This window comes from Paraburkholderia bryophila (assembly GCF_013409255.1).
GTDB lineage: Bacteria > Pseudomonadota > Gammaproteobacteria > Burkholderiales > Burkholderiaceae > Paraburkholderia.
On record NZ_JACCAS010000001.1, the window covers coordinates 2,299,636 to 3,222,381 of the forward strand.

826 protein-coding genes, 12 tRNA genes, 3 rRNA genes, 3 pseudogenes, 4 riboswitches and 1 other annotated feature (2 of these 849 cut by a window edge) are annotated in these 922,746 nt (G+C 62.6%); of the genes and pseudogenes, 473 read left to right on the plus strand and 371 right to left on the minus strand.

Annotated elements, in window-relative coordinates; translation table 11 throughout:
• The 3 genes from pdxA to GGD40_RS10180 all read right to left on the minus strand — a co-directional run.
• Positions 1-261, minus strand: the beginning of a protein-coding gene (pdxA, locus tag GGD40_RS10170; RefSeq protein ID WP_179743574.1) for a 4-hydroxythreonine-4-phosphate dehydrogenase PdxA. Its footprint begins 750 nt before the window's first position; only the first 261 of its 1,011 coding nucleotides appear in the window; its start codon is at positions 259-261; its stop codon lies off the left edge, out of view.
• Between the two features lie 5 nt (positions 262-266).
• Positions 267-1,631: a peptidylprolyl isomerase gene (locus tag GGD40_RS10175; RefSeq protein ID WP_373565273.1), complete on the minus strand. Its 1,365-nt coding sequence runs from the start codon at positions 1,629-1,631 to the stop codon at positions 267-269.
• A gap of 73 nt (positions 1,632-1,704) precedes the next feature.
• The gene (locus GGD40_RS10180; RefSeq protein ID WP_179743578.1) at positions 1,705-4,071 is read right to left on the minus strand and encodes an LPS-assembly protein LptD; all 2,367 of its coding nucleotides are present in this window, start codon (positions 4,069-4,071) and stop codon (positions 1,705-1,707) included.
• A 220-nt stretch (positions 4,072-4,291) separates the two neighbouring features.
• Between GGD40_RS10180 and GGD40_RS10185 the strand changes: the two genes are divergently transcribed.
• Both GGD40_RS10185 and murU read left to right on the plus strand, forming a co-directional pair.
• Entirely contained in the window at positions 4,292-5,407 is a 1,116-nt protein-coding gene (locus GGD40_RS10185) for an aminoglycoside phosphotransferase family protein (protein WP_179743580.1), read from the plus strand.
• A gap of 3 nt (positions 5,408-5,410) precedes the next feature.
• Positions 5,411-6,139 (plus strand): N-acetylmuramate alpha-1-phosphate uridylyltransferase MurU, encoded by a 729-nt coding sequence (gene murU, locus GGD40_RS10190; RefSeq protein ID WP_179743582.1) that lies wholly within the window; start codon positions 5,411-5,413, stop codon positions 6,137-6,139.
• A gap of 72 nt (positions 6,140-6,211) precedes the next feature.
• Here the strand turns inward: murU and GGD40_RS10195 are convergent, their stop codons facing one another.
• The gene (locus GGD40_RS10195; protein ID WP_179743583.1) at positions 6,212-8,095 is read right to left on the minus strand and encodes an ABCB family ABC transporter ATP-binding protein/permease; all 1,884 of its coding nucleotides are present in this window, start codon (positions 8,093-8,095) and stop codon (positions 6,212-6,214) included.
• Between the two features lie 303 nt (positions 8,096-8,398).
• On the opposite strand from GGD40_RS10195, the gene GGD40_RS10200 reads away from it, so the two are divergent.
• A complete protein-coding gene (locus GGD40_RS10200) occupies positions 8,399-8,794 on the plus strand; it encodes an acyl-CoA thioesterase (protein WP_105507248.1) in 396 nt (131 codons plus the stop codon).
• A 123-nt stretch (positions 8,795-8,917) separates the two neighbouring features.
• On the opposite strand, the gene GGD40_RS10205 is transcribed toward GGD40_RS10200, so the two are convergent.
• Positions 8,918-9,247 carry a DUF4148 domain-containing protein gene (locus GGD40_RS10205; protein WP_179706909.1) on the minus strand — a complete coding sequence of 110 codons (330 nt, stop codon included), beginning with the start codon at positions 9,245-9,247 and terminating at the stop codon, positions 8,918-8,920.
• Positions 9,248-9,462: 215 nt separating this feature from the next.
• A complete protein-coding gene (locus GGD40_RS10210) occupies positions 9,463-10,374 on the minus strand; it encodes a LysR substrate-binding domain-containing protein (protein ID WP_179743585.1) in 912 nt (303 codons plus the stop codon).
• Positions 10,375-10,533: 159 nt separating this feature from the next.
• Here GGD40_RS10210 and GGD40_RS10215 point away from each other — a divergent pair, with 159 nt between their 5' ends.
• Positions 10,534-11,148 (plus strand): glutathione S-transferase, encoded by a 615-nt coding sequence (locus GGD40_RS10215; protein WP_179743587.1) that lies wholly within the window; start codon positions 10,534-10,536, stop codon positions 11,146-11,148.
• A 44-nt stretch (positions 11,149-11,192) separates the two neighbouring features.
• Here GGD40_RS10215 and GGD40_RS10220 read toward each other — a convergent pair whose 3' ends face one another.
• A complete protein-coding gene (locus GGD40_RS10220) occupies positions 11,193-12,470 on the minus strand; it encodes an MFS transporter (RefSeq protein ID WP_179743589.1) in 1,278 nt (425 codons plus the stop codon).
• Positions 12,471-12,694: 224 nt separating this feature from the next.
• On the opposite strand from GGD40_RS10220, the gene GGD40_RS10225 reads away from it, so the two are divergent.
• Positions 12,695-13,621, plus strand: coding sequence for a LysR family transcriptional regulator (locus GGD40_RS10225; RefSeq protein WP_179708864.1), 927 nt, complete (start codon positions 12,695-12,697; stop codon positions 13,619-13,621).
• A gap of 12 nt (positions 13,622-13,633) precedes the next feature.
• Here the strand turns inward: GGD40_RS10225 and GGD40_RS10230 are convergent, their stop codons facing one another.
• Positions 13,634-16,744 (minus strand): sensor domain-containing protein, encoded by a 3,111-nt coding sequence (locus tag GGD40_RS10230; RefSeq protein WP_179743591.1) that lies wholly within the window; start codon positions 16,742-16,744, stop codon positions 13,634-13,636.
• Positions 16,745-17,011: 267 nt separating this feature from the next.
• Complete coding sequence (locus tag GGD40_RS10235) at positions 17,012-17,488, minus strand: nitrate reductase associated protein (protein WP_035553436.1); 477 nt, start codon at positions 17,486-17,488, stop codon at positions 17,012-17,014.
• A gap of 181 nt (positions 17,489-17,669) precedes the next feature.
• Here GGD40_RS10235 and fdhD point away from each other — a divergent pair, with 181 nt between their 5' ends.
• On the plus strand, positions 17,670-18,509 hold the full coding sequence (fdhD, locus tag GGD40_RS10240) for a formate dehydrogenase accessory sulfurtransferase FdhD (RefSeq protein WP_179743592.1): 840 nt from the start codon (positions 17,670-17,672) through the stop codon (positions 18,507-18,509).
• Between the two features lie 135 nt (positions 18,510-18,644).
• Entirely contained in the window at positions 18,645-18,932 is a 288-nt protein-coding gene (locus GGD40_RS10245) for a hypothetical protein (RefSeq protein ID WP_179743594.1), read from the plus strand.
• 267 nt (positions 18,933-19,199) lie between these two features.
• Here GGD40_RS10245 and GGD40_RS10250 read toward each other — a convergent pair whose 3' ends face one another.
• From GGD40_RS10250 to GGD40_RS10340, 19 genes are all read right to left on the minus strand, one after another.
• Positions 19,200-19,970 carry an enoyl-CoA hydratase gene (locus GGD40_RS10250; protein WP_179743596.1) on the minus strand — a complete coding sequence of 257 codons (771 nt, stop codon included), beginning with the start codon at positions 19,968-19,970 and terminating at the stop codon, positions 19,200-19,202.
• Between the two features lie 136 nt (positions 19,971-20,106).
• Positions 20,107-21,306, minus strand: coding sequence for an acetyl-CoA C-acyltransferase (locus tag GGD40_RS10255; RefSeq protein ID WP_035553443.1), 1,200 nt, complete (start codon positions 21,304-21,306; stop codon positions 20,107-20,109).
• A 69-nt stretch (positions 21,307-21,375) separates the two neighbouring features.
• Positions 21,376-23,811 (minus strand): 3-hydroxyacyl-CoA dehydrogenase/enoyl-CoA hydratase family protein, encoded by a 2,436-nt coding sequence (locus GGD40_RS10260; RefSeq protein ID WP_179743598.1) that lies wholly within the window; start codon positions 23,809-23,811, stop codon positions 21,376-21,378.
• Positions 23,812-23,940: 129 nt separating this feature from the next.
• On the minus strand, positions 23,941-25,728 hold the full coding sequence (locus GGD40_RS10265; protein ID WP_179743600.1) for an acyl-CoA dehydrogenase C-terminal domain-containing protein: 1,788 nt from the start codon (positions 25,726-25,728) through the stop codon (positions 23,941-23,943).
• Positions 25,729-25,824: 96 nt separating this feature from the next.
• Positions 25,825-26,424, minus strand: a complete 600-nt coding sequence (locus GGD40_RS10270) for a TetR/AcrR family transcriptional regulator (RefSeq protein WP_035553448.1) — start codon at positions 26,422-26,424, stop codon at positions 25,825-25,827.
• A gap of 275 nt (positions 26,425-26,699) precedes the next feature.
• Positions 26,700-28,238: a tetratricopeptide repeat protein gene (locus GGD40_RS10275; RefSeq protein WP_373565274.1), complete on the minus strand. Its 1,539-nt coding sequence runs from the start codon at positions 28,236-28,238 to the stop codon at positions 26,700-26,702.
• Positions 28,239-28,539: 301 nt separating this feature from the next.
• Positions 28,540-29,799 carry a cardiolipin synthase ClsB gene (gene clsB, locus GGD40_RS10280; RefSeq protein WP_179743602.1) on the minus strand — a complete coding sequence of 420 codons (1,260 nt, stop codon included), beginning with the start codon at positions 29,797-29,799 and terminating at the stop codon, positions 28,540-28,542.
• A complete protein-coding gene (gene nudB / locus GGD40_RS10285) occupies positions 29,796-30,308 on the minus strand; it encodes a dihydroneopterin triphosphate diphosphatase (RefSeq protein ID WP_179743603.1) in 513 nt (170 codons plus the stop codon). Before nudB ends, clsB begins: the two co-directional genes overlap by 4 nt.
• A gap of 214 nt (positions 30,309-30,522) precedes the next feature.
• Positions 30,523-32,322, minus strand: a complete 1,800-nt coding sequence (gene aspS / locus GGD40_RS10290; protein WP_179706930.1) for an aspartate--tRNA ligase — start codon at positions 32,320-32,322, stop codon at positions 30,523-30,525.
• Positions 32,323-32,385: 63 nt separating this feature from the next.
• A complete protein-coding gene (locus GGD40_RS10295; protein ID WP_035553453.1) occupies positions 32,386-33,039 on the minus strand; it encodes a DUF502 domain-containing protein in 654 nt (217 codons plus the stop codon).
• Positions 33,040-33,113: 74 nt separating this feature from the next.
• A complete protein-coding gene (locus tag GGD40_RS10300) occupies positions 33,114-33,518 on the minus strand; it encodes an FmdB family zinc ribbon protein (protein WP_179743604.1) in 405 nt (134 codons plus the stop codon).
• Between the two features lie 180 nt (positions 33,519-33,698).
• Positions 33,699-34,322: a methyltransferase domain-containing protein gene (locus GGD40_RS10305; protein ID WP_179743605.1), complete on the minus strand. Its 624-nt coding sequence runs from the start codon at positions 34,320-34,322 to the stop codon at positions 33,699-33,701.
• Between the two features lie 26 nt (positions 34,323-34,348).
• The gene (gene ubiB / locus GGD40_RS10310; RefSeq protein ID WP_179706936.1) at positions 34,349-35,926 is read right to left on the minus strand and encodes a ubiquinone biosynthesis regulatory protein kinase UbiB; all 1,578 of its coding nucleotides are present in this window, start codon (positions 35,924-35,926) and stop codon (positions 34,349-34,351) included.
• 15 nt (positions 35,927-35,941) lie between these two features.
• Complete coding sequence (locus tag GGD40_RS10315) at positions 35,942-36,586, minus strand: ubiquinone biosynthesis accessory factor UbiJ (RefSeq protein ID WP_035553461.1); 645 nt, start codon at positions 36,584-36,586, stop codon at positions 35,942-35,944.
• A 153-nt stretch (positions 36,587-36,739) separates the two neighbouring features.
• On the minus strand, positions 36,740-37,735 hold the full coding sequence (locus tag GGD40_RS10320) for a Tim44 domain-containing protein (protein WP_179743606.1): 996 nt from the start codon (positions 37,733-37,735) through the stop codon (positions 36,740-36,742).
• A gap of 38 nt (positions 37,736-37,773) precedes the next feature.
• Positions 37,774-38,505 (minus strand): bifunctional demethylmenaquinone methyltransferase/2-methoxy-6-polyprenyl-1,4-benzoquinol methylase UbiE, encoded by a 732-nt coding sequence (gene ubiE / locus GGD40_RS10325; RefSeq protein WP_035553465.1) that lies wholly within the window; start codon positions 38,503-38,505, stop codon positions 37,774-37,776.
• A gap of 67 nt (positions 38,506-38,572) precedes the next feature.
• Entirely contained in the window at positions 38,573-38,986 is a 414-nt protein-coding gene (locus tag GGD40_RS10330; protein WP_179743607.1) for a gamma-butyrobetaine hydroxylase-like domain-containing protein, read from the minus strand.
• 88 nt (positions 38,987-39,074) lie between these two features.
• A complete protein-coding gene (locus GGD40_RS10335; RefSeq protein WP_179743608.1) occupies positions 39,075-39,503 on the minus strand; it encodes an HIT family protein in 429 nt (142 codons plus the stop codon).
• 34 nt (positions 39,504-39,537) lie between these two features.
• Entirely contained in the window at positions 39,538-43,632 is a 4,095-nt protein-coding gene (locus GGD40_RS10340) for a DUF3683 domain-containing protein (protein ID WP_179743610.1), read from the minus strand.
• Between the two features lie 396 nt (positions 43,633-44,028).
• On the opposite strand from GGD40_RS10340, the gene ilvA reads away from it, so the two are divergent.
• Genes ilvA through queF form a run of 3 tightly spaced genes read left to right on the plus strand, consistent with a single transcriptional unit; the run spans position 44,029 to position 47,407 of the window.
• Positions 44,029-45,660: a threonine ammonia-lyase, biosynthetic gene (ilvA, locus tag GGD40_RS10345; protein WP_179744920.1), complete on the plus strand. Its 1,632-nt coding sequence runs from the start codon at positions 44,029-44,031 to the stop codon at positions 45,658-45,660.
• A gap of 23 nt (positions 45,661-45,683) precedes the next feature.
• Positions 45,684-46,586, plus strand: a complete 903-nt coding sequence (locus GGD40_RS10350; RefSeq protein ID WP_179743612.1) for a 5'-nucleotidase — start codon at positions 45,684-45,686, stop codon at positions 46,584-46,586.
• Complete coding sequence (queF, locus tag GGD40_RS10355) at positions 46,583-47,407, plus strand: NADPH-dependent 7-cyano-7-deazaguanine reductase QueF (protein ID WP_179743613.1); 825 nt, start codon at positions 46,583-46,585, stop codon at positions 47,405-47,407. Before GGD40_RS10350 ends, queF begins: the two co-directional genes overlap by 4 nt.
• 732 nt (positions 47,408-48,139) lie before the next feature.
• On the opposite strand, the gene GGD40_RS10360 is transcribed toward queF, so the two are convergent.
• From GGD40_RS10360 to GGD40_RS10370, 3 genes are all read right to left on the minus strand, one after another.
• Positions 48,140-48,526 (minus strand): RidA family protein, encoded by a 387-nt coding sequence (locus GGD40_RS10360; protein ID WP_179708866.1) that lies wholly within the window; start codon positions 48,524-48,526, stop codon positions 48,140-48,142.
• A 92-nt stretch (positions 48,527-48,618) separates the two neighbouring features.
• Entirely contained in the window at positions 48,619-50,100 is a 1,482-nt protein-coding gene (locus tag GGD40_RS10365; protein WP_179743615.1) for an N-acyl-D-amino-acid deacylase family protein, read from the minus strand.
• A 3-nt stretch (positions 50,101-50,103) separates the two neighbouring features.
• A complete protein-coding gene (locus tag GGD40_RS10370; protein ID WP_105510924.1) occupies positions 50,104-50,994 on the minus strand; it encodes a MurR/RpiR family transcriptional regulator in 891 nt (296 codons plus the stop codon).
• Between the two features lie 158 nt (positions 50,995-51,152).
• Between GGD40_RS10370 and GGD40_RS10375 the strand changes: the two genes are divergently transcribed.
• A complete protein-coding gene (locus GGD40_RS10375; protein ID WP_179706946.1) occupies positions 51,153-52,430 on the plus strand; it encodes an amino acid deaminase in 1,278 nt (425 codons plus the stop codon).
• Positions 52,431-52,482: 52 nt separating this feature from the next.
• Here the strand turns inward: GGD40_RS10375 and GGD40_RS10380 are convergent, their stop codons facing one another.
• Complete coding sequence (locus GGD40_RS10380) at positions 52,483-52,986, minus strand: MarR family winged helix-turn-helix transcriptional regulator (RefSeq protein WP_179743617.1); 504 nt, start codon at positions 52,984-52,986, stop codon at positions 52,483-52,485.
• A 30-nt stretch (positions 52,987-53,016) separates the two neighbouring features.
• A complete protein-coding gene (locus tag GGD40_RS10385; RefSeq protein ID WP_179706948.1) occupies positions 53,017-54,612 on the minus strand; it encodes an MDR family MFS transporter in 1,596 nt (531 codons plus the stop codon).
• A gap of 139 nt (positions 54,613-54,751) precedes the next feature.
• Here GGD40_RS10385 and GGD40_RS10390 point away from each other — a divergent pair, with 139 nt between their 5' ends.
• Positions 54,752-55,591, plus strand: a complete 840-nt coding sequence (locus GGD40_RS10390; protein ID WP_179743619.1) for an EcsC family protein — start codon at positions 54,752-54,754, stop codon at positions 55,589-55,591.
• On the opposite strand, the gene GGD40_RS10395 is transcribed toward GGD40_RS10390, so the two are convergent.
• The 8 genes from GGD40_RS10395 to GGD40_RS10430 all read right to left on the minus strand — a co-directional run bounded on the left by GGD40_RS10395 (position 55,561) and on the right by GGD40_RS10430 (position 67,111).
• Entirely contained in the window at positions 55,561-56,526 is a 966-nt protein-coding gene (locus GGD40_RS10395) for an alpha/beta hydrolase (RefSeq protein WP_179706949.1), read from the minus strand. The two genes, GGD40_RS10390 and GGD40_RS10395, sit on opposite strands and share 31 nt — an antisense overlap.
• A gap of 122 nt (positions 56,527-56,648) precedes the next feature.
• Entirely contained in the window at positions 56,649-57,083 is a 435-nt protein-coding gene (locus GGD40_RS10400) for a CHRD domain-containing protein (RefSeq protein WP_179706950.1), read from the minus strand.
• A gap of 628 nt (positions 57,084-57,711) precedes the next feature.
• Positions 57,712-62,082, minus strand: coding sequence for an ATP-binding protein (locus tag GGD40_RS10405; RefSeq protein WP_373565325.1), 4,371 nt, complete (start codon positions 62,080-62,082; stop codon positions 57,712-57,714).
• Positions 62,083-62,195: 113 nt separating this feature from the next.
• Positions 62,196-62,942, minus strand: a complete 747-nt coding sequence (gene aqpZ / locus GGD40_RS10410) for an aquaporin Z (RefSeq protein ID WP_179706951.1) — start codon at positions 62,940-62,942, stop codon at positions 62,196-62,198.
• A 246-nt stretch (positions 62,943-63,188) separates the two neighbouring features.
• Positions 63,189-63,833, minus strand: coding sequence for a response regulator transcription factor (locus GGD40_RS10415; RefSeq protein ID WP_179706953.1), 645 nt, complete (start codon positions 63,831-63,833; stop codon positions 63,189-63,191).
• 111 nt (positions 63,834-63,944) lie between these two features.
• Complete coding sequence (locus GGD40_RS10420; RefSeq protein WP_035553501.1) at positions 63,945-64,634, minus strand: response regulator transcription factor; 690 nt, start codon at positions 64,632-64,634, stop codon at positions 63,945-63,947.
• 145 nt (positions 64,635-64,779) lie between these two features.
• Positions 64,780-65,445, minus strand: coding sequence for a response regulator (locus GGD40_RS10425; RefSeq protein ID WP_179744922.1), 666 nt, complete (start codon positions 65,443-65,445; stop codon positions 64,780-64,782).
• Positions 65,446-65,782: 337 nt separating this feature from the next.
• On the minus strand, positions 65,783-67,111 hold the full coding sequence (locus GGD40_RS10430) for an MFS transporter (protein WP_179743621.1): 1,329 nt from the start codon (positions 67,109-67,111) through the stop codon (positions 65,783-65,785).
• A 99-nt stretch (positions 67,112-67,210) separates the two neighbouring features.
• On the opposite strand from GGD40_RS10430, the gene GGD40_RS10435 reads away from it, so the two are divergent.
• From GGD40_RS10435 to GGD40_RS10465, 7 genes are all read left to right on the plus strand, one after another.
• Positions 67,211-68,098, plus strand: coding sequence for a LysR family transcriptional regulator (locus GGD40_RS10435; RefSeq protein WP_179743623.1), 888 nt, complete (start codon positions 67,211-67,213; stop codon positions 68,096-68,098).
• Positions 68,099-68,592: 494 nt separating this feature from the next.
• Complete coding sequence (locus GGD40_RS10440; RefSeq protein WP_179743624.1) at positions 68,593-69,309, plus strand: c-type cytochrome; 717 nt, start codon at positions 68,593-68,595, stop codon at positions 69,307-69,309.
• The gene (locus GGD40_RS10445) at positions 69,306-70,652 is read left to right on the plus strand and encodes a c-type cytochrome (RefSeq protein ID WP_179706957.1); all 1,347 of its coding nucleotides are present in this window, start codon (positions 69,306-69,308) and stop codon (positions 70,650-70,652) included. The genes GGD40_RS10440 and GGD40_RS10445 overlap by 4 nt, the downstream gene beginning before the upstream one ends.
• 43 nt (positions 70,653-70,695) lie before the next feature.
• Positions 70,696-70,872 carry a hypothetical protein gene (locus GGD40_RS10450; RefSeq protein ID WP_179706958.1) on the plus strand — a complete coding sequence of 59 codons (177 nt, stop codon included), beginning with the start codon at positions 70,696-70,698 and terminating at the stop codon, positions 70,870-70,872.
• Positions 70,873-70,874: 2 nt separating this feature from the next.
• Positions 70,875-71,447: a cytochrome C oxidase subunit II gene (locus GGD40_RS10455; protein WP_105510909.1), complete on the plus strand. Its 573-nt coding sequence runs from the start codon at positions 70,875-70,877 to the stop codon at positions 71,445-71,447.
• A complete protein-coding gene (locus GGD40_RS10460) occupies positions 71,434-73,059 on the plus strand; it encodes a b(o/a)3-type cytochrome-c oxidase subunit 1 (RefSeq protein WP_179706959.1) in 1,626 nt (541 codons plus the stop codon). Before GGD40_RS10455 ends, GGD40_RS10460 begins: the two co-directional genes overlap by 14 nt.
• Positions 73,056-73,865: a c-type cytochrome gene (locus GGD40_RS10465; protein WP_179706960.1), complete on the plus strand. Its 810-nt coding sequence runs from the start codon at positions 73,056-73,058 to the stop codon at positions 73,863-73,865. Before GGD40_RS10460 ends, GGD40_RS10465 begins: the two co-directional genes overlap by 4 nt.
• Positions 73,866-73,871: 6 nt before the next feature.
• Here the strand turns inward: GGD40_RS10465 and GGD40_RS10470 are convergent, their stop codons facing one another.
• Positions 73,872-75,533: a methyl-accepting chemotaxis protein gene (locus tag GGD40_RS10470; protein WP_179706962.1), complete on the minus strand. Its 1,662-nt coding sequence runs from the start codon at positions 75,531-75,533 to the stop codon at positions 73,872-73,874.
• A 304-nt stretch (positions 75,534-75,837) separates the two neighbouring features.
• Here GGD40_RS10470 and GGD40_RS10475 point away from each other — a divergent pair, with 304 nt between their 5' ends.
• Entirely contained in the window at positions 75,838-76,638 is an 801-nt protein-coding gene (locus tag GGD40_RS10475; protein ID WP_179706964.1) for a bestrophin-like domain, read from the plus strand.
• Positions 76,639-76,675: 37 nt separating this feature from the next.
• On the opposite strand, the gene GGD40_RS10480 is transcribed toward GGD40_RS10475, so the two are convergent.
• Entirely contained in the window at positions 76,676-77,749 is a 1,074-nt protein-coding gene (locus tag GGD40_RS10480) for a Leu/Phe/Val dehydrogenase (RefSeq protein ID WP_179743626.1), read from the minus strand.
• A gap of 277 nt (positions 77,750-78,026) precedes the next feature.
• On the opposite strand from GGD40_RS10480, the gene GGD40_RS10485 reads away from it, so the two are divergent.
• Positions 78,027-78,485 (plus strand): Lrp/AsnC family transcriptional regulator, encoded by a 459-nt coding sequence (locus GGD40_RS10485; protein WP_179706968.1) that lies wholly within the window; start codon positions 78,027-78,029, stop codon positions 78,483-78,485.
• Between the two features lie 91 nt (positions 78,486-78,576).
• Here GGD40_RS10485 and GGD40_RS10490 read toward each other — a convergent pair whose 3' ends face one another.
• Positions 78,577-79,371, minus strand: a complete 795-nt coding sequence (locus tag GGD40_RS10490; protein ID WP_373565275.1) for an alpha/beta hydrolase — start codon at positions 79,369-79,371, stop codon at positions 78,577-78,579.
• A gap of 171 nt (positions 79,372-79,542) precedes the next feature.
• Positions 79,543-79,899 carry a DUF4148 domain-containing protein gene (locus GGD40_RS10495; protein WP_179743628.1) on the minus strand — a complete coding sequence of 119 codons (357 nt, stop codon included), beginning with the start codon at positions 79,897-79,899 and terminating at the stop codon, positions 79,543-79,545.
• A gap of 399 nt (positions 79,900-80,298) precedes the next feature.
• On the opposite strand from GGD40_RS10495, the gene GGD40_RS10500 reads away from it, so the two are divergent.
• Genes GGD40_RS10500 through arsH form a run of 4 tightly spaced genes read left to right on the plus strand, consistent with a single transcriptional unit; the run spans position 80,299 to position 83,353 of the window.
• On the plus strand, positions 80,299-80,631 hold the full coding sequence (locus GGD40_RS10500) for an ArsR/SmtB family transcription factor (RefSeq protein WP_179743630.1): 333 nt from the start codon (positions 80,299-80,301) through the stop codon (positions 80,629-80,631).
• A gap of 46 nt (positions 80,632-80,677) precedes the next feature.
• Positions 80,678-81,739 (plus strand): ACR3 family arsenite efflux transporter, encoded by a 1,062-nt coding sequence (gene arsB, locus GGD40_RS10505; RefSeq protein ID WP_179743632.1) that lies wholly within the window; start codon positions 80,678-80,680, stop codon positions 81,737-81,739.
• 9 nt (positions 81,740-81,748) lie between these two features.
• Positions 81,749-82,576, plus strand: a complete 828-nt coding sequence (arsC, locus tag GGD40_RS10510) for an arsenate reductase (glutaredoxin) (protein WP_179743634.1) — start codon at positions 81,749-81,751, stop codon at positions 82,574-82,576.
• Positions 82,577-82,588: 12 nt separating this feature from the next.
• The gene (gene arsH / locus GGD40_RS10515) at positions 82,589-83,353 is read left to right on the plus strand and encodes an arsenical resistance protein ArsH (RefSeq protein WP_179743636.1); all 765 of its coding nucleotides are present in this window, start codon (positions 82,589-82,591) and stop codon (positions 83,351-83,353) included.
• A gap of 156 nt (positions 83,354-83,509) precedes the next feature.
• On the opposite strand, the gene GGD40_RS10520 is transcribed toward arsH, so the two are convergent.
• Both GGD40_RS10520 and GGD40_RS10525 read right to left on the minus strand, forming a co-directional pair.
• Positions 83,510-84,058: a single-stranded DNA-binding protein gene (locus tag GGD40_RS10520; protein WP_179706981.1), complete on the minus strand. Its 549-nt coding sequence runs from the start codon at positions 84,056-84,058 to the stop codon at positions 83,510-83,512.
• 122 nt (positions 84,059-84,180) lie between these two features.
• Entirely contained in the window at positions 84,181-85,368 is a 1,188-nt protein-coding gene (locus tag GGD40_RS10525; protein ID WP_179706983.1) for an MFS transporter, read from the minus strand.
• A 321-nt stretch (positions 85,369-85,689) separates the two neighbouring features.
• On the opposite strand from GGD40_RS10525, the gene uvrA reads away from it, so the two are divergent.
• The 4 genes from uvrA to GGD40_RS10545 all read left to right on the plus strand — a co-directional run bounded on the left by uvrA (position 85,690) and on the right by GGD40_RS10545 (position 92,290).
• Positions 85,690-88,563: an excinuclease ABC subunit UvrA gene (gene uvrA / locus GGD40_RS10530; RefSeq protein WP_179743638.1), complete on the plus strand. Its 2,874-nt coding sequence runs from the start codon at positions 85,690-85,692 to the stop codon at positions 88,561-88,563.
• A 34-nt stretch (positions 88,564-88,597) separates the two neighbouring features.
• The gene (locus GGD40_RS10535) at positions 88,598-89,683 is read left to right on the plus strand and encodes an AI-2E family transporter (RefSeq protein ID WP_179706984.1); all 1,086 of its coding nucleotides are present in this window, start codon (positions 88,598-88,600) and stop codon (positions 89,681-89,683) included.
• Between the two features lie 144 nt (positions 89,684-89,827).
• On the plus strand, positions 89,828-90,814 hold the full coding sequence (locus GGD40_RS10540; protein ID WP_179706986.1) for a hypothetical protein: 987 nt from the start codon (positions 89,828-89,830) through the stop codon (positions 90,812-90,814).
• A 222-nt stretch (positions 90,815-91,036) separates the two neighbouring features.
• On the plus strand, positions 91,037-92,290 hold the full coding sequence (locus GGD40_RS10545) for a PepSY-associated TM helix domain-containing protein (RefSeq protein ID WP_179743640.1): 1,254 nt from the start codon (positions 91,037-91,039) through the stop codon (positions 92,288-92,290).
• A gap of 111 nt (positions 92,291-92,401) precedes the next feature.
• Here GGD40_RS10545 and purU read toward each other — a convergent pair whose 3' ends face one another.
• From purU to GGD40_RS10570, 5 genes are all read right to left on the minus strand, one after another.
• Positions 92,402-93,271, minus strand: a complete 870-nt coding sequence (gene purU, locus GGD40_RS10550) for a formyltetrahydrofolate deformylase (protein ID WP_179706990.1) — start codon at positions 93,269-93,271, stop codon at positions 92,402-92,404.
• A 121-nt stretch (positions 93,272-93,392) separates the two neighbouring features.
• Entirely contained in the window at positions 93,393-94,244 is an 852-nt protein-coding gene (locus GGD40_RS10555) for an NUDIX hydrolase (RefSeq protein WP_179743642.1), read from the minus strand.
• A gap of 46 nt (positions 94,245-94,290) precedes the next feature.
• On the minus strand, positions 94,291-94,905 hold the full coding sequence (locus tag GGD40_RS10560) for a LysE family translocator (RefSeq protein ID WP_105510895.1): 615 nt from the start codon (positions 94,903-94,905) through the stop codon (positions 94,291-94,293).
• 112 nt (positions 94,906-95,017) lie between these two features.
• A complete protein-coding gene (locus tag GGD40_RS10565) occupies positions 95,018-95,584 on the minus strand; it encodes an adenine phosphoribosyltransferase (RefSeq protein WP_179743644.1) in 567 nt (188 codons plus the stop codon).
• A 137-nt stretch (positions 95,585-95,721) separates the two neighbouring features.
• Positions 95,722-97,725, minus strand: a complete 2,004-nt coding sequence (locus tag GGD40_RS10570) for a monovalent cation:proton antiporter family protein (protein ID WP_179744923.1) — start codon at positions 97,723-97,725, stop codon at positions 95,722-95,724.
• 161 nt (positions 97,726-97,886) lie between these two features.
• Between GGD40_RS10570 and kdsD the strand changes: the two genes are divergently transcribed.
• From kdsD to GGD40_RS10625, 11 genes are all read left to right on the plus strand, one after another.
• Positions 97,887-98,870: an arabinose 5-phosphate isomerase KdsD gene (kdsD, locus tag GGD40_RS10575; RefSeq protein ID WP_035553549.1), complete on the plus strand. Its 984-nt coding sequence runs from the start codon at positions 97,887-97,889 to the stop codon at positions 98,868-98,870.
• Positions 98,870-99,430, plus strand: a complete 561-nt coding sequence (locus GGD40_RS10580; protein WP_035553550.1) for a KdsC family phosphatase — start codon at positions 98,870-98,872, stop codon at positions 99,428-99,430. The genes kdsD and GGD40_RS10580 overlap by 1 nt, the downstream gene beginning before the upstream one ends.
• Positions 99,427-100,035 carry an LPS export ABC transporter periplasmic protein LptC gene (lptC, locus tag GGD40_RS10585; protein ID WP_179706998.1) on the plus strand — a complete coding sequence of 203 codons (609 nt, stop codon included), beginning with the start codon at positions 99,427-99,429 and terminating at the stop codon, positions 100,033-100,035. Before GGD40_RS10580 ends, lptC begins: the two co-directional genes overlap by 4 nt.
• 20 nt (positions 100,036-100,055) lie before the next feature.
• Positions 100,056-100,727, plus strand: coding sequence for a lipopolysaccharide transport periplasmic protein LptA (lptA, locus tag GGD40_RS10590; protein WP_179707000.1), 672 nt, complete (start codon positions 100,056-100,058; stop codon positions 100,725-100,727).
• Entirely contained in the window at positions 100,724-101,509 is a 786-nt protein-coding gene (gene lptB, locus GGD40_RS10595; RefSeq protein ID WP_105510889.1) for an LPS export ABC transporter ATP-binding protein, read from the plus strand. Before lptA ends, lptB begins: the two co-directional genes overlap by 4 nt.
• 184 nt (positions 101,510-101,693) lie before the next feature.
• Positions 101,694-103,208: an RNA polymerase factor sigma-54 gene (locus tag GGD40_RS10600; RefSeq protein ID WP_179707002.1), complete on the plus strand. Its 1,515-nt coding sequence runs from the start codon at positions 101,694-101,696 to the stop codon at positions 103,206-103,208.
• A 170-nt stretch (positions 103,209-103,378) separates the two neighbouring features.
• Positions 103,379-103,735: a ribosome hibernation-promoting factor, HPF/YfiA family gene (hpf, locus tag GGD40_RS10605; RefSeq protein ID WP_035553562.1), complete on the plus strand. Its 357-nt coding sequence runs from the start codon at positions 103,379-103,381 to the stop codon at positions 103,733-103,735.
• Between the two features lie 274 nt (positions 103,736-104,009).
• Positions 104,010-104,525, plus strand: a complete 516-nt coding sequence (locus tag GGD40_RS10610; protein ID WP_179708872.1) for a PTS sugar transporter subunit IIA — start codon at positions 104,010-104,012, stop codon at positions 104,523-104,525.
• 142 nt (positions 104,526-104,667) lie between these two features.
• Positions 104,668-105,636, plus strand: coding sequence for an HPr(Ser) kinase/phosphatase (hprK, locus tag GGD40_RS10615; RefSeq protein ID WP_035553565.1), 969 nt, complete (start codon positions 104,668-104,670; stop codon positions 105,634-105,636).
• Between the two features lie 116 nt (positions 105,637-105,752).
• Positions 105,753-106,646 (plus strand): RNase adapter RapZ, encoded by an 894-nt coding sequence (gene rapZ, locus GGD40_RS10620; protein ID WP_035562446.1) that lies wholly within the window; start codon positions 105,753-105,755, stop codon positions 106,644-106,646.
• Between the two features lie 39 nt (positions 106,647-106,685).
• Positions 106,686-107,321, plus strand: a complete 636-nt coding sequence (locus tag GGD40_RS10625) for an LON peptidase substrate-binding domain-containing protein (protein WP_035553568.1) — start codon at positions 106,686-106,688, stop codon at positions 107,319-107,321.
• A 76-nt stretch (positions 107,322-107,397) separates the two neighbouring features.
• Here GGD40_RS10625 and mutY read toward each other — a convergent pair whose 3' ends face one another.
• Together mutY and mutM are read right to left on the minus strand one after the other, a co-directional pair.
• On the minus strand, positions 107,398-108,522 hold the full coding sequence (mutY, locus tag GGD40_RS10630; protein ID WP_179743646.1) for an A/G-specific adenine glycosylase: 1,125 nt from the start codon (positions 108,520-108,522) through the stop codon (positions 107,398-107,400).
• Positions 108,523-108,529: 7 nt separating this feature from the next.
• Positions 108,530-109,360, minus strand: a complete 831-nt coding sequence (gene mutM / locus GGD40_RS10635; RefSeq protein ID WP_179707006.1) for a bifunctional DNA-formamidopyrimidine glycosylase/DNA-(apurinic or apyrimidinic site) lyase — start codon at positions 109,358-109,360, stop codon at positions 108,530-108,532.
• 87 nt (positions 109,361-109,447) lie between these two features.
• Here mutM and GGD40_RS10640 point away from each other — a divergent pair, with 87 nt between their 5' ends.
• The 8 genes from GGD40_RS10640 to hisC all read left to right on the plus strand — a co-directional run bounded on the left by GGD40_RS10640 (position 109,448) and on the right by hisC (position 116,741).
• Positions 109,448-111,289 carry a tetratricopeptide repeat protein gene (locus GGD40_RS10640; RefSeq protein ID WP_179707008.1) on the plus strand — a complete coding sequence of 614 codons (1,842 nt, stop codon included), beginning with the start codon at positions 109,448-109,450 and terminating at the stop codon, positions 111,287-111,289.
• On the plus strand, positions 111,289-111,921 hold the full coding sequence (gene lolB / locus GGD40_RS10645; RefSeq protein WP_179743648.1) for a lipoprotein insertase outer membrane protein LolB: 633 nt from the start codon (positions 111,289-111,291) through the stop codon (positions 111,919-111,921). Before GGD40_RS10640 ends, lolB begins: the two co-directional genes overlap by 1 nt.
• An 88-nt stretch (positions 111,922-112,009) precedes the next feature.
• Positions 112,010-112,891 carry a 4-(cytidine 5'-diphospho)-2-C-methyl-D-erythritol kinase gene (gene ispE / locus GGD40_RS10650; RefSeq protein ID WP_179743650.1) on the plus strand — a complete coding sequence of 294 codons (882 nt, stop codon included), beginning with the start codon at positions 112,010-112,012 and terminating at the stop codon, positions 112,889-112,891.
• Between the two features lie 51 nt (positions 112,892-112,942).
• A tRNA-Gln gene (locus GGD40_RS10655) sits at positions 112,943-113,019 on the plus strand.
• Positions 113,020-113,064: 45 nt separating this feature from the next.
• Positions 113,065-114,021: a ribose-phosphate pyrophosphokinase gene (locus GGD40_RS10660; protein WP_179707015.1), complete on the plus strand. Its 957-nt coding sequence runs from the start codon at positions 113,065-113,067 to the stop codon at positions 114,019-114,021.
• 164 nt (positions 114,022-114,185) lie between these two features.
• Entirely contained in the window at positions 114,186-114,806 is a 621-nt protein-coding gene (locus GGD40_RS10665; RefSeq protein WP_179707017.1) for a 50S ribosomal protein L25/general stress protein Ctc, read from the plus strand.
• A 151-nt stretch (positions 114,807-114,957) separates the two neighbouring features.
• On the plus strand, positions 114,958-115,560 hold the full coding sequence (gene pth / locus GGD40_RS10670; protein WP_179707020.1) for an aminoacyl-tRNA hydrolase: 603 nt from the start codon (positions 114,958-114,960) through the stop codon (positions 115,558-115,560).
• A gap of 101 nt (positions 115,561-115,661) precedes the next feature.
• Positions 115,662-116,741, plus strand: a complete 1,080-nt coding sequence (gene hisC, locus GGD40_RS10675) for a histidinol-phosphate transaminase (RefSeq protein ID WP_179743651.1) — start codon at positions 115,662-115,664, stop codon at positions 116,739-116,741.
• A 155-nt stretch (positions 116,742-116,896) separates the two neighbouring features.
• Here the strand turns inward: hisC and GGD40_RS10680 are convergent, their stop codons facing one another.
• The 3 genes from GGD40_RS10680 to rsmD all read right to left on the minus strand — a co-directional run bounded on the left by GGD40_RS10680 (position 116,897) and on the right by rsmD (position 118,460).
• On the minus strand, positions 116,897-117,154 hold the full coding sequence (locus GGD40_RS10680) for a YfhL family 4Fe-4S dicluster ferredoxin (protein WP_035553594.1): 258 nt from the start codon (positions 117,152-117,154) through the stop codon (positions 116,897-116,899).
• A gap of 63 nt (positions 117,155-117,217) precedes the next feature.
• Positions 117,218-117,733: a pantetheine-phosphate adenylyltransferase gene (gene coaD, locus GGD40_RS10685; protein ID WP_035553596.1), complete on the minus strand. Its 516-nt coding sequence runs from the start codon at positions 117,731-117,733 to the stop codon at positions 117,218-117,220.
• 112 nt (positions 117,734-117,845) lie between these two features.
• A complete protein-coding gene (rsmD, locus tag GGD40_RS10690) occupies positions 117,846-118,460 on the minus strand; it encodes a 16S rRNA (guanine(966)-N(2))-methyltransferase RsmD (RefSeq protein WP_179743652.1) in 615 nt (204 codons plus the stop codon).
• 241 nt (positions 118,461-118,701) lie between these two features.
• Between rsmD and ftsY the strand changes: the two genes are divergently transcribed.
• The gene (gene ftsY, locus GGD40_RS10695) at positions 118,702-119,886 is read left to right on the plus strand and encodes a signal recognition particle-docking protein FtsY (protein WP_179743653.1); all 1,185 of its coding nucleotides are present in this window, start codon (positions 118,702-118,704) and stop codon (positions 119,884-119,886) included.
• A 131-nt stretch (positions 119,887-120,017) separates the two neighbouring features.
• On the opposite strand, the gene maiA is transcribed toward ftsY, so the two are convergent.
• Complete coding sequence (gene maiA / locus GGD40_RS10700) at positions 120,018-120,662, minus strand: maleylacetoacetate isomerase (protein WP_179707025.1); 645 nt, start codon at positions 120,660-120,662, stop codon at positions 120,018-120,020.
• Between the two features lie 25 nt (positions 120,663-120,687).
• Positions 120,688-121,386: a fumarylacetoacetate hydrolase family protein gene (locus GGD40_RS10705; RefSeq protein ID WP_105510874.1), complete on the minus strand. Its 699-nt coding sequence runs from the start codon at positions 121,384-121,386 to the stop codon at positions 120,688-120,690.
• 239 nt (positions 121,387-121,625) lie between these two features.
• On the opposite strand from GGD40_RS10705, the gene ybiB reads away from it, so the two are divergent.
• Both ybiB and GGD40_RS10715 read left to right on the plus strand, forming a co-directional pair.
• The gene (gene ybiB, locus GGD40_RS10710) at positions 121,626-122,597 is read left to right on the plus strand and encodes a DNA-binding protein YbiB (RefSeq protein WP_179707029.1); all 972 of its coding nucleotides are present in this window, start codon (positions 121,626-121,628) and stop codon (positions 122,595-122,597) included.
• A gap of 514 nt (positions 122,598-123,111) precedes the next feature.
• Positions 123,112-124,092, plus strand: a pseudogene (locus GGD40_RS10715) (2-isopropylmalate synthase); the annotation flags it as partial.
• A 53-nt stretch (positions 124,093-124,145) separates the two neighbouring features.
• Here the strand turns inward: GGD40_RS10715 and GGD40_RS10720 are convergent.
• Positions 124,146-124,529 (minus strand): nuclear transport factor 2 family protein, encoded by a 384-nt coding sequence (locus GGD40_RS10720; RefSeq protein ID WP_035553611.1) that lies wholly within the window; start codon positions 124,527-124,529, stop codon positions 124,146-124,148.
• Between the two features lie 42 nt (positions 124,530-124,571).
• Positions 124,572-125,135 carry an acyloxyacyl hydrolase gene (locus GGD40_RS10725; protein ID WP_179743655.1) on the minus strand — a complete coding sequence of 188 codons (564 nt, stop codon included), beginning with the start codon at positions 125,133-125,135 and terminating at the stop codon, positions 124,572-124,574.
• 363 nt (positions 125,136-125,498) lie between these two features.
• Here GGD40_RS10725 and rpoH point away from each other — a divergent pair, with 363 nt between their 5' ends.
• The 5 genes from rpoH to cydX all read left to right on the plus strand — a co-directional run bounded on the left by rpoH (position 125,499) and on the right by cydX (position 129,935).
• Positions 125,499-126,434: an RNA polymerase sigma factor RpoH gene (gene rpoH / locus GGD40_RS10730; RefSeq protein WP_179743656.1), complete on the plus strand. Its 936-nt coding sequence runs from the start codon at positions 125,499-125,501 to the stop codon at positions 126,432-126,434.
• 339 nt (positions 126,435-126,773) lie between these two features.
• Positions 126,774-127,034 (plus strand): cytochrome oxidase putative small subunit CydP, encoded by a 261-nt coding sequence (cydP, locus tag GGD40_RS10735; RefSeq protein ID WP_179707034.1) that lies wholly within the window; start codon positions 126,774-126,776, stop codon positions 127,032-127,034.
• The gene (locus GGD40_RS10740; protein ID WP_179707036.1) at positions 127,024-128,619 is read left to right on the plus strand and encodes a cytochrome ubiquinol oxidase subunit I; all 1,596 of its coding nucleotides are present in this window, start codon (positions 127,024-127,026) and stop codon (positions 128,617-128,619) included. The genes cydP and GGD40_RS10740 overlap by 11 nt, the downstream gene beginning before the upstream one ends.
• A 35-nt stretch (positions 128,620-128,654) precedes the next feature.
• Positions 128,655-129,791, plus strand: a complete 1,137-nt coding sequence (gene cydB / locus GGD40_RS10745; protein WP_179743657.1) for a cytochrome d ubiquinol oxidase subunit II — start codon at positions 128,655-128,657, stop codon at positions 129,789-129,791.
• Positions 129,792-129,821: 30 nt separating this feature from the next.
• On the plus strand, positions 129,822-129,935 hold the full coding sequence (gene cydX, locus GGD40_RS10750; RefSeq protein ID WP_179743659.1) for a cytochrome bd-I oxidase subunit CydX: 114 nt from the start codon (positions 129,822-129,824) through the stop codon (positions 129,933-129,935).
• A 164-nt stretch (positions 129,936-130,099) separates the two neighbouring features.
• On the opposite strand, the gene nagE is transcribed toward cydX, so the two are convergent.
• From nagE to GGD40_RS10775, 5 genes are all read right to left on the minus strand, one after another.
• Positions 130,100-131,872, minus strand: coding sequence for an N-acetylglucosamine-specific PTS transporter subunit IIBC (nagE, locus tag GGD40_RS10755; RefSeq protein WP_179743662.1), 1,773 nt, complete (start codon positions 131,870-131,872; stop codon positions 130,100-130,102).
• Positions 131,873-131,971: 99 nt separating this feature from the next.
• Complete coding sequence (ptsP, locus tag GGD40_RS10760) at positions 131,972-134,563, minus strand: phosphoenolpyruvate--protein phosphotransferase (protein ID WP_179743663.1); 2,592 nt, start codon at positions 134,561-134,563, stop codon at positions 131,972-131,974.
• A gap of 11 nt (positions 134,564-134,574) precedes the next feature.
• Positions 134,575-135,582, minus strand: coding sequence for an SIS domain-containing protein (locus GGD40_RS10765; RefSeq protein WP_179744924.1), 1,008 nt, complete (start codon positions 135,580-135,582; stop codon positions 134,575-134,577).
• Entirely contained in the window at positions 135,575-136,678 is a 1,104-nt protein-coding gene (gene nagA, locus GGD40_RS10770; RefSeq protein ID WP_179743665.1) for an N-acetylglucosamine-6-phosphate deacetylase, read from the minus strand. Before nagA ends, GGD40_RS10765 begins: the two co-directional genes overlap by 8 nt.
• 99 nt (positions 136,679-136,777) lie before the next feature.
• Complete coding sequence (locus GGD40_RS10775) at positions 136,778-137,512, minus strand: GntR family transcriptional regulator (RefSeq protein WP_179743668.1); 735 nt, start codon at positions 137,510-137,512, stop codon at positions 136,778-136,780.
• A 372-nt stretch (positions 137,513-137,884) separates the two neighbouring features.
• Here GGD40_RS10775 and GGD40_RS10780 point away from each other — a divergent pair, with 372 nt between their 5' ends.
• Positions 137,885-138,811: a bifunctional helix-turn-helix transcriptional regulator/GNAT family N-acetyltransferase gene (locus GGD40_RS10780; RefSeq protein ID WP_179707042.1), complete on the plus strand. Its 927-nt coding sequence runs from the start codon at positions 137,885-137,887 to the stop codon at positions 138,809-138,811.
• A 5-nt stretch (positions 138,812-138,816) separates the two neighbouring features.
• Here GGD40_RS10780 and GGD40_RS10785 read toward each other — a convergent pair whose 3' ends face one another.
• On the minus strand, positions 138,817-139,629 hold the full coding sequence (locus GGD40_RS10785; protein ID WP_179707043.1) for a MetQ/NlpA family ABC transporter substrate-binding protein: 813 nt from the start codon (positions 139,627-139,629) through the stop codon (positions 138,817-138,819).
• Positions 139,630-139,857: 228 nt separating this feature from the next.
• Complete coding sequence (locus tag GGD40_RS10790) at positions 139,858-141,738, minus strand: methyl-accepting chemotaxis protein (protein WP_257030392.1); 1,881 nt, start codon at positions 141,736-141,738, stop codon at positions 139,858-139,860.
• Between the two features lie 243 nt (positions 141,739-141,981).
• Here GGD40_RS10790 and GGD40_RS10795 point away from each other — a divergent pair, with 243 nt between their 5' ends.
• On the plus strand, positions 141,982-142,272 hold the full coding sequence (locus tag GGD40_RS10795) for a YciI family protein (RefSeq protein WP_179743672.1): 291 nt from the start codon (positions 141,982-141,984) through the stop codon (positions 142,270-142,272).
• A gap of 131 nt (positions 142,273-142,403) precedes the next feature.
• Here the strand turns inward: GGD40_RS10795 and GGD40_RS10800 are convergent, their stop codons facing one another.
• The 5 genes from GGD40_RS10800 to GGD40_RS10820 form a co-directional block, all read right to left on the minus strand.
• Positions 142,404-143,021 (minus strand): SCO family protein, encoded by a 618-nt coding sequence (locus GGD40_RS10800; protein WP_179743674.1) that lies wholly within the window; start codon positions 143,019-143,021, stop codon positions 142,404-142,406.
• Between the two features lie 9 nt (positions 143,022-143,030).
• On the minus strand, positions 143,031-143,936 hold the full coding sequence (cyoE, locus tag GGD40_RS10805; protein ID WP_176059151.1) for a heme o synthase: 906 nt from the start codon (positions 143,934-143,936) through the stop codon (positions 143,031-143,033).
• A gap of 6 nt (positions 143,937-143,942) precedes the next feature.
• Positions 143,943-145,052: a COX15/CtaA family protein gene (locus GGD40_RS10810; RefSeq protein ID WP_179743676.1), complete on the minus strand. Its 1,110-nt coding sequence runs from the start codon at positions 145,050-145,052 to the stop codon at positions 143,943-143,945.
• A 22-nt stretch (positions 145,053-145,074) separates the two neighbouring features.
• Positions 145,075-145,737: an SCO family protein gene (locus GGD40_RS10815; protein WP_179707051.1), complete on the minus strand. Its 663-nt coding sequence runs from the start codon at positions 145,735-145,737 to the stop codon at positions 145,075-145,077.
• 81 nt (positions 145,738-145,818) lie between these two features.
• The gene (locus GGD40_RS10820; protein ID WP_179743678.1) at positions 145,819-146,535 is read right to left on the minus strand and encodes an SURF1 family protein; all 717 of its coding nucleotides are present in this window, start codon (positions 146,533-146,535) and stop codon (positions 145,819-145,821) included.
• 114 nt (positions 146,536-146,649) lie between these two features.
• On the opposite strand from GGD40_RS10820, the gene GGD40_RS10825 reads away from it, so the two are divergent.
• Positions 146,650-146,859, plus strand: a complete 210-nt coding sequence (locus tag GGD40_RS10825) for a twin transmembrane helix small protein (protein ID WP_007179452.1) — start codon at positions 146,650-146,652, stop codon at positions 146,857-146,859.
• 200 nt (positions 146,860-147,059) lie between these two features.
• Here GGD40_RS10825 and GGD40_RS10830 read toward each other — a convergent pair whose 3' ends face one another.
• The 8 genes from GGD40_RS10830 to GGD40_RS10860 all read right to left on the minus strand — a co-directional run bounded on the left by GGD40_RS10830 (position 147,060) and on the right by GGD40_RS10860 (position 154,334).
• Positions 147,060-147,917 (minus strand): cytochrome c oxidase subunit 3, encoded by an 858-nt coding sequence (locus GGD40_RS10830; protein WP_179707055.1) that lies wholly within the window; start codon positions 147,915-147,917, stop codon positions 147,060-147,062.
• Between the two features lie 132 nt (positions 147,918-148,049).
• A complete protein-coding gene (locus GGD40_RS10835) occupies positions 148,050-148,259 on the minus strand; it encodes a DUF2970 domain-containing protein (RefSeq protein WP_179707056.1) in 210 nt (69 codons plus the stop codon).
• 38 nt (positions 148,260-148,297) lie between these two features.
• A complete protein-coding gene (locus tag GGD40_RS10840; RefSeq protein ID WP_179743680.1) occupies positions 148,298-148,921 on the minus strand; it encodes a cytochrome c oxidase assembly protein in 624 nt (207 codons plus the stop codon).
• Positions 148,922-148,963: 42 nt separating this feature from the next.
• Complete coding sequence (locus tag GGD40_RS36665) at positions 148,964-149,098, minus strand: cytochrome oxidase small assembly protein (RefSeq protein WP_035553669.1); 135 nt, start codon at positions 149,096-149,098, stop codon at positions 148,964-148,966.
• A gap of 129 nt (positions 149,099-149,227) precedes the next feature.
• Complete coding sequence (gene ctaD, locus GGD40_RS10845) at positions 149,228-150,841, minus strand: cytochrome c oxidase subunit I (protein WP_035553671.1); 1,614 nt, start codon at positions 150,839-150,841, stop codon at positions 149,228-149,230.
• A 44-nt stretch (positions 150,842-150,885) separates the two neighbouring features.
• Positions 150,886-152,523 carry a cytochrome c oxidase subunit II gene (gene coxB, locus GGD40_RS10850; protein WP_179743683.1) on the minus strand — a complete coding sequence of 546 codons (1,638 nt, stop codon included), beginning with the start codon at positions 152,521-152,523 and terminating at the stop codon, positions 150,886-150,888.
• A gap of 66 nt (positions 152,524-152,589) precedes the next feature.
• On the minus strand, positions 152,590-153,063 hold the full coding sequence (locus GGD40_RS10855) for a DUF2244 domain-containing protein (protein ID WP_179707061.1): 474 nt from the start codon (positions 153,061-153,063) through the stop codon (positions 152,590-152,592).
• A gap of 293 nt (positions 153,064-153,356) precedes the next feature.
• On the minus strand, positions 153,357-154,334 hold the full coding sequence (locus tag GGD40_RS10860; protein WP_179743685.1) for a methyltransferase domain-containing protein: 978 nt from the start codon (positions 154,332-154,334) through the stop codon (positions 153,357-153,359).
• 168 nt (positions 154,335-154,502) lie between these two features.
• On the opposite strand from GGD40_RS10860, the gene GGD40_RS10865 reads away from it, so the two are divergent.
• Positions 154,503-155,204 carry a ComF family protein gene (locus GGD40_RS10865; RefSeq protein ID WP_257030499.1) on the plus strand — a complete coding sequence of 234 codons (702 nt, stop codon included), beginning with the start codon at positions 154,503-154,505 and terminating at the stop codon, positions 155,202-155,204.
• 22 nt (positions 155,205-155,226) lie between these two features.
• Positions 155,227-155,697, plus strand: a complete 471-nt coding sequence (trmL, locus tag GGD40_RS10870; protein WP_035553679.1) for a tRNA (uridine(34)/cytosine(34)/5-carboxymethylaminomethyluridine(34)-2'-O)-methyltransferase TrmL — start codon at positions 155,227-155,229, stop codon at positions 155,695-155,697.
• A 129-nt stretch (positions 155,698-155,826) separates the two neighbouring features.
• On the opposite strand, the gene GGD40_RS10875 is transcribed toward trmL, so the two are convergent.
• The 4 genes from GGD40_RS10875 to GGD40_RS10890 all read right to left on the minus strand — a co-directional run bounded on the left by GGD40_RS10875 (position 155,827) and on the right by GGD40_RS10890 (position 158,151).
• Positions 155,827-156,825: an NAD(P)H-dependent glycerol-3-phosphate dehydrogenase gene (locus GGD40_RS10875; protein ID WP_179743689.1), complete on the minus strand. Its 999-nt coding sequence runs from the start codon at positions 156,823-156,825 to the stop codon at positions 155,827-155,829.
• 21 nt (positions 156,826-156,846) lie between these two features.
• On the minus strand, positions 156,847-157,317 hold the full coding sequence (secB, locus tag GGD40_RS10880) for a protein-export chaperone SecB (protein ID WP_054035743.1): 471 nt from the start codon (positions 157,315-157,317) through the stop codon (positions 156,847-156,849).
• Positions 157,318-157,465: 148 nt separating this feature from the next.
• Positions 157,466-157,729 carry a glutaredoxin 3 gene (gene grxC, locus GGD40_RS10885; protein ID WP_007179466.1) on the minus strand — a complete coding sequence of 88 codons (264 nt, stop codon included), beginning with the start codon at positions 157,727-157,729 and terminating at the stop codon, positions 157,466-157,468.
• Complete coding sequence (locus tag GGD40_RS10890; RefSeq protein ID WP_179708876.1) at positions 157,726-158,151, minus strand: rhodanese-like domain-containing protein; 426 nt, start codon at positions 158,149-158,151, stop codon at positions 157,726-157,728. The genes grxC and GGD40_RS10890 overlap by 4 nt, the downstream gene beginning before the upstream one ends.
• Positions 158,152-158,290: 139 nt before the next feature.
• Here GGD40_RS10890 and gpmA point away from each other — a divergent pair, with 139 nt between their 5' ends.
• The 3 genes from gpmA (at position 158,291) to GGD40_RS10905 (ending at position 161,884) form a co-directional block, all read left to right on the plus strand.
• On the plus strand, positions 158,291-159,037 hold the full coding sequence (gene gpmA, locus GGD40_RS10895; RefSeq protein WP_105510842.1) for a 2,3-diphosphoglycerate-dependent phosphoglycerate mutase: 747 nt from the start codon (positions 158,291-158,293) through the stop codon (positions 159,035-159,037).
• Positions 159,038-159,374: 337 nt separating this feature from the next.
• Positions 159,375-160,949, plus strand: a complete 1,575-nt coding sequence (locus GGD40_RS10900) for a S41 family peptidase (protein WP_179743691.1) — start codon at positions 159,375-159,377, stop codon at positions 160,947-160,949.
• Between the two features lie 176 nt (positions 160,950-161,125).
• Positions 161,126-161,884 carry a HesA/MoeB/ThiF family protein gene (locus GGD40_RS10905; RefSeq protein WP_179743693.1) on the plus strand — a complete coding sequence of 253 codons (759 nt, stop codon included), beginning with the start codon at positions 161,126-161,128 and terminating at the stop codon, positions 161,882-161,884.
• Between the two features lie 77 nt (positions 161,885-161,961).
• Here GGD40_RS10905 and ptsP (GGD40_RS10910) read toward each other — a convergent pair whose 3' ends face one another.
• The 7 genes from ptsP (GGD40_RS10910) to GGD40_RS10940 all read right to left on the minus strand — a co-directional run bounded on the left by ptsP (GGD40_RS10910) (position 161,962) and on the right by GGD40_RS10940 (position 169,733).
• A complete protein-coding gene (ptsP, locus tag GGD40_RS10910; RefSeq protein WP_179707073.1) occupies positions 161,962-163,710 on the minus strand; it encodes a phosphoenolpyruvate--protein phosphotransferase in 1,749 nt (582 codons plus the stop codon).
• A 331-nt stretch (positions 163,711-164,041) separates the two neighbouring features.
• Positions 164,042-164,311 carry an HPr family phosphocarrier protein gene (locus GGD40_RS10915; protein WP_012431596.1) on the minus strand — a complete coding sequence of 90 codons (270 nt, stop codon included), beginning with the start codon at positions 164,309-164,311 and terminating at the stop codon, positions 164,042-164,044.
• Positions 164,312-164,407: 96 nt separating this feature from the next.
• Complete coding sequence (locus GGD40_RS10920; RefSeq protein ID WP_035553699.1) at positions 164,408-164,935, minus strand: PTS sugar transporter subunit IIA; 528 nt, start codon at positions 164,933-164,935, stop codon at positions 164,408-164,410.
• Between the two features lie 323 nt (positions 164,936-165,258).
• The gene (gshB, locus tag GGD40_RS10925) at positions 165,259-166,215 is read right to left on the minus strand and encodes a glutathione synthase (RefSeq protein ID WP_179743695.1); all 957 of its coding nucleotides are present in this window, start codon (positions 166,213-166,215) and stop codon (positions 165,259-165,261) included.
• Between the two features lie 100 nt (positions 166,216-166,315).
• Positions 166,316-167,605: a glutamate--cysteine ligase gene (gene gshA / locus GGD40_RS10930; RefSeq protein WP_179707077.1), complete on the minus strand. Its 1,290-nt coding sequence runs from the start codon at positions 167,603-167,605 to the stop codon at positions 166,316-166,318.
• A gap of 236 nt (positions 167,606-167,841) precedes the next feature.
• The gene (locus GGD40_RS10935) at positions 167,842-169,350 is read right to left on the minus strand and encodes an ammonium transporter (RefSeq protein WP_179743697.1); all 1,509 of its coding nucleotides are present in this window, start codon (positions 169,348-169,350) and stop codon (positions 167,842-167,844) included.
• Between the two features lie 44 nt (positions 169,351-169,394).
• A complete protein-coding gene (locus tag GGD40_RS10940; RefSeq protein ID WP_006048089.1) occupies positions 169,395-169,733 on the minus strand; it encodes a P-II family nitrogen regulator in 339 nt (112 codons plus the stop codon).
• 397 nt (positions 169,734-170,130) lie between these two features.
• Here GGD40_RS10940 and GGD40_RS10945 point away from each other — a divergent pair, with 397 nt between their 5' ends.
• Entirely contained in the window at positions 170,131-170,388 is a 258-nt protein-coding gene (locus tag GGD40_RS10945; RefSeq protein ID WP_035553708.1) for an accessory factor UbiK family protein, read from the plus strand.
• Between the two features lie 124 nt (positions 170,389-170,512).
• A complete protein-coding gene (locus GGD40_RS10950) occupies positions 170,513-172,120 on the plus strand; it encodes a YifB family Mg chelatase-like AAA ATPase (RefSeq protein WP_179743699.1) in 1,608 nt (535 codons plus the stop codon).
• A gap of 332 nt (positions 172,121-172,452) precedes the next feature.
• Here GGD40_RS10950 and GGD40_RS10955 read toward each other — a convergent pair whose 3' ends face one another.
• Entirely contained in the window at positions 172,453-172,962 is a 510-nt protein-coding gene (locus GGD40_RS10955) for a hypothetical protein (RefSeq protein WP_179743701.1), read from the minus strand.
• Between the two features lie 352 nt (positions 172,963-173,314).
• On the opposite strand from GGD40_RS10955, the gene GGD40_RS10960 reads away from it, so the two are divergent.
• Positions 173,315-173,845 carry a TlpA disulfide reductase family protein gene (locus GGD40_RS10960; protein ID WP_035553716.1) on the plus strand — a complete coding sequence of 177 codons (531 nt, stop codon included), beginning with the start codon at positions 173,315-173,317 and terminating at the stop codon, positions 173,843-173,845.
• 100 nt (positions 173,846-173,945) lie between these two features.
• Here GGD40_RS10960 and GGD40_RS10965 read toward each other — a convergent pair whose 3' ends face one another.
• From GGD40_RS10965 to GGD40_RS11005, 9 genes are all read right to left on the minus strand, one after another.
• Entirely contained in the window at positions 173,946-175,298 is a 1,353-nt protein-coding gene (locus GGD40_RS10965) for a sigma-54-dependent transcriptional regulator (RefSeq protein ID WP_179707085.1), read from the minus strand.
• Between the two features lie 17 nt (positions 175,299-175,315).
• Entirely contained in the window at positions 175,316-177,328 is a 2,013-nt protein-coding gene (locus GGD40_RS10970; protein ID WP_179743703.1) for a sensor histidine kinase, read from the minus strand.
• Between the two features lie 73 nt (positions 177,329-177,401).
• A complete protein-coding gene (locus GGD40_RS10975) occupies positions 177,402-178,682 on the minus strand; it encodes a dicarboxylate/amino acid:cation symporter (protein ID WP_179707089.1) in 1,281 nt (426 codons plus the stop codon).
• 439 nt (positions 178,683-179,121) lie between these two features.
• Positions 179,122-180,192, minus strand: coding sequence for an ABC transporter ATP-binding protein (locus GGD40_RS10980; protein WP_179743705.1), 1,071 nt, complete (start codon positions 180,190-180,192; stop codon positions 179,122-179,124).
• Between the two features lie 58 nt (positions 180,193-180,250).
• Entirely contained in the window at positions 180,251-181,042 is a 792-nt protein-coding gene (locus GGD40_RS10985; RefSeq protein WP_179707094.1) for an ABC transporter permease, read from the minus strand.
• Positions 181,039-181,977 (minus strand): ABC transporter permease, encoded by a 939-nt coding sequence (locus GGD40_RS10990; protein ID WP_179707095.1) that lies wholly within the window; start codon positions 181,975-181,977, stop codon positions 181,039-181,041. Before GGD40_RS10990 ends, GGD40_RS10985 begins: the two co-directional genes overlap by 4 nt.
• Positions 181,978-182,113: 136 nt before the next feature.
• Positions 182,114-183,226: an ABC transporter substrate-binding protein gene (locus GGD40_RS10995; protein ID WP_179707097.1), complete on the minus strand. Its 1,113-nt coding sequence runs from the start codon at positions 183,224-183,226 to the stop codon at positions 182,114-182,116.
• A 65-nt stretch (positions 183,227-183,291) separates the two neighbouring features.
• Entirely contained in the window at positions 183,292-184,083 is a 792-nt protein-coding gene (gene ugpQ, locus GGD40_RS11000) for a glycerophosphodiester phosphodiesterase (RefSeq protein WP_373565276.1), read from the minus strand.
• Positions 184,084-184,294: 211 nt separating this feature from the next.
• On the minus strand, positions 184,295-184,432 hold the full coding sequence (locus GGD40_RS11005) for a hypothetical protein (RefSeq protein ID WP_179743707.1): 138 nt from the start codon (positions 184,430-184,432) through the stop codon (positions 184,295-184,297).
• Positions 184,433-184,649: 217 nt separating this feature from the next.
• Between GGD40_RS11005 and GGD40_RS11010 the strand changes: the two genes are divergently transcribed.
• Positions 184,650-185,420 carry a DeoR/GlpR family DNA-binding transcription regulator gene (locus tag GGD40_RS11010; protein ID WP_035553731.1) on the plus strand — a complete coding sequence of 257 codons (771 nt, stop codon included), beginning with the start codon at positions 184,650-184,652 and terminating at the stop codon, positions 185,418-185,420.
• A 33-nt stretch (positions 185,421-185,453) separates the two neighbouring features.
• Here the strand turns inward: GGD40_RS11010 and GGD40_RS11015 are convergent, their stop codons facing one another.
• A complete protein-coding gene (locus tag GGD40_RS11015) occupies positions 185,454-187,121 on the minus strand; it encodes a Na/Pi cotransporter family protein (RefSeq protein WP_179743708.1) in 1,668 nt (555 codons plus the stop codon).
• 213 nt (positions 187,122-187,334) lie between these two features.
• Here GGD40_RS11015 and GGD40_RS11020 point away from each other — a divergent pair, with 213 nt between their 5' ends.
• On the plus strand, positions 187,335-188,018 hold the full coding sequence (locus GGD40_RS11020; RefSeq protein ID WP_179743710.1) for an HAD family hydrolase: 684 nt from the start codon (positions 187,335-187,337) through the stop codon (positions 188,016-188,018).
• A 123-nt stretch (positions 188,019-188,141) separates the two neighbouring features.
• On the opposite strand, the gene GGD40_RS11025 is transcribed toward GGD40_RS11020, so the two are convergent.
• The 3 genes from GGD40_RS11025 to tauA are packed head-to-tail and all read right to left on the minus strand — an operon-like array spanning position 188,142 to position 190,869.
• Positions 188,142-188,975: an ABC transporter permease subunit gene (locus tag GGD40_RS11025; protein ID WP_257030500.1), complete on the minus strand. Its 834-nt coding sequence runs from the start codon at positions 188,973-188,975 to the stop codon at positions 188,142-188,144.
• Between the two features lie 32 nt (positions 188,976-189,007).
• Positions 189,008-189,805: a taurine ABC transporter ATP-binding protein gene (locus GGD40_RS11030; protein WP_179743712.1), complete on the minus strand. Its 798-nt coding sequence runs from the start codon at positions 189,803-189,805 to the stop codon at positions 189,008-189,010.
• Between the two features lie 41 nt (positions 189,806-189,846).
• Positions 189,847-190,869 carry a taurine ABC transporter substrate-binding protein gene (gene tauA, locus GGD40_RS11035; RefSeq protein ID WP_179707109.1) on the minus strand — a complete coding sequence of 341 codons (1,023 nt, stop codon included), beginning with the start codon at positions 190,867-190,869 and terminating at the stop codon, positions 189,847-189,849.
• Positions 190,870-191,143: 274 nt separating this feature from the next.
• Here tauA and GGD40_RS11040 point away from each other — a divergent pair, with 274 nt between their 5' ends.
• Both GGD40_RS11040 and GGD40_RS36895 read left to right on the plus strand, forming a co-directional pair.
• Positions 191,144-191,590 (plus strand): hypothetical protein, encoded by a 447-nt coding sequence (locus GGD40_RS11040; RefSeq protein ID WP_179707110.1) that lies wholly within the window; start codon positions 191,144-191,146, stop codon positions 191,588-191,590.
• Between the two features lie 55 nt (positions 191,591-191,645).
• Positions 191,646-191,780 (plus strand): hypothetical protein, encoded by a 135-nt coding sequence (locus tag GGD40_RS36895; RefSeq protein WP_257030393.1) that lies wholly within the window; start codon positions 191,646-191,648, stop codon positions 191,778-191,780.
• A 92-nt stretch (positions 191,781-191,872) separates the two neighbouring features.
• On the opposite strand, the gene lipA is transcribed toward GGD40_RS36895, so the two are convergent.
• The 3 genes from lipA to GGD40_RS11055 form a co-directional block, all read right to left on the minus strand.
• Positions 191,873-192,880, minus strand: a complete 1,008-nt coding sequence (lipA, locus tag GGD40_RS11045; RefSeq protein WP_179707111.1) for a lipoyl synthase — start codon at positions 192,878-192,880, stop codon at positions 191,873-191,875.
• A gap of 13 nt (positions 192,881-192,893) precedes the next feature.
• A complete protein-coding gene (gene lipB, locus GGD40_RS11050) occupies positions 192,894-193,631 on the minus strand; it encodes a lipoyl(octanoyl) transferase LipB (protein WP_179707112.1) in 738 nt (245 codons plus the stop codon).
• A 92-nt stretch (positions 193,632-193,723) separates the two neighbouring features.
• On the minus strand, positions 193,724-194,050 hold the full coding sequence (locus GGD40_RS11055) for a DUF2917 domain-containing protein (protein WP_179743715.1): 327 nt from the start codon (positions 194,048-194,050) through the stop codon (positions 193,724-193,726).
• 98 nt (positions 194,051-194,148) lie between these two features.
• Between GGD40_RS11055 and GGD40_RS11060 the strand changes: the two genes are divergently transcribed.
• On the plus strand, positions 194,149-195,123 hold the full coding sequence (locus GGD40_RS11060) for a transcriptional regulator GcvA (RefSeq protein WP_179743717.1): 975 nt from the start codon (positions 194,149-194,151) through the stop codon (positions 195,121-195,123).
• A gap of 67 nt (positions 195,124-195,190) precedes the next feature.
• On the opposite strand, the gene GGD40_RS11065 is transcribed toward GGD40_RS11060, so the two are convergent.
• The 10 genes from GGD40_RS11065 to GGD40_RS11110 form a co-directional block, all read right to left on the minus strand.
• A complete protein-coding gene (locus GGD40_RS11065) occupies positions 195,191-195,460 on the minus strand; it encodes a DUF493 family protein (protein WP_035553756.1) in 270 nt (89 codons plus the stop codon).
• The gene (locus GGD40_RS11070; RefSeq protein WP_179743719.1) at positions 195,432-196,391 is read right to left on the minus strand and encodes a D-amino acid aminotransferase; all 960 of its coding nucleotides are present in this window, start codon (positions 196,389-196,391) and stop codon (positions 195,432-195,434) included. The genes GGD40_RS11065 and GGD40_RS11070 overlap by 29 nt, the downstream gene beginning before the upstream one ends.
• A 13-nt stretch (positions 196,392-196,404) precedes the next feature.
• Positions 196,405-197,634 (minus strand): D-alanyl-D-alanine carboxypeptidase family protein, encoded by a 1,230-nt coding sequence (locus GGD40_RS11075; RefSeq protein ID WP_179743721.1) that lies wholly within the window; start codon positions 197,632-197,634, stop codon positions 196,405-196,407.
• Positions 197,635-197,980: 346 nt separating this feature from the next.
• Positions 197,981-198,625 (minus strand): alpha/beta hydrolase, encoded by a 645-nt coding sequence (locus tag GGD40_RS11080; protein ID WP_179707119.1) that lies wholly within the window; start codon positions 198,623-198,625, stop codon positions 197,981-197,983.
• A gap of 8 nt (positions 198,626-198,633) precedes the next feature.
• The gene (locus tag GGD40_RS11085; protein ID WP_179743723.1) at positions 198,634-198,957 is read right to left on the minus strand and encodes a (2Fe-2S) ferredoxin domain-containing protein; all 324 of its coding nucleotides are present in this window, start codon (positions 198,955-198,957) and stop codon (positions 198,634-198,636) included.
• A gap of 127 nt (positions 198,958-199,084) precedes the next feature.
• A complete protein-coding gene (locus tag GGD40_RS11090) occupies positions 199,085-200,242 on the minus strand; it encodes a VanZ family protein (protein WP_179743725.1) in 1,158 nt (385 codons plus the stop codon).
• Positions 200,243-200,273: 31 nt separating this feature from the next.
• Positions 200,274-200,900, minus strand: coding sequence for an ABC-type transport auxiliary lipoprotein family protein (locus GGD40_RS11095; protein WP_179707121.1), 627 nt, complete (start codon positions 200,898-200,900; stop codon positions 200,274-200,276).
• A gap of 38 nt (positions 200,901-200,938) precedes the next feature.
• Complete coding sequence (locus GGD40_RS11100) at positions 200,939-201,925, minus strand: MlaD family protein (RefSeq protein WP_179743727.1); 987 nt, start codon at positions 201,923-201,925, stop codon at positions 200,939-200,941.
• 19 nt (positions 201,926-201,944) lie between these two features.
• On the minus strand, positions 201,945-202,823 hold the full coding sequence (locus tag GGD40_RS11105) for an ABC transporter ATP-binding protein (protein WP_179743728.1): 879 nt from the start codon (positions 202,821-202,823) through the stop codon (positions 201,945-201,947).
• Positions 202,820-203,953: an MlaE family ABC transporter permease gene (locus GGD40_RS11110; RefSeq protein ID WP_179743730.1), complete on the minus strand. Its 1,134-nt coding sequence runs from the start codon at positions 203,951-203,953 to the stop codon at positions 202,820-202,822. The genes GGD40_RS11105 and GGD40_RS11110 overlap by 4 nt, the downstream gene beginning before the upstream one ends.
• A gap of 106 nt (positions 203,954-204,059) precedes the next feature.
• Between GGD40_RS11110 and GGD40_RS11115 the strand changes: the two genes are divergently transcribed.
• The 3 genes from GGD40_RS11115 to GGD40_RS11125 all read left to right on the plus strand — a co-directional run bounded on the left by GGD40_RS11115 (position 204,060) and on the right by GGD40_RS11125 (position 206,075).
• Positions 204,060-204,962: a biotin--[acetyl-CoA-carboxylase] ligase gene (locus GGD40_RS11115; RefSeq protein ID WP_179707125.1), complete on the plus strand. Its 903-nt coding sequence runs from the start codon at positions 204,060-204,062 to the stop codon at positions 204,960-204,962.
• Entirely contained in the window at positions 204,959-205,774 is an 816-nt protein-coding gene (locus GGD40_RS11120) for a type III pantothenate kinase (RefSeq protein WP_179743731.1), read from the plus strand. The genes GGD40_RS11115 and GGD40_RS11120 overlap by 4 nt, the downstream gene beginning before the upstream one ends.
• Positions 205,775-205,835: 61 nt before the next feature.
• Positions 205,836-206,075, plus strand: coding sequence for a hypothetical protein (locus tag GGD40_RS11125; protein ID WP_035553786.1), 240 nt, complete (start codon positions 205,836-205,838; stop codon positions 206,073-206,075).
• Positions 206,076-206,078: 3 nt separating this feature from the next.
• Here the strand turns inward: GGD40_RS11125 and rfaE2 are convergent, their stop codons facing one another.
• The 6 genes from rfaE2 to GGD40_RS11155 form a co-directional block, all read right to left on the minus strand.
• Entirely contained in the window at positions 206,079-206,561 is a 483-nt protein-coding gene (gene rfaE2 / locus GGD40_RS11130) for a D-glycero-beta-D-manno-heptose 1-phosphate adenylyltransferase (RefSeq protein ID WP_179707129.1), read from the minus strand.
• Positions 206,562-206,739: 178 nt separating this feature from the next.
• Positions 206,740-207,612 carry a ferritin-like domain-containing protein gene (locus GGD40_RS11135; RefSeq protein WP_134961085.1) on the minus strand — a complete coding sequence of 291 codons (873 nt, stop codon included), beginning with the start codon at positions 207,610-207,612 and terminating at the stop codon, positions 206,740-206,742.
• Positions 207,613-208,197: 585 nt separating this feature from the next.
• Complete coding sequence (locus GGD40_RS11140) at positions 208,198-208,992, minus strand: PhaM family polyhydroxyalkanoate granule multifunctional regulatory protein (protein WP_179743732.1); 795 nt, start codon at positions 208,990-208,992, stop codon at positions 208,198-208,200.
• A gap of 127 nt (positions 208,993-209,119) precedes the next feature.
• Positions 209,120-209,977 carry an enoyl-CoA hydratase/isomerase family protein gene (locus GGD40_RS11145; RefSeq protein ID WP_179707133.1) on the minus strand — a complete coding sequence of 286 codons (858 nt, stop codon included), beginning with the start codon at positions 209,975-209,977 and terminating at the stop codon, positions 209,120-209,122.
• A gap of 144 nt (positions 209,978-210,121) precedes the next feature.
• Positions 210,122-211,369, minus strand: a complete 1,248-nt coding sequence (locus GGD40_RS11150) for an ABC transporter substrate-binding protein (RefSeq protein WP_179743733.1) — start codon at positions 211,367-211,369, stop codon at positions 210,122-210,124.
• A 309-nt stretch (positions 211,370-211,678) separates the two neighbouring features.
• Complete coding sequence (locus GGD40_RS11155) at positions 211,679-212,662, minus strand: fumarylacetoacetate hydrolase family protein (protein WP_179707138.1); 984 nt, start codon at positions 212,660-212,662, stop codon at positions 211,679-211,681.
• A 125-nt stretch (positions 212,663-212,787) separates the two neighbouring features.
• Here GGD40_RS11155 and GGD40_RS11160 point away from each other — a divergent pair, with 125 nt between their 5' ends.
• The 9 genes from GGD40_RS11160 (at position 212,788) to GGD40_RS11200 (ending at position 222,744) form a co-directional block, all read left to right on the plus strand.
• Entirely contained in the window at positions 212,788-213,726 is a 939-nt protein-coding gene (locus GGD40_RS11160) for an IclR family transcriptional regulator (protein ID WP_179743734.1), read from the plus strand.
• Positions 213,727-213,840: 114 nt separating this feature from the next.
• Positions 213,841-215,145 (plus strand): DUF3108 domain-containing protein, encoded by a 1,305-nt coding sequence (locus GGD40_RS11165; protein ID WP_179743735.1) that lies wholly within the window; start codon positions 213,841-213,843, stop codon positions 215,143-215,145.
• A gap of 188 nt (positions 215,146-215,333) precedes the next feature.
• The gene (locus GGD40_RS11170) at positions 215,334-216,122 is read left to right on the plus strand and encodes an alpha/beta fold hydrolase (RefSeq protein ID WP_179743736.1); all 789 of its coding nucleotides are present in this window, start codon (positions 215,334-215,336) and stop codon (positions 216,120-216,122) included.
• 118 nt (positions 216,123-216,240) lie between these two features.
• Positions 216,241-216,498 (plus strand): BTH_I0359 family protein, encoded by a 258-nt coding sequence (locus GGD40_RS11175; RefSeq protein WP_007179533.1) that lies wholly within the window; start codon positions 216,241-216,243, stop codon positions 216,496-216,498.
• Positions 216,499-216,748: 250 nt separating this feature from the next.
• A complete protein-coding gene (locus GGD40_RS11180; protein WP_179708880.1) occupies positions 216,749-217,828 on the plus strand; it encodes a homocysteine S-methyltransferase family protein in 1,080 nt (359 codons plus the stop codon).
• A gap of 32 nt (positions 217,829-217,860) precedes the next feature.
• On the plus strand, positions 217,861-218,943 hold the full coding sequence (locus GGD40_RS11185) for an AAA family ATPase (RefSeq protein WP_179707146.1): 1,083 nt from the start codon (positions 217,861-217,863) through the stop codon (positions 218,941-218,943).
• Positions 218,943-219,656: a DUF4276 family protein gene (locus GGD40_RS11190; RefSeq protein WP_179743737.1), complete on the plus strand. Its 714-nt coding sequence runs from the start codon at positions 218,943-218,945 to the stop codon at positions 219,654-219,656. The genes GGD40_RS11185 and GGD40_RS11190 overlap by 1 nt, the downstream gene beginning before the upstream one ends.
• A complete protein-coding gene (metH, locus tag GGD40_RS11195; protein WP_179743739.1) occupies positions 219,653-222,370 on the plus strand; it encodes a methionine synthase in 2,718 nt (905 codons plus the stop codon). The genes GGD40_RS11190 and metH overlap by 4 nt, the downstream gene beginning before the upstream one ends.
• 164 nt (positions 222,371-222,534) lie before the next feature.
• Complete coding sequence (locus tag GGD40_RS11200) at positions 222,535-222,744, plus strand: acid-shock protein (RefSeq protein ID WP_111935267.1); 210 nt, start codon at positions 222,535-222,537, stop codon at positions 222,742-222,744.
• Between the two features lie 188 nt (positions 222,745-222,932).
• Here the strand turns inward: GGD40_RS11200 and GGD40_RS11205 are convergent, their stop codons facing one another.
• Complete coding sequence (locus GGD40_RS11205; RefSeq protein ID WP_035553813.1) at positions 222,933-223,259, minus strand: DUF1840 domain-containing protein; 327 nt, start codon at positions 223,257-223,259, stop codon at positions 222,933-222,935.
• A gap of 485 nt (positions 223,260-223,744) precedes the next feature.
• Here GGD40_RS11205 and argS point away from each other — a divergent pair, with 485 nt between their 5' ends.
• From argS to GGD40_RS11235, 6 genes are all read left to right on the plus strand, one after another.
• Positions 223,745-225,535, plus strand: coding sequence for an arginine--tRNA ligase (gene argS, locus GGD40_RS11210; RefSeq protein WP_179743741.1), 1,791 nt, complete (start codon positions 223,745-223,747; stop codon positions 225,533-225,535).
• Positions 225,536-225,596: 61 nt separating this feature from the next.
• Entirely contained in the window at positions 225,597-226,397 is an 801-nt protein-coding gene (locus GGD40_RS11215; protein ID WP_179743742.1) for an SPOR domain-containing protein, read from the plus strand.
• Between the two features lie 175 nt (positions 226,398-226,572).
• Complete coding sequence (locus GGD40_RS11220; RefSeq protein WP_179707152.1) at positions 226,573-227,211, plus strand: thiol:disulfide interchange protein DsbA/DsbL; 639 nt, start codon at positions 226,573-226,575, stop codon at positions 227,209-227,211.
• A 15-nt stretch (positions 227,212-227,226) separates the two neighbouring features.
• On the plus strand, positions 227,227-228,000 hold the full coding sequence (locus GGD40_RS11225) for an SDR family oxidoreductase (RefSeq protein WP_179707154.1): 774 nt from the start codon (positions 227,227-227,229) through the stop codon (positions 227,998-228,000).
• Between the two features lie 293 nt (positions 228,001-228,293).
• Entirely contained in the window at positions 228,294-229,880 is a 1,587-nt protein-coding gene (locus GGD40_RS11230; protein ID WP_179707156.1) for an ABC transporter substrate-binding protein, read from the plus strand.
• A 197-nt stretch (positions 229,881-230,077) separates the two neighbouring features.
• Positions 230,078-230,362, plus strand: a complete 285-nt coding sequence (locus GGD40_RS11235) for a hypothetical protein (protein WP_179707160.1) — start codon at positions 230,078-230,080, stop codon at positions 230,360-230,362.
• Between the two features lie 90 nt (positions 230,363-230,452).
• Here the strand turns inward: GGD40_RS11235 and GGD40_RS11240 are convergent, their stop codons facing one another.
• The gene (locus GGD40_RS11240; RefSeq protein ID WP_179743743.1) at positions 230,453-231,526 is read right to left on the minus strand and encodes an MBL fold metallo-hydrolase; all 1,074 of its coding nucleotides are present in this window, start codon (positions 231,524-231,526) and stop codon (positions 230,453-230,455) included.
• A 222-nt stretch (positions 231,527-231,748) separates the two neighbouring features.
• Between GGD40_RS11240 and GGD40_RS11245 the strand changes: the two genes are divergently transcribed.
• The 8 genes from GGD40_RS11245 (at position 231,749) to GGD40_RS11280 (ending at position 240,380) form a co-directional block, all read left to right on the plus strand.
• Positions 231,749-232,153 (plus strand): MerR family transcriptional regulator, encoded by a 405-nt coding sequence (locus tag GGD40_RS11245; RefSeq protein ID WP_035553825.1) that lies wholly within the window; start codon positions 231,749-231,751, stop codon positions 232,151-232,153.
• A 79-nt stretch (positions 232,154-232,232) separates the two neighbouring features.
• Complete coding sequence (gene aceK, locus GGD40_RS11250; protein WP_179743744.1) at positions 232,233-234,071, plus strand: bifunctional isocitrate dehydrogenase kinase/phosphatase; 1,839 nt, start codon at positions 232,233-232,235, stop codon at positions 234,069-234,071.
• A gap of 106 nt (positions 234,072-234,177) precedes the next feature.
• Complete coding sequence (gene can / locus GGD40_RS11255) at positions 234,178-234,939, plus strand: carbonate dehydratase (protein ID WP_179707166.1); 762 nt, start codon at positions 234,178-234,180, stop codon at positions 234,937-234,939.
• Positions 234,940-234,946: 7 nt separating this feature from the next.
• Entirely contained in the window at positions 234,947-236,155 is a 1,209-nt protein-coding gene (locus tag GGD40_RS11260; RefSeq protein WP_035562473.1) for an acetyl-CoA C-acetyltransferase, read from the plus strand.
• An 86-nt stretch (positions 236,156-236,241) separates the two neighbouring features.
• Entirely contained in the window at positions 236,242-236,919 is a 678-nt protein-coding gene (locus tag GGD40_RS11265) for an SDR family oxidoreductase (protein ID WP_179743745.1), read from the plus strand.
• Between the two features lie 12 nt (positions 236,920-236,931).
• A complete protein-coding gene (locus GGD40_RS11270; RefSeq protein ID WP_179743746.1) occupies positions 236,932-238,062 on the plus strand; it encodes an acyl-CoA dehydrogenase family protein in 1,131 nt (376 codons plus the stop codon).
• Positions 238,063-238,069: 7 nt separating this feature from the next.
• Entirely contained in the window at positions 238,070-238,519 is a 450-nt protein-coding gene (locus GGD40_RS11275) for a YchJ family protein (protein ID WP_179743747.1), read from the plus strand.
• 574 nt (positions 238,520-239,093) lie between these two features.
• Positions 239,094-240,380 (plus strand): dienelactone hydrolase family protein, encoded by a 1,287-nt coding sequence (locus GGD40_RS11280; protein ID WP_179743748.1) that lies wholly within the window; start codon positions 239,094-239,096, stop codon positions 240,378-240,380.
• A 170-nt stretch (positions 240,381-240,550) separates the two neighbouring features.
• On the opposite strand, the gene GGD40_RS11285 is transcribed toward GGD40_RS11280, so the two are convergent.
• Positions 240,551-242,097 (minus strand): IS3 family transposase gene (locus GGD40_RS11285; RefSeq protein WP_373565269.1). Its coding sequence is split into 2 segments (ribosomal slippage): positions 240,551-241,632 and positions 241,632-242,097, totalling 1,548 coding nucleotides; the frame shifts between segments, so codons are not numbered across the junction.
• 587 nt (positions 242,098-242,684) lie between these two features.
• Positions 242,685-244,231, minus strand: a protein-coding gene (locus GGD40_RS11290) for an IS3 family transposase (RefSeq protein ID WP_373565269.1) whose coding sequence is annotated in 2 segments (ribosomal slippage) — positions 242,685-243,766 and positions 243,766-244,231 — 1,548 coding nt in all. Because the reading frame shifts where the segments join, the coding sequence is not laid out codon by codon here.
• Positions 244,232-244,676: 445 nt separating this feature from the next.
• Between GGD40_RS11290 and bioA the strand changes: the two genes are divergently transcribed.
• The 4 genes from bioA to bioB are packed head-to-tail and all read left to right on the plus strand — an operon-like array spanning position 244,677 to position 249,067.
• Positions 244,677-246,041, plus strand: a complete 1,365-nt coding sequence (gene bioA / locus GGD40_RS11295) for an adenosylmethionine--8-amino-7-oxononanoate transaminase (protein WP_179743749.1) — start codon at positions 244,677-244,679, stop codon at positions 246,039-246,041.
• Positions 246,041-247,225, plus strand: coding sequence for an 8-amino-7-oxononanoate synthase (gene bioF / locus GGD40_RS11300; RefSeq protein WP_179743750.1), 1,185 nt, complete (start codon positions 246,041-246,043; stop codon positions 247,223-247,225). The genes bioA and bioF overlap by 1 nt, the downstream gene beginning before the upstream one ends.
• Positions 247,222-247,953, plus strand: a complete 732-nt coding sequence (gene bioD, locus GGD40_RS11305) for a dethiobiotin synthase (protein WP_179743751.1) — start codon at positions 247,222-247,224, stop codon at positions 247,951-247,953. The genes bioF and bioD overlap by 4 nt, the downstream gene beginning before the upstream one ends.
• A 34-nt stretch (positions 247,954-247,987) precedes the next feature.
• The gene (gene bioB, locus GGD40_RS11310) at positions 247,988-249,067 is read left to right on the plus strand and encodes a biotin synthase BioB (protein WP_179743752.1); all 1,080 of its coding nucleotides are present in this window, start codon (positions 247,988-247,990) and stop codon (positions 249,065-249,067) included.
• A gap of 108 nt (positions 249,068-249,175) precedes the next feature.
• Here bioB and GGD40_RS11315 read toward each other — a convergent pair whose 3' ends face one another.
• Together GGD40_RS11315 and GGD40_RS11320 are read right to left on the minus strand one after the other, a co-directional pair.
• On the minus strand, positions 249,176-250,201 hold the full coding sequence (locus GGD40_RS11315) for a sulfate ABC transporter substrate-binding protein (protein ID WP_179743753.1): 1,026 nt from the start codon (positions 250,199-250,201) through the stop codon (positions 249,176-249,178).
• Between the two features lie 138 nt (positions 250,202-250,339).
• On the minus strand, positions 250,340-250,942 hold the full coding sequence (locus tag GGD40_RS11320; protein ID WP_179707184.1) for an RBBP9/YdeN family alpha/beta hydrolase: 603 nt from the start codon (positions 250,940-250,942) through the stop codon (positions 250,340-250,342).
• A 349-nt stretch (positions 250,943-251,291) separates the two neighbouring features.
• Between GGD40_RS11320 and GGD40_RS11325 the strand changes: the two genes are divergently transcribed.
• The 6 genes from GGD40_RS11325 to GGD40_RS11350 all read left to right on the plus strand — a co-directional run bounded on the left by GGD40_RS11325 (position 251,292) and on the right by GGD40_RS11350 (position 255,523).
• Positions 251,292-252,233, plus strand: coding sequence for a 2-hydroxyacid dehydrogenase (locus GGD40_RS11325; protein ID WP_179743754.1), 942 nt, complete (start codon positions 251,292-251,294; stop codon positions 252,231-252,233).
• Positions 252,234-252,347: 114 nt separating this feature from the next.
• Positions 252,348-253,274 (plus strand): hydroxymethylglutaryl-CoA lyase, encoded by a 927-nt coding sequence (locus GGD40_RS11330; RefSeq protein WP_179743755.1) that lies wholly within the window; start codon positions 252,348-252,350, stop codon positions 253,272-253,274.
• An 81-nt stretch (positions 253,275-253,355) separates the two neighbouring features.
• Positions 253,356-253,877, plus strand: coding sequence for a YbaK/EbsC family protein (locus GGD40_RS11335; protein WP_134961113.1), 522 nt, complete (start codon positions 253,356-253,358; stop codon positions 253,875-253,877).
• Between the two features lie 4 nt (positions 253,878-253,881).
• A complete protein-coding gene (locus GGD40_RS11340; RefSeq protein WP_179743756.1) occupies positions 253,882-254,109 on the plus strand; it encodes a DUF1289 domain-containing protein in 228 nt (75 codons plus the stop codon).
• A complete protein-coding gene (locus GGD40_RS11345; RefSeq protein ID WP_179743757.1) occupies positions 254,106-254,573 on the plus strand; it encodes a MaoC family dehydratase in 468 nt (155 codons plus the stop codon). Before GGD40_RS11340 ends, GGD40_RS11345 begins: the two co-directional genes overlap by 4 nt.
• A complete protein-coding gene (locus GGD40_RS11350) occupies positions 254,570-255,523 on the plus strand; it encodes an MBL fold metallo-hydrolase (RefSeq protein ID WP_179743758.1) in 954 nt (317 codons plus the stop codon). The genes GGD40_RS11345 and GGD40_RS11350 overlap by 4 nt, the downstream gene beginning before the upstream one ends.
• A gap of 257 nt (positions 255,524-255,780) precedes the next feature.
• On the opposite strand, the gene GGD40_RS11355 is transcribed toward GGD40_RS11350, so the two are convergent.
• Positions 255,781-256,680: a DMT family transporter gene (locus tag GGD40_RS11355; RefSeq protein WP_179743759.1), complete on the minus strand. Its 900-nt coding sequence runs from the start codon at positions 256,678-256,680 to the stop codon at positions 255,781-255,783.
• Positions 256,681-256,801: 121 nt separating this feature from the next.
• On the opposite strand from GGD40_RS11355, the gene GGD40_RS11360 reads away from it, so the two are divergent.
• Positions 256,802-257,272: an Lrp/AsnC family transcriptional regulator gene (locus GGD40_RS11360; RefSeq protein ID WP_179707196.1), complete on the plus strand. Its 471-nt coding sequence runs from the start codon at positions 256,802-256,804 to the stop codon at positions 257,270-257,272.
• Positions 257,273-257,298: 26 nt separating this feature from the next.
• On the opposite strand, the gene GGD40_RS11365 is transcribed toward GGD40_RS11360, so the two are convergent.
• On the minus strand, positions 257,299-258,189 hold the full coding sequence (locus GGD40_RS11365) for an alpha/beta fold hydrolase (protein WP_179743760.1): 891 nt from the start codon (positions 258,187-258,189) through the stop codon (positions 257,299-257,301).
• Positions 258,190-258,527: 338 nt separating this feature from the next.
• Between GGD40_RS11365 and GGD40_RS11370 the strand changes: the two genes are divergently transcribed.
• Positions 258,528-259,487, plus strand: a complete 960-nt coding sequence (locus GGD40_RS11370) for an NAD(P)H-dependent flavin oxidoreductase (RefSeq protein ID WP_179743761.1) — start codon at positions 258,528-258,530, stop codon at positions 259,485-259,487.
• Positions 259,488-259,524: 37 nt separating this feature from the next.
• Here the strand turns inward: GGD40_RS11370 and GGD40_RS11375 are convergent, their stop codons facing one another.
• On the minus strand, positions 259,525-260,463 hold the full coding sequence (locus GGD40_RS11375; RefSeq protein ID WP_179707200.1) for a LysR family transcriptional regulator: 939 nt from the start codon (positions 260,461-260,463) through the stop codon (positions 259,525-259,527).
• Between GGD40_RS11375 and GGD40_RS11380 the strand changes: the two genes are divergently transcribed.
• Positions 260,444-260,647, plus strand: a complete 204-nt coding sequence (locus GGD40_RS11380; RefSeq protein WP_179707202.1) for a hypothetical protein — start codon at positions 260,444-260,446, stop codon at positions 260,645-260,647. The two genes, GGD40_RS11375 and GGD40_RS11380, sit on opposite strands and share 20 nt — an antisense overlap.
• Positions 260,648-260,686: 39 nt before the next feature.
• Here GGD40_RS11380 and GGD40_RS11385 read toward each other — a convergent pair whose 3' ends face one another.
• Positions 260,687-261,772 carry a porin gene (locus GGD40_RS11385; protein ID WP_179707204.1) on the minus strand — a complete coding sequence of 362 codons (1,086 nt, stop codon included), beginning with the start codon at positions 261,770-261,772 and terminating at the stop codon, positions 260,687-260,689.
• Positions 261,773-261,896: 124 nt separating this feature from the next.
• Here GGD40_RS11385 and GGD40_RS11390 point away from each other — a divergent pair, with 124 nt between their 5' ends.
• Positions 261,897-262,109 (plus strand): hypothetical protein, encoded by a 213-nt coding sequence (locus tag GGD40_RS11390; RefSeq protein ID WP_179707206.1) that lies wholly within the window; start codon positions 261,897-261,899, stop codon positions 262,107-262,109.
• A gap of 241 nt (positions 262,110-262,350) precedes the next feature.
• Here GGD40_RS11390 and GGD40_RS11395 read toward each other — a convergent pair whose 3' ends face one another.
• Entirely contained in the window at positions 262,351-262,944 is a 594-nt protein-coding gene (locus GGD40_RS11395) for a hypothetical protein (protein WP_373565277.1), read from the minus strand.
• A gap of 531 nt (positions 262,945-263,475) precedes the next feature.
• On the opposite strand from GGD40_RS11395, the gene GGD40_RS11400 reads away from it, so the two are divergent.
• The 8 genes from GGD40_RS11400 (at position 263,476) to GGD40_RS11435 (ending at position 271,818) form a co-directional block, all read left to right on the plus strand.
• Positions 263,476-264,501: a bile acid:sodium symporter family protein gene (locus GGD40_RS11400; protein ID WP_179707210.1), complete on the plus strand. Its 1,026-nt coding sequence runs from the start codon at positions 263,476-263,478 to the stop codon at positions 264,499-264,501.
• A gap of 275 nt (positions 264,502-264,776) precedes the next feature.
• Positions 264,777-266,627: an EAL domain-containing protein gene (locus GGD40_RS11405; RefSeq protein WP_179743762.1), complete on the plus strand. Its 1,851-nt coding sequence runs from the start codon at positions 264,777-264,779 to the stop codon at positions 266,625-266,627.
• 220 nt (positions 266,628-266,847) lie between these two features.
• Positions 266,848-267,834 (plus strand): LacI family DNA-binding transcriptional regulator, encoded by a 987-nt coding sequence (locus GGD40_RS11410; RefSeq protein WP_179707214.1) that lies wholly within the window; start codon positions 266,848-266,850, stop codon positions 267,832-267,834.
• A complete protein-coding gene (locus GGD40_RS11415; RefSeq protein WP_179743763.1) occupies positions 267,831-269,114 on the plus strand; it encodes an AGE family epimerase/isomerase in 1,284 nt (427 codons plus the stop codon). Before GGD40_RS11410 ends, GGD40_RS11415 begins: the two co-directional genes overlap by 4 nt.
• Positions 269,111-270,037 carry a carbohydrate kinase family protein gene (locus tag GGD40_RS11420; RefSeq protein ID WP_179743764.1) on the plus strand — a complete coding sequence of 309 codons (927 nt, stop codon included), beginning with the start codon at positions 269,111-269,113 and terminating at the stop codon, positions 270,035-270,037. The genes GGD40_RS11415 and GGD40_RS11420 overlap by 4 nt, the downstream gene beginning before the upstream one ends.
• A gap of 120 nt (positions 270,038-270,157) precedes the next feature.
• A complete protein-coding gene (locus GGD40_RS11425; RefSeq protein WP_179707218.1) occupies positions 270,158-270,388 on the plus strand; it encodes a hypothetical protein in 231 nt (76 codons plus the stop codon).
• A 65-nt stretch (positions 270,389-270,453) separates the two neighbouring features.
• On the plus strand, positions 270,454-270,699 hold the full coding sequence (locus GGD40_RS11430) for a hypothetical protein (RefSeq protein ID WP_179707220.1): 246 nt from the start codon (positions 270,454-270,456) through the stop codon (positions 270,697-270,699).
• A 141-nt stretch (positions 270,700-270,840) separates the two neighbouring features.
• Entirely contained in the window at positions 270,841-271,818 is a 978-nt protein-coding gene (locus tag GGD40_RS11435) for an ion channel (RefSeq protein ID WP_179743765.1), read from the plus strand.
• A gap of 75 nt (positions 271,819-271,893) precedes the next feature.
• Here GGD40_RS11435 and GGD40_RS11440 read toward each other — a convergent pair whose 3' ends face one another.
• On the minus strand, positions 271,894-273,000 hold the full coding sequence (locus GGD40_RS11440) for a porin (RefSeq protein WP_179743766.1): 1,107 nt from the start codon (positions 272,998-273,000) through the stop codon (positions 271,894-271,896).
• 400 nt (positions 273,001-273,400) lie between these two features.
• Between GGD40_RS11440 and GGD40_RS11445 the strand changes: the two genes are divergently transcribed.
• From GGD40_RS11445 to GGD40_RS11460, 4 genes are all read left to right on the plus strand, one after another.
• Complete coding sequence (locus GGD40_RS11445) at positions 273,401-274,309, plus strand: N-formylglutamate amidohydrolase (RefSeq protein ID WP_218900868.1); 909 nt, start codon at positions 273,401-273,403, stop codon at positions 274,307-274,309.
• Between the two features lie 10 nt (positions 274,310-274,319).
• Positions 274,320-275,090 (plus strand): IclR family transcriptional regulator, encoded by a 771-nt coding sequence (locus GGD40_RS11450; RefSeq protein ID WP_179743767.1) that lies wholly within the window; start codon positions 274,320-274,322, stop codon positions 275,088-275,090.
• Positions 275,091-275,107: 17 nt separating this feature from the next.
• Positions 275,108-276,595: a YfcC family protein gene (locus GGD40_RS11455; RefSeq protein ID WP_179743768.1), complete on the plus strand. Its 1,488-nt coding sequence runs from the start codon at positions 275,108-275,110 to the stop codon at positions 276,593-276,595.
• 222 nt (positions 276,596-276,817) lie between these two features.
• Complete coding sequence (locus GGD40_RS11460) at positions 276,818-280,405, plus strand: indolepyruvate ferredoxin oxidoreductase family protein (RefSeq protein WP_179743769.1); 3,588 nt, start codon at positions 276,818-276,820, stop codon at positions 280,403-280,405.
• Between the two features lie 115 nt (positions 280,406-280,520).
• Here the strand turns inward: GGD40_RS11460 and GGD40_RS11465 are convergent, their stop codons facing one another.
• Positions 280,521-281,219: a copper homeostasis protein CutC gene (locus tag GGD40_RS11465; protein ID WP_179743770.1), complete on the minus strand. Its 699-nt coding sequence runs from the start codon at positions 281,217-281,219 to the stop codon at positions 280,521-280,523.
• 57 nt (positions 281,220-281,276) lie between these two features.
• A complete protein-coding gene (locus tag GGD40_RS11470; protein WP_179743771.1) occupies positions 281,277-282,545 on the minus strand; it encodes a sensor domain-containing phosphodiesterase in 1,269 nt (422 codons plus the stop codon).
• 398 nt (positions 282,546-282,943) lie between these two features.
• Here GGD40_RS11470 and GGD40_RS11475 point away from each other — a divergent pair, with 398 nt between their 5' ends.
• Positions 282,944-284,599 (plus strand): Na+/H+ antiporter, encoded by a 1,656-nt coding sequence (locus tag GGD40_RS11475; protein ID WP_179707236.1) that lies wholly within the window; start codon positions 282,944-282,946, stop codon positions 284,597-284,599.
• Between the two features lie 96 nt (positions 284,600-284,695).
• Here the strand turns inward: GGD40_RS11475 and GGD40_RS11480 are convergent, their stop codons facing one another.
• The 8 genes from GGD40_RS11480 to GGD40_RS11515 form a co-directional block, all read right to left on the minus strand.
• The gene (locus GGD40_RS11480) at positions 284,696-286,003 is read right to left on the minus strand and encodes a solute carrier family 23 protein (RefSeq protein WP_179707238.1); all 1,308 of its coding nucleotides are present in this window, start codon (positions 286,001-286,003) and stop codon (positions 284,696-284,698) included.
• 205 nt (positions 286,004-286,208) lie between these two features.
• A complete protein-coding gene (locus tag GGD40_RS11485) occupies positions 286,209-287,774 on the minus strand; it encodes a methyl-accepting chemotaxis protein (protein ID WP_179743772.1) in 1,566 nt (521 codons plus the stop codon).
• A gap of 376 nt (positions 287,775-288,150) precedes the next feature.
• Complete coding sequence (locus GGD40_RS11490; protein WP_179743773.1) at positions 288,151-288,768, minus strand: DUF2239 family protein; 618 nt, start codon at positions 288,766-288,768, stop codon at positions 288,151-288,153.
• A 164-nt stretch (positions 288,769-288,932) separates the two neighbouring features.
• The gene (locus tag GGD40_RS11495) at positions 288,933-290,444 is read right to left on the minus strand and encodes a sensor domain-containing diguanylate cyclase (protein WP_179743774.1); all 1,512 of its coding nucleotides are present in this window, start codon (positions 290,442-290,444) and stop codon (positions 288,933-288,935) included.
• 155 nt (positions 290,445-290,599) lie between these two features.
• Complete coding sequence (locus GGD40_RS11500; RefSeq protein WP_179707244.1) at positions 290,600-291,301, minus strand: NAD(P)H-binding protein; 702 nt, start codon at positions 291,299-291,301, stop codon at positions 290,600-290,602.
• Positions 291,298-292,248, minus strand: a complete 951-nt coding sequence (locus tag GGD40_RS11505; protein ID WP_179707247.1) for an SDR family oxidoreductase — start codon at positions 292,246-292,248, stop codon at positions 291,298-291,300. The genes GGD40_RS11500 and GGD40_RS11505 overlap by 4 nt, the downstream gene beginning before the upstream one ends.
• A 73-nt stretch (positions 292,249-292,321) precedes the next feature.
• Positions 292,322-293,197 carry an SDR family NAD(P)-dependent oxidoreductase gene (locus GGD40_RS11510; protein WP_179707249.1) on the minus strand — a complete coding sequence of 292 codons (876 nt, stop codon included), beginning with the start codon at positions 293,195-293,197 and terminating at the stop codon, positions 292,322-292,324.
• A 57-nt stretch (positions 293,198-293,254) separates the two neighbouring features.
• Entirely contained in the window at positions 293,255-293,827 is a 573-nt protein-coding gene (locus tag GGD40_RS11515; RefSeq protein ID WP_179743775.1) for a TetR/AcrR family transcriptional regulator, read from the minus strand.
• 471 nt (positions 293,828-294,298) lie between these two features.
• Between GGD40_RS11515 and GGD40_RS11520 the strand changes: the two genes are divergently transcribed.
• The 3 genes from GGD40_RS11520 to GGD40_RS11530 all read left to right on the plus strand — a co-directional run bounded on the left by GGD40_RS11520 (position 294,299) and on the right by GGD40_RS11530 (position 298,070).
• Positions 294,299-295,969 carry a methyl-accepting chemotaxis protein gene (locus GGD40_RS11520; protein ID WP_373565326.1) on the plus strand — a complete coding sequence of 557 codons (1,671 nt, stop codon included), beginning with the start codon at positions 294,299-294,301 and terminating at the stop codon, positions 295,967-295,969.
• Between the two features lie 134 nt (positions 295,970-296,103).
• Positions 296,104-296,751 (plus strand): TetR/AcrR family transcriptional regulator, encoded by a 648-nt coding sequence (locus GGD40_RS11525; RefSeq protein WP_179743777.1) that lies wholly within the window; start codon positions 296,104-296,106, stop codon positions 296,749-296,751.
• Positions 296,748-298,070, plus strand: a complete 1,323-nt coding sequence (locus GGD40_RS11530; protein ID WP_257030394.1) for a glycosyltransferase — start codon at positions 296,748-296,750, stop codon at positions 298,068-298,070. Before GGD40_RS11525 ends, GGD40_RS11530 begins: the two co-directional genes overlap by 4 nt.
• On the opposite strand, the gene GGD40_RS11535 is transcribed toward GGD40_RS11530, so the two are convergent.
• On the minus strand, positions 298,034-299,362 hold the full coding sequence (locus GGD40_RS11535; protein ID WP_179743778.1) for an IS4 family transposase: 1,329 nt from the start codon (positions 299,360-299,362) through the stop codon (positions 298,034-298,036). The genes GGD40_RS11530 and GGD40_RS11535 overlap by 37 nt on opposite strands.
• A gap of 393 nt (positions 299,363-299,755) precedes the next feature.
• Here GGD40_RS11535 and GGD40_RS11540 point away from each other — a divergent pair, with 393 nt between their 5' ends.
• Entirely contained in the window at positions 299,756-301,114 is a 1,359-nt protein-coding gene (locus GGD40_RS11540) for a tyrosine-type recombinase/integrase (RefSeq protein ID WP_179743779.1), read from the plus strand.
• A 291-nt stretch (positions 301,115-301,405) separates the two neighbouring features.
• On the opposite strand, the gene GGD40_RS11545 is transcribed toward GGD40_RS11540, so the two are convergent.
• The 3 genes from GGD40_RS11545 to GGD40_RS11555 are packed head-to-tail and all read right to left on the minus strand — an operon-like array spanning position 301,406 to position 308,232.
• A complete protein-coding gene (locus GGD40_RS11545; protein WP_179743780.1) occupies positions 301,406-304,729 on the minus strand; it encodes a type I restriction endonuclease subunit R in 3,324 nt (1,107 codons plus the stop codon).
• A gap of 57 nt (positions 304,730-304,786) precedes the next feature.
• On the minus strand, positions 304,787-306,055 hold the full coding sequence (locus tag GGD40_RS11550) for a restriction endonuclease subunit S (RefSeq protein ID WP_179743781.1): 1,269 nt from the start codon (positions 306,053-306,055) through the stop codon (positions 304,787-304,789).
• Positions 306,052-308,232 carry a type I restriction-modification system subunit M gene (locus GGD40_RS11555; RefSeq protein ID WP_179743782.1) on the minus strand — a complete coding sequence of 727 codons (2,181 nt, stop codon included), beginning with the start codon at positions 308,230-308,232 and terminating at the stop codon, positions 306,052-306,054. The genes GGD40_RS11550 and GGD40_RS11555 overlap by 4 nt, the downstream gene beginning before the upstream one ends.
• A gap of 427 nt (positions 308,233-308,659) precedes the next feature.
• Here GGD40_RS11555 and GGD40_RS11560 point away from each other — a divergent pair, with 427 nt between their 5' ends.
• Positions 308,660-309,349: an Abi-alpha family protein gene (locus GGD40_RS11560; protein ID WP_179743783.1), complete on the plus strand. Its 690-nt coding sequence runs from the start codon at positions 308,660-308,662 to the stop codon at positions 309,347-309,349.
• Positions 309,350-309,604: 255 nt separating this feature from the next.
• On the opposite strand, the gene GGD40_RS11565 is transcribed toward GGD40_RS11560, so the two are convergent.
• From GGD40_RS11565 to GGD40_RS11590, 6 genes are all read right to left on the minus strand, one after another.
• Positions 309,605-310,324 (minus strand): competence protein CoiA, encoded by a 720-nt coding sequence (locus GGD40_RS11565; protein WP_179743784.1) that lies wholly within the window; start codon positions 310,322-310,324, stop codon positions 309,605-309,607.
• A 13-nt stretch (positions 310,325-310,337) separates the two neighbouring features.
• The gene (locus tag GGD40_RS11570) at positions 310,338-311,525 is read right to left on the minus strand and encodes a restriction endonuclease (protein ID WP_179743785.1); all 1,188 of its coding nucleotides are present in this window, start codon (positions 311,523-311,525) and stop codon (positions 310,338-310,340) included.
• Positions 311,526-311,866: 341 nt separating this feature from the next.
• Positions 311,867-312,790, minus strand: a complete 924-nt coding sequence (locus GGD40_RS11575) for a hypothetical protein (protein WP_179743786.1) — start codon at positions 312,788-312,790, stop codon at positions 311,867-311,869.
• A gap of 82 nt (positions 312,791-312,872) precedes the next feature.
• Positions 312,873-313,661 carry an SMEK domain-containing protein gene (locus tag GGD40_RS11580; protein ID WP_179744927.1) on the minus strand — a complete coding sequence of 263 codons (789 nt, stop codon included), beginning with the start codon at positions 313,659-313,661 and terminating at the stop codon, positions 312,873-312,875.
• Between the two features lie 34 nt (positions 313,662-313,695).
• Positions 313,696-314,927, minus strand: a protein-coding gene (locus tag GGD40_RS11585; protein ID WP_179703322.1) for an IS3 family transposase whose coding sequence is annotated in 2 segments (ribosomal slippage) — positions 313,696-314,639 and positions 314,639-314,927 — 1,233 coding nt in all. Because the reading frame shifts where the segments join, the coding sequence is not laid out codon by codon here.
• Positions 314,533-314,649 (minus strand) — a sequence feature (AL1L pseudoknot). It overlaps the preceding gene by 117 nt.
• Positions 314,928-315,235: 308 nt before the next feature.
• Complete coding sequence (locus GGD40_RS11590; protein WP_179743787.1) at positions 315,236-316,237, minus strand: hypothetical protein; 1,002 nt, start codon at positions 316,235-316,237, stop codon at positions 315,236-315,238.
• 332 nt (positions 316,238-316,569) lie between these two features.
• On the opposite strand from GGD40_RS11590, the gene GGD40_RS11595 reads away from it, so the two are divergent.
• The 8 genes from GGD40_RS11595 to GGD40_RS11630 all read left to right on the plus strand — a co-directional run bounded on the left by GGD40_RS11595 (position 316,570) and on the right by GGD40_RS11630 (position 323,421).
• On the plus strand, positions 316,570-318,015 hold the full coding sequence (locus tag GGD40_RS11595; RefSeq protein WP_179743788.1) for an IS1182 family transposase: 1,446 nt from the start codon (positions 316,570-316,572) through the stop codon (positions 318,013-318,015).
• A gap of 246 nt (positions 318,016-318,261) precedes the next feature.
• Complete coding sequence (locus GGD40_RS11600) at positions 318,262-318,603, plus strand: hypothetical protein (RefSeq protein WP_179743789.1); 342 nt, start codon at positions 318,262-318,264, stop codon at positions 318,601-318,603.
• A gap of 123 nt (positions 318,604-318,726) precedes the next feature.
• On the plus strand, positions 318,727-319,695 hold the full coding sequence (locus GGD40_RS11605; protein WP_179743790.1) for a DUF932 domain-containing protein: 969 nt from the start codon (positions 318,727-318,729) through the stop codon (positions 319,693-319,695).
• A gap of 72 nt (positions 319,696-319,767) precedes the next feature.
• Complete coding sequence (locus tag GGD40_RS11610) at positions 319,768-320,763, plus strand: YqaJ viral recombinase family nuclease (RefSeq protein WP_179743791.1); 996 nt, start codon at positions 319,768-319,770, stop codon at positions 320,761-320,763.
• A 35-nt stretch (positions 320,764-320,798) separates the two neighbouring features.
• Positions 320,799-321,743: a recombination directionality factor gene (locus GGD40_RS11615; protein ID WP_179743792.1), complete on the plus strand. Its 945-nt coding sequence runs from the start codon at positions 320,799-320,801 to the stop codon at positions 321,741-321,743.
• Positions 321,740-322,651: a hypothetical protein gene (locus tag GGD40_RS11620; RefSeq protein ID WP_179743793.1), complete on the plus strand. Its 912-nt coding sequence runs from the start codon at positions 321,740-321,742 to the stop codon at positions 322,649-322,651. The genes GGD40_RS11615 and GGD40_RS11620 overlap by 4 nt, the downstream gene beginning before the upstream one ends.
• A gap of 99 nt (positions 322,652-322,750) precedes the next feature.
• Positions 322,751-323,134 carry a hypothetical protein gene (locus GGD40_RS11625; protein WP_179743794.1) on the plus strand — a complete coding sequence of 128 codons (384 nt, stop codon included), beginning with the start codon at positions 322,751-322,753 and terminating at the stop codon, positions 323,132-323,134.
• A complete protein-coding gene (locus GGD40_RS11630) occupies positions 323,131-323,421 on the plus strand; it encodes a hypothetical protein (protein WP_179743795.1) in 291 nt (96 codons plus the stop codon). Before GGD40_RS11625 ends, GGD40_RS11630 begins: the two co-directional genes overlap by 4 nt.
• 6 nt (positions 323,422-323,427) lie before the next feature.
• On the opposite strand, the gene GGD40_RS11635 is transcribed toward GGD40_RS11630, so the two are convergent.
• Entirely contained in the window at positions 323,428-323,775 is a 348-nt protein-coding gene (locus GGD40_RS11635) for a helix-turn-helix domain-containing protein (RefSeq protein ID WP_179743796.1), read from the minus strand.
• Positions 323,776-323,856: 81 nt separating this feature from the next.
• On the opposite strand from GGD40_RS11635, the gene GGD40_RS11640 reads away from it, so the two are divergent.
• From GGD40_RS11640 to GGD40_RS11655, 4 genes are all read left to right on the plus strand, one after another.
• On the plus strand, positions 323,857-325,236 hold the full coding sequence (locus GGD40_RS11640; RefSeq protein WP_257030395.1) for a hypothetical protein: 1,380 nt from the start codon (positions 323,857-323,859) through the stop codon (positions 325,234-325,236).
• 41 nt (positions 325,237-325,277) lie between these two features.
• Complete coding sequence (locus GGD40_RS11645; protein WP_257030396.1) at positions 325,278-326,255, plus strand: hypothetical protein; 978 nt, start codon at positions 325,278-325,280, stop codon at positions 326,253-326,255.
• 370 nt (positions 326,256-326,625) lie between these two features.
• On the plus strand, positions 326,626-328,719 hold the full coding sequence (locus tag GGD40_RS11650) for an AAA family ATPase (RefSeq protein ID WP_179743797.1): 2,094 nt from the start codon (positions 326,626-326,628) through the stop codon (positions 328,717-328,719).
• Between the two features lie 298 nt (positions 328,720-329,017).
• Positions 329,018-329,800 (plus strand): hypothetical protein, encoded by a 783-nt coding sequence (locus tag GGD40_RS11655; RefSeq protein WP_179743798.1) that lies wholly within the window; start codon positions 329,018-329,020, stop codon positions 329,798-329,800.
• Between the two features lie 59 nt (positions 329,801-329,859).
• On the opposite strand, the pseudogene GGD40_RS11660 reads toward GGD40_RS11655, so the two are convergent.
• A pseudogene (locus GGD40_RS11660) lies at positions 329,860-330,020 on the minus strand (DUF736 family protein); the annotation flags it as partial.
• A gap of 378 nt (positions 330,021-330,398) precedes the next feature.
• On the opposite strand from GGD40_RS11660, the gene GGD40_RS11665 reads away from it, so the two are divergent.
• The 4 genes from GGD40_RS11665 (at position 330,399) to GGD40_RS11680 (ending at position 334,094) form a co-directional block, all read left to right on the plus strand.
• Complete coding sequence (locus tag GGD40_RS11665) at positions 330,399-331,019, plus strand: hypothetical protein (RefSeq protein WP_179743799.1); 621 nt, start codon at positions 330,399-330,401, stop codon at positions 331,017-331,019.
• A complete protein-coding gene (locus tag GGD40_RS11670) occupies positions 330,997-332,427 on the plus strand; it encodes an FAD-dependent oxidoreductase (RefSeq protein ID WP_179743800.1) in 1,431 nt (476 codons plus the stop codon). The genes GGD40_RS11665 and GGD40_RS11670 overlap by 23 nt, the downstream gene beginning before the upstream one ends.
• Positions 332,428-332,935: 508 nt before the next feature.
• Entirely contained in the window at positions 332,936-333,685 is a 750-nt protein-coding gene (locus tag GGD40_RS11675; RefSeq protein ID WP_179743801.1) for an FRG domain-containing protein, read from the plus strand.
• Between the two features lie 211 nt (positions 333,686-333,896).
• Positions 333,897-334,094: a hypothetical protein gene (locus GGD40_RS11680; protein WP_179743802.1), complete on the plus strand. Its 198-nt coding sequence runs from the start codon at positions 333,897-333,899 to the stop codon at positions 334,092-334,094.
• Positions 334,095-334,222: 128 nt separating this feature from the next.
• Here the strand turns inward: GGD40_RS11680 and GGD40_RS11685 are convergent, their stop codons facing one another.
• From GGD40_RS11685 to GGD40_RS11730, 10 genes are all read right to left on the minus strand, one after another.
• Positions 334,223-334,525 carry a hypothetical protein gene (locus GGD40_RS11685; RefSeq protein ID WP_179743803.1) on the minus strand — a complete coding sequence of 101 codons (303 nt, stop codon included), beginning with the start codon at positions 334,523-334,525 and terminating at the stop codon, positions 334,223-334,225.
• 241 nt (positions 334,526-334,766) lie between these two features.
• A complete protein-coding gene (locus GGD40_RS11690; protein ID WP_179743804.1) occupies positions 334,767-336,038 on the minus strand; it encodes a YagK/YfjJ domain-containing protein in 1,272 nt (423 codons plus the stop codon).
• Positions 336,039-336,250: 212 nt separating this feature from the next.
• Positions 336,251-337,684 (minus strand): DUF3987 domain-containing protein, encoded by a 1,434-nt coding sequence (locus GGD40_RS11695; protein ID WP_179743805.1) that lies wholly within the window; start codon positions 337,682-337,684, stop codon positions 336,251-336,253.
• Positions 337,684-337,944 (minus strand): hypothetical protein, encoded by a 261-nt coding sequence (locus GGD40_RS36900; protein WP_257030397.1) that lies wholly within the window; start codon positions 337,942-337,944, stop codon positions 337,684-337,686. Before GGD40_RS36900 ends, GGD40_RS11695 begins: the two co-directional genes overlap by 1 nt.
• A gap of 189 nt (positions 337,945-338,133) precedes the next feature.
• Positions 338,134-339,153, minus strand: a complete 1,020-nt coding sequence (locus tag GGD40_RS11705) for a hypothetical protein (protein ID WP_179743806.1) — start codon at positions 339,151-339,153, stop codon at positions 338,134-338,136.
• 148 nt (positions 339,154-339,301) lie between these two features.
• Positions 339,302-339,377 (minus strand) — tRNA-Ala (locus tag GGD40_RS11710).
• Between the two features lie 64 nt (positions 339,378-339,441).
• Positions 339,442-339,789 carry a c-type cytochrome gene (locus tag GGD40_RS11715; RefSeq protein ID WP_179743807.1) on the minus strand — a complete coding sequence of 116 codons (348 nt, stop codon included), beginning with the start codon at positions 339,787-339,789 and terminating at the stop codon, positions 339,442-339,444.
• Positions 339,786-340,583 (minus strand): BON domain-containing protein, encoded by a 798-nt coding sequence (locus tag GGD40_RS11720; RefSeq protein WP_179743808.1) that lies wholly within the window; start codon positions 340,581-340,583, stop codon positions 339,786-339,788. The genes GGD40_RS11715 and GGD40_RS11720 overlap by 4 nt, the downstream gene beginning before the upstream one ends.
• A 26-nt stretch (positions 340,584-340,609) precedes the next feature.
• The gene (locus GGD40_RS11725; protein ID WP_035553948.1) at positions 340,610-341,197 is read right to left on the minus strand and encodes a phosphoheptose isomerase; all 588 of its coding nucleotides are present in this window, start codon (positions 341,195-341,197) and stop codon (positions 340,610-340,612) included.
• 215 nt (positions 341,198-341,412) lie between these two features.
• On the minus strand, positions 341,413-341,961 hold the full coding sequence (locus GGD40_RS11730) for a YraN family protein (protein WP_257030398.1): 549 nt from the start codon (positions 341,959-341,961) through the stop codon (positions 341,413-341,415).
• Between GGD40_RS11730 and rsmI the strand changes: the two genes are divergently transcribed.
• Positions 341,960-342,862 (plus strand): 16S rRNA (cytidine(1402)-2'-O)-methyltransferase, encoded by a 903-nt coding sequence (rsmI, locus tag GGD40_RS11735; RefSeq protein ID WP_179743809.1) that lies wholly within the window; start codon positions 341,960-341,962, stop codon positions 342,860-342,862. The genes GGD40_RS11730 and rsmI overlap by 2 nt on opposite strands.
• 129 nt (positions 342,863-342,991) lie before the next feature.
• Here the strand turns inward: rsmI and GGD40_RS11740 are convergent, their stop codons facing one another.
• Positions 342,992-343,594 (minus strand): septal ring lytic transglycosylase RlpA family protein, encoded by a 603-nt coding sequence (locus GGD40_RS11740; RefSeq protein ID WP_373565278.1) that lies wholly within the window; start codon positions 343,592-343,594, stop codon positions 342,992-342,994.
• A gap of 637 nt (positions 343,595-344,231) precedes the next feature.
• Between GGD40_RS11740 and GGD40_RS11745 the strand changes: the two genes are divergently transcribed.
• From GGD40_RS11745 to GGD40_RS11755, 3 genes are all read left to right on the plus strand, one after another.
• Positions 344,232-344,876: an MBL fold metallo-hydrolase gene (locus GGD40_RS11745; RefSeq protein WP_111932908.1), complete on the plus strand. Its 645-nt coding sequence runs from the start codon at positions 344,232-344,234 to the stop codon at positions 344,874-344,876.
• The gene (locus tag GGD40_RS11750; RefSeq protein WP_179743810.1) at positions 344,873-345,502 is read left to right on the plus strand and encodes an exonuclease; all 630 of its coding nucleotides are present in this window, start codon (positions 344,873-344,875) and stop codon (positions 345,500-345,502) included. The genes GGD40_RS11745 and GGD40_RS11750 overlap by 4 nt, the downstream gene beginning before the upstream one ends.
• A gap of 89 nt (positions 345,503-345,591) precedes the next feature.
• Complete coding sequence (locus GGD40_RS11755; protein WP_179707284.1) at positions 345,592-346,050, plus strand: Lrp/AsnC family transcriptional regulator; 459 nt, start codon at positions 345,592-345,594, stop codon at positions 346,048-346,050.
• Between the two features lie 43 nt (positions 346,051-346,093).
• Here GGD40_RS11755 and GGD40_RS11760 read toward each other — a convergent pair whose 3' ends face one another.
• The 3 genes from GGD40_RS11760 to GGD40_RS11770 form a co-directional block, all read right to left on the minus strand.
• The gene (locus GGD40_RS11760; protein WP_179743811.1) at positions 346,094-347,311 is read right to left on the minus strand and encodes a cation diffusion facilitator family transporter; all 1,218 of its coding nucleotides are present in this window, start codon (positions 347,309-347,311) and stop codon (positions 346,094-346,096) included.
• A gap of 298 nt (positions 347,312-347,609) precedes the next feature.
• Positions 347,610-347,912 (minus strand): H-NS histone family protein, encoded by a 303-nt coding sequence (locus tag GGD40_RS11765; RefSeq protein ID WP_035553963.1) that lies wholly within the window; start codon positions 347,910-347,912, stop codon positions 347,610-347,612.
• 395 nt (positions 347,913-348,307) lie between these two features.
• A complete protein-coding gene (locus GGD40_RS11770) occupies positions 348,308-348,970 on the minus strand; it encodes a HugZ family pyridoxamine 5'-phosphate oxidase (protein WP_179743812.1) in 663 nt (220 codons plus the stop codon).
• 130 nt (positions 348,971-349,100) lie between these two features.
• On the opposite strand from GGD40_RS11770, the gene GGD40_RS11775 reads away from it, so the two are divergent.
• Positions 349,101-350,318: an MFS transporter gene (locus GGD40_RS11775; protein ID WP_218900872.1), complete on the plus strand. Its 1,218-nt coding sequence runs from the start codon at positions 349,101-349,103 to the stop codon at positions 350,316-350,318.
• 258 nt (positions 350,319-350,576) lie between these two features.
• The gene (locus tag GGD40_RS11780; protein ID WP_179743813.1) at positions 350,577-352,235 is read left to right on the plus strand and encodes a collagen-like triple helix repeat-containing protein; all 1,659 of its coding nucleotides are present in this window, start codon (positions 350,577-350,579) and stop codon (positions 352,233-352,235) included.
• A gap of 174 nt (positions 352,236-352,409) precedes the next feature.
• On the opposite strand, the gene GGD40_RS11785 is transcribed toward GGD40_RS11780, so the two are convergent.
• From GGD40_RS11785 to GGD40_RS11795, 3 genes are all read right to left on the minus strand, one after another.
• A complete protein-coding gene (locus GGD40_RS11785) occupies positions 352,410-353,426 on the minus strand; it encodes a cupin-like domain-containing protein (RefSeq protein WP_373565279.1) in 1,017 nt (338 codons plus the stop codon).
• Positions 353,427-353,528: 102 nt separating this feature from the next.
• Entirely contained in the window at positions 353,529-354,674 is a 1,146-nt protein-coding gene (locus GGD40_RS11790; protein ID WP_179707292.1) for a branched-chain amino acid ABC transporter substrate-binding protein, read from the minus strand.
• Positions 354,675-355,108: 434 nt separating this feature from the next.
• Entirely contained in the window at positions 355,109-356,212 is a 1,104-nt protein-coding gene (locus GGD40_RS11795) for an NAD(P)H-dependent flavin oxidoreductase (RefSeq protein WP_179743814.1), read from the minus strand.
• Between the two features lie 287 nt (positions 356,213-356,499).
• On the opposite strand from GGD40_RS11795, the gene GGD40_RS11800 reads away from it, so the two are divergent.
• Both GGD40_RS11800 and GGD40_RS11805 read left to right on the plus strand, forming a co-directional pair.
• A complete protein-coding gene (locus GGD40_RS11800) occupies positions 356,500-357,198 on the plus strand; it encodes a dienelactone hydrolase family protein (protein WP_179743815.1) in 699 nt (232 codons plus the stop codon).
• Positions 357,199-357,403: 205 nt separating this feature from the next.
• Positions 357,404-358,921, plus strand: coding sequence for an amidase (locus GGD40_RS11805; protein WP_179743816.1), 1,518 nt, complete (start codon positions 357,404-357,406; stop codon positions 358,919-358,921).
• A 62-nt stretch (positions 358,922-358,983) separates the two neighbouring features.
• Here GGD40_RS11805 and GGD40_RS11810 read toward each other — a convergent pair whose 3' ends face one another.
• From GGD40_RS11810 to GGD40_RS11835, 5 genes are all read right to left on the minus strand, one after another.
• Positions 358,984-360,276: an MFS transporter gene (locus GGD40_RS11810; protein WP_179743817.1), complete on the minus strand. Its 1,293-nt coding sequence runs from the start codon at positions 360,274-360,276 to the stop codon at positions 358,984-358,986.
• A gap of 299 nt (positions 360,277-360,575) precedes the next feature.
• Complete coding sequence (locus GGD40_RS11815) at positions 360,576-360,887, minus strand: high-potential iron-sulfur protein (RefSeq protein WP_035553981.1); 312 nt, start codon at positions 360,885-360,887, stop codon at positions 360,576-360,578.
• 243 nt (positions 360,888-361,130) lie between these two features.
• Positions 361,131-362,237, minus strand: a complete 1,107-nt coding sequence (locus GGD40_RS11820; protein ID WP_179743818.1) for an NAD(P)/FAD-dependent oxidoreductase — start codon at positions 362,235-362,237, stop codon at positions 361,131-361,133.
• Between the two features lie 372 nt (positions 362,238-362,609).
• Positions 362,610-363,035 (minus strand): DUF4148 domain-containing protein, encoded by a 426-nt coding sequence (locus GGD40_RS36905; RefSeq protein WP_257030399.1) that lies wholly within the window; start codon positions 363,033-363,035, stop codon positions 362,610-362,612.
• Positions 363,036-363,291: 256 nt separating this feature from the next.
• Entirely contained in the window at positions 363,292-364,269 is a 978-nt protein-coding gene (locus GGD40_RS11835) for an AAA family ATPase (RefSeq protein WP_179743819.1), read from the minus strand.
• 268 nt (positions 364,270-364,537) lie between these two features.
• On the opposite strand from GGD40_RS11835, the gene GGD40_RS11840 reads away from it, so the two are divergent.
• Positions 364,538-365,041: a hypothetical protein gene (locus GGD40_RS11840; RefSeq protein WP_179743820.1), complete on the plus strand. Its 504-nt coding sequence runs from the start codon at positions 364,538-364,540 to the stop codon at positions 365,039-365,041.
• Positions 365,042-365,177: 136 nt separating this feature from the next.
• Entirely contained in the window at positions 365,178-365,975 is a 798-nt protein-coding gene (locus GGD40_RS11845; protein WP_035553991.1) for an endonuclease/exonuclease/phosphatase family protein, read from the plus strand.
• A gap of 20 nt (positions 365,976-365,995) precedes the next feature.
• Here the strand turns inward: GGD40_RS11845 and GGD40_RS11850 are convergent, their stop codons facing one another.
• The gene (locus GGD40_RS11850) at positions 365,996-366,991 is read right to left on the minus strand and encodes an aldose 1-epimerase (protein WP_179743821.1); all 996 of its coding nucleotides are present in this window, start codon (positions 366,989-366,991) and stop codon (positions 365,996-365,998) included.
• Between the two features lie 338 nt (positions 366,992-367,329).
• Here GGD40_RS11850 and GGD40_RS11855 point away from each other — a divergent pair, with 338 nt between their 5' ends.
• The 17 genes from GGD40_RS11855 (at position 367,330) to GGD40_RS11935 (ending at position 388,163) form a co-directional block, all read left to right on the plus strand.
• Positions 367,330-368,382, plus strand: a complete 1,053-nt coding sequence (locus tag GGD40_RS11855; RefSeq protein ID WP_179708910.1) for a LacI family DNA-binding transcriptional regulator — start codon at positions 367,330-367,332, stop codon at positions 368,380-368,382.
• Positions 368,383-368,499: 117 nt separating this feature from the next.
• On the plus strand, positions 368,500-369,519 hold the full coding sequence (locus GGD40_RS11860; protein ID WP_035553996.1) for an ABC transporter substrate-binding protein: 1,020 nt from the start codon (positions 368,500-368,502) through the stop codon (positions 369,517-369,519).
• A gap of 428 nt (positions 369,520-369,947) precedes the next feature.
• Positions 369,948-371,522 (plus strand): sugar ABC transporter ATP-binding protein, encoded by a 1,575-nt coding sequence (locus GGD40_RS11865; protein WP_179744934.1) that lies wholly within the window; start codon positions 369,948-369,950, stop codon positions 371,520-371,522.
• 115 nt (positions 371,523-371,637) lie between these two features.
• Positions 371,638-372,549 (plus strand): ABC transporter permease, encoded by a 912-nt coding sequence (locus tag GGD40_RS11870; RefSeq protein WP_373565327.1) that lies wholly within the window; start codon positions 371,638-371,640, stop codon positions 372,547-372,549.
• A 39-nt stretch (positions 372,550-372,588) separates the two neighbouring features.
• Positions 372,589-373,548, plus strand: coding sequence for an ABC transporter permease (locus GGD40_RS11875; protein ID WP_179743822.1), 960 nt, complete (start codon positions 372,589-372,591; stop codon positions 373,546-373,548).
• Positions 373,549-374,121: 573 nt separating this feature from the next.
• On the plus strand, positions 374,122-374,892 hold the full coding sequence (locus GGD40_RS11880; RefSeq protein ID WP_179707308.1) for a ferredoxin--NADP reductase: 771 nt from the start codon (positions 374,122-374,124) through the stop codon (positions 374,890-374,892).
• Between the two features lie 457 nt (positions 374,893-375,349).
• Complete coding sequence (locus GGD40_RS11885) at positions 375,350-376,234, plus strand: sensor histidine kinase (protein WP_179743823.1); 885 nt, start codon at positions 375,350-375,352, stop codon at positions 376,232-376,234.
• Positions 376,235-376,244: 10 nt separating this feature from the next.
• Positions 376,245-376,901 carry a response regulator transcription factor RqpR gene (gene rqpR, locus GGD40_RS11890; protein ID WP_179707312.1) on the plus strand — a complete coding sequence of 219 codons (657 nt, stop codon included), beginning with the start codon at positions 376,245-376,247 and terminating at the stop codon, positions 376,899-376,901.
• 298 nt (positions 376,902-377,199) lie between these two features.
• A complete protein-coding gene (locus tag GGD40_RS11895) occupies positions 377,200-378,591 on the plus strand; it encodes an amino acid permease (RefSeq protein WP_179743824.1) in 1,392 nt (463 codons plus the stop codon).
• Between the two features lie 332 nt (positions 378,592-378,923).
• On the plus strand, positions 378,924-379,715 hold the full coding sequence (locus GGD40_RS11900; RefSeq protein WP_179743825.1) for a hypothetical protein: 792 nt from the start codon (positions 378,924-378,926) through the stop codon (positions 379,713-379,715).
• An 847-nt stretch (positions 379,716-380,562) separates the two neighbouring features.
• Positions 380,563-381,114: a (2Fe-2S)-binding protein gene (locus GGD40_RS11905; RefSeq protein ID WP_179707321.1), complete on the plus strand. Its 552-nt coding sequence runs from the start codon at positions 380,563-380,565 to the stop codon at positions 381,112-381,114.
• A 10-nt stretch (positions 381,115-381,124) separates the two neighbouring features.
• Positions 381,125-383,503 (plus strand): xanthine dehydrogenase family protein molybdopterin-binding subunit, encoded by a 2,379-nt coding sequence (locus tag GGD40_RS11910; protein ID WP_179743826.1) that lies wholly within the window; start codon positions 381,125-381,127, stop codon positions 383,501-383,503.
• Between the two features lie 34 nt (positions 383,504-383,537).
• Positions 383,538-384,335 carry an FAD binding domain-containing protein gene (locus GGD40_RS11915; protein WP_179743827.1) on the plus strand — a complete coding sequence of 266 codons (798 nt, stop codon included), beginning with the start codon at positions 383,538-383,540 and terminating at the stop codon, positions 384,333-384,335.
• Between the two features lie 87 nt (positions 384,336-384,422).
• Complete coding sequence (locus GGD40_RS11920) at positions 384,423-385,310, plus strand: AAA family ATPase (RefSeq protein WP_035554025.1); 888 nt, start codon at positions 384,423-384,425, stop codon at positions 385,308-385,310.
• A gap of 5 nt (positions 385,311-385,315) precedes the next feature.
• Positions 385,316-386,548 carry a vWA domain-containing protein gene (locus tag GGD40_RS11925; RefSeq protein ID WP_179707328.1) on the plus strand — a complete coding sequence of 411 codons (1,233 nt, stop codon included), beginning with the start codon at positions 385,316-385,318 and terminating at the stop codon, positions 386,546-386,548.
• Complete coding sequence (locus tag GGD40_RS11930) at positions 386,539-387,168, plus strand: CoxG family protein (protein WP_179743828.1); 630 nt, start codon at positions 386,539-386,541, stop codon at positions 387,166-387,168. Before GGD40_RS11925 ends, GGD40_RS11930 begins: the two co-directional genes overlap by 10 nt.
• Positions 387,141-388,163, plus strand: coding sequence for an XdhC family protein (locus tag GGD40_RS11935; RefSeq protein WP_179707331.1), 1,023 nt, complete (start codon positions 387,141-387,143; stop codon positions 388,161-388,163). The genes GGD40_RS11930 and GGD40_RS11935 overlap by 28 nt, the downstream gene beginning before the upstream one ends.
• Positions 388,164-388,271: 108 nt before the next feature.
• Here GGD40_RS11935 and GGD40_RS11940 read toward each other — a convergent pair whose 3' ends face one another.
• Positions 388,272-389,012 (minus strand): PepSY-associated TM helix domain-containing protein, encoded by a 741-nt coding sequence (locus tag GGD40_RS11940; protein WP_373565280.1) that lies wholly within the window; start codon positions 389,010-389,012, stop codon positions 388,272-388,274.
• 339 nt (positions 389,013-389,351) lie between these two features.
• On the opposite strand from GGD40_RS11940, the gene GGD40_RS11945 reads away from it, so the two are divergent.
• A complete protein-coding gene (locus GGD40_RS11945; protein WP_179743829.1) occupies positions 389,352-391,259 on the plus strand; it encodes a DUF3857 domain-containing transglutaminase family protein in 1,908 nt (635 codons plus the stop codon).
• Positions 391,260-391,292: 33 nt separating this feature from the next.
• Here the strand turns inward: GGD40_RS11945 and GGD40_RS11950 are convergent, their stop codons facing one another.
• Both GGD40_RS11950 and GGD40_RS11955 read right to left on the minus strand, forming a co-directional pair.
• Complete coding sequence (locus GGD40_RS11950; RefSeq protein WP_179743830.1) at positions 391,293-392,321, minus strand: serine/threonine protein kinase; 1,029 nt, start codon at positions 392,319-392,321, stop codon at positions 391,293-391,295.
• A 168-nt stretch (positions 392,322-392,489) separates the two neighbouring features.
• Positions 392,490-392,702, minus strand: coding sequence for a hypothetical protein (locus tag GGD40_RS11955; protein WP_144143966.1), 213 nt, complete (start codon positions 392,700-392,702; stop codon positions 392,490-392,492).
• 439 nt (positions 392,703-393,141) lie between these two features.
• Between GGD40_RS11955 and GGD40_RS11960 the strand changes: the two genes are divergently transcribed.
• The 5 genes from GGD40_RS11960 (at position 393,142) to GGD40_RS11980 (ending at position 401,147) form a co-directional block, all read left to right on the plus strand.
• Entirely contained in the window at positions 393,142-396,324 is a 3,183-nt protein-coding gene (locus GGD40_RS11960) for an efflux RND transporter permease subunit (protein WP_179707333.1), read from the plus strand.
• A gap of 82 nt (positions 396,325-396,406) precedes the next feature.
• A complete protein-coding gene (locus tag GGD40_RS11965) occupies positions 396,407-397,726 on the plus strand; it encodes an efflux RND transporter periplasmic adaptor subunit (RefSeq protein WP_179743831.1) in 1,320 nt (439 codons plus the stop codon).
• Positions 397,723-399,285: an efflux transporter outer membrane subunit gene (locus tag GGD40_RS11970; RefSeq protein WP_257030400.1), complete on the plus strand. Its 1,563-nt coding sequence runs from the start codon at positions 397,723-397,725 to the stop codon at positions 399,283-399,285. The genes GGD40_RS11965 and GGD40_RS11970 overlap by 4 nt, the downstream gene beginning before the upstream one ends.
• A 194-nt stretch (positions 399,286-399,479) precedes the next feature.
• Entirely contained in the window at positions 399,480-400,688 is a 1,209-nt protein-coding gene (locus GGD40_RS11975) for an MFS transporter (RefSeq protein ID WP_373565328.1), read from the plus strand.
• A gap of 273 nt (positions 400,689-400,961) precedes the next feature.
• The gene (locus tag GGD40_RS11980; protein ID WP_179707336.1) at positions 400,962-401,147 is read left to right on the plus strand and encodes a hypothetical protein; all 186 of its coding nucleotides are present in this window, start codon (positions 400,962-400,964) and stop codon (positions 401,145-401,147) included.
• Between the two features lie 87 nt (positions 401,148-401,234).
• Here GGD40_RS11980 and mgrA read toward each other — a convergent pair whose 3' ends face one another.
• Positions 401,235-402,278, minus strand: a complete 1,044-nt coding sequence (gene mgrA, locus GGD40_RS11985) for an L-glyceraldehyde 3-phosphate reductase (protein WP_035554053.1) — start codon at positions 402,276-402,278, stop codon at positions 401,235-401,237.
• 235 nt (positions 402,279-402,513) lie between these two features.
• On the opposite strand from mgrA, the gene GGD40_RS11990 reads away from it, so the two are divergent.
• A complete protein-coding gene (locus GGD40_RS11990; RefSeq protein ID WP_035554055.1) occupies positions 402,514-402,720 on the plus strand; it encodes a DUF3185 family protein in 207 nt (68 codons plus the stop codon).
• Positions 402,721-402,722: 2 nt separating this feature from the next.
• Here GGD40_RS11990 and GGD40_RS11995 read toward each other — a convergent pair whose 3' ends face one another.
• Positions 402,723-403,484: a phytanoyl-CoA dioxygenase family protein gene (locus GGD40_RS11995; RefSeq protein ID WP_179707340.1), complete on the minus strand. Its 762-nt coding sequence runs from the start codon at positions 403,482-403,484 to the stop codon at positions 402,723-402,725.
• A gap of 705 nt (positions 403,485-404,189) precedes the next feature.
• Here GGD40_RS11995 and GGD40_RS12000 point away from each other — a divergent pair.
• Entirely contained in the window at positions 404,190-404,558 is a 369-nt protein-coding gene (locus GGD40_RS12000) for a hypothetical protein (RefSeq protein ID WP_179707342.1), read from the plus strand.
• Between the two features lie 100 nt (positions 404,559-404,658).
• Here GGD40_RS12000 and metK read toward each other — a convergent pair whose 3' ends face one another.
• Complete coding sequence (gene metK / locus GGD40_RS12005) at positions 404,659-405,849, minus strand: methionine adenosyltransferase (protein WP_179707344.1); 1,191 nt, start codon at positions 405,847-405,849, stop codon at positions 404,659-404,661.
• A 277-nt stretch (positions 405,850-406,126) separates the two neighbouring features.
• Between metK and GGD40_RS12010 the strand changes: the two genes are divergently transcribed.
• The 9 genes from GGD40_RS12010 to hslU all read left to right on the plus strand — a co-directional run bounded on the left by GGD40_RS12010 (position 406,127) and on the right by hslU (position 415,621).
• Positions 406,127-407,011 carry a lipid A biosynthesis lauroyl acyltransferase gene (locus GGD40_RS12010; RefSeq protein ID WP_179707346.1) on the plus strand — a complete coding sequence of 295 codons (885 nt, stop codon included), beginning with the start codon at positions 406,127-406,129 and terminating at the stop codon, positions 407,009-407,011.
• A 34-nt stretch (positions 407,012-407,045) separates the two neighbouring features.
• Positions 407,046-407,909 carry a diaminopimelate epimerase gene (dapF, locus tag GGD40_RS12015; RefSeq protein ID WP_179743832.1) on the plus strand — a complete coding sequence of 288 codons (864 nt, stop codon included), beginning with the start codon at positions 407,046-407,048 and terminating at the stop codon, positions 407,907-407,909.
• A gap of 69 nt (positions 407,910-407,978) precedes the next feature.
• On the plus strand, positions 407,979-408,710 hold the full coding sequence (locus tag GGD40_RS12020) for a DUF484 family protein (protein ID WP_179707350.1): 732 nt from the start codon (positions 407,979-407,981) through the stop codon (positions 408,708-408,710).
• Between the two features lie 63 nt (positions 408,711-408,773).
• A complete protein-coding gene (gene xerC / locus GGD40_RS12025) occupies positions 408,774-409,697 on the plus strand; it encodes a tyrosine recombinase XerC (RefSeq protein WP_179743833.1) in 924 nt (307 codons plus the stop codon).
• Positions 409,698-409,788: 91 nt separating this feature from the next.
• Positions 409,789-410,991, plus strand: coding sequence for a class I SAM-dependent rRNA methyltransferase (locus tag GGD40_RS12030; RefSeq protein WP_179743834.1), 1,203 nt, complete (start codon positions 409,789-409,791; stop codon positions 410,989-410,991).
• A 202-nt stretch (positions 410,992-411,193) separates the two neighbouring features.
• Complete coding sequence (locus tag GGD40_RS12035; RefSeq protein WP_179743835.1) at positions 411,194-412,294, plus strand: CobW family GTP-binding protein; 1,101 nt, start codon at positions 411,194-411,196, stop codon at positions 412,292-412,294.
• Between the two features lie 691 nt (positions 412,295-412,985).
• Positions 412,986-413,405 carry an RNA polymerase-binding protein DksA gene (gene dksA, locus GGD40_RS12040; RefSeq protein WP_035554081.1) on the plus strand — a complete coding sequence of 140 codons (420 nt, stop codon included), beginning with the start codon at positions 412,986-412,988 and terminating at the stop codon, positions 413,403-413,405.
• Between the two features lie 323 nt (positions 413,406-413,728).
• Complete coding sequence (gene hslV / locus GGD40_RS12045; RefSeq protein ID WP_179707356.1) at positions 413,729-414,265, plus strand: ATP-dependent protease subunit HslV; 537 nt, start codon at positions 413,729-413,731, stop codon at positions 414,263-414,265.
• Between the two features lie 9 nt (positions 414,266-414,274).
• Complete coding sequence (gene hslU / locus GGD40_RS12050) at positions 414,275-415,621, plus strand: ATP-dependent protease ATPase subunit HslU (RefSeq protein ID WP_179743836.1); 1,347 nt, start codon at positions 414,275-414,277, stop codon at positions 415,619-415,621.
• Between the two features lie 142 nt (positions 415,622-415,763).
• On the opposite strand, the gene GGD40_RS12055 is transcribed toward hslU, so the two are convergent.
• Both GGD40_RS12055 and GGD40_RS12060 read right to left on the minus strand, forming a co-directional pair.
• Entirely contained in the window at positions 415,764-416,306 is a 543-nt protein-coding gene (locus GGD40_RS12055; RefSeq protein WP_035554088.1) for a response regulator transcription factor, read from the minus strand.
• Positions 416,303-417,613 (minus strand): ATP-binding protein, encoded by a 1,311-nt coding sequence (locus GGD40_RS12060; protein ID WP_179707358.1) that lies wholly within the window; start codon positions 417,611-417,613, stop codon positions 416,303-416,305. The genes GGD40_RS12055 and GGD40_RS12060 overlap by 4 nt, the downstream gene beginning before the upstream one ends.
• Before the next feature lie 128 nt (positions 417,614-417,741).
• Between GGD40_RS12060 and GGD40_RS12065 the strand changes: the two genes are divergently transcribed.
• Entirely contained in the window at positions 417,742-419,379 is a 1,638-nt protein-coding gene (locus tag GGD40_RS12065) for a tetratricopeptide repeat protein (RefSeq protein WP_179743837.1), read from the plus strand.
• Between the two features lie 99 nt (positions 419,380-419,478).
• On the opposite strand, the gene GGD40_RS12070 is transcribed toward GGD40_RS12065, so the two are convergent.
• On the minus strand, positions 419,479-419,706 hold the full coding sequence (locus GGD40_RS12070; RefSeq protein ID WP_179743838.1) for a cysteine-rich CWC family protein: 228 nt from the start codon (positions 419,704-419,706) through the stop codon (positions 419,479-419,481).
• A 271-nt stretch (positions 419,707-419,977) separates the two neighbouring features.
• On the opposite strand from GGD40_RS12070, the gene argB reads away from it, so the two are divergent.
• From argB to GGD40_RS36910, 7 genes are all read left to right on the plus strand, one after another.
• Positions 419,978-420,877: an acetylglutamate kinase gene (gene argB, locus GGD40_RS12075; protein ID WP_035554096.1), complete on the plus strand. Its 900-nt coding sequence runs from the start codon at positions 419,978-419,980 to the stop codon at positions 420,875-420,877.
• Between the two features lie 268 nt (positions 420,878-421,145).
• The gene (locus GGD40_RS12080) at positions 421,146-421,949 is read left to right on the plus strand and encodes a pyrimidine 5'-nucleotidase (RefSeq protein ID WP_179707361.1); all 804 of its coding nucleotides are present in this window, start codon (positions 421,146-421,148) and stop codon (positions 421,947-421,949) included.
• Positions 421,916-422,650 carry a nucleoid occlusion factor SlmA gene (gene slmA / locus GGD40_RS12085; protein WP_179707362.1) on the plus strand — a complete coding sequence of 245 codons (735 nt, stop codon included), beginning with the start codon at positions 421,916-421,918 and terminating at the stop codon, positions 422,648-422,650. The genes GGD40_RS12080 and slmA overlap by 34 nt, the downstream gene beginning before the upstream one ends.
• Positions 422,651-422,981: 331 nt before the next feature.
• On the plus strand, positions 422,982-424,127 hold the full coding sequence (metX, locus tag GGD40_RS12090; RefSeq protein WP_179707363.1) for a homoserine O-succinyltransferase MetX: 1,146 nt from the start codon (positions 422,982-422,984) through the stop codon (positions 424,125-424,127).
• On the plus strand, positions 424,124-424,732 hold the full coding sequence (gene metW, locus GGD40_RS12095; protein WP_179743839.1) for a methionine biosynthesis protein MetW: 609 nt from the start codon (positions 424,124-424,126) through the stop codon (positions 424,730-424,732). Before metX ends, metW begins: the two co-directional genes overlap by 4 nt.
• A gap of 15 nt (positions 424,733-424,747) precedes the next feature.
• A complete protein-coding gene (locus GGD40_RS12100; RefSeq protein ID WP_179707367.1) occupies positions 424,748-426,142 on the plus strand; it encodes an AmpG family muropeptide MFS transporter in 1,395 nt (464 codons plus the stop codon).
• Between the two features lie 77 nt (positions 426,143-426,219).
• Positions 426,220-427,470 (plus strand): M48 family metallopeptidase, encoded by a 1,251-nt coding sequence (locus GGD40_RS36910; RefSeq protein ID WP_373565329.1) that lies wholly within the window; start codon positions 426,220-426,222, stop codon positions 427,468-427,470.
• Positions 427,471-427,497: 27 nt separating this feature from the next.
• Here GGD40_RS36910 and GGD40_RS12115 read toward each other — a convergent pair whose 3' ends face one another.
• The 5 genes from GGD40_RS12115 to gatC all read right to left on the minus strand — a co-directional run bounded on the left by GGD40_RS12115 (position 427,498) and on the right by gatC (position 432,667).
• Positions 427,498-428,277, minus strand: coding sequence for an exodeoxyribonuclease III (locus GGD40_RS12115; protein WP_179707371.1), 780 nt, complete (start codon positions 428,275-428,277; stop codon positions 427,498-427,500).
• A 61-nt stretch (positions 428,278-428,338) separates the two neighbouring features.
• Complete coding sequence (locus GGD40_RS12120) at positions 428,339-429,178, minus strand: PPK2 family polyphosphate kinase (RefSeq protein ID WP_179707373.1); 840 nt, start codon at positions 429,176-429,178, stop codon at positions 428,339-428,341.
• A gap of 148 nt (positions 429,179-429,326) precedes the next feature.
• Positions 429,327-430,802 carry an Asp-tRNA(Asn)/Glu-tRNA(Gln) amidotransferase subunit GatB gene (gatB, locus tag GGD40_RS12125; protein ID WP_179743841.1) on the minus strand — a complete coding sequence of 492 codons (1,476 nt, stop codon included), beginning with the start codon at positions 430,800-430,802 and terminating at the stop codon, positions 429,327-429,329.
• A 5-nt stretch (positions 430,803-430,807) separates the two neighbouring features.
• Entirely contained in the window at positions 430,808-432,295 is a 1,488-nt protein-coding gene (gene gatA / locus GGD40_RS12130; protein WP_179743842.1) for an Asp-tRNA(Asn)/Glu-tRNA(Gln) amidotransferase subunit GatA, read from the minus strand.
• 72 nt (positions 432,296-432,367) lie between these two features.
• The gene (gene gatC / locus GGD40_RS12135; protein WP_105511670.1) at positions 432,368-432,667 is read right to left on the minus strand and encodes an Asp-tRNA(Asn)/Glu-tRNA(Gln) amidotransferase subunit GatC; all 300 of its coding nucleotides are present in this window, start codon (positions 432,665-432,667) and stop codon (positions 432,368-432,370) included.
• On the opposite strand from gatC, the gene GGD40_RS12140 reads away from it, so the two are divergent.
• The 6 genes from GGD40_RS12140 to rodA all read left to right on the plus strand — a co-directional run bounded on the left by GGD40_RS12140 (position 432,666) and on the right by rodA (position 439,550).
• The gene (locus GGD40_RS12140) at positions 432,666-432,815 is read left to right on the plus strand and encodes a hypothetical protein (RefSeq protein ID WP_167444582.1); all 150 of its coding nucleotides are present in this window, start codon (positions 432,666-432,668) and stop codon (positions 432,813-432,815) included. The genes gatC and GGD40_RS12140 overlap by 2 nt on opposite strands.
• A 242-nt stretch (positions 432,816-433,057) precedes the next feature.
• Entirely contained in the window at positions 433,058-434,101 is a 1,044-nt protein-coding gene (locus GGD40_RS12145; protein ID WP_004189550.1) for a rod shape-determining protein, read from the plus strand.
• Positions 434,102-434,254: 153 nt separating this feature from the next.
• On the plus strand, positions 434,255-435,382 hold the full coding sequence (gene mreC, locus GGD40_RS12150; RefSeq protein WP_179743843.1) for a rod shape-determining protein MreC: 1,128 nt from the start codon (positions 434,255-434,257) through the stop codon (positions 435,380-435,382).
• Positions 435,379-435,891 carry a rod shape-determining protein MreD gene (gene mreD, locus GGD40_RS12155; RefSeq protein ID WP_179707377.1) on the plus strand — a complete coding sequence of 171 codons (513 nt, stop codon included), beginning with the start codon at positions 435,379-435,381 and terminating at the stop codon, positions 435,889-435,891. The genes mreC and mreD overlap by 4 nt, the downstream gene beginning before the upstream one ends.
• Positions 435,892-436,045: 154 nt before the next feature.
• On the plus strand, positions 436,046-438,391 hold the full coding sequence (gene mrdA, locus GGD40_RS12160; protein ID WP_179743844.1) for a penicillin-binding protein 2: 2,346 nt from the start codon (positions 436,046-436,048) through the stop codon (positions 438,389-438,391).
• Positions 438,392-438,401: 10 nt separating this feature from the next.
• Positions 438,402-439,550 carry a rod shape-determining protein RodA gene (gene rodA / locus GGD40_RS12165; RefSeq protein WP_179707381.1) on the plus strand — a complete coding sequence of 383 codons (1,149 nt, stop codon included), beginning with the start codon at positions 438,402-438,404 and terminating at the stop codon, positions 439,548-439,550.
• Between the two features lie 88 nt (positions 439,551-439,638).
• Here the strand turns inward: rodA and GGD40_RS12170 are convergent, their stop codons facing one another.
• From GGD40_RS12170 to def, 14 genes are all read right to left on the minus strand, one after another.
• Positions 439,639-440,352: a tetratricopeptide repeat protein gene (locus GGD40_RS12170; protein ID WP_179707383.1), complete on the minus strand. Its 714-nt coding sequence runs from the start codon at positions 440,350-440,352 to the stop codon at positions 439,639-439,641.
• Entirely contained in the window at positions 440,349-441,131 is a 783-nt protein-coding gene (locus GGD40_RS12175; protein WP_179707386.1) for an HpcH/HpaI aldolase family protein, read from the minus strand. Before GGD40_RS12175 ends, GGD40_RS12170 begins: the two co-directional genes overlap by 4 nt.
• Positions 441,132-441,395: 264 nt before the next feature.
• Complete coding sequence (queD, locus tag GGD40_RS12180; RefSeq protein WP_105511731.1) at positions 441,396-441,839, minus strand: 6-carboxytetrahydropterin synthase QueD; 444 nt, start codon at positions 441,837-441,839, stop codon at positions 441,396-441,398.
• A 9-nt stretch (positions 441,840-441,848) separates the two neighbouring features.
• The gene (queE, locus tag GGD40_RS12185) at positions 441,849-442,481 is read right to left on the minus strand and encodes a 7-carboxy-7-deazaguanine synthase (protein ID WP_035554123.1); all 633 of its coding nucleotides are present in this window, start codon (positions 442,479-442,481) and stop codon (positions 441,849-441,851) included.
• A gap of 139 nt (positions 442,482-442,620) precedes the next feature.
• Positions 442,621-443,355, minus strand: a complete 735-nt coding sequence (gene queC / locus GGD40_RS12190) for a 7-cyano-7-deazaguanine synthase QueC (RefSeq protein WP_179707388.1) — start codon at positions 443,353-443,355, stop codon at positions 442,621-442,623.
• 393 nt (positions 443,356-443,748) lie between these two features.
• A tRNA-Phe gene (locus GGD40_RS12195) sits at positions 443,749-443,824 on the minus strand.
• A 96-nt stretch (positions 443,825-443,920) separates the two neighbouring features.
• Positions 443,921-444,610, minus strand: coding sequence for a response regulator transcription factor EsaR (gene esaR / locus GGD40_RS12200; protein WP_035554125.1), 690 nt, complete (start codon positions 444,608-444,610; stop codon positions 443,921-443,923).
• Positions 444,611-447,025 (minus strand): sensor histidine kinase, encoded by a 2,415-nt coding sequence (locus tag GGD40_RS12205; protein ID WP_179743845.1) that lies wholly within the window; start codon positions 447,023-447,025, stop codon positions 444,611-444,613.
• Entirely contained in the window at positions 447,015-447,614 is a 600-nt protein-coding gene (locus GGD40_RS12210; protein WP_179707390.1) for a DUF4390 domain-containing protein, read from the minus strand. Before GGD40_RS12210 ends, GGD40_RS12205 begins: the two co-directional genes overlap by 11 nt.
• Positions 447,611-449,050 (minus strand): 16S rRNA (cytosine(967)-C(5))-methyltransferase RsmB, encoded by a 1,440-nt coding sequence (gene rsmB / locus GGD40_RS12215; protein ID WP_179743846.1) that lies wholly within the window; start codon positions 449,048-449,050, stop codon positions 447,611-447,613. The genes GGD40_RS12210 and rsmB overlap by 4 nt, the downstream gene beginning before the upstream one ends.
• Before the next feature lie 176 nt (positions 449,051-449,226).
• Complete coding sequence (gene htpX, locus GGD40_RS12220) at positions 449,227-450,084, minus strand: zinc metalloprotease HtpX (RefSeq protein WP_035554131.1); 858 nt, start codon at positions 450,082-450,084, stop codon at positions 449,227-449,229.
• 103 nt (positions 450,085-450,187) lie between these two features.
• A complete protein-coding gene (locus tag GGD40_RS12225; RefSeq protein ID WP_179743847.1) occupies positions 450,188-450,829 on the minus strand; it encodes a LysE family translocator in 642 nt (213 codons plus the stop codon).
• Between the two features lie 113 nt (positions 450,830-450,942).
• Positions 450,943-451,938 (minus strand): methionyl-tRNA formyltransferase, encoded by a 996-nt coding sequence (fmt, locus tag GGD40_RS12230; protein WP_179743848.1) that lies wholly within the window; start codon positions 451,936-451,938, stop codon positions 450,943-450,945.
• Positions 451,939-451,969: 31 nt separating this feature from the next.
• The gene (def, locus tag GGD40_RS12235) at positions 451,970-452,473 is read right to left on the minus strand and encodes a peptide deformylase (RefSeq protein ID WP_035554135.1); all 504 of its coding nucleotides are present in this window, start codon (positions 452,471-452,473) and stop codon (positions 451,970-451,972) included.
• A 243-nt stretch (positions 452,474-452,716) separates the two neighbouring features.
• On the opposite strand from def, the gene dprA reads away from it, so the two are divergent.
• The 3 genes from dprA (at position 452,717) to GGD40_RS12250 (ending at position 457,380) form a co-directional block, all read left to right on the plus strand.
• Positions 452,717-453,991, plus strand: coding sequence for a DNA-processing protein DprA (dprA, locus tag GGD40_RS12240; RefSeq protein ID WP_179743849.1), 1,275 nt, complete (start codon positions 452,717-452,719; stop codon positions 453,989-453,991).
• A 67-nt stretch (positions 453,992-454,058) separates the two neighbouring features.
• Positions 454,059-454,436 (plus strand): thioredoxin family protein, encoded by a 378-nt coding sequence (locus tag GGD40_RS12245; RefSeq protein WP_179707400.1) that lies wholly within the window; start codon positions 454,059-454,061, stop codon positions 454,434-454,436.
• Between the two features lie 256 nt (positions 454,437-454,692).
• Positions 454,693-457,380, plus strand: coding sequence for a DNA topoisomerase III (locus GGD40_RS12250; RefSeq protein WP_179743850.1), 2,688 nt, complete (start codon positions 454,693-454,695; stop codon positions 457,378-457,380).
• Between the two features lie 187 nt (positions 457,381-457,567).
• On the opposite strand, the gene GGD40_RS12255 is transcribed toward GGD40_RS12250, so the two are convergent.
• Together GGD40_RS12255 and GGD40_RS12260 are read right to left on the minus strand one after the other, a co-directional pair.
• Positions 457,568-458,671 (minus strand): LysR family transcriptional regulator, encoded by a 1,104-nt coding sequence (locus GGD40_RS12255; protein ID WP_179707404.1) that lies wholly within the window; start codon positions 458,669-458,671, stop codon positions 457,568-457,570.
• A gap of 343 nt (positions 458,672-459,014) precedes the next feature.
• The gene (locus GGD40_RS12260) at positions 459,015-460,874 is read right to left on the minus strand and encodes a phosphoenolpyruvate carboxykinase (GTP) (RefSeq protein WP_179743851.1); all 1,860 of its coding nucleotides are present in this window, start codon (positions 460,872-460,874) and stop codon (positions 459,015-459,017) included.
• Positions 460,875-461,258: 384 nt separating this feature from the next.
• On the opposite strand from GGD40_RS12260, the gene GGD40_RS12265 reads away from it, so the two are divergent.
• Entirely contained in the window at positions 461,259-462,272 is a 1,014-nt protein-coding gene (locus GGD40_RS12265) for a D-2-hydroxyacid dehydrogenase family protein (RefSeq protein ID WP_105511733.1), read from the plus strand.
• A gap of 44 nt (positions 462,273-462,316) precedes the next feature.
• Here the strand turns inward: GGD40_RS12265 and GGD40_RS12270 are convergent, their stop codons facing one another.
• Both GGD40_RS12270 and GGD40_RS12275 read right to left on the minus strand, forming a co-directional pair.
• Complete coding sequence (locus GGD40_RS12270) at positions 462,317-463,192, minus strand: patatin-like phospholipase family protein (protein WP_179707407.1); 876 nt, start codon at positions 463,190-463,192, stop codon at positions 462,317-462,319.
• A gap of 49 nt (positions 463,193-463,241) precedes the next feature.
• Positions 463,242-463,646 (minus strand): PaaI family thioesterase, encoded by a 405-nt coding sequence (locus tag GGD40_RS12275; RefSeq protein WP_179743852.1) that lies wholly within the window; start codon positions 463,644-463,646, stop codon positions 463,242-463,244.
• A gap of 202 nt (positions 463,647-463,848) precedes the next feature.
• Here GGD40_RS12275 and GGD40_RS12280 point away from each other — a divergent pair.
• Positions 463,849-463,924, plus strand: a tRNA-Lys gene (locus tag GGD40_RS12280).
• Between the two features lie 201 nt (positions 463,925-464,125).
• On the plus strand, positions 464,126-464,713 hold the full coding sequence (locus GGD40_RS12285) for a LysE family translocator (protein WP_179743853.1): 588 nt from the start codon (positions 464,126-464,128) through the stop codon (positions 464,711-464,713).
• Positions 464,714-464,722: 9 nt separating this feature from the next.
• Here the strand turns inward: GGD40_RS12285 and GGD40_RS12290 are convergent, their stop codons facing one another.
• The 6 genes from GGD40_RS12290 to cadR all read right to left on the minus strand — a co-directional run bounded on the left by GGD40_RS12290 (position 464,723) and on the right by cadR (position 470,326).
• Positions 464,723-465,568, minus strand: a complete 846-nt coding sequence (locus tag GGD40_RS12290) for an AraC family transcriptional regulator (protein ID WP_179743854.1) — start codon at positions 465,566-465,568, stop codon at positions 464,723-464,725.
• 138 nt (positions 465,569-465,706) lie between these two features.
• Positions 465,707-466,498, minus strand: coding sequence for an ABC transporter substrate-binding protein (locus GGD40_RS12295; RefSeq protein WP_179743855.1), 792 nt, complete (start codon positions 466,496-466,498; stop codon positions 465,707-465,709).
• A 116-nt stretch (positions 466,499-466,614) separates the two neighbouring features.
• Positions 466,615-467,769 carry a pyridoxal phosphate-dependent aminotransferase gene (locus tag GGD40_RS12300; RefSeq protein WP_179707417.1) on the minus strand — a complete coding sequence of 385 codons (1,155 nt, stop codon included), beginning with the start codon at positions 467,767-467,769 and terminating at the stop codon, positions 466,615-466,617.
• Positions 467,770-468,141: 372 nt separating this feature from the next.
• Positions 468,142-469,545, minus strand: a complete 1,404-nt coding sequence (dbpA, locus tag GGD40_RS12305) for an ATP-dependent RNA helicase DbpA (protein ID WP_179743856.1) — start codon at positions 469,543-469,545, stop codon at positions 468,142-468,144.
• Positions 469,546-469,581: 36 nt separating this feature from the next.
• On the minus strand, positions 469,582-469,782 hold the full coding sequence (locus GGD40_RS12310) for a hypothetical protein (protein ID WP_179707422.1): 201 nt from the start codon (positions 469,780-469,782) through the stop codon (positions 469,582-469,584).
• 112 nt (positions 469,783-469,894) lie between these two features.
• On the minus strand, positions 469,895-470,326 hold the full coding sequence (gene cadR, locus GGD40_RS12315; protein ID WP_179707424.1) for a Cd(II)/Pb(II)-responsive transcriptional regulator: 432 nt from the start codon (positions 470,324-470,326) through the stop codon (positions 469,895-469,897).
• Positions 470,327-470,405: 79 nt separating this feature from the next.
• Here cadR and GGD40_RS12320 point away from each other — a divergent pair, with 79 nt between their 5' ends.
• Positions 470,406-472,757, plus strand: coding sequence for a heavy metal translocating P-type ATPase (locus tag GGD40_RS12320; protein WP_257030402.1), 2,352 nt, complete (start codon positions 470,406-470,408; stop codon positions 472,755-472,757).
• 29 nt (positions 472,758-472,786) lie between these two features.
• Here the strand turns inward: GGD40_RS12320 and GGD40_RS12325 are convergent, their stop codons facing one another.
• Positions 472,787-473,836 carry a helix-turn-helix domain-containing protein gene (locus GGD40_RS12325; protein ID WP_179744938.1) on the minus strand — a complete coding sequence of 350 codons (1,050 nt, stop codon included), beginning with the start codon at positions 473,834-473,836 and terminating at the stop codon, positions 472,787-472,789.
• A gap of 336 nt (positions 473,837-474,172) precedes the next feature.
• Between GGD40_RS12325 and adh the strand changes: the two genes are divergently transcribed.
• Together adh and GGD40_RS12335 are read left to right on the plus strand one after the other, a co-directional pair.
• Positions 474,173-475,693 carry an aldehyde dehydrogenase gene (gene adh / locus GGD40_RS12330; RefSeq protein ID WP_179743857.1) on the plus strand — a complete coding sequence of 507 codons (1,521 nt, stop codon included), beginning with the start codon at positions 474,173-474,175 and terminating at the stop codon, positions 475,691-475,693.
• 64 nt (positions 475,694-475,757) lie between these two features.
• Positions 475,758-476,153 (plus strand): DUF779 domain-containing protein, encoded by a 396-nt coding sequence (locus tag GGD40_RS12335; RefSeq protein WP_179707428.1) that lies wholly within the window; start codon positions 475,758-475,760, stop codon positions 476,151-476,153.
• Positions 476,154-476,173: 20 nt separating this feature from the next.
• Here GGD40_RS12335 and eutC read toward each other — a convergent pair whose 3' ends face one another.
• The 3 genes from eutC to eat are packed head-to-tail and all read right to left on the minus strand — an operon-like array spanning position 476,174 to position 479,800.
• A complete protein-coding gene (gene eutC, locus GGD40_RS12340) occupies positions 476,174-476,962 on the minus strand; it encodes an ethanolamine ammonia-lyase subunit EutC (RefSeq protein WP_179743858.1) in 789 nt (262 codons plus the stop codon).
• Positions 476,959-478,353, minus strand: coding sequence for an ethanolamine ammonia-lyase subunit EutB (locus tag GGD40_RS12345; RefSeq protein ID WP_035554171.1), 1,395 nt, complete (start codon positions 478,351-478,353; stop codon positions 476,959-476,961). The genes eutC and GGD40_RS12345 overlap by 4 nt, the downstream gene beginning before the upstream one ends.
• A 43-nt stretch (positions 478,354-478,396) precedes the next feature.
• Complete coding sequence (eat, locus tag GGD40_RS12350; RefSeq protein ID WP_179707434.1) at positions 478,397-479,800, minus strand: ethanolamine permease; 1,404 nt, start codon at positions 479,798-479,800, stop codon at positions 478,397-478,399.
• Positions 479,801-480,056: 256 nt separating this feature from the next.
• On the opposite strand from eat, the gene GGD40_RS12355 reads away from it, so the two are divergent.
• Together GGD40_RS12355 and GGD40_RS12360 are read left to right on the plus strand one after the other, a co-directional pair.
• Positions 480,057-480,923, plus strand: a complete 867-nt coding sequence (locus tag GGD40_RS12355; RefSeq protein WP_179707436.1) for an AraC family transcriptional regulator — start codon at positions 480,057-480,059, stop codon at positions 480,921-480,923.
• A 584-nt stretch (positions 480,924-481,507) separates the two neighbouring features.
• Positions 481,508-482,881: a reverse transcriptase family protein gene (locus GGD40_RS12360; RefSeq protein WP_179743859.1), complete on the plus strand. Its 1,374-nt coding sequence runs from the start codon at positions 481,508-481,510 to the stop codon at positions 482,879-482,881.
• 55 nt (positions 482,882-482,936) lie between these two features.
• Here the strand turns inward: GGD40_RS12360 and GGD40_RS36915 are convergent, their stop codons facing one another.
• On the minus strand, positions 482,937-483,440 hold the full coding sequence (locus GGD40_RS36915; RefSeq protein WP_257030403.1) for a hypothetical protein: 504 nt from the start codon (positions 483,438-483,440) through the stop codon (positions 482,937-482,939).
• A gap of 447 nt (positions 483,441-483,887) precedes the next feature.
• On the opposite strand from GGD40_RS36915, the gene GGD40_RS12370 reads away from it, so the two are divergent.
• Positions 483,888-484,523 carry a YdcF family protein gene (locus GGD40_RS12370; protein ID WP_257030404.1) on the plus strand — a complete coding sequence of 212 codons (636 nt, stop codon included), beginning with the start codon at positions 483,888-483,890 and terminating at the stop codon, positions 484,521-484,523.
• Between the two features lie 244 nt (positions 484,524-484,767).
• Complete coding sequence (locus GGD40_RS12375) at positions 484,768-485,232, plus strand: lysozyme inhibitor LprI family protein (RefSeq protein WP_179743861.1); 465 nt, start codon at positions 484,768-484,770, stop codon at positions 485,230-485,232.
• A 90-nt stretch (positions 485,233-485,322) separates the two neighbouring features.
• On the opposite strand, the gene GGD40_RS12380 is transcribed toward GGD40_RS12375, so the two are convergent.
• Both GGD40_RS12380 and GGD40_RS12385 read right to left on the minus strand, forming a co-directional pair.
• Entirely contained in the window at positions 485,323-486,456 is a 1,134-nt protein-coding gene (locus GGD40_RS12380; RefSeq protein ID WP_179743862.1) for a hypothetical protein, read from the minus strand.
• Positions 486,453-486,764 carry a hypothetical protein gene (locus GGD40_RS12385; RefSeq protein WP_179743863.1) on the minus strand — a complete coding sequence of 104 codons (312 nt, stop codon included), beginning with the start codon at positions 486,762-486,764 and terminating at the stop codon, positions 486,453-486,455. The genes GGD40_RS12380 and GGD40_RS12385 overlap by 4 nt, the downstream gene beginning before the upstream one ends.
• Here GGD40_RS12385 and GGD40_RS12390 point away from each other — a divergent pair.
• The gene (locus tag GGD40_RS12390) at positions 486,752-487,675 is read left to right on the plus strand and encodes a formylglycine-generating enzyme family protein (RefSeq protein WP_179743864.1); all 924 of its coding nucleotides are present in this window, start codon (positions 486,752-486,754) and stop codon (positions 487,673-487,675) included. The two genes, GGD40_RS12385 and GGD40_RS12390, sit on opposite strands and share 13 nt — an antisense overlap.
• Before the next feature lie 19 nt (positions 487,676-487,694).
• Here GGD40_RS12390 and GGD40_RS12395 read toward each other — a convergent pair whose 3' ends face one another.
• The 8 genes from GGD40_RS12395 to GGD40_RS12430 form a co-directional block, all read right to left on the minus strand.
• Positions 487,695-489,953: a hypothetical protein gene (locus GGD40_RS12395; RefSeq protein ID WP_179743865.1), complete on the minus strand. Its 2,259-nt coding sequence runs from the start codon at positions 489,951-489,953 to the stop codon at positions 487,695-487,697.
• 69 nt (positions 489,954-490,022) lie between these two features.
• Positions 490,023-492,704 (minus strand): type VI secretion system Vgr family protein, encoded by a 2,682-nt coding sequence (locus tag GGD40_RS12400; RefSeq protein WP_179743866.1) that lies wholly within the window; start codon positions 492,702-492,704, stop codon positions 490,023-490,025.
• Between the two features lie 181 nt (positions 492,705-492,885).
• Complete coding sequence (locus tag GGD40_RS12405; protein WP_179743867.1) at positions 492,886-493,173, minus strand: PAAR domain-containing protein; 288 nt, start codon at positions 493,171-493,173, stop codon at positions 492,886-492,888.
• A 27-nt stretch (positions 493,174-493,200) separates the two neighbouring features.
• On the minus strand, positions 493,201-493,905 hold the full coding sequence (locus tag GGD40_RS12410) for a hypothetical protein (protein ID WP_179743868.1): 705 nt from the start codon (positions 493,903-493,905) through the stop codon (positions 493,201-493,203).
• Between the two features lie 22 nt (positions 493,906-493,927).
• Positions 493,928-498,583: an RHS repeat-associated core domain-containing protein gene (locus tag GGD40_RS12415; RefSeq protein WP_179743869.1), complete on the minus strand. Its 4,656-nt coding sequence runs from the start codon at positions 498,581-498,583 to the stop codon at positions 493,928-493,930.
• A gap of 18 nt (positions 498,584-498,601) precedes the next feature.
• The gene (locus GGD40_RS12420; RefSeq protein ID WP_179743870.1) at positions 498,602-499,135 is read right to left on the minus strand and encodes a hypothetical protein; all 534 of its coding nucleotides are present in this window, start codon (positions 499,133-499,135) and stop codon (positions 498,602-498,604) included.
• A 7-nt stretch (positions 499,136-499,142) separates the two neighbouring features.
• A complete protein-coding gene (locus GGD40_RS12425) occupies positions 499,143-499,586 on the minus strand; it encodes a hypothetical protein (RefSeq protein ID WP_179743871.1) in 444 nt (147 codons plus the stop codon).
• The gene (locus GGD40_RS12430) at positions 499,552-502,665 is read right to left on the minus strand and encodes a type VI secretion system Vgr family protein (RefSeq protein ID WP_179743872.1); all 3,114 of its coding nucleotides are present in this window, start codon (positions 502,663-502,665) and stop codon (positions 499,552-499,554) included. Before GGD40_RS12430 ends, GGD40_RS12425 begins: the two co-directional genes overlap by 35 nt.
• Positions 502,666-503,371: 706 nt before the next feature.
• Between GGD40_RS12430 and GGD40_RS37220 the strand changes: the two genes are divergently transcribed.
• The 8 genes from GGD40_RS37220 (at position 503,372) to GGD40_RS12470 (ending at position 512,272) form a co-directional block, all read left to right on the plus strand.
• On the plus strand, positions 503,372-503,677 hold the full coding sequence (locus tag GGD40_RS37220) for a helix-turn-helix transcriptional regulator (protein ID WP_179744940.1): 306 nt from the start codon (positions 503,372-503,374) through the stop codon (positions 503,675-503,677).
• 480 nt (positions 503,678-504,157) lie between these two features.
• Entirely contained in the window at positions 504,158-506,860 is a 2,703-nt protein-coding gene (locus GGD40_RS12440; RefSeq protein WP_179743873.1) for a type VI secretion system Vgr family protein, read from the plus strand.
• Positions 506,861-506,882: 22 nt separating this feature from the next.
• Positions 506,883-508,619: an esterase/lipase family protein gene (locus GGD40_RS12445; protein ID WP_179743874.1), complete on the plus strand. Its 1,737-nt coding sequence runs from the start codon at positions 506,883-506,885 to the stop codon at positions 508,617-508,619.
• Between the two features lie 2 nt (positions 508,620-508,621).
• The gene (locus GGD40_RS12450; protein WP_179743875.1) at positions 508,622-509,953 is read left to right on the plus strand and encodes a T6SS immunity protein Tli4 family protein; all 1,332 of its coding nucleotides are present in this window, start codon (positions 508,622-508,624) and stop codon (positions 509,951-509,953) included.
• A 10-nt stretch (positions 509,954-509,963) separates the two neighbouring features.
• Entirely contained in the window at positions 509,964-510,314 is a 351-nt protein-coding gene (locus tag GGD40_RS12455) for a hypothetical protein (RefSeq protein WP_179743876.1), read from the plus strand.
• Between the two features lie 47 nt (positions 510,315-510,361).
• A complete protein-coding gene (locus GGD40_RS12460) occupies positions 510,362-510,625 on the plus strand; it encodes a PAAR domain-containing protein (protein ID WP_179743877.1) in 264 nt (87 codons plus the stop codon).
• A 400-nt stretch (positions 510,626-511,025) separates the two neighbouring features.
• A complete protein-coding gene (locus tag GGD40_RS12465) occupies positions 511,026-511,736 on the plus strand; it encodes a DUF5343 domain-containing protein (RefSeq protein ID WP_179743878.1) in 711 nt (236 codons plus the stop codon).
• An 8-nt stretch (positions 511,737-511,744) separates the two neighbouring features.
• Positions 511,745-512,272 (plus strand): DUF4145 domain-containing protein, encoded by a 528-nt coding sequence (locus GGD40_RS12470; protein ID WP_218900876.1) that lies wholly within the window; start codon positions 511,745-511,747, stop codon positions 512,270-512,272.
• 414 nt (positions 512,273-512,686) lie between these two features.
• On the opposite strand, the gene gyrB is transcribed toward GGD40_RS12470, so the two are convergent.
• The 3 genes from gyrB to dnaA form a co-directional block, all read right to left on the minus strand.
• Positions 512,687-515,158, minus strand: coding sequence for a DNA topoisomerase (ATP-hydrolyzing) subunit B (gene gyrB / locus GGD40_RS12475; RefSeq protein WP_179743879.1), 2,472 nt, complete (start codon positions 515,156-515,158; stop codon positions 512,687-512,689).
• Between the two features lie 113 nt (positions 515,159-515,271).
• Entirely contained in the window at positions 515,272-516,375 is a 1,104-nt protein-coding gene (gene dnaN, locus GGD40_RS12480; protein WP_035554206.1) for a DNA polymerase III subunit beta, read from the minus strand.
• A gap of 220 nt (positions 516,376-516,595) precedes the next feature.
• The gene (dnaA, locus tag GGD40_RS12485) at positions 516,596-518,197 is read right to left on the minus strand and encodes a chromosomal replication initiator protein DnaA (RefSeq protein WP_218900877.1); all 1,602 of its coding nucleotides are present in this window, start codon (positions 518,195-518,197) and stop codon (positions 516,596-516,598) included.
• Positions 518,198-518,588: 391 nt separating this feature from the next.
• Here dnaA and rpmH point away from each other — a divergent pair, with 391 nt between their 5' ends.
• The 4 genes from rpmH to yidC all read left to right on the plus strand — a co-directional run bounded on the left by rpmH (position 518,589) and on the right by yidC (position 521,250).
• The gene (gene rpmH / locus GGD40_RS12490; RefSeq protein WP_004198824.1) at positions 518,589-518,723 is read left to right on the plus strand and encodes a 50S ribosomal protein L34; all 135 of its coding nucleotides are present in this window, start codon (positions 518,589-518,591) and stop codon (positions 518,721-518,723) included.
• Between the two features lie 23 nt (positions 518,724-518,746).
• Positions 518,747-519,226 (plus strand): ribonuclease P protein component, encoded by a 480-nt coding sequence (locus GGD40_RS12495; protein WP_373565281.1) that lies wholly within the window; start codon positions 518,747-518,749, stop codon positions 519,224-519,226.
• Positions 519,227-519,330: 104 nt separating this feature from the next.
• Positions 519,331-519,561, plus strand: coding sequence for a membrane protein insertion efficiency factor YidD (gene yidD, locus GGD40_RS12500; protein ID WP_081936011.1), 231 nt, complete (start codon positions 519,331-519,333; stop codon positions 519,559-519,561).
• Positions 519,562-519,591: 30 nt separating this feature from the next.
• Positions 519,592-521,250: a membrane protein insertase YidC gene (gene yidC, locus GGD40_RS12505; protein WP_179707545.1), complete on the plus strand. Its 1,659-nt coding sequence runs from the start codon at positions 519,592-519,594 to the stop codon at positions 521,248-521,250.
• Positions 521,251-521,428: 178 nt separating this feature from the next.
• Here the strand turns inward: yidC and GGD40_RS12510 are convergent, their stop codons facing one another.
• Positions 521,429-521,836, minus strand: a complete 408-nt coding sequence (locus GGD40_RS12510; protein WP_179743881.1) for an XRE family transcriptional regulator — start codon at positions 521,834-521,836, stop codon at positions 521,429-521,431.
• Positions 521,837-522,150: 314 nt separating this feature from the next.
• Complete coding sequence (locus GGD40_RS12515) at positions 522,151-522,585, minus strand: XRE family transcriptional regulator (protein WP_179743882.1); 435 nt, start codon at positions 522,583-522,585, stop codon at positions 522,151-522,153.
• Positions 522,586-522,976: 391 nt separating this feature from the next.
• Between GGD40_RS12515 and mnmE the strand changes: the two genes are divergently transcribed.
• Together mnmE and GGD40_RS12525 are read left to right on the plus strand one after the other, a co-directional pair.
• Positions 522,977-524,371 carry a tRNA uridine-5-carboxymethylaminomethyl(34) synthesis GTPase MnmE gene (mnmE, locus tag GGD40_RS12520; RefSeq protein WP_179707551.1) on the plus strand — a complete coding sequence of 465 codons (1,395 nt, stop codon included), beginning with the start codon at positions 522,977-522,979 and terminating at the stop codon, positions 524,369-524,371.
• A gap of 184 nt (positions 524,372-524,555) precedes the next feature.
• Positions 524,556-525,749, plus strand: coding sequence for a tyrosine-type recombinase/integrase (locus GGD40_RS12525; RefSeq protein WP_179743883.1), 1,194 nt, complete (start codon positions 524,556-524,558; stop codon positions 525,747-525,749).
• A gap of 482 nt (positions 525,750-526,231) precedes the next feature.
• Here GGD40_RS12525 and GGD40_RS12530 read toward each other — a convergent pair whose 3' ends face one another.
• Complete coding sequence (locus GGD40_RS12530) at positions 526,232-526,582, minus strand: ecotin precursor (RefSeq protein WP_179743884.1); 351 nt, start codon at positions 526,580-526,582, stop codon at positions 526,232-526,234.
• Between the two features lie 300 nt (positions 526,583-526,882).
• On the opposite strand from GGD40_RS12530, the gene GGD40_RS12535 reads away from it, so the two are divergent.
• The 7 genes from GGD40_RS12535 to GGD40_RS12565 all read left to right on the plus strand — a co-directional run bounded on the left by GGD40_RS12535 (position 526,883) and on the right by GGD40_RS12565 (position 535,896).
• The gene (locus GGD40_RS12535) at positions 526,883-528,508 is read left to right on the plus strand and encodes a methyl-accepting chemotaxis protein (RefSeq protein WP_179743885.1); all 1,626 of its coding nucleotides are present in this window, start codon (positions 526,883-526,885) and stop codon (positions 528,506-528,508) included.
• Positions 528,509-528,569: 61 nt separating this feature from the next.
• The gene (locus GGD40_RS12540; protein ID WP_179743886.1) at positions 528,570-529,034 is read left to right on the plus strand and encodes a chemotaxis protein CheW; all 465 of its coding nucleotides are present in this window, start codon (positions 528,570-528,572) and stop codon (positions 529,032-529,034) included.
• Positions 529,031-530,509, plus strand: a complete 1,479-nt coding sequence (locus GGD40_RS12545; protein WP_179743887.1) for a CheR family methyltransferase — start codon at positions 529,031-529,033, stop codon at positions 530,507-530,509. The genes GGD40_RS12540 and GGD40_RS12545 overlap by 4 nt, the downstream gene beginning before the upstream one ends.
• Positions 530,502-531,224, plus strand: coding sequence for a chemotaxis protein CheW (locus tag GGD40_RS12550; protein WP_179743888.1), 723 nt, complete (start codon positions 530,502-530,504; stop codon positions 531,222-531,224). The genes GGD40_RS12545 and GGD40_RS12550 overlap by 8 nt, the downstream gene beginning before the upstream one ends.
• Positions 531,221-533,674, plus strand: a complete 2,454-nt coding sequence (locus tag GGD40_RS12555) for a hybrid sensor histidine kinase/response regulator (protein WP_179743889.1) — start codon at positions 531,221-531,223, stop codon at positions 533,672-533,674. The genes GGD40_RS12550 and GGD40_RS12555 overlap by 4 nt, the downstream gene beginning before the upstream one ends.
• A 17-nt stretch (positions 533,675-533,691) precedes the next feature.
• A complete protein-coding gene (locus tag GGD40_RS12560) occupies positions 533,692-534,705 on the plus strand; it encodes a chemotaxis response regulator protein-glutamate methylesterase (RefSeq protein ID WP_179743890.1) in 1,014 nt (337 codons plus the stop codon).
• Positions 534,706-534,777: 72 nt separating this feature from the next.
• Entirely contained in the window at positions 534,778-535,896 is a 1,119-nt protein-coding gene (locus GGD40_RS12565; RefSeq protein ID WP_179743891.1) for a diguanylate cyclase, read from the plus strand.
• Positions 535,897-535,900: 4 nt separating this feature from the next.
• On the opposite strand, the gene mdeB is transcribed toward GGD40_RS12565, so the two are convergent.
• Complete coding sequence (gene mdeB, locus GGD40_RS12570) at positions 535,901-538,660, minus strand: alpha-ketoglutarate dehydrogenase (RefSeq protein ID WP_179743892.1); 2,760 nt, start codon at positions 538,658-538,660, stop codon at positions 535,901-535,903.
• A 153-nt stretch (positions 538,661-538,813) separates the two neighbouring features.
• Between mdeB and GGD40_RS12575 the strand changes: the two genes are divergently transcribed.
• Entirely contained in the window at positions 538,814-539,341 is a 528-nt protein-coding gene (locus GGD40_RS12575; RefSeq protein ID WP_105512263.1) for an Lrp/AsnC family transcriptional regulator, read from the plus strand.
• Positions 539,342-539,364: 23 nt separating this feature from the next.
• Here GGD40_RS12575 and GGD40_RS12580 read toward each other — a convergent pair whose 3' ends face one another.
• Complete coding sequence (locus GGD40_RS12580; protein ID WP_179743893.1) at positions 539,365-540,177, minus strand: SDR family NAD(P)-dependent oxidoreductase; 813 nt, start codon at positions 540,175-540,177, stop codon at positions 539,365-539,367.
• Positions 540,178-540,359: 182 nt separating this feature from the next.
• Between GGD40_RS12580 and GGD40_RS12585 the strand changes: the two genes are divergently transcribed.
• Entirely contained in the window at positions 540,360-541,295 is a 936-nt protein-coding gene (locus GGD40_RS12585) for a GlxA family transcriptional regulator (protein ID WP_179743894.1), read from the plus strand.
• 71 nt (positions 541,296-541,366) lie between these two features.
• Positions 541,367-541,792: an HIT family protein gene (locus GGD40_RS12590; protein WP_179743895.1), complete on the plus strand. Its 426-nt coding sequence runs from the start codon at positions 541,367-541,369 to the stop codon at positions 541,790-541,792.
• Between the two features lie 267 nt (positions 541,793-542,059).
• On the opposite strand, the gene GGD40_RS12595 is transcribed toward GGD40_RS12590, so the two are convergent.
• Both GGD40_RS12595 and GGD40_RS12600 read right to left on the minus strand, forming a co-directional pair.
• Positions 542,060-542,275 (minus strand): hypothetical protein, encoded by a 216-nt coding sequence (locus GGD40_RS12595; RefSeq protein ID WP_179743896.1) that lies wholly within the window; start codon positions 542,273-542,275, stop codon positions 542,060-542,062.
• A gap of 97 nt (positions 542,276-542,372) precedes the next feature.
• Entirely contained in the window at positions 542,373-542,552 is a 180-nt protein-coding gene (locus GGD40_RS12600; RefSeq protein WP_179708932.1) for a hypothetical protein, read from the minus strand.
• Between the two features lie 278 nt (positions 542,553-542,830).
• On the opposite strand from GGD40_RS12600, the gene speG reads away from it, so the two are divergent.
• Both speG and sap1 read left to right on the plus strand, forming a co-directional pair.
• Positions 542,831-543,373, plus strand: a complete 543-nt coding sequence (gene speG, locus GGD40_RS12605) for a spermidine N1-acetyltransferase (protein ID WP_179743897.1) — start codon at positions 542,831-542,833, stop codon at positions 543,371-543,373.
• A 446-nt stretch (positions 543,374-543,819) separates the two neighbouring features.
• The gene (gene sap1, locus GGD40_RS12610) at positions 543,820-544,158 is read left to right on the plus strand and encodes a surface attachment protein Sap1 (protein WP_179707580.1); all 339 of its coding nucleotides are present in this window, start codon (positions 543,820-543,822) and stop codon (positions 544,156-544,158) included.
• A gap of 296 nt (positions 544,159-544,454) precedes the next feature.
• On the opposite strand, the gene GGD40_RS12615 is transcribed toward sap1, so the two are convergent.
• The 4 genes from GGD40_RS12615 to GGD40_RS12630 all read right to left on the minus strand — a co-directional run bounded on the left by GGD40_RS12615 (position 544,455) and on the right by GGD40_RS12630 (position 549,966).
• The gene (locus tag GGD40_RS12615; RefSeq protein ID WP_179743898.1) at positions 544,455-546,188 is read right to left on the minus strand and encodes an IlvD/Edd family dehydratase; all 1,734 of its coding nucleotides are present in this window, start codon (positions 546,186-546,188) and stop codon (positions 544,455-544,457) included.
• Between the two features lie 39 nt (positions 546,189-546,227).
• Positions 546,228-547,232, minus strand: a complete 1,005-nt coding sequence (gene araH, locus GGD40_RS12620) for an L-arabinose ABC transporter permease AraH (protein ID WP_179743899.1) — start codon at positions 547,230-547,232, stop codon at positions 546,228-546,230.
• Between the two features lie 70 nt (positions 547,233-547,302).
• Positions 547,303-548,871, minus strand: a complete 1,569-nt coding sequence (gene araG, locus GGD40_RS12625) for an L-arabinose ABC transporter ATP-binding protein AraG (RefSeq protein ID WP_179743900.1) — start codon at positions 548,869-548,871, stop codon at positions 547,303-547,305.
• Between the two features lie 90 nt (positions 548,872-548,961).
• Entirely contained in the window at positions 548,962-549,966 is a 1,005-nt protein-coding gene (locus GGD40_RS12630) for an arabinose ABC transporter substrate-binding protein (RefSeq protein ID WP_179707588.1), read from the minus strand.
• Between the two features lie 246 nt (positions 549,967-550,212).
• On the opposite strand from GGD40_RS12630, the gene GGD40_RS12635 reads away from it, so the two are divergent.
• Both GGD40_RS12635 and GGD40_RS12640 read left to right on the plus strand, forming a co-directional pair.
• Positions 550,213-551,190, plus strand: a complete 978-nt coding sequence (locus GGD40_RS12635; RefSeq protein ID WP_035554253.1) for a LysR family transcriptional regulator — start codon at positions 550,213-550,215, stop codon at positions 551,188-551,190.
• Between the two features lie 142 nt (positions 551,191-551,332).
• Positions 551,333-551,887 carry a YaeQ family protein gene (locus tag GGD40_RS12640; protein ID WP_179708934.1) on the plus strand — a complete coding sequence of 185 codons (555 nt, stop codon included), beginning with the start codon at positions 551,333-551,335 and terminating at the stop codon, positions 551,885-551,887.
• A 30-nt stretch (positions 551,888-551,917) separates the two neighbouring features.
• Here the strand turns inward: GGD40_RS12640 and GGD40_RS12645 are convergent, their stop codons facing one another.
• The gene (locus GGD40_RS12645; RefSeq protein WP_179707592.1) at positions 551,918-552,343 is read right to left on the minus strand and encodes a VOC family protein; all 426 of its coding nucleotides are present in this window, start codon (positions 552,341-552,343) and stop codon (positions 551,918-551,920) included.
• A 394-nt stretch (positions 552,344-552,737) separates the two neighbouring features.
• Between GGD40_RS12645 and ada the strand changes: the two genes are divergently transcribed.
• The 4 genes from ada (at position 552,738) to GGD40_RS12665 (ending at position 557,361) form a co-directional block, all read left to right on the plus strand.
• Complete coding sequence (gene ada, locus GGD40_RS12650) at positions 552,738-553,925, plus strand: bifunctional DNA-binding transcriptional regulator/O6-methylguanine-DNA methyltransferase Ada (protein WP_179743901.1); 1,188 nt, start codon at positions 552,738-552,740, stop codon at positions 553,923-553,925.
• Positions 553,922-554,839 (plus strand): DNA-3-methyladenine glycosylase family protein, encoded by a 918-nt coding sequence (locus tag GGD40_RS12655; RefSeq protein WP_179743902.1) that lies wholly within the window; start codon positions 553,922-553,924, stop codon positions 554,837-554,839. The genes ada and GGD40_RS12655 overlap by 4 nt, the downstream gene beginning before the upstream one ends.
• Before the next feature lie 203 nt (positions 554,840-555,042).
• Positions 555,043-556,659 (plus strand): glutamate--cysteine ligase, encoded by a 1,617-nt coding sequence (gene gshA, locus GGD40_RS12660; protein ID WP_179707598.1) that lies wholly within the window; start codon positions 555,043-555,045, stop codon positions 556,657-556,659.
• Positions 556,660-556,872: 213 nt separating this feature from the next.
• Positions 556,873-557,361 carry a hypothetical protein gene (locus GGD40_RS12665; protein ID WP_179707599.1) on the plus strand — a complete coding sequence of 163 codons (489 nt, stop codon included), beginning with the start codon at positions 556,873-556,875 and terminating at the stop codon, positions 557,359-557,361.
• Positions 557,362-557,478: 117 nt separating this feature from the next.
• On the opposite strand, the gene GGD40_RS12670 is transcribed toward GGD40_RS12665, so the two are convergent.
• Positions 557,479-559,041: a DHA2 family efflux MFS transporter permease subunit gene (locus GGD40_RS12670; RefSeq protein ID WP_179743903.1), complete on the minus strand. Its 1,563-nt coding sequence runs from the start codon at positions 559,039-559,041 to the stop codon at positions 557,479-557,481.
• A gap of 135 nt (positions 559,042-559,176) precedes the next feature.
• A complete protein-coding gene (locus GGD40_RS12675; protein WP_179743904.1) occupies positions 559,177-559,719 on the minus strand; it encodes a MarR family winged helix-turn-helix transcriptional regulator in 543 nt (180 codons plus the stop codon).
• Between the two features lie 252 nt (positions 559,720-559,971).
• On the opposite strand from GGD40_RS12675, the gene GGD40_RS12680 reads away from it, so the two are divergent.
• Positions 559,972-560,370 (plus strand): hypothetical protein, encoded by a 399-nt coding sequence (locus tag GGD40_RS12680; protein ID WP_179743905.1) that lies wholly within the window; start codon positions 559,972-559,974, stop codon positions 560,368-560,370.
• 189 nt (positions 560,371-560,559) lie between these two features.
• Positions 560,560-562,143, plus strand: a complete 1,584-nt coding sequence (locus GGD40_RS12685; RefSeq protein ID WP_179743906.1) for an efflux transporter outer membrane subunit — start codon at positions 560,560-560,562, stop codon at positions 562,141-562,143.
• 153 nt (positions 562,144-562,296) lie between these two features.
• Here GGD40_RS12685 and GGD40_RS12690 read toward each other — a convergent pair whose 3' ends face one another.
• From GGD40_RS12690 to gspG, 8 genes are all read right to left on the minus strand, one after another.
• A complete protein-coding gene (locus GGD40_RS12690; RefSeq protein WP_179743907.1) occupies positions 562,297-563,076 on the minus strand; it encodes a type II secretion system protein N in 780 nt (259 codons plus the stop codon).
• 28 nt (positions 563,077-563,104) lie between these two features.
• Entirely contained in the window at positions 563,105-563,608 is a 504-nt protein-coding gene (locus GGD40_RS12695; protein WP_179743908.1) for a type II secretion system protein M, read from the minus strand.
• Entirely contained in the window at positions 563,605-565,014 is a 1,410-nt protein-coding gene (gspL, locus tag GGD40_RS12700; RefSeq protein ID WP_179743909.1) for a type II secretion system protein GspL, read from the minus strand. The genes GGD40_RS12695 and gspL overlap by 4 nt, the downstream gene beginning before the upstream one ends.
• A 28-nt stretch (positions 565,015-565,042) precedes the next feature.
• Positions 565,043-566,083 carry a type II secretion system minor pseudopilin GspK gene (gene gspK / locus GGD40_RS12705; RefSeq protein WP_373565330.1) on the minus strand — a complete coding sequence of 347 codons (1,041 nt, stop codon included), beginning with the start codon at positions 566,081-566,083 and terminating at the stop codon, positions 565,043-565,045.
• A gap of 739 nt (positions 566,084-566,822) precedes the next feature.
• Entirely contained in the window at positions 566,823-567,500 is a 678-nt protein-coding gene (locus GGD40_RS12710; protein WP_179707615.1) for a PulJ/GspJ family protein, read from the minus strand.
• On the minus strand, positions 567,478-567,894 hold the full coding sequence (gspI, locus tag GGD40_RS12715) for a type II secretion system minor pseudopilin GspI (protein WP_179707617.1): 417 nt from the start codon (positions 567,892-567,894) through the stop codon (positions 567,478-567,480). Before gspI ends, GGD40_RS12710 begins: the two co-directional genes overlap by 23 nt.
• Before the next feature lies 1 nt (position 567,895).
• Positions 567,896-568,375, minus strand: a complete 480-nt coding sequence (locus GGD40_RS12720) for a GspH/FimT family pseudopilin (RefSeq protein ID WP_244146979.1) — start codon at positions 568,373-568,375, stop codon at positions 567,896-567,898.
• A 24-nt stretch (positions 568,376-568,399) separates the two neighbouring features.
• Complete coding sequence (gene gspG, locus GGD40_RS12725; RefSeq protein ID WP_035554286.1) at positions 568,400-568,864, minus strand: type II secretion system major pseudopilin GspG; 465 nt, start codon at positions 568,862-568,864, stop codon at positions 568,400-568,402.
• 182 nt (positions 568,865-569,046) lie between these two features.
• Here gspG and GGD40_RS12730 point away from each other — a divergent pair, with 182 nt between their 5' ends.
• Positions 569,047-569,460 (plus strand): general secretion pathway protein GspC, encoded by a 414-nt coding sequence (locus tag GGD40_RS12730; protein ID WP_179707619.1) that lies wholly within the window; start codon positions 569,047-569,049, stop codon positions 569,458-569,460.
• Between the two features lie 154 nt (positions 569,461-569,614).
• On the opposite strand, the gene gspF is transcribed toward GGD40_RS12730, so the two are convergent.
• From gspF to gspD, 3 genes are read right to left on the minus strand one after another with little or no spacing between them, the layout of a single operon-like run.
• Entirely contained in the window at positions 569,615-570,832 is a 1,218-nt protein-coding gene (gene gspF / locus GGD40_RS12735; RefSeq protein ID WP_179743910.1) for a type II secretion system inner membrane protein GspF, read from the minus strand.
• A 4-nt stretch (positions 570,833-570,836) separates the two neighbouring features.
• Positions 570,837-572,387 carry a type II secretion system ATPase GspE gene (gene gspE / locus GGD40_RS12740; RefSeq protein WP_373565282.1) on the minus strand — a complete coding sequence of 517 codons (1,551 nt, stop codon included), beginning with the start codon at positions 572,385-572,387 and terminating at the stop codon, positions 570,837-570,839.
• Positions 572,384-574,753 (minus strand): type II secretion system secretin GspD, encoded by a 2,370-nt coding sequence (gene gspD / locus GGD40_RS12745; RefSeq protein ID WP_179743911.1) that lies wholly within the window; start codon positions 574,751-574,753, stop codon positions 572,384-572,386. The genes gspE and gspD overlap by 4 nt, the downstream gene beginning before the upstream one ends.
• Positions 574,754-575,266: 513 nt before the next feature.
• On the opposite strand from gspD, the gene GGD40_RS12750 reads away from it, so the two are divergent.
• Together GGD40_RS12750 and GGD40_RS12755 are read left to right on the plus strand one after the other, a co-directional pair.
• The gene (locus GGD40_RS12750) at positions 575,267-575,713 is read left to right on the plus strand and encodes a lytic transglycosylase domain-containing protein (protein ID WP_179743912.1); all 447 of its coding nucleotides are present in this window, start codon (positions 575,267-575,269) and stop codon (positions 575,711-575,713) included.
• A gap of 274 nt (positions 575,714-575,987) precedes the next feature.
• On the plus strand, positions 575,988-577,337 hold the full coding sequence (locus GGD40_RS12755) for a GTP-binding protein (RefSeq protein ID WP_179743913.1): 1,350 nt from the start codon (positions 575,988-575,990) through the stop codon (positions 577,335-577,337).
• A gap of 136 nt (positions 577,338-577,473) precedes the next feature.
• Here GGD40_RS12755 and GGD40_RS12760 read toward each other — a convergent pair whose 3' ends face one another.
• The gene (locus tag GGD40_RS12760; RefSeq protein ID WP_179707629.1) at positions 577,474-577,752 is read right to left on the minus strand and encodes an HU family DNA-binding protein; all 279 of its coding nucleotides are present in this window, start codon (positions 577,750-577,752) and stop codon (positions 577,474-577,476) included.
• Between the two features lie 413 nt (positions 577,753-578,165).
• Here GGD40_RS12760 and mnmC point away from each other — a divergent pair, with 413 nt between their 5' ends.
• The 7 genes from mnmC to GGD40_RS12795 all read left to right on the plus strand — a co-directional run bounded on the left by mnmC (position 578,166) and on the right by GGD40_RS12795 (position 587,422).
• Positions 578,166-580,169, plus strand: a complete 2,004-nt coding sequence (mnmC, locus tag GGD40_RS12765; RefSeq protein WP_179743914.1) for a bifunctional tRNA (5-methylaminomethyl-2-thiouridine)(34)-methyltransferase MnmD/FAD-dependent 5-carboxymethylaminomethyl-2-thiouridine(34) oxidoreductase MnmC — start codon at positions 578,166-578,168, stop codon at positions 580,167-580,169.
• 868 nt (positions 580,170-581,037) lie between these two features.
• The gene (locus GGD40_RS12770) at positions 581,038-582,243 is read left to right on the plus strand and encodes a cation:proton antiporter (RefSeq protein WP_179707633.1); all 1,206 of its coding nucleotides are present in this window, start codon (positions 581,038-581,040) and stop codon (positions 582,241-582,243) included.
• 112 nt (positions 582,244-582,355) lie between these two features.
• On the plus strand, positions 582,356-583,471 hold the full coding sequence (locus GGD40_RS12775) for a YbdK family carboxylate-amine ligase (protein ID WP_179743915.1): 1,116 nt from the start codon (positions 582,356-582,358) through the stop codon (positions 583,469-583,471).
• A gap of 537 nt (positions 583,472-584,008) precedes the next feature.
• Complete coding sequence (locus tag GGD40_RS12780) at positions 584,009-584,647, plus strand: MarR family winged helix-turn-helix transcriptional regulator (protein WP_035554298.1); 639 nt, start codon at positions 584,009-584,011, stop codon at positions 584,645-584,647.
• A 123-nt stretch (positions 584,648-584,770) separates the two neighbouring features.
• Positions 584,771-585,484 carry a glutamine amidotransferase gene (locus tag GGD40_RS12785; protein ID WP_179743916.1) on the plus strand — a complete coding sequence of 238 codons (714 nt, stop codon included), beginning with the start codon at positions 584,771-584,773 and terminating at the stop codon, positions 585,482-585,484.
• A 93-nt stretch (positions 585,485-585,577) separates the two neighbouring features.
• Positions 585,578-586,690 (plus strand): NADH:flavin oxidoreductase/NADH oxidase, encoded by a 1,113-nt coding sequence (locus GGD40_RS12790; protein ID WP_179743917.1) that lies wholly within the window; start codon positions 585,578-585,580, stop codon positions 586,688-586,690.
• A 216-nt stretch (positions 586,691-586,906) separates the two neighbouring features.
• Positions 586,907-587,422: an SET domain-containing protein gene (locus GGD40_RS12795; RefSeq protein WP_179743918.1), complete on the plus strand. Its 516-nt coding sequence runs from the start codon at positions 586,907-586,909 to the stop codon at positions 587,420-587,422.
• Positions 587,423-587,489: 67 nt separating this feature from the next.
• Here GGD40_RS12795 and GGD40_RS12800 read toward each other — a convergent pair whose 3' ends face one another.
• Positions 587,490-588,992, minus strand: a complete 1,503-nt coding sequence (locus GGD40_RS12800) for a sensor histidine kinase (protein WP_179707641.1) — start codon at positions 588,990-588,992, stop codon at positions 587,490-587,492.
• 134 nt (positions 588,993-589,126) lie between these two features.
• On the minus strand, positions 589,127-589,813 hold the full coding sequence (locus GGD40_RS12805) for a response regulator (protein ID WP_013590077.1): 687 nt from the start codon (positions 589,811-589,813) through the stop codon (positions 589,127-589,129).
• A 91-nt stretch (positions 589,814-589,904) separates the two neighbouring features.
• Here GGD40_RS12805 and GGD40_RS12810 point away from each other — a divergent pair, with 91 nt between their 5' ends.
• Positions 589,905-590,129 (plus strand): DUF3717 domain-containing protein, encoded by a 225-nt coding sequence (locus tag GGD40_RS12810; RefSeq protein WP_179707643.1) that lies wholly within the window; start codon positions 589,905-589,907, stop codon positions 590,127-590,129.
• Positions 590,130-590,233: 104 nt separating this feature from the next.
• Here GGD40_RS12810 and GGD40_RS12815 read toward each other — a convergent pair whose 3' ends face one another.
• Both GGD40_RS12815 and phhA read right to left on the minus strand, forming a co-directional pair.
• Positions 590,234-590,572: a 4a-hydroxytetrahydrobiopterin dehydratase gene (locus GGD40_RS12815; protein WP_179743919.1), complete on the minus strand. Its 339-nt coding sequence runs from the start codon at positions 590,570-590,572 to the stop codon at positions 590,234-590,236.
• A gap of 55 nt (positions 590,573-590,627) precedes the next feature.
• The gene (phhA, locus tag GGD40_RS12820) at positions 590,628-591,518 is read right to left on the minus strand and encodes a phenylalanine 4-monooxygenase (protein WP_179743920.1); all 891 of its coding nucleotides are present in this window, start codon (positions 591,516-591,518) and stop codon (positions 590,628-590,630) included.
• 148 nt (positions 591,519-591,666) lie between these two features.
• On the opposite strand from phhA, the gene GGD40_RS12825 reads away from it, so the two are divergent.
• Positions 591,667-592,158 (plus strand): Lrp/AsnC family transcriptional regulator, encoded by a 492-nt coding sequence (locus tag GGD40_RS12825; RefSeq protein ID WP_054042727.1) that lies wholly within the window; start codon positions 591,667-591,669, stop codon positions 592,156-592,158.
• 89 nt (positions 592,159-592,247) lie between these two features.
• Here the strand turns inward: GGD40_RS12825 and GGD40_RS12830 are convergent, their stop codons facing one another.
• Together GGD40_RS12830 and GGD40_RS12835 are read right to left on the minus strand one after the other, a co-directional pair.
• The gene (locus GGD40_RS12830) at positions 592,248-592,784 is read right to left on the minus strand and encodes a class IV adenylate cyclase (RefSeq protein WP_035554316.1); all 537 of its coding nucleotides are present in this window, start codon (positions 592,782-592,784) and stop codon (positions 592,248-592,250) included.
• Between the two features lie 380 nt (positions 592,785-593,164).
• Complete coding sequence (locus GGD40_RS12835) at positions 593,165-594,064, minus strand: LysR family transcriptional regulator (protein WP_179743921.1); 900 nt, start codon at positions 594,062-594,064, stop codon at positions 593,165-593,167.
• Positions 594,065-594,219: 155 nt separating this feature from the next.
• On the opposite strand from GGD40_RS12835, the gene GGD40_RS12840 reads away from it, so the two are divergent.
• From GGD40_RS12840 to GGD40_RS12960, 25 genes are all read left to right on the plus strand, one after another.
• Positions 594,220-595,758: a CoA-acylating methylmalonate-semialdehyde dehydrogenase gene (locus GGD40_RS12840; RefSeq protein WP_179743922.1), complete on the plus strand. Its 1,539-nt coding sequence runs from the start codon at positions 594,220-594,222 to the stop codon at positions 595,756-595,758.
• Positions 595,759-595,904: 146 nt separating this feature from the next.
• The gene (locus GGD40_RS12845; RefSeq protein ID WP_179743923.1) at positions 595,905-597,623 is read left to right on the plus strand and encodes a GMC family oxidoreductase; all 1,719 of its coding nucleotides are present in this window, start codon (positions 595,905-595,907) and stop codon (positions 597,621-597,623) included.
• A gap of 306 nt (positions 597,624-597,929) precedes the next feature.
• The gene (locus GGD40_RS12850; RefSeq protein ID WP_007180049.1) at positions 597,930-598,709 is read left to right on the plus strand and encodes an ABC transporter ATP-binding protein; all 780 of its coding nucleotides are present in this window, start codon (positions 597,930-597,932) and stop codon (positions 598,707-598,709) included.
• Positions 598,706-599,464: an ABC transporter ATP-binding protein gene (locus GGD40_RS12855; RefSeq protein WP_179743924.1), complete on the plus strand. Its 759-nt coding sequence runs from the start codon at positions 598,706-598,708 to the stop codon at positions 599,462-599,464. Before GGD40_RS12850 ends, GGD40_RS12855 begins: the two co-directional genes overlap by 4 nt.
• Positions 599,465-599,515: 51 nt before the next feature.
• The gene (locus GGD40_RS12860) at positions 599,516-600,730 is read left to right on the plus strand and encodes an ABC transporter substrate-binding protein (protein WP_179707655.1); all 1,215 of its coding nucleotides are present in this window, start codon (positions 599,516-599,518) and stop codon (positions 600,728-600,730) included.
• Positions 600,731-600,895: 165 nt separating this feature from the next.
• Positions 600,896-601,780 (plus strand): branched-chain amino acid ABC transporter permease, encoded by an 885-nt coding sequence (locus tag GGD40_RS12865; protein WP_179743925.1) that lies wholly within the window; start codon positions 600,896-600,898, stop codon positions 601,778-601,780.
• Entirely contained in the window at positions 601,780-602,751 is a 972-nt protein-coding gene (locus tag GGD40_RS12870; RefSeq protein ID WP_179708940.1) for a branched-chain amino acid ABC transporter permease, read from the plus strand. Before GGD40_RS12865 ends, GGD40_RS12870 begins: the two co-directional genes overlap by 1 nt.
• Positions 602,752-603,278: 527 nt before the next feature.
• The gene (locus GGD40_RS12875) at positions 603,279-604,445 is read left to right on the plus strand and encodes an ABC transporter substrate-binding protein (RefSeq protein ID WP_179743926.1); all 1,167 of its coding nucleotides are present in this window, start codon (positions 603,279-603,281) and stop codon (positions 604,443-604,445) included.
• A 436-nt stretch (positions 604,446-604,881) separates the two neighbouring features.
• Complete coding sequence (locus GGD40_RS12880; RefSeq protein ID WP_179743927.1) at positions 604,882-606,042, plus strand: ABC transporter substrate-binding protein; 1,161 nt, start codon at positions 604,882-604,884, stop codon at positions 606,040-606,042.
• Positions 606,043-606,241: 199 nt separating this feature from the next.
• Positions 606,242-607,297 carry a branched-chain amino acid ABC transporter permease gene (locus GGD40_RS12885; RefSeq protein ID WP_176058943.1) on the plus strand — a complete coding sequence of 352 codons (1,056 nt, stop codon included), beginning with the start codon at positions 606,242-606,244 and terminating at the stop codon, positions 607,295-607,297.
• A 4-nt stretch (positions 607,298-607,301) separates the two neighbouring features.
• A complete protein-coding gene (locus tag GGD40_RS12890) occupies positions 607,302-609,086 on the plus strand; it encodes a branched-chain amino acid ABC transporter ATP-binding protein/permease (RefSeq protein WP_179743928.1) in 1,785 nt (594 codons plus the stop codon).
• Positions 609,087-609,097: 11 nt separating this feature from the next.
• Positions 609,098-609,850, plus strand: coding sequence for an ABC transporter ATP-binding protein (locus GGD40_RS12895; protein ID WP_179743929.1), 753 nt, complete (start codon positions 609,098-609,100; stop codon positions 609,848-609,850).
• Positions 609,851-610,024: 174 nt separating this feature from the next.
• Positions 610,025-611,983 (plus strand): tRNA uridine-5-carboxymethylaminomethyl(34) synthesis enzyme MnmG, encoded by a 1,959-nt coding sequence (gene mnmG, locus GGD40_RS12900; RefSeq protein WP_179743930.1) that lies wholly within the window; start codon positions 610,025-610,027, stop codon positions 611,981-611,983.
• Positions 611,980-612,663 carry a 16S rRNA (guanine(527)-N(7))-methyltransferase RsmG gene (gene rsmG, locus GGD40_RS12905; RefSeq protein WP_179743931.1) on the plus strand — a complete coding sequence of 228 codons (684 nt, stop codon included), beginning with the start codon at positions 611,980-611,982 and terminating at the stop codon, positions 612,661-612,663. Before mnmG ends, rsmG begins: the two co-directional genes overlap by 4 nt.
• A gap of 104 nt (positions 612,664-612,767) precedes the next feature.
• Complete coding sequence (locus GGD40_RS12910) at positions 612,768-613,559, plus strand: ParA family protein (protein ID WP_179707671.1); 792 nt, start codon at positions 612,768-612,770, stop codon at positions 613,557-613,559.
• 18 nt (positions 613,560-613,577) lie between these two features.
• Complete coding sequence (locus GGD40_RS12915; RefSeq protein ID WP_179707672.1) at positions 613,578-614,468, plus strand: ParB/RepB/Spo0J family partition protein; 891 nt, start codon at positions 613,578-613,580, stop codon at positions 614,466-614,468.
• A gap of 593 nt (positions 614,469-615,061) precedes the next feature.
• Entirely contained in the window at positions 615,062-615,604 is a 543-nt protein-coding gene (locus GGD40_RS12920; protein WP_035554350.1) for an ATP synthase subunit I, read from the plus strand.
• 159 nt (positions 615,605-615,763) lie between these two features.
• The gene (gene atpB, locus GGD40_RS12925) at positions 615,764-616,615 is read left to right on the plus strand and encodes a F0F1 ATP synthase subunit A (protein WP_035554351.1); all 852 of its coding nucleotides are present in this window, start codon (positions 615,764-615,766) and stop codon (positions 616,613-616,615) included.
• Positions 616,616-616,712: 97 nt separating this feature from the next.
• Positions 616,713-616,982 (plus strand): F0F1 ATP synthase subunit C, encoded by a 270-nt coding sequence (gene atpE / locus GGD40_RS12930; RefSeq protein ID WP_007180033.1) that lies wholly within the window; start codon positions 616,713-616,715, stop codon positions 616,980-616,982.
• Positions 616,983-617,120: 138 nt separating this feature from the next.
• A complete protein-coding gene (locus tag GGD40_RS12935; protein ID WP_035554353.1) occupies positions 617,121-617,591 on the plus strand; it encodes a F0F1 ATP synthase subunit B in 471 nt (156 codons plus the stop codon).
• A 2-nt stretch (positions 617,592-617,593) separates the two neighbouring features.
• On the plus strand, positions 617,594-618,133 hold the full coding sequence (locus tag GGD40_RS12940; protein ID WP_035554356.1) for a F0F1 ATP synthase subunit delta: 540 nt from the start codon (positions 617,594-617,596) through the stop codon (positions 618,131-618,133).
• A gap of 58 nt (positions 618,134-618,191) precedes the next feature.
• Entirely contained in the window at positions 618,192-619,733 is a 1,542-nt protein-coding gene (atpA, locus tag GGD40_RS12945) for a F0F1 ATP synthase subunit alpha (protein ID WP_179743932.1), read from the plus strand.
• A gap of 128 nt (positions 619,734-619,861) precedes the next feature.
• Positions 619,862-620,746 carry a F0F1 ATP synthase subunit gamma gene (gene atpG, locus GGD40_RS12950; RefSeq protein ID WP_179743933.1) on the plus strand — a complete coding sequence of 295 codons (885 nt, stop codon included), beginning with the start codon at positions 619,862-619,864 and terminating at the stop codon, positions 620,744-620,746.
• A gap of 115 nt (positions 620,747-620,861) precedes the next feature.
• Positions 620,862-622,256, plus strand: a complete 1,395-nt coding sequence (gene atpD, locus GGD40_RS12955; protein ID WP_179707681.1) for a F0F1 ATP synthase subunit beta — start codon at positions 620,862-620,864, stop codon at positions 622,254-622,256.
• 157 nt (positions 622,257-622,413) lie between these two features.
• Positions 622,414-622,839 carry a F0F1 ATP synthase subunit epsilon gene (locus GGD40_RS12960; RefSeq protein ID WP_012434800.1) on the plus strand — a complete coding sequence of 142 codons (426 nt, stop codon included), beginning with the start codon at positions 622,414-622,416 and terminating at the stop codon, positions 622,837-622,839.
• Between the two features lie 123 nt (positions 622,840-622,962).
• On the opposite strand, the gene GGD40_RS12965 is transcribed toward GGD40_RS12960, so the two are convergent.
• Positions 622,963-623,829: a hypothetical protein gene (locus GGD40_RS12965; RefSeq protein WP_179743934.1), complete on the minus strand. Its 867-nt coding sequence runs from the start codon at positions 623,827-623,829 to the stop codon at positions 622,963-622,965.
• 406 nt (positions 623,830-624,235) lie between these two features.
• Between GGD40_RS12965 and GGD40_RS12970 the strand changes: the two genes are divergently transcribed.
• The gene (locus tag GGD40_RS12970; protein ID WP_179743935.1) at positions 624,236-625,966 is read left to right on the plus strand and encodes an AMP-binding protein; all 1,731 of its coding nucleotides are present in this window, start codon (positions 624,236-624,238) and stop codon (positions 625,964-625,966) included.
• Between the two features lie 892 nt (positions 625,967-626,858).
• Here GGD40_RS12970 and GGD40_RS12975 read toward each other — a convergent pair.
• Positions 626,859-627,653: a transporter substrate-binding domain-containing protein gene (locus tag GGD40_RS12975; protein WP_179707687.1), complete on the minus strand. Its 795-nt coding sequence runs from the start codon at positions 627,651-627,653 to the stop codon at positions 626,859-626,861.
• A gap of 217 nt (positions 627,654-627,870) precedes the next feature.
• Between GGD40_RS12975 and hemE the strand changes: the two genes are divergently transcribed.
• Both hemE and GGD40_RS12985 read left to right on the plus strand, forming a co-directional pair.
• Positions 627,871-628,971 (plus strand): uroporphyrinogen decarboxylase, encoded by a 1,101-nt coding sequence (hemE, locus tag GGD40_RS12980; RefSeq protein WP_105510148.1) that lies wholly within the window; start codon positions 627,871-627,873, stop codon positions 628,969-628,971.
• Positions 628,972-629,435: 464 nt separating this feature from the next.
• Entirely contained in the window at positions 629,436-631,682 is a 2,247-nt protein-coding gene (locus GGD40_RS12985; RefSeq protein WP_179744943.1) for a primosomal protein N', read from the plus strand.
• Positions 631,683-631,727: 45 nt separating this feature from the next.
• Here the strand turns inward: GGD40_RS12985 and GGD40_RS12990 are convergent, their stop codons facing one another.
• Positions 631,728-631,898 carry a hypothetical protein gene (locus tag GGD40_RS12990; RefSeq protein WP_179707691.1) on the minus strand — a complete coding sequence of 57 codons (171 nt, stop codon included), beginning with the start codon at positions 631,896-631,898 and terminating at the stop codon, positions 631,728-631,730.
• Positions 631,899-632,214: 316 nt separating this feature from the next.
• Here GGD40_RS12990 and putA point away from each other — a divergent pair, with 316 nt between their 5' ends.
• From putA to GGD40_RS13005, 4 genes are all read left to right on the plus strand, one after another.
• Positions 632,215-636,153, plus strand: a complete 3,939-nt coding sequence (gene putA / locus GGD40_RS12995) for a trifunctional transcriptional regulator/proline dehydrogenase/L-glutamate gamma-semialdehyde dehydrogenase (RefSeq protein WP_179743936.1) — start codon at positions 632,215-632,217, stop codon at positions 636,151-636,153.
• Between the two features lie 89 nt (positions 636,154-636,242).
• Positions 636,243-637,391: a branched-chain amino acid ABC transporter substrate-binding protein gene (locus tag GGD40_RS13000; protein WP_179743937.1), complete on the plus strand. Its 1,149-nt coding sequence runs from the start codon at positions 636,243-636,245 to the stop codon at positions 637,389-637,391.
• A 192-nt stretch (positions 637,392-637,583) separates the two neighbouring features.
• Positions 637,584-637,889 (plus strand): hypothetical protein, encoded by a 306-nt coding sequence (locus tag GGD40_RS36675; protein ID WP_373565331.1) that lies wholly within the window; start codon positions 637,584-637,586, stop codon positions 637,887-637,889.
• Positions 637,890-637,897: 8 nt separating this feature from the next.
• Positions 637,898-638,518, plus strand: a complete 621-nt coding sequence (locus tag GGD40_RS13005; RefSeq protein ID WP_179743938.1) for a hypothetical protein — start codon at positions 637,898-637,900, stop codon at positions 638,516-638,518.
• A gap of 96 nt (positions 638,519-638,614) precedes the next feature.
• On the opposite strand, the gene GGD40_RS13010 is transcribed toward GGD40_RS13005, so the two are convergent.
• From GGD40_RS13010 to GGD40_RS13045, 8 genes are all read right to left on the minus strand, one after another.
• Positions 638,615-640,339, minus strand: a complete 1,725-nt coding sequence (locus tag GGD40_RS13010; protein WP_179743939.1) for a thiamine pyrophosphate-binding protein — start codon at positions 640,337-640,339, stop codon at positions 638,615-638,617.
• A gap of 276 nt (positions 640,340-640,615) precedes the next feature.
• Positions 640,616-642,004, minus strand: coding sequence for an L-serine ammonia-lyase (locus GGD40_RS13015; RefSeq protein ID WP_179743940.1), 1,389 nt, complete (start codon positions 642,002-642,004; stop codon positions 640,616-640,618).
• A 29-nt stretch (positions 642,005-642,033) separates the two neighbouring features.
• A complete protein-coding gene (locus GGD40_RS13020) occupies positions 642,034-643,167 on the minus strand; it encodes an alginate lyase family protein (RefSeq protein WP_179743941.1) in 1,134 nt (377 codons plus the stop codon).
• A gap of 127 nt (positions 643,168-643,294) precedes the next feature.
• Positions 643,295-646,231, minus strand: coding sequence for an aminomethyl-transferring glycine dehydrogenase (gcvP, locus tag GGD40_RS13025; protein WP_179743942.1), 2,937 nt, complete (start codon positions 646,229-646,231; stop codon positions 643,295-643,297).
• Positions 646,232-646,308: 77 nt separating this feature from the next.
• Positions 646,309-646,689, minus strand: a complete 381-nt coding sequence (gene gcvH, locus GGD40_RS13030; RefSeq protein ID WP_035554384.1) for a glycine cleavage system protein GcvH — start codon at positions 646,687-646,689, stop codon at positions 646,309-646,311.
• 64 nt (positions 646,690-646,753) lie between these two features.
• Complete coding sequence (gene gcvT, locus GGD40_RS13035; protein ID WP_179743943.1) at positions 646,754-647,872, minus strand: glycine cleavage system aminomethyltransferase GcvT; 1,119 nt, start codon at positions 647,870-647,872, stop codon at positions 646,754-646,756.
• A gap of 80 nt (positions 647,873-647,952) precedes the next feature.
• Positions 647,953-648,097, minus strand: a riboswitch (glycine riboswitch).
• Positions 648,098-648,131: 34 nt separating this feature from the next.
• Positions 648,132-648,232, minus strand: a riboswitch (glycine riboswitch).
• 145 nt (positions 648,233-648,377) lie between these two features.
• A complete protein-coding gene (locus GGD40_RS13040) occupies positions 648,378-648,728 on the minus strand; it encodes a hypothetical protein (RefSeq protein ID WP_179743944.1) in 351 nt (116 codons plus the stop codon).
• A 207-nt stretch (positions 648,729-648,935) separates the two neighbouring features.
• A complete protein-coding gene (locus tag GGD40_RS13045) occupies positions 648,936-649,985 on the minus strand; it encodes an oxidoreductase (RefSeq protein WP_179743945.1) in 1,050 nt (349 codons plus the stop codon).
• 372 nt (positions 649,986-650,357) lie between these two features.
• Between GGD40_RS13045 and GGD40_RS13050 the strand changes: the two genes are divergently transcribed.
• On the plus strand, positions 650,358-652,448 hold the full coding sequence (locus tag GGD40_RS13050; protein ID WP_179708944.1) for a UvrD-helicase domain-containing protein: 2,091 nt from the start codon (positions 650,358-650,360) through the stop codon (positions 652,446-652,448).
• 172 nt (positions 652,449-652,620) lie between these two features.
• Complete coding sequence (locus tag GGD40_RS13055) at positions 652,621-653,202, plus strand: hypothetical protein (RefSeq protein ID WP_179743946.1); 582 nt, start codon at positions 652,621-652,623, stop codon at positions 653,200-653,202.
• Between the two features lie 87 nt (positions 653,203-653,289).
• Here GGD40_RS13055 and GGD40_RS13060 read toward each other — a convergent pair whose 3' ends face one another.
• Positions 653,290-654,198 carry a c-type cytochrome gene (locus GGD40_RS13060; RefSeq protein ID WP_179707713.1) on the minus strand — a complete coding sequence of 303 codons (909 nt, stop codon included), beginning with the start codon at positions 654,196-654,198 and terminating at the stop codon, positions 653,290-653,292.
• A 274-nt stretch (positions 654,199-654,472) separates the two neighbouring features.
• On the opposite strand from GGD40_RS13060, the gene GGD40_RS13065 reads away from it, so the two are divergent.
• Positions 654,473-654,548, plus strand: a tRNA-Arg gene (locus GGD40_RS13065).
• 154 nt (positions 654,549-654,702) lie between these two features.
• Here the strand turns inward: GGD40_RS13065 and GGD40_RS13070 are convergent.
• From GGD40_RS13070 to GGD40_RS13080, 3 genes are all read right to left on the minus strand, one after another.
• The gene (locus GGD40_RS13070; protein ID WP_179743947.1) at positions 654,703-655,041 is read right to left on the minus strand and encodes a hypothetical protein; all 339 of its coding nucleotides are present in this window, start codon (positions 655,039-655,041) and stop codon (positions 654,703-654,705) included.
• Positions 655,042-655,238: 197 nt separating this feature from the next.
• The gene (gene guaA, locus GGD40_RS13075) at positions 655,239-656,849 is read right to left on the minus strand and encodes a glutamine-hydrolyzing GMP synthase (protein ID WP_179743948.1); all 1,611 of its coding nucleotides are present in this window, start codon (positions 656,847-656,849) and stop codon (positions 655,239-655,241) included.
• A gap of 872 nt (positions 656,850-657,721) precedes the next feature.
• Positions 657,722-658,792 carry an HAD family hydrolase gene (locus GGD40_RS13080; RefSeq protein ID WP_179743949.1) on the minus strand — a complete coding sequence of 357 codons (1,071 nt, stop codon included), beginning with the start codon at positions 658,790-658,792 and terminating at the stop codon, positions 657,722-657,724.
• Positions 658,793-659,090: 298 nt separating this feature from the next.
• Here GGD40_RS13080 and GGD40_RS13085 point away from each other — a divergent pair, with 298 nt between their 5' ends.
• Positions 659,091-659,819 carry an acetyltransferase gene (locus GGD40_RS13085; protein ID WP_179707722.1) on the plus strand — a complete coding sequence of 243 codons (729 nt, stop codon included), beginning with the start codon at positions 659,091-659,093 and terminating at the stop codon, positions 659,817-659,819.
• An 83-nt stretch (positions 659,820-659,902) separates the two neighbouring features.
• Here GGD40_RS13085 and GGD40_RS13090 read toward each other — a convergent pair whose 3' ends face one another.
• The 6 genes from GGD40_RS13090 to GGD40_RS13115 all read right to left on the minus strand — a co-directional run bounded on the left by GGD40_RS13090 (position 659,903) and on the right by GGD40_RS13115 (position 667,545).
• Entirely contained in the window at positions 659,903-660,565 is a 663-nt protein-coding gene (locus GGD40_RS13090; RefSeq protein ID WP_179743950.1) for an acetyltransferase, read from the minus strand.
• A 32-nt stretch (positions 660,566-660,597) separates the two neighbouring features.
• Positions 660,598-661,746: a DegT/DnrJ/EryC1/StrS family aminotransferase gene (locus GGD40_RS13095; RefSeq protein WP_179707726.1), complete on the minus strand. Its 1,149-nt coding sequence runs from the start codon at positions 661,744-661,746 to the stop codon at positions 660,598-660,600.
• A 20-nt stretch (positions 661,747-661,766) separates the two neighbouring features.
• Positions 661,767-664,124: a tetratricopeptide repeat protein gene (locus GGD40_RS13100; RefSeq protein ID WP_179743951.1), complete on the minus strand. Its 2,358-nt coding sequence runs from the start codon at positions 664,122-664,124 to the stop codon at positions 661,767-661,769.
• Between the two features lie 279 nt (positions 664,125-664,403).
• Complete coding sequence (locus GGD40_RS13105) at positions 664,404-664,703, minus strand: flagellar protein FliT (RefSeq protein ID WP_179743952.1); 300 nt, start codon at positions 664,701-664,703, stop codon at positions 664,404-664,406.
• Between the two features lie 27 nt (positions 664,704-664,730).
• Entirely contained in the window at positions 664,731-666,236 is a 1,506-nt protein-coding gene (fliD, locus tag GGD40_RS13110; protein ID WP_179707729.1) for a flagellar filament capping protein FliD, read from the minus strand.
• Positions 666,237-666,396: 160 nt separating this feature from the next.
• Complete coding sequence (locus GGD40_RS13115; RefSeq protein ID WP_179707731.1) at positions 666,397-667,545, minus strand: flagellin; 1,149 nt, start codon at positions 667,543-667,545, stop codon at positions 666,397-666,399.
• A gap of 267 nt (positions 667,546-667,812) precedes the next feature.
• On the opposite strand from GGD40_RS13115, the gene GGD40_RS13120 reads away from it, so the two are divergent.
• Together GGD40_RS13120 and rpsU are read left to right on the plus strand one after the other, a co-directional pair.
• A complete protein-coding gene (locus tag GGD40_RS13120; RefSeq protein WP_179743953.1) occupies positions 667,813-668,754 on the plus strand; it encodes an aldo/keto reductase in 942 nt (313 codons plus the stop codon).
• A gap of 361 nt (positions 668,755-669,115) precedes the next feature.
• Complete coding sequence (gene rpsU / locus GGD40_RS13125) at positions 669,116-669,328, plus strand: 30S ribosomal protein S21 (protein WP_006050883.1); 213 nt, start codon at positions 669,116-669,118, stop codon at positions 669,326-669,328.
• A gap of 108 nt (positions 669,329-669,436) precedes the next feature.
• Here rpsU and GGD40_RS13130 read toward each other — a convergent pair whose 3' ends face one another.
• Both GGD40_RS13130 and GGD40_RS13135 read right to left on the minus strand, forming a co-directional pair.
• Positions 669,437-669,862 carry a hypothetical protein gene (locus GGD40_RS13130; RefSeq protein ID WP_179707736.1) on the minus strand — a complete coding sequence of 142 codons (426 nt, stop codon included), beginning with the start codon at positions 669,860-669,862 and terminating at the stop codon, positions 669,437-669,439.
• A gap of 139 nt (positions 669,863-670,001) precedes the next feature.
• Positions 670,002-670,598 carry a DNA-3-methyladenine glycosylase I gene (locus GGD40_RS13135; RefSeq protein WP_179743954.1) on the minus strand — a complete coding sequence of 199 codons (597 nt, stop codon included), beginning with the start codon at positions 670,596-670,598 and terminating at the stop codon, positions 670,002-670,004.
• Positions 670,599-670,738: 140 nt separating this feature from the next.
• On the opposite strand from GGD40_RS13135, the gene GGD40_RS13140 reads away from it, so the two are divergent.
• Both GGD40_RS13140 and GGD40_RS13145 read left to right on the plus strand, forming a co-directional pair.
• Positions 670,739-671,620 (plus strand): BadF/BadG/BcrA/BcrD ATPase family protein, encoded by an 882-nt coding sequence (locus tag GGD40_RS13140; protein ID WP_179707740.1) that lies wholly within the window; start codon positions 670,739-670,741, stop codon positions 671,618-671,620.
• Between the two features lie 231 nt (positions 671,621-671,851).
• On the plus strand, positions 671,852-672,673 hold the full coding sequence (locus GGD40_RS13145) for a Cof-type HAD-IIB family hydrolase (RefSeq protein ID WP_179743955.1): 822 nt from the start codon (positions 671,852-671,854) through the stop codon (positions 672,671-672,673).
• Positions 672,674-672,804: 131 nt separating this feature from the next.
• Here GGD40_RS13145 and GGD40_RS13150 read toward each other — a convergent pair whose 3' ends face one another.
• The 3 genes from GGD40_RS13150 to aqpZ (GGD40_RS13160) all read right to left on the minus strand — a co-directional run bounded on the left by GGD40_RS13150 (position 672,805) and on the right by aqpZ (GGD40_RS13160) (position 675,011).
• Positions 672,805-673,107 carry a PXPV repeat protein gene (locus GGD40_RS13150; RefSeq protein ID WP_179707744.1) on the minus strand — a complete coding sequence of 101 codons (303 nt, stop codon included), beginning with the start codon at positions 673,105-673,107 and terminating at the stop codon, positions 672,805-672,807.
• 285 nt (positions 673,108-673,392) lie between these two features.
• Positions 673,393-674,088 carry a histidine phosphatase family protein gene (locus GGD40_RS13155; protein ID WP_179743956.1) on the minus strand — a complete coding sequence of 232 codons (696 nt, stop codon included), beginning with the start codon at positions 674,086-674,088 and terminating at the stop codon, positions 673,393-673,395.
• Positions 674,089-674,270: 182 nt separating this feature from the next.
• Entirely contained in the window at positions 674,271-675,011 is a 741-nt protein-coding gene (aqpZ, locus tag GGD40_RS13160) for an aquaporin Z (RefSeq protein WP_179743957.1), read from the minus strand.
• A 292-nt stretch (positions 675,012-675,303) separates the two neighbouring features.
• Between aqpZ (GGD40_RS13160) and GGD40_RS13165 the strand changes: the two genes are divergently transcribed.
• Positions 675,304-675,606, plus strand: coding sequence for an H-NS histone family protein (locus GGD40_RS13165; protein ID WP_035554438.1), 303 nt, complete (start codon positions 675,304-675,306; stop codon positions 675,604-675,606).
• 322 nt (positions 675,607-675,928) lie between these two features.
• Here GGD40_RS13165 and GGD40_RS13170 read toward each other — a convergent pair whose 3' ends face one another.
• On the minus strand, positions 675,929-676,993 hold the full coding sequence (locus tag GGD40_RS13170) for a glycosyltransferase family 4 protein (protein ID WP_179707748.1): 1,065 nt from the start codon (positions 676,991-676,993) through the stop codon (positions 675,929-675,931).
• 718 nt (positions 676,994-677,711) lie between these two features.
• Between GGD40_RS13170 and flhD the strand changes: the two genes are divergently transcribed.
• The 20 genes from flhD (at position 677,712) to GGD40_RS13270 (ending at position 700,087) form a co-directional block, all read left to right on the plus strand.
• On the plus strand, positions 677,712-678,032 hold the full coding sequence (gene flhD / locus GGD40_RS36925; RefSeq protein WP_035562573.1) for a flagellar transcriptional regulator FlhD: 321 nt from the start codon (positions 677,712-677,714) through the stop codon (positions 678,030-678,032).
• 51 nt (positions 678,033-678,083) lie between these two features.
• Positions 678,084-678,644, plus strand: a complete 561-nt coding sequence (gene flhC / locus GGD40_RS13180; protein WP_179743958.1) for a flagellar transcriptional regulator FlhC — start codon at positions 678,084-678,086, stop codon at positions 678,642-678,644.
• A gap of 270 nt (positions 678,645-678,914) precedes the next feature.
• The gene (gene motA / locus GGD40_RS13185; RefSeq protein ID WP_134961442.1) at positions 678,915-679,775 is read left to right on the plus strand and encodes a flagellar motor stator protein MotA; all 861 of its coding nucleotides are present in this window, start codon (positions 678,915-678,917) and stop codon (positions 679,773-679,775) included.
• 21 nt (positions 679,776-679,796) lie between these two features.
• A complete protein-coding gene (gene motB, locus GGD40_RS13190; protein WP_179743959.1) occupies positions 679,797-680,804 on the plus strand; it encodes a flagellar motor protein MotB in 1,008 nt (335 codons plus the stop codon).
• An 83-nt stretch (positions 680,805-680,887) separates the two neighbouring features.
• A complete protein-coding gene (locus tag GGD40_RS13195) occupies positions 680,888-681,265 on the plus strand; it encodes a response regulator (RefSeq protein WP_179707756.1) in 378 nt (125 codons plus the stop codon).
• 88 nt (positions 681,266-681,353) lie between these two features.
• Positions 681,354-683,636 carry a chemotaxis protein CheA gene (cheA, locus tag GGD40_RS13200; RefSeq protein ID WP_179707758.1) on the plus strand — a complete coding sequence of 761 codons (2,283 nt, stop codon included), beginning with the start codon at positions 681,354-681,356 and terminating at the stop codon, positions 683,634-683,636.
• Positions 683,637-683,699: 63 nt separating this feature from the next.
• Entirely contained in the window at positions 683,700-684,236 is a 537-nt protein-coding gene (gene cheW / locus GGD40_RS13205) for a chemotaxis protein CheW (RefSeq protein WP_179707760.1), read from the plus strand.
• A 49-nt stretch (positions 684,237-684,285) separates the two neighbouring features.
• A complete protein-coding gene (locus tag GGD40_RS13210) occupies positions 684,286-686,208 on the plus strand; it encodes a methyl-accepting chemotaxis protein (RefSeq protein WP_179743960.1) in 1,923 nt (640 codons plus the stop codon).
• 204 nt (positions 686,209-686,412) lie between these two features.
• Positions 686,413-687,363, plus strand: coding sequence for a CheR family methyltransferase (locus GGD40_RS13215; RefSeq protein WP_179707763.1), 951 nt, complete (start codon positions 686,413-686,415; stop codon positions 687,361-687,363).
• Complete coding sequence (gene cheD / locus GGD40_RS13220; protein ID WP_179707765.1) at positions 687,360-688,196, plus strand: chemoreceptor glutamine deamidase CheD; 837 nt, start codon at positions 687,360-687,362, stop codon at positions 688,194-688,196. The genes GGD40_RS13215 and cheD overlap by 4 nt, the downstream gene beginning before the upstream one ends.
• Positions 688,197-688,201: 5 nt before the next feature.
• On the plus strand, positions 688,202-689,290 hold the full coding sequence (locus tag GGD40_RS13225; RefSeq protein ID WP_179708946.1) for a protein-glutamate methylesterase/protein-glutamine glutaminase: 1,089 nt from the start codon (positions 688,202-688,204) through the stop codon (positions 689,288-689,290).
• Positions 689,291-689,375: 85 nt separating this feature from the next.
• Positions 689,376-689,771, plus strand: coding sequence for a chemotaxis response regulator CheY (gene cheY, locus GGD40_RS13230; protein WP_007179968.1), 396 nt, complete (start codon positions 689,376-689,378; stop codon positions 689,769-689,771).
• A gap of 1 nt (position 689,772) precedes the next feature.
• The gene (gene cheZ, locus GGD40_RS13235) at positions 689,773-690,486 is read left to right on the plus strand and encodes a protein phosphatase CheZ (protein WP_179707767.1); all 714 of its coding nucleotides are present in this window, start codon (positions 689,773-689,775) and stop codon (positions 690,484-690,486) included.
• 288 nt (positions 690,487-690,774) lie between these two features.
• Positions 690,775-691,311, plus strand: a complete 537-nt coding sequence (locus GGD40_RS13240) for a DUF2844 domain-containing protein (RefSeq protein WP_179743961.1) — start codon at positions 690,775-690,777, stop codon at positions 691,309-691,311.
• 14 nt (positions 691,312-691,325) lie between these two features.
• Entirely contained in the window at positions 691,326-692,642 is a 1,317-nt protein-coding gene (locus tag GGD40_RS13245; RefSeq protein WP_179743962.1) for a DUF3443 domain-containing protein, read from the plus strand.
• Between the two features lie 186 nt (positions 692,643-692,828).
• Positions 692,829-694,040, plus strand: a complete 1,212-nt coding sequence (flhB, locus tag GGD40_RS13250; protein ID WP_179743963.1) for a flagellar biosynthesis protein FlhB — start codon at positions 692,829-692,831, stop codon at positions 694,038-694,040.
• Positions 694,037-696,136 (plus strand): flagellar biosynthesis protein FlhA, encoded by a 2,100-nt coding sequence (flhA, locus tag GGD40_RS13255; protein WP_179707776.1) that lies wholly within the window; start codon positions 694,037-694,039, stop codon positions 696,134-696,136. The genes flhB and flhA overlap by 4 nt, the downstream gene beginning before the upstream one ends.
• 364 nt (positions 696,137-696,500) lie before the next feature.
• On the plus strand, positions 696,501-698,462 hold the full coding sequence (gene flhF, locus GGD40_RS13260; protein ID WP_179743964.1) for a flagellar biosynthesis protein FlhF: 1,962 nt from the start codon (positions 696,501-696,503) through the stop codon (positions 698,460-698,462).
• On the plus strand, positions 698,455-699,324 hold the full coding sequence (locus tag GGD40_RS13265; protein ID WP_179707780.1) for a MinD/ParA family ATP-binding protein: 870 nt from the start codon (positions 698,455-698,457) through the stop codon (positions 699,322-699,324). Before flhF ends, GGD40_RS13265 begins: the two co-directional genes overlap by 8 nt.
• A 28-nt stretch (positions 699,325-699,352) precedes the next feature.
• Entirely contained in the window at positions 699,353-700,087 is a 735-nt protein-coding gene (locus GGD40_RS13270) for an RNA polymerase sigma factor FliA (protein WP_054038479.1), read from the plus strand.
• A gap of 130 nt (positions 700,088-700,217) precedes the next feature.
• On the opposite strand, the gene GGD40_RS13275 is transcribed toward GGD40_RS13270, so the two are convergent.
• The 5 genes from GGD40_RS13275 to flgA form a co-directional block, all read right to left on the minus strand.
• Positions 700,218-700,625 (minus strand): type II toxin-antitoxin system HicB family antitoxin, encoded by a 408-nt coding sequence (locus GGD40_RS13275; protein WP_179707782.1) that lies wholly within the window; start codon positions 700,623-700,625, stop codon positions 700,218-700,220.
• On the minus strand, positions 700,622-700,777 hold the full coding sequence (locus GGD40_RS13280; RefSeq protein WP_373565332.1) for a type II toxin-antitoxin system HicA family toxin: 156 nt from the start codon (positions 700,775-700,777) through the stop codon (positions 700,622-700,624). The genes GGD40_RS13275 and GGD40_RS13280 overlap by 4 nt, the downstream gene beginning before the upstream one ends.
• A gap of 349 nt (positions 700,778-701,126) precedes the next feature.
• Positions 701,127-701,573 carry a flagella synthesis protein FlgN gene (locus GGD40_RS13285; protein WP_179743965.1) on the minus strand — a complete coding sequence of 149 codons (447 nt, stop codon included), beginning with the start codon at positions 701,571-701,573 and terminating at the stop codon, positions 701,127-701,129.
• Between the two features lie 94 nt (positions 701,574-701,667).
• Positions 701,668-702,024, minus strand: coding sequence for a flagellar biosynthesis anti-sigma factor FlgM (flgM, locus tag GGD40_RS13290; protein ID WP_179743966.1), 357 nt, complete (start codon positions 702,022-702,024; stop codon positions 701,668-701,670).
• Positions 702,025-702,225: 201 nt separating this feature from the next.
• Positions 702,226-703,833 carry a flagellar basal body P-ring formation chaperone FlgA gene (gene flgA / locus GGD40_RS13295; RefSeq protein ID WP_179743967.1) on the minus strand — a complete coding sequence of 536 codons (1,608 nt, stop codon included), beginning with the start codon at positions 703,831-703,833 and terminating at the stop codon, positions 702,226-702,228.
• A 218-nt stretch (positions 703,834-704,051) separates the two neighbouring features.
• On the opposite strand from flgA, the gene flgB reads away from it, so the two are divergent.
• The 12 genes from flgB (at position 704,052) to flgL (ending at position 716,387) form a co-directional block, all read left to right on the plus strand.
• Complete coding sequence (gene flgB, locus GGD40_RS13300) at positions 704,052-704,546, plus strand: flagellar basal body rod protein FlgB (RefSeq protein ID WP_179707790.1); 495 nt, start codon at positions 704,052-704,054, stop codon at positions 704,544-704,546.
• Between the two features lie 89 nt (positions 704,547-704,635).
• On the plus strand, positions 704,636-705,061 hold the full coding sequence (flgC, locus tag GGD40_RS13305) for a flagellar basal body rod protein FlgC (RefSeq protein WP_179707792.1): 426 nt from the start codon (positions 704,636-704,638) through the stop codon (positions 705,059-705,061).
• 10 nt (positions 705,062-705,071) lie between these two features.
• Positions 705,072-705,803, plus strand: a complete 732-nt coding sequence (locus GGD40_RS13310) for a flagellar hook assembly protein FlgD (protein WP_179707794.1) — start codon at positions 705,072-705,074, stop codon at positions 705,801-705,803.
• Positions 705,804-705,846: 43 nt separating this feature from the next.
• Positions 705,847-707,382: a flagellar hook protein FlgE gene (locus tag GGD40_RS13315; RefSeq protein WP_179707796.1), complete on the plus strand. Its 1,536-nt coding sequence runs from the start codon at positions 705,847-705,849 to the stop codon at positions 707,380-707,382.
• 19 nt (positions 707,383-707,401) lie between these two features.
• Complete coding sequence (gene flgF, locus GGD40_RS13320) at positions 707,402-708,160, plus strand: flagellar basal-body rod protein FlgF (RefSeq protein WP_179707798.1); 759 nt, start codon at positions 707,402-707,404, stop codon at positions 708,158-708,160.
• 40 nt (positions 708,161-708,200) lie between these two features.
• A complete protein-coding gene (gene flgG, locus GGD40_RS13325) occupies positions 708,201-708,989 on the plus strand; it encodes a flagellar basal-body rod protein FlgG (RefSeq protein ID WP_035554498.1) in 789 nt (262 codons plus the stop codon).
• A gap of 31 nt (positions 708,990-709,020) precedes the next feature.
• Complete coding sequence (gene flgH, locus GGD40_RS13330; RefSeq protein ID WP_035562582.1) at positions 709,021-709,719, plus strand: flagellar basal body L-ring protein FlgH; 699 nt, start codon at positions 709,021-709,023, stop codon at positions 709,717-709,719.
• Positions 709,720-709,721: 2 nt separating this feature from the next.
• Positions 709,722-710,909, plus strand: coding sequence for a flagellar basal body P-ring protein FlgI (locus GGD40_RS13335; RefSeq protein ID WP_306456579.1), 1,188 nt, complete (start codon positions 709,722-709,724; stop codon positions 710,907-710,909).
• A gap of 12 nt (positions 710,910-710,921) precedes the next feature.
• Positions 710,922-711,929: a flagellar assembly peptidoglycan hydrolase FlgJ gene (gene flgJ / locus GGD40_RS13340; protein ID WP_179707800.1), complete on the plus strand. Its 1,008-nt coding sequence runs from the start codon at positions 710,922-710,924 to the stop codon at positions 711,927-711,929.
• Between the two features lie 307 nt (positions 711,930-712,236).
• Complete coding sequence (locus tag GGD40_RS13345; RefSeq protein ID WP_179744944.1) at positions 712,237-713,010, plus strand: flagellar brake protein; 774 nt, start codon at positions 712,237-712,239, stop codon at positions 713,008-713,010.
• A gap of 166 nt (positions 713,011-713,176) precedes the next feature.
• A complete protein-coding gene (gene flgK / locus GGD40_RS13350; protein WP_179743968.1) occupies positions 713,177-715,153 on the plus strand; it encodes a flagellar hook-associated protein FlgK in 1,977 nt (658 codons plus the stop codon).
• A gap of 10 nt (positions 715,154-715,163) precedes the next feature.
• A complete protein-coding gene (gene flgL / locus GGD40_RS13355) occupies positions 715,164-716,387 on the plus strand; it encodes a flagellar hook-associated protein FlgL (protein ID WP_179707803.1) in 1,224 nt (407 codons plus the stop codon).
• A 96-nt stretch (positions 716,388-716,483) separates the two neighbouring features.
• Here flgL and fliR read toward each other — a convergent pair whose 3' ends face one another.
• The 13 genes from fliR to fliF form a co-directional block, all read right to left on the minus strand.
• Positions 716,484-717,266, minus strand: coding sequence for a flagellar biosynthetic protein FliR (fliR, locus tag GGD40_RS13360; RefSeq protein WP_035554506.1), 783 nt, complete (start codon positions 717,264-717,266; stop codon positions 716,484-716,486).
• Between the two features lie 37 nt (positions 717,267-717,303).
• On the minus strand, positions 717,304-717,573 hold the full coding sequence (fliQ, locus tag GGD40_RS13365; RefSeq protein ID WP_035554507.1) for a flagellar biosynthesis protein FliQ: 270 nt from the start codon (positions 717,571-717,573) through the stop codon (positions 717,304-717,306).
• Between the two features lie 52 nt (positions 717,574-717,625).
• Positions 717,626-718,471 (minus strand): flagellar type III secretion system pore protein FliP, encoded by an 846-nt coding sequence (gene fliP / locus GGD40_RS13370; RefSeq protein WP_179707805.1) that lies wholly within the window; start codon positions 718,469-718,471, stop codon positions 717,626-717,628.
• Positions 718,471-719,010, minus strand: coding sequence for a flagellar biosynthetic protein FliO (fliO, locus tag GGD40_RS13375; protein ID WP_179743969.1), 540 nt, complete (start codon positions 719,008-719,010; stop codon positions 718,471-718,473). The genes fliP and fliO overlap by 1 nt, the downstream gene beginning before the upstream one ends.
• Positions 719,007-719,471: a flagellar motor switch protein FliN gene (gene fliN / locus GGD40_RS13380; protein ID WP_179707809.1), complete on the minus strand. Its 465-nt coding sequence runs from the start codon at positions 719,469-719,471 to the stop codon at positions 719,007-719,009. The genes fliO and fliN overlap by 4 nt, the downstream gene beginning before the upstream one ends.
• Entirely contained in the window at positions 719,464-720,462 is a 999-nt protein-coding gene (gene fliM, locus GGD40_RS13385) for a flagellar motor switch protein FliM (protein WP_179707811.1), read from the minus strand. Before fliM ends, fliN begins: the two co-directional genes overlap by 8 nt.
• 65 nt (positions 720,463-720,527) lie before the next feature.
• Positions 720,528-721,031, minus strand: a complete 504-nt coding sequence (gene fliL / locus GGD40_RS13390; protein WP_179707813.1) for a flagellar basal body-associated protein FliL — start codon at positions 721,029-721,031, stop codon at positions 720,528-720,530.
• 770 nt (positions 721,032-721,801) lie between these two features.
• Positions 721,802-723,394 (minus strand): flagellar hook-length control protein FliK, encoded by a 1,593-nt coding sequence (locus GGD40_RS13395; RefSeq protein WP_179743970.1) that lies wholly within the window; start codon positions 723,392-723,394, stop codon positions 721,802-721,804.
• A 68-nt stretch (positions 723,395-723,462) separates the two neighbouring features.
• Positions 723,463-723,912, minus strand: coding sequence for a flagellar export protein FliJ (gene fliJ / locus GGD40_RS13400; protein WP_179743971.1), 450 nt, complete (start codon positions 723,910-723,912; stop codon positions 723,463-723,465).
• A gap of 2 nt (positions 723,913-723,914) precedes the next feature.
• A complete protein-coding gene (gene fliI / locus GGD40_RS13405; RefSeq protein ID WP_179707819.1) occupies positions 723,915-725,591 on the minus strand; it encodes a flagellar protein export ATPase FliI in 1,677 nt (558 codons plus the stop codon).
• Positions 725,585-726,268, minus strand: a complete 684-nt coding sequence (fliH, locus tag GGD40_RS13410; protein ID WP_179707821.1) for a flagellar assembly protein FliH — start codon at positions 726,266-726,268, stop codon at positions 725,585-725,587. The genes fliI and fliH overlap by 7 nt, the downstream gene beginning before the upstream one ends.
• Complete coding sequence (gene fliG, locus GGD40_RS13415; protein ID WP_179707823.1) at positions 726,255-727,250, minus strand: flagellar motor switch protein FliG; 996 nt, start codon at positions 727,248-727,250, stop codon at positions 726,255-726,257. Before fliG ends, fliH begins: the two co-directional genes overlap by 14 nt.
• Positions 727,240-729,039, minus strand: a complete 1,800-nt coding sequence (gene fliF / locus GGD40_RS13420; RefSeq protein WP_179743972.1) for a flagellar basal-body MS-ring/collar protein FliF — start codon at positions 729,037-729,039, stop codon at positions 727,240-727,242. The genes fliG and fliF overlap by 11 nt, the downstream gene beginning before the upstream one ends.
• A 235-nt stretch (positions 729,040-729,274) precedes the next feature.
• Here fliF and fliE point away from each other — a divergent pair, with 235 nt between their 5' ends.
• The 5 genes from fliE (at position 729,275) to GGD40_RS13445 (ending at position 732,454) form a co-directional block, all read left to right on the plus strand.
• On the plus strand, positions 729,275-729,610 hold the full coding sequence (fliE, locus tag GGD40_RS13425) for a flagellar hook-basal body complex protein FliE (RefSeq protein WP_179707824.1): 336 nt from the start codon (positions 729,275-729,277) through the stop codon (positions 729,608-729,610).
• A gap of 216 nt (positions 729,611-729,826) precedes the next feature.
• Complete coding sequence (fliS, locus tag GGD40_RS13430) at positions 729,827-730,261, plus strand: flagellar export chaperone FliS (protein ID WP_035554535.1); 435 nt, start codon at positions 729,827-729,829, stop codon at positions 730,259-730,261.
• Positions 730,258-730,584 (plus strand): flagellar protein FliT, encoded by a 327-nt coding sequence (locus GGD40_RS13435; protein ID WP_035554537.1) that lies wholly within the window; start codon positions 730,258-730,260, stop codon positions 730,582-730,584. Before fliS ends, GGD40_RS13435 begins: the two co-directional genes overlap by 4 nt.
• Before the next feature lie 119 nt (positions 730,585-730,703).
• Positions 730,704-732,092, plus strand: coding sequence for a flagellar hook-length control protein FliK (fliK, locus tag GGD40_RS13440; RefSeq protein WP_179743973.1), 1,389 nt, complete (start codon positions 730,704-730,706; stop codon positions 732,090-732,092).
• Positions 732,092-732,454, plus strand: a complete 363-nt coding sequence (locus GGD40_RS13445) for an EscU/YscU/HrcU family type III secretion system export apparatus switch protein (RefSeq protein ID WP_179743974.1) — start codon at positions 732,092-732,094, stop codon at positions 732,452-732,454. Before fliK ends, GGD40_RS13445 begins: the two co-directional genes overlap by 1 nt.
• Before the next feature lie 60 nt (positions 732,455-732,514).
• On the opposite strand, the gene GGD40_RS13450 is transcribed toward GGD40_RS13445, so the two are convergent.
• Complete coding sequence (locus GGD40_RS13450) at positions 732,515-733,933, minus strand: coniferyl aldehyde dehydrogenase (protein WP_179707831.1); 1,419 nt, start codon at positions 733,931-733,933, stop codon at positions 732,515-732,517.
• Between the two features lie 144 nt (positions 733,934-734,077).
• Positions 734,078-735,763 carry an isovaleryl-CoA dehydrogenase gene (locus tag GGD40_RS13455; RefSeq protein ID WP_179743975.1) on the minus strand — a complete coding sequence of 562 codons (1,686 nt, stop codon included), beginning with the start codon at positions 735,761-735,763 and terminating at the stop codon, positions 734,078-734,080.
• A 335-nt stretch (positions 735,764-736,098) separates the two neighbouring features.
• Here GGD40_RS13455 and GGD40_RS13460 point away from each other — a divergent pair, with 335 nt between their 5' ends.
• Positions 736,099-737,766 (plus strand): GMC family oxidoreductase, encoded by a 1,668-nt coding sequence (locus GGD40_RS13460; protein ID WP_179743976.1) that lies wholly within the window; start codon positions 736,099-736,101, stop codon positions 737,764-737,766.
• A 102-nt stretch (positions 737,767-737,868) separates the two neighbouring features.
• On the opposite strand, the gene GGD40_RS13465 is transcribed toward GGD40_RS13460, so the two are convergent.
• A complete protein-coding gene (locus tag GGD40_RS13465) occupies positions 737,869-738,825 on the minus strand; it encodes a LysR family transcriptional regulator (protein WP_179743977.1) in 957 nt (318 codons plus the stop codon).
• A 207-nt stretch (positions 738,826-739,032) separates the two neighbouring features.
• Between GGD40_RS13465 and GGD40_RS13470 the strand changes: the two genes are divergently transcribed.
• The 12 genes from GGD40_RS13470 (at position 739,033) to GGD40_RS13525 (ending at position 750,885) form a co-directional block, all read left to right on the plus strand.
• Complete coding sequence (locus tag GGD40_RS13470) at positions 739,033-739,830, plus strand: glycosyltransferase family 2 protein (RefSeq protein WP_179743978.1); 798 nt, start codon at positions 739,033-739,035, stop codon at positions 739,828-739,830.
• Positions 739,831-739,951: 121 nt separating this feature from the next.
• Positions 739,952-740,087: riboswitch (S-adenosyl-L-homocysteine riboswitch) on the plus strand.
• A 33-nt stretch (positions 740,088-740,120) separates the two neighbouring features.
• Complete coding sequence (gene ahcY / locus GGD40_RS13475) at positions 740,121-741,542, plus strand: adenosylhomocysteinase (RefSeq protein ID WP_179743979.1); 1,422 nt, start codon at positions 740,121-740,123, stop codon at positions 741,540-741,542.
• 151 nt (positions 741,543-741,693) lie between these two features.
• Positions 741,694-742,047 carry a phage holin family protein gene (locus GGD40_RS13480; protein ID WP_035554557.1) on the plus strand — a complete coding sequence of 118 codons (354 nt, stop codon included), beginning with the start codon at positions 741,694-741,696 and terminating at the stop codon, positions 742,045-742,047.
• Between the two features lie 11 nt (positions 742,048-742,058).
• Positions 742,059-742,889 carry a methylenetetrahydrofolate reductase [NAD(P)H] gene (metF, locus tag GGD40_RS13485; RefSeq protein WP_179707840.1) on the plus strand — a complete coding sequence of 277 codons (831 nt, stop codon included), beginning with the start codon at positions 742,059-742,061 and terminating at the stop codon, positions 742,887-742,889.
• 322 nt (positions 742,890-743,211) lie between these two features.
• Positions 743,212-744,840 (plus strand): ABC transporter substrate-binding protein, encoded by a 1,629-nt coding sequence (locus GGD40_RS13490; protein WP_179707842.1) that lies wholly within the window; start codon positions 743,212-743,214, stop codon positions 744,838-744,840.
• Positions 744,841-744,979: 139 nt separating this feature from the next.
• Positions 744,980-745,990 carry an ABC transporter permease subunit gene (locus tag GGD40_RS13495; protein ID WP_179707844.1) on the plus strand — a complete coding sequence of 337 codons (1,011 nt, stop codon included), beginning with the start codon at positions 744,980-744,982 and terminating at the stop codon, positions 745,988-745,990.
• A gap of 6 nt (positions 745,991-745,996) precedes the next feature.
• Entirely contained in the window at positions 745,997-746,914 is a 918-nt protein-coding gene (locus tag GGD40_RS13500; RefSeq protein WP_179707847.1) for an ABC transporter permease subunit, read from the plus strand.
• A gap of 1 nt (position 746,915) precedes the next feature.
• A complete protein-coding gene (locus GGD40_RS13505; protein WP_179707848.1) occupies positions 746,916-747,920 on the plus strand; it encodes an ABC transporter ATP-binding protein in 1,005 nt (334 codons plus the stop codon).
• Positions 747,917-748,936 carry a peptide ABC transporter ATP-binding protein gene (locus GGD40_RS13510; protein WP_035554569.1) on the plus strand — a complete coding sequence of 340 codons (1,020 nt, stop codon included), beginning with the start codon at positions 747,917-747,919 and terminating at the stop codon, positions 748,934-748,936. The genes GGD40_RS13505 and GGD40_RS13510 overlap by 4 nt, the downstream gene beginning before the upstream one ends.
• A complete protein-coding gene (locus tag GGD40_RS13515; RefSeq protein WP_179743980.1) occupies positions 748,929-750,104 on the plus strand; it encodes a TraB/GumN family protein in 1,176 nt (391 codons plus the stop codon). Before GGD40_RS13510 ends, GGD40_RS13515 begins: the two co-directional genes overlap by 8 nt.
• A gap of 175 nt (positions 750,105-750,279) precedes the next feature.
• The gene (locus GGD40_RS13520) at positions 750,280-750,585 is read left to right on the plus strand and encodes a BrnT family toxin (RefSeq protein WP_218900891.1); all 306 of its coding nucleotides are present in this window, start codon (positions 750,280-750,282) and stop codon (positions 750,583-750,585) included.
• 39 nt (positions 750,586-750,624) lie between these two features.
• Positions 750,625-750,885 carry a BrnA antitoxin family protein gene (locus GGD40_RS13525; protein ID WP_257030406.1) on the plus strand — a complete coding sequence of 87 codons (261 nt, stop codon included), beginning with the start codon at positions 750,625-750,627 and terminating at the stop codon, positions 750,883-750,885.
• Between the two features lie 65 nt (positions 750,886-750,950).
• Here GGD40_RS13525 and GGD40_RS13530 read toward each other — a convergent pair whose 3' ends face one another.
• From GGD40_RS13530 to pxpB, 6 genes are all read right to left on the minus strand, one after another.
• Positions 750,951-752,753: a tetratricopeptide repeat protein gene (locus GGD40_RS13530; protein WP_179707852.1), complete on the minus strand. Its 1,803-nt coding sequence runs from the start codon at positions 752,751-752,753 to the stop codon at positions 750,951-750,953.
• Between the two features lie 175 nt (positions 752,754-752,928).
• Positions 752,929-753,885 carry a DUF979 domain-containing protein gene (locus tag GGD40_RS13535; protein ID WP_179707854.1) on the minus strand — a complete coding sequence of 319 codons (957 nt, stop codon included), beginning with the start codon at positions 753,883-753,885 and terminating at the stop codon, positions 752,929-752,931.
• A complete protein-coding gene (locus GGD40_RS13540; RefSeq protein WP_179707856.1) occupies positions 753,882-754,631 on the minus strand; it encodes a DUF969 domain-containing protein in 750 nt (249 codons plus the stop codon). Before GGD40_RS13540 ends, GGD40_RS13535 begins: the two co-directional genes overlap by 4 nt.
• 344 nt (positions 754,632-754,975) lie before the next feature.
• A complete protein-coding gene (gene pxpA, locus GGD40_RS13545) occupies positions 754,976-755,728 on the minus strand; it encodes a 5-oxoprolinase subunit PxpA (protein WP_105510057.1) in 753 nt (250 codons plus the stop codon).
• 93 nt (positions 755,729-755,821) lie between these two features.
• On the minus strand, positions 755,822-756,874 hold the full coding sequence (locus GGD40_RS13550) for a 5-oxoprolinase subunit C family protein (protein ID WP_179743981.1): 1,053 nt from the start codon (positions 756,872-756,874) through the stop codon (positions 755,822-755,824).
• Positions 756,871-757,524, minus strand: a complete 654-nt coding sequence (gene pxpB / locus GGD40_RS13555; RefSeq protein WP_179743982.1) for a 5-oxoprolinase subunit PxpB — start codon at positions 757,522-757,524, stop codon at positions 756,871-756,873. The genes GGD40_RS13550 and pxpB overlap by 4 nt, the downstream gene beginning before the upstream one ends.
• Before the next feature lie 210 nt (positions 757,525-757,734).
• On the opposite strand from pxpB, the gene GGD40_RS13560 reads away from it, so the two are divergent.
• Positions 757,735-758,247, plus strand: a complete 513-nt coding sequence (locus GGD40_RS13560) for a winged helix DNA-binding protein (RefSeq protein ID WP_035554587.1) — start codon at positions 757,735-757,737, stop codon at positions 758,245-758,247.
• A gap of 118 nt (positions 758,248-758,365) precedes the next feature.
• On the opposite strand, the gene GGD40_RS13565 is transcribed toward GGD40_RS13560, so the two are convergent.
• Positions 758,366-758,908, minus strand: a complete 543-nt coding sequence (locus GGD40_RS13565) for a 5-formyltetrahydrofolate cyclo-ligase (protein WP_257030407.1) — start codon at positions 758,906-758,908, stop codon at positions 758,366-758,368.
• Positions 758,909-758,985: 77 nt separating this feature from the next.
• Between GGD40_RS13565 and GGD40_RS13570 the strand changes: the two genes are divergently transcribed.
• The 4 genes from GGD40_RS13570 to GGD40_RS13585 all read left to right on the plus strand — a co-directional run bounded on the left by GGD40_RS13570 (position 758,986) and on the right by GGD40_RS13585 (position 763,910).
• A complete protein-coding gene (locus GGD40_RS13570; protein WP_179743983.1) occupies positions 758,986-760,953 on the plus strand; it encodes a lytic transglycosylase domain-containing protein in 1,968 nt (655 codons plus the stop codon).
• Positions 760,954-761,045: 92 nt separating this feature from the next.
• Positions 761,046-761,999: a complex I NDUFA9 subunit family protein gene (locus GGD40_RS13575; protein WP_179743984.1), complete on the plus strand. Its 954-nt coding sequence runs from the start codon at positions 761,046-761,048 to the stop codon at positions 761,997-761,999.
• A 28-nt stretch (positions 762,000-762,027) separates the two neighbouring features.
• A complete protein-coding gene (locus GGD40_RS13580; protein ID WP_179743985.1) occupies positions 762,028-762,681 on the plus strand; it encodes a glutathione S-transferase family protein in 654 nt (217 codons plus the stop codon).
• On the plus strand, positions 762,678-763,910 hold the full coding sequence (locus GGD40_RS13585; RefSeq protein ID WP_176058895.1) for a multifunctional CCA addition/repair protein: 1,233 nt from the start codon (positions 762,678-762,680) through the stop codon (positions 763,908-763,910). The genes GGD40_RS13580 and GGD40_RS13585 overlap by 4 nt, the downstream gene beginning before the upstream one ends.
• Positions 763,911-763,923: 13 nt before the next feature.
• On the opposite strand, the gene GGD40_RS13590 is transcribed toward GGD40_RS13585, so the two are convergent.
• Positions 763,924-764,118, minus strand: coding sequence for a DUF2905 domain-containing protein (locus tag GGD40_RS13590; RefSeq protein ID WP_035554600.1), 195 nt, complete (start codon positions 764,116-764,118; stop codon positions 763,924-763,926).
• 31 nt (positions 764,119-764,149) lie between these two features.
• On the minus strand, positions 764,150-765,346 hold the full coding sequence (locus tag GGD40_RS13595; protein ID WP_179743986.1) for a class I SAM-dependent methyltransferase: 1,197 nt from the start codon (positions 765,344-765,346) through the stop codon (positions 764,150-764,152).
• A gap of 13 nt (positions 765,347-765,359) precedes the next feature.
• Between GGD40_RS13595 and GGD40_RS13600 the strand changes: the two genes are divergently transcribed.
• The 5 genes from GGD40_RS13600 to glmS all read left to right on the plus strand — a co-directional run bounded on the left by GGD40_RS13600 (position 765,360) and on the right by glmS (position 770,951).
• Positions 765,360-766,178, plus strand: a complete 819-nt coding sequence (locus GGD40_RS13600) for an SDR family oxidoreductase (protein WP_035554604.1) — start codon at positions 765,360-765,362, stop codon at positions 766,176-766,178.
• A gap of 45 nt (positions 766,179-766,223) precedes the next feature.
• Positions 766,224-766,619: a dihydroneopterin aldolase gene (locus GGD40_RS13605; RefSeq protein WP_179707872.1), complete on the plus strand. Its 396-nt coding sequence runs from the start codon at positions 766,224-766,226 to the stop codon at positions 766,617-766,619.
• Between the two features lie 3 nt (positions 766,620-766,622).
• Entirely contained in the window at positions 766,623-767,597 is a 975-nt protein-coding gene (ttcA, locus tag GGD40_RS13610; protein ID WP_179743987.1) for a tRNA 2-thiocytidine(32) synthetase TtcA, read from the plus strand.
• A gap of 114 nt (positions 767,598-767,711) precedes the next feature.
• Positions 767,712-769,073, plus strand: a complete 1,362-nt coding sequence (glmU, locus tag GGD40_RS13615) for a bifunctional UDP-N-acetylglucosamine diphosphorylase/glucosamine-1-phosphate N-acetyltransferase GlmU (RefSeq protein WP_179743988.1) — start codon at positions 767,712-767,714, stop codon at positions 769,071-769,073.
• A gap of 60 nt (positions 769,074-769,133) precedes the next feature.
• Complete coding sequence (glmS, locus tag GGD40_RS13620; RefSeq protein ID WP_179743989.1) at positions 769,134-770,951, plus strand: glutamine--fructose-6-phosphate transaminase (isomerizing); 1,818 nt, start codon at positions 769,134-769,136, stop codon at positions 770,949-770,951.
• Between the two features lie 173 nt (positions 770,952-771,124).
• Here the strand turns inward: glmS and GGD40_RS13625 are convergent, their stop codons facing one another.
• Positions 771,125-771,385 (minus strand): DUF6723 family protein, encoded by a 261-nt coding sequence (locus tag GGD40_RS13625; RefSeq protein ID WP_035562604.1) that lies wholly within the window; start codon positions 771,383-771,385, stop codon positions 771,125-771,127.
• Positions 771,386-771,546: 161 nt separating this feature from the next.
• A complete protein-coding gene (locus GGD40_RS13630; protein WP_179743990.1) occupies positions 771,547-772,194 on the minus strand; it encodes a glutathione S-transferase family protein in 648 nt (215 codons plus the stop codon).
• Positions 772,195-772,330: 136 nt separating this feature from the next.
• Here GGD40_RS13630 and GGD40_RS13635 point away from each other — a divergent pair, with 136 nt between their 5' ends.
• From GGD40_RS13635 to GGD40_RS13665, 7 genes are all read left to right on the plus strand, one after another.
• On the plus strand, positions 772,331-773,293 hold the full coding sequence (locus tag GGD40_RS13635) for a helix-turn-helix transcriptional regulator (RefSeq protein ID WP_179743991.1): 963 nt from the start codon (positions 772,331-772,333) through the stop codon (positions 773,291-773,293).
• Between the two features lie 150 nt (positions 773,294-773,443).
• Positions 773,444-774,670 carry an alkaline phosphatase family protein gene (locus GGD40_RS13640; RefSeq protein WP_257030408.1) on the plus strand — a complete coding sequence of 409 codons (1,227 nt, stop codon included), beginning with the start codon at positions 773,444-773,446 and terminating at the stop codon, positions 774,668-774,670.
• A gap of 23 nt (positions 774,671-774,693) precedes the next feature.
• Entirely contained in the window at positions 774,694-775,995 is a 1,302-nt protein-coding gene (locus tag GGD40_RS13645) for a cytochrome-c peroxidase (RefSeq protein ID WP_179743992.1), read from the plus strand.
• Between the two features lie 114 nt (positions 775,996-776,109).
• Positions 776,110-776,730, plus strand: coding sequence for a lytic transglycosylase domain-containing protein (locus GGD40_RS13650; protein ID WP_179743993.1), 621 nt, complete (start codon positions 776,110-776,112; stop codon positions 776,728-776,730).
• A gap of 238 nt (positions 776,731-776,968) precedes the next feature.
• Positions 776,969-777,667 carry a DUF2242 domain-containing protein gene (locus tag GGD40_RS13655; RefSeq protein WP_179743994.1) on the plus strand — a complete coding sequence of 233 codons (699 nt, stop codon included), beginning with the start codon at positions 776,969-776,971 and terminating at the stop codon, positions 777,665-777,667.
• 625 nt (positions 777,668-778,292) lie between these two features.
• The gene (locus GGD40_RS13660; protein WP_179707890.1) at positions 778,293-778,517 is read left to right on the plus strand and encodes a hypothetical protein; all 225 of its coding nucleotides are present in this window, start codon (positions 778,293-778,295) and stop codon (positions 778,515-778,517) included.
• Positions 778,514-778,771, plus strand: coding sequence for a hypothetical protein (locus tag GGD40_RS13665; protein WP_179743995.1), 258 nt, complete (start codon positions 778,514-778,516; stop codon positions 778,769-778,771). Before GGD40_RS13660 ends, GGD40_RS13665 begins: the two co-directional genes overlap by 4 nt.
• A gap of 47 nt (positions 778,772-778,818) precedes the next feature.
• Here the strand turns inward: GGD40_RS13665 and GGD40_RS13670 are convergent, their stop codons facing one another.
• From GGD40_RS13670 to GGD40_RS13685, 4 genes are all read right to left on the minus strand, one after another.
• Entirely contained in the window at positions 778,819-779,625 is an 807-nt protein-coding gene (locus GGD40_RS13670) for a nucleotidyltransferase domain-containing protein (protein WP_179743996.1), read from the minus strand.
• Between the two features lie 86 nt (positions 779,626-779,711).
• Entirely contained in the window at positions 779,712-780,923 is a 1,212-nt protein-coding gene (locus tag GGD40_RS13675; RefSeq protein WP_179743997.1) for an RtcB family protein, read from the minus strand.
• A gap of 52 nt (positions 780,924-780,975) precedes the next feature.
• Positions 780,976-782,124: a slipin family protein gene (locus GGD40_RS13680; protein WP_179743998.1), complete on the minus strand. Its 1,149-nt coding sequence runs from the start codon at positions 782,122-782,124 to the stop codon at positions 780,976-780,978.
• A gap of 259 nt (positions 782,125-782,383) precedes the next feature.
• Positions 782,384-782,454 (minus strand) — tRNA-OTHER (locus tag GGD40_RS13685).
• Between the two features lie 332 nt (positions 782,455-782,786).
• Between GGD40_RS13685 and rtcR the strand changes: the two genes are divergently transcribed.
• A complete protein-coding gene (gene rtcR, locus GGD40_RS13690; RefSeq protein ID WP_179743999.1) occupies positions 782,787-784,388 on the plus strand; it encodes an RNA repair transcriptional activator RtcR in 1,602 nt (533 codons plus the stop codon).
• Here the strand turns inward: rtcR and GGD40_RS13695 are convergent.
• The 3 genes from GGD40_RS13695 to GGD40_RS13705 all read right to left on the minus strand — a co-directional run bounded on the left by GGD40_RS13695 (position 784,373) and on the right by GGD40_RS13705 (position 787,464).
• Entirely contained in the window at positions 784,373-785,299 is a 927-nt protein-coding gene (locus tag GGD40_RS13695; RefSeq protein WP_179744000.1) for a DMT family transporter, read from the minus strand. The genes rtcR and GGD40_RS13695 overlap by 16 nt on opposite strands.
• Positions 785,300-785,394: 95 nt before the next feature.
• The gene (locus GGD40_RS13700; protein WP_179744001.1) at positions 785,395-786,738 is read right to left on the minus strand and encodes an ATP-binding protein; all 1,344 of its coding nucleotides are present in this window, start codon (positions 786,736-786,738) and stop codon (positions 785,395-785,397) included.
• Complete coding sequence (locus GGD40_RS13705; RefSeq protein WP_179707899.1) at positions 786,739-787,464, minus strand: response regulator; 726 nt, start codon at positions 787,462-787,464, stop codon at positions 786,739-786,741.
• Between the two features lie 173 nt (positions 787,465-787,637).
• On the opposite strand from GGD40_RS13705, the gene GGD40_RS13710 reads away from it, so the two are divergent.
• The 4 genes from GGD40_RS13710 (at position 787,638) to GGD40_RS13725 (ending at position 791,005) form a co-directional block, all read left to right on the plus strand.
• Positions 787,638-788,411, plus strand: coding sequence for a MipA/OmpV family protein (locus GGD40_RS13710; protein WP_373565283.1), 774 nt, complete (start codon positions 787,638-787,640; stop codon positions 788,409-788,411).
• Between the two features lie 67 nt (positions 788,412-788,478).
• Positions 788,479-789,657 (plus strand): SDR family oxidoreductase, encoded by a 1,179-nt coding sequence (locus GGD40_RS13715; RefSeq protein WP_179744002.1) that lies wholly within the window; start codon positions 788,479-788,481, stop codon positions 789,655-789,657.
• Between the two features lie 158 nt (positions 789,658-789,815).
• Positions 789,816-790,568: an IclR family transcriptional regulator domain-containing protein gene (locus tag GGD40_RS13720; protein WP_179707903.1), complete on the plus strand. Its 753-nt coding sequence runs from the start codon at positions 789,816-789,818 to the stop codon at positions 790,566-790,568.
• Positions 790,569-790,792: 224 nt separating this feature from the next.
• Positions 790,793-791,005, plus strand: a complete 213-nt coding sequence (locus GGD40_RS13725; RefSeq protein ID WP_179707905.1) for a hypothetical protein — start codon at positions 790,793-790,795, stop codon at positions 791,003-791,005.
• Between the two features lie 168 nt (positions 791,006-791,173).
• Here the strand turns inward: GGD40_RS13725 and GGD40_RS13730 are convergent, their stop codons facing one another.
• The gene (locus GGD40_RS13730; protein ID WP_179707908.1) at positions 791,174-791,452 is read right to left on the minus strand and encodes a hypothetical protein; all 279 of its coding nucleotides are present in this window, start codon (positions 791,450-791,452) and stop codon (positions 791,174-791,176) included.
• Positions 791,453-791,567: 115 nt separating this feature from the next.
• Positions 791,568-792,323 carry a Mut7-C RNAse domain-containing protein gene (locus GGD40_RS13735; RefSeq protein WP_179707910.1) on the minus strand — a complete coding sequence of 252 codons (756 nt, stop codon included), beginning with the start codon at positions 792,321-792,323 and terminating at the stop codon, positions 791,568-791,570.
• Between the two features lie 94 nt (positions 792,324-792,417).
• Here GGD40_RS13735 and GGD40_RS13740 point away from each other — a divergent pair, with 94 nt between their 5' ends.
• Together GGD40_RS13740 and GGD40_RS13745 are read left to right on the plus strand one after the other, a co-directional pair.
• Positions 792,418-793,287: an NAD(P)-dependent oxidoreductase gene (locus GGD40_RS13740; RefSeq protein ID WP_179707912.1), complete on the plus strand. Its 870-nt coding sequence runs from the start codon at positions 792,418-792,420 to the stop codon at positions 793,285-793,287.
• A 210-nt stretch (positions 793,288-793,497) separates the two neighbouring features.
• On the plus strand, positions 793,498-794,133 hold the full coding sequence (locus GGD40_RS13745; RefSeq protein ID WP_179744003.1) for a LysE family translocator: 636 nt from the start codon (positions 793,498-793,500) through the stop codon (positions 794,131-794,133).
• 304 nt (positions 794,134-794,437) lie between these two features.
• Here the strand turns inward: GGD40_RS13745 and GGD40_RS13750 are convergent, their stop codons facing one another.
• The 6 genes from GGD40_RS13750 to GGD40_RS13775 form a co-directional block, all read right to left on the minus strand.
• Positions 794,438-795,262, minus strand: a complete 825-nt coding sequence (locus GGD40_RS13750; RefSeq protein ID WP_179744004.1) for an OmpW/AlkL family protein — start codon at positions 795,260-795,262, stop codon at positions 794,438-794,440.
• A 172-nt stretch (positions 795,263-795,434) separates the two neighbouring features.
• Positions 795,435-796,679: a DUF2957 domain-containing protein gene (locus tag GGD40_RS13755; protein WP_179744005.1), complete on the minus strand. Its 1,245-nt coding sequence runs from the start codon at positions 796,677-796,679 to the stop codon at positions 795,435-795,437.
• Positions 796,680-796,778: 99 nt separating this feature from the next.
• Positions 796,779-798,200 (minus strand): DUF2957 domain-containing protein, encoded by a 1,422-nt coding sequence (locus tag GGD40_RS13760; protein WP_179744006.1) that lies wholly within the window; start codon positions 798,198-798,200, stop codon positions 796,779-796,781.
• Between the two features lie 498 nt (positions 798,201-798,698).
• Positions 798,699-799,646 (minus strand): N-acetyl-gamma-glutamyl-phosphate reductase, encoded by a 948-nt coding sequence (argC, locus tag GGD40_RS13765; RefSeq protein WP_179744007.1) that lies wholly within the window; start codon positions 799,644-799,646, stop codon positions 798,699-798,701.
• A 242-nt stretch (positions 799,647-799,888) separates the two neighbouring features.
• Positions 799,889-800,464 carry a flavodoxin family protein gene (locus tag GGD40_RS13770; protein WP_179744008.1) on the minus strand — a complete coding sequence of 192 codons (576 nt, stop codon included), beginning with the start codon at positions 800,462-800,464 and terminating at the stop codon, positions 799,889-799,891.
• A gap of 262 nt (positions 800,465-800,726) precedes the next feature.
• Positions 800,727-801,329 (minus strand): YbhB/YbcL family Raf kinase inhibitor-like protein, encoded by a 603-nt coding sequence (locus tag GGD40_RS13775; RefSeq protein WP_179744009.1) that lies wholly within the window; start codon positions 801,327-801,329, stop codon positions 800,727-800,729.
• A gap of 277 nt (positions 801,330-801,606) precedes the next feature.
• Between GGD40_RS13775 and GGD40_RS13780 the strand changes: the two genes are divergently transcribed.
• Complete coding sequence (locus tag GGD40_RS13780; RefSeq protein WP_179707926.1) at positions 801,607-802,296, plus strand: response regulator; 690 nt, start codon at positions 801,607-801,609, stop codon at positions 802,294-802,296.
• Between the two features lie 162 nt (positions 802,297-802,458).
• Here GGD40_RS13780 and GGD40_RS13785 read toward each other — a convergent pair whose 3' ends face one another.
• Positions 802,459-803,145, minus strand: a complete 687-nt coding sequence (locus tag GGD40_RS13785) for an orotate phosphoribosyltransferase (RefSeq protein WP_179744010.1) — start codon at positions 803,143-803,145, stop codon at positions 802,459-802,461.
• Positions 803,146-803,567: 422 nt separating this feature from the next.
• Here GGD40_RS13785 and GGD40_RS13790 point away from each other — a divergent pair, with 422 nt between their 5' ends.
• Both GGD40_RS13790 and GGD40_RS13795 read left to right on the plus strand, forming a co-directional pair.
• Positions 803,568-804,809 (plus strand): MFS transporter, encoded by a 1,242-nt coding sequence (locus GGD40_RS13790; RefSeq protein ID WP_179744011.1) that lies wholly within the window; start codon positions 803,568-803,570, stop codon positions 804,807-804,809.
• A gap of 346 nt (positions 804,810-805,155) precedes the next feature.
• The gene (locus GGD40_RS13795; protein WP_179744012.1) at positions 805,156-807,438 is read left to right on the plus strand and encodes an NADP-dependent malic enzyme; all 2,283 of its coding nucleotides are present in this window, start codon (positions 805,156-805,158) and stop codon (positions 807,436-807,438) included.
• Positions 807,439-807,536: 98 nt separating this feature from the next.
• Here GGD40_RS13795 and GGD40_RS13800 read toward each other — a convergent pair whose 3' ends face one another.
• Complete coding sequence (locus tag GGD40_RS13800; protein WP_179744013.1) at positions 807,537-811,136, minus strand: indolepyruvate ferredoxin oxidoreductase family protein; 3,600 nt, start codon at positions 811,134-811,136, stop codon at positions 807,537-807,539.
• 357 nt (positions 811,137-811,493) lie between these two features.
• On the opposite strand from GGD40_RS13800, the gene GGD40_RS13805 reads away from it, so the two are divergent.
• Positions 811,494-811,694, plus strand: a complete 201-nt coding sequence (locus GGD40_RS13805) for a hypothetical protein (RefSeq protein WP_179707934.1) — start codon at positions 811,494-811,496, stop codon at positions 811,692-811,694.
• A gap of 178 nt (positions 811,695-811,872) precedes the next feature.
• Here the strand turns inward: GGD40_RS13805 and hppD are convergent, their stop codons facing one another.
• Positions 811,873-812,970, minus strand: coding sequence for a 4-hydroxyphenylpyruvate dioxygenase (hppD, locus tag GGD40_RS13810; protein WP_179744014.1), 1,098 nt, complete (start codon positions 812,968-812,970; stop codon positions 811,873-811,875).
• A 179-nt stretch (positions 812,971-813,149) separates the two neighbouring features.
• Between hppD and GGD40_RS13815 the strand changes: the two genes are divergently transcribed.
• Complete coding sequence (locus GGD40_RS13815) at positions 813,150-813,647, plus strand: Lrp/AsnC family transcriptional regulator (RefSeq protein ID WP_179744015.1); 498 nt, start codon at positions 813,150-813,152, stop codon at positions 813,645-813,647.
• Positions 813,648-813,752: 105 nt separating this feature from the next.
• On the opposite strand, the gene GGD40_RS13820 is transcribed toward GGD40_RS13815, so the two are convergent.
• The 8 genes from GGD40_RS13820 to paaA all read right to left on the minus strand — a co-directional run bounded on the left by GGD40_RS13820 (position 813,753) and on the right by paaA (position 820,054).
• On the minus strand, positions 813,753-814,421 hold the full coding sequence (locus GGD40_RS13820; RefSeq protein WP_179707940.1) for a GNAT family N-acetyltransferase: 669 nt from the start codon (positions 814,419-814,421) through the stop codon (positions 813,753-813,755).
• A gap of 243 nt (positions 814,422-814,664) precedes the next feature.
• The gene (locus GGD40_RS13825) at positions 814,665-815,273 is read right to left on the minus strand and encodes a TetR/AcrR family transcriptional regulator (RefSeq protein WP_035554703.1); all 609 of its coding nucleotides are present in this window, start codon (positions 815,271-815,273) and stop codon (positions 814,665-814,667) included.
• A gap of 14 nt (positions 815,274-815,287) precedes the next feature.
• Positions 815,288-816,100 (minus strand): DUF1835 domain-containing protein, encoded by an 813-nt coding sequence (locus GGD40_RS13830; RefSeq protein WP_179707942.1) that lies wholly within the window; start codon positions 816,098-816,100, stop codon positions 815,288-815,290.
• Between the two features lie 144 nt (positions 816,101-816,244).
• Entirely contained in the window at positions 816,245-817,333 is a 1,089-nt protein-coding gene (gene paaE, locus GGD40_RS13835; protein ID WP_035554707.1) for a 1,2-phenylacetyl-CoA epoxidase subunit PaaE, read from the minus strand.
• A 1-nt stretch (position 817,334) separates the two neighbouring features.
• Entirely contained in the window at positions 817,335-817,877 is a 543-nt protein-coding gene (gene paaD, locus GGD40_RS13840; RefSeq protein WP_179744016.1) for a 1,2-phenylacetyl-CoA epoxidase subunit PaaD, read from the minus strand.
• Between the two features lie 42 nt (positions 817,878-817,919).
• Positions 817,920-818,723, minus strand: a complete 804-nt coding sequence (gene paaC, locus GGD40_RS13845; protein WP_179707946.1) for a 1,2-phenylacetyl-CoA epoxidase subunit PaaC — start codon at positions 818,721-818,723, stop codon at positions 817,920-817,922.
• An 8-nt stretch (positions 818,724-818,731) separates the two neighbouring features.
• Positions 818,732-819,016, minus strand: a complete 285-nt coding sequence (gene paaB, locus GGD40_RS13850) for a 1,2-phenylacetyl-CoA epoxidase subunit PaaB (protein WP_105510011.1) — start codon at positions 819,014-819,016, stop codon at positions 818,732-818,734.
• A gap of 39 nt (positions 819,017-819,055) precedes the next feature.
• Positions 819,056-820,054, minus strand: coding sequence for a 1,2-phenylacetyl-CoA epoxidase subunit PaaA (gene paaA / locus GGD40_RS13855; RefSeq protein ID WP_179707949.1), 999 nt, complete (start codon positions 820,052-820,054; stop codon positions 819,056-819,058).
• A gap of 216 nt (positions 820,055-820,270) precedes the next feature.
• Between paaA and GGD40_RS13860 the strand changes: the two genes are divergently transcribed.
• The 62 genes and pseudogenes from GGD40_RS13860 (at position 820,271) to GGD40_RS37225 (ending at position 874,396) form a co-directional block, all read left to right on the plus strand.
• Positions 820,271-821,884: an NAD(P)/FAD-dependent oxidoreductase gene (locus GGD40_RS13860; RefSeq protein WP_179744017.1), complete on the plus strand. Its 1,614-nt coding sequence runs from the start codon at positions 820,271-820,273 to the stop codon at positions 821,882-821,884.
• Between the two features lie 360 nt (positions 821,885-822,244).
• Entirely contained in the window at positions 822,245-823,516 is a 1,272-nt protein-coding gene (locus tag GGD40_RS13865) for an SGNH/GDSL hydrolase family protein (protein ID WP_179744018.1), read from the plus strand.
• 478 nt (positions 823,517-823,994) lie between these two features.
• Positions 823,995-825,525 (plus strand): 16S ribosomal RNA (locus GGD40_RS13870).
• A 65-nt stretch (positions 825,526-825,590) separates the two neighbouring features.
• Positions 825,591-825,667, plus strand: a tRNA-Ile gene (locus GGD40_RS13875).
• 59 nt (positions 825,668-825,726) lie between these two features.
• Positions 825,727-825,802, plus strand: a tRNA-Ala gene (locus GGD40_RS13880).
• A 322-nt stretch (positions 825,803-826,124) separates the two neighbouring features.
• A 23S ribosomal RNA gene (locus GGD40_RS13885) occupies positions 826,125-829,005 on the plus strand.
• A 146-nt stretch (positions 829,006-829,151) separates the two neighbouring features.
• Positions 829,152-829,265 (plus strand): 5S ribosomal RNA (rrf, locus tag GGD40_RS13890).
• Together the 16S, 23S and 5S rRNA genes with 5 tRNA genes alongside form the textbook arrangement of a ribosomal RNA operon.
• Before the next feature lie 154 nt (positions 829,266-829,419).
• A tRNA-Tyr gene (locus tag GGD40_RS13895) sits at positions 829,420-829,505 on the plus strand.
• A 41-nt stretch (positions 829,506-829,546) separates the two neighbouring features.
• Positions 829,547-829,620, plus strand: a tRNA-Gly gene (locus GGD40_RS13900).
• A 16-nt stretch (positions 829,621-829,636) separates the two neighbouring features.
• Positions 829,637-829,711 (plus strand) — tRNA-Thr (locus tag GGD40_RS13905).
• A gap of 63 nt (positions 829,712-829,774) precedes the next feature.
• Positions 829,775-830,965 (plus strand): elongation factor Tu, encoded by a 1,191-nt coding sequence (gene tuf / locus GGD40_RS13910; RefSeq protein WP_168795439.1) that lies wholly within the window; start codon positions 829,775-829,777, stop codon positions 830,963-830,965.
• 64 nt (positions 830,966-831,029) lie between these two features.
• A tRNA-Trp gene (locus tag GGD40_RS13915) sits at positions 831,030-831,105 on the plus strand.
• Between the two features lie 36 nt (positions 831,106-831,141).
• Positions 831,142-831,522, plus strand: a complete 381-nt coding sequence (secE, locus tag GGD40_RS13920) for a preprotein translocase subunit SecE (protein WP_179707953.1) — start codon at positions 831,142-831,144, stop codon at positions 831,520-831,522.
• Position 831,523: 1 nt separating this feature from the next.
• Positions 831,524-832,081, plus strand: a complete 558-nt coding sequence (gene nusG / locus GGD40_RS13925) for a transcription termination/antitermination protein NusG (protein ID WP_007180147.1) — start codon at positions 831,524-831,526, stop codon at positions 832,079-832,081.
• A gap of 165 nt (positions 832,082-832,246) precedes the next feature.
• The gene (rplK, locus tag GGD40_RS13930) at positions 832,247-832,678 is read left to right on the plus strand and encodes a 50S ribosomal protein L11 (protein WP_111932936.1); all 432 of its coding nucleotides are present in this window, start codon (positions 832,247-832,249) and stop codon (positions 832,676-832,678) included.
• Entirely contained in the window at positions 832,679-833,377 is a 699-nt protein-coding gene (rplA, locus tag GGD40_RS13935; protein WP_035554727.1) for a 50S ribosomal protein L1, read from the plus strand. It abuts the gene before it with no gap.
• A gap of 302 nt (positions 833,378-833,679) precedes the next feature.
• Entirely contained in the window at positions 833,680-834,183 is a 504-nt protein-coding gene (rplJ, locus tag GGD40_RS13940; protein WP_134961602.1) for a 50S ribosomal protein L10, read from the plus strand.
• A 63-nt stretch (positions 834,184-834,246) separates the two neighbouring features.
• On the plus strand, positions 834,247-834,618 hold the full coding sequence (gene rplL, locus GGD40_RS13945) for a 50S ribosomal protein L7/L12 (RefSeq protein WP_179707955.1): 372 nt from the start codon (positions 834,247-834,249) through the stop codon (positions 834,616-834,618).
• A 370-nt stretch (positions 834,619-834,988) separates the two neighbouring features.
• Complete coding sequence (gene rpoB, locus GGD40_RS13950) at positions 834,989-839,095, plus strand: DNA-directed RNA polymerase subunit beta (protein ID WP_179744019.1); 4,107 nt, start codon at positions 834,989-834,991, stop codon at positions 839,093-839,095.
• A 21-nt stretch (positions 839,096-839,116) separates the two neighbouring features.
• Complete coding sequence (gene rpoC, locus GGD40_RS13955; protein WP_179707960.1) at positions 839,117-843,355, plus strand: DNA-directed RNA polymerase subunit beta'; 4,239 nt, start codon at positions 839,117-839,119, stop codon at positions 843,353-843,355.
• 463 nt (positions 843,356-843,818) lie between these two features.
• A pseudogene (locus GGD40_RS13960) lies at positions 843,819-844,487 on the plus strand (reverse transcriptase domain-containing protein); the annotation flags it as partial.
• A gap of 201 nt (positions 844,488-844,688) precedes the next feature.
• Complete coding sequence (locus GGD40_RS13965; RefSeq protein WP_179707963.1) at positions 844,689-845,987, plus strand: MASE1 domain-containing protein; 1,299 nt, start codon at positions 844,689-844,691, stop codon at positions 845,985-845,987.
• Positions 845,988-845,990: 3 nt separating this feature from the next.
• Positions 845,991-846,884 carry an alpha/beta hydrolase gene (locus tag GGD40_RS13970; protein WP_179744020.1) on the plus strand — a complete coding sequence of 298 codons (894 nt, stop codon included), beginning with the start codon at positions 845,991-845,993 and terminating at the stop codon, positions 846,882-846,884.
• The gene (locus GGD40_RS13975) at positions 846,772-848,019 is read left to right on the plus strand and encodes a patatin-like phospholipase family protein (RefSeq protein ID WP_179744021.1); all 1,248 of its coding nucleotides are present in this window, start codon (positions 846,772-846,774) and stop codon (positions 848,017-848,019) included. Before GGD40_RS13970 ends, GGD40_RS13975 begins: the two co-directional genes overlap by 113 nt.
• Positions 848,019-848,891, plus strand: a complete 873-nt coding sequence (locus GGD40_RS13980; protein WP_179744022.1) for a BamA/TamA family outer membrane protein — start codon at positions 848,019-848,021, stop codon at positions 848,889-848,891. Before GGD40_RS13975 ends, GGD40_RS13980 begins: the two co-directional genes overlap by 1 nt.
• A gap of 208 nt (positions 848,892-849,099) precedes the next feature.
• Positions 849,100-850,947, plus strand: coding sequence for a DNA helicase RecQ (gene recQ, locus GGD40_RS13985; RefSeq protein ID WP_179707970.1), 1,848 nt, complete (start codon positions 849,100-849,102; stop codon positions 850,945-850,947).
• 221 nt (positions 850,948-851,168) lie between these two features.
• Positions 851,169-851,549, plus strand: coding sequence for a 30S ribosomal protein S12 (gene rpsL, locus GGD40_RS13990; RefSeq protein ID WP_035935550.1), 381 nt, complete (start codon positions 851,169-851,171; stop codon positions 851,547-851,549).
• 177 nt (positions 851,550-851,726) lie between these two features.
• Positions 851,727-852,197, plus strand: coding sequence for a 30S ribosomal protein S7 (gene rpsG, locus GGD40_RS13995; RefSeq protein WP_006053291.1), 471 nt, complete (start codon positions 851,727-851,729; stop codon positions 852,195-852,197).
• Between the two features lie 133 nt (positions 852,198-852,330).
• Positions 852,331-854,433, plus strand: coding sequence for an elongation factor G (gene fusA / locus GGD40_RS14000; protein WP_179707972.1), 2,103 nt, complete (start codon positions 852,331-852,333; stop codon positions 854,431-854,433).
• Positions 854,434-854,479: 46 nt separating this feature from the next.
• Positions 854,480-855,670 (plus strand): elongation factor Tu, encoded by a 1,191-nt coding sequence (tuf, locus tag GGD40_RS14005; protein WP_168795439.1) that lies wholly within the window; start codon positions 854,480-854,482, stop codon positions 855,668-855,670.
• Positions 855,671-855,798: 128 nt separating this feature from the next.
• Positions 855,799-856,110 carry a 30S ribosomal protein S10 gene (gene rpsJ / locus GGD40_RS14010; RefSeq protein WP_031361584.1) on the plus strand — a complete coding sequence of 104 codons (312 nt, stop codon included), beginning with the start codon at positions 855,799-855,801 and terminating at the stop codon, positions 856,108-856,110.
• A gap of 200 nt (positions 856,111-856,310) precedes the next feature.
• Positions 856,311-856,970 carry a 50S ribosomal protein L3 gene (rplC, locus tag GGD40_RS14015; protein ID WP_035562616.1) on the plus strand — a complete coding sequence of 220 codons (660 nt, stop codon included), beginning with the start codon at positions 856,311-856,313 and terminating at the stop codon, positions 856,968-856,970.
• Entirely contained in the window at positions 856,970-857,590 is a 621-nt protein-coding gene (rplD, locus tag GGD40_RS14020) for a 50S ribosomal protein L4 (RefSeq protein WP_007180136.1), read from the plus strand. The genes rplC and rplD overlap by 1 nt, the downstream gene beginning before the upstream one ends.
• On the plus strand, positions 857,587-857,901 hold the full coding sequence (gene rplW, locus GGD40_RS14025; RefSeq protein WP_007180135.1) for a 50S ribosomal protein L23: 315 nt from the start codon (positions 857,587-857,589) through the stop codon (positions 857,899-857,901). The genes rplD and rplW overlap by 4 nt, the downstream gene beginning before the upstream one ends.
• Positions 857,902-857,903: 2 nt before the next feature.
• Positions 857,904-858,731 carry a 50S ribosomal protein L2 gene (gene rplB, locus GGD40_RS14030; protein WP_179707976.1) on the plus strand — a complete coding sequence of 276 codons (828 nt, stop codon included), beginning with the start codon at positions 857,904-857,906 and terminating at the stop codon, positions 858,729-858,731.
• Positions 858,732-858,741: 10 nt separating this feature from the next.
• Positions 858,742-859,017, plus strand: a complete 276-nt coding sequence (gene rpsS, locus GGD40_RS14035) for a 30S ribosomal protein S19 (protein WP_035554748.1) — start codon at positions 858,742-858,744, stop codon at positions 859,015-859,017.
• Positions 859,018-859,024: 7 nt separating this feature from the next.
• Entirely contained in the window at positions 859,025-859,357 is a 333-nt protein-coding gene (rplV, locus tag GGD40_RS14040; protein ID WP_197070230.1) for a 50S ribosomal protein L22, read from the plus strand.
• Positions 859,358-859,368: 11 nt separating this feature from the next.
• The gene (rpsC, locus tag GGD40_RS14045; protein WP_035554750.1) at positions 859,369-860,166 is read left to right on the plus strand and encodes a 30S ribosomal protein S3; all 798 of its coding nucleotides are present in this window, start codon (positions 859,369-859,371) and stop codon (positions 860,164-860,166) included.
• Between the two features lie 2 nt (positions 860,167-860,168).
• Positions 860,169-860,585: a 50S ribosomal protein L16 gene (gene rplP / locus GGD40_RS14050; RefSeq protein ID WP_013340739.1), complete on the plus strand. Its 417-nt coding sequence runs from the start codon at positions 860,169-860,171 to the stop codon at positions 860,583-860,585.
• A gap of 10 nt (positions 860,586-860,595) precedes the next feature.
• Entirely contained in the window at positions 860,596-860,790 is a 195-nt protein-coding gene (gene rpmC, locus GGD40_RS14055) for a 50S ribosomal protein L29 (RefSeq protein ID WP_007180130.1), read from the plus strand.
• The gene (gene rpsQ, locus GGD40_RS14060) at positions 860,787-861,059 is read left to right on the plus strand and encodes a 30S ribosomal protein S17 (RefSeq protein ID WP_007180129.1); all 273 of its coding nucleotides are present in this window, start codon (positions 860,787-860,789) and stop codon (positions 861,057-861,059) included. Before rpmC ends, rpsQ begins: the two co-directional genes overlap by 4 nt.
• A 290-nt stretch (positions 861,060-861,349) precedes the next feature.
• Complete coding sequence (rplN, locus tag GGD40_RS14065) at positions 861,350-861,718, plus strand: 50S ribosomal protein L14 (protein WP_179707978.1); 369 nt, start codon at positions 861,350-861,352, stop codon at positions 861,716-861,718.
• Positions 861,719-861,727: 9 nt separating this feature from the next.
• Positions 861,728-862,036, plus strand: a complete 309-nt coding sequence (gene rplX / locus GGD40_RS14070; RefSeq protein ID WP_035554751.1) for a 50S ribosomal protein L24 — start codon at positions 861,728-861,730, stop codon at positions 862,034-862,036.
• A gap of 17 nt (positions 862,037-862,053) precedes the next feature.
• The gene (gene rplE, locus GGD40_RS14075) at positions 862,054-862,593 is read left to right on the plus strand and encodes a 50S ribosomal protein L5 (protein WP_006052214.1); all 540 of its coding nucleotides are present in this window, start codon (positions 862,054-862,056) and stop codon (positions 862,591-862,593) included.
• Positions 862,594-862,600: 7 nt separating this feature from the next.
• Positions 862,601-862,906: a 30S ribosomal protein S14 gene (gene rpsN / locus GGD40_RS14080; protein ID WP_006052215.1), complete on the plus strand. Its 306-nt coding sequence runs from the start codon at positions 862,601-862,603 to the stop codon at positions 862,904-862,906.
• 14 nt (positions 862,907-862,920) lie between these two features.
• A complete protein-coding gene (rpsH, locus tag GGD40_RS14085) occupies positions 862,921-863,316 on the plus strand; it encodes a 30S ribosomal protein S8 (protein WP_006052216.1) in 396 nt (131 codons plus the stop codon).
• 18 nt (positions 863,317-863,334) lie between these two features.
• On the plus strand, positions 863,335-863,865 hold the full coding sequence (rplF, locus tag GGD40_RS14090; RefSeq protein WP_179707980.1) for a 50S ribosomal protein L6: 531 nt from the start codon (positions 863,335-863,337) through the stop codon (positions 863,863-863,865).
• 12 nt (positions 863,866-863,877) lie between these two features.
• The gene (gene rplR / locus GGD40_RS14095; protein ID WP_006052218.1) at positions 863,878-864,243 is read left to right on the plus strand and encodes a 50S ribosomal protein L18; all 366 of its coding nucleotides are present in this window, start codon (positions 863,878-863,880) and stop codon (positions 864,241-864,243) included.
• A gap of 14 nt (positions 864,244-864,257) precedes the next feature.
• A complete protein-coding gene (rpsE, locus tag GGD40_RS14100) occupies positions 864,258-864,776 on the plus strand; it encodes a 30S ribosomal protein S5 (protein ID WP_006052219.1) in 519 nt (172 codons plus the stop codon).
• A gap of 10 nt (positions 864,777-864,786) precedes the next feature.
• Complete coding sequence (gene rpmD, locus GGD40_RS14105; protein WP_007180126.1) at positions 864,787-864,969, plus strand: 50S ribosomal protein L30; 183 nt, start codon at positions 864,787-864,789, stop codon at positions 864,967-864,969.
• A gap of 29 nt (positions 864,970-864,998) precedes the next feature.
• The gene (gene rplO / locus GGD40_RS14110) at positions 864,999-865,433 is read left to right on the plus strand and encodes a 50S ribosomal protein L15 (protein WP_035554754.1); all 435 of its coding nucleotides are present in this window, start codon (positions 864,999-865,001) and stop codon (positions 865,431-865,433) included.
• Between the two features lie 48 nt (positions 865,434-865,481).
• On the plus strand, positions 865,482-866,828 hold the full coding sequence (gene secY / locus GGD40_RS14115; RefSeq protein WP_179707982.1) for a preprotein translocase subunit SecY: 1,347 nt from the start codon (positions 865,482-865,484) through the stop codon (positions 866,826-866,828).
• An 8-nt stretch (positions 866,829-866,836) separates the two neighbouring features.
• On the plus strand, positions 866,837-867,055 hold the full coding sequence (gene infA, locus GGD40_RS14120) for a translation initiation factor IF-1 (protein WP_004521905.1): 219 nt from the start codon (positions 866,837-866,839) through the stop codon (positions 867,053-867,055).
• Positions 867,056-867,075: 20 nt separating this feature from the next.
• Entirely contained in the window at positions 867,076-867,192 is a 117-nt protein-coding gene (gene rpmJ / locus GGD40_RS14125; RefSeq protein ID WP_004199844.1) for a 50S ribosomal protein L36, read from the plus strand.
• Between the two features lie 42 nt (positions 867,193-867,234).
• Positions 867,235-867,600 carry a 30S ribosomal protein S13 gene (rpsM, locus tag GGD40_RS14130; RefSeq protein ID WP_012434566.1) on the plus strand — a complete coding sequence of 122 codons (366 nt, stop codon included), beginning with the start codon at positions 867,235-867,237 and terminating at the stop codon, positions 867,598-867,600.
• Positions 867,601-867,628: 28 nt separating this feature from the next.
• Positions 867,629-868,033: a 30S ribosomal protein S11 gene (gene rpsK / locus GGD40_RS14135; protein WP_006052224.1), complete on the plus strand. Its 405-nt coding sequence runs from the start codon at positions 867,629-867,631 to the stop codon at positions 868,031-868,033.
• A gap of 147 nt (positions 868,034-868,180) precedes the next feature.
• Entirely contained in the window at positions 868,181-868,804 is a 624-nt protein-coding gene (rpsD, locus tag GGD40_RS14140; RefSeq protein WP_179707984.1) for a 30S ribosomal protein S4, read from the plus strand.
• A 124-nt stretch (positions 868,805-868,928) separates the two neighbouring features.
• Positions 868,929-869,906 (plus strand): DNA-directed RNA polymerase subunit alpha, encoded by a 978-nt coding sequence (locus GGD40_RS14145; RefSeq protein ID WP_179744023.1) that lies wholly within the window; start codon positions 868,929-868,931, stop codon positions 869,904-869,906.
• 169 nt (positions 869,907-870,075) lie between these two features.
• Positions 870,076-870,468: a 50S ribosomal protein L17 gene (gene rplQ / locus GGD40_RS14150; RefSeq protein ID WP_035554761.1), complete on the plus strand. Its 393-nt coding sequence runs from the start codon at positions 870,076-870,078 to the stop codon at positions 870,466-870,468.
• Between the two features lie 198 nt (positions 870,469-870,666).
• Positions 870,667-870,999 carry a divalent-cation tolerance protein CutA gene (gene cutA, locus GGD40_RS14155; protein WP_373565285.1) on the plus strand — a complete coding sequence of 111 codons (333 nt, stop codon included), beginning with the start codon at positions 870,667-870,669 and terminating at the stop codon, positions 870,997-870,999.
• Positions 870,992-872,863: a protein-disulfide reductase DsbD gene (gene dsbD / locus GGD40_RS14160; protein WP_179744024.1), complete on the plus strand. Its 1,872-nt coding sequence runs from the start codon at positions 870,992-870,994 to the stop codon at positions 872,861-872,863. The genes cutA and dsbD overlap by 8 nt, the downstream gene beginning before the upstream one ends.
• Positions 872,864-873,115: 252 nt before the next feature.
• Positions 873,116-874,396, plus strand: a complete 1,281-nt coding sequence (locus GGD40_RS37225; protein ID WP_179744025.1) for a PDZ domain-containing protein — start codon at positions 873,116-873,118, stop codon at positions 874,394-874,396.
• Positions 874,397-874,449: 53 nt separating this feature from the next.
• Here GGD40_RS37225 and hemB read toward each other — a convergent pair whose 3' ends face one another.
• Positions 874,450-875,448 carry a porphobilinogen synthase gene (gene hemB, locus GGD40_RS14170; protein WP_179744026.1) on the minus strand — a complete coding sequence of 333 codons (999 nt, stop codon included), beginning with the start codon at positions 875,446-875,448 and terminating at the stop codon, positions 874,450-874,452.
• A gap of 257 nt (positions 875,449-875,705) precedes the next feature.
• On the minus strand, positions 875,706-876,359 hold the full coding sequence (gene yihA, locus GGD40_RS14175; RefSeq protein WP_111932949.1) for a ribosome biogenesis GTP-binding protein YihA/YsxC: 654 nt from the start codon (positions 876,357-876,359) through the stop codon (positions 875,706-875,708).
• Positions 876,360-876,638: 279 nt separating this feature from the next.
• Here yihA and GGD40_RS14180 point away from each other — a divergent pair, with 279 nt between their 5' ends.
• The 5 genes from GGD40_RS14180 (at position 876,639) to msrQ (ending at position 882,696) form a co-directional block, all read left to right on the plus strand.
• On the plus strand, positions 876,639-877,292 hold the full coding sequence (locus tag GGD40_RS14180; protein ID WP_179707995.1) for a c-type cytochrome: 654 nt from the start codon (positions 876,639-876,641) through the stop codon (positions 877,290-877,292).
• A gap of 116 nt (positions 877,293-877,408) precedes the next feature.
• Positions 877,409-879,622 carry a cytochrome c biogenesis protein ResB gene (locus tag GGD40_RS14185; RefSeq protein WP_179744027.1) on the plus strand — a complete coding sequence of 738 codons (2,214 nt, stop codon included), beginning with the start codon at positions 877,409-877,411 and terminating at the stop codon, positions 879,620-879,622.
• 4 nt (positions 879,623-879,626) lie between these two features.
• Positions 879,627-880,844, plus strand: coding sequence for a c-type cytochrome biogenesis protein CcsB (ccsB, locus tag GGD40_RS14190; RefSeq protein ID WP_179744028.1), 1,218 nt, complete (start codon positions 879,627-879,629; stop codon positions 880,842-880,844).
• A 136-nt stretch (positions 880,845-880,980) separates the two neighbouring features.
• Positions 880,981-881,976, plus strand: coding sequence for a protein-methionine-sulfoxide reductase catalytic subunit MsrP (gene msrP, locus GGD40_RS14195; RefSeq protein ID WP_035554779.1), 996 nt, complete (start codon positions 880,981-880,983; stop codon positions 881,974-881,976).
• 18 nt (positions 881,977-881,994) lie between these two features.
• Complete coding sequence (gene msrQ, locus GGD40_RS14200; protein WP_179744029.1) at positions 881,995-882,696, plus strand: protein-methionine-sulfoxide reductase heme-binding subunit MsrQ; 702 nt, start codon at positions 881,995-881,997, stop codon at positions 882,694-882,696.
• Between the two features lie 113 nt (positions 882,697-882,809).
• Here the strand turns inward: msrQ and lysA are convergent, their stop codons facing one another.
• Positions 882,810-884,072, minus strand: a complete 1,263-nt coding sequence (gene lysA, locus GGD40_RS14205; RefSeq protein WP_179744030.1) for a diaminopimelate decarboxylase — start codon at positions 884,070-884,072, stop codon at positions 882,810-882,812.
• A gap of 9 nt (positions 884,073-884,081) precedes the next feature.
• Positions 884,082-884,429, minus strand: a complete 348-nt coding sequence (gene lptM / locus GGD40_RS14210; protein WP_179708005.1) for an LPS translocon maturation chaperone LptM — start codon at positions 884,427-884,429, stop codon at positions 884,082-884,084.
• Between the two features lie 35 nt (positions 884,430-884,464).
• On the opposite strand from lptM, the gene cyaY reads away from it, so the two are divergent.
• Positions 884,465-884,782, plus strand: a complete 318-nt coding sequence (gene cyaY, locus GGD40_RS14215) for an iron donor protein CyaY (RefSeq protein WP_035554787.1) — start codon at positions 884,465-884,467, stop codon at positions 884,780-884,782.
• A gap of 107 nt (positions 884,783-884,889) precedes the next feature.
• Here cyaY and GGD40_RS14220 read toward each other — a convergent pair whose 3' ends face one another.
• Positions 884,890-887,286, minus strand: a complete 2,397-nt coding sequence (locus GGD40_RS14220) for a penicillin-binding protein 1A (protein WP_179744031.1) — start codon at positions 887,284-887,286, stop codon at positions 884,890-884,892.
• Between the two features lie 254 nt (positions 887,287-887,540).
• Between GGD40_RS14220 and pilM the strand changes: the two genes are divergently transcribed.
• From pilM to GGD40_RS14255, 7 genes are all read left to right on the plus strand, one after another.
• On the plus strand, positions 887,541-888,533 hold the full coding sequence (gene pilM, locus GGD40_RS14225; RefSeq protein WP_179744032.1) for a type IV pilus biogenesis protein PilM: 993 nt from the start codon (positions 887,541-887,543) through the stop codon (positions 888,531-888,533).
• Entirely contained in the window at positions 888,530-889,300 is a 771-nt protein-coding gene (locus GGD40_RS14230; protein WP_257030409.1) for a fimbrial assembly protein, read from the plus strand. The genes pilM and GGD40_RS14230 overlap by 4 nt, the downstream gene beginning before the upstream one ends.
• Positions 889,297-890,217: a hypothetical protein gene (locus GGD40_RS14235; RefSeq protein WP_179744033.1), complete on the plus strand. Its 921-nt coding sequence runs from the start codon at positions 889,297-889,299 to the stop codon at positions 890,215-890,217. The genes GGD40_RS14230 and GGD40_RS14235 overlap by 4 nt, the downstream gene beginning before the upstream one ends.
• 191 nt (positions 890,218-890,408) lie before the next feature.
• The gene (locus GGD40_RS14240) at positions 890,409-892,082 is read left to right on the plus strand and encodes a type IV pilus secretin PilQ (RefSeq protein ID WP_257030509.1); all 1,674 of its coding nucleotides are present in this window, start codon (positions 890,409-890,411) and stop codon (positions 892,080-892,082) included.
• Positions 892,083-892,188: 106 nt separating this feature from the next.
• Positions 892,189-892,740 carry a shikimate kinase gene (locus GGD40_RS14245; protein ID WP_035554795.1) on the plus strand — a complete coding sequence of 184 codons (552 nt, stop codon included), beginning with the start codon at positions 892,189-892,191 and terminating at the stop codon, positions 892,738-892,740.
• 8 nt (positions 892,741-892,748) lie between these two features.
• Entirely contained in the window at positions 892,749-893,825 is a 1,077-nt protein-coding gene (gene aroB, locus GGD40_RS14250; protein ID WP_445013580.1) for a 3-dehydroquinate synthase, read from the plus strand.
• Between the two features lie 71 nt (positions 893,826-893,896).
• Positions 893,897-895,108 carry a deoxyguanosinetriphosphate triphosphohydrolase gene (locus tag GGD40_RS14255; RefSeq protein WP_179744035.1) on the plus strand — a complete coding sequence of 404 codons (1,212 nt, stop codon included), beginning with the start codon at positions 893,897-893,899 and terminating at the stop codon, positions 895,106-895,108.
• 70 nt (positions 895,109-895,178) lie between these two features.
• Here GGD40_RS14255 and GGD40_RS14260 read toward each other — a convergent pair whose 3' ends face one another.
• Together GGD40_RS14260 and GGD40_RS14265 are read right to left on the minus strand one after the other, a co-directional pair.
• Positions 895,179-895,559: a DUF883 family protein gene (locus tag GGD40_RS14260; RefSeq protein WP_035554801.1), complete on the minus strand. Its 381-nt coding sequence runs from the start codon at positions 895,557-895,559 to the stop codon at positions 895,179-895,181.
• Between the two features lie 381 nt (positions 895,560-895,940).
• Positions 895,941-896,666, minus strand: a complete 726-nt coding sequence (locus GGD40_RS14265) for an OmpW/AlkL family protein (RefSeq protein WP_179708021.1) — start codon at positions 896,664-896,666, stop codon at positions 895,941-895,943.
• A 187-nt stretch (positions 896,667-896,853) separates the two neighbouring features.
• Here GGD40_RS14265 and GGD40_RS14270 point away from each other — a divergent pair, with 187 nt between their 5' ends.
• The 3 genes from GGD40_RS14270 (at position 896,854) to GGD40_RS14280 (ending at position 904,181) form a co-directional block, all read left to right on the plus strand.
• A complete protein-coding gene (locus GGD40_RS14270; RefSeq protein WP_035554805.1) occupies positions 896,854-897,561 on the plus strand; it encodes a transposase in 708 nt (235 codons plus the stop codon).
• A 304-nt stretch (positions 897,562-897,865) separates the two neighbouring features.
• Positions 897,866-902,569 (plus strand): glutamate synthase-related protein, encoded by a 4,704-nt coding sequence (locus GGD40_RS14275; RefSeq protein ID WP_179744036.1) that lies wholly within the window; start codon positions 897,866-897,868, stop codon positions 902,567-902,569.
• Between the two features lie 142 nt (positions 902,570-902,711).
• Positions 902,712-904,181 (plus strand): glutamate synthase subunit beta, encoded by a 1,470-nt coding sequence (locus tag GGD40_RS14280; protein ID WP_179708023.1) that lies wholly within the window; start codon positions 902,712-902,714, stop codon positions 904,179-904,181.
• A gap of 161 nt (positions 904,182-904,342) precedes the next feature.
• Here GGD40_RS14280 and GGD40_RS14285 read toward each other — a convergent pair whose 3' ends face one another.
• Both GGD40_RS14285 and GGD40_RS14290 read right to left on the minus strand, forming a co-directional pair.
• The gene (locus GGD40_RS14285) at positions 904,343-905,608 is read right to left on the minus strand and encodes a D-amino acid dehydrogenase (protein ID WP_179744037.1); all 1,266 of its coding nucleotides are present in this window, start codon (positions 905,606-905,608) and stop codon (positions 904,343-904,345) included.
• Between the two features lie 17 nt (positions 905,609-905,625).
• Positions 905,626-906,885, minus strand: a complete 1,260-nt coding sequence (locus GGD40_RS14290) for an MFS transporter (RefSeq protein WP_179744038.1) — start codon at positions 906,883-906,885, stop codon at positions 905,626-905,628.
• Between the two features lie 333 nt (positions 906,886-907,218).
• Between GGD40_RS14290 and GGD40_RS14295 the strand changes: the two genes are divergently transcribed.
• Complete coding sequence (locus GGD40_RS14295; protein ID WP_179744039.1) at positions 907,219-908,184, plus strand: tyrosine-protein phosphatase; 966 nt, start codon at positions 907,219-907,221, stop codon at positions 908,182-908,184.
• Between the two features lie 201 nt (positions 908,185-908,385).
• Here the strand turns inward: GGD40_RS14295 and GGD40_RS14300 are convergent, their stop codons facing one another.
• The gene (locus tag GGD40_RS14300; RefSeq protein ID WP_179744040.1) at positions 908,386-909,657 is read right to left on the minus strand and encodes an ATP-binding protein; all 1,272 of its coding nucleotides are present in this window, start codon (positions 909,655-909,657) and stop codon (positions 908,386-908,388) included.
• The gene (locus GGD40_RS14305; RefSeq protein WP_035554819.1) at positions 909,654-910,394 is read right to left on the minus strand and encodes a response regulator; all 741 of its coding nucleotides are present in this window, start codon (positions 910,392-910,394) and stop codon (positions 909,654-909,656) included. The genes GGD40_RS14300 and GGD40_RS14305 overlap by 4 nt, the downstream gene beginning before the upstream one ends.
• Positions 910,395-910,804: 410 nt before the next feature.
• Here GGD40_RS14305 and GGD40_RS14310 point away from each other — a divergent pair, with 410 nt between their 5' ends.
• The 4 genes from GGD40_RS14310 to GGD40_RS14325 all read left to right on the plus strand — a co-directional run bounded on the left by GGD40_RS14310 (position 910,805) and on the right by GGD40_RS14325 (position 912,750).
• Positions 910,805-910,987 (plus strand): hypothetical protein, encoded by a 183-nt coding sequence (locus GGD40_RS14310; protein ID WP_179708031.1) that lies wholly within the window; start codon positions 910,805-910,807, stop codon positions 910,985-910,987.
• 45 nt (positions 910,988-911,032) lie between these two features.
• A complete protein-coding gene (locus GGD40_RS14315; RefSeq protein ID WP_373565333.1) occupies positions 911,033-911,200 on the plus strand; it encodes a DUF6726 family protein in 168 nt (55 codons plus the stop codon).
• A 3-nt stretch (positions 911,201-911,203) separates the two neighbouring features.
• On the plus strand, positions 911,204-911,935 hold the full coding sequence (locus GGD40_RS14320; protein WP_179744041.1) for a hypothetical protein: 732 nt from the start codon (positions 911,204-911,206) through the stop codon (positions 911,933-911,935).
• 143 nt (positions 911,936-912,078) lie between these two features.
• Positions 912,079-912,750, plus strand: a complete 672-nt coding sequence (locus GGD40_RS14325) for a flagellar basal body L-ring protein FlgH (protein ID WP_179744042.1) — start codon at positions 912,079-912,081, stop codon at positions 912,748-912,750.
• A 48-nt stretch (positions 912,751-912,798) separates the two neighbouring features.
• On the opposite strand, the gene GGD40_RS14330 is transcribed toward GGD40_RS14325, so the two are convergent.
• From GGD40_RS14330 to GGD40_RS14350, 5 genes are all read right to left on the minus strand, one after another.
• On the minus strand, positions 912,799-913,539 hold the full coding sequence (locus tag GGD40_RS14330; protein WP_134961637.1) for a response regulator: 741 nt from the start codon (positions 913,537-913,539) through the stop codon (positions 912,799-912,801).
• 93 nt (positions 913,540-913,632) lie between these two features.
• Complete coding sequence (locus GGD40_RS14335; RefSeq protein WP_179744043.1) at positions 913,633-914,283, minus strand: hypothetical protein; 651 nt, start codon at positions 914,281-914,283, stop codon at positions 913,633-913,635.
• A gap of 118 nt (positions 914,284-914,401) precedes the next feature.
• Positions 914,402-914,866, minus strand: coding sequence for a hypothetical protein (locus tag GGD40_RS14340; protein WP_179744044.1), 465 nt, complete (start codon positions 914,864-914,866; stop codon positions 914,402-914,404).
• A 171-nt stretch (positions 914,867-915,037) separates the two neighbouring features.
• Complete coding sequence (locus GGD40_RS14345; RefSeq protein WP_179744045.1) at positions 915,038-915,820, minus strand: SDR family NAD(P)-dependent oxidoreductase; 783 nt, start codon at positions 915,818-915,820, stop codon at positions 915,038-915,040.
• The gene (locus tag GGD40_RS14350) at positions 915,817-917,568 is read right to left on the minus strand and encodes an ABC transporter ATP-binding protein/permease (RefSeq protein WP_179744046.1); all 1,752 of its coding nucleotides are present in this window, start codon (positions 917,566-917,568) and stop codon (positions 915,817-915,819) included. The genes GGD40_RS14345 and GGD40_RS14350 overlap by 4 nt, the downstream gene beginning before the upstream one ends.
• A gap of 328 nt (positions 917,569-917,896) precedes the next feature.
• Positions 917,897-918,021: riboswitch (TPP riboswitch) on the plus strand.
• 229 nt (positions 918,022-918,250) lie between these two features.
• On the opposite strand from GGD40_RS14350, the gene GGD40_RS14355 reads away from it, so the two are divergent.
• The 6 genes from GGD40_RS14355 to mlaE all read left to right on the plus strand — a co-directional run.
• On the plus strand, positions 918,251-919,381 hold the full coding sequence (locus GGD40_RS14355) for an FAD-dependent oxidoreductase (RefSeq protein WP_179708046.1): 1,131 nt from the start codon (positions 918,251-918,253) through the stop codon (positions 919,379-919,381).
• 100 nt (positions 919,382-919,481) lie between these two features.
• Entirely contained in the window at positions 919,482-919,679 is a 198-nt protein-coding gene (gene thiS / locus GGD40_RS14360; RefSeq protein WP_035554838.1) for a sulfur carrier protein ThiS, read from the plus strand.
• Between the two features lie 75 nt (positions 919,680-919,754).
• The gene (locus GGD40_RS14365; protein ID WP_179744949.1) at positions 919,755-920,570 is read left to right on the plus strand and encodes a thiazole synthase; all 816 of its coding nucleotides are present in this window, start codon (positions 919,755-919,757) and stop codon (positions 920,568-920,570) included.
• Positions 920,567-921,670: a thiamine phosphate synthase gene (gene thiE / locus GGD40_RS14370; protein ID WP_179744047.1), complete on the plus strand. Its 1,104-nt coding sequence runs from the start codon at positions 920,567-920,569 to the stop codon at positions 921,668-921,670. Before GGD40_RS14365 ends, thiE begins: the two co-directional genes overlap by 4 nt.
• A 100-nt stretch (positions 921,671-921,770) precedes the next feature.
• Positions 921,771-922,592: an ABC transporter ATP-binding protein gene (locus GGD40_RS14375; protein WP_179708051.1), complete on the plus strand. Its 822-nt coding sequence runs from the start codon at positions 921,771-921,773 to the stop codon at positions 922,590-922,592.
• Positions 922,589-922,746 carry the beginning of a lipid asymmetry maintenance ABC transporter permease subunit MlaE gene (gene mlaE, locus GGD40_RS14380; protein WP_179708053.1) on the plus strand. The gene runs 610 nt beyond the window's last position, so only the first 158 of its 768 coding nucleotides appear in the window; it begins with the start codon at positions 922,589-922,591; its stop codon lies beyond the right edge, outside the window. The genes GGD40_RS14375 and mlaE overlap by 4 nt, the downstream gene beginning before the upstream one ends.

Below are 922,746 nucleotides of genomic sequence, written 5' to 3' on the forward strand. Positions count from 1 at the left end.
CTGCACCGGCACGCCGAGCGGCTGGTGCTGCATACGCACGCGTTTGCCGTCAGCCAGCAACGCGTTCCAGTCGACGCCCACGGCGCGTGCGCGTTCGGCGAGCAACGCCGCGTCGCCCAGCACGGTGAACTGTGCGCCGGGCCAGTGCGTTGCCGCGCCGGCGAGAGCCTGCGCGGTCAGTTCAGGGCCGACGCCGGCCGGTTCGCCGGTCGTGATCGCGATCTGCAGCGGCAAGCCGGCGGACTGGGCGGCGTTTGTCATGACGATTACTGCACGCTCGACAGCGTAGGCTTCACTTCCACATACGCGGTGTCGCGCAGTTCACGCAGCCAGTCGGCGTAGGCCTGTTCCGCCTTGCGCTGACCGATGGCCTGGCGCGCCAGATCCATCTGTTGCGCGACCGAACCTTCGGCGTCGCGGCGGCCCAGCACCTGGATCAGGTGATAGCCGTATTCGCTGCGCACCGGGTCGCTGATCTGACCGTCCTGCAGGTTGTTCATGGCGCGCTCGAATTCCGGCACCGTCTCGCCCGGGCTGATCCAGCCCAGGTCGCCGCCTTGCGACGACGAGCCGTCTTGCGAGTAGGTGTGCGCGAACTTCGCGAAGTCGCCGCCCGCGGCGATCTGGTTCTTGATTTCGAGCAGCTTCTGGCGCGCTTGCGGCTCCGACATACCGTCGCCGACGCGCAGCAGAATGTGGCGCACGTGCGTCTGCACCAGCTTCGGCGCATCCGAGCTCGAGCCCTGACCGGCGCGGCGATCGACCAGACGCACGACTTCGAAACCGTCGCTGGTGCGGATCACGTCCGGATTGATTTCGCCCGGGCGCAGCGTGGAAGCGGCCTTCGCGAACTCAGGCGGCAGCTTCGAAGGCTGCTGGTAACCGGTATCGCCGCCTTTGGATGCGTCCGGCGCTTGCGAATTGGCCTTCGCGAGCTTTTCGAAGTTCGCGCCGCCCTTGGCTTCGGCGAGCAACGCCTGGGCCTTTTTCTGCGCCGCTTCGATGTCGGTCTCCGACGCGTTCAGCGGCGCCTTCAGGAAAATGTGCTGCATATGCAGGTCGCTCTGCAGGCCGGCATTCGGGCCACGCTGACTGGCGATGTAGTTCGCGACTTCCGCGTCCGACACCACGACCTTGCTGTCCACTTCCTTCTCGCGCAGACGCGAGAGCGTCAGCTCGGTGCGCGCGTCATTCGTGAACGTGGTCCAGGGCACGCCTTGCGCCTCGATCCGCGCGCGGTACATCTCGAGCGACATGTTGTTCGACTGCGCGAGGCGTTCGAGCGTTTTCTGCACGGCGGCGTCGTCGATGTTGATGCCGTCTTCTTTCGCCTTCTGCAACTGGATGCGTTCCAGCACCATCTGGTTAAGCACCTGCTGGCGCAACTGGTCCACCGGCGGGACCGGCGCGTTCTGCTGGTTCAGCCGACGCGTGATCAGGCCCATGCGGTCGTCCAGCTCGCGCCGCGTGATGACACCGTTGTTGACCACTGCGGCAATGGTATCGACCGTCTGGCCGCTACCGCTGCTGGCCAGCGCCTGCGCCTGAACCGGCGCAACCGACAGGAAAGACGCCGCGGCGGCGAGACCGGCCGCAAGCGTTGCCAAGCGAAGCTTTTTCATGATTGCCACAGATACTCCAATGATGTCGGGCGCGCCTGGCCCGTCTTTTCGCATTCTATAAAACGATCGCGACCGAACCGCGTCATTCGTAATTGGTGAAACGCGCTTCCGGCGGCGGCGGCGGCGGCAACGGCGTATAGCCCTGCACGCCGTTGCGGAACGCGGCCATCAACCCATTGTCGACGCTCGACAAGCCCTTGAACGTCAACTGCGCGAGGAACCGCGTGCTCGACTGATTCTGATTCGAGGTGTTCACACCGTTCGCGTAGCGCTGGATCCCGGCGCCGAGCGTCCAGCAGTCGGCATCGTATTGCAGGCCGACCAGACCGTCGACGATCCGTTTTCCGCCCAGGTCGTAATTGAACCTCGCCACTCCGTACACATTGTGCGTGAGCGGCCATTGCCCCGAAACCAGCACCTGATTGATCGGCGTGTTGTCCAGCGTGGTGTTCGCGCGGGTGTAGCGGTACGCGACGTTGATCACCTTACCGCTGGCCGGGCTGAACCCGAAGCCGACGCTCGTCTTCACCAGCTGGTTGTTGTCGGCATTATATTGGAACGCCGTTTCCGACGCGAAACCGGCACCGAGCTTGAGCGACGCACCCACGATCAGGTCCGAATGCGTGGCCTGCGTGCTGGTCTGGGTGTTGTTCAGCGTGACGCGCTGATCCTGGAAGTAGTACTGCTGCGCGATCACGAAACGCGCGCGTTCGTCGCCCGTGGCCGGGTTGATGAAGCGCGTGGTGATGGCCGCGGTCAGACGGTTCGCGTCGGCGATCCGGTCGTTACCGACGAAGGTGTTCGGCGAGAAAATTTCCGCCAGCCCGAAATCGGATTCGGCGGTATCGAACAGCGGCGCGAACGCCTGGTTGCGATACGGCGTGTACACGTAGTACAGCCGCGGCTCCAGCGTCTGGATGTAATCCTCGCCGAAGATCCGCACCGAGCGGTCGAAAATCAGGCCCGTGTCGAACGTAAACGTCGGGATCGATTCGGTGAAATTCTTCGGCGTGCCGACCGGCGCGGTGCTGCTGATGTTGTTCAGGTCGTACGACGCGAGATGCAACTGCACCTTCGGCGTGACGAAGTAGCCCGGCCCGACAACTGAATACGCCAGGTACGGGTTGAACAGCACCCGCTGACCCTGCGTCGTGTCCGCGCTGGTGATGCGGAAATTCGAGTAATCGGCTTCCGCGCCGTAGTCGAATCCGCCGATGTTGTACTTGGCGTACTTCACGTTCAACTGCGGCTCGCGGCCATACGGCGCGACGGACGGCGTCAGCGTCTGCCAGTGCTGCTCACGTGCGAGCACCGACCACGGACCGTTGTTGTAGGTCAACCCGGCTTCCTGTTGATACAGGAGCTGGGTGCCGTTCATGAACTGACTGACCGACGACTGCAAGTCTTCCGGATACGTGTTGTCCGAAACCTTGTTGTAGTAGATGTAGCCGCCGAACCCGTTGCCGAAGTTCTGGTTGTGCTGGATGTACAGCGCGTAGCGGTTGGTCTTGGTCAGCCGGTCGTCGGGCAGAAACTCGCCGGTGATCGAGCCGGAATACGTGGGCGACAGATAGCGGAACGACGACTGCAACTGCACACCGCGCTTGGAGATCAGACGCGGCGTGACGGTCAGATCGCGGTTCGGTGCGATGTTGAAGTAATACGGCACCGACAGTTCGAAGCCGTTCGACGAACTCAGCGAGAACGTGGGCGGCAGAACCCCGCTGCGCCGCTCGCCCGACAGCGGGAACGACAGCCACGGTGACGCAAACACCGGCACGCCCTGGAAGAACAGCACGCCGTTATGCGCGACGCCTTCGTCCGCGCCGGTGTCGAAATCGAACTCGCTGCCTTTGATGTACCAGGCCGGATCGTCCGCGCACTGGCAGGCGGTGTAGGTGCCCTTCGTGAAGACCGAGCGCTCGTTGTCGAGCAGATCGACACGCTGCGCGCTGCCCGAGCCGCCGGTCACATTGAAGTGGTACTTCGGCGCGGTCATGAAACCTTCGCTCGAGTCCAGCCGCATGTGCGCTTCGGGCCCGACGAAGGTATTGCCGTTGTTGTTGACGTGGACCTGGCCGTACGCGTCGGCCATGTCCGTGTCCTGATCGTAATGCAAGGCGTCGGCCTTGATCACCATCGTGTCGTGGCGTATCTCGGCCGACCCCTTGGCCGCCATGTCCTGGTCGGTGGTGCCGGTGGTCGTATCGCCGAGCACGAAGGTGGCCGACTTCTGCCCCTGCAGCAGCGGATGTTCTTCCAGTTGCGGGGCGAGCTGCATGCCCCAAGGCGCGTCGATCGGTTGCGGCTGCGCGGCTTCCCCCACCAGCTGGGCGTGCGCAAGCGCGGGCATCAGGCCCGGAACGGCGATCAACGCCGCGACGAGCCGCCTTTTGCGCGGCACTACGGCACAAGAGGGAGTCGTTTGGGAAAGCTGTCTAGGCGGCATGTATCGTTTGGCGAATCGGCTCATCCGCCAGCTTTTACAGTCACGATCCACCGCCTGCACATCCCGACCGTGACAGTCGGCTGCACATCAATTGACAATCTTTCGAACGGTGAGGCGGGCGGTGAAGCGGAACGCGCGAAAGCTGGCGTAAGTCGCGTCAAAAAAGTCGTGGGGTATTATATGGCAAGACGTTGCCCCTCAGAATTTGCCGCCGGTTTTCATGACGCTGCCCTCCTCCCAAGACACCCAAGATCCCCGTCTCGACCTGCTCAAAGCCTGGCTGAACCGCCATGCAGCGGGCTATTCGCTCGAGCTCGGTACCCTCGCGCCGGCTTCGTCCGACGCCAGTTTTCGCCGCTATTTCCGGCTCGCCGGTAAGGTGGCGGAAGATGAAAGCGCCGGCACGCTGATCGCCGTCGACGCGCCGCCCCCGGAAAAGTGCCGCGAATTTGTGCAGATCGCCCAGTTGCTCGAGGCCGCCAACGTGAACGTGCCGCGCGTGCTGGAGGTCGACTTCGACGCCGGCTTCATGCTCGTGACCGATCTGGGCACCGATTCGTACCTCGGCGCGCTGACCGATGCGCAGCAGGCGCACGACGCGCGCCGTCCGCGCACGCTGATGCGCGACGCGCTCGACGCCCTGATCCGCTGGCAACTGACCTCGCGCGAAGACGTGCTGCCGCTGTTCGACGAAGCTTTCCTGCGTCGCGAGATGGAATTGATGCCGGAGTGGTTCATCGGCCGTCATCTGGGCCGCGAGCTCGACGACAAGACGCGCGGCCTGCTCGACCGCACCTTCGCGCTGCTGATCGCGAGCGCCCGTGCGCAGCCGCAGGTGTTCATGCTGCGCGATTTCATGCCGCGCAATCTGATGGTCGCCACGGCCGCGAATGGATCGAACGGCGCGGCGAACCTCGCAGCAAACCCCGCGGCGAATCCCGGCGTGCTCGACTTCCAGGACGCCGTATACGGTCCGATCACGTACGACGTCGCGTCGCTGCTGCGCGACGCGTTCCTCGGCTGGGACGAAGAGTTCGAACTGGATTGCTTCGTGTACTACTGGGAACGCGCGAAAAAAGCCGGCCTGCCGGTCGATCCCGACTTCGGCGAGTTTTACCGCCAGCTGGAATGGATGGGCTTGCAACGCCACATCAAGGTGCTCGGGCTGTTCTGCCGGATCAACTACCGCGACAACAAAGCGCATTACATGAAGGATCTGCCGCGTTTCATCGGCTACGCGCGCAAGGTCGCGGAACGTTATGCGCCGCTGCGTCCATTCGCGAAGCTGCTCGACGAGCTCGAAGGCCGCGCGGATGAAGTCGGCTACACTTTCTGAGCGATGACGACATCCGTGAAGAAAGCGATGATTTTCGCCGCGGGCCGCGGTGAGCGCATGCGTCCGTTGACCGATACCTGCCCGAAACCGTTGCTCGAAGTGGGCGGCAAACCGCTCATCGTGTGGCAGATCGAGCGGCTCGCGCTGGCCGGCTTTCGCACTATCGTGATCAACCACGCGTGGCTCGGCGAGCAGTTCGAGACCGTGTTGGGCAACGGCTCACGCTGGCAGGTCGAGTTGGACTACTCGGCCGAGCATGAAGCGCTGGAAACGGCCGGCGCGATCGCGCAGGCGCTGCCGTTACTGGAAGACGGCGACAAAGACGGTGACCGCGGCGAAGTGTTCGTCGGCGTCGCCGGCGACGTGTACGCCGACTTCGACTACGCCGCGCTGAATGCCCACGCCGACAGACTCAGCGCGTTGCCCGAGCCGGGCATGCATCTGGTGATGGTGCCGAATCCGGTCTTTCATCCGGACGGCGATTTCGGTCTGATCGACGGGGTGGTGTCGCTCGACGCGCAGCCGCGTCTGACGTTCGGCAGCATCGGCCTCTACGACACGCGAATGTTCCGCGCTCTGCCGCGCGGCACGCGGCGCGCGCTAACGCCGTACTACCGCGAAACGATCTCGCGCGGGCTGGCGAGCGGCGAGTTGTACGAAGGCGTGTGGGAGAACGTCGGCACGGCGGCTCAGCTCGGCGCGCTGGACTTACGGTTGAAAAGCGCGCGCTAGGCGGCCCTAGGCGCAGCTTAGCTCTCGGCCGCCCTCAGCGCCGCTTCACTTCCGACCGCCCGCAGCGCCCGCTCAACTCTCGCCCGTCCCCACCACATCGACCGCCTCCGGCGCTTGCGCCACGCGCTGCTGCTGCAACGCCCACATCTGCGCGAACAAGCCATTCGCGAGCAGCAACTCCGCGTGCGTGCCGCGCTCTACGATCCGCCCTTTATCCATCACGATGATCTGCTGCGCGTGCACCACCGTCGACAGCCGGTGCGCGATGATCAGCGTCGTGCGCTCGCGGGCAATCTGATCGAGCTCGTGCTGAATCGCGCGTTCGGAGCGCGAATCGAGCGCGGAGGTCGCTTCGTCGAACAGCAGGATCGGCGGATTCTTCAGAATGGTCCGCGCAATCGCCACGCGCTGCTTTTCGCCGCCGGAGAGCTTCAGGCCACGCTCGCCGACCGGCGTTTCATAGCCCTTCGGCAGTCCTTCGATGAAGTCGTGAATATGCGCCGCGCGCGCCGCCGCGATCACTTCCTCGCGTGTAGCCGAAGGGCGCCCATAAGCGATGTTGTAGTAGATCGAATCGTTGAACAGCACCGTATCCTGCGGCACGATCCCAATCGACGCGCGCAGCGAATCCTGCGTGACGTCGCGAATATCCTGACCGTCGATGGTGATCGCGCCGCCCGTCGAGCGGTCCAGATCGTAGAAGCGGAACATCAGCCGCGCGAGGGTCGATTTACCCGAGCCGCTGTGCCCCACCACCGCGGTCGTGGTGCCGGCCGGAATCGTGAAGCTCACGTCGTGCAGAATCTGCCGCGCCGGTTCATACGAAAAGTTCACGCGCTCGAAGCGCACCTGCGCGCCGCTCACCTGCAGCGCGGGCGCGCCTTCAAGATCGGGCACTTCCTGCGCGGCGCCGAGCAGCGTAAACATGCGGTCCATGTCGGTGAGGCTCTGCTTCAATTCCCGATACACCACGCCGAGAAAATTCAGCGGAATATAAAGCTGCAACATGAACGTGTTGATCAGCACCAGATCGCCGAGCGTGAGCTTTCCCGCCATCACCCCTTGTGTCGCGCGCCACAGAATGAACACGAGCCCCGTGCCGATAATCGCCTGCTGGCCGAAATTCAGCGCCGACAGCGAACGCTGCGATTTGATCGCGGCCGTGCGATAGCGCTTGAGGTTTTCGTCGTAGCGGCTCGCTTCCCACTCTTCGTTGCCGAAGTACTTCACGGTCTCGTAGTTGAGCAGCGAATCAATCGCGCGCGAGTTCGCCTTCGAATCGAGTTCGTTCATCGTGCGGCGGAAATGCGTGCGCCACTCGGTGACCTTCACTGTGAAAACGATGTACGTCGCCAGCGCGATAAACGTGACCACCGCGTAATACCACTCGTATTTGACGACGAAAAAACCGAGCACGAGGCCGACCTCGACGAGCGTCGGCAGAATGCTGTACAGCGAGTACGAGATCAGTTGCGTGATGCCGCGCGTGCCGCGTTCGATATCGCGCGACATGCCGCCGGTCTGCCGGTCGAGATGGAAGCGCAGCGACAGCGCGTGCAGATGGCGGAACACTTTCAACGCCAGTTGCCGCACCGCGCTCTCGGTCACCTTCGCGAACAGAATCTCGCGCAGCTCGGTAAAGAGCGACGTGGACAGCCGCACCACCGCATACGCGACCACCAGCAAACCGACGCCGCCCAGCAGCACGATGGCCGGCGAATCATGCGCGCGACCTAGCGCGGTGAGATGCTGCACCGACGCGAGGCTGTCGACGATCCGCTTCATCACGATCGGCACGCCGAGGTTGGCGACTTTCGCGCCGATCAGGCAGCTCAGCGCGAAGGCGACGCGCCATTTGTAGGTGGCGAGATACGGCAGCAGCGACAAAATCGTCTGCCAGTCGTTGCGCGGCTGGGTGGAGATTGGCGAGGGTTCGGACGAGGGCGTGCGGCGCATGGAGGTCGGCTTGGGGAGAGAATGGAACGGCCGGAGTTCGCAGCGGCGCGCCGACCACAGCAGGCCGATGAATCGGCACACTGCTTTTTGTCGCGCGACCCGGCTGGGCGCTTTCCCGTACAATTCCTGATCCTTATATTGTCGCAGAAGCCGGCTGGCGCCGCTTTCCATGGGCAGTCCGGCCGCCGGTCATCCGTTGGCCTCGCAGCTGGGCCGTGCTTCCACGAAGCGCCGGCAAGATTGCCCCTGAACACCGCCGCCGGTCCAGTCGACCTGGCCCATCCGTTTCTCAAGAGTGTCCCAATGACCGATCTCCTTCAACTCCCGCAAAAGTCCTGCGCGCTGCGCGTCGTGCCGCAACCGTCGGACGCGAACGTTCACGGCGACGTGTTCGGCGGCTGGATCATGGCGCAAGTGGACATTGCCGGCTCGATTCCGGCGAGCCGCCGCGCCAACGGCAGAGTGGCGACCATCGCGGTCAATTCGTTCGTGTTCAAGCAGCCGGTCTTCGTCGGCGATCTGTTGAGCTTTTACGCGGATATCGTCAAGACGGGCAACACGTCGGTGACGGTGTCGGTCGAGGTTTACGCGCAGCGCATGAGCCTGACCGAAGAAGTCGTGAAAGTGACCGAAGCGCTCCTGACCTACGTCGCGACCGATAGCGACCGCCGTCCGCGCGCGTTGCCGGTGGTGGAATAAACGGGCTCAGTTGAAACACGCCGCTGCGCACGCCGCTAAACGGCGGACCCGAACGAAAACGAGGCGCCTGGGCGCCTCGTTTGCATTCCGCTTAACTGAAAAACCACCGTGCCCTGAGACCGCTTACTGGCTAGCCGCCGCTGCGGCAGCCGCCTTTTTCTGCGCGTTCTGAAGGTCGGTCGGATAGTTCGGATCGTTGCGCGACGGGTTATAGCCGTTGGCTTCCAGATTCTTCAACTCAGCGTTTTTCTTGGCCCGCGCCTGCTTGCGCGCGGCCTTGCGCTGGGCCTTCGTGGTGGTCGCTTTCGACGCGGCCACGGGCTTGGCCGCATCTGAATCTTCGCCCGCCGCGCCACCGCCGCCGCTTTGCGCGAACGCCGGTGCGGCGCACGCCACACTCAGTACCACCGATGCCAGCAACACACTCAGTTTCTTTGCAGGTGAAGAAGTCATTGTTCTCTCTCCAGTCGAATTGGCAGTCCGTACGACGGCGCAACGCCCATGACTTTGAACGAGCAGCGACAACGGGTGGACGCAACGCCACGTGAATCGATGCTTCGTGGTTCCCAGCGCAGCTTAAGTTGGGAACCCCGAATATAGCCGACCGAAACCCGTCCGCAAAACGGTTTCCACGCACCAGGACGGGGCTAACGCACGCGAATCGACGTTCAGGCGGAAGCGCTGCCGCGCAGATAAACGTCGACCTGTCCCTCGATCCATTGCGCGAAATGGGCCTGCCGGGCATTGAGCATTTCGCGTTGCTGCCACACGAGCCAGTAGGGATAACGATAAGGCACGCGGATGCCGGTGATCTGCACGAGCTCGCCGCGCGCCAGCGCATGCCCGACCAGGCTGCGCCGTTCGAGCGCGATGCCCTGCCCCATCAGCACGGCGCCGATCACGATGTTCGAATCGTTCGCCGACAACACGACGGCCTCGTCTGCGGGCTCCGCGACCTGGGCCGCGCGGCACCAGTCGGTCCATGGCGTGTCGGGGCTGGAGATCAGCGGACAGGCCATCACGTCCTCGGCCGTGACCGGAAAGCGCCCGTTCGGCGCGAGCGCGAAATGCGGCGCCGCGACCGCGACGATCTCGTCGTCGAACAGCTTCTGCTGCGCGACGTCGGGCCAATGCCCCTGGCCCATTCGAATGCCGACGTCGCATGCGCCCTGGCGCAGATCCTCGACTTGCAGGCTCGTCAGCAAACGAACCCGATAGTACGGATGCGCCTCGCGAAAGCTCGCGAGACGCGGCACGAGCCAATGCTGCGCGAACGACGGCAACGTCGCGATCACCAGTTCGCTTTCCTGCGGACGCGCCTGCGCGCGACGCGTGGCGTGCGTGATGTCGCGCAGCGCGGTGCGGATTTCGAGCGCGTAGAGACGCCCCACTTCGGTCAGCCGCAGCCCGCGTGCCTCGCGAATAAACAACGCGAGACCCATGCTGTCTTCGAGCACCTTGATCTGCTGGCTCACCGCCGAGTGCGTGACATGCAATTCGCGCGCGGCCTGGGTGACGCCGCCCAGACGGGCGGCCGCCTCGAAGCAGCGCAGCGCGGTGAGTGGCGGGATCAGTTTCATGTAAGAAATTCTGACGTAAACCGTCGATTAATGTCGCTTTTTTTGGCGAGCAGAGATGCTTAATCTATCGGCTGGATACGCCATAAACTGCGCCGGCATTGAAACTAACCTAGCGCGGCCGCTTCGGGCGCCAATGAAAGAACTTCTAACGGGAATGAGATGAAATTGATCGGAATGCTCGACTCGCCTTACGTGCGCCGGGTCGCCATCTGCCTCAAATTGCTGAAGCTCGAGTTCGAACACGAATCGCTTTCGGTGTTCAGCACCTACGACCAGTTCGCGAAGATCAACCCGGTCGTCAAAGCGCCGACGCTGATCGCCGATAACGGCCAGGTGGTGATGGACTCGACGGTGATTCTTCAGTACGCGGCGACGCTCGCCGGCCCGCAGCAGCGGTTGTTCCCGTCGCGGCCGGACGACGCGTTGCGCGCCGCCCACCTCACCGGCCTTGCGCTGGCCGCCAGCGAAAAGACCGTGCAGATCGTCTACGAACGCAATCTGCGGCCGGTGGAGAAACAACACGAGCCGTGGATCGAGCGCGTGAGCTCGCAGTTGCTCGCCGCTTATGCAGCGCTCGAACTGGATCTCGCCACCGCCCCGCCGCCCACCGAAACCGATCACTTCGACGCGGCGGATATCACCGTGGCGGTCGCGTGGCGTTTCACGCAGATGATGCTGCCGGAGATCGTCAGCGAAGACGCGTATCCGCATCTAAAGGCGTTTTCCGCGATGGCGGAAGCGTTGCCGGTGTTCGTGAGCACGCCGCCGGTGTAAGACTCGACCCACGCCCCGCTCGCCGCGACGGTCGGCGCACGCCTTCACGGCTCACTGTACGTGCCGAGACACGAAGCCGCCGCTGTGCCGTCCGTTTTGCCGTCCGTTTTGCCGCCCACTGCTACGCGACGCCTACGCACGGCGGCGACACCGATCCATAGCAACGTCCCGATCAGCAAGGCGGCCGCGACCCATGGCAACGCGATCGGGCCGTAGCGGTCGATGGCCATGCCGCCCAACGCGCCGCCGCCGGCGATCGCCAGATTCCAGACGGTGACGATCATCGATTGCGCGACGTCGGCGCCGTTGCCCGCAGCCCGCGCGGAGGCGGTTTGAAATAGCGTCGCGGCGCCGCCGAACGCTAACCCCCAGACGGCCACCCCGGTATAAACCGCGCTCCGCGTCTCGCTCGCAAGGCCCAACAGCACGACGCCGGCCGTGAACAGCACGACGCTGATCAGGGTGAGCCGCCGCAGATGCGCGTCCACCAGCGCGCCGACTATCGCGATGCTCGCCAACGCGGCCGCGCCAAACACGAACAGCACGGCGTCCACACGCGGCTCCAAGCCGGCGAGTGCGAGGAACGGCGAAATGTACGTATAGAGCAGGTTGTGCGCAAGCACATAAGCGAACATCACGGCGAGCACCGGCTTCAGCCCCGGCGAGGCCAGCACGCCGCGCAACGTCGTGCGACGCGCTGCCGGCTGACAGGCAAAATCGGGCACTTGCCAGCGTACCCAGACGAGCAGGCCGAGTGTCGCCACCGTCATCGCGCCGAACGTATAACGCCAGCCGATCGAGGCGCCCAGCAGCGTACCGAGCGGAATACCGAGCGACAACGCGAGCGGCGCGCCGGTCATCGCCAGCGCGATGGCCCGACCTTGCAGATGCGCCGGCGCCATACGCGCCGCATGCCCCGCCAGCAGCGCCCACACGAGCCCCGCCGACACGCCGGCAAAGAAGCGCGCAATCAGCGTGAGCGCGTAGTGCGTCGATAGCGTCGTCACCGTGTTGACCACGATGAATCCCGCGATGGCTGTCAGCAGCAACGGACGACGACGCCAGCCCCGCGTTGCGATCGCGAGCGGAATCGCCGACAACAACGAACCGGCCGCGTACACGGTGACCAACTGGCCGATCAGCGCGGCCGATACCCCGAGATCCGCGCTCATTTCACGTAACAGGCCGGCGGGTAAGGCCTCGGTCAGGATCGTGATGAAGCCGGCGGTGGCGAGCGCGAGCAAACCAGAAATCGGCAAACGCTCAGCCGCTCGGGTTGGCTGCGGCACGCCACCGGACCGAGTCGCGTCGAATTCGCTCATGGCCGGCTCGCCGTCTGGAGCGGCGCCGCACCGACGCCGTACACCGCGTCAATCCGCGACGACAGCGCCGTGACCTCGCTGGAAGGACTCACTGCCTCGATTGCATGTTGCATGACGACTCCGTTGAATGGGGACGCAACCATCATACGAAGCCGGTCCGCGGAGAAAAACTGGGATACAGTTCCTCACTCTACGGACAGGAATGTCCGGAATAGGAGGCGATGGTGGAAAGTCTCGGCGGGTTCGTGGTATTCGTGCAGGTCGCAGAAACACGCAGCTTCGTCACCGCCGGGCGGCTGCTCGGCGTGTCGGCGTCGGCGGTGGGCAAACGCATCGGCCGTCTCGAAGAACAGCTTGGCGTGCGGCTTTTTCATCGCAGCACGCGCAGCATCACGCTCACGACCGACGGCATCCAGTTCCTCGAACGCTGCCGGCGCATCCTCGCCGAAATCGACGCCGCCCAACTGGAACTGTCGCAAAGCGCCGGCGCACCGCGTGGCCGTTTGCGCGTGAGTCTGCCGCTGGTTGGCTCGCTGGTGCTGCCGGTACTCGCCGATTTCATGGCGGCGTATCCGGAGATCGAACTCGATCTGGATTTCACCGACCGCGTGGTCGACGTGATCGACGAAGGCTTCGACGTCGTCGTTCGTACCGGCGCGCTGGCCGATTCACGGCTGGCCGCTCGCCAGATCGGTACGTTCGGTGTGGCGCTGGTCGGTGCGCCGGCTTATTTCGCCGCGCACGGCAAGCCGCTTCGGCCGGCCGACCTCGCGAACCATATCTGTCTGCACTACCGTTATCCGAACAGCGGCAAGCTCGAAATCTGGCCGCTGCGCCGCGAGCCGGGCGAGCGCGAAGTGACGCTACCGATTTCGATGGTGTGCAACAACATCGAGACGCGCACGTGTTTCGCGATGCGTGGCTTAGGAATTGCCTGCATGCCGGATTTTTCGGTGCGGCAAGCGCTGCGCGACGGCCTGCTCTGCACGGTGCTCGACGACTACGTCGGCCGGGCGATCGACCTGAACATCGTCTGGCCGGACGGACCGAGCGTGCCGCCGCGGCTGCGCGCGTTTATCGACTTCATGGCCGAGCGTATGCCGGCGAATGTCGCGCCCGACGAACCGCAACCGCGCGCGCGTACCGCTTAGCGCAACGGCGCCTCAAACCGTCGCCAGTTCCCGCTGCGCCCCACCCTTCAGCAACTTGGCAATCGCTTCCGTTCCCATCGGCTTCGCGAAGTAGAACCCCTGCATTTCATCGCACGCGCGCTCGCGCAGGAAATCGAGTTGCGCCGACGTCTCCACGCCCTCGGCGATCACCTGCAACTTCAGCGAATGGGCGAGCGCGATGATCGCCGACGTGATCGTTTCGTCATCGGCCGACACGCCGATGTCGGAGACGAACGAGCGGTCGATCTTCAAGCGGTCCACCGGAAAACGCTTCAGATAGCTGAGACTCGAATAGCCGGTGCCGAAGTCGTCGATGGCAAGCCCAATGCCGAGCGCGTGCAGCTCGTTCAGCATCGACACCGCTTCTTCGGCGTTGCGCATGATCGTGCTTTCGGTCAGTTCGAGTTCGAGGTATTGCGGCTCCAGACCGGTTTCGGCCAGCACCTGCATCACGAGCTTCGCGATATCGCGCTGCTGGAACACCCGCGCCGACAGATTCACCGACACCCGCGTCGGCGGTAGGCCTTCGTCCTGCCAGGCCTTGTTCTGGCGACACGCCTCGCGCAGCACCCACTCGGACAGCGGCCCGATCAGCCCGCTCTCCTCGGCGAGCGGAATGAACGACGACGGCGGCACCAGCCCCACCTCCGGATCGCGCCAGCGCACCAGCGCCTCGGTACCGACAATCTGCCCGCTGCTAATGTCCACCTGCGGCTGGTAGTGCAGCAGGAATTCGTTGTCGCGCAGCGCGCGCCGCAGACGCCGCTCCAGATTCAGACGCGCGCCGGCGCTCGCGTTCATCTCCGGCTGATAGAACTGGAACGTGTTGCGGCCCATGTCCTTCGCGCGATACATCGCGAGGTCGGCCTTTTTCATCAGCGTTTCGGCGTCTTCCCCGTCTTGCGGGAACAGGCTCGCGCCCATGCTGCAGCCCACGTACAGCTCGGTGCCGTCGAGCCACACCGGCTCGGAGATCGACGCGCGCACGCGCTCCATCCACGCAATCAGCGATTGTTCGTCGACGGTGTCGGTCATCACGATCACGAACTCGTCGCCGCCGTGGCGCGCCACCGTGTCGCTAGTGCGCGTGCAGCGCGCGAGCCGCTCGGCCACCACGCTCAACAGCCGGTCGCCGACGCTATGGCCGAGACTGTCGTTGACGTTCTTGAAGCCATCCAGATCGATGAACACGACCGCGACGCCCTTATGCTGACGCTGCGCGACGATCAACGCATGCTGCAAGCGGTCGCGCAGCAGATTGCGGTTCGGCAGGCGTGTCAGGCTGTCGTAGTTGGCCTGGTATTCGAGCTGCTCCTGATAGCGCATCAGATCGGTCACGTCGTTGATCACGCCGATGTGATGCGTGATCACGCCGTCCGTATTCGGCACCGGCGCAATGAACAGCTGATTCCAGAACAGCGCGCCGTCCTTGCGATAGTTGCGCACCACCGCGCTGACTTCGCGGTTCGCGCCGAGCGCCTGACGGATCAGCGCGACGCCTTCCTGATCGCGGTCGTCGCGCTGCAACACGCGGCAATCGTGGCCGATCACTTCGGCGGGATCGTAGCCGGTGATACGCATGAACGCCGGGTTCACGTATTCGATCAGATTGCCCGTCGGCGACGGCGCCGTGATCAGAATCGCGTTGACGCTCGCGTCGAGCGCGCGGCTTTGCAGGCGCAGCGCGAGATCGGCGCGCTTGCGTTCAGTGATGTCGGTGTACGAACCGAGCACGCCGATCACGCGGCCGTCGCCGTCGGTGAACGGCAGCTTGCTCGTGACCGTGGTGCGATGCACGCCGTCGATCACCAGATCGACTTCAAAACTCATCTTCGGCACGCCGGTGCTCACCACTTCCTTATCGTGATCGTTGAGCAGGTCGGCGAAGGCGCGCCACGGCAGGTCGGTGTCGGTCTTGCCGACCACCTGCTCGGGATAGGCGAGGCCCGCGTCGCGCGCGAACGCCATATTGCAGCCGAGATAGCGTGACTCCAGGTCCTTCCAGAAAATCCGCTGCGGAATGTTGTCGATCACCGCTTCGAGCATCTGGTTCGAACGCTGCGCTTCGGCTTCGGCGTTGATCTTGTCGGTAACGTCGTCGGCCAGCACGAAAAACGCGGAGCGGCCCATGAAGTTCAGCGCGTGATACGAGATGTCGGCGCTGATCGTCGAGCCGTCCTTGCGCCGGTGATGCCAGATGCCCGCCATCGTGCGGCCGCGCGGCGCCATTTCGCTGCGCTGCAGATGCGATTCGAGCCGCGCGATTTCCACGTTCGGCCGGATCGCGCGAATCGTCATGCCGAGAAATTCGCTCTCGGCGTAGCCGTATTGCTGGATCGCGGCCGCGTTGACGGCGAGAAACCGCATCGTTTCGCGATCGAAGATGTACATCGGCACCGGATGATCGTCGAACAGGCCGCGAAAGCGCTCGTCGTTGCGGCCGAGCGCGCGCACGGTGCGCAGTTTTTCGCGGGCGCTGCTTTCGCGGGCGCCGAAGGTGAAGATCAGCAGCGCGCTGCCGGCCAGCATGGTGACGATCAGCAGGAACATGGCGCGCTGGGTTTCGCTGGCCGATGCCGAGAGCGACGCCTGCAGCGCGCGGCTCTCCTCACTGCGCAAGGCCGCGAGACCGGCTTCCACGCGATCGAGGCCGAGCCCGAGATGCGTATAGGTCGACGCGGCCCACGCGCGCGACGCGCTCGGCTCGGCGCTGACGCTTTTCAACAGCGCATCGTCGATGTCGTGTTGCAAAGCGTGGCTGTCGGCGCTCAGTCTCGCCAGCTTGTCGAGCATGGCCGGTTCGCCGGCCAGTTCGCTGCGCAGGTCGCGCTCAAGGCCCGCGAGCGCCGCCCGCGTCGTGCTGGCCGCGCTGACCGGCGCCGGCTCCCCCGTCGCCTCGAAGCGGCCGAGCGTGGCGAGACCGCCGTCGAGCGCCGTCTGGTAGGCGTCGAGGTTCTCGCGCACGCTGGTCGAACGCAGCACGCGCGCGTCGGCATCGCGCTGACCGCAAATCTGCGAATAAGCGACGAACGCGTTCGCGCCGACCGCGGCAGCGACGACTGCCAGATTGATCAGCAGCCGCTTCGATAAAAAAGAATTCATGGATTCCGAACGTCAGATCGTTCCGAGGGCGGGAGCGCGCGGTCGCTTTCGGTGCGTCAGGCCGCATCGATGCGAGTTTTTTTACGCGCCAACCCATGGATAACGGCAAGGTTCGGAGCGGGTTGAGGGTGTGGGTGAAAAAATAGGCAACTTGGGGTAGGCGGCGGGATTCGGGCGCTGCCGGTTAGGCGATTTCGGCCAGACGGTTTCGGTTCGGCGGTTTCGGCCAGACCCACCGGCCAAGCGTCCTTAGTTAGCCGCCCCCAGCTAGGCGCCGCCGCCAAATTCCTTCATGGCCGGCACGAAGTCGTGGTTGGCCTCCGGCTTGCGCGACAGCTTGGCGAGCACGTAGCGCTTGAACGGATCGAGCTCGGCCCAGCGAGCCACGCTCGGCGCGGTCAGACCGGCTAATCCCGCCTGGTGCGTGACGCCTTCCGGCACGCTGTCGGTACGGCGCCAGAGCGGTGCTTCCTCGGGTGTGAACCACTCCGGCTCGACATTGGCGTGAGTGCGTAGCATTTCGAACAGCGCGTGGTCGAAATTCGGTTCGATTTCCGTGTCGTCGTCGACCGGAAAACGCGCCAGCAGTTTGCGGTCTTCGAGCGGCAGCATTTGCCACTGCGCGAGCGTGATACGCAAACCGAAACGGTCGAGGTTGAAGCGAACCGACATCGGGATGAACGTGAAATTCTCCGAAGACTCGACCTCGAAGTTGAACAGAAGCGGTGCTTCGTTGAGTCCCATGACAGTGTCCTCGTGGATAGCGGGCAACATGCAAGCCCGGCTTGAGGTATTTTAGAACCTTATTCGCGCGGTGACGGCACGCGGCGGCACGAGGGCGGCCCATCCGCGCCCCGCGCTGCGGCGCGGAAGAAACGCGGCACGCCGCTGGCATGCAGGCGGCAAGGTATAGGAGTGAGTGAGTTTGAACGAACTGGAAACAGCCGGACAACCGGGCGCAGTGGAGCGTCAGGTGCACCGGCATCGCGGCGCGGCGGTTGAAACCGTCACCGATCACGTCGGTCAGGAATGGCCGGTCGCGCTCGTCTTCAACGGTATTTCGCACGCGGTGATGATGTGTACGCCGCGCGATCTGGAAGCGTTCGCGGTCGGTTTCGCGATTTCGGAAGGCATCGTGGCGCGCGGCAGCGACATTCACGACATCGAAGTCGAGCTGCACGACGACGGCGAATTGCCGCATGCCGAAGTGCAATTGCAGGTGGTACAGCAGGCCTTCGTCGCGCTGAAGGAAAAGCGCCGCGCGCTCGCCGGACGCACCGGCTGCGGCGTCTGCGGAATCGAAAGTATCGATCTGCTGGATCTGAACCCGGAACGGGTGCCCGATACCGGCTTTTTACAACGGCTCGCACCGGACGCGATCGCCCGCGCCGCCCATGATTTGCCCGAACACCAGGCGCTGACGCGGCTGACCGGCGGCCTGCACGCCGCCGCGTGGTGCGATGCGGCAGGCGCGATCCGCTACGCGTTCGAAGATGTTGGCCGTCATAACGCGCTCGACAAGCTGATCGGCCAGCTCGTGCTGGATCGCGTGGATACGAAAGAGGGTTTTGTGTTTCTGTCGAGCCGCGCCAGTTACGAGCTGGTGCGCAAAGCGGCGCGCGTCGAGGTGCCGATGGTCGCGACGATCTCGGCGCCGTCGTCGCTGGCCATTGCGATTGCCCGCAAGGCGGGCGTGCGGCTGGTGAGCTTCTGCCGCGAGACGAGCTACGTCGACTACGACACGTTGCAGCCGGCGCCGGGTTGAGCGTCGAGTTGAGCGCGGCATGCATCGGCATCCCACGCCACGGGATTGACTTCAAATCTGGCCTCTTTTCGGCGAATTACACGCGCTCCGATCGGCTCACACTAGCATCGTGCCAATCGAGAGAGCCGCCCGAAAATGTCATCCCGTCACGCCAAAAATCGTCCGTTCGGTCTTGATCTGCCTGAGCTGTTTACGTCCGAACCGATGCTCCCTGCGGGTGTCGATGCCGACATGATGGACGGCCTGCACCGCTCCTCCGGGAAAGTCTTGCAGCTTGCCACGCTGACCCATCAAGCCGTGGCGCGCGGCGACGCGGCGGCGGCGGAAGCGGCACGGGCATCGCTCGAACAGCAGCTCGCCATCTCTACCAGCCTGATCGACCAGCTTCTGCTCGACGGCACGGACCAACCTACGACACATTGAGCAGCCGGAAGGCCAGGCGGAATTCATCGCCGTATCGCGGCAATGTCGCAACTCCGAGAACTGAAATGAGTGCTTTGACCGTAATTCTCTGCATCTGGGCGATGGTCGCCTTTTGCGCGATTCTTTTCATTCGCGGCGCAACGGCGCGCGTGAAACGGCCAGCGGCGCCGCATAAGCGTCCGGCACGCTTTTCGATCGCGGAATAACGCGCGCGGGTCGGGCGATGGCGCTTTTATGCGCGTCGCCCTCCCCGTGTTGCAACAACGCTTACGGAAACGCCCGGAAATCCGGCTTGCGCTTCTCGAAGAACGCCTTGAACGCTTCGCGCGCTTCCGGCGCGAGCAGCATCTTGCCGAAATGCACGGCTTCTTCCGACATCTGCGTCTGCAATTCCTGCTGGCTCGCGCGCTTCATCAAACTCTTCGTCACGCGCAGTGACGAGGCCGGCAACGCCGCCAGCTTCGCAGCCTGCGCAGCAGCGAACGCATCCACTTCACTCGCCGGCAACACGCGATTTACAAAGCCCATGCGTTGCGCTTCGGTCACGTCGAACGCTTCGCCGAGCAGCAGCTTTTCCGCCGCCGCCTGATAGCCGCCCACACGCTGCAGCAGCAAGCTCGACGCCGCTTCCGGGCACAGCCCGAGTTGCGCGAACGGCAGCGAAAAGCTGGCGGTGTCGGCCGCATAGACCAGATCGCAATGCAGCAGCAGCGTCGTGCCGATGCCCACGGCCGGACCCGCCACCGACGCCACCACCGGTTTCTCCGCCGAGCTGATCGCGCGCAGGAACTGGAACACCGGCGCGTTTTCGCCCATCGGTGGCGATTTCATGAAGTCTTCGAGATCGTTGCCGGCGCTGAAAATACCCGCGCTGCCGCGAATCAGAATCGCGCGCACCGAGGTGTCGGCTTGCGCGTCGACCAGCGCGTCGGCCATGGTCTGATACATCGCGGCCGTGATCGCGTTTTTCTTGTCGGGCCGGTTGAAGGCAATCGTCAGCACGCCGTCGGCGCGCTCGACCAGAATATCCATTGTCATCTCCTTCTTCTCCTCGTGATCCTGCTGAGAATGTGGAAACGGTTCGCAAGCCAGCCGGCCTGCGAACCGTTCCGCGGTCCTTAAGGGGTGCCCATGGGGACCTGTGCAAACACCGGGGTGGCCGGCGTTATCCGGTTTACAGACGCTCGATAATGCCTGCCGCGCCCATGCCGGTGCCGACGCACATCGTCACCATGCCGTACTTGTAATTGCGGCGGCGCAGACCATGCACCACCGTCGACGCACGAATCGCGCCGGTCGCGCCCAGCGGGTGGCCGAGAGCGATCGCGCCGCCGAGCGGGTTGATCTTCGACGGATCCAGCCCGAGGTCCTGAATCACCGCCAGCGATTGCGCGGCGAACGCTTCGTTCAGCTCGATCCAGTCGATGTCGTCGATCTTCAGGCCGGCGGCCTTCAGCGCGGCCGGAATCGCTTCCTTCGGACCGATACCCATGATTTCCGGCGGCACGCCGCGCACGGCGAAGCTGACGAAACGCGCGAGCGGCGTCAGGTTGAATTCCTTCAGCATCTTTTCCGACACGACGATCAACGCGCCCGCGCCGTCCGATGTCTGCGAGCTGTTGCCTGCCGTGACCGAACCCTTGTTCGCGAACACCGTGCGCAGCTTGGCGAGGCCTTCCAGCGTGGTTTCCGCACGCGGACCTTCGTCGAGCGACACTTCGCGCGTCTTCACCTTCACTTCGCCGGTGGCGAGATCGGGGAAACGCTCGGTGATCGTGTACGCGGCGATTTCGTCGTTGAACTCGCCGGATTGCTGCGCGGCGATCGCGCGGCGGTGCGATTCGACCGAGAACGCGTCTTGCGCTTCGCGGCTGATCTTCCAGCGTTCGGCGACTTTCTCTGCCGTCAGGCCCATGCCGTACGCAATGCCGAAGTCTTCGCTGCGATCGAAGATGTGCGGCGACATGGACGGCTTGTTGCCCATCATCGGCACCATGCTCATCGATTCGCAGCCGCCGGCGATCATCGCGTCGGATTCACCCACGCGGATGCGGTCCGCCGCCATAGCCAGCGCGGTCAGGCCCGACGCGCAGAAGCGGTTCACCGTGACGCCGCCGACCGAGTTCGGCAGGCCGGCCAGCAGTGCGCCCATGCGCGCGACGTTCAGGCCTTGTTCCGCTTCCGGAATCGCGCAGCCGATGATCGCGTCTTCAATCACTTTAGTGTCGAGGCCGGGCACTTGCGCCACGGCCGACCGGATGGCGTGCACCAGCAGTTCGTCCGGGCGCGTGTTCTTGAACATCCCGCGCGGCGCCTTGCCGATCGGCGTGCGGCTCGCGGCGACGATGTATGCGTCTTGCAATTGCTTTGACATTTTTAGCTCCATTGTCGGTGGGAGTTGGCGCTTTGGCGTCTGCTCCCACCCCATACACGTGTTTGCCGCTTAGTTACGAACCGGTTTGCCGGTTTGCAGCATGCCCATGATCCGTTCCTGCGTCTTCTGCGTGCCGAGCAGGTCGACAAACGCACGACGCTCGAGTTGCAGCAGCCATTCTTCGTCGACGAGGCTGCCGGCTTCGACGTCGCCGCCGCACACCGCTTCAGCGATGCGGCTCGCGATCAGGTAGTCGTGCTCGCTGATAAAGCGGCCGTCGCGCATATTGACGAGCGACGCCTTGATAGTCGCGATCGCCGAGCGGCCGGCCACCGGCACCTGCGTGACGCGCAGCGGCGGACGGTAACCCGCCACGGACAGCGCGCGCGCTTCCTTCTTCGCGATGTCGAGCAGCTCGAACACGTTGAAGACGATCGTGTCCGACGGCTTCAGGTAACCCATGGCGCGGGCGTCGAGCGCGGACGCCGAGACCTTTGCCATGGCCGCGTTTTCGAACGACTTCTGCACGAACTTCAGCAAGTCGTTGGTCGCGCCGGCTTGCGTCGCCGCTTCCGCTGCGCGCAACGCCGCTTCCTTCAGGCCGCCGCCGGCCGGCACGAGACCGACGCCGACTTCCACCAGACCGAAATAGCTTTCGATATGCGCAACCCGCTTCACGCTATGCAGCGCCAGCTCGCAACCGCCGCCAAGCGCAATGCCCGACACGGCCGAGATGACCGGCACGCTCGCGTACTTCACGCGCAGCATGCCTTGCTGGAATTTCTTGACGAACGGCTCGATGCCCTTCGCGCCGCCCATCATGAACGCGGGCATCGCTTCTTCGAGGTTGGCGCCGGCGGAGAACGGGCCACCCGGCGTGCCGAGCTTCAGCGACGTGGGCTGCCACACCACCAGACCCTTGTAGTCCTTCTCGGCGAGTTCGATAGCCTGCGTCAGACCGTCGATCACCGACGGTCCGATCGTGTTCATCTTGCTTTTGAACGACACGATCAACACGTCGTTCTCGCCGGCGCGGTCGTCGACCCAGGCACGCACGGCGTCCGTTTCGAACAGCGTCTTGCCGTAGGTCTTCGGATCGGCCGAGGTCTCGCCGACCAGCGGTGCACGGAACACCTGCTTGTCGTACACGCCCAGCGAGGAGCGCGGCACGAACGTCTGCGAAGCCGGCGACCACGAACCTTCGTTGGTATGCACGCCGCCCTTCTCAGCAACCGGACCTTCGAGCACCCACGACGGCAGCGGCACGTTCGACAGCGCCTTGCCCGCCGCGATGTCTTCCTGCACCCACTCGGCGACCTGCTTCCAGCCGGCCGTCTGCCAGCCTTCGAACGGACCTTCGTTCCAGCCGAAGCCCCAACGGATCGCCAGATCGACGTCACGCGCGTTGTCGGCGATCGATTCCAGATGCACGCCGATGTAGTGATACACGTCGCGGAAAATTGCCCACAGGAACTGCGCCTGCGGATGTTCCGATTCGCGCAGCAGCTTCAGACGCTCGGCCGCCGGGCGCTTCAGAATACGGCCGACCAGTTCGTCCGCCTTCGCGCTGCCGTCCACGTACTCGCCCGTCTTCGGGTCGAGCACCTTGATCGCCTTGCCTTCTTTCTTGTAGAAACCGGCGCCGGTCTTCTGACCGAGCGCGCCCTTCTTCACCAGTTCGGCCAGCACGGCCGGCGTTTCGTAGACCGGGAAGAACGGGTCGTCCTTCAGCGTGTCCTGCATCGTCTTGATGACGTGCGCCATCGTGTCCAGACCGACCACGTCGGCAGTGCGGAACGTCGCGGACTTCGCACGGCCCAGACGCGCGCCGGTCAGATCGTCCACTTCGTCGAAACGCAGGCCGAATTTCGCGGCTTCGGTCACGACCGCGAGGATCGAGAAAATACCGACGCGGTTAGCGATGAAGTTCGGCGTGTCCTTCGCGCGCACGACGCCCTTGCCGACCACGCTCGTCAGGAACGATTCGAGCTGATCGAGAATTTCCGGACGCGTCGTCGCGGTCGGGATCAGTTCGACCAGGTGCATGTAGCGCGGCGGATTGAAGAAGTGCACGCCGCAGAAGCGCGCCTTCAGTTCATCCGGGAAACCTTCCGACAACGACGTGATCGACAGACCCGACGTGTTGGTCGCGAAAATCGCGTTCGGTGCGAGATGCGGCGCGACCTTCTTGTACAGGTCGTGCTTCCAGTCCATCCGTTCGGCGATCGCTTCGATCACGAGGTCGCATTCGGCGAGCTTCTCGATGTCGTCGTCGTAATTGGCCGGCTGGATGTATTGCGCGTCGTCCTTCACGCCGAACGGCGCCGGCGACAGCTTCTTCAGATTCTCGATCGCCTTCAGCGCGATCGCGTTCTTCGGGCCTTCCCTGGCCGGCAGATCAAAAAGAAGCACAGGCACCTTGGCGTTGATCAGGTGCGCTGCGATCTGCGCGCCCATCACGCCGGCGCCGAGCACGGCTACCTTGCGAATGATCAGATTGCTCACGTCGTTCCTCCGGGGAGTTATGCGATGTCGCGAAGCTTCGATGTGAATGCCTAGCGATGTAATGTGATGTGATGTAGGGCTGACACAGACGCCGCACGCGTTACGCGCGGCGCCTGTCGTGAGGAGGCTTTAGAACAGCGCTTCGTCGACTTCCATCATCGACTTCGAACCGGCGCGCGCCTGACGGATCGTCATGGCCGTTTCCGGCAGCAGCTTCGCGAAGTAGAAACGCGCGGTGGCGAGCTTGGCCTTGTAGAACGGATCGCCCGACGCTTCCTTGTCCAGCGCGACACGCGCCATGCGGGCCCAGAAGTACGAGAACACCAGGTGGCCGACGGTACGCAGATACGGCACGGCGGCGGCGCCGACTTCGTCCGGGTTCTGCATGGCCTTCATGCCGATTTCCATCGTCAGCTTCTGCACCTTGTCGCCGATATCGGCGAGCGGGTTGATGAACTCCTGCATTTCCGGCTTGATGCCTTCGGCTTCGACGAAATCCGACACCAGCTTGCCGAACTTCTTCATCTTCGCGCCCATGTCGCCGAGAATCTTGCGGCCGAGCAGGTCGAGCGCCTGAATCGCGTTGGTGCCTTCGTAGATCATGTTGATACGCGCGTCGCGCACGTACTGCTCCATGCCCCACTCGGCGATGAAGCCGTGGCCGCCGTAAATTTGCATGGCGTGATTGGTGCTCTCGAACGCGTTGTCCGACAGGAACGCCTTCAGGATCGGCGTGAGCAGCGCGACGAGGTCGGCCGCGTCTTTACGGGCGGCTTCGTCGGCGTGCGACAGTTCTTTGTCGATATGCAGCGCGGACCAGTACGAGAACGCGCGCGCGGCTTCGGCGTAGGCCTTCTGCGTGAGCAGCATGCGGCGCACGTCCGGATGCACGATGATCGGATCGGCAGCTTTTTCCGGCGCCTTCGGGCCCGTCAGCGAACGCATCTGCAGACGCTCTTTCGCGTACGTCAGCGAGTTCTGATAGCCGATTTCGGTCAAGCCAAGACTCTGCATGCCGACGCCGAGACGCGCGGCGTTCATCATCACGAACATGGCGTTCAAGCCCTTGTTCGCCTCGCCGACCAGCCAGCCCTGCGCGTTGTCGAGATTGATCACGCAGGTGGCGTTGCCGTGAATGCCCATCTTGTGTTCGATGGAACCGCACTTCACGCCGTTGCGCGCGCCCGGCTCACCGGCTTCGTTCGGCACGAACTTCGGCACGATGAACAGCGAAATGCCCTTGGTGCCGTTCGGTGCGCCCGGCAGACGCGCGAGCACCAGGTGAACGATGTTCTCCGCGAGATCGTGTTCGCCGCTGGAGATGAAAATCTTGGTGCCGCTGATCGCGTACGAGCCGTCGCTGTTCGGTTCGGCCTTGGTGCGCAGAATGCCGAGGTCGGTGCCGCAATGCGGTTCGGTCAGACACATCGTGCCGGTCCAGACGCCCGCGACCAGCTTCGGCAGATAAGTTTTTTGCAGTTCAGGCGTGCCGTGCGCGTGCACACATTCGTACGCGCCATGCGACAGACCCGGATACATGGTCCATGCCTGGTTCGCCGAGTTCAGCATTTCGTACAACGCGTTGTTGACGAAGGCCGGCAGACCCTGGCCGCCGTATTCCGGATCGCAGCCCAGCGCGGGCCAGCCGGCTTCCACGTACTGCTGGTACGCTTCCTTGAAACCCTTCGGCGTGGTCACGACGCCGTCGCCGACGTACGTGCAGCCTTCCTGGTCGCCGCTGTGATTGAGCGGGAACAGCACCTGGGAGCAGAACTTGCCGGCCTCTTCGAGCACCGCGTTGATGGTGTCGACATCGAGATCCGCGTGCTTCGGCATCTGCTTGATTTCGGCTTCGACGTTAAGCAGTTCGTGCAACACGAATTGCATGTCGCGCAGCGGCGCGGCGTACTGTCCCATGACTCTCTCCAAAGTTTGACAAGAAGCCAGGCTGTTAGCTGAGTCCGTGGATCGGAACTTTCTGCGCCGCGAATCTTTTGAGGTTTGGCGGCTCGGCTAACGGCTTTCGCTTTGATACGAAACAATCAATTTTTCCAGCGCGGCCCACGTGAGGCGCACAGCGTCCGGCAAGTGCAGGAAGCGCGCGTCGTGATGCAGACCGAGCGTGAAGCTATACAGTTCGAACAGCATCAGTTGCGGATCGGTGTCGGCACGCAGATGCCCTTCTTCCATCGACTGCGAAATGGCGCGCGTGAGTGCCGCACGCCAGATCGTCACGCTCGACACCAGTTGTTCACGCACCGGGTTATCCGCGCGGTCGTCGTACTCGACGGCGCCGCTGATGTAGATGCACCCGGTCGTGACTTCCTGAATGCGCTTCTCGATCCAGCGGGAAATCATCGCGCGCAAGCGCGGCAAGCCACGAGGCTCGCGCAAGCTCGGGAAGAACACCTCGTCTTCGAAACGACGGTGATATTCGCGCACGACTTCGACCTGCAAATCCTCGCGCGACCCGAAATGCGCGAACACACCGCTTTTGCTCATCTGCATGCGCTCAGCCAGCAGCCCGATCGTCAGACCTTCCAGTCCGTCGCGGCTTGCCAGATCGAGTGCTGCTTCGAGAATCGCGGCTCGCGTTTGTTCGCCTTTTCGCATAGCTTTTTACCGTTCTAATGTGACCGAAAGAAAATCGAACGGCCGTACTATTATTGTGGGCGGCCGCCCGCTAAACAAGGACTTTATTAGAAACCGGTTTCTAACCAGGTTCCAATTCTGCGGCATCCGTCAATCAGAGGAATCAGATTTTTTAGAGGCCTTTGCCAGGCCTTTGTCTTGAGACAGAGGTTGCTAGCGAAGGTGCTCACGTTCTCCGATTGCCGCAGCCGGCCGACATGATGCAGCAAGTCGGCCGGAATCGAGAAGGATTCGAGTCAGTGCGGGTTTTGGAGGGGTGCGGCGGCGTGGGGGAAGCGCTGCTGGAGAGCACTGGCGACCCGCGTCAGAACGTCGTCCCAGTCGCCTCGACGCGGTTGGGTGAAGAGGCGCAGGCTGGCGTACCAGGGACTGTCGTCGCGGCCCTGGAGCCAGCGCCAGCAACCCGCAAAACGGTTGAGAAGCCAGACGGGTTTGTCCATCGCCGCGGCAAGATGGGCGACTGAAGTGTCGACTGAAATCACGAGGTCGAGGTTGGCGATCAAGGCGGCGGTGTCGGCGAAGTCCGTGAGGTCGGCGGTCCAGTCGGTGAGCGGGGTTGAGTTCAGGCCTGCGCCGACGGCCGAGGTGGCGCGTTTGGACGGGTCGTCTGTCTTTTGCAGACTGATCCAGTGGATGTGCGGCAGCGCCAGCAACGGCGCGATCTGCGCGAAGGTGAGGCTGCGCAGACGGTCTATGGCGATGCCCGAATGGCCGCCTGCCCACACAATGCCCACGCGCGGTAGATGCCTCGTTGGCAGCGCCTCCAGTCGCACGCGCCAGATGGCGGCCTGTTTGGAATCGGCGTGCAGGTACGGCAGCTCGGCCGGGATCGTGTTCACCTGCGTATGAAACGCCATCGGCAGCGACATCAGCGGACAGTAGCAATCCCACTCGGTCAGATCGGCCGGCACGGTGTCGAGCAGCACGAGGCCCGGCCAGCGGGAGCATAAAGACTGCTCGTACAGACGGCGCAATGCGGGCGGGCAGACGTAGCCGACGAGGGGAAAACGCTCAAGCAACAACGGCAAATAGCGGACGAACTGCAAGCTGTCGCCGAAGCCTTGTTCGTCCAGGACAAGCAGGTTTTTATGAGCCATCAGTTTGATCGGCTTGTCGATGCCAAGGCGCAAGTCCTCGCCGCTCCATCGCGGCAGCGGCACTTGCACAGGCTCGCGTGCTGGGGTTCCGTCGGCATGCTTGAAGCTGATCCAACGGTCTTCGAAATACGGCCATGCCTCTTCGTAACGGCCGGTGGCCAGCAAAGCCATTGCCAGGTTGTTTCGCGCGATGAGATTCGCAGGCGCCAGTTCGAGCGCGCGGCGGTAGTGCCGCTCAGCTTCGTCCAAAGCGCCGAGGTCGCCGTAAATACGCCCGAGATTGTTATGCGCGGCCGAGTTGTCCGGGTCGAGTTCGAGCGTGCGGCGATAGCTGACGGCGGCTTCGTCGAGACAGTCGTGATGCTGTAGCGTCAACGCCAGGTTGTAGTGCAAGGCCGCGAAGTCCGGGCCGATTGCGAGCCCCTGGCGCAGACTGTCGATCGCCCCCGCGAAGTCGCCCAGCCTGAGCTGGATCGCGTAGAGCGTGTTGTAGAAGATCGGTTCGGGGTGAATCTGGATCGCGCGTTCAAGCCAGGTGTGGGCGGCTTCTGCGTGACCTGAGACAAGCGCAAGCAGGCCTCGCAGATGCAAGGCGCCGACGTGCTCGGCGTTGTGTTCGAGGATTTGGCTGGCGAGCGTTTGGACTTCGTCGAAACGGCCGGCTTGATAGGCCGTCACGGCGCGGTCGTGAAGGCGCGAAAGATCGTCGGATGGGGTAGAGGATGCGGCTGGCGAGGTGGGCAATGGCGTCTCCGTGACGCGGCCGGTCCGCTTGCCGTGAGTGTGCAGTCGAACCGGCTGCTGGGCGTGAAGAAGGTCGATAGATCGGCGACGCATGTCATGCATCTGGTCGCCCGATTTTTATCGAGCGCAGATTATGTTTGCCACTTCACGGAGAGTCTTTAGGATCGGTCTGAAACGTGCGGGGCTATACGTGAGCGCGTGAGTGCGTCGCGGAGACGCACGCACGGGTTCAGGTTCAGTCGTACCCACCCACCGTCAACACCTTCATCACGGCCCGATACATCGTATAGGCAAGCCAGTTGAGCACCCGCTCGCCAGCCGGCCGCGCGTCGTAATGCGCCTCGTCGATGCGCCGCGAGTCCTTGAACGCGACGAGAATCGCTTCACGCAACGCGTCGATCGCGGGATCGTTCACCAGCACCACGTTGGCTTCGTTGTTGAGCATCAGGCTCAGCGCGTCGAGGTTCGACGAACCGACCGTCGCCCAGTTCGAATCCACCACCGCGACCTTGCCGTGCAGCAGCGTCTTCTCGTACTCGGCGATCTGCACGCCGGCCTTCAGCAGCGCGCGATACAGAAACGGCACCGCGTAATCGAGCGCCTTGAACTCCTTGCGCCCGACAATCAGCTTCACGTCGACCCCGCGCCGCGCCGCCAACACCAGCGCGCGACGCAGCTTGCGGCCCGGCATGAAGTACGGGTTGGCCAGCAGCACTTCGCTGCGCGCCTGGCCGATCGCGGTCAGATAAGCTTTCTCGATGGCGCGACGGTTGATCAGGTTGTCGCGCGCAACAAACGCAACGCACGGCTCGCCGCCCGCCCACAAGGCTTCGTTGCGGCGCCGACGGCGTCGCCGCAAACTGCCGAGCGACGCGCTCGTCTTCGGTCCAAGGTCCGGCTCCAATGACTCGATCGGCCGGTGTCCGAGCCGAATCCGCCGCCATTGCACTTCGAATGCCTGACGCACGTCGGCGACCACTGGTCCGTGCAATTCGACGGCGAAATCCCAACGCCGGTAAGGCAGCCGCTCGCCGTCGTTCTCGTAGTCGTCGACGATATTAATGCCGCCGCAATAGGCGAACTGATCGTCGATCACCGCCAGTTTGCGGTGCGTGCGCGAAAAGCCGAAGCGGCCGAACAGATGCGGGTTGTAGATGCGATGGTCGATGCCGGCCATCGGCCACTCGGTGAACATTGGCAAGCGCGCGGTGCCGATGCCGTCGGTAATCACGCGCACCTTCACGCCGCGCGAGGCCGCGCGCAGCAATGCCTCGCTGATCGCCTTGCCGGCGTCATCATGGCAGAAGATGTAGGTTTCGAGCACGACGTCGTGTTGCGCGGCATCGATGCGCGCGACCAACGCGCTGAAGAATTCATCGCCGGAACGCAGCAGCTTGACGTCGTTGCCGCTAGTGAAGCGATAGCGCTGCCAATAGCGGCGGCCGAGCAGCGATTGCCGCAGGCGGGCAAAACGGCGCGCGCCGCCGACGCTCACTGGTCACGCTCGCCGTCGTCAGCCGCGGCACCTGTCGCGTGACGCCCGGCGAGCCGCTTCGGCAATTGCAGAATCGCATCCGCATTCGACGACGAAAAGCAGCGCGACGCCGCCTCTTCATACGGCAGCCACATAAATGCGGTGTGCTCGCGCGGCGCGAGCCTCACGTTGAGTTGCTCGGGCACCTGCACGCTGAACCAGTGTTCGGTGTTCTGGATCACGCCTTCGGCATAGCGATGCCGGAACTCCGGGTAGATCTCGTACTCGATCGAATATTGCCAGTCGAACAACGCGCTTTGCGGCACGAGCCGGCCGCCAATCACAATGCCGGTCTCTTCGGCGACTTCGCGCACGGCGGTGTCGCCGAACGCTTCATCGAGCTGATCTTTGGAACCGGTCACCGATTGCCAGAAGCCGGCATGGTCGGCGCGCTCGATCAGCAGCACCTCGAGCGCGGGTGTATGGATGACGACGAGTACGGATTGCGGAATCTTCGGCGGTTTCGGCATGGTGTGGAAACTGGGCGCAGGGTCTGCGCGATACATGTCGGATGACGGTCGAAAGCTGTTGCTGCGACTGTAACGCAAAAAACGAAAAAGGCGCTGGGAGTTGCCTCTGCGCCTTTTTCGTTTCGGTTTTGATCGCGGCAGTGGATCACCTGCCGCTTCGCGCGCCGCACGCTGCCGTTTCCGGACAGCGCGGGCCACGCTTGAACCTGCTTATTTATACCTTCGGTTCCGGCGTACGCACACGAATGTGCAACTCGCGCAACTGGCGCTCGTCCACTTCGCTCGGCGCCTGCGTGAGCAGACACTGCGCACGTTGCGTCTTCGGGAACGCGATCACGTCGCGGATCGAATCGGCGCCGGCCATCATCGTGACGATGCGGTCCAGACCGAACGCGATACCGCCGTGCGGCGGCGCGCCGTATTGCAGCGCGTCGAGCAGGAAGCCGAACTTGGCTTGCGCTTCTTCCGCGTTGATCTTCAGCGCGCGGAACACCTTGCTCTGCACTTCTTCACGGTGGATACGCACCGAACCGCCGCCGATTTCCCAGCCGTTCAGCACCATGTCGTAGGCCTTCGCGAGGCAGCGCGCCGGATCCGTTTCCAGATACTCGAGGTGCTCGTCCTTCGGGCTCGTGAACGGGTGATGCGCGGCGACGTAACGGTTGTCTTCCTCGTCGTACTCGAACATCGGGAAGTCGATCACCCACAGCGGCTTCCAGCCGGACTCGACCAGACCGTTGGCCTTGCCGAATTCCGAATGGCCGATCTTCAGACGCAGCGCGCCCAGGCTGTCGTTCACCACCTTCGCGCGATCTGCCGCGAAGAAAATGATGTCGCCGTCTTGCGCGCCGGTGCGCTCGATGATCGCCTTGACCGCTTCGTCGTGCAGGTTCTTGACGATCGGGCTTTGCAGACCGTCACGGCCCTTCGCGACTTCGTTGACCTTGATCCAGGCCAGACCCTTCGCGCCGTAGATGCGCACGAATTCCGTGTAGCTGTCGATATCGCCACGCGAGAGCTCGCCGCCCTTCGGCACGCGAATCGCGGCAACGCGGCCGTCTTTCGTGTTAGCCGGCGTGCTGAACACCTTGAAATCGACGTCTTTCATGGCGTCGGTCAGGTCCGTGAATTCGAGCTTCACGCGCAGGTCGGGCTTGTCCGAACCGAAACGGCGCATGGCTTCCGAATACAGCATGACCGGGAATTTTTCGTCCAGCGAGACGCCGATCGTTTCCTGGAAGATGTGACGGATCATCGCTTCGAACAGATCACGAATTTCCTGTTCCGTCAGGAACGAGGTTTCACAGTCGATCTGCGTGAATTCCGGCTGACGGTCGGCGCGCAGGTCTTCGTCGCGGAAGCACTTGACGATCTGGTAGTAGCGATCGAAGTTCGCCACCATCAGCAGTTGCTTGAACAACTGCGGCGATTGCGGCAGCGCGAAGAACTGACCCGGGTTCGTACGCGACGGCACGAGGTAGTCGCGCGCGCCTTCCGGCGTGCTCTTGGTGAGCATCGGCGTTTCGATGTCGATGAAACCCTGGCCGTCGAGGTACTTACGCGCTTCGATCGCGACGCGGTAGCGCAGACGCAGGTTGTGCTGCATCTGCGGACGGCGCAGATCGAGCACGCGATGCGTGAGGCGCGTGGTTTCCGACAGGTTGTCGTCGTCGAGCTGGAACGGCGGCGTGATCGACGCGTTCAGCACGATCAGCTCGTGGCACAACACTTCGATCTTGCCGCTCTTCAGCGTGGCGTTCGTGGTGCCTTCCGGACGGTTACGCACCACGCCCTTGATTTGCACGCAGAACTCGTTGCGCACGCCTTCGGCGGTCTTGAACATCTCCGCGCGGTCCGGGTCGCAGACAACCTGAACGAGGCCTTCGCGATCGCGCAGGTCGATGAAGATGACGCCGCCATGGTCGCGGCGGCGGCTTACCCAGCCGCACAGCGAGACGGATTGGCCCAGCAGTTCTTCGGTCACCAGACCGCAGTATTCAGATCTCATCGACATGATGTTTGTCTTTCGTTATGCATTGGTTGAGCGGCGCGCGGCGATGAACGCCACGCACCGGCATTACAGCGGAGGCTCGACTGTCGTGCGGCGCACCGGCGCCGGCGGCGCGGACGGCGCCACGACGCCCATCGAGACGATGTACTTGAGCGCTGCGTCGACCGTCATGTCGAGCTCGATCACTTCGCTCTTGGGCACCATCAGGAAGAAGCCGGACGTGGGGTTCGGCGTAGTCGGCACATACACGCTGACGTGATCTTCTTTCAGGTGGTTGACCACGTCGCCGCCCGGAATTCCGGTCAGAAACGCAATCGTATAGGAGCCGCGGCGCGGATACTCGATCAGCAGCGCCTTGCGAAACGCATTGCCGCTGCTCGACAGCAAGGTATCCGACACCTGTTTGACGCTGGTGTAAATCGGGCCGACCACCGGAATGTGCGCGACCACGACTTCCCACCACTTCACGAGCTTCTGCCCGATGAAGTTCTGCGTCAACAGCCCGACGACAAAGATAAAAGCGAGCGTGAGCACCGCGCCGAGCCCCGGCAGACGAAAGCCGAGCGCGCGCTCCGGCTGCCAGGAACTGGGCAGCAGCAACAGCGTCTGGTCCATCGTGCCGATGATCAGGCCGAGCACCCACAGTGTGATAGCCAGAGGCACCAGCACCAGCAGGCCAGTCAGGAACACCGATTTGAGCGTCGTTTTTTTCGTCGTCATGTGTACCGCCAGAAAGCCGCGCGGGTCAGGACCGGCGCGCGGCGTGTGCGCCGCCCGTGAGGGCGGCAGTCCGACTAGGCGCTGCCGGAACCGCTCGAACTCGGCGCCGCTGCCGGTGCGGCAGCAGGCGCGGCCGGCGTTGCGGCTGCATTCGACGACCCGGCGGCGGCTGCGCCAGCGGCTGGGGCCGTGTCGGATTTCGCGGTGCCGTTTTCGGCAGCTGCGCCATTCTCGGCGCTGCCGCCATTGGCTGCGCCATTCGCGTCGGGCTTGGCCGGCGCCTTCGCGCCGCTATTGCCATTGCGGAAATCGGTGACGTACCAGCCGGAACCCTTCAACTGGAAACCCGCTGCAGTCACCTGCTTGCGAAACGTGTCTTTCCCGCATTCGGGACACTGCGACAACTGGGGATCGCTCATCTTCTGAAGCACGTCCTTCCCGAAGCCGCATGACTCGCAACGATACGCGTAGATCGGCATGATCTTTTCCCTACTGAAATCTAGTAAACGCTTGCAAAGCCTTGAATTATAGCCGCAAACGATGTCCCTCCCCCGGTTTTCGGGGACGGGGCCCGACGCAGCCGCCGGACGCGTAAATGGGGGCGGCGGGGGTCAAATCAAGGGCGGCCAATGGTCCGCGCCGAACGCGGACGCGCGGACTTAGCCGCGACGACGCCAGGTTAGCCAGCGCTCACGTCCAGCGAACACCGGAATCGAGTCGTTCACGGCTTCGTCTTCGATCAGCTCGAAGTACGGCTTGAGCAGCGCGTCGAGCTCGGCGCGTTCGATGCCGAACGGCGGCCCTTTCGGCGTCGCGCCGATGAAATAGAAACCGGCAAGCTGCGCGCCGTTGGGCAAGAGTTCGGCCATGCGTCGTGCGTAGTCGGCGCGGAGCGCAATCGGCAATGCACAGAGAAAAGCCCGCTCATAAATCCACTCGGGCGCGAAGGGTGGCTCGTAGGTGAAGAAGTCCGCCTGCTCCACCAGATGCGCGTGCTGCGCGCCCAATTGTGCATGCGCCGCCGCAACTGCGGCCGGCGAGAAATCAATCGCTCGAACCGGGTTGCCGTGCTCGGCCAGCCAGAGCGCCTCGTACGCGCTGCCACAGCCCGGAATCAGCACCGCCGCGCCTGAGTGGCGAGCGGCGAAAGCCTGAAACGCCGACGGCACGCCCGCCTGATCCCAAGGCATGAAGCCGCGCTCGAAGCGCTCGTCCCAGAACCGCGGCGAATTGGGGTCGCGACTTGTGAAGTCAGGCACGGCAGGTTGGGTCGGGTCGCTCATTGCATGCCTCGTGGATCAGGTCTGAATCAACCGCCGTACGCGAGCGCCAGAAACGCCCGCGCTAGCACCGCGCCCACGCCGACCGCCACGCCGAACAACAGCAGGCCTTGCAGCAAACGGTTGGTGCGCTTCTGTTCGAGCAGGATCTGGCGAATCATGTCGTCGTTCGCGCCGTGCTTGTTGTCGTGCCGCTCGGCCAGCACGTGATGAATCAGGCGCGGTAACTGCGGCAGCGTCTTACTCCACTGCGGCGCCTCGATCTTCAACCGTTCGTACCAGCCGCGCAGGCCGATCTGTTCGTTCATCCAGCGTTCGAGATACGGCTTCGCGGTCTTCCACAGATCCAGTTCAGGATCGAGCGAGCGGCCGAGCCCTTCCACGTTGAGCATGGTCTTTTGCAGCAGAACCAGTTGCGGCTGAATCTCGACGTTGAAGCGGCGCGACGTGGAAAACAAACGCATCAGCACCTGACCGAGCGAAATATCTTTTAGCGCGCGGTCGAAATACGGCTCGCAGACCGCACGGATCGCGCTTTCGAGTTCCTCGACGCGCGTGGTGGGCGGCACCCAGCCCGACTCCAGATGCAGCGTGGCGACGCGATGGTAGTCGCGCTTGAAGAACGCGAGGAAGTTCTGCGCCAGATAGTTTTTATCGAAGTCCGACAGCGCGCCGATGATGCCGAAGTCGAGCGCGATATAACGGCCGAAGTGCGCCGGATCGAGGCTCACCTGAATGTTGCCCGGGTGCATGTCGGCGTGAAAAAAGCCGTCGCGGAACACCTGGGTGAAGAAAATCTCGACGCCTTCGCGCGCCAGCTTCGGAATGTCCACGCCCGCCGCTCGCAGCGTCTCGACCTGGCTGATCGGCACGCCGACCATGCGCTCCATGACCAGCACCGTGGGCGTGCAGAACTCCCAATACATTTCCGGCACCAGCAGCAGATCGAGCCCCGCGAAGTTGCGACGCAACTGGCTGCCGTTGGCCGCCTCGCGCATCAGATCGAGTTCGTCGTGCAGGTATTTGTCGAATTCGGCGACCACCTCGCGCGGCTTAAGGCGCTTGCCGTCGGCCCACAGGCGTTCGGCCCAGACGGCGATGTCGCGCAGCAGCGCGAGGTCGGAGTCGATCACCGGCAGCATGTTCGGCCGCAGCACCTTCACCGCGACGGACTTGCCAGCATGCTGCCCGGCCTTCACCTTCGCGAAGTGCACCTGTGCGATCGACGCACTCGCCACCGGCGTCCGTTCGAAATCGTCGAACAGCACGTCGACCGGCGCGCCGAGTGCGCTCTCGACCAAACCGATCGCCACCGCCGAATCGAACGGTGGCACCTGATCCTGCAGCTTCGCTAATTCATTGGCGATATCGACCGGCAACAAGTCGCGGCGTGTCGACAACACCTGGCCGAACTTCACGAAGATCGGCCCGAGGCTCTCCAGCGCAAGCCGCAAGCGCACGCCCGGCGGCGCTTCGAACTTGCGGCCGATCATGGCGATACGCAGCAGCAACCGCACGCGCCGGTCGTTGATGCGGCCGAGCATCATCTCATCGAGACCGAAGCGGATAACCGTGAAAAAAATCTTGAGAAAACGCAGAAAACGCATAGTTGTGCCCGTTGACTAGCGCGTGCCGCGCGACATGGCGGCGCCGCCCGGCGCATCGGCGCCGCGGGCTTCGACCTTCTGTTCAAGACGCTCGACGCGTTTTTCGACCCGCGCCAACGCGTCGCGCGCGCGCGCCAGCTCGACGTTGAAATCGTCGAGCGCAGCGCGGCGCACCAGTTGTGGATTTTCGTCGAGCAGATATTCGGCAGCGGTGTCGAGCAGGTTGCGCCCGGTGCGCTGCACGTGTTCACCGACCGTGCGCACGACCGAGGCCACCCGCCAGGCCGGCCCGTCGCCGATGAATTTCGCCAGATCCTCTTCCGGTTCCCAGCGCAGATGCTCGGCGAGTTTGGCGATCACCGTGGCGAACTCAGCGTCGCCTTCGATCTTCACGTGCTTCATCACGGCGGCCTGGCCGCCTTGCACGAACGCCGGCAACGCGTCGGACGGCACCGAGATCGTCACGTCGAACTGTTGCGCCTCGGTTTCGCCCACTGCGCCAAGATAGCCGTCGGGCTGCACCAGCAGCGTCAACACGACCGGCGGGCACGCCAGCCTGGCGGTCTTGCCCGCGTAAGGGGCGAGGCGCTCACGAGCCCACGATTCGCGGGCGAGCAGATGATTGACAGCAGCAGCGAAGGGCTTGGCGGCGAGGGTCATTGAAAGTGGCAAGAAAAAACCCGCGCGGGCGAGGTGCCCGCGCGGGTTCCTATTGTAACGTCCGTTCGCTTCGCGGCCTGCTATGCCGAACGGCCAACGCTTTGTGCAAAGTCAGGGCAAACCGCGTTGCCCCGACGCTGTCGCGCGATGGTGTCAGTGCTGCGCGACCTGCTGGATACCGGCCAGCAGCCAGCCTTCGCCCGCACGGTTCGCCTTCGACAGATTCCACACTTCGACGAACGGCTCCGCGGCCGCGCCTGGCGCTTCGCGGATCAGGCCGGAGAAGCGCACGCTCGCGAAGTACTCGTTCGCGCGCTCTTCGACGCCCAGCATCTCGGCGTTCAACTGGACGATGTCCGTCTGGTTAGCCTCCGAACCGCGCGAGGACAGATCCACCTTCACTTCGGCGAACATTTCCGGCGTGGTGAATTCGCGGATGTCTTCCGTATTGCCGACGTCCCATGCGGCTTGGAGTCGCACGAAGTACACCTTGGCGTTACGCAGGAACGCGTCCGAATCGAAACCAGCCGGTACAGCCGGCGCCGGGTTGATGGTCGGCGTATTCAGCGGGTTGCCTTGCGGCTCGAGATACGAACCGGTGGGCGGCGCGCTGTAGCGCGGTTCCTGCGGCGCGTAGCCGGTGTTGCCGGCATTCAGCGACGGCGAAGCGCCGGCGTACGCCGGTTGCGCCGTGTCGCGCTTGCGGTTCATGAAGCGACGCACCAGCCAGATGCCGATCATGGCCAGCACCGCGATCACGATCATATTGGCCATAGCGCCGGCAAACGCGCCGCCCAGACCAAAGTGCGACAGCAGCGCGGCGATACCCAGACCGGCCGCCAGGCCGGCGATCGGTCCAAGCCAGCGCGAGCGGTTAGGCGCGGCGGCGGCGGCCGGCGAAGGCGCCGGAGCCGGCTGCGCACGCTGCTGCATGGCCTGATTGCTTTGGGAAGGCGACGAGGGGGCGGATTGCTGCTGAACCGTGTTCGACTGACGGCCAATACTACGGCCACCGCCCATGCGGCGAGCTTCCGCATCGAGCGAAGCGAGGGAGCCGGCCACGATCAGACCGACCATCGCGATCAGTCCGATTCTTCTCACCAGCGACCGCTTAACCTTACGGGGAGATAACACACCTGAATCGGACATTTTGGTACTTTCCTTTAAAAATCGATGGGTTAGGAACCCTAGTATTTGGTCCCCACATGTAAAGCTACCACGCCAGCTGACAAATTGTAATATTTGACGCCGTCCAGGCCCGCTTGTTCCATCATTGTTTTTAAAGTTTCCTGGTCCGGATGCATCCGGATCGATTCCGCCAGGTATTGATAGCTCTCGGCGTCCTTCGCAAAGCGTTCGCCCAACCACGGCAACACCTTAAAAGAATAGACGTCGTAGACTTTTTTGAGCGGATCCCACACCTTCGAGAATTCCAGCACCAGCAGGCGCCCCGACGGCTTCAGCACGCGCCGCATTTCCGCCAGCGCGATATCCTTGTGCGTCATGTTGCGCAAGCCGAACGCCACCGTGACCACGTCGAAGTAGTTGTCCGGAAAGGGAATTTTCTCGGCGTCGCAAAGCAGCGCCGGGGTGATCACCCCCTTGTCCAGCAGACGATCGCGGCCCACGCGCAGCATCGATTCGTTGATGTCGGTGTGCCAGACCTCGCCGGTTTCGCCGGCCCGCTTCGCGAAGGCTTTCGACAGATCGCCCGTGCCGCCCGCGATGTCGAGCACCTTGTAACCCGGCCGCACGTTGGCCTGAGCGACGGTGAACAGCTTCCACGCCCGGTGCATCCCGCCCGACATCAGGTCGTTCATCAAGTCGTAGTTGGCGGCAACCGAGTGGAACACGCCCGCCACCTTCTGCGCTTTGTCCTGTTCGTCGACCGATTGAAAGCCGAAGTGGGTTTTGCTCATCGCGCTTGTCCTTTCGCGTATTCTGAAATGTTGCGCCGCATCAGTGCGGCGATCAGGGCGAATCGTATCAGTGACAGTGCCCATGCGCAGCGCCGGATGGAATCATCGGCGTATCCCGGTCGACGCCGGCTGCCTCCAGTTTGGCGAGATAGGCGGCCCAGAGTTCATCCTGATGCACCGCCATGTCGTACAACTGGTCCCACGAATAGATACCGGTAGCGTGCCCGTCGGAGAAAGTCGGCTGCAGCGCATAGTTGCCGACGCCTTCGATCATGGTGATCGTCACGTCGCGCTTGCCGGTCTGCAGGGTTTGCTGGCCGGGCCCGTGGCCCTGCACTTCCGCCGACGGCGAATACACGCGCAACAACTCGAACGGCAGCCGGTACGCTTCGCCGTTTGCGTACTGCAATTCGAGCACACGCGATTTGGAATGCACGACCACGCCGGTCGGCACAGGTGTATCGGGGGTCAGTCCGCTCATGATCGAGCCTCATAAGAAAACGCCGCGCCGTCCCAGCTTTGCGCCCTTGAAAGGCTCCTGGCGCGACGCGGCAAGTTGAGCGCAGCGCTCAACCCAATGCCTGTTCGATTTCCTGACGCACCGCTTCGCGCAGCAACGTAGCCTGCGCGCGGCGCGACGACAGCATCGCTTCGGACACCGTGCGCTGACGCGGCGCCCAGATGGGCAGAGGGAAATGCGCGTCGTTCGAAAAACGCGGAATCACGTGCCAGTGCACGTGCGGCACCTGGTTGCCGAGGCTCGCGAGATTCACCTTGACCGGCTGCATGACGCGCCGCGTCGCGCGTTCGACCGCGTACACGGCCTTCATCACGCGATCGCGGTCGCCGTCGGCGAGATCCGAGAATTCGACCACATGGTTGTTCCAGATCACCCGGCAGAAGCCCGGGTAATCATGTTCGTCGGCGAGGACGACACGCAGGGTGTCGTCCTGCCACAGCACATCGCCACCGTCTTCGCGGCAAAAAACGCAGTCCATCGTCGTCCTCAGGCAAGAATCGTCAGTCGTGCCATTAAACCAGCACGCGCTCGATTCCGCCATTGTTCGCCCGTTGCACGTAGTCGGACATCCAGTCAACGCCCAGCACGTGGCGTGCCATTTCGACGACGATGTAGTCCGCCTCGGTGCCCGCGTCGGCGTTGTAGCGCGACAGCCCTTGCAGGCAGGACGGGCAGCTCGTCAGGATCTTCACCTCGGTGGCGCCGTTCGGCTGCGGGCCGTCGCCGGCCTTGAGCACGGAGCCATCCGGCGCACCCGCCGAGCCGGCCGACGCATTGGCCGGATTGATCCCGTTCGCGCCGGCTTCGGCCACCAGCGGAATGCCGCGCAGCTTGGCCGCGCCCTTGCGCATCTCCTCTTCCTTGCGGAAGCGGACCTGCGTCGAAATGTCGGGGCGCGTCACCGCCAGCGTGCCGGATTCGCCACAGCAACGATCGTTCTTCTCGATCTTGTAGCCGTCTTTCTCCGAACCCATCAGATCATTGACGAGCTTGACCGGGTCCATCGTCTTGATCGGCGAGTGGCACGGGTCGTGATACATGTAGCGCACGCCGTTCACGCCTTCGAGCTTGATACCCTTCTCCAGCAGGAATTCGTGGATGTCGATGATCCGGCAGCCCGGGAAGATCTTCTCGAATTCGTAGCCGGCGAGCTGGTCGTAGCACGTGCCGCACGACACCACGACCGTCTTGATGTCGAGGTAGTTCAGCGTGTTGGCCACACGGTGGAACAGCACGCGGTTATCCGTGACGATCTGTTCGGCCTTGTCGAACTGGCCCGAGCCGCGCTGCGGATAACCGCAGCACAGATAGCCCGGCGGCAGCACGGTTTGCACGCCCGCTTCCCACAACATGGCTTGCGTGGCGAGACCCACCTGCGAGAACAGCCGCTCGGAACCGCAGCCCGGGAAGTAGAACACCGCTTCCGTGTCGGCCGTAGTCGTCTTCGGATTGCGGATGATCGGGACGATCTTGTTGTCCTCGATATCGAGCAACGCGCGCGCGGTTTTCTTCGGCAGGTTGCCCGGCATCTTCTTGTTCATGAAGTGGATCACCTGCTGCGTGACCGGCGGCTTGCCGACGGTCGCCGGCGGGTGCGCCGTCTGCTTCTTCGCGAACTTCTTCAGCACTTCGTTGCCGAGGCGCTGCGCCTTGTAGCCGATGCCCATCATCGCGGTACGCGCGAGGTTGATGGTCTGCGGATTGGTCGCGTTGAGGAAGAACATGCCGGCCGCGTTGCCCGGATTGAACTTCTTCTTGCCCATTTTGCGCAGCAGATTGCGCATGTTCATGGTCACGTCGCCGAAGTCGATCTTCACCGGACACGGCGTCACGCATTTGTGACAGACGGTGCAGTGATCGGCGACGTCGTTGAATTCGTCCCAGTGCTTGATCGACACGCCGCGGCGGGTCTGCTCTTCGTACAGGAACGCCTCGACCAGCAACGAGGTAGCGAGAATCTTGTTGCGCGGGCTGTACAGCAGGTTCGCGCGCGGCACGTGGGTCGCGCACACCGGCTTGCACTTGCCGCAACGCAGGCAGTCCTTGATCGACTCGGAAATCGCGCCGATGTCGGACTGTTGCATGATCAACGACTCGTAGCCCATCAGGCCGAAGCTCGGCGTGTAGGCGTTGCGCAGATCGGCGCCTTCGAGCAGCTTGCCCGCGTTGAAGCGGCCATGCGGATCGACACGCTGTTTATAAGCGCGGAATTCGCCGATTTCCTCATCGGTCAGGAATTCAAGCTTGGTAATGCCGATACCGTGCTCGCCGGAAATCACGCCGTCGAGCGAACGCGCCAGCTTCATGATGCGTGCAACCGCCTTGTGGGCGTCCTGCAGCATCTCGTAGTTGTCGGAATTGACCGGCAGGTTGGTGTGAACGTTGCCGTCGCCCGCGTGCATGTGCAGCGCGACGAACACGCGGCCACGCAACACCTTCTTGTGGATCGCCTGGGCTTCTTCGAGGATCGGCTTGAACTCGCCGCCGTTGAAGATCTGCCGCAACTCGGCGCGGATTTCCTGCTTCCACGACACGCGGATCGTCCGGTCCTGCGTGATGTGGAACACGGTCGCGTCCGGCTGCGCGTCGGCGCGGTCGGCAAACTTCTCCGTCAGCGCTTCGTAGCCGAGACCGACCAGATAGTGCTGCGCCTCGCGCACCGACAGATCGAGCTTGTCGCGCAGGAATTCCCAGCGGGTGCGCACGCGCTTCATCAGATCGAGCGCCTGCTGCACACGGTCTTCGAGCAGCTCGGCGCTCGGAATTTCGTTCGCGTCGTCGCTCTTGCCGAGCGGCAGCTTGCCGGCCTTGAAGAACGCTTCGAGCGCGTCGACCAGTTGCAGCTTGTTCTTGATCGACAGTTCGATGTTGATCCGCTCGATGCCGTCCGTGTACTCGCCCATCCGGTTCAGCGGAATCACCACGTCTTCGTTGATCTTGAACGCGTTGGTGTGCTTGGCGATCGCGGCGGTGCGGCTGCGGTCGAGCCAGAAACGCTTGCGCGCCTCCGCATTGACCGCGACGAAGCCTTCGCCGCTCTTGCCGTTGGCCATGCGCACCACTTCCGAGGTGGCTTGCGCCACCGCGTCCGCATCGTCGCCGACGATGTCGCCGATCAGCACCATCTTCGGAAACGCGTTGCGCTTGCTCTTGGTCGCGTAGCCGACCGCGCGCAGATAGCGTTCGTCGAGGTGTTCGAGGCCGGCGAGAATCGCGCCGCCCTGCTTCGACGTTTCGAACAGGTAGTCCTTGATTTCGACGATGCTCGGAATCGCTTCGCGCGCCTGGCCGAAGAATTCGAGGCAGACGGTGCGCGTATGCGCGGGCATCTTGTGCAGCACCCAGCGCGCGGACGTGATCAGCCCGTCGCAGCCTTCTTTCTGCACGCCCGGCAAACCGGCGAGGAATTTATCCGTGACGTCCTTGCCGAGACCTTCCTTACGGAACACGCGGCCCTTGATGTCGAGCGCCTCGGTACGCAGCAGCTTTTCGCCCGGCGCGTAGTTACCGTCGAACCAGTCGAGCCGGAAACGCGCGACTTCGATGTCGTGAATCTTGCCCATGTTGTGGTCAAGACGCGTGACTTCGAGCCAGTTGCCTTCCGGGTCGACCATGCGCCACCAGGCCAGATTGTCGAGCGCCGTGCCCCACAACACCGCCTTCTTGCCGCCCGCGTTCATCGCCACGTTACCGCCCACGCACGACGCGTCCAGCGAAGTCGGGTCGACCGCGAACACGAAGCCGGCCTGCTCGGCCGCCTCGGTCACGCGACGCGTGACCACGCCCGCGCCGGAGAAAATCGTCGCGACTTTACGGTCGACCCCCGGCAGTTCGGTCATCTCGACCGCGCCGAGCTGTTCGAGCTTTTCGGTGTTGATCACGGCCGAGAACGGCGTGAGCGGCACCGCGCCGCCGGTGTAACCCGTGCCGCCTCCGCGCGGAATCACGGTCAGACCGAGTTCGAAACACGCCTTGATCATGCCGGCGATTTCGGCTTCGGTATCCGGCGTCAGCACGACGAACGGGTATTCGACGCGCCAGTCGGTCGCGTCGGTCACGTGCGAAACGCGGGACAAACCGTCGAACTTGATGTTGTCTTTTTCCGTGACCTTGCCGAGCACCTTGGTCGCGCGGCGACGCAGGTCGTAAGTCTTCTGGAATTCGCTCTTGAAATCGTCGACCGCGCGGCGCGCGGCCTGCACCAGCGTGTCGACGCGCGCGGCGCGGTCCACGCCGGCTTCGTCGCCGTGCGCCGTCAGATCGGCGCGACGGCGCTTGTCGATCTCGGTCAGGCGGTGATGCAACGCTTCGATCAACTGCGCGCGACGCTTCGGATTGTCGAGCATGTCGTCTTGCAGATACGGATTGCGGCGCACGACCCAGATATCGCCGAGCACTTCGTACAGCATCCGTGCCGAGCGGCCGGTGCGGCGTTCCGCGCGCAATTCGGCGAGCACCGCCCAGGCGTCGTCGCCTAGCAGACGAATAACGATTTCACGGTCGGAAAACGACGTGTAGTTATAAGGAATTTCGCGCAGACGCGCTTCGGGATCGGCGGCCACCGCAGTGGCGGCCCCGTGCGGATCGAAAACTTGAGGTGCGTTCATAGTCGGACGACTCGGTAGGTCAGCCCGGCGCGCTCGTCGAAGAGGCGTCGGCTGACGGTGCGCGTGGGGCGCAATGCTGGAAATCTTCTAGGGGAGCGAAGCACAACCGACGGCCAGACCCACATCGATCGCTTCGCGGCGCTCGGTTCTAGCTACACGATCGTGCGTGGCGGACGAGACGCTCCGCCGCGGGGCAAGACTCACGCGGGACGGGCATCAAGTGGGCGATCCGAGGCTGCCAGTGCATCTTCCGATCCTTATTCCAAAATGGAATTCTACCGCATGATTCCGCCACGCGTTGACGGCTGAAATCGGGTTAGTGACGGGGCTTCAGGCGTTTTCGTCATGAATCAGGCGTTCGCGCGGATGCCGCGAATTTGCCGACCGAACGGTCGGATGGGCCGTGGGGACAGGCTTGCGGCGCATCGGCGGAAGGCCAGAGCCGGCACGGTTGGCGCTATCATTGACCCTTTCCCGTCCCGCAAAGCGCACCGCGCCACCCGCATGGCTTCCCACGACTATCTGAAGAAAACCCTGACCGCGCGCGTTTATGACGTGGCCCGCGAGACCGAACTCGAACACGCGCCGAATCTGTCGGCGCGTCTACGCAATCCGGTCTATCTGAAGCGCGAGGACAACCAGCCGGTGTTCTCGTTCAAGGTGCGCGGCGCGTACAACAAGATGGCGCACATTCCGGCGGAAGCGCTGGAGCGTGGGGTGATTACCGCATCGGCGGGCAATCATGCGCAGGGTGTGGCGCTGTCGGCGGCACGCATGGGGGTGAAGGCGATCATCGTCGTGCCGGTGACCACGCCGCAACTGAAGGTCGATGCAGTGCGCTCGCATGGCGGGCCGACTGTCGAGGTGGTGCAGTTCGGCGAGTCGTACAGCGACGCTTATGGCCACGCGGTGAAGTTGCAGGAAGAGCGTGGATTGACCTTCGTGCATCCGTTCGACGATCCGTATGTGATCGCCGGACAGGGCACTGTCGCGATGGAAATTCTGAGCCAGCACCAGGGCCAGATCCACGCGATCTTCGTGCCGATCGGTGGCGGCGGACTCGCGGCGGGTGTCGCTGCGTACGTGAAATCGGTGCGCCCGGAGATCAAGGTGATCGGCGTGCAGACCGACGATTCGTGCGCGATGGCCGTCTCGCTGAAAGCGGGTGAACGCGTCACGCTGAGCGAAGTGGGTCTGTTCTCTGACGGCACTGCGGTAAAGCTGGTGGGTGAAGAAACCTTCCGCCTGTGCCGCGAATATCTCGACGACGTGCTGCTCGTGAACACCGACGCCCTCTGCGCCGCAATCAAGGACGTGTTCCAGGACACGCGCAGCGTGCTCGAACCCGCGGGCTCGCTCGCAGTGGCCGGCGCGAAACAATACGCCGAGCGTGAAGGCATCGAAAACCAGACGCTGATCGCGATCACGTCCGGCGCGAACATGAATTTCGATCGCATGCGTTTCGTCGCCGAGCGCGCCGAAGTCGGTGAAGCGCGCGAGGCGGTATTTGCTGTGACGATCCCCGAAGAGCGTGGCAGCTTCCGACGCTTCTGCGAACTGCTCGGCACGCGCAGCGTCACCGAATTCAACTACCGGATTGCGGATGCGAATTCCGCGCACATTTTCGTGGGCGTGCAGATCCGCAATCGCAGCGAATCGGCGCAGATCGCGGGCGCATTCGAGGCGCACGGCTTCGCGACGGTCGATCTAACCTTCGATGAACTCTCGAAGCAGCACATCCGCTACATGGTCGGCGGCCGCTCGCCACTCGCGCATAGCGAACGTCTGTTCCGTTTCGAGTTTCCCGAACGGCCGGGTGCGCTGATGAAATTCCTGTCGTCGATGGCGCCGAACTGGAATATCAGCCTGTTCCATTACCGCAACCAGGGCGCGGACTACAGCTCGATCCTGGTCGGCATTCAGGTGCCCGAAAGCGAGAACCCCACGTTCGACCAGTTTCTCGCCACGCTCGGTTATCCGAACTGGGAAGAGACGCGCAACCCGGTGTACCGCTTATTCCTCGCCTGACCTTTTAGGATCGAAACACGCAGATGGCTCTTACGCTTGTCGACAAACTGGTAGTGGCCATTTCGTCGCGCGCGCTGTTCGACTTCGAGGAAGAGAACCGCGTGTACGAGGACGGCAACCTTCAGCAGTATGAAGCGCTGCAGCGCGACCGGCTGACCGTGCCCGCCAAACCCGGCGTGGCGTTTCCGCTGATTCGCAAGCTGCTGGCGTTGAACGCGGGCGGGCATCGCGTGGAAGTGGTGATTTTGTCGCGCAGCGATCCGATCAGCGGATTGCGTGCGTTTCACTCGTGCCGCGAACATGGCCTCGCGATCGAGCGCGGCGTTTTTACTCGCGGGCGGGCGCCGTTCGGCTATCTGAAGCCGTTGAACGCGTCGCTGTTTCTGTCCGCGAATCAGGACGACGTGCGCGACGCGCTGGCCGCCGGATTTCCTGCCGCGCGCGTGTTGCCCGAATCGGCGAAAATGGCGAGCAAGTATCCGGATGAAATCCGCATTGCCTTCGACGGCGACGCGGTGCTGTTTTCCGATGAAGCCGAGCGCGTGTTCCAGAAAGACGGTTTGCGCGCCTTCCTCGGTCATGAGATTCACAACAAGGATCTGCCGCTCGCGGACGGTCCGTTGAAGCCGTTGCTCGAAGCGCTGCACCGGCTGCAAAAACTCGCGGATGAAGCTGCACCGATGCATATTCGTACGGCATTGGTGACGGCGCGCTCGGCGCCTGCGCATGAGCGAGCGATCCGCACTTTAATGGCGTGGAACATCGAAATCGACGAAGCGATGTTTCTCGGCGGCCTCGACAAGAGCGCATTTTTGCGCGAGTTCGAGCCCGACTTTTTCTTCGACGACCAAATTGGCCATTGCGAATCGGCCCGCGTCGTGACGGCGACGGGGCACGTGCTGAGTGGCATCGTGAACGCATCATGACACCCGAACAATCACCGCTGGGCAAGGCTTCCACTTACACCGAACAGTACGACGCTTCGTTGCTGTTTCCGATTGCGCGCAAGAATGCGCGTGAAGCGATCGGCATTGGCGCGCAGTTGCCGTTTTTCGGCACGGACATCTGGAACGCGTATGAGTTGTCGTGGCTGAATGCGCGCGGCAAGCCGCAGATCGCGGTAGCGACGTTCTTCGTGCCGGCGGATTCGCCGAATATCGTCGAGTCGAAGTCGTTCAAGCTGTATCTCGGCTCGTTTGCGCAGACGGCGTTTGAGTCGATGGAGGTGGTGCGCGATACGATCAAGCGGGATGTGTCTGCTTCATGCGGGGCGACTGTGTCGGTGCATCTGACGGCGCCGTATGAGTTCGGCAAGTTGCAGATGGACGAGTTTGAGGGTTTGTCGCTGGATCGGCTGGATCTGGATACCGATGTTTATCAGCCGGATGCTTCGTTGCTGAGTGCCGCGCTCGATGAGGCGCCGGTTGAGGAGACGGTGTTTTCCAATCTGCTGAAGTCGAATTGTCCGGTGACTGGGCAGCCGGATTGGGGCACGGTGCAGATTCATTATGTCGGGCCGCAGATCGATCATGCGGGGTTGTTGCGGTACATCATTTCTTATCGGAATCACACTGGGTTTCATGAGCAGTGTGTTGAGCGGATTTTTATCGATGTGCTGAAGGCTTGCAAGCCGGTCAAGCTCGCGGTGTATGCGCGCTATACGCGGCGTGGTGGGTTGGATATCAATCCGTTTCGGACTAACTATAATTTGCCGATGCCGGATAATTTTCGGTTGGCTCGGCAGTGAGGGTAGTGGTTTTTTTGCCTGCTTGGCGCTTGGGTTGATTGCCTACGGTGTTGGCCTTTCCTTGCTTTGTTAGTGGTCTATTGGCGTCGCCCCTGTGCGGGGCGGCACCTACTTCTCTTTGCCGCGGCAAAGAGAAGTAGGCAAGAGAAAGCCGCTCACACCGCTAATTCTTAAGCGGGTCCCCCGCACAGTCACGGTAGTGGCTCATCTGGAATCAGTGCTCTCGCGCATTCGGCGATAGTGGCACAGCAGTCATTCTTCCGGCGGCGCTACGCGCGCCGTCGTGATTGTTCCGCACACACTTTGCGGTTTTGGTGCTCAGCCGGAATTCATCAATCGCGGGCGGTATCCGCCGCGTAGCTCAGATCAACCGTCGCGGCTTCAGCCACCCATTTTTTATGGCATCTCGCCGAGGCGAAGCCGACGGCTCCCGCCGCGCAAAAGCGAAACCCGAAGCTCCAGACAGACCATTCCGGCGAGCGCGCAGCGCGAGGCGGGAAGAATGATGCCGTGTCACCAACGCGGAGTGTGCGAGAGCACGGATTCCAGATGCACCACTACCCGTCGCAGACCACGGATGCCGCTTAAAAATTAGCGGTGTGAGCGGCTTTCTCTTGCCTACTTCTCTTTGCCGCGGCAAAGAGAAGTAGGTGCGGCCCCGCACAGGGGCAACGCTAATAGACCACTAACAAAGCAAGGAAAGGCCAACACAACACAACAAACCAAACCCACTCAACCCGCAGGCTTCTTATAAGCAACGCAGTCCACCTCAACGCGACAGTCGATCACCATTGAAGAAACCACACAAGCCCGCGCCGGCGGATTCTCGCCGAAATACTCGCGGAACACCTTGTTGAACGAAGCGAAGTCACGCGGATCGTCGAGCCACACCCCACAGCGGACCACATCCTCCGCCCCATACCCGGCTTCCTTCAAAATCGCGAACACATTCTGAATCGCCTTGTGCGATTGCTCCACGATCCCGCCGTTGATCACTTCGCCATTCTCCATCGGCGTCTGTCCGGAAACGAACAGCCAGCCATCCGCTTCAACCGCGCGAGCAAACGGCATATGTTGACCACCCGTTCCCTTCCCGCCTTCAACGCCATAACGCTTCATCATCACACTCCTAAAAAAATCCGGCACGCGGCGTAAACACCACCACCTGCCACATCAATCAGAAAATCAGAAAACCAGTAAGAACAAACCGCTCAAAACGCACCCTGCGCATCGCCCTTCGACGCCGCACCGCGCGCCACGAAATGACCTGCCCTTTCACCCGTCACTTCACCATCGCGATACGTCAGCACGCCATTCACCCAAACCGCGTCGATCCCATCCGCCGCCTGCTCCGGCTTTTCAAACGTCGCCGCGTCGCGCACCTTCGCGGGGTCGAACAACACCAGATCCGCGTGATAGCCGATATGCACCTCGCCGCGCTGCGCCAACCCGAACCGCCGCGCCGACAGACCGGTCATCTTGCGCACGGCCTCTTCAAGCGGCAGCAAACCGGCGTCGCGCGCGTAATGCCCGAGCACGCGCGGAAACGCTCCCCACAAGCGCGGATGCGGCATCGGATCGTTCGGCAAGCCGTCCGAGCCAACCATCGTCGCGGGATGCGAGAGAATGCGCCGCACGTCGTCCTCGGACATGTTGTGATACACCGCGCCCGCCGGCTGCAAGCGCTTGCCCGCCTCCTGCTGCGTGACGCCCCACTCCGCCGCGATCTCCTTGACGAGCTTGCCCGCCATCTCCGGATGCGGCTCCGACCACGTAATCGTAATGTCGATGTCGCCCGTCACCTGCTTCAGATCCAGCGTCGACGAACTGCGGTTGTACGGATAACAATCGCAACCGATCGGCTGCAAACGCCGCGCACCTTCGAGCGACTTCAGCACTTCCTCGCTGCGTCCCCAGTTCGACGGCCCCGCGCACTTCAAATGCGAAATCACCACCGGCACATGCGCGTGACGACCCACCCGGTAAGCTTCGTCCATTGCGTCGAGAATCGCGTCGAACTCGGTGCGCATGTGCGTGGTGTACAGCGCGCCGGCGGCGGCGAGCGGTTCGGCCAACGCCATCACCTCTTCGGTCGGCGCCGAAAACGCCGAGCCATACGCGAGCCCTGAACTCAGACCCAGTGCGCCATTCGCCAACGCCTCTTCGAGCTGCGCGCGCATGCCGTCGATTTCCTCGGCCGTCGCCGCGCGATCGAGCCGGTCCATCTGATTGCTGCGCAACGCCGTATGTCCGATCAACGCGCCGACATTCACCGCCGGACGCGCCGCGTTCACAGCGTCGACATAAGCGGCAAAGGTCGGATACTGGAACGCGTCACGCTCGCCGAGCAGATTCATCGGATCCGGCGGGTCGCCCTTCAACGCCACCGGCGACGCGCTGATTCCGCAATTGCCGACGATCACCGTCGTCACGCCCTGCGTGATCTTCGGCAGCATTTGCGGCGAGCGGATCACGTGCGTGTCGTCGTGCGTATGAACGTCGATGAAACCCGGCGCCAGTGCGCGCCCGTTAGCCTCGACCAGGTCTTCGGCGAGCCAGTTCGACAGATTGCCGATCGCGACGATGCGCCCATCGCGGATCGCGACATCGCGCTCCACCGGCGGTGCGCCCGTGCCGTCATACAGTTGCGCGCCGACGATCAGCGTATCGGCGGCTTCGGGATGCGAATGCATGGATCAGTCTCCTAACGGTTGTCGATCGCCACCGCCGCGGTGCGCGTCGAGTGCGTGCTTCATGCGGCGCAGCAATTCACGGCTCTCGTCGCCCTGACTGACGGCGAGTTCGGTAACGAGCACATCGAGCGCCATCATCATCGCGTAGCGCGACGACGACGGCTTGTAAATGAAATCGGTTTCAAAAGCGACGATCGGAATCACCCAGTCGGCAAGTCTGGCCAACGGCGAGGCCGGTGCGGTCAACGCGATCACGCTCGCGCCGTAGCTGCGCGCGATTTTGCAGTTCTCGACCATCTCAGGCACGCGTCCGGTGGTGGACAGCGCAATCACCACGCACTCGCGCGACACCGTGCTCGCGACCATGCGCTGCAACAAGCCGTCCTGATAGGTGGCGACGGGTCGGCCGAGTCGTACGAGACGAAAGCGCATTTCGTCCGCGAGCGCGGTCGAGCCGCCGCCCATGCCGAATACGTAGATCATTCGCGCGGCGCGCAACGCGGCGGCCGCGTCGCTGAACGGCGCCTGCCGCAACAATTGATGGTTATGCGCCAGTGCGTTCTGCAGTTCGTCGAAGATGCGGGTGGCGATCGGCTCGGGCGCGTCGCCCGCGCCGCCAGGCTGCAGGAAGCGCTGTCCGACGGCGGCCGCCTGCGCGAGTCGCAGTTTCAGTTCCCGCACGTCGCGGCAGCCCACCGCCTTGGCAAAGCGCGTGACGGTCGCGACGCTCACCTCGGCCTGCTGCGCGAGCGCGCCGATGCTGGCGCGCGACGCGCCCGTCAGATCGTCGAGAATCAGCGCGGCGACCTTGCGCTCGGCCGAGCGCAGTTCCGGCGCACATTCGGCGATGCGCGCGACGATATCGAAGGTCAACGGCTCGGCGGTTGAGTTCATTGCAAACTGTGGGATGACGCCCGAAGGCTGACAAAAAGCCTTCGTCGGATTGTGACGCAGACTGTGGTACTAAATAACATTTCTTCGATCATCGTACTTTCGGTAACATGCTAAAGTCAACTTTGATTCAATTTAACTGGACGATGGAGCAGGGAGACATGAAAGTTACAAACTATCAGGGCGCGACGATTGATCCTTATAGCAAGGGCTTGGGCATGGTTCCGGGCGCCAGCATCCAACTCACGGACACGGCACGCCTCGAGTGGAATCTGTTGAATGAAGACGTGAGCCTGCCGGCCGCCGTGCTGTACGCGGATCGCGTGGAACACAACCTGAAATGGATGCAGGCGTTCGTCGCGGAATATGGCGTCAAGCTCGCGCCGCACGGCAAGACCACCATGGCGCCGCAACTGTTTCGACGTCAGCTTGAAACCGGCGCGTGGGGCATCACGCTCGCCACCGCGCACCAGGTGCGCGCGGCGTATCACGGCGGCGTGTCGCGCATTCTGATGGCCAATCAACTGGTGGGCCGCCGCAACATGATGATGGTCGCCGAGTTGCTGAGCGATCCGGATTTCGAATTCTTCTGCCTCGTCGATTCGGTCGAAGGCGTCGAGCAGTTGGGCGAGTTCTTCGCGTCGGTGCATAAGCAGTTGCAAGTGCTGCTCGAACTCGGCGTGCCGGGCGGCCGCACCGGCGTGCGCGACGAAGCGCAGCGCAACGCGGTGCTTGAAGCGATCGCGCGTTATCCGGACGTGCTGAAGCTCGCCGGTGTCGAGTTGTATGAAGGCGTGCTGAAGGAAGAACAGGAAGTTCGCGAGTTCCTGCAAAGCGCGGTCGCGGTCACGCGCGCGCTGGTCGATGAAGGCCGCTTCGCGCGTACACCGGCGGTGTTGTCGGGCGCAGGATCAGCGTGGTACGACGTGGTCGCGGAAGAATTCGTGAAGGCGTCGGAAGACGGCAAGGTCGAGGTCGTGTTGCGTCCCGGCTGTTACCTGACACATGACGTCGGCGTTTATCGCAAGGCGCAGACCGACATCTTCGCGCGTAATCCCGTCGCGAAGAAAATGGGCGAAGGCTTGCTGCCCGCGCTGCAATTGTGGGCGTATGTGCAGTCGATTCCCGAGCCGGATCGCGCAATCATCGGTCTCGGCAAGCGCGACTCCGCGTTCGACGCGGGCATGCCGGAGCCGGCGCGCCACTACCGTCCGGGCAACGAAGCGCCACGCGACGTCGCGGCGAGCGAAGGTTGGGAGATTTTCGGTTTGATGGATCAGCACGCGTATCTGCGGATTCCCGCCGGCGCCGATCTGAAAGTGGGCGACATGATCGCGTTCGACATTTCGCATCCGTGCCTGACGTTCGACAAGTGGCGTCAGGTGCTGGTGGTCGATCCGGCGTATCGCGTGACTGAAGTGATCGAAACGTTCTTCTGATTGTGTTCTGAACGGCGCGCTGTGCGAGGGAGGTGAAGCGCGCCGGTGCTGACTAACGTGACGCGGCGCTGCTCGCCGGTTCCGCTGTTTGCGTAGCGCTCGCGTCAGCGGCATTACAGTTACCCGTTGCCATTACTTCTCCGATCCTCACCTCGAGCATCTTCAACGCGCCGGACAACGCGCCCAGCACGTCGTCCGGCAGCGCCGCCATCGTGTCATGCACGAAAGCCTTGCGACGCGGCAAACTGGCCTCCGTCGCTGCTTTCCCCGCTTCGGTCAGGCGCACATTGGTCACGCGGTTATCGCGCGTGTCCATGCTGCGCGCGATCCAGCCCAACGCTTCGAGCGTTTTCAACTGCCGCGTCAACGCGCCCGGATCCACCCGCAAGCGCTCCACCAGCCGCTTCTGCGACGACTCGCCGGCCTGGTCATGCAGCGCCAACAGAATGCGCCAGCGCGGCAGCGGATGACCGACCTGCGCCTCGAACGCCGACATGAACGCCCGATAGGTGCGGCCGAATTGCTGCATGACGGCGACGTGATCCTGTTCTTCCATATCTTCAGTAAACCGGTAGGTCTAAAAAAATCAATCCGCGTGAATCACCGGCTCCAGCTTGCGCTGAAGCTTGACCAGCGGCACACGGCGGCTTTGCCACACCGACACCACGGCAATGATCGCCGCCATCGCGAGCCCCAGATGAATCGCCGCGACCAGCGCCTCGCGCGCGCTTTCCAGCAGCATGGCGCCATTGTGGCCCGCATGCGTCAACTGACCGAGCAAGGTGGTTTGCGCGTCGCGATTGATCAGGATCTGCGGATCGCCGAGATCGCTGAACCATTGCGACGCGTGATCGTTTTCCAGCGCGCTGCGCACGCCGCTCGCGTACATATGGCTGACCAGCGTGCCGGTCAGCGCCGTGCCGAGCATGCCGCCGATCATCCGCAGCGACTGCAGCAGCGCGGTGGCGATACCGAGGTGCTCGCGGCCGGCCGTCTGCTGCGCGAAGATGGTCAGGTTCGGCATCACGAAACCGAGACCGAGGCCACCGATCACCATGAACGTCATCAGCAGCCATTGCGGCATGGCACGCGTCGCGACGACCACGCCGAGGCAGGCGAGCGCGAGAAGCGCAAAGCCGATGTACAGCATCAGATTCGGATTGCGCACGCGCGACACGATGCGTCCGTTCGCGATACTGCCGATCGTGATGAACACCACCAGCGGCGTGATGACGAGCCCCGCTTCTTTCGGCGACATGCCGAAGCCGCCCTGGAACAGCAACGGCGCGTAGAACAGCAGCGAGAACATCGAGAAACCGCCCAGCACGGCAAGCGTGAAGAGCGCGGCGAGACTGCGGTTGCGGAACATGTCGACGGGCAGGATCGCCGTCGGGCAGCGCTTTTCCCACTGCCACAGCGCGTAGGCCGAGGCGACGCTCAACGCGAGCAGCGCCAGCGCGCTCAACGTGACGCCATGCTTCGGCAGCAACTCGACGAACAATTGCAGCGAGCCGAGCGCCACCGCGATCAGCACGGCACCGGGCCAATCGAGCCGCATCTTACCTTTGTGCTCGACGTGCCGAAGATGCGGCAGGAAGCGCCAGACGAAAAACAGCGACAACAGCCCGACCGGCAGATTGACGTAGAAGACCGAACGCCAGCCGTAGTACTGCGTGAGGAAACCGCCGAGCGACGGCCCCACTGCGTTAGCGATACCGAATGCCGAACTCATCAGCACCTGCCAGCGCAAACGCACCACGGAATCGGGAAATAGATCGGGAATGCACGCAAACGCGGTGCCGACCAGCATGCCGCCGCCAATGCCTTGTAGCCCGCGCGCGAGCACGAGGAACATCATGCTGTTGGCGGCGCCGCACAGTACAGACGCGCCCGTAAACACGACGATCGATGCGATCACGAACGGCTTGCGTCCGTAATAATCGCCGAGGCGGCCGAAGATCGGCACGGTAATCACCGAGGTCAGCAGATACGACGTGGCGACCCACGCGTAGAGCTCGAACCCTTTGAGTTCCGAGACGATGGTGGGCAGCGCGGTGCCGACCACGGTCTGATCGAGCGCCACGAGCATCGTGACGAAGGAGATGCCGAGCATCGCCAGAAGCGATTCACGGAACGGTAAAACTTGCCCACTCGAGTGGTGGGCCGCAGTATGGACAGCCATTTTTGATAGAGCAACAGTTGACTCGTCAAATGATTGGGAATCATACCACGAGCTCGCGCTCTAAATGGGACGCGTCGCCACGGTTTACCGTAGCGACAATCGACTGAAGAATGCATCCAACATGACGCCAGGGAGGCACATGGAGCCGAGTTTGCTCGCAGCACAAGCCCTATCGGATGAAGACCTGAACGCGCTGCGGCGCGCGAAACACGAACTGGAAAGCCCCGCGCTGGCGATGAAACTGGCCAGTATCGTCGGCTCGCCGCTCGAAAAGCTGATGTCGCGCATGCCGGCCTTCGCCAACGAAAAGGTCACCGACGCGACGGAACTGGCGTTGCGCAAATGCCTGTCGATCGCGCTGCGCACGCTCGGGCGCCGGGACGCGGCGCCGCTGATCGTGCCCGACCGGCCGAGCAACCTGCTGCACAAGTTCGCCGTGGCGACCACCGGCGCGGCCGGCGGCGCGTTCGGACTGTTCGCGCTGCCAGTGGAGTTGCCGGTCACGACCACGTTAATGTTCCGCTCGATCTGCGACATCGCGCGCAGCGAGGGCGAGGACCTGAGCTCGATCGACACGCAGTTGCAGTGCCTGACGGTGCTCGGCATGGGCGGCACGTCCAAGGCCGACGACGACGCCGACTTCGGCTACTTCATCATGCGCGGCGCGCTGGCGCAGGCGGTGTCGAAGGCGTCGTCGGAAATCGCCACCAAGGGATTCACCGCGCACGGCTCGGCAGCCTTGCTGCGGCTGCTCAATACGATTGCCGCGCGCTTCTCGGTACAGGTCAGCGAGCAGATCGCCGCCAAATCGATTCCCGCGATCGGCGCGGTGCTCGGCGCGATGGTCAATACGGTGTTCATCGACCATTTCCAGCAGGTCGCGCACGGTCACTTCACCGTGCGGCGGCTGGAGCGGCAGTACGGTCCGGAAACCATCGAAGCCGCTTATCAAACCATCGACATCGCGCTAGACGGCTGATTGGCACCGGCGGCGCGACTCGTCACGCGCCGCACGAAAGCGGCCGAACGGTCGAGCGCACGATTGGCTTCGGGAATGAACGGCGCGAAGATCGGCCAGACGTGCGGCATCTTGTTCCACACCTCGAATTCGCAGTCGACGCCCGCCGCGCGCGCGTTATCGGCTACGCGCTGCGAATCGTCGAGCAACACCTCGGTGCTGCCGGCCATCATGAAGAGCGGCGGCAAGCCGCGCAGGTCGGCATAGACCGGTGAGGCATGCGGGTGCGTGGCGTGTGTCTCACCGAGATAGAGTTGCGCGGCCGGCGCAATCGCACGGCCGCTGAACATCGGGTCGAGGCCGTCGTTGCTGCGAATGCTCGCGCCGGTCGCGGCCAGATCGGTCCATGGCGAGAACAGCAGGCCGCCTGCCGGCATCGGATCGCCGGCATCGCGTAACGCCACCAGCGTGGCCAGCGCGAGGCCGCCGCCGGCTGAATCGCCGGCAATCACGATCGACTCGGGCGCGACGCCGTCCGCGAGCAATTGACGATAGGCCGCGGTGGCGTCGTCGAGTGCGGCGGGAAAGCGGTGTTCGGGGGCGAGTCGGTAGTCGAGCGAAAACACCGCCGCCTTGGCGCGCGTCGCGAGGCCGAATACGATCGAACGATGTGTTTTTGGTGAACAGAAGTAGTAGCCGCCGCCATGGCAAAAGAGCACGGTGGGGCTGATGTGGGCTGCGTGCGGCTCGCCGGCGGGCTCAAGCCATTCGCCGCGCAAGGGCGTGTCGTCCGCTCCGTACAACTCACGCAGATGCCAGCCGCGCGGCACGCGCGGCGACCAGGCCCGCTTCGCGGTCAGCGCACGCGCTCTTTCGACATTGATGCCCGGCTTGAGGGTTTCCGGACGAAACTGCCTGCGCAGGTACCAGGTGGCGAGTGCACTTTGCCAGCTCATTGGGGACACACTCCTTCATTCGTGTCCCGCCATGGTACGTGCGTTCGACACGGCGCCGGTGGACGGCGGCTTCTAATCCCAAAACCGCGCGATCCACCCACCGGCCAAGCTTTCCGACTAATTTAGTTGGCCGGTAAAACCTGCCCGCGAATCTCGCCCGTCGGGTTCTGCGCGGTATGAACATTGAAGTACCACTGCCCCGCCATCAGATCCGTGACCTGCTGCTCGGTCAGCGCCGCCGATCCTTTGATCGGGCTCGCGAGCGCGTCTTTGTCGATCGGCACCTGCACCTTGGCGTTCTGTCCGACCGGCGCGGGGCCGTGGAAATGCGCGGCGGTAGCCGGGCCGCTCAGGCCTTCGTAGGTGACTGTCCACTGCAGGGATTTGGTCGACGTGTCGAACGTGGCGTTCAGCATGCCGTGTCCGTGACTCACGCGCGGCGGCACTTCGCTTGAAGGTTCGAGATCCGCCTTCAGCGCCACCGTGTCGGCGAAGGCAGCGCCCGACGCCAATGCCCACAACACCACAGCCAGATTCAATTTTCGCAGCGTAATCATGGTCTTCTCCGGACTTGATGCACCGCCGCACCGACGGTTCGGCTGCGTGCGGAGCCACCACATACTAGTGCAATTTCCCTGCAGGCGTTTGCGTTAGACGGCGTGTGCGCGACGGCGTGCGCGCGCGGTTGACCGTTTTCCGTTGCATGCGGTCGATGCAGCCGTACGGCTCGGGCTGCTCGCTTCAACCCGGCGCGCGGTGCGGACTTCGTAGTTGTGCGTAGCTATCGCTGCACGCCGACCTTTTTGCGAAAGCAATTTCGAGTCGGAGCCGGACTGATACGCTACCGGCGACGTGTCGAATTGCGCGACCCATGGCCGCAATTGATGCTTCGACTACGCCGATTCATTCGCTGAACTCGCCGCCGACGAGACAGCTATCCACGCTTTCTTCGATTTCTTCAAACAGTTAATTGCGCTTTTTGTAGTGAATGAATCGCGCCATCCCGGCTATGCTTCCGGTTGCGAGAAGTGACTCCTTCATCGAGGGATGTCTCCAAATCTTTAACGCGGCTTCGGCCGCGTTTTTTTTCGCCCATTTTTTTCGCTCTTTTCCGGATTCTGCTGGATTCGCGCGGCCAATCGCGTTGACCGACGAGGCGATCGCCGCTACGCCTCGCGGCAAATCTCAAGCGAGCAACGCCGCTTGCTGCTCGATACCGTCGAGCATGGCATTGCATTTGTCGATCAGCGCGAGCCCATCCAGGCGCACTCGCTCGGGTGATTCAACGCCGATAACGCGACGGTACGCGTCGAGCGTATTCAGCAAAGGCGGGTACTGCAGCACGCTTGCCGCCCCAGCCACCCGGTGCACCCATTCGCGCACACGCTCAGTTTCGACGCGCTCGAGCATCGGCGACAACGACGCCATATCTTCGCGCACCGAGGAAACGAACGAGTCGAGCAATGCCTTGACGGTCGACTCGCTTCCCCAAAGTTGCGTCATGTAACTCAGATCGACTGGGATGAACGGCTCGGCGGTGCGCGCTGCGACAACTCCGTCTCCGGCGGTGGCCGTCGTGCCGACTGCCTCCGCGGACGCGGCTTGTCGCGTACTGTCGGTGCCGAACCAGCGGCTCAGATAATCGCGCAGCGTGGCGAGCCGGGTCGGCTTCACCAGGCTGTCGTCCATCCCGGCTTCGCGACACAGATTCAGGTCTTCAGGGGCGGTGTTCGCCGTGATACCCAGAATCGGCAGTCGATAAGCCCCGCCCGCCTCCAGTTCGCGAATGCGCCGCGTGAGTTCATAGCCGGACAGGTTCGGCATGTGGCAATCAGTGATCAGGCAGCCGTAGGTAGTGTGTTCAAGCGCGGCCAAGGCCTCGGCGCCGTCGTTCGCGACGTCGCAGGCGAAACCGAGCAGAGCCAGTTGATGGCGGATCAACTCCTGGTTGACCGGATGGTCTTCAGCGACCAGGATCAGCCGGCCACTCGCGATGGCGCGCTCGCGATCGGGAATCGCCGCGCCGCCCTCAGGCGTACGCGGCATGCCGCCCAAACGCGGCGCCACCGCCGGCAACCCGGTCACCGCTGCAGCACATGCTGCACCAAGCCCGCGCCACGAAATGGGATTGATGCTGACGCGCACGTTGTTGTCAATAATGCGATAACCGGTCGGCTTCGGCTTCTCAGTCAGGCTGACGATGCGGGAACGCCGCATAACGTCCTCAGGAAATGTCACGTCCTCGCTCGCGAACAGCAGATCCACATCGGCCAGCGCCGCGCGGTCACGCAGTTCCGGCGCATCCGGCGCAAAGCGACGCAGTTCGAGTCCTAGCGCCTCGCCGAAATGCATTAAGGCCTGACCGACTCGCGCGTCGCTAGTCGCGACGACACCACGCTTACCGCGCAACGCGCTGACCGAATAACGCTGTGCTTCGACCGGCATGCTGAGCCGTACGGTCATCCGCGTGCCGCGGCCAGGTTCACTGTGCAGCGCGAGCGAGCCGCCCATCAGATCGATCAGCTTGCGGCAGATCGTCAAACCGAGACCCGTGCCGCCGAAGCGGCGCGTGGTCGACGATTCGGCTTGCACGAAAGGTTCGAAGAGCCGCGCCTGGACGTCAGGGGCAATGCCGATGCCGGTGTCCTCGACCGTCACCTCGAGCGTTTGGGCGCCGCCGGTTTGCGCGACAACCGACAGCCCCACGTCGACCTCGCCGGACGGCGTGAACTTGATCGCGTTGCCGAGCAGGTTGAACAGAATCTGCCGGAAACGCACGCTGTCGCCCCGCAAGGTCGCGGCGACTTCCGCGGCGATATCGACGCGCACCTTCAAACCCTTTTCGTGCGCGCGACCCGCCAGCAGGCCAACGGCGTTGTCGACCAGTTCACGTATGTCGATGGGCTCGGCTTCGATAGTCAGCCGACCCGCATCGATTTTCGAGTAATCGAGCAGGTCGTCGAGAATCTGCAGCAGCGCGCCCGCCGACTCGTGAATCATGCTCAGCATCTCGCCTTGATCGGCGTTGAGCGGCGTGCGCTCCAGCACTTCGACGAGACCGAGCACGCCGTTCATCGGCGTGCGGATTTCGTGGCTCATCATCGCGAAAAAGTCGTCTTTGGCGCGTGAAGCCGCTTCGGCGACGTCGCGTGCCCGCGCCAGTTCGTCGGAGCGCGCGTGCTCCACGCTGGCATCCACCCAGTACCCGCTCCACACGACGCTGCCGGCGCCCTCCCGCCGTGGGACCAACTCGGCGCGCACCCACTTGAGATCACCTTCGCTTTCAAAGCGAAACTCCATATGCACCGGCGTTTCGCAGCGCGCCGAGTGCTCGAGTTGGGCGATCACGAGCGGCCGGTCCTGCTCGCAAACGCGCTTGAAATCGACCTGATCGCGTTTGATCACGGCGCTACCGCCCAGCAGCAACCGCGTGTCGCCGCCGATGTATGGAAACGAGTACACGCCGTCGGCCGTACGACGCAGTTGAAACACCACGGCCGGCAACGAGCGCGTCACATCGAAGAGACGGCGCTCGGTTTCGCGAGCGAGCATTTCGGCACGCCGGATATCGGTGATATCGACCATGGTGCCGAGCACGCAAACCGCTTTGCCGTCGCTGCCGCGACAGGTGCTGGTCCAGAACAGGCCGTGCCGCACGTCGCCGTTGCTGCGCACGAACTGCAACTCCGCCTGCGCCGTTTCGCGACCCTTGAGCATCTCGCGGGTCATCTCGTCGAGGATTTGGCTGTTGGCTTCGCCCCAGCTCTGCACGTCTTTCATGGTGCGGCCAACCACGGCTTCGCGGCGCATGCCGCAGGCTTCTTCGTAGGCCTGATTGACGGCGATATACCGGCCGTCGAGGTCCTTCGCAACCAGCGGATAGGGCACCATCTTCATCATGGTTTCCTGAAAGCTCAGTTGCAGCGCGAGGTCGCGCTCGGTTTTCTTGCGCAGCCTGACCTCCCGCTGCAGCAACAGACAGGCTCGCAGCGTGACAAGCAGAACAATGCCGATGCCGATCAGCAACGGCAGCAGACGCAGCGCGGTCACGCTCCACATGCCCGCGCCCGTGGCGCTGCCGGTGACCCATTTCTGCCTGATGCGTTGCTTTTCCGCCGGCGGCATGGCCAGCAAAGCGCGATCGATCAGCCCGGCGAGCGGGCTCAAGTCTGCGCGCACGGCAAAGTTGAGCGCGTCGGATTCGCCGACCGTGCCGAGAATCTTGAGCACGCCGACATAGCGGCGCTTCAGCACGACGTCGACGGCGGCCACGTTGCCGACCAGGACATCCGCCTCACCTGCGGCGACCATGGCCAGCGCGTCGTCGAGACTGGGCGCGATCGCGATGTGGTCCAGAGGAATATGGTCGAGCGCATGCGGAACCGAGCCGGCGACATGCGACGAAACGACAATGCGGCGCGACGCGAAGTCGCCGAGCGCGCGCGCGGCCGGCTCGTCTTCGCGCCCAACAATGACCAGCGGATAGCTCTCGTACGCACGGGTGTGCTGCGCGTTTCTTAAGCGCGGATCATTGCTGGAAGCGGTGGCCAGCATGGCCAGCTCGCCGCGTTGAAAGGCGGCGATGGTGGCAGGCCAATCCGCGGTGGAAGCGCGGCTGAACACCACGCCGAGCGTGCGGCTCAAATACGCCAGATGGTCTGCGGCGACGCCGGCCGGATGGCCGGCGTCGTCGACATAGCTGAAGGGTGGCCAGGTGCTATCGAAACCCACCGGCAACGGCGGCAATGACCGAAGCCACGCTTGCTCTCGCGAAGTGAGCACCAGACGCGGCGCACCGGTCACCGGCCCGGCGTCGAAGTTGCCGGGTAGCCAGCGCACGCGCAACGCCGCGTCGTCAGCCGGGTCGAGCGATGCAAGCGCCCGGTCGAGCTGATCGCGCAGCGCAGTGCGGCTGCGCGGGACGCCAAAGCGCAGATCCGCGGTTTTGCTGCCTTCCTCGAACGCGACGCTCAGGCTACGGAACTCGTCGGTGGCCAGTGCGTATTGCACGGCCGGGGTGAAACCAAAGTAAGCGTCTGCGTCGCCCCGAGCAACCGCGGCAAGCGCGGCGTGGGTGGTTGCAAACGCGTTGATCTCGGCACGCGGAAAGCGCTCGCGCACTGAACGCTCCAGTGCAAAACCTTTCTCGATGGCGATGCGCGCCGCGCCAAGCTGCGATGCTGTCCCGTAGCCCTCACCGTCCCGGCGAGCCACCGCCGATATCGAAGAGCGAAAATACGGCACGGTAAATCTCAGGCAACGCTCGCGTTCAGGCGTGCGCGCAAGACTCATCAACAGATCGACCTGGCCCGCGCATGCGGCGGCGAGCAGTTGCGGCATGTCGGGAAAGGCCTTGGCTTCGATCACCACATCCGGCCCGACCAACGCGCGCAAATAGTCGACGCTCATGCCGGTGAGCCGGCCGCCTTCTAGCGCCTCGAACGGCCGCCAGTTGCTGGCTAGCACACCGACGGTCAGTCTGGCGGGAGCGGCGTTTGCGGCTGGAGGCCGTGATGCCTCGCCGGACGGCTGGGCGACAGCCGCAGCGTGCGCGATGCCGCAGAAGAAAAGGACTAGCAGGGCTGACCACAGGCGCCGGAGTCCACGCCTCAACGCACTACCTGGCCGAGCACGGACGGGCAACGCCACCCACAGATTGAGGTTACCGCTCACGCGGATTCGCTCTGACGACCGGCGCTCGCGTCAACCGGGCGGTCCGACTTGCGGTGCAGAAATGAAAACAGAATACCGGCCACAACGCCGCCGGACATGGGCGCGGCCCAGAACAACCAAAGCTGATCCAGCGCCCAATCGCCGACAAACAACGCCTGGGCGGTAGAACGGGCGGGATTGACCGAGCCGTTGGTGACAGGAATCGACACCAGATAAACGAGCATCAGGCACGCGCCGACAACCAGCGGCGCGATCGACGCCATGTGATGGCGAGCCGCAACCATGAGGTTTGACATGACAAAGGCGAACGAGAGTACGAACTCGACGACCAGCGCCGAATGCAATGGATAGTCGGCGGGGGAATGTTCGCCAAAGCCGTTGGCGGCGAACTCGCTTGCGCCCAGTGCAAAACCGGGGCGGCCACTCGCGACATAGACAAGCAACGCCGCGGCGGCGGTCGCCCCGAGGAGCTGGGCAGCGATGTAGGGCACCAGGTCCCTGATCGGAAAACGCTGCGCGGCCGTGAAGCCCACGGTGACAGCGGGATTGAAATGTGCGCCGGATATGCCGCCGAACAGGTAGCCGGCTGTAGCGAGCGCGAGCCCAAATGCCGACGACACTTCAAGCACGCCGTACCCCTGCTGAACCGCGCCGGTGCTCAACGCGACGCTGCCGCAGCCGATGAACACCAGCCATGCCGTTCCGACGCCCTCTACGAACAACCGCTTCCCTAGCGCGACCATGCCGTCTCCCAATTCTTCTGGACAAGGCAGACGGCAGTACACGATTGCAGTAAGACGTCAGCCCGAATTCTTCGCGGCATTTCCATTCAGCATGACGAAATAAGTACGCGCGTCGTGTGAATGGAAAACTAAGCCGCAGTGAACTCAGAACTATGAAATGGCAACGCCATCAATCCAATCAGCAGAGTCCTAAATTGGACGCTTTGATGACCTCAGAGGGTCGGCCGTCGGCCTCTCAACCGAACCTCAGGTCAACCCAATCTGTCTTGCGTAGTCGATCAGGTCGGACTCCGTCTCAAGACCCAGCTTGCGCATCGCGCTGCGCTTCTGCGTGCTGATCGTCTTGCCGCTGCGCTGCAAACGGACCGCGATTTCGTGGACGGCGAGGCCCTGCACATACAGTTGAAAAACCTCCCACTCGCGCGCGCTCAAAATGCCGGCACGAAGCTGCACGGGTGTATCCGCCGCTTCCATCGCGGTGCGCGCCTGCTCCGACAGATAGACGCGGCCGGCCATGCCGGCTTCGATCGCGTCGATCAGCGCAGTGGCGACGTCGCGCTTGTCGACGATTGCGCCAACGCCGATATGCAGCAGGCCGGACAGCATGTGCGCATGGCAAATCATCGTCAGCACGACGATGCAGGGATGAGGCCGGCCTCGCAACACGCGCCGCAGAAACGAAACCGCATTACTGCCGCCGTCGATGCCGGGCATGCTGATGTCCGACACGACGACGTCGCACACGCAGGAGTCGAGGAGTTCGGCCAGACCATAGGTGTCGGCCGCTTCGCCGACGATTTCGATATGTGACGCGGCCGACAACAGCCGCCGGACGCCGACGCGAACACAGTCGTGATCGTCGGCCACGATGACGCGGATTTTTCTTGTCATTTCTTCTTGTGTTATCGATTGGCTCGCCCTGCACGCGTTGCGCTTCCCCAGGCCGTGCCAATGTCTCTTCTGACCGTCGCACCGTTCGCGGCGCGACACCTTGCCGGTCCGTTACCGGCTCTGCGCACGTTCCTCCGCAACAACGCCGTGCTCGACGGCGAAGCGGAACAATTCCGCGTCGCTCTGCAAGGCCAGCTTGCGCATGGCCGTGCATTTCTGCGCGCTGATCGTCTTTACGCTGCGGCCGAGGCGCGCAGCGATCTCGGTGACGCCGAGCCCGGACGCGTACTGGGTGAACACCTCGAGTTCGCGGCGCGACAACATGGTGCGCACGAAATCGAGCCGCTGCGTCACCGTGGCGTCGGCGATCAGCGCGCGCACGGCCGGCCCGACGTAGCACTCCCGCGCGAGCGCGGTGACGACTGCCACGTGAATCAGATCGATCCGGTCGCGCTTGCTGACCAGTCCGTCGACACCGAGCGAGATCACCTTCTGCAGCGCGTTCGCCTCGGTTTCCATGGTGAGCACGACGAGCCGCACACCGGGATAGCGCAGCTTGAACTGCCTGACGACCTCGAGCCCATTGCCGTCGAAACCGCCCGGCATATACAGGTCCATCAGCACCAGGTCGCATGGATTGCGCTCGACTTCCATGAAGAGCTCGGTGGCGTCGGCCGCGCGACCGACGACTTGCATATTCGGATAGCCACCGATCAGATTTTCGATCGCCAGTAAAACCAGCGGATGATCGTCCGCAATGATGGCTCTAACAGGTGTGCCTGTTTCAGCGACGTCGTTCATCGATTAATTCCCCTTTCTATCTTGACTGCTCGCCGTTGTGATCGGCGCAACCGGCCGAGCGTCGATCATTAAACGTTCCCTCGAAAATAACCATAAGATCGCTCCGAAACACCCCCAATCACAACCCGTTTTTTCGCCAAATTGCTTAGATATGCGATTCAAAATTAATAATCCCGTGTGCACGCAGGTAAGAGAAGAGGCCCGGATCGTTAGTCACGCCGAGCTTGGCCATCGCTTCGCGCTTTTGGCGGCTCACCGTACGACGATGGCAACCGAGCGCGGCGGCAATGTCGGCGATCGACTGTCCGCCGGCGAAGCGCTTGACGACTTCCGCTTGCCGCCATGACAGACGCGACACGGGCGGCCGCTGAGGCTCGCTGTCGTGCGGATGCGCGAGCGCGTCGACGATGGAACGCCCGACGTAGACGTCGCCGCTCGCGCTTGCTTCGATGGCCCGCCAGAGTTCGCCCATCGACTCCGTTTTGCCGAGCGTGCTGACCGTGCCGTCCGCGACAATGGCGCGCAGGATCGCGGTGTTCATCAGCGTCGTCATCACGACAATGCGCACTTGAGGCCAATCGCGGCGGATGCGGCGGATCAGGCCGAGGCCGTCTTCGGCGCCGCCGCGAGGTTCCCGCATCGAGAGATCGGTGACGAGCACGTCGCACGGCGTGCTCTGCAACAGGTCGACTAGCAAAGTCGGCGTCGCCGCTTCGCCGGCGATGGTGACGCCGGCTCGCATTTCCAGCGCGGCCCGAATGCCAAGCAGAACGAATGGATGATCGTCCGCCAGAATGATTCTAAGGTTCACCAGGATTTCTCGTGTTTGTTGTAGGGATAATTGGCAAATGCGCAGGAATAAACCGACGTACTCTGCGCATGCTTTAACGGCAACCCGGCGACGCCTATAAGTACGCCAAGGCGGCCATAAAATCACCACCACCACGCCGCGAAAATCGGAGCTTTCCGAATCCTGTAAAAAACTAATAGTTCAATGCGGGTCTATCCAAAAGGCAAAATGCCGCAAATACCCGGAATGGATATTTGCGGCATTTTTATAGCCAATGGCTCACTGAATCGCTTCGTTCAATTTGAAGCGCTTCGCGACGCGCTAGCGAATGGTCCGCGTGACGGTCGCCGCGCTCGCCTCAGGTCGGGTCGCACACAGGCGCCGCACTTATCTTGCCGCTGCGCACCGCACGCGGAAAGACCGGCCACGCGATCAGCGCGCAAACACTGGCCACGGCCCAGACCATCGGCCACGAACCCATCGACAGTAATAGCGGAATGGCGAGCGGCGTCAGGAACAGCGTGAGAAAGACGCAGGTATTGCCGATCGCCAACGCCGTGCCCGCGCGGCTCGTGCCCGCCTGCGTGGCCAGCTCCGTGAACGCGACGCCGTGCCACGCCGAGGCGCTCACCCCGCCCAACACGATCATTACCGCGAACACGCTGGAAAGTGCCGCGTGATGCAGGCCGGCGAGTCCCGTCAGCAGAGCGAGCGACGCGAACAACACCGCCGTGAGCAAACTGCAGACGCGCATGTACGCCCGGCGATTGCCGCGCCGATCGGTCCAGCCGCCGCTCCAGACCCGCGCGATGGCCGCGCCGGTTTGCACCGCGGCCATCGTCAGGCTAATCGCCAGCACGCCGGCACGGCTGAAGTCGTGGAGGAACACCGTCCCGAACGTGATGACGGCGAGTTGCGGCACGCACAATGCCGCCGCGCCAAGTGCCACGCGCCAGATGCTGACGTTGCGCAACGGCGAGACCTTCGCGGGCGTCGCACCCGTAGCACCCGTAGCACCCGCCGCGCCATGAGCCGTGCGCGCGCCGTCCGCGTCGACGTGCGACGGTTCGTGCAGCCAGTGCCGGGTGAATCCGGCCGTGATCGCGCAGGCCAGCGCCAGCACGGCATAGGCGCTAGCGAAACCAAAGTGCGAAGCCAGCACCGGCAGCACCAGCGCGCCGACGCCGCCGCCCGCGGGCACCGCGGTCTGGCGAATGCTCATGGCCAGTCCGCGCTCGCCTTCGCGGAACCAGGCCATCACCGCGCGCCCGCTCGATCCGTTGACGCTGCCGCCCAGCAAACCGACCAGCAGCAGGCCGAGCGCGAGCATCGTCACGCTCGGTACATGCGCGCCCGATGGCGCCACGAACAGCGCCATGCCGGCCAACGCCGCGGCGGTCGTCAGCAGCCCGAGCAGCAGCACGCGCCGGTCGCCCCAGCGGTCGGTCAGCAGGCCCCACGGCAACTCGCTGACGGCGATCCCAAGGCCGAGCATGCCGAGCACCAGTCCGAGGCCGCCATTGCCGAGGTGATAGTCCGAGCGCAAAAAGACCGCAGTCGTCGGGATCCCCGAGAACGCCGCCGAAAAACTCGCGTTTGCGGCGAAGCCAACGCCCAGCACCTTCCACCGATGACTCGCCGTGCGCCCGCCCGAACCGAGCGCCGTTGCAACTGTTCCGTTTTTCATCACACCCTCCGCAAAGTAAGAATCTGGAGGTATCCTACGGCTGGGCCTTCCATCGGAAAAGCCGGAAATTCAGATGACTTCCATCGGATAAACCGAATCATGAGCCAACGTGGATTCGACCTGACGCAGTTGCGAACCTTCGTCGCCGTCGCGGAATCGGGCAGCGTCTCGGCCGGCGCCGAGCGCGTGTTCCTGTCGCAGTCTTCAGTAAGCGAGCAGTTGAAGAAACTCGAGGAGCGCGCCGGCCTGCCGCTCTTCGTGCGCAGCAAGCAGGGCGTGACCGCCACGCCGGCCGGCAGCCGCCTGCTCGACCACGCGCGCCGCATCATCGCGATGAGCGAAGCGGCGTTCGAAGATCTGCAAGGCCGTTCGCTCGACGGCGAACTGCGCATCGCGATCACGGACTATTACCGTCCGCACGACATCGCGCGCATTCTCAAGACGTTCTCGGAGCAGCATCCGCGTCTGAAACTACACGTGAACGTGCAGCCAAGCGCGGTGATCGACAGCAACGCCGGTGACGATGCGTCGTTCGACATCGGCGTGTCGTTGCGACTCGTCACGGACACGGCGCGCGCCGCCGGCCGCCGCACCGCCGTACCGAGCACCGTGGTGCGGCGCGAAAAACTGCTGTGGGTCTGCGCCGCCGATGCCGGTCCGCGACCGGCCACGCCGTATTCGCTGGTGCTGCTGCCGTCGAGTTGCCAGTTGCAGCGCTTCGTCGTCAAGTTGCTCGACGAGCACAAGGTGCCGTATCTGGTATCGCACTCGGCGTCCGGCGTAGCCGGCCTGCAGTTGGCGCTGAAAGCGGGGCTCGGCATTTCCTGCCTGAACGAATCGTCGACGGGCGGCGGTGTGGTGCCCTGCCCGCCGGGCGTGAACCTGCCGGCCTTGCCCGCTGTCGAGTTTCATCTGCTGCCGGGGCGACTCGGCGAAAGCGAACGCGTCAGCAACGCGCGCACGGCATTGATGCGGCTGTTCAGTTGAGCCGCAGGACCAGGCCGCTCATGCGACGACAGCGCACACGGCCTGTTTGAAAGCCCTCATCAAACAATCGCATTCACGCGATATCGCCGTCACGCGAGAGGACCTTCAATAGAAATATTGAAAGCACGCTACTCGCCGCCTATGATGGTCTGGTACCCAGTCGAATGCGCTTTTCCGACATTGATGCACTGGATCGAATTCCGCAATCCGCTGTCCGCTGCGGAACGTTTCAGCGTTATGTCCGGCAGCCCGAAAACCGCGACCCAGCGGCGCATTCACGCGACTCATTGAGTTAAGTCAAGCAATTGCCTCGCCGTAGCGTGTCGACGTATTGCCGTCCAGAATAAGTCCGTTACGATTCGCCATTGATGCCGTCGATATAAACAGACCGGCAGAGCTGTCACGCATCGCCCATTCGCTCATTCAGCCAATACAGGGGTGAATGCGCGAGAAAACCATTCAGAAAAAAGAACGTTTCCACAACGAGGCCTGGCGTGCATCGCAGAACTTTCGGATCTTCCGTCCTGTTCGTGTTTTACGTCATGTGGAGCGGCGCGGCGCTCGCCGCGACTGACGCACCTGGCGTCATGCCTTCAGCCATGGACGAGCGCGTGCGCGCTTGCACCTCGTGTCATGGCGTGCAGGGCCAGGGGCTGAACGACGACTACTTCCCACGCATTGCCGGCAAACCGGCCGACTATCTGTTCAATCAATTGACTGCGTTCCGCGACGGCGGCCGGACCTATCCGCCGATGGGCTACCTGCTCGCGTTTTTACCCGACGACTATCTGCGCAAAATCAGCCAGTACTTCGCCGATCTGCAACCGCCCTATCCCGACGCCGATCACAGCGCCGTCTCGCCGGCAGTGCTCGCCGCCGGACAGCGGCTCGTCACGCAGGGCGACCCCACGCGCAAGATTCCCGCCTGCATTGCCTGCCATGGCGCGAGCATGACCGGCACGCAGCCGGGCATTCCCGGACTGCTCGGTCTGCACGCGAGCTATATCGCCGGACAGATGGGGACGTGGCGCTCGGGCACGCGTCACGCGCTCGCGCCGGACTGCATGCACTCGATCGCCGTGAAGCTGAGCGACAAGGACATCACCGCCGTATCCAGCTGGCTCGCCCGTCAGCCGCGTCCGGCCGATCCTCGGCCCGCGCCGGCGACGACCGCGCGCTTGCCGCTCGCCTGTGGGAGCCAACCGCAATGAAGCCGACACTTCGCGCGCGTTTATCTCTCACGCTGATGACCGGCCTGATCCTGGCCAGTAGCGCCGTGCTGCTCAATGTGCCGCAGACGCTATTGATCGCCGAAGCACGCGCCGCCAGCCCGACGCCACCCGCAGCCACGACCGCCACACCGGCGGCAGTCCCGGCAACCGACCAAACCGCCGCCCAGACCGACCTCGTCAAACGCGGCGAATACCTGGCGCGCGCCGGCGACTGCGTGGCGTGCCACACGGCGCCGCGCGGCAAACTGTTCGCCGGCGGCCTCGCGATGGAAACGCCGTTCGGCACGCTGTACTCGCCGAACATCACACCGGACGCGCAATACGGTATCGGCACCTGGAGCCAGGAAGCGTTCTTCAAGATGATGCGCACCGGCCGCACGCCGGACGGCACGCTGATTTACCCGGCCATGCCGATCGCCCAATACACCAAGGTCACGCGCGACGACTCGAACGCAATCTTCGCGTATCTGAAGACCGTCGCGCCGGTGCGCGAAGCGAATCACCCGCACACGCTGCGCTTCCCGTTCAATCAGCGCAAGTTGCTGTACGGCTGGCGCACGCTGTATTTCCGTGAAGGCGAGTACCAGGCCGATCCGACCAAATCGGTCGAGTGGAATCGCGGCGCGTATCTGGTCGAAGGGCTCGGGCATTGCACGATGTGCCACTCCAAGATCAACATGCTCGGCGGCTCGTCGCAGAGCGAGCAGTTCGCGGGCGGCCTGATTCCGGTGCAGAACTGGTACGCGCCGTCGCTGACCTCCGACAAGGACGGCGGCCTCGGCGACTGGAGCATCAAGGACATCGTCGATCTGCTGCAGGCGGGTATTTCCGATCGCGGCGCCGTGTACGGCCCGATGGCCGAAGTCACCTATCACAGCCTGCAATACATGACCGAAGACGACGTCAAGGCCATGGCCGTGTATCTGAAGACCCTGCCCGATAAGAGCGGCCGCAAGTCGGGACCGTCCGCGTCGACCAGCACCAACGTGTTCCAACTGGGCGCGAAGATCTACGCGGACAAGTGCGCGCTGTGCCACGGCGCCAAGGGCGAAGGCCAGTTGCAGCACTACCCGCCGCTGGCCGGCAACCAGTCGATCGAAATGGACTCGGCCGTCAATCCGATCCGGATCGTGCTGAACGGCGGTTTCCCGCCAGGCACCATGCGCAATCCGGAGCCGTACGGCATGCCGCCGTTCGGCCAGGAACTGAACGATACCGACGCCGCCGCCGTCGTCACGTATATCCGCACCGCGTGGGGCAATCACGGCCAGCCGGTGACGTCCCGCGAAGTCAACGAGTTGCGCAATGCACCGTTGCACTGAACCGCACCGGCTGCACTGAACCGCCGCACTGGAGAATCTTTTGATGGAAGAGAACGATACCCGCAGCGGCGCCCCGCCGACGGATGACGAAGTGGAGCGCGTCGTCGCGGCCGGCCCGCACGGCGCGATCGCGGTAGCCGGGGTCGCCACGCTGATCGTCATGGCGATCTGGTTCGCCTTTTACTTTTTTGTCTTTCTGCCGCGCGGCGTTGTGCATTGATCATGTCGACCGATACCAATCATTCATCCGGCGGCGGTCACGCCGTCGCGCTGCGCGCCGAACGGCGCTGGGCGATTTTCGCGGTCGCGCTGATCGTGCTGATGCTCGCCGTCATCGTCTACTCGGGGCTGCATTGGGCGATGATGCCGCCGTCGCGCGTCGAAACGATCGACCCGTCGCGCCTGCAACTCTCGGGCGAATTCGTCGAGGACAACCTCGGCAGCGCGGTCGAACCGGACGGCTCGGTGGTGGTGCGCTTCATCGCGCAGCAGTACTCGTTCACGCCGCAGTGCCTGCTGGTACCCGCGGATACTCCGATCACGATCCGCACCACCAGCGCGGACGTCGTGCACGGCCTGCTCGTGACCGACACCAACATCAACACGATGGTCGTGCCCGGCTACGTCTCGACGATGAACACACGTTTCGACACGCCGGGCGATCACACCATGCCGTGTCACGAATTCTGCGGCTTCGGCCATCAAACCATGTGGGCGCACGTCAAAGTGGTCGACAAAGCCACCTTCTTCGCGCAAGCCCGACAATCCCGGAGGCTGAGCTGTGTTTCACGCTAAGCGACTCGTTCTCGCCCATTTCTGGCTCGCCTTCATTGCGTTTCTGATCGCGCTGTTTCTCGGCGCGTGGCAGATGCTGGCGCGCAGCCCGTTCATGCCATGGGTCGGCGACCCGGAGCTCTACTATCGCTCGGTGACCGCGCACGGCACGGTGATGGCCTACGTGCTGCCCACGCTGGTTTCGATGGGCTTCGGCTACGCGATCGTCGAACTCGCGCTCGGGCAGCGCCTTGCCGGTCTCAAGTGGGCATGGGCCGCGCTCATCTTGCTGGCGGTCGGCGCAGTGATGGCCGTGGTGCCGGTCGCGCTTGGCCAGGCCTCGGTGCTCTACACCTTCTATCCGCCGATGATCGGCAGTCCCTTCTACTATCTCGGCGTAGTGCTGGTGGTGGTCGGCTCGTGGATCTGGGTCGCGCTGATGCACGTCAATCTGCGCATCTGGAAACGCGCGAACCCCGGCAAGCCGATCCCGCTCGCCATGTTCGCCAACGTGGCCGGCGCGTATCTGTGGGCGTGGACCGCGATCGGCGCGGCGCTCGAAATCCTGTTCCAGATTCTGCCCGTCGCCTTCGGCCTCACCAATACGATCGACGCCGGCCTGTCGCGCATCCTGTTCTCGTGGACGCTGCACGCAATCGTCTACTTCTGGCTGATTCCCGCGTATATCGCGTACTACACGTTAGTGCCGCGCGCGATCGGCGGACGGCTCTACAGTGATTCAATGGCGCGCGTGTCGTTCATCATGTTCCTCGTGTTCGCGATGCCGATCGGTATTCACCATCTGTTCGCCGATCCGCAGGTCGGCTCCGGCTTCAAGTTCCTGCACGCGGTGTTCACCGGCATGGTGTCGGTGCCGACGCTGCTGACGGTGTTCACGATTTGCGCGTCGGTGGAAATCGCCGGCCGGTTGCGCGGCGGCAAGGGCGCGTTCGGCTGGCTCACCGCGCTGCCGTGGCAAAACCCGATGATGCTGGTGATCGCCTTTTCGTTCGTGATGCTGGGGCTGGGCGGCGCAGGCGGGCTGATCAACATGAGCTACCAGTTGAACTCGACGGTGCATAACACGCAGTGGGTCACCGGGCACTTCCACCTGATCTTCGGCGGCGCGATCGTCATCATGTACTTCGCGATTGCGTACGAACTGTGGCCGCAACTGACCGGCCGCGCGATCGCATCGGCAAGACTGGTGCGCACGCAACTGTGGCTGTGGTTCATCGGCATGATGGTGGTCACGCTGCCGTGGCATTACGTCGGCCTGCTCGGCGCGCCGCGCCGCATGGCGTATTACGACTACAACGCGCCGGGCATGCAGCAGCAGGCGTTCTGGGTCGGTATGTCGGCGGTGGGCGGATTGATCCTGGTCGTGTCGGGCGTGATGTTCATCTACATCCTCGCGAAGTCGCAATTCGGCCCCGTCGTACCGCAGCAGACGTTCCGCTTCGCGAGCGCGGTGCAGCCGGTGGAACGCGTGCCGGCCGCGCTCAATAGCTTCGGCTTGTGGGTGGCGTTGATGATCGGCCTTACGGTCGTCAACTACAGCGTGCCGATCGTGCAGTTGCTCAGATTGCCGCAGACGTCCGTGCCGGCAGTTATCGTCGGAGCGCAGCGATGAATCAGGAACGCGTCTTCAGCTTGCGCAACCCGTGGTTCACGCTGAGCGTGGGCGGCACGATCGCGATCGCGGTCGTGGGCATACTGATCGGCTTTGTCTGGCTGCCGTCGGCGAACAATGCGTTCGGCGACCGCAGCTTATGGGCAACGATCTGCAGCGCCGCGGGCGCGCCGTCCACCTGGTACGGCGGCGCGAATCTCACCGGCCCGGCACCGAGCGACGTGGTGGTGTTGCCGCCGTTGCGACGGGCGAACGCCGACGCGACTTCGATCGGCCGGGGCGCGACCATCGCGACGCAGAATTGCTCGATGTGCCACGGCGTGCAGGGCACGCCGCCGGTGACCGCGCCCGCGCTCGCCGGACAGTACGCCGATGTGGTCTACAAAGAGTTGCGCGACTTTCAGAGCGGCGGACGTCAGAACGCGGTGATGCAGGCGATTATCGCCACGCGCAGCGATCAGGATCTGCACGATCTGGCGGCTTACTATGCGTCGCTGTCGAGAGGGCCGGCAGCGGAGAATCCGTCGTCGAATGCGGGACCGGATGCTAACGCGGTGAAGCTGGCCATGCAGGGCGATCCGCAGCGCAATATTGCACCGTGCGCGGCATGCCACGGACAACTGGATCGCAAAGGCGCCGCGCCATGGCTGGGCGGACAGTCGTCCGTTTATCTCGCGGCGCAGTTGCATGCCTTTGCTGCCGGCGCGCGACACAACGACATCAATGAGCAGATGCGCAATGTCGCGCGGCAGATGACACCCGCAGAGATCGACAGCGTGGCGAAGTACTACGCCACGATGCCGTAACCCGCGTCAGGCCGTTGCGAACGAGCGCTTGTCAGCGGCTCCCGCAGCGGCTGTCTCACCCGCAGCAGCCGAACCGCCACGTCGCACAGCAGAAGCAGACCGCGACGAACCGCTGCCCGTCTGAAACACGGCCACCGCCGACGTCAGTCGCCGCGCCTGATCCTCCAGCGAACTCGCCGCCGCCGCAGCCTGCTCGACCAGCGCCGCGTTCTGCTGGGTCACCTCGTCCATCTGCGCGACCGCGAGATTGACCTGATCGATCCCGGTGCTCTGTTCGAGCGCAGCGGATGCGATCTCGCTCATGATCGAACTCACGCGGGAAATCGCGTTGACGATTTCGGTCATCGTCGAACCCGAGCGTTCGACCAGTTGCGAGCCGGCCTGCACGCGCGCCGTCGACGCATCGATCAAGCCCTTGATCTCCTTGGCTGCCGCCGCGCTGCGCTGCGCCAGCGAGCGCACTTCGCTCGCCACCACGGCGAAACCACGGCCTTGCTCACCTGCGCGCGCCGCTTCGACCGCCGCGTTCAGCGCCAGAATATTGGTCTGGAAAGCGATCCCTTCGATCACGCCGACAATGTCGGCAATCCGCCGCGAGTCGTCGACGATGCCGTGCATCGTGCCCACCACCTGCTCGGTAAGATCGCCACCCTGCGCGGCCAGGCTCGACGCGCCCTGCGCGAGCGAGCTCGCCTGCTTGGCGTTGTCCGCCGTCTGCTTGACGGTGGAAGTGAGTTGCTCGATGCTCGCCGCCGTTTCTTCCAGCGACGCCGCCTGTTCCTCGGTGCGTTGCGACAGATCGGTGTTGCCCGAGGCGATCTCGCTCACGCCGGTGTCGATCGATTCCGTGCCCTGGCGGACCGTGTTCACGGTCGCGATCAGCGAGTCCTGCATCTTGCGCAACGCGGCCGCGAGGCGGCCCATTTCGTTATTGCTGCTGACGTCGATCCGGCTCGTCAGGTCGCCGTCGGCAATGCGCTGAAACTGCGCGATGGTGGCGTCGACCGGACTGACGATCGCGCGCACCAGCACCGCGCGGCCAATCAACGAACCCAGCAGCGACAACACCATGCCGACCGCCACCGCGATAGAGATCGCGTAGAACAGGTCCTGCGCGTCCTGATAGCGCTGCGCGCCGTGATCGAGTTGCAGTTGTTCGAGCGTGAGCATCGACTTTTCGAACGCGCTATAGAGCGACGGCAGCTTGTGCGCCTGCAATTGCTGGAACGCGGTCTTGTCGCCCGACTTGAGCGCGGCGAGCGCCGGCTCGACGCCGTCGCGCAGGAAGGTGTCGCGCTTGTCCATCATGTCTTTGATCAGGCGCTGTTCGTCGGCATCCGTGCTCGCGCGGCTCACATAGTGGGCAAGACGATCGTTGGATGCTTTCTGGTACTGATCGAAACGCTTGAGCACGGCGTTCGCGCCGTCCTGATCGTTGAGGTCGTTCAGCGACGCGTAAGTCGCCAACGCGAGACGCAGACGCAGCAGTTGTCCGGCGCTGCCTTCGAGATCGGCGACGGCGGGCGTGTCTACGGTGTACATCTGCTGCAGCGACGCGTTGCTTGAACGCAGCGACAGCAGACCGGCGGCGGCGCCGGCCAGCAGCAGCACGCCGAAAAACAGGATCATCAGGGTAAGGCTGGTACGAATCGACAGATTTTTCAGCATCGGGGCTAGTCTCCATTGGGCTGCCTGACCGAATGTTCAGTAAATCGCCTCGGCCACGCGTGCTGCGCCCAAGCCCGTCCGGCCAGGTCCGCAACCATTTATCTAAAATTAAGCGAATGCCACACAAAGGGTCAACGGCCGGTTTACAAAAAACTTTATGGTGAATAGCGCAAGCATTTGCGATGGTTCACCCTATTGGCGGCAGCGGAGCGCTATTCGCGCAAGGCGTTTGCGGGACTACCCGGCTAGCCGCCGCAGCGGAGTTGAAGGACAGTGACAAGGCGCGTGTCTTCGGAGCATGACCATGTCGGAAATAGACTCGGCTTTACTGGTCTTTCTTTTATTGCTCGGCACGACCGGGGTCGGCGTGTGGGTGCGCCCGCTGCTGCCCGAGGAACATAAAGCGCACGAAACGGTGCAACTGATTCAGTTGGTGATCGGCATGCTGGTGACGTTCGCCGCGCTGGTGCTCGGTTTGATGACGGCGTCCGCGAAGGCGAGCTTCGATACCACGTCGAACGATCTGCGCACCTATGCGGCCGATCTGATCGAGTTCGACACGACCCTGCGCGAATACGGCGCCGACACCAGCCGCGCCCGGGACCTGTTGCGCCAGTACACGGCGGCGGCCATCGCGTCGACCTGGCCCGGCGAGCCGGCGCCCAGCGGCGACTATCCGAAGGACGTCGGCACGCAGGACAACTCGCAAAAACTGGAAAACGTGCGGCTTGGCGACATGCTGACCGCGGTGGGACGGGAATTGCGGCAACTACGCTCGCACGATCCGCTGCAACAGCGCGCGCTCGAAGATGGTTTGTTGCAATACCGGCGGGTCGTCGACGCGCGCTGGAAAATCATCGAAGAAGCGCACAGTTCGATTTCGCGGCCGTTTTTCACCACACTGACCTTCTGGCTGGCCGTGATTTTTATGAGCTTCGGCCTGATCGCGCCGCGCAATGCGCTCGCGCTCGTCACGATCTGCCTGGGGGCGGTGTCGATCGCGTCGGCGGTGTATGTGATCGTGGATCTGGATACGCCGTTCACCGGGCCGATCGTGGTGTCGAGTCAGCCGATGCGAGATGCGCTGGGGCATCTGAGTCAGTGAACGGCGGGGCGTTTGCTGGCGGAGTCGCCGAGCAGCCTCAGGCGGCGACCATCTTTTCACGCGCCCACGCCACCGCCGCGCGCGCCGGCGCAACGCCCGTTGCGCTAACACGGCCAGCGAGTTCAAACACACGCGGACCGATCTGCGCGACTTCGGCGAGTACCGACGCTTCTTCCGCTGAACCCAGATATTCGCGCACGCAACTGATAATGCCGCCCGCGTTCACGAGAAAGTCCGGTGCGTAGAAAATGCCGCGTTGATGCAGCACGTCGCCTTCCGCGAGCGACATCAACTGATTATTCGCGCCGCCCGCGATCACCTTGAAGCGGCAATGCGCGGCGACCTCGGCGGTGATCGAGCCGCCGAGCGCGCACGGTGCGAACACATCCGCTTCCACGCCGGCGATCTGCGCGATCTCCACCACTCGTGCGCCGAACATCTGCGCGGCGCGCGCGGTCCGGGTGGCGTCGATGTCCGACACGATCAACTGCGCGCCCGCCTGATGCAGACGCTCGCACAGGTCCCAGCCCACCGACCCGAGCCCTTGCAGCGCGACCGAGACGCCGTCGAGCGACTTGCGGCCCAGCGCCGAATCGACCGCTGCCTGCAGGCCGATGAACACGCCGTACGCGGTGCGCGGCGACGGATTGCCGCCGTACACGTCGCCCGAACGCGGAATGCCGCTCACGTAGCGGGTTTCGCTTTGGACCGCGCGCATGTCGTCGGCGGTGGTGCCGACGTCTTCGGCGGTCAGGTAGATGCCGTCGAGCGATTGCACCAGACGGCCGAAGGCCTTGAACATCGCGGTGCGGTCGAGCGCGTCGGGCTTGCGCAGAATCACGGCCTTGCCGCCGCCGAACGGCAGATCGGCCAGCGCGTTCTTGAACGCCATGCCTTGCGACAAACGCAGCGCGTCGTTATACGCCTCGTGGTCCGACGCGTACTGCCAGTAGCGGCAACCGCCGAACGCGGGGCCGCGCGCAGTGCTGTACACGGCGATCACGGCTTGCAGGCCGGTGGGGGCGTCGGTCGCGAGCACGATGCGTTCGTGCGCGGGTTCGCCGTGAATGCCGAAAAGTGTGCCGGCGGCAGTGGTCGTCAGTCGGTCCATCTGGGTCCTTCCTTGTGGGCAGGTAATTTGAATGGAGCGCGCAGCGGTGGCTGCACGCGATGCCGTATGCCGGCCGGATCGCGGCCGGCATACGGAGTCAAAACGCGGCGCGGGAGAAGCGCCTCGGTCGCAAGAGTTTAGGCGGACAAATTGAGGGTTTCGTTTTGTTTATCTGGCGATTTAGCGGTCGTGGCAGAATGAATACCTATCTTTAGTTTATTTTGCAGATGGTTCGTCTACCGACACATGCTGCAACGCGCCAACCACCCGGATCCCCATGCCACTCGACGCCATCGACCAGCGCATCCTGCGCGAACTGCGCCAGGACGGGCGCCTGTCCAACGCCAAACTCGCGGAGCGGGTCGGCCTGTCGGCTACGCCATGCTGGAACCGCGTGCGCGCACTGGAAGAGGCGGGTGTGATCGAAGGGTATGCGGCGTTGCTGAATCAGAAGGCGCTCGGCCTGCCGGATACCGTGATCATCGAAGTGACGCTCGACAAACACGACGAGCGCACGCTGGAGCGTTTCGGCGACGCGCTCATCGATCTGCCGGAAGTCGTCGAAGCGTTTCTGGTGTCCGGCGAGTACGACTATCTGATCAAGGTCGCGGTGGCCGGCACCGAAGGCTATGAGGCGTTTTTGCGGCGCAAGCTATACCGGTTGCCGGGGTTTCAGAACAGCCGGTCCATTTTCGCGTTGCGGTGTTTGAAGCGAGGGGTGTCGGTGGAGATTTGAGGCGGTCGGGTAAATCGCTGCCGGTCACGGGCAGCGAGACAGAGGCGTCATTCGATATGACCTCTTCTTGTCCCGCTGCCCGCTCGACGCATCACTGCTGGGCGTGCTTCGCTGCGTCTTCGATCACTGCGGCCACTTCCTTGGGACGCGATTCGTAGACGGAGTGGCTCGCGCCGGCCAGCACCGTGGTGTGGCTATGAGCACGCTGGTAATAGAAACGTTCGAGGTCCGGGTTGATGATCTTGTCGTCCGCCGCGACGATGCCCCAGCTCGGCTTGGTGGTCCAGGCGGCGACGCTCATCGGCTGCGAGAAGACTTTGGCCGCCGTCAGGATCTGCGATTGCGCTTCGAACTGGGCTTGCTTCAGCGGCAGGTCGGCGGCGAAGTCCTTCGGGAAGTCGGCCGGATTCAGGTACGTGTAGCCGTCGTCCGTCTTCTTGATGGCGCCCGGCTGCTTCGATGTATAGCTCGGGTATTGCTTGCCCAGATCCGATTCGTCTTCGCCGACCGCCGGCGCATGGGCCGCGACGTACACCAGCCCAGTCACCTTCGGATCGACGCCGGCTTCGGTGATGATCGAGCCGCCGTAGCTGTGCGCCACGAGAATGGTCGGACCGTCCTGCAGATCGATGACGCGTTTGGTCGTGGCGACGTCGTCGTCGAGCGAGGTCAGCGGTTCCTGCACCATCGTGACGTGGTAGCCGTCTTTGGTGAGGATGTCATAGACCGGCTTCCAGCCCGAACCATCCACCCACGCGCCATGCACGAGGACGATGTTTTTGATCGGCGCGGCGGCAGGCTTGGCATCTTGCGCCATAGCCGCCGACGAAGCGAACAGGCAGGCGGACAAAGACAGAATCGAAGCGGCGAGAGGCAAAATCTTCACGGCGAACTCCATTGAAAAGAATGGGTACAAACTGGATTTGAAAAGAAGCTGACTTGATTCGTCACCACGCGAAGTCTTGCGACGCGCTGGTCTATCAAGCCACCTTCTTCTGTGCATCGTGCTGGCGATCCTGCGCATGACAGCGGGCGCAGGATCGGCGCACCACGCCACTTAGCTACCGAAGAACACGTTGCAGAAGCTGACCGGGCCGACGCAATTCGAGTGCATCGTCATCGACGTGTGGGACATCGATCCCGAAGCGCTACTGCCGTTTTGCGCAACACCGCCGACAGCCTGCATGGCCAGTTGCCGATCGCCTTGCGATGCGATCTTTGCTTCGGCGGCCTGAATATCGGCCGGGTAGTCGATGTCGTTGCCGCGGTTCGGGCTGTAGCCGGCTTGTTCGACACGAACCAGATCGGCCCGGACTTCCGCACGGGTGAGCGGTGCGTTCGATTGGGCGAAGCTAAGAACCGGTGCGCCAAGGGTGGCGACGGCGAGAGCGATACCTACGAGCATCTTGGACATGATTAAGATTCCTTGATTAATTGAAAATAGCTTGATGGCTTCTGGCGATCGCGAGGTGGGGCTGCCTCTTTTCCGCGACTTGCCTTTCGGCCTGCGCCTCACATCAATTCGTGCGACAGACGAATAGTCGGCGTATCGGCGGATTGCCTCCAGCCACTTGCGACCGGTTGACGCCGTGCGTCGCGAAATGCGTCAGGGAGGGCGCGGAATGCGCTGGTGTTGAGCGGCTGGGGAAGGGAGGGCTTGTCGTGCGCGACGCGGGATCGTTCGAGCACGTCGACGACGTACAGGTATCAGAGAATTTCCAAGAGAGCGCCGGACCGCGTCGCCAATTGCTACGTGCGAACCGTTGTTTCAATATTACTTGAAACATCGAATCAATGAGCCTATCATCTCGCCATGGACTCGAACCTCGTCGTACGCGCACTCGGTGCGCTCGCTCATGAATCGCGGCTGGCCATCTTCCGCGTGCTCGTCGTAGCCGGCCCGGCAGGCATGCCGGCGGGCGAGATCGCGCAGCAGATCGGCCTTTCGCCGTCCAGTCTTTCGTTCCACCTTAAGGATCTGTCCCACGCCGGCCTCGTTACCGGCACCCAGCAGGGTCGTTTCATTTTCTATTCGGCCAACTTCGAAGCAATGAACGGACTCGTCGGATTCCTCACCGAGAACTGCTGTGCGGGAGCCCCCTGCGCAGTGAACGACGCGTCGCCATGCTGTGGAGATCCGACATGAAGCGTAGGCACGGCCACGTCGGGGCGACGTCCCACAGGAGAATCGAATGAGCAGCGCTGATTCCGTGTCCCGCGTTGCGCGTCCCGCCATGGGTTTCTTCGAGCGGTACCTGACGGGTTGGGTTGCGCTGTGCATCGTCGCGGGCATTGCGCTGGGGCAGTGGTCGCCGTCAGTCTTCGAGGCCATCGGTCGCATGGAAGTCGCGCAGGTCAATCTGCCCGTCGGCGTGCTGATCTGGATCATGATCATCCCCATGCTGATCAAGATCGACTTCGGCGCCATGGCGCAGGTCAAGGGTCACTGGCGCGGCATCGGCGTCACGCTGTTCGTGAACTGGCTCGTCAAGCCGTTTTCGATGGCCTTGCTTGGCTGGATTTTCGTGCGCCATGTGTTCGCCGCCTGGCTGCCGGCCGCGCAACTGGACAGCTACATCGCAGGCCTGATCCTGCTCGCGGCCGCGCCGTGCACGGCGATGGTATTTGTCTGGTCGCAGCTGTGCAAAGGCGATCCGTACTTCACGCTGTCACAGGTTGCACTCAACGACGCGATCATGATCGTCGCGTTCGCGCCGATGGTCGCACTGCTGCTCGGGCTGTCGGCCATCACCGTGCCGTGGGATACGCTCATCGCGTCGGTAGGACTCTACATCGTCGTCCCAGTCGCGATCGCGCAGATTCTGCGTCGCGTGCTGCTCGCGAAGGGCGAGGCACATTTCAGGCGCGCGGTCTCCCGCCTCGGCCCGTATTCGATCTGTGCGCTGCTCGCGACCCTCGTGCTGCTGTTCGCGTTTCAGGGGCAGGCCATCGTGCATGAGCCGCTGGTGATCGCGATGCTCGCCGTGCCGATTTTGATCCAGGTGTTCCTGAACTCGGGCCTCGCCTATCTGCTCAACCGCAAGCTCGGCGTCGCGCATTGCGTGGCCGGTCCGTCGAGCTTGATCGGCGCAAGCAATTTCTTCGAACTGGCCGTGGCAACCGCCATCAGCCTGTTTGGTTTCCAGTCGGGCGCTGCGCTCGCGACCGTCGTCGGCGTGCTGATCGAGGTGCCGGTCATGCTGCTGGTCGTAGCCGTCGTGAACCGCTCGCAGCGCTGGTACGAAGCGTATTGAGGATCGACCATGAGCGTCACCATCTATCACAACCCCGACTGTGGAACATCGCGCAATGTGCTTGCGCTGCTGCGTGAGGCTGGCGAGAACCCGCAGGTCATCGAATATCTCAAGACGCCACCTGACCGCGCAACGCTCGAGCGGCTCATCGCAGACACCGGCATGGCAGTCAGGGACGTGCTGCGCATCAAAGGTACGCCCTACAAGGAACTTGGGCTCGGGGATCCAGCATTGAGCGATGCCCAGTTGATCGACGCGATGCTTGCCCATCCGATCCTGATGAACAGGCCGATTGTCGCGACGCCGCGTGGCACGCGCCTTTGCCGGCCTTCGGACGCCGTGACCGGGCTGCTGGATCGTGCCCCGGAGCACGAGGTGCTGAAGGAGGAAGGCGTGCCGTTCATCGTCGCACGCGCGATCGCCAGCAACGATGCCGGGTTCGTCAATGCGTTGCGGGACGTCGATCTGCCGGGCAGCGACCTTGACGAAGCGGGCCGCAGCTTCTTCGCGTTTAGCACGCTTGCCGGCTCACACGTAGGCTACGGGGGATTCGAACAGTACGGCAGCGATGTGCTGGTCCGCTCGGTCATCGTAGAGCCGCAACACCGCGGCAAAGGCATCGGCCGCAACCTGATCGCCGTACTGCTGCGCGAAGCGTTCGATGCAGGTGCCCGTAAGGCCTGGCTGTTCACCACCAACGCGACGGCGCTCTTCGAGAAGGCGGGATTCAAGCCGGCCGCGCGCGACGCCGCGCCGGCAACAATCCTCGCAACCCGTCAGGCAACCGACCTGTGTCCCGCGACAGCTACGCTGCTCTCGCGTGCCATTACCCTGTAGTTCATCCACACGATGCAATCAGACTTACCGAACATCCGCCTCTCCCATCTCGATACCCCGGATCTTGCGAAGCTGAGACCGCAGGCGGTATCGCAACATCCCCCTCGCATCCTGCTGCTTTACGGCTCGTTGCGCCCGACGTCCTATAGCCGGTTACTGACGCTCGAAGCCGAGCGCATCCTCCGCCAGTTCGGAGCCGAAACGAAGGTGTTCGAGCCACAGGATCTGCCACTCGCTGATAGCGTCCCGGCCGACCACCCGAAGGTGGTCGAACTGCGCGAGCTGTCGATCTGGTCCGAAGGACAGGTGTGGTGTAGCCCCGAGCGGCATGGCACGCTGACCGGCATATTCAAGAACCAGATCGACTGGCTGCCGCTCGACTCCGGCAGTGTCCGCCCGACGCAGGGACGCACGCTGGCCGTCATGCAGGTTTCGGGTGGTTCGCAGTCGTTCAATGCCGTCAACGCGTTGCGCATACTTGGGCGCTGGATGCGGATGGTGACGATCCCCAATCAGAGTTCGGTGGCGAAGGCATTCCAGGAGTTTGACGAGAACGGCCGCATGAAGCCGTCGTCGTACTACGATCGCGTGGTCGACGTGATGGAGGAACTGTACAAGTTCACGCTCCTCGTGCGCGACCGTTCGGACTATCTGACCGACCGCTATAGCGAACGCAAGCAGAGGGCCCCGGCAGCCGTTACTGCGCTCGTCAGCGCGGCCATGGCTCATGAACACAGCGCACGGAACGCCGACACCGACGACAGTGAAGTCGAGTAACGCGCCCGACCGATCGGAGCCGATGGGCCACCTGAGCGCTCGCGCATCCGCTCCTGCAAATGCTGCAGGTCAGGAAATGCCCCTGAATCCCGGATACAAAAAGAAAAGCCCCGCACAAAGGCGGGGCTGATCTTTACAGTTTTTGGTTACGGGACCTCAGAACGGAATATCGTCGTCCATCTCATCAAAGCCGCCGCCAGCCGGCGCGCTCGGACGGCTAGCACCACCGCCGCCACCACCGCTGCCGCCACGCGAAGCCCCACCACCCGACACAGCGCGGCCACCACCACCGCCGCCGCCGCTACGTTCCGACGGCTCACCACGGCTATAACCGCCACCGCCTTCGTCACCGCCGCCACCCATCGCGCCGCCGCGGCCGCCCAGCATTTGCATCTGCTCGGCGACGATTTCCGTCGAATAGCGGTCCGTGCCGTCTTGCGCTTGCCACTTACGGGTCCGGATGCGCCCTTCCAGGTACACCGACGAGCCCTTCTTCAGATATTCGTTGACGATTTCCGCGAGGCGGCCGAAGAACGACACGCGGTGCCATTCGGTCGCTTCCTTCATTTCGCCGGACGCCTTGTCCTTGTACCGATCCGTCGTTGCAAGGCGGATGTTCGCCACTGCGTCGCCGCTCGGAAGATAACGGACTTCCGGATCGGCTCCGAGATTGCCGACGAGAATGACCTTGTTCACGGATGCCATGAGTTTCTCCTGTTGATTCCGTTGCGGGCGGCGCGGTACGACACGGTTCGCGTCTCATGGCCGGCAGGCCCGAGACCAGAACTGCGCCTCTGCCCGCCGCCGGGTGAGTTCTGGGTGTTCAGCTACGCCTTGCGCGGCGGCTGTTTCATATTGGCGGCGATTATAAGCCAGCACAACACGAGCCCCGAGCAGGTAAAGAATACTGCGCTCGCTCCATCCACCTTGAGCAGCCAGCCGCCAACCACCCCGCCCAGCGCGAGGCCGATCGACTGCGTGGTGTTATACACGCCGGCCGCCGCGCCCTTACGGGTGCCCGGCGCCAGTTTCGACACCAGCGAAGGCTGTGACGCCTCAAGGATATTGAAGCCGAGAAAGTACACAAAAAGGATCGCTGCCACACTCAGAATCGTATGCGGAGCGACGCCCAATAACAACTGTCCGATCAGGATAAGACCGATCGCCGACAGCAGCACGATTTTCATTTTCCCGCGCTTTTCGGCGGCGATGATCGCCGGCACCATCATCACGAACGACAGCCCCATGACCGGCAAATAAACCTTCCAGTGCGACGCGACCGGTAAGCCGCCTGCTTCGAGAATGCGCGGCACGACGAGGAACAGCGCGGTTTGCGTAGCATGCAGCACGAGCACGCCGAAGTTCAAACGCAGCAGTTCGACGTTATGCAGCACCTCGGCGAACGGCGCGCGCACATGCACCGGCTTCGGCGCGTCGGGTACGACCCACAGCACCAGGCCGATCGCCAGAATCGAGAAGATGCCGACCAGCGTGAACAAACCGCTCATGCCGACCCACTGGAATACGATCGGCGCACCGATAATCGCCACCGCGAACGACACGCCGATGCTGGCACCGACCATCGCCATCGCCTTGGTGCGATGCTCTTCGGACGTGAGGTCGGCGATAAACGCGATCACCGCCGACGACACCGCGCCCATCCCCTGAATCACGCGGCCGACGATGATCCACGTCATGTCGTGCGCGCCCGCCGCGACGAAGCTGCCGAGCGCGAAGATCAGCAGACCGATCGCGATCACCGGCTTGCGGCCGATCTTGTCGGAAACCCAGCCGTAAAAGATGTAGAGCATGGACTGCGTGACGCCGTACGCGCCGAGCGCGATGCCCACCAGCAGCACGTTGTCGCCGCCCGGAATGGTTTTCGCGTAGATCGAGAACACCGGCATGATCATGAACAGACCGAGCATACGCAGCGCGAAGATGGCGGCCAGCGACACGGTCGCGCGCAGTTCAGGCGCGCTCATGCGTGAGGATGTTGCGGACGGATTGGACATCGGGAGCGTTCTTTGAATGAGCGGGGCGGCACATCGCCGAAGGGCGGCCACCAGCGGGCGGCTTACCGTGGGACGGCGGGAAGCATGCGGCGCGGCGTTCGAGCCGACGGCCTTGCAGCACTCCCACTGACGCCTCGCGGTGCCTTGTACTCACGAGGAACGGCCCCAGTTAGACCTCTTCCCCGCGGCGCTGAACCGCTGCCTTACAGCTTGCCTCAGTGCTTCTTCAGCCTGTCAGGAAGCCGTAACGGCGGTCTTGAAAAGTCGTTATAGTAGCAGGTTTAGCCCCTTCCTCTTTCCGCCAGTTCATGGAATAAATCCGTGGAACAAATCCGTATTCGTGGGGCTCGCACCCACAACCTGAAGAACGTCAACCTCGATCTTCCACGTCACAAGCTCGTCGTCATTACGGGCCTTTCGGGCTCGGGCAAATCGTCGCTGGCGTTCGACACGCTCTATGCGGAAGGACAGCGGCGCTACGTCGAAAGTCTTTCGGCCTATGCGCGCCAGTTCCTGCAGTTGATGGAAAAACCGGACGTCGATCTGATCGAAGGCCTGTCGCCGGCAATCTCGATCGAGCAGAAAGCGACCTCGCACAATCCGCGCTCCACGGTCGGCACCGTGACCGAAATTCACGACTATCTGCGGCTCCTGTTCGCACGGGTCGGCACGCCGTATTGTCCGGATCACGAAATCCCGCTGGAGGCGCAAAGCGTCTCGCAGATGGTCGACGCGGCGCTCGCGTTGCCCGAAGAAACGAAGCTGATGATCCTCGCGCCGGTGGTGGCCGACCGCAAGGGCGAGCACGTCGAACTGTTCGAGGAAATGCAGGCGCAGGGCTTTATCCGTTTCCGCGTGCGCTCGGGCGGCGGCACCGCCAACGAAGGCGTCGCGAAGATCTATGAAGTCGACGCGCTGCCGAAGCTGAAAAAGAACGACAAGCACACCATCGACGTCGTGGTCGACCGACTGAAGGTGCGGCCGGACATGAAGCAGCGCCTCGCCGAATCGTTCGAAACGGCACTGCGCCTCGCCGACGGCCGCGCGATCGCGCTCGAAATGGACACCGACAAAGAGAAGCTGTTCAGCTCGAAGTTCGCCTGCCCGATCTGCTCGTATTCGCTGCAGGAACTGGAGCCGCGGCTCTTCTCGTTCAACAACCCGATGGGCGCGTGCCCGGAATGCGACGGCCTCGGCCAGATCACCTTCTTCGATCCGAAGCGGGTGGTCGCGCATCCGTCGCTGTCGCTCGCGGCCGGCGCGGTGAAGGGTTGGGACCGGCGCAACCAGTTCTACTTCCAGATGCTGCAGAGTCTCGCGGCGTTCTACGAGTTCGACATCGACATGGCGGTCGAAGATCTGCCGGAGAAGGTCCGCAAGATCCTGCTGTTCGGTTCGGGCAAGCAGGAAATTCCGTTCTCGTACATCAACGAACGCGGCCGCACGTCGGTGCGCGAGCACGTGTTCGAAGGGATCATCCCGAATCTGGAGCGGCGCTACCGCGAGACCGATTCGGTCGCGGTGCGCGAAGAGCTCGCCAAGTATCAGAACAACCAGCCCTGCCCCGCTTGCGCCGGCACGCGGCTGCGCCGCGAAGCGCGCTTCGTGCGGATCGGCTCGGACAGCGACGCGCGCGGCATCTTCGAAATCAGCGGCTGGCCGTTGCGCGACGCGCTCGGCTATTTCCAGACGCTGCGTCTGGAAGGCTCGAAGCGCGAGATCGCCGACAAGGTGGTCAAGGAAATCGTCGCGCGGCTCATGTTCCTGAATAACGTCGGGCTCGATTACCTGTCGCTCGAACGCAGCGCGGAAACGCTGTCGGGCGGCGAGGCGCAGCGCATTCGCCTCGCGTCGCAGATCGGCTCAGGCCTGACCGGCGTGATGTACGTGCTGGACGAGCCGTCCATCGGACTGCATCAGCGCGACAACGACCGGCTGATCGCCACGCTCAAGCATCTGCGCGACCTGGGCAACTCGGTGATCGTCGTCGAGCACGACGAAGACATGATCCGCATGGCCGACTACGTGGTCGACATGGGACCCGGCGCGGGCGAACACGGCGGCATGGTGATCGCCGAAGGCACGCCGAAACAGGTGCAGGCGAACCCGGCGTCGATGACCGGGCAGTACATGTCCGGTGCGCTCAACATCGAGTATCCGGACGAACGCAAGGAGCCCGACGAACGGCGTCTGCGCATCGTTGAGGCGTACGGCAACAATCTGAAACACGTGTCGCTCGATCTGCCGGTCGGCCTGCTCACCTGCGTGACCGGCGTGTCCGGCTCGGGCAAATCGACGCTGATCAACGACACGCTGTACCTCGCGGTCTCGCATCACCTGTACGGGTCGTCCGCGGAGCCGGCGCCGTACGAGTCGATCGAAGGCCTCGAGCATTTCGACAAGGTCATCAACGTCGACCAGTCGCCGATCGGCCGCACACCGCGCTCGAACCCGGCCACCTACACGGGCCTCTTCACGCCGATCCGCGAACTGTTCGCCGGCGTGCCTGCGGCAAAAGAACGCGGCTACGATCCGGGCCGTTTTTCGTTCAACGTCAAGGGCGGCCGCTGCGAATCCTGCCAGGGCGACGGCGTGCTGAAGGTCGAGATGCACTTTTTGCCGGACGTGTACGTGCCTTGCGACGTCTGCCACGGCAAGCGCTACAACCGCGAAACGCTGGACGTTCAATACAAAGGCAAGAACATCAGCGAAGTGCTCGACCTGACGGTGGAAAACGCCTACGAGTTCTTCAAGCCGGTGCCGGTCGTCGCGCGCAAGCTGAAAACCTTGCTGGACGTGGGTCTGGGCTATATCCGCCTGGGCCAGTCGGCGACCACGCTGTCAGGCGGCGAAGCGCAGCGGGTCAAACTCTCGTTGGAACTGAGCAAGCGCGACACGGGTCGCACTCTATACATTCTCGACGAGCCGACCACCGGCCTGCACTTTCACGATATCGCGCTGCTGCTGGAAGTCATCCATCGGTTACGTGACCAGGGTAATACTGTCGTGATCATCGAGCATAATCTCGATGTAATAAAGACCGCCGACTGGGTCATCGACCTCGGTCCGGAAGGCGGTGCGGGTGGCGGTCAGATCATTGCCCAAGGCACGCCGGAGCAAGTGGCAAAGTCGAAAGCAAGTTTTACCGGAAAGTATCTGGCGCCCTTGCTGAAACGGGCCGCCAGCAAAAAGTAACGCTGCACTTCACGGGTTGGAGACGGAATAAGCCATGGCCAAGCGGAATCAGGCGCGCGACGACGGGCAAGTGCAGGACCTACGCCCACGCCCGGTCAGGCTGACTAGCGACATGAGCCTGCCGAAACTTTCGGCGGTCGAAATCGGCAGTTATGCGCTGATGCTGTTCGGCATGTGGGCGGTGATCGAACTGAGGCTGCTCGGCGCGCTGCTCGCCGGGCTGCTGGTGTTCCAGCTCGTGCATACCATCGCGCCGCGCATCGAGCGTCACATGTCGAGCAAGCGGGCACGCTGGCTCGCGGTGGTGTTTTTGTCGGTGGTGATCGTGGGCGCGTTGACCGGGCTCACGCTCGGCATCATCGCGCATTTCGAGAACGACGTGCCGAGCGTGCAGAACCTGCTCGACCAGGCGATGCAGCTCGTCGACGAGGCGCGCGGCCGCATTCCGCAGTTCATCGCCAACTATCTGCCGGTCGACACCGAGCAGATGAAGAGCCGGGCCACCGAACTGATGACCACGCACGCCAACATGCTGTCTCAAAGCGGCAAGACGGCGGCGCGCGCGTTCACGCATATTCTGATCGGCATGATCATCGGCGCGATCATCGCGGTCGGCGCGCAGAAGCATATGAACCGGCTGCCGTTGTCCACGGCGTTCATCACGCGCGTCACGCGTTTCGCCGACGCATTCCGCCGCATCGTGTTCGCACAGGTGAAGATCTCCGCGATCAATGCGACCTTCACCGGCATCTTCCTGCTGGTGATCCTGCCGATCTTCCACGACACGTTGCCGCTGTCGAAAACGCTGGTGCTGGTCACGTTCATCGTCGGCTTGCTGCCGGTGATCGGCAATCTGATCTCGAACACGATCATCGTCGCAGTGGCGCTGTCGGTGAGCTTTCCGGCGGCGGTCATGTCGCTCGTGTTCCTGATCCTGATTCACAAGCTCGAGTACTTCCTGAACGCGCGTATTGTCGGCGGCCAGATCGAGGCGCGCGCGTGGGAATTGCTGATCGCGATGCTGGTGATGGAAGCGGCGTTCGGTATTCCCGGCGTGGTCGCCGCGCCGATTTTCTACGCGTATATCAAGCGGGAATTGATTTATTTGCGGCTGGTTTGAGGCACGCTCGCGGGCGGCTGGGCCGCCACGCACGCAAACTCGATCACTACATTTACTTACCACCTCGACCTCCGGCGAATCGGTTGTCATGAGCCTGTCCACGCATTGGCGTGGACGTTCTCAACAGCGAGGCGAGGTGAGCATATGTTTATTTCGATCCCCAGTACCGATTCCAGCGCATGGGCGAGTCAGTCGCCGCAGGATAGCCAGCAAGCCGGGCAGACCTTCGATCACCAGAAGGTCGGCGCGATGCCACGAACCGACCACGACCGGTACAACGGGGCGCAGCCACAGGGCATCGGCAAACATGAGCCGGCGACACCGTCCCCAGACTTGAGAACCGGCGTCGACATCATGTCGCGCGCATTGGGCGCGTTACCTGCGTCCTACGCTAGCGAGCCCAGCGGCAAACTCCATCCCGATCCCGTCAAACCGGGCGTCCGGATCGACGAGAACGGGCGGCGCTATATCAGCGACGGCGTGAATACCTATGCCATCCGCCACGATCGCGACAACCGGACGGAACGGGTCTACCGGCCAGACAACCCGACAAAGCCGGGCATCCCCGTCAGGCTGAACACACACGGCGACTACGAACGTCACGACGAGGTGGGGCTGAAAGGCGGCTCGCGTGGACGGGCGCTGCAAATGCAGCTTAATCGCGCGCGAGGACAGCTCGAAAACGCCTTGGCCGAACGGCGGCAAGCGGAGAATGAACTGGCAACGATCGATGCCGAGACCCAGCGTTCTCAAAATCCGGGCATGGACCTCACGATGCGGCGACAACAAGCGCAAAGGAATCTGGAACGAACCCAGCATGTCGCACAAGGCTACGAGGGGCAGATGGAAAGCCTGCTACGAGAAGCGCATCAACTCCGACAGACTATGCAAAACGAGCTAACGCAATTGCGGAGGCGCCGTGACGATGGAACACAGTTGGGGCAGGCAACGCAGCACGAGATCAACGTTCTCGAAACCACCCTACGCATGAGCGATCACCCGTCTGCGGACACGCAGTACAAACTGCAAAAGCTGCAGGGTGATCTTCGACGACTACAGGATGAGAACGGTGCATTGAGTTACCGCATCATGGCCTTGCACGCGGAGATTGACGACATTCCTCGGGCCTAGGAAATCTAAAAACAGGCCCTCCAGGCGGGCAGCACACGGAATGCGGGTTCGGCCGGCCTCTGAAACCCTGACCATCGCTCAAACACCGCCAAGATGCCTCGCATCAACGGGAAACTTGCCGCCAACTGCAAGTTTCCCGTAAGATGAGAACAATTCCTATTTACACCCAATCCTGGTCGTGATATTCCGCCTGCCGTTTCCCTTTGTCCAGCCGGCTTGCGCATGAGGCGCCAGTTCGTTCGCCTTCACCGCTGGATCGGCGTCGCCACCGCGTTATTTCTATTCATGGCCGGCCTCACCGGCGCGATCATCGCGTGGGACCATGAACTCGATGCGGCACTGAATCCATCGTTCTTCAAGGCTCATACCGCCGCGCCCGCGCTGTCGGGACTGGAACTGGCGCGTCGTGTGGAAGCCGCGGACCCGCGTCTGCAGGTCACGTATCTGCCGCTCGTCGCCGAACCCGGCCATACGCTGCAAATGATGGTGCTGCCACGCATCGATCCCGCGACCAGACAGCCCTACCCGCTCGACTTCACTCAGATCGCCGTCGACCCCGCCACCGGCGAAATCCAGGGCCGCCGCGAATGGGGCGTCGTCTCGCTCGCGCGGATCGACCTGATCCCGTTCATCTACAAATTCCACTACACGCTGCAACTGCCGTTCACCGGCGGTATCGACACCGGCACGTGGCTGATGGGCATCGTCGGGATCATCTGGCTGTTCGATAGCGTGATCGCGCTGTGGCTGTCGTTTCCGAGTTTCAAGGCCTGGCGCAAGTCGTTCGCGTTTCGCCTGAAGCGCGGCGGCTATGCGCTCACCTTCGATCTGCACCGCTCCGGCGGCGTCTGGATCTGGGGGCTGCTGATGATCGTCGCGCTGACCTCGGTGTCGATGAATCTGTCCGGGCCGGTGGTGCGGCCGGTGGTCTCGATGTTCTCGACGCTCACGCCGAATCCGATCGACAACCCGGAAATTCTGCGTCCGCCGCAACCCGGCGATTCCGTGTTGAGCCGCGAGCGCATCGTGCAACTGGCTGAAGAGGCCGGCAAAGCGCAGAACCTGAAGGCGCCGCCCGGCGGCGTGTACTACGCGGAATTCCTGCACGCATACGGCGTGGGCTTTTATACGCCCGGCAACGACCACGGCGATATCGGCCTGGGCAACCCGTGGATGTATTGGGACGCCGCCACCGGCAAGCCGCTCGGCAAGCTGATTCCGGGCAAGGGCACCGCCGGCGATATCTTCACGCAGGTGCAATTCCCGCTGCACTCCGGACGCATTCTCGGCCTGGGCGGACGGATTCTGATCAGCGCGCTGGGTATCGCGGTCGCCGTGCTGAGCGCGACGGGACTGCTGATCTGGCTGAAGAAGCTGAATGCGCGGCGGCGTTCGTCACAGAACGCACAAAACGCACGAAACGCCCAAACTGCGGATGTCGCGCGGGACACGGGCCGCTCGGCCGCGCAGTCCTGAAACAAAAAATGCGCCGGAATAATCCGGCGCATTTTTTTCTGCCTGAGCTAACAGCAGCGTTGCGGAGGAGAGGCACGCTTAGTCCTCGCCTCGCCGACACATCAACCGCTTCTAGCGAAACACCACCGTCTTGCTACCGTTCAACACCACGCGATGCTCGACGTGCCACTTCACCGCACGCGCGAGCGTCACGCATTCGACGTCGCGGCCGATCGCCGTGAGTTGCTCCGGCGTCATGCTGTGGTCCACGCGCTCCACTTCCTGCTCGATGATCGGACCTTCGTCGAGATCCGTCGTCACGTAGTGCGCGGTCGCGCCGATCAGCTTCACGCCGCGGTCGAACGCCTGGTAATACGGCTTCGCACCCTTGAAGCTCGGCAGGAACGAGTGGTGAATGTTGATCGCACGGCCGGCTAGTGCCTCGCACATTTTCGGCGACAGAATCTGCATATAGCGCGCGAGCACCACCAGATCGGCCTGATGCTCGTCGATCACTTCGAGCACGCGCGCTTCCTGCGCGGCTTTCGCGTCGGGCGTGGCGCCCATCAGCGGGAAGTGATGGAACGGCACGTCGTAGCTGGCGGCGAGCTGATAAAACTCCTTGTGGTTCGAGATGATGGCCGCAATCTCGATACCCAGTTGACCGGTGCGATAGCGGAACAGCAGATCGTTCAGGCAATGGCCGATCTTCGACACCATGATCACCACGCGCGGCTTCACCGACGCGTCGTGCAACTCCCAACGCATGCCGAACTGTTCAGCAAGCGTCACGAACGACGCGCGCAGCGCCTCCAGACCCGGATCGCCGCCCACCTGCTGGAAATGCACGCGCATGAAGAACTCGCCGGTGCGGCTGTCGCCGAACTGCGCGGAGTCGAGAATATTGCTGCCACGCTCGAACAGAAAGCCCGATACCGCATGGACGATGCCGGGCCGGTCGGCGCACGACAGTTTGAGAATAAAGCTGTGATCGGTCGACATGACCTGGATGACTCCCTTCTTCAATGCGTGGTTTATTCAGTGTGTGCGGCTCGATGCGGCCGCCCCGAGGGATTTTCGGCGCAGCGTGCATCGGCCGCGCCACGCGGCGCGAGCGTCTATCTTATGCAAGCACCGGCGGCGTGAACAGGACTTCGATACCGGCGCACGCTTCTTCATCGATCCAGCGGCGGCGCAGCAGGCAGTCCAGCGTAGCGAGACTCGCGTCGACCGTCATGGCGTCTTCTTCGATCCAGCGCGCGACTTCGTCGATGCGCGCGAGGCGATGCTCGCCCACTTCGCCATCTTGATTGCGCGGCGTGAAATCGGCGGGCAGCGCGAGGTCGTAGATGAAAATCTGTTCGGCCTGCGTGCCTTCTGGCAACGATTGCAGCACATGCGCGGTGCGACCTGCCACGGCGCGCGCGGCGATTTCCTCGGGAATGCCGGCTTCTTCCCAGCACTCCTTGATGATCGTCGCCTCGACGCCGAAGCCCCAGCCGATCCCGCCCGCGACGACATTGTCGAGCATGCCCGGATCGGTCGCCTTGGTGTCGCTGCGGCGCGCGATCCACAACTGCGGCGCGCCGCCATCCGCATATTCTACGACGCCGTTCAGATGCACCGCGTACGTCTGCGTGCCGAAGAAGCGCGAGGCCGCGCGCTCGATATACGCGAGAGGCGGCGCGTCGAACGCGTTGCGGATCGCGTAGGTCTCGTTGCGCCAGCCAGGAATGCGGCCTTCAGCGGCGAGCGAGCCGATCACGGAGCCGAGCGCCGCGCTGCGCAGATCGACCGTGTCGAACGCGGACTTGAGCGTCACGCGTGCGCTGTCGATCTCGAACACATCGGGCCAGCGCGTGAGCAAGGGCACATCGCTCGAACGAATCCAGCCGACCTGTTCGGCGTCGATCCAGAACGGCAGATGCGCGTGCGGGTCGAAGCGGCGCGCGGCGACGAGGGAAGGCAAAGTCATGCAAAACTCCAGACTAACTGTGTTCAATCACGCGTCGATCGCGTGTTCAATCGCGCAGCGCGACGCGAATCCCAATCGCAATGAAGGTCGCGCCCGCCAGACGGTCGAGCCACACGCCCACACGCGGCCGGCGCTTCAACCAGCCGCCGATCATCCCCGCGCACACGCCGAACAGCGAAAACACCACCACGGTCTGCAACATGAACAGCACGCCGAGTTCGAGCATTTGCAGCGTGACGCTTTGCGTGCCGTTCGGCTTCACGAACTGCGGCAGGAACACGACGAAGAACAACGTCACCTTCGGGTTCAGCAGATTGCCGAGCACGCTTTGGCGAAACACGGTCGACAACGGCTGCGGCGCGCGTTCGTGCGCGGTCGCGAGGCCCTGGCTGCGCAGCGCCTTGATGCCGATCCAGACCAGATAGGCGGCGCCGGCCAGCTTGATCACCTCGAACGCAACCGGCGACGAACGCAGCAACGCGGCGACGCCAAGCGCGGCCAGCGTGGTGTGAAACGTGATGCCGGCCGCGAAGCCAAGCGCGGCGACGAGACCCGCCGCGCGGCCTTGGGAAATGCCGCGTGCGAGCACTTGCAGATTGTCCGGACCGGGCGCCATGGTGATCGCGATCGACGTGGCGAGAAACAGCAGGAAGTTGGGCATCGTTCTGACCTTCGTGATGGTGTTCAGGAAAGACACTGGTTCAACGCGTGGTTCAACGTATCGTTCAACGCACGGTGCGAAGCACGCTTCGCGGCAAACTCACTGCAACGGCTCAATGACCGTCGAATCCCGTCACCGTATAAAGCGACAAGCCGCCGTCGCGCAGCAGCTTCGAGCCGCCGAGTTCAGGCAGATCGATGATCGCCGCGCCTTCCACCACGACCGCGCCGAGCCGTTCGAGCAGCATCTTGCCGGCCAGCATCGTGCCGCCGGTGGCGATCAGATCGTCGACGATCACGACACGGTCGCCCGGCTTGCAGGCGTCCTCGTGAATCTCGACGGTCGCGCTGCCGTATTCGAGTTGGTACGATTGCGAAACCCGCTTGTACGGCAGCTTGCCCGCCTTGCGGATCGGTATGAAGCCGAGGTTCAGCTCATACGCGAGAATCGGCCCGATGATGAAGCCGCGCGCATCGAGCCCGGCAATGTAGTCGAGCTTCGCATCGATATAGCGCTGCACGAACAGATCGATCAGCACGCGCAGTGACTTGCGCTCCTGCAGCAACGGCGTGATGTCGCGGAACTGCACACCCGGTTGCGGCCAGTCGGGCACCGTGCGAATGTGGCTTTTGATGTAGTCGGCCGCATCGAGCGGCGCGCTCGGGAGCGCGTTGGACATGGTGTCTCCGGATGGACCTTGTCAGGTCCGATGAAAAGCGAAATCGGGGTGGTCGGGCGGGACCCTGGTGCTGGGTGAGCAAGGGCGGCGTCGCAAGCTCACGGCACGCGCCGCCTGCCACCTGCCTCATTCCACACCTATGCCGCGGCGGCGCCCGCGCGGCGGTGCTTCGACAACCGTTCCTCGGCGCTCGCCAACTGTTCGGGCAAACCGCGCAACACCACGATGTCGCTCGCGCGCAGCTTGGTGGACGGGTCCGGCTCGACGCCGCGAATGCCGTGCCGGCGAATTGCCGTCACTTCGACGCCCAGCTCGAACAACCCGACTTCAGCAAGCGTACGGCCCACCGCGTCGGCATTTTCGTCGACCGGCACCGATTGTAGCCGCACCTGTTCGTGGCCGTCGTCGTCTTCCACGTCGTCGGCGCCGTGGAAATAACCGCGCAGCAGCGCGTAGCGTTCGTCGCGCATTTCCTCGACCCGCCGCACCACTCGCCGCATCGGCACGCCCATCAGCACCAGCGTATGCGACGCCAGCATCAGACTGCCTTCGACGATTTCAGGAATCACCTCGGTCGCGCCGGCGGCCAGCAGCTTTTCCAGATCGGCGTCATCGACGGTGCGCACGATCACCGGCAGCGTCGGCTCCAGCTCGTGAATGTTGTGCAGTACGCGCAAAGCGGACGGCGTATTCGCGTAGGTAATCGCAATCGCGGCCGCGCGATGGATACCGGCGGCGAGCAGCGATTCGCGCCGCCCCGCGTCGCCGAACACGACCGATTCGCCGGCCGCCGCGGCCGCCGCCACGCGATCGGGATCGAGATCGAGCGCGACGTACGAGAGCCCTTCGTGTTCGAGCATGCGCGCCAGATTCTGCCCAGCCCGGCCGTATCCGCAGATGATCACGTGACCGCTCTGTTTCAAACTCTGCGTGGCGATGCGCGTCATTTGCAACGACTGCATCATCCATTCAGTGGAAGACAAGCGCAGCACGATCCGGTCCGCGTTCTGGATCAGGAACGGCGCGGCCAGCATGGACAGCAGCATCGCCGCGAGAATCGCCTGCAGCAGCGTGGCGTCGACGAGATGCTTGTCGAGAATCAGATTCAGCAGCACGAAGCCGAACTCGCCGGCTTGCGCGAGGCCGATACCGGTGCGCATCGCGACACCCGGCGACGCACCGAACAGGCGCGACAGCCCCGTCACCATCACCGCCTTCAGCACGATCGGCCCGACCAGGAAGCCGAGCACGATAAACGGATGCTCCCAGATCACGCGCGGATTCAGCAGCATGCCGGTGGTAACGAAGAACAGCCCCAGCAGCACGTCACGAAACGGCTTGATGTCCTCTTCCACCTGATGCCGGTACGGCGTCTCGGCGATCAACATACCGGCGATAAACGCGCCGAGCGCGAGCGACAAACCGAATTTGTCGGTGATGAACGCCGAGCCGAGCGTGACCAGCAGCAGATTGAGAATGAACAGTTCCTGCGACCGGCGCCGCGCGACCACATTGAACCAGCGCGTCATGAAGCGCTGCCCGACGATCAGCAGCAGCGCCAACGCCACGACGATCTTGATCGAAGCGAGGCCGAGCGCGCTCACCAGGTCTTTGGAATCGCCGCCGAGCGCCGCGATCACGATCAACAGCGGCACCACCGCCAGATCCTGGAACAGCAGCACGCCGAAGATATTGCGGCCGTGCTCGGTTTCGATTTCGAGCCGCTCCGCCAGCATCTTGCTGACGATCGCCGTCGACGACATGGCCAGCGCACCGCCCAGCGCCACACTCGCCTGCCACGTGATATGCACCCAGCGCTCCAGCACGAAGCCGAGCGTGACCGCCACCGCGATCGTGCCGATCACCTGCAACAGGCCGAGGCCGAACACGAGCCGGCGCATGGAACGCAGCTTGGCGAGCGAAAACTCCAGCCCGATCGAAAACATCAGGAACACCACGCCGAATTCGGCGAGGTTCTGCGCGCCGGCCGAGTCAGGGATCAAACCGAACGCATGCGGGCCGACAACGATCCCCACCGACAAATAGCCGAGCATCGGCGGAAGATTCAGGAAGCGAAAGATCACCACGCCCGCCACCGATGCCAGCAGCAGGAACAGCGTCATTTCGAGGGGGGAAATCATCGGCAGAAACGCATCGGTAAAGCGTCCTCGTTCGTCAGCGGAACCGCGCACGCAAAACGCCGTGCGACAAGGTTGAGGGGCCGTAAAAAACAGCAATAAAGGCAGCGGCTTGGCACAGCAGGCCCGGCGCGGCGAACAAGCGCCTTTGCTATACTCCGCGAATGATAGCGAAAATCAATGGCGACCGGGCACTCACGCTCGCTCGTGACGTGCTCGACATCGAAGCGGACGCCGTGCGCGCGCTTCGCGATCAACTCGACGAAGGCTTCGTCGGGGCGGTCGATTTCATCCTGGGCTGCCGTGGGCGCGTGGTTGTTTCCGGCATCGGCAAATCCGGCCACGTGGCGCGCAAGCTCGCGGCCACGCTCGCCAGCACCGGCACACCGGCGTTCTTCGTGCATCCCGCGGAAGCCAGTCATGGTGACCTCGGCATGGTCACCGCCGACGACGTGTTTATCGCGCTGTCCAATTCCGGCGAAACCGAAGAACTCGTGGCGATCCTGCCGCTCATCAAGCGGCTCGGCGCGAAGCTGATCGCAATGACCGGACGTCCGTCGTCGAGTCTCGCACAACTGGCCGACGTGCACCTGAATTCCGCGGTGGCAAAAGAAGCCTGTCCGATGAATCTTGCGCCCACCGCCAGCACTACCGCCGCGCTCGCGCTCGGCGATGCGCTCGCGGTCGTGGTGCTCGACGCGCGCGGTTTCGGCCGCGACGACTTCGCGCGCTCGCATCCGGGCGGCGCGCTCGGCCGCCGCCTGCTCACTTATGTCCGCGACGTGATGCGCACCGGCGACCAGGTGCCGAAGGTCACGCCCGAGGCCACCGTACGCGACGCGCTGTTCCAGTTGACCGCCAAGCGCATGGGCATGACCGCGATCGTCGATCACGAAGACCGCGTTGCCGGCATCTTCACCGACGGCGACCTGCGCCGCGTGCTCGAACGCGACGGCGATTTCCGCGGCCTGTCGATCGCCTCGGTCATGACAGCCGGTCCACGCACCATCGGCCCGGATCACCTCGCGGTGGAAGCCGTGGAACTGATGGAGCGCCACCGCATCAATCAGATGCTGGTCGTCGACGAAGCAGGCAAGCTGATCGGCGCACTCAACATGCACGACCTGTTCTCGAAGAAGGTGATCTGATGGCCATCGCCCCTGTGACCGCGACCGAACGCGCGAGCCGCGTGAAGCTGATGATTTTCGACGTCGACGGTGTATTGACCGACGGCGGCCTGCTGTTCACGGCGGAAGGCGACACGATGAAAGGCTTCCACTCGATGGACGGCCACGGCATGAAGCTGCTGCGCCAGGCCGGCATCGACACGGCGATCATCACCGGGCGCAAGTCGGGCATCGTCGCGGTGCGGGCGAAAGAAATGAACGTCACGCACGTCTATCAAGGCGTGCAGGACAAACCCGCGGCCTTCGCCGATCTGCTCCAGCAGACCGGCCTGACGGCGGAAGAATGCGGCTACATGGGCGACGACTGGGTCGATCTCGCGGTCATGCTGAAGGTCGGCTTCGCGGCAGCGCCCGCCAACTCGCATCCTGAAGTGATCGCACGCGCGCATTGGGTGAGCGAGGCGCGCGGCGGACACGGCGCGGCCCGTGAAGTCGTCGACACGCTGCTGCGCGCCCAGCACAAATATGAAGCGCTGCTCGCGGCAGCCTGTAGCGGCGAACAGCGAGGCCTCGTCGGATGAACCAGTTTCGCCTGACTTCGCTGATCCCGCTGGTGGCCATGGCCGCGCTCGCCGGTATCACCTGGTGGCTGCTGCAGGCCACCCTGCCGCGGCAAAACGAAGGCGTGGTGCGTCCCAAGGAACACACGCCCGACTACTTCGCGGACAACTTCTCGGTTTCCGAACTCGATCAGTCGGGCTCGACGCAATACCGCCTGACCGCTCAATCGCTGATTCATTACGAAGACGACGAACTGAGCGACCTCGTCAAGCCGGCCATGCGTGCGTTCCAGCCCGGCAAGCCGATCGTCACCGCCACCGGCGACACCGGCAAGGTGAACGGCGACGCCTCGATCGTCGACCTGTACGGCAATGCGCGCATTCTACGGGCGCCTGGCTACGGCGATCCGCAGATGCAGGCGGATTCGGCGCATTTTAAGGTGCTGGTCAACGACGATGTGATCGAGACCGAAAAGCCGGTTAAACTTCAGCGCGGCATGTCAGTGATGACTGCCAGCGGCATGAATTACAACAACGTCACCCGGGTGATGCAGCTGTTCGGCAACGTGAAAGGCGCGATCGCGCCGTCCGAAGCCGGTGGCAGCTCGCCCAAGCAACCCGGGTAATCTATTCCAGGCGTGACTGCATGAACGAATCGTTCCCCCGTTTTGATACCGGCCGCTCGCGCGCTTTGTCCGCGTGGCGCGCCGGACTCGCTGCGCTACTCGTCGCGTTGCCGCTCGCAGGCTTCGCGCCGCTTGCGCACGCGGACCGCGCCGACAAGGACAAGCCGCTGAACATCGAAGCGGACAACATGACTTACGACGACCTCAAGCAGGTCAACATCTTCACCGGCCACGTGGTCGCCACTAAAGGCACGATCGTGATCAAGGCCGATCGCGTCGAAGTGACGCAAGACCCGCAGGGCTATCAGTACGCTACCGGCACGTCGAGCGGCGGCAATCTGTCGTATTTCCGCCAGAAGCGTGAAGGCCTCGACGAGTACATCGAAGGCACGGCGATCCGCATCGACTACGACGGCAAGCAGGACCTGACCACGCTCACCACGAATGCAACCGTGAAGCGCCTGCAAGGCCTCGCCACCGTGATGGACCAGGTGCACGGCAGCGTCATTACCTACGACGGCCAGAACGACTTCTACACCGCGAAGGCGGGCAAAGATGTCGCCGGCCCGGGGAACCCGAGCGGCCGCGTGCGCGCCATGCTGTCGCCGCGCAACGGCGGCGCCGCGCCGCTGAACGGCGCGTCGGCCACGCTCGCACCGTCCACCTCGATCCAGGGAGCGCCGAATCAGTGAGCACCTCCGCGTCCCTCCCTAATCGCAAGCCGGCCGGCACCAGCAGCTCGCTGGTCGTACGTAATCTGAAGAAGCGCTATGGTTCGCGCACGGTCGTCAAAGACGTGTCGCTCGACGTGAAAAGCGGCGAAGTGGTCGGTCTGCTTGGGCCTAACGGCGCGGGCAAGACGACCTCGTTCTATATGATCGTCGGCCTCGTGCCGCTCGACGCCGGTGAAATCGATCTGGACGGCAAGTCGATCAGCCTGCTGCCGATCCATAAACGCGCTTCGCTGGGCTTGTCGTATCTGCCGCAGGAAGCGTCGGTGTTCCGCAAGCTCACCGTCGAGGAAAACATTCGCGCGGTGCTGGAGTTGCAGCACGAAGACAACGGCAAGCGGCTCAGCAAAGACACCATCACGAGCCGCACCGAAGCGTTGCTCGACGAGTTGCAGATCGCGCATTTGCGCCAGAATCCGGCGCTGTCGCTGTCGGGTGGCGAACGCCGCCGGGTTGAAATCGCGCGCGCGCTGGCCACTAATCCGAGCTTTATTCTGCTCGACGAACCGTTCGCGGGCGTCGATCCGATCGCGGTGCTGGAAATCCAGAAGATCGTTAAATTTCTGAAGCAGCGCAATATCGGCGTGCTGATCACCGATCACAACGTGCGCGAAACGCTCGGCATCTGCGATCACGCGTACATCATCAGCGACGGCAGCGTGCTGGCCGCCGGTGCGCCGAGCGACATCATCGAAAACGAAAGCGTGCGGCGCGTCTATCTGGGCGAGCACTTCCGCATGTAAGCACACAAGGGACACCCCGGCTATGCCAACGCGCATACGCCGGTCCCTTTGCGGCAACCGCACATCCGCATCCTGACCCGGGCCGTTCGCGCCCGGCGCCGCCGAAAACGGGCGCACGCGTAATTGCGAATGTCGCAATGTATCGCGGTCGTGGCAAACTCTCTACAATGAATCTCAACTTGCCATGAAAGCCAGCCTCCAACTCCGCCTATCGCAGCATCTTGCGCTGACACCACAACTGCAGCAGTCCATCCGGCTGCTTCAGCTGTCTACGCTCGAACTGCAGCAGGAAGTCTCCATGGCGATCTCGCAGAATCCGCTCCTCGAGAACGAGGACGACTGGATCGCGAGTCCGCTGCGGGTGGCGGCAGACGGCTCGCTGATCGCGCAAGCGCCCAATTCGTCCGCACCGCCGGACCAGATGGGCGGCAATACGTCGTCATCGTCCAGTAGCAGCGAGCGCGCCGAGAACGGCGAGCCGCAAGGCGTGGACGAATACAACGGCCTCTCGGGCGACAGCAGCGGCGACGCGTCGCAATGGAATCTCGACGACTACGGCCGCTCCGGCAACGCGTCGGACGACGACGATCTGCCGCCGCTGCAAATTCACGAATCCAGCACCTCGCTGCGCGATCATCTGATGGCGCAATTGCGCGTGACCCAGGCGGGTCAACGCGACCGCGCGCTGATCACGTTCCTGATCGAATCGCTCGACGACGACGGTTATCTCGCTGCCACGCTTGACGAAGTGCTAGCCGATCTGCCTGACGAACTCGAAGTCGACACCGACGAGCTGAATGCCGCGCTAGCGCTGCTACATAGCTTCGACCCGGCGGGTGTGGGCGCGCGCTCTGCATCCGAATGTCTGAAGTTGCAATTGCTGCGGCTCGACACGTCGCCTACGCGTACGCTCGCGCTCGACATCGTGGCCCACCATCTGGAACTGCTCGCGGCTCGCGATTTCACGCGTCTGCGCAAACACCTGAAGGCCAACGACGACGACCTGCGCGACGCGCATGTGCTGATCCGCTCGCTCGAGCCGTTCCCCGGCGCGGCCTACGGCAAAGCCGAAGCGGACTACGTGGTGCCCGACATCATGGTGCGCAAAACGGCGCAAGGCTGGCAGGCCGAACTGAATCCGGAAGTCGTGCCGAAGCTGCGTATCAATCATCTGTACGCCAATATTCTGCGCAATAACCGCGGCGATCCGGGTAGCGGTTCGTTGCGCCAGCAACTGCAGGAAGCACGCTGGCTGATCAAAAATATCCAGCAGCGGTTCGAGACCATCCTGCGAGTTGCGCAAGCTATTGTGGAACGTCAAAAGAGCTTTTTTGTCCACGGCGAAATTGCTATGCGCCCCTTGGTCTTGCGGGAAATTGCTGATACGCTAGGCCTACACGAGTCAACTGTCTCGCGTGTGACAACCGGTAAATACATGCTGACCCCATTCGGGACGCTTGAATTTAAGTACTTCTTCGGATCACACGTTTCGACTGACACGGGCGGCGCGGCGTCTTCAACGGCGATCCGTGCGCTCATCAAGCAACTGATAGGAGCGGAAAACCCGAAATCTCCTCTTTCAGACAGCCGCATAGCCGAACTGCTGGCGGAACAGGGCTTCGTGGTCGCGCGCCGCACCGTGGCGAAGTATCGCGAAGCACTCAAGATTCCGGCAGTCAACCTGCGCAAGTCTCTGTAGCCCGTCGCCTTCCGTGGCGGGCATTTACCGGCCGCTCCGCAGTTGGCGGACAGGCCGGCCGATGCGACCTGCCAGAAGTCAGTCACCGGGGGGCGACTCAGGCAAGCCGACAGATCGACCGGACCTACGTCATCGTGCGGAACAAGCGGCCATTAGCTTGGAGAAGCACTATGAATCTGCAGATCAGTGGACACCACCTCGAAGTAACGCCTGCGTTGCGCGAATACGTGATCACCAAACTGGATAGGGTGCTAAGACATTTCGATCAGGTAATCGACGGCAGTGTGGTCCTCTCGGTCGACAACCATAAGGAAAAGGAAAAGCGTCAAAAGGTTGAAATCAACCTGCATCTGAAGGGCAAGGACATCTTTGTCGAGAGCTGTGACAGCGACCTCTACGCTGCGATCGATCTGATGATCGACAAGCTTGACCGGCAAGTGCTCCGCCACAAGGATCGTCTGCAAGGCCATGCGCACGAGGCGATCAAGTATCAGCCGGCGCCGCAGATAGACGTGCCGCCGCAATAGGGCAAATTAGAAGCGCCGCTTCATATTCCCTACCCTAGCCAAACCGCCCGAAATCGGGCGGTTTTTCGTTGTGCGAGCGCTTTTTCCGCGAGAATCGTGTGGCGTCGAACGATCCTTCAAAAACCCGTCGCGCATCGATGGCGCGCCGCACCATCTGTTGCTACCCTGTTCTATAATGTTCCGGTTACCATCGGGGTCAAGCCAGCGCTAACGGAAGTCGGCAGGAGTCTTGTGCTTTCGGACTCCAACGCACGTTGCCGTGAGCATCAAACGAATGGAACGTCACTCAAACGCCTCATCGAGGAGAATCCAGGCCACGTTTTCGCCTGTCAACATGAATCGTTTAGCCAAATTTCTTCCCCTCGAGAACGTCGTCGTCGGACTATCGGTCACCAGCAAGAAACGTGTATTCGAGCAAGCGGGCCTGATCTTCGAGAACCAGAACGGCATCGCCCGTAGCACGGTCACTGACAATCTGTTTGCGCGTGAGCGCCTCGGATCGACGGGGCTCGGCGAAGGCGTCGCGATTCCGCATGGCCGGATCAAAGGCTTGAAGCAGCCGCTCGCCGCGTTCGTCCGTCTTGCCGAACCCATCCCCTTCGAATCGCCCGACGGTCAGCCGGTTTCGCTGCTGATCTTCCTGCTCGTGCCCGAACAGGCCACCCAGCAGCACCTCGAAATTCTTTCGGAAATCGCCCAGTTGCTGTCCGATCGCGAAGCCCGCGAGCGCCTGCACACGGAAGAAGACCGCGAATCATTGCATCGCCTGCTCACTCAGTGGCAACCTTGATGTAGCGGCGGTTATCCGCACGCCGCTGATCCGCATGCGCGGTGGCCATCCGCGCGCGGGTAAGGTCTCGCAACGAAAGCGGACCGCGTTTACGCGGCCGCCAGGTTGCCGGGCTAGCGGCTCACACTGGAGTCACTGACTCATGGATACGTCCAGCATCAACGCCCAGAGCATTTTCGACGACAACGCCGCCATGCTGAAACTGAGCTGGCTGACGGGGCATGAAGGCTGGGAGCGCGGCTTTTCTTCGGAATCGGTCGCCAATGCCACGTCGAGCGCCGACCTTGTCGGCCACTTGAACCTGATCCACCCGAACCGGATCCAGGTGCTCGGCGACGCCGAAATCGACTACTACAAGCGCCAAACCGACGAAGACCGCTCGCGCCACATGGGCGAGCTGATCGCGTTGGAGCCACCGTTTCTGGTGGTGGCGGGCGGCGTCGCCGCGCCGCCGGAACTGGTGCTGCGCTGCACGCGCTCGTCCACACCGCTGTTCACCACGCCAATGTCCGCCGCCGCGGTGATCGACAGCCTGCGTTTGTACATGTCGCGCATTCTCGCGCCGCGCGCCACGCTGCACGGCGTGTTCCTCGACATTCTCGGCATGGGCGTGCTGCTCACCGGCGACTCGGGCCTCGGCAAGAGCGAACTCGGGCTGGAGTTGATCAGCCGCGGCCACGGCCTCGTGGCGGACGACGCCGTGGATTTCGTGCGCCTCGGCCCGGACTTCGTCGAAGGGCGTTGCCCGCCGCTGCTGCAAAACCTGCTCGAAGTACGCGGCCTCGGCCTGCTCGACATCAAGACGATCTTCGGTGAAACCGCTGTGCGGCGGAAAATGAAGCTGAAGCTGATCGTGCAACTGGTACGCCGTCCCGACGGTGAATTCCAGCGCCTGCCGCTGGAAAGCCAAACCGTCGACGTGCTCGGCCTGCCGATCAGCAAGGTGACGATTCAGGTGGCCGCCGGCCGAAATCTCGCTGTGTTGGTCGAGGCGGCGGTGCGCAACACGATCCTGCAACTGCGCGGCATCGACACGCTGCGCGACTTCATGGACCGGCAGCGCCTCGCGATGCAAGACCCCGACAGCCAGTTTCCCGGCAAACTGATCTGAGTCCGCGACGCCAGGCACACCGCGCGACACCATGACGCACTCGCAGCCTACGGCAGGCCGCGGGTACGAGCATGGGGACCAGATGCTATGATGAAATGTACGGTTTTGACGACTCCATGCGCATAATCCTGATCACCGGTATATCCGGCTCCGGCAAGTCAGTTGCCTTGAACGCGCTTGAAGACGCGGGCTATTATTGCGTCGACAATTTGCCGCCGCGTTTCCTGCCGCAGCTGGCGTCGTACCTCGCCGAAGACGGGCACGACCGCCTCGCGGTCGCAATCGACGCACGTTCGAGCGCCTCGCTCGACGACATGCCCGCCATGATCCGCGATCTGTCGCGCGCTCATGACGTGCGCGTCCTCTTCCTGAACGCCAGCACGCAGTCGCTGATCCAGCGCTTCTCCGAAACACGCCGCCGCCATCCGCTATCCGGTTCTACCGCGCATGATGCGGACGTCGGCCTGCTCACCTCGCTCGCGGAAGCGATCGAACGTGAACGCGAATTCGTCGCGGGTCTCGCGGAATTCGGCCATCAGATCGACACCAGCAATCTGCGCGCGAACGTGTTGCGCGCGTGGGTCAAGCGTTTCATCGAGCAGGAAGATGCAGGGCTCGTGCTGATGTTCGAGTCATTCGGCTTCAAGCGCGGCGTGCCGCTCGACGCCGATTTCGTCTTCGACGTACGCACGCTGCCGAACCCGTATTACGATCACGAATTGCGGCCGCTCACGGGCCTCGACAAACCGGTGATGGATTTTCTCGATGCGTTGCCGGTTGTGCATGAAATGATCGACGACATCGAGAAGTTTCTCGCCAAATGGCTTCCGCATTTCCGCGACGACAATCGTAGTTATCTGACCGTCGCGATTGGTTGCACGGGTGGCCAGCACCGTTCGGTGTTCATCGCGGAGACGCTTGCCGCGCGTCTCGCAGCCTCGGCGAATGTCATTGTGCGGCACCGCGATGCGCCGGTCGACGCCAGCGCATCATCGAAGTTAGTGGCTTAACCGGCCGCATCGCGCGGCCTCAACTCGAAGCGTTGCGCCATGTCTTCTACTTCTACTGTGCTTGCCGATGTGCCGCTGTTTCCGCTGCATACGGTGCTGTTTCCCGACGGCCTGCTGCCGTTGAAGATCTTCGAAGCGCGCTATCTCGACATGGCGCGCGACTGTCTACGCGAGAAAACGCCGTTCGGCGTGTGTCTGCTGAAAAGCGGCGCCGAAGTCGCGCGTGAGCAGGAGCCTTCGGTGCCCGAAGCAATCGGCTGTCTGGCCGAAATCGAGGAGTGCGATGTCGAAGCCTTCGGCATGCTGCTGATTCGCGCACGCGGCACGCGGCGCTTCCGGCTGCTGTCTCATCGGGTGGAACACAATGGTTTGCTGGTCGGCATGGCCGAGCCGCTCGGCGAAGACATGCCGCTCGAGGGCAATGAACTGCTGGCCAAATTCGGCGCGTGCGCGGAAGTGCTCGAGCGGATCATTGCCACGATCCGCGAGCGGGACGCCGATAGCCTGCCGTTCGCGGAGCCGTTCAGGCTCGAAGATCCGTCGTGGGTGTCGAACCGGCTCGCCGAGGTGCTGCCGATCGCATTGCGTGCGCGTCAGAAACTGATGGAATTGCAGGACGCTGGCGCACGGATCGATGTGGTTCATCACTACATGCAGCAGCATCAACTGCTTTGAATACGCCGCGAAGCAAGCGTTAAAGGGACCCGTTCCCGGCAGACACACGCTCAAGCTACAGAATGCGGCCGATTGATCAGATTAACGAACCCTGCAAGCCGTCCAGCAGCTTGCGCACCGGCGCCGGCACACCGAACGAATCGAGATCGCTCAACGTGACCCACGCGGTGTCTGCGTCGCCTAGCACGGTCAGTGCGCCTACCTTGCTATCCAACTCGGCGAGGCGCGGCTCGATATCCAGCTTGAAGTGCGTGAACACATGCGTGAGCGGCGCCAGCGGCGAGACCGCACCGTCACCGCCGAACGCGCGCGCACGTTCGGCGAGCGCGGCTTCGTCGGCGGCTTCGGGCAGGCTCCACAAGCCGCCCCAGATGCCCGACGGCGGCCGTTTCTCCAGCATTACCGCGTTGCCGTCGCGCAGCACCAGCATCCACGTACGACGCGTCGGCACGGTTTTCTTCGGACGCGCCGTGGGCAGTTCGCGCTGACGTCCCGTCACGTTGGCCACGCAGTCGACCGCATACGGGCAGCGCAAACAATCCGGCTTGCCGCGCACGCACAGCGTGGCGCCGAGGTCCATCAGACCTTGCGTGTAGGCGCTGACTTCGTCGTCCGATGCGTTGAGCGGCAGCAGCGATTCCGCCAGCGTCCACATTGCGTTTTCGACTTTCTTTTCGCCGGTAAAACCTTCGACGCCGAACACCCGCGCCAGCACGCGCTTCACATTGCCGTCGAGAATCGTCGCGCGCGCGCCGAACGCGAACGACGCGATCGCCGCCGCCGTCGAACGGCCGATGCCCGGCAACTCCGCGAGTTCTTCGACCGAGGCCGGAAACGCGCCGCCATGCCGCTCGACGACGGTCTGCGCGCAGCGATGCAGATTGCGCGCACGCGTGTAGTAGCCGAGACCGGCCCACAGCGCCATGACGTCGTCAACCGGCGCGGCGGCGAGCGCGGCGACATCCGGACAACGCGCGAGAAACTTCGCGTAGTACGGAATCACCGTCGACACCTGGGTCTGCTGCAACATGATTTCCGACAGCCAGATGCGATACGGATCGCGCGTGTTTTGCCACGGCAGATCGTGACGCCCATGCTGACGCTGCCACGCGATCAGCCGCGCGGAAAAATCGGACATGACCGGGAAAGCGGCCTGAGGCGCAGCGGACGAAGTTGAACGCGGTGTTAAGCGAGAAGGCATTGAGGAATTAACGCTGACAGGTGGGACAGAAATACGTGGAGCGCTGCCCCTGCACGATCTGTTTGATCGCCGTTCCACACACGCGGCACGGCAGCCCCGCGCGATCATAGACGAAATAGTCGAGCTGGAAGTACCCGCTTTCGCCATTACTGCCGACGAAATCGCGCAGCGTACTGCCGCCCTTCTCGATTGCGGCGGCGAGCGTCACCCGCACGGCGTCGGCGAGCAGGTCGTAGCGCACCAGCGAGACGCGGCCCGCCGCGGTAGTCGGCCGGATGCCGGCGCGAAACAGACTTTCCGACGCGTAGATATTGCCCACGCCGACCACGATTTCACCGGCCAGCAGTGCCTGCTTCACCGACACCTTGCGCCCGCGCGTGAGACGATGCATCAGCGCACCGGAGAACGCCGGCGAAAACGGCTCCACGCCAAGCCCGGCGAGCAGCGGATGCTCGAGCACGTCGCCGGCTTCACGCGAATGCCACAGCACCGCCCCAAAGCGCCGGGGATCGCGATAGCGCAGAATGAATTCGTCGAAAATCCAGTCGACGTGATCGTGTTTCGCCGCGGCCGGCGGATGCGGCACGTGACGCAGCACCCGCAGCGTGCCAGTCATGCCAAGATGCACAATGAACCAGCCCGCGTCGATTTCGAACAGCAGATACTTGCCGCGCCGCTCGACCTTACGGACCACATGGCCGCGCAAGGTTTTCGCAAGCTCGGCCGGAATCGGCCAGCGCAGCGCGGGCGTGCGGATGTCGACGCGTTCAACCTTGCGGCCGGACACATACGGTTCGATTCCCCGTCGGGTAACCTCAACTTCTGGCAACTCTGGCATGTCTAACTGGTCTGCAACTTGCGTGAGTGGTTGTGCGCGTATTGTAGCGAGCGCGTTACAATCGACCGAAACATTGAACGGATTTCCATGAACTTGTCCTTCGTGAAGCTGTTTTCGAAGCGCCCGGCTAGCGCATTCCGCGTGCCGCACGCCGTGTCCGCCCGCCGGATGCTAGGTGCCGCCGCGCTCGCGGTCTGGGCGCTGGCCGCCGTGCCCGCGCACGCGCAGGACCCTTCCCCGGACTCGGATGACACTTCAGTCACCCTGCCCGACCCGCTTGGGCCCGCGTCGGCGGAAGACCAGAAATCTCTGCCGAATGTGCCGCTGACAAGTCAGATCGTATTCCAGGTGCTCGCCGCCGAAGTCGCGTTGCAACGCGACCAGCCGGCGCCCGCCTACCAGACCTATCTCGCGCTCGCGCGCGACACGCACGATCCGCGCATGGCGCAACGCGCCACCGAAATCGCGTTGGGCGCGCAAAGCCCGTCGGACGCACTGGCCGCCGCGCAGTTGTGGCAGCAGTATGCGCCGAGTTCGGAGCGCGCCGCGCAACTCGACGCGTCGCTACTCGTGTTGTCCGGCAAGCCTGACGACGCCGAGCCGATCCTCGCCCGCGAACTCACCAAGGTGCCTGCCGAGAATCGCGGCAGCGCCATGCTGGCGTTGCAGTTGCTGCTCTCGCGCGGACCGAATCGCGTTGGTGGGTTGCACGTGCTGCAGGATCTGTTGAAGAACGACATGGACCGGCCGGAAGCGCAACTGGCGATCGCACGTCAGCAGATTCAGGCGGACGACGCGCCGGGCGCGCGCAAGTCGCTCGAACAGGCGCTCACGCTCAAGCCGGACTATCTGCCGGCCGCGTTGATGCTGTCGCAGATGGGCCCGGAAGAGCGCAAGGAAGGCATTGCGTCGCTCGAAAAGTACGTGCAGCAAAATCCGAAATCGCATGACGCGCGTCTCGCGCTCGCGCAGATGTATCTCGCGAGCGACCGTCTGGACGACGCGCAGAAGCAGTTCGAGACCATGCACAAGAACGACGCGAAAGATCTCACGCCGCTCATGGCGCTCGCGTTGATCAAGATCCAGCAGAAGAATTTCACCGACGCGCAAACGTATCTGACGCAATACGCGCAGCAGGCCGAGAAAACGCCGGGCGCAGATCCGGGCCAGGCGTATATCTACTTGGCGCAACTGTCGCTCGAGCAGAAGAACGAGGCGGCCGCGGGCGACTGGTTGAACAAGATTTCGCCGCAGAGCCAGCAATACGTGCCGGCGCAGATCACACGCGCCCAGTTGCTCGCCAAGCAGGGCAAGACCGACGACGCGCGCAAGCTGCTGGCCACGCTGCCGGCGCCCGATCCGCGTGACCAGGCGCTGATCGCCCGCACCGACGCGGCGATCCTGTTCGACGCGAAGCGCTACCCGGAAGCGGAGTCGCGCCTGCAGCAAGCCACGGCGAACTTCCCCGACGATCCCGATCTGACCTATGACTACGCTATGGCCGCCGAAAAAACCGGCCATTACGATGTGATGGAAGCGCAGTTGCGCAAGCTGATCCAGACGCAGCCGGACAATCCCCAGGCGTACAACGCACTCGGGTATTCGCTGGCCGATCGTGGCCAGCGCCTCCCGGAAGCGGACAAGCTGGTCGAGAAGGCGTCGTCGCTGGCGCCTAACGACGCGTTCATCATGGACAGCGTCGGCTGGGTCAAATTCCGCATGGGCGATACGTCGGACGCGATCAAGCTGCTGCGCAAAGCGTACGACATCCAGCCGAACGCCGAAATCGGCGCGCATCTCGGCGAAGTGCTGTGGAAAACCGGCGCGCAGGACCAGGCACGCGCGGCGTTCCGCGACGCCCGCAAGCTCGAACCGGACAACGACACGCTGGTCAAAACGCTTCAACGTCTCCAGGTGAACGATCTTTGATGCGTCTTTCCCGTTTGCTTTCCTTTCCCCGGGCGCTGCGTGGCGCGGTGCTCGGATTCGCAGCGGCGGCGGCTGTCGCGTTGGCCGGCTGTGCGTCGGTCGCGCCGAAAGGGCCGTCCACGTCGAATGCCGCGACTTCCCTGACCGCGCAGACCAGCCGCGCTTATCAAGGCCGGTTCGCGATCCAGTACAACGATCAGAACGGCCAGCAGCGCAACGCGTACGGCAACTTCATCTGGCAGGAAACCGGCGACACCGTGACCCTGCAGTTGCGCAATCCGCTCGGCCAGACGCTGGCGGTGGTGACGTCGTCGCCGGCCTCGGCCACGCTCGAACTGCCGAACAAGCAACCGCTCACCGCGGATAACGTCTCCACGTTGATGCAGAACGCGCTCGGCTTCGCGCTGCCGGTCGAAGGGCTGCGTTATTGGCTGCAACCGTCGCCAGCCCCGACTTCGCGCGCGAAGACAGAGAGGGATCCGGACCAGCCCTCGCGTCTGAAGCAGATCACGCAGGACGGCTGGACGATCGACTACCTTGCGTACGCCGATGCCCCGGCCACCGGCGTGAAGCGCCTGAACCTGAGCCGTTCGGAACCGCCGCTCGACATCAAGCTCGTGCTGGATCAGTAACGCATCGACTCGCGCCGCGCTTCGACTGATGTCGTCGCGCTGCCTCGCTTTTTAGCGCCGCTATGGCGCACGTAGCCTCGAATCACTCATGATTGAAACCACCGATTCGCTGCGCGATTGCCTCGCGCCCGCGAAACTCAACCTCTTCCTGCACATCACGGGCCGTCGGCCGGATGGCTATCACACGCTGCAAACGGTCTTCCAGTTGCTCGACTGGGGCGACACGCTGCACTTCAAGCGCCGCGAAGACGGGCTGATCACGCGCAGCACCGAGATCGCCGACGTACCGGCGGAACACGACCTCACGGTGCGCGCCGCGACGCTATTGAAGGCGCATACGGGCTCGCGCGAAGGCGTCGACATCGAAATCGACAAGCGCCTGCCGATGGGCGCCGGCCTCGGCGGCGGCAGTTCCGACGCGGCGACCACGCTGCTTGCGCTGAACCGTCTGTGGAAGCTCGATTTGCCCCGCCTTGAACTGCAGGAACTGGCGCTGAAACTCGGCGCGGACGTGCCGTTCTTTGTTTTTGGAAGAAATGCGTTCGCGGAGGGTGTCGGAGAAGCATTGGACGTTGTACAATTGCCGCCGCGCCATTTCCTAGTAGTGACGCCGAGAGTTCAGGTTCCCACTGCAGCGATTTTTTCCGAAAAAGCGTTGACAAGAGATTCGAAACCTCTCATAATTACGGACTTTCCTGCAGAACTTAGCTGCAATACTGAATGGCCAGAAAGTTTTGGCCGCAATGACATGCAGCAGGTTGTCGTAGGAAAATACGCGGAAGTAGCGCAAGTGCTGCGATGGTTTGAAAACGTCGCGCCAGCGCGGATGTCTGGATCAGGTGCAAGTGTCTTTGCAGCGTTTCGTAGTAAAGTTGAGGCAGAGGCGGCGCAAGCCAATCTGCCCGGCAAATGGAACAGCGCAGTGGCCGCCAGTCTAGAGCAACATCCACTCTTTACTTTCGCGTCATAGTTTTGCGTCATCGAACGAAACTCCACGTTCGGTGAGGCTCAAAGTTAGTGTAGGGGAGTCGCCAAGTTGGTTAAGGCACCGGATTTTGATTCCGGCATTCGAAGGTTCGACTCCTTCCTCCCCTGCCAAAAATTCTCGCATTTCCCTCGCCCCCAGCCTGAAGTAGGTGCACGATGAGCAGCCATGACGGCCTGATGGTTTTTACTGGCAACGCAAATCCCGCGCTTGCACAGGAAGTCGTCAAAATCCTCGGTATTCCCCTCGGCAAAGCAATGGTTAGCCGTTTCTCGGACGGTGAAATCCAGGTCGAGATTCAGGAAAACGTGCGTGGCAAGGATGTTTTCGTCCTGCAGTCCACATGCGCACCGGCGAACGACAATCTGATGGAACTGATGATCATGGTCGATGCGCTCAAGCGCGCATCCGCCGGCCGGATCACCGCAGCCATCCCCTACTTCGGTTATGCCCGTCAGGATCGTCGCCCGCGTTCGGCGCGCGTCGCCATTTCGGCGAAGATCGTGGCGAACATGCTGGAAATCGCCGGCGTCGAGCGGATCATCACGATGGATCTGCACGCCGACCAGATTCAAGGTTTCTTCGACATTCCGGTCGACAACATTTACGCCACGCCCGTGCTGCTCGGTGATCTTCGCCAGAAGAACTACGAGAACCTGCTGGTCGTTTCGCCGGACGTTGGCGGCGTGGTGCGTGCCCGGGCTTTGGCGAAGCAACTGAATTGCGATCTCGCAATCATCGACAAACGTCGCCCGAAGGCGAACATCGCCGAAGTGATGAACATCATCGGTGAAGTCGAAGGCCGTACCTGCGTGATCATGGACGACATGGTCGACACCGCCGGCACGCTCTGCAAGGCAGCTCAGGTTTTGAAGGAACGTGGTGCGAAGCAGGTGTTCGCTTACGCTACCCACCCGGTTCTGTCGGGCGGTGCAGGCGAGCGTATCGCGGCTTCCGCACTCGACGAACTCGTTGTCACGGACACGATCCCGCTCGGCGAAGAAGCCCGCTCGTGCGCAAAGATCCGTTCGCTGACCAGCGCCGGTTTGCTGGCCGAAACGTTCTCGCGGATTCGCCGCGGCGACTCGGTCATGTCACTGTTCGCTGAAAGTTAAGTATTTGCGAAGGCGCCGCGCGTCGCTTCAGGCGGCCCGCGGCGCTTTTGCACAATCGGCATGAACGAACGAAGGTTTGTGCCGCAGCTCTGGGGCCTCAGCCATAACGGCTTGGAGGCCCCGTTTTTACTGCCTGGTCGCGGGCAGTGCATTGGAGATTCAACATGAAAGTAGTCGCTTTCGAACGTTCTTTGCAAGGTACGGGTGCGAGCCGCCGCCTGCGTATCGCGGGTAAGACCCCGGGTATCGTATATGGCGCTGGTGCTGACACGCAATTGGTCGAACTGGACCACAACGCACTGTGGCACGCGCTGAAGAAAGAAGTTTTCCACTCGTCGATCCTCGAATTGGAAGTGGCAGGCAAGTCGGAACAGGTTCTGCTGCGCGACGTGCAATACCACCCGTTCCGTCAGCTCGTGCTGCACGTGGACTTCCAACGTGTCGACGCGAAGAAGAAGCTGCACACCAAGGTGCCGCTGCACTTCATGAACCAGGAATCGAACCCGGCAGTCAAGCTGTCGAGCGCGGTGATCTCGCACGTCATCAACGAAATCGAAATCGAGTGCCTGCCGTCGGCACTGCCGGAATTCCTCGAAGTTGATCTGGCAACGATCGAAGCAGGTCACTCGGTTCACGCCAAGGACATCAAGCTGCCGGCAGGTGTGTCGCTGGTTGCTCACGTCGAAGCAGAAAATCCGGTGATCGCAGCTGCAACGATCCCGGCTGGCGCAATCGCTGAAGGCGACGCTGCCGCTGCTGCTGAAGGCGAAAAGCCGGCTGCTTAAGAATGCCTCAGGCAAAGAACAAGTAATCCTCTCGATCCGTTTCAATGAAACGGTCGATGTGACCCGCCGAGGTTCGCCCCGGCGGGTTTTTTTTCGTTTTCTTTTCGGCACGGCGGCGTTCAGCTACCGGGCCAGACGGACCAACGCAATCATGATCAAGCTGATCGTCGGGCTCGGCAATCCGGGCGCCGAATACACCGCGACGCGCCACAACGCCGGCTTCTGGCTGGTCGATCAATTGGCGCGCGAAGCAGGCACGACGCTGCGCGACGAGCGGCGCTTCCACGGTTTCTACGCGAAGGCGCGGCTGCACGGTGAGGAAGTGCATCTGCTGGAGCCGCAGACTTATATGAACCGCTCGGGTCAATCGGTAGTGGCGGTGGCGCAGTTCTTCAAAATTCTGCCCGATGAGATTCTGGTCACGCATGACGAGCTCGACATGCCGCCCGGCAGCGTCAAGCTGAAACTGGGCGGTGGCAGCGGCGGCCATAACGGTCTGAAGGACATCACTGCGCATTTGTCGTCGCAGCAATATTGGCGGCTGCGGATCGGCATTGGACATCCGCGTGACCTGATTCCCGAAAGCGCGCGTGCCGGCGCCAAGCCGGATGTCGCCAATTACGTGCTGAAGCCGCCGCGGCGTGAAGAGCAGGACGTCATCGATGCATCGGTCGAGCGCGCGCTCGCTGTCATGCCGCAGATCATCAAGGGCGAGCTGGAACGGGCGATGACCCAGTTGCATCGCAATCCGTGACCGATCTACGAGCTGACGTGCTCTGAACTGGTATAGGCTGACTCGCCTTGCCCCGCTCGTCGCGGGGTTTCACGCCGCATCGCCCTCGATAGGAGAATCGCTTGAGCCGCTATTGGAGTGACGTCGTTCATCGTCTGACGCCGTATGTGCCGGGCGAACAGCCCGTGGCCACGCATCCGGTGAAGCTGAATGCCAACGAGAATCCCTATCCGCCATCACCGCGCGTGGTCGAGGCGATCCGCCGCGAGTTGGGCGAAGCCGGCGAGTCTCTGCGGCGTTATCCGGATCCGACGGCGCTCAAGCTGCGCGAAACGGTAGCCGCGCATCATGGCATCCGCGCCGAGCAGATCTTCGTGGGCAACGGCTCGGACGAAGTGCTCGCGCTCACGTTCCAGGCGCTGCTAAAACACGATAAACCCTTGCTGTTCCCGGATATCACGTACAGCTTTTATCCGACCTACGCGCAGCTGTTCGAGGTGGAATACAAAACCATTCCGCTCGACGACAGCTTCGCCATTCACATCGGCGATTACGCGACGCCGAATGGCGGCGTCCTGCTCCCGAATCCGAACGCGCCGACGGGCCGTCCGCTGCCGCTCGCCGAGATCGAGCGTCTGGTCGCGCGCAACACCGATTCCGTCGTGGTGATCGACGAGGCCTACGTGGATTTCGGCGCGGAGTCGGCCATCGCGCTGCTGGACCGTTATCCGAATCTGCTTGTCATTCAAACCGTGTCGAAGGCGCGATCGCTTGCCGGTATGCGCGTCGGCTTTGCGTTCGGCCATCCAGCGCTGATCGATGCGCTTAACCGCGTGAAGGACAGCTTCAACTCGTATCCGCTCGACCGGCTCGCGCAGGTCGCCGCCACAGCGTCCTATGAAGACGACGCGTGGTTTCGCGACCATTGCGCCAAGGTGATCGCGAGCCGCGAGCGGCTGGCCGCGGGACTGACGGCGCTGGGCTTCGAGGTGGTGCCGTCGGCGGCGAATCTGCTGTTCGCGCGCCATGAGGGTTACGACGCCGCCACGCTCGTGTTGCGGCTCAGGGAAAGGGAGATTTTCGTGCGCCATTTCAAGGCGCCGCGAATCGACCAGCATCTGCGGATCTCAGTCGGCACCGACGCCGAATGCGAGATTCTGTTGGCCGCGCTGCGCGATATTTTCAGCGCGTACATCGGATAACCGGGCGCGCAAAGCACGACGCGCGGGGATTGGCGCTTTACGCGTCACACGCGCACGAGCACGCGCACGCAAAAAGCAAAGCCCAACCCCAAAAGCAAACGGCGAGGCCCAAGCCTCGCCGTTCATCCACTCTCGCATCGCGCTAATTCGCGCGATCAAGCCTCTTTCGCCGCCACCAGCGCGTGGTACTTCGCCATCAACCCATCGGGCGTTTCCAGATGCTCGGGATCGCGCGGAATGCACTCCACCGGACACACCTGAATACACTGCGGCTCGTCGAAATGGCCGACGCATTCGGTGCATTTCTTCGGGTCGATCACATAGATTTCCGGGCCCATCGAAATCGCGTCGTTCGGGCACTCGGGCTCGCACACGTCGCAATTGATGCACTCGTCGGTAATCATCAAGGCCATACTTCTCTCACTTCGCGCCGGCCGTAGCCGACTTTAATCCGTCAAACCGACAGTTTACGCCGGTTACGGTTGTCCCGCCGACGCCTCGCCGCTGGTATCCAGCGCGGCGACTTTCTCTTTCAGCCATTTTTCGACCGACGGGAACACGAATTTGCTGACATCGCCGCCCAATTGCGCGATTTCACGCACGATGGTGCCGGAGATGAACTGATACTGATCGGACGGCGTCATGAACATGGTTTCGACGTCGGGCAGCAGATAGCGGTTCATGCCGGCCATCTGAAACTCGTATTCGAAGTCCGACACGGCGCGCAGGCCTCGCACGATCACCCGCGCGTTATTGCTGCGCACGAAGTCCTTCAGCAGGCCCTTGAAGCTCATCACCTGAACGTTCGGGTAGTGCCCCAGCACTTCGTGAGCGATGTCGAGGCGCTCCTCCAGCGTGAAGAACGGCTTCTTGTTGCGGCTGTCGGCAACGCCCACCACCAGCGTGTCGAAAATGCTCGACGCGCGCCGCACGAGGTCTTCGTGACCGCGAGTCAGCGGGTCGAATGTGCCCGGGTACACGGCGACTACCATGAGACTTCTCCTCTCTTCAGACATAGGGGCACGTCAAAGCGTCCATCCGACGCCGTCGGCACCGACCGCGCGCGTAACGGCAAACCGCCCGGCGCTTGTTATGGAACGCGCATTATTCCTTATTTTCGCGCTGCAGCAAATGAAAGTGGACGGCGCCCGCTTTCCCTTGCCGCACGATTTCCCAGCCGGCTAGCGTCTCGTTGCCCTCGAGTTCGAGCGCTTCGCCCGTTTCCACGTACAGAAAACCTTCGGCGCTGATCAACGGCACGGCCAGCGTGAGCGCCTTGTCGAGCAGACCGGCGTCGAATGGCGGATCGAGAAACACCACGTCGAACGAGCCGGGCGCAAGGCTTGCAGCAAGCCGCAGGCCGTCCGCTTCGGCAATTTCGATCGTGCGCGCCGCGAGGCGTTCCTGATTCGCGCGCAACTGGGCGGCGGCGCGCGCATTGCGCTCCACCATCAGAACCCGCGCCGCGCCGCGCGACGCCGCCTCGAAGCCTAGCGCGCCGCTGCCGGCGAACAGATCGAGGCAGCGCCGACCTTCCAGATCCTGGCCAAGCCAGTTGAAGAGCGTTTCGCGCACGCGGTCGGGCGTGGGGCGCAGGCCGTCGAGGTCGAGCACGGGCAACGGTGTGCGCTTCCAGTCGCCGCCAATGATGCGGATGGCGTGCGGCTTGCCGCCTTTGGACGAAGCGCCGTGAGCGCGTGAAGATGAAGAACGGGGCATGCAGTTTCAATGACTTGATGTGGGCGCCCGCCACGCCGATGCGCGGGGGCCGGAGCGCCAACGTTACCACAGGGGCGCGCCGCGTCCAGCCTGGCCGTTCGGCCGATACGACGGGCGGCGGCGCGCCTGATAAAATGTGCGGCTTCCAGCGCCTTGCATCCCGCATCGCAACGCTGCCTGCCGCTCCCACCGGCCTTGTGCCGGCTACGCGCATCGGCGCGCGCTTTCACCACGCCAGATCATGTTCAGCTTTTTCAAACGATTCAAGGGTTCGAAAGAGTCCGATAACGCGCCAGAAGAGTCGCAAACCGCGCCGGAAGGCTTGGCGCCCGAGCGCGCGGTAGAGACGCCTGTCGCACCGTCGGCGCCGCGTCCGGCGGTGGTTTCGCCCGCCCCTGCTCCTGTGGCCGCTCCAATCGAGCCGGAGCAAGAAGAACCCGCGCTCGAAGAATACGAAACCGACGAAACCCCCAAAACCCCCGAAACCGTCGAAATCGTCCCGCCCCCCGAGCAGGACGCGGGCGCCAAGCGCTCGTGGCTAACGCGCCTGAAAACCGGCCTGTCGAAGACGAGTTCCAGCCTGACCGGCATTTTTGTCAACGCGAAGATTGACGACGACCTCTACGAGGAACTCGAAACCGCGCTGCTGATGTCCGACGCGGGCGTCGGTGCCACCGAGTTCCTGCTCGAATCGCTGCGTGAAAAAGTGCGCGCTGAGCGCCTCACCGATCCGCAACAGGTGAAGGCAGCGCTGCGCACTCTGCTGATCGACCTGCTCAAGCCGCTCGAAAAGTCGCTGATGCTCGGCCGCGCGCAGCCGCTCGTCATGATGATCGCCGGCGTGAACGGCGCGGGCAAAACGACCAGCATCGGCAAGCTCGCCAAGCATCTGCAGAGTTTCGACCAGTCGGTGCTGCTGGCCGCCGGCGACACGTTCCGCGCCGCCGCGCGCGAGCAGTTGGCGATCTGGGGTCAGCGCAACAACGTGACGGTCGTGTCGCAGGAAAGCGGCGACCCGGCGGCGGTGATCTTCGACGCGGTCGGCGCCGCGCGAGCGCGCAAGATTGACGTGATGATGGCGGACACGGCCGGCCGTCTGCCGACCCAGTTGCATCTGATGGAAGAGCTGCGCAAGGTGAAGCGCGTGATCGGCAAGGCGCAAGACGGCGCGCCGCACGAAGTGCTGCTGGTGATCGACGCGAACACCGGCCAGAACGCGCTCGCGCAAGTGAAGGCCTTCGACGACGCGCTCGGCCTCACCGGCCTGATCGTCACCAAGCTCGACGGCACGGCAAAGGGCGGCATTCTCGCCGCAATCGCGCGGCAGCGACCGATTCCGGTGTATTTCATCGGCGTTGGCGAAAAGGTCGAGGATTTGCAGCCGTTCAGCGCGGAAGAGTTTTCGGACGCGTTGCTGGGCGGTTGAACGACGCGAACGTCTTGACGCAGCAGTGAGCGCAAAGCGGCGACAAGCGAAAAGCAGCAACAAGAAAAAGCAAAAGCAACAAGCAAAAAGGGCACTTCGAGGAGTGCCCTTTTTACCTTCAACCCATCACCTCACTCAGCGTCCGGCTGCGCGCCAGGCGCCGCACGAGCAAACGGATCGAGTTGCATCGCGTGATCGTAGATGCGCTGAATCGTCGGAAACTTTGCCGTGTCGACCTTGAAGCGCTGCGCATTGAACACTTGCGGGATCAGACAGGCGTCCGCGAGCGTCGGCGTGTCGCCGAAACACAGCTTGCCGGTGCGCGGGTCGCCGGCCAGATGCGTCTCCAGCGTCGCGAAACCCGCTTCGACCCAATGCTTGTACCACGCGTCTTTCGCATCTTCATCCACGCATAGCGTGTGCTTCAGATACTTCAGCACGCGCAGATTGTTCAGCGGATGAATCTCGCACGCCACCTGCAACGCCACCGAGCGCACATACGCGCGCTCGGCCGGCGTCCCGGGCAACAACGACGGCTCCGGATGCGTTTCCTCCAGATACTCGATGATCGCGAGCGACTGCGGCATCACCTCATTGCCGTCGACGAAGGTCGGCACGATACCGTCCAGGTTCACCTTGCGATACTCCGGCTTCAACTGCTCGCCGCCATCGCGCACCAGGTGCACCGGCACATAGTCGTACGGCAGGTTCTTCACGTTCAATGCAATGCGCACGCGGTATGACGCCGAGCTGCGGAAATAGCTGTAGAGCTTCATGTTGTCTGTCTCCTCCGGCATGCCCTCAGACCACGCGCACGCTGAACTCGCCGAGTCCGTCCACGCCGCCCTTCATCAGGTCGCCTTGCACCACCGCGCCGACACCTTCCGGCGTGCCGGTGAAAATCAGATCGCCGGTTTGCAGTTCGAACAGCGTCGACAGATAAGCAATCGTCTCGGCCACCGACCAGATCAGTTGCGACACGTCCGAGCTTTGCTTTTCCTCGCCGTTCACCGACAACCAGATCGCGCCCTTACCGACGTGGCCGACGGTCGTCACCGGATGAATCGGGCCCAATGGCGCCGAGTGGTCGAAGCCCTTCGCGGTATCCCACGGACGGCCCAGCTTCTTCGCCTCGGCTTGCAGATCGCGGCGCGTCATGTCGAGACCGAGCGCGTAGCCGTAGACGTGATCGAGCGCGCTGTCAGCCGGAATGTTCTTGCCGCCCTGGCCGATCGCCGCCACCAGTTCCATCTCGAAGTGGACGTTTTTCGACAGCGGCGGGTACGGGAACTCGCCGGTCGTGCCGGGCGCGACGTACAGCACGGCATCGGCCGGCTTGGTGAAGAAGAACGGCGGTTCGCGGTCGGGATCATGTCCCATCTCGCGCGCGTGCGCCTCGTAATTGCGGCCCACACAGTAGATGCGACGCACCGCGAATTGCTCGCTGGATCCCACGACCGGCACCGCGACCTGCGGTGCGGGTGCAAATACGTAACTCATCCCGTTCTCCGTTGCTTGATGTGTACCGCTGCCGTGTGCCGCCGCAGCGGCGCTAAAGCATCGAGTGTAACGCGCGGAAAAGCGCCACGCGCGGCAGTCGGGCAAGCGCGCGCGGCGGCGGCGAATCCGGCGCACGGTCTCGCCGAAGCGTCATAGATGCGATACTCACACCGAACAACGTCCTTTGAATACCGTGACAGCCCGCCCCAGGCGGCAAGCCACCTCGTCCCCCGCGCCCGATGACCGACTCCGCCGACACCGTCACCCCCTTCCCTTGCGCCCGATTCATCAAGGAAATCGGCCGCGGCCCGAACGGCGCCCGCGCGCTGACCGCCGACGACACGCGCTCGCTCTACAGCGCGATGCTCGATGGCCGCGTCGCCGAACTCGAACTCGGCGCGGTGCTGCTCGCGTACCGCGTGAAGGGCGAGACCGCCGATGAACTCGCCGCGATGCTGGCCGGCGCACATGCGTCGTTCGAGCCGATTCATCTGCCGCACGGCGAGTTCCGGCCGGTGTCGATCCCAAGCTACAACGGCGCGCGCAAACAGCCCAACCTGGTGCCGCTGCTCGCGCTGCTGCTGGCGCGCGAAGGCGTGCCCGTGCTGGTGCACGGCGTCACCGAAGATCCGGGCCGCGTGACCAGCGCGGAAATCTTCACGCATCTGCGGATTCCTCACGCGCGCACGCATGCCGATATCGAAGACGGTCTCGCCGAGCGGCGTCTCGCGTTCGCGCCGATCGACGTGCTCGCCCCGAAACTCGCACGCCTGCTCGCGTTGCGGCGGCGCATGGGCGTGCGCAATTCGACCCATACGCTGGTGAAGATCCTGCAACCGTTCGCGCCGGCTGGGCTGCGCCTCGTGAATTACACGCATCCGCCGTACCGGGACAGTCTCACGCAACTGTTCAACACGCATCCCGATGCGGCCGCGGGTGGCGCGCTGCTGGCGCGCGGCACCGAAGGCGAAGCCGTGGCCGACACGCGCCGTCAGGTGCAGGTGGACTGGTTGCACGACGGCGTCTGCGAAACGCGCGTGCCGCACGAGCGCTCGTCGCCGGATGCGCCGGAGGTCGACTTGCCCGAGGCCAAAGACGCGCCGACAACCGCCGCATGGATCGCCGCCGTGTTGCGTGGCGAAGCGCCCGTGCCGAGCGCGATCGAACGGCAAGTCGAGCTGATCGTCGACGTCGCGAGAATGCCGGTTTGATGGACGCTGCGCTCAGTTGCGCGGCCCGCAAAACGGCGCTCGCGTCAGAAAACGCGAGCGCTGCGGGTTGACACGCCGCTGCGCGCTGTCTTAAATTAGCCCCCATGCGTTCCCTTCCGAACACCCTCCGAATTAGCTTCGGCCGCCTAGCGCGGCCCCTATCGCTACGTCTAGCGTAAGTCAGACGTAGCGCTGCGCATTGGCCACCCGCAGGGGTTGCGCCAGGCACAGTCCTCCGGCAGTTCCAGCAGTTCCCGCGTCACCCCAAACCGTAGTTCTTCACAACCTGTAGTCGTTTGCATTCGTCCGTTTACCGTTCGGACGAAGCGCGAGGGTCATATGCACGTTGCATGGGCATCATCCACGTCCGTTTTCGTCGTCACCATGACGCTGTTCGTTCGCGCCCGTTCGTTGGTGCCGCTAGCCACCGGCTGGCGGACCGTGCACCCGTGGCAGTCCGCCAACCGCCCGACGCCACACCCTTTCGCACACGACACAACGAACGAGGCCCGACATGTTGCGCAATCCCGCTGAAAAATACCGTCCGTTCTCCACCGTGCGGCTGACCGGCCGCAAATGGCCAAGCCGCACGATCGACCACGCGCCGGTCTGGATGAGCACCGATCTGCGTGACGGCAATCAGGCGCTGATCGAGCCGATGAACGCCGCGCAGAAGCTCGAATTCTTCGAAATGCTGGTCGCTATCGGCTTCAAGGAGATCGAGGTCGGTTTTCCGTCGGCCTCGCAAACCGACTTCGATTTCGTGCGCAAGCTGATCGAAGAAAAGCGCATTCCCGACGACGTGACCATCGAAGCGTTCGTGCCGTCGCGCGCCGAGTTGATCGCGCGGACTTTCGACGCGCTCGCGGGCGCGCCGCGCGCCATCGTCCATTTGTACAACGCGATCTGTCCGTCGTTCCGGCGCATCGTCTTCAACCAGTCGAAGGCGGAGATCAAGGCGCTGGCCGTGGAAGGCACGCGTGTCATCAAGGAACACGCGCAGGCGCGGCCGGACACGCAGTGGACCTTCCAGTACTCGCCCGAGACCTTCAACACGGCGGAACTGCCGTTCTCCCGCGAGGTTTGCGACGCGGTCGCGCAGACGTGGCGGCCCACGCGTGATCGCAAGATGATCGTCAATCTGCCCGCGAGCGTCGAAGCGGCGACGCCGAACGTGTTCGCCGACCAGATCGAATGGATGCACCGCAATCTCGGCTATCGCGACAGCATCGTGCTGTCAGTGCATCCGCATAACGATCGCGGCACGGCGGTGGCCGCGGCGGAGCTGGCGCTGATGGCGGGCGCGGACCGCGTCGAAGGATGTCTGTTCGGCAACGGCGAGCGCACCGGCAATCTGGACCTCGTCACGCTCGCGATGAACCTCGACGCGCAGGGCGTCGATTCAGGTCTGGATTTCTCGGATATCGATGCGGTGCGGTGTGTCGTGGAGCGCTGCAACCAGCTTCCGGTGCATCAGCGGCATCCGTATGCGGGCGTTGCCGCAATGCAGGTGAAGAGCCAACGAGGCGATAGCGTCACCGCGGAGGCTCACTCGATTGCACAACGGGTCGCCTGCCAGGCGATCAACCGCCATTGCCCGTCTTCCTGCGTATGAATGGCCGTGTAGGCGATCGGAAACAGCAGCGCGCCGTTATTCGCTTCCATCTCGATCAACGCGCGGCCGGTCACGACGCAGGTCTCGCGGCCGACCGGCAGCACCTCTTGCGACTGCACCTCGATCTGCCGGTATCGCCGCCGCCCGGCGGTGATACCGTCGATGAACTGCCGCTTCGTTTCCCGCTTGCCGTTCGTATGGACATAGCTGACGTTATCCGCGAGCAGCGCGTCGAGCGAGGGCCCGTCGCCGTCGACCATCGCACGAAAGCGCTCTCGCTCGAGCCCGCGAATCGCTTCGATCATCTTTGCCACCATCGCTCAGCCCCTCGCACCGGTGAGCCGACGTGGCCACGGTCGTCAGAAGTTATATTGCAGATATAGCTGGTGGAAATTTATACCAGGATTCGGCTCTTTGATACCACCGTTGGAAACATGCTGGAAACGGTAGCCCGCCTGGTACTGCTGGTGGCTGCCGAACTGCAGCCCCACGCCCGCCATGTCGGCGAACTGGAACGCGGTACCGAGCGTGAACTTCTCCGACAATCGCGGACTCGACAGCAGCCGGATGCCCGCGCCCAGTTCGGCGTACGGACGCAGCGACCCGCTTCCCTTGATTAAGCGGATGATCGGCGTTACACCGACTTCGCCGATGTTGTCGTGTACGTTGCCTTCGCTGGTATGCCACCAGGCCACGTGCGCTTCGCCGATCAGCGAGAAATGCCAGTCGCCGATCTGCCACCAGGTCAGATTCGGATCCCACACGAAACCAAGATCGAGCTTTTTGACGTGCCGGTCGCCGAGACCGCCGGCGATCTGCACGCCGAACGGGTCGGCCGAAGCCGCCGCCGAAGCGCCGATCAACAACGCCGCACACGTGGCTTTTAGCGCCAGACCACGCAACACATCGTTCTTATTGTTCATCTAACACCCGAACTCCGCCGAACGTTAAAGAATCTGTAACCGTTCCCTTATTCTAAAGACAAAGTCAGATCGATGGATCGTATGAAGAAACCTAAGTTTTCGCAATTAGTCACTTCAAAATCAGCAAAAGTCGGTCACTTATAATAGTGAAGGAGAATTGTCAGGTAAATTGTACGACTCGAGCATAGCCTGCGCGGGGAGCGTATCATGGCTATTGAAATCCAAATTTCAATAGGAATTTACGGAACTTGGATGTCCCTACGGCCTCTAAGTATTAGCACTCGGGAAATCAGAGTGCTAACATCCAACGCTGGAGTCGTTTACCTGAATACGCTTTTGTCTGATTCCAAAGGAGTTTTCCACGTGAGCCATGCAATGACCCTTCCGAGTACTCTGAGCCCGTCGGCGGCTAAGGCCGCTTCGGCAGGTGCACTGGCGCTCTCGCATTCCTCGCTGCTGCCCGGTCAACTGGGCAATATCGACGCCTACATCCAGGCCGTTAATCGGATTCCGATGCTGACGCCGGCGGAAGAACGCCAGTTCGCCACCGAATTTCGCGAGCAGGACAACCTCGAGTCCGCGCGCCGTATGGTGCTGTCGCACTTGCGGTTGGTCGTGTCGATCGCGCGCAACTATCTCGGTTATGGCCTGCCGCACGCCGATCTGATCCAGGAAGGCAATATCGGCCTGATGAAGGCCGTGAAGCGCTTCGACCCGGAGCAGAACGTACGCCTCGTGTCGTACGCCATGCACTGGATCAAGGCTGAGATCCACGAATACATTCTGCGCAACTGGCGGATGGTGAAGGTCGCCACCACCAAGGCGCAACGCAAGCTGTTCTTCAACCTGCGCAGCCACAAGCAGGGGCTGGGCGCGTTCACGCCGGACCAGATCGACGATCTGGCCAAAGAGCTGAACGTGAAGCGCGAAGAAGTCTCCGAAATGGAAACGCGTTTGTCGGGCGGCGATATCGCGCTCGAAGGCCAGGTGGAAGACGGTGAAGAAGCGTACGCGCCGATCGCCTATCTGGCCGACTCGCATAGCGAACCGACCGCCGTGCTGGCTTCGCGCCAACGCGACAAGATGCAAAGCGACGGTATCGCGAGCGCACTGAACGCGCTGGACGCCCGCAGCCGCCGCATTATCGAAGCACGTTGGCTGAAGGTGGAAGACGACGGTTCGGGCGGCTCGACGCTGCACGAACTCGCCGACGAATTCGGCGTGTCGGCGGAACGGATTCGCCAGATCGAAGCCAGCGCCATGAAGAAGATGCGCGGCACGCTGACCGAATATGCGTAAAGCTTAAAACCTTCGCAACAACGCACACCGCCAGGCCAACGCCAACTGGCCGCAAAGCCCCGCCCTCGCAAGACGGCGGGGCTTTTTTTCGTCCGCGCGGCGAAGCCTTCGCCGCGCTCCAACCCGCTCGTGGCCTTGCCTACCCGGCATACGTTTTCTTGACGTATCACAAACCAGACAGCAATACTGTTCAGACGGGGCGAGCGTAGCGACCCAATGCCGCAGCGCTGAAATGATGCGCATAGGGTTCTGCTCCTAGAATCGGGATGCACTCGCCAGACCGCTCAAGCGGCCTGGATCCAGCCGGACACACCGGCGAGAAGTCGCCTTCGACCGATCATGACCATAGCCCTCAAACGCAACAACCGCCCCCGCTCGAACCTGCGCAAACGGTTCGACCGCTGGGTGCGCGGTCCGACGTTGGCGCGGGACATCGCCATCGTCCTTGCCATCAAATTTGCCCTGCTGATGGCGCTCAAATACGCATTTTTCAATCATCCGCAGGCGGAGCACATGTCGCTGCCGCCTGAACAGGTCGCGCAGGCGCTGTTGTCCGTGCCGGCCTCCCATCCGTCCCAAGGTGATCAACATGCCCGTTAGCGAAGTCGTAGAACTATCGCGCCTCCAGTTCGCCATCACGGCGCTTTATCACTTTCTGTTCGTGCCACTCACGCTCGGCCTGTCGTGGCTGCTCGTCATCATGGAATCCGTCTATGTGATGACCGGCAAGCAGATCTACAAGGACATGACCCAGTTCTGGGGCAAGCTGTTCGGGATCAACTTCGCGATGGGTGTGACCACCGGGCTCACGCTGGAATTCCAGTTCGGCACCAACTGGTCGTACTACTCGCACTACGTCGGCGATATTTTCGGTGTGCCGCTCGCCGTTGAAGGCTTGATGGCGTTCTTCCTGGAATCGACCTTCGTGGGTCTGTTCTTCTTCGGCTGGAACCGGCTCTCGAAAGTGCAGCACGTGATGGTCACGTTCCTCGTCGCGCTCGGCTCGAATCTGTCCGCGCTGTGGATTCTGGTGGCCAACGGCTGGATGAACAATCCGGTCGGCGCCACCTTCAACTACCAGACCATGCGGATGGAGCTCGACAGTATTTTCTCCGTGCTGTTCAACCCGGTCGCGCAGGTGAAGTTCGTGCATACCGTGTCGGCCGGTTATGTGACGGCGTCGATGTTCGTGCTTGGCGTGTCGTCGTGGTATCTGCTCAAGCGCCGCGACACCGAATTCGCGCTGCGCTCGTTCGCGATTGCCGCCGGCTTCGGTCTGGCGTCGACGCTGTGCGTGATCGTGCTCGGTGACGAGTCCGGCTATCGCACCGGTGAAGTCCAGCAAGTGAAACTGGCCGCGATCGAATCCGAATGGGAAACCGCGCCGGCGCCGGCACCGTTCACGATCATCGGTATTCCGAATCAGAAGGAAGAGCGCACGGACTACGCGATCCGGATTCCGTACGCGCTCGGCCTGATCGCCACCCGCTCGGTCGATGAACCCGTGGTCGGCCTGAAAGACCTGATGGCGCAAAACGAAGTGCGCATCAAGAACGGCATGCTGGCCTACGCCGCGCTGCAGAAGCTCAAGCAGGGCGACGCCACCGACGAAGCCAAAGCCGCCTTCGACGCCCACAAGAAAGACCTCGGCTACGGCCTGATGCTCAAGCAGTTCACCGCGAACGTCACCGACGCCACGCCGGACCAGATCGTCCAGGCGGCGAAGAAGACGATTCCGCCGGTCGCTCCCGTGTTCTTCTCGTTCCGCCTGATGGTCGGCCTCGGCATCCTGTTCCTCGCGACCTTCGTGACGGCGTTCTGGTTCTGCGCGCAACGCTCGCTGCTGCTGGAAAAGCGTCGCTGGTTCCTGCGCTGGGCGGTGTGGGCGATTCCGTTGCCGTGGCTCGCGGCCGAGTTCGGCTGGATCGTGGCTGAAGTGGGCCGTCAACCGTGGACCATTGCCGGCATCTTGCCGACCAGCCTCTCCGCGTCGAGCCTGACGCCGACCGATCTGTATCTGAGCATCGGCGGCTTCGTGGTGTTCTACACGGTGTTGTTCATCATCGAAATCATGCTGATGTTCAAGTACGCGCGCCTGGGGCCGTCGTCGCTGCATACGGGCCGCTACCACCACGAACTGGAACAGCCGCTGAATCAGCCGCTGCCGACCAACACGGCCGCCTGATGCGCCGCCACTGAGCATCAAGGGAAAAGATCATCATGGATTACGCAACCCTCAAACTGATCTGGTGGGTGCTGATCGGCGTGCTGCTGATCGGCTTCGCGCTCACCGACGGCTTCGACATGGGCGCGGCGATTCTGCTGCCGTTCATCGCGAAAACGGACACCGAGCGACGCATTGTCGTGAACACGGTCGGCGCGACGTGGGAAGGCAACCAGGTGTGGTTCATCACGGCCGGCGGCGCGATGTTCGCGGCGTGGCCGCTGGTGTACGCGGCCTCGTTCTCGGGCTTCTACTTCGCGATGTTGCTGGTGCTGTTCTCGCTGTTCTTCCGGCCGGTCGGCTTCGACTACCGCAGCAAACGCGAAGACCCGCGCTGGCGCAGCGCGTGGGACTGGGCGTTGTTCGTCGGCGGCTTCGTGCCTTCGCTGGTAATCGGCGTCGCGTTCGGCAACCTGCTGCAAGGCGTGCCGTTCTCGTTCGATACCGACCTGCGCGTCACCTATCACGGCGGCTTCTTCGCGCTGCTCAATCCGTTCGCGGTGTTGTGCGGGCTGGTGAGCGTGTCGATGCTGGCGGCGCACGGCGCGGCCTTCGTGAAGATGAAGTCGGACGGCGTGGTGGCCGAGCGGGCCTCGCTCGCGCTGCGGATCGCGTCGCTGGTGGGCGTGGTGCTGTTCCTGATTGCCGGTGTGCTGATCGCGACGGTGATCGGCGGCTATCAGGTGATCGACGCCCCGCCGCTCGATTCAGTCGCCAATCCGCTGATGAAGAACGTGATCGGCGCGCCTGGGCTGTGGCTCACCAACTACGCGAACTATCCGTGGATGGTGGCCGCGCCGGTGGCGGGCCTGGTGGGCGGTGTGCTGGCGTTGCTGCTGGCACGCTCGCGGTTCGAGAAAAGCGCGTTTCTGTCGACCTCGCTGATGATCATCGGCGTGATTCTGACGGCGGGCTTTTCGATGTTCCCGTTCATCATGCCGTCGTCGCTCGACGGTCGCAGCAGCCTCACCGTGTGGGATTCGACGTCGAGCCGCATGACGCTGCAGATCATGCTGGTGGCCGTCATCATCTTCCTGCCGCTGATCCTGATTTACACCAGTTGGGTGTATCGCGTGATGCGCGGCAAGGTGACCGCCGCCGCGCTCGAAGAAAACCAGCATTCGATGTATTGAACGGCATTACGCTTTTAACAGGAGTTTGTGATGTGGTATTTCAGTTGGCTGCTTGGGATCGGCGTGGCGTTGGCGTTCGGCATCATCAATGTGATGTGGCTGGAGTCGCGCACGCCGGTGGAAGCTAAGGTGAAGACGCGCTGAGGCGATGTGGACCGGCTGCGATGAAGCCGGTCGGTTAACGCAAAAACGGCACCTTGAATCAAGGTGCCGTTTTTTATTGCTGCGTGCTGCGTCGGCTTGAGTAGAGACGGCGCGAGCCGCCCCACTCCGTTACGACGCAGTCACGCCATCACACGATCACAGCATCACGCCGGCAAAGGCGAAGCAGCGCCGCCATTTGACGACATACGCGTCGCCAGCACCGCCGCGTAGCGCTGCGCCGAATCGCCCACGACGATATGGAACGTATCCGCCGAGATCCACGCCGTATCGAGCGTAGCAAGCCGCTGACGATCCACCGCCGACGGATCGCGCACGACCACACGCAAACGCGTCGCCGCGACCGCGTCCAGCGACACCACGTTGCCCGCGCCGCCGAACACGGCGAGCCAGCGCAGCGGATCCGGATCGAGCGGACCACCGTGCCCACCCGCAACCGCCACCGGCGCAGCAACAGCAGCAGCCGGCGCAACACTCGCCGCCTTCACCGTCTCACCACCACCTTGCGCGATCACCGTACGAATTTCATCCGCGATGATGTCCGCTTCCGGCCCGATGATCACCTGCACATTGCCCGAACCGCGCTTGAGCACGCCACGCGCGCCGATCGTCTTCAGATCGTTCTCAGAGACCAGATTCGAATCGACCACCGACAAACGCAAACGCGTCGTGCAGGCATCCACGTTCGACAGATTCGCCGCGCCACCCAGCGCCGCGATATACCGCTGCGCACGCGGCACTGCCGCACCGGCCACCGGCGAAACGAAACCACCGGCCTCGAACGATCCGACCTGCTCATCCACGGCAGCGGGTTCGCGACCCGGCGTCGCCATGTTGAACTTGCGGATGAAGAAGCGGAACAGCCCGTAATACACGACCGAATACACGATACCGATCGGAATCGCCATCCAGCCCTTCGTTGACAGGCCGTAGTTCAGCACGTAGTCGATCGCGCCGGCCGAGAACGTGAAGCCGAGGTGAATGCCGAGCGCCGAGCAGATCGCAAGCGACAAGCCGGTCAACAGCGCGTGAATCACGTACAGCACCGGTGCCAGGAACATGAAGCTGAATTCGATCGGCTCGGTCACGCCCGTCAGGAACGAGGTCAGCGCCATCGAGAACAGCAAGCCGCCAACCATCGCACGGCGTTCCTTCGGTGCTTCATGGAACATCGCCAGACAGGCGGCCGGCAGACCGAACATCATGACCGGGAAGAAGCCCGTCATGAACGTACCGGCCGTCGGATCGCCGGCGAAGAAGCGATGCAGGTCGCCAGTCACCGCAACGCCGCCCGGCGGCGTGAACGTGCCGAACACGAACCACGTCAGCGAATTGAGAATGTGATGCAGACCCGTGACGAGCAGCAGACGGTTCAGCACGCCGAACACGAACGCGCCGAGCGCACCCGCGGTGGTCAGCCAATGGCCGGCCGTATCGATCACGGCTTGCACCGGTTGCCACACGTACCCGAACGCTATGCCGAGCACCAGGCAGACCAGCCCCGTGACAATCGGCACGAAGCGTTTCCCTCCGAAGAACGCGAGGTAATCGGGCAGCTTGATGTCCTTGTACTTGTTGTACAACAAGCCCGCGACAACACCCGCGATAATCCCCGACAACACGCCCATGTTGAGCTTGTCGTTGATGTCCTTCATCACCGCGACTTCGATCAGATAACCGATCGCGCCCGCGAGACCCGCCACGCCGTTGTTATCTTTCGCGAAACCGACCGCCACACCGATCGCGAACAGCAGCGGCAGGTTGTCGAAAATCGCGCCGCCGGCGTCGGCGATCATCTTGATGTTGAACACATCGGGTTGGCCGAGGCGCAGCAGCAAGCCGGCAACCGGCAGCACCGCAATCGGCAGCATCAGCGCGCGTCCCAGGCGCTGAATCTTCAGAAACGGATTCCCATCCATCGATACCTCCAATCCTTAGTCTCGTGGTCGACTGTTTGTCGTTGAATTTTCTAGCTTCACGTCATCGTTGTGCGAAGCCGGCTGCGGACTGTGGGGTGCTCAGTCCAGCGGCCAGGTTTCGCGGCTTACTGCTCTTACCGCCTGTGCCGATTCGAGCGCCAAGGCATCCTGGGCGCGCTGGCGACACAACTGATAATCGAGATTGCGCACGCGCGCTTTGATGCCCGGCACCGATACCGGATCGACCGACAGCTCGGTCACGCCGAGGCCGACGAGCAGCGGCATCGCCACCGGATCGCCTGCCAGCGCGCCGCACACGCCGACCCATTTGCCGTGCTTGGCCGCGCCCTGCACGGTGGCCGCGATCAGGCGCAACACGGCCGGATGCAAGCCGTCGGCTTGCGCGGCGAGGTCGGCCTGGCAGCGGTCCATTGCGAGCGTGTATTGCGTCAGATCGTTGGTGCCGATCGACAGAAAGTCCGCGTACTGCGACAACTGATCGGCCAGCAAGGCCGCCGACGGCACTTCGATCATCACGCCGACTTCGATCGGTTCCGTGCGGCCCAACTCGCGGGCGAATTCGTCGATGCGTTTGCGGATGCGGATCAACTCGCCGGCGTCGGTCACCATCGGCAGCAAAATGCGTACGGCGCCGAGCGGCTGCACGGCCAGCAGACCGCGCAACTGATCGTCGAGCAGATCCGGGCGCACTTGCGCGAGGCGAATGCCGCGCAGGCCGAGCGCCGGATTCGGTTCGGGCGGCAGCGTCAGGTAATCGACTTCCTTGTCGGCGCCGACGTCGAGCGTGCGGATGATCGCGGTGCGGCCGCTCAATGCGTCGACGATCGACTGATAGCTCTGCCGATGTTCGTCCGTGGTCGGTGCCGACGCGCGGTGAATGAACAGCAGTTCGGTGCGCAACAGGCCGACGGAATCGGCGCCGTTGTCGACAGCGATTTTGGCGTCGTCGAGCGTGGCGATGTTCGCGGCCACTTCGATCGCGCGGCCGTCGGCGGTCACGGCGGCTTGCTGCGATGTGCGGCGGTTCACTTCGCGCACGTTGGCAAGGCGGCTGCGTTCCGTGCGCGCGCGTTCCACATCGACTTCGGTCGGCGCGAACTCCAGGCGGCCGGTGGTCGCGTTCACCACGACTTGCGTGCCGTCGGGAATCGCGTGCAATGCATCGCCGACGGCAACCAGCGCGGGAATCCCGGCCTGCCGCGCCAGAATCGCCGCGTGCGAGGTCGCACCGCCGCGCGCCATCACCAGCGCAGTGACGCGCGAGCGATCCAGCGTCGACAGATCCGACGGCGTGAATTCTTCCGCCGCGAGCACGGCTTCTTCCGGCAACACACGCGCTGCAGCGTTCGTATAACCCAGCGCGCGCAGCACGCGTTTTTCGATATCGCGCAGATCGGCGGCACGTTCGGCGAGCAACGCGTCTTCGATATTCGACAGGATCGCAATCTGTGCGCGGATCGCGTCGCGCCACGCAAAACCGGCGCTCTTGCCGAGGCTGATCAGGTCGCGCGCCGCGTCGAGCAGCGTCGGATCTTCGAGCAACACGCGATGCACCGCGAAAATCCCCGCTTCTCCGACCGCGCCGCGTTGCGACGCATCGCGCACGGTCGTGCCGAGGTCCGCGTCGACGGTGGCAATCGCCTTGTCGAGCAGACGGCTTTCCGCCGCCGACGTGCCGTTCGCCTTCTCCGGCGGATCGATGTCCGCGTCGTCCCAGCGCACCAGCTTGCCGACCGCGACGCCCGGCGCCGCGCACACGCCCGCGAGCGTATTCGGCGCGAGCGCTTCACCTGCCGGATGCGCCACCGCTTGCGGCGCGGGCGAGCTTTGACGGGCCGGCTTTTCTTCGACTTCACCGTGCGCTTCACGCGTCAATTCATGGGCGATCGCTTCGATTGCGGCTTTGGCTTGCGGGCCGACGCCGAGCAACTCGACGGTCGCGCCTTCGCCCGCACCCAGCCCGAGCAAACCGACCACGCTTTCGATCGCCGCCTTGCGCCCTTCGTAACGCACTTCGACGCGCGCGTCGAAACCACGCGCCGCTTCGCGGGCACGTGCCGCCGGACGTGCATGCAGACCACCGGCGTGAACCAGCGTGACCCGCTGACGCGCTTCTTCCGTCACGTTCGTAGCGCTCGCCTGGCGGGATGCTTCGGCGACTGCGCCGTCGCGGGCACGCAGCACCAGCAGCGGCGTTTCACCGGCCTTCAGCATGCCGCCTTCCACACGTTCGACGATTTCGAACGCGTCCGAATTGGCAATCGCGATCACCGACACCAGGCTCGGCGCGTTCAGCGCGACCTGGTCCTGATCGAACTCGATCAGGATGTCGCCGGCACGCACATGCGCGCCTTGCGCGACCATCGGCGCAAAACCCTTGCCGTTCAGTTCGACTGTGTCGATACCGATATGCAGCAGGATCTCCGCGCCTTCGGCGGTGGCCAGCGTGACCGCATGACCCGTGCGCGCGAGATGGGTGACGGTGCCGTCGCACGGCGCGACGAGTCGGCCCTCGAGCGGATCGATGCCGATGCCGTCGCCGAACATGCCGCCCGAAAACACAGGGTCGGGCACCTTCGCCAGCGGCACGACCGGACCGGTCATCGGCGCGAGCAAAACAATATGGCCAGCAGTGGGGCTCATCAAGCGGGACTCCTCGACACGTCGCATCTGATTTCTCGTCAGTGAGTTTCGGTGACTTTGTTGAGATGGCGCGGCGCATCGGGATTGCGCCCGCGCGCGGCGGCAAGGCCGGCGGCCATCACGTAAAAGGACAGGATCGCGGCGATCGGATCGAGCGCCGCATGAGCGGTGGTCGCGAGCGGCAGCGTGGCTTCGGCCACGTCGGACGGCGCGGCGAGCAGCACGTTGGCGCCGCGCGCGCGCATGTCGCGGGCGAGTTGCAGCAGGCCGGCCTGTTCCGGGCCGCGCGGCGCGAAGACCAGCAGCGGATAGTCGCGGTCGATCAATTCCATCGGACCATGACGCACTTCCGCGCTCGAAAACGCTTCGGCCTGAATGCCGGAGGTTTCCTTCAGTTTCAACGCGGCTTCCTGCGCGATCGCGAGACCCAGACCACGGCCGATCACGATCATGCGTTCGACGCCGCGCAATTCGTCGACGGCCTTCGACCAGTCGAGCGTGCCCGCCGTTTGCAGCGCGTCAGGCAGCGTGTTCAACGCGGCGAGCAGGTCGGCGTCTTGTTGCCAATGCGCGACCAGTTGCGCGGAGATCGATAGCATCGCGATATAGCTTTTGGTGGCCGCAACGCTCAATTCGGGACCGGCGACGAGCGGCAGATGCCATTCGCACGCATCGGCCAACGGCGAGCTGGGCGCATTCACTGCGGCGACGGTCAGCGCGCCGGCTTCGCGGAGCGCTTGCATCGTGCCGACCAGATCCGGGCTCTTGCCCGATTGCGAGAACGCCAGCGCGAGCTGATCGCGCACTTGCAGCGGCGCTTGCTGGAGCGTCGCGACCGACATGGGCAGCGACGCGACCGGCACGCCGAGGCGGCTCATCGTCAGACTGGCGAAATAGCTCGCCGCGTGGTCCGAGCTGCCGCGCGCGACGGTGAGCGCGACATGGCGCGGCTGCTGCGCGAGCTTCGTGGCCAAAGCCTCCACGCGCGAGGTATCCGTGAGTTGCGCGGCGACCGTTTCAGCGGACGCCAACGCCTCTTTAAGCATATTCGACAATTGCTTCTCCTTCGACGTAAGTCGCGGTCAACGCCAGTTCACGATCGAACACGACCACATCGGCCCACGCGCCGCGCGCGATGCGGCCGCGGTCTTCGATGCCGAGATAGTCGGCGGCGTAGCGCGACAAACGGTTTGATACATCGGCGATCGGCAGGCCGATCGAGACGAGATTGCGCAGCGCCTGATCCATGGTCAGCGTGCTGCCCGCGAGCGTGCCGTCGGCAAGGCGCACGCCGCCGAGGCACTTGGTGACGTGCTGGCTGCCGAGGCGGTATTCGCCGTCCGGCATGCCGGTGGCCGAGGTGCTGTCCGTCACCACATACAGACGCGGAATCGCGCGCAACGCGGCGCGGATCGCGCCCGGATGCACGTGCAGCAGATCAGGAATGATTTCGGCGAATTCGGCGTGCGCGAGCGCGGCGCCGACAAGGCCGGGATTGCGGTGATGCAGCGGCGACATCGCGTTGAACAGATGCGTGAAGCCGCAGGCACCGTGCTTGAGCGCGGCGACGGCGTCGTCGTAGGTGCCGAGCGAATGGCCGAGCTGCACGCGCACGCCGCGCGCCGCCATCGCGGAGATGATCTCCATGTGGCCGGCAATTTCCGGCGCCAGCGTGACCACGCGAATCGGCGCGATCGACAGATACTTCAGCACTTCCTCCATCACCGCGGAGACCGCGGCGTCCGGTTGCGCGCCGAGTTTGCCGGGGTTGATGTACGGCCCTTCCAGATGCACGCCGAGCACGCGCGCGCCGCCTGGCGTACGGATTCGCGCGACGTCGCCGAGACCGGCGACCACGGCCATCAGTTCGTCACGCGGCGCGGTCATGGTCGTAGCCAGCAGGCTGGTGGTGCCGTAGCGCGCATGCGTGCGGGTGATCGTCTCGATCGCGTCGCCGGCTTCCATCACGTCGGAACCGCCGCCGCCATGCACGTGCAGATCGATGAAGCCGGGCAGGATGTACGGCGCGTCGTTCGTCGACGGATCGGCGCGAACGCCGGTCAGTCCCGTGATGCGGCCGTTTTCGTATTCGAGCGTGCCGTGAATCCACCCATCGGTGGTGAGTATGTTTCCGGTCAGCATGAGTCTCTCTGGTCAGGCGTAATACGGGGTGTGGCTGAATCGCGCTCGATGTCGCCGCGTCGCCCGGTGGACCTCGCGGCTCGCCGGCAGATCAGCCAGTCAGGTTCGCAATTCAGCGACGAAGTCGTAGTAATCGTCGCGGCAATACGTGTCGGTCAGTTCGATGGCGCGCTGGTCCGCGCTATAGCCGATACGGGTAATGACCAGCAGCGCGGAGCGCGGTTCGATATCCATCAGCGAAGCAATCTCGCTCGACGCGTTGACCGCCCGGAAGTGCTGCAACGCGCGTACCACGGCCTGGCCGCGTTGTTCAAGATGCGCGTAGAGCGACACGCCGATCGCTTGCGGGTCGGGCACGATCGCCGCCGGCAGCGCGGAATGCTCGACTGCCATCACGATGCCGTCCGCGCGCCGCAGGCGCCGCAAACTCGCCACCGCCGCGCCGGGCGACAGACCCAGATGCACCAGTTCGTCCCGATTGGCGGCGCGGATATCGCGCTCGAGCCACACCGAATCCGGGCGGAAACCGCGTTGCTGCATCTTCTTCGTGAAACCGGTGAGGCGCGACAGCGGATCTTCGACCCGCGGCGTAATGAAGCTGCCCGCGCCGCGAGCGCGCCGGATCAAGCCTTGCTCGACCAGCAGTTCGATCGCCTTGCGCGCGGTGATGCGCGACACGCCGATCGCGTCCGACAACGTGCGCTCCGACGGCAGCGCCTCCCCCGCCGACCAGACACCACAATGGATCGCCGTCGCCAGATTGCGCGCGAGCTGCAAATAGAGCGGCGTGACGTTGCGGGCGTCAGGCGTCAGTGCGGACCAGCGAGTTTCCATGGGGCTCCGGGGGCCGTTGCAGGGATGTCGGCCGACGAAAAATGAGAGCCCATTATATAACCAACATAATACCAGTCAATCAACTGGTATCAAGTTGGTCTGGACCGCCTGAAAGCCTTATACAGCAAGCGTTTGCGGGATTTGAGAAGGTGCTGGACGGGGCTTTCCGGAGCCCAGGACTTACCCGTATTCGGGCTTCCGAAAGCGTATCGGTGGAGCCCATGCCGGTCCCCAACTGGTCTGATGAAAACCGCGATCGATACCTGTCTGATACCAGTGCGTCTACCTCGCGATCGGCGCGGCTTTTTTAATGGGATACCTTCCAATATAGTGCTGGATACGAGGCCATAAAAATTCCCCGGGGAGCAGCATTTGACCGATTCCGAGGCGCTGCGGCGCGCTCAGGCCGTCCGCCATTTCAACCGCTTCTACACCCAGCACATTGGCGCGCTGCACGAGCACTTGGCAAAGAGCGCGTTTTCGCTGACGGAAGTGCGCGTGCTGCACGAACTCTCTCGCGGACATGCGCAAACGGCCTCGGTGCTCGGGCGCGCGCTCGGCCTCGATAGCGGTTATCTGAGCCGCCTGCTGACCAGCTTCGAACGACGCAATCTGATCACGCGGCGCCCGTCGGATACGGATGCACGGCAGTCGTTGATCGCCCTCACCGACAACGGCCACGCGGCCTACGCGCCGCTCGATACCGCGGCGATCGAAGAAGTGTCGGCGCTGCTCGAAGGTCTGACGCCACTCTCCCAGGAACAGTTGATCGGTGCGATGAAGCTGATCGAGCGGCTGCTGCGCGCTCAGCCGTCGCATGAGCTCGTGCTGCTGCGGCAACCGCGTCCCGGCGAATGCGGCTGGCTCGTGCATCGGCAGGCGCAATGGTTTGCCGCGCAATACGGCTGGGATCGTTCGTTCGAGGGATTGCTGGCGCGGGTCGTCGCGGACTACACGCAGCGCGGCGATCCGGTGCGCGAGATGTGCTGGGTCGCCGATCAGGAGGGCGTGGTGGTCGGCTCGGTGTGCATCGTCGGGGTGTCGACGACGGTGGCGGGCGTGCGGCTGTTGTGGGTCGAGCCGGATTTGCAGCGGCTCGGCATCGGCACGCAATTGATCGGCGAATGTGTGCGTTTCGCGCGGCGCGCGGGCTACACGAAGCTCACGTTGACCACGGCGCTTTCGCTTGCGGAGCCACGGCGCCTGTGTGAGCGCGCCGGTTTTACGCTGGCCGGCACGGCGCCGGAGCGCCGCTTCGGCAAGGATCTGACGATCGAGCGATGGGAGTTGGAGTTGTAGCTAGCTTAGAACGACGGAACCATCGAACCCTTGAACTGCGTCTTGATGAACTGACGCACGTCTTCCGACTGATACGCGGCGACCAGCTTCTTCACCCACGGCTTGTCCTTGTCCTGCGCGCGCACGGCGATCAGGTTCGCGTACGGGCTGTGGATGTCTTCGAGCGCGATCGCGTCTTTGGTCGGCTGCAGGCCAGCGGCCAGCGCGAAGTTCGTGTTGATCACGGCGGCGTCGACGTCCGACAGCGAACGCGGCAGTTGCGCGGCGTCGAGTTCGATGAGCTTGATCTTCTTCGGATTCTCGGCGACGTCGAGCGGCGTGGCGTTATTGCCGTTCGTGCCCGCACCGGCCTTCAGCTTGATCAAGCCTTGCGCCTGCAGCAACAGCAGCGCGCGATTTTCGTTCGACGGGTCGTTCGGCACCGCGACCTTCGCGCCTTGCGGCAGATCCTTCACCGACTTCAGCTTCTTCGAGTAGATGCCGAGCGGCGAGATGTACGTGAGACCAGCGTTGACGATCTTATAGCCGCGCTGCTTCACCTGGCTGTCGAGGTAGGGCTGATGCTGGAAGCTGTTCGCGTCGAGATCGCCCGCGTCGAGTGCGGCGTTCGGCTGCACGTAGTCGTTGAATTCGACGACCTTCACGTTGAGGCCTTCGCGCTTCGCTACTTTCGTGACGACGTCCCAGATTTGTGCGTCCGGGCCGCCGATGGTGCCGACCTTGATCACTTTGTCGTCGGCATGGGCGCCGCCGCTGGTCACGATCGCCGCGCCGACGATCACTGCGGAGAGGGCTTTGAGGATGTTTCTGCGCTGCATTTGATTCTCGCTGGTTCCAGTCGATCCGATGGGCTGATCGACGCTCTGATCGGTGTCAGATTCGGGTGAAAGTTGGCGCGCGTGCTGCTTTTGGCAGTGCGGCGCCAACTGGACCGTAAATGGTCTCATAGGCCCGGCGAGATGGGAAATATCACGATCGCATATAGGTATGCATCGGGAGCGGCCGCGTGCGGGATGGGCACGCGGCTGGGTTGGGCTTCGACTACGTTAGAACGTGGTCCAGTCTTCGTCGGAGGAGGCGGATTTTGCTGGCTCGGCGGAGACGCGTGTCGGAGCCGGCGTTGACCTGGGGTTCGCTGCGGGCTTCGCGCTCGCTGCCGTCGCATTCGATGTCGTGGATGCCGCGGCGGCGGACGCCGACAACTTCGGTTCAACCTGCACCGATGCCGATGCCGGCGTGTGAGTCCGCGCCGAGCCCGTTGCGTTAGTGCCCCGCTTCGAAGCGCTTTGCGCCGCCGCCGGTTTGGCGTCGCGCGAAGTGACCGCTGCCAGTCGCGTCGCAGCCAACGAGACCGATGAACCAGCCGCCGCGGCCGCCCCGCCATTCACCCGGAACGCACTCACCGTATCGCGCAACCGCCCTGCCTGATCCTGCAACGAAGCGGCCGCCGCCGCAGCCTGCTCGACCAGCGCGGCGTTCTGCTGCGTGACTTCATCCATCTGCGTGACCGCACGGCCGACCTGCGCAATGCCCGTGCTCTGCTCTTCAGACGCCGCCGCAATCTCACCCATGATGTCGGTCACGCGCTGCACGGCCTGCAGAATCTCGCCCATCGTCGTGCCGGCCTGCTGCACCAGCGTCGAGCCGTTATGGACGCGCTCCACCGACGCGCCGATCAACTGCTTGATCTCCTTGGCCGCCGTGCCGGAACGCTGCGCGAGGCTGCGCACCTCGCCCGCGACGACCGCGAAACCACGGCCCTGTTCGCCGGCGCGCGCGGCTTCTACGGCCGCGTTCAACGCGAGAATGTTGGTCTGAAACGCGATCCCTTCGATCACGCCGATGATGTCCGCGATCTGCCGCGAACTGTCGTTGATCTCACCCATCGTGCCGATCACGCGGCTCACCACGTCGTTGCCGCGCGTCGCGATTTCGGATGCGTTGTGCGCGAGCCCGCTCGCCTGACGCGCGTTGTCGGCGTTCTGCTTGACCGTCGCGGTCAGCTCTTCCATGCTCGCCGCGGTTTCCTGCAACGACGCGGCCTGCTGCTCGGTGCGCTGCGACAGATCGTTATTGCCCGCGGCAATCTGCTGCGTCGCCGACGCAATCGATTCCGACGAATGACGAATCTCGCCGATGGTCCGTTGCAAGCGATCCTGCATGCCGTGCATCGCCGCCATCATGCTGGTGGTGTCATGCGGACGCACGTCGACGACTTGCGTCAGATCGCCTTGCGCGATACTCGCCGCGATCCGCGCCGCCTGATCCGGCTCACCGCCGAGGCTCGCGCGCACGTTGCGGATAATCAGCAGCATGGCGAGCGTGATGATCGCGCCGATCACCAGCACCACGGCCAGGTGCAGCGACAACGTCTCGTAGTAGACGGTGTCGATGTCCTTGATGAACACGCCGCTCGTGATGTTCCAGTCCCACGGCGCGAAACGCACCACGTAGCTGATCTTCGGCACCGCCGTTTCGCTATGCGGCAGACGTCCGCGATATTCGGCGAAGCCGCGGCCGCTTGCTTTGGCCGCGTCGATGATTGCGACATACAACAGCTTGCCGTCCGGGTCCTTGAAATCGCCGACGGGTTTGCCGGTCATTTGCGGCAGCGTCGGATGCATCAGCACGACCGGCTTCGAATCCATCACGAACAGATAGCCGGATTCGCCGTAGCGCATGGTCGCGAGACGGGCGAGCGCTTCGCGCTGCGCGTCGGCCTCGCTCATCTTGCCGCCCTGCGACAGCGTGTAATAACCGTTCACGACGCCCTGCGCCGCGTCGACGAGGTTCACCATGCCCGCCTTGCGCTCGGCCAGCATCGTGCTACGCGTTTCGACCGCGCTCCACAGCCCGACGCCGAGCAAACCCAGCCAGACAAGGGCGAGCGACAGCCACAGTTTGCGATTCAAACTCATCCTGCTCATTGTTATGGTCTCTCTCGTGTGATCCGTTTTCAGCTTGCTTCAGCTTGCGAGTGCGGGCGCGTGCTTCGTCATCGTGACTGCCCGCAAACGATTGCTCCATTTATAACGGCATGGCACGCGGCCAACTTGAGGGAAGTTGTAAGGAAACTGATTGTTTCGCAGCATCGCACGCGCTCGAGTTGATCGCGCGCAATAAGTCGTCCGCTGACCGATAATCGACGCCTGGGAGAAAAGAGAACCATCATGTACGTCATCAACCTGAGCTATATCGCATCGCTCGAACGCGTCGACGACGTGCTCGACGCACATCGCGCGTTTCTGACAAGGCAGTTCGAAGCAGGCGTGTTCATCGCGGCCGGACCGAAGGTGCCGCGCGATGGCGGCGTCATTCTGGCGGTGGGCGTCGAGCGTGAAAAACTGGATGAGATTCTCGCCAGCGACCCGTTCGCGGTGCAGCAGATCGCACGCTACGAGGTGACGGAGTTCAAGGCGACGCGGCTAGCGCCGGGTTTGAATTTGCCGATGCCGGCTTGAGGGTTACGGCGGAAGGAATGAAGCGAGCGGAGTTGACGCGCTGAAGTCTGACGCGGCGCGAATTCAACCGAGCCGCGTACCGAGTCGAAACGGGCACCTGCTTCAAGCACGCGCCCGCTTCCATCACAGCATCAATCGAGCAGCAGCTTGATATCGTGCACCCAAGGCGTTGCACCTTGGCCGTCGCGCGCGAACAGACGCAACTTGCCGTCCGTATCGAACACGTAGCTCGCGGCCGTGTGATCCATCGTGTAGCTGTCCGGCGTCTTGCCCGGCACCTTCGCGTAGTAGACGCGGAAGTCTTTCGTGATCTTGGTGAGCTGCGCCTGATCCGCCGGACGCAAACCGACGAACGTCGGGTTGAACGCCGGCACATATTGCGCGAGCAACGCCGGCGTATCGCGTTCGGGATCGACGGTGACGAACAGCACCTGCACACGCTTCGCGGCGTCCGGCCCAAGCTGCTGCAGCGCCTGCGAAAGCTCGGCCATGGTGGTCGGGCAAACGTCCGGGCAATGCGTGTAGCCGAAAAACAGCACCACCACTTTGCCCTTGTAGTCGGCCATGGTACGAACCTGGCCGGACGTGTCGGGCAACGAGAAGTTGCTGCCGAATTGCGTATTGCCGGTGATGTCGAGATTCGTGAACGCCGGCGGCTGTTTGCCACAGCCTGCGGCGATCAACGCGGCGCCGAGCGCGCAAGCCATCACAGCGGCACGCGCACTGCGTGCGAAGCGGTTCTTGAACATGGTGTGGTGTTACGCGCCGATCAGGACGCGCGCATAGTGGTCGATCAGCAGCGCGGCGAACAGCAGCGACAGATAGACGATCGAATAACGGAACATCTTGCGCGCGAGATCGTCCGAGTACTCCCGGTAGATCTTCCAGGCGTACGCAAGGAATAGGGCGCCGAGCAGCACGGCGGCCGCGAGGTACACCACGCCGCTCATGCCGGAGATGAACGGCATCATCGTGACCGCGAACAGGATTACCGAGTACAGCAGAATATGCAGACGCGTGTACTGCTCGCCGTGCGTGTTCGGCAGCATCGGCAGGCCGGCGTTTTCGTAGTCTTTGCGGCGATACAACGCGAGCGCCCAGAAATGCGGCGGCGTCCACACGAAAATGATCAGCACCAGAATCCATGCGTCGCCCGGCACGTGACCGGTGACCGCGGCCCAACCGAGCGCCGGCGGCATCGCGCCCGAAGCGCCGCCGATCACGATGTTCTGCGGCGTGGCCGGTTTGAGCAACAGCGTATAGATGACCGCATAGCCGACGAAAGTGGCCAGCGTGAGCCACATGGTCAGCGGATTCGCGAACGTGTAGAGCGTCCACATGCCGAGCCCGCCGAGCACGGCGGAGAACGACAGAATTTGCGGGGTGGTGATTTCGCCGCGTGCCGACGGACGCCATGACGTGCGCCGCATCTTCGCGTCGATTTTCTGTTCGACGAGGCAGTTGATCGCGAACGCGGCGCCGGCCAGCAGCCAGATACCGACGGTGCCGCCGATCAGCTTGGTCCACGGCACCATGCCGGGCGTTGACAGAAACATACCGATGACGGCGCAGAACACGGCGAGTTGCGTGACGCGCGGCTTCGTCAGGGCGAGATACTGGGAGACCCGGCTGCCGGGCGTTTGGGAGAGTGTTGTGCTGTCCATGTGGAGTCACGCTGGCGCGGCATCGCGCGCGGGAAGCGCGGCGCGGCCGGGACGGCTATAAGCGATCCGAAAGTTTAACATAACGAGCAGAAGCAGCAGGACGGCGGCCCCCCCGTTATGCGCCACTGCAATGGGCAACGGCCATTGCAGAACGATGTTCGACAACCCGGTGATGAACTGGATCAGGACCACCAGCAGCACGCCATTCGCCGGCCGTCGCAGCGACTCGAAACGGCGCAGTTTCAACGCAAACCAGACCAGATACGCGACCACCACGATCGCAAACGTGCGATGCGTCCAGTGGATCGCCACCAGCGCGTCCTGCGTGATCATCTCGCCGTCGCCGGTCATGCCGAGCGCGCGCCACAGGTGAAAGCCGTGCGCGAAGTCCATCGGCGGGATCCATTGGCCGTTGCAGGTCGGGAAGTCGGTACAGGCGAGCACCGCGTAGTTCGTGCTGACCCAGCCGCCCAACGCGATCTGCGCGACCAGCAGCGCGAGGCCCGCGAGCGCCGCGACACGCCAGCGAGCGGCTTCGGGCTCATAGGCGGGCAGCGGCGTTTGCCGCGCGGCCAGCCAGCCGAGCGTGCCGAGCAGCGCGAGGCCGAGCAGCAGATGCGTGGTCACGATGATCGGTTGCAGCTTCATGGTCACGGTCCATGCACCGAACGCGCCCTGCACGAGGATCAGCAGCAACAGCGAAGTCGGCCACCACGGCGACACATGCAGCGGACGGCGCTTGATGCGCGCGGTCCACGCAATGATCGTCTGCGCGATGATCAGCACGCCGATCGCCATCGCGAAGTAACGGTGGATCATTTCGATCCACGCCTTCGTCAAACTGACCGGCCCGGTGGGCATCAACTGATGCGCCGCGCTGATCGCCGCATGCGCGATAAACGGCGACGACGTGCCGTAGCACCCCGGCCAGTCGGGACAGCCGAGCCCGGAATCGGTGAGGCGCGTGAAGCCGCCGAACATCACCAGATCGAGCGTCAGGAAAGTGGTGAGCCAGACCAGCTTGCGGAATTTGTTGTCGTCGGCCTTGACCCACACGTAGGACAGCGGCAACAACGCGATACACAAGCCGATCAGGGCCAATTGCAGTACGAACATCTCTCTTACCTTGGTTGCGGCATCAACCGATGCTCGACCATTTGAGCAGCTTGGTCACGTCGCCCTTGATCTTGCTCGGGTTCGGATCTTTCGGGAAACGCATCATCAGATTGCCGTTCGGATCGACCAGATAAATGTGGTCGGTCACCTGGGTGCCGATATCGGTCGGCAACCAGGCGGATACCTGGGCCTGATCGGCGATCAGCATGTCGGTATCGGGATACGCCTTTTGTATCACGTCACCGACATTGCCTGCATCGGTGCGCAGCCACACTTGCACGACGCGCTCGCGTTCCGGGCCCTGAGCTGTGCGGATTTGTCGCATGAAGTAGAGCTTCGTGACGCAGGCTTTGTCGCACGCGCTGTTGTCGACCGAGATCATCAGCCACTTGCCGCGCAGCGACGCGAGCTTGAGCGGCTTGCCGTCTTCACCGGTGACCGTCAGCGCGTCTGGAATCGGCCGCTGGGGCTCGACCAGCGTGCCGTAGCTCGTGCTGCCGCCGGTCGGCTTGATCACGTAATACGTAAAGTACGACACGACGATCGGCGCCGCGCAAATGACCGCCAGCAGCAGCAGGACCCAGCGGCCGCGTTGCCATGAGCCCTTGCCGTTGGGCTGGCCTGGCATCGCTTTCGGCGTGGCGGGTTTGCCGGCTTGCGGCGTACGGGGAGATTGCGTCGACACTACGGGACCTCACTTCAATGATTGCGCGGTTTGCGTCGTGCCTTGGGGAGCTCGCGCGAAACCGCTTGTGCTGTGCTTGCGTTATACGCCGGACACCGGCGCTTTTCTGCCCGCCCGGCGCGCGGCATATAGACCGAACACCAGCGCGGCGGCCGCCATGCCCCACCACTGGAACATGTAGCCGTAATTGCGCTCGACGCCGTTGTCGGGCGCGGGCCAATCGCGCACCAGCTTGTCGCCGTCGTCGCTCAATTGCTGGATCACGAACGCTTGCAGCGGCAAGCCGGTTTCCGCGGCGTACGCGGCGGTATCCAGATTCTGACGGATCAACTGATGCTCGGCCGAGCCGCCCTGCCCCAACTCGAATGCGCGCGTGGCGTCGGCCCGCGCAATGCCTTCGATTTGAATCTCGCCCTGCGGCGTACTGTACGGCGCGATGGTTTCGCGATTGTTCATATTGCGCGGCAACCAGCCGCGATTCACCAGCACGTAGCCGCCGTCGGCCAGTTTAAAAGGCATCACGACGTAAAAGCCCGGCTGATCGTTATACGGACGATTATCGAGGTAGACGACCTTGTCCGCGACGAAACTGCCACGCGCTTTCACCCGATGAAATTCGATGTCCTTCAGTGCAAGCGGCGTATTGCTCAGCGTCTGCGCGGGCGCGCTCTCGAACTGCGAGATATGCGCCTCGAGCGCTTCTTTCTGATGCGCGCGATCGCGCTGCCAGAAACCGAGCCGCACCGTTACCACGATCACCAGCAGAATCAGCAGAGCGGGAATGAGGCGGAATTTCATCGACCGCACTCCCCTGTCGCCGCTCGCGACGCCGCCTGGAAGCTACGGCAAACGCCGGCGCGCGGTGCGATAATAAACGTCTTGCCTCTGCGCTTTCGGGTTTCAGCTGGTTCCATGCACATTCTCGTTCCCATCGCCTTCGTTCTGATCATCGCCAGCATGGTGTCGGCGCTGTATTTCATGATGCATGACAAGGGCAAAACCAAGCGGATGGTCTGGTCGCTCGCCACGCGGGTGGGCCTGTCGATCTCGTTGTTCCTGTTCATCCTGTTCGCTCACTGGATGGGCTGGATTCAGTCGACCGGTATTCCGTACGGGCGCTGAGCCCGGCGGACTTTATCAAGCCTTCCAAGCGCTCCACGCTTCCCACGCCGCCAAACAAAACGCCGCCCTGACAGGGTCGAGGGCGGCGCTGCTTACGTGCTTTGCATACTGCTCGTGCGCCACGTCCTGAAGAACGTCACGCGAACGGCCCGCACACATTCCGGTTTGCCGGTCGGCGCAGGCCAGACTGCCCAACCTCGTTACAGCCAGTACACGACGATGTACAGCCCGAGCCACACAACGTCCACAAAGTGCCAGTACCACGCCGCGCCTTCGAACGCGAAGTGATGCTCCGCCGTGAAGTGGCCACGAATCAAGCGCACCAGCACCACCGCCAGCATCGTGCCGCCGAGGAACACGTGGAAACCGTGGAAGCCCGTCAGCAGGAAGAACGTCGAACCGTACACGCCCGACGACAGCGTCAGATTCAGTTCGTTGTACGCGTGAAAATACTCGAAGGCTTGCAGGAACAGGAAGCAGACGCCGAGCACCAGCGTAGCCGCCAGCCAGATGATCGCCTTCTTGCGATGATCTTCACGCAGCGCATGGTGCGAGACCGTCAACGTCGCGCCCGACGACAGCAGCAGCGCGGTATTGATGGTCGGCACCGGCCACGGCTGCATCGACTTGAAGGTCGAGACCAGCGCTGCCGGACCGTTGTTCGGCCACACCGCCGAAAAGTCCGGCCAGATTAGCTTGTAGTCGAGGCTGCCCAGTTGATGCAGCGCAATTTCACGCGCATAGAACAACGCGCCGAAGAACGCACCGAAGAACATCACTTCGGAGAAGATGAACCAGCTCATGCTCCAGCGGTACGACTTGTCGACATTCTTGCCGTACATGCCGCCTTCCGATTCCGCGATCGCATCGCCGAACCAGTGCCACAGCGTATAGAGCAGCCACAACAGACCGGCGACGACACCGATCGGCGCCCAGTCATGGTCGTTGACCCAGGCCGCTAGCGATCCGAGCATGACCAGCAACCCGGCAGCGGCGCTGATCGGATGCCGCGACGGATGCGGTACGAAATAGTACGGGCTCTCGTTTTGACCGCTCATTCTTGATTCTCCACTTCAGTCCAGTTGTTCCGGAATCTCCGGCTGTATCTTCAGCGGCGCGTCGAACCCGCGCCGCTTCACTCTAATTCGTGGGCCCTGCTGCGCCCCTCACTGCCGCTGCGTCCGACTGCCTCAGCCCACCACCGCGCGCACGACCAGGATCAACACGCCGATGAAAATGGCCGCGCAGATCAGCGCCGCCGCGATCACATGCAGCGGGTTCAGTTGCGTGGCGTCGGCTTCCAGATCGCTACGCTTGCGCACTCCGAAAAACGACCAGAACACGGCCCGCATCGACTGACCAAAACTACTCTTGCGCGGGGCGCTGCCGTTATCGCTCATCTTGTCCCGGTTTCCTTCGCCTGGGCGGGGGTAACCCGTCAGGCCGGATTGGCGGTCGTTGCCGCCGTATTGGCCGTGTTAGCCGTGGGGGTTGCGCTTCCGACCGTCGCCGCGGCCGGCGTGTTCAATTCAAAAAACGTGTACGACAACGTGATCGTCTTCACGTCTTTCGGCAGTTTCGGATCGACCACGAACACCACCGGCATCCGCCTCGTCTGATTCGCCGTCAACGTCTGCTGCGTAAAGCAAAAACATTCGATCTTCTTGAAGTACTCGGTCGCCTGCTTCGGCGCGTAGCTCGGAATGGCTTGCGCCTGAATCGTGCGCGCCTGTTCGTTGCTGACCTCGTACATCACGGTCGTCACTTCGCCCGGATGCACGTCGAGACTGCGTTGCTCCGGCTTGAAACCCAGTGGGCCGCGCGCGTTCGCATCGAATTCGATCGAAATCGTGCGGCTCATGTCGACCTGCGTGTTCTTCGCCTCGCGCGCCGTGGCATCACGCTGCACGAGGTTGTTAATGCCGGTGATCTGGCAGATCGCGCGGTACATGGGCACCAGCGCGAAACCGAAACCGAACATCATCAACGCGACGACGAACAGCTTGATCAGCATCGAACGGTTAAAAGAGCGGTCGGCCTGAGCCGGCGGTTGCGTCGACATCTCAATCCTCAACAAACCTGCGAACAGACGGCAACGGCCGAGTCAGGTGAAGAACCGCTGCTTGATGATGACGCTCGCGAAAAAGACCGCCGCGATGACGAACATCACCCAACCTATCCGCCTGTTGCCCGCGCGAATCTGCTCCGGCGACCGTCTTTCCTGTGGATTGCGCGTCATGCTCGATTTTCTGAATATTTTTGTGACTACTTTTGTGACTACAGGGTGGTAGCCGCCTGAGCCGCTGCCCCGGTTCCGCTGGCGACATGTCGCGCCGCAGCCGGAACCGGTTGCCTCCCCCACTGCCGATTACTCGACGGTCGGCGGGTGTTCGAACGTGTGGAACGGAGCCGGGCTCGGCACGGTCCATTCGAGGCCTGTTGCGCCGTCCCACGGCTTGTCGCCGGCTTTTTCGAGTTCGCCGCCGCCACGGTAGGCCGGCAGTGCAACCGCGAACAGGAAGTAGACCTGTGCCAGACCGAAGCCGAACGCGCCGATCGAGATGACCTGGTTCCAGTCGGTGAACTGTGCCGGGTAGTCAGCGTAACGACGCGGCATACCGGCCAGACCGACGAAGTGCATCGGCAGGAACGCGAGGTTGAAGAAGAACATCGACGCCCAGAAGTGGATCTTGCCGCGCGTTTCGTTGTACATCCAGCCGGTCCACTTCGGCGCCCAGTAGTACCACCCCGAGAACAGCGCGAAGAGTGACCCCGCCACCAGCACGTAGTGGAAGTGCGCGACCACGAAATAAGTGCCGTGATACTGGATGTCGAGCGGCGCCATGGCCAGCATCAGGCCCGACAGACCGCCGAACGTAAACACCAGCAGGAAGCCGACCGCGAACAGCATCGGCGTCTCGAAGCTCAACGAACCGCGCCACATCGTCGCGACCCAGTTGAACACCTTCACGCCGGTCGGCACGGCGATCAGCATCGTCGCGTACATGAAGAACAACTGGCCCGTCACCGGCATACCGGTGGCGAACATGTGGTGCGCCCAGACCATGAACGACAGAATCGCGATCGACGAGGTTGCGTACACCATCGAGCTATAGCCGAACAGCGGCTTGCGCGAGAACGCCGGGATCACCTGCGACACGATCCCGAACGCTGGCAAGATCATGATGTACACCTCGGGGTGCCCGAAGAACCAGAAGATGTGCTGGTACATGACCGGGTCGCCGCCGCCTGCCGCGTTGAAGAACGACGTGCCGAAGTGGCGATCGAACAGCACCATGGTGATCGCGCCTGCCAGAACCGGCATCACCGCAATCAGCAGGTACGCGGTGATCAGCCACGTCCAGACGAACATCGGCATCTTCATCAGCGTGAGGCCGGGTGCGCGCATGTTCAGGATCGTCACGACGATGTTGATCCCGCCCATGATCGACGAAGCGCCCATCAAGTGGATCGCGAAAATCGCGAAGTCCATGCCCGGGCCCATCTGCGTGGAGAGCGGCGCGTACAGCGTCCAGCCCGCGGCGGTCGCGCCGCCCGGTGCGAAGAACGAGCCGACCAGCAGCACAGCGGCCACCGGCAGCAGCCAGAAGCTGAAGTTGTTCATACGCGCGAACGCCATGTCCGACGCGCCGATCTGCAGCGGAATCATCCAGTTCGCGAAGCCGACGAAGGCCGGCATGATCGCGCCGAACACCATGATCAGGCCGTGCATGGTGGTCAACTGATTGAAGAACTCGGGGCGCATGATCTGCAGACCCGGTTCGAACAGCTCGGCACGGATCATCAGCGCCATCACGCCCCCGGAGAGGAACATGGTGAACGAGAAGATCAGGTACAGCGTACCGATGTCCTTGTGATTGGTTGCGAACAGCCAACGACGCCAGCCATGCGGCGTTTCGTGAGCGTGGTCGCCGTGTACGTGCTCGTGGCCCGCGGTTACATCGTGTCCGATGCTAGACATGACAATCTCCTAATGCGAATACTGCGGTGCTGACCATGAACACGTCAGGCGGCCGGGCTGATCTGAACACGCCGGGCTTCTTTCGCGTCGCTGCCGCCCGTGATCGTTTCCGGCTTCTTTAAAATAATATGGTCTTCGGCAATGCCGGCTGCTTTCAGTGCGTCGCGCACGGCTTCGGCGCGGGTCTTCGCGAGCTTCGCGTTGACATCGGCGGAGCCGGTTGCGTCGGTGAAGCCCGACAGCGTGAATTTCGCGTCCGGATGCGCCTTCGCGTAGGCTGCGGCCGCTTCGACCGCCGCTTTCGCGTCGGCCGGCAGCGTGCTCTTGCCGGTGTCGAAGTAGATGCTGGCCGGCAGCGCCGCTTGCGTGCCTGCCGCGCTGTCCGAGCCGGCTGCCGCTGCGTCCGCGCCCGAAGCTGCCGCCGCACCCGACGCCGCTTCCGCGCCGCTTGCCGCTGCGCCCGCGCCTGCTGCGTCGGCCAGATGGTTGCCGCCTTCCGGCAGCTTGCCGTTACGGGCATCCAGAATCTGCTTCGGCTGGAGAATGTCGCCGGTGTGGTTGCCCCACGAGTTACGTTCGTACGTGATCACCGAGGCGATTTCGACGTCGTTCAGCGTCGGCGCCCACGACGGCATCGCATTCTTGCCCTTCAGCACCAGGCTGACGTGCCCGGCGATCGGACCGTTGGCGATCTTGCTGCCGTCGAGCGCCGGGAATGCGCCCGCGCCCTTGCCGTTCGGCTGGTGGCAGACCGCGCAGTTCGCCGTGTACACCTTGCCGCCGCGTTCCATCAGCTCGGCCATCGTGTAGGTCTTGTTCGGGTCGTCCTGGCCGGCGGCCATTTTCGCTTTCTGCGTCTCGACCCACTTCGCGTAGTCGTCGGCGGACAGCACTTCGACCACCACCGGCATGAACGCGTGTTCCTTGCCGCACAGTTCGGTACAGAAGCCGCGGAACGTGCCGGTCTTGTCAGCCTTGAACCACGTGTCGCGCACGAAACCCGGGATCGCGTCCTGCTTCACGCCGAAAGCCGGCACGTACCAGGAGTGGACCACGTCGTTCGCGGTGGTGATGATGCGGATTTTCTTGTCGACCGGGACGACCAGCGGGTTGTCGACTTCCTGCAGATACGTGGTGGAAATCGGCATGCGGCCATCGGTTTCCGCACGCGGCGTGGCCAGCGTGGACAGGAAGTTGATGCCTTCGCCCGGGCCCTTCACGTAGTCGTAGCCCCATTTCCACTGATAGCCGGTGACCTTGACGGTGAGGTCGGCATTCGTGGTGTCTTTCATCGCGACGACGGTCTTGGTGGCCGGCAGCGCCATCAGCACGACGATGACGAACGGTACGATCGTCCAGATGATTTCGACGGTGGTGCTTTCGTGGAAATTCGAAGCTTTGTGGCCTTTCGATTTGCGGTGCGCAAAGATCGAATAGAACATCACGCCGAACACGCCGACGAAGATGACCAGGCACAGAACCAGCATGAACATGTGGAGGCTGAAGAGCTCCTCAGCGATTTTCGTCGCCGGCGGCTGGAGATTGATCTCGTTGACGGCAGGGCCGCCCGGAACATCGCCCACTGCCAGGGCGGCACCGGCGAAAAGCAGTCCGCTCATCGCCAGCACACCCATGAGGGCTCGCTTGATTGTTTTCATAGCTTCCTTACCCAAATTTTCCATTCAAACCCTCGACCCCACCGACAGGCTGTCTCGCGCTCCCCTTGAACGCCGCGCGTCTCAACGCATCTAATAACGCGTGAGCCACATACGCAATTCACCTGCGAACTGCGCGCGCCGATACTGCGCGAGATGTTGCCCAATCATGATCGTCTGGCCACGCGAGACCAGTTTGATCTGGTCACGCGGCGTTGCGCCCGGCTCGATCCGCACCCAGCGCGGATTGAATTCGAACTGCGTAAGCTTCTCGGCGCTGACCTGCTCGATCACGAGCCGGTTCGGAAACAACCGGATGCGCTCGTAATCCACAGCATGACGCGCGTATATGGCAAACGCGATACCCACCGCCAGCAATTCGATACCGGTGAACGGCAACACCAGCCAGGCGCCGACCAGAACCAGCATGAAAGCAATTGCCAACGAGAACAACGCAAGCGATACGTAGAAACCGACGAACTGCCGCGGCGATATCGAACAGTTGCGTTTCATGGTCCAGTCTTTGAGAACTGGTTCTGAATCCGCCAGCAGATCTGATGCTTCCATCGCTGCCTCCTGCGAACCGCCGCTTTCGGTCATGTGGCGCGGCCTTCTGAACCAGCCGCCCGATCACAACCGAGTCTCCTCATCATGCAGTACTTTGCCTCCGGCCTGCCGCCCCAAATGTGGGGACTCCGGGCGACAAACTGACGCATTATAGGCGCGATCCATAGCATCCACAAGCAAGGGCCAAATGGCCCAAAAGCCCGGTGCGACAAGCCTCCGCGCCGTTTTGACGCAGCTTTTGCGCGTCTTTTGAAGTGGAAATTTCAGACATAACAGATGTCGTCTTTACCGCTTCAACGATTCCTCGACGAGCCTCGTCCGATGTCCTCGATTCGCACGATCCCGTGACCTTCGGCGGTGGTGCGCGGCACGGCTTTCCATGCGTGTCCGTAGATCACCTCGAAGGTCAGCGCGAGGGTGCCGTCGGCGCGCCGGCGCGCTTCGAGCGCCGCCAGCAAAGCCTTGTGCAGCCGACGCGCGGCGCCGCCCGCGGACGCTTCACGCTCGAACGCGCGCTCGAACGGATAGGCGCCCCAGCGACGCACGTCCGCAAGCAGCGACTCCGGCGACTTATAGGTAATGGTGAGCACTTCCTGATCCATCACAGGAATTTCGAAGCCGCTCTCCACCAGCATATCGCCCAGATCATGCATATCGACGAAGTCGATCACATGCTTGCGCGAGGCGATGCCGTGCGCGGCCTCGACCTCGGCGTAGGCGCCGCGCAATTCCTTGAGCGTGTCTGGGCCGAGCGTGCTGAACATCAGCAGGCCGTTGACCTTGAGCACGCGCTGCCACTCGGGAAACACGAGATCGGGCCGCGAGTGCCAATGCAGCGCGAGGTTGGACCAGATGAATTCGAAGGCGCCGGCCGTGAACGGCAGCGCCGAGAAGTCGGCCTGCGCGAAGCGCGGACCGCGGGCGCCGAGCGCCTTGCCGAGCGACGCCGGCAGGAAGCGCCGCCAGCTCGTGTCGCCCGAGTCATGGTGTAACGCGCGGGTCAGCATGCCGTGCGACAGGTCGGTGCCGAAGACCGGCGCTTCGGGGAAGCGCTCGCGCAACGCGGGGAGGTCTTCACCTGCGCCGCAACCGGCGTCGAGCACGCTCGCCGGCGTGACCTTGATGTAATCGAGCCGCTCACGCATGCGCTGCGCGATCTCGCGCGGCAGGAACGCGACGTCGTCGAAGGTCACCGCGCGGCGGTCGAAGATGCGCCGGAGACGCCGTGAATCGTAGGCCGGACGGCCTGATTGAGCGGGAGTTGGGGACATGGGTGTCGTGCTGGCGTAGAGCAGGAAGTATACTCGTTCGTTTCCTTCCATTCAGCGGGAACGGCCTGCGCGGGCCCTCCAATCGTGGCACTCCGACCATTTTCTTCGTCATCCGGCGGCCGGTTCGCGCGTTTCGCGCATGGCCTTCGTTCGGCGTGGCCGCACGTGATGCAGGCCGCGTTGCCGAATCTCTGTGCGTTATGCGGCAATTTGTCGCATAACGCGCTGTGCGCGTGTTGCGACGAAGCGTACTGGAACGAGAGCAGCGTGCGCTGCACTACTTGCGCGGCGCCGCTCGCGTCAACGCGCTGGGCGGGTCACACGCGATACCGATGTGCGGACTGCATCAGCGAGCCGCCGCCGTTCGACGCGACTTTCGCCCTCGCCGACTACCGCGCGCCGCTCGACACGCTGGCGGTCGGTCTGAAATTCCGCGCCCGACTGATGCTGGCGCGCGAGTTTGCGCAACGCCTTGCGCGTCTGGCGCACGACTCGTGGCGCGATGCGTCGGACATGCCCGACGTGATCGCGCCCGTGCCGCTAGCGCGGCAACGTCTCGCCGAGCGCGGCTACAACCAGGCTTGGCAGATCGCCAGACCGTTGGCTCGCGCGCTGAAACTGCGCAGCGACGCCACCTTGCTGGAGCGGGTGATCCATACCGCGCCGCAGTCGCGGCTCGATCTCGACGCGCGCCGCCAGAACGTGGGCCGCGCGTTCAAGGTCAGGGCGAGTGTCGACGGTCTGCACGTGGGCATCGTCGACGATGTGATGACGACCGGCGCCACGCTCGAAGCGCTGGCGCGCACGCTTAAAGCAGCCGGCGCGCGCCGGGTCACCAATTTCGTCGCGCTGCGCACCCCGAAAAACTAGTCTCCACCGATCTCATCCCACCATGTTCAATGTCGTCCTCGTCGAACCCGAAATCCCGCCGAACACCGGCAACGTGATCCGCCTGTGCGCCAACACCGGCGCGCGGCTGCATCTGATCGAGCCGCTCGGTTTTCCGCTCGACGACGCCAAGCTGCGCCGCGCCGGCCTCGACTATCACGAGTATGCGCAGATGAACGTGCACGCCGACTGGGCCGCGTTCGTTGCCAAGGAAACGCCGGACCCGGCGCGCATGTTCGCGTTCACCACGCGCGGCTCGGGCCGCTTTCACGAGCACGCTTTTCAATCCGGCGACTGGTTCGTGTTCGGCGCCGAAACACGCGGCCTGCCCGACACGGTGCTCGACCAGTTCGCCAACGAACAGCGCGTGCGCCTGCCGATGCGGCCGGGCAACCGCAGCCTGAATCTGTCGAATACGGTCGCGATCGTGGTGTTCGAGGCGTGGCGTCAGACTGGCTTCGACGGCGGCGCCTGACGGCGCGTCGGTTCAGATTGACATTGAGCATGGGAACCTCGCTAGTCCGATGCGTCGATAACAATCGTGGACCGCGAAGGCGGCCAGCCGTTCAGCGCTTTTGCGCGCTAAACGGCTGAAAGACAACGCTTATTCAGCTTTGGAATCGCGCCGCAAGAGGGCGCTGACGGCGTCGCGCGGCGCCACGCCGTCGAACAGCACGGCGCAGACCGCCTGCGTGATCGGCATCTCGATCGCATGGGCGCGCGCAATGGCCAGAACGGCTTGCGCGCAACGCACGCCTTCTGCCACGTGGCCGAGGCCGCCGAGAATGTCGTCGAGCGTGCGGCCCGCGGCGAGTTGCACGCCGACCGTACGATTGCGCGACAGGTCGCCGGTGGCGGTCAGGATCAGATCGCCCAAACCGGTGAGCCCGGTGAACGTTTCCGCCCGTCCGCCGAGCGTCACGCCGAGGCGCGACATTTCGGCCAGGCCGCGCGTGATCAGCGCGGCCCGTGCGTTCAGACCGAGGCCGAGACCGTCGGCGATGCCCGTGGCGATCGCCAGCACGTTCTTCACCGCGCCGCCCACTTCCACGCCGACGACGTCGTCGCCGGTATAGATGCGCATCGCGCCATGATGAAACGCGGCGACCGTGCGTTCGCGGCACGTCGCCGAACCGCTCGCGATCGTCAACGCGACCGGCAAGCCCTGCCCGACTTCGCGCGCGAAACTCGGACCGGACAGCACACCATTGCTGGCATGCCCCGCCAGTTCGGCCGCCACCACCTGATGCGGCAGCAACTGCGAATCGGCTTCGAAACCTTTGCACAACCACACCACATGCGCCGGCACTTTGCCCGTGTCGCGCATGGCCTGAAACAGAGCGCGCAGACCCGCCACGGGCGTTGCGACGACACACAACGCGTCGTCAGACAGCGCGTGGTCGAGCGCCGCGTTCAGGTCGGCTTCATAGCGAAGCGCCGCAGGCAAAGCAACGCCCGCCAGATAGCGGGCGTTTTCGTGCGAGGCGGAGAGGTCGGCAATGAGCGCGGCTTCGCGCGCCCACAACACCGTGTCGTGCCGTACGGCCAGATGGCCGGCGAGGGCGGTGCCCCATGCGCCGGCGCCAAGGACAGCCACCTTCATAGCCGGCACTGCCTCGGACACTTAGTGCGTGACGCCGTTCTGCGCCGCGCCTTCCTGGCCGCCCATCTGCGCGAGGCGTTGCTCGTACAGCGCCTGGAAGTTGATCTCGGCGAGGTGGATCGGCGGGAAACCGGCGCGGGTGATCGCGTCGGCGATGTTCGAGCGCAGGTACGGGAACAGGATCGTCGGGCAGGCAATGCCGACCAGCGGATCGATCTGCTCGGCCGGAATGTTGCGGATGTCGAAAATGCCGGCTTGCTTGGCTTCGATCAGGAACGCGACCTTGTCCGACACCTTGGCCGTGACCGTGCCCGTGACGAGGATTTCGAACACGGTGTCGGCGAGGCGCTCGGCCTTCACGTCGACTTCCACTTCCACCGACGGCATTTCCTGCTCGAGGAAGATGCCCGGCGAATTCGGCTGCTCGAGCGACATGTCCTTCAGGTAAATGCGCTGGATGTTGAAGAACGGCTGGTTATTCTCGTCGGACATGATGAAGTGATTTCCTGATAGGTATGCAAGGTGGCGGCCCACGTGCATGGGCCGCCAGATCGTTGCGGCGCGCCGCCCACCCGGATCGGGCGAGGATGCGCCGGCTTGGTTTTCACCCGCCCGTTCAAGCGCCCGCAGGCGCGCGAATTCAGGCGGTTGCTTCGAGCAGCGGCATCAAACCGCCCGCGCGATCGAGCGCGGACAGGTCATCGTACCCGCCGACATGCGTCTCGCCGATGAACACCTGCGGCACCGTGCGACGACCCGTCCGGGTCATCATTTCTTCACGACGGGCCGGGTCTTTGTCGATCAGTACCTTCTCAACGTGCTCGACGCCGCGCGACTTTAAAAGACGTTCGGCCATCTGGCAATACGGGCACACCTGGGTGCTGTACATGATCACTTTGTTCACTTGGCTGCTCCTTGTTTCACGACCGGCATACCGGCTTTCTGCCAGGCGTCGACACCACCTTCGAGAACATGGACTTCGGCATACCCTGCATCCTGCACGATACGCGCTGCCTTGTTCGACTGCTGGCCGGTCTGGCAAACCAGCAGCACCGGGTTGTTCTTGTTTTTGACGAGTTGCGCGACTTTCGCCTGCAATTCGGCAAATTCAAGCTGCCGTGCCGCGGGCAAATGGCCCTTGGCGAACTCGGCGGACGGCCGCAGATCGATGACCGCCGCATTGCGCCGGTTGATCAGTTGGGTGGCTTCTGCGGCCGACAGGCCGCCGCGTCCGCGCCGCATGATCGTCGGCCACAGCAGCAACCCACCGGAGATGAGGACGATCGCGATCAGTACAAGGTTTGTGTAATCAGTGAAAAACTTCACGGAAAATCCGCCGAAAAAGAGAGAAATCGAAAAGGGCAATCCAGCCATTATAAAATAACCGTCTGACGCGATGGCGACGCTCCGTCAAACGAGCCCTCGCAACGCTTTTACCGCTTCCTTACTACCGACCGGCAATCTCATGTACAAACTCGTTCTCATCCGCCACGGCGAATCGACGTGGAACAAGGAAAACCGCTTCACCGGCTGGGTCGACGTCGACCTCACCGAACAGGGCAACCGGGAAGCGCAGCAGGCAGGCGTGCTGCTGAAGGAATCGGGCTACACGTTCGATATCGCCTACACGTCGGTGCTCAAACGCGCGATCCGCACGCTGTGGCACGTGCAGGACAAGATGGATCTGATGTACCTGCCGGTGGTGCATTCATGGCGCCTGAACGAGCGCCACTACGGCGCGCTGTCCGGCCTGAACAAGGCCGAAACCGCAGCGAAGTTCGGCGACGAGCAGGTGCTGGTCTGGCGCCGCAGTTACGACACGCCGCCGCCCGCATTGGAGCCGACGGACGAACGCGCGCCGTACGACGATCCGCGTTACGCCAAGGTGCCGCGCGAACAACTGCCGCTCACCGAGTGCCTGAAAGACACGGTCGCGCGCGTGCTGCCGCTGTGGAACGAGTCGATCGCGCCGGCCATCAAGTCGGGCCGCAAGGTGGTGATCGCCGCGCACGGCAACTCGATCCGCGCCATGGTGAAGTACCTCGACAATATTTCCGACGACGACATCGTCGGGCTGAATATTCCGAACGGCGTGCCGCTCGTCTATGAACTCGACGAGAACCTGAAGCCGATCAAGCACTACTACCTGGGCGACCAGGACGCGATCGCCAAGGCGCAAGCCGCGGTCGCCAAGCAAGGCAAGGCCGGCTGATCAGCGTCACCTGCGAAGGCCGATGTTCCGGCCTTCGCCCTCCCCTGCAGCACGGCCACTTCCACGCCACCTTGCAGCCATGTTCCAGCCATGTGCGGGAGGCAAGAGATACCGGCCGACATGCTGCTCATCACGCAAGACGTGCCATCGCGCACGCGCCTTGGCCGTTACCGCACATTACTTCCGCGTCGCGGGTACGATCTCACGAACCAGGCCCCGCCTGCGCTGTCGAATCACGATTGCCTGCGCTGCGCCCTTTGTGGGCGGGTGTGCAGTTATACTTGTCCGTCCCCATCTCTATCGACGCTGCCACGCGCTTCCGACCGCAACAGACTCTATGCGAAAGAACCTGAAAAATATCGGCCTGATTGCCGCGGGCCTTGCTACCGGCGTATTTGCCACCCTGCAACTTTCGGCCTCGGCCCAGCAACCCGCCAGCGCCGCTTCAAGCACCGCCACGCCGCTGCCGCTGGACCAACTCAGGCTCTTTGCCGAAGTGTTCGGGCAAATCAAGCACGAGTACGTCGAACCGGTCGACGACAAGAAGCTCCTCACCGCCGCCATCAAGGGCATGGTGGCGAGTCTCGACCCGCACTCGTCGTATCTCGACAAGACCGATTACGAAGAACTGCAGGAGCAGACCAAGGGTCGCTTCGCGGGTCTCGGCATCGAAATTTCGTCGGAAGACGGCCTGATCAAGGTGATTTCGCCGATCGAAGACACGCCCGCGTTCCGCGCCGGCATTCGTCCGGGCGACCTGATCACGCGTATCAACGACAAGCCGGTTCGCGGTATGACGCTCGACCAGGCGGTCAAGCAGATGCGCGGCGACCCCGGCACCAAGGTCACGCTCACGATCTTCCGCAAGACCGACGACCGCACGTTCCCGCTCACGGTCACGCGCGCAATCATCAAGGTCCAGTCGGTCAAGATGAAGATTCTTGCGCCGGGCTACGCGTATATCCGCATCACGAGCTTCCAGGAACGCACCACGCCTGATCTGGCCGCTCGTCTGCAAGACATCGCGCGTCAGCAGCCGAACCTGAAGGGCCTCGTGCTCGACCTGCGCAACAACGGCGGCGGTCTGCTGCAAAGCGCGGTCGGCGTGGCCGGCGCGTTCCTGCCGCCGGATTCGGTGGTGGTATCGACCAACGGCCAGATTCCGGATTCGAAGCAGGTCTACCGCGATACCTACGACAACTACCGTCTGCAGTCTTTCGACAGCGATCCGCTGAAAGACGAAGCGCCGATCTTCAAGACCGTACCGATGGTCGTGCTGACCAACGCGTACTCCGCGTCGGCGTCGGAAATCGTTGCGGGCGCGCTGCAGGATCAGCACCGTGCGCTGATCGTCGGCAAGACCACCTTCGGCAAGGGCTCGGTGCAAACCGTGCGCCCCATGACCGCGGACACCGCGCTGCGTCTGACCACGGCGTACTACTACACGCCGAGCGGCCGTTCGATCCAGAACAAGGGCATCCGTCCTGACATCGCGGTCGACCAGTACGCCGAAGGCGATCCGGACGACGCACTCGTCACGCGCGAAGTCGACTACTCGAATCACCTTGCGAACACGCAAGACCCGAACGAGAAGAAGGAAGCGGAACAGCGTGAAACGGATCGCATGGAACAACTGCGTATCCTCGAAGAGCAGAACGACAAGAAGACGCCGGAACAGCGCCAGAAGGATCGTGAGCGCAAGCCGGTGGAATTCGGCTCGAACGACGACTTCATGCTGCAACAGGCGTTGAACAAGCTCGAAGGCAAGCCGGTGCAGGAATCGAAGTCGCTGAGCGAGCGGCGTCTGGCGCAGAGCAAGCCGGCAACGTCGGCATCCGCGCCGGTCGCGGTCAAGCCGACCCAGCCGGTTCCGGGTGCATCGGCTCCGGCCGCCGCCGCGCCGAGCAAGTAAGCAGCAAGCTTTAGCGTGCGCCTCAGGGTGTCTTCGCCGCAAACCATCGCGGCAAAGACACCCGGTATCAGCCGCACGCCATCAGCCACCTCCTTCGCGCGATTAAAATAACGACAACGCGCAGCGCAGACCCCTTGTCTGCGTTTCACAGCGCGCACACTCACACGCGCCCCGCCATGAATGACGATCAACTCCTCCGCTATTCCCGCCACATCCTCGTTGACGAAATCGGTATCGAGGCGCAGCAGCGTTTTATCGACGCGCACGCCATCGTCGTCGGCACGGGCGGATTGGGCTCGCCGGCGGCGATGTATCTCGCGGCGGCAGGCGTCGGCCGTCTGACGCTGGTCGATGCCGACACGGTCGATCTAACCAATCTGCAGCGGCAGATCCTGCATGTGACCGCATCGGTCGGGCGCAAGAAGGTGGAGTCCGGGCGCGACGCGCTCGCGCAGATCAATCCCGAGGTCGTGGTGAACGCGGTAGACGAGCGCATCGACGATGCCTGGCTCGATCGCGAAGTGCCGCACGCGACCGTCGTGCTCGATTGCACCGATAACTTCGCAACGCGCCACGCGATCAATCGCGCCTGCGTGAAGCACGGCGTGCCGCTCGTGTCCGGCGCGGCGTTGCGCTTCGACGGCCAGATCAGCACCTTCGACTTCCGCGACGAAGCCTCGCCCTGCTATGCGTGCGTGTTCCCGGAAGACCAGCCGTTCGAAGAAGTCGCGTGTTCGACGATGGGCGTGTTCGCGCCGACCGTCGGCATTATCGGTTCGATGCAGGCCGCTGAAGCGCTGCGGGTAATCGGCGGCATCGGCACACCGCTGGTGGGCCGTTTGATGATGCTCGATTCGCTGCGAATGGAATGGACCACAATGCGCATTGCACGGCAATCGGATTGCCCGGTATGCGGGCACACGCATCCAGCTTGACGCGACTGCACCGCCAGGCCAAATAAAAAACGCCGCAACTTTTCAGTGCGGCGTTTTTCTTTAGAAGCGTCGAAACATCAAACCAGCGTCACCCGCTTGAGCGCCGCCTGCACTTCTTCCGGCTCGAACGAAGCCAGCACGTCGGCCACCGGTTTCTCCAGCGTCTTCAGATGCGAGCGCAGCACTTCCTGCTTCACCACCAGTATCTGACTCGGGTGCATCGAAAATTCGGTGAGGCCCATGCCGAGCAACAAGCGCGTCAACGCCGGATCGCCCGCCATTTCTCCGCACACCGACACCGGCACCCCCGCCCGTTTCGCTTCGCGCAGCGTGAAGGCGATCAGATGCAGCACCGCCGGATGCAGCGGGTCGTACAGATGCGCGACCGAGTTGTCCGCCCGATCGATCGCCAGCGTGTACTGGATCAGATCGTTGGTGCCAATCGACAGGAAATCGAGCCGTTTCAGGAACAGCGGCAACGCAATCGCAGCGGCCGGAATCTCGATCATCGCGCCGACCTGCACGTTCGGATCGTAGGCAATGCCCGCGTCATCCAGCTGACGCTTGGCTTCGCGAATCAGGTCGAGCGTCTGGTCAATTTCCTGCGCGTGCGCGAGCATCGGAATCAGAATCTTCACGGTGCCGAACGCCGATGCACGCAGAATCGCGCGCAACTGCGTGAGGAACATCTGCGGCTCGGACAGGCTCCAGCGAATCGCTCTGAGCCCCAACGCGGGGTTCGCGGCGGTTTCGTAGCTGTCGCCACCGCTCATCGAGTCGAGCGGCTTGTCGGCGCCCACGTCGATCGTGCGTATCGTGACCGGCAGCCCGTTCATCAACTCGACCGCGCGACGGTATGCGCCGAACTGCTCTTCCTCTTCCGGCAAACGGTCTTTGTGATTCATGAACAGGAACTCGGTGCGGAACAGCCCCACACCGGTCGCGCCTGAATCGATCGCCGCCTTTGCGTCGTCCGGCAACTCGATATTCGCGCACAGTTCGATGCGCGTGCCGCACAGTGTTTGCGTCGGCGAAAACTTCAGCCGCTGCAGCTTGCGTTGCTCGAGCGCCTTTTCGCTCTGACGGTACGAGTACTCCTCGAGCACAATCGGCGCCGGATCGACGATCACAATGCCATGATCGCCGTCGACAATGATCAGGTCGTCCTGGCGGATCAGCGCGCTCGCGTGCTGCACCCCCACCGCGGCCGGAATGCCCAGACTACGCGCGACGATCGCCGTATGCGAGGTGCGGCCGCCGAGATCCGTGACGAAGCCTTGAAACGTTTGCGTTTTGAATTGCATCATGTCGGCCGGCGCGATGTCATGCGCGACCACGATCATTTCGTCGCACGCGCCATGCACGCCGTCCACCAGCGCCACCGACGCCCCCGCCAACGCCTTCAGCACCCGCTCCACCACCTGCTGGATATCGGCTTTGCGTTCGCGCAAATATTCGTCTTCGATATCGTCGAAGTGGCGCGACAGACGCTCGAGCTGTTCGGTCAGCGCCCATTCCACGTTATAGCGGCGCGTGCGGATCAGATCGATGGTTTCCTGCACGAGCATCGCATCGTTCAGGATCATTGAATGAACGTTGATGAACGCGCCCATTTCGCTCGGCGCATCGGCCGCGAGATCGGCGCGCAACGCGTCGAGCTCATGGTGCACCTGTTGCTGCGCCGCGCGAAAGCGCTCGACCTCGCCCTCGATCTGAGCGGGTTCGATCAGATAGTGGTCTACGTCAAGTGCGGCCGGGGCGATCAGATAAGCCCGCCCGATGGCAATACCGCGTGACACGGGAATTCCATGCAGCGTGAAGGACACGCGCACCTCCTCTAGTTGTGTGATGCCGCGGCAAACCGCTGCAATGCTCTCAGACTCTCGTCGTCATTATAAATTCCGCGCTCTTTGCACGTAGGCCGGGCCTGTGTGCAGCGCAGCACGAAAAATCGTAAGCGGCGCGACAATCCGCCTTCACTCAGCTTGCGTTCGGACTACGCAAACCTGAACCGAACCTGCTTGCCGCTTCGTTTCGCTTTCACAGGTCTCGCAAGCGCGCCTCTCATGCGCGTCTTCATCCAATCATTGTCGCGCGCTAAAAAAAACGCCGCGGATAGCCGCGGCGTTTTTGCCTATCGCAACCGGCACGCTTAACTTACTGACCTTCGCCGAATTTATCGGCAATCAGTTTCAACAATGCGTCCATGGCTTCTTTTTCGTCCGAGCCTTCGGTTTCGATCAGCACCGTGCTGCCGATCCCTGCGGCCAGCATCATGACGCCCATGATGCTCTTGGCATTGATACGGCGGCCGTTACGGCTCATCCAGATTTCCGCCTGGTAGTTGCCCGCGAGTTGCGTCAACTTGGCCGACGCGCGCGCGTGCAGCCCCAGCTTGTTCACAATAGTCGTTTCCTGTTGCAGCATGTGATGGTCCGAAGCGCGGGTAAGTGTTGTGGTGAAGGGTGAAACTGCAAACCGTTTGCAATGCGTTTGAAGCCTGGGCCAAACCGACCGGTCTGTTTAGATGCCGGCCGAATCGGTTTTCTGGGTGAGGTCGGCGCCGACCGGCAGCGCGGGCAGACAGTCGCCTGGCGCCGCGTCGGGCGGCAAGGCCGGCAGACAATCGCCCGAGGCGGCGCATGGCGCGACGGGCGCCGGCGTGGCGGGTCCGATCGCGTGCACGCCCTTGGTCGCGCCGGAGAGTGCCTTGTCGACCAACGTGTCGAGCGGCGTGGCGCGATAACAGACCGCGCGCACCAGCATCGGCAAATTGACGCCGCACAGCACGCGCACGTCCGGCAGCGAAGCGAGCCGACCGGCGATATTCGCGGGCGTGGCGCCGAACATATCGGTGAGCACGAGCGCGCCGTTTTCTTCCCGGAGACGTTCGATCTCGGCGTTCGCGAAAGCAACCCGTTCAACGGGATCGCAATCGGGCGAGACGTCGATCACGCCGATGCGTGCCGGCAAGCCACCATAGATGTGCGAAATACAATCGCGCAACGCGGTGGCGAACGGAGCGTGCGCAATGATCAGAATGCCTGCCATATCAGCCTTACTGCAAAAAAACGGCCCCGAACCGTGGACCAGGACAAAGCCTTGGCCCCAAGCGCCCTCGACCGGCCGTGGGCCATGAGGACCGGAACGCATCATCTGACGAGCCCGGCGCCGTGCCGGACAGGACGCCGGCAGCGCTGAAAAACGGCTCGATCACAGTCCGCAACCTATGCCCCGGGCATCGCTCGGATGCCGTCGATTCGGCTTGGCGCGGGAGAGCGGGCATTGTAGCAGGCCCATTTTCGCTCCAAAGCCGGTGTTCTGCCTGATGCGGATTTACTACACAGTTTGGGGGCTGTGGCGGGCATTCAAGGTTAGGCCGCCGCGCGCTCCAACGCGTCGATAAACATGGCGGCGACGTCGAAACCGGTCTGATCCATGATCTCGCGGAAACAGGTCGGGCTCGTGACGTTGACCTCGGTCAGCCAGTCGCCGATCGCATCCAGCCCGGCCAGCAGCAAACCGCGCGCAGCCAGCACCGGCGCGAGCGTGTCGGCGATCTTGCGGTCATGCTCGGTCAACGGACGCGCCACGCCGAGGCCACCCGCCGCGAGATTGCCGCGCACTTCATTACCCTGAGGAATCCGCGCCAGCGAATACGGCACCGCTTCGCCGCCGATCAGCAGAATGCGCTTGTCGCCCTCCTTGATCTCGGGGATGAATTTCTGCGCCATCACCGAACGCGCGCCGTCATGGCTCAGCATTTCGATGATCGACCCCAGGTTCATGCCGTCCGCCTTCACGCGGAACACGCCCATGCCGCCCATGCCGTCGAGCGGTTTCAGGATCACGTCGCCATGCTGTTCGTGGAACGCGCGCAGACGGGCTGCGTCGCGCGTGACCAGCGTGGGCGTAACGAACTCTGCGAATTCGCCGATCGCCAGCTTTTCCGAATGGTCGCGAATCGCCTGCGGCTTGTTGAAGATGCGCGCGCCGCCGCGCTCGGCCATTTCAAGCAGCCACGTCGACGTGACGTATTCCATGTCGAACGGCGGGTCCTTGCGCATCACCACGGCGCTGAAGCTCTTGAGCGAGCGCGCTGCGGGTGCGTCGGCTGCGTACCACGTGTCGCGATGCAGATCGGTCACGTCGCCGACAATCGCGAAGCGCTGCACGTTCGCCTCGACGTCGCCGCCGGTCCATGCCAGATGCTTCGGTTCGCAGGCGTACACCGTGTGACCACGGCGTGCCGCTTCGGCCATCATCGCGTAGGTCGAGTCTTTGTAGATCTTGAACTGCGTGAGCGGATCGGCGATGAAAAGAATGTCCATGAAGGTCCCGGTGCGCCCTGATGGGCTTGGCATTGAGCGTCAAACTACGCGTTGAAAATGACAATGGCGGCACGCGCCGCCATCGACCACCCTGGGTGGCTTAAACCTGAATCGCTTCCGGATCGGTCTTTTCCAGCTCGACCGAAGCGGCCAGCAAACCCAGCCGCGCCACCACGCCATACATATAGAAGCGGTTCGGCGGCGCCGCGCCGGGCTTGGCGTGGGCGTCCGGCAGCGCCGTGTGCTCGAAGCCCAGCGGCACGAAGTGCGCGCCCGGCGCATTCAGATTCTGGTCGCGCTCACGGCTGCCATGCACGCGATAGAAGCCGCCCACGACGTAACGGTCGATCATGTACACGACCGGTTCCGCGACTTCGTCGCCGAGCCGTTCGAAGGTGTACACGCCTTCCTGCACGATCACGTCGTGCACTTCGAGACCGTCTTTGGTCGCGGCCATCTTGGCGCGTTCGCGCTTGGTGAGCGCGGCGACTTCGGAGGCGTCGTGCACCGTCATCACGCCCATGCCATACGTGCCGGCATCCGACTTGATCACGACATACGGTTTCTCGGAGATGCCGTACTCGCGATACTTCTTGGCAATCTTCTTCAGCACGCCGTCGATCGCATCGGTCAGCGCTTCCTCGCCGGTGCGCTCCTGGAAGTCGACGCCTTCCACGTGCGCGAAGTACGGATTGATCATCCACGGATCGATCTCGACCATCTTCGCGAACTTCTTCGCGACGTCGTCGTAGCAGGAGAAATGCGTGGACTTACGACGCACGGCCCAGCCGGCATGCAACGGCGGCAGCAGATATTGCTCGTGCAGATTTTCCAGAATCGGCGGAATCCCGCCCGACAGATCATTGTTCAGCAGAATCGAACACGGATCGAAATTCTTCAGCCCCAATCGCCGCGGCGTGCGTTCGAGCGGTTCGAGCACGAGCTTCTGGCCGTCGGACAGCGCGATCGTGACCGGCCCGTTGATGCTGTCGTCGAGCGTGCCGAAGCGTACGTTCAAACCGGCCTGACGCATGATCGCCGCCAGCCGGGCGACGTTCTCGAGATAAAACGCGTTGCGGGTATGGCGCTCGGGAATCACCAGCAGGTTTTTCGCGTCCGGGCAGATCTTTTCGATCGACGCCATCGCGGCCTGCACGGCGAGCGGCAGCACTTCCTGCGGCAGATTGTTGAATGCGCCGGGGAACAGATTGGTGTCGACCGGCGCGAGCTTGAAGCCCGCGTTACGCAGGTCGACCGAACAGTAGAACGGCGGCGTGTGCTCCTGCCATTCGAGCCGGAACCAGCGTTCGATGGCGGGCGTGGCGTCGAGGATCTTCCGCTCGAGGTCGAGCAGCGGGCCGTTTAACGCCGTAACTAGGTGCGGAACCATTGATCACTCGCAGACTGGAGAAAAAAGATTGTATTGCAAATGCTTTGTCCATTTGGGGACGGTTTCTCCATTCGCAAGCGGATGCGAATGCATTCTCGCTATCGTGATGATAGGCGGGGAAAACTACTGTTTACAAGATAAGCGCCAAGAAAAAAGCCCGCCATGAAAGGCGGGCCAAAATCGCTGCGCTTGTTGCTGTCGGGTCAGCGCCGCCGGGCGGCGCCGACTGCCGGAGTTTATTCGACGTGTTCGCCGTGCAGGCTCACGTCCAGACCTTCGCGTTCCTGTTCTTCCGTCACGCGAATGCCCATCACCATATCGATCACCTTCAGCAGGATGTAGCTCACCACGCCGCTGTAGACCAACGTGGTCAGCACGCCCTTGGCTTGCAGAACGACACTGCCGTCCGCGCCGCCGATGTCCTTGACCGCGAACACACCGGTCAGCAGCGCACCCACGATCCCGCCGATGCAGTGCACGCCGAACGCGTCGAGCGAGTCGTCGTAACCGAGCTTGTGCTTGAGCCACGTAGCCGACCAGAAGCAGATCACGCCTGCCGCAATGCCGATCACCAGCGAGCCCGTCATCCCGACGAAGCCCGAAGCCGGCGTAATCGCCACCAGACCTGCCACGGCGCCCGACACGATACCGAGTACCGACGGCTTACCCTTGGTTGCCCATTCGGCGAACATCCATGCGAGTGCTGCTGCGGCCGTTGCCACTTGCGTTGCAAACATCGCGAAACCGGCACGGCCGTCAGCCGCCACTGCCGAACCCGCGTTGAAGCCGAACCAGCCCACCCACAGCATCGCGCCACCAATCAGCGTGAGCGTCAGGTTGTGCGGCGCCATGGCTTCCTTGCCGTAACCGACACGCTTGCCGAGCACCAGCGCGCAGACCAGCGCCGCGATACCGGCGTTGATGTGCACCACCGTGCCGCCCGCGAAGTCGAGGATGCCCGCGCTAGCCAGCCAGCCGGTCGGTTCCCAGACCATGTGCGCGATCGGCGAGTAGACGATGATCGACCACAGCGTCATGAACACCAGCATCGCCGAGAACTTCATACGGTCGGCAAACGCGCCCGTGATCAGTGCCGGGGTGATGATCGCGAACGTCATCTGATAGACGACGTAGACCGTTTCGGGAATCGTCGGGGCCAGGTGGCTGACGGTCAGCGTCGTGGCCTTGTCGCCCTTGATGTAGTTCATGCCCGCCATGAAGAAGCGCGAGAAACCGCCGATGAACGAGTTGCCCGGCGTGAAGGCCAGGCTGTAGCCCACCACCACCCAGATAATCGACACGAGGCAGGTGATCGCGAAGCTTTGCATCAGGATCGCGAGCACGCTTTTCTTGCGGACCATGCCGCCGTAGAACAGCGCCAGACCCGGGATCGTCATGAACAGCACGAGCGCGGTGGAGGTCAGCATCCAGGCGGTGTCGCCCGAATTGATCTTCGACGAATCGACCGAGAACGGCGCGGTCGGAGCAGCCGGCGCAGCGTCCGATGCTGCTGGTGCGGCGACAGCGGCGCTGGCAGCCGGCGCGGCGGACGCGTCAGCGGCCGGTGCCGAAGCCGCGGCGGCGGCAGGCGCAGCCGAAGCGTCCGGCGCCGGCGCACTCGCCGTCGTATCGGAAGCAGCGGCCGAAGCGGCTGCGGGGGCGGAAGCGTCGTCCGCGAGGGCGGCGCCGATACCGCCCGCGAGCAGCGAACCGGCCATCAGCAAGGACATCAATAGTTTGCGCATCTTCGTTTCCTCTTGTCGCTTATCTGTGTCGCTATCTTTTGTTGTTACAGAGCGTCCGCGCCGGTCTCCCCGGTGCGAATCCGGATGACCTGTTCGATCGGCGTGACGAAGATCTTGCCGTCGCCGATCTTGCCGGTGCGCGCGGCACGTTCGAGCGCCTCGATCGCCTGGTCGACGATGTCGTCCGAGACGGCGGCCTCGATCTTCACCTTCGGCAGGAAATCGACCACGTATTCAGCGCCGCGATACAGCTCCGTGTGGCCCTTCTGGCGGCCGAAGCCTTTGACTTCCGTCACCGTGATGCCCGAGACGCCGATGGCCGACAAGGCTTCGCGCGCCTCATCGAGCTTGAACGGCTTGATGATTGCGGTAATGAGTTTCATGAAATCCCTCGCTAAGTTGCGTAACCCGTTGCGTAACCCGTTTGCGTACTCGTAACCCGTTCGCGTGGTCTCGTTTCGCTGCCGGTAAAAAGCTCCCGACAGTGCGCGCGGGGCAGTAACAGCAACTCGCATGCCATGTTGTGTCAGACTGCGCACCGGGCACGCCGGCAAAGGGGCGCAAGCGGCCCTGGCCGGATGGCCAACGTGGGCCGGGCGCGCTGGCGCGGCGTTTGGATCGTTGCTAGAGTGTTCGAAGGTTTTGAACGCACGGGCACGCACCAAAGGGGCTCATGCGGCAACGGCACGCAACGGGCAATGCACCAAGACCGCCCATTCGCCGTGACAAAGCACAGGCGTAACGAAACATGCACATTTTTTGTGCACCAAGGGGAACACCATGAAACAACCGAACGACGTTTTTAACGACTTCCAGGCGCGCATGAGCGAGCTGTTCAAGAACTCGCCGGCCAAAGATGTCGAACGCAACGTCAAAGCCATGCTGTCGCAGGGTTTTTCGAAGCTCGACCTGGTCACGCGTGAAGAATTCGATACGCAGACACAGGTGCTGGTGCGCACCCGCGCGCGCCTTGAAGAACTGGAGCGCCGCGTCGCCGAGCTCGAACAGAAGCTGCCGGTCGCGACCCAGACGCCGTAACGCCCTACTGCGCAGCGTCAGCGCTGCCGCAGTGCTGCCCACTTCACAGGCAAGCGAGCCGTGACGTCATCAGCGTTTTAGGGGACTTGCGCGCGCCCCGGCGCGCCGTCCGACGGGAGAAAACATGTCGCTTGCCGTGGTGCGCAGTCGCGCGCCGGCCTCTGGCCGCGCGCCTGAAGTAACCGTCGAGGTCCACCTCGCGAACGGATTACCCTCTTTTTCGATCGTCGGCCTGCCTGATCTGGAAGTGCGCGAAAGCCGCGAGCGCGTGCGCGCGGCGCTGCAGAACTGCAACTTCGATTTCCCCGTACGACGTATCACCGTCAATCTGGCGCCCGCCGATTTGCCGAAGGAATCCGGCCGTTTCGATCTGCCGATCGCGCTGGGCATTCTGGCGGCGAGCGGGCAGATTCCCGCCGAGTCGTTGCTGCATCGCGAGTTTGCCGGCGAGTTGTCGCTGACCGGCGCGCTGCGGCCCATGCGCGGCGCGTTTGCGATGGCGTGCGGGACGGCGCGCGGTGCGGATGCGTTGAATGGAGGCGCTTCGACGGCGGCTGGTGCGGCCGGCCCAGCAGTGTCGGCCGGAGAGCGGATCGAGGCCCATCCCACGCCACAGCTCTACCTGCCCGCCGCGAGCGCAGCGGAAGCGGCGCTCGTACCCGGCGTCGATGTCTACGGCGCCGCCGACCTGCCCTCGCTCTGCGCCCACCTCGCGGGCGAACCGGACTCGCGGCTCGCGCCGGTTGCGGCTCCCAACCTCGCCGACATCGCACCTGCCGCGAGGCCTCTGGACATGGCCGACGTCATCGGCCAACGCGCCGCGCGCCGTGCACTCGAAGTCGCCGCGGCCGGCGGACACCACGTGTTGCTGATCGGACCGCCCGGCGCGGGCAAGTCCATGCTCGCCGCGCGCTTGCCGAGCCTGCTGCCGCCCATGACCGACGACGAAGCACTGAGCTCAGCCGCCCTGCTGTCCGCCAGCCGCACGGGCTTCATGCCGTCGCAGTGGCGGCAGCGGCCGTTTCGCGCGCCGCATCATTCGTCGAGCGCGGCGGCGCTGGTCGGCGGACGCAATCCGCCTCAACCGGGTGAGATCACGCTGGCGCACCTCGGCGTGCTGTTCCTCGACGAACTGCCTGAATTCGATCGTCATGTCCTTGAGACGCTGCGCGAGCCGCTCGAAGCCGGCCGCATCACCATTTCGCGCGCCGCCTTGCAGGCGGATTTTCCGGCGGCCTGCCAGTTGATCGCCGCGATGAATCCGTGTCCGTGCGGCTGGCGCGGTGACCCCGGCGGACGCTGCCGCTGCACGCCGGAGATCGCGGCGCGCTATCTGCGCAAGCTGTCCGGGCCGCTGCTCGACAGAATCGATATCCAGATCGAAATTCCGGCGCTCACATCGGCGGAACTGTCGGCACGTTCGAGCGTGATCGGGGAAGCCAGCGCGGCCATCGCCCAGCGGGTAGCCGCGGCTCGCGAACGGCAGTTGCAACGGCAGGGCAAAACCAACCGCGAACTCTCAGGACGGGAAGTAGACGAAGTCTGCCGCCCGGATGCGGCGGGCGAAACCCTGCTGCGCGAAGCCGGGGAGCGCTTCGGCTGGTCGGCGCGCGCTTATTACCGGGTTCTGAAGGTCGCGCGGACCATCGCGGACCTCGCCGGTGCGGCCATGCCGAGCGGCGCGCAGATCGGCGAGGCGATTCAGTATCGGCGCGCCTTCGGATCGCTATGAGGTGAAAAATAGGCTGTCAAGACTTGACTTATGCACATACGGGCGTTCCAAACAGATTCGGATACAACTGAAAGGTCCGCTGCCGCACGCACGAGAAAAGCGTTGATTCTATTGAAGTTTTTTAATCACACAGCACAAGCCGAATCTGACAGAGAGCCCACCGGATGGGCATCCGCGACAATTTTCGCCGAGTTCTCAACAGAGTTATCCACAGGACCTGCGGGCAATGGAAAAACTTCAACGTAAACCGGGAATTAGCGCGCGATGCTACGAATGAACTTTCACTGTGCCCAGCGATCTATCGCGCGCCGAATCGGCCAAAAATACCCGTTTTAATACAGCTGAAACGACGAAAAAAATTGGTCGACCTGTTCCTGCTGCAGCGGTTTGGACGCAATGATGGCCGCCTGGTAGACGTGGCGCCCGCGCGCCACCAGCCGCGCGTAGACGGTGCGCGTTTCGTGCTGCGAGCCGGCTTCGCCGCTCAGCTTCATCTCCAGACCCAGCACCTGGCCGCCCGCGGCGAGCGGAATCTGGACCGCTCGCGTGTCCGGCGCGGCGCCCACGTTGCGGGCGAGCCCCGTGCGCAGGAAGTCCAGCGCGGCGCGCTGGGTCGCTTCGTTGTCGTTCGGCAGCATGACCGTGCCGACGGCGAACACCGCGTCGCCGGCCTCGGCGGTTTGCATCGCCATCTGCATCGACACGCCGCCGATCTGCACCGCCCGCTGATCGTTGCCCGGCTTGGCCGGCAGGTCGACGGTGTAGCCGTTGTCGTTATTCATGATGGTGCGCCAGTCGAAAGTCGGCGAGCAGGCGCTCAGCGCGGCGCCCAGCGCCAGCATGCAAGCCGCGGTACCGAAGAGCGTCCATGCGCGTGGCGCACGCCGGGCAGCACCCTCGCCCGCCGGTTGCCGACTGCCGCGCGAACCCACGGCGAACCGGTTGAGAAAAGGAAGACGACGCGGAATTCGAGCGAAGAAGAAACCGGCGCGATGCAAAACGTCAAAAGCAGTTCGGAACATGGGGACGGAAGATCGGACTGACGAGAACGTAAAACCCTATTATCCGCTGCCGGCCGGCGTCCTGCCCCGCCACCCGAATGGCGCTACAATAGCGACGCTAAACAGTCCCGGGCCCCAGGCCCAAACCGGCGCACTGTCCCGCGCGTTCTGCGCGACTCTCGAGGTTCCGTTCATGAGCTCCACTCCGTCCACCGCCGCCAAGCGCGCGAATCCGCTTCGCTACGTGATCATTGCCGTTGTCGCTGTGGCGATCGCCGTTGCGGGTTATTTCGCGTTTGCCGGTCAGCAGCGCGTGCCGGATGCCACCTTCACGCTGTTGTCGGGCCAGAAAGTGTCGACCGCCGACCTGAAAGGCAAGGTCTACCTGGTCAACTTCTGGGCGACCAGTTGCGACACCTGCATGAAGGAAATGCCGCAGATGGTCCAGACCTATAACCGCTTCAAGGGCAAGGGTCTCGAATTCGTCGCCGTCGCCATGAACTACGACGCGCCGATGTACGTGGCCAATTACTCGCAAACCCGCCAGTTGCCGTTCAAGGTCGCCATGGACGACGGTTCGGTCGCCAAGCAGTTCGGCAACGTGCAACTCACGCCGACCACGTTCCTCGTCGATAAAGACGGCAAGATTCTGAAGCGCTATGTCGGCGAGCCGCAGTTCGCGGAACTCGACAAGCTGCTGGAAAAGGCGCTGAACGCGGCTTAAGTTTTACTGCGAAGTTTTACCCCCGAGTTTTACCCCGACTAGCAGATCGCACCAGATTCAAACACGCCGGCCTCGTACTTAGAGGCCGGCGTTTTCATTTCTAACGCTCCCCTTCGCCTTTGGCCGCCAGGCCATATCGCTTGATCTTCTCGTATAGCGTTGCCTTGCCTAGCTGCAGTCTGTCGGCCGCAACCGCCACGACGCCGCCGGTCTGCTCCAGCGCCTCCGCGATCACCGCCCGCTCGAATTGCTCGACGCGTTCCTTCAACGGTTGCGCGGCCGCGCTGTCGTCGGTGAACGACATCACCGGATCGTCGGCGACGCCGAGCACGAAGCGGTCGGCGGCATTGCGCAGCTCCCGCACGTTGCCCGGCCAGTCGCGCTGCATCAGGCTGGCGCGCTGCCGATCGGTGAGGATCGGCGCGGGACGCTGGTAACGCACCGCCGCGTCCAGCAGGAAATGCTCGAACAGCGGCACGATGTCCTCGCGCCGCTCGCCCAACGGCGGCAGCGCAATCGTCACCACGTTCAGCCGGTACAGCAGATCGCGCCGGAACGAACCGTCCGCGACATGCTCGGCCATGTCGCCCTTGGCGGCGGCGACGACCCGGCAATTCACGCGAATCGGCTGATTGGAGCCGAGCCGCTCGAGCACGCCGTCCTGCAACACGCGCAGCAGCTTGACCTGCAACGCGAGCGGCATGCTTTCGATTTCGTCGAGAAACAGCGTGCCGCCCGACGCATGTTCGAGCTTGCCGATGCGGCGTTTCGCCGCGCCGGTGAAAGCGCCCGGCTCGTAGCCGAACATTTCCGACTCGAACATCGGCTCCGGCAACGCGCCGCAGTTCACCGCGATAAACGGCCGGTCACGTCGCGGCGACAACTCGTGCAGACTGCGCGCGATCAACTCCTTGCCCGCGCCGGTGTCGCCGTTGATCAGCACGGACGCATCGGTCGGCGCGACATTGGCGATCAGCCGCCGCACCTGCTCGATTGCCGGACTGCGGCCGATGATCCGCGGCGCCACCGAATTCTGTTCCGCCAACTCACGACGCAGCGCGATGTTCTCGAGCACCAGCTTGCGGCGCTCCAACGCGCGCCGCACGGTTTCGATCAGGCGCTCCGACGCGAACGGTTTTTCGATGAAGTCGTACGCGCCGTCGCGCATGGCCTGCACGGCCATCGAGATATCGCCGTGGCCGGTGACCAGAATCACCGGCACGTCGGGCGCGCGCTCGTGCCATTGCGCGAGCAGATCGAGGCCGCTCGCGCCGGGCAAGCGGATGTCGCTGACCACTACGCCGGAGAAATCCGCGCGGATCATCTTCGCCGCGGATTCCGCCGACGCATGGCCGATCACCTCGAAGCCCGCCAGTTGCAAACTCTGCACGCTCGCGCGCCGCACCAGTTCGTCGTCTTCGATATACAGCACTTGCAGGCCGTGGTTCAGCATGGCGTTTTCCGTCTGTTTCATGAACCCGTGGTCAACGGGTCCGGGGTGTGGCTCGTCTGCACGCGCGCGCGGCGCAGCGTCAGGACGAAAAGTGCGCCGCCGTCGGCCGCGTTGCGCGCCACCAGCGTGCCGCCGCAATCGCGGGCGATCGACGACGAGATCGCCAGTCCGAGGCCCAGTCCCTGGCCCATTTCCTTGGTCGTGAAGAACGGCTCGAACAGCCGCGGCAGGACGTCGTCGGGAATGCCGGGCCCGTTGTCGCTGACCGCGAACGAGAGGTTGCTTGCCGACACGTCGACCTCGATCGTGATGCGCGGCGGAGTCAGGCCGGCGGTGGCGTCGAGCGCGTTGCCGAGCAGGTTGATCAACACCTGTTCGAGCCGCAGGTCGTCGCAATGCGCGATCAGGTCGGGATGATCGTCGGCGAGACTGAGCGGCGTGCGCGTGGCGCTGTCGGTATCTGGGTCGGCGTCGACCAACACGTACTCGACTTCCACGCCTTGCAAGCGCTTTTGCAGCAGCGCGACGACGTTGCGCAGCGCCCGCAAGATCGGCGCGCGCGCACTGCGTGGCCGCGCGCGTCCGACGAACAGTTTCAACTGGTTGGTGATCTTGCCCATGCGCTCGGTGAGCGCGGCGATCGCTTCGAGGTTCTCGCGCGCCGACGCCTGGTCGCCGCGCTCCAGCAGCACGAGCGTGTTGTCCGAGAAACCGCGCAACGCAGCGAGCGGCTGATTCAATTCATGCGTGATACCCGCCGCCATCTGACCGAGCGCGGCGAGCTTGCTCGCCTGGATCAGCTCGTCGTGCGCAGCGCGCAATTCCTGCTCGGCGCGCGTGCGTTCGGCCACTTCCTTGTGCAATTGCTCGTTCGCTTCGGAGAGGTCGGCCGTGCGTTCGGCCACGCGCCGGTTCAATTCCGCGTACGCCTTTTGTAGCATCGCGCGGCTGCGCATCACCTCGCGCACGCGAGCGCGGCGCATGCGCCAGTAGAACGCGAACAACACGAGCGACACATAGCCGAAAGCCGTGACGATGGTCGCATTGCGCGCGTCCGCATCGACCGGATCGACGGGCGACATCGTGATCAGATGCCAATCCGGCTCGCCCATGCCGCGCCGCGATGCAAGGTAGCGCGGCGCATAGCGGCCGCCGCCAATGCGCACGATCTGCGCATTGCCTTCCAGCGTGCGTTCGATCGTGACGGGCAGCGGCGCGATCGGCTGTTGCGCGTATTGACGCGCCTGGTAGATCGAATCGGCGACCCGGCCGGACAGCGGCCGGATCGTGTGATATTTCCATGCGGGCATCGACGAGAGAAAGATCACGCCGTGGTCGTCGGCGACGACGAGCGGCTCGGACGCATCCGCCCCCTGGAACCATTCGAGGTCGAGTTTAACGACCGCCACGCCGACGATCTTCCCTTCGCGTCGCACCGGCTGCGAGATGTAATAGCCGGGCGCCTGCGAGATCGTGCCGATGCCGAAGAAGCGGCCCACGCCGCCCTTCACGGCGTCGAGGAAATACGGCCGGAATTGATAGCCCGCGCCGATAAAACTTTGCGGCCCGTGCCAGTTGCTCGCGGCCACGCAATAGCCGTCGAGCGGAATGATGTAGGTGACCGTGGCGCGCGCGTGGCGGTTGAGGTCTTCCAGATAGAGATTGGCGCGCTGCACGTTGGCCGGCGTCGGATCGACCAGCACGTCCTGCACGATGGGATGTTCGGCCAGCAGATAGGGCAACGATTCGTAGCGCTCGAGCGTGCTCTTCAGCGCGTTAGCGGTGCGATCCACGCGCACTGCGGCGTTGCGCCGCAAATTGTCGATGCCGCGTTGCCACGCAATGCTGTACGTGAGCCCGCACGCCGCCACGAGCCCGACGACGAGCGCGAAGAGGATCAGCAGGCGGCGCGTCACGTTGGCAATATCCGATCGGTGGGGATCGTTTATTGTGGCATAAGGCGAAGCGCCGCCGGCGCGAGTTTCGTCGGCCGGCGGCGCGGGGGTCGGGCGCACGGCCACCCGTTTCATGTGCGGGTGGCCGTGGAGGTTGGGGTTGAAGTGAAAACCGCGCCGAGCGTCGAAACCGAGGCCGAAGCCCGGCTTAAACGCCGGCCGGCTCTTTGACCGCCACCTCGCCGCGCAACGCGGCATTCAGCTTGTTGCGGTCCAGTTCGTTTTCCCATGCCGACACCACCACCGTCGCCACACCATTGCCGACGATGTTGGTCAGCGCACGGCACTCGCTCATGAAGCGGTCGATACCGAGAATCAGCACCATGCCCGACAGCGGAATGGTCGGCACCACGGCCAGCGTCGCGGCCAGCGTGATGAAGCCCGCGCCGGTCACACCGCTGGCGCCCTTCGAGGTCAGCATCGTCACGGCCAGCAGCGTGAGCTGCTGCGTCCACGTGAGGTCGATGTTGGTCGCCTGGGCGATGAACAGCACGGCCATCGTCATGTAGATGTTGGTGCCGTCGAGATTGAACGAGTAACCGGTCGGCACCACGAGGCCCACCACCGAGCGCGAGCAGCCGAGCTTTTCGAGCTTGAGCATCAGTTGCGGCAGCGCGGCTTCCGACGAGCTCGTGCCCAGCACGATCAGCATCTCTTCCTTGATGTACGCGACGAAGCGCAGGATATTGAAGCCCACCGCGCGCGCGATGATGCCGAGCACGACCACCACGAACACGATCGAGGTCAAATAGAACGTGCCGATCAGCTTGAGCATGGGCAGCAGCGAGCCGATGCCGTACTTGCCGATCGTGAAGGCCATCGCGCCGAACGCGCCGATCGGCGCCAGCTTGGTGATGATGCGCACCACGCCGAACAGCACATGCGAAAGACCGTCGATGAAATTCGTCACGACCTTGCCCTTCTCGCCGGCCGTCGCGAGCACCGCGCCGAACAGCAGCGCAATCAGCAGGATCTGCAGGATTTCGCCTTGCGCGAAAGCCGACGTGAGCGTGTCCGGAATGATGTGCATCAGGAAGTCCACGGTCGTCTGGCCGTGTGCCTTCGCGGCGTACGACGCGACGGCTTTGCCGTCGAGCGTGGCCGGGTCGATGTTGAAGCCGACGCCCGGCTTGAGCACGTGCGTCGCGATCAGGCCGAGCACCAGTGCGAAGCTCGAGACGATTTCAAAGTACAGCAGCGCCTTGCCGCCCACGCGCCCGACCTTCTTCATATCTTCCATGCCGGCGATACCCGTCACCACCGTACAGAAGATGATCGGCCCGATCACCATCTTGATCAGCTTGATGAAACCGTCGCCGAGCGGCTTCATGTCGACGGCGAGATTCGGGTAGTAGTGTCCGAGCGCGATGCCGATGATGATCGCCACGATCACCTGGACGTACAGCACTTTATGGATAGGTTTTTTCACGATGTTTCCTGCGATATGGATGAGCTCATGGCCTGCCACGCCGCGCATCATGCGAACGAAAAATCGTCACGCCTGTGCGCGGCATTAGGCCGCGACAAGACGACGAATTCAGAAATACCGGGAAGGGAAATCGGACATCGTTGTCTCCTTGCTTTAGTTGTCGGACCGTTGCGGCCGCGTGTTCTAAATTGCAAGGTCGATGCCAGCTTGATGCCGGACTCGGCGCGTTGATTCTTATAGTTTTTTTGAGACGCGGCGAGGTGCGCCGTCCGGGATTCCGGAAATCCGGACGAGGGGTGTCGGGGATTCCAGAATGCATCGAGACGCGGGCCTCGGGAAAACCCCGAGGCTTTTGGGCGGCGCGCTTTGGTTGGGTTTAGACCTGGCTTCTGGCTTGCCTTGCTCGGCCTGGAAGACGCGCCGCCTGAACCGGCGACGTTTAAACCGCGCCCTCTTCCAGCACGAGCAGATTGTCGTGCGAGAAACCCAGCGACACCGGCTGGCCCCGCTCAGGCAGACCGCGATTCGGGTCGTTGAACACATCGAGCGAAATCACCGCGTCTTTCACGCGCGTTCTGATGCGCACCACCGCGCCGAGGAAGTTCACTTCTTCGACGGTCGCATTCAGCGTGTTGCGGCCCGGCGCGGCCGGCTCCAGCACGATCGCTTCAGGCCGCAGGGCGAGCAGGCGTTGCTTGCCGGCGTCGTCCGACGGCAGTGTCTGGGTGGTGGTCAACTCCTGACCGTCCACCGCCATCCGGCCCGTCGCCGGATCGACCACCTGCCCCGCGAGAATATTCAGCGTCCCCACGAACGATGCCACGAAGCGCGTGCGCGGATAGTTGTAGATCTCAGACGGCGTGCCGACCTGCTCCACGCGCCCTTCGTTCATCACGACGATGCGGTCGGAAATAGACAGCGCCTCTTCCTGATCGTGCGTGACGAAAATCGACGTGATGCCCAACTCGCGCTGCAACGCGCGAATGTCCTGCCGCAGCGAAATGCGGATCTTCGCGTCGAGCGCGGAGAGCGGCTCGTCGAGCAGCAGCACTTGCGGCTTGCCGGCCAGCGCGCGCGCCAGCGCGACACGCTGCTGCTGACCACCCGACAGTTGCCACGGATAACGCTCGCCGAGATGCGGCAGCTTGATCAGTTGCAGCATCTCGTCGACGCGCTGCTTGATCTCCGCCTGCGGCCGATGATTAATCTTCAGCCCAAAGCCGATGTTGTCCGCCACCGTCATGTTCGGAAACAGCGCGTACGACTGGAACACCATGCCGACCTTGCGTTGCCGCGTGCGCAGATGCGTGACGTCTTTGTTGTCGAGCCGGATGATGCCGCGCGTCGGCGTTTCGAAGCCGGCGATCATGCGCAGCACCGTGGTTTTACCGCAGCCCGACGGCCCGAGGAAAGTAATGAACTCGCCGCGCTCGATCTTCATGTCGAAGTGATGCAGCGCCGTGTTCGCCCCGAAGGACTTGTGCAGATTTTCGATCTCAAGGAATGCCATGATTCGCCGCCTCAGTGCGTCAAACTCTCATTAACGTCAACTTAACGTCAACCTGACGTCAAACTTTCTGGCCGCTCAACGCGCGGGCCGAACCGAATACCTGAATCAATCCCATCGACGCCCACGTGATCACGAATGCAATGATCGCGAGCGCCGACGGCTCGTACGCGCGGTTCGCGCCGATCAGTTGCAGGTACGGACCGAACGCGGGCCGGTCGAGCAGGCTCGCGAACGTGAACTCGCCGATCACCACGGCAAAGGTGAGAAACGCGCCGGACAGAATGCCCGAGCGGATATTCGGAAAGATCACCTTGAACAGAATGGTCGGCCAGTTCGCGCCGAGGCACTCAGCCGCTTCGGTGAGCGAGCGCACGTCGACGGCGCGCAGGCCGGCGTCGACCGAGCGGTACATGTACGGCAGCGACAGCGTCACGTAGCCGCACACCAGCAGCAGATCCGTGGCGCGCTCGTTGCCGGTGAGCGGCAAAATCGAGCTGCTGTTGTAGATGCGCAGATAGCCGAACACGATCACGATGGCCGGCACCACGAGCGGCAACAGCGTGATGAACTCGACGAGCGGACGCAGCCTCGGCAGTCGCAATTGCACCCAGTAAGCGGTTGGCACCACCAGCAGCACGCCGACGACGATCGTCAGCAACGCCATCAAGATCGAATACCCGAACGAGGCCTGAAAGCGCGGATCGCTCAGCACGACGTGATACGCCTCGAAGCTGTACACGCCGCGCTTCATCCGCATGCTGAACTCGAAGGTCGCGATCAGCGGAATCAGAAAATACAGCGAGCCGACGATCATCGCTGTCCACGCCCCTACGCGCGATTGGCTTTTCATCGACGTCCCCTTTCGGCGCGCGAGCGCAGCCAGATGTAGCCGCCGTTCGACAGCCCGGTCACGAGCACCATGCCGAGCGCGAGCGCGTAGCCGAGGTTCTGGTTATGCATCACGTCGCCGCGAATCTGCGCATACAGCAGGATCGTGACGATGTTCAGCGAACTGCCGGTCAGCGCGTAGGCCGTGGCGACCGCGCCGAACGAATTGGCGAACAGCAGCAGCGCCGCGCCGAGCACGCTCGGCCACAGCACCGGCAGCGCGACGTAGCGCCAGTATTGATACGAAGTGCCGCCCAGGCAATCGCAGGCTTCGCGCCATTCGCGCTTCAGGCCGTCGAGCGCGGGCGTGACGATCAGCACCATCAAAGGAATCTGGAAATACAGATAGGTCAGCGTCAGGCCGGAAAAGCTCAGAACGCTGAAGCCGGTGGAGTACAGATTGAAGCCGAGATACTTTTTCAGCAGCACGGTGACGAGGCCGACGCGCCCCAAGGTGCAGATGAAAGCGAACGCGAGCGGCACGCCGGCAAAGTTCGACGCCACGCCGGAAAACGTCATCAGCGTAGGGCGAATCCAGCCGGGGAGTTTGCCCTGCACCGCGGCCCACGCGAGCAGCGAGCCGATCACGGCGCCGCCGAGCGACGACGCGGCGCTCACCTTGAAGCTGATCCAGTACGCGTCGAGCACGGTGGGCTGCAGCAAGTCACGGAAATTGCCGAGCGTGAAATGACCTTGCGCGTCCTGGAACGCGCCGATCATCAGGAAACCGGTCGGCAGGATCAGGAACAACAGCGCGAAGGTAAAGAACGGCACCACGCCGATCCAGGCAAGAAACTGCGACGCGCGGCCCGGACCGTCGACGCGAGGCGTTGGCGTGGGCACAGGCGGAACCAGCAGTTCCGGCTGCACCGCTCCAGCATCCGATGAAGCGCTCATAGCTCACCCTTGAGACTGTCTGGCAAAACGCCGGGCGTGCCGCTCAACTTGAGCAGCACGCCGACGGCAATACTTCGGATTACGGTTCGCCGCCACGGCGCGGAGCGCGCCCCGCCGCTGCGGCGATCTGCGTCGCTTACTTGACGTTCGCGCCGACCGCCTGGTCCCACTGCTTCGTGATGGTTTCCTTATAGGCGTCCTGTTGGGACAGCGTCGGGAACACCACATTCTTGTACGACGACGGCGGCGGCAGCTTGTCGAGCAGCGCTTGCGGCACCTTCTTGCCCGCCACCAGTTCGTTGTAGCGCATCGGGTGGCAGTAGCCCGTCAGCCAGCCGATCTGGCCTTCGTCCGAGTACAGGTATTCCATCCACAGCTTGGCGGCGTTCGGGTGCGGCGCGTAAGCGCTGATCGCCTGAACGTACACACCGGCGACGACGCCCGTCTTCGGAATCACCACCTGCACCTTCGGGTTGCCCTTCAGCGTGTCGCGGTCGGCCAGCGCGTTGTAGTCCCAACGCACGACGATCGGCGTGGTGCCTTGCGCGAGCGAAGCGGCCTTGCCGATCACCGGCACGAAGTTACCGTTCTTGTTCAGGTCGGCGAAGTACTTCAGACCCGCTGCGCCGGCCTTGCTCGCGTCGCCCTTGCTTTGCGACAGACCCGCCGCGAACACGGCCTGGATGGCCTGGTTGGCGGTACGCGGGTCGCCCGCGAGCGACACGGCGTTCTTGTAGTCCGGCTTGAGCAGATCGCTCCAGTCGGTCGGCGCCTTGTCGATCATGTCGGCGTTCACTTCGAACGACAGCACGCCGTAGTAATCGCCATACCAGTAGCCGTCAGCGTCTTTCGAGTCTTTCGGAATCGAGTTCCACGTCGCGACCTTGTACGGTTGCAGCAGGCCTTCGGCCTTCGCGGTCGGACCGAACGACAGACCCACGTCGATCACGTCCGGCGCTTGCGGGCCCTTGTTGCCCTTGTTCGCCTTGATCGCTTCGACTTCGTCGCCCGAACCCGCATCCGGATTCAGTTCGTTGATCTTGATGCCGTACTTCTTCTGGAAGCCGGCCACCAGTTGGCCGTAGTTGCACCAGTCGTGCGGCAACGCGATCACGGTGAGCTGGCCTTCCTGTTTGGCGGCGGCGATCAGTGTGTCGAGCGGCGCGGCGCAAGCCATGCTGCTGGCGCCGGCGGCGACGCCCGCCGCTGCCGACATGGAAAGTAAACGGACTAACGCGGTGCGGTTCATGGTCTTCCTCATCCTCTGCCGAAATTGCTACGTTTGGAAAATTTCTAGTTCGAGCTCCGACATGTTCAGGCCAGCGTGGAGAACATGTCGTGATTCAGTGTATCGATGCGATCTGTACAAATCATGTCGACGCCCCATTGCGCGAGCAGGTGCGCACGCGCCGGGTCGTTCACCGTGTAAGCCAGCACGCGCAGCCCGGCCGCACGAATCTCGGCGACCAGCGGCTCACTCAGATAGCGGTGGCTCGCATGCAGCGACACGCAGTCGAGTTCCCGCACGATCCGCAACCAGTCCGCCGGCACTTCTTCGAACAGCATGCCGCGCTGCAGCGCAGGCGCCGCGTCGCGCGCCGCCGCCAACGCCTCGAACGAAAACGACGACAGCAACGGCGGCGTTTGTCCTTGCCACAAAGTCAACGCGCCGCTTGCCACCAGCGCGCCCGTGATCGCGTCGCGCCCTGGACACGGCTTGATCTCGATGTTCGCGGCAATGCCCTCGCGCGCGCAGCGCTCGGCCACCTCGGCAAGCGTGGGCAGATGAGTGCCCGCGAATTGCGCGCTGTCGCCGTACCATGCGCCCGCATCCAGCGTGCTCAGTTGCGCCCACGTGTGATCGGCGGCGGCGCCGTGACCGTTCGTGGTGCGCTCGAGCGTGTCGTCGTGCATCAGAAAGAGCTGGTTGTCGGCGGAAAGCTTGGCGTCGAATTCGACCATGCGGTAACCGTAACGCACGCAGGCGTCGAACCCGGCCAAGGTGTTTTCCGGCGCCAGCGTACCGCCGCAACGATGCGCGACCAGCCGCGGATACGGCCAGTCTGCGCTCAAGGTGCGGCCCATCTCATGAATCCCGTTTGCCACGTCTCGTTACCTTCCCGATAGAGCGGGTTAAATATGCTCTCGACGCGTTACCGGCCGTGACCGCCACGACGGCACATGCATGCTTCCGGCCGTCTTCACACGCGAGCTCCGCGCGTAGTATCGCGCCAAGCCAGGCGGCGCGATAGCTGGCCGAACGGCCTATGCAAGAACCCCGCGAATCGTATGAAGCGTTGCCGTATCATTGTCAGGATCACGAATCGTGCTGCATCCGGCCGCGCCAGACACCGCCGGCAATTCGCTCAGCCAGCCGATCCCAAGTTTCATTATGGCGGCGGCATGGGTCAATCAGATTGCCAAAAAACGCCGCAAAATGCTCGAAATCGGACATTTCAATTCCTTTTCGAACATTTCATGTTCGAAACAGCCGTAACGCTTCGATTTGCGAAGGCTAAGGTGAAATACACAAACTTGCAAGCTGCCAAAAAAATACAACACAATCCCACTAAAGTACTACGCTTGACATAGTTTGGACACACATTCGTGTCCACGATATCGTTCTTAAAACCAGGCTGCGTGAACGCGCGTGGGCATCCAAGGAAAAATGCATGTGGCAGGAAGACCGTCATCAGAGAATTCGCGCGCTGCTGTCCACGCTGCAGCGCGTGTCGACCGAACGGATCATGGCGGACCTGGGGGTATCGCGCGAAACAGTGCGGCGCGATCTGCTCGACCTCGAAGCACTCGGTGAACTGCGGCGCGTGCATGGCGGTGCGATCAAGCCCGCTGACGAAGCACCCATCGCCGAACGCGCACACATGCGCGTCAAATCCAAAACAGCCATTGCGAAAGCCGCTACCGGTTTGATCGCGAGCGGCCAGACGCTCTTCATCGACGCGGGCACCACGACTGCGGCACTTGCCGAAGAACTGGCGAAGCTGGCCAATCTGACCATCGTCACCAACTCGATCGACGTCGCGCTGAAAATGCGCGGCGGCGTCGAGCAAACCGACGCCGCCAACGAAGTGATTCTGCTCGGCGGCTCGATCAGCGACCGGGCGATGGCGACCACCGGCGCCACCACGGTGCTCGATATCCAACGCTATCGCGCGGACCTGGCGCTGCTGTCGCCGGTCGGCGTCGATCACCGGCATGGCGCGACCAATTACGATCACGCCGAAACCGAAGTGGCGCGCGCAATGGTCGCCAATGCGGATCGCGTGGTGATCCTCGCCGACTACAGCAAGATCGGTCAGCGCAGCCGCATTTCATACTGCCCGGTCGAGCGGATCGATGTGCTCGTCACCAATAAAAAGGCGGCCGAAGCCGCCGATTTTGCCGCGCTGAAAAAGAAGCTGGAAGAGATTGTTCTGGCTTAGGCTTCAGCGCGTTAAGTCGCCAAAAGGTTGGCGCTATTCCTTCACATGCATCGTATCGAGCGAGCGCTTGCGCAAGCGCGTGTCGTGCAGCGCGCCGGCCGCGTCGAGTACCGGGTAGGCGGTCGAACAGAACAGCGAGTTGAGGCGCTTCATGTCGCTGATCAGATCCAGGTGCAGCGCGCTGGTTTCGATGCTGCGCAGCGTTTGCCCGGCCAGCCGGTCCAGATGCTTGTACGAATACGCGCGTTCCAGATCGCGAAAGCGCTCTTTCTCCGCGAGCAGACGCTCGGCGCATCGCAGATCGTTATTCAGAAACACGGACAAACCCAGTTGCAGGTTGTTGACGAGCCGCGCCTGCAGATCGTCGAGCTCCCCCAGCCCCTCTTCCGAAAACGACAGACGGTGCGCGATCTTCTTTTCCTCGATATCCCTGACGATTCGCTCGATGATGTCGCCCGCATGCTCCAGGTTGATCGTCAGTGAAATGATGTCGGTCCAGCGGCGACTGTCCGCTTCGTCGAGCTGCTCGCGTGAGATCAACGTCAGATACGTTTTGACCGCCGCGTAGAGCTCGTCGACGTCGTCGTCCATGCGAACCGTTTCGCGGGCTTTGTCCAGACTATTGTGATGAATCAGGTCCGCGACGTTGTCGAGCATGGTGCGCACGATGTCGCCGATCCGCAGCACCTCGCGCGCGGCATGGGCGAGCGCGAGCGTGGGGGTGGATAGTGCCGCCTCGTCCAGATGCAGCGGCCGCAACTCGCCGTTCGGCAGCGGCCGGTCCGGCAACACGCGCACGCAGACACGCGCGACCGGATCGATCAGCGAGAGACACGCGCAACACCGCAGCGTGTTGTAGATCAGATGAAAACCCACCGTCGCTTCGCGCGGATTCGCGATCAACACGGGCAAGCCGCGCGCCAGCAACGGCGCGAACGGCAGGATCAGCAGCGCGCCGGCCAGCTTGAACGCGAAGCTGCCCAATGCGAGCCGCCGCGCCGCCGCGTTCTGTGCGACGGTGCCGAGCAGCGCCAGCAAACCGCTGCCGAGGTTCGCGCCGATCACCAGACACAGCGCGACCTTCAGCGAGATCACACCGGACGACGCCAGCGTCGCGGTCAACAACACCGCCGCGAGACTCGAGTACGACAGCATCGCGAATGCGGCACCGACCAGCGCGTCGAGCATGGTGTCGCCGGTCAACGCACCGAACATCACGCGCACACCGGCGCCTTGCATCATCGGCTGGGCGGCTTCGACGATCAGATGCAGCGCCAGCAGGATCAGCCCGAGCCCGATCAGCGTGCGGCCGGCCTGTCCGATTCGGTTCTGCTTGCGCGACAGGAACAGCGGCACGCCCAGCAGAATCAGAATCGGCGAGAGCCACGACAGATCGAGCGTGAGGATTCGCGCCATCAACGCGGTGCCGACGTCGGCGCCGAGCATGATCGCGAGACCGCTGGTAAGCGGCAACAGTCCCTGCGCCGCGAACGACGTGACGATCACCGCGGTGGCATTGCTGCTCTGCACGAGACTCGTGACGCCGACGCCTGCGAGGAACGCCCGCCAGCGGCTGGCGGTGCTGCGGCCGAGCACGCTGCGCAGATCGGCGCCGAGGACGCGCAGGATGCCGGTACGAACAATGTGCGAGCCCCACACGAGGAGCGCCACGCCGGCCAGAAGGTTAAGAAGAATCAACATAACGTGCTGCCCATTGCTACTGCCATGACCCGAACCGCATGCCGCGCTGACGCGTTGTGCGAAGCGTATGTGACAGTAGTGTTGCACATTTTTGCCTTATTGTAATTTTGTGCTTTTGACTATACGCTCGTGGCAAACTGTGGATCGCTGTGTGCCGGCTGATGCGCCTCAGCCACACGGTTGATTCGACCCATTAAATAGAAAGGACTCTGGATGAGCCGCAATCTTGCGCTGTTCGACCTGGACCACACGCTGCTGCCGCTCGATAGCGATCAGGCGTGGGCCCACTTCATGGCTGGCCTGGGAATAGAAGGCGCGGCGCGGCACGCCGAAGAAATCGATGGTTACTACCGGCAGTACGTTGCCGGCACGCTCGATATGGCGGCCTACCTGAACTACACGCTGGCGCCGCTGGCCCGTCACTCGCGCGAGCAGCTCGACGCATGGCATGCGCAGTTCATGCGCGACGTGATCACGCCGGCCATCTTGCCGGCCGCACGCGAACTCGTGCAGCGTCATATCGAGGCGGGTGACCTGTGCTGCATCGTCACCGCCACTAACGTGTTCATCACGAAGCCGATCGGCAAGGCGCTCGGCTTCGATCATCTGCTGGGAATCGATCTGGGCACTGACGGCGACGATCCGGCGGCGCGCTTCACCGGTAAGGCGGTCGGCGTGCCGACGTTCCGTGAGGGCAAGATCACGCGTACCGAGCATTGGCTGGCATCGCTTGGGCACCGCCTGCAGGACTTTCCGCAAAGCTGGTTCTATAGCGATTCGATCAACGACGTGCCGCTGCTGGAACTCGTGACCGATCCCGTTGCGACGAACCCCGATCCGCGTTTGCGCACTATCGCTAATGATCGTGGCTGGCGGGTGATTGAGTTGTTTGCTTGAGAGGTGACGCCGCTGGGTGGATTGCAGCGGGTGACTAGTTGCTGTGTGGCTTGTGGCTGAGTGGCTTGTGGCTGTGTAACTCGCAGTGGCGTAATTTGCCGCTGCCCGACCCGCAGCGGCCTCTTAGATCCGCCCTTTCCAAGGCACCAGCCGACGTTCCAGCGCGCGCATGCCGAGATCGAACAGCCACGCGATCAGGCCGATCAGCACGATGCCCATCACCACCACGTCGGTGCGCAAAAAGCTCGATGCATTGAGCACCATCTGACCAAGCCCCGCAGTTGCCGCGACCATTTCGGCGGCGACCAGCGTGGTCCAGCCGAAGCCGATCGCGATACGCAACCCGGTCAATATCTCCGGCAGCGCCGCGGGCAGCACCACGTGGCGCACGACCTGCGAAAAACGGCCGCCCAGCGAATACGCCGCATGAATCTGCTCGACGGTCGCGCTGCGCGCGCCGGCGCGTGCGGCCATTGCGATCGGCGCAAAGCACGCGAGATAGATCACGACGATCTTCGCGGTTTCGTCGATACCGAACCAGATCACCACGAGCGGCAGATAAGCGAGCGGCGGTAACGGCCGATAGAACTCGAGCGGCGGATCGAGCAGACCGCGCGCGACCCGGCTCACGCCCATCAGAATCCCCACCGGCACTGCCGTGACCGCCGCCAGCGCGAACGCGCCGAATACCCGCAGCGCGCTCCAGGCGAGATGCTCGGAGAGCGGCAAGCCGCCCTGAATACGTCCGTGCCACGCATCGAGGAAAGCCGCCCAGACGGCTTCCGGCGTCGGCAGAAACAACGGCGGCAGCCAATGCAAATGCGTCGCGAACCACCAGAGCGCCGCGAGCGTGGTGACCGATATAGCGCTCAATGCCGCGGTCGGGCCTTCGCCCGGCAAACGCCAGCCTTTGGTAGGTCGCGTTTTGCCTGCGGTGGGTTCGTTTTTCCGGTTCAGCGGCACCGTGTTCAATGATTCGCGTGAAGCCGTCACGACACCACCTCGTCCTGATTGCGCTCATGCAGGCGACGCACCAGTCGCTCCCGCCATTCGATGAAATCCTGCGACGACTTAACCGTGCGTGCGTCGCGCGTTTCGAGAAAACGCCGCGCGAACGGTAGGTCGTAGCTCTCGGAGATGCGTCCCGGACCCGGCGTCATCAAGACGAGACGTGTTGCGAGAAACAGCGCTTCTTCAACGCTATGCGTGATGAAAAACACCGTCTTGCGCGTACGGCCCCATACGTCGAGCACGAGTTCCTGCATCGACTCGCGCGTCATCGAATCGAGCGCGCCCATCGGTTCGTCCATCAGCAGCACCTGCGGGTCGCTCGCCAGCGCGCGCGCAATGCCCACGCGCTGCTGCATGCCACCCGAGAGCGCGTAGACGCGTGAGTGCGCATGCTTTTCGAGCCCCACCAGCGCCAGCATTTCGCGCGCGATGCGCTCGCGCTCCGCCTTCGGCACGCGCTGAAACCGCAAACCGAGCGCGACGTTGTCGAGCACGTCGAGCCACGGCATCAGCGCGTACTTCTGAAACACCACGCCGCGATCTGCGCCTGGTCCGCGTACGAGTTCGCCGTTCAGGCGCACTTCCCCCTCGGTCGGCGTGATGAAACCGGCGATGCAGTTGAGCAAGGTCGTCTTGCCGCAACCCGACGCGCCCAACGCGACGACGAACTCGCCGGCGCCGATATGCAGATCGACGTCCGCGAGCGCGACGTGAGGCGCCGCGCCGCGTGCGGCTTCGTAGGCGACGTGTAATCGCCGGATTTCAAGACCGCTCATTGCTCGACCTCATACTGCGGATGTGAAACAACCTGCGTCGATCAATGCGCCGCGCGCTGCACGAACTGCGGATCGACGCCGCTCGAATAATCGGCGAGCACGTTCTGGATCGTGCCTTGCGTCTTCAGGAACGCAGCGGTCGCCGCCAGCGACTTCGCCGCGCCCGATTGCGCGCCGCCTCCCAGCCATGCATTCGACGCCTGTTGCGCTGGCGTCGGGAAAGCGTATAGCGCGAGGCTCGCCGGCACGTCTTGCGCGTTGGCGCCGGACTCCTTCGCGACGGCTTCCACCTGCGGCGACGCCGCGGTCCACGTGGACGTGTGATCGCGATAACTCGCGTCGGTCGAAGCCAGCACCTTCACGAAGCGCGCGACAAACTCGGCGTTCTGACTCGCGAACTTACGATCGACGACGAAGCCGTCGAAGGTCGCTTTGCCGGTTTGCTGCGCGACCTGACCCGACGTGATCAGCACCTTACCGTTCTTTTTGACCTTGGCCAGAACCGGGTCCCAGATGTAAGTCGCGTCGATGTCGCCGCGCGCCCAGGCCGCCGCGACTTCGGGCGGCCGCAGGTTGACGATCTTCACGTCGGCAGGATTCACGCCGGCGCTCTGCAACGCGACCAGCGTATGAAAGTGCGAGGTCGACACGAACGGCACGCCGATCTTCTTGCCTTTCAAACCGGCTACGCTCGTCACGTTGGAGCCGTCGCGCGCGACCAGCGCTTCGGCGTCGTTGATATTGTCCAGAATCCAGAACAGCGAAATATCGACACCTTGCGACAACCCCGCCGCGATCGGACTCGACCCGGCTTCGCCGAGCTGCACCGAACCGGAGGCCAGCGCGCGGATCACGTCGGCGCCACTGCCTAGTTTGCGATACGTCACCTTGTAGCCGGTGGCTTTCTCGACTTCGCCGGTGGCCTGCGCGTAACGCCACGGCACCACCATGTCCTGATACGCGATCACGACTTCTTTGGTGTCGGCGTGTGCCGCGGAAACAAACGTCGCGGACAGTGCGAGCAGCGTGGCGACCGCGGCCAACGGACGGTGAAAGCGCTTCATCGGGAAACCTCCTGCGTGGATGGTGTCTGGGAGGCTTCCGACTATAGGGAGTTTGTTCACTGACGGTTCTATTTAATCCGCAATTGCTAATGACGCTGTTCAAGCATTGCTTTTCACGTTCGGTTGGTTACGAGCGACTGCTACGGCGAGCAGTGAGCCGGTTCCAGCGAATGATGAGGCCTGCCATGCTCGCACGCAAGCTGGCCGTTCGGCATATTGACCGTGGTCCGGCGACGGCGGGATGATCAGCGGATCGTTTTCACCGTGCGCTCCTATGTTCGATTTTCTTAGCCGTCTGAGCTGGTTGTTTTTCAATGTCGGCGTGCCGATACTCGCGCCGATCGCGCTGCTGCCCTTGCTCGGTTTCTCGCGCTTCTACCGGCGGGCGTCGAAAGGTGTCGCGATACGCTCGGTGCAAGACGGGCAGCTTCTGTGGGTCGTCATTTCGATGTGCGCGAGCGCGTGCTACGAGATTGGTGGCGCACTGGGCAATGCGTCATCTGACGGCGCGCGCGCCTTGATGTTCGCTGGCTTGCTCTGGCATGGCATGTTCATCGTCACTTCGTCCATGATTGTGTCTTTCGGCACGGCCGATTCGATGCCACATCCCGCCGGCGAAAATAGTGAGAGGGTGCCCGGGCGGTTGCTGATGCGGGCATCACTGATCATTACGACACTCGTCGCGGCCTCCTATTCGATATCCCATTATTCGTTAACCTAATTAATTTAAAGTTGCTGCGTTATACTTTCGTCATCTCTACACACAGGGAGGTCACATGCCCAATCTGATCGATTACATCATCGAAAATCAAGCAATGCGCCACCGCTTTATCGCCGCCACGATTCCCTTCGCGATCGTCGGCACCACGATTTCATCGGTCTGCATGGTACTTGCGCGCTACTATCGCTAGCGCTTATGAATCGGCCTCGAGGGCCGGCCCGCCCAAAACAAAGCCCGCATCAAGTGCGGGCTTTGTTTAATACGGAGAGCGACCTAAAACGCTTAGACCACGCCGGCTCCATGCGCCTGCAAATCGGCGTGATAGCTCGACCGAACCATTGCGCCCACCGCCGCGTGCGTGAAGCCCATCTTGTACGCTTCTTCCTCGTACATCTTGAACGTGTCCGGGTGCACGTACGAGCGCACCGGCAGGTGGTGTTCCGACGGTTGCAGGTACTGGCCGATCGTCAGCATGTCGACGTTGTGTTCCCGCAGGTCGCGCATCACCTGCAGAATTTCTTCTTCGGTTTCACCGAGGCCGACCATCAGACCCGACTTGGTGGCAACGTTGGGATGCAACGCCTTGAAGTCCTTCAGCAGCTTCAGCGAATGCGCGTAATCCGAACCCGGGCGCGCTTCTTTGTACAAACGCGGCACCGTTTCGAGGTTGTGGTTCATCACGTCCGGCGGAGCCGCGTTCAGAATGCCGATCGCGCGATCCAGACGACCGCGGAAGTCCGGCGTCAGAATTTCGATGCGCGTTTCCGGCGAGAGCTCACGCGTCTGACGGATACATTCCACGAAGTGAGCCGCGCCACCGTCGCGCAAGTCGTCGCGGTCCACGCTGGTGATCACCACGTACTTGAGCTTCAAGGCGGCGATGGTGCGCGCCAGATTGCCGGGTTCGTCGACATCGAGCGGATCCGGGCGGCCGTGGCCGACGTCGCAGAACGGGCAGCGGCGCGTGCACTTGTCGCCCATGATCATGAACGTGGCGGTGCCCTTGCCGAAGCATTCGCCGATATTCGGGCAGCTCGCTTCTTCGCACACCGTGTGCAGATTGTGCTCGCGCAGAATCTGCTTGATTTCGTAAAAGCGTGAATTGCCGGTTGCCGCTTTGACGCGGATCCAGTCAGGCTTCTTCAGCTTTTCGATCGGGATGATCTTGATGGGAATACGGGCGGTTTTGGCTTGCGCCTTCTGCTTCGCGGTCGCGTCGTAAGCAGCGGCGGAAGCCGGCACGGCGTCGGAAGCGGGAGAAGTTGCGAGGTTCGCGGTAACGTCAGTCATTCGTTCGGTCCAGTCAGGCGGTGAGCGCACCGGCCTGCGGTTGGGCGACGGCCGCGGGACTGCCGTCGAGGTTTGCGGTGAGGCGTTCTGCAAAGGTACGGGCCACGTGGTTCCAGTCGGCCGTGACGCCCAGCGTTGCCATGTCGACTGTTTCGAGCCCCGCGTAGCCGCACGGATTGATGGCCAGAAACGGCCGCAAGTCCATGTTCACATTCAGGCTCACGCCGTGATAGCTGCAGCCGTTGCGGATTTTCAGACCCAGCGCGGCGATCTTCGCACCGGTGTGCAGTCCGGCGTCCGGTCCCGCATCTGACCCGGCGCCCACATAGATACCGGGGGCGCCCGCCTTGCGTTCTCCGGCGAGATTATACGCCGCGAGGGTGTCGATCACGGCCTGCTCGATTCGCGTGACCATCTCGCGCACCATCAGCTTGCGGCGCCGCAGGTCGAGCAGCAGGTAGGCCACCACCTGGCCGGGGCCGTGGTACGTGATCTGACCGCCGCGATCAACCTTGACCAGCGGAATGCCGCTGTCGGCGGCCAGCAGGTGCGCCGGGTCGCCGGCCTGGCCGAGCGTGAAAACGGGAGGATGTTCGACTAGCCAGATTTCGTCGGGAGTTTCGGCCGTGCGGGCGTCGGTGAACGCGCGCATGGCTTCGAAACTGGCTTCGTAGGGTTCGCGGCCCACCCAGCGCAGCGTGAGCGGCGCCATGGCGGGCAAGGGAGACGGGGAAACCGGGGTGGCGCACATAATCCCGCCAGTTTACCGAAATCTGGAAATCCCCGTTGAACAAGGAATCATGAACCGTGCCGGGCGCAACCGCGTGGCCGTTCCCAAGTCGGTCAAACCGTGCGCCAGCCGCCGCGCATACGGGCCGCGAGCCGTTCGCCGATCCGCGCGAACCAGTTCAGCGCGCGCTGATCGCAGCGCGTCGGCACGGAAAACGTCACCTTTGCCTGCACGCCGCCCTCGGCGCTCAGCCACAGCCGCTCGCCACAGCGCAGGCGGAGCGTATGGCCAGGCTGCAGCCAGTAGTCTTCCGTGTCGTCGCTACGTGTAACCCAGACCGCGCCGCCCTGCACGACCAGCCGGGTGCTGCGCGCTACCTTCATGGGAATGGTTTCGCCGCTGCGGATTTCAAACGCGATACTAGAGGAAATTTCTTGCATGATGCCCTCGCCAAAAATCGTTTCATGGCTACAATCGTAGGCGTAGCAAGGGTTTACGCAAAACGATCAATTTTCACCTCTATGTGAGAAATATTGCGATGGACCTCCGGCAACTCCCCCCACTGAACGCGATCAAGGCGTTCGAAGCCGCCGCCCGCCACGAGAGCTTCTCGCGCGCCGCCGACGAACTCTTCGTCACGCACGGCGCCGTCAGCCATCAGATCCGCGCGCTGGAGGCCGAGCTGGGCGTCTCGCTGTTCGCGCGGGACGGCAAACGCGTGCGGCTCACCGACACCGGCCGGCGCTACGCCACGCACGTGCGCGGCGCGCTCACGGCGCTCGCCGACGCCACGCGCGAAATCCGCGCCGGCGACCGCGAGCGGCGCCTGGTCGTGTCGATGTTGTCGTCGTTCGCGGCGCGCTGGGTGACGCCGCGCATCGGCAGCTTTATCGAGGCGCATCCGCAATGGGACCTCGAATTGCTGTCCACCAATGCCCTCACGGACTTCGCGCGCGACGATGTCGACGTGGCGATCCGTTTCGGCTTCGGCAAATATTCGGGGTTGCACGCGGAGTTGCTGCTGGAGGAGATTTTCTTTCCGGCCTGCGCGCCCGGCTTCAACGGCGGCAAGCTGCCGCAAACGCCGGCCGATCTCGCCAAAGTCCCGCTGCTGCGCTCCGACGACGAATTGTGGCGCCCGTGGTTCGACGCCGCCGGCCTCACCGACTGGCCGGAGCCGAAGCGCGGGGTGCTGTATCAGGATTCGTCGAATCTGCTGCAGGCTGCGATCGACGGTCAGGGCGTCGCGCTCACACGCCGCTCGCTCGCCATGCACGAAATCGCGGCAGGGCGCCTTGTGCGGCTATTCGATGTGGATGGGCCGAGCCCGTGGCAGTACTACTTCATCTGCCCGCCGCAGATGCTCGAGACCGCGCGGGTCAAGGCGTTTCGCGACTGGGTCTTCGCGGAGGTGGGACGCTTCAGGCAGCTTTTCGAGCAAGCTTGCGAAGTGGGGCCGAGCGCCGATAACGACGCCGCTCAGCCGGCGGACGCGTTGCGCGTCACGCCGTAATCACGTCAAACGTACCGGGTGCGAACAACAACGCGAGTGGTGCGAGTGATGCACGCGGTGCAAGGCCTCAAAGCACCACTTTGACCATCGGATGCCCGGTCAGCGCACGATAGATATCGTCGAGCTGTTCCTGGCTGGTGGCGCGCACCGTAACCGTCAGACCGGTGTAGTTGCCGCCGCTCGACGGCCGCGTTTCGAGGCGCGACGTGTCCACGTCGTTATCGAACTTCCGGACCACCTCGACGATCGTGTCGGTGAACTCCGGGTGCGTTTTTCCCATGATCTTGATCGGGAAATCGCAGGGAAACTCAAGCAGTGATGTTTTCTCGGGATTCATTCTCTACTCCTTGCTGCGCGTGTTGCGCTTCCTTGGCTTTGGCTCGCTGATAGCCCGCGTACAGTGCCGCAAAGACCGCGCCCGGCCGGCCCTTGCCGACCGCCTGGCCGTCGAGCTGCGTGACGGGCAGCACCTCCTTGGTGGCCGAGCTGACGATGATCTCGTCGGCGGCACGCAATTCGGCCTCGCTAATCTCACGCGCCTCGAAGCGGATGCCGCATTCCTGCGCGAGCGCTTCGATCAGCCCGTAGCGAATCCCTTCGAGAATCTTGTGACTGCGCGGCGGCGCAGCCAGCACGCCGTCCTTCACCACCCACACATTCGACGACGACCCTTCTGTCAGCACGCCGTCACGAAACTGGATCGTTTCGAACGCGTCGTTCTCGGCGGCGTATTGCGCCATCAGCACATTGCCGAGCAGCGATACCGACTTGATATCGCAATTCAGCCATCGGCGATCTTCCGCCGTCACGCAACGCACACCTTGCGCACGCTGCGTTTCAGACGGCAGATTCAGCGGCGTGACCATCACGAACACGGTCGGCTGAATGCCGGCCGGAAACGCGTGACCGCGCTTCGCGACACCGCGTGTCACCTGAATATAGGCAATCGCGTCCTGATCGGCGCGCAAACCGGCATGCGCCTCGTTGGCCGCGACCACGCGCGCGATCAGTGAGCGCCAGCCGGCGTCGTCGAACGGATTGGCAATGCCGATCTTGCCCACCGAGCGGGCAAGCCGCGCCAGATGCTGCTCGAAACGAAACGGCGTGCGACGGCCGGCATGGCCGGCGTACAGCGGCGCGACTTCGTAAATGCCGTCGCCGAAAATAAAGCCGCGGTCGAGAACCGGCACGCGCGCTTCGGACAACGGCACCAACTCGCCGTTCAGATAAACGATCGGGTCGTGCGAGACATCGTCAACAGCGGTCATTGCGTACAGGCTCTTACTTCTTCTTGTTGAACATCAGCATCAGCGAATCCCACACACGGCCCACCACGCCGGCTTGCGGCACAGCCTGCAACGCGACGATCGGGAATTGCGCCAGCACCTTGCCGTCGGCGACCAGCTTGGCCGTGCCGACCTGCTGACCGTTCGCGATCGGCGCGATCAGCGGATCGATCTGCTCGATCTGCGGCTTCACCTTGTCGCCCATGCCCTTCGGCACGGTGATGTACTGGTCGCCCTTCACGCCGATCTGCACCGTATCCTGCGCACCCTTGTAGACGCGCGGCGTGCCGACCACCTGGTTCGCCTTGTACAGACGCACCGTGTCGTACGCGGTGTAGCCGTAGCTCAGCATCTTCAGGCTGTCCTGCACCCGGTCGTGCTCCTTGGTCTCGCCCATCATGACCGTGACGAGACGGCGCGAGCCGTCGGTCGTGCCCGGCAGCGGACGCTTCGCGCTCGCGATCAGGCAGTAGCCGGCCGCTTGCGTGTGGCCGGTCTTCAGACCGTCGACGGTCGGGTCGATCCACAGCAGACGGTTGCGGTTCGGCTGCTTGATCTTGTTGTACGTGAACTCCTTGACCGAGAAGATGTTGTAGTAGTCGGGGAAATCGCGAATCAGACGCGCCGACAGCACCGCGAGATCGCCCGCCGTGGTGAAGTGCTGCGGATCGGGCATGCCGTTCACGTCGGCGAAATGCGTGTGCTTCATGCCGAGCTTTGCCGCTTCGTTGTTCATCATGTTGACGAACTGCGACTCGCTACCGCCAACCAGTTCGGCCAGCGCGATCGCCGCGTCGTTACCCGACTGGATGATCATGCCGTACACCAGATCGTGCACGGTCACCGGCTTGTTCGCCTCGATGAACATGCGCGATTCGTCGGTTTTCACCCGGCGCACCGCTTCGCTCGGCATCACCGTCTGGTCCATCGTGATCTTTTTCGCCTGCAGGGCCTCGAACACGAGGTACGCGGTCATCAGCTTGGTCAGCGACGCCGGTTCCACGCGCTCGTCGGCATTGCCCGACGCGAGCACCTGGTTGCTGGTGGCGTCGACGAGTACCCACGAACGCGCGTTCACCGCGGGCGGCGGCACTTGCGCGAACGCGGTGCTGGCCACGAGCGTGGCCGGCAGCACGACGCCGAGCGTCACGGCACGGCTAAGCGAAGAAGGAACGAAGGAAGCAACTGACGGGAAGGACGTGCGGCCGGAAGTGGAGAAACGCATAGGGTCGATTCGTGCAGAAAAATACATCGCGCGCAGGGCGCATAGTTTGGAAGAGCCGGTCGGCGAGCGTCTGGCCGCAAAAGCGGCGCGGCGCCCATTGGACTTCCGGCTACGCGATCGGTTCGCGCAGCACGCCCTGCATCCGGCACCGCTGCGCGCGCAACAACCAGGAAACAACCACGAAACAACCAGGTTACGCGTCGCGCGAACTGCCGGATGGGCGGCGCTGCGCCCAAAAAAGAGCGCTCATTATACGCGCGCTAACCTGGTAACTTTGCGCAAACGGGGACGATTAATTTGCGTTTGTGCGTACCTGTACCCCGGAAAACGCGGCGCGACGCACTGCTTAACGCCACGCGTCGACAATAATCCGCTTGAGGACGTGCAGCTTGCGATGCAGAAAGTGTTCCGCCCCCGGAATCACGACGACCGGCAATTCCTGCGGCCGCGCCCAGTCGTAAACCGATTGAATGGGCACCGTGTCGTCGGTCTCACCGTGAATCACCAGCGTGTTCTCCGGCACCGGCGCCACCTCCCAGCGGCTCGCCGCGGTACCGACGAAAACGATCCGCTCGATCGCCTGCTCTTCCTCGCGCAACTTCGCGGCCACGTGCGAAAGCACGAATGTGCCGAACGAAAAACCCGCGAGCACGAGGGGCAGATCGGCCTGCCCTGCTTCGGCGCGCATGTGATCCAGCACGGCGCGCAGATCGTCGCGCTCGCCGATGCCGGCGTCATGTTCGCCTTGCGTCTCGCCGACACCACGGAAATTCGAGCGGTACGTCACGTAGTTCAACTGCACGAGCGTGCGGGCGAGCGTCTGCGCGACCTTGTTGTCCATCGTGCCGCCGAACAGCGGATGCGGATGCGCGACCAGCGCGATGCCCCGTGGCGCGACACCGTTCTCGCGCATCTCGTCGGGCAGATCCAATGCGACCTCGATCTTGCCGACCGGGCCGTCGATCAGATATTTTTTCGTGTGTACGTTCATGGCGATGCTTATTGATCGATTTTCAGACGCTCGACAACCTTGCCGTTCACCAGGTGCGAATCGACGATTTCGTCGATGTCGCTCTCATCCACATACGTGTACCAGACGCCTTCCGGATACACGACGAGCGCCGGTCCGAGTTCGCAACGCTCGAGGCAACCGGCCTTGTTGATGCGCACCTGGCCGGGGCCCGCGAGGCCGAGTTGCTTCACGCGTTTTTTCGCATGCTCCTGCATGGCTTGCGCGTTGCAGTTCGCGCAGCTCGGACGCTCCGCGCCGGGATCGCGCTGATTGAGACAGAAGAAGACGTGGTATTTGTAGAAGGAGTCCATGATGTCCGGGGACGAAACTGTAAGAGTGGGGAATGGCGTTGTAAGCGCGCTAGCGCGCCGGTTTGTGCGATCGATTATAGCGACCGAGGCCGGTGGTCGCAGACGCTGAGGGCGTGGCGGCGGCGCCTCACACCCGCTTCACGCGCCGCTTGAGCCACGCCTGCTCGACGACGAACGCGAGCCACACCAGCGCCGCATACGGCCAGCTCCACGCCAGCCAATGCGCCAGACCGTTGAAGTGCAGATAACGCCCTTGCCGCCAATCAGCGAGCACGACGTCGAAGTACGGATTCACCGGCAGCAGATTGACGAGCACCAGTGAAACGATCAACGCGCCAGCCGCGAGCGCCGCACGCGATCGGCGCCGCAGGCGCAAAGCCAGCAGCGCCAACGCCGCGCCACCCACGAGCCCCACGAGCGCGCCCGGCGTCGCCCAATTGAATGCAAGCCCCGACTGCGATTGCAGAAATGTCGCGCCGACCTTCACGCACAACGTCGCGACGACAAACACCAACAGCAGACGCACCAGCGGCGCATGCCGACGCACCGGCAGCGACGCCAGCGCGAGCGCGGCAAACAGGTTGAGCGCGGCGATCAGCGCTTCCCAGGTATCGTCGGGCAACTTCGCCGCGAGCAACGCGGGCCATGCGCCGACGTGCCAGGCGGACGGCGCCCAGGCGAGCAACGCATCCTGCGTCGTCGAATCGAAACGCAGCCACAGCGTACGCGGCCAGTTGCCGAGACCGAACAGCCGCGGCGCGGGATACATGGTCGCGAACGGCCACGTCGCGACGAGGCAGACGAGCGCCGCGCTATCGCGCTCGAACCACAGCAGACGCAAGCGCCTCAACAAGCCGCGATCGAGCAGCGCGCCGGTGGCGGGCGACATGATCGCCGCGCCGAGCAGCGCGCCGAGCGCATTGGCGGCCAGATCGAGATTGGACGCGACGCGCGTCGGCAGATAGGTCTGCACGGCTTCCATCGTGCCCGACAGCAAGCCGCCGAGCACGAACGCCAGCGCCACGGCCAGCGTGCCGCGCCGGCGCGGATAGACCGCCAGCACCACCAGCGCGCCGAACGGCATATAGCCGAGCACGTTCGTGACGACGTCGAACGCCGTCAGGTACTGCGGCATAGGATCGAACAGATAGGCAAACGGAGCGAGGCCGAGCGAACGCCAGCCGGAAAACGGATACCACGAACCGTACACGATCAGCGCGGCATACAGCACCAACGCCTGCCGGGCGAGCGCCGACGGACGGCGCTGCCAGGGTTTTACGCTCATGCAGCGCTCCGTCGCGCGCGCTGCATGCGGATCACTGCGCGGCGACCAGCGCCTGCACGCCGAGCCACGCGCCGATCTGCGAGACCAGGTCGTCGCTGGCGACGGCGAGCGCCTGCGCGCCGCCGGCGGCGTCCGCCGAGCTGGACGGCGCCCGCGCGATAAACGTGCGCTGGCCGATCACCTTGCCGCTTTGGGTCAACGTGACGCGCGCGGTCACGGCCGCGTGACTTTCGGACTGGCTATCGAAGACCTGCTCGAACTCGCTCAGATCGACCTTCAGCACCGGTGCGGCGACGCCGTCGGCGCCCGTTAGCACGGTGCCGCGCGAACTGAGCGCGCCGCGCAGGCGTTGCGTCAACAATTGCGCGGGCGTCATGGTCCAGTGGCTGTTCGCGTAGGACGCGGTCTGTTGCGCGTCGGCGTAGCTGAGGCGGTAGATCAGCTTGTCGGACTCGAGCATGTCGGGCGCGCTCACTTCGAGCACCTTCACGGCCGGCGACGCGCCGGCCGACGCTGCCGGATTCGGCGGCCCGAAGTCGTAGCGAATGTCGGCGAGCGCCGCCGGATTTCCGGCGCAGCCCGCGGCTAGCACGCCGAACGCGAGCAACACCGCCAACGCGGCGCTCGAGGACAACAATCGGTGGGTCAAGCGTGACATGACAATCTTCCTTTCTTCAAACCTGCAAATTCATTGATTCATTTCGCGGCCGCAGCGGCAGGCGCGGCGGCATGCCCGGCGGGCCACGTGAAACCGGCCTCGCCCGGACCCGGCGCCGCACGCGGCGAGCCGCCGAACAGCAAACCGCTCGGATTGGTGCTGAACGTGTCGGCCGCGCGGTCCACCGAGCGGGCCGCGGAGCGCACGTCTTCGGCGAGCGAGTTGACGCGCGGCAAGGTGTCGTAACCGATCCGCGACGACAGTTCCTGCACCGAGCCGTTCATCTGCGTCAGCGCGTCGCCGGCCTGTTGGGCCGCCGTGCCAACCTTGTTGAGATTGGTTTCGAACGGGCCGTCCACGCGGTTCAGGCTGGTAATCAACTGATTGGTCGACGCCAGCGTGCGATTCAACTGGTCGATCGTGCCGGGCAGCTTGCCGGCGGCCGGCGCGAACTGCTGGGTCAGCGTGGCGACGCCGTCGGCGGCTTTCTGGATGCTGGCCGCGGTGCCGTGCAACTGCGCGACCATCTCCGGCGACAGCAAATTGTCGACGTCGTCCGTGACTTTTTCGAGTTTGCGCAACAGGATGTCGCCGCGTTGCTGCAGTTGATCGAGCAGGCCCGGACGCATCGGCAACTGAGCGACATCCTTCACCGACGACGGCAGCGGCGACGGATCGCGCCCGTTGTCATCCAACTGGATGAAAGCGATGCCGGTCACGCCCTGAAAACCCAAACTGCCGAAGGTCGAGCGGGTAATCGGCGCGTGCGTGTCGACCAGAATGCGGATCAGGATTTGCCCAGGATGGTCGCGGTCGAATTTGATCGACTGCACCTTGCCGACGTCGAGCCCGCGATAGCGCACCGCCGCGTCGGTATAGAGCCCCGTCACGTTAGTGCGCGCGATCAGATCGTACGGCACGCGCACGGAGCGGTCGACGTTGAACAAAAAAGCCGCGACTGCAATGGCCGCCAGCAAGGCTACCGTGAAGAGCCCCGCCCAAAAGGCATGTGATTTGTTTTCCATTCTCAGGTTCCCTGGTTCTTCACAGCGGCAATTCGGACGACGCCGACTCGAGCGCCGCGCGCGGCAACTTCGCGCGACGTTCGGGCGGCAGCGCCTGCAGCGCGCGACGTCCGCGCAGGCCGAGGAAATATTCGCGGATGAACGGATGATCGACGCCCGCCGCCTCTTCGACCGGCGCGGCGACCAGCACCGTGCGGTCCGCCAGCACGGCGACGCGGGTGGACAGCGCGATCATCGTGTCGAGATCGTGCGTGACCATCACCACCGTCAGCCCCAGCGCGCGATGCAGCGCGGAAATCAGTTCGACGAATTCATCGGACGCCTGCGGATCGAGCCCGGCGGTCGGTTCGTCGAGAAACAGCAGTTCGGGTTCGAGCGCGATCGCGCGGGCAATGCCGACCCGCTTGATCATGCCGCCCGACAGCGCCGACGGCATTTTCGACGCATGCTTGCACGGCAGCCCGACCATCTCGAGCTTGAGCATCACGATATCGCGCAGCAGGTCTTCGGGCACCTTGCCGAGTTCGCGCACCGGCTGCGCGATGTTGTCGAACACCGACAGCGACGAGAACAGCGCGCCGCGCTGGAACAGCATGCCGGAGCGGCTGCGCATCAGCAGCGCGGTTTCCGGCGAGATCGTCGCGAGGTCCTCGCCGAACAGCTTGATGGTGCCGGACGAGGGCTTCTCCAGCCCGAGAATCTGCCGCACCAGCGTGGTCTTGCCCGAACCTGAGCCGCCGACGATCGACATGATCTCGCCGCGCTTCACATCCAGATTCAGATGCTGATGGACGATGTTGCGGCCATAGCGCTTGGTGATGTCGATCACCTCGATCACCGGCTCGGCGATCGACGGCGCAGGCTGGCCGCGTACGGCCTGGGAGAGTGGCGCGATCATCCGAGCCCCACGTTCTGGAAGAGAATCGCGAACACCGCGTCCGCGAGAATCACGATGGTGATCGAGGTCACCACCGAGGTCGTCGTGCCTTCGCCGAGACTCTGCGAATTCGCCTTGATCCGGAAGCCGAAGTGACAGCCCACGATCGCGATCAGCATGCCGAACGCGACGCCCTTACCGAGCCCGATCCACAGATTGGCGACCGGCACCACGCCCGGCAACGCGCGCGCGAAATAGCTCATGTCGATGCCGAGCACGATCTTGGCGGCCAGCGCGCCGCCGGTCAGCGCGATGATATTGGTCCACATGACGAGCAGCGGCATCGCCAGGCCGAGCGCGACCACGCGCGGCAGGATCAGCCGCAGGCCGTGCGGAATGCCCATCACGCGCATGGCGTCGAGCTCCTCGGTCACGCGCATCACGCCGATCTGCGCGGTGATCGCCGACCCCGAACGGCCCGCCACCAGAATCGCCGACAGCACCGGCCCCAGTTCGCGAATCACCGACAAGCCGAGAATGTTGACGATGTACTGGTTCGCGCCGAACAGCCGCAGTTGCTGCGCGGACAGATAGCTCAGCACGATGCCGATCAGGAACGCCACCAGCGCGGTGATCGGCAACGCCCTCGCGCCGGCGTTATAGACGTTCGCGGAAATTTCGGTCCACGGCGCGAGCTTCGGCTTGCGCAGGATCGCCAACAGATCGAGCACGACGCGCCCGAGCATGCCGACGCCGCCATACAGATGCTCAAAGAAGGAGAAGATCGACAGACCCAGCCGCGTGAACGGATCGAGCTTGACCACCGGCTCGGCCGTGTCGCGCACCGTGTCGAGCAACGCAATGCGCTCGAAGATGTCGCGCTGCGTGTCGGTGAGCGTGGTGTCGGGCGGCATCTTGTGGCCCCACACGCGCCACAGCGCTTGGCCGCCGACGTGGTCCATCCGGTCGATGCGCGATAGATCCCACTCGTGGATGCCCTCGGCAACGAGCAGCGAGCGCAAAAGCGGGATCACATGGCCGGTCGCCCGGTCGCGGGCAAGCGCGAGCGCCGTCCACTGGCCCGAGAGCCGGACGATCTTGCCCTGGCGGCCGGCCGCGACTTCGAGGCCGGGCGGAGTGTCGTAGTTCAAGGATCGCGAGAATCTGGTTATCGGATTAGGGGCCATTGTAACGAAGGCGCGGCCGATGGGACTTGCCGGCGGCCCCATTGGGTGCGCTGTCGCTACAATATGAGACATGAACGCCTCCAAGACTCCCCCCCAAGCCGCCGCGACCGATTGGCGCATCGACCGCGAACGCGCCGTCGCGCTGTTCGGGCCGCACGCGCATGACTGGCCGATCGAAATCGTCGAGGAAACCGGCTCGACCAACGCCGACCTCATGACCCGCGTGAAGGCGCTGCCGCGTAGAAGCAACGCGCTACCGCGGCCGCTCGTCCGGGTCGCGTATCTGCAGACCGCCGGGCGCGGCCGGCGCGGCCGTCCGTGGTATGCGGAGCCGGGCAACGCGCTGCTGTTTTCGGTGGCGTGCGTGCTGCCGCGTCCGCTGGAAGAGCTCGCGGGTTTGAGCCTCGCGGTCGGCGTCGCGCTGGTCGACGGGCTGCGCTCGCTGCCGGTCGCCGGTCCCGGCCAGATCGCGCTGAAATGGCCGAACGATGTGCTGCTGGAAGGCGACAAGCTGGCCGGCATCCTGATCGAAACCGCATGGAGCACCGACTACGCCAGCGCAGTGGTGATCGGCATCGGCACCAATGTGAAGGGCGCGGACGAACTCGCCGCCAAGGTCGGCGCGCTGAACGCCGACGTGCCGCCGCAGGCGCGCGGCACGGTGCCGACCGCGCTGCAGCGCGCGTTGCCCAACGCCAATCTCACCGACACGCTGGCCGCTGAATTGAACGCGCTCGAACCTGCGTTACAGCGCTTCGGCGCGGAAGGCTTCGCGCCGTTCCAGGCGCGCTGGAACGCGGTGCATGCGTACGCGGGACGCGAAGTCGTGCTGCTGGAACAGGGCCAGGAAGTGGCGCGCGGCACGGCGGCGGGCGTCGACGAGCGCGGCCAGTTGCTGCTCGACACCGCGACCGGCCGTCAAACGATTTCAACCGGCGACGTCTCGCTACGTCTGGCCGACGGTGCGGCATGACGAGCGGTGCGCCGTCTCTGCTGATCGACGCGGGCAATAGCCGCATCAAGTGGACGCTGGTGGAACCGGACGGCGCGCCGATCGCGGCCGGCGCGTTGGCGCATGACGGTGTGGATCAGCCGTCCTGGTCGAATCTGCCGACACCTGGTGGGGCATGGCTGTCGAATGTCGCGGGCGAAACGGTGGCCGCGCGGATCGCCGCGTTGCTCGATGCCCATTGGCCGGGTCTGCCGCTCACGACGATCCGCGCCTGCGCCACGCAATGCGGCGTGACCAATAGCTACACCACGCCGCACGCGCTCGGCAGCGATCGCTGGGCCGGCATGATCGGCGCGCACGCGGCGTTTCCCGGCGAACATCTGCTGATCGCGACGTTCGGCACGGCGACCACGCTGGAAGCGTTGCGCGCGGACGGCAGCTTTGTCGGCGGTCTGATCGCGCCGGGCTGGACGCTGATGATGCGCTCGCTCGGCGAGCACACCGCGCAGTTACCGACGCTCGACGCCACCGCCGCACGCGGCCTGCTCGACGCCGCCGATAGCGCCGCAGCATCCCGCCGTGGCCCGTTCTTCGCGACGGACACGCCGCGCTCGCTATCCGCCGGCTGCACGCTGGCGCAGGCCGGCCTGATCGAGCGAATGTGGCGTGATTTGCAGGATGAATGGCAGGTGCCGGTGCGCCTCGTGGTCAGCGGCGGCGCCGTGGACGAAGTGGCGAGCGCGCTGAAAGTGCCGCATACTCGCCACGATTCGCTCGTGCTGTCCGGCCTCGCGCTGATAGCCGCCGAGCACGCGATGGCACGCGGCGTCTGACTGGCGGCCATCGGATCGGAATCACGACGGCTCAACACCTTCTGGACGGGGAAAACCAATAATGCTGCGCTGGCTGATCGCCATCTTGTTTCTTGCCAACCTGCTGGCATTCGTCGCGGTGCGCGGTGTATTCGGCCCGACGCCCACGGCCGGCGGGCGCGAACCTAATCATCTGAATCGCCAGATTCATCAGGAATGGTTGAGGGTGCAACCGGTTACGGCCGCTGAGGCCGCCGATCAGGCGGTGGTGGGCGGCCCGGCGCCGGTGGCGCCGATCGCGGCGTCGGCGTTGCCGCAGTAGCCGTCAGCCCTGCGCGCGGACCTTCTTCAACAGCGCCGTGGTCGAGCGGTCGTGTTCGAACGGAATCGCCAGCGCTTTACCGCCCCACCCTCGTACGATGGCCGACTCCGGCAACACATCCATGTCGTAGTCGCCGCCTTTGACGAGCACGTCCGGCCGCAGCGCCGAAATCAGCTCGACCGGCGTCTTCTCGCCGAAGCACACCACGTAATCGACACTTTCCAGCGCTGCCAGCAACGCCATGCGGTCCGACTCGTTGTTGATCGGCCGGTCGTCGCCCTTGCCTAGCATGCGGACCGACGCGTCGCTATTCACGCCGACGATCAGGCAAGCGCCGAGCGCCTTCGCATCGGCCAGATAAGTCACATGCCCGCGATGCAGGATGTCGAACACGCCGTTGGTAAACACCACCGGCGCGTTGAGCGTGGGACGCAGCGTCGCGAGAGCCTCGCGCGTCAGCATCTTGCGTTCAAAAGTAGCAGCCATGACGGAATCGGAAAGAGAATAAAGAAGTGCCGTCACGATACACGCTGGACGGCATGAAGCAAAACGGCCCGGCAAGCTCACGCTTGTCGGGCCGTTCCTGAAACCGTAAAACCAGTTCGTGACGCGGGCTGTTAGCCCGGCGCGAACCCGCTGACGCGGATCATACGCCGAAGCGCCATCAAGCCGGCTGTTCCGACGACTTCTGCTCTGCCTGCAGGCGCAGGACCACTTCCTTGCGGTAGCGGTTCAGTTCCTGCGCGGTGTTGAACGTGCGCTCGAACAGAATGGACAGGTTGTGCAGAATCCGCTCCACGACCTTCTTTTCCCAGCCGTCGTCGAAACGGATCTGTTCATCGAGCCAGCGCTCGAGCCATTCCGGATCCGGCAGACGCGACTGAATCGTGTCGCGCGGGAACAGCGCCTGATTCACGTGCAGATTGGTGGGATGCAGCGGCTTTTCGGTGCGACGCGCCGACGCCATCAGCACGCCGATCTTCGCGAATGCAGCACGCGCGATGTCGCCCGTTTGCACCATCGCTTTCTTCATGTAGCGCAGGTAAGCGCCGCCATGGCGCGCTTCGTCGCGCGAAATGGTTTCGTAGATCTGCTTGATCACCGGCTCGGTGTGCCATTCGGCCGCACGGCGATACCAGTGGTTCAGGCGGATTTCGCCGCAGAAGTGCAGCATCAGCGTTTCGAGCGGCGGCGCCGGATCGAATTCGAAGCGCACCGCGTGCAGCTCTTCTTCGGTCGGGCACAGCTCGGGCTTGAAGCGGCGCAGATATTCCATCAGCACCAGCGAATGCTTCTGTTCTTCAAAGAACCACACGCTCATGAAGGCGGAGAAATCGCTGTCGTGATGGTTGTCACGCAGAAACATTTCCGTGGCGGGCAAGGCCGACCATTCGGTGATCGCGTTCATCTTGATCGTCGCGGCCTGCTCGTCGGTCAATAGCGATGCATCGAACTTGTCCCAGGGAATGTCTTTCTCCATGTCCCATCGAACGGATTCGAGCGATTTATAAAGTTCCGGATAAAGCATGGTGTTCATAGTCCCACCCCTGTTCTGCGCATACTGTGTGTGTCTGCTGCTACGTGTAGCACTCTCGCTGACGACGAACGGATCACGCCGTGCGTCGGCCAACATTCAATTTTACGCGGTAATCAGCCGCCTAGATGCACCGGGCAGCAAAGAAGTCGGGCGTTTGCGCGGGCACGCCCCATCTAAGCTACGCGCTGCGCGGCCAACCGTGGGTGAGGGATACCCTATGCCTGAGGTCGAGCCAGTCTGCGGTGAAACCGCACCGTCCAGCCCTGCGCCGGTCTTACCGGCGGCAAATGAAGCTAGGGCGGCACGATTGGTTGTTTTTGCGCACGCCCAAAAATCAACTAAAAACCAACTAAAGCTTACACAATGATAGCACGCTGACTTTACGGAATTCCCACGTTAGCAGACGCCGCGCCGCCGTCCGCTTGACCTCTCTCAACAAAGCGCGCGATCCGCGGAGTGTGGCCGAGGATCGAGGTCAAAACCATGACAGACGGCGAACCGGCCCCTATCGCCGGCGTGCCGTGCGGTCTTTTTGCCGATGACGGGCGGGTTCGCTTCGTCTTCCGTCACCCGTCATTCCCGCGTTCAGGTCGACTTTTTCGCCGCGCGTGGCGTGGCGCTCGCGCTAGCCGTGCGTTTCGCGGCGGACGGCGCCCGTTTCGCAGCCGGTCGTTTGGCTGCGGATTGCGCGCCTTGCGGGGGCGTTTGCGACGCGTCGACCGTGGCTTCGGCTGCGGCCCCACCGCCGGTTTCCGCCGATGCGGATTGAGTGGAATCGTCCGTCGCAGCGTCCGTCGCGGCCGCCGGCTGCGTCATCGCGAACTGGGCGATCTGATTGAACTGCGACTGCAGCAGGTTCCACCATGCGGACGCATCGAATGGAGGCGTCGACGGCGTTTCCTCGTCGTCGGCGCTGGATGGTTCGGTCGCGGCCGACGCAGCCGCGCCGCTGGCCGAAGCCGTCTGCTGCGGATGCGGCCAGCCGGTCGCCGACGCGGGACTCGGCGCGGCGGATGCCGCCGGCTGCGCCATCGACGATTGCGCGAACGCGCCGAACGCACGCAGGGTGGCGAGCGTCGCGCGTTGCACTTCGAGCGCCTGAATCGCGGACTGCAGCATGCTCAGATTCAGCTTGAGCCATTGCTCGACGGCGCGCATGTCGGTGATGCGCTTGTCGAGTTCCTCGACGTTGGTGAGCGGCGCCATCATGTCGGACATCATCGACAGCGACGGTGCCATGCCACCGCCCGGCTGCGCGCCGGAGAACGCGGAGCCGAACGGCGACAGCCGCATCATGCCCCACATGCGTTCGAGCATTTCAGCGGGCGGAAAGCCGGGGAAGCCGGGAAACGGCGGCGTGGAATCGGGTGTATCGGTCATGCTTGTCGCCTCGCTGCATAAGTGTAGGAGTGCGCGCCGGCCCGCACGCGTCGGAGTCGATCATACCGTGCGGGGGCGGCGCGTCAGGAGCCTTTGGGGACGGGGGCTTGGGTCAACTCACCCCATCTCACCCCGCTTCACCGCGCCACGGATCCGCGCCGCCGAAATCCGGCGCGCGCCGTTCACGCAGCGAATTCACGCCTTCGCGCACGTCCGGCCCGGCAAAGCCCATGAATTCCAGCGCCAGCGACGTATCGAACGCCGGCCCGGCCGACCGCAGCCAGTTGTTCAACGCGTACTTGGTCCAGCGAATCGCGGTTTGCGAACCGTTGGCGAGTTTGCGCGCCACCTCGAATGCTTTGGGCAGCAGATCGCTTTCGTCGACGGCGAGCGAAACGAGGCCAATACGCTCGGCCTCTTCGCCGCTCACCGGCTCGCACAGCATCAGGTAATACTTGGCCTTCGCCATGCCGCACAGCAGCGGCCAGACGATCGCCGCGTGATCGCCCGCCGCGACGCCCAACCGCGTATGACCGTCGATAATCCGCGCCGTCTTCGCCGCGATCGAAATATCCGCGAGCAGGCCCGCCACCAGGCCCGCGCCGACCGCCGGACCATGCATGGCCGAGACGATCGGCTTGCTGCAGTTGATCACGTTGTAGACGAGGTCGCGCGCCTCGCGCCACACCCGCGCGCGCACGTCGAAATCGGTCGCCATGTCTTCGACCAGTTGCAGATCGCCGCCGGCCGAAAAGCCCTTGCCCTCGCCGCGAATGATCGCCACGCGCGTCTGCGGATCGCGGTCGATATCGCGCCAGATTTCGGCGAGTTCGTAATGCATCCGCGCGTTGGCGGTGGCGAGGCCGCTCTTGTTGGCGCCCTCGCCGCTCATCACGACTTCGAGCACGCCGTCGGGATGACGCGTCAACTGAAGCGACTGGTAGTGCGCGTAAAACGCGTCGTTGGTGTGTGAGGTCTGAGACATGGTGAGCAATCCGTGACTTGCATGAGAGGCATTCGAAACGCGTTCAAAACGTGTTCAGCGATGTTTGCAACGATTCGCGACGATCGGCTTGGCGCGCGTCCGGCAAGCAGCCGACGCGCCGCCTCTTCTCCTCAACGCGGCCGATCAACGCGGCTGATAAACCCATTTCCCATTCATGATCTCGACCATCACGCGAGCGCGTTGATCGAGCCCGAGGTGATCCGTCGCGCTCATGTTGACGACGCCATTCGTATCTGCCAGACCGCGTGTCGCTTCGAGCGCATCGCGCAGCGCGCGACGGAATTCCGGTGTGCCGGGTGCGCCCGCTTTCAACGCGATCGGCACGGCGTGGTTGAGCAACATGCCGGCGTCCCAGGTGTACGAGCCGAACGCCGACACGCTGCCCGGTCCACGCAGCGCTTCGAAGCGCGCGATGTAATCCAGCGCGAGACGTTTGGCCGGATGATCAGCCGGCAATTGCGCGGCCACCAGCACCGGACTCGCCGGCAGGAACGTGCCGTTGCAATCGGCGCCGCACACGCGCAGGAAGTCGTTATTGCCGACCCCATGATTGTGATAGATCAGCCCTTTGTAGCCGCGTTCCCTCAGCGTTTTCGGCGGCAGCGCGGCAGGCGTGCCGGCCGCGCCGACCACCACCGCATCGGGATGCGTCGCGAGGATTTTGAGGACCTGGCCGGTCACGCTCGGATCGGTGCGATTGAAGCGCTCGCTCGCCACCATGTCCATGTGATGCAGTTGCGCGAACTTCGCGACTTCGGCGTAGAAGGTCTCGCCGAGCGCATCGGCCTGGCCGATGAACGCGATGGTTTTGACGCCATGCGCGCTGGCGTGCTCGGTGATGGCCGACGCCATCATCGCATCGGTCTGCGGCGTCTTGAAGACCCAATGGCGTTTCGCATCCACAGGTTCGATGATTTTCGCCGACGACGCCAGCGAGATCATCGGCGTTTCACCTTCGGCGACCACGTCGATCATCGCGAGCGAATTCGGCGTGATCGACGAACCGATGATCGCGTCGACGTGATTCTCGGAGATCAGCTTCTTGGTGTCCTGCACGGCTTGGGTGGTGTCGGACGCGTCGTCGAGCACGATGTACTCGACCGACTGACCGCCGATCTGCTTCGGCAGCAACGTGGCCGTGTCGCGTGCGGGAATGCCGAGCGACGCGGCCGGTCCGGTCAGCGACAGTACCAGGCCAATCTTGACCTGCGCGAACGCTGCGCCGGGCAACGCGCCCACGCAAGCGAGCGCGGCGCACAACGCAGTGGCGCGAATAACACGGCCGCCGCGCGGCAGACTCACGCGCGCACCCGACGTTTCAATCGTTTCACTACGCCGGGTTCCAGGTTTGATGGATGCGAATCGCGGCATGTTGTCTCCTCACGTTGGTTTTCGTTTTTGATGTGCTGCCGATGAACGACCGACTAACCGTCTGTTGACCGCTTACGGCCGCATCGCACGCGGCTGAACGGCGGCGACGCGTCGCCGCGCTGCACCGGCAGCCCGCCACCCCCGGCGCGCCGCCGCGCCAGTCAGTGTAGCCGCGCGCTGGGGCGGCGGCATCGGGCGAAACCCTTTCGAAAACGCATTTGAAATCGGCCCGTGTGGCGCTGTCGCGGCACGCACATTGCGCACTCCACGCGCGCTACGCTACGCCCCACTCCGCACAACCCCCGCTCATCAATCTAACGGCGCGATGCCCTGATCGATCGAACCGAAAATCGACTTGCCCGCTTCGTCGAACATTTCGATCTTCACGGTGTCGCCGTACTTCATGAACTCCGTTTGCGGCGCGCCGTGCTCAATCGTTTCCAGGCAGCGCTTCTCGGCGATACAGCAATAGCCGCGCTTCGCGTCCTTGTTCGACACGGTGCCCGACCCCACGATCGCGCCGGCGCGCAGGTTGCGGGTTTTCGCGGCGTGCGCGATCAACTGGCCGAAGTGAAACACCATGTCGGTGCCGGCGTCCGGCTGACCGACTTTCTTGCCGTTCCAATGGACGATCATCGGCCGATGCACGCGGCCTTCTCGCCAATGTTCGCCGAGTTCGTCGGGCGTGACCGCGACCGGCGCGAACGACGTGGCCGGCTTGCTCTGGAAAAAGCCGAAGCCCTTCGCGAGCTCGGCGGGAATCAGGTTGCGCAGCGAGACGTCGTTGACGAGCGTGATCAGGCGCACGCTTCTGAGCGCCTGATCGGGCGTGGCGCCCATCGGCACGTCGGTGGTCATCACGGCGACTTCCGCTTCGAAGTCGATGCCGAACGCTTCCGACGCGCACAGCACGTCGTCTTTCGGGCCGATGAAGTCGTCGCTGCCGCCCTGGTACATCAACGGATCGGTCCAGAACTCCGGCGGCATCTCCGCGCCGCGCGCGCGCCGCACCAGCTCGACATGGTTCACGTACGACGAACCGTCGGCCCACTGGAACGCGCGTGGCAACGGCGCCATGCAATCCTTGGCGTCGAACGCAAAGCTGTTGCGCGCGCGGCCCTGATTGAGCGCGTCATACAGATCCTGCAGTTGCGGCGCGTAGAAGGTCCAGTCGTCGAGCACGCGCTGCATGGTGGGCGCGATCGCGTCGGCAATAGCCGCCGTGTGCAGGTCGCGGGACACGACGATCAGTTGACCGTCGCGCGTGCCGTCCTTCAGCGTGGCAAGTTTCATAGGGAGTGAGCCGTGTTAGTGACGATAGAAGGAATCTATTCTACGATGGTGAATCGGCGCGGCCCAAGTGCCCGCGGCTTTCCTCCTTCTGAACCTCTTCTGAACGCGCTCGTGGCGCCCCGCTCATGCCTCCAACTGCCCGCTCCGGCGCGATTCGTACCGACCATGGCGCTACTGAACCGCTCGATACCGCCCCCGATGCTACCGACGCCAGCGACACCGACGACGAAAGCGTCGAGACCGGCGATGGTGGCGACAGCGGCGAAGAGAAACTGCGCTCGGGCATCCAGTCGATCGAAGTCGGTTTCCGCCTGCTCGATGTGTTGACCCACGAACCCCGCGCGATGATGCTGCGCGACCTCGCGCAGCGCGCCGGCATGAGTCCGGCGAAGGCGCACCGCTATCTGGTGAGTTTTCTGCGCTTGGGCGTGGTGTCGCAAGACCCGCTGTCGGGCCGCTACGAGTTGGGCGGCTTCGCGTTGCAACTTGGGCTCGCGCGGCTTGCGCGGGTCGACGGTGTGAAGCTTGCGCGCATAGCGCTCGCCGAATTGCGCGACCGGCTCGATCTGACGGTCGGCATCGCCGTATGGGGCAATCAGGGGCCGACCATGGTCCACTGGATGGAATCGAGCCATCCGGCGAAGGCGTCGCTAAAGCTCGGCGATGTCATGCCGTTGCTCAGTTCGGCCACCGGCCTGCTGTTCGCCGCGTATCTGCCGGTTAGCAAGACCGCCGCGATGCTCGAACGCGAACTGGCCGACGCGCGCCGCGCCGCGCATCTGGGCGGACCGCGCACCCGCGACGAAGTCGAACAGGCGCTCGCGCAAGTGCGGCAGCATCAAGCGGCGCGCGTGGAAGGCATGTTGTTGCCCACCATTCACGCGTTCTGCATGCCGGTGTTCGACTCGACGGGCGACCTCGCGCTCGGCCTCATTGCGTTGGGCCATGAAGGCGTGTTCGATATCCGCTGGGGCGGCGAGATCGATCTGGCGCTGCGCGACTGCGCGCAAAAGCTGTCGTATGAGCTGGGGTATAGTGCGACGCCGCCAGACGCGCAGGATTGATGTGACGTGTGTCGGGGCGGCCTGAGCGCTTGCGTGAGCTCGCTTCGTACGCACTTTGAACGCGCTCATACGTGTGAACTCAAACATTCCCTCATCGCACATCTTTAACCGCCGATGGCTTCATCCTCCGTCACACACCGTTCCGATCGCACGCCGCCTGGCGGACCGCGCGTCGCGTTGCGCGTGGGGCGATGGATCGCGGTGCTGCTGGTCGTGGCGGTTCTGCACTGGATCGCTGCGCAGTGGGTCGAGCGCAACCGCGCGACGCTGAATCCGGCGGACGACGAGCGCGTCCCCGTGCAGGTCGCGCTGTTGACACCTGAGCGTATCGAACGCAATCCGGCCGCCGCCACGCCGCATGCGCCCGCACCAGCGCCCGCGCCACGGTCCGCTGCGAGCAAGCCGCGCGAACATGTGCTGACCGCGTTGCAACCGGCGAAGCAGGCGCCACCGGCTGCGGCCGCATCGGACGCAGTCGCGAGCGCAACCGACGCGGCGAGTGCTTCCAGTGCGACTAGCACGAACGCCGCCGCTGGGAAGACTACCGCCACAGCCAGCGCCCCCGCTGCCGCAAGCGCCCCGCAAGCGGCGCCAGGCGTGAAGTTTTCCGTCCCGCCCTCCGGCGAGTTGCAATACGACACGTTCTACAACGGCGTGCGCAACCAGCCCGGCACGATCCACTGGACCAGCAACGCACAAAGCTACGAAATGGTGGTGTCGGTGCCCTTGCCTTTCGTCGGCACATTCGTTTATTCGAGCCACGGACGTATCGACGCATTCGGCCTCGCGCCGGATCAATACATCGAAAAGCGCGGCCGCCGCGCGGAAGACATCGCGATCTTCAATCGCAGCGACAAGAAAATTGCCTTCACTCGCACGCCGGCCAGCTTGCCGTTGCCCGACGGCGCGCAGGACCGCTTCAGTATGGTGATGCAGCTCGCCAGCCTCGTGCGCGGCGACCCCACCGCCTATAAGCCCGGCGTGACGCGGCAGTTCTTCGTGGTCGACAACGACAGCGGCGAGAACTGGCCCATCGAGACAATCGGCGACGAGACCATCCGCACGGCGCAAGGCTTCATCGACACGCGTCATTTCAAACGTCTGCCGCGCCACGACGGCGACCTGCGTCGCATCGACGTATGGCTCGCGCCGTCGCTCGGCTGGCTGCCGGCGCGGATCGTTCAGACGGAACCGAACGGCACGCAATTCGAACTGGTGTGGCGCGGCAAGCTCAATCTCGATAGCGCGGACGACAACCCGGGCGCCTCGCCCGGCAACGCTGCAGATGGCAACGCCGCAACGCCCGACTCCACCAATCCGCCGCCTGCTGGCCCATCGGCAGCAACACCCGAAGCCGCGCCGTCCCAAACGTTAAATCCTACTGACCCCGGCAGCCCGCCCGGCATCATCAAGCCCTGAAAACCCGGTCTCGAGTAAGGTCTCCAGGAATCGGCGAAACTTCTACGGCATCCCTAACTCGCAACACACTGTTGCAACCGTTCGCGCGGATGCTGCGTATATTGTTGAGCCATCAGGTCGATGGCTCGTCGGGACTGTGCAGCGCGCGTCAATGGATCCTTCCACTGCGATCCCTTCAAGGAGCCCGCATGCAAGTGAACATCAACGGAATCGAGACGCGCTATGTGCTGAGCAATGAGGGCGGCGGCCCGTGGCTGACGTTCATTCATCAGCTCGGTGGCGACCTCTCGGTGTGGGACCAGCTCGCCGGCTACTTCCGCGACAACTACACCGTGCTGCGCTACGACCTGCGCGGCCACGGCAAGACGGCGCTGTCGCGCGAGCCGTTCGGTATCGCCGATCTGTCGCACGATCTTGCCACCCTTCTCGACACGCTCGGCGCGCCCAGCACCCATCTGGTCGGCATGTCGCTGGGCGGCATGATCGCGCAGCAATTCGCGCTCGACCACCCGTCACGCGTCGACACGCTCACGATTGCAGACACCAACGGCGGCACGCCGCCCGAAAGCCGCGCACTGTGGGACCAACGTGCGGCAAGCGCGCGCACGGACGGTATGGGATCGCTGGTGTCATCGACCATGAGCCGCTGGCTGACACCTGACTTTCAGCGCGCGCATCCCGAAGCCGTCGAGCCGATTCGCGAGGTGTTCAGCCATACGTTGTCAGAAGGCTACGCTATGGCGTGCGAAGCCCTGCGCGATTTCGACGTACGCAGTAAGCTGGGAACCATTCGTTGCCCAACATTGACCGTGGCGGGCCGCCACGACACGGGCACGCCGCCTGCTGCTACGCAGGCAATTGCAGACGCCATCGAAGGCGCACGTTTCGAACTGCTCGATGCCGCTCATCTCGCGCCCATCGAACAATCTCACCGTTTTGCTGCACTGCTTGAAACGTTTCTTGAAAGGCCGGTCTAACCGGTAGGTTCGGAACCTTTACAAGCGTCAATCCGGACCCACCCCTTGAATTCCACCCTCACGCTCCAACCTATGGCGCAGGAATGGCCAGGAGCCAACGGAAATAAGGAGTGTCGCCATGCAAATGATCTACAACAGCCCCAACTATTGCGTCGTTGAGTTTCCGCCGCAGGAAGGTCCGCTGGCCATGAAGTCGGGTGGCTACGAGATCGTGGACAAAAACATGCAGCGGGAGATCTACATTGATGGCGCAATGGCGGCGCGGTTTCGCGAGCATGTGCAGAAGCTGATCGAAGAGGAACCGTCGCTGGACGAGGTGGACGAATTCCTCGGGCAGTTCGACAGTCTGATGCATCAACCGGTGATTCTTCACTAAGCGCAAGGTTAGATTTAACGTTTTTGGCGACTTATCTTTGACCGCGCCGTCCGGCTTAGCAGTCGGCCCACCCGGCGGCCCTTTCAAGGCGGTCAGCAGTTCATGAAGCGGTCCAGCAGGCTTTTGGCTTGTTGGGCCGTTTTCTTTTCCGACGGCGAGATTGCCTGTCCGGCCCGCGCCCGGCGTGTGTGCCCGGCAGCGGCTACAATGACAGGTTTCCCGCCAAACCCAGCGCAAGCCCTTGTCCGCCATGAACCAGCCTGCTCAAACCGCCACGCCTGTCCGCTCTGAAGCCGCCTATACGCGCGGTGCGGCGCTGCCCGCGCTGCTCAAGTCGCGCATCCTGATCCTGGACGGCGCAATGGGCACGATGATCCAGCGCTACAAGCTCGACGAAGCCCGTTATCGCGGCGAGCGTTTCAAGGACTACGGTCGCGACATCAAAGGCAACAACGAACTGCTGTCGATCACGCAGCCGCAGATCATCGGCGAGATTCACGAGCAATACCTCGCGGCGGGCGCGGATATCATCGAGACCAACACGTTCGGTGCGACCACGGTGGCCCAGGCCGACTACGGCATGGAAGCGCTGGCCATCGAAATGAATCTCGAATCGGCCAGGCTGGCGCGCGCCGCCTGCGACAAGTATTCGACGCCTGACAAACCGCGCTTCGTCGCCGGCGCGATCGGACCCACGCCGAAGACCGCGAGCATTTCGCCCGACGTGAACGATCCGGGCGCGCGCAACGTGACCTTCGACGAACTGCGCACGGCCTACTACGAGCAGGCCAAGGCGTTGCTCGACGGCGGCTGCGATCTGTTTCTCGTCGAGACGATCTTCGACACGCTCAACGCGAAGGCCGCGCTGTTCGCGCTGGACGAGCTGTTCGAGGACACCGGCGAACGTCTGCCGATCATGATCTCGGGCACGGTCACCGACGCATCGGGCCGCATTCTGTCGGGGCAAACCGTCGAGGCGTTCTGGAACTCGCTGCGTCACGCGAAGCCGCTCACCTTTGGTTTGAACTGCGCGTTGGGCGCGGCGCTGATGCGCCCGTACATCGCCGAACTGGCGAAGCTTTGCGACACCTATGTGTCGTGCTATCCGAACGCCGGCTTGCCGAATCCCATGAGCGATACGGGCTTCGACGAATTGCCGGCGGATACGTCGGGTTTGTTGAAGGAGTTCGCGCAGGCGGGGCTGGTGAATATCGCGGGTGGGTGCTGTGGGACGACGCCGGAGCATATTGCGGCGATCGCTCAGGCACTGGCTGGCGTGAAGCCCCGTGCGTGGGCAAACTATCGGGAAACCGATACCGAAACGGCTTGATCGCAGCGTCCAACTGAACGGGGAATCGATCGATGGCTGGCGTCACCAAACTGACGATTGCGGGTTTCAAATCGATACGTGAATTGCGCGACCTGGAGTTACGCAATCTGAACGTGTTGATCGGCGCCAATGGTTCGGGGAAGTCAAACTTTATCGGACTGTTTCGGATGCTGGCGGAGATGTATGAAGAGCGTCTTCAGTTATACGTCCAAACGCAAGGCGGCCCGGATGCTCTGCTGCATTTTTCGCGAAAGACGACGGACGAGATTCATGCTGAATTGCGATTCGGCGATCGAGATCGATATGAGTTCAAGCTCGTTCCAACGAACGACAATCGGCTCATCCTTTCAGATGAACAGTTCAAGTTCCAAGACGAGGGTCACGATGTCGGCGGAAAGCTGGGCGACACGCCTGAGTCAAGACTCCAGGTAATTGCAGAACAGCATGGTCATCCTTACATCGCCGCCGCGCTCGAAGGCACTCGCGTCTACCACTTTCACGACACCGGTGAAAAAGCCAAAGTCAAGCAGCTCCACGCGCTCAACGACACACTGCGACTGAAAGTTGATGGCGCCAACCTGGCGGCGTATCTCTGCATGCTCAAAGCCGAGCACGCGCACAACTATCGCCTGATCGTCGACACGATTCGCCTCGCGGCACCATTTTTCGACGATTTCGTGTTTCGCACGAGGCCATCCTCAAAGATCCAGCTTGAGTGGACCGAGCGCGGCGATCCCGACACGCCGTTCACAGCGCATGCGCTTTCCGACGGTACGCTTCGCTTTATCTGCCTGTGCACGTTGCTGCTGCAGCCTTGGGAACTAATGCCCGCAACGATTCTTATCGACGAGCCAGAACTTGGCCTGCATCCGTACGCGATCAACCTGCTCGCCGAGCTGCTCAAACGCGCGTCTGAGCGAAACCAGTTGATCGTCTCGACGCAATCCGTCGAGTTGCTGGACAACATGGACCCGGAGGACGTCATCGTTGTGGATCGCAAAGACAACGCATCGACCTTCCATCGACTCGACGCCACCCAACTGCAAGACTGGCTCGACGACTATTCGCTCGGCGATCTGTGGAAGCAGAATGTGTTGGGCGGGAGGCCCGCGTAATGGTCGAGTTGATCATCGTCGGCGAAGGGCAGACCGAAGAAACGTTCGTACGGGATGTACTGGCCCCAGCCTTGGCAGCGAGCGACGTTTACGTGAGCCCGCGTCTGATCAATTCGTCAAAAACTCAAGCCGGCGGCGCGCTGAACCTCGCTCGCGTCAGACGGTTCGTCAGCAACACGCTGCGTGAACGCGTCGATACCTATGTCACAACTCTGATCGACCTGTACGGACTCGACACGACGTTTCGCGGAGTCACCGAAACTCAGGGACGCGAGCCAGCCGCTCGCGCAACGCACATTGAAACGCTGCTGCATGAAGACATCGTCGGCTTCGCGCAGTGCCGTCCTGAACGCTTCATTCCGCACGTGCAACCCCACGAATTCGAATCCCTGCTGTTTTCCGACGTCGCCCGGCTCTGCGAAGTCGAGCCGCTCTGGCAGAAGCAAACTGCCCCACTAATTGCCGCACGAACCGCGGTCGTTAATCCTGAGTGGATCAACGATTCGCCGCAAACCGCGCCTTCTAAGCGCCTCGAACAGTTACAGCCACGTTACCGCAAGGTCGGCCACGGCCCTCGCGCCGCCGCCCGCATTGGCCTCGACAGGATTCGCGGGCAATGCCCGCATTTCCGCCAATGGTACGACCGACTCGTGACGCTGCCGGCGCTTGCCACCGCGCGCACCAACACTGCACATATTGAGCTAACGCCATGACCGATCACACCATGCGCCTTTCCGGCCTCGAGCCGTTCAACGTTACTTCCGGCACGCTCTTCATCAACGTCGGCGAGCGCACCAACGTGACCGGCTCGAAAGCCTTCGCGCGAATGATCCTGAACGATCAGTTCGACGACGCCGTCGCGGTCGCGCGCCAGCAGGTCGAAAACGGCGCGCAGGTCATTGACGTCAACATGGACGAAGCGATGCTCGATTCGAAAGCGGCCATGGTGCGCTTCATGAATCTGATCGCGTCTGAGCCGGACATTGCGCGCGTGCCGATCATGATCGACTCGTCGAAATGGGAAGTGATCGAAGCGGGCCTGAAGTGCGTGCAAGGCAAGGCGATCGTCAACTCGATCTCGCTAAAGGAAGGCGAAGAGGCCTTCCGCCACCACGCGAACCTGATTCGTCGCTACGGCGCGGCCGCCGTCGTGATGGCGTTCGACGAAAAAGGACAGGCCGACACCTACGAGCGCAAGACGCAAATCTGCAAGCGCTCGTACGACTTCCTGGTGAACGAAGTCGGCTTCCCGCCGGAAGATATCGTCTTCGATCCGAACATTTTCGCGATCGCCACGGGTATCGAAGAGCACAACAACTACGCGGTCGACTTCATCAACGCGACGCGCTGGATCAAGGAAAACCTGCCGTACGCGAAGGTGAGCGGCGGCGTGTCGAACGTGTCGTTCTCGTTCCGCGGCAACGACCCGGTGCGCGAGGCGATCCACACCGTGTTCCTCTACCACGCGATTCAGGCCGGCATGGATATGGGCATCGTCAACGCGGGCCAGCTCGGCGTGTATGCCGACCTAGATCCGGAGTTGCGCGACCGCGTCGAAGACGTGGTGCTGAACCGCCGTGAAGACGGCACCGACCGGCTGCTCGAAATCGCCGACAAGTTCAAGACCGGCGCCGCGAAGAAAGAAGAAAATCTCGAGTGGCGCAACCAGCCGGTCGAGAAGCGCCTCGCGCATGCGCTGGTGCTCGGCATCACCAACTTCATCGTCGAAGATACCGAAGAAGTGCGCGCGAAGATCGCCGCCGCCGGCGGCCGTCCGATCAACGTGATCGAAGGTCCGCTGATGGACGGCATGAACATCGTCGGCGACCTGTTCGGCCAAGGCAAGATGTTCCTGCCGCAAGTCGTCAAGTCGGCGCGCGTAATGAAGCAGGCGGTCGCGCATCTGATCCCGTTCATCGAAGAAGAAAAGCGCCTGCTCGCGGAAGCCGGCGGCGACGTGCGCGCGAAAGGCAAGATCGTCATCGCCACGGTGAAGGGCGACGTGCACGACATCGGCAAGAACATCGTATCCGTGGTGCTTCAGTGCAATAACTTCGAAGTGGTCAACATGGGCGTGATGGTCTCGTGCAACGACATTCTCGCCAAGGCGAAGGTCGAAGGCGCGGACATCATCGGGCTGTCGGGGCTGATCACGCCGAGCCTCGAAGAAATGGCTTATGTCGCGTCGGAAATGCAGCGCGACGACTACTTCCGCATCAAGAAGATTCCGCTGCTGATCGGCGGCGCGACCACCTCGCGCGTGCACACCGCGGTGAAGATCGCGCCGCATTACGAAGGGCCCGTGGTGTACGTGCCGGACGCTTCGCGTTCGGTATCGGTGGCGTCGAGCTTGCTGTCCGATGAAGGCGCGGCGAAGTATCTTGAAGACCTCAAGACCGACTACGACCGCATCCGCGTGCAGCACGCCAACCGCAAAGCCACACCAATGGTCACGCTCGCCGAAGCCCGTGCGAACAAGACCAAGGTGGACTGGGCGAGCTACCAGCCGGTCAAGCCGAAGTTCATCGGCCGCCGTGTGTTCAAGAACTTCGATCTGAGCGAACTCGCGAACTACATCGACTGGGCGCCGTTCTTCCAGACCTGGGACCTGGCCGGCCCGTATCCCGCGATCCTGAACGACGAGATCGTCGGCGAATCGGCGCGGCGCGTGTTCTCGGACGGCAAGTCGATGCTCTCGCGTCTGATCCAGGGCCGCTGGCTGCAGGCCAACGGCGTGATCGCGCTGCTGCCCGCCAATACGGTGAACGACGACGACATCGAAATCTACACGGACGAATCGCGCTCGGAAGTCGCGCTCTGCTGGCGCAACCTGCGCCAGCAGAGCGTGCGCCCGGTGGTGGACGGCGTGATGCGGCCGAACCGCTCGCTCGCCGACTTCATCGCGCCGAAGGACTCGGGCGTGGCCGACTACATCGGCATGTTCGCGGTCACGGCGGGTCTGGGCGTCGACGTGAAGGAAAAGCAGTTCGAAAAAGATCACGACGACTACAGCGCCATCATGCTGAAGGCGCTCGCGGACCGTTTCGCCGAAGCCTTCGCCGAAGCAATGCATGCGCGCGTGCGGCGCGATCTGTGGGGTTACGCGAACACCGAAACCCTGTCGAACGACGACCTGATCGCCGAGAAGTATCACGGCATCCGCCCGGCGCCCGGCTATCCGGCCTGCCCGGACCATCTGGTCAAGCGCGACATGTTCGACGTGCTGCAAGCCACCGACATCGGCATGAGCGTGACCGAATCGTTGGCCATGCTGCCGGCGGCGAGCGTCTCCGGTTTCTATCTCGCGCATCCCGATAGCACCTATTTCTCGGTCGGCAAGATCGGTCAGGACCAACTAGAAGATTACGCAATCCGCATGGCGTTGTCGAAAACGGATGCGGAGCGCGCTCTGGCGCCTTTGCTGTAAGCCTTTTGCATAGCGTGGCGGGAAACCCACTATATCGGGTCTGAAAGGCTGAATATTTGCGGCGGTGTAATTTTCGGCTTTGTAGACTGAATTGGGTTTACCCAGCCAGACGCGGCCAAAACGCGTCGGCTTATCTAATTGCAATCGTCGACGGAGAGAATCGTATGAAGAAGCTGACGCTGTTGTTGACTGCTGTTTCACTGGCCGTGGGCGCCTCGGCGGCGCTGGCGCAGCCTGCCGCTCCGGCGGGTTCGAGCGCGGTAAGCTCGTATTCCCCGCCCACGGTGAAACACGTCAAGAAACCGAAGAAGAAGAAAGTGAAGAAGGGCGCGTCGGCTCCCGAGGCCGCCCCGGCGGACGCTGCCAGCCAGTAAGGGCTGCATGTCAAAGCCGGCTAACTCCGGCCTTGAATGACAAAGAGCCCGCTTCGAGCGGGCTCTTTGTCATTGGTGCGTCGCAAGGATTCGCGCCGCCAATCTCGGCGCGGGATACGCGCCACGATTGCTGCAACTGGCGCGGCGCACGCCTGGCCCGCTGAGCTGGCCACGCCGCCGCGTGGACTTTACAGACCCCAGACGATATCCGCGTTTTCCTTCTGCGCCGCGCGCAGCATGTCGAGGAACGGATACGCGCGTTGCGCGAGTCCCGGCGGAATCTCGTGATGCTCGTGACCGTCTTCGCCTTCGTGGAAATGGCCGTCGTGTTCGGCGCGTTCCTGCTTGTCAACGTTGATGGCGGCTTCGAGTTTGCCGATGGCCACACCGAGTTCGTCGTGCGTAATGACGCCGCGTTCACCCAGGCGTTTGCCGACGATACCGACCAGATACTGGGCAAGATTCTCCAGCATCATGACGTCTGGCGCGGCGCGGCATTTGAAAGTAATCAGCATGACTGTTCCCTTTTTTGGTTATGTTGGATTGGCGTGCCGGCGGCTCGAAAGCGGCGCCAGCGCGCGTTACGTTGACTCGCCAATCAGGCGCGGCGGCCACGGCCCTTGCTGGGCATCTCATTGAACATATTAGCACCTGCTAAAATCCCTCTGAACGGAAAAGCGCGCCGCGTCTGGCCGCGCACGGACGGGTACGGTGAACGTGGCTCGATCGGTCAACTGGCACCCGCGCGTTGCCGCTGCCTGCCTCGCCGGTCGTGCCGGTCAACCCGCCGCGAACCGCTGCGAACCGCTGCGAACCGCTGCGCATCATGCCTGACTACGTTGCAGGCAACGTGCCTGACCGCGCAGCCGAAGCGACCGAATTGCCGCAACGGGCGCCGCGCCGCTTTCCACGCTTCTGACGGACCGGCTGCGCCTGCTGCACGGGCACGGCCGACGCCTCTTCCGCATCACCGGATTGCCTCACTGGACTCGCAACAAGCATGCTGCCTGCACACAAACAGACCCTCGAAACCCTGCTCGCCGACACGGTAAAGCAGGTCGCTGAAGCCTCGCAAGGCGCGACCGAAGCCGCTTTCGTGTCGCCCACCATCACGCTGGAACGCCCCAAGGTCGCCGCGCACGGCGACGTCGCGTGCAACGTGGCCATGCAGCTCGCCAAGCCGCTGCGCGCCAACCCGCGCCAGCTCGCACAACAGATCGTCGACGCGCTGCTCGCGCAGCCGCTCGCTCAGGGTCTCGTCGAAGCCGCTGAAGTGGCCGGCCCCGGCTTCATCAACCTGCATCTGGCCGCCGCCGCGAAGCAGGCGGTGATCGCCGCCGTGTTCGCCGAGCAGGCCGCGTTCGGCCAATCGCAGCGCGACGCCGGCAAGCACGTGCTGATCGAATTCGTGTCGGCCAACCCAACCGGCCCGCTGCACGTCGGCCATGGCCGCCAGGCCGCGCTCGGCGACGCGCTGTCGAACGTGCTGGCCTCGCAAGGCTGGGACGTGCACCGCGAGTTCTACTACAACGACGCCGGCGTGCAGATCCAGACGCTCGCGCTGTCCACCCAGGCACGCGCCCGCGGCATCGCCCCCGGCGACGCGGGCTGGCCGGCTTCGGCCTACAACGGCGAGTACATCGCCGAAATCGCCAAAGACTATCTGGCCGGCGCCACGGTGGCCGCGAGCGACGGCGAGCCGGTGACCGGCGCGCGCGACGTCGAAGATTTCGAAGCGATCCGCCGTTTCGCGGTGGCGTATCTGCGCCGCGAGCAGGACATGGATTTGCAGGCGTTCGGCGTGAAGTTCGACCAGTACTATCTGGAGTCGTCGCTGTACACGGAAGGCCGGGTCGAAAAGACGGTCGAGGCGCTGGTCGCCGCCGGCAAGACCTACGAGCAGGAAGGCGCGCTGTGGCTGCGCACCACGGACGACGGCGACGACAAAGACCGCGTGATGCGCAAGACCGACGGCACGTACACCTACTTCGTGCCGGACGTCGCCTATCACGTCGCCAAGTGGGAACGCGGATTCACCAAGGTCATCAACGTCCAGGGTTCGGACCACCACGGCACGATCGCGCGGGTGCGCGCCGGCTTGCAAGGGTTGGGCATCGGCATTCCGAAGGGCTATCCCGACTACATCCTGCACAAGATGGTCACGGTCATGCGCAACGGCGAAGAGGTGAAAATCTCCAAGCGCGCCGGCAGCTACGTGACGGTGCGCGACCTGATCGAATGGTCGGGCGGCGCGACGCCGGGCTCGGAAACCGCCGTCGACCTGATCGACGAAGAAACGATTCGCCGCGGCCGCGACGCCGTGCGCTTCTTCCTGATCTCGCGCAAGGCGGATACGGAATTCGTGTTCGACATCGACCTCGCGCTGAAGCAGAACGACGAAAACCCCGTGCATTACGTGCAGTACGCACACGCGCGCATCTGCTCGGTGCTCGCCGAATGCAAGTCGCGCTACAACACGGACGAAACCACGCTCGCGTCGGTGGACGTTTCCCCGCTCACCAGCGAACGCGCCATGGCGCTGTTGAACAAGCTCGCCGAATTCCCGGACATGCTGCAACACGCCGCCGACGAACTCGCACCGCACGCGGTCGCGTTCTATCTGCGCGACCTCGCCGGGGAATTCCACTCGTTCTACAATGACCGGGCCGAACGCGTGCTGGTCGACGACGCGGCCGAGCGCAACGCGCGCGTCGCGCTGCTGGCGGCCACGCGTCAGGTGCTGGCCAACGGTCTCGCGACGATCGGCGTCTCCGCTCCCGTCAAGATGTAAGTCCTCCGCCGTAACATGCATGCGGCCGTCGTTATAATCGACGGCCGTTCCAGGATTCTTTTTGCAGGTGATTCATACGATGGCAAAACCACGCCGCACAACAAAGCAATCGAAACAAACCGGGGGCACTTTTCTCGGCATCGTGCTGGGCCTGATCGTCGGCCTTGCGATCGCGGTAGTGGTGGCGCTGTATATCACCCGTGCGCCTACGCCGTTTGTCTCGAAGGTGGCGCCGCCCGCGGCGTCAGACACCAGCGCGAGCCAGGCGCAATACGATCCGAACCGTCCGCTGCAAGGCAAGACGCCGGGCCAGCCGGTGCCGCAAGCCGCGCAGCCGGCACCGCCGAATACCGCGCCGGGCCAGACCAATTCGCAGACGCAGTCGGGCATGCTGGAAGAGCCGCAGATCGTCGAAGTGCCGCCTGCTAACGGCACTAACGCCAACGCCAACCCGAACGGCACGGCAGTCGCACCGAAGCCCGCGCAGGACAACGGCAACGGCACGCCTACCGCACCGGTCAAGAAGCCGCAGGCATCCAGCGCACCGGCGCCCAGCACGGCAACGGCCAACAACGCCAAGCCGGGTTCCGGCGCGACGTCGGCACCGGCGCCGGGCGACGCGAACACCGGCTACTTCCTGCAAGTGGGCGCGTACAAGACCTCCGCCGACGCCGAACAGCAACGCGCGCGCCTCGCGTTCCAGGGCTTCGAATCGAAGGTCACGCAGCGCGATGCGGGCGGTGTGACGTACTATCGCGTGCGGATCGGACCGTTCTCGAAGTTCGAGGACATGAATTCGAGCCGTCAGCGTCTATCCGACGCAGGCGTCGACACCGCGGTGATCCGTTTCACGAAGCAATAAGCCAACCATAAATACACGGTGATTTACCGGAACGCGCCGCCGCCGAACCATCGGCGTGCGGCGCGTGTCACAAACACGACGGACGTTTGAAGACATCCCAACGCCGACAATGAAAAGCGGTGACGGGCATTCGCGTGGCGCCGCCGCTTTACCGCCTACTCTGGGTCAACACGACATGAAAAAACTGCTGAGCATTCTGTTCCTCTCGCTGGGCCTCGTTGCCGCCACAGCTCAAGCGGCGCCGGCCGCGCCGGTGTCCGGCAAGGACTACACCGTGCTGGCCACGCCGCAACCGACCGACGAACCGGCCGGCAAGATCGAAGTCACCGAGTTCTTCTGGTACGGCTGCCCGCACTGCAACGAATTCAACCCGTACCTCGAAGCATGGGCGAAGAAGCAAGGTCCGGACGTCGTGTTCAAGCGCGTGCCGGTCGCCTTCCGCGACGACTTCGTGCCGCATTCGAAGATGTATCACGCGCTCGACGCACTCGGCCTCGCGCAATCGCTCACGCCGAAGGTCTTCAACGAAATCCACGTCAACAAAGACTATCTGCTGACGCCGGAAGATCAGGCCAAATTCCTCGCGAAGAACGGCGTCGATCCGAAGAAGTACATGGAAGCGTACAACTCGTTCTCGACGCAAAGCGCGTTGCAGAAAGACACCAAGCTGATGAACGACTACAAGATCGACGGTGTGCCGACGCTGGCCATTCAGGGCAAGTATGAAACCGGCCCGGCTCAGACCAACAGCCTGCCGGGCACGATCCAGGTGCTGGACTACCTGGTCGCGCAAATCCGCGCCAAGAAGATGTAAAGACGAGGCGCCGGAATGAGTTCACCGCTGAAGGTTTTCATTACCGGCGCCTCGAGTGGCATCGGCCTCGCCCTCGCTGCCGAATATGCGCAGCGCGGCGCGATTCTCGGCCTGGTCGCCCGTCGCGGCGACGCCCTCGCTGCGTTCCAGCAGTCCCATCCGCAGAATTCGATCGCCGTCTATTCCGTCGACGTGCGCGACGCCGAAGCGCTCGCCGAAGCGGCGGCACAATTCATTGCGCAGTACGGCTTGCCGGACGTCGTGATCGCCAATGCCGGCATCAGCCGCGGCGCGGTCACCGGTCACGGCGATCTGCGCACCTTCCGCGAAGTGATGGACATCAATTACTTCGGCATGGTCGCCACGTTCGAGCCGTTCGCCGCCGCCATGGTCGCCGCGAAGAAAGGCACCCTCGTCGGGATTGCCAGCGTCGCCAGCGTGCGGGGTTTGCCGGGCTCCGGCGCGTATAGCGCGTCGAAGTCGGCGGCGCTCAAGTATCTGGAGGCGTTGCGCGTCGAGATGCGGCCGCAGGGCGTCGGCGTGGTCACCATCGCGCCCGGCTATATCCGCACGCCGATGACCGAGCACAATCCGTACACCATGCCGTTCCTGATGGACGCCGACCGTTTCGCGGTGAAGGTAGCGAACGCGGTTGAACGTCAAACGGCGTTTGCGGTGTTCCCGTGGCAGATGCGCATCGTCGCGATGCTGCTGCATGTCATGCCGCGCTGGCTCTACGACCGCGCGTTCGAACGCGCGCCGCGCAAACCGCGCGCCGCCACCGAGTAAGACCGATCACCCCGTGCGGCCGATGCAACCGGCGCCGCACGCGTCACCTCTTCGCGCACCCCAGCGCATCGCCCGCTCCATATGGATATGCGGATTAAGTTGTTGTCGCCGCAACCACCCTTCGATAAGCTTTCGCGCAGGCTCACCCGCGCATCAGCGGCATTATTTGCGTCATGCGCCAGCGCCGGAAACGTATCACAATAAAGACGGCGGCCACGCCGGCCACCCTCGTCAACGGAACATAACCACACAACCAGACGCACTGCCTGACTGCGCTTGTTATGGGAGATCCTATGCGCTTCAAACTGCTCGCAGCCGCCGTACTGTTCACGGCGCCCGCGCTCGTGCTCGCCAAACCGCTGACTGTCTGTACCGAGTCGAGCCCTGACGGTTTCGACGTCGTGCAGTTCAACTCGCTCGTCACGACGAATGCGTCGGCCGACGTGATCTTCAACTCGCTGGTCACGTACGACGAGGCCGCGAAGAAAGTGGAGCCGTCGCTGGCCGATAAGTGGGACGTGAGCGCCGACGGCCTCACCTACACGTTTCATCTGCGTCCGAACGTGCAGTTCCAGACCACCGACTACTTCAAGCCCACTCGCGCGCTGAACGCCGACGACGTCGTCTTCACGTTCGATCGCATGCTCAACGACAGCAACCCGTGGCACAAGGTAACCGGCGCGAGCGGCTTCCCGCATGCGCAGTCGATGGGCCTGCCGAAGCTGATCAAGTCGGTCAGCAAGGTCGACGACAACACCGTCAAGTTCGAACTGAACGCGCCGGACGCGACCTTCGTGTCGATCCTGACGATGGGTTTCGCGTCGATCTATTCGGCTGAATACGCCGACCAGTTGCTCAAAGCCGGCAAGCAGGTCGATCTGAACGCGAAGCCGATCGGCACCGGTCCGTTCGAGCTGAAGAGCTACACGAAAGACGCGGTGATCCGTTACGACGTGAACCCGACCTACTGGGGGCCGAAACCGAAGATCGACCGCCTGATCTACGCGATCACGCCGGACGCCACGGTGCGTGCGCAGAAGGTGAAAGCGGGCGAATGCCAGATCGCGTTGTCGCCGAAGCCGCAGGATCTCGCCGACGCGAAAACCGACAAGTCGCTCGCCATCGTGCAAACGCCCGCGTTCATGACGGCGTTCGTCGCGTTGAACACGCAGAAGAAGCCGCTCGACAACCAGAAGGTGCGTGCCGCGCTGAACATGGCGTTCGACCGCACCACGTATCTGAAGGCCGTGTTCGACAACACCGCGACGCCGGCCGTGAATCCGTATCCGCCGAACACGTGGAGCTACGACAAAGCGGTGAAGCCGTGGCCGTACGACCCGGTGAAGGCGAAGAAGCTGCTCGCCGACGCGGGCTATCCGAACGGCTTCGAAACGACGATCTGGGTGCGTCCGAACGGCAGTGTGCTGAATCCGAATCCGAAGGCCGGCGCCGAACTGCTGCAGGCGGACTTCGCGAAGATCGGCGTGAAGGCGGAGGTGAAGGTGATCGAATGGGGCGAGCTGATCAAGCAGGCTAAACAAGGCCAGCATGATTCGCTGTTCATGGGCTGGGCCGGCGACAACGGCGACCCGGACAACTATCTGTCGCCGCTGTTTAGCTGCAATGCGGTGAAGTCGGGGATCAACTTCGCGCGCTTCTGCGATCAGGATCTGGACAAGCTGATCGCCGACGGCAAGTCGACGCCGGATCAGGCCAAACGCGCGAAAGCGTATGAACAGGCGCAGCAGATCATTCACGATCAGGCACTGTGGATTCCGCTCGGGTATCCGACCGCGTCGGCGATTACGCGCACGAATGTGAGCGGCTATCACGTGAGTCCGTTTGGACGGCAGAACTTTGGGACGGTGGCGGTGCAGTAGGGCTGCTGGTTTTCAGAGGCGAATGAAAAAGCCCGGTTGCGAAAGCGCCGGGCTTTTTCTATTGGCGGTCGGGATCGGAACTTCGGAAGTTTCAGCTCTGGGCGCAGACGTCTCAGTCAACCTGAAATGGCGCGGGACCACATCATTACGCGAATACCAAGTCGCAGCGTTCGCCTGCGTATTCCAAGGAACCCTCGATGAAGACACAAAACGTGGACAAGTTAGAACTGGTCTGGTCGTCCGCCCCACTCGAATACGAGCACGTGACATTGGAGGTTTTGCTGGACAGCGATCCCGTGGTTGTCGTCAACCGGGAACAAGGGTTGGACAATCTTGAGGTCGAACTTTTCGGTCCGACGCCAGACGGCGCGATACTCTACAAGCTCCCTTTGGACCGGCTGATTGATGCCTTGATCGAGTGTCGTGACGAAATGAAACGGTCGAAATGGCGCGACCGGTCGGGCGGCGATCCGGAAGTTTGACGTCGCCCGAGCCCTGGAAGGCAGGGTAATCAATAAGGCGCGAACGACCGCGCCTTATTTTTCTCCCAGCCATCGACGCATGCCAGTCAATCACACCGGCGAAAACCGGATCACCCCATCCCCACCCTGTTCACGCTTCAACTCCCCCGCAAGCCACAGCAGATGCAAATGCGCGAGCGCCTCGCCCATCGCAAACGTCATCTGATGGATATCGAGCTGGCGCTTGAACATGAGCGGCACGATATCCGCGGCGCTCTGCGGTTTCTCCGCGCAAGCCTCGCGCACTTCGGCCAGGCGCGCATCGTGATGCTCGCGCAACTGCCGGATACGCGTGCGCACGCCGCGAAACGGTTTGCCATGCGACGGCAACACCAGCGTGTCTTCCGGCATCGTCTCGTAGCGGCCGAGCGATTCAAGATACAACGCGAGCGGCGTGCCCTCCGGCTCCATATCGAAAACCGACACGTTCGTCGAAATTCGCGGCAGCACCATGTCGCCTGAAATCAGCACACCGGTCTCTTCGCAATGCAGCGCGCAGTGCTCCGGCGAATGACCGAAACCCGTCACCACATGCCATGTCTTACCGCCGATCTTCACGCCATCGGCTTCACGCAAACGCCGGTACTGCCCAGGAATCGCCGGCACCAGACTCGCGTAATAGCTCTTGCGGTTGCGCAGTTTGTCGAGCGACTCTTGATCCGTCACGCCGTGCCGCGCGAAGTGTCGAGCCGCGCCGTCGCCGCCCGCGTTGGAGCCGTCGCCGGCCGCCATCACGCGTGCCTGCATGTATTCGCCGAGGGTCATCCACAGCCGCACGTCCCAGCGCTGTTTGTCGCCGCCCGTGCAAATCCAGTGCGCGAGACCGATGTGGTCCGGATGGCAATGCGTGACGATCACGCGCAACACCGGCAGTCCGTCCAGCACCGATTCGAACACGGTCTCCCAGTTCTCCTTGATCGTGTCCGACGTAATGCCGCAGTCCACCACCGTCCAGCCCTGCTGACCATCGATCTCGTCGCGCAGCAGCCAGAGGTTGATGTGGTCCAGCGCGAACGGCAGCGGCATGCGTAGCCAGAACACGCCGGGCGCGACTTCCAGCGCGCGGCCTGCGTCCGGCAACGTGTCGTTGAACGGGTAGTCGAGTTGATGTTCGAGTGCATTCATTGTGGGTGTCTTCCTCCGTCGGCCGTTCGGCATGGCGAGGTGTGCGATGCCGGACGGCGTGGTTGCGGCACGCTCGTGCCGTAGTGCGCCGTGTTTGCTGCCGGGTTACTGCCGGGTTTCTACCAGGTTCCTGCGGGTGTTGCGCTCAACTCAAGTTGACGATAACGTAAACGTCGATTCTATCGTCCAATCCGATTTTCTGCCCGGCCACGGAATGCCCCGATGAACACGCAATTCACGATCACCGAGCTCGCACGGGAATTCGACGTCACGCCGCGCGCGATCCGTTTCTACGAAGACCAGGGTTTACTCTCGCCGAGCCGTGAAGGATCGAGCGGTCTGCGGCGCGTCTACTCGGCCCGCGACCGCACGCGCCTGAAGCTCACGCTGCGCGGCAAACGGCTCGGCTTTACGTTGTCGGAGATTCGCGATCTGCTCGACGTGTACGAATCGCCGACCGACACCGTGCCGCAATTGCACGCGTTCCTCGCCACGGTGGCGCGGCATCGCGATGTGCTCGAACGTCAACTGGAAGATCTGAACGCAACGCTCGAAGACCTCGCGCAGTACGAAGCTCAGGCGCGCGTGCTGCTGGAGAACGGCACACGCGAAACCAGGCACGCATGAGCGGCGCGATGCGTTGCGGGCCCACCCGGACGATACAATCCTGGGTGTCTTCACGACATGAGGCGAATGCACGGTCGACATGAATCACTTCCCCAAACTGCTGTCGTCGCAAATCGGCTTTGACGTCGCGCAGACCATGCTCGAAGGATTCGACCGGCACTATCGGATCTTTCGCGACGCCGCGATCCACGCCAAGACGCTGTTCGAAAAGGCCGACTGGCATGGCCTGCAAAAGCTCGCACGCGAGCGCATTACCTCGTACGACGAGCGCGTCGAGGAATGCGTCGAACTGCTCGAAGACGAATACGACGCCGAGAATATCGACGACGAAGTCTGGCAGCAGATCAAGCTGCACTACATCGGCCTGCTGACCACGCACCGTCAGCCCGAGTGCGCGGAAACGTTCTTCAATTCCGTGTGCTGCAAGATCCTGCACCGCTCGTACTTCAATAACGACTTCATCTTCGTGCGACCGGCGATTTCGACCGAGTACATCGAGAACGACGAACCGGCCGCGAAGCCGACGTATCGCGCGTATTACCCCGGCAAAGACGGGCTGGCCGCCACGCTCGAGCGCGTCGTCACGAATTTCCAGCTTGAGCCGCCGTTCGAAGACCTGAAACGCGACGTGAGCTGCGTGATGCAGACCATCCACGACGCGTTCGGTGTGTTCGACGAAGCGCCCAACTTCCAGATTCACGTGCTGTCGTCGCTGTTCTACCGGAACAAGTCGGCGTATATCGTCGGACGGATCATCAACGGCGATCTGCTGCTGCCGTTCGCGGTGCCCTTGCGTCATGTGAAGCCCGGCGTGCTCGCACTCGACACCGTGCTCATCAAGCGCGACCAGTTGCTGATCATCTTCAGCTTTTCGCATTCGTACTTTCTGGTCGATATGGAAGTGCCATCTGCGTATGTGGAGTTTCTCGGCACCATCATGCCGGGCAAGCCGAAGGCGGAAATCTATACGTCGGTGGGTCTGCAAAAGCAGGGCAAGAATCTGTTCTATCGCGACCTGCTCCATCACCTGTCGCATTCGAGCGATCAGTTCATCATCGCGCCCGGCATCAAGGGGCTCGTCATGCTGGTGTTCACGCTGCCGTCGTTCCCGTATGTGTTCAAGCTGATCAAAGACCACTTCCCGCCGCCGAAGGAAACCACGCGCGCGCAGATCAAGGAGAAGTATCAGCTCGTCAAACGGCACGACCGTTTGGGCCGCATGGCCGACACGCTCGAATATTCGAGCGTCGCGCTACCGCGTTCGCGGCTCGATGAAGCGCTCGTGCGCGAACTCGAAAAGGAAGTGCCGTCGCTGATCGAATACGACGGCGACAACCTGGTGATTCGCCACATGTATATCGAGCGCCGCATGGTGCCGCTCAACCTCTTCCTGCAGAACGGCACCGACCAGGATGTCGAGCACGGCATCAAGGAATACGGCAATGCGATCAAGGAACTGATGCAGGCCAACATCTTCCCCGGCGACATGTTGTACAAAAACTTCGGCGTGACGCGTCACGGCCGGGTGGTGTTTTACGACTACGACGAAATCGAATATCTGACTGACTGCAACGTGCGCGCGGTGCCGGCGCCACGTAACGAAGAAGACGAAATGTCGGGCGAGCCGTGGTACTCGGTCGGCCCGCACGACATTTTCCCGGAGACGTACGGCACGTTCCTGCTCGGCGACCCACGCGTGCGCCGTTCCTTCATGCAGCATCACGCGGATTTCTTCGGTCCCGCGCTGTGGCAACGGCACAAGGATCATCTACTGAAAGGCGAACTGCCCGACTTTTTCCCGTACGAAGACAGCGTGCGCTTTAGCGTGCGCTATCCGGAACGCTTCGCCGATGCGGCTTCGTCCGTGCCGGCCGCACCGGATACTTCAGCCGACAAACCCAGCGTGCGCGCCGCGTGAAACGCACGCGCTGAGTGCCGCGCCGTATGCCGCGCTGAATGCCTCGTCCGAACCTCATGCAACGACACCGGCCGGTCCATCGGTCGAGCAAACGCCCAGACACACCATGAACACGAAAGCCAATCCGCCCACTCACCCGCTCGCGCATCTTTTCGACAACAACGACGCGTGGGTCACCCGCAAGCTGTCCGAAGACCCCGAGTATTTCTCGCGTCTCGCGCATCAGCAAACACCTGAATACCTGTGGATCGGCTGCTCCGATTCGCGCGTGCCGGCGAACCAGATCATCGGCCTGCCGCCGGGTGAAGTGTTCGTGCACAGAAACATCGCCAACGTGGTGGTGCATACCGATCTGAACTGTCTGTCGGTGATTCAGTTCGCCGTCGATCTGCTGAAGGTCAAGCACATCATGGTGGTCGGCCACTATGGCTGCTCGGGCGTCGGCGCGGCGCTGCACGGCCGGCGCGTGGGTCTCGCGGACAACTGGCTGCATCACGTGCAGGACGTGCGCAGCAAGCATGCGGCGCTGCTCGAAAACTGGCCGCTCGGCGAAGCGCGGCACCGTCGTCTGGTCGAACTGAACACAATCGAACAGGTGATGAACGTGTGCCGCACCACCATCGTCAACGACGCGTGGGCGCGCGGTCAGGAACTCACCGTGCACGGCTGGGTGTATGGCGTGCACGACGGCAAGGTGCGCAACCTCGGCATGGCGATCAGCGACGCGGCCACGCTCGACGCGACCTACAAGGATTGCATCGCGGCCGTCGCGGCCGGCGGTGCGTACAAGGAAGACAACGACGCGGCCCGGCTCGGCGACGTGCCGGCGATCGTCGAAGGTGTGATCAAGGAGCTTAAACATGAGTGAGGCAAGCATGAGTGAGACAAACATGAACCCGACGCAGAACGATCCGATCGTCATCGTGGGCGTAGCCCGCACGCCGATGGCGGCTTTCCAGGGCGACTTCGCGTCGCTGACCGCACCGCAACTCGGCTCGATCGCGATCGAAGCCGCGGTGCAACGCGCGGGCCTCAAGCCCGAGCAGATCGACGAAGTGGTGATGGGCTGCGTGCTGCCCGCCGGCCTCGGCCAGGCACCGGCACGGCAGGCCGCGTTGGGCGCCCACCTGCCGTTGAGCACTGGCAGCACGACCGTCAACAAGATGTGCGGCTCTGGCATGCGCGCGGCGATGTTCGCGCACGACATGCTGGCCGCGGGTTCCGTCGATGTGATCGTGGCGGGCGGCATGGAGAGCATGACGAACGCGCCGTATCTGTTGCCCAAGGCGCGCGGCGGCATGCGCATGGGTCACGGCCAGGTGATCGATCACATGTTCTACGACGGCCTCGAAGACGCCTACGAAAAAGGCCGTCTGATGGGCACCTTCGCCGAGGAATGCGCGGGCTCGTACGAGTTCACGCGCGAGGCGCAAGACGCGTTCGCGATCGAGTCGCTCAACCGCGCGAAGCGCGCGAACGAAGACGGTTCGTTCGACTGGGAAATCGCGCCGGTGAAACTGGAAAGCCGCAAAGGCGAAGTAACCGTCGATCACGACGAGCAGCCGTTCAAAGCGAACCTCGACAAGATCCCGACGCTCAAGCCCGCGTTCAGCAAAACCGGCACGGTGACGGCGGCGAATTCGTCGTCGATTTCCGACGGCGCCGCCGCGCTCGTGATGATGCGCGAGTCGACCGCGAAGCGCCTCGGCGTCGAACCGATCGCGCGCGTGGTCGGCCACTCGACCTTCGCGCAGGAGCCGGCGAAGTTCACCACCGCGCCGGTCGGCGCGATTCGCAAGCTGTTCGAGAAGAACGGCTGGCGCGCGGAAGAAGTCGATCTGTTCGAAGTCAACGAAGCGTTCGCCGTGGTGACGATGGCCGCGATGAAGGAACACCATCTGCCGCACGAGAAGGTCAACGTGAACGGCGGCGCGTGCGCGCTGGGGCATCCGATCGGCGCATCGGGCGCGCGGATTCTCGTCACGCTGATCGGCGCGTTGAAGAAGCGCGGCCTGAAGCGTGGTGTCGCGACGCTGTGTATCGGCGGCGGCGAAGCGACCGCGATGGGCGTTGAGCTGGTTTGACGCGTGGATTGCCGCATTCGCTGCGGCGTTCTTCGCGACGTTCATTGCCGTACTCGTTACGGCATTCGAAGAATCGAGGTGAGTCGATGAAGTCAGTGTTGATTGTCGGTGCGTCGCGCGGCATCGGCCAGGAGTTTGTCCGGCAGTACAAAAAGAGCGGCTGGCGCGTGCTCGCCACCGCGCGCGACGGCGCCGCGCTCGACGCATTGAACGCGCTCGGTGCCGAGACTTTTTCGCTCGACATCACCTCGGAAGAAGACATTGCCGAGCTTGGCTCACAACTCGATGGAGAACGACTCGATGCGGCGATCGTAGTGTCGGGCGTGTACGGCCCGAACACCGAAGGCATCGAAGCGTTCTCCGCCCAAGACTTCGACCATGTGATGCATACCAACGTGCGCGGTCCGATGCAATTGATGCCGCTCCTGCTGCCGCTCGTCGAAGAGGCCGGCGGCGTGTTCGCGGTGATCTCCAGCAAGATGGGCAGCATCGGCGACGCGAGCGGTACGGCCGGCTGGCTGTATCGCGCGAGCAAGGCGGCCTTGAACGACGCGCTGAAACTCGCGTCGCTCGAAGCGCGCCGCGCGACCTGCGTCTCGTTGCATCCGGGCTGGGTGCGCACCGACATGGGCGGCGCTCAGGCCGCGATCGACCCGGCGCGCAGCGTCACCGGCATGCGCGAAGTGCTCGCGCAGGCCGCGGCCCTGCACGAAGACTTCAACGGCCGTTTCTATCAATACGACGGCACGCCGCTCGACTGGTGAGGAGACAGATTCATGGTGCTTGATCAGGATCATTCAATGGTCCGCGACGCGCTGCGCACCTTCGTGCGCGAAGCCGTCACCCCGCACGCGGCCGCGTGGGACCGCGAGCGGACCTTTCCGCGCGACGTGCACCGGCAACTCGCCGAACTCGGCGCTTACGGCGTGCTCGTGCCCGAAGCGTACGGCGGCGCCGGCATGGATGCGCTGGCGCTCGCGCTGATCCTCGAAGAAATCGCGGCCGGCGACGGCGGTACGTCGACGGCGATCTCCGTCAACAACTGCCCCGTGTGCAGCATCCTGCTCACCTACGGCAACGACGCGCAGAAACGCGACTGGCTGACGCCGCTCGCGCGCGGCGAGATGCTCGGCGCGTTCTGCCTGACCGAACCGCAAGCGGGCTCCGACGCGTCGGCGCTACTCACCACCGCGACCCGCGACGGCGACGCGTACGTGCTGAACGGCGTCAAACAGTTCATCACGAGCGGCAAGAACGGCAACGTCGCGATCGTCATGGCCGTGACCGACAAGGCGGCGGGCAAGCGCGGCATCAGCGCGTTCATCGTACCGACCGACACCCCGGGCTACGTCGTCGCGCGCGTCGAAGACAAGCTGGGTCAGCATTCGTCGGACACCGCGCAGATCGTTTTCGAAGAGTGCCGCGTGCCGGTCGCGAACCGGATCGGCGCGGAAGGCGAAGGCTATCGAATCGCGCTGTCCGGGCTCGAAGGGGGACGCATCGGTATCGCGGCGCAAAGCGTCGGCATGGCGCGCGCCGCCTTCGAGGCCGCGCTGGGCTATGCCAAAGAACGCGAGAGCTTCGGCGTGCCGCTGTTCTCGCACCAGGCCGTGCAATTCCGTCTCGCCGACATGGCGACGCAACTCGAAGCCGCGCGCCAGTTGATCTGGCACGCAGCGTCGTTGAAGGACGCCGGTCAGCCGTGCCTCACCGAAGCCGCGATGGCCAAGCTGTTCGCCTCCGAAGCGGCGGAGCGCATCTGTTCGGCCGCGTTGCAGATTCACGGCGGCTACGGCTATCTGAGCGATTTCCCAGTGGAACGAATTTACCGCGACGTGCGCGTGTGCCAGATCTACGAAGGCACCAGCGATATCCAGAAGATCCTCATCGCGCGCGGGCTAGGTTGAAAGTCTGATGAATAAATCATTGTTGCCGACGCAACGACCGGTCGACTGCCCGTGCGGCGGCGCCGCTCCCGATCAACGCAGCGGGGCCAAGGCGCCTCGCTTTGCCCAATGCTGCGGCCGGTATATCGACGCTGGTGAAGCAGCGCCACGCGCGCTTGAACTGATGCGCTCGCGCTATAGCGCGTATGTTGTGGGCGCAACGGATTATCTGCGCGCCACCTGGGCGCCGCAGACCTGCCCCGCCGACCTCGACACGGACCCGGCCGCGCCCGATGCACCGCGCTGGCTCGGACTGCAGATCAAGGCTTTCGCCGAGACTGACGACGGTCATGCCACCGTTGAATTCATCGCACGATACAAGGTGGGCGGACGCGCACATCGGCTGCACGAACTGAGCCGCTTTAGCCGCGGCGAGGATGGCCGTTGGCGTTATGTCGACGGCGACGTCAGCGAATAGTCCGTAACCTTTCAGCGCCTTACGCGGCGCAGCGGCGTTTATTTCACCGTGTTCACATAGGGCCCCTGTATGAGGGCCTTTTTTTCGTGTTGGCTCAGCACGACAACACACGCGACGGCTCGTATTGCTTCGCACAGCCAGATACCCGCGAGGCCTGCGTTTCGCGGCCTTTGGCGGGCCGATTGGCGTGCGGCAATTTTTTCGTCGCGGGTTCTCCTTGATTGCACAAAACAAAATTGTCGTGCCAGGATGAGGTCGTAGCTTCATGACGTCACGTTGCGAGAGAGGGTCCATACCGCTCCGCAAAATGCGCAGGACGCTCTGCCGGGCACCAGACAGTGTGGGTTCGGCGGCAGTTTCCGGCAGCAACCGTGGCGCTCATCATCGGCGCGTGGGGTCGCGTCGGCCGTTTGGGTTCATCCCGTGCGATCTCGATTAGCGTGCATGCGCCTGGCGCATGACGTACGCGAGTGTGTTGTTGTGTGTCGAAACAAGCTGAAAGGCAACTGTCAGCGACGAATTCGACAGACAAACGCCACGGTGTTCAGGGCAGAATTTTGAGGCAGGTGCGTCAATGGTGTTCAGCAAGATTCTGACGAAGTGTGCGGTGATGTGTGCAACGGCCACGTGCGCGGTTGCACTCGCGCATGCCGACCCGCTCGCCGACACCCAGGCTGGGCCCTTGACCCGCGCGCACGTGCCGCGCATTGCCCTCGACGACGATGTCTATTTGCCCACCGCGGGCCTGAACGAACAGATCATTCGCGTACCGGTCGACGCTGCCGGCTCGGTCACGCTCGAAACGACGATTTACAAACCGGACGGCGCAGGCCCGTTCCCGATGATCGTTTTCAACCACGGCAAAATTCCCGGCGATCCGCGTACGCAGGAACGCAGCGACCCGCTGCCTTTCGCACGCGAATTCGTGCGCCGCGGCTACGTGGTGGTCGCGCCGAACCGTCAGGGCTTTGGCCATTCGGATGGCGTTTATCAGCAGGACGGTTGCGATGTCGAGCACAACGGCGTCGGCCAGGCTGGGGACGTAGCCGCGACGATCAATTTCATGTCGAAGCAGCCGTATGTGGACGCGTCGCATATCGTGGTGGCCGGCACGTCGCATGGCGGCTTGGCGACGATGGCGTACGGCCCTGAGGCTGCGCCGGGTGTGCGGGCGTTGATCAATTTCTCGGGTGGTTTGCGGCAGGATGCGTGCAAGGACTGGCAGGGCAATCTGACGCGCGCGTTCGGCACGTACGGTGAGAAGACCCGCGTGCCATCGCTGTGGATGTACGGCGATAACGATTCGGTGTGGAATGCGCCGCTGGTGGCGGGCATGTATGCCGCGTATGGCGCGCATGGCGCGAGCGCGAAGATGGTGGATTTCGGCAACTACAAGAACGACGCGCATCGGCTGGTTGGCGATCGTGACGGCGTGCATGTGTGGTGGCCGGCGGTCGAGGCGTTCCTTGCGCAGGTTGGGATGCCGACGGGCGTGCAGTATCGGGTCGAGGATCCTTCTGCGCCTAAGGCGAGTGGGTTTGCTGCGGTTGATGCGGTCGATTCCGTGCCTTATGTCGATGAAGCTGGACGGAATGGGTATCGGAATTTCTTGCATCAGTATCCGAGTCGGGCTTTTGCTGTTTCGGATTCTGGGGCGTGGTCGTGGGCTGAAGGTGGGGATGATCCTAATTCGGTTGCTGTGGCTAATTGTCAGAAGCAGAGCGTCGCGCCTTGTCGGTTGTATGCGGTGGATAACTCCGTTGTTTGGGGGGATCGGTCTTCGCAGACGGCTAGTGGTGGTGATGGTTCTGGGGCGGGTTCTGGCGCTGACGCGCGGCGGGCTATTGCTAGTCGGGAATGAGGGAGTGGCCTAAGCGGTGCTTCTGGTTGTCTGGGTTTTTTGGCCTTTCCTTGATGTCACGGTTGGCCTTTCCTTGATGTCACGGTGGTCTATTAGCGTTGCCCCTGTGCGGGGCGGCACTCACTTTTCTTTGCCTGCGGTGTGTGTCAAGGTAGTTGTCGCGTGAACCGTTACGCTGCGTGCTTATACATGTCGGCCGAAGCCTGGGTTCGCTCAGGGTTCAGATAGACCGAATCCGCGAGGTGCCAGTTGCGGATAGCGCCTGACCAGCGTGCGGGATTGCGCTGGCGCGAGGTTTGGTAGAGTGCACGCCGTCGGACCAGCAGCTCGTTCGCTTCGCCGCGATGCCGTTGCGCCGGACTGACATATTTCAGGCCACTGTGACGGTGCTCCTCGTTGTACCACTGCACAAAGCGCTGAACCCAGACACGGGCAGCGTCGAGCGTATCAAACGGCTGCTCGGGCCACATCGGACAATACTTCGCCGTGCGGAACAGCGACTCGGCAAACGCGTTGTCGTTGCTCACGCGCGGCCGGCTGAATGAAGGCTGCACGCCCAGATCAATCATGGCCGCGCGCATCGTGGCGCCCTTCATCGCACTGCCGTTATCCGAGTGCAGCACCAGCGGACGACCGGCAATGCCTTCGCGCAGACACCCCTTGGCCAGCAGCACGCCCGCGTGCTCGGCCGACTCCTGCTCCCACACCTCGTTCATCACCAGCTTGCGGCTGTAGATGTCCTTCATCATGTACCAGTAGAAGTAGCGCCCCCGCACCGTGCTGGGCATCCACGTGATATCCCAGCACCACACCTGGTTCGGGCCGGTGGCGCAATGCGTCGTGAGCGTGCGTCGTTGTGGGGCCTGCGCGCGACCGCGACGCTGCCCCTGACCGGCTGCTTTCAGGATCCGGTAGAACGTCGATTCGGACGCGATATACACGCCCTCATCAGCCAGTTTCGGCACGATCTGGTGGGGCGTCAGACTCGCATAACCCGGGCGGTTGGCCACCTCCAGCACGGCCTCACGCTCGGCCTCAGTCAGCCGGTTCGGCGGCGCCTCCCGGATGGCCAGCGTCCGGCCATCCTGCCGCGTTTCGCGCCAGCGCTGCACGCTGCGCACGCTGATCCCCAACTGCTCACACGCAAGGGCACGGCGCGCCCCCTGCTGCACCGCTTCGTCGATCAACTGCATGGCTTCATCGCGATCCGGGCGGCTGATCAGTCTTCCTCTTCCTTGCCCCAGATCGCGTCGGCTTTTTTTCGCAGGTTCAGCAACGCCGCCGCCTCCGCACGTGCCGCATCGGCGCGCTTGAGTTGACGCTCCAGTTCACGGATGCGTTTCTGCTGGGCCTTCACTTCCAGGCGCTGGGCCAGCGTGAGTTTTACCTCCGGCGGGTTGGCCTGCTCGCACGCCTCGCGCCACTGCCGGATCTGCTCCGGATAGATGCCCTTCCTGCGGCAGTACTCTGAAGTCTCCACCTCGCTCAGCGACGCCGTCTCCAGCACCACCCTGAACTTGTCGGCGCTCGACCATTGATCGCTTGTCTTGCCATTACCCGGCATGAATTCCCCAGCCTGTCTTGCGCTCTGCCGCCAGGCGCGTAGCGTCACCGTCGTGATGCCCGTCGCTCCCGCCAGCTCGATGACCGCACGATTGAACGGCGGCATCATCTGTTGGACTACCCATTCCCGCGTCTCTGCTGAATAGCGTTGCATCTTCCTTTCGCTGTCCGCCCTCCATCTTTACATCAATCGGTTCGGGCGACGCGACAACTAGGCTGACATGGAGGGCCTGCCGCAAAGCAAAGTAAGCAAAAGAAAGCGGCTCAAACCGCTAACCATTAAGCGGGTCCCCCGCACAGTCACCGTAGTGGCTCATCTGGAATCCGTGTCCTCGCACATTCCGCGTTAGTGACACAGCAGTCATTCTTCCGGCGGCGCTGCGCGCGCCGTCGCGGTTGTTCTTCAAACCACCTGCAATTTCCAGCGTTAACGATCTTCGATCGCCGCGCCTCTTCGCCTGTGCGGCGCGCAGCCCCTGGTTTCGAGCAGACCACCCGGCAGCCCGAGGGGCATACACACGTGCTGGCGGTGTGTGAACGACCGCTGGGGCGCGCGCAGCGCCGCCGGAAGAATGACTGCTGTGCCACGAGTGTGGAATGTGCGAGGGCACGGATTCCAGATGAGCCACTACGGTGACTGTGCGGGGGACCCGCTTAATGGTTAGCGGTTTGAGCCGCTTTCTTTTGCCTACTTTGCTTTGCGGCAGGCGGTGTGTGTCAAGGTAGTTGTCGCGTGAACCGTTACGCTGCGTGCTTATACATGTCGGCCGAAGCCTGGGTTCGCTCAGGGTTCAGATAGACCGAATCCGCGAGGTGCCAGTTGCGGATAGCGCCTGACCAGCGTGCGGGATTGCGCTGGCGCGAGGTTTGGTAGAGTGCACGCCGTCGGACCAGCAGCTCGTTCGCTTCGCCGCGATGCCGTTGCGCCGGACTGACATATTTCAGGCCACTGTGACGGTGCTCCTCGTTGTACCACTGCACAAAGCGCTGAACCCAGACACGGGCAGCGTCGAGCGTATCAAACGGCTGCTCGGGCCACATCGGACAATACTTCGCCGTGCGGAACAGCGACTCGGCAAACGCGTTGTCGTTGCTCACGCGCGGCCGGCTGAATGAAGGCTGCACGCCCAGATCAATCATGGCCGCGCGCATCGTGGCGCCCTTCATCGCACTGCCGTTATCCGAGTGCAGCACCAGCGGACGACCGGCAATGCCTTCGCGCAGACACCCCTTGGCCAGCAGCACGCCCGCGTGCTCGGCCGACTCCTGCTCCCACACCTCGTTCATCACCAGCTTGCGGCTGTAGATGTCCTTCATCATGTACCAGTAGAAGTAGCGCCCCCGCACCGTGCTGGGCATCCACGTGATATCCCAGCACCACACCTGGTTCGGGCCGGTGGCGCAATGCGTCGTGAGCGTGCGTCGTTGTGGGGCCTGCGCGCGACCGCGACGCTGCCCCTGACCGGCTGCTTTCAGGATCCGGTAGAACGTCGATTCGGACGCGATATACACGCCCTCATCAGCCAGTTTCGGCACGATCTGGTGGGGCGTCAGACTCGCATAACCCGGGCGGTTGGCCACCTCCAGCACGGCCTCACGCTCGGCCTCAGTCAGCCGGTTCGGCGGCGCCTCCCGGATGGCCAGCGTCCGGCCATCCTGCCGCGTTTCGCGCCAGCGCTGCACGCTGCGCACGCTGATCCCCAACTGCTCACACGCAAGGGCACGGCGCGCCCCCTGCTGCACCGCTTCGTCGATCAACTGCATGGCTTCATCGCGATCCGGGCGGCTGATCAGTCTTCCTCTTCCTTGCCCCAGATCGCGTCGGCTTTTTTTCGCAGGTTCAGCAACGCCGCCGCCTCCGCACGTGCCGCATCGGCGCGCTTGAGTTGACGCTCCAGTTCACGGATGCGTTTCTGCTGGGCCTTCACTTCCAGGCGCTGGGCCAGCGTGAGTTTTACCTCCGGCGGGTTGGCCTGCTCGCACGCCTCGCGCCACTGCCGGATCTGCTCCGGATAGATGCCCTTCCTGCGGCAGTACTCTGAAGTCTCCACCTCGCTCAGCGACGCCGTCTCCAGCACCACCCTGAACTTGTCGGCGCTCGACCATTGATCGCTTGTCTTGCCATTACCCGGCATGAATTCCCCAGCCTGTCTTGCGCTCTGCCGCCAGGCGCGTAGCGTCACCGTCGTGATGCCCGTCGCTCCCGCCAGCTCGATGACCGCACGATTGAACGGCGGCATCATCTGTTGGACTACCCATTCCCGCGTCTCTGCTGAATAGCGTTGCATCTTCCTTTCGCTGTCCGCCCTCCATCTTTACATCAATCGGTTCGGGCGACGCGACAACTAGGCTGACATGGAGGGCAGGCAAAGAAAAGTAGGTGCCGCCCCGCACAGGGGCAACGCTAATAGACCACCGTGAACTCAAGGAAAGGCCAAAGCAACCACCCCCAAACCCGCCACGCGGCCCCAAAAAAACCACCTAGCCATCAAATTCCCGCCCACAAGGTCCAACTACTTTGCCGTCGTCAACTCCGCCGATTAGCGACCTTTTGAAACCAAAGCACCCGACCTGCAGAAAACGTCGCCGAACCCCAGCGCCGCAGGCAAAAACACCCCCCACACCCCCTGGTGCGCAGCACGAAAGAAACCGCTAATCTCAACCCCGCGCGTCAACCCAAAACCCCACGCGCAGCGCAAAACCAGCAGCAAACCAGCACCCCGGAGCACCGCATTGAACAAGCCCGCAGAACCCACCACCACAAACCCTGACGACTGGGTCGCCCGCAGCCTGCGCGCCGTCTGGCACCCCTGCACCCAGATGAAGCACCACGAGCGCCTGCCGCTCGTCCCCGTCGCGCGTGGTCAAGGCGCGTGGCTCTACGACCGCGCCAACCATCGTTATCTGGATGCGATCAGCTCCTGGTGGGTCAACCTGTTCGGTCACGCCAACCCCCGCATCAACGCAGCCCTGAAAGACCAGCTCGACACCCTCGAACATGCCATGCTCGCCGGCTGCACGCACGAACCGGCCATCGAACTCGCGGAACGCCTCGGCGCGCTCACCGACAACACGCTCGGTCACGCGTTCTTCGCGTCGGACGGCGCATCCGCCGTCGAAATCGCGCTGAAAATGAGCTTCCACTCGTGGCGTAATCGAGGCTTCGCCGACAAGCAGGAATTCGTCTGCGTCGCCAATAGCTATCACGGCGAAACCATCGGCGCGCTCGGCGTCACCGACGTCGCACTCTTCAAGGACGCCTACGATCCGCTGATCCGTCACGCCCACGTCGTGGCATCGCCCGACGCGCGTCGCGCAGAACCCGGCGAAACCGCCGCCGACGTCGCACGTCGCGCGCTCGATCACGTACGCTCGCTGTTCGAAACGCGCGCCACGAAAATCGCCGCGCTGATCGTCGAGCCGCTCGTGCAATGCGCGGCCGGCATGGCCATGCACGACGCGTCGTATCTCGCGGGACTGCGCGCCCTGTGCGACCAGTACGGCGTGCATCTGATCGCCGATGAAATCGCCGTCGGTTGCGGACGCACCGGTACGTTCTTCGCGTGCGAACAAGCCGGCATATGGCCGGACTTTCTGTGTCTGTCGAAAGGCATCAGCGGCGGCTATCTGCCGCTCTCGATCGTGCTGTCGCGCGATGAAATCTACGCGGCCTTCTATCACGACGACACCGCGCGCGGCTTCCTGCACTCGCACTCGTACACCGGCAATCCGCTCGCGTGCCGCGCGGCGCTCGCCACGCTCGACCTGTTCATCAGCGACAACGTGCTCGCCGCCAACGCGCAAAAATCCGCGACGCTGAAGGCCGCGCTCGCACCGCTCGCCGATCACAAACAGGTGCGCAATCTGCGCCAGTGCGGCACGATCTTCGCGTTCGACGCCGTGATCGACGATCCGCAGCAAGCCCGCACCTTCTCACGCCGTTTCTTCGAGAATGCGTTGCAGCGCGAACTCCTGCTGCGCCCGATCTCGACCACGGTGTATCTGATGCCCCCCTACATCCTCGACGACGAAGAACTCGCGCTGCTCGCCTCGCGCACGCGCGAAACCTTCGAAGCCACGCTCACGGAGGCCCATTAATGCATCTGCTCGACACACTCACAGCAGGCCTGAAGGACATCGACGACCGCGGCCTGCGTCGCCGTCGCCGCATCGCGGACACGGCATGCGCGGCACACATGACCGTCGACGGCCGCGCGATCATCGGCTTCGCCAGTAACGACTATCTCGGCCTCGCCGCGCATCCGCAGTTGATCGCGGCCATCGCCGAAGGCGCGCAGCGCTACGGCGCGGGCAGCGGCGGTTCGCATCTGCTCGGCGGCCACTCGCGTGCGCATGCGCAACTCGAAGACGACCTCGCGGCATTCGTCGGCGGCTTCGTCGACAATGCGCGCGCGCTCTACTTCAGCACCGGCTACATGGCGAACCTCGCGACGCTCACCGCGCTCGCGGGCCGCGGCACGACGCTGTTCTCGGATGAGCTGAATCACGCTTCGCTGATCGACGGCGCGCGGCTGTCGCGCGCCGATGTGCAGATCTATCCGCACTGCGATATGGACACGTTGAGCGCGTTGCTCGAAGCATCGGACGCGGAGATCAAGGTGATCGTGTCGGACACCGTCTTCAGCATGGACGGCGACGTCGCGCCGCTGACGCGTCTGCTCGCGCTCGCGGAACAGCACGGCGCGTGGCTGATCGTCGACGACGCGCACGGCTTCGGCGTGCTCGGCCCGCAAGGCCGCGGCGCGGTCGCGCAAGCCGCGCTGCGCTCGCCGAATCTGATTTCGATCGGCACGCTCGGTAAAGCGGCGGGCGTCTCGGGCGCGTTCGTCGTCGCGCATGAGACCGTGATTGAGTGGCTCGTGCAACGCGCGCGTCCGTACATCTTCACCACGGCGTCGGTGCCGGCGGCCGCGCATGCGGTGTCGGCAAGCCTGCGGATTATCGGCGGCGAAGAAGGCGACACGCGACGCGCGCATCTCCAGCAACTGATCAAACGCACGCGCGCGATGCTGAAAGCAACGCCGTGGCTTCCCGTCGATTCGCACACCGCCGTGCAACCGCTGATCATCGGCGAGAACGACGCGACGCTCGATATCGCGGCCACGCTCGACCGCGCCGGTCTGTGGGTGCCGGCGATCCGTCCGCCAACCGTGCCCGTCGGTACGTCGCGCCTGCGCATTTCGCTGTCGGCCGCGCATTCGATGGCGGATCTGGACCGGCTCGATGCGGGCTTGCAACAGCTCGGAGCGAAAGCGGCATGAGTAGCCTGAATCACAACGCGCTGTCCGTGTTCGTCACCGGCACCGATACGGAAATCGGCAAGACCTTCGTTTCGTCGGCCCTGTTGCGCGGGTTCGTGCGCGCGGGTTTGCAAGCCGCCGCGATGAAGCCGATCGCCGCCGGCGCGTTCGAAGTGAACGGCGTGCTGCACAACGAAGACGCGGACCAACTCGACGCCGCGTCGAACGTGCTGCTGCCGCCCGACATGCGCACGCCGTATCTGCTGAAGGAACCGGCCGCGCCGCACATCGCGGCCGCGTTGGAAAACGTCACGTTCGATCTCGGCCATATCGTCGGCTGTCACGCGCAGGCATTGCAGCGCGCGGAGATCGTCGTCGTCGAAGGCGTCGGCGGTTTTCGCGTGCCGCTGACCGCCACCGAAGACACCGCCGATCTCGCCGTCGCACTGAAGCTGCCGGTCGTGCTGGTGGTCGGCATGCGCCTCGGCTGCATCAGCCATGCGCTGCTTACCGCCGAAGCCATCGCCGCGCGCGGACTCACGCTCGCGGGCTGGGTCGCGAATCGCGTCGATCCGGACATGACGTTCCCCGACGAAAACATCGCCTCGATCCGCGAGCAGCTTGCTCGCGCGTACGACGCCCCGTTGCTCGGCATCGTGCCGCATCTGAGCCCGGCTTCGCCCGACCTCGCGGCGGACCAACTCGACATCGACCGACTTTTGCAGACGCTGCGTCACACGCAGCGCTGATCCCCACACACATCTATCCACGAGGATTGACGATATGACGCAACTGAACATCGCTTCGACGCCAGCCGACACGGCCGCCGCCAACAACAACGCCGCCGAAGGCGCCAAACAACTGGCGCGCTGGCGCGTCGCCGACATCGTCGCGCTGTACGAACTGCCGTTCAACGACCTGATGTTCCGCGCGCAGCAAACGCATCGCGAGCACTTCGACGCGAACACCGTGCAACTGTCGACGCTGCTGTCGATCAAGACCGGCGGCTGCGAAGAAGATTGCGCGTACTGTCCGCAGTCGGTGCATCACGACACGGGCCTGCAGGCCGACAAGCTGATGCCGGTCGACGAAGTGCTCGCCGCCGCGAAGGTCGCCAAGGAAAACGGCGCGACACGTTTTTGCATGGGCGCTGCGTGGCGTAACCCGAAGGACCGTCACCTCGAACCGATCAAGGACATGATCCGCGGCGTGAAGGCGATGGGCCTCGAAACCTGCGTCACGCTCGGTATGCTCGAAACGCACCAGGCGCAAGGGCTGCGCGACGCGGGCCTCGACTACTACAACCACAACCTCGATACGTCGCCGGAGTTCTACGGGCAGATCATTTCGACGCGCACGTATCAGGACCGTCTCGACACGCTCGAACGCGTGCGCGATGCAGGCATCAACGTGTGTTGCGGCGGGATCGTCGGACTGGGTGAATCGCGTCGCGAACGCGCTGGGCTGATCACGCAACTGGCGAACATGGAGCCGTATCCGGAATCGGTGCCTATCAACAATCTGGTGCAGGTGGAAGGCACGCCGCTGACCGGCACCGAACCGATCGATCCGTTCGAATTCGTGCGCACGATTGCGGTGGCGCGTATCACGATGCCGAAGGCGATGGTGCGTTTGTCGGCCGGCCGTGAGCAGATGGATGAAGCGTTGCAGGCGCTGTGCTTCCTCGCTGGGGCGAACTCGATTTTCTACGGCGATCAATTGCTGACCACGAGCAATCCGCAAGCAGAAGCCGACCGCAAGCTGCTGGAACGTCTGGGCATTAGCGCCGAGGCCTCGCAGCAAATGCCGGTGGATCAAAGCGGCTGCGAGCATAGCTGCGACAAGCATGCCGCGCCGAACTGAGCATTGTTGAATGCGGTGAGTTGATGCAGCACGCGCGATAAACCGCGTGCAATAAAAAGGGCGCATCGATTTATATCGAGGCGCCCTTTGTGTTTCCAGAACCGCTAATTACTTCTTGTCGACGATGATCTGATCGAACGTCCCGCCATCGGAGAAGTGAGTTTGCTGCGCTTTCTGCCAGCTACCGAACATCTCTTCGACGGTGAAGGTTTTGATCGGTTTGAACTCGGCTGCGTGCTTCGCCAGCACGTCCTTGTCACGCGGACGCAGATGATGCTGCGCGATGATTTCCTGTGCAGCCGGCGACCACAGGTAGTCAAGATACGCCTGCGCTTCCTTGCGTGTGCCGCGCTTATCGACCACCTTGTCGACGATCGACACCGGCGGCGCCGCCAGCAAACTCACCGACGGATACACCGCTTCGAAATTGCCCGCGCCCACGCCGCTATCGATCAGCGACACTTCGTTTTCGAACGTCACCAGCACGTCGCCGATGCCGCGTTGCGTGAAGGTGGTCGTCGCGCCCCGGCCGCCCGTGTCGAGCACCGGCACATTCTTGAAGATCGCCTTTTCGAAGTCGAGCGCCTGCGCATCCGTACCGCCGTGCTGCTTGCGATAACCCCATGCGGCGAGATACGAATAGCGTCCGTTGCCCGAGGTCTTCGGGTTGGCGATCACCACTTGCACACCGGGCTTCGCGAGATCGTCCCAGTCCTTGATGTGCTTCGGGTTGCCCTTATGCACGAGGAACACCATCGTGGTGGTGTACGGCGCGCTGTCGTTCGGCAGACGCGCGCGCCAGTTGGCCGGTACCAGTTGGCCCTTCTCGGCGAGCAGGTCGATATCGTTCGGCTGGTTCATCGTCACCACGTCGGCCTGCAGGCCTTGCAGTACCGACAGCGCCTGCGCGCTCGACGCGCCATGCGACTGACGCACCGACACGGTCTCGCCGCTCTTCTGCTTGTACGCCGCGATAAAGCCGGCGTTGATGTCCTTATACAACTCGCGCGTCACGTCGTACGACACGTTGAGCAGCGACGTGTCGGCTTGCGCCGTCGAGATGCCGCCCATCGCAAGCGTGATTGCCGTCATGCCGGCTGCGAGCCAGCGCGATGTCCCCGTGTTGCCTGCCATCTTGTCCCCGCCTATCGATGATGAAAACCTGTGGCCGCACGAGCGCGCGGCGTGAAGCGGGATTCTAACGGATTGCTTACTGGTTCGTCCGGGCCGAAGTCGGACATAACGCGGCGACGCTAAGCGCCATCGCAATGCTCAAACGAACGCGTGCTGCGCAGCCTCGAACGTGTCCTCGCGAAAGCGCAGCGGCGCCGCGCAATGCACCAGCGTGTCTACAAAATACTTGGCGCGCGGCCACGGACCGAAGCCGGCCGCGGTGTTGATATGCCCGACGTCGCCGAGATTGACGAACGCGCTGCCGAAACGCTGCGCGAGTTCGCGCGAACCGGCGAGCGACATCCACGGATCGGTTTCGCTGCCGATCAGAATGGACGGCACGCCGAGACGGCGCGCATCGAACGGTCCCGCGAAGGCGAATTTCTCCGGACTGGCGGGCGCGACGAACAGCACGCCGACCACATCGTTCGCATACGACGCCTGCTGCAACGCGTGCGCGGTCGCAAGGCAACCGAAGCTGTGCGCGGCCAGCACGAACGGCCCGCGCTCGCGCGCCAGCAGATCGCGCAGCGACTGCGCCCAGCGTGCGACGTTCGGTGCTTCCCAGTCGGCCTGCTCGACGCGCAGCGAGCGCGCGAACTGCCGTTCGAGCCAGGTTTGCCAGTGCGCGCCTTCGCTACCGTGCAGGCCGGGAACGGTCACGAGCCGCGGCGGCCACGTCGATTTGATGCATGAAAGCATGTCTGTCCCTCGCAGCGGGAATCCGGGAAAGTATTGTCCCGCCCGACCCGGCGTGGGTGAACCAAGTTTTTGTGCTTTGGTTATGGCGCAAATGCGGGGGCGAACGCAGGCGCAGCGGCATGAACACTCGCGCCGCCGAATGTGGCCCCTCCGTGCGCCAGCGCGGCCGAAACCGCACGCCCGTACGCAAACGCGCGCGGTTCGCGTCGAAAAAGTAGAATGAAGCCTATCCATAAAAGGAGGAGACTCCCATGCCGCAAGCGTCGACCGATGCAACGCGCGTAGTGCTGCCGCGCGGCGGGGCCCTCCCCGTCAATCGATCCGACTACGCAGGGACCTGCCCGACCGTATGAAAGTCCTCTTCTACATGACGCATGCCGACGCCGCCGAGTGGCTGCACGACTTCGCCCGCGCGCTGCCCGAAGCGGATCTGCGCGAATGGCAGCCGGGCGATACCGCGCCGGCCGACTTCGCGGTCGTGTGGCGGCCGCCGCGCGAGATGCTGGCCGGCCGCGACGATCTGCGCGCGATTTTGAATCTCGGCGCGGGCGTCGACGCGATCCTCGGGCTCGAACACGCGCAACCCGGCACGCTGCCGCGCAATGCGCAATTGATCCGGCTCGAAGATTCCGGCATGGCGCTGCAAATGACCGAGTACGTGACGCACGCGGTGCTGCGCTACTTGCGTCGCTTCGACGACTATCAGACGCTGCAAGGCGAACGCCGCTGGCAAGTGCTGGAGCCGCATCCGCGTGAGACGTTCACGGTCGGCGTGCTCGGGCTCGGTGTGCTCGGCTCGCATGTCGCGCAAACGCTCGCGGGCTTCGGGTTACCGGTGCGTGGTTATAGTCGCAGTGCGCGGCAAATCGACGGCATCACGACTTTCGCCGGTGATGCGCAATTCGACGCGTTTCTCGATGGCGTCAAAGTGCTGGTGAACCTGCTGCCCCACACACCGGAAACCGGCGATGTGCTGAACGCGCGCACTTTCTCGAAGCTCGCGCGCGGCGCATATCTGATCAACGTCGCGCGCGGCGGGCATCTGGTCGAACAGGATCTGCTCGACGCATTAGGCAGCGGTCAACTTACCGCCGCGACGCTCGACGTGTTCCGCGAGGAGCCGCTGCCGGCCGATCATCTGTTCTGGCGCGAACCGCGGATCACGATCACGCCGCACGTGTCCGCGCTGACGCTGCGCTCGGAAAGCGTCGAGCAGGTCGCGCGCAAGATCAAAGCGCTGGCGCGTGGTGATACGGTCGGTGGCGTGGTGAATCTCGAACGCGGATATTGAACACGGACATCATCGAAGCCAATTTTAGGAGCGCCGCCTCGCGCGGCTCGCAACTTAATTGCATGGGACCCGAGTCAGCGCCAAGCCGCTAGCTCGGGTCGAAAGGAGACAATCATGGCCTTACCCCAGCAAGTCAAAATCGTCGAAGTCGGTCCGCGTGACGGACTGCAGAACGAAAAAGAATTCGTCGCCACCGCAACCAAGATCGAACTGATCAACCGGTTGTCGGCGGCAGGCTTCCGCAATGTCGAAGCGGCCTCGTTCGTGTCGCCGAAATGGGTCCCGCAAATGGCCGACGGCGCCGATGTGATGGCCGGCATCGCGCGCCATCCGGGCACGATCTACTCGGTGCTCACGCCGAACCTGCGCGGCTTCGAAGGCGCGCTCGCGGCACGAGCCGACGAAATCGTGATCTTCGGCGCCGCCAGCGAAGCGTTCTCGCAGAAGAACATCAATTGCAGCATCGCGGAAAGCATCGACCGCTTCGCGCCAGTCGCGCAGGCGGCCAAGGAGCACGGCCTGCGGATTCGCGGCAGCGTGTCGTGCGCGCTCGGCTGCCCGTATCAGGGCGAGGTGCCGGTGGCGTCCGTGGTCGATGTGGTCGAACGCTTCGCGGCGCTCGGCTGCGACGAGATCGATATCGCCGACACGATCGGCGTCGGCACGCCCAAACGCACGCGCGAAGTGTTCGAAGCCGTGACCCGCGTGTTTCCGCGCGAACGTCTGTCCGGCCACTTCCACGACACCTACGGCCAGGCACTCGCGAATATCTACGCCGCGCTGCAGGAAGGCATCGAGATCTATCACGCGTCGGTTGCGGGGCTCGGCGGTTGTCCGTACGCGAAGGGCGCGACCGGCAACGTCGCGACCGAAGACGTGCTGTACCTGATGAACGGCCTCGGCATCGAGACCGGTATCGACCTCGCGCAAGTCGTGGCGATCGGCGATTTCATCTCGACGTCGATCGGCAAGCCGAACGTGTCGCGCGCCGGTAAAGCGCTGCTCGCCAAGGCGCGCAGCGAAGCGGGCAATTGCGTCTGAGTTTCGGCGCGCGTTTTTCGGCGCTTAATGTTGCCCGCGCCATTACCCCTTACTGTTGCCCATTTCTCAGGACCCGAAACGATGACGGATCACGCTTCCTTCGACTCCGACGATCTCGCCGCGCTGCCGGAATCGGCACGCCGTGTTGCCCTGCTGTTGCGCGAACGCGGCCACGCGGGCCGAATCGTGATGCTGCCGGAAACCGGCAAGACTTCCGCTGAAGCCGCTGCGGGACTCGGCTGCTCGGTCGCGCAGATCGCCAAGTCGATCCTGTTTCGCCGCCGTAAAGACGACGCGCCGGTGCTGGTGGTTGCAAGCGGCGCGAATCGCGTCGACGAACAGAAAGTCGCCGCGCAAGTCGGCGAGATCGGCCGCGCGGACGCGAAGTTCGTCCGTGAACAAACCGGCTATGCGATCGGCGGCGTCTGCCCGATCGGACACGCTGTCAAACCGGTCACGCTGATCGACGCCGATCTGCTTGAACTCGACAGCCTGTGGGCCGCGGCGGGGCATCCGCATGCGGTGTTCAATCTGACGGCGCAGGAGTTGGTCGCGCTGACGGGCGCGCCGGTGGTCGACGTGGCGCTGCGCGAGACCGCGTGACGCGATGACGGCCGGCAACGATATCGAAGACGAGGACGGTAGCGTGATGTCGCCGTGCATCAGCGTGTGCAGAATGGACAAGTCGACCGGCTGGTGCGAGGGCTGCCTGCGCACCATCGACGAAATCGCCGGCTGGTCGCTGTTCGACGACGACGCGAAACGCGCGGTCTGGAGTGCGATCGAAGTACGCCACGTGGAGTTCATGGCGAAGCACGCGAAGGAGCGGCGATGAAGCCCGCGCCGCGTATCGTCACGATCGGCGAGACGTTCAGCGCGACGCTCGAACTGTCGGCGCAATCGGTGAAATCGTTCGCCGCGCTCGTCAACGATTTCAACCCGCTGCATCACGACGAAGCGTATGCCGCGCAGAGCCGCTTCGGCGGCTTGATCGCATCCGGCACGCAACCGACCGCGCATTTCATGGCCTTACTGGCGACGCATTTTTCGACCTACGCACAACCTCTCGGGCTCGAGTTCGATATCAAACTCAAGAAAGCCGTCCACGCGACTGATGCGCTCACGATCAACTGGCGCGTGCGCGATGCCTACTGGAAAGCGAGCCTGAATGGCGATCTGACGCATCTCGACGGAACGGTCGTGAATCAGCGCGGCGACGTCATGTTGATCGGCACGTCGACCATTCTCGTGATGCCGAAGCCCGAAGCGGACGTACCAACCCATGCGGGCACATCATGATCGCGCTACCGGAATCGATGCGGGTTTTCGAACGCGGCTGGTTGTCGTCGAATAACGTGCTGCTGGTTGATGACACGTGCGCCGCGCTCGTCGATACCGGCTATGCAAGCCACGCGGCGCAGACGGTCGCGCTGGTGCGGCAAGCGCTCGGCACGCGGCCGCTTGATCTGATCGTCAACACGCATCTGCATTCGGACCACTGCGGCGGCAATGCGCAGTTGCAGGCGGCGTGGCCGTGCCGCACGGTCATTCCGGCTTCCGAGGCCGATGTCGTGCGCGACTGGGACGAAACCCGTCTGACGTTTCGCGCCACCGGCCAGACCTGCGAGCGTTTCGATTTCACTGGCACGATGACGGCCGGTACGCGACTGCGACTCGGCGCGCTCGACTGGCAGGTGCTCGGCGCGCCCGGACACGATCCGCATTCGCTGATGCTCTACTGCGCGGACGAACGCATCCTGATCAGCGCGGACGCGCTGTGGGAGAACGGCTTCGGCGTGATCTTTCCGGAACTGGAAGGCGAAAGCGGATTCGCCGAAGAACAGGCGGTGCTCGAAGCGATTGCGAAACTCGACGTGCGTGTCGTGATTCCGGGCCACGGTGCGCCGTTCACGAATGTCGAACAGGCGCTTGAACGCGCGTTCTCGCGTGTTGCCTGGTTGCGCGCCGATCCCACGCGCAATGCGAAGAATGCGCTGAAGGTGTTGATCGTGTTCAAGCTGCTTGAAGTCCGCGTGATGACCTTTGATGCACTAGTGCGGATGGTGGATAGCGCTGAGGTGATGCGTGCGGCGGCGGCGATGCTCGCGCCGGGTGGCGCATGGCCCGCGTTGCTGAAAGGAATCGTCGAGGAACTCGCGGCGAAGAATGGGCCGCTGGAGGTGGAGGGCGAGCGGATCTTTGCGCGGGATTCAAAACCGTTGGCACAAAAAGAAAACCGCTCGACCTGAACAACAAGGCGAGCGGCGGAAATTCTGTCGGACGTGATCAGCGTCTGGGTGAATGATACGCGTGGCGCATTTTTGTCCGCATTGGTGATTTCCCTACAGAAGGTTGACGGGGCGTTTTAAAGTGGCATACGCGCGGCGTTACGGCGCTACGTAGTCAACGGCTTTAGCACGTATTAGCCTTTCGATATGAATAATCAGGCCATACGCTTAATCTGGAATCCGTAGCATTGCCGGTGATTGTCGCGCCACGACATCGATCAGGTTGACGACAAACGTTTCTGCGGCACGATCCGCCAGCCCAGATTGACGCCTGCGGCGGCCAGCAGAATCAGCACCGCGCCGAGCACCTGAATCCACGCGAGCGTCTGCCCGAACGCAACCCGATCGACGATGATCGCGACCACCGGATAGATGAAGGACAGCGCACCGGTCATCGAAGTCGGCAGCTTCTGGATCGCGCCGTACAGCAGCACGTACATGAGGCCGGTATTCACAATGCCGAGCACGATCAATTCGAGCCACTGCACGCCGCGGGTCGGCAGCGCGTCGAAATGCACGAATGGGGCGAGCATCAGCACGCCGAGCGACACCTGAATCAGCGCGATCAGATGCGGCGGCGTGCCCTTCAACCGCTTCGTGATGATCGACGACACCGCGTACATGGCCGCCGCGCCGACCGCGTACGCGACGCCGGTCAGGTATTGCCCCGGTACCGCCAGCACGGCCGGCTCGACCTTCACGACGAACACGAGGCCGATGAACGCGATCACCAGCCACGCGACGGTCGACGCGCTGACACGTTCGCGGAACACCAGCGCGCCGAGCGCGACCAGCATGAACGGCTGGGTGTTATAGACGGCGGTCGCCATCGAGATCGACGCGCGCGAATACGCCGCGAACAGCAACACCCAGTTGATGACGATCGCGGCGCCGCCGAGCAGGGCGAGCGCGAGCATCTTCCACGAAAAGAGTTTGCGCCTGAAGAGACCTAGTACCGCGCACACGAGGGCGAGCGTCGCGCCGCCGAAGATGCAGCGGAAGAACACCACGTTGAACGGATTCTGCTGCGACGACACCACCAGCCAGCCGATGGTGCCGGACATCAGCATTGCCATCGTCATCTCCGCGGCCCCGCGGCGGGTTTCGTTTGACGCCATGATTCGATCCTCGAATTTCTATGGGATACCTGCATGCCAAGCAGTGTAATTAATCTGATTGGCTGAATACATGGCTAAACTAAAGACTTCTCACGACGAAACCTAATAATCGAAGGTCATCATGTCAAAACGCCTTTCGTCATCCGCGCCGACTCCGCTCGATGATACGGATCGCGCGCTGCTCGCCGCGCTTGCCGAAGACGCTCGCCAGCCGGTTAGTGAACTGGCTCGTCTGATTGGGCTGTCAGCGCCGAGCACGGCGGAACGCGTGCGCAGGCTCGAGGCGCAGGGGGTGATTGAACGCTTCACCGTGCAGATCGATCCGCGGGCTCTTGGTTACACGTTGCAGGCGATTGTGCGGGTGAAGCCGTTGCCTGGTCAGTTGCATCTGGTGGAGGAGGTGATTCGACGGATTCCGGAGTTCGTCGAATGCGACAAGGTGACGGGGGATGATTGTTTTATTTGTCGCTTGTATCTGCATTCGATCGAGCAGCTCGATGGGATCCTGGCGAAGGTTACCGAGCGGGCGGAGACTAGCACCGCGATTGTTAAGGCTACGACGGTGGCGAGGAGGCTGCCGCCGCTTGGGTGAAGGGTCGTGGCACCGCCCAAAGCAAGTTACTGTTCGACCGCTTCGAAGAAGGCCAGCATCTCGGCAACGAGCTCTTCCGAGGCCTCCTCGGGAATATAGTGCCCACAAGAAAGCGCCCTGCCACTGACATCCCGCGCCACGTGCCGCCACTCCCCCAGCGCATCGAAGCATTTCTCAATGACGCCCTTATCCCCCCAAAGCACGCGCAGCGGACACCCAATCTTATGCCCGCGCTCAACATCGGCGCGATCATGCTCGAGATCGATACTCGCCGACGCCCGATAATCCTCGCACATAGCATGGACAGCACCTGGCTGCGCGAGCGCCAAACGATAAGCCTCGAGCGAGGCAGGATCGAACGCCGCGAGCCCTGCATGACGGCTCCCCATCACCGCATCGACATAAGCGGCCGGATCGGCACCGATCAGCGTCTCAGGCAACGGCTCCGGCTGAATCAGAAAAAACCAGTGGAAATAAAGCGTCGCGAACGTGCGATCAGTCGCCTCGTACATCGCAAGCGTCGGCGCAATATCGAGCAGCATCAAACGCTCGACCGCATCGGCATGATCCAGCGCCATCCGATGCGCGACCCGCGCGCCACGATCATGCGCACACACCAGAAAACGTTCGAAGCCGAAATGCCGCATCACGGCAACCTGATCGGCCGCCATCGTGCGTTTGGAATACGGCGTGTGAACGGCGTCGCTCGGCGGCTTACCCGATGCGCCGTAGCCACGCAGATCGGTGGCGATCACGGTGAAGTGCTCAGCCAGTTGCTCAGCGCAACGCGCCCAGATCAGATGCGACTGCGGATGGCCGTGCAGCAACAGAAGAGGCGGCCCCGCTCCGCCCTTCACTCCGAAAATATCGACATCGCCCACGGCGACGCGAAAGGGCGTGAAATTCTCGAAGGCCATGGCGTCTCTCTTGTCATTACGAGTCAACGCATTGTAGGAGCCCAATGTGTCCACGCGAGGTGGGTTAGCCCACGCAAGCGTAGAACCTGAACTCTCCTTCCAACTGTTCTAAACAGACCTGCAGTACTCGAGCGACAGGCATCGCCTATAATCGAACGATCGTTCTTTAATTGTCGGGCGGCACGTGTCGTATCGCGCATGCGCGGTGAGACGGCGGCAAGACGGTGGCAAAATCGCGCCGCCCCGTCTCGGCGCAATGCGTGCCATGTGCCGCTAAACTCGTACACGCCGGACGCGCGAACGCCGTACCGGTCCGATCAAAACTGGAGACTCGCATCATGGCATTGCCCGCCGTTCTGCAAAAACTCGCGCTGCCCGTCGTTGCCTCGCCGATGTTTATCGTCAGCTATCCCGAACTGGTATTGGCTCAATGTAAGGCCGGTATCGTCGGTTCGTTTCCCGCGTTGAACGCGCGCCCGGCCGAATTGCTCGACGAATGGCTCACGCAGATTCAGACGCAACTCGCCGAGCACAAGGCCGCCCATCCGGATGCGATCATCGGGCCGATCGCCGTCAACCAGATCGTTCATCAATCGAATACGCGGCTCGAACACGACGTGCGCGTGTGCGTCGACCACAAGATCCCCATCTTCATCACGAGCCTGCGTGCGCCGTCGCGTGAAATCGTCGATGCGGTGCATAGCTACGGCGGCATCGTGCTGCATGACGTGATCAATCTGCGGCACGCGCAGAAGGCGCTCGAAGCGGGCGTCGACGGTCTGATCCTGGTGGCCTCCGGCGCCGGCGGCCATGCGGGCACGACCTCGCCGTTCGCGCTGGTCGGCGAAGTGCGGCGCATGTTCGACGGCCCGATCATCCTGTCGGGTTCGATCGCCAACGGCGGCTCGATCCTCGCCGCTCAGGCCATGGGCGCGGACCTCGCATACATGGGCACGCGCTTCATCGCGACCAAAGAGGCGCACGCGGTCGAGAGCTACAAGCAGGCTATCGTCAACTCCACCGCGTCGGACATCATCTACACGAACCTGTTCACCGGCGTGCACGGCAACTACATCCGCGAAAGTATCGTCAACGCGGGGCTCGACCCGGACGCGCTGCCGGAATCGGACAAGACCGCGATGAACTTCGCCAGCGACAAGGCGAAGGCGTGGAAAGACATCTGGGGCGCAGGCCAGGGCGTCGGCTTGATGGACGACGTGCCGAGCGTCGGCGAACTGGTGCAGCGCCTGTCGAAGGAATACGACGACGCGAAGGCGCGGCTGGGGATCGCGCGCTAATCGTTTCATCTGCCGCCGGGCGGGGCGCCGCTGCGAATCAACGTACGGCCATCGCCTTGATCTGCTCCAGCGATGGCCACAACGACTCGTTCGCGAACCGCTCGGCCAGAAAGTCGACGAACGATCGCACCTTGGCCGACAGATGCCGCCGGCTCGCGTAGACCACGTGGATCGGCAGTTCGCGCGGCGGCACTTCGTCCACCAGCAGCGGCACCAGACGCCCAGTGGCCAGATCGTCGCCGATCACCTCGGTGCCGAGCATCGCGATGCCCGCCCCTTGCAGCACGATCACGCGCTGCGCCTCCAGATGGTTGACGATCAGATTGCCCGACAAGCGCACGCGCGGCGACGCATCGCCGGATGCAGTCGCGAGTTCGAGCGTCGAGACGCCCGCGTATTGCAGATAGTTGTGGCGCGCCAGCTCGGCGACCGTCTTCGGCGTGCCATGCCGCTTCAGATAGGCCGGCGAAGCGCATAGCACAAGGTGCGCGGTCGCAATCTGCCGCGCGATCAGCGACGACGACTTCAGCCCGCTCGGCGAGGCCCGGATCGCGACGTCGAAGCCTTCGTCGATCAGCTCGACCACGCGGTCGGACAAGGTGATGTCGACGGTGACCTGCGGATAGTGCGCGGCGTAGTCGGCCACGGCGGCCATCACGTGGCTCAAGCCAAACGCCGATAGCGACGACACCCGCAAGCGCCCTTGCGGCACGACACTCGCCGCGCCGACCACCTGCTCGGCTTCCTCCAGTTCGGTGAGCACCTGGCTCAGGCGCTCGTAGTATTCGCGGCCCGCCTCGGTGGGCGCGACGCGCCGCGTGGTGCGGTTCAGCAGACGCGCGCCGAGCTGCTGCTCGAGGTGCATCACATGCTTGCTGGCCATCGCCGCCGACATCTCCATCCGTTCCGCCGCGCCGACAAAGCTGCCGACCTCCACCACATGGCGGAACACTTTCATGCTGACGAGGGTATCCATCTCAATCGCTCGCTTGAGGAATCAATCGACGCCATTCTGCCGGGTTTATAAAAAACTGGTGAGCAAAGACGTCGTCGACACCACGCGCGCCTCGCCAGAAAGGAAAAAAGCCCGCTTTCCGAAGAAAGCGGGCTTTGCCCATGCCACCGGTCTGGAACGTCGCGCAGCGGTCTGCGTTGCGTAGGCGCGCCGCGCGGGTCGTACGGGCCTTGCGGTAAAGCGCTTAGAACTTCGCGCGCAGACCGACGCCGTACGTGTTGCCGCTCGACTGGTTGGTGATGTGGTCGTACATGTAGGCGGCGTACACGTCCGTACGCTTGGACAGCGGGTAGTCGTAGCCGAGCGCAGCCGTCTGACGGGTCTGGTCGAGACCGCCGCCGTCGCGCGAATAAGCGTACGACGCCATCACCGTGCCCGGACCGACCGGCACCGACGCGCCGCCCTGCGCCGTGTTCACGTGCCAGCTCGTGATTTGCTGGTCGTTGTACGTGTACATGTACTGGCCGAAGAATTTCACGAACTTGAGGTCGTACGAGGCGCCGACTTGCGCGACGCTCTGGCTCTTCAGGCCGGGAACGCCCGACGCCGCAAAGCTGCCGAGGTCGCTCGGCACGTTGTTGAAGTTCACGTACTGGTACACCGCCGTCGCCGCGAACGGGCCGTGGAAATACAGCACCTGGCCGCTCCACTTCTTCGCGCCGTTCTCGGTCGTGTTACCGAGCGAGTACATGGCCGTCGCGCTCAGGCCGTTGAAGTTCGGCGACGAGTACGACACCGCGTTGCTCCAGCCGGAATCGCCCGTCACGCCCTGGTCGGTGTTGTAGGTCGGGAACGTGCCGAGGCCGAGGTACGTGTGCCACACCATCGGCGAGAATTCGTACGAGTCGACGAACGGGTTGAACAGAATCGTCGAGATGAACAGCGGCGTCGTCAGACGGCCGGCCGTGATCGTGCCGTACGGCGATTCGATACCCACATACGCGTTACGCGAAAACATCGTGTCGCCGGTGAAGCGGCCGTACTGGCCGTTCTGCGCGAGGAAGAAGCCTTCGATCGTGAAGATCGCCTTGTAGCCATTGCCCAGATCTTCCGCCCCCTTCAAGCCCCAGTACGACGTCGACATACCGCCGCCGGACACTTCCGCAGCGCTCTTGCCGTTCGGGAATTTCTGCGAGCCGACCCATTCGTCGACCTGACCGTAAAGCTGCACGCTCGATTGCGCAAAGGCAGCCGATGCGCTGGCCAACAGAGCGGCGCACGCAGTGGCCTTGAGGGTGGTCTTCAGCGCACTGCTGATGCTTGTATTCATGGGTTCTCCTGTCTTTGTCAAAAGGGTGTGGCTGTGCGAAAGGGGGAGCTCGCGCGAACCATTTGTTGTTGTCCGTTCGATCGTCGAGCCAATCTGGGCGGGACCATCTTTGCGGACCATTTTTATGGACAAAAATATCGCTGGTTATTGCCGGTATATCGGTCTGGTTAGTTTTGTCGAATATCGGTCTGATAAAGCTGCGCCGATTAACGCTTCGGTCCTGCCCCGGCCATTTTTGCTGCGACGCGCAAAACACCGCCAACGCTACGTCCGGAGCAGCGATAACGCATCAAATGACATGCGAATGACGCAGCGCCGCAGAAACGATGAAATTTGACGACAACAGGAGAATTACCGCCGGGTGTTTTCAAAAAAGTGTGGCGTCGAAACGTCACATTGACGGCGGCTGAATGGATGGGGGTGGTACGCAGAGATAAAGCAGGCGACTTGAAAGCCGGGAGAAACGATCAGGCCAAATGCGATGGCGTATTAGCCGACGCGTACTGAAGGGCGTTGAGGGCGTTGAACGGCAGTGGCGCGCCGTGCGTAGTCGAACCCGACGACGCGGCTAACGCCCACTAGTTGCGATAGGGCGAGCCTTCCGGTTGACGCGGATCCTCGCCTTGGCGCGGCATGCCGCGTCCCGAACCGCGCTCTTCGTTATAGCGGGCGACGTCGGCACGAATCGAACCCGCGCGAACCGGCGCATTGGCCGGTGGCCGCGGCACGCCACGCGATTCGGCGCTGACCGGCGTAATGGCGCCGGCGTACTGCATGCCGCCGCGGCCTTCGCCGGGATAACCCGCCGGACCAGCAACGCGGCGCATGCCCGGGTTATAGACGCCAAAACCGTTGTTGCCGCCATTACGGCCTGCGAAGTTCGCGCCGCCGCGTGGCAAGCCCGCGTTGCGATCAACCGCAAGGTTACGGGCGGAAGTCGGCCTTTCGGCCGGCATACCGTCGTAGCGGCCGCCGCCCCGCGTCTCACCCCGCATGGCGTGGTTCGCGGCGACATGCGAATAACCACCGCCGCCAAAGTGCGGCGCGCCCGGCGCTTTCGCATAGGCGAACGAGCACAGCGCGGCGATAACCGCGCCCAACGCCCAGTGCTTCGTTCTCGACAACCCGTCCACCTGATGACTCACATGCCCGAAGACTTGCCTGGAGTCCACCGTTCGAGCTGCGATGGACTGGTTTTGGGACTGGCGCGAGCGCTGCGTTTCTATCGCAGCACGACGTATCCCGACGGCCTTTGAACCGTAATTTATGGGTGGCGGCAGAGGGTGTCGAGCCAAAAAGTGTTAGGCCTCCGCCGCGGATGTAACACCTTGTTACTGCGACGTTTTTCTACGACACAACCCTTGCGCCGCGGCCTTGAAACCGCTTGCTCACAAGGCTTTGCCGAAGGCCCGCAACGGCCTTGCGTATGACGAATCCGAGCCGTTTTTTTCGGCCCGATTGTCAAAAACGGCATGGACCAAAGCGGGTACGTCGCCAATACTGAAAACGTGATGACCAACGCCGGCCCAACACTCACCGCTCCGTCGTGTTGATGCGCCTTTCTCATTAATCGATTCGGCAAATGAATTTGCATTTTTAATCGATATAAAATAACAATAGCCTTTTGCCACAGCTAGGGGCGGGCCTTCGCGCGCGCCTCCCGCGCATTGTCCGCATCCGCGTCACCGAATTGAGATTCCGCCATGGCTCGCCCGAAACTGCTTCCCGACAATTTCACCTTATGCCTCGTCGGCACGGTGATCCTTGCCAGCTTGCTGCCGGTTCACGGGCAGGCCGCCGTCGGCTTCAACTGGTTGACGAACGTGGCGGTCGGCCTGCTGTTCTTCCTGCACGGCGCGAAGCTGTCACGCGAAGCGATTGTTGCGGGTGCGACGCATTGGCGGCTTCACCTGGTCGTGCTGCTCAGTACCTTCGCGCTGTTTCCGCTGCTCGGCCTCGCGATGAAGCCGCTGCTTTCGCCACTTGTCACGCCGGCGCTCTATGCGGGGGTCCTCTTCCTCTGCACGCTGCCTTCTACAGTTCAGTCGTCGATCGCGTTTACCTCCATTGCAAAGGGCAATGTGCCGGCCGCTGTGTGTAGCGCGTCGGCCTCGAGTCTCCTCGGCATCTTCATCACGCCCGCGCTCGTCAGTGTCGTCGTCACCAATCAGGCGGCGGGCGGCAGTTCGCCTTGGCACACGGTGGGCAACATCGTGCTGCAACTGCTGGTGCCGTTCGTGGCCGGGCAGTTGCTGCGCCCGCTGATCGGCAAGTGGATCGAGCGTCATCGCGGCGTGCTGAAGTTCGTGGACCAGGGCTCCATCCTGCTGGTGGTGTACGGCGCGTTCAGCGAAGCGGTGAACGAAGGCCTGTGGCATCAGATTCCGCTGTCCGCGCTCGGCGGCCTGCTGCTGATCAACGTGGTGCTGCTCGCGCTGGCGCTGGCCGTGACGATCTTCGTCAGCAAGCGGCTCGGCTTTAACCGCGCCGACCAGATCACCATCATCTTCTGCGGGTCGAAGAAAAGCCTCGCCGCCGGCGTGCCGATGGCCAAGGTGATCTTCTCCTCGCATGCGGTGGGCGCCGTGGTGTTGCCGCTGATGCTGTTCCACCAGATCCAGCTGATGGTGTGCGCCGCGCTCGCGCAGCGCTGGGGCGCTCGCGACACCAGCGGCGAAACCCGCGCCGCCGCGCGCGAAGGATCCGCCGCCGCCATGGCCCGGCGGTAAATACGCGCGCAATGCAAACAGGACATTCATAAGCGCCCTCCCTGAGCGTGATTCGAAGAAAGCCGCCTCGTGCGGCTTTTTTGTTATTTCACGCGCAAACGCCGTCGCTGTCGCCTCAGCCAGATGGCATAAGACGAGTCCTGGCCGGGCCTAAAACCCGACTCGTCCTGGCATCCAGGACGCGCACCACGCCAGTGCGTCGCGTCACTAAAAATTCACTTAACTCTGCGCCGGCCGCGCCGATAAGCCGTGCGTCTCTTGCTACGCCTACTGCCATGCAACTTCGCTCGCCCTCCCGATCCGCCACGCCGCGCATCGAGGAGTTGATCGCCCGGCGTGATCTGTTCGCTGTATTCCAGCCGATCATCGATTTCGACGACGGCGCGATCCTCGGCTACGAAGGTTTGATTCGCGGTCCGGCGGGCACGCCACTCGAAACGCCGTTCGCCCTGTTCTCGCAAGCGCTCGCAGAAGGCTGCGCGATCGCGCTGGAACAGGCCGCCGCGCGCGCCTGCATCGAAGCCTTCGCGAAGCTCGATTACGACGGCAAGCTGTTCCTCAATTTCAGCGCGGGCGCGATGCGTCAACTCGCCGAAGCGCGCGACGACACACTCGCTTTGCTACGGCACCGCGGCGTCGATCCACAGCGGCTCGTGATCGAGTTGACTGAACAGAGCTCGATTCCCGACGTCGGCAGCTTCCTGCCGGTGATATCGACGCTGCGCGCGGCTGGCGCGCAATTCGCGCTCGACGATTACGGCACCGCCAACGCCAGCATGAATCTGTGGGTGCGGCTGCAACCGGACATCGTGAAGATCGACCGCTTCTTCATCCACGACATTGCGAGCGATCCGCTCAAGTTCGAGGCCGTGCGCGCCATGCAGCATTTCGCCAACGCGAGCGGCGCGCAACTGGTGGCCGAGGGCATCGAGAACGAGGCGGATCTGATCGTCGTGCGCGACATGGGGATCAACTGCGGGCAAGGCTATTTTTTCGGCCGCCCGCATGCACACCCGGCGCGCAAGCTGAGCGACGACGCCCGCGACGCCTTGCGCGCCAATCACATCGCCGTGTTCCCCGAAACCACGCGCGCGGTGAGCAGCGCGTCGCCGTCGGGCGGCATGGCGTCGGCGAAAATGCTGGTGCATGCGCCGGCGTTGCCGCGTCACGCCACCAACAACGACGTGCTCGAACTGTTCAACCGCCTGCCCGATCTGCACGCGGTGGCAGTGGTCGAGAACAACCAGCCGGTCGCGCTGATCAATCGCCGCAGCTTCATGGACCGCTACGCGTTGCCGTATCACCGCGAGCTGTTCGGCAAGCGCCCTTGCCTGCAGTTCGCGAACGCTTCGCCGGTGATTATCGAGAAATCGATGACCGTCGAGCAGATGGCCAAGCTCCTCGCGAGCGACGACCAGCGCTATCTCGCCGACGGCTTCGTCATCACCGAAAACGGTCAGTACGCGGGCCTCGGCACCGGCGAGAAGCTGGTGCGCGCGGTGACCGAGGTACGCATCGAAGCGGCGCGCTACGCGAACCCGCTGACTTTCCTGCCGGGCAACATACCGATCAGCTCGCACATTGCCCGCCTGCTGGGCAACGACGCGGCCTTTCACGCGTGCTACGTCGATCTGAACCACTTCAAGCCGTTCAACGACCAGTATGGTTATTGGCAAGGCGACGAAGTGCTGAAATTCGCTGCGGCGGTGCTCGCCGAGGTATGCGACCCGACCCGCGATTTTCTCGGGCACGTGGGCGGCGACGATTTCATGATCCTGTTCCAGAGCGACGACTGGCAGGAGCGCGTGCTGCGCGCGATCCACGCATTCAACGAAGGCGCGCAACGTTTTTACGCACCGGCCGACCGGCTCGCGGGCGGCATTCACGGCGAAGACCGGCGCGGCAATCCGAGCTTCTTCGCGTTCGTGACGATGGCGATCGGCTGCGTGCGCGTCGAACCGTCCAGCGGACCGTCGCTGTACAACAGCGAGGAAATCGCGTCGGTCGCGGCGGTGGCCAAGCGTCGCGCGAAACGCGAAGCGAACGGCTTCGTGCTGATCGACGCCGACGAAAGCCTGGCCTTGCTGCGCGGCCAGGCCGAAGCCGCTCACGCGCACATCGACTGAAGGACCCAGACGGCGGCAGAGGCACCAAACGGGGCAGAAGCGCCCTTTCACGCCATTGTTTAGCTAGTTTTACTAAACAGCATATTTCGGGCCAACGTCAACACCCAGGGGTATCTCCGGGTGTCGCGCGAGTGTTTTCCGGGCGGTTTAAGGCACGTTTTACTATACAATCGCCGGACTCAAACACCGTGCGGTCGCCGTCTCGCGGCCGCTTCATTCGATGGCCACAACCATCCGCGACGTCGCCCGTGCGGCCAGCGTGTCGATCGGCACCGTCTCACGCGCCTTGAAGAACCAGCCGGGGTTGTCCGAGGCGACCCGCGAACGCGTCGTCGAAGCAGCGCGGCAGCTCGGTTATGACGCCGCGCAATTGCGGCCGCGCATCCGCCGGCTCACTTTTTTGTTGCACCGTCAGCACAACAACTTCGCCGTCAGCCCGTTCTTTTCGCACGTGCTGCACGGAGTCGAAGACGCCTGTCGCGAACGCGGCATCGTGCCGTCGGTGCTGACCGCCGGCCCTACCGAAGACGTGATCCAGCAACTCCGCCTGCACGCGCCCGACGCGGTCGCGATTGCCGGCTTCGTCGAGCCCGAGACGCTCACCACACTGGTCGCGATGCAGCGCCCGCTCGTGCTGATCGATCTGTGGGCGCCGGGCTTGCGCTCGGTGAATCTCGACAACGCCGCCGGCGCCACCCTCGCCATGCGGCATCTGTTCGACCAGCAGCGCAAGCGTGTCGCGTTTATCGGCGGCTCGCTCGCGCACTTCAGCATCGCGCAGCGCGCGCTCGGTTACCGGCGCGCGTTTTTCGAAGCGGGCCTGCTGTTCGATCCGTCGCTGGAAGTCACGATCGACGCCGGCCTCGACCCCGACAGCGGCGCCGCGCGCGCCATGCATCAGTTGCTCGACGCGCCGGGCCCGCACCCCGACGCGGTGTTTGCCTACAACGACGCCGCCGCGCTCGCCGCGCTGCGCGCGTGCCTCGCGCGCGGTCTGCGCGTACCCGAGGACATCGCTATCGTCGGCTTCGACGACATTCCCGCCGCCGCGCATGCCACGCCACCGCTGTCGACCATCTCGGTCGACAAGGAAGCGCTCGGCCGGCGCGGTGTCGAGTTGCTGCTCGAAGACGCCCCTGCCGAACTCGAAGTCCGTTTGCCCGTCCATCTCATTGCCCGTGCCAGTACTTTGGTGAAAACGCCATGACGCAATCCGATTCGCTTCATCCCGCCAACGGCGTTGCCGCGCCGTCCGTCGACGATTTCCGCAGCCGCGAGTTTCTGCTCGCGCACGTAGAGGACACGCTGCGTTTTTACGCGCCGAACGTGTTCGATCCGAGCGGCGGCTTCTTCCATTTTTTCCGCGACGACGGGTCGATCTACGACAAGACCACGCGGCATCTGGTGAGCAGTTGCCGCTACGTGTTCAACTACGCGATGGCGTATCGCCAGTTCGGCGACCCGCAGCATCTCGAGTACGCGCGCCACGGTCTGCGCTTTCTGCGTGACGCGCATTGGGACGCCCAGCACCAAGGCTACGACTGGGAACTCGAATGGCGCGACGGCCGCAAGCGCACGCTCGACGCCACGCGCCACTGCTATGGCCTCGCATTCGTGCTGCTCGCGTATTCGCATGCGGCGATGGCCGGCATCGAAGAAGCGAAGCCGATGATCGGCGCGACCTTCGAATTGATGGAGCACCGCTTCTGGGACGCCGCAGCCGGCCTCTACGCCGATGAAGCTTCGCCCGAATGGCGCGTCAGTTCGTACCGCGGCCAGAACGCGAACATGCACACCACCGAGGCACTGCTCGCCGCTCATGAAGCGACCGGCCATCTGGTCTATCTGGATCGCGCCGAACGGGTCGCGTCGAATATCACGCTGCGTCAGGCGAAGCTTTCGCAAGGCCTGGTGTGGGAGCATTTTCATTCGGACTGGTCGGTCGACTGGCACTACAACGAGGAAGACAGTTCGAACATCTTCCGTCCGTGGGGCTTCCAGCCGGGGCATCAAACCGAGTGGGCCAAGCTGCTGCTGATTCTCGAGCGCTTCCGTCCGCTGCCGTGGTTGTTGCCGCGCGCCGTCGAACTGTTCGACGCCGCCATGACGCACGCCTGGGACGAAGATCACGGCGGCCTCTACTACGGCTTCGGCCCGGACGGCACCGTGTGCGACCACGACAAGTATTTCTGGGTCCAGGCCGAAACCTTCGCAACCGCCGCGCTGCTCGGCAAGCGCACCGGCAACGAGCGTTTCTGGGACTGGTACGACGAGATCTGGCGCTATAGCTGGGCGCATTTCGTCGATCACAAGTACGGCGCGTGGTATCGCATCCTCACCTGCGACAACCGTAAATACAGCGACGAAAAGAGTCCGGCCGGCAAGACCGACTACCACACGATGGGCGCGTGCTACGAAGTGCTGGTGCACGCCCTGTCCGACGGCGCGGCCGCCGCTGCATCCGAATCCGCGGAGCACACGAAATGAGCCAACCCAACACAAGCAACGCAAGCCACGAATTCCCGCTGTTCGTCTCGGCCGGCGACATCCTCACCGATCTCGTGCGCACCGGCACCTCGCAGTGGCTGTCGCGGCCGGGCGGTGCCGGCTGGAACGTGGCGCGCTGCGTCGCGCGGCTCGGTTTGCCGACCGCCTGCGCCGGCTCGCTCGGCGTCGACAATTTCTCCGACGAGTTGTGGAACGCGAGCGTCGCCGCCGGGCTCGACATGCGCTTCATGCAGCGCGTGACGCGGCCGCCGTTGCTGGCGATCGTGCATCAGACGCATCCGCCCGCGTACTTTTTCATGGGCGAAAACGGCGCCGATCTGGCCTTCGATCCGGCGCACTTGCCGGCCGGCTGGAGCGAGCAGGTGAAGTGGGCGCACTTCGGCTGCATCAGCCTCGTGCGTCAGCCGCTCGGCGATACGCTGGCGGCGCTCGCGGCGCAGTTGCGTTCGCAAGGCGTGAAGATCAGCTTCGATCCGAACTACCGCAATCTGATGGAACACGGCTACGAGCCGACCTTGCGCAAGATGGCCGCGCTCGCCGATCTGATCAAGGTCTCCGACGAAGATTTGCGCCTGCTGTTCAAGACCGACGACGAAGCCGCCGCGCTCGCACAACTCCAAGCCATGAATCCGGCCGCCACCGTGCTGGTGACGCGCGGACCGGAGACGGCCCTGTTGATTGACGGCGCGATGGTGGTCGAAGCGCGACCGCCGCGCGTCGAAGTGGTCGACACGGTCGGCGCGGGCGACGCGTCGATCGGCGGCCTGCTGTTCAGCCTGATGACGGCGCCGCAACGTGCGTGGCCCGAGCATCTGGCGTTCGCGCTAGCGGCCGGCGCGGCGGCCTGCCGCCATGCCGGCGCGCACGCACCCACGCTCGATGAAGTCGTCGCGCTGCTGTAATTCTGCTGCCTTGTACGGCGCGCATTGTCACTGACAAGGCGCGCCGCCAGCGCAAAAGCCGGCGCTCCGTCATCGTGCTACGATGAAAAATCCACAACCTTTGGAACAAGGAGCGTCGTCATGGAAGACATCACCTACACCAAAGGGCTTTACACCGCCACGGCGTCGATAAAAGAAGTAGAAAGCGACACCTGGCAGGGCGTGGTCACGCTCTCCCGCGACGAAGGCGACGTCACCGCCGATCAGGAAACCACGGTCTACGAAGTGGACGCCACCTCGTCGACACCGGAAGAAGCGCTCGAAGAAGCCAAGGCGCTCGCTCACCGCATTCTCGGCAGCATCGAACTCTAGGCAGTCCGGCGCCGCGCGCGCCGAAGCGCGCCGCGCCACCTTGATCCAACCGGCTGGAGGCGATCATGGCGGAACAGCTCTTCCTCTACGGCGTGTACTCGATACACGTCCGCCCTCTCGAACTCAACGGCGCGCGCTGGGACGCGGAATACGAAATCCGCCATCGCGACAAAGCGGTGAAATCGTGGACGACCGTGGGCGGCGATAACGGCTACGGCGACGCGACCGAAGCGATCGCCGCGGCGCATCGGCAAGCCGTCGACGATATCGAACACGGCGCGGGCATTCCGAAGCCGCGGGCGTTTCCGTAAGTTCCGTAAGCGGCCGGCAAACACGTTCCCAACCGCCCTGAACGGTGCGCGGAACGTGGATCAAGGGTTGCGGCATCGCGGCATTGCACTCGCGAAACGGCGTGCTACGCTTTGCGCGTTTTCATATCCCACGAGCAAGTGATGGCTACCGAACCGTCAGACCGAATGGCCGGCCTTGGCGACGCCAAGGAGAGCGCCCCGAAGCGCCGCGCGCGCGGCAGCCGCGAATTACGTCTCGACGATCGCGTGATCATCGCGCACGGCATGCCGACGCCGCTCTGGCAGGATCTCTACCACCGCGCGGTGGTGGCGCGCTGGCCGATGTTCTTCGCCTCGCTCGCGGTGCTGTTCCTGCTGCTCAACACGGCGTTCGCCGGCCTGTACATGCTCGGCAAAGCGCCGATCGCCAATCAGTATCCGTCGGGTTTCGGCGGCGCGTTCTTTTTCAGCGTCGAGACGCTGGCGACCGTCGGCTATGGCGACATGCATCCGCAAACCGTCTACGCACACTGGATCGCGACGCTCGAAATCTTCTTCGGCATGTCTAGCGTCGCGTTGGCGACCGGGCTGATCTTCGCGCGCTTTTCACGGCCGCACGCCAAGATCATGTTCGCCCGTTACGCGATCATCCGGCCGCTCGACGGCCGCATGACGCTGATGGTGCGCTCAGCCAACGCGCGTCAAAACGTGATCGCCGAGGCACACGCCAGGCTGCGCATTCTGCGCAAGGAAACCACCGCCGAAGGTCTTGTGCTGCGCAGGCTCTACGACCTCACGCTGGTGCGCGATCAGCATCCGGTCTTCAAACTCGGCTGGAGCCTGATGCACATCATCGACGAAAGCAGCCCGCTATTCGGCGAGACCGCCGAGTCGCTCAAGGGCAGCGATACGTCGCTGGTGCTGACGCTCGAAGGCGTCGACGAATCGACCTCGCAAACCATGCAGGCGCGCCACATGTGGAGCTGCGATCAGATTCGCTGGCACTACCGTTTCGTCGACATCATGACCGAGCAGGACGGCGTGAGCCACATCGATTACGCGCACTTCAACGAGATCGTGCCGCTCGACGCCGCACCGCTCGCGGCCAACGTGACCAGCGTGGCCAAAACCAAAGGCTAATAAACCGCGCAGCGCGCTCGGATTACGCCGATTACGTTGCGCCGATCACAGACCACGCGTTATGCGGCCCCGCCCTCAGAACTTCTGGCGAATCCCCACCACACCCACCACCTGCGTGCGCGAACTCGACGGATTGCTGATCCCCTCGATCGCCGCCACCGCATTCGCGGACGACCGCTGATAGATCGCGTTCACATACAGATCGGTCCGCTTGGACAGGTAGTACTGCACGCCCGCGCTGGTCTGCAGATAATGCAAGCTCGGCGTGGCGCCTTGCGTCGTATGAACCTGCGTGTAGGTCTCGCCGAGCGCGAACAGCACCGACGGCGTGAAGCGATAGCGGAAGCTGCCTTCGTAGTTATTGAAGCGCTGCGACGCGCCCGTCTGCAGATTGAACAGCGAGCTCGTGTACAACAGGCCGAAGGTCGCGTTGCCGAAATCGTAGGTGCTGGCGGCGCCCCAGATCTGCTGCTTCGTGATGCCCTTCAGGAAGGTGAAGTAGTTGTCCGACGGAATCGCGCCGGTCGTGTCGAGCGCCGGATTGTCGAGCACCACATACGCCACGCCCGCGCGCAACGGCCCCTGTGCATACGTGCCGCCCACGCTCCAGCTACGGTTCGCCGCAAAGTTCGTCGAGTTGGAAAAGCCGTACATGGCGTTGCCCTGGAAACCGGCCAGCGTCGGCGTTACGTATTTCACCGAGTTGTCGGTGCGAAACGAGTTGTTCAGGTCGTCGGTATCGAACGGATGCAGCGCGTACTGCGTCAGCGACGTGCTCGCGCCGATCTGCAACGGCGCCAGCGAATCCTGCGCGGCGTTGTACTGGCGACCCATCGTGAACGTCCCCCAGCGCGGGTTCGACAAACCGACCCACGCCTGCCGGCCGAACATGCGGCCGTTCGCGCTGGCCGTGCCCGTTTCGATGTTGAAGCCGTTCTCGAGTTTGAAGATCGCCGTGTTGCCGCCGCCCAGGTCTTCCGTGCCCACCATGCCCCAGCGCGTGCCCTGCTCGTTGCCGCCGGTCGCCTGATACGTCGCGCTGCCTTTCTGGTTGCTCGTGTAGGTGAACCCCGCGTCGACGATGCCGTACAACGTCACGCTCGACTGCGCCATCGCGTTACCGCATAGCACCGCACCGATCCCCGCGCCCGCGAGCGCCATCGCCAAACCTTTGCTGTTCATCTGCGTTCCTTTGTTGTGAGTGTGTGAGCTCGCACGCCAAAGCCGTTATTCATCGGATAAATCATCCCGGCCTCTATGTTTTATTGAATAAAACAACGTATCGTTTATTATTCGAAATGCAAAATTGGCTGGTCAAGGTTCGGGAAAAATACTGGTTTGCCCGCATTGACGCTAATGGCTGGCGCTGGGGGTTTTAGCAGTTAATACGGCGTAAAGTCTTACCCAGAAGGGTACCGAGATTGAACGATCCGGATAGCAAGGCTTTTGACGACGCACTTGACCAACAATAAGGTTCGTCGTTAAATATTGATATGCTGTTTTATTTAATAAAACACGACTCACCCTTATCCCGGTCAAGACGGCCTTTTACGGCGCCCCGGCCACCCGAAAGGAATTTGCTTTGACGTCCGCCAGCAACACTTTTGCCGCGCCTGCTTCCGTGCCTCCTTCCGCGCCGTTCTTCGTCGCCGAACCTGCCGGCGCCCGGCTGCCGATCCTGTTCGATTCGCCGCATAGCGGCATCGCGCTGCCGGCCGACTTCGGCGCCTGCGCGCCGCTGTCCGCGATCCACAGTTCGTGGGACGCCTTCGTCGACGAGTTGTGGGGCGCCGTGCCCGAGCAAGGCGGCGTGCTGATCGGCGCGCATTTCCCGCGCGCGTATATCGACCCGAACCGCGCGATCGGCGACATCGACGCGCAGTTGCTCAGCGAGCCGTGGCCCGAACCGCTCGCGCCGGAGAAGTACACGCTGCGCGGCATGGGTCTGATCCGCCGCGACGCGTTGCCGAACCTGCCGATGTACGACCGCAAGCTCTCCGTGGCCGAAGTGCGGCATCGAATCGACGCGTACTACCTCCCGTATCGCGCGGCGCTCGCCGCCGCCGCTGAACGCGCGGTCGCGGAGCACGGCGCGTTGTGGCACGTCGACTGTCACTCGATGAAATCGCGCGGCAACGAAATGAACGTCGACGCGGGCGCCGCGCGCCCCGACTTCGTGATCAGCGACCGCCTCGGCAGCACCGCCGACCCGGCCTTCACGCAGTGGGTCGCCGACTACTTCAGCCACGCCGGATATCGCGTGCAGGTGAACGAGCCGTATCAGGGCGGCGACCTGCTCACCGCCGTCAGCGATCCGGCACGACGCCGCCACAGCATCCAGATCGAACTGAATCGCGGGCTGTATATGGACGAAGCCGCGTTCGTCAAACACGCCGGCTTCGACACGCTCAAACGCGCGCTCGACGCCTTCGTCGCCGCGCTCGCCGATTACGTGCGCACGCAACTAGCCGCGCCGCGCGCGGCGCAATGAAGGAATCACCGTGAACTACATCGTCGATTCCGTCGACAGCGCGCTGAAGCTGCTCAGCCATGTCGCCGAACATCCGGGTCTGGGCGTCACCGAACTCGCCAATCAACTCGGCATCAACAAATCGCGTGCGTACCGGATGCTGTGTACGCTCGAATTGCATCGCTTCGTCGTGCAGGACACGCGCGCGTCGACCTACTCGCTCGGGCCGCAGGCTTTCGTGATCGGCGTCGCCGCCGCGCAGCAGAACACGCTGGTGCGCTCGGCGCAGAAGCACATGCTCGTGCTCAACCAGGCGATCAACGAAAACGTCGTGCTGCGGGTGCGCGAGGGGTTGGAGACGGTGTGCGTCGCGCGTTGCGAAAGCACGCATGAGATGCGCACCATCGGCGCGGTCGGCAATCGCCGCTCGCTCAATAGCGGCGCGTCGGGCCGGATTCTGCTGGCGTTCGCGCCGGACGCGGTGAAGACCGAATACCTCGCGCGTCTGAAGAAACTGCCGCAGCCGCCCGATCTGATGAAGCTCGTCGACGAACTGGATGCGATCGCGCGTAAAGGCTACGCAGTGAGCGTGGGCGAAGTGACGGCGGGCGCCGTCGCGATTTCGGTGCCGGTGCGCGATATGAGCGGCGAGGCCGTGGCCGCGATCAGCGTGTCGGGGCCGGAAATGCGCATCAGCCGGATCGAGATTCCCGATTACCTCGAACGTCTGCAGGCCTGCAGCCGCACGATTTCCGCCGAACTCGGCTACACCGCGCCGCAAGCGACTGCACAACCGGCGTAAGCGCACAGGATCCCCATATGACCACGCTCGCCCCCGCCGTGCCCGTCACCGCCGACGACGATCATCCGCACGACCGGCATTCCGGAAACGGCGCCGGTGAAGAAGAAAAGAAACCGCACGGCAAGATGCTGCACCCGGTCGTGATGATGATCTGGGTGCTGCTCGCCGCCGTGGCCATGACCTACCTGATAGACGCCGGCCAATTCGAGCGCCACGACAAACTGGTCGTGCCGGGCACCTATCACGTCGTGCCGAAGAGCCACAGCCTCGCCACGCTGGTCGCGCCGGGCGTCAGCAAAAGCACGGCGGATCAGGCCGCGCCGGCCAGTCTGGTGTCCGCCTTCGTCGCGGTGCCGAACGGCTTGATCAAGAACGCGCCGCTGATTTTCATGGTGATGTTCGTCGGCGGTATGTTCGGCGTGATGCGCAAAACCGGCGTGGTGGACGCGGGCATCGACCGGCTGTTGCAGCTCACCGCCGGCAACGTCTACGTGCTCGCGCCGCTGTTAATGCTGCTGATCGGGCTCGGCAGCACGCTGCTCGGCTTCATCTCCGAATACCTCGTGATCATTCCGATGGTGATGGTCCTCACGCGCCGCCTCGGGCTGTCGAATCTGTTCGCGGTCGCGCTCGTGGCGATCGCGGCGAAGATCGGCTATATCGCCTCGGTGACCAATCCGCTCTCGCTCGCGGTCGCGCAGCCGATCGTCGGCGTGCCGCTGTTTAGCGGCATCGGCATGCGGATCGGCGTGTTCGTCGTGTTCATGACGCTCGGCATTCTGTACCTGCTCGCGCATGTGCGGTTGAGCGGCTACCGGCTGGACGCTGCGCGCGCGAGTCTCGAAGCACATCCGCAAGCGCGGCTCTCGCGCCGCCACAAAGCGACGCTGCTGGTGCTGAGCGTCGCCGCCGCGATGCTGGTGATCGGCACGCGCAACCTGCATTGGGGCAACGTGGAGTTGTCCGCGTTCTACGTGTTCATCAGCATCGTCACGGCGGTGGTGGGCCGGCTCGATTCGCGCAGCGCGGCCGACGCGTTCGTCGACGGGATGAAGAGCATGATTCTCGCCGGACTGCTGATCGGACTCGCGGCATCGGTCGAACTGATTCTGCAGAACAGCCTCGTGCTCGACACGCTGATCGATCACTTCACGCGCCTCGCGCGCGGCCAATCCGCCGTGTGGGTCGCCAACGGCTTGATGGCCGTGCAGATGGTGCTCGACGTCTTCATTCCTTCGGTATCGGGCAAGGCCGCCGTCAGCATGCCGATCATCGGGCCGATCGCGCAGTTGTCCGGCGTGAGCGGCCAGACCTCCGTGCTCGCGTTCGTGCTCGGCGGCGGTTTGACCAACATGGTGACGCCCACCTCGGGCATGCTGCTCGCCTATCTCGCCACCGCGCGCGTGGGCTTCGGCCAGTGGCTGCGCTTCATCCTGCCGTTGTTCGTCGTGCTGTTGCTGCTGTCGGGCGGTGCACTGGCGTTGGCCGTCTGGACGGGGTATTGAGCACCGCTCAAACGCACCAGGGCATACCCGAATCCGCTAGCCGCGTGGAAGATCCACCTCAAAACTTCATTAAAACGCGCGGCTCGTCTCGCCCATTCGTCGCATGCTCATCAAACTAGAAAAAATTCACTCTAATCGGCGCTAAAAAATAGAGTCTCTTTCGCTGCGTCACCTCCGTGGTCCCCACCACCGCGCGCGGATGCAAATATTGGAGACTCACCCATGACCGCTCGCCTGCCCATCGACGGCACGCCCGCTCTCGCCGACTACAAGCTGTCCGACAACCTCACCGCGACGCGTGGCCGGATCTTCCTGACCGGCACGCAGGCCCTGGTGCGGCTGGTGTTGATGCAGCGCGCCGCCGACAAGGCGCGCGACATGAACACCGCCGGCTTTATCAGCGGCTATCGAGGCTCGCCGCTCGGCATGGTCGACCAGCAGTTGTGGAAAGCGAAAAAACTACTCGCGGCGAGTGATATTCGCTTTTTGCCCGCAATCAACGAAGAACTCGGCGGCACCGCCGTGCTCGGCACGCAGCGGGTGGAATCGGATCCGGAGCGCACCGTCGACGGCGTGTTCGCGATGTGGTACGGCAAGGGCCCGGGCGTGGACCGCGCGGGCGACGCGCTCAAGCACGGCAACGCGTACGGTTCGTCGCCGCATGGCGGCGTGCTGGTAGTGGCGGGCGACGACCACGGCTGCGTGTCGTCGTCGATGCCGCATCAGAGCGACTTCGCGCTGATGGCATGGCATATGCCGGTGGTGAATCCGTCGAATATCGCCGACATGCTCGAATTCGGCCTGTACGGCTGGGCAATGTCGCGCTTCTCGGGCGCGTGGGTCGGCTACAAGGCGATCTCTGAAACGGTCGAATCGGGCTCGACGGTCGATCTCGACGCGCTGCAAACCGAGTGGGCCGTTCCGCAAGATTTCGCCACGCCCGCCGGCGGCCTGCATAACCGCTGGCCGGACCTGCCGAGCCTGACCATCGAATCGCGGATGCACGCGAAGCTCGACGCGGTGCGCCACTTCGCGCGCGTGAACAGCATCGACAAATGGATCGCACCGAGCCCGCACGCGAACGTGGGGATCGTGACCTGCGGCAAGGCGCATCTGGACCTGATGGAAACGCTGCGCCGCCTCGATCTGACGGTCGCGGATCTGGAAGCGGCCGGCGTGCGGATCTACAAGGTCGGCCTGTCGTTTCCGCTGGAGATGACGCGGATCGACGCGTTCGTCTCCGGTTTGTCCGAAGTGCTGGTGATCGAGGAAAAAGGCCCGGTCATCGAACAGCAGATCAAAGACTATCTGTACAACCGCACGCAAGGCACGCGGCCGATCGTGGTCGGCAAAAACGCGGAAGACGGCACGCTGCTGCTGTCGTCGCTCGGTGAATTGCGGCCCTCGCGCATTCTGCCGGTGTTCGCGGACTGGCTCGCGAAGCACAAGCCGGCGCTGGACCGCCGCGACCGCGTGGTCGATCTGGTCGCGCCGCATATTCTCTCGAACGCCGCGGACAGCGTGAAGCGCACGCCGTACTTCTGCTCGGGCTGCCCGCACAACACGTCGACGAAAGTGCCGGAAGGTTCGATCGCGCATGCAGGTATCGGCTGCCACTTCATGGCGTCGTGGATGGAGCGCGACACCACCGGCCTGATTCAGATGGGCGGCGAAGGCGTGGACTGGGCCTCGCATTCGATGTTCACGAAAACGCGCCACGTGTTCCAGAATCTCGGCGACGGCACCTACTTCCATTCCGGCATTCTCGCGATTCGCCAGGCCGTGGCCGCGAAAACCACGATCACGTACAAGATTCTCTATAACGACGCGGTCGCGATGACCGGCGGCCAGCCCGTGGACGGCAGTATCTCGGTGCCGCAGATCGCGCGTCAGGTGGAAGCCGAAGGCGTGTCGCGCTTCGTCGTGGTGAGCGACGAGCCGGAGAAATACGACGGCCATCACGATCTGTTTCCGAAGGGCACGACGTTCCACCATCGCAGCGAAATGGACACCGTGCAGCGCGACTTGCGCGACACCGACGGCGTGACCGTGCTGATCTACGACCAGACCTGTGCCGCGGAAAAACGCCGTCGCCGGAAAAAAGGCGAGTTTCCCGACCCGGACAAACGCCTCTTCATCAACGAGGAAGTTTGCGAAGGCTGCGGCGATTGCGGCGTGCAGTCGAATTGCCTGTCAGTCGAGCCGGTTGAAACGGCGTTGGGACGTAAACGCCGGATCGATCAATCGTCGTGCAACAAAGACTTTTCTTGCGTGAACGGTTTTTGCCCGAGCTTCGTCACCGTGGAAGGCGGCAAGCTGAAGAAGGCCGCGGGCGCCGCGTTCGATCCGCAAGCGCTGGCCGCGCGCGTCGACGCATTGCCGATTCCCGCGACGCATCTCGATGCCGCGCCGTACGACATTCTCGTGACCGGTGTGGGTGGCACGGGCGTCGTGACGGTCGGCGCGTTGATCAGCATGGCCGCGCATCTGGAAGGCAAGAGCGCGTCGGTGCTCGACTTCATGGGCTTCGCGCAGAAGGGCGGCTCGGTGCTGTCGTTCGTGCGCTTCGCCGCGCGTGACGAGTGGCTGAACCAGGTGCGTATCGACACGCAACAGGCCGACGTGCTGCTCGCCTGCGACATGGTGGTCGGTGCGAGCGCCGATGCGCTGCAAACGGTGCGTCATGGCCGCACGCGCATCGTGGTGAACACGCATGCGATTCCGAACGCGACCTTCGTGACGAATCCGGACGCGACGTTGCACGCCGACGCGCTGATCGACAAGATGCGTCACGCGGCCGGCGCGGAACGCATGTCGACCTGTGACGCTCAGGCGCTCGCCACGCGCTTTCTCGGCGACACGATCGGCGCAAACATTCTGATGCTCGGCTACGCATGGCAACTCGGTCTGGTGCCGGTGTCGTTCGCCGCGATGATGCGCGCGATCGAATTGAACAACGTCGCGGTGCAGATGAATCAACTGGCGTTTTCGATCGGCCGTCTGGCGGCGGAAGATCCGGCCGCGCTCAATGCGTTGTGGCAAGCGCGGCATCTGGCGAAACAGGCCGTGAAGGTCGATACGCTCGATGAACTGATCGCGCATCGCGAAGGCCGTTTGCAGATTTACGGCGGCTCAAGCTACGTGAAGCGTTATCGCACGCTGGTCGATGCGGCGCGTCGCGCCGAAACCGCCGTCGATGCGCAGAGCGAGCGCGTGACGCGTGCGGTCGCGACGACGTTCTATCGCCTGCTCGCGGTGAAGGACGAATACGAAGTCGCGCGTCTGCATACGGACACGGCGTTCCGTGAAGCGCTCGAAGCGCAGTTTGAAGGCGTGGCCGGCAAGGACTTCGGCATCAAGTTCAACCTCGCGCCGCCGACCATCGCGCGTCCGCAGCACGGCAAGAATCCGACCAAGAAAGTTTTCGGTCAATGGATGTGGCCGGTGCTCGGCATGATGGCGAAATGGCGCGGCCTGCGCGGCACGATGCTCGATCCGTTCGGCCGCACGCTGGAACGCAAGATGGAACGCGACCTCGCCGGCGATTACGAAACCACGCTGCAACGTGCGTTCGCGAAGCTCGACACGACTACGCTGGAAGACGTCGCGAAGCTGGCCGATCTGCATGCGCGTGTGCGCGGTTACGGTCATGTGAAGCTGGCGAATCTGGCGGGCGTGAAGCGCGGCGAGCGTGATCTGGCGGCTCGCTTGCAGATCGATCCGGCGACCAGCGCGGCGGTGCGTCAGTCGCTTGATGAAGTGAAGGGCGCTGGGCAATTGCGCGGGATTCCGGTGGTCGTCGCGAAGTAGGTTTCGCGTGCAGCGATTGGAAAGTGGTTAAAACAATGCCGCTTCGAGTTTTGGACTCGAAGCGGCATTTTTGTTTGGGTTGGGGTTCCAGTGGTCGAACGTTACGCGTTCATGCTCATGCGTTCATGTTTAGCGCCGCTCGGACCTTCGCGACGCTAGCCGCGTCGACCGGCGCGAGGCCGTTGCCGCCCACGCGAACGCCCGAACCGAAGTGCACCGCGTCGACTTGCGTTCGGCTCGCAAAACCGGCGATCGCATCGACGGTTAAACCCGCGCCCGCCAGCACCGTGCAATGCGATCCCGACGCTTGCTGTATCAGCTCACGGATCGTGGCTTCCGCATTCAATACCGACGCCTGTCCGCCCGAAGTCAAAACGTTCGTCACCTCAGGGAAACCAAGCAGCACGTCCAACGCTTTGCGTAAATCGCGCGTTTCATCGAACGCGCGGTGGAAGGTGATAGCCAGGCCATCGGCCGCATCGATCGCTCGGGTGAGTGCTTCGCGGTCAATCTCCCCCGCTGCGTTCAGCATGCCGATCACCACGCCGTTCGCACCCGCCGCTTTGACCGCGCGCACGTCGCGCCACATCACCGCGTAATCGTCCGCGTCATAGACGAACGAGCGGCTATGCGGCCGCACGATCACGTTCACGGGAATCTCAACGGCCGCCACCACCGCTTCGATCAAACCGACGCTCGGCGTCAAACCGCCCTCGCCCATCGCGGTGATGAGTTCGAGACGGTCAGCGCCCGCTTGCGCGGCGAGGCGCGCATCGGCAACGGTCGTGGCAATCACTTCGAGTAGAACGGACATAGGCGCGTCTGAGGGTCGTCGTTGAAAACGACATCATCGCAGACTGGCGTATCTGGCTTATTCCTCGACCCAATCGATGTCGCCGCATAGCACGCAGGTCTGCTCACCCACGCGCGTCGCTACGGAAAGCGTCACGCACGGCAACGCCTCGTTGATCGACAGATACGGACGCGTCACATGCACGCGTTCCGGCGAATTGATCGCGTCGCGGAAATACGGACGACGCAACCAGTTCGCCCCTTGCGCGTCCGCCAGCGGTAGAAAGCGCGTTTCGTGCGCCGCGCGATCCGCACGCAACACGACGTTGCGGCCGGCCTGCTTGCCTTTGGCGTCGAGCAGGAAACAACGCGCCGCGTGATCGAGCGCGAGAAAATTCCAGCACACTTCTTCCAGCGGTTCACCGGCCGCCAGACGCTCGGCAGCGCGCTCGAACGCCCGCAGATACGGCACGAGACGGCTCGCACTGCGCCGCTCGCGCGCTTCGGTCTGATCGCGATACCGCTCGGTGAGTTCGCTGATGCACTCGGCGGCATGCGCCGCGTCAGCCGCGGCCGGATTCGGCCGGCCGAAGAAAAAGCCCTGCACGAAGTCCGCGTTGCAGGCGAGCGCCATCTGCGCTTCGTGTTCGGTTTCCACACCTTCGATCAGCACGAGCTTGCCCGCTTCGTGCAGCAACGCGACGAGCCCCGGCAGAATCGTCGCCATGTCCGCGCGATGCGCGGCATGCGACAGCATGATGCGGTCGAGCTTCACGATATCGGGATTCAACTGCCAGATCCGTTCGACGTTCGAGTGCCCCGCGCCGAAATCGTCGAGCGCGATCAGGAAGCCGCGCTCGCGGAATTGACGCACGGCGTCGGCGAGACGTTCCAGGTCTTCCGCGCGATGTTCGAGCACTTCGAGCACGATGCGCCGCGGCGGCAGGTCGAGGCGCTTGAGCGTGGCCAGCAACGCCGCCGACAGATACGGATCGGTGAGCGCGCCGGGATGCACGTTCAGGAACAGCCATTCGCGCTCGGCGCCCAGTACCTTGAAGTTCTCCAGATGCAGGGTCTGCGCCAGCCGGTCCACTTGCAGCACGTCGCCCAGACGGGCGGCCTCGCCGAATACGTCGAGCGGCGACACGGGACGGTCGAGCGCGTCGTGCGCGCGCAGCAGTCCCTCGTAGCCGACCGCCCGCATATGCGACAAGCTGAAAATCGGTTGAAACACGCTGGTCAGCGTCAGCTCGCCATGCTGAACCGAATAACGTTCGAGCCCCGACGTCACCTCGACGTCGAAGCCATGCGGCACGCTGGCCGTTCTTTCCTGTTGCGCAATCGTCATGCAATCCTCTCACGCGAGAGCCGGGCCGGTCCGAACGCGGAAGCGAACAACGGCGGCGCCAATTCTCAAAATGTGCGTCATCGATATCTCTTAAGCAAGCTCCATGCGCACGCTGGCGCACATTCGAATGAAGTTTGCATCAGAGATTGCACGGCGCAAGGGCCAATGCGCCGCACGTGGGCGCAACGCGCACCGATACGGTGCGCGGGGCGATGGCCATGCATTGGACCGGGCTGTGAGCAAACGCCCAGCTACGTTGCCGGGCTCGCAAGAGGGCGAGCGTTCATCGGGCTAAACTTCGCAGGCTACACTTCGACGTCGCGTCGTCGCAAAGCCCATGCGGCGGCAGCGTCAAGCATCTCTAAAGTCACTCCCGTCATATCCCCAGAAACAGACCGATGGACATTGTTTTTACCGTATTGATTCTTCTGCTGGCCGTCTCCGCGTCGGGTATCGTCATCCGTATGCTGCCGTTCACGTTGCCGCTGCCGCTCGTGCAGATTGCGATCGGCGCGATGCTCGCGTGGCCGAAGCTCGGACTGCACGTCACCTTCGATCCCGACATCTTCATGATGCTGTTCATCCCGCCGCTGCTGTTCGCGGATGGCTGGCGCATTCCGAAACGCGAGCTGTTCATGGCGCGCCGCTCGATCCTGATGCTCGCGCTCGGCCTCGTCTTCATGACGGTGCTGGTGGTCGGCTATTTCGTGCATGCGCTGGTGCCGGCGATTTCGCTGCCGGTCGCGTTCGCGCTCGCCGCCGTGTTGTCGCCGACCGACGCGGTGGCGCTGTCCGGCATTGTCGGCAAGGGCAAGATTCCTGGCCGGCTGATGCATATCCTCGAAGGCGAAGCGTTGATGAACGACGCGTCCGGCCTCGTCGCGCTGAAGTTCGCGATCGCCGCCGCGCTGACCGGTGTGTTCTCGCTGCGCGACGCGTCGATCAGCTTCGTGATCATCGCCGCGGGCGGACTCGCGACGGGCGCGGCGGTGAGCTGGCTGTTCAGTTTCGTGTCGGCGCATTTTCTGAGTCTCAACGAAGAAGGCGATCCGGCGCCCGGCGTCGTGATGACCTTGCTGATTCCGTTCGCCGCGTACCTGATCGCCGAGCGCTTCGAGTTGTCCGGCATTCTGTCCGCGGTCGCCGCCGGCATGATGATGAACTACGCGAGCATTGCGAACGCGGGGCCGGTGTCGTCGCGCGTGCGCTCGAACAGCACCTGGACCATGATCGAGTTCGTCTTCAACGGCATGGTGTTCATTCTGCTGGGGCTGCAGTTTCCGCACATTCTCGGCCGCGCGCTGCTGGACGCGCACGAAACCAGCGACGCCCAGGTCGGGCTGCTGATCGGTTACATCGCTGCGGTGGCGCTGGCGCTCTACGCGATGCGCTTCGTGTGGGTGTGGCTGCTGCGCTGGTTCGCAAGCCGAGGCGCGACGAAACGTGGCGTGGCGAACGCGGTGCCGGGTTTGCGCACGGTCACGGTGACGACCGTCGCCGGCGTGCGCGGCGCGGTGACGCTGGCGGGTGTGTTGTCGTTGCCGGAAATGTTGCCGGGTGGCGCACCGCTGCCGGGCCGCGATCTGGCGATTTTCATCGCGTCGGGCGTGATTCTGGTGTCGCTGCTGGTGGCGGTGGTGGCGTTGCCGTTGCTGCTGCGCGGCTGGCGCAAGGGCCGCGATCCGCATGCGGCTGAAGAAGCGCTCGCCCGCACGATGGCGGCGCAAGCCGCGATTCGCGCCATCGACGTGATGCACGATAAAGAGTGCGCCGGCCTGGAAGAATCGGCCTCGGCCTACGCGGCAGATGTCACCGCACGCGTGATGGATCTGTACCGGCGCCGCCTCGCCACGCTCGACGACGAACAGGAACCGCGCGAGCTGGCGCGCCTCGCCGATGCGTTGGAGTTCAGAATGAAGCTGGCTGCGATGCGCGCCGAACGCAAGACCTTGCTGACGCTACGCAACAGTCAGCAGATCAACGACGAGACGTTGAACAAGCTGATGCGCGAGGTGGATCTGTCGGAGACGGCGCTGACCGCGCGCAAGAAATAAGGCGTGGTTTGCATGGGCGGCGGCGTTGGTCTGGAGACTGCCTTTAAACCCCAACACCGCCGGCAAGACCGCGCGTAGCGCCGGTCTAAACCGCGATCACGCGACCGGCCCTTGCGCCGGTTTCCTACGCAGCAGCGCGTACAGAATGATCGCGCCGAACGTCGCGGTACCGATCCCGCCGAGCCCGAATCCGCCGAGCTTCAACGAGAAATCGCCCGCGCCCAGCACGAGCGTCACCGCGGCCACGATCAGGTTGCGGTTGTCGGAGAAGTCCACCTTGTTGACGACCCAGATGCGCGCGCCGGTCACGGCGATCAGCCCGAACACGACGATCGACACGCCGCCCAGCACCGGACCCGGAATGGTCTGAATCACCGCGCCGAACTTCGGCGAGAAACCCAGCACCAGCGCGATCAACGCCGCGATCACGAACACCAGCGTCGAATAGATCTTGGTGACGGCCATCACGCCGATGTTCTCGGCGTACGTTGTCACACCGGTGCCGCCGGCAAAGCCCGACACGATGGTCGCGAGCCCGTCGCCGAGAAACGCGCGGCCGACATAGCCGTCGAGATTCTGTCCGGTCATCGCGCTGACGGCCTTGATGTGGCCGAGATTTTCCGCGACGAGAATCACCGCGATCGGTGCAAGCAAGGCCATGGCCTGCATATTGAAGACGGGCGCCGTGAAATGCGGCATGCCGAACCACGCGGCGTTCGCGACGATCGAGAAGTCGATCGGCTTGCCCATGCCGAGACCGTTCGTGACGATCGCGTAGATCACATAGGCCATCAGCAGGCCGACGAGAATCAGCAGACGCTGCAGCATGCCGCGCGCGAACACCGCCACCGCGCCGACGCACAGCACGGTGACCAGCGCCATCCACGATTCGAAGTTGCTGCCGCTCACACCGTGTACCGCGATCGGCGCGAGATTCAAACCGATCACGCAGACGATCGCCCCTGTCACGACCGGCGGCATCAGCGTTTCGATCCAGCGCGTGCCGACCGCCGACACGATCAGCCCGATGATCGCGTACACCACACCACACGCGATGATCCCGCCCAGCGCCACCGCAATGTTCAGATTCGGACCGTGACCGCCGTAGCCTGTCACCGCGATCACGAGACCGATGAACGCGAAGCTCGAACCGAGATAGCTCGGCACGCGGCCGCCCACCAGCACGAAGAACAGCAAGGTGCCGATCCCCGACATGAAGATGCAGAGGTTCGGATCGAAGCCCATCAGCAGCGGCGCGAGCACGGTCGAACCGAACATGGCAACGACGTGCTGCACGCCCATCGCGACCATTTGCGGCCACGCGAGCCGTTCGTCTGTACTGACGATACGGCCTTCGGCACCGGCAGACTGGCGGCGCCAGCGGGGGAAATAGGAATCGGCCATGGCGGGGGTTCTCCTCTGTTCGGCGTGTTTTATCGTGGACGACGCCGGAACGAGGCGCCGCCGCTCAAGAATTAGGCGCGAGTGTACGGAGTGCCAATGGGCCTGGCAAGGGTGGTTAAACGCGTGGCTTTCACTGATGTACGAGCACGCCGCGAGCCGTGATTCACACAGCTCAAGCGACTCAGGCGGCTCGCACGAACGCCCCTCAAGCGGCGCGCGCTTCGAGCGAGAACACCGTCACGGCCGCTTGCAGTTGCCGCGCCTGATCCGCCATCGACGCCGCCGCGGCCGCCGCCTGCTCGACCAGCGCGGCGTTCTGCTGGGTCACGTCGTCCATCTGCGCGACCGCGCGGTTGACTTCCTCGATGCCGGTGCTCTGTTCCTGCGACGCCGACGAAATCTCGCCCATGATGTCGGTCACGCGCTTCACCGCGTGCGTGACTTCGGCCATGGTCTGGCCGGCGCGCTCGGCGAGTTCCGCGCCACTGCCCACGCGCGCCGTCGAGCTTTCGATCAGTTCCTTGATCTCCTTGGCCGACACCGCGCTGCGTTGCGCGAGCGAGCGCACTTCGCCCGCCACGACCGCGAAGCCGCGCCCCTGCTCGCCGGCACGCGCCGCCTCGACGGCCGCGTTCAGCGCGAGAATGTTGGTCTGGAACGCGATCCCTTCGATCACCGCGATGATGTCGGTCATGCGCTTCGACCCGGCCGCCAGCTCGCGCATGGTCTCGACCACGTCGCCCACCAGGCTGCTGCCGCGCGCCGCGACTTCCGACGCGCCATGCGCCACGCCGCCCGCCTGCTGCGCGTTCTCGGCGTTCATCTTCACGGTCGACGTGAGTTCCTGCATGCTCGACGCGGTTTCCTGCAACGCGGCGGCCTGTTCTTCGGTGCGTTGCGACAGATCGGTGTTGCCCTGCGCTATCTCGCCCGACGCCATCAGGATCGACTCGCTCGATTCGCTGATGCCCGACACGATGCCCGCCAGCCGCTCGCGCATGTTGCGCAGCGCGAACAGCATGCTGTCGGTGTCGCCGGCGCGAGTGTCGACGCGCACGCTCAGGTCGCCGTCGGCGATCCGGTTGGCGATCTGCATCGCGTAGTCCGGCTCGCCGCCGAGCTGACGTGCCAGACGGCGCGCGATCAGCGTGGCGAGCAACATACCCACGACGATCGCGCCCAGCACCAGCACGCTCATCACGATCCGCATGTGCTGGTAGTTGGCGCTCGCGTCCTGCTGCGCGTCGTTGGCTTGCTCGCGGCGATAGTCGATCAGCGCCGTAATGCGGTCGCGCAGCGCTTCGCTGGCGGCAATCGCGCGACGTACGAGTTCGTTGTTGTCGACGCCGGCCGGAATCGGCTCGAGCCCGATCTGCTGATGCACGATGCCTTCCCACACCGCCGATTCACGCAGCACGCCGTCGAACATCTCCTGGCCCTTGCCGGTGCCGACGGTCTTGCGATACTCGTCGTAGGCGCTGTGCATGGTCTTCAGCGACCCGACGATGCCGTCCTTCAACTTTTGACGGCCGGCGTCGTCGGTGGCATAGCCGAGATTCGCGGCGGCCAGATCGGAATCGATCTTGTGGCGATTGGCCTCTTCCATCCAGTAGAGGCCATTCATGTGTTTGTCGCCGATCACGGTCGTAATGTCATGCATCGACGACAGCGTGCTCAACGCCGTCGCGCCGATCACGACGCAAAAGCCGATCACGACGGCGAACGCCAGCAACAGTTTGCGGAATACGGTCATGCGGTCGAACCACTTCATCTCTTCTTCCCTTCACAAGGTCTCGACAGGCTGTTTCGCCATCGCGCCACAGCGACCCCGTTCGAGATCAGTTGGGTACGTAGCGACGCTCCTTCTCTTTTACGGCTCTCAGGACGGAGTCTTGATCAGACAAATGGCAGGAATAACCGGGAAAGGATGATGTAAGCGAGCGGATGTCGAGCGGGGCCGGATCGCGACGCCACGTCTGTGCTGCCGCAAGCCGCAAGGGCGTTTGGGATTTGTCCGATGTATTGGGGTAAACCGGTCTCTTAGACTGCGTTTGCTGCGTTCAGCCCATGAACTGCATGCGATGTTGTAACTCTCCGACTTGCCGCTCACGCTTCCCCGGCGTGAGCGGTTTTTTTTCGTCCGTGGGTTATGCGATCGCGGCGAAAGCGCTTTCGGCAAGCCGTAACGCGTGCGCGCTTACATCGTCCGGCCATGCCGCGACGATCGCCGCAAACCGCGACCGGTCGTTCGCATAGAGCGCGCGCGTGGCGTCTTCGTAGTCCGGCAGATTACCGGCCAGCGCGGTCATGAAGCGATAGACGGCTTCCTGCGCCGCGCGTCGACGGTCCTTGTCCTCACCCGCGACGCGCGCCGCCTCGACCAGCTTGCGCAACGCCACCGACGCGCCGCCCGATTGTCCGTTCAGCCAATCCCAATGACGCGGCAGCAACGTGACCTCGCGGGCTACGACGCCGAGCTTGGGCCGGCCCCGGCCGCGCGGTGTGTCGTCCTCCGTCGCGGCGGTCTGTTCGGCGGCCGCTTCACTGCCCCGCTCCTGGCTGGCGAGCCGCGCCACGATCTCCTCCGACGTGCCGCGCAGATCGAACTCGACCGGCTGGCTCGTGATGTCGTCGAAGATCAGCACCGGTGCCTGTTCACCGCGCGCGAGCACCGCTTTGACCGCTAACGCGACCTCCGGCAGTGAACCCGAGGCGATGCGGCGATGCCCTTCAAAGGCGGTGCAAGTAGCGATAGGCGAGGTCACGACAAACTCCTGAAAGAAGATTTGCCGAATTATACCCGGGTGAAATTTGGGCGCAACATATTATCCGGGTGAAATTTACGCGCGACCGCACGGTCTGCAATGACGGCGCGCGCTTCAGGTCGCTTCAGGTCGCTTCAAGTCGCTGAAGGTCGCTGAAGGTCGCGTTAGTGCCCCGGCGTCACCGCCGCCTTGCGAGCGTGCGTATGAACCGTCGCGCGATAACCCATCACGCGATTACGGCCTGCGTCTTTGGCTTCGTAGAGCGCCTCGTCGGCGGCGTTGATCAGCGCGCGGCTCGTTGCGAAGGCGTGGCCGTTGGTCGTGGCGACGCCCACGCTCACCGTCAGCACATGATGCGAACTCGCCACATGGCGCAACTCGCGGGCATGAATTGCCGCGCGAATCTTCTCGGCGATGTGCGCCGCGCCGGCCGCGTCGGTATCCGGCAGCAGCACCGCGAACTCCTCGCCGCCGTAGCGCGCCGCCGTGTCGCCCGGACGCCGCACGTTCTGCGAGATGCTGCGGGCGACGGTGACGAGCGCATCGTCGCCCGCCGAATGACCGTACAGATCGTTGAAACCCTTGAAATTGTCGACGTCGATCAGCAGCATCGACAGCGCCCAGCCGTTGCGTTGCGCGCGGCGCCATTCCGCGTCGACCTCCTCTTCGAAGGTGCGGCGATTGTTCAGGCCGGTCAGCCCGTCGGTGCGCGCCAGCATGCGCAACTCTTCCTCGGCGGCGCGGCGATGCCGCAACTGCTGCGAAAACAGCAAGGCCAGCGCGATGATCGTCAGGTCGAGCGCGGCGATCAGCGAACCGATGATCCACGCGCGGTGCCGCCATTCCACGTAGATGTCACGCGTGGACAGCGCGACGTCGAGGATCAGCGGATACATGTCGATATGGCGGAACGCGTACCAGCGCTCGACGCCGTCGATCGCCGCCGTGCCGAAGAAGTCGCCGCTAGGCTGGGTGAGAAAGCGCGAATAGTTGGCGGTGCCGGCGAGGCCGATGCCGATGATCTTCGGATCGTAAGGACGCCGCATCAGCATGGTGCCGTCGGTCAGCATCAGCGCCATCGAACCGCCGCTGCCGAGGTTCATGCCGGCGAACAGGCTGCGGAAGTAAGTCAGCCGCATCGTGCCGACCACCACGCCGCCGAAGCTGCCGTCCGGCTTGGAAATCCGCCGACTCAACGCGATGCTGACGTCTTTGCCGGTCACCTTCGGGATGAACGGGTGACTGAGATACAGGCCGACGTTGGGCGAATCGCGCTGAACCTTGAAGTAGTCGCGATCGGCGACATTGATCTTGCGCGGCGGATTGGCTTGCGAATCGAAGCGGATGTTGCCCGCTTCGTCGACGACGAGTAGCGAACCGAGGTCTTTGGCGCTGGCCGAGCCGTCGAACAGCACCATCTGACGCAAAGCCGGATCCAGGTCCAGCACGCCGGGCTGCTTCAGACCGTCGATCACCGCGCGCAGCGACAGATCGTAGATCTCCAGATTGCGCGACACGTCGCGCTCGATCAGCAGGGAAACGTTGAAGACGGAGTCCTGGGCGCGCCGCAGCGCGTCGTCGCGCATTTGGGCCAGCACCCACACGGCGATCGCGAGTATCGCGCTGGCCAGCACGATACTGATCGCAATCACGATGTTCGGTCGGCGCGTCACCATGGCAGGTTCGTTCATGCATGCGCTGAACCACGCGCGTGAAGAAGGAGGCCGCGTCCGCAATAGCGCGTCCCGTTTGCCCGTAGCGTACCAGACACGGCAATGCGTCAAACGATTGAATAGGCCGCTTTTTCGGGCTTGAACGAAAACCGGGGCGCTTAGCCGGCGTGCAGATCGAGCGCGGGGGCGGACGCCGGGCGGCTGAGCGCGCGAATGTCGACGGTTTCGAGCACGGCCTTGGCGGCGCCGTGGCGCGCGACCGTCAGCATGGCCAGGCCGATGTCTTCGGTGCTCAGCACGTAGTTCGGCAGCAGCGCGCGCAGCATCGGCAGAATGGGTTTGGCTAGCGTGTAGAACAGCCGGTATGAACGCGTTTTCGAGCGGACGCCGTGCAGCGGTTCGATCACGCCCGGGCGGAACAGGTAGACGGCTTTGAACGGCAGTTGCCGTAGCGCGTTCTCGGTGCGGCCTTTGACGCGCGCCCACATGCTGCGGCCGCGCTCGGTGCTGTCGGTACTCGCGCCGGACACGTAGACGAAGGTCATGCCCGGGTTGAGACGCGCGAGCGTGCGCGCCGCCGCCAGCGTCAGGTCATAGGTGAGGCGCGTATAGTCCGCCTCCTTCATGCCCGCCGACGAAACGCCGAGGCAGAAGAAACATGCGTCGAAACCGGTGAGCTGGCTTTCCAGCGCGCTGTAGTTCATCAGGTCCGGCTGGATCACTTCGATGAGACGTGGGTCGAGCTGGCCGCTGCGCGTACGGCCGATCGTCTGGATCACCTCGACATCCGGCGCACGCAAGCATTCGCGCAAGACGCCCTGTCCGACCATGCCGGTCGCGCCAAAAATCAGAACCTTCATGATGCGTGCTCCAGGGTCGCGCGAGGCCAGCGCGCGTTGGTGAGTGCTTCGGAAACTGTCCACAAACGCGCGGCGATCGCTTTGTCTTGCGCGAGGCGGGAAATCTGCGCGTCGCCCGGCGGCCCTTTCAGTTCGAACAGGCGGGTCGGTCCGTAATAACCGGCGGGGCGAGCTTCGGGAGAAGTCGCGGCGAACAGCGTCGGCAATGCGCCGTCTGCGGCCGATTGGCTCGCGAGCGGCTCGAATGTCATGCGGTTGATCGCCTGCAGCAGCGTGTCGGCGCCCGGGCCGTTGGCGATCAGATCGGTGCGCGCGTAGCCGGGATGCGCCGCGTTACTCAGCAGCCCCCAGCCGTTCGCGTCGCTGCGGCGCTGCAGTTCGAGCGCAAACATCAGCATCGCCAGCTTCGACTGCGCGTACGCGGGCCACGGCTTGTAGCCGTGCTGCCATTGCAGATCGTCGAAATGAATCGCGGCGCCGATCTTGTGCGCGCCGCTGCTCAGATTGACCACGCGCGGCTCGCGTCCTGCACGCAGCAGCGGCAGCAAGCGTTCGGTCAGCGCGAAGTGACCGAGGTAGTTGGTGCCGAATTGCAGTTCGAAACCGTCCGAGGTGGTTTGCCGCGTGGGCGGCGTCATCACGCCGGCGTTGTTGATCAACAGATCGAGCGCCGCGTGCCCGGACGCGAATTGATCGGCGAACTGGCGCACGGACGCGAGGCTCGCCAGATCGAGATGCGTATAACGGATCGACGCGGCGGGATGTTGCGCGCGAATCTTTTCGAGCGCGGCTTGCCCTTTTTGCGCGTTACGTCCGGTCAGCACAACATCGGCACCGGCGCCAGCCAGCGCCAGCGCCGTTTCGAAACCGAGCCCGCCGGTCGCGCCGGTGATCACCGCGAGGCGGCCGGTCTGACGGGGAATGTCAGCAGTGGTCCAGTTGGGCATGGTGTGTGTCCTCAGTTGTGCGGCGCCGATTCGACGCCGCCGTGCCGATTGCCGCGTTTTTCACAATAAACGCTCAGGCTTTCGCCGGTGCGGCGGGAAACGCGGGCAGTTGCGCCGGCGCGGAGAAATCCGTCGACAGGCTGACGGCGTGCCACGCTTCGGCGTTCGCCGCGCGCGCCTTCTCGCCTTCACCGCAATAGTGCAATGCATCGCTGCCCAGCAACAGATGCGCCGGCAGCGCGTCGTGATAGGCGAGCTTCAGCACGACTTGCGCCACCTTCGCCGGATCGCTGGCTTCGCGACCGATGTACTGCTTCAGCATCCCGACGATCGCGCCCACCGACGACTCATAGTCCGGCAGCAACGCAGGCGTCGCGCCGGACGCCTCGTTGCCCCACTCCGTTTTCATCCCACCCGGCTCGAGCGCGGTGACGTGGACGCCGAACGGCGCGAGCTCCTGGCTCAGGACTTCGGTGAAACCGCCGACCGCCCACTTCGCCGCCTGATACGCCCCCAGCCCCGCGATCCCGACGCGTCCGCCGACCGACGAAATCTGGATGATGTGCCCAGCGCGCTGCTGCCTCAGCACCGGCAACGCAGCGCGCGTCACGTTCACCACGCCGTAGAAGTTCGTGTCGATCTGCGCGCGGAAATCGTCCTCGCTGGTTTGTTCGAACGGCACCAGATGGCCGAAGCCCGCGTTGTTGACCACCACGTCGAGGCGGCCGAATGCGTCGACGGCGCTCTGCACCGCGTCGCGCGCCGCCGCCGGATCGGTGACGTCTAGCGCGACCGCGCGAACCTGCTCGCCGTAGCGCGCCACCAGATCCTGCAGGCGGCCCGGATCGCGCGCCGTGGCGACGACCCGCTCGCCCGCTTGCAACGCGGCTTCGACGATCTCGCGCCCAAGGCCGCGAGCACTTCCTGTTACCAGCCAGACTTTCGACATGATGCGCTCCTTCGATTTAAATGAGCAAGCAATCACTCATTAATAAGACAAAAAAACTTAGTGTTTGGCGATCGCGTTCCAGAACGCGTCAAAACCGGCCGCACGATAGCGCGCGGCCTGGTCCGGTTCGCGTGCGATGAAATCCATGGTGGTTTCCGCGAGCGCGCTCATGATCGCCGACTGAAACGCCGGCGGATGATCGTGCAACGCGCCGCTCGCCACGCTCGCCTTGATCATTCCGTTGATGTCGGCAAACGACTGCATGCCGGTGGCCCGCGTATGCTCGGTGAGCCTTTCGGACACGGTCAGTTGCGCCATGGCGCGGCGCTTTTGCGGTTGCGCGACGCCCCAGTCGACGAACTGGTTCCACACGTGCTGAACACGCTCCTTCACGCTCGCGTGCTGCGGATACGTGGTCATCATCACTTCGCGCAGTTCGGCCTTGATGTCCAGGTACAACGCGTTCAGCAAGTCGTCTTTACTGTCGAAGTACGTGAACAGCGTGCCTTCCGCCACAGCCGCCAGCTTTGCAATCCGCGCAGTCGGCGCACCCAGCCCCTGCTCGGCGATCACCGAGGCCGCGGCGGCAAGGATGGCGTTACGTTTGTCTTCGCTTTTGGGACGGGCCATGCTGATTCGATCCGGCTAACGGCAATAAATGAGTGATTGCTCAATCATAACGACGAACCAGCACTTGTTCAAGCCGTTTTTCGGACTTCGCTTTTCTCGAACAGACCGTTGCGCGCCGACGCCCGCTTCCGCCGACAAGAAAGTTCGTCCCGATACTGTCACCGAGTGCGCAAATTCACTCATCTTCTGAGGAAATTACGCTTTCTTCGCTCATCGCGTGCAAGCTAATAGAGACATACCCGATACCCCTTAAGTCCTCGAGCGTCCAGTCCGATATCCGGTAAATGGGATACCCATTTTGGGGAAATCAACCGCGCAGGGCCGCTTTGCAGTTGAAGCGGTCACATAGACGCTCCCATGCCCGGACCTGAGAGTCCATTGCGAACGCTTTCTAACGTTTCGTTTTTGGAGAAGAAAATCGTGACACTTCAGCACCTGTCTATCAAAGCCAAACTGATTGTCGGTTTCGGCATGCTATCCGTCATCGTCGTCGCGGTTTCCGGCCTGTCTCTCAAGGCACTGAGCGATTCGACCGATGGTTTTTCCGACTTTGTCCACGGCATCAACGCGCGCGCGGACATGGCCGTGCAGGTGCGCACCGCGGTCGACCGGCGCGCGATCGCCGCGCGCAATCTGGTGCTCGTCACCAAACCTCAGGACCTCGAAATAGAAAAGGCCGACGTGATGCGCGCGCATGAAGACGTGCAGAGCGACCTGAAGAAACTCAACGACATGATCGCGACCACGTCCGATACCTCGGACAAAGCGCGCAGCCTCGTCGCCGAAATCAACCGCGTGGAGGCCTTGTACGGCCCCGTCGCCACGGACATCGTCAACCTCGCACTGACCAACAAGCGCGACGACGCCATCGTCAAGATGGACGACCAATGCCGGCCGCTGCTCGCCGCGCTGATCCGCTCGACCGACGCGTACGCCGAGTACACACGTAGCCGCCAGGAACAGATGATCAACGACTACGCGGCGCATTACGTGAGCCAGCGCAATCTGTTGATCGCGATCTGCCTGATCGCTGTGGCGCTCGCGATCGGCGCCTGCGTGATGATCACGCGCGCGGTGACCGGCCCCTTGCGTTTTGCGATCGACGTGGCGCGCACGGTATCGCAAGGCGATCTGCGCACGCGTATTGCCGTCGAAGGCAGCGACGAAACCAGCAAGCTGCTCGGCGCGCTGCGCGAAATGAACGAACGCTTGACGGCGATCGTCGGGCGCGTGCGCGACAGCAGCGCCAGCATCGCCGGCGCAGCACGGCAAATCGCGGCGGGCAATATGGACCTGAGCCAGCGCACCGAGCAGCAGGCCGCGTCGCTTCAGGAAACCGCGTCCAGCATGGAAGAGCTCACCTCGACGGTGAAGCAGAATGCCGACAACGCGCAGCAAGGCAGCACGTTGGCTGCGAATGCTTCGTCGGTGGCGCACAAGGGCAGCACGGTGGTCGGCCAGGTGGTGAGCACGATGCACGACATCAGCGATAGTTCGACCAAGATCGCGGAGATCACCGGGATCATCGAAGGGATTGCGTTTCAGACCAATATTCTGGCGTTGAACGCGGCGGTTGAAGCGGCGCGTGCAGGGGAACAGGGGCGTGGTTTTGCGGTAGTGGCTAGTGAGGTGAGAAGTCTCGCGCAACGGTCGTCGAGCGCGGCGAAGGAGATCAAGGATCTGATCGCCAACTCGGTGGAGAAGATTCGCGATGGGTCCGCGCTGGCGGGTGAAGCGGGTAAAACGATGACGGAAGTCACGCAGGCCGTCGCGCAGGTGACGGACATCATGGCGGAAATCGCGGCGGCTTCGACGGAACAAAGCCGCGGGATTGAGCAGGTCAATCTGGCGATTACGCAGATGGACAATGTTACGCAGCAGAATGCGGCGCTGGTGGAGGAGGCGGCGGCGGCTTCAAGGTCGATGGAAGATCAGGGGCAGCAGTTGAACGAGGTGGTGGCGTTTTTTCAGATTGTGAATGGGGAGGGGGGCGCGGTGTCGGTTTCGCCTTCGCGCAGAGACACGCGGCCGCGCGCGGTCGTAGCGCCTCCGGCGCGTCGGGTCGCGCATGCAAGCGCTGCACCGGTGGTCGCGCTGGCCGGTGCCGGCGCAAGTGGCGAGGATGGCTGGGATAAGTTCTGATCGCGCGCGAACGAATCACCCGGAAATCGCCGGCAATCCGCACAACGCCGGCCGGTTGACGTCGCGGGTAACAACGTGGCATGATAAATTTGAACGACGTTCAATTTTAAACGTCGTTTATTTTATACAATATCATGCCCGATCCCGATCCTTCCGGCCGACGCGCGCGCAAGCAGATTCAGACACAAGCGCTGCTGGCTGAAACCGCCATACGCCTATTCGAAACGCACGGCTTCGACACTGTGACGATGGAACAGATCGCAGCCGGCGCGGATGTCGCGAAGGGCACGCTCTACAACCATTTCGCGACCAAAGAAGCGGTTCTGGCGCATTGGATTCATGCACAACTGCAGGCGGACCTCGTCCGCTTGCAACAACGCATAGCCCGTCAGACCACTTTCGTGGCGGCGTTGTCCCTGCTGCTGGACGCGTCGGCAGCCTGGTGCGAAAAGCACGGTTCGTTGCTGTTGCCGTATATCCGGTTTCGCTTTCTCAGCCTTGCGCCGTCGGCGGGGCGCGATGATGCGGCCTCTAAGGCCGATATGACCGACGGTTTCGCGCTGCTGATCGCCAAAGGTCAGGCTGCGGGCGAGTTGCGTGACGACCTCCCTGCCGCGCACCTGGCCGCGCTCTTTCATCACCTGTATCTCGGTGCGCTGATGCGCTGGCTGACGCTGCCGGGACTCAAACTGAAACGGGAGTTCGCGGCGGTCGTCGACCTGTTCGTCAATGGTGCGAGCACGTCGACCACGTTGACGGACAGGAGGGCCGGGAAGTCATGAAATTCGTCGTCGTCACGTACGGCACCGAGGGCGATACGCGACCGCTAGCCGCGCTGTGTGCGGCGCTCGTCGACGCGGGGCATGAAGCGCGCTTGCTTGGCGACCGTGCAACACTCGAGTCGGGACGGGCATTGGGCATTCCGGTGACCGCGTTGGCCGGCGACATCAAGGCCAGTTTGCAACCAGCGCTGAGCGGCGCTGGTGCCGTGGCGGGAAGAAGCCGATTCAACAACACAGCGAACGCGCTGGCAGGCATCGCGAACGACCATGCGGAGGCCTGGCTTCGCGAAACGGTGACGGCGGGGGATGGATGCGACGCCGTGATCGTCTCCGGTCTCGCGGCGTTCGTGGGATTGTCGGCTGCCGAATACCTCGGCGTAAAAGCGATCGGCGCCGGCCTGATTCCCATCAGCCCGACGCGCGCGTTTGCCTCGCCGTTCTTTCCGCCCACGCGGGTTCCATCGTTTCTGAACCGCGCCAGCCACGCGTTCGTCAATGGCGTTCTGTGGCGCGCGTTTCGTAAGAAGCTCAATGCGGCTCGCGCGACGGTATGCAAGCTTCCTCCGCGGCAGGGGCTGTGGACCGAGCATCCGATGCTTTATGGCGTCTCGCCCCGTTTGGTGAATCCGCCTGCCGACTGGCCCGCCAACGCGCACTTGTGTGGGCAATGGATAACACCGTTGACCGACTGGACACCGCCGCAGGATTTGGCGGAGTTTCTGGCGCAAGGCGACGCGCCGATCTACGTCGGGTTTGGGAGCATGACGTCGTTCAATGCGCAAACGGCGCTGGAGGAAGTGATCGCCGCGGCAGGAGGCAGGCGGACGTTGCTTCATCGCGGCTGGAGCGATATGGACGTTTCAAGCTTGCCCGCGAACTTTCATGTGGTCGGGGATATTCCTCACGAGTGGCTCTTTCCGAGAATGTCCGTCGTGGTCCATCACGGCGGTTCGGGGACGAGTCACTCCGCCGCACGAGCTGGCATTCCTTCGGTCGTGGTTCCGTTTGCGGGGGACCAGTTCTTTTGGGCCAATCGGCTTCAGCGCGCGGGCATTGCGGGTGAACCGGTGGACGGGAAGAATCTGCGGGCGGCTGGGCTTTCTCGCGCTATTGATTATGCCGAACGGGCGGAGGTGCGGGTTCGCGCTCAAACGATTGGCGGTCTGATGCGGGAGGAGAATGGGGTGGGGTGCGCGGTGTCGTTGATCAAGGCAATGATGGGGAGTCGTGTAGCGTCACAGGGCGGTGAAAACGACAAAGCCGGCTCAAGGCCTAATGCCGTTCAGTTAAGGTCTCTTTTGAGAACTCGAACTGTGTAACGAAACGGTCTGGATTTGACGGCCCGAACGCATCTGCGTCCGGGCCGTTTCTCGTTGGGAAGTTGCTTGAGCCGTTCACGCAGGCGCTTGAGCAGCGTGGGCAGTTTGCCGTACGAGCGCGTCACGGCGGCCCACGTCATTTCGTACTGAATGGTGTGGAACGCGCGGATGAAGCTGATTTCTTCGGGTGAGTGCCCGGCGTCGATCGCCGCTTTGGCCATCTCCAGGCGGATCAGGTTATAGGCGATCAACGCCCCCCAGAACTCCTGGTAGACACCTTCCACGGTCTGACTACGCAGAGTCAGGTCCATGCCCAGCATCGACTGTTTCAGTTCATGGTAACTGGTCTCGATCTGCCAGCTACGCTCGTAGCACGACACAATATCGGCGCCCCGGAAACGCCTTCGATCGGTCAGGGACGTCAGCAGTGTTCGTTGCCGCCCCTTTGCATCGACGGCAAGCACGGCGCGCGCTTGCCAGAATTCGGGCAGATCCGGGCATTTCGCACGGGCCTGCGGCGACACGCGCATGCGCACGATCTGGTCCCCGTCGCACCCGCTCACGACCTCCCAGCGCAAATTGGATTTGGCCGGGATGATGTAATGCCGGTTCTGGCCACCTGAAACAAGATTGCACAGCAGCTGGGCCGACAGGAAGCCTTTATCGAATACGGTGATGGAATCAGCCGGCACACGATCGATGAGTTCGCGCGCCCAGATCATCTCGTTGATATCGTAAGGGCCGAACACTGCATCACGTACCAGATGCGTGGCCAGTGCGGTGAGGGTTACTGCACGCAGTTGGGGATAGCTGCCAATCCGGCCATGAGCGGCGGCCGAGGCGCCGAAATGTCTGCGGTTGGCGGCACTGTCGGCGGTGCGCAGCGTGGTGCCATCCATCGCGAACAGTGAGAATCCCTTGAAGAGGTACCGCGCCTGATCCTGCGCGACCCAGTTTCTGGCCGATTCGTGAAACAGCCAGGCCAGTGGTGCGGCCCCGATGCGCTGTCGCGCCTGGGCGACGGCGCTCTTGCTGACAAATGACGCATCCGGGGCAGGCAGCGCAAGGTCCAGTTCATCGACGACTTCGCTGATCGACTGGTGCCGGTACAGCGCTAGCGCAATCACCAGCCAGACGACCTGCTGCGCGGGTAACCGACGCCGGCGCACGCTGGCGCTGCCGGTGGCCTGCACGGCATACTCGATCCATTCATACGGCAGATGCTGGCCCAGCCGTCCCCATTCGAGCGGCGGCTGTGACTCAACAAGGAAGCGCAGATCATCGGCCAGCATGGCGTGAAAGCTAACATCGACACGCCCTGTTTACAACCCATCTGCGCACCCAATAAAAATGCCGTTCAGTTGCTTAACTGAACGGCATTACGGCCGAGGCCGGCTTTGTCGGGACGCTTATCTCTCAGTGACTGCAAAGATGGGCTGTTTCAAACACTCGGATAAAGTTGGTGGGAGGAGGAGGATCGAACTCCCGACCTTCGCATTGCGAATACGAACAAGTCGATGTTCCTTGAGATAGATTTGTATTGATAAATCTCCATAAGTCATTGTATTTTAATATTTTATACGCAACCCAATTTCCATCGACGTTGATTTGCATACCTTTGTTGCCGCATAATCCGGTTACACGGCGGTTACATGGGATTGCCGGCTTTCGAACGAGGAGGTTAGGTGGCGAAGGTAAACTTCACTGCGGCTCGGGTAGAGGCGCATCGCTGCGAACAGGGTAAGTCGCAGTCGTTTCTTTGGGACAGCAAGACGCCTGGGCTCGGCCTGCGAGCCACGGCGGGCGAAGCCAAGGCCTACATTTTCCAAGGAAAGATCCATGGCTCGACCGTGCGGATTACGATCGGCAATCCGAGGAGCTGGACGATCGACCAGGCTCAGGAGCGAGCTCGTCGTCTCCAGACGCTTATTGACGGTGGTGTTGATCCACGCGAACAAGAGGCGGAGCAGAGGGCCGCGCACGTAGCCCGACAGGCAGCAAAGCGCCGCCAGGACGTAACGGTCGACGAAGCGTGGGGCCATTACTTGGAGCATCTGAGAACAAGGATCTCGCCCAAAACGAAAAAACCTCGTTCTGAGAGATACATCCTCGACCACGTCAACCTCTCGTCGCCAGGCGGAGGGATTGCAAAACGCGGGGGCAAAGAAAAAGTTCGTGGGCCATTGGCTCCGCTCATGCCGCTCAAATTGACCGAGATAACGGCAACATCTATGTCCCAGTGGCTCGAGGGAGAAATACCTCGTGGGTCAACAAATGCCGGGCATGCATTCGGTCTCTTCAAAGCGTTCATTCGGTGGTGCGACACTCACGAGACGTATGCAGGCATCATCCCGCACGATGCCTATGCTTCGCCAAAGGTCAAAGGCATTCTCCCTCGTAGTGCCGCGAAGGATGATTGCCTGCAACGCGAGCAGTTGTCGGTTTGGTTCGGTGCGGTACGCGGCATCGCGAATCCAGTTATTAGCGCGTACCTGCAAGGCCTTCTAATCACAGGGGCCCGTCGAGAGGAGCTGGCTGCACTCCGCTGGGAAGACTTGGACTTCAGGTGGCGTAGCCTAACGATGAACGACAAAGTGGAAGGCACCGGCGGTCGCACTATTCCGCTCACTCCATACTTGGCAAGCCTATTGTTGAACCTTCAACGACTAAACGAGATCCCTCCCAACAATCGCCAAATCGCGCGCCGGGCACAGAGGGGCGAGCAGTGGGAGCCGTCCAAGTGGGTGTTTGCCAGCAAGACCTCGTCGGACGGGAAAATTGCTGAACCACGTCATGCACATAATCGCGCGTTGGAGCCGACAGGTTTGCCGCACATTTCGCTGCATGGCCTGCGCCGATCATTCGGCACACTGTCGGAGTGGGTCGAGGTTCCCGTCGGCGTTGTCGCCCAAATCCAAGGGCATAAGCCGTCCGCAATTGCTGAGAAACACTACCGGCGTCGCCCTCTTGATCTGCTACGCATGTGGCATGACAAGATTGAAGTGTGGATGCTCGAGCAGGCGAAGATTAAGTTTGAACCCTGAAGCATGCACGGTTCCCCCTTCGGCTGCTGTTGCCGAGGAAAATGAAGGATCGAACTCCTGACCGAAAAATTGCTCACCGAACCCGGACGGTGGGGGCGGAGATGCCCCCAAAAGTGCCCCCAACTTTGATTCGCTGCGCCAACCTAACTATCGCGCCCAGGACATACACAACGATTCACACACTGTCTGCATCGTCGCTGGGCCTCCACAGCGAAATTTGTCCGGTTCTTAATAGTAAGTCGAGTGTTCGAGTCAAATCCTCACAACCTGAGGATGTCGGCATTCTCACAGTTAATGCAGCACCCTCGATCCATCTCCTGCCGTAGCGAACAGGTGCGAAAACACTGCCTGCGACTTGTTTACGATATCGGCCGCGGTATAGCCCAAGCCGGTCATCTCGCTGTCCCACAGGTGGTTTTCAATCTCCATTTTCAACTTGGCCTGCTTCGTCGCCAGATCGCGCAGGTGGTCCATCAATAGGTGGCCCTTCTCCAACTTAGCCAGCAGCTCGGTCGCCACTTTTTTGATGGCCTCGCGCTCCTTTGGAGTCAAAGTGTCCTTCTGCAACAGATCGAATACGGCCAACTGCTGCTCGTTGTCCAAGCCTTCGCGCTGGAACCGCACGGCTTCTTCATCGAGGTTATCGTACATGGCAAACAGGTCGTCCATCACCTTCTGAATTTCGGTGGCATCCTTGTCCTTGTTGTATCCGGCAATAATCTCCTGATAGCGCTCGTACAACTTGATCCGCGTCGGATTCTGCACGACCATATCCTTCAGCCGCGCCTCGATCTTCTCCATCAAGTTCATGGCGACGATATTCTTCTGCTTGATCTGCCGGAACTCGGCGCGCAGGCGATTGAAGTCAATCTTGGAAAGCTCGTACTCCTTCGTCGTCCTAGTCGGTGATGGCTCGGTCGTCACGGCCGTATCCACCACATCGTACAAATCCTGCAACAGCGCCGTCACGTCTGGCGCGGTACGTGCCGCTTGCAGCTTGTTGTATATGGCGTTGAGCGCAGCTTCCTGATCGTCGTAATAGTACAGGCCGGCACTCGGGAACAGGCTGCGATACTTGGCCTGAATATCCTGCACATGGACACCGAACGTCTTTCGGCGCTCGTCCGTCGATGCCAGTAAATCGACGGCCTCCAGGATCTTCGCGCCCTTATCCATGCCCTTGGCCTGAATCACCTCATCTAGGTCAAAGCCCAGATCGGCCAGGAACTCGGATACCTGACGCAAGCTCAATGCGTACTCGGCTAGGGCCTCGGCTTCATTCTGCAAATACGCCTGCTCACCTTCACTGCTGCCGCCCCCTTCTCCACGGTCACCTTGAGCAAACGTTGCCAGCGCCTTGCGCAGGCTTTTGATCATGCCGTTGTAGTCGATGATCAGTCCGTTGGCCTTCCCGCCGCCGACACGGTTCACACGGGCAATGGCCTGCATCAGCGTATGCCCCTGCATAGGTTTATCCAGATACAACGTGGCGAGGGATTTCACATCGAAGCCGGTCAGCCACATGGCGCAGACAATCGCCACGCGAAACGGGTTTTCAGCCTTCTTGAACTCACGCTCCAGATCGCGATTGACGATCTTGGCACGGTGCGGCGCAATATCCAGCGGCTCGCCACGATGGTTGCGCCACTTCCTGAACTCCTCAATCTCGCCTTGCTCCGACGACACCACCACGCAGAATTCGCACTCACGCATCCACGTCAGGCGCTCACGCTTTTGAACTAGCAGCGCTGGAAACGACTTACCTTTCTGGAAAAACAAGGTTTCGTCGGCCACGATGTCTACTTCCAGCTTGTCGGCCTTAGCACGCCACTTGTCCGCGATCAGGTCGTACATCTTCACGCAGGTGATCTTGTCGATGCAGACCAGCAATGCCTTACTGTTGCCGTCTTTCACAGCATTGCGGCGCTCGGAATAGTGCTCGACGAAGTCCTGCGCGACCTGATCCAGCCGGGTGGGCGCAGTGAAGATGACGTATTCACCCGCGAGCTTCTGATAGAGCTTGTCTTCCTTCTCATCAGTCCACGGGTCTTCCGCCGTGGCGTTCTGCCTAGCTTCGTCGATATAGTCGGCGATGCGCTCGCTCACCTTCGAGTCAACGATCCGCAGCTTCTCGCCCCGATTGATGTATTTCAGTGGCAAGGTCGCACCATCAGCCACGGCACGCTGAAAATCGTAGATCGAGACGTAGTCCCCGAATACTTCGCGAGTGAGCTGTTTTTCCGCTGCCGCGATCAACGGCGTGCCGGTGAAGCCAAGGAACTTGGCGCGTCGCAGACCCTTACGCATGTTCAGGGCCAACCGTCCGTACTGGGATCGGTGCGCCTCGTCGCTGATGACGATGATGTCATCGCGCTCCGAATAGGCCTCCTCCACCCGTTCATTGAACTTCTGGATCAGGCTGAACACATACCCGCGATTGCCGTCGCGCAGCATCGCGCGCAACGCGGCACTATTCTTCGCCTGATCGGTCTTGGCGTTCGCCCGTCCGCAGTTCGTATAGGTGCTGGAGATCTGTTCGTCCAGCTCGGCACGGTCGGTGACAATCACGAAGGTGTAGGCCGACGACAGCTTACGATGAATCTTCTCGGTCAGGAAAACCATCGAATATGACTTGCCTGACCCCTGCGTGTGCCAGAACACTCCGAGTTGCCCGGCGGCTAGTTCGGCCCGCACCCTTTCATCGTCGGCGTTCAGGCGGGCGATGACACGGTTCACGCCGAGGAATTGATGGTTGCGCGCGACGACCTTGCTGATCGCGCCCTCGCTGGCATCGAACAGGACAAAGTTTTCCACGAGGTCGAGCAACCGTTCCTTGTGCATCATGCCGTGCAGCAGGCGCGGCAACTGCATCTCGGTTTTCTTTAGTTCGGGATCGTCCTCGTCGAGACGCTTCCATTGGTAGAAGTGCTCGCTCGTGGACGTGATGCTTCCATATCTGGCTTCCTCGCCATTGGAAATCACCACAAGTTGATTCCAGTGAAACAAGCTCTCGATGGTGCCGTCCACGGCCGCTTTCTTGTCGGTGGCATCCCAGCCGCGATAGTCGCGGTAGTTTTTCTTGTAGGCATCGGTGGCGGCCACATCCAGTCGCTTCAGTTCCACGAACACCAGCGGCAGGCCGTTAACGTAGCCAATGACATCCGGGCGGCGGGTATAGATCGGACCGCGAATCCACAACTCGCGGATGACCTTGAAGTCGTTGTTGTCGGCGTGGGCTTCGGTAAAGTCAATCAGAGACAAACGGCTATGCACCATATGGCCGGCCTTGTCTCTGTAGTGGACCAAGACGCCGTCGCGCAATAGGTTATATTTCTCCTGATTGATGGCAACCAGCGTCTTGCTGTGATCGTGCGCCAGAACCTGTTCCAGCGCCTGCCTATAAGCGGCGTCTGGCAGGCCCGGATTAATACGCTTGAGCGCGGCCAAGACGTCACGGGTCAACACTACTTCGGAACGCAAGCTGCGCCCCAGAAATGCTGCATCGCTTTCGGCCTCGTCGTAGGCGTTGATCGAAGTCCACCCAAGCTCCTCGTTGAGGATACGAGCGGTGTCCTCCTGGATCATCTTGTCTTCGCTGTACTCGGACTTCCCCATATCAAAGCTTTCCCGTGTGAGGTTCCTCGCGGCTCTCCGCCGCTGGTGAATTGTCAATCAGGCTGCGTCCAGCTCCGCCAGCGCGATGCCGGATACGTCGAGTTGGCCGGACATCAGCTTTGGCAGCAGCACATCACGCGCTTTCGCCAGTACCTTGTTCTGTCGTTTCAGTGTTTCCATTTGTTCGAGCTGCGGCAGGACCACTTGACTGAACGCATCCAGTGTGTCGTCGTCAGGTACGAGCAATTCGGCATCCTCGAAGGTCTTGGCCGTGACGGCAGGATACGCAACGCCCGTTGCATTCGCTTCCAGGTATCCGACGAAGGTATCCGTCGTGGTCGCGAAATAAAGGTAGCTGAACGGAACAGCTTTTGCGGACAACACGGCAAACCCCGTCGAAGCCACCAGCTTTTCTGCCGGTTCCCAGACCAGCGCATACGAGCGCCGGTTCGGGCGAACGCACGACCAAATTACATCGCCATGCGCAACACGGCGGCGGGCGCGACCGGGCGCGTCTGCGAAGTCATAGCGAGTGACCTCCTGGATGACGCCGGGCGACACCGAGGAAATGTCGATGTAGAACAACTCGTCGGGGCTCTCCTTCGAGCCGATGCTGCGTTCGTTGACCTTCGCAACTGAAGAAAGCTGCTTCCTCTCCCACCCCTGCGGCACGCCATCCACCACGTGAACGACTTCATGGCCAGGAAAGCGTAGATGCACGAACCACTCGCGATACAAACGGCTGGAAGCTTCTTCCAATAAATTGATGCGTTGCTGGTTCGTAGCGATGAGGTCATCGTAGGATTTGAGCACGGATGCGATACGGCGCTGCAAGTCCAACTCGGGCATCAAAATCTGCAAGTCCCGCTGTGCCGTGATACCGATGTAAGGCCTAGTTCCTTCACGAGAAAGCGAAACCATCTGCCCTTGGAATTCGGGCGAGCGGAAGACATACCTCAGAAAGTGGCTATCAAGCCTACTTGGGTCCGGACGGTAGTATGTCACCTGAGGCGTCAGCATCAAAAACGGGGCCTCGATAGGGCCAACTACGTCAGTGAGCCCAAGCGATCCTTTGTGTGTCAGCAGCACGTCACCGGTCCTTGCAAAGCCCTTGCGCAGCCCCGATGCCGTTCCCTCCGTGATGAATTTGCATCTCTTCAGGTCAAGCTGGTTGTCGTTTAAGTCACTAGCCATAACGAACGGAATTCCAGAATCCACGTAATCTGCGACTGTGGGATGAATCTCGCCATGGTTCCCATCCTGAACAGCAAGAAGCACCTCGTCATCCAATAGCTTGCCAACTGCTACGCGTGGGAGTGCGCTCATGCCAGCAACTCCTCAAAATTGCCCGCAATCCGCTCTGCTAGCTCAACGGCCTTCTCGTTCAATTCCGTCAGATCATCGTGAATTTCGCGCAGACGCTCAACGAAATCCACCTCATCCTCCTCGTTCGCTGTAGCGAGGCCTACATACCGCCCCGGTGTGAGTGAATAATCGTTCGCGGCAATCTCTGCCCGCGTCACCGCTTTGCACAGCCCCGGTACGGCAGCGAACATGCCATCAGGAAACCGCGACAGCAGCCAATGGCCCTGAGAGATGAAATAGCCGGACTGCTTCACGGCTTCCAGCATGCGGTCACGAACGGTGGATTCCTCTTCCTTCTTAGCGTCAGCAGCGAGCAGTGCGCGCCGGGCTTCACGGATCGTCTTCGCATCAAACGCATCGCTCGATCGCGCGCGCAGACTTTTCTCTGCCGTTTCCAGCAACTTCAACCAGAGCTTATGACGCGCTTCTAGCTGCTTGCCCGTTGTCTTGATCTGCGGAGCCAGAGCTTCCAGCGTGGCCTGCACAGATTTCAGGCTGTCTAGCGTGGACGTGCTCGCGTCAGCAATGGCGTAACGCGCATCGCTGGCAAATTTCAGCAGTGCAGCGATAGCTTCAGCCGCAGAGCAATCGGCGCGCGCCGCCATGAGATCAGCCTTGTACGCTTTCAGCACGTCCCAGGTAAGTACTGCATCCTGGTCCACGCCATCGTTCAATTCATCAAGCGTCGCGCCACTCGCGAACGCGCCGAGCTTCTGCGCGAGTGTTTCGACTGCTGCGGTATCGGCTGCTACGCGTTTGGGCAACTCAGCCAGCCAGTCAGCCGCCTGTTGCTGGTACCGGGCGACCAGTGCGGTGAATTTCTCGCCCTGCCCACGGTACAACCAGACAATCGCATTGAGGTTGGCAAGCTGTTCCTCGGTAAAGACGTGCGAGCGCGCCGATACAACGTGGTACACGTTGCGTGCATCGAGCATCAGCACAGTGTCCTGCCGCGACTGTTGCTTGCCTTTGTCGAAGAACCAGAGCGTGCAAGGCAGGCTACGGGTGTAGAAAAACTTGTTGCCGATAGCCACCATCACATCGACGTGGCCGGTCTTGACCAGTTGCTCGCGGATGTCCCGATCCTTGTTGCCTGCGTCGCTGGCGCTGGATGCCATGACGAATCCGGCCCGGCCCGTAAGGTTCAGGTACGAATAGAAATACTGAATCCACAGGCTGTTCGCGTTGCTGATTGCGCCGGTCTTGGCGTTGAGGCCCGGCAGACCAAAGGGCAGGCGTCCGTTGGGTTCGGCCTGGCCCGCGACCTTCTTGGTTTCTACGCCATCCACATTGAACGGCGGATTGGCCATGACGTAATCGCACTTGCCCACCAGATATTCGATCTGGTCGTAGAAAGTATTGCCCTGCTGGATGTTGCTGGCGTCCAAGCCATGCACCGCGAGGTTCATGCGGGCCAGCTTGGTGTTGGTGTCGCTCTTTTCCTGACCGTGGAACACCACGCCGCTATCGAGCGGATTCTGATGGCGGGCGTCCTCGATGAAGTGGCCGGACTGGACGAACATGCCTGCCGACCCACATGCTGGATCGAGCACCAGACCGTGATCCGGCTCGATGATATTGACGATCATTCGCACCAGTGAGGGAGGTGTGAAGAATTCTCCGCCTTCCTGCGCGCCGGTCATCGCGAATTTGTTCAGGAAGTATTCGTAGATACGGCCGAAGACGTCGCCAGTTGCATTCCTGATAGTCTGGTCGTCAAAAATCTTGATCAGGTCGGCAAGCAGGTCAGGCTCGAATGCGGTATAGCCACGCGGCAGCGCACCGGCCAGCACGGCATGTTCAGCCTCGATCTTGTCCATTGCCGCATCAATGACTGCGCCTACGTTCGCAACTTTCGGCAGCGCGGCGATGTGCTCGAATCGCGATTCTTCCGGCAGATAGATGGCGGCCTTGCCTTGGAAGCCGAGCTTGATCAGTTCTTCACGACGGCTGGCCGGAACCCGCGGTGTGATACTGGCCGTGATCTCCGGCAGATAGGCCTCGAAACGGTTGCTGGCGTGGCGCAGGAAGATCAGGCCCAGCACCGGCATCGAGTATTCGCTAGCCGTAAGCTTGGAATTGGCGCGAAGCTGGTCTGCCGCTTCCCACAGTTTGTTTTCTAGTTGCTGGATATTCATTCGCTAAGTGTCTTGTTGTCAAACGTACCGCATGCACTGCGGCGACTAGCTAGACCGTGCAGCGAATAGCCACCTGTCACTGGCAATGAAGCTTTTCGTGTCGAACTCCTTCACGCAACCGGAAGCCACGTCCAGGAGACCCTGGTCAACCTCGGCATTGGATCCCGCCAACCCTGCGGCGCTTTCCCATGAATCGCATATACGCTTGCTTATCAATTTTAACCGAAGCCCGGCTGGCCGATCCCGTGACGAGACATCGACGCGGTGAACTACCCCAGCATCACCTGAATCGGGGAGAAAGCACCGAATGGCTGGGCTCCAGAAGACTTCACCCACATATCGCCTCAAATGAACAGCCATCGCGGAGCCGGGCTTTTCGCAATTCTCCATGCTAGGCTATCCACTTCGAATTTGATGGAGCTTCACGATGGGCCCCGTAGAAGTCACAACCGAGACGGCAAAGGCAGTTCAAGAGGTCGCAAAAACAGCCGGGAAAGGAATCGACGCGGCGACGGCAATGGGCGGCTTCATCGCGAACTACGTGCGCGGTCCCGTGGAACAAGGCCTTGGTATCTTTGAAGACAAGCTTAGATACGCGCGATGGGAACGCCAGCAACGGCTTATGCAACGAGCCGAAGCTTTTTTGGCCGAGCGCGGGTTGAAGGAGCCACCCAACGGCCTGCCATTAAAATTCGCCGTTCCGCTTCTTCAGGCCGCATCACTGGAGGACGATGACAATTTGCAAGATCTATGGGCTCATCTGTTGGTCAATGCGTCAGTAGAGCCGGAAATAGCCTCGCATCGAATGTTTGTCAACATGCTCGAGAACATGTCGAGTCTTGATGCTCGAGTACTCCTCGTTCTCAAACAGAGCAGTACTGCGCCGCACGATGCGATTATTACCGGAAATCTACCGGCATCCGCCCCGGTGTGGCGTCCGGAAATGCCACAATCGGATGCGCAACCGTCCGAAGAAGTCCTCCTGTCACTAGCCAATTTGGATCGACTTGGTGCCATTACTGGTCTCGGAACGGCCGGTGGCGGAACGTCGTGGGTTGCTGTCCACGTAACGATTCTAGGAAGAAAGTTAATCGACGCTTGCTCAGCGGCGGCGTAGCAGCCTAGATTTGCGAGTGAATATCCGCCACCTACCACAGAGCGTCCGTGAGCAAACGTTGCCGAACAGAGGAAGATGGAACTCGGACGTTCGTCGCCGACGATGATCGATCTTCCCGACTCGGGCATGATCGTCCGTAGGCGACCCTGTTGCAGACGGTTGTATTCGTCGTTCAGACGGCCGGTGACTGTAGAAAGGTGGCCGCTTGCGCTCTGGAAAGTAAAACCAAGAATCCTCGGCGGTGTGGAGTAATCCTTAGCTACCAGTGGCATTTGAGGCGGCGCCGTCTTCCCAGCGAACGGCCCGTAAGAAATCGTCGCGCCCCAGGGCGCAAAGAGCGAACTCACCACGCTGGAAAGGACCTCCCAGGCGAGCAGCTACGTTGGGGCTAGCAAGGTAGAAAATGTGAGCGCCCGCATGGAGGAAGACATGCGCGGTAGCGCGCTTCCATTTTTCGATGAATTGCTTATTCGGACCCATCCAACGCATGACAGCGAACTCCTTGCCGTCGAGGCTGATGACGCGGGAGCTGAAGTCGAGCGACATACCGAAATATGTCCCCAGAAATGAGCTTTCGCTGTGGATATGGACAAGCCAAAACATCCGGTGCTCGCGTCGATAAAAGGCCTCGCGCGCGCTTCGCTCATCCTCGCTGATCGATGAGTGCTGCAGTTCCAGAACGGTCGCCTGCGGGGTGCCGCTACCGACCAGGACGTCAGCGCGGTGCAGTTCTCCCGTCGCGCGGTCTCGGAGAGTGATCTCGCGACAAGACATGTCAAAGAGCTCTTTCCAGCCTAGGTGCCAAGGCCCCTCGGGCTCGCTCCAGGGATCGCAGTCGCCCGCCTTATGCCGCCAGTGCGGCGTGTTTTCGACAGGCATGACCGCAGTGAGCAGCCCCCCGCAGTCGCGGCAGGTCGTTCGTTCTCCCTTTGCGATAGGAGCGCGTTTCTGCTCACCAACCCACGCATAAAGCATGTCCACTGCTCCTTTATCGCAGGCCAAACTCTGCGATGAGAGAGGGTCTTGCTGCCAGCAGCAACTCCAGATGGCTTTCCGGCCACATCTCAATTCGCAATGCGCTATCTGAGTGGTTCTGTTTCTCCACAGCCAGGATTGCGTCGCTCGTGAAACGTCCCGATGTGGCGATGACGTGGATATCAACGCGTGGCGGCTCCCAAGTCTTCATCTGCTCGCGGAGCGTCGCGATTTCCGTGATCCCTACGCTCTTACTGAGCCAATGCTTACATTGAATGATGACCCGCTGCCTCATGGTTCCACCGAGCGTGTCAGTCTGTACTCGAAATACTGATACGTCACGTCCTCGGTCTGGTGCTTCCGTCTTAGTCAACCACGCCGCGTTTTCGTAGCCAGGCTCGGACGCGACAAGAGCGAAGATAAGTCGCTCGAACTGCTCCCCGCTCAGGCCGTCCCATTTAAGCCTGGTCGCTACAGCTCCCCTCGGTTTGGCACTGATCAAGGTCTCTAGATCTTCGATACCAACCGGCATAGGCTCGTTATCTCCGTACATAGACTTCTGAAGCCCGGCTCTTACAGCGGGCCAGTCATGCTGGATGATGTCTTGCAGATCCCCGTAGAGTCCGAAGTGAATATGACGGCCTAGGTCGTTCCATCGTGGGGGCTTGGACATGCTGCTGCCCATTAGCATGTTGATCTGCGCGATGTTCTGCTTCAGCACCTCGAATTTTTGATGCGAGACTTCGAGATGCCTTCCAGTTGGTTCGGGTAGCTGCGAGAGAACATGGATGCACTCGTCTACGCCTGAAATGAGTTCTTGCAATGCGTCACGCACAAGCTCGCGGCGCATCTGATCGAATTGCATGCGATATTGCCGCAGTGTCTTTGACGGTTCCTCGATCGAGCGCTCGACGGAGATCGCGCATTCGATTTCCCCCAATTCTTGGGCATCCAGGCGGTTTTGCGCGATCTCGTCCAACTCCGAGAGGTGAATGTCCGGCTTCCACCCTTTGATCTTTGGAAGGGCTGCATAGAGCGCGTCAAAATGGTAGCAGTTGCTTTCATAATCGGGGTTGCTGCCGAACACGATGCCTTTCGGAATTGCTTCGTCAATTGCGTCAAGCAGGCGTTCCGCTTTTACGAGATTCGCCTCAACCGTCTCGAATTGGCGCAACGCGGCGTTCATGGTGCTCTCGGTCATTTATTGTTCCTCGTACCTATCCTGCATGTAGCTCGCGTCGACCCGACCCTTTCGCGGCCGAAATCCGCTCGAATCATGTGCAAAGGCGAACATCGCAGTGTCCGTTCGCATCCGGCGATGCACACCTTGAATACGACCTCGGCCATCGGCCTCTCTTGGCCGACCGGTGGCCGCCGCGCTGCGTCTAACGACCGGGGGCGACGACCGCCTACGGAGCGTGTCGTGCAAAAGGCACAGACCGACCCAACGAAGGCATCAAGACTGCCCATTTTCACAAGCCGAAGCGGCTATTCAACGCAGATGTGCCCGTCAAACAGGGGGCCGGCAGCAAATGTTCTTCCTCAGGGGCCGCTGCCGACGTCAATCGTCATCGTGATGGCAGCAGCGATGGGCGCCGAACGTCGGTACAACAAGTCCGACAACCTCTCATCGATCGTAGAATCGAAGCGTCGACCTTGTCTACAACGCAACACTTCATCGGCTATGAAATTCTCGATGCGCCACCCGTGTGCGGACGCGGCGTCATTTGGATCGAGCTCCGAAGTCGTAAGCCCGTCAAAAATAGGCGCTCTTCCCGCATCCAAAGAGGCGAGCGCGGCGTGGACGATTCTCGCAGCCAACACCCGCATGCCTACCTCGTTCGATGCTCCAGGCGGACAACCATCGGACGCCGGGTAGTCGGCGTCATATGGAACAGCCAAAGGATTATAGAAGCCGTAGTAGACAGGGATACCACGCGATTCCTCGTATCGATCAATGCGCTGAACCTGAGCATGCCCTGCGGTCATCGCCGCGTAGGTGCATTGGCCGTCAAATCTGAAGCGACGCTGCCATGTCATGGGCACCTGCGGGTCGGTTCGATCGACCAGCCGGCCGATGCCGATCCGATAGTCAAATGGGTCAATCGGGGTTACTGGAATCTCCTTAGAGTAAAGGCGCTTTGTCTGAAGCAGCGCCACCTTCCGGGCCATCAGGTGACCGGCTCGGCGGAGGATGACAAAGAAGGCGATGTCCGCGATCTCCCAACGGTCGAACATGTGCCGGCCACCCAGCCAGTGCGACTCCAGAGACACGCCGACTTGTTCACGGGCAAAAAAGGCAGGCGGGGTCGACGATAATTCCATGACCAGAATGTGGTCGAGCGACTCTTCGTGCATAGACGGATACACGGACATCGTTCGTGTCACCTTGTCGTTTGCCGCTGCGAAGATGCGGCGCACGTAGTCGATGACGACCTCGGGAATCTCTGCAAATGGGTCGATCATGGCGTCCCTTCTCCCGGATCTGCTTCTCATACAGCTTTAGTTCAACTGGTGTCTCGATTAGGTTGGCCCAAGCTGCCGGATGCTAGTCGACCTCGTACATGCCCAGCGACATGGCAATGCCGTGCCTTGCGGCAATGTGCTGCGCCGATGTGACGATCGACTGCTTCCGCTTATCGATGGCCATCATATCCTGCTGGTTCAAGCAGACGAAGCCGTTGAGGTTCGCACGGTTGACGATCGCTGTGATCCCACCAATCTCGCTTAACACATGCCGCAGAAACTCGCCTATCTCTTGATCTTCGAATTCATGGTGGGCCTTTGATTTCTGCTTGCCGTTGACGGCCCCTTTGCCGATGAGCTCCGAGATTTCTCTGAGGCCCTTCGTCATGTCGTCGACGGGGCCTTCGCAGCGCATGTAGTGTCTAACGGCATTGCGACCCACATAGCCCAACACGATCTTGAGACACTCGATATCGTCATAAGGGTGGATCGAAGAATAGTCCACATGACGGCGGACCGAGTCGATGATCGTCTGCACCTTTTCTTCATCATCGAGGTCGACGAGCTTGCCGACAAAGAAGTCGGGGCCCACAACCTGGCAGTAGCTGGGAACGGTCCCACTTCTTGACGCTTTGCAGAAGCCGAAGATGTAGAGCGCCGCGTAGCCGTCCTTCAAGCACTTCCCGGCTGCGTCCTTCTTCTCGAAAGTTGCGATCGTCTTGTTGATCTTCCTTGCGTCCGCGACCGAGGTGACCTGCACGGCAATCCCACCATCCTTGTCGTCGTCCGCGGCATCAATGGCCGGGAAGTTCACCCGAATCTGATTCTTGCTTTTGAGGTTCGCAATACCCACGGCTTTAAAAAACTGGATTGAACCGCCCCGGGAATCGTGGAGGCTGGTTGGTTTAAGTTAATGCGGGTTCGGCGACCGGTGTTTCAAGTTGCCGATAGTAGTTTGCCTCAGCTTCAGCAGGCGGGATGTAGCCGAGGGGTGCCATCAATCGATGATGATTGAACCAGGCCACCCATTCCAGCGTTGCCAACTCGACGGACTCCCGTGTTTTCCAGTTGCGGCGATGAATCAGTTCGGCCTTGTACAAACCGTTGATTGTCTCGGCCAGTGCATTGTCGTAACTGTCGCCACGGCTACCAACCGAGGGCTCGATTTCTGCTTCGGCCAGTCGCTCGCTATAGCGAATGCTAACGTATTGCGAGCCTCTGTCGGAGTGATGTATCAACGTTCCATCGCCGCCTGGGCGCCGCGCACAAAGTGCCTGTTCAAGTGCATCCAGAACGAAGTCTGTAGTCATCGACGAACTGACGCGCCAACCGACGATCCGTCGGGCGAACACGTCGATCACGAAGGCCACGTAGAGCCAGCCCTGCCACGTCGATACATAGGTGAAATCAGAAACCCAGAGCTCGTTTGGCCGGTCCGCCCTGAACTGCCGGTTGACCCGATCCAGCGGGCGAGCGGCCGCCGCATCGGCAATCGTCGTGCGAGCACGTTTGCCTCGCATTACGCCACGCAAACCCAGTTGCTTCATCAGCCGTTCGACCGTGCAGCGAGCCACCGCGATATGCTCCCGGTTCATCTGCTTCCAGACTTTATCCGCTCCGTAGACACGCAGGTTGGCTTGCCAGACACGCTGGATCTCGGGCCGCAGGCGTTCATCGCGTATAGCGCGAGCGCAGCGGCGCGACGGATCGCGAAGCTGCGCAGCATGGCGCCGGTAGCCCGACGGGGCAATCCGCAAGACCTTGCAGATCGGCTCGACCCCGAAGGTGTCGCGATGCTGATCGATGAAGGCCTTCAGGACTTCAGGCGGCGGTCGAGCTCCGCCTGGGCGAAAAACGCGCTCGCCAGTTTCAGAATCTCGTTGGCGCGGCGCAGTTCCTTGACCTCGCGCTCCAGTGCTTTAAGACGTTCGCGTTCCGACGTGCTCACGCCCTCGCGCTCGCCACTATCGACTTCATCTCGTTTGACCCACCCCAGCAATGTCTGGCTCGTGCAGCCGATCTTCGGGGCGATGGATTCGATCGCTGCCCACTGTGACGGATACTCGCCCCGATGCTCTTGCACCATGCGCACTGCACGTTCCCGGACTTCAGCAGAAAATTTGTTCGACTTGTTCATGGCTCCATTCTCTCAAGAGTTGGAGCCTCCACCAAATCCGGGGCGGTTCAGATTGACATCGATTCCAGTAGCCGCGACATGTCATTAAAGCCGACGTCCTTGTCCCTCTCAATACGAAGTTGAAGAAGCGCGACATCCTGGTTCAGGTTCTTAATCAGCGATTCAATCAAAATTACCTCGCTATTCCGTTTGCTGGTGTCCTTTCGAGCCGCCTGCTGACTATGCCACCTTCCGGTAGCGCCGGGAAGCCGCCGGCGTAGTGGAAGCCCCCGTCTCCCCGCACCAATAGCCTGACCGATTTCGCGGTTTCACTGGAACGCCTCGGGGAATCTCGCCCATTCGGCGATGTCCTCGGCGGAAAGCCGTCGCGCAGTTCCATCCCCGATCCACCAGTCACTACCGTCGGCGAGCCGTGCGGTAAGCGCGCCGTGTTGACCAAGTATCAGAGGACGCCGAATAGCATCCACGACGGCAGCACCGTTCGGCTGTACGGTGCGAATCGCCGCTTCGGCTTCAGCGATCCATTGCTTGCGTTGCCGGAGCCCACTTATTACGCTTGCCTCTTCCCCGCCGACGACATCGAGGATAGAAGGGTTTCTAACTACCGCGTTGAGAACGAGCCGCGCGAGCTGCGTCGCTCCCCCCAAGTCCAGTTCTACCGTGGAGCCTGCATGCGACAGCCTAGATCGCGCCGCGTACAACCTTCCGGCCGCTGTAGCCTGTAGAGCAGCTTCCTTTTCAGTTCCACCCAGCGACAGCACAGCGCGCCTCACAAGAGCCCGTATTGCGGCCGTGTGGGATTCAAACTTCAGGTTGCGTAGAGCGCTCGACAGCCCCGCGTCACAGAATGCTTCAGCTTCGATAAGCTTCTCGTCGATCCAGGCGGTTGTGACCGCGTTGCGTTTCGCATGAGCGGCCAAAGCATCGAGGATCGTCAGTTTGGCCAGAAAGAGAGAGCGCGGCAGAAAGTCATACTGAGACGCGATGTACAGGTCCAGAGCGGCGAGAACCCTCTCATCGGTCACAGAAGGGCAGCTCGCAAGCGTCGTTTCCAGCACGTCCTTTCCGTTCCAGCTACATGCCCCCGTAGCATCGAGCCACGTCGGGGCCGGTGTCAGGTGAGCCGGGATCAGCGTTGGGAGAGAGCCGTCATAGGTTGCGAGCGAAGATACATGCAATTCGTGGACAGGAATGCGGAAGTTGGCGCCCGTGTTCATCGAAAGAACGGGGACCCGCGTGCGCAAGTCGGCGAGAAGGCTGCGTGCCTCCAATTCGCACAAGGGATCAAACAAGAGCCATTGCTTGATCATCGTGGCGCTCGCCGAGACGAACGACACGTATGGTTCGCGATCGAGTAGCTGCGCCTTTCGGCCAAGCAAGGTTACGCACCCGTCAGGGGGAGCTTCAAGCAGCATGCCAGGCGTAGTCTCGAGTGGGACGTGCAACCAATGTTGGTCGGGTACTGACATATCGTTATCCGAAAAATGCACCGATTGCCCTTAGCTTCGAACGACCGTTTTCTGGTTGTGCCAACGCCTGAGTGACCAAGCGAAGTCGCGACCGAAGGTCTTTTCTTGGCCGAGGCTGTGTGAAAACGACCTTATCGCCTAAACTGAATTAACGCGTTGAGACCGGGTGACTCATGAAGCGATTCGTTGAAGGCGATGACCGCAAGCAGGTCGCATTACTTCCCGAATGCGTCGATGACTACATCGAACAGGACAACCCGGTCAGGATCATAGACGTCTTCGTCGATGAACTGGATCTTGCGGAACTCGGCTTCAACGGCGCCACGCCGGCCACCACAGGTCGCCCCTCGTATCATCCGGGCGTGATGCTCAAGCTCTACATCTACGGCTATCTGAACCGTGTACCTTCAAGCCGGCGTCTTGAGCGCGAATGTCAGCGCAATGTCGAGATGATGTGGTTGACAGGTCGGCTGGCACCTGACTTCAAGACGATTGCCGACTTTCGCCGTGATAACGGTGCGGCTATTCGCAACGTCTGCAAGCGCTTCGTCGAATTGTGTCGCGGGATGAAGTTGCTGACCAGTGACACCGTGGCCATCGACGGCAGCAAGTTCAAGGCAGTGAACAGTCGGGACAGGAATTACACGGCGGGCAAGATCGATAAGCGCCAGCAGCAGATCGAGGAAAGCGTACAGCGATATCTCGACGCGATTGAAACCGCGGACCGGATCAATCCGACGGGCTTCGATGTGAAGACCGTAGACCTGTACGGGAAGATCGCCCGTTTGCGTCAGCAGATGCGCGAACTCGAACAGATCAGAAAGGAGTTGAAGAAGCAGCCGGACCAGCAACTGTCGCTCACAGATCCGGATTCCCGCTCCATGACCAGTAGTGGCAAAGGGACCGGAACGGTGGGCTACAACGTGCAGGCGGCTGTAGACACAAAGCATCACCTGATCGTTGAACACGAGGTGACGAATGTCGGAAACGATCGCGGACAACTCAGCAGGATGGGCGTGTCGGCCAGCAAGGCGATGGGCAGGACGGGACTGAAGGTGCTAGCCGATCGGGGCTACTACAGCGGTCCTGAGATTCGTGCGTGCGAGCAGGCTGGCATTACCGCCTATGTGCCCAAACCGCTCACCTCGGGCTCACGGAAGAAAGGTCTCTTTACGAAGCGCGACTTCATCTACGCCAAAAAGGACGATGAGTACCGGTGCCCGGCAGGCGAGCGCGCCATTCGACGGTTCACGACAGTTGAGCACGGTATGAATCTGCAGGTGTACTGGCCCAGTGCCTGCCCGGAATGCCATCTGAAGGAGCGATGTTCTACCAGCGCCTATCGCCGCATCCGACGTTGGGAGCATGAACATGTACTGGAAGCCATGCAGCGTCGGCTGGAACGCAAGTCTGATGCAATGACCATCCGCAGAAGCACCGTCGAACATGTCTTCGGCACGCTCAAACACTGGATGCGGTCCACACACTTCCTCACGCGCACGCTGGCGCGGGTGAGTACCGAAATGAGCCTTCAGGTATTGGCGTACAACATCAGGCGCGCCATCAACATACTCGGTGTTGAACGAACGATGAAAGCCATGAAGATAGCTGGAAGCTGACGCCCCGAGGGGCTTATTTGCGCCTGCGATGTTCGATTAGCCTGAACCCGATGCATTAAACTTGATCGACCTGGCTGGCAACCTTGCCATCTGCGGCAAAAGTTGAGTTTCCACACAGCCTCGGCCGGAACCAGGCAACACGTCTACTGAATCCTAGAAAATTTCGAACATATATCACCTCAGTGAGAATTCCTCCCGGTATGCCTTGGCAACGCCGCGTGCCCTGAACTCACACGAGACTGATATATGAACCATTCCCTTTTCTGTCCCCGCTGTAACTCTACCCGCATTACCACGCGAGATTACGCCCGCAAAGCCGGTGGTGCTATCGGAGCAACTGCCGGTGCCGCCGGCTCTGCCGCCGCAGCACTTGGCGGTGCCGAAGCTGGTGCTGCCCTCGGCTTCGTCGCTGGGCCGATCGGCTCGATCTTCGGCGGACTAGCCGGGGCACTTCTAGGAGCGTTGGTCGGAGGCGCGGCTGGCTGCGCAGCGGGCTCAGCTGTCGGCGAGCAGATCGACGCGCACGTACTCGACAACTACGTCTGTCAGGAGTGCGGCAATACCTTCGGCACACAGCGCGCGTCCTGACGTCCGCCAGCTTTTTCGTTCCACCCGTTTCAGTCTTTGACAAGCCATACCTACAGCCCTTCGGGGCTGTAGGTATTTGCGCTGCCTGCTTCCTTCGCACCTCTCCCTATCAGGAATACCATCATGCATCTCGTTCAATCCATGGCCTACATCAATGAAACGCCCTGGCACGGTTTGGGCAACCAGCTCGCGCCCAACCAACCGCTCGAAGTCTGGGCACAGCAAGCCGGTATGAATTGGCGGATCGAAGAAACCGAAGTCCGGTTTGTCTCGGGCAGCGCCGGTTCCAGCCTGGGTTCGATCCACGCCTTTCCCGAGCAGAAGGTCCTCTACCGTTCGGATACAAAGGCTCCGCTCTCGGTAGTATCCCGTCGCTTCCAAGTTGTGCAACCGGCGGAAATTATCGAGTTCTACCGCGATCTCGTCGACGTATCGGGCTATGAACTTGAAACCGCTGGGGTACTCAAAGACGGAAAAAAATTATGGGCACTCGCGAAGACTGGCCAGAGCGCCACGCTCAGAGGCCGTGACCGCGTCAATGGATATCTCCTATTAGCGACCGCCTGTGACGGCACGCTCGCGACGACCGCCCAGTTCACATCCGTCCGTGTCGTGTGTAACAACACGCTGGCGATTGCGCTGGGAGACAGCACCGGCGCCGTCAAGGTGCCGCACCGCAGCCAGTTCAACGCGCAGGCCGTGAAACGTCAGTTGGGAATCGCGGTCTCCTCCTGGGACGGCTTTATGGCCCGCATGAAAGCGCTCAGCGATTGCAAAGTCAATGACACCACGTCCGAAGCTTTCTTTCGCCGTGTGCTGACCTATCAGGCCACGGGCGGCAATGCACCCGTGGCAGCCACCAACGACAGCGCAATCAAGGCGGTGCAGGAACTGTTCGCCGGTCGTGGCAAGGGAGCCGAAATGGCCTCCGCAGCAGGCACAGCATGGGGGCTGCTCAACAGCGTCACCGAGTTTGTCGATCACCAGCGCCGCGCACGCAGCGAAGATCATCGGCGTGATGCCGCCTGGTTTGGAACAGGTGCGACCCTCAAGCAAAAAGCGTGGGACGAGGCCATGAAGCTTGTCGCGTGAGTCCGTTTCATTACCTCATACGTGCCCGGTCGGGATCGATCCCACCGGGCATTTCTGTTTGTGGAGGTGGATATGGCGTTACCTGAGCCTTCAGAGGCTTGCAGCAACCGTCCTGCACTGCGACTCGTCGACACGAAGAAAATGCCGCGCGAAGACTGGCTTGAAGTGAGGAAATCGGGGATCGGCGGTTCAGATGCTGCTGCCGCCGTGGGGCTTTCACCGTACATGAGCCCTCTGGAACTCTGGCTTATCAAGACCGGGCGCGATGCAAACCTTCCCCGGCCCGATCCCGACGACACGACTGAGCCAATCTACTGGGGAACCTTGCTGGAGCCAATCGTGGCAGCGTCTTATACAAAGCAGACGGGAAATCGGGTCCGGCGCGTCAATGCCGTTCTCCAGCATCCGACCATTCCTTTCATGCTCGCCAACGTCGATCGGGAAGTCGTCGGCAAGCGCGACGTTCAATTGCTTGAATGCAAGACGGCGGGAGAATTTGGCTCACGGCTTTGGCGCGAAGGCGTTCCAGAATACGTGCAAGTTCAAGTCCAGCACCAGCTTTCTGTGACAGGCAAACAGGCCGTCGATGTCGCCGTGCTGCTGTGCGGCCAGAAGCTGGATGTTCATCGCATCGAGCGCGACGACGCATTGATCGCCCGTCTCATCCAACTGGAAGCGGCGTTCTGGCGGTATGTCGAAACTGATACACCGCCGCCAGCGGAAGGTTCTGAATCGGCTGATCGTGCGCTGCGATGTCTCTATCCGGGTACGGGCGGTGCAGTCGATTTCACCGACGACAGGAACCTGTCGGCGACGTTTGCCGATCTGGTGGCCGTGCGGGCAGACATTGACGCCCGCGCGCAGGTCGAAGCGCAGCTTAAGCAGGCCATCCAGCAGGCGATGGGAGAAACCGACCGCGCCCAGTTCGAAACAGGCTCGGTGTCGTTCAAACGCAGCAGGGACGGTTCTGGCGTCGATCTTAAACGCCTGCTCGCCGATCATCCCGAGCTTGCTACGCAGTACGCAGTCACGAAACCGGGTACGCGCCGGTTTCTCGTTTCGATCTGATTTTCATTCCCCCTATCTAGTACAGGAGCATCCCCATGCTAAAAGGACTCGCGATTACTCCGCCCGTGGTCGGGCGAATCTCGATCGGTCGTGTGGTCGAGAAGAACGGGAAGCGCATTCCCGAGCGGGACGACGCTTTTACTATCACAACGCAGGTACAGCAGCGCGGCGGTGAATGGATGTTGCACCCGCTCAACGAATCGCTTCGCAAGGCCACCACAGGCAAGCTGCGCGCGATCCCCGTGCGCCTTCTGTTCAACGACCCCGACCTGAACCTTCGCGCCGAATACTCGTGTTTCGATCGGGAAACCGGGCGGCCGGTGTGCGTCGGTAACGGTGAGACCTGCCGCCGCGCTGGTCACGAAGGTATTGAGGAACTGCCGTGTCCGACGCCAGACGGCTGCGCCTTCGGTCAAGGCGGAGCCTGCAAGCCCTACGGCCGACTCAATGTGCTGATCGGCGATGAGGACGAGATGGGTAGCTTCTGCTTCAGAACCACGAGTTTCAATTCGATCAGGACGCTCGCCGCGCGTCTGCATTACTTCGCGGCAGTATCGGGCAACGTGCTGGCGTGCCTCCCACTGGAACTGAAACTTCGTGGCAAGTCCACCACGCAGAGCTATCGTTCCGCGATCTACTACGTCGATCTTTGCGTGCGGACCGGAGGCACGCTTGAAACCTCGATCACGGAGGCGCGTGAACTGGATGCTCGGCGCAAGGCGGCTGGGTTCGATCAGGTGGCGCTCGATACCGCTGCGCGTGCCGGGTTCGCCAACGGCGCATTCGAGGACAGTATCGAGGAGCGCGCCGCCGTTGCCGAAGAGTTTTTTCCGGCGGAACCGGGTGACGGCAGTGGTCATGACGCAGATCCCGGCGATCGTCGCGGTAACGATAGCGACACTACGCGCGCAACCGCCACATCCAGCCTGCAAAACCGGCTCGACCAGCGAGCCGCGTTGCTCGGCGGGAAAGCGGCATGAGCCATCGTTCCGTCCGCGCTCTGGCAGTCGCGGCAACGGGGACGGCGCTCTGCATGTCGGTCCTTGCCGGATGGCAGCGCGGCGGGTGGTTGTCGGAGCGGCTGGTGTGGGTCGCACTCGGCGTCGTACTGGTCGGTGGGGCGCACCTCCTGCCCGCATTGTGCCGGTCATCACCGCTCGCTGTGCGCGGCGTCGGCGCGCTGCTCTGGTGCGGCTGCACGGCAGGGGCCTCATTCGGTCATGCGACATTTTTCCTGCTGTCGCAGTCGCATGCCGGTGACGTTCGGGTCGCGGCCTTACCCGTAGCCACTGCTGCGGCACATCGCGGTCTTACCGAAGTCATGGCGGACCGCGCATCGGTCACGACGCTACTGGCCCAATCCAATGCCCGTCGGTGTGTCGGTGACTGCCCGGTACTGCGAGGACGTCGTGCCGGACTGGCCTCGAGACTCGATGCGCTGGACGCGGAAGCCGCTGAAATCCGGCGGTATCAGTCCATCGAAGATCGCGTCGAAAAACGGCGTGACGCTGCCCGTGACGATCCGGTCACGGCCCGACTGGCGGCTCTCTGTGGAATAACAGAGGCGAAACTCGATCTGCTCGCCGGACTGGCATTTGCCGCAGTACTGGAAGGCATGGCCTGTCTGCTCTGGTGGATTGCGCTGTCGCCGGGTCCAGCGATCAAAGAAGGTGCGCCCGCCGTGGTTACCGATGCCCCTGTGCCTGAATCTGGTATGTCCGCCGCATTACCCGTCGTCACGGAGCCGAAAACTGAAGTCACAAAGCTTGCACGCGACATTCAAAACGGCTTTCTGAAACCCACGGTCTCAGATATTCGCCGGCATCTGCGGTGCTCTCAGGCAAAGGCCGCTTTACTGCGTCGCCAACTCGGCCAGTCCATGCCTTAAACCCGGACGCAATAGCGTCCGTCTTCCCTCTTCTTTTCGCGATCACTTTATCCGGTTCGTCCGGAGGCCTGTGCTCGTCCGTTTTCTGGAGAAATAGCCATGAATCAACACACCCGGCTCAAACCGCTTTTCCATCCGGGGCGCCTGCTTGCCACATCGACCACACTTAAAGCACTACACGAGAATGGCATTCCTGTTATCAGCGTCGTGCTCAGGCACATTGCGGGCGACTGGGGCATCGTGTCGGAAAACGACCGGCAGCAGAACGACCTGTCAATCGCGGCTGGCCTACGCCTGATCTCGATTTACCGTTTGCCTGACCAGACGCGCATTCTCGTGATCACCGAGTGGGATCGGTCGAGCACGACCATCGAACGCCTTGAGGATGTCGTGCCCACAAGCGACTCACACCAGCATCGACCCGCAAATCGGCGCTATCCGGTAAGGCCCTCCCCCAGTTACGTGCAGGGGGCACGCGCATGAACCGCTATGCAAAGGGCCCGCGTTTCCCGCTGGGGCGTCCCACCATCACGCCGGGTGCGCAGGCAGCCCTCGACGCGGCGGGCATTTCGGGAGTCGTACTGCTCGCCCGCCATGTCCATGGCGATTGGGGTGATCTTCCGATCGAAGACCGGACGGCAAACGAACTGGCGCTGCTCACGGGCAAACGCCTGCTGTCGAGCTATGACCTGCCCGGCGACGGGAAAGTCTGGATCATCACCGAAGCTGATTGCTCGGTCACGACGATCCTGCTGCCCGACGACTACTGACTGGCATCAGCGCTTCGCGAGTCGTCCGGCCAGCCGCTCCACGATCTCGACCACCATCGTCCGGTCGCTCCCGCCAAGCTTCCCCAGAAGCTGAGCGACGTGCCTCGCCTGATCGCTGGTGCGGCTGCTGGCTTCGGTCAGCAGATCTGCCGCGTTGCATTCGAACAGATCGGCGAGATCCACCAGTCTCGCCACGGTTGGCATCACGATCCCCCGTTCCATACGCGAAACCGCCTCATTGCCGATTCCCAGCGCCTCGGCCACTTGTTCCTGTGTAAAGCCGCTTGCCACGCGATGTTTCGCGATCGCCCGGCCAACTACCACGGCGAGCTGTTCCTGATCGACTTGAGCCATGAACCCTCCATTCAACCTGAATGGTTGGGCTACGCCCTCATAAACTTAAGGACTTTATGAGGTGACATTAAACTTTTTAAGATGAATGCCGTTATATTTCCTGGCAGACTCCCTTCATCAGCCCAGAAAAGGAACTACGCAGTGAAAAAAGAACCAGGCAATACGAGGATCACCAGACTAGCGCTCGGCGCATCCCTGTGCGCGGCGCTCGCCGCCTGTGGCGGCGGCAGTTCGGGCACAAATAGCGCGACCGCCTCGACCCCGAGCGTCACCACGAACGGCACGGCCGCCGTTGGCGCGCCGATTGTCGGCGGCACCGTGTCGCTCAAATGCGCCTCGGGCGCAACGGCGTCGGCCACGACCACCACCGATGGCACATATTCCGTTACCTTGAAGTCGGCGGACTACCCCTGTGTCGCACAGGTCGCCGGTGGCAAGGCGAACGGTGCAGCCCTCGCGTCAGCGCTGCACTCGGTCGCTGCCGCGCCCGGCACGACCAACGTCACGCCGCTCACCGATCTGATCGTCGGCGTGCTGGGTAATGGAAACGCGTCGGCACTTGATGGCGCAACGTCGAGCGCCCTGTCGAGCGCGATTACGGCCGACAAGCTGGCGAGCGCGCTCACGAAGGTCCAGACTGCTATTGCAACCCTGCCGGGCAAGCTTGCAATTGCGAGCGGCTTCAATCCGCTGAATTCTCAATTCAGCGTGGGCGATGCCAATGACGCACTACTCGACCAGTATGCGGCGGCGCTCGATGCCGCGGGTCTGACGCAAGCCGATGCAGTCATGCACTCGCAGAATGGCACGGCGATGACGAAAACGCCTTACGCGGCGATTGCCTATACGACTCCGGGCATCACGGCGACTCCGATGGGCACTTCGCTCAATCTCGACAACACTTTCGGTATCGCTATCGCCGATCCGAATCGTGGCCTGTACGTTGCCAAGGCGAATCTCGATGCGAGCAGCAATGTCAGTTCGTTCGCGACTCCCGGCAAGTTCACGGCCATCGTGTCAGTTCTGGGCAACCGCGTCGGCGAACTGTGCACGGCCAACGGCGTCGGATCTGTGTCGGCCAGTCAGCCGGGCCAGTACGTCTATGTGTCGAGCGATATGGTGGAAGTGACCGACCTGAGCGAACTGAACGGCAAGACCTTCGACGAGTACGAGGACTGCACGCAGTCGGGTACCACGACATTCGCCAGCAATGGTATCGCCACGTTCAGGGGCAATGACGGGCAGACGGATGCTCCGATCAGCATTGTTCAGGCACTCACTGCTGCTGGCGCTCCCGACCCGGCAAACCACTCCGTCGAGCACGCCAAGGTCTACAAGTACACCGATTCGACGGGTGCCGCACGGTACGCCTACATCACGATCAACAGCACGACCGGCACTGACGATCCGCTTACGTTTGATACCGACACGAAATACGTGACGATCGGGCTGTCACGGTAACCATCCAGCAGCAACCTACGCCGCGAGGCCCTGACGGGCTCTTGCGACTCATCCCGTCGGCGCAGCAGGCAGATTCTTCCGGCCTGCTGCGCCGTTGTCTATCTGGTGATCGCTGCCGCCGTGCTGGCTATGCGTCGATCTCAACCCAACATCTTTCACTCATGAACATGAAATTCACCACTTTTGCTATGGCGGCAATCCTGAGCCTTGCACTGGCCGGCTGCGGCCATTCTGAGGTGGATACGGTCAAGACTGCGACCATTCCGCAAGACTCAACCCATACCTACGAGACGGCCCTGTCGAATCGCGATTCATGTGAGAAAGATAGCTGGCGCACGATCGAGGACGACACGAACCGGACAGTCGTGGAATACCGCTGCGAACTGAAAAACGGTGCGGCGCTGCTTGCCGCGCTCCGGCAGCAGAAGATCATTGATACGCAGCACGACTTCCAAGGCTATTATCGTAGCCTCGACCAGACCACTGAGCAGGCCAGCCACAATCCCGAGGTCGCGGAAAAGGAATTGGCCGACGCCCAAAGCAAGCTCGCGCAGTTGCAGTCGCAGGCCAATACAGCGAAGTCGGATGCAATCGCTTCTGGCGATCCCGGTGCGTTGCGTCAAGCCATGGTCAATCAGGACGATGTGGCGACGGCTCAACGCGCCGTCGAACAAGCGCAGCAGCATCTCGACGATGCAAAAAACACGCTCGCCGGCTTGCCGCAGGAGCGCGCCCGTTTCGAGCAAGAGGAGAAGGACGCGCTCGCGCAGATAGACAAGACATACGGGAGCGTCACCGGGGCGAGCGAGGTGTTCCAGTGGTTCGTCCAGGATACAGAGGTCGTGCCGGCCTGGTCCGGCGTCGAACTAACCAAGCAGGACGGCAGCACCGTGCGCCAGGATCGTAGCTGGAAGCAGACAATGTGGGATTTGCTCAACCACCGGGGCGACGATCACGTTCATGCGGTACTCAACATCCCGGACAACATCGTCCCCGGCCAACAACCGTCGGCATCCTGATCGACAGCGGGAACGATGTAGGCCGCCGACGATGGTCGGGCATCCAGCGATCAAGGTCAAGCCTGCTACGACGCCAGGCTGAAGGACTCCCGTAGCGGCTTGGGAGATAAACCGCTCGTAAGCCGGAATATGGCGCCGCGCCCATACGGGCGGCATTTTTTTTGCCGCTCGAAGCTGTTACCGGCCAAGATTGGGCCTTCGTCCGCTGCGTGCCGTGACATTCGGGTGCAGCTCTACTTCCGAACCGGTCAAGCAGCTCGTGCAGGCTGACGCCAGCGCAGATACTCCGTCGAGCTTTCCTATTATCATGTTCAACTAGGGTGCGCAGGCATCGGTTGCGCGCACATATAACAACCTCGACGGGGGCAGGATGAAGTTGATCAAGTATCGGGTAACGAATTTCCGCTCCGTGAAGGACAGCGGCGATATTGATGCCGGCAACGTTGCCGCGCTGATCGGTGTCAACGAGTCAGGAAAGACGAATTTGCTGCTTCCGCTTTGGAAGCTCAATCCTGCCCGCGAAGGCGAGATTCAACCGACATCTGACTACCCAAAGACGATGTTCGCAGATGTGCGTGCCAAGCCGGGAGACTTTCGATTCATCAGTGCCGATTTTGATGCCAGCTCTCTCAGAGACAAGCTGGTGGCGTTGACGAAACTGGATGCTGCACAACTGGAGGTTGTGCGTGTTGACAGGTACTTCGATGGAAAACATGCAATTTCGTTTCCGCAGTTTGCGCCCAAGACAACCGTCGCCGCCTCGGAGATCAAGAGCGAGTTGACGACCTTGACCACAGACGTTGAGCGAACAGACGCGCTCAAGAGCGAAGAACCTCTCAAGTCGACGATCGTTGGCGCTGTTCGCGCTTTGGCCGAGTCCATCTGCCAAGACTGGGCTACGCAGGACCTCGATACCGCCATTGAGTCGCTGAATAAGTTGTTGCCAGACCAGCCAGCCAAGACGTCGACGATCGTTCCTCGTACGCAGCAGACGATCGACGTCCTGACCGAATGGTTGTCCCACATCAGGTCGCCTGCCCCCGAAGACGTCGAAGGCATTCGAGATCTTGTCTTGAAAGCGCTGCCTAAGTTTGTCTACTACTCCAACTATGGAAACCTGGACTCGGAAATTTATCTCCCGCATGTGGTTCAGAATCTCGAGAGAAAGGATCTGGGGGCCAAGGAGGCGGCGAAAGCTCGGACCCTCCGCGTGTTGTTCAGCTTTGTTCGCCTCCAACCGAAGGAGATCCTTGAACTTGGCCGCGACTTCAAAGACACGAGCAATCAGAATCGGCAGCCCACCGAAGACGAGATTGCAAAAATCGCTGAGCGCAAGCGAGAGCGCTCCATCCTGCTACAGTCTGCGGGCACGACTTTGACCAAGGAGTTCAAGTCTTGGTGGAAACAAGGCGACTACCGGTTCCGATTCGAAGCGGACGGTGATCACTTCCGCATCTGGGTGTCGGATGACCGGCGTCCGGAAGAAGTCGAGCTTGAGAATCGCAGTACGGGGTTGCAATGGTTCCTGAGCTTCTACCTCGTGTTTCTAGTTGAAAGCCAAGGCGACCACGAAGACGCCATTCTTCTGCTTGATGAGCCAGGCCTATCCCTTCATCCCCTCGCCCAGCGCGATCTATCGGCCTTCTTCGATGGGTTGACCAAGACCAACCAGATCATCTATACGACGCACTCGCCTTTCCTCATTGATCCCGACCGGTTGGATCGGGTGCGGAAGGTCTATGTCGCTGCGGATGGCTCGACCGAGTCTTCGCCGAATCTGCGTCAGTCAGGTGCGGACCCGGCACATGCCGGTGCAGCATACGCCGTGTACTCGGCACTAAATCTGAACGTCGCTGAAAGCCTGCTACTGGGCTGTCGTCCAGTCGTTGTCGAGGGCGCCTCCGATCAGCACTATCTGACGATGATTAAGGTGCTTCTTATCGGTGCGGGGAAGATCACACCTCGCCGCGAGCTGGTGTTCCCGCCCGCAGGTGGAACCAAGACGTTAAGGATCACCGCTGGAATTTTAACTGGCCGAGACGAGACGCTCCCGGTCGTTCTACTGGATGGCGATCACATGGGCAGCAGGATGGCGGCAGAGCTGAGCAGCGGCCTCTATAACGGTGAGGAGAAGAATGTCCTATTGACGGACGAATTTGTTGGCTTCCAAGGTTCAGAGTTGGAGGATTTGATTCCCCATCAGCGCTTCGTGGACGCTGTAGATCGCGTTTTTCGCGCCCCGGAACAGCAGTTCTCGGAAGTCGCCTCGATGGGAAAGCCCATCGTGCCGCAGGTTGAGGCGTGGGCTAAGCGCGAAGGCATCGAACTCACGCCGGGCTGGAAGGTGGAAGTTGCTAAGCGCGTGAAGGCCATCTTGCTGTCGAAGGGGATCGACGATGTCAAAGACGATCTGATTGATCGATGGGTACGGCTCTTCGCCCGGTTCGAGCCGTCCGTCAATTGAGTGTCAATTCGCTCGGTGCCTTCGATCTGATGCCTCACTCGGAAGAGCACTAAGCTGCCCTTCCGTACCTTGCTGTCGTTCTAGGCTATCGGATCTATCAGCCGTAAGCATCCACAAACACGCCACGCTGTGGACTGTCTCTAGTCTGGTAGACAAGTCTGACCGGGGTCGGCAAGCTGTCCGGGTGAAGCTTCGGAGCGCCCCTCTGCGAGGGGCTACATCGTGCAACAACCGGACGAGCCGCGAACCATTTCGAGCGCCAGTCAAGCGCACGATGCACTTTTACTTCCATACGCCTATGCAACAGATGCTCGGCAATCTCCTCGGTCTATTGAAGATGTATCGCCTGAAACGACGAGGCGTCTTTTCTACAGCACCCGATCGTCGAGTCCAGCCGGATCGAAACTTCAAGCGGTATTTCGCCCTGATGCAGCAGATCTCAGTGAGATTTCGTGCCATCAGAAGGATCCTTTCATCAAGGGCAGCGTTGCTAAGGAACGACGACCTAGACAACGAAGTGCTGTGGCTTCAGCTCAGAATGATCATTGAGCTCGCGACGTTCGGCGCGGTGGCCGCCGACGAGAAGGGGTATGCAGCTCGGCGGATGGACGCTAGGAATCCCAAAAGCTATACCGAAGATGGAAAGGTGAACAAGATCCTGCCTGCGCTCAAGTCTGTCAGTCCCATTTTCTATCTCCCAATCCCGTTGGAAGACGCCGTGATGCTGGATGATGCAGGGACGTTTCACTTGAACAACGATAGCACGACGTTCGCGGACGCCGATCGACTGATCCAGATTCACAACCGCGCGGGCGAGCACCTTCACGCTCACAACCCGCTATCAGCCAAAAAGCACGCCGAAAATACAGCCCGCGTAAAGGCGTCGCGGCAGGCCTTCTTGGAAGACTACGCCTTCGTCTGGAGCGTGCTGAAGATCCATATGAAGGCATGCCTGGTCTTCGACGAGGCGTCTGGTCAGCCCCTCGATCGCGAGAACCCGGACCTTTTTTGGTTTGTGTATTTCGACGAGTCCATGCGCGGCCCCGGCGTGACCATGCTCAAAAGCAGTCCGAGGGATTGAGCGAGAGAAGCTAGGTCACGGCAATGCGCCCCGCAAAAGTAGAGCGCCTAAGGCGGCGATCAATCGCCCTTGCTGCGCGACCAGATCAGGTTGTGCGCGTCGTCCTCGCCCTCGACGAAGCGGCATAGATGGTGGCCGGGAACGACGGGGCGTCCAAGGTCACTGAGAGATACGGACTGTCCGCCGTCCAACTGCGCTTCTTCCAGCCGGCACCGATGTCGAGCACGCTTTGCGCAACGAATCACAACTTTGGGTCGGACTGAGTCCGACGACGACCGGCTCAGTCCGGCCGATAGTGTTGAAAAAGTCGCTGGCCATCTCTATTGCGAGGTTTTCAGGGGTCTTCTTACCATTGACAGGTATGCGCGAGCGGTTTGTGAGCCGATCTGAAAGGTCGATTTTCACGCGGGAAAACTGAAAAACCACGCAGCGACTTTTTCAACAGTATCGGCCAAAAAGAGCCGTTGACTAGCCACAGAATGGTGCACCAGCAGGTCGCACCCGCACCGTTTATACAGTACAGTGGCCGTCGTGCCCTTTGGATAGGCAAAACTCCCGGCCGCCCCCGGGGCTTGATGCCGCAAATTGCAGTTGCGGCGTGGGCAAGCCGACGGCAATTAAAACCGACGAGGTTGACGTTTTGGATCCTATCGACGAAGCAATCCTGTTTTTCCTTCTCACGGTGACGTTTGCGGGGCGTAGTCAGATAGACCCCCAGATACGTGCGTTACTTATTGATACGAGCGTCGCGGACATCGTCGCGCGCGACGACAACGTAACGGTTCAGGAAGCACGCGGCTTTGAGGAGAGATACGCAGAGTTCGTTCGGCGCCTAAATGACCGGATGGTTCGGACGGGCATATCGCAACTGAGTGGCCCGCTTGGAATTCATGATGAGCCGGGGTTGACGCGCAACCTGTCTTTTGTCTCAACGAGACAGGACGACAGGTCGGTCATCCAAACGATAGAACGAACGCTACGCGAATGGCTGCAACGCCGCGCTGACGATCAGGCCGGCGTTCCGGCTACATCTCAAACTGTTCTGCCTGGTGCTGGAGCGGAGCTCCCCGTGCGCGGGTCAGTTGCGGAGCCGTCGACTAGGAATGAAGCACTTGCCACCGTTTTTTCAAATACTGCCAAATTCGCTACCGACCCCAATGTCGGCGTTGTCAGCTTCGATAGGCTGAAAGAAATTTATGAGCGTGAAACAGGTGTCTGACGAGAACAAGGCAACTGCCGGATGGTTTCCTCTGGTCGCTCACAAAATCGCGGTCCGGACGTTTGATCTAAGCACGGGTCTAAATTATGTAAGCATCAAGGACCAGATAGTCCGGGCTTGCGCACTCATTGACAGTTTGGCGGAAGCACGGATTCTCAGACCGCAAGCGGGGACTCCCTCCTATGAATATGACCTTATCGTAGTGGGAGCCGGCGCGGCCGGGGTGAGCGCCGCATGGCGTGCCGACTGCTATGGAGCCAATACACTGCTTGTCGAAAGTGGCGCGGAGATGTTTTCGGTACAACGCCGGTGTACCCACCGGCATGTTTCCATGTCGATGTACGACTGGCCCGAAATCTTCGCAACATCGGGCGCCTTTCCGTCCCTTGGTGGACTGCCCGTCGTCTCATCAACTCCTGAAAAGCTCGCCGAAAGCGGATTTCCGTGTGTTGCAGCCCCTGGACCGCCAAAGAGGGCAGCAGATCTAGTCAAAGAATGGGATGCCCAGCTTCAGAAATTTCCCCTGAAATGCGAGCGGCGTTTTAATACGCATGCGACGCCTGTGCCACCTGGCAAACACGGAGTGCTGTCGGACAGCTCTGGTTATGTGATGGTCACTCTCTCGACCGCGGGCAGCGAGAGCCAAGTGTTCTCATCGAACGTCGTGTTCGCCACAGGTATCGGTGTTGAGCGAAAACTGAATGGCGGCTATGCCTCACCGCCCTTCTGGAGCGATGACGAACGTGCACCGTGGCTGCCTGGAGCCTCACTCCCTGGCGAGACAGTTGTAGTGTCCGGTGCAGGAGACGGCGCCATCCAAGACGTCATCAAATCGCTGCTCGTGATTCATGACGGTGATCTCATCCCGGTGGCCGAGTCTCTTTTCCTCAAGAAAGAGATGACAGCAGTCAAATCGAGAATACTGGCGATCGAGCGACATGCCGAGCGCCAGTTGCTCTGGGGAGTGCACGAGAATGATGTATTCAGGGCAATGCAAAGGTCCTACTGCGCAATCGTTAATGAAATTCAGCCCAGCCGCATTCAGAAGTGGAAGAAGCAATACCTAAGGCCTGTTGGTCCATCGGTGAAATGGGTGATGATCGAGCCCAAGGTCTTCACAAAAACGTATCCACTCAATCGACTGTTGGCTTCAGTACTGTCACGTGAGGAGTTCACTCCGCGCATGACGTTCGTGCAGGGCAAGCTGGCTGACATATCCAAGAACCCGATGTCCGAGTTTTGGACCTGTTTTCTGGAAGATGGCGCGACGCTCACGTCAGACTACCCACCGATGCTTCGTCATGGCATTGAGGTGAACGTAGAGAATGGCCATGACGATGAAGACCTGAAAACGCTTCGAGCGGCGATCTCAAGAGCACCAGTCCCATTTAAACCATTCGATTTCTGACCGTCACGAAAGCCCGAATTGCGTTGCTTGTTCATCTGGAACGCTGTTCGATAGTTACCAAAGAAGGTGTCGCATCGCACGTCTATTACAAAGTTTCGGATTTGCATACATAAACGCGCGTTACATCAGACAACCTTGATATCACCTAGAAAAGCATTCGCGGAGAGCCGCAGTTTCTTTGCGACGAGTGACCGCCAGGGCGTCGGCCGCCGGAGATTTTTGCTTGCGGGACTACGTTCAGAAAGACGGTGACGCCACAATGCGGTATCGTTCCGAACCTAGCCGGATGTGCCACCACAACCACTGTGGATTGGACGCTGTCTGCCGTCGAAGCCGCAGGCTAAGTCCACATACTCATCCGAGAAGCAGAGCGTTAACCATCGGATGGGGTATCGGAAAAATGCCCGCCTCGGGGGACTTGTTCACAATTACAAGGCAAAATGTCGGGCTGGCACAAACCGTCTAAACGGTTCGCCACGCAAGGGGAAATCTAACCGATGGGAATCGAATGACCGATACGGAACAGGAGCTTTGTTCGTTTGAAGATGTGCGCGCTGTCTTGAAAGATATCTCTCTTGATGACGGCCACTACTTTCGTGGCGAGCGGCGCAACGACTATTCGTTGATCCCCAAAATTGGTCGGCTAACAAGTGAGCCGAAGGAGGCGGAGCCCGGGAAACTAATCCTTGATCTCCGGTACCCAGTCACTGTAGTCGACGAGCGTGAAGCCTTTCGACGATTTAAAGCCGCCGCACGCCCGCATCTTATCTCGCCACCAAGCGATGATTGGGACTGGCTGGCACTCGCGCAGCATCACGGGCTACCCACTCGTCTTCTAGATTGGACAACAAATCCACTTGTTGCGTTGTATTTTGCTATCTCCGAATTTGCGGATGATTCTTGGTTGAGGAATGAGAGGGCAAATTCGCCAAATTACAACGGAGGCGCCGCATTTTATGTCATGCGAGTCAAACATCAGCCTCTCGACACAAAAAATTGCGATCCATTCACTAGCGACGGCTTGTTCTTTCCAAGTCACGTTAGTCCACGAATCACTTCGCAAGGCGGTCTCTTCTCGATTCAGCAAAAGCCACATGCAGCATTGCGGTGGGGCCGAATAAGAAAGTTTCATATTCCGTTCTCGGCGAGAATGGATATAAAACGTGAACTTGCTCTCTTTGGGATGACACATAGCTTTATCTATCCTGGACTGGAAGGAATCACCAAGGATTTGCAGGAGCGTATTAACAGCTTTTGACGACCCATTACTCATTCGAAAAATTACACCGTGATCTCATCGCCGGAGGTGAGATCACAGCAACGCGCAGAAAGCTGCCGCTCTGCAAATCAGCTGGCTGGCGGCCGTTTTGCGTCCGACATGAGTCAAGCTCCGAAGCCGCGCTGTGGCTGCGCGAGTGGCTGCGATGATTCGCGTCGATGAGATCTAGCTGGCACTCGATCTGCTGGACATGCAAGCCGGCTTCGACACGGCGCTGGCGCGCGAAGTGAAAGTGTCCGAACGAAGCGCCCCTTCCTGGCTGGATGTCAATGGCGTGGTCACGTATGTGTACATGGAAGTCTCGACTGCTGTTGGCCTGAACGCCGCCGTGATCGACAACAACAACTACCTGATGGTCGGCGTCCAAACCACCGCACCGCAGTATTAGGGAGGTCTAAAAGACCACCTACCTCTCATGGGGTAGGTGGTCTTATTTTTTGCAGCCGGATTCACGAAGGCCGACGACTCGATCTACTGAATCGCACATCGGCGGTGAAGCCGCGGTGCGCAATACACCTACGCTTTACTGCGACGCATCGCTTCTCGTACCTGCGAGACATCCTCTGCAGGCTGACCGGTGACTGCTATCGCCTCACGCTCCTGCTGGATCTCTGCGAGCCAACTCTTGAAAGTGACAGGCGCAATACCGAAGCCCCTGTCCTTCAGCTTCCGGATGATTCGTGCATGAGATACGCCTGCATCAATCAGTTCCTGAATGGTCTCGTACATATCGCGAAAATGTTGCCTCCTGGGATCGCCGCGATGCTCAGATAGCAGGCCGCGTAGTGCGGCAATATCCTCTTTCAGATCATATTGCATGGGGACTTTCGATGCCGTGGGTACTCGGTTCACATTCGGTCGCATGGGGCCTTCCATCTGCGTTCATAGTGTGTTCACGGATCGCTCTCGCTCCGATCGCAACTTGCGATTTCCGTAATAAATCTGAAAAAATCGGCCTTACGGGCGCGTATCCAAAACAATCCTCCAAGCGCACACGTACCTTGCGGATTGTTGGGGATATGGCACGCGCGGGCCACATCATTTTTTTCGCGCCTTTATTTCAAATTCCGGAAGAATCGCTCGCCGTCGGCTCAACGCCTCTGGTACGGGGGCGACCACGTTTTTGCCCGGTCAGCTCCTTCATCTTGCCGTGCAGGAACATTTGCGACTTACCTGCATGCTTGATGCGCACGAGCTGTGTTACCTTCGCGAAATAGGAAACTGCCGTCCACAGATGCTTGCGCTTTTCGGTATCGTAGTGATCGATCAACCCAACGCCGACGTTCTTATACTTCCCTTGCGCTGCCTTCAAGTTGCAACTGAACGCGTACCCTCTGCCCTTCGTAATATCTTCCTGCCAATATTTGGCGATCTTCAGCGAGTACCCTACATCATCCTGCACCTTCGATCCGTCGAAGAAGAAGCACACGTGAAAATGGTGTCCAGCATCCCGTGAATACTCGATGCGGCCGACGTAGCCGACCAGATGCTTAAATATCGAGCGCTTGCCTTTCATGTTCTGCTTCAGGTGCCACCAGTCTTCCTGCAGCTCTGCAAGACTGACCCATCGCGGAATTTCTTCGTGATGGACAACACCGTTCATGAAGGCTTCATGTTCACGCTCAGAACGACCTTGCATGGCGTCACGACGCTCTATTGCCTCCTCGATACTGGCACACGCCGTCTTGTGATACTCGAAAACCATGTCTACGACCATGATCCTTGCAAACCTATCGAATAGGTAGTTCAAGTAGGTGACGAGGTAGTTCAGATTGTTTTTGCCATTGCTTTTCCAGTCGCTGATACGCTTCCTGATCTTGACCCTCCGGGCTTCTTCGCGCAGCGCCAGTACGAAGTCGTTCGCCATCTCGGCAAAGCGTGGATCGACGTCTCGCCTGTCATCTTCACCGAAATCACCGCCGATCCAATCGACATGCGAATACTGGCTGATCTCGTGCTTGCGATACTGCTCAAAGAAGAATTCTAGATCAGGGGAATACGAGAGCGATGGATCGCAGAGGCGAGCATACGCAGCCAGCCTCTTGATGTCGTAGGCCACGCTCCGCACATCGACACGACCGCTGCTTCTGACCTTGTAGGGCAAAGCATCGCTGTCGAGTACTTTCTTCATGAAGGTGATGAGGGAATGCAGGTGTGCTGCATTGATCGGGATCTTATACGCTTTACCGTCTGTTCCGCGTATCTGGTTGGTCACTGCTGATAGCGTAGCAGTAGCATGCTCCATGTCTTCATCATGAGCTTCTGCATGACTTTTCCTATCGTGACGATCCTGTTGATCGTTCTTTCCATCATATAGTTTTGTTTGATACATAATTAATTATCCTTATTAAATTATTGATATCGGTTATTGGATGTGATACTTGTGAACCCATCTATTAACCACGTTCAATAACCAAAATTCGTGCTGGCTCAAGCACGGGGGAATTCGCCGACGATCGAGCGGCAAACCGCTGCCTTTTTCCGTGCATTTATGCTTCTGACTGATATGCTCAAACATGCCGACCAGCCACGGCAGCAAAATGATCAGCGGATGCCGCCGCGCCCCAGTACGTTCACCAGATCATCAGGCCGGATCAGGTTGACGTAGCCATCCTTGACATACACCTGATCTCGCCTGCAAAGCGAGCCCAAGGCCGTATTGAATTGCATCGGGCTGACTAGGCCAATATTGAAGGCTTCGTCACGCAGAACCCGTTGCGCGATCTTGTCCCGCACGCGCAACTCGTAGAACAGGAACTCGAAAAGTCGATCGGCGTCCTTGTGAGCTTTATCCAAGTTCTGCGATCCGGCATTGATCAAGCGAGAAAAATTGTCGAAGCTCCACAGGGCAATTTCCTCCGCGCATTCGATGCGCTCCGGCGAGATAGGACCGTCCTCGTCATCGAATTCATGATGGCGGGCAGCATGCCGGATGATCTGTTCGGGCAGCTTGTCGAGGCAGGCTCGCTCACTGTCGCTCATTCCCTCGCGGCTAATGCTGTTCACGCGGCGCTCAGCGTTCTCAAATGCGCGGCAGGCTCGTGACGAGAGCGTCAAAACCTTGCGCCCCTCCCAGCCTGTTTCTTGCAGGCGCACCTGCTCGTGGAAAAAGTGCGTTCCTCGGTCGAGGAATTTCTGCAATTCGGCGATTTCGGAAATCGCCGGCCTGTTCTCTGGCGCGGGTTCGACCATCGATTCGTCCACGACGTACCACAAGAAGCGCCCTGCCAAACCACAGTTGAGAAAATGCTTGCCCGTGGGTGTCTGAAAGAACTCCTGTAGCGTGAGGTTCTGGATCGGTAGGATCGTCGTGATCGCGGGCTGAATCAGTTGCACGCCCGTGCCTTTACGCGAGTAGCTGGTCGCGACGCCGCTCCATGACGAGCACATCAATCCGGCCAACGTCTTATCCAGTTGACTCAATAACGCGCGACCTTCATCCGAGTACACGAAGATTGCCCTATTGAGTTCCACTTGGTCGATAACAGCGGAGTACGTAAAATTCTCAAGGCGACGAGGCGGGGAGGGAGGAGCCTTGGGACGATTGCGTTCGAGATCAATCAGCCGGTTAGCAAGTGCGTCATCCCGGGGAAGTCCCTTGGCGGCCCGCTTGCTGATCCCGCGCTCAGTGCCGGAGTAGTCAGCTTGCCATGCCGTCATACGGCCTTTGTGTTCTTGCCACGCGGAGAGCGTCGAAGCATCGTGCGCAGCTACCGCGCTGGCGCGATGTTCGATGAACGGCCGGCTCGCCGGCGTTTTGCCGGCGCTCGACGGAGCGCATACCGTAACGTATGTGCTGGAATCGAGGAGCGTACCGTCCGGCGTCTTGACAACCGCGCATGGTCCAGCGGCCTGAGAAACATAACCGTCCATGTAGCCAGCCGCCGGGATTTCAAAGGCTGCTGTACGTGCCCATGCTTTAATGATGGCTCGTTCCGTTGACGACAGCGCGTGCAGGGGGAAAGGATTGCCTTGCATCACGCAGCCTCCGACTGTGCGGCGAAGACGTGCGGCCACTTCAAGCGGCGATTCGCGAGCTTCAGTGGCCGGATGCCGAAATAGCTACCGGTCTGCGCATACCGTTTGCGGACCGATTGCGCTTTCACGCCATTCAGCTCGGCGAATTGGTCGGTATCATCGGTGAAGCGGCTGACCGCATCGAGGTCGAGGCAGTCCGTTGGACGGATCGATGAAAGGCCTTGCGGCGTCGAAAATGCGGGATTGTTCAGCTGGACCATGTTGGACTCCAATGGGAGCCACGCAAAAGGTCGTGTTTAGGCGCCGCCCGCGTGCCGATTTCCGCAGTCAACGCCGAAACACTTCGCCATGCGTGGCGTCGTAGATCGGCATTGACATGATCGACTGGGGTGCTAGTGGGGCCGCAAGGTGGGGAGGTGGGGTATTTTGCCCACGACTCACAGGTGAAGTTACCTTTTGAAATTGCCTTTGTTGACGACTGTAATCAGTCCATCTCTACTTGCCGATATCCATGCCTCGTCAAACGGATCATCCCCCGCGCCGAATCGATCTAGGTGGTTAGCTTTACACCATAAACGGATTTTGTTCTTGTGCCCTTCTGGCTGGCCCACCGAGATTTTTCTTGGATCAATTCCCAGCGCTTTCGCACCCGCTTGTATGGCTTCGATCTGCTTCCTACGTCGCTCGCCGTATTTGATCAGTTTGGAGGGATCATCCGGACCTACTGAAACTTGCATGCCGAGCCCTTTCTCGCCAGTCATTTCACTGGCATTGACCGACTGCTCGAACTGCACCCTCAAGCTCGGCATGTCATCGCTGTTCACACGTAGCATTTCAGCTCTAGCAATGCCGCCATCTGTTGTCAAAGGGAACGCCGGAACCCAAGCAATCCGAGTGGCCAAGGATTCGATCCGTTCAGCCAGCCTCGCGACCTGTCCTTCCGGCCACCTGATTTTCAATTCGGCAAGATGCCGCTTTACCCGGTCCGGGCAAATATAGCCCTCGGGTCTCGCTGACTGCTCTACCTTGACCTTCTTGACGTCAGCGGGATGCAGGATTTCGTATTCGCCATATTGCAGCCTGTCCTGAAATATTGGCGCAACGCCATCCACGCGCCCCAACAAGCTGGCGTGCGGAACGCCACGCTCAGTCACCGGCCACACATACAGCCCTTCATGCAACACCGGCACATAAAGCTTCAGCTTTCCGGTTACCCCTTTCTCTAGCAAATCATCCGGCTCACGCCCCAGCTGTTCAGCGGCATCTACTACGGTTAGATAGGCGCGCTTGGCCGGCGCATCTGTCTGCCTCAAGAATGCCAAGGCCTCTTGTTGCCGTACCTTCGCTTGCTCTTCTTTCGCGGCCAATGCTTGGGACTTTACCTTTTCCCATCCCGCTCGGCCCACTCTCAGATCTAGCTCCATTTGAGGGGCCGGCTCTGACTGGCGATTGTTTTTGCCTTCATCCATAACGACATCATCCAGCGGGAGCAGAACGGCAAGGCGGTGGAAGCTTGACGTGGATCTGCGAGGTCTAAATCTGGTTACATACCGGTTACATCAACCAGAAAAATGAAAAAGGGTTACAGGAAAATTACCTGTAACCCTTTGAATTCTTTGGTGGAGGAGAGGAGGATCGAACTCCCGACCTTCGCATTGCGAACGCGACGCTCTCCCAGCTGAGCTACCCCCCCAACGTGCGAACAATTCTAGCACAGGCATTTTCCATTTTGCCTAGCCCCAAACCCCGGTAAACCATCACTTCGACGGCGCGCCTTTCAGCACCCAATCAACCACCGTCCGAATATCCGCGTCGCTCATCGACTGATGCGCAGGCATCGGAATCATGCCCCACACGCCGGTCCCACCGTTCTTCACCTTACTCGCCAACTTAGCCGGCGCCTGCGCATCACCCTTGTACTTCGCCGCGATTTGCTGGAACGACGGACCAACCAGTTTGCGGTCCACCGCATGACATCCCATGCAAGCATTCGAATTAGCAATACTCTGCCCACCCGGCGCATCCGCAGCATGCGCGCTCGACACAAACAGCCCCACCACCGCCCCAACCAACACCGACCCAACAACAATCACACCGCGCTTCATGGCGTAGTCGCTTTCGGATTACCCGGATGCACCGCGTTCGAATTGCTGACCGGCGCCGGCGCCTGCTGATCAAGCGGCCGCGAGCTCACCGACGAATCCGGAACCGCGCCGACCGTCGGCGCACTCACGTCCGGCTGCGACGCGCCCGTCGCCGGCGCAGTCGCTGCTGCCGCAGCCGCCGCTGCAGCTTCCTGCGGCTGAATGTACTGGAACAGCTTCACGACCTGCACCACGCCCGGCACACGACTCGCGACATCCGCGCCGCGATTGCCTTCGTCCATCGTGACGAGCCCCATCAGGTACACCGAGCCACGCTCGGCCACCACCTTGAAGTTGTTCGCCGAAATATTCTTCTCGGCGATCAGCGCGGTCTTCACGCGCGTCTCCAGATAGGTATCGTTGGTGCGCGACGAGAACGAACTGGCCGGCATGATCGCCAGTTCGTTGACGATCGTGTTGACGTTGTTCAGACCACGCACAATCGTCTCGGCGCGCTGCTTCGACACGTCGCCCGCGACTTCGCCGGTCAGCAACACGCGACGATTGAACACCGCGACGTTGACGTGCGCGTTGTCCGGCAGATTCTGGCTGATCTGCGAGAGCGCCTTCACCTGCAACTCGCGATCTTCGGTCTGCGCGCCGAGCGTGCGCCGGTCGGTCGCCACCAGCGCGCCGCCGCCCGCAGCTCCCGCAACGGCGAGAAAGCAACCCTGCAACGTCGCGGACAGCCCCGCCGCGAACCCAACCACCAGCACGGTTCTCACCAGTGTCTTCTTGACGCGGAATACGCTCATCAACTAGCTCTCCTTCGGAATCAATCTCAGTCTTCGCCCAGCAACATGGCATCGATGCCGTCGCACAGACAATGGATGGTCAGCAAATGCACTTCCTGAATACGCGCGGTGCGATCCGACGGCACGCAGACGTGGATGTCGGTATCGCTCAAACCGTCCTGCACGCGGCCGCCGCCCTTGCCGGTCAGCGCGACCACGATCATTTCGCGCTCGTGCGCGGCGTCGATCGCGGCCAGCACGTTGGCGGAATTGCCGGACGTGGTGATAGCCAGCAGCACATCCCCCGGCTGGCCGAGCGCCCAGACCTGCTTCGAGAAAATCTGCTCGAACGAATAGTCGTTGGCGATAGCGGTCAGCACGGACGTATCCGTGCTCAGCGCGATCGCCGGCAAGCCCGGCCGTTCACGTTCGAAGCGGCCGATCAGCTCGGCGGCGAAGTGTTGCGCGTCGGCAGCCGAGCCGCCGTTGCCGCACGCCAGAATGCGGTTGCCGTTGGCAAGCGCGCCGAACATCGTGTCGATCGCTGCAGCGATTGGCATCGACAGGGTTTCGAGGGCTTCGAGTTTGACTGCCGCGCTGTCGCGGAAGTGTTGTTGAATGCGTTCGACTGACATCGAGTCTCTATCTTCTACCGCGAATGGGCCGCACTGCGCGGCCGTGTTGTGAGGTCGTATTGCGAGTTGAGCTGCGCCGGTGAAGCTGGCCGGTAACGTGGTGCGGTAGCGTCAATGCATCGCAAAGTACCCTGCATTTCGCGTATCCGCGTCGCCCCGTGGCCCGGACGCGAGCGCAAGTTTATCGTACTCACGCGGGTTCTCCGCGCGCGCCATCAGACTTCGTCGGCGCGAAACGCGTCACGCAACCAGACGAGCCGGCCGGCTTCGAACGCAACCACGTCAAAACGGCACGCGGGTTGATCGTGCGAACAGCGGCCGCGAGTGACCAGATAATGCTGCGCCGCGCGCACGATGCGCTGTCGCTTGCGCCAGTCGATGCTCGCCGCCGCGCCGCCATAGTGACCGTGCGCCCGCGCGCGGACTTCGACGAACACCAGCGCACCGTCACGGTCGCGCATCACCAGATCGATCTCGCCGCCGCGGCACGACACGTTACGCGCGACGAACCGCAAACGCTGCCGCTGCAAAAACTCCTGCGCGCGCAATTCGAAAACCGCGCCGACGAGTTTGGACCCGGCCGGTCTTGAAAAGTTGTGCGGGGTGGTGGGCGGTGGTGCACGCCGCGCCGTAGCCACCGAACTACTCACCGCCTCGCGCCCAAGCCCCATCTCGCCGCGCTCACCATCCTTAGCCCCCAGAACGCCCGGCGCTGCGTGGCACAATGGCGGCCTCTTTCCGTCTGTTTGCGTCTTCTGTCTCATGACTCCTCTCTCCGAACTCGCGCAAGGGCAGCAGTACCCCGCTGCCGCGCTGTATGTGGTGGCCACGCCGATCGGCAACGTCGCCGACGTCACGCTGCGCGCGCTGCATGTGCTCGGACTGGTGGACCGCATCGCAGCCGAAGACACCCGCAACACCGGCCAACTGCTCGCGCGCTACGGCATCTCGAAGCCGCTCGTCGCGGTGCATCAGCACAACGAGCGGGCCGCGGCGCAGCGCCTGATCGAACATCTGCAAGCGGGCGAGCGCGTCGCGTATGTCTCCGACGCGGGCACGCCCGGCATCTCGGACCCCGGCGCGAAACTGGTCGATGCCGTGCGGGAAGCCGGCTTCCCCGTGATTCCGCTGCCCGGCGCAAGCGCCCTCGCCACGGCGTTGAGCGCGGCCGGCGACTGGGTCGCGACGTTCTCGTTCCTCGGCTTCCTGCCGCCCAAGCCGAAGGCCCGCGCCACCGCGTTGCAAGAACTCGCGCGCCATCCTCACGCGATGGTGTTCTACGAAGCTCCGCACCGGATCGTCGAGACGGTGCAGGCGCTGGCCGACGCGTTCGGCGGCGAACGCAAACTGCTGATCGCGCGAGAGCTGACAAAGTTACACGAAGCGCTGCACCAAGGCACCCTGGCCGAAGGGCCAACGTGGCTCGCCGGCGATCCGAACCGCCAGCGCGGCGAATTCGTGCTGGTGGTGGAAGGCGCTCAGCCGGAAGCCACCGGCGAACACGATCACGACGCGTTGCTAGGCATCCTGCTGGAAGAGTTGACGGTGAGCAGCGCGGCGAAGGTGGCGGCGTCGATCACCGGGGTGTCGCGCAACGCGCTGTACACGCGTGCGTTGGCATTGAAGAAAGACGACGAAGCCGAAGACGACCCCGAAGAAGAATAAGCAGTCGGACAAAAAAAAGGGCCTCGCGGCCCTTTCCTTTTTTGACAGAGATGGCATGAACTGCCACCGCCGCCATGCTACGAGTGCGCCCATCACGCACCCACCCGTAGCCTCACCATCGATTTCCGATCACTTATCGCTGTTCGAACCCGAGTTCGACGCCAGCGTTTCGTTCATCTCGGCGCGTGCTTCCTGCTGCGTCAGACCTTCGATCTTGACGCGCGCCGTGCCGGCATGACGCATATCGAGGACGCTCGCAGCGGCCATCGACAGATCGATCACACGGCCGCGAGCATACGGACCACGGTCGTTGATCCGCACGACGACCGAGCGCGACGTGGCCGGGTTGGTCACGCGCACATACGAGCCGAGCGGCAACGTGCGATGCGCGGCGGTCAGCGCATGCATATCGTAGCGTTCGCCGTTGGCGGTGCGACGGCCGTGGAAGCCGCGGCCGTACCACGACGCGCGACCGGTTTGATGAAAGTCCGAAATGTCCGAACCATCGTCCGTTAGCGGCTTGGCGTCGGCCAGCGACGAGCCCGCAGCGCTTGCGCCGGAGGCCGGCGCGCTACCGAAAGCTTGCGGTCCGAAGGTCCCTGCCTGCGCCGCTTTGGTGCTCAGCGGCGAATCATTGGCGGACGTGTTCGCGGTGCCCGGAGGCGTGGCGCAACCGGCCAGCACAAAAAAGGCAAAAAGAGTCCCCAGACCACGGGATAACCGAGTTTTCATAAGACGTGCAATCACAATGTCGAGCCGCATCACGCGAAATTGAGCGTGTTGCCTGCGACTCCGGCGGCAATGGACGACAACGCGCCGCGCCACATAAGCGCAGAACGTCAAAGCCCGGATGCGGCCCAATCGGCCGCTACCGCACGGTTAATTTTCACGTCTGGCGCAACCTGTCCCCGGCAGCCTGACCAGACCCCACATGCCGCCATCGAACGTGGCAAACACGCTCTTGCGCGCGGAACTCAGCGCACAGGAACGGCGGCGTAGGCCCCACCCAGCGTCACGGCAGTTAAGTCCGTAGCAGGCGCGTGGCACCTGGCTGGGCAAGACGTGTGCATCGAAAGCTCGATACTTGATGGCTGTCCAGCAGTGCGACAGCCCAAACTTGAGTGGCGATCCGCGTGCCCATTTTTGATGGGGACGCATCGCCTTGTGGCATGCCCAGTTCCCTAGGCATGGGGTGCATTATACCCAAAAGAAATTTTTGAGATGCCAAGCGACTGAAAACCTTGATGAATTTTCACGCTTGCTGCAAAAATGAGCGGACCAAAGCCCGTCGGGGCGGGCCTTCCGGGCCCTCGGCGGAGCTAGCTCGCAGGCCGGTACAATCAACCTTTTCCTCGCGGCGCCGTCATCCATGAAAGTCACCTTGATCCCCGTCACGCCGTTCCAGCAGAACAGCTCGCTGCTCGTTTGCGAGGCAACCGGACGCGCGGCCGTCGTCGATCCGGGCGGCGATCTCGATGTCATCCAGGGCGAAATCGCGCGTCAGAACGTGACGGTCGAAAAAGTGTTCCTGACGCACGGCCACATCGATCACTGCGCCGGCGCGAAGACGCTGGCCACGCACTACGGCGTGCCGATCGAAGGCCCGCATCCCGACGAAAGTTTCTGGCTCGACAAGCTGCCGGACCAAAGCACGCGTTTCGGCTTTCCCGCGGCCGAGGCGTTCGAGCCGGACCGCTGGCTGCAGAACGGCGAGACCGTGCAGTTCGGCGACGAAACCCTCGAGGTCTATCACTGCCCAGGGCACACGCCCGGTCACGTGGTGTTCTTCAGCCGCGCGCACCGGCTCGCGCTGGTCGGCGACGTGCTGTTCGCCGGTTCGATCGGCCGCACGGATTTTCCGCGCGGCAATCACGCGGATCTGGTGCGCTCGATCCGCGAAAAACTCTGGCCGCTCGGCGACGACGTCACCTTCGTGCCGGGCCACGGACCCACGTCGACGTTCGGCGCCGAGCGCCGCAGTAATCCCTACGTCGCCGACGGAGTCGAGGCATGAGCAGCGAAATCTATGTGAGCACCGACGTCGAAGCCGACGGCCCGATTCCCGGCCCGCATTCGATGCTGAGTTTCGCCTCGGCCGCCTATACCGAAGACAAGCAGTTGATCGCCACCTTCTCGGCGAATCTCCATTTGCTCGACGGCGCGAAGCCGCACCCAGTGCAGGAAGCGTGGTGGAAGACGCAGCCCGAAGCGTGGGCCGCCTGTCGCAAAGATTTGCAGGACCCCGCCGCAGCGCTGACCGCCTATGTGGATTGGGTCGAAGCGCTGCCGGGCAAGCCGGTGTTCGTCGCGATGCCGGCCGGCTTCGACTTCACCTATATGTTCTGGTACATGATGCGTTTTGTCGGCCGTTGCCCGTTTTCGTGGTCGGCGCTCGACATCAAGACACTCGCGTTCGCGATGACCGGCCTGCCGTATCGCAAGAACATCAAGCCGCGCTTTCCGAGACACTGGTTCGACGAACATCCGCACACGCACGTCGCGCTCGACGACGCGATCGAACAGGGCGCGCTCTTCTGCAACATGCTCAAGGATTTGCGCGCCGGCCAGGCGGCCCTGCTCGCAGCCGCTAAAGATGGGGACGGCTCAGGACAAAACGCCGCTGAGAAACCGGCAAATTAGGTAATCTCCCTCGACCAGGCCGTTTTACATTGCGTTTCGTTTTCGAGCCCTCTACCATGCGTTGATAGGCGACGCTAACGGAGGCGCAGTTGACACTCGATACGTTCTCACAAAAAATCCTGCGCCTGCTGCAGCTGGACGCACGCCGCTCCGTGCAAGAAATTTCCGACCAGGTCGGCCTGTCGAGCACGCCGTGCTGGCGGCGGATCAAGGACATGGAGCAGTCGGGGGTGATCCAGCGCTACACGGCGCTGCTCGACCGGGAGAAGCTGGGATTGCATGTGTGCGCGCTGGCGCATATTCACCTGACGCGCCACACCGAGGGCGGTGTCGAGCAGTTCGAGCGGGAAATCACCACCTGCCCGGAAGTCACCGAGTGCTACAGCACGACCGGCGAATCCGATTACATCCTCAAGATCGTCGCGCCGGACATCAAGGCGTACGACAGCTTTCTACACGAACGCATCTTCAAGATTCCCGCGGTCGCGCAGGTACGGACGAGCGTCGTGCTGCGCGAGATCAAGTTCGATACGCAATTGCCGCTTTGAGCAACGGCCGCCGGTTGAGAAGTGAGTTAACCGGCGCTGTGCGCTAATGAATCTTGACGAGATCGGCGGACGGATCAGCACCGGCCGCTTTCGCGGGGCCGGTTTCGTCCAGCTTCACATCCCATTCCTGTAGCACGTTCAGCTTGCGGGCGCCCAGTCGGCTTTTAAGCGCCGCCAGGTCAACGCTCGCGAGATCAGGCGCGCTACCGCTCAACGTGCGCGAAGGCAGCACCAGATCGACGTCGAGCCCCGTGCTCAGGTAATGAATGTCGACCGCGGCCGCCTTCACGCCGGCCACAGCCAGCGCCGCATCAATCTCCCTGGTTACTTCCTCCCGGTTGGGCAGATCGACCGGCGGACGCGCCAACGCATCGTTCTCCGGATCGACATGAATCAGTGCGTCGAGCACGCGGCTGTCGCTCAACACGCGCATGCGCGCCGACTCGGCAATGTAATGCCCCTCCGACACTGAGATCAGCGGATCGACCAGAATATGCGCGTCGACCAGCGCGAAATCACCCATCTTGCGAGTGCGCAGTTCATGCACGTCGCGTACGCCCGGCGTGGACAGCAGCAGCGTGCGCATGTCGTCGGTGGCGACTTCGTCGAGCGCGCGGTCGGACAGATCTTGCAGCGCGTCCCAACCGAACGTCCAACCCATGCGCGCCACCATAAAACCGACAATCGCCGCGGCGATCGGATCGAGCAAACGCACGCCGGCAAGACTGCCGATAATGCCGATTGCGACCACCAACGACGAAGCGGCGTCAGAACGCGCATGCCATGCATTGGCGATCAGCATGGCGGAACGCACGCGTTGCGCTTCGCGCAGCATGTAGCGAAACAGCCCTTCTTTCGAAATCAGGACGAGCACCGCGACGGCGAGCGCACTCATATGCACGGCCGGGATACTTTGCAAATCGGCGAGGCGCGTTCCGGCACGCCACAACATCCCGACGCCGACCGCAATCAGCAGCGCGCCGAGAAATAATGACGCCACCGTTTCATAGCGGCTATGTCCGTAATTGTGATCGGCGTCGGGCTTCGCGCCGCTATGCCGATTGGCAATCAGCACGACAAAATCAGAAATCAGATCGGCGAGCGAATGAATGCCGTCGGCCACCAACGCCTGCGAATGCGCAACCACCCCGACGACGATTTGCAGCGTCATCAACCCTGTATTGAGCGCAATACTGACAAAGGTACTTTTGCGCGCAACGCGATGTTTTTCGTCGGACTGGCCGGCGGCGAGGGAAGGCATCGAAGAAGCCGTAGCAGAAACTCAATCCGCGCATTCTACCCGGCGCATCTCGAAAAGCACCGGAATGCCCCTAAAAAATCCTTTTAAATCAGCCGCTTATCAAAATGAAAAGCATTCGCGTTCCGGTTCCTTGAAGTGCTTGTGACAAAAAACCAGCACCGTTTTCAAGCGCAATAAAAAAACCGCGCCCTGACAGGTACGCGGTTTTCTGGTTCGTCACCGTTGCGCGATTGGCGCAACTGATTGACGTGATTCGTAATACCTATAGTCCAGCGGAATTAGCCGCCAGCCCACAACATTACTTCTGGATCAGAAACTTCTCACGATCCAGACCTGCGATCCAACGCGGCGGTTTGCCACGGCCGGACCACGTGCTGCCGCTATCCGGGTCGCGATACTTCGGTGCGACGCCTGCGCGCGGACGGCCTGCTTTAGCGCCCTTCGCGGCACGGCCACCGCCGAGTTCAGTCAGCGAAATGCCGTAGTCGGCCATTTTCTGCTTGATCTCATTCAACACTTCCGCGTATTCACGCGACTTCGCTTCTTCGATCTGCTTTTCAAGCTTCTCGCGCTGAGCGAGTAGTTCCTTGTAGGAAGACATAGGTTCCCTTGTGATATGGATAAATGACTGCCAGTCTTAAGCCAGCTTGCCCTTTGAAGGTGATCATGCCTCGGAATTTGATGGCGAGATTAACACAAAATAGAAAGACTACAAAAGCGTCTGCGTAAAATTAATCCAGAAACGTTTCAAAAAATTTCCAATGCATGCGGCTGTAACGCGTTTCCTTTCAATTTGCCAATTGCGTATTTCGCTAAAAGTTCCTAGCCCGCATCCTTAATTCTGAGATTAACTAGCAAAACATGAAAATTACGATGACGATCCAGCATCAACATTTCATGGCATGAGAGCTTCATCATGAAATGTCGGAGCATATTGCGGCCCGCGCGCCGCACTGTTATTGCCGCATGAGTGTTTTCCCCGAATCGCAATAAAACCTAATTCGCGTAGCGCTGCATGCAATCTTCTAGCGCCCCATGCAAGGATTCAGTATTCAGTTTGGCATCGTCGAAGACGAACCGGCTGCGCGCGCCATCGCGTTTCAGATCGGCGCCATATCGATCGACACCGAGCAATTCCAATCCGTCGACGTGTCCGGCATGCCGGGTGAAGTGTTCGATTAGCGCGTTCTCTTCATCGAAAGCGAGCGGCGGCAGCGGATCGAGTTCGGCGCCGCCCAGCCAGCCCATCGCGCCGAAGCCGCCGATATAACGTAACCGTTCGAGCCGCATGACCCAGAAGGTGAAATCGCCGAGCACCAGATAGCGTTCGGCGTCGGGGTGATAGCGCAGGTATCGTTGCACGATTTCCGGGCTCGAGTCGACCGCCTCGAAGGTGCCTAGCAGGGTGACGCGTTGGCCGCTCAGTACGTCGCCGTCGGGTGCGTCGACGGCCAGAAAACCAGCGCGCGGGTCGGCGTGCAGGTTGTGGGTATGCTCGGCCAGCCGGCTCACCAGAATCGTCGGCCGATGCTGCAAGCCAGGCGCGAACGGCAGCACCGACGGATAAGGAAACCCTTCCGGCTGACGCGCGTGAGTGGCCAGCGTGCCGACAGCGGCCGTGTGCAGCAGATGGAGCGGAGCGTGAGCGGGAATATTCAAGTGCGCGTTCCTCGATAGACAGGCGGCGGATGACGGTGAGGCCGATGAGTTCCAAGCATAAGACAGCATGCTTCGTTAGAATCGAAAATTCGCTTTCAAAGCGCTTTCTCCCGCCTCCGCTCTCCGAGAGATGTCCGTGTCCGACCGTTCCGCCGAATTCGCCTCGCTCCCCGCCGCTCACCGCGAGCTCACCGACACCGCCCGCCAACGCGCGCGCTTCGCCACGATGGCGGTGTTCTTTATCGCCGGCATGATGTACGCGTCGTGGGGGGTGCATGTGCCGACGGTGCGCGACCGCTTCCATCTGAACGCGGCGCTGCTTTCGTTTGCACTGCTGGCGGTGGCGGGCGGCTCGATCGGCGCGATGGCGGCCAATGCTTCGTGGATCGCGCGAGTCGGCACGCGACGCGCGTGCCTGACCGGCGGGCTGGTGATGGCGGTCTGTGCGGCGCTGATTCTGGTCGTGCCGGCCTACTGGATGCTGCTGATCGTGCTGGCGATTTTCGGCGCGGGCATGGCCACGCTCGACGTCGCGATGAACGCCGAAGCCAGCGCCGTCGAGAAAGCGCTCGGCAAGCCGATCATGTCGTCGCTGCATGGCATGTTCAGTGTCGGCGGGATGATCGGCGCGGCCGTCGGCGGCGCCTTGCTGGCGCGCGGCATGGCGCCCGCGCTGCATCTCGCGCTGGCCGCGACGGTCAGCGCGCTGGTGCTGGTCGCCGCTTGCCCGTCGGTGCTGCCGCACGTGCCGCACGAGGATCATCCCGATGCCGCGACGCCGCGCGCCAACCGCTGGCGCTCGCCGGCGCTGTGGGCGCTCGGCGCGATGGCGCTGGTCGCCTTGATCGCCGAAGGCGCCATGTACGACTGGGCGACCGTCTATATGCGCGATGTCGTGTTGGCCACGCCCGCGCTCGCCAGCGCCGCCTACGCGGCGTTTTCCGGCGGCATGGCGGCCGCGCGTTTCGCCGGCGACGTGGTCCGCGCCCGCTTCGGCGCACCGCAACTGGTGATGGCAAGCGCGACGCTCGCCTGCGCGGGCATGGTCGGCGCGCTTCTACTGCCGAATTCGGTGGCGGCGCTGATCGGCTTCACGCTGATGGGACTCGGCCTCGCGAACATGATGCCGGTGCTGTTCGCGGCGGCGGCGAGCGTCAAGGGCATTCACGCGGCGGAAGGGCTCGCGCATGTCGCGGGGCTGGCGTACTTCGGGCTGATGCTTGGGCCGGTGATTATCGGCGCGGTGACGCAGGCGACCAGTTTGCCGATTGGCTTGTCGGTGGTGGCGGTGTGTTCCGCGTTGATCGCGATCGCCGGGCCGAAGGTGCTGCGGCGTTTGAAGATCTGAGGCGCGGGTGCGTGTGAAGGCGTCGGTGCGTGTGACAGGCATACGAAAACGCGCCACCTTACGTTACGTTACGCACGGCCGACGGCCTGAGGTGTTCCGCGACACATCACCGATATCGCGCCGCTGCGCATCCTGGCGACACCTTTTTACGTCATTGATTTATATGAATTTATTTAGCCAAACGACGGCAGAAATGAAAATGGCATAGGCCTTGCAGTTAGCTTCCCCAACAGTCTTCAAACTACGGGGGAGCAGACCATGAATCGCAATTTCAAACTGTCGGCGATCGCTATGTGCGTGTCGTCGATGATCATCCTCACAGGATGCGGCAGCACGTTGACCGGCGCGGGGATGACCGGTGGCGCAGGGGCGGCTGGCGGGGGCGCTGGTGCGGGTGCCGGAACTGGCGGGGGTGCTGGAGGCGGATCGGGTGGTGGCACGCCGACGCCTACTCCGACGCCTACTCCGACGCCGACGCCGACACCCACGCCTACGCCAACACCCACGCCCACTCCAACGCCGACGCCGACGCCGACGCCGACACCCACTCCAACGCCGACGCCGACGCCGACACCAACGCCGACGCCCACTCCAACGCCCACCAGCGCCAACCCCATCGGCGTAGTGGTCCAAAACACCGGCAACGTGATCACCGCCACCGGCCAAACCGTCGCAGCGGTCGGCAGCCAGATCGGCCTCACGCCGATCCCCGGTACGAATCCGGCGACCACCACCGCGCTCGGCAACGTCGTGTCGAATCTCGGCAACGGCGTTACCGCGGTCGGCACGGGCGCGGCGAACGGCCTCGGTCAGCTCGGCAATTCGACCGATCCGCTCGGCACGACGCTCGCGAGCAGCGGCAATCTGGTTGTCGATTCCGGCCAGGCCGTCAACAGCGCCGGCCAACTCGTGACGAGTCTCGGCAGCGGCCCCACCGCGCCGCTTAGCCCACTGACCACGCCGCTCGGCAGCACGGTCTCGACGGTCGGCAACGCGGTCAGCGGTCTCGGCACGCAGCTCGGTTCGCAACTGACGAACGGCCCGATCCAGCAGGTCACGCAAACCATCAGCACGACGATCACGCCGATCACCAGTACGCTCGCGCAGACCACTCAAACCGTCGGCGATACGACCGGTCTCGGGGCGCCGCTGAACGGCCTGCTGTCGACCATCGGCCACGGTCTCGACAGTGCCGGCGGCCAGATCAGCAGTGCGACCAGCAATCCGATCGGCCAGAACCTCGGCAACGTCGTGACCAAGCTCGGCGACACGGTCACGTCGGCGGGCGGCCTGCTGACCGCCGGCGGCACCGGCAGCGGTAATCCGCTGGGCGGCCTCACCGGCCTCCTGAATCCCGGCAGCGGCGGCTCGGGCAATCCGCTGAGCGGCACGCCGCTCGCGCCATTGACCAGCATTCTGACCGCGTTGCCCGGCACGCTCAGCGGCGGCCTGACGGGCGGCAGCGGTAGCGGCCCGCTCGCGCCGCTGACCAACGTGATCAGCACCTTGACCGGCAGCGCCGGCGGGACGGGCAGTCCGCTTGCACCGTTGACCGGCGTCGTCAGTTCGGTGACCGGCGCGTTGAGCGGCGCGGCAGGCGGCAGCAGTCCGCTTGCGCCGCTGACCGGCGTGGTGAGTTCGGTAACCAGCGCACTGAGTGGCGCGGCCGGCGGCGGCAATCTGCTTGCGCCGGTGACCTCGGCGGTGTCGTCGCTGACGGGCGCGCTCGGCTCGGCGGCGGGCTCGGGCGGTAGCAGCGGCGGTAGCGGCAGCGGTGGCAGCAGCAACCCGCTCGCTCCGGTCACCGGCCTGCTGAATAGCGTCACCGGCACCTTGACCGGCGCGGCGACCTCAGCCGGCGGCGCCACGGGTGGCAGTTTGCTCGGTGGTCTCGGCGCCCTTGGAACGAAGAAGTGACGAAGACGAATAACGGCAGCAAATAACGACGCGTATAAAAACAGCGTCGAAGGGGGGCGGCGAGCCGGGCAACCGGTTCGCCGTTTTTTTATCGGCGCGTGCTAACGCGAGTGGTCACGTCACGCGGCTTAAGAACCCATCACGCGCAGTCGACACCGCGTGCGCTTCATCGCATCACAGCTCGTGATACGTATCGTAATGCCGGGAAAAATCGTTACTGCGCAGAAAATTGGTGAACGTCATCGTCACCGATGCATCGAGTCCTTCGACGTAATGCCACCAGCCGATCGGCAAAAACAGTAACTCGCCGGGCGCGAGCGTGCATTCGAGCAACTGCGTGTTTCGCATCGATGGGAAACGCTCGTAGTCGATCGCGGCGCCATCCACCTGCGAATAACAATGCAGATGGTTCGCCATATGCGGCGTATCGCACAACGGCGCCAACCTGATCCGCTTACGGCCAATCACCTGCGCCATGAAGTTATTGGTCAGATCATGATGAAACGGCGTCCGCGTCCCCGCCGGTCCCATCCAGAAGAATCCGGTATCGGCCGACGCAGGATCGAGATACTCGTCAATCACCGGCACATCGGACCATAAGGCCGCGAGCGCCGCGCGATTATGCGAGGTGTTATTCGCGGTCATGTAGAAATCGTTGGTCGGGCCGCTGCGCTCGACCAGATCGACATAATCGGCGAACCGCATCATGCGCTTGAGCTTCGGCTGATTGATTTCGTAATTCGCATCCGACTCGCGATCGAACTGCACTTCCACTTCGCAATCGCCGCAACGCTCGCGGAAATAATCGAACCGCCATTGCGTGCGCGCGGGCCAGAAATCGAACGCACCGGTCATGATCACCGGCCGGTTCTGACAGTAGTACTGCTCGAAGAACGCATCGCGCGACAAACGCTCGCGCCGCTCGATTTCACCGCTACCCGCGCGCATGCGATTGAGCGTGCCGTACACCGACAAAATCCAGTCGCGCTTACGCAAACGATTGCGCAAACGCGCAGCCCCATGAAAATAAGGACTCGCGAGTACCGCATCGATTTCCCGCGCCGACTCCGCCGCGTCGAAACCATGTTCGAGCAGCGCGCCATGCAATGCGTCCGGCTGGGCGTCGAGCATCAGATTCTCGGCGATCCAGCGGCGCCAGTCGTCGTCGAATGAACGGGTCACGGTCGTCACGGCGCTCTCCCTCAAAAGAAAAGGCACGCGAACCTTGCGGCGCGCGTGCCTTTTAATCAGCGGATCGAAGACAGGCACAAAGCCGTCTTCGGTCACGCGAATTTACATCTTCACTACGTCGAGCAGCGTCTTCTTGCCGGCCTTGTAGTTGTACAGCGAGATCACGCCGTGTTGAAGGTCACCCTTCGAGTCGAACGTGGTTTCGCCGATCACACCCTTGTAGTCCGTTGCCGGCATTGCTGCCAGGATCTTGGCCGGATCGGTCGAATTAGCACGCTTCATAGCGTCGACGATGATGTACACAGCGTCATACGTGAACGGTGCGTAGATCTGGATCGGCTGACCGAAACGCTTCTGATACTTGGCGAGGAACGCCGGGCCGCCAGCCATCTTCTCGAGCGCCATACCGGCTTCCGAGCAGACGATGTTGTCGGTTGCGTCGCCAGCCAGGTCAGCCAGCTTGTCGGTACACACGCCGTCGCCAGCCAGCACCTTCGCACGCAGGCCGAGCTGCTTGGCTTGCTTCGCGAACGGGCCGCCGGTTGCGTCCATACCGCCGTACATGATCGCGTCCGGGTTTTCGCCCTTGATCTTCGTCAGAATCGCGCGGAAGTCGACAGCCTTGTCGTTCGTCGCGTCATGCGACATCACGTTCAGGCCCAGCGACTTGGCGGTCTTTTCGAATTCGTTGGCGAGACCCTGGCCGTAAGCGGTCGAGTCGTCGACGATTGCGACGCTCTTCACTTTCAAGCCCTTGGCTGCGTAGTTAGCCAGTGCCGGACCTTGTTGCGCATCGGTCGCAACGACGCGGTACGTCGTCTTGAAACCTTGTTGCGTGTAAGCCGGGTTCGTTGCCGACGGCGAGATCTGAACGATGCCTGCATCGCTATAGATCTTCGAAGCCGGAATCGACGTACCCGAGTTCAAGTGACCGACCACGGCGACGACCTTATCGTCGACCAGCTTCTGCGCGACTTGCGTAGCAGTACGCGGGTCGGCTGCGTCGTCTTGTGCGTCGAGTTGCAGCGTGATTTTCTGGCCACCGATCGTCAGGCCCTTGGCGTTGATTTCTTCAACCGCCAGGCGCGCGCCGTTTTCGTTGTCTTTACCCAGGTGAGCGATACCGCCGGTCAACGGTGCAACGTGACCGATCTTGACGACCGTGTCGGCTGCAGCCGAAGTTGCCAACGTCGCGAACAGCATCGCCGCAGCGCTGATCGGCAACAGCTTTTGAATCTTGATGTTCATGTAAGTCTCCAGTTTCGGTCCCAAAAACAACGTAATCGCCCTGTGCCCCCGCTTCCCCTACACGTGTCGCTCAATCCCGTGGACGACCACGCCGGTTGCATCGTTCATGCACTTGGCCAGCACGCTCGCCGGTCTGTTTGTGGCAGGCGGCAACCCGTACTTGCGCGCAAGTGTAGGCCATCAAATTAAATTGTGGGACTTTTTTGAGGAAGTGGGATCAACACTAATAGCGTTTATCCAACAGGTACTGATTCCGTCTGGAGAGACTGGCTTGAAAGCACCAGCCCATGCGGGTTTCCGCTAAGTCGCGCTGTCGCCTAACAGCGCGGCCTAAAGCTTTTCGCGACTTAAACCGTTAATGTTTTAAATAGGCTTTGTGCTTAAAAATAAGGCGCGCCGCCGAGCATTGCGGGGCGCGCCTGGCGTATGCCGAATCAGCGTTGTTGCGCAGCGATCCGCGACGTCGCCGCATGCCACTCCTGTTCGAGTTGCGCCATCAGTTCTGCGGCACTGATTCCCTCCGGGCGCGCACGGCCGAGCGGAGCGCCCTGCCCCGACCAGAGCGACAGATAATCGGCGTTCTGCGCACGGCCCGCGCTCTGCCGCAACTCCTGCGTCAATGCGTTTTGCACCGGATACGGCGCGACCTTTTGCGCTGTTTCGCTCAAACTTTGCATCAACGGATTGCGTATGCCGCGCGCGTGTCGACCGGTGATGGCCCGCGTCACCGAGGTCGACGTATCCGACATATCGCGTACGCGGGTTTTCCAGGCCTGCGGAATCGCGCTCTCGCGACAGGTGAGAAACGCGGTGCCCATGGCCGCCGCTTGCGCGCCGAGCGCGAGCGCGGCGACGATGCCGCGGCCGTCCATGATGCCGCCCGCCGCCAGCACAGGCAGCCCGGTCGCGTCGACCAGTTGCGGCACGAGCGCGAGGGTGCCGACCAGCGCGTCTTCGAACGCGCCGATGAAGGTGCCGCGATGCGCGCCCGCCTCCGCGCCTTGCGCGGCGATCGCATCGGCGCCCACGTCGCGCCAGGCGACGCCTTCGGCGGTATGCGTTGCCGTGCCTATTACATATAGACCGGCGTCATGCAAACGCGCGACGTCGTGCGCCGGCAGCAGCCCGAAGGTGAAGCTCGCCACCGGCACGCGCAATTCGATCAGCATCTCCAGTTGCGCGCGGAAATCCGGCGCATAGCGTTCGAGCGGCTGGCCGGGCGGCAGGTCGAACTCGGCGCGCAACGGGTCGATGGCTTCGAGCGCGCGCCGCACGGTCGCGTCGTCCGGCGCGGCCGGGTCGAGCACGAACAGGTTCACGCCGAACGGTCGATCCGTCAGCGCGCGAATCGCCGCGACTTCGCTCGCGATCTTCTCCGGCGGCAACGCGGCGCCCGCCAGAAAACCGAGGCCGCCGGCATTCGAGACCGCCGCAACCAGCGCGGGCGTGGTCGCGCCGCCGGCCATGGGCGCCTGCACAACCGGCACTCGCAGCGCGAAACGTTCAGCAAACGATGTCACAAAACGGACTTCACTCATGATCGATTCCTTTTGGGTCATGCGCTCGCGGCAACCGCGAGCCGATAGCGTCGACTGTATAGAGAGGGTCCGCGGCCGAAAAATGAATAATCGAGAACGTTTCAATCGTCTTACGAGATTCATGCCGCGCACGCCTTGTCGGCGTGCCTTGTCAGCGCGCGTGGGGCCTCGCTGCAGCGCCTTTCTTTTTTTGGCAAACTGACCGCCCGCTTCAGGCATTCAGGCCTCCGGCATTCATTCAGACCGACCTCGTGCGAAAACGCACACGGGTCTATGTGGAGAGCACCATGAGCATCACGTCCCGATGGATCGACATTCCCGCCGGCAACGACAGCTTCGGCGGATACCTCGCGCTGCCCCAGGGCGGCAAAGGACCGGCCGTCATCATCATTCAGGAAATCTTCGGCGTGAACGGACATATCCGCTCGATCGTGGAACAGTACGCGCATGACGGCTACGTCGCGCTCGCGCCTGACGTGTTCTGGCGGCTGCAGCCGCGCGTCGAGTTGACGTACGAAGGCGCGGATCGCGCGAGGGGCGTCGAACTGATGCAGAAGCTCAACGTCGGCGAAGCCGTGTCCGACATCGGCGCAGCAGCCGCCGCATTGCGCGCGATGCCCGAAGTGACCGGCAAGCTTGCAGCGATCGGTTACTGCTTCGGCGGCCAGTTGGCTTATCTGGCGGCGGCGCAAGGCACGCTCGACGGCGCGGTCGCCTACTACGGCGGCGGCATCCAGAATAAGCTCGACGAAGCCGCGAAGATCAAGGTGCCGATGCAATTCCATTACGGCGAACTCGACGCGCACATTCCGTTGTCGGCGGTCGGTCAGATTCAGGAGCGCTTCGCCGGTCGCGCGGATGCCGAGTTTCACATCTATCCGAATGCGGATCACGGCTTCAATTGCACGGAGCGCGCGTCGTATAACCAGCGCGCGTCGGCGCTCGCGCATGGGCGCACGCTGACGTTTCTTGCCGAGCGGCTTTGATGTGCGGTTGATTGGCGTTTGATTGGCGTTTGATTCGCCTGTAACTCAGTTACTCTCCTGAAGACGGCGCGTCCGCGACTCGCCGTCTTTTTTCATGTGCGGCGATTAGCCTGAAACCCGAGCGACGCAACGTCCAGGCGAACAGGTTAACCGAGCGCATGAAAAACCACCCGGCTCACCATTCGAAAGCGAGGACCTCTCCGTCGTGCTATCAGACTATCTCGCCCATGACGCCATCGGCCTCGCCGAACTCGTGCGGACTCGCCAGGCGAGCGCTCGCGAATTGCTCGACATCGCGATCTCGCGCACCGAAGCCGTTAATCCCGCGATCAACGCCATCGTCCTGAAAGACTACGACGCAGCCCGTCACCGTGCATCGCGCGACGACGCGAGCCGGGCCAACGGCGCGGACCCGAGTGATAGCACGAGCGCACAGGCAGCGTTGGCCGGCGTGCCGTATCTGATCAAAGACCTGGGCGCGCCGATTGCCGGATTGCGCATGGCGATGGGCAGCCGCCACTATCGCCACTTCATTCCCACGGAAGACGCGCCGGTCGTCACGCTCTCGAAAGCGGCCGGCCTCAACATCTTCGCCAAGACCAGCACCTCCGAACTCGGCCAGATGCCTTATACGGAGCCCGAACTGTTCGGCGCGTGCCGCAATCCGTGGAATCTCGACCACACGCCGGGCGGCTCCAGCGGTGGCGCAGCGGCGGCGGTGGCCGCCGGCATCGTGCCGCTCGCGCATGCGTCGGACGGTGGCGGTTCGATCCGCATTCCCGCTTCGTGCTGCGGACTGTTCGGTCTCAAACCTTCGCGAGCTCGCGTGCCGCGCGTCGCGCCGCCGGGCGCCGGCGATCTCGGCGTCGATCATGCGGTCTCGCGCAGCGTACGCGATAGCGCGTTATTGCTCGATCTGCTGTCGGGTAATGCGCAGCGGCCACTCGGCGCGCCCGGCACCTTTCTCGGCGCGAGCCGCGAGCCGTGCAAGCCGCTGAATATCGCGTACGTCACCGAGCCGATGCTGGCGCCCGTGCTCTCCGCCGACTCGCGCGCCGCGCTCGACGACGCCGCGCAGCTCGCCATGTCGCTCGGTCACAACATCGAACCGGTTTCGCTCGGCATCGACTTCGCGACGGTTCGTCACGCGTTTCTTATGCTCTGGTCGGTGACAGCGGAAGAGTTGGTGCTGAACGCCGACCGCATTACGGGCCGCAAACCATCGCGCAGCGAGTTCGAAATTTCGACGTGGGCCATGGCGCACATGGGCCGTAAGCTCGGCGAGCGCGGCTTGCCCTCCGCGCTCGAAGAACAACGCCGCATCACCGCACGCCTCACCGATCTGCTGAACCGCTACGACGTGGTGTTGTGCGCCACGCTGGCCGCGCCGCCGATCAAGATCGGCGAGATGCATCCCACCTCGGCCGAGCGGATGCAGATGCGCGCGGTCAGCGCGTTGCCGATCGAGGCGCTCATGAGAAAGCTGCTGACCGAGGCGTCGAACAAGGCGTTCGCGTGGGCGGGCTGCACGGAGTTGTTCAATCTGACGGGGCAACCGGCGATGTCGGTGCCGTTGTACTGGAATGCGCGGGGTTTGCCGGTCGGCGTGCAATTCGCCGCGCGCGAAGGCGGCGAAGCGACGCTGCTGCGTCTGGCCGCACAACTCGAAACGGCGCGACCGTGGTTCGATAAACGCCCGCCGTTGATGCAGGCCCGGAGTTAGAGAGTTAGAGAGTTGGATTGCTCAGATCAGGCCTCAACACCTGATTCGAATCGGACCACATGTCACGCCGGTTTTCGCCGCGCGTCGAGATCCGCGTGACGCTTGCCGGGAATGCACGCCACCGCGACGATCGACAACGCCAATCCGCTCATCACGTAGTAAGTCGGCGCGAGCGGCGAGCCGGTCGACTCGATCAGCCACGTCACGAGAAGCGGCCCGAAACCGCCGAACACCATCACTGCGACGTTATAGGCGAGCGATAAACCGATCGAGCGCACGTTCGCCGGAAACAGCTCGGCGATCAACGCGCCGAAGGGCCCGTAATAGCCCGACAGCGTGATCGACAGAAGCGCCTGCACAAGAATCAGTTTCGACACGCTCGGCTCCGCCGCGAGCCACGCGAACAGCGGATAGATGATCGCGAGCGTGATCCCCAGCGACCACAGCGACAAACCCTTGCGTCCAATCCGGTCCGACCATGCGCCGGCCAGCGGCGAGAGCACCATCAACAGCAGATTGCCGACGATCACCGCATAGAAGGATTGCGCGTAAGGCAGCTTGAGTTGCTTGACCGCAAAGGTCGGCAGATAACTGATCAGCACGTAGACCGTCACCGTGAGCGCGATCACCGAACCAAGTCCGCACAGCACGTCGCGGCTATGGCTTTTGAAGACCTCACCGAGCGTCGCGCGCCGTGCGGTTTTTTGCGCGTGCAGAAAGGCCTCGGAGTCGGCCAGATGCCGGCGAATATAAAACCCGATCGGGCCGATAATCAGGCCGATCACGAACGGCACACGCCAGCCCCAGGACTTCAATGCATCGGGCGACAAACCGTGCGAGATCGCCGCGCCCACCAACGCGCCGAGCAGCAGCGCCGCCGCCTGGCTCGACATCTGCCAGCTACCGTAGAAGCCGCGCTTCGAGAACGGCGCCGCTTCGATCAGCAGCGCCGTCGAACTGCCGAACTCACCGCCCGCGGAAAAGCCTTGCAGCAGACGCCCGAGCACAATCATCAACGGAGCGCCGATGCCGATCGCCGAATACGGCGGCGCAATCGCCAGCAGCAGAATGCCGAGCGTCATCAGCGCGATGACGAGCGATAACGCCGCCTTGCGTCCCGCGCGATCCGCGTAGAGTCCGAGCACGATGGCGCCGATCGGCCGCATCACGAAAGCGACGCCGAAGGTCGCGGTAGTCAGGAGCAACGACGTGTACTCGCTGCCCGCCGGAAAGAACAGTTGCGCGATCACCACCGTCAGAAAACCGAACACGGTGAAGTCGTACCATTCGAGCGCGTTGCCGATCACCGCCGCGACGACGGCGCGTGTATTGAAGCTCTTTGACGCGGGTGCCATGCGAATCTCCAGCCGGCGAAATGGGTCCCGTGGTACGCCGTGTTCGCGCGAAGTGCGCGAGCGCGAACGTAGAAGAGCAACGTCAGTCGCAAGAATCGACTTGGAGTGTAAAGAGCGCACCCGCTGTTTTCAAGCAGCAATGCGCGCTGCGAAGCGGATAACTGTAGATCGCAAGCGGACAGCAAAAAGGCGTCTGTCGCGGGGAGCGGCAGACGCCTCAATGATCGAAGCTCGATCTCGCGCCGCGATGTTGCGGCGCACTTCGCGCGTCACTAAACGTGCGCGCGGTTCAGACGTAATCAGGCCTTCTTGTTATATGCACTGCACCAACCTTTGCTGGCGACCTGCTTGCCCGCGAACATCGGGCAGCCGCCCCATGCGTCGGTGGGCTTGGCTTGATAGAAGCTGCAGTTGCCGCAGTCCTGGCCCGCTGCGTATTTCGCGAACTTGGCTTTGTCGACCTTGCTGGCGTCGGCCTTGTAACCAAGTGCTTGTGCGGTCGGATCGGTTTCGGCAACTTTCGGTGCATCGGCAAAAGCCGAACGCGACAGCGCGAACGTGGACGCCACACCAATGCTGGTGATCAAAAACGTACGACGGGAAGATTTCATGGGGGACTCACTCCATTTATATAGAACTGATCGCCGTTCTAGTGACAGCGGTCCCCAAGGATAGCAACGAAGCCGTCGCGCGTGACGGCTCAAATGATAGAGATAACCGAATCGGTACGCCCCTGCGCCAGAATGTCGCGCGGGAGCTTGGGCAGGGATTGCGCGCGATGAGAATGACTCGCAAAGAGAACGGCGCGCGGTCTCTTTGCGGCGCATTAAAGCAAGCGACGATTCCCGCTCGACCTACGCGCGTCCGCTCAACTCGCAGACCCGCTGCGCGATCGCCAGCGACGCCGTCAATCCTGGCGACTCGATCCCGAACAGATTGACGAGCCCACGCACACCATGCGCGGCCGGACCTTGAATCAGAAAATCCGCAGCCGGTTCGCCCGGGCCGGAAAGCTTCGGACGAATCCCCGCATAAGCGGGTTGCAGCGCGTCGTCGGGCAGCGCGGGCCAATACGCGCGAATCGCCGCGTAAAACGATTCCGCGCGATGGGGATCGACGTCGTAATTAATCGCGTCGACCCATTCGACGTCGGGACCGAAACGCGCCTGGCCGCCGAGATCGATCGTCAGATGCACGCCGAGGCCGGCTTCGTTCGGCATCGGATAGATCAGACGGCTGAATGGCGCGCGCCCCGAAATGCTGAAGTAGTTGCCGCGCGCGAGATAAAGCGGCGGCACGTGACGCGCGTCGAGTCCGCGAATCTGCCGCGCTAGTGCATTCGCGTGCAGACCCGCGCTGTTGATCACGCACGCGGCGCTGATCGTGGTCGGCGCGCTGCCGCCGACCTTGATGATGAAGCGGCCGTTGCTCGCTTCGATCGCTTCGACCGGCGCGTGAAACGCGCACACCGCGCCGTCGCGTTCGGCATCGCCCTGAATCGCCAGCATCAACTGATGACTGTCGACGATACCCGTCTGCGGCGAGAACACCGCTTCGACACATTCGAGTGCCGGCTCGAGCGCCTGCGCCTGATCGCCGTCCATCCGCAGCAGGTCGAGCACGCCGTTCTCTCGGCCCTTGGCCATGATGCTTTCGAGCTGGGGAATCTGGTTGCGCGAGGTGGCGACCAGCAGTTTGCCGCAGCGCGAATGCGGCACGTTGTGCTCGGCGCAGAAGTCGTAAAGCATCTCGCGGCCGCGCACGCAGAGCGCCGCCTTCTGCGAGCCGCGTGGATAGTAGATACCCGCGTGAATCACTTCGCTGTTGCGTGAGCTGGTGCCCACACCGATCGCTTCGGCGGCCTCCAGCACGATCACTTCACGACCGCGCGCAGCCAGCGCGCGCGCCACTGCCAGACCGACCACACCCGCGCCGATCACTACACATTCGATTTGGTCCATGTCCCTTGACGCGGCCGACCTCACCGCGCGCTGCCTCGTTCACCCGATAGTGATGAAGACAGGATGCGGCTATCGAGTGCCGCCCACCGCTCGCTGTCGAACGTTCCTGCCGTTTCTGCAACCGTTACGCAAATTGTACGACGCCGCACAGACGCAAATGCCCGCCGTCGGAAACGACGGCGGGCATTTGCATTCGGTCTTCAGCGGGTCAAACGTAGCGGCCAGACGGACCAGTGTACGCCGTCGAAGCGTGCGGCGCTCACTTCTTCGCGAGGTCTCGCGACAGCCTGCGCGGCGCGTGCCGCGCGCGGACGCAGAGACAACGCAGCGTCAGCGTGCAGACAGCGCAGAGATAACGAACCGCGCAAACGTTTAGTTCTGCGTGCTCACGGTACGGCGCGACGCTTCGACCACCGAGCTCGTCGCTTGCGCACGCGGCGGCGTGTAGCCACCCAGCGCGAGTTGTTGCTGATAAGCGGGCGCGTTCGGGTTCACATTCAGTTCGCCGTTGGCGCGGGCTTCGGCCAGTTCGGCCTTCACCTGAGCGCGCGTCTTCGGGGCGTTATCCGGCGTGGCGCGGACGCTGTCGGCGGAAACCGGCGCGTACGGATTCTGATTCAGTTCGCCGTCGGCGCGGGCCTGCACCACGTCCGCTTTAACTTGCGCGCGGCTCACACCGCTCGACTGCGTGTACGTGGCGACTTCGGGACGATACGAGGTTGCCGGACCATAACCGCTCGCGAAAGCAGGGGCCGCGACAGCAACGGAGAAAAGCAAAGCGAAGGAAGCGGTTCTCATGATGGTTTCCAATAGTCGTTGAATTCGGGTTCTGTGCTTGGCGAGTGACGTCTGGCGCGGTGGCGTAGAGGCCATGTCGATGGAGCTCAGTGTATTCCCTGACTATCGAAAAATTGGACCGATTGAAAGCAACTTAACATCTCATAATCAGCAACAATTGCTGCGGCAATCTCCGCATTTGCGGCAGGGATGCCCAGTTTGGGGCGACAAAAAAGCCGCTCGGAGGCGGCTTTTCTATGAAAAATGGGCAAAAACCTCAAAATCCGATGGGTTTTCGCCGATTTCCGTAGTCGAGGCGAATGTCGCCGGCTTCGATCCGATCGCGTCCGTCGATGCGCGCCGAGCCGAAGCCATTGAGAATCGCCCGACGCATTTCGCGCGGCGAGGCCGCCGTCAGCGCGTCGAGGGCGCCGTCGCCGATCTGCTCGGGAAAGCGCTGCCCCCAGTTGTGCGCCGAGCGGATCTCGTCGTAGATCGATTGGGCGATGCGGCGCGCGCCCGCGTGATCCGGCGGCGGAATCTCATACACGTTCATGCGGTTCAGGATCGGCTCGGGGATCGAGCGTTCGTCGTTCGCGGTCGCGATCCAGATCACATGCCCCGCGTTGATCGGAATCTCCGCGAATTCGTCGATGAAGGTCTGCGCTGTGTCGTGCTCCAGCAGCGCGTACAACGCGCCGAGCGGATCGTATTGTGAATCGCCGGTGGCCTTGTCGATTTCATCCACAGCAATCACGGGGTTCGCGTAGCTGCCGTTCACGAGCGCGTCGAACACCTTGCCCGGCTTCGCGTTCTTCCATTGCGACGAAGCGCCCGACAGAATCCAGCCCGCCGTCAACGAACTCATCGCCACATATTGATAGGCGGTGCCGAGCAGGCGCGCCAACTGCTTGGCAAAGTGAGTCTTGCCGATGCCGGGGTCGCCGAGCAGCAGGATCGGCATCAGTTCGAGCCGGTCTTCGGTCTCGAGGCACAACGCGACCTGCTTGCGGATGTCGTCGAGCGGCGCTGAAAAGTTGGGCAGCGCGCCGATCAGATCGTCGATCGACGGCATCCGGTTCGGCTTGACGCAGAAACGCAGATTGCCGGTTTTCAGCATCTTTTCGTACATGGCGCGCAGCGCCTCGTTTGCGCCTTCGCCGAGATCGTTCAGCGCGGTCTCGACCTGATCGAGGTCGTACACCTGACTGAAAGATGCCACGGCGATTTCCTGTTTGACCATTGCTGTTGTCATCGCTCACCCCGTCTGGCTGGTCTTGCTGCAGCGGCTACCGTTAGGCGCCGTTTCAAGTCCAGTGTAACGACGACATATTCGTGTGCAAGCCAGCAGTCGTGCGGCTCTGCTGCTAACAACCGGTTGTTTTCGGGGGCTCAAGCCCGCAACTGAAATGCATTGTTGCTGAACCCGGCCCCGTTTGGCGTGTCAGAAAAACGTTCCGCCCATCAGGCGTAAGATGACCGTCTGTCCACGCGGGCAGGTGCAGTGACCGGAGAATTCTTCTATGTGGAAAACCAGTATCCTGGCCGTGCTGCTCGGCACTTCGTTGCTGGCGAACGCGCAGCAAGGTCCGGCGCAGCAGGTCGTGCAATGGCAGTTGCAAGTCATGCGCGACGGCCAGCAGATCGACTCGTTCGACGGCACCACCACGGTCGGCCAGGCGCGCACGGATACGCATCACAAGGTGGTGCAACATAACGTCGGCTGTAAAGACCAGCCCGGCGGCAGTCTCGATCTGACGCGCACGCTGACCGTCTCGCCGCTGCAGGCGGACGCGAACGAGGTCACGCTGTCGATCGAAGCACAGGAGACTTTCGAGGAAGACGGCGCGCAGCAGACCGACACCGGCTGCAAGTTGCCGCCGCAACCGCGTCAGGTGAGCGCGAGCCATCCGGGTTTGAAGGTGGCGGCGGGTCAGTGGGCGAGCTGGACGATCGTCGACAAGAATCCGAACCTGGTCTACCGCGTGAAAGCCAGTCTCGCGAATACGGCGACCAGTGCGAACTAGCCTGGCCTCTGCGAATGCGTGTGCAAACGACTACGCGCCCACCCGAACCCATCGATACGAGCCACGCGCGAGCAACCCGCTGGTAACACGGGCCTCTTCGCTGAAGCCCTCAAACAGAACACGTGGATAACGCGGCATGCGAAACCCCGAAGAATTAATCCGCGAAAGCATTGCGCCGAAGGACTTCATTGCGGTGAGCTGGAACCTGCACAAGGGCCGCACACCGCTCGGCTTTCAGGCGTGGCAGGCCATGCAGCGCTGGGTGCAATCCACTCACGCAGACGCGTATTTTTTGCAGGAAGCGATGGCGCGGCGCATGCCGTCGCCGGTGCTGGCGAGCAGTTTCGGCGCACCGGTCGCCGATCCGTTGAACGATGTGTGGCATTGCCAGGCCACCGAAATCGCGCGCGCGCTGGAGCTAGAAATCGCGCTCGGGCCGAACGTGTTCAAGCCGTCATGGCGGCACGGCAATGCAATTCTGTCGCCGCATCCGCTCGATCTCGGCGGACGCTGGGACATCTCCGCGCATCGTTTCGAAAAGCGCGGTTTGCTGGTGGCGCGGGCCACGTTCGGCGGTCATTCGGTCACGCTGTTGTGTGCGCATCTCGCGCTGACGCGCTCGGCGCGCTTGCGGCAGATGAACTGGATCGCGCATTGGATCGCTAAGGAAGCGCCCGAGGGTCCGCTGGTGCTGGCCGGCGATTTCAACGATTGGCGTAACGACTCGGTGCCGCTGTTCGGCGAGCACGGTTTGCAGGAAGTGGCGACGTTGCTCGGTGAATCGGGGCGCACGTTCCCGGCATTTTCACCGGCGCTCGCGCTGGACAAGATGTTCGTGCGCGGCATGAAGCCGATCGAATGGATTCAGCCGACGCAGGAGACGGCGTGGCTGTCGGATCATTTGCCGTATATGGCGCGCTTGCGGGTGGAGTGACCGGGTGGAGTGACGCGCGCTTATCCGCGTTGCGGCGTCCACTTCACCGTTGCGGCCAGCTCCTCGCCCGCCTGCAATACACAGCCGCCCACCTGCTCACGCGGGCCGACCGCGTTGAAACAGTCCGTTGTATTCGTCACCGGTTCCACGCACAACTGCGGATCGTCAGCCGGTGCGTACACCACCATGTGATCGAACGGCGCGTCGGCGGTCATGGTCAGTTGGCGGTGTTCGTCGGGCCACGCAATCGTTGCCTCACGCGACCAGTTCGCGAAGTTATTGTCGAGCTCGAACGCATCCGGCGACATACCTTCACGCAAGGCATCCACAGCGCGATGCGGGCCGAGATGCGTCGGCAGTACATCGGCGTCGGCGTGCCACATGGCCCGAACGTCGGCATGCACGCGAGTCGCCGCGGTGCGCGGATAGTACGGGTGATGGCCCATGCCGAACGGCATCGGCCGGTCGTCCACGTTCTGCGCGGACAACGTGATGACCAACGCGCCGCCGCTCAGCGCAATGCGCTGCTGCGCGCGATAGCGAAACGGCCAGTCGCCGGGAATCCGCGAATCCGGTTCGTGTTCGAAGTGCAAGTCCACCGAGCTTTCGGTGCGCGCGCCGACTCGCCACGGATGCCGCCACGCGTTCCCGTGCAGCGCATGCGCGAAACGCGTGTCGTTGCCGGCGAGGTCGATCGCGACGCCGTCGAACTCGAAGCGCGCATCGCGAATCCGGTTGCAATAGGGGAACAGCGGAAAGCTCGCCATCCGCAGCGGATCGCGTTCGGTGAACGCCGCCGACGTCGCCGGCCGCAGCCAATGCAATGGACCCTCGGGCGTGACTTCGTAGAAAGCGGCGAGCGCGCCGCCCACTGCGGGCGCGAGTACCGCGCGCAATGACCCGGCTTGCAACATAACAAGCGTGGGCGCAATGGCAGGATCGTCGAGCCATGCAAGCTCGTTAGGCGCCGCCGCCGTCGCGAGCGGCCGGTTCGAGTTCAGGGAAACGTCGCGCATGGTCAGAAAAGGCGGGGCCTCGGACGAAGGCCGGCAGCAACGCGCATCGCTTGTCTCCTGTAGCGTGCCGCGCACTGCGCGCGGCCGGCGGACCCTGGAAGTCCGCGCGACCGAGAATCGCACGCCAAAGCGTATCGGTCAATATTATTAGTAATAAATTTGCCAAAAACACGACCCTAGGACGTGCATAGTCATTCCCAAATGGCGGGTTAGCGTGCGTTGCCGCGCACATATTATTAGTGGTACCGTCAGCACCACAATGCCTCGGCATGCTCACGCTTTAGCGCCGCTGCAGCGCGGCCCGCACAATGAAAAAATCGACTCAACGCCGCCCCACCATGACCGACATCGCCAAGCTCACCGGCGTGTCGCAATCCACTGTCTCGCTGGTGCTGAACAACGCCACCGGCGCGAAGTTTTCCGAGGCCACCCGCGCCAAGGTGCTGAAGGCCGCGCATGACCTCGGCTACCGCTTGTCGCTGCGCGAGCCGGTGCCGGCCTCGGCCGACGACCGCAATCTGATCGTCTATCTCGCTGACGAAATTTCCACCAGCCCGCACCCGGTCGTCAACGTCGACGGCGCGCGCGACGCGGCCTACGCGGCCGGCAAGATGCTGGCGGTCTATTCGACGCACGGCAACGCCGACATCGAAAAGCAGGTGCTCGACACGACGCTGTCCAACCCGCATGTGTTCGGCGTGATCTACGCGACCGTCTACACGCGCAAGGTGACGCTGCCGGCCGCGCTGTCGCAGGTGCCGACCGTGTTGCTGAACTGCTATACGAGCGAAGGCGGCGTGTCGTCGGTCGTGCCGGCCGAAGTCGCCGGCGGCCATCTGGCGACCGACTATCTGCTGCAGTCCGGACACCGCCGCATCGGCTATATCAACGGCGAACCGTGGCAGGACGCGTCGAAAGACCGCCTCAAAGGCTATCGCACCGCGCTGGCCACCGCCGACCTGCCCTACGCGCCGGAACTGGTTCGCGACGGCGATTGGAGCTCGGGCGTCGGCTTCGAACTGACTCTCTCGCTGATGCGCGAAACCAATCCGCCCACCGCGATTTTCTGCGCCAACGACCTGACCGCGCTCGGCGCGATCGAAGCCCTGAAACAGCTCGGCCTGCGCGTGCCCGAAGACGTCTCGGTGCTCGGTTACGACGACCAGGAAATCGCCCGCCACACGCATCCGCCGCTCTCGACCGTCGTGCTGCCGAACTACGAGCTAGGCCGCTGGGCGGTCGAAACCCTGCTGCAGGAAGAACAGAACCGCGCGGCCGGCGCACCGGTGCGGCATCGCATGGTAAAGCTCGACGGACCACTCGTCGAACGTGCGTCGGTCAGGGTAATTACCGAGGCAAAAAGGCCAGCAATTAATATTATTAGTGATTGACCGATAATAATTCTGAGTGGAATAATCGGCACGTCCGGTTGTGGCGGAACAGCGTCGGCCGGCAGGAGAAACACAAAAAGCAAATACAACCTACCTCACCAGGTACTGGAGGAAGACATGGCGTCGCTCAACACGCAGTCGCGCGCTCACGTGCGCAAGCAGCAGATTCGTCCGCTGGCGGGTTCGCTGCTGGCTCTGGCAATCGGTTTTGGCGTCGCGACCGCGCACGCCGACGACGCGTTGCCGAAGTTGCCCACCAAGACTCCGCTGAAGGTCGGCTTCGCGCAGACCGAAAGCAACAATCCGTGGCGTCTCGCGGAAACCAAGAGCTTCAAGGACATCGCGGCAAAGTGCGGCTGGCAGATGGTCATGACCGACGCCAACGGCTCCAACTCCAAACAGGTCTCCGACATTCAAAGCATGATCGCGCAGCACGTCGATCTGCTGGTGTTCCCGCCGCGTGAAGAGAAGCCGCTCGCACCGATCGTGCTGCAGGCTAAAAAGGCCGGCATTCCGGTGATTCTGGTCGACCGCGACGTCGATCAATCGGTCGCCAAAGCGGGCCGCGATTACATCACCTTCATCGGCTCGGACTTCATCGATCAGGGGCATCGCGCCGCTGACTGGCTCGTCAAGGCGACCGGCGGCAAGGCCAAGATCATCGAACTCGAAGGCACCACCGGCGCGTCTGCCGCGAACGATCGCAAGAAGGGCTTCGACGAAGTCATCGCCAAGAATCCGGGCATGACGATCATCGCGTCGCAAAGCGGCGACTTCGCTCGCGACAAGGGTCGTCAGGTGATGGAGACGCTGTTGCAGGCGCATCCGGACGTCACCGCGGTCTACGCGCATAACGACGAAATGGCGCTCGGCGCGATCGCCGCGATCAAGGCGGCCGGCAAGCAGCCGGGCAAGGATATCCAGATCGTCACGATCGACGGCACCAAGGGCGGCATGGATGCGATCGCCGCCGGCGAACTCGGCGCGAGCGTGCAGTCGAGCCCGTTCTTCGGCCCGCTCGCCTGCGACGTTGCGCAACGTTACGCGAAGGGTGAAAAGGTGCCGACGTGGGTGAAGGTGTCGGACCGTTTCTACGACAAGAGCAACGTGCAGCAGAACATGCAGTACGGCTATTGATTGATGGTTGACGGTGAAGCCTCCCTTCACTCGTGAGGCTTCGTTGGAACAAGCGTTGCAGTAGGACGTCATCCGCTTTTAAAAACGTCTCCTCGGCGAGCGGATGGCGGGAAGGGTTCGAAGCGACGCGCCCGTGCCCGCACGGACCGTCGCTTCGCTTTTACGCGGCGTACCATGGTTTGGCGAGGTCGCTCGATCGCGCAACGGCGCCAAAGCGCTTCGGCGCGCACGCTGCGTTACCGTGCCGCCCACGAAGCCCACCCAGCCCGTCCGGGTCGCGGCAGGCGCGGCAGGTCGATGCGCAGCCCGAGTCCGTGCAACACGCCCGCGCAGTAGACGCAGCCAGCACATGCATCAGGAGAACACCCGTGACGCCATCCGCCACGCAGACGCCAGACTCTCCCCCCAACGTTTCGCCGCTGCTCGAGATGCAGGACATCGGCATCAGCTTCGGCGGCGTGGCCGCCTTGCGTGGCGCCAACCTGAGCGTCGCCGCCGGTGAAGTCCACGCGCTGATCGGCCAGAACGGCGCCGGCAAATCGACCATGATCAAGATCCTGACCGGCGCCTATCGACGCGGCTCGGGCAGCGTGCGCTTCGAAGGCCGCGAGGTCGATTTCCGCACGCCGAAACTGGCGCGCGAAGCCGGCATCAGCACGATCTATCAGGAGATCAATCTGGTGCCGTTCCGCTCGGTGGCGGAAAACATTTTTCTCGGTCGCGAACCGCGCCGTTTCGGGCTAATCGATTGGCGCGCGGTGCAGCAACGCGCCGCCGCGCTGCTTGAATCGTTCGGCTTGCAGATCGACGTGAAGAAACCGGTGGCCAGCTATTCGACCGCGATCCAGCAGATGGTGGCGCTGGCGCGCGCGGTATCGGCGGACGCCAGGATGGTCATCATGGACGAGTCCACGTCGTCGCTCGACGAACGCGAAGTGGAGTTGCTGTTCACCGTGGTGCGCAAACTGCGCGACGACGGCCGCGCGGTGATTTTCGTGTCGCACCGGCTCGACGAACTCTATGCGCTGTGCGACCGCGTCACCGTGATGCGCGACGGCCAGACCGTCGCGCAAAGCACGATGGCCGCCATGGACAAACTGCAGCTCGTCACGACGATGCTCGGCCGCACGCTCGCCGCCGTCGTGCAGGACGACACTTCCGCACGCGAAGCGAACCTCGCGCGACGCGGCAAGCAGGCGCTAGCCGCCATCAATCTGAGCGCACCGCCGAAAGTGAGCGACGTCTCGCTCCAGGTGCATGCGGGCGAAGCGGTCGGCCTCGCGGGCCTGCTCGGTTCGGGCCGCACCGAAACCATGCGGCTGATGTTCGGCGCCGATCCGCTGGAGCAAGGCTCGCTGTCGCTGAACGGCGAAACCGTCACGCTGAAGTCGCCGCAAGACGCGATCGCGCGTGGGCTCGCGTATCTCACCGAAGACCGCAAGGCCGAAGGCATCGTCCCCGAACTGTCGGTGCGCGACAATCTCACGCTGGTCTGTCTGCGCACGCTGACCCGAAACGGCATTGTCGACGTGAAGAAGCAGCAGGCGATCGTCGACCGTTTCATCGCGTCGCTCGGCATCAAACTGCGTTCCGCCGATCAGCCGATCCGCGAACTGTCCGGCGGCAATCAGCAGAAGGTATTGCTGGCGCGCTGGCTGGCCGCCGAACCGTCGTTGCTGCTGCTCGACGAACCGACGCGCGGCATCGACGTCGGCGCCAAAGCCGATGTCGCGAAGATCGTGCGCGAGTTGCGCGACGCGGGACTCGGCGTGCTGCTGTCGGCCTCGGAACTGGAGGAGCTGACCGCCGTCGCCGATCGCGCCGTGGTGATTCGCGACGGCCGCACCGTCGCCGAACTGAACGGCGCCGACATGAGCGAGACCGCGATCATGGACGCCATCGCCTACGGCAGCGATGGCCACTCGGCGTTGGCCGACGCCGCGCAAACGGCGAACGCCGCCCATATCGAAGACGCGTTGGAGGGCGACCGTCATGGCGCTTAAGCTGCACACCGAATCGTTGCACACCGAACCGCGCCACGGCGAAAGCGCCGCGCAAATCAGCGCCGCGCCGCGCGTCAAAGCGGCCAGCACCGTGCAGAAATGGCGCCGGCTCGCGATGCAGCGCGAAGTCATCGTGCTGCTCGCCATGGTGCTGTTCAATCTGATCTTCACCCCGCACTTCTGGTCGCTGCAAACCTTCAACGTCAACATGACCCAGGTCGTGACGATCGTGATCGTCGGCATCGGCATGACGCTGGTAGTGGCGACGGGCGGCATCGATCTGTCGGTGGGCGCGTCGATGGCGATTTCCGGCGCACTCGCGCCAATGCTGTTCCTGAACATCGCCGGACCCGCCGGCATTGCACTCGCGTTCGTGCTGCCGGTGCTGGCCGCCGCGTTGTGCGGCGTGTTCAACGGCTGGCTGGTGACGAGGCTCGCCGTGCAGCCGATTGTCGCGACGCTGGTGCTGTTCATCGCCGGACGCGGCATTGCGCAGGTCGTCACCGACGGTAGCCTGCAAGCGTTCAACACGCCCGCGTTCCAGTGGATCGCACTCGGCAAGGTGGCCGGCGTGCCGTTCCAGGTGCTGCTGATGCTGGCGCTGGTCGCCGTGTTCGTGTGGGTCGTGCGTAAAACGCTGTTCGGCCAGTATCTGCTGATCACCGGCGGCAACGAAAAGGCCGCGTATCTGTGCGGCGTGCCGACCGCCACCGTCAAGCTGATCGCCTACACGCTGTGCGCGGCGCTCGCCGGTTTGGCGGGGCTGATCTCGATCTCGGTGAATTCTTCTTCCGATGCGAACGTGGTCGGGCTCGGCGTCGAACTCGATGCGATTGCGGCGGTGGCCGTCGGCGGAACGGCGTTGACGGGCGGCAAGGCGTATATCGGTGGCACGCTGATCGGCGCGCTGATCATCCAGTTGTTGCGCTACACCCTGCTCGCGCACGGCATTCCCGATGCGGCAGCGCTGGTGGTGAAGGCCGGCATCATCGTCGCGGCGGTGTATGTGCAGCGGCGCTCACGCTGAACCGCAAGACAAGGCAAGGACACTCCCGGACTCGATGCGATGAAAAAGAATCTCCCTATCCTGCTCGCGCTGGTCGGCCTCGTCGTATTCGGCCTCGTGCGCTACGACCATTTCGGCTCGGCGTACAACATCACGTCTTTCTGGCGCTACAACTCGATGTTCGCGCTGATCTCGGTCGGTATGGCGTTCGTGATCATCACCGGCGGCATCGATCTGTCCGTCGGCACGGTAGCGGCGCTGGCGAGCGTGGTCGCCGCGCTGACCAGCGTCTACGGCAGTTGGGTCGCCGTGCTGGCGGGCTGCGCCGCCGGACTCGCGGTCGGCGTGCTGAACGGCTTGATCATCACGCGCCTGAAAATCCTGCCGTTCATCGTGACGCTCGCGACCAGCCTCGGGGCGCATGGCGTCGCGCTGCTGCTCGGCAAGAACGACGCGGTGTCGATCGCGGCCGATTCGAACTTCGGCAACTTCGGTCAAGGCGATCTGTTCGGGCTGCCGATTCCGGGGCTCGTCGCGGTGGCCGCCGCGCTGGCCGGTTGGCTGGCGCTGCGCAGCACGCGCTTCGGACGGCATTCGCTGGCAGTCGGCGGCAGCGAGGAAGCAGCGCGGCTGATGGGCCTGAACGTCGACCGCACGCTCGTGATGGCCTATGCGGTGAGCGGCGTGCTGGCCGGTATGGCCGGCGTAATCCTCGCGGCGCAGTTCGGCGCGGGGCAACCGAACGAGGGCGTGGGCTGGGAGCTGTTCGCGATTTCGGCGGTGGTGCTCGGCGGCACCTTGCTGAGCGGCGGCGAAGGCTCGATCGCGATGACGATTGCCGGCGTGCTGCTGCTCGGTCTCGTGTTCAATCTGCTGAATTTCGAGAACGGACTGGGGTTCATCAGCTTGTCGGCGTACTGGCAGTCGGTGATTCGCGGCGTGTTTCTGCTGCTGGTGATCGTGCTGCAGGCGCGGGTGTTGAAGCAACGCGGGAAGAAGCGCGTGGCGGCGCCGGCGTGATCAATCGACGAAACGCGCTTAACGCTATCGGGCTTGGCTTTACGAAGGTCAATACGGCTTTCAGGCTACGCCTGTGTACCAATAAGATCCGCTCCCGATCTGATTGACGGAAGACCACCGCGCTAGCGCCAGGTCTGTCGCGGCCATCCCTCTCGCCCGACCGCGACCGCGCTTTTGCCAGTTTTATCAGCAGGGTCAATGCTGCAGTGCCCGGCGGCTTTCGGTATCATCGCGAACAAGTTGCCCGCGCGGCGCGCCTACCCGGCGCATGCCGGACAGCCGATGGCAGCCGCCCTGCGCGGCGTTCGCCCATCGCCGTTCCCTTGCTGAAGCGCGCCGGCAGCCAAGCCAACGTACTTCGCGGCGCCCGACTGTATCAACGGCCGGCGCCGCCGCTTCCTGGTCCGGTACCCGCTTCACCACGCTCAACCGCCGCGTCGCCGCCCTCGGGCAGCCGGCGCGGTAAAATAGCGGATTGCGCGTGATTCCCGACTCCGGGTGAACGCAGCATCGCCCTTGCCGTGCCGGCCGGCTCTAACGACTGGCCGCCTTTTTCGCACTATCCAAGAAGCCATGAGCAACCTGAACACACAGACCGTCCTGAGCGTCCACCACTGGACCGATACGCTTTTCAGCTTCACCTGCACGCGCGACCCGGCGTTCCGTTTCGAGAACGGCCAGTTCACGATGGTGGGCCTCGAAGTCGACGGCAAGCCGCTGATCCGCGCCTATAGCCTGGCGAGCGCGAACTACGAAGAGCACCTCGAGTTCCTGAGCATCAAGGTGCAGGACGGCCCGCTCACGTCGCGTCTGCAGCATCTGAAGGTCGGCGACGAAGTCCTGATCGGCAAGAAGCCGGTCGGCACGCTGATGGCCGACAACCTGCTGCCGGGCAAGACGCTGTGGCTGCTGTCCACCGGCACGGGCCTCGCGCCGTTCATGTCGATCATCAAAGATCCGGACATTTACGACCGCTACGAGCGCGTCGTGCTGACGCACACCTGCCGCTTCGTCGACGAACTGGCGTACAAGGAATACATCACCGACCACCTGCCGGCGCATGAACACCTCGGCGAACTGGTGCAGGAAAAGCTGCTGTATTACCCCACGGTCACGCGCGAAGCATTCGAGAACCGTGGCCGCATCACCGAGTTGATCGAAACCGAAAAGCTGTTCGCCGACCTCGGCGTGCCGGGCTTTTCGCTCGAAAACGACCGTGTCATGCTGTGCGGCAGCCCGCACATGCTGCGCGACACGCGCAAGCTGCTCGACGACCTCGGTTTCGAGGAAGGCAGCAACAACGCGCCGGGTCACTACGTGGTCGAAAAGGCGTTCGTCGGTTAAACCACGCGTCTCGCCCACCCCGATCGCGCGGCGCAGCGCCGCGGATCAAGCAAAAAAGGAGCCTTCGGGCTCCTTTTTTGTTGTCCGTTACAAAATGACGCCGCCTGTTTGACATTTGGCGTCGGTATTATTCCTACAAAATTGACCGCCTTGTCATGTTGCAATACATCAACCATTGCGTGAAATGTAGGCGCCAACCCTTGGTGTGACTGCATTTTTTCTACTTTTGAGATATCATCGCCGCGCATGATCGGACGAATAAACAATGCCTTCCGAAATACGCAGTTCATGTTACTGAATGTAAATTTCGTTACGTCGCACCGTAGCAATTTGCCCGTCGCGCGCTGCGCGTCGCGGTTCACCCCTGGAGGCTAGAGACCCGCATGCGTTCTTTCGTCTTCGCGCCCTGGATGCGCATCCGCTTCGCTGTCCACACCGCTTCCTGAGAGGGAAAGTCATGGATACGTCGACTGTCGTGCCTTTTTCCGCGCATCTTCCTTCGTCACCGGCTCGTGACGGCTTCGACACGTCCGCTACGGCCGCCATTGCCGTCGTCAACGTTGTTGTGCCGCTGTCCGCTGCCGAGCGCGAGCTCGCCCAGTTGCGGGCCCGGGTCCGCGAACTGTCGGCGGAACTCGTGCAGGCGCAGGAGGCGGCTTGCCGGCATGTGGCGCGCGAGTTGCACGACGGCGTGGGCGCCGAACTGACCGCGACGCGCTTCGCGCTTGCCGGTGTCGAAACCTGGCTGCCCGCCGACGCGCCGCCGCAATGTGCGGCCGCGCTCGCCGTCGCGAATCGTTCGCTCGACGCCGTGTGCGCCGCCAGCCGCCAGGCCGTCGCGGAGCTGCATGCGCCTTCGCTGGAAAGCGGCATTGTCGGCGCGCTGGCGCATTGGACCGGCGACTTCGCCGCGCGCACGCAATTGCGCACGAGCTTCGTGTGCGCCGCCGACGTGCGCCTCACCCGCTTACCGGCCGACGCCGCGCTAGCCATATTCCGCGTCGCGCAGGAAGCGCTGAACAACATTGCCAAGCACGCCCGCGCCGAATCGGCCGACGTGCGGATCGAAACCAGCCGGCGTCATCTCACGCTGATCGTCGCCGACAACGGTATCGGCCTGACGCGCAAAGCACGCAGCCGCCGCGGCCATTTCGGCCTGAGCGGCATGCTGGCGCGCTGCGCCGCTTTCGACGGCACGCTGCGCGTAAGCGCCCGGCGCGTCGCCGCGAAGCGTGGCGACGGCGCCAATGCGTCGCGCGGCACGCTGGTGCGCGCCCGCTTCGCATGGGACGCGATGCTGGCCGACGCACCGTGCGCCGAGCAGCGCGCGTTGCAATCGTGAGCGTGCCGACATGAGTCTGCGCATCCTGCTCGCCGACGATCACGCCGTGGTCCGCCAAGGCGTACGTCAATTGCTGCTCGACCGTGGCGTCGCGCGCGAAGTCACCGAGGCGCAAAGCGGCGCCGAAGCGCTCGACGCGGTCGTTCAACACAGTTACGACGTGGTGCTGCTCGACATTTCGCTGCCCGACATGAACGGCGTCGAAGTGCTGAAGCGCCTCAAACGCAAGGCGCCGCGCGTGGCCGTACTGATGTTCTCGATGTACCGCGAGGACCAGTACGCCGTGCGCGCACTGAAAGCCGGCGCGGCGGGTTATCTGTCGAAAACCGTCGACGCCGCGCAGATGATCGGCGCGATCCAGCAGGTCGCCGCGGGCCGCAAATACGTGAGCCCGGCGATGGCCGAAGCGCTGGCCGACTACGTCTCCTTCGACGGCGAACAACTGCCGCACGAAAAGCTCTCCGATCGCGAATATCAGACGCTATGCATGCTCGCCTCGGGCAAACGGCTGACGGATATTGCCGCCGCGCTGTCGCTGTCGGTGAAGACGGTCAGTGTGTACCGCACGCGGCTGCTCGAAAAAATGAAGCTGCGCAACAACGCCGAGCTGACCTTCTACGTGATGAGCAACCGGCTCGTCGATCTCAATCCGGCGATGGCCGGCTGAAGCGCCTTTTTCTCCCGCCCTGCTCTGCGCGCGCTGAATAGCGCGCCGTTCGGCGTGGCGAGCCGGTAAGAGAGCGATTCCCTCCAACTTGCCGTACATCGCGCGAAAGCTTTTCTGCGATAGATCGCACGACGAATGAACGTGTCGTGCGAATCCTATGCGAAGGGGATTTTTCGCCTGTTTACCGTGCCCTAAAAACCACGTTCCAAAATGGTGCAACGGCGTGCATCCGTTAAAATCGAGGGTTTCCCCGACATTCGGCGCGCAACAACGCGTGCACTACTGGAGACCCCCGCCAATGTCCTTGTTCCGCAAAAAGAGCGTCGAGCACATGATCGCTGCAAGCGCTCAGAACGCCGGCCTGAAGAAAGCGCTCGGCGCGCTCGATCTGACTTTCCTCGGTGTCGGCGCCATTATCGGCACCGGCATTTTCGTGCTGACCGGCACGGGCGCCGTTCAGGCCGGCCCGGCGCTAATGGTCTCGTTCCTGATCGCGGCGCTTGCCTGCGGTTTCGCCGCGCTCGCCTATGCCGAGTTCGCGTCGACCATTCCGGTGGCGGGGTCCATCTACTCGTATTCGTATGCAACGCTTGGCGAGTTGGCCGCGTGGATCATCGGCTGGGATTTGATGCTGGAGTATGGGCTGGCAACGTCGGCGGTGTCGGTCGGGTGGTCGGGGTATCTGCAGTCGCTGCTCGCGGGGTTCGGTGTGTCGTTGCCGGTGGCGCTCACCGCCGCGCCGGGCGCGTTGCCGGGCCATGACACGCTGTTCAATCTGCCCGCGTTTCTCGTCATGATGGCGATCACGGCGCTGTTGTCGGTCGGCATTCGCGAATCCGCGCGGATCAACAACGTCATGGTCGCGATCAAGGTGACCGTGGTGCTGCTGGTGATCGGCGTGGGGGTGTTCCATGTGACGCCGGCTAACTGGCATCCGTTTATGCCGAACGGCTGGAATGGCGTTTTTGGCGCGGCCGCCGTGATGTTCTTTGCGTTTATCGGGTTCGATTCGGTATCTTCCGCCGCGGAAGAAGTGAAAAACCCAGCGCGGGATCTGCCGATTGGGATTATTGCTTCACTCGGCGTGTGTGCCGTGTTGTATGTGGCGGTGGCGGCGGTGGTGACGGGAATCGTGCCGTCGGCGCAGTTTGCGAATATCTCGCACCCGGTGTCGTATGCGTTGCAGGTTGCCGGGCAGAAGTGGGTCGCCGGTTTTATCGACCTCGGCGCCGTGCTCGGCATGCTGACCGTCATTCTGGTTATGGCCTACGGGCAAACGCGCGTTATTTTCGCGATGTCGCGGGATGGGTTGTTACCGGCGCGGTTGTCGAAGGTGCATCCGCGGTTTGCTACGCCGTTCTTCACTACGTGGCTCGTTGGGATCTTCTTTGGGCTGATCGGGGCGTTGGTGCCGCTGAACGTGCTCGCTGAGCTGATCAATATCGGGACGTTGGCGGCTTTCTCGATGGTGTCGATTGCTGTGCTCGTTTTGCGGAAGACGCATCCTGAGTTGCCGCGCGCGTTCCGGTGTCCTGGGGTGCCGGTTGTGCCGGTGCTGGCTGTCGCTTCCTGTCTCTTCCTAATGGTTAATCTGCAGGCTGTCACCTGGGTCGCTTTTGTGGTTTGGCTACTCATTGGGATGGTCATCTACTTCGGCTATTCGCGGCGGAATTCCAAGCTGGCGAAGTGAGCGTTTTTAGGCCTGCGCGGCAGCAGGCAAGAAAAAGCCGCTCACACCGCTAACGCTTAAGCGAGTCGCCCGCACAGCCACGGTAGTGGCTCATCTGGAATCCGTGCCCTCGCACATTTGGCGCTCGTGGCACAGCAGTCATGCTTCCGGCAGCGCTTCGCGCGCCGTCCGGTCGCGCTAAAAGCAACGGGCCTGTCTCCATTCGCGGTGGGCCTCGCGTCGATCTATGTACGACCCGGTGATCGGCCTCCCCTGTTGCAATTGACTCGCACCTCTTCCTCGGGTGCTCGGCGAAGCCGAATTCGACCTTTTCATCCAGATAGGAAAGCGAAATGAGAGTCCAGTCAGCCAACAATCAACCCGGCGAAATCAGTCAAGCGCAAGCAGCACACGGCGATGGGCCGGATGCCGAGCCAGTTGCAGGGCCCTCAGTGTTCGATACCTCCGGACCCGGGCCGTCTGATGTCGGCGGCCGGCCCGGCGACGTGGAGCTTAAAGGCGGCTCACGGGGACGGGAGGTGCAGACCCGTCTCAACAACGCAAAGAGAAATCTCGAACAGTCGGCCGCTCACGAGAAGCGACTGATGGACGCCGCCGATGCGGTCAGCGCCGAAATCCGCGGCGCTCAAAATCCGGACGCGGACCTGCAAACGAGACTGCAACAGGCGCGACAGAATCTACTCGGGGGCCGGCGTGCGGCGGCCGCCGCAGAAAGGCAAGTCGAAGACCTCCGACGGGAAGCGCATCAACTCAGGCAGACGCTGCAAAACGAGCACTCAGGATTGTCGGCGCACCGTGCGGATGGCGCACAGCTGGAACGGACGACGCAGCATGAGATCGACGTTCTCGAAGCTGCGATGCGCATCAGTGATCATCCGTCTGCGGACTCGCAGAGCAACCTGCAAAAGCTACAGAATGATCTTCGACGAATACAGGACGCGAACCGCGATTTGACTATCCATCTGAGGGATCTGCTTCTGGAAATACGCGATGTTCCTCTGCACCAGGAAACTGCCAATGCGGCTGTCGAGACGGCAATTCAGCGCGCTCAGAATGAGCCCGCGTCGTCGCGCCTCGCAGCGAACTCGAGAATTCCAGGCGACATATGTACGACCCGGCGATGACGCTGCCCTGTTGAAATGCACTGGCGCCTCCCCCTCGGGAGGCGCTCGGCGAAGCCGATTGTCGACCGCCCATCCAGATAGGGAGAGGGAAATGAAAGTCCAGTCAGCCAGCAGTCAAGCGAACGAAGTCTCTCAGGCATCAGCGGCACCCAGCGGCGGCCCAGGCGCCGGGCAGGTTGCGGCGCCCACCGTGTTCGACACGTCAGGGCACAGCCCATCTGACGCGGGTATCCGGGCGGGCCACCCGGTGCGCGGAGAACAGGGTTCGTCAGCAGGCGGGGGGCAGGCTCCCCTCCGGCTACGGGGAGGCGGAAAAGGAATTCCGTGGGGCGAGTCTTCTACAAGCAGCGGCGCCTCGGGGACAAACAACGGCGCGCGTCAGGCTCTGCAGACGCGGCGGTCGCAGTTGGACAATCAACGGCAACAACTGGAGTCGGCGTTGTATAACGCGAGCCGTGAGATGCCTCTCATGCCGACGGTCGAGCGGACTTCATCCTCCGGCATGCGGAGCATCGAAATCGGCGCCGCGCACGGGCCGATGGGAGACCCTCGGCAGCAGGCCGCAGTCGCCGCCCGCATGTCTGCATTGACACGTCAGATCAACGACGTAAAAAGGCAAATAGCCGACGTGGACCGAGAGTTGGGCTAAGTGCGGCCAGGAGGCCCGGAGCGCAGCCACCGCTCCGGGCCTCCTCCGCGCAAAAAAACCCCTCATAGCGCCCCCGCCCAATTTGTGCTTTACTTTTCTGCACCCCAATAAAAACCGCAGTCCCCCAATCGGACCCCGCGAGTAAAACCAAAACAAAGCAGAAAAACGGTCCGGTCTCACCTCACAGGAGACAGCTTCATGACGATCAGCATCAGTCTGACGGTGAACGGCGCCGCAATTAGCGCCTCAATCGACCCCGGTACCCTGCTTGTCCAGTTCCTGCGCGAACAGCTCCGCCTGACCGGCACCCACGTCGGCTGCGACACCGCCCAGTGCGGCGCCTGCACCGTCCACCTGAACGGCCGCGCGATCAAATCCTGCAACATCCTCGCGGTACAGGCCGACGGCGCGACCGTCACCACCATCGAAGGACTCGCCCAGAACGGCGCGCTCCACCCGATGCAAGCCGCCTTCAAACACTGCCACGGCCTGCAATGCGGCTTCTGTACGCCCGGTATGGTGATGAGCGCGGTGTCGTTGGTCGAACGCCAGCCCGATCTCACCGGCGACGACGTCCGCGCCCAGCTCGACGGCAATCTGTGCCGCTGTACGGGCTATCACAACATCGTCAAAGCCGTGCTCGAAGGCGCCGCGGGCATGAAGTCCGCCGGCTCGGCGAACGCAGCCGCCAGCAGCGCCGGCAACAGCGCAACCGCCAACTCAACGGCCACCGCGCCCGCCACCGCCTGAGGAGCCGACGATGAACGCACCCGACACCCATCTGATCGGCGCTTCCGTAGAACGTAAGGAAGACTACCGTTTCCTCACCGGCAACGGTCAGTACACCGACGACATCGTCCTGCCGCAGCAAACCTACGCCGTGTTCCTGCGCTCGCCGCACGCGCATGCCAGGCTCACCAGCATCGACACCAGCGCGGCCCGACAATCGCCCGGCGTGATCGCGATCTTCACCGGCGCGGACATGGCGGCGGACAACGTCGGCGGTCTGCCGTGCGGCTGGCTGATCCACAGCACCGACGGCAAGCCGATGAACGAGCCGCCGCATCCGATCATCGCGCATACGAAAGTGCGGCACGTCGGCGATCAGGTCGCGCTGGTGATCGCGGATTCGATCAAGGCCGCGAAAGACGCCGCCGAACTGATCGAGGTCGATTACGACGTGCTGCCCGCCGTGGTCGACACCGCGCACGCGTCCGATCCGGGCCAGGCCGCCGTCCACGACGAGGTACCCGACAACATCTGCTACAACTGGGGCCACGGCGACAAAGCCGCCACCGACGCCGCGTTCGCCAAAGCCGCGCACGTCACCACGCTCGACATCGTCAACAACCGCCTGATCCCGAACGCGATCGAACCGCGCGCGGTCAACGCGAGCTACTCCGTGCAGGACGAAAGCTACACGCTGTACGTCGCGAATCAGAACCCGCACGTGGAGCGTTTGCTGATGGCAGCGTTCGTGCTGTCGCTGCCGGAATCGAAACTGCGCGTGATCGCGCCGGACGTGGGCGGCGGCTTCGGCTCGAAGATTTTCCTGTATGCCGAAGACGTCGCGCTGACGTGGGCGTCGAAGAAAATCCGCCGTCCGGTGAAGTGGACCGCCGAGCGCTCGGAAGCGTTCGTCTCCGACGCGCACGGCCGCGACCACGTCACCCACGCCGAACTCGCGATGGACGCCGACGGCAAGTTCCTCGCCATGCGCATCCATACGATCGCCAACATGGGCGCGTATCTGTCGACGTTCGCGTCGAGCGTGCCGACCATCCTGTACGCGACGCTGCTCGCCGGTCAGTACGCCACGCCCGCGATCTACGCGGAGGTCAAAGCGGTCTTCACCAACACGGTTCCCGTGGATGCCTATCGCGGCGCCGGCCGGCCTGAGGCGACCTACGTGGTGGAGCGTCTGGTCGAAACCGCCGCGCGCGACATGAAGCTCGATCCGGCGGAAATCCGCCGTCGCAATTTCATCCGCCAGTTTCCGTACGCAACGCCGGTCGGCCTCACCTACGACACCGGCGACTACGACACCCTGCTCGCACGCTCGCTCGAACTCGCGGACGTCAAAGGCTTCGCCGCGCGCAAGCAGAAGTCCGAACAGAACGGCAAGCTGCGCGGCCTCGGCTACTCGTGCTATATCGAAGCCTGCGGTCTCGCGCCGTCGAACATCGCGGGCGCGTTGGGTGCGCGGGCGGGTCTCTTCGAAGTCGGCCAGATTCGCGTGCATCCGACCGGTTCGGTCACCGTCTTCACCGGCTCGCATAGTCACGGCCAGGGGCACGAAACGACCTTCGCGCAAGTGGTCGCGGACCGGCTCGGCATTGCGCTGGAAAGCGTCGAGATCGTGCATGGCGACACCGGCCGGATTCCGTTCGGCATGGGTACGTACGGCTCGCGCTCGATCGCGGTGGGCGGCTCGGCAATCATGAAGGCGCTCGACAAGATCGAAACCAAGGCGAAGAAAATCGCCGCGCATCTACTCGAAGCCGCGGTGGAAGACATCGAGTTCAAGGACGGCGTGTTCCGTGTCGCGGGCACCGATCGTACCAAGGCCTTCGCCGAGATTTCGCTCGCGGCGTACGTGCCGCACAACTATCCGCTCGACGTGCTCGAACCGGGCCTCGAAGAAAGCGCGTTCTACGACCCGACCAACTTCACCTATCCGGCCGGCGCGTACATCTGCGAGATCGAGGTCGATCCGGACACGGGCGTGTGCCGGATCCAGCAGTTCACCGCCGTCGACGATTTCGGCAACGTGATCAACCCGATGATCGTCACGGGCCAGGTGCATGGCGGGCTCGCGCAAGGCATCGGCCAGGCGATGCTGGAACGCTGCGTGTACGACAACGAAAGCGGCCAGTTGCTGTCCGGCTCGTACATGGATTACGCGATGCCGCATGCGTCCGATCTGCCGGACTTCACCGTCGAGACCGCGAAAGGCACGCCGTGTACGCACAATCCGCTCGGCGTCAAAGGGTGCGGTGAGGCGGGCGCGATCGGCTCGCCACCGGCCGTGATCAACGCGATTCTCGACGCGCTCGCGCCGCTCGGCGTGACCGACCTGCAAATGCCGGCGACGCCGCATCGCGTGTGGTCCGCGATTCACGCCGCGAAGCAACCGTAAGCAGCCCATTGAAATCCTGAGCGGAGCATTCGACATGTATTCATTCGAGTATCAACGCGCGACGGATCCCAAAGCGGCCGTCGCCGCCCTCGCCGCCGACAGTAACGCGAAGTTCCTGGCCGGCGGTCAGAGTCTGTTGCCCACCATGCGCCTGCGTCTCGCGCAGCCGTCGCAACTGATCGACGTGACGCGGATTCCCGCGCTGAAATCGATCAGCGTCGACGCGCAAAAGGTGACGATCGGCGCAGCCGTCTGTCACGCCGACGTCGCGGATCACGCGGAGCTACGGCGCGTATCGCCGGGACTTGCGGAGCTTGCGGCGCACATCGGCGACCGGCAGGTGCGCGCGCTCGGCACGATCGGCGGATCGCTCGCGAACAACGATCCCGCCGCGTGCTATCCGGCCGCCGCGATGGCGCTGGACGCGACCATCGTCACCGAACGGCGACGCATTGCCGCGAGCGATTTTTTCGTCGGTATGTATGAGACCGCGCTCGCGCCCGACGAGCTGATCGTCGCCGTCGAGTTTCCCGTGCCCGAGCGCGCCGCCTACGAGAAATTCCGCAACCCGGCTTCGCACTTCGCGCTGGTCGGCATATTCGTCGCGAAGTTCGCGAGCGGCGTGCGGGTCGCGGTGACGGGCGCGGCTTCGTCGGTGTTTCGTGTGCCGGAGCTGGAAAGCGCGTTGTCGGCGAATTTCACACCCGAGGCGGCTCGCGCGGTGACAGTGTCCGCCACCGATCTGAACACCGACATGCACGCGAGCGCCGACTACCGCGCGCATCTGATTCCGGTGCTGGCCGCGCGCGCGGTGACGAAGGCGATCGGTTAGCGACCATCGCCGTGGGCGGCTGACGAGACGTGCTGCTCCGGCACGCCAACGTCAGCCGCCCATTCGTTCGCTCAATCCAGGACCACCATGCAGCCCGCTTCAATCGACGACACCCTCGCGCAACTCGCGAGCCAACGCTATTTCGCCAGCCGCGAACTCGCGACCGCGTTGTACCTTGCGCTGCGCATGGAGCGGCCGTTGTTCGTCGAAGGCGAGCCGGGCGTCGGCAAGACCGAACTCGCCAAAGCCGCCGCCGGAATGCTCGGTACGACGATGCTGCGGCTGCAATGCTACGAAGGGCTCGACACGGCGAGCGCGCTGTACGAGTGGGACTACCCGCGTCAAATCATGGCGCTACGTCTCGCCGAAGCCGCCGGCGAACGACCCGACAACGACACGCTGTATCGCGGCGAATTCCTGCTGAAGCGTCCGCTGTTGCAAGCGCTGATGCCCGACGAGCATCATCCGGGCGCGCGGCGTGTGCTGCTGATCGACGAGATCGATCGCGCCGACGAACCGTTCGAGGCTTTCCTGCTGGAACTTCTGTCGGATTTTCAGGTATCGATTCCCGAATACGGCACGGTGCGCGCGGCGCAGCCGCCGCTGGTGGTGATGACCTCGAACCGCACGCGCGAAGTGCATGACGCGCTGAAACGCCGTTGCCTGTACCAGTGGATCGGCTATCCGGAGCGCGATCGTGAGCTGGAGATCGTCGCCGCGCGAGCGCCGCAAACCTCGGCGGAATTGCAGCGGCGCGCGGTCGATTTCGTGCATCGGCTGCGTGGTATGGATCTGTTCAAGGCGCCGGGAATTGCCGAGACGATCGACTGGTGCCGCGCGTTGGAAGCGCTGTCGGTGACAGAACTCGATCCGCAGTCGGTGCAGAACACGTTGGGCGTGTTGCTGAAGTATCAGGACGATCTGGCGCGCGTCGACGCCGCGCAAATCGCGCAGTGTCTCGCGGCGCCGGGATAGTCAGCATGACGACGCCCGTCGGTACGCCGACCCTCGCCCGCAACGTCGTCCATTTCGTGCGCGTGTTGCGCGGCGCGGGCTTGCCGATGTCGCCGGCGCATGCCGTCGACGCGCTCGCCGCACTGCACTGGATCGATCTCGGCCGTCGCGACGACGTGCGCGCCGCGCTGGCCGCGTCGCTGGTCTCCGCGCCCGACGAACGCGACCTGTTCAACGCCGCCTTCGACCTGTTCTGGCGCGATCCCGACTGGGAAGGCAAACTGCGCGCGCTGCTGCTGCCCAAAGTGCGCGACGGCCTGCCGCCGCCCAAACGCAATAACCGTCTCGCCGATGCACTCGCCGTCCGCGCGCTGCCCTCGCCGCATCGCAAGACTCCGCAGGAAACCGAGCAACACGAACTGCGCGCGCACGCCACCTTCAGCGCGGAAGAACGGCTGCGCCACCGCGATTTCGACACCCTCACCGCCGATGAATGGCGCACCTTGCGTCACCTGATCCGCGGCCAGCGCCTGCCGCTCGCCACCGAACCGACGCGCCGCCTGAAGGCCGCCTCGCACGGCACGCATGCGGACTTGCGCGCGAGCGCGCGACACGCGGTGCGCGCGGGCGGCGACTGGACCGTGTGGAAGTATCGCGCGGTAGTCGAGCGCAAACCGCCGCTCGTGTTGCTGCTCGACATCTCCGGCTCGATGAGCAGTTATTCGCGCGCGGTGCTGTATTTCTGCCACGCGCTGTTGCAGTCGCGCGAACGGCTGCAGGTGTTTCTGTTCGGCACGCGACTCACCAACGCGACGCGCGCGCTGCGCGAGCGCGACCCCGACGTCGCGATCGCCGCGCTCACCGAGCAGGTGGTCGACTGGTCGGGCGGCACGCGGATCGGCGCGGCGCTCGCGGAATTCAACCGCCGCTGGGCGCGGCGCGTGCTGACCGGTCGCGCCACGGTGCTGCTCGTGACGGACGGGCTCGATCACGAAGCGATCGACGTGCTCGATACCGAAATGGCGCGCCTGCACCGCTTCGCGCATCGGATCGTCTGGCTCAATCCGCTGCTGCGTTTCAGCGGCTTTTCCCCGAAAGCGCGCGGCGTGCAGGCGATCCTGCCGTATGTCGACGCACATCGCCCGGTTCATAATCTCGACAGCCTGACCGCGTTCGGCCACGACCTCGCGCAGCTCACGCGCGCGCCGCGTCCGGCCGTCGCCGCCAGGCCCCCCGCAGGAGCGACGCCATGGAACTGACCGACACCCACACACTGCCGGTTTCGCAGCAACGAACGTGGGACGCGTTGAACGACACGGAAATTTTGCGCGCCTGCATTCCGGGCTGCGAAAGCATCGATCCCGACGGTGAGAACGCCTATCTGGTCGCGCTGAGCGCAGCGGTCGGGCCCGTCAAGGCGCGTTTCAAGGGGCGCATGCAACTGACCGACATCGACGCGCCGAACGGCTACAGCATCGTGTTCGAAGGCCAGGGCGGCGCCGCGGGTTTCGCCAAGGGCAATGCCCGCGTCTCGCTCGAAGCCGACGGCGACGCCGCCGACTCGACGAAGCTCTCCTACACGGCGAGCGCGCAGGTGGGCGGCAAGCTCGCGCAGATCGGTTCCAGGCTGGTGGACGGCGCGGCGCGTAAAATCGCGGGCGAATTCTTCAAGCGCTTCGGCGCGCGGGTGAGTGGCGAGGGTGGCGCGGACGTTGAAAACGTCGACAACATTGACGCGGCCGCCCCGGAAGGCACCGAGCCAGCAGCCGATCCCACGGCGCGGAACAATACAGCACAGAATGAGGCCGCGGACGGCAAGTCCGCCGGCGACGCAACGAAAAGGAAGAAATCATGGACAGCGTGGATCTCGAAGTCCTGAAGTCCAGCGCACGTTGGCTGGAAGAGGGACATCGCGCGTTACTGGTGACGGTGGTGAAGACGTGGGGCTCGTCGCCGCGTCCCGAGGGCGCGATGCTCGCGGTGCGCGACGATGGGCTGGTGGTCGGCTCGGTCTCGGGCGGCTGTATCGAAGACGATCTGATCGATCGTGTCCGGCAAAAAGGTATCGAGCAGACGCACCCGGAAGCGGTGAAGTACGGCATCACGGCGGAAGAAGCGCACCGTTTCGGCCTGCCCTGCGGCGGCACGATCCAGCTCGTGCTTGAACCGCTGGCGCCGCAAAGCGGCATTGCGGAACTGTGCAACGCGGTGGAAGACGGCCGGCTCGTCGCGCGCGAACTCGACATGGCGACCGGCGCGGTACAGCTCGGCAATGCGCTAGCCACGGACGGCGTGCTATTCGACGGCGAGCGGCTGTTGACGATCCACGGCCCGCGTTACCGGATGCTGGTGATCGGTGCGGGGCAGTTGTCGCGCTATCTATGTCAGATCGCGGTGGGGCTCGACTATCAGGTGACGGTGTGCGATCCGCGCGAAGAGTACACCGAGGAATGGAATATCCCCGGCACGAAGATCGTGCGCACCATGCCGGACGATACCGTGACCGACATGAAGCTCGACGAGCGCTGCGCGGTGATCGCGCTCACGCACGATCCGAAGCTCGACGACCTCGCGTTGATGGAAGCGTTGAAAACGCCAGCGTTTTACGTCGGCGCATTGGGCTCGCGGCGCAATAACCAGGCGCGGCGCGAACGGCTGAAGGAATTCGATCTGAACGATACCGAACTGGCCCGTTTGCATGGGCCGGTGGGCATTTATATCGGCAGCCGCACGCCGCCCGAGATCGCGGTTTCGATTCTTGCCGAGGTGACGGCGGCTAAGAACGGCGTTTCTTTGCCGACGCTGCTGAAGGTTGAAGGCGCGAAGGCCGCGCGGGAAATTGCGGCGTCCGGCGATGCGACGTGTAGCGTGTAGCGTTTGATGGCGCGTTAGCTTAAGCGTTCGATTGCCTCGTGTGGCACGCGAGGCGGTTTTGCCACAGCCACAGCCACCGCCGCTGCGCGAAGCAAGCTGAAACGCGGATTACATCAATCCGCAAACCACGGCGGCGATCACTGAGCCGCCCACCAGAATCACGCCCACCAGGCGGCGTTTGTTCAACTCGGTCCACAGCAACACGCCGGTCAGCGACAGCAGAATCATCCCGCCGGCAATCGTATCGATCAGCAACACCCAGCCGACGCTCAGACCCACGCCGCGATGCAGGTTGTTCATCGTCGTGAGAAACGAGTTGTGGGTGCGTTTCACCGCGACAAAGCCGTTACCGACCCAGTACTCGGCCTGCACGTTCTGCGCCGTGCCGAAGATGCCGACCTGCCAGAACTCCGGCTGCATCGTGCTGCGGTCGCCCCACGCCACCGGATGAGCCGGCTCGCGCTTGACTTTGCCCGGCTTGCCGTCGATCTTCAATTCGCCCTGCAGCCACTTCGCCATGTCCATTGGCGAGCGCAGCGGTTTCTGCGGCACGGGAATCTGCATTTCCTCGACCTGCGGCTCACCCGACGACACCTTCAACGGCCCGCCCCGGTGATTCAGCAGGAAGCCGGTCACGCCGAACATCAGTCCAAGCACGGCGCCCCACAACCCGACCCAGCCGTGCACCTTGCGCAGCCACTTGATGAAGTTCGCGCGCCGTGAACGCTGGCGTCGTGCAGCCTGCTCGCCGTCGTCCATCAGATGATGACCTCGCTGCGGCGTGTGCGCGGTGTATTGCGAGCCGCCGGCAGCGGCAGGTTTCATATCGATCGAATCAGGCGCGTTCACATCCAGGCTCCAGCTACGGCAAATTGATCGCCACCGGGCGCGGCAACATTGCGCGCTCAGGGCTGCGGTAAAGGGATTACGTATCGAGTATCGAGAGGAGGTGCCGGACGTCCCGGCTTGCGGTCCAGGACGTCCGGCTGAAAAGCTGGCTGGCTGGCAGTCACAGAGGAGGAGAAATGTGACGGTACGCTGGCGATGCCTTTCAATTGAGAATGGCTATCATTACATAAATGAGGCATTTCCTCAATCGCAGCGCGTGGCTACCGCTTGACATCTACGCGGCGCAAACCGACTCTAGCTGGCGATCCCGTCAACATTGCCGCCGGAACCTTACCCGCCATGCGCCCTTCTTCCGTGGTTAGTTTCGCCTTGGCGTTGTCCGGCTGGTTGGCCGGCGTTCCTTCGGCTAGCGCGAGCGTTCCAGCGAAGCTGGACGATCCCTATACGAACGAAGGCGAGACGCAGACCTTCACCGTGAACGCCGACGGCTCCTTCTCCAAGCTCGACGCGATGACGCTGCGCGTCAACAACGAAGCCGGCGTGGCGCGCGTGGCGCAGCAATACGTCTGGTTCAATCGCAACATGGCGGACGTCCAGATCCTCGAGGCCTACACGACGACCGCCGACGGTGTGCGGCACGACGTGCAGCCCGAGCAGATCCGCGACGTGCAGGAAGCCCGTTCGTTCGACGCGCCGATGTTCCAGGACATTCAGGAAAAGGTGATCGTGTTCCCCGCGGTCGAGCCGGGCGCGCGCGTGCATCTCACCTATCGCAAGACGCAGAAGCAGCCGATCGTGCCGGGCCAGTTCAGCGACTTCACGCCGCCCGATCTCGCGCCGACCCACAACTTCCGTCTGATCTACGACCTGCCCGCCGACAAACCGCTCTATGCCGACGCGCGCGGCTTCACCGCCTCGCAGCCGATCACGCGCGACGGCCGCACGCGCTACGAGTATCGCTACGACAAGGCGCACTTCAGCCGGCTGGAGCGCGGCTCGGTTGCGTACGTGTCGTATGGCGATCGGCTGATGGTCTCGACTTTCCCCGACTACGCCGCGTTCGCCGCGACCTACCGCGAATCTGCGGTGGACCCGAGCGCGCACGACACCGCCGTCACGCGTCTCGCGCAACAGCTCACCGCACACGACCGCACGCCGCGCGACAAAGCCAAAACGCTGTACGACTGGGTCCGCCGCAACGTGCGCTATGTGGCGATCAACGTCGGGCGCGGCGCGGTGGTGCCGCATAGCGCGAGTGAGATCCTCGCGAACCGCTACGGCGACTGCAAGGACCACGTCGCGTTATACGGCGCCTTGCTCGACGCGGCCGGCGTGCGTAACGAGCCTGCGCTGATCAGCAGCGGCTCGATCTATACGCTGCCGAGCGTGCCGGGCTACGGCGTCATCAATCACATCATCACGTGGCTGCCGGATTTGCAGCAGTATGCCGATTCGACCGCGTCGAACGTCGAGTTCGGTTTTCTGCCTTCGTCGGATATGAACCGGCCAACCGTGCTGGTCGGCCAGGGCGTGCTGGCGAGCACACCCGCCACCGCGCTGATGACGCGTAGCAGCGACCTCTCGCTGAATGTCGAACCGGATGGCTCGGCGAGCTTCACCTACCGGCTGGAAGCAGTGGGCGCGTCCGCCGAACAGGCCCGCGCGATGTTGCGCACGCAGACGCCCGCACAACGCGAGGATTCGATTCAGGCCGAGTTGCGCAGCGTGAACCTGCGCGGCACGGCCACGCTCAGCACCAGCGACCTGAGCGCTGTCGACGGTCCGCTGACGATCACGATGAAAGGCACGCTGGAAAGTCTCGTGGTGCCGGGCGCGGCGGCATCCATTCCGGCGCTGACGAGTCTGGCCGGCGGCTTCGAAGCGGACACGCGCTATTGGCTGGGCGAACGTCAGCGCACGCAACCGTTCGTCTGCCACAACCTCACGTTGCACGAACACGCGCGTATCGAACTGCCCGCGAATTTCCGCGTGCTCGACATGCCGGAGGCGAAGCGCACGCAAGACCGCTTCGTCGATTTTCAGTCGCAGTACACGTTCGATCCGCTCAGCAATGTCGTCACGATGACGCGCGAAGGCGCCACGCATTTCAACAGCGACGTCTGCACGCCCGACGACTTCGCGCAGATGCGTCCCGCGATGGAAGCGATCGGCCGCGACGTGCGTGCCGAGGTGATTGTTAAATCGATGCTGGTGGAATCGTCGAGCGTGGCGTCGCAGGCGCCGTGAAGCGCCTGCGGTCTCGCCGTTCAACGCAAGTACTCAGACCGGCCAGAGCGGCCCTTCCTGCATCGCGCCGATCTGCTCGCGCAATTCGAGAATGCGGTCTTCCCAATAGCGCTGCGTGTTGAACCACGGAAACGCCGCCGGAAACGCCGGGTCGTCCCAGCGACGCGCGAGCCACGCCTGATAGTGAATCAGGCGCAGCGTGCGCAACGCTTCGACCAGGTAGAGTTCGCGCGGCTCGAAGTCGCAGAAGTCTTCGTAACCGGCGAGCAGATCCGTCAGCGCACGCGACGCCTCGCCGCGTTCGCCCGGCAGCAGCAGCCACAAATCCTGAATCGCCGGCCCCATGCGGCTATCGTCGAAGTCGACGAAATGCGGGCCCGCGTCGGTCCACAGCACGTTGCTCGGATGACAATCGCCGTGCATGCGCAGCAGACGAATCTCACCGGCGCGTTCGAACGCACGCTCAACGCCTTCGAGCGCGAGATTCACCACGGTCTCCCATGCGGTGCGCACGTCGTCCGGTACGAAGCGCTGAGCCAGCAGGAAATCGCGCGGCTCGTAGCCGAAGGTCTGGATGTCGAGCGTGGGACGCTCGGTGTAGTTTTGCGTCTGCCCCACCGCGTGAATACGGCCGATGAAACGCCCCAGCCATTCGAGCGTATCGCGCCGGTCGAGATCGGGCGCGCGACCGCCGCGGCGCTCGAAGATCGAAAAGCGGAAGCCGTCGAAGCTATGCAGCGTGCGACCTTCGAACGCACGCGCGGGCACTGCCGGAATCTCGCGCGCGGCGAGATCGGCGACAAACGCGTGTTCTTCGAGAATGGCCGCGTCGGTCCAGCGCTCGGGACGATAGAACTTCGCGACTACCGGCGGGCCGTCTTCCACGCCCACCTGGTACACGCGGTTCTCGTAGCTGTTGAGCGGCAGCATGCGGCCGTCGGTGCGTACACCGACGGTGGCGAGCACGCTGTCGAGCGCGTCGAGCACGATTTCCGGCTGGAGCCGGGCGAAGGGCGCAGCGCTATTCGCGCCGGCCGGGGAATCGGAAGTGTCGTCGTTCATGCACGCATTGTGCGCCGCGCCGCCGTCAAAGACGAGGGCAACGGCTCACGATGCAGTCGAGAGCGCCTGAGCGCAGGGTGGCCGCGCGATGGGCGCGCGGCTTACAGACAGCAAACGCGCAAACGAACCAACGCGCCAATAAGCCAACGCGTCGAACTCAAACCAGCGTCAATGAATCTGCGCACTCGACGGACGTACCTGCTCGCCCGTGTCGATCAGGTCTTCCAGGAAGAAGGGTTCAGTATTCAGGTGCTCGGACGTGCCGGGCTCGCCGGCATACCACGCCACCATGGCCATGTCGCCGAGAATACGCATGACAATTCCGCGCGCGCCCTGCGGCACGGCGATATGCACCGATCGGACAATAGAACCGATTTGCATGATGTTTCCCCGTTCTCCCATAGCCGGCTTTGTGATTTCGCGCCGGTCAAGGTAAATAAAAACGCCGCCACGCCGATAACGTTGCGTACGCACCCAATCTTCTGCGCGTCTGACGCGTGAGAGGTTCGAGTCATTGTTCCCGTTTTGCGGGGCCATGAAAAGCGCGAACTCAGGGCACTTGACCCGTCGTTTCGCCCTATTCCCATTACGCCGCGCCGGCCCGATGATTCCTAGCGTAACGCGTCGTAACGAGCCCATCATAAACCCAGCTGGGGGGATATATCAAAAACGTGCATCGACACAATGATCCGCTGAATCGGCCCGGCGCGGCCGTTGGCCCGTATGGCGGCCTTCACTGGAGTCGGGGTCGGGTTCAGGCTCGCCGTGCCTGCGGCGTCGCGGGCGCCGTCCTCTTCCGCTTCGAGCGGCACGACTAGCCATGTGGATCGTTCGCCTCGCGCTGCGGCGCCCCTATACCTTTGTCGTGCTGGCCCTGCTCCTGCTGATCGTCGGACCGCTGACGATCCTGCGCACGCCGACCGATATCTTCCCCAACATCGACATTCCAGTACTCTCGGTGATCTGGACGTATAACGGCCTGCCCGCGGACGAGATGGAAAAGCGCATCGTGCTCAACTACGAGCGCGGCTTGTCGGTGGCGGTCAACGATATCGAGCACACGGAATCGACCTCGCTGAACGGCATTGCGGTCATCAAGATCTTTTTCCAGCCGCACGCGAATATCGATGAAGCGCTCGCCGAAGTCACCGCGCTGTCACAGACGCAATTGCGTTCGCTGCCGCCCGGCATCACGCCGCCGTTCATCCTGCGTTATAACGCGTCGACGGTGCCGATCCTGCGGCTCGCCCTGTCGTCCGACTCGCTCACCGAACAGGAGCTATTCGACTTCGGCAACAACTTCCTGAAGACGCAGCTCGCCACGGTGCCGGGCGCGTCGGCGCCGTTGCCGTACGGCGGCAAGCAGCGGCAGATCATGGTCGATATCGACTCGCGCAAATTGCAGGAACGAAATCTGTCGCCGATTGACGTAGTCAACGCAGTCACCGCGCAGAACCTGATCCTGCCCTCGGGCACCGCGAAAATCGGCTCGACCGAGTACTCGGTGGAAATGAACGGCAGCCCCGATTCGCTCGCCGGGCTCAACAATATTCCGATCAAGTCCACCGCCAACGGCACCGTTTATATCCGCGACGTCGCGCATGTACGCGACGGTTTCCAGCCGCAGACCAATATCGTGCGCGTGAACGGCCAGCGCGCCGCCTTGCTGACCATCAACAAAAGCGGCAATACGTCCACGCTCGAAATCGTCGACCGTATCAAGAGAATGATGCCGACGCTGCGCAATCTCGTGCCCGCGTCGCTGAATATCGATCCCGTGGCCGATCAATCGCTGTTCGTGCGGGCGTCGGTGCAGGGCGTGCTGCGCGAGGCGGTGATCGCCGCCTGCCTCACCGGTTTGATGATTCTGCTGTTCCTCGGCAACTGGCGCGCGACGCTGATCATCGCCGTGTCGATTCCGCTGTCGATGATCACGTCGATCATCGCACTCTCCATGCTCGGCGAAACCATCAACATCATGACGCTCGGCGGCCTTGCGCTCGCGGTCGGGATTCTGGTGGACGATGCCACGGTCGCGATCGAAAACATCAGCCATCAACTGGAGCAGGGCAAGACGCTCGAGCAGGCGATTCTCGACGGCGCGCATCAGATCGCGATTCCGACGCTGGTGTCGACGCTGTCGATCTGCATTGTGTTCGTGCCGATGTTTCTGCTGACGGGCGTCGCGCACTACCTGTTCATTCCGCTCGCCGAAGCGGTGGTGTTCGCGATGCTGGCCTCGTATTTCTTTTCGCGAACGCTCGTGCCGACGCTCGCGAAATATCTGCTGCGGCATCACCATAAGGCGGCGGATGCGCATCACGCGCCGGCGCAAACGCGCAATCCGTTCATGCGCGTGCACTACGCGTTCGAAGGCGGCTTCGAGCGTTTGCGCGAACGTTATCGCGTGTTTCTCGAAGCGCGCGTCGCGCGGCCAGGTCTGTTCGTCACGCTGTTTCTGGTGTGCTGCGGCGTGTCGATGTTCCTGATGCCGTTCCTCGGCCGCGACTTCTTCCCCGCCGTCGATGCGGGCACCATCGCGCTGCATCTGCGCGCGAAAACGGGCATGCGGGTCGAGGAAACCGCCGTGGTCACCGATCGCGTCGATACGCGCATACGCCAGTTGATTCCGAAAGAAGAGCTGCATTCGATCATCGACAACATCGGCCTGCCGGTGTCGGGTATCAACCTGTCGTACAGCAACACCGGCACGATCGGCACCTCGGACGCCGACGTGCTGATCACGCTCAATCCCGATCATCACCCGAGCGCCGACTACGTGCGCACGCTGCGGCGCACGCTTACCGACGAATTCCCCGGCGTGCAGTTCGCGTTTCTGCCGGCGGATATCGTCAGTCAGACGCTCAACTTCGGCATGCCGTCGCCGATCGATATTCAGATCGTGGGGCGTGACGTAGCGGGCAATCGCGTGTTCGCGGCCAGCCTGCTGAACCGTCTGCGCAAAGTGCCCGGGCTTGCCGACGCGCGCATCCAGCAACCCGCCGACTTGCCGCGCATTTTCATCGACGTGGACCGCACGCGCGCGCAGCAAGCTGGTTTCACGCAACGCGATATCGCGAGCAACCTGCTGATCACGCTGTCCGGCAGCCAGCAAACCACGCCGACGTTCTGGCTCAATCCGCGCAATGGCGTCAGCTACAACGTGATCACGGAAGCACCGCAATACACGATCGATTCGCTGCAATCGCTCGCCAACATTCCGCTGAACGCGAACGGCCGCAGCAATATTCTCGGCTCGCTCGCCACCATGACGCGCGAGGCCGGCAACGCGACGCTGAACCACTACAACGCGCAGACCACCATCGACATTTACGGCACCGCTGACGGCCGCGATCTCGGCGGCGTGTCCGACGATATCCGCAAGATCATCGACGACGCCAAGGCCGAGTTGCCCAAGACGTCGAGCGTCGAAGTGCGCGGCCAGGTGCAGACCATGAACGATTCGTTCTCGGGTCTGTTCGCCGGTCTCGTGTTCGCGATCCTGCTGGTGTATCTGCTGATCGTGGTGAATTTCCAGTCGTGGCTCGATCCGTTCATCATCATCACGGCGCTGCCGGGTGCGCTCGCGGGCATCGTCTGGATGCTGTTTCTCACGCACACCACGCTGTCGATTCCGGCGCTCACCGGCGCAATCATGTGTATCGGCATCGCGACCGCGAACTCGATTCTGGTGATCAGCTTCGCGCGTGAACGCCTGCTCGAACACGGCGACGCGACGCGCGCCGCGATCGAAGCGGGCTTCACGCGTTTCCGTCCGGTGCTGATGACGGCGCTCGCGATGGTGATCGGCATGGTGCCGATGGCGATCGGTCTCGGCGAAGGCGGCGAGCAGAATGCGCCGCTCGGGCGCGCGGTGATCGGCGGCTTGACGATCGGCACGTTGGCCACGCTAATTTTCGTTCCGGTGGTGTTCTCGATGATCTATCGTCGACTCGCGGCGCGGCGTTTGCGCGCGGCGGAGCATGTGGTGCAGAAGCCATGACGCGCATCGTGGCGGCGAACGCAATGGCGAGCATCACAAGAGGCAGCGCTGACTGCCCACGCATCTTCACAGGGGAAGTTTGATGGAAGCACACCGTCCGGATGGTTCCGGCACCTCGCACGAACCGGCGAAAAGTAAACGCACGCGATTGATCGTTGTGGCCGTGGCCGTGGTGGTGATCGCTCTCGCCGCGCAAGGCATCTGGTCACGCCACGACGCGCACGCCGCGCTCGAACGCGATGCCGAACACGCGAGCCAGACGAGCGTGGAAGTCGTGCGACCGCAAAAATCGACGGCAGGGCTCGATCTCGTGCTGCCGGGCAACGTGCAGGCCTTTCTCGACACGCCGATCTACGCGCGCACCAACGGCTATCTGAAGAAGTGGTACGCGGACATCGGCGCGCACGTGAAAAACGGCCAACTGCTCGCCGAAATCGATACGCCGGAAGTGGACGATCAACTGCGCGCCGCGCGCGCCGATCTCGCGAATGCCGACGCCAACTACGCGCTCGCGAAAAGCACCGCCGACCGCTGGACCGACATGCTGAAAAGCAAGTCGGTGTCGAAGCAGGAAACCGACGAGAAAGTCGGCGACATGCTGGCGAAGAAAGGTACGCTCGACGCGGCGCGCTTCAATGTTGCGCGTCTGGAAAAGACGCAATCGTTCCAGAAGGTCTACGCGCCGTTCGACGGCATCGTCACGGCGCGCAACGTGGATGTCGGCGCGCTGATCGACGCGGGCAGCTCGGGCGGACCGGCAAAGGAACTGTTCCACGTCGCGCAGGCCGACCGCTTGCGGGTGTATGTGAACGTGCCGCAGGCCTACGCACAACAGGTGCGCGCACAACAAACGGCGTTTCTGACGCTGACCGAGACGCCGTCGAAACACTATCCCGGGACGGTGGCGCGCACGGCGGGCGCGGTGGATCCACAACAGCGCACCATGCTGGTCGAAGTGGACGTCGACAATCGCAACGGCGATTTGCTGCCCGGCGCATATGCGCAGGTGCATTTCGCGTTGGGCACGGGCGCGGCGCCGTTCACGCTGCCGGGCAATGCGTTTCTGTTCCGGCCGGACGGCGTGAAGGTCGCGACCGTGGACGCGCAGCACAAGGTGAAGCTGATCACGGTGTCGCTGGGCACGGACTTCGGTACGCGTGTGGCGGTCGCGTCGGGTTTGCAGGGCAACGAGCAGGTGATTCTGAACCCGCAGGATTCGATCGTCGATGGGGCGCCGGTGCGGATCGTGCCGCGAGAGGGGGCTTCGGGTGCTTCGGGTGCAGCGGCGAACGGTGAAGGTTCGGCCGGCGCGTCCGGTGCGCCCGGCGCGGCTGCAAACACACCGGCTGCTCACTTTGCCGCTCACTCTGTCGCGAGTCCATCCGCGAGCGCATCGTCATGAACGCGCCAACGCCCCCCTCGCGCCGCGTTCGCGCGCCGCAACTCAAGCGCGTCAGCGATCGCGCGCCTCAGCTCACGCGCATCACCTTGCGCACGTCGGCGTTGGCGCTCGCTTCAGTCTGTCTGCTCGCCGCCTGCACCGTCGGCCCCGACTACGTCAAACCACCGGCGGCGACCGCCGCCACCTACAAGGAACTCGAAGGCACCGGCTGGATGCCCGCGCAACCCGCCGACACGCTCACGCGCGGCGCCTGGTGGAACGTCTACGCCGATCCATCGCTCGACGCTCTCGAACAGCAGGTCGCCACCGCGAACCAGACCGTGCAGGCCGCCGAAGCGCGTTTTCGCGCCGCCCGCGCAACAGTCGCGCAATATCGCTCGACTTACTTCCCGGTGGTCAGCGCGAACGGCGACTATTCGCGCGCACGGGGTTCGAGCAACGTGCTGCACAAGTCGACCGCCGGCCTCACGCTGAACGACTACCTCGTGCAAGCCGATGCATCGTGGGAGCCGGACTTGTGGGGCCGCGTGTCGCGCAGCGTCGAAGGCGCGAAGGCCGAAGCGCAGGCGAGTGCCGCCGACGTCGACGCCGCGCTGCTGTCCATGCAAGCCGAACTCGCGACCGATTACTTCGAATTGCGCGGGCTCGATCAGGAACGCCAGCTTCTCGACGACACGATCAAGGCCTACACGGAAGCGCTCGATCTGACGCAGCACCGCTACGCCGGCGGCATCGCCACCGACGCCGACGTCGCGCAGGCGCAAACGCAACTGAAGACCACCCAGGCGCAAGCACTCGACATTGGCGTGCAGCGCGCACAACTTGAACATGCGATCGCGATTCTGACCGGCCAGCCGCCTTCGACGTTTTCACTGCCGGTGGCGCCGCTCGTCGCGGTGCCGGTCGTGGCCGCTGCGGGCGTGCCGTCGGCATTGCTCGAACGACGCCCCGACATCGCGGCGGCCGAACGCCATATCGCCGACATGAACGCGCAGATCGGCGTGGCGACGGCGGCGTTTTTCCCCAGCCTGATTCTGTCGGTAACGGGCGGCCTCGAAGCGACCAACTACAGCCAATGGCTGGTGACGCCGAGCCGGCTGTGGTCGCTCGGACCGGCGCTGGCCGGCACGCTGCTCGACTTCGGCGGACGCGCGGCGGTGAAGGAACAGGCCCGCGCGCACTACGACGAAAGCGTCGCGCAATATCGGCAGACGGTGCTGAGCGCATTCGGCGAAGTCGAGGACAACCTGGCCGCGTTGCGCGTGCTCGAACAGGAAGCCGCCGCGCAGGACGACGCCGTCGCCGCCGCGCAGCGTTCGCTGGCGGTCATCTCGAACCGCTACAAGAACGGCGCGATCACCTATCTCGATGTCGTCGTCGCGCAGACCACCGCGCTGACCAACGAGCGCAACGCGGTGTCGATCGCGCGCCGCCGGATGGCCGCGAGCGTCGCGTTGATCAAGGCATTGGGCGGCGGCTGGGATGCGTCCGCGCTGCCCACCGACGAACAGATCGTGCATCCGGCAACGGCGGCGAGCGAGGCGGCGGCGCACGGGTAGTGCCCGGCTCGCCGATCCACACGGCCTTTTCAGCGTATTCTTAACACCTTCGACTCACCCGCGCTCGCCAAGGAGATTGTTTCGTGACCGCGTCGCCGGAATCCCACCGGACTGCTACTTCGGCTGTTCCCCCTTCGTCTGCATCGTCCGCCTCGCCCGCCTCGTCGAGCGCGTCCACGTCCGACACGCCCGACATCGCCAGTCTCTCCTACCTCGAACGCGGCACGCGAGCCTACTGGCGCGCCAGCATCGCGCTGCTGTTCGCCGGCTACGCCACGTTCTCGCTGATGTACTGCGTGCAGCCTCTGCTGCCCTCCTTTTCAGCCGCGTTCAACGTGACGCCCGCGCAAAGCAGCCTGTCGCTGTCGGTGACCACGGCGGCGCTCGCGCTCGCCATCTTCATCGCCGGATTCGTATCGGAAGGCTGGAGCCGTCACAAGCTGATGACGATGTCGCTCACCGTGTCGGCGCTACTGACGATCGGCGTGTCGATCGCGCCGCAGTGGCATCAGTTGCTGGTATTGCGCGCGCTTGAAGGGCTCGCGCTCGGCGGCGTGCCGGCCGTCGCGATGGCGTACCTCGCCGAGGAAGTCCATCCCGACGGGCTCGGTCTCGCGATGGGCCTCTACGTCGGCGGCACGGCGATCGGCGGCATGGCGGGGCGCGTGATTACGGGCGTCGTGGCGGATCTGTTTTCATGGCGGGTGGCGATCGGCACGATCGGCGTGCTCGGCATTCTGTCGATGCTCGCCTTTCGCGCGCTGCTGCCGCCGTCGCGTCATTTCGTGCCGCGGCGTGGACTCGGTTTCGGCCATCACCGCAATGCCTTACTGAAGCAGTTCACGCGGCCTGGTTTGCCATTGCTGTTTCTGCTCGGCTTCGTGCTGATGGGCAGTTTCGTGACGCTGTACAACTACATCGGCTACCGGTTGCTCGCGCCGCCTTACCAGTTGAACCAGACGGAGATCGGTGCGATCTTCATCGTCTATCTGACGGGCGTGGTCGCGTCGCCGTGGTCGGGACGCATGGCCGATACCTTCGGCCGCGCACGCGTGCTCATGGCGAGCCTGCTGTTGATGGCGCTCGGTCTCGCCCTCACGCTGTTGCACCCGCTCGCGGCGATCGCGCTCGGCATTGCCTGCGTAACGTTCGGTTTCTTCGCCGGACACTCGGTGGCAAGCGGCTGGGTCGGACGCCTCGCGAAAGAGGCCAAGGGCCAAGCCGCTGCGCTGTATCTGCTCGCGTATTACATCGGCTCGAGCGTGGTCGGCTCTTATGGCGGCCACATCTGGGCCGACTATGGATGGAACGGTGTCGCGGGACTCGTCGGTGTGCTGCTCGTGATCGGCATGCTGGCGGCACTTCGCTTGCGTGGACATGAACGCGAACGCGCCACGGTCTGACGGCTGACGCTTCGATCCGCTCTGCATCGAAAAACCGCAAAAGGAAAGGCCAGTGTAAGCAAACGCTTCACTGTTTTCGTCCCATTTGCTGCGCCGCGCCAATCGCGGCAAGCCTTGGCGCGCCGGGTTCAGCGGCTTGCGAATAGCCGCTGCAGCGCCGCAAAGCGAAGCGATGACGGTCGAACCGTCTCCTATACTCGAATCGAGCCGGGCAGTTGCATGACGCCAACATGGCGCCGCTGCCTACGCCAGTATCAGGTTACGGAGACGACTATGACGACCTACTTCACGATCGGCGATTTCATCCTGGTGATTCCGATGGCACTAGCCGGCGCTCTGTTTGTCGGCGCGCTGCCCTGCAAGACGGAGTTTCGGCACAACGTGCTACGCGTGCTCGGCGCACTGATCGGCGTGGTCTTCGCGGTCGTGCTGGTCGAAGGTCTGCCGGCGCTGGTCTAGCGAAACCGGCGAAAAAAAGCCGCCTCACGGGCGGCTTTTTCTGTTGCTACTGCTGCGGCAACGACAACGGCATGAACGCGCCGGGGATCAGATCGCCTGATCCGTCGACGGTTTTTCCCACAGGTTGATGCCGCCTTCGGTCGCGTAGCGGTCGATCTCCGCGAGCTCGTCTTTCGAGAACGCGAGGTTCTTCAACGCGCCCACGTTTTCACGCACCTGCTCCGCACGGCTCGCGCCGATCAGCACCGAGGTCACGCGCGGGTCGCGCAACGCCCAGGCGAGCGCCATTTGCGCGAGGCTCTGGCCGCGACGCTGCGCGATGTCGTTGAGCTTGCGCACGTGCTCGATGTTCTGCTCGCTCAAATGCTCCTGCTTCAACGAACCGCCGCCCGGCTTATTGACGCGTGCGTCTTGCGGCACGCCGTTCAGATACTTGCCGGTCAGCAGACCTTGCGCGAGCGGCGTGAACGCGATCGACCCCGCGCCGACCTGCTCCAGCGTATCCAGCAACTCGTGCTCGATCCAGCGGTTGAGCATGTTGTATGCGGGCTGATGGATCAGCAGCGGCACTTTGTATTCGGCGAGCAGCTTCGCCATTTCAAGCGTCTTGCTGGCCGAGTACGACGAAATCCCGATGTACAGCGCCTTGCCTTGCTGCACGGCAGTGGCCAACGCGCCGGCGGTTTCTTCGAGCGGCGTATCGGCATCGAAACGATGCGAATAGAAAATGTCGACGTAGTCCAGACCCATGCGCTGCAGGCTCTGGTCGAGACTCGCGAGCACGTACTTGCGCGAGCCGCCGCCCTGGCCGTACGGGCCCGGCCACATGTCCCAACCGGCCTTCGACGAAATCAGCAGCTCGTCGCGATACGGCTTGAAGTCGTCCTTGAACAGACGGCCGAAGTTGGTTTCGGCGCTGCCGTACGGCGGCCCGTAATTGTTCGCGAGGTCGAAGTGCGTGATGCCGAGGTCGAAGGCCGTGCGCAGAATGTCGCGCTGCGTGGAGATCGGCGTGGTATCGCCGAAGTTGTGCCACAGGCCGATCGACAGCGCCGGCAGTTTGAGACCCGACTTGCCGCAGACGCGGTACTGCATGTCCGAATAGCGTTCTGAAGCTGCTTCGTAAGCCATTGCTTGTGTCCTTGAAGTTGAGGTTGCCCAACCAGTGCGGGCGTGAGGCAATCGCATGCTGCGGGAGGCGTACTTCGCGATGTGTCGTTCGACGTGTTGTCGACGTGTTGTTATAGACGGCTGGTCCGCTATGGTAGCCAATCGACGTGAACCGTGCAGAGGCCCAGTATGCGGGATGGACGATTGCTTGCACGTCCCCTACACTTTGCGCGGACCGAACTGATGGGAGAAGTAGATGGTGAAGGCGATTTCAATCGCGCTGATTGTCGGCGGTATCGTGCTGCTGTATTTCGGCGGACAGGCGTTCAACTCGGTGAGCAGCGAGGTCTCGCGTGTCTTCACGGGTTCGCCGACGAATAAGGCGATCATGCTGATCGTCGCCGGCGTGGCGGCCACGATCGCCGGGCTGACCGGCGTCGCGTTGTCGGGGCGCAAGCGGTAAGTTCAGAACGCCACCTCGGGCTTGGCCGCCGACCGGCTGCCCGGCAACGGCACATTGCTCGCGCCGTGATAGGTGTACACCAGTGAAAACTTCACCTGGTCGCTGAGGTTCTTGCCCGCCGAATGCAGCGTATTGCAGTGGAAGAACACCACGTCGCCGGCCTTGAGTTCGGGCGATACCGCGGTGCGAATCCATGCCTCGTTGTCCGGCAGATCGGAGCGGAAAAACTTGGCCTCGTCGAAGCGTTCAGAGGTGAACGATGCGTTGTGCGACTTCGGCACCAGCCACAGCGCGCCGTTGTCGACCGTTTCGGAGCCGAGCGCCACCCACACCGACACCAGATCGTCGCGCTCGAACGACCAGTAGCGCACGTCGCGATGCCAGCCGGTCAAGCTGCCGTACGCCGGATGCTTGGTCATCACGCAGTTGTGATGCGCCCGCGACAGGCGCGGTTCTTCACCGAAATACAACTCCATCCAGCCGCGAATTTCCGGCGCGGTCGCCCATTGCGCAAAGGCCGGCGCGCGGCCATACGCGTCCAGCAAGCGCCGCACCGTCTGGCCGCCCGGCGCATGCCTGGAATCCGGCGCGCCGGGGTATTTCAGATCGGCTTCGAACTCGATTGGCGCCGCGGCTTCGTGCAACTGGCGCTGTGCAATCTGCTTCAACTCATCGCAACGCTCGGGCGACACCAATCCGGGCACCACGACAAAACCCTGCTCCCGCAACGTCTGAATCTGCTCTTTCTTCGAATGAAGTGACATGGTGTTCCGTTACCGTCGACTAGCTGATCCCTCGATTGTAAAGCGGGCGCGATCGGACGGTGCGCAGTTTCGCCGTGCGGAAGGACGTAGCGCAAATTTGTCGACGAGTGAGGTGACCTGACCACATAGAACCGTGTCTCCCTCATCCGCATTCGCCCACTGTCCGTTCGAAAATCGAATGGCCCGTTTGCCACGAGGTTAGAGTGAAATCGAATTACTTCACAGACGTAATGAACCACGATCGGGTATTCCAGAATCAATCCAAAAATGCCTGAGGATTAATCATTCAATACGAATGGATTAAGAATCTGCGATTTCTCGTAGCGAATCCTAGGTGCGCACCGCGTCACCCGCGACGCGGCAAAATGCCCGCACGCCAAATGGGCAAACACGCACGATAATCGGTCGCAACGGGCGCGACCCCGTCGACGCGCACCATTGCTTCACTCCGTAAAAACCCCGATTCGCAGGGTAAAAACCGACTTTCTGACGTCATGAATCACGTGTAGCCTGCATACATGTTTAACGCCATTCCCGCACTAGCGCGCCGCATACTGGCCGCTAAGGCCAATATCACCGGCCTCCGTGCCTTTTCCGATCAAATCCCGGGCATTCGCGCCGTTCCTTGCGACATTGTCATTGGCACATTTGCTGCTCTGACTGACGCACCTTCCGACACGCGTCGCGTTGCCCACTTGTGAAGCCATGCATACTCTTCTGAATACCCGCCTTACCCGCGCCGCGCTGAAAGCGGCGCGTCCGGCGCGCCGCCACGTCGTGCGCGCGCTGCGCCACCATGCCACGCGCACCCGCGCGATGGGTGAACAATGGCGCGATGCCAAGGCGGTCGACGGCATTCGCACCTGGTTCCACACGTTCTTCTCCGCCCTGCGTCTGCAAGGCAGTTCGCGACGTTTTTCGCTGCGCACGCTGCTGCGTAAGCCGACGCCGCTGCGCCTCGCCGCCCCGCAACTCGCGCCGGTTGCCGCGCCGCAAAACACGAGCCGCCGTCCGCGCCGCATGTCGACGAACGGCAGCACCGGCTGGTTCGCGTTCGCGTTTGCGAGCCGTTAAACGCGCAAGCAAAGCAGTTCGCCCCAACCCGCGCACAAGCAATAAAAAACCCCGCCAGGCTCACACCCGGCGGGGTTTTTCTTAAGCGAACAGCTCGCGCTTATTCAGCCAGCGCGGCGACCGGTTCCGTACCGGCAGCTTCGGCGAGCGTCAAAGCCTTGTCCGTGGATTCCCACGTGAATTCCGGCTCTTCGCGGCCGAAGTGACCGTAAGCCGCGCTCTTCTCGTAGATCGGGCGCAGCAGGTCGAGCATCTGGATGATGCCCTTCGGACGCAGGTCGAAATGCTCCTGCACGAGACGCGTGATCGTCGCATCCGACACGCGGCCCGTGCCGAACGTGTTGACCATCACCGAAGTCGGCTGGGCGACGCCGATCGCGTACGACACCTGAATCAGGCAGCGCGACGCGAGGCCGGCGGCCACGATGTTCTTCGCGACATAACGGCCGGCGTAAGCCGCCGAACGATCGACCTTCGACGGATCCTTGCCCGAGAACGCGCCGCCGCCGTGCGGTGCAGCGCCGCCGTACGTATCGACGATGATCTTGCGGCCCGTCAGGCCGCAATCGCCTTGCGGACCGCCAATCACGAACCGGCCGGTCGGGTTCACGAGGAACTTGATGTCGCCCTTGATCAGCTCGGCCGGCAGCGTCGGCTTGATGACTTCTTCGATCACGGCTTCGCGCAGCGTGGCCAGCTCGATATCCGGCGAATGTTGCGTGGACAGCACCACGGTGTCGATCGAATGCGGCTTGCCGTCGACGTAGCGCACGGTGACCTGTGACTTCGCATCCGGACGCAGCCACGGCAGACGGCCGTCGCGGCGCAGATTCGCCTGACGTTCCACCAGACGGTGCGACAGGTGGATCGGCAGCGGCATCAGTTCCGGCGTTTCTTCGCACGCGTAACCGAACATCAGGCCCTGGTCGCCGGCGCCTTGATCGAGGTTGTTGTCGTGCGCGCGGTCCACGCCTTGGGCGATGTCCGGCGATTGCTTGTCGTAAGCGACGAGCACCGCGCAGCCGCGGTAGTCGATACCGTATTCGGTGTTGTCGTAGCCGATGCGCTTGATCGTATTACGCGCGACCTGGATGTAATCGACGTTCGCGGTGGTGGTGATTTCACCCGCCAGCACGACCAGACCCGTGTTGCACAGCGTTTCCGCTGCGACGCGCGAGTACTTGTCTTCGGTCAGGATGGCGTCGAGGATCGCGTCCGAAATCTGATCCGCGACTTTGTCGGGATGGCCTTCGGAGACGGATTCGGAAGTGAAGAGATAGTCGTTTGCCACGTTGCAGACTCCAGTTGTGTGGTTACGGTTGAGTTTCACGTAGCCAGCTTCGGGAGCCTTGAAGCGGCGACGCTTTAGCGGAATACCTTACTGGCTGGGGCCTATCACGTGGATCGCACCCGCCAGCTTCGCCCCGCAAGTTGTCTATTAACTCGGCGAAGCACTTATTATAGCGACTTCCTTTGTTTGTCACAGAGTGTCCACCCGTGTTGCATTTCGACCCGATCCAGAATTTCTTGAGTAAACCGTCGCGCGACGCCCTGAACGGAGGGACGGCATGCTGAGTCTGCTTGGCGGCCATCTGGCGATCGGCCTGCTCAAATTTCTGGCACTACTGCCTTACGGTTTCGTGGCACGACTGGGCGACGGACTTGGCTGGCTGCTTTATCAGATTCCCAGCAATCGCAAGCGCGTCGTCCACATCAACCTGAGCCTGTGTTTCCCGGAGTGGAGCGCGGAGCACCGCGAAGAGATCGCGCAGAAACACTTCCGCCACGCGATCCGCAGCTACGTGGAGCGCAGCGTCCAGTGGTTCGGCTCGGCGGAGAAGTTGAAGAAACTCATTCAGGTGGACAGCGAGGTCGACCTGCTGGATCCGGACATGCCGCCCACGCTGTTGCTTGGCGCGCATTTCGTCGGCATCGAGGCCGGCTCCGTGTTCATCAACTACTCGCTGCACCGGCAGTGCGGCGCGCTCTACCAGCCGATGTCCAACAAGGTGCTCGACGACGTGGCGAAAGCGGCTCGCGGCCGCTTCGGCTCCGACATGGCGAGCCGCGCCGACAGCGCTCGCATCGTGCTGCGCTGGCTGCGCGACCGCAAGCCGGTGATGCTGGGCGCCGACATGGACTACGGCATGCGCAACTCCACCTTCGTGCCGTTCTTTGGCGTACCCACCTGCACGCTCACCGCGGTGGGCCGACTGGCGGAAGTCGGGCATGCACAGGTCGTACCGTTCATCGGCGAGGTGCTGCCGAACTACAAGGGTTACCGGCTGAAGGTATTCAAGCCGTGGGAGAACTACCCCACCGGCGACGACGAAGCGGACGCCCGTCGCATGAACGCCTTCCTGGAAGAGCAGATTCCGCTGATGCCCGAGCAGTACTACTGGGTGCACAAGCGCTTCAAAACCCGGCCGCCGGGCGAACCCAGCGTGTATTGAACGCAGGCGCGGGCGCGTCACTTACAATAGCGTGATGAAACTGAAATTCACCAAAATGCACGGCGCGGGCAACGACTTCGTCGTGCTCGACGGCTACACCCAACCGGTCAACCTGACGCCGGCGCAGGTGCGCGCGCTCGCGGACCGGCATTTCGGCGTCGGCGCCGACCAGTTGTTGCTGGTGGAAAAGCCCACCATCGCAGGCGTCGACTTCAGATATCGCATCTTCAATTGCGACGGCGGTGAAGTCGAACATTGCGGCAACGGCTCGCGCTGTTTCGTGAAGTTCGTTCACGACACGGGTCTGACCGACCAGCGCACGGTGCGTGTGCAGGTACAGAACGGCACTCTCACGCTGACCATGCAGGAAAACGGCGAGGTGCTGGTCGACATGGGCGCGCCGGTGTTCGACCCGGAGCGCGTGCCGTTCGCCACCAAGGGCCTCGAAGGCCGTCGCGAAGGCGCGGACACGCTGTGGCCGCTCGACGTAAACGGCACGACGCGCTGGATTTCAGTCGTGTCCATGGGCAATCCGCACGCGGTCCAGGTGGTCGACGACGTCGAAGCGTTTCCGGTGCTGGTCGAAGGCCCGGTGATCGAGCGTCACGCGCGCTTTCCGCAGCGCGTGAACGCGGGCTTCATGCAGATCGTCGGCCGTAGCGAGATCAAGCTGCGTGTGTTCGAGCGCGGCGCCGGCGAAACGCTGGCGTGCGGCACGGGCGCGTGCGCGGCGGTCGCGGCCGGAATCCGGCGCGGTTTGCTCGAAGCGCCGGTGCTTGTGCATACGCATGGCGGCAAGCTGACCATCACGTGGGACAGTGCGAAAGCCGACGAGCCGTTGCTGATGGCCGGCCCTGCGGCGACCGTCTTCGAAGGCGAGATTGAGCTGGCCGATTAGTTAGCTGCCTGAATCCATTGACCGAAGCGCCGCCCCAAGGCGTCGCCCCGTAGTCCTTTAGCCGAAACCATGAACGATCGCGAAGTCGCCGAATACCTGCTCGCCAACCCCGAATTCTTCGCCGACCACGCGGAGACACTCGCGACCATCCGGCTCGCGAACCCGCACGGCAAAGCCGCGGTGTCGCTGCAGGAACGGCAGATGGAAATGCTGCGCGACAAGAACAAGCATCTCGAACGCCGCCTCGCCGAACTGCTGCGCTACGGCCACGAGAACGACAGCATCGCGTCGAAATTCAACCGCTGGACCATTCGCGTGATGGCCGAGCGCGATCCGTACGCGTTGCCGCGCACGATCGCCACCGGTTTGCGCGATATCTTCGACGTGCCGCAAGCCGCGCTGCGCGTGTGGGACGTGGCCGAGCCTTATGCACAAGCCGACTTCGCGCGCCACGTCGGTGAAGAAGTGCGGATTTTCGCCAATAGCCTGACCACGCCGTATTGCGGCGCGAACACCGGCTTCGAAGCGGCGCAGTGGCTGGTGCCGTCCGCGAATGCGACGACTGCCGCGCCTGAAGAAAGCGCGTCCGGCGCAGCGCCGTCCGAAGCCGCGCACGTCACCGAGTCGATCGCGCTGCTCGCGTTGCGCGACCCCGAGGGCAAGGAAGAAGCACCGACCTTCGGCCTGCTGGTGATGGGTTCCGCCGACGCGCGCCGCTTCCACGACGGCATGGCGACCGATTTCCTGACGCAGATCGGCGCGCTGGCCAGCGCCGCGCTGAGCCGTTTGCTGCCGCGCTGAGCGCCGATCGTGCAACCGATCCGCTACCGCCGCCCAAGCCGCCCCAGCCGCTAAAAGCCCATCGTGACCGAAACCGACCCGATCGCCGCCTATCTGTCGAATCTCGAACATGAGCGGCGGCTGTCGGCGCATACGCTACGCGCTTATACCCACGAACTCGACGAACTTCGGCTGCTGGCCAAAGGTCGGCCGCTGCAAAGCCTGACCGCGGTGGATATTCGCGGCGCTGTGTCCCGCGCGCATTCGGGCGGCCTGACGGCGCGTTCGATCAGTCACCGGCTGTCGGCATGGCGCGCGTTTTACCGCTGGCTCGCCGGCCGCGTCGATCTGCCGGCCAACCCGGTCGCGACCGTGCGCGCGCCGAAGCAGCCGAAAACGCTGCCCAAAGCGCTGTCCGTCGACGACGCCACGCGCCTGATGGAAAGCCCACCGCCCGCATCGCTCGAAGGGTTGCGCGATCATGCAATGCTCGAACTGTTCTACTCGTCGGGTCTGCGACTGTCGGAACTGGTCGGCCTCGACGCCCGCTTCGCCGATGCCGACGGCTACCGCTCCGCCGGCTGGCTCAAGCTGGATGCCGCCGAAGTCGAAGTGCTCGGCAAGGGCAACCGGCGCCGCATCGTGCCGGTCGGCCGCAAAGCGCTGGAGGCATTGAATGCGTGGCTCGCGGTGCGCGACCAGATGGTGAAGCACGATCCGCATCCGCTGTTTCTGTCGGCGCGCGGCAACCGGCTGTCGCCGAACGTGACGCGCGAGCGCGTGAAACGCGCGGCGCTCGCCGCCGGCATTCCCGCCAACGTACATCCGCACGTGTTGCGGCATTCGTTCGCCACGCATGTGCTGCAGTCGAGCGGCGATCTGCGCGCGGTGCAGGAACTGCTCGGCCATGCCAGCATCACCGCCACGCAGGTCTATACCGCGCTCGATTTCCAGCATCTCGCGCTCGTCTACGACAAGGCGCATCCGCGCGCCAAAAAACGCGACTGATTCCGCTCGTTGTGGCGGTTCGCAGTCTCCGGTTTCGCTTCACTCGCCGCGTGCGTCTTGCCGCGCGGCTTAATGCTCTGCTGACACCCTGATGAATATCGTTACGCTCAAACCGTCGAAAGAAAAGTCGCTGCTGCGCCGCCATCCGTGGGTCTATGCCAACGCGATCGACCGCGTCGACGGCAATCCCGCGCCCGGCGTCACCGTGCTGGTGCGCGCGCACGACGGCCGCTTCCTCGCGCGCGCCGCCTACAGCCCGCATTCGCAGATCCGCGCGCGGGTGTGGAGCTTCGACGAAAGCGAGCCGATCGATCACGCGTTCTTCAAGCGCCGCGTGCAACGCGCGCTCGCGCATCGGCAGACGATGGTGCACGACACCGGCGCGGTGCGGCTGATTTTCGGCGAAGCGGACGGCCTGCCCGGCCTGATCGTCGACCACTACGTCGCCGAAGACGAAGGCCAGCGCAGCCAGTTGGTTTGCCAGTTCATGGCGGCGGGCGTCGAGGCGTGGAAGGATGCGATCGTCGCCGCACTGGCCGACGCGACCGGCTGCCCGAACGTCTACGAGCGCTCGGATGTGTCGATCCGCCAGAAGGAAGGACTCGAGCAGATCACCGGCGTGCTGGCGGGCGAAGCGCCGTCGGACGCATTGATCGCGAGCGAAAACGGCGTGCGTTATCACGTCGACGTACGCAACGGCCACAAGACAGGTTTCTACGTCGATCAACGCGACAACCGCCTGCTGGTGCAGCAGCTTGCGCAGGATCGCGAGGTGCTGAACTGCTTCTGCTACACCGGCGGCTTCTCGCTGGCGGCGTTGAAGGGCGGCGCCAAAAGGGTGGTGTCAATCGATTCGTCCGGCGACGCGCTAGCGATCGCGCAGCAGAACGTCACGGCCAACGGCTTCGACGCTGAACGCGCAACGTGGCTCGACGCCGACGCCTTCAAGACGCTGCGCCGTCTGTACGACGAAGGCGAGCGCTTCGACCTAGTCGTGCTCGATCCGCCGAAATTCGCGCCGTCGAAAGAACACGTGGACCGCGCGTCGCGCGCTTACAAGGACATCAATCTGACCGGTCTGAAGCTGCTGCGCCCGGGCGGCCTGCTGTTCACCTACTCGTGCTCCGGCGCGATCGACTCCGAGCTGTTCCAGAAGATCGTCTCCAGCGCGGCCGCCGACGCACGCGTCGACGCGCGGATTCTCAAGCGACTCGGCGCCGGCGTGGATCATCCGCTGCTCACCGCGTTCCCGGAAGGCGAATACCTGAAGGGCTTGCTGTTGCAAATCGCCTGATCGCCCATAGCTTCAGGGTTATTTCGCGCGCCGGCACTGCTTTGTGCTCGGGCGGTTGAAAAGCAGGCTTGAAACCGCCCGCCTGCACCGGCTTGACAGATATGTTTCAATAACCGGCTAGACAAGGCTGCGCGCCATCCGGCCGCCGCGCCTGGTCCAAGCCCCCGATTACGCACGTTTCACGAACATACAGGCGACCCTCATGATCCCAGTCACCATCCTCACCGGCTTTCTCGGCAGCGGCAAAACCACCCTGCTCAAGCGCATCCTGGACGAAAAGCACGGCATGAAGATCGCCGTGATCGAGAACGAGTTCGGCGAAGAGAACATCGACAACGAAATTCTCGTGCAGGACACGACCGAGCAGATCATTCAGATGAGCAACGGCTGCATCTGCTGCACGATCCGCGGCGACCTCGCGCGCGTGCTGGGCGATCTGGCGGCGAAGAAGCAGGCCGGCGAAGTGGATTTCGACCGCATCGTGATCGAAACCACCGGCCTCGCGAATCCGGGTCCGGTCGCGCAGACCTTCTTCATGGATAACCAGATCGCCGACGAATTCCTGCTCGACGCGATCATCACGCTGGTCGACGCGAAGCACGCGAACCATCAACTGGACGAACACGAAGTAGTGCAGCGCCAGGTCGGTTTCGCCGACCGCCTGTTCATCACCAAGGCCGACCTGGTCGACGAACAGCACGTGGACGCGCTGCGCCACCGTCTGCTGCACATGAACCCGAGGGCGCCGATCAAGGTCGTCAATTTCGGTGAAGCGGACATCAAGGAAATCTTCGACCTGCGCGGCTTCAACCTGAATTCGAAGCTCGAAATCGACCCGGACTTCCTCGCCGAAGACGAACACGCGCACAGCCACGCTCACGCGCACGACGAGCACGGCCATACGCAGGGGCACGACGACCACGATCACGCCGACTGCGATCACGACCACGGCAAGTGCGATCACGAAGGCCACGATCACGCGAATCACCACCATGCGCACCACGACGACAAGATCAAGTCGTTCGTCTACCGCAACGATCGTCCGTTCGATCCGAACAAGCTGGAAGACTTCCTCGGCGGCATCCTGCAGATCTACGGCGAACGCCTGCTGCGCTACAAGGGCGTGCTGTATATGAAGGGCGTCGACCGTAAAGTCGTGTTCCAGGGCGTGCATCAGATGATGGGCAGCGATCTGGCCGCGAAATGGCAGCCGATCGAAAAAAAGACCAACAAGATGGTGTTCATCGGCATCGAACTGCCGCAAGACCTGATCACCGACGGTCTGGACGCCTGCCTCGCATAACGCCCGGCCGAGGGCGCCGGCAAACGCCCGCGCCCCGACGGCGCTGCCGCGCGCACGACAGTGTGGACGCGGCACGCGCCGTGCTATTGGGCTCTTGAATACGCGTGCTGCATGACGCGCGGCGCGGCAATCCTCTGCTGAATACGAGCGGACGGCGGCCGAAAGCCCACTGAAATGTCGGGCGTGTGAAAAGCACGTGAAAACCCTGCTGTATTAAAGCGTGCACGACCATCGCTTTTTGGTCTGGCGCGCGTTATATTTTCGGGATATCCGGGGCGCCACCGGGGATTTTCACGAGATGCGGTGCCGGATTGTGATTCAGTTACAATACGTGCCCACTGGAGAATGACAACGAATTGCCCGGTCAGCGCGTATCCCGCGCCGGGCCTGAAACGGCGCCGGAAAATCTTGTCCGGAAATACGCCGACAATGCCGGCTGGCAGCGCCTGATAAAGGCGCGCTGCCGGCAAGCAATGCCTCAGGAGCATTTGAGAATCGGTTTCCAGAGGAGTTCGGCCCCGCATAGGCGCTGCGACGCCACGGCGTGTGGGCGCCAGGCGCTTCGGCGTCACGACAGTCCATCGTCGTCCGTGCCTGCCCTGCGCTCAGCGTCTTCAAGGCGCCTTTGCGGGCAATACGAAAGTGCGGGCACTATGTAAGAGTTTTGCCTCACATTGAAGAAGTAAGCCAGATGACGACGAAACGACTCTTGACCGAAGCCGAAATCCTGAAGATGAGCGACAAGGATTACATGAATGCGGATCAGCTCGCTTTCTTCAAGAACAAGCTCGAACAGCTGCAAGCGGACATTCTCCGCAATGCCGGCCAGACGACCGAGAACCTGCGCGAAACCGTAATCGTGCCGGACCCGGCCGACCGCGCCACGATCGAAGAAGAGCATGCGCTCGAACTGCGCACGCGCGACCGCGAACGCAAGCTGCTGAAGAAGGTGCAGCAATCGATCGCGCGCATCGATTCGGGCGACTACGGCTGGTGCGAAGAGACCGGCGAGCCGATCGGCATTCCGCGTCTGCTCGCACGGCCCACGGCTACCCTGTCGCTCGAAGCGCAGGAGCGCCGCGAACTGCGCCAGAAGCTGTTCGGCGACTGAACGCCTGCGGCGCGGCTTCGGCTCCGCGCCCTCAAACGCTGCTTCGTCGAGAGGCGCACGGTGATCCGTGCGCCTTTTTTCTTTTGTGCGACGCTTTCATGCGTTCACTGTCAGCCCGGCCTTGCGCCGAAACACCGTTTTTTGTCCTATGCCTTTTGCCGGCTCTTGATATGACCGCGTACGCCCTAAAATAAACCGGACATGCGCTGCACGAGCGCGCGCCAGGCCGGTTGACCCCAGCGCCGCGCGCCGTCCGCTTTCAGGATTCATGCGGTGGCGCATTGTGCTGCCGCGTCCTACCCGTTTTGCAAAGAGGAACGCATATGGAGCAATTTCACGGCACGACGATCGTCTCCGTGCGGCGCGGCGACAAGGTCGCGCTCGGCGGCGACGGCCAGGTGACGCTGGGCAACATCGTCATGAAAGGCGGTGCGAAGAAGGTCCGGCGCATCTACAACGGCAAGGTGCTGGTCGGCTTCGCCGGCGGCACGGCAGACGCCTTCTCGCTGCTCGACCGCTTCGAAGCGAAGCTGGAAAAACATCAGGGCAACCTCACGCGCGCGGCCGTCGAACTCGCGAAAGACTGGCGCACCGACCGCATGCTGCGCCGGCTCGAAGCCATGCTGATCGCCGCGGACGCGACCACTACGCTCGTCATCACCGGTAACGGCGACGTGCTCGATCCGGAAGGCGGTATCTGCGCAATCGGTTCGGGCGGCTCGTACGCACAAGCCGCCGCAATCGCGCTGGCTCAGAACACCGACATGTCGCCCCGCGAAATCGTGGAGAAGTCGTTGGCAATTGCCGGCGACATGTGCATCTACACGAACCATAACCGCGTCATCGAGACGATCGAGTAAGGACCCACGATGAGCACCATGACCCCCGCCGAGATCGTCTCGGAACTCGACAAACACATCATCGGCCAAGGCCGCGCGAAAAAAGCGGTGGCCGTGGCGCTGCGCAATCGCTGGCGGCGTCAGCAGGTTGAAGATCCGCTGCGCCAGGAAATCACGCCCAAGAACATTCTGATGATCGGACCGACCGGCGTCGGCAAAACCGAAATCGCGCGGCGTCTGGCGAAACTCGCCGACGCGCCGTTCATCAAGATCGAAGCGACCAAGTTCACCGAGGTCGGTTATGTGGGCCGCGACGTCGACAGCATCGTGCGCGATCTGATCGAAATCTCCGTCAAGCAAACACGCGAAACGGAAATGCGCAAAGTGCGCACCAAGGCCGAAGATCAGGCCGAAGACCGCATCCTCGATATTCTGTTGCCAAGCGCCCGCCCGGTGGGTTTCGGTGCGAGTTCGAACGTCATCGACACCGCGGACGAAGGCAGCACCACGCGCCACACGTTCCGCAAGCGTCTGCGTGAAGGCCTGCTCGACGACAAGGAAATCGAACTCGACGTCGAACAACCGCAAGCGGGCATGGACATCATGGGGCCGCCGGGCATGGAAGACATGACCGAGCAGATCCGTTCCATGTTCGCGAACATCGGCGGCGGCAAGAAAACGCGTCGCAAGCTGAAGGTGAAGGAAGCGCTGAAGGTTCTCACCGACGAAGAAGCCGGCAAGATGCTGAACGAGGAAGAGGTGAAAGCCAAGGCGGTGCAGAACGTCGAGCAGAACGGCATTGTGTTCCTCGACGAGATCGACAAGATCGCGTCGCGCGCCGAAGCCGGCGGCGGTGAAGTGTCCCGTCAGGGCGTGCAGCGCGATCTGCTGCCGCTGGTGGAAGGCACTACGATCAACACCAAGTACGGCATGGTGAAGACCGACCACATTCTGTTCATCGCGAGCGGTGCGTTCCATCTGGCCAGGCCGAGCGATCTGATCCCGGAACTGCAAGGCCGTTTCCCGATCCGCGTCGAACTGGACTCGCTGTCGGTGAACGACTTCGAATCGATCCTGGTGTCTACGGACGCGAGCCTCGTCAAGCAATACCAGGCCCTGCTCGCCACGGAAGACGTGCACCTCGAATTCGCCGACGACGGCATTCGCCGCCTGGCCGAGATCGCGTACTCGGTGAACGAGAAGACCGAGAACATCGGCGCACGCCGCTTGTACACGGTGATCGAAAAGCTACTCGAAGAAGTTTCGTTCGCGGCCGGCAACCACTCGGGCAAGACGGTGCAGATCGACGCGGCGTATGTGGATCGCGCGCTGAACGAAGTAGCGGAAGACGAAGACCTGTCGCGCTACGTGCTGTGATGCGGATGCCGATATCGCACTGATGATTCGCGTGCAGATTGCTTGACGTAGATCAGACGTGAATCGCAAGAAAAACGGGCTGCCCTTAACCAGGCAGCCCGTTTTTTTCGCCCCGTCGAAACGCGAGCGAAGCTGTGACCGCTTACTGTTTGACCGGCCGCTTGGCCAGCTTGCGCTGCAACGTCCGTCGATGCATGTTCAACGCCCGCGCCGTCGCCGAAATATTGCCGCCGTGCTCGGCGAGCACACGTTGAATATGCTCCCACTCCAGACGCGCAACCGAAAGCGGTGTGGGATGTTCGATCGCCTCTTCCGCCTGCAGCGCGCTCGCTTCGCTTTGCAGCGCCGACAGAATCGTTTCGACGTTAGCGGGCTTGGCGAGGTAGTTGTCCGCGCCGTCTTTCACTGCCTGCACCGCCGTGGCGATACTGGCGTAGCCGGTCAGCACCAGCATGCGCGCGTCGGGCTGCAGATCGCGTAAAGGCGCGACAAGCGTCAGACCGGAGTCGCTGCCGAGATGCAAATCCACGGTGATCTGGCTGAACTTCTGCTGATTCGCCAGCTTGATCGCCTCGTCCGCGTTGTGCGCTTCGCTCACCGTATAACCGCGCCGCGTCAGACCGCGAGCGAGGATGCCGGAGAACACCTCATCGTCGTCGATCACCAGAAAATTCATTTCGCTCATGCCTGTTTCTCCGTGTTGGATGGCGCGCTGCCTTGACGGCCCACGCCTGATAATTTGCGCCCGGCGAGCGGCAGCTTCAGAAGCGCTCGCGTGCCACGCGGCTTGATCGGGCTGACGTCGGTCAGTTCGATCGCCCCTCTCAAACGCGCCGCCGCCGAAAAGGCCAGATAGAGGCCCACGCCATGTCCGCCTTGCGTGCTCTCCACCGGCATCGCGCCGAGCGAGCCACGCAGCGCGGCGGGAATGCCGGGGCCCGCGTCGCAGACTTCGAAGACGATCTGGTCGCCGCGCGCCGCCAGCGTGCAGGCCAGCGTCACGTGATCGCGGCTTGCACGCGCGGCGTTGTCGAGCAGAATCGTGAGAATCTGACTCACGGCTACCGTATCGTCAAGACTGACCTCGGGCGGCGGCACACCGATCCGCTCGAATTTCACATGCGGATGACGCAAGCGCCACTGCTCGCCAAACGATTCAAGCCATTCGCCGACCGGCTGCCGGCTTGTGGTCGTCGATGCACGGCTGCGCAATCTGGCCAGCGCCGACGTGCACAACGACATCTGCTGCTCGAGCAACTCGATGTCGGCGCTGTAGGGCGCGAGCCCTTTGTCGGTGCGTGCCGCGTCGCGTAATTCTTCGGACAACATTGCAATTGTAGACAGTGGCGTGCCGATTTCGTGCGCGACGGTGGCCGCCTGCACACCCAGCGCGACCGCACGCTCGTCATGAAGCAAGCGCTGCTGCGCATCTCCGAGCGCTGCGTCACGTAGTCGCAGCGCGCGCGACATACGTGCGACGAACCATGCAATCAGTCCTACGCTGACCATGAAGTTCACCCACATGCCGGCGCGGTAGTAGTCGAAAAGGTTGGCGGGATTGTCGAGATTGAGCGGCACGGAATCGAAACCGAGTACCGCGTAGCAGGCCACGGCGAATGCCGCGAGCCACGCCATCAGATGCCATGGCAACACCGCCGCGGCAATGGCCAGCGAAGGCAGATAGAGCGAGACAAACGGATTGGTGGTGCCGCCCGAGAGGAACAGCAGCGCGGACAACGCGCCCAGATCGACCCAGATCTGGCCGAACAGCTCCATGTTGGATTCGGGCCGCTGTTGTGACACGCGCCACCACGTGAGTCCGTTGAAGATCACTTCGAGCGCAATCACGAGCAGCATGGCGGGCAACGGCAGGTGCACGCCGATAAAGATCTGCACGACCGCGATGGTCACCAGCTGTCCGATGATGGCCAGACTACGCAGCCAGAACAGATGACCCAGATTGACGCGACCGGTGTTGGTTATTCGATGCATGACTTGAGTGTACCTGTTCAGACTAGTCCGACTTACTGCGCAGCCTCGCGTAGGTACCATGGATTTTTTGCGATAGCGACGCGCGGACCGATCCTTCGGCATCGGCTCTTCCGGCGCACCACTCTTCCATGCTACCTACCTCTGACTGCGAGGCTGAAGCCTCATCAGCTTTCCTGACTTTTCTGCGGCATGCTGCCGCAGCCCGCCAAAACAGCACGGCCCATACCGAAGCCCGATGGCTCGACGCCGCAGGCCAGTTGCATCCGCTCGACGACGAGTCGCTTGAAACGCTCATCGCCGCCTTGCTTGAGCAGGCCCGTCACGGCGAGGCGATCGAACTCGCCGCCATTATTGCCCAACTCGATTCGCGTCGCGCTTTGACCCATTTCCGTCTCGGCTACGTTTTGCAAATGGCGAACCGGCATGGCGAGGCCATTGCCGCGTACCGCCGCGCACTTGCCATCGATCCGACTTTGCCCCGACTGCGCAGCAATCTCGCCTGTGCATTGATGCTGACCGGGGGCGACCCGAACGAGCAGCTTGCGCTGCTGGAAAGCGCGGTGCGAGATGAACCCGGCGAAGGCGACACCTGGACGAATCTCACCCATGCTTATCGCACCGGCATGAACCTGCCGCGCGCGCTTGAGGCCGGCGCGAGAGCCGTGCAATGTGCGCCGCTCAGCCCGCTGGCGCACAACAACTATGCGCTGGCGCTACGCGAAGCGCAACGCTGGGCAGAGGCCGAACAGGCCACCCAAACCGCCTGCGCAATCGCCCCCACGAATGCGACGATGCGCTCGAATCTCGCCATGCTGCAGTTGATGCGCGGCGATTACCCAAACGGCTGGCAGTCGCATGAGTCTCGCTGGGACGGCTCGGCGGAACTCGGCGGCAACCGCCCCGCGATACCGGCGCCGATATGGCGCGGCGAACCGCTCGCCGGTAAGACGCTACTGGTCTGGGGCGAGCAAGGCATGGGCGACGTGCTGCAGTTCAGCCGCTATATTCCGATGCTGGCCGACCGCGTGCATCGCGAGGGCGGGCGCGTGATCTGGAATTCGTTTCCGCAGATGGGCGCACTGCTCGCGCGCAGTCTCGGTCGGTACGTAGACGGTTACTCAACCGGCGTCGATCTGGAATCGCTGAGGCCGTTCGACTATGAGATTCCGTTGCTGAGTCTGCCGTTGATCTTCGGCACACGCGCCGAAACGATTCCGGCTGCCGCGCTGTATCTGCATGCTGACGACGCGACCAGCCAATCGTGGCGTCAGAGGCTGGCGGGCGAGACGCGGCTGAAAGTCGGGCTGACATGGACCGGCAGCCTCGGCCATCAGCGCAATCCGTTCCGGCGGGTCGGCTGGGAGCGCTACGCGGCTCATTTCGGCGGGATGCAAAACGTAGCGTTCTATTCGTTGCAGGCGGGTGCTGATGCCGACGTGGCGGCAGCTCGAAACGCCGGCTTGCCCATGACCGATCACACCGCTGAATTCGCCACCTTCGACGACACCGCCGCCTTCGTGAGCGCGCTCGACCTCGTCATCACGGTATGCACGTCGACGGCGCATTTGAGCGGCGCGCTCGGCCAGCGCACCTGGGTGCTGCTCGACGTCAATCCGCACTGGGTCTGGCTGCTCGATCGCCGCGACAGCCCCTGGTATCCGAGCGCCGCGCTGTACCGGCAACCGCAGTTCGGCCAGTGGGAACCGCCGCTGGAGGCCGTCGCCCGTGACCTGAGCGCACTCGCGGCGGGGTATCGCGCGTCATAAGCCCGTTACGGACGGGCCACGAGCGCTTCGTAAGCGGGCTATCGACGAATCGTCCGCGAATCCTGGGCGCCGTCGTCAACCCGCCGCCGTTCCAGCAACTCACGGCAACGCACCACCGGGCGGCCGCCCCTGAGTCGCTCGCGCAATCTCCGCCGCGAGGCACTCCGGACACAAGCAACCGCCGGCCAGATCCAGCCGCTCCGCCGGTAGAGACGGCATCTCGCGGCACCAACAGTCGAACGGCTGCGCGTGCATCGAGCAATCGAACGCATTACCGCAGCGCGGACAGCGCGCGCTGCTTTCGTGGCGGGAGACGGACGGTTTCATGGCAGGGCCGGATAAACGCGCTGAATCAGGTATCGATCCGCAGATGATGCCACTGCCGGCGAAGCGCCGTTAGTCGTCCATTCGGCTAATTCACAAACGCCTTCGAACCGCGTTAGGCTTGATGGTCGGCCAGCATTCGCGGGCCGTCATGGCGCGGTGCGCAAAAAGCCGCGCCGCGCGCCACCGGCGCCGCTGTCGAAAACCCTGTTGCAGCGCGCCAGTCCTGTACAATTCGCCGTGTTTTAACTGTTCCGTGCCTGAGCCTGCCGCCATGTCCGAGCTTCCCGACCTTTCGCAGATCGCGCCCACCCTGAAGGCTGAAATCCTGGCCGAGGCGCTGCCTTACATTCGTCAATATCACGGTAAGACCGTGGTGATCAAATACGGCGGCAACGCCATGACCGAGGAGCGTCTCAAGCAGGGCTTCGCGCGCGACGTGATTCTGCTGAAGCTGGTCGGCATCAATCCGGTTATCGTCCACGGCGGCGGTCCGCAAATCGACACGGCGCTGAAGAAGATCGGCAAACAGGGCACGTTCATCCAGGGCATGCGCGTCACCGACGAAGAGACGATGGAAGTCGTCGAATGGGTGCTCGGCGGTGAAGTGCAGCAGGATATCGTCACGCTGATCAACCATTTCGGCGGCCACGCGGTCGGCCTCACCGGCAAAGACGGCGGCCTGATCCACGCGCGCAAGATGCTGATGCCGGACCGCGACAACCCCGGCCAGTACGTCGACATCGGCCAGGTCGGCGAGGTCGAGGCGATCAATCCGGCGGTGGTGAAGGCGCTGCAAGACGACGCGTTCATCCCGGTCATCTCGCCGATCGGCTTCGGCGAAGACGGCCTGTCGTACAACATCAACGCGGATCTGGTCGCGGGCAAACTGGCGGTCGTGCTGAACGCCGAAAAGCTCGTGATGATGACCAACATTCCCGGCGTGATGGATAAAGAAGGCAATCTGCTGACCGACCTGTCCGCGCGCGAAATCGACGGTCTGTTCGCCGACGGCACAATCTCCGGCGGCATGCTGCCGAAAATCTCGTCGGCGCTGGACGCGGCCAAGAGCGGCGTGCGTTCGGTACACATCATCGACGGTCGCATCGAGCACTCGGTACTGCTGGAAATTCTCACCGAACAGCCGTTCGGCACGATGATCCGCTCGCATTGATTCCTGCCTCAATCCCGGCACATAGCGCACGTCTCAATGGCGTGCACTGTGTGCCGTGCAGTCGTTCCGCAGTCGCGCGCTTTACAGCCGCACTCACAGCCGCACCCGCATTCGCCTTCACAGCCGGCCGCCTTCACAACAACGGCAGCCCGCAACGCGCCGGCAAGGCGCGCCAGCACACTCCCCCTCTTATCTCGCCGCCGGCGCCACGAACCGCAAACGTTCGTTGCCTGACGCGACACTTCGCGCCTGAACGGCGCGGCACCTCATGCGCACTCCCACTTCGCGGCGCCGCCGTCCGCATATCGCCGGTGGCAAACCGGTCTGGTTGTTCGATCTCGACAACACCCTGCACCACGCCTCGCACGCCATCTTTCCGGCGATCAATCAGGGCATGAACCGGTACATCATCGACACGCTAAAAGTGGATGTCGATGAAGCGAACCGCATGCGCCGCGTCTACACGCAGCGCTACGGCGCGGCGCTGCTCGGCCTCACGCGGCACCATCCGCTCGATCCGCATGATTTCCTGAAGTTCGTGCACACGTTCCCGGATCTCGGCTCGATGATCCGCTACGAACGCGGCGTGGCGCGCCTCGTCGCGGCGCTGCCAGGCCGCAAGATCGTGCTGACCAACGCGCCCGAAGCGTATGCGCGCGCGGTGCTGGCGGAACTGCGCATTGAGCGTCTGTTCGAGCAGGTGATCGCGATCGAGCACATGGCCGATCGCCGCCGCTGGCGCGCCAAGCCCGACCACGCCATGCTGCGCAAGGCCATGCGCGACGCCCACGTTTCCTTGAAAGACGTGATACTCGTCGAAGACACGCGCTCGCATCTGAAGAACTATCGGCGTCTGGGTATCCGCACCGTGTGGATCACCGGCCATCTGCCGCGCAAGCCGCATGTGGACGGTGTGCCGACGCGTCTGCCGGGCACCGGTCGGCCGCACTATGTCGATCAGAGCATTCGTTCGTTAAAATCGCTACGACTGGGCACCCGCTCGGTTCGATTGAAGGGACAGCAGACGGGACGACAGCCATGCAGCCGATCGACAAGCCTGACGAAGCCTTAGCCGAACACGAACCTGAACACGAGCCGGTGGCGGCGGCCGCGCCGCGCGCGCATCGCCTGAAGCCGGGCGAGCGCCGCGTGCATATTCTGCAGACGCTCGCCGCGATGCTGGAAGCGCCGAAAAGCGAAAAGATCACCACGGCGGCGCTCGCCGCCCGGCTGGGCGTCTCGGAAGCCGCGCTGTACCGTCATTTCGCCAGCAAGGCGCAAATGTTCGAAGGGCTCATCGAGTTCATCGAACAGACCATCTTTGGGCTGATCAACCAGATCGCCGGCAAGGAAAGCAACGGCGTGCTGCAGGCCCGCGCGATCGCGTTGATGCTGCTCAATTTCCCCGCGAAGAATCCCGGCATGACTCGCGTGCTCACCTGCGAGGCGCTGGTCGGCGAGCATGAACGGCTGACCGAGCGCGTCAATCAGATGCTGGAGCGGGTGGAGGCGTCGCTGAAACAATGTTTGCGGCTCGCGCAAATGGAGGCCGCCAGCGACGAGAGCGCAACCGCGCGCGAAAACGCGGGCGAAAACAATCCGCAAGCGCAGGCACAAATCCCCGCCGCGCTGCCCGCCGGCTACGATCCCGCGATTCGCGCGAGCCTGCTGCTGAGCTACATCATCGGACGCTGGCATCGCTATGTGCGCAGCGGATTTGTGCGCCTGCCCGCCGAACACGCCGACGCGCAAATCCTGCTGATTCTTCAGTAGTCCACGCGGCCCGCCGCGCGTAGCGGGCCGCGCCGGCGACGCTGCCGCTCCGGATTTTCCGCTATACTTTGCGCCTGACTGCGGCCGCCGGATGCCTACCAGGCGTCTCCCAAGCCGCTTTCCGCATCACCCTGAATACCTTGAATATCGCTTGAATCTCTATTACGCGCCGATTTGCTGACTCGATTGCGGGCGCGCGAACTGCCGGGAATCTCTCCCGCGGTTCACTATAAATGCGGCTAAAGAGGTCGTCAGCCGCGCACACAGCCGTTCTCCTCCGTGCCTCGCCGACGCCATCTAGCCGCCCTGTATTTGTTAAACGGCGGAATGAATGGAATCGATCGGTATCGTCGCTCCCCAAAAAATGCATTTCAGCGAGCCTCTGCAGTTGCAGAACGGCACGTCGCTGGCCGGTTACGACCTGATGGTCGAGACCTACGGCACACTCAACGCCGCGCGCAGCAATGCGGTGCTGGTGTGTCATGCGCTCAACGCGTCGCACCATGTGGCGGGCGTGTACGAAGACAATCCGAAAGACGTCGGCTGGTGGGACAACATGGTCGGCCCGGGCAAACCGCTCGACACCGACAGGTTCTTCGTGATCGGCGTGAATAACCTCGGGTCGTGCTTCGGCTCGACCGGACCGATGAGCGTCGATCCCGCGACCGGCCATCCCTACGGCGCGGCGTTCCCGGTCGTGACGGTGGAAGACTGGGTCAACGCCCAGGCACGCGTGGCCGATGAGTTCGGCATTGCGCGTTTCGCCGCGGTCATGGGCGGCAGCCTCGGCGGCATGCAGGCGCTGGCGTGGAGCGTGATGTATCCGGAGCGCGTGGCGCATTGCATCGTGGTCGCGTCCACGCCGAAGCTGTCTGCGCAGAACATCGCGTTCAACGAGGTCGCCCGCTCGGCGATCCTGTCGGACCCCGACTTTCACGGCGGCAACTACTACGCGCATAACGTGAAGCCGAAGCGCGGCTTGCGCGTCGCGCGCATGATCGGCCACATCACGTATCTGTCCGACGACGACATGGCCGAGAAATTTGGCCGCTCGTTGCGCCGCGCGGAAGGCGCGGTGGACGCCTACAACTTCAACTTCGACGTGGAGTTCGAAGTGGAGTCGTACCTGCGCTATCAAGGCGACAAATTCGCCGACTACTTCGACGCGAACACGTATCTGCTGATCACGCGCGCGCTCGACTATTTCGATCCGGCCAAGGCCTTCGACGGCGACCTGACGGCCGCGGTCGCGCACACTACGGCGAAATACCTGATCGCCAGTTTCAAGACCGACTGGCGTTTCGCGCCGGCGCGCTCGCGCGAACTGGTGAAGGCGCTGCTCGACCACAAGCGCACCGTCACCTACGCGGAAATCGACGCGCCGCACGGCCACGACGCCTTCCTGCTCGACGACGCGCGCTATCACAACGTGATGCGCGCCTATTACGAACGTATCGCGAAAGAGGTGAACGCATGAACCAGCGAGCACTAGATTATCTGGCGTTGCGCCCGGACTTCCGCGCGATTGCCCGCTGGGTCGAACCGCGCGCGTCCGTGCTGGACCTCGGCTGCGGCGACGGTTCGTTGCTGTCGCTACTGACCGAGGAACTGGAGGTGCAGGGCTACGGCATCGAGATCAACGACGCCGGCGTGCTGGCGTCGACGCAAAACGGCATCAACGTGATCCAGCAGAATCTGGAAGACGGTCTGCGCCTGTTCGAAGACCGCAGCTTCGATTTCGCGATCCTGTCGCAGACGCTGCAGACTATCCATCAGACCGCGGCGATCCTGCGCGAGACCGTGCGGGTCGGCAAGGAATGCATCGTGTCGTTTCCGAATTTCGGTTACTGGGCGCACCGGCTGTCGGTGTTGAAGGGGCGCATGCCGGTGTCGAAGTCGCTGCCTTATCAATGGCACAACACGCCGAACGTACGGGTGCTGACCATCGAGGATTTCGAAGCGCTAGCGCCGGAAGTCGGCATTGAAATTCTGGATCGCGTCGTGCTCCATGACGGCCAGGTGGTGCGGTGGGGGGTGAACTGGCGTGGTAGTCTTGCGGTCTATCGCGTCAAGAAAAGCTAACACCAAGTTATCCACATGTCGAACCCGCCGCACGAGGCGCCTGCACTTACCGCTCACGAAGAACATCCCGGCTGGCGCGCGTTCCTGAATACGCGCATGCTGATCTGCGTCTTTCTCGGCTTTACGTCGGGATTGCCGCTGTTCACGCTCGTCTATCTGGTGCAGGCGTGGCTACGCTCCGAAGGCGTCAATCTGAAGGAAATCGGCCTGTTTGCGCTGATCCAGTTCCCCTACACCTGGAAATTCGTCTGGGCACCGCTGATGGACCGCTACGTGCCGCGTTTTCCCGGCTGGCGGCCAGGCAGACGGCGCGGCTGGATGCTGGTCACGCAGATTCTGGTTGCCGGCGCGATTGCGTGTTTAGGGTTTGTGTCGCCGCGCGACTCGATCTGGACGGTGGCCGCGCTGACGGCACTGGTCGCGTTTTTCGGCGCGAGCCAGGACATCGTGATCGACGCCTACCGGCGTGAATTGCTGAGCGACACGCAACAAGGTCTCGGCAATGCGGTGCACGTGAACGCGTACAAAATCGCGGCGCTGGTGCCGGGTTCGCTTGCGCTGATCCTGTCCGACCATCTGCCATGGACCACCGTGTTCATGGTGACCGCGGCGTTCATGCTGCCGGGCATGGTCATGACGCTGGTGGTACGCGAGCCTGAAGTGCACGGCACCCCGCCCAAAAATCTGCGCGAAGCGATCGTGCAGCCGTTCCGCGAATTCATCCAGCGCGACGGCTGGCGCGGCGCGTTGTTCGTGCTCGGCTTCATCTTTCTGTACAAGCTCGGCGACACGATGGCGACCACGCTGTCCACGTCGTTCTTCCTCGACATCGGCTTTTCGCGCACGCAGATCGGCGTGATCGCGAAGACCACCGCGTTCGGTGCGAGTCTCGCGGGCGGGATCGTCGGCGGGATCTGGCTGATGAAGATCGGCATTGGCCGCGGCCTGTGGATCTTCGGCATTCTGCAGATGGTGTCGACGCTCGGCTTTGCGTGGCTTGCGCATCTCGGGCCGGCTTCGCCCGGCCTCACCGCGATTTACGACATCGCCGTGTGGGTGAGTCAAGGGACGACGAAGCTGCTCGCGTTGGTAGGCATCGATTGGGCCGTGCAGCTCGAGCCGCGCTCGGTCGCGCTGGCACTCGTCTACGGCCTCGAAACCTTCGCCACCGGACTGACGATGGCGGCATTCACCGCCTATATCGCCAGCACCACCGATCCGCGCTACACCGCCACGCAGTTCGCACTGTTCACGAGTCTCGCTTCGGTGCCGCGCACGCTGGCATCGGCGGCGAGCGGTTATGTGGTCGCGAAGATCGGCTGGTTCGATTATTTCCTGGTCTGTACCGCGCTCGCGCTGCCCGGCATGCTGCTGCTGATGCGCATCGCGCCGTGGAGAACCAGGTCGTGACGGCGCGTTTTTCGAGGCGGGTGATCGGCCTCAGTTCGGCTAGCGCTAGCGTTAGCGCTCGAGCTTCTTGCCGCAAAATCCGCAGCGCAGTGTTGCGCGCATCGTTGACGTTCATCTGTGCGAGTCTGGCGACAACGGCGATGCCGCTGAGTGCCTACGCGACAGCCATGTCGGCGGTCGCCAATAGCGCGCCCAGCGCAACGGCGACGCCGCCAACGCCTGCACCGGCTGCCGCTGCCGCGCCGTCGGGCAAGTCCGCTGCAGGCACGACCAGTCCTGAAAGCGCGACATCCGCAGCGCCGAGCGCCAATAGCGCGACTAGCGCTGCCAACGCCGGCAGCGCACCGGCCGCCGCCACGCCGAACTCGTCGGCGCAGTCATCGCCACAGTCCGCGCCGCCCGTCACAGCGCGCACGCCGGCAGCCATGTCGACGCCGGCACCGACACCCGCAGCCGCCGCGAAAGCGCCCGCCGCTAACACCATGCCCGCCACCAACGCCGCCGGCTCGTACAACTCGAGCCCGCAGTTGCGTTACGGCGGCTACATGGTGTTCCGCAACCTGATCCCGTCGCCGGTACTCGAGGCGCAAGCTGCCGAAGAATTCAGCCAGATCGCCTACGGCGCGGAGCACGCGAACCGTCTGTACGGCGACACCGACGCGCACGTCGCGCGCGTGCGCTCGATCGTCGACAAGCTGATCCCCTACTCGCTCAAATGGAACGAGCGGGCGAAGAACTGGAAGTGGGAAGTGGCGGTGGTGCGTTCGCCCGATATCCGCATGTACTGTCTGCCAGGCGGCAAAATCGTCGTGTACGGTGGACTGCTCGACCGCGCTCACCTGAACGACAACGAACTCGGCATGCTGATCGGCCACGAGATCGCGCATGCGTTGCGCGAACATGCCCGCGAGCGTCTCGGCCAATTGCAGGCCAGCCAGCTCGATTCGTCGGGCACGATTCCGCAGCTATTCGGCCTCGCCGATCTCGGCGTCGCGCCGCTCGGCATCGGCTCGCGCCTGCTGGAAATGAAGTACGCGAACACCGACGAAACCGAAGCCGACGTGATCGGCAGCGATATCGCCTCGCGCGCCGGTTACGATCCGCGCGCGGCGGTCACGCTGTGGGACAAGCTGGCGCAAGTGACGCAAAGCAATCGCAACCAGGGCTTCATCTACGTGCATCCGTACACGCCGGCGCGCCGCCAGGACATCATCAAGCGCTTGCCGGATATGCTGCCGCTGTACGCGAAGGCAATCGGCAAGAGCGTCGATGCGCTGCCGGACTACGCCGGCATGGGCCGTCCGCGGCGCAAAGTGCCGCGCGACTGAGTTGAGTCGACCAGGTGACGCGCTGCGTTACTTCTTGACCTTGTGGTCGTAGTCGACGGTCAGCGGCGCGTGGTCGCTGAACTTGATATCGCGGAACACGTCGGTGCGTTTCGCCTTGCTCGCAATGCCTTGCGTCGCGATCTGATAATCGATCCGCCACCCGACGTTCTTCGCATACGCCTGACCGCGATTGCTCCACCACGTGTACTGCTCGGGCCGCTGATCGAGCGTGCGGAACACGTCGACGTAACCCACTTCGTCGAACAGCGTGTCGAGCCAGGCGCGCTCTTCCGGCAGGCAGCCCGAGTTCTTCTGGTTGCTCTTCCAGTTCTTGATGTCGATTTCCTTGTGGACGATGTTCACGTCGCCGCACACGATCACTTCGCGCTCTTTCGCCAGTTCCGCGAGATGCGGCATGAACTCGGCCATGAAGCGGAACTTGGCCTGCTGACGCTCCTCACCGCTCGAACCCGACGGCACATACACCGAAATCACCGAGAGCTTGCCGAAACGCAGTTCGACATAGCGCCCTTCCGGATCGAATTCCTCACTGCCGAAACCGATAACTACTTCGTCCGGTTCCTGCCGCGTGTACACGCCCGCGCCGCTGTAGCCCTTCTTCACCGCATGCTGAAAATAGCCGGTGAAATTGTGCGGGGCCATGAATTCCGGCGTCATGTCGTCTTGCGAGCATTTGATTTCCTGCACGCACAGCACGTCGGCTTTCTGTTCGCCGAACCAGTCGAAAAAGCCCTTCTTTGCCGCTGAGCGGATGCCGTTCAGGTTGGCGGTAATCACACGCAACATGTCGTTCCTTTTTGTGTTCGATTCGTTTGAAATGCCTTCAGGCGCCAGCCAATGCGCAAGGTCACTCGACCTTGACGCCCTTCAGCGATTCCTTGGGCGGCGGATAGTCGAGCTGCAGCGTTTCGAAGGTGCGCAACAGCAACTCCGCGACCATCACATTGCGATGCGTTTTCGAGTCGGCCGGAATCACATACCACGGCGCGTAATCCGTCGAGGTCGCCGCCAACGCGTCGCGATACGCGGACTGGTAGGCGTCCCACTGCTTGCGCGCTTCGAGGTCGGATACGTCGAATTTCCAGTGCTTGCTCGGATCGTCGATACGCGCCTGCAGACGCGTGCGCTGCTCGTCTTTTGAAATGTGCAGCATGCACTTGATGATCGTCGTGCCGCTATCCGCCAGCAGCGCTTCGAACTGGCGAATGTGACGGCAACGCGCCTCGAACGCTTTCGCGTCGAGCGTGCCGAGCACGGTCGGCACCAGCAGGTCTTCGTAGTGACTGCGGTTGAAGATGGTCAGCTCGCCGGCGGCAGGCGCCTGCGAATGCACGCGCCAGAGAAAGTCGTGCGCGAGTTCGACGGGCGTCGGCGCCTTGAACGGCACGATGCGCAGCCCAAGCGGATCGACTTCGTGAAACACCGCGCGGATCGTGCCGTCCTTGCCGCTCGTGTCCATACCTTGCAAAACCAGCAGCACGCGACGCTTCTGTTGCGAGTGCAGTCGCTCTTGCTGCTGGTCGAGCTTCTCGCCGATCTCCGACAAACGGGCCTTGTCCGAGTCTTTCGATCCGGTCGAAAACGGCTTGGATGCCGGGTCGAAAGCGTCGAGCGAGAACTTGCTATTTTTCTTGCCGTCTTCGAAAAACGGCACACGGAAATCGTCGAGTTCGGGTTGCTTCGCCATCCACACACTCCGTGATCTGCGTTCAGCGGGCCGGCAAAAACGGAGCCCGCAAAATGAAACGGGCCGTTGCCCCACTTTCGTTTCCGGCAACAGCCCGCGGTGGCTCAAGCGCGAAGCCCAAGCCGGTTCTGGTCAACTGAAATTCAACTCAGGACAGCTTCTTCTTCAGCAGTTCATTCACCTGCGCCGGATTGGCCTTGCCCTTGGTCGCTTTCATCGCCTGGCCGATCAGCGCGTTGAACGCCTTTTCCTTGCCGGCGCGGAATTCTTCGACCGACTTCGGATTCGCGGCGAGCACTTCGTCGAGAATCGCTTCCAGCGCGCCGCTGTCCGAAATCTGCTTCAGGCCTTTCGACTCGATGAGGCGGTCGGCGGCGGCTTCGTCGGTGGCCTTCTCGTCCCAAATCGCGACGAAAATTTCCTTGGCGATCTTGTTCGAGATCGTACCGTCGGCAATGCGTTGCAGCAGCAGCGCGAGTTGCGCGGCCGACACCGGGCTCGACGCGATATCCAGCCCTTCGCGATTCAGTTGCGACGACACCTCGCCCATCAGCCAGTTCGCCGCGACCTTCGCGTGCGACGGGCCGACCTTGACGACCACCGCCTCGTAATACGCGGCCATCGCCTTGCTCGACGTCAGCACGTTCGCGTCGTACGGCGTCAAACCGTATTGCGACACGAAGCGCTGCTGAATCGCTTCCGGCAGCTCCGTCATCTCGCTCTTCACGCGCTCGATCCATGCCGCGTCGATCATGAGCGGCATCAGATCGGGATCGGGGAAATAGCGGTAATCGTGCGCGTCTTCCTTGCTGCGCATGGAGCGCGTTTCGCGCTTGTCCGAGTCGTACAGACGCGTTTCCTGCACCACCGTGCCGCCGTCTTCGATCAGTTCGATCTGACGGCGCACTTCGTACTGGATCGCTTCTTCGAGGAAGCGGAACGAGTTCAGGTTCTTGATCTCGGCACGCGTGCCGAATTCCGCCTGACCGACCGGGCGCACCGACACGTTCGCGTCGCAACGGAACGAGCCTTCCTGCATGTTGCCATCGCAGATACCGAGCCACATGACGAGCGTGTGCAACGTCTTGGCGTAAGCAACCGCTTCCGCCGCGCTGCGCATTTCCGGCTCGGTGACGATTTCGAGCAGCGGCGTGCCCGCGCGATTCAGGTCGATGCCGGTCATGCCCGCGAAGTCTTCGTGCAGCGACTTGCCCGCGTCTTCCTCGAGGTGAGCGCGCGTCAGGTTGACGACCTTTTCGTACGCTTCCTTGCCGGTCTTTTCATTGGCCGGGACCTGAATCGTCACCTGGCCGCCCTGCACGACGGGGATTTCGTACTGGCTGATCTGATAGCCCTTCGGCAGATCGGGGTAGAAATAGTTCTTACGCGCGAAGATGCTGCGCGGCGCCACCGTTCCGCCGATCGCGAGGCCGAATTGAATCGCACGCTCCACTGCGCCGCGGTTCATTACCGGCAACGTGCCCGGCAACGCCAGATCGACGGGGCTGGCTTGCGTGTTCGGCTCGGCGCCGAACCGCGTGGGCGAGCCGGAGAAAATCTTCGATTGCGTCGACAGTTGCGTGTGGGTCTCCAGACCGATCACGACTTCCCATTGCTTGGTCATGGTGCTCACACTCCTGCCGGTGCTTGACGATGCCAGTCGGTCGCGCGTTGGAACGCATCGGCCACCTGCAGCATCCGGGCTTCATTGAAATAGTTGCCGATGATCTGCAAACCCACCGGACGCTGCACATTCGCGCCCGCGCCGAAACCGCACGGCACGCTCATGCCCGGCAAACCGGCAAGGCTCACCGACAGCGTGTAGATGTCGGCCAGATACATCTGCACCGGATCGTCGCCCTTCGCGCCGAGGTCCCATGCCACCGACGGCGCGACCGGTCCCATGATCACATCGCACTGCTTGAACGCTTCCTGGAAGTCTTGCGCGATGATGCGGCGAATCTTTTGCGCCTGCAGGTAGTACGCGTCGTAGTAACCGTGCGACAGCACGTATGCGCCGACCAGAATGCGGCGCTTCACTTCCGGGCCGAAACCTTCGGCACGCGACTTCTTGTACATGTCGAGCAGATCGCGATACTCCGCGGCGCGATGGCCGAAGCGCACGCCGTCGAAACGCGACAGGTTCGACGAGGCTTCCGCCGGCGCGATCACGTAGTAGACCGGGATCGACAGCTCGGTTTTCGGCAGCGAGACTTCCACCAGCGTGGCGCCGAGCGCTTCGTATTGCTTCAACGCGGCGTCGATCGAGGCGCGCACGTCGTCGGCCAGACCCGCGCCGAAGTATTCCTTCGGCAGGCCGATGCGCAAACCGGCGAGCGGCTTGCCGGCGCTGTCTTCTTTCCACGGCTGGCCGAGGTAGCGCGTGTAGTCTTCGTCGTCGCGCACGAGGCTGGTCGAATCGCGCTCGTCGAAGCCGGCCATCGCGTTGAGCAACGTTGCGCAATCCGCGGCGCTCTTCGCCATCGGGCCGCCCTGATCCAGCGACGACGCGAACGCGATCATGCCGTAACGCGACACGCGGCCGTACGTCGGCTTGATACCGGTGATGCCGGAGAACGACGCCGGCTGACGAATCGAGCCGCCCGTATCCGTGCCGGTTGCGGCGGGCGCGAGACGCGCGGCCACAGCCGCTGCCGAACCGCCCGACGAACCGCCGGGCACGGCCTTGACATCCCACGGATTCTGCACGGGACCAAAGTACGAATTCTCGTTGGACGAGCCCATCGCGAACTCGTCCATATTGGTCTTGCCCACGCACACCATGCCGGCATTCTGCAAACGCGCGACGACAGTTGCGTCGAACGGGCTTTCGTAGTTCGACAGCATCTTCGAGCCGGCCGTGGAGCGCCAGCCCTTGGTCACGAACACGTCTTTATGCGCGATCGGCAGGCCGACCAGCGGGCCGGCGTGGCCGGTGTGCAGCAGCGCGTCGGCGGCTTTCGCCTGCGCGAGCGTCAGATCGGGATCGACCTGGATGAACGCGTTCAGGCTATTGGCCGCGTCGATCCGCTTCAGATACAACTGCGCCAGTTCGACTGCGGAGCATTCCTTGGCCGCCAGTGCGGCACGCAGTTCGGTCAGACTTTTTTCATGCATTGCGTTTTATCCTGAAGAGCGCGGCAGCGCAGTCGCGCTGCCGTGGAGGCATTCGAGCCCGCTACGCGGGTCTTACTCGATCACCTTCGGCACGAGGTACAAGCCGTCTTGCACCGCCGGCGCCGGGCGCTGGAAAGCTTCGCGTTCGACCGTTTCGGTCACCGCGTCATTGCGCAGACGCAGCGCGACGTCTTCGATCTGCTCGATCGGATGGGCAAGCGGCGCGATGCCGGTGGTATCGACCGCCTGCATCTGCTCGACGAGGCCGAAAAAATCATTGAGCTGGACGAGCGTGTGCTCAGCGTCGGCATCAGCCAGTTCGAGCCGCGCGAGGTGCGCGATGCGTTTAACATCGGTCAGGGTCAGAGCCATGCAGTCACCGGAAAATGTGGTGGAACGCCGCCGCAAGGAAAAAACAATGCTGCGACAGCGGGTTACGACGCTGGAGGAAGACCTCGAAAAAGGGGTCAGCGGCGGCAAAAAGTGCCGTCCGTTTCCTTCAAAACATCCAAAATTATAAGGTATCATTACGCGTTCGACCCAAACCCGGACCGACTTACCAAGGCCTTTCGAACAATTCCCACAAGATCGTTCGGATTTCCAACCTGGCTTTGCAACGGCCTCCGGTAGACTCCCTCGCAGCTTCAAGTTCCTGTGGCGCCGCTTGTTGCACCGCTTGCGCCCGGTTGAAGCTGTTATTTTTTCCGCTGCCGCCCTACGCATACGTTGCGAGGCCCGGCCCCAAGCGAGACAGGATTTTGAATGTTCGGTTTTCTGCGCAGCTACTTCTCCAACGATCTGGCGATTGACCTTGGCACTGCCAACACGCTCATCTACATGCGTGGCAAGGGTATCGTTCTCGACGAACCGTCGGTGGTTTCAATCCGCCAGGAAGGCGGTCCCAACGGTAAGAAAACTATTCAGGCAGTCGGTAAGGAAGCCAAGCAGATGCTTGGCAAGGTGCCGGGCAACATCGAGGCGATCCGCCCCATGAAAGACGGCGTGATCGCCGATTTCACGGTCACCGAGCAGATGATCAAGCAGTTCATCAAGACCGCTCACGAATCGCGTATGTTCTCGCCGTCGCCGCGCATCATCATCTGCGTGCCGTGCGGTTCGACCCAGGTCGAGCGTCGCGCGATTAAAGAAGCGGCGCACGGTGCGGGCGCTTCGCAGGTTTATCTGATCGAAGAACCCATGGCCGCCGCTATCGGCGCCGGCCTGCCGGTGTCGGAAGCGACCGGCTCGATGGTCGTCGACATTGGCGGCGGCACGACCGAAGTCGGCGTGATCTCGCTCGGCGGCATCGTGTACAAAGGCTCGGTGCGCGTCGGTGGCGACAAGTTCGACGAAGCTATCGTCAACTACATCCGCCGCAACTACGGCATGCTGATCGGCGAGCAAACCGCTGAAGCGATCAAGAAAGAAATCGGCTCCGCCTTCCCGGGTTCCGAAGTCAAGGAAATGGAAGTGAAGGGCCGCAATCTGTCGGAAGGCATTCCGCGCAGCTTCACCATCTCCAGCAACGAAATTCTCGAAGCCCTCACCGATCCGCTGAACCAGATCGTGTCGTCGGTGAAGATCGCGCTGGAACAAACGCCCCCGGAACTGGGCGCGGACATCGCCGAACGCGGCATGATGCTCACGGGCGGTGGCGCACTGCTGCGCGACCTGGACCGCCTGCTCGCCGAAGAAACCGGCCTGCCGGTGCTCGTCGCCGAAGACCCGCTGACCTGCGTTGTGCGCGGCTCGGGCATGGCGCTCGAACGCATGGACAAGCTGGGCAGCATCTTCTCGTACGAGTAAGCGAGCCCGTCTCCATGTCAGTAGCGCGGATCTGGCACTCGGCCCCTTGCGGGCCGGTTTGCCATTGGCTGGGCCACCCAGCCTCCGCGCGCTGAACGCGCGTTCCTCGCGCGCCGCCGTCTCACCCAACCGCTCACGCCCCCGGCGCCGACCATGGAATACAGTCCGCCGCCCCTGTTCAAGCAAGGCCCATCCGCCCTCGCCCGACTGGTGTTTTTCGTCGTGCTGGCGCTGGCCCTGCTGATCTCCGACGCACGCTTCAAAACGCTCGAAATCGTTCGCGGCGTGCTCGGCGCGGGTCTTTATCCGTTGCAACGCGCGGCGCTCGTGCCGCGTGACGTCTTTATGGGCGCCGCCGACCTGGCCGTGACCAGCGCCACATTGCGCAGCGAGAACGACAAGCTGCGCACCAAAGATCTGCAACTCTCGCAGCAAGCCAATACGGCCGCCGAACTGGCGGCGGAAAACGGCCATCTGCGCGCGCTGTTGCAACTGTCGCAGCGCTCAGCCACTGAATCGCTGCCCGCCGAAATCCAGTACGACACGCGCGACCCGTTCACGCAGAAAGTGGTGATCGGCCGTGGTGCGCAGCAAGGCATTCAGAACGGCTCGCCAGTCGTCAATGAAGACGGCGTGATCGGTCAGGTCACCCGCGTGTTCCCGCTGCAAGCCGAAGTGACGCTGCTCACCGACAAAGATCAGGCCGTGCCCGTGCAGATCGTGCGCACCGGTTTGCGTAGCGTGATCTACGGCACGCCGAAGGGCGACACGCTCGACCTGCGCTTCGTGCCGATCAGCGCCGACGTGCAAACCGGCGACGAACTCGTCACCAGCGGACTCGACGGCACCTATCCGCCGGGACTGCCGGTTGCCAAGGTGGTACGCGTCGACAAGCAGGCGGATACGGCGTTCGCGCGCGTGATCTGTCTGCCGATCGCGCCGGTGCGTGGCGCGCGGCAACTGCTGGTGCTGCACTACCTGAACAATGTGCCGCCGCGGCCGGCTGAAGAACCCGACGCGGCCACCATCGCCAAAGACGCGAAGGCGAAGAAGGGTAATAAGCCGGCGGACGGCAAGGCCGCAGCGGATAAATCCGCGCTGGCCAAGTCGAGTGACAAAACCGCGGGTGAAAAGGCCGCAGCCGACAAACCGGCCGCTGCCAGGTCGTCCGAGAAAGCCCCGGCCAAATCCACTGCCGCAGAGAAAAAATCCGCCGCCGAAAAGAAGCCGGCCGCCGAAAAGAACGCGAAGCCGCAAGCCACGCCTGGGGCGCAGCCATGAACCGTCCGCAATACATCCTGCAGCCGGTCAATCCGTACTTCATCTCCTTCAGCCTCGCCGCGGCGTTCCTGCTGAACCTGATGCCGTGGGGGCGCCTCATCGGCGTGCCGGATTTCGTCGCGCTCGTGCTGCTGTTCTGGAACGTGCACCAGCCGCGCAAGGTCGGCATGGGCATCGCGTTTTTCCTCGGTTTGCTGATGGACGTGCATAACGCCAGCCTGCTCGGCGAGCACGCGCTGGCGTATACGTTGTTGTCGTACGGCGCGATTACGATCCACCGCCGGGTGCTGTGGATGTCGCTCGGCGTGCAGACCTTCGCGGTCATGCCGCTGCTGGTGATCGCGCAACTGGTGCCGTTCGTGATCCGTCTGCTGACGGGCGCGGCGTTTCCGGGTTGGGGTTATCTGATCGACGGTTTCGTCGAAGCCGCGCTGTGGCCCATCGCCAGCATGCTGCTGCTGATGCCGCAGCGTCGCCCGGCCGATCCGGACGATACCCGGCCGATTTGACCCTGCCAGCGCGCGCCGGGCGTCCAGGCGGTTCCATCGGCATGGAGCCTACGCCGCCGGCCTGCGCAACGCGCGTCGCTGTTCATGCCTCCCGGTTCCGGCCGGATTGGGCGCACACTCATGATGGCCGTCACCCGGCCTTTTGCAGAATCGCATGACCGAATTCAAGGACACTCAGCAACAGCTCTCGAAGTTCCGCCTGCGCGTCGCGGCGGCGGGCCTGTTCGTGTTCGTCTGCTTCGGGCTGATCGGCTTCCGTTTCCTATACCTGCAGGTCTGGCACTACAGCAAATACTCGCTGCAGGCCGATGAAAACCGCATTTCCGTCGCGCCGATCGTGCCGAACCGCGGCATCATCACCGATCGTAACGGCGTGGTGCTGGCCAAGAACTACTCGGCCTACACGCTCGAACTGACGCCGTCGAAACTCAACGACTCGATCGAAAACGTGATCGACAACCTGGCTACGGTCGTCTCGATCGACGCCCGCGACCGCCGCCGCTTCAAGAAGCTGCAGGAAGACTCGAAGAACTTCGAGAGCCTGCCGATCCGTACCCGCCTGACCGACGACGAAGTCGCGCGTTTCACCGCGCAGCGTTTCCGCTTCCCCGGCGTTGAAGTGCGCGCGCGGCTGTTCCGCCAGTATCCGCTCGGGCCGACCGCGGCGCATGTGATCGGCTATATCGGGCGGATTTCGCAGCGCGATCAGGATCGTATCGACGACGCCAGCGACCAGAACGACAGCGATCCGGACCACTACGATCCGCGTCTGGACGCGAACAACTACAAGGGCACCGACTACATCGGCAAGATCGGCGTCGAGCAGAGTTATGAAACCGAGCTGCACGGCCAGACCGGTTTCGAAGAAGTGGAAGTGACCGCCGGCGGCCGGCCGGTGCGCACCTTGTCGCGCACCCAGGCCACGCCCGGCAACAACCTCGAACTGTCGCTGGATATCGGCTTGCAGCAGGTCGCCGAGCAGGCGTTTGCGGGTCGCCGCGGCGCGCTGGTCGCGATCGAACCGGCTACCGGCGACGTGCTCGCGTTCGTCTCGGCGCCGAGCTTCGATCCGAATTCGTTCGTCGACGGTATCGACCAGCAGACCTGGGACGACCTGAACAACTCGCCGGATCACCCGCTGCTGAACCGTCCGCTGCATGGTACTTATCCGCCGGGTTCGACGTATAAGCCGTTCATGGCGCTCGCCGCGCTGACACTGCATAAGCGAACGACGGGCTGGGGCTTCCAGGATCCGGGTTCGTACACGTTCGGCGGCCACACGTTCCGCAACGACGTGCGCTCGGGTCAGGGCTGGGTCGACATGAACCGCGCGATCGTCGTATCGAACGACACGTATTTCTACATGCTCGCGCACGACCTCGGCGTCAACAACATCGCCAACTTCATGAAGCCATGGGGCTTCGGCCAGATTACCGGCATCGACATTTCCGGCGAAGCGCGCGGCATCCTGCCTTCCACGGACTGGAAACGCAAGGCGTACCACAAGCCCGAGCAGCAGCGCTGGTACGAAGGCGAAACGATCAGTCTCGGCATCGGTCAGGGCTACAACTCGTTCACCATTCTGCAGCTCGCGCACGCCACGGCGACGCTCGCGAACAACGGCGTCGTGATGAAGCCGCACCTCGTGCGCGACATCGAGAATCCGATCACCAAAGAGACTCGCGCCGTGGTGCGCGATCCGAGCGACAAGATCGCCGTCAAGCAGGCGGACATCGACTTCATCAAGCACGCCATGGCCGAAGTGGTCACCAACGGTACGGCGTCGAAATTGTTTATCGGCGCACCGTATCAAGCGGCCGGCAAGACCGGCACGGCCCAGGTCTACTCGCTGCAAGGCGCGAACTACAAGGGTCACGCGATCGCCGAGCATCTGCGCGACCACGCGCTGTTCATCGCTTTCGCGCCGGTCGACAACCCCAAGATCGCGCTCGCGCTGATCGTCGAAAACGGTGGCTGGGGCGCGGAATCGGCCGGTCCGATCGCGCGCAAGGTGCTCGATTACTACCTCGTCGGCAAGAACAAGCCGGGCGCTCAGGCGGCGGCGATTGCCGCAGCGGCATCGGCGACGCAGGATGCGTCCGCGCCGGTAGTCGGCGGCGCACCGGCTTCCGAGGAACCCGCCGTGCAGCCGGTCAAGATTGCCGCTGGGTTTACGGCACTGCCGATTCCCGGTGCGGCTTCGGCGGCGGTTGCTGCCTCGGCGGCTGAGGCGGCGTCCGCTGCGGCTTCGGCAGCGGCGCTTGGTGCTGGTGCTGGCGCTGGCGGTACAGCGACGGCCGCCAAGGGGGCTTCGGCTTCAGCCTCTACGTCCACCTCCACCTCCACCGCTACAAAAAATCCGGCGCCGCGTAAGCCAGGCGCCCCGCATAAGCCCCGTCCCGCCAGCGAGCCGGCGCCGACCGCCGCAGCGCCGTCGCGGGATGACGGCATTGAAGCCACGTCGCCACGCCAGCCGGTTGCCGGCGGCATCGACGAGTAAGGAGAAAGGCATGCAATTCGACAAGCGCGCCTGGCTCGACCGCATCAAGCGGATGTTCGCGGGCTTCGACCGCCCGCTCGCGCTGATCGTGTTCCTGCTGCTGTGCGTCGGCATCGTGACGCTGTACAGCGCGAGCCTGGATGTTCCCGGTCGCGTGGAAGACCAGTTGCGCAACATTCTGCTGACGTTCGTGCTGATGTGGGGGCTCGCCAATGTGCCACCCACCACGCTGCTGCGCTTCGCGGTTCCGCTCTATACGTTCGGGATCGCGCTACTCGTTGCGGTCGCGATGTTCGGTCTCACGCGCAAGGGCGCGAAGCGCTGGATCAACGTCGGCGTGGTGATCCAGCCATCGGAAATCCTCAAGATCGCGACACCGCTGATGCTCGCCTGGTACTACCAGCGCCGCGAAGGCGTGATGCGCTGGTACGACTACCTGGTCGGCTTCGTGATCCTCGCGGTGCCGGTCGGCCTGATCGCCAAGCAGCCCGACCTCGGCACCGCCGTGCTGGTGTTCGCAGCCGGTTTCTTCGTGATTTACTTCGCGGGCCTGAGTTTCAAGCTGATCGTGCCGGTGCTGGTGGCGGGCGTGATCGCGGTCGCCGCGATCGCGACGTTCCAGGACAAGATCTGTCAGCCCGAAGTGCAATGGCCGTTGATGCACGATTATCAGAAGCACCGCATCTGTACGCTGCTCGATCCGACTTCCGATCCGCTCGGCAAGGGCTTCCACACGATCCAGGCGGTGATTGCGATCGGCTCCGGCGGACCGCTCGGCAAAGGCTGGCTGAAGGGCACCCAGGCGCATCTGGAGTTCATCCCCGAGAAGCACACCGACTTTATCTTCGCGGTGTTTTCGGAGGAGTTCGGCTTGGCGGGCGGCGTCGTGCTGCTCACGCTTTACATGCTGCTCATAGCGCGCGGGCTATATATCGCGGCCAATGGCGCGACGCTGTTCGGGCGATTGCTCGCGGGCTCGCTGACCATGGCGTTCTTCACCTATGCGTTCGTCAATATCGGCATGGTGAGCGGTATCTTGCCGGTGGTCGGCGTGCCGTTGCCGTTCATGAGTTACGGCGGCACCGCGCTGACGACGCTGGGGGTCGCGATCGGCCTCATCATGAGCATCGCGCGGCAGAAACGCTTGATGCAGAGTTAGCGGCGCTTTTTCAGGCGACGTTGATTTAGAAACAGAAGGGGCGCAGTTCAATTGAACTGCGCCCCTTCTGTTTTTACCGCCGCCGTTTTTACTGCGGCTTCACTTCCTTCTGATCCCGCAACTGCGCGCTGAGCTGCTGATACTTGAGCTTCGCCGCCGGATCGCCCTGCGCGGCCGCCGCCGCGTAATACGCGCGCGCCACGTTCAGATTCTTCTCCACGCCATCGCCACCGCGCTCGTAGAACGAGCCGGCCACGTATTGCGCGGTCATGTCGCCGCCTTGCGCCGCCTTCTTGTACCAGACGAATGCCTGCTTGTTGTCGCGCTCGGTGCCGCGGCCATCGAGGAACTGGTTAGCCAGCGCCAACTCCGCCTGCACGTGTCCCTGCTGCGCCGCTTTCAGGAACCAGCGGTGCGCTTCGACCGGATCGCGTCCGACGAACTCGCCATCGTCATACATCTTGCCGTACACGTATTGCGCGTGCGACATGTTGGCGTCGGCGGCTTTGCGCAGCCATTTCTTGCCTTCGTCGACATTGGCCGTGGTGCCTTCGCCGTTGAGCAGCATCATCGCGTAGTTGAACTCGGCGAGCCGGCTGCCGCGCTCCGCGGCCTTGCGGAACTCGGTCAGCGCCGCGCCCAGATTGCCGGCGTTGTAATCCGCGACCGCGGTCTGCGTCTCCGGATCGCTCGACTTCACGGCGCCGTCCGCCGCGTAGGCCGTCACACTCACCGCGCCACTCATGATCAACGCCGCGCTCACTGCCCATTTCACGACGACGCCTTGCACCTTCCCCTTCATGACCTCACCTCCTGCAGCGCCTGGCGAGTCGCGCGCAACATCCAGATGACGTCGGCAGCCAGAGCGATAAATCGAAAACCCGCATCGCGATGCTGCTTCGCACTCGCGACGTCCATAGAGAAAATGCCGGTCGCAATGCCGGCTTTGTCGGCAGCGCTGACGATACGCGCCATCGCCGCCTGCACGTCGGCGTGCTTCGAATCGCCGAGATGACCGAGGCTCGCGGCGAGATCGGCCGGCCCGACGAACAGGCAATCGACGCCCGGTGTCGCCGCGATCTTTTCCACTTCCTGCAAGCCGCGCGCCGACTCGATTTGCACGATGGTCGCGATCTGCGCGTTGGCCGTCTGCACGTAATCGCGACGCATGCCGTAGCCCGCCGCGCGCACTACGCCGGCGACGCCGCGCTGACCGTCGAGCGCGTCGGCGGTCGGATATTGGGTAAGACGCACGGCGTGCGCGGCCTCTTCGGCGGATTCGATATTCGGGAACATCAGCGTGCGCGCGCCGGCATCCAGCACGCGCTTGACGAGCCACGCCTCGCTGGCGGGCACCCGCACGACCGGCTCGCTCGGCAGATGCGCAGCGGCGATCGCGCGCAATTGCGACGCGACGTCGCCGCTATCGTTTGGCGAATGTTCCATGTCGATCAGCAACCAGTCGTAGCCGGCGTGCGCGAGCGCTTCGGCCGCGGCGTCGCTACCGAGCGACAGCCATAAGCCGAACAGCGGATCGGTTTCCTTCAGACGTTGCTTGAGCGGATTGGTAAAGGTGCTCATCGCCGTGCTCCATGGCGCTGACGGTGATCGGACACCTCGCCTGAAACGCGGGACGGCATGCTGGCCGTGTGGGCCAGAGAAAGACCTGGGCTTGCGTTCAGGCGCGGATGGCCTGCAAGCCTGTTGCGACGCAATGCGGTGACCGGCATGTCTCGCTCCGTGTGGTTATCGGAGCGATCATACCGTGACAATAACGGGAGGGTTGGAGCGTCCCTAATAGGGACTTTTTTTCGGAGCCTTCAGGGCGAAGGCGCCCCGGCGCGATCAGTCGCGGACCACGTCGGCCCAGCAATTCGGCGTCTCGTACAGACGCAGCTTGTGCAGGCGCAGGTTCACGCCGTAGTGCGCGTCATAGACGTTTGCAAGGATGTTAAACGCGACGGCGGCCAGATTTTCCACCGTGGGAATGCGGTCGAGCACCACGGTCTTATGACCGGCCATGGTTTCCAGAAAGCCGCGCACTTGCGTGTCGCCTTCGAAGACCAGGAACGCGTGGTCCCACTTGTCGACCAGATGCTCGTTGGCGAGCGACTTCACGTCGGCGAAGTCCATCACCATGCCGCGATCGGGCGCGCCTTCGGTGTCGACCAGATCGCCTTGCAGCGTGATTTCGAGCACATAGCGATGGCCGTGCAGATTACGGCACTGGCTGCGGTGATCGGGGATGCGGTGACCCGCGTCGAATTCGAGTTTTCGTGTAATCGTCAGCACGGCAAATCAGGGAATGTTCAGATACTTGTGGGTCTGCATCGACAGGCGCCATTGCGGATGGCGTTTGCACCAGTCGATCGCGAGCTTCGTGTTGAGGTCGCGCGACGGACCGTCCATCGGCTGGACGAGGAAATACTCGAAGTCGAGCTTCGCATAGTCGGACAAGCGCTGGTTGTCCTGCGGAATCACGACCTTCAGTTCGTTGCCTTTGGTCACGACGAGCGGCGCGTCGGCCTTCGGGCTCACGCAGATCCAGTCGATCGTCTCGAGCACCGGCAGCGAGCCGTTGGTTTCGATGGCGATTTCGAAGCCGGCGGCATGCAGCGCATCGACCAGTGGCGGATCGATCTGCAGCATCGGCTCGCCGCCCGTGCACACCACGAAACGCTCGCCTTCGCCTTCCGGCCATTGCGACGCGATCATCTGCACCAGCTCTTCAGGCGTGCGGTACTTGCCGCCGTTCTCGCCATCAGTGCCGACGAAATCTGTATCGCAGAAGCGGCACACCGCGTCAGCGCGATCTTCTTCGCGGCCCGACCACAGATTGCAGCCGGCGAACCGGCAGAACACGGCCGGACGCCCGGCATTCGCGCCCTCGCCTTGCAATGTGTAGAAGATTTCCTTGACCGCGTACGTCATGCTGCTTTCTGCCTTTGTGTTCCTGAAAATGGTTGCCTGAATTGCGTGGCTGCGTGGCTGCGTCGCTGTGATGCTGGGTGCTGCGTTGGCGGGCCGTGCTGCCGACGCCGCCGACCATCAAACCATCGACATCAACGTATCAAACCGGCGGCTCGGTGACCTTCTCGCCGGACAGGTACGCTTCATACCCGCGCTTGCGCAGACGGCACGCCGGGCACTCCCCGCAGCCGAAACCCCACGCATGCAATTCGGAGCGTTCGCCGACGTAGCAGGTATGCGTTTCGACGCGCACCAGCTCGACCAGTTCGTCGCCGCCCAGCTCATGCGCGAGGCGCCACGTGTCGGCCTTGTCGAGCCACATCAACGGCGTTTCGAGCAGGAAGCGCGTATCCATGCCGAGGTTCAACGCGACCTGCAACGCCTTCATCGTGTCGTCGCGGCAATCGGGATAGCCCGAGAAATCCGTCTCGCACATGCCGCCCACCAGCACCTGCAAACCGCGCCGATAAGCAATGGCTGCGGCGATGGTCATGAACATCAGATTGCGGCCCGGCACGAACGTGTTCGGCAAACCGTTGGTCGTGGCTTCGATCTCGATCTCGCGCGTCATGGCGGTATCGCTGATCGAACCGAGCACCGACAGATCGATCATGTGATCGTCGCCGAGGCGGTCGGCCCATGCCGGAAATGCGCGCATGACAGCGTCGCGAAACCCTTCCCGACATTCGAGCTCGACGCGATGCCGCTGGCCGTAATCGAAGCCGAGCGTCTCGACCGTGTCGTAGCGTTCGAGTGCCCAGGCGAGGCACGTGGCGGAATCCTGGCCGCCGGAAAACAGCACCAGAGCGCTACGTTTAGCGTCTTTGCGGATCACCGTGAAACTCCGTGAATGATGAGTGCCACGTCGCGCTGCGCGAGGTGCGCCATGCAAGCAACGCGGCGCGACGCGTGCCGGCACTGCTGCCGGCCCCAAGCAGTATAGGCGGCGCCTTCCGCATGCAGAGTCGCTGGGCGCTTATACCGTTAATCGTCGGGCGAAGGATTCGGTGGGTGTCAGCCTTGCGTTGGCGGCTCGGCCGCGCGGCAGTCAGGCCGCGATCCACGCGACACACTGATCGTGCAAGTCCTTGAACTGGCGCGATTTTATCACGCGATGCCAAACCTCGCCGCGCACCTGCCGGTGGATCGGAGCGGCAAGCCGCATCAACGAGTGCCCGTCAGAAAAGGAAAAGCCCCAGGAATCTTGCGATTTCCTGGGGCTGAATCCTGGTGGCCTGGGACGGAATCGAACCATCGACACGCGGATTTTCAATCCGCTGCTCTACCAACTGAGCTACCGGGCCAACGAAGAACGAAATAATATCAAAGGGTCAGCAGCAGGGCAAGCCCCTTTCTCGAAAAATCTGCACGGAGCGTATACGTAGCGCCCCGCGCGAGGTTCACTCGCCTTTGTTCTTGCCGAGATCGACACCGAGTTGCTTGAGCTTGCGATACAGGTGCGTACGCTCCAGCCCGGTCTTCTCCGCGACACGCGTCATGCTGCCGTTCTCACGCGCGAGGTGATACTCGAAGTACGCGCGCTCGAACGCATCGCGTGCGTCGCGTAGCGGAATGTCGAATGAGATCGAGGCGGTTTGCGCAGCCAGCGCGCCGCTGCCCATGCCGTCGGTGGAGAGCATCGGCAACGCGGCCGCCGAGGCCACCGCCGACGCACTGACCGGCAGCGCCGGTTTGGCCGCCGCGCCGCCCGGCGCACCCGCCGCATTGCCACGCGCGAGGCCCTGCTCGACCGCCTTCAGCAGCTTCTGCAACGCGATCGGCTTCTCGAGAAAATTGAGCGCGCCGATCTTGGTCGCTTCGACTGCGGTGTCGATCGTGGCGTGACCGGACATCATGATCACCGGCATGGTCAACTGACCTTGCGCGGCCCATTCCTTGAGCAAGGTCACGCCGTCGGTGTCGGGCATCCAGATGTCGAGCAGCACCAGATCCGGCGCCTGACGCAAACGGAATTCGCGCGCTTCCTGCGCGTTTTCCGCGGCCTCCACGACATGCCCTTCGTCGCTCAGGATCTCCGAGAGCAATTCCCGGATGCCCATTTCATCATCTACCACCAGGATGGTTGCCATTTACGCTGCCCTTGTCTGCACTGTTGCTTTTGTCTTTCCCTGCGACGCACCACCGTGCGCCGGACGCGGCCCGGCTCCGGGCGCCGCGGCATCGTCTGCCAACTGAAGGAAGAGAATCGATATCTGCGCGCCTTCGATCACGTCGCCCGCTTTCATGCGATTCCGAATGTCGATGCGCGCGCCGTGTTCGTCGACGATCTTCTTGACCATCGCAAGACCCAGACCCGTACCTTTGGCCTTGGTCGTCACGTAAGGTTCGAATGCCCGTGTGAGGATACGCGCGGGGAAGCCCGCTCCGTTATCCGACACGGTCAGACGCACCGCGACGTGGACTTTGCCTTCCGCGTCGGGGTCTCCGTATTCTACTGTCCTCGTTTCGAGCAACACACGCGGATGCTCGAGCTCAGCTACCGCATCCTGCGCGTTCTGCAGCAGGTTGTGAATCACCTGGCGCAATTGCGTCGCGTCGCCGCGGATCGCCGGCAATGCGGCAAGCTCCACCTGGATCGCGCCCTTGCCTTCCTCGATACCGTACAGCGTCAGCACTTCGCTGACCAGTTCGTTCAACTGCAAATGCGCGAGCACCGCCGGCGGCGTGCGCGCGTAGTCGCGGAAATTGTCGACCATCTGCTTCATCGCGGCGACCTGGTTGACGATCGTGGTCGCGCCGCGCTTCAACACGTCCGCATCCGACGGCGACAACTTGTCCGCGAGCTTCATCTGCAAACGCTCGGCGGAGAGCTGGATCGGCGTGAGCGGATTCTTGATCTCGTGCGCGAGGCGCCGCGCGACTTCGCCCCATGCGATTGAACGCTGGGCGGAGATCACGTCGGAGATATCGTCGAACACGACTACGTAGCCGGAGGTTTGCATGTCTTCGGCGTCGCGGTCGGTGGCGGAAACGAGACGCGCGCCGCGCACCAGCAAGGTCAACGGTTCGGTTTCGCCCGGCACCTGAATCGAGAACTGCTGCTGCCAATGGCCGCGATCGTCGTGACCGTCGCCGCTGGCGGCTTCGCGATCGGCGAACGCCTTGCGCACCATACCGCCGAATTCGCTCAACACGCCGATCTGATCGAGCGCGGAACCCATGGTCGCCTGGAACGGCTGTCGGAAAATCCGCTCGGCGCCGCGATTCGCGGTGGTGAGCCTGAACTGCCGGTCGAACACGAACACGCCGGCGGTCAGGTTCGCGAGAATGCTCTCCAGATACGCCTTGGAATGCTCTAGCGCGATGCGATTGTTCTCGACCGCCGCGCGCGCTTCCGACAACTGCCGCGTCATCGCGTTGAACGACTGCGTGAGGAAGCCCAGTTCGTCGCGCGACTTGATTTCGCGCTTCGGCGTGTAGTCGCCCTCGGTCACTTCCTTCGTGCCCTGCGCGAGCAGGAACAACGGCCGCGCCAACTGGTTGCCGAGCGCCAGCGCCAGCATCATCGCGATGAACGTGGCGAGGAACAGCGCGAGCGTCAGCGTGCCGATATACATCTTGCGCAGACCGGTGCGGCCGAGCGCCTTTTCCTGGTACTCGCGATAGGCGCGCTGCACCGCATCCGCATTACGCGCGAGCGTGGGCGACACCGGCTGCGTGAGTTGCAGGAAACGTTCGGTGGGCTGCAGCAGCGCGGCACTCGAATCGGGAATGCGCTGCACGATGCGCAGCCGCAAAGCGCCCTTGCTGCCATGCGCGTTGGGATCGCCGTCGACTTCGCCTTCGATCGCCGCATAGCCGCGACCGCGCGCCTGATCGATCATCAACGGCGTGGGCAGATCGTTCGGCACCAGCGTCGCGTAATTGCTCGAAGCCTGCGCGACGACGTGCATGTCCGGCGTCGCGCCCGACATGCTCCGCGTAGGTTCGACGATCGTCGCGTCCTGCACGCCGAACTGATCGCGCAAGCGCAGCAGCGTGAGCGTGGTGCCGGCGGCATCCGCGCTGGCGATCTGCTCGGACATCAGGCGGCCCTTGGTCTGCAGATCGGACAGCGACGCGTCGAGCATGCCGCGCCCGAGATTCAGACCCGACGTCAGCGCGGTTTCGACGTTCACGTCGAACCACGATTCGATACTGCGCGACACGAACTGATACGAGACGACGTAAATGATCCCGCCCGGCACCACGCCGACCAGCGCCATGAAGAACGCGAGTTTGGCCAGTAGCCGGGTGCCGAACTTCCCCTTTCTGAGCCGCGCGATGATGATGACGACGAGCGTCGCCACCACCAGCAGAAAGATCATCGCGACCACCAGGTTGGCCGCGTACAGCCACTGGTAATAGCGGTCGAAGAATTCGGTATTCGCGCTCGCGGCAGCGAGCAGCACGAGCAACAGCACGGCCGTGACCGCGACCGTCGACACCAGCACGCGCACGACGATGCTGCTGACACTGGTGGTTTGGCGCACTTTATTTAGCACGTTCGCTCACCGTGAAGGTAAAACGCTTCCACTCGGACGAGAGGCTCCAGTCGCGGTTGTTCACCGCGTCGATCTGGAACGGCTTGGGCATCAGCGCGATGTCGAGTTGCATGCGCACCGACGCGTTGTAGGTCTCACCGGCGTGCACGTCGTTGCGGTCGATCACATGCCACGACGTGATGTGCTTGATCACCGCGAGCGCATCTTTCAGCGTCTGGAAGCCGAGCTGCAAGCCGCCGGACGACACGCTCGACACACGGTATTCGCGCGTGAGCGGCTGAAACGACAGGCGAATGCTTTGCGACACGCTGACCGGCTGCTCGTCGAACCAGTACCAGCGCGGCCGGCTCAATTCGAAGTCGGTCGTGAAGTAAAGCGGAATGCCTTTATTGACCGCGTCTTCGAGATTGCTGTTCAGGTCGAAGTCGAAACGCGCGTCGAGATTCCAGCCGGTGTTGTCCGATTGCAGCGACGCGCGCTGCACTGCGATCGGGTCGGCGTGCGCCGCGCCCGGTGCGGCAAGCCAGAAGGCCAGCGCGATCCAGAGCACGGCAGCGAGCCGAAGCGGGAAGAAGCGTTTGATGGTCACCGTTTCTGAAAGCGCGCGTAGAAAAATCCGTCGTGGTCTGAGTTCGCGCCGGCGCGCTCTTCAACGAGTTGTCCGGCAAGGGAACCGGCCGAGGTGTCGGCGGGCGCGCGGGCGACTGAAGGGAGAAGTTGCCCCGGCGCGTCCAATCGTACCGCATCCTGGTACTTGTCTCCAAACCACTGCGCCTGTAACTCGCCTTCTTCGGGGAAGATCGAACACGTAACGTAAAGCAACTCGCCGCCAGCTTTTACGAGCGGCCACAGCGCGTCGAGAATACGGCGTTGTTCCGCGACCAGCGCGGGAATATCCGACGCGCGACGCAACCAGCGAATGTCCGGATGACGCCGCACGATGCCCGACGCCGAGCACGGCACATCGGCGAGAATGCGGTCGAACGGCTGGTCGAGGTCGTCGTGCCATTGCGCGGGCGCGCCGGCGTCGCCGATACGCACTTCCGCTTCGAGCTTGAGCCGCTGCAAGTTTTCGCCGATGCGCCGCGCGCGCGACGCATCGCTTTCGAGCGCGACGAGCTGGAGATTGGCGAGTTCGAGCAGATGGCCGGTCTTGCCGCCGGGCGCCGCGCAGGCATCGAGCACGCGCATGCCGTCGCGCACGCCGAGCAGCGGCGCGGCGAGTTGCGCGCCGGCGTCCTGCACCGAAACGATGCCCTCGCTGAAACCGGGAATGCGGTCTACCGGCATCGGCGTGGCGAGCTTGACGGCGTAGTCGCCGGCCTTGCTCGCGGGAATGTGATGGTTCTGCAGCACTTGCAGATAGGCGTCGACCGTCGAGTGACGGGCGTTCACGCGCAGTGTGAGCGGGCCTTGCGTGTTGCCGGCGGCGAGCACCGCCTGCCAGGCGTCGGGCCAGGCGCGTTTCACCGCGTCGATCCACCACGACGGGTAGCTCCAGCGGGCCACTTCGTCGGCTTGCGCGGCCGCGAGCAACGTCTCGCGCTCACGCAGGAAACTGCGCAGCACCGCGTTGACGAGCCCCTTGGCGAACGCGAATTCACGACGCGCGTTGATGGCGCCGACCGCCTGATCGACCACCGTGAACGGCGTGTACGCGGCGCTCGCTTCGTCGTCGACGAGTAGCGCGAGCGCGCAGGCAAGCACATGACCGACATGCGGCGGCGGCGCCTTCTTCACCAGCTTCGCGATCAGCCATTCGGCGGTGGCAAGACGCCGCATCGTGCGGTACGCGATGTCCTGCACCGCGCCGCGCGCGGCGGCGGCACTACCTTCAGGCGCGGAGACGAAGACGGCTTGCAGCGCGGCCGGCAAAGCCGCGCCGAGACGCACGGCGCCGACGGCCTGGCCCGCGCAGTCGAGCGCGAACGCGAGCGATTCGGGCGCAAGGTGCAGCATCGACAAACGGGATTCGCGCGGTCGCGTCGATGGAGAAGCAGAACGCGAAGAAGGCTTTGGGGTCATGAAGAAGGCAAAGACAGGCCGCACGGTACGCGCGACGCAAACAGAACACATTGTAGCGTGGCGAGGCGCGGCGGCCCGGTGCTCGCACCGCTCGCAGGCATTTGGCCGCGGCCTCGAATAAAAAAGGCGAGTCCGTGGACTCGCCTTTTATCGCAGCGCATAAGCGCCGCGAGGTGTTATTCGAAGCGCCCGGTACGCGCCATTTCCATCAAACGCGCGACGCGTTCTTCGGTAGCCGGGTGTGTCGAGAACAGCTTTCCGATGCCGCCACCCGACAGCGGATTCATGATCATCATCTGCGCGGTGGCCGGATGCTGCTCGGCGACCGGGAACGGAATACCGCTTGCGTAGCGATGAATCTTGTCGAGCGCCGAAGCGAGTGCTTGCGGATCGCCCGAAATCTGCGCGCCGCCGCGGTCCGCTTCGAATTCACGCGCGCGCGAAATCGCCATCTGAATCAGCGCGCCAGCGATCGGTGCCAGCAGCGCCACCGCAATGCCCGCGATCGGATTCGTGGAACGGCCGTTTTCGTCGCGGCTGCCGAAGAACATCGCGAAGTTCGCCAGCGCGGAAATCGCGCCCGCCATGGTGGCCGACACCGTCGAGATCAGAATGTCGCGGTGCTTCACGTGCGCCAGTTCGTGCGCCATCACGCCACGCATTTCGCGCTCGGACAGCACGCGCAGAATACCGGTGGTCGCGGCAACCGCCGCGTGCTCCGGGTTGCGGCCCGTGGCGAACGCGTTCGGCGCGTCTTCGTTGATCAGGTAGACGCGCGGCATCGGCAAATTAGCGCGCGTGGCGAGCTCGCGGACCATGCGGTAGAACTGCGGCGCGCTGGTTTCGTCGACTTCCTGCGCGTTGTACATGCGCAGCACCATCTTGTCCGAGAACCAGTACGAAAAGAAATTCATTCCCAGCGCGATCACGAGCGCGATCATCATGCCGCGCGATCCACCGATCATGCCGCCGATCACGATGAAAAGGGCCGTGATCGCGGCCATCAACATCGCGGTTTTGACCCAATTGAACATGTCTGCTACTCCTTGCCCTAACGCGGGGTTCATATCTGCGCCGCATCATGCGACGCCTGATTGTAAGCTAATTGTTAGATATGGGCGCGCGCGGAAAATTCAATCATCTTGATGCGGTGGCCAGCTTGATGCCCAAGCCGACAAAGGCGCTGCCGACGCCGCGATCCAGCCATTTCTTCAGCGACTGCTTGCCGGAGAAACGCCGCGTCACGCTACCGGCGATCCAGGCGACGAAACTGCTCCAGAGCATGCTCATCACCACGAACACGGCGCCGAGCGTGAGGAACGCAAACGCTTTGTGGTCGCTGCCCGCCGTCACGAATTGCGGGAAGAACGACACAAAGAACAGCACCACCTTGGGATTCAGCACATTGGTCCAGAAGCCTTGCAGGAACAACTGGCGCAACGACTTGGCGCCGCCGACCGCACGCGCTTCGCCCGCGACCTGGTCCGCTGCCGGTTTGGCCAGAAGCAACCGCACGCCGAGATACATCAGATAAAGAGCGCCGACAAACTTGATGACGGTAAACGCGGTGGCCGAGGCGGCCAGCACCGCGGTCAGGCCGAACGCGCAGGCGAGCGAGTGAACGCAGCAGCCCGCCGAGATGCCGAGCGCGGACATCAATCCCGCACCGCGGCCCTGTGCGACGCTGCGGCCGACGATATAGGCGGTATCCGGACCGGGCGTCACGTTCAACAGAAAGACCGCGGCGATGAAAAAGCTGAAATGGGTGATGCCGAACATGAAAATCCTCGAAACGTGGGGGACTGCATGGAGGATTCTAACGCGCGGCAGGGTCGCGGCGGAGGCCTTGAGCATCGGCCGAACGGACGATGTTCAAGGCCTGCGCGAGCCTGTTATTTTGCTTCGGGGAGCTGGAAACGCTGTCCCACGGCCAGCGTCGAGCCGGCCAGGAATTCGCGCACCGGCAGGCGCTTGCCGCCGGGTTTCTGCAACTGTGTGAGACGCAGCGCGCCTTCGCCACAAGCCACCAGCACGCCTTCGGTGGACACTTCGGTGATCGTGCCGGGTGCGCCGTCGCCCTGTGCGCTGACGGAAATCGCGGGAACCGCCGCCCAGATTTTGATTGAGGTGCCGTCTTCCAGCGTGCCGAGGCCGCCGGGGAACGGGTCAAACGCACGTACCTGGCGCGCGAGGACCGTAGCCGGGCAGCGCCAGTCGAGCGCAGCTTCCTGCTTGCCGATCTTTTCCGCATAGGTCACGCCGTCCGCCGGTTGCGGCGTGGCGGCCAGCTTGCCGCTGCGCTCAAGCTCGATCAGCGCCTCGACGATCAGCTTCGCGCCGTCTTGCGCCAGACGGTCGTGCAACGTGGCCGTGGTGTCGTCGCCGGTAATGGAGGTGCGGGCCTCGGAGATCATCGCGCCGGTGTCGAGGCCGACGTCCATCTGCATCAGCGTGATGCCGGTTTCAGCGTCGCCCGCTTCGATTGCGCGGTGAATCGGCGCGGCGCCACGCCAGCGTGGCAGCAACGAGGCGTGAATGTTGATGCAGCCCAGTCGCGGAATATCGAGCACTTCCTGCGGCAGGATCAGACCGTAGGCGGCCACGACCATCACGTCGTGCGGCGTGGCGCGCAGTTGCTCGATCGCGGCGGCCGCCTCTTCGGGATATTTGCCGGCGCGGCGCAGCGAAGGCGGCTGCGCGACAGCCAGCCCGTGCTCCTCGGCGTAACGCTTGACCGGGCTCGCCTGCAATTTCATGCCGCGCCCTGCGGGACGGTCCGGCTGGGTCAGCACGAGCGGCACCGCAAAGCCGGCGCTGTGGATCGCGGCCAGTGCGGCTGCGGCGAACTCCGGCGTACCGGCAAAGATAACGCGCAACGAATGACTCATGGACGGGGACAGGTGGCGAGGTGGACGCGCATTACATCGCGTGGGCGAGCTTTTTCATCTTGCTCTTGATGCGCGTCTGCTTCAGCGACGACAGGTACTCGACGAACACGCGGCCCATCAGGTGATCCATTTCGTGCTGGATGCACACCGCGAGCAGGCCTTCACAGTCCAGCTCGAAGGTTTCGCCCTTCTCGTTCAACGCCCGCACGCGCACTTGCTCGGCGCGCTCGACATTGTCGTAAATACCCGGCACCGACAGGCAACCCTCTTCCGACAGCTTTCTTTCGTCGCTCGACCAGATGATTTCCGGGTTGATGAACGCGAGCAGTTCGTTGTGATCGTCCGACACGTCGATCACGATCACGCGCTCGTGCACGTCGACCTGGGTCGCGGCAAGACCGACGCCGGGCGCCGCGTACATGGTTTCAGCCATGTCTTTGACAAGGCGGCGAATGCGGTCGTTGACCGCCGCGACCGGCTTCGCGATCTTGTGCAGCCGTTTGTCCGGGTAATTGAGGATGTTCAGTAAAGCCATGATCTTGAGTGTGTTTTTAGGCGCCGCTGACCGTTGTGAGGCCCGCGTTAGCCATTCGGCCAGGTTGTGGACGCGCCGCGTTACGCACAGGATAGATGGTGTCGAACCGGTTCGATTCAACGCGCCAGGTGCGCTAGACGACGAGCCCGCGCGGGTTGGCGCGGCGCTGCAGTTATTTCGGATGATGAAAATTTTAGCATGGCGCCCGCCTGCCCGCTGGCCCTGCAGGAGGATCGACTCGCAATGCACAGCTTGCCTGCAACCGATTTTGAAATCGCCGCCTGGCTGCGGCTTTCGCTCGCGCCCGGTCTGAAACCAGCGGCGCTGCGTCTGTTGTTGACCGCTTTTGGACTGCCGGAAGCGATTTTCGACCAACCACCGGCCGCACTGGCAGCGGTCGCCGGCGAGGCCGCAGCGCGCGCGGCGCTGGCGCCGACCGGTCCGGAATTCGACGCCCAGCTCGACGCCGTGCTCGCGTGGCGCGAACTGGCCGGTAACCAGGTCGTCATGCTCGATGACCCCGCTTACCCGCCCGCGCTGCTGACCATGCCCGATCCACCGCCGCTGCTATATATAAAGGGCCGGCTGGATCTGCTGCATACGCGCGCGGTTGCGCTGGTGGGCAGCCGCAGCGCGACGCCGCAAGGCGTCGAAGACGCGGAGCGCTTCGCGCGGGCGTTGTCGGCGGCCGGCGTGACCATCGTGTCGGGGCTGGCGCTCGGCATCGACGGCGCCGCGCATCGGGGCGCCCTGGAGGGCGTGGGCGGGACCGTCGCCGTGATCGGCACCGGCGCGGATCTGGTGTACCCGTCGGCGCATCACGCGCTGGCGCGGCAGATCGCGGTGAAGGGCGTGATTCTCTCTGAATGGCCGCTCGGCACACCCGCGCGCGCCGCCAACTTCCCGCAACGTAATCGGCTGATCGCCGGATTGGTCAGCGGCGTGGTGATCGTCGAGGCAGCGATGCGCTCCGGCTCGCTGATTACCGCAAGGCTGGCCAACGAAATGGGACGCGACATCTTCGCGTTGCCGGGATCGATTCACGCGCCGCTCTCGCGCGGATGTCATCGGATCATCAAGCAGGGGGCCAAGCTGGTGGAGACGCCGGACGAAATACTGGAAGAGCTTGGTTTCACGCAGCGACCGACCGCCAAGGCTGGCTCTGCGGCATCGCTACACGCGCTTTTTGGCGACGGGGTCGAACAACCGGGCGCGCTTCCTCAGGCTGGGGCAGCCTTAGCGGCGGAACACGCGGCAACTCGCGAAAACGCCGCCCACGCGGCCACACGAGCAACGGCGTCATCTGCGCGTCCACCGAGCGCCGAGGCCCAGCAACTCCTCGCTGCGCTCGGTCATTCACCCACCACGCTTGAAATTCTTGCGACCCGCACCGAGATGGAGGACACCGCTTTACAAACCACCTTGCTGCAACTCGAACTCGCCGGCCAGGTGACGATGCTGCCCGGCGGCCGCTTCATGCGGGCAAGCCACGACCGACCTCGCCTTGACCAAGGTTGACCACTCTCGCGGATCGACCATGCTACATTCGCGCCAAAGCACTCGACAAAGTACGTAAGGAACCACCATGCCCGCGCTGAACCTCGACACCGACCAAGACCGGATCGCCGAGCGCGTCAACGAGCCCGACACGCTGTTCGTCGCCTGCCTGTGCGCGGAGTGGTGCGGAACCTGTCGCGACTATCAGGACGCCTTCGACAAGCTGGCCGATCGTCACCCGGATATCTGTTTCGCATGGATCGACATTGAAACCCATGCGGACCGTTTCGACGATCTGGACGTCGAGAATTTCCCGACCATCCTGATCGAAGACTCGGTCACGACACGATTCTTCGGCACGGTATTGCCACAGGCGGCGATTGTGGAACGGATGTTGTCGGATCTGACGGCCGTGCCCGGCGTCAGCGGCGCGCCTAAATTGCGGCCGGCGCTCCAGGTGGCCTGATGAGGCAGCCTGAAACCGCAACGCCCAAGCCTTGCGGCACAAGCGTTGCGAGCAGGTCACGGCGTGTTTTCCATAACTTGCCCGAGCGCGGAGCCCGCAATTAAGATGGCGCGCTTTTATGGCACTTGACACGTCGCCTTCGCGGCGTGTGCTATAAAGCGGTCGTTAATGGGTCGCAAAGGTCGCAAACGAGGGTCGCGCGAATAACCGCGCACTCAAGGCCATCAACCCGGATCTACCAACCTCACATCGAGTCATGTCCAAAGCACTGATCATCGCCGAAAAGCCTTCCGTCGCGAACGACATCGCGAAGGCTTTGGGCGGCTTTACCAAGCATGACGAATACTACGAAAGCGACGACTACGTCCTTTCCTCGGCAGTCGGCCACCTGCTGGAAATCGCCGCGCCCGAAGACTATGAAGTCAAACGCGGCAAGTGGAGTTTCGCCAATCTGCCTGTCATTCCGCCGCATTTCGACCTCAATCCGATCGCCAAGAGCGAGTCGCGCCTGAAGGTGCTGACCAAGCTGCTCAAGCGTAAAGACGTCGACCGCCTGATCAACGCATGTGACGCGGGGCGCGAGGGCGAGCTGATTTTCCGCCTGATCGCGCAACACGCGAAGGCCAAACAGCCGGTGCAGCGCCTGTGGCTGCAATCCATGACGGCCGGCTCGATCCGCGACGGCTTCGCCCGTCTGCGTAGCGACGAAGAGATGCAGCCGCTGGCCGATGCCGCGCGTTGCCGCTCGGAAGCCGACTGGCTGGTCGGCATCAACGGCACGCGGGCCATGACCGCTTTCAATAGCAAGGGCGGCGGCTTCTTCCTGACCACGGTCGGGCGGGTGCAGACGCCGACGCTGTCGATCGTGGTCGAGCGCGAAGAAAAAATTCGCCGCTTCGTGGCGCGCGACTATTGGGAAGTGAAGGCGGAGTTCGTCTGCGCCGGCGGTTTCTACGAAGGCCGTTGGTACGATCCGAAATTCAAGCGCGACGAGTTCGATCCGGAAAAGCGCGATTCGCGTCTGTGGGCGCTGCCCGCGGCCGAAACGATCGTTGCCGCCTGCCGCGGCCAGATCGGCAAGGTCAGCGAAGAATCGAAGCCGTCCACGCAACTCTCGCCGGCGCTGTTCGACCTGACCAGCCTGCAACGCGAGGCCAATGGCCGCTTCGGCTTCTCCGCGAAAAACACGCTGGGCCTCGCCCAGGCGCTGTACGAAAAGCACAAGGTCCTGACCTATCCCCGTACCGACGCGCGCGCGCTGCCGGAAGACTATCTGGATACGGTCAAAGACACGCTCGGCATGCTCAAGGAGAGCAACAACTATCTGCCGTTTGCCAAGCAGGTGTTGGACAAGGGCTGGGTGAAGCCGAACAAGCGCATCTTCGACAACTCGAAGATCAGCGATCACTTCGCAATCATCCCGACGGCGCAAGCGCCGAAGAACCTCTCCGAGCCGGAACAGAAGCTCTACGACCTGGTCGTGAAGCGGTTCCTGTCGGTGTTCTTCCCGGCCGCCGAATATCGCGTGACGACGCGGATCACGGAAGTGGTCGGCCATCACTTCAAGACGGAAGGCAAGGTACTGGTCGAGCCGGGCTGGCTGCAGGTCTACGGCCGCGAAATCAGCGGTGAAGACGCGAACCTCGTGCCGGTGCAGAAGGACGAGAAGGTCAAGACCGACAAGATCGCCGCCCAGCAACTGGTGACGAAGCCGCCCGCACGCTACAACGAAGCGACCTTGCTGTCGGCCATGGAAGGCGCAGGCAAGCTCGTCGAAGACGACGAACTGCGCGAAGCGATGGCGGCCAAGGGGCTCGGCACGCCGGCCACGCGCGCCGCGATTATCGAAGGTCTGCTCGGCGAAAAGTATCTGATCCGCGAAGGCCGCGATCTGATTCCGACCGCCAAGGCATTCCAGTTGATGACGCTATTGCGCGGCCTCGGCGTGAAAGAACTGACCGCACCGGAATTGACCGGCGAGTGGGAATACAAGCTCTCGCAAATGGAACGCGGCAACCTGCCGCGCGACGCGTTCATGCAGGAAATCGCCCGCATGACGCAGACCATCGTCAAGCGCGCGAAAGAATACGATTCCGACACGATCCCGGGTGATTACGCGACGTTAGAGACGCCGTGTCCGAACTGCGGCGGTCAGGTGAAGGAAAACTACCGGCGCTTCGCCTGCTCGAAATGCGAGTTTTCGATTTCGAAGATTCCGGGTGGACGCCAGTTCGAAATTCCGGAAGTCGAAGAGCTGCTGCAGAACAAGACGATCGGGCCGCTGTCGGGTTTCCGCAGCAAGATGGGCCGTCCGTTCTCGGCGATTCTGAAGCTGTCGCTCGACGACGAGATCAAGAACTACAAGCTCGAGTTCGACTTCGGCCAGGATTCGGGCGGCGAAGATGGCGAACCGCCTGATTTCTCCGACCAGCAGTCGGTGGGCGCGTGTCCGAAGTGCAAGGGCCGCGTGTTCGAACACGGCATGAGCTATGTCTGCGAGAACTCGGTTGCGAATCCGAAGACCTGCGACTTCCGTTCGGGCAAGGTGATCCTGCAGCAGGAAATGTCCCGCGAACAGATGGCGAAGCTGCTCGAAGAAGGCCGTACGGACCTGCTGACGAACTTCAAGTCGTCGCGCACCGGTCGCAACTTCAAGGCGTTCCTCGTCAAGCAGAACGACGGCAAGATCGGCTTCGAGTTCGAGAAGAAGGAACCGTCCGCCAAGACAGTGGCGAAAAACGCGGCGGCGAAGTCGGCTGCCAAGGCGGCGCCGGATTCGGAATCGGACGACGACGAAGGGTCTGTCGCGGTGAAGGCCGTGCCGGCTGCCAAGAAGATCGCAGCGAAGAAAGCGCCTGCGGCCAAGAAGGCGGCCACTAAAACTGCAGCGGCAGCCAAGAAAGCACCGGCGAAGAAAACCGTGGCGCGTAAAACCGGCTCCTGATCCAGGCCACCAAGGCTGGAGGCAGCGTTTGCTTCCAGCCAGCTTCATAGATTTGGAGTCGCGCAGTCTCCGCCGCGCCACGAAAAAAGGCGCAGTCACTTCCGTGACTGCGCCTTTTTCTTTGTCCGCCGGAGCGCGGCTATTGCGCGCCGCGCCCGGCTTCCGAGCCTGATCGATCCACCCGCACTTACAGCGGCGACAAAACCGTCGGTCGCGCGCGAGCGGTCGTCGTGGCCAACGTCGTGGTCGGCATCGGCGATAACTCGCTGTCCAGCAGGCGAGACAGCGGCTCAGCGCCGTCGAACGCTTCCGGCGGCATGTGATCCGACGATTCGAACGCCGACGACGTGTCGGGCCGTCCAAGGCCGTCCTTGATCCACTGTTCGCCGAGCAGGCTGTTCGGCGTCTGGCTGAAATGCTCGACCAGATGATCGATGAACGTGCGGACCTTCGCCGGCAAGTGACGGCGGCTCGGGTACGCAATGTTGATCTCAACCTGCGGCAAACGGTAATCGCCGAGCAAACGTACCAGCCGGCCACGCGTCATGTCACGGCCGATCAGATAGCTGGGCAGAATCGCGATGCCCATGCCGAGCAACGCGAACTGCCGGAGCATTTCCGTATTGTTCGCCACGATTACGTTCGACGGTCGCACACGCACCTCGCCTTCCGGGCCCGTGAACACACGCTCGTCGCCCCAATATTCGGACGGCAAGCTCAGGCACGGATGCTCCAGCAGGTGCTCGGGACGCGTCGGCATGCCGTGCTTCTCGAGATACGCCGGCGTGGCGCACACCGTCATGCAACCCGTGGTGAGACGCCGCGTGACGATGCTCGCGCTGCGCATCTGCCGCGCGATCACGACGCCCACGTCGAAGCCTTCTTCGACCAGGTCGACCTGACGATCGACCAGCGTGACATCGGGAATGACTTTCGGGTAACGCTCCGCGTACGTCTGAAGCACGGGCGCGAGGTTGTGTAGCCCGAACACCACCGGCGCGACGATTCTCAGCGTACCGACGGGTTCGTGATTGCGCGCCACCACCATCTGCTCGACGTCTTCCAGTTCGTCGAGAATCTGGCGCGCGCGCTCGAGATAAACCTGACCCGATTCGGTCAGAGACAAGCTGCGGGTTGTGCGATTGAGCAGCCGCGTACCAAGACGCCCTTCGAGGTCGGCAACGTGACGGGTGGCAACTGCGTTGGAAATATCCATCGCGCTCGCAGCGCGGGCAAAACTGCCGAGATCCGCCACTCTGACGAAAACTCGCATCGACTGCAAATGATCCATAAGACAACTCCTGCCGTGTTACAGCTTCCTGACAATTAGTGAAAACCAGTGAAGCGAACTTGGAATTCTCCTACGACTCGCGAAATCGTGCAGAAGTTGCCCGCAAAAGCGGAAATATTGTCGATTTCTGTGCGACTGTACTCACCAATGTGGGGCGCGACCACCCATTATTCCGAAAAAAGAAACAATCTGCTGCGCTGCAGCTTGCACTGTCTTTTTTGTTCGAACAGACGTAATGATTGTCCGGGCGTTGCGGAATCGGAAAAAATCGCGATGCGGGAGGCGTGAGACAAAGAAAAACCGCCCGAGGGCGGCTTTTCTTGCGAAGTGAATACTCACGTGATCAGGCAGAGAGTTTCTGTTCCAGCGAGCGTTTAGCTTCCGTCAGGGCGGTCGGCAAGCCTTGCTGCAGTGTGTCAAAAAGCTCGGCATGCAGCGCGAGTTCGTCGCGCCATGCTGCGTCGTCGACGGAAATCACCTGCTCGAATTGCTCGCGGCTGAAGTTCAGCCCGCTCCAGTCGATGTCGTCATAGCGCGGCGACACGCCAAACGCGTGCTCCTCACCTTCAGCAACCGTGCCCTCGATACGGCCAACCATCCAGCCCAACACGCGCATATTCTCGCCGAAGCCCGGCCAGACGAACTTGCCGTCCGCGCCCTTGCGGAACCAGTTGACGCAGAAGATTTTCGGCAGCTTCGCGTTCAATTGCGCCAGACGCTCGCCGGTTTTCAGCCAGTGGCTGAAGTAGTCGCTCATGTTGTAGCCGCAGAACGGCAGCATCGCGAACGGGTCGCGGCGCACCACGCCCTGCTGACCGGCCGCGGCAGCGGTGGTCTCGGAGCCCATGGTCGCGGCCATGTAGACGCCTTCGACCCAGTTGCGCGCTTCGGTGACGAGCGGCACGGTCGTGGAACGGCGGCCGCCGAAGATAAACGCGTCGAGCGCGACGCCCGCCGGGTTTTCCCAGTCGGCGTCGATCGACGGACATTGCGCGGCCGGCGCCGTGAAGCGCGCATTCGGATGCGCCGCCTTGCGGCCGCTCTCCTTCGCGGCGGCCGGCGTCCAGTCCTTGCCCTGCCAGTCGATCAGGTGCGCGGGCGCTTCGTCGGTCATGCCTTCCCACCAGACGTCGCCGTCGTCGGTCAGCGCCACGTTCGTGAAGATCACGTTCTCTTTCAACGTGGCCATGGCGTTGAAGTTGGTCTTTTCGCTGGTGCCCGGCGCGACGCCGAAGTAGCCGGCTTCCGGATTGATCGCGTAAAGGCGGCCGTCCTTGCCCGGCTTGATCCACGCGATATCGTCGCCAATCGTGGAAATTTTCCAGCCGTTCAAGCCTTCCGGCGGGATCAGCATCGCGAAGTTGGTCTTGCCGCACGCCGACGGAAACGCCGCCGCCACGTGATGCTTGCGCCCTTGCGGCGACGTGACGCCGAGAATCAGCATGTGTTCGGCGAGCCAGCCTTCGGCGCGGCCCATGGTCGACGCAATGCGCAGCGCGAAGCACTTCTTGCCGAGCAGCGCGTTGCCGCCGTAGCCCGAGCCATAGCTCCAGATTTCGCGCGACTCGGGAAAATGGACGATGTATTTGGTGTCGTTGCACGGCCACGGCACGTCTTTCGCGCCGGCCGCCAACGGCGCGCCGACCGAATGCACGCAGGGCACGAACTCGCCGTCTTCGCCGAGCACGTCGTACACCTGGCGGCCCATGCGCGTCATGATGCGCATGTTCGTCACCACGTACGGGCTGTCGCTCAATTCAACGCCGATGTGCGCAATCGGCGAACCCAGCGGGCCCATCGAGAACGGCACCACGTACATCGTGCGGCCGCGCATCGCGCCGTCGAACAGACCGTCGAGCGTGGAGCGCATTTCCGCCGGGGCGATCCAGTTATTGGTGGGGCCGGCGTCTTCGCGGCGTGGCGAGCAGATGAACGTGCGGTCTTCGACGCGCGCCACGTCGGACGGATCGGACCAGGCAAGGTAAGAGTTGGGACGTTTCGCGGGATTGAGCTTTCTGAGGGTGCCCGCTTCGACCATTTGCGCACACAAGCGGTCGTATTCCTCCTGCGAGCCGTCACACCAGACGATCTGGTCGGGCTTGGTCAGCGCGGCGACGCGCTGGACCCAGTCGAGCAGCTTTCGGTGTTTGACCCACGCAGGCGCCTCGATTACGGGCTGTCCTTCGAATGAGGGATGGTTCATCGACTTGTCTCCGTTTTGAAAGCGAATAGAAAAACGGTACAAGCCCAAGGGGACGCTGCATGCGAGAGGCGTTCAATTCTTCGCGCCGGGAGACTGCCTGAACCGGCGCGCAAATAATTGTGCAGGTCATCATGGGCCACACAGCCTGCTGCGCGGAGGCATCCACCGACGGTTGTCTGCAACCGTCTGTAAAGCGGCTTGCCTCAACACGCAACAAACTGTTAAAAACGATGTCAATCGGCCTTTCCGTGGCGCAGCCGTTCTACGCGGCAGCTTCTACGGTAAGGCATCCAGCCAGTCCGGCATGTGACCTAGGTCACATGGTGGGACAGTCAGCATAACACTCCGTTCCGCACCGTCATGGTGCGCCGCAAGACACATACCATGAAGATTGCCATCCTCGACGATTACCAGGACGCCGTTCGTAAGCTCGACTGCTTTCAATTGCTGGCCGACCATGAGGTCAAAGTTTTTAACAACACCGTCCGCGGTCTCGGCCAACTGGCGAGTCGTCTTTCCGAAGTCGACGCACTGGTGCTGATTCGCGAACGTACCCGCATCAACTCGCAACTCCTCGATAAACTGCCGCGTTTGCGCATGATCAGCCAAACCGGCAAGGTCTCCAGCCATATCGATCTGGCGGCCTGTACCGAGCGCGGCATCGCCGTGCTTGAAGGCAGCGGTTCGCCGATCGCGCCGGCCGAGCTGACGTGGGCTCTCATCATGGCGGCCCAGCGGCGCATTCCGCAATACGTGGCAAACCTTAAGCAAGGGGCCTGGCAGCAGTCGGGTTTGAAGACGTCCGCGCTGCCGCCGAACTTCGGTTTGGGTCAGGTGTTGCGTGGCCAGACGTTAGGGATTTGGGGCTACGGCAAGATTGGTCGCCTGCTCGCCGGGTATGGCAAGGCGTTCGGCATGAACGTGCTGATCTGGGGCCGCGAGCATTCGCGCGAAGCTGCGCGCGCCGACGGCTACGGCGTCGCCGAAAGTCGCGAAGCGTTGTTCGAACAAAGCGATGTGCTGTCCTTACACCTGCGTCTGCATGACGACACGCGCGGCATCGTCAAGCAGGAAGACCTGATGCGGATGAAGCCGACCGCCTTGCTCGTGAATACGAGCCGCGCCGAGTTGCTCGATGAAAACGCGCTGGTGAACGCGCTGTCGCACAACCGTCCGGGGATGGTCGCGATCGATGTGTATGAAAGCGAACCGATTCTGCAAGGCTACAGCCTGCTGCGCATGGAGAACGTGATCTGCACGCCGCACATTGGCTATGTGGAGCGCGAGAGCTACGAGCTTTACTTCACCGCGGCGTTCCAGAACATTCTCGCGTTCGACGCCGGCGATACGGCCAGCGTGGCGAATCCGGAAGCGTTGCAGGGCGGTCGGCGGCGGTAATTCGGGGCGAGAGGGGCGTTGGGTCGGCCCCCCTCGTTTCGGTGTCAGCGCGCTGCGTGCGCGCCGGCCTCCAGCAATGCGGGCATGCGCTCGAGGAAAGTCTCGCCGTCGCCGCGGCCGAGGTTGTACGCGTGCACCATCTGCGAAGGGCTCGTGTAATCCCAGCTCGAAATCGGCACCTTGCGCGACGGCTGTACATACAGCCGTTGCTGCACGCCATGCGGCACCACGAACATCTGCGGACGCGGATAGAGACGTGTGACCATCACCAGCACGTTGCCGGGCGCATCGGCGTCGAGCGCGCCGACCGGCACGTTGTCGACCATGCCGCCATCCAGCACAGGCCGCCCGTTGCGCCGCAAAACCGGCGTGAACGGCGGCGTACTCGACGATTGCAGGATCAGATCCGCCAGATCCTCGACGCTCGCGCAGTCCTGCGCGCGCACGAATTCCGGATGAAAGCCGAGCGTCTGACCGAGCGTCGGATGCAGCGTTTTGCGGACGTATTTCTCGATGTTGTACGCGATCAGCCCCGCGGCGACCGCGCTGCGCGCGCCGAGCCAGCGCGGCAGATGCGACACGCCGATGCGGATTTCCGGCGCCCCGGCGAGCGTCGAAAATTTCTCGCCGTAGATGTCGAGCAGCGCCTGCCGGTAAATGCGGTAGTGCGGAAACACCGACTCGCCGCGCAGCAGGTTGCCCCAGTAGGCGTTGCGGGTGTTGTGGCGAAGCGCGTCTTCGTAGTAGCGCATCACCCAGTCGGAATCGCGCGTGTAGAGCATGCACGCGGTGGCGGCGCCGGCCGAAATGCCGGTGATGACGCGCGGCCGGATCTGCAATTCCGGCTGCACCACGTCCCAGAAACCCGCCTGCCACCAGCAGCGGTTGCCGCCGCCCGCGAATACGACCTGATCGAACATCCTGCGTTTTCCTTTTCTTTTTGACTTCGATGCGGCTCACGTCGCCGTGCTAGTCGAGCAGCGCGTAGGTGGTGGTGGCGTGGACAGCCATGTTGCCGGCCTCGTCGAACAATTCGACTTCGCCGAACACCAGATTGCGACCCATGCGCAGCACGCGCGCGGTGATCAGCACGTCGCCCTTGCGGACCGCGCGCATGAAATTGATGTTGAGCGAGACGGTGCTCATCGGCTTGAAGCCGCCGAGTGCAGCCGAAATGGCGACGATCATGGCCGTGTCGGCCGCGGCCATGAACACCTGGCCGCAGATCACGCCGCCCGAATGACGCAGGCCGCCGGAAAACGGCAGGCGCAGCGTTGCGCTTTCGTCGTCGACTTTGACGGGCGTCAGCGTCAGCGCTCGGACCCAAGGAGCGAGGATGCGGTCGAGCAGCGCGATAATCTCTTTCTCATCCATGGCAATCCTCGGTGGAGAGCCGCGCGACGCTTCGTGCGGCAAGGTTTCGCGACATAATACCGGGACGGGAAAGGCCGCGTGTTGTTGACGGCCGCATGGCGAGCGAAGAATGCTTCAGGCCCGCTGAAGCCGCTATTTTTAAGAAATCTGCTAAAGAGGCTTGGCAACTTCGCGAAATTACTGCATAATTTCGCTTCTGTTGGGGGCGTTAGCTCAGCTGGTAGAGCAGCGGACTCTTAATCCGTAGGTCGACAGTTCGAATCTGTCACGCCCCACCAAAGATTCAAAGCAAAAAGCCCGGTCCTCGTGACCGGGCTTTTTGCTTTGCGGCGCGCGGTTTCAGCAAGCAATCGCCTCAAGCCGGAGTCCGACGAAATCCCACGCATTCCCGCACAGCAATTTCCTTCAATACACCCCACCCCACCGCCCGCTACCGTTCAGCGTCGCCAATCCGGCGCACTCCTGTTTCGGGGCATCAGATGACCGCATTACTCTCCATGGCCGCATTCGCGCTGGCCAGTTCCATTTCTCCCGGTCCGGTGAATGTCGTGGCGCTCAGCGCCGGCGCGCAGCACGGACTCGCCGCGAGCATGCGGCATGTCACCGGCGCAACCGTCGGCTTCACCGCGCTGCTTCTGCTCATGGGTCTCGGACTGCACGAGTTGCTCGCTCATTTCCCGAATCTGATCGCGGTAGTCAAATGGGCGGGCGTCGGCTTTCTGCTCTACATGGCCTACAAGCTCGCCATCGACGACGGCCGCCTCGGCGCGGATCAATCCGCCCGCGGTCCCTCGTACGCCAATGGCGCGGCGATGCAATGGCTCAACCCGAAAGCGTGGCTCGCGTCGTTGGCCGGCATGGGCGCCTATGCAGCCGATGGCGACGGCCAGCTCGTCTGGCAATTCGCCGTGGTCTATTTCGTGATCTGCTATGGGTCGATTGCGAGTTGGGCGTACGCCGGCACGTTCCTGCGCAAGTACTTGCAGGAACCGCAGCGTGTCAAGGTATTCAATCGCGTGATGGCCGCGTTGCTCGCGACGAGTGCGCTGTATCTGCTGGTCGAGTGACGCGGCGGTTCAACTGCGATACTGACCCGGCGTCGCCGCAACCAGTCGCTTGAACGTACGTTGCAAATGCGCCTGATCGGCGAAGCCGGCGTCGAGCGCGACGTCTGCGATCAAGCGACCGCGTCGCAATTGCGCGCGGCTGTACTGAATGCGTCGATTGATCAGATACGCGTGAGGCGTCATGCCATAGCGCTGTTTGAATGCGCGAATCAGATGCGACGGCGACAGTTCGGCCGCTTTGCACACGTCATCGAGTGTCAATGCGTGGGTGCAGTTTTCCGCGATGAATTCCGCCGCGCGCGAGAGTTGCCGGCTGGCGTCATGATCCGGCAAAGATGCCGGGTTCAGCTTTTGTTGTACTTCGGAGAAGAAGCCGACGGCCGCGCTTTCTTTGTGAAGAATCTCGGCCTCACTGTCCACGAGAATCGCATGCAGGTGGTTCAAATCATTGAACAGTTTCGGGTCCGTCGTCATGGTCTGCGAGAACGCGCGAAACGCGTGGTTCTCGCTGAAACCCAGTTCGTGTTGCAAACTCGTGAACCACGTCACGTCCACATGCAGCATGCAGTACGACCAGCGTTCATCGGCGACGGGATTGCAGGCATGCACGTCGTCCGGATTCATCATGACGACCGCGCCCGCGCCGATCCATTCGCTCGCGTGGCGATTCACGTAGACGCTGCGCCCGCCGGTCACGGCGCCGATAGAAAACGTCTCATGCGAATGTTTGGCGTAGCAGACCTCGCGACCATCGTCGATGGAACGCGCCTCGATGAACGGCAACGCGTCGCTGCGCCAGAACTTCGGCGAAGAAGCGTGTTTCGCGTGAATAGCCGCTTCCGTCGTCTCGCTCATTTGCCGGCTCTCCGATGTGTACGCAGACCTCGCTCACCTGCAAGGCCTACGTATCGTAGCCGCCAAACGGATCGCCAACAAGACAACTCACAGAACGAAGACGTGGGGGCGTTTTAGCGTGCCCGGCACACAACAGCGTTACTTCGCCGAGATGTCGATATTGCCGAGATATTTGGCCGCCAGCGTCTTCACCGTGCCGTCCGCCTGCACCTTGGCGATCGCCGCGTTCAACTGCTCGCGCAGCGCCGTATCGCCTTTGCGAATCCCGTACGCGATACCGCTGCCGAGAATCTTGTCGTCACGCACCGGTTGCCCAACGAACGCATAGTCCTTGCCATTCGGCTTCGACAGAAACCCCGTCTGACCCGCAGGTGCCAGCACGAGCGTCGCGTCGAGGCGACCCGCGACGAGATCGGTATAAACCTGGTTCTGGTCCTGATACGGCACCACCGTCACACCGGCCGTTTCCCAGTGCGTCTTCGCGAAGGTTTCCTGAATCGACGCCTGCAATACGCCGACGCGTTTGCCCTTCAACGACGCGGGCGTCGGCAGCAAACCGCTGTCGCGCTTCGCGATCAACTGCGTCGGCACGCGATACACCACGGTGGTGAAATCGATCGCCTGGCGGCGTTGTTCGGTGGCGTTCATCGCCGAGTTGATCGCGTCGAATTTGCGGCCCTGCAGCGCGGGAATCAGGCCGTCGAACGACGTCTCTACCCACTTGCACGTCATATGTGCGGCGACGCAAACTGCATTGCCGACATCGACGTCGAGTCCTTGCAACTCACCATTCGGACCCTTCGACTCGAACGGCGGATACTGCGCTTCGAGTCCGAATCGCAGTGTCGTTTCAGCCGCACTAGCCGTTGAAAAAGCCGCGATCGATGTGAATGCGCAGGCCAACGCCAATAATGGCTTGAGCAATGTCATAACAGGTCCCTTCCCTTCGATTCGGTGTCAACGCCTTCCTGCAACCCGCTGCTGCAGGAAGGCGCCACGATCATACTGCGGTCAAAAACCCGACCGTTGCGCGCGCAATCAAACAATCAGATTTCGCACAGACGCCGCGCGCCTTCGATCAACGTCGCGTCGTCCTTCGAGAAGCTCAGGCGAATCAAGCCCGAATCCGTGCCGTCGGTGTAGAACGCCGACAGCGGAATCGTCGCGACCCGCGCATCGCGAATCAGGCGCAGCACGAAGTCGCTATCGCTTTCGTCGGAGAAACCGCGAAACCGCGCGAGCATGAAAAAGCTGCCTTCGCTCGGCAGCAATTCGAAGCGCGAATCGCGCAATGCATGCGCGAGCAGATCGCGCTTCTCCTGATAGAACGCGGACAGGCCGAGGTAGCTGTCGCGATTCGCCAACGCATCGACGAACGCGTACTGCATCGGCGTATCGGCGGAAAACACCATGAACTGATGGACTTTGCGAATCTCGTCCATCAGCGCGGCGGGCGCGAGGCAATAGCCGACACGCCAGCCGGTCACGTGATACGACTTGCCGAACGACGAGACGATCACGCTGCGTTCCGCGAGTTCGGTATCGCACGCCATGCTCTGATGTTGAGCGCCGTCGAACACCACGTGCTCGTAGACTTCGTCGGCGAGAATCACGATATCGGTATTGCGTGTGACGGCTTTCAGGCGCGCGATGTCTTCCTCGCTGAACACGGTCGCGGTCGGATTGTGCGGCGTGTTGATGATGATCATGCGGGTCTTCGGCGTGATCGCGGCGGCGACCTCGTCCCAATCCACACGGAAACCGTCTAACGAGAGCTTGATCGCTACCGGCGTGGCGCCTTGCAGCCGGACGATCGGACCGTAGCTGTCGAACGAAGGCTCGAAGTAGATCACTTCATCGCCCGGATGCACGAGTGCGCTGATCGTCGAATACAGGCCTTCGCTGGCACTGGCGATCACGGTCACTTCGCTCGCCGGGTCGTAGCGCACGCCATACAACGTTTCGACTTTGTCGGCGAGCGCTTCGCGCAGCGTCGCGATGCCGGCCATCGGTGCGTACTGGTTGTGGCCGGCGCGCATGGCTTGCGCGACACCGTCGATCAGCTTCGCGTCCGGCGCAAAATTCGGCGCGCCTTGCGACAGGTTCAGCGCATCGTGTTGCGCGGCCAACTGACCGATCACGGTAAAAATCGTCGTGCCCACGTCAGGCAATTTCGAGCGGGCTTGCATGGCGCTCTGCATAAGACTTCTCCCTTTCTTCATCCGGCAATGGATTCGCGGACGGCCAACGGCGTGGCGGTCCCATCCGGTTCGGTGATTAGGCATCAGCCAAAGAAGCGTCACAATCGAAACTTTGTCATGCGCTGCATGCGTTTACGTCATGGCTTGGACGAGCACGCGCCACCACCGGCGAAGCCTGTGAGATCGGGATTGACAGGGAAAAGGCGGCACCGCGCGAAGAACGCGAAGACGGCGGGAAGCGCCAAGGGTATGAAGGAATGTGATGAGGCAGGGGCCGCTACGATCAGGGCGATCGCGGCTTGACATGGCCCGGAAAAGCGCAGGACGGCCAGCGAGGCAAGCATGACCGCTCGCCCCGCCAGCCAACGCCGATCAGGCGTCGTCCATCATCCGGACTCTGACCTTCTTGCCCTTCACCTTGCCGGCGCTGAGCTTGCGCAGCGCGTCACGCGCAATGCTGCGCTCCACGGCCACGTAGGTCGACATTTCGGTCACGTTGATCTTGCCGATCTGCGAGCCGTCGAATCCCGCCTCGCCGGTCAGCGCGCCGAGCACGTCACCGGGACGGATCTTTTCCTTGCGGCCGCCGAGAATCTGCAGCGTCTCCATGGGCGGCAACAGCCGCTCATTGCTTGCCGCCGTGAGTTCGGACAGCTTGTGCCATTCCACCTCGCGCTTTTGCGCCTGTTCGAGACCGGCGACGCGGCCCATCTCGTTCATGCTCGCGAGGCTGAGCGCCCAGCCTTCCTGATCGGCCCGGCCCGTGCGGCCGATACGGTGCACGTGGACTTCCGGATCCGGCGTCACGTCGACGTTGATCACGGCTTCCAGTTGCGCAATGTCGAGGCCGCGCGCGGCGACGTCGGTCGCGACCAGCACGGAGCAGCTACGGTTGGCGAACTGGATCAGCACCTGATCGCGTTCCCGCTGATCGAGCTCGCCATGCAGCGCGAGCGCATGAAACCCTTGCGCGCGCAACACGTCGAGCAGATCGCGGCATTGCTGCTTGGTATTGCAGAACGCGAGCGTGCTGACCGGGCGATAGTGGTTCAACAGCAGACCCACGGCATGCAGACGCGCGTCTTCGGCGACTTCATAGAACCGCTGACGGATCTTGCTGTTGTCGTGCCGCTCGGCCAGCTTCACTTCCTTCGGGTTGCGCAGGAATTGCTGGCTCAGCTTGACGATGCCTTCGGGGTACGTCGCCGAAAACAGCAGCGTTTGCCGCTCTTTCGGACATTGCTTGACGACGGTGGCGATGTCGTCGAAGAAACCCATGTCGAGCATGCGGTCGGCTTCGTCGAGCACCAGCGTGTTGAGCGACTGCAACGGCAGGCTGCCGCGCTCCAGGTGATCCATGATGCGGCCCGGCGTGCCGACCACGATGTGCGCACCGTGTTCGAGACTGGCCGTTTGCGGACGCATCGGCGTACCGCCGCACAGCGTCAGCACCTTGATGTTTTCTTCGGCGCGCGCGAGGCGGCGGATTTCCTGCGTGACCTGGTCGGCGAGTTCGCGCGTGGGGCACAGCACCATGGCCTGCACGGCGAAGTTGCGGACGTCGAGGCGGGCCAGCAGCGCCAGCGAAAACGCGGCGGTCTTGCCGCTGCCGGTTTTCGCCTGGGCGATCAGATCGTGACCGGCGAGCGCGATCGGCAGGCTCGCGGCCTGAATCGGCGTCATCTCGACGTAGCCGAGCTGCGTCAGATTCGCGAGCGCGGCGGGCGGGAGCGGCAACTGGCTAAACGGCGCGCCGGCGGGAGTGGGACTGTTCATAGGGTGAGCTCGCTGTCGGCTGGAAACAAAAAGGACTTAGTCGGCCATCGGGCCGGTGGCCGGACGACCTTCGATCTGCTCGTACAGCACCGAACCGTCTTCGCCGTCGAAGCGCTCGACGTAATTGCGCGCGCCGCACATCGGGCAGCGGAACAGCAGCCCTTGCCCTTCGTTCTTGATGACGACGTCCGATTGCTCCCACCGCGCGTTGCAGGGCTGGTTTCTACAAGTAAACACGTTGATTCTCCAACTGGATTCGATGATTGTTTGGATCGGCCACAAATAGGGCGAGGCCGGGGCCGTCAAGCTACGCGCCGCCGTCGCGCGGCATTCGCGTTAATGGCGCGCCTTAACCCAGATGCGTATGCCGCGCTCGCGGCGCGCTCACATCCATATCGGTCAGACCTTGCACGATGCCGCAGTCTTCGACGGCCTGTTCGCCGTGGCATTGCTCGCGCAACGTGGTGAGTTGCACTTTCAACTGCTTCAGCTCCTCGATGCGCGTATCGACATGCGCGATGTGCTCGTCGATCAGGGCATTGATGCCGCCGCAGCCGTCGGCGGGTGCGTCGGTGAGGCGCAGCAACGCGCGGATCTCGTCGTGAGTCATATCGAGCGCGCGGCAGTTGCGGATGAAGCGCAGCCGTTCGACGTGCTTGCCGGTATAGCTACGGTAATTGGCTTCGGTGCGGTCCGCTTCGGGCAACAGGCCCTCTTTTTCGTAGAAACGGATCGTTTCGGTCGTGCAATGGGCGATTTTCGCCAGTTCGCCGATTTTCATGGACCCTCCGGATAGCGGCCTTGACCTTGTAGTGGCTTCAAGGTGTTTACTAGACCACAAATCGAACCAGGAAGCCACCATGTCTCACGCCGACCACGCCGAAGCAGGCCGTCCCGACCAGGCCAAAGCCTGTGCCCACGGGCACGCCGGGCATGAACACGCTCACGGAAAGACCGCAAAACACGATCACGCCGCGCACGGCCACGATCACAAAGGCCATGACCACGCAGGTCACGCGCACCACCACGCCGACGCAGGCTGCTGCGGCTCGACCGTCACCACCCTCGCCGCGCCGATCCGCTTGCCGCAATCCGAAGCCGTCGGCAGCGACGTGCGTACCGCCATCCGCATCATGCAGATGGACTGCCCGACGGAAGAAGCGCTGATCCGCAAGAAATTCAGCCGCATGCCGTACGTGCGCAGCATGGACTTCAACCTGATGCAGCGCGTGCTGACCGTCGTGCACGCACCGGACGCGCTCGAATCGATCCTCGCCGCGCTGCGTTCGCTCGACTTCACGCCCGAAATGGCGGACGCCGGCCCGAACGGCTCGCCGGCGACCGCCGCAGCGGCGCCGGCCAAGCCGTGGTGGCCGCTCGCCCTCGCCGGCGTCGCCGCAGTGGGCTCAGAGGCCGCTGGCTGGCTCGGCGCGCCGGCCTGGATGGCAGCGGGTCTGGCGGTCGTCGCGATCCTCTCCTGCGGCCTTACAACCTACAAGAAGGGCTGGCTCGCGATCCGCAACGGCAACCTGAACATCAACGCGTTGATGAGCATTGCCGTCACCGGCGCGCTGGTCCTGCGCCAGTGGCCGGAAGCGGCGATGGTGATGGTCCTCTTCACGATCGCCGAACTGATCGAGGCGAAGTCGCTCGACCGCGCCCGCAACGCGATCCAGGGCTTGATGCAACTCACGCCCGAACAGGCGAGCGTCCAGCAGCCCGACGGTAGCTGGCAAGCCACGGATCTGAAAGCGATTGCGCTCGGCGCGGTGGTTCGCGTGAAACCGGGCGAGCGGATCGCGCTCGACGGCGAGATCGTCGCGGGCCGTTCGAGCGTGGATCAGGCGCCGATCACCGGTGAAAGCCTGCCGGTCGACAAGACCGTCGGCAACGCCGTGTTCGCCGGCACGATCAACCTGGCCGGTTCGTTCGACTATCGGGTCACGGCCGCGGCCAGCAACACGACGCTCGCGCGCATCATCCACGCGGTCGAGGAAGCGCAAGGCACCAAGGCGCCGACGCAACGTTTCGTCGATCAGTTCGCTCGCGTGTATACGCCGATCGTGTTCGCCGTCGCGCTGGCGGTGGCGATCGTGCCGCCGCTGCTGTTCAGCGGCGCATGGCACGAGTGGGTCTACAAGGCGCTGGTCATGCTGGTGATCGCCTGCCCGTGCGCGCTCGTGATCTCGACGCCGGTGACGATCGTCAGCGGACTTGCTGCGGCCGCCCGCAAAGGCATTCTGATCAAAGGCGGCGCTTACCTGGAGCAAGGCCGCAAACTGCGCCGCCTCGCGCTCGACAAAACCGGCACGCTGACGCACGGCAAGCCGGTGCAAACCGAGCTGGCGATCCTCGCCGATGTCGACGGCACCCGTTGCCGCTCGCTCGCGGCGAGTCTCGCGGGACGCTCGGATCATCCGGTGTCGATGGCGATTGCGGCGGCGGCGAAGACCGACGGCGTCGCCAACGTCACGGTCGACGCGTTCGAAGCCCTCGCCGGACGCGGCGTGCGCGGCAAGATCGACGGCTTGTCGTACTGGCTCGGCAATCATCGGCTGGTCGAGGAACTCGGGCGTTGCTCGGCGTCGCTTGAAGCGCGGCTCGACGCGCTGGAGCGGCAAGGCAAAACCGTCGTGATGCTGGTCGACGCGGAGCGCGTGCTCGCACTGTTCGCGGTCGCCGATACGGTGAAGGAGACGAGCCGCGCCGCCATCGCCGAATTGCAGCGCCTCGGCGTCGCCACGACCATGCTCACCGGCGACAACCCGCACACCGCCGCCGCGATCGCGCAGCAGGTCGGGATCGACGAAGCGCGCGGCGATCAGTTGCCGGAAGACAAGCTCAACGCGGTCGCGCAGTGGTCGACGGAAGGCGCGACGGTCGGCATGGTCGGCGACGGCATCAACGACGCACCGGCGCTGGCGCGCGCCGACATCGGCTTCGCGATGGGCGCGATGGGCACCGACACCGCGATCGAAACGGCCGACGTCGCGCTGATGGACGACGATCTGCGCAAGATCCCGTCGTTCATCCGGCTCTCGAAGGCGACGCATGCGGTGCTGGTGCAGAACATCGCGCTGGCGCTCGGCATCAAGAGCGTGTTTCTCGTGCTGACGGTGATGGGTCTCGGCACGATGTGGATGGCCGTGTTCGCCGATGTGGGCGCGAGCCTGCTGGTGGTGGCGAACGGGTTGCGGTTGTTGCGGAAGTAAAAACCGCCACCAGTCACCCTCAACCGCTGTCAATGCGCGAACGAGCGCTGCCCCGTTACCGCCTGCGCCCCCACCGCGGCCTTCAACGTCTCCGAAGGCCGCATACCGAACAGCTTGCGATAGTCCGTCGCGAACTGGCTCAGATGCCAGAACCCCCACGCCGCCGCAACATCCTGCACCGAACGTGATTCACGCGCGGCATTGGAAAGATCGCGACGCGCGCCGTTCAGGCGTATCGCGCGCAGATACGTGGCGGGCGCCATCCCCAGCACATCCTGAAAGCAGTACTGCAGCGTGCGCCGGCTCACATGCAACCGCTCGCACAACTCCGGCACGCTGATCGCCCGGTCGCGATTGACCAGCACATACTCGCGCGCTTCCGACACGATCGACTGACGACGTGGCCGCGCCGGCATCGCCACCGGCTCCGACGCCGACGCCGACAACGCGCCGACATCGAACAGCGAAGCCAGCACCGACGCCTGCAGATTGTTTCGCGCGAACGGCGACAGCGGCGTGCCGCGCGCCGCGCCGTCGTCGAGCAGTTGCCGCAGCGACGCGCACAAATGCTCCTTGCGCGCCCGGTCGATCGGCACCACTTCCGTGTGCGGCACATGATCGGCCAGGCCGACGCGCTCGACATCCGCCGCGTAACGGCGCAGCACTTCGCCTTTGACCACCACGCCAAAAATCTCGTAACCGGCCGACGTCAGCAGTTCGAATTCGACGCCGCCCGGACGGAACGCCAGCGCATCGCCCGCGATCACTTGCGCGTCGATACGGCCCGACCCCGCCGGGCAGGTCGGAATGCCGAACCAGTACGCGTCCTTCTGTACCTCGCAGGTTTGCCGCAACGTGTGGCTGGTCGTTTCGACGAACACCTGCATGTGATCGAGGCACAACTCGGTCAGGCCGCCGACAAAACTGCCGGCAGTCAACTGGTCGTAGGTCTGGTTCCAGCCGTGCAGATTGCGCGCCTGTTCATCGGCGTCATGCGCGACGCAGGTCTGCACGCGGAAGCTCGGCTGCGACGTGAGCATGGCACTGGACTGGCCGTCGGGTGGGGTGTCGATCGTCATACCGGATCTGCGCAAACGGATATCGAAGCGGGACAGGAAGGCAATTCCCATGCCGAATGGTTTCGCGGCCCGCCCCACTCTGCCTGAGCGGCGTGGCATGCGCCGCACCCCTGTTCAATTCCTGAACAGCTCCGCACAGGCTGATCAGGAACGGCACGTTGCCGCATTGCCGCCTGAACAGCGACGCGTCGCATGCCGTGCGCGAGTGCTTGCTGCGCGTGCACGGATCCCCAGCGCGGTGCATTGGCACACTTCTGGCTCTAGCCTCTCGCGGCCAAGCGGAATATCGCGCCGAATATAGCCCATTCAAACATTCACCATGTGAGGAGCACACAGATGAATCACGCAGAGATGCAATTTCTGACCACCGAATTCCCGTACAAAAAGCAGTATGCGAATTTTATCGGCGGCGAATGGGTCAAGCCTGCGGGCGGTGAGTACTTCGACAACGTGTCGCCGATCACCGGCGAGCCGTTCACATCCATCCCGCGTTCGCGCGAAGCCGATATCGAACTCGCGCTCGACGCTGCGCATCGTGCGAAAACGGCATGGGGCAAAACCTCGACCACCGAACGCGCGAACATCCTGAACCGCATTGCCGACCGGATGGAAGCGAACCTGCAGCGTCTCGCGATCGCCGAAACGATCGACAACGGCAAGCCGCTACGCGAAACCATGGCGGCCGACATTCCGCTCGCCATCGACCACTTCCGCTATTTCGCCGGCGCTGTGCGCGCTCAGGAAGGCTCGCTCTCCCAGATCGACGACGACACGGTCGCCTATCACTTTCATGAACCGCTCGGCGTGGTCGGCCAGATCATTCCGTGGAACTTCCCGATTCTGATGGCCGTGTGGAAGCTCGCCCCCGCACTCGCCGCCGGTAATTGCGTGGTGCTCAAGCCTGCCGAGCAAACGCCCGCATCGATTCTCGTACTGGCCGAACTGATTCAGGACCTGCTGCCCGCAGGCGTGCTGAACATAGTCAACGGCTTCGGCCTCGAAGCCGGCAAGCCGCTCGCGTCGAGCAAGCGGATCGCCAAGATCGCGTTTACCGGCGAGACCACCACCGGCCGCCTGATCATGCAGTACGCGAGCCAGAACATCATTCCGGTCACGCTCGAACTGGGCGGCAAGAGCCCGAACATTTTCTTCGCCGACGTGATGAGCGCCGACGACAGCTATTTCGACAAGGCGCTCGAAGGCTTCACGATGTTCGCGCTGAATCAGGGCGAAGTGTGCACATGCCCGTCGCGCGTGCTGATCGACGAGAAGATCTACGATCGTTTCATGGAACGTGCGTTGAAGCGCGTCGCGGCAATCACGCAAGGGCATCCGCTCGACAGCAAGACGATGATCGGCGCGCAGGCTTCGCAGGAGCAACTGGAGAAGATCCTGTCGTACGTGGACCTCGGCAAGCAGGAAGGCGCCGAATGTTTGATCGGCGGCGAACGCAATCAGCTCGACGGTGAATTGAGCAAGGGCTATTACGTGAAGCCGACCGTGTTCCGCGGCCACAACAAGATGCGCATCTTCCAGGAAGAAATCTTCGGGCCGGTGGTGTCGGTCACGACATTCAAGACCGAAGAAGAAGCGCTCGAGATCGCCAACGACACGCTGTACGGTCTCGGCGCCGGCGTGTGGACACGCGACGGCACGCGTGCCTATCGCTTCGGCCGGCAGATCCAGGCGGGCCGCGTGTGGACCAACTGCTATCACGCGTATCCGGCGCATGCGGCATTTGGCGGTTACAAGCAATCGGGCATCGGCCGTGAGAATCACAAGATGATGCTCGACCACTATCAGCAGACCAAGAACCTGCTGGTCAGCTATAGCGACAAGCCGCTCGGCTTCTTCTAAGCATCACGATCCTGTTCGCACGAGCCGCCTTGCGCGGCTCGCGCTTTTTTCAGCGAGGCATGGGATGGTTGACGAGAAAGAAGTGGCCCGCGTGGTCGCGACACCGGCCGCCGTCGAGTTGATCGACAAGCTGCGCGCCGAACATGGCGACGTGTTGTTCCATCAATCGGGGGGCTGCTGCGACGGCAGTGCGCCGATGATGTTTCCGCAAGGCGAATTCATGGTCGGCTCGTCCGACGTGAAACTCGGCACGATTGCCGGCGTGCCGTTCTACATGAGCGAATCGCAATTCGAATACTGGCAGCACACGCAGTTGATCATCGACGCGGTGCCGGGCAATGGCGGGATGTTTTCTTTGGAGCGCCCCAGCGGCTTGCGATTTTTAACGCGTTCGCGGCTCTTTGAAGACACCGAGAACGCGTGGCTGGAAACGCATCCGGTGGAACGGGTCGTTGCGTGACGGGTTTACGCCGTCGTGCCCTACGGATTCGAGTTGTCGCTAACAGCGGGCGTTGCAGGAGCACTTTCCAGCAGCGCATCGCTGTCGTCTTTAAGGCCCACGCCCGTGAGACCCAAACGTCTTGCGTGCGTCAGCAGGTAGTGCAACTTGTGCGCGGCATGCGGATAGTCGAGTCCTTCGGGACGCACGTTGGAAATGCAGTTGCGCTGCGCGTCGCTGCAGCCGACTTTCGGCGCGTAGGTCAGATAGATGCCGAGACTGTCCGGTGAACTCAGCCCGGGCCGTTCGCCGATCAACATCACCACCAGCTTGCTATTGAGCAACTCGCCGATCTCGTCGCCGAGCGCGACGCGCGCCTGACGCGCAATCACGACCGGCCCGATTTTCCAGTCGACAAGTTTCGCGCACACCGCCTGCAGCAGCGGAATGGATTGCTTCGCTGCGGCGAATGCGGATAGGCCATCGGCAATGACAAAAACCACTTCCGGTGAATCGTTCTGAACTTGCCCGAGCGCTGCACGACTCTCATCCGATAAGCGCCGACCGAGATCGGGACGCCGCAAATAATGCTCACGATCCGGCGCGGCGCTGTGCGCATCCAGCGTCGAGAAATTCAGCGCGCGCAACTGTTCGTGCAGCGCCTCGGCGTCGAGCGGATGATGCACGGCATCGCGCGCTTGCGCATGCGACAGGTTGAACGCCAGCAGCGGCGCCGTCGGCAAACTATTGCCCGCACGGCCCAGCGCAATGCGCGCGTTGGTGAACTGGCGCAACGCGTTCCACGGATTCTTTTCGAGGAACTCGCTCATGCGATTCCCATCCAGTCGTTCGCCCCTTCCAGCAGCGGTTGTTGCGGCGATGCGCTCAGCAACGCGCCGCGCGCGTCGGTGATCTGCATCGACTCCAGCCATTCCTCGAATTCCGGCGCACGACGCAGGCCGAGCACGTCGCGGACGTACAGCGCGTCGTGGAACGAGGTGCTTTGATAGTTGAGCATCACGTCGTCCGCGCCCGGAATGCCCATGATGAAATTGATGCCCGCCACGCCGAGCAGCGTGAGCAGATTGTCCATGTCGTCCTGATCCGCTTCGGCATGGTTCGTGTAGCAGATGTCGCAACCCATCGGCACGCCGAGCAGCTTGCCGCAGAAGTGATCTTCCAGTCCGGCGCGCGTGATCTGTTTACCGTCGTACAGGTACTCCGGGCCGATGAAACCCACCACCGTGTTGACCAGGAATGGATTGAATTTGCGCGCCACCGCATAGGCGCGCACTTCGCAAGTCTGTTGATCGACGCCGAAATGCGCGTCCGCCGACAATGCGCTGCCTTGCCCCGTTTCGAAATACATCAGGTTATTGCCGACGGTGCCGCGCTTCAGCGACAACCCCGCTTCATACGCCTCCTGCAGCAACGCGAGCGAAATGCCGAAACCCGCGTTCGCTTTCTCCGTGCCCGCAATCGACTGAAACACCAGATCGACCGGCGCGCCTTTTTCGATTGCGGCAATCGTGTTGGTGACGTGCGTCAGCACACACGATTGCGTCGGCACCTGGTAGCGCAGGCGGAAGTCGTCGATCATCAGCAGCAGCTTGGTGATCGCGGCGAGATTGTCGCTGGCCGGATTGATGCCGATCATCGCGTCGCCGCAACCGTACATCAGACCGTCGAGCATCGAGGCGGCGATGCCTTTGACGTCGTCGGTCGGATGATTCGGTTGCAGACGCACCGACATGCGGCCCGGTAAACCCACCGTATTGCGAAAGCGCGTAATCACCGGACGTTTACGCGCCGCCGCGATCAGATCCTGATTGCGCATCAGCTTCGAGACCGCCGCGACCATCTCCGGCGTGAGGCCCGCCGTGATACGCGTGAGCGCGTCGGCGTCCGTCGTGCTGCTCAGCAGCCAGTTGCGAAAATCGCCCACCGTCAGATGCGAGATCTCGGAGAAGGCTTGCGGCGAGTGATCGTCGATCACGAGACGCGTGACCTCGTCGCTCTCGTAAGGAATGAGCGCTTCGTTGAGAAACGTGCGCAACGGCACCTGCGCGAGCGCCATCTTGGCCGCAACGCGCTCTTCCTCGCTCGCTGCCGCGACGCCCGCGAGCTGGTCGCCGGAGCGTTGCGGACTGGCCTTCGCCATCAAGGTCTTCAGGTCGGCAAAGCGATAGGTGCGACTGCCGATCGTTTCGGTGTAGCTCATCCTTACGACTCCATCGCCGCTGCTTGCGCAGCGGCCCGATCCGTCATTCTTCGAGCAGGGCGTCTGACGGCGCCGCTTCGCGTTGATGGCGCGTCAGCAAAAAGTAGACGTAGCCCAGCGCGAGGAAAATGGCGAACACAATCGCCACCAGAAAATTGAAGTAAACCATCGTGGCCAGACAGATGACCGCGGCGACCAGTGCAAACGCCGGAAAGAACGGAAACAGCGGCGCGCGGAACGGGCGCTCCATGTCCGGATCGCTGCGGCGCAGCTTGAACAGCGACAGCATGCTGATGATATACATCACGATAGCGCCAAATACCGACATCGTCACGATGTTCGCGGTCAGCGTCTGGCCGCCGAACTGGATCAGCTCGTCGCTGTAGATCGCCGCGATGCCGACCACGCCGCCCGCAAGAATCGCGCGATGCGGCGTCTTGAACCGCGGATGCACCTTGGAAAGCCATTCCGGCAGATAGCCGGCGCGAGCCAGCGCGAAAATTTGCCGCGAATAACCGAGGATGATGCCGTGAAACGACGCGACCAGTCCAAACAGCCCGAGCCATACGAGCATATGCATCCAGCCGCTGTGTTCGCCGACGATGAACTTCATCGCCTGCGGCAGCGGGTCGTTGATATTCGACAGCTTGGTCCAGTCACCGGCCGCGCCGGCAAACACCATCACGCCGATGGCGAGCACGACCAGCGTCAGAATGCCGGCCACATAGGCGATCGGAATGGAGCGCTTCGGGTTTTTGGCTTCTTCGGCGGCCATCGCGACGCCTTCGATCGCGAGGAAAAACCAGATCGCGAACGGAATCGCCGCGAACATGCCGTGGAACGAACCCATGCTGAAGGTATCCGCGCCGGACCAGCCGCCCTTCGTGAAGTTGGACCATTCAAACCCGGGCGACACCACGCCCATGAAAACCAGCAGTTCGAAGATTGCGAGTACCGTCACGCACAACTCGAACGCCGCAGCGATCTGCACGCCGACGATATTCAACGCCATGAAGACGAGGTATGCGCCCATTGCCGCATGTTTCGGCTCGAGTCCGGGAAACTGCACGTGCAGATAAGCGCCGATCGCCAGCGCAATCGCCGGCGGCGCAAACACGAATTCCACCAGCGTGGCAGCGCCCGCCAGATAACCGCCGGTCGGGCCGAACGCGTGACGCGCGTAGGCGAACGGGCCGCCGGCGTGCGGAATCGACGTGGTGAGTTCGGTGAAACTGAAAATGAAGGTCGTATACATCGCGGCAATGAAAACCGCCGTGATGACGAAACCGAGCGTACCGGCGCTTGCCCAGCCGTAACTCCAGCCGAAGTATTCGCCGGAAATCACGAGCCCCACCGCAATGCCCCACAGTTGCCACGTGCCGAGCGTCTGCTTCAACTCGTGATGGGTGACTTTACCGACGTGCTGACTTTTGGCTTCTGATTTCATCGGAGCTCCCTGATATGGCCGCTTGCTCGACGCCGCAAGGCTTTGCGGTGCAGGGGCGGACAGCGTTCAACCGATGGTAGTGAGCCATTAATCGAGGTGTTATCGAAATTCGGCAAAGTTCGGGGTGGTCGTGGCAACGGGCGCCTGACGCTTTTCGCGGGCTAACGGCGAAGTCCGCAGGATTTGGTAAATGGGCTCGTGGTACTTTCGTTCGCATTGAACTCGCCCATTTCATTTTTTTGGCATCGGCATCGTTATGAACGAATCAGCCCATCGGGCGCGCTACGAAACCCGGCTCGGCCGCGTGCTCGATCATATTTACGATCATCTCGACGAACCGCTCGATATCGATCGACTCGCCGAAATCGCGTGTTTGTCGCCGTATCACTGGCATCGGATTTATCAGGCCATGTATGGCGAAACGGTCGCGACGACGGTGCGACGTTTGCGCTTGCATCGCGCGGCCGGTTATCTCGCGAACGGTTCAATGCCGATCGCCGAGATTGCCGAGCGCGCGGGCTACAGCAGTTTGCAGTCTTTCTCGCGCACGTTTCGCGCGGCGTTCGGCGTGCCGCCGGCGCAGTATCGCAAGCAGGGCACGCATAGCCGGTTTCGTCCGGCACTTTCAGGAGACGATCAAATGACCTTGCGCGAAGTCACGATTCGACACGTGGAGCCGATGGACGTGTTGTCGGTCGATCATGTAGGACCGTATATGCAGATCGGTAAAGCGTTCGATGCTTTATTCGGCTGGCTCGCGAAACACAACTTGCTGGCCGCGGAGATGCGCATGGTCGGGATTTACTACGACGATCCCGGTGTGATCGAAGAAAACGCGTTGCGTTCGAAGGCCGGCGTGTTGTTGCCGCATCCGGTTCAGGCTTCGGTGACGGTGAGTTCACCAGCTTCGGTCGCGCATGTGAAGGGCGGTGAGTACGCGGTGCTGCGGCACAAAGGTCCGTATAGCGATATGCGTGCTGCGTATGAATGGTTGTACGGAACGTGGCTCGTGCAGTCAGGGCGCGAAGCAGCGGATGCGCCGGTGTTCGAGGAGTATCTGAACAGCCCGAAGGATACGGCGCCTACGGATCTGATCACCGAGATCTGTTTACCGTTGGTTTGAGGCTTGGAGGTTTGGCGATTGCCCAACGGTTGCCATTGCTTTGCCTGCTTCGTGCCCGCTTGTGCAGCGCGTTTCGCGGAGGCCTCTCTGTTTTTTATAGTCTTTGTATACGTATACGTAGTAATAGTTAACAAGCCTCGCATCCCGCTGTGGATAACTGGAAACTTCGTTTACGGATCAACGCGCTGCGGAATCCATAACCCTGCGCAGCGTGTGCGGACAGCGAGGCGGAGCCTGGGAAAACTTTCGCGCGGCGAACCGTCGCGGCATCGTTATCAAGATTTCGCCCACAACGTGTCAGACGGCTTTTACAAATGTTGTCCAGAGGGGGCTGTGGATAAGTTCGACGGTTTTCGGACGAGGCCTCGACGTTGACAAGGCGCGGCTCGCTCGCTTATCGTCGGCACGCGGGACGGCTGGTCAAGCACGCCTGTGATCGGGCAGCATACGTTCCGGGCACTACGGGGCTACCCCGTGGATCAGCATGACCTCCGCAGTTCGTCGCATGAGCGTCACTTGCGCTTTGCGCAACACAGCTCACGCAGCACAAGACGCGTTGACTGGCCGGCCCGCCCCTCTTCCCTATGCCCTCCTCTTACCTGCAGTACGTTGCCAATGCGATTGCCGACGCCATGCTCGCCGGTCCCGCGCAGCCTGCGTCGATCGTCGAGCGGATGGTGCTCGCCTTAGGCGCGCCGGCCGACTGGATGAGCGGATTGGCGCGTCGCATTTCGCGGCGATTTGGCAAGCGGTGGGATAGCGTCGGACGTCATGAACTGTCGAAGATCATTGCCGACCATGCGGCGTTTGTCTTGGCGTGGCAGAGCGACAACCGTCCGCGCGTGGTGCGTCTGCTGACGCGACCGCCGGTTCAGCGCCAGGCGCCGCCCTGGTTGCACGGCGTCACGTTGCCGCAGTTGCCCACGCTCGCGGATCTGGCCGACTGGCTCGAAGTCGAGCCAACGGAACTGGATTGGTTTGCCGATCGCTGGCGCGCACCGGCGCACGCCGCCGCAACGCCGCTGCATCACTATTCGTACAAGGCGATCGAGAAGCGCGACGGTCGCTGCCGAATCATCGAAATTCCTAAATCGCGCTTGCGGACCGTGCAGCGGAAAGTGCTGCACGGCTTGCTCGATCGGATTCCGGTGCACGATGCGGCACATGGGTTTCGGCGCGGCAGGAATACGCTGAGCTTTGCGACGCCTCATGCGGCGAAAGCGGTGGTGATTCGCTTCGATCTGACGGATTTTTTTGCGTCGGTGCATGCGGGACGCGTTTACTCCGTGTTTCGTGATTTTTGCTATCCATTGGCGGTTGCTCGCTCGCTGACGGCGCTGTGTACCAATCGTGTGCCTAGCGGCCGCCTGCTTGAAGCGGATGTGCGGGAGCGGATCGATTGGCTGGGGCGACAGCGCTACCGGAACCGCCATTTGCCGCAAGGCGCGCCGACCTCGCCTGCGTTGGCGAACCTGTGTGCTTACCGACTCGACCTTCGGCTTGAAGGGCTCGCGCGTTCTGTCGGCGCGACTTACACGCGCTATGCCGACGATCTTGCCTTTTCCGGCGATGAAGATCTCGCGCGAATAGCCGAGCGCTTATCGATTCGCGTTGCGGCCATTGCGATCGAAGAAGGCTTTGCACTTAATCTCAGGAAAACGCGCGTCATGCGTCGTGGGGCGCGGCAACATCTGGCCGGCGTGGTGGTGAATAGCCATCCGAATCTCGCCCGGCCAATGTTCGATACGTTGAAGGCGATTCTCACCAATTGCGTGAGGCATGGACCGCATTCGCAGAACCGTGACGCACATTCGGATTTCCGGGCGCATCTCGCGGGACGTGTCGCGCATCTGGCGATGCTGAATGCAGGGAGAGGCGCGAAGTTGAAGGCGATATTCGAGCGGATTGTTTGGGAGCGGGATGAAGGTGGACCGGTGGAATACGGATCGAACGCTTGAGGCTACTGACTTGCCTGGGACGATCGACCACCACGCGCTGAATGCTTGCGGAGTGCTAGTCGACCACTAACACAGGCTTACCGCTTTTCTTTTCGAGTTGGCACGGCAAGCGAATCATCACGAGGTAGATTCGAACCATCACGCCAGCAACCCACAGTGACATCGGCATGCCCAGGATCGCCAGCACGAGCAATACGCCATTCGTGCCGAAACTCGCACTCAGCAGTCGGCCCAACACCAAATAAAACGGCGCGATGCCGAAGACGAACCAGTAGTAGATCTTCGGAAACGGCAAGCGCTCCTTGTGGCGCTTTTCGAACTGCGTCAGGGCCGCCTGAAATTCGTAGGCAAGGTGGGATCCTTCGTCGATGAAAGCGTGATTCACGAAAGACGTTGCTTTGATCGTATGCGAGACGCTGTGCGCGGTGATGGCTAGCCAGTACAGCGTCAATGCCGCGCCGCCCAGCAGACCCGGCCATTTGAACAGCGGTTGCAGCGGCGCGAAGATGAAATAGAAAAAGTAAGCGAATATGCCGAAGAAAAAATAAACGGCGAACATGCCGATCGACTGTATTAGCCCGCATACCCATAGCAAATTCGTGCGACGGTATCGCGCGGCAATCGCAAAGGGCATGAGGACGCACGTCGACGTTACGAGTAGACCGATTTTCCACGGCCACGCGGAGACGGATAGGTCGTCGGCGTAGGCGGCGTAGGACACGCCGGTGCCGAGTAAAGGCAAAAGCAGGCTCGCTAGTGCGACTTTTTTTGCCATGTCCCAGATCGCGTCTTTGGGTTTGACCGGCGGCCGGGGCATTGAGGGGGTTTTTGACATCGATCAGTGGATCATTAGTTGGCCGCGGAGGTGTCGTTTGAGAAGCGGTGCAATAGAACCTTGGCTTTGAATAACGACCGAAGGAATATAACAAATGCACCATGTAGTGCTTGTGACCCGCAGGCTTGCTGCTATTGTTCGATTTCTCCTTCGTGTTGGCCCGATAAACGAATGCGCGATAAACGGACACAGGTTCGTGATCCCGTCAGCTCGCCGTGTACTCCCAGACTTTTTCTGACCGCCCTCATGTTCACCAAAATATTGAAATGGATAGCCGGATTCTGGCTGCTCGCAACGCTGATCATTGTTTCCGCCGGCTTGCTGTCGAGACCTCAGCAAGCCGATCTCGCTATCGTCTACGGCAACAAGGTTCACGTGGACGGCAGCCCGTCGTCGCGGCTAGCGGCGCGACTCGACGAGGCGCGTCTGTGCTACGAGAAAGAGCTGTGTCGCGAGATCATGGTGAGCGGCGGCATCGACAAACACGGCACCGATGAAGCGCTCGCCATGAAGCGTGATCTCGTCAACCAAGGTGTTCCCGAGAATCGCATCGTGATGGACAACATGGGCCGTGACACGTGGGATACCGCGAGAAATGCGAGTGCGTATATGAAGGCACATGGTCTGCATAGTGCGATTGTTGTTTCCCAGTACTTTCATGTGCCGCGCGCGATGATTGCGTTGAAGCGGTTCGGTGTCAGTCGGGTTAGTGGCGCTTATCCTGTGTTCTTTGAGGCTCGCGATGTCTATTCGTCGTTGAGAGAAGTGCCGGGGGCGTTGTGGTATTGCGTGAGGCGTGATTTCTAAGTGAATTGTCCGGTGCTCGCCGAATCGCAGCCAGCGCGCTAGTTAAGCGGTGATCGACGTTCCGATCCAAAACAATCTGAGCGGGCGATAAAACATAGGTTGATTCGCGCAGTCGAATCGAAGAAGCTATTGCGAGGCGGATATCGGTTTATATGCGCCTCGCATTTTTTCGGCGGACGAGCATCGGCCCACCAGAACAGAATAGCCGTGCAGTCAGTTCAATCACTTCGAGGGGTACGCTTGCATGACAAAAACGACACTGCGTCTCGCCAGACTCGCGATCTTGAGTGGCCTCGCGTTTTTCACGCTCGGCGCTCACGCTAAAACGGATTGCGACGCGTCCAATCTCAACCGGGATCAGCAACTCACTTGCGCGCAACAGCAAACCGCCGTCAAGGCGGCTCAGGCCGACAAGCTCTATCAGGCTTTGCGGCGAGACGTGCCGGAAGCGCAGCGCGACACGCTGCAAAAAAACCTGCTGGTGTGGACTTATAAAGTGGACACGGACTGCGCGCTCCAGCGCGATGCGTTTAACGACTGGGGCAAGAATCCCGCGCCGGATGCGGACTTCCAGTACGAGGGCTGCAAGTCGGCGGTACGGGATGAACAGGTGTCGTTTTACGAAAGCCTCATTTGTCCGGATTCGCTCGAGACCGGTGACAAGGCGAGTTGTGGGAAGTTGGCGGCGATTTTGAGGTCGTCGAATTGAATGGATTCTGCTGCGTCGCGAACGGCCGGTCAGCGTGATCTCGCTGACCGGCAATTGACTTTTCCCTTGCCCTATTCGCAGCGCTTCTTGTTATTGAGCGATGCGCCTGAAAACCAGTTGCTCTCCTTTGGTTTTCACCACACCAACCCATCCCTGGCCGTCAAACCGCGGTGCTAAGATTTCGCCGTTCAGTTGACTCACAATCGCAGCGGTTTTGCCGATCAGGTCAATCGCCACGATCACGGACGTCGACTTTCCCGTACAGGACTTACCGATCGCTTTTAGCGCATGGCCGTCCAGCGCAAGCGCTTTGATTTCGCACAGCGGTTTTTTGACAGCGAAGCTGTTCACGTTCTTGCCTGTGCGATCGACGACCGACACTGCCAGGTCGGACCCTGTCAGCGCGGCGACGTACGTACTGCCGTCCGGTCCGAACACCGATGTCACGCTCTGGGCATCCAGCGGGAACAGATACTTTGACCACGTGTACCTGCTGCTGCCAGCATCGATCTTCGATACCGCATACGCTTCCTGCCCAGCAGATGAGCCCTTGTTCGGCATGAATTGCCCCGACACGAGCAAGTGATCGCCGTCGAGCTTCGCGTTCGACCCAAGCCAGAAGGCACCGTTTTCGAGCGTGGTGGTTCTGGTTCGCGCGAGGTTGGAATCGAACTGCCACAGGAAATTGCCGAATTTGCCACCGTGGTCAAGTGTCGCGCTCGTGCCGCCGCCGATGGTGATCGCGCTCGGTCCCACATCGAAGAAGTAGGACCATTCGTCCAATCCCGCTTCGATCTTTTGTTGTCGCAGCAACTTGCCTTGCGCCGAAACTTTGTTGATCACGACACGCTCCTGACTGACCGCCGGCGAGTTGTCGGAGTTTTCTTCCGAGAGGAGGTAGTAGGCGTTGCCATCGCTCAGGCAGCGATCTACGTTGCTGCCGACGAAGTCGCGATCCAGTGGGATGGGCAGGCGCCAGAGGACCCGATGCGTGGTGGCGTCGACGAGCAGCGCGTAGGCTGTCATCGTTGGGACGGAGTCGTCGTAGACGGCGCCGCTGATGCAGTAGCGGCCGTTGCCGGCTGGGTCGATGGTTGAGGCGGTGAAGCCTTCAGGGGTGCCGAGGGGGATGTCGGGGGAGGTGCTAGAGGCGGCGTTGGTGGTGGTTGCGGTGAAGGAAAATAACAGGCTGAATAAGGCAGAGCGTACGTGGTTGAGTTTCATGAATTCGCCGGACTTTTTACACTATCAATATCGAAAATAGAGAATGCCGAGCGCGCCGGGCTCGCCCGATGCTTTGCTCTTCCTGGTGATTTCAGTAGTCGTTCCGAGTTCTCATTTGTTGCCAACCCAAAAACACTCTTGATGAAATAGCGCGACGCGAGGCAAACCTTGTTGTGGCCAGCCACCGCCTCGCTATTCGTCGCCACGCTGACGCCTCGGTTTGTTGCAATTGAAACCGCGGCATGATCTCGATCGAACTTATAATTCAACGGCCATCCGCCCGGAGATTGATTGCATGAATTTTCCATTGCCAAAGTTCGTCAAGCTTACCGTTGTCCCGCTGACGGTATTCGCGGTTTCTCTTCCTGCATGCAGTCAGGCGGGCCCATCGCCCGAGGTCAAGGCACTCGTCAAGAAATCGCTAGCGAATATGGTTTTCGTGAAGGGTGGCACCTTCACGATGGGCGACTTCGGTCCGCAAGTCACACCGGAAAAACTTCCTCTCACGTCGCAGCAGGAAAACAAGCCGGCGCATCCCGTCACGCTGGATAGCTTTTCAATCAGCAAGTACAAGGTCACCTACGCGGACCTCGACATCTACACCGCGGCGACCGGCAAACCGTCGTGGCCGCAGGACAAAGCGGACCGGCAATACAAAGCCGCCGATCACCCGGCCGGCGTTCCCTGGCAGATGGCCAAAGACTATTGCGAGTGGCTCGGCAAGCAAAGCGGCGCGCCCGTTGATCTTCCTACCGAAGCACAATGGGAATACGCTGCGCGCTCGGGTGGCAAGCCGGTCATTTTCGGCACCGACAACGGCAAGTACGAAGCCGACCAGAACCTGCCGTCCGCCGATACTATCGAACAGAAGTACACGCCCGATACGGCCGTTTCACAGTACATTTATCCGGTCGGCAAATATCCGCCAAACGCCTTGGGTCTTTACGACATTGGTGTCGATGGTCGCGACTGGGTCAACGACTGGTTCGCCCCCGACTACTACGAGCACTCGCCGGCCAGGAATCCCACCGGGCCCGCAAGCGGGACGATGAAAGTGATTCGTGGTGCCGAAGGCGACAACGCCGAAACCGCCATGACGGTTTATCGCTACAAGGCGCCGCCGACCGGTTATATCGTCAAAACCAAAGACGGACGCACGTTGGGACCCACCGCCATTACGCTGACCTTCCGCTGCGCGGTGCAGAAAACCACGCCCTGATGAGCTTCGCGGCGAATCGTCAGACGACCCGCACCTCCGGCATGTTGTCGTAGAACGGGTGTCTGCCCGCGGCTGCCTGAAACTGGTAGTCGTTGGTGTCGACCTGCGCAACCGCATAGCCCGGGGTGGGATCGACTTTCAGCATGGCCTGCAGGCTGTCGTAGTAATCGTCCATTTCTTTTGCGTCTCCCGCCGGCGCACTCGTCAGCGACATCTGCAGAAAATCCTTCAGCTGTTGTCGGCGCAAGTCGATGTCGCCGGAGCGGCCTTGCGGGTGGATGTGCTGCACGACGTTGTCCAGATCGTGTTTGGTGTGCGACCACTTGAGGATCTGCTTGACCGCATCTTTCCGGTTGCCGTACCAGCGGCCATATGTGTGGTTGGCCATGTCGACGCCGTCCGTCGCGTACCAATGACGAGTCAACTGATAGATCATGATGCCCTTCGCTTCGGGCGTCGCGTACTGCAGCATCCACGGATTGCTGAGTACGCGGTTCATCAGCTCGACACGCGCGGCCTCTTTTTCGTACTGTTCGATCAGGTCGGTGAAAAGCCGGTTTATCACATCCATTTCCTGATCGACCGTCGAGGCCAGGTCCTGAATGCCCTGAATGACCATGACCTGAATATGCGAGAAGGCGTTAAACGCAGTCGTCTCGACGAACTTCAACCGCTGGAAGTTCGCGTGATATAGCTGGTAGAAGAACCATTTGACGAACTCGGCAATGCGCAGCGCGTCGACCGACACTTCGATATCGCCCTTTGCGCCAACGCCCAGGCATAGGCCGGCCTTCGCCTTGATTCTGAAGCGGCCTGCCGCATAGCTCACATCGAGCATGCAAGTGAGTCCCGCGCCTGCCATTGCCGTGACCGTATCGCCGACCTTGGCAAACGCTTTGTATTTGCCGCTAGGTCCCTTCTTTGCCGGCTCCATCCATTCGAGGGAGCCTTCGAGGGACAGGTCCGCGCGTGCACCGGCAAAGACGTCGAGATCTGCATTGGCGCTGGGATCGACCGGCTTGCCACCCACTTTGATCTCGCGTTGTTTGGTAGTGGGGTTATCGACCGAAGCGCCGTACAGACCCAGGTCTTTGCGCTTTTCGTCGCGATAGTCGACCACGACGCCCAGTTGCGCGACGACGCTTGCTCCAACCATTCCGGACAGGCCGAGCTCGCCTTTGAATCGAACCGCGCCGAGCGGATAAGTCTTGTGATCGTCGCCGTCCAGACTCCACATCCAACCGGCTATGTCCGGATAATAGAAAGCGCCGGAAACCTTGCCCTCGGCGATGGCGAATTCGGCCTGCGCCGACGCCTTGATGGCCACTCGTCCCTTTTGCGGTTGCCACTCGGTGTCGAGACCCGCACCCGCGAGATAGCGCATCAATTGCGCCTTGGCCTCGATACTGACGTTATTGCTGAAGGCGGTCTGCTTCGGTTTTTCTTCTTTCTTCTCGCCTTCGCCGCCCTCACTGCGCTCGACCGGATCTTCCGCGCCAGCGCTGTAGCTTAGATCCTTGTTCCACTCTTCCGCCCACGCGAAAAGCGTTCCCGTCACGTGCTTCTCGACGATTTCGGATGACACTTTGGTCTTTTCATACAGTTGCGATTTGATGCTGCTCTCGCGGTTTATCAGCACGCCTTCTTTCAGCTTGTCGACGTCGATCTTGCGCTTGCCCTGCGCATTCGTTTTGATGAAGCTTTTCGCGCCGGTTTCTTTTTCTTCCTTGCGCCCCTTCATGTCCTCGAACGCCGCCGGGCCGAATTTATGCCAGCTCGTCTTGATCTTGTTCGAGCGTACGTAGTGAAGCTTGTACTTCGCGAACTTCACCGCTTTCTTGCCGTCGCCGTCGATATGAATCGGGATCAGTTCGACCATGGTCAGGTCTTTGCTGTCGAGCTTGCTGAGCGGCTCCAGTTCCTTCTTTAACGCCTTATGCGCGGTCTCGCGTTCTTTAAGGGCATCGTCGACGGCGGTCTTGTGCGCTTCGCCGGCGCGAGGGTCGGACATGTGATTCTGCACGTCGTCGGCGTAGGCCTTCAGCACCACGTCGAGTTTTTCATTGGCCTTGTGAAATTTATCGACGCGGTCGTGCAGCAGATTGCATTCGCTTTGCAGCGTACCGACGTCCTCCGCCGGCACGAGAATGAATTCACCGGTCTCGGGACGGAAATAGAGCATGGGCGCAGGATCGTGCGGCACTTTCACGATGCTGTCGGGCGTCGTGTTGGTGGTGCCGTTGCCATCTGGCGCGTGACTTGTGCTCGGAGCGTTCATGGATGTCGGTGTGCTTGAATGGGCGAAGGATTCAGCGCGTGCGGAAACGCGCAGGCTCGTCGGCCGGGATCAGGTATCGAGGAAAACTTTGAGCGCGCTCGGCGTGCCCGTCATGATGCGCGAAGTGAGACCTTGCTCGTCGGTCATACCCTCGAACACCTTGCCTTCTGCAGTCTCGATGCGGTAGCGCACATAGGGGGCGGCGTCGCCCGTGTGCTTGTCGTGAATCTTGAACTGCTCGTTGTAGGGGCCTTCACCCGACGGGAGCGTCGGCGGCTTGGTCGACAGGCTCGTGGGTCCGGCGAACGAATGATCGCTACCCTTGATATCAATTTTTCCGGGCGCGTGGATTTCGATATTGCCGCCCGTAATACGGATGTACGCGCCGCCGCTCGTCAGGAGGATGTCCTGCTTCGCGACGACCTCGATTTTTTCCGTGGCGGAAAGCAACTTCAGACTCTTCTGCGCGGTGATTTCGATGTTGTCGGACTGGGCCTGAATTTCGACTTTTCCCTTCGCCGCGAAGAGTTTCATGCCCGCGTTCTGCACGAACAGGCTGATCTTCTCGCTCACGCTTGCCAGCAGCGATTTGCCGGTCGCAATGTGCGTGCTCTGGCCGCTGACCAGATTGACGTGCTCGTTTGCTGCGATGTGGGTCGACTTCTGCGTCGACATGGCGATGCCGGCCGGTGTAGCGAACAGCAGGATCGGTTCCTTGAACGCGTTCGCGTTGCCCGTGCCGCCGCCGGCTGTGTTGCCGCCGCTGCCGCCGCCCGATACGCTGTTCTGGGTGGCGTCGGTGAATGACTTTAGTGAGTCGTAGCCATCTTTGAGGCTCTCGGCCTGGTGCGTTTCGCTCGCCTGGCTCAACGACTCGATCACACTTTCCGAATTGACCAGTTGACTGTTTGCGTCGCGTACGTCCAGAGGTTGGCTTGACTCGCCGGTTGTCGGATGCGTCGAAACGACCATGCCTTGTGCGGCTCTAATCGCGCCGTACGCGTCTGACTTCAGATCGAAGCCGCTACCCAGGTACTCGCCGCGCGCGTTGCCCGTCTGCGCGATCAGATAGCCCAGGTGCAACTGTGCATTCGTGCTGGTGCTGTAAAGCTGCACACGATTCTGACCGGTGGCGTCGTCCATCACCATCTGGTTGTAGCCGCTGCCCTGGTGCTCCTTCGACTTGTAGCCCGACAGGATGCCGTTTGAATGCCAGTCCGGCTTCTTTGCGCCGTTGTAGACACGGCCGGTGACGATCGGCTTGTCGCAATCGCCATCGAGGAACGACACGATCACTTCTTCGCCGATGCGCGGTACGTGGACACCGCCGTAAGCCCCACCGGCATTCGACTGCGCGACCCGCATCCAGCATGAGGCTTTTTCGTCGCCGGCATTCAGGCGATCCCAATGCAATAGGACTTTGATGCGGTTCAGTGGGTCCGTGTACACCTCTTCATTGGCCGGACCGACGACGGTCGCGGTTTGCATGGACATTTCGGGCTTGTGATGCTCGAACGGACTGCGGAACGGGATGGTTTTGCGTTGCGCTTCGACGGCGGCCATGAAGAAGCCTTCGCTGCCGTCGCTGGATTTGACGGTTAGCGCGGCATCGGCACTATGCACGGCGCGCGCTGCGGCGATCGCGCCTTTCAGGCTGTGCGGGAAGTCCGTCGTCCCGCCTGAGACGGGCAGGTTGTTCTCGATTACCCAGTCGACCGCGATCACCGCGAACTGGCGGTCCTGTTCGCTGCTCGTGCTGTGGTCGGGGTGATCCTGCAGCTCGAACCAGCGGCCCGCGTCGATGCGGCGTACTGCGCCCACGCCGTGGAAGCGCTTCGCACGCGACTCCCATTCCTCCATCCGCACTTTGGCGAGCTGGTCGCCGCGGTCCTGCTTGCCGTAAGTGTAGGCGCCGGTGTACTCATATACCTCGGCCTGCTGCGGCAGATCGCCCTGTGTGGCGAGCGTCGGGATCGTGGTGCCCTTGGGATTGGCCGGTGCCGACGGGGCCTTGTAGTCGAACGTGCGGGTCGTGAGCGTCGTGCTCTGTAGCGTGCGCGTGCCGCTCCATTGCACGAAGGCGTCCGTTTCGCTGTTCGTGCCCGAGCGGTAAAAGTCCACCGCTTGCGGCGATAGCGCCGGAAGGCTGCCGATGTCGTCCGTTATAACCAGCGTGTGCGATTTGCCGTCCGTGGCCTGCTCGAAATAGCCGAACAGCCCTTCGGTTTCCATCAGCCGGTGACAGAAATTCCAGTCGTCCTCGTATTGCACGCAGAATGAGCGTTGCGGCAGGGTATTTCGTAAAACAAAGCGGAATGCACCCTGCGCCTGCGGATGCATATTGAATACGTCGGTGATGATTTCATCGGCCGGTTTATCCTGCCAGATTCGTGCATCTTTTCTGAAGCGCAGGAAATGCATCCATGACACAAAACCGATCTGATAGCTGGTAAGAGCACTGTCCGAGCCCAGACGGCGTGCCGTATGGACATAACCGTGATGCGGGGCGTACGACTGGTCGGTTTGCTGAACCCACAGCGTAACGGGCTGGGCAATCAGCTTCTTGAGTTCGATATTGTCGTTGGTGGAAACGGCGTCCAGCGTGAATTCGTAATCGCGGCCCAGACGTGAATGGCCCACCAGTCGTTGCGGCAACAGGACATTTGCGCCCAATGGCGTATCCAGTTTCAGCAGACGGTCACTTTGCAACAAACCGCCTTTTATCGCCGTGATTATGTCTTGTGCCCCCATACCGCCTCTGATTTATGCTGAATGCGCCCCTGCGCTGTCGCGCAATAATACAAACAATCAGACGTTTACGGCAATCGATTCAATAGAAATAAATGTTAAATCGGAATTTATTTCGGGTGTTGTCGGGCAATTTTGAAATCGGTAAAAACGGCGGTTTGGGCCTTTCTTGGTTTATCGAGCATTACGCTTCCGTAGACATCATCTGTTGCGACGCTACTAACCGGGGCGGCGGATGGCAACCGCAAATACAAAGATCGTCATTCAATGCGGCGTGCCTTCCGTCCGGCGCCGTCATTACCTGGCGCGGGCCATCACACTGAATTTTTCCCGTTGTATTGCATGCCGGACATGCGACGGGATCCCCTTCGTGGGCGACGTCTTTATCGCTCAATTGAATAGACGTCGGTGCGGCCTGAACGGTGCCGTTAGCTGTCGTCTTGTCGCCGTTCAGAATTAGATATCGTTTCATGAAGTGTCTCGGGTTTGAGGAAGTCGTTCAGACTTCGACGCCATTGCGGGTTAGAAGGTCGTGCAAACACACCGAGCAAACGGTTGTGGACTTCGCCATCAAAGTTTCTCGGAACTGCGCGTCGTCTAGTCGGAGCGTTGAAGACGTCAGATCGAGTTCCGGACCCAACACGTTGTGCAAAAAATCGGCGTCAAACCAGAACACGCTTTCACGCTTGCTGGACGCGAGGACGGTTTTGATCAATCGACTGCTCGGCCCCTCTTCTCGCGAATCGATTGCTCTCGATATCTGCGGAGATGTTGTCTTCTTAAACACAACCCCGTGTATAGGGCAGACGACATCTCTTTCCGTCACATTGGCGTCTTTGGCGACCAGCGCGGTGTCGAATGCGCCTTCCAGTGACGTAGGTGTGGCCGGTTCTTCACCGGAGCGCACCAATAATTCGTCCATGCAACGCGCGCACACGTGAACCAACGACCTCTCGATTGCAGCGATGGTCGGGAAGTCTTTTAGATGTGCAATTTTTCCGACGTAGGTGATCAGATGCGCATGGTCGACAAGTTCGCTGCGATCCATCCATATCTCTCTGCTTCTCTTCGGTCGATCAAATGACACCCTGACCAGTTGGCCAGCCTCAAACTGGCCCCTCGCGTTGATGCGGGCACCAATATTCGGCGAGGCCAAAGCATTTTCCTGCAGACCATGGCGCGGGCAAAGTACGCGGGACATCATTTCTGGATACCTCGACGAGAATCTATCGTGCGCGCGGGCCCAGACCCGCTTTAGTCAGGAACGCCCAAGCTCGATGACCCGTGGACGGTGCCTGTACGCCACCAGCGTTGAGCACGTCCGTGACATGGGTCATACAACTGTTGTTGGCAACATCATAAGCGCCATCACCTTCCTCGTCCCTGATCTTGCCGCGCTGAAACTTCTGCGCAGCATCGACGTCGGGCATGTCAAATGTGGCGGTGTTAGCCGGTTGTCGATTGTCCAGCGCACTCACCTTGCTAATTCCGGTTTGAGTGTAGTCGGGCGTCACTTCCTGTTCAGTATGCAGACTACCCGTTCCGGAGACTGTTTTGACGCTATAGTGCCCGGTCGCTTCATCAGTTTTATACCAGTAGATCGTGCACTTTCCGCGGGCCAACCCCAATGGGTCGACATATAGAATCGGGTTCGGCGCATATTGATAGACATTCAAGCCACCCAGCAATCCGATCGGATCCTGGCTGAGAAACCGGCCATGCTGAGCATCGTAGTACCGGAAGCGGTTATACGCGTAACCCGTCTCCTCATCCCACTGCTGCCCCTGAAACCGGATTGGGTTATGAGGCGCAAGCTTTGCGGTCTGCGAAACGCGCGCATTGACTTCGCGGGCCTCCCCCCACACTTTGTACTTCGCATCCCATACCACGTCGCCTGACTCATCGGTCAACAGTTGCGGCGTGCCGATCTGATCGCAGTGGTAATAGAAAACGTGAACGGGCAACGTCGCGACAGGGGATCGTTGCAGCGGATCGTCCTCCGGAGCGTACCTGTCCGTTTGCGTCCATTGCGGGGTCGGTATGCCCAGGACTGCGGCCGCAGCATATTGCGCAATCGGAACCGGCGAGCCTTTTTCATACAGGAAATGGGTACTGGACTCAGCCGTCGTTTCGAAAGCAAGCGAGTCACCGTCCCAACCGAAAACCGTGCGAACGCCGTCTACGTCCTTGCCGATTCGCCGTCCAAGCGCATCATAGAAATAGCGCGCGCGGTGTTGACGCGTCGTTTCGTCGACGGTCGCGGTCTCGAGCCGGTTGAATGCGTCCCAGGTATAGTGCTGCGTGCCGTTCGGCGACTGCTTCGCAAGCATATTGCCGCGCGCGTCGTACTCAAAACGAGTTCCGGCGTATTCCTTGAGCAAATTTCCCAGCACGAGTGGCACCTGCCCAGACAGCGTGTTGAGTCGCGGCATGCCGCCCGCACGCACATGCTCCGAGCTACCGGTATCGATAAAATTGCTCGCCGGGTCAAAAGCAAACCGTTCATGCTCGAGCGGACCGATGGCTTGAATCAGTCGCCCGACCGGGTCGTACTGATAGGTGGTGATGCCCTGTCTGCTGTCTTCAACCTGCAGGAGTTGTCCGCTAACATCGTATCGGTAGCTTCGCGCGGCCAGCGCGGCCGGCGCCCCTGTCCGCTTCAACGACTGCGCGGTAATGCGTCCTGCGTGGTTGTACTCCGTCAGTTGGCCAATTCGATTCGATAGCGTCCGTGCGGTCTCGCGGTGCAAATCGTCTCGCTCGAACTGGATCAGGTCACGGCCGTCGAGCATCATCCCGTGCACGTGGCCGGATCCGTATGTCAGCCAATCCACCACGTGACCATCAGGGCGCACTGTCCTGACGCGCGTGCCAAGTTCATCGTATTCGTGCCGCCATACGTAGCTGCGCTGTTCGCCGAACAGTCCATACGCGTGATGCTCGCGCACCAGATTCCCGACTGGATCGAAGAACAGTTGCACACGGCTATGGCCGTTCCGTGCATCGATCAGACGGCCGCTGCTGTCATAGGCAAGACGTTCTTCCACGCCATCGGTTGTGCGGGACAGGAGTCTGCCGCTCCTGTCGTATGCCACTTGTGCGACCGTGCCTGCTTCGTCGATGGAATGGAGCTTCCCGTCCATCGGATCGTAGTCATAGCGCGTGACTTTGCCGTCGAAGCCCACCGTTTCGGTCAACCGGCCCAACGCGTCACGACCAAACCGAAAGGTCGCGTGGTTGGGGTCGGTAAGCGCAATCAGCCGCCCTACCAGATCGTGCCTATACGTAACGGTGCGTTCCGCCGCGTCGCCGCGATGTGCAATTCGGCCCGCCGCATCGTAGGAAAAGCGCGTCGTGCGATCGAGTGTGTCCGTATGCGTGAGGAGACGGCCTTCGGCATCGTAAGAAAATTTTTCGATTCCCGCAGGTGTCTGCACAGCGGACAAGTGGCCGTTGTCACCATATCGATATGTCGTCGTCCGACCCATCGCATCTTTACTTTCAAGCAGACGCCCATCGGCGTCATAGCGCCAATTCGTCGTCTTGCCTGAACAGTCGGTGTAGCTCTCGAGTTGTCCGTCTGCGTTATAGGCGAGAACCTTCGAGCCACCCTTCGCATCGGTGATTGTCTCGGCTAAGCCTTGCTTGTTGTAGCTATACGCTGTCTTGTGACCCAACGGGTCGATCTGCGCGGTGACGTGACCCGCATCATCATACTCACGCTGCCAACGATGACCATGCGCGTCGATAATCGACGTGACCTGATCCTTCGCGTCATATTCCATGTGTACGACGCTGCCGTCCGCTCGCCGCTGCTCGAGGGGATTGCCGCGGTCGTCATAAGTGAATTGATCGACACCGCCGTCAGGGTAAGTGTGCTGCGTCAGGTTATGGCTGGTATCGCGGTAAAACCATTCTTCTCCGTTGTCAGGATGAATGATCCGATACGTGTAGCCGTCGATGTCGAAGTAGTGACGGGAGACATGGCCAAGTGCATCGGTGACGGATACCAGACGGATATCCGGATGCCAGGCAAGGCGGATTTCATCACTGCCGTCATCGGCGTATTCGCGGACACATTTCGCCTTTGGCTCGACACCGCTCCACTCGAGATTGATGCCGCGGCCGGTTCGGTCGGTATAACGCGTGACGAGGTGATGCTTATACGCATACTCGCGACGGTTGCCATGGCGATCCGTGGCGGCGACAAGATCGCCACGCTCATCGTACGCGTAGAGCGCGAGCGTACCGACGTGTTCGCCTTCAATGTCGAAATGATTCGCTTCTATCAGCCGCCCAAGCGCATCGTGCGAAAAGGCCACAATCGCCTGCTCCGAAATCACGCGCGCGAGCCGGTGTTCGGCGTCGTAGTCGAGCGTAATCTGGCCGCCCGAACGACGTTTAACGAACGCCAGCCGGAACGCGTTGCCACGTTTTTCATACGCTTCAAGCACCTCATGGCCGCGGGTGAGTGTCAGCCATTGCTCGTCGAGTCGCGCGAGCGTGATATTTTCGTTCAGGTCCTCGTGCGTGGCACCCGCAGCCAGCAAAGGATAGTCGAGACTGCGCCCGGTCGGATCGTGATAAACCAGCTTCGCGTCGTGAATATCAATGCGAGTGGTATACGGAGTAATCCAGCGCGCGCCGAGTTCGCTCGCGTCGTATGCATCGAGAAAGGAACGGTAGGTTCGGCGCCAGACGATCGGCACTGCACCGGGCAAAATAAAATCGTCGTGATCGATACGCTCGTCGCCGAGCGCATAACCCACGGAGTGTTTGCCGTTACTAACTTTCGGGCAATTCTTGCAATCGTTCGGGCCCGGATGCTGTGCGTTTGCCTGAGTGCCAACCGTCTCCAACTGACCATCGGCCCGTCGACGCTCCGCGCTCGACTTGCCGGCTTCCTTGATGCCCACCGTCTGCGCGTTCCGATGTTTCTGCTTGGCTCGCCATGCAACGACGGACTGGCTCAGCGCGTTCAGCAACCACATCAAGCCACCGACATCCGAACTGTTCAGCCCTTTGATTTTCTGCGTGACGAACGGAGTCGCGTGGCGTGCATCCACTGCCATCTGCTGCAGCCGTCCTTTCGTTGACGGCGAGACTTCGTTGGCTACGCGAGTCGCCAGATTGGCCGCGTCCTTGACGAAAACTTTCGTGCCGTCCTTCAGGTAAGACCAGATGCTGTCGGCGACTTTACCTGCGTCGTGAGCAGCGAATCCGGCACTGGCTTGCTGCATATGCAGATCTGCAGCATGGAGATTGCCCGTAGTATCGAACAGGCGACCCGATGCCGCGCCTTCGAAAATTTGAGCCAACCCTTCCAGCAGTTGGCGCGCGTGATCGGCACACGCATCCAGCAATTCGGCGAGCTTGGCCTGCACTTCCTTGACGAACGCGTCGATCTCGCCGGCGAACTTGGTACTAAGATGCGCGACGAGAACGGAGATGATCGCGTCCGAGATCATCTGGCCGCCGGCTTCCGCTATCGACCTGCCGCTCTTCATCAATTCCTCACGAGCGAGCTTGAGCATCGGGCGGGCGCCCATGCGGAATTCGCCCATGACCGGCGGCAGCGGAATCACGCCGATCAGATCGATACCCAGGTTCAGGTAGTCGAAGAGGTCTCGTGCTTCTACCTCGATCAGCCGCTTGATATCCATCACGACGTCGATCGCCGAGAGGATGTTCGACACGACGGGGACCGCGTTCGCCAGTTGCTCGACACGGTCGAGCGTGATGTAGCCATCACTGACGCTTTTCAGCCATGCGTCGAACTGCTCGAGCGCAGATCCCGCATCCTCTTTGACGATGGTGACAAGCGGCGCGATAGCCACTTCGGTTTTGACGACGGCGGTAGTCGGGGCGGAGGCTGCGCTCATACTGATCGGATCGATGGTCTAGTTGTTGGAGAAAAGCTGGTTGTATCCGCATCCAAGCAGAAGCCAGCCTGGACTTTCGTCCTGATCGACGAGCAATCTGATTTCTTTCTTGCCCACCACCTTGCGATAGTCGACGCCGTGCCAGTGCAGCTTTTCTCGCATCGCCACCGTGCCGCTGTCCTCATGCATGTCGCCGATGCGAGCCGCCCATTGCTTTGCCGCGTCGATTTCCTGGCCCACCGGTGCAGGAATGGCGAGCAGCATCTCATGTGGCGAAACGAGCGAAACGACATTCGACGACGTGCCCCACGCGGTAATCGGCTTGCTGGTTTGCCATGCGAGGTCTACGCCCTTGGGCCGCGGGGGGAGATTCACGAAATCCGGTATGCCGTTGTTATCCACCCGATCGATAAAACGCTGGATTTGCCGTGCGTCGAGTTTGCACTCGACGAAGCCCGCGATCGTCTTCATGTCGGCGACCGACTGGGCGTGCGCAAGCGGCGTCATGGCGACGCAGCAGGCTGCGATCGACAGAGTCAGAAAGTGTTTCATTGGTGGCTTACCTGAATTTGCAGTCGGTCGCGGCGGGATAAGTCGTCGAGTACGCGCCAAAGCAATGCAGCGTCACTTTCTGGCCGATCCGAGGGCGAACCTTGTCGGCGCTCGCTTTATCGGCGAAGCTCACCCGCACTGCCGTGTCGGGATCGTCGCCGAGCTTACCGACGACGTCGTCATCCGTGATGCCGGACTCCAGCGAGAGAAGCTTGCCTGTCAGCGCGAGCTGCTTATCGGTAAACTTCGAGGCCGCGTCCGAGTCGCTGTCGTACTGCGAAGCCATCGCGGCCGCCGTGATTTTCAGTTCGGCCGCACCGAATGCCGTCGAGGCGGTGGCGAAGGCGAGCGCCAGAAAGATCGTTTTCTTCATGTTAAGTGCGAGTGAGGATGGGTGGATGTCGATCGGCGCGGCATCAAACGATGCCTTTGAGCGCGGGCACTGCGCCACGTGCGGATTGCGCGATCGAACTGATTTCCTTCGCGGCGCTGGCGGCCTGACTGGCTTGTGACAGCCCTGCGCTTGCACCGGCGGGTAGCGCCTTGGTGAGCGCGTTTTGGGCGAGCCCCATGGCTTGGCCTTTCGCCATCGTGGCGAGGCCGCTGGCGCCCTGTGAGGCCGTGCTAGCCAGGCCGGCCAGTTGCGACGCGCTGCCTGAGGCGTTACTCATGGCACCGCCTGCCGCGCTCATGGCACTCGCTGCAGTGCCGACCGCTGGGCCCGCGCCCCCAGCTACGCCAGGCAAGAAGGACGCCATTTGCGCTGCGGATGCCGTGTCGCCCGACACGCTGAGTGGCTCGGGCGGCCATTTGATGCTCTTGAAATAGTTGGCCGGCTGCGACGGATCGCGCGGATCGTTGCCGAACTGCACCTGTGCCACGCCTGGCGGCAAGCCGCTCACGGTCATGCGGCCATTAGCATCGAGAGCGCCTTGGCGCAGCAGCCCACCGTTTGCGTCGAACACGGAAAACTGGCCGCCTTTGACGGGCTCGCCGTTCGCGTATTGATGGAGCAGGTCAAGTTGCCCCGGCTGATCGGGGCGCGCCGCCGGCAGCGGATAGCCTTGGCTCGTCGGGCCATTGAAGCTGTGCTGCGCACCTTTGACATCGATTTTGCCCGGCGCGTGAATGTCGATGTTGCCGCCTGAGATGCGGATGTACGCGCCGCCGCTCGTCAACAGAATTTCCTGATCGGCGGCGACTTCGATTTTTTCCGTGGTCGAGAGCAAACGGAATGTTTTCTGCGCGGTGAATTCCACATTGTCGGACTGCGCTTTGATCTCGACTTTTCCCTTCGCCGCGAAGAGTTTCATGCCCGCGTTCTGCACGAACAGGCTGATCTTCTCGCTCACGCTTGCCAGCAACGATTTGCCGGTCGCAATGTGCGTGCTCTGGCCGCTGACCAGATTGACGTGCTCGTTTGCTGCGATGTGGGTCGACTTCTGCGTCGACATGGCGATGCCGGCCGGTGTAGCGAACAGCAGGATCGGTTCCTTGAACGCGTTCGCGTTGCCCGTGCCGCCGCCGGCTGTGTTGCCGCCGCTGCCGCCGCCCGATACGCTGTTCTGGGTGGCGTCGGTGAATGACTTTAGTGAGTCGTAGCCATCTTTGAGGCTCTCGGCCTGGTGCGTTTCGCTCGCCTGGCTCAACGACTCGATCACACTTTCCGAATTGACCAGTTGACTGTTTGCGTCGCGTACGTCCAGAGGTTGGCTTGACGCGCCGGTTGTCGGATGCGTCGAAACGACCATGCCTTGTGCGGCTCTAATCGCGCCGTACGCGTCTGACTTCAGATCGAAGCCGCTACCCAGGTACTCGCCGCGCGCGTTGCCCGTCTGCGCGATCAGATAGCCCAGGTGCAACTGTGCATTCGTGCTGGTGCTGTAAAGCTGCACACGATTCTGACCGGTGGCGTCGTCCATCACCATCTGGTTGTAGCCGCTGCCCTGGTGCTCCTTCGACTTGTAGCCCGACAGGATGCCGTTCGAATGCCAGTCCGGCGTCTTTGCACCGTTATAGGCGCGGCCAGTGACGATAGGCTTGTCGCAGTCGTCATCGAGGAACGATACGATCACCTCTTCACCGACGCGCGGCACATGTACCGCGCCATAGCTTCCGCCAGTGTCGGACTGCGCGACCCGCATCCAGCACGACGCGTTTTCATCGCCATCGTTAAGACGGTCCCAGTGCATGAGCACTTTGATCCGGTTGAGTTCGTCGGTGAAGACTTCCGCGTTCTTTGGGCCGGATACGGTCGCCGTCTGCATGTGCATCTTCGGCTTGTGATGCTCGAACGGACTGCGGAACGGGATGGTTTTGCGTTGCGCTTCGACGGCGGCCATGAAGAAGCCTTCGCTGCCGTCGCTGGATTTGACGGTTAGCGCGGCATCGGCACTATGCACGGCGCGCGCTGCGGCGATCGCGCCTTTCAGGCTGTGCGGGAAGTCCGTCGTCCCGCCTGAGACGGGCAGGTTGTTCTCGATTACCCAGTCGACCGCGATCACCGCGAACTGGCGGTCCTGTTCGCTGCTCGTGCTGTGGTCGGGGTGATCCTGCAGCTCGAACCAGCGGCCCGCGTCGATGCGGCGTACTGCGCCCACGCCGTGGAAGCGCTTCGCACGCGACTCCCATTCCTCCATCCGCACTTTGGCGAGCTGGTCGCCGCGGTCCTGCTTGCCGTAGGTGTAGGCGCCGGTGTACTCATATACCTCGGCCTGCTGCGGCAGATCGCCCTGTGTGGCGAGCGTCGGGATCGTGGTGCCCTTGGGATTGGCCGGTGCCGACGGGGCCTTGTAGTCGAACGTGCGGGTCGTGAGCGTCGTGCTCTGTAGCGTGCGCGTGCCGCTCCATTGCACGAAGGCATCGGTTTCGCTGTTCGTGCCCGAGCGGTAAAAATCGACCGCTTGCGGCGATAGCGCCGGAAGGCTGCCGATGTCGTCCGTTATAACCAGCGTGTGCGATTTGCCGTCCGTGGCCTGCTCGAAATAGCCGAACAGCCCTTCGGTTTCCATCAGCCGGTGACAGAAATTCCAGTCGTCCTCGTATTGCACGCAGAATGAGCGTTGCGGCAGGGTATTTCGTAAAACAAAGCGGAATGCACCCTGCGCCTGCGGATGCATATTGAATACGTCGGTGATGATTTCGTCGGCCGGTTTATCCTGCCAGATTCGTGCATCTTTTCTGAAGCGCAGGAAATGCATCCATGACACAAAACCGATCTGATAGCTGGTAAGAGCACTGTCCGAGCCCAGACGGCGTGCCGTATGGACATAACCGTGATGCGGGGCGTACGACTGGTCGGTTTGCTGAACCCAGAGCGTAACCGGCTGGGCAATCAGCTTCTTGAGTTCGATATTGTCGTTGGTGGAAACGGCGTCCAGCGTGAATTCGTAATCGCGGCCCAGACGCGAATGGCCCACCAGTCTTTGCGGCAACAGGACATTCACGCCCAATGGCGTATCCAGTTTCAGCAGACGGTCACTTTGCAACAAACCGCCTTTTATCGCCGTGATTATGTCTTGTGCACCCATACCGCCTCTGATTTACGCAATTGCGCCCCCGCGCTATCGCGCGATATTACAAAAGATTAGCGGGTTAACGCAATCAAGATGGTTACCGTAATTGTTAATTCGGAATTTATTGCATATTTGTTCATGCTGTTTGGGTAACGGAAAAATATTCCGCATTAAGAACAGAGAATGATGGTCCGTCGACCATTTACCGAACGGGCGGCGCAGGCTTTCTACACGAACACAATTCGACCCTGCCTAGCCTGGTTGTCGATCGCGTCTGTCCTTCCCCTATGTCTCGCCTCCGGCAGGTTGGGTAGCCGACTGGCGATGCATCAATTCGTGGCGGACTAGGCGCTCAACAATCCCCGAATGGTGCGTGGTCGTTTCGCGCAGGCGGAAGTTAGTAAAAACCCAAATTTCTCACCCGCAGCCACGAACTCCTAGACTTCATCTTCCAAACCCAAAGTCTAAGGAGTGCATCATGCGCGAACGTCAAAGGCGGGAAGCGGCAAGCGTCAATTCTGTAGATCTGGGACTTAGATGCGGCCATGTAGACGATGCGAAACTACTGGCGCGGCTATCTCCCCTAGCACTAGCACATTGGCCATCGGTGGCTAGGCAGATACGCAACGCGAGCTTGTTCGGCTCCACTGATGTTACTTCGCTCGTCCGCTACTGCGAGGCGTTTGCGCGATGGTGCGTGGCAGGTGAAGAACTTGCTCAAATGCTTATCGAATTTGGGTTGGCATCGGGCCAAGCGGCACGAGCCACACCCGGCTCCCCTGAAAATTCTCGGACAAGCGACCAAGAGCTCGCAAAGCGGTCACCCAATCGACCGGCCAACGCGATCATTCGTCGCACCGAGGTAGAAAACGAAACAGGTTTATCCCGCTCAACTATCTATCCGCGGATAAAGGCAGGAACCTTTCCCGCACCGGTCAAACTAGGCATGCGTTCAGTCGGGTGGCGGGTCAGTGACATTGAGACCTTCCTATCCGCGCCAGCCGACTACAGAGCCGCAACCGATTGAAGATACGAGGCAATCACCCTAGCTGGACGATATAGGATGCTTTTTTTGCGCTTGCTCACCGTCTCGACCGCGCGTTCAAGCAGCCATACGAATTTATTTCTCAGATCGTCGCTGACGCGACAATGTCGGCACTCGTCCAAATTTGTACGTACAGCGATAAGTAGCACCGCAATCGAACTGACGGAGATGCGCTGAAGCGCGTGGCTGTTAAACCAACGTCTTAATGGAAAGGCATTTACGTTCGTCGAGAACCATGTGCGACACCAAATCTATGCACAATGAATTCCTCCCCATAATCCCGTGCTCGCGGGGAGCTTCAAGCAGCTGACTTCGCGTTGCACCACCGAATACGCGTGCTAAAATTATTCAAATAGTCGTATATTTCTGTGGTGAGCGACCACGCATCAATTAATAATCTTTAACGATCCCGGGGTTAAGATGACTCGCACCGCCCGTTTTTTATTAGTGCCCAGGTGAGTCATGGGCGCATCGCCAGTAACGCTCCCTCCCTCCGACAGCCCGCTCGATGCGCTATCTGGCGCATTCAAGAATTTTGATCAGCTGGTTTCAGCGTTCAGTCAGTCGCAGCGACAGTTGCAGGTGAGCTTTGCACCTGATGCTGGCCTTCCGACAAATGCCATGCTGCCTCACGAGCTCAATGGTAGCGAAGGCATCTGCGCACCGCTCGATTACACGCTCAGCTGTCTATCGACAGACACCCGCCTGCCGCTGAAAACAATGATTGGCATACCAATCGCGTTCAACATCGGCGATTTCACTGGCAGTCAACGCACGATCTGCACGATAGTAACTGGTGCGCGCCAACTCGCTTCCGACGGCGGCTTCGTCCTGAACGAGTACACCTGCGAGGACGGTCTGTCGATTCTCCGTCATCGCACCACATGGCGAATTTTCCGAAATGCGTCCGTGATCGATATCACGCAGACGGTACTGAAAGAACACATCAACGGGAATAGCGTGCTCGCCAGCGCGTTCGCGCTCGAAACCGGTGGATTGACGGCAACGTATCCACTGCGCGAATTTACGATGCAGGCAGGCGAAAGTGACACGGCATTCCTCACGCGGCTGTGGCGTCGCGAAGGCATATGCTGGTACTTCTCGCACGCGCTCAACGACAACTGGCCGGTACACACGTTGCGTCTGGTTGATAGTGTGCACGCATGGCGGGACAATCCGGCCGGCATCGTACGCTATAACCGCGCCGACGCGACTGAGAAAGACGACACGATCAATGTCTGGCAGGCCCACCGTACGCTCACATCCGGCGGGAAGATTGCCGCGGCGTTCGACTACAGGGCAGGGCGCGCCGTTGAAGTGAGTGAAACGAATGTTCAAGACCAGGGCAAGCATGGCAAGGCGCTCAGCAGCACGCTCACCGAGTACCGGTACGACGCGCCGCACATCGCCGACGATTCGGAACACTACCGGCAGATGAATCTGCGCCGCCAGCAGGCGCGCGAACAACAGGCCAAGCACTTTTCCGGCAAGAGCGTCGTGCGCGCGTTCAGCGGCGCTGCCGGGACCGTGTTCTCCCTGACGGGCCAGGCCGAAATCGACCAGCATCCGGAGGAGCAGCGTCGCTTTGTTCTGACCCGCGTCGAAACCAGCGCACGCAATCATCTGTTGACGGCATCACCAGATAAGAGCGCACTCACGCTGGATCAGACCAGTCCTCCCTATCTGAATCGTTTCGAATGCGTGCGTGCCGATATTCCGGTCGTACCCGAGTGGGACCCGGCCTGCGTGCCTTCGGTTGGGCCCATGAGTGCGCTTGTAGTTGGTGCGCCGGGACTCGAAATCGACGTTGACGAGCAGGGTCGCGTGGCGATTCAGTTTCTTTTCGCGCGCGGTGACGATCATCCTAAGGCAGGCGCAACGGGTACGCCCCGCGATTCCGCGCGTGTGCGACTCGCGCTGCCTTGGGCCGATCAGGGCGCCGGCACGGCCCTGACGCCGCGCGTCGGCAGCGAAGTACTCGTAACGTTCCTGCAGAATGATCCTGACAAGCCCGTAGTAATCGCGAACCTGCACGGCGCGAACCGCAGGCCAACTGAGTTTTCTGGTACGGGCAACCTGCCGGGCAATGCCGCGCTCTACGGCATCCGCTCGAAGGAAGTATCTGGAGCCGGCTATGGGGAACTGCTTTTCGACGACACCACGGCCCAGACGAAAACTAAACTATCGTCCGAACACGGCAAGACGCAGTTGAACGAAGGCTGGATTGGCCATCCTCGTGATGGTGGAAAGTCGGACAAGCGTGGCGAGGGTTTCGAGCTACGAACGGATATGGCAGGCGCGATCCGCGCCGCGCAGGGTCTGTTGATCTCGACCGACAACCGGGCCGGCGCGAAGGGCCAGGTGCTCGACCGGCAGGAGCTAGTGGGCCAACTCGAGGCGGCCCTCGCCATAGCGAAGCAACTGGCAGAGCTGTCCGAGACCCATGAAGCTGACAGCAGCGATACCGCTCCGCAGGAAAAACTTGTGGATCAGTTGAAACAGTGGGATAGCGACAAGCCGGGCGGCGCAGCCATCGTCGCCGTTTCGGCGCCCGACGGTGTCGCCCTGGCCAGTCCGCGCAACGTCGTGGCATCTGCAGGCACGCACGTTGACGTCACCGCTGTGCAGGACGTGAATGTGACCACAGGTCGCAAGATCCTGCTGCGCGCGGCGCAGGGATTGTCCGCCTTTGCGAAGGCCGGCATGAAGCTGATCGCCGGTAGTGGCGATCTCGCAATACAGGCGCAGCAGGGCAAGACGGAGATCGGCGCGTCCGACCGGTTGCATCTTTATTCGCTCAAGGAGATGGTCATCGAGGCACCGAGCATTGTGCTGAAGGCCAACGGCGTGACCTATTCACTTGCCGACGGCAAGGTGCTCGCGTCCTCCAGCGGCGAACACAAGATCGAGACCTCCAGTTTTAGCTTTACCGGTGGGGGTGGCGGCAATCCCGATCTGCCGCACATGCCGGCCTCTGCCATGAAGACCAACGAGCAGTTTGCGCTGGCCAACCGTGCCGGCGACGCCATCACGAAGGTACCGCATCAGGTTACTGATGAAACGGGTGCCGTCCGTGACGCTGGCGAACTGGGTGCCGATGGCGCCAACCAGACGATCGTGCATGACACGCAGATCCGGCCACTGACGATCCGCCCGACCCCTTGAATTCCTACCGCTGACCTCCTACATGTCCACTCCTGCCGCAGAGGCCACTCCGGTCCAGAAACAGGCCGTACGCCGTGTACCGCTTCAGTTCGACGACAACGGCGATCCGATTTTCCATAGCGTCACCAGCCCGGAGTGTTTCAAACCACATGCACTTGGCGTCATGCCGCCGAAGCATGTCATCCCGGTGATTTTTGTGCCGGGAATCATGGGTACCAACCTGTGCGCCAACGGTAAAGCACAAAAGGCGGGCACGACGGCATGGGCACCGCCCAACGGAGCGATGGCAGGTCTCGGTGAATGGCGTCGACGCAAGAAGCAGACACCGACCGAACGGCAAGAGCAACTGATGCCCGATCGAGTGATGGTGGATCCCAGCAAAAAGGTTGGGGTCCCGAAGGGCGTCTTTACGATCACCGACGAGGAGGCACGCCGTCGCGGCTGGGGAGAGATACACTTCGACAGCTACGGCGGCATCCTGGCCGCACTCGAACTTGCGCTCAATGATCAGTACATCGACGCGGGCACCGCTGGCGCAAAGGAAATGCCGGTCTGGACTACTGCGAAAACGCTAAAGGATGCAGACGGTAAGAACGTGCTACCACAGTGGAACCCCGTTAAGGGTGATGTCCCACCACTGAACGACACGGAGTTCAGGCGGCTTGCGGACTACTACTTTCCGGTGTGGGCCTGTGGTTACAACTGGGTCGGTAGTAACGGAGATTCTGCCGACCTGCTCGTCAAGCGCATCAACGAAGCGATTAACTGGTACAAGCGCGGCAAATACTGGATTTCCCTCGATAAGGTCATCATCGTGACTCACTCGATGGGAGGGCTGGTCGGCCGTAGGGCCGCGCAAAAGGTTGAAAGTCAAATGCTTGGCGTGGTCCATGGCGTTCAGCCGGTCGGCGGTGCGCCAGTGGTATACCGACGCATGAGGGCCGGCACCGAAACTGACGGATTATTCGACATCATGGGCGCGATCGTTGCCACGATCATTGGCTGGGATGCCGCTGATGTCACTTGCGTCATGGCAAATTCACCCGGTGTACTTGAACTGCTTCCGACAAAAAACTACTCCCCGAAATGGCTTCGAATGGAGCATGAGTCGAAGGGTTCTGGCACCCCTGTGATGCCAGCTCTGCCGATCGCCGACCCATACACCGAGATATACAACAAGCGGGTCCAGGACGTGTGGTGGGCAATGATCGACGATACCCTGATTGATCCCGCCGGAGTGATTGCAACGCAGGACTCGAGCGCCTTTGATGCCTATGGGCAGACGATATCCAACGTGCGCGATTTTCACGACACGCTCGGCCTGTATAGCCATCCAGTTACGTACGCCTACTATGGTGGCGACGACAAGCACGTCGCATTCAGCAAGGTTCGATGGGTGACAAAAACTGCAGTGCCAGCGGGCGCGGACGGCGTATTGCCTACGCTTACGGCCGACTCCTTTACGAAACTGGGTCAGACAACGCTCACGGTGTTATCGCAGAAAGTCACATTCTCCCTTGCCGGACATGACAAGCCTGACTCGGACACCGATCCATCATCCGGAGACGGCACGGTTCCAGGTCCCTCGGGCGCACTCATCGCCGACGGTTCCGGAACGCTCAATGTGTTCAGGATGAAGGGCTTCGATCACCAGCACAGCTACGGGAGCCAGATGGTGCAGGATAACGTGCTGTACTGCATTGCGAAGATTGTTCAAGGTGCCACCCCGGTGGAGGAATTGCCGGCTTGCAAGGAATGACAATGAAACTATTGCGTTTTGCTGCGGTACTGTGTGCCACCCTGCTTGTCCTGACCTGCTATGCGAAAGAGCCTGCAATGAGCGATACCAAAACCTACTGCGTTGGTCGTTTTCTGGTCGACGTGCCCGCGGACGCGCAGATTAACGGGCAAGCTTATGAGTACAAGTACGGACGCATCGACTCGACGACTTCGGAGGAAAGCGCGCAGCATTTTGCGCAAGAAATGACCACGCGCCAGGCGGATCTGCAGTCGGGCAAGCAGAAGAACAAATATACCCTCTCGGGTATCAAAAGTCCGGCGCCGGACATCCGGATATTTGAGCTTTCGCGGACGCTTCTGACGGGCCCCTCGGTAGGTATAGAAGCGTACAAGTGGGATGGTGGACACGTATTTTCTATCCAGCATACCGGCTTCATACTAGCCCGTTATCCAGACGTACTGTCCACGCTGCAAACCGATCTGCTTCCAAATCTTCGGGCACGTGGTGCCGACGATATCCCTTCCCGACCGGGCTTCTGTCTTGAAAATGGATTTATCGCGAACGACGGCAAGACATCGCAGTACGAAGACGCGGGCATCAGCTTCAAGTTCGCCAGGTGGCCGGGAGTGCTGGTCTCCGTGCGATCGATGACTGTCTCAAAGCTCGGCGAGCCGACCCTGCTGCAGCGCGCCGACGGTGGATCGGTACCAGATGCATTCAAGAACCTCGTCAACCAGATCAGGACTATTCGGCATGGCTCGCGTGAAATCAACGGTCGTCACGGCGAAGAGTTGCTCGAGACCGTCCCCACGGAAGCCGGCTACAGGCTTCATCAATTTCGATGGGAAGCACAGGGCACTGGAGTCAGCGAGCCATTGAAGCCGACGCTTATCGTGGAGTTCGAAAGTGGCATGACCAGCGTCAACGGTGAGCCAGTTCGGCCGAAGCTGACCGATGACGAGGCAGTCGCAGTTTTTGATGCCGTCGCAAATTCGATAAGGATGCGCCCGATGGGCGGCAGTGCTGCCAGCGTCGATACGCCATCCCCAAACCAGCCGCTCGGTACGCTCGCACGTACAGGCTCAATCTGCCCGCAAGCGGGCTGGTGGACATGCCCCGAGGCGAGCAGCCGCGAAATCGCCGGGGGTGCCTATCAGTATCTCTCAGCCAACAGCGTAATGCCGGTTGCCCGGGTCGCAGGGAGTCCCGGCTTCATGGGGAAACTCTTGGGTAAGCAACAATGGCATGCCGTCAATACGACGTGGCAACTGGTCGCATACGCACAGCAGACTGAGCCGGAGTCATCCTCGCCTGTCGCGCCCAAGTCCGGACCCCGAGAAGAACCCTCATGATTGGCGAGTCATGTCTGATATCGCGATTCTGCCGAGGGTGTTCACGTGGTTTATTTTCTTCGGACTGGCCACCTGCCTGATTTTGCCAATCCTGTTGATTCTCGCTCTCTACGGGCTCGCAAGACGGTCGTCAGAGCGCCGGAGGGTAGTCGCCGTCAATACACACTGGCTGCCTCGTACTTGGTGGGTGGGTTTCGTGCTACTTCTTGCGAATGCGATGTTGGCGCTACTAAGCACGACAGGTAGCGCCGGCAGCCAGAGCAATGCTCTTCCGGGCGCCATTGCGCTGGCGTGGATTCCTCTTAACGCAACGGTATGGATTTTCTGCTTAGTGCGTTCACGGAGAAATCCGATGCTGTGATAAATCGCCTTGCATAGACGGAAATAATGAAAGCGAACGGAGCAGTCATGAAGAATATCATTCGCGTCGGCGATCCCACGAGCCACGGTGGATCTGTCCTGACTGGCGCCAACAAATTCGAGGTCGACGGCCGCGCTGTGGCACGAGTGGGCGACAAATGTATTTGCCCCGTGGAAGGCCACCAAATCTGCGATATTGCCGAAGGCGATCCAAACTTCATGGTCGAAGGGCGGGCGGTCGCCTTCGACGGACACAAGACCACTTGTGGTGCAACGCTGCATTCAACGGCAGCGAACTTCGGGGGGGCATGACGGCGGACCGTGCCATTTTCACCAGTGCAATGTACAACATTTATTGCATTCGGTTTCTTTGAAATTGGTATTCGTATTCCTTGGTTGCCTTGTTATTGCCAAGGGCAGTAAGCAGAGAGATGAAGCGGATAACCAGATGGCGCTGGACGGCCATAAACGGGTTCTCAAGCACTGTCGGTGAACGACTGCTGGTGCCGACCACCTGCCCGTCGATGACATCCCTAGACGCCGGAGACCAAGAGTGCGTTTGATTTGGGATCGGAGCATCGAAGGTTCGAATCCTTTCGCATCGACAACGGATCGGCGCAAGTAAGCCATAATCTATGTCACTATCTCTCGGAATTGAGGGCACGCACCGGGGGTGCGTGCCGAACGACAACCCACCTACCGAGGGGGATACGTGGCGGAAGAGAATAAGAAGCGCGGGTATCCGGTGATCGCACGGAACACATGGTTCACGTTGCGGGAGAAGTTCAAGCAGAAGGTGCCAGGGGAAGTTACGCCCGCGTACCTCGCGGCGACCCTCAACATGAGCCCGGGATCCGCGAGCGCAAATGTCCTGCCGTCGCTGCGAACCTTCGGGTTGATTAACGACGCAGGTAAGCCCTCCGATCTGGCCTTCGCTTGGCGCGACGATGAGAAGTACGCGTCGGTGTGCGGGCAGCTCATCAAAAGCACCTACCCGACCGGGCTACACGACGCGTTCCCGGACGCTGCAAACGCGCCGATGAACCGTGTAACCGCGTGGTTTGCGCACGATACGAAAACGGGCGACAGCGCCGCCGTCAAATACGCGCGTGTGTACCTTATGTTGCTGGAGGGCGATATAGGCAAAGCCAACGAGAAGCCGGCAAAGGAGAAGGCGACCGCACGCGCAGCGGTCACGCCGAAGTCCTCGTCCAAAGCGGCGAAGGCCACGGCCGCACAGGTGCCGTCGGCCAACCCGGGGCCGGCCGAGCACAGCCACCAGCAGCACCCGCCTGGCGGCAGCGCGTTCTCGCCGAAGCTGCACATCGACGTGCAAATTCACATCTCGCCCGAGAGTAATGCGGAGCAGATCGACAAGATTTTCGAAAGCATGGCCAAGCACCTTAAAGACTTCCGCACCTGAGCGCGCCGATGGACCTGTCAAATGCGATGAAGGCCGCGCGGGCGCTGCAGGAGGCCATGCGCCTACACAGCCCACCGCCTGAGGAGGGCGCGCCGAGTGCCGACGAAGCGGTGGTGTACATGTCACTTCTGCGTAATACCCGCAACTATCTAGAGCGGATTGCCCACCAAGTGAACGGCGCGTACGCGGGCGGCTGGTACGACGCCTCTGCGGTGATGATCCGTCGGCTGGTCGAGACTTTGATCATCGAGCTTTACGAGGCGCGCGGACTTGCCGCGAACATCAAGAATCGGGACGGGGACTTCTTGTATCTACGCGATCTGATTGCGGCGTTACTGGCGGAACCTAGCTGGGGGCTATCGCGCAATGCGAAGAACGCGTTGCCGAAGCTAAAAGACATAGGCGATCAGTCGGCGCACAGCCGGCGCTTCACCGCGCAACGGCAAGACATTGACAACCTTATGCCGGCGTTGCGTACGGTGGTACAAGAGTTGGTTGAGATGGCCGATCTAAAAAAGAAGCGCGTCGATCAGTGAGCGAGAGGACATCACCCAGCCGACAAATACCCTTGTTGCCCTCCCATTTCGCCGCTTGCTTGTCCGGTAACGAGAGAGTGTCGGACATATCACGGCGGCCATGGGAAGCGGTGAAGTAAGCCCCTTCATGTGCACGGTGGCCGACTCTAGCCGAACTGCGGACGGGACGATGAAAGCTGTAGCTGTCCGATTTGGGTTGCAATGCGTCATATGGTGACGCACGTGAACAAGGGCAATTTCGGCGATGCAGTGGAAATCGCCGATATCCCGTCAAATACCAATAATTCCAAAAAAGAAGCCCGGACGACATAGGCAGTCGACCGGGCTACGCCAGTGATCTAATTTTTCACGACCACTGAGAATTTTTTTTCATTTCAGTGACACGTTTTTCACGATCGCTGAGAACCTACAACGTTAAACATCAATATTCCCCGCCCTAAGCGCATTCGACTCAATAAACGCTCTCCGCGGCTCCACATCATCGCCCATGAGCGTAGTGAAAATGCCATCAGCCGCAATAGCATCCTCAATCTGCACACGAAGAAGGCGACGCACGGTCGGATCCATCGTGGTCTCCCAAAGCTGCCCAGGATTCATCTCGCCAAGGCCTTTATACCGCTGCTTCGAGATGTTGCGCTCAGCATCAGCCAGCAACCACTTCATCGCACTCTTGAAGTCGGTCACAGCCATACTCCGCTCGCCCCGCTTGATCACCGCGCCCGTCTGAATCAACCCCTTAAACGTATTAGCCGTATTAATAAGCTGTCGATAATCCGCAGTCAGCTGAAACTCTTCATCCAGAACAAAAATCTTCTGATTCCCGTGATGCGTCCGCGCGACGCGCAGTGAGCGCAACTCACGCACCTCGTCATACGTCGTCGTCACCTTAACTTCAGGCTTCAACGGTTCATCGCGCAACTTCGCTTCCATCGCCCGAGCCGAAGCCTCAGCCGCTTCCTCACTGGACAGGTCCATCACGACCCCATCCATCACCGCTTCAAGCGCGCCAGCGTCATACAACCGGCTCAACCGATTCACCACCGCCTGCGCCAGCAAATAAGCACGAGCCAACTCACCCAACGCATCGCCAGTAATCGGCGTAGCGCCTTCAGCCGGCACCAATTCCGAGCCCTGCAACGCCAGCTTCAAGATATGAGCATTGACCTCGGACTCATCCTTCAAATACCGCTCATCCTTCCCCGCCTTGATCTTGAACAGCGGCGGCTGCGCAATATAGATAAACCCACGCTCGATCATCTCCGGCATCTGACGATAGAAGAACGTCAGCAGCAGCGTCCGAATATGCGCGCCGTCCACGTCAGCATCGGTCATGATAATGATGCGGTGATAACGCAGCTTCTCCAGGTTGTAATCGTCCTTGCCGATCCCACAACCCAACGCTGTAATGAGCGTAACGATCTGCTCGGAAGAAATCAGCTTATCGAACCGCGCCTTTTCAACGTTCAGCACCTTGCCGCGCAGCGGCAAAATCGCCTGAAACTTCCGATCGCGGCCTTGCTTCGCCGACCCGCCTGCCGAGTCACCCTCGACGATATAAATCTCGGACTTCGCCGGATCCTTCTCCTGGCAATCCGCGAGCTTCCCAGGCAAGCCAACGCCGTCGAGCACGCCCTTACGCCGCGTCATTTCGCGCGCCTTCCGAGCCGCATCCCGCGCGCGAGCCGCGTCGACGATCTTCCCGACAATGATCTTCGCGTCGATCGGCGTCTCAAGCAGAAACTCCTCGAGCGCCTTCGCGACCACATCCTCCACCGGCGCGCGCACTTCCGACGACACCAGCTTGTCCTTCGTCTGCGCACTGAACTTCGGCTCCGGCACCTTCACCGATAACACGCACGACAACCCTTCGCGCATATCGTCACCCGACGTCTCGACCTTCGCCTTCTTGGCGACGTCGTGATCGTTGATGTACTTGTTCAGCACACGCGTCATCGCCGCACGCAACCCGGTCAGGTGCGAGCCGCCGTCGCGCTGCGGAATGTTGTTGGTGAAGCACAGCACGTTTTCGTTGTAGCTGTCGTTCCACTGCATCGCGACTTCGACGGCAATGCCGTCCTTCTCGCCGCTGACGTGGAAAATATTCGGGTGCAACACGGCCTTGTTCTTGTTGATGTACTCAACAAAACCCTTCACGCCGCCCACAAACGCAAAATCTTCTTCCTTACCCGAGCGCTGATCCGTCAACCGAATCCGCACGCCGTTATTCAAAAACGACAGTTCACGAATCCGCTTGGCCAGAATGTCGTAGTGATATTCGACATTGCCGAAAATCGTGTCGTCGGCGAGAAAGTGCACTTCCGTACCGCGGTTCTCGGTATCGCCCGTCACCTGAATCGGCGACACGGCCACGCCATCGATCTCTTCGATGATGCGGTTCTGCGGCACGCCACGGTGAAACTCCATGAAGTGCTTCTTACCGTCGCGACGAATCACGAGACGCAACCACGCCGACAGCGCGTTCACGCACGACACACCCACGCCGTGCAAACCACCGGACACCTTGTAGCTGTTCTGGTCGAACTTGCCGCCGGCGTGCAACTCGGTCATCACGATTTCAGCGGCGCTGCGCTTCGGATCGTGCTTGTCGTCCATCTTCAGACCGGTCGGCACACCGCGGCCGTTGTCGGTGATCGAGATCGAGTTATCCGCGTGAATGATCACCTGGATGTCGTTGCAATGCCCGGCCAATGCTTCGTCGATGGAGTTGTCGAGCACCTCGAACACGAGGTGATGCAAACCGGTGCCATCCGATGTATCCCCGATGTACATCCCCGGCCGCTTGCGCACCGCCTCCAGACCTTCGAGGATCTGAATGGACGAGGCGCCGTAGCTGTTGTCGGGTTGCGTATTGTTCGTTTCAGTCATGGATTTTTTCCGGTTCTGCGTTACTGCAAGGTTGCTGCTCGGGACTTTTCAAAACACCATAAAAACGCCAAAGGGGCACTGCGCCCCTTGGTGTCTTCTCGGTATTGGACGCGTTAGATGCGCATCGGCATCACTACGTATTTGAACTCGTCGTTCTCGGGAATCGTGATCAACGCGCTGGAGCTGGCGTCGCCCAGGCTCACTTGCAACATGTCGACCTTCAGGTTCGCAAGCACGTCGAGCAGATACGTGACGTTGAACCCGATATCGACGCTGTCGCCGTCGTACGCGATTTCCAGTTCTTCCTGCGCCTCTTCCTGATCGGCGTTGGTCGACATGATCTTCAACTGGCCCGGCTCGATAATGCAGCGCACGCCCTTGAATTTGTCCGACGTCAGAATCGCGGCGCGTTGCAGCGAGCGCTGCAGTTCTTCACGGCCGATCAAAAATTGATTCTTATGCGACTTCGGAATCACGCGCTGGAAGTCGGGGAATTTGCCTTCCACCAGTTTCGACACCAGTTCGACCTGGCCGAACGTGAACTTCACCTGCGTTTGCGCGATGTCGATCTTCAGCGTGTCGTCGATGTCTTCCAGCAGACGCTGCAATTCCAGAATCGTCTTGCGCGGAATAATCACTTCCTGACGCGCGAACGTGCCTTCGATCTTCATCGACGAGAACGCCAGACGGTGACCGTCGGTCGCGACCGCCATCAGCTGATCGCCGTCCACCACCAGCAGCATGCCGTTCAGGTAGTAGCGAATGTCCTGCTGGGCCATCGAAAAATGGACCATGCCGAGCAACTGGCGGAACGTCTTCTGGGGAACCACGAGGTTCGCACCGTAGTCTTTAGCTTGCGCGACCGTCGGGAATTCGTCTGCGGCGAGCGTTTGCAGCGCAAAGCGGCTCTTGCCGGATTGCACGGTCAGACGCTTGTCGTTCAGCGTGAGCGTGACCTGCCCGTCGGGCATGGCGCGCAGAATGTCGAGGAGCTTTCTTGCTGCCACCGTGGTCGCCACCGAATCGCCGCCCACGCCGAAATCGGCACGCGTGGTGATCTGCAACTCGAGGTCGGTGGACAGGAACGACACGTCAGGGCCGTTCTTGGTAATCAGCAAATTGGCGAGGATCGGCAACGTATGGCGGCGTTCGACGATGCCGCTCACAGTTTGCAGCGGCCTGAGGAGGTTATCGCGTTCGGTCTTGACCAGTTGCATAGAGTTCCTTCGTTGATATAACGGCCTGCGCGCCTTGCCAGGCAAGCGATCCAGCTCACAGCCGTGGCCCCCCGCCGGCGCCACGCAGCGCCTGCCACAGCGTGAAATCCGCCCGCGGCCGCCGGGCGGTTAAACCTGTATTGTGCCTGAAAACGGAACCGCCTCACTAAAATGGGGGCGAGTTTGGAAATAAACAGGTCGTTTTTCCCAGTCGACTTGCTTAGCCCTTCAGCGTCTGCTCCAGCACGTGCAATTCGTGGTTCAGTTGCGCGTCAGTGCCGCGTTCGGCTGCGATCTTGCGCACCGCGTGCAGCACCGTGGTGTGGTCACGTCCGCCGAACAGCTCGCCGATTTCCGGCAAACTCTTCTGCGTCAGTTCCTTCGCGAGATACATCGCAATCTGCCGCGGTCGCGCGATATTCGCCGGACGCTTCTTCGAATACATGTCCGCGACCTTGATACTGTAGAAGTCCGCAACCGTCTTCTGGATGTTTTCCACCGAGATCTGGCGGTTCTGCACCGTCAACAGGTCTTTCAGCGCTTCTTTGGTCAGTTCGATCGTAATTTCGCGACCGTGGAACTTCGAATACGCGAGGATCTTGCGCAGCGCGCCTTCCAGCTCACGCACGTTCGAGCGCAAGTGTTTCGCGACGAAGAACGCGACGTCCTCGCTCAGGCTCACGAACTCCGACTGCGCCTTGCGCATCAGAATCGCGACGCGCATTTCCAGCTCGGGCGGCTCGATCGCCACCGTCAGGCCGGAGTCGAAGCGCGAGATCAGACGGTCGTCGATCCCCGAAATTTCCTTCGGATACGTGTCGCTGGTGATGATCACCTGCGCCTTGTTCGCGACCAGCGCCTCGAATGCGTAGAAGAATTCCTCTTGTGTACGCGACTTGCCCGAGAAGAACTGAATATCGTCGATCAGCAGCAGGTCGAGCGAGTGGTAGTAGCGCTTGAAATCGTCGAACGCCTTGCGCTGGTAAGCCTTCACCACGTCGGACACATACTGTTCCGCGTGGATGTAGCGAATCCGCGCGCCGGCCTTGTCCATCAGAAGCTGGTTGCCGATCGCGTGGATCAGGTGGGTCTTGCCGAGCCCGACGCCGCCATACAGGAACAGCGGGTTGTACGAGATGCCGGGGTTATCCGCGACCTGAATCGCCGCGGCGCGCGCCAACTGGTTGGCCTTACCGGTCACGAAGTTATCGAAGGTCAGCACCGGGTTGAGCTTCGAGCGCTCGTACATCGAATCGTTTTCGCCGTTGCCGTTCGAGCTCGCGCTCTGGCCCGGACGCCACGTGCGACGGGCGGCCGCGGCTTCGTTCGCGTCGAGACTGGGCAGATCGAGGTCGGCGGCGTCTTCGGCGGCGGCCGATGCAGCGCGCGCGTTCGCATGTTGCTGCGCAGCGGCATTCACGCCGCCGGCGCGTGTGGCATGCGCCGCTTGCACGGCGCCGACGGCCGCGTCCACTGCGGCGCCTCCGCCGGAATGACCGCCCATCGGCGCGGATGAGGACGAAACAGGACGAGTCGAACCCGGCGACGACGTGGCTTGCGGCGCGCGCATGCCGGCTTTCGGGTCCAGAACAAACTGCACGTCGACCGGGGCTTGCCAGAAATCGCGGGCCATATCCGCGATGCGGCCGGAGAACTGGCTCTTGACCCAGTCGAGCTTGAAGCGGTTCGGCGCGGCGATGCTAAGCGTATTCGCAGCGGCGTCGAAGGCGACCGGGGCCAACGGTTTGATCCACGTCACGTACTGCTGGGGCGTAAGCTCACGCTCCAGCAATGCGGAACAGTGTTGCCAGAAATCGTTCATCGAGTTGCTGTCGTTATGGTGTGCACGGCGGTCGCCGCTGCCCTTGTTGCGTGCGCGCAACAAGGCCCTGAGCAGCCAGGCGCAATGGCTCCAGGCGCTTGTGCCACAAGGGTTTGCGGGGCAAGCGAGCCGGAGCGGCGTGCAGGATTTTTGGGAAGTAAGGCGAGATTCTAACGCCAAATGCTACCCGGAAGGGAGTTATCCACAGGGACGGATCATCGGCCCGAGCCAGCGCCGTCGCAGGGCCGCGAGCGCTAAACTATTGACGGCCAACAGAAAACCGGTTTAAATAGCGGGTTCCGCGAAAACCAATTCTGTAAACCTCCGGCCATTGCCGCTTCAGCGATGATCGTGCGGTTATTTTTCGATCAGTCGATCAAGTGAGAGCAACATGAAACGTACTTACCAACCTTCCGTTACCCGTCGCAAGCGCACCCACGGCTTCCGCGTTCGCATGAAGACCGCAGGTGGCCGCAAGGTCATCAACGCACGTCGCGCGAAGGGCCGCAAGCGCCTCGCCATCTAAGGCAGGCGAGCGGATTGCGCGCTGTGACTGAAGCCTGCGGTGAGGCGGGAACAGGTGGGGCGCCGCAACTGGGCTCGGTTCCGTTGCGAGCGCAAGCCGCCTTCCCCAAAGCCGCAAGGCTACTGAAAACGGATGAATTTTCATCCGTTTTTCGTTTGCGCCCGTGGCGCCGCACCGCGCACTTCGTGGTGTACGGCCGGCCCACCGGCAACGACGCACGTCTTGGCCTCGTGATCGGCAAGAAGTACGCGCCGCGCGCGGCCACGCGTAATCTGGTACGTCGAATCGCGCGTGAAGCCTTCCGGCTGCGTCGCGCGGAATTTGGCGGTTGGGATGTGCTGCTGCGTTTGCATACGCGCTTCGACAAGAAAGCTTTGCCGAGCGCCTCGTCGCCGCCGTTGAGGGCGTTGTGCCGCAGCGAAATCGAGGCGCTGCTCGACAAGGCAGCGCGCGAAATTGTCCGTCGTCAGGCGCCGCCCGCGGAAGCGCCCCAAACGGAATGACGCTCAAGTGACTGCCCGTTGCGCCGCTTTGCGGCTCCCGTAGCCCTGCTGCGCGGGCATCACCCGGACCTCCACGTTGCGCGGCGCTGTTAGCCGCACCAGCCATGCAAACGGTACTCTTCGCTTTATTGCGTTTCTACAAGGTTGCCGTGAGCCCAATGCTCGGCAACCGGTGCCGTTTTTACCCTTCCTGCTCTGATTACGCGCGCGAAGCAATCCAGTATCATGGCGCCGCGCGCGGGACTTATCTCGCCGCCAGGCGTATTTGCCGTTGCCACCCGTTTTCCGCGGGCGGCATCGATCTCGTCCCGCCTCCCACTTCTGAAAAGCGCTGACGCGCCGTTCCATCGACACTGAGACAACGCATGGATATCAAACGCACCGTCCTATGGGTCATCTTTTTCATGTCAGCGGTCATGCTGTTCGACAACTGGCAACGCGACCACGGACGCCCGTCGATGTTCTTCCCGAGCGCCACGCCGACGCACACCGTCGGTAGCGCCGAACCGGGAACCACGACGCCGGGAACCCAGCCCGCCGATTTGCCGGCGACGAACGCAGCTGCTCCGGGCAACGCGCCGGCCGCCGCGCAATCGCAACTGATCAAGTTCGGCACCGACGTCTATAACGGCGAGATCGACACCCGCGGCGGCACGCTGTCGAAGCTGTCGCTCGTGAAGCAAGGCGACGGCAAGACACCGGACCTGGTCATCACGCTGTTCGACCGCACCGCGAACCATACGTATCTGGCGCGCACCGGTCTGCTCGGCGGCGATTTCCCGAACCACAACGACATCTACACGCCGCTGCCGAACCAGCCGCACGACCTGACGGGCGACGAGAAATCGTTCCAGCTCAGCTTCGAATCGCCGGTGAAGGGTGGCGTGAAGGTCATCAAGACCTACACGTTCACGCGTGGCAGCTATGTGATCGGCGTCGACACCAAGATCCAGAACGTCGGCACCGCGCCGGTGACGCCGTCGGTCTACATGGAACTGGTGCGTGACGATCAGCCGGTGGAAACGCCGCGCTTCTCGCACACGTTCATCGGGCCGGCTGTCTACACCGACCAGCATCACTTCCAGAAGATGACGTTCAGCGACATCGACAAGAACAAGGAAGACTTCGTCAATTCGGCCGACAACGGCTGGGTCGCGATGGTGCAGCATTACTTCGCGTCGGCGTGGATTCCGCAGCAAGGCGCGAAGCGCGACATCTACGTCGAGAAGATCGATCCGGCGCTGTACCGCGTCGGCGTGAAGCAACCGGTGGCGACGATTGCCCCGGGCCAAACGGTCGACGTCTCCGCGCGCCTGTTCGCTGGTCCGGAAGAAGAGCGCATGCTCGAAGGCATCGCACCGGGTCTGGAACTGGTGAAGGACTACGGCTGGGTCACCATCATCGCGAAGCCGCTGTTCTGGCTGCTCGAGAAGATCCACAGCTATGTCGGCAATTGGGGCTGGTCGATCGTGCTGCTTACGCTGCTGATCAAGGCCGTGTTCTTCCCACTGTCGGCCGCGAGCTACAAGTCGATGGCGCGCATGAAGGCGATCACGCCGCGCATGCAAGCGCTGCGCGAACGCTTCAAGGGCGATCCGCAGAAGATGAACTCGGCGCTGATGGAGCTGTATAAGACCGAGAAGGTCAATCCGTTCGGCGGCTGTCTGCCGGTCGTGATTCAGATTCCGGTGTTCATCTCGCTGTACTGGGTGCTGCTGTCGTCGGTGGAAATGCGCGGCGCGCCGTGGATTCTGTGGATTCACGATCTGTCGCAACAGGATCCGTTCTTCATCCTGCCGGTGCTGATGGCCGTCTCGATGTTCCTGCAGACGCGTTTGAACCCGACGCCGCCGGACCCGGTTCAAGCCAAGATGATGATGTTCATGCCGATCGCGTTCTCGGTCATGTTCTTCTTCTTCCCGGCCGGTCTGGTGCTGTACTACGTCGTGAACAATGTGTTGTCGATCGCCCAGCAGTACTACATCACGCGGATGATGGGCAAGTCGAAGACGAAAGCGGCCTGAGATCAGGTCTGACAGCGAGCGCTAGAGCGCTCGCTGTCAGCAAGACCGATTCACGCCGACGCGAACTGACCGCGGTACTGAAAAACGCAGCAGCGCGTAAAAAGAAAAGCCGCCCAGTGCAAACCGGGCGGCTTTTTTCATGGTCAGCGCGTCAATGCTCGGCCGGCAAACGCCGCGGTTATTCTCCCGTCGCGTCCTCGCCGTAAAAACGCACGATCATCTCTTCCACGAGGAACCGGTCCTTCGGCGTAAGCGACTCGATCTTCGACGCCAATTCGATCGTTTCGGGCGAAGGCGGATACTTCTCGCCCCGCGCGAGCGGCCTGGCATTCGCGCCCGGCGCCGGTCCGTAGTGAAGCCAATGCTCTTTCACGTTCAGCCATTCGGCCAGCATGCGCAGCTTGTCCGGCTTCGGAATCGTCGCGCCCGACAACCACTTGTGGGCGGCTTGCGTCGTCACCGGACGCTCCCCGTGATAGCGCAGATTAAACTGTTCGGCGAGCTTGGTCCCGCCGCGAATTTTCAGCGGTTCTAGCAGGTCACGCAGCCTCTTGGCAAAGGCCGCTTTCTCTTGTTTGGTCGGCATGGGCCAGATTGTGCAATTCAGCGTCTAACCAGTTGACAACCATACGAGCTATGATTTAGCGTATTTGAGATAGATTTAGCTTGTATCCCGCTTCACGCAAGCCGTTTCGACGAATTCAAAATTTTTGATTTTTCTTTATATGACGGGCGTGTCAGCGGCACGACCGTCGTAGAAAGTCTTAATTTGTCTCAACAATCGCAGTAACAATCCTAGCTTAGTTGAGATAAATCCGAATCGCTGGGAGAAAGTGGTGCCCGAGGCGACGCGAGGCGAGCCACAGCACTTGCACTCACTCTCACACCCCGCAACGCTCGCTACGTCTCACCCTCCCCCGCTTTCATCTCTTCCACCAATTCCACCTCTTCACCGTAAAACCGCACGATCATCTCCTCGACCAGAAAGCGGTCCTTCGGATTCAGCGCTCCGATCTTCGAAGCCAGTTCGATGATTTCAGGCGACGGCGGATACTTCTCCTCGCGAGCGAGCGGCTTCGCGGCCATGCCCGGCGACGGTCCATAGCGGAGCCAATGCTCGGTCACCAGCAGCCATTCGGCTAACGTGCGCAACTTGTCGGGCATCGGAATGGTGGTGCCCGAGTGCCACTTATGCGCGGTTTGCGGCGTCACCGGCTCGCCGCGATAGTGTTTGTTGAATTCCTTGGCGAGCTTCGTCCCACCGCGGATCTTGAGCGGCTCCAGCAGGCCCTTCAGCCTCTTGGCGAAGGCGGCTTTTTCTTGTTTGGTCGGCATGCGCCGGATTGTGCAATTCGGCGTCCCGTCTGTTGACAACCCCGCGAGCTATGGCGTGGCGTAATTGAGATAAATTTAGCTTGTCTGCCGCGACGCGCAACGCGTTCCATCGATTTCAACTTTTTTGATCTTTTCCTTATTGGATGGCCTTCCGGGCGATTCGGCCTGCCCAGGCGCTCCTAATTATTCTCAGGACTCGCCGCGCATTCCTAGCCTATTTAAGATAAATCCCAGTCAGCGGGGTAAAGCGATCGATGCGACGTGCCACCTTAGCGGGAAGCCACGCGTCGTCAACGCTGGCAAACGCTCGCGTTACAATGCCTCGCGCCGCGTCGGCCCACGCTACGCAGAGCCGCGCCGCCCTTCCCCCTCCGTTTTTTGCCAAGCCTCCATGCTCACCACCGATTCCGATCCCATCGTCGCCATTGCCACCGCGCCCGGTCGAGGCGGCATCGGCGTCGTGCGGATCTCGTTCGGCCGCGCGGGAGAAGCGGCGGCTCAGGCGCTGATGCAGGCGCTCACCGGTCAGTCGCTTACAGCGCGTCACGCGAGCTACGTGCCGTTCCTCGACAGCAGCGGCAACGTGCTCGACCGCGGCATCGCGCTCTACTTTCCGGCGCCGCATTCGTACACCGGCGAACACGTGATCGAACTGCAAGGCCACGGCGGTCCGGTCGTGCTGCAACTCGTGCTGCAGCGCTGCGTCGAGGCCGGCCGCGCGTTCGGCCTGCGTCTCGCGGAGCCGGGCGAATTCACGCGCCGCGCTTTCCTCAACGACAAGCTCGACCTGGCGCAAGCCGAAGCCGTCGCCGATCTGATCGAGGCCAGCACCGAAGCCGCCGCGCGTTCGGCCGGCCGCTCGCTCGACGGCGCGTTTTCGCGCGACATTCACGCGCTGGTCGAAGACGTCATCACACTGCGCATGTTGGTCGAAGCAACGCTCGACTTCCCGGAAGAGGAAATCGACTTCCTCGAAGCCGCCGACGCCCGCGGCAAGCTCACACGCATTCGCGAACGCCTCGCGCATGTGCTGAGCGAAGCACGCCAAGGCGCGCTGCTGCGCGAGGGCCTGTCGGTGGTGCTGGCGGGGCAGCCGAACGTCGGCAAGTCGTCGTTGCTGAACGCGCTGGCTGGCGCGGAATTGGCGATCGTCACGCCGATCGCCGGCACGACGCGGGACAAGGTCGCGCAAACCATCCAGATCGAAGGCATTCCGCTGCACGTGATCGACACGGCAGGCCTGCGCGATACCGAGGATGAAGTCGAAAAGATCGGCATTGCGCGCACCTGGAGCGAAATCGAACGCGCGGACGTGGTGTTGCATCTGCTCGATGCACGCATCGGCATGACCGCCGAAGATGAAACGATCGCCGCCCGCTTCCCCGGCGGAGTGCCGGTGGTGCGCGTGCTGAACAAGACGGATCTGACCGGCCTCGCGCCGGCAACGCAAGCGCTCGATGCCGACGCCGAACTCAGCGAGGTGCGGCTGTCGGCGAAACAGGGCGATGGCGTGGCGCTACTGCGCGACGAGCTGCTGCGGATTGCCGGCTGGCAAGCGGGGGCCGAAAGCGTCTACCTGGCGCGCGAGCGTCATCTGATCGCCCTGCGTGCCGCCGAGGAGCATCTCGCGACGGCGGCCGCGCATGCGGATCAGAACTCGCAGGCGTTGGATCTGTTTGCTGAAGAACTGCGGCTCGCCCAGGATCAACTGAATTCGATCACGGGTGAATTCAGCTCGGACGATCTGCTTGGGGTAATTTTCAGCAGGTTCTGCATTGGGAAGTAGCGAGTGCTTGGATTGTTCACCGGATTACGAGAAAACCTCATTAAATAAGGCCTTTTGAATCAACCATCAGACCTCAACCAGCCACCTTCAATCCACCGTTGTAGTGCCAAAACACAACCAATCTTTGGTACACATCCCGGATAAGCGCTAAAATCCTCGCTGCCCACGTACCCGCGATCCCAGCATGCCCCGACTCGCCGTCCCGCTCACCGAAAGCCAGATTCGCGCGCTCGAACCGCGCGCCACCCGCTATTGCGTCGCGGACGGCAACGGCCTCGTCATCGAAGTCATGACGACCGGCACCAAGGTCTGGCGCTTCCGCTATTCGCTGAACGGCCGCCGCCAGCCGCTCGCCACCATCGGCGACTATCGGATGATCTCGCTGCGCGTCGCGCGCGCCAAGGCGCAGAAGTATGCGGAGATGGTCGCGCAAGGCGTCTCGCCGGTCGCGACAGCGCGTCGGGACCGCGGCGCCGAGAGCAAAGCCGACGTGCTGCGCGAAGCTGCCGAGCTGTACCTCGCAACGGAAATGGCAGGCAAATCGGCCGAATATCGGCGCACCACCCGTCGCGCGCTCGACAAGGACGTGTTACCGGCCATCGGCGGCATGGCGATCAAAGCGGTCACCGCAGACGACGTCGTCGCGATCTGCGAGCGCATCAAAAGCCGTGGCTCGCCGAAAATGGCGCTGCACACGCGCAACGTGATCAAACGTCTCTACGCGTATCTGATCGCCCGGCAACTCGCGACCAGCAATCCGGCCGACGTCGTTCCGGCGCGCTCCATCGCCACGTTCGACAGCCGCACCCGCGTGCTTTCCGGCGACGAAATCGGCGCCATGCTGCGCGCCATCGACGCGTCGAGCATTCGCCGCCCGCTGAAGTTGGCGCTGCATCTGCTGGTGCTGACGATGGCCCGCAAATCGGATCTGGTGGAATCGCGCTGGGACGAATTCGATCTGGACCACGCACGCTGGACGATCCCCGCCACACGTCTGAACAAAGAGCAGGATCAACGGGTGCATCTGCCGCGTCAGGCCGTGTCGATGCTGCGCGAGCTTCAGCGTGCCAAGGCGAGTGGAAGCTTCGTATTCCCGAGCGTCAGGGGCGGTGACAAGCCGATCGCCAAAAGCACGCTGAATCAGGCGGTCAAAGCGCTGGGATTGGAGGTGGAGCATTTCGTCCTGCATGACTTCCGGCGTACTGCGGCCGCGCATTTGCGGAACATGACGCAATCGACCGACACAGCAGATGAAACTGGAGGCCAAGACGCGAACCAGGAAGAAGCCGCGGAGCAGCGTGCGCAGGTGCAGGGTTGGGCGGACTTCGTCGAGTCGCAAATCGAGGGTGGCCGGAAAGACGGGGTGAGCAGCGTCTAGCGATCGACGCTTTCGGCTCGACACCGGCTTCACGAAGCAGTGACTGAGCCAGATTTTTGGTACACAAGACCCAAAACACTCGACTCAAGTCATTGCCACCAAAAGAAAATCGACTTCTTCGCCAGGTTTCCAAAGGTGAGAAGAATAAGACGCCTCCAGGCACATCACGTCGCCCTTCTTTCCCGCGATTCATCGCCTACACTAAAAGTCCGACGCAACCCGATACGGGGGCTCCCATGTCTGAATCGTTGTTGGCTTATTTGCTGGGACCCGTTGTCATGCTGCTGGTCGGCGTGGTTATCTGGGCAGCGTCCCACTATCACCACAAGACCAGGCCGCCAAAATTCGAGCGCTGGCTCGACACACACTACGCGGAGTGGCTACATCACCGGCACTGAGCGGCATATGAAACAAAAAGCCGTCGCTTCAAAGGCGACGGCTTTTTTAATGTTCGTAGAGCGCGCGCGAAGCGCGCCGGACGCTCACCAACCCGGCTGAGGCTGCGGATATCCCGGATACCCGTATTGCGCTTGCGGCGGCGGCGCACCGCACGCGACATAGCCGCCGCGGTACTGGTCATAGCAATATCCCGGCGGCGGCCCCGCATACACGGGTGCCGGCTGATACGCCGGTTGCGCATACACCGGCTGCGCATAGACCGGTTGCTGGTAAGCCACCACCGGCGCTGGATTCAACGCCGATGTCACCACCGCGCCCAGCAAGGCCCCGCCGATCAGCGCACCGACCACGTCGCCGCCATTGCCGTGAGCCGAGGCTTGCCCTGCCACGCTCAGACTCCCAATCATCACCAACGCCACTGCGATCTTTTTCATGTTTGACTCCCGCCGTTGAGGCATGGAACGGATTGTGGAGGTCGCGGGCAGAAATAGATGCTGCAAGTGGTAACCGGACATTACCCGTGTAACCGCCGCGCGCCGTGCGTCGCAAACTGTTTTCCCAGGGGTTCTACCCGTCAACGAGATCAGCCCCCCAATCCGCCGATCAATGTAAAATTCGCCGCACAGGCTGTCGGATCAATCCGACAGCCCGCAAAGCTTTCCGATCCCTCGACCCCGAGACATCCCACGTCGACCAACCGGGTTCGAGACAAAGCCAAAGTAAGGGGCGTGCGCGTGAAACAATGGACCATCCGGCAACGGATTCTGTGCAGCTTCGGGATCGTGCTGATCGTGATGCTGGCAATGGCGATCGTCACTTTCGAACAGCTCGGCGGTATCGACCGCAACGCCAAGAGCCAGCAGCAGGACTCCATGCCTGGCCTCTACTACGCCACCGCCATGCGCGCGGCGTGGTTCGAGAACTACTCCGTCACGCAGCGCCTCATCTACGTCGACGCGGACCCCGATACGGTCAAGCGCGACACCTCACGTTTGCAGGAAACCCAGCAGACCATTCAGAAGCTGCTCAACGACTACAGCGCGACCATCTTCCGCGAAGTCGACCGTGAGCTCTTCAACGATTTCCGCCAGCAGCAGGCGCAGTACGTGCCGATCCAGGCGTCGTTGCTGAACGTCCTGCCGGGTTCGAAAGACAACGCCGCGCGCATCTTCAACACGCAACTCACGCCGATCTGGGAAACCGGCCGGCTGTCGGTGCGCAAGCTGGTCGAGAACAACAAGAGCTACGCCGACGCATCCGCCGAAAGCATTCGCGGCTCGGTCGAAGCGACCCGCATCGTCCTGCTCGTGATGCTGGTGCTCGCCGCGGCCGTTGCCGTGCTGTCCGGTTACTGGCTGCTGCGCGCCGTCACCACGCCGATGGCGAAGGTGCTGCAAGTCGTCGACATCATGCGCACGGGCGACCTGACGCAACGCCTGCAACTGAACCGCGCGGACGAAATCGGCGCGCTCGAAACCGGCTTTAACCGCATGACCGACGAAATCACCGCGCTGGTCGGCCAGGCGCAGAAATCGGCGGTGCAGGTCACCACGTCGGTGACGGAAATCGCCGCGACCTCGCGCGAACAGCAGGCCACCGCGAACGAAACCGCCGCCACCACCACCGAGATCGGCGCGACCTCGCGCGAGATCTTCGCGACTTCGCGCGATCTGCTGCACACCATGAACGAAGTCTCCGAAGTAGCCGGCCAGTCGGCGGCACTCGCGGGCACCGGTCACGCCGGTCTCGCGCGCATGGAGGAAACCATGCGCCTCGTGATGGAAGCGGCCGGCTCGGTCAACGCGAAACTCGCGATCCTCAACGAGAAGGCCAGCAACATCAACCAGGTCGTCGCCACGATCACCAAGGTCGCGGATCAGACCAACCTGCTTTCGCTGAACGCGGCGATCGAAGCGGAAAAAGCCGGCGAATACGGTCGCGGTTTCGCGGTGGTGGCCACCGAAATCCGCCGCCTCGCCGATCAGACCGCAGTCGCGACCTACGACATCGAACAGATGGTCAAGGAGATCCAGTCGGCCGTGGCCGCGGGCGTGATGGGCATGGACAAGTTCTCCGAAGAAGTCCGGCGCGGCATGCTCGACGTGCAGAACGTGGGCGGTCATCTCACGCAGATCATCCAGCAGGTGCAGCAGCTCGCGCCGCGCTTCTCGATGGTCAACGAAGGCATGCAGACCCAGGCGACCGGCGCCGAACAGATCACTCAGGCGTTGACGCAGCTTTCCGAGGCCGCGCAGCAAACGGCGGAATCGCTGCGCCAGTCGACCCAGGCGATCGACGATCTGACGCACGTCGCCAACAGTCTGCGCACCGGCGTGTCGCGCTTCAAGGTCGTGGCCTGACGCGCGGCAGCTCGCGCAACGAAGCCAGACACCGTTCCCGTCCAGCCACCCGCCCACGCCGATGCTCTTCATCCTCTTCACGCTCGATAGCGAACGCTACGTGATCGACGCGACGCAGGTGGAGCGTTTGATGCCGCTCACGCCGCAGTCGCCGCCAAAAACGATCCCCGGCGCGCCGTCATGGGTCGCGGGTGTGCTGGAGCACGAGGGCGCGCCGCTGCCGCTGATCGATCTGCCGGCGCTCGCGCTCGGCCGTCCCGCCGCGCAGCTCATGTCGACGCGCGTGGTGCTGGTGCGCTATCCGTATGCGGGCACCGTGCGCCTGCTCGGTTTGCTGCTCGAAGGCGCAACCCGCACCTTGCGTCTGGACGCCGACGCGTTTCACGACGCCGGCATCGACCTGCCTCACGCGCGCTATCTCGGCCCGGTCGCGAGCGAGGCCAGTGGTTTGGTGCAATGGATTCGCGTCGAGCATCTGCTGCCCGACGACGTAAAGGCGCTGCTGTTTCCCGAGGCGCACGCATGAACGCGCATCACGACAACGCGCCGCTTTACCGACGCTTCGCCGAGTTGCTGCATCGGGCCATGGGACTCGACGCGGCGTCGCTCGGCCATAACGCGATCGAACGCGCGGTCGACCAGCGCGCCGCGGCCTGGTACGTGGACGGTCACGCCGACGCCACACTCGCCGACTACTGGAACGCGGCGCTCGCGTCGCCGGCGATCGTGCAGGCGCTGATCGAAACCGTGGTGGTGCCGGAGACCTGGTTCTATCGCGACGCCGACGCGTTCAAGGCGCTCGCGCGGCTCGCACACGAGCGTTTGGACGAACGCGTCACCGCACTGCCGCTGCGCATTCTGAGCCTGCCGTGTTCAACCGGCGAAGAGCCGTACACGATCGCGATGAGCTTGCTCGACGCGGGCATCGACGCCGCGCAGTTGCGTATCGACGCGATGGATATCAGCGAACGCTCGCTCGCCGTCGCGCAAAGTGCGCACTATGGCCGCAATTCATTTCGCGGCAATGCGTTTCCGTTTCGCGACGCACACTTCGCGCGCACCGAAGACGGCTGGCGTCTCGCGCAGCGCATCGTCGATACGGTGCGATTCTCCCGCGCGAACCTGATGCAACTCGACGCAGCGGCGCTGGGCGTCTACGACTTCGTGTTCTGCCGCAACGTGCTGATCTACTTCGATCGCGAAGCGCAGCAAACCGCGTTACACGCGCTCAATAACGTGCTCGCCGAAAACGGCACGCTGTTCGTCGGTCCGGCGGAAACCGGGCTGCTGATGCGTTACGGCATGCAGTCGGCGAAGATTCCGCTAGCGTTCGCCTTCCATCGCGCGGCGCCGGGCGAAACGCAGTTGAACAGTTGGCATACCGCGCCGCTCGCGACCGCCGCCGCACTCGCGATGACGCACGCGCCGGTGTCCACGCTCGCTCCCTTGCAGGTGTTCTCGGCGGAGCCGTTCGCGTGGCCCGATCCGGTTGCGCGCGCACCGATCAACGGTGCGGCACAGATCGCGCCGCTTAGCGGCATGACCGCTCGGTCCGCCACGCCGCTCAACGATGCAACGCTGTCCGCGTCGTTTCATGCCGGATCGCCGCCAGCGCGACAATCGCCGATAACTTCATCGCCGACGCACAACGTGCTGCCGCCCGCCGTCGCCGCGCCGACCAACGCCGCCCGCGACAGTCTGGACGCCGCGCACGCGCTCGCCAATGCCGGCCGTCTCGCGGAAGCCGCGACCGCGATCAACGTTTATCTGGAGCAACACGCGCCGCACGCCGACGCGTTTTATCTGCTCGGCGTCCTGGCCGACGCCAACGGCGAGACGAACCTCGCGCGCGGCCACTATCGCAAAGCGCTCTATCTCGATCCGCAGCACACGGAAGCGCTGGCCCATCTGGCGACACTGCTCGAACTCGAAGGCGACCGCAACGGCGCGCGTCTGCTGATGCAACGCGCGTCGCGCACACAGGGAGCGCCACGTGGCTGACACGCAGACGATCGGCTTCGACGATTGCTGGAACCGCATCGGCGTGCGCGGCGATTCGTCGTGCGAGCGTCTCGACGACTATGTGCGCTGCCTGAATTGCCCGGTGTTCGAAGCGGCCGCGGCCAGACTGCTGGACCGGGCGATTCCGCGCGTGGATCTCGCGCTGCATGAAGCGCGGGTGCCGGCGCAGGCCCATCGAAAACACGAAGGACAAAACGCGAGCGAATCCTTCCTCGTCTTTCGTATCGGTGACGAATGGCTGGCGCTGCCCACGCCGGTCTTCAAGCGCATCGTGCAGACGCGGCCGATTCATACGTTGCCGCATCGGCAACATCGCGCGGTGCTGGGCGTGGTGAATGTGCAGGGCGAGCTGCTGGTGTGTTTGTCGCTCGCGCATCTGCTCGGTTTCGACGCCGGCGGCGCTGCACAAGACAAGCGCAACGACCGCAATGATCGCAACAGTCGCGACGACCGCGCGCGGCACGAGTTGCCGCGTCTGCTGGTGGTTTCGCGCGGCGAAGAACACGCGGTGTTGCCGGTCGACCAGGTGGACGGCGTGCACCGGATCGCGCTCGACAGTTTCTGCCCGCCGCCCGCCACGCTGTCGCAAGCGGCCGCCGCGCACACGCGCGCGGTCGCGCCGTGGCGCGGCATGAGCGTCGGTCTGCTCGACGCCGACGCGCTATTCGATACCTTGAACCGGAGTCTCGGATGACGGACGACCCGCGCCGCCCGTCGCTGATCGATCTTTTCCGCGAAGAAGCGCGGACTCAGGCACGCGTGCTGAACGACGGCCTGCTCGCGCTCGACCGTGCGCCGCGCGACGCCGCCGCGCTCGAAGCCTGCATGCGGGCCGCGCATTCGCTGAAGGGCGCGGCGCGGATTGTCGGCGTGCAGGTCGGTGTCGAACTCGCGCACGAGATGGAGGAGTGTTTCGTCGCCGCGCAGGAAGGACGCGCGTTGCTCGACGCGGCGTGGATCGACGAGTTGCTGCGCGGCGTGGACATCATCGCGCGCATCGGCAATGACGAGGATGAATCGGCACGCGATGCGGTCGGCACTTGCGTCGCGGCATTGCATGCGCGGATGGCGGGTGTGCCGCCGCATGGGGCAGCGACGACACCGTCACCCGTCGCCGCCGACACAACCCCAGCATTCGACCCCGACGCTGCCTTCAATCTGCTAGCCGAAGCGCTGCGAGCTGAAGCGAAGTCGACTGCCTCCGCGCCTGCGCCTGCGAACGTCTCCGCATCCGCGAGCGCACCCGCATCTGCGGACGTCTCAGCCCCTGCGAACGCACCCGCAGACCCAACGGCCGCCCTGCTGCTGCCGCCAGCGCCCACCTCAACCATCGCCGGCAACGCCATCACCGCGCAGCACGCAACGCCCTCTGCGACCACCAACACCACCACTGAATCCGGCCGCATGCTGCGCGTACGCGCCGACAACCTCGACCGCCTGCTGTCGCTGTCCGGCGAATCGCTAGTCGAATCGCGCTGGCTGAAACCCTTCGCGCAATCGATGCTGCGCATCAAACGCGTCCATCGCGACGGCACCCGCGCGCTCGATCAACTGCACGAAACACTCGCCGACCTCAAGCTCGACCCACGCGCCCAGGCCGCGCTCGAAGAAGTGCGCCGTCTCACCGCCGAATCACAGCACCTGCTCGCCGAGCGTCTGGCCGATCTCGAAAGCTTCGACCGTCGCTCGACGCATTTGTCGCAACAGCTCTACGACGCCGCACTGCAATGCCGGATGCGCCCGTTCGGCGACGGCACCGGCGGACTCGCGCGGATGGTGCGCGACGTCGCGCGTTCGCTTGGCAAAAAGGTGCGCTGGCAACTAGTCGGCGAATCGACCCAGGTGGACCGCGACATTCTCGATCTGCTCGAAGCGCCGCTCGGCCACATGCTGCGCAACGCGCTCGACCACGGCATCGAAGCGCCCGCCGTGCGCATCGCGCGCGGCAAGGCGGAAGAAGGCACGCTCACGCTCGACGCACGCCACACCGCCGGCGCGCTGCTCATCACGGTCTCCGACGACGGCGCGGGCATCGACCTCGACGCGTTGCGCGCGTCGATCGTGCGCAAGAAGCTGGCGAGCGACGAAACCGTCGCCCGTCTGTCCGAAAGCGAACTGCTCGAATTCCTGCTGCTGCCCGGCTTTTCGCTGCGCGATCAGGTGACCGATCTCTCCGGCCGCGGCGTCGGACTCGACGCGGTGCACGACGTGGTCAAACGCGTGCGCGGCACCGTGCGCATCACCCATGAACCCGGCCTCGGCACGCGCGTGCAACTGCAATTGCCGCTCACGCTGTCGGTGATCCGCAGCCTGCTGATCGAAGTCGCGGGCGAGCCGTACGCGGTGCCGCTCGCGCATGTGAACCGCACGCTGAACGTGAGCCGCGCGGACATCGAATTGCTCGAAGGCCATCAGCACATCGCCTTCGCCGGCCGGCGCATCGGCGTCGTCACCGCGCATCAGATTCTGGACACGGCCCCGCCCGCCGATCAAAGCGACGCCGTCAGCATGATCGTGATCGGCGACGGTCCGCACACGTACGGCGTGGTGGTCGACCGTTTTCTCGGTGAGCGGATGCTGGTGGTGCAGCCGCTCGACCCGCGTCTCGGCAAGGTCCGCAATATCACCGCCGGCGCGTTGATGGAAAACGGCGACCCGGTGCTGATCGCCGACGTCGACGACTGGCTGCGTTCGGTCGAACGGCTCGTCGCGGGCGGCGATCTGAAGCACACGCAACACGGCGTCACGCAAGTCGCGCAGCGCACCACGCGCCGCGTGCTGGTGGTCGACGACTCGCTCACCGTGCGCGAACTCGAACGCAAGCTGCTGGCCACGCGCGGCTACGACGTGACGATCGCCGTCGACGGCATGGACGGCTGGAACGCCGTGCGCGGCGAGCGCTTCGACCTCGTCATTACCGACATCGACATGCCGCGCATGGACGGCATCGAGCTGGTCACGCTGATCAAGCGCGATCCGCAGTTGCAGTCGCTACCGGTGATGATCGTTTCATATAAAGATCGCGAAGAAGACCGTCGCGCCGGCCTGAACGCCGGCGCCGACTACTATCTGGCGAAAGGCAGTTTTCACGACGAAGCACTACTCGATGCGGTGCGTGATCTGATTGGCGAAGCTTACGGCTAAGCCCGGGGGTAAAACAGATGAAAATCGGAATCGTCAACGACATGCCGCTCGCTATCGAGGCGCTGCGCCGCGCGCTCGCGGCGCGCCACGATTACGACGTGCTATGGGTCGCGCAAGACGGCCAGCAGGCGGTCGATTTCTGCACCGCGCAGCGGCCCGACATCGTGCTGATGGACCTGGTGATGCCGAACGTCGACGGCATCGAGGCCACGCGCCGCATCATGGCGCGCGCGCCGTGCGCGATCCTGATCGTGACCGTCGACGTCGGCGCGAACGCGTGGCGCGTCTATGAAGCGATGGGCGCGGGCGCGCTCGACGCCGTCGATACGCCGTCGCTGAGCGGGCCCGACGCGCACAAAAGCATCGCCACACTGATTGCGAAAATCGACCGCATCGGCGCGCTGGTCAAGGAACGCATCGCACCCGGCGCGGCCACTGCCAGCGCGCCCGTCAGCGCGACGAACCGCGATACGCCGCTGGTGGCGATCGGCGCTTCAGCGGGCGGTCCTGCCGCGCTCGCCACGCTGCTCGCCGGTCTGCCGAAAGACTTCGCGGCGGCGACCGTGATCGTGCAGCACGTGGACGCGGCGTTCGCCGCCGGCATGGCCGACTGGCTGAACCAGCAATCGGCGTTGCCGGTGCGGATCGCCCGGGAAGGCGACCGGCCGCAAGCGGGCATCGTGCTGCTCGCTGCCACCGACGATCATCTGCATCTCAAGTCGCCGAACGTGCTCGGCTACACGCGGGTGCCGGAAGAAACGCCGTACCGCCCATCCGTCGACGTGTTTTTCCACAGCGTGGTGGCACGCTGGCCGGCGCGCGCGGTCGGCGTGCTGCTGACCGGCATGGGGCGCGACGGCGCGATCGGCCTCAAGGCGATGCGCACCAAGGGCTATCAGACCATCGCGCAAGACGAGGCGACGTGCGCCGTGTACGGCATGCCGAAAGCGGCGGCCGCGCTCGACGCCGCCGTCAGGATTCTGCCTTTACCGAGGATTGCTACAGCACTCGCGGCTGCGATCAGCGCGTGATTGGCGCACACTGTTCGCGCGAGCGCATCTGAGCACGTTTCGATTCACTGACATTCATTCTGGCTGAACATCATGGACACTCCCAAACCGCATCGGAACGCCGCCGCGCAGGACCTCGCAGAAGACGACGCGAACGCGCAGGCGCAAGCGTTGGAAGCGGAGGACGCCCCCAATCTCGCCGTCGACGACGCGTTGGCCCGTATCCTCGGCAATCCGCCCGCGGCCGAATGCCCGATCATGGTGTTGCTGGTCGACGACCAGGCGATCATCGCCGAAGCGATCCGGCTGGCGCTGGCCGGCGAGTCAAGCGTGGATTTCCATTACTGCGCGTCGCCCGAAGAGGCGGTGCGCTGCGCCGACGAAACGCGCGCCACCGTGATCCTGCAAGACCTCGTGATGCCAGGCACCGACGGCCTCACGCTGGTGCGTCAATACCGGCAGAATCCGGCCACGCGCGACATTCCGATCATCGTGCTGTCGACCAAGGAAGAGCCGCTGGTGAAAAGCGCGGCGTTCGCCGCCGGCGCCAACGACTATCTGGTGAAGCTGCCGGACCGCATCGAGTTGATCGCGCGGATTCGTTATCACTCGCGCTCGTATCTGAACCTGCTGCAACGCGACGAGGCATATCAGGCGCTGCGCCAGTCGCAACAGCAGTTGCTCGCGACCAATCTGGAGTTGCAGCGGCTCACGCATTCGGACGGTTTGACGGGGCTGTCGAATCGCCGTTACCTCGATCAGTATCTGGCTGCCGAATGGCGCCGCGCCATGCGCGACAAGACCGGCCTCGGCTTTCTGATGATCGATGTGGATAACTTCAAGGCCTACAACGACACGTACGGCCACGTGGCCGGCGACGAAGTGCTGAAGCGCGTCGCGCAAACCGTCGAAGCCTGCCTGGGACGCTCGCCCGATCTCGCCGCGCGCTTCGGCGGCGAAGAGTTCGCGGTGGTGCTGCCGGGCACGTCGTCGGGCGGCTTGCGGCTGCTTGCCGAGAAGATCCGCATCGCGATCGAAGGGCTCGCGATTCCGCATGCGGGCTCCACGAGCGGCGTGGTGACGATCAGCATCGGCGCGGCGATGCTGGTGCCGTCGGTGGCTGAGCCGGTGACCAAGCTGATCGAAGCCGCCGACGTCGGCCTGTATCGCGCCAAGCGCGATGGGAAAAATCAGGTGGCGGTGAGCGACTGATCGTTCAGCATTGCCAGGACGCGGCGCCGGGCGCTGCGTCGCTCAGATAGCGGGCGCGCGCTTCGGCGAGTACGGTGGCCTCGATTGCACCCTCGTCCGCCAGCGCTTTCAGTGCGGCTATCACGATGGATCGACGGTCCACTTCGAAGAATTCGCGCAATGCCTGGCGCGTATCGCTGCGGCCGAAACCATCGGTGCCGAGCGTCACGTAGCGGCGCGGCACGTAGGCGCGAATCAGTTCGGGCACGGCCCGCACATAGTCCGTTGCGGCGATGATCGGGCCTTGCGATGCGGCGAGCGCTTTGGTGACATACGGCGTGTCGGTATCGCTGTCGGTATCGATGCCGTTGCCGAGACGCGCAAGCCGCTCCGCCGCCATCCCGTCGCGCTGCAACTCCGTGAAGCTCGTGACGCTCCACACGGCGGCGTCGATCTGCCAGTCGTCCTTGAGCAAATGCTGCGCCGCGATCACTTCGCCGAGAATCGCGCCCGCGCCGAGTAACTGCACCTTGGCTTGCGCAGCATCTTCCTGCTGAGCGCGCAGCGCGTAAATGCCCTTCAGAATCCCTTTCCTCAGCGCCGGCCAATCGCCATCCGGCACCGAAGGCTGCGCGTAGTTTTCGTTCGTCACGGTGACGTAATAGAACACGTCGCGCTGCGCGTCGACCATCTCGCGCATGCCCTCGTCGACGATCGCGGCAAGCTCGTACGCGAACGCCGGATCGTACGCGCGGCAATTCGGAATCGTCGATGCCGCCAGATGGCTCGACCCGTCCTGATGCTGCAAGCCCTCGCCGCCGAGCGTCGTCTTGCCCGAGGTCGCGCCGATCAGAAACCCTCTGGCGCGCTGATCCGCCGCCGCCCAGATCAGATCGCCAACGCGCTGGAAACCGAACATCGAGTAGTAGATGTAGAACGGCAGCATCGGCAGATCGTGCACGCTGTACGACGTCGCCGCCGCGATCCACGACGACACCGCGCCCGCTTCCGAAATCCCTTCTTCGAGAATCTGGCCTTTGGTGTCCTCGCGGTAGTACAGCATCGAGCCGAGGTCTTCCGGCTCGTACAACTGCCCGAGCGGCGAATAGATGCCGACCTGGCGGAACATGTTCGCCATGCCGAAGGTGCGCGCCTCGTCGGCGACGATCGGCACCACGCGCGGGCCGACTTGTTTGTCCTTCAGCAGCGCGGTCAGCATGCGCACCAGCGCCATGGTCGTGGACATCTCGCGGCCGTTCGAATCCAGCGCGAATTGCCCCCAGGAGGACACCGGCGGGACGATCAGCCCCGTCGATGCGACTCTCCGCCTTCTGGGCAGATAGCCTCCGAGAGCCGCCCGGCGAGCATGCAGGTATTGCATTTCCGGGCTGTCCGCTGCGGGTTGGTAAAACTTCACCTGTTCGACGTCGTGGTCCGTCAGCGGCAGGCGGAAACGGTCGCGAAACGCCTTCAGGTCGTCGAAATCGAGTTTCTTCTGTTGATGCGTGGTCATGCGGCCCTGCCCTGCTGCGCCCATGCCGAAGCCCTTCATCGTCTTCGCGAGGATCACGGTCGGCTGGCCTTGATGGGCCAACGCTTTTGCATAGGCCGCGTGCAGCTTGCGCACGTCGTGACCGCCGCGCCGCAACCGGTCGATGTCGTCGTCGCTCAATTGCGCGGCGAGCGCGGCCAACTCCGGGTTCTGGCCGAAGAAGCGTTCGCGGTTGTACGCGCCGTCGTTCGCCGAGAAGGTCTGGAACTGACCGTCGACGGTCTGCGCGAACGCGCGCAACAAGGCGCCGGTGCGGTCGCGCGAGAACAGCGCGTCCCAGTCCGAGCCCCACAGCACCTTGATCACGTTCCAGCCGGCGCCGATGAAATGCGCCTCCAGTTCGTCGACGATGCGGCCGTTGCTGCGCACCGGGCCGTCGAGACGCTGCAGGTTGCAGTTGATCACGAACACCAGATTGTCGAGCCCCTCGCGCGCGGCGAGCGGGAGCGCGCCGGTCGATTCCGGCTCGTCCATCTCGCCGTCACCGAAGAAGCCCCACACCTTGCGGCCGTCGGTTTGCGCAAGGCCGCGGTTGGCCAGGTAGCGCATGAAGCGCGCCTGGTAAATCGCGTTGATCGGGCCGATGCCCATCGAGCCGGTCGGGAACTGCCAGAAGTCCGGCATCAGCCACGGATGCGGATACGAACATAAGCCCGGGCCGCCGATTTCGCGCCGGTAATGCTGCAGGTTCTCCTCGGACAGAAAGCCTTCGAGGTAAGCCCGCGCATACACGCCCGGCGACGAGTGCGGCTGGAAGTACACGAGGTCGCCCGTACCCTCCTCGCCGCCCGGCGCCGCCGCGCGGAAGAAATGGTTGAAGCCGACTTCGAACAGATCTGCCGCCGACGCATAACTCGCGATATGGCCGCCGAGTTCGCCATAGGCCTTGTTTGCGCGCACCACCATGGCGAGCGCGTTCCAGCGCAAGGCGGCGGCGAGCCGTTCTTCGAGTTCGAGGTTGCCCGGATAACGCGGCTGCTCCTCGAACGGGATGGTGTTCTGGTACGGCGTGACGTTGGTGCGCGCGGATTCGACGCCGAGCGACAGTGCGTGGCTCGCCAGCTTGTCGAACAAAAACTGCGCGCGGTCGCGGCCGACGTGTTCGACCACCGCATCGAGCGCACCGAGCCATTCGGCGGTTTCCTGCGGATCGGTATCCGCCTGCTCCGCGCCGCCGACTTGCCGCGCATTCAACGCGCGCACCTGCTCGTTACCGTTGGACAAATCCGTCATGGCACCACTCCCGCAATCGACGCGTTCGGCTCAAGATCGAGTGAGTCAATGGTAACCATGAGGTCGCAAAATGAGCGTCTGAATTGCTTGTGATCGTCGGCTGCGATAGGCTATTTATTCCGAAATTCGCCGCCCTCACGGAATATTTCATCTATGACGACGCCACCCCGCCGGCTCGACCGCATCGACATCGGCATCCTTAGCCAGTTGCAGCAGAACGCGCGCATCACCAATGCGGATCTGGCGCGCTCGGTGAATCTGTCGCCTACGCCGTGCTTCAACCGCGTGCGCGCGCTGGAAAAGCTGGGCCTGTTCAAGCAGCAGGTCACGCTGCTCAATCCGGAACCGCTCGGGCTGCGCATCAACGTGTTTATTCAGGTGAGTCTGGAAAAGCAGGTGGAAGACGCGCTGCAGCGTTTCGAGCAGGCGATTTCGGCGCGCCCCGAGGTGATGGAGTGCTATCTGATGACGGGCGACGCCGATTATCTGTTGCGCGTCGTAATGCCGGATATGCAGACGCTCGAGCGCTTCATCGTCGATCATCTGACGAAGATTCCGGGTATTTCCAATATCCGTTCGAGTTTTGCGCTCAAGCAGGTGCGCTATAAGACGGCGCTGCCATTGCCGTCGTCGGGATTGACGCTGGTCGATCCCGACGACGTGGCGACGGATTGGCGCTAGAGCGCCGCGCCGTAAAGCCTTCTTCAAGCCGCCTTGGCGCTCGCGTAACGCGCGGCCGGCAGCTTGTGCGACAGGTTCGGCTGCAAATGCTGACGCGCGGTGTTGAAACGCTCCCAATCGGCCGCGTCCGGCAACGACGGGATCGTCACCAGTTCGCCCTGGTCCAGACCGGCGAGCGCCGCGTCCACCATGTCTTCGGCGGTCATGACGATCTGCGCGGGCAAATGCTCGACCGAGAGTCCGGCACGGTCCCAGAACGCCGTGCTGGTCGCGCCCGGCAACACCGCCTGCAACTGCACGCCCTTGTCGCCCACTTCGTGCTGCAGCGACTGCGTCAGATTCAGCACATAGGCCTTGGTGCCGCTATACGTGCCGTTCAACATCTCCGGCGACAACGCCACGACCGACGACACATTGATCAGAATCCCTTTGCCACGCGCGACGAAACCCGGCACGGCTGCCGCCGTCAGGCGCGTGAGCGCGGTCACGTTCAGCTCGATCATCTGTTCGAGCGCGTCGACGTCGGAATCGATCAGCGACGCCGTCGCGCCGACGCCCGCGTTGTTGACCAGCATCGTGATGTTTTGGTCCACACGCAGCCGGTCTTCGATGCGGCGCGTATCGGCTTTGACGGTCAGATCCGCGCCGATGGTCTCGACGCTGCGACCGGTGGCCTGCTTCAAACGGTCGGCCAGGCCGTTCAGCCGGGCGACATCCCGTGCGACGAGGATCAGGTCGTAACCGCGCCGCGCGAGGCGGTCCGCATACACCGCGCCGATGCCCGACGATGCACCCGTTACCAATGCCGTTCCCTTGTTGTTTGCTTGCGTTGCCATTTGAAGTGCTCCTTGCGGGCGTGGCGCGTTGCGCCTGTGCCCTGTCAGATATCAGATGAATGGAAAAACCGGAAACCGCCGCTGCCGTGCCGTTTCACCGCGCACTGCAGGTTGACGAGGCAAGTCTAGACGCGTAGTCTTGCGTCTCAAATGTCATAATTACCTCGTTTTAGGACATCGCGATGAGACACGTCGGCGTGGTGGTTTTTCCGGGCTTCCAGATCCTCGATATGGTCGCGATCTCGGTGTTCGAACTCGCCAACCTGGTGGCCGGGCAGCCCGAATATCAGGTCGAGGTGATTTCCGAACACGGCGGCACGGTGCGCAGCTCGTCCGGCATCGAGGTCGTCTCGCGGCCATTCGGCGATCCCGCCTACGACACCGTGGTCGTGACCGGCGCCATGGAAATCGCGCCGTCGTCGCCCGGCATGCTGGCGTTTCTGAACGACGCGCTCGCCGCGTCGCGTCGCACCACCAGCATCTGCACCGGCGCCTTCGTGCTGGCGGAGGCCGGTATTCTCGACGGCCGCCACGCCACCACCCACTGGGCCTATTCGGGCGAGCTGCAACGGCGCTTTCCCGGCGCGCGGGTCGACGACGACCGCATTTTTATCGTCGACGGTACCGTGTGGACGTCCGCCGGCATGACGGCGTGCATTGACCTCTGTCTGGCGCTGGTTGAAAACGATCTCGGCACGGCGGTGTCGCGCGCGATCGCCAAGAAGCTCGTGGTGTATCACCGGCGCACCGGCGGCCAGTCGCAGTTTTCCGCCATGCTCGATCTCGAGCCGAAATCCGATCGCATCCAGAGCGCGCTGTCGTATGCCAAGAACCATCTGCGCGAGCCGTTGACGGTCGAACAACTCGCCGACGTCGCGCATTTGAGCCCGCGGCAGTTCAGCCGCGCGTTTCGCGACGAAACCCGCCAATCACCCGCCAAAGCGATTGAAGCGTTGCGCGTGGAGGCCGCGCGCGCCATGCTGGAGGCAGGCCGTCATTCAATGGAAGCCGTCGCCATCGACACCGGTTTCGTCGACACCGAACGAATGCGGCGCGCCTTTCTGCGGGCGTATGGCCAACCACCGCAGGCAATCAAGCGCGCGGCCCGCGCGCTGTAACAGTCGAGGCGGACAATAGAGGCAATGCGGCATCCCTCGAACTGTCCCTGCAACCCAGGAAAGGAAGCGTGATGAACTACGACAACAGCAATCCCTTCGCGAGGATTCTGCGTGGCGAACTACCCTGCATCAAAGTCGCGGAAACCAGAACGGCGCTGGCCTTCATGGATCTGATGCCGCAAGCGGACGGCCATTTGCTGGTGGTGCCGAAAGAGGCGGTGGCGGAGATTTTCGAGTTGTCGGATGCGTCGACGGTGGCTTGCATGCGTATGACGCAGAAGCTGGCGATCGCCGTGCGCGCGGCCTTGCAGCCCGACGGCGTGTTTATCGGCCAGTTCAACGGCGTTGCGGCCGGTCAAACCGTGCCGCATGTGCATTTTCACGTAATTCCGCGCTGGGACGGCCAGCCGCTGCGCATGCACGCGCGCGAGGTCGCCGACGCGGACACGCTCGAAGCCCTCGCCCAACGGATTCGCGCTTATTGGCGTGCCGATTGAGGTGGGCTGACGCGTCGGTCGAAGCTGAATGCCGCGTATTGCGCCGTAATAACTGTAAAAGCCGATGAAACCAGCGGCGCGCGTTCACCAGTTAGACTTATCTCTGCCTTGTGTACCCGCAAGGCATTGAGTGTGGATCTCTTTTTCAGCCTGCCCGAAACGGCAGGCTTTTTTATTGGTGGACACGTATTTGCGCGCGCTGTGCTGCCGGACTTGGGGCGCAGCGCCCCGCGTAAAAAAACCCGCGCGCGGCGGGTTCGGGATTCATCAACGGTGATACGGCGCCGGGCCATGATGCGGCGGCGGCCGACGGTGAGGGTGGTAATGATGTGGCGGCGGCACGCGGCGGCAGCGCTTCACCAGACGACCATGCACCCACACGCGTTTGCACACCACCCGGGAATGGGAATGCGCCTCGGCAGCCGCCGGCACGAAGGCCGCGGCGGTGGCCGCCAGCAGCATCAAAGACATCAGTTTGCGCACAACACCTCCTGTTCAACGGGCCGTCATTCTAAAACGGCACCGTCGATTCGTGCTGTGCAGCACCCAGGAGGATCAGCGATTAGTCAAAGACGGCGCGTTAAAGCCGATTCCGCGTACGGCGCAACGGATGCCGCCAGTCGATGCGCCGCGGTTTAACGTGCGCGGGTCGCATCTCGTGTAAATGCCGATGTTCTTGCCACAATTCGTCGGAGAAAAGAAACGCGACGATAAGCAGCGGAATCACCAGAAAAACGCCCAGAATCAAGTGCTCGATCACGGTGGCCTCCGATCGCAAGAGCATGATTTCATTGTAGAGCACCGCATGTGCCCGAACGGTGTCGCGCCACGCATAAACACGCGGCAACCCGCCTGCGACAACGCGACGCCCCGCCCCCCGTCAAACCCACGCGCCGCCTCGGTTCGCCGCGTGGCTATGTCGCACCGCGCTGGCACACTGTACGAACTCCCGGCTACGCGCCCTGACTAACTGGAGCGCGCTTGATGCGCCGTCACCGGCCTCGCGCGCCCAGACCAATAATTCTCAAGGGGAATCTCATGACCACCGAACGCAGCAACGACCTCACCTTGCGCCCACTCGAGCGCACCGATCTGCGCTTCGTGCACGAAGTGAACAACAACGCGAAAATCATGCGTTACTGGTTCGAGGAGCCGTACGAAACCTTCTCCGAACTGACCCAACTGTACGACCAGCACGTGCACGATCTGCGCGAGCGCCGCTTCGTCGCGATCGACAACGAAGGGCAAACCATCGGCGTCGTCGAGTTGATCGAGCTGGACTATATTCACCGACGCGGCGAGTTCCAGATCATCATCGCGCCGCACGCGCAGGGCCGCGGCTACGCGACCGTCGCGACTCAACTCGCGATCGACTATGCGTTTTCGGTGCTGAATCTGCGCAAGGTCTACCTGATTGTGGACAAGTCGAATACCGCGGCGATCCACGTCTACGAAAAGTGCGGCTTCAGGCATGAGGCCGAGTTGATCGAGGAGTTTTTCGGCAACGGCAGCTATCACAACGCGTTGCGCATGTGCCTGTTCCAGGCGGAGTTTTTCGCGTCGAAGCAGCGCGAAAAATGAACGCGCGAGGGTCGCCGGACGTCGCTCACGCGCAATGGCGACCCAGCCTGGCATCGTTTATCTTCTGCACGTACACCGTTATTTCGAGATTTTGCTTTGATCGTCTGAATGACTTTGTGTGCAATGCACCAAGTACGCGAATTAAATGTAGTAAATCGCTTAATTGGTGCTACTCGTTTACGCCAATACGCGCCGCAAAGCTTTACTGGTTAAAGCGGCGTGCCCTGCGCATCCGTCAGTTACCCATCGCCATTCCAACCATTTAAGCGGCTGCTCAATGTTTAAGCAGCCACGACGCATGGTGTGACAATTCGCCGCTGTTGCGACCGCACACAAGATGTGCTTGTCGTTCTTCGCCATTCTTCTAAAGTGCAAGTTGCGGGTGGGACGTTAAAGTTAAATACATAGCTAACCTGAGTATTCCCCGACCCGCACCGGAGGAAAATATGAAAACGCGAATCGCCCTTGTTTTCGCTATTGCGGGTTTGGCTGCCGCGACTGTTCAGGCGCAAGACGTCATGATCAAGCCGCAGCAAACCATTCAATTCAAAGCCAATGCGTACGGCTGTCTGTCGAAGGATAAACTCGACGCCGCCGATGTACATGCCCAGGCTGGCGAACAGCAGCAGATGCAGGAGTTCTTCTCCGGATATCAATGCGTTTCCACGCCGGAAAACTCGAGCTTCCGCGTGGTGCGCGTAGTCGGCCACGACGTCGAATTCGTGAATTCCGGCAATAGCGATACGGAAGGCCTCTGGGCAAACGATCGCTTTATCAAACAATAAACTGAAAATAAGCTGAACGCCGTCATTCCGGTATCACGCCGGAATGAGTTGTTGTGTCGGACAATAAGATTCTCTGACTGTTAAAAGCCGGAGGCGGTGGACCTGTGAGTAATAGATCGGCCGGGCATTACGTGCCCGGCCGATTTATTTTGTGCGCGGCGTTTTTGCGGGTAGCTAATTGGAGGCGAAGGCGCACGCGGACAAAAAAAGCCGATGCAGCCTATCGGTCCGCATCGGCAGTACGCCTTCTCGCAAAGCGCAGGTTCAATCAATCAGTTCATCAGTCAACGCGTCGATCAATGCGAATCGCGCGGCACCGGCGCGCCGCTCGAGCCAACGAGGAAGTCCAGATCCGCGCCCTGATCCGCTTGCAGCACATGCTCGACATACAGCTTGTAGTAGCCGCGTTTGGGCGGCTCCGGCGGCAGCCATGTGGCGCGTCGGCGGGCGAGTTCGTCGTCGGAGACGTCGAGGTACAGACGGCGCGCTTCGACGTCCAGTTCGATCATGTCGCCGGTTTGCACGAACGCGAGCGGGCCGCCCGCAGCCGCTTCCGGCGACACGTGCAGCACCACCGTGCCGTAGGCCGTGCCGCTCATGCGGCCGTCGGAAATTCGCACCATGTCCGTGATGCCTTTTTGCAGCACCTTTTTCGGCAGCGGCATGTTGCCGACTTCCGCGAAACCCGGATAACCCTTCGGGCCCGCACCCTTGAGCACCATGATGCAATGCTCGTCGATGTCGAGCGACTCGTCGTCGATCTTCGCGTGCAGTTCCTCGATGTTTTCGAACACGACCGCGCGACCGCGATGCTTGAGCAATTGCGCGGTGGCCGCCGACGGCTTGATCACCGCGCCATTCGGCGCGAGGTTGCCCTTGAGCACGGCGATGCCCGCCTTCGGCTTGAACGGCTCGGCAAACGTGGTGATGACTTTCTCGTCGTGATTCGGCGCGTTGCGCACGTTGTCCCAGATCGTTTTACCGTTCACGGTCAGCGCTTCGCGATGCAACAGGCCTTGTTCGCCCATTTGCTTCAACACCGCCGGCAAACCGCCCGCGTAGTAAAAATCCTCCATCAGATATTCACCCGACGGCTGCAGATTCACCAGACACGGCACGTTCGAACCCAGCTCCCAATCCTCAAGCGACAACTCCACGCCGATGCGCTTGGCTAGCGCGATCAGATGCACCACCGCATTGGTCGAGCCGCCGATCGCCGCGTTCGTGCGAATCGCGTTTTCGAACGCCTGGCGCGTGAGGATCTTGTCCATGGTCAGATCCTCGCGAACCATATCGACAATCCGCCGGCCGGCCAGATGCGCGAGTACCTGACGGCGCGCGTCGACGGCGGGAATCGCGGCGTTGTGCGGCAAGCCCATGCCGAGCGATTCGACCATCGACGCCATCGTCGACGCCGTGCCCATCGTCATGCAATGACCGCGCGAGCGGTTCATGCACGACTCGGCTTCGGTGAATTCTTCCTGCGTCATCGAGCCGGCGCGGACTTCCTCCGACATCTGCCAGACACCCGTGCCCGAGCCGATATGCTTGCCGCGAAACCGGCCGTTGAGCATCGGCCCGCCCGACACCGCCAGCGCAGGCAGATTGCATGACGCCGCGCCCATCAGCAGCGCAGGGGTGGTCTTATCGCAACCGACCAGCAAGATCACGCCGTCCATCGGATTGCCGCGAATCGACTCCTCGACATCCATCGAAGCGAGGTTGCGAAACAGCATCGCGGTGGGCCGCAAATTGGTCTCGCCGAGCGACATCACCGGAAACTCCAGCGGCAGGCCACCGGCTTCGTGCACGCCTTTTTTCACGTACTCCGCGAGCTCGCGAAAGTGCGCGTTGCACGGCGTCAGTTCGGACCACGTGTTGCAGATGCCGATCACCGGACGCCCGTCGAACTCGTCGTGCGGAATGCCCTGGTTTTTCATCCACGAGCGATGCAGAAAACCATCGCGGTCCTTGAGGCCGAACCACGCCTGACTGCGCAGCGGCTTTTTTGTCTGGTTCGAATCAGCCATGAAATCTCCTGTTGGCAAAGTGGGGGAGCAGGGCGTGCGTCACTGCACGCGCTTGCTGCGACGGAACTGATCGAACAGCACCGCGAGCAGCAGAATCCCGCCGCGAATCAGGTACTGATAAAAGGTCGGCACGTTCATCAGGCTCATGGCGTCCTGCACCGAGCCCATGATCAGCACGCCGACCAGCACACCGGAAATCGTCGCGACGCCGCCCGTCAGCGACACGCCGCCGAGCACGCACGCGGAAATCACGCCCAGTTCGAGCCCGACCGAGGTTTTCGGATCGCCCAGACTCATGCGCGACGCCAGCATCACGCCGGCAAAGCCGGTCACGAGGCCTTGCAATACGAACACTGTGATCTTGATCCGCGTGACCGGCAAGCCCGCCAGCAAGGCCGCCTCGCTATTGCCGCCGACCGCCAGCACGTTCTTGCCGAACACGGTTTTCTTCAGCAAGAATCCGAACAGCACGAAGCCGACGATGTTGCTCCAGATCGGGTATGAAATACCGAGGAACGCGCCACCGCCCAGGTCGAAGAAACGCTCTTCGGAGATCATCACCGCGTCGCCGTTCGACGTGATGTAGGCGAGGCCGCGCACGACTTCCATCATCGCGAGCGTGACGATCAGCGAGTTGATCTTGAAGCGCGCGACCAGCACGCCGTTCACCAGCCCGACCGCGCCACCCGCGAGCACGCCGGCCGCAATGCCGAGCGTCACGCTATGCGTCGCGGTGATCAGCGTGGACGCCACCACGCCCGCGAACGCGACGATCGACGCCACCGACAGATCCACTTCGCCGAGCGCGAGCACGAACATCATCGTCACCGAGATCGAGCCGATCAGCGTGACGGAAAGCAGCAGCCCCTGGATGTTTCGCGAGCTCAGAAAATCCGGCACCGTGAACGACAGCACCGCGAACAGAATCACGAACACCATCACGATGCCGGACTTGTTGATCAGATCCCAGGTGCGCGCGGCGCGCGCGCTGAGACCTGAGGCGACGACGGGGGAGGTCGAGGTGTCGGTTGAAGGTGTCTGCATGAGATGTGTTCCGTTTCAATGGCGCGATGCGCCTGCTTTGTTTCGCCGGGTGTTGTGCAGTCGGTTGCCGTTAGCGTGGCAGCGCGAGCTTGATCAATGCGTCCGGCGTGGCCTGCGCCTTCGGCAGATCGCCGACAATGCGGCCTTCCTTCATCACGATCACGCGATCCGCCACGCCGATCACTTCGGCGAGGTCGCTCGACACGACGATCACCGTGCGGCCCGCTTCGGCGAGCCCATACAGCAAGCCGTAGATTTCGCTGCGCGCGCCGACGTCGATACCGCGCGTGGGTTCGTCCATCAGAAACACGTCGATCTCTTCGGCAAGCCAGCGCGACAGAATCACCTTCTGCTGATTGCCGCCGGACAGCGTGCCGATCGGCGTGTCGCCGTTACGCGTCTTGATCGCGAGCTTGCCGATGAAGGTTTTTGCGGTCTGCGCTTCCTTGCGGCCGTTGAGCACGTTGAAGCGGCTGAAGTGACGACGGCAACTGATGTTGAGGTTGTCCGACACCGACGCGATCGAAACGATGCCTTCCTGCTTGCGGTCTTCCGGACACAGCGCGACACCGGCGCGCACTGCGTCGCGTGGCGTGGCGAAGCGCACCGCTTTTCCCTTGAGCGTGATGTCGCCAGCTGTGGGTTTGACGGCGCCGTAGATCAGCTTCATCAACTCGGAACGTCCCGCGCCGACCAGGCCGAAGAAGCCGACAATTTCACCGCGGCGCGCGGAGAACGAAGCCGGTTCACGCAGGCCGCGTCCCATCAATCCTTTGACGTCGAGTTGCACATCGCCGAGTTCGCGGGAACGGTAGCCGTACACGTCGGCAATCGAGCGGCCCACCATGCAACTGATCAGACGATCGCGGTCGAGTCCTTCGCCGGCGTCGAACGTATCGATGCGGCGTCCGTCGCGGAACACCGTCACGCGATCGCATAGTTCGTAGACTTCATCCATGCGATGCGTGACGTAGATAATCGCGCGGCCTTCGGCCTTCAATGCGCGAATGATCCGGAACAGTTGCGTGGTTTCGCGCGAAGACAGCGAACTGGTCGGCTCATCGAACGCGATCACGCGCGCGTCGCGCATCAGCGCCTTGCCGATTTCGATCATCTGCCGCTGACCGATCGACAGGTTCTTCACCTGTTGCGACGGATCGATCTTCTCGCCGAGCCGTTCGAGTTCACGCACCGCGCGCGCCACCAGCGCCTTTTCGTCGAGCACGCCGAAGCGGTTGGGCAGTGCGCCGAGCATCAGGTTTTCCGCGACGGTCAGCTCCGGCACCAGATGCAGTTCCTGATAGATGATCGCCACGCCCGCCGCGATCGCCGCCTTTGTCGTGGTGAATTGCTGCTCGACGCCGTCGAGCGACAACGTGCCCGCAGCGGGTTGATTCACACCGGACAGCACCTTGAGCAGCGTCGATTTGCCGGCGCCGTTTTCGCCCATCAAGCCATGCACTTCGCCACGTCGTACTTCGAGCGAAACCTGGTCGAGCGCGAGCACACCGGGAAAGCGCACGGTAATGCCGTCGAGCCGCAGATAAGGACGCGACGAGTCAAATGCCGTTGCGGACGAGGGCGCTTGCGTCGGCAGCGCCGCCTCGCCGAGGTGAGAGTCACTGGGTGAAGCCGTCATCGAAAACCTCGAACTCATGGACAACTTGGGCGGGCCGCGCTCGCGTGAATCCGCAAGAGACGGCCCGCCGCGTGCGAACGCGAATCCCGCTTAAATGCCGAGTTCTTTACGCACGTCCTGCCAGTTGCCGCGCACCATCAGCTTGCCGGTGGTCTGCGTATCGGCGGGCGGCTGCTTGCCGTCCTTGATCCACTCGACGAGGTTCTCCGTGCTCTCCTTGCCGTGCATCGTCGAACTCACGGCGATCGTGCCGTAGAAGCCCGTCGGCTCTTTCTTCTGGAATTCGGCGAACGCTTCGCCCGCGCCGTTGATGCCGACGCCGATCACATCCGCCGCCGGAATATGCAACTGCTCGGTCGCGCGCACGCCGCCCAGCACGCTTTCCTCGTTGAGCGCAAAGATCACCCACTTCTTGATGGTCGGATGCTGCGCCAGCACCGGCGACGAAGCGTTGAACCCGCCTTCGTCGTCGGTCGTTTTCTGCGGGGCGTCGAAGATGTTTTCCTTCTTGAAGCCGCCGGCCAGCAGCGATTGCGTCGCGCCGTCGGTGCGCAGCTTCGCGGTCGGCAGTTCGTAGTTCGTGATGCGCAGTGCGCCGACTTCTTCGGGTTTCCAGCCGCGGCGTTTCATTTCGTCGCTAATCGCCTGACCGACCTGATTGCCGATCTTGAGCGCGGACATGCCCAGATGCGGCACGTTCGGCAGCGGCTTGCCGGTGGAGTCGACGAGTTGATCGTCGACGGTGACGAACTTCATGTTGTAGCGCTTTGCGCGCGCCTGAATCGCCGGGCCGAGGCGCACGTCGGGCGCGCAGATCACGAAGCCGCTGGCGCCTTGCGCGCCGAGGTTGTCGATCGCGGCCAGCACTTTTTCGCCGTCGGGCGTGCCGATGTTCACCACCGAGAAGCCGTCCTTCTGACCGAGCGCGGAGGCCGCTTTCTGCTCGTTGATGAACCACGCCTGTTCCGGCATCTTCACGAGAAAGCCGACCTTGAGCGGCTGATCCGCGTGCGCGGAAAACTGGGCGGCGAAGGGCGCGGCGAGCGCGGCGGCAGCTATCGCGGATAGCGTCAAACGACGAAGCTTGCGGGTCATGGTTGTCTCCTGAAGTTGTAGTGCTGCGTTGATTTGATTTATGGGCAGCGGGGCAAAGCGGAACGGCTCAGAAAGTCCACGAATGGTATGAGCGGCCCCAATAACTTTCCAATCCCTTTTTAGGCCATTCCGATACCAATTCTGGTATGGCATCATGAAGCCTTGATCGGCGCTCACGAGCCGGCGGACGGCGGCTAGCCGTTCTGTGCAAATCGTCCGGGAGTCCGGAAGTCTGGGAGACAAGCCATGACGCGTAACTATTCGAACTGGTTTGTCCGCGCACGCCTGAAGACGCGGCAATTGCAGTTGCTCGCGGCCATGGAAGAAGAAGGCAACGTCCGGCGAGCCGCCGACATGCTCGGCATGACCCAGCCGGCGGCGTCGCGTCTGCTGAAAGAGCTGGAGGACATGCTGGAGGTCAGCCTGTTCGACCGCACGCCGCACGGCATGCGCGCCACGCTGTATGGCGAGGTGATGATTCGCCACGCGCGCATGGTGCTGTCGAATCTGAGCCACGCACACGACGAGATTTCGGCGTTGCGCGCCGGTCTGGCGGGGCAGGTGCGCATCGGCGTGATCGCGGCGGCCGCCGCGACGATGGTGCCGCGCGCGATTTCCCGCGTGAAGGAACGCTACCCGCAGTTGCAGATCTGGGCCGAAGTGGAAACATCCGACGTCATGCTGCCGCGGCTCGCCGAAGGTGAGCTGGACATCATGATTGGCCGCGTTCTGGAGCGGCAGAACCAGTTCAAGGCGGAAGTCAGCTACGAACCGCTGGCCGACGAACCGCTGTGCGTGGTCGCACGCCCCGGCCATCCTCTCGAAAATGAGACAGGTTTGACACTACGGGGAATCGTCAACGCAAGCTGGGTTTTGCATCCGCCGGGCAGCGTGTTGCGTCATCGCTTTGATCTGATGTTTTCGCACATTGGACTGAATCCGCCGCAAAACGTCGTGAATACGAACAATTTTCTGGCGATTTCGAGCTTACTGTTGCAAAGCGACATGTTGGCGGTTTTACCGGAAGAAGTGGCGCGTCAGTACCAACAGTACGGTGTCCTGAAGCGTATACCGATCGATTTACCGTACAGGATGGATACATTCGGTATCATCACGCGCCAGTCGCATCTCCTTTCTCCGGCGGCCTGCGTCGTGCTCGACGCCTTACGGGACGCGGCCGGCGAGGTCTACGGCACGGCTTTCGAGCCTGGCGTGGCGCGATAAATGCTTCTCCCGTGGTATCAGAGGCCGGCCAACGGCGCGGGAGGACCATACGATGTACAACAAACACGGAAAACGGCAACGCGCCGTCGACGATTCTTTTTCTGTTCGCTCCGGTGGAGCGAGCGCCTGGTTCAGTAACGGCATGGCTCTTAAATCGACGATTTACAAGGCGGAACTGCAGATCGCCAACATGGACCGGCACTACTACGCCGACCATTCGCTGACGATCGCCCGCCATCCCTCGGAAACCGACGATCGGATGATGGTCCGCGTCGCCGCGTTCGCGCTGTTCGCGCAGGAACGCCTCGAATTCTGCAAAGGTTTGTCGGATGTGGATGAACCCGACCTTTGGCAGAAGGACCTGACCGGCCAGATCGAAACCTGGATCGAAGTCGGCCAGCCGGACGAGCGGCGCATTGCCAAGGCGAGCGGTCGCTCGAACGAGGTGATCGTGATCGCCTACGGCGGCCGCACGTCGGACATCTGGTGGCAAGGCGTGCGTAGCAAGGTGGAGCGCATGCGTAACGTGACGGTGTGGTCGCTCGGCGAAGACATCGCCACGGCGCTCGGCTCGCTCGCCGCGCGGACCATGCGGCTGCAATGCACGGTGCAGGACGGCGAAGCCTGGCTCGGCAGCGCCGACGCCGATGCGGTGAAAATCGACTGGACGGTGCTGAAAGAGCCCGCTAACGCTTGATGTCGGCCTGACACAGCCGGCGCCTGAAGCTCAGAGCGACGTCATGCGCGCCGCTTCAGGCGGCCCTTTGAGTTCGACCATATTGCCCTCCGGGTCGAACAGATACAGCGACGGCCCGAAGCCGTCCGCGCCATAGCGCAGTCCCAGCTCGCCTAGTCGTACCCCGTGCCCCGTGAGGTGCGCCTTGAGCGCGTCGGCATCGAACGGGTCGACGCGCAGACACAGGTGATCCATATTCCGCCCCGTGCCCGGCACGCCGTTTTCGGCGTGATCGAGCCGCGCGCCGACCTGCAACAGGTCGATCAGCGAATGCCCCGCGCGCAACTGCGTCAGACCCAGATCCCGCTGTTCCTTCTCGAGACTGCAACCAAGCACGTCGCAGTAGAAGCGCGCCATCGTCTCGGCATTAGTCGCGCGGATGACAACATGGTCGATCTCGCGAATGTGGATTTTCATGTCGAACGCCCCTTGGCCGGTTCGCTGAACGGAGGAATTGCCAGTGTAGAAGAAAGGGCGCGGCCGCGAGCGGAGGGCGTGAAACCCGCCTGAAGGGCCGGATCGGGAAACTATGGACGAAAAAAAGCCCGCTCTATGTGGAGCGGGCTGAATCCATATCAGGAGGAGACATGGAGGAGACAAGGACTAATATACACACAGGGTTGGTGCGACGCAATAACTTTTTAAGGGAAAACCCGATATTGGGCCAAATTGTCGCAGTTTGCGGCAAAACGACCGTCCGGCGGGCGTTTCGGCCTACGGGGAAGCGCAATGACAGAGCAAGAACCGGGGCGTAGTGTGTGGGCAGGCGGCCTACATTGGTGAGCATCGACACCGCCTCTTCGGAACCATCATGACCCGCAATCCTATCGAGCACGCTTCCGGCCCCGCGAACTGGACTTCCGACGACGACCGCTGGGACGCCGTCACTGGCCGCGAGCCGCAGGCCGACGGCGCGTTCTTCTACGCCGTCAAAACCACCGGCGTATTCTGCCGCCCGTCGTGCGCGTCGCGCCAGCCGCGTCGCGAGAATGTGGCGTTTTTCGCCGATGCCGCCGCCGCGCGCGCCGCGGGCTTTCGCGATTGCAAGCGCTGCCAGCCCGGCGGTCTGCCGCGCGAACTGGCAATCGTCAATCGTGCCTGCGCTGCGCTGGATGCCGACCCGCAGCAGCGTCTCACGCTCGCGCAATTGAGCGACGCCGTGCACGTCAGCCCGTTTCACCTCCAGCGTCTGTTCAAGCGGGTAGTGGGCGTGTCGCCGCGTCAATATCAGGCGGCACAACGCGGCGCGGCGTTACGCGACGCGCTGCAAAGCGGCTCGGACGTGACGCGCGCCACGCTCGACGCCGGCTTCGGCTCGCCGTCGCGCATGTATGACAGCGCGTCGGCCGAGTTGGGCATGGCGCCGTCCGCGTATCGCCGCAAGGGCGCGGGGCTCACCGTGCGCTACGCGTGCGCGTCGACGTCGCTCGGTTTCGTGCTGGTCGCCGCGACGGACAAAGGCATCTGCAAGATCGGTTTCGGCGACGACGAAGCCTTGCTCGCCGACGACCTGCGGGGCGAATTCGCCAACGCCGACCTGCTGGAAGACGCCGCGCGGCTCGCGCCGTTCATCGCGCAGATCGACGCGTATTTGCGCGGCAGCCGTCAGGACTTCGATCTACCGCTCGATATCGCCGCGACTGCATTCCGGCAACGCGTCTGGGACGCGCTGCGGCGCATTCCGTACGGCGAGACGCGCAGCTATTCGGACATCGCCGAAGCGGTCGGCTCGCCGCGTGCCGTGCGCGCGGTGGCGAGCGCCTGCGCGACGAATCCGGTGGCGCTGGCGATTCCTTGTCATCGCGTGGTGCAGAAGGGTGGGGCGTTGGCGGGTTATCGCTGGGGTCTGCCGCGCAAGGCGGCGTTGCTCGATAATGAAGCGCAGCATGCGGGCCATGTTTCATCTCATGCACGCCTGCGCCAGCAAGGCGCCGCTGACGGCGCAAGCGCCGGCGCAGGTGTCGAACCCACTCATACCAAACTGGATCACGTCGCGTGAGCACGCTTGAAGACGTAGCAACTCTCGAACTACCGTTCAAACCGCCCTTCGACTGGCCGCGTCTGCTGCGTTTTTTCGGCGGACGCGCGACGCCCGGCGTCGAAGCCGTCGAAGACGGCGCGTATCGCCGCGCGATCGATTGGGCGGGCGACAGCGGCACGCTCAGCGTGCGGTTGCATCCACGGAAGCGCTGTCTGGTTGCGACGATCGACGGACCGGCAAGCCGTCACGCCGACGCGCTCGCCGCGCCGATCGCAAAGATGTTCGATCTACACGCCGAGCCGAAAAAGATCGCCGCCGAACTCGCCGCGGACCCGTGGCTCGCGCCGTTGGTCGAAGCCGTGCCGGGTCTGCGCGTGCCTGGTGCGTGGTCGGGTTTCGAGCTGGTGGTGCGCGCGATCGTCGGCCAGCAGGTCAGCGTTAAAGCGGCGACCACGATCATCGGCCGGTTGGTGCAACGTGCTGGCGAGCGCATCGAAGGGCATCCGCACGAGAACACCGCGTGGCGTTTTCCGACGCCCGCCGCGTTGGCCGCCGTGGATCTCGCGCAGATCGGCATGCCGGGTAAACGTGTAGCCGCGTTGCAGGGCTTCGCGCACGCGGTTGCCACCGGCGAAGTACCGCTCGACAGCACGACCGCCGACACCGCCACGTTGCGCGCCGCGTTGCTCGCGCGGCCCGGCATCGGACCGTGGACGGTTGAATACGTCGCGATGCGCGTATGGCGCGACGCCGACGCCTGGCCCGCGTCAGACCTCGTGCTGATGCAGTCGATCAGCGCGCGCGATCCATCGCTCGTGAAGCCCACGCAGCAGCGCGCGCGCACCGACGCATGGCGGCCCTGGCGCGCCTACGCAGCGATGCATCTGTGGAATGAGATTGCGGATCGGGCGGGCGGAGCACGCGGCGGTTGACGGCGCACGCGGGACGGCGAGCAAGCCGGCGAGCGGGACGTTTCAGGCGCTTGAAACGCCCGCCGAAGCGGCCTCAAGCAGCCGTTCTGGCGAGATGTTAAAGTGCCCGCTACTGAAAATTCCGCCGAATGTTGTCGACCGCGCCGTGCTGCCAGCGAGCAGCGCAGCGGCACATGGCGGCCGACAACGCCCGACTCGCCTCAATGCCAAACACCACATCTTCCCGCACGACCGACGCGTTCTCGCACCGCCTGTCCGTGCTGACCTCAGGCCCGCAGCGCGACGCGCTGTTGCGCGGCTTGCGCGGCATCGAAAAGGAAAGCCTGCGCGTTACGCACCAGGGCCAACTCACGTTGACGCCGCATCCGCGGGCGCTGGGTTCGGCGCTCACGCATCCGTCGCTCACTACTGACTATTCCGAAGCGCTGATCGAACTGATCACGCCGGCTGAGCACGACGTCGCGCTGACGCTCGAGAAGCTCGATACGCTGCACCGTTTCGTCTACGCGGAACTCGACGACGAGATCCTGTGGAACAACTCGATGCCGGGCCTGCTGCCCGACACCGACGAAGGCATTCCTATTGCGCATTACGGCAACTCGAACATCGGCAAATTGAAGTACGTATACCGCATTGGTCTCGCGCTGCGTTACGGCCGCACGATGCAGTGTATTGCGGGCATCCACTACAACTATTCGCTGAACGAAGAAGTGTGGCGAGTGCTGCATGCGGATCAGCAATCTACCGCGAGCGCGGTCGACTATCAGTCCGAGCGCTACCTCGCGCTGATCCGCAATTTCCGCCGCACCAACTGGCTGCTGATGTATCTGTTCGGCGCATCGCCGGCGCTGGACCGACGCTTCCTGCGCGATCGCCGGCACACGCTCGAGAACTTCGACGCCGACACGTTGTACCGTCCATACGCGACCAGCCTGCGCATGAGCGACCTCGGCTATTCGAACACCACGGCGCAGGCCGAGTTGCATGCCGACTACGACACGCTGCCGGGTTACCTCGACGCGCTCGCGAAAGCCGTGAGCCAGCCGTACCCCGCGTACGAGGCGATCGGAACGCAACGCGACGGCGAGTGGGTGCAGATCAACACCAACGTGCTGCAGATTGAAAACGAGTTTTACTCGACGATTCGTCCGAAGCGCGTCACGTATCCGGGCGAGCGTCCGCTGCATGCGCTGGCCGCGCGCGGCGTGCAATACGTCGAAGTGCGCTGCATGGATATCGACCCGTTCGAGCCGACCGGTATTTCGCTCGAGACGTCGCGCTTTCTAGACGCTTACCTGCTGGTTTGTGCGCTCGAAGACAGCGCGTTACTGCCGCCGGACGCCTACGCGGAAGCGAACCAGAACTTCGGCCGCGTGACGATGGAAGGCCGCAAGCCCGGCCTCGAACTGACGCGCGACGGTCAGCCGGTCGCCATGCTCGACTGGGCTAACGAGTTGATGCTCAAGATCGACGCCGCCGCAGCAACGCTCGACGCTTTGCACGGCGGCGACGCGCATGCACGCTCGGTCGCGGTGCAACGCGCGAAGCTCGCGGATGCGTCGCTGACGCCATCGGCACGCGTGCTGCAAACCATGCGCGACAAGCAGCAGAGCTTCCTCGCGTTCGGCCTCGAACAGAGCGAAGCGCACGCCGCACATTTCCGCGCGCGTCCGCTCGATGCCGAAGAAACGAAGGTGTTCACCGACCTCGCCGCGCAGTCGCTCGCGGAGCAAACCAAGCTCGAACAGGAAGAAGTCGGTTCGTTCGATGCATTCGTCGCGGCTTATCGGGCTTACACGTTGAATCGCTTCAGCGTGTAAGCGGCGAACACTCCAGCAGTACGACGAAAAGCGGCCCAGGTGGCCGCTTTTTCTTGGTGCGCAGGTAACGTCTACGTCAAAAGCGCTTGGGCGCCGCGCGATATCGGCAAATTCTCCACGCGCTCTGACGATTCTCTGATGCAGATGAAACACCGCATCGTCAGTAAGGTCCAAACTTGCATGACGCACTCCAGCGAGGGAGGAATCAACGTGATGAGAAAAGGTCTGTTGGCTGTGTTGTGCGCAGCGGCGGCGGGGTGTTCGACACAAGGGCAGGTCAACCCGGACGTGATGCAGATCGCGACAACGCCGTTGACGTGCACGAGCAAACCTCAGTGCGACGTCTGGTGGCAACGCGCGCAAACGTGGGTGTCGGGTCACTCGAAGTACAAGATCGAAGCCGCCACCGACACCTTGATTCAAACCGCCGGCCCCGACGGCGGCAAACGCGCGCTGGCGTATCAGATCACGCGCACCGCGAACCCCGACGGCACGGCGACGATCGGCTTCGCCGCGCATTGCGATGGCGCGATGGGTTGCAAGCCGAATCCGTGGGAAGCGGGCGCCGACTTCAAGGAGTACGTGCGCGGTGTCGCGAACAGTGCGCCGCAGAGTGGGGACGATGTGAAACCGACGGCGCATCCGGATGTTTCGCAGGGACAGTCGATCCCGTCGACGAATGGCGAAGCGGTAACGCAATGAAGAGGGGTTTCGGCCTTGGCTGAAGCCGAAACCGAAGCGAAAAACGAAAACGCGCGACGAGGAGCTTGGACAAACTCCGCTTCGTCGCGCGTCTCCGCTTTCACGTGAAGGCCTGGTTCAATGGCCCAATGAAGGCCCGGCACCTTTGCGCGGCTTGGTGAACCAAACCAGCACCGCCAGCGCGAGAAAAGCCGCACAAGAAATCCGGAAGAAATCGTTCGTGGCCATCATATAAGCCTGCGCGGTCACCACCTGATTCAATTGCGCGGTAATGCTGTCGCCCGACAAACCAATGCCGGCCAGCGCATTGGTATACGCATTCGTATTGTCCGCATAGACGTTGACCGAATCGGTCAGCATCGCGTGATGGCGGATCATGTCGTTTTCCCAATACGTCGTACTGATCGCCGTGCCGATCGCGCCCGACAACGTCCGGAAAAAGTTCGACAGACCGGACGCACTCGCGAGCCGCTCATCCGACACGCTCGACAGCGTGATCGTCGTCATCGGTACGAAGAAGCACGCCACGCCGATGCCTTGCACAATGCGCGGCCAGATCACGTGATTGAACGGGACGTCGAGCGTAAAGGTGGAGTTCCAGATCGAGACGAACGCAAACACGATGAACGCGAAACTCGCCACCACGCGCAGATTCAGGCGGTGCATATTCCTGCCGATCATCGGCGATAAAAACAGCGCAAGCAGACCGACCGGCGCGGTGGCGAGTCCGGCGAGCCCGGCGGTGTAGCCCATCACCGTCTGCAGCCACAGCGGGAAAATCACCACCGAGCCGAAGAAGGCCATGAAGCCGAACGAAATGATCACCACGCCGAGCGCGAAATTGCGATCCTTGAACAGCGAGAGATCGACGACCGGCTCTTTCTCCGTCGTCTCCCACACCAGCATGAACGCGAGCGACACCACCGCGATGATCGCCAGCGTCACGATGAACGTGGAGTTGAACCAGTCGCGGTCCTTGCCGAGGTCGAGCACCATCTGCAGGCACGACACGCCGATCACCAGCAACGCGAGGCCGACCGCGTCGATGCGCTGTTTGGTGATCTTCGTCTCGCGGCCGCGCAACAGCAGGAACGCGCACACCGCCGAGAACAACCCGATCGGCACGTTGATGTAGAAGATCCACGGCCACGTGTAGTTGTCGGTGATATAGCCGCCCATCACGGGGCCGAAGATCGGCGCGCAGATCACGGTCATCGCCCATAGACCGAGCGCGAGGCCGCGCTTTTCCGGTGGATACGAGCGCATCAGAATGGTCTGCGAGAGTGGCACCATCGGTCCGGACACGAGCCCTTGCAGCAGCCGGAACGCGATCAGCGACTCGAAGTTGTGCGCGAAGCCGCACAGCGCCGACGCGATCGTGAACAGCAGCACGGACAACGTGAAAAGCCGCACTTCGCCCACGCGCCGTGCGAGCCAGCCGGTCAGCGGCACCGCGATCGCCGAAGCAACCGAATACGACGAGATCACCCAGGTGCCCTGGCTGGTCGCCACGCCGAGGCTGCCGGAAATGGTCGGCACCGCGACGTTCGCAATCGACGTGTCGAGCACTTCCATGAACGTGCCGAGCGCGAGGCCGACGGTGAGCAGGGCCAGCGTGCCGCCCTTGAGCTGCGCGGGTACGGCGGCGGGTAGGGCGGCGGCGGGAGCCGTGGCGCTCATAGGTTCTTCTCCTCAGCCGGGAAAGCTTGTCGCGGCAGCTTTATCGCACCCATCGACCGGTGTGCTTATATGCCGGATCACTCTCTGCCCAGACAGATATCCTCAGACATCGACGCCCTCAAAAGCGCCGCGTGGTTAGGGTTCGCCGCGCTCCGGCGACGATTCTTCGGGTGATGCCTGCTGCGATTCATCGTGCGCGCCCAGCCCACAGCCCGCGCTGGCGCCTTCGCCGATACCGTTCGCGATAAACCGCGCGAGCAGGTCGATCAGCGTGGTCAGGTCGGCGGCGGAAAAGCCGCGCAACTGCTCGTTCAGCACTTCCGCGCCGAGCCCCGGCAACTGCCGCGCGGCTTCGTGGCCTTGCGGCGTCAACTCCAGCTTCACCATACGGCGATCGGCGTCGCTGCGCGTGCGCACGACAAAGCCTTTCTTTTCAAGGCGATCGAGCAAACGCGTCATGGATCCGCTGTCGTAAGACATGGCGCGCGACAACTCGAATGGCGTATTCGCCCGCCCCGACGACAACATCAGCACTACGCCGATCTGCTGAGCGGTCAGCCCCAGCGGCTTGACGGCACGGTCGGTTCGCTCGACCAGCACATTGCGCGCTTTCGACAGGTAATAGCCAAGACTCGATTCGAGGTGAATCTCGTCCGCCTTGTAGGGACCTTCAGTCATCGTGTTTTCGGGACATCGTCAAGCAGATCGAATTTTAGCTGCCTAAGCAGACAAGTCAAATCTGATTTCGCGTAGAGCAAACCGTCAAAAAACAACGCTATCGTTTCGCCCGGAGCAAAGTATCTTGAAATTTAATTGCATAGTCAATATTATTATAGGCAACGAGTTACGCGCGATCCGCGCCACCCGAGACCATGTTCTGACCGATTGTCTGCACGCCGCGAACGCGCCGTGCGAAAAAGGATTTCCCCCATGCTGTACCTCAAAAACACGCTTGGCGGCTTGAGCCGCTCCCTGACCGATTCCGCGCTGAACAGCTTTCAAGGCCCGCACCGCTGGTGGAAACTGGCGCTATTCGCGGTGCTGTTCGTGCTGCCCGGCGGGTCGGTGGGCGTGGCGGTATTGGCGTGGGTCGAGCATCGGCGGGCACGCAAGGGCGGCAAGGTTGCAGCGGTGAAGCTACTCGGCGCGTCCGTCGCGTCGGCGAGTGTTGCTCATGCGGTGAGTTCCGCCGGAGCGCCGGGCTCGGCGCTTCAGCCGGGCAATCTGGTGGCTGCTGCCGGTCCGTGCCTGGCACGCGGCGACGCGCCGTGCCGCGCGGCGGCCGGCAAACAGGCCCGCCAAACCAAGTCGACGGAATCGCGCGTTTGACGCGCGGCCAGTAACAGCACGTAACCATCGCGACACCCTCAGTAACACACCTGCGCTCTTCCCCGCATTACCCTTTCAGTTTCCCGCGCTCAGGCGGGCTCATACGCTAACATTCCGGCAGACCATGATCTCGCCTGGCTAGTGGTGCCGCCGTTGCCGGCGCCACGGCGTCCTGAAGGAATCCATTGCATGCACTCTGATCGAATCTCGCGCGCGCGGACATGTGCGCCTCGCGCCCTGACTATCGCGGTAGCCGCTGCCCTCGCCAGCCTGCTCACCGCTTGTGTGGTCGGCCCCGACTACCGGCGGCCGGCGGCGGAAATTCCCGCTTCGTACAAGGAAGCGGCGCCCGGCTGGAAAGTCGCGGAGCCCGCCGATCAGCAGGATCGTGGCGCCTGGTGGACCATTTATCAGGACCCGCAACTCAACGCGCTCGAAGACAAGCTGAACGTCGCGAACCAGACCGTCGCCCAATACGCCGCCGCTTACCGGCAAGCGCGCGCGCTGGTCGGCGAGGCGAGGGCGGCGTATTTCCCGACCATCGGTGCATCGGCGGGCGCAACGCGCTCGGGCAACGGTTCGTCGTCGAGCGGCAATTCAACGACGGCAACGAGCCGCTCCGGCATCAATAACAGCTTCAATGCGCAACTCCAGGCGAGCTGGGAGCCGGATCTGTGGGGTTCGGTGACTCGCTCGGTGAATTCGCAGAAAGCCGGTCAGCAAGGCGCCGCCGCGGACCTCGCGAACGCGCGGCTGTCCGCTCAGGCGACGCTCGCGCAAACGTACTTCTCGCTGCGCGCGCTCGACTCCAGCCAGAAGCTGCTCGACGATACCGTCGCGGCCTATCAGCGCTCACTGCAACTCACGCAGAATCAGTACGCTGCCGGCGTCGCGGCGCGCTCCGACGTGATTCAGGCGCAAACGCAATTGCAATCGGCGCAGGCCGCCGCGATCGACAACGGTGTGCAGCGCGCTCAAGACGAGCACGCAATCGCCGTGCTGGTCGGCGAACCGGCCTCGACCTTCGCGATTGCGGCATCGCCGCTGACCGCCACGCCGCCCACCGTGCCCGAGCAAATGCCGTCGGCGCTGCTCGAGCGGCGGCCGGACATTGCGTCGGCGGAACGCAAGGCCGCGGCGGCGAATGAACAGATCGGCGTCGCGGTCGCCGCGTTCTTCCCGACCTTGACGCTGTCGGCCACGGGCGGCTACGAAAATTCGGTGTTCTCGCAATTGCTGACCATGCCGTCGCGCTTCTGGACGGTCGGCCCGCAACTCGCGGCAACGCTGTTCGACGCGGGTCTGCGCCAGGCGAAAACCGAAGCCGCTCGCGCGGCCTACGACCAGGACGTCGCGAGCTACCGTCAAACGGTGCTGGCCGCGTTCCAGGATGTCGAGGACAACCTCGCGTCGCAGCGCATCCTCGAACAGGAAATCGTCGTGCAACGGCAAGCGGTGGATTCGGCGCGTCAGGCGCTCGCCATCGTCACCAATGAGTACAAGGCGGGCACGGTCGGTTACGTCAACGTGCTGACCGCGCAAACCACCGCGTTCACGGCGGAGCAGAAGCTCGAAACCATCGCCGGACAGCGGATGGTGTCGTCGGTCGGTCTGGTGAAGGCGTTGGGCGGCGGCTGGGACATCGCGCAGATAAACCGCGAAACGGGCGATGTTGCGGCACCCGCGCCGTTGCCGGCGTCGTCGGCCGTGCCGGTTCCGGTTGCGCGGAGCGCGGCAACGCCGCCGGAGATGCAGGCGGCGCAGAACAAGTAGGCGTAATGCTGGACGAAGTAAAAAGGCTTGGCCGCGGAATGCGGCCAAGCCTTTTTTATCGGCGCGAGAAATACAACGAGTCCGGGCGCGAAAACAAAGCGCGTTCACTAATAAGCGGCCGCCCGCCGGCCGCTTAGCCGCCCGACATGCCAGTCAATGCGCAAACGTCAGCGCCACCGTATCCGGTCCGCTCGGCCGTCCCAGCAAATTCAGCAGCCCCGCGAGGTTATCGCGCGCTTCGGGCGCGGCGCTCGCCGTGCCATGAAACTCCGTCGATGCCGCCGACACCGTGCCGTTCCCCGACAGCATCAACGGCCCCTTGATGGTCGCCAGATCGAGCGTCGACGACGCCCCCTGCGCCTGAAACACCACCCGGTACGACCCCAGCGGCCTGACCAGCGAAACGCGTGAACTGGCATCGGTGAGCATGATCGTCATCTGACCGAACGCTTCGTGATTGAAGCGGCGCCAATCCGACCACGACAACTGCACATCGCCCTGCAAATCGAGCGTATTGAACGGCGCGCCCAGACCGCTCAGCAACGAAGCCGGCACGGCGATCGTGCCGGGCGTCACCGTGGCGGTGCGCAGGGTGGCGTCGACGGTGATCGGCTCCGGCATTGCCTCGCTGTGCCGCATGGTCATCCGCACGCGGCCGGTGAAAAGCGGCCAGAACGCCGTCTGCCATTCGATCCGTCCAGGCAGTAGGGTCGCCGTGCTCGTATCGGCGCCAGCGGCCAGCATCAGCGTGGCCGAACCGTGCCACAACGAGCCCGCCGGGTTGACGAGATTGACGTGACCGCCGGTCTGTCTGGCGAACTGCGGGGTGATCCAGGCGGCCGGCAACAGCGTGAGCATCACGGCCGCGGCCGACAACACCGCGACCAGAAGCCAGGGTAGCGCGACGCGTAGGCGCCGCATCCAGTAAGTCATGCGAGAAAATCCTGTGACGACGCCGCGATCATTTCGCGGTGGACGGCTGCAACGACGCCGTCAGATCCACTTGGCCATCGTCCTTCAACGCGGTCACATGCGCTTCGGCGACTTGCACCTTGAACTGCTTGCGCGCGTCGTCGACCCAGCTCGTCCACGCCGGAAACGACGCGTTCTTCATCTGGATCTGCACGGCATTACCGATCACCTGCACCTGTGTCGCGGCAAGACCGTGATCGGTGAGCGACGCGGCAAGCGCATCCTTCAGCGCGGCGCCGGTCGGCGCGACGCCTTGCGCGGCCGCCGACAACTGACGCGCCTCGTTCGACTGCGCGGTCATCGAAGCGAGTTGCCGTTGCAAGCTGGGCAGCGATTCCTTCAGATGCGCGCGTCCCTCCTGCGCCGGCGCCCACAGCACCGACCACGCGATCACCACCGCGAGGACACCGCTGCCCCACGCCAGGATGGTTTTTTCGCGCTCGGAGCGCTGGTCCCAGAATCCGGCCCATGTTTGAGCGAGTTCAGCTTTCATTGTCCGTTCCTGATGGTCCACTTACCGGTGTTGCTGTCGATCTCGCCAGTCAGGCCGTTGCGCGCGAGGCGCTTGGCGAAGTCCGGATCGAGTTTCACCTCGGGTTTGAAGGTCACGTCGAGGCGGCGGTCGTGATAATCGAGCGCGGCGATGCCGTTGACCGGCACCGGCGCCAGCGAGCGTGCGAGGCCGTCGGCGAGCGACAGGAAGTCGTCCGGCGACAGCTCACCCGCCGCCACGCGCAGTTGCTGCAACTGGTGCGACATCTGGTCGGGCGCGTCGAGTACGACGGTCGTCTTCGGGAAGGTGTTGAGCAATAGCTCGGTCATCTGCGTGTTGATCGCGTCGCGTTGATGCGCGAGCATCAGCCACTGCACGTTCATGCCGACAATCGCCACGACCAGCGCGCCGACCGCGAGCAGCAGCGGCAAACGCAGACGCCGCAGCGTCGCGCGGTCGAGCCGCCACGGCTGCGACGCGAACTCGAACTGGCACAGGTCGAAGCGGCATTCCAACGCACGCCGCGCCAGTTGCTCGAACGGCAGCGGACTCGCTCCGTGGATGTGCGCGGCCAGCCGCGCCGGGCTCTTTGCAGGGAGGCTGGGCTCATTGCCCGGCAGTTCGGTCAGCATGTACAGCGAGACGGGCGCCGCACCCGCGAGCGCGGCGAGTGTCGCGTTGACGGCGGTAGCCGGCACCGCCAGCCCTTCGCCTTGTACGCCGCGAGCAATGGCCAGTTCGACGCGCGGCACGCCGCTGTCGACCACGCTTTCGAGCAGCAGCGCGGGCGCGGTCTGGACCACGGCGCCGAGCACGGTCGCCACCATCGGCATGACCGACGCCACGCCGGGCGCGACCACTGGCGCGACGCCAGGCAGCGACGTCGCCACCTGGGCGGCGCCGCCCACGCCGGGCTCGCCCGCGCTGACCAGTTCGGCGACTTCGGCGGCCACCTCGGGCGAGACCGCTTGCGGCAGGCAGCGCGTGACCGGCACGGCGCGCAGGCTGCGGTGTCCGGCTGCCGAGAAGCCTTCGCAGATAAAGCGGAACCAGCCACGGTCGATGATCGCGAGCATCTGCCGGCCGCCCGCGAGCGGTTTCGGGTCGACGGCGATATGACAGGTTTGCGGGTCCTGGATCAGTTGATCCTCGACGATATTCGGCAAGGCCTGACGCAGCTTCGGACCGCGCAACGGCGGCAGCGTGGTCGGCATCATCAGCAGATCGCGGGCGGCGACCATCAGCACCGTCGACGACGCGCGCGGCAGCAGCGCGAGCGACGAGCGTCCGGCGCGCTGGGTGCGGCCTGACTTGTCGAGCAGCACGAACGGCAGCTCCGGCAGTTGCCATTCCTGCGATGGCACCGCCGGATCACGCGGCGGGAGTAGGACGATCAGCGTGCTCAAAGGCCACTCTCTCTGGGAAAGGCGTTATTCATAGTTGGTCTTGTACTCGCACGATACGCGTAGTGTGAGTCAATGGATCGCGATATACGAGGGTGGTGCGATCGACTTCCGCGCGTTCGTGCTGCACGCGGCCGTGGATCAGGAAATAGCTGGTGTTGACGTCGAGCTGATTCGGGTCGATCGAGACCTGCTGGGCGCCGGCGCCTTGCAGCGCGAGCATCACATCGCTGGCGTTATGGAAGAACACGGTTTGCCGACGTGCGACGAACGCTTGCGCGGACGACAGGCTCATGCCCGGCACGATGGCCGCGATCACTTCGGCGGAGGCGGTGTTCATGTTGACTGCCGAGACGGTCGGCAGCACGGTGACGAACGGGCGCAGGCGCGCGACGGTTTCGGGCGTGTAGCCGGGGATGTCGAGCAGCGAGTCGACGCTGGTTAATTGCAGCGGGGCTTGCGCGGAGTTGTCGTTGCTGTCTTCCATGCCGGGTTTGTCGGTGAACGTACCGCCGGTGGCGCCGCCTTGCGGTGTTGGGGTCGGTGCTGTGCCGTTGGTCGACGTGATCGTCTGGAAGCGGGTCGCCGATTGGCCCAGGCTTGCGCGGACTTGCAGGGCGGTTGCTTTGGCTAGCTGGCCGCTTATGCCTAGCGAGACCAATAGGCGCTGGTAGGAGGCGATTTGCTCCACGTTCAGTTGCATGACGCCTGGGGCCGGGCTTGAGACCAGGTTTCTCAGGTTGAACTTGGATTGGGCGTCTTCTATCGAGCCTGATAGGTAGGTTTCGGCGCCCTGGGCGGAGCGGGCTTCGCCGATCTGGCCTAAGAAATCCGATAGGCGGGTTTTGGCGATGGGGACGCCCCATAGGCCGCCCAGGTACGTTATGCCCGCTGAGGTGTCGCCTTCTGAGCGCAGGATCAAGCGTGTCCAGTCCAGCGCGCCTCGCGAGACCCATTGGGCCTGGGACAGCAGGCGCTGGTTTTCTATCCGGCGGATTTGGACTTGCTGGCGCCAGAGCATGCCGGAGACCAGGATCGCTGATAGCGCGACTACTAGCAAGGCGCTGATTATTGCTACGCCGGTTTCGTGGGTTTTTCTGGTTAGGCTGTTTTTGTTGGCCTTTCCTTGCTTTGTTAGTGGTCTATTAGCGTTCCCCCTGTGCGGGGGGGCACCTACTTTTCTTTGCTTGCCGCAAAGAAAAGTAGGCAACAGAAAGCGGCTCACACCGCTAACTCCTAAGTGGGTTCCGTGGTCCACCACCGGTAGTGGTGCATCTGGAATCAGTGTTCCCGCGCACTCCGCCCCCGTGACAAAGCCGTCATTCATCCCGTCTTGCACTGCGTGCTCGTCGGAACGGCTAACCAGGAACCCCCTCGGGTTTGTTGGCGTGTTGGGGGGGCCGTCGGCTTCGCCTTGGCGAAGCCGAGGAACAAATGGGGAGGTTTCTGCGAAATGCAGAGCCTCCCCCTCGTTTGTTGATCTCGCGTTCGGCGCGCGTAGCGCCGCCGGAGCTGATGACGGCTTTGTCACAGACGCGGAGTGTGCGGGGGCACGGATTCCAGATGAGCCACTACCGTGGCTGCGCGAGGGACCCGCTTCAGAATTAGCGGTGTGAGCCGCTTTCTTTTGCCTACTTTTCTTTGCGGCAGGCAAAGAAAAGTAGGTGCCCCCCCGCACAGGGGGAACGCCAATAGACCACCGCGAAAACAAGGAAAGGCCAACACAGCCAGAACACCGACAAAAGCAAAAACCCCGTCCAGAAGAACGAAAACCCAAAGCGCGTCGCGGAGACAAAAAACAGAACCTCATTTCACTCTCCGACGAGAAAAACGCGCGTCACTGGCCGCGCCAGCGAAGTAGCCCCAATACTGACCTCAAGCCCGGTAACCGACCGCGGCAGCGGCGCACTCCCCAACTGGGGCACCTTCAGATTGTTATCCGCCTCGGTAATCGCACTCTGCACATCCCCCATCTGGGTAGTCCAGCCAACCTTAGGCACATACAACCGCGCATTGATCGCCCCAACCCCACCCATCAGCGGCACAGCACTCCACCCATCACCTTCACCACCGCGCAACGCGCGCCGCAAATCCCCGGCATTCCCCAACGGCGGCGACGCATACCGAATCACGCGTCCATTGGAAATCCGATACCGCACCACCTGCAACCGCGGCGCCGTCCCCGGCAACATCAACTGCCGCACAACCTGCAACACATTGCCCGACACCGACACCGCCGCCTGACCCGCTTCGTCATCCGACGCGGCCTGACGCACATCGATCCGCATCTGATCGAACAACTGCGCAAACACGCGCTCGTCTTCCATCGCGTTCGTAATGGTCTGCCGGCCACGAATGATCTGGTCGAGCCCGCGCCACGACAGCACGGCAATCACCGCCAGAATCGCAATCGCGACCATCAGCTCGATCAGCGTGAAACCACGCCCGCCCGATCGGCGGCGGCGCTCAGAGCGAACGGTTCGTTTCATTCGCGACCACCGTCACCATCTGGGCAAGATTGCCGCTACCGCCAGGCGTCGTCACCATCACTTCCACCCGACGAAACACCGGGTTCGGCGTCGCCGTCACACGCTCAGTACAGATCAACTGCAAATTACCCTGCGAACAATCGAAACTCGTCGAACCGACATTCGGCCAGCCATGCGTCAGATGCAATTGCGCCAACGTGTTGTCAGCGCTCCAGCCGGCCAGCAAGCGCTTGTGCAAATCGGCCTCGCCAGTCGCAAGACTGCCCACGGCGCGCAACGAAGCCGCCAATGCCACCGCGATGATCGCCAGCGCCACCAGCACCTCGATCATCGTAAAACCGCGCTGCGCGCGGTCGACCTTCTCGTGAGCCATCCTGCTCCTGCAACGACGCATCTCAGTGCACCTCGTAGCGGCCATTGCCGGTGCCGACAATCGTCGCGCGCCCCGCCGCCGAAAACAGCGTGATCTGCACAGGCACGTCGATCGCCTCGGTGCCGAACACCACCCGGCTCGGTTGCGTATCCGAACCGGGATAGTTGATCGCCACACCCGTCACGCCGCCTTCCCAACGGCGCGGTCCGAGCAGATCGTCGCGCAGCGGACGCCAGCCGTCTTCCGTGCGCAGATCGAAACGGAAACCGCCGTCCACCGGCTGCCATGCAACCGGCCGCGCGCGCACCTGCGCTTCATCGCCGGCCGATTCGAACAGCAGCGCGAGACGTTGCGCTTCCTCGTTCAGATCGGTGCGCGGATTGCGCGTGATCGTCAGCGCGGTCAACGACACCAGCAAGCCCGCGATCACCAGCACCACCAGCATTTCCAGCAGCGTAAAACCCGCGGTGCGGCGGCGGCCGTTCGGCAGTGGACCTCGCATGAAAATCTTCTCTACGCCGACGGATTACTGCCACGACCCGACGTCGGCATCATTGCCTTCGCCGCCGGGCTTGCCGTCCGCGCCATAGCTGAACACGTCGATCTCACCATGCACGCCAGGATTCAGATACTGATAGGCATTGCCCCACGGATCGTTCGGCAGACGTTCGAGATAACCACCGTCCTTCCAGTTGTTCGGCACCGGGTCCGTGCTCGGCTTTTCGATCAGCGCGCGCAAACCTTGCTCCTGCGTCGGATAACGGCCGTTGTCGAGACGGTAGAGCTTCATGGCCTGCATCACGGTGCCGATGTCCTGCTTCGCGGCAACACGCCGCGCTTCATCCGGACGACTCATGATCTTCGGTACGATCAATGCCGCGAGAATGCCCAGAATCGCGATCACGACCATGATTTCGATCAGCGTGAATCCACGTTGACGACGGCTGCGCGAACCCGCGATTTCAGTGCGGCGAGTGGTCGACAGTTGCATAGCTTGCTACCTCTTATCAGGTGGAATTTTTTTGACGGGGCGGGATTCGCGTGTCAGCAATCAGGCTGCCATTGAACACGCCCGGCCGGTCATTTTAATGTTACGCAGTTGAAGGGTTGTGAGAAAACACCGAGACACTTTCAACCAACGCAATTTTCACAATAGTCCGTACAATGATGCGCATGAACGCTATCCAAATCCGCCTTCTGTCGCTCGCACTGTTCGCCGTGTTTTGCGCGACGGTGACCTACTGGGTCATCACGCTCAGCACGTTGTCCGGTGCGCCGTTGCCCGCTGCCGCTGCGCACGCGCAGGTCTCGACCGACCAGGCCGCCACGCTGTTCGGCGGACAGCTCACGCGCAACGCCAATCAAGACGTGCATCTGTTCGGCATCCTCGCTTTGACGGAAGGCGCCGCCGCCATCGTCAGCGTCGGCGGCGAACCGCCGCACGCGGTGTCGCTCGGTAGCGCGCTGATGCAAGGCGCCACGCTCGGCGAAGTCCGCGCCCGCTCCATCATCATCAACCGCAATGGCGCGCATTCCGAAGTATTTCTGCCGACCAATCCTGCAGGTCCCACGATCTACGTTCGCTAACTTGCGCTGAAGCGAAACGCATCAAATTGCCGCTTCGCTTCGGTTGACGCTTCATCTGATCGCGCGGCCGCAGCAACGGTGGCCGCCATGCTGAGCTCTCCCGCGAGCCCAGTCACGCAGCCGCCGTCGCTGCGCAATCCAGACTCTCCCAGCCTTACTGCACCAGGTTGTTCAACTCGATGATCGGCAGCATCACCGCCAGCACGATCACCAGCACCACGCCCCCCATCGCCAGAATCAGCAACGGCTCCAGCAGGCTTGTCAGGAACATCGTGCGACGCTCCAGTTCGCTCGCTTCGCCTTCGGCCGCACGGTCGAGCATGGTCGTCACGTCGCCGGTCGCTTCGCCCGAACGGATCAGGTGAACCAGCACCGGCGGAAACGTCTTCGTATTGCCGAGCGCACGCGACAGCGACGTGCCTTCGCGCACCCGCACGATCGCATCGTCGATGTTCTCGCGCATCGCATTGTTGCTGAGCGTTTCGGCGGCGGCTTGCAGCGCGCGCAGAATCGGCACGCCCGCCGCGGTCAGAATGCCCAGCGTGCTGGCAAAGCGCACGGTGTTATACCCGCGCACGAGTTTGCCGAGCAGGGGTGCGGTCAACAGCCAGCGGTCGAACGCGAGACGCGGGCCGGGCTGCCTCAGAATCGAGCGGACCAGATACGCGATCACGACCACGCCGATCAGCATCGCCCACCACCAGTGCCGCACGAAACCGGACAACGCCATCATCATGATGGTGAGAATCGGCAACTGCTGCTTGGTGCTGGCGAACACGTTCACCACCTGCGGCACCACGTAGCTCAACAGAAACGTGACGATGCCGAATGCGATGATCGTGACGATCGTCGGATACGTGAACGCGAGCACGATCTTCTGCTTGAGCGCGTTGCGTTGCTCGATGTAGTCGGCGAGCCGCGACAGCACGAGACCGAGCTTGCCGGTGTGTTCACCCGCCGCGACCAGCGCGCGATAAATCTCGGGAAAATCTTTCGGATGCTGCGTCAGTGCATTGGCGAGCGAATGGCCGCCGAGCACTTCCGCGCGAATCGACGCCATCAGCTCGCGAATGTAGTCGCGCTCCGATTGCTCGGTCAGCACGGAGAGCGCTTCGTCGAGCGGCAGCCCGGCAATCAGCAGACTCGCGAGTTGCCGCGTGAGGATTGCCTGTTCGCGCTGCGACAAACGCCGCCCGAGCGACAGCCGCTGATTGCGTTCGCCGCGCGTGCGCGACGCCGCCGGTTCGACGACGAGCGGCGTCAGTCCCTGCGAGCGTAGATTGGTTCGCGCGCCGCGCGCGCTGTCCGCGTCGAGCACGCCTTTTTGCGCCTTGCCCGCCGCGTCGATCGCTTCGAAACGAAATGCCGGCATGCGCTTACGCTCCGCCCGTTACGCGGATCACTTCTTCGAGTGACGTCAGCCCCGATTCGAGCCAACGGTCCGCGTCCTCGCGCAGCGTGCGCATACCTTGCGCACGGCCTGCCGTGAGAATTTCCGAATCGGCGGCGTTGCGGTGAACCAGCGAGCGGATCCCGTCGTCGATCAGCAGCAGTTCGTACACGCCGCGCCGTCCCGCATAACCGGACTGCCCGCACTTGTCGCAACCCACCGGATGCCAGCGCACGCTGCCGTCTTCTTCGGTGCGCTCTTCGCGGCACACCGGACACAGACGCCGCACCAGCCGCTGCGCCAGCACGCCGAGCAGCGACGACGCCAGCAGATACGGTTCGACGCCCATATCGGTCAAACGCGTGACGGCGGATGCCGCGTCGTTCGTGTGCAAGGTGGCGAGCACGAGGTGGCCCGTCAGCGAGGCCTGTACCGCGATCTGCGCGGTTTCGAGGTCGCGGATTTCACCGATCATGATGACGTCCGGGTCCTGCCGCAGAATCGAGCGCAGCGCCCGCGCGAAGGTCATGCCGATCCGTTCGTTGACCTGCGTCTGGCCGATGCCGGACAGGTCGTATTCGATCGGGTCTTCGACCGTCATGATGTTGGTGGTTGCCGTTTCGAGCCGCGACATCGCCGCATACAGCGTGGTCGTCTTACCCGAACCGGTCGGGCCTGTCACCAGCACGATGCCGTGCGGCTTGCCGATCAACTTGTCGAATTTGACGAGCGTGTCACGCCCCATGCCGAGCGCTTCGAGGTTCAACCGCGATGCATCTTTTTCCAGCAGACGCAGCACCGCGCGTTCGCCGTGGCCCGTCGGCAACGTCGACACTCGCACGTCGACCGGACGTCCGCCCACGCGCAGCGTGATCCGGCCATCTTGCGGCAGACGCTTTTCGGCGATATCGAGCTGCGCCATGATCTTGATCCGCGAGATCAGCGCGCCGTGCAGCGCTTTCTTCGGCCGCACCACATCGCGCAGCGTGCCGTCCACCCGAAAGCGCACCACCGACGAAGTCTCGAACGGCTCGATGTGAATATCCGACGCCTGTTCGCGCGCCGCTTGCGTCAGCAGCGCGTTGATCATGCGGATGATCGGCGCGTCGTCTTCCGATTCGAGCAGATCCTCGACCTCGGGAATGTCCTGCATCAAGCGCGACAGATCGACTTCGCCTTCCACTTCGCCGACCACTTGCGCCGCGCTGCCGTCCTGGCGTGCGTATGCCTGATTGATCGCCTGCGCGAGTTCATCGGCCGACAAACGCACGACCGATACCGCGCCGAAGTTGCGTGTCACTTCGGCGAGCGCAGCTTCGCTGGTGCGTTCGCTGATCCAGACTTCGAGGCTATCGGGATGCTGATGCGCCACCAGAATCTGGCCGCTGCGCGCGAAGCCGTACGGCACGAGGCGAGCGGCGAGCGGCGAGGGCGCGCTGCGTTCGGCGAGTTCAGCGGCGCTGCCGCCCGGCAGCGCCGACGCTTGAGTCGACGCAGCAGCACGCGACGCTGACGGCGGCGTGGACGGCGTGCTCACGGCTGCACTCCGGGCGCTGCGGTCGACGGCGTCGTCGTCGGCACCGGGCCGCTTTGCACCGCGCCGTTGTTGGACGGCACCGGATTGCTCTGCACCGCGCCACCATTAGCCGGCGTGGGCAAGACAAGCGGTGGCCGCGTCATCTGCTGGCGACGCATCTGGTCGAGATCGAACAGGTTCGTCGCCGCCGGAGCGCCCTGGCTCGGGCCGAGCGGTATCGGCGGCATCACCGGATCGTCGTTGTCCTTGATCAGGCGATTGTCCGACTTGTACGCGCCCTGCACGCCCTGGATGTAGTCGTAACGGTTCGACGTCACGGCCTGCGCGGTGCTGCGATCGCTGATGATCACCGGACGCAGGAACACCATCAGGTTGGTCTTCACCCGGGTCTTCTGTTCCGAACGGAACAACTGGCCGACCCACGGAATATCGCCGAGCAACGGCACCTTGCTGTTGCTGACCTGGTAGTTGTCCTGCATCAAACCGCCGAGCACGATGATCTCGCCGTTATCGGCGAGCACCGTCGACTGGATCGAGCGCTTGGTGAACTGCGGGCCGGCCGGGTTGGTCGTCGCGTTGGTGGTGCCGGTCACGATCGCCGAGTCTTCAGTGTAGAGCTGCAGCTTAAGAATGCCGCCGTCGGTGATCTGCGGCTTGATGTGCAGCGTCAGACCGACATCGACGCGGTCGTAGGTATTGAATGCCGAGCTTGTGCTGCCACTGGTGAGGTTCGAGTACGAGCCGGTCTGGATCGGCACGTTCGTCCCGACGACGATCTTGGCTTCCTCATTGTCGAGCGTGATGAGGTTAGGCGTGGACAGCACATTCGCGTCAGCGGTCTGCGACAGCGCCTGCAGCAACGCGCCGAGTCCCTGCACACCGAAAATATTGTGGATCCAGCCAACGTTAAGCCCCTGCTGCAGCCCGGACCCGCTTGCGAGCGCACCGGCAAGGCCACCACTACCCGCGGTCGCGGCGGCGGCTGCAGCCCCGGCCGTCAGATTGATAATGCTGTTGCTGTTGCCGGTCGCCAGGTTGGTACCGGCATAGATCGAACTGTTCGCCACCTGCCACTGAATGCCGAGATTGGCGTTCGTGGTCGAGTTCAGTTCGACAATCAGCGCTTCAATATAGACCTGCGCACGCCGCTCATCGAGCTGGTCGATCACTGCACGCAGATTGCGGTACACCGGCTCGGCCGCCGTGATGATCAGCGAGTTCGATGCAGAATCCGCCTGAATCATGCCACCGGGCTGATTGTCGTCGCCCTTGTCCTTATCGCCGCCGAGCAGGCCGCCTGAACCTGAGCCGCCGTTCGCGCCCGACCCACCGCCGCCACCGCCCAGCGACGACCCCAGCGAGCCACCACCGCCGAGTCCGCCCGAGGGCAACGGCGGCGTACCAGAGTTGCCCGTCGAATTGTTGCCAAAGCCGCCGCCACCACCGCCACTGCCGTTCTGGTTGAACGAATTGGCTTCGTTCGAGCTGGCCGACGAACCTGTGTCGCCCTTACCGAGCATGCCGCGGAGAGTCTTCGCGAGCTTGGTCGCGTCCGCGTTGCGCAGCGGCACGACGTGGATGTTGCCCGGCATCGAGGTCGGCGCGTCGAGCTCTTTCGCCAGCGTCTTCGCGGCCGCGAGGCGCCCGCCGTTCGACGCGCGGATCAGCAGCGAGTTGGTGCGCGGGTCAGCGGTGATCTGCACCTTCAGCGTTGCGTCGGTGCTGCCGATCGCGCCGGGGTCCAGCATCTTGGTCAGTTGCTGCGCGATGTCGAGCGCGTTCGCGTTCTTCAACGGCACGACCGACACCGACTGGCCCGCTGCCGTATCCACGCCCGCGATGATCTGCGCGATGCGGCGTACGTTGTCGGCGTAATCGGTGACGACGATCGTATTGTTGGCCGGGTAAGCGGCCACGGTGTTGTTCGGCGAGATCAGCGGACGCAGCACCGGCAGCAGGTTATTGGCCGATTCGTTCTTCAGCACGAACACCTGCGTGATCACCTGATCGCCACGCGCGACCGGCGTATTGCCGACGTAGGTCGGCACGCCTTGCAGCTTGGCGTCGGCCTCCGGTACGACCTTCAGTACGCCGTGGTCCTGGACCAAAGCGAAACCCTGCATACGCAAGGCGGATTGCAAGGTCTTCAGTGCCTGTTCTTCAGGCACTGCATTTTCCGACACCAGGTTCAACTGCCCCTTCACACGCGGGTCGACGATGATCGTTTTACCGGTGGCCGCGCCGATCGCCTTGGCCACCTGGTCGATGTCAGCGTTCACGAAGTTCAGTGTCACCTGTGCCTGTGCTGTCTGCGCGGTGATCAAGCCAGCCACCAGCAGCGCCGTTGCGACGCGACGCAAAGCCATACGATTTATTCTCATGGAATGTGGTTTCGATGCCGGCAGCCAAAACTGCCGACGGTCACGCCGTGCGGACATGGGAACAGGCCGCCGCCCTATCGGTCTGCCGGGCCGCCTTGCGAGCAGACTTCGCCCGCTTTGCCGGCCACCCTATGTCCGAAAAAAATGAACAGTAACAGTTTTTCATGTCGGATTTGTCACAAAACGAACGGCGCCGTGCGAATACTCTAAAGACCGTTTGTTGCCGTCAATCAAATGAAAGCTCGTGCGAGGTTGAGTGCGAATGACGCAGCGCCTTGTTTCCACATGCTTATGTCTGTTAGCTAACTTGACGCGAGTCTACCTGCCGGTATCATACGAGCCGTTCGGGTCAGCGGTTGCGGCTTGCCGACGCGGGTTTTCCCCGATGCCTGACAAACGCCCGGCCAGTGCGGCTCGACGGCTGCAAGCGGCTGAAGTATGGCCGACGAACCGCCTTACCAGACCTTACCCTTGCGCTTTACTTAGTCGTCTTGACCGATGAAACGAGCCTTCGTCACTGTCGTCGCAGGACTTGCCGTGCTGGTCGCAGCAGGGCAGGCGCGCGCCGATTGTTTCGACGAAGCGGCGAAGTATCAGAAGGTCAATCCGTTGATTCTGCGCGCCATTGCGTGGCAGGAGTCGCACAACCGGCCCGATGCCCAACACAAGAACGCCAACGGCTCGACCGACTACGGCGTTATGCAGATCAATTCGATTCATCTGCCGGTGCTCGCGCAATACGGCATCTCGCAAGGCACGCTGATGGAGCCGTGCAAGAACGTCTACATCGCGGCGTGGCATCTGCGCCGTCAGATGAACAAGTACGGCAATACCTGGCAAGCGATCGGCGCGTACCACTCGGAAACGCCGGCGCTGCGTGATAAGTATGCGATGCAGATCGCCGCGATCCTGCGCAAGTGGAATCTGATGCCGGCCGCACGCTAAGCGCGTGAGCCTGTCTTATCCATATTGGATCGCTATTCTTATATAGGCGATCTTTCGTCTGGCCGTTCGGCCAGACGCTTCAGCGTCGACTTCAGCCTCTGCGTCATTTCAGCCGTGTGGCGATCCGGCTCGCCAGGAGGACATCGCCCGTTTTGATGCACAATGCGGCTTCGTGCTGCCGTCGCGATGCGACCGCCAACGCGGTCATCCTGGTCACGCGATCCTGCGACCCACGCCCGGCACGCCTTCCAATCCTCTTGTTTCCCGTACTGCGATGAACCAGCCGCTATTGCCCGTCACCGTGCTCTCCGGTTTTCTGGGCGCCGGCAAGACCACGCTCCTGAATCACATCCTCGCGAATCGCGCCGGCTTGCGCGTCGCCGTGATCGTCAACGATCTGGCCGCCGTCAATATCGACGCCACGCTCGTGCGTGACGCCGCCGCGCTCTCGCATGTCGAAGAGCAACTGGTCGAACTATCGAACGGCTGCATCTGCTGCACGCTGCGCGACGACTTGCTGAAAGAGATCAAGCGTCTTGCCGGCGAACAGCGCTTCGACGCGATCCTGATCGAATCGACCGGCGTGGCCGAGCCCATGCCGATCGCCGAGACCTTCACCTTCGTCGACGACGACGGCGCGTCGCTCTCCGACGTCGCGCGGCTCGATACGATGGTGACCGTGGTCGACGCGTTCAACTTCCTGCGCGACTATGGTTCCGCCGACGCGCTTGCCGAGCGTGGCATTGCCGCGACCGAAGAAGACGATCGCACGCTGGTCGAGTTGCTGATCGAGCAGATCGAGTTCTGCGACGTGCTGGTCGTGAACAAGGCCGACCTCGTCAGCGCCGACGAGCTCACGCGTCTGCAACGCATCCTCGCCCGGATCAACCCGCGCGCGGTTCAAGTGGTCAGCCGTTTCGGCGAAGTGCCGCTCGCGGAAGTGCTGAACACCGGGCGCTTCGATTTCGACGAAGCGTCGAGCGCGCCGGGCTGGCTGGCCTCGCTGAATCACGAACATGATCACGAGCACGGTCATGCGCATCACGGTGAAGCGGACGAATTCGGCATCGGCAATTTCATTTACCGGGCGCGCCGGCCGTTTCATCCGGAGCGTCTGTGGGCGCTGCTGCATCAGGAGTGGAAGGGCGTTCTGCGCAGCAAAGGCTTCTTCTGGCTGGCGACGCGTAACGATATCGCCGGTTCGCTGTCGCAAGCCGGCGGCGCTTGCCGGCATGGTCCGGCGGGCATGTGGTGGGCAGCGCAGGACCGCAGCGAATGGCCGGACGGCGACGACGAGCTGGCCGCGGAAATCGCCGCCGACTGGCACGGCGATCCGGACGATCTGAGCATCGGCGACCGCCGCCAGGAACTGGTGATGATCGGCGTCGGCATCGAACCGGCGGTGTGGAAGGCGAAGTTCGACGCCTGCCTGCTGAACGACGAAGAATATGCGTTGGGACCGCAAGCGTGGCAGCAGTTCACGGATCCGTTCCCGACATGGGACTTCGATGAAGACGACCACGATCACGATCACCATGGGCATGACCACGGTCACGACCACCACGGCCACGATCATGACGGCCACGGCCACGGCCACGGCGAAATCATCCACCGTCACGACTAGCCAGGCTTCCTTGCCCGCGCTTGAAGATTGAACCGCGGTTGAACCGCGACGCCCGTCGCCGTTCAACCCGCGGCAAAACCAGCAGACGAAAAAAAACCCGCCGTGGGCGGGTGTCAACTGCCGGGCAGTAATCTGCTTAGCGCTTGTTGACTGCGTCCTTGAACGCCTTACCAGCCGTGAACTTGACGGTCTTGGCGGCCGGGATCTTGATAGATTCGCCGGTCTTGGGGTTACGACCCGTACGTGCTGCGCGCTTGCCCGAACCGAAGCTACCGAAGCCGATCAACTGGACCGCGTCGCCCTTCGACACAGACTTCTTGATCACTTCAAGCAACGTGTCCAACGTTTCACCGGTTTGAGCCTTGCTGGCGCCCGTCTGTCCTGCGACGGCGTCGATCAGTTCCTGTTTGTTCATTAAGGTTCCTTTCTGAGTTTAGGTTGACACGAACAGCGCGAACGCGCCGATTATACGTGCGCGGGCCGCGCCGTCGAGCAGCTGCGGCTCCGGATCCCCTCCGGACCTGAGCGCCCGGCAGATGACTGCCTGGCGGCCGTGCCGCCGCTCCCTTCGCGGCGCTTGCTATGATAGCGCAGCGCAAACCCAATCAGGACAAGGGTTTCGAAGATTTACGCGGTTCCGGGGCCGATATCGCAAGGAAACCGCAATTTTTGCTGTCGGCGCCTCCCGCAGATGGCTGAAACCCAGTATGGACGGGGCTTGGCGTTGGGTTTTGCCAACGTTCGGCGCGTCCTTTTCGCCGTCCGGCGAGCGGCGCGCGCGGACGGTAACGTTCGACCCGCTCTTGCGAGCGTCCATTTCCGTCCCGCATGACCGATCCGCTGATCCCCGCTGTCGTCGCTTTTCGCGACAACGGCTCGCTTTATTCACCGCTCTATAACGACATCTATCACAGCGTCGTGGGCGGTCTCGAACAATCCCAATACGTTTTTCTGCGCGGTAACGCGTTGCCGGAACGATGGCAAAAGCGCCGTGTTTTCACCGTGCTCGAAACCGGTTTCGGCATGGGCATCAACTTTCTGATGACTTGGGCCGCGTGGCGCGCCGATCCGGCGCGCTGCGAGCGGCTGCATTTCGTGTCGACCGAGAAGCATCCGTTCATTCTGGACGATCTGCGCAGCGTCTACGCAAAGACCCTCTCCGACCCGACCATTGCCGCGTTGGCGGAAACGCTCGCCGACGCCTGGCCGATGCTGGTTCCGGGCACGCACCGGCTCGAATTCGACGACGGCCGTGTCGTGCTCACGCTGGTATTCGGCGACGCAATCGAGAGCTTGCCGGCGTTGAGACTGCGCGCCGACGCGTTCTATCTGGACGGTTTCGCACCGGCCAAAAACCCCGAACTCTGGACCCCGGCGATCTTCAAGTCGCTCGCGCGCCTGGCGGGCGACGGCGCGACCTTCGCCACTTACAGCAGCGCCGGCGACATCAAGCGCGCGTTGACGCAATGCGGCTTCGAGTACCGCAAGGTAGACGGCTTCGGGTGGAAACGGGCGATGCTGGTCGGCCATTTCGCGCCGCGCTGGCGTGTGCGGCGTTATGAACCGCCCGCGCCGCTCGCGGTAGAAGAACGGCACGCGGTCGTAATCGGCGCCGGGCTCGCGGGCTGCGCGGTGATCGAGCGGCTCGCCGCGCGCGGCTGGCGCGTGACGTCGCTGGAGCGGCATGCGTCGGTGGCGCAAGACGCGTCGGGCAATCCTGCCGGCGTGTTCCATCCCATGATTTCGCGCGACGACAGCGTCGCGTCGCGCGTGACGCGCGCGGGCTTTCTGTACACGCTCAGGCGCTGGGCCGCGCTCGAACGGCTCGGCCACCCACTGTTGCGCGGCGCGCCAGGCCTGTTGCAAATCGCCGCAGACGACGAAGAAGCCCGTTCGATCAGCGACGCGATCGCCGCGTTCGGCTATCCGTCCGAGTACGTGACGCCCGTGTCGGCGCAAGACGCGCAAAAACTGGCCGGCATGCCGCTAGCACGCGGCGGCTGGTTCTTTCCACACGGCGGCTGGATCGACCCGGCTTCGCTGTGCGCCGCACAATGCGCCGCGGCGGGCAGCTTGCTCGAACGGCGCTTTGGCGTGGACGTCGCGCGAATCGAACGGGATGGCGACCAATGGACCGTGTTCGACACGTCGGGGCAGGCGGTGGCGCGCGCGCCGGTGGTGATCGTCGCGAGTGCGCACCATGCAGCGCGCATCGCCGGTTTGCGGCATGCGCCGACGCGCAGCATCCGCGGCCAATTGACCTTGCTGCCGGCCGGTACGGTCGCGCCGCTGGCGCTGCCGGTGATCGGTGAAGGCTATGCGGTGCCGCTCGCCGACGGCGTCACGCTGACCGGCGCGACCTACGAGCTGGATGATCCCGACACATCGCTGCGTGCGGACGGCCATCTGGAAAACCTCGAGCGCGTGGCGCGGATGCTGCCGGCGTTTGCAGGCGTTGCGTCCCTGGAGGCTCAAGCCTCACAAGCCGCTCAAGCTGTACAGACGCCGTCGGCCGCGTTGACCGGCCGCGTCGCGTTCCGCTGCGTCACCAGCGACCGCATGCCGATGATCGGCCAACTCGCCGACGAAACCCTCGCAGCGCGCGACGCCCAACGCCTGCGTGGTGCCTGGCCGCTCGACCTGCCGCGCATGGACGGCTTGTACGGCGCCTTCGCCTACGGTTCCCGCGGCCTGGTGTGGGCAGCGCTCGGCGCGGAACTGATCGCGTCGCAGATCGAAGGCGAGCCGTGGCCAATCGAACGGGATCTGGCCGAGGACATCGATCCGGCTCGCTTCCTCTTGCGAGCATTGCGTCAGGGCACCGTGAGTTAACCGCGCGTCGAGCCGTGTTTCGAGCCGTGTTAACCGGTGGATAAGTTATCCACCCCACCCTGTGGATAAGCTTGCGGTTAACCGGCGAAACTCGTGTGGAACCGTTGTGGACGTAAACGGGGTAACTTTGCCGGCGACGAAAATCGCCAAAAGTTACCCTTGTATACCCGCCGCTCCCGCACAAGCTGTGCATCCGGTTATGCCGTCGGCAAGCTGATGATTCATTTCGGTAAACAGGAGTTATCCACAGAAACCGAGGCAGCTTGTTAACTGTTACTACGTATACATACAGTAAACCTGTAAACAGAAAGGCCGAGGCGAGCTGGAAAGCGGTCGTCGTCGAGAAGCCCGGTTAACCGCCCTCCAGGCGACCGAAAAATTTCCAGTTAACCTTCCCGAAAAACACATCTGGGTCCCTCAAGCTGAACGTCCGGACGCCCCAAGTTCATCTCAAAACGGTCGCTTTTTCCTCATGCTGCGAAGATAACGTACGTTTTTACCGTTTTGCCTGCATGTTCGCGCCTTTTCGGTCAACTCTGAAAAAGCTATGGCACAATCGCCGTTCTTTTCCGCGTCGTGCTTCGCCTCTAGCGGCACACGCAACAACGGAACGGTGTCGGCCAATCAGAATCTGATTCAAAGTCGCCGGCGTTCTTTCACCGTGCCGTGCCGGTTGCTACGGCCGCACTCAGGAATGCGCCGGGCTCCCAGCGGCTGCGGTGCATTCAGATCATCCGATCGTTGAAAAACTCGCAACGCGGGTCACGCGAAGCGATCGCGACTGTGAGCGCTTCATGCGCCCGCCCGCTCGCCGGTGTTCGCGCCGGTTCGTGTCGCCTGCCGTTGCTGCCAAGGAGAACCCATCACGATGAAGTCGGCGTTTTCATTCTTTCCGGCCTGGCCTCTCGCACCCGACGCCATTTTTTGGGCGGGTCTCGCCTTGCTTGCCGCCGGCCTGTGCGGTGAACTGTGTTATCGCGCGTGGCGTCTGCCGCGTATTTCCGGCTATGCGGTGATTGGTCTCGTCGCCGGCGCGGCGGGTTCGGGCGTGATCGATGCCGATTCCGCCAGCGCCGCGCGACCTTTACTCGACGTCGCGCTCGGTTTGCTGCTGTTCGAACTCGGCAGCCGGCTCGATTTGCGCTGGATTCGCCGTAACCCTTGGCTGATCCTGTCGAGCGTGGCGGAAGCGACGCTGACGTTCGCGTTGGTATTGCCGGTTTTGCTATTGCTGAACGTGCCGGTGATCGTGGCAACCGTGCTCGCCGCGATCGCGATGGCCACCTCGCCCGCGATGGTGATCCAGCTCAAAACGGAATTGCGCGCGGAAGGCCAGGTCACGCAACGCATGCTGACCTTGACCGCGTTGAACAGCATGTACGCGGTGGTGATCGAAAAGCTGGTGTCGAGCTGGTTGCATCAGGAGGCTTACGGCAATGTTTTCGCCACCATCCTGCAACCGCTGTATCTGCTGGTCGGCTCGCTCGTGCTCGCGTATTTGCTGGCGCGGACCTGCACGTTCTTTTATCGCCGTCTGAACATGCAGGACGAGCACTCGTTTGTCGCGCTGTTCGGCTTGGTGTTGCTGGCGATCGCAGTCGCGCATCTGTTCAAGCTGTCGACGATTCTGGCGCTGCTCGCAGCCGGCATCATCGTGAAAAATCATGAGGCGCGTCCGCAGTTGTGGCCGGAGCATTTCGGCACCGCCGGCTGGTTGCTGACCGTGATTCTGTTCGTGCTGACGCTGACTTCGTTCGAATGGAAAGATATCGCGCTCGGCGGTGTGGCGGCATTGGGCCTGATCGTTGCGCGTCTGGTGGCGAAACTGGTCGGCGTGCTGGCCTTTGCGAAACCGAGCGGCTTGAACTGGAAGCAGGGCATAGCGCTCGGTTTATCGTTATCGCCCATGTCGGCGCTCGCGTATCTGCTGGTCGACGATACGTACAACCTGTACCCGAACTTCGATCCGCAACTGCGCGCGATCGTGATGTGTTCGATTTTCGTGCTGCAGATTCTCGGGCCGTGGCTCGTCTATCGCAGTCTCGCGCTGGTGGCCGAGCGGCGCGAAGAGTAAGCGCGCGGCGCTGCTCGATGTTTCATCCGCCTGATTCGACTTACTCGAGTTATTCGATTCAAAAACGGCCGGGCAGGCGACAACTTCCCGGCCGACTGACACAGGGGACGCTATGTCACTCGAACCCTTCATCGATTCGAAACCGTATACCTTCGGTGTCGAACTCGAGATGCAAATCGTCAACACGCACGACTATGATCTGACCAAAGCCGGCTCGGATCTGCTGCGCCTCATCAAAGACGAAAAAATTCCCGGCAACATCACGCCGGAAATTACCGAAAGCATGATCGAGCTGTCGACCGGCATCTGCACGACGCACGAGCAGGCCGTCACCGATTTGCGCAAGATTCGCGACACGCTGGTTTCCGCGGCGGATCATCTGAACGTCGGTTTGTGCGGCGGCGGCACGCACGCGTTCCAGCAATGGAGCGAACGGCAGATCGTCGATACGCCGCGCTTTCAGTACCTTTCCGAGTTGTACGGCTATCTGGCCAAGCAATTCACGGTGTTCGGCCAGCACGTGCATATCGGCTGTCCGGATCCGAACAGCGCGCTGTATCTGCTGCATTCCATGTCGCGCTTCATTCCGCATTTCATCGCGTTGTCCGCTTCGTCGCCATTCGTGCAAGGCGTCGACACCGGTTTTCATTCGGCACGCCTGAATTCCGTGTTCGCGTTTCCGCTGTCAGGCCGCGCGCCGTTCGTGCTGACGTGGGACAGCTTCGAGGAATATTTCTCGAAGATGGTCCACACGGGCGTGGTCAACAGCATGAAAGATTTCTACTGGGACATCCGGCCGAAGCCGGGTTTCGGCACGATCGAAGTACGCGTGATGGACACGCCGCTATCGGTGGATCGCGCGGCGGCGATCGCCTGCTACATCCAGACGCTGGCGCGGCATTTGCTGCTCGACAAACCGATCACGCCGCAGGAAGACGATTACCTCGTCTACACCTTCAATCGCTTCGAAGCATGCCGCTTCGGTCTGGCCGGTACCTGCATCAATCCGCAAACCGGCGAACGCAAGACGATTTCCGAAGACATCCTCGAAACGCTCGATCTGATTGCACCGCACGCCGAAGCATTGGGTTCGGGTAATGCGCTTGCCGAGATCGGCGCGATCGCGCGCGGGCAGGTGAACGACGCAACCTGGTTGCGCGGCGTGTTCGAGAAAGAAAAATCCTTGCACGAAGCTGTCCGTCAGCAATGTTTGCAATGGCGAGCCTAGTCAGGCACAGAACGGATTACGTCAAACCGTAAGGAAACCCGCCTCGTGCGGGTTTTTTTATGTAATTTATTTTTCCAGCCGGAGGTGTCTTAGGTTTTTATAAAGTTAACGTATACCAAAGTAGTAGTAGTTAACAAGCATCGCCCTGGCCTGTGGACAACTGAATAATTCCCTGCAAAGTCAACGCGCTGCGTAAACCATAACTGCACGGGACGCGAACGCATCGACGCTGGTATACGAGGACAACTTCTGCAGGCAAAAACAGCGCCTGGATGCTTATCAAGAATCGGTGCACAAGCCGTCCCCAGGTTTTCCAGCGGTTATCCACAGCTTGCCTTGGATAAGTTAGCTGTACGATTCGCCGCTCTCGCATAGAATGTCGTTTTCGCTGCCTTGGCTGGTCAGGCGGCAAATTTTTGAGATAGTAGAAACCGTCTTGTCCGCAGTCGGGCGAGGCTACCCCCACAGGCTGCGGGCGCGGTCGGCGAGCAAGTCGCCGGTCTTGAACCAAAGCTGTAAATAAACGAATCGAAGATTATGAGCGAAGGCGTATACGGAGAACAGGCAGCCGGGCGGGTGACCCACAGCCTCTTGCGATTGAGCACGGCGATGCGCAGCCAGGCTTGGGAATGGGCCGAAGGCGCGGGTCTCACCCCGACCCAAGGCGAAATTCTCGTCCTGCTGATGCAGCGCAAAGGCCCGATGCGCCTCGGCGAAATCGCCCGCGAAACGGCCCTGACCGCAGCGACCACGAGCGATGCCGTCAGCACGCTCGAAACCAAGGGTCTGGTCGAAAAGCGCCGTGCGCTCGACGACGGCCGCGCACTCGCGGTTCGTCTGACGGCACGTGGCCGTACCGCTGCGAAGCGCGCCGCGCAATGGCCGGACTTCCTCGCGAAGGCGGTCGGCACGCTGCGTGACGATGAGCAGTCGGTGTTCTATCGCACGTTGCTCAAGACCGTCCATCAGCTGGAAGCGCAAGGCACGATTCCGCCGCACCGCATGTGCCTGAGCTGCGCGCACTTCGAGCCGAGCAAGAATCCGAAGAAGACGCCGCATCACTGCTCGCTGCTCGACATGAACATGTCGGACACGAACGTGCGTCTGGATTGCTCGGTCTACGAAATCGCCGACGTCGCCACCCAGAAAAAGACCTGGAAGATCTTCGCCCAGTAAGGCGGCTTCTTCCGGAACAATCCGCTACACTGCCAAGCCGGCTTAGGGTTGGTTAAGCCACCCTAAGCCGATCGGCGCCGCGTAGCGGCAAGTCTTTAGTCAACCTGAAGGTGGGTCAGGCCGATGAATCGCGAAGTTCTGGCCATTCGCCATGTGCACTTCGAGGATCTGGGTAGTCTTGAGCTGGTGCTCGGCGAGCGCGGCCGTCCGGTCCGTTATCTCGACGTCGGCTTAGGCCGTATCGAGGCGCCGAATCCGGTATCCGCGTCGGTGATGGTGGTGCTCGGCGGCCCGATCAGCGCCACCGACGACGCGCTTTATCCGACGCTCGTACCGCTGCTGTCGCTGATCGAAAAACGCATTGCCGCCGGTTTACCGACGCTCGGCATCTGCCTCGGCGCTCAACTGATCGCCCGTGCGCTTGGTGCGCGGGTCTATCCTGCCGGGCATACCGAACTCGGCTGGACACCGCTCACACTGACCGAGGCCGGTCGCGCTTCGCCGGTGCGTCATCTGGACGCCGCGCAGACCTCCATGCTGCATTGGCACGGCGACACCTTTGATCTCCCTGACAACGCCACGCGTCTTGCCTCCACGCTGGCCTGCGAAAACCAGGCGTTCAGTTGGGGCAACCATGTGCTCGGCTTGCAATGCCATCCGGAGATTCGCACCGATCGCTTCGAACCCTGGCTGATCGGCAATGCCGGCGAGCTGGTCGGCCATGGTATCGATGCACGCCGGTTGCGTGCCGAAACCGCGCAGTTCGGCCCCGCACTGGAAGCCGCCGCCTGCCGGATGTTCGGTGAGTGGCTCGACCAGGTCGAGCCTAAGCCCTGAGCCTTAAGCGCTAAGCTGAAGCGACCCCTGTCTGCAGTAAATCCCTCGCGGTGCTATGCTCGATCGCTCTCGGGTTTCTACTGGGCGACATCCATGAGCGCGCTTTTTTCTCCGCTCACGCTGCGTAGCGTGACGCTTCCCAATCGTATCGTCGTGTCCCCGATGTGCCAGTATTCCGCCGATCGTGGCGAGGCCACCGCGTGGCACATGATCCACCTCGGCAGCCTGGCTTTGTCGGGCGCCGGCATGTTGTGTATCGAAGCGACCTCGGTCGAACCGGACGGCCGCATCACCCCCGGCGATCTCGGCCTGTGGGACGACGCGACCGAAGCCGCGCTCGTGCCGGTGCTGGCCGCGATCCGCAAGCATTCCCATATCAAGGTGACGATGCAGTTGTCGCACGCCGGGCGCAAGGCGTCGAGCCAGGCGCCGTGGGAAGGCGGGCAACTGATTCCGGTGTCGCAAGGCGGCTGGTTGCCGCATGCGCCGTCGGCGCTGCCGCACAAGGCCGGCGAAGAACCGCCGCTGGCACTCGATACGCCCGCATTGAACCGGATTCGCGAAGCATTCGCGGCCTCCGCGCGGCGTGCCGCACGCCTCGGTATCGACGGGCTGGAAGTGCATGCGGCGCATGGTTATCTGCTGCATCAATTCCTGTCGCCGATCGCCAACCAACGTACCGACGACTACGGCGGCTCGCTCGAAAACCGCATGCGTTTTCCGCTGGAAATCTTCGACATCGTGCGCGCCGCGTTTCCCGCCGACAAACCGGTTGGCGTGCGCGTCTCGGCAACCGATTGGGTCGAGGACGGCTGGACCTTGGAAGACACGATCGCGTTCGCGCAAGAATTGAAGAAGCGCGGCTGCGACTGGATCGACGTGTCGTCCGGCGGTGTCTCGCCGTTGCAGAAGATTCCGCTCGAACCGGGCTATCAGATTCCCTTCGCGAAGGCGGTCAAAGAGGCTACCGGCCTCACGACGATCGGCGTGGGCCTGATCACCGATCCGCTTCATGCCGAGCAACTGATCGAAGCCGGCGACGCCGATCTGATCGCGCTGGCCCGTGCATTGCTGTACAACCCGCGTTGGCCGTGGCACGCCGCGGCGCAACTCGGTGCGACGGTCGAGGCGCCGCCGCAATATTGGCGTTCGCAACCCCGCGAGCAGAAAGCGCTGTTCGGCGACATTTCGTTCGGACAACGTTGAAGGTGACGCGCGTGACACGATCACGTCTTTTTGACGGTTGAAGGAAGCCGTCTGGAGCGTGTAGGATGCCGGATGTGGCGTAGGTGCGCCGCAAGTCGACGCGGCGCTCGCAAGGCGCCGCGTTTGCTATCCGCGTCGGAAAAAAGCAGCGCGTCAGACGCGGGCATGTCCGGCGGCTGCCGGACCTCATCCCCGTTATTCACAAGGATTCATTCAATGAGTTCACGCAGGATCGCCGTGCGCCGTTCGGGTGTGCACGGCAAAGGCGTGTTTGCCATCGAACCGATCAAAGCCGGCGATCGGCTAATCGAATACAAGGGCGAGCGGATCTCCTGGAAGGAAGCGTTGCGTCGGCATCCGCATAATCCGGCCGAACCGAATCACACGTTCTATTTCGCGCTCGACAGCGGCAAGGTGATCGACGGCAAGGTCGACGGCAACAGCGCGCGCTGGATCAACCACTCGTGCGCGCCGAATTGCGAAGCCGAGGAAATCGACGGTCACGTGTACGTGCACGCGTTGCGCGACATCGCGGAAGGCGAGGAAGTCTTTTACGACTACGGCCTCGTGATCGACGCGCGTCAGACGAAGAAGTTGAAGAAGGAATACGAATGCCGTTGCGGCGCGCGAAAGTGCCGCGGCACGATGCTGGCGCCGCCGGAGAAAGAGAAGGGCGAGGGCAAGTCCGATAAGTCGGCCAAGAAGGCCGCTAAGAAGGCGAAGAAGAAATGAAAACGCTGGCTGCCGCCGTTCGCTCACTGGAGTGAGTGCGCGGCAGCCAGCGTGGGGGTTCCCTATGTTAGATGTCGATCGGCGCCGAGTGCGCCGATTTTTTTATCGGACGCCGTTCGTCGGAAACCGGCTCGCTCTGCACAGTGATCGGCACGAGCGGAATACGCACGATGAAGCGTGCGCCGCCATCGGGCGAATCTTCGTAATGCACGCTGCCGTGATGCAGCACCATGATGTCGTGAACGATCGCGAGGCCGAGACCGGCGCCGCTGTCGACACCGGCTTCGGTCTGACCGTCGCCGCGGAAGAAGCGCTTGAACAGATCCGCTTGCTGCGTGAAGGGCACGCCCGGTCCGTTGTCTTCGACGATGATCTCGGCCATGCGCAATTCGTCGATCACCGTTTGCGACACCGTCACGGTGATACGCCCGCCGTCGAAGCGCGAGGGCGGCACGTACTTCAGCGCGTTATCCAGCAGATTGGCGATCACTTCGTGCAGCAACACCGGATTGCCGCGCGCGATCAGCGGCTGCGCGTTGGCGGGGTCGTCGAGGCGCTGGAAGCCGAGGTCGACCTGGAAGGTCAGTGCGCGCGGCACCCATTCCGCGCCGGTGTCGAACGCGAGCGCGGCCATGTCCACGTTGACGAAGCGTGCCGCCTGTTCACCCGGCTCAGCGCGCGCAAGCGACAGCAGTTGATTCGACAACCGCACCGCGCGGTCGGCTGCGGCGCGTAGTTCGCGAACCGCCTTGAGCGTCTGCTGCGGGTCACGCGCAACAGCAGCTTGTTCCGCATGCAGCTTGACGGCGGTGAGCGGCGTACGCAACTGATGCGCGGCGTCGGCGATGAATTTGCGCTGACCGTCGAGTGCGGTTTTCAGACGATCGAGCAGCGCGTTCAGCGCGCCGGTCAGCGGCCGGATTTCAACCGGCACATAGGTTTCGTCGACCGGTTCGAGCGACGTATGCGTCTGACGATTCAGCGAGTCAGCGAGATCGGTCAGCGGATTGAGCTGCTGATTCACGACGCGCCACACAATCACCCAACCGGCCAACAGCAACAACAGCAGCGGCATCATGATCGCGACCAGAAACTCGGCGGCGATCCTGAAGCGGTGATGCACCGGCTGCCCGACTTCGACGACGATCGGATTGCCGCTCGGTTGATCGACGCGCACCTGAGCGACGCGCACGGTCGTGCCCTCATGCTGCGTCTCGAACACATAGGCGTAGTGCATGCGGCGCACGCTGGTGCCTTGCAGCGGCAGATTGTGGTCACCGGCGATTTCGGTATCGCCGTTGCTGATCCGGTAGACGAGATTTTCGGCCGGGTCGGAGAACATGGCCTGCGCGAGCGGTGGCACCGTGATGCGGGCATCCGGTCCGGCAATCTGGATCTGTTTGGAAATCGCGGTGGCGAGGTCGGCGAGCGAACGGTCGACCACATGCTGCGTGTATTGCCACGCGAGCCAGTAAGCGATCAGGCCGCTCATTAGCGCGAGCAATGAAAGGGGAGCAGCGAGGCGCCGCAGCAGCGTGCGGCGCAGACTATTGGCGGCCGGCTGGGGCATGATCGAACGCGCGGGAAAGTGACTACGGCACAGACGCCGTGAAATTCCGCCGGGTGCCGGCGTGGTGCGCACCGAGTGCGCGGCGCCGGCCCGGCGCCGTCAGGCCACCATGACGATGGCGGCCTTCGTGACGATTATGCGGCCTGACGGATTTCCTGCAACAGGTAACCGAAGCCACGTACCGTGACGATCTCGACACGGCAGTTTTCAAGCTTTTTGCGCACCCGGTGCACGTAGACTTCGATCGCGGTGTCGCCGAGATCGCCGCCGAAATGCGTCAGGTGGTCCTGCAGTTGCGCTTTGCTGACTACGCGGCCATGGCGCAGCAACAGCATTTCGAGCACCGCGAATTCACGCGGCGACAGTTCGAGCGGCTTGTCGTCGTTGAAAATGCGACGGTCGACGCCCGACAGACGCACACCGCCCAGCGATACTTCCGGACGCGGCATATCGCCGTGCGGACCGCTGCGGCGCATCACCGCGCGAATGCGTGCTTCGAGTTCGGTAGGTTCGAACGGCTTCAGCATGTAGTCGTCGGCACCGGAATTCAGGCCTTGGACACGGTCGTTCAATTCGTCGCGCGCGGTGAGAATGATCACCGGCGTATGACGGTTGCTCTGGCGGAAACGCGACAGCAGCGTCATGCCGTCGATACCGGGCAGGCCCAGATCGAGGATCACGAGCTCGTGGCGGTTTTGGGTCAGGGCCTGTTCGGCGAAAATACCGTCATGGACCATGTCGACGGTGAAGCCGGCTTGTTCGAGACTACTTTGGATGCCGCGTGCGATGGGGCGGTCATCTTCGATCAGAAGGAGTCGCATGGATTTCGCTCAAGTACAATGGGTTTAGGCGTTTGGGCAAGCGGTTCGCCGGGGCGCCTGCTGCACAGACCTGGAGAGCGATCACGACGTCATGTCCGAAATAAGCATTCACGAACTGGAAGCCGCGATCAACTTCTGGCGCGCCCGCTCACCATCAAGCGGCGACGAACTCGTTCTGTGCAAGGAGGCAAGCGCGCTCTCCAAGCCGTATGCGCTGATGATTGTACAGCGTCAGCACTCGCTATCACTGGAACGTTTGGACGGGATTGCCAGGCAAGCATGGGAATCTTACGTGCGCCTTAATAATAGCCTGTAGAACTGAAGGTTTCGATAAGGGATTGCCTGCAATGCCCTTTCATTCCGTCCCATTGTTTGAGTCACCAGGCATAAACGTCATCGAAACGCCTCGGATCGCGTGTATTACGCGGTAATACTATCAATGAAGGTGGCGAGTTGGATGTCGCGCTCGGTCAGTCCATTGGCCTCGTGCGTGGACAGTGTGATCTCCACCTTGTTGTAGACGTTGAACCACTCCGGGTGGTGATCCATTTCCTGCGCCTTGATCGCCACGCGCGTCATGAAGCCGAATGCTTCGTTGAAGTCGGCGAATTTGAACTGCCGCTGAATCGCATCGCGGCCGGCCACAGCTTGCCAGTCGTGCAACTGGGCGAGCTTCGTGGCGCGTTCTTCGGAAGTCAGTTTGTTGATCATGATGTTTACCTCTCGGGTCTGAACGGACCTGCCGGCCAGCAAGTCCATTCGCTATTTTTCCATGGATGCCGTCAGCCCGTTGCCGGTGCGTTCAGCCGTCCGGTCAGATATCGCCGTCGGCTTGCCAGCCTTGCTGTGAACCACGCGTAATCACGCGATCGTGCTCGAGCACATCGCCGGCAGCGTACGCGGGTTCGCTGACGAGCTTTGCCAGAAGCGGCGCGAAATCGGTTTGCGCGACGCCGAACAACTGGGCGAAGTCGTCGATCACAAAGTAGGTTTTCTGGAATGTGTCGATGCGATAGCGCGTGCGCATCACGCGTTCCAGGTCGAAGCCGATCCGGTTCGGCGCCGCGTCGTGCTGGCTATAGACCGTCTCGCCTTTGCTCGACACAATACCCGCGCCGTAGATCTTCACACCGTTCGGACTCGCGGTGTCGCGGATCAGTCCGAACTCCACTGTGTACCAATAGAGACGCGCCAGCAGCGGCAGCGCGCCAGCGTCGTTGGCGGCTAATGCGGCACGGCCGTACGCGTGCATGTAATCGGCGAACACGGGGTTGATCAACAGCGGCACGTGGCCGAACAGATCGTGAAAGCAGTCGGGTTCCTGCAGATAATCGAGCTGGTCCGGACGGCGCATCCACCACGTCACGGGAAAGCGGCGATTCGCCAGATGCTCGAAGAACACCTGGTCGGGCACGAGACCCGGCACCGCGACAATCTGCCAACCGGTGGCGGGCGTGAGCTTCGCGTTGATTTCATCGAACGACGGCACGCGATCGGCCGGCATGCCGATGCGTTCCACACCTTTAAGAAACGCGTCGCAGACGCGGCCTTTGAGCAGCTCGGTCTGGCGTGCATAAAGCTGTTGCCACACGGCATGGTCGACCGCGCCGTAGCGTTCCGTCGGTTGATCGATGGTGAAGTCCGCACGGGTTTCGAGACCGGCGTCGAATTGCTCTTTCAGTTTGGCGGTGTTCGCGGTGGACATGATGCTGGGGCTCTACGGCATGTGCCGATCAAAATCAGTGATGCGAGTGTAGAGCGACACACGTGCGGATTGGACGCAATCATGGCGTCCTAACACGTCGGTATGCAATAATCGTGCACTAAATAGCGATTACATGCGGATATTTAACATGCTAGAACTGGATCACTTCGATCTCGCGTTGCTCGATGTGTTGCAACGTTTCGGCCGGGCCACGCATCAGCAACTGGCCGAGCAGGTGCCGCTGTCGCCGTCGCAGATTGGACGGCGTTTGCAGCGGCTGGAGCAGGTCGGCGTGGTGGACGGTTATCGCGTCGTGCTGCGGCCGGAGAAACTCGGCCTTGGCGTGACCGCGTTTACCAGCTTGAAGTTGAAGCACCACGGCGATTCGATCATCGAGCAATTCCAGCAGCAGATCGAGGTGTTGCCCGAGGTGCTGGAATGTCACGCGGTGGTGGGCGACGCCGATTATCTGCTGCGGATCGTCGCGCCGGATCTGAATTATCTGTCGACGTTCGTGATGAAGAAGCTGATGCGCGTGCCGGGTGTGGACAGCGTGCGCTCGAATATCGTGCTGACCACGTTCAAGCGCAATGGGCCGTTGCCGCTTGGGCATCTGTCGCCGGGGGCCGCCGCCGCTTGATGCGGCGGCTGTTTGAAGAGCGTGGCGTTTGCATGCCACCTGGGCGTCCCACGCGCCCAACACCGCGAAAAATCGCTCTGCTTAAAGTTTTAAGCAGCCTGCTTCGGCTCGCTCGCCGGGCTCAGCAGATCGACGTAGGCCACGGCCACCAGATCCGACTCCGGCACGCCGAGCGTTTCGAACATGGCGTGCGCTTCGGCGTGGCCGCCTTCTTCGTCGTCATCTTGCGCGAGCAGCACTTCGAGTTCGACGAAGTCACCCAGACCGTCTACCCGGTCCAGATGGATTCGCGTGCGCCCGGTCAGGTACACATGGCGTTCCTTCGTGACAATGCCGCGCGTGGTCAGCGCGGTGGCGAGTAGCGCATGCATGGCTTCGGGGTTCGTCACCGGGCTGCGTGTGTAGTACGACGCCTTCGGACCGTCGCGATCGTCGCGCTGATAGAAGATCAGCTCGGCCGGTGTGCCGTCGTCGAACTGGCGCAGCTTCAGGCGCCCGCGCGGCACGTCGTAGAAAAAGTCCTGCTGGCGGAAGATCAGCGGCGCGTCCGGCGCGAGCTTGGCCGCGCGTTCACGGAGTTGCTCGAAATGCTGGGCGCGGGCTTTGATTTCAATGTTGCGTGCCATGTCAGGTTCCTGTCGAAAGGGTGGAGTGGTCGGCGGCTTCCGGTGAGGCCGGGGCGAAGCTGCCGGGAAGGACAGAGTCAGGCGAAACGAACAACGATGCGGATCAGCGAATCAGCGCGAACCCCCAATCTAACAAAAACTGCGTGACGGTGTGGTTTCAGATGAAGGGATAGGCGCGGGCGGTGGTTGGCGGTTTGCCGGTGAGCGGCGGTGTGTAAGGCGCATAGCGCGAGCCTGACGCCGCGCAGGTGGCGAAAAGCCGCAGAGTGGATCAGTTCGGCAGAGAGGCTCAACCGAGGCGGATTGACTGTCATGAGAACAGCTCATATCGCAGCGAAGCGTCCCTACACGTCCCTACACGCCAGGCAGCAGACACGTCATCACGTCACCCACTGCTGCTCGATCAACTTCAACGCTGCGGCAATCGCCGGCTCGTCCTTGCGTGCGTCGAGCGTGATGAAACTGAGCTGCGTCGGCACCGTCACTCCTTCGACGATGGTCAACGCGTGCGCGTGCGCTTCGGCGATCGCGGTGGCGTCGCGAGCGAGCGTGAGACCGACGCCTGACTTAACCAGATCGAGCATCGACGGCTCCTGATCCACTTCCGCGACCTTCACCGGTTTCACCCCCGCCTCGTCGAAGCAGCGCGACAACAGCCGATTGTGCGCGGACGCGGGCGGCGTCCAGATCCACGGCAGCGCGGCGAGCGAGCGCCAGTCACGCGCGCCTTTCACGCGATCTTTCCAGCCGGCCGGCGCCAGCACGCGATACTGGAAGTGCGTCAACGTGACCGCATGAAAGGCCGCACCGTCGCGCGGTTCGTCCTCCGACGGCAGACCGATGTAATAGCCGACATCCAGCTCACCGGCGCGCACCTGCTCCAGCACCCAGCCCGACATGCCGTGACGCAGCGCCGTCTCGATGCGCGGCCAGGTTTCCACCAGTTGCTTGAGAAAGCCGCCCAGACGCAGAAACGCCGGGTCGAGGATCGTGCCGATCCGCAAGCGCCCGCGCACTTCGTGTCGCAGCGACTGCGCCGCGCGCTGCACGTCGCTGGCCGCGGCGAGTGCGCGTTCGGCGTGGGGCAGCAAGGCCTGGCCATCGCGTGTGAGCGACAGCCCGTGCGAAGTGCGCGTGAACAGCGTCACGCCGAGCGTCGCCTGCAAATGCTTGATTTGCAGGCTGACGGCGGGTTGGGTCAGGTGGAGTTGCACCGCGGCGCGCGTGAGGTTGCCCTCGCGTGCAACGGTGACAAAGGCCCGTAGCAGAGTCAGATCCATATCTTGATATTAGCTCGCCTTATATCGCAATTGAGCATTACTCATTGGATTTGTTGCCCCGAAGCGCCGTACGCTTGCCCTTCGACACGCCCGCACGACGCCTTGGATCAGGCGCAGGCACGCTGGGCGGAAGACTTCACCGAAAGAGGAAAACCATGAGCGAGACAGATCAGGACGCGGCTGCGCGCAGCGAAACCCAGGCGCGCGCGCTGACCCATTTCATCAATAGCAAGCCCGTCGAGGGTACGAGCGGCCGTTTCGGCGACGTCTTCAATCCCGCGCTCGGCAGTGTCAGTGCGCGCGTGCCGCTGGCGAGCGTCGCCGAAGTGGATGCTGCGGTTGCCGCCGCCAAGGCCGCTTTCCCCGCATGGAGCGAAACCGCGCCGATCAAACGCGCGCGCGTCATGTTCAAGTTCAAGGAATTGCTCGACCGTCACCACGACGAACTCGCGGAACTGATCACGCGTGAACACGGCAAAGTGTTTTCCGACGCGAAGGGCGAGGTGATGCGCGGCATCGAGATCGTCGAGTTCGCGTGCGGCATTCCGAATCTGTTGAAGACGGACTTCACCGATCAGATCGGCGGCGGCATCGACAACTGGAATCTGCGTCAGCCGTTGGGCGTGGTGGCGGGTATCACGCCGTTCAATTTTCCAATGATGGTGCCGTGCTGGATGTTCCCTATCGCGATTGCCTGCGGCAACACCTTCGTGTTGAAGCCGTCGGAGCGTGATCCGTCGTGCTCGAACCGTCTCGCCGAGTTGTTCAAGGAAGCCGGTTTGCCGGATGGCGTATTCAACGTCGTACACGGCGACAAGACGGCGGTCGATGCGCTGCTCGGGCATCCCGACGTGAGTGCGTTGTCGTTCGTTGGATCGACGCCGATTGCCGAATACATTTATACGGAAGGCACGAAGTGCGGCAAGCGCGTGCAAGCGTTGGGCGGGGCGAAGAATCATCTGGTGGTGATGCCGGACGCCGATCTCGACCAGGCGGTCGATGCGTTGATCGGCGCCGCCTACGGTTCGGCCGGCGAGCGGTGCATGGCGATTTCGGTGGCGGTCGCGGTGGGGCATATCGCCGATGAACTGATCGAACGACTCACGCCGCGCGTGAAGAGCCTGAAGATTCTCAACGGCATGGAATCGGCGGCCGAGATGGGGCCGTTGGTGACTGGCGTGCATCGGGACAAAGTGGTCGGCTATATCGACGCGGGTATCGCGGCGGGCGCGAAGCTCGTGGTCGACGGACGCGGTCATCAGGTCGAGGGTCACGAGAAAGGCTTCTTCCTCGGCGGCACCTTATTCGACGATGTCTCGACCGACATGAAGATCTACCGCGAAGAGATTTTCGGACCGGTGTTGTGCGTGGTGCGCGTACCGGATTTTGCGTCGGCGGTGGAACTCATCAACGCCAACGAATTCGCCAACGGCGTCTCGTTGTTCACGTCCGACGGCGGCGTCGCGCGTGCCTTCTCCCGCCAGATCCAGATCGGCATGGTGGGCATCAACGTGCCGATTCCGGTGCCGATGGCGTGGCATTCTTTTGGCGGCTGGAAGAAGTCCCTGTTCGGCGACCATCACGCGTATGGTGAAGAAGGCGTGCGGTTTTACACGCGCTACAAGAGCATCATGCAGCGCTGGCCCGACAGTATCGCGAAGGGCGCCGAGTTCACGATGCCGGTGGCGAAATAGTGTGACGTGTTGGTTTTCGGTGCGGCTTTCGATCGCGCGCCGAAGGCCAACGCGAGAAGGCGCAACGAACAAATAAAATCAGCCCGACGCCGCAGGCGCAGAAAGCATCGCCTGTCTGCGGGCAGAGAAGCTTAGGAGACTAGACCATGAGCGACACTCACACCAAGGCCGTATCGGAAGGTCGGCGTCTGGAAGGTGAATTCGACTACATCATCGTGGGCGCGGGTACGGCGGGTTGCGTGCTGGCCAATCGCCTGAGTGCGGATCCGGACGTGCAGGTTCTGCTGCTCGAAGCCGGCGGTAAAGACGATTATCACTGGATTCACGTGCCGGTCGGCTACCTCTACTGCATCGGCAATCCGCGCACGGATTGGCTTTACAAAACGCAGCCGGAAGCCGCCTTGAATGGACGCGCGTTGTCGTATCCACGCGGACGCGTACTCGGCGGCAGCTCCTCCATCAACGGCATGATCTACATGCGCGGTCAGCGCGAAGACTACGACGAATGGGCGCGCGTCACCAACGACGCATCATGGTCCTGGAACGCGGTGCTGCCGGTCTTCAAACGCAGTGAAGATCATCACGCCGGCGCGAATGAATCGCATGGCGCGGGCGGTCCATGGCGCGTCGAAAAGCAGCGCCTCAAATGGAAAATTCTCGAAGAGTTTTCGCAGGCCGCACAGCAAACCGGCATTCCCGCGACCGACGATTTCAATCGCGGCGACAACACCGGCGTCGGCTATTTCGACGTCAATCAGAAACGCGGCATTCGCTGGAATGCGTCGAAAGCGTTTTTGCGTCCCGCGCTTAGACGACCGAATCTCACCGTCATCACCGGCGCGCAGACACAGCGTGTCGTGTTCGAAGGACGCCGTTGCAGCGGTGTTGAATATCGCGGCGACAACACCGACTATCTCGCCAAAGCGCGCTGCGAAGTAATCCTCAGTGCGGGCGCGGTGAACTCGCCGCAATTGCTCGAACTGTCCGGCATCGGCAACGGCGCGCGTCTGCAGAATCTGGGTATCGACGTCGTCAACGATCTGCGCGGCGTCGGCGAAAACCTGCAGGATCATTTGCAATTGCGGATGGCCTATCGGGTGGACGGCGTGCGCACGCTCAACACGGCGTCTGCGCATTGGTGGGGCAAGCTGGTGATCGGTATGCAGTACGCGCTGTTTCAAAGCGGGCCAATGTCGATGTCGCCGTCGCAACTCGGCGCGTTCGCCAGGTCCGATCCGCACGATCGCTCACTCACGCGGCCCGACCTCGAATATCACGTGCAGCCGCTGTCGCTCGATCGCTTCGGCGAACCGCTGCATCGCTTCAATGCGTTCACGGCGTCGGTGTGTCAGTTGCGGCCCACGTCGCGCGGCAGCATTCATATCGAGTCCGCGGATGCTTCAGCGCCGCCGCTGATCGCACCGAACTACCTCTCCACCGACTACGACCGTCACGTCGCCGCTAACGCACTGCGTCTCACGCGACGGATCGCCGCGGCGCCCGCGTTGGCCCGCTATCAGCCCCGGGAGATTTTGCCGGGCATCCAGTATCAAACCGAAGAAGAACTTCAGCAGGCCGCCGGCGCGGTCGGCACGACGATCTTCCATCCGGTCGGCACCTGCCGGATGGGCACGAGCGACGACCCAGCCGCTGTAGTCGATAGCCGCCTACGTGTTATCGGTGTTGACGGCTTGCGCGTGGTCGACGCGTCGGTCATGCCAGTCATCACGTCGGGCAACACCAACTCGCCCACGCTGATGATCGCCGAGCGCGCCAGCGAGATGATCCGCGAAGACCGCCGCGCCCGCGTGGCCGGCAGTCGCGCGGCGCAGGGCATGGCGGGCGCGTCGATGTCGGTTGTGTGACAGCGGCACGTTGATTGCATGGGCTGCCCGCCGCGCGTCGGTTGGGCGGCCTACGCGCGCCCGCCGTTCGGCGCGCCGGCACGTTCCGCGTGGCAGACCGACGTCATCCACTAAGTGCAAATCCCAATGAATGCGCTGCATCATTGGCGCGACAATGGCAGCCATGCTGCGTGCCGCCCCATGGATTACCGTCCGGATTGGTGCAGTACGCCAACGAGCGGCATGGGGTGCCGCCGTCATAACAAGTCGCGCAAAACTTCGCGCGGAAGATCGTAGTGCTTCGCCTTACTCCGTATGGAAGGGAACATGATTCTCGGCGATACGATTCTCGAAACGCGCGGCCTCACCCGTGAGTTCAAAGGCTTCATTGCCGTGAACGGCGTGAACCTGCGCGTGCGCCGTGGCTCGATCCATGCGCTGATTGGTCCCAATGGGGCAGGCAAGACCACCTGCTTCAATCTGCTCACCAAGTTCCTCGAACCGACCGCGGGTCAGATCGTGTTCAACGGTATCGACATTACCGGCGAACGTCCTGCGCAGATCGCGCGGCGCGGCATCATCCGTTCGTTCCAGATTTCCGCGGTGTTCCCGCATCTGACAGCATTGCAGAACGTGCGCATCGGTTTGCAGCGCCAGCTTGGCACGGCATTTCATTTCTGGAAGAGCGAGCGCACGCTGCGCCAGCTCGACGATCGCGCGATGGATCTGCTCACCCAGGTCGGCCTGACCGATTTCGCCGATGTGCTGACGGTCGAACTTTCCTACGGCCGCAAACGCGCGCTGGAAATCGCCACCACGCTCGCCATGGAACCGGAGCTGATGTTGCTCGACGAACCGACGCAAGGCATGGGCCACGAAGATGTGGATCGTGTCACGGCGTTGATCAAGAAAGTCTCGAGCGGCCGCACGATCCTGATGGTCGAGCACAACATGAACGTGATCGCCGGCATCTCGGACACGATCACCGTGCTGCAACGAGGCGAAGTGCTCGCCGAAGGCAGCTACGCCGAAGTGTCGAAGAACCCGCTCGTGATGCAAGCCTATATGGGCAGCGCCGACGCGGCGCTCGCCGGAGCCCACGCATGAATACGATTGCCGAGCGCGAAAGCCTCGAAGTGAGCGGCACGGCGGACGCCGTGCCCGCGCTGGAAATTGCGGGTTTGCAGGCGTGGTATGGCGAGTCGCACATTCTGCATGGCGTCGACCTGACGGTGAATCGCGGCGAAGTCGTCACGCTGCTCGGCCGCAACGGCGCGGGCCGCACCACCACGCTGCGCGCGATCATGGGTTTGACGGGGCGGCGCACGGGCTCGATCCGAATCGGTGGACGCGAAACCATCAACATGCCCACGCATCGCATCGCGCACTGCGGCATTGGTTACTGCCCCGAAGAGCGCGGGATTTTCTCGAGTCTTTCGTGCGAGGAAAATCTGCTGCTGCCACCGCCCGTCGGCGATAAAGCGCACATGATGTCGCTCGACGAAATCTATTCGATGTTCCCGAATCTGAAGGAACGCCGTATGAGCCAGGGCACGCGGCTCTCGGGCGGCGAGCAGCAGATGCTGGCGGTCGCGCGCATTCTGCGCACCGGCGCGAGTCTGTTGCTGCTCGACGAGATCTCGGAAGGGCTGGCGCCCGTCATCGTGCAGACGCTGGCACGCATGATCGTCACGCTGAAAGAGCGGGGCTATACGGTCGTGATGGTCGAACAGAATTTCCGCTTTGCCGCGCCGCTTGCCGATCGCTTCTATGTGATGGAGCACGGCACGATCGTCGAGCACTTCGGGGCGGGTGAACTCGAAAGCAAGATGCCGGTGTTGCACGATCTGCTGGGCGTATAAAAGCCGCCCGATTGCCTCTGATAACCACAAGTGAAGAAACAGGAGACAGGAATGAAAAAGAACCCACTCGCGCGACTCGCCACCCTTTGCTTCGCGGCCGCCGCCGGCGCCGCCCTGACGATAGGCAGCGCGCAAGCGGCTGACGACGCGGTGAAGATCGGCTACATCACCGATCTGTCGGGGCTGTACGCGGATATCGACGGCCCGGGCGGACTCGAAGCGATCCGTATGGCGATCGCGGACTTCGGCGGCAAGGTCAACGGCAAGCCGATCACGCTGGTCTACGCGGATCACCAGAACAAGGCGGACATCGCCGCATCGCGCGCGCGTGAGTGGTTCGATCGCGACGGCGTCGACATGCTGATCGGCGGGACGAACTCGGCAACGGGCCTGTCGATGAACACGGTCGCGGGCGAGAAGCACAAGGTCTACATCAACATCGGCGCGGGCGCCGATACGCTGACCAACGAGCAATGCACGCCGTACACGATCCACTACGCGTACGACACGACCGCGCTTGCCAACGGCACGGGTTCGGCGGTGACGAAGCAGGGCGGCAAGACGTGGTACTTCCTGACCGCCGACTACGCGTTCGGCAAGGCGCTGGAAAAAGCGACCTCGGACGTGGTGAAGGCGAACGGCGGCCAGGTGCTGGGCGCCGTGCGCGCGCCGCTGTCGGCGTCAGACTTCTCGTCGTTCCTGTTGCAGGCGCAAGCATCGAAGGCGCAGATTCTCGGCCTCGCGAATGCTGGCGGCGATACGGTTAACTCGATCAAGGCCGCGAAGGAATTCGGCCTGACCAAGACGATGAAGCTGGCCGCGCTGCTGATGTTCATCGACGACGTGCACAGCCTCGGTCTGGAAACCACGCAAGGCCTGGTGCTGACGGACAGCTGGTACTGGAACAAGGACGCCACCACGCGCAAGTGGGCGCAGCGTTACTTCGACAAGATGAAGAAGATGCCGTCGAGCCTGCAGGCGGCCGACTACTCCGCGACCATGACCTACCTGAACGCGGTGAAGGCGGTCGGTTCGACCGACACGGATAAGGTGATGGCGCAACTGCGCAAGACCAAGATCGACGACTTCTACGCGAAGGGCTACATCCGTCAGGACGGCAGCATGATCCACGACATGTACCTGATGCAGGTGAAGACGCCGGCCGAATCCAAGGAGCCGTGGGACTACTACAAGATCATGGCGACGATCCCGGGCGAGCAGGCGTTCACGACCAAGGCGCAAACGCGCTGCGCGTTGTGGAAGTAAGCGCGGGCTGAGGGCCCGATGCTGAGGGTCCGATAGTCGTCTGTCCGCAGACCGCAACCGTTTCACATGCCGCGCGCGTTCGGCGTTATTGCCGCCGAACGCGCGCCGGCCGGATCGTGCGTCACCGATCTCACCTTGGCGATAGCTTCAGGGGTTAAGGCTTCAATGGAAATCTTTGGCATTCCGCTACCGGCGATGCTGAGCCAGCTGCTGCTGGGGCTCGTGAACGGCTCGTTCTACGCGATTCTGAGTCTCGGGCTCGCGGTGATCTTCGGCTTGCTCAACGTGATCAACTTCGCGCACGGCGCGTTGTTCATGCTCGGCGCAATGCTCGCGTGGATGGGCTTTTCGTATTTCGGCCTGCCGTACTGGGTGATGCTGGTGCTCGCGCCGCTGATCGTTGGGCTGTTCGGCATCGCGATCGAACGCACCATGCTGCGCTGGCTCTACAAACTCGATCACGTGTATGGGCTACTGCTGACCTTCGGTCTGACGCTGGTGGTCGAAGGCGTGTTCCGGTCTATCTACGGTTCGTCCGGCCAGCCGTACGACGTGCCGTCGGCATTGTCCGGCGCGACCAACCTCGGCTTCATGTTCCTGCCGAACTATCGCGCGTGGGTCGTGGTGGCCTCGCTCACGGTCTGCTTCGCGACGTGGTTCGTGATCGAGAAGACGCGTCTGGGCGCCTATCTGCGCGCAGGCACGGAGAATCCCAAACTGGTCGAAGCATTCGGTATCAACGTACCGATGATGGTCACGCTCACCTACGGCTTCGGCGTCGCGCTGGCGGCGTTCGCGGGCGTGCTCGCCGCGCCGGTCATTCAGGTTTCGCCGCTGATGGGCCAGCCGATGATCATTACCGTGTTCGCGGTGGTCGTGATCGGCGGCATGGGCTCGATCATGGGCTCGATTCTCACCGGCCTGATGCTCGGCGTGATCGAAGGGTTGACGCGCGTGTTTTACCCGGAAGCGTCGGCGACCGTCGTCTTCGTGATCATGGCGCTCGTGTTGCTGGTGCGACCGGCGGGTCTCTTCGGCAAGGAAAAATGATGCAGAGAAAAATGCTCTACGGTCTGCTGCTGATCGTGCTTCTCGCCGTGCCGGTGCTCGGCATCTATCCGCTGTTCGTGATGAAGGTGCTGTGTTTCGCGCTGTTCGCGGCGGCGTTCAATCTGCTGATCGGCTACACCGGTTTGCTGTCGTTCGGCCACGCGATGTTCCTCGGCTCGGCCGGCTACGTGACCGGCTACGCGATGCAGACGCTCGGCTTCTCGCCGGAACTCGGCGTGCTCGCGGGCACCGCGGCGGCGACCTTGCTCGGTTTCGTGGTCGGACTCTTTGCGATTCGCCGTCAAGGCATCTACTTCGCAATGGTCACGCTGGCGCTCGCGCAGATGGTCTACTTTGTGTTCCTGCAGGCGCCGTTCACGCATGGCGAGGACGGTCTGCAAGGCGTGCCGCGCGGCAAGCTGCTCGGGCTGCTGGATCTTTCGTCCGACGTGACGTTGTACTTCGTCGTGCTCGCGGTCATGGTGCTGGCCTTCCTGCTGATCGTGCGGATCGTGCATTCGCCGTTCGGTCAGGTGCTGGTGGCGATCAAGGAAAACGAACCGCGCGCGATCTCGCTCGGCTACGACACGGATCGCTTCAAGCTGCTCGCCTTCGTTCTGTCGGCGGGTCTCGCGGGTCTCGCCGGTTCGCTGAAAGTGCTGGTGCAGGGCTTCGAAACCTTGAGCGACGCGTACTGGACCATGTCCGGCCTCGTGATCCTGATGACGCTGGTCGGCGGTATGGGCACGCTGTTCGGGCCGCTGCTCGGCGCGGCGTTGATCGTGGCGCTGGAGGATCGTCTCGGCGACATCGGCACGGCGCTCGCGTCGTCGACGGGTATCGACTGGTTCCGCTCGCTCGGCGAGTCGGTCACGATCGTGACCGGCTTGATTTTCATCGCGTGCGTGCTGGCGTTCCGGCGCGGTATTGTCGGTGAGATCGTCGCGCGGGTGCGGCCATTGCGCGCGTGATTCAGAGGGGTCTGCGTAACTGCTTCGGCATCCGATATAATCCGCCGGCAGTTGAAATGGCGAGGCGGGCGGTAAAGTCCGCCACCTGATCGACGCAAGCGGCCAAACCCGCGCAAATGCGCCCCAATTCAGTGCGGCAGTGCACCACTAGGGTAATTGCTAGTTGTAGTACACCATGTGCTCGTTTAATCTTCACGCAGTTCTGATGCACCACGAAATTTGCAGGTGGAGAACGAGGAGACAATGAGGCACTCAGTGCCCAGACGAAAGCGCTGTTGGATTGATATCCAGCAGCGCTTTTTATTTGGTCTTTCGGAATGGCCCAACACCAATTGGATGCCAATTTCCCGGCCCTTTTTTATTCCCTGAACCATTCCATTTCCGCGCGCCGCTTCCCTGCAAAACGCTTGCAGCGCGGGGCTGCGCTCCGCTACACTCGCTATTCACCGACCGCTGGGTCGGGATTAAATCCGCGGAATGGAATTCGCGGATTTAACGTCGAACGAATAACGGGGTAGAGGAGCGGGATGAAGTCGGCATTGCGTTGGATAAGCGCGGCATTAGTCGCCACCGGGGTATCCGCAGCATGGAGCGGTATTGCATTCGCGGACGTGAAAATCGGCGTGACGGTGTCGGCAACCGGCCCGGCTGCGTCACTCGGTATTCCGGAGAAAAACACGATCGCGCTGCTGCCTAAAGAGGTTGCCGGCCAGAAAATCGATTACATCGTGCTCGACGACGCGACCGACTCGACCCAGGCGGTCAAGAACGCCCGCAAGCTCACTAGCGAAGACCACGTCGACGCGCTGATCGGCTCGACCGTCGTGCCGAACTCGCTCGCCATGATCGACGTCGCCGCCGAAAGCAGCACACCAATGATCTCCATGGCCGCCGCGGCGAGCATCGTCGAACCGATGGACGCAAAGCGCGCGTGGGTCTTCAAGACGCCGCAGAACGATATCCTGATGGCCACCGCAATCGCGCAGCACATGTCGAATCACGGCGTGAAGACGGTCGCGTTCATCGGCTTCTCCGACGCTTACGGCGAAAGCTGGTTCAAGGAATTCGGCAAAGCCGCCGAACTCGCCAAAATCAAGATCGTCGCGAACGAACGCTTCGCGCGCAGCGACGCGTCGGTGACCGGGCAGGTGCTGAAGATCATGTCGCAGAACCCGGACGCGGTGCTGATCGCGGGGGCGGGTACGCCGGCCGCATTGCCGCAGAAAACCCTCAAGGAACGCGGCTACAAGGGCAAGTACTATCAGACGCACGGCGTCGCGAATAACGACTTCCTGCGCGTGTGCGGCAAGGATTGCGAAGGCACGTATCTGCCCGCTGGCCCGTTGCTGGTGGCCGAACAGTTGCCCGATTCGAATCCGGTGAAGAAGACGGCGCTGACCTATAAACGTGCCTATGAAACCGCTTACGGCGTCGGCTCGGTGTCGACCTTCGGCGGCCACGCGTGGGACGCTGGTTTGCTGCTGCAACGCGCGATTCCGCTGGCGCTGAAGAAGGGACAGCCGGGCACGCCCGCGTTCCGCGAGGCGCTGCGTGCGGCGCTTGAAAGCACGAAAGACATGCCCGCGTCGCACGGCATCTTCAACATGAGCGCGAATGACCACTCTGGCCTCGACCAGCGGGCGCGCGTGATGGTGGAGATTGTCGGCGGCAAGTGGAAGTTGTCCGGCGACTGAGCGAAGGCGAAGCGATACGGAACCCCATTCAAAAGACGCGTGCAGTTGACGCGTCTTTTTTATTGGCCGTTTCACGCGAAGTCGCCCGACGTCGCGTGAAAAAGTGTGGTGTCGTGGCTTCAGGACAAACCCGTATTGGGCCTGCAGGCGCTTGACCGTCGATGATGCAGAACGCAATACTACTAACATGTTAGTGTTTTGCTCGCGACAAATTGCAGCAGAAAATTGCGACGAAGATCGCGAGAAAATCAGCATAGGATTCGCAGCAGTCCGCAGTCGTGGCACGCAGCAGGGAAGTGGCACCAAAGCGGTGAAGGCAGCTTGCGTCGAGCAGGGAAAACCATGCTTGGCATGCCTGAACCCTATAACTAGATTCAGACACCCGGCCCGTGAGCCGGATTACAGATACGCGCTTCAAAGCGTTTGGAGACTGGCAATGAAAAAGACAAATCAATGGGTACGTACCGGCATCGCGATGGCGCTCATGTGCAGCGCGGGCGCCGCGTTTGCGCAGGTGAAAATCGGCGTGACGCTGTCCACCACGGGGCCGGCTGCATCGCTCGGCATTCCGGAGAAGAACACGATCGCGCTGCTGCCGAAGGAGATTGGCGGCAAGACGGTGCAGTACATCGTTCTGGATGACGCGTCCGACACCGGCAAAGCCGTGCAGAACACGCGCAAGCTGATCGACGAAGACCACGTCGACGCAATCATCGGCTCGACCGTCACGCCGAACTCGCTCGCCATGCTCGACCCCGCTGCGGAAGGCAAGACGCCGGTGATCTCGCTGGCGGCGTCGGCGGCAATCATTTCGCCGATGGACGCGAAGCGCGCGTGGGCCTTCAAACCGCCGCAAAACGATAGCCTGATGGCTGACGCGATCGCCGACTACATGGAGCGTCACGGCGTGAAGACGGTGGGTTTCATCGGCTTCGCGGATGCATACGGCGACGGCTGGAACAACGTCTTCACCGCGGCCGCCGCGGCGCACCATCTGAAGATCGTCTCCAACGAGCGCTTTAACCGCACCGACGCATCGGTGACCGGCCAGGTGCTGAAGACCATGGGCGCGAACCCGGATGCGGTGCTGATCGCGGGCGCGGGCACGCCGTCGGCGCTGCCGGCCAAGACGCTCAAGGAGCGCGGCTACAAGGGCAAGGTCTATCAGACGCACGGCGTCGCCAATAACGACTTCCTGCGCGTGTGCGGCAAGGATTGCGAAGGCGAATTCCTGCCGGCCGGCCCGATCCTGGTTGCGGATCAGTTGCCGGATTCGAATCCGGTGAAGAAGTCGTCGGAAGCTTATAAGGCGGCTTACGAGAAGGCCTATGGCGCGGGTTCGGTCGCGACCTTCGGCGGTCACGCCTGGGACGCTGGCCAGATGCTGCAAGCGGCCATTCCGGTCGCTTTGAAGACCGCTCAACCGGGCACGGAAGCATTCCGCGTGGCGCTGCGCGGCGCGCTGGAAAACATCAAGGAACTGCCGGTGTCGCACGGCATCATGAACACCACGCCGACCGACCACAACGGCCTCGACAAGCGCGCACGCGTGATCGTTGAGATCGTCGACGGCAAGTGGAAGCTGCAGAACGACTAATAACAAAAGCGGTACGCGCCTCTCGCGCAATGTGCGGCCTATGACGCCGCATTGCCATTCTGGTCGATGAGAATGGCATCGACCGCCGCGCCGTGTCCCGGCGCGGCGGTCGCCTTTTCAGACTTGCAGGTCGCTGGCCGCTACGGCGCCGCCACGACTGTTTCCCGGTTTCGATTTCGACGCTTCAGGATGAGGAAGTATGGATCTATCAATTGCGGCGATCCTCGCGCAGGACGGCATCACCACCGGCGCGATCTACGCGCTGCTCGCGCTTGCGCTGGTGCTGGTGTTCTCCGTGACGCGGGTGATTTTTATCCCGCAGGGGGAGTTTGTTTCGTACGGCGCGCTCACGCTCGCCGCGTTGCAGACACAAAAATTTCCGGCCACCTGCTGGCTGCTGATGGCGATGGGCGCGGCCTGTTTCGTCGTCGAGGTCGCGGGTCTCGTGCGGCATGCCGAGCGGCGCCGGCACGCGGCGCGCACGCTGGTGACGCTGGTCAGCAAATATCTGCTGTTCCCGATCGCGGTGTACGCGGTGACGCAAGGTCTTTTCCTGCATCCGCTGCCGATGCTCGCGCAGATCGCGTTGACGCTGCTGATCGTGATTCCGATGGGACCGTTCGTCTACCGGTTGGCTTATGAGCCGATCGCGGAGGCGAGCACGCTGCTGCTGTTGATCGTGGCGGTGGCGGTGCACTTCGCGATGGTCGGCGTCGGGCTCGTAATGTTCGGTGCGGAAGGATCGCGGACCACGGCGTTTTCCGACGCGACGTACAACCTGGGCAGTCTGTCGATCTCCGGACAGAGCTTGTGGGTGATCGGCACCGCGGCGGTGTTGATCGGTGCGCTGTATCTGTATTTTGACCGCACGATCTCGGGTAAGGCGTTGCGCGCGACCTCGGTGAACCGGCTCGGCGCGCGGCTCGTCGGCATCGGCACGACGCAGGCAGGGCGCCTCGCGTTCACGCTGGCTGCGGGGCTCGGTGCGCTGTGCGGCATCCTCGTGGCGCCCTTGACCACCATCTACTACGACTCGGGCTTCCTGATGGGTTTGAAGGGCTTCGTGGGCGCGATTATCGGTGGATTGGTCAGCTATCCGCTGGCGGCTGCCGGCGCGATCCTGGTTGGCTTGCTGGAGTCGTATTCGTCGTTCTGGGCGAGTGCTTATAAGGAAGTGATCGTGTTCACACTGATCATCCCGGTGCTGCTCTGGCGAAGTCTGGCCAGCCCGCACAGCGAAGAGGACGAGGAGTGACGCGATGAAACGGATCATGCAAAACAAGTTCTTCTGGTTGTTCCTCGTGGTGCTGTTCGCGTTGCCGGTGTTACCGCATCCGATTCATGTGCCTGAGTATTGGGTGACGTTGCTCAACTACATTGGCCTGTATTCGATCGTCGCGATCGGCCTCGTGCTGCTGACCGGTATCGGCGGCATGACGAGTTTCGGGCAGGCGGCGTTCGTCGGGATCGGCGCCTATGCGACCGCCTATCTGACGACTACGTATGGCGTGTCGCCGTGGCTCGCGCTGATCGCGGGTGTGGTGGTGACGGCGCTGATCGCGCTGATGCTGGGTCTCGTGACGATGCGCCTGTCCGGGCATTTTCTGCCGCTCGGCACGATCGCGTGGGGTCTCGCACTGTTCTACCTGTTCGGCAATCTGGACATGCTCGGCAAGTACGACGGCATCAACGGGATTCCGGTGCTGAATGTTTTTGGCATCAACCTGGAATCGGGCCGCCATATCTATTACCTGATCTGGGTCGTCGTGCTCGGCGCGGTCATCTCTGTTCAAAACCTGCTTAATAGCCGGCCGGGGCGGGCGATTCGCGCGCTGCGCGGCGGCGGCATGATGGCCGAGGCGATGGGCGTCAACACGGCCTGGATGCGCGTGGTGATCTTCGTCTACGCGGCGGTGCTGGCATCGATCTCGGGCTTTCTGTACGCCCATCTGCAACGCGCGGTGAATCCGACGCCGTTCGGTTTGAATCACGGTATCGAGTTTCTGTTCATGGCCGTGGTGGGGGGCGTGTCGCACGTTTGGGGCGCGGTGCTCGGCGCGGCGATCCTGACCGTGTTGCAGGACTATCTGCAAACCCTGCTGCCGAAGCTGCTCGGCGAGAACGGCAACTTCGAAGTGATCGTATTCGGCATCCTGATGGTGCTGCTGCTGCAGTACGCTCGACAAGGCGTCTGGCCGTTCGTCGCGCGTTTCTTCCCGCGCGGTCCGCGTGCGCATCTGGCGGAGCATGCGGAGCCGTTGCCGCAACGCAGCAAGCCGACGGCGGGCGAAAACCTGCTGACGGTGAACAAGGCGCGCAAGCAGTTCGGCGGTCTGGTCGCGGTGAACGACGTCAGTTTCGAGGTCAAAGCAGGGCAGATCATCGGCTTGATCGGCCCGAACGGCGCGGGCAAGTCGACCACGTTCAATCTCGTGACCGGCGTGCTGCAAGCCACCAGCGGCGAGATCACGTTCCGCGGCGAGCGCATCGATTCGCTGAGTTCACGTGAAATCGTCAAGCGCGGGATCGGCCGCACGTTCCAGCACGTCAAGCTGCTGCCGGGTATGACGGTGCTGGAGAACGTCGCGATCGGCGCGCATCTGCGCGGCCAGGCTGGCGTGTGGCGCAGCATCGCACGCTTGAACGGCGCGGAAGAAGCGCGCCTGATGGCGGAAGCCGCGCGTCAGATCCGTCGTGTCGGGCTCGAGCAGCATATGTACGACGAGGCGGGCAGCCTGGCGTTGGGGCAGCAGCGGATTCTGGAAATCGCCCGGGCGTTGTGCTGCGACCCGACCTTGCTGCTGCTGGACGAACCGGCTGCCGGTCTGCGTTATCAGGAAAAGCTGCAACTCGCCGATCTGCTGCGCCGACTGAAGGCCGAGGGCATGAGTGTGCTGCTGGTCGAGCACGATATGGATTTCGTGATGAATCTCACCGATCGTCTGGTGGTGATGGAATTCGGCACGCGGATCGCGGAAGGTTTGCCGCAGGAAGTCCAGCAAGACCCGGCCGTGCTTGAAGCTTATCTGGGTGGGGTGGAGTGATGGAAAACACGATGAATGCTGCGGGTCCCATTCTGGACGTGAATGGTCTGTCGGTTCGCTACGGTAAGGTCGAGGCGCTGCACGGCGCGGCGATTAAAGTGCGACCGGGACAGATCGTGTCGGTGATCGGCCCGAACGGCGCGGGCAAGTCGACGTTGCTGAACGCGATCATGGGCGCGCTGCCCACTACCGGCCACGCGAAAGGAACGATTCTCTATCAGGGTGAGGACGTGAGCGCGGTGCCGGTCGAAAAGCGGGTCGCGCGTGGCATGTGTCTGGTGCCGGAGAAACGCGAGCTGTTTGCATCGATGACCGTGGAAGACAACCTCGTGCTTGGCGCTTATCGTCGCAAGCGGGCAGGGGAGCGCAACTTCCTCGATCAGCTCGAACCGGTGTTCACGCTCTTTCCGCGACTGAAGGAGCGTCGGCAGCAGGCGGCGGGCACGCTGTCCGGCGGTGAGCGGCAAATGCTGGCGGTCGGTCGGGCATTGATGGGCAAACCCGATCTGCTGATGCTGGACGAGCCGAGCTTGGGTCTCGCGCCGCTGATCGTGAAGGAAATTTTCCACATCATTAGTGCGCTGCGACAGACGGGTGTGGCGACACTGCTGATCGAGCAGAACGCGCGTGCCGCGCTGCAGATTTCCGACTACGGCTATGTACTTGAAACCGGAGAACTGGCACTGGAAGGTCCGGCGGCGGATCTGGCGCAGAATCCACGCGTGATCGAGACATACCTCGGGCTGGCGAAAAAGGTGGCTTAGTTCTTCGTTTTTCGCCGAATGCGAATGTCTCAAGCGGTGTGTTTCACGTGAAACACACCGCTTTTTTTATGGGCTGATCAATCGAGCGAAATTCGGGCCTAAACCGAACCCGTTATAATTCGCCCATACTTTTTCCTTTGAAGGCTCACGCGACGATCTGGCGTGAGATCCGCGATGCTCTTTCCCACAGAATTTGACGTAATCGTCGTCGGCGGCGGTCATGCCGGCACCGAGGCCGCCTTGGCTTCGGCGCGCATGGGCAACACCACGCTCCTGCTGACCCACAACATCGAAACCCTCGGCCAGATGAGCTGCAATCCGTCGATTGGCGGCATTGGTAAAGGCCATCTGGTTAAGGAAGTCGACGCGCTCGGTGGTGCGATGGCGGGCGCGACGGACGAGGGCGGTATCCAGTTCCGCATCCTCAATTCGTCGAAAGGGCCGGCTGTTCGGGCGACGCGCGCACAGGCCGACCGTTTGCTGTACAAGCAGGCGATCCGGCATCGGCTGGAGAATCAGCCGAACTTGTGGCTGTTCCAGCAGGCGGTTGATGATCTGATCGTGGAGGGTGATCGCGTGGTCGGCGCGGTGACGCAGGTGGGGATTCAGTTCCGCTCGCGCGCTGTGGTGCTGACGGCGGGGACGTTCCTCGACGGCAAGATTCACGTGGGTTTGAACAACTACACCGGTGGCCGTGCTGGCGATCCGGCATCGGTGTCGTTGTCTGCGCGTTTGAAGGAATTGAAGCTGCCGCAAGGGCGCCTCAAGACCGGGACGCCGCCGCGCATCGACGGCCGCACGATCGACTTCTCGAAGCTCGAAGAGCAGCCGGGCGATCTGGATCCGGTGCCGGTGTTCTCATTTCTCGGGCGGGTTGAGCAGCATCCGCGGCAAGTGCCGTGCTGGGTCACGCATACGAATGAGCGGACGCACGACATCATCCGTGGTGGCCTTGATCGTTCGCCAATGTATACGGGCGTGATCGAAGGGGTGGGCCCGCGTTACTGCCCTTCGATCGAGGACAAGATTCATCGGTTTGCGTCGAAGGAATCGCATCAGATTTTCCTGGAGCCCGAAGGGCTGACAACCAACGAGTTCTATCCGAACGGGATTTCGACAAGCCTGCCGTTCGACGTGCAACTAGAGTTGGTGCGTTCGATGCGCGGTTTGGAGCACGCGCACATCCTGCGTCCCGGCTATGCGATTGAGTACGACTACTTCGATCCGCGTGGGCTGAAGGCGTCGCTGGAAACGAAGGTGATCAGCGGCCTTTATTTCGCGGGTCAGATCAATGGCACGACCGGCTATGAAGAGGCCGCGGCGCAAGGGTTGCTGGCCGGGATCAACGCCGGTTTGTACGTGCAAGGTAAGGACGCATGGTGTCCGCGCCGCGATCAGGCCTATCTTGGCGTGTTGGTCGACGATCTGGTGACGCAAGGCGTGTCTGAGCCGTATCGAATGTTCACGAGCCGCGCCGAATATCGTCTGAGCCTGCGCGAAGACAATGCCGATATGCGTTTGACTGAGATGGGGCGTGAGCTTGGGGTCGTGGACGACGTCCGCTGGGACGCCTTCAACCGCAAGCGTGACGCTGTTTCACGTGAAACAGAGCGCCTTCGCACAACGTGGGTCAATCCTAAGACGTTATCGGCCGACGAAGCGACCGCGCTGCTGGGCAAGCCGATCGACCATGAGTACAGCCTAGCCGATCTGCTGCGCCGTCCGGGTGTTTCGTACGACGGCGTCTGCGGCCTGCGTGCGGGTGCCTGCGCCGCGCCGGAAATCCTGGCGGAAGACGAGGTGCTGCTCGCCCAGATCAAGGAGCAGATCGAGATTGCGATCAAGTATCAGGGCTATATCGACCGCCAAGCCGGTGAGATCGAGCGCAATGAGGCGCACGAAAGCACGCGCCTGCCAGAGGGATTGGACTACGCGGAAGTGCGTGGGCTGTCGTTCGAAGCGCGCCAGAAGCTCACGCAATTCCGCCCTGAAACCATTGGGCAGGCATCGCGCATCTCCGGCATTACGCCGGCGGCGATCTCATTGCTGATGGTTCATCTGAAGCGCGGCTTGGGGCGTCGTTCGACGAAACCCGTCGAACCCGGCACCGACAGCACGCCGGTGACGCAATGACGGTAAGCCAGAAGGGAAGCGGTCGGGAAGCATTGGCGCCGTTGCTGGAAGAGGGTGTTCGCGAACTCGGCCTCGATTTGAGCGATGCCCAGCTTGGCAAGCTGCTCGACTACGTCGCGTTACTGTCGAAGTGGAATGCCGTCTACAACCTGACGGCCATCCGCGATCCGCGACAGATGCTGATCCAGCACATTCTCGATTCGCTTTCGATCGTGCCGCATCTGGCGCCGCGCGGCCCGTCGTCGGTGCTCGACGTCGGCTCGGGCGGCGGTTTGCCGGGTATTGTGCTGGCGATTGTTTTGCCTGAATGGACTGTCACCGTGAATGACATCGTTCATAAGAAGACGGCGTTTCAGTCGCAGGCCAAGGCCGAACTGAGTTTGGCCAATCTGTCGGTGGTGACGGGCCGCGTCGAGACATTGCAGCCGGGCGCCGAAGTACCCGCAAAGTTCGACGTAATCGTCTCGCGCGCATTCGCAGAGCTCTCGGATTTCGTTACACTGGCCCGTCATCTGGTTGCGGAGCAGGGCGCGATCTGGGCGATGAAAGGCGTGCGTCCGGAATGCGAGATCGAGCGCTTGCCTGCGGGCGCCCACGTGGAACAGATCATCCGGCTGAATGTGCCGTCGCTCGATGCCGAACGGCATCTGATCAAGGTTCGGGTGGATGCGGTCAACTGACAGCCGCAGACTTCGTGGGCGGGCCACTAGCGCCATTAGCCGCACCCCGTATCAGCAGCAAGCTTTACTCACTTCATCCAGGCAGCAAAAGGGACACACCAACGATGGCAAAAATCTTCTGCGTTGCGAACCAGAAAGGCGGCGTCGGCAAGACGACGACCACAGTCAATCTGGCCGCGAGCTTGGCAGCGCAGGGACAGCGTGTCCTTCTCATCGACCTGGACCCGCAGGGTAACGCCACGATGGGTAGCGGCATCGATAAGGCCGCCTGCGCGACTACGGTCTACGAAGTGCTCGTGGATGGCGTCGCGGTGACGGATGCGCGAGTGCGACCCGAAGCGGTGGGCTACGACGTACTGCCGGCGAATCGCGAACTCGCCGGTGCCGAGGTCGAGCTGGTCAGCGTCCAGAACCGTGAGCGTCAATTGAAGAACGCGCTTGCCGCGGTCGAAGGCGAATACGATTTCGTGCTGATCGATTGCCCGCCGGCTTTGTCGCTGCTGACGCTCAACGGCCTGTGCGCCGCACACGGCGTCGTGATTCCGATGCAGTGCGAGTACTTCGCGCTCGAAGGTCTGTCGGATCTGGTCAACACCATCAAGCAGGTGCACGCCAACCTGAACCGCGACCTGAAGGTGATCGGCCTGTTGCGCGTCATGTTCGATCCGCGCATCACGCTGCAGCAGCAAGTCTCCGATCAACTGAAAGAGCATTTCGGTGACAAGGTATTCGACGTGGTGATCCCGCGCAACGTGCGTCTGGCCGAAGCGCCCAGCTACGGTTTGCCGGGCGTGGTGTTCGACCGCGCATCGCGCGGCGCGCAGGCATACGTGCAGTTCGGCGCGGAAATGATTGAACGGGTACGCGCGTTGAATGACGCGCCCCAGGCATCCTAAGCGGATCGAGGAAGCACGATGAACGCAGTAGCGAGAAAGAAGGGATTGGGTCGCGGCCTTGAAGCACTGCTGGGTGGCAGCGCGGATATCACCGAGGCCGTTGCCATTGAAGGCGCGCCGAACGTGCTGCCGCTTAGCAAGATGCAGGCGGGCAAGTATCAGCCGCGCACTCGCATGGACGAAGGCGCGTTGCAGGAACTGGCGGCGAGCATCCGCGCTCAGGGTGTGATGCAGCCGATCCTGGTACGTCCCGTGTCCGCGGACAAGTACGAAATTATCGCGGGCGAGCGGCGCTTCCGCGCGGCGCGGCTTGCTGGCCTGAGCGAAGTGCCGGTGCTCGTCAGGGATGTGCCGGATCAGGCCGCCGCGGCGATGGCGCTGATCGAGAACATTCAGCGCGAGGATCTGAACCCGCTGGAAGAGGCGCAGGGCATCCAGCGTCTGCTCGACGAGTTCAATTTCACGCACGAGCAGGCGGCGGAGTCGGTGGGGCGTTCGCGCAGTGCGGTATCGAACCTGCTGCGCCTGCTCAACCTGGCGTCGCCGGTACAGACCATGTTGCTCGCCGGCGATCTCGACATGGGCCATGCGCGCGCGCTGCTGGCCGTGGACGCCGCGACGCAGATCACGCTGGCCAATCAGGTCGTCAATAAACGCATGTCGGTGCGTGAGACCGAGAAGCTGGTCACGACGACCACCAAGGCCGCGCCGGCGGTGAAGGCGCGGGTGAATCCGGACGGCGGGCGCGACACGCGGCGGCTTGAGGAAGAGCTGTCCGATTTGCTGGCGTCGACGGTGAAGATCAAGCTCGGCCGACGGGGGCGAGGGCAGGTGCTGGTCGACTTCGGCGATCTGGATGCGCTGGAAGGTATTCTGGTGCGCTTGCGTGGTAACGCTGCCGCTGTCTGATTGGCGAGCTGAAGTAGGGGGCTTGCGACGGATCGGGGCGAGATTTCGTTCGCAAGCTATTTGGTGCGTTGCCGGGTTATCAACCGCGCCGGAGTAGGCCAATCGATGCAAGCACGCAGCGTTGATCGAGTCGCCGCCTATCTATCAGAGCGTGCTGGAATCCTAACTAAATCCTGCCTTGAATAATCAGGAATGCAGATGTACGTGGCTTGGCCTTCACAGCTAGCGCGATCTACGAAGCCGACTGCCTACCCAACGCCGCCCCGCCTGTCCACCCGCGCGCGCAAAAATCGGCGTTTGTTGCGTTTTCGAGACGGCCGTTACGGCGTTAAAAGCCCGTTTGCGCGGGCGCAAATTGGCGCGATTCAATGCGCATGTTTTACCGCCCCCCAGCCGCCTTACATTTGGCGCGTTTTGCCCCGCCGGGCGGCCATTCCCGCATCGTGAGGGCCGGTTTCACGCAGCTTATTGAACGGCCTAAAGTCTTGAATTGCCTGCAACTATCGCTTACAATCGCCCGGATTTAATTGCACGGCAACCCCGTAAGCGCAGCGTAAGCTGGCGGGCTGGAACAAGACTTTCGGAACACTGCGATGGCGGTCAAAACGTCGAATCAAGCGCCGAAGAATGGGCACGACGAATCCGCTGAACGCACCGCTTCCGTTGCGTCCACCGGTCAGCGAGTCCCTTCTGACGAAGCGTGGGATGTCGAGCAGCAAGATAACAATATCGTTCCGCTCACGCGGACCGAAGCTGAAAAGCTGTTTGGTCCGAATGTGAGTCGTCCATCGCGCGTTACGCCTTTCAAGGTCGTGGCGGCGCAAATGGTTTTGTCCCTGGGTGCAACGCTGCTGTGGTGGCTGTTCTACAAGCCACCGGGCGATGCTGCGCTGTCCGCATTCCTGGGGGGAGCGATCTGCTGGGTGCCGAGCGCGTTGTTCGCGGCACGACTTAGAACGCTGAGCGGCGCCACAACAGCCATGAGCTGGATGATTGGCGAAGCGCTCAAGATGGGGACAACGATCGCGATGTTTGTAGTCATCGCCTTCTGGTATCACGACGTAAGCTGGGTTCCGCTGCTCGTGACCTACCTCGTCGCGCTCAAGACGTACTGGATCGCCTTAGCCTGGCGCTAAGGGTGCAGGAACAAAGCAGCACAAAATTCAGGCTGGCGCGCAGCGCTGGCATCAGGAGTGCGGATATGACACGATCCGCACCCGGCGTGTTCCCGCAATACAGCATTGCTGCGGGAACGGCCTAAGACGATTTTCGACAATTTGGGTGGCTTTAACGATATGGCAGCTAGCGAAGGCACGCGCGCAATGGATCCGTCCGAGTACATCGCGCACCACTTGCAGAACTTTTCCACCGCGCATCAGACGTCGATTTTCGACATTCACGTGTGGAATCTGGACACCCTTTTCTGGTCGATCGTTTGCGGTCTGGCCACCATCTTCATTCTGCATCTCGCTGCCCGCAAGGCAACGTCCGGCGTGCCGGGCCGTTTCCAGTGCGCGATCGAAATGCTGGTCGAAATGGTCGAGGATCAATCGAAGTCGATGATCCACGGCTCGCGTACCTTCATCGCACCGCTGGCCCTGACCGTGTTCGTCTGGGTCGCGCTGATGAACTCGCTCGACTTTATCCCTGTGGACCTGCCGGGCAAGATCATTGGCTTGCTGGGTCTGTCCGAAGTCATCCCGCACCACCGCATCGTGCCGACCGCCGACCTGAACGGTACGCTCGGTATCGCCCTCGGTGTGTTCGCGCTGATGATTTACTACAACATCAAGATCAAGGGCGCCGGCGGCTTCGTGCATGAACTGCTGTCCGCTCCGTTCGGTGCGCATCCGCTGCTGTGGATCCCGAACCTTGCACTGAACATCATCGAGTTCGTCGCCAAGACGGTCTCGCTCGGCATGCGGCTGTTCGGCAACATGTACGCGGGCGAACTGTTGTTCCTGCTGATTGCCCTGCTCGGGAGCATGTGGGGTTTCGGCGCGGACGTGTCGGTGCTTGGCTTCATCGGCCATGTGATCGCAGGCACGGTTTGGGCGATCTTCCACATTTTGATCGTTCTGCTGCAGGCGTTCATTTTCATGATGCTGACGCTGGTGTACCTCGGCCAGGCTCACGATACCCACTAGTAGCGGCTGCACGTCGCGAATAGTTTTTGGTTTTAGCTTTAGTTTTTTAAATCCCAGTTCCAACCAGTTCTAAAAGACTTTTCACAAAGGAGTGATCATGCAAGCTTTCATCGCCAACATCCAGGGTCTGACCGCCATCGGTATCGGCATCATCATCGGCCTGGGTGCAATCGGCGCCTGTATCGGTATCGGCCTGATGGGCGGCAAGTACATCGAAGCATGTGCTCGTCAGCCGGAATTGATGAACCCGCTGCAAACCAAGATGTTCCTGCTGGCTGGTCTGATCGATGCGGCGTTTCTGATTGGCGTTGGTGTGGCAATGCTGTTCGCGTTCGCGAACCCGCTGCTGTCGAAGCTGGCAGGCTGAGGTTCCTCGGAAGTTTGCGCCTGAGCTATAACTGGTAAAGGCGCAGGGCGGAACGGGCACTTGGGCGCTGATCGAATACAGAATCGATGAGCGCCTTGCCGTTTCACTTTCCGAACTAGCAACGTTTAAGGAAACACCGTGAATCTTAACGCAACCCTGTTTGCGCAAATGGTCGTGTTCCTGATCCTCGCGTGGTTCACGATGAAGTTCGTGTGGCCGCCGTTGATCAACGCCCTCGACGAGCGCTCGAAGAAGATTGCTGACGGTTTGTCGGCTGCTGAAAAGGGCAAGGCTGAACTCGAAGCCGCTCATAAGCGCGTCGACCAGGAACTCGCTCAGGCACGCAACGACGGTCAGCAACGTATTGCCGACGCAGAAAAGCGCGCTGTGACAGTCGCTGACGAAATCAAGGCGCAAGCACACGCTGAAGCCGCTCGCATCATCGCGCAAGCGAAGGCCGACGCGGACCAGCAAGTCGTGAAGGCGCGCGAAACGCTGCGCGGCGAAGTCGCTTCACTCGCAGTGAAGGGCGCTGAACAGATCCTGAAGCGCGAAGTCGACCAGGCAGCTCACGCTGACCTGCTGAATCAACTGAAAGCCGAGCTCTGATCATGGCCGAACTTGCAACCATCGCCCGTCCGTACGCAGAAGCGCTGTTTGGCGTGGCCGAAGCTGGTGACATCGCCGCCTGGTCCACGCTCGTGCAGGAGCTGGCACAGGTTGCGCGTCTGCCCGAAGTGCTGTCGATCGCCTCGAGCCCGAAAGTAAGCCGCGCCCAAGTCAGCGAACTGCTGCTGGCCGCGGTCAAGTCGCCGCTCAAGGACGACGCGCAAGCGAAGAATCTGGTGCAAATGCTGGTGGATAACCATCGCCTGCAATTGCTGCCGGAAATCGCTACGCAGTTCGAAGAGTTGAAGAATGCCCGCGAAGGGGCGGCCGATGTGCTGATCGTCAGCGCATTCCCGCTCGAAGGCGCGCAGTTGAACGACCTCGTCGCAAGTCTCGAACGCAAGTTCCACCGCAAGCTGAAGCCGACGGTCGAAGTCGACTCGTCGCTGATTGGCGGTGTGCGCGTGACGGTTGGCGACGAAGTGCTCGATACCTCGGTCCGCGCGCGGCTTGCCAGCATGCAGACGGCTCTGACGGCCTGAAGCGCGTAACGCGCTGAAGCGGCTGGCACGCAACAGAATTGACTATCAGGAGCGAATAATGCAACTCAATCCCTCTGAGATCAGCGAGCTGATCAAGAGCCGGATCCAGGGCCTTGACGCGAGCGCAGACGTTCGCAACCAGGGCACCGTGATCTCCGTGACCGACGGTATCGTGCGTATTCACGGCCTGTCGGAAGTGATGCAAGGCGAAATGCTCGAATTTCCGGGCAACACCTTCGGTCTCGCGCTGAACCTCGAGCGCGACTCGGTCGGCGCCGTGATTCTGGGTGAGTACGAACACATTTCGGAAGGCGACATCGTCAAGACGACGGGCCGCATTCTCGAAGTGCCGGTGGGTCCGGAACTGCTCGGCCGCGTGGTCGATGCACTCGGCAACCCGATCGACGGCAAGGGCCCGATCAACGCGAAGAAAACCGACGCAATCGAAAAGATTGCACCGGGCGTGATCTGGCGTAAGTCGGTTTCGGAACCGGTCCAAACCGGTCTGAAGTCGATCGACGCGATGGTGCCGGTTGGCCGTGGCCAGCGTGAGCTGATCATTGGCGACCGCCAGTGCGGCAAGACCGCAGTCGCTGTCGACGCGATCATCAACCAGAAGGGCAAGAACCTCTTCTGTATCTACGTCGCGATCGGCCAGAAGGCTTCGTCGATCATGAACGTGGTTCGCAAGCTGGAAGAAACCGGCGCGCTGGAATACACGATCGTCGTCGCCGCTTCGGCGTCGGAATCGGCTGCGATGCAATACCTCGCACCGTACGCCGGCTGCACGATGGGCGAATACTTCCGCGACCGCGGTCAAGACGCGCTGATCGTGTATGACGATTTGACCAAGCAAGCTTGGGCATACCGTCAGATCTCTCTGCTGCTGCGCCGTCCGCCGGGCCGTGAAGCTTATCCGGGTGACGTGTTCTATCTGCACTCGCGTCTGCTGGAACGTGCGGCTCGCGTCTCGGAAGAGTACGTCGAGAAGTTCACGAACGGCGAAGTGAAGGGCAAGAGCGGTTCGCTGACGGCACTGCCGGTCATTGAAACGCAAGCGGGCGACGTGACCGCATTCGTTCCGACGAACGTGATCTCGATTACCGACGGCCAGATCTTCCTGGAAACCGACCTTTTCAACGCAGGTATCCGCCCGGCCATTAACGCCGGCGTGTCGGTGTCGCGCGTTGGTGGTGCGGCTCAGACCAAGGTCGTGAAGAAGCTGTCGGGCGGTATCCGTACCGACCTCGCGCAGTACCGTGAGCTGGCTGCGTTCGCGCAGTTCGCGTCGGACCTCGACGAAGCGACCCGCAAGCAACTGGAGCGCGGCCGCCGCGTGACGGAATTGCTGAAGCAGCCGCAGTATCAACCGCTGCAAGTGTGGGAACTGGCGGTCGCGCTGTTCGCCGCGAACAACGGTTACCTCGACGATCTGGAAGTCTCGCAAGTCCTGCCGTTCGAAAAGGGCCTGCGCGAACATCTGAAGTCGAGCCACGCTGACCTGGTCAAGCGCATCGAAGATACCAAGGAACTCTCGAAGGACGACGAAGGCCTGCTGCACACGGCCCTCAAAGACTTCAAGAAGTCCGGCGCTTATTGATCCGCGAGTGATCCGCAAGGCATAAACGGACCTTGAAGCGGCGCGGGCCGCATGAGAATGCTCCCGCGCTGCTTCGATGGGCCCGAGTCAGTGCTAAAGCGCTAACTCGGGCCGACAAGGAGCAAGCAATGGCTGGAATGAAGGAAATTCGCGGCAAGATCAAGAGCGTGCAAAACACGCGCAAGATCACGAAAGCGATGGAGATGGTGGCCGCATCGAAGATGCGCCGCGCTCAGGAGCGCATGCGCGCTGCTCGCCCGTATGCCGACAAGGTCCGCGATATCGCTGCACACATGAGCCGTGCGAACCCGGAGTATCGTCACCCGTTCATGGTGTCGAACGAAGGCGCGAAGGCGGCCGGCATCATCCTCGTGACGACCGACAAGGGTCTGTGCGGCGGCATGAATACCAACGTGCTGCGTGCGTCGGTGCAGAAGTTCAAGGAACTGGAAGGCCAGGGCAAGACGATCGAAGCAACTGCGATCGGCACCAAGGGTTTGGGTTTCCTGAACCGTTTGCGCGCCAAGGTGGTGTCGAACGTCGTGCATCTGGGCGATACGCCGCATCTGGAAAAGCTGATCGGCGCGGTGAAGGTGCAGCTCGACCTGTACTCGGAAGGCAAGGTTTCGGCGGTGTACCTCGCGTACACGCGCTTCGTCAACACGATGAAGCAGGAGCCGGTGATCGAGCAACTGCTGCCGCTGTCGGCAGAACAGTTCGAGCGCAAGGAAGTAGACGGCACGACGCCGAGCACGCAGTGGGACTACATCTACGAGCCGGATGCGCAGGCAGTGGTGGACGAACTGCTGGTGCGTTATGTCGAAGCGCTGGTCTATCAGGCCGTCGCGGAAAACATGGCATCGGAGCAGTCGGCACGAATGGTCGCGATGAAGGCCGCTTCGGACAATGCGAAGACGGTCATCAACGAACTGCAGCTCGTGTACAACAAGAGCCGTCAGGCCGCGATCACGAAAGAACTGTCGGAAATCGTCGGTGGCGCGGCGGCTGTCTGACCGTGACGGTCAAGCAAGCTGCCACGGGTGTGCCCGTGTGGCGCACCCGTCCAGGCGACCCCACCGAAACTGCGCCTTTGCGCGAGTGAAGAATTGAGTATCTAAAGGAAAAGCGATGAGTACTACTGCTTTGGTAGAAGGCAAGATCGTACAGTGCATCGGCGCGGTGATCGACGTGGAATTCCCGCGTGCAACCATGCCGAAGATTTACGACGCGCTCATTCTCGAAGGTTCGGAACTGACCCTCGAAGTCCAGCAACAACTGGGCGACGGCGTTGTCCGTACCATCTGTCTGGGTGCATCGGACGGCCTGCGTCGCGGTACGGTCGTGAAAAACACGGGTAAGCCGATCAGCGTGCCGGTCGGCAAGCCGACTCTGGGCCGGATCATGGACGTGCTGGGTCGCCCGATCGACGAAGCCGGCCCGATCAACTCGGACGTGGTTCGCGGTATTCACCAGAAGGCTCCGGCGTTCGACGAACTGTCGCCGTCGACCGAACTGCTCGAAACCGGCATCAAGGTTATCGACCTGATCTGCCCGTTCGCGAAGGGCGGCAAGGTGGGTCTGTTCGGCGGCGCCGGTGTGGGCAAGACCGTGAACATGATGGAACTGATCAACAACATCGCTAAGGAACACGGTGGTTACTCCGTGTTCGCCGGTGTTGGCGAGCGTACCCGCGAAGGGAACGACTTCTATCACGAAATGAAGGACTCGAACGTTCTCGACAAGGTCGCGCTGGTGTACGGCCAGATGAACGAGCCGCCGGGCAACCGTCTGCGCGTTGCGCTGACCGGCCTGACGATGGCTGAGCACTTCCGTGACGAAGGTCTGGACGTGCTGTTCTTCGTCGACAACATCTACCGTTTCACGCTGGCAGGCACGGAAGTGTCGGCACTGCTCGGCCGTATGCCGTCGGCAGTGGGCTATCAGCCTACTTTGGCTGAAGAAATGGGTAAGCTGCAAGAGCGTATTACGTCGACCAAGACTGGCTCGATCACGTCGGTGCAGGCCGTGTACGTCCCTGCGGATGACTTGACCGACCCGTCGCCGGCTACGACTTTCGGCCACTTGGACGCAACCGTCGTGTTGTCGCGTGACATCGCTTCGCTGGGTATCTACCCGGCAGTCGACCCGCTCGATTCGACCTCGCGTCAGATCGACCCGAACGTGATCGGCGAAGAGCACTACGCAATCACGCGCGGCGTGCAGCAAACGCTGCAGCGCTACAAGGAACTGCGCGACATTATCGCGATTCTGGGCATGGACGAACTCGCGCCGGAAGACAAGCTCGCCGTTGCGCGCGCTCGTAAGATTCAGCGTTTCCTGTCGCAGCCGTTCCACGTCGCTGAAGTGTTCACGGGCTCGCCGGGCAAGTACGTGCCGCTGAAGGAAACGATCCGTGGCTTCAAGATGATCGTTGAAGGCGAGTGCGACCACCTGCCGGAACAAGCGTTCTACATGGTCGGCACGATCGACGAAGCCTTCGAAAAGGCCAAGAAGATCCAGTAAAGGTCGGGTGTAACGAAGCGGGCGCCGGCCTCGCGCGTATCGGTACCGAACGGTAGCGGAACGCAAAGCCGGCGCCTCTTACTACGTTCAACCCAGCCTTGCATGAGACGAGGGGAAGCGCTAAAGCGCCCACTCTCGTCGACAGGAGTCGACACTTATGGCAACTATTAAAGTAGACGTCGTCAGCGCGGAAGAGCAGATCTTCTCGGGCCAGGCGAAGTTCGTCGCGCTGCCGGGCGAAGCCGGTGAACTCGGCATTCTGCCGGGCCACACGCCGCTCATCACGCGGATTCGTCCGGGTGCGGTGCGCATTGAAGCTGAAAACGGCGAAGAAGAGTTTGTGTTCGTCGCTGGCGGCATCCTCGAAATCCAGCCGGGCGCTGTGACGGTTCTCGCCGACACCGCAATTCGTGGCAAGGATCTCGACGAGGCCAAGGCTGAAGATGCACGCAAGCGTGCGGAAGAAGCGCTGCAGAACACGGGTTCGAACCTTGAGTACGCCACCGCGCAAGCGGAACTCGCGTACGCGACGGCTCAGCTCGCTGCGATCCAGCGTCTGCGCAAGCTGCGCGGTCAGAACTAAAAGCGGTTAAGCGTTTCCCAGATTTGGCGACGTGTGTCGCTACCTCCGGCGGAACGGCAAGAATGAAAAAGGGCTCCTGATAGGAGCCCTTTTTTACGTCCGCTTGCGGATCGATGTGGCGCGTCAGGCTTTTGGATCGTTTTGAACGAACGCCTGCATGTTCAGACGCGTCAGTTGGTCCTGGTTTCGATTCAGATGCATGTTGGCGATATCCGTCTCGGCGTGATACGGGACGCCCGCATAACGATTCAGATAGGCGCCAAAACGCGACCAGTTCCTATCGCCTTGCGAGAGCGTCGAGTCGTGAACGTCGTTCATGAAGGTCCTATATTCCGACGACGACGCTTCGGCGTTCGTCATCTTGCCGTTTTGAACGCGATTGAGATTGGTCGATATCCGGTCGAAGGCCTGGTCGGATAAACCGACCTGCAATCGCGAAAGTCCATCGTTCACGAGTTTGACGCTGTTCGCGTAGCTCCCCGGCTCGCTGACACTCCGGATCACACCGAGTTGGGTGCCGAGCGCCTGGCGATTGGTGTTGTGGTCCGCCGCGCCGTGACTCGAAGAGTTGGCCGGTGTCTTGTCGAAAAGACCGCCGCCCTTGAGTCCCACGTTGTTATGCAGCGCGAAGTTGCCGTCGGCATCGCGCCGTATCGGGTATTGGGGTTTGTAGGCCCTGTCGGGCTGCCAGACGCGCAAAGTGCCGTTGTCGGCGTCGTAGCGCACCGGGTACCAGCTGGAATTGTGATGGAGGTATTGACCGCCGCCCGCGTCACGATAGAGGTCCGGTTGCTGCGTGACCGGCGATAGCTCGCCTGCGGGGCGCTCAATGGCATAGGCGGGCGGAAAATCAGGCGCCAATTCGCGCGAGGCGCCGCCGTTCGCCGCGTCGTGCGGATTCAAGGCCGGCGTGGGCCTCGGCGCATCCAGTCGGGTTTGCGTGTCCGCCATGTCCGCAGCCGGATGAAACGTGTTGCTGACTACTCTCATTTCAATTTCCTTCGAAGCGTCGAGTTCACGGCGTCATCGATCATCGCGCTGCCGGATAGGCCGGCGTGGAATAACTGCGGTGATTCGGGGCGCCACCCGGTCGCGAGCGACTAGCGCGTCGCGATCGTTCGGTTTGCGTGAGCGAACAGGACAGCCACGGTGATCGTTGTCCTTCGCCGGCATTCCGCGTCACCATCTTCGCCGCGCTCGCGGTGACCGGGGACGCTAACCGCGCGCGCCATGACCACGGTCGATAACGCCACACAATTCGTCAATGGGCATGACGGGGTAACACCACCGGCCTGCGGTGCGGGTAAGACTTGATGCCGCCGCGCTAGGCGCTAGTGGCACAATCGGTTTCAAATTCATTTCAATAGAGCAACGATTGCCTCTCGGAGACTTCACCATGGCAGGTCAAGTAACAGACGAAAGTGCGCTCATCGAGCCCCGCGATGGCATCTCTTACGTGCGCGGCTCGACGCAGGTCCCGCTCAGCGATGCGACGGTGAGTCAGTTTCTTCGGGACACAGCACAACGTTTTCCAACCAGGCCGGCCGTAGTTTTCCGGGAGCAGGGCATCCGCTGGACATGGCAGGAATTCGCCGACGAAGTCGACGTGCTCGCGTCGGGGCTGGCCGCGCTCGGCATCGTAAAGGGCGATCGTGTCGGGATCTGGTCACCCAACCGCGTCGAATGGCTGCTGACCCAATTCGCCACCGCGCGGATCGGCGCCGTGCTGGTGAATATCAATCCCGCCTACCGTCTGGCCGAACTCGAATACGCGCTGAACAAGGTGGACTGCAAGGCGATCATTGCGGCGGAGCGCTTCAAGTCGTCGATGTATCTGCAGATGCTGCAGGAGCTCGCGCCCGAACTGGCGAGCGCCGCGCCCGGCGACCTGCATGCCGCGCGTCTGCCGGGGCTGCGGATCGTGATCCGCATGTGCGATACCGAGACGCCCGGCATGCTGTCGTTTTCGGAGGTGGTTGAGCAGGGCCGTGCGACGTTCGACCTCGCCAGACTCGACGCAGCCGCCGCGACGCTGCACGCCGACGAGCCGATCAATATCCAGTTCACCAGCGGCACGACCGGCAACCCGAAAGGCGCGACGCTGACGCACCGGAACGTGGTCAACAATGCGCGCTATATCGCGATGGCGATGTGCCTGAGCGAGCAGGACGGCCTGTGCATTCCCGTGCCGCTTTATCACTGCTTCGGCATGGTGTTGTCGGTGCTGGCGTGCGTGTCGGTCGGCGCCAACATGGTGTTCCCCGGCGAGGGCTTCGACCCGGCGGCGACGCTGGCCGCGGTTGCGGAAGAAAAATGCACCGCGCTGCATGGTGTGCCGACCATGTTCATCGCCGAACTCGACCACCCTGATTTCGCCACATACGATTTGTCGCGCCTGCGCACCGGCATCATGGCCGGTTCACCGTGTCCGATCGAGACGATGAAGAAGGTCGTCTCCAGAATGCACCTGAGCGAGATCACCATTGCCTACGGCATGACGGAAACGAGCCCGGTGTCGTTCCAGAGTTCGACCACGGACCCGCTGGACAAGCGAACGACAACCGTCGGCCGTATCCAGCCGCACCTTGAAGTGAAGATCGTCGATCCGCTCGGCGAGATAGTTCCGGTGGGCGAAACCGGGGAGCTTTGTACGCGCGGCTATTCGGTGATGCAAGGCTATTGGGGCGACGAGGCGAAGACGCGCGAAAGCATCGAAGATGGCTGGATGCACACCGGCGATCTGGCAACGCTCGACGCCGACGGCTACTGCAACATCGTCGGCCGGCTGAAAGACATGCTGATTCGCGGCGGCGAGAACATCTATCCGCGCGAGATCGAGGAGTTTCTGTTCCGCCACCCGAAGATCCAGAGCGTGCAGGTGTTTGGCGTGCCGGATGCGAAATACGGCGAGGAGGTTTGCGCGTGGGTGGTATTGCGTTCCGGTGAGCAGGCCACCGCGGAAGATATCCAGCAATTCTGCCAAGGCCAGATTGCGCACTACAAGGTGCCGAAGTACATCCGCTTCGTCGACGAATTGCCGATGACGGTGACCGGCAAAGTGCAGAAATTCATCATGCGCGAGCGGATGATCAGCGAACTGAAGCTGCAGGAAAACAAGACGGCTTAACTTTAGGGCGGGCCGGCCGATCGACAGACGCCGCGCCAGCAAGTCATCTTGCGGCGCGGCTTCCGGATGGAGAAGATTGGTCAAAACCGTTTGCTGTGCAAGCCCGCGCGAGCCGTTAGCTGGCTGCGAACAGACTCCAACCGGCGCGATACCGTACCGCGCAAACGTTTGACCGGGCGAAAAAAAAGCGGGCCTGGAGCCCGCTAAAAACCACACGCTACGGGGTTAGCGCGAGGAGACCAAAGTTGGAACCAACTGAGACGACGCCCCAGCGTCGACTACGGCCCCAGCAGGGATGCCCCTTCACAGGGCTTCGGCATACGCCGACCGGCAAGTGCATCGTATCCGCTCACACCACACACCCAGCCACATCCGTGTTGAAACCGTTGAGGGCATTGTGGGCGAATTAATCTACGAGCGCGGTAACAAAGTGTTTCAGGTTGTAACGCCCGCCAGATAAGGCGTTGCGGGACATATTGCCAAATAAAAACGTTTTAAACGTAAGTATTACCGATGACTTGCCCGCAATTTCATACGCCTGATTGATGCTATTCGCGACGCATGGCGCGGCGTAATCCATTCAGTCGATTCCGCATGAAATAGTTGCATCCTCATCTTCTTTCTCAAGAATCGCCTGTGTTACATGGGCTTTTCCGGTTCGAGAAATTAATCAGATAAAACGAACTGCGGCGTGCTGCATTGCGGAACGTCAAGCTAAGGAGAAGGCCGGGACGGGGCCGATTCATGGGAGGCAATACGGCCACATTGTTCGGCTTTCGCTTAACTCGTCGGCGTTCCGTTACATGATCCTGTGGGGGATGCGGCCCTATCAATGAGCCGAATCGCCGCCCGTTCTTCAAAAAACCGACCCGCACCGCTCAACCTGGCGGCTTTATTTCAGCCATTTATCCGAGATCGCCTGATATTCGCCCGTCGCGCGTGCAAGGTGCAGCCACTGGTCAACATACTGCTGGAACGTCACGTCGCCACGCGGCAGCAGCCAGGCTTTCTCACCGTACTGGAACGGTTTGTCAGGATGCACCGAACACAGGCCCGGATTCAGCTTTTGCTGCAGCAAGGTTTCCGACGCATCCGTCACCATCACGTCGGCCTTGCCGGCCAGGATCTGCTTGAAGATCGTCACGTTGTCCGGATAAACAGTGAGGTTCGCATGCGGAAAGTATTGTTTCGCGAACCGTTCGTTGGTGCCGCCCGGGTTGACAATCACCCGCGTGCCCGGCTGGTCGATCTGCGCGACGGTTTGATACTTGTTGACGTCGTCGCAGCGAACAATCGGCGTTTTGCCGTCCACCATGTACGCCTGCGTGAAGAATGCGCGCTTTTGCCGTTCGAGCGTCGGCGACACCCCGCCCACGCCGATATCGCATTTGGCGACGAAGTCGTTCATCAGATTCGACCACGACGTTTTGACGTACTCCACCTTCACGCCGAGCGACTTGGCGAGCGACTCCGTCATGTCGATGTCGATGCCCTCGAACTGGCCGTCCGGCTTGTAGAACGAGTAAGGCTTGTAGTCGCCGGTCGTGCACGCGCGCAGCGTGCCGCGCGCAAGAATGTCGTCGAGCCGGGAGGGCGCCGCGGCGGTGCTGGTCTGCGCCACGGCCACCCCTGCGTGCATCAAAACCCCGGCCAGTGCGCCGAGCAGTGCGAGTGCTGCCTTGTTCATGGAGTCTCCTTGTGTGCGTGTAATTGTCCGGTAAGGTGGTCGGATAATAGCCCGGCAATTCGGGCTTGAACATTAGCCGTTCAGCTGAGTCGTCATGGGCATTGGGCGCCACCAGGCGCGGCCGCCGGCCGGTTGCGCAACAGTTATTGCCCGCATCAAGCGCGATGCCGGGAGCCGGGTCCGGTAAAATGCCCCTTTGCCCTCAGTCGTACGCACCGTGGCCCATAAACTCCTGAACGACACTTTCCTGCGCGCGCTGCTGCGCCAGCCGACCGACTACACGCCGATCTGGTTGATGCGGCAAGCTGGCCGCTATCTGCCGGAATACAACGCCACACGTGGCCGCGCGGGCAGTTTCCTTGGGCTCGCGAAGAACCCGGCGTTCGCAACGGAGGTCACGCTGCAACCGCTCGAGCGCTATCCGCTCGACGCCGCCATTCTGTTTTCCGACATCCTCACGGTGCCGGACGCCATGGGCCTCGGCCTCGAGTTCGTCACGGGAGAGGGGCCGAAATTCGCCCGCCCGGTGCGCACCGAAGACGACGTCGCGCGTCTCGCGGTGCCGGATATCGACGCCACGCTGCGCTACGTGACCGACGCCGTGCGTGAAATCCGCACCGCGCTCACGGACGCACAAGGCCGCCAGCGCGTGCCGCTGATCGGCTTTTCGGGCAGCCCGTGGACGCTCGCGTGCTACATGGTTGAAGGTGGCGGTTCGGCCGACTTCCGCACCGTCAAATCGATGCTCTACGCGCGCCCGGACCTGATGCATCGCATTCTCGAGATCAATGCGCGCTCGGTGGCGGCGTACCTGAACGCGCAGATCGAAGCCGGCGCGCAAGCCGTCATGATTTTCGACACGTGGGGCGGGGCACTGGCTGACGGCATCTACCAACGCTTCTCGTTGCAGTACATCCAGCAGGTGGTGAGCCAGTTGAAGCGCGAACACGACGGCGAAAAAGTGCCGGTGATCACCTTCACGAAGGGCGGCGGCCTGTGGCTCGACGAAATCGCCGAGATCGGCGTGGACGCGGTCGGCCTCGACTGGACCGTGAATCTCTCCAAAGCGCGCGAACGTGTCGGCGGTAAGGTGGCGCTGCAGGGCAATATCGACCCGTCGGTGCTGTTTGCGCCGCCGGCGGCGATCCGCATGGAAGCGCGCGCCGTGCTCGACAGCTTCGGCAATCATCCGGGCCATGTCTTCAATCTGGGCCACGGCATCTCGCAATTCACGCCGCCGGAAAATGTCGCCGAGCTCGTTGACGAAGTGCATCGTCATAGCCGGGCGATTCGAAGCGGCGCGCATGCACCGGCGTGATGCTGTAATCGTTACCGTTTTTGCTGCAACGCGGCAAAGTGGGCTCTCGCTCTAAGGGAAAATTGGCATGCCACAGGCCGTCGGATGGCGGTCCTGAGAAAGTCAAGACTTGACTTATGCACATTCTTCACGCTGCGGCGCGGTAGAAGCTTTCGTCGTACCGTGGCCCTTGCACTTTGCCGGCGCATTTGATCTAAGCCTTGTCTGGCAAGGGTTTCAGGGGTTCGCGGCGAAACGTGCGGAAACCCACAGAACGCCGCTGCGGCGCGCTTCGCGGGCCTTTCCAGCGAAGTTCTCAACAAAGTTATCCACAGGCACGCGGACCGATTGCAATTGTTCAGCCGAATCCAAAACTTAGCGCCGAAATTGAAGTTTTACTTTAACTTCGACGGGTTCGGCACGCGCTCAACATGCACGGAGATGCGGCGTCGTGCCGCGCCGGTGCATCCGCTTCGGCTTGCCGCGTGAGCGACGTGTTCGTCCGCGTTGCGCTGGATCATCCGCTGCCGACGCTGTTCGACTACCGGTGCGACACGCCCGAACTCGCCGAGCCCGGCATGCTGGTCAGCGTGCCGTTCGGCAAGCGCCACGTGGTGGGGCTCGTCTGCGAAGTAACCGCTCACAGTGACGTGCCGTCCGACCGGCTCCGCGCCGTGAGCGCCGTATGCACGGCGTGTCCACCGGTGTCGGCGGAATGGCTCGCGTTGGCCGCCTTCGCCGCGGACTACTATCAACGCGGCCTCGGCGAAGTCGCGCTGCCGGCGTTGCCTCAGGCGCTGCGCGACGCTTCGCGTTGGTCGCGCCTGTTCGCGCCCGAAGAGCGCTACAGCCTCACGTCCGAAGGGCGCGCGGCGTTGCCCGACGCGTTGCCGGCGCGCGCCAGCGCGCTGCGCAAGCTCGCCCAGGCACTTACCGAAGCCGATTTCCTGCTGGCCGCCGACGCACGTGCGCTGCACCCGAAAGCAATCGCAACCTTCGAAGCATGGCTAACGCAAGGCTGGGTTGCGCTGGAGGTGATCGAGGCGGCCGACGTAGTCGGCGCAGCGGCATCACCGGAGACGCCCGCGCCCACGCTACCCAAGCTTACCGACGAACAAGCCGTCGCCGTCGAGGCCATTCGCGACGCGAACGGTTTCGCGCCGTTCCTGCTGCACGGCGTGACGGGCAGCGGCAAAACCGAGGTCTATCTACGCGCGCTCGCCGAAATTCTCGCGGCCAAGCCGGACGCCCAGGCGCTCGTCCTCGTCCCCGAAATCAATCTGACACCGCAATTCGAGGCGGCCTTCCGCGCCCGCTTTGCCGCGCTCGAAGGGACGTCGATCGTCACGCTGCACAGCGGTCTCGCGGAAGGCGAACGCGCGCGCAACTGGTTCGCCGCGCACACCGGTCGCGCCCGTATCGTGCTCGGCACGCGGCTCGCGATCCTCGCGTCGCTGCCGAAGCTGGCGGTGATCGTCGTCGATGAAGAACACGATCCGGCCTACAAGCAGCAGGAAGGTTTGCGCTATTCGGCGCGCGATCTGGCGATCTATCGCGCCAAGCAACTGGGTTTGCCGGTCGTGCTCGGCTCGGCGACGCCGTCGCTGGAAAGCTGGTGGCAGGCCGACCAGGGGCGCTACAAGCGCCTCACGCTGTCGCGCCGAGCGGTGGCGGACGCCGTGTTGCCCACCGTTAGGCTGATCGATCTGGAAGAAGAGCGGAGGCGCGGACGGGCGTCGGTGGAAGGTCTGTCAGGGCCGCTGATTGCCGCGCTGAAGGCCCGGCTTGAACGCGGCGAGCAAAGCCTCGTATTCCTGAACCGTCGCGGCTACGCGCCGCAACTTGCCTGCGACGCCTGCGGCTGGGTCGCCGGTTGTCCGCGCTGTAGCGCTTACGTGGTGCTGCACAAGCCCGAGCGTGCGCTGCGTTGCCACCACTGCGGCTGGGAGTCGCGCATTCCGCGCTCGTGTCCCGAGTGCGGCAACGTCGACATCGAGCCGATGGGGCGCGGCACGCAACGCGTCGAAGAAACGCTCGCGAGCGCGGTGCCCGGCGCCCGCGTGTTGCGCATCGACGCCGACAGCACGCGCCGCAAAGGCAGCGCGCAGGCGCTGTTCTCCGACGTTCACGCCGGCGAAGTCGATATTCTGGTCGGTACGCAGATGATCGCGAAGGGCCACGACTTTCAGCGCGTGTCGCTGGTGGGGGTGCTGAACGCGGACACCGCGCTGTTTTCGCACGACTTCCGCGCGAGCGAGCGTCTCTTCGCGCAACTCATGCAGGTGAGCGGCCGGGCCGGCCGCTCAGGTTTGCCCGGCGAAGTACTGGTGCAGACGCGTTATCCGCGCCACGCGCTGTATCACGCGTTGGGTCGTCACGACTACGTCGGCTTCGCCAATTCGACCTTGGCCGAGCGCCGCGACGCGCATTTGCCACCGTTCGTTTATCAGGCCCTGCTGCGCGCCGAAGGGCGCACGCTCGAGGCCGCGATTGCGTTCCTGCAACAGGCCGCCGCGGCGCTGACCGGCATTCCGGCCGCTGAACGCGTGACCGTCTACGACGCAGTGCCGCTCACCATCGTCAAGGTGATGCACGTACATCGCGCGCAGTTGCTGATCGAAAGCGCGTCAAGGGCGGCTTTGCAGGCAACTTTGCGCGGGTGGCAGCCGCTGCTGCGCGGCTTGAAAGGCGTGCTGCGCTGGAGTGTCGAAGTCGATCCACTCGACATCTGACGGCCAACGCGCGTCATTCGCAGCACGCGCACCAATCAACTCAAATCAATCGTTCAACGCTGTCCGCGTATCGCCGGCCGATGCACGCGATGCCGCGCGCGTGCGTCCTTCGACCGCCGAGCGTTTGTCCGCGCCGCCCGTTGCGCCACGAATAAACAGCACCGCGCAAGTCGCACACATTGCCCAGATGCCCAATACCACCAGCCACTTTTCCATTTCACCGATCCTCTAAAACGCCAAACCCCGTTTCGTTTTTTTGCGTGCCGTGAGGCCGCTTGCCGCCCTGTTCTCTATAACGGCGCGCCGTCCCGTTTGATAAGGGTAAAAGCAAAAAGAATCACGCCAGGGAAAGTACTGATCGAAACCCGCTCCGCCGCACGCGGCGCCGTCGGGCGCAAACCCCCGCCCCGCAAGGATTTAAAGAAGGTGCAACCATATGTTTGGTATGGTTGCACCTTTTTATTGAGAGGCGTACGATTCGCCAACTTTTAGTCTTTCGCCGGGCATTCGTCTGGTATCCGAAGAAGGAAACATGGCTAGCACCACCCTTGGCGTCAAGGTCGACGACCTCCTGCGTTCCCGGCTGAAAGATGCCGCCACTCGCCTCGAACGCACTCCGCATTGGCTCATCAAGCAGGCGATCTTCGCTTACCTCGAAAAGATCGAGCACGGCCAATTGCCGCCGGAGTTGTCCGGGGTAACGGGTTCCGCCGACCTGGCCGATGGCGCCGCGGTCGAACAGGAAGAAGACGGTGCGTCGCATCCGTTCCTCGACTTCGCGCAAAACGTGCAACCGCAGTCGGTGCTGCGCGCGGCGATCACCGCCGCTTACCGCCGTCCGGAGCCGGAGTGCGTGCCGTTCCTGCTGGGTCAGGCGCGCTTGCCGGCCAACCTCGCCGGCGACGTGCAAGCCATGGCTCACAAGCTGGTCGAGACACTGCGTACGAAGAGCAAGGGTGGCGGCGTCGAAGGGCTGATCCACGAATTCTCGCTGTCGAGCCAGGAAGGCGTCGCGCTGATGTGCCTCGCCGAAGCGCTGCTGCGTATTCCTGACCGCGCCACGCGTGACGCGCTGATTCGCGACAAGATCAGCAAGGGCGACTGGAAGTCGCACGTCGGCCAGGCGCCGTCGCTGTTCGTCAACGCCGCGACGTGGGGTTTGATGATCACCGGCAAGCTGGTGACGACCAATAGCGAAACGAGTCTTTCGTCGGCGCTCACGCGTTTGATCGGCAAGGGCGGCGAGCCGTTGATCCGCAAGGGCGTGGACATGGCGATGCGCCTGATGGGCGAGCAGTTCGTCACCGGCGAGAACATCTCCGAAGCGCTGGCCAACAGCCGTAAGTACGAAGCGCGCGGTTTCCGCTACTCGTACGACATGCTCGGCGAGGCGGCCACTACCGAAGCCGACGCGCAGCGCTACTACGCGTCGTACGAGCAGGCGATCCACGCGATCGGCAAGGCCGCCGGCGGCCGTGGCATCTACGAAGGCCCGGGCATTTCGATCAAGCTCTCCGCGCTGCACGCACGCTACTCGCGTTCGCAGCAGGAACGCACCATGAGCGAACTGCTGCCGCGCGTGCGCTCGCTCGCGATCCTCGCGCGCCGTTACGACATCGGTTTGAACATCGACGCCGAAGAGGCCGACCGCCTCGAAATCTCGCTGGATCTGCTCGAAGCGCTGTGCTTCGATCCGGAACTGGCGGGCTGGAACGGCATCGGTTTCGTGATCCAGGCGTATCAGAAGCGCTGCCCGTTCGTGATCGATTACGTGATCGATCTGGCGCGCCGCAGCCGTCATCGCGTGATGGTGCGCCTCGTGAAGGGCGCGTACTGGGACACCGAAATCAAGCGTGCGCAAGTGGACGGCCTCGAAGGCTATCCGGTCTACACGCGCAAGATCTATACGGACGTGTCGTACCTCGCCTGCGCGAAGAAGCTGCTCGGCGCGCCGGACGCGGTGTATCCGCAGTTCGCCACGCACAACGCGCACACGCTGTCGGCGATCTATCACCTCGCGGGCAACAACTACTATCCCGGCCAGTACGAGTTCCAGTGCCTGCACGGCATGGGCGAACCGCTGTACGAAGAAGTGACCGGCCCGCTGTCCGCTGGGAAGCTGAACCGTCCGTGCCGCGTGTACGCGCCGGTCGGCACGCATGAAACGCTGCTCGCGTATCTCGTGCGCCGTCTGCTGGAGAACGGCGCGAACACGTCGTTCGTGAATCGTATCGCCGACGAAAACGTCGCTATTAAAGACCTGATCGCCGACCCGTCCGACGAAGCGTCGAAGATCACGCCGCTCGGCGCGCCGCACGCGAAGATTCCGCTGCCGCGCAATCTGTTCGGCGCCGAGCGTCTCAATTCAATGGGCCTCGATCTGTCGAACGAACACCGGCTGGCGTCGCTGTCGTCGGCGTTGCTGGCGAGCGCGCATCATCCGTGGCGCGCCGCGCCGATGCTCGAGGACAACGAGATCGCCGTGGGCACCGCACGCGACGTGCGCAATCCCGCCGATCAGCGCGACCTCGTCGGCACGGTGGTCGAATCGACGCCGGAGCACGTGAGCGCCGCGTTGGCTCACGCCGTGGCCGCCGCGCCGATCTGGCAAGCCACGCCGGTCGATGCGCGCGCCGATTGCCTTGCCCGTGCCGCCGATCTGCTCGAAGCGCAGATGCACACGCTGATGGGTCTGGTGGTGCGCGAAGCCGGCAAGTCGCTGGCGAATGCCGTCGCGGAAATCCGCGAAGCGATCGACTTTCTGCGCTACTACTCGACGCAGATTCGCAACGAGTTTTCGAACGACACGCATCGGCCGCTCGGCCCGGTGGTTTGTATCAGCCCGTGGAATTTCCCGCTGGCGATTTTCATGGGCCAGGTGGCCGCGGCGCTCGCCGCCGGCAACACCGTGCTCGCGAAGCCGGCTGAGCAAACGCCGCTGATCGCCGCGCAAGCCGTGCGAATTCTGCGCGAAGCCGGCGTGCCGGCCGGTGCGGTGCAACTGCTGCCGGGCAACGGCGAAACGGTCGGTGCCGCGTTGGTGGCCGATCCGCGGACCCGCGCGGTGATGTTCACCGGCTCGACCGAAGTCGCGCGTCTGATCAACAAGACGCTGTCGAGTCGCCTCGATCCGGACGGCAAGCCGATTCCGCTGATCGCCGAAACGGGCGGCCAGAACGCGATGATCGTCGACTCCTCTGCGCTCGCCGAACAGGTGGTGGCGGACGTGTTGCAGTCGTCGTTCGATTCGGCCGGTCAACGGTGTTCCGCGTTGCGCGTTCTTTGTCTGCAGGACGATGTCGCGGACCGCACGCTCGAAATGCTGACCGGCGCGATGCGCGAACTGGCGGTGGGTAATCCGGACCGTTTGTCGATCGACGTCGGTCCGGTGATCGACCTCGACGCGAAGCGCGGTATCGACGCGCACGTCGCGGCGATGCGCGAGAAAGGCCGCAAGATCGAACAACTGCCGATGCCGGACGGCTGCGCGCAAGGCACCTTCGTGCCGCCGACGCTGATCGAGCTCGACAGCATCGACGAACTGAAGCGCGAAGTGTTCGGCCCGGTGCTGCACGTGGTGCGTTATCGCCGCAGCCAGTTGGACAAGTTGCTCGAACAGATCCGCACGACGGGTTACGGCCTGACGCTCGGCATTCACACGCGGATCGACGAAACGATCGCTCACGTGATCAGCCGCGCGCACGTCGGCAATATTTATGTGAACCGCAACGTGATCGGCGCGGTGGTGGGTGTGCAGCCGTTCGGCGGCGAAGGTCTGTCGGGCACGGGTCCGAAAGCGGGCGGCGCGTTGTATCTGCAACGTCTGCTGGCCAAGCGTCCGGCTGGTTTGCCGAAGTCGCTGGCGCAGTCGTTGATCGCCGACGTACCGCAAGGCAATGAAAACAGCGACAATCCGTCCGCCGCGCTGACCGCGTTGCGTGACTGGCTGATCGCCGAACGTCAGCCGCAATTGGCCGCACGTTGCGACGGCTATCTGTCGCATGTGCCGGCAGGAGCAACGGCGGTATTGTCGGGGCCCACCGGCGAGCGCAACACCTACACGCTGGGCGCGCGCGGCACGGTGCTGTGTGTGGCGTCGACGGCGAGCGGCGCGCGCGTGCAGTTCGCTGCGGCGCTGGCTACCGGAAATCACGCGTTGTTCGAAGGCGCGGCCGGCGAACAATTGGTGTCGCAACTGCCCGCCTCGCTGAAGTCGCATGCGAGCGTGAAGAAGAGTGCCGACACACCGTTCGACGCCGTGCTGTTTGAGGGCGATAGCGACGAATTGCTCGCGCTGGTGAAGGAAGTGGCGAAGCGCACCGGGCCGATCGTGTCGGTGCAAGGCGTCGCGGCGCGCGCGCTGGAAAGCGGCGACGAGGACTACACGCTGGAGCGTCTGCTGACGGAACGCTCGGTCAGCGTGAATACCGCGGCAGCCGGCGGTAATGCGAATTTGATGACGATTGGTTGAGCGACCCTCTTTCCGATCTTTTCAACAAAACGGAAGCGGTACGGCGACCCCGAAACCGCTCCATCCACACCTGGTACCAAGGAGAAGCTATGCAACACAAGATGAAACAGCTGGCAGGCGCGGCATTGGTTGCGGCGATGTCGCTGGCGGGGACGGCCAACGCTCAATCGACGGAAGACGTGAAGGTCGGTTTCGCCGGCCCGATGACGGGTGCGCAGGCGCACTACGGCAAAGACTTCCAGAACGGCATCGTGCTGGCAGTGGAAGACATGAACGCGAGCAAGCCGATGATCGGCGGCAAGCAGGTTCGTTTCGTGCTGGATTCGGCCGACGACCAGGCTGACCCGCGCACCGGCACGACCGTCGCGCAGAAGCTGGTGGATGACGGTATTAAGGGCATGCTGGGCCACTTCAATTCGGGCACCACGATTCCGGCGTCGCGCATTTACGCGAACGCGGGCATCCCCGAAATCGCCATGGCAACGGCGCCGGAATACACGCAACAAGGCTTCAAGACCACGTTCCGCATGATGACGTCCGACACGCAGCAAGGTTCGGTCGCCGGCACGTTCGCGGTCAAGACGCTGGGCATGAAGAAGATCGTGATCGTCGACGACCGCACGGCTTATGGCCAGGGTCTGGCGGATCAGTTCGAGAAGGCAGCGAAGGCAGCGGGTGGCCAGATCGTCGATCGTGAATACACGAACGACAAGGCTGTCGACTTCAAGTCGATCCTGACGAAGCTGAAGGCAGTCCAGCCGGACCTGATCTACTACGGCGGCGCGGATTCGCAAGCAGCGCCGATGGTCAAGCAGATGAAGGCACTGGGCATCAAGGCGCCGCTGATGGGCGGCGAAATGGTCCACACGCCGACGTTCATCCAGATCGCGGGTGACGCAGCGAACGGCACGGTGGCATCGCTCGCCGGTCTGCCGCTGGAACAAATGCCGGGCGGCAAGGACTACGTTGCGAAGTACAAGAAGCGTTTCAACGAAGACGTGCAAACGTACTCGCCGTACGCTTATGACGGCGCAATGGCAATGTTCGACGCAATGAAGAAGGCCAACTCGACCGATCCGGCGAAGTACCTGCCGCTGCTCGCGAAGACTTCGATGCCGGCAGTGACGTCGTCGAACCTGGCTTACGACGGCAAGGGCGACCTGAAGAACGGTGGCATCACGCTGTACAAGGTGGTGGATGGTAAGTGGACGACGCTGCAAAGCGTGGGCGGGAAGTAAGCTTTTTGGGCTTGCTTTGACGTCGTAGAGAACCCCGCTCCGGCGGGGTTTTTTTATGGCTTGCCGAGGTTGTATTGCGACTTGTTTGGGCTCGACAGTTAGGCTTCTCCCGAAAAAAAATTCATCGACAATCCACGAACGCGGCGCGACGTGGATCACGCCAATTAATACGAGAACTGTCGTATAATGGAGGTGAGGTTGTCGATACCAAGTCATTACCGTTTAGTGAAGCGCGCGGTCATCTCCGCGCTCAGATCCGGCAGATTCCAGCACGAGGCCCGTGCGAGCATCGCTGTGAAAAACCTGCTGTCGACCGGAGAGGTCACCGCTCAATTCGTCGAGTCCGTCATTACGAGAAGCGACGGGACGCAATACAGTTCATCCCCTCATCACAGCGCTCCATCCGTGGACGTTCATATCATTGAGTGCGGTGGCTGGTACGTGAAGTTTTATTTCTTGGGTGACCCGGAAACGGTGTTTATCAGCGTGCATCAGTGAGTGAAACAATGAAGATGAAACTGTACGAAGAGGGCGAAAAGAGCAAGGCGGTTTGCCACCACTGCAAGCAGCTTGTGAGCACGACTTTCACGCGGCGCGATGTGCCTTTCAGCGACGGGAAAGGTGAGGTGAAGAACATCCTCTCGGCGGTGTGCGATGTGTGCGACCAAGTGGTCGCCGTTCCCGCGCAATCCACTCCGGCGATTCGTGAGGCGCGTCAGAAAGAGGTCAGGCCGATCGAGGCACAACTTCCCGCCATCTATCTCGACGTGCTCGACCTGGCCGCGTATATGGTCGACAGTGCGAGCTCGACCGAATTTCGCAAGGTGCTCATGATGCTTTATTTGCATCGGTTTGCATCTGGCGAATATCCACGCTCAAGACTGGTTAAGGCGCATGAGCTAACGATCGAGCGGTTCAAGGAGCGTCGCGGCGCAGCGCGTCGACGGCTTTCAATGAAGGTCACGCCTCGTATCGCCGAAGACCTGAAGGCGCTAATGGACGCCACGACCATGACGCAGACGCAGATCATCAAGTCAGTGATCTATCAAATCCAATGCGACGTGATTGAGTCTCAGAAGCCGGCCTTACTGAAGGAACTTGTCGCACTGGCGATCATTTACGCTTAGTGAAAGCGCTTGAGAAACAAGAAAGCCCTGCGGTTCTCTGAATCGCAGGGCTTTTTATTGGTAGCTTCGCTGCATGCGTCGCGTGCCAAACCCGCGCTACGCTTCCCCGCGCAACTTCCTCCCCTGCTCACGAATCTGCTCCAGTGTCGCCCCCGGCGTACTCGCCTCCTGCGGCATGCGAATCTCGATCACCGCTGCGCGCTTCGCTTCCATTGCGCGTTGCAAGGCCGGCAGAAAATCCTCCGTGCGCTCCACCGTTTCGCCGTGCGCGCCGAACGATCGCGCGAACGCCGCGAAGTCCGGATTAGTCAATCCGGTGCCATGCACCCGCCCAGGATAATGCCGCTCCTGATGCATCCGGATCGTGCCGAAGTGGCCGTTGTTCACGACGATAAAAAGCACATGCAAGTCGTACTGCATTGCCGTCGCGAGTTCTTGCGCCGACATCATGAAGCAGCCGTCGCCGGCTAGCGCAACGACAGCGCGCTGCGGATAGAGCGACTTCGCCGCGATCGCCGCCGGCACGCCGTAGCCCATCGCGCCGCTCGTCGGTGCGAGCTGCGAGCGATAGTGCCGATACGAAAAATGCCGATGCAGCCACGTCGCGTAATTGCCCGCGCCGTTCGTGAGAATCGCGTCGTCCGGCAGATGCGCGCGCAATTGCTGGATCACTTCGCCCATTTGCACATCGCCCGGAATCTGGCGCGGCTTGCGCCAGTCGAGATACGCGCGGTGCGCTTCGTCCGCTGCTCCTCGCCAGGCCAGCTCGTCGGTAGAGGCAGGTTTCATCGCCGCAAGCATGGCCGCCAACTCGGGCATGCCGGAGACGATCGGTAGATCCGCGGCATACACGCGTCCCAATTCGTCCGCGCCTTGATGGACGTGAACGAGCGTCTGCTTCGTTTTCGGAATGTCCAGCAACGTATAGCCGTTGGTCGTGGCTTCGCCTAAACGCGGACCGAGCGCGAGCAGCAAATCCGCGTCGTGGATACGCTTTGCGAGCGCCGGATTGATGCCGAGGCCGACATCGCCCGCGTAGCTCGGATGCTCGTTGTCGAGCGTGTCCTGAAAGCGGAACGCGAGCCCAACCGGCAACTGCCAGTTCTCGACGAAGCGCCGGAAATCCGCGCAGGCCTCCGGCGTCCAACCGCTGCCGCCCGCGATCACCATGGGCCGCTGCGCGCCCTCCAGCAGTTGCCGCAACCTCTCAATCTGCGCGACCGACGGCGACGCCGCCACGCGCTGATAAGCCGGCGCGCCGGCGACGGCATCACACGCCTCGCTCAGCACATCTTCCGGCAACGACAACACCACCGGCCCAGGCCGTCCCGACGTCGCGGTGTGAAACGCATGACTCAGATATTCGGGAATGCGCTTCGGATCGTCGATCTGCGCGACCCACTTCGCCATCTGACCGAACATGCGCCGATAGTCGATCTCCTGAAACGCCTCGCGATCCAGATGCTCGCGCGCGCATTGGCCGATCAGCAAAATCATCGGTGTGGAGTCTTGAAACGCGGTGTGCACGCCGATCGATGCATGCGTGGCGCCCGGCCCGCGCGTGACGATCGCAACGCCCGGGCGACCGGTCAATTTACCGACCGCTTCGGCCATATTCGCGGCGGCGGCCTCGTGACGGCAAACGACGGTCTGGATGCGTTCCGTCTCATCGTGCAGCGAATCCAGCACAGCGAGAAAACTCTCGCCGGGTACACAGAAAACACGTTCGACACCATGCGTGAGCAAGGCATCGACAACGAGACGCGCGCCAGTGGTTTGAGCGGCGACGGAACCTGAAACGGGAGCATTCGGCAGCGACATTGCGATGAAGCCTCCAGGCAGTGCGTGAGTGCGATCTGAGATTGCCGCATCGGCGAAGAGGGGAGCCGATCGGCGCTTCGACAGCTTACGCCGACAGCGCATGCACTGTCACGGCGCAGCGCAATGAGCGCACACACGGCGAAGCGTCAACGATGCGCAACGCAAAGGGCGCAGCTCCGGCGCAACCACGGCGAGCCATCGCCGCACAACCACGCGCCCATAAAAAAACGCGGACCGTAGCCCGCGTTCATCGTCATTCACCGTACAACACCGCGCTCAACACTCGACGATATTCACCGCCAACCCGCCGCGCGACGTTTCCTTGTACTTGGTCTTCATATCCGCGCCGGTCTGCATCATCGTCTTGATGACGGAGTCCAGCGACACGTAATGCGTGCCGTCTCCGCGCAGCGCCATGCGCGCGGCGTTGACCGCCTTGACCGACCCCATCGCATTGCGCTCGATACACGGAATCTGCACCATGCCGCCGACCGGATCGCACGTGAGCCCGAGGTTGTGCTCCATGCCGATCTCGGCAGCGTTCTCGACTTGTCTCGGCGTGCCGCCCATTACCGCAGCGAGTGCGCCCGCCGCCATCGAACACGCGACGCCCACTTCGCCCTGACAACCCACTTCCGCACCCGAAATCGACGCATTCAGCTTGTACAGAATGCCAATCGCGGCCGCCGTCAGCAGAAAATCGATCACGCCTTGCTGGTTCGAACCCGGCATGAAGCGCACGTAGTAATGCAGCACTGCCGGGATGATGCCGGCCGCGCCGTTGGTCGGCGCGGTGACCACCCGGCCGCCCGCGGCGTTTTCTTCGTTGACGGCGATCGCGTAGAGATTGATCCAGTCGACCATCGACAACGGATCGCGCAGCGCGAGTTCCGGATTGCCCGACAACGCGCGATACAACTGCGGCGCGCGGCGCTTCACCTGGAACGGTCCCGGCAGGTTGCCGTCGGCATCCGGATTGTTGATGCCGCAACCACGCGACACGCACGACTGCATCACGTCCCAGATCTTCATCAGGCCCGTGCGCGTTTCTTCCTCCGTATGCCAGACACGCTCGTTTTCCCACATCAACTGAGCGATGCTCTTGCCGGTCGATTCACACAGCGCGAGCAGTTCATTGCCGCTTCGAAACGAGTGCGGCAGTTGATCGACGGCGCTCAGCACCTTCGTGTTCGGCGCACCGGCCGTCACCACGAAACCGCCGCCCACCGACAGATAGGTCGACTCGCGCAGCGTCTCGCCTTGCGCGTCGAGCGCGCGCAGCTTCAGGCCGTTCGGATGCTCGGGCAGCGCCTGCCGATAAAACGAAATCTGCTCTTTCAGCACGAATGGCACCTCGTGCGTGCCGAGCAGCGCGAGCTTGCGCGAGACCCGCACGGCTTCGAGCCGTTGCGCGATCGTGTCGGGGTCGACGGTGTCGGGCGCGTCGCCCATCAGGCCGAGCATGACGCCGCGGTCCGTGCCGTGGCCCTTGCCGGTTGCGCCAAGCGAACCGTACAGATCCACCTTCACCGACGCGGTGTTGTCGAGCAGCCCGTCGCGTTCAAGCCCTTGAGCGAACATCAGCGCCGCGCGCATCGGCCCGACCGTATGCGAACTGGACGGACCAATGCCGATTTTGAAGAGATCGAACACGCTGACTGCCATTTACTGCTCCCTGCTTAAAGAGTGTGGGTTTATCGCGCCGGCAGCGGCAAACACACGGCGAGCCACGCGGGCGGCGTCGGTGCGAGCTGTAGCGCGATTGGCGTATAGCGTCCGTCGAGACGCGCCGCCAGGTGAAACAGTTCCGTCGCGTTCTTCGGGTCCCATTGACCCGAATAGCCGGGCAAACCGGCCTCGCGACGTTTTGCATCGAACGGAACGCTCGAATGCACGAATTCTTCATGGGTCTTGCTGCCGGTCGCGTACGGCGTGAGCCAGTTGAGCGCGGCCTGCAGCGACGCGCCGTTCGTGCCCTTCTCCGGCAACCAGTTGCGGTTGTGGCGGCGCGCGGACAGCGCGGCCGTGACGAGCGGCTGCAAGTCGTAGGTCACGTAATGCAGCGCGTCACGTTCGCTGAAGTCGATCGTCGAGCCGTCCGGCGCGATGTTGTCGCCGATATGCTCGTCGAACAACCGTTGCGCCGCGTTGATCATCTTGCGGTTGTCGAGCGTGAACGCGGCCATCGCGATCAGCTTGATGCGGTGGCTCTGCCAGTTGTTGCGGAAGGTGCCCTTGAGCGGCCGCGGCTGCGCGTCGATCTGACCGATGTAACCGTTCGCGAGTTTCGTCAGGAACGCCATCGCAGCATTGCGCGTTTTCACGGGCAACGCGCTGGCGGTCATGTCGTACGCGAGGATCAGGCCTTCGAAATGCGTTTCGTCGATCGGATTGAAGCTCGGTTGATACGTGGTCACCCACGCGAACAGCAAACGGTCGACGAGCTTCAGATAACGGTCGTCGCTGGTTGCGCGCCAGGCGAGTGCGGCGTCGCGCAGCAGATCGAGATCTTTCTCCGCTTCGACGCTCTGATCGTGGATACCCTCGTGCGGCAGCGTGCCCTCGGTGTGCAGTTTATCGAGCGCGTGCGGCGGATCGTTCAGATGCGCCTGCACGTTGCTGACCAGTGCTTTCACACCGGGATCGGCATTCGTGCGTTCGCTGGTTTGCAGCGCGGGCGCCGCGCAAAAATTCATCGCCGCCTGCGCCTGCCGCAACGGCAGCAGCAACGCCGCGCTCGCCAGCGTGAACGCACAAGCCTGCTGCCACGTCTTCTGGGCTTGCCTGATACCGGTCCGGCTATGCATCGATCGCACCTTTCGCGCCATGCGAAACTCCTCGTTAGGCTGATTCGGTGTGTGATGTTAGCCGTTTGCGGCCACTCGCGACAGAAATGCGAACTGAACCGCGCACCGCCTCCTTACAACCGCAGGCGATGCGCAGGGACGGCCACGCTTACTCGTAGTCGGCGATCGGCACGCAGGAGCAGAACAGATTGCGGTCGCCGTACACGTTGTCCGCACGGCCAACCGGCGGCCAGTACTTCTTCGCGATCAACGTGGGCAGCGGATACGCTGCGGTTTCGCGCGCATACGCGTGCTTCCAGTCGTCCGCGATCACGACCGCCGCCGTGTGCGGCGCGTGCTTCAGCGGATTGTCCTCGCGATCCGAGCGGCCTTCTTCGACGGCACGGATTTCGTCGCGGATCGCAATCATCGCTTCGATGAAACGGTCGAGTTCTTCCTTCGATTCCGATTCGGTCGGCTCGACCATCAGCGTGCCCGGCACCGGGAAGCTCATGGTCGGCGCGTGGAAGCCGTAGTCGGCGAGACGCTTGGCGACGTCGTCGACGCTGATGCCGCTGGTTTCCTTCAACGGACGCAGATCGAGAATGCATTCGTGCGCGACCAGTCCGCCGGGGCCCGAATACAGCACCGGATAATGCGGCGCCAGTTTGTTCGCGACGTAGTTCGCGTTGAGGATGGCGGTTTCCGTCGCGGCGGTGAGGTTCTTCGCGCCCATCATCGCGATGTACATCCACGAGATCGGCAGGATCGACGCCGAACCGAACGGTGCGCCCGACACTGCGCCGATTCCGTTCGGCGCGCGCTCATAGCCCGACGAGAGCTGGTTCGGCAGGAACTGCGCGAGATGCGCGCCGACCGCGACCGGACCGACGCCCGGTCCGCCGCCGCCATGGGGAATGCAGAACGTCTTGTGCAGATTCAGGTGCGACACGTCGCCGCCGAATTGACCCGGCGCGCACAACCCGACCATCGCGTTCATGTTCGCGCCGTCCACGTACACCTGGCCGCCGTGCGCGTGCACGATCTCGCAGATTTCGCGCACGTTCGCCTCGAACACGCCGTGCGTGGACGGATACGTGATCATGATCGCCGCGAGTTTGTCGGCGTGTTGATCGGCCTTCTTCTTCAGATCGTCGATATCGACGTTACCTTGCGCGTCGCACGCCACCACGACCACCTGCATGCCGGCCATTTGTGCCGACGCCGGGTTCGTGCCGTGCGCCGAAGCGGGAATCAGGCAGACGTTGCGATGCGCTTCGCCGCGCGACGCGTGATACGCGTGGATGATCAGCAGACCCGCGTACTCGCCTTGCGAGCCGGCATTCGGTTGAAGTGAAACCGCCGCATAACCCGTCGCGGCGACCAGCATTTCTTCGAGCTGATCGATCATTTCGCGGTAGCCGACGGTTTGCTCAGCCGGTGCGAACGGATGGATCTGACCGAATTCGGGCCACGTGACCGGTAGCATTTCCGACGTCGCGTTCAGCTTCATCGTGCACGAGCCGAGCGGGATCATCGAGCGGTCGAGCGCGAGGTCTTTGTCGGAGAGGCTACGCAGATAGCGCAGCATTTCCGTTTCAGAATGGTGACGGTTGAACACGTGGTGCGTGAGGTACGCGCTGGTGCGTTCGAGCGCGGCCGGCACCGACGCGGTGTTCGACGCCGCGAGTTTTTCGTCGAGCGTGTCGATCTGCGGCACGTCTTTCGAACCGGCGGCTTCGGCGAACACCGCGAGCAGATCGGCCAGGTCGCGGCGCGAGGTGGTTTCGTCGATCGACAGGCCCACTTGCGTGTCGCTCACGCGGCGCAGGTTGATGCGCTTCGCGTTCGCCGCGTCGTGCAGCGCTTGCGTGCGTGCGCCGCTGTTGAACGTAAGCGTGTCGAAGAAGTTTTCGTTGGCGAGCGTGTAGCCGAGTTGCTGTGCGCCTTCGGCGAGCAGCGCGGCGATGCGGTTCACGCGCAGCGCGATCGTCTTCAGACCGTGCGGGCCGTGATACACCGCGTACATGCTGGCCATGATGGCGAGCAGCGCTTGCGCGGTACACACGTTCGAGGTCGCCTTCTCGCGGCGAATATGTTGTTCGCGCGTTTGCAGCGCGAGGCGCAGCGCGGGATTGCCTTGCGCGTCGACGGTGACGCCGACGAGACGGCCCGGCATCTGACGCTTGAATTCGTCACGCACCGCGAGGTAAGCCGCGTGCGGACCGCCGAAACCAACCGGCACGCCGAACCGCTGCGTGTTGCCGACGGCCACGTCCGCGCCCCATTCGCCCGGCGGCGTGAGCACGGTCAGCGCGAGCAGGTCGGCGGCGACCACCACATGACCGCCCGCGGCGTGGATCGCTTCGGTGAGCGCGCGGTAGTCGCGCACGTCGCCGTTTACGCCGGGGTATTGCAGCAGCACGCCGAACGCATTCGCGCTGGCGGCTTCAGCAGCCGGGCCCACTTTCACTTCGATGCCGACCGGCGTGGCGCGCGTCTTCACCACTTCGATGGTTTGCGGCAGCACGTCGTCGGCGACGAAGAACACGGTCGACTTCGACTTGCCCACGCGTTGCAGCAGCGTCATCGCTTCGGCGGCGGCGGTCGCTTCGTCGAGCAGCGACGCGTTCGAGATCGCCAGACCGGTCAGGTCGACGATCATCTGCTGGAAGTTCAGCAGCGCTTCAAGACGGCCTTGCGAGATTTCCGGCTGATACGGCGTGTACGCGGTGTACCACGCCGGATTTTCCAGCACGTTGCGCAGGATCACCGTCGGGGTGTGCGCGTTGTAATAGCCCTGCCCGATGTACGAGCGGAACACCTGGTTCTTGTCCGCGAGTTCACGCAACGCGGCGAGTGCTTCGGCTTCGCTCTTCGGTTGCGCGAAGGGGCCGAGCGGCAGCGTTTCGGTGCGGCGGATCGTCTTCGGAATGACGGCGTCGATCAACGCGGCGCGCGATGCGAAGCCGAGGGCTTCGAGCATGGCGTGCTGGTCGGCCGTATCCGGGCCGATGTGCCGTTCGGCGAAGGCGTCATGCACTTCGAGCGCGGCGAGCGAGAGAGGAGTGCGGTTCATCAGACGATCCGGGTGTTCGAGCTTCATGGGTGTTCCTGGCGGTGCGGCTGTCCGTTCTTTCGAAAGGGACCCGCCGCACCTGACGGGTTAAACGTAAAGGTGAATCAGGCGCCGATGGCCTTGGCGTACGCGTCGGCATCGATCAGACGATCGTGCGTGGCATCGTCGGACGGCTTGATCTTGAAGAGCCAGCTGTCGTACGGCGTGGTGTTCACCGAATCGGGCGTGTCGGCAACGGCGGTGTTCGCTTCGATGATTTCGCCCGAGACCGGTGCGTAGATATCGGAAGCGGCTTTCACCGATTCGATCACGGCGACGGTGTCGCCGGCTTCGACGTTCTTGCCGAGTTCCTGGACTTCGAAGAAGACGATATCGCCGAGCGCTTCCTGCGCGTGGTCGGTAATGCCGACCGTCAGCGTGCCGTCCGCTTCAGTGCGGACCCATTCGTGCGATTCGGTATATTTCAGATCGGCCGGGATGCTCATCGGATGCTCCTATGCGGTGTTCGGATGGTGTTCAATAAAGGGGGAAGCGTACGCGCCGGCCTGCTTAAACCGCGAGCACTTTGCCGTTGCGCACGAACGGCAGTTTTACCACGCTTGCGGGAACGTTTTTGTCACGAATCTGAACGTGAACGGTGTCGCCCGGCTGCACGCCTTTCGGCACGCGCGCAAAGGCGATCGATTCCTGCATGGTCGGGGAAAACGTGCCGCTGGTGATTTCGCCTTCGCCGTGCGGCGTGACGACTTTCTGATGAGCACGCAGCACGCCTGCGGCCTTGCCGTTGTCTTTCAGCAGGATCAGGCCGACGAACGCGGCCTGCGAGCCGTCCGCTTCCAGCTTGTCCTTGCCGACGAAGGCACGCGGCGACGTGAGGTCGACGGTCCATGCGAGACCGGCGTCGAGCGGCGAGACGTTGTCGTCCATATCCTGGCCGTACAGGTTCATGCCGGCTTCGAGGCGCAGCGTGTCGCGCGCGCCGAGGCCGGCCGGGCGGACGCCTTGCGCCAGCAGCGCGTCCCACAGGGCGGCGACGTGTTCCGCCGGCACGATGATTTCGAAGCCGTCTTCGCCGGTGTAGCCGGTGCGGGCTACGGTGAGTTCGCCAAACGGCGTGCCGTCGATACGGGCGGCGTTGAACGGCTTCAACGTTTCAGTCGCGGCGCGCGCGGCCGGCACGGTTTGCCAGACTTTATCGCGCGCGTTCGGGCCTTGCACGGCGACGATCGCGTAATCGCGACGCGGCGTGATGGTCAGGCCGAAGCTGCCTTCGGCGTTGAGCTGGCCGAACCACGCGATGTCTTTGTCGGCGGTGCCGGCGTTGACGACCACGCGGAAGTGATCTTCGCCGAAGTAATAGACGATCAGATCGTCGATCACGCCGCCGTTCGGGTTCAGCAGACAGGAGTAGAGCGCGCGACCCGGGGTTTGCAGCTTGCCGACGTTATTGGCCAGTGCGTAGTCGAAGAACGCGCGCACGCGCTCGCCGGTGAAATCGACGACGCACATGTGCGAGACGTCGAACATGCCGGCGTCGGTGCGCACCGCGCGGTGTTCGTCGATCTGCGAGCCATAGTTGACGGGCATGTCCCAGCCGCCGAAATCGACCATGCGGGCGTTGAGCGCACGATGGGTGGCGTGGAGCGGGGTGTGTTTGAGTTCGGTCATGGGGCCTCAGGCGTCTCGCGAAACAAAAAAGGCCATGCGGCACGACGCCTCGCGGCCTGATGGCTGCGAGCGATGCGCTGCATGGCCCCTCTGTCCTCGATACCTGAGAGATTGCGTTGCCGCGAACACGTTGACGTGTCGCGGTGAAACGCGCGCCCCTTCGGTGGGCAGCCTGCCGGAATCTGCATTTGCAGATGGCTACTGCCGCTCTCCAGAGTGCGAAAAACCGGAGCCCCGATGTTGCCTGGAGGCGGGTTTTTCGACGCGGTCGGTCCTTTTGCCTGAGAGTTTGCGGGTGTGCCCCTTCGGCGGCGCGGCCTGCGATTTTCAGCGGCCAGCACGCTCTCCCGACGCGTGCGGCGAATGTACGCGACGCCCCCGAGCTTGTCAAATAAAGGCGCGCGAGCGGCGCGGGGATTGGCGCAGCGCGATTGCGCCTGTCAAAAAAAAGCGCGGGACGTGATGCCCGCGCTTCTTTTGTACCGCATGACCTGAACTGGCGCGATTATTCGCCGATGGCGTGTGCCGCGTTGTCCAGTTCCTGGTTCAGCACGCGCTGTTCGTCGCCGGACAGCCCGCCGCCGTGTTGCGCCGCCATGTCGTGCGATTCCTGACGGATCACGTCGAGGCGGTGATGCAGCGCGCCGCCTTGCGGGGGCGGGTAGTAGCCTTGGTTGACGTGAGCGTCGATGCGGCGGCTCAGGTTGTCGATACGGCCGTCGACCTGATGCAGGCGCTCATACGCGATCTGCTGCGGGTTAGGGCGCGGGGCCGGCGCCGGTTGGGGTGCCACCACGCAAGCGGCGAGCGAACTGAGCAAAGCGCATGCTGCTACTGCGCGAATGATACGGGGCATGGACTCTCCGGAAGTCGTTGTCGTTTTCTGGTGCTACCCGGGTAGCAACGGATAAGACGGCGTTCGCGCTGACCGGAGAGGGGCGCTTATTTGTAACGTTATGTTCCTTTCGGGCTTGTCAGTTTCAGGCGGCGCGGCGACGCTGGTGAACCGGGTTTTGGGTACACAGACCGTCGCCGGACGTCGGCCAACCCGCCGGCCAACCCCTTAGCGAATCCGCTCGAACGGCAAACGGACGCCTTCCTCCGAACTGCGCGCAGCCAGTTCGATAATCGTCATGACGTCGACGGCTTCCTGAGCGCTGACCGGGAATTTCACGCCGTTCTGGATCGCATCGGCGAGGGCAATGTAGAAGCCGGCGTAATCGCCGTTAAGCGTCGGCAGTTCCTGTTCCACTTCCTGATCGCCTTCCAGCACGCGCAGCACGCCCGCTGTATTGCCGGCGGCGAAGCCCTCGTCGCCGGGGCGCAGACCGGCCTTCAACTGATCTTCCTGGGTGTCGAGCCCGTATTTCACGTAGCTCCCGCGCGTGCCGTGGATCGCGAACCGCGGCGCGAGCAGCATGGTGAGCGCGCTGGCGTGCAGCACGACCTCGAATTCGCCATAGCCGAGTTGAATGTGCACGTAGTCCGGCGCGCTGGCTTCGTCGCGATGCGTGCGCACGGTCGCCGATACGGTCTGCGGCGCGCCGAATAACGCGAGCGCCTGGTCGATCAGATGCGGCCCAAGGTCGAACAGCAGGCCGCCGCCGCGCGACGCCTCTTCGCGCCAGCGTTGCCGCACTTCCGGACGAAAGCGGTCGAAATGCGATTCGAATTGCGTGACGCGCCCCAAGGTCCCGGCGGCGAGCAGGTCGCGCACGGTCATGAAATCGCCGTCCCAGCGGCGGTTATGGAACGGCACGAACCGCTTGCCGCGGGCCAGCGCGATGTTGGCGAGCGTATGCGCGTCGGCGGCGGTGAGCGTGACCGGCTTGTCGACCACCACGTGTTTGCCGGCTTCCAGCGTGCGGCGCGCGAGGTCGAAGTGCGTGTCGTTGGGCGTCGCGATCACGACGCAGTCGATTTCCTCGAGCGCGAGCAACGCGTCGAGATCGGCCACCACTTTCGCGTGCGGATAGTCGGCGAGCGCCTGCTCCGGCCGGCCCGTCGCAATCGCCGCGACGCTCGCGCGCCCGCAGTGGTCGATCACCGGCGCATGAAAGGTGGCGCCAGCAAAACCGTAACCCATCAATCCAATCTTCAGCGATGCGGACATGCGTGTCTTCCTGCAAAAACGGCGCGCCGCCTGGCCACCGCGGCGTCGGCGCGCAACGCTGTAATTGTGGCATGTTCGGGCGGCGGCCCGCGGGCGTGGCAGTCACGGATTGTCCGGCGTGCCTGTCAGGCGAAGTCAGCCGGCACTGCGGCACGGAAGGTCGACTAGCGTCGTCGTCCGTCATATTCATCCGTGTTAACATCGCTCCTCTCGCGCGAACCCAAGCGGGCCGGAACACCCGCGCGGCGCGCAGGGCACCCGTACCAGCCGCCGGTGCCACGCAGCATGATCTTGGGCCTCCAGACCGCCGGCCGGCAATGCCGGGCCGCCGCGTCTTCCGCCGCCTTCAACCGCATTACCCATCCACACACGATGTCCGCAGGCCTGAACCCCGCCCAGAATGAAGCGGTCCGTTATCTTGACGGCCCGTGTCTCGTGCTCGCCGGCGCCGGCAGCGGCAAGACGCGCGTGATCACGCAGAAAATTGCGCACCTGATCGAGGCCAAGGGCTTCGAGCCGCGCCACATCGCCGCCGTCACATTCACCAACAAGGCCGCGCTGGAAATGCGCGAGCGCGTGGGCAAGCTGCTCGAAGGCAAAACGCTCACCACGCCCGGCAAGGAAGGCCGCAAAGTGCCCGTCAATCAGTTGACGGTCTGCACCTTCCACTCGCTCGGCGTGCAGATTCTGCGGCAGGAAGCGGAACACGTCGGACTAAAGCCGCAGTTCTCGATCATGGATTCGGACGATTGCTTCGGGATGATCCAGGAGCAGGTGGGGTCCACGGACAAGGGTTTCATCCGCAAGATCCAGTCGATCATCTCGCTGTGGAAAAACGGCATGATCATGCCGGAACAGGCGATGGCGATCGCCGCGAACGAAGACGAGCATCAGGCCGCGATCGTTTACCGCAATTACGTGGCGACGCTGCACGCGTATCAGGCAGTCGATTTCGACGATTTGATCCGCCTGCCCGCCGAGCTCTTCGAGAAAAACGAGCCGGTGCGCGACCGCTGGCAAAACAAGCTGCGCTATCTGCTGATCGACGAGTATCAGGACACCAACGCGTGCCAGTACGAACTGGTGAAGCAGCTGGCCGGCAAGCGCGCGGCTTTCACCGCAGTGGGCGACGACGATCAGGCGATCTACGGCTGGCGCGGCGCGACGCTCGAAAATCTCGGCCAGCTCAGCAAGGATTTTCCGAAGCTGCACCTGATCAAGCTCGAGCAGAACTATCGTTCGACGGTGCGCATTCTGACCGCCGCGAACAACGTGATTGCGAATAACCCGAAGCTGTTCGAAAAGAAACTGTGGTCCGAACACGGCATGGGCGACACGATCACCGTCACGCCGTGCAATGACGAAGAACACGAAGCCGAGTCCGTGGTGTTCCGGCTGTCCGCGCACAAGTTCGAGCGCCGCGCGAATTTCCGCGACTATGCGATTCTGTATCGCGGCAATTTCCAGGCGCGCATCTTTGAACAGGTGCTGCGTCGGGAACGGATTCCGTATGTGCTGTCGGGTGGGCAGTCGTTTTTCGACAAGGCCGAGATCAAGGACATCTGCGCGTATCTGCGCCTGATCGCCAACGCGAACGACGACCCCGCGTTCATCCGCGCGATCACGACGCCGCGTCGCGGCGTCGGCAATACGACGCTCGAAGCGCTCGGTTCGTTCGCGGGTCAGGCGAAGGTGTCGCTGTTCGAGGCGGTGTATATGGGCGGCATCGAAGCGCGCCTGTCGCCGCGCCAGATCGAACCGATGCGCGTGTTCTGCGACTTCATGCAGCGCCTCACCGATCGCGCGGAGAAAGACGCCGCCGGCCCGCTGCTCGATGAACTGATGGACGCGATCCACTACGAGGCCTATCTGTACGACGCGTTCGACGAACGTCAGGCGCAGTCCAAGTGGCAGAACGTGCTGGAGTTCATGGAATGGCTAAAACGCAAGGGCACCAAGGCCGAGCCGGAAGGCGCCGCGAATAGCGAGGCAACCGGCTACGACACCGCCGACGGTCTCGGCGACACCGGCAAGAACCTGCTTGGCCTGATTCAGACGGTCGCGCTGATGTCGATGCTCGAAGGCCGCGAGGAAGATCCCGACGCGGTGCGGTTGTCGACGGTGCATGCGTCGAAAGGGCTGGAGTACCCGCACGTGTTTCTGGTGGGCGTCGAGGAAGGCATCATGCCGCACCGCGGCGGCCCCGACGACGAGCCGATCGACGACGCGCGCATCGAGGAAGAACGCCGCTTGATGTACGTCGCGATTACGCGTGCGCAGCGCAGTCTGCATCTGAACTGGTGCAAGAAGCGCAAGCGCGCGAGAGAGACGGTGGTGTGCGAGCCGTCGCGTTTCATTCCCGAGATGCTGCTCGATGATGCGCCGCCGCCTACGGCGGATGAGGCGCCGATGTCGCCGAAAGACCGGCTGGCGAGTTTGAAGGCGCTGTTGCAGAAGCCTTGAGCGGGCTGGGGTCGTGCCTTGCCTTACCGTATCGTGTCGCGCCGCTGCGTGGTGCGCAAAACCCCGCGAGCGACAGGTGCTTCGGTGGTTTGGCGGCGCGCTCGCGCTAGAGTGACGCGGCTCGTCGACGGTGAAAGTCGGCGGGCATCGCCGTTCACTGGAGACCGCCCGCATGACCTCGCTGCCGCTTGCACCTTATCGTCGCGCGCTTGAAACCTACATCGACGCGAAAGACAACACGCGGGCCGAACGCATCGCCGAGGCCTTCGCTGCCGACGCCGTGCTCACCATGTCGCTTGCGACGTCGAATATCGCGTTTCCGGCGCGCACCGTCGGCGCCGATGCCATCGCCAAAACGCTCGTTACCGATTTCGGCGCCCAATACACGCGGTGCAGGACCTATTACGTCTGCGATGCGCTCGCCGTGCAAGACGGCGTGATCGATGCGTTGCCCTGGCTGGTGGTGATGCGCGAACCGGCGACGGGCGCATTGCGCGTCGGCCACGGCGTGTATCGGTGGACGTTCGACGAAACACCGGTCGTCACGGGCTTTCATATTCATATCGCCCGCATGGACGTCGTGCCCGATGCCGACGGCGCTTTGCTCGACGCGCTGCAAGCGGGGCTGGCGTATCCGTGGCTTACGCCTGCTGCTTTGCATGAGCATCTCGCCGCGCTGGCTCGCGACACACCGGCGTTGGCGTTTGTCGATGCATTCAGCCGGCCGGCGATTGCACCGAGCCACGACGAATAAGCAAAAATCCCTGCCTCACGTTGCCGTGAGACAGGGATTTTTCGTTACGCGGCTAGGGCCGCGAGTAGTCGATGCCCGTCGAGCCGGTTACTTCACCGCGCTGACCATGTAATCGACGGCGGCCTTTACGTCTGCGTCCGAAGCGTTCGATCCGCCCTTCGGCGGCATCGCGCCCTTGCCATGCAGCGCGTAGTTATAGACCGTGTCCATGGAATCTTTCAGGCGCGGCGCCCAGGCGTCCTTGTCGCCGAACTTCGGTGCGTTCAGCACGCCGGCCGCGTGACAGGCCTGGCAGACCTGCGTGTACAAGGCCTTGCCCGCTTGCGAAGCATCTGCGCTTTGGGCACCGGCTGCCGGCGCGGCGGCTTGCGGCACGCTCGCCATGGCGGCCATGGCTGCGGCTGCTTGGGCCGCGCCTGCGTCGGAAGCGCCGCCCGGCGCGGCTGCTGCCGCTGCCGTTGCGCCAGAAGCTGCTGTCGCCGGCGCACCCGCTGCCGGTTGTGCCGGTTCAGGGAAGCTCGCGCCGGAATTGTTCGCCATGTAGACCACGGCGCGCGCAATTTCGAAGTCGCTGTAGTCGTCGGGGCTGGTGCCGCCGCGCGGCGGCATCGCGCCTTTACCGGCGAGCGCCGTGTGCCACAGCGTGTCGAAGCCTTGCGAAATGCGCGGGGCCCAGTCGGCGGCATTGGTGAATTTCGGCGCGCCTGCCGCACCCGACGCGTGACACGCGGAGCAAACGGCCTTGTAGACTTCTTCGCCCGTCTTGTAGACGCGCGGCGCATTGGCGTCGCGAATGTCGACCTGCGCGAACGGCTTGATGCGCGCGGTGACTTCGGCTTCGGAGAGAGAGTCGGTGCCGGCGCCGGTGCGTGTCGAATTATCGACGTACGCGACCAGCAGAACGATGATGACGATCGGAACAGCAAAGCTGGCGATGATCGCGGCAATGAGCTGTCCTGGGGTTTTGATCGGGGCTTCGTGTGGTGCTTCGCTCATGCTTGTCTCGTCTCCGTGGGTATGTGAGCGGTACAGCGTGACGGCAACTTCTTGTTCTATATCAGCCAGGGACGATTATAGACGCAAGCTTTCGACGGCGGCGAGGGGCGCGGCGCGGTGTTCAGCAGGCGTTTACCCGCATCGATGAGGGCGAGCCGAGCGCGTCCGACGGGGCTATCGAGGCCGCCCGGTGGACGCTTGGGCCGAAACCGGGTATTCTCTCGGTCTCGCTTTGGCGTCGCTTCCGCTCTGGTTGCCGCGCTTTTGTGTTGAAGCGCCCGTAGCTCAATGGATAGAGTACTGCCCTCCGAAGGCAGGGGTTGCTGGTTCGATCCCAGCCGGGCGCACCAAAATGGCCAATGGAAAAACATTCGGCACAATGTCTTTCGGCATCTTCATTTCCGTTTGAAAAATAGACGGAAATCCAGGTTCGCCTTCTTCCTCCCAGTTGTTCACCCAGTTCCTGCCGTCGCGACGGAGCGGGACGACTCGTCATTCAGGATATCAGCGGCACATCACGGCGGCCTGAATCACCGCGTGAGCCCTATGGTTCCGATAAGCGCAGTACATGAACCAAAGCCCGATGGGCGCCAGGACGAACGAGGCACAGAACAGAATTCCGACAATGACATTGAGGCCGACCGACGATTTGCCATTCACTGCCTGGGTCCTGTTGAAATAGGCCAGGCCGCGAAAGGTCGTCCGGTTGCGACCACCGGCAACAATAATGTCGTCACCGTAGGCGATTGCGATGACATCGGCAAGCATGAGCGTCACCGACACATCATCGAGCTTGAAATCTACGACATAGGAACCCGAAAGTCCGCCTTCCGTTGTATTCAACGTTCGCGTCGTATGGCGGGTGTTTCTTGCTATTCCTGACACTAATCTCATGGGAATTGCGCTCGCTTGTCATTTCGGAAGCAGGAGGCGAATCTGCGCTCGTATCGCTTCCTCCAATCCACTTTTCCGCGACCTTGACGCCAGGATTCGCCCCGCCAACACGCCCGATCCGTGCGCCTCGCCGACGACGCCCAGTCTCACTCCCATTCAATCGTTGCCGGCGGCTTTCCGGAAATATCGTAGACAACGCGATTAATCCCCCGAACCTCATTAATAATGCGATTCGAAACATGCCCGAGCAACTCATGCGGCAGATGCGCCCAATGCGCGGTCATGAAATCCTGAGTCTGCACCGCGCGTAGCGCCACAACATACTCGTAAGTCCGCCCATCTCCCATTACCCCGACGCTTTTCACCGGCAGAAACACCGCAAACGCCTGGCTGGTCAACTCGTACCAGGACTTGCCGGTTTCCTTGTCGATGGTGGTCCGCAGCGTTTCGATCAGGATCGCATCCGCACGACGCAGCAGATCCGCGAAATCACGCCGTACTTCACCCAGAATCCGCACGCCCAGGCCCGGACCTGGGAACGGATGGCGGTACACCATCTCAGCCGGCAACCCGAGCTTCACGCCAAGCTCTCGCACCTCGTCCTTGAACAGCTCACGCAACGGCTCGAGCAGCTTCAGATTGAGCGTCTCCGGTAAGCCACCCACGTTGTGATGGCTCTTGATGGTCTGCGCCGCCTTCTTTCCCTTACCCGCCGATTCGATCACGTCCGGATAGATCGTGCCTTGCGCGAGCCACCGGGCGTCGGTCAGCTTGCCGGCTTCCTGCTGGAACACTTCGACGAATTCCGCACCGATGATCTTGCGCTTTGCTTCCGGATCGGTCACGCCGGCCAGCTTCGACAGGAACGCGCCGCTGGCGTCGACGTGGATCACCTTCACGCCAAGATGATCGGCGAAGGTCGCCATGACCTGTTCGGCTTCGTTCAGACGCAACAGTCCATGGTCGACGAACACGCAAGTCAGTTGATCTCCGATCGCGCGATGCAGCAGCGCCGCCGCTACCGACGAATCCACACCACCCGATAAGGCCAGAATGATCTGCTCGTTGCCGACCTGCTCCCGAATCCTCGCGACGGCTTCGTCAGCGTATTGGCCCATTTCCCAATCAGGGCGAGCACCGCAGATCTTGAGCACGAAGCGCTCGAGGATCGCCGCTCCTTGCGGCGTGTGCGTGACTTCCGGGTGGAACAGCACAGCGAAAAATCGTCGAAGCGTATTTTCCATGCCGGCGATCGGAACCGATGGCGTCGAGCTTGTCGGCACGAACCCCGCCGGCACGGCGGTAATCTTGTCGGCGTGACTCATCCATACGTCAAGCGTTCGGCGTCCATCCGCAGACTGAGCGTCCTGTAGACCATCCAGTAATGCGGAAGGGCCGTCGATGCACACCTGCGCGTGACCGTATTCGCGCAGGTCGCCCGGCTCCACGCGCCCGCCCAGTTGCGCGGCCATGACCTGCATGCCGTAGCAAATCCCCAATACCGGTACGCCGAACTCAAACACGAGCGGGGGCACACGCGGCGTATCGCTGTCTCGAACCGAGTCCGGGCCGCCGGAGAGAATGATGCCTTTGGGATCGAACTCCCTGATGAAATCGTCGCTGACGTCGAACGGATGAACCTCGGCGTAGACGTGGGCCTCGCGCACACGCCGTGCGATGAGCTGCGTCAGTTGGGAACCGAAATCGAGAATGAGGATGCGCTCGCGTAGAGGTGCGTTGGCGGAATCGACGGACATGGGTGGCAATCCTGATAAGGAAAAGGTGCGTTTCACCGACTGACCAAGATCCGCGCAGCCGGCTTCATGTTCATAAGCGGAATTCAGTAAAGCAGACCAAGCATGGTTCCCTTGATGGCTGCAGAGGTTTTGTTGGAGGTGTTGAGCTTCCTCATCGCGTTGTTTCGGGCCCGACAGACCCCCGATACGTTCTTGCGGATTGCTCTTTCACCGGCGAGGCGTCTACGCCCGGCGTCCATGCTCGCAATATATCGATGACCTCCGGATCCTTCGAAATATTGCTGCGGACTCCCTCTGACTTTCACGCGAAGCCCATGTACGCCGAACTGATATTAATCAGTACATCGACGCGGTACTCGCTCACGCCAGCTTGCGTTGGCCAAATGATGCTACCGAAAGTTTATTTAATTTGCCACGGCAAGTTCTATTTCACTTTGTTTAACGTTGCCACTCTAAACGCCCTACCCGTTTTCATCGCGTGCGAATACTTCACGCCACGTCTCACGTGGCGATGCCGTGAACGAGAGCGAGATGGAGCTAGACCCTGCATTTCTCATCGGGGACGAAGATGCTTTGCGCGATCTATACCCTTCAACACGTTTTCCGTATCGAGCAGAGAGGGTCGAATTACGGTGTTCATGAAAGCGAATGCGCAAGACGTGGATAGATCGACTCGCCGCCGCGGCGATCGCAACCCTCGGAATCAGGCTGATACTGACTGCGGCGCGTACCGGTTTGTGAGGTCGTTTGTTGTCGACGCTTGCCTGCAGTCACGCTGACACGGTGACTGTTTCGCCAGGCGCCGGCTAGCACCGCGCGAAGCAGGCGGGAATCGCGAATGCCGCACCTGTGCGGCATTCGCCACTATCGCTCTAGTTCGCGGGCGCAGCCGTCGCCGCCGCCCCACTAGCCGCCGCATCCGCTTTAAAAACCGTCTTCCAGTCTCCCTTCATATCCACAACCAGCCAGCCCTTCGTCCCGGCTTCATCCAAACCCTTATCGAGCTTGCCGCTCTTTGACGTGCGGTCGTACGCATACTCCCGCTCCGCATCCGTGTGATGCACGAGCGCAGCAAGCCGCGGGCCGTCGCCGGCCGAAGTCCATTCGAGCATCGGCACGTCGCCGTCCGAGTTGCCGAACGCGATCACCGGACGCCGCCCGATCACGCGATCAATCGCAAGCGGCTTAGCCGAACCGTCGACCAGATTGTCGACCTGCGCAAGCCGGGTCAGTGAGATTGCGCCGTTGGTCTGCGCGTAGCGGTATTTGACGGTGCTGCCGATTACCTGCTCCGGCGGAATGCCATACACGCGCTGCGCCAGGTCGCGCACGAATTCGACGTCGCTGCCCGTCACCAGATAAGTCTTGAAGCCGTTGGCGCGCAGATAAGCGAGCAATTCGAGCATGGGCTGATACGCCAGGTCCGCGTACAGCCGGTTGAAGCGCGGATCGCTCGCGGAGTCGAACCATTCGTGCACGAGCGCGGCGAACTGATCGCTGGTCATGCCGGCATGAGCCGCGGCCAACACGCGCATCGAACCGGTGTCGCCGCTCGCCGCTATGCTTTTCAGATTTCCTTTGAGAATCGAGCGGAACGGCTCCTGACGCTTCCATTCCGGATGCTTGCCGGCCACCGTCTTCACGCGTTGCAGCGCGAACACCAGTTGCACCGAGGCGGGCTGCTCCGGCCACAGCGTGCCGTCGTTATCGAAGACGGCAATCCGATCCGCACGGGGAACGAAATCCTTGGACTCGGGCGTCGTCACCAGTTGGACGAAATCGACGATCGAGCGTTTGGCCGTGGTGTCGTTCCATGACGCCAGCGACGCCGCCGTCGATGCATCGGCCGGCAATTCACTCACATCATGACGCGGCGTGACGGAGCAAGCGGAGAGAACTACGGCGGCGAGGGCAATGCAGTACCGGTGCATCGTGCGAATCATGAATTCCTCATCGAAAGAGGTGCGGCGAACTGGAAGGGAGCGTCAGTCTAATGGGGCGCGGCCATTGTTGCAGCCCCTATTGTTGCGGCAGACACGATCATGGCCAGATAAACCGATGCGCGCCGCATCGATTCATAAACGCGCGTTATGCGCGGAAGTGGTAGCGATATCGGGCCTTGTTCGACCGAGTGCTTTGTCTCCCTGATCGATATGCTCCCTGGTGAGCCATTGTCGTCGTTACGTCCGCGGGTTGAGAACCGGCCGGCGACGCCAGGCTAACGACCCCTTTCGGAGCACCATGAACGTCACCACATCAGACGACTTTACCGGCGTCCAGGCCGACCACTTCCTGTCGAAAGCCTTCATCGTGCTGGGCTACGCCGACGGAGCGATCTCGACGATCCCGAATAACTTCTTTCGCAACTGGATGGACGAGGAAGCGACAGTGGGCACCTTCGTGATCGGCAAGGGCTCGGGCATTGGCGTCGGCTCGATTGCCAAATACGACGGCGAGTTTCAGAAGCTGGTGATCGGAAAATTCGTCGCCGGCGGTCTGCGACTGAAATTCCTGCTGAATGGGCAGCACGAGATGCGGACCATTTCAACGTCAATGCTGAGCGTATACGGCGGCGGCATGATGAATTCGCCGCCACCTCAGTACGGCGACACGGTGATCCGTAACGACGTGTGGATCGGCGACGAAGCGATGTTTCTTGGCGGCTCCACCGTTGAGAACGGCTGCGTTATCGGCGCAAGAACGCTCGTGCCGGCTAATTTCAAAAGCGAGCCGTACGGTATCTACGTCGGCTCCCCGGCACGCCTCGTCCGGTTCCGCTTCTCCGAGAAAATCCGCGAGATGCTGGTTGAACTGGCCTGGTGGGACATGCCCGGGCTGTGGATCCGCCAACATAACAGTCATTTCCTGACCGACCTGACGGCGGACGAGGGGCAGTCGATCGAAATCCTGACCGAGTTGCAGCGCGTGAAGAAAGAGTGGCTTGAATTGCGGGCCGCGGCGAACGCCTGATTGGTCGGCACGGAGCGGGCCGTCGCCGTCGCCGGCGCGCTCGCTCGTGCTACCGGAGACGCCGCCTTAGCCGGCAAACCCGGCTAGAGGTATTTGTCGCCGGGCTGGCGATCGCGGACCTTCCTGGCCGGCGAGCCGTACGTAATCGAAAACGCTTCCACCGCGCTGAGAACGAGCGACCCCGCGCCCACCACGCTGTGTTCGCCGATCGCAATACCATGACGCAGCACGGCGCCGATGCTCACGGCGGCGTGGCTGCCGATATGACAATTTCCGCCGGTCGTCACGCCCGGCGCGAGGCTCGAAAAATCCTCCATCACGCTATCGTGATCGAGCGAGGCCTGGGTATTGACGATGCAGCCGCGTCCAATGCGACAGGCCGGATTGATCACCGCACCTGCCATGACAACGGTGCCCGCATCGATCGTCGTTTCTTTGCCGATGCTGGCGGACGGATGCACCGCACTGACAAACGGCAATGACGCGCAGACCTCGGCCACTTTGGCCGTCACTTTCGCGCGAACGCTGTTATCGCCGATCGCGACGATGACGCCCTTCAGATCATGTTCAGCGGCAAGCGCCGGGAGATCCGGCTCGCTACCAAGAACGGCATAACCGAGAGTCGTTTCGCCGACCTGCCGAAACGCGTCGATGAGCCCGACGATCCGGTAGCGCGCCTGTTGTTCGACGATGTCGATAACTACTTTGGCATGGCCGGACGACCCCACGAGCACGATGTTTTGCATTGCATCCGTTCCGCTTTGAAGACTCGCCGCTTTCAATTGACGCTGGCGACGATGCTCACAATGCGTTCAACCTGCACCGGGCTCAGATCCGGAAAGATCGGCAGGCACAAGATGCGTTTTGACGCGGCGCTGGCGGTCTTCAGATTGTCGTTATTCGCAGACGGCAGTCCGCGATACATCGGAAATTCGGAAATCAGCGGATAGAAGTAGCGGCGCGCAAAGATGTCGTGTTCCTTCAGTCGCTCGTACAGTGCGTCGCGGCTGATCGGAAAACTGTCTTCGACCTGAACGGGGAAGTACGCGTAGTTCGCGACTTTTTCGCCGGCGTCCTGCAGGCAGCGTATGCCCGGCACGTCGGCCAGCAGCGCGCGGTAATGCGCGTCGATCGCCTTGCGTTTGGCGAGCGCCTTGTCGACGTGTTGCAGTTGCAGAAGCCCGAACGCGGCGTTGATCTCGCTCATCTTGCCGTTGATGCCGGCTGCGACGACCGTCACTTCATCCACGAAACCGAAGTTCTTCAAGTGGTCGATGCGTTGTTTCGTCTTCGCATCCGGACAGATGATCGCGCCGCCTTCGAACGTGTTGAAGACCTTGGTCGCATGAAAACTGACGATCGACAAATCACCGTGTTTGAGCACGCTGCCGTCTTCGGTCTGTACGCCGAACGCATGCGCGGCGTCGTAAATGACCTTGAGGTTGTAGTTGTCGGCAATCTTCTGGATGGCCTTCACGTCGCACGGATGGCCATAGCAGTGCACCGGCATGATCGCGGTCGTTTGCGGCGTAATGGCGGCCTCGATCTTCTGCGGATCGAGATTGAGCGTGTCCGGATCGACGTCCACGAAGACCGGCTTGATGCCGTTCCACAGCAGCGAGTGAGCCGTCGCGGCAAACGAATACGGCGTCGTAATGACTTCGCCGTTGATGCGCAGCGCCTGCAGCGCCGTCACTAGGGCCAGCGTGCCGTTGGTGAAGAGCGCCAGATGCTCGACGCCGAGATACTCGCAGAGCGCCTTTTCGAGTTGCTGGTGAAACGGCCCGCCGTTCGTCAGGATCTTGCTGGTCCAGATTTTTTCGAGGTACGGGAGAAACTCGTCCAGCGGCGGCAGATGCGGCTGGGTTACGTAGATGCGTTCGTCGTCCAGCGACGCGATCGCACGAAGAGGAGCGCTAGAGCCCATAGTTTCCTCGCTGCTGTTTTTTAGTCAGGGTGATGGGCGAGTACGGTTTGCGGCTCGTCCGTGCTGAAGGCGGCCGGAGCGAGACCGTCGCTCCAGCGCTGCCACATCGTGTGAAACGCTCGCGAGAGGCTTTGCGCGACAACCTCCGGCCGGAACGGAGCCGACTGCATGCAGCGCTCGCGCAAGCCCGTGCGAATGCTCGCGAGCGCGGGGATGTCGGAGGTCAGCTTGACGCCCTTGGCGACGAAGTCGTCCGCGTTTTCGGCCGCGAAAGCGTCAAGGCCCGAATGCGACAGCCATGCCGTGGCGGCCCGGCTCGCCATCGTCTTGCCGGCGATCGTCAGCGTGGGCACACCCATCCACAACGAGTTCAGAACCGTCGTCGAACCGGTATAGGGGAACGTGTCGAGACAGATGTCGACCTGGAAGTGTTGCTGCAGGTAGACCTCGACGCGCGAGCGCGGACGGAACGTCAGACGGTCTCGCGAAATGCCTTCGTTGACGAACCAGCTAATGAGGTTTTCGTCACCTTCGTCGCCGTTCATCGAACCGAGCACCATGCGCGACGTGGGCAGCTCGCGAAGCAATCGCGCCCACACGGCGATCACGTCGGGACGCAACTTGTTCAGCCGGTTGAAACTGCCGAACGTGATGTAGCCGTTATGCATTGCCGGCAGGATGTTGACCGGCGGCGCATTCCTGTCCGGCAGGAACGGTCCGATGGAAGCCAGATGGACGAGCTTCTCGGAGAACTGCTTCTCCATCTCGCCGAACGGCGTAAAGAAGCGGTCGCTGAGGTAGTAGTCCATCGCGTCGAGACCGGTCGTTGCCGGATAGCCGATCCAGCTCACCTGAATTGGCGCGGGCTTGCGCGCGAACGCCTGCAGCCGGTTGCGGCCGGTGTGCCCGCTCAGGTCGATCAGAATATCGATCTTGTCGGCGCGAACCTTGTCGATGAATTGCTCGTCCGAGATGCCGGCCGTGCGGGTCCACTGGTCGACCTGGGTCGTCAACCAGTGCGTGTAATCATCGTCGTGCACGTGGTTGTAGTAGACATGGAGCGACAGGCTCTTGTCTTTCGCGAGCGGCTCGATGATCGGCATCAGGTACGACGCGACGGCGTGACGGAACAAGTCGCCGGAAACGATACCCACTTTCAGCGGGCGGCCGGGTGAACGGCTATTCGCGTGACGCACCTTCTGCAAGCGCAGCGAGGCTTCATGAATCCGCGCAAATTCGCGATGCTCGGCGTAGATCTGCTCGGGTGAGATTTGCGGATTGTGCGCGATGCTGAAGAGCAGGTTACTGCGCGTCGGCGAATTCTTCGGATCGAGCTCGAGCGCGCGGCGAAAGCATTGCTCGGCCTCATCCGTGGCGCCGATATCGAGCAGCACCACGCCCAGCGTGCTATGGGACTCCGCGTAGTCGGGCGTCAGCTCGGTGGCGCGACGGCATTCCGCGACCCCTTCGCGAGCGCGGCCGAGGCCGGAGAGCACCATGCCGAGAATGCGATGGCCTTCCGAATGGTCCGGATGCAGCTCGAGCAGTTTTCTGCACTCGACTTCCGCTTCGACATGCATGCCCAACAGGCGCAGCAAATCGGCCAGTGCCTTACGCACTTCGGAATCGTCGCTGCCAAATGCGACGGCGTTTTTCAACGGCTGGAGCGAGTCGGCGTAGCGGCCGGCCCGATGAAGCGCGATACCGAGGCAGCGCCAGGCGAGGCCGTTCGACGGACACCGCTCCGTCATGCTGCGGGCGAGCTTGATGGCGTCCGGAATGTGCCCCTTGCCGAAGAGCGTGTTGAAGCGGGTGATTTCTTGCGGGGCGGGGCGGCGCGTATCGAGTGTTGCCGGTGCGGCGTCGGTGGTGTCGGTTGCGTTCCGGTTCGTCGAAACGACCTCCGCTACCGCGGGTTCCGGCGAGACGACGACCGGTGCGACCGCAGCGGTCGCGTAGCCGGCGCCGCCGTGCGCCATGCGCGTGATCAGTCCGTCGACGGCGGGTCCCTTCAAGCCCCTTTGCTGCCCCATTTCCAGCGCCATCCAGGCCGCCTGAATCTGGTCCGCATCGATCAAGGCGCTGATGTAGGCCACCCAGAACTGGCCGTTGTTCGGCGCACCGCCGAGCGCGGCTTCCAGGTGCGGCAGGGCGTCGGCGGGACGGTTGCGCTGCACGTACAGCACGCCGAGGTTGTATTGCACGTCGACGTGGCCGGGCATGGCGTCGAGGATCGCGTTGTACAGCGCCTCGGCGTCGTCGAACTCAGCCTTGTGGTGATGCGCCAGCGCGGTCTGCAAAACCAGAGCGATGTCTTGCTCGAGCTGTTGCTCGGGCGTCAAAGGTTCAGCGGTCGGCTGGTCGTGAAGGAGAGTCATGGTCTCAGCGCGGAATGGTCTATGACGGAAATTGTGCGACGGGGACGGGGTTTCCGATGCGCGGAGATGACGGTAAAAACGCCGCTTGTTTAGCGTATGGACGGGTGGGTGCGGGCGCCGAATACAAGAAAAAAGCCCGCACGAGGCGGGCTGAGGGAACGAGCGCGTCTCACTTCGACGCGTAGTTCTTATTATTGGGTTGTACGCGGAAACCGGATGCCGGCGTCCGCTTGCCTCGCGGCAGCGCGGCGGCGCTTTCAGGTTCCGCGCTAAGTCGGTTTACATGCGTGCCATGCGCTGGTACTCGCCGGCTGCCTTGGCGCGTCCCATGGCCGCTTCGAACTCGATATGCAGTTCGTTTTGCGTCGTTTCGGCTTCCACGAGCAGCGCCGCGTCCATGGCCTGGATCTGGCGAATCTTCTCCAGCGCGGCCGGTTCCTGCTCCGCCACCAGCGACATCAGCAGCGGCGAGCGCGCTTCGGTCAGGCGGGCCGCTTCCGGCCAGTCGGCCAGCGACGCCGCCTGGGCGATTTCCCGCGTCATTGCCAGCAGGCGTTCTACTAATTCCGTCTGGTTCATGTTGAGCGCCTCCGTCAGGCTCGCCGATTACGTGTTGTTGGCGCTGGCCAGTGCACCGGCGCTGTTGGCGCCGCCGAACAGCGCGGTCAGGTATTGCGAATTGCTGTTGGCACTCGCCATCAAGGTGTTCAGCGCCGTGAACTGCGCCTGATACTGGCTCGTCAATTGCGCCGTGTAGTCGGCGAGCGCGCTTTGCTGCGTGGCGACGCTCTTCAGATCGGTGTTCAGCCCGGTGTTCTGGGTATCGATGATGCCGCCGGTCTGCGTGAACGTCGTGATGTCGTTGTTCAACTGCGCGGCGATGCCGGTGGTCGAGTTGAACAGCGAGGCGACCGTTGCCGGGTTGGCCGTCAGCGCGGTGGTCAGTGTCGGGCTGTCGACCACCAGGGTGCCGTCCGCCGGATCGTCTTTCAACGTGATACCGATCGACGCCAGCGTCGTGCCGGTGCTGCCCGAGCCAACGGCGCCGCCGACCACCGACGCCAGTGCGTTCTGGATGGTCAACAGCGTCGAGTCGCCCAGCAGCGGGCCTTGCGACGATGACGACGAGTTATACGAGGTGAGCGTGGCCATCGTCGTGACGACGGTGTTGTACAGGCTCACGAAGGTGTTGATCGCGCTGCTTTCCGCCGTCGTGTCCGACGTGACGTTCAGCGTCTGCGACGTGGTGACTGCCGCCGCCGACAGATTCAGCGTGACGCCCGAAATGGCGCTCGTTACCGAGTTGCTTGCGCTGGTCGCGGCGATGCCGTTGATCGAGAACTCCGCGTCCTGCGCGAAGGTGCTTTGCGACCAGGCGTTGCTCGTATTCGCCGAGGTAATGGTCGACTGACCGCCCGTCGTGCTGGCCGTCGACGTCACGCCGAGGCTCGACAGGCCGTTGTCGCTCGTGACGTTGGTCGTCACGTTGATCACGTTGGCCGCGCCGCTGTTCGCCGAGCGCAGCACGAGGTGAGCGCCGTCCGTGCCGGTCACGACGGTAGCCGTCACGCCGGGGTTGCCGCTGGCGCCGTTGATCGCGGCCGCAATGCCGGACAGCGTGTTGTTGGTGCTGTCGATGTTGACATTCACCGTCTGGCTGCCGAGCCCGATCGTCAACGTGCCGGTGCCGAGTTGCGTGGTCGCGCCGAACGCCGCCGACGACAACGCCTGCGAACCGGCAATCTGCTGCACGGCGACCGTATAGCTGCCGGCCACGGCGCCCTTGCCGGCCGTCGCGGCGAGGCCGGTGCCGGTGGCGGTGGCGGTGAACGTGGACAACGTCGAACCGCTCGCCAGACCGGCGATACCGGATTGCAGTGCGCTCAGCGCGGCGCTCAGTGCGCCGTACGCGGAAAGTTTGGTGTTGTCGCTGGTTTGTTGCGCACTCAGCGCCGCGGCTTGTCCCGCGGTTTTGGCATTCACGAGCGCCGTGACGAGCGACGACACGTCCATCGACGAATTGCCTGTCGAGCCGCTGATGATCGACTGAGCGGCCGACTGCAGCGCAGCGTTGGCGCTCGCTGTAGAAGACGTGGTTGAGATCGAGGACATGCAGAGGCTCCAGGCGTCTAGGAATCTGAAATTGGGTAGTGCGGGATGCTACAGCATCGTGTCTTGCAAATGCACATCGGGAGGCTTGCCTCCCGTTGCTTGAAACCTGGCTGCGCGCCGTCGCTAGATAGCCTGGCGCGCAGCCAGTACTACGCCACTCTTATTGCAGGAGCTTCAGAACTTGCTGCGGGTTCGAGTTAGCTTGCGCCAACACCGAGATACCCGCTTGTTGCAGCACTTGCGCCTTGCTCAGGTTCGCCGTTTCTTGTGCGAAGTTGGCGTCCGTGATTTGCGACTGTGCCGACGACAGATCGGTCGACTCAGCTTGCTGCGACGTGGCGATTGCCGTGAAACGGTTCTGCGCGGCGCCCAGCGATGCTTGCAGGTTGTTGACCGTTTGCAGAGCGTTGTCGATGGAGACCATCGCTTCGTTCGCGCCCGTCACCGTGCTGATGTTCAGGTTCGAGACCGTCGGCGGGCTGTTGATCGCGTTGATCTGCGCCACTGCCGAAGCTTGCGCTGCGGAACCCGCGCCTGCCGTCGTCGTTGCTGCGGCCTGGAGTGCCAGAGCCGTACCTTGCGTACCCGTACCCGCCGTTGCGCCTGCGCCGAACACTGCAGCTGCGACCGTTGCGGCGATTGCCTGGTTGTTCTGGTCGGTGAAGGTATAGCCGCCCTTGCCGTCCGACAACACGTTGATTGCCGTGATTGCCGGGCTCGCTGCCGACGTGTACGTACCCGTTGCGTCGACGCTGACTGCCACCGTGCCGACGGTTTGACCCGTTTGCACCAGGCCGCCACCGATCTTCGCTGCCGACATCGACTGGCTCAGGTTCAGACTGATGGTCTGGCCAACGTTCGCGCCGACCTGGAACGTCACGTTACCTGCCGAGCCGTCCAGAATGTTCGTGCCGTTGTACGTCGTTTGCGACGCGATACGGTTTACTTCCGAGATCTGTGCCGAAACTTCCTGTTGCAGTGCGGCCTGGTCGCTCGACGACAGCGTGCCGGTCGATGCTTGCACAGCCAGCTGACGAATACGTTGCAGGCTGGACGTCAGCGACGACAGTGCGCTCGATGCCGTTTGAATCATCGACACGCCGTCGTTGGCGTTCGACACGCCTTGATTCAGACCGTTGATCTGCGTTTGCATACGCGTCGAGATCGCCAGACCTGCTGCGTCGTCGGCCGCGCTGTTGATGCGCTTGCCCGAAGACAGACGCGTGATGGCTTGCGAGAGGGCGCTTTGCGAGCCATTAAGGTTTTGCTGTGCAACCAGCGAGTTGATGTTGCTATTGATTCCGAGCATGAAAATCTCCTAAATAAGCCTTGAGCCCAATACGCCACGTTGGCATCGGCGGAAGCACTCGTTCATTGCTGGCCGCCTCAGTGAAGGTTGACGGCGCTCCTAAAAAAAACTTGAGGCACTTTGTTCAAGGTCTTCCCAATTGTTTTGTCGCCGCGACGCCGTGCCGCATCGCTGTGAGCCGCATGCTGGCTTGCTTGACGGGCTCACTGCAGGGATCGGAAAGGCGGCGTATTCTCGTTTTATCTTGTAACAAATTCGGGAGAAATCATGCAGAAACGAAAGATTGGGCGCTCCGAATTACAGGTCGCTCCGCTTATGTTTGGTGGCAATGTTTTCGGCTGGACCGCGGATGAATCGACCTCGTTTTCCATTCTGGATGCGTTCGTCGACGCCGGTCTCGACTTCATCGATACCGCCGACGTCTACTCGGCCTGGGTGCCGGGCAACCAGGGCGGCGAGTCGGAAACCATCATCGGGAAATGGTTCCGGCAGAGCGGCAAGCGCGACCAGATTGTGCTGGCGACCAAGGTTTCGAAGCATCCGCAGCGCCTGGGGTTGTCGGCGGCCAACATTCAGGCGGCGGTCGAAGATTCCCTGCGACGCCTGCAAACAGATTACATCGACATTTATTTTTCCCACGACGACGACACGGCCACGCCGCTTGCTGAAACGCTCGGCGCTTATCAAAAATTGATCGAAGCCGGCAAGGTGCGGGTGATCGGCGCTTCGAACTATGGCGGCGCGCGGATCGAAGAGGCGCTGGCGGTGTCCCGTCAGCATGGACTGCCCGAATATCAGCTATTGCAGCCGGAGTACAACCTGTATGATCGCGCCGCTTATGAACGTGACATCGAACCGGTGGCGCTCGCCAATCAGCTCGGCGTGGTGGTGTACTACAGCCTTGCGAGCGGCTTTCTGTCCGGTAAGTACCGCTCGTCGGCGGATCTGGCGAACAAGGTGCGCGGCGGCCGCGTCGAAAAGTATCTGAACGAACGCGGCTTGCGGATTCTGGGCGCGCTCGACCGGGTCGCCGACCAGCACGGCAGCACACCGGCCACCGTCGCGTTAGCCTGGCTAATCGCACGACCCAGCGTGACAGCGCCGATTGCCAGCGCGACCTCGGTGGAGCAGCTCAAAAGCCTCGCGGCGGCCGTCCATCTGATGCTGACGGGCGCCGATATCCGCGAGCTGGACGAGGCGAGTGCCTGACGCGCGGATGGCCTGGCGCGATCGCTAAACCCCTGGTAGGATGGAGAGTTTCCTGATATCATCGGGAGTGAATTGAGATCTTTGCCTGTTCCGTCAATGTTTTCCGTTGATGAAAGGTTGGCGAAACGGCAACAGACGCGACTTTCTGCATACGTCTGTCCGCGTTCGGCGGTGAACTCCCCACCTCTCTTTTCCGGCCTCCGCGGCCGCTTTGCCTCCGTTTCATTCGTGGTTTGGCCGGGTTCTGCCCGCGTTTGCCTGTTACTGGCCATGAATTGAAACGACCGGAGGGCCGGCGCGTGAGCGGTTTCCCGCCACGCAACGCAATTAACCCGTATCAAGTGATTGAGTTAGGAATTACATGACGACGATTCTTCTGAAGGAAAACGAGCCGTTCGAAGTGGCGATTCGCCGCTTTCGTCGCGCAATCGAAAAGAATGGCCTGATCGCTGAACTGCGTGAGCGCCAATCGTACGAAAAGCCGACTACGGCACGTAAGCGCAAGAAGGCTGCTGCTGTGAAGCGCCTGCACAAGCGCCTGCGCAGCCAGATGCTGCCGAAAAAGCTGCACTAAGCACGCTTTTTTAGCACGGCCGAGCGGCGGTGTGAGCTTCGAAAGAAGCCACATCGCCGTTTTGCTTTTGGGGCATCTGAAAGCCTTTGGGGCGGTGGTTTGGGGGGATTAAGCGGCGCTTTTCAGCCGCTCGGCTGACAGGCTGAATTGGACGGCGATCGAACTTAGTCGCTCGTGCCATTCCCAGGTGCCGAACACGTCGTGGACGTTTTGCAGGCAACTGAGCAGGTCGATGGTGATCGGGTCGTAGACGTTGAGACGCGCGCGCAGCAGCGCCTTCTTCAGCGCCGACACGCCCACATCCATGTAAGCGGGCACCTGCACGGGCGTCTTGCCGATGTAGCGCACGGGAATGCCCTCCATCGCGCTCATGTAGTCGAGCGGCTTGATGAAGCTGCCGACCGGGCAGCCACCGCAATAACCGCGGTAGGCGCCCCCGCCGCGCGGCAACAGCGCGGCGCGTTTCTGGCCGAGCAGATGACTCACGGCCTGGTCGAAAATCTCCTGATGCGTCAGGAAGCTAAGCGTTTTCATGGTTGGTCTCCCACGCGCTACGCAGCGGTTATTCGTTCTTAGTGCGCATGACGATCAGTATCAGGCGCGCACCGATTAACGAAGCCCCGACTAGCGCAGCGAAAGACCCTCAATTCGCGGGTTTGGCGCGCGGGCCGTGTCAACCCGCCTTGCGGTTGCGCCCCTTCTTGCCAAGCGCCACGCATCGCGCCCGACACATGCAACTCGTCTCGTGGTCGTTCACCATGCCGACCGCCTGCATGAACGCATAGCAGATCGTCGATCCGACAAACTTGCAGCCGTAGCGTTTAAGCGCCTTGCTGAGCGCATCCGAAACTTCAGTCGACGCCGGTGCCTGCTTATACGAAGCCCAATCGTTCTGGATCGGCGTCTGGTCGACGAACGACCACACGAAGTTTGCCAGCGAGCCGTGCTCGCTCTGAATCTGCTGCACGGCGCGCGCATTGGTGATCGCCGCTTCGATCTTGCCGCGATGGCGCACGATGCTTTCGTCCGTGACCAGCGCCTCCACGTGTTTCGGCGTAAAGCGGGCAACCTTGTCGATATCGAAGTCGACGAACGCGCGGCGGTAGCCGGCCCGTTTGTTGAGAATCGTCGACCACGACAGACCTGCCTGCGCGCCTTCCAGCACCAGCATCTCGAACAGATGCTGGTCGTCGCGCGAGGGCACGCCCCATTCGGTGTCGTGATAGTGTGCGAGCGATTCGCTCGACGCCCAGTTGCATCGCTGTGTCACGGTCGTGCTCCTGCGTTGTCATGTCGCCCGCCAGCATAGCCGAAGCCGCATGCAGCGCAAGCTGGCCATTCGGCCGATTGCGGGATTGAATCGGACCTGCCACGCTACCCGTTATTCACCTTCTGAACTCTTTCAATTCGATGAACCAAGACCTCTTTCTGATAGGCGTTGACGGTGGCGGTAGCGGCACGCGAGTGGTGCTCGGCGACGCGCAGGGCCGCGAGCTGGCACAGGCGGCGAGCGGGCCGTCGGGTTTGGGGCTGGGCGTCGAGCGCGCGTGGCAATCTATCGCGGCCGGCTGCGCTGACGCATTCGCGAGCGCCGGGGTCGCGCTCGACTGGTCGCGCTGCGTGTTGGGTTGTGGTCTGGCAGGGGTCAACAATCGCGAATGGCTCGCCGCGTTTCGCGCGCAGGCGCCCGCTGTCGCGGGGCTCGCGGTGGAAAGCGACGCCTACACCACCTTACTCGGCGCGCACGGCGGTGCGCAGGGTGTGATCGTCGCGTTGGGCACCGGCAGCGTGGCGGCGGCGCTCGACGGCGACGGCGAATGCCGCATCATCGGTGGCTTCGGCTATCCGTCGGGCGACGAAGCGAGCGGTGCGTGGCTCGGCCTGCGCGCCATCGTGCATGCGCAACAATCGCTCGACGGGCGCGCACCCCGCGACGATCTCGCGCAAGCGCTGCTCGCCCACACCGGCGCGTACGACCGCGACAGCCTGGTCGTCTGGCTTTGCGAGGCCAATCAGACCGCTTATGCGAGGCTCGCGCCGATCGTCATCGCGCATCGTACGCATCCGTTTGCCGCGCGTCTGCTTGGCGAGGCCGGTGAGGAAGTGGGCAAGATGATCGCCGCGCTGGATCCTTCGGCGAGCTTGCCGGCCGCCTTGTGCGGCGGTCTTGGCGCGCCTTTGCGCGAGCATGTGCCGCAGGCTCACCGGTCAAGGTTGCGCGAACCGCTGGCTGACTCAGCGCATGGTGGATTGCAACTGGCTCAGCGCGAAGCCCAGCGCATGGCGGGTTGAGTTCGCAGGTTAAGCTCGCCGGCTGAGTTCGCCGGCTGAGTTCACCGGTTAAGTTCACCGGCTGAATGCACCGGCTGAATGCACCGGCTGAATGCACCGGCTGAATGCACCGCTGAGTTTTCGCGGCTAAGTTCGCCTGCTGATTTTCACCGGCCGCGATGAAGACCGCAGCCGCGACTTCGTCAGGCAACGGTAAAATACGCGCTTCGACGCTGCCCGGTTGCTCATACCATGTACAAAGTCATTGCCACGGATCTCGACGGCACGCTGCTCAACGCGGATCATCAGGTGGACCCGTTCACGGTCGCCACCGTGCGCAAGCTGGAAAGCGACGGGCTGCACTTCGTTATTGCAACGGGCCGGCACCATTGCGACGTCGCGGGCATTCGCGACGTGCTGGGCATCAGCCCGTATCTGATTACCTCGAACGGCGCGCGCATTCATGCGCCGGACAACACCGTGATCCACGCCGACGACCTGCCGCCGGCAATCGTGCAACGCCTGGTGCAGCCGGAAATCGTCGGCGAGCATGGCCGCGTCATCGTCAACCTGTTCGCCGATCAGGCGTGGTTGATCGACCGCGATGCACCGGATCTGTTGAAATTCCATCAGGATTCCGGCTTCACCTACGAGGTGACCGATCTGCCGAAACACGACGGCGCCGACATCGCGAAGGTTCTCTACATCGGCGACCCTGCCGATCTGGCGCAAGTCGCAACGAACCTCGCGCGCGAATTCGGCGACGCGTTGTATGTCACGTATTCGCTGCCGGACTGTCTGGAGGTGATGACATCGAACGTATCGAAGGGGCGTGCGTTGCAGATCGTGCTCGGGCGCCTCGGCGTGAATGCCGCGCAGTGCGTGGCGTTCGGCGACAACATGAACGACATCGATCTGCTGGAGACGGCAGGTCATCCGTTCATGATGAACAACGCCAACCCGGATCTCATCACGCGTCTGCCGAACGTGCCGCGTATCGGCAACAATTTTGAGGCGGGCGTTGCGCACCATCTGCGCAAGCTTTTCTCGCTCAACGACGAGTTGATGTCGTGAGCTGAAATGAAACCGGCCCGGTTCCATTTTCATGGAAGCGGGCCGGTTTTCTGTGTGAGCCGTTCGAAAACCCGGGCAGCGCACTGCTCAATCATTCGGCGGCATCGCAGAGCGCGCTACGCGCCGAACGATCAACCGTGCCATCCACCGCGGTAACCGCCGCGATCGTCGTGGCCCCAGCGGCGATCGTTATGATCCCAGCCGCGCTCATCCCGGTGGTCACGGCGGTAGTAATCACCGCGATCATAGCGATGGTCCCAGCCGCCATTGCCGTAGTAAACCGGTTGCGGGGCTGCATAAACCGGAGCGGGTTGCGCATAAACCGGTGCGCCGAGCGACAGGCCGATGTTCAGATCCGTATGCGCTTGCGCGACACCGCATACGCCGACCGCGAGTCCGGCGGCAACCAGCAAGTGAGTGACGATGCGTTTCATGTTGTTCTCCTGTGAGGCGACGAGTGTTTGTCGCACAGGATCAATGTACGCATGCCGGCACGCGGTGACTGCGACGAGATGTTACGGACTGCAAGCATCTTCACAGGGTTGAAAGCTCACTGAAGCTTGGTCCACGCCCCACCTCACTGCATGATCTCTGCAGCCAACTCGCTGTTCCATAAGCGATTTCAGCACGTCGACGAATGAAGAACCGCAACGGCGCAAAGATTCGCCAGGAACCTGGCCGCCGTGCCCGTAATCGCGACTTACATCTGTATTACCGAATTAATCCGCCGCATTCGTGGAAGCCGCCGATGCAGCCGCCGACGGCGCACCGGGCAACGCCGCGCATGGGCAATCGGCTGAACGTCCATCGAGACCCTGGCGGTCACGCTTGAAGCTCGCCTGCGCGACGCCGTTCTGCCAGTTGAGGCGAACAATGTAAATACTGTCGAAGTCGTCGCTCTTCCAGTTCGGGACATCGGCGGGATTGCCGCCATGCGCGCTCAACATCTGGCGCAACAGTTTCACGATCAGCTTGTGCTCCCAGGCGACGACGATCAGCTTGCTGCGATTGTTGGGATTCACGAGCGCGGTACCCAACTGGTCGATCTGCGCAAACCCGTACGGCGTTTGTACGGGCATCTGGAATTGAATGGCCGTCGGCTCGATCGTGGCGAGCGGCCGGATGTAGTAGTAAGGGTGGCCGCTGTCGTCTTTCTGCTGGCCGGGATCGGGCGCGTAGATCGCGTCCGGTTTGCCGAACTTGGCCGCGATCACCGCCGGCAAAGCCAGCGCCCGATTCAACCCCTGGCAATTGAGTTGCCCGTAGCCCGCTGCAGGTTTCTCGCCGTGCCGCACGAACACGAGTGTTTCGGTTTGGCTATCGGCCGCATGCGCATTGGGTAGCATCAGCGCGCCGGCACACAAACCGCCGATCAAGAGTGCGATGCCATGCAGAAATCCGCGGAAACGGTTCATCGGTAGTACCTGTGCGAGCTTGGGAAGTCGCACGATTCTAGCAGCGGACTTTCAGCGCGCCCGCCGACGGATATCGACCGGTACGCCTGGTTGACACCGCAACGAAGCGAACCGAAACGCTAAAAAAGCAAAGCGGGCGCCGAGGCGCCCGCTTAACCTGCTCGCTCAACCGCATCCGCCTATCAGTCGACCGCAAGCGTCGTCGAATTGCCGCGCTGGTTTTCGGCGACGACCGGATACAGCACGCCCGCGATCACCGCGCCGAGGATCGGCGCCACCCAGAACAGCCAAAGCTGATCCATTGCCGCCCCGCCGACGAACAGCGCCGGCCCAGTAGAGCGCGCCGGATTGACGGATGTGTTGGTGACCGGGATCGAGATCAGATGGATCAGCGTCAGGCACAGGCCGATGGCGATCGGTGCGAAGCCGGCCGGCGCGCGCTTGTCCGTTGCGCCGAGAATGACGAACAGGAAGAAGCCGGTCATGACCACTTCGCAGATAAACGCCGCCACGAGCGAGTAGTGGCCCGGCGAGCGTTCGCCGTAGCCGTTGCTGGCAAAGCCGCTGGCCACGAGGTCGAAGCCGGGCTTGCCCGAGGCGATCAGCGAGAGCACCAGCGCGCCGAGCACCGCGCCGACCACCTGCGCGACGATATACGACGGCAGATCACGCGCCGGAAAGCGCCCGGCGACCGTCAAACCGACGCTCACCGCCGGATTCAGATGGCAGCCGGAAATGTGGCCGATCGCATAAGCCATGGTCAGCACGGTCAACCCGAACGCGAACGCCACGCCGACGAAGCCGATACCGAGGCCATGAACCGGGCCGGCGAAGTTGGCGGCGAGCACGGCGCTCCCGCAGCCTCCGAGCACGAGCCAGAAGGTGCCGAAGAGCTCGGCGGCGAGGCGTTTTGACAACGGCATGGTCGGTAATCCTAAAAAGAATGACGCTTTACACGGCATAGATGAGACAAGCCGCGGGTAGATGTTTGAGCGCGCAATTCTAGGGAAGGACAGCCAGAATGGGTGTCAAGAATTGTCAAAAGTGGAGTCTGATTTACCTATTATTACCGGATAAAGATGGCATTTTACAATTCATCGAAGCTTAATAATTATCAGAGGATATCTTCCTAAATCGGTATTATTGGCCATTGCGAATTTTTATAATTGCAGTTAGTCTGCGAGCGAATGAGTTCTAGAAAAGGGGAGAACCGGAATGTCACAATACGCAGATCTCAAGGCGCAGATCGCCAAATTGCAGGCGCAAGCAGAAGAAGCGCGCCGTACTGAAATTGACAATGTTGTCGCCGACATCCGCCAAAAGATCGCTGAATACGGTCTGAGTGCGCAAGACCTGGGCTTTGCGGTCGCCGCGCGGCGCGGACGCCCGCCCAAAAAGGCGCCGTTGCCGGCGAAATACCAGGATCCCAAATCGGGCAATACGTGGAGCGGCCGCGGCAAACCGCCTAAGTGGATTGCCGGCAAGAATCGCGAGCGTTTTCTGATTGGCGCGGCGTGAGTCTATTTGCAGCCCGACGAAAGCCAACTGAAGGTTAGTGGCAATCGGACTTATTGACCGCACGCGAATCCGCTATGGGAGCGTATCCATGCCGGCATTAAAAAAGCCGCCCGGGGAGGCGGCTTTTTCTGCAAATTAGGTGGGATAACTCCGACTTCCCGCCCGCGCAAACGATTCACATGGTGAATTGACTGCCGATTTGGCTGGGAAATGGGAAAGCAGCGGAAAGCGGCGTAAGCGGGCGGGGGGCACGCTTAAACGCCGCTAAACGATGAGGCATAAGCCGCTTGTCCCACGCCATTCACCTCATTCAACCGAGCTTTCAGCCCACCGCCACCTGGCGCAGCATCGGCCGGCGGGTCGCTTCGATCAGTGCCGAATAGCCGTCCACATAGTTCTGCGCCATCGTCTTCGAACTAAACCGGCGTTCGAATTGCGCGCGAATCTCAGTGCGCGACAACTCGTCCAGACGCTGCAGCGCGGCCACCGCGCCTTGCACGTCCTCGACGATATAGCCCGTCACACCGTGGTCGATCACTTCCGGTACCGAACCGCGATTAAACGCGATCACCGGCGTGCCGCAGGCCATCGACTCGATCATCACCAGGCCGAACGGCTCCGACCAGTCGATCGGGAACAGCAGCGCCTTGGCGCCGGACAGGAACTCGGGCTTCTGCGCCTCGTTGATCTCGCCGACGAACTCCACGTGCGCCATCGACAGCAGCGGCTCGATCTCGCGCTTGAAGTATTCCTGGTCGACCTTGTCCACCTTGGCGGCGATCTTCAGCGGCAAACCGCTTTGTGCAGCGATCTTGATAGCTGTATCGACGCGCTTCTCCGGGCAAATGCGGCCGAGGAACGCCAGGTATTCCGGCTTCTTGTGCGCCTGCGGCGTCAGCAACTGGTCCGGCAAGCCGTGGTAAATCGTGTTCAGCCAGTTGGCTTGCGGCAACGGCAGACGCTGCGAATCGGAGATCGACACCACCGGCACGTGGGAGAACGCGTCGAACACGGGTTGCAGTTCCGGCAAGTCGAGGCGGCCGTGCAGCGTAGTCACGAACGGCGTGTCCATGGTCGTGAACAGCGGGAACGGCATGTAGTCGAGGTGAAAGTGCAGCACATCGAACTCGTGCGCGACCTTGCGGACCTTTTCCATCATCAGGACGTGCGGCGCCAACGCGTCGCGGATCGTCGGATCGAGACGCAGTGCGCGCGGCCAGCAGGCGTCGAGGTTCGCGGACGTGACCGAGTCGCCGCTCGCAAACAGCGTGACATCGTGGCCGAGGTCGACCAGCGCTTCGGTCAGGTACGACACGACGCGTTCGGTGCCGCCATAGAGCTTCGGCGGGACGGCTTCATACAACGGCGCAATTTGGGCGATTCGCATGCGTTTCTCCTGTTCATATCGGCTTCGCACAGCAATGCTCGGGTCGAGCGAAGCGCGAATGCCTGTCGGACGGTTGGGCGCGGTAAGCCGCCGCCCGGGGGTGCTCCGAACCTGCATCGGGTAATCCCTTAGCGTCCATTATCGGGATCGGCCGAGCTAATTCGAGTTATTTTTCAAACGCTTAATGTTGTTACAGCGCGAAACATGGTGCGTTACAGGTCGACTGGACGCTCACCGTCGGCATTCAGCCGATAGCAGCGGCGCGAAATGAAACACTGCGCAGCCTTCAGCAAGGCGCGCGCCTGACGGCTGGAGGGCAATACCTACGCGCCTGCGTAAGGACGCGTTGCGGAGAAGTGAAATGGTCTTATAATTCTTTTTCACCGCTGCAACGGTGCGGATCCAGAGTCATTCACGACTCACCATTCGGTCCGCGGCCTTCTCCAGGCGAGTATTCAAAGCGCATCGCAAAACGCAAATTGCGCGCATGCCGCGCCAACTCACTGTCCCACGCACGCCCCTTTGTAGGAATTATTCCTACATGAATGACGGATTAATCCGTCAGGCAGGCTGGGTGTCTGTCCGATTTTCGTCCGCTCCCCCTTTCGAGACAATGTGCGCAAGACCAGAAACGAGCCGATTCGTGCGGTTGGGGTGCGCGCGTTCGAGCAAACGTTTCCGTAACGGCCTGACCAGCCAGATTTACCCCGGGGGAATCATGAGCGCGACAAGCGAAATGCTCAATGAGATCAGAGAAGTCAACCTGTCGTATCTCCTGCTAGCGCAGCGATTGCTGCGCGAAGACAAGCCGATGGGCATGTTTCGCATGGGGATTTCGGACCAGTTAGCCGATGTGCTCGCCAGTTTGTCTTTGGCGCAGACCGTGAAGCTGGCGGCGTCCAATCAGGTGTTGTGCCGTTTCCGTTTCGACGACCATGCCGTGCTGTCCGCGCTCGCGGACAAAGGCAAAACCAGCGCCGTGGCTCAGGCGCATTCCGCGATCCTGATGGCTAGCCAGCCGGTCGAGCAACTCGGCTGATGGCAGCTCGCATGTCAAACAAAGCGATCAGGACGGGAGATTGGCACGCGGATGGCCTATAAAAGTGTGGTGCTCGAAGTCAGGGAAATCACCCTGGCCATCGAACTGATCGAACTGGGCGCGCGCCTGCAATTGCTGGAAGCGGAAACCAGTCTGTCGCGCGACCGGCTCATCAAGCTGTACAAGGAATTGAAGGGGGTGTCGCCACCCAAGGGCATGTTGCCGTTTTCGACCGACTGGTTCATGACCTGGCAGCCGAACTTTCACTCCTCGCTGTTCTACAACATCTACCGTTTCATGGCCGGCCACGGCGGTTGCCAGACGATCCAGTCGATCGTGAAAAGCTACCGGCTGTATCTGGAACATGTCCATTTGCACGACGACGAGCCGGTGCTCAGCCTCACGCGCGCGTGGACGCTGGTGCGCTTCTTCGATTCCGGCATGCTGCAAATGACCGCCTGCTGCCGTTGCGGGGGACATTTTGTCGCGCATGCACACGATCCGCAGCATGCGTTCGTCTGCGGGCTGTGCCAGCCGCCGTCGCGGGCCGGTAAGACAAAGAAATTCGCCGACGCTCGCGCCCGCGAGAACCTTGCCGCGCTCGAAGCCTGAGCCAGGGCGGCTGCGGGCAGCCAACATGGCCAACACGGCCGCCACGGCTGCCATGGCCACCCGCGGCATGCCGACGCACCGCGCGCCGGCCACCTCCCTATCCGGCGGACTCTTCGGTCCGCCCGTTCCGCGCCTGCCCTTACCGGGTCTGGCGCACCCGCCTCTGGTTTACACCGGAGCGACGAGCCGCTTTTCCACCAAAGTTTTCTGCTCCGTTGCCGTAAACCAGATTAACGACGGTCACCGTCGCTTCTTTGTGAGGGCTCGGCAGTGCTGATTTTCGTGGGAACTCTCGTGACGCTGTTGTCCGTTTTCGGCGGTTACGCGCTTGAAGGCGGCCATCTTGGTGCGCTGCTGCAGCCTGTCGAAGTGCTGATGATCGTCGGTGCGGGTATCGGCGCGTTCATTCTCGGCAACGGAATGAAGACGATCAAGGCGACGCTGCGTGTCATTCCAACCCTGTTCAAGGGCGCGAAGTACAACAAGGACGTCTACATGGAGCTGATGGCGCTCCTTTACGTTCTGCTGGCCAAGGCGCGCAAGGAAGGCACGCTGACGCTGGAAGCGGACATCGACGATCCGTCGAAGAGTCCGATCTTCACGCAATACCCGAAGATTCTCGCCGACCATCACATCATCGAATTCCTGACCGACTACCTGCGCTTGATGGTGGGCGGCAACATGAATGCGTTCGAGATCGAAAGTCTGATGGACGAGGAAATCGAAACGCATCACCAGGAAGGCGAGGCGCCCGCGCACGCCCTGAACAAGGTCGGCGACGCCATGCCGGCGTTCGGGATCGTGGCCGCGGTGATGGGCGTGGTGCACACCATGGCCTCGGCCGACAAGCCGCCCGCGGTGCTCGGCGAGATGATCGCGCAAGCGCTGGTCGGCACCTTCCTGGGGATTTTGCTCTCGTACGGGCTGATCGGGCCGCTCGCGAGCGTCGCCGAACAGCGCGTGACCGAGTCGACCAAGATGTTCCAGTGCATCAAGGTGACGATTCTGGCCAGCCTGAACGGCTACGCCCCGGCGATCGCCGTCGAATTCGGCCGCAAGGTGCTCTTCTCGACCGAGCGCCCGTCGTTCGCCGAGCTCGAAGAGCACGTGCGCCGCGTCAAGGCCAAGTAAAGGGCGCCGGGAACCGAATCGATGAGCAAGGATAAAGACCGCGCCATTGTCGTCAAGCGCGCAGCACCGAAGAAGGCCGGCCATCACGGCGGCGCGTGGAAGCTCGCGTACGCGGACTTCATGACCGCGATGATGGCGTTCTTCCTGCTGATGTGGTTGCTGAGTTCGGCGTCCACGGTGCAGTTGAAGGGGATCGCCGATTACTTCAACCAGCCGTTGAAGGTGACGCTGTGGGGCGGCGACCGCAGCGCGGAAGACTCCAGCATTCTGAAGGGTGGCGGTCGCGACATTTCGACCGACGCCCAGGGCATTACGCGCATGACGGACGGCCAGAACAGCCGTGCGCAGCGGACCGTTTCGCACAGTAACGACGATTCGATGAACCAGACGCAAGGCGAGCTGGAACGCCGCGAACAGGTCCGGCTGCACGATCTGCAGGTCAAGCTGATGGCGGCGATCGAGGCGAATCCGGTGCTGCGTCAGTTCAAGCAGCAGATCCGCATCGATTCGACGCTGACCGGCCTGCGCATCGAGATCGTCGACTCGCAGAAGCGGCCGATGTTCGCGACCGCGAAAGACCAGGTGGAGCCGTACATGCGCGACATTCTGCGCGAGATCGGCCACACGCTGAACGACGTGCCGAACCGCATCATCGTGCAGGGACACACCGACGCCGCGCAGTACGCGGGCGGCGAGAAGGGTTACAGCAACTGGGAACTGTCCGCGGACCGCGCCAATGCGTCGCGCCGCGAGCTGATCGCCGGCGGCATGGACGAAGCGAAGGTGATGCGCGTGCTCGGTCTCGCGTCGACGCAGAACCTGAACAAGGCGGACCCGATGGATCCGGAAAACCGCCGCATCAGCATCATCGTGTTGAACAAGAAGTCGGAGGAGGCGCTCGATCATGACGACTCCACCACGACCACCTTGTCGGACGACGCAGCCGGCTCCAAGCCGTTGCTGCAAAAGCTTGCGCAGCCGGTGACGGCTGCACCGAAGTTGCCGGCGGCAGCGCCGGCGGCCCAGTAACAGACAGCGGTCGTCTGGCCGGTCCACGCGCCCACTGGCGCGGACCGCCGGGCGATCCATAGCGTAAGTGCAGCGAGGTTTTCATGATCAGGCATATCCTGGCAATCGACGATTCGGCATCGATGCGGCAGATTCTCGCCGCGACGCTGACGACGGCCGGCTATGAGGTGACGCTCGCGTCGGACGGCATCGAAGGGCTCGAAAACGCGCTCGCCATGTCGTTCGACCTCGTGTTGACCGACCAGCACATGCCGGGCAAGACCGGCCTCGATCTGATCGCGGAGCTGCGCGGCAACCCGGCCTACCAGGCGACACCCATCCTCGTCCTCACGACGGAATCGGGCGAGCCGTTCAAGGCGGCGGCGCGAGCGGCGGGCGCGACCGGCTGGATCGAAAAGCCGCTCGACCCGGACATGCTGACCGAACTGGTGGCGGCGTTGGCCGAACCGGATCAGGCGTAAGCATCACCCTTAGACCAAGTTATAGAAGCTCTCGACGCGGCGGCACGGTAGCCCAAGCCTAGACAGGAACTCTCGCGGTGACCCAGGCATGACACTCGACATCACTCAGTTCTATCAGACGTTCTTCGACGAAGCGGACGAACTGCTCGCGCAGATGGAGCAGTTGCTGCTCAATCTGGACATCGCGCATCCGGACCCGGAAGATCTCGCGGCGATTTTCCGCGCGGCGCATTCCATCAAGGGCGGCGCGGCGACGTTCGGCTTTACCGCGTTGACGGAAACGACCCACATTCTCGAATCGCTGCTCGATCGCGCACGCAATAACGAACTCGTGCTGCGCAAGGACATGATCGACACGTTCCTCGAAACCAAGGACGTGTTGTCCGGCCAGCTCGCCGATTACCGGGCGAGCGCCGAGCCGGACGCCGCGATCGCCAAGGCGATCTGCGCGAAGCTCGAACAGTTGCACGCGGAAAGCCGCGCAGGCGGCGCGCCGGCAGCACCGGCCCCGGCCGTGCAAGCGGCACCGGCACCGGTTGCAACTCAAGCAGTACAGGAAGGTACCCCGCCGGAGCACGTCGTCGAACAGGCGTGGCAGGCAGCGGCGGGTGAATGGACTGACGGCGACCCGGCACAGACCGGGCAAGTCGCGGGTGCCGGCGGCGCGGATGACAACGCCGGCCCTCATCTGAAAATTACGCTACGGGGCGTTGGGGAGAAGGACCAGGAACTGCTGGCCGAAGAGCTCGGCAACCTGGGTAACATCGTCGGGCAGGTCAAGAGCGGTGGCGATTTCACGCTGTGGCTCCAGACCGACGTGACCTCCGACGATATCATCGCCGTCTGCTGTTTCGTGATCGACGAAAGTCAGATCTCGATCGGCCGCGGCACCGCACCGGTGGACGAAACGCAGCAAGGCGAACCTGGAACGCCCGACGCTGCCGATTCGGCCCCGGCGCAAGCAGTACAGGCAGTAGAAGCGGTGCAGGCAGCGTCGTCGGCCCCGGTGGCCAACACCGCTGCGCCCGCTGCAACACACGGCATGTTCGACGCAGCGGCGGCGCAACCCGCCGCGGCTAGCAGCGCACCGGCGGCCAGTGCGGCGCCGGCGGCGAGCGCCGCCGCGCCTGCCGAACACGACCGTAAGGCCGCGGCCCGTCCGGCTGCGGCTGCCGGTGGCGCGGAAGGCAGCTCGATTCGCGTCGGCGTCGAAAAGGTCGATCAATTGATCAACCTGGTCGGCGAACTGGTGATCACGCAAGCCATGCTCGCGGAAACCACCAGCACGTTCGACCCGGCGCTGCACGATCGGCTCTTCAACGGCATGGCGCAGCTCGAGCGCAACGCGCGCGATCTGCAGGAAGCGGTGATGTCGATCCGCATGATGCCGATGGATTACGTGTTCAGCCGCTTCCCGCGTCTGGTGCGCGATCTGGCGGCGAAACTCGGCAAGGAAGTGGAGCTCGTCACCTTCGGTCAGGCGACCGAACTCGACAAGAGCCTGATTGAACGGATCATCGATCCGTTGACTCACCTCGTGCGCAACAGTCTCGACCACGGTATCGAAACCGTGGAAGCGCGGCGCGCGGCGGGCAAGGATTCGACCGGCCAACTGGTGCTGTCGGCGGCTCACCATGGCGGCAACATCGTCATTGAAGTGAGCGACGACGGCGCGGGTCTGCGCCGCGACAAGATTCTCGCGAAGGCGGCCAAGCAAGGCATGCAGGTCAGCGAGACGATGAGCGACGAAGAAGTCTGGAACCTGATTTTCCTGCCGGGCTTCTCGACGGCGGAACAGGTCACGGACGTCTCCGGCCGTGGCGTCGGCATGGACGTGGTGAAGCGGAACATCCAGTCGATGGGTGGTCACGTGGAAATCACCTCGCACGCCGGCAAGGGCAGCACCACGCGGATCGTTCTGCCGCTCACGCTGGCGATTCTCGACGGCATGTCGGTGAAGGTAGGCAGCGAGATTTTCATTCTGCCGCTGAACTTCGTGATGGAGTCGCTGCAGCCGCAAGCCGAAGACATTTACACGGTGGCCAACGGCGAGCGCGTGGTGCGCGTGCGCGGTGAATACCTGCCGCTGGTCGCGTTGCACGAAGTGTTCAACGTCGACGACGCGAAGCAGGAGCCGACCCAGGGCATCGTCACCATCATGCAAACCGAAGGGCGCCGCTTTGCGATGCTGATCGATGAACTGGTGGGCCAGCAGCAGGTGGTCGTGAAGAATCTGGAAACGAATTACCGCAAGGTGCACGGCATTTCCGCGGCGACCATTCTCGGCGACGGCAGCGTCGCGCTGATCGTGGACGTGGCGGCGCTGAACCGCGAAACGCGCCACGCGCATGGCGCGATGAGCCTCGCATGATGCCGCTCACACTCGACGTAACACTCACTCAACTTATTTCATCCCAACCGTTTGGGGGCTAACGTGGCAGAAGTCCAATCCATCAATTCGAGCGTCGCGAACGCGAGCGGTACGAATGGCCGCCGCGACGCGCAGCAGGCAGACGCCGGCGGTCAGGAATTCCTCGTCTTCACGCTCGGCGCCGAAGAGTACGGCATCGACATTCTCAAGGTGCAGGAAATCCGCGGCTACGACAACGTGACGCGGATCGCCAATGCGCCGGAGTTCATCAAGGGTGTGATCAATCTGCGCGGCATCATCGTGCCGATCGTCGACATGCGCATCAAGTTCCATCTGGGCCGCGTCGAATACGACCACCAGACGGTGGTGATCATCCTGAACGTCGCGCATCGCGTGGTCGGGATGGTGGTGGACGGCGTGTCGGATGTGCTGACGCTCGCCACCGACCAGATCATGCCGGCGCCGGAATTCGGCGCGACGCTGACGACCGAGTACCTCACGGGACTGGGCACCGTCGACGGCCGCATGCTGATCCTGATGGACATCGAGAAGCTGATGACCAGCCGCGAAATGGCGCTGATCGAATCGCTCGGCGCGTAACGGCAGCGGCAGCAAGCTTTAACGACAGATTGGGACAGGGAGCATCGAGATGCTGAGCAGGTGGTCGATTCGCACGTCATTGACGATGGTGGGGATCCTTCTGGCGGCGCTGACCGTGGTGGTCGGCGCCCTTGGGCTAACCGCGCTGAATCGCGCGAGCCAGTCGCTCGACCGCATTGCGCGCGGCGATCTGGTGGCGATTCACGCACTCGACGATGCTTCCGCGTATCTGTTGCGCTCGCGTCTCGCGATCGACCGTTTCAACACGCTGTCGGCCGCGGGTAATGCGGACGAAGCGAAGAAGGCGATCGACCGTGCGCAGGAACTGCTGGTCAAGGGCAATCAAAGCTGGCAGGCGTATCTCGACGCGCCGAAAGCCGGCATCGACCCGGCGCTGCTCGACGACGTACTCGCCAGGCGCACGGCGGTGATGCGCGACGGCGTCGATCCGGAGTTCACGGCGCTGAACGCGAACGACCTGAACGCGTACCACGCGATCGCCGACACGAAGATCAGCCCGATGTTCATCGCGTATGACGGCGCGGCGTCGGCAGTCGTCAAGGCATTGCAGCAAAGCGCCGTGGATCTGCAGGCCGGCGCGCAGTCGAACATCTCGCTGATGACCACGCTGATTATCGCGTTCACATTGTTCGCGCTGGTCGTGGTGGTCGGTATTCGTTTCGCGCTGCGCGGCCTGATCGTGCAACCGCTGAAAGATGCGACCGCCTGCTTCGAGCGGATCGCGGCGGGCGATCTGTCCGAGTCGATCAACGTGTTCAGCCGCAACGAAATCGGCATTCTGTTCGCCGGCATCAAGCGGATGCAGGACAGCATGTCGACGATGGTGAGGGCTGTCCACAGCAGCACCGAATCGATCGACACCGGCGCGCGCGAGATCGCGATGGGCAACACCGATCTGTCGCAACGTACCGAACAGCAAGCCGCTTCGCTGCAGGAAACCGCGTCGAGCATGGAGCAACTGACCGGCACCGTGCGGCAGAACGCCGAGAACGCGCGTCAGGCGAGTCAGTTGGCCGTCAACGCGTCGGACATCGCCACGCGCGGCGGCGACGTGGTGAGCCAGGTCGTCACGACGATGCAGGGCATCGCGACCAGCTCGAACAAGGTCGTCGACATCATCGGCGTGATCGAAGGCATTGCGTTCCAGACCAATATTCTCGCGCTGAACGCGGCGGTCGAAGCCGCCCGCGCCGGCGAGCAGGGCCGCGGTTTCGCGGTGGTGGCCGGCGAAGTGCGCAGCCTCGCGCAGCGCAGCGCGAGCGCCGCGAAGGAAATCAAGGAATTGATCGGCGATTCGGTCGACAAGGTGCAAAGCGGCTCGGCGCTGGTCGGCCGGGCGGGCACCACGATGGACGAGATCGTGCAGGCCGTGCGCCGCGTGACCGACATCATGGGCGAAATCAGCGCGGCGTCGGAAGAACAGTCCGGCGGCATCGAACAGGTGAATCGCGCGGTCGTACAGATGGACGAAGTCACGCAGCAGAACGCCGCGCTGGTCGAACAGGCGGCGGCCGCGGCCGCGTCGCTCGAAGATCAGACGCGTCAGTTGCAAGCGGTGCTGACCGGCTGGAAAGTGGCCGGCGGCCCGACGCGCAGCAGCGCCGCACCGGCGGCGCGTTCGCCAACGGTGGCGCGTAGCAGCGGTAACTTCGGTAGCAACGGCAACAAGAGCAAACCGGCTGCCAAGGCCACGCCGCAAGCCGGCGCGGGTCATGCAACGAATCATGCCGTGAATCACGCCACACCGGCTGCGGGCGCGGCAGCGGCGAGTAACACGGCAGAGCACGCAGCACACGCAGCACCGGCGACAACCGCGCGCGAAGCAGGCGCGGCACGCGTCGAACCGGCGTTGCGGCCGAAGACGATTCGTCCGGCCACCGATTCCGCATCACGCTCGGGCGCGTCCAGCGCGACCGCGGCGGGCTCGGACGCGGACTGGGAAACGTTCTAGGAAGTGGCACAAAGACATGCAGTCATTCGACATCTCGCTCCATGAGGGGCGAATCATCGAAGCACGCTTACAAGGCGTGTCGCGGGCCGACTGCGTGTTGGAAGAACTCGCGGGCGGGCGCGACCCCGCGAACACAATCCCTTGCACCCAGGGACACTCTTTGGGCGGCAAGCGGGATGGCTCGTATTGCAGGCAGGAACTTTCATGATGGCAACGCGCGCACAGCAACGACCCGATCGGGCGGAGCCGGTTCGATCCGGTGAACAGGGACGGGACTTCGAGTTCACGTCGGCGGATTTCGCTCGTATTCGCGACCTGATCCATCGCAGCGCGGGCATTTCGCTGTCGGATCACAAGCGCGACATGGCGTATAGCCGTCTGGCGCGCCGTCTGCGCGCCCGCGCTCTCGACACGTTCAAACAGTATCTCGATCTGCTCGAAGCGGAGAACGATCCGGCTGAGTGGGAAGCCTTCACCAATGCGCTGACCACCAACCTGACCGCGTTCTTCCGCGAGGCGCATCACTTTCCGATTCTGGCCGAGTTCGTGCCGCGCCGCCCGCAACCGGTCTCGGTCTGGTGTTCGGCGGCATCCACCGGCGAAGAACCGTACTCGATCGCGATGACGCTGATCGAGGCGCTCGGCGACAGCGGCGCGCGCCAGGCCTCGGTGCTGGCCACGGATATCGACACCCAGGTGCTCGCGAAAGCCGAAGCCGGCATGTACCAGTTCGACCAGGTCAAGCACCTGTCGCCCGAGCGGCTCAAGCGCTTCTTTCTGAAGGGCACCGGCGCGCATGCCGGGATGGTCAAGGTGCGCCCGGAAGTGCGCGCGCTGGTGCGCTTCCAGCAACTGAACCTGACCGACCGCGATTACCAGTTGCGCTCGCAGTTCGACGCGATCTTCTGCCGCAACGTGATGATCTATTTCGACAAGCCGACCCAGGCCCAGGTGCTGGGCCGCTTCGAGCCGTTGATGAAATCGGGCGGCCTGCTGTTCGCCGGTCACTCGGAAAACTTCACGTACGTCACGCAGGCGTTCAAGCTGCGCGGCCAGACCGTCTACGAGCTGACGCGTGACGCCACCGGCGCGCGCGCGCCGGTGCGTGCATCGACATCGACGTCGTCTCACACGACGAGCGGGGTGACCGTATGAGCAGCCGCCTGCCGATCGCAACCAATCTGTATTACGACAACCACTTCCAGCGCCCCGGCGTGAAGCTGTTGCCGAACGAGTTCTACACGACGCATGAAGACATGGTGCTGGTCACCGTGCTCGGCTCGTGCGTGGCGGCCTGCATTCAGGACCGCACCGCGGGCATTGGTGGCATGAATCACTTCATGCTGCCCGACGACGGCGCGGACGTCGCGCAGGCCGCATCGGATTCGATGCGCTACGGCGCGTACGCCATGGAAGTGCTGATCAACGAACTGATCAAGGCCGGCGGCCGGCGCGAGCGCTTCGAAGCGAAGGTGTTCGGCGGTGGTGCGGTGCTGGCCGGTATGACGACGATGAACATCGGCGACCGCAATTCGGAATTCGTGCGCCGCTATCTGGCGCTCGAAAAGATCCGGATCGTCGCGGAAGACTTGCAGGGCTCGCACCCGCGCAAGGTCGCGTTCATGCCGCGCACCGGTCAGGTGATGGTGAAAAAATTACGCCTGCAGCAGGAAGCGGGCGTGGCCGAGCGCGAACAGGCGCTCGTGCGGCAGGGCGCCGAGGCCCGTGCCGAGCGGCTCGCCGCCGCGCGCAAGCGGGTCGAGCTGTTCTCGACGCCGGCTGCGGCGCGGCCCAAGGTCGAACTGTTTTCGTCGACGGGCGCGGCACGCCCCAAGGTCGAGCTGTTCAGCTCGAGCGCCGGCGGAGCAGCGGGAACAGCAGGGTCGGCGGCAGGCAGTGCGGGCGCAGCGAAACCGCGCATCGAACTGTTCGGCGCCAACTCGCGCCCGATTAACTCAAACAACGCCAGAACTACAGAGGAGGCGTGAGCGCTGTGCAAAAGATCAAAGTACTGTGCGTCGACGATTCGGCGCTGATTCGCAGCCTGATGACGGAAATCATCAACGGCCAGCCGGACATGACGGTCGTGGCGACCGCACCCGACCCGCTGGTCGCGCGCGATCTCATCAAGCAGCACAACCCGGACGTGCTGACGCTCGACGTCGAAATGCCACGCATGGACGGCCTCGACTTCCTCGAGAAGCTGATGCGCCTGCGACCGATGCCGGTCGTGATGGTGTCGTCGCTGACCGAACGCGGTAACGAAATCACGCTGCGCGCGCTGGAACTGGGCGCGGTCGACTTCGTCACCAAGCCGAAGGTCGGCATTCGCGACGGCATGCTCGACTACTCGGAAAAGCTCGCCGACAAGATCCGCGCCGCCGCCCGCGCCCGCGTGCGCCAGACCGCGCCGGTCCAGCATGCGGCGGCTCATGCGGCGCATGCGCCGGTGGGCGCCGCGCCGCTGTTCAACAATCCGCTGCTCAGTACCGAGAAGCTGATTATTGTCGGCGCGTCGACGGGCGGCACCGAAGCGATCCGCGAAGTGCTGGTGCCGCTGCCGCCGGATGCGCCCGCCGTGCTGATCGCACAGCATATGCCGCCGGGTTTCACAAAATCTTTTGCGCAACGCCTCAATGGTTTGTGCCGGATTACCGTTAAAGAGGCAGAGCATGGCGAACGTGTGCTGCCGGGACATGCGTACATCGCACCTGGCCACGCTCACCTGTTGCTGGCCCGCAGCGGCGCGAACTATATCGCGCATCTGTCGGACGATCCGCCGGTGAACCGGCATCGGCCGTCGGTGGATGTGCTGTTCCGTTCGGCCGCGCAGCACGCGGGCAAGAACGCGGTCGGGGTGATCCTGACCGGCATGGGTCGCGACGGCGCAGCCGGACTGCTGGACATGAAAAAAGCGGGGGCGTATACCCTTGCGCAGGACGAGGCGAGCTGTATCGTGTTCGGCATGCCGCGCGAAGCGATTGCGCTCGGTGCGGCGGACGAGATCGCCTCGCTGCCGGAAATGAGCCGGCGCGTGATGGCCCGCCTGTCGTCGATGGGCGATCGCGTTCAACGGGTATGATGCTGGCCGGGTAGATTGAGGCGCCAGTTTGACGCGCTAGTTGCTGCGATCAGGCGGCGCACATGGATCAAGCTAAGGGAATGAAATGGATAAGGGAATGAAGATTCTGGTAGTTGACGACTTTCCGACGATGCGCCGGATCGTTCGCAACCTCCTCAAGGAGCTGGGCTATTCGAACGTCGACGAGGCGGAAGACGGTCAGGCCGGCCTCGCGCGTTTGCGCGGGGGCACCTACGACTTCGTGATTTCCGACTGGAACATGCCGAACCTCGACGGTCTGGCCATGCTCAAGGAAATCCGCGCCGACGCGAACCTCACGCACCTGCCGGTGCTGATGGTGACGGCCGAGTCGAAGAAGGAAAACATCATCGCGGCGGCCCAGGCCGGCGCTAGCGGTTATGTCGTCAAGCCGTTCACGGCCGCGACGCTCGACGAGAAGCTGAACAAGATTCTCGAGAAGATGGCGAAAGCCGGGAGCTGATGTGACTCTGCCGACCAATGCGCAAGGCGCCGAAGCGGTGAATGAGAGCGGCGACTTCGCGTCCGACCGCATCCTCGCCCGCATTGGAGCACTGACCCGCACGCTGCGCGATTCGATGCGCGAGCTGGGGCTCGACAAACACGTCGAGCGTGCGGCCGAAGCGGTGCCGGATGCGCGCGACCGCCTCAAGTACATCGCGACCATGACCGAGCAGGCCGCCGAGCGCGTGCTGTCGTCGATCGAAGTCGCCAAGCCGATCCAGGAGCAACTGCAGAAGGACGCCGGCGTGCTCGACGCACGTTGGGAGCAGTGGTACGCGGCGCCGATCGAGCGCGAAGAAGTGCGCGCGCTGATGAACGACACGCGCACCTTCCTGCGCGGCGTGCCCGAGGCGACCTCGGCGACCAATTCGCAGCTCATGGAGATCATGCTCGCGCAGGACTTCCAGGATCTGACCGGCCAGGTCATCAAGAAGATCACGGACGTCGTGTACCTGATCGAGCAGCAGTTGCTCGGCGTGCTGGTCGAGAACATCGCGCTCGAGCGGCGCGAACAGTTCGCGGCGAACGCGGCGGCATTGGCGGCGGCGGAGATTTCGCCGACCGGCAGCCCGGAGAGTCTGCTGAACGGTCCGCAGATCAATCCGGAAGGCAAGGCGGACGTGATGCAGGACCAGTCGCAAGTCGACGACCTGCTGGCAAGCCTCGGCTTCTAAGCCTGCAGTGCAACCGGCGGCCCGTCTACCGGGCCGCCCGGATCGTCTGGGCAAACCAGTCCGCATAGCAAGCCGCGCGCCCGCGTGCGCTTGCTGTCTACCGACACAAACCACAGGCATACTACGAGCTCAAGCAGCGGCACGGCTGACCGGTGACGACAGTCGCCGGACGCTGGCAAGGTGAGGAAAACCCCTCCCGTTTGCTACGTCAGCGGTGCCGTATGATCTGCATACACGCAGCCGGTCGCATCCTGTGCGAACCGCGCGCAGCTCGGGAGGAGCCTCGTCATGTGGAGTCGTGTACGCCGCGCCAGGATCGTTACGGCGCTAGTCTTGCCCAGTTCGCTGTTCGCCGTACCGTCCGCCTATGCGGGATTGGGCGGCGCCCCGATGACCCCGCCCGCGGATGCATCGGTTTCCTCCCGCACTGTTCAGCCCGCCGCGAGCGCCGCGTTGAGCGTGATGCGTTCCGCATCCGGCGCCGCTTCCTCGAGTTCCGCTTCCGCGTCGTACACCGTGCGTGAGACCACGCTCGGCAACGGCACGGTGGTGCGCGAATATCTGGCCGCCGACGGCTCCGTGTTCGGCATTGCATGGCGCGGCCCGCAAATGCCCGATCTGAACGAGATGCTCGGCAGTTATTTCCCGCAGTACGTCGCCGGCGTGAGGGCCGTGAAGGCCGAGCGCGGCGGTGCCCGTGGGCCCATCGCGGTCGACCAGAGCGGTCTCGTCGTGCATTCCGGCGGCCATATGGGCGCATTCAACGGTCAGGCGTGGCTGCCGCCCGCGTTGCCCGCTGGCGTCAGCGGTTCCGACATCCAGTAAGAGCGAGGACGACGATGCGAACCATGCGAATTGCTATCAAGGCAGTGAAGTTCAAGAGCTGGGTGCAGGCCGTCGCGGCCGTGATGCTGGTGTCGACGCTGGTTGCGTGCGGCGGCGGTGGGGGCGACAGCAACAGCAACAGCAGCGGCAACAATTCCTCGTTTACGCTGAACGGCGGATCGCTGCCGGCCAGCCCGACTCAGCAGCCGATTGCCGCGAATGCCGCGAACACCACGACGATCACGGTGGGCCCCGGCGTGAACGGCGTCGTCAATATTCCGACGGTGAGCGTGACGATTTGCGCGCCCGGCTCCACGTCCAACTGTCAGACCATCAACAATGTCCAGGTGGATACCGCTTCGTTCGGCTTGCGGCTGGTCGGTTCGGTGATCAACCAGTCGGTGCTCGGGGCGTTGCCGGTCAGCGCAGTGAGCGGCGGTCAGCTCGCCGAGTGCGCGACCTTCGCCGACGGCTACACGTGGGGCTCCGTGCGCACCGCGAGCGTGGCGATTGGCGGTGAGACGACCACGGCGGCCATTCCGCTGCAGATCATCGGCGACATGGCTGCCAGCACGGTGCCGGCGCGCGGTTGCAGCGGCTCGGCGGAAAACACCGTCTCCGATCTCGGCGCCAACGGCATTCTCGGCATCGGCACCGCGCCGAACGATTGCGGCGCGACCTGTGCGAACGCCGTGACGGCCGCGAACTACAGCAATTACTTCGCGTGCCCGGGCGGCGCGTCCTGTGCCCGTACCGCGGTGCCGCTCGCGCAGCAGGTGGCCAATCCGGTGGCGAACTTCCCGGTCGACAAGAACGGCGTGATCGTGCAGTTGCCGGCCGTGTCGAATTTCGGCACGGCGTCGGCCACCGGCACGCTGGTGTTCGGCATCGGCACGCAGTCGAACAATACGATGGCGGCCGCGCAGTCGTTCACCACCGACGCCTATGGCGATCTGAACAACAGCGTGTTCAACGGCACGACGGTACAGGCATTCCTGGATTCGGGCTCGAACGCTTACTTCTTCTCGGATAGTTCGCTCTCGCTTTGCAGCAGCAACTTTCAGGGCTTTTACTGCCCGTCGTCGGCGCAAACCCGCTCGGTGACGCTGGGCGGCGCGAACAGCACGAGAGCGACCGCCAGCATTGGCATTCTGAGTGCGTCGATGCTGTTCGGCAACAGCAGCAGTTACGCGTTCAACGATCTCGCCGGGCAAATCAGCGGCAGCAGCGCGTTCGACCTCGGTCTGCCGTTCTTCTTTGGCCGTTACGTGTATTACGGCCTCGACCAGACGGCGACTCCTGGCGGTCAGGCGCCGTTCGTGGCGTTCTGACGCACGCGTCTGAAGGCGTCACCGGCCGGCGGCCCGGGTAACACCGGGCAGCCGGCCGAGCGCCGCTCCATCTCTCGAAATACCCCCCTTTCTCCGCCCTTATCCCCCGATCAGCGCTTGCGTTGAGCGGGAATAATCGCTCTCACTGGAAAGAGGCGTCGTGCCTCGGCCGACTGGAGAGCGTTTGTGGCAGAGGATAGCGACCTCGAAAAAACCGAATCAGCCACTCCCCGGCGCCTGCAGAAGGCGCGCGAGGAAGGGCAGATCGTGCGTTCGCGGGAGCTGTCGACGTTTGCTCTACTGGCGGCGGGGTTCTTCGGCGTGTGGGGTATGTCCAGCAGCATCGGCGAGCATTTGGAGAGCATGCTGCGCACGGCCTTCACGTTCAATCACGCGACTGTCTTCGAGACCCGCCGCATGATGATCGGTGCCGGTGTGGCCGGTCGCGAAGGGCTTTACACGCTCCTGCCGGTGCTGGCTTTCACCGGCGCGGCCGCGTTGCTCTCGCCGCTGGCGCTGGGCGGCTGGCAGTTGTCTTCAAAGGGACTCGAGCCCAAGTTCAACCGGCTCAATCCGATTGAAGGGCTCGGCAAGATTTTCTCGATCAATGGCCCGGTCCAGCTCGGCATGTCGCTCGCGAAGACGCTGGTGGTGGGCATTATCGGCGGCACGGCGATCTGGAATCGCCGCGAAGAGATTCTCGCGCTGGCGACCCAGCCGTTGAATCTCGCGTTGGCCAACTCCGCGCATCTGATCGCCGTGTGCTGCGGCATGACGGTGGCGGGCATGTTCGTGGTCGCCGCGCTGGACGTGCCGTACCAGCTGTGGCAGTTCCACAAGAAACTGCGCATGACGAAGGAAGAAGTGAAGCGCGAGCACCGCGAAAGCGAAGGCGATCCGCATGTGAAAGGCCGGATTCGTCAGCAGCAGCGCGCCATTGCCCGCCGCCGCATGATGACCAACGTGCCGAAGGCCGACGTGGTGGTGACCAACCCGACGCACTTCGCGGTCGCGCTGCAATACACGGACGGCGAGATGCGCGCGCCGAAGGTGGTCGCCAAGGGCGTGAACCTGGTGGCCGCGCGGATTCGCGAGATCGCCGCCGAAAACAACGTGCCGCTGCTCGAAGCGCCGCCGCTCGCGCGGGCGCTGTATCACAACGTCGAGCTGAACCGCGAAATTCCGGGCCCGCTGTATGGCGCGGTCGCCGAAGTGCTCGCGTGGGTGTATCAGCTCCGGCGTTTCAATACCGAAGGCGGCACCGTGCCGGTCGCACCGACCGACTTCGACGTGCCGCCGGAACTCGACAAGGGCGCTGTGGCGGAAGACGAAGCCGACCAGGAAGCCGCCGACGTACTTAACCCCGCTAACGACGACGCATCAGGACGTTCCGCATGAACACTCGCGCCGGTTTCCTCGCCCGACGGCCGGATGCCTTGAGCAGCACCAATTTGCGCGCCCTCGCCGGGCCGGTGCTGATCGTAATGATCCTCGGCATGATGATTCTGCCGTTGCCGCCGTTCCTGCTGGATCTGCTGTTTACCTTCAACATCGCGCTGTCCGTGATGGTGCTGCTCGTCAGCATGTACACGATGAAGCCGCTCGATTTCGCCGCGTTCCCGAGCGTGCTGTTGTTCTCGACCTTGCTGCGGCTGTCGCTGAACGTCGCGTCGACGCGGGTCGTGCTGCTCGAAGGTCACACCGGTCCCGACGCGGCCGGTCAGGTGATCGAGTCGTTCGGCCACTTCCTCGTGGGCGGCAACTTCGCGGTCGGTATCGTCGTCTTCGTGATCCTGATGGTGATCAACTTCATGGTGATCACCAAGGGCGCGGGGCGGATCGCGGAAGTGTCCGCGCGCTTCACGCTCGACGCGATGCCCGGCAAGCAGATGGCGATCGACGCCGATCTGAACGCCGGTCTGATCAACGAAGACCAGGCCCGCAAGCGGCGCCTCGAAGTCTCGCAGGAAGCCGAGTTCTACGGCTCGATGGACGGCGCGAGCAAGTTCGTGCGCGGCGATGCGATCGCCGGTTTGCTGATCATGGTGATCAACATCTTCGGCGGCCTGATCGTCGGGATGGTGCAGCATGGCATGGACTTCGCCTCGGCCGGCAAGACCTACACGCTGCTGACGATCGGTGACGGCCTCGTTGCACAGATCCCGTCGCTGGTGATTTCGACCGCGGCCGGTGTGATCGTGTCGCGTGTGGCCACCAACGAAGACATCGGCACGCAGCTTACCGGGCAGTTGTTCACGAATCCGCGCGTGCTGGCGATCACCGGCTGCATTCTCGTGCTGATGGGCCTGATTCCGGGTATGCCGCACTTCGCGTTTCTGTTGCTCGGCGGCGGGCTGATCCAGCTTGGCCGCACGATGAAGAAGAAGGCCGACGACCGCAAGAACACCAACGCGCTGGTCGACGTCGCGCCGGCCGCGATGACGCCGGTCGAGAACACCGAAGCGAGCTGGGACGACGTGACGATGATCGACACGCTCGGCCTGGAAGTCGGCTATCGGCTGATTCCGCTGGTCGACAAGAATTCCGACGGCGAACTGCTCAAACGGATCAAGAGCATCCGCAAGAAGTTCGCGCAGGAAATCGGTTTTCTGCCGCCTGTCATTCATATTCGCGACAACCTCGAACTGCGGCCGAACGGCTACCGCATCGCGTTGAAGGGCGTCGAAGTGGGCGTCGGCGAGGCGTATCCGGGGCAATGGCTGGCGATCAATCCCGGTCAAGTGTCCGCCGCGTTGCCGGGCACGCCGACGCAGGATCCCGCGTTCGGTTTGCCGGCGATCTGGATCGATACGAATCTGCGCGAACAGGCGCAGGTGTACGGCTATACGGTGGTCGATTCGAGCACCGTGGTGGCGACGCACCTGAATCACCTGGTCGTCACGCATGCGTCGGAGCTGCTTGGCCGCCGCGAAGTACAGTCGCTGCTCGAACGGATGCAGAAGGACACGCCGTCGCTGGTCGACGATCTGGTGCCGAAGTCGCTGCCGCTCACCACGCTGCAAAAGGTGCTGCAGAACCTGCTGGAAGAAGGCGTGCCGATCCGCGATATGCGCACGATTCTCGAAGCGTTGTCCGAGCACGCGCCAAAGGTCACCGACGCGCACGATCTCACCGCGGCCGTGCGGCTCGCGCTGGGTCGCGCGATCACGCAGCAGTGGTTCCCGGGCACCGGCGACATGCAGGTGATGGGCCTCGATTCGAACCTGGAGCGGGTGCTGTCGCAGGCGCTTTCTACTGGCACCAACCCCGGGCTCGAACCGGGGCTCGCTCATACGCTGCTGAACGAAACCCAGAAGGCGATGACGCGTCAGCAGAACCTTGGGCTCTCGCCGGTGCTGCTGGTGCAGCACGCGTTGCGGCCGATGCTCGCGCGCTTCCTGCGGCGCAGCCTGCCGCAACTGAAGGTGCTGTCTTATGCCGAAGTGCCCGACACGCGCAATATCAAGGTGGTGAATCTGATCGGGGCGCATTGAGCGCCGCCATCAACCCCGTATCGAACCCCGCGTTGAACCGGGCCATCGCTCCGGTTCATCTCGCAGGCTGTATTTCCACCGGCGCTCTTCGAGCGCCGGTTTTCATTTCCGCAGCCGACTTTTCGCGCCGCAAGCCGGCCGCGTCGTTCATCACGCGCCCGCGGACGCCCCGTCGCACGGCCGTGAAAGGCGCGTTTAAAACCGCTGTGAGCGGGACTTGCAGCACGTTTCCATCGTCCGAATTACCCCCCTTTAACAGTCTTTATCCATCGATCGTCGCTCGACGGGTTTCGCAATAATGATCTCAATGGGAAGCGGTATGTCGCCGGTCCGTTAGTTCCGTTTACCTCATCGGGGGTCCAGCTTGAACATTCGTAAATTTGTCGGTGCAACCAGTCGTGATGCGCTGCGTCTCGTACGCGAAGCGTTGGGCGCGGACGCGGTCGTACTGTCCAATCGCACGATGGACGACGGCAGCGTCGAGATCGTCGCGTTGGCCGACAGCGACCTGGCCGCCATCACCCCCAAGGCGCCGCGCGCAAGCGTCGCCGCGGCACACGCCGCGTCGATGAATGGCACGGCTGGACATCCCGCGCTGGCCGCGCCGCGCGCGCTGCCGATGGGTAATCCTTATGCGAGCGGCATGCCCGATGTGTTCTCGTCGGTGTTCGGTGCGAGTCCGGAAGCCGGTGCCGAGAGCGACAGCGGTCATGCCGCCGGCCCGTACGCCTTCGACGACGCCTTGAGCGACGAACCGGCTGCCGCGCCGAAGCAGGCTATGAAGCAGGCCGCGAAGCCGGCGCCGTCCGCCGCGCCGAAATCGGCATTGCCGGGCACCGCTAACGCGCTGTCGGCTAGCGCGCCGGGCAAGCCCGCCGCAGCCGCCGCGCCGCAAGCAGCCGGCGCCGAGCAGCCGAGCGCACGTGCCGCGGTCGCGCGTCTGAACGAAGACATCCGCGCCGATCTGCTGAAGGCCGCCGGCGTGCCGCCGTCGTTCGCCACGCCGGGCGCTGACTTGCAAACGCCGCGCACGATGGCCGAATCGAATCCCTGGCTGATCGACCACGCTCGTCGTATCGCCGCTGAACAGCAGCCGGAAGGCGCCTACAGCGCACGCCCCGCCGCGATGACGCCGGCCGCCGCCATGGCCAAGGGCCTCGGCGCCGCCGTCCAGCCGGGCAGCGCAAGCGCCGCGCAATCCGTCGACACCCCCGAGTGGGCGCGCGAAGCCGCGCAACTCGCCGCACGCCGCGCCGCGCAGAAAATCGCGCCGTCGCTGACGCCGAGCGACGACCGCACTCCGGCGTCCGTCGCGGAAGCAATCAAGGTGCGCATGGAGCAGGTCGTCAACGACACGGTGATGAACGAGCTGTCGTCGATGCGCGGCATGATGGAAGAACACTTCGCCGGTCTGCTGTGGGGCGATCGCCAACGCCGCAACCCGACGCGCGCCGCGCTCACCAAGCATCTGTTCGCCGCCGGTTTCTCCGCGCAACTCGTGCAGATGATGGTCGACAACCTGCCCGACGAAGTCGACAGCATGGAAGGCGGCATGGACTGGGTGCGCTCGGTGCTCGAGTCGAACCTGCCGGTGATGGAAGACGAAGACGCGCTGATGGAGCGCGGCGGCGTGTTCGCCCTGATGGGCCCGACGGGCGTTGGCAAGACGACGACCACCGCCAAGCTGGCCGCGCGCTGCGTGATGCGCTTCGGCGCCAGCAAGGTCGCGCTGCTGACCACCGACAGCTACCGGATCGGCGGCCACGAACAACTGCGCATCTTCGGCAAGATTCTCGGCGTGTCGGTCCACGCGGTGAAAGACGGCGCCGATCTGCAACTCGCGCTCTCCGAACTGCGCAACAAGCACATCGTGCTGATCGACACGATCGGCATGAGCCAGCGCGACCGGCTCGTTTCCGACCAGATCGCGATGCTGTGCCGCGCCGGCCAACCAGTGCAGCGCCTGCTGCTGCTCAACGCGACGAGCCACGGCGACACCCTCAACGAAGTCGTACAGGCCTATCAGCGCTCGCCGGACCATCAGCCGCTCGCCGGCTGCATTCTGACCAAACTCGACGAAGCCACCAATCTGGGCGGCGTGCTCGATACGGTGATCCGCTACAAGCTGCCGGTGCACTACGTGTCGACCGGTCAGAAGGTGCCCGAGAACCTGTACGTCGCGACGAAGAAATTCCTGATCAAGAGCGCCTTCTGCATTCCGCGCGACAACTCGCCGTTCGTGCCGCACGAAGACGATATTCCGGCCTTGCTGTCCTCGCTGTCTGCCCGCTCGACAGCCGACCTTCACGAGGTCCGCTTTGGATAAGCTCATCTCCGATCAGGCAGAAGGACTGCGGCGCCTGCTGGCGCGTAGCGGCTCGCGCGTGATTGCGGTGACGGGCGGCTCGACGGACGCAGGCTGTACGACGACGGTGGTGAACCTCGCGGCGGCGCTCGCGCAGCAAGGCAAGGATGTATTGGTGATCGACGAATGCCTCGGCGAGCTGTCGGTGAGCGCGATGCTCGGCGGCCTGCGCGGCGCGGGTAATTTCGCTGCCGTGATGCGTGGCGAAATGGCGCTCGACGACGCGGCCGCGCGCCACGCGCTGGGCTTTTCGGTGCTGGCCGCGTCGCGCCTGAATCGCGAGGGTCACTCGGCCACGCAGTTCGGCGTGGTGTTGCACGGTTCCGCGGATGTGGTGCTGATCGATGCGCAGTTGGACTCGCAAGGCCACCTGTCGCCGCTCGCCAAACAGGCGCACGACGTGATGATCGTTACGCGGATGGCCGCGCAAGCGATCACCGAGGCGTACGCCTGCATGAAACGCTTGCACTACGCGCACGCGCTCGCACAGTTCCGCGTGCTGGTGAATCACGTGCAGAGTCCCGGCGACGCGCATACCGCGTTCGCCAACCTGGCCGGCGTGGCCGGGCGCTACCTGACGGTGGCGCTGGAAGACGCCGGTTGCATTACCGCCGATGCGCGGATGGCGCGAGCCCTGGAGTTGTCGCGTTGTGTCGTCGATGCGTTCCCATCGACACCGGCTGCGCGCGACTTCCGGCAACTCGCCGCCGAATTGCAGTACTGGCCGATGCGGCCAGCGATGTCGTCGCAAACGCCATGGATGGCGTCTGCGACAGTTACAGCGGCGCAACACGCCGACCAACCGTCTGCGCAGCACGCCTGAGAGGCGGCACAAGGACAAGGGGAGCACGATGTACAACGCTCAGGGAAAGATTTCCCAAGCCGAAGTTCTGACGAAGTACGCACCGCTGGTGCGTCGCCTCGGCTTGCAGCTCGTTGCCAAGATGCCGGCCAGCGTCGATCTCGACGATCTGATCCAGGCCGGCATGATCGGCCTGCTGGATGCCGCGAGCCGCTACAAGGAAGACCAGGGCGCGCAGTTCGAGACCTACGCCAGCCAGCGGATTCGCGGCGCGATGCTCGACGAGCTGCGTAGCAACGACTGGTTGCCGCGCAGCCTGCGGCGCACCTCGCGCGAAGTCGAATCGGCGGTGCACAAGGTGGAGCAGAACCTGGGCCGCTCGGCGAGCGAAACGGAGATTGCCGAGCACTTGCAAATGCCGCTCGACGAGTATCAGTCGATGCTCCAGGATCTGCACGGCAGCCAGTTGATCTACTACGAAGACTTCGACCGCTCGGCGGACGACGAGCCGTTTCTCGACCGCTACTGTGTGGACCATTCGGACCCGCTGTCGGCGCTGCTCGACGACAGCCTGCGCTCGGCGCTGGTGGAAGCGATCGACCGCCTGCCGGAACGCGAGAAGCTGCTGATGTCGCTCTATTACGAACGCGGCATGAACCTGCGCGAAATCGGCGCGGTGATGGAAGTCAGCGAGTCGCGGGTGTGCCAGTTGCACAGTCAGGCGGTGGCGCGTCTGCGCACGCGCCTGCGCGAAATGGCCTGGGCGAATGCCGAAGCGACTTGAGGCGACCTGACGCGACCTGACGTCACGCGACATAACCCCGAGGGTGACCGCGTAACCTGAAGCGCCGGCCGGATCACCCCGGCGCTTCAGTCCGAGGCGGTTCTGGCAGCAAGCCCGAACCCCGCCTGCTTCACAGCGCCATCTCGCGTTCCGCGGCTAGCGCGAGAAATGCCGACCGCGACAGACCGCGCGTTTGCGCGTAGATGTCGATATCCTGGACCAGCACCTCGGGCAGCGAGATGTTGATGCGCACGGCCTTCTTCAGGGCCGGAATATTCCGGGTGGTGACAAAGCCCCACATAAAGCCCGCGTAATCCGGATTGCGCTGATGCTCGCTCAACTTGAGCGGCTGCGGCACCGGCAGCCCTTCGTCGAGCAGCGTGTCCAGATGCGACTCGACCGCCAGCTTCGCGTTGGCGAAAGCCTCTTCAAGCGTATCGCCGGCCGCAAAGCAGCCAGGAAGGTCCGGCACCACCACGCCATACGCATGGTCGTCGTCACCCGATTCGACTGCGATCGGGAAAATCAGATTTTTCATTTCAGGCTCGCCTGTTTCAGGATGCTGTTCAATGTGCCGGGCGGCAGATCTTTCTTGGGATGAGGGATGGTCACGAGACCAACCCTGAACGGATGCCGGAAATGATGGTGGCTGCCCGAGATACGGACCAACTGCCAGTCATTCGCCTGAATCTATTTGATTACCGCGGCGCTGTTCATCTTGCACTCCTGAATCATACACACGACTACACACTATTGCTAGTGTTCAACGTTCCGCTTTGGTCTCTGCGCATCGGCATCGACGCGCGAGACGGAACGCGAAAAACCGCAGTGGGGAGGGCATGATTTCAACCCGGCGCACGCTTTCGCGCCACCTGGCCGGATGGCTAACGTAAGGTTGGGAAACGGGGAGTGAAGGCGAAAAACAGAAAGGGCTCGTCGATGACGAGCCCTTCGTTCAAGGCAATGAATTCAGCAGCAGTCGTGTGCCGCGACCGCGTGCAGCGACGTCGCTCGGCAGATCCGGGAGGTCCGGGAGTTTTTACGCCGCGGGTTGCGCGGGAATCCGCCCATCCGGTCCGTAGAAGCCGACCTTCTGCGGCACTTCGACCTGCAGCGCCGCCAGTGCGCGCTGGTTGTAGTCCATCCGCACGCGGATCAGCTCACCGTTGCTCGTGTTGAAGCGTCGCGCGCGTTCGGCGGCTTTCTGCAGCAGCGACCATTGGTCGGCGACGCGTGTGTCGGTGCTGGCCGCGAGTTCCATGCCGGGCCAACCGGCCGGCAAGCCCATATCGGCGAGCAGCTTGTCGCGGATGGCTTCGAGATTGGCCAGCACGCCGATCAGTTCGGTTTTCTTCTCGACGATCGGTGGCAGCAATTCAAGCGGCGACAAGGCGGTCAATGCCTTGGTCTCGAGCGTCAGAATCGAGGCGAACGCCTCGACAGCCGAATATTCTTCGACGAGGGTGGCAAGCAGGGCGTCTTTCATTTCAACAACTCGCTGAACACGACGGCTCGCGCTAGATTCGCGAGCCGGGTTTGTCGAACGTCGCCCGGCAAGTCACCGTACTTCGATGCGTCGATCAGTTGCCGGTCGACGAGGTTTTGCTTTGCAACAGGTCGCGTGCGGTGTTCAGCACGCCGTCGGCGATCTTGCTGGAGTCGATCGTCAGCGAGCCATTCTTGATGGCCTGCTTGATCGACTCGACGTGCGCCGTGTCGATGTCTGCCGAACCGGACGCCGCAAGGCTGCGCAGATGCTGCGACAGGCCCGACAGGCTGACGCTGGCGTCGCCCGACGTGCCGCCGGTGGCGGGTTGCGAGGCGGTGCTCGCGGTCTGCGCGTTGCTGTTCGCGGTCGTCGCGTCGCTTTGTTGCGAACGGGACAGGGCGTCTTTCAACGACGGCAGATTCGAATTGGTTGTGGAATCGACTTTCACGATTGGCTTCCTGAACGATTTGATCCTGATAACGGCACTCGCTGATCAAAACTTTAGCGCAATCGCTCCAGGTTTTGCCTTGCCATTCAAGACGATCCGGCCCCTTGGCAGGCCCGACCCGTGTCACTCGCACGGCGGGCATGCGGCCCCGCGCGGTCTGGCGCACGCGCGAATCCCGGGCGGCGCGCGCTGCCTGCCCGTTCACAGTTGAATCTCCACCGTCGAGCCGTCTTTCACGATGCCGGAAATGATCTGGCCGTTGGGCGTACGAACCCGCACCTGCTGGCCTGGCGACGCGTTGTTCATCGCACTGCCTTCGGACGAAATCGAGAAACCGGCGCCCGCCGCGACGACCCGCACCGTCTGGCCGATCGAGACCGCCGAGGTGCTTTTCAGCATGTCGCGGCGCAGCGGCATGCCGCCGGCGACGCGCGTGAGCGTTACCGAGCCGATTGCCTGCGACGGGTCCGTGACGATCGCCTGCGGCAAGCCGGTCAGGTCGCCGTCACGCGCGACGAGATCGGCGGCGGTCAGCACTTCGCCCGGCGACATGGCGCGGGCGGCCAGGTAGTAGGTGGCGTTCAGCGAAATACGCGCTTGCAGATAAATGGTCCACGGCCGTTCGCCGGAGCAGCGCACGCCGACGGTCATGCGGCCCCACAGGCGCGCGCCGCTCGGCATGAAGGGCTCGAGCGCCGTGCAGGCCGCGAGGCCGCGCGGAAACGCCTGGGCGACGGTGATCTCGACCTTGCCCGGCAAGCCGGCGGATTGCTGCTGCAGGAACGCGAGAGCGGCGCCGCGGATCGCGTCCGCATCCTGCTGGCCGGGCAACGGCGCGGGCTGTGCGACGGCCGCGGCACGCATGTTTTGCTGAGCGATGGCCGGTGCGATGGGACGAGTGGCCGATACGCGGCCGATCGTCGCGGGCGTCGGGACTGATGCCGACGTGGCGTTAGTGGCCGCAGCCGCGGTGGTGGTCGAGGAGGCAAGCGGCGCGACAGCCGCGCGCGTTGCGATTGCCCGGGCCGCGAGCGGCTTGCCGTTCGCGCCCAGTTGAGGCGGTTCGCCGCGTGAAGCAAGACTGTCGAAACCGTCGGTGACGGCGGTATTGCTGGCAATGCCGTTGACGCCGCTGGCGCTGCTCACGACACCACTATTCACGCCACGATACCCGCCGTTGACCGGCGCATTGGCCGCCACCGGCTGCACGCCCACCGCTTGCCGCGCGGCCGGCGTCACGACGACCGGCACAACCTGGCGCTGGCCCGGCACGACATTGAAGTTGGCCACGCCGGTCGGCGCATTGGCCGCACCCGGTGCCGGAATCGTCACGACGCCGTTCGCGTCGGGTTTGAAACTGGTGCGGATCATTTGCGGCGCGGCAGGCGCTTCGCCTTCGCCGGCAATCACGATCGAGCCGCTCGCATTGGCGGCGCGGGTGAATTCATCCGTGGTGCGCGAGACCGGTCCGCGCCCCAGCGATTGCGCGGTGGCCGCTGCCAGCGTCGCGGCGGTGCCGGCGCGTTTGGCCGGCGCGGCTTGCATCTGCTGCGCGAGATCGGCGAGCGCCGCCGGATTCTTTTCGCCCGGGCCGGGAATCACGATCGGCCCGTCGGCTTGCTGCGCGTAGGCGCTCGGCGCGAGCAGCAGGGCGCCGGCCGGCAGGCACAGCGCCGAACCCAGCGCCAGGCGCGCGAGCCGCATCGACCAGGCCGGCAGTTGCTTGGCCCGGCGCGGCCCGCTCGCACCGACGCCATGCGCCACCGCGCGGCTGGCGCGGAGCGTCGGATCGAAGGTGGGCTGGTCCATCGTGTTTCTCCATCGAATGCATCGGTACGCCTTGCATTCTAGTGAGCGCCCCCTTTGCGCAAACGTTGAATAGAAGCCCCCTTTCCCGGTTATTCGTCCGATTGCTCCTTGCGTAGCGCCCATAAGATGCACTTCATGCAAAAAGGTCTTCTCGCTTCACGCAGTCCTCACGCGAGGCTGCAGCGGGAAGCCTCGGGAACGTTCTCCGGAGATTTCTTATGCTGGACAAACTCGATGCCGAATTCGCCTTTGGCCGCCAGGCGCTCGATGTGCGCGCCTACCGCCAGGAGCTGCTGTCGTCGAATATCGCCAACGCCGATACCCCCGGGTACAAGGCGCGCGACGTCGACTTCGCTTCGTCGCTCGCTGGCGCGCTGAAGAAGGGCGACGGCGCCACCGGCACCGCCGCGTCGAACAACTCGACGCTCGCGATGACGCAGCCCGTGGGCGTGACGAGCGGCATGTCGATGGTGTCGACGTCGCCTGGCCACATGTCGGGCAAATCGACGCTGACGCCGACCGGCGGCGCGTCCGACGACTACGGCAATCTGCAATACCGCATTCCGACGCAGCCCGCGCTCGACGGCAACACGGTCGACATCGACACCGAACGGGTGCAGTTCGCGGACAACACGTTGCACTTCGAATCAGGCATGACGGTGCTGTCAGGCCAGATCAAAACGATGCTGGCGGCGATCCAGTCGGGCTCGTAATAACCGACGCCGCGCAGGACAGCAGGTCGCAGGAACAATCGCTACGGGAATTAACGCCGGGTCAAACCGGTAGGAGAGGTCAGGAAACCATGCCATCCCTGATGAACATTTTTGGTGTTGCAGGCTCCGCGATGTCGGCGCAGTCGCAGCGGCTCAACGTGACGGCGTCGAATCTCGCCAACGCGGACAGCACGACCGGCCCGGACGGCCAGCCTTATAGGGCCAAGCAGGTCGTGTTCGCGGTCAGCCCGCTGGGCGGCGCGCGCACCGCGTCCGGCCAGCAGGTCGGCGGCGTGCAGGTCACCGGCGTGGTCGACGACCCGACGCCGATGAAGACCGCGTACGACCCCGGCAACCCGGCCGCCAATTCGGACGGCTACGTCACGCTGCCCAACGTCGACCCGGTGCAGGAAATGGTCAACATGATCTCGGCCTCGCGCTCGTATCAGGCCAACGTCGAGACCCTGAACACCGCCAAGACACTGATGCTGAAAACGCTCACGATCGGAACCTGAGGAGAGCTTCTTGACCACCAACACCACCATCGGCAGCAACGGCACGAACGTGTCGCAGACGCTGCTCGATACCATGAACGGCACGGGCAAGAGCTCGAGCGCGACGGGCGCGACCAGCTCGACGAGTTCGAGCAGCAGCACCTCGGCCAGCAGCCTGCAGCAGACCTTTCTGCAATTGCTCGTCGCGCAGTTGCAGAACCAGGACCCGACCAATCCGATGGACAGCTCGCAGATGACGTCGCAGCTGGCGCAGATCAACACGGTGTCGGGCATCAGCCAGTTGAACACGACGCTGAGCTCGCTCGCGACGCAGATGTCGGCAGGCCAGCAGTCACAAGCCGCACTGCTGATCGGCTCGACCGTGCTCGCCCCGGGCAACTCGGTGACGGTCGCGAGCGGCAAGGCCGGCTCGTTCGGCGTGCAGCTCGCCAACTCGGTGAGCGACCTGCAGGTCGTCGTGAAGAACTCGGCGGGCACGATCGTCAACACGATCGACCTCGGCAAGCAGTCGGCCGGTACGGTGCCGGTGGGCTGGACGCCGACCGACACGGCCGGCAACACGCTGCCCGACGGCACCTACACGATCAGCGCCGTGGGCACGATCAACGGCCAGCAGGCCACCGCGACCACGCTGTCGAGCGCGACCGTGCAGAGCGTCGTCATGCAGAGCACCGGTACGCCGGGCCTCGTGCTGTCGAACGGCACGACGGTCGGCCTGACCAACGTCGCCGCCATCCTCTGATTCAGATTCAGTCAGTTACGACTTTCCAGATACGGAGACCGTCATGGGTTACCAACAAGGTTTGAGTGGTTTGTCGGCGTCGTCGAGCGACCTCGACGTGATCGGCAACAACATCGCCAACGCGAATACGGTTGGCTTCAAGAGCGGCGCGGCGCAATTCGCCGACATGTACGCGAATTCGGTGGCGACCGCGGTGGGCAACCAGGTCGGTATCGGTACCAAGCTCTCGGAAGTGCAGCAGCAGTTTTCGCAAGGCACCATCACCAGCACCAACCAGGCGCTGGACGTCGCGATCAACGGCAACGGCTTCTTCCAGTTGTCGAATAACGGCTCGCTGGTGTACTCGCGCAACGGCGTGTTCCAGCTCGACAAGAACGGCTTCATCACCAACGCGCAAGGTTTGCAACTGATGGGCTACGGCGCGAACGCCGCCGGCATCATCAACACCGCGCAAACCGTGCCGTTGAGCGTGCCGACCGCGAACATCGCACCGCAAGCAACCACCAAGATCGTTGCCGGCCTGAACCTGAACGCGCAGGATCCGCTGATGCTCGGCACGCCGCTCGTGGCCCCCGCGCTAGCAGCGGGCAGTACGCTGTCCTCGCCGGGCGCGACGATCACGAACACCGCGTCGGGCACGAATAACGACAGCTACACCGTCAACTTCACGAGCGCGACCACCTACACGGTGACCGATACCACGCTCGGCACCACCACCGCGCCCGCGACGTACACGGCCGGCTCGGCGGTTTCGCTCGGCAACGGCCAGACGATCACGATGAACGGCACGCCGGTCCTCGGCGACAAGATGACGATCACGCCGACGCCGATCGCGTTCAACCAGAACAGCTCGTCGACGTACAACTACTCGACCAGCACGACGGTCTACGACTCGCTGGGCGGCTCGCAGACGGTCAACATGTACTTCGCCAAGACGTCGGCGGGAACGTGGAACGTGTACGCCGGCACTTCGACCGGCACCGCGAACCTGGTGGGTCAGGCGAACTTCAATTCGTCGGGCACGCTGCTCGGCACGACTCAGGTCAACACCCCGATCGCGACGCCGCCGACCTTCACCGCGACCACGACCCCGTACGTCTACAACTTCAGCATTCCGACTACCGACGGTTCGTCGACGCCGCAGAACCTGACGCTGAACATCGGCGGCACGACGCAGTACGGCGGTAAAGACGGCGTGAACTCGCTGCAGCCCGACGGCTACGCGGCCGGCACGCTGACGAGCTTCACGATCGGCGCCGACGGCACGTTGACCGGCAACTACTCGAACCAGCAAACGGCTGCACTCGGTCAGATCGCGCTGGCGAACTTCTCGAACCAGAACGGTCTCGTGAACCTGGGCAACAACGAGTTCCAGCAAACGTCGCAATCGGGCGTCGCACAGATCTCCGCGCCGGGCTCGACCAACCACGGCGTGCTGCAAGGCGGCGCGGTGGAAAACTCGAACGTCGATCTGACGAGCGAACTGGTGAACCTGATCACCGCGCAACGCAACTATCAAGCGAACGCGCAGACGATCAAGACTCAGCAGACCGTCGACCAGACGCTGATCAACCTGTAAGCGACCGGGACTTCCCATCATGGATCGGCTGATCTACACCGCGATGTCGGGCAGCACGCAAGCGCTCGAACAGCAGGCTATCGTCGCGAACAATCTGGCGAACGCGTCGACCACCGGCTTTCGCGCGCAGCTCGCGACGTTCCGTGCCGTGCCGATGTCGTTCGGCGACGGCAGCACGGTCAACGACAACACGACCCGCACCTTCGTGCTGTCGTCGACGCCGGGCGCGGACTACACGCCCGGCCCGATCCAGCAGACGGGTAACCCGCTCGACGTAGCGATTCAGGGTCCGGGCTGGCTGGCGGTGCAAACCGCCGACGGCAACGAGGCTTATACGCGCGCCGGCAATCTGCACGTCGACGAAAACGGTCAACTGGTGAACGCGATGAACCAGACCGTGCTCGGCAACGGCGGCCCGGTGTCGGTGCCGCCGGGTGCGGAAATCACCATCGGCAAGGACGGCACGGTGTCGGCGCTGACCCCTGGCGATCCGCCGACGGCGGTGGTGACGGTCGATCAGCTGAAGCTGGTGAATCCGGATCCGCAAACCATGACGCGCGGCGACGACGGTCTGTTCCGGACCGCCGACGGCAACCCCGCCGACGCCGATCCGGCCGTCACGGTGGTGCCGGCCTCGCTCGAAGGCAGCAACGTGAATCCGGTCAGCGCGATGGTCTCGATGATCACCAACGCGCGCCAGTTCCAGATGCAGACCAAGCTGCTGGAAAACGCCGACAAGAACGACCAGTCCGCTAACCAGTTGCTCAGCTTTAGCTAACAGGATGCGCTGGGTTCGCCCGGCCCCCAGGAGAACACAAGTGAATCGCTCACTGTATATCGCCGCTACCGGCATGAATGCGCAACAGGCGCAGATGGACGTGATCTCGAACAACCTCGCGAACGTCAGCACCAACGGCTTCAAGGGCTCGCGCGCCGTGTTCGAAGACTTGCTGTATCAGACCGTCCGCCAGCCGGGCGCGAACTCGACGCAGCAAACCGAACTGCCTTCGGGCATCCAGCTCGGCACCGGCGTGCAGCAGGTCGCCACCGAGCGTCTGTACACGCAGGGCAACCTGACGCAGACCGGCAATTCGAAAGACCTCGCGATCAACGGCGCGGGCTTTTTCCAGGTGCAGATGCCTGACGGCACGACCGCCTACACGCGCGACGGCTCGTTCCAGACCAACGCGCAGGGTCAACTGGTCACGTCGAGCGGCTATCAGGTGATTCCGGCCATCACGATCCCGAACAACGCGACGTCGATGACGGTCGGCAGCGACGGCGTGGTGTCGATCACCGTGGCCGGTTCGACCAACAGCCAGCAGTTGGGCTCGATGCAGCTCGCGACCTTCATCAACCCGGCCGGTCTGGATGCGAAGGGTGAAAACCTGTTTTCGGAAACGGCTTCGTCGGGCGCGCCGAACATCGCGCAACCGGGCCTGAACGGCGCCGGTTCGCTGAATCAGGGTTACGTGGAAGCATCGAACGTGAACGTGGTGCAGGAACTGGTGAACATGATCCAGACGCAACGCGCTTACGAAATCAACAGCAAGGCCGTGACGACCTCCGACCAGATGCTGCAGACCCTCAGCCAGATGCAGGTTTGAGGGACTGGGAATTAAACAGGCGGTAATCATGATGTCGCACTTCTCTCGTAACCCGGTTCATTCGCGCACCGCTCAGGCGCTCGTGCAGCTCACGCTGCTCGCCGCCCTGGGTGGTTGCGGCCTCGTGCCCAAGCAGCCCATCACGCAGCAACCGATGACGGCTCTGCCGCCGCCGCCGCCGCAGATGCAGTCGCCGGGCTCCATCTATAACCCGGGTTACGCGGGCCGGCCGCTGTTCGAAGATCAGCGGCCGCGCAATGTGGGCGACATTCTGACGATCGTGATCCAGGAAAACGTCAACGCGACGAAGTCCTCGGGCGCGAACGCGAACCGTTCGGGCAGCACCAATTTCAACGTGCCGACCGCCGGTTTCCTCACCGGTCTGTTCGGCAAGACCAATCTCAGCGCGACCGGCGCCAACGTGTTCCAGGGCACCGGCGGCGCGAATGCGTCGAACACCTTCAACGGCACGATTACCGTGACGGTGACGGGCGTGCTGCCGAACGGCAACCTCGCGGTGAGCGGCGAAAAGCAGATGCTGATCAACCAGGGTAACGAGTTCGTGCGTTTTTCCGGCGTGGTGAATCCGAACACGATTTCCAGCCTGAACGCGGTGTATTCCACCCAGGTGGCCGACGCGAAAATCGAATACTCCGCGAAGGGCTATCTCGACGAAGCCGAAAACATGGGCTGGCTGCAGCGTTTCTTCCTCAACGTGTCGCCGTGGTGATCATGCGTACCGTCTTCTCCCGCCACGGCCGCTTTGCGCGACTCGTTCATCTCGGCCGAGCGATGGCCCTCGTCGCGCTCGTCTGCGCGGCACTGCCGGCCGCGACGCCCGCTCATGCGGAGCGCCTGAAAGACCTCGTGCAGATTCAGGGCGTGCGCGACAACCCGCTGATCGGCTACGGCCTCGTCGTCGGTCTCGACGGCACGGGCGACCAGACCACGCAGACGCCGTTCACTACACAGACGCTCGCCAACATGCTGGCGAACCTCGGCATCTCGATCAACAACCAGGCGGCGGGCTCGAGCAATTCGCAGTCTTCACTGTCGAACATCCAGTTGAAAAACGTCGCCGCGGTGATGGTGACGGCGGTGCTGCCGCCGTTCGCGCGTCCGGGCGAGGCGATCGACGTGACCGTGTCGTCGCTCGGTAATTCGAAGAGCCTGCGCGGCGGCACGCTGCTGCTCACGCCGCTCAAGGGCGCGGACGGCCAGGTGTATGCGCTCGGCCAGGGCAACCTCGCGATCGGCGGCGCCGGTGCGAGCGCGAATGGCAGCAAGGTGCAGGTGAACACGCTCAACGCGGGGCGCATTGCCGGCGGCGCAATCGTCGAACGTGCGGTGCCGACGTCGGTGTCGCAAGCGGGCACGATGCAACTCGATCTGAACGACATGGACTACGACACCACGCAGCGGGTCGTGTCGGCGGTGAACAATACGTTCGGCAGCGGCACGGCCATGGCGCTCGACGGTCGCACGATCCAGTTGCGCGCGCCGAGCGATCCGGAGCAGCAGGTCGCCTTCATGGCGCAATTGCAGAACATCGACGTCAAGCCGGCGCAAGCTTCCGCGAAGGTGATCCTGAACGCGCGCACCGGCTCGATCGTCATGAATCAGATGGTCACGTTGCAGAGCTGCGCGGTCGCGCACGGCAATCTGTCGGTGGTGATCAATACGCAGCCGGTGGTGAGCCAGCCCGGCGCGTTCTCGAACGGCCAGACCGTCGCGGCCAAGCAGTCGCAGATTCAATTGAAGCAGGACAACGGCGCACTGAAGATGGTGACCGCCGGCGCGAACCTCGCCGACGTGGTGAAGGCGCTCAACGCACTGGGTGCGACGCCCGCGGATCTGATGTCGATTCTGCAGGCCATGAAGGCAGCGGGCGCTTTGCGCGCCGACCTGGAAATCATCTAAGGAAGACAGCAGATGAATTCGGACACGATCAATTCCGCCAACTCGGCCAACGCGGCCAACGAGCTGACCCAGCGCTTCGCGCTCGACGTCCAGGGTTTCAGCAAGCTGAGCGCGCAGGTGAAAGCATCGCCGCAAGCCGGCATGAAGATGGCCGCGCAGCAGTTCGACGCGGTTTTCACGCAAATGATGCTGAAAAGCATGCGCGATGCGACGCCGCAGGATGGTCCATTCGATTCGCATGACAGCGCGACCTTCACGTCGATGATGGATCAGCAGATGTCGCAGCAGTTGTCGCAAAAGGGCATTGGCGTCGCCGATGCCATGCTCAAGCAACTGATGCGCAACCAGGGCATCCAGACAGGCGGCGCCGGTGGTGCGGGCGGTCTCGCCGGCATGGCCAACGCGCTGGGCGGCGGCAGCGGCGGTGGCGACGAAGGTCAGACCGCGGCGCTGAACGCGCTCGCGAAAGCGTACGGCAATGCGCAGGCCAACGGCCAGTTGGCCATGGGCAAGGGCTACTCGGCCAATAGCGCGCTGACGCCGCCGTTGAAGGGCGACGGCACCTCGCCGAAGGTCGACGCGTTCGTCGACAAGCTCGCCGCACCCGCGCAGGCCGCCAGCGCCGCGACCGGTATTCCGGCGCGCTTCATCATCGGTCAGGCCGCGCTCGAATCGGGCTGGGGCAAGAGCGAGATCAAGAAGACGGACGGCTCGACCAGCCACAACGTGTTCGGCATCAAGGCAACCAAAGACTGGACCGGCAAGACCGTTTCGACAGTCACGACCGAGTATGTGAACGGCAAGCCGCAGCGCACCGTCGAAAAATTCCGCGCGTACGACTCGTACCAGGAAGCGATGACCGACTACGCGAGCCTGCTCAAGAACAATCCGCGTTATGCGCAAGTCATCAACTCGGCGCACGACGTGAGCGGTTTCGCCAACGGTATGCAGCGCGCCGGTTACGCGACCGACCCGCATTACGCGAAAAAACTGATGTCCATCATGCAGAAGATGGGCTGAGCGGTATCCCATGCACGCGACGGGGCCAGGTGCATAACAAGACGGACGAGGCCGGCTGTTCACGGACAGCCGGCCCAGCCGCGCGAGGCGGATGGGGTGAATCGGGCGGTTTTAACGTTTGCGGCAAATAATTCATTACAGGCCCCTAAATTTTGGCCTGGCGATGCCGCTAATCAGTTAGACCCGATACCGGAAAGCGCAGTATTGTCCGGTTGAATGCGCGTGCTGCGGCTTCGATGAAGACCGCGCGAAAGCCCCGGCAGGAGCCTTGGCACGCGCCCGCAAGAACATGCATACCGGCAAGCCCATGGATATGAACCAGTCGAATGGCCAGACCGAAACGCCCGGCCAGCCGCACGCTTCACTAGACGAAAGTGCCAACGACTTCGGTCGTCGCAATCCGCTGGAGATCGGCGTACAGCTACGCAATCTCGTCAATCGCGGCGATTTCCTCACTGCTCAATACGCGAGCGGCCAGCTCGTCACGCGGCTGCTCGATGTCGACGTGCGCGGGCGCACCTTCACGTTTGATTGGGGCGCGCTCGCCGAACAGAACCAGGGCCTGCTGGCCGCGCCGCGCTGCCAGTTCCACGCGCAGCCGGACGGCGTGCGCGTCGAGTTCGCCACCGCCACACCGCGCGAGACCCGCTACGAAGGGTTGCCGGCGTTCGAAGCCGACTTCCCCGAGGTACTGTTTTACGTGCAGCGGCGCGAGTACTTCCGCGTCGATGCGCCGATTCTCGATCCGTACATGTGTACCGGCCGTTTGCCTGAGGGCGATACGTTCCGCTTCGAAGTGCACGATCTGTCGCTGGGCGGCGTCGGCATGCGCACCACCGACGAACGCGTCGCCGAATTGCCGATGGGCACGCGCCTCGTGGATTGCGAGCTGGTGCTCGGCGCGCTCGGCCGTCTTTCGCTCGATCTGCAACTGGTGTCGCACCGCTCCACCGCGTTGCCGAACGGCACGCAGCGCTACCAGTTGGGCTTCCGTTTTCTTACGCTGCCGGGCAGCGCCGAAAACACGCTGCAACGCCTGATCACGCAGCTCGAAATGAAGCGCCGCTCGCTGGTGCGCTGAGCTTTCGCGGATGGATCACAAGGCCCCGGCGGCACGGCCTCGCAAACGTTGAAACAAACGTCGAACACGCATCGGAACGGCCTCAATTTTTCCGCATTGGGGCCGTTAAACAGACTGTTCAAGCAACGCGGCGGCATGCGGTCGATGTCGCCCTTCAGGATGACGCATGTCAGATCTCATCAATCTCGGCCTCAGTGGACTGAACGCAGCCCAGTGGGGACTCACGACGACCGGCCAGAACATCAGCAACGCGTCGACGCCCGGCTATACGATCGAAACCCCGGTCTACGCGGAAAGCGGCGGCCAGTACACGGGTTCCGGCTATCTGCCGCAAGGCGTCTCGACCGTCACCGTGACGCGCCAGTACAGCCAGTATCTGACGACCCAGTTGAACAACGCGCAAGCGTCGGGTAGCTCGCTGTCGACCTACAACACGCTGATCTCGCAACTGAACAATCTGATCGGCAGCCCGACTGCCGGGATTTCGAGCGCGATCACCAGCTACTTCACCGGCCTGCAGAACGTCTCGAACAGCCCGTCGACACTGTCGACGCGCCAGACCGCGGTGAGCGGCGCGCAGACGCTCGTGAACCAGATCAATGCTGCCGGTCAGCAGTACGACTCGCTGCGCCAGAGCGTCAACACGCAGCTCACCAACACCGTTTCCCAGATCAACAGCTACACGCAGCAGATCGCCCAGTTGAACGGCCAGATCGCTCAGGCCAGCACGCAAGGCCAGCCGCCGAACCAGTTGATGGATCAGCGCGACCTCGCCGTGTCCAATCTGTCGCAACTGGTGGGCGTGCAGGTCGTCAACAGCAACGGCAGCTATAGCGTGTTCATGGGCAACGGGCAGCCGCTCGTGTCGTCCACCAACAGCTATAACCTGGGCACCGCGCCGTCTACGGGCGACTCCAGCGAACTGTCTGTGCAGTACCTCGGCCAGGCCGGCGCGAATCCGGCCGCCACGCCGCAAAACCTGCCGGACAGCAAAGTCACCGGCGGCTCGCTGGGCGGCCTGCTGCAGTTCCGCAGCCAGACGCTCGATCCGGGTGAAGCGCAACTCGGCGCGATCGCCGTGAGCTTTTCCGCGCAGGTCAACGCGCAAAACAGCCTGGGCATTACGCTCGGCGGCACCCAGGGCGGCGCGCTGTTCTCGGTGGGCAGCCCGACGGTCTACGCGAACACGCAGAACACCGGCAACGCGTCGCTGAACGTTTCGTTCGCGAACCCCGCGCAGCCGACCACCGGCGACTACACGCTCGCCTTCAACGGCAGCACCTACACGCTGACCGACAACTCGAGCGGCGCGGTGGTGGGCTCGGCGAACAATCTGAGCCAGCCGATCAACGGCCTGAATTTCTCGACCACCGGCACGATGAAAGCCGGCGACTCGTTCACGGTCGAGCCGACCCGTGGTGCGTTGAACAGCTTCGCGACCGCATCGACCGATCCGGCGGCGATCGCCGCCGCGCTGCCGTTGCAGGTGGCCGCCTCGACCGCCAACACCGGCACGGCGACGATCACCTCGCCGTCGGTGACGGCGGGTTACACGATGCCGAACGCGACGACCACGCTGAGCTACACGGGCGCGGGCCTGACCGGTTTCCCGGGGGGATCGACGGTGACGATCGCCGGCAACCCGCCGACAAGCTATCCGATCAACGCCGCCGGAACCACCGTGGTGCCGTATTCGACCGCCAACGGCGCGACGCTGACGATCACCAATGCGTCCGCCGGCCAGATGAACAACGTCACGACGACCATCAGCGGCACGCCGGCCGCCGGCGACAAGTTCACCATCGGCCCGAACACCGGCGCGACCAGCGACGGCCGCAACGCGCTGGCGCTGTCGAACCTGTCCACCGCGAAGGCGTTGGCGGGCGGCACGGTCACGCTGAGCGGCGCGTACGCGAACTACGTCAACCAGATCGGCAACCAGACGAATCAGGTGCAGACGGCGAGCACGGCGCAAACCGCGCTGGTGACGCAGATCACCGCCGCGCAGCAGTCGGTCTCAGGCGTGAACATTAACGAGGAAGCAGCCAACCTGCTTCAGTATCAGCAGCTCTATCAGGCAAACAGCAAGGTGATTCAGACCGCGCAGACCCTGTTCCAGACGTTGCTTGGCATCTTCCAGTGAGGCGTTGAACATGCGTATCTCCAGCGCGCAGTACTTCAACATGAACGTGCAGACAATGAGCAACCAGCAAGCTCAGTTGTCGCAGATCTATGCCGAGATTTCGAGCGGCGTGAGTCTGTCCACGCCGTCGGACAATCCGCTCGGCGCGGCGCAGGCCGTGCAGTTGAGCTCGACGGCCACCACGCTTGCGCAGTACACGACCAATCAGACCTCCGCGCTCGCGTCGATGCAGCAGGAAGACTCGACGCTCGGCAGCGTCAACACCGTGCTGACGACCATTCACACGCTGGTGCTGCGCGCCGGCGACGGTTCGCTGACCGACAGCGACCGCGGCGCGCTCGCCACGCAATTGACGAGCCTGCGCAGTCAGTTGATGACGCTCGCCAATTCCACCGACCCGCAGGGCAACTACCTGTTCGCCGGCTATCAAAGCGGCGCCCAGCCGTACTCGACGACCGCCTCCGGCGCCGTGACCTATTCGGGCGACACCGGTTCGCCGGCCGTGCAGATTACCGGCTCGCGTACGTTGCAGACCGGCGATAACGGCCTTGCGATCTTCGGCAGCGTCGCGTCGATCGGCACCAGCGCGGTTCCGGCGGCAACCGCTGGCAACACCGGCACCGGCGTGGTCAGCAGCGTCAGCCTGACCAATCCGACCGACCCGACCAACGCGGACACCTACAAGATCAACTTCGTGTCGGGGACCACCTACACCGTGAGCCAGACCAATCCGGCCACCGGCGCGACGAGCACGAGCCCGGCGCAGCCGTTCACGGCCGGTTCGGCGATCACGGTCGGCGGCCAGTCGGTGTCGATCAGCGGCGCGCCGAATTCGGGCGACAGCTTTACGGTGACGCCGGCGACCCAGGGCAGCATGGACGTGTTCGCCAATCTGAGCCAGTTGATCACCACGTTGCAAACGCCGCTCACGCCGGGCGCGCAGACGGCCAGCTTCCAGAGCCAGCTGACCACCAGCATGACGCAGCTCGAAAACACGATGAACAACGTGCAGACGGCGCAGGCGACCGTGGGTGGCCGCATGAACGAAGTGCAGGCTTTGCAGACGGTCACGCAGACCAACACGCTGCAGACCGCGAGCAACCTGGCGGATCTGACGCAGACCGACATGGTCAAGACGATCGGTCAGTACACGCTGACGCAGAATGCGCTGCAAGCGGCACAGCAGGCGTTCGCGAAGATTCAGAACATCTCGCTGTTCCAGTACCTGAACTAAGCGTCAAAGCAGTCTGAAACGAAGCAGGGCGGATCCCGGTGTGAACCGGATCCGCCCTTTCTGTTTTGCCGCGTCGCTTCGGTTAGCTCCTGCTATCTATCGAAACCCTGCGGCCACGCGTCCCATCTGATCGATCCCGATGTCGAACAGCCGCATGAAGAACGGAATCATGTTCGGGATCATCAGTTGCAGGAGCAGCATGCCGATCAGCATGGTCAGCGGGAAACCGATCTGGAACACGCCGATTTGCGGCGCCGCGCGGTTCAGGATGCCGAGCGCGAGGTTGGTGATGAGCAACGCGACGACCACCGGCAGCGACAGCAAAAGGCCCGCCGAAAACACCGTGTTGCCGAACATTGCCAGTGTGTGCCAGCCGGGCGCGCCGAGCAGATTCGCCGACACCGGCACCGACTGGAACGTCGCAAGTAGCGCGCTGATCATTTGCAGATGACCGTCGATCACCAGAAACACGAGCATTGCGATGGTGTTCATGTAGCTCGACAGCACCTGGCTCGAACTACTGGCCTGCGCGTCGAAGAAGGTCGCGAAGCCGAGGCCCATGCCGAGGCCGACGAAGTCGCCGGTCGCGCTGATGGCCTGAAACACGATTTGCATGGTCACGCCGAGCGCGATGCCGATCAGAAACTGATTGATGATGATCCACACGCCCGCGCCGGAAAACACCGTGAACTGCGGCATCGCGCCGAGCGTGGGCGCGACGATGATCGTGATGAAGGCCGCGAGGCCGATCTTCACGCGCATCGGCAGGGCTTTGTTGCCGAGTACCGGCGCGGTGGCGACCAGCGCGAGAATTCGCACGAACGGCCACAGGAACGCGGTGAGCCAGCCGTTCAGTTGGGCGTAGGTGACGGAGAACATGACAGCGGGGAAGGGTGAGCGAGGACCGGCGCCGCGCTCAGTTGACGAGCGTCGGAATGTTGGTGAGCGTCTGGCGTAGATAGTCGAGCATGGTGGTCAGCATCCACGGGCCGGCAATCACCATGGTCACGGCAATCGCGAGCAGCTTCGGAATGAACGACAAGGTCGTTTCGTTGATCTGGGTGGCGGCCTGGAACAGGCTCACCACCAGACCGACCACCAGCGCGACCAGCAGCAACGGCGCGGCGAGCAGCAGGCCGACATACATGGCCTGGTGCGCGAGCGTCATGACGGATTCTTGATTCATGGCGAAGGAACCGGAAAACGTGGAGGGCGTCAGCCCCGATTAAATGGCGCGCTTAAACGAAGCTCTGCGCGAGCGAGCCGAGCAGCAACTGCCAACCGTCGACCAGCACGAACAGCATCAGCTTGAACGGCAGCGAGATCGTGGCGGGCGACACCATCATCATCCCCATCGACATCAGCACGCTCGCTACCACCATGTCGATGATGAGGAACGGAATGAAGATCGTGAAACCGATCTGGAAACCCGTCTTCAGTTCGCTGGTGACGAACGAGGGCACCAGCAGCGACAGCGGCACGTCTTCCGGACCTTGCATGGGCGCCGCGTGCGAGATGCGGGCGAACAAGGCCAGATCGGTTTCGCGGGTCTGCCGCAGCATGAAGGTCTTGAACGGCGCGAGACCGCGGTTGACGGCCGTTTCCATCGGAATCGTGCCGTCGGAAAAGGGCTTGTAGCCGTCGTTGTAGGCCTTGTCGAGGACCGGCGACATGACGAACAGCGTGAGGAACAGCGCCAGACCGACCAGCACCTGATTCGGCGGCGTGGTGGCCGTGCCGAGCGCCTGGCGCAGCAGCGACAACACGATGATGATGCGCGTGAAGCTCGTCATCATCAGCACCATCGCCGGCAGGAACGACAGCATCGTGAGCAGCAGCATGGTCTGCACGCTCAGCGAATAGGTCGTACCGCCGTTCGGACCGGGGCTCGTGTTGAAGGCCGGCAAACCGGCGGCTTGCGCGAACGACAGCGTCGGCAGCGCGAGCAGCAGCGCGGGCAGGGCTGGCAGTACGAGAGGCGCGATACGGCGCGCGACGCGACCGAGCGTGGCCATGACTGTCGAAGCGGTGCTGTGCATGCGAGCGGATTGCGCGTGACGCGCCGAAGAAAGACTGAACTGCATTAACGAACCCCGTTGCCTTGCCCGTTGAAACGTTTGCCCACTTCGCCTTTCAACGCATCGCGAAAGCGTTGGCCGAAGCTGCCGGGCAACGCGGCGCTGGCGCCGGGCGCGGCCGGCGACGTGGCGCCGGCGGGATCGAGCGCGGCGGAACCCGCCGGCATCGTATGAAGGAGTCGTACATTGCCGGGCGCCGTGCCGAGCACGAGCCACGTATCGCCGATCTCGACCACCGCGACGCGTTCCTTGCCGCCGAGCGAGGCGCCGCCGACCGTTTTCACGAGGCCGCCGCGACTGGCCGGCTGCAAGCCGAAACGGCGCGCGAGCCAGCCGCACGCGAACACCAGGCCGATCACGACCAGCAAGGCGAAGATGGTTTGCAAGACCGCACCGACGCCGAGTGCCGGAACGGCCGTGCCGGCGCCGACACCGGAGGCGATTTTCGCGGCGTTGTTGACCGCGTTCATGTCGGCCGCGAACGCCGCGAACGGCGTGGCCAGCAGGGCGATCGAGGCCGAAGCGCGACCGGCAAGGCGTTTCATCGATTCAACTTCCGGATACGTTCGGACGGCGTGATGATGTCGGTCAGACGGATACCGAACTTGTCGTTCACCACCACCACTTCACCCTGCGCGATCAGACAGCCGTTGACCAGCACGTCCATCGGCTCGCCGGCCATGCCGTCCAGTTCCACCACCGAACCCTGCGCCAGTTGCAGCAGGTTGCGGATCGCGATCTTGGTGCGGCCGAGTTCAACGGTCATCTGGACGGGAATATCCAGAATCATGTCGATGTCGTTGCGCGTCGTGGTCGGTTCGACCTTCGACAGCGGCTGGAACACGCCCGCCGTGGTCGGGCTGGCTTCTTCGTTGTCGTTCTGCTCGGCCAGCGCGCTGGCCCAGTCCGCCATTGCCGCTTCGTCTTCGGCCGCGGCTGTGTCGACGGCCACCTGGGGCGCAGCGGCAGCCAGCTCGGTCTCAGGCTTTGCGTTCAGATCACTCATATCCACCTTCCTTCATCGTGTCGGTTGCGCTGATCATTTTCTGGACCCGCAACGCGTACTGACCATTGAAAATACCGTAGCCGCATTCCATCACCGGCACGCCATCGACTTTCGCGGTGATGTGTTCGGCAATGTTGATCGGCAGAACATCGCCTTTGCGCATGTTCAGAATTTTTTCGAACGTAATCGGCACCTGCGCGAGGTCGGCGGTCAGTTCCACTTCCGCGGCCTGCACCTGCTGCGACAGCACCCGCACCCAGCGGCGATCGACTTCGAGCGCTTCGCCCTGAATCGGCGACACCAGAATGTCGCGAATCGGTTCGATCATCGAATACGGCATGCAGATGTGCAGCGTGCCGCCGGTCGTGCCGAACTCGATCGAGAACTGCGTGACGATGACGATTTCGTTCGGCGTCGCCACGTTGGCGAACTGCGTGTGCATTTCCGAGCGCACGTATTCGAACTGCAGCGGACGCACGCTTTTCCACGACGCCGTGTAGTTGTCGAACACCAGGTTCAGCAACTTATTGATGATGCGCTGTTCGGTCTGCGTGAAATCGCGGCCTTCGACGCGGGTATGGAAACGCCCGTCGCCGCCGAACAGGTTGTCGACCACGAAGAACACCAGGTTCGGGTCGAACACGAACAGCGAGGTGCCGCGCAACGGCTTCACGTGGACCAGGTTCAGGTTGGTCGGGATCGGCAGGTTGCGGGTGAATTCGCTGTACTTCTGTACCTTCACCGGACCGACGGAGATTTCCGCCGAGCGCCGCATGAAGTTGAAGATACCGACGCGCAACAGACGCGCGAAGCGGTCGTTGATGATTTCGAGGCCGGGCATCCGGCCGCGGACGATGCGTTCCTGCGTCGCGATGTTGTAGGGGCGTACGCCCACACGTTCGCTTGTGTCGGCTACTGAATCTGTTTCGCCGGTGACGCCCTTGAGGAGGGCATCGACCTCCTCCTGGGACATGAACTCTTCGTGGCCCATTCCTTATTCCTCGTGCGTACCGTGGCGGTTGATGGTGGCAGCGCTATGCGACGTGACGGGGGACGTCACTGCACGACGAATTCGGTGAACAGCACGTCGTCGACGTGGATCGGCGCGGCGCCCTTGTCGGTCGGCTGTTCGATCAGCGTCTTGAGTTCGGTGGCGAGTGCGCGTTTGCCGTCGAGCGGTGCCAGATCGTCCGGGTGTTTATTCGACAGTGCCAGCAGGATGTGGCTGCGCACTTCCGGCATATGGTCGGTGAGTTCCTGCTGCGTGCGGGCGTCGCCGAGCTTGAGCGTCAGGCCGATGCGCAGGAAGTGTTGCTGGCCGTCGTCCGATTGCAGGTTGACGGTCATCGATTCGAGCGGGAAGAACAGCGGCACGGCGGGCGGCGTCGGCGCGGCGGCTTCAGTCGAGGCGGCGACGGGCGCGCGTTTGGACATGAAGAACCACACACCCGCGCCGGCGGCGCCAGCGGCGATGATCGCGATGACGGCGATCAGGATGATGCGCTTCAAGGGGCCCGGGGAAGCGGGCACGGCTTGCTGGTTTGCGGTTGTGGTTGCCATGAGGTTTGCTTTGCTTGCCTTTAGTGCTGGTGATGGTGATTGTTGTTGATTTGGGCGGTGCGCGATGGGTCGAAAAGAAGGGTTATTGAGGGCTATCTCTTGTTTTTAGGGTTTGGCCTTGGCGGGGGCCTTTTGGGGTTTGCGCTTGGGTTTGTTGGCCTTTCCTTGTGTTCGCGGTGGTCTATTAGTGTTCCCCCTGTGCGGGGGAGCACCTACTTTTCTTTGCCTGCCGCAAAGAAAAGTAGGCAAAAGAAAGCGGCTCACACCGCTAACCATTAAGTGGGTCCCTCGCGCAGTCACGGCAGTGGTGCATCTGGAATCCGTGCCCCCGCACACTCACCGCCCGTGACACAGCAGTCATCCATCCGGCGGCGCTGCGCGCGCCCCCGGGCCGTTTCCAAACCAGCGGGCAGCGTGGACCGCTGGTGTTTTCGGCGCCTCGCCGAGGCGAAGCCGACGGCCCCCGCGGAGCAAACGACGCTACCGGCCGAACCGATCCGGTGAGCGCGAAGTGCGAGGCGGGATGAATGAGTGCTGTGTCACGGGCGCGGAGTGCGCGAGAAGACGGATTCCAGATGAGCCACTACCGTGGCTGTGCGAGGAGCCCGCTTAAGAATTAGCGGTGTGAGCCGCTTTCTTTTGCCTACTTTTCTTTGCGGCAGGCAAAGAAAAGTAGGTGCCCCCCCGCACAGGGGGAACGCTAATAGACCACCGCGAACACAAGGAAAGGCCAACAAGCCAACAAGCCAACAAACAAAACAACCAGCCGGCTAGGCAAAAGTATCAACAAGCCCAACAGTCCGTTTAACAGGAACAGAAACGACGCTAGAAGCAGAATCATCCCCACTGCCGGAGGCAAAAGACGCCGAAGAGCGCCCACCCCCACCGCCGGACGGCCCAGACTGTTGCCCGCTCTGCCGAGCAAACCCATCACTCACGCTAGCGCTGCCAAGCCCAATCCCATTGTTCTCCATCGCCTCCCGCAACTTCGGCAACGCGGCCTCAACCGCCTCCCGCACCGACTGATGCTGCGAAACAAACAACGCATGCGCATGGTTATCAGCAACCTGCAAAACCACCTGTAACGGACCCAGATCCTTCGGATTCAACGTCAACTCAGCACTCTGCGTGTGCGCATTCGACAGAAACACCACCTTCTGACTCAACGCGTCTTCCCAATCCGTCGTGCCCACCTGCGGCGCCAACGCATTCGCCACCTGCGCCGCCCCCGCATTAGCCGTACTCTGCACCGCCGTCGTCGCGCTCGCCGCACCCGCCGCCTGCGTCGCAGCCAGCGCCGCCGTCGCCGCGTCAGCCGCATTCTTGAACGAGGCCACATCGTCAGTCTGAGCGCCGGCGCCCGCAGCAGTCGCGCCCAACGTGTCCGCCGCTGCCTTGGCCGCCGCGGAAGGGTCCGCCGTCGTCGCCGCCGTCAGCGCGGTTTTCGACGCGCTCGATCCCTTGCCGTCGCCGAACAACCCCGTCGCCAGCGTCTTGCCGTCCGTCGTGCCGTTCAGACCGCCATTCGCGCCGGCCGTGCCCGTCATCGCGGCACCCGCCGCCGCGCCGCTGGCCAGCGCCTGTTGCGGCACCACGCCCTGGCCGCTTGCCAGCGCAGCCAAAGCCGCCTGCAAGGCGTCGTCGGCTGCCTTCGAATCCGTTGCGCTCGTTTTCTTGCCCGGCGTACCACTCGTCGTGCCGTCAGTGACTGCACCCGCCAAGGTGTCCGGCAGATCGGCCGCGGCCGTCGTCGGATCCGGAACGGTCGGCGTGGTCGCGGCGTTCGCGTCGGCCTGCGCTTGAGCTTGAGCCTGCGCCGCCGCGGCGGCTGCCGCCGTGCCCGCATTGGCCTGGTTCGCCGCGTTGCCGGACTTGGCCGGCGTGCCTGTCGTGTTACCCGTCGACGCCTGCTGCGAATTGCCCGACGACGAAGCCGACGACGTCGTCCCCGTCGAATTGCTGCCGCTGCTGGTCGCGTCGCTCGCGCTCTTCGTGGACGGATCGGGCGGCGGCGGAGCGTCATGCACGCTCGACGTCGACGCAGACGAAGCCGACGAAGCCGACGAAGCCGCAGGCGGGGAAGCCGGCGTCGGCACAACCTGTTGCTGTCTTGCGGCCTGCGCGGCCTGTTGTTGCGCAGCCTGCTGCTGAGCGGCCTGTTGCTGCAGGGCGGCTTGCTGGGCAGCCTGTTGCGCTGCGGCCTGCTGTTTGGCGCTCTGCGCAGCCGCGCTGCTCTGCTGGTCGATGCTCTGTTGCAGCGTTTGCGAGAACGGCTGGACATTCGCCGCGGCGGCGATCGCCGCGTTCGTGGACGAGCTGCTGGCAGTGCCGAGCAGTGAGCCGATCTGTGAAAGTGGCGACATAGGGAATCCTGTCAATCCGTCAAACGGGGTGTTCAGTCAGTCGAGGAAGGGAATCGTGCCGGGGCGCATCATGCGCCTTCGGCACGCATCCTCAGAATTCGGGCGGCATGTTCATCGGAGTCGCGCTGGTCGCGCCGCGCCACGGTCTTCGCTTCAGCCGCTTCGCCGCGTGCCTGCAGCACTTCGTACGAGCCGAGCTTCTGCTTCTGGCGCTGCCAGTCGGGCTTGGCGGTCTCGACCCGCGCGTTGGCCGTCACCAGCAGGTTGCGCTGCTGGTCGATGGCGGCGTCGAGCGTGTCGATGAAAGCCTGGAAATTACGCATGTTGCCGGCCGGCATGCCAGTTTGGGCCGTCGCCGTGAAGCGCGCGTGATATTCGTCGCGGTACTGCACGAGTGCGTCGAGCTGCGCCTCGACGTCGTTGCGCTCGCGCTGCGCGCGGCCCAGACGTTGCGCAGCGGCGTCGACGTCGTCCTGAGCCAGGCCGATAAGGGTCTTGATCGGAAAGTGTTTCGCCATCGTCAGCCTCCTTGGGCAAACAGCGCGTCCAGCATCTCGAGACTCGGTTCAAAGTTCGCGCACTCGCGATAACCTTGCTGCAAAAATGCTTCCATCCGCGGATACAGCGCAATCGCCCGGTCGAGCAGCGCGTCGCGCCCACTCGAGTAGGCGCCGACGTTAATCAGATCGCGGTTGCGCTGATAGCGCGACAGCATCTGCTTGAACATACGCGTCTTTTCCAGATGGTTATCGTCGATCAGCGCGGTCATTGCCCGGCTAATCGACGCTTCAATGTCGATCGCCGGATAGTGTCCAGCCTCGGCCAGCGAGCGCGACAGCACGATGTGGCCGTCCAGAATCGCCCGCGCGGAGTCGGCAATCGGATCCTGCTGGTCGTCGCCTTCGGTCAGCACGGTATAGAACGCGGTGATCGAACCGCCGCCCGCCGGACCGTTGCCGGTTCGTTCGACGAGCGCCGGCAACTTGGCGAACACCGACGGCGGATAGCCTTTGGTGGCGGGCGGTTCGCCCACGGCCAGCGCGATCTCGCGCTGCGCCATCGCGTAGCGGGTCAGCGAGTCCATCAGCAGCAGCACATGCTTGCCCTGATCGCGGAAATACTCGGCCAGCGACGTCGAATACGACGCGGCCTGCATCCGCAGCAGCGGCGAGACGTCGGCCGGGGCGGCGATCACCACCGAGCGCGCCAGACCTTCCTCGCCAAGAATCTGTTCGATGAATTCCTTCACTTCGCGGCCGCGTTCGCCGATCAGGCCGATCACGATCACTTCGGCGCTGGTGTAGCGCGCCATCGTGCCGAGCAGCACCGACTTACCGACACCCGAGCCGGCGAACAAGCCCATGCGCTGGCCACGGCCCACGGTCAGCAGCGCGTTGATCGCGCGCACGCCGACGTCGAGCACCTTGTGAATCGGCTCGCGATGCAGCGGGTTGATCACGGGCGCGGACAGCGGCGCGTCGGCGTGCGCGCCGAGCGGGCCGAGCCCGTCGAGCGGACGGCCGGATGCGTCGAGCACGCGGCCGAGCAATTCCCAGCCGACCGGCAGGCGTTTCGCGCCCGCCATCGGATCGGCGATCGGCGCGCTTTCGAGCGGATAGACGCGCGCGCCGGGGAGCAGGCCGATCACTTCGGTGGTCGGCATCAGAAACAGTTTGTCGCCGGAAAAGCCGACGACTTCGGCTTCGGCCATCGGCCGCGAACTGCCGAGCGGCAGTTCGATCATCACTTCGGCGCCCACCGACAGGCGCAGGCCCACGGCTTCCAGTACGAGACCCGCGGCGCGCGTCAGTTTTCCGCAGGCGCGCATCGGCTTCGCAATCGCGCTGCGCGCGCGCAGCGCATCGAGCCGGCCACGCCAGGCTTGCATATGCGGATTGCTGTCGAGCGCGGGATCGTAGGGGGTGTGAGCTTGAGCGGCAGCGGCGGAGGCCGGGCTCGACGCGGCATGGGCCGCAAGCTTCGCGGCAGCCGATTCGCGGCTGGCCGCCGCGCCGGTCGCCGGATGCGCCAGACCCGGATCGCGCTGCGCCGAACCGGCCAAGGCCGAGGCCGCATCCGCGGCGCCCGTTGCCGGCCCATCCGTCAGCGCCTCGGCGCCGAACGACGCGAGCGCGAGTTCGCGCTCGAGCGGCGTCAGGTCGCTGGCGCGGATATCTTCGAGCGTGGGCTTCACCACGTGCTCACCTTGCCGAGCGCAGCGGCGACCCGCTCCCAGCGCGTGTCGATGCCGGCATCCACTTCGCCGGTCGCGGCTTGCGCGCGGCAGCCGCCGCGTTCCACCGCCGGATCGGTCCGCACGGTCCAGCCGCGCGTTTGCAGTTCTTCCATCAGATAGGCTTCGACGACGGGCAGATCGGCGGGACTCACGATCAAGGCCGGCGCGCCGACCAGCGTGGGTTCCGCGGCCAGCACTTCACGCGCGGCGGCGATCAGTGCGGTCGGATCGTGTTGCACGTGCTGGCGGACCACCTGTTGCGCAATGTCCAGCGCCAGCGCGACCAGCGTTTCGGAAATCGCGCCCTGGGCGCCGTCGAGCGCCACCTTGAAGGTCTCGGCCAGCGCCGCGAGCCGCGCCGCTTCTTCGCGTGCCTCGCTCTGGCCTTGCTCGAAACCTTGCGCATGACCCTGGTCGTAACCCGCCTGATACCCGAGCGCCTGACCGGCCACATGACCGGAAGCGATGCCCTGTGCATGAGCGGCGTCGCGCAGGCGTTCGAGTTCGGCTTCGAACGCGCCGTCGTCGACCTCGGGTTCGGGCGGCGCCGGCGGCACCGGATCGAACGAGGCCATCTCCCAGCGCTGGTAGGCCGAGAGCCGTTCCTTCGCCGAGGAGTTCTGATCAGACATATGCATCTTCCGCCTTGCCGCCTAGAACGATCTGGCCGCTTTCCGCGAGGTTGCGCACGATCTGCAGGATGCGACGTTGCTGCGTCTCGACTTCGGAGACGCGGACCGGGCCGCGCGCATCGAGGTCTTCGGCGAGCAGTTCGGCAGCACGCTGCGACATGTTCGAGAGGAACTTCTGGCGCAGCGCGGGCTGCGCGCCCTTCAGCGAGATGATCAACGCCTCGGACTCGACTTCCTTCAGCAACAGCTGGATCCCGCGGTCTTCCAGATCGAGCAGGTTCTCGAACACAAACATCTGATCAATGATCTTCTGCGCAAGTTCCGCGTCGTACTGGCGCACGTTCTCGATGACGCCTTCTTCATGGTTGCTCGACATGAAGTTGAGAATTTCGGCCGCCGTGCGGATCCCGCCCATCGGGCTGCGCTTGAGGTTGTCGCTGCCGGACAGCAGGCCGGTCAGCACGTCGTCGAGTTCGCGCAGCGCGGCCGGCTGAATGCCGTCGAGCGTCGCGATCCGCAACAGCACGTCGTTGCGCAGCCGTTCCGTGAAGCAGGCGACGATTTCCGACGCCTGATCGCGGTCCAGGTGAACGAGAATCGTCGCGATGATCTGCGGGTGCTCGTTCTTGATCAGTTCCGCGACGGCCGCCGAGTCCATCCACTTCAGGCCTTCGATACCGCTGGTATCGCTGCCTTGCAGAATCCGGTCGATGATCGCGCCGGCCTTGTCGTCGCCGAGCGCCTTGGTCAGCACCGAACGGATGTACTCGTTCGAATCCAGCGACATGCCGGTGTGCTGTTCCGCCTCGCGCACGAACTCCTGCAGGACTTCGTCGACCTGCTCACGGGTCACGCTCTTCAAAGCCGCCATCGCCACGCCGATCTTCTGGACTTCACGCGGCCCGAGGAACTTGAATACCTGCGCGGCTTCTTCCTCGCCGATCGACATCAGCAGGAGCGCGCTCTTCATTACGCCTTCAGCGCTCATCAGTCACCCAATTTTTCACGACGGTTGCAACGATCTTCGGATCCTGGCGCGCGATGCTGCGGGCGAATTCCAGGTTCCGCTCATATTTGTGCTTGGCGTTTTCGAGCGCCATCATCTCGGCGTCGCCTTCCATTTCGGCGACGCTGCTCACGCCCGCGCGCTCGGCGGCAGGGATGCCGTCCAGCAGGATCGGCTCGTCCGGCGAGTTCAGCGCCGCGACGGCGACCGGCTCCGGCGGCGGGAACGCGCGGCGCACGGCCGGCTTCACCATGACGAAGTACAGGAACAGGGCGACTGCGCCGATGCCGAGGTAGGTCGCGATCTGCTTGGCGAGCGCGATCATGTCCGGCGTGCGCCACCATGGCAGGTCGGCGTTCGGGTCGACTTCGGTGCTGAACGAGCTGTTCACCACGTTGACCGAGTCGCCGCGCGACGCGTCGAAGCCCATGGCGTCCTTCACCAGCTGATTGACCTGCGCGAGCTTGTCGGCGGAGACCGGCTGCATCGTCGCGTGGCCCTTGGCGTCGACCACGCGCAGATAGTTGACCACCACCGCCACCGACAGACGCTTGATGCCGCCCATCGGCTGTTCGAGGTGACGCACCGTCTTGTCGAGTTCGTAGTTGGTGGTCGAGTCCTTGCGGTCGCTGACCGGCGTGGTGGTCACGCCGCTCGCGCCGTTCGGCGCATTGATCGGCGCCGAGGCCGGTTGCGGCGGCTGGTTCGACAGCGCGCCCGGCACGCCCGACGCACCGCCTTGCGACATTTCGGTCGCGCTGCTCGATTGCTGGCTGCGAATCGCCGCCTGCTGCGGGTTGCCGTTCGGGCCGTAGTTTTCCGAGGTTTGTTCGGTACGGGAGAAGTCGATATCCGCGCTGACCTGCGAATGCGCGTTGCCGGCGCCGAACAGCGGCGACAGGATCGAGTCGATGCGCTGTTGGGTGTTGCGTTCGATCTGCTGGCGGTACTTGAGCTGCGAAGCGTCCAGACCGCTGCCGCCGGACGGCTGCGTCAGCAGGTTGCCGTCCTGGTCGAGGATGGTGACGCCCTTGACCGGCATATCCGGCACCGCCGACGACACCATATGGGTGATCGCCAGCACCTGGCCTTCGTCGAGCGCGCGGCCCGGATACAGATTGACGAGCACGGACGCCGACGGCGCTTCCTTGTCGCGCACGAACACGGAAGGCTTCGGAATCGCCAGATGCACACGGGCCGACTTCACCGACGAGATCGATTCGATCGTGCGTTCCAGTTCGCCTTCCAGCGCGCGCTGATAGTTGATCTGCTCGGCGAACTGGCTGATGCCGAACTTCTGGTTGTCCATCAGTTCGAAGCCGACCGAACCGCTTTTGGGCAGGCCCTGCGACGCGAGCCGCAGACGCATTTCATGCACCTGCTCGGACGGCACGAGAATCGCGCCACCGGCGTCGGAGAACTTATAGGGAATGTTGGCAGCCTGCAGCGCGGTGATGATCGCCCCGCCGTCGCGGTCGGACAGGTTGCTGTAGAGCACCTTGTAGTCCGGCGCCCGCGACCACATGAACAGGCCTGCGACCACGGCGATCAGCAGCGCGACCGCGAAAATCAGCGGCGCGCGCGGGTTGCCGCGCATTTGCGCGAGGCCCGACAGGCGCTGACCAAAATTGCCGCCGAGGTTGCCCCCCAAGCCGCCGAGGTCCGCGGCGCCGCCTGACTGGCCGGCTCCGGGGGCGCCGGCGCCGGGCTGCGCACCGGCGAGGCCCATGCGGGCGTCGGGGTTGATCAAAGAGTTGGCTGACGAATCCATGCGTCGGGTATCTCCGGGATGCCTTTGCGTTCTGCCGCCTCACCGCACCGAGGTCGGCGGGCGTACGGACAGAGACTTTCACCATTGAAATTATCCGCAGCGCGGCTCAACCCGATTGCTTGAATAGAGCGGGGTTTCCCCCCTAGTTTCGGGGCTTTCCCGTATGCGCCGCTGCTATGCTTTCATCCCAGATCGGTACGGTTCTGGCATGCCGGTCATCATTCCTGGAGAGAACATGACTATGCCCGTGAACGCGCTCTCGTCGGCGCTGCAACAAATGCAGTCGATGGCGGCGCAGGCGGCCGGCAGCAATAACACGGTGGCTGACCAGTCCGGTGCGGCTACGGCTGGCGGCTTCGCGTCCGCGCTGAAAGCGTCGCTGGACAAGATCAGCGGCGATCAGACGACGGCCGCCAACGAATCGAAGGCGTTCGAACTCGGCTCGTCGAACGTCTCGCTGAACGACGTAATGGTCGACGGACAGAAAGCCAATATCGGCTTCCAGTTCGGCCTGCAGGTGCGCAACAAGCTGGTGTCCGCCTACAACGACATCATGCAGATGCAGGTATGAACGCGTTCGGGCGGCAAGGCTCACCCGCCCGCCCGAACGACTGTTTGCCGTGTGGCCCTGGCGGGCCGCGTCATCTGGCGCCTTAATCCTCCTTACACCGGCCTAAAGCTTTCCCGTTGCCTATCCGATAACCAGATACAGGCAGAAATCCGGGTGCGACAACGTGCCTGGACGGGATGTCATGACCAACCGCTGTGCAAGAGAGGAGGAGCGCCGATGTTTTCCCCAGGACACTCTGGAGCCAATGCGTACGCACGCGTGGGCGTCGAGACAGGGGTGATGGGCGCGAGTCCGCATCGTCTGATCGTGATGCTGTATCAGGGCGCCCGGCAGGCGATCGCGCAAGCGCGCATGCATTTGCAGCAGGGCAATGTGCCGGCTCGTGGAGAGGCGATCGGCAAGGCGATTCAGATCGTCGAAAGCGGGCTGCAGCAATCGCTCAACGTTGACGCGGGCGGCGAGATTGCAGAGCGGTTGGACGCGCTATATGGCTATATGTCGCGCCGGCTGCTCGAAGCCAACGTAAAACAGAGCGAGGCGATGCTGGTCGAGGTCGACGGCCTGCTGGCGACACTCGAAGAGGCATGGATCGGGATCGCCCCGGAAATCGCGCGGATGGCGGTCCAGCCGGCCGCGGAAAGCATGAGATGACATCGAACGCAGAATACTTCGCCCGCTACGAGGCGATCGCAGCGATCTCCTGCCGCATGCTGACGGCTGCCCGGCGCGCGTTGTGGAACGATCTGGTCCACTTGCAAGAGGAATACCGGCATCTGGTGGACGCGTTGAAGGACGCTGAGACCGGCGTCAGGCTCGATGAGTCGGAGCGATTGCGTAAATACGCGCTGATCCGGCAGATTCTCGCCGACGACGCCGCGATCCGCGATCTGGCGAATCCGCGCATGGCCAATCTGTCGGCGTTATTCGCCGGCCGGCCGACGCGCGTGCTCAAGGAACTGTACGGGGCGCGCTGAGTTCGCACGCCCTCGTGCCGACTTGCCGTCCGTGTGCTGCGCCTATGCTGGATTCCCCACCGCTTCGCCTGACTGACTGTATTTGAGCGCGCAGCCGCCACTGTGACCAAGGAATCGGCATGAACGGAATCGACACGGCCGTCGCTTCGCTGCTAGCGAACCGGATCGACAGTCTGCTCAATATCGCCCCCGGCAGCGCGACCGCGTCGCAAACCGGTGCGGCAAGCGTCGATGACGCGCCGACCACTGTTGCTCCCGTCGCGCCCCCCGCCCCGCAGCCTTCCGCGCAAACCGCGCTGTCCGCCGTTGCGTTGACCCTGAGCGCGATCGTGCGCTCCGGCGGCGAAGCCACCCCCGCCGTGCTCGGCCAGATGCCGATCTGGCCCGCCGCGCCGGCGCTCGACGTCGAAGTCGGGGCTTTGCCGCTGTTCGAGACGCCGGCCGCTTCCGGCACGGCCAACCCCAATCCGAATGCCGCGGGAACCGCGGCCACCGCCAATGTGGCGGCGGCGCAGGTGCCCGTGGCGGCGCTCGCGGCTGCGCTCGAACAGACGGTTGGCGACAGCGGTCTTTTCTACGAAGCCCATCTTGCGCAATGGCTGGCGGGCCAGCGTTCGCCCGCGAGCCTGGCCGACGAGGCGCAGAACAAGCTCGTGGCCGCCGCGCAATTGCCGCTCGATTGGGCGAGCGATGGCAGCGAGGCGAGCGCGTCGACGGCGTCGACCCGGCAGGGCATGGGCGCCGCGCCCAACAACGGCCAGCCGAACGGCGCGCAGGAGGCTAACGCCGCCCGCGCGCAGCAGCCTATTCCGAATGCGCAAACCGCGCGCTTCGTGGCCGGCGAGGTGCTGGCTAGCTCGCTGTCGGACCTGAACGGGCAGTCGACGCATGCCAATCTGCATAGCGGGACGTCGCAGGCGGCCGACGGCAGCGCGTCGCAGAATTCGCAATCGATGGCGGCGGCGGTGCATCCCGCGACCGTGCCGTTGGTGCGCCAGCAACTGGATATGCTCGCGACCGGGCAATTCCGCTGGACCGGCGAAGCGTGGCCGGGTGCCAAGCTCGACTGGACCATCGAACAGGACGGCGACGAATGGGACCGCAGCGGCGGCGGTGCGGCGAGCGAGGACGACCAGCCGTGGCACACCCGTCTGACGCTGTCGCTGCCCACGCTCGGCACTGTCGACGCGGAACTGACGCTGACCGGCACGCGCCTCGTCGCGCGTGTGCAGGCGAGCCCGGTCGGCGCGGCGCGGCTGGCCATGCAGGGTGAGAATTTCCGTCAGCGGCTGGCGGCGGCGGGGATCGAATTGAATGGTTTGACGATTCGCGAGATCGGCGGCGGCGCGCCCTCGACCGGCGCGAACGCGCCAGGCGCCGCGGCGGCCGCGCAGGCGGCGGCGTCGGCGTATGCGCGCTCGGCGTCGGCTTCGGCGGCAGCGGATAAAGCAGCGGGCCGCCGTGCGTCGAACAATGCCGCGCTCGACGATTTCGACTGGGAGATGTGATGAGCCGCAAACATCGCCGCAGCGCGGCCGCGCTCGTCTACGACGCCAAAGGCGGCGATCCTGCGCCGCGCGTGATCGCGAAAGGCTACGGCATGCTGGCCGAGATGATCGTGCAGCGCGCCAAGGAAGCCGGTCTGTACGTTCACGAGGCGCCGGAGATGGTGTCGCTGCTGATGCAGGTGGATCTGGATTCGCGGATTCCGCCGCAGCTTTATCAGGCGGTGGCGGAAATGCTCGCGTGGCTGCACCGGTTGGAAAGTGGCGCGGAGAGTGAACCCGCGCAAGGCGCCGACGGTGACGACGCGAGCGATGTCACCGATGTGGTCGCGACTGAAGTGGAAGGCGGCACGGCGGGGCACTGAACCGGGGGAGCGGCCCAGCCGCTGCCATCGGCCACCATCGGGCACCATCAGCCGCCCGCGTCAAAACCGCATCATCAGTTTCAGCAACGCATTCACCCGTTTGCCATACGGCGGCGAGATCCACCCGCGCGCGTTCAAACGCGCCTGCGTCAGCACCGGCTTCATCTTCGAGAACGTCACGAAGCCTTCGTAGCCGTGATACGCACCCATCCCACTCGCGCCGACGCCGCCGAACGGCAGGCTTTCGCACGCCAGATGCATCAGCGTCTCGTTGATCGCCATGCCGCCGGCAATCGTTTCATGCGTCACGCGGTCGATGGTGGCGGCGTCGTCCGCATACAGATACAGCGCGAGCGGACGCGGCCGGGCGTTGATCCACGCGATCGCGTCGTCGAGCGTGTCGTACGGGACGATCGGCAGCAGCGGCCCGAAAATTTCCTCCTGCATCAGCGCGCATTCGTCGGGCGCATTCGTCACGGCGATCAGCGGATAACGGCGGCTCGCCGGATCGGGTGAACTGTCGGTGAGCGTGTGGAGTTGCGCGCCGGCGGCCTGGGCTTCGTCCGCGAGACGTTCCAGGCGTTCGAAGTGGCGCGCCGAAATGATCGACGTGTAATCCGGGTTGCTGGCAAAACCGGGGTACATCTTTGCCATCCGCGCGCGCGCCCGCTCGACGAACGCCTGTTCCTTGCCGCGCGGCACCAGCACGTAGTCCGGTGCGATACAGGTTTGGCCCGCATTGAGCGTCTTGCCGGCGATCAGGTTGTCCACCGCGTTATCGAAACGCGCATGCGCACCGATCAGCGCGGGCGATTTGCCGCCGAGTTCCAGTGTCACCGGCGTCAGATGCTCGGCGGCGGCGCGCATCACTTCGTGCCCGACCTTGGTCGAGCCGGTGAACAGCAAATGGTCGAACGGCTGCGCGCTGAACGCGGCGGCGAGCGTCGCGTCGCCGTTCACCACCGCGACGTGGTCGCGTGCGAAGGTCTGGCCGATCAACTGCTCGAATAGCGCGGACGTGCGCGGCGTCAGTTCCGACATCTTGATGATCGCGCGGTTGCCGGCGGTCAGCGCGCTGATCAGCGGGCCGACGGCGAGCAGCACCGGATAATTCCACGGCACGATGATGCCGACCACGCCGAGCGGTTGCGGCACCACCTTCGCGCGGGCCGGCAGCAGCCATTTGTTGGTGCTGCGGCGTTGCGCCTTCATCCAGCGCTTGCCGTGCCGCAGCGCGGCGTCGATTTCTTCCTTCACCAGCAGGAATTCGGCGAGCAGCACTTCCTGTTTCGCCCGATTGCCGAAGTCGGCGTTCATGGTCTCGGCGAGCGCGTCGCGGTTGTCGAGCATGACTTTGCGCAACGCTTTGAGGTGCGCGGCGCGCGTGTCCCATGACGGATACGGCGCGCGTAAATAAGCGTGGCGTTGATCGCGCAGCAGCGCTTCGAGCGCGGCGACTTCGGGCAGATCGTTCTTCATGTGTGTCCACTCCCTGATGATGTCGGTGCGCGTTTGCATCGCGCTTTATTGGTTTTTGATGCTGTTGGTGCGGCGTGCCTGAATGTGTGTCGCCGGAGCCCGTCTGTCTGTCTGTGAAGCGCTAGCCGAACCGGCCGCCAGACCTCAGGCGGGAAAAGCCCGCTCGATAATCGCCGCGTGGTCGAAGCTCGCCGGCAACGTGCCGTACACGCGGCCGCTTTCGCCGCAGCCGTCGCCGAGCCGGGTGGCGATGAACGCGTCGGCGACTTCGGCCGGCGCGTGCTGGACCAGCAATACCGCCTGCGCGATCAGCACGATCTGCTGGGCGATCCGCCGCGCCGACGCTTCGCGCTGGTCGGCCGGTCCATTGAGCACGGCGGCGAGCTTGCCGAGCGCGGCGCGCAAGGCGGGCTGCGCCTGCGCGTCCGACTGCCACGCAGCGAACAGCGCTTGCGCCGCGTCGGGCTCGCGCTCCATGGCGCGCAGCACGTCGAGGCACATCACGTTGCCGGAGCCTTCCCAGATCGAATTCACGGGCGCTTCTCGATAGAAGCGCGCCATTGGACCCGTTTCGACGTAGCCGTTGCCGCCCCAGACTTCCATCGCCTCGCCGGTGAATTCCAGCGTGCGCTTGCACACCCAGTATTTCGACGCCGGCGTGACGATGCGCCGCCACGCGAGTTCGACCGACGACGTGGACGACGCATCCGCGCTCGACTCGAACGCGCGCGCGAGTCGCATGAACAGCACCGTGGCCGCCTCCGACTCCAGCGCCAGATCGGCCAGCACGTTGCGCATCAACGGCTGGTCGGCCAACTGACGGCCGAACGCGCTGCGGTGTCGCGCGTGATGAATCGCCTGCACCAGCGCCGCACGCATCAACGCCGCGCTGCCGATCACGCAATCGAGCCGCGTGTAGTTCGCCATTTCGATGATGGTCGGCACGCCGCGCCCTTCGTCGCCGATCAAAATGCCGAACGCATCGAGAAATTCGACCTCGCTGCTCGCGTTCGAGCGGTTCCCGAGCTTGTCTTTCAGACGTTGGATTTGCACGTTGTTCTTGCGGCCGTCCGGCGCGAAGCGCGGCACGTAGAAGCACGACAGGCCTTCGTGTTCGTCCGTGCGGGCGAGCACGAGATGCGCGTCGCATTGCGGCGCGGAGAAAAACCACTTGTGGCCGACCAGCCGGTACGCGGCGCCCCGGCCACTGCCGCCCGTGGCATAGGCGCTCGTCTGATTGCTGCGCACGTCCGAGCCGCCTTGCTTCTCGGTCATACCCATGCCGATCATCGCGGAACTTTTGTGCGAGAGCGGCACGTCGCGCGGATCATGGTCGCGCGCGTAGAGCTTGTCGCGCAGTTTGTCGAACAGCGCCGGTTCGCGCTGCAGCACTGGAATGCTCGCGAACGTCATGGTCAGCGGACACAGCGAGCCGGACTCGATTTGCGCGTGCAGAAAATAGCCGGCGCAGCGCGCGACCATCGCGCCGCGCTGCGGATCGGAAAACGGTAGCGCGTGCAGACCTTCGCGGCGCAGCAGCGACAGCAGCGTATGCCATGACGGATGAAACTCCAGCGCGTCGATACGCTCGCCGCGCGGATTGTGCGTGAACAGTTCAGGTGAGTGGCGGTTGGCCAGTTCGGCGAGGGCGAGTGTGTCGGGCGTGGTGAGCGCGGCGCCGTGCCGCAGCAACGCATCGCGATGCCACAGCGCGCCGTCGCGTTCGAGGGCGGCGGACAACGCGGCGTCGCTGGCGAACAGGTTGTAGTCCGTCAGCGGCGGAGCCTGATTCGTCACCTCGTGAGTCTGGCCGAAGCTATGCCGTTCCATCTTCTGTCTCCGTTCACCGCGGGTTCGCCGGTGCCGATTGGCGGGGGTGCTGTTTGAGCGCTGCGTGTCGTGCCGCACGCTATGAGGACGACGCTCACCGTGCCGTGTTTGAATGTGCCGTGGCCCGCTGTCGCGGCCGTCCGGCGGGCGGCCGCGCGTCTTTCATCATAGGGTCGCGATGGGCCTTACGTTTAGAGTAATCGCTCTGGCGCGAAGCTGCCGCCGCCTCGCAACGCTCCCTACAATGCCGTTGAAACACACGTAGACAAGTGTGCACGAGACAGGGTCCGCGAGCAACGCGGCCCCAATGCGGGTCGACAGGACAGGAGGAGCGGATGCAATACGACTACATCATCGTCGGTGCGGGCTCGGGCGGTTGCACGCTGGCAAGCCGTCTAGCGGATAGCTGCCCCGACGCGACGATCGCCCTGATCGAAGCCGGACCGCATACGGACCGTAATCTGTTCGTCAACATGCCGGTCGGTGTCGCGGCCGTCGTGCCGAACAAGCTCAAGACCAACTACGGCTACCTGACCACGCCGCAACCGGGCCTCGGCGGGCGGCAGGGTTATCAACCCCGCGGTCGCGGCTTTGGTGGATCGAGCGCGATCAACGCGATGATCTACACGCGCGGCCATCAACTCGATTACGACGAATGGGCGCAACTCGGCTGCGATGGCTGGTCATGGGCGGAAGTGCTGCCGTATTTCCGCCGCGCCGAGGGCAACGAGCGCGGCGCGGATGCATGGCACGGCGAAGACGGCCCGCTTACCGTGTCCGATCTGCGCTATCAGAATCCGTTTTCGAAGCGCTTCGTGCAGGCCGCGCTCGAAGCCGGCTACAAGCCGAATCGCGATTTCAACGGTGCGGATCAGGAAGGGGTCGGCTTTTACCAGGTCACGCAACGCGACGGACGCCGTTGCAGCGTGGCGCGCGCGTATATCTACGATCGCGAGCGGCCCAATCTCCATCTGATCGCGGATGCGACGGTGATGCGCGTGAACTTCGATGGCAAGCGCGCGAGCGGCGTCGAGATCGTGCGCGGCGGTCGCCGCGAAGCGCTCGAAGCGCGTGCCGAAGTCGTGCTGGCGGGTGGTGCGTTCAATTCGCCGCAACTGCTGATGTGTTCGGGCATCGGACCGGCTGCGCATTTGCAGTCGCTAGGCATTCCCGTGCTGCACGATGCGCCCGAGGTCGGGCAGAACCTGATCGACCACGTCGATTTCACGATCAACAAGCGGGTGTCGTCGATCGAACCGACGGGGTTTTCGTTGCGCGGCATCGCGCGAATGCTGCCGCAGTTCGTCACTTTCATGCGCCACGGCACCGGCATGCTGTCCAGCAATGTCGCCGAGGCGGGCGGTTTTCTGAAGAGCCGCCCGACGCTGGAGCGCCCCGATCTGCAACTGCATTTCTGCGCGGCATTGGTCGACGATCACAACCGGCATATGCATTGGGGCCATGGCTATTCGCTGCACGTGTGCGTGCTGCGGCCGCACAGTCGCGGCACCGTGACGCTGGCGAGCGCGGATGCGCGCACGGCGCCGGTGATCGATCCGCGCTTTTTCAGCGATTCGCGCGATCTCGATCTGCTGATGGAAGGCGCGCAGATGGCGCGGCGCATTCTCGACGCGCCTTCGCTCGCGCTGCATGGCGGCACCGAGTTGTATACGCATCCGGGGCAGACGGCCGAGGCGCTTCGGCAAACCATCGCCGAGCATGCCGACACGATTTATCACCCGGTGGCAACCTGCCGGATGGGCGGCGACGCGCGGTCGGTGGTCGACCCTCAATTGCGGGTGCGGGGCGTGACGGGGCTGCGGATCGTCGATGCGTCGGTGATGCCGACGCTGATCGGCGGCAACACCAATGCGCCGACGGTGATGATCGGTGAGCGCGCGGCCGAGCTGATCGCGGCTAGCCGGCGCGAGGCGCAGGCGGGGCAGGCGGGACAGACTGCGACGACAACGCGGGCGAACGGTTTGGCGGCTTCGGCGGCATGAAGTCGGGTGCGTGACGGACCGGGTTTCTTCGACGCCTACGCTGACCCAGCCGGAACCGCACCGTGCAACAAGCGCGCGCGAACCGTCGGCGGCGCTCGGGTGTTACTTGCCCGTCGGCACCGGCACCGTAATACCGCTCACGCCGATGCCCGGTCCCAGCATGAAGTCATCGGCGGCCTGACCCGGCAACGCCTCGCGCGCGACTTCGAGCCACGCGCGCGCCGCATGCGACAGATAACCGTTGCGACGCCAGCCGATCGCCATTTCCCACGGAATCTCGGGCTCCGACACCGGTCGGCAGGTGAACTGCGCGGGATCCAGCCGCCGGCAATACGGCGCCGGCAACAGCGCAATGCCGACGCCCGCCTGCACCAGCGCCGCCATGAAATCCCAATGCCCGCTGCGTCCGACGATAGTCGGCGCAAAACCGGCCGCGCGGCACGCGTTCAGCACCACGTCGTTGAGCGCGAGGCTCTCGCCGTAGAACACGAACGGTTCGTTGGCCAACTGCGCGAGCGGCACTTCGTGCAGTTCGTCCCAGCGCGAGCCGGTGCGCGCGACGAGCCACAGCAACTGGCGCGTGATCGGCAATACGTCGATGTTTTCCGGATCGACCGGTTGCAGCACACCGCCTAACTCCAGCTCACCGTTGATCAGCGCCGCTTCGATCGCGCGCGAACCTTGCTCGAAGAGCTTCAGTTCGATTTTCGGGTAGCGCTGGCGGAACGCCGCGATAGCGGGCGTGAACAGCGAGCCGCCCATCGGCGGAATGCCGATGGTGAGTTCACCCCGGCCGAGCGTGTCGAGATCGTTCAGTTCGGCCTGCAATTGCGCGTGCGCCGCCAGCACGTCCTGACCGCGCTGGTAGACGATCCGGCCGGCGTCGGTCAGCACCATCTGACGCCCGTCGCGCAGCAATAACGGCGAGCCGATCTCGTCTTCCAGCGACTTCACCATCTTGCTGATGGTGGGCTGCGTGACGAACATCTGCTCGGCGGCGACGGTGAAGCTCTGTTGACGAACCACTTCGACGAAATACCGCAACGCACGTAGTTCCACGATCTCAAGCTCCAGAATTCCAAATTGGAATGATCCCGGGGATTGTAAGTCATGCCATTTATGCGGCGGTGCAAGTTGTATGAGGCTCGTCAAAAGCTGGCGCGGGTCGCCGATTTCAGGCGCGGGCATTTCAGGATGGGCCCGGCGGCAAGCGGGATACCATCGGCGGCTCTTTTTTTGGCGGCCGGCTGCGCTGCGTTTCGATCCATGACACCGATTTCGATCATCATCCCGTGCTACAACGCCGCGCCGACGCTGGTCCGCGCGCTGCAAAGCTGCCTAAGCCAGCCCGAGGCGGCGCAGATCATTGTTGTCGACGACGGTTCGTCGGATGCGTCGGCCGACATAGTTACTTATTGCACGTCGTTCGACCCGCGTGTGAGCCTGCTGTCCATGCCTTGCAACGGCGGCGCCGCACGGGCGCGCAACTGGGGCGCGCTGCACGCGTCGCACGACCTGCTCGCCTTTCTCGATGCCGACGACGAGTATCTGCCCGGCGCGCTCACTGCGGCCGCCGATTTCCTCGCGCAAAACCCGGCGGACATGGCCGTGCGCCTCGACGTCGAGTACACCGGTTTTCCCGCCGACCTCACCGCGCATCCCGACTTCGCCGCGCACTCGGCGACACTGAGCAATACGGTGCCGAGCAGCCTGATCATCCGGCGCGCGGCGTTCGCGGCGCTCGGCGGGTTTCCGATGGATCCGGTGTTTCGCCGTATCGGCGGGGAAGACGGCGCGTTTTCGTGGGCGCTGCGCGAGATGTTCGGCAACCGGCGTCTCGACGACACGCCACGCGTGCGCATGCATTACCACCCGGGCATTCACGCCGAACGCTACTTCCGCATCGCGTTGGGCTTGCAGCAGCCGGATCCCGCCGACGTCGCCGACGCGTTTCATTTTTCAAAGCGCTTTGTTGACACCGCACGTGCCGGCGTCGATCAATTACGCGCGGCTTTCATCGCGAACGTGAAGGCGACACAAGCCACACCGGCCAACGCCTCTTAAGCCCCACACCGAAGGCATAAGAAGCCCTCCGTCGCACGCCGTTTTCCGCTCGCCAAAACCGCCCCGCGCGAAAAACCGAAGCTCGCCACCAAGCCATCTCGATTTGCTACAATCGCCGTTCGTCTTCGAGGAGCGTTGCGACGGGTACCGCGAATCAATTTATTCGCCGGCCGCCCGCCAGGCTCGAAGACTTCAATCGGAGGGTCGAATGCGCCTAGCGCTTTCGCCACTACCGCATCGAACCGCGCTCACGTCAAATTTCTAGTCAATTTCTTAGAAAGGAGGGCGTGATGAACGCCGCAGTAATCGATTCCCGAGCTTCCCAAGACTTCATCGTTGCCGACCTGTCGCTTGCCGACTGGGGCCGCAAGGAACTGACCATCGCCGAGACGGAAATGCCCGGCCTCGTGCAAACGCGCGAAGAGTACAAGGCGCAGCAACCGCTGAAGGGCGCGCGCGTTGCAGGTTCGCTGCACATGACGATCCAGACCGGCGTGCTGATCGAGACGCTCACCGCGCTCGGCGCCGACGTGCGTTGGGCCTCGTGCAACATCTTCTCGACGCAAGACCATGCTGCCGCCGCGATCGCCAAGGCCGGCGTGCCGGTGTTCGCGTTCAAGGGCGAATCGCTCGACGAATACTGGGAGTTCTCGCACCGCATTTTCGAATGGCCGAACGGCGAATTCGCCAACATGATCCTCGACGACGGCGGCGACGCCACGTTGCTGCTGATCCTCGGTTCGAAGGCGGAGAAAGACCGTTCGGTGATCTCGAAGCCGACCAACGAAGAAGAAGTCGCGCTGTACAAGTCGATCGCTTCGCACCTGGATGCGGATCCGACGTGGTACTCCACGCGCCTCGCGCACATCAAGGGCGTGACGGAAGAAACCACCACCGGCGTGCACCGTCTGTATCAGATGGAAAAGGAAGGCCGCCTGCCGTTCCCGGCTTTCAACGTCAACGATTCGGTCACCAAGTCGAAGTTCGACAACCTGTATGGTTGCCGTGAGTCGCTGGTCGACGGCATCAAGCGCGCAACCGACGTGATGATCGCGGGCAAGATCGCGGTCGTGGCCGGTTACGGCGACGTGGGCAAGGGCTGCGCGCAATCGCTGCGCGGTCTGGGCGCCACGGTGTGGGTCACCGAAATCGATCCGATCTGCGCGCTGCAGGCGGCGATGGAAGGCTACCGCGTCGTGACGATGGAATACGCGGCGGACAAGGCCGACATTTTCGTGACGGCAACCGGCAACTTCCACGTGATCGGCCACGATCACATGGCGGCCATGCGTCACAACGCGATTGTCTGCAACATCGGTCACTTCGATTCGGAAATCGACATTGCGTCGACGCGTAAATACCAGTGGGACAACATCAAGCCGCAAGTCGACCACATCATTTTCCCGGACGGCAAGCGCGTGATCCTGCTGGCTGAAGGGCGCCTCGTGAACCTGGGTTGCGCGACGGGCCACCCGTCGTTCGTGATGTCGAACTCGTTCACGAACCAGACGCTCGCGCAGATCGAACTGTTTACGCAAGGCAACAAGTACGAGAACAAGGTGTACGTGCTGCCGAAGCATCTGGACGAGAAGGTCGCGCGCCTGCATCTGGCGCGCATTGGCGCAGACCTGACCGTGCTGTCGGACGAGCAGGCTGGTTATATTGGCGTCGACAAGAACGGCCCGTTCAAGCCGAACCACTATCGCTATTAAGCACGTGGGCGGTTTGACGGCATGGCAGTTTGACGACAGGGCGGCGCATCATGCGCCGCTTTGTTCGCCATCGCCGCTTTTCGCGCGCTTTTTTTGCGCCTTCTCGGCGCGTTTCTGCGTTACCGCACATCCTGCTTGAAAGGAGCTCTACATGACCGTGCTGCTGACCTGGCTGATCAACGCGCTCGCGCTCCTGATCATCACCTACCTCGTTCCGTCGATCCATATCCGCAGTTTCGGCACCGCGCTGATCGTCGCGGTGGTGCTCGGCTTGATCAATACGGTCCTGCGGCCGGTGCTGATCCTGTTGACGCTGCCCGTCACGATCGTCACGCTCGGGCTTTTCATTCTGGTGGTCAATGCGCTGTGCTTCTGGCTGTGCGCGTCGCTGCTGAAGGGCTTCGAAGTGTCGGGTTTCTGGTCGGCGTTCATCGGCTCGATTCTGTACAGCATCGTTTCGTGGATCCTGTCCGCGATTATTTTCGGCAACCGCAGTCTCGGTTGACCTACTGAATCATGAACCCCATCGAACTTTCATTCGAATTCTTCCCGCCGAAAACCGCGGAAGGCGTCGACAAGCTGCGCGCCACGCGTGCGCAGCTTGCGCCGCTCAAGCCCAAGTTCGTGTCCGTCACGTTCGGGGCGGGCGGCTCGACGCAGCAGGGCACGCTCGACACCGTCGTCGATATCGCGAAGGAAGGCATCGAAGCGGCGCCGCACGTGTCGTGCATCGGCTCTTCCAAAGACAGCCTGCGCGCGATTCTCAACGAGTACCGCGCGCATGGCATTCGCCATATCGTCGCGCTGCGCGGCGACTTGCCGTCCGGCATGGGCGAAGTCGGTGAGCTGCGTTATGCGTCGGAACTGGTGAGCTTTATCCGCGCCGAATTCGGCGACTGGTTCTGGATCGAGGTGGCCGGCTATCCGGAGTACCACCCGCAGTCGCGCTCGCCGCGTCACGATATGGACAACTTCGTGCGCAAGGTGAAGGCCGGCGCCAACTCGGTGATTACGCAGTACTTCTTCAATGCGGACGCGTATTTCCGTTTCGTCGACGACGCGCAGAAGCTCGGCGTGGATGTGCCGATCGTGCCGGGCATCATGCCGATCACGAACTACTCGCAACTAATGCGGTTCTCCGAGATGTGCGGCGCCGAAGTGCCGCGCTGGGTCGCGCGCCGGCTGGAAAGCTTCGGCGACGACCGCGAGTCGATTCGCGCGTTCGGGCTCGACGTGGTGACGGACCTGTGCGAACGCCTGCTCGACGCCAAAGTGCCGGGTTTGCATTTCTATACGCTGAATGGCGCCGCGGCGACCAAAGCGATCTGCGAACGCTTGAACACCTAAGATCCGGTTCGCCTGGATCTGGACAAAAAACCGCGCGGCCGATGCAAGCCGCGCGGTTTTTTTGCGCCGCACCAACCTCGCGCCGTTACGCCCGCCACGCTACCGGTCTCAAGCGCAGCCTGAAATAGCCGCGGCCGCCATGCTTTTTATGATCCCGCCCTCTGCAAGCCGCCGGCCGGCCGGCGCCGACGGCGCGGAGCGCCTTATGCCCTAAAGGTTTCCGATCGTCAACACGGGTAATTTCCTCCGCTTGTTGCCCCGAGCCAAGCTCAAGTAAGATCGCGCTACGCTGGCGATAGCCGGCCCCGATCCTGGAGGAAACATGAAGCAAAACAATCTGTTGCGCGCCGTGCGTGTTACGACGCTCGTCGCCGCCGCAGCGGCATCGATGGTGGGCGCCGGTGTCGCGCGCGCCGAGATTCCGAATAAAACCCTGGTTTACTGCTCAGAAGGCAGTCCCGCGGGTTTCGATCCGGCCCAATACACTACGGGCACCGACTTCACGGCTAACACGTTCACCGTCTACAACCGCCTCGTCGAATTCGAGCGCGGCGGCACCAAGGTCGAACCGGGCCTTGCCGAAAAGTGGGAAGTCTCCGCGGACGGCAAGACGTACACATTCCATCTGCGTCACGGCGTGAAGTTCCAGACCACGTCGTTCTTCAAGCCGACCCGCGAATTCAACGCGGACGACGTTCTGTTCACGTTCCAGCGCATGCTCGACCCGAACTCGGCGTTCCATAAGGCGTACCCGGTCCAGTTCCCGTACTTCACGGACATGGGCCTCGACAAGCTGATCACCGGCGTCGAGAAGGTCGACCCGTACACGGTCAAGTTCACGCTGAAGGAAGTCAACGCACCGTTCATCCAGAATCTGGCAATGGAATACGCGTCGATCCTGTCGAGCGAATACGGCGACCAGTTGATGAAGGCCGGCAAGGCCGCCGACATCAACCAGTTCCCGGTGGGCACGGGTCCGTTCATTTTCCGCAGCTACACGAAAGACGCGACGATCCGCTTCGACGGCAATCCGGATTACTGGAAGCCGAACGCGGTGAAGATCTCGAAGCTGATCTTCTCGATCACGCCGGACGCCGGCGTGCGCGTGCAGAAGATCAAGCGCGACGAATGCCAGGTGATGAGCTATCCGCGTCCGGCCGACATCGCGCCGCTGAAGGCTGAAGCGAACATCGACATGCCGTCGCAACCGGGCTTCAACCTCGGCTACCTCGCGTACAACGTCACGCACAAGCCGGTCGACAAGCTCGAAGTGCGTCAGGCGCTCGACATGGCGATCAACAAGAAGGCGATCATCGACTCGGTGTATCAAGGCGCCGGCCAGGCCGCGACGAACCCGATGCCGCCGACCCAATGGTCGTACGACAAGAACCTGAAGAGCGCGTCCTACGACACGGACAAGGCCAAGGCGCTGCTGGCGAAGGCCGGCTTCCCGAACGGCTTCGACATCACGCTGTGGGCAATGCCGGTGCAACGCGCCTACAACCCGAACGCCCGTCTGATGGCGGAAATGATCCAGGCCGACTGGGCCAAGATCGGCGTGAAGGCGAAGATCGTCACGTATGAATGGGGCGAGTACATCAAGCGCGCGCACGCGGGTGAAGACGACACGATGCTGATCGGCTGGACCGGCGACAACGGCGATCCGGACAACTGGCTCGGCACGTTGCTCGGCTGCGAAGCGGTGAACGGCAACAACTTCTCGAAGTGGTGCTACAAGCCGTTCGACGATCTGGTCCAGAAGGGTCGCGTCACGTCCGATCAAGGCGCGCGCACCTCGGCTTACATGCAGGCGCAGCAGATCTTCGCGCAGCAACTGCCGTTCTCGCCGATCGCTCACTCGACTGTTTACCAACCGGTCAGCAAGAAGGTGGTCGACATGCGCATCGAACCGCTCGGCTACGCGCGCTTCGACGGCGTCAGCGTCAAGTAATTCGCCAGGCGAATCGTAATAGTTACGCAGTACGCTTTTCGCACGGTTAGAAAACTGGTCGAAATGGTCCGGCGACCGGGGTCACAAGCCCTCGTCGCCGGTTGCGTTTTTTCTTCATCAAGACCATAGGGACAAAACCATGTTCCGCTTTGTTTTGCGCCGCATCGGCATGGTGATTCCGACCTTCATCGGTATCACGATCCTTGCGTTCGCGCTGATTCACCTGATTCCGGGCGACCCCATCGAAGTCATGATGGGCGAGCGCGGCGTCGACCCCGCCATGCACGCCGCGGCGCTGCACCGGCTCGGGCTCGACGAGTCCCTGCCGATGCAGTACGTCCACTACGTCGGCCGCGCGCTGCATGGGGACCTCGGCACGTCGATCATCACCAATACCAGCGTGATGGGCGAATTCCTCGCGCGCTTTCCCGCCACGATCGAACTGTCGATCTGCGCCCTGCTGTTCGCGCTGATCGTGGGCTTGCCCGCCGGCGTGTTCGCCGCGTTGCGACGCGGTACGGTGGTCGATCACGGCGTGATGGGCACGGCCCTGACCGGCTACTCGATGCCGATCTTCTGGTGGGGTTTGATCCTCATCATGTTCTTCTCGGTCGATCTGGGCTGGACGCCGGTGTCAGGCCGCATCGCGGTCGAATACGACATTCCGCACGTCACGGGTTTCATGCTGATCGACGCGATGATGTCCACCGACGAAGGCGCGTTCAAATCCGCGCTGAGCCATCTGATCCTGCCGGCGATCGTGCTCGGCACGATTCCGCTGGCGGTCGTCGCGCGGATGACGCGTTCGTCGATGCTCGAAGTGCTGCGCGAGGATTACATCCGCACCGCGCGCGCGAAGGGTTTGTCGCCGGCACGCGTGATCGTCGTGCATGCGTTGCGCAACGCGCTGATTCCGGTTGTCACGGTGATCGGTTTGCAGGTCGGTACGCTGCTCGCGGGCGCGGTGCTGACCGAGACGCTGTTTTCGTGGCCGGGTATCGGCAAGTGGCTGATCGACGCGATCAGCCGGCGCGATTATCCGGTGGTGCAGGGCGGTATCCTGATGATCGCCACGCTGGTGATCGTTGTGAACCTGTTCGTCGACCTGTTGTACGGCGTGCTCAATCCACGCATCCGCCATACGAGGTAAATCACTATGGCTGACATTCAAAATACAGTCCCCCAGGCCGTGACGCCGCCCAGCGGCCGCGCTATCGCCGCCCGTGAATTCTGGGCGAATTTCTCGCGCAACCGCGGTGCGGTCGGCGCGGGCATCATCGTGCTGGCACTGATCTTCATCGCGATCTTCGCGCCGTTGATCGCGCCGCACAGCCCGATCGAGCAATACCGCGACAACGTGAAGATTCCACCCGCCTGGCTCGACGGCGGTAACTGGAAGTTCATTCTCGGCACCGACGAAGCGGGCCGCGACATCCTCTCGCGTCTGATGTACGGTGCGCGGCTGTCGTTCTGGATCGGCTTCGTTTCGGTAGTGCTCGCGCTGATTCCGGGCATCGTGCTCGGCTTGATCGCGGCGTTCTTCGAGAAGTGGGCCGATACGCCGATCATGCGCATCATGGACGTGCTGCTCGCGTTGCCGTCGCTGCTGCTCGCGGTCGCGGTGGTGGCGATCATCGGCCCCGGTCTCGTCAACACCATGCTGGCGATCGCGATCGTCGCGTTGCCGGGTTATGTGCGTCTGACGCGTGCGTCCGCGCAAGGCGAGTTGCAGAAGGAATACGTGACCGCGTCACGCGTGGCGGGCGCCGGCACCTTGCGGCTGATGTTCTCGCAAGTGCTGCCGAACTGCACCGCGCCGCTGATCGTGCAGGCTACGCTGGGCTTTTCGTCGGCGATTCTCGACGCGGCCGCGCTCGGCTTCCTCGGCCTTGGCGTGCAACCGCCGTCGGCGGAGTGGGGCGCGATGCTGGCTTCGGCGCGCGATTACATCGACAACGCCTGGTGGATCGTCACGTTGCCGGGCCTGTCCATTGTGATCTCGGTGCTGGCGATCAACCTGCTCGGCGATGGGCTGCGCGATGCGCTCGACCCCAAACTGAAACGGATGGCGTGATATGACGAATCTATTGACCATCCGCAACCTGGCGGTGAATTTCAACGGACTGCCCGCCGTCGACCGCATCAGTCTCGACGTCGCACCGGGCGAAGTGGTCGGCGTAGTCGGCGAATCCGGTTCGGGCAAGAGCGTCACGATGATGGCGCTGATGGGCCTGATCGATGCTCCCGGCAAAGTTACCGCCGACGAAGTCAGCTTCAACGGCACGGATCTGCTGAAAGCGTCGGCGAAGGAACGCCGCAAGATCATCGGCAAAGACATCGCAATGGTGTTCCAGGACGCGCTCACCAGTCTGAATCCGAGCTACACGGTCGGCTATCAGATCAAGGAAGTGCTGAAGCTGCACGAAGGCCTGCGCGGCAGCGCGCTGGACAAGCGCGCATTGGAGCTGCTGGATCAGGTCGGCATTCCCGACCCGAAAGGCCGCATCGGCTCGTTCCCGCATCAGATGTCGGGCGGTATGAACCAGCGCGTGATGATCGCCATGGCGATTGCCTGCAACCCGAAGCTGCTGATCGCCGACGAACCGACCACCGCGCTCGACGTCACGATCCAGGCGCAGATCATGGAACTGCTGATCAAGCTGCAGAAGGAACGCGGCATGGCGCTGGTGCTGATCTCGCACGATCTGGCGGTGGTGTCCGAGGTCGCGCAACGCGTCGCGGTCATGTACGCTGGCGAAGTGATCGAAACGAACCGGGTGCCCGACATCTTCGCCGCGCCGCATCATCCGTACACGGAAGCGTTGCTGGCGGCGATTCCCGAGCACAACGTCGGCGCGGTGCGACTGGCCGCGCTGCCGGGCATGGTGCCGGGGCGGGACGATCGGCCCAAAGGGTGTCTGTTCGCGCCGCGCTGCAAGTACGTGGCCGACGATTGCACCAAGGCGCGCCCGGCGCTGGCGCCGCTGCAAGGCCATGCCGAGGTGGCGCGCGTGCGCTGCATCAAACCCCTGAACCTGAGCGGCGACGCCAACGTTCACACCCATGGAGGCGCACGATGAACGCAGTACCCGAAACGCGGCGCCAGTCGAACCATGCGGGCGATCACGTGCTGGTTGCCGACCAGCTCGCGCGTTACTACTCCGTTAAACGCGGCATGTTTTCCTCGGGCACCGTAAAGGCGCTCAACGGCGTGTCGTTCGCGCTCGAGCGCGGCAAGACGCTGGCTGTCGTCGGCGAATCCGGCTGCGGCAAATCGACGCTAGCGCGCCAGCTCACCATGATCGAAGCGCCCAGCGCGGGCCGTTTGATGATCGACGGTGAAGATGTGGCGGGCGCGGATCACGCGAAGATCGCCGCGTTGCGGCGGCGAGTGCAGATGGTGTTCCAGAACCCGTTTGCGTCGCTGAATCCGCGCAAGACCGTCGAGCAGACGCTCGGCGAACCGCTCGCGATCAACACGCAACTGAGTGCGACCGAACGCGCCGAACGGATCGCGCAGATGATGCGCACCGTCGGCCTGCGTCCGGAACACGCGAAGCGCTATCCGCATATGTTTTCCGGCGGCCAGCGCCAGCGTGTGGCGATTGCCCGCGCGATGATTCTCGACCCGCAGATCGTGGTCGCCGACGAACCCGTGTCGGCGCTCGACGTGTCGATCCAGGCGCAGATTCTGAATCTGTTCATGGACCTGCAGGAACAGTTCAAGACCAGCTACGTGTTCATCTCGCACAACCTCTCGGTGGTCGAGCATATTGCTGACGACGTGATGGTGATGTACTTCGGCGGCGTGGCGGAGCTCGGCGACAAGAAGCGGATTTTCTCGAACCCGCGGCATCCGTACACGCGCGCGCTGATGTCGGCCACGCCGTCCATCTTCGAAGCGGATCGCACCATCAAGATCAAGCTGCAAGGTGAAATGCCGTCGCCGCTGAATCCGCCGTCGGGTTGCACGTTTCACCTGCGCTGCCCGTATGTGATCGACCGCTGCCGCAGCGAAGAACCGAAGCTGCGCGAAGTGGATGGCCGCCAGGTGTCGTGTCACCGCGCCGAGGAGGTGGGGGACGTGGATGCCTGATGGGGTGGCGGCGCGTCGTTTTACGCGCCGCTCGCGTGATGGCGGCCGCCGCGCCGCTTTCGCACGGCGCTGGAGGGCGCGTGCGCTGACCGGTGCCGCGCTGGCCTGTTCGGTATTCGGCATCGGCTCGGTCTTGCCGACGAGCATGACGTCGAATTTGATGCCGATCGGGCTCGCACAGGCTGCCGGGGCGGCCGCCAATGCGCCTGGTCAGGCCGGGCGTCCCGCAGCACCACTGCCCAGCATGCCGGCGCCGCCGCGCGCCAGCTTGCCGGGTTTCAATCCGCCGCCCGCTTCGCCGGGCACCACGGCAAGCGGCCCGGTGCGTCAGCAGCCGGCGCGCATGCCGTTCTACGTCGCGACACGCGGCACCACCACCATTTATGTTCTGGGCACGCTGCATGTCGGCGACCCCGCCGACTATCCTGCCAAACAGCCGTTCCGCGCGCCGATCCTCGGTGCCCTGGCGGCGTCGCCGACTTTGGCGCTCGAACTTTCCCCCGACGAACTGCTTGTCTCGCAAGACGACGTGTCGAAGTACGGCGTGTGCCGGCGCGACTGTCTGCCGGGTCTGTTGCCCGAGCCGTTGTGGCGCAAGCTGGCCTTTCGTCTGCGGGGCAATCCCGCCGCGCTGGACGCGATCAAGAAGATGCGGCCGTGGCTTGCGTCGCTGGTGGTCGAAACCTACGATTCATTGAGCGCCGGCCTGCAAACCGAGTACGGCACGGAAGCGCAATTGCAGAACGTGTATATCCGCACGCGCGGCAAGATCGTCGGACTCGAAACCTTGCCGCAACAGATGCGCGCATTCACCGGGCTCTCGCTTGCGCAGCAGCGCGAGATGCTGGCGCAGGACCTCGTGCAGACGCCCGCGGAAAACGTCGACGACGTACGGACCTTGCACCGCCTGTGGCGCGTCGGCGACGCCGATGCGATCGCCGCCTGGCAGGCGGCCAAATCCGAAAAACTCGCGCGCGACCAGCGCATCTCCGATTCGATCGACAACCGCATCGTCTACGAACGCAACCGGCGTTTCGTGTCGCGCATGTTGCTGATCGCCGCACCGAACAAACCGGTGTTCGTGGCGATCGGCGCGTTGCATCTGGGTGGCCGCAAAGGTGTGTTGCAACTGTTGCGGCAACACGGTTTCATCGTCGACGCGTACTGAAATTCACTCCACGTGCTGAGCGCCAGCCACGCTTGATTGACACCGCATCCTAAGCCGGGTCGGCCGATCGGCCACAATAGGAACAAGGTTCCACACCACCAGTCCGACGCTCACGTGTGCCGCAAAATGCTCGCGGCGTACGCGGACATAGCCTGTCTTCGGCATGCTATGATGTATGTACAAACGTCAATACAGGTGGCGCGTGCTGTTCGAATGGGACGAAATTAAGAATCAGATCAACATCCGCAAACATGGCATCGACTTTGGCGATGCGATCGACGTGTTCAATCATCCGGTACTGACGGCGCTGGATCAGCGCGAAGACTATGGCGAGGAACGCTGGATCGCGCTGGGCTGTATTGCGGCGATCCTGGGCGTGGTGGTGTATGTCGAGCGCGACGAAAACGTGCTGCGGATCATTTCAGCGCGCAAGGCAACCCGCCGCGAAGTCACGCAATACAAGCAGCGTATCTGGCACTGACTGAAACCGGAGCCATCGCGGCAAACAAGCAGAGGTGAAATGATGAAAAAAAAATCGGCAACTGACTGGAAGCGGCTTGCATCGGCTAAAGACGAGCAGATCGACACGAGCGAAATGCCCGAACTGGCCGGCGACTTCTTCGAGCGCGCCGAGTTGCATGTTCCGCCTAAACAGGCGGTGACCATGCGCCTCGACGCGGACGTGCTGAGCTGGTTCAAGGAGCAGGGGCAGGGTTATCAGACGCGCATCAACAAGTTGTTGCGCGCCTACATGATGGCGCAGCAGCGTCGGCAGCCTTAACGTCGCTTATGGCTGGGCGGCGTGTCGAGAGACGCTGCGTGCGCGTGTCGGGCGCAGCGTGGATTCTAATGGTGGCCGTTGCGTAACGCTTCAGACACCTGCTCGACCACCGGCGTCCAATCGCCCAGCGTCGTCTGCCGGAACAGCGTCATGCGCGGATACCACGGCGAGTCGCTGCGCGTCTCCAGCCAGCGCCAATCTGAGTTGGCGGGCAGCAGCAACCACACCGGCTTGCCCAGCGCGCCGGCCAGATGCGCAACGCCCGTGTCCACCGCGATCACCAGGTCGAGATTCATGATCAGCGCGGCGGTGTCTTCGAAGCTCGCCAATTCCGCAGTGAAATCGTGAGCGCGGAAAGCGGTCGGCGCCTCGGCCAACTGCGCGTGCGCGGAACCTTTCTGCAGCGCGTACCAGGCCACATTGTCCAGATCGCCGAGCCGGCGCAGTTCGGTCAGCGTGACCGAACGGTAGCGATCATTGCCGAACGTCGGGCTGCCGGCCCAGACCAGGCCGACCCTGCGCTGCGTTTGACTGGCGGCGCCCATGCGCTTGCGCCACGCGTCGATCTTTTCCGGCTTCGCGAATAGATACGGGACCTCGGCGGGTAGCGTGGATAACACCGTGCCGACGCATGACGGCACACTCATCATCGGTACCCAGAAATCGTAGTGAGAGTCGGGCTGGCCGCTGAATGCACGGCGCACGCCCGGTATGCGTTCCACCAGCGGCAGCAACGGCTCGCGCACGCGGAGGTCGACCGTTGCGCCGAGTCGTTCGAGCACGCGCGCAAAGCGCAGAAACTGGAAGTGATCGCCGAAACCCTGTTCGCCGACCACCAGCAGACGGCGTCCGGCGAGTGGCTCGCCGCGCCATTCGGCCACGCCGGGAATCGCGAGCGCGTCATAGTCGCTTTGCCGCCAGCGCCGTGCAAAGGCGGCCCAGCCCTGCTTGTAGTCGCCACGCTTGAGCAGCAGCCACGCGAGGTTTTGATGCGCGTCCGCGTAATCCGGATCGAGCGCCAACGCGCGGCGATAAGAAACCTCCTCTTCGTCCAATCGGCCCTGCGCGCCGAGCGAGCCGCCGAGGCACACCAGGTGAGTCGGATTCGGTTTGAGCGCAACCGCGCGCCGGTAGTGCGCTTCGGCGCCCGCATAGTCGCCGCGCTTACCGATCAGGCTGCCCAGGTTGATATGGGCTTCCACGTAGTCCACCCGCAACGCCAACGCGCGCTCGAAGCTGGCGATGGCCGCTTCGTGACGTCCAAGCGCGTTATGCGCGTTCCCCGCGTTGAAGTGCGCCTGGGCCGATTGCGGATCGAGCGCCAGCGCAAGGCGATAGCACGCGAGTGCTTCGTCGAAACGTTCGAGCTTGGCCAGCGCCGTGCCGAGATTCAGATGAACGTCGACCATCGCGGGGTTCGACGCCAACGCCTGCCGGTAGTGTTCAATCGCTTCGCCGAACGCGCCTTGCGCTTGCAACGTGACGCCGCGGTTGTTGTGCGCGTCGGCGAAATCCGGTTGACGTTGCAGCGCCTCGTTGTAGCAGATCAGCGCCTCGTCGGCGTGGCCGAGCGCGGCGGCTACGAGGCCGCGGTTGCTCCAGCAGGCGGCGTCGTTGCGGTCGAGCCTGAGTGCCTCGCTCATCAACCGCGCGGCGGTTTCATGATCGCCGCGCTGATAGTGCAGCACGCCGAAGTAGTGCAGCGCCCGTGGATTGGCGGGATCGAGTGCGAGCGCCTGGCGGTACAGGGATTCGGCGGCGCGGGGCTGACCGGTTCGATGTGCGGCGAGTGCGGCGTCGATCAACGCGGCGAGATGGGACGGCGGCGAGTCGGTGCGCGCGTTGTCGACGTGGGAAGGCTGTTCCATGAAAACCTGCTCGGGAGTGCCGCCGGCGCGCATTGCACGCGCCGGCGAGCCGTGGAAGGGAGGCAATCCACCATCCTAGGTTCCACCTCGTTGAACAGCGATCGGACGTATCCCAATTGGGATGCGTATCCGTCGCACACTGCACCGATATCTACCGCATTGAAACGCAGGCGCCCTACAGGAACATCAGGAAATTCAACAGGAAGATGTTCACGACCAACATAGTCAACGCGGTCGGAATCTGTACCTTGATCACCGCGTTCTTATCCGGCAGTTCCAGCAGCGCGGCCGGCACCATGTTGAAGTTCGCGGCCATCGGCGTCATCAGCGTGCCGCAGTAGCCGCTGAACATGCCGATCGCGACCATCACCGCCGGGTTGCCGTGGAACACGCCCACCAGAATCGGCACGCCGACGCCGCCCGTCATGACCGGGAAGGCGGCGAAACCGTTGCCCATCACCATCGTGAACAGCGCCATGCCGATGCAGTACACGGCCACCGCGATAAAGCGGTAGTCGAGGCTGATGTAAGCGGTGGTCACGTGCGCGACGGCCTTGCCGACGCCGGCGTCCGAAAACACGAGGCCGAGCATGCCGAGCATCTGCGGCAGCACCGCGGCCCAAGACAACGCATCGACGAGGCGCCGCGCTTCTTTCATGGACTGGCCGACGGTGTCGCGCGTCAGCACGCAGGCAATCGCGAGCGCGATCACGCAGCCAATGCCGAAGCCGATCAACGTGACGTTGGCCTTCTCGATCAGCGGCATGCCGCCGAAGATCAAATGGCTCGCCGACAGCGTGACGATCACGGTCACAACCGGAATGGTCAGCGCGGGAATGAACAGCTTGTTGCCGAGACGTGCGGCGCTAGCCTTGCGTGCTTCGAGCGACAGTGTTTTCGCCTTGCCCGCGGTGACGCCGCCGAAGCCGGCAATCAAGGCCATCACGATCACGGCCACGCCCACCACGGCAGGCGGCAGCTTGTCGCCGATCAGAAAAATCAACGCATAGAGAATCCAGAAACCACCGGCGGTGAAGCGGCGCGGGTGTTCCTTATCCGTGACGATCATGCCGCCGATCACCAGCAGCACCACGCCCAACAGCCAGAACAGATAATTGATCGTGAGCGTCATGCTTTGTCTCCTGCGGCGGATTGCGTCGGCGCGACCGTGGCGCTGGCGGCCGCGGCATTGCCGCGCAATTCGCGTTCGAGTTTGCGGTCGAGCAGATAAAGGCGGAAGCCGTGAACGAGAAACGCGCAGATCGCAGTGGGAATGCCCCAGACCGCGACGTGAATCGGCTCGACGACAATGCCGGCTTCTTTCAGGAACGTAGTCATCAGCACGATCGCGCCGAACGCGACGAAGATGTCCTCGCCGAAGAACAGCCCCACGTTGTCGGTGGCGGCGGAGAACGCGCGCAACTTGAAACGCACCGCGTCGCTGATCTTGCCGAAGCGGGTTTCCGTCGCGCCTTCAGCCATCGGCGCGATCAGCGGACGCACCATCTGCGGATGACCGCCGAGGCCGGTCAAACCGACCGCCGCCGTCAACTCGCGAATCAGCAGATAGACGATCAGGAGACGTCCTGCCGTGGCGGCCTTGATGCCGCCGATCCACGCTTGCGCGCGCTCACGCAGACCGTGCCGTTCGAGCAGGCCGATCACCGCGAGCGGCAAAAAGATAATCAGCGGGATGTTGCGGGTTTTGATGAAGCCGGTGCCGATTTCGGCCAGGATTTTTTCAGGCGGGAAGTGCGCGGCCAGACCGGTGACGATCGTGGCGACGGCCACGATCAGCATCGGATTGAACCGTAATAAAAAGCCGACGATGATGACGGCCACGCCAATAAGCGGCCATAGACTGACGGTTGTCTGCATCTGGATCTCCAAACAGGGTTTCAACCTTGCCGCTTGTGACGGCTAACGTGTGCCGGCGCGTCGTGATTCACGCGCCGTTTTGTTGCCGCGGCTCTTCATGGCCGCGTTGCTTCGAACGACAACATCTGCGCTACACCTGCCTATACCGCTTCGGTACTACGTCTGCTGATGCTGATTGACTGCGGGCAATGCGATGCGTCGTGCGCCTGGCAAACGCCCCGCGTGGAGCGGGGCGTTTGGGGTATGACAACGGTCTTTGTGCAACGGTTGAAGCGCGCTGTCCGGTGGGTTCGCCGTTTGGGGCTCTGATCAGATCAACTGTGATCAGCTCAGCTCGACGCGGCTTAGACGCGCGCCGCGCCGGCCGCGTGGACTTCAATGCCGGCGTCTTCCAGCGCGCCGCGAATCCGTCGCGCGAAGGCGAGCGCATGCGGGCCGTCGCCGTGCAGGCAGATGGTTTGCGCGTTCAGCGGCACCCATTGACCATCCACGGCTTGCACGCGTTGCTCGCGCACCATCGCGAGCGTGCGTTCCAGCACCTGGTTTTCGTCGTCGAGCAGCGCGCCGGGCTCCTTGCGCGGCACGAGCGAACCGTCGGCGCGATAGCCTCGATCGGCGAACACTTCTTCGACGGCGATCAGGCCTGCGTTGCGCGCGGCGGTGACGAGTCCGCTGTTGGCGAGCGCGAACACCGCCACCGACGGATCGAAATCGTGCACGGCGGAGACGATCGCGTCGGCGATCTTCGGATCGCGCGCGGCCTGGTTGTACAGCGCGCCGTGCGGCTTGACGTGCGCGATGCGCCCGCCTTCGGCCTGGGCGATCGCGGACAATGCGCCCAACTGGTACAACACGCCCGCGTAGATGTCGTTGGCCGGCAGGTCCATCTCTTTGCGGCCGAAATTTTCCGGATCGTTAAAGCTCGGATGCGCGCCGATCGACACGCCTTTTTCCACCGCCCAGCGCACGCAGTCGCGCATCGCGTTGGCGCCGCCCGCATGCCAGCCGCACGCGATGTTCGCCGAACTGACGAGGTCGAGCAGCGCTTCGTCGGACCCGCAGCCTTCGCCGAGGTCGGCGTTCAAATCGATTTCCATGGTGTTCCTCTACTCTCAAGACAACGCCGGGCCGCCCCAGGTTTGTCGCGACGAAGGCAGTCCCTCGTAGCGCCAGGCTCGGGGCGCCCGTTTTTACAGCGCCGCGACGGCCATCTGCCGCGCGCAGCGTTCTTCATGCATCGCGATCGCGGCGTCGATCTGCCGCAAGTACGTGCGTTCTTCCAGTAAAGCCTGACGTGCCTCGTAAGGCGTCGTCGGAATAAAGCGGACGGCGGCGTTCAGGCGCACCTGAGCCAGTTTCCACAGATCGGCCTGGATCACCGCGCCGATCTTCGGATAACCGCCGGTGGTTTGCGCGTCGCTCATCAGCACGATCGGCTGGCCGTTCGGCGGCACCTGAATCGTGCCGGGCAGCACCGCGTGCGACAGCAGATCCGTTTTCTGGGTGCGTTTGAGCTCGGTGCCGGCAAGGCGATAACCCATGCGATTGCTGTTCGGCGTGACGAGCCATTCATCGGACCAGAACGATTCGTGCGCGGCTTCGGTGAAGCTGTCGTACTCGGGACCGCGCAGCACACGGATCGGCACCGCCCACGGCACGCCCGACGGATGCCGGCCGCGCCGCAGCGGCTCCTGAACCAGCACGAACTTGCACCAGGAGGGCGCTTTCACGCCGAATTCCGGCGCCTCGGGCGTGAAGCCGAGATGGCCGCGTTGCGGCGGCGCGCCGACCGGCAGACGGTCGCCGTCGCGTAGAGCGCGGCCGCCGAGTCCGCCGAAGTGGCCGGCCAGATCGGTGCTGCGCGAGCCGAGCATCGGCAACACGTCGATCCCGCCCGCCACGCATACGTAGCCGCGCATGCCACGCTTGGCCGTGTTCAGCACCAGTTCCTGACCGGCCTTGACCGGCAGGCTCCACCATGAATAGACCGGCTTGCCGTCGAGCGTCGCGCCGAATTCAGTGCCGGTGATCGCCACCCGCGTGGCGCGCAAAAACCGCAGCACGGTCGGGCCGAAGGTGATTTCCAGACCGGCCGCGTCGGGCCGGTTGCCGACCAGCCGGTTGCCGACTTCGAGCGACAGCCGGTCGAGCGCCCCGCCCATCGCCACACCGAGATGGCGGTAGCCGTGTCGGCCGAGGTCCTGAATCGTGGTCAGCAGACCCGCGCGAATCACATCGATCATGCGTGTATCCCCGCGATGGTGAAGCGCACCCGGTCGCCCGGTTGCAGCAACGTGGGCGGGCGGCGCGCCGGGTCGAAGAGCGGCAGCTCGGTGCGGCCGATCAACTGCCAGCCGCCGGGCGACGTGGCCGGATAAATGCCGGTCTGTTCACCGCCGATCCCGACGGACCCCGCCGGCACTTCGAGCCGCGGCGACGCGCGGCGTGGCGTGTGCAGCGCGGCCTCGAGCCCACCCATATAGGCGAAGCCCGGCTGAAAGCCGAGGAAGAACACCACGTACTCGGTATTCGAATGACGTTCGACCACCTCGCGCACGCTCAAACCCGTGTGATTGGCTACTGCTTGCAGATCGGGACCGAACTCGCCGCCGTACTGCACCGGAATCTCGACGTCACGCCCGGCCGCCGGCGCTTCGGCCGCCGCGTCCCACGCCGCCTGCAACTGGCCGGCAAGCGCGTCAGGGTCGGCTTCGAGCGGATCGAACACGAGCGTCAGATTGTTCATGCCCGGTACGACTTCCAGCACATGCGGCCAGTCGCGCGCAGCGGCGGCGGCGGCCCACACGCGCCGCTGGCAGTCCAGCGTGGCGGGCGGCGGCGCTTCGCAGACTAGCGCGGCGTCGCCGAGCGGGAAGATTCTTGGTTGGCTCATGGCTTAACGGCCCAGGTCGAGTCGGAGGAGTCGAACATCTGGCGGACCTGCTGCCCCTATTAACGGCATCCGGTTCGCGATGGTTGAAGCGTACATTATCAATAAAATATCAACAATTTCTCAATAAGCGTTTTTGCCAGGCTCGCCGGGACCGATGGCTCGTCGTACACTCCCGACACCTTCCCATCCTGTTTGCCGAGAATCGTCATCATGTCGCGCCATCCCACCAAGATCGTTTCGTCGGAGCACCTCGTGTCCGACAGCAGCGCGGAACTGTCCGAACTTGAATACGCGCTGATCATGGCGGGCAACGCATTCAACCGGTGGATGGTGCGCTGCATGTCGGCGGCGGGGGAAAAGGACATGACCGCTATCGAAGTCTCGCTGCTGCACCACGTCAGTCATCGCGAGCGGCGCAAGAAGCTCGCGGACATCTGCTTCGTGCTGAACATTGAAGACACGCACGTCGCCACCTACGCGTTGAAAAAGCTCGTAGCTAGAGGGTATGTAAAAAGCGAAAAGACCGGCAAGGAAGTGTTCTTCTCGGCGACCGATGCTGGCCGCGAGTTGTGCATGCGGTATCGCGAGGTGCGCGAGAGCTGCCTGATTTCGACGCTGAAGGAGAGCGGCCTGACCAACGAGCAGATCGGCGAGGCCGCGCAACTGATGCGCAACGCGTCCGGGTTGTACGACACGGCGGCGCGGGCGGCGGCTTCGTTGTAGTTGCGCGTTGATTGCCTGGGCGGTTGAACGGGGCAGCGCCTGACTGACGTGCTCCCTCACTGAGTGGACGCGGGCCCCGAGATCGAGGCCCGGCTTTCTGACAGCGCCAGCCGACCGCTCAATTCACCGGACGCGGATAAAGCCCTGCCTCGGTCACGATCAGGTCGAGCGGCATGTCGTGGGCTTCGCGTTGCAATGCGTCGGTTCGGCACGCTTCATAAGCCACGCCGACTGTGAGCGGTTGCGTCGCCCCCGGCCACGCCGCTAGCGTGCGGTCGTAATAGCCACCGCCATAACCCAGCCGGTAGCCTGCCGCGTCGAAACCGACGCACGGCACGAACAGTAGATCGGGAATCACCACCTGCCCGGAAATCGGCTCGGCGATCTTGTGATGGCCGAGCTTCATCGGCGTATCGGGCGTCCATGCATGAAATTCGAGCGGCACGCCACGCTCCCTGACCACCGGCAAACTGGCCTCGCGTTGCGCGCCAGCCGCGAGCCACAGCGCGATCGCGCCGCGCGCGTCGAACTCGCCGGTGAGCGGCCAGTAGAACCCCACGCGGTTCACGTCATGGCGCTTCAACACGTCGAGCATGCGACGTCCGAGCGCGGCATTGTGAGCCGGCTCGGAAGCCGCTTGTAGCCTGGCTTCCAATAGCATTCGACGCAGCGCCTTTTTCGATTCGGCGACGGGGTTGCATGCTATGCTTGGGTTCAATTCGCGCTCCAGAAACAACGATGTCAAAACGCCTTTACCGAGTATATCGCGCGGCCGGTCTGGCGCTCGCCGCTGCGGCGCTCGTCGCGTGCAGCACGGCCTCAGCCGTCAAGCCCATTCCCATTTCGCAGCTCTCGAACGACGACCAGATTTTCGTCCAGCTTCGCGAGGCCGCCCGCAATAACGACGCGGCGCGTGCAGCCCAGCTGGCGAGCATGATCCCGAACTATCCCGCGCCTTCTTATCTGGCGTACTTCCAGCTCAAGCCGCAGTTGTTCGACTCGAGCGGGCATGCCCGCGTCGACGCGCCGGACGCGCCCGTGCTGGCCTTCCTGCAGCAGTACGACGGCCAGGCGATCGCCGACCGTCTGCGTAACGACTACCTGACGGTGCTCGGCGCGCGTCACGACTGGCGCAACTTCGACCAGCAATACGCGCGCTTCGTCCTGAACGACGACACGCAGGTGAAGTGCTACGCGCTCGAATCGCGGGCGTCGCGCGGCGAGAATGTCGCCGACGCGGCGCGTGCGCTGCTGGTCGATCCGAAGTGGTACGGCGACGGCTGCGTCGATCTGATTACCTCGCTGGGCGTGAGCCGCCAGTTCAGTACCGACGACATCTGGCAGCAGATCCGTCTCGCGTACGAACAGAACTACACCGCCACCGGCAGCAAGCTCGTCGACGCGCTCAGCAACCAGCCGCCCGATCCGGTGCTGTTCGGCCAGGCCACCAGCACGCCGCCATTGCTGCTGGCGCGCGGCGTCGGTCCGGATGCGCAGTCGCATCAACTGGCGTTGCTGGCGATCACGCGCATGGCGCGCAACGATCCGGCCATGGCCGCAGCCACGTTCGCATCGGTGGCGCCGTCGCTCAGTTCGCCCGAACGCGCGATCGGCTGGGGCACGATTGCTTATCAGGCTGCCGCCAAACAGATGCCGAGCGCGGTGGACTGGTATCGCCTGTCGGTGAACGCGCCGCTGTCGAACCCCGCGTATGAATGGCGCACCCGCACGGCACTGCTGGCGGGTGACTGGACCATGGTGCGCTGGTCGATCGAGCAGATGCCCGCCGCGCTGCGCAATCAGCCTTCGTGGGTCTACTGGCATGCACGCGCGTTGAAGCAGGCGGGCGACACGGCCACCGCCAACCAGGAATTCGAATCGATCTCGCAGGGCTTCAATTTCTACGGCCAACTCGCTATGGAAGAACTCGGCCAGAAGATCACGGTGCCGCCGAAAACTGCGGTAACCGACGCCGAAGTCCAGCAGGCCGGCAACACGCCGGGCTTCGATCTGGCGCAGCGTTTCTACGCGCTGAATCTGCGGCTCGAAGGCAACCGCGAATGGAACTGGCCGCTGCGCAACATGAGCGACCGGCAACTGATCGCCACCGCCGAATACGCGCGCCGTATCCAGTTGTACGACCGCACGGTGAACACAGCGGACCGCACGAAGAGCGAGCACGATTTTTCGCTGCGCTATCTGTCGCCGTTCCGCGATATCGTCGAACGCGATTCGCAGTCGAACGGGCTCGACGTGGAATGGGCCTATGGGCTGATTCGCCAGGAGTCGCGCTTCATCATGAACGCACGCTCCGAAGTCGGCGCGAGCGGCCTGATGCAGTTGATGCCGGGCACCGCGCAACTGGTCGCCAAGAAGATCGGCCTCGGTACGATTTCGCGCGAGCAGATGAACGACATCAACACCAATATCCTGCTGGGCACGAACTACCTGTCCATGATCTACAATCAGTTCGACGGGTCCGCCGTGCTCGCCACCGCCGGCTACAACGCCGGTCCGGGCCGGCCGCGCAACTGGCGGCAATCGTTGCAGCGTCCGGTGGAAGGCGCGATCTTCGCCGAGGCGATTCCGTTCCAGGAAACCCGCGACTACGTCAAGAATGTGTTGTCCAACACGGTCTACTACGCGGCATTGTTCGAAGGCCGTCCGCAATCGCTGAAGGCGCGTCTGGGTTATATCGCACCGTAAGCGCCGTGCCGCCGCCGCTCAGGTCCATTGTTCGACCGGAGCGGCAGCGTGCCACGCCAGCCCTTGCCGCGGCTTCCACCAGGGAGTCGAAAATGCGACATCAAGCCGTTGCGATCATCGGCGGTTCCGGTTTTATCGGCAGTCATCTCGTCAATGCGCTCGTTGAAATGGGCAAAGACGTGCGCATCGCCACGCGGCGGCGCTACAACGCCCGCCATCTCACGCTATTACCCATCGACGTGATCGAAGCCGACGTGTTCGATCCGGTTCAGCTCGCGCGTTTCGTCGAAGGCGCCGATTGCGTGATCAATCTCGTGGCCACGCTGAACGGCAAACGCGGCAAACCGTATGGTCAGGAGTTCGCGCGCATGCATGTCGAACTGCCGACCAAAATTGTCGCGGCTTGCGAGGGCAAGGGCGTGCATCGCCTGATTCATATCAGCGCGCTGGGCGCCGATTCGAACGGTCCCAGCATGTACACGCGCTCGAAGGGCGACGGCGAGAAGGCCGTGCACGCGGCGAATCTGGCGTGGACGATTTTCCGTCCGTCCGTGGTGTTCGGGCCGGAGGACCAGTTCCTCAACAAGTTCGCGTTTCTGCAGAAGATGTTTCCGGCGATTCCGCTCGCCATGCCCGATGCGAAATTCCAGCCGGTGTATGTCGACGACGTCGCGAAAGCCATCATCAACGTGCTCGACATGGACGCCGCCAGCGGCCACACATACGAACTCGGCGGCCCGACCGTTTACACGCTCGAAGACCTCGTCGCCTATTGCGGCGACGTGATCGGCAAGCACGCGCGCATCATTCGTCTGCCGGAAGCGTTCGCGCGTTTGCAGGCGCTGACGTTTGAAATGGCGCCTGGCGAACCGGTGATCTCGCGCGACAATCTGGATTCGATGAAAGTCGACAACGTATTGAGCGGGCCGCTGGCGCCTGAACTCGGTATCGAGCCGACCAGTATCGAAACCATCGCGCCGGTCTATCTGACCGGCGCGTCGACACGCTCGCGCTTCGATACGTTCCGCGCCAGCGCTGGACGCTGAATTTACTTTTTCTCCCGTTATAGAAAGCATGAAGCTGCTCATTGGTGACAAGAATTATTCGTCATGGTCGATGCGTCCATGGCTGCTGCTGAAGCATTTCGGCATTCCCTTCGACGAGGTGCTGATTCATTTGCGCGAACCCGGCACGACGGCCGCGATCCTGGCGCACGCGCCACGCGGACCGGGCAAAGTGCCATGTCTGATCGGCGACGACGAACAGATCACGTGGGATTCGCTGGCGATCGCCGAGACGCTGGCCGAGCGCTTCCCGCAACACGCGCTGTGGCCGCGCGACGCGGCGGTGCGCAACCACGCACGTAGCGTGAGCGCCGAGATGCATTCGGGTTTCGGCGAGTTGCGCTCGAACATGTGGATGAACATTCGCGCGTCGTTCCCAGGCAAGAACGCAACGCCGGGTGCGTTGACCGACATCGCGCGAATCGACGCGTTGTGGCGCGACTGTCTCGACACGTACGGCGGCCCCTTCCTGTTCGGCGAGTTCAGCATTGCCGACGCGATGTACGCGCCGGTGGTGATGCGCTTCAACACCTGGCAACCGGCGTTGTCGGAAGCGGCTTCGGCCTACGCCCGCCGCGTGACCGCGCTGCCGGCCGTGCAGGCCTGGATCGACGACTCGCTGCGCGAAACACACGCTCTTCCCGATCAAGACGTATGCCCATGAAACTCTACGTGGTAGGCGGGGCGGTTCGCGACGAGCTACTCGGCGTGCCGGTGCAGGACCGCGATTACGTCGTGGTCGGCGCGACGCCCGAGCAGATGGTGGCGCAGGGTTACCGTCCGGTGGGTAAGGATTTTCCGGTGTTTCTGCATCCGCAGACGCATGAGGAGTACGCGCTCGCGCGTACCGAGCGCAAGACGGCGGCGGGCTATCACGGCTTCCAGTTTTTCTATGCGCCGGACGTGACGCTGGAGGAAGACCTGGCGCGCCGCGACCTGACCATCAACGCGATGGCGCGCGAAGTGCGGCCGGACGGCGAGCTGACCGGTCCGGTGATCGACCCGTTCAACGGCCAGGGGGATTTGCAGGCGCGGCTCTTCCGTCATGTGAGCGATGCGTTTCTCGAAGACCCCGTGCGGATCTTGCGGATTGCGCGGTTCGCCGCGAGGTTCGTGGACTTCACGGTCGAGCCGGATACGCTGGCGCTGATGCGCAAGATGGTGGCCGATGGCGAAGTGGACGCGCTGGTCGCCGAACGCGTCTGGCAGGAAGTGTCGCGCGGCTTGATGGAGAAGAAGCCTTCGCGCATGTTCGAGGTGCTGCGCGCGTGCGGTGCGTTGGCGCGGATTCTGCCGGAAGTCGACGCGCTATACGGTGTGCCGCAGCGCGCGGACTATCACCCGGAAGTGGACACCGGCGTGCACGTGATGATGGTGGTCGACCACGCGGCGCACCAGGGCTACGCGTTACCGGTTCGCTTTGCCGCGTTGACGCACGACCTCGGCAAAGCAACCACGCCGGAAGACGTGTTGCCTCGGCATATCGGTCATGAAGAGCGCAGCGTGAATTTGCTGAAGCCGTTATGCGAACGCCTGCGCGTGCCGAACGAGTGCCGCGACCTTGCGCTGCTGGTGGCGCGGGAGCACGGCAACATTCATCGCGTGATGGAAATGGGCGCGGCCGCGCTGGTGAGGCTGCTTGAGCGCAGCGACGCGATTCGCAAGCCGGCGCGCTTCGCGGAAGCGTTGCAGGCTTGCGAGGCGGATGCACGTGGACGGCTGGGTTTCGAGGCGCGGGATTATCCGCAGGCCGAGCGGCTGAGAGTGGCGCTCGTCGCGGCGCGTGGTGTCGATGCCGGTGCGGTGGCGAAGCGGTTGGCCGATGCGCCCGCGGGAATCAAGGACGCGGTGCACAAGGAGCGGATTCGGGCGGTGGAAGCGGCGATGGGCTGATCAGGCGCAGCGACTACAAAAGCCTGGCCAGCAGCGACAACACCATCGACAGCACCAGCGTCGACATAAACGGAAACGGATACTCGCGGCCGAACAGCCGCAGGGTCACGTCGCCGGGCATGCGTCCAATGCCGATTTTCCTCAGCCACGGCCAGCAGGCCGACAGCACGGCCACCGCTACAAACGTCGTTAACAGCCAGCGGATCATTGCGCGTTCCCGAGCCGGATCAGGCAAAAAATCACAGCGTATGCGAGCGGTCGCCGCTCGAAAACGCTTGCAACGTGTCGTCCAGACCGCGCGAAAACGCGATCACCTTGAACAGTTCACCCATCTCGGCCTCGGACAACAACTTTTGCACCGCGTTTGCCGCGGGCAAAAACCGCTTCGCGTCCGACGGATCGATTTCCGACAGCGCCTCGGTGATGCCGGCGTTCAACAGAAACCGCGCTTGCGACGTGAAGCCGAGCAGATCCGCGCCCGTCTCGCAGCCCGCTTCGGCGATGCCGGTGAATTCCACGTGCGCGGTGATGTCCTGCAAGCCCGGATACAGAAACGGGTCGCCGTGCGCGCGATGCCGGTAATGGCACATCAGCGTGCCCTGCGCGCGTTGCGCATGGTAGTACTCGTGACGCGGAAAACCGTAGTCGATAAAGAACGCCGCACCGCGCGTGAGCATCGTGCAGATGGTTCGCGTGAAGGCGCGTGCCGCTTCGTGCGTTTCGGTCACGTAGGCGTCGTTGGCGGTTTCGGTGTCGATTTCGGACAGCAGCGTGAGGTCGTCGGCGGCTGACACCGCGCGATCCTCGAACGCAAACACGCCGTCGCGCGAAACGACGCCGCGCTCATGCCATGCGCCGGCATTGAAGGCGAATAGCCGTACCGGCATCGCGTCCAGCACTTCATTGCCGATCACCACGCCTTCGAAGCGCTCCGGCAACGCGTCCAGCCAGCGCACCTTAACGGCAAGCGTGGGCGCGGCCGCTGCGATCGTTTCGCGTTGGCGCTCGCGCAATTCGCCCGATAAATCCACGATCGCGTAACTGTCGAATTCCGCGCCCAGCGCCTCGAGCGCGATGAGCAAGCCCGCCGCCAGTTTGCCCGTGCCGGCGCCGAATTCCATCAGGTGGCGCGTGCCGCTCGCCTGCAGCGCTTCGGCGAGCGGACGCGCGAGCGTTGCGGCGAACAGCGGCGACAATTCCGGCGCGGTGACGAAGTCGCTGCCGTCGTCGCTGCGTAGCCCGAATTTGCGGGCGCCGCCGCTGTAATAACCGAGTCCCGGCGCGTATAACGCGCGCTCCATGTAACGCTCGAACGGCAGCCAGCCGCCGGCGTTGTCGAGCTCCGCGCGCAGTTGCGCGACCAGCGCTTCCGACTGCGCCAGCGCGCTCGGGCCGGGAGCAGGTAAACTATCGGGTTGGTGAGCTTTCGGATTCATCCCCGCATTGTAAATGACCGCCTCTCTGGATACCGCCGCTGCCCGTGCGCCTGACGCGCCGCGAATCGTGCTGATTACCGGCGCCGCCCGCCGCATCGGGCGGGCGCTCGCGCTCGGCTTTGCCGCGCGGGGCTGGGACGTCGCGGTCCATTACGGCGAATCGCGCGAAGCAGCCGACCAGGTGGTCGCCGAAATCGTCGCGCTGGGCCGCCGGGCGGTCGCGCTCCAGGCCGAATTGGGCGACGAGGCACAGGTCGAACGGCTTTTGCCGGCCTGTATCGCGGCGCTGGGGCGGCCGGCCTGCATCGTCAACAACGCGTCGCGTTTCGAAGAAGATACGGCGCTCAATGTCGGCTACGAGTTGTTGCTCAAGCTGACCGCGATGAACGTCGGCGCGCCGCTGGTGCTGGCGCGTATGCTCCATGAAGCCACGCCGGAGGCCGCGCGCAGCGACGAAAGTCAGCGTGGTGTCGTGATCAATGTGCTGGATCAGAAGCTGTACAACATGAATCCGGATTACCTGTCGTACACGCTGTCGAAGGCGGCGTTGCAGACAGCCACGGTCGCGCTGGCGCAGGCTTTGGCGCCGAAAGTGCGGGTGGTCGGGCTCGCGCCCGGCCTGACGATGCAGTCGGGCGATCAAACGCCGGACGGTTTCGCCGCCGCTCACCGTACTACGCCTTTGGGTCGCGCGTCGCGGCCCGAGGATATTGTCGCCGCCGCGCTGTATCTCGCCGATGCAGCGGGCGTCACCGGAACGACGCTGGTGGTCGACGGCGGGCAGCACCTCGTGCCCCTGCCGCGCGACGTTATGTTTTTGACGGGCGCCTGAAGCGCCCTTTGCGTGCTCCGCACGCTTTTTTCGACTGGAACGAACATGTTTGCCGCTCTTTCGCATCCCCGGCTCGCCGATTGCCGCCGGCTCTTTCTGCGCAATTACGAAGTGCACATCAACATCGGCGTGCACGACTTCGAAAAGCGCGGCGAACAGCGCGTCGTGATCAACGTCGAACTGTTCGTGCCGCTCGCGCTGTCCACGCCGGTGGCGGACAAGCTCAATGAAGTCGTCGACTACGACTTCATGCGCTCGACCATCGCGCGTCGCGTCGAACAAGGCCATATCCACTTGCAGGAAACGCTCTGCGACGACCTCGTCAAGACCATGCTCGAACATCCGCTGGTGCGGGCCGCGCGCGTGTCGACCGAAAAACCGGACGTCTATCCCGACTGTGACGCGGTGGGCGTTGAAGTCTTCCGCGTCAAGGGGGATTGAGTCATGGCCACACCCGACACGCTGAACCAGACCGCGGCCGCCGCGCCGACGAAGTTGCCGCTCACACGCCGTGAGCAGAAAGAAGCGTACGAGAACAACAAGCTGTTCAAGCGGCTCGCGCGCCAGGTCGGCGAGGCGATCGTCGATTTCAACATGATCGAGGAAGGCGACAAGGTGATGGTCTGCCTGTCGGGCGGCAAAGACAGCTACGCGATGCTCGAGCTGCTGATGCGGTTGCGCGAACGCGCGCCGATCAACTTCGACATCGTCGCGGTGAATCTCGACCAGAAGCAGCCGGGCTTTCCGGAGCACATCCTGCCCGAGTACCTGAAGCAGCTCGACATTCCGTTTCACATCGAGAACCAGGACACCTACAGCATCGTCAAGCGGCTGGTGCCGGAGGGCAAGACCACTTGCTCGCTGTGCTCGCGGCTGCGTCGCGGCATTCTGTACCGCGTCGCGGGCGAGCTCGGCGCGACCAAAATCGCGCTCGGCCACCATCGCGACGACATTCTGCAAACGCTGCTGCTGAATATGTTCTACGGCGGCAAGCTGAAGGGCATGCCGCCCAAGCTGCAATCCGACGACGGCAAGAACATCGTGATCCGGCCGCTCGCCTACGTGAAGGAAACCGATCTCGAGAAATACGCGGAGTTGCGCGAATTCCCGATCATTCCGTGCAACCTGTGCGGCAGCCAGCCGAACCTGAAGCGCGCGGAAATGAAGGCGCTGGTTCGCGATTGGGAGAAGCGTTTCCCAGGGCGCATCGAGAATATGTTCAATGCATTGTCGAACGTCGTGCCGTCGCATTTGATGGATCACAAGCTGTTCCCGTTCGCGGGCTTGCGCGCCACCGGCGAGGCCGATCCGCAAGGCGACATCGCGTTCGACGAAGAGCCGTGCTCGACCGGGTCGAATGACGGCGGGATGCTCGGTGCATCGAAGTCGATTTCGATCGTTCAATTCGACGATCTTTGACGAAAACGCCCGAACTACGGGCATTTCAGCCGGTTATAGCGCGTTTCACAACGGTGCCGGCGGTGGGCTGCATGATAGAATCGGCGGCTCCAAACTCGTCTATTCGCCGACGCCATGAACATCGTTATTTTGGCGGCAGGCACCGGCAAGCGCATGCGGTCCGCGCTTCCCAAGGTGCTCCATCCGCTGGCCGGCCGGCCACTCCTCGCTCATGTCATCGACACCGCACGCGCGCTGAATCCCGCGCGTCTCGTGGTGGTGATCGGTCATGGCGCCGAAGCCGTGCGCCAGGCGGTTGCGGCGCCGGACGTTCAGTTCGCCGTGCAGGAACAACAGCTCGGCACGGGCCACGCGGTGCAGCAGGCATTGCCGCTGCTCGACCCGAGCGCGCCCACGCTGGTGCTATACGGCGACGTGCCGCTCACGCGCGCCAGCACGTTGCGCGCGCTGACCGACCGTGCGGGCGAGGGCGGCTACGGCGTGCTCACCGTCACGCTCGCGGACCCGAGCGGCTACGGCCGCATCGTGCGTGACGCGCGGGGCAAGGTATCGCGCATCGTCGAGCAGAAAGACGCATCGCCCGAGCAACTCAAGATCGCCGAAATCAACACGGGCATTATCGTGGCGCCGACCGAGCGGCTCGCCGGCTGGCTCGCCGCCTTGAAGAACGACAATGCGCAAGGCGAGTTCTATCTGACCGACGCGGTCGAAATGGCGATCGGGGCAGGCCTTGAAGTCGTGACCACGCAGCCGGACGAAGAGTGGGAAACGCTCGGCGTGAACAGCAAGCAGCAGCTTGCCGAACTTGAACGAATCTATCAGGGCGAACTGGCGGAAGCGTTGCTTTTGGCCGGCGTGACGCTGGCCGACCCGGCGCGTCTGGACGTGCGCGGCACGCTCGAATGCGGCCGCGATGTCTCGATCGACGTGAACTGCGTATTTGAAGGCCGCGTCACGCTGGCCGACAACGTCACCATCGGGCCGAACTGTGTGATCCGCAACGCGACCATCGGCGCCGGTACGCGTGTCGATGCCTTCACGCATATCGAAGGCGCCGAAGTCGGCGCGAACGTCGTGCTCGGACCGTATGCGCGGCTGCGCCCCGGTGCGTTGCTGGCTGACGAATCGCATGTCGGCAACTTCGTCGAAGTGAAGAACGCGGTGCTCGGCCGCGGCTCCAAAGCGAATCACCTCACGTATATCGGCGACGCGGACATCGGTGCGCGCGTGAATATCGGCGCGGGCACCATCACCTGCAATTACGACGGCGCGAACAAATCCCGCACTATTATCGAAGACGACGTCTTTGTCGGTTCGGACACGCAACTGGTTGCGCCGGTGCGCGTCGGGCGCGGCGTAACGATCGCGGCGGGCACCACGGTGTGGAAAGACGTCGAAGCCGAGAGTCTGGTGTTGAACGACAAGACACAAACTAGCAAGACGGGCTACGTCCGCCCGACCAAGAAGAAGAGCTGATGAACATGACGCGCGCTCCGAGCGCGCTCCTTGCAATCCAGCACTGAAAAGGAATAAGCCATGTGTGGCATTGTTGGCGCGGTTGCGCAACGTAACATCGTTCCCGTCCTGATCGAAGGACTGCGTCGCCTCGAGTATCGCGGCTACGACTCGTGCGGCGTGGCCGTGCTCGGCGCCGATGGTCCGCGTCGCGCTCGCAGCGTGGCGCGCGTCGCCGATCTCGACGAGCAGGTTCGCGAGAGCCATCTGGAAGGCATCACCGGTATCGCGCATACGCGCTGGGCCACGCACGGCGCGCCGGTCACGGATAACGCGCACCCGATCTTCTCGAAAGATGCGCTCGCGTTGGTACACAACGGCATCATCGAAAACTACGAATCGCTGCGGGAGATGCTGCGCGGTAAGGGTTACACGTTCGTCTCGCAGACCGACACCGAGGTTATCGCTCACCTGGTTCATAGCCTGTATCGCGGCGATCTGTTCGCTGCGGTGCGTGAAGCGGTTGCGCAGTTGCACGGCGCATATGCGATCGCGGTTCTGCACAAGGACCAGCCGCATACGGTGGTCGGCGCGCGTCAGGGCTCGCCGCTGGTGGTCGGGCTCGGCAACGGTGAGAACTTCCTCGCGTCAGATGCACTCGCGCTCGCGGGCAGCACCGAACGCTTCATCTTCCTCGAAGAAGGCGACGTGTGCGAACTGTCGCTCGAAGGCGTGCGTATCGCCGACCGCGACGGCAATGAAGCGCAGCGCGACGTGCGTCAGGTGGCGGCATACGGTGGTGCGGTCGAACTTGGGCCCTACCGTCACTTCATGCAGAAGGAAATTTTCGAGCAGCCGCGCGCGATTTCCGACACGATCCCGCAAGCGGATTCGTTCGACGCGTCGCTGTTCGGCGAAGGCGCGGACAAGGTGTTCGCGGACATCGACAGCCTGCTGATTCTTGCTTGCGGCACGAGCTACTACTCGGGGCTGACGGCAAAGTACTGGCTCGAATCGATCGCGAAGATTCCGACCCAGGTGGAAATTGCCAGCGAGTATCGCTACCGGGAGTCGGTGCCGAATCCGAAGGCGCTGGTCGTGGTGATCTCGCAGTCCGGTGAGACTGCGGACACGCTCGCGGCGCTGAAGCACGCGCAGTCGCTGGGACATAAGCACACGCTGGCCATCTGCAACGTCGGCACGAGCGCGATGGTGCGTCAGACCGAGTTGTCGTTCCTCACGCACGCCGGCCGCGAGATCGGTGTCGCGTCGACCAAGGCATTCACGACGCAGTTGGTCGCGTTGTTCGTGCTCGCCGCGACGCTGGCGAAGTTGCGCGGGCGCGTGAGCGAAGCGCAGGAAGCCGAATACCTGAAGCAGTTGCGCCACTTGCCGGCAGCGCTGAATAGCGTGCTGGCGCTGGAGCCGCAGATCATCGCGTGGTCGGAAGAGTTCTCGCGCAAGGAACATGCGTTGTTCCTCGGGCGTGGTCTGCATTACCCGATCGCGCTCGAAGGCGCGCTGAAGCTCAAGGAGATTTCGTATATTCACGCCGAGGCGTATCCGGCCGGCGAGTTGAAGCACGGGCCTTTGGCGCTCGTGACCGAGGCGATGCCGGTGGTGACGGTGGCGCCGAATGACGCGCTGCTGGAGAAGCTGAAGTCGAATATTCAGGAAGTGCGCGCGCGCGGCGGTCAGTTGTACGTGTTCGCCGACGCGGATACGAAGATCGTCAACGACGAAGGCCTGCATGTGATCCGGATGCCGGAGCACTATGGTTTGTTGTCGCCGATTCTGCACGTGGTGCCGTTGCAGTTGCTGGCGTATCACACGGCGTGTGCGCGCGGTACCGATGTGGATAAGCCGCGGAATCTGGCGAAGTCGGTGACGGTGGAGTGAGGGTGGGGCGGGCGTCCGTGTAGAGAGATTTTTCACGGACCTCGGCAATCGCCAATCTCGCGCTACGCGGCGTGAATGGAAATATTAGAAAAGTTTGTCAAAGGGCGCTGAGGCCGTTTTCAGCGCCCTTTTGTTTGCAACGGTTGTTTGACCGTTTCTCCGTCAGCAACCCATCAAAGCTCCGGCCGCGCCAGATCGCTAGCCACGATATGTTCGCCATAAACCTGCGCCGCCGCGACCGCTTCCAGCTTGGTCGCATACGGGCCCAGTTCCGGCGCACCGTCGAACGGAAACAGCACGCGGCCGTCGGTGGTTCGCACCACTTTCAACACGCCGAAGAAACGCCGGTAGCCGGCCAGTTTGGACGTCGCTGATACATCGAACTCGTCTTCCGACTTCGCGGGTACGCTGGGAATAAAGGCGGTCTTGCTCATACCTGAAAACATCTCTTGTTCAAGGGGCGGCATCTGCGCGGAAGGCCCAACCGCGCCCGGTTGTCCCGGCAAGACATTCACCGGCTGCCTTCATTGTCTCAAATCCCGGCAGACTTGGCCGACCGACCGGCATGCACAATAACCGCCGGCCTCTTCACTCTTCACCCTCCGCTCACCGCCGCCGCATGTTCGGCCGCCAGCGCGACATCCCGCTCATTCACCCCGACGAAACTCGGCCGCGAGCAAATGCGCTCGACGTATGCCAGCAGCACCGGCGTTTCCGGCACCAGCTTGAACATCATTCCCCAGTGCAACGCGATGCCCCACAGAATGTCCGCCGCCGACAGCGTGTCCCCCAGCAGATAAGGCGACGTCTGCAACTGACTCGCCAGCGTGCCGATCATCGAATCGAAATCGCCATAGGGCGACGTGGCGAGCGGCGCCGGTTCGCGCTTCATCGCCTTGTCGACCAGCGCGGGTTCGTAGCACGCCGCGTAATACACGAGCCAGCGCAGATACGGACCGCGGCGCGGATCGTCGAGCGCCGGGGCGAGGCCCGCCTCCGGAAAAAGATCCGCGAGATAGATGAAGATGGCCACCTGCTCGGTGACCAGCGCGTCGCCGTGAAGAATCGCAGGCACTTTGCCGAGCGGATTGATGGCGAGATACGGCGCTTTGCGCTGCTCGCCGGCCTTCATGTTCAGCACCTTCAGTTGATACGGCGCGCCGAGCTCTTCGAGCAGCGTGAGCGCGCTGACGGAGCGGCATTGCGGCGAGTGGAACAGAGTGATCGTGCGGTCGGTAGTCATGGCGAGAGGTCTCCGGGAGGACGTGATATAGGAAAACCGGCGAGAGCGAGTGCGAGGGCAACGCGAGCGCCGGACTGCCTTCATCCTAAGCCGCCATACCTGTCAGTTTCTGTCAGGTATGACTACACTTGAGCGAATGAGAGCCAGCCGCCTTCTTTCCATTCTGATGACACTGCAGGCGCGCGGTCGTGTCACCGCGCAGTCGCTTGCCGACGAGTGCGCGGTCTCGCTGCGCACCATCTATCGCGATATCGACGCGTTGAGCGCCGCCGGCGTGCCGGTTCATAGCGAGCGCGGCGCGGAAGGGGGTTATCGCCTGCTCGACGGTTATCGCACCCGCTTGAACGGGCTCTCGTCGCAGGAAGCGGAGTCGCTGTTTCTGTCAGGTTTGCCCGGGCCCGTGCAAGCGCTTGGTCTGGGCGCCGTGATGGCCGGCGCGCAAACCAAGCTGCTCGCCGCGCTGCCGGTCGAGTTGCGCTCCACCGCCGAGCGCATGCGTTCGCGCTTTCATCTCGACGCGCCGGCATGGTTCTCCGATGCGGATCAGCCGGCGCATCTGCCGTTGATCGCGCGCGCAGTGTGGGAGCAGCGTCCGCTGCAGATTCGCTATCAAAGCTGGAAGGCGGAAAAGTTTCGGCGAATCGAGCCGCTCGGCGTCGTGTTGAAAAGCGGCGCGTGGTATGTGGTCGGACGCGTCGACGCGGACGTTCGCATCTACCGGATCGCGCGCATTCTCGAACTGAGCCTGTTGGACGAGACGTTCGAGCGGCCGCTCACGTTCGATCTCGCCGCTTACTGGCAGGACAGCACGCGTCGATTGTCCGAGGAGCTGTACGCGAATGAAGCCACCTTGCGCCTATCGCCGTGGGGCATACAGATGCTCGAGGCGTTCACGTCGCCGTTCGCGCGCGCGGCCGCGAAAATCGGCGAGCCCGATCCCGTGGATGGCTGGCGCACCGTGACGTTGCCTGTCGGTTCGACGAGACAGGCGTGCGCGGAATTCCTGCGCTTCGGCAGCGAGGCGGAAGTGTTGGCGCCGCCGGAATTGCGCGAGAAGATCGCCGAAGTCGTCGCGGCGCTGCATTGTCGTTACGTTTAATGAAAGCGCTGGGCGGTGCGTTTCAAGCATGCCTATACGTCGCGCTATATGTCCTATATATGACGAAAATGCGGCAATCGTCACGCTAAAGTCATCCGCACTGCCTAGAGTTTGCCCCCACCAAAACGGCAATACTCAGGGGCAAAAAACATGTCACAACGCAGCAGCTTGCGTGCTTTATTCATGGTGGTTTGCGCGGCCTTGATCGGGGTGATCGTCGCGGCGTGCGGCTCGTCGTCGTCGATCAAAGCGGCCGGACAGCAGCAGATCAAGCACGTGTTCGTCATCACGCTGGAAAACGAAAACTACGCGACCACCTTCGGCGCGAACAGCAAGGCGCCGTATCTGGCGCAAACGCTCGCCTCGCAAGGCGCGATGGTGCAGCAGTACTACGGCACCGGCCACGTGAGTCTCGACAACTACATCTCGATGATCAGCGGTCAGGCGCCGACGCCGGACACCGACAACGACTGCGTCACCTACGAAGACTACAAGCTCACCGGCATGACGCCGGACGGCCAGGCGATCGGCTCGGGTTGTGTGTATCCGGCCAGTATCAAGACGCTGCCGGACCAGTTGAAGGCGGCGGGCTTCACGTGGAAGGGATATGAAGGCGACATGGGCAACGACCCGACGCGCGAAGCCGCCACCTGCGGCCACCCGACGCTCAACACGACCGACCTGACGCAGACGGCGGAAGCGCCGAGCGCGGCGGTGCCGTTGGGCGATCAGTACGCGACGCGCCACAACCCGTTCATGTACTTCCACTCGATCATCGATTCGTCGGACTGCGGGCAGAACGTCGTGAACCTGAACAAGCTCACGACCGATCTGCAATCCATCTCGACCACCGCCAATTTCAACCTGATCACGCCGAGCCTGTGCGACGACGGTCACGACTCGCCATGCGTGAACGGCCAACCGGGCGGCCTGACGAGCGCCAACACGTTCCTGCAGAAGTGGGTGCCGATTATCACGGCGTCGCCGGCGTTCCAGCAGGACGGCCTGCTGATCATCAACTTCGACGAAAGCAGTTACGCCACGGTGACGCAGACCGCGTCGAGCGAGGATCTGATCTTCTCCGGCGCGACCTGCTGCAGCCAGCAGCCCGGGCCGAATCTGGCGCCGTTCCCGCAGACGTCGTCGCTGTCGTACAAGGGCTTGACGATCAACCTGACCAAGCAGAGCTTCGGCGGCGACCAGACCGGCGCGGTCATGATCTCGAAGTTCATCAAGCCGGGCACGGTGTCGACGGTGCAGTACAACCACTATTCGATGCTCAAGAGCATTGAAGACATCTTCCAGCTGGGCTATCTCGGTTACGCAGGGCAGGCGGGTCTCGTCGGCTTCGGCAGCGATATCTTCACGAACCTGTAAGCGACACGATGCGTTTTTCTGTCATGCGATTCACGGTGCGCGCTGCCGCGCGATGGGCGGCGTTTGCCGGGTTGATGGGTGCCGCGCTGCCGCCTTGTGCGGCAGTGGCGGCAGCGTCGACGGCCGTTGCAAGCAACGTGTCTGCAACGTTAGCGCCGCAGCCGGCTTCGGCCGATGCGAAGCCCGTCTATAGCGACGCCGCCGCGCTCGGCAGGCTGATGTTCTTCGACGCATCGTTATCGGCCTCGGGCAAGATGTCGTGCGCGAGTTGTCATAGCCCGTCGCACGCGTATGGACCGCCTAACGGCCTCGCCGCGCAGTTGGGTGGCCCCGACATGCGCTCGCAAGGCACGCGCGCCGTGCCGAGCCTGCGCTACGTGCTGAACCGCACGCCGATCTGGAGTCACGCGCAGGCGGCCAGCCTGTCCGAGCGGCTGAGCGAAACGGACAACGCGCCGGTGGGAGGCTTCGGTTGGGATGGACGCTTTAACCACCTGCACGATCAGGCGAGCTTCCCGCTGTTCAATCCGGACGAGATGGCCAACAAGGATCCGTCCGCAGTGCTCGCGAAGCTGGAACAGACGCCCTACGCGACGCGATTCAAGGAAGTGTTCGGTCAGAACATTTTCGCGGATCGCACCAAGGCGTTTACGCAGGCGATGTATGCGATCGAGCGCTTCGAACTCGAAGACCCGAGTTTTCATCCGTATACCAGCAAGTTCGATGACTACCTGGACGGTAAATTGCAACTAACGGCACAAGAATTAAGAGGCAAAAAGCTGTTCGACAATCCGACGGGGGGCAATTGCGCCTCCTGCCATATCGACCAGGTGGGTGTCGACGGCTCGCATCCGTTGTTCACGGACTTCAATTTCCAGGCGTTGGGCGTACCACGTAATCCTGAGTTGCGCGCAAATGCGGATCCGAAGTACTTCGACATGGGTTTGTGCGGACCGCTGCGCACCGATCAGGCTAGCGACAAAAGCAACTGCGGACTCTTCAAGTCGGTGTCGCTGCGGAACACGGCGACGCGTCAGGTGTTCTTCCACAACGGCCGCTTCCACACGCTGAAAGATGCACTGCGCTTCTACGTGCAGCGCGACACCAATCCGGCGAGGTGGTATCCAAAAGACGCGCACGGCAAGGTCGATAAATTCAACGATCTGCCGGTCGCGCTGCGCGTCAACGTCGATACGACGGACGAACCGTTGACCCGCAAAGCCGGCGAACGTCCGGTCTGGTCGGAACGCGATATCGACGACGTCGCCGCTTTCCTGACCACGCTGAACGACGGTTACGTGCCGACACCCAAACGCGCGAAATGAACCGCGCAAACTACCCAAACGCCCGTCATTCTTAAGACGAATTTCGGCGTTTGGGTGCCTCATTTGGGGGCAGAGCTATAATGCGCGAATCCTTTTTCTTCTCTGTCCACTGTTATGAGCCGATTACTTTGCCTGATCGTGCTTTCGCTTGGCCTGGTGCAGACCGCAATGGCTGACGAAAACAGCGACCGCATGTCCGCGTACCTGACGCAGAAATTCGGTCTGGCAACGGAAAAAGCTCAAAAGATTTCCGACGCGGTGCAGTCCGCGGCGTCGAAATATTCCCTCCCGCCGGCCTTGCTGCTGGCGATCATCTCGATCGAATCCCGCTTCAAGGAAAAAGCCAAGGGCGCCAACGGCGCAACCGGGCTGATGCAGGTCGTGCCGGGCGCGCATCGCGGCTTGCTGCGAAACGTGAAGGATCTCACCGAACCGACCGCGAACATCGAAGTGGGTTCGGCGATTCTGTACGGCTACATGCGTTCCGCGAACGGCGACTTGAACGCGGCGCTGAAGAGTTACGGCGGCTCGAAAGCCTACGCGCAGAAGGTGAGCTTGCGCGTGGAAGACTTCGTCGCGGTCGCTCCGCCACAAGATGCCGCTGCGCATCCGGGCGCGCAGGGCGGCATGTGCGAAGCGGATCGCTGCGCGACGTCGGACAACTGGGTCAATGCGTTTACCGTGCCCGCTGCCAGTGCGATTGGCGGCAGCGGCGCGGCCGCAACGTCGAACTGAAAACTCCTCCGGCCGCTTTCTCGCGGACCTGAGCGACCCTGGCGTCACGCGCCGATCTCTCTCTTCTCTTCTTCCTCACTTGACGGCAACCTGCCTCGGCAATTGACCTAACAGCGTCAAACGAGCCGACGTCCGCCGTGCGCTGCGTGCCTCGCTGCGTGCCTTTTACGCACGTCAGGCAACCGCTCTACAATGCATTCCCATTCGCGCTCGCGTAGCGCCCCCCTTCCGAACGACCATGCTGACCTCGTTTTCCAGAACCACCGCCGCAGCGCTGCTCGCTCTGCTGACTCTTGCCGCCTGCAACACCACGCCGCAGCCGAAATTTCAGCAGGAATTATTCGAAACCGGCGCCAGTCCGTACGCACGCAATTTCAATTCGAGCACGACGGACACCTGCGAAGCCGCGCGTCGCGCCTTGTTGAGCCAGGGCTATCTGACGACGATGACACGCACCGATACCGTCGACGGCACGAAGAATTTTCAGCCGACGGGCGATACCCACATCGTCGTTGAGTTTCATGTGGTCTGTACACCGGGGGAAGAGGCGAGCGATACGAGCATCGTTTACGTCAACGCCGTGCAGAACGGTTTTGCGCTGAAGAAAAGCGATACCTCGGCGAGCGTCGGGTTGAGCGTGCTGGGCTCGCTGTCGCTGCCCATCCGCTCGAACAGCGACGCGATGGTCAAGATTTCAAGCGAGACCATTCCGTCGGGCAAGTTTTACGATCGGTTCTTCGGTCTGGTCGATCATTATCTGCAGACGGTCGTGCGTACGCAGCCGGTAGTGAGCAACCGCATCGAAACGCGTCTGTTGCCGATGCCGGTCGAAGTCACGACGCCGACGCCAACGCCGGTTCCAGTTCCCGACTTGCTCGACGCCATCGACAAGGCCGCTGCGGCGCAGCCGGCGAGCGGAGCGAGCGTCGCGCCGTGAGGGTTGATCGGAATGGATGTGCGTGGGTAAACGTAACGGCATCGACGCATTGAACCCGTAACGCCCATCAAGCCGAAGGCTGATCAAGCGTTGTTCAGCCTTCGATCTCATCGCGATGCGGCACTTATCCTATGTCTTTTACTTCTTTCGTATACATATGTAGTAATAGTTAACAAGGGTTAACCCCTTCTGTGGATAACTCCCAAATGTTCTGTCACATCAAGGTCATGCAAACTCTCAAACCCTGCGGAACACGTCTGTAGAAAAACTACAAAGCTGGGATAACTTTGATGGGGCGGGCCTGCCGCGCCGTCTTATCAAGAATCCACACACAGGCTGTTCCATGGCCTATCCCGAAGTTATTCATAGGCAATTGTGGATAACTCTGATGGGCGGCCCAATTTTCACCCTCCGGGCAGCACACTTTCCATCCCTTCCCAGCGCTCGCCAGCGTACATACCGTCACGCACCTCACGCGCACTCTGAAGCTGGACGGTACGAAGATTGCGTGTCTGTTTTTGCAAGCGCAACTGTTGCTATTTCGTCGAAATCATTTCGGCAACGCCGATCCAGGCATAGAGTTAAAGTAGTTTCTGAGGTTATTGGTGCAGTGCGGGGGTGTGTAATGAAACGCAGAACAGCACGACAGCTAGTCCATCTTCTCTCGGATATCCGACATGCCACCCATTGCAGCACGCTGCGGGCGGCAGCCACCAACCGGGCCATGGCCCTTGCCGCGACGGAGCACGACGCGGACGCCGCGGATCGCGACGACGCCCACAATACCGACGACAACGCCGAAGCCACGCGCGACGCCCATCAGGCCAAGCCGATCCGGAGCGGATCATGAGAACCGCGAGCGAACGATCGCTGCGTTTTCTGGTGGAAAAATGGCTGGCGCCGGCGTCGACGGAATCGGTTCACGTGACCGAATTCAGCCGCACGCGCCTGGGCGGCCGGCGCTATGTGCGGGTGGAGACGTCGCTCGATGAAGTCTCGAACTCGCGTGGCCTATTTTTCTTTCGTCACGACGACGGCTGCTGGTGCGTGTTTCCGCCGACGGCAGATACGCCCAGTCTGTTTGCGCATCCACGAGCGGCTTAGGTTTGGCGGCCGCTTGATGCCCACAGCGGCGACAGCCGCCGCAGGCATCAACGCGGAATCACGCTGCGCAAATAAAGATCGAGCGCGGTTGCGTCGCCGTCGGGGCGCTGGTAGTTCGACGGACTTTGCACATCGGCCAACGACGCTTCGATAAACCGATGGATCGCCGGGCGCCGAGGCCCGTACTCCGCCTCTCCAGCACGCATTTTCGATTCAAGCAGCGCGTTAATTTCGGCGATCAACACCGGATCGTCGACCGTTCCTGCCACGAGTTCGGCAAAGCGCATCGGCGGCATACCGCGTCCCGCGTCGATCCATTTGACGGCAAGCAGCGGCCGCAGCACATACAGATATTTCTTGTAGCGCACCATGTCGTCCTGCAGATAGCCACGGAAGTTCTTCCTGGCCATCGAAAGATAGTGGTGCCGTCCGCGCAACGGTGAGAAAAACGCCTTGGCCATGCCGCGCAGCGCACCTACGTGGTCCGCATGCTGGCGGTACACCACCGGCGAGTCGAGCCACTCGAGAAGCGCCGGATTCGAGCGATGCAAAAGCCCGAGCGCCTTGCGCAATTCCCAGCCACTGACGTCGAGTTCGTCATCGATCGGTTTTTCGATCACGTCGCGTTGCGGTTCTACGCGCAAATACCAATCGAGCCGATGTACGTAAAGAAAGCGCACGTCGTAGTCGCTGTCCGGCGACGCAAAGCCCCAACCGCGGCTGCCCGATTCGCAGGCGTACAACACCGTAACGTCGTGACGGTGTTCGATGTCGAGCAACTCGGCCAGAACGCGTTCCTTCACAGCGGGGTCGATCGGATGCTCGCTTAATACGGTGGTGTAGTCATAGTCCATGTTGTTGTTCTTCCGGTTTTCTTCGCTTTGCGCAGAGCCGGCTAGCGAGTGCGGAGCGCGCGTACTGCGCGATCCGCACTCCACCGCTACCCCTTCACGCACACGACTTGCCTGAGCGTATGCACCACTTCGACAAGACTGCGTTGCGCGGCCATCACAGCGTCGATGTCCTTATAAGCCATCGGGATTTCGTCGATCACGCTTTCGTCTTTACGGCATTCGACGTGCGCCGTTGCCTTGATCTGATCCTCAAGGGAAAAACGCCTTTTCGCTTCGGTGCGGCTCATGGCGCGGCCTGCGCCGTGGCTGCACGAACAGAAACTTTCCGCATTGCCGAGACCGCGCACGATAAAACTCTTCACACCCATCGAACCGGGAATGATGCCGAGTTCGCCCTTCTGCGCCGACACCGCGCCCTTGCGCGTCACCAGAACTTCCGTGCCGAAATGACGTTCCTTCTGCACATAGTTGTGGTGGCAGTTCACCGCGTGTTCATCGATCAAAAACGGCTTGGCGATCACCGCTTGCGCGGCGCGGACCACCGCGCCCATCATCAGCTCGCGATTCTGTCGCGCGAAGTCCTGCGCCCAGCCGACCGCTTCGACGTAATCGTCGAAGTGCGCGCTGCCTTCCTCGAAATAAGCGAGGTTGCGATCCGGCAGATTGGCGATGTGCTGTCGCATATCCGCTTGCGCCAGTTCGATGAACAGATTGCCGATCGCATTGCCCACGCCGCGCGAGCCGCTGTGCAGCATGAACCACACGCTGTCCGCTTCGTCGATGCATACTTCCACGAAGTGATTGCCCGTGCCGAGCGTGCCCAGATGCACATAGTGATTGGTACGCGCGAGTTTCGGGTACTTGTCGACGATGCGTTTGAATCGTTCCGAGAGGAGCTTCCACGCGATGTCGACCGGCTGCGGCGGACGCGCCCACGCGCCGGGATCGCGCCGGCCAGGCGCACGGCCGTGCGGCACCGCGCGTTCGATTTCACTACGCAGAGCCGCCAGCGAGTCCGGCAGATCAGCGGCTTTGAGCGTGGTGCGTGCGGCCATCATCCCGCAGCCGATGTCCACGCCGACCGCGGCCGGCACGATCGCGCCGAGGGTCGGAATCACGCTGCCGATCGTGGAGCCTTTGCCGGCATGCACGTCGGGCATCACCGCCAGATGCTTGAAGATGAAAGGCAGCTTCGCCGTGTGCGCGAGCTGCTCGCGCGCGAAGTCGTCGACGGCGACGCCTTCGGTCCACATTTTGACCGGCTTCCCGCCGGCGATTTCCATCAATTGGTAGTCCATTTTCTTTCTCTCTTTCTATCGATGTGGCCGCACGCCGCGCGCGGCCGACCTGCTATGACGCGTGCGCACCCTTGATGCTGACGAGTCCGTTGAGCACCTGGTCCAAGCCGCCGAACACCGAGATCCGGTCGATCCGCTCGGCGATCCGCTCCAGCGTTTCGAGCTCCTTCAAGCGCAAGGCCGTCGGGTTCTCTTCCATCACTTTGGCGGTGTTTAGGAGCGAGCGGGTCGCCGCGGTTTCCTCGCGGCGGCGGATCACGTTGGCCTGGGCTGCCTTTTCAGCCTCAACCACCTTGGTCAGGATGGTCTTCATATCGCCCGGTAGCACGATATCCTTCACCCCGACCGCGCCAACCACCATGCCCGTGCCGTCCAGCCGCATTTGCACCTGTTCGATCACCACCCGGTCGAGTAACTGCTTGTCCTCCAGCAGTTCATCGAGCGTGCGTGTGCCCACCGCTGCGCGCAGCGCAAATTGCAGCTCGCGGTACAGATGGTCGAGCGGCTTCTGCAACTGGCCGAACGCGCGCAACACGTCGACGAAGCACCATGTGGCCGCGAGATTGAGCCGCAAAGCGACCTTATCGCGTGTCAGGATTTCCTGGCCGGTGACTTCGAGCGCCTGCAGACGGGTGTCGACCAACTCGACGGACACGTCCCGGTTGAAACGCCAGAACGCCGACAAGCCCGGTTGCAGCAAGCGTTCGACTTTGCCGTCGAGCTTCAGCACGCCCACGTTATAAGCCGGCACTTGCGCCAACAGCACACCGGCCACACCGGTTACCGGACGCGCGCGCAATGCCGGTTGCGTCAACCGGTTCGCGAGTTCCACGGGCAGCGCGCTGTGTTGCGCGAGATCGATCCGCTCCAGCCGATGTTCGATGCGCCCCTTCCAGTAAAGACGCCGTGTCCCCGGCGGCAGCAATTCGACCAGCACGTCGTTCTCGTAGCGCAGGCCGGCTTCGCCTTCGGCGACGTCCATCGCGACGAGATAGCGGGCCAGCGTTTGCGGCTCGGATTGGCGCAGATAGTCGGCGAGCGAAGCGTCGGCCAGCGGTGCGTCGAGCGCCACCCGTTGCACCGACAGACGCTTGAACGGATCGAATGCCTTAAACACGCCCGGTTCGAGCACGCGCACGAAATCGCCTTCGCGCAACAGCAGTGCGCGTTCATTCTTCTTGACCACTTCACGTTTCCACATTTTTTCACCTGGTTCTATTGAGCCGCCGGCATCGCGGCTCGACGGATCGAGGCGAGACGCAAACGGGTGGCGATCGACGGCCCGGCCTGGGCGAGAGCGTTGGCGCATCGACTGCCGCCTTCGCTCTGCCGCGAGCTATGCTCGTTGCGATCCCCAGCCATCAACGCGTCGTCTCAACCGGTTGAGCGCGCGGCGAGTCTTGCGACTCGCAGCCGGCGGGTACTGCGGTACTGCTCGTTAAGAATTGTCGAAATCGACAATGTTCGAGCGGGAGTCGAACCCGCTACCAATCAGCCGAAGCCGATTGCTCTACCAATGAGCTTCCGAACGTGGCACTCCGGGAATCGAACCCGAACTATTCCAATGCGCCGTTGACCGTCTGTTTCCGATGGCGGCATGCGCCGTCGCGACGAACCCCGGTTCGGCGACGACGCACCAGCAAGGCGATTGAACCTTGGCTCGTGGGCCAGCGGCTCATCCGGCCGGTTTATCTATTGCGAGGACCGTGCCAGCGAGGCGTGCGTACTTGCCGACGAATATTCAAGCTATTGATTCAATTGAAAAATAAATATCTGACACCGCGTTGGAGCACGCATTTCGGTCATCAAGCTCGATCGTCGTTCTGATACGATGAGATAAAGTCTTATCTATAGAGATAAAAAATGAAGAAGCGCGTTGTGATCGGTTTCCTCGGCGTTACGCTGGATCAGGGGCGTGCGCGGCGTTGGCAGCGCTGGCGACCCACGGTCAGCTTGTGTGAACAGCCGGACTTGCCAATCGACCGGTTCGAGTTGCTGTACCCGCCCGGCTACGAAACGCTCGCCAATCGCGTGAAAAACGATCTCGCCGGTGTCTCGCCCTCGACCGCGGTGCGGCTGACGCCGCTCGTCACGCAAGATCCGTGGGACTTCGAAGAGGTCTACGCGTCGCTGCACGATTTCGCTCGCGGCTATACGTTCGATATCGACAACGAGGAATATCTCGTCCACATCACCACGGGCACCCACGTCGCGCAGATCTGCTGGTTCCTGTTGACCGAAGCGCGCTACCTGCCAGCGCGCCTCGTGCAGACCGCTCCGCCGCAGCAAACCGACGAAGGTGAGAGCGGACCGGGCACGGTGTCGATCATCGATCTCGATCTGTCGCGCTACAACCATATCGCGCAGCGCTTTAAGCGTGAGCGCGAGGAAACCGTGTCCTTCCTGAAGGCCGGCATTGCCACGCGCAATCCGCGCTTCAATGCGCTGATCGATCAGATCGAGCGCGTAGCGGTCCGCTCGCGTGCGCCGATTCTGCTGATCGGTCCCACCGGCGCCGGCAAGTCGTTTCTGGCTCGGCGCGTCTATGAACTCAAGCGCAACCGGCATCAACTGGACGGTTCGTTCATCGAGATCAACTGTGCGACCTTGCGCGGTGACTCGGCGATGTCGACGCTCTTCGGTCACGTCAAAGGCGCCTTCACCGGGGCGCAAAGCGCGCGCGGCGGTCTACTGCGTGCGGCCGATCGGGGTTTGCTGTTTCTCGATGAAATCGGCGAACTGGGCATGGACGAGCAGGCCATGCTGCTGAAGGCCGTGGAGGAGAAGCGTTTTTCGCCGGTCGGCGCCGACGTGGAAGTGAGCAGCGATTTCCAGTTGATCGCCGGCACGCATCGCGACTTGCGCACGATGGTCGCGCAGGGCGCCTTCCGCGAGGATCTGTACGCGCGGATCAATCTGTGGACTTACGACTTGCCAGGCCTCGCCGGGCGCATTGAAGATATCGAGCCGAACCTGGAGTTTGAGCTGGATCGCTTCGGCCACGAGCAGGGCGAGCAGGTGCGTTTCAACGTCGAAGCGCGGCGCCGTTATCTCGACTTTGCGACATCCGCCAGGGCGGCGTGGACGGGCAATTTTCGCGAATTATCGGCGTCGGTGACGCGCATGGCGACCCTCGCGGACGCCGGGCGCATCACGGAAGATAACGCGGCGCAGGAGATCGAGCGCCTGCAGCGAACGTGGACGCCGCCGCTGGCCGAAGCGGATGTAGTGATCCGCACGCTCGGCGCGCGCGCCGACGAATACGACCTGTTTGATCGGCTGCAACTGCAGCGCGTGCTGGAAGTCTGCGAGACGTCGGTGAGTTTGTCCGACGCGGGCCGCAAGCTCTTCGCGGTCTCGCGGCAAAGCAGAAAGCAGCCGAACGACGCCGACCGCCTGCGTAAATATCTGGCCCGCTTCGACGTGGAATGGGGCGACTGGCTATCCGTTCACGACGACAGGTGAGACACGCGCCCGCGTCCCCACACCGGCATCACCTGACACACGATCAACCCCGCCAGCATCAGCGCGCATCCGAATAGCGCGCGCGTCGACAGCGTTTCACCGAGCACCAGCCAGCCGGCCAACGCGGCGAACACCCCTTCCATGCTGAAGATCACCGCGGCATGCGACGGCGCCGCATGCTTTGCCGCGACCACCTGAATCGTGTACGCGACGCCAACCGACAACGCCCCGCCGTACAGGATCGTCGGCGCGGCGCGCGCGATTACCGCGAGACTGACCGGCTCGACGACAAGGCCGACCGCGAGACATGCAATTCCACAAGTCACGAATTGCACGAGCGCCAGCATCAAGGTGTCGTGCCGTAACGCGAACCGACCGACCAGCATCATCTGTACGGAAATCACGAGCGCTCCGCCGAGTTGATACCAGTCGCCGTACAGCATCGAAAAATGCTCGTCGACGCTCAGAAAATACATGCCGATGGCCGCGAGCGTCGCGCCGAGCCACGTGCCGACGCCTGTGCGATGCCGGAACAGCACACCCAGCAGCGGCACGATCACGACATAAAGCGAACTGATGAACCCGGCGTTGGCGATCTTCGTGTATTGCAGACCGATCTGCTGCAACGAGATCGCCGCGGCCACCACGAGACCGAGTAGTACCCCGGCGCCGAGCAGTTCACGCGAGCCGCCGGGGCCGCGCTTCGTCAATTCAGCCAGCGCGGGGCGTCGTATGCATACGATCAGGGTCAGCACCACCAGCGCGCCGAGAAGGAAACGCAGGCCCGTGAACAGGAACGGGCCGATCGCGTCGAGACTCAGGCGTTGCGCGACGAACGCGGAGCCCCAGATCATCGCGGCGACCAGCATCAGCAGATTGGCGCGTAGGTGTTGGCGAGTGTCAGGTTTCAAAGCGGGTCTTTCGAGGGGTTGATGCAGCAGCAAGGCGGCCGAAGCTGATCTACGGATCGCGCCGCGCGGTGTGCCGCAGTGTCCCGCATTGTCCTTTACGACGCAGCGTCTTGCACCGAAACCGAAACCGAAACCGGCAGCGGCAACGCGGGCAGCGTCATCACAAAGCGCGCTCCACCCGACGCCGCCGACTCCAGCCGCACGTCACCGCCATGAACCAGCGCGACGCGCCGCACGATCGCGAGGCCGAGCCCGAAGCCGCCGGTATGCCGGTCGCGGCTCGAGTCGAGCCGATGGAACGGTTCGAATACGCGCGCGCGGTCGGCGAGCGGAATGCCGGGGCCGTCGTCGTCGACGGTCAGCACCAGTGCGCCCGCCGCGCCGATTTCAGCGCGCAGCGAGATGGCCTGCCGTGCATAGCGTGTGCTGTTGCGGATCAGATTCAGCAGTGCACGCGCGACCAGTTTCGGATCGCAGACATGATACGTGGGCTCACCCTGAATCCGCCCCGCCGTCGACACCGACAGCACCAACGATCGATCCGCCACATCATTGGCCATGCTCGCGGCCACGCTATCGAGCAGCTCATCCACCGAGACCCGCATCAGCACCAGATGATCTTCGCCTTGCTCCAAACGGCTCAGGGTCAGCAGTTCGGTGACGAGCTCGTCCAGCTCACGCACGTCCTGGCGCAACGCCATCTGACGTTCACGCTGCCGATCCGGCGACTCCGGCGATTGCAGCAACGCGAGGCCGAATTCGAGCCGCGCGAGCGGCGTCTTCAACTCGTGCGAGATGCCGTGCATCATGTCGCGCTGATGCAGGATCGACGCTTCGATCTGCCGCGCCATTTCGTTGAATTGCTGCGACAACTCGTAGATGTTCGACTTGCGCGACAACTGCGCACGCTTCGACAGATGGCCTGAGCCGAACGCGCGCGCCGCGGCTTCGAGCTTGCGCAGATCGCGCCAGTGATAGTGAACCCACAAAATCACCGACAGCAGGATAGCCAGCGCGAACAAGCCATAGGCCAGCGCCTCCACATCGGGATTCGACACTTCACTGCGCCGCGCATGAATGACGATGCCGTCGGGCAGCGGCAGGTAATAGCTGGTCGCGTTCTCGTCGAGCACGAGATTGCCGTCGCGCAGTTCGCGCCACCGCTCTTCGCTCAGCTCGGCCTTGACGTCGGCCAGGTTCGTCAGTGTGAAGCCGTTGCGGCCGTGCTTTTTCAGTTCCGCCAGCGCCGGCCCGCGCTCCGCGCCTGGATGTTGCCGAAAATAATCATCGAGTACGAACGCGTAGACGTTGTTCACGTTGCGCTCTAGCGTCGTGACGCGGCCGTGGAAGAGCTTCCCGAACGATTGATTGATGAAGACGATTGCAATGGCGCCGGCGATCAGCACCACCAGATAAAGGCGCACGAGTGAGCGCAGCATTTATTCCTCCCACGCCGACGGGCTGAACAGATAGCCGCGTCCCCAGATCGTCTTGATCTTGTGCGGTTCGGGCGACGCGTCTTCGAAACGCCGGCGCAGCCGCGAGATGCCGGCGTCGACCGTGCGATCGATACCGTCGAATTCGATCCCGCGCAGTTGCTTGAGAATGTCGTCGCGGCTCAGCACGGTGCCGGCGGCGCGCGCGAGGATCAGCAACAGGTTGTATTCGGCGGTTTTCAGTTCGACCGGCTGACCGCGCCAGCTCACCGCGCGATCGGGCGGCGAGATCACCAGTTCGCCGAAGCTCAGCGTGTCGTCCTGGGTGGACGGCGCCGCGCTTTCCGCGGGCTGCGCGCGCCGCAGCAGGGCACGTGCTCGCGCGACCAGCACGCGAGGTTCGATCGGTTTGAGGACGTAGTCGTCGGCGCCCGTTTCCAGACCGGCGATCTGGTCGTACACGTCGACGCGCGCCGTCAGGATCAGCACCGGCACACGCGAAAAGCTGCGAATCCGCCGACAGACTTCCATTCCGTCCAGATTGGGCAGCATCAGATCGAGGATCACTAGCGCGGGCTTGTGTTCATGCACGGCGGCCACCGCCGTATCGCCTCGCCGCACGATCGTCACGTTGAATTCGTAGCCGTTCAGATATTCCCCGATCAACTGCGCGAGCCGATCGTCGTCCTCGATCAGCAGCACGCTGGTCTTGAGGGGGGCGTCGTTCATAGAGGTCTCCACTAGCAGGCGCTGATTCTATCTGTGCCTGCCTGAGCGGGATACGCCGCGAACACTCTCGAACACTTGAACACAATTGCGCACACATTCCCCCAACTTCAGGACAGACGGGGCGGGGCGGCGTCCCTAGACTGCGGTCTCCATCTCAATAAAAAGATCTGACCGTGCGCAAACGCCTGCTGACTCTGTGTATTCCGCTCTTTGGCCTGACCTGCTCGTCACTGACCTATGCCGAGAACTTTTATACGTTTTCTCTGGCGGGCGGCGTTGGACCGCGCTATCAGGGCAGCCGTGATTACCGTCCATTTGTCGCGCCGCTAATTTCCGCGGAGTTCAGCAATGGCATCTTTCTGAGCCCGACCGACGGGCTCGGCTACAAGCACGACTTCGCCAACGGCCTGTTCGCGTCGGCGGCGCTCACCTACGACTTCGGCCGGACCGATCGCAATCGCGCCGACCTGCCGGGCTCCGACTACCTCCGCGGCATGGGACGGATTCCCGGCTCCGTGATGATGTCGTTCACCGTCGGCGCGCACGTGTTCGGCGAGTCGACCATCAGCGTCACGCTCGATCAGCCGGTCACCCACACGAGCCGCGGCACCAGCGGCCACTTCGACGTGGTGGTGCCGGTGCTGCAAACGGCCGACAACATCATCAACGTCAGCGGCTCGCTGCATGCGGGCAGCGGTCGCTACACGCAGACCTTCTTCGGCGTCACCGACGCGCAATCGCTCGCGAGCGGTTTCCGGCCGTATTCGGTGAAGGGCGGTTTCGACAGCGCGAAGGTGTCGCTCGGTTGGACCTACATGATTTCGCCGCGCTGGTCGGTGCATACCGAAGGCGGCGTGACGCGTCTGCTGGGTGCGTCGGCGAACAGCCCGATCGTGCAGTCGAAGAACAACTACTTCGCGATCACGGCGATCAGCTACCGCTACTGATTCCGTCTGTCGACCGGTTGACCGGCCCCTCGGCTTGCCGATCCGACGTCTTATCAAGGAGCTTGCGATGTTTGCATGGCAAACCCCGCTGTCCAGCGCGTGGCAGGACAGTCTTGTTTCACCGGTGCGCGGCGAGGCGCTGGGCGTCGACAGTTTGCTGCTCACCGGCGCGACCGGGTTTATCGGCGGCAATCTGCTGGTGACCCTGATCAATGCCGGCCTCGCCGAGCGCCTGGTGTGCCTCGTGCGCGGCGTGAGCGTGGCCGATGGGCTCGCGCGGCTGCGGGCGTCGGCGGTGCGTTGCGGTCTGTCGCACAACCGCGCGCACCGTATCACCGAGCTCAACGTGATGGTCGGCGAACTCGGCGGCGCGTTTTCGGAGATCGATCTGGCGCGTCTCGCGAAGGTCTCGCACGTGATCAATTGCGCTGCGCTGGCGTCGTTTTCGACCAACCCGCAAGTGCTCGACACCAATGTGCGCGACACCTTGCGCTTTGCGTCGCGCTTTACCGGCAGCAAGATGTTGCGGCGTTTTCTGCACGTGAGCACGGCGATGGCGTGCGGGACGCAATGCGGCGCGAATGTGCAGGAGTCGCCGTTCGGCTATGGCGAAACGAACCACATCGTGCCGTACACACGCAGCAAGCGTGAAGTCGAACGGTTGTTGCGCGCCACGTATCCACGCCTGCCGCTGGTGGTGGTGCGACCGTCGATCGTGGTCGGTCATACGGTGCTCGGCACGCTGCCGTCGGCGAGCATTTTCTGGGTGTTTCGCGTGGTGCACGGCGCGCGGCGCTTCACTGCGCGCGCGATGAACCGTCTCGACCTGGTCTCCGCCGACGACTGCGCGCGCGCCATTGCATTACTGGCGGTTAAGCCGACGCTGGCGTTCGACACGTATCACGTGTCGGCGGGCACGGAGGCGCCGACCGTCGGCCAGATCATCAGTGCGATGGACGAAGCCACCGGCACCTCGGGCCGCCGCTATTCGATGTGCCGCGTGCGCGACTTCGGCAAGATCGCGCGCGAGGTGGTGGGCCGCGACCGGAGCGGCAGCGGCCGGCTGATCGAACATGCGCTGCGTTTATACGCGGGCTTCGCGGAACTGGACTATGCGTTCGACAACCGGCGTCTGCGTGACGAAATCGGATTCGAACCCCTGCCGTTCACCGACTATGTCAGCGAATGTGTGCGGACGTCGCGCGGTGTGGGCATCGTTGAACAAATGCGTTGGGATTTCAAATGACACAGTGGCCTATCAATTCGGAGATCGCTCGCGTCGCGACCGACTCCTACCTTCCTCTCGACGCCGACTCCGGCACCGACTCGCGCGATAATCGCGCAACGGCCGTGCGGCCTGTCACACGACCAACCGGGAGGCCGGCTGTTTTTCAGGCAAGTTCAATGGACGAGAAAGACTGGATTGCCGGCGCGGCGAAAGCGTTGGCGATCATCGAAGCATTCGACGAAGAACACGCGCGCATGACGCCGACCATGGTGGCTAGCCGCGCGGGTCTGTCGCGCACGGCGGCGCGCCGCTATCTGCTGACGCTGGGCGAACTCGGCTACGTGGACACCGACGGCAAGCTGTTCTGGCTGGCGCCGCGCGTGCTGCGGCTCGGCCAGTCGTATCTGGATTCGGCGCGTCTGCCGCGGACCGTGCAGCCGTTTCTTCAGCGCATCACCGCGACCGTGCAGGAGACCGCGCTGGTCGCGATCCTCGACGAACACGACGTGGTGTACGTGGCGCGCAACGGCGTGAACCGGGCGATGGCGGTCGGCTTCGTGCTCGGCTCGCGCGTGGCGGCGCCGTTGTCGTCGGCGGGGCTGGTGCTGCTGGCGTTTCAGGCGCCGGAAAGCATCGAGCAATGGCTCGCCAGCTATCAGATCAAGGTGTTCACGCCGCACACCTATGCAACGATCGAGCGCTTGCGCGAAGTGCTCGGCGAAATTCGCCGCAACGGCTATGTCGTCACCGACCAGCAACTCGAACTCGGCGTGCGCGGTGTCGCGGTGCCGTTGCGTGACCGCCATGGTTCGGTGGTCGCGGCGATCAGCGTTAGCATGCCGATCGGCCAGGAATCGGCGAATGCCGCGCTGCATCGGGTTTTGCCGACCTTGCAGGAGACCGCCAGCCTGTTGCGCAACCTCGTTTAACCCATACTAGGTAATCCCCCTGGTATGGGCGGTTTAACGAGTGAAAGCGTCTCGAAAGCAAGCTGTCTCCCGGAAAATACATATCGAGTTTTGGGCATGACAAACCGCCTACACTGGGTAATACTCTCCCGCGGGGAGCGGTAAGGCGCCTCAAGCCCTGTCTGCTTCACCGTGCAGCTATTTCATTCACATTGACTCAGTCGTCCAGGTTTGGGGAACAACACATGAAAAAACTTATCGTCTCGCTCGCAGCAGCTTCGATCGCGCTGGTTTCCGTTCAAGCTTTCGCACAAGCATCGGACGCAGCAGCACCGGCTGCAGCAGCAAGCGCGCCGAAGAAGCATCACGTCAAGAAGCTGAAGACGCACGGCAAGCGCGCTCCGGTCGCTGCAGCAGCTTCGGCAGCTGGCACGAACGACAAGGGCACGGCAAACTAAGCTGTCTCCGGTTTGCTGGGCGAGCCGGGTCGGGTCGCCGCATTGCGCCGCTAGCCGGTCAGTGCATCGTGGTTCGGTTGATGGCATCGCCAGCAAAAAGGCCAGAGCTTCTGCTCTGGCCTTTTTGCATTTCACGGCGCGCGTTGCGCGCGCCTGACTTCGCGGCACTCAGCCCGCGAGGCCGCGCTTGATGACTTCGTCGAGCAGGCCGCTCATGCCTTCGGGATGCGTGGCTGCGCGCGTCTTGAGCTCCTCGACCAGTTCGCCGTTCAGCTTGCACGCGAACGCAACAAGCCCTTGCGCCTGATCCAGCTTGCGCTGTTCGCGACGATCGAGCTTCGGGTCGGCCGCGGCGGCTTTGCCGAAGCGATCGGCGGTGGACATATTCATTGCGTTGTTCAGCTTCTTTGCCTTGTTCTTTTCAAGGTCGGTTTTTTTCATCGCCATTTGGTAGGCCTCTGCAGATAAGTAAACCCCGCATTGTACGCATCGCGCCGGGCGGCGAGCGAGCGGCGGGATTTAGTGGTGGGCTGAGCGGCGGCTTGCGCGGATTGAGCGGCACTCAGCCGGATCGGTCGGGTGCGGCGGCCATGCTGTCCATCAGCGCGCGCATTCGTTGCCAGTGCGTACCTTCCCAGAACACCCGCAGACACACGTCGCAGGTGACGAACTGGTTATGCCGTTGCAGCACACCGTCGGGCGCGCGGCTGCCCACTTCTTCTTTGGCGATGCGCCGCAACGGCGCGTTGCACATCAGGCATAGACGAAACGGCGTGGCGCTGCCGGCCAGATCGAGCCGTTCAAACACTTCGCGCAGTTGTTCACGTGGTTTTAGCGTGCGAACGTAGCAGCCATGCGTGATGCTGCGGCGTTTCAATAGCTCACGGTCGCGCGTCAGCACCACGCGCTGTTGCGCGGCGGCGAGCGCTTCGATATCGGCGTCCGGGTAGTGGTTGTCATACAGCGTATCGAAGCCGGCGAGCCGCAGCAGCGGCGCCAGGCCGCCGAGATGCGCGTCGGCGATGAATCGCACCACACGCAGCGGCCGTTCGCGCACGCGCAGGAGCGGCTGGATGTCGAGCGCTTCAAACTTCGGATAGACGGCGATGCGGTCGCCGTCCGCGAGGGGATGATTGAAACCGACCGACTCGCCGTTCACCAGAATCAGCTCGACCTCGGTATGCGGCACGCCGAGCACTTCGATCATGTGCTTGGTGGTGGCGCCGGGCGCGCAGGCGTAGCTGAACGCGCGCCGACGCAGCGGCCGGGCGAGAAAATCGTTCAGCTCCTCATAGAAGCGGAAAGTCGCGGTCACCATTTCCGCAGTATGGCACCGCCTCCTGTTGCGCGCTGCCCTGCGGGTGTCGTATGAGTGTGCTTTACTGCCAGTTCTTTAGAAGACGGAGCGACAGATGGACATCGGTTTTATCGGTCTCGGCGAGATGGGCGCCGCGATGGTTGCAAACATTTTGAAAGCCGGGCATCAGGTGCGGGTGTGGAACCGCTCGCCGGAACGGGCGCAAGCGCTCGCTGACGCTGGGGCGCGGATCGTCGCGACACCGGCCGAAGCGTTTGCGGGCGATGCCGTGTTCTCGATGCTCGCCGACGATGCCGCGCTGCGTGAAGTGATCACCGCGTCGCTGCTGGAGCATGCACCGCGTGGGCTGATCCACGTGAACATGGCGACGATCTCGGTGGCGCTGGCCGAGGAACTGGCGACGGCCCATGCGTCGCGCGGGGTTCACTACGTTGCCGCGCCGGTGCTGGGTCGGCCGGACGTCGCGGCGGCGGGGAAGCTGACGATCGTCGCCGGTGGCCCGGCGGAGTCGATCGACCGGGTGCAGCCGATTTTCGACGCGATCGGCCAGAAGACCTGGCGCATCGGTTCGCTGCCGCAGCAGGCGAACGTGATGAAGCTGGCCGCCAACTTCATGCTCGGCGCGGCGGTCGAGACGCTCGGCGAAGCGGCCACGCTGGTGACCGGTCACGGTCTCGCCATGCAGGATTTCCTCGACGTCATCACGAGCGGCCTGTTTCCGGGGCCGGTCTACGCGGGCTACGGCAAGCTGATCGCCGAGCAGCAGTACGAGCCGGCGCTGTTCAAGGCGCGTCTCGGCCTGAAGGATATCCGCCTCGCGCTGGCCGCCGCCGATGCGGTAACGACGCCGCTGCCGATCGCGAGCGTGGTGCGCGATAGTTTGCTCGAAGCGGTGGCGCACGGCGACGGCGAGAAGGATTTCGCGGTGCTGGGGAAGGTGGCTGCGCGGCGCGCTGGGCGCTAGCGGCGAGGGCTGAACGGCTGCAGTTGAACGGCGAACGGCGAACGGCGAACGGCGAACGGCGAACGGCGAACGGCGTGAGACAGGCGCGGCGGCGAAGCGTAAGCATTGAGTCCCGCGCGGCGCGGTCTGCAAAAGCCTCCTCCTGGCGCCACGTCGCGGATTTGCGCGGGCGGGCATAATGGCCGCCCGTCCTTATTCATCGCGATTGTCATGACTCTGCACACCTGGTGGCTGTTCGTCGCCACAGTTTTCGTCGTATCCGCGATTCCCGGCCCGAACATGCTGCTCGTCATGACGCATGGCGCCCAGCACGGTCTGCGCCGCTCCAGTGCGACGATGGCGGGCTGCCTGTCGGCGCTGGTGCTGATGCTGGCGGTGTCGGCGGCGGGGCTCGGCGTGGTTCTGGCCGCGTGGCCGGCCATGTTCAATGCGCTGCGCCTGATCGGCGCGGCTTACCTCGTGTATCTGGGCATCAAGGCATGGCGCGCACCGGCCGACGAAGCCGCCGCCGACCAGGCCGACGCGCTCGCCGCGAAGCCCGCGCGCTCGCGCTTCGCGCTGTTTCGCAACGGCTTCCTGGTGGCCGGTAGCAATCCGAAAGCCATTCTGTTCGCCGCCGCCTTGCTGCCGCAGTTCATCGACGCCGCGCAACCGAAGCTGCCGCAGTTCGGCGTGCTGGTCGCCACGTTCGCCGTGATCGAGGTGAGCTGGTATCTGGTGTACGCGGGTTTCGGCACGCGGATCGGCGCGAAGTTGAAGAGCCGCAGCGTCGCAAAAATGTTCAATCGACTGACGGGCGGCGTATTCGTCGGCTTCGGCGCGATGATGGCGCTGGTGCGGCATTAGCCGCAAGCCGCACCAGCGGCTCCTGCGCGCCCCCCAAGGTGTCGCACGAGCACAACGTCGAGGGTCTACCCTAATTATAATGTTGCGCCGCACCAAACCGTTTGCTATAGTTTCTCTTGTCTCCTCCATGTCTCTACTGATATGGATTCAGCCCGCCAAACTAGGTGGGCTTTTTTTTGCCCAGAATTTCCTGGCGCTTCAGCAATGAGAAAAGACAAAGCCGGCTGGCCCCTTCGCAGGGCCGCCGGCTTTGTCGTTTGCGATTCGCGGATTTCTCTGGCCGCTTGCCAGCGCGCCGTCAGACTCAGAACTTGTACGAGATCGCCAGGAACGAAATGATCGGGTCCGCTTTCAGGTCCGCCTTGGAGACGCCGAGTTCGGTGCCGTCCGCCGCCTTGATGATGACCGACGAGGTCGTCTTCAGCGGAATGTAGGTGACCGACGCCACCAGACCCCAGTGATCGGTGATGTTGTAAGCGAGACCCGCATTGAACACCGGCTGCCATGACGACGACGCCTTCGCCGACACCTGCGTCGTGCCCGGCTTGCCGGCACCGGCGGCCAGCACGGCGCCCAGGTTGTTCTGCGTCGACGTGACGAAGTTCGGGCTCAGTTGAATATCGGAGAAAAAGTTGTACGACACGCCGATACCGACGAACGGCCGGAACTTCGCCGTCGGTTCATTGAAGTAGTACTGGAACAGCAGCGCCGGGCTCCACTGACGCACACTCTTCACGATCGGATTGGACTGCGGGTCGCCCAGATCCTGCTGACCCAGCGCGCCCGCCGGTCCCGGCGGCTTGATCGTGCCATGGCCGTAGATCTTGAAGACCGGCGGCACCCCTGCGATCGTCGTCACCGCGATGTGATCGGTGAGGTAATGGCTGAACACCAGGCCGACCGTATCGGCGCTCCCCGTCGACAAGCCCGTGCCCGACGACGTGAACGAACTCGGCAGACGCAGCGGCGTATTGATCGGCGTCGGCGCGACATTGGTGGTGAGCGGTGTGCTCGAATCCTGCGGCATCACGTGAAACCAGCCGAGCACGGCGACGTTGTCGCCCGCGTGTTGGGCATAGGCACTGGCGGACAGGCAAACGGTCAGTATCGCGAGACAGATTTTTTTCATGTTGTTTCTCCTCTGGCGCTCGTTGCATCTATCGCGCGCGTCGAGCGGCGGCGGGTTGGCGGCCCGGCCGTTGCGCTGGATAGTCGGTGGACACCGGCTGCCGCGCGCTGATCGGGCGCGGCAGCCGGGGCGCGAACGCCTCGTTGCAGGTTGGCGGCGCGGGTGACGTCCATTACTGGACGAAGGCGCCGATCGTGAAGTACGGCGAGGCCGCGTTGGTCAGATCGAGGTAGCCGAACACGCCACCCGTGAAGATCATCTTGCCGGTCGGCGTGGTGCCGGTGCTGGCGCCCACTTGCGTCGTCGTGACTACGCCCGGCACGGCCTGCGTGAAGTCCAGATTCAGCGCCGTCGCGAGCGATGCCTGCGACGCGTTGAACGGATCGAGCAGCGTGGCCTGGGTGCCCGTGAGCGCGGTGGTGCGATAGTCGAACTGGCTATCCACACCGATGTACTCGCCGTTCTGCGAGCCCACGGTTACCGACGTTTGCGGCGACAGAATCGAGATGCCCGATTCGTCGTCCGCGTACGGCCCGAGCGCGCCGTTTTGCGGCACGGTCACCGACGAGTTCGCCGCGCCGGTGCGCACCAGGATCGGCACCAGTTGACCGCGCAGCTTGCCGACGATCATGTAGCCGCGTGCTTCCGGCGTGGCCGCGAGCGTCGGCTTTGCCTGACCGAGGAAGTTGTTGGTCTGGAACGCGCCGCTGCCGTCCGCGGCCGGTGCGAAGTTGCCGCCGGGCTGCTGACATTTGCCGGCGTTGATGCCGGAGTTGTCGCACTCGGTCCACGTACCGTCCGCGTTGATCGTGATCTTGGAATCGACCGCGACCGGCGCGAAGTTTTGCGACGGCACCTGGTGATAGCCGAGCTGGTTATACGTGCCGGCCACGTTCGCGAGATTCGTTTCAATCGACGAGAAACCGATGAACGGGTAGTACGGGAAGGTGGTATCCGGCACCGCGCCGACGCCCAGAATCCCGCCGAACGAGATTTCCGCGCCGGGGATCGTGCCGCCCGCCACACCTTCGCCGACGAAAATCCGCGCCGGACGAGTCGGGTCGAGACTTGCGCCGTTCAGACGGAACGCGCACTGATTGAGCTTGTTGGTCGGCAGCAGGGTTTCCTGGGTCAGCGTGCCGCTGGCGGTCTGACCCGCGCGCGTCGGTACGACGGTGCCGGTGGTCGCCGGGATCGGCGACTCGACGTAATTAACTTGCCACGTCATCTTGGTCGTGTCGAGCTGCAGCTTGACCAGTTCCCCGTCACCGCCGCCGCCCGTAAACGTGGTGGTGTAGTCGAGCGATGAAGGACACAGACGCACTTCCGTCACCGGCCCATCGCCGCCCCCGCCGCCGCCGCATGCCCCGAGCAACGGTGCTGCAAGAGCGAGCACCGAAAGGAATCTCCAATTCATACCGCCTCCAGAATTTTCTCGTTGTGTGTGGCCGGCTCTCAGTCCGGCCACCTTTTGCTTTAGTGGTGTTGCGTACCGCTCGCGCTTCGCTTCTTACGCTTACTTGCTGATCTGCGCGCCGATACCGAAGTACGGCGTGCTCGGCGTGTCCGCGTTGGCCGAGGTCGACGTGATGCCGCCGTTCTCTGCACCCTGAATCACGATCGCGTACAAGCCGCCCGAGGCGATCGCGAAGCCGGTCTTGCCGTTGGTGTCCTGTACGCCGACCAGTCCGGGGCTCGGCAAGCCATAGCCGAGACCGAAGTGGTCTTCTCCCGCCGACGTGCTCGGGTTGATGAACGTGCCGACCGCCCCTTGAATCAACGTCGCGGTGTACTTGAAGTTCGAATCCGCGCCAACGTAGCCGCCGTCGAAACCGCCCGAGGCGAGCGGCGTGGCCGCAGCGAGCATGGCGATGCCGGATTCGTCGTCGACCTTGGCGTCGAGATGCAGCGGGGCCGTGCCGAGATTGATGAAGCCGGTGCGCACGACCAGCGGCACGGTTACCCCGTTGACCTGGCCGAGAATCATGTGCGCCGTTCCGGATTTGCCGGTCGCGCCGATCAGCGGTAGCTGGAACTGCGGCACGATCTGCGGCGCCTGCTGACTGTCGAAATAGCCGTTGCTGTTCAACGTCAGCGGATTGCCGGTCGACAGGCAGCCGCCGGCGTTCGGCGAATAGTTCGGATTCGCGGCGTTGCTGCTCGTGCAGGTACCGCTGGCGTCGAACGTTTCAACGGTGTTGGTCGCGACCGTCGCGTAGTTGCCCGACGGCGCGAGGTGATACAGCAAGCCGTTGTACGTACCGGGCAGTTTGGTGATGTCGGTCGTCGTGGTGGCGAAACCCAGGAACGGGTAGAAGTCGAAGTGCCGGTTCGGCACCGCGCCAATGCCCGAACCGGCGAGCGGAATGGTGAGCCCATCGAACTCGACCGTCGCGCCTGGAATGCCGCCGCCGGCAACACCGCCCTGGCCGACCAGGATCATCGGCGGATTCGGATTGTTGACGAAGTCGGGCGTGGTATAGGGCTGACCGTCTCCGGCTGCGGTGCCGGTGCCAGCGCCGAGAATAAACGCACAGCGAATCTGTTCGGCGGTTGGCAGCGCGCCGGTCGGCGGGTGAATCACCGCGCCGGTGATTTGCGTGCCCGCGCGCGTGGGCGTGACAGTGCCCGTGCGCAACGGAATCGGCGACTCGAGCCACTTGAGCGTGTACGTCATGGCCGTCGCGTTGATGTTCAGCTGGACCACTTCGCCACTACCCGCGCCACCGAGGAAGGTAGAGTTGCCGATGTCGGCGGTCGCCGGACAGAGCGACGCCGACGTGCCGGAGGCCGGCGGACCTTGCACGCCACAGCTCGCGCCCGAGCATTGCGGGGCGTTGACCGCTCCCGGATCGCCGGCTTTGCCGCCGCCGCATGCAATGAGCAATGGGGCCGTGGCAAATGCCAACGCCAGGCCTCGAGTAATGGCGTGCGCCATGCTGCTGTCTCCCTTCCTGTAATTGTGCGAACTAATTTCGCCGCGCGCTTAATGCCTGTCAATTGAATGAGCCGTCTAAAAAGCTCGATTCAAACAGCGCAGTTTTTGCTAGACGCAGACAGCGTGGACGCGGACGGTCCTTTTAAACAAAAAATAAATTCGAGCTGTGTGACGGTCTCGGTGCCTCCCCGCACGCGCCTTACCAGGCAGGCGTTTCAGCAAAATTCTCCTATCATCTTCGAACGATCGTTCGAGAAAAAGTCCGGAGTTTCCCTATGCGGAAAACTATGCGACGCGGGTCATTTTCAGGAATGAATTACCGCACGCTGGTGAGCAGTCCGATTTTGATTTTTTAAGTAATACGGGCTACTACTAATTAAATCCGATAAGTGGGATTCAAAGAGCATGTTTTATAAAAACAAAAAAGCCGGTCTGTGAAGACCGGCTTTTCGGGGCGATGGATTAACGGCGAAAGCGCTGCCGTCTCCTTGAATCCGCTTAGCGTTTCAGACCGCTTTCTTCCGCGGTGCCGATCGCGAGGTTCATACACTGAATCGCCGCGCCGGACGCGCCCTTGCCCAGGTTGTCCAGACGCGCGACGGTGACGAAGCGTTCCTCGTTGCCGAACACGAACAGGTCGACGCGATTGGTGTCGTTGTTCGCCTGCACGTCGAAGAAGCCGTCGTCCAGGTTCGCTGCCGCGTCGAACGGCGCGACATGCACGAAGGCTTCGCCCGCGTAGTACTCGGCGAACAGCGCCTGCACGTCGTGCGGCGTCGTCTTCTTGGCCAGTTGGCTCGGCGAGAAGAACGTGGTGACCGCCAGGCCCTTGTAGAAATCGCCGACGATCGGCGTGAACACCGGCGCCGACTTCAGCCCCGTGTGTGCGGCCATTTCCGGCAGATGCTTGTGCGTCAGGCCGAGCGCATACGGGCGCGGGCTCTTGAGCTTGTCGTTACCGCCGGCTTCGTAGTCGGCAATCATTTTCTTGCCGCCGCCGCTGTAGCCGGTGATCGAATAGGCGTGCGCGGCGAACTCGGCCGGCACCACGCCGGCTTCGACCAGCGGACGCATGGCCAGCACGAAGGCCGATGCATGACAGCCCGGCACGGCGATGCGTTTCGCGCTGCGCAGACGTTCGCGCTGCGAATGGGCCAGTTCCGGCAGCCCGTACGCCCAGTCGGCGGCCGTGCGGAACGCGGTGCTCGCGTCGATCAGCACGGTGTGCTCGTTGTCGACCAGCGACGCGGATTCGCGCGAGGCCACATCCGGCAGACACAGGAACGTGACGTCCGACGCATTGATGAGACGACGGCGCTCTTCGATATCCTTGCGCTTCGCTTCTTCGATACGCAGGATCTCCACGTCGGCGCGCTGCGACAGGTATTCAAAAATCTTCAGGCCGGTCGTGCCTTCCTGTCCGTCGACAAAAACTTTCGTGCTCATCTCGATCTCACTGGCTTGCTGGAAACAGGGCGCGACTTGGCGCCGGAACGCTATTTTAAGACCGGACGGTCGCGGGCGTGCAAAACGGGTGAAAAAAGCGCGGTGACAAAAGCACGATGCGCGCTGAAAGTGACATCGGCGTGACCCGTTGCGGCCTAGATGCACGCCGATGCCGGCCGGTTCGCGGCAGAGCCGCGCGGCGGCGCGTCGGCGCTGCGCCGGTGGGTTGGTGTGTCGATACGTCAGCGCGGAGCGCCGGCCAGCCAGCGCGCCGTTACGCCTGCAATGCGCGCGCCGAACATCCGCGCGGTTTCCAGATCGCCGGCGGGCGGTGCTTCTTCCGCCGACGCGTCCGCCGGCGACTGCGTCAGCAGACCGGTGAAGCCGCCCACGTAGTTCAGGTCGTTGCGGGTGGCCGCCTTGGTGTTCGACGGCATCATGCCGGTGCCCGACCAGATCATGCTGTGCTGCATCGCCAGCGTGACGAAGTACTGAATGGTCGAGAACTTGTCGCCGTTCATGGTCGCCGAGTTGGTGAAACCCGCGGCGATCTTGTCCTTCCATGTCTGGCCGAACCACGGTTTGGAACTCGCGTCGGCGAATTTCTTGAAGTCGGCGGACGGGCCGCCCATGTAGGTCGGCGCGCCGAAGATGATCGCGTCGGCCGTGGCCAGTTCCGCCCAGCCGGCGTCGTCGATTTCGCCGACCGGCAGCAGACGCGCGTCGGCGCCGGCTTCGAGGGTGCCCGCCAGCACGGCTTCGGCGACTTTCTTCGTATGGCCGTAGCCGCTGTGATAAACGATGACGATCTTCGACATGGCACTCTCCAGCAAAGGGAAACAGGATGGGATAGGGCACGGCAATAGTGCGCACACCAGTCGATGCGGCAACGCCCAAGCATCGCGCAGAGCGCTCCCCGGCACATTAGCGTGCGCGGATGACAGAAATTCCACGCGGACGGCAATCCGATGCAAGCCGCAGGCCAACGCGGATTTCGAACCGGTCATTGACGACGGATAAACCGTGTTCACTTCGCTGGGTCTTGCCATGCTGCCCGCCGCCGCCCGTGCGCCGCCCGCGTCACCGCCCGTAGTTCACCACCATCCGCACGCTGCCGAGCGTGGCGGTGCCGATCTCGTGATCGAACATCAGCGCGGGACGGCCTTGCGCGAGGCGCAGATCGGCGGTGCTCAGCGCATACACGGTGACGATATACCGGTGAGGTTTTCCCGGCGGCGGACACGGGCCGCCATAACCGTCGACGTCGAAATCGTTGCGCGCTTCAACCGCGCCCAGTTTGCTGAGGAAGCCGGAGAAGCTCGCGTTCTCCGGCAAGCTCTGCACGCTGGCGGGAATGCCGGCCACTGCCCAATGCCACCAGCCGCGGCCGGGCGCGTCTTCGTCGAACATCGTGACGGCGAAGCTGCGCGTTCCGGGTGGCGCGTCGTGCCAGCTGAGTTGCGGCGAGCGATTGCCGCCTTTGCAGTCGTCCTGATTGAAAACCTGAACGTCCGCCACGGTACCGCCCGCGTGGAAGCTCGCGCTGGTTAGCGTGAATGCGTTCTCGGAGAGCGCGCTCGGGCTATGCGCCGCGAGCAGCGCGACACCCAGCGCGGCGCAGAAGAAAGACGGCGTACGGCGGAACGGCGAAGCAAGCGAAACAACCAGGCAACGCGAGCGCATGTGCCGGTTCTCCTGTCAGGGCGCGAGGCGGTCGTCCTCGCATCATCATTGTCCCATCATCATTGTCCCTATTTTGTGCCCCGAGGTCGAATCATGTCTAACATTAGCTCTGCGATACATCATTGTTGTCATTGGCGGGGTTTGCGGATGGAATATCGGCTATAGTCGGAGGAATTGTCCGCGTCAGTATCGACCGCGTTTTCATCCGATTGAATACCTACAATAGAAAAGCATGCCAGAAGTTCTGGAGAGAGTTTTATCCGTCGAGGGGAGGGCAATGCAAGATCCAGTCAGGGTCGTAATCGCCGACGACCATCCGGTAATTCTGTTCGGCGCCGAGCAGGCTTTACTCAAGTTTCCCGGTCTGCAGGTCGTCGCGCATGCGCGGCAATCCACAGAATTGATCAAGCTGCTGCAAACCGTAGCCTGCGACGTGCTCGTCACCGATCTCGCCATGCCGGGCGGACAGTACGGCGACGGGCTGCCGCTCATCGGTTATTTGCGCCGCAATTTCCCGAACCTTCCTATCGTCGTGCTAACCATGCTGGAGAACGCCGCGTTGCTGAAGCGGCTGAGCGAGCTTGGCGTGACGTCGGTCGTCAACAAGTCGGACGATCTGAGTCACATTGGTCTTGCAGTGCAGCACGTTAGCCGCAAGCTCGAATACATGAGTCCGTCCGTCAAAGCTTCGCTCGACGCGCTGCGTATGAACGCCGGCGGCAAGACCGACGAAGTGATGTTGTCGCGGCGCGAACTCGAGGTGGTGCGCCGCTTCGTGTCCGGCATGACGATCAAGGAAATCTCGGAGCAGCTCAACCGCAGCATCAAGACGATCAGCACGCAGAAGAACACGGCCATGCGCAAGCTCGGTATCGAGCGTGATTCCGAATTGTTCCAGTACGCGCAAAGCAATGGGCTGCTGAATCTGTCGTCCAGTTCGGTGGAAGGTACCAGCGAGGCGCCTTAGATCAGGGCGCGCCTGATCGGGCGTAAGCGGGTGCGTAACGGTACTAACGGTCTGAACCCGCGCGAAACGAAAAAAGGGCTGCCTGTCTTGTCGACAGGCAGCCCTTTTGCATTAAGCCCGCTTAACCGGTCCGCTCGGGACCGTGGCGCTTAACTGAGGTGCTTACTGCGGCGTGGCGTTGGCGCCGCCGTGCGCGGCCGACCATTCAGCCGGTGCGTGCAGGAATTTTTCCACTTCGTCGAGCGTCTTCGTGTCGAAGTACTTGTTTTCCTTGGCGACGCGCAACACGTCCCACCACGTGGCCAGCGCGTGCAGATCGACGTCGATGTCTTTCAGCACCGACACGCTTTCCTTGAAGATGTTGTAGTGGAACAGCACGAAGCAGTGGTTCACCCTGGCGCCGGCGGTGCGCAGCGCGTTGATGAAGTTGATCTTGCTGCGGCTGTCCGTGGTCAGGTCTTCGACCAGCAGCACGCGTTGACCTTCGGTCAGCAGACCTTCGATCTGCGCGTTACGGCCGAAACCCTTCGGCTTCTTGCGCACGTATTGCATCGGCACCATCAGGCGGTCAGACAGCCAGGCCGCGAACGGGATGCCGGCGGTTTCGCCACCGGCCACCGCGTCGATCTGCTCATAGCCGACGTCGCGCAGAATGGTGCTTTCAGCCATTTCCATCAGGCCACGGCGCACGCGCGGATACGAGATCAGCTTGCGGCAGTCGATGTAAACCGGGCTCGCCCAGCCGGACGTGAAAATGTACGGTTTCTCCGCGTTGAAGTGCACTGCCTGAACTTCCAGCAGCATCTTGGCGGTCGTGTCGGAGATCGTCTGGCGATCGAAGCCTGTCATGGGCGGATCCTTGGGTGTGAGCGGGGAGAAGCGGGCGCGGGGCCCGGTGGCGCAGCAAGTGGAGTATGTCCGCCCTGACGGGCGGCGCCTTGATAGGCGAATACGCTGCCGACCCGTGGAGTACAGGCCGGTTTTTGCTGCGCGCGTAGCCCGACATTTTACCCGAAACGGGCTCTTTCGAGGAGACCGTTGTGCAGCGCGGCGCCGAATGGCGGTCATAACGGCGCCTCTGGCCGAGTCTGGCCGGTTTCGAAGCGACTCACTCCACGCGTGCGTTTCACCGGCTTTCCGCGTCTCGTACAGCGTGTCTCGCCGCGCCTTTTTTGCGCTGGCTTGTGAGCCACCGGAGCCGCCTTTACACTCACGCGAATTTCCCGGGCGGCTGATCGCTTCAGCGCCCTTCGACCCACGGAATGCTTTCGATGAACGCCGCCTCCACCACCACCGACCCCCGCGCATCGGCTAAACAAGGCTATGCCGGGCGCGCGTTGATTGCCTCGGTGCTCGGTTACGCGATGGACGGCTTCGATCTGCTGATCCTCGGCTTCATGCTGCCGGTGATCGCCGCCGATCTGCATCTGAGTTCCGCGCAGGCGGGCTCGCTCGTGACGTGGACGTTGATCGGCGCCGTCGCGGGCGGGTTGATTTTCGGCGTATTGAGCGATTATTTCGGCCGCGTGCGGATGCTGACGTGGACGATCCTGATCTTCGCCGTGTTCACCGGCCTGTGCGCGCTGGCGCAAGGTTATACGGACCTGCTGGCCTACCGGACCATCGCGGGAATCGGGCTCGGCGGCGAGTTCGGCATCGGCATGACGCTGGTGGCCGAAGCGTGGCCGGCGTCGCAGCGGGCGCGCGTTTCTTCGTATGTCGGCCTGGGGTGGCAACTCGGCGTGCTGGCGGCCGCGTTGCTCACGCCGCTGCTGTTGCCGGTGATCGGCTGGCGCGGCATGTTCGCGCTGGGGCTGCTGCCCGCGGTCGTGTCGTTTTTCGTGCGCCGTCGCGTCGAGGAGCCGGCGCTGTTCACCGAGCACGCGGCACGGAGCACGTTCGGCACGCGCAAGCTGCCGCTGAAACTACTGGTTGCCGATGGCCGCACCACGCGCGCCAGCATCGGCGTGGTGATTCTCTGTTCGGTGCAGAACTTCGGCTACTACGGGCTGATGATCTGGCTACCGAGCTATCTGTCCAAGACCTTCGGCTACTCGCTGACCCAATCCGGCGTGTGGACCGCGGTGACGGTACTCGGCATGGCGGCCGGCATCTGGCTGTTCGGTATCGCCGCCGACTGCTTCGGCCGTAAGCCGACTTTTCTGTTCTACCAGGCCGGGGCCGTCGTGATGGTGTTCGTCTACGCGCATCTCACCACGCCGTCGGCGTTGCTGATCGGCGGCGCGGCGATGGGCGTGTTCGTCAACGGGATGATCGGCGGATACGGCGCGTTGATCTCCGAGCTCTATCCGACCGAGGCGCGCGCCACCGCGCAGAACGTGCTGTTCAACATCGGCCGGGCGGTGGGTGGTTTCGGGCCGGTCGTGGTGGGCGCGCTGGCCGCGCGCTATTCATTCGGCGCCGCACTGGCTTTGCTCGCGTCGATCTATCTGCTCGACATCTTCGCGACACTTTTCCTGATTGCCGAACGACGCGGCGCTGAGCTCGAATAAGCTCGAACGGCGCGCGCGCGATCGCCATGCGAGCCGCGCGTGACGCGCGTATGCCTCGCGGATGACCCGCACGTGACACCTCGCCAAACGCCCGCCCCATGCGGCGCTGCACCATTGTTTCGCCGATGGTGAGCCGTGTTAACCACTCAGTCCATCGACTCATTCGGGGTGTACACTAACCGACCCGCGTAGCACTCCGCACCGTCTTGTCCTCCGCTGAGGCTCGACGCCGCGCCTAACCGGCGCGCGCGTCAACCGTCTCAGTCGATCATCCATTCGATAGAGGGAAGCGTCGTCAGTGGTGCGGTATGCCGGGCCCAATTACTTACGTCTCGCAGGCCAAAAAATGGACGAACAACTTAAGCAAAGCGCTCTCGCCTACCACCAGTTTCCGAAACCCGGCAAGATCTCGGTTACGCCCACCAAGCCGCTGTCCAACCAGCTCGACCTGTCGCTCGCGTACTCGCCGGGCGTCGCCGCGGCCTGCATGGCGATCTACGAAGACCCGCTCGACGCGCAGAAGTACACCTCGCGCGGCAACCTGGTCGGCGTGATCACGAACGGCACCGCGGTGCTCGGCCTCGGCAACATCGGCCCGCTCGCCGCGAAGCCGGTCATGGAAGGCAAGGGCTGTCTGTTCAAGAAGTTCGCCGGTATCGACGTGTTCGACATTGAGCTGTCGGAAACCGATCCGGACAAGCTGGTTGAAGCGATCGCCATGCTCGAGCCCACGCTCGGCGGCATCAACCTCGAAGACATCAAGGCGCCGGAATGCTTCTACATCGAGAAGAAGCTGCGCGAGCGCATGAAGATTCCGGTTTTCCACGACGACCAGCACGGCACGGCGATCATCGCGTCGGCGGCGATCCTGAACGGCCTGAAAGTGGTCGGCAAGAAGCTCGACGAAGTGAAGCTGGTGTGCTCCGGCGCGGGTGCCGCGGCGATCGCGTGTCTGGATCTGCTGGTGAACCTTGGCCTGTCGAAGAAGAACGTGCTCGTCGCCGACTCGAAGGGCGTGATCTACGAAGGTCGCGGCAACCTCGATCCGTCGAAAGAACGTTACGCGGCGAACACCGAAGCGCGCACACTGGCTGACGCGATTCGCGGCGCCGACGTGTTCCTCGGCTGCTCGAGTGCGGGCGTGCTGAAGCCGGAAATGGTCGTCGAGATGGGCACCCAGCCGCTGATTCTCGCGCTGGCCAATCCGGAGCCGGAAATCCGCCCGGAAGAAGCCAAGCGCGTGCGCCCGGACTGCATCGTCGCGACCGGCCGCTCGGACTATCCGAACCAGGTCAACAACGTGCTGTGCTTCCCGTTCATCTTCCGCGGCGCGCTGGATGTCGGCGCGACCACGATCACGGAAGAAATGAAGCTCGCGTGCGTGCGCGCCATCGCCGAGCTGGCCGAAGAAACCGACCAGGGCGATGAAGTCGCGAAGGCCTATGAAGGCCACTCGCTCGAATTCGGTCCGGAATACCTGATTCCGAAGCCGTTCGATCCGCGCCTCATCATCAAGATCGCGCCGGCTGTCGCGCAAGCGGCCATGGACTCGGGTGTCGCGACCCGTCCGATCAAAGACATGGACGCGTACCGCGAAGAACTCGGTACGACCGTGTACCGCACTGGCATGGTGATGCGTCCGGTGTTCCAGGCCGCCAAGTCGGAGCCGGCGCGCATCGTGTTCGCCGAAGGTGAAGACGAGCGCGTGCTGCGCGCCGCGCAATTCGTGCTGCTGGAAAAGATCGCCAAGCCGATTCTGGTTGGCCGTCCGTCGGTGATCGAGATGCGTCTGAAGAAGATGGGCTCGAAGCTGAAGTGTGGCGAAGACTTCGAGATCGTCGATCCGGAAGACGATCCGCGCTACCAGCAATGCTGGCAGGCTTATCACGAAGTCGGCGCGCGCGAAGGCGTCACGCCGGACGTCGCGAAAGCCGCCATGCGTAAGTTCAACACGCTGATCGGCGCGATCCTCGTGCGCCTCGGCGAAGCGGACGGCATGATCTGCGGCATGATCGGCCAGTACCACGCGCATCTGAACTTCATCGAGCAGGTGCTGGGCAAGGCGGAAGACGTGCAGAACTTTGCCGCGATGAATCTGCTGATGCTGCCGGGCCGCAATCTGTTCATCTGCGACACGTACGTGAACGAAACGCCGACGGCCGAGCAACTCGCCGACATGACCATGCTGGCCGCGCGTGAAATCGAGAAGTTCGGTATCACGCCGAAGGTCGCGTTGCTGTCGAACTCGAACTTCGGCAGCGCGCCGTCGTCGTCGTCGCAACGCATGGCGGCGGCTCGCAAGCTGATCTCGGAACGTGCGCCGTCGCTGGAAATCGACGGTGAAATGCACGGCGACGCGGCGTTGTCCGAAGCGGTGCGCAAGGCGGCGTTCCCGGGCACGACGCTGAGCGGCGAAGCGAACCTGCTGATCATGCCGAACGTGGAAGCGGCGAACATCACGTACAACCTGCTGAAGATGATCGGCGGCGAAGGCGTGACGGTCGGTCCGTTCCTGCTGGGCGCGGAAAAGCCGGTGCATATCCTGACGCCGGCCGCGACTGTGCGCCGGATCATCAACATGACGGCGGTGGCATCGGCCAACGCGCGTAAGCGGGCGAACGCGCAATAATCCAGGCGTTGAAATGAGAAAAGGCGGCGGTCCGTAAGGACCCGCCGCCTTTTTATTTGCAGGCTAACCGGCTTGCCGTATCAAGTCATTCGAGCCAATCAAGCCGCGTGTTGCGTCTTACCGGCTTCCGGCGAACGCCAGCGCGCCAGCATTTCGTTCCACTTGATGCGCACACCCTTCAGGTTGTTTTCCTTCACGTGACCGTAACCGCGGATGCCGTCCGGCAGATTCGCCAACTCCACCGCGAGTTCACGCTTCTGCGTGGTCAACCCGCCGATCAGCTCACGCACCAGCGCTTCGTACTCGCCGATCAACGCCCGCTCGGTGCGACGCTCTTCGGTCTTGCCGAACACGTCGAACGCGGTGCCGCGCAGGAACTTGAATTTAGCCAGCACGTGCATCGCGTTAAACACCCACGGACCGTACTTCTTCTTCACCAGATGGCCGTGCGCGTCTTTCTTCGAGAAGGTCGGCGGCGCGAGGTGAATATGCAGCTTCCAGTCACCTTCGAAATTCGCCTTCAGCTTGTCGATGAACGCCGGGTCGCTATACAGACGCGCGACTTCGTACTCGTCCTTGTACGCCATCAGCTTGTGCAGGTTCTTCGCGACGGCTTCAGTCAACGGCAACTGGCTGTCGATTGAATCGAGCGCCGATTCCGCCACACGCACCTGGCCAACCAGTGCGCGATAACGGTCCGCATACGCGGCGTTCTGCCATGCCGTGAGGTAATCCGCGCGCTTGTCGATCAGCGTGTCGAGCGCCTTCGGCGTGTGCAGCGAAATGATCTTGCTGCTCGTCGTTTCCGCCTTAGCGCCATTGCCTTGCGCCTGCACGAGCTTGCGTACCGCAGCCAGATCGTGCGCGGCGCGACGGCCCCACTCGAAAGCCGCGCGGTTCTTGTCGACCTGCACGTTGTTGAGTTCGATGGCGCGCATCAGCGACTGATACGTCAACGGCACCCAGCCGCGTTGCCAGGCGTAGCCGAGTACGAACGGGTTCGTATAGATCGCGTCGCCGAGCAGCGCGAGCGCGAAGTGATTCGCGTCGACCGTATCGACACCGTCTTCGCCCGCACCGGCGCGCACGTCGGCTTCCGTGCTGCTGCCCGGGAAGCGCCAGTTCGGATTCTTGATCAGGTCGGCGGTCGGCGTGTGCGCGCTGTTCAGCACGACGCGCGTGCGGCCCACCTGCATCCGCGACACGCATTCGTCGCTGGCCGTGACGATCGCGTCGCAGCCGATCACGAGACTCGCTTCGCCCATTGCGATGCGGGTGGCGTGGATGTCGGCCGGATGCTTCGCGATCTGCACGTGGCTCATCACGGCGCCGCCCTTCTGCGCGAGGCCGGTGACGTCGAGCACGGTGACGCCCTTGTTCTCCAGATGCGCGGCCATGCCGAGCAACGCGCCGATCGTGACCACGCCCGTCCCGCCGACGCCCGTCACCAGCACGCCGTACGGACGGTCCATGGACGGCAGTTCGGGTTCCGGCACCGGCGGCAGGGTGTCGCCGGCGGCGCCCGAGGCGGCCTTCGGCTTACGCAACTGACCGCCTTCCACGGAGACGAAGCTCGGGCAGAAGCCGTTCACGCACGAAAAGTCTTTGTTGCAGGTCGACTGGTTGATCTGACGCTTGGTGCCGAACTCGGTATCGAGCGGTTCGACCGACAGGCAGTTCGACTTCACCGAGCAATCGCCGCAGCCTTCGCAGACCGCGTCGTTGATCACCACGCGGCGTGCCGGATCCGGATACGTGCCGCGTTTGCGGCGGCGGCGCTTTTCGGTCGCGCAGGTCTGGTCGTAGATCAGGATCGTGGTGCCCGACACTTCGCGTAGTTGACGCTGAATCTCGTCGAGCTTGTCGCGATGATGAATGTCGATACCCGGTGCCAGACCGACGTTCGCCGAATACTTCTCCGGCTCGTCGGTGACGATCACGATCTTCGTTGCACCTTCGGCGGCGAGCTGATGCGTGATCTGCGGCACGGTCAGCACGCCGTCGACCGGCTGGCCGCCTGTCATGGCGACCGCGTCGTTATAGAGAATCTTGTAGGTGATGTTCACCTTCGCGGCGATCGCCGCGCGAATCGCCAGCAGCCCCGAGTGGAAGTAGGTGCCGTCGCCGAGGTTGGCGAACACGTGCTTGTCGTTGCTGAAGGGCGACTGACCGACCCATGCCACGCCTTCGCCGCCCATCTGGCTGAAGGTGCTGGTGCTGCGGTCCATCCACACCGTCATGTAGTGGCAGCCGATGCCGGCCATGGCGCGCGAACCTTCCGGCACATTGGTCGACGTGTTGTGCGGGCAGCCCGAGCAGAACCACGGCTTGCGTTCGGCTTCGACGCGCGGCCGGGCCAGCGCTTTTTCCTTCGCCTCGATCACCGCGATGCGCGACGCGATACGCGCACGTACATCCGACGGCAGATCGAACTTGTCCAGCCGCGTGGCGATCGCCTTGGCGATGATCGCGGGCGACAGTTCGTAATGCGCGGGCAGCAGCCAGTTACCCATCGGCACTGACCATTCGCCGCCGGCGCCGTCTTTCTCGTCGAACTTGCCGAACACGCGCGGACGCTGCGCGTCCGGCCAGTTGTACAGCTCTTCCTTGATCGCGTATTCGAGAATCTGGCGCTTTTCTTCGACCACGAGAATTTCGTCGAGGCCCTTCGCGAAGGCATGCGCGCCTTGTGCTTCGAGCGGCCACACGCAGCCGACTTTATAGAGCCGGATGCCGATGCGCGAGCAGGTTTCGTCGTCGAGACCGAGGTCGGTCAGCGCCTGACGCACGTCGAGATACGCCTTGCCGCCGGTCATGATGCCGAAGCGCGCATGCGGCGAATCGATTTCGACGCGGTCGAGCTTGTTGGCGCGCACGTAGGCGAGCGCCGCGTACCACTTGTAGTCGAGCAGACGCGCTTCCTGCACCAGCGGCGAATCCGGCCAGCGGATATTCAGGCCGCCCTCGGGCATCGCGAAGTCTTCCGGCAGGATAATTTTGGTGCGGTGCGGATCGATGTCGACCGACGCCGACGATTCGACCACGTCGGTCACGCACTTCATCGCGACCCACAGGCCGGAGTAGCGGCTCATCGCCCAGCCGTGCAGGCCGAAGTCGAGATATTCCTGCACGTTCGACGGGAACAGCACCGGCAGGCCGCAAGCCTTGAAAATGTGTTCGGACTGGTGTGCGAGCGTGGAGGACTTGGCCGCGTGGTCGTCGCCGGCCAGCACCAGCACACCGCCGTGCTGCGCGGAGCCGGCCGAGTTGCCGTGCTTGAAGACGTCGCCGGAACGGTCGACGCCGGGGCCCTTGCCGTACCACATCGAGAACACGCCGTCGTATTTGGCGCTGGGATACAGATTGACCTGCTGCGAACCCCAGACGGCGGTTGCCGCGAGGTCTTCGTTGACGCCGGGCTGGAACACCACCTGATGCGCGGCGAGATGCTGCTTCGCTTTCCACAGGGATTGGTCGAGTCCGCCGAGCGGCGATCCACGGTAGCCGGAGATGAATCCGGCGGTATTGAGTCCGGCTGCGCGGTCGCGTTCCTGCTGCAGCATCGGCAGACGCACCAGCGCCTGGATACCGCTCATATACGCGCGGCCGCGTTCGAGGGTGTATTTGTCGTCGAGCGTGACGGAAGACAAGGCAGCTTCGAGCGAGGCTCGCTGACCTGCGTCTAGCGGGGCATTCATTATGTGTACTCCTCCAACCAGTTTGGGATCACCAAAACTTTTTGGGCCTCGGCATCTTTTGAATGCTTGTGCCCGGGGTCGCCATATTGACGTGTTTTAAGTGATGGTAGCACTGGTGAAAACCCGCCGCAGTGCGCCAAAAATGCTGCGCTGCAAGGGATTCGGCGCATTGATGCGCTGCGTATTGCGTTGCATGGCAATCTTTGACGACGAGCATGTAACAAGCTGTAAAAACTACAAATTCGCGGAACCGTAGTTGAAATACCTGTCTAACCCCCACCTGCGAGCAATGTCAGCGCAACGCTTCGCATTCGGTGGAGCTTCACGACAGCAGGGCAGTTAGAAAAAGGAGTACGCATGAACACGAGAAATATCCAGACCTTCCTGATGGTATCGGCCGCTTTTTTCGCCATGAGCGCACCGGTCCGATCGAGCACGGGCAGTGCGGGGGCGTTGTCGAACGCGGTGACCCGTACGGCGCAAATGGCGCCGGCGAGCATCGCCATGGAACGCGTTACGCGCTCCGGCAAGGACGACGAGGAAGACCAGAATTCGTGATGCACCGCCCGGGCGGTGTGTCGATGTCGTTGGATAACTAGCCGTTGATCCTGTTGAGATAACAGTGCAAATACAGCGGTGCAAATAAAAAGGGCGGGGATCGCAAGATCCTCGCCCTTTCTTCTTATCGGCCGCGCGCGGGTTGCGCGCGCCGGGTCACATCAACCCAATCTGGCCGTCAGACCTTGTCCTGCACCACGCCGCGGCGAATCTGATCCAGTTCGATCGATTCGAACAGCGCCTTGAAGTTGCCTTCGCCGAAGCCCTGGTTGCCCTTGCGCTGAATGATCTCGAAGAAGATCGGGCCGATCTGGTTTTCGGTGAAGATCTGCAGCAGCAGGTCGTCCGGCGCGCCGTCGATCAGGATCTTGCGCTGACGCAGTTGGTCGAGCGGTTCGCCGTGGTTCGGCACGCGGCGATCGACCAGCTCGTAGTACGTGTCGATCGTGTCGAGCAGCGCAATGTTCGCGGCGCGCAGGCCGTCCACCGTGCGGTAGATGTCATTGCTGCCGAGCGCAATGTGCTGAATGCCTTCGCCGCGATACGCGTCGAGGTATTCCTGAATCTGGCCGGCCGTTTCCGAGCCTTCCTCGTTGATCGGAATCCGGATCTTGCCGCACGGCGAGCTCATCGCCTTCGACTTCACGCCCGTCACCTTGCCTTCGATGTCGAAGTAGCGCACTTCGCGGAAGTTGAACAGGCGCTCGTAGAACTCCGCCCATTCGTCCATGCGGCCGCGATGGACGTTGTGCGTCAGGTGGTCGATATAGGTGAGGCCGTGGCCGACCGGATCCGGGTTCGCGCCCGGAATCGGTTCGAAGTCGACGTCGTAAATATCGATGTTGCCGATGCTGCCCGCGTCCGCGCCGTTCTTGCCGCGCCAACGGTCGACGAAATAGATCAGCGAGTCGCCGATACCCTTGATCGCCGGAATGTTCAGTTCCATCGGGCCGGTCTTGTTGTCGAAGCCCCAGGCGCCTTTTTCGAGCGCCTGCTGGTAGGCCTTGGCAGCGTCCTTAACGCGGAACGCGATCGCGCAGATCGACGGACCGTGCAGGCGCGTGAAGCGTTGCGCGAACGAATCCTGTTCGCCGTTGACGATAAAGTTGATCTCGCCCTGGCGATACAGCGTCACGTTTTTATGGCGATGCCGCGCGACGGCGGTGAAGCCCATCTGTTCGAACAGCTTGCCGAGCGCAACCGGATCCGGGGCGGTGTATTCGATGAACTCGAAGCCGTCGGTGCCGACGGGATTGTCCCAAGTTGAAACCTGCATGGTCTGTCTCCTGATTCCTGAAGTGCGCCGGCGCGTTGTGCGAGTGGGGAAGGGGATTTGAGCGCGATTCGGATGACGCCAGTGTAAAGGCGTCATCACGGCGAAAACTTGCGAAATAAAGCACGTGTGGATACGCTGGCGCTATTTTCTAGCGCGACAACTTAAATGGAAGGCAGAAAATGGCCAATATTGAGATGGACGCCATCGACAGGCGCATTCTGGCGATCCTTCAGGAGAATGGCCGGCTGTCGAATCAGGAGATCGCCGAGTGCGTGAACCTGTCGCCGAGTCCGTGTCTGCGGCGGATTCGCCGGCTGGAGGAGAGCGGCGTGATCCGCGGCTATGTCGCGTTGCTGGATGCGCAGCGGCTCGGACTCGACCTGCTCGCGTACGTGAACGTGCGGCTGGAAAAGCGCGGCGGGCCGGCGCCTCGGCCGCGCGGCGACGTCACGCACGCGGATCAGTTTCGCGCGGCCGTGCAGACTTGGCCCGAAGTGGTCGCGTGCCACGCAATGACCGGCGACATGGACTATCTGCTGCGCGTTCAGGTGGAGGATATGGCGCACTTTTCCCGCTTCATGCAGGATCAACTGCTGCACCATCCGTCAGTGATCGACGTCAAGACGAGCTTCTCGCTCGACACGATCAAGGAGACCACGGCGTTGCCTATTTTGTAAGCACGACGCGGCGTCGTCGCGGCCCGCGAGCGGAGAAATGCGCGCGCAAAACAAAAAGGGCAGCCATTGGGCTGCCCTCTGTCATTGCGCCGAAGCGTTTGCGGCTCAGGCCGCGGCGGCGGTCGGCATAAACGATTCGAACAGCTTCGACGCCTGACGCGCTTGACGCTTCATTGCGTAGTCGAACACGGCGGCCTGCTCCTGCAGCATCTCGGCGATGATGCTCGATTGATCCGCCGGCGACAGCGTCAGATAAGCGTCGGCTTCGCCGTACGCGTATTCGATCTTCATGCCGGCCTTTTTCGCGATGTGCATCATGGTCGAGTTGCGCGACAGGCAATGCATGTACAGCGTGCTGACGTGCGTGTTGCGGCTGCGAATGGCGGCGCGCTCGAACAGCTTCGAGCCGATGCCCTGGCCGCGCACGCTTTCCAGCACCGAGACGCCGAATTCGGCGGTGCGCTTGTCGCCCTCGGCCGGCAGATACGCCAGATGGCCGACGCCGGTGAGTTGCAACTGGCTGTTGAACACGCCGAAGACCGTGTCGCGCGTGAAGTCGATCGCGCGGACGTAGTTTTCGATCACGTGGTTCGGCACGATCTGGCCGAAGCGCAGCAGGCGGTCGTCTTCGCCGAGCGCGAGGAAGTGGGTCAGCAGCCGCTCGCGGTCGACCGCGGTGAGTTCACGGACCAGAGCAGGCGCACGACCGGCAGGTTGCGACAACGGATCGTGCGGAACGATCTGCTCAGCAACGCGGGGTGTAATCAAGTTCATGGTCGGATTCTCCTTGGATCAAGCGGCGTGGTGCACCGCAAAAATCATTTTAGCGGAAAGCCGATCCTAGGACTAGGGAAAACCCGTATCTCGTTTTGAGTGAAATGCCTAAAAATATTGCGCCCTATTTTTAGGATGTTGATTTGTAAAGAAAAATAAAATGAACGAGCGTGTTATGACGAAATGCCACGCATGCGCGACCGACAAGCATTTATTTCGTATGAATATTGCTGCTTTGCGTCATCAGGCCGGTGTCGAGCTTAATCCGTGGTCCACCATGTTGACCACCTGCTCGGCGAATTCGGTGTAGTTCATCCGGCCGTCCGGCTTGAGCCAGGTGAAGGTCCAGTTGATCATGCCGAACACCATCATCGTCAGCGCGGTCTGGTTGTCGCGCGTGGCGCGCTCCGGATACGCACGCGCCAATTGCCGCGCGAACGCCGCGACCACGTCGCGCTGGCGGTTCAGGATCACCTCGCGCTGGGTGTCGACCAGATACTTCACGTCGTTCAACAGTGCCACGTGCCGGCTATGAGACGTCTCGTACTCGGACAGAAACGCGCGAATCAGTTCGGCGAAGGTTTCCCGCTCCGTCAGGCCGCGGCGTTGGCTCGCGCCTTCCACCTCGGCGATGATCAGCATCAGCCGCTTCGTGTAGCGGTCGAGCAGATCGAACAGGATCGCTTCCTTGCTCGCGTAGTAGTGGTACAGGCGCGCTTTCGAGGTGCCGCTCGCGGCGGCCAGATCCGCCATCGACGTGCTCGGATAGCTGGTCTGGGCGAATTTCGCCGCGGCGAGTTCGAGAATCTGCTCGCGCTGGGTTTCGTGGTCGGGGGCTCGGGTACGGGCCATGGTCGTTGATTTTATTAATGTGGACAGGGAGCGAGCACCGCGCACAACTCCAGCGTGCGCCAGGTGTTCGCATCGCCGCGCAGCCTGATGCGCCGGGTCGCGGACAGCTCGCGCAAGCGCCACAGCACCATGCTGTCGCTGACCAGAAAGCCCAGTTCGGCGGCCATCAGCTCGGCGGCGACGTGCGCGGCGGGCTGCCAGCCATCGGCGATATGTTCGAGAATCAGCGCGTCCAGATCGGCGAAATGGCCGCTCGTGAACGTGTTGTCGCGCCACCGCCGGGTTTCGCCGTTCGCATGTTTGACTTCCTGCCATTCGAGCGCGAGCCGGCTGATGCGCAGCACCGAAATCGGCGCCGCGTCCGGGACACGCGCTTGCAGCACATCCGGCGCGAACATGCCGACAGACGTCGCGTGATCTTTGCGGCTGTGCGCCCATGCGCCTGGATCGGTAAGGTCGCGAATCGACAGACGCACTTCGTTCAGCCGCTGCGGATGGTTGCGCAGGTAATAGCAGACGCGACGCAGCATCAACTGATCGGCGGCGCTATCGCCGTGCCAGACCACGAGGTTCGCTTCGCCCCGCGCAATCGCTTCCAGCGTCGCGCCCTGCTCGCGGAATTCGCGCAGGAAATCGCGCTTCGTATCCGCGCTGACCCGTTCCCAGAAGTCCGCGCGCACGTCGGGCGTGTCGTCGACGCCGCGCAACGGGCCAACCGCCAGATCGTCGCGCAACGCATGCACGCGATCGTCGCGGCCCGCTTGCTGCAGCGCGGTGCGCAGTGACTCGGCGGCGACGTCGCCGTTGGTGAGGTGGATCGTGCTCATCGGCAGTGGCTTCGGCAGTTGACAAAAAGGGGCCGCTCGACGACCGGAACAGGTGTCCGATCGTGGGCGGCCCCTAGTGTAAGCGGATCGTGGAACGGCTCAAAGGATTGCGGGCGTCGTTTCCGCCCGCGTGCCGTGTACGATTTACCGTTCGTCGTAGCTCACCACCACGCGATCGCTGATCGGATGGCATTGGCAAGTCAGCACGAAACCATCGCGGATTTCCTGCTCTTCGAGCGTGTAGTTCTTGTCCATCTTCACTTCGCCTTCCAGCACCTTGGCGCGGCAGGTGCAGCAGACGCCGCCCTTGCACGCATAAGGCAGCGCGAGGCCGGCCTTCAACCCAACATCCAGCACGCTGACGCCTTGATACGGCAGGCGCAGCTTGCGCCGTTTGCCGTCGAGCACGATCTCCAGCTCGGCGGCCGGCGTGTCTTCGGTGATTTCGACCGCCGGTACGCCCGCTTGCGGCAGCGGCGAACCGAAGCGCTCCACGTGGACCTTTTCCTGCGGCACGCCGGCGGCTTTCAACGCGGCTTCGGCGGCGTCCATCATCGGTGCGGGACCGCAGATGAAGGCTTCGTCGATCGCGTCGGCGGGCAGCAGATTCTCAATGAAGGCCGCGCACTTCTGCTGGTCGAGCACGCCGTTGAACAGCTCGACGTCCTGCAGATCGTCGGACAGCACGTGATAGAGCACGAAGCGGTTCATGAAGCGGTTCTTTAGATCCTCGAGCTCTTCCGCGAACATGATCTGATCGACACTACGGTTGCCGTACACCAGCGTGAACGTGCTGCGCGGCTCGATTTCGAGCGTCGTCTTGATGATCGCCAGCACCGGCGTGATGCCCGAGCCGCCCGAAAACGCCAGATATTGCTGGCCCTGATCGGCGTTCAGATGCGTGAAGAAGCGGCCGTCCGGCGTCATCACGTCGATTGTGTGGCCGGGCTGCAGCGTGTCGAACGCGAAGTTCGAGAAACGCCCGCCACGCACGCGCTTGATGCCGATGCGCAGTTCGCCGTCGCGGTCGTAATCGGTGACGCCGACGCAGATCGAATACGAGCGGCGCGTTTCTTCACCGTCGAAATGCGTTTTCAGCGTGACGAACTGGCCCTGCGTGAAGCGATAGTGATCGCGCAGTTCGACGGGGACTTCGAAGGCGACCGAGACCGCGTCGGCGGTTTCGGGCCGTACTTCGCGGATACGCAGCGAATGAAATTGCGGGGTGGCCATATCAGTATGGTTTGAAGTAGTCGAAGGGTTCGCGGCAGTCGATGCAGCGGTACAAGGCTTTGCAGGCGGTCGAGCCGAATTGCGCGAGACGCTCGGTATGCGCCGAACCGCAGCGCGGACACGACGGTGTGGGCAGCGCGCGCGGCACGAAGCGCATCACTTTTTCCTGCGGCCCGGCGGCCGAGCCGCAGTTGCCGGTGGGCGGCGCGATGCCGTAGGCGCGCAGCTTTTCGCGGGCGTCGGCGGTCATCCAGTCGGTGGTCCAGGCCGGCGCGAGCACGGTGGAGATCCGATACGGCTTCAGTTCCGCGACGTCGAGCGCGTGCGCGACGTCCTCGGCGATCTGCGACATCGCGGGGCAGCCCGAGTAGGTCGGCGTGATGACGACTTCGAGCGCGCCGTCGGCGGCGCGGCGCACGTCGCGCAGAATGCCGAGTTCGCGGATCGACACGACCGGAATCTCCGGATCGGGCACCGTTTCGAGCACGGCCCACGCGCGATCGAGCGCGGCGTCGGTGCTGTAAGTGGCTGTCGAGGTCGTCATCGTCGCTTTACCGTTGGGTTAAGTCGCTTGGGTCAAGTCGCGTTACCAGGCCGCGCCGGGATGCTGGCGCGCGAGGCTCTGCATTTCGGCCAGCACGAATCCCATATGCTCGGAATGCTCGCCGTGCTTGCCGGTCGTGATGTGCTTGACCGCTTCGGGCAGGCTCAGCGTGGCTTCGTCGAGCGTGGCGCGCACGTCGTCGAGCCAGGCGGCTTCGAGATCCGACGTCAGCGGGCCGATGCCGGCCGCAGCGATCGTCTCTTCCACGGCGTCCGCGCTGAAAAACTCGCGCGTGTACGGCATCAGGTAGTCGAGCGCGGCTTGCGCGCGGCGGTGCGATTCGTCGGTGCCGTCGCCGAAACGGATCAGCCACTCGCTCGCGTGATGCACGTGGTAACTGGTTTCCTTGATCGACTTCGCCGCGATCGCGGCCAGTTGCTCGTCCGGGGACGCGGTCAGCGCCGTCCACAGATGCGCCATCAGCGTCGAATACAGGAAATTGCGCACGATCGTGACGGCGTAATCCTTCTCGGCCTGCGCCGTGCCGCACAGCGGGCCGACATGCGGCAGCTCGGCGAGCGTGTAGTTGGCGAATTCGCGCTCGGCGCGGAAGTACGCGTAGTCGTCTTCCGTGCGGGTCTTGCCGGTGAGCTGCTGTTCGAGCGACGCGGCGTGCGTGTACAGCAGACGCGCCTGGCCGATCAGATCGAGACTCATGTTCGACAGCGCGATGTCCTCTTCGAGGATCGGGCCGTGGCCGCACCATTCGGTATTGCGCTGACCGAGAATCAGCGCGGTATCCGCGAGGCGCAGCACGTATTGGAGATGTTGGGGCGTGATGTCCATGGCCGCGCTTACATGTGGTTGACTTCGTCGGGGAGCGTGTAGAACGTCGGATGGCGATAAATCTTGTCGCCTGCCGGTTCGAACAGCTCCGCCTTGTCTGCCGGCGAAGACGCCGTGATCGCCGAAGACGGCACGACCCAGATGCTCACGCCTTCCTGGCGGCGCGTGTAGACGTCGCGTGCCATGCGCAGCGCCATCGGCGCGTCGGCGGCGTGCAGGCTGCCGCAGTGTTTATGGTCGAGTCCCTGCTTGCTGCGCACGAAGACTTCCCAAATCGGCCATTCCTTGTTCATTGCTGATCTCCTGATGCTGTGTCTGGCCTGCCGCGCGAATCAGGCGGCGTGCTGTTGCGCGCGCTGGCGCTGTTTTTCGGCATGGGCGAGGGCGGCTTCGCGGACCCACGTGCCTTCGTCGTGAGCTTTGACGCGGGTGGCGAGGCGCTCGCGGTTGCACGGGCCGTCGCCGTTGACGACGCGCCAGAATTCTTCCCAGTCGATGTCGCCGTAATCGTGCTGGCCGCGTGCTTCGTTCCACTTCAGGTCCGGGTCCGGCAGCGTGACGCCGAGCACCTTGGCCTGGTCGACGGTGGCGTCGACGAATTTCTGCCGCAGATCGTCGTTCGAAATGCGCTTGATGCCCCATTTCGACGACTGGTTGCTGTGGATCGAATCCTTGTCGCTCGGGCCGAACATCATCAGCACCGGCCACCACCAGCGGTTCACCGCCTGCTGGACCAGTTCGCGCTGCGCGTCGGTGCCGGCCATCATCGACATCAGCGCGTCGAAACCCTGGCGCTGATGGAACGACTCTTCCTTGCAGATGCGGATCATCGCGCGGGCGTACGGACCGTACGTGCAGCGGCACAGCGGAATCTGGTTCATGATCGCCGCGCCGTCCACCAGCCAGCCGATCACGCCGACGTCCGCCCAGGTGGGCGTCGGGTAATTGAAGATGCTCGAATATTTGGCTTTGCCCGAGTGCAGCGCGGCGATCAGCTGATCGCGCGAGACGCCGAGCGTTTCCGCCGCGCTATAGAGATAGAGGCCGTGGCCGGCTTCGTCCTGCACCTTGGCGAGCAGAATCGCCTTGCGCTTCAGGCTGGGCGCGCGCGTGATCCAGTTGCCTTCCGGCAGCATGCCGACGATTTCCGAATGCGCGTGCTGCGAGATCTGCCGCACCAGCGTTTTGCGGTAAGCCTCGGGCATCCAGTCCTGAGCTTCGATCTTGCCGTCTGCGGCCATGACCGCATCGAATTGCGCCTGCTCGGGCGAACTCGCGCCCGCATCCAGCGGGGCGACATTGCCGGGAATATCCAGGGATTGCGTGTACATGGGGACGCTCTCTGCGGAAGTTGTCTGTGTGCGCACAGTATAAGCCAACCGACCGGTCGGTTAATAAATTTTTTGAGACAGACTGACAGTGTTGATAGGGGGCAAGATTTCCGTGACGGAGGGCGTTTCGACGGAGCCGATGCCCCGTGCCGACACTTAACCTATAAAATTGTGAATTGGCCGCGATTTGCGGCCTTCCTGCATCCCCCGGTACTCATGTTACGTCTAAGCGAAATCAAACTCCCGCTCGATCACCCCGATAGCGACCTCGAAGCCGCCGTCCGCGCGCGCCTCGCGGAACTCGGCGTGGGCGCCGACGGGCTTATCCGGTACACCGTGTTTCGTCGCGCGCACGACGCGCGCAAACGCGCCGACATCAAGCTCACGTACATCGTCGACGTCGAGGTCACGGATGAGGCCGCCGCGCTCAAGCGGCTCGCCGACGTGCCGCATTGCGGTGTGACGCCTGACATGGCGTACCGGTTCGTCGCCAAGGCGCCGGCGCAACTGACCGTGCCGCGGCCGGTGGTGATCGGCATGGGGCCGTGCGGGCTGTTCGCCGGGCTGATTCTGGCGCAAATGGGTTTCCGGCCGATCATTCTCGAGCGCGGCAAGGCCGTGCGGGAGCGCACCAAAGACACATTCGGGCTGTGGCGCAAGTCGGTGCTCAATCCGGAGTCGAACGTGCAGTTCGGCGAAGGCGGCGCGGGCACCTTCTCGGACGGCAAGCTTTACAGCCAGATCAAGGATCCGAAGCATTACGGCCGCAAGGTGCTCGACGAATTCGTCAAGGCCGGTGCGCCGGAAGACATTCTGTTCCTGAGCCGGCCGCATATCGGCACGTTCCGGCTGGTCAGCATGGTCGAAAAGATGCGCGCGACCATTCACGAGCTCGGCGGCGAAGTGCGGTTCGAGACTCGCGTCGACGATATCGAGATCGATCAGGGCAAGGTGCGCGGGTTGAAGCTGTCGACCGGCGAGACGCTACGCTGCGATCATGTGGTGCTGGCGGTTGGGCACAGCGCGCGCGATACCTTCCAGATGCTGAACGACCGCGGTGTCTATATAGAAGCGAAGCCGTTTTCGCTTGGATTCCGGATCGAGCATCCGCAGGGTTTGATCGATCGTGCCCGTTTCGGCAAGTTTGCCGGCCATAAGCAGCTGGGCGCCGCCGACTATAAGGTCGTGCATCACAGCAGTAATGGGCGCGCGGTGTATAGCTTTTGCATGTGTCCGGGCGGCACGGTGGTGGCGGCAACGTCGGAGCCGGGCCGTGTGGTGACGAACGGCATGAGCCAGTATTCGCGGGCGGAGCGCAATGCGAACGCGGGGATTGTCGTCGGCATTACGCCGGACGATTATCCGGGCGGACCGCTCGCGGGTATCGCTTTCCAGCGGAAGTGGGAAGAGCGGGCGTTCGAGCTGGGCGGCGGTAACTATATGGCGCCGGGTCAACTGGTCGGCGATTTCATTGCCGGGCGGCCGTCTACGTCGTTGGGTTCGGTGGTGCCGTCGTATAAGCCTGGCGTGCATCCCACGGATCTCAGCACCGCGCTGCCTGACTACGTGATCGAAGCCATTCGCGAAGCTTTGCCGCAGATGGACAAGAAGATCGCCGGCTTTGCGATGCATGACGCCGTGCTGACGGGCGTGGAGACGAGAACGTCGTCGCCGATCCGGGTACGTCGGCGGGATGATTATCAGAGTATGAACGTCGAGGGCTTGTATCCGGCGGGTGAGGGCGCGGGGTATGCCGGCGGGATTTATTCGGCCGCGATCGATGGGATCGAGGTGGCTGAGGCGGTGGCGCTGAAGATGGCGGCTGTTTAAGGGGAGCGGCGGCTGATATTGAGGGTGAAAGGGTGCGGTTGTGGTTGGGCGGTGAGTTGGTCTTGGCGGGAGGGGATGAGGTTGGCGTCTGAGACTTGATGGCCGACGCCCGACGCCCGACGCCCGACGCCCGACGCCCGACGCCCGACGCCCGACGCGCGACGCCCAAGGCCCAAGGCTCAGTGCCCAGCCGCTCGACGGCCAGCACCCAGCACCCAGCACCCAGCACCCAGCACCCAGCACCCAGCACCCAGCACCCAGCACCCAGCACCCAGCACCCAGCACCCAGCACCCAAGGCTCGCCGCGATCGACCTGGCGTTCGGGCACAATGGACGTTTCGCCTTGAACCGACCATCCGAATGACCCTTCGCACCCTGGCTGCCGCATGCGGCGCGGCGCTGCTTGCCCAATTCGCTGTTTCCCTCACCGTTTTCGCCGCCGATGCTCCCGCGCACTGGGTCGCCGCTTGGGCGACCGCGCTGCAGCCGATTCCGCAACGCGTGGACCTGCCGCCTTTGTATCGCGCGCCGGACGTCGCCGGACGCACCGTGCGCCAGATCGTGTATCCGACGCTGTCGGGACGGGCCGCGCGAATCCACCTCAGCAACGAGTACGGCAAGACGCCGCTTACGATCGAAGATTTGCGCATTGCCCGCTCGGCAGGCGGCGCGGCCGCGGTTGCTAATGACGGGGCGCGCGTGACCTTCGGCGGCAAATCTACGGTGAGCATTCCGGCGGGCGGTGAGCTGGATAGCGATCCGGTCACGGTCGACATCGCCGAAGGTGCGCCTTATGCCATCAGCGCATTCATGGGGCCGGATCAGCGGATCGTGGCGTGGCATCGCGTATCGAGCCAGGTCAATTATGTTTCCGCGCCGGGCAATCACGCAGCGGACGCTTCCGCCGAAGCGTTTCGCGGGCGGTTCACCCAATATGTGTGGGTGACGGGGCTATCGGTGGAGGCGGCGCCGTCATCGGCCGCGATCGCCGCCATTGGCGACTCGATCACCGATGGCATGCGCTCCAGCCTGAACCAGAATCACCGCTGGCCGGACGCGTTGGCGCGCCGACTGGCCGGTAGCAGTGACCGGTCAACGGCGATCGTCAATCTCGGCATCAGCGGCAATCGGCTACTGAGCGACTCGCCTTGCTACGGGGACGCGCTCGCCAAACGCTTCGAGCACGATGTGCTCGGGCGGCCGGGCGTCAAGACGGCGATCCTGCTGATTGGCATCAACGACATCAATTTCGCCTCGATGCCGGCTCGGAACGGCCTCGACTGCGACTTCCCGCACACCTCGGTGACGGCGGCCGATCTGATCGCGGGGTACCAGCGGGTGATTGCCGCGGCGCGGCACGCCGGCGTGAAGGTATTTGGGGCAACATTGACGCCGGCATCGCTGCCGGCGCAGCGGGAGAGCATCCGACTCGCCGTCAACCAGTGGATTCGGACCAGCCGTGCTTTTGACGGCGTCGTGGATTTCGACGCGGCGTTGCGTGACCCGGCGCAGCCGGACCGCCTGCGGCGCAACTTCGACAGTGGCGACCACATCCATCCGAGCGACGCTGGTTATGCGGCAATGGCGGACACCGTCCCGCTAGACGCAGTAGTAAATTCCACGCGCAAATGAGTCATGGGAAGATATTTCCATCGAGGCCTTGTCATGTGGCGAATATTCACCTAATATTCGCCTCCTCGTTTGAGAACGAGGGCCGCGGCGGAAACCAGCGGCCGTAGCGTCGACAAGGTTTTAAGCGAAAGCGAAAAAATGTTGTTGACGAAACGAAAAAGAGCCTTCATAATCTCGTTTCTCTGCTGCAGATGCAGCGACGCAGAACGAAGCGGTACCGGGTAGTTGTGAGGTTGACGACAGCGGTGCGGGTTCGGTAGTGGATGCGTAATCGATCTTTAAAAATTAACAGCCGATAAGTGTGGGCGCTTGATGCGAGACGCGAGGTGGATCTTTCGGGGTCTGCCGCAAAGCGAAAGTATCAAGGCTCACACAGTAATGAAAGGAAGGTTTGAGCATCGCAAGATGATCGAACAATTCGTCAGTACGTTGAGTGAGCGACCGGTTCTTAACGGAACCGAAAAACAGTAACAGGTTTGAACTGAAGAGTTTGATCCTGGCTCAGATTGAACGCTGGCGGCATGCCTTACACATGCAAGTCGAACGGCAGCACGGGGGTAACCCTGGTGGCGAGTGGCGAACGGGTGAGTAATACATCGGAACGTGTCCTGTAGTGGGGGATAGCCCGGCGAAAGCCGGATTAATACCGCATACGCTCTACGGAGGAAAGGGGGGGATCTTAGGACCTCCCGCTACAGGGGCGGCCGATGGCAGATTAGCTAGTTGGTGGGGTAAAGGCCTACCAAGGCGACGATCTGTAGCTGGTCTGAGAGGACGACCAGCCACACTGGGACTGAGACACGGCCCAGACTCCTACGGGAGGCAGCAGTGGGGAATTTTGGACAATGGGGGAAACCCTGATCCAGCAATGCCGCGTGTGTGAAGAAGGCCTTCGGGTTGTAAAGCACTTTTGTCCGGAAAGAAAACTTCTGCCCTAATACGGCGGGAGGATGACGGTACCGGAAGAATAAGCACCGGCTAACTACGTGCCAGCAGCCGCGGTAATACGTAGGGTGCAAGCGTTAATCGGAATTACTGGGCGTAAAGCGTGCGCAGGCGGTCCGCTAAGACAGATGTGAAATCCCCGGGCTTAACCTGGGAACTGCATTTGTGACTGGCGGGCTAGAGTATGGCAGAGGGGGGTAGAATTCCACGTGTAGCAGTGAAATGCGTAGAGATGTGGAGGAATACCGATGGCGAAGGCAGCCCCCTGGGCCAATACTGACGCTCATGCACGAAAGCGTGGGGAGCAAACAGGATTAGATACCCTGGTAGTCCACGCCCTAAACGATGTCAACTAGTTGTTGGGTCTTCATTGACTTAGTAACGTAGCTAACGCGTGAAGTTGACCGCCTGGGGAGTACGGTCGCAAGATTAAAACTCAAAGGAATTGACGGGGACCCGCACAAGCGGTGGATGATGTGGATTAATTCGATGCAACGCGAAAAACCTTACCTACCCTTGACATGTATGGAAGTCTGCCGAGAGGTGGATGTGCCCGAAAGGGAGCCATAACACAGGTGCTGCATGGCTGTCGTCAGCTCGTGTCGTGAGATGTTGGGTTAAGTCCCGCAACGAGCGCAACCCTTGTCCCTAGTTGCTACGCAAGAGCACTCCAGGGAGACTGCCGGTGACAAACCGGAGGAAGGTGGGGATGACGTCAAGTCCTCATGGCCCTTATGGGTAGGGCTTCACACGTCATACAATGGTCGGAACAGAGGGTTGCCAAGCCGCGAGGTGGAGCCAATCCCAGAAAACCGATCGTAGTCCGGATCGCACTCTGCAACTCGAGTGCGTGAAGCTGGAATCGCTAGTAATCGCGGATCAGCATGCCGCGGTGAATACGTTCCCGGGTCTTGTACACACCGCCCGTCACACCATGGGAGTGGGTTTCACCAGAAGTAGGTAGCCTAACCGCAAGGAGGGCGCTTACCACGGTGGGATTCATGACTGGGGTGAAGTCGTAACAAGGTAGCCGTATCGGAAGGTGCGGCTGGATCACCTCCTTTCTAGAGCTGAACGTGTCGAACGTTGAGCGCTCACGCTTATCGGCTGTAAATTCAGACAGACTCAGGGGTCTGTAGCTCAGTCGGTTAGAGCACCGTCTTGATAAGGCGGGGGTCGATGGTTCGAATCCATCCAGACCCACCACTGTTTCTGCGGTGGCTGTGCTAACCGGTTGAAGGCACCCTTGAAGTTCATGTGTGACTGGGGGATTAGCTCAGCTGGGAGAGCACCTGCTTTGCAAGCAGGGGGTCGTCGGTTCGATCCCGTCATCCTCCACCAATCATCAATGCATAGCGTTCTGCGGAAGTACTGCAGAGGGTTGTGCATTGGCGATTGAGCCAGTCAGAGTGATACGTGGTTATAGCAATCATGATATCGGCTGTCGTTCTTTAACAATCAGGAAGAAGTAGTAAAGAGATTCACGAAAGGCTATCTAGAGATGGGTAGGCGAGTAGGTGAATCAGGGTTGTGATTGTATCAATGTATGAAAAGGTAATCGAAAGATTGCCTTGGAATACGGCGCAACACGAATACTCAACCTGTAACGATGTGGCCCGCGCTGCGTTCCGAGTGAACGCGGTGTGAGACACACCCGTTATAGGGTCAAGCGAACAAGTGCATGTGGTGGATGCCTTGGCGATCACAGGCGATGAAGGACGCGGTAGCCTGCGAAAAGCTACGGGGAGCTGGCAAACGAGCTTTGATCCGTAGATGTCCGAATGGGGAAACCCACTCCGAATGGAGTATCCATGACTGAATACATAGGTCATGCGAAGCGAACGCGGTGAACTGAAACATCTAAGTAACCGCAGGAAAAGAAATCAACCGAGATTCCCAGAGTAGTGGCGAGCGAAATGGGACCAGCCTGTACTCTTTATCTTCATTGTTAGTCGAAGGCTCTGGAAAGTGCCGCCATAGCAGGTGATAGCCCTGTAGACGAAAACAGCGAGGAAGAACTAGGTGTACGACAAGTAGGGCGGGACACGTGAAATCCTGTCTGAAGATGGGGGGACCATCCTCCAAGGCTAAATACTCGTGATCGACCGATAGTGAACCAGTACCGTGAGGGAAAGGCGAAAAGAACCCCGGGAGGGGAGTGAAATAGATCCTGAAACCGCATGCATACAAACAGTAGGAGCCTCCTTGAGGGGTGACTGCGTACCTTTTGTATAATGGGTCAGCGACTTACATTCAGTGGCAAGCTTAACCGATTAGGGCAGGCGTAGCGAAAGCGAGTCCGAACAGGGCGATTCAGTCGCTGGGTGTAGACCCGAAACCAGGTGATCTATCCATGGCCAGGATGAAGGTGCGGTAACACGTACTGGAGGTCCGAACCCACTAACGTTGAAAAGTTAGGGGATGAGCTGTGGATAGGGGTGAAAGGCTAAACAAACCTGGAAATAGCTGGTTCTCTCCGAAAACTATTTAGGTAGTGCCTCGTGTATCACCTTCGGGGGTAGAGCACTGTCATGGTTGTGGGGTCCATTGCGGATTACTACGCCATAGCAAACTCCGAATACCGAAGAGTGCAATCACGGGAGACAGACATCGGGTGCTAACGTCCGGTGTCAAGAGGGAAACAACCCAGACCGCCAGCTAAGGTCCCCAAATATTGCTAAGTGGGAAACGAAGTGGGAAGGCTAAAACAGTCAGGAGGTTGGCTTAGAAGCAGCCATCCTTTAAAGAAAGCGTAATAGCTCACTGATCGAGTCGTCCTGCGCGGAAGATGTAACGGGGCTAAGCAATATACCGAAGCTGCGGATGCACATTTATGTGCATGGTAGGAGAGCGTTCCGTAAGCCTGCGAAGGTGCATTGAAAAGTGCGCTGGAGGTATCGGAAGTGCGAATGCTGACATGAGTAGCGATAAAGGGGGTGAAAAGCCCCCTCGCCGTAAGCCCAAGGTTTCCTACGCAACGTTCATCGGCGTAGGGTGAGTCGGCCCCTAAGGCGAGGCAGAAATGCGTAGCTGATGGGAAGCAGGTTAATATTCCTGCACCATTGTTAAATGCGATGGGGGGACGGATCGCGGAAGGTTGTCCGGGTGTTGGAAGTCCCGGTCCTTGCATTGGAGAAGGCGCTTAGGCAAATCCGGGCGCGGAATTCAAGGGTGCGAGGCCATTCACCTAGGTGAAGAAGCAATCGGAAGTGGTTCCAAGAAAAGCCTCTAAGCTTCAGTTTAACAAGACCGTACCGCAAACCGACACAGGTGGGCGAGATGAGTATTCTAAGGCGCTTGAGAGAACTCGGGAGAAGGAACTCGGCAAATTGGTACCGTAACTTCGGGATAAGGTACGCCCCTGTAGCTTGACTGGCTCGCGCCAGAAGGGTGAAGGGGTTGCAATAAACTGGTGGCTGCGACTGTTTAATAAAAACACAGCACTCTGCAAACACGAAAGTGGACGTATAGGGTGTGACGCCTGCCCGGTGCCGGAAGATTAAATGATGGGGTGCAAGCTCTTGATTGAAGTCCCGGTAAACGGCGGCCGTAACTATAACGGTCCTAAGGTAGCGAAATTCCTTGTCGGGTAAGTTCCGACCTGCACGAATGGCGTAACGATGGCCACACTGTCTCCTCCCGAGACTCAGCGAAGTTGAAGTGTTTGTGATGATGCAATCTCCCCGCGGCTAGACGGAAAGACCCCATGAACCTTTACTGTAGCTTTGCATTGGACTTTGAACCGGTCTGTGTAGGATAGGTGGGAGGCTATGAAGCGTGGACGCCAGTCTGCGTGGAGCCATCCTTGAAATACCACCCTGGTTTGTTTGAGGTTCTAACCTTGGTCCGTAATCCGGATCGGGGACAGTGCATGGTAGGCAGTTTGACTGGGGCGGTCTCCTCCCAAAGTGTAACGGAGGAGTACGAAGGTACGCTAGGTACGGTCGGAAATCGTGCTGATAGTGCAATGGCATAAGCGTGCTTAACTGCGAGACCGACAAGTCGAGCAGGTGCGAAAGCAGGTCATAGTGATCCGGTGGTTCTGTATGGAAGGGCCATCGCTCAACGGATAAAAGGTACTCTGGGGATAACAGGCTGATACCGCCCAAGAGTTCATATCGACGGCGGTGTTTGGCACCTCGATGTCGGCTCATCTCATCCTGGGGCTGTAGCCGGTCCCAAGGGTATGGCTGTTCGCCATTTAAAGAGGTACGTGAGCTGGGTTTAAAACGTCGTGAGACAGTTTGGTCCCTATCTGCCGTGGGCGCTGGATATTTGAAGGGGGCTGCTCCTAGTACGAGAGGACCGGAGTGGACGAACCTCTGGTGTACCGGTTGTCACGCCAGTGGCATCGCCGGGTAGCTATGTTCGGAAGAGATAACCGCTGAAAGCATCTAAGCGGGAAACTCGCCTTAAGATGAGATATCCCCGGGGCTTCGAGCCCCTTGAAGGGTCGTTCAAGACCAGGACGTTGATAGGTCAGGTGTGGAAGCGCAGTAATGCGTTAAGCTAACTGATACTAATTGCCCGTAAGGCTTGATCCTATAACAGGTGTGTCTCTCTCGACACACGGTTGAGATCAGTGTTGTGCAATACAGGCACAGCCCAAAGTAATACCGAGAGGCATCCTCTCAACTACTTCTTCCAGATTGGCTGTATTGCCCAAAGGGCAGTGCGGCAACAAGTCATGCCTGATGACCATAGCGAGTCGGTACCACCCCTTCCCATCCCGAACAGGACCGTGAAACGACTCCACGCCGATGATAGTGCGGATTGCCCGTGTGAAAGTAGGTAATCGTCAGGCTCCCAAGCAGCAACGCAGAAACCCCACCCCAAAAGGTGGGGTTTCTGCGTTTACGGCAGCGCTGAACTTACTATAAGTGAGAGCTATGAGTTTGGAACGGTCAAGCAGGCCTTGACAACAAGCGGTTGTTCCCTCATAATCATCAGTTCTCTGCGGAGGGGTGCCCGAGTGGCTAAAGGGGGCAGACTGTAAATCTGTTGGCTTACGCCTACGTTGGTTCGAATCCAACCTCCTCCACCAGAATGCAAGTTGCGGCAGTTGCTGGGAATCGATGAATTCTTGCGGGTGTAGCTCAATGGTAGAGCAGAAGCCTTCCAAGCTTACGACGAGGGTTCGATTCCCTTCACCCGCTCCAGCAACATAGAAGTAGCGCCCATGTGGCTCAGTGGTAGAGCACTCCCTTGGTAAGGGAGAGGTCGGCAGTTCGATCCTGCCCATGGGCACCAGAAGTACTCGGTGATTGTTTGCGCGCGGCGCAACGTACGGATAAATCCTCTTAGGAGTCGAAAATGGCCAAGGGTAAGTTTGAGCGGACCAAGCCGCACGTGAACGTCGGCACGATCGGTCACGTTGACCACGGCAAGACCACGCTGACGGCAGCGATCACGACGGTTCTGACCAAGAAGTTTGGCGGCGAAGCGAAGGCATACGACCAGATCGACGCGGCGCCGGAAGAAAAGGCACGCGGTATCACGATCAACACGGCACACGTCGAGTACGAAACGGCTAACCGCCACTACGCACACGTCGACTGCCCGGGCCACGCTGACTATGTGAAGAACATGATCACGGGCGCAGCGCAGATGGACGGCGCGATCCTGGTGTGCTCGGCTGCAGACGGCCCGATGCCGCAAACGCGTGAGCACATCCTGCTGGCGCGTCAGGTTGGCGTTCCGTACATCATCGTGTTCCTGAACAAGTGCGACATGGTGGACGACGCTGAGTTGCTGGAACTGGTCGAGATGGAAGTTCGCGAACTCCTGTCGAAGTACGACTTCCCGGGCGACGACACGCCGATCATCAAGGGTTCGGCCAAACTGGCGCTGGAAGGCGACACGGGCGAGCTGGGTGAAGTGGCGATCATGAATCTGGCCGATGCGCTGGACACGTACATCCCGACGCCGGAGCGTGCAATTGACGGCGCGTTCCTGATGCCGGTGGAAGACGTGTTCTCGATCTCGGGTCGTGGCACGGTGGTGACGGGTCGTATCGAGCGTGGTGTCGTGAAGGTCGGCGAAGAAATCGAAATCATCGGTATCAAGCCGACGGTGAAGACGACGTGCACGGGCGTGGAAATGTTCCGCAAGCTGCTCGACCAGGGTCAGGCAGGCGACAACGTTGGTATCCTGCTGCGCGGCACGAAGCGTGAAGACGTGGAGCGTGGCCAGGTTCTGGCGAAGCCGGGTTCGATCAACCCGCACACGCACTTCACGGCTGAAGTGTACGTGCTGAGCAAGGACGAAGGTGGCCGTCACACGCCGTTCTTCAACAACTATCGTCCGCAGTTCTACTTCCGTACGACGGACGTGACGGGCTCGATCGAGTTGCCGAAAGACAAGGAAATGGTCATGCCGGGCGACAACGTGTCGATCACGGTGAAGCTGATCAACCCGATCGCGATGGAAGAAGGTCTGCGCTTCGCAATTCGCGAAGGCGGCCGTACGGTCGGCGCTGGTGTAGTTGCCAAGATCCTCGAGTAACGCCAGATAGTTCTCGTTGATCGGTGGTTTCGGGGTTGGCGATGTCGTCAACCCCAAATGGTTTAGGGGTATAGCTCAACTGGCAGAGCGTCGGTCTCCAAAACCGAAGGTTGGGGGTTCGATTCCCTCTGCCCCTGCCAAATCTCGCGTCATATGTGACGCTTCGTTAAGGTGTTATGGCGAATCCTTCCGTCGAAACTGTAAATACATCCGGCGACAAGCTGATGCTCGTCGCGGGCGTATTGTTGGTCTTGGCCGGGTTCGTGGGGTTCTTCTGGCTCAACGGCCAGGAATGGTACATCCGCGGAGCCGCCTTGGCTGTTGGTGCGATAGCGGGTGTTGCAGTCGGTCTTCTCTCCGCGCCTGGCAAGGGTTTCATCGCTTTCGCCAAAGATTCGTACAAGGAAGTTCGTAAAGTTGTCTGGCCGACTCGCAAAGAGGCGACCCAAACAACGCTCGTAGTATTCGGCTTCGTGTTCGTCATGGCTATCTTTCTTTGGGTGAGTGATAAATCCATCGAATGGGCGATTTTCTCGGTGATTCTGGGTTGGAAATAATATGAGTGATACTCCGGCATCCCCGAGCGGCAAGCGTTGGTATGTGGTGCACGCCTACTCTGGAATGGAGAAGAGCGTGCAGCGCGCGCTTCAAGAGCGTATCGAGCGCGCTGGTATGCAGGACCAGTTCGGTCAAATCCTCGTGCCGACTGAAGAAGTTGTCGAAGTGAAGGGCGGTCACAAATCGGTGACCGAACGTCGTTTCTTCCCGGGCTATGTACTCGTGGAAATGGAGATGACAGACGAAACGTGGCACCTCGTGAAAAACACGGCAAAGGTCACCGGTTTCGTTGGCGGAGCGCGCAATCGACCAAGTCCGATTTCTCCTCGGGAAGTCGAAAAGATCATGTCGCAGATGCAGGAAGGTGTGGAAAAGCCGCGCCCGAAGACCCTGTTCGAAGTAGGCGAGATGGTGCGAGTGAAGGACGGTCCGTTCACAGATTTCAACGGCAGCGTCGAAGAAGTGAACTACGAAAAGTCGCGTGTGCGTGTCTCGGTTACAATCTTTGGCCGCGCAACGCCGGTCGAGCTGGAATTCGGCCAAGTCGAAAAGTTGTGATCCAGAATTCTACGGGGTGCGCCGACCGGCGCACCCCGTATTTCGCGCTTACGGTCCGCGTAATGACCGTTGAGGAGCGCAAGTAGTCAATTTTTAGACGAACGCGCGCTACTACTCACTGAGCGCTCGCATGCATTAAAGCAGCGTTCCAACGAGGTTTTCAACATGGCAAAGAAAATCATTGGCTTTATTAAGCTGCAGATTCCTGCAGGTAAAGCCAACCCGTCGCCGCCGGTCGGTCCGGCGCTGGGCCAGCGCGGCCTGAACATCATGGAGTTCTGCAAGGCGTTTAACGCGCAGACTCAAGCTATGGAACCGGGTCTGCCGATTCCAGTTGTGATTACCGCATTCGCGGACAAGAGCTTCACGTTCGTTCTGAAGACGCCGCCGGCTACAGTTCTGATCAAGAAGGCAGCGAAGATCGACAAGGGTTCGAGCAAGCCGCATACCGACAAGGTCGGCAAGATCACCCGCGCTCAAGCTGAAGACATCGCCAAGGCCAAGATGCCTGATCTGACGGCAGCTGATCTGGACGCAGCGGTTCGTACGATTGCTGGTAGCGCCCGCTCGATGGGCATCACCGTGGAGGGCGTGTAAATGGCTAAGCTTTCGAAGCGTCTGCAAGCATTTGCAGCCAAGGTTGATCGTCAAAAGCTGTACGCAATCGACGAAGCTCTGTCGCTCGTGAAGGAATGCGCAAGCGCGAAGTTCGACGAGTCGATCGACGTCGCAGTGCAACTCGGCATCGACGCGAAGAAGTCGGACCAAGTGGTTCGTGGTTCGGTCGTGCTGCCGGCAGGTACCGGCAAGTCGGTCCGCGTCGCTGTGTTTGCGCAGGGCGAAAAGGCTGAACAAGCGCGCGCAGCTGGTGCGGAAATCGTCGGCATGGAAGATCTGGCTGAACAAGTCAAGGCTGGCAAGCTGGACTTCGACATCGTGATCGCTTCGCCGGACACGATGCGCGTCGTCGGTACGCTCGGTCAGATCCTCGGCCCGCGCGGCCTGATGCCGAATCCGAAGGTTGGTACGGTTACGCCGGACGTCGCGACTGCAGTGAAGAACGCCAAGGCTGGTCAGGTGCAATTCCGTGTCGACAAGGCTGGTATCATCCACGCGACCATCGGGCGCGCTTCGTTCGAGCCGACGGCTCTGCGTAGCAACCTGAATGCTCTCGTCGACGCGCTGCAAAAGGCGAAGCCGGCAACGAGCAAGGGTGTCTACCTGCGCAAGGTTGCGCTGTCGAGCACGATGGGTGTTGGCGTTCGCGTCGACCAGGCATCGATCGCAGCACAGTAAGAAATTTCATCGCCTCGACGAAAATCGAGGCGGTTTTATGGGCTTTGGGCGGTTGCGAAATGGCAGTCTGCATTGCGCAACCGGTTGTCAAAGACCGTTGGTGGGCACGCATCAGGTAGGCGAGTCCTTAATGTAAAGCCAACGCAGATGGCGAACCCGAAAAGGTTTTGTAGTGATGAAGCTGGTTGATACCTGCAGCAATGCGGGTGTCGGGCGGTTGAAATACTCCTGACTGGTCGGACGCCGTTATTGAACGCGGTACACAAGGCGCACGCTGCGTGTATCGAATCTGGAGGTTAACCGTGCCACTTAACAAAGAAAGCAAGCAGGCCGTCGTCGCTGAGGTTGCCGCGCAAGTCGCGAAAGCCCAGACCGTGGTTCTGGCTGAGTATCGTGGAATCGCGGTTGGCGATCTGACCAAGCTGCGCGCGAAAGCGCGTGAGCAACAGGTTTACCTTCGCGTGTTGAAAAACACGCTGGCGCGTCGCGCTGTCGAAGGTACCCCGTTTGCTTCGCTGGCAGAGCAGATGACTGGTCCGCTGATCTACGGCATCTCGGAAGATGCAATTGCTGCTGCTAAGGTCGTCAACGACTTCGGCAAAACCAATGACAAGTTGATCATCAAGGCTGGTTCCTACGAAGGCAACGTGATGGACAAGGCTGGCGTGCAAGCGCTGGCAAACATCCCGAGCCGCGAAGAACTGCTCTCCAAGCTGTTGTACGTTATGCAAGCACCTGTTTCCGGCTTTGCGCGCGCTTTGGCCGCGCTGGCAGAAAAGAAACAAGGCGAAGAAACCGCTGCTTAACGCACTTCAGTCGAGCGTGATTGATCGCTGGCTGTATCCGAATTCAATTTAGGAGTATTTCAAATGGCAATCGCAAAAGATGACATCCTCGAGGCAGTAAGCTCGATGTCGGTTCTGGAACTGAATGAGCTCGTTAAGGCGTTCGAAGAAAAGTTTGGCGTGTCGGCAGCTGCAGTTGCAGTGGCAGGCCCGGCAGGCGCAGCTGCGGCTGTTGCTGAAGAGCAAACCGAATTCACGGTCAACCTGACGGAAATCGGCGCGAACAAGGTTTCGGTCATTAAGGCTGTTCGTGAACTGACGGGTCTCGGCCTGAAGGAAGCGAAGGACTTGGTCGACGGCGCACCGAAGCCTGTTAAGGAAGCGGTACCGAAGGCTGCTGCGGAAGAAGCCAAGAAAAAGCTGGAAGAAGCCGGCGCGAAGGCTGAAATCAAGTAAGTTTCAGCGCGTTGTGCGAAGGCTGGCGGTTTTCCACCGCCGGCCTTTTTGTGCTTTGTGGGGGCCACGTTTTTGCATGGCATTTTCGGCAAGAATGTGACTCCCAGAAGTCAAAGAAAACCGCCTATCGGCAATATTGACCGGCGATTCTCTTTGTCTTCTGAAGCGACTGCAGAAGGCAAGTTTGGTCGGGTAGCGGGCAACACAGGCATCCGCTGCCGTCAGCCAGCGGTTGGTAGCGGCCAACCACCAAGCTTCTAGGCTCGTTCAGGCCATCGGACGGCCATCGGGTCTCAGTCGGTGAACACTCGGGTTGTCTCATCAAGGTATCCTGCCTCGACAACAATGCCCGCCGTGATTCGGAGATCGTATGCAATATTCCTTCACCGAGAAGAAGCGTATTCGCAAGAGTTTTGCGAAGCGCCCCATCGTTCACCAAGTACCTTTCCTGCTGGCTACCCAGCTTGAATCATTCAGCACGTTTCTGCAAGCAGACACGTCGTCCACGCAACGCAAGCCGGAAGGTCTGCAGGCTGCGTTTACTTCCGTTTTTCCGATTGTTTCGCATAATGGCTTCGCTCGTCTAGAGTTCGTCAGCTACATGCTGTCGCCGCCGGCATTCAACATCAAGGAATGTCAGCAGCGCGGTTTGACGTACTGCTCGGCACTGCGCGCGAAAGTGCGCCTGGTGCTGCTCGACAAGGAATCGCCGAGCAAGCCGGTCGTCAAGGAAGTGAAGGAACAGGAAGTCTACATGGGCGAAATTCCGCTCATGACGCCGACCGGTTCGTTCGTCATCAACGGCACGGAACGTGTGATCGTTTCGCAGTTGCACCGTTCGCCGGGCGTGTTCTTTGAACACGACAAGGGCAAGACGCACAGCTCGGGCAAGCTCCTGTTTTCAGCTCGTATCATTCCTTACCGCGGTTCGTGGCTCGACTTCGAGTTCGACCCGAAGGACGTGCTGTACTTCCGCGTCGACCGTCGTCGCAAGATGCCGGTCACGATCCTGCTGAAGGCAATTGGCCTCACGCCGGAACAGATCCTCGCAAACTTCTTCGTGTTCGACAATTTCACGCTGATGCCGGAAGGCGCGCAGATGGAATTCGTGCCGGAGCGTCTGCGTGGTGAAGTCGCGCGCTTCGACATCTCGGACCGTGACGGCAACGTGATCGTCCAGAAAGACAAGCGGATCAACGCGAAGCACATTCGCGATCTCGACAGCGCGAAGACCAAGTTCATCTCGGTACCGGAAGACTATTTGCTCGGCCGCACGCTGGCGAAGAACGTTGTCGACGGCGACACCGGTGAAGTCATCGCTAACGCGAACGACGAAATCACCGAAACCGTCCTCGAAAAGCTCCGCGAATCGAAGATCAAAGACATCCAGACGCTCTACACGAACGATCTGGACCAAGGTCCGTACATCTCGTCGACGCTGCGTATCGACGAAACCGCGGACAAGATGGCCGCACGTATCGCGATCTACCGCATGATGCGTCCGGGCGAACCGCCGACCGAAGAAGCGGTCGAGGCGCTGTTCAACCGTCTGTTCTACAGCGAAGACGCATACGACCTGTCCAAGGTGGGTCGTATGAAGTTCAATCGTCGCGTGGGTCGCGACGAGATCATCGGACCGATGACGCTGCAAGACGACGACATCCTCGCGACGATCAAGATCCTGGTCGAACTGCGTAACGGCAAGGGCGAAGTGGACGATATCGACCACTTGGGCAATCGTCGTGTGCGTTGCGTCGGCGAACTGGCGGAAAACCAGTTCCGCGCCGGTCTCGTGCGTGTCGAACGTGCTGTGAAGGAACGCCTCGGCCAGGCCGAAAGCGAAAACCTGATGCCGCACGACCTGATCAACTCGAAGCCGATTTCGTCGGCGATTCGCGAGTTCTTCGGTTCGTCGCAGCTGTCGCAGTTCATGGACCAAACGAACCCGCTGTCGGAAATCACCCACAAGCGCCGTGTTTCGGCACTTGGCCCGGGCGGTTTGACGCGTGAGCGCGCCGGCTTTGAAGTCCGCGACGTGCATCCGACTCACTACGGTCGCGTGTGCCCGATTGAAACGCCGGAAGGTCCGAACATCGGCCTGATCAACTCGCTCGCTCTGTACGCGCACCTGAACGAATACGGCTTCCTCGAAACGCCGTATCGCAAGGTTGTGGACAGCAAGGTGACGGATCAGATCGACTATCTGTCGGCGATCGAAGAAGGCCGTTACGTGATCGCTCAGGCGAACGCGGCAGTGGCTGCCGACGGTTCCCTGACCGACGAGCTGGTGTCGTCGCGTGAAGCGGGCGAAACGCTGATGGTCACGCCGGACCGCATCCAGTACATGGACGTGGCGCCGTCGCAGATCGTGTCGGTGGCAGCATCGCTGATTCCGTTCCTCGAGCACGATGACGCGAACCGCGCGTTGATGGGCTCGAACATGCAGCGTCAGGCTGTGCCATGTCTGCGTCCTGAAAAGGCCGTGGTCGGTACGGGTATCGAACGCACGGTAGCAGTCGACTCGGGTACGACGGTTCAGGCATTCCGCGGCGGTGTGGTCGATTATGTCGACGCAGGCCGTATGGTGATTCGCGTGAACGACGATGAAGCCGTTGCTGGCGACGTCGGCGTGGACATCTACAACCTGATCAAGTACACGCGTTCGAACCAGAACACGAACATCAACCAGCGCCCGATCGTGAAGGTCGGCGACATCGTGTCGCGTGGCGACGTGCTGGCTGACGGCGCATCGACCGACCTCGGCGAACTGGCTCTCGGCCAGAACATGCTGGTCGCGTTCATGCCGTGGAACGGCTACAACTTCGAAGATTCGATCTTGATCTCGGAGAAGGTGGTTGCTGACGACCGCTATACCTCGATCCACATCGAAGAACTGAACGTCGTAGCTCGCGATACGAAGCTCGGACCGGAAGAAATCACGCGCGACATCTCGAACCTGGCTGAAGTGCAACTCGGCCGTCTCGATGAGTCGGGCATCGTCTACATCGGCGCGGAAGTCGAAGCAGGCGACGTGATGGTCGGTAAGGTCACGCCGAAGGGCGAAACCCAGCTGACGCCGGAAGAAAAGCTGCTGCGCGCGATCTTCGGTGAAAAGGCTTCGGACGTGAAGGATACGTCGCTGCGCGTGCCGTCGGGCATGAGCGGCACGGTCATCGACGTGCAAGTGTTCACGCGTGAAGGCATTCAGCGCGACAAGCGCGCGCAACAGATCATCGACGATGAACTGAAGCGCTATCGCCTCGACCTGAACGACCAGTTGCGCATCGTGGAAGGCGACGCGTTCCAGCGTCTCGCACGTATGCTCGACGGCAAGGTCGCGAATGGTGGTCCGAAGAAGCTCGCGAAGGGCACGAAGATCGACCAGGCTTACCTGCAAGATCTGGATCACTACCACTGGTTCGACATCCGCCTCGCGGACGAAGAATCGGCGGCACAGCTCGAAGCCATCAAGGACTCGATCGAACAGAAGCGTCACCAGTTCGATCTGGCGTTCGAAGAAAAGCGTAAGAAGCTCACGCAAGGCGACGAACTGCCGCCGGGCGTGCTGAAGATGGTCAAGGTGTATCTGGCGGTCAAGCGTCGTCTGCAGCCTGGCGACAAGATGGCCGGCCGTCACGGTAACAAGGGTGTCGTGTCGAAGATCGTTCCGATCGAAGACATGCCGTACATGGCCGACGGCCGTCCGGCTGACGTCGTTCTGAACCCGCTCGGCGTGCCGTCGCGGATGAACGTGGGTCAGGTTCTCGAAGTGCATCTGGGTTGGGCCGCGAAGGGCCTCGGCTGGCGTATCGCCGAAATGCTGCAACGTCAGGCGAAGATTGCTGAAGTGCGCGAATTCCTGACCAAGATCTACAACGAGTCGGGCCGCGCCGAAGAGCTGGACAGCTTCACCGACGACGAAATCGTCGAGCTGGCGAAGAACCTGCGCGAAGGCGTGCCGTTCGCTACGCCGGTGTTCGACGGTGCGACGGAAGAAGAAATGTCGCGCGCGCTGGATCTGGCATTCCCGGACGACATCGCGAAGAACCTCGGCATGACGCCGTCGAAGAATCAGGTTCGTCTGTACGACGGCCGCACGGGTGAGATGTTCGAACGTACGGTGACGGTCGGCTACATGCATTACCTGAAACTGCACCACTTGGTCGACGACAAGATGCACGCGCGTTCCACGGGCCCGTACTCGCTCGTGACGCAGCAGCCGTTGGGCGGTAAGGCTCAGTTCGGTGGCCAGCGTTTCGGTGAAATGGAAGTGTGGGCGCTCGAAGCGTACGGCGCATCGTACGTGCTGCAAGAAATGCTGACGGTGAAGTCGGATGACGTGGCAGGCCGGACCAAGGTGTATGAGAACCTGGTTAAGGGCGATCACGTGATCGATGCAGGCATGCCGGAATCCTTCAACGTGTTGGTGAAGGAAATCCGCTCGCTGGGTATCGACATCGACCTCGACCGCAACTAATCGGACTACGGAGAGAAGGCAATGAAAGCTCTGCTCGATCTATTCAAGCAAGTCCAACAACCCGAAGTTTTTGACGCGATCAAGATCGGTCTGGCGTCGCCAGACAAGATCCGTTCGTGGTCGTTCGGCGAAGTGAAGAAGCCGGAAACCATCAACTACCGGACATTCAAGCCGGAACGCGATGGTCTGTTCTGCGCGAAGATCTTCGGGCCGATCAAAGACTACGAATGTCTGTGCGGCAAGTACAAGCGCCTGAAGCACCGTGGCGTGATCTGCGAGAAGTGCGGCGTCGAAGTGACGCTGGCAAAGGTGCGTCGCGAACGGATGGGCCATATTGAACTGGCCTCGCCGGTCGCGCACATCTGGTTCCTGAAGTCGCTGCCGTCGCGTCTGGGCATGGTGCTTGACATGACGCTGCGCGACATCGAACGCGTGCTGTACTTTGAAGCATACGTAGTGATCGATCCGGGCATGACGCCGCTGAAAGCGCGGCAGATCATGACCGAAGAGGATTACTACAACAAGGTCGAAGAATACGGTGACGAATTCCGTGCCGAGATGGGCGCGGAAGGCGTTCGCGAGCTGCTGCGCGCGATCAACATCGATGAACAGGTCGAGATGCTGCGCACCGAACTCAAGAACACGGGTTCGGAAGCGAAGATCAAGAAGTACGCGAAGCGCCTGAAAGTGCTCGAGGCTTTCCAGCGTTCGGGCATCAAGCCTGACTGGATGGTGCTCGAAGTGCTGCCGGTGCTGCCGCCGGAACTGCGTCCGCTGGTGCCGCTGGACGGCGGCCGCTTCGCGACGTCGGACCTGAACGACCTGTATCGCCGCGTGATCAACCGTAACAACCGGTTGAAGCGTCTGCTCGAGCTGAAGGCGCCTGAAATCATCGTCCGCAACGAAAAGCGGATGTTGCAGGAAGCCGTCGACTCGCTGCTCGACAACGGTCGTCGCGGTAAGGCTATGACTGGCGCGAACAAGCGTCCGCTGAAGTCGCTCGCTGACATGATCAAGGGTAAGGGCGGTCGTTTCCGTCAGAACTTGCTCGGTAAGCGCGTTGACTATTCGGGCCGTTCGGTGATCGTGGTCGGCCCGACGCTCAAGCTGCATCAGTGCGGTCTGCCGAAGTTGATGGCGCTCGAACTGTTCAAGCCGTTCATCTTCAACAAGCTCGAAGTGATGGGTGTCGCTACCACCATCAAGGCTGCGAAGAAGGAAGTCGAGAACCAGACGCCGGTGGTGTGGGACATCCTCGAAGAGGTGATCCGCGAACATCCGGTCATGCTGAACCGTGCGCCGACTCTTCACCGTCTTGGCATTCAGGCTTTCGAGCCGGTGCTGATCGAAGGTAAGGCAATCCAGCTGCATCCGCTCGTTTGCGCGGCGTTCAACGCCGACTTCGACGGTGACCAGATGGCTGTTCACGTGCCGCTGTCGCTGGAAGCGCAGATGGAAGCGCGCACGCTGATGCTGGCGTCGAACAACATTCTGTTCCCGGCCAACGGCGATCCGTCGATCGTGCCGTCGCAGGATATCGTGTTGGGCCTGTATTACGCGACCCGCGAAGCAGTGAACGCCAAGGGCGAAGGCCTGACCTTCACCGGCGTCTCGGAAGCGCTGCGTGCGTACGAGAACAAGGAAGTCGAGCTGGCCTCGCGCGTCAACGTTCGGATCACCGAAATGGTCCACAACGAAGACAAGTCGGAAGGTGCGCCGGCGTTCGTGCCGAAGATCTCGCTGTTTGCGACGACCGTCGGCCGTTCGATCCTGTCGGAAATTTTGCCGCCGGGTCTGCCGTTCACGGTGCTGAACAAGCCGCTAAAGAAGAAGGAAATCTCGCGTCTCATCAACACCGCATTCCGCAAGTGCGGTCTGCGCGAAACGGTGATTTTCGCCGACCAGTTGATGCAGATGGGTTTCCGTCTGGCAACACGCGCTGGTATCTCGATCTGCGTCGACGACATGCTCGTGCCGCCGCAGAAAGAACAGATCGTCGGCGACGCCGCGAAGAAGGTGAAGGAATACGACCGTCAGTACATGTCGGGTCTTGTCACGTCGCAAGAGCGCTATAACAACGTGGTCGACATCTGGTCGGCAACGTCGGAAGCGGTTGGCAAGGCGATGATGGAACAGCTGTCGACGGAACCGGTTACGGATCGCGACGGCAACGAAACGCGTCAGGAATCGTTCAACTCCATCTACATGATGGCGGACTCGGGTGCTCGTGGTTCCGCAGTTCAGATTCGTCAGCTGGCCGGTATGCGTGGCCTGATGGCGAAGCCGGACGGCTCGATCATCGAAACGCCGATTACGGCGAACTTCCGTGAAGGCCTGAACGTGTTGCAGTACTTCATCTCGACCCACGGTGCACGTAAGGGTCTGGCTGATACGGCACTGAAGACGGCAAACTCGGGTTACCTGACGCGTCGTCTGGTCGACGTGACGCAGGATCTGGTGGTGGTCGAGGACGATTGCGGTACGTCCAACGGCGTCGCCATGAAGGCGTTGGTCGAAGGCGGTGAAGTCGTCGAAGCGCTGCGTGACCGTATCCTGGGTCGCGTGACGGTGGCTGACGTCGTCAATCCGGAAACGCAAGAAACGCTGTACGAAACGGGCACCTTGCTCGACGAAGACGCGGTCGAAGAAATCGAACGCCTCGGCATCGACGAAGTGCGCGTGCGTACGCCGCTGACTTGCGAAACGCGTTACGGTCTGTGCGCAGCCTGCTACGGCCGCGACCTGGGCCGCGGCTCGTCGGTCAACGTCGGTGAAGCAGTCGGCGTGATCGCTGCTCAGTCGATCGGTGAACCGGGCACGCAGCTCACGATGCGTACGTTCCACATCGGTGGTGCGGCGTCGCGTGCGGCAGTGGCTTCGTCGGTTGAAGCGAAGTCGAACGGTACGGTGCGTTTCACGGCAACGATGCGTTACGTCACCAACGCGAAGGGCGAGCAGATCGTCATCTCGCGTTCGGGCGAAGCGATGATTACCGACGACCACGGTCGCGAGCGCGAACGTCACAAGGTGCCGTACGGCGCGACGCTGTTGCAACTCGACGGCGCGCAGATCAAGGCGGGCACGCAACTGGCGCAGTGGGATCCGCTGACGCGTCCGATCATCACCGAGTGGGGCGGTACGGTGAAGTTCGAAAACGTCGAAGAAGGCGTGACCGTTGCGAAGCAGATCGACGATGTGACGGGTCTGTCCACGCTGGTCGTGATCGACGTGAAGCGTCGTGGCTCGCAAGCTGCGAAGACGGTGCGTCCGCAGGTCAAGCTGCTCGACGCGAACGGCGACGAAGTCAAGATCCCGAACACCGAGCACTCGGTGCAGATCGGCTTCCAGGTCGGCGCTCTGATCACCGTGAAGGACGGTCAGCAAGTGCAGGTCGGTGAAGTGCTCGCACGGATCCCGGTTGAATCGCAGAAAACGCGTGACATTACCGGTGGTCTGCCGCGTGTGGCCGAACTGTTCGAAGCGCGCTCGCCGAAGGACGCCGGCATTCTGGCGGAAGTCACGGGCACGACGTCGTTCGGTAAGGACACGAAGGGCAAGCAGCGTCTCGTTATCACGGACCTCGAGGGCAACCAGCACGAGTTCCTGATCGCGAAGGAAAAGCAGGTTCTGGTGCACGATGGTCAGGTCGTCAACAAGGGCGAAATGATTGTCGACGGGCCGGCTGATCCGCACGACATTCTGCGTTTGCAGGGCGTCGAAGCGCTGGCGCGTTACATCGTGGACGAAGTGCAGGACGTGTATCGTCTGCAGGGCGTGAAGATCAATGACAAGCACATTGAAGTGATCGTCCGTCAGATGCTGCGTCGCGTGCAGATCGTCGACAACGGTGATACGCGCTTCATCATGGGCGAACAAGTTGAGCGCTCGGATATGCTCGACGAGAACGACCGGATGGCGGCGGAAGACAAGATCCCGGCAACGTACGAAAACGTTTTGCTCGGTATCACGAAGGCGTCGCTGTCCACCGATTCGTTTATCTCCGCGGCATCGTTCCAGGAAACGACCCGCGTGCTGACCGAAGCGGCGATCATGGGCAAGCGCGACGACCTGCGTGGTCTGAAGGAAAACGTGATCGTCGGCCGTCTGATTCCGGCCGGTACGGGTCTCGCGTTCCACAAGGCACGCAAGAGCAAGGAACTGTCCGACCGCGAGCGTTTCGACCAGATCGCAGCGGAAGAGTCGTTCGAATTCGGTACACCGGAAACTCCGGCTGCCGAACAGCAGCACTCCGGCGAGTAAGTGCGGGCGGCGAAAGCCGCTTTCACTGAACGCTGACAAAACCGCCCGGTTTCGACCGGGCGGTTTTTTTTTGGTGCGCCCAGCATGGGCGCACTCCAGAGGGTGGGAGTCCCTCCGCAAGTTGATCACAGCGAAGCGCAACTGCGAGAGGGTGACCGATCGTGGGGAGGAAGCGTGGAGCGAAACTGCGAGCCGATGGACAAGAACCGGATAGAAGGCGTTACCGACCAGGGCGAGCGGGCCAGAAATCGCAAAGCTCTCGTGATCAAGGGGCGGTGGCGTAGATCCGGCGGTTGTGCAGTGAAGGAGTGCGTTCTTACCTGGGGAGGTCCCGTCTCATGCCTGAAAGGGCAACGGCGTCGAGCCGGAGCGGGAAGTCAGCAGCGGTCATAGTAGTCACAGGATAGGCCGGTGAGGCTGAGGCTGGTGACGAAGGACCAAACGGGAAGGAGTGTCCATCGTCATGTCGATGCGGCAGGTATTGCGTCAGATGCCCGTGCAAACGGGGCGAACGGGAGTAGCGCGCGGTGAAGCTGCGCGTGTACCCGGGAGCGACGAAGCCTGCTGCCCGCGGCATGAATCCGGGGACACAGGGTCGGCGCTGCTGGAAGCGGCGCTGACGCGAGAGAACCTGAAGCGGGCGTTCAAACGGGTACGGGCTAACAAGGGAGCCGCTGGCGTGGACGGTCTGGACATTGACCAGACTGCGCGTCATCTGGTGACGGCGTGGCCCGCGATTCGTGAACAGTTGCTCAAGGGGAGGTACCGGCCCAGTCCGGTACGACGGGTGACGATTCCGAAACCGGATGGTGGCGAGCGCGAGCTCGGCATCCCGACGGTAACGGACCGGCTGATCCAGCAGGCGTTACTGCAGGTGCTGCAGCCAGTTCTGGACCCCACATTTAGCGAGTACAGCTACGGCTTCCGGCCCGGGCGTCGTGCGCACGACGCGGTGCTTGCCGCGCAGTCGTACGTGCAGTCGGGTCGGCGAATCGTGGTGGACGTTGATCTGGGGAAGTTCTTCGATCGGGTCAATCACGACATCCTGATCGACCGTCTACAGAAACGCATTGATGATGCTGGTGTAATCGGGCTGATCCGTGCGTATCTGAACAGCGGCATCATGGAAGGCTCGACTGGTTTTCTTAACGGTCTCCGTGCCGCCGCTCGGCATTTCAGAGTCCTCCCATGTTGACTGACGATCACCTTCCCTAGCATAAGGGGCCGTCGTCGCGATATGGCATCAATCAATCGAAACATCGCGTCGACATCACGCTAACCCGCTCGATGCGCACGCTCAGCACGCGTCGCATCGGCATTGCCTGGTGGTCGAATGAACGCTGTCGAGGTGCGTAGGTTGCCGTTGTCCGATACGGCGTTGTGGGTGGGACTTTATGTTGCCGCAGGTGTCCTGTCCGGACAGTTCAATGTCCCGACGGCCGCTCTTGCGCCCTATGTCTGGTTGCCGGCCGGCGTGAGTCTCGCGGCCATGCTGCTATCGCGCACGAGCGCCAGCGGTCGTCTTGCCGTTGCATTCGCGCTGGTGCAAACCGTGCTATCGCATTTTGGCGGCCGCGACGTGCCGTCGTCGCTTGTTCTCGGCGCGTTGGCCGGGATCGCCCCGTTGATCGCGTCGGCTGTCGTGCGATGGACGCATGTGCCGCTCCAAGGTCTCGATCTATTGCGTGCCGTGATCGTTGCGGCGGTCGTGAACGCTGTCCTTCTGGGCGGCGGCGGTGCGTTCTACTTCTCGTTGACAAAGGGCATGCCGTTCATGCTGCCGTTTCGCGAATGGAGCGCAGCGATCTTTGTCGGCGTATGCATCACGATGCCGTTACTCGCGGTATGGGCGCAATTCCGGCCAAAGCGATCGGCACCGTCCAACTGGCGGCGTGAGACGGTCGGCGGCGTTGCATTTGCCACGATGGTCGCGCTGACATGGTGGCTCTTCGACGGAGCCGCGACGCAGCGCTTCGAAGCGGCGGGCATCACGTACCCCATCTATTTGCCGATGTTCTGCGTCGTGATCGTCTCGATCGTTGGCGGCGCACGGGGCGGAACGCTCGCCGTATTTGTGCTGACGCTGATCTGCCTCGGCCACACCGCAGGTGGGGAAGGGCCGTTCGCGTTGCCGTCCGCTTCGGCTTCTTCGTCCTTGCTGCAGGCGCAACTTTACGTCGGCGTATCGGCGATGCTGGTGTTGATCGTGCACGCGTTGCGCGACGCTGAAACACACGCCCATCTCCAGGCCGATCAGTGGCGCACCGAAATCGAACTCGCCCTCGCGGGCAGCGTATTGATCGCCTATTCGATCGATTCGCGTACGCAGATTGTTCAATGGCGTGGCGACGTGGAGCGGCTGCTTGGTTACCCCGCGGAGTCTCTGTCCAACGTCGAGCGGGTCCTCGCTTGCGTCCATCCGCTCGACCGTGAGTGCCTGCGTGATCGTTGGAGTCCCCATGCATGGGTGACGACGGATGCGCCCGCTCACATTTCGTTTCGTCTTGCTACACGCGTTGCCAACGGCAGCTGGATCGAGTTGCAAGACCTGGGTTCATCGCTTTCCGACGGCAACGGGCAGGTCGCGTTTGTTGCCGGCGTCTGGCAGCGTCGTTCGATCGTGGCGAGTTGAGCTATGTCTATTCGCACTGGCGCACTCTTAATCCACGGACTGGGCGGCACACAGTTTGACCTCGGGTCGATGCGCAAGCATCTGAAACGCTGCGGAATCGAGACACATTCGCTGACACTGCCGGGGCACGGCACCACGCCCGAGGCGTTGGTGTCGGTGCGCGCGGAGGACTGGGTCGATGCCGTCACGAAGAAATATCGCGAACTTGTCGACCGTTACGATAGGTTCCACGTGATGGGCATGTGCATGGGCGCACTGCTTGCCGCGGCGTTGTGCGCCCGGGAGCGGCACAGTAAAGGCCGGCTGGTCACGCTGGCGCCGCCCATTTACATCGACGGCTGGAGCACCCCATGGTGGCGTGCCGCGCGCCATGTCGCCTACCGTCTGCCGCTGCTGCCCGCACGAATGAAGATCGAAGAGGGCGAGCCGTACGGCATCAAGAACACGCTTGTGCGCAATATCGTCAAGGCGAAGTTTGAACGCGGCGACAACTTTCACTACAAATGGGTGCCCCTCGCATGCATTCGCGAAGTGGACCGTTTGCGTCGCCAGGTCATTCGGGAAGCCGGACAGATTAGCTGTCCGACGCTGGTCGTGCACGCCAGGCAAGACGAACTGACGAGTCTGAAGTCGGCGGAATTCATTGGGCGCACCGCTCGGGATGCACGCGTTGTCGTGCTCGAAAATAGTTATCACATGATTTGTGTCGATAACGATCGCGAGCAGGTCGCAACCAGCGTGCTCGATTTTCTCGGTGCGCAGGCGCAGATGCGCGCATATCGGGGTGTTGAAGAAGCTCGAGGCATTGCATGTGCCGATCGACTGCATCGCGGGGACGAGCATGGGCGCGGTGATTTGCGGTCTGTACGCAAGCGGGATGTCGGCAGCCGCGATTGAAAAAGCGTTGGCCGGCATGGACCTGACTGACGTCGCGTTCGATCGCGAAGCACGCGTGGACCAGCCGCAAGCGGTCCGCAAAGACAACCTCGACTATCCGGTCAGCCTGCCGCTTGGTTTCAGCAGCGACGGGGTTCGTTCGGCAAGTGGACTGATTCAGGGCAATCGGCTGCTTGCGCTTTTGCAACAGCACACGGGTCGCCTCCCGGGCGACGTCAATTTCGACGATCTTCCCGTGCCGTTCAGGGCAGTCGCGACCGACATCGAAACGGGCGACAAGATCGTCCTCCGAAGAGGCTCACTGCCGCAGGCGATCCCGGCCAGTATGGCCGTGCCAGGTTTGTTCGCGCCTGTCGCGCTGGAGGGGCGCACGTTGGTGGACGGCGGTATTGCCGACAACTTACCCGTCGACGTCGCGAAGCAGATGGGCGCGGATATCGTGATCGCCGTCGACATCGGTACGCCGCTCAAACGCGCGAACCAGCTGACGTCGATGGCGAGTGTCACGCAGCAGGTTATCGGTGCGTTGATCAGCCAGAATGTGCGGAGCCAGAGGGCCAATCTCGGCGCAGCGGATATCCTGCTGCGGCCCGATCTCTCCGGTCTCGCTTTCACGGATTTTGCGGACGCCGGTCGCGGCATTGCCGCGGGCGCTGTTGCGGTCGACTCCTCACAAGTGCAAATCAGCGCGCTTTCGCTGACGCCGCAAGCATGGACCGCGTATCTGGCCGGTCGCAACGAACACGCGTTTTTGCCGGAAGGAACGAAAGTCGACCGCGTGGAAGTCGTGGCGAATGGCCGTGTCCCGGCAAGCCGTGTGCGGCAGGCGCTGCGCACGAAACCGGGCGACGCTTACGATCCGCGCACGATCGAACAGGACCTCGCCGCGCTGAACAGCACGAGCGATTTCGAAAACGTCGCTGATAGTTTGACGGGCACCGATGGTGATCGCGTCCTGCGTGTCACGGCGAACTCGAAAAGCTGGGGGCCCAACTTCCTGCTGTTCGGCCTTGGTTTGCAGAGCAATTTCAGCGGCGACGGCGCGTTCGCGTTGCGCGTAGGGCATCGCAGCCGTGGATCACGCAAAGCGGGCTTGAATGGCGTAACGACGCCGTGCTCGGCAGCCGCGATTTGATGCTGAAAACCGAACTGCGGCAGCCGCTGTTTTCGCAGGATGGCCTCTATCTGGCGCCCTTCGCGTCAATCAAGCGAAATCTGTTGGACGTCTACGATGATGACCAACCCGACGGCGCGCCTCCCATGATGAAACTTCGTCAGCAGGAGTTCCGGGTCGGGCTCAATGCTGGTTTGCCGTTGGGAAAACTCGGTGAAATACGAGCGGGCATCGCCCGGGTGCATACGTCCTCCACGTTAATGACGGCCGCACCGACCGTGATGGTCTCGCTCGATGGCGACGATTCGGTGTCTGTGCCGATCGCGCCGGATTCGTCTTCCGAGACGGTTGGCCGTGTCGAGTTCGAGATCGATCAGCTCGACGACGTGCTGTTTCCGCGTCACGGCTATTACGTCGACGGATACGCGGAAATGGCGCTCGATCAATCGGAAGGTCGCTACAACACGGCCCATATTCGCGCACTCTGGGCAGAAAGCTTCGGCCGGCACAGCCTGAACGCCGCGTTCGAAACCGGTGGCCAATTCGGTAACAAGGACGTGGGCAGGTACACGTTCGATCTTGGTGGTTTCCAGCATCTGGCCGCGTACGCGCAGAATCAGTTCAGTGGGAATTACGTCATGTACGGCCGCCTCACCTATCTCGCCCAATTGAAGCACTTCAACTCGGGTCCAATCCGGGGCACATTTGCCGGCGCCAGTCTGGAGGCGGGCAACGTCTGGAACAGCAGCAGCGCGTTTGCGCGTGGTCCGTGGCGAGCCAGCGCCAGTGCGTTTCTCGGTGCGACGACTTCGTTTGGGCCGGTTTATCTGGGCGTTGCGATGGCGCCCGGCGGCGCGCGTAATGTGTATTTCCAGTTGGGTAACCAGTTCTAAGCGGGAAGGTTGGGCGTGCGGCCTTTCCGTACACACGGGACACGAGCGTCGTAACCCTCACAAATACATGGCGAGGAGCGGGCGATTCGCACATACGTGTCTCCTGATTTCCTAAGCCGAACGGCGAACGTGTGCAAACGTTTCGGGCGGCGCGCCGAGGGGTTGGTAAAATCCGCCCACCGGCATCGCGCTGTTCAACCTCTATCTTATGTCCCGTTCGCTCCAGATCCTCAACGAAGTCTTCGGCTATCCCGCGTTCAGAGGGCAGCAGGGCGAAATTGTCGAGCATGTCTCGGCCGGCGGCGACTGTCTGGTGCTGATGCCCACCGGCGGCGGCAAGTCGTTGTGCTATCAGATTCCCTCTCTGGTACGGCGTGAAGGCGGCTTCGGCGCGGGCATTGTCGTTTCCCCGCTGATCGCGCTGATGCAGGACCAGGTCGCCGCACTCACCGAAGTAGGCGTGCGCGCGGCCTATCTGAATTCGACGCTGTCGAGCGCCGAGGCCATGGCGACCGAGCGCGCGTTGCGCGAAGGCGAGATCGACCTGCTCTACGTGGCGCCCGAACGGTTGATGACGCCGCGTTTCCAGGAACTGCTGGAGCGCACGCGTATCGGCCTGTTCGCGATCGACGAAGCGCATTGCGTCTCGCAGTGGGGGCACGATTTCCGGCCTGACTATATTCAGCTGTCGGTACTGCACGAGCGCTTCCCGAATGTGCCGCGCATCGCGCTTACGGCTACTGCGGATGACATTACTCGCGACGAGATCATCCAGCGTCTGGCGCTGGATGACGCGCGCATTTTCGTGTCGAGCTTCGACCGGCCGAACATCCGCTACCGCATTGTCGAAAAGGACAACGCGCGCACGCAGTTGCTCGACTTCATCCGCGCCGAGCATTCAAAGCCGGATGGCACCACCGACGCCGGCGTCGTCTATTGCCTGTCGCGTCGCAAGGTGGAAGAAACGGCGGAATGGCTCAAAGAGAAGGGTATGCGCGCGCTGCCGTATCACGCTGGCATGGAGTTCGAAATCCGCCAGAAACATCAGGAGATGTTTCAGCGCGAAGAAGGCATCGTGATGTGCGCGACGATTGCGTTCGGCATGGGCATCGACAAGCCAGACGTGCGCTTCGTCGCGCACCTCGACTTGCCGAAGAGCGTCGAGGGCTACTACCAGGAAACCGGGCGCGCAGGCCGTGACGGCATGCCGGCGAACGCGTGGATGGCCTACGGTCTCGGCGACGTCGTGCAGCAGCGCAAGATGATCGACGAATCCGACGCGGACGACGCCCACAAGCGCGTGCAAACCGGCAAGCTGGACGCGTTGCTCGGGCTGTGTGAAGCCGCGACCTGCCGCCGGGTGCGTTTGCTTGCGTATTTCGGCGAGACGAGCAAGCCTTGCGGCAACTGCGACAACTGTATCGAGCCGCCGGACACATGGGACGCTACGCGCGAGGCGCGAATGGCGCTGTCCTGCGTATTTCGGGCGCAACGGGCGAGCGGGTTCCATTTCGGCGCCGGCCATCTGATCGACATCCTGCGCGGTAACAGTAGCGAAAAGATTATGCAGCGCGGCCACGAGAAGCTGACTACGTTTGGAATCGGCGCGGCGTTGGGCGAGCCGGAGTGGCGCGCGGTGTTCCGCCAACTGGTCGCGTTCGGCTATCTGACTGTGGACCATGAAGGTTTCGGCTCACTGGTCCTGACTGAGGCCAGCAAGCCGGTGCTCAAAGGCGAACAGAACGTCACCATGCGCCGCTATGTGAAACCGACGCGTAGCCGCCAGTCGTCCGCCCGTACCAGCGAGCGCGCCGACCCGACGATCGGCATGGGACCGCGCGAACGCGCCCGCTGGGAGCGCCTGCGCGCGTGGCGTACCGAGACGGCGAAGAGCGACGGTGTGCCTGCCTACGTGATTTTCCACGACGCGACGCTCGCGGAGATCGCCCGTAACGGCCCCGATTCCATTGAGGATCTGCGTGGCATTCCGGGCATGGGCGTGCGCAAACTCGACCGTTTCGGCGACGAATTGCTTGAAGTCGTCGCGGCGGACTAAGGCTCGGCTGCCGTCCTCGTCGCTCGACAGGGGTGCGAAACATCGCAACCTGTTGACTCCCTTAGTATTTTCGGAATATTATGCTAGGTTCCGGTTCTTGGGGTGCCTGCTCGCGAAGTTAATTCGTGCGCTGACGACTGGGGCCGGAAGTTCGATGCGCAATCGTTTCTGCTTTGCCCGGAAACAGATGCGTCGATTTTGTTCAATTTCAGGAATAAACAATGCCAACCATCAATCAACTGGTTCGCAAAGGCCGCGCTTCGGAAACAGTGAAGAGCAAGAGCCCGGCTTTGCAGGACTGTCCCCAGCGTCGCGGCGTGTGCACCCGTGTGTACACCACGACGCCGAAGAAGCCTAACTCGGCGCTGCGTAAGGTTGCCAAGGTTCGTCTGACGAACGGCTTCGAAGTTATTTCGTACATCGGTGGTGAAGGCCACAACCTGCAGGAACACTCGGTCGTGCTGATTCGCGGTGGCCGTGTCAAGGACTTGCCGGGTGTGCGTTACCACATGGTTCGCGGCTCGCTGGATACCCAGGGCGTCAAGGATCGTAAGCAAGCTCGCTCGAAGTACGGCGCGAAGCGTGCCAAGGCTGGCAAGTAATTAGCCGGTCAGCAGTTTCAGGTCGCCTGTAAAGGCGGTATTAGCGGTGGTGCCGGAATCGCCGGTGCTGTCGAGTAAGTGGTCACCCGACCGGGCTGGTAAGTCGTAAGAGATGAATCGGGTTAGTTGGTGGCCGCGGGGCTGAACAGCTCCAACTGAAAAGTTAAAGGAAGAAACATGCCGCGTCGTCGCGAAGTCCCCAAGCGGGAAGTGTTGCCGGATCCGAAATTCGGCAACGTTGATGTAGCTAAGTTCATGAACGTGCTGATGCTCTCCGGCAAGAAGTCGGTTGCTGAGCGCATTGTGTACGGCGCTTTCGAACAGATCCAGACCAAGGGTGGCAAGGACCCGCTGGAAGTGTTCACGGTAGCGCTCAACAACGTCAAGCCGGTGGTCGAAGTGAAGAGCCGCCGCGTTGGTGGTGCGAACTATCAGGTTCCGGTCGAAGTGCGCCCGTCGCGTCGTATGGCATTGGCGATGCGTTGGCTGCGTGAAGCCGCGAAGAAGCGCAGCGAGAAGTCGATGGCCCTGCGTCTGGCAGGTGAACTCTCCGAAGCGGCCGAAGGCCGTGGCGGCGCGATGAAGAAGCGCGACGAAGTTCACCGGATGGCAGAAGCCAACAAGGCGTTCTCGCACTTCCGTTTCTAAGCTTCCCAACTTCGGGTTAGCAGAAAAAGCGGAAAGAAATTCCGGGCGGGTGCGCTTACAAAGCGCCTCGCCCGTTTGTGTTACAGCGCGATGGGTATTTTCTCGCATCGCGTCATCCCAATAGAGGATCAAAGTGGCTCGCAAGACACCTATCGAGCGCTACCGTAACATCGGTATTAGCGCTCACATCGACGCCGGCAAAACGACGACGACCGAGCGCATCCTGTTCTATACCGGCGTGAACCACAAGATTGGTGAAGTTCACGACGGCGCTGCGACCATGGACTGGATGGAGCAGGAACAGGAACGCGGCATCACGATCACGTCCGCTGCTACCACGGCGTTCTGGAAAGGTATGGCCGGCGACCGCGCTGAGCACCGTATCAACATCATCGACACCCCGGGTCACGTCGACTTCACGATTGAAGTTGAGCGCTCGATGCGCGTGCTCGACGGCGCGTGCATGGTGTACTGCGCTGTGGGCGGTGTGCAGCCCCAGTCGGAAACCGTGTGGCGTCAGGCTAACAAGTACAAGGTTCCCCGTCTTGCGTTCATCAACAAGATGGACCGTACCGGCGCGAACTTCTTCAAGGTCTACGACCAGCTCAAGCTGCGTTTGAAGGCCAATCCGGTTCCGGTCGTGGTGCCTATCGGCGCTGAAGAAACGTTCACCGGCGTGGTTGATCTGCTGAAGATGAAAGCGATCATTTGGGACGAAGCGTCCCAAGGCACAAAGTTCTCGTACGAAGAAATTCCGGCGGAACTGGTTGATACGTGCAATGAATGGCGCGAGAAGATGGTCGAGGCTGCCGCTGAGTCGAGCGAAGAGCTGATGAACAAGTACCTCGAAGAAGGCGAATTGACGGAAGCTGAAATCGTCAAGGGCCTGCGCGACCGTACGATCGCTTGCGAAATCCAGCCGATGCTGTGCGGCACTGCGTTCAAGAACAAGGGCGTACAACGGATGCTGGACGCCGTGCTCGACTTCCTGCCGTCGCCGATCGACATTCCGCCGGTTACGGGTGAACTCGAAAACGGTGAAAAGGCCGAGCGTCGCGCAGCCGACGACGAGAAGTTCTCGTCCCTCGCATTCAAGATCATGACCGACCCGTTTGTCGGCCAGTTGATCTTCTTCCGTGTCTACTCGGGCACGACGAAGTCGGGCGACACGCTGCTGAACGCGACCAAGGACAAGAAGGAGCGTCTCGGTCGTATTCTGCTGATGCACGCAAACCAGCGTGAAGAAATCAAGGAAGTGCACGCGGGCGACATCGCTGCTGCAGTTGGCCTGAAAGATGCAACGACGGGCGACACGCTGTGCGATCCGCTGCATCCGATCGTGCTCGAGCGCATGATTTTCCCGGAGCCGGTGATTTCGCAGGCTGTTGAGCCGAAGACGAAGCCCGACCAGGAAAAGATGGGTCTGGCGTTGAATCGTCTGGCTCAGGAAGATCCGTCGTTCCGCGTTCAAACGGACGAAGAATCGGGTCAAACCATTATTTCGGGCATGGGCGAGCTCCACCTGGAAATTCTGGTCGACCGGATGAAGCGCGAGTTCGGCGTCGAAGCAACGGTTGGCAAGCCGCAAGTGGCTTACCGCGAAACGATCCGCGGTAAGGCGGAAGACGTTGACGGCAAGTTCGTCAAGCAGTCGGGTGGTCGCGGCCAGTACGGTCACGCGGTCATCACGCTCGAGCCGAATGAGCAAGGCAAGGGCTACGAGTTCCTGGACGAGATCAAGGGCGGTGTGATTCCGCGTGAGTACATCCCGGCAGTTGACAAGGGTATCCAGGAAACGCTGAAGGCTGGCGTGCTGGCAGGCTTCCCGGTCGTTGACGTGAAGGTTCACCTGACGTTCGGTTCGTACCATGACGTTGACTCGAACGAAAATGCGTTCCGCATGGCCGGTTCGATGGCGTTCAAGGAAGCGATGCGCAAGGCTCAACCGGTCATCCTCGAACCGATGATGGCTGTTGAAGTCGAAACGCCGGAAGATTACATGGGCAACGTGATGGGCGACCTGTCGGGCCGTCGCGGTATTGTTCAGGGCATGGAAGACATGATTGGCGGCGGCAAGATCGTTCGTGCCGAAGTCCCGTTGTCGGAAATGTTCGGCTACTCGACGTCGCTGCGTTCGCTGAGCCAAGGTCGTGCAACGTACACGATGGAGTTCAAGCACTATTCGGAAGCACCGCGCAACGTGTCTGAAGCGATCATCAACGCGAAGTCAAAGTAAGCGCGCGGCAAGTCATTCAACGATTAACTTTTGAAAGAAGAGAAACATGGCTAAAGGTAAATTCGAACGGACCAAGCCGCACGTGAACGTCGGCACGATCGGTCACGTTGACCACGGCAAGACCACGCTGACGGCAGCGATCACGACGGTTCTGACCAAGAAGTTTGGCGGCGAAGCGAAGGCATACGACCAGATCGACGCGGCGCCGGAAGAAAAGGCACGCGGTATCACGATCAACACGGCACACGTCGAGTACGAAACGGCTAACCGCCACTACGCACACGTCGACTGCCCGGGCCACGCTGACTATGTGAAGAACATGATCACGGGCGCAGCGCAGATGGACGGCGCGATCCTGGTGTGCTCGGCTGCAGACGGCCCGATGCCGCAAACGCGTGAGCACATCCTGCTGGCGCGTCAGGTTGGCGTTCCGTACATCATCGTGTTCCTGAACAAGTGCGACATGGTGGACGACGCTGAGTTGCTGGAACTGGTCGAGATGGAAGTTCGCGAACTCCTGTCGAAGTACGACTTCCCGGGCGACGACACGCCGATCATCAAGGGTTCGGCCAAACTGGCGCTGGAAGGCGACACGGGCGAGCTGGGTGAAGTGGCGATCATGAATCTGGCCGATGCGCTGGACACGTACATCCCGACGCCGGAGCGTGCAATTGACGGCGCGTTCCTGATGCCGGTGGAAGACGTGTTCTCGATCTCGGGTCGTGGCACGGTGGTGACGGGTCGTATCGAGCGTGGTGTCGTGAAGGTCGGCGAAGAAATCGAAATCATCGGTATCAAGCCGACGGTGAAGACGACGTGCACGGGCGTGGAAATGTTCCGCAAGCTGCTCGACCAGGGTCAGGCAGGCGACAACGTTGGTATCCTGCTGCGCGGCACGAAGCGTGAAGACGTGGAGCGTGGCCAGGTTCTGGCGAAGCCGGGTTCGATCAACCCGCACACGCACTTCACGGCTGAAGTGTACGTGCTGAGCAAGGACGAAGGTGGCCGTCACACGCCGTTCTTCAACAACTATCGTCCGCAGTTCTACTTCCGTACGACGGACGTGACGGGCTCGATCGAGTTGCCGAAAGACAAGGAAATGGTCATGCCGGGCGACAACGTGTCGATCACGGTGAAGCTGATCAACCCGATCGCGATGGAAGAAGGTCTGCGCTTCGCAATTCGCGAAGGCGGCCGTACGGTCGGCGCTGGTGTAGTTGCCAAGATCCTCGAGTAAAATCGCGGATTGTGAACTTGCAGTAAGTTGTGCCCGGAGCCGGGCGCCAGCCTCTAGCGGGTGCCCGGCTCTACGTTCTTTTACTATCTGGCGGTGCAATACCGCCTCGCTCTTTACAAGGAATTGTCATGGCGAACCAGAAAATCCGCATCCGCCTGAAGGCTTTCGACTATCGTCTGATCGACCAATCGGCAGCTGAAATCGTCGATACGGCAAAGCGGACTGGCGCAATCGTTCGTGGTCCGGTGCCTCTGCCGACCCGCATTCAACGTTTCGATATCCTGCGCTCGCCGCACGTCAACAAGACGTCGCGCGATCAGCTCGAAATCCGTACGCATCAACGTCTGATGGACATCGTCGATCCGACGGACAAGACCGTCGACGCACTGATGAAGCTGGACCTGCCGGCTGGCGTTGACGTTGAAATCAAGCTGCAATAAGGCTTCGGCGGTTGTCTGGCTCGCCGGGCAACGCTAAGTCATTGATTGCTTGCGAAAAACGAAAGGTCTCGCTATAATAGTGGGCTTTTCGCGCATTTGCGCAAAAAAGTCGGTGTGCTGCAGCATGGATTCATGCCTGAAACGGCGCCGGCATTTTGTAAATTAGCCCCGACCAATCGCAGTCGGGAATGGAGAAAACGATGAGCCTTGGACTCGTAGGTCGCAAGGTTGGCATGACCCGTATCTTCACGGCAGAAGGGGATTCGATTCCCGTTACCGTGCTGGACGTGTCCGACAACCGCGTGACGCAGATCAAGACTGTTGAAACCGACGGCTACACGGCCGTGCAGGTTGCATTCGGTACGCGCCGTGCATCGCGCGTGACGAAGCCGTTGGCCGGTCATCTCGCCAAAGCCGGTGTTCAAGCCGGTGAAATCCTCAAAGAATTCCAGATCGATGCCGCTAAGGCTGCCGAGTTGTCGAGCGGTACCGTGGTGGGTCCCGAGCTGTTCGAAGTGGGTCAGAAGGTCGACGTGCAAGGCGTGTCGATCGGTAAGGGCTACGCCGGTACCATCAAGCGTTACAACTTCGCATCCGGCCGTGCATCGCACGGTAACTCGCGCTCGCACAACGTGCCGGGTTCGATCGGTATGGCGCAGGATCCGGGTCGTGTTTTCCCGGGTAAGCGCATGACCGGTCACATGGGTGACGACACGGTAACGGTACAAAACCTCGAAATCGCTCGTATCGACGCTGACCGCAAGCTGTTGCTGGTCAAAGGCGCCGTTCCGGGTGCGAAGGGTGGCAAGGTATTCGTTACGCCGGCCGTGAAGACGCGTGCCGTGAAAGGAGCGAAATAATGGAACTTAAGCTCCTGAACGCCAATGGTCAGGAAGGTGCAGGCGTTAGCGCGTCGGACGTAGTGTTCGGTCGCGATTACAACGAAGCCCTGATTCACCAGGTGGTGGTTGCGTACCAGGCGAACGCCCGTAGCGGCAACCGCGCGCAGAAGGATCGTGAGCAAGTTAAGCACACGACCAAGAAGCCGTGGCGTCAAAAGGGTACGGGCCGCGCTCGTGCCGGTATGTCGTCGAGCCCGTTGTGGCGCGGCGGTGGCCGTATCTTCCCGAATTCGCCGGAAGAAAACTTTTCGCACAAGGTCAACAAGAAGATGCATCGCGCAGGTCTCTGCTCGATCTTCTCGCAGCTGGCCCGCGAAGGCCGCATCTCGGTTGTCGACGAGCTGACGCTCGAAGCACCGAAGACGAAGCTGCTGGCCGAAAAATTCAAGGCGATGGGTCTCGACTCCGTGCTGGTCATCACCGACACGGTTGACGAAAACCTGTACCTCGCGTCGCGCAACCTTGCCCATGTGGCGGTTGTCGAGCCGCGCTACGCCGACCCGCTGTCGCTGATCTACTTCAAGAAGATCCTGATCACGAAGGCTGCGGTCGCCCAGATCGAGGAGTTGCTGTCATGAGCGAGATTCGCAAAAACGATCATCGTTTGATGCAGGTCCTGCTCGCGCCGGTGATCTCCGAAAAGGCGACGCTGGTGGCCGACAAGAACGAGCAAGTTGTGTTCGAAGTCGCGCCCGATGCCACGAAGCAGGAAGTGAAAGCTGCCGTCGAGCTGCTGTTCAAGGTGGAAGTCAATTCCGTCAACGTGTTGGTCTCAAAGGGTAAGGCCAAGCGCTTTGGTCGCTTCATGGGCAAGCGCAAGGACGTGAAGAAGGCCTATGTCTGCCTGAAGCCCGGCCAGGAAATCAACTTTGAAGCGGAGGCCAAGTAATCATGGCAATCGTTAAAGTTAAGCCGACTTCGCCGGGTCGCCGCGCGATGGTCAAGGTGGTCAACAAGGATCTGCACAAGGGTAAGCCGTTCGCACCGCTGCTCGACGCGCAATCCTCGACCGCCGGCCGTAACAACAACGGCCACATCACCACGCGTCATAAGGGTGGTGGTCACAAGCATCACTATCGCGTTGTAGATTTCCGTCGCAATAAGGACGGCATCGTGGCGAAGGTCGAGCGTCTTGAGTACGATCCGAACCGTAGCGCGAACATCGCGCTGGTTCTGTACGCAGACGGCGAACGCCGCTACATCATTGCGCCGAAGGGTCTCACCGTCGGTCAGCAACTGATGTCGGGTTCCGAAGCGCCGATCCGCGCTGGTAACACGCTGCCGATCCGCAACATTCCGGTCGGTACGACGATCCACTGCATCGAAATGCTGCCGGGCAAGGGCGCGCAAATGGCGCGTTCGGCGGGCACGTCGGCGATGTTGCTGGCTCGTGAAGGTATCTACGCACAGGTCCGCCTGCGCTCCGGTGAAATCCGCCGCGTTCACGTTGAATGCCGCGCGACGATTGGTGAAGTTGGCAACGAAGAGCATAGCCTCCGTCAAATCGGTAAGGCTGGCGCGAACCGCTGGCGCGGTATCCGTCCGACGGTGCGTGGTGTTGCAATGAACCCGGTCGATCACCCGCACGGCGGTGGTGAAGGCAAGACGGCTGCAGGTCGCGATCCGGTGAGCCCGTGGGGCACGCCGGCTAAGGGTTATCGCACCCGTAGCAATAAGCGCACGACGAGCATGATCGTCCAGCGCCGTCACAAGCGTTAAGGAGTAGGCAATGGCACGTTCTGTAAAAAAAGGTCCGTTCTGCGACGCCCATTTGCTGAAGAAAGTTGAGGCGGCAGCAGCTTCGCGGGATAAGAAGCCGATCAAAACCTGGTCGCGTCGCTCGACGATCCTCCCGGATTTCATCGGTCTGACGATCGCCGTCCACAACGGCCGTCAACACGTTCCGGTGTATGTCTCGGAAAACATGGTCGGCCACAAGCTTGGCGAGTTCGCACTGACCCGTACGTTCAAGGGTCATGCAGCCGACAAGAAGGCTAAGAAATAAGGGGCTCATGATGGAAGTGAAAGCAATTCATCGCGGTGCCCGCATCTCGGCGCAGAAAACGCGCCTTGTGGCTGACCAGATCCGCGGTTTGCCGGTCGACAAGGCGCTGAACGTTCTGACGTTCTCGCCGAAAAAGGCTGCGGGAATCGTGAAAAAGGTTGTGCTGTCGGCGATCGCGAATGCGGAGCATAACGAAGGCGCTGATATCGACGAGCTCAAGGTAACGAGCATCATGGTCGACAAGGCTGCATCGCTGAAGCGTTTTACTGCGCGCGCTAAAGGGCGCGGTAACCGCATCGAGAAGCAATCCTGTCACATCACTGTGACGGTCGGGAATTAAGGGGTCATACGATGGGACAGAAAATTCATCCGACTGGCTTCCGTTTGGCCGTCAGCCGCAATTGGGCGTCGCGTTGGTACGCGAACAACAACAATTTCGCGGCGATGTTGCAGGAAGACATCGGTGTTCGTGAATACCTGAAGAAGAAGCTGAAGAACGCTTCGGTTGGTCGCGTCGTTATCGAGCGTCCGGCGAAAAACGCGCGCATCACGATCTATAGCTCGCGTCCGGGTGTCGTCATCGGTAAGAAGGGCGAGGATATCGAGCTGCTGAAGTCGGAACTGCAACGCCGCATGGGCGTTCCGGTCCACGTCAACATCGAAGAAATCCGTAAGCCGGAAACCGATGCGCAACTGATCGCCGATTCGATCACGCAACAGCTCGAGCGCCGGATTATGTTCCGCCGCGCAATGAAGCGTGCGATGCAAAACGCAATGCGTCTGGGTGCTCAAGGCATCAAGATCATGAGCGCAGGCCGCCTGAACGGTATCGAAATCGCTCGTACGGAGTGGTATCGCGAAGGTCGCGTGCCGCTTCATACGCTGCGCGCTGATATCGACTACGCAACTTCGGAAGCGAAGACGACGTACGGCATCATCGGTGTGAAGGTGTGGGTCTATAAGGGCGATACGCTCGGCCGCAACGATGCACCGGTGGTTGAAGAAGTCGCCGAAGAAAAGCGTCCGCGCCGCAATGCACGTCCGGGTGGCGATCGCCGTCCGCGTCGCGATGGTGAAGGTGGTGGTCCGGCAGGTGCACGCCGTGGCGCTCCTCGTCGTGCTGGCGGTGACGGTAAGACTGGAGAATAACGATGCTGCAACCGAAACGCAGAAAGTATCGCAAAGAACAGAAGGGTCGTAACACCGGTGTCGCCACCCGCGGTAACGCGGTGTCGTTCGGTGAGTTCGGCCTGAAGGCTATCGGTCGTGGTCGCTTGACTGCACGTCAGATTGAAGCGGCGCGTCGTGCAATGACGCGTCACATCAAGCGCGGTGGCCGTATCTGGATCCGCATTTTCCCGGACAAGCCGATTTCGCATAAGCCGGCTGAAGTACGGATGGGTAACGGTAAAGGTAACCCTGAGTACTACGTCGCAGAGATTCAACCGGGCAAGATGCTGTACGAAATGGACGGCGTAACCGAAGAGCTGGCACGCGAAGCGTTCCGTCTGGCTGCAGCTAAGCTGCCGCTTAAGACGACGTTTATCGTGCGTCAGCTCGGCGCCTAAGGAGCAAATGATGAAGGCTTCCGAACTTCACCAGAAAGATCAGGCCGCGCTCAACAAGGAGCTGTCGGACCTGTTGAAGGCGCAATTCGGCCTGCGCATGCAACTCGCGACCCAGCAGCTCACGAACACTAGCCAGCTGAAGAAGGTTCGTCGCGACATCGCACGTGTGCGGACCGTCCTGACTGAGAAGGCGAACCAGAAATGAACGATAGCGTAAAAACCTCGCTCAAGCGGACGCTGGTCGGCAAGGTCGTCAGCAACAAGATGGACAAGACGGTCACCGTGCTGGTTGAGCACCGCGTGAAGCACCCGATCTACGGCAAGTACGTTGTGCGTTCGAAGAAGTACCACGCGCACGACGATGCGAACACATACAACGAGGGTGACCTCGTTGAAATCCAGGAAACACGTCCGATTTCGAAGACGAAAGCTTGGGTTGTGGCTCGCTTGGTCGAGGCTGCTCGCGTCATCTGACGCCGCAAAGCTGTAGAAGTAATTGAAATCGCAGTAAGTTTCGCTTGCAAGACCGAGGTTATGTGATATGATCTCGGTCTTCCCTCTTTTATGGGAGCCCCGTCGCGGGCGAAGTTGGTGGGGGAAGCGGTTCGGGCGCCAGTCTGTTCCGTAGGATTCACCGGATTGCGATGGCGGGTTTCGTTTGCCGTCGCTGCTGTTCATACCCAAGCAGCCGATTGGCTGACGGGACCAAGACTGACCGGGTACGCCATGGTGGTGTGGCCGGATTAAGTTGGGATAGATAAACCATGATCCAGACCGAAACTCGGCTTGAAGTGGCCGACAACACGGGTGCACGTGAAGTCATGTGCATCAAGGTGCTCGGCGGCTCGAAGCGTCGTTATGCCAGCATTGGCGACATCATTAAGGTGACCGTCAAAGAAGCAACGCCGCGCGGGCGCGTGAAGAAAGGCGAGATTTACAACGCCGTGGTGGTTCGCACCGCCAAGGGCGTGCGCCGTCCGGATGGCTCGCTGATCAAGTTTGATGGCAACGCCGCCGTGTTGTTGAATGCCAAGCTCGAACCTATTGGCACCCGTATTTTCGGGCCTGTCACGCGCGAGTTGCGTAGCGAACGATTCATGAAGATCGTTTCGCTGGCACCTGAAGTGCTGTAAGGAGTCGCGATGAACAAGATTCGCAAAGGTGACGAAGTTATCGTCATCACCGGCAAAGATAAAGGCAAGCGCGGCGTCGTGCTGTCCGTTGGCGAAAGCAAAGTGATTGTCGAGGGCATCAATCTCGTCAAGAAACACGTCAAGCCGAACCCGATGAAGGGTACGACGGGCGGTGTGGAAGCCAAGACGATGCCGCTGCAAATTTCGAACGTCGCATTGGTCGACGCGAATGGCAAGGCGTCGCGTGTAGGCATCAAGGTCGAAGGAGACAAGAAAGTCCGTTTCCTTAAAACGACCGGTGCCGAGCTGAGCGCCTGACGCTGCGGAGTAAAAAAATGGCTCGTTTGCAAGAGTTTTACAAAGAAAAGGTTGTACCCGGCCTCATCGAGAAGTTCGGTTACAAGTCCGTAATGGAAGTGCCGCGGATCACCAAGATCACCCTTAACATGGGCCTTGGCGAAGCGGTTGCTGACAAGAAGATCATCGAAAACGCCGTTGGCGACCTGACGAAGATCGCAGGCCAGAAGCCGGTGATCACTAAAGCACGCAAGGCAATCGCTGGCTTCAAGATCCGTCAAGGCTATCCGATCGGTGCAATGGTGACGTTGCGTGGTCAAGCAATGTACGAATTTCTGGACCGTTTCGTGACGGTTGCGCTCCCCCGTGTGCGCGACTTCCGTGGCGTCTCCGGTCGTGCGTTCGATGGTCGCGGCAACTACAACATCGGTGTGAAAGAGCAGATCATTTTCCCCGAAATCGACTACGACAAGATCGACGCACTGCGTGGGCTGAACATCAGCATCACGACGACTGCGAAGACCGACGACGAAGCAAAGGCTCTGCTCGCCAGCTTCAAGTTCCCGTTCAGAAACTGAGGTTACCGTGGCTAAACTGGCACTGATCGAACGTGAAAAGAAGCGTGCTCGCCTCGCTGCTAAGTACGCTCCCAAGCGTGCGGAGTTGAAGGCGATCATTGGCGATATGAGCAAGTCGGACGAAGAGCATTACGCAGCACGTCTGGAACTGCAACAACTGCCGCGCAACTCTAACCCGACCCGTAAGCGCAATCGTTGCGCAATTACCGGTCGTCCGCGCGGTACGTTCCGTAAATTCGGGCTGGCGCGTAACAAGATTCGCGAAATCGCGTTCCGCGGCGAGATCCCTGGCCTGACCAAGGCGAGCTGGTAATAGGAGAAACGTAAATGAGTATGAGTGATCCTATCGCCGATATGCTGACTCGCATCCGCAATGCGCAGATGGTTGAGAAAGTCTCGGTGACTATGCCCTCGTCGAAAGTCAAGGTTGCGATTGCGCAAGTCCTTAAGGACGAAGGCTATATCGATGATTTCGCAGTGAAGTCCGAAGGTGCGAAGTCTGAATTGAACATCGTGTTGAAGTACTACGCTGGCCGTCCGGTGATCGAGCGCATTGAGCGCGTCTCGAAGCCTGGGCTGCGTGTGTACCGCGGCCGTAACGACATCCCTGTGGTCATGAATGGCCTCGGCGTGGCAATCGTGTCGACGCCGAAGGGCGTGATGACGGACCGCAAGGCGCGTGCAACGGGCGTTGGCGGCGAAGTCATCTGCTACGTCGCTTAAGGCCGAAAGGAGAGAAACATGTCTCGAGTAGGTAAAAGCCCGATCGCGCTGGAAGGCGCAGAAGTGGCCCTGAGCGACGAAAGCATTACCGTCAAGGGCCCGCTGGGTACGATTTCGCAGGCTGCTAACAGCCTCGTGAAGGTGGTGAACGACAACGGCACGCTGAAATTCGAGCCGGTTGACGAAAGCCGCGAAGCGAATGCGATGTCGGGCACGATGCGCGCACTGGTTGCGAACATGGTGAACGGCGTGACGAAGGGTTTCGAGCGCAAGCTGACGCTGGTTGGCGTCGGTTACCGCGCACAGGCGCAAGGCGACAAGCTGAACCTGTCGCTGGGTTTCTCGCACCCCGTGGTGCACCAGATGCCGGAAGGTGTCAAGGCTGAAACCCCGACGCAAACCGAAATCGTGATCAAGGGGATCAATAAGCAACAAGTTGGCCAAGTCGCTGCAGAAGTGCGCGGCTATCGTCCGCCGGAGCCCTATAAGGGCAAAGGTGTGCGTTACGCCAACGAGGTTGTGATCCTCAAAGAAACGAAGAAGAAGTAAGGGTGCGCAATCATGGATAAGACTCAATCTCGCCTGCGCCGCGCTCGTCAGACGCGTATCAAGATCGCTGAGCTGCAGGTCGCCCGTCTCGCCGTGCATCGCACGAACACGCACATCTATGCGCAAGTGTTCTCGCCGTGCGGCACCAAGGTGCTCGCTAGCGCGTCGACGCTCGAAGCCGAAGTGCGTGCGCAACTTGCTGATCAGACGGGCAAGGGCGGCAACGTCGCTGCTGCGACTCTGATTGGTAAGCGCATCGCAGAAAAGGCTAAGGCTGCCGGCATCGAATCCGTCGCCTTCGACCGTTCGGGTTTCCGTTACCACGGCCGCGTGAAAGCGCTGGCTGATGCGGCGCGCGAAGCCGGACTCAAGTTCTAAGGGAAGAATTCGTCATGGCAAAGATGCAAGCGAAAGTTCAGGCTGACGAACGCGACGACGGCCTTCGTGAAAAAATGATTTCGGTCAACCGCGTGACCAAGGTCGTGAAGGGGGGCCGGATTCTCGGCTTCGCCGCTCTGACCGTGGTTGGCGATGGTGATGGCCGCGTCGGTATGGGCAAGGGCAAGGCGAAGGAAGTGCCCGTCGCTGTTCAGAAAGCGATGGAACAAGCTCGCCGCAACATGTTCAAGGTGCCGTTGAAGAACGGTACCCTGCAACACGAAGTGCACGGTAAGCACGGCGCATCGATGGTTCTCCTGGCTCCGGCCAAGGATGGTACCGGTGTGATCGCTGGCGGTCCGATGCGCGCAGTGTTCGACGTGATGGGCGTGCAGAACGTTGTGGCCAAGAGCCACGGTTCGACGAACCCGTATAACCTCGTTCGCGCAACGCTCGACGGTCTGCGCAAGCAGTCGACGCCGGGTGATATCGCGGCGAAGCGCGGCAAGTCCGTCGAAGATATTCTGGGCTAAGGTGGACACCATGTCTGATAAAACTGTCAAGGTCCAGCTCGTCAAGAGCCTGATCGGCACCCGTGAAACGCACCGTGCAACGGTGCGTGGCTTGGGCCTGCGCCGACTCAACTCGGTTAGCGAGTTGCAGGACACGCCGGCTGTGCGCGGCATGATCAACAAGGTTTCGTACCTCGTTAAGGTCATCAGCTAAGCGGCTGACCAGGACTCAAGGAGTTGATAATGGAATTGAATAACCTGAAGCCGGCTGAAGGTGCGAAGCACGCAAAGCGGCGCGTTGGTCGCGGCATCGGCTCCGGCCTCGGCAAGACCGCTGGCCGTGGTCACAAAGGTCAGAAGTCGCGTTCGGGCGGCTTTCACAAGGTTGGTTTCGAAGGCGGTCAAATGCCGCTGCAACGTCGCCTGCCGAAGCGTGGGTTCACCTCGCTGACGAAGGAGTTCGTCGGTGAAGTGCGCCTCTCTGATCTGGAGAAGCTGCCGGTCGACGAAATCGATCTGTTGGCTCTGAAGCAAGCCGGCCTGATTGGCGAGATGATCACGAGCGCCAAGATCATCAAAACCGGCGAGTTGAAGCGCAAGGTCGTTGTGAAGGGTCTGGGTGCGACGAAGGGTGCGCGCGCTGCTATCGAAGCAGCCGGCGGCTCGTTCGCCGAGTAACGCGCAAGTCGATTTTGCCGTCACTAGCATTAGCATCGGAGAAGGTACTTGGCTAACAGCCCGAGTCTCGCAAAACCCGGTCGCGGCGCGGCGAAGTTTGGCGATCTGCGTCGGCGAGCAATGTTTTTGCTGCTGGCGTTGATCGTCTACCGTATCGGCGCGCACATTCCGGTGCCGGGTATTGACCCGGACCAACTGGCAAAATTGTTCCAAAGCCAGTCGGGCGGCATCCTAGGCATGTTCAACATGTTCTCGGGTGGCGCACTTTCGCGGTTCACGATTTTTGCGCTGGGGATCATGCCGTACATTTCGGCGTCGATCATCATGCAGTTGCTGGCGATTGTATCGCCGCAGCTGGAAGCGCTAAAAAAGGAAGGGCAGGCGGGACAGCGGAAGATTACGCAGTACACGCGTATTTTTACGGTTCTGCTGGCAACGTTCCAGGCATTCGGCATTGCTGTCGCACTGGAAAATCAGCCGGGCTTGGTGATCGATCCGGGTATGGTGTTTCGTTTGACGACGGTCGTGACGCTGGTGACTGGCACGATGTTCTTGATGTGGCTAGGTGAGCAGATCACGGAGCGCGGGCTTGGCAACGGTATCTCGATCATCATTTTCGGTGGTATTGCGGCGGGCTTCCCGAACGCGATCGGTGGTCTTTTCGAACTGGTGCGAACCGGCTCGATGAGCATCATCTCGGCGATTATTGTGGTCGCACTGATTGCTGCAGTGACGTATCTGGTGGTGTTCATTGAGCGCGGCCAGCGCAAGATTCTTGTGAACTACGCGAAGCGGCAAGTCGGTAACAAGATTTACGGCGGACAGTCTTCGCATCTGCCTCTGAAGTTGAACATGTCGGGTGTGATTCCGCCGATCTTTGCATCGTCGATCATTCTCTTCCCGGCAACCATCCTGAACTGGTTTAGTTCAGGGTCGCGTACCAGCTGGTTCGCAGACACGTTACATAACGTGGCCGAAGCTCTTAAGCCCGGTCAACCCGTGTACGTGTTGTTGTACGCGTTGGCGATCGTCTTCTTCTGTTTTTTCTACACCGCATTGGTGTTCAACAGCAGAGAAACGGCCGACAACCTGAAGAAGAGTGGCGCGTTCGTCCCTGGCATCCGCCCGGGCGATCAAACGGCGCGATACATCGACCGCATCCTGACGCGTCTGACGCTGGCCGGTGCGATCTACATCGTGTTTGTTTGTCTGCTGCCCGAGTTTCTGGTACTGCGCTGGAACGTGCCGTTTTATTTTGGTGGAACGTCGCTGCTGATCATTGTCGTCGTCACAATGGATTTCATGGCGCAGGTGCAGTCGTACGTTATGTCGCAACAGTATGAATCGCTGCTGAAGAAAGCTAATTTCAAAGGCGGCGGCGTCCCGATGCGTTGAAAGGACTTATGGCCAAAGACGATGTTATCCAGATGCAGGGTGAAGTCATCGAAAACCTGCCTAACGCTACCTTTAGGGTGAAGCTGGAAAACGGCCATGTCGTATTGGGACACATATCCGGCAAGATGCGGATGCACTACATCCGAATCTTGCCGGGCGACAAGGTGACGGTTGAATTGACGCCTTACGATCTGTCGCGTGCGCGGATCGTGTTCCGGGCGAAGTGATTTGAAAAAAGGGTAATATCATGAAAGTGATGGCATCGGTTAAGCGCATTTGCCGCAATTGCAAGATCATCAAGCGCAAAGGCGTTGTGCGCGTGATTTGCAGCTCTGATCCGCGCCACAAACAGCGTCAAGGCTGAACGCCGCGCTTTTTGCTAGCGCTTTTTGTTTGAGGAAAAACAATGGCTCGTATCGCAGGGGTTAACATCCCGAATCACCAGCATACCGAAATCGGCCTGACGGCTATTTACGGTGTCGGCCGCACGCGCTCGCGCGACATTTGCGTCGCTGCTGGTGTGGCATTTTCGAAGAAGGTCAAAGACCTGAACGACGCAGACCTCGAAAAGCTGCGTGAAGAAGTCGGCAAGTTCATCGTTGAAGGCGATCTGCGCCGTGAAACGACGATGAACATCAAGCGCCTGATGGATCTCGGCTGCTACCGTGGCGTGCGGCATCGTAAGGGCTTGCCCCTGCGCGGCCAACGTACGCGTACGAATGCCCGTACGCGCAAGGGTCCGCGTCGTGCAGCGCAATCGCTGAAGAAGTAAGCGGAACTGACAGTTACAGGAAAACGTAATGGCTAAGGCTTCGAACAACTCCGCGGCGCAACGCGTTCGCAAGAAGGTCAAGAAGAACGTCGCCGAGGGCGTGGTTCACGTTCACGCGTCGTTCAACAACACCATCATCACGATCACTGATCGTCAAGGCAATGCACTTGCTTGGGCAACGTCGGGTGGTCAGGGCTTCAAGGGTTCGCGTAAATCGACCCCGTTTGCAGCCCAGGTGGCAGCCGAATCGGCAGGCCGCGTGGCGATGGAATACGGCGTGAAGAACCTCGAAGTGCGGATCAAGGGCCCCGGTCCTGGCCGCGAGTCGGCGGTGCGCGCGTTGCATGGTCTTGGCATCAAGATCACCGCGATCTCCGACGTGACTCCGGTCCCGCACAACGGCTGCCGTCCGCCGAAGCGTCGTCGTATCTAAGACGCCGATTTTACGAGCGCCTGTTGCCGCCCTGCGCGGCGGCAGGCCGCTTGTGCTATTTAATTGACTAAGCCCACCGTTCGGTCCAAAGGGTTCGAACTAGCGTAAGTGCGAGCACCTGCGTGATTAATCATAGAAGGAATCAACGTGGCACGTTATATCGGCCCTAAGGCCAAGCTGTCCCGCCGTGAAGGCACTGACCTCTTCCTGAAGAGCGCCCGTCGTTCGCTCGCTGACAAGTGCAAGCTTGATAGCAAACCAGGCCAGCACGGCCGCACCTCGGGTGCACGCACGTCCGACTACGGCACGCAGTTGCGCGAAAAGCAAAAAGTGAAGCGCATCTACGGCATTCTCGAGCGCCAATTCCGTCGCTACTTCGCTGAAGCCGACCGCCTTAAGGGCAACACGGGTGAAAACCTGTTGCAGTTGCTCGAATCGCGTCTGGACAACGTCGTGTATCGCATGGGCTTCGGCTCGACGCGTGCTGAAGCGCGTCAGTTGGTCAGCCACAAGGCGATGACGGTGAACGGCGTCGTGTCGAATATCCCGTCGATGCAAGTGAAGGCAGGCGACGTCGTTGCCGTGCGCGAACAGAAGAAGAAGCAAGCGCGTATTCTCGAAGCGCTGTCGCTGGCTGAGCAAGGCGGTCTGCCGAGCTGGGTCGCTGTGGATTCGAAGAAGTTCGAAGGCACGTTCAAGTCGAAGCCGGAACGCAGCGACATCGCTGGCGATATCAACGAAAGCCTGATCGTCGAATTGTATTCGCGGTAATCGGATTAATGGCCGGGGCACCCCGATTGCGTTGCGCAAGGGGGCGTCTCGGCTGTTTATTTTCAGGTTGTTACCGGTCAGCCTTATCGGTGTAACGAGCCGAGGGTATTGAAAAGGAAAACCTATGCAAACCAGTTTGTTGAAGCCCAAGATCATCGCAGTTGAATCGCTTGGCGAGAGCCATGCGAAAGTGGTCATGGAACCGTTTGAACGCGGTTACGGCCACACCTTGGGTAACGCGCTTCGGCGCGTGCTGTTGTCGTCGATGATTGGCTACGCGCCGACCGAAGTGACGATCGCAGGCGTCGTACATGAGTATTCGACGCTCGACGGTGTGCAAGAGGATGTGGTCAACCTGTTGTTGAACCTGAAGGGCGTGGTCTTTAAGCTGCATAACCGTGACGAAGTGACGGTTACGCTGCGCAAGGAAGGCGAAGGCGTTGTCACCGCTGGCGACATCGAACTCGCACACGATTGCGAAGTGGTCAACCCGGATCACGTGATTGCGCATCTGTCGAAGGGCGGTAAGCTCGACGTTCAGATCAAGGTCGAAAAGGGCCGCGGCTATGTGCCGGGTAATGTGCGTCGTTATGGCGAAGAGTCGGCCAAGATCATCGGCCGTATCGTGCTGGACGCGTCGTTCTCGCCGGTTCGTCGTGTGAGCTACGCCGTTGAAAGCGCTCGCGTCGAACAGCGTACTGACCTCGACAAGCTTGTGATGAACATCGAAACGAACGGTGTGATTTCGCCGGAAGAAGCGATCCGTCAATCGGCTCGCATTCTGGTCGATCAACTGTCGGTGTTCGCTGCTCTGGAAGGTACCGAAGCAACGGCGGAAGCGCCGTCGCGTGCGCCACAGATCGATCCGATCCTGTTGCGTCCGGTCGATGATCTCGAACTGACGGTTCGTTCCGCGAACTGCCTGAAGGCCGAGAACATTTACTACATCGGCGATCTGATCCAGCGCACGGAAAACGAACTGCTCAAGACCCCGAATCTGGGTCGCAAGTCGTTGAACGAAATCAAGGAAGTACTGGCGTCGCGTGGTTTGACGCTTGGCATGAAGCTCGAAAACTGGCCGCCGGCAGGTCTGGACAAGTAAGTCGAGAGTCATACCGGGACAGAACCCGCTGCTGGACTGGCAAAGACGCGGATTTTCCTTTAAAATCCGCGTCTTGTCTTTTTTTACTACCGGCCCGTGCACTCACACCTTGTGGTGAATCGAGTGCGATAGAAGAGCTGGACCAAAACTCTGAATCAAAGGAATTAACATGCGTCACCGTCATGGTTTGCGGAAACTGAACCGCACGAGCAGCCACCGTCTGGCAATGCTCCGTAATATGTCCAACTCGCTGATCGCGCACGAAGTCATCAAGACCACGCTGCCGAAGGCAAAAGAACTCCGTAAAGTTGTCGAGCCGCTGATCACGCTCGGCAAGAAGCCGTCGCTGGCAAATCGTCGTCTGGCGTTCAACCGTCTGCGCGATCGTGACTCGGTCACGAAGCTGTTCGAAGTTCTGGGCCCGCGCTACGCTACCCGTCCGGGCGGCTACCTGCGCGTGCTGAAGTTCGGCTTCCGCAATGGCGACAATGCGCCGATGGCACTGGTCGAACTGCTCGACCGTCCGGAAGTTGAAGAAGTTGAAGTGCAAGAAGCTGAGTAAGCTTTTAGCATCAAAGAAAAGCCAGGCGCCTAGCCTGGCTTTTTTGTTTTTGGGAGCCGAAAGCATGCTCGATAAATATCCGCCTATCCGCCGCGACAAAACGCCCGAGGTAGTCTGTTCGCCGTGGTCTCGTCTGCGAGAGCATGGGGCTAGGTGATACGATAACGGCACCTGAATCGTGCGTCGCCGGAGTCTGTTGTGAGCCTGAGTGTGACCTTAATTCTGACCACGGTTCCGGATGCGGCCGTCGCTCAGAAACTTGCTGCGGATGCGTTGGCCGCACGGCTATGCGCCTGCGTCACGCAACTAGGCGCTGTGCAGTCCAGTTATCACTGGCGGGGCACGATCGAGACTGCGCAAGAGATCCAGCTGCTGTTCAAGACCAGCGCCGCACGTGCGTGGGAACTTGAGCAATACATTCACGCGCATCATCCCTACGACACGCCGGAAATCCTCTCGTGGCAAGCGGCCGCATCGGCCGCGTACGGCCGGTGGATCACCGCTGAAACCCAACGTCCCCTCCATGTTTAACGGTCTTGACCGGCGTGCGCGCGTGGCGCTGCGCACCGTATTTCTGCTGCTCGCCAGCCTCATGCTCGCGCAGTTCGGCACGCTCGCCCGCGCCACGGACGACTTTCTTGACCCTGCGGTTGCCTTCAAATTCAGCGCGACGGAGAAACCTGGCGAAGTCGACGTGACCTACAAGATCGCGGACGGCTACTACATGTACCGCGAGCGCTTCGCCTTCGTGACCCGCAACGGGACGGTCGCGCTTGGTGAGCCGCAACTGCCGGCCGGCCATGTCAAGTTCGATCAGACTTTCAACAAGAACGTCGAGACGTATCGTAACGAACTGACGATCCGAATTCCGATCAAGCAAGCGGCCGGCCCTTTTGATCTGGCGGTGACGTCGCAAGGCTGCGCCGATGCTGGCATTTGCTATCCGCCGATGGAGCGCGTCTACCACGTCAGCGGCGATGCTTTGCAAGCCGCCGTGAGCACAGCGGCTCCCGCCGCTGCGCAGCAATCGCCGGCAGCCGGCACGCCTTGGTATGAGCGCGCCACGAGCGCCGACTACGCGCAGTCGCTGCTGCAAGGCGGTGGGTTCTTCGCGATCATCGGGCTCTATTTCGTCGCCGGCGCGGTGCTCAGCTTGCTGCCGTGCTCGTATCCGATGATTCCGATCCTGTCGGCGATCATCATCGGTGAAGGCGCGCGGGTCACGCGTGCCCGCGGTTTTGCTTTGTCGCTGGCGTATGTGATCGGTATGGCGCTTGTGTACACCGCGCTGGGCGTTGCCGCTGCGATGGTCGGGCAGAGTCTCGGCGCGTGGCTGCAGAACCCGTGGGTGCTCGGCGCGTTCGGCGTTCTGTTGACGATTTTTGCGCTGACGCTGATCGCGGGCTTCGACATCGCGTTGCCGCAGCGTTGGCAGGACGGTGTGTCGCGCGCATCGACGGGACGCTCCGGCGGCAAGTTCGCCGCGGTCGCTCTAATGGGCGCGTTGTCGGCACTGGTGGTCGGCGCCTGTATGACGGCGCCGCTGTTTGCCGTGCTCGCGTTCATCGCACATACCGGCGACGCCGTGCTCGGCGGCGCCGCGCTGTTCTCGATGGGCCTCGGCCTCGGCGTGCCGCTGCTGATCCTCGGGTTGGGCGCCGGCACGCTGTTGCCGCGTGCCGGCGCATGGATGGACGGCGTCAAGGTCTTCTTTGGCGTGGTGCTGCTCGCGGCTGCGCTGTGGATCGTCTGGCCGGTGCTCGGCGCGACCGCGACCATGCTGTTGAGCGCGCTCTGGCTGCTGATTGCCGCGGCGTCGCTCGGGTTGTTCTCGGCGCCGGGCGTTGAGGCGTCGGTCTGGCGTCGTTTGGGGCGCGGTTTCGGTGCGGCGCTTGCCATCTGGGCCGCGGTGCTGCTGGTCGGCTTGGCGGCCGGATCGTCCGATCCGCTGCGGCCACTTGCCGTGTTGGCCGCACGCGGCCAGGAGGCGTCTGTCGCTAATGCCTCCAATAAGCCCGGTACGGCGTCGCAGGACGATCTGACGTTCGCGTCGGTCCGCTCGTCGACGGAGCTCGACCAGGCCGTTAAAACGGCTGCCCAACCCGCCATGCTCGATTTCTATGCGGACTGGTGCGTCAGTTGCAGGGAGATGGAGAAATTCACCTTCAGCGATCCGCGTGTGCAGGCGAAATTAAAGCAGATGAATCTGCTGCGCGCCGACGTTACCGCGAACAATGCGGACGATCAAATGCTGCTCAAGCGTTTCAGCCTGTTCGGGCCGCCCGGCATTATTTTCTTCGATCAGGGCGGGAAGGAAGTGCTGCGGGTGGTTGGGTACGAGTCCGCGGATAAGTTCTTGCGCAGTCTTGACCGGGTCAGCGCGCCGGGGGCGTGAGCGAGACTGGCTTAGCTTGATGCGTGCTCGAGCGTGACGTAGCAGACGAGGCGACGACACGCCCGGGCGCTGAGTTACCTGAGGCGTAGTCCAATTCGACTCGCGTGGCGCGCCCACGAATTCTGTTCAGGGCAGCCGCATCACGCAGAATCTGAGCACGTCAGCACGTCAGCACGTCAGAACGTCAGAACGTCAGAACGTCAGAACGTCAGAACAAGAAAGCAACTGCGTCAGCCAAAAAAGGACGAACCGGTGCGATCCACGAAGATGAACAACGCCGAGCGTTACAACCGCTTCGAGAACTCATCCAAAGCCGCAGGGATTCTGATCGCCACACTTCTGCTGACGCAAGTGCTGTTTACGTCTCATGCTTTCGCCGCAAGCGAATCAACCGAACCGCAAAGCGCAACCACTTCCACGTCCGAAGTAACTCAGCGCGACGGCAAGTATTACCTCTACCAGAACGGCAAGTCCCTCAACGCCACCGGCTACGACGATCTGGAAATCGAACAACACGACAATTTCCCCGATCTCGCCGAAGCCCGGCTCGGCTCGCAATACGGATTGCTGAACGCGAAAACGGGCAAAGTCGTGCTGCCGTTCGTGTACCAAAGCGTCGAAACCGGCACGCTCGACACCATTGGCCTGATTCAGGTGCGCAAAGACGATCGGATCAGCTTCGTCCAGAGCGATGGCCGTCCGGCAAAATCTCCGAGCTACGACGCGATAGGCGAGTTCGACGAATCAGGCCAAGTCCTCGCCGAACGCGACGGCAAGTTGTTTATGCTCACGTTCAGCAATGGCCAGTTGCGAGGCGAGGACGCCGCGCCGCGATATCTGCCGAGCATCGTCTTGCCGCCCGGATTACGCGAACGCGCCACGAATCCGAATGGTCCGTTGAACGGCACCTACGTGGCGTCGCCTTATCCGAATCTGAAAACGGCGTGGGACGCTTGGCGCAAAGGGCAGTTGCTCGAGCCCGCGCAACCGGCAGTGGTGGTGAAGGGCGATATTGCCTACGTGTCGCTCGGCATTCTGGTCGGTCCGCAGTTGCCTGCCATGCCCAATACATTGCGCGCCTGCCAGAGCGAGCATGGCCTGATGCTGCGTGATACGTCGCAGGCACGGGGATGCGCGTCGACTGCCAAGCCGCTGTTCCGCTTCCAGCGCCAGGCGGATGGTTCGCTGCGGTGTACCAACTGTGACAGCGGTATGCCCGACAAATGGCTGCGTCTGCCGGCGGCGACGCAATCGCTGGTTGGCATCGGGATTGGCATTGCCCGGCCGGTGAATGACACGGGCGCGTTGGTGCGCGCTGTGATTCCCGGCGCGCCGGCACAACTCGCCGGCGTGAAGCCTGGCGATCGCATCACGAGCATCGACGGCCAGTCCACAGCGGAGATGTCGCTCGAGCAGATCACCGCGTTGATTCGAGGTCAGCCTGCCACCACGGTGAAGCTGGGAATCGAGCGCGAGACCAAACAATTGGAGTTGAGTGTCGAGCGCAAGGCGATCGTGGTCGAGGCTGACTAGCCCCCGTTCTTTTCACCGCCTTACCTCACGCCAAAAAGCGCAACCGCATCAACTCACTTCTGCGAGCGCAAAATCTTGGCGGCATCCAGCGCGAAATACGTCAGCACACCGTCGGCGCCAGCGCGCTTGAACGCCAGCAGCGATTCCATCATCGCTTTGTCGTGATCGAGCCAGCCGTTCTGCGCGGCCGCCTTCAGCATCGCGTACTCGCCGCTCACCTGATACACGTACGTCGGAAACTGGAACTCGTCTTTCACGCGACGCACGATATCCAGATACGGCATACCCGGTTTGACCATCACCATGTCCGCACCTTCGTTGATGTCCGCTTGCACTTCGCGCAGCGCTTCATTCGAATTGGCCGGGTCCATCTGGTAAGTCATCTTGTTGCTCTTGCCCAGGTTCGTGGCGGAGCCGACGGCGTCGCGGAACGGGCCGTAAAACGCCGAGGCGAACTTGGCCGCGTAAGCCATGATCCGCGTATGGACATGGTCTTCGCTCTCGAGCATTTCGCGGATGGCGCCGATGCGCCCGTCCATCATGTCCGACGGTGCGACGATATCGACGCCCGCTTCAGCCTGCACACGCGCCTGTTCGACGAGGATCTCGACGGTTTCGTCGTTGATCACGTAACCGTTTTCGTCGAGCACGCCGTCCTGGCCGTGGCTCGTGTACGGATCGAGCGCCACGTCGGTCAGCACGCCCAGCTCGGGGAAGTGCTTCTTCAGTTCGCGAACCGCGCGCGGAATCAAACCGGCAGGATTGGTCGCTTCGCGGCCGTCAGGCGTTTTCAGCGTGGGGTCGATCGCCGGAAACAGCGACAGCACGGGCACGCCCAGCTCGACGCATTGCGCGGCCACGCCCATCAGCAGATCGACGGACACGCGCTCGACGCCCGGCATCGACGGTACGGCTTGCCGTACGTTGGTGCCTTCGACGACAAACACGGGGTAGATCAGGTCGTTGGTGGTGAGGATGTTTTCCCGCATCAGGCGACGCGAGAAATCGTCACGGCGCATGCGGCGCGGACGGTAGTGCGGATAAAAGCTCATATCGACTCGAAGATCGTGGATGTGTGGAGTGGGCAAGTAACGCCTGCCTCCGCTCCCGGAAACTTTTCGAGACAATGGTATATCATACCGATCGAGCAAGGCGCCATGCGCTGACCTCCCCGCTTCTCCTCCCTGAGCGGGTGCCTGTCGTTTTTTTCGATTAGGCTGTTTGACCCGCCGTTAAAGCGGCGGGTTTTTTTATGGGCGGCCGGAAATGCCGTCTGGCCTTGCTCCAGCAGCCGCAGGGCTCGCAGGAGTTATTGCGCCGCGTCCGCTTCGCCCGCCGCATTGGGGATCAGCCAGCTTTCAACCAGCTCGTGCGCTTCGTCGATCCCAACGCGTTTGAGCGCCGAGAACAACTGGGCGGTCAACTCGCCCCGATAGCCGGCGGTGCGATATTCAGCCAAGCCTTTCTGCGTCGCGCGCAACGCGTTCACGCTTTCCTGACGCGTCAATTTGTCGCATTTCGTGAGCAGCGTGTGGATCGGCTTGCCGGTCGGCGCGAACCACTCGATCATGCGTCGGTCCAGATCCGTCAAAGGGCGGCGCGAGTCCATCATCAGGATCATGCCGCGCAATTGCGAGCGCGATTGCAGATAGGTAGACAGCAGCGCTTCCCAGTGCGCCTTGGCCGCGCCCGGCACTTCCGCGTAGCCGTAACCCGGCAGGTCGACCAGGTACGCGGTCGGCTCGTCTTCCTTGCCCACCGAGAAATAATTGATGTGCTGCGTGCGGCCCGGCGTCTTGCTGGCGAACGCGAGGCGCTTCTGATTGCACAGAATATTGATGGCCGTGGACTTGCCCGCGTTCGAGCGCCCCGCAAAGCAGATCTCGGGTTGCGCGGTGGCCGGCAGATCACGCAAGTGATTGACGGTCGTGAAAAAGCGGGATTGGTGGAGCAGGAAGGACATGATCAGGCCGGTATTCGAGACGCCGGGGAACCCGGAGTGGGGACGGGTCAAGCCCGACTGGCGTCTTAGCGATTAGCGAGTTATTGTACAATACGATGGTTTACTGAAAACCTGAGGGGGCCAGCCCGCGTGCCTTGGCGGCTCTTCACGGGTCTGTCGGTCGCTGTCGTAGTTTGCAAAATCTTCAAGAAAACGCTGGGCTGTCCCAGGTTTTCCGCCCCGAAGAAAGTCCCCATAGGGGCTCTCTAAAAATCCCACAAGACGAGACAGGGTGTGCGAATGAATCGACTGAGCAAGACTCTGATGGTGCTTCATGTAGCTGCAGGTCTTTCAGGTTTGGCAATTCAGGCACGAGCAGCAGATCCGGCAAAACCGGACATCAATCGGGGGCAGGCAATCGCGGTGCAGGTGTGCGCGTCATGCCATGGGGCAGACGGCAACAGCGCCGGCGGTGCGTATCCAAAGCTGGCGGGCCAGCATCCCGAATATCTCGTCAAGCAGCTCAAAGACTTCAAGACCCAGGCAGGCGCGAAGCAGCCCGCACGCAACAATGCGATCATGGCGGGCATGGCGGCCGCGCTGTCCGATCAGGACATGGTCAATGTCGCCGCCTATTTTTCGACGCAGACGCCTAAGCCCGGCTACGCGCACAACAAAGACACCGTTCCGCTCGGTCAGAAGATTTATCGCGGCGGGATCGCGGACAAGGGTGTGCCGGCGTGCGCGAGCTGCCACGGCCCGACCGGTCAGGGGATTCCGTCGCAGTATCCGCGTCTCTCGGGGCAATGGGCCGAGTACACGGTGACGGAGTTGCTGGCGTTCACGCAGGGTCCGGGCGCACGCAATAACAATGAGCCGATGCATGCCATTGCCACACGGTTGTCGGATAGTGAGATCAAGGCAGTCGCCGATTACATCGCGGGCCTGCATTAAAGGGTTCGCACGCAAATGCAACCGGCCCGTCGAGGCCGGTACAAAACAAGAAAAGGGTGGGGGCGTCGTGCCTACGACAGCCCTTCACCCTTTTTTGCTGTTCAGTCGGAGTATGAATGAGCGTCACCACGTCGGGTTTGCAGTCGAAGTCGGGCAATCGTATTGCGCGCAACATCATCGAAGTAATGAGTTCGATGCGTTTCGCCATTTCGCTGCTCGTGGTTCTGTCGATCGCCAGCATCATCGGCACCGTTCTCACGCAGGACGATCCGTATCCCAACTACGTCAATCAGTTCGGCCCGTTCTGGGCGGACATCTTCCGCTCGTTGAGCCTGTACACGGTGTACAGCTCGTGGTGGTTCATGCTGATCCTCGGTTTCCTGATGGTGTCGGTGTCGCTGTGCGTGATCCGCAACGCGCCGAAGATGGTCGCCGACGCGAAGAGCTGGAAGGACAAGGTTCGCGAAGGCAGCCTGCGCGCATTCCATCACAAGGGCGAATTCGCGGTGAACGGCACGCGCGCGCAGACTTCGATGGTGCTCGCCACGCTCTCGGCCAAGCTCGGCTACAAATTCGTCACGCGTGAGTCGGAAGGCGCCACGCTGATCGCCGCCAAGCGCGGGGCGTTGACCAAGTTCGGTTATATCTCGGCTCACGTCGCGATCGTCGTGATCTGCCTCGGCGGTCTGCTCGACAGCAATCTGCCGATCAAGCTGCAAATGTGGCTGTTCGACAAATCGCCGATCCGCGCCAACACGGTGATCAACGACATTCCGCCGGAACACCGCATGTCGCAGTCCAACCCGACGTTCCGCGGCTATGCGTGGGTGCCGGAAGGGCAGCACGTGTCCACGGCGATTCTGAATCAGCCGGACGGTTCGTTGATCCAGGACCTGCCGTTTTCGATCGAACTGAACAAGTTCATCGTCGACTATTACTCGACGGGCATGCCGAAGCTGTTCGCGAGCGACATCGTCGTAGTCGATCACAAGACCGGCGCTCGGGTGCCGGCGCGCGTCGAAGTGAACAAGCCGTTCACTTACGACGGCGTGTCGATCTATCAGTCGAGCTTCCAGGACGGCGGCTCGCAGATGCAGATGACCGCGTACCCCATGAGCGGCGCGAGCGCGAAGACCGCGCCGTTCGGCGGCACGATCGGCGGCAATGCGCCGTTGAGCACGGCCACGCCGCTGGCCGACGGCAAGACGGTGGAGTTCACCGATTTCCGCGCGATCAACGTCGAAAACGTGTCGAATGGCAGCGGCCAGAACGACGCGCGCGGCGTCGCCGCGCATCGCACGTTGAAAGAGGCCTTCGACGAACGGCTCGGCTCCGGCGCGAAGTCGTCCAAGCCGCTCGATCTGCACAATGTCGGCCCGTCGGTGCAGTACAAGGTGCGCGACACGGACGGCCAGGCGCGCGAGTACAACAACTACATGCTGCCGGTGGACGTCGCCGGCGAAAAGATGTTCCTCGCCGGCATGCGCCTGAATCCGGACGATCCGTTCCGCTATCTGCGGATTCCCGCCGACAGCGGCGGCACGGTCAAGGAATGGATGAACCTGCGCGCCACGCTGGAAGATCCGGCCATGCGCGCCGCGGCCGCGCACAGCTTCGCGCTGCGCTCGGTGCCGGGTTCGAACACGGAACTGCAGCAGCACCTCGAAGAAAGCGCGCTGCGCGTGCTGACCCTGTTCGCCGGCGCGGACAACAGCATCAAGCTGCCGAACGGCCAACCGGTTGGCGGCTTTCAGGGGATCGCCGGGTTTATCGACCATTCGGTGCCGAAGGGCGAGCAGGAAAAAGCCGCTGGTCTACTGCTGCGCATGCTGGAAGGCTCCACCTGGGACTTGTGGCAACTGTCCCGCCAGCAACTCGGCGAGCCTGCGGCTACGGCCAATGCGGACGCGAGCCGTTTCATCCAGAGCTCGATCAACGCGATTTCCGACAGCTTTTTGTATGGTTCGCCGGTCTATTTACAGCTCGACTCATTCAAGCAGGTGCAAGCTTCGGTATTTCAGTTGACGCGCGCGCCGGGCAAAAAAGTCGTGTATCTTGGCAGCCTGCTTCTCGTGTTGGGCATCTTTTCGATGTTCTACGTCCGCGAACGGCGCCTCTGGTTCTGGCTTAAAGATACCGATCGCGGCACGAATGTCGTGATGGCCATGTCGAGCGCACGTAAAACGCTCGACTTCGAGAAGGAGTTCGTCCAGACGCGCGACGCTGTCGGCGCCGCACTGGGTGCCAAACTCACTGAAGCATCCGGCGGCTCCGACAAGCCCGGCCACCCCGGCGCGCCGTCCGCAAGCTCACAAGATTCGACCCGGTAAGATCATGGACTTGACTCAGGTTTCCTCCTCCTCCTCACCCGCACGCCCGAAAAAGGTCAGCGCGGAAGAGTCGTTCAACGCGCTGAACGTCGCGCAGTACGACGAGCGGCCGTTTCTGAAACGGCTCGGCGTCGTCGACTGGCTGTTCGCCGTCGCGATGGTCGCGGGCGCCGGGTTTGCGCTGTCGCGCTATCACCCGTTCATGAATTACTACGACAAGCTGGTGCTGGTGTGCGCGGTGCCGGTGTTCATGGTGCTCGGCTGGCGCTGGAAACCGGTGCGTCTGCTGATGGTGGGTATTGCGGCGCTGTCGCTGCTGGCCATTCAGATTTACCACGGCGACCTGAGCCGCGCGGATAACGCGTTCTTCCTCAAATACTTCCTGTCGAGCCAGTCCGCGATTCTGTGGATGAGTGCGCTGTTCGTGTTCGCCACCGTGTTCTACTGGATCGGGTTGCTGTCGCGCTCGCCGACCGGCGCCGCGATCGGCTCGAAGATGACGTGGGCCGCGGTGCTGATGGGTTTCGTCGGCCTGATGGTGCGCTGGTATGAGTCGTACCTGATCGGCGCGGACGTCGGCCATATTCCTATCTCGAACCTGTACGAAGTGTTCGTGCTGTTCAGCCTGATCACCGCGCTGTTCTATCTGTACTACGAGCAGCACTACAACACCCGCGCGCTCGGCGCGTTCGTGCTGCTGGTGATCGGCGCGGCCGTCGGCTTCCTGATGTGGTACTCGGTCGCGCGTGACGCGCAGCAGATCCAGCCGCTGGTGCCGGCGCTGCAAAGCTGGTGGATGAAGATCCACGTGCCGGCGAACTTCATCGGCTATGGCAGCTTCGCGCTGTCGGCCATGGTCGGTGTCGCGTATCTGTCGAAAGAGCGCGGCGTGCTGGCGGACCGTCTGCCGCCGCTCGAAGTGCTTGACGACCTGATGTACAAATCGATCGCCGTCGGTTTCGCGTTCTTCACGATCGCGACGATTCTCGGCGCGCTGTGGGCTGCGGAAGCCTGGGGCGGCTACTGGAGCTGGGACCCGAAGGAAACGTGGGCGCTGATCGTCTGGCTGAACTACGCGGCATGGCTGCACATGCGCCTGATGAAGGGCCTGCGCGGTGCGGTCGCGGCATGGTGGGCGCTGACCGGCCTGCTGGTGACGACCTTCGCGTTCCTCGGCGTCAACATGTTCCTGTCGGGCTTGCATAGCTACGGCAAGCTGTAAGATCTGCCGCTTCGAGCCGACTAAAAACCGCCGCGTGCTTCGCACCGGCGGTTTTTTTATGGCTGGCGGAATATTTGCTACATCTAGGGTGTTCGTCCTGAGAGTACAGGCCGGCGGACCGGCAAGGAGCTGCACGATGTGGATCAAGCGAAGCGACAGAATTCAACTCAGCGGCGACGATATCGCGCGCAGCGAAATCACGCCCCGGCGCGTGTTCGAGAATCGGCGGCGCGTGTTGCAGGCGGCCGGCGCGATGGCGCTCGGCAGTCTGATCGGCGTGAATGGCGAGGCGTTGGCGGCGTACTCATCGCCAGATCCGAAGGCGCAGAAACTGGCGGCGAAGACCAACGCCAAATTCGTCGCGCTCGACAAGATCACGCCGTTCAAGGACATCACCACGTACAACAACTTCTACGAGTTCGGCACCGATAAAGCCGATCCCGCGCAGAACGCGGGGACGTTGCGGCCACATCCGTGGAAGGTGAGCGTCGAGGGCGAGATCAAGAATCCGAAGGTGTACGACATCGACGAACTGCTGAAGCTCGCGCCGCTCGAAGAGCGTGTGTACCGGCTGCGCTGCGTCGAAGGGTGGTCGATGGTGATTCCGTGGATCGGCGTGCCGCTTGCCGAGCTGATCAAGCGCGTGCAGCCGACCGGCAATGCGAAGTACGTGCAGTTCATTACGCTGGCCGATCCGTCGCAAATGCCGGGACTGTCGACGCCGGTGCTCGACTGGCCTTACTCCGAAGGTCTGCGCATGGACGAGGCGATGAATCCGCTCACGCTGCTGACCATGGGGCTTTACGGCCAGGTGCTGCCCAATCAGAACGGCGCGCCGGTGCGGATCGTGGTGCCATGGAAATACGGCTTCAAGAGCGCGAAGTCGCTGGTGAAGATCCGCTTCCTCGACAAGCAGCCGAAGACCAGTTGGAACACGTACGCGACGAACGAATACGGCTTCTATTCGAACGTGAATCCGAATGTCGATCATCCGCGCTGGAGTCAGGCGACGGAGCGGCGCATCGGCGAAGACGGGTTCTTCACGCCCAAGCGCAAGACGCTGATGTTCAATGGCTACGGCGATCAGGTCGCGTCGCTGTATCAGGGCATGGACCTGAAGAAGAATTTTTAAGCGAACGGCTTCGACGATATGGCTTCCGATACGCAACCTGTCACTCAGATCGAACCACGCAAGGCGGCCCGTTCGTCGCCTTCTGCTTCAACGGCGTCAAGACGTCCCGTGAGCGGCGCGCGCTGGATCGTGCCTGCGAAGATCGCGGTGTTCATCGCCGCGTGGTACCCGCTCGCGCGCATCGTGCTGTTCGGCGTGACCGATCGGCTCGGTGCCAATCCGATCGAGTTCATCACGCGCTCCACGGGTTTATGGACGCTCGTGTTCCTCTGCATCACGCTGGCGGTGACGCCGTTGCGCAGGCTGACCGGCCTGGCCGCGTTGGTGCGTTTTCGTCGCATGCTCGGGCTCTACGCGTTCTTCTACGCGACGCTGCATTTCACCACTTACCTCTGGTTCGACAAGTGGTTCGACGTCGCCGCGATTCTGAAGGACATCGGTAAGCGGCCGTTCATCACCGTAGGCTTCGCGGCGTTCGTGTTGCTGATCGCGCTGGCCGTGACGTCGCCGCGGGCGATGGTGCGTAAGCTCGGGCGACGCTGGCAGATGCTGCATCGTTCGATCTACGCAATCGGCGCGCTCGCGATCCTGCATTTCTGGTGGATGAAGGCGGGCAAACACGATCTGGTTTTGCCGAAAATCTACGGGGCCATCATGGTGGCGCTGCTGGGCTGGCGGTTGATCGTATGGTTGCGCGAGCGGAGAGTGAAGGTGCGATAACCGGCGAGCTTCGCGTTCATCGGCACAGCGCGCCAAAATAAAAAGGGCGATGCCGTTTCGCGGCATCGCCCTTTTTTCATTGCTTGTGACTTATATCGTAATGACGCCGACGTTTACGCCGGCAAGATCGTTTCACCCGCAAACAACTGCGTGACCTCTTCGCGTGCACGAACCAGATGCACCTGTGTACCATCCACCATTACCTCGGCCGCACGCGGACGGGTGTTGTAGTTGGAGCTCATCACGAAGCCGTACGCGCCGGCCGAGCGAATCGCCAGCAGGTCGCCGGGTTCGACCGCGAGCAGGCGCTCGCGACCCAGCCAGTCGCCGCTTTCGCACACCGGACCCACCACGTCGTACACATGAGCCGGCACGTCGCGCTTCAGTACCGGGTCGATGGCGTGATAGGCCTCGTACATGGCGGGACGCGCGAGATCGGTCATCGCCGCGTCGACGATGGCGAAGTTCTTTTCCGCGCCCGGCTTCAGAAACTCGACGCGCGTCAGCAGCACGCCCGCATTGCCGACCAGCGAACGGCCCGGCTCGAAATACACTTCGCGATGGCCGTGACCACGCGCTTCGATACGATCCAGCACCGTGCGCACGAACTCGCCGATTTCCGGCGGCGTTTCGTTGTCATACGTAATGCCGAGACCGCCGCCCACGTCGATGTGGCGAATCTTCACGCCGTCCTGCTCGATCTGCTCGACCAGTTCCAGCACCTTGTCCACCGCGTCCAGATAGGGCGCGACTTCGGTGATCTGCGAACCAATATGGCAGTCGATGCCGACCACCTCGAGATTCGCCATCGCCGCCGCGGCTTGATACGTGGCGCGCGCGTCGTCGAAAGCGACGCCGAACTTGTTCGACTTCAGTCCGGTGGAAATGTACGGATGCGTCTTCGCGTCGACGTCGGGATTCACGCGCAGCGAAACCGGCGCCTTCTTGCCCATTGCCGCAGCCACCGCATTCAGACGATCAAGCTCGGGAATCGATTCGACGTTGAAGCATTTGACGCCGGCCGCGAGCGCGTCGCGCATTTCGTCCGCATGCTTGCCGACGCCGGAAAACACGGTGTTTTCCGCTTTGCCGCCGGCTGCCAGCACGCGCGCCAGTTCGCCGCCCGACACGATGTCGAAGCCCGCGCCGAGACGCGCGAACACATTCAGCACCGCGAGATTGCTGTTGGCCTTAACGGCCACGTGCACGGTTGCGCGACGGCCAGCGCAAGCGCCTGCGTACGCGTTCCATGCTGCGGTCAGCGCGGCACGCGAATAGACGTACAGCGGCGTGCCGAACTGCTCGGCGAGGGAGACGGCGGACACGCCTTCGGCGTGCAGCACGCCGTCGACGTAGTCAAATGCGGATCGAGTCATGCGAAAGTCTTATTGAACGGGTGTGGCGGCAGAGGCAGGCAGCGGTGCCTCCGTAGCGGAAGCAGCGGAAGCGGGTGGCGTGGCGAGTTCGGTTTCGGGCGCCAGCGAGAGCGGCGAGCCCGACGTGTCCGGCACCTCGCCCATGGGGCTTGGCGTGCCCGGATTCACTGTGGAGTTGGTAGCGGCCGGCGGTGCCTGCGTACGATCGGCCGGCTTGGCCGGTAGCGGCGGTACGGCCGGCAAATAGAGCGAACCGCGTTGTCCGCAGCCGGCGAGTGCACAACCTGCGAGAATGGCTAAACCCGCTACAATCGCGCGGCCGGACGTCGCCGCGCGCATCCGAGATACGACTCGCATGACTGTCCCTGAATAAATAATCGATGGAGTTTAGCATGTCCGATAGTGATTACCTGACCCGCGCCGAAGCCGCGCTAGCCGCCATCGAACGCGCGGTTGACGACATCGCCGCCGACATCGAACTCGAGCGCAGCGGCAACGTGCTGACCCTCGAATTCGAGAACCGCACGAAGATTATCGTCAACCTGCAACCGCCCATGAGCGAGATCTGGATCGCCGCGAAAGCGGGCGGTTTTCACTTCCGTTTTATCGACGGCGAATGGCGCGATACTCGCAACGGCACGGAATTTTTCTCCGCGCTGTCGGAGTACGCGACGCAACAGGCCGGCGAGCCGGTTCACTTCGAAGCGTAAGCGCGGCATCAACGTGACTGCGTAAACGAAAACCGCCGCGTATCGAACGCGGCGGTTTTTGCACTTCTGGCGGGCTAAAAAAACCAGCAAGCCAGGAAGAAGCGGCCTCAGTGCCCGCGGAACAGATTCATGATGTCCTGCTTTTCCTGTTCTCCGACCTGCTCGGGCGCGGCCGCTGCGGCGCTCGCGTCGGCGTCGAGCGCGGCCTGACTGATGCCGACCGTCGAAACGAAACCGTTGCCCGGCGTGAAGTCGTCGAAATACAGTTCCGAGCCGATTTCGGTGATGCCTTCCGGCATCGGCATCCTGTAGTCCGGCACGCCCTTGAGCGCGCGGCTCATGTACTCGATCCACACCGGCAGCGCCAGGCCGCCGCCGGTTTCCCGGTCGCCGAGACTGCGCGGATTGTCGTAGCCGATCCACGCGATCGCCGTGAGCGTGTGCTGATAACCGGCGAACCACGCGTCGCGCGAATCGTTGGTCGTGCCCGTCTTGCCGCCGATGTCGGTGCGTTTCAACACGTTGGTCTTCGCGCCCGTGCCGCGTTGCGCGACGCTCAGCAGCAGGCTGTTCATTACGTACGCGTTGCGCGGTTCGATCGCGTGCGGCGCGCTTTGCGCGGCCACCAGCGGCTGCGCGTGCGCGACCACGATGCCACGCTGATCGGTGACTTCGGCGATCAGATACGGATTGACGCGATAGCCGCCGTTGGCGAACACCGAGAACGCGCCCGCCATTTGCAGCGGCGTGACGAGACCCGCACCGAGCGCCATCGGCAGATAGGCGGGGTGACGGTCCGCGTCGAAGCCGAAACGCGTGATGTACTGCTGCGCGTACTTCGTGCCAATCTGGTTGAGGATCCGGATCGACACCAGGTTCTTCGACTTCTGCAGCGCGGTGCGCATGGTCATTGGGCCGTCGAAACCGCCGCCGTAGTTCTTCGGCTCCCACGCCTGGCCGCCGGTCTCCGCGGCGCTGAAAAAGAGCGGCGCATCGTTGATGACGGTAGCAGGTCCAAGACCCTTTTCGAGCGACGCCGAATAGATGAACGGCTTGAAGCTCGAACCCGGTTGACGCCACGCCTGAGTCACGTGGTTGAACTTGTTCTTGTTGAAGTCGAAGCCGCCGACCAGCGCGCGAATCGCGCCATCTTGCGGGATCACCGAAACGAACGCGCCTTCCACTTGCGGCAATTGCGTGATCGACCAATTGCCGTCGTCGTTCTTGATCAGACGGATGATCGCGCCGGGCCGCACCCGCTGATTCGGCTGCGCGCGCGGACCGAGCGCGGCTTGCGCGAAGCGCAGGCCGTCACCCTGAATGGTCGCGACATTGCCGTCGATGAATGCGGCCTGCACCTGTTTCGGATTCGCCGAGGTCACCACCGCAGCGATGATTTCGCCGTTGTCCGGATGTTCGAGCAGCGCGTCGTCGATGGCCTGTTCGCGATCGTCCGCGTCGGACGGCAGATCGATGAACGCCTCTGGGCCGCGATAACCGTGACGCCGTTCGTAGTCCATCAGCCCTTTGCGCAGCGCGCGGTAGGCGACATCCTGATCGGCCGAATCGATCGTGGTCACCACGTTCAGGCCGCGCGTGTACGCCTCTTCGCGATACTGCGCATACATCATCTGCCGGACCATTTCCGCGACGTACTCCGCGTGCACGCTGAATTCCTTGCCCGCGCCCTTGACCACGAGCGGTTGCTTGCTCGCTTCGTCGTACTGTTCCTGGGTGATGTAGCGCAGCTCGAGCATGCGCTGCAGGATGTACTGCTGACGTATCTTCGCGCGCTTCGGATTGACCACCGGGTTGTACGCGGACGGCGCCTTCGGTAGGCCGGCGAGCATGGCCGACTCGGCCAGCGTCAGATCCTTCAGGTCCTTGCCGAAATACACCCGCGCCGCGCTCGCAAAGCCGTAGGCGCGCTGCCCGAGATAGATCTGATTCATGTACACCTCGAGAATCTGATCTTTGGTCAGCTTCGACTCGATCTTGTACGCGAGTAGCATCTCGTAGATCTTGCGCGTGTAGGTCTTCTCGCTCGACAGGAAGAAGTTGCGCGCCACCTGCATGGTGATCGTGCTGGCGCCCTGCGTGGCATGGCCGTTAGTCAGCGCGACGATACCGGCGCGCGCGATACCGGTGAGATCGACGCCGCCGTGATCGTAGAAGCGCGCGTCTTCAATGGCGAGCACCGCTTTTTTCAGGCTATCGGGCACGTCCTGGATATGGACGATGTCACGCCGTTCTTCGCCGAATTCGCCGATCAGCACGTGGTCCGCCGTGTAGATGCGCAGCGGCACCTTGGGCCGGTAATCGGTCAGTGCATCGAGTGACGGCAGGTTAGGCGTGGCCACGACCAGCGCATAGCCGAGCACCAGCAGCACGCACAGAATGCCTGCGACGATCAGACCGACAAAGCCGATCATGAGCTTCAGCCACAACGGGCGTTTGCGCTTCTGCGGCGCGGGCGGCGGGGACGTAGGAGACGTGGATTGCATAGTGGCACCAAAAAACAGTCCCGCGATTATAGCCGCCTCGCTTTTCAGCTTTCGGCCGGCTTACGAGCGTTGCCCGATAAGCCGGCGCGCCACACGCGGGATTGACTTCACTGTAGACGCTTTGATGCCGCGTGGGGCGTGCGTCACGCAACGTTAGCCATTCGGCTGAGTGTCGCTCGACGCCGCGCTTGCGCACAATTCTTCCTCGTTACTCGCGTTCGAATGGTTCGCAGCGCGAGTCTGAGGGAGGGCATATGACGGTAAAAAAATCCTGGTTTGAGGTCTTGCAGGCAGGCTCGCTGCGTTTCGCCGCAGGGATCGATGTCGGTTCGCAAAGCGTGCGTCTGGTCGTGATCAGTCATCGCGCGTTGCCGGCTTCGGTGCTGAATATCGAATACGTGTCGACGGTGCCGCTCGCGCCGGGCGCGATGGCGGGCACCGAGATCGCCGACCGGCACGCGGTGGCGCGCGCGTTGCGCGAAGCGTTCGCCGGTCTGCCGCGCGCGTGTGCTGTGCAAGCGTTGCGTTGCGCGATGGCGGTGCCCGCGTCGGCCACGGTCATGACCACGGTGTCGCTCGCGCGGCTTGCCGCGCAAAGCGGCTGCGCGGAAGACGGCGGGCATGAGCTGGCCGAACTGGAACCGGCGGTGATGAACGAGGTCGAGCGGATCGCGGGGCTCGAACGGCATGCGCTGGCGGTCGACTGGTACGTCGACGAAAGGCCCGGCGCGAGCCGCTCGGTGACGATTGCCGCGACCGCGCGCCAGCATCTCGAGGCGCGTATGGAATGCGCGGCGGCGGCCGGCATTTCACTGACCGCCATCGACGGCGAGCCGCAAGCGGCCCTGCGCGCCATGCGCTATGCGGCGAGTCATGAACTCGATCCGCACGAGTCGTACATCGCGCTGTGGATCGGTACGGACGGCGTGTACGGATGGCGTTTCGCCGAGGACTGTCTGGTCCGCGAGATGCGCTATCCGGCGCCCGAACACACGGATCTCGCCGACGCGTTGCGCGACCTGAGTCATGACGCCGCGGTTCGTTGCGCGTTCCTGAGCGGCGAGGTCGATCTGCTCGACGGGGTGGGCTTTTCGATGGTGGATATCGCGGATGTATTGAGTTGCCCGGTACTGCCCTTCGACCTGGCGCTGCTCGGCAGCGTTGAGCGGCCGCAGACCGATGCGTTGTTGCACGAACCGGAAGGCGCGGTGGCGTTCGGGCTGGCGTTGCGCGGGGTATTCGAATGATGGGCGGTCTGTTACTGGGAGCGGGCTCGCATCCGCCGGTGTTTTCGTCGTCTTCGTCATCGTCTTCGTCTTCGCGCGGTGTGCGCTTCGTGCGGTCGTGGCTCGGTGGTTTCAATCTGCTGCCGTACCGGCAGCGCAATGCCCGGCTTGCGCGTCGGCGTCGGCTACTTGAATGGACTGCCGCCGCATTCGCCGGCTGCGCCGCCGTGCTGCCAGTGATCGGGTGGCAGGCGTTCGAGCGCATGCAGCTCGATGCGCGGCGCGCATCGATCGATCAATCGTTCACGCGTCTGAGCGCACCGCTCGCGGAGCACGCGACCTTGCTGCGTACGAGAGACGAGCAACGCAAAAACACCGCGCATGCCAAGCGTTTGTCCGACCCGCTCACGCATTTGCGCGATCTGATCGATGCGCTGAGTTCCGAGCCGGGCGAGGGCGTGGTGTTGCAGCAGATGCGTCAGCGTGAACACGAGACCCAAATGCTGGCGACGTCGCGTGGACATGCGGCGTCGGCGGCGTGGCTCAAACGCTTGAGCGGCATTCGCGGCGTGAAAGGCGCGGAGGTGAGCGACCTGCATAGCTCGGCGACGCGGGGTGCAGGGCGGCCGGGTGCTGGCGCGGGCCTTGGCCTTGGCGCTGGCGTGGCTGGCCCGGTTGAGTTCGGCGCGCATTTGCGTTGGGACGACGTGGTGTTGAAGACGGCCGGCAAGACGGGCTTCGCTTCATCGCTTCCCGTTAAGTCCGAACTATCGAGAGGTGTGAAATGAGCACGACATTCGTTGAGTTTGGCGGCGCGGCCAGCGTGCGCCCGTTCGTCTCGCATTGGATAAAGCGTGCGCGCTTGCCGTTCGATGCGTGGAGCAGACGTCGCCGCTGGGTGGTTGCTTTGCTGATTGCCGTGACGGTTTTCGCTCTCGGCACGCATGGCTGGATCGTGGCTGATTTCTCCGGAGTCGACGCGAGCCGGTCGGCGTTGGCGGCGAGCGTGCGACGCCTGGCTGACGCGCGGCATTCGCTCGGGCAGTTGCCCGCGCTGCGGCGGGAAGTTGCGGCGACAGGCGCGGTGCGTTCAAGCGCGTCATGGACCTCGGCAGACGACGTGCGCATCGTCTCCGAACTGGCCGCGCAGAACGACGTCACGCTGTTGAGCCTTGAACCCGGCGCCGCCAGCGGTGCGGGCGCTGAAAGCATGCGCCCGCTGCAGTTCACCGCGCGCACCGATTTCGTCCACCTGATGGCGTTTCTGCGTGGGTTGTCGGATTTGCCGGTGCTGACCGTTCCCGTCGACGTGACGGTTAAACGCGATGCCGTGTCGCTCGTGGTGAACGCGACGCTGAATATGTTCAGCGCGCTGCGGCCGGCGCCGTTGAATGCGTCCGCGGACGCGTTCGTCGACGCAAGCCTCGATTCGGACGACGACGAGGATCTCGTGTTCTTCGATCCGTTCTCGCCGCCGCAGATGTTCGCCGCAGGTGGTGTGTCCGATGGTTCGGCGTTGCGACTCGTTGGACTGCTGCGCGATCGCACGCGTGGTTTGGCGTTGCTCGATACGGCGGATGGCGCGACTACGGTCGTGGCCGGGCAGCAGATCGGTGCCGAGCGCGTCACGAGGCTCGACGCGCTCGGGATTACGCTCGCGAGAGGCGATGAGACGCGCACGTTGTCGTTGATGGAGGCTTCATGATGAGCGCGGCGAAATTAGCGCGGATCGCGTGGTCGTATTGGGGCGTGGGACCGTTGTCGGGAGCGTGCGTTTTGCGCGGGGCTCGCTTGTCTCGTGTATTTCGCGTGTCTTGCGGCGGTCGAGTGTCCTGCGCATCATCTTCTACTGGTGAACGGGTAGCGGGCGTGTCTCGCTCGCTGCTTGCGTGCAGGCTGCAGCGCGGGCGTCGCGCGTGTCTCGGGCTGGTCGTCATCAGTTCGGCGTTGAGCGTCGGTATCGCGCGGGCTTCGCCGCCACCGTTGCCGCCGCTACCGGACTATATGTTGCGGGATGATCCGGTCGGGTCGCCGGACGCGTCGCACAACGCACCGCCGTTGCCGCGCGAGGTTGCCGTCGAAGTGCCGAACCCGTTTCGCGACGACTCAGCGGAGACGACGGATGCGTCGAAGGCGGCAGCGTCCGCTGCGGCTGGTGGCGCCGACGGCATGGGCACGGTTGATGCGGCCACCGCCGACGCCGCAGCCGGCGCCACCGCCTCCCCGCTGCCCAAGCAACCCTTAATCCCAACCCGCGACGTCGCCTCCGCCTCCGCGCTCGAAGGCCCACCCACACCGCTACCGCCGGCCTCACGCCTCAGCGACGCCCCGAAAACCGCCGCCGACGCCAATCTCGCAGCCGACGACAAAGCGATCTCGCTGAACTTCCAGCGCGCCGAACTGGGCGCCGTGCTCAACGCGTTCGCGCAGTTCACCGGGCTGAACATCGTCGCGAGCGAAAGAGTGCGTGGCGCCGTCTCGTTGCGGCTCGACAAGGTGCCGTGGCGCACGGCGTTCGATACCTTGCTCGACGTCAACGGCCTCGCGATGGAGCGTCGCGGCAACGTGATCTGGGTCGCGCCGCAGGCCGATCTGGCCGCGCGCGAGCGGCAACGCTTCGAAGCGCACGCCCGCAGCGCCGATCTCGAACCGCTCGCCAGCCGCACGTTCCAGTTGCACTACGCGCGCGCCGAGGACGTGCGCCGCCTGCTGACCGGCTCCGGTAATCAGCGCGTGCTGTCCAAACGCGGCGCCGCCACCGCCGATCCGCGCACCAACCTGCTGTTCGTGACCGACCTCGAGGCGCGCGTCGCGCAGATCGCGGCGCTGCTCGGCTCCGTCGACCGGCCGACCCGCCAGGTATTGATCGAAGCGCGCATCGTCGAGGGCGAACACGGGTTCTCGCGCAATCTCGGCGTGCGGCTCTCGATGGCCGCCACGAGCGAAGACGGCTCGGCGCGCGGCCTGACCGGCGGCAAAGACGGCGCGGTTTATGATCTGTCGGCGCGACCCATCGCCGGTTTCGACGCCGCGACCGCCGGCTTGACGCTGTTCGCGGCTGCCGCGACGCGGCTCCTGAACATCGAGCTCAGCGCGCTGGAGGCCGAAGGCCGCGGGGAAATCGTCTCCAGTCCACGGGTCGTCACGGCCGACCGGATGAAGGCGGTGGTCGAGCAGGGCACCGAGCTGCCGTACCAGGCGAAGGTGGGGCAGGGCGTGTCGGGCGTGCAGTTCCGTCGCGCGACGCTCAAACTCGAGGTCGAGCCGCAAATCATGCCCGACGGCCGGGTCGTGCTGGACCTCGACGTCGCCAAAGACAGCGTCGGCGAACAGACCGACGCCGGCCCCGCGATCAACACCAAACACGTGCAAACGCGGGTCGAAGTCGAGGATGGTGGTACGGTGTCGATCGGCGGAATTTACGCAACCGACGACCGGGACGATGTGACGCGGGTGCCGCTCCTGGGCAAAATACCGCTTTTGGGGGCGCTTTTCCGCCATCGGGCACATCGCGACCAGCGCAGCGAACTGGCGGTTTTCATCACGCCGCGCGTCGTGCAGATAAATTAGGGGCATGGCGCCGCCGCTCTCCAGCGGCGGCGCGCAGGCTCGACAAGGCAGCCGCTTTGCCAGTAAGCTGCGGCACGACCTATACCGGATTAGCCAGAGGACACCGTTGCAAGCGCGGGACGCACACGCCAATGTATTTTTTGTAGGGCTCATGGGGGCAGGAAAAACCACCGTGGGCCGGGCCATTGCGCGCCGTCTCGATCGCCCGTTCTTCGATTCCGACCACGAAATCGAAGCGCGCACGGGCGCGCGCATTCCGGTGATCTTCGAGCTGGAGGGCGAAGCGGGCTTTCGCGAGCGCGAGGCGAGCGTGATTTCCGAGCTCACCGGGCGCGAAAATATCGTGCTGGCCACCGGTGGCGGCGCGGTGCTGCGGCCGGAAAACCGTGAATCATTGCAAAATCGCGGCGTGGTGATCTACCTGCGAGCCAATCCGCATGATCTCTGGCTGCGCACCCGGCGCGACAAGAATCGCCCGCTTCTGCAAACCGAAGACCCCAAGGCGCGTCTCGAAGCGCTCTACGAAGTGCGCGATCCGTTATATCGGGAATGCGCGCATTTCGTCATCGAAACCGGCCGGCCTTCGGTCAACGGCCTCGTCAATATGGTTCTGATGCAGCTCGAGATGGTCGGCGTCGCCAAACACCCTGCGTCATAATGGACCGTATGATTACCGTCAATGTCGAACTGGGCGAGCGCGCCTACCCCATCCATATCGGTGCCGATCTGCTCGGCCAGACCGCGTTGTTCGCACCGCATATTGCCGGCAGTTCGGTCACGATCGTCACGAATACCACCGTCGAGCCGCTTTACGGCGACAAGCTGCGCGCCGCACTCGCGCCGCTCGGCAAGCAGGTTTCCACGGTCGTTTTGCCGGACGGCGAAGCGTACAAAAACCTCGAGACTCTGAACCTGATTTTCGACGCGCTGCTCGGCTCGCGCGCCGATCGCAAGACCACGCTGATCGCTTTGGGCGGCGGCGTGATCGGCGATATGACGGGTTTTGCCGCGGCCTGCTACATGCGCGGCGTGCCGTTCATTCAGGTGCCGACTACGTTGCTGTCGCAGGTGGATTCGTCGGTGGGCGGCAAGACCGGCATCAATCATCCGCTCGGCAAGAACATGATCGGCGCGTTCTACCAGCCGCAAGCCGTGATCGCCGACATCGGCGCGTTGCGCACGCTGCCGGCGCGCGAACTGGCGGCGGGCGTCGCCGAAGTGATCAAGACCGGCGCGATTGCCGACGCCGGCTTCTTCAGCTGGATCGAAGCGAACGTTGCGGCGCTGAACGCCTGCGAGCCCGCGGCGCTGATCGAGGCGGTCAAGCGCTCGTGCGAGATCAAGGCGTCGGTGGTGGCGCAGGACGAGCGTGAAGGCGGACTGCGCGCGATCCTCAATTTCGGTCACACCTTCGGCCACGCGATCGAAGCCGGGCTCGGCTACGGCGAATGGCTGCACGGCGAGGCGGTCGGCTGCGGGATGGTGATGGCGGCGGATCTGTCCGTCCGCATGGGCTATCTCGACGAGACCGCGCGCAAACGCCTGGTCGACGTGATCGTCGCCGCGCATTTGCCGACCCGGGCGCCCGCGCTCGGCGAGTCGCGCTATGTCGAACTCATGCAGGTCGACAAGAAGGCGGAAGCCGGCATGATCAAATTCATTCTGCTGAAGCGTTTCGGTGAGACGCTGATCACCCAGGCGCCCGACGACGAGGTGCAGGCCACGCTGGCTGCCGCGATCTAAAGACGGCGGCTAGCCGGGCAAAGCATCACGCACCCGCGTCACGAGGCGCCGTTTATGTTTCGGAGAACCCGGTGACAGACAGGCGCAGCGACGATGTAAAGCACGACCCGGCGGAGCCGGCCGGCACGGCGGCGCTCGGCGTGCTCACCCAGGAAGCACTCGAAGCGCACCTTGCGCCGTATGCGGCGCATTCGGCGCAGTCGCGCGGCCGCCGTTATCCGGAAGTCGCGCCCAGCGCCCGTACCGAATTCCAGCGCGACCGCGACCGCATCGTCCACTCCACGGCGTTCCGCCGGCTCGAATACAAAACGCAGGTCTTCGTGAATCACGAGGGCGACCTGTTTCGCACGCGTCTCACGCATAGCCTCGAAGTGGCGCAGATCGCGCGGTCGGTAGCGCGTAATCTGCGGGTCAACGAAGACCTCGTCGAAGCGATTTCGTTGGCTCACGATCTCGGCCACACGCCATTCGGCCATGCCGGTCAGGACGCGTTGAACGAATGCATGCGCGAGCACGGCGGCTTTGAACACAATCTGCAAAGTCTCGCGGTGGTCGACGATCTGGAAGAGCACTACGGCGCGTTCGACGGCCTGAACCTGTGCTTCGAAACGCGCGAGGGGATTCTCAAGCACTGTTCGCGGGAAAACGCGCGGCGCCTCGGCGCGCTGGGCGAACGCTTTCTCGAAGGCCGCCAGCCGTCTATCGAAGCGCAGATCGCCAACGTCGCCGACGAGATCGCGTACAACAACCATGACGTCGACGACGGCTTGCGCTCCGGCCTGCTCACGGTCGAGCAGCTTGCCGAAGTGGAGTTATGGCAGACGCACTACGAGGCGGCGCGCCGCGATTTTCCGCAGATCGAAGGACGCAGGCTGATTCACGAGACGGTGCGGCGCATCATCAATACGCTGATCGTCGATCTGATCGATACGACCAAGCTGAATCTGGTCCGCTACGCGCCGAACTCGCTCGACGCGGTGCGTGCCGCGCCCGTACTGGTCGCGCATAGCGACGCGATTGCCGCGCAGGCCGCGGTGCTCAAGCGTTTTCTGTTCAAGAACCTGTACCGCCATTACCGCGTGATGCGGATGGCCAACAAGGCGCGGCGCGTGGTGATCGGCCTGTTCAACGCGTTCACGGAAGATCCGCGGCTGCTGCCGCCGGGTTACCTCTCCGCTGACGGAGCGCAGCAAGCCCGTCTGATCGCGCATTACATCGCGGGGATGACGGATCGATATGCGCTGAAGGAGTATCAGCGGCTGTTCGTGATCGAAGACAACTGATTGCGGCACGGCGCCGGCGTGGACCGGCGCCGCAACCTGCCCGCCGCAAACTACTGCAGGTTAGCGCGCGCTACCGCAAGCGCGACGCGAACAACGCCCCGGCAATCAGCGCAACGCCGCCGACGATCGCAATCGTCTGCCACGGGTTTTCATGCACGTAGTCGTCGGCGTCGGCGATCGCGACTTCAGCGCGCTCGCGCACCGCTTCGCGCGTGTCGTTCAAACGTGCGCGCGCGGCTTCCAGCTGTTTGCGCAGTTTGCCGCGCAGCGCCACGGCGTCGGCCTGGGTGCCATCGGCCAAAGTGGATTCGAGTTCGGACATCAGCGTGCGCAGTTCGCCCGCGATATCTTCGGCCGCGTGGCGGCCGTGGCGTGCGATACGTTTTGCACGGCGGCTCGTGCTGGTCCAGGATTCGCCGAGGGCGTCTCGCGTATTCGGAAGTGCTGTCATGGTCGCTCCGTCGATGAGGTGAAAGGTCCCACGCCTCGTCACACAGACGCACATCACGTCCACGACGCGGGAAACACCCTGCGGACGCAACTTTGGTGCCAAACCCGCGAGCGCGGCCCGATTGCCGCGCAGCCTTATTCGCGTCGCGCGGACGGCGGTCTCGCCGACGGCTATTCGTCAGCAGATATTGCACGAGCCGGTGCGATTGCGGGTCAAATTTACAAACGCTCGCACCGGCCCGGAAATAGGGCGCACGCGGCCAGCGTGCGGCCCCGGAGCACACACGAAACGAAAAACGCCGTCACTGGATATATGACGGCGTTGTCCAAGCCACGAAAATTCGACTACCCTAACTAAACGCGTCCCTATTTTCGCGAAGCGTTAGAAACGGTAACCGATGTTGACGTAGGAAACGATCGGGTTCAGCTTGATCTTGGTTTGCGACGTGGCGGTCAGCGTGCCGACCGGCGTATTTGCGGCGGTGGTCAGCTTGGCGGTCGTGCTGAGCGGCAGGTACGAGATCGAGACGCCCGCGAACCAGTGCTGATTGAACGCGTAAGTGAAACCGGCATTAAACACCGGCTCCCACGAACTATCCGTACTGACGCTGGTCGGACCATGCAGAACATTGGCTTCAAACGCACCGTTGGTGATCTTCTGGTCGGTGAACCAGATGCGACTCACGCCAACGCCGAGATATGGGCGGAACGTAGCGGTCGGCGCGTTGAAATAGTACTTGAACAGCAGAGTCGGGCTCCACTGTTTTGCCGAGCCCAGCTTGCCGAATTGTTCGAGGCTGCCCGTGCCGTTCAGGTCGAAAGAAGGCGGGACGCCAATTACGAATTCGGTGGCGATGTGATCAGTGACGAAGTAGCCGGCGGTGAAGCCGAGCGTATCGGCGGAACCCAGCGATGCACCGGTGTTGGGTTCCGTAATGTTGGTGGGGCTGCCGCCAAGACTTGTGATTCTCAACGGTTCGCTGCTCGATTGAGGCGCAAGATGGAACCAGCCTGTTGTGACGAAAAAGCTGCCGGCCGATTGCGCGTGCGCTGCCGTTGACATACAGGCTAGCGCCGCGAGCCCCGTTACGGCCTGTTTTAATTTCATATGTGCTCCTCCAGAAAAGGCCCGCTCATTATGACTACAACGTTTGAAACAAACCATACGCGGCGGTTAGAGCTTTCTCCCTAAGCACCGCGCGGTTTCTGGCTCAGCCGCGCCGCGCCGAACGTAGAGCGCATGCGGCTTTTCGGACCTTCGGGTATGTACCAACGCGACTATCGGATACTCCAGCATGGCACGGCTTGCACGTCTCTATGTCCCTGACCAGCCGCAGCACGTCATCCTCCGCGGGCTCGATCAGCAGCCCGCGTTCGTCGACGACCAGGACTACGAGCTTTTCATCGACTGTTTGAAAGCGGCTTCGCGCGACCATCACTTATCGATTCACGCTTATGCGTTGATGCCGGGCGCGGTGCAACTGCTCGTCACCCCGACCGAGGAGTCGAGCCTGCCGAAGGCGATGCAGGCGGTAGGGCGCCGCTACGTGGCGCACTTCAACCGGCGTTACGCTCGTCGCGGCACGTTGTGGGAAGGACGTTACCGCGCCACGGTGATCGAAGGCGAGCGTTACTTTCTGCTGGCGAGCCGCGTCGTCGAAATGTGTCCGGTGCGCGCGCAACTGGTGAGCGCGCCGGAAGACTACCGCTGGTCGAGCTACCGTCATCACATCGGCCTGACGCTCGACAGCCTGATTACCGACCACCCGCTGTACTGGTCGCTCGGCAATACGCCGTTCGAACGGCAGCGCGCGTATCGCGATCTGTGCGAGCAGCCGCTCGACGAACGCGAAGCCAGTCAGCTTCAACAGGCCACGCTAAAAGGTTGGGTATTGGGCAGCGATACCTACCGCGAATGGGCGGCGCGGGCCGCCAACCGGCGCGTGTCGCCGCTGCCGCGCGGGCGGCCGCGCAAGGTGCGCGAGACGCCTCAGCAGCAATAAAAGCGTTTCGCAGCAAAGGGTTGCATCAAAACGGCATCTTCGCATGCCGTTTTCTTTTGCACTATTTTGATGTGGCACCAATAAAAATACACCGCAATGCACCAACTTTATAATTGGGGATCGACCATCATGTTTTATTTGCTATTCCTTTGATTCGTCGCGTATATTCCGAATTCCGGCGCTTTTTGATACGCGTAGCATTTCAGCGTGTCCCGCTCAAAGCGCCGTCGCGGTTGCGGTTGCGAGCCGCGGCAATAGAAAAATGGTTTAACGGCCTGTCCGGCCCCCTACAGACGGTGTCCCCATGAACGACCACCAGCAACCGACTCATCCGGTTCCCGCCGCGCAAGGTCTGTACGACCCGCAAAACGAGCACGACGCCTGCGGCGTCGGCTTCGTCGCTCATATCAAGGGCAAGAAAAGCCACGAGATCATCGAGCAAGGCCTGAAGATTCTCGAAAACCTCGACCACCGGGGCGCCGTCGGCGCCGATCCGTTGATGGGCGACGGCGCGGGCATCCTGATCCAGATCCCGGACGGCTTCTATCGCGAGGAAATGGCGAAGCAGGGCGTGGTGCTGCCGCCGAACGGCGAGTACGGCGTCGGCATGGTCTTTCTGCCGAAAGAACACGCGTCGCGTCTGGCCTGCGAGCAGGAGCTGGAACGGACGGTGAAGGCCGAAGGCCAGGTCGTGCTGGGCTGGCGCGACGTGCCGGTCGACCACACCATGCCGATTTCGCCGACCGTCAAGGCGAGCGAGCCGCTGATCCGCCAGATCTTCATCGGCCGCGGCAAGGACATCATGGTGACCGACGCGCTGGAGCGGAAGCTGTACGTGATCCGCAAGACCGCGAGCCACCGCATCCAGGCGCTCAAGCTGAAGCACGGCAAGGAATACTTCGTGCCGTCGTGCTCGGCGCGCACGATCGTCTACAAGGGCCTGCTGCTGGCCGGTCAGGTCGGCGTGTACTACCGCGACCTGCAGGACGAGCGCACCGTCTCGGCGCTGGCGCTGGTGCACCAACGCTTCTCGACCAACACGTTCCCGGCGTGGGAACTGGCTCACCCGTACCGGATGATTGCCCACAACGGCGAAATCAACACGGTGAAGGGCAACGTCAACTGGCTGAACGCCCGCACGGGCGCGATCGCGTCGCACGTGCTCGGCGACGACCTGCCGAAGCTATGGCCGCTGATCTACCCGGGCCAATCGGACACCGCCTCGTTCGACAACTGTCTCGAACTGCTGGTGATGGCCGGTTACCCGCTCGTCCACGCGATGATGATGATGATCCCGGAAGCCTGGGAACAGCACACGCTGATGGACGACAACCGCCGCGCGTTCTACGAATACCACGCCGCGATGATGGAGCCGTGGGACGGCCCCGCCGCGATCGCCTTCACCGACGGCCGCCAGATCGGCGCGACGCTCGACCGTAACGGTCTGCGCCCGGCGCGCTACATCGTCACGGACGACGACCTCGTCATCATGGCGTCGGAAGCGGGCACGCTGCTGATCCCCGAGTCGAAGATCGTCAAGAAGTGGCGTCTGCAGCCGGGCAAGATGTTCCTGATCGACATGGAACACGGCCGCATCATCGACGACAAGGAACTGAAGGACAACCTCGCGAACGCCAAGCCGTACAAGAGCTGGATCGACGCCGTGCGGATCAAGCTCGACGAAATCGAGCCGAAGGCCGAAGACGTCGCGACGGAACGCCGCGAAGCCGCTGCGTTGCTGGATCGTCAGCAGGCGTTCGGCTACACGCAGGAAGACCTCAAGTTCCTGATGGCGCCGATGGCGCAAGCCGGCGAAGAAGCGGTCGGTTCGATGGGCAACGACTCGCCGCTGGCGGTCATGTCGAACAAGAACAAGACGCTCTATCACTACTTCAAGCAGCTGTTCGCGCAAGTGACGAACCCGCCGATCGACCCGATCCGCGAAAACATGGTGATGTCGCTGGTGTCGTTCGTCGGTCCGAAGCCGAACCTGCTGGACACGAACAACATCAACCCGCCGATGCGTCTCGAAGTGTCGCAGCCGGTGCTTGACTTCAAGGACATCGCGAAGATCCGCGAGATCGATCAGTACACGGGCGGCAAGTTCAGCTCGTACGAGCTGAACATCTGCTATCCGGTGGCTTGGGGCAAGGAAGGCATCGAAGCGCGCCTCGCCTCGCTGTGCGCGGAAGCCGTCGACGCGGTCAAGTCCGGCTACAACATGCTGATCGTGTCGGACCGCAAGACCGACCGCGACAACGTCGCGATTCCGGCGCTGCTGGCGACCGCCGCGATCCACACGCACCTCGTGCAGCATGGTCTGCGCACCAGCGCGGGTCTGGTCGTGGAAACCGGCTCGGCGCGTGAAACGCACCACTTCGCGCTGCTCGCGGGCTACGGCGCGGAAGCCGTGCACCCGTACCTCGCGATGGAAACGCTCGGCCAGCTGGCGTCCGGCCTGAAGGGCGACCTGTCGCCGGAGAAGGCGGTCTACAACTTCACCAAGGCGGTCGGCAAGGGCCTGATGAAGGTCATGTCCAAGATGGGCATTTCGACCTACATGTCGTACACCGGCGCGCAGATTTTCGAAGCGGTCGGCCTGGCTGAAGATCTGGTGCAGAAGTACTTCGCGGGCACCTCGTCGAAGGTCGGCGGCATTGGTCTGTTCGACGTCGCGGAAGAAGCGATCCGTCTGCATCGCGATGCATTCGGCGACAACCCGGTGCTCGCGACCATGCTCGACGCGGGCGGCGAGTACGCGTACCGCGTGCGCGGCGAAGAACACATGTGGACGCCGGACGCGATCGCCAAGCTGCAGCACTCGGCGCGCAGCAACTCGTATCAGACGTACAAGGAATACGCGCATCTGATCAACGATCAGACCAAGCGTCACATGACGTTCCGCGGCCTGTTCGAATTCAAGTTCGATCCGACCAAGGCGATCCCGCTCGACGAAGTCGAATCGGCGAAGGACATCGTCAAGCGTTTCGCTACCGGCGCCATGTCGCTGGGCTCGATCAGCACAGAAGCGCACGCCACGCTGGCGGTCGCGATGAACCGCATCGGCGGCAAGTCGAACACCGGCGAAGGCGGCGAAGATTCGGCGCGCTATCGCAACGAACTGCGCGGCATTCCGATCAAGAATGGCGACACGATGAAGTCCGTGATCGGCGAAGAAGTGATCGTCGACATTCCGCTGAAGGACGGCGATTCGCTGCGTTCGAAGATCAAGCAGGTGGCGTCGGGCCGTTTCGGCGTGACGGCGGAGTACCTGTCGTCGGCCGATCAGATCCAGATCAAGATGGCGCAAGGCGCGAAGCCGGGCGAAGGCGGCCAGTTGCCGGGTCACAAGGTGTCGGAATACATCGGCAAGCTGCGTTACTCGGTGCCGGGCGTCGGCCTGATTTCGCCGCCGCCGCACCATGACATCTACTCGATCGAAGATCTGGCGCAACTGATCCACGATCTGAAGAACGCGAATCCGGTGGCCAGCATCTCGGTGAAGCTGGTGTCGGAATCGGGCGTCGGCACAGTCGCTGCAGGTGTCGCGAAGGCCAAGGCGGATCACGTCGTGATCGCCGGCACGGACGGCGGCACGGGCGCTTCGCCGCTGTCGTCGCTCAAGCATGCGGGCACGCCGTGGGAACTGGGTCTCGCCGAAACGCAGCAGACCCTGGTGCTGAACCAGTTGCGCGGTCGCATCCGCGTGCAGGCCGACGGTCAGATGAAAACCGGCCGCGACGTCGTGATCGGCGCGCTGCTCGGCGCGGATGAATTCGGCTTCGCGACGGCGCCGCTCGTCGTCGAAGGCTGCATCATGATGCGCAAGTGCCATCTGAACACCTGCCCGGTCGGCGTCGCGACGCAAGATCCGGTGCTGCGTGCGAAGTTCCAGGGTCAGCCGGAACATGTCGTCAACTTCTTCTTCTTTGTTGCGGAAGAAGCGCGTGAAATCATGGCGCAACTGGGCATCCGCAAGTTCGACGACCTGATCGGTCACGCCGAACTGCTCGATACGAAGAAGGGCATCGAGCACTGGAAGGCGAAGGGTCTCGATTTCTCGCGCGTGTTCTATCAGCCGCAAGTGTCGGCCGAGGTGGCGCGCAAGCATGTCGGCGTGCAGGACCACGGTCTGGACAAAGCGCTCGACCACGTGCTGATCGAAAAGGCGAAAGCCGCGATCGAGAAGGGCGAGCACGTCTCGTTCATCCAGCCGGTGCGCAACGTGAACCGTACGGTCGGCGCGATGCTGTCCGGCATGATCGCGAAGAAGTACGGCCACGACGGCCTGCCTGACGACACGATTCACATCCAGTTGAAGGGCACCGCGGGTCAGAGCTTCGGCGCGTTCCTCGCGAAGGGCGTCACGCTGGATCTGGTCGGCGACGGTAACGACTACGTCGGCAAGGGCTTGTCGGGCGGGCGCATCATCATTCGTCCGACCAACGATTTCCGCGGCAAGTCGGAAGAAAACATCATCTGCGGCAACACGGTGATGTACGGCGCGATCGAAGGCGAAGCGTTCTTCCGTGGCGTGGCCGGCGAGCGTTTCTGCGTGCGTAACTCGGGCGCGACGGCGATTGTCGAAGGCACGGGCGACCACGGTTGCGAATACATGACGGGCGGCACGGTGGTCGTGCTCGGCGAAACGGGCCGTAACTTCTCGGCTGGCATGTCGGGCGGCATCGCGTATGTGTTCGATCCGGACAACTCGTTCGCGGGCAAGTGCAACAAGTCGATGGTCACGCTCGAACCGGTCCTGCAAACGGCCGAACAGGAGCGCACGGTCGACAAGGGCCTGTGGCACACCGGCGCGACCGACGAAGCGCTGCTCAAGGGATTGATCGAGCGTCACTTCCAGTTCACGGGCTCGCCGCGTGCGAAAGCGCTGCTCGAAAACTGGGACGCGTCGCGCCGTCAATTCGTGAAGGTGTTCCCGACCGAATACAAGCGCGCGCTGGGCGAAATGGCCGCGAAGAAGGCGAACAAGGAAGTGCTCGCCGCCTGACCTGCCGCATCGCCGCACCGCTGGTCACGTTACCAGCGGGACGTCACCCTTAAGTCGTACCCGCCGCGCGCGGTCACCGTTAAACGGTGCCCCGTGGCGGGTGTAGATCACCCCACCTGATACAGATAGAGAAGAGAACCACATGGGCAAGGCAACCGGTTTTCTCGAGTTCGAACGTCGCCACGAGACGTACGAAGCTCCGCTCACGCGTGTGAAGCACTACAAGGAATTCGTCGCCGCACTGAGCGACGACGAAGCGAAGATTCAAGGCGCGCGTTGCATGGACTGCGGCATTCCGTTCTGCAACAACGGCTGCCCGGTGAACAACATCATCCCGGACTTCAACGACCTGGTGTTCCATCAGGACTGGAAGAACGCGATCGAAGTGCTGCACTCGACAAACAACTTCCCCGAGTTCACGGGCCGCATCTGCCCGGCGCCGTGCGAAGCGGCGTGCACGCTCGGCATCAACGACGACCCGGTCGGCATCAAGTCGATCGAACACGCGATCATCGACAAGGCCTGGGCCGAAGGTTGGGTTGCGCCGTTACCGCCGAAGCACAAGACCGGCAAGAAGGTCGCCGTGGTCGGTTCCGGCCCCGCGGGTCTCGCCGTCGCGCAGCAACTGGCGCGCGCGGGGCACGATGTGACGGTGTTCGAAAAGAACGACCGGATCGGCGGTTTGCTGCGTTACGGCATTCCGGATTTCAAGCTGGAGAAGTGGCTGATCGATCGCCGCATGCGTCAGATGGAAGCGGAAGGCGTGACGTTCCGCGCCAACGTGTTCATCGGCCGCGCGGATTCGCTGCCGGACCACATCGGCAACACGGCGAAGGAAACCGTTACGCCGGCGGAGTTGAAGGAACAGTTCGACGCGGTGGTGATTGCCGGCGGTTCGGAAACGCCGCGCGATCTGCCGGTGCCGGGCCGCGAGCTGGAAGGCATTCACTACGCGATGGAATTCCTGCCGCAACAGAACAAGGTCAATGCCGGCGACAAGGTCGCGAACCAGTTGCTCGCGAAGGCCAAGCATGTGGTCGTGATCGGCGGCGGCGATACGGGCTCGGACTGCGTGGGCACGTCGAATCGTCATGGCGCGAAGAGCGTCACGCAATTCGAACTGTTGCCGCAGCCGCCGGAAGAAGAGAACAAGCCGCTCGTGTGGCCGTACTGGCCGATCAAGCTGCGCACGTCGTCGTCGCATGACGAAGGCTGCGAGCGCGATTGGGCGGTTGCGACCAAGCGCCTCGAAGGCAAGAACGGCAAGGTCGAGAAGCTGATCGCGGCGCGCGTCGAATGGAAGGACGGCAAGATGCAGGAAGTGCCGAACTCCGAATTCGAAATGAAGGCCGATCTGGTGCTGCTCGCCATGGGCTTCACGCAGCCGCTCTCGCCGGTGCTCGAAGCGTTCGGCGTCGACAAGGACGCGCGCGGCAACGTGCGCGCCGCGACCGAAGGCGACAAGGCGTATTACACGTCGGTGGACAAGGTGTTCACGGCGGGCGATATGCGTCGCGGCCAGTCGCTGGTGGTGTGGGCGATCCGCGAAGGCCGTCAGTGCGCGCGTTCGGTGGATGCGTTCCTGATGGGGCATTCGGAACTGCCGCGTTAAACGTCTCCGGTTGGTTTTTGCTGCCGCGCTGCGGTGGAAACCGGCTACTGCTTGCAGGAAGAGGTGGAGACGACAAGGCTGGATTTTCGAGCCGTGAAAAAACAAAGCCGGGCACCTGAGAGGGTGACCCGGCTTTTTAGTGCTTTGCCGACAGCGCGTTGTTATCCGCGATACCGCGCCAACGTCAGCCCTTCCAGATCGATCTCCGGCTCACGCTGCGTAATCAGATCCGCAACCACACGCCCCGACCCCATCGACATCGCCCAACCTGTCGAACCGTGTCCGAGGTTCAGCCACAGATTGTCCACGCCGCATGCGCCGAGTAGCGGTGCGCCGTCGGGCGTCATCGGCCGGCGGCCTACCCAGAAGTGCGCGGAGCTCGGGTTCGCCGCGTGCGGGAACCAGTCCTTGAGCACTTTCATCAGCGTCTGCAATGCGTGTTCACGCAATGTGGTCTGGCCGTTGCCGAGTTCCGCCGTGCCGGCCACGCGCAGGTTATTGCCGAAGCGCGTGATCGCCGTTTTCAGCGATTCGTCCATCAGCGCGGCGCGCGGGGCTTTTTCTTCGTCGGTGATGGGCAAGGTCGCCGAATAGCCTTTCACCGGATAGAGCGGCACCTTCACGCCGAGCGGCGCGAGCAACGCCGCGCTGTCGACACCCAACGCCACCACGACCGCATCGGCCGGCACCGTCTCGATGCCGCGCTCGCTTTCCACACGCACGCCGCGCACCGCACCGCCTTGCACATCGAGCGACTTGATGGTCGTGTCGAAGCGAAACTGCACGCCATTGCGCTCGCACACCGCGCGCAATTCTCGAGTGAAACGGGCGCAGTCGCCGGCTTCGTCGTCGGGTAGATAGAGACCCGAAAGTGGCGCCTCGCGCGCCCAGCGCAAACCCGGTTCGATCTCGACGCATTGCGCCGCGCTCACTTCCCGATGTGCAATGCCCGCTTCGCGCAACACCGTCAGCGCCGGCTGCGCAAGTTCCACGTCGTACTCGCTGCGAAACAACTGCAGATAGCCTTGGCTACGGCCGTAATCGAACGGATGGCTTCTGCGAAATTCGTGCAGACAGTCGCGGCTGTAATAAGCGATCCGCTGCATCCGCTGCTTGTTGACGCGAAAGCGTTCGAGATCGCACTCCCGCAACCAACGCGCGATCCAGCGCCACTGCGCCGGGTCGAAGGTCGGCCGGAAGATCAGCGGCGAGGCTGGCTTGAACAGATATTTGAGGATCTTGGTCGGCATGCCGGGCGCGGCCCACGGCGTCACATAACCCGGCGCGATGACACCGGCGTTGCCGAAACTGGTAGAAAGCGCGACATCCGGTTCGCGCTCGATCAGCGTAACGTCGCAGCCCTGCTGACGCAGGTAAAAAGCGGTGGCGACGCCGATCACGCCGCCGCCCAGAACAATCGTTTTCATGAATGTGTGCAGCGAGGTCAGGCGGCGGGGCTAGCCGCGCCGAGTACTTTGCCCTTGGTTTCCGGCAGACAGAGCGCGGCGACGATCACCAGCAGATAACCGGAACCGGCCACGATGCCCATTGCCTTTACCAGCGTCATGGTTTGCGACAGCGTACCGACGAGTATCGGAAAGAACGAGCCGAGCCCGCGCCCCAGGTTGTAGCAGAAGCCTTGCCCCGACCCGCGTATCGCGTTCGGATAAAGCTCCGACAGATACGCCCCCACGCCCGCGAAAATCCCCTGCACGACAATGCCGAGCGGAAAGCCGAGCGCGAGCATCATGCCGTCGGTGATCGGCAGCATCGTGTAGACCATGCCGAGCACGAACGAGCCGATCGCGAACAGCACGAACGACGCGCGCCGGCCGATTTTGTCGCAAAGAATCGCACCGACGATATATCCGGTGAACGAACCGACGATCAGAACGATCAGATAACCACTGGTGTTGAACACGGAAAGGTGGCGCACGGTTTTCAGATAGGTCGGCAGCCAGGTGGTGATCGCGTAATAGCCGCCGAGCATGCCGGTGCACAACACGCTGCCGAGCAAGGTGGTCTTGAGGTGCGACGCCGAGAAAATCTGCAGGAAGTGCGAGGTATCGAAGCCGTTGTCGCGAGCGCGGCGCGTTTCCAGATAGATATCCGGGTCGCTCACGTTGCGGCGAATGTAGATGATCCACGCTGCAGGCAGCAGGCCGATCCAGAAGCAGGCGCGCCACGCAACCTGCTCGGGCAGCAGTGCGAAGAATGCCCAGTAGATGATCGCCGCGGCCGCCCAGCCGAACGACCAGCTGCTTTGCACGGTGCCGACGGCTTTGGCGCGATGCTGCGGCGAGCGGATGGTCTCGGCCATCATGATCGTCACGACCGACCACTCACCGCCGAAGCCGATGCCTTGCAACGTACGCGTGGTGAGCAGTTGCCAGAACGAATGCGTGAAGCCGGACAGGAAGGTGAACAGCGCGAAGGTGGCGATGGTCCACTGGAGCACGCGGATGCGGCCGTAGCGATCGGCGAGAATGCCGGCCAGCCAGCCGCCTATCGCCGACGAGATCAGCGAACTGGTGGCGATCATGCCGGCTTCGCTTTTCGTCATGCCCCATGTCGCGATCAAGGTCGGAATGAGGAACGAGTAGATCATGAAGTCGAAGGCATCGACTGCGTAGCCGCCGAAACCGGCGTAGAGCGTGCGGCGCTCGCGCTGGGTCAGTTCGGTGAACCATTGGAGCGAAGGCATGTTTTGTTATGGTCTCCAGGTCTTTTGGCCTGCCGGCGGCTGCATAAAGGGGTATTTGTATTCTAAGGGGATGAGGCGTCCCGAGGCCAGTTGTGGTCAAAAATGGCGTTCCAGCGTAATAGTCGATAAGAGACGCAAGATTGAGGAAATCGCTTCGGATTGCGACTCGCGGCGCATGCGCGGCGCTCGACCCACCGCAAGCACGCCCGAGCCAACCTCTCCGTTCCTTACCAACTACTACTCTGTAACGCAAAAGTTATTGTCGGCCGGTAAACTGCGCCGGCAGCGCCTATGCTGCGAACAACCCTCTCACGTCCGCGCCAGCCACGCCTAATGCCCGCCACCGCAAAAATCTGCTCGCCACTGCGCCGCTTCGCGAGCACGACCTTGTCGCGAGCGAATGGGGCTGTCCAGCGGACTGTGTCCGATGCGGATTGCGCGTCGCGCCGCACCTTCCTCAAGGGCTCGGCTAGCGTGCTGCTGATGTCGGGCCTGAGCGCTTCACTGCTGTCCGCCTGCGGTGGCGGCAATCTCGACGCCGATCAGCCGCCCACGCCGCGCCTTGCTTCGGTCGACAATTTCCGCGACCTCGCGGGCGCTGCGGCCGGCTATCCGACCGTCGACGGCAAACAGATGCGCCGTGGCGCGTTCTATCGCGCGAATGTGCTGACGCTCAGCAGCGCCGACGCCACCACGATCGACAAACTCGGCATCGCCACGGTCTACGACCTACGCACGCCGGGCGAGATCGCGCGCACCGCCGACATCCTGCCGGGCGGCGCGATCGTACAGACCTTCAACGTGCTCGGCACCGGCGACTTCGTCGCCCCCGCTTTTGATTCCGCCGGCGCCGCTACCGCGTTCATGGAAGCGCAGGCGCGCGCCTATGTCACCGGACCGGCCCAGCGCGCCAGTTTCGGCGCACTGCTGACGCATCTGGCCGACGGCGCCGGCGCGCAGTTATTTCATTCGAGCGCGGGTAAGGATCGCACCGGCTGGGTGGCAGCGCTGCTGCAGAGCATCGCCAACGTGCCGCTCGACGTCATCACGCAAGACTATCTGCTGAGCAACGTGTATCTGGCACCGTCGATCCAGACGCAGATCGAGACGCTACGCGCGCAGGACGGCGACGCGATTGCCACGGTCGAAACGCCGTTTCTGAATGTCCAGGAAAGTTACCTGCAGGCGGGCTTCGATCAGGTGCAGGCGAACTACGGCACGATGACGAACTATCTGACGCAAGGCTTGGGGCTCGCTCAGTCGACGATCGATATGCTGCACAGCCGGCTCATAACCTGAACGTTGAGCAGTGAGCAGTGAACTGCGGGGCGTGACACGCGCTACGCGGCACGCAAAAAAAAGTCCGCCCCGATAAGCGGGCGGACGGAGAAAGGGCGGCATCGAGGTTGCCGGGGCTGACTATAAGGCCGCTACCCGTGCAGCGGACCCTCCAGTAAGGGCGCGTAAGCGCACACGTCAGCTTTCCATCTCCCTCACGTCTCACGTCAACGCCGCCATCACCGGCAACTCGATCCGCACTTCCAACCCACCTTGCGCATGATTGCGCACGTGGCAGCGTCCGCCGCGATCGTGCGCGAGCCGCGCCACGATCGCGAGACCGAGGCCGCAGTGACCTTCGCCGCCCCGCGCGGCGTCGAGCCGCACGAACGGTTTCATCGCGGCGGCGATGCGGTCGTCCGGAATGCCGGGACCGTGGTCGCGCACGCTGATGACCCAATGTCCTTCGCTGCGCGCGGTCGCAATATCCACCGGCGGCGAGCCGTGTTCGAGCGCGTTATCCACGAGATTCGTGACCAGCCGGTCGAGCAGTGTGCGCGGTAATTTGAACGCCGGGCCCGCGCGCAGATCGAGCGTGAATAACGGCGTTTCGCTGCTGTCGCCGGCGAAAAACTGTTCCCGTAAAAAGTCTTCGACTTCGACCGGCGGCCCGGCGTCGGCGGACTGGCCGGCGAATTCGAGGAACTGCTGAACGATATTGGTCAGCGAGTCCACGTCGCGGATCAGACCGGCGCGCTCGCTTTCCGCGACCAGCACGCTGGCGCGCAATTTGAGGCGCGTGAGCGGCGCTTTCAGGTCATGCGCGACGCCGGCCAGCATCACGGCCTGGTCGTCGCCGGCTTCGTTCAGGCGCCGCATCATGTCGTTAAACGAACCGATCAGATCGCGCAGTTCGCGCGGCCCTTGCACGGTGACGGGCTCAGGCCGGCCACCCGAGCCGAATTCGCGAGCGGCGCCAGCCACCCGCGACAACGGTCGCTGCATCTGCCACACCGCGAGCAGCGAAAGGATTAGCGCGCCCGCCAGCATCGAAACGGCTTCGATCAGAAAGCGCGGGCGCGGCGGCACGTCGACCGGCACGACCACCCAGTTCGATTTTCCGGGGAACAGCACCCACAGTTGCGGCGGGCGTAAATCGTCGACGGCGATCCGGGTGCCGGGCGGCAGGTTGTCGCGCAGTTGCCGGCTCAAATCGGTCAGCGGATGCCGCGTCGGCTCGCCCAGATGCACGCTCGCCGGCATGTTCCAGGTCGGCACGAGATGCACGCGCATGGCGGGCGCGAGCGCGGCGCCCTTCATCGGCTCGCCGTTGACGGCCTGCAGCACCAGCAGAATGCCGCGCGCGAAACCGTCGATTTCATGACGAGGCGGTTGCATGACGATCAGCACGAACCAGCCGGCCTGAATCGCGAACAACACCGCCGTCGAGAGCAACGCCATCCTGCCGAACAGCGTGTTCAGCGGGTTTCTCATGCGGTGGAGGCGGCCTCGTCGGCGAAGGGCGTGCCGTCGGCGTCGGGTACGAATACGTAGCCTTTGCCACGCACCGTTTGCACGTAGCAGGGATTGGACGGATCTTCTTCGATCACGCGGCGCAGACGCCAGATCGGCACGTCAAGACTGCGGTCGCGGAAGGCCAGATTGTCGCGGTGCACGAGGTCGTGAATCAGCACGCGCGACAGCACCTTGTACGGATTGTTGACGAAGATCTTCAGCAGCGCGAACTCGCTGTCGCGCAGCGCGAGCTTGGTGTCGTCACGCGATAGCGAACGGGTCGCGAAGTCGAGTTCGAACGGCCCGAACCGGTACGGCTTGCGGGATTCCGGCGCGCTAGTAGTGGACGGCCCGCGACGGCGCAGAACGGTATGGATGCGCGCGAGCAGTTCGCGTGGATCGAACGGCTTGGTCAGGTAGTCGTCCGCGCCGAGCGAGAGCCCGACGATGCGGTCGGCCACCGTGCCGCGCGCGGTCACGAAGATCACCGGAATGTCGTCGCCGGCGGCGCGCAACGCGGTGAGCGCGCGCAGGCCGTCGGTGTTCGGCATCATGATGTCGAGCACCACGACCGAGGGGCGCTCGCGTTCGAGCCGCCGCTGAAGATGCGTGCCGTCATGCAGCACCGACGCGTCGAAGCCGTTCGATTGCAGAAACTTGCATAGCAGATCGCGTACGACCGGATCGTCGTCGACGATAAGGACCTGTGGATTCATGGCGAAATTCTAGACTGGCCCGCACAACGCGCGGCCGACTGTTTTCTTACCAATGCTTACGCTCGCCCGCACAGCCCGTGCCGGTCGACGCGTAAGGCCCGCTGCCGAAGGCTCGTAGCGTATTTCACACACGCCATATTTGGCAATGCGCGGCACGCCGTTCGAGCCCATTCAATTCGATAAGCATCGCCAAAAATTCCTCCGAAGAAACAATTTGCGCGTAATTGAAACCGCTCGCAACGGCTCGGAAGAACCGCCGGAAAGCGCGCTTTTCTTCGTGCATCGCCGGTGTGTGCGCGGCGCGATGATTCGTCGTGCAGTACGTTGCGCCGCAAGCCGGAAACAGCCTAACGCCTTGGGCCCACGGCAAGCGGCGTGAAATCGAAACCTAGCGCCACGCGAGGCTCATCATGACCGTTCATAACAACTTCAGCTCAACCCGCTTTTCTTCGATGGCGCCGACACCGCCAGCGCCGAAACCTGCTGCGCAAACCAACCCCGGCACGGCGATGCCGACTCAGGAGGCCGCCGCCGAAGCGCTGCCTTCGCTGCCCGCCGGACTCGTTGGGCATAACGTCAACACGACCGCCTGACGCAACGAGGCCCGTGTGTCGACCCCGAGAATCCTTGACCGTTTCATTCGTGTCGTTGCGTGGTTGACGCTCGGCGCGGCGCTGCTGCCGTTGGGCGGCTGCGCCGTTGCCGCGCTGCCGTGCCGGCTGACCTCAGCCACGTTGAAAATCGTCCCGGTCGTCGGCCATGCCGCGGCCGCCCCGTTCGACATGTGTTCATCCGCGATCGACTGAATCATGACACTCAAACGGATTGCCTGTGCGTTGGCGCTGTTCGGTGGTTTGTTTTCGCTGGCCGTTTATGCGCAACCGGTCGCGCGTGACGCGAATCCGAATGCGTCGGCAACCGCTCCGGCGCAGAAGGACGCAGCCGCCGATGCGCGCCGACGCTCGCCCAGGCAGGACGCGCCGTTCGCATTTCGTGGCGTCGCGCTCGGCATGACGCTCGACGAATTCCGCGCGGGTTCGACCGTGCGGGCGACGCCCGTCGGCAGCGTGCCGGTCTGCGAGACGGATGTGCAGGCGGGCGCGCTCGGCATGCGTTTGAAGTCGCATGAGAGCTTGACGGTGGCGTGCCGCTGGGCGCATCGCGGCAACGACGGCTGGGCCGTGTCGCAAGCGGTGGTGGACGGCGCGCCGGCGCTGGAGCATGTGCTGCGCTTCGCGCGCGTCGACGGACAAAGCGCGCTGCGTCTGTACGAGATTTCTTTTGTGATCGACGAGATCACCGCCGAAGACTTGCGCGACGCGCTCGCCGACCGCTACGGGCCGCCGCGCTTCGCGACGCGGAACGTGTCGGCCTCGGGCGCGATGCCAACCTATGTCTGGGAAAACGCGGTGAGTTCGATCACCTTGTGCTTTCTGCCGGGCACGCGCAACGGCACGCTCACCTATCTGCTGAAGGGTTCGGATGCGTGGGTGAAGTCGGTCGTGCGGCAATGGCAGGCGAGCGGCGCGGAGGCGGGTTGATGCGCGCCGTCGACAAGCGGCGCGCTCACACCATGACGCGCCGGCCCACGCGAATTCCTCTTCGTGCAATCAGGTTGCGCCGCGATCGTGGCGTTCCTTCCCAGCCAGCCGATCCATCAAGCGGAACCGTTCAAGGAGCCTGCATGACTACGCTACCTCTCACGCTCGCGCTGGGCGCGGCGTTCTGTCTCGCGGCCTGTTCGGGCGGCCGGCAGCCTTCTATCGTCGATACGCCGATGGCGCCGCCGCTCGCCTCTGCGTCGCTCAACGTGAACACGCAAGGCGCGATCTATCAGGCCGGCACGCCGCTGCTGCTGTACGAAACCCCGCGTGCGCAGCATATTGGCGATGTGCTGACGATTCGTCTGTCGGAGTCGTATAGCGGCAACAATAGTTCGACGGCGGCGGCGAGCCGTTCGAGCAGCATCACCGCCACCGCTGCCGATCAGTCGACCAACGCCGCCGCGCGGCTCGCGAGGCTGTTCAACATCGGCTCGGCGAGCACCGACTACAAAGGGCAGGGCAGTCTCACCGACGTGAGCGGCATGACCGGTACGCTGGCCGTAACCGTGATCGGCACGATGTCGACCGGCAACCTGGTGGTGTCGGGCGAGAAGATGATTGCGATGAGCGGCAACCGCGACCGCTTGCGCCTGTCGGGGATCGTCAATCCCAAGGACATCGAGGCGGGCAATTATGTCGCGTCGAGCAAGGTCGCCAACGCGCGGATCGAACAGGCGGGTGCGGGGATGGTGTCCGACGCCACAACGATGGGCTGGTTGCAGCGCATGTTTTTGAGCGTGCTGACGTTTTGAGCGTTTGAGGGGGCGAGGGTTTGAGGCTTGGCGGGTCACCTCTCATTACTACGCCAACGGCGCCGCGCTTCGCTCGGCCGCGCCGATTTCCCCGTCCGGCACGAACACATACCCGCGTCCCCACACCGTCTGCACGTAGCGCGGCTCCGACGGATCCACTTCGATCAGCCGCCGCAAGCGCCAGATCGATACATCGAGACTGCGATTGCGATGCGCCTCGCTATTGCCGTGCAGTTTCTCCAGCAACTGCGCGCGCGTGAGCACCGTCATCGAATGCGTGACGAACACTTTGAGCATGGCGAATTCGCTCGAACGCAGCGTGATGCGCTCGCCGTCGCGACGCAATTCGCGCGCTGGGAAATTCACTTCGAAACGACCGAACCGATATGGCGCGCGCTGTTCCGGCGCGCTCGGCGCAATCGTGCCGCGTCGGCGCAGCACCGTGCGAATGCGCGCGACGAGTTCGCTTGGCTCGAAGGGCTTGCCGAGATAGTCGTCGGCGCCGAGTTCGAGGCCGATCACGCGGTCGATCGGATCGGCGCGCGCGGTCAGCAGAATCACGGGAATATCGTCGCCGGCCACGCGCAACGCGCGCAGCGCACTGATGCCGTCGAGCTCCGGCATCATGATGTCGAGCACGATCAGCGCGGGACGCTCGTCCTGCAATTTGCGCTGCAGCGCCAGGCCGTGTTCGAGCGTGGCGACCTTGAAGCCGCGCCCCTGCAGATAATTGCTGACGAGCTCGCGTACGACGGGGTCGTCGTCGACGACCAGAATGGATTGGTTCATTCAGGCCATCTTAGTGATCGACACGGACCGCGCAAAGTGCGTAACGCTTTCGAATCCTTTCCCGTGTAAGAGACGGCAAGCAGCGTGCTGCGGCTAGTTCGCCTGCGAGGTCTGAATGGTCTGCATCGACTGGCGCGCGAAGTCGCTCTGATCGACCACCATCCGTTCGATCAGACCATTGAGCTTGGTCGACGCCGACGAAAAGCGGTCAGTGTTGAGCCCGCCGGTCTGATAGCGCGCGGTGACGAGAATGCGGCCGTTCTGGATCAGCGTCAGATCGATGATCGACAGGTACTGGATCGATTCGTCGCTGAACGAGCGGCGGCCGTAGTCGATCGCGGCGTTGTAGACGAGCCGCGCTTCGCAACCGGCGGGCGAGGTGCCCGGATTGTAGACATCCGAACGAATGCCGCGCCGGTCGAGCGCGAGTTGCAACGCCGGCACGAAATCGCCGACCGACACCGTCTGATTCACCTCGATGCAGACGTTGTGCACATCGGCCGGCCGGCCGTTGACGAAGGTGGGCGACGAGTAATTCGCCGCGATCGCGTAGCCGGCCTGAATCACCGAGCCGGTGGCATCGGCGGCCTGGATCAGTGTCCACGCGCAGCCGTTCAGGCCGGCCGCCAGCATCGCGCCGACGGCCAGCCGCGCGCACGGCCGCCGCGTGACGAGCCACGCGGTGCACGCAGCGCGTGAAGCTCGCGTGAAGATGGCGGCGCGCATGCTCGGCATGAAGGTCATGAGACGGTGCCTGGTGGCGGTCAAAGGAGGCGGCCGTGCAGCGCGCAGCGCGGTGAATCGTGACGGCCGGCGGTGTGAGCGTTCGGGCTCGGGCTCAGATGCAGTTGCGGGTTCACGCTCAGCGCGTGACGCGCAGGCGCAATTCGTTCTGCCCTTGCACGTTCGCCGTGACGCTGACGCGTCGCGCCGTGGCGGTCGTCACGATGAAATGCTGACGCGTCGGCGTGTTGAGGTCATGCACGACGTTCGGGAAGCAGGCCGCAATATCGGCGCCGAATTCTTCGAGCGGATCGGTGACCACGCCGTCGGCTTGCCAATGCGCGCGCCAGTGGCAGTCGTACGCGTGCTGGCTGGCGCGGCAGTCGTCCGCGTCCGACAAGCCCGGCAGCCGAGCGGCCGGTTGCGCCTGCAACTGTTTGAAGTCGCTTGTGTCGACGATATGTCTGAGCGCCGGGCATACGTCCGCGGGTTCGTCGGTCTGGGTGGTTTGCGCGGCGTGCGCGGCACTCGTCAGCAGCAGCGCTGCGCCAACAGCCAGCGCGAGGCGGCGGGTCAAAGGATAGGAGCGGCGATCGAATGACATGAGCGAAGAGTCCAGTAGCGTTGAATGACATGGCGTGCCACACGAGGTTTGGCACGCCTGGCTATCGTCGCTGGAGGAGCACGTGTTCAAAGCGCGGAACAGCTTGTCGGCTTCGCAAATGCTTTCGAACTCTTTGCGGGTCTTTCTGGATGTTGCGGCAGTGGGTGTTGTTCAGCCCAACGTGAGGCCGCCGTCGACGTGAATCACCTGGCCGGTGATATGCCGTGCTTCATCGGAGAGCAGGAACGCGATCAGCGCGGCGATATCGGCGGGTTCGGCGACGTGGCCCAGCGGCGTCGCTTGCGCCGCGTGTTGCCACACCGATACGTTATCGGCACTCGGGCCGCGATCTTTACGGGTATAACCCGGCGCCACGCAATTCACGGTCACGCCATGCGGCGCAAGTTCGGCCGCCGCCGTTTTCGCTAACGACTCCAGCGCCGCTTTCGCCGCCGCCGTCGCGGCAAACGGCGCATCCGCGCGATAGCGGTGGGCGACGAACGAACTGAGCGCGACCACGCGGCCGCGCTTCGACGTTTCCAGCGCGGGCGAAGCGCGTTTGACGAGCGCCGCGAACGCCGCCGGCATGGCGGCCCAGGCGGCGCTGAACGTATCGGGATCGAGCGCGTGCAGCGTTTGCCGCTGAGCGTGGCCCGCATTGGCGACCAGTTGATCGAGTGCGCCGAAGCTGGTCAGCGTTTGATGGATCAGATGTTCCGCCGCACCACGCTCGGCAAGGTCGGCGCACAGCGTTGCGCACTGCGCGCCGCTCGAATGGCAATCTGCGGCCACTTGAGCGAGGCGTTCGCGCGACGCTTCGTCGGCGCCGCGTGCGTGCAGCATCAGGGCAGTACGCGGCGCGGCGATGCGCCGGGCCAGTGCCGCGCCGATGCCGGAGCCCGCGCCGGTGATCAGCACGACGCGATCGAAGCCGGCGGGACTCGGCACGCTCATGCCGCGACCGCTTCGCCGGAACGTTCGACGTCGAGCGTTTCGTCGTGGTACGCCGCCAGCGACTCGCGATGCGCGACGCTGACGATCGCCGCTTTCGGCAGGCGCTCGGTGAACAGACGGTAGAGCCGCGCTTCGTTTTCGGCGTCGAGCGCGCTGGTTGCTTCGTCGAGGAACAGATAGTCCGGCTTGTGCAGCAGCACGCGCGCGGCGGCGAGACGCTGCTGTTCGCCCGGCGACAGAATGCGGGTCCAGTGCCCCGATTCCGCCAGCCGGTCGACGTACTCCGACAGATGGCAGGTGGTCAGCGCTTCGCGGCATTCGTCGTCCGTATAGGTGTCGGCCGAGGACGGGTAGGCGAGCGCCGCCTTCAGCGTGCCGATCGGCATGTAGCTGACCTGCGGAATAAACATCATGCGGGCGTTCACCGGCGCGTCGATCGAGCCGTCGCCGAACGGCCACAGGCCGGCCAGCGCGCGCATCAACGTGCTCTTGCCCGAACCGGACGGACCGCGCACCAGCCAGCGCGAGCCCGGCTGGATCGCGATATCGCGAATGCGCGACAGCGGATTGCCGTTCGGCAGCGCGAGCTTGAGGCCTTCGGTGGAGAGCTTGTCGGCGTCGACGTAATGCAGGTTGATACCGCCATGCTCGGTGGCCGGCGAAACCGATTCCTTAAAGTGCGGCGAATGCAGGATGCGCTTGAATTCACGCAACCGGTTCACGGTGGCGCGCCATTCGACCAGGCTGCCGTAACTGTTGATGAACCACGAGAACGAATCGCTGACGGTGCCGAACGCGCTGGAGATCTGCATCAGCACGCCGAACGTGAAGGCACCGGCGAAGTAGCGCGGCGCGGCGACCACCAGCGGAAAGATGATCGCGATCTGGCCGTAGAAGCTCAGCACGAAGGTGAGCCGCTTGGTGTACTTCATCACCTGCCACCAGTTGTCGCGGATGCGCCCAAACAGCGAGTGCGTGCTCGCCTTCTCCGTTTCCATGCCGTTGTAGAAGGCGATCTGTTCGGCGTTTTCACGCAGACGGATCAGGCCGAAACGGAAGTCCGCCTCGACTTTCTGCGCCTGGTAGTTGATCGGCACGAGCGGATGGCCGACCTTCTGGATGATCAGCGAGCCGACCACCGCATAGAGCGCCGCGGCCCAGACCATGTAGCCGGGAATCTGCACCGGCATGCCGCCGAGCGAGACGGTCAGGGCGCCGCCGATCGTCCACAGGATCGTGATGAACGACACCAGCGTGACGACCGTGGAGAGCAGGTCGAGCGTCAGGGACAGCGTGGTGGTGGCGAACGATTGCAGGTCGTCGCTGATCCGCTGGTCGGGGTTGTCGGCGAGGCGGTCGCGTTCGATCCGGTAGAACGCGCTGTCGTGCATCCACTCGTTCAGATAGCGCGTGGTCAGCCACTGGCGCCAGCGGAAGCCGAGCATCTGGCGCAGATACCGCCCGTACACCGCGAGGATGATGAAGGCGAACGCGAGGACCGAGAACACCATCAGCAGGTGCGGGAAATCGTGCACGTTCTTGGTCTGCAGCGCGTTGTAGAAGTCGGCGCTCCAGCGGTTCAGGCGCACGTTGATCCACACGACCAGCAGGTTCATCACGATGATCGCGATGAGCAGGCCCCAGGCGGTTTTTCGTTCTTCGGAGACCCAGTAGGGTTTGATCAGGCTCCAGGCGGAGATTTTTTCGTCCGGCGGCAGCGCGGGGCTGGCTGAGGTATTCGGTGTCATGAGCATCCTGATGAAGTGCTGGCCTGCATGCCCGGGCGTCGTGCTCGACGAACGCTCGTCCGGGCGAGCGTCCGATTCTGGCGCGCAGCCCTTAAGCGAAAATTAATTTGCGCCAGAAGGCTTCGCTGCCATGCTCCGACGGCGCGGGCGGCGGTTCATAAGATTCGCGTCGGACGCGCCGTGCCGTCGTGGCATGGGCTCGTTGCATTGTGCCAGAGCGCCGCGCCGGGCCGCATCGGCAACATAAAAGAAGGTGCCGGATCAAACTCCGCTCGAACACGCCGGGCGCTGGTTTGCGGGCGCTGCGGCTTTTATGGTCTAATGGCCTTCGACGAAACAGGGGTGCTTTGCCCACAGGCGCGCATGATTTTCATGCCGTAGCGGCAAGGCTGAGAGAGACCCTTTGCACCCGATCCGGGTAATACCGGCGCGGGAAGTTTCCGGAAGCAGCCAGTCTTCCATTCCCCGCCGGGGTGGCGTACGTCATCAGAACGTGCGTCGTGCCCGGCCGGCCTCACCCGCCGGTTTCGTCCTGGGTACGTGCGTTTTTTTTGCCGTACGGAAAGGACTCGATGACCGCCTATTCTTCAGTTATGTGTTTTGCTCTTCGTCGCGCCGCTGCCGGCGCGCTGTGCTTTAGCCTGTTTCGCCCGATTGAACATCGTGAAGCGGAGCGTGCGCAATGAGCCGTTCCGCGCAACCCGATTTCGCTGTTCTCGGTGGCGGCCTGTGCGGCCGGCTGGTCGCGTGGCGTCTGGCGGGCCAAGGGCATCGCGTGGCGCTGTATGAGCGTGGCGACGCCGCTGGTTCGCAAGCGGCAGCGTGGGTCGCCGCCGCGATGCTGGCGCCGCTCGCCGAAGCCGCCAGCGCCGAGTTGCTGATCACCCGCCTCGGCGCGAGTTCGCTCGATACGTGGCCGCAAGTGCTGGCCGAGTTACCCGAGCCGGTGTTCTTCCAGCGCAATGGCACGCTGGTGGTCTGGCATCATGCCGACCGCACCGAAGCGCCGCTGTTCGAACGCCGGGTGCGCTCGAATGCACCGGCTGACTTGCTGGACGGCGGCTTCGTCACGCTGGCCGGCGCGCAGCTCGGCGCCGCCGAGCCCGCGTTGGCCGGACGCTTCAACCAGGGCTGGCTGTTGCCGCGCGAAGGTCAACTGGATAATCGCCAGGTGCTGGCCGCGCTGGCCGCGGGCCTCGCACAACGCGGTGTCGAGACGCACTGGAACACACCGGTCGACGACCATTCGCTGCCGCCCGCGCGCATCACGATCGACTGCCGCGGTCTCGGCGCGAAGCCGGTGCTGCCCACGTTGCGCGGCATTCGCGGCGAAGTCGCGCGAGTGCACGCGCCCGGTATCAAACTGACGCGTCCGGTGCGCTTGCTGCATCCGCGTTACCCGCTGTATATCGCGCCGAAGCAGGACGATCTCTACGTGATCGGCGCCACCGAAGTCGAAGGTGAGGACATGTCGCCGGTCAGCGTGCGCTCGGCGCTCGAACTGCTGAGCGCGGCGTTTTCCGTTCACCCTGGCTTCGGCGAGGCTCGTATCCTCGAACTGAATTCGCAGTGCCGCCCGACGTTGCCGGACCACCGTCCGGCTTTGCTGTGGGATGGCGCGCAGACACTGCGCGTGAACGGCCTGTACCGGCACGGCTACATGATCGTGCCCGAAGTCGCCGACGAAGCCGTGCGCTTCGCCGCGGCGCTGCTCGACGGCCGGATCGGCGACGCCGATGCGTTCGCCGACTGGCAACGCGACGCGCGCTGGAGCGAACTGTTCCAGCTGGATTCCACGCGGGAGCCGGCATGAGCGTTGCGCGATTTGTCGTGTCCGGCCTGACGGTCCTGGACACGCCTTAACGCTGCACACTGTGTTGCTCCCGCCATCGATTGAACCGTATTCGAACACCATGAACATTCATATCAATCAGAAGCCGTTGTCGTTGCCCGAGGGCGCGACGGTCGCCGATGCGCTCGTCGCGTTCGGCGCTCGGCCGCCGTTCGCGGTCGCGCTGAACGGCGATTTCGTGGCGCGCACCCAGCATGCGGCGCGCGCGCTGCAGCCCGGCGACAAGCTCGACGTCGTGCAACCCGTGGCCGGCGGTTAAGCCCGCCGCTTACACCGCGTAAAGCTACCTACCGCTACGCCTCGCCACGACCTGCCGGAGACAAGGACAATGCCCATCACTTCCCCCCAAACCGCCGACGCGCTCACGCTCTACGGCGAAACCTTCGCGAGCCGCGTACTGCTCGGCACCTCGCGCTATCCGTCGCTGCAATCGCTGTCCGATTCGATCGACGCCGCGCGCCCCGGCATGGTGACCGTCGCGCTGCGCCGGCAGATGAACGAAGGTGGCGCCGAAGCCGGTTTCTTCGATCTGCTCAAGCGCCACGGCGTGCCGTTGCTGCCGAACACGGCCGGCTGCCTGAGCGTCGGCGAGGCAGTCACGACCGCGCACATGGCGCGCGAAATTTTCGAAACCGACTGGATCAAGCTCGAACTGATCGGCGACGACTACACGCTGCAGCCCGACCCGATCGGTCTGATCGAAGCGGCCGCGCAACTCGTCAAAGACGGCTTCAAGGTGCTGCCGTACTGCACCGAAGATCTGGTGATCGGCCGCCGTCTGCTGGATGCCGGCTGTGAAGCGCTGATGCCGTGGGGCGCGCCGATCGGCACTGGCAAGGGCGTGATCAATCCTTACGGCTTGCGGATGTTGCGCGAGCGGTTGCCGGACGTGCCGCTGATCGTCGACGCGGGGCTCGGCGTGCCGTCGCACGCGGCGCAAGTGATGGAATGGGGTTTCGACGGCGTGTTGCTGAACACGGCCGTGTCGCAAGCCACGCATCCCGATGCGATGGCGCGGGCCTTCGCGCTGGGTGTCGAAGCGGGTCGCCAGGCTTTTCTGGCGGGGCCCATGGCCGAGCGCGAAAGCGCGCACGCCAGCACGCCGGTGGTCGGCATGCCGTTCTGGCACCAGGACGGAGGCGGCGCATGACGCAGACTTTGGCCTTGGCGGGCCGCGACCTGTTCTGGCCGCCCGCCGACGAACTGACGGAAGCCGCCGAGCGGATTCGCGCCCGCCTCGGCGACTGGCCGCCGACCCACGCGCCGTGGCGCATCTGTCTGACCGCGCCGGACGAGCCGAACGGCGGCGACCTGATCGTGATCGCCGACGCGCAGCAGCACGGTGAGCAGGTGGCGCGCTGGCAGGTGCGGGGCGCCGGTGTGATCGAGGCCGCGCAGAACCGGGCGGTGCTTCATCTGGGCGGCGAAACTTACCGTCTGGAAGGCCATCTGTCGGAAGACTGGATCGCCGCGCTGGCCGCGTTTCTGGATTGCGGTTTCGATCCGCACGACGCGCTGGTGTTGGCGCTCGCCTGGCGTGACGGCGACGAAACCCGCGCCAACGACGCCTTTCCGTCCGATCTCAGCCATTTCCCGCGCCTCGGCGGTTTGCCGGGCGCGCCGGAGCCGGCCTTTCCGTCGTGCCCGCCGCGGCTCGGTCTGTATCCAGTGCTGCCGAGCGGGGAATGGGTCGAGCGGGTGGCCGGCTTCGGCGTGAAGACGATCCAGTTGCGCCACAAGTCGGCCGAACCCGCCGACGAGCTAAAGCGCGAGATCGCGCTGAGCGTGGCGGCCGGTCGTCGGCACGACGCCCAGGTGTTCATCAACGATCACTGGCAAGCCGCGCTCGACGCGGGCGCCTATGGCGTCCACCTCGGCCAGGAAGACGTGCACACCGCCGATCTGGCGGCGCTCGCCGCCGGCGGCATTCGCCTCGGCCTGTCCACACACGGTTTCTACGAGATTCTGAGGGCACTGCATTTCCGCCCCAGCTACATCGCGGTGGGCGCGGTGTTCGCGACCACCACCAAGGCCATTCCGACCGCGCCGCAGGGACTCAAACGTCTGGCGCGTTATGTGCGCCTGCTCGACGGCGTCGTGCCGCTGGTGGCGATCGGCGGTATCGACCTGCAGGTGCTGCCCGACGTGCTGGCCACCGGCGTGGGCGGCGCGGCCGTGGTGCGCGCGGTGACCGAAGCGTCTGATCCTGGCGCCGCCGTTTCTGCACTGCAACACGCGTTTACGCAATAATCGTCACGCTTGGTAAAGGGACAGGGCACCTCACGGCAACTTTTGCATGATGGCCCTATAATTCGGCCTTCCGTTTCCGTGTAAAAGGACTGTCAGTTTCGTGTCTTCCTCCCCCGAGACCTTACTCGAGCTGCGCGACGTCGACTTCGGTTATGGCGACCGGCTCGTTCTGTCGAACCTGAACCTGCGCTTCAAGCGCGGCCAGGTGGTGGCCGTCATGGGCGGCTCGGGTTGCGGCAAGACCACGGTGCTGCGTCTGATCGGCGGTCTGGTGCGCGCGCAGCGCGGCCAGATCCTGTTCCAGGACCAGGACGTCGGCCAGCAAACGCGCGACGGCCTGTACGCGCTGCGCCGCAAGATGGGCATGCTGTTCCAGTTCGGCGCGTTGTTCACCGACATGTCCGTGTTCGAAAACGTGGCCTTCGCGCTGCGCGAGCACACCGATCTTCCCGAAGACCTGCTGCGCGACCTCGTGCTGATGAAGCTCAACGCAGTCGGCTTGCGCGGCGCGCGCGACCTGCTGCCGTCGGAGATTTCGGGCGGCATGGCGCGGCGGGTGGCGCTGGCGCGCGCCATTGCGCTCGACCCCGAATTGATGATGTACGACGAGCCGTTCGCCGGCCTCGATCCGATTTCGCTCGGCATTACCGCGAACCTGATTCGCGCGCTGAATCAGGCGCTGGGCGCGACCTCGATCCTCGTCACGCACGACGTGCCGGAGTCGTTCGCGATCGCCGATTACGTGTATTTCCTCGCCAACGGCGGCGTGCACGCCGAAGGCACGCCCGAGGAATTGCGTGCCTCGACCGATGCCACGGTGCGCCAGTTCATCGACGGTGCGCCGGACGGCCCGTTCAAATTCCATTACCCCAGCAAGACGCCGCTCGCGGCGGACTTCGGCATCGGCGGAGGTCAGTCATGATCAGTGCGATCGGCCGCTCGGTGATCGGCGGGCTCGGCACGGCCGGCTACGCCACGCGTTTCTTTATCCGGCTGGTGCTCGAATTTTTCCCGTTGCTGCGCCGTCCGCGTCTTGTCACGAAGCAGATCCACTTCTTAGGTAATTATTCGCTGGT

Bases quoted from the DNA above. Each gene is read 5' to 3' on its own strand.
- rsmI (WP_179743809.1), top strand. From the start codon at position 341,960: ATGACTCCTCTCTCCGAACTCGCGCAAGGGCAGCAGTACCCCGCTGCC.
- GGD40_RS11360 (WP_179707196.1), top strand. From the start codon at position 256,802: ATGTCAAAACGCCTTTCGTCATCCGCGCCGACTCCGCTCGATGATACG.
- fliS (WP_035554535.1), top strand. From the start codon at position 729,827: ATGTTTTCCCCAGGACACTCTGGAGCCAATGCGTACGCACGCGTGGGC.
- GGD40_RS12680 (WP_179743905.1), top strand. From the start codon at position 559,972: ATGCTGTACCTCAAAAACACGCTTGGCGGCTTGAGCCGCTCCCTGACC.
- GGD40_RS11545 (WP_179743780.1), bottom strand. From the start codon at position 304,729: ATGGGGAAGTCCGAGTACAGCGAAGACAAGATGATCCAGGAGGACACC.
- GGD40_RS11560 (WP_179743783.1), top strand. From the start codon at position 308,660: ATGGGCCCCGTAGAAGTCACAACCGAGACGGCAAAGGCAGTTCAAGAG.
- flhC (WP_179743958.1), top strand. From the start codon at position 678,084: ATGGCCTATAAAAGTGTGGTGCTCGAAGTCAGGGAAATCACCCTGGCC.
- GGD40_RS11380 (WP_179707202.1), top strand. From the start codon at position 260,444: ATGCTGACGAGGGTATCCATCTCAATCGCTCGCTTGAGGAATCAATCG.
- GGD40_RS11100 (WP_179743727.1), bottom strand. From the start codon at position 201,925: ATGGAAAACAAATCACATGCCTTTTGGGCGGGGCTCTTCACGGTAGCC.
- dnaA (WP_218900877.1), bottom strand. From the start codon at position 518,197: ATGAACGATTTCTGGCAACACTGTTCCGCATTGCTGGAGCGTGAGCTT.
- GGD40_RS13055 (WP_179743946.1), top strand. From the start codon at position 652,621: ATGACCTCGCTGCCGCTTGCACCTTATCGTCGCGCGCTTGAAACCTAC.
- GGD40_RS11235 (WP_179707160.1), top strand. From the start codon at position 230,078: ATGAAGACACAAAACGTGGACAAGTTAGAACTGGTCTGGTCGTCCGCC.
- GGD40_RS11575 (WP_179743786.1), bottom strand. From the start codon at position 312,790: ATGATCGACCCATTTGCAGAGATTCCCGAGGTCGTCATCGACTACGTG.
- dapF (WP_179743832.1), top strand. From the start codon at position 407,046: ATGAAACTGAAATTCACCAAAATGCACGGCGCGGGCAACGACTTCGTC.
- GGD40_RS13045 (WP_179743945.1), bottom strand. From the start codon at position 649,985: ATGTCCGCATCGCTGAAGATTGGATTGATGGGTTACGGTTTTGCTGGC.
- GGD40_RS10435 (WP_179743623.1), top strand. From the start codon at position 67,211: ATGAGCCAACGTGGATTCGACCTGACGCAGTTGCGAACCTTCGTCGCC.
- araG (WP_179743900.1), bottom strand. From the start codon at position 548,871: ATGACGGCTTCACCCAGTGACTCTCACCTCGGCGAGGCGGCGCTGCCG.
- rplP (WP_013340739.1), top strand. From the start codon at position 860,169: ATGCTGCAACCGAAACGCAGAAAGTATCGCAAAGAACAGAAGGGTCGT.
- GGD40_RS11515 (WP_179743775.1), bottom strand. From the start codon at position 293,827: ATGGCCCGTCCCAAAAGCGAAGACAAACGTAACGCCATCCTTGCCGCC.
- GGD40_RS36905 (WP_257030399.1), bottom strand. From the start codon at position 363,035: ATGAGAACCGCTTCCTTCGCTTTGCTTTTCTCCGTTGCTGTCGCGGCC.
- GGD40_RS10830 (WP_179707055.1), bottom strand. From the start codon at position 147,917: ATGAGCGGTCAAAACGAGAGCCCGTACTATTTCGTACCGCATCCGTCG.
- GGD40_RS10335 (WP_179743608.1), bottom strand. From the start codon at position 39,503: ATGGACTGCGTTTTTTGCCGCGAAGACGGTGGCGATGTGCTGTGGCAG.
- lipB (WP_179707112.1), bottom strand. From the start codon at position 193,631: ATGTGCGCCACCCCGGTTTCCCCGTCTCCCTTGCCCGCCATGGCGCCG.
- GGD40_RS14340 (WP_179744044.1), bottom strand. From the start codon at position 914,866: ATGTCATTCGATCGCCGCTCCTATCCTTTGACCCGCCGCCTCGCGCTG.
- GGD40_RS12565 (WP_179743891.1), top strand. From the start codon at position 534,778: ATGGACACTCCCAAACCGCATCGGAACGCCGCCGCGCAGGACCTCGCA.
- GGD40_RS10955 (WP_179743701.1), bottom strand. From the start codon at position 172,962: ATGCTGGCGCTGGGCGCCGCGCTGAGCGCCTGCTCGCCGACTTTCGAC.
- GGD40_RS10305 (WP_179743605.1), bottom strand. From the start codon at position 34,322: ATGAGCGACCCGACCCAACCTGCCGTGCCTGACTTCACAAGTCGCGAC.
- rpsC (WP_035554750.1), top strand. From the start codon at position 859,369: ATGGGACAGAAAATTCATCCGACTGGCTTCCGTTTGGCCGTCAGCCGC.
- hemB (WP_179744026.1), bottom strand. From the start codon at position 875,448: ATGAGCTTTTATCCGCACTACCGTCCGCGCCGCATGCGCCGTGACGAT.
- rpsJ (WP_031361584.1), top strand. From the start codon at position 855,799: ATGGCGAACCAGAAAATCCGCATCCGCCTGAAGGCTTTCGACTATCGT.
- GGD40_RS11280 (WP_179743748.1), top strand. From the start codon at position 239,094: ATGGTGTTCAGCAAGATTCTGACGAAGTGTGCGGTGATGTGTGCAACG.
- GGD40_RS11030 (WP_179743712.1), bottom strand. From the start codon at position 189,805: ATGAGCGGTCTTGAAATCCGGCGATTACACGTCGCCTACGAAGCCGCA.
- GGD40_RS12690 (WP_179743907.1), bottom strand. From the start codon at position 563,076: ATGACTTACTGGATGCGGCGCCTACGCGTCGCGCTACCCTGGCTTCTG.
- GGD40_RS12840 (WP_179743922.1), top strand. From the start codon at position 594,220: ATGAGCGAGACAGATCAGGACGCGGCTGCGCGCAGCGAAACCCAGGCG.
- mgrA (WP_035554053.1), bottom strand. From the start codon at position 402,278: ATGGCTTACGAAGCAGCTTCAGAACGCTATTCGGACATGCAGTACCGC.
- GGD40_RS10740 (WP_179707036.1), top strand. From the start codon at position 127,024: ATGCCCGTTAGCGAAGTCGTAGAACTATCGCGCCTCCAGTTCGCCATC.
- thiE (WP_179744047.1), top strand. From the start codon at position 920,567: ATGACGCAGACTTTGGCCTTGGCGGGCCGCGACCTGTTCTGGCCGCCC.
- GGD40_RS11635 (WP_179743796.1), bottom strand. From the start codon at position 323,775: ATGGCTCAAGTCGATCAGGAACAGCTCGCCGTGGTAGTTGGCCGGGCG.
- GGD40_RS13490 (WP_179707842.1), top strand. From the start codon at position 743,212: ATGAAGCAAAACAATCTGTTGCGCGCCGTGCGTGTTACGACGCTCGTC.
- GGD40_RS13730 (WP_179707908.1), bottom strand. From the start codon at position 791,452: ATGGCGATGAAAAAAACCGACCTTGAAAAGAACAAGGCAAAGAAGCTG.
- GGD40_RS12630 (WP_179707588.1), bottom strand. From the start codon at position 549,966: ATGACCCGCAAGCTTCGTCGTTTGACGCTATCCGCGATAGCTGCCGCC.
- GGD40_RS11995 (WP_179707340.1), bottom strand. From the start codon at position 403,484: ATGTCACTTCATTCGAAGAAAGAGCAGATTCAGACGTTGCGGGAGCAG.
- dksA (WP_035554081.1), top strand. From the start codon at position 412,986: ATGACGACGAAACGACTCTTGACCGAAGCCGAAATCCTGAAGATGAGC.
- dprA (WP_179743849.1), top strand. From the start codon at position 452,717: ATGCACAGCTTGCCTGCAACCGATTTTGAAATCGCCGCCTGGCTGCGG.
- GGD40_RS12775 (WP_179743915.1), top strand. From the start codon at position 582,356: ATGTCACTCGAACCCTTCATCGATTCGAAACCGTATACCTTCGGTGTC.
- GGD40_RS12270 (WP_179707407.1), bottom strand. From the start codon at position 463,192: ATGTTCGATCAGGTCGTATTCGCGGGCGGCGGCAACCGCTGCTGGTGG.
- GGD40_RS10560 (WP_105510895.1), bottom strand. From the start codon at position 94,905: ATGCCCAACTTCCTGCTGTTTCTCGCCACGTCGATCGCGATCACCATG.
- GGD40_RS12055 (WP_035554088.1), bottom strand. From the start codon at position 416,306: ATGAGCGAAATGAATTTTCTGGTGATCGACGACGATGAGGTGTTCTCC.
- GGD40_RS13270 (WP_054038479.1), top strand. From the start codon at position 699,353: ATGTACAACGCTCAGGGAAAGATTTCCCAAGCCGAAGTTCTGACGAAG.
- glmU (WP_179743988.1), top strand. From the start codon at position 767,712: ATGAACATCGTTATTTTGGCGGCAGGCACCGGCAAGCGCATGCGGTCC.
- GGD40_RS13020 (WP_179743941.1), bottom strand. From the start codon at position 643,167: ATGGCGCGAAAGGTGCGATCGATGCATAGCCGGACCGGTATCAGGCAA.
- GGD40_RS10915 (WP_012431596.1), bottom strand. From the start codon at position 164,311: ATGCTGCAACAGGAAACGACTATTGTGAACAAGCTGGGGCTGCACGCG.
- GGD40_RS12895 (WP_179743929.1), top strand. From the start codon at position 609,098: ATGAATGCTGCGGGTCCCATTCTGGACGTGAATGGTCTGTCGGTTCGC.
- GGD40_RS13395 (WP_179743970.1), bottom strand. From the start codon at position 723,394: ATGTCGCCACTTTCACAGATCGGCTCACTGCTCGGCACTGCCAGCAGC.
- GGD40_RS14185 (WP_179744027.1), top strand. From the start codon at position 877,409: ATGAGCGTCACCACGTCGGGTTTGCAGTCGAAGTCGGGCAATCGTATT.
- GGD40_RS13630 (WP_179743990.1), bottom strand. From the start codon at position 772,194: ATGACTACCGACCGCACGATCACTCTGTTCCACTCGCCGCAATGCCGC.
- GGD40_RS11470 (WP_179743771.1), bottom strand. From the start codon at position 282,545: ATGACGATTGCGCAACAGGAAAGAACGGCCAGCGTGCCGCATGGCTTC.
- yihA (WP_111932949.1), bottom strand. From the start codon at position 876,359: ATGTCCTTCCTGCTCCACCAATCCCGCTTTTTCACGACCGTCAATCAC.
- ptsP (WP_179743663.1), bottom strand. From the start codon at position 134,563: ATGCGACGTGTCGAGGAGTCCCGCTTGATGAGCCCCACTGCTGGCCAT.
- GGD40_RS13145 (WP_179743955.1), top strand. From the start codon at position 671,852: ATGTACAAAGTCATTGCCACGGATCTCGACGGCACGCTGCTCAACGCG.
- GGD40_RS13435 (WP_035554537.1), top strand. From the start codon at position 730,258: ATGACATCGAACGCAGAATACTTCGCCCGCTACGAGGCGATCGCAGCG.
- GGD40_RS11095 (WP_179707121.1), bottom strand. From the start codon at position 200,900: ATGTCACGCTTGACCCACCGATTGTTGTCCTCGAGCGCCGCGTTGGCG.
- rplK (WP_111932936.1), top strand. From the start codon at position 832,247: ATGGCAAAGAAAATCATTGGCTTTATTAAGCTGCAGATTCCTGCAGGT.
- GGD40_RS13530 (WP_179707852.1), bottom strand. From the start codon at position 752,753: ATGGAACAGCCTTCCCACGTCGACAACGCGCGCACCGACTCGCCGCCG.
- GGD40_RS11075 (WP_179743721.1), bottom strand. From the start codon at position 197,634: ATGCGTTTCTCCACTTCCGGCCGCACGTCCTTCCCGTCAGTTGCTTCC.
- GGD40_RS11655 (WP_179743798.1), top strand. From the start codon at position 329,018: ATGCAACAGATGCTCGGCAATCTCCTCGGTCTATTGAAGATGTATCGC.
- GGD40_RS11190 (WP_179743737.1), top strand. From the start codon at position 218,943: ATGGTCGAGTTGATCATCGTCGGCGAAGGGCAGACCGAAGAAACGTTC.
- GGD40_RS13085 (WP_179707722.1), top strand. From the start codon at position 659,091: ATGAACGTCACCACATCAGACGACTTTACCGGCGTCCAGGCCGACCAC.
- GGD40_RS13650 (WP_179743993.1), top strand. From the start codon at position 776,110: ATGAGCCGATTACTTTGCCTGATCGTGCTTTCGCTTGGCCTGGTGCAG.
- GGD40_RS12300 (WP_179707417.1), bottom strand. From the start codon at position 467,769: ATGCAGAGCGCCATGCAAGCCCGCTCGAAATTGCCTGACGTGGGCACG.
- GGD40_RS13450 (WP_179707831.1), bottom strand. From the start codon at position 733,933: ATGAAGAACGATCTGCCCGAAGTCGCCGCGCTCGAAGCGCTGCTGCGC.
- GGD40_RS11180 (WP_179708880.1), top strand. From the start codon at position 216,749: ATGAACCAGCCTGCTCAAACCGCCACGCCTGTCCGCTCTGAAGCCGCC.
- GGD40_RS10500 (WP_179743630.1), top strand. From the start codon at position 80,299: ATGGACTCGAACCTCGTCGTACGCGCACTCGGTGCGCTCGCTCATGAA.
- GGD40_RS11435 (WP_179743765.1), top strand. From the start codon at position 270,841: ATGGCTACCGAACCGTCAGACCGAATGGCCGGCCTTGGCGACGCCAAG.
- GGD40_RS11145 (WP_179707133.1), bottom strand. From the start codon at position 209,977: ATGTCTCAGACCTCACACACCAACGACGCGTTTTACGCGCACTACCAG.
- GGD40_RS12290 (WP_179743854.1), bottom strand. From the start codon at position 465,568: ATGAGCGAGACGACGGAAGCGGCTATTCACGCGAAACACGCTTCTTCG.
- GGD40_RS11900 (WP_179743825.1), top strand. From the start codon at position 378,924: ATGAGAGTCCAGTCAGCCAACAATCAACCCGGCGAAATCAGTCAAGCG.
- GGD40_RS14290 (WP_179744038.1), bottom strand. From the start codon at position 906,885: ATGCCTTCGCTCCAATGGTTCACCGAACTGACCCAGCGCGAGCGCCGC.
- GGD40_RS14260 (WP_035554801.1), bottom strand. From the start codon at position 895,559: ATGACAGCACTTCCGAATACGCGAGACGCCCTCGGCGAATCCTGGACC.
- arsB (WP_179743632.1), top strand. From the start codon at position 80,678: ATGAGCAGCGCTGATTCCGTGTCCCGCGTTGCGCGTCCCGCCATGGGT.
- GGD40_RS11240 (WP_179743743.1), bottom strand. From the start codon at position 231,526: ATGAATGCACTCGAACATCAACTCGACTACCCGTTCAACGACACGTTG.
- GGD40_RS12755 (WP_179743913.1), top strand. From the start codon at position 575,988: ATGAACCAGCCGCTATTGCCCGTCACCGTGCTCTCCGGTTTTCTGGGC.
- hppD (WP_179744014.1), bottom strand. From the start codon at position 812,970: ATGCAGGTTTCAACTTGGGACAATCCCGTCGGCACCGACGGCTTCGAG.
- GGD40_RS13660 (WP_179707890.1), top strand. From the start codon at position 778,293: ATGAAACGCAGAACAGCACGACAGCTAGTCCATCTTCTCTCGGATATC.
- GGD40_RS11390 (WP_179707206.1), top strand. From the start codon at position 261,897: ATGGACAAAAATATCGCTGGTTATTGCCGGTATATCGGTCTGGTTAGT.
- GGD40_RS11845 (WP_035553991.1), top strand. From the start codon at position 365,178: ATGCGAAACCCCGAAGAATTAATCCGCGAAAGCATTGCGCCGAAGGAC.
- GGD40_RS10980 (WP_179743705.1), bottom strand. From the start codon at position 180,192: ATGGCATTCCTTGAGATCGAAAATCTGCACAAGTCCTTCGGGGCGAAC.
- GGD40_RS12100 (WP_179707367.1), top strand. From the start codon at position 424,748: ATGTCGAACCCGCCGCACGAGGCGCCTGCACTTACCGCTCACGAAGAA.
- GGD40_RS10600 (WP_179707002.1), top strand. From the start codon at position 101,694: ATGAAAGCCAGCCTCCAACTCCGCCTATCGCAGCATCTTGCGCTGACA.
- gcvH (WP_035554384.1), bottom strand. From the start codon at position 646,689: ATGAGCATCCCGGCCGATCTGAAATATACCGAATCGCACGAATGGGTC.
- GGD40_RS13470 (WP_179743978.1), top strand. From the start codon at position 739,033: ATGACACCGATTTCGATCATCATCCCGTGCTACAACGCCGCGCCGACG.
- GGD40_RS12255 (WP_179707404.1), bottom strand. From the start codon at position 458,671: ATGGATCATTTGCAGTCGATGCGAGTTTTCGTCAGAGTGGCGGATCTC.
- GGD40_RS11430 (WP_179707220.1), top strand. From the start codon at position 270,454: ATGGCGGAACAGCTCTTCCTCTACGGCGTGTACTCGATACACGTCCGC.
- fliH (WP_179707821.1), bottom strand. From the start codon at position 726,268: ATGCATATGTCTGATCAGAACTCCTCGGCGAAGGAACGGCTCTCGGCC.
- GGD40_RS12415 (WP_179743869.1), bottom strand. From the start codon at position 498,583: ATGAGCGCAGCCTCCGCCCCGACTACCGCCGTCGTCAAAACCGAAGTG.
- GGD40_RS11080 (WP_179707119.1), bottom strand. From the start codon at position 198,625: ATGAACGTACACACGAAAAAATATCTGATCGACGGCCCGGTCGGCAAG.
- GGD40_RS13105 (WP_179743952.1), bottom strand. From the start codon at position 664,703: ATGAACCAGACGGAATTAGTAGAACGCCTGCTGGCAATGACGCGGGAA.
- kdsD (WP_035553549.1), top strand. From the start codon at position 97,887: ATGATAGCGAAAATCAATGGCGACCGGGCACTCACGCTCGCTCGTGAC.
- GGD40_RS12035 (WP_179743835.1), top strand. From the start codon at position 411,194: ATGATCCCAGTCACCATCCTCACCGGCTTTCTCGGCAGCGGCAAAACC.
- dbpA (WP_179743856.1), bottom strand. From the start codon at position 469,545: ATGAACAGTCCCACTCCCGCCGGCGCGCCGTTTAGCCAGTTGCCGCTC.
- GGD40_RS13150 (WP_179707744.1), bottom strand. From the start codon at position 673,107: ATGAAACGCATCGTCACTCACTTGCTGGTTGCCGCCGGACTCGCGGTC.
- GGD40_RS11120 (WP_179743731.1), top strand. From the start codon at position 204,959: ATGACGAGCGGTGCGCCGTCTCTGCTGATCGACGCGGGCAATAGCCGC.
- GGD40_RS11070 (WP_179743719.1), bottom strand. From the start codon at position 196,391: ATGACCGCTGTTGACGATGTCTCGCACGACCCGATCGTTTATCTGAAC.
- lolB (WP_179743648.1), top strand. From the start codon at position 111,289: ATGCGTCTTTCCCGTTTGCTTTCCTTTCCCCGGGCGCTGCGTGGCGCG.
- GGD40_RS14265 (WP_179708021.1), bottom strand. From the start codon at position 896,666: ATGAAATTAAAACAGGCCGTAACGGGGCTCGCGGCGCTAGCCTGTATG.
- GGD40_RS11925 (WP_179707328.1), top strand. From the start codon at position 385,316: ATGACGACGCCCGTCGGTACGCCGACCCTCGCCCGCAACGTCGTCCAT.
- GGD40_RS36915 (WP_257030403.1), bottom strand. From the start codon at position 483,440: ATGTTCGCCGTTTATTTTTTCTTCGGCATATTCGCTTACTTTTTCTAT.
- GGD40_RS12880 (WP_179743927.1), top strand. From the start codon at position 604,882: ATGAAAAAGACAAATCAATGGGTACGTACCGGCATCGCGATGGCGCTC.
- GGD40_RS12250 (WP_179743850.1), top strand. From the start codon at position 454,693: ATGTCCAAAGCACTGATCATCGCCGAAAAGCCTTCCGTCGCGAACGAC.
- GGD40_RS11810 (WP_179743817.1), bottom strand. From the start codon at position 360,276: ATGGCACCCGCGTCAAAGAGCTTCAATACACGCGCCGTCGTCGCGGCG.
- GGD40_RS12510 (WP_179743881.1), bottom strand. From the start codon at position 521,836: ATGCCGACCAAACAAGAGAAAGCGGCCTTTGCCAAGAGGCTGCGTGAC.
- GGD40_RS10905 (WP_179743693.1), top strand. From the start codon at position 161,126: ATGAATGACGATCAACTCCTCCGCTATTCCCGCCACATCCTCGTTGAC.
- fmt (WP_179743848.1), bottom strand. From the start codon at position 451,938: ATGAGTCATTCGTTGCGCGTTATCTTTGCCGGTACGCCGGAGTTCGCC.
- mreC (WP_179743843.1), top strand. From the start codon at position 434,255: ATGGAATACAGTCCGCCGCCCCTGTTCAAGCAAGGCCCATCCGCCCTC.
- GGD40_RS11265 (WP_179743745.1), top strand. From the start codon at position 236,242: ATGAAGTCAGTGTTGATTGTCGGTGCGTCGCGCGGCATCGGCCAGGAG.
- GGD40_RS12790 (WP_179743917.1), top strand. From the start codon at position 585,578: ATGAGCGCGCTTTTTTCTCCGCTCACGCTGCGTAGCGTGACGCTTCCC.
- GGD40_RS12345 (WP_035554171.1), bottom strand. From the start codon at position 478,353: ATGAGCTACACCGAAACGATCGGCAGTCGCACCTATCGCTTTGCCGAC.
- GGD40_RS12675 (WP_179743904.1), bottom strand. From the start codon at position 559,719: ATGACTGAAGGTCCCTACAAGGCGGACGAGATTCACCTCGAATCGAGT.
- rpoB (WP_179744019.1), top strand. From the start codon at position 834,989: ATGCAATATTCCTTCACCGAGAAGAAGCGTATTCGCAAGAGTTTTGCG.
- murU (WP_179743582.1), top strand. From the start codon at position 5,411: ATGACGACATCCGTGAAGAAAGCGATGATTTTCGCCGCGGGCCGCGGT.
- GGD40_RS13460 (WP_179743976.1), top strand. From the start codon at position 736,099: ATGCAATACGACTACATCATCGTCGGTGCGGGCTCGGGCGGTTGCACG.
- GGD40_RS11935 (WP_179707331.1), top strand. From the start codon at position 387,141: ATGGACAGCGTGGATCTCGAAGTCCTGAAGTCCAGCGCACGTTGGCTG.
- GGD40_RS12145 (WP_004189550.1), top strand. From the start codon at position 433,058: ATGTTCGGTTTTCTGCGCAGCTACTTCTCCAACGATCTGGCGATTGAC.
- cydX (WP_179743659.1), top strand. From the start codon at position 129,822: ATGTGGTATTTCAGTTGGCTGCTTGGGATCGGCGTGGCGTTGGCGTTC.
- gcvP (WP_179743942.1), bottom strand. From the start codon at position 646,231: ATGAAGCTCGAACACCCGGATCGTCTGATGAACCGCACTCCTCTCTCG.
- GGD40_RS12225 (WP_179743847.1), bottom strand. From the start codon at position 450,829: ATGTTCGGCATCACCCATTTCAGCTTTTTCATCGCCGCGGTCTTTCTG.
- atpD (WP_179707681.1), top strand. From the start codon at position 620,862: ATGAGTACTACTGCTTTGGTAGAAGGCAAGATCGTACAGTGCATCGGC.
- GGD40_RS14355 (WP_179708046.1), top strand. From the start codon at position 918,251: ATGAGCCGTTCCGCGCAACCCGATTTCGCTGTTCTCGGTGGCGGCCTG.
- GGD40_RS13745 (WP_179744003.1), top strand. From the start codon at position 793,498: ATGACTCTGCACACCTGGTGGCTGTTCGTCGCCACAGTTTTCGTCGTA.
- GGD40_RS11620 (WP_179743793.1), top strand. From the start codon at position 321,740: ATGAGCCATCGTTCCGTCCGCGCTCTGGCAGTCGCGGCAACGGGGACG.
- GGD40_RS11945 (WP_179743829.1), top strand. From the start codon at position 389,352: ATGCGCCCTTCTTCCGTGGTTAGTTTCGCCTTGGCGTTGTCCGGCTGG.
- GGD40_RS11690 (WP_179743804.1), bottom strand. From the start codon at position 336,038: ATGTATCAAACAAAACTATATGATGGAAAGAACGATCAACAGGATCGT.
- GGD40_RS11670 (WP_179743800.1), top strand. From the start codon at position 330,997: ATGAGCGTGAAACAGGTGTCTGACGAGAACAAGGCAACTGCCGGATGG.
- GGD40_RS13770 (WP_179744008.1), bottom strand. From the start codon at position 800,464: ATGTCGAAGATCGTCATCGTTTATCACAGCGGCTACGGCCATACGAAG.
- fliN (WP_179707809.1), bottom strand. From the start codon at position 719,471: ATGAGTGATCTGAACGCAAAGCCTGAGACCGAGCTGGCTGCCGCTGCG.
- fliG (WP_179707823.1), bottom strand. From the start codon at position 727,250: ATGAGCGCTGAAGGCGTAATGAAGAGCGCGCTCCTGCTGATGTCGATC.
- GGD40_RS13735 (WP_179707910.1), bottom strand. From the start codon at position 792,323: ATGGTGACCGCGACTTTCCGCTTCTATGAGGAGCTGAACGATTTTCTC.
- GGD40_RS12070 (WP_179743838.1), bottom strand. From the start codon at position 419,706: ATGAAACCGTCCGTCTCCCGCCACGAAAGCAGCGCGCGCTGTCCGCGC.
- GGD40_RS13590 (WP_035554600.1), bottom strand. From the start codon at position 764,118: ATGATCCGCTGGCTGTTAACGACGTTTGTAGCGGTGGCCGTGCTGTCG.
- GGD40_RS13140 (WP_179707740.1), top strand. From the start codon at position 670,739: ATGAACCAAGACCTCTTTCTGATAGGCGTTGACGGTGGCGGTAGCGGC.
- GGD40_RS14280 (WP_179708023.1), top strand. From the start codon at position 902,712: ATGGGCAAGGCAACCGGTTTTCTCGAGTTCGAACGTCGCCACGAGACG.
- GGD40_RS10525 (WP_179706983.1), bottom strand. From the start codon at position 85,368: ATGTCCAATCCGTCCGCAACATCCTCACGCATGAGCGCGCCTGAACTG.
- gpmA (WP_105510842.1), top strand. From the start codon at position 158,291: ATGTACAAACTCGTTCTCATCCGCCACGGCGAATCGACGTGGAACAAG.
- coaD (WP_035553596.1), bottom strand. From the start codon at position 117,733: ATGGTAGTCGCCGTGTACCCGGGCACATTCGACCCGCTGACTCGCGGT.
- GGD40_RS12750 (WP_179743912.1), top strand. From the start codon at position 575,267: ATGAAACGAGCCTTCGTCACTGTCGTCGCAGGACTTGCCGTGCTGGTC.
- GGD40_RS11675 (WP_179743801.1), top strand. From the start codon at position 332,936: ATGACCGATACGGAACAGGAGCTTTGTTCGTTTGAAGATGTGCGCGCT.
- secE (WP_179707953.1), top strand. From the start codon at position 831,142: ATGGCGAATCCTTCCGTCGAAACTGTAAATACATCCGGCGACAAGCTG.
- GGD40_RS11010 (WP_035553731.1), top strand. From the start codon at position 184,650: ATGTGGCAGGAAGACCGTCATCAGAGAATTCGCGCGCTGCTGTCCACG.
- rplN (WP_179707978.1), top strand. From the start codon at position 861,350: ATGATCCAGACCGAAACTCGGCTTGAAGTGGCCGACAACACGGGTGCA.
- GGD40_RS10205 (WP_179706909.1), bottom strand. From the start codon at position 9,247: ATGACTTCTTCACCTGCAAAGAAACTGAGTGTGTTGCTGGCATCGGTG.
- GGD40_RS12875 (WP_179743926.1), top strand. From the start codon at position 603,279: ATGAAGTCGGCATTGCGTTGGATAAGCGCGGCATTAGTCGCCACCGGG.
- GGD40_RS14345 (WP_179744045.1), bottom strand. From the start codon at position 915,820: ATGAGCGTGCCGAGTCCCGCCGGCTTCGATCGCGTCGTGCTGATCACC.
- GGD40_RS14285 (WP_179744037.1), bottom strand. From the start codon at position 905,608: ATGAAAACGATTGTTCTGGGCGGCGGCGTGATCGGCGTCGCCACCGCT.
- GGD40_RS11020 (WP_179743710.1), top strand. From the start codon at position 187,335: ATGAGCCGCAATCTTGCGCTGTTCGACCTGGACCACACGCTGCTGCCG.
- GGD40_RS10330 (WP_179743607.1), bottom strand. From the start codon at position 38,986: ATGAGCGGACTGACCCCCGATACACCTGTGCCGACCGGCGTGGTCGTG.
- GGD40_RS10415 (WP_179706953.1), bottom strand. From the start codon at position 63,833: ATGACAAGAAAAATCCGCGTCATCGTGGCCGACGATCACGACTGTGTT.
- GGD40_RS12115 (WP_179707371.1), bottom strand. From the start codon at position 428,277: ATGTTGCGTGTGATTACCGCCAACCTGAACGGCATCCGCTCAGCGGCA.
- lysA (WP_179744030.1), bottom strand. From the start codon at position 884,072: ATGACTCGATCCGCATTTGACTACGTCGACGGCGTGCTGCACGCCGAA.
- GGD40_RS11345 (WP_179743757.1), top strand. From the start codon at position 254,106: ATGAAGCCCGCGCCGCGTATCGTCACGATCGGCGAGACGTTCAGCGCG.
- GGD40_RS12805 (WP_013590077.1), bottom strand. From the start codon at position 589,813: ATGCGACTCCTTCTGATCGAAGATGACCGCCCCATCGCACGCGGCATC.
- GGD40_RS12770 (WP_179707633.1), top strand. From the start codon at position 581,038: ATGAAGTCGGCGTTTTCATTCTTTCCGGCCTGGCCTCTCGCACCCGAC.
- GGD40_RS13820 (WP_179707940.1), bottom strand. From the start codon at position 814,421: ATGAACTTGATTACACCCCGCGTTGCTGAGCAGATCGTTCCGCACGAT.
- arsH (WP_179743636.1), top strand. From the start codon at position 82,589: ATGCAATCAGACTTACCGAACATCCGCCTCTCCCATCTCGATACCCCG.
- GGD40_RS10480 (WP_179743626.1), bottom strand. From the start codon at position 77,749: ATGGACCGACTGACGACCACTGCCGCCGGCACACTTTTCGGCATTCAC.
- maiA (WP_179707025.1), bottom strand. From the start codon at position 120,662: ATGAAGCTCTACAGCTATTTCCGCAGCTCGGCGTCATACCGCGTGCGC.
- GGD40_RS11590 (WP_179743787.1), bottom strand. From the start codon at position 316,237: ATGATCAAGCAATGGCTCTTGTTTGATCCCTTGTGCGAATTGGAGGCA.
- GGD40_RS11355 (WP_179743759.1), bottom strand. From the start codon at position 256,680: ATGGCGTCAAACGAAACCCGCCGCGGGGCCGCGGAGATGACGATGGCA.
- GGD40_RS10970 (WP_179743703.1), bottom strand. From the start codon at position 177,328: ATGAAACGGGTGGCCGTGCGCCCGACCCCCGCGCCGCCGGCCGACGAA.
- mdeB (WP_179743892.1), bottom strand. From the start codon at position 538,660: ATGACGGATTTGTCCAACGGTAACGAGCAGGTGCGCGCGTTGAATGCG.
- GGD40_RS12865 (WP_179743925.1), top strand. From the start codon at position 600,896: ATGGAAATCTTTGGCATTCCGCTACCGGCGATGCTGAGCCAGCTGCTG.
- GGD40_RS12825 (WP_054042727.1), top strand. From the start codon at position 591,667: ATGCTAGAACTGGATCACTTCGATCTCGCGTTGCTCGATGTGTTGCAA.
- GGD40_RS11375 (WP_179707200.1), bottom strand. From the start codon at position 260,463: ATGGATACCCTCGTCAGCATGAAAGTGTTCCGCCATGTGGTGGAGGTC.
- GGD40_RS12835 (WP_179743921.1), bottom strand. From the start codon at position 594,064: ATGGATCTGACTCTGCTACGGGCCTTTGTCACCGTTGCACGCGAGGGC.
- aqpZ (WP_179743957.1), bottom strand. From the start codon at position 675,011: ATGCCGTTGTCAAAACGCCTCGCCGCCGAGCTCTTCGGCACCTTCTGG.
- GGD40_RS11480 (WP_179707238.1), bottom strand. From the start codon at position 286,003: ATGGCCGATTCCTATTTCCCCCGCTGGCGCCGCCAGTCTGCCGGTGCC.
- GGD40_RS11495 (WP_179743774.1), bottom strand. From the start codon at position 290,444: ATGGTGACGCGCCGACCGAACATCGTGATTGCGATCAGTATCGTGCTG.
- GGD40_RS11850 (WP_179743821.1), bottom strand. From the start codon at position 366,991: ATGCGCGACGTTTCCCTGAACTCGAACCGGCCGCTCGCGACGGCGGCG.
- tuf (WP_168795439.1), top strand. From the start codon at position 829,775: ATGGCCAAGGGTAAGTTTGAGCGGACCAAGCCGCACGTGAACGTCGGC.
- GGD40_RS10470 (WP_179706962.1), bottom strand. From the start codon at position 75,533: ATGCTGAAAAATCTGTCGATTCGTACCAGCCTTACCCTGATGATCCTG.
- GGD40_RS10195 (WP_179743583.1), bottom strand. From the start codon at position 8,095: ATGCGCCGCACGCCCTCGTCCGAACCCTCGCCAATCTCCACCCAGCCG.
- GGD40_RS10545 (WP_179743640.1), top strand. From the start codon at position 91,037: ATGAGGCGCCAGTTCGTTCGCCTTCACCGCTGGATCGGCGTCGCCACC.
- GGD40_RS11420 (WP_179743764.1), top strand. From the start codon at position 269,111: ATGAGCCAACCCAACACAAGCAACGCAAGCCACGAATTCCCGCTGTTC.
- GGD40_RS11370 (WP_179743761.1), top strand. From the start codon at position 258,528: ATGGCATTGCCCGCCGTTCTGCAAAAACTCGCGCTGCCCGTCGTTGCC.
- GGD40_RS13000 (WP_179743937.1), top strand. From the start codon at position 636,243: ATGCAACACAAGATGAAACAGCTGGCAGGCGCGGCATTGGTTGCGGCG.
- GGD40_RS10420 (WP_035553501.1), bottom strand. From the start codon at position 64,634: ATGAACGACGTCGCTGAAACAGGCACACCTGTTAGAGCCATCATTGCG.
- GGD40_RS13455 (WP_179743975.1), bottom strand. From the start codon at position 735,763: ATGGAACGGCATAGCTTCGGCCAGACTCACGAGGTGACGAATCAGGCT.
- esaR (WP_035554125.1), bottom strand. From the start codon at position 444,610: ATGGCAACCATCCTGGTGGTAGATGATGAAATGGGCATCCGGGAATTG.
- GGD40_RS11505 (WP_179707247.1), bottom strand. From the start codon at position 292,248: ATGCCCAACTGGACCACTGCTGACATTCCCCGTCAGACCGGCCGCCTC.
- GGD40_RS11440 (WP_179743766.1), bottom strand. From the start codon at position 273,000: ATGAACAGCAAAGGTTTGGCGATGGCGCTCGCGGGCGCGGGGATCGGT.
- GGD40_RS10265 (WP_179743600.1), bottom strand. From the start codon at position 25,728: ATGGGACAGTACGCCGCGCCGCTGCGCGACATGCAATTCGTGTTGCAC.
- GGD40_RS12170 (WP_179707383.1), bottom strand. From the start codon at position 440,352: ATGAAGGGGAAGGTGCAAGGCGTCGTCGTGAAATGGGCAGTGAGCGCG.
- ahcY (WP_179743979.1), top strand. From the start codon at position 740,121: ATGAACGCCGCAGTAATCGATTCCCGAGCTTCCCAAGACTTCATCGTT.
- GGD40_RS14300 (WP_179744040.1), bottom strand. From the start codon at position 909,657: ATGAGAAACCCGCTGAACACGCTGTTCGGCAGGATGGCGTTGCTCTCG.
- GGD40_RS11065 (WP_035553756.1), bottom strand. From the start codon at position 195,460: ATGAATCCCGAGAAAACATCACTGCTTGAGTTTCCCTGCGATTTCCCG.
- gshA (WP_179707077.1), bottom strand. From the start codon at position 167,605: ATGGTTCCGCACCTAGTTACGGCGTTAAACGGCCCGCTGCTCGACCTC.
- GGD40_RS10400 (WP_179706950.1), bottom strand. From the start codon at position 57,083: ATGATTACGCTGCGAAAATTGAATCTGGCTGTGGTGTTGTGGGCATTG.
- GGD40_RS12285 (WP_179743853.1), top strand. From the start codon at position 464,126: ATGACCGCATTACTCTCCATGGCCGCATTCGCGCTGGCCAGTTCCATT.
- cydP (WP_179707034.1), top strand. From the start codon at position 126,774: ATGACCATAGCCCTCAAACGCAACAACCGCCCCCGCTCGAACCTGCGC.
- cheA (WP_179707758.1), top strand. From the start codon at position 681,354: ATGACACTCGACATCACTCAGTTCTATCAGACGTTCTTCGACGAAGCG.
- GGD40_RS10380 (WP_179743617.1), bottom strand. From the start codon at position 52,986: ATGGAAGAACAGGATCACGTCGCCGTCATGCAGCAATTCGGCCGCACC.
- GGD40_RS13635 (WP_179743991.1), top strand. From the start codon at position 772,331: ATGAGAGCCAGCCGCCTTCTTTCCATTCTGATGACACTGCAGGCGCGC.
- GGD40_RS12410 (WP_179743868.1), bottom strand. From the start codon at position 493,905: ATGATGTCCCGCGTACTTTGCCCGCGCCATGGTCTGCAGGAAAATGCT.
- GGD40_RS14310 (WP_179708031.1), top strand. From the start codon at position 910,805: ATGACCGTTCATAACAACTTCAGCTCAACCCGCTTTTCTTCGATGGCG.
- mutY (WP_179743646.1), bottom strand. From the start codon at position 108,522: ATGCCTTCTCGCTTAACACCGCGTTCAACTTCGTCCGCTGCGCCTCAG.
- GGD40_RS10785 (WP_179707043.1), bottom strand. From the start codon at position 139,629: ATGCAGCGCAGAAACATCCTCAAAGCCCTCTCCGCAGTGATCGTCGGC.
- mreD (WP_179707377.1), top strand. From the start codon at position 435,379: ATGAACCGTCCGCAATACATCCTGCAGCCGGTCAATCCGTACTTCATC.
- cydB (WP_179743657.1), top strand. From the start codon at position 128,655: ATGGATTACGCAACCCTCAAACTGATCTGGTGGGTGCTGATCGGCGTG.
- GGD40_RS11115 (WP_179707125.1), top strand. From the start codon at position 204,060: ATGAACGCCTCCAAGACTCCCCCCCAAGCCGCCGCGACCGATTGGCGC.
- GGD40_RS11800 (WP_179743815.1), top strand. From the start codon at position 356,500: ATGAGCATCACGTCCCGATGGATCGACATTCCCGCCGGCAACGACAGC.
- GGD40_RS12560 (WP_179743890.1), top strand. From the start codon at position 533,692: ATGAAAATCGGAATCGTCAACGACATGCCGCTCGCTATCGAGGCGCTG.
- GGD40_RS11385 (WP_179707204.1), bottom strand. From the start codon at position 261,772: ATGAATACAAGCATCAGCAGTGCGCTGAAGACCACCCTCAAGGCCACT.
- GGD40_RS14180 (WP_179707995.1), top strand. From the start codon at position 876,639: ATGAATCGACTGAGCAAGACTCTGATGGTGCTTCATGTAGCTGCAGGT.
- GGD40_RS12885 (WP_176058943.1), top strand. From the start codon at position 606,242: ATGGATCTATCAATTGCGGCGATCCTCGCGCAGGACGGCATCACCACC.
- GGD40_RS11920 (WP_035554025.1), top strand. From the start codon at position 384,423: ATGCAGCCCGCTTCAATCGACGACACCCTCGCGCAACTCGCGAGCCAA.
- GGD40_RS13275 (WP_179707782.1), bottom strand. From the start codon at position 700,625: ATGAAAAATCTGATTTTCCCGATCGCAGTCGAATCGGGTGACGACGAC.
- GGD40_RS12910 (WP_179707671.1), top strand. From the start codon at position 612,768: ATGGCAAAAATCTTCTGCGTTGCGAACCAGAAAGGCGGCGTCGGCAAG.
- GGD40_RS13050 (WP_179708944.1), top strand. From the start codon at position 650,358: ATGTCCGCAGGCCTGAACCCCGCCCAGAATGAAGCGGTCCGTTATCTT.
- GGD40_RS11550 (WP_179743781.1), bottom strand. From the start codon at position 306,055: ATGAGCGCACTCCCACGCGTAGCAGTTGGCAAGCTATTGGATGACGAG.
- GGD40_RS12445 (WP_179743874.1), top strand. From the start codon at position 506,883: ATGTCCACTCCTGCCGCAGAGGCCACTCCGGTCCAGAAACAGGCCGTA.
- GGD40_RS11570 (WP_179743785.1), bottom strand. From the start codon at position 311,525: ATGACCGAGAGCACCATGAACGCCGCGTTGCGCCAATTCGAGACGGTT.
- GGD40_RS11220 (WP_179707152.1), top strand. From the start codon at position 226,573: ATGAAAAAACTGCTGAGCATTCTGTTCCTCTCGCTGGGCCTCGTTGCC.
- nagE (WP_179743662.1), bottom strand. From the start codon at position 131,872: ATGGATGGGAATCCGTTTCTGAAGATTCAGCGCCTGGGACGCGCGCTG.
- GGD40_RS11730 (WP_257030398.1), bottom strand. From the start codon at position 341,961: ATGAGACAGAAGACGCAAACAGACGGAAAGAGGCCGCCATTGTGCCAC.
- GGD40_RS10665 (WP_179707017.1), top strand. From the start codon at position 114,186: ATGAAAGTAGTCGCTTTCGAACGTTCTTTGCAAGGTACGGGTGCGAGC.
- GGD40_RS11650 (WP_179743797.1), top strand. From the start codon at position 326,626: ATGAAGTTGATCAAGTATCGGGTAACGAATTTCCGCTCCGTGAAGGAC.
- GGD40_RS10570 (WP_179744923.1), bottom strand. From the start codon at position 97,725: ATGATTTCCCCCCTCGAAATGACGCTGTTCCTGCTGCTGGCATCGGTG.
- GGD40_RS36895 (WP_257030393.1), top strand. From the start codon at position 191,646: ATGCCCAATCTGATCGATTACATCATCGAAAATCAAGCAATGCGCCAC.
- lipA (WP_179707111.1), bottom strand. From the start codon at position 192,880: ATGACTGACGTTACCGCGAACCTCGCAACTTCTCCCGCTTCCGACGCC.
- GGD40_RS10725 (WP_179743655.1), bottom strand. From the start codon at position 125,135: ATGAACAATAAGAACGATGTGTTGCGTGGTCTGGCGCTAAAAGCCACG.
- GGD40_RS13080 (WP_179743949.1), bottom strand. From the start codon at position 658,792: ATGATTCGCACGATGCACCGGTACTGCATTGCCCTCGCCGCCGTAGTT.
- GGD40_RS13790 (WP_179744011.1), top strand. From the start codon at position 803,568: ATGAACGCCGCCTCCACCACCACCGACCCCCGCGCATCGGCTAAACAA.
- GGD40_RS12915 (WP_179707672.1), top strand. From the start codon at position 613,578: ATGAACGCAGTAGCGAGAAAGAAGGGATTGGGTCGCGGCCTTGAAGCA.
- GGD40_RS13705 (WP_179707899.1), bottom strand. From the start codon at position 787,464: ATGAACGACGCCCCCCTCAAGACCAGCGTGCTGCTGATCGAGGACGAC.
- msrP (WP_035554779.1), top strand. From the start codon at position 880,981: ATGTGGATCAAGCGAAGCGACAGAATTCAACTCAGCGGCGACGATATC.
- GGD40_RS11790 (WP_179707292.1), bottom strand. From the start codon at position 354,674: ATGAACATCAAGATTCAAAAGCTGTTGCCGATCAGCGCTGCGGCGATG.
- can (WP_179707166.1), top strand. From the start codon at position 234,178: ATGAACACGAAAGCCAATCCGCCCACTCACCCGCTCGCGCATCTTTTC.
- GGD40_RS13625 (WP_035562604.1), bottom strand. From the start codon at position 771,385: ATGAGCAAGACCGCCTTTATTCCCAGCGTACCCGCGAAGTCGGAAGAC.
- GGD40_RS12845 (WP_179743923.1), top strand. From the start codon at position 595,905: ATGAGCGACACTCACACCAAGGCCGTATCGGAAGGTCGGCGTCTGGAA.
- GGD40_RS13510 (WP_035554569.1), top strand. From the start codon at position 747,917: ATGAACGCAGTACCCGAAACGCGGCGCCAGTCGAACCATGCGGGCGAT.
- dnaN (WP_035554206.1), bottom strand. From the start codon at position 516,375: ATGCAACTGGTCAAGACCGAACGCGATAACCTCCTCAGGCCGCTGCAA.
- GGD40_RS13700 (WP_179744001.1), bottom strand. From the start codon at position 786,738: ATGCTGCGCTCACTCGTGCGCCTTTATCTGGTGGTGCTGATCGCCGGC.
- GGD40_RS11410 (WP_179707214.1), top strand. From the start codon at position 266,848: ATGGCCACAACCATCCGCGACGTCGCCCGTGCGGCCAGCGTGTCGATC.
- gshB (WP_179743695.1), bottom strand. From the start codon at position 166,215: ATGGACATTCTTTTCATCGCCGATCCGCTCACGCAGTTCAAGATCTAC.
- infA (WP_004521905.1), top strand. From the start codon at position 866,837: ATGGCCAAAGACGATGTTATCCAGATGCAGGGTGAAGTCATCGAAAAC.
- GGD40_RS13015 (WP_179743940.1), bottom strand. From the start codon at position 642,004: ATGGCAGTCAGCGTGTTCGATCTCTTCAAAATCGGCATTGGTCCGTCC.
- GGD40_RS12355 (WP_179707436.1), top strand. From the start codon at position 480,057: ATGAACGAATCAGCCCATCGGGCGCGCTACGAAACCCGGCTCGGCCGC.
- GGD40_RS11880 (WP_179707308.1), top strand. From the start codon at position 374,122: ATGAGCAACCTGAACACACAGACCGTCCTGAGCGTCCACCACTGGACC.
- aroB (WP_445013580.1), top strand. From the start codon at position 892,749: ATGATTACCGTCAATGTCGAACTGGGCGAGCGCGCCTACCCCATCCAT.
- atpB (WP_035554351.1), top strand. From the start codon at position 615,764: ATGGCAGCTAGCGAAGGCACGCGCGCAATGGATCCGTCCGAGTACATC.
- GGD40_RS13155 (WP_179743956.1), bottom strand. From the start codon at position 674,088: ATGAACCGTTTCCGCGGATTTCTGCATGGCATCGCACTCTTGATCGGC.
- fliP (WP_179707805.1), bottom strand. From the start codon at position 718,471: ATGCAGTTCAGTCTTTCTTCGGCGCGTCACGCGCAATCCGCTCGCATG.
- GGD40_RS11475 (WP_179707236.1), top strand. From the start codon at position 282,944: ATGGACATTGTTTTTACCGTATTGATTCTTCTGCTGGCCGTCTCCGCG.
- GGD40_RS12760 (WP_179707629.1), bottom strand. From the start codon at position 577,752: ATGAACAAACAGGAACTGATCGACGCCGTCGCAGGACAGACGGGCGCC.
- GGD40_RS11225 (WP_179707154.1), top strand. From the start codon at position 227,227: ATGAGTTCACCGCTGAAGGTTTTCATTACCGGCGCCTCGAGTGGCATC.
- paaA (WP_179707949.1), bottom strand. From the start codon at position 820,054: ATGTACACGCAATCCCTGGATATTCCCGGCAATGTCGCCCCGCTGGAT.
- GGD40_RS13100 (WP_179743951.1), bottom strand. From the start codon at position 664,124: ATGACTCTCCTTCACGACCAGCCGACCGCTGAACCTTTGACGCCCGAG.
- GGD40_RS37220 (WP_179744940.1), top strand. From the start codon at position 503,372: ATGCTTATCGAATTTGGGTTGGCATCGGGCCAAGCGGCACGAGCCACA.
- GGD40_RS11260 (WP_035562473.1), top strand. From the start codon at position 234,947: ATGAGTGAGACAAACATGAACCCGACGCAGAACGATCCGATCGTCATC.
- phhA (WP_179743920.1), bottom strand. From the start codon at position 591,518: ATGTCCACCGCGAACACCGCCAAACTGAAAGAGCAATTCGACGCCGGT.
- GGD40_RS10765 (WP_179744924.1), bottom strand. From the start codon at position 135,582: ATGCTTAAAGAGGCGTTGGCGTCCGCTGAAACGGTCGCCGCGCAACTC.
- arsC (WP_179743634.1), top strand. From the start codon at position 81,749: ATGAGCGTCACCATCTATCACAACCCCGACTGTGGAACATCGCGCAAT.
- GGD40_RS13825 (WP_035554703.1), bottom strand. From the start codon at position 815,273: ATGGCCCGTACCCGAGCCCCCGACCACGAAACCCAGCGCGAGCAGATT.
- GGD40_RS12360 (WP_179743859.1), top strand. From the start codon at position 481,508: ATGCCCTCCTCTTACCTGCAGTACGTTGCCAATGCGATTGCCGACGCC.
- cadR (WP_179707424.1), bottom strand. From the start codon at position 470,326: ATGAAAATCGGCGAACTGGCGAAAATCGCCCATTGCACGACCGAAACG.
- GGD40_RS11820 (WP_179743818.1), bottom strand. From the start codon at position 362,237: ATGGACCAAATCGAATGTGTAGTGATCGGCGCGGGTGTGGTCGGTCTG.
- GGD40_RS11565 (WP_179743784.1), bottom strand. From the start codon at position 310,324: ATGCTTTATGCGTGGGTTGGTGAGCAGAAACGCGCTCCTATCGCAAAG.
- GGD40_RS13130 (WP_179707736.1), bottom strand. From the start codon at position 669,862: ATGAAAACGCTTAGCTTCCTGACGCATCAGGAGATTTTCGACCAGGCC.
- GGD40_RS12430 (WP_179743872.1), bottom strand. From the start codon at position 502,665: ATGGGTGCACAAGACATAATCACGGCGATAAAAGGCGGTTTGTTGCAA.
- aceK (WP_179743744.1), top strand. From the start codon at position 232,233: ATGAATCACTTCCCCAAACTGCTGTCGTCGCAAATCGGCTTTGACGTC.
- GGD40_RS10385 (WP_179706948.1), bottom strand. From the start codon at position 54,612: ATGGCTGTCCATACTGCGGCCCACCACTCGAGTGGGCAAGTTTTACCG.
- thiS (WP_035554838.1), top strand. From the start codon at position 919,482: ATGAACATTCATATCAATCAGAAGCCGTTGTCGTTGCCCGAGGGCGCG.
- paaB (WP_105510011.1), bottom strand. From the start codon at position 819,016: ATGAACAAGGAATGGCCGATTTGGGAAGTCTTCGTGCGCAGCAAGCAG.
- bioD (WP_179743751.1), top strand. From the start codon at position 247,222: ATGAGTAGCCTGAATCACAACGCGCTGTCCGTGTTCGTCACCGGCACC.
- GGD40_RS13640 (WP_257030408.1), top strand. From the start codon at position 773,444: ATGTCACAACGCAGCAGCTTGCGTGCTTTATTCATGGTGGTTTGCGCG.
- GGD40_RS13060 (WP_179707713.1), bottom strand. From the start codon at position 654,198: ATGAGCGAAGCACCACACGAAGCCCCGATCAAAACCCCAGGACAGCTC.
- rpoC (WP_179707960.1), top strand. From the start codon at position 839,117: ATGAAAGCTCTGCTCGATCTATTCAAGCAAGTCCAACAACCCGAAGTT.
- metW (WP_179743839.1), top strand. From the start codon at position 424,124: ATGAACCAGCGAGCACTAGATTATCTGGCGTTGCGCCCGGACTTCCGC.
- GGD40_RS10520 (WP_179706981.1), bottom strand. From the start codon at position 84,058: ATGGCATCCGTGAACAAGGTCATTCTCGTCGGCAATCTCGGAGCCGAT.
- GGD40_RS10210 (WP_179743585.1), bottom strand. From the start codon at position 10,374: ATGAAACTGATCCCGCCACTCACCGCGCTGCGCTGCTTCGAGGCGGCC.
- GGD40_RS13245 (WP_179743962.1), top strand. From the start codon at position 691,326: ATGCGAACCATGCGAATTGCTATCAAGGCAGTGAAGTTCAAGAGCTGG.
- eat (WP_179707434.1), bottom strand. From the start codon at position 479,800: ATGAAATCAGAAGCCAAAAGTCAGCACGTCGGTAAAGTCACCCATCAC.
- GGD40_RS11160 (WP_179743734.1), top strand. From the start codon at position 212,788: ATGCCTCCAACTGCCCGCTCCGGCGCGATTCGTACCGACCATGGCGCT.
- GGD40_RS12460 (WP_179743877.1), top strand. From the start codon at position 510,362: ATGAAGAATATCATTCGCGTCGGCGATCCCACGAGCCACGGTGGATCT.
- hslV (WP_179707356.1), top strand. From the start codon at position 413,729: ATGGAGCAATTTCACGGCACGACGATCGTCTCCGTGCGGCGCGGCGAC.
- rpmD (WP_007180126.1), top strand. From the start codon at position 864,787: ATGTCTGATAAAACTGTCAAGGTCCAGCTCGTCAAGAGCCTGATCGGC.
- GGD40_RS13815 (WP_179744015.1), top strand. From the start codon at position 813,150: ATGGCCAATATTGAGATGGACGCCATCGACAGGCGCATTCTGGCGATC.
- GGD40_RS11970 (WP_257030400.1), top strand. From the start codon at position 397,723: ATGAACGCGCCAACGCCCCCCTCGCGCCGCGTTCGCGCGCCGCAACTC.
- GGD40_RS13120 (WP_179743953.1), top strand. From the start codon at position 667,813: ATGCAGAAACGAAAGATTGGGCGCTCCGAATTACAGGTCGCTCCGCTT.
- GGD40_RS12695 (WP_179743908.1), bottom strand. From the start codon at position 563,608: ATGAAAGCTGAACTCGCTCAAACATGGGCCGGATTCTGGGACCAGCGC.
- GGD40_RS14320 (WP_179744041.1), top strand. From the start codon at position 911,204: ATGACACTCAAACGGATTGCCTGTGCGTTGGCGCTGTTCGGTGGTTTG.
- GGD40_RS11275 (WP_179743747.1), top strand. From the start codon at position 238,070: ATGAATAAATCATTGTTGCCGACGCAACGACCGGTCGACTGCCCGTGC.
- GGD40_RS11855 (WP_179708910.1), top strand. From the start codon at position 367,330: ATGACCGACATCGCCAAGCTCACCGGCGTGTCGCAATCCACTGTCTCG.
- GGD40_RS12030 (WP_179743834.1), top strand. From the start codon at position 409,789: ATGAATATCGTTACGCTCAAACCGTCGAAAGAAAAGTCGCTGCTGCGC.
- GGD40_RS11330 (WP_179743755.1), top strand. From the start codon at position 252,348: ATGGCCTTACCCCAGCAAGTCAAAATCGTCGAAGTCGGTCCGCGTGAC.
- GGD40_RS10255 (WP_035553443.1), bottom strand. From the start codon at position 21,306: ATGTCAAAGCAATTGCAAGACGCATACATCGTCGCCGCGAGCCGCACG.
- gspI (WP_179707617.1), bottom strand. From the start codon at position 567,894: ATGCGTCGTTGCAGGAGCAGGATGGCTCACGAGAAGGTCGACCGCGCG.
- GGD40_RS11175 (WP_007179533.1), top strand. From the start codon at position 216,241: ATGCAAATGATCTACAACAGCCCCAACTATTGCGTCGTTGAGTTTCCG.
- GGD40_RS11245 (WP_035553825.1), top strand. From the start codon at position 231,749: ATGAACACGCAATTCACGATCACCGAGCTCGCACGGGAATTCGACGTC.
- gspG (WP_035554286.1), bottom strand. From the start codon at position 568,864: ATGCAACTGTCGACCACTCGCCGCACTGAAATCGCGGGTTCGCGCAGC.
- GGD40_RS13090 (WP_179743950.1), bottom strand. From the start codon at position 660,565: ATGCAAAACATCGTGCTCGTGGGGTCGTCCGGCCATGCCAAAGTAGTT.
- GGD40_RS11750 (WP_179743810.1), top strand. From the start codon at position 344,873: ATGAGCAGCGAAATCTATGTGAGCACCGACGTCGAAGCCGACGGCCCG.
- flgC (WP_179707792.1), top strand. From the start codon at position 704,636: ATGCCATCCCTGATGAACATTTTTGGTGTTGCAGGCTCCGCGATGTCG.
- nagA (WP_179743665.1), bottom strand. From the start codon at position 136,678: ATGCTGACCGGAAACATACTCACCACCGATGGGTGGATTCACGGCACG.
- rpsQ (WP_007180129.1), top strand. From the start codon at position 860,787: ATGAACGATAGCGTAAAAACCTCGCTCAAGCGGACGCTGGTCGGCAAG.
- cyaY (WP_035554787.1), top strand. From the start codon at position 884,465: ATGTCCGATAGTGATTACCTGACCCGCGCCGAAGCCGCGCTAGCCGCC.
- GGD40_RS11500 (WP_179707244.1), bottom strand. From the start codon at position 291,301: ATGAAGGTTCTGATTTTTGGCGCGACCGGCATGGTCGGACAGGGCGTC.
- GGD40_RS11720 (WP_179743808.1), bottom strand. From the start codon at position 340,583: ATGAGCGTATTCCGCGTCAAGAAGACACTGGTGAGAACCGTGCTGGTG.
- GGD40_RS13215 (WP_179707763.1), top strand. From the start codon at position 686,413: ATGATGGCAACGCGCGCACAGCAACGACCCGATCGGGCGGAGCCGGTT.
- GGD40_RS12320 (WP_257030402.1), top strand. From the start codon at position 470,406: ATGTCTCACGCCGACCACGCCGAAGCAGGCCGTCCCGACCAGGCCAAA.
- GGD40_RS12065 (WP_179743837.1), top strand. From the start codon at position 417,742: ATGCTACCTACCTCTGACTGCGAGGCTGAAGCCTCATCAGCTTTCCTG.
- GGD40_RS10800 (WP_179743674.1), bottom strand. From the start codon at position 143,021: ATGTTCAAGAACCGCTTCGCACGCAGTGCGCGTGCCGCTGTGATGGCT.
- GGD40_RS11510 (WP_179707249.1), bottom strand. From the start codon at position 293,197: ATGTCGAAAGTCTGGCTGGTAACAGGAAGTGCTCGCGGCCTTGGGCGC.
- GGD40_RS13560 (WP_035554587.1), top strand. From the start codon at position 757,735: ATGTCGCGCCATCCCACCAAGATCGTTTCGTCGGAGCACCTCGTGTCC.
- GGD40_RS12390 (WP_179743864.1), top strand. From the start codon at position 486,752: ATGAATTTTCCATTGCCAAAGTTCGTCAAGCTTACCGTTGTCCCGCTG.
- GGD40_RS10855 (WP_179707061.1), bottom strand. From the start codon at position 153,063: ATGGAAGCATCAGATCTGCTGGCGGATTCAGAACCAGTTCTCAAAGAC.
- GGD40_RS11060 (WP_179743717.1), top strand. From the start codon at position 194,149: ATGGACCTCCGGCAACTCCCCCCACTGAACGCGATCAAGGCGTTCGAA.
- rpsK (WP_006052224.1), top strand. From the start codon at position 867,629: ATGGCTAAGGCTTCGAACAACTCCGCGGCGCAACGCGTTCGCAAGAAG.
- mrdA (WP_179743844.1), top strand. From the start codon at position 436,046: ATGACCGAATTCAAGGACACTCAGCAACAGCTCTCGAAGTTCCGCCTG.
- fliL (WP_179707813.1), bottom strand. From the start codon at position 721,031: ATGGCAACCACAACCGCAAACCAGCAAGCCGTGCCCGCTTCCCCGGGC.
- GGD40_RS12470 (WP_218900876.1), top strand. From the start codon at position 511,745: ATGGACCTGTCAAATGCGATGAAGGCCGCGCGGGCGCTGCAGGAGGCC.
- bioB (WP_179743752.1), top strand. From the start codon at position 247,988: ATGACGCAACTGAACATCGCTTCGACGCCAGCCGACACGGCCGCCGCC.
- fliK (WP_179743973.1), top strand. From the start codon at position 730,704: ATGAACGGAATCGACACGGCCGTCGCTTCGCTGCTAGCGAACCGGATC.
- GGD40_RS13645 (WP_179743992.1), top strand. From the start codon at position 774,694: ATGCGATTCACGGTGCGCGCTGCCGCGCGATGGGCGGCGTTTGCCGGG.
- gshA (WP_179707598.1), top strand. From the start codon at position 555,043: ATGCCAAACACCACATCTTCCCGCACGACCGACGCGTTCTCGCACCGC.
- GGD40_RS11795 (WP_179743814.1), bottom strand. From the start codon at position 356,212: ATGAGTGAAGTCCGTTTTGTGACATCGTTTGCTGAACGTTTCGCGCTG.
- GGD40_RS10540 (WP_179706986.1), top strand. From the start codon at position 89,828: ATGTTTATTTCGATCCCCAGTACCGATTCCAGCGCATGGGCGAGTCAG.
- gatC (WP_105511670.1), bottom strand. From the start codon at position 432,667: ATGGCTCTGACCCTGACCGATGTTAAACGCATCGCGCACCTCGCGCGG.
- GGD40_RS13345 (WP_179744944.1), top strand. From the start codon at position 712,237: ATGGATATGAACCAGTCGAATGGCCAGACCGAAACGCCCGGCCAGCCG.
- rplO (WP_035554754.1), top strand. From the start codon at position 864,999: ATGGAATTGAATAACCTGAAGCCGGCTGAAGGTGCGAAGCACGCAAAG.
- GGD40_RS14230 (WP_257030409.1), top strand. From the start codon at position 888,530: ATGATGGGCGGTCTGTTACTGGGAGCGGGCTCGCATCCGCCGGTGTTT.
- coxB (WP_179743683.1), bottom strand. From the start codon at position 152,523: ATGGAAAATTTGGGTAAGGAAGCTATGAAAACAATCAAGCGAGCCCTC.
- htpX (WP_035554131.1), bottom strand. From the start codon at position 450,084: ATGTTCAATTGGGTCAAAACCGCGATGTTGATGGCCGCGATCACGGCC.
- GGD40_RS12795 (WP_179743918.1), top strand. From the start codon at position 586,907: ATGAGTTCACGCAGGATCGCCGTGCGCCGTTCGGGTGTGCACGGCAAA.
- GGD40_RS13315 (WP_179707796.1), top strand. From the start codon at position 705,847: ATGGGTTACCAACAAGGTTTGAGTGGTTTGTCGGCGTCGTCGAGCGAC.
- GGD40_RS14330 (WP_134961637.1), bottom strand. From the start codon at position 913,539: ATGAACCAATCCATTCTGGTCGTCGACGACGACCCCGTCGTACGCGAG.
- GGD40_RS12580 (WP_179743893.1), bottom strand. From the start codon at position 540,177: ATGGCAACGCAAGCAAACAACAAGGGAACGGCATTGGTAACGGGTGCA.
- GGD40_RS13500 (WP_179707847.1), top strand. From the start codon at position 745,997: ATGGCTGACATTCAAAATACAGTCCCCCAGGCCGTGACGCCGCCCAGC.
- GGD40_RS12965 (WP_179743934.1), bottom strand. From the start codon at position 623,829: ATGAGAGTAGTCAGCAACACGTTTCATCCGGCTGCGGACATGGCGGAC.
- GGD40_RS10990 (WP_179707095.1), bottom strand. From the start codon at position 181,977: ATGAGCGCTTCATCGGATGCTGGAGCGGTGCAGCCGGAACTGCTGGTT.
- fliJ (WP_179743971.1), bottom strand. From the start codon at position 723,912: ATGGCGAAACACTTTCCGATCAAGACCCTTATCGGCCTGGCTCAGGAC.
- mnmE (WP_179707551.1), top strand. From the start codon at position 522,977: ATGCTCACCACCGATTCCGATCCCATCGTCGCCATTGCCACCGCGCCC.
- GGD40_RS12815 (WP_179743919.1), bottom strand. From the start codon at position 590,572: ATGGACTTGCTGGCCGGCAGGTCCGTTCAGACCCGAGAGGTAAACATC.
- speG (WP_179743897.1), top strand. From the start codon at position 542,831: ATGACCACCGAACGCAGCAACGACCTCACCTTGCGCCCACTCGAGCGC.
- fliO (WP_179743969.1), bottom strand. From the start codon at position 719,010: ATGAAACGCCTTGCCGGTCGCGCTTCGGCCTCGATCGCCCTGCTGGCC.
- GGD40_RS14270 (WP_035554805.1), top strand. From the start codon at position 896,854: ATGGCACGGCTTGCACGTCTCTATGTCCCTGACCAGCCGCAGCACGTC.
- rplL (WP_179707955.1), top strand. From the start codon at position 834,247: ATGGCAATCGCAAAAGATGACATCCTCGAGGCAGTAAGCTCGATGTCG.
- rpsS (WP_035554748.1), top strand. From the start codon at position 858,742: ATGGCACGTTCTGTAAAAAAAGGTCCGTTCTGCGACGCCCATTTGCTG.
- GGD40_RS11605 (WP_179743790.1), top strand. From the start codon at position 318,727: ATGCATCTCGTTCAATCCATGGCCTACATCAATGAAACGCCCTGGCAC.
- GGD40_RS13505 (WP_179707848.1), top strand. From the start codon at position 746,916: ATGACGAATCTATTGACCATCCGCAACCTGGCGGTGAATTTCAACGGA.
- GGD40_RS13740 (WP_179707912.1), top strand. From the start codon at position 792,418: ATGGACATCGGTTTTATCGGTCTCGGCGAGATGGGCGCCGCGATGGTT.
- rplW (WP_007180135.1), top strand. From the start codon at position 857,587: ATGAGCGAGATTCGCAAAAACGATCATCGTTTGATGCAGGTCCTGCTC.
- GGD40_RS11725 (WP_035553948.1), bottom strand. From the start codon at position 341,197: ATGTCAGTCGAACGCATTCAACAACACTTCCGCGACAGCGCGGCAGTC.
- gatB (WP_179743841.1), bottom strand. From the start codon at position 430,802: ATGACCAAGCAATGGGAAGTCGTGATCGGTCTGGAGACCCACACGCAA.
- GGD40_RS10215 (WP_179743587.1), top strand. From the start codon at position 10,534: ATGAAATTGATCGGAATGCTCGACTCGCCTTACGTGCGCCGGGTCGCC.
- GGD40_RS13550 (WP_179743981.1), bottom strand. From the start codon at position 756,874: ATGATCGATGTGATTCGCGCGGGTCTGCTGACCACGATTCAGGACCTC.
- GGD40_RS11405 (WP_179743762.1), top strand. From the start codon at position 264,777: ATGCAACTTCGCTCGCCCTCCCGATCCGCCACGCCGCGCATCGAGGAG.
- GGD40_RS10220 (WP_179743589.1), bottom strand. From the start codon at position 12,470: ATGAGCGAATTCGACGCGACTCGGTCCGGTGGCGTGCCGCAGCCAACC.
- GGD40_RS13760 (WP_179744006.1), bottom strand. From the start codon at position 798,200: ATGGCGCACGCCATTACTCGAGGCCTGGCGTTGGCATTTGCCACGGCC.
- GGD40_RS13445 (WP_179743974.1), top strand. From the start codon at position 732,092: ATGAGCCGCAAACATCGCCGCAGCGCGGCCGCGCTCGTCTACGACGCC.
- fliD (WP_179707729.1), bottom strand. From the start codon at position 666,236: ATGTCCTCGATCTCAACCACGTCTTCTACAGCGAGCGCCAACGCTGCG.
- GGD40_RS10840 (WP_179743680.1), bottom strand. From the start codon at position 148,921: ATGTCGACGCAACCGCCGGCTCAGGCCGACCGCTCTTTTAACCGTTCG.
- GGD40_RS11860 (WP_035553996.1), top strand. From the start codon at position 368,500: ATGGCGTCGCTCAACACGCAGTCGCGCGCTCACGTGCGCAAGCAGCAG.
- GGD40_RS10300 (WP_179743604.1), bottom strand. From the start codon at position 33,518: ATGCCGATCTACGCGTATCGTTGCGAGTCATGCGGCTTCGGGAAGGAC.
- hpf (WP_035553562.1), top strand. From the start codon at position 103,379: ATGAATCTGCAGATCAGTGGACACCACCTCGAAGTAACGCCTGCGTTG.
- GGD40_RS10795 (WP_179743672.1), top strand. From the start codon at position 141,982: ATGTACGTCATCAACCTGAGCTATATCGCATCGCTCGAACGCGTCGAC.
- GGD40_RS10245 (WP_179743594.1), top strand. From the start codon at position 18,645: ATGTCATCCCGTCACGCCAAAAATCGTCCGTTCGGTCTTGATCTGCCT.
- GGD40_RS11455 (WP_179743768.1), top strand. From the start codon at position 275,108: ATGACCACGCTCGCCCCCGCCGTGCCCGTCACCGCCGACGACGATCAT.
- mnmC (WP_179743914.1), top strand. From the start codon at position 578,166: ATGACCGATCCGCTGATCCCCGCTGTCGTCGCTTTTCGCGACAACGGC.
- rpmJ (WP_004199844.1), top strand. From the start codon at position 867,076: ATGAAAGTGATGGCATCGGTTAAGCGCATTTGCCGCAATTGCAAGATC.
- eutC (WP_179743858.1), bottom strand. From the start codon at position 476,962: ATGAGCGAGTTCCTCGAAAAGAATCCGTGGAACGCGTTGCGCCAGTTC.
- GGD40_RS10375 (WP_179706946.1), top strand. From the start codon at position 51,153: ATGAAAGTTACAAACTATCAGGGCGCGACGATTGATCCTTATAGCAAG.
- GGD40_RS10200 (WP_105507248.1), top strand. From the start codon at position 8,399: ATGACCGATCTCCTTCAACTCCCGCAAAAGTCCTGCGCGCTGCGCGTC.
- GGD40_RS12440 (WP_179743873.1), top strand. From the start codon at position 504,158: ATGGGCGCATCGCCAGTAACGCTCCCTCCCTCCGACAGCCCGCTCGAT.
- GGD40_RS11630 (WP_179743795.1), top strand. From the start codon at position 323,131: ATGAACCGCTATGCAAAGGGCCCGCGTTTCCCGCTGGGGCGTCCCACC.
- GGD40_RS13170 (WP_179707748.1), bottom strand. From the start codon at position 676,993: ATGCGAATCGCCCAAATTGCGCCGTTGTATGAAGCCGTCCCGCCGAAG.
- GGD40_RS11005 (WP_179743707.1), bottom strand. From the start codon at position 184,432: ATGTCCGATTTCGAGCATTTTGCGGCGTTTTTTGGCAATCTGATTGAC.
- flgB (WP_179707790.1), top strand. From the start codon at position 704,052: ATGCTGGACAAACTCGATGCCGAATTCGCCTTTGGCCGCCAGGCGCTC.
- GGD40_RS10495 (WP_179743628.1), bottom strand. From the start codon at position 79,899: ATGTCCAAGATGCTCGTAGGTATCGCTCTCGCCGTCGCCACCCTTGGC.
- GGD40_RS11705 (WP_179743806.1), bottom strand. From the start codon at position 339,153: ATGGATGAAGGCAAAAACAATCGCCAGTCAGAGCCGGCCCCTCAAATG.
- GGD40_RS11085 (WP_179743723.1), bottom strand. From the start codon at position 198,957: ATGGACTCCTTCTACAAATACCACGTCTTCTTCTGTCTCAATCAGCGC.
- flhD (WP_035562573.1), top strand. From the start codon at position 677,712: ATGAGCGCGACAAGCGAAATGCTCAATGAGATCAGAGAAGTCAACCTG.
- GGD40_RS10825 (WP_007179452.1), top strand. From the start codon at position 146,650: ATGCACATTCTCGTTCCCATCGCCTTCGTTCTGATCATCGCCAGCATG.
- GGD40_RS10580 (WP_035553550.1), top strand. From the start codon at position 98,870: ATGGCCATCGCCCCTGTGACCGCGACCGAACGCGCGAGCCGCGTGAAG.
- rfaE2 (WP_179707129.1), bottom strand. From the start codon at position 206,561: ATGGCTGCTACTTTTGAACGCAAGATGCTGACGCGCGAGGCTCTCGCG.
- GGD40_RS13210 (WP_179743960.1), top strand. From the start codon at position 684,286: ATGCTGAGCAGGTGGTCGATTCGCACGTCATTGACGATGGTGGGGATC.
- GGD40_RS13970 (WP_179744020.1), top strand. From the start codon at position 845,991: ATGTCTATTCGCACTGGCGCACTCTTAATCCACGGACTGGGCGGCACA.
- GGD40_RS13525 (WP_257030406.1), top strand. From the start codon at position 750,625: ATGATGAAAAAAAAATCGGCAACTGACTGGAAGCGGCTTGCATCGGCT.
- yidC (WP_179707545.1), top strand. From the start codon at position 519,592: ATGGATATCAAACGCACCGTCCTATGGGTCATCTTTTTCATGTCAGCG.
- GGD40_RS11600 (WP_179743789.1), top strand. From the start codon at position 318,262: ATGAACCATTCCCTTTTCTGTCCCCGCTGTAACTCTACCCGCATTACC.
- GGD40_RS12295 (WP_179743855.1), bottom strand. From the start codon at position 466,498: ATGACATTGCTCAAGCCATTATTGGCGTTGGCCTGCGCATTCACATCG.
- GGD40_RS13010 (WP_179743939.1), bottom strand. From the start codon at position 640,339: ATGTCGCTGCCGAATGCTCCCGTTTCAGGTTCCGTCGCCGCTCAAACC.
- tuf (WP_168795439.1), top strand. From the start codon at position 854,480: ATGGCTAAAGGTAAATTCGAACGGACCAAGCCGCACGTGAACGTCGGC.
- GGD40_RS11200 (WP_111935267.1), top strand. From the start codon at position 222,535: ATGAAGAAGCTGACGCTGTTGTTGACTGCTGTTTCACTGGCCGTGGGC.
- msrQ (WP_179744029.1), top strand. From the start codon at position 881,995: ATGGCTTCCGATACGCAACCTGTCACTCAGATCGAACCACGCAAGGCG.
- GGD40_RS10610 (WP_179708872.1), top strand. From the start codon at position 104,010: ATGGAACGTCACTCAAACGCCTCATCGAGGAGAATCCAGGCCACGTTT.
- rpsE (WP_006052219.1), top strand. From the start codon at position 864,258: ATGGCAAAGATGCAAGCGAAAGTTCAGGCTGACGAACGCGACGACGGC.
- GGD40_RS10810 (WP_179743676.1), bottom strand. From the start codon at position 145,052: ATGTTCGTACTGCAATTGGCCCTGATCGGCTTGTGTATCGCGTTGTTG.
- GGD40_RS11105 (WP_179743728.1), bottom strand. From the start codon at position 202,823: ATGATCGCGCCACTCTCCCAGGCCGTACGCGGCCAGCCTGCGCCGTCG.
- GGD40_RS13655 (WP_179743994.1), top strand. From the start codon at position 776,969: ATGCTGACCTCGTTTTCCAGAACCACCGCCGCAGCGCTGCTCGCTCTG.
- ccsB (WP_179744028.1), top strand. From the start codon at position 879,627: ATGGACTTGACTCAGGTTTCCTCCTCCTCCTCACCCGCACGCCCGAAA.
- queE (WP_035554123.1), bottom strand. From the start codon at position 442,481: ATGACGTACGCGGTCAAGGAAATCTTCTACACATTGCAAGGCGAGGGC.
- rtcR (WP_179743999.1), top strand. From the start codon at position 782,787: ATGAAGAAGCGCGTTGTGATCGGTTTCCTCGGCGTTACGCTGGATCAG.
- rpsL (WP_035935550.1), top strand. From the start codon at position 851,169: ATGCCAACCATCAATCAACTGGTTCGCAAAGGCCGCGCTTCGGAAACA.
- queF (WP_179743613.1), top strand. From the start codon at position 46,583: ATGACACCCGAACAATCACCGCTGGGCAAGGCTTCCACTTACACCGAA.
- sap1 (WP_179707580.1), top strand. From the start codon at position 543,820: ATGAAAACGCGAATCGCCCTTGTTTTCGCTATTGCGGGTTTGGCTGCC.
- GGD40_RS13165 (WP_035554438.1), top strand. From the start codon at position 675,304: ATGTCACAATACGCAGATCTCAAGGCGCAGATCGCCAAATTGCAGGCG.
- nusG (WP_007180147.1), top strand. From the start codon at position 831,524: ATGAGTGATACTCCGGCATCCCCGAGCGGCAAGCGTTGGTATGTGGTG.
- GGD40_RS12780 (WP_035554298.1), top strand. From the start codon at position 584,009: ATGAGCGAAGGCGTATACGGAGAACAGGCAGCCGGGCGGGTGACCCAC.
- GGD40_RS10950 (WP_179743699.1), top strand. From the start codon at position 170,513: ATGTCGCTTGCCGTGGTGCGCAGTCGCGCGCCGGCCTCTGGCCGCGCG.
- GGD40_RS13575 (WP_179743984.1), top strand. From the start codon at position 761,046: ATGCGACATCAAGCCGTTGCGATCATCGGCGGTTCCGGTTTTATCGGC.
- GGD40_RS13785 (WP_179744010.1), bottom strand. From the start codon at position 803,145: ATGACAGGCTTCGATCGCCAGACGATCTCCGACACGACCGCCAAGATG.
- GGD40_RS13240 (WP_179743961.1), top strand. From the start codon at position 690,775: ATGTGGAGTCGTGTACGCCGCGCCAGGATCGTTACGGCGCTAGTCTTG.
- GGD40_RS10660 (WP_179707015.1), top strand. From the start codon at position 113,065: ATGAGCAGCCATGACGGCCTGATGGTTTTTACTGGCAACGCAAATCCC.
- GGD40_RS10350 (WP_179743612.1), top strand. From the start codon at position 45,684: ATGGCTCTTACGCTTGTCGACAAACTGGTAGTGGCCATTTCGTCGCGC.
- GGD40_RS13605 (WP_179707872.1), top strand. From the start codon at position 766,224: ATGTTTGCCGCTCTTTCGCATCCCCGGCTCGCCGATTGCCGCCGGCTC.
- GGD40_RS12540 (WP_179743886.1), top strand. From the start codon at position 528,570: ATGCTCTTCATCCTCTTCACGCTCGATAGCGAACGCTACGTGATCGAC.
- GGD40_RS13335 (WP_306456579.1), top strand. From the start codon at position 709,722: ATGCGTACCGTCTTCTCCCGCCACGGCCGCTTTGCGCGACTCGTTCAT.
- GGD40_RS14325 (WP_179744042.1), top strand. From the start codon at position 912,079: ATGACTACGCTACCTCTCACGCTCGCGCTGGGCGCGGCGTTCTGTCTC.
- ilvA (WP_179744920.1), top strand. From the start codon at position 44,029: ATGGGCCGTGGGGACAGGCTTGCGGCGCATCGGCGGAAGGCCAGAGCC.
- GGD40_RS12785 (WP_179743916.1), top strand. From the start codon at position 584,771: ATGAATCGCGAAGTTCTGGCCATTCGCCATGTGCACTTCGAGGATCTG.
- adh (WP_179743857.1), top strand. From the start codon at position 474,173: ATGAATCACGCAGAGATGCAATTTCTGACCACCGAATTCCCGTACAAA.
- GGD40_RS11980 (WP_179707336.1), top strand. From the start codon at position 400,962: ATGACGACCTACTTCACGATCGGCGATTTCATCCTGGTGATTCCGATG.
- lptC (WP_179706998.1), top strand. From the start codon at position 99,427: ATGAACCAGTTTCGCCTGACTTCGCTGATCCCGCTGGTGGCCATGGCC.
- flgH (WP_035562582.1), top strand. From the start codon at position 709,021: ATGTCGCACTTCTCTCGTAACCCGGTTCATTCGCGCACCGCTCAGGCG.
- GGD40_RS12960 (WP_012434800.1), top strand. From the start codon at position 622,414: ATGGCAACTATTAAAGTAGACGTCGTCAGCGCGGAAGAGCAGATCTTC.
- GGD40_RS10450 (WP_179706958.1), top strand. From the start codon at position 70,696: ATGGAAGAGAACGATACCCGCAGCGGCGCCCCGCCGACGGATGACGAA.
- mutM (WP_179707006.1), bottom strand. From the start codon at position 109,360: ATGCCAGAGTTGCCAGAAGTTGAGGTTACCCGACGGGGAATCGAACCG.
- GGD40_RS10235 (WP_035553436.1), bottom strand. From the start codon at position 17,488: ATGGGACTCAACGAAGCACCGCTTCTGTTCAACTTCGAGGTCGAGTCT.
- flgA (WP_179743967.1), bottom strand. From the start codon at position 703,833: ATGGACCAGCCCACCTTCGATCCGACGCTCCGCGCCAGCCGCGCGGTG.
- GGD40_RS12555 (WP_179743889.1), top strand. From the start codon at position 531,221: ATGACGGACGACCCGCGCCGCCCGTCGCTGATCGATCTTTTCCGCGAA.
- GGD40_RS11780 (WP_179743813.1), top strand. From the start codon at position 350,577: ATGAATCGCAATTTCAAACTGTCGGCGATCGCTATGTGCGTGTCGTCG.
- GGD40_RS11625 (WP_179743794.1), top strand. From the start codon at position 322,751: ATGAATCAACACACCCGGCTCAAACCGCTTTTCCATCCGGGGCGCCTG.
- rapZ (WP_035562446.1), top strand. From the start codon at position 105,753: ATGCGCATAATCCTGATCACCGGTATATCCGGCTCCGGCAAGTCAGTT.
- GGD40_RS10360 (WP_179708866.1), bottom strand. From the start codon at position 48,526: ATGAAGCGTTATGGCGTTGAAGGCGGGAAGGGAACGGGTGGTCAACAT.
- GGD40_RS10320 (WP_179743606.1), bottom strand. From the start codon at position 37,735: ATGTCCGATTCAGGTGTGTTATCTCCCCGTAAGGTTAAGCGGTCGCTG.
- GGD40_RS12395 (WP_179743865.1), bottom strand. From the start codon at position 489,953: ATGAACGCTCCGAGCACAAGTCACGCGCCAGATGGCAACGGCACCACC.
- GGD40_RS10445 (WP_179706957.1), top strand. From the start codon at position 69,306: ATGAAGCCGACACTTCGCGCGCGTTTATCTCTCACGCTGATGACCGGC.
- trmL (WP_035553679.1), top strand. From the start codon at position 155,227: ATGTTCAATGTCGTCCTCGTCGAACCCGAAATCCCGCCGAACACCGGC.
- GGD40_RS12590 (WP_179743895.1), top strand. From the start codon at position 541,367: ATGAACTACGACAACAGCAATCCCTTCGCGAGGATTCTGCGTGGCGAA.
- GGD40_RS12855 (WP_179743924.1), top strand. From the start codon at position 598,706: ATGAATACGATTGCCGAGCGCGAAAGCCTCGAAGTGAGCGGCACGGCG.
- atpA (WP_179743932.1), top strand. From the start codon at position 618,192: ATGCAACTCAATCCCTCTGAGATCAGCGAGCTGATCAAGAGCCGGATC.
- GGD40_RS12385 (WP_179743863.1), bottom strand. From the start codon at position 486,764: ATGGAAAATTCATGCAATCAATCTCCGGGCGGATGGCCGTTGAATTAT.
- def (WP_035554135.1), bottom strand. From the start codon at position 452,473: ATGGCTTTACTGAACATCCTCAATTACCCGGACAAACGGCTGCACAAG.
- rodA (WP_179707381.1), top strand. From the start codon at position 438,402: ATGCAATTCGACAAGCGCGCCTGGCTCGACCGCATCAAGCGGATGTTC.
- paaC (WP_179707946.1), bottom strand. From the start codon at position 818,723: ATGGACATCACGCCCCAACATCTCCAATACGTGCTGCGCCTCGCGGAT.
- GGD40_RS12060 (WP_179707358.1), bottom strand. From the start codon at position 417,613: ATGCATCGAATAACCAACACCGGTCGCGTCAATCTGGGTCATCTGTTC.
- flhA (WP_179707776.1), top strand. From the start codon at position 694,037: ATGAACACTCGCGCCGGTTTCCTCGCCCGACGGCCGGATGCCTTGAGC.
- pxpA (WP_105510057.1), bottom strand. From the start codon at position 755,728: ATGGAAATCGATTTGAACGCCGACCTCGGCGAAGGCTGCGGGTCCGAC.
- GGD40_RS11525 (WP_179743777.1), top strand. From the start codon at position 296,104: ATGCCCGATCCCGATCCTTCCGGCCGACGCGCGCGCAAGCAGATTCAG.
- fliQ (WP_035554507.1), bottom strand. From the start codon at position 717,573: ATGAATCAAGAATCCGTCATGACGCTCGCGCACCAGGCCATGTATGTC.
- GGD40_RS11325 (WP_179743754.1), top strand. From the start codon at position 251,292: ATGAAAGTCCTCTTCTACATGACGCATGCCGACGCCGCCGAGTGGCTG.
- GGD40_RS10965 (WP_179707085.1), bottom strand. From the start codon at position 175,298: ATGCTGAACCACGGCCTGCAAGTGCTGTATATCGAAGACGACGAACTG.
- GGD40_RS11230 (WP_179707156.1), top strand. From the start codon at position 228,294: ATGCGCTTCAAACTGCTCGCAGCCGCCGTACTGTTCACGGCGCCCGCG.
- metF (WP_179707840.1), top strand. From the start codon at position 742,059: ATGAACCCCATCGAACTTTCATTCGAATTCTTCCCGCCGAAAACCGCG.
- ispE (WP_179743650.1), top strand. From the start codon at position 112,010: ATGATTGAAACCACCGATTCGCTGCGCGATTGCCTCGCGCCCGCGAAA.
- GGD40_RS13535 (WP_179707854.1), bottom strand. From the start codon at position 753,885: ATGACGCTCACGATCAATTATCTGTTCTGGCTGTTGGGCGTGGTGCTG.
- GGD40_RS12940 (WP_035554356.1), top strand. From the start codon at position 617,594: ATGGCCGAACTTGCAACCATCGCCCGTCCGTACGCAGAAGCGCTGTTT.
- GGD40_RS12450 (WP_179743875.1), top strand. From the start codon at position 508,622: ATGAAACTATTGCGTTTTGCTGCGGTACTGTGTGCCACCCTGCTTGTC.
- GGD40_RS10475 (WP_179706964.1), top strand. From the start codon at position 75,838: ATGTCGGAAATAGACTCGGCTTTACTGGTCTTTCTTTTATTGCTCGGC.
- GGD40_RS12800 (WP_179707641.1), bottom strand. From the start codon at position 588,992: ATGCCCCAGCCGGCCGCCAATAGTCTGCGCCGCACGCTGCTGCGGCGC.
- GGD40_RS13580 (WP_179743985.1), top strand. From the start codon at position 762,028: ATGAAGCTGCTCATTGGTGACAAGAATTATTCGTCATGGTCGATGCGT.
- GGD40_RS13115 (WP_179707731.1), bottom strand. From the start codon at position 667,545: ATGCTCGGAATCAATAGCAACATCAACTCGCTGGTTGCACAGCAAAAC.
- GGD40_RS12730 (WP_179707619.1), top strand. From the start codon at position 569,047: ATGAACGCTATCCAAATCCGCCTTCTGTCGCTCGCACTGTTCGCCGTG.
- GGD40_RS13795 (WP_179744012.1), top strand. From the start codon at position 805,156: ATGGACGAACAACTTAAGCAAAGCGCTCTCGCCTACCACCAGTTTCCG.
- GGD40_RS10985 (WP_179707094.1), bottom strand. From the start codon at position 181,042: ATGAAAAGCCAATCGCGCGTAGGGGCGTGGACAGCGATGATCGTCGGC.
- GGD40_RS10430 (WP_179743621.1), bottom strand. From the start codon at position 67,111: ATGAAAAACGGAACAGTTGCAACGGCGCTCGGTTCGGGCGGGCGCACG.
- flgF (WP_179707798.1), top strand. From the start codon at position 707,402: ATGGATCGGCTGATCTACACCGCGATGTCGGGCAGCACGCAAGCGCTC.
- ttcA (WP_179743987.1), top strand. From the start codon at position 766,623: ATGGCCACACCCGACACGCTGAACCAGACCGCGGCCGCCGCGCCGACG.
- GGD40_RS10995 (WP_179707097.1), bottom strand. From the start codon at position 183,226: ATGAACCGCACCGCGTTAGTCCGTTTACTTTCCATGTCGGCAGCGGCG.
- metX (WP_179707363.1), top strand. From the start codon at position 422,982: ATGGAATCGATCGGTATCGTCGCTCCCCAAAAAATGCATTTCAGCGAG.
- GGD40_RS10945 (WP_035553708.1), top strand. From the start codon at position 170,131: ATGAAACAACCGAACGACGTTTTTAACGACTTCCAGGCGCGCATGAGC.
- rpsU (WP_006050883.1), top strand. From the start codon at position 669,116: ATGACGACGATTCTTCTGAAGGAAAACGAGCCGTTCGAAGTGGCGATT.
- GGD40_RS12575 (WP_105512263.1), top strand. From the start codon at position 538,814: ATGACGACGCCACCCCGCCGGCTCGACCGCATCGACATCGGCATCCTT.
- glmS (WP_179743989.1), top strand. From the start codon at position 769,134: ATGTGTGGCATTGTTGGCGCGGTTGCGCAACGTAACATCGTTCCCGTC.
- GGD40_RS10680 (WP_035553594.1), bottom strand. From the start codon at position 117,154: ATGGCCTTGATGATTACCGACGAGTGCATCAATTGCGACGTGTGCGAG.
- GGD40_RS12990 (WP_179707691.1), bottom strand. From the start codon at position 631,898: ATGGAAAAGTGGCTGGTGGTATTGGGCATCTGGGCAATGTGTGCGACT.
- araH (WP_179743899.1), bottom strand. From the start codon at position 547,232: ATGCAGACACCTTCAACCGACACCTCGACCTCCCCCGTCGTCGCCTCA.
- GGD40_RS10365 (WP_179743615.1), bottom strand. From the start codon at position 50,100: ATGCATTCGCATCCCGAAGCCGCCGATACGCTGATCGTCGGCGCGCAA.
- GGD40_RS13565 (WP_257030407.1), bottom strand. From the start codon at position 758,908: ATGCTATTGGAAGCCAGGCTACAAGCGGCTTCCGAGCCGGCTCACAAT.
- GGD40_RS12975 (WP_179707687.1), bottom strand. From the start codon at position 627,653: ATGAACAAGGCAGCACTCGCACTGCTCGGCGCACTGGCCGGGGTTTTG.
- dsbD (WP_179744024.1), top strand. From the start codon at position 870,992: ATGTTTAACGGTCTTGACCGGCGTGCGCGCGTGGCGCTGCGCACCGTA.
- GGD40_RS13860 (WP_179744017.1), top strand. From the start codon at position 820,271: ATGTTACGTCTAAGCGAAATCAAACTCCCGCTCGATCACCCCGATAGC.
- rsmG (WP_179743931.1), top strand. From the start codon at position 611,980: ATGACGGTAAGCCAGAAGGGAAGCGGTCGGGAAGCATTGGCGCCGTTG.
- GGD40_RS12000 (WP_179707342.1), top strand. From the start codon at position 404,190: ATGCATACTCTTCTGAATACCCGCCTTACCCGCGCCGCGCTGAAAGCG.
- GGD40_RS13715 (WP_179744002.1), top strand. From the start codon at position 788,479: ATGTTTGCATGGCAAACCCCGCTGTCCAGCGCGTGGCAGGACAGTCTT.
- metH (WP_179743739.1), top strand. From the start codon at position 219,653: ATGACCGATCACACCATGCGCCTTTCCGGCCTCGAGCCGTTCAACGTT.
- putA (WP_179743936.1), top strand. From the start codon at position 632,215: ATGGCTAGCACCACCCTTGGCGTCAAGGTCGACGACCTCCTGCGTTCC.
- GGD40_RS12665 (WP_179707599.1), top strand. From the start codon at position 556,873: ATGAGAAAAGGTCTGTTGGCTGTGTTGTGCGCAGCGGCGGCGGGGTGT.
- GGD40_RS11840 (WP_179743820.1), top strand. From the start codon at position 364,538: ATGTGGAAAACCAGTATCCTGGCCGTGCTGCTCGGCACTTCGTTGCTG.
- GGD40_RS11165 (WP_179743735.1), top strand. From the start codon at position 213,841: ATGGCTTCATCCTCCGTCACACACCGTTCCGATCGCACGCCGCCTGGC.
- GGD40_RS11695 (WP_179743805.1), bottom strand. From the start codon at position 337,684: ATGCAAGGCAATCCTTTCCCCCTGCACGCGCTGTCGTCAACGGAACGA.
- GGD40_RS12245 (WP_179707400.1), top strand. From the start codon at position 454,059: ATGCCCGCGCTGAACCTCGACACCGACCAAGACCGGATCGCCGAGCGC.
- GGD40_RS10775 (WP_179743668.1), bottom strand. From the start codon at position 137,512: ATGGAAACTCGCTGGTCCGCACTGACGCCTGACGCCCGCAACGTCACG.
- GGD40_RS10835 (WP_179707056.1), bottom strand. From the start codon at position 148,259: ATGAGCGATAACGGCAGCGCCCCGCGCAAGAGTAGTTTTGGTCAGTCG.
- GGD40_RS10250 (WP_179743596.1), bottom strand. From the start codon at position 19,970: ATGACAATGGATATTCTGGTCGAGCGCGCCGACGGCGTGCTGACGATT.
- rsmB (WP_179743846.1), bottom strand. From the start codon at position 449,050: ATGACCCCAAAGCCTTCTTCGCGTTCTGCTTCTCCATCGACGCGACCG.
- GGD40_RS11765 (WP_035553963.1), bottom strand. From the start codon at position 347,912: ATGTCTTCCTACAAGGAACTACTCGCTCAGCGCGAGAAGCTTGAAAAG.
- slmA (WP_179707362.1), top strand. From the start codon at position 421,916: ATGCAGCCGATCGACAAGCCTGACGAAGCCTTAGCCGAACACGAACCT.
- GGD40_RS14220 (WP_179744031.1), bottom strand. From the start codon at position 887,286: ATGCAATCCACGTCTCCTACGTCCCCGCCGCCCGCGCCGCAGAAGCGC.
- GGD40_RS12010 (WP_179707346.1), top strand. From the start codon at position 406,127: ATGCTGAGTCTGCTTGGCGGCCATCTGGCGATCGGCCTGCTCAAATTT.
- GGD40_RS12140 (WP_167444582.1), top strand. From the start codon at position 432,666: ATGCAGTCACCGGAAAATGTGGTGGAACGCCGCCGCAAGGAAAAAACA.
- GGD40_RS13830 (WP_179707942.1), bottom strand. From the start codon at position 816,100: ATGAGCACGATCCACCTCACCAACGGCGACGTCGCCGCCGAGTCACTG.
- GGD40_RS11530 (WP_257030394.1), top strand. From the start codon at position 296,748: ATGAAATTCGTCGTCGTCACGTACGGCACCGAGGGCGATACGCGACCG.
- GGD40_RS12870 (WP_179708940.1), top strand. From the start codon at position 601,780: ATGCAGAGAAAAATGCTCTACGGTCTGCTGCTGATCGTGCTTCTCGCC.
- aspS (WP_179706930.1), bottom strand. From the start codon at position 32,322: ATGTCGATGAGATCTGAATACTGCGGTCTGGTGACCGAAGAACTGCTG.
- GGD40_RS11185 (WP_179707146.1), top strand. From the start codon at position 217,861: ATGGCTGGCGTCACCAAACTGACGATTGCGGGTTTCAAATCGATACGT.
- GGD40_RS12860 (WP_179707655.1), top strand. From the start codon at position 599,516: ATGAAAAAGAACCCACTCGCGCGACTCGCCACCCTTTGCTTCGCGGCC.
- GGD40_RS14275 (WP_179744036.1), top strand. From the start codon at position 897,866: ATGAACGACCACCAGCAACCGACTCATCCGGTTCCCGCCGCGCAAGGT.
- GGD40_RS13680 (WP_179743998.1), bottom strand. From the start codon at position 782,124: ATGTGGAAACGTGAAGTGGTCAAGAAGAATGAACGCGCACTGCTGTTG.
- GGD40_RS13570 (WP_179743983.1), top strand. From the start codon at position 758,986: ATGTCAAAACGCCTTTACCGAGTATATCGCGCGGCCGGTCTGGCGCTC.
- GGD40_RS10340 (WP_179743610.1), bottom strand. From the start codon at position 43,632: ATGAACGCACCTCAAGTTTTCGATCCGCACGGGGCCGCCACTGCGGTG.
- GGD40_RS11610 (WP_179743791.1), top strand. From the start codon at position 319,768: ATGGCGTTACCTGAGCCTTCAGAGGCTTGCAGCAACCGTCCTGCACTG.
- GGD40_RS11465 (WP_179743770.1), bottom strand. From the start codon at position 281,219: ATGTCCGTTCTACTCGAAGTGATTGCCACGACCGTTGCCGATGCGCGC.
- rplD (WP_007180136.1), top strand. From the start codon at position 856,970: ATGGAACTTAAGCTCCTGAACGCCAATGGTCAGGAAGGTGCAGGCGTT.
- GGD40_RS11640 (WP_257030395.1), top strand. From the start codon at position 323,857: ATGAATGCCGTTATATTTCCTGGCAGACTCCCTTCATCAGCCCAGAAA.
- GGD40_RS10390 (WP_179743619.1), top strand. From the start codon at position 54,752: ATGGAGCCGAGTTTGCTCGCAGCACAAGCCCTATCGGATGAAGACCTG.
- GGD40_RS12265 (WP_105511733.1), top strand. From the start codon at position 461,259: ATGAAGATTGCCATCCTCGACGATTACCAGGACGCCGTTCGTAAGCTC.
- GGD40_RS13720 (WP_179707903.1), top strand. From the start codon at position 789,816: ATGGACGAGAAAGACTGGATTGCCGGCGCGGCGAAAGCGTTGGCGATC.
- GGD40_RS13480 (WP_035554557.1), top strand. From the start codon at position 741,694: ATGACCGTGCTGCTGACCTGGCTGATCAACGCGCTCGCGCTCCTGATC.
- GGD40_RS11155 (WP_179707138.1), bottom strand. From the start codon at position 212,662: ATGAAACTTGCCACGCTGAAGGACGGCACGCGCGACGGTCAACTGATC.
- GGD40_RS14305 (WP_035554819.1), bottom strand. From the start codon at position 910,394: ATGAATCCACAGGTCCTTATCGTCGACGACGATCCGGTCGTACGCGAT.
- GGD40_RS11170 (WP_179743736.1), top strand. From the start codon at position 215,334: ATGCAAGTGAACATCAACGGAATCGAGACGCGCTATGTGCTGAGCAAT.
- recQ (WP_179707970.1), top strand. From the start codon at position 849,100: ATGTCCCGTTCGCTCCAGATCCTCAACGAAGTCTTCGGCTATCCCGCG.
- GGD40_RS11415 (WP_179743763.1), top strand. From the start codon at position 267,831: ATGACGCAATCCGATTCGCTTCATCCCGCCAACGGCGTTGCCGCGCCG.
- GGD40_RS12640 (WP_179708934.1), top strand. From the start codon at position 551,333: ATGGCTCTTAAATCGACGATTTACAAGGCGGAACTGCAGATCGCCAAC.
- mnmG (WP_179743930.1), top strand. From the start codon at position 610,025: ATGCTCTTTCCCACAGAATTTGACGTAATCGTCGTCGGCGGCGGTCAT.
- GGD40_RS11090 (WP_179743725.1), bottom strand. From the start codon at position 200,242: ATGAGCGTAAAACCCTGGCAGCGCCGTCCGTCGGCGCTCGCCCGGCAG.
- pxpB (WP_179743982.1), bottom strand. From the start codon at position 757,524: ATGAGCCAACCAAGAATCTTCCCGCTCGGCGACGCCGCGCTAGTCTGC.
- GGD40_RS11340 (WP_179743756.1), top strand. From the start codon at position 253,882: ATGACGGCCGGCAACGATATCGAAGACGAGGACGGTAGCGTGATGTCG.
- GGD40_RS10820 (WP_179743678.1), bottom strand. From the start codon at position 146,535: ATGAAATTCCGCCTCATTCCCGCTCTGCTGATTCTGCTGGTGATCGTG.
- GGD40_RS12850 (WP_007180049.1), top strand. From the start codon at position 597,930: ATGATTCTCGGCGATACGATTCTCGAAACGCGCGGCCTCACCCGTGAG.
- GGD40_RS12525 (WP_179743883.1), top strand. From the start codon at position 524,556: ATGCCCCGACTCGCCGTCCCGCTCACCGAAAGCCAGATTCGCGCGCTC.
- GGD40_RS12635 (WP_035554253.1), top strand. From the start codon at position 550,213: ATGACGCGTAACTATTCGAACTGGTTTGTCCGCGCACGCCTGAAGACG.
- GGD40_RS11270 (WP_179743746.1), top strand. From the start codon at position 236,932: ATGGTGCTTGATCAGGATCATTCAATGGTCCGCGACGCGCTGCGCACC.
- GGD40_RS10900 (WP_179743691.1), top strand. From the start codon at position 159,375: ATGCGAAAGAACCTGAAAAATATCGGCCTGATTGCCGCGGGCCTTGCT.
- gatA (WP_179743842.1), bottom strand. From the start codon at position 432,295: ATGCATGAAAAAAGTCTGACCGAACTGCGTGCCGCACTGGCGGCCAAG.
- GGD40_RS13965 (WP_179707963.1), top strand. From the start codon at position 844,689: ATGAACGCTGTCGAGGTGCGTAGGTTGCCGTTGTCCGATACGGCGTTG.
- GGD40_RS14145 (WP_179744023.1), top strand. From the start codon at position 868,929: ATGCAAACCAGTTTGTTGAAGCCCAAGATCATCGCAGTTGAATCGCTT.
- GGD40_RS11365 (WP_179743760.1), bottom strand. From the start codon at position 258,189: ATGGCCTTCGAGAATTTCACGCCCTTTCGCGTCGCCGTGGGCGATGTC.
- GGD40_RS11140 (WP_179743732.1), bottom strand. From the start codon at position 208,992: ATGACCGATACACCCGATTCCACGCCGCCGTTTCCCGGCTTCCCCGGC.
- GGD40_RS12405 (WP_179743867.1), bottom strand. From the start codon at position 493,173: ATGAAACGATATCTAATTCTGAACGGCGACAAGACGACAGCTAACGGC.
- GGD40_RS11135 (WP_134961085.1), bottom strand. From the start codon at position 207,612: ATGAACACCATGCTTTATCCGGAACTTTATAAATCGCTCGAATCCGTT.
- paaD (WP_179744016.1), bottom strand. From the start codon at position 817,877: ATGACGACCTCGACAGCCACTTACAGCACCGACGCCGCGCTCGATCGC.
- pilM (WP_179744032.1), top strand. From the start codon at position 887,541: ATGACGGTAAAAAAATCCTGGTTTGAGGTCTTGCAGGCAGGCTCGCTG.
- motB (WP_179743959.1), top strand. From the start codon at position 679,797: ATGAGCAAGGATAAAGACCGCGCCATTGTCGTCAAGCGCGCAGCACCG.
- GGD40_RS10625 (WP_035553568.1), top strand. From the start codon at position 106,686: ATGTCTTCTACTTCTACTGTGCTTGCCGATGTGCCGCTGTTTCCGCTG.
- GGD40_RS11335 (WP_134961113.1), top strand. From the start codon at position 253,356: ATGACGGATCACGCTTCCTTCGACTCCGACGATCTCGCCGCGCTGCCG.
- GGD40_RS11520 (WP_373565326.1), top strand. From the start codon at position 294,299: ATGCTATCCGTCATCGTCGTCGCGGTTTCCGGCCTGTCTCTCAAGGCA.
- GGD40_RS11485 (WP_179743772.1), bottom strand. From the start codon at position 287,774: ATGAAGTGGTTCGACCGCATGACCGTATTCCGCAAACTGTTGCTGGCG.
- GGD40_RS11400 (WP_179707210.1), top strand. From the start codon at position 263,476: ATGGCTCGCCCGAAACTGCTTCCCGACAATTTCACCTTATGCCTCGTC.
- cheY (WP_007179968.1), top strand. From the start codon at position 689,376: ATGGATAAGGGAATGAAGATTCTGGTAGTTGACGACTTTCCGACGATG.
- GGD40_RS11870 (WP_373565327.1), top strand. From the start codon at position 371,638: ATGCAGCGCGAAGTCATCGTGCTGCTCGCCATGGTGCTGTTCAATCTG.
- GGD40_RS13725 (WP_179707905.1), top strand. From the start codon at position 790,793: ATGAAAAAACTTATCGTCTCGCTCGCAGCAGCTTCGATCGCGCTGGTT.
- gspD (WP_179743911.1), bottom strand. From the start codon at position 574,753: ATGGCTTTGCGTCGCGTCGCAACGGCGCTGCTGGTGGCTGGCTTGATC.
- GGD40_RS12830 (WP_035554316.1), bottom strand. From the start codon at position 592,784: ATGGCACGCAACATTGAAATCAAAGCCCGCGCCCAGCATTTCGAGCAA.
- GGD40_RS12375 (WP_179743861.1), top strand. From the start codon at position 484,768: ATGACAAAAACGACACTGCGTCTCGCCAGACTCGCGATCTTGAGTGGC.
- GGD40_RS11895 (WP_179743824.1), top strand. From the start codon at position 377,200: ATGTCCTTGTTCCGCAAAAAGAGCGTCGAGCACATGATCGCTGCAAGC.
- GGD40_RS13675 (WP_179743997.1), bottom strand. From the start codon at position 780,923: ATGGACTACCAATTGATGGAAATCGCCGGCGGGAAGCCGGTCAAAATG.
- GGD40_RS10465 (WP_179706960.1), top strand. From the start codon at position 73,056: ATGAATCAGGAACGCGTCTTCAGCTTGCGCAACCCGTGGTTCACGCTG.
- rsmD (WP_179743652.1), bottom strand. From the start codon at position 118,460: ATGCCCCGTTCTTCATCTTCACGCGCTCACGGCGCTTCGTCCAAAGGC.
- GGD40_RS11990 (WP_035554055.1), top strand. From the start codon at position 402,514: ATGGTGAAGGCGATTTCAATCGCGCTGATTGTCGGCGGTATCGTGCTG.
- ubiE (WP_035553465.1), bottom strand. From the start codon at position 38,505: ATGAGCAAAACCCACTTCGGCTTTCAATCGGTCGACGAACAGGACAAA.
- GGD40_RS11910 (WP_179743826.1), top strand. From the start codon at position 381,125: ATGAACGCACCCGACACCCATCTGATCGGCGCTTCCGTAGAACGTAAG.
- rplC (WP_035562616.1), top strand. From the start codon at position 856,311: ATGAGCCTTGGACTCGTAGGTCGCAAGGTTGGCATGACCCGTATCTTC.
- GGD40_RS10455 (WP_105510909.1), top strand. From the start codon at position 70,875: ATGTCGACCGATACCAATCATTCATCCGGCGGCGGTCACGCCGTCGCG.
- GGD40_RS13665 (WP_179743995.1), top strand. From the start codon at position 778,514: ATGAGAACCGCGAGCGAACGATCGCTGCGTTTTCTGGTGGAAAAATGG.
- GGD40_RS14335 (WP_179744043.1), bottom strand. From the start codon at position 914,283: ATGACCTTCATGCCGAGCATGCGCGCCGCCATCTTCACGCGAGCTTCA.
- GGD40_RS10860 (WP_179743685.1), bottom strand. From the start codon at position 154,334: ATGTCCCCAACTCCCGCTCAATCAGGCCGTCCGGCCTACGATTCACGG.
- GGD40_RS10720 (WP_035553611.1), bottom strand. From the start codon at position 124,529: ATGGTGGCAAAGATGATCGAAGCGATTCGCGGGCTCGAGCGAGAGCGC.
- GGD40_RS11965 (WP_179743831.1), top strand. From the start codon at position 396,407: ATGGAAGCACACCGTCCGGATGGTTCCGGCACCTCGCACGAACCGGCG.
- GGD40_RS12920 (WP_035554350.1), top strand. From the start codon at position 615,062: ATGGCGGTCAAAACGTCGAATCAAGCGCCGAAGAATGGGCACGACGAA.
- GGD40_RS10315 (WP_035553461.1), bottom strand. From the start codon at position 36,586: ATGACCCTCGCCGCCAAGCCCTTCGCTGCTGCTGTCAATCATCTGCTC.
- cheD (WP_179707765.1), top strand. From the start codon at position 687,360: ATGAGCAGCCGCCTGCCGATCGCAACCAATCTGTATTACGACAACCAC.
- GGD40_RS10535 (WP_179706984.1), top strand. From the start codon at position 88,598: ATGGCCAAGCGGAATCAGGCGCGCGACGACGGGCAAGTGCAGGACCTA.
- GGD40_RS14295 (WP_179744039.1), top strand. From the start codon at position 907,219: ATGCCCGCCACCGCAAAAATCTGCTCGCCACTGCGCCGCTTCGCGAGC.
- GGD40_RS13540 (WP_179707856.1), bottom strand. From the start codon at position 754,631: ATGCAGACAACCGTCAGTCTATGGCCGCTTATTGGCGTGGCCGTCATC.
- GGD40_RS11715 (WP_179743807.1), bottom strand. From the start codon at position 339,789: ATGAAGCGCGGTGTGATTGTTGTTGGGTCGGTGTTGGTTGGGGCGGTG.
- GGD40_RS36665 (WP_035553669.1), bottom strand. From the start codon at position 149,098: ATGACGCGCAATCCACAGGAAAGACGGTCGCCGGAGCAGATTCGCGCG.
- GGD40_RS12515 (WP_179743882.1), bottom strand. From the start codon at position 522,585: ATGCCGACCAAACAAGAAAAAGCCGCCTTCGCCAAGAGGCTGAAGGGC.
- rplQ (WP_035554761.1), top strand. From the start codon at position 870,076: ATGCGTCACCGTCATGGTTTGCGGAAACTGAACCGCACGAGCAGCCAC.
- GGD40_RS11915 (WP_179743827.1), top strand. From the start codon at position 383,538: ATGTATTCATTCGAGTATCAACGCGCGACGGATCCCAAAGCGGCCGTC.
- GGD40_RS13005 (WP_179743938.1), top strand. From the start codon at position 637,898: ATGAAGATGAAACTGTACGAAGAGGGCGAAAAGAGCAAGGCGGTTTGC.
- rpsM (WP_012434566.1), top strand. From the start codon at position 867,235: ATGGCTCGTATCGCAGGGGTTAACATCCCGAATCACCAGCATACCGAA.
- GGD40_RS13520 (WP_218900891.1), top strand. From the start codon at position 750,280: ATGTACAAACGTCAATACAGGTGGCGCGTGCTGTTCGAATGGGACGAA.
- purU (WP_179706990.1), bottom strand. From the start codon at position 93,271: ATGTCGACCGATCACAGCTTTATTCTCAAACTGTCGTGCGCCGACCGG.
- rplV (WP_197070230.1), top strand. From the start codon at position 859,025: ATGATGGAAGTGAAAGCAATTCATCGCGGTGCCCGCATCTCGGCGCAG.
- GGD40_RS12260 (WP_179743851.1), bottom strand. From the start codon at position 460,874: ATGAACCATCCCTCATTCGAAGGACAGCCCGTAATCGAGGCGCCTGCG.
- rplX (WP_035554751.1), top strand. From the start codon at position 861,728: ATGAACAAGATTCGCAAAGGTGACGAAGTTATCGTCATCACCGGCAAA.
- GGD40_RS10180 (WP_179743578.1), bottom strand. From the start codon at position 4,071: ATGCCGCCTAGACAGCTTTCCCAAACGACTCCCTCTTGTGCCGTAGTG.
- GGD40_RS10875 (WP_179743689.1), bottom strand. From the start codon at position 156,825: ATGAAGGTGGCTGTCCTTGGCGCCGGCGCATGGGGCACCGCCCTCGCC.
- rpmC (WP_007180130.1), top strand. From the start codon at position 860,596: ATGAAGGCTTCCGAACTTCACCAGAAAGATCAGGCCGCGCTCAACAAG.
- GGD40_RS13585 (WP_176058895.1), top strand. From the start codon at position 762,678: ATGAAACTCTACGTGGTAGGCGGGGCGGTTCGCGACGAGCTACTCGGC.
- GGD40_RS12890 (WP_179743928.1), top strand. From the start codon at position 607,302: ATGAAACGGATCATGCAAAACAAGTTCTTCTGGTTGTTCCTCGTGGTG.
- GGD40_RS12325 (WP_179744938.1), bottom strand. From the start codon at position 473,836: ATGACGATCGACACCCCACCCGACGGCCAGTCCAGTGCCATGCTCACG.
- GGD40_RS11930 (WP_179743828.1), top strand. From the start codon at position 386,539: ATGGAACTGACCGACACCCACACACTGCCGGTTTCGCAGCAACGAACG.
- GGD40_RS12810 (WP_179707643.1), top strand. From the start codon at position 589,905: ATGTCCGAAATAAGCATTCACGAACTGGAAGCCGCGATCAACTTCTGG.
- rpsG (WP_006053291.1), top strand. From the start codon at position 851,727: ATGCCGCGTCGTCGCGAAGTCCCCAAGCGGGAAGTGTTGCCGGATCCG.
- GGD40_RS13595 (WP_179743986.1), bottom strand. From the start codon at position 765,346: ATGAATCCGAAAGCTCACCAACCCGATAGTTTACCTGCTCCCGGCCCG.
- GGD40_RS13800 (WP_179744013.1), bottom strand. From the start codon at position 811,136: ATGAATGCCCCGCTAGACGCAGGTCAGCGAGCCTCGCTCGAAGCTGCC.
- paaE (WP_035554707.1), bottom strand. From the start codon at position 817,333: ATGGCCACCCCGCAATTTCATTCGCTGCGTATCCGCGAAGTACGGCCC.
- rplA (WP_035554727.1), top strand. From the start codon at position 832,679: ATGGCTAAGCTTTCGAAGCGTCTGCAAGCATTTGCAGCCAAGGTTGAT.
- flgK (WP_179743968.1), top strand. From the start codon at position 713,177: ATGTCAGATCTCATCAATCTCGGCCTCAGTGGACTGAACGCAGCCCAG.
- GGD40_RS10935 (WP_179743697.1), bottom strand. From the start codon at position 169,350: ATGCGCAAACTATTGATGTCCTTGCTGATGGCCGGTTCGCTGCTCGCG.
- GGD40_RS13515 (WP_179743980.1), top strand. From the start codon at position 748,929: ATGCCTGATGGGGTGGCGGCGCGTCGTTTTACGCGCCGCTCGCGTGAT.
- gyrB (WP_179743879.1), bottom strand. From the start codon at position 515,158: ATGACTGAAACGAACAATACGCAACCCGACAACAGCTACGGCGCCTCG.
- GGD40_RS12685 (WP_179743906.1), top strand. From the start codon at position 560,560: ATGCACTCTGATCGAATCTCGCGCGCGCGGACATGTGCGCCTCGCGCC.
- atpE (WP_007180033.1), top strand. From the start codon at position 616,713: ATGCAAGCTTTCATCGCCAACATCCAGGGTCTGACCGCCATCGGTATC.
- ctaD (WP_035553671.1), bottom strand. From the start codon at position 150,841: ATGTCTAGCATCGGACACGATGTAACCGCGGGCCACGAGCACGTACAC.
- GGD40_RS12455 (WP_179743876.1), top strand. From the start codon at position 509,964: ATGTCTGATATCGCGATTCTGCCGAGGGTGTTCACGTGGTTTATTTTC.
- rplR (WP_006052218.1), top strand. From the start codon at position 863,878: ATGGATAAGACTCAATCTCGCCTGCGCCGCGCTCGTCAGACGCGTATC.
- GGD40_RS10230 (WP_179743591.1), bottom strand. From the start codon at position 16,744: ATGAATTCTTTTTTATCGAAGCGGCTGCTGATCAATCTGGCAGTCGTC.
- GGD40_RS11040 (WP_179707110.1), top strand. From the start codon at position 191,144: ATGTTCGATTTTCTTAGCCGTCTGAGCTGGTTGTTTTTCAATGTCGGC.
- GGD40_RS11205 (WP_035553813.1), bottom strand. From the start codon at position 223,259: ATGCTGATTACTTTCAAATGCCGCGCCGCGCCAGACGTCATGATGCTG.
- GGD40_RS11955 (WP_144143966.1), bottom strand. From the start codon at position 392,702: ATGCAAATCGGTTCTATTGTCCGATCGGTGCATATCGCCGTGCCGCAG.
- GGD40_RS13195 (WP_179707756.1), top strand. From the start codon at position 680,888: ATGATCAGGCATATCCTGGCAATCGACGATTCGGCATCGATGCGGCAG.
- GGD40_RS11740 (WP_373565278.1), bottom strand. From the start codon at position 343,594: ATGAAAACTCGGTTATCCCGTGGTCTGGGGACTCTTTTTGCCTTTTTT.
- rqpR (WP_179707312.1), top strand. From the start codon at position 376,245: ATGAGTCTGCGCATCCTGCTCGCCGACGATCACGCCGTGGTCCGCCAA.
- GGD40_RS12615 (WP_179743898.1), bottom strand. From the start codon at position 546,188: ATGGCTGATTCGAACCAGACAAAAAAGCCGCTGCGCAGTCAGGCGTGG.
- GGD40_RS11555 (WP_179743782.1), bottom strand. From the start codon at position 308,232: ATGAATATCCAGCAACTAGAAAACAAACTGTGGGAAGCGGCAGACCAG.
- GGD40_RS12335 (WP_179707428.1), top strand. From the start codon at position 475,758: ATGGTTGACGAGAAAGAAGTGGCCCGCGTGGTCGCGACACCGGCCGCC.
- GGD40_RS11905 (WP_179707321.1), top strand. From the start codon at position 380,563: ATGACGATCAGCATCAGTCTGACGGTGAACGGCGCCGCAATTAGCGCC.
- GGD40_RS13775 (WP_179744009.1), bottom strand. From the start codon at position 801,329: ATGCGCTCGCGTTGCCTGGTTGTTTCGCTTGCTTCGCCGTTCCGCCGT.
- argS (WP_179743741.1), top strand. From the start codon at position 223,745: ATGCTGCCTGCACACAAACAGACCCTCGAAACCCTGCTCGCCGACACG.
- GGD40_RS10960 (WP_035553716.1), top strand. From the start codon at position 173,315: ATGAGCTCCACTCCGTCCACCGCCGCCAAGCGCGCGAATCCGCTTCGC.
- GGD40_RS11460 (WP_179743769.1), top strand. From the start codon at position 276,818: ATGACCGCTCGCCTGCCCATCGACGGCACGCCCGCTCTCGCCGACTAC.
- GGD40_RS12020 (WP_179707350.1), top strand. From the start codon at position 407,979: ATGAACGATCGCGAAGTCGCCGAATACCTGCTCGCCAACCCCGAATTC.
- GGD40_RS11015 (WP_179743708.1), bottom strand. From the start codon at position 187,121: ATGTTGATTCTTCTTAACCTTCTGGCCGGCGTGGCGCTCCTCGTGTGG.
- GGD40_RS12400 (WP_179743866.1), bottom strand. From the start codon at position 492,704: ATGGGGGCACAAGACATAATCACGGCGATAAAAGGCGGTTTGTTGCAA.
- GGD40_RS11760 (WP_179743811.1), bottom strand. From the start codon at position 347,311: ATGCCTTCCCTCGCCGCCGGCCAGTCCGACGAAAAACATCGCGTTGCG.
- GGD40_RS12710 (WP_179707615.1), bottom strand. From the start codon at position 567,500: ATGAAACGAACCGTTCGCTCTGAGCGCCGCCGCCGATCGGGCGGGCGT.
- yidD (WP_081936011.1), top strand. From the start codon at position 519,331: ATGCAAACGGTACTCTTCGCTTTATTGCGTTTCTACAAGGTTGCCGTG.
- GGD40_RS12175 (WP_179707386.1), bottom strand. From the start codon at position 441,131: ATGAGCACCTTTACCAATCCGCTCAAGCAACGTCTGAAGGAAACCGAT.
- GGD40_RS10395 (WP_179706949.1), bottom strand. From the start codon at position 56,526: ATGAGCTGGCAAAGTGCACTCGCCACCTGGTACCTGCGCAGGCAGTTT.
- fliF (WP_179743972.1), bottom strand. From the start codon at position 729,039: ATGGATTCGTCAGCCAACTCTTTGATCAACCCCGACGCCCGCATGGGC.
- GGD40_RS13865 (WP_179744018.1), top strand. From the start codon at position 822,245: ATGACCCTTCGCACCCTGGCTGCCGCATGCGGCGCGGCGCTGCTTGCC.
- ybiB (WP_179707029.1), top strand. From the start codon at position 121,626: ATGACCGACTCCGCCGACACCGTCACCCCCTTCCCTTGCGCCCGATTC.
- aqpZ (WP_179706951.1), bottom strand. From the start codon at position 62,942: ATGGTCGCGCTAGGGAAGCGGTTGTTCGTAGAGGGCGTCGGAACGGCA.
- GGD40_RS13600 (WP_035554604.1), top strand. From the start codon at position 765,360: ATGACCGCCTCTCTGGATACCGCCGCTGCCCGTGCGCCTGACGCGCCG.
- GGD40_RS10370 (WP_105510924.1), bottom strand. From the start codon at position 50,994: ATGAACTCAACCGCCGAGCCGTTGACCTTCGATATCGTCGCGCGCATC.
- GGD40_RS10185 (WP_179743580.1), top strand. From the start codon at position 4,292: ATGACGCTGCCCTCCTCCCAAGACACCCAAGATCCCCGTCTCGACCTG.
- GGD40_RS10865 (WP_257030499.1), top strand. From the start codon at position 154,503: ATGCAGGCCGCGTTGCCGAATCTCTGTGCGTTATGCGGCAATTTGTCG.
- GGD40_RS13980 (WP_179744022.1), top strand. From the start codon at position 848,019: ATGCTGAAAACCGAACTGCGGCAGCCGCTGTTTTCGCAGGATGGCCTC.
- bioF (WP_179743750.1), top strand. From the start codon at position 246,041: ATGCATCTGCTCGACACACTCACAGCAGGCCTGAAGGACATCGACGAC.
- GGD40_RS11150 (WP_179743733.1), bottom strand. From the start codon at position 211,369: ATGCCGCGATTCGCATCCATCAAACCTGGAACCCGGCGTAGTGAAACG.
- rpsH (WP_006052216.1), top strand. From the start codon at position 862,921: ATGAGTATGAGTGATCCTATCGCCGATATGCTGACTCGCATCCGCAAT.
- flgL (WP_179707803.1), top strand. From the start codon at position 715,164: ATGCGTATCTCCAGCGCGCAGTACTTCAACATGAACGTGCAGACAATG.
- GGD40_RS11960 (WP_179707333.1), top strand. From the start codon at position 393,142: ATGTGGATCGTTCGCCTCGCGCTGCGGCGCCCCTATACCTTTGTCGTG.
- guaA (WP_179743948.1), bottom strand. From the start codon at position 656,849: ATGTCCGTCGATTCCGCCAACGCACCTCTACGCGAGCGCATCCTCATT.
- fliR (WP_035554506.1), bottom strand. From the start codon at position 717,266: ATGTTCTCCGTCACCTACGCCCAACTGAACGGCTGGCTCACCGCGTTC.
- GGD40_RS13495 (WP_179707844.1), top strand. From the start codon at position 744,980: ATGTTCCGCTTTGTTTTGCGCCGCATCGGCATGGTGATTCCGACCTTC.
- fliE (WP_179707824.1), top strand. From the start codon at position 729,275: ATGACTATGCCCGTGAACGCGCTCTCGTCGGCGCTGCAACAAATGCAG.
- GGD40_RS13670 (WP_179743996.1), bottom strand. From the start codon at position 779,625: ATGGACTATGACTACACCACCGTATTAAGCGAGCATCCGATCGACCCC.
- GGD40_RS12120 (WP_179707373.1), bottom strand. From the start codon at position 429,178: ATGGCGAAGCAACCCGAACTCGACGATTTCCGTGTGCCGTTTTTCGAA.
- gspF (WP_179743910.1), bottom strand. From the start codon at position 570,832: ATGCCGGCATTTCGTTTCGAAGCGATCGACGCGGCGGGCAAGGCGCAA.
- fliM (WP_179707811.1), bottom strand. From the start codon at position 720,462: ATGGGCCACGAAGAGTTCATGTCCCAGGAGGAGGTCGATGCCCTCCTC.
- GGD40_RS12370 (WP_257030404.1), top strand. From the start codon at position 483,888: ATGCGCGATAAACGGACACAGGTTCGTGATCCCGTCAGCTCGCCGTGT.
- GGD40_RS12970 (WP_179743935.1), top strand. From the start codon at position 624,236: ATGGCAGGTCAAGTAACAGACGAAAGTGCGCTCATCGAGCCCCGCGAT.
- lptM (WP_179708005.1), bottom strand. From the start codon at position 884,429: ATGCGAGTCGTATCTCGGATGCGCGCGGCGACGTCCGGCCGCGCGATT.
- nudB (WP_179743603.1), bottom strand. From the start codon at position 30,308: ATGCCGAAACCGCCGAAGATTCCGCAATCCGTACTCGTCGTCATCCAT.
- lptA (WP_179707000.1), top strand. From the start codon at position 100,056: ATGAACGAATCGTTCCCCCGTTTTGATACCGGCCGCTCGCGCGCTTTG.
- secB (WP_054035743.1), bottom strand. From the start codon at position 157,317: ATGTCCGACGAGAATAACCAGCCGTTCTTCAACATCCAGCGCATTTAC.
- GGD40_RS12645 (WP_179707592.1), bottom strand. From the start codon at position 552,343: ATGAAAATCCACATTCGCGAGATCGACCATGTTGTCATCCGCGCGACT.
- GGD40_RS11350 (WP_179743758.1), top strand. From the start codon at position 254,570: ATGATCGCGCTACCGGAATCGATGCGGGTTTTCGAACGCGGCTGGTTG.
- argC (WP_179744007.1), bottom strand. From the start codon at position 799,646: ATGAGCACGAAAGTTTTTGTCGACGGACAGGAAGGCACGACCGGCCTG.
- cyoE (WP_176059151.1), bottom strand. From the start codon at position 143,936: ATGGACAGCACAACACTCTCCCAAACGCCCGGCAGCCGGGTCTCCCAG.
- rplF (WP_179707980.1), top strand. From the start codon at position 863,335: ATGTCTCGAGTAGGTAAAAGCCCGATCGCGCTGGAAGGCGCAGAAGTG.
- GGD40_RS13040 (WP_179743944.1), bottom strand. From the start codon at position 648,728: ATGCCCCGTATCATTCGCGCAGTAGCAGCATGCGCTTTGCTCAGTTCG.
- GGD40_RS12275 (WP_179743852.1), bottom strand. From the start codon at position 463,646: ATGGATGAGAAAGAGATTATCGCGCTGCTCGACCGCATCCTCGCTCCT.
- GGD40_RS13285 (WP_179743965.1), bottom strand. From the start codon at position 701,573: ATGAAAGACGCCCTGCTTGCCACCCTCGTCGAAGAATATTCGGCTGTC.
- GGD40_RS11835 (WP_179743819.1), bottom strand. From the start codon at position 364,269: ATGACAACAGCAATGGTCAAACAGGAAATCGCCGTGGCATCTTTCAGT.
- GGD40_RS11680 (WP_179743802.1), top strand. From the start codon at position 333,897: ATGCAAGCCGGCTTCGACACGGCGCTGGCGCGCGAAGTGAAAGTGTCC.
- GGD40_RS14350 (WP_179744046.1), bottom strand. From the start codon at position 917,568: ATGACACCGAATACCTCAGCCAGCCCCGCGCTGCCGCCGGACGAAAAA.
- flgJ (WP_179707800.1), top strand. From the start codon at position 710,922: ATGAATTCGGACACGATCAATTCCGCCAACTCGGCCAACGCGGCCAAC.
- GGD40_RS10555 (WP_179743642.1), bottom strand. From the start codon at position 94,244: ATGACTTTGCCTTCCCTCGTCGCCGCGCGCCGCTTCGACCCGCACGCG.
- ada (WP_179743901.1), top strand. From the start codon at position 552,738: ATGACCCGCAATCCTATCGAGCACGCTTCCGGCCCCGCGAACTGGACT.
- GGD40_RS10640 (WP_179707008.1), top strand. From the start codon at position 109,448: ATGAACTTGTCCTTCGTGAAGCTGTTTTCGAAGCGCCCGGCTAGCGCA.
- GGD40_RS12585 (WP_179743894.1), top strand. From the start codon at position 540,360: ATGAGACACGTCGGCGTGGTGGTTTTTCCGGGCTTCCAGATCCTCGAT.
- GGD40_RS10565 (WP_179743644.1), bottom strand. From the start codon at position 95,584: ATGTCCAACGCGCTCCCGAGCGCGCCGCTCGATGCGGCCGACTACATC.
- GGD40_RS13755 (WP_179744005.1), bottom strand. From the start codon at position 796,679: ATGAATTGGAGATTCCTTTCGGTGCTCGCTCTTGCAGCACCGTTGCTC.
- GGD40_RS11615 (WP_179743792.1), top strand. From the start codon at position 320,799: ATGCTAAAAGGACTCGCGATTACTCCGCCCGTGGTCGGGCGAATCTCG.
- GGD40_RS10705 (WP_105510874.1), bottom strand. From the start codon at position 121,386: ATGAGTTACGTATTTGCACCCGCACCGCAGGTCGCGGTGCCGGTCGTG.
- ubiB (WP_179706936.1), bottom strand. From the start codon at position 35,926: ATGCGTTTTCTGCGTTTTCTCAAGATTTTTTTCACGGTTATCCGCTTC.
- GGD40_RS13750 (WP_179744004.1), bottom strand. From the start codon at position 795,262: ATGAAAAAAATCTGTCTCGCGATACTGACCGTTTGCCTGTCCGCCAGT.
- GGD40_RS11425 (WP_179707218.1), top strand. From the start codon at position 270,158: ATGGAAGACATCACCTACACCAAAGGGCTTTACACCGCCACGGCGTCG.
- GGD40_RS10790 (WP_257030392.1), bottom strand. From the start codon at position 141,738: ATGAGCAGGATGAGTTTGAATCGCAAACTGTGGCTGTCGCTCGCCCTT.
- GGD40_RS12380 (WP_179743862.1), bottom strand. From the start codon at position 486,456: ATGAAACTCAACCACGTACGCTCTGCCTTATTCAGCCTGTTATTTTCC.
- GGD40_RS11815 (WP_035553981.1), bottom strand. From the start codon at position 360,887: ATGAAATCTTCCCGTCGTACGTTTTTGATCACCAGCATTGGTGTGGCG.
- GGD40_RS12530 (WP_179743884.1), bottom strand. From the start codon at position 526,582: ATGAAAAAGATCGCAGTGGCGTTGGTGATGATTGGGAGTCTGAGCGTG.
- GGD40_RS12080 (WP_179707361.1), top strand. From the start codon at position 421,146: ATGCGCACTCCCACTTCGCGGCGCCGCCGTCCGCATATCGCCGGTGGC.
- hprK (WP_035553565.1), top strand. From the start codon at position 104,668: ATGGATACGTCCAGCATCAACGCCCAGAGCATTTTCGACGACAACGCC.
- GGD40_RS14235 (WP_179744033.1), top strand. From the start codon at position 889,297: ATGAGCACGACATTCGTTGAGTTTGGCGGCGCGGCCAGCGTGCGCCCG.
- GGD40_RS13095 (WP_179707726.1), bottom strand. From the start codon at position 661,746: ATGGGCTCTAGCGCTCCTCTTCGTGCGATCGCGTCGCTGGACGACGAA.
- GGD40_RS10295 (WP_035553453.1), bottom strand. From the start codon at position 33,039: ATGACGACGAAAAAAACGACGCTCAAATCGGTGTTCCTGACTGGCCTG.
- GGD40_RS12670 (WP_179743903.1), bottom strand. From the start codon at position 559,041: ATGAGCGCCACGGCTCCCGCCGCCGCCCTACCCGCCGCCGTACCCGCG.
- GGD40_RS12420 (WP_179743870.1), bottom strand. From the start codon at position 499,135: ATGAAACACTTTCTGACTCTGTCGATCGCAGCCTGCTGCGTCGCCATG.
- ftsY (WP_179743653.1), top strand. From the start codon at position 118,702: ATGTTCAGCTTTTTCAAACGATTCAAGGGTTCGAAAGAGTCCGATAAC.
- GGD40_RS11535 (WP_179743778.1), bottom strand. From the start codon at position 299,362: ATGCTGGCCGATGATCTGCGCTTCCTTGTTGAGTCACAGCCGCCGCTC.
- GGD40_RS36900 (WP_257030397.1), bottom strand. From the start codon at position 337,944: ATGGTCCAGCTGAACAATCCCGCATTTTCGACGCCGCAAGGCCTTTCA.
- GGD40_RS12545 (WP_179743887.1), top strand. From the start codon at position 529,031: ATGAACGCGCATCACGACAACGCGCCGCTTTACCGACGCTTCGCCGAG.
- GGD40_RS11685 (WP_179743803.1), bottom strand. From the start codon at position 334,525: ATGCAATATGATCTGAAAGAGGATATTGCCGCACTACGCGGCCTGCTA.
- GGD40_RS11865 (WP_179744934.1), top strand. From the start codon at position 369,948: ATGCAGGACATCGGCATCAGCTTCGGCGGCGTGGCCGCCTTGCGTGGC.
- tauA (WP_179707109.1), bottom strand. From the start codon at position 190,869: ATGAAGCGCTTTCACCGTCCGTTGGCCGCGGTCGCCACGCTGCTCGCA.
- GGD40_RS11745 (WP_111932908.1), top strand. From the start codon at position 344,232: ATGAAAGTCACCTTGATCCCCGTCACGCCGTTCCAGCAGAACAGCTCG.
- gcvT (WP_179743943.1), bottom strand. From the start codon at position 647,872: ATGACCGAACTCAAACACACCCCGCTCCACGCCACCCATCGTGCGCTC.
- atpG (WP_179743933.1), top strand. From the start codon at position 619,862: ATGGCTGGAATGAAGGAAATTCGCGGCAAGATCAAGAGCGTGCAAAAC.
- argB (WP_035554096.1), top strand. From the start codon at position 419,978: ATGTCCGAGCTTCCCGACCTTTCGCAGATCGCGCCCACCCTGAAGGCT.
- rpmH (WP_004198824.1), top strand. From the start codon at position 518,589: ATGAAACGTACTTACCAACCTTCCGTTACCCGTCGCAAGCGCACCCAC.
- GGD40_RS13780 (WP_179707926.1), top strand. From the start codon at position 801,607: ATGCAAGATCCAGTCAGGGTCGTAATCGCCGACGACCATCCGGTAATT.
- GGD40_RS13805 (WP_179707934.1), top strand. From the start codon at position 811,494: ATGAACACGAGAAATATCCAGACCTTCCTGATGGTATCGGCCGCTTTT.
- GGD40_RS11950 (WP_179743830.1), bottom strand. From the start codon at position 392,321: ATGAACGACGACACTTCCGATTCCCCGGCCGGCGCGAATAGCGCTGCG.
- GGD40_RS10270 (WP_035553448.1), bottom strand. From the start codon at position 26,424: ATGCGAAAAGGCGAACAAACGCGAGCCGCGATTCTCGAAGCAGCACTC.
- hslU (WP_179743836.1), top strand. From the start codon at position 414,275: ATGAGCACCATGACCCCCGCCGAGATCGTCTCGGAACTCGACAAACAC.
- GGD40_RS11885 (WP_179743823.1), top strand. From the start codon at position 375,350: ATGGATACGTCGACTGTCGTGCCTTTTTCCGCGCATCTTCCTTCGTCA.
- GGD40_RS11125 (WP_035553786.1), top strand. From the start codon at position 205,836: ATGCTGCGCTGGCTGATCGCCATCTTGTTTCTTGCCAACCTGCTGGCA.
- rplE (WP_006052214.1), top strand. From the start codon at position 862,054: ATGGCTCGTTTGCAAGAGTTTTACAAAGAAAAGGTTGTACCCGGCCTC.
- GGD40_RS11055 (WP_179743715.1), bottom strand. From the start codon at position 194,050: ATGCAAGAAATTTCCTCTAGTATCGCGTTTGAAATCCGCAGCGGCGAA.
- GGD40_RS11320 (WP_179707184.1), bottom strand. From the start codon at position 250,942: ATGCTTTCATGCATCAAATCGACGTGGCCGCCGCGGCTCGTGACCGTT.
- GGD40_RS11595 (WP_179743788.1), top strand. From the start codon at position 316,570: ATGAAGCGATTCGTTGAAGGCGATGACCGCAAGCAGGTCGCATTACTT.
- GGD40_RS11875 (WP_179743822.1), top strand. From the start codon at position 372,589: ATGAAAAAGAATCTCCCTATCCTGCTCGCGCTGGTCGGCCTCGTCGTA.
- GGD40_RS11775 (WP_218900872.1), top strand. From the start codon at position 349,101: ATGTCCGTGTCCGACCGTTCCGCCGAATTCGCCTCGCTCCCCGCCGCT.
- pth (WP_179707020.1), top strand. From the start codon at position 114,958: ATGATCAAGCTGATCGTCGGGCTCGGCAATCCGGGCGCCGAATACACC.
- rplB (WP_179707976.1), top strand. From the start codon at position 857,904: ATGGCAATCGTTAAAGTTAAGCCGACTTCGCCGGGTCGCCGCGCGATG.
- GGD40_RS12720 (WP_244146979.1), bottom strand. From the start codon at position 568,375: ATGCGAGGTCCACTGCCGAACGGCCGCCGCCGCACCGCGGGTTTTACG.
- GGD40_RS10920 (WP_035553699.1), bottom strand. From the start codon at position 164,935: ATGGCAGGCATTCTGATCATTGCGCACGCTCCGTTCGCCACCGCGTTG.
- GGD40_RS11315 (WP_179743753.1), bottom strand. From the start codon at position 250,201: ATGGCAGGCAACACGGGGACATCGCGCTGGCTCGCAGCCGGCATGACG.
- GGD40_RS10485 (WP_179706968.1), top strand. From the start codon at position 78,027: ATGCCACTCGACGCCATCGACCAGCGCATCCTGCGCGAACTGCGCCAG.
- GGD40_RS10940 (WP_006048089.1), bottom strand. From the start codon at position 169,733: ATGAAACTCATTACCGCAATCATCAAGCCGTTCAAGCTCGATGAGGCG.